We start from the raw sequence: 911,077 nt of genomic DNA on the forward strand, positions 1-911,077 counted from the left end.
ACCAGGGCGCCCCCAGGGCGCGGGCCTCGCGCACCAGCCACAGCGAGATCGCGGTGGTGATGATGTCGCCGACAACGGGGATCAGGCCGATCAGCCCGTCGATGCCGTAGCGGATCTTGGTGCCCGGCAGGATGAAGGCGACGTCGAGCAGCTTTGCGAGCGCCTCGAGCCGCGCGATGCGCTGCTCGCGCGTCAGATTGCCGAACGGGTTGCCGGCGAACTGACCTTCTTTGCCGAATTCGAAGCGAAACTCCTGAAACCCCTGCTCCAGGCTTTCGGGGCGGATCTCACGGCCGTCCTGATCGATGATCGGCCCGTGCGCCTCACGGTCCGAAAAACCGGCGCGCGACTGCGTCCCCGAGCGGGACCTGCGTGGCGTGAGAATGTCATCGTCGGGCATGGTCATGGCCATTGGAGGAACGCACGAGCGCCGCAGAGGTTGCTGCACCGCGACCGAAGGTCGCGCGCTCAGCTCGCCGCCGCCGCCGGTTGCGGCTCCTCGATATAGTGATGCACGAACCAGGATGACAGCACCGCCGGCACGAAACCGACCAGACCGTACAGGATGAACTGCACCGTGCCGGAATCCGACCCGCGCGAACCATAGGTGATCGCGGCGAGGATAAAGGCGAACAGGCCGACCAGCAGCATCCGCAGCACCGGGCCGATCCGCCTGACATGGATCAGGATGTCATCGACCGCGCCGATCATCAGCGACGGCAGGAAGCCGAACAGATAGCTGTATTGCAGCGTCTTGAAGAACACGACGAACAGCTTGCCGACCTCGCCGAGACTGGTCTGGGTCCAGTAGCCGGACTGGTAGGTCGTCGTCAGCAGCAGCAGGAAGCCGCCCACGAACGGACCGACGAGCGCGAACACCAGATAGCGTTTCATCAAGAACTCCTCATACGCAGACGCATTTATAGCAGCGCGGCGGGAACCTTGGATAGCAGGACTGCGGGCGGTTTGGGGGGAACAAGTGGCAAGGCCGCGGGTTCAGACAGGACTTGAAATTCACCTGTCAGATCTGGAGCCGCCAATGTCTCGTAAACTGTTCTTGCTGGCGACGATCACGCTTGCGGCCGCCGGCGGCCTGTCGAACGCGCCCGCCTTTGCACAAGGCCATATGGGCACGCCGCAAGAGCAGAAGGCCTGCTCGCGCGACGCCTCGCGGCTGTGCCGCAAGGACCTCGGCAATGACGGTGCGGTACAGGGCTGCCTGCAGGCCAACCGCGCCAAGCTGTCGAAGTCGTGCAGCAAGGTGTTCGAGAGTCACGGCATGTGAGATCGCATCAGCATTTTGCGTGACGGTCTCGCAACATTTGCGAATTCCTTCGCGTCGCCCATTGCAGCTTCGTAACAATCGCGCATACTCGAATCGGGCGGCGCAGCACTTTTCGATTCGAACATCAAGAGATCGAGCGACCACATGCGGGATTGAGCTCCCGGCGTGAAGGCTGAGACATGCGGCAGATCAAGCCGCGTGCGGCGCCCCAAAACCAAGTGGTTCAAACCGCGGAACTCGGGGACGCATTCTTCATGACACGCTACCAAACCATCGCTTCGCTATTCGCCTTCGCCGTCACGGTCTTCACCCTCCAGACATCACCCGCCCTCGCCTTCTCGTCCGAAGCGCAGCAGATGTGCTCGGGCGATGCGATGCGGCTGTGCTCCAGTGAAATCCCAGACATCCCGCGCATCAGGGCCTGCATGGTGCAGAAGAAGGCGCAGGTCAGCCCCGGCTGCCGCGCCGTGATGGATCGCGAAGCCGCCGCCGCAGCAGCATCGCGCAAGCGGGAAGCGGCCGCACAATAAGCGGCTTGGCAAATCTTCGATTGACCGCGCTGCCAGTTGGAGGGGTCGGTTCACCTCTCCCGTAGGGAGAGGTCGGAGCGCATCGCAGATGCGATCCGGGTAAGGGGTTACGGTCTCACGGAACGTTGCGGCCCCTCACCCGGATTGCTCAGGCGCGCAATTGCGCGCCAAAGCAATCCGACCTCTCCCCGCTGGGGAGAGGTGCACAGGCCTAGTCGCCCCACTGCGCGAAGGCGTCGTTGAAGGCGCGCTCGCCGGGGGCGCCCTTCTCGATGGCGATGATGGCGCGGCGCTGGTTGGCATAGACCAGCGGCACGTCGAACCACGAGCGCTCCTTCAGGAGCTGGACGTTGCGGGCGCGGTCGGCGTCGACATTGGAGAGGCCGACCAGGAAGAAGCCGTCGGTGACCTTGACGGCAAGGCCCGCGAGCGGCGTGCCGCGCGCCTGCTCGTTCGACTTCATCAGAATGCCCGGCACGTTGGAAACGCTGCCGCCCGGAAAGTCCGGCGGCAGGATGAAGGTCAGCTCGGCCGTGTGGCTCGCCGGCAGCGACGAGTCGGTATTGCGGCGGAAGGACATAGTCATCTTGAACTTGCGGTCGGGGATCTCGATGTCGGCACGCACGGCGATGTCGGCCTTCTGGTTGCCCGACGCCTTGATCGGCTCGAGCCGCCATACCACCGAACCGACATATTGCTTGCCCTTCGGGTCGGACGGATCCTCGTCATAGAGCACGACCTTCTGCGCCACCGGCGCGGCCGGCTGGTCGCTGGCCGAGGGCTGGCCGACGCGATCCGGAATCTTCGGCTTGCTCTGCGGCTGCGAGGCATCCTTCGGCGCTTCCACCACCTGGGTGGGCGAAGGCTTGAACAGATTGGTCGCGGTCTGCACCAGCTGCTTGCCCCAGAGGATGCCGGCGCCGACCAGGATCAGCACGATGCCGATGGCGATCGCGCTCTTGAACGGGAAGACCGAGCCGCTGCGCTTGGGCTTCTTGGCGCCGCGGTCGGGCGCAATGCGCGGACGCGGCGACGGCGGCTGCGGCGCGTAGCGCTCGGCCTCCTCGATCGACTCGTCATAGGAATAGGGCGCGTCGGGTTCGGCGGCGCGGTTTTCCAGGCTCGGTTCGAGCCGGTCGAATTCCGGCGAGGGCGACGGCACGTTGGCGTAGGTGCGGCGCGCGGCGCGATTGGCCTGCGCGGCGGCACCGCCGAGATCATTGACGTCGGCCGTGATGTCGCGGAAGCCGCGCACGCCCGGTGCCGGCGGCAATGGCGGCGGCGGTCCGCTGTCCTGCGGGCGACGCGGAGGCGAGCGTCCGGCCGGCGGCTCCGGCGGGCCGGGCTGGCGCGGCGGCGCATCGAAACGCGGGGCACGGGGCGGACGCGGCGCGTCGTTCTGGTCATCGCCGCCAAGCGGCGGGCGATCGTTGCGCGGCGGCGGTGCGGCGGGACGGGCCCGTGGCGGTCCGGCCGGCTGAGGAGATGCTGGCGGAGTGTTGTCGGCCGCACGCGCGCTGGCCCGGCGGAAGGCGTCGCCGCTGCCGCCCCCGCTGCGGGGGCCGCCACCGGGGCGCGAGGCCTCGCGGGCCCGCTGGGCGGCTTCCGATTCGACCTTGCGGACGGCCTCTTCCAGCGACAGCCGCTCGCGGGTGATCTCGGATTCGGAGAGCGGCGGCTGCACGCTGCGCAGCTGCGCGATCAGGGCCGTGCGCGCCCGTTCATAGAGCGCGCGCCGGCTTTCGCCGGGAGCGTTGGGGTCCAGGGCGGCAATAGCGCGGGCGATCAGCGGATAGTAATCAGCCATTTCTACTCAACTATACCCGCGTCCCGGTAAGAGATCGTTAAGCCTCAAACGGATTTTGCACCAGGATAGTATCTTCGCGTTCGGGGCTGGTGGAAAGCAGGGCCACCGGGCACCCGACCAATTCCTCGATCCGGCGGACATATTTGATGGCCTGGGCCGGCAGGTCGGCCCAGGACCGCGCGCCGGCGGTCGGCTCCTTCCAGCCCTCGATGGTCTCCCAGATCGGCTCGACCCGGGCCTGCGCCCCCTCGCCGGCCGGGAAATAATCGATCTCCTTGCCGTCGAGCTTGTAGCCGACGCAGACCTCGATCGAATCGAAGCCGTCGAGAATGTCGAGCTTGGTCAGCGCCAGGCCGTTGATGCCACAGGTGCGGACCGTCTGGCGGACCAACACCGCGTCGAACCAGCCACAGCGGCGCTTGCGCCCGGTATTGACCCCGAACTCGCGGCCGCGACGGCCGATCTCCTCGCCGATCTCGTTCAGCAGCTCGGTCGGGAACGGCCCCTGACCGACGCGGGTCGTGTAGGCCTTGCAGATGCCGAGCACGTAGCCGACCCCGCTCGGACCGATGCCCGTTCCGGTCGCGGCCTGCGCCGCCACCGTGTTGGACGAGGTGACGTAGGGATAGGTGCCATGGTCGACGTCGAGCAGCGCGCCTTGCGCGCCCTCGAACAGGATGCGCTTGCCGGCACGCCGCTCGGCATCGAGCAGGCGCCACACGGTCTCCGCATAGGGCAGCAGCTGCGGCGCCAGCGCGCTCAGCTCCTTCAGGATCTCGTTGCCGTCGAACTCCGGCAAATTGAGGCCGCGACGCAGCGCGTTGTGGTGCGCCAGCAGCCGGTCGATCTTGTGCGGCAGCGTGTCGAGGTCGGCGAGGTCCATCAGCCGGATCGCGCGGCGGCCGACCTTGTCTTCGTAGGCCGGACCGATGCCGCGGCGGGTGGTGCCGATCGCGGTCGCGGAATTGGACGATTCGCGCAGCGCATCGAGCTCGCGGTGCAGCGGCAGGATCAGGGTCACGCTCTCCGCGACGCGCAGATTCTCGGGGCCGACCGCGACGCCCTGGCCGCGCAGCTTGGTCACCTCGTCGAGGAAGGCCTGCGGATCGAACACGACGCCGTTGCCGATCACCGCCAGTTTCGACGGGCGCAGCACGCCCGAAGGCAACAGCGCGAGCTTGTAGGTCTCGCCGTTGATGACCAGCGTATGGCCGGCATTATGCCCGCCCTGGAAGCGCGCGACGATGTCCGCCTGCTCCGACAACCAGTCGACGATCTTGCCCTTTCCTTCGTCGCCCCACTGGGCGCCGACGACGACAACATTGGCCATTCGCGGGTAATCCTTCGAAGAATTTAGATGCGCCCAGCCCAATTCCCGGCCTGGAGCCGTTCGTATGCGGGGCAGCCAACCGGATAAAGGAAGCAGCCTCTCTAAGCAAGCAAGAACGGGGCTTTTTGAGGACCCAACGCCCGATCCAAGCCTTTGATATCCCCGGAAAATCCGGACATGTTCCCAGACCATGGGCCGACCTCGACCAAAGCGCTAGGCACAGCGTCGGCCGCTGCATGGTCGCGATGCGCCCGCCCCCGTTGATGCAGCCGCGATTTCCGTGTCTTTGAACGAGGCCGGGCTACGAGCCGGCCCGGACAGAGCCGGGCCGGCGGCCTTGGTGCATTCCACCGCGGGGCCATAACAATCACAATGACCGCCACCGGCCAGACCACGAGCGCCGACACATCCGGCCACAACTGGATCGCCAACCAGCCTTATCTCCTGCTCAGCATCACCGCGCTGTGCTGGGCCGGCAATGCGGTCGTGGGGCGGCTCGCCGCCGGCCATATCCCGCCGGTGACGCTGTCCTTCCTGCGCTGGACCTTCGCCTTCCTGCTGGTGCTGCCGTTCGCCTGGAAGCATCTCGCCCAGGACTGGCCTGCGATCCGCGACAAACTCGGCCTGATGATCGTGCTGTCGATCACCGGCATCGGCGCCTTCAACACCCTGCAATATTGGGCGCTGGAGCACACCCAGGCGCTCAACACCCTGCTGCTGCAGTCGGCCGCACCGCTGGTCGTGGCGCTGTGGTCGCTGGTCATCCTCGGCATCCGCCTCACCCTCGCGCAGGCCTTCGGCGTGGCTCTTTCGATGTGCGGCGTGCTGATCATCCTGCTGCATGGCGATATCACCACGCTGTCGAACATCGCCTTCAACAAGGGCGACCTGATCTTCATCGTCGCGCTGATCATCTTCGCGCTCTATTCGGTGCTGACGCTGAAGCGGCCTCCGATCCACGGCCTGTCGTTCCTCGCCTTCACCTTCGGTGCCGGTGCGGCCTGCCTCATCCCGCTGGAGATCTGGGAATTGTCGGCGCGCCCCGTCATGAAGCTCGACGGTCCGAACCTGCTGACGCTGTTCTACGTCTCGGTGTTTCCCTCGACGCTTGCCTATCTCTGTTTCAATCGCGGCGTCCGCCTGATCGGCGCCAACCGCGCCGCACCGTTCTTCCACGTCGTGCCGGTGTTCGGCTCGATCATGGCGATGGCCTTCCTGGGCGAGCACCCGCAGGCCTTCCACTTCATCGGTTTTGCCCTGGTGCTGTCGGGCGTGTTCGTCGCGTCAAGGAAGCAGACGACGTAGTTGCGTGCACCATCTCAGCGCACCGCTGCCGCTTCACCCTCCCCTGGAGGGGTCCGAGACGAGCGTAGCTCGCTCGTGGGTCGGGTCACATTGAGCGCAGCGCAATGTGACCCGGGGTGGGGTGACGGTCTCTCCACGTCGAACAGTGCCCGAGTGGAGAGATCACCCCACCCCGCTCGCGCCTCCCCCTCCAGGGGAGGGTAAGCAAGTCGGCGCCTACTTCATCTTGAACTTGCTGTACGCCTCGCTCGTCGCAATGATGACGTGCTCGGCGCAGCCGTTGACGCGATGTGGATCGGCATCGCGCTCGTAGGCTTCCGAGGTCATCATGTCGAGGAACGCGGTGACCGACGGATAGAACACCAGCGCGACGAAATCCCAGTTGTTGCCGGCGTGCGGACCGAGCGCGATCGTCCTGGCCTCGCCGGTCCACAGCAGCGTGCCGCCGCGCGCCCTGATCATGGGCACGGTGATCGCGCTGTAGCGCAGATACGCATCCCAGCCGGAGCCGTCACCATCGCGCGAGCGCGCGTGGAAACGCATCAGGTTCAGCATCACCACCGGCGCATGCCGGTCGAGCTGCTCCAGGCCCACAATGTTCAACATATTGACCGCCAATGGCACCTCCTCAGGGCTCGCCTGCATTGTAGCATTGCGGCGGCGTGACTTGTCTCACGACGGCGATCCGGCGCAAGGTCGTATGTGACGCCAATGACGATCGCATCGCCCGCGCCACCTGCCTCTCACCCGGTCAGCTGGCTCAACAACCAGCCTTATCTGCTGCTCAGCCTGAGCTCGCTGTTCTGGGCCGGCAACATCGTGCTCGCGCGTCATGTCGGCGCGCATGTGCCGCCGCTGACGGTGACCACGATCCGCTGGTTCGGCGTGTTCCTGATCCTGCTGCCGTTTTCATGGCCGCATCTGAAGCGCGACTGGCCGGCCTTGCGCAAAAGCCTGCCGCTGATGCTGTTCCTGTCGCTGGTCGGCTTCGCCTTCAACAACGCGATCTCCTACTGGGCCCTGCAATATACCGAAGCGCTGAACGCGCTGCTGATCCAGTCGGCAGGTCCCCTGTTCGTGGCGCTGTGGTCGCTGGTGCTGTTCGGCGTGCGGCTGACCGGCGGTCAACTCGCCGGCGTCGCGATCTCGCTGGTCGGCGTGCTGGTCATCATCCTGCGTGGCGATCTCGCGGCGCTGGCCAGCATCTCGTTCAACAGGGGCGACATCATGTTCGCCTCCTCGCTGGTGGCGTTCGGCATCTACTCCGCCTTCATCCCGCGCCGGCCGAAAGTTCATCAGCTGTCGTTCCTGTCCTTCACCACCTGCTGTGGCGCCTTCATGCTGCTGCCGACGGCGATCTGGGAGACGTGGAGCGGCAATGTCATGCAATTCGACACGGTGACGCTGCTAACGCTCGGCTACATCCTGATCTTCCCCTCGACGCTCGCCTATCTGTTCTTCAACCGCGGCGTCGCGCTGATCGGGCCGAACCGTGCCGCGCCGTTCTTTCATCTGGTGCCGGTGTTCGGCTCGGCGATGGCGATCCTGCTGCTCGGCGAAAAGCTCCAGCCGTTCCACCTGATCGGCTACGCGCTGGTGCTCGCCGGCGTCGTGATCGCCTCGCGCCAGGGCTCGGCGGTGAAGTAATTCCGCGTTGCGGACGCGGTGCGCGTCCTTGCCGTCTTCCGGTTTTGATGTGGACCGGCTAGGTTCCCCGCCAACGAAAAAAGAGGGAACGTCCGAACATGCTGTCATCGCTCATGCGCGTCTTGCGCACTGTCGGCGCCGCCGTGCTGTGTCTTGCTGCCGCATCCGCCGCGCAGGCCGATAATTGGCCGAGCCGCAACATCACGCTGGTGCTGCCGTTTGCGGCCGGCAGCGGCACCGACACCACGACGCGGCTGATCTCGCAGCATCTGTCGCAGGCGCTCGGTGTCGGCATCGTGATCGAGAACAAGGCGGGCGCCAACGGCATGATCGCGGCGACCTATGTCGCGCGCGCGGCGCCCGACGGCTACACGCTGCTGGTGACCACCAACACGACCCATTCGGCCAATCCCTATCTGCTCAAGAGCCTGACCTACGATCCGGTGAAGGATTTCACCCCGATCGCGCGCACCGGCGATCTGCCCTTCATGCTGGTGATCCACCCCGACGTGCCGGCCAAGACCGTCGCCGAGCTCGTCGCCTACGGCAAGGCCAATCCGGGCAAGCTGAGCTACGCCTCGGGCTCCTCCTCGGCGATCGTGTCGGGCGCGACCTTCGCGCACAATGCGGGGCTCGACCTCTTGCACGTGCCCTACAAGAGCTCGCCGCCTGCGCTCAACGACGTCATGGGCGGCCGCGTCTCGATGATGTTCGTCGACATCCTGACCGGCCTGCCGCATGTCCAGGGCAACGCGCTGCGCGCGCTCGCCGTCACCACCAAGGACCGCACGCCGCTGATCCCCAGTCTTCCCTCGATGCAGGAGGCCGGCGTGCCTGATTTCGACATCTCGTCATGGCAGGGTTATTTCGGCCCGGCCGGCATGCCGAAGGAGATCGTGACGCGGCTCAACGCCGAGATCCGCAAGATCGTCGAGAAGCCGGAGATCAAGGCCCAGCTCGCCACGCTCGGCATGGACGCGTTCTCCGGCACGCCGGAACAGCTCGGCACGTTCGTGAACGAGCAGCTAGTGCTGTGGGAGCGGCTGATCCGGGACGCCGGGATCGAGAAGCAGTAGGGCTCTCGTACGACGATCACGTAGGGTGGGCGAAGCGAAGCGTGCCCGCGGAAACTTCATCACGCACTCAAAACGAAAAGGTGGGCACGACGCTTTCGCGTCTTTGCCCACCCTACGAATTCAGCGCCAAGAACTTCGGCGCCAAGAACTCAGCGCAAGAATTTACGCCGCCCGCACCTTCGCGAGGAAACCGTCCACCGCGCTGCGCAGCGCGCCGGACTGACTGTCGAGCTCGCGGGCGTTGGTCAGCACGTCGCTGGCCGCGCTGCCGGTCGCTTCCGCGGCCGAAGTGACGCTGCCGATATTGGCGTTGATCTCGTTCGAGCCGGCCGCGACCGACTGGATGTTGCGGGCGATCTCGCGGGTGGCCTCGCCCTGCTGCTCGATCGAGGCCGAAATGCCGGCGGTGATCTCGCTCATCTCGGCGATGGTCTGGGTGATGCCGCCGATCGCCGCGACCGCATCGCTGGTCGAGGTCTGCATCGCCGCCACTTGCGCGGAGATTTCCTCGGTGGCCTTGGCGGTCTGGTTGGCCAGCGCCTTGACCTCGGAGGCGACGACGGCGAAGCCGCGGCCGGATTCACCGGCACGTGCCGCCTCGATGGTGGCGTTGAGCGCGAGCAGATTGGTCTGCGCTGCGATCGAATGAATGAGCTTGACCACCTCGCCGATCTTCTCGGCGCCGGTCGAGAGCTCCTGCACCGTGGCGTTGGTACGCTCGGCGTCGCTGACGGCGCGGCTCGCCACTTCGGTCGAGCGCGTCACCTGGCGCGAGATTTCCGCAACCGAGCTCGACAGCTCTTCGGCGGCCGCCGCAACCGTGCCGACATTGCCGGACGCCTTCGACGAGGCCGCACCGACCGTCGCCGCGCGCGACGAGGCGTCGCTGGCGGTTGCGGTCATCGACTGCGCCGTCGACTGCATGCCGGCTGCGGCCGAGGAGACCGAACGGACGATGCCGTTGACGCTGCGTTCGAAGTCGTTGGCGATATTCTCCATCGCGCTGCGACGCTCCGCCGCGGCACGGTCCTTGGCCGCCGCATCGGTCTGCTCGAGGTCGCGGATGCGAACGGCGTTGTCCTTGAAGATCTGGACGGTCGCAGCCATCGCGCCGACCTCGTCGCCACGACCGACGCCGGGGATGTCGCCCTCGAGCTTGCCGTCGGCAAGATCCTTCATGCGCGTGCCGAGCAGCGCCAGCGGACGGCTGATGCTGCGGCCGAGCAGCCAGGCAACGCTGCCGGCGACGATGACGATGCCGAGCATGGCAAGGCCGAGCAGCCAGTAGACCGGGCCCATCTTCTGGTCGATGTCCTCGAGATAGGCGCCGGTGCCGAGATACATGTCGAAGCCGGGAACGGCGACGGCGTAACCGATCTTGCGGATCGGCGTTTCCTGACCGGGCTTCACATATTCATAGTACAGCAGGATCGAGCCGTTGGCCTTGACGCCGTCCATCAATTCGACCGACAGCTTGCGGCCGTTGGTCACGACGTCCATGCGGTTGGTGCCGATCTGCTTCGGATCGGGTGCGAGCTGGGTGATGCCGTCATAGGACGTGCCGAACAGATAGCCCGAGCCGTTGTCATAGGTCATCGAATTGCCGTAGCGGCGAAGCTCGGCCATGGCCGCATCCTTCGTCAGCTCGCCGGCATCGACGCGCTTCTTCAGCGCGGCCGCATAGTTGCGACCGAGATCGACGATCGCCTTGGTCTGGTCGATACGCGCGTCGACCATGGCGCGCTTCATCAGGTAACCGGCCAGGACTCCGGAGATGCACAGGCCGAACAAGGTGACGCCGACGAGAATGCCAAGCTTGGGCGCGATTTTCAGATTGCTCAACTTCACGGGGTGGGCTCCGGAAAAAAGGGATGCGGGCGCGCGAGTGAATCGATCGAAATTGAATCAACTTTTAGTGTGAGACCCCTTAGCAAGTTACTTACGTGCCTCCGTAGAAGCCCGTACGATGCCGGGGATTTCGGCAAATATTCGCCGGATCAACAACCGGGAATTGTACGCGACCGGATCGATTTCGCGTAAAAGACGCAAAGGCCCGATCGAGAAGGCCGGGTCGCAACAAGAACCGACAAACCAAATCGGGAGCAGGAAATGCCGAAATACAGGGTGGTGACGCCGAAGGGCGCGAGTTTCACGGTCGCGGGCAGCGATTACTCCTACGAGCGCGAAGCGCTCGATCCGATCGATGCCGAGATCGTCGAGGCACCGGCCAACGAGGCGGAGTTCATCGCCGCCGCCAGGAATGCCGATGCGATCTACGCCAAGGGCATCCCGATCACCAAATCGATCATCGACACTCTCGAGAACTGCAAGGTCATCACGCTCGGTTCCGTCGGCGTCGACAGCGTCGATGTGAAGGCCGCGACCGCGCGCGGCATTCCCGTCACCAACATCCCCGACACCTTCATCGAGGAGGTCGCCGACCATGCCATGATGCTGCTCCTCGCCGGCTTCCGCCGCCTGGTCGAGCAGGACAAGATGGTGCGCAGCGGCCGCTGGGCCGAGGGCAGGCCTGCGCTCCTGAAGGTTCCGCGGCTGATGGGCCAGACGCTCGGCTTCATCTCGTTCGGCCGCGTCGCGCGTGCGGTTGCGAAGCGCGCCGCGCCGTTCGGCCTGCGCATGATGGCCTATGATCCCTTCATCCAGGAAACGCTGATGTGGGACCACGGCGTCATCCCGGCGACGCTGAACGAGGTGCTGTCGCAATCCGACTTCGTCTCGATGCATGCACCTGCCCGGCCCGAGGTGCATCACATGCTGACCGAGAAGCATTTTCGGCAGATGAAGAAGGGCTCGATCTTCATCAACACCGGGCGCGGCGCCACCGTGGACGAGGAGAGCCTGATCAAGGCGCTGCAGGAGGGCTGGATCGCGCATGCCGCGCTCGACGTGCTGGAGAAGGAACCGCCGTCGCACAACAACCCGATCCTGGGCATGGAGAACGTGACCCTGACCGCCCATGTCGCCTCGGCCTCGGCACGGTTCGACGAGGCGCGCAAGCGCCGCGTGGGCTACGAATTGTCACTGGTGCTTCAGGGCATGTGGCCGGTAAGCTGTGTCAATCCGTCGGTGCTGCAAGACACCGCGCTCCGCCGCTGGCAGCCCGTCGGCATGGATCGCGGCCCGAACAGCTAAGGCGGCCGGCCGCAAATCGCGCGCCGAAAGAACGAAACGGCCCTTCACCGGCGATCAACGCCGGGAAGGGAGACATCATAGGGAGGAACTGATGAGGAACGACATCACACGTCGTGATGCCTTGGCGCTGGGCCTGTCTGCTGCGACGTTCGCCGCCACTGGTGCTGCAGCGCAAACATCGAACATCAAGGCCGCCGACGTCCCCGCGCCGAAACTGCCGATCGAGAAGGGCGCAACGCTCCGCATGCTGCGGCCGGTGCGCTTCGTCCAGGCCGACGAGGACGTGTTCCGCGCCAATGCGGCCAAGTTCACCAAAGAGACCGGCGTCGAGGTCAAGGTCGATTTCGTCGGCTGGGAAGACATCAACCAGCAGACCGCGGTCACCGCCAATTCCGGCGCCGGCCCCGACATCATCATCGGCTTCTCCGACGCACCGCATATCTATATCGACAAGCTGATCGAGTTGACCGACGTCGCAGACTATCTCGGCAAGAAGTATGGCGGCTGGCAGAATCTGGCGAAGGCCTATGGCAAAAAGGCCAAGAGCGATTCCTGGATCGGGCTTCCCTTCGGGGCCTCCGGCGGACCGCTGATCTATCGCAAGTCCGTTCTCAAATCTGTCGGGTTTGACAAGGCACCTGACGACCTTCCTGGTTTCCTGGACCTCTGCAAGAAGCTGCAGAAGGCCGGCAAACCCGCCGGCTTTGCACTGGGCAATGCCGTCGGCGATGGCAACGGTTTTGCGGACTGGATGATGTGGGCGCACAACGCCGCGTTGCTGGACGAAGAAGGCAACGTCACCATCAACAGCAAGGAGACGATTGCGGCGCTGAACTACGTGAAGGAGCTCTATCCGACCTTCATCGCGGGCACGCCGTCGTGGAACGACGTCAGCAACAACCGCGCCTATTCCTCGCAGGAAATCGCGCTGACGGCGAACGGCGTCTCGCTGTACTTCTCGCTGAAGAACGATCCGGCGACCGCGGCAATCGCCGAGGATTCCGAACATCAGGCGTTGCCGAAGGGTCTTGCACCGGTGTCGCCGATGTCCGGACTGACGCTGAACGCCATGGTGTTCAAGCACAGCCAGTACCCCAATGCTGCAAAGGCCTTCCTGCAATACATGCTGGAGAAAGACCAGTACGAGCCGTGGCTCAACGCCAACAGCGGCTACTGGTCGCAACCGCTTGCGGCCTATGCCGACGCGGCGGTGTGGAAGGGCGATCCCAAGGTCGCGATCTTCAAGGACACTATGAACAGCAAATACTACGCCGGCTATAAAGGTCCGATTTCGACCGCCACCGGCGCTGTTCGCGCGGACTATGTCACGGTGCAGATGTTCGCCTCGGTCGCAACCGGCGCTGCGACACCTGAAGCAGCGGCCGCGGAGGCGGAGCAGCGTTGCAAGCGATACTTCCGGCGGCAGAAGTAACGACGACAAAGCACCCGTCATTGCGAGCGAAGCTCCTCGCAATGACGGGTGTGGTGACCCTTAAGGACAGGACAACGCCCTGATGTCCGTGACCACCCTCTCCCCTCCCGTGCTGGCCCACCGGCAGCCGAACTGGCTGGTGCGGCTGTTCGACTACAAGCCGTTCCTGATTGCCATGTGCCTTGCGCCAGCGATCGGGCTGCTCGCGGTGTTCCTGACCTATCCGCTCGGCCTCGGCATCTGGCTCGCGTTCACGGATGCCACGATCGGTCGAAAGGGCGAGTTCATCGGCCTGGAGAACTTCCAATACCTGCTCACCGACCCCCTGTGGTGGAACGCGGTGTTCTACAGCGTGATCTACACGGGCATCGCGACCTTCGGGAAGTTCGCGCTCGGCTTCTGGCTCGCGCTGCTGCTCAACAACCATTTTCCGTTCAAGAGCCTGCTGCGCGCGATCGTGTTGTTGCCCTGGATTGTGCCGACAGTCCTCTCCGCGCTGGCATTCTGGTGGATCTACGATCCGCAATTCTCGATCATCTCTTATCTTCTGGTCGACGTGCTGCATTGGCGCACGACCAATATCGACTTCCTCGGCTCGCCCTGGCCGGCGCGGTTCTCGCTGATCGCGGCCAACATCTGGCGCGGCATTCCTTTCGTCGCGATCTCGCTGCTGGCGGGCCTGCAGACCATTTCGCCCTCGCTCTACGAAGCCGCCATGCTCGACGGCGCCAGCGCCTGGCAGCGTTTTCGCTACATCACCTTCCCGATGATGATGCCGATCCTCGCCATCGTCATGACCTTCTCGATCATTTTCACCTTCACCGACTTCCAGCTGGTCTACGCCATCACCCGCGGCGGCCCGGTCAACTCGACCCACCTGCTCGCCACGCTCGCCTTCCAGCGCGGCATCGCCGGCGGCGAGCTGGGCGAAGGTGCCGCGATCGCGGTGTCGATGATCCCGTTCCTGGTGTTCGCGACGCTGTTTTCCTATTTCGGCCTGGCGCGCCGCAAATGGCAGCAGGGAGAGGCCAATGACTGATACCGTCGCACAAGCCTCGACCGTCGCCGACGCAAAAGCGGCGCCCGACACCATGGCCTGGGATTCCGGGCTGCGGCGGCTGATGATGATCTATCTGCCGCTCGGCTGCTTCGTGCTGATCCTGCTGTTTCCATTCTACTGGATGGCAATCACGTCGTTCAAGCCGAACGCCGAGCTATTGAATTACAAGGAGCATAATCCGTTCTGGATCACCTCGCCGACGCTGGCGCACATCAAGCATCTCTTGTTCGAAACCGCTTATCCGCGCTGGCTGTGGACGACGATGCTGGTCGCGGTCGGCTCGACCACGCTGTCGCTGATCGCGAGCACGCTGGCGGCCTACGCAATCGAGCGGCTGCGCTTCCGCGGCAGTCCGTATGTCGGCCTCGGCATCTATCTCGCCTATCTCGTGCCGCCGTCGATCCTGTTCATCCCGCTCGCGACCGTGGTGGTGCAGTTCGGCCTGTTCGACTCGCCGCTGGCCCTGATCCTGGTCTATCCGACCTTCCTGGTACCGTTCTGCACCTGGCTGCTGATCGGCTATTTCAAGTCGATCCCCTACGAGCTCGAGGAATGCGCGCTGGTCGACGGCGCGACGCGGCTGCAGATCCTGCGGCGGATCACGCTGCCGCTCGCGGTGCCCGGACTGATCTCGGCAGGCATCTTCTCGTTTACGCTGTCCTGGAACGAGTTCATCTACGCGCTCGCCTTCATCCAGAGCGGCGCCAACAAGACCGTGCCGGTCGCGATCCTGACCGAGCTCGTCACCGGCGACGTCTATCAGTGGGGCGCGCTGATGGCGGGCTCGCTGCTCGGTTCGCTGCCGGTTGCGATCTTCTACTCGCTGTTCGTGGACTATTACGTGTCTTCGCTGACCGGCGCGGTGAAGGAGTAACGGGCCACCGCGCGCGCAAGTGATCGTGCGGTCCTGATAGACTGCTGTCTGCCCTGGTCGCACCTTGCGGCGGCAACGGCGGAGCGACCGTGGCCGCAATTGTCCTCGCTCCAGAAAGCGAGCATCACATGGGATCGCCAAAGCTCCAGTCAATGTCCCGACGCGGCTTTTGCCTGTGCTGCGTCGGCGGCGCCACGTTCGCCGCAACGGGGGGATGGCTCAGCCCGCGGCAGGCCTACGCAGAAGCGCGCGGCCTCGTCAGCCTGATCAAGGACAGCGCGGCGACATCACCGATCAAGACCTACAAGCTGCGCAACAATATCAGCGCGCTCGAAGGATCCGGCGGCAACATCGCCGTCCTCACCGGACCGGACGGCAAGCTTCTGGTCGATGCCGGCATCGGCGTCTCGCGCCCACAGCTCAGCAAGGCGCTTGCCGAGCTCGGCGGCGAGCCGATCGCGCATCTGATCAACACACACTGGCACTTCGATCATGCCGACGGCAATGAATGGCTGAGCGCAGCCGGCGCGAAGATCATCGCCCACGAAAACACCCGCAAGCATCTTTCCGTCGTTCAACGGGTCGAAGACTGGGACTACAATTTCCTTGCGTTGCCCGCCAGCGCGGTCCCGGCCGAGGTCTTCACCAAGGAGCAGAACCTCAAGCTCAACGGAGCGTCGGTCGCGCTGAGATATTACGGGCCCGCTCACACCGACGGCGACATCTCGGTCATGTTCGCCGAGGCCAATATCCTGCATGCCGGCGACACCTTCTGGAACGGCATCTATCCCTTCATCGACCATTCGACCGGCGGCAGCATTGACGGCATGATTGCGGCCTCCGATGCCAATCTGGCAGCAGCCAACAACGACACCATCATCATCCCCGGTCACGGCAAGCCCGTCAGCAACAAAGCCGAGCTTCAGGGCTTCCGCGACATGCTGGTCGCTATCAGGGACAATGTCGGCAATCTCAAGAAGCAGGGAAAGACACGCGACGAGACGGTTGCGGCCAAGCCAACCGCCGCGTTCGATGCGAAGTGGGGACAGTTCCTCGTCGACCCCGGCTTCTTCACCAGACTGGTCTACGAAACCGCGTGAGACGCCGCGTGCGGTAAGGGAATAAACCGCGCCTGCGGCGTTTGGCCCGGCTTCACAAAACTGCAATATGCGATCCGCATAAGGCGTCGTCCGCTAACAGGAGACGCACATGCGCGCGACTTTTCTCTGCACCGTCGCAACGATCGTTCTTACCGCGAGCACCGCGCTCGCACAGAGCGAGGGTGAATTCCCGGCCAAGCTCGCCGGCCACGTGGTGATGCCGGCTGCGACCTTCATCGATGCCCCGGCCGATGCGCCGGCCGATCTCAAGACCTCGGGAAAATACACCACCGGCAAGCGCGTCGACGCGCTCGGCACCGTGATGGGCAAATCCTTCGAACGTTCGACCGGCGTCTCGCTGCCGTTCAAGGGGCAGCCGCTGCAGGGCCATTCCGGCATCAAGAAGATGCCCGACGGCAGCTTCTGGGTCATCACCGACAACGGCATGGGCGCGCGCGCCAATTCGATGGACTCGATGCTGTACCTGAACCACTACAAGATGGATTGGGCGGGCGGCAAGATCGAGCGCGAAGGGACCGTCTTCCTGCACGACCCCGACAAGAAGGTGCCGTTCCGCATCGTCCACGAGGACACCGAGAAGCGCTATCTCACCGGCGCCGATTTCGACACCGAGGGCTTCCAGATCATCGGCGACACCTTCTGGATCGGCGACGAGTTCGGCCCCTACGTCCTGAAGGCCGACAAGACCGGCAAGATCCTCGCCGTGTTCGAGACCATCGCCGACGGCAAGCCGGTGCGCTCGCCCGATCATTGGGCGGTGGCAACACCGGGCGCCCCGGGCGCGACCTACACCAACGTCAATCTCCGCCGCTCCAAGGGCTTTGAAGGCTTTGCCTCGTCGAAGGACGGCAAATTCCTCTACGGTCTGCTCGAGGGCCCGCTGTGGGATGCCGACAAGAAGGATTGGGAGCGGGTCGACGGCAAGGAAGCTTCCCGCATCCTCGAATTCGACGTCGCCGCCGAAAAATTCACCGGCCGCTACTGGCAGTATGTGTTCGAGCAGAACGGCAACGCCATCGGCGACTTCAACATGATTGATCCCTCCGCCGGCCTCGTCATCGAGCGCGACAACGGCGAAGGCACGCCCGACAAGGCCTGCCCGGCGGGCACGCGCGGCGAGAACTGCTTCCCTGATGTCGCCAAGTTCAAGCGCGTCTACAAGATCGAACTCAACGACGCCAATGTCGGCAAGCCCGTGCGCAAGATCGGCTATATCGACCTCATGAAGATCCAGGATCCCGACAAGAAGGCGCGCAAGCCGCTCAATGACGGCGTCTACACCTTCCCGTTCTTCACCATCGAGAACGTCGATCGCGTCGACGACACCCACATCATCGTCGGCAACGACAACAACCTGCCGTTCTCGTCGAGCCGCGATCCCAACAAGGCCGACGACGACGAGTTCATGCTGCTCGACGTCGCCGATTTCCTGAAGGCGAAGTAAGCAGAGCTCTCTCCTCTCCCTCTCCCCGTTCTTACGGGGAGAGGGTTGGGGTGAGGGGCCTCTCTCCACACGTAAGATTGTCGTGAGACCTGTACCCCCTCACCCGGATTGCATCTTCGATGCAATCCGACCTCTCCCCGCAAGCGGGGCGAGGTGAAAAAAGCCTACCTGATCGCAAACGAGATCGGCACGGTAAAGCCCATCGAGGCCTGCGCGATCTCCGGCGGGAACGGCGGGAATGGCTGGGCGCGGCGGACCATCGCCATGGTCTCGGCGTCGAGCGCGGCATAGCCGGACGAGCCGGCAAGACGGCTGCCGAGAACCTGGCCGCTGCGGCTCAGCGTAAAGCTCAACCGCGCCACGCCATGCTCGCCGGCCGCCTTCGACGCCGGCGGAAATTGCTTGAAGCGCTGCAGATGCGCCGCCACCATCTGGTTATAGGAGGCGATCGCCACCGCCGATGCGCCGGTGCTGACGGCCGATGCGGCCGGCGCCTGCCGCTCCGCGCGCGGCGAAGCGGTGGTGCGCGGCGCGGGTGTCGTGTGGCTCGGCTTCTTCGCTTCGGGACGCACCACCTTCGGCTTGACCGGCTCGGGCCTGGTCTCGGCGAGGACCCTCGTGGGCTCGGCGTCCACCGGCTTCAACCTCTGTTCGGGCGGCGCCACCACGTCCGGCTTGTCCTGCGGCGGCGTCGGCGCGATGGTCTCCTCGACGGCCTGGTGCCGCACGGGCTCCGGTGGCGAGGCGTCGGCCTCCTGCATGACTGGTCCCGGCGCGACCTCGTCTTGCGTCGATTGCGGCGCCGACGTCATCGGCGCCATGTCGACCATGATCGCCGGCAGGGTGACGCCCTGCTCCGGCTGCGACCTGAGCCAGTGCATCGTGAGCAGTGCGGCAGCGATATGCAATGTGACGATGACAGCGGCCGATACGCTCCAGCGCGTCGTCTCACGCTCGCCAAGCGGCTGATGCAGCGCAAAGGCGTTGGCCGCGGTCATCAACTGCGTCCGTCGAGGCCGACGAGAGCGACCTTGAGATAGCCTGCGTTGCGCAAGGTGTTCATCACCTCCATCAGGTCGCCATAGGAAACGGCCTTATCGGCGCGCAGATAGATGCGCTCGTCCTTGCGTCCCTTGGTGGCGACGTCGAGCGAGGTGCCAAGCGCGTCGCGCGCCACGACGTCTTCGCCGACGACGATCGCGAGATCCGGCTTCACCGTGACGAAGACCGGCTTGTCCGGCCGTGGTGCCGGCTCGGCGGCCGTCGCCGGCAGCTCGACACCGATGTCGACGGTGGCGAGTGGGGCTGCCACCATGAAGATGATCAGCAGCACCAGCATCACGTCGATGAACGGCGTGACGTTGATCTCATTGACGACGTCGAGATCGCCAGGGTCGCCGCGCCTGAGCGGCGATCCCGTGCGTGCGCCGAGCTTCGCTGCCATGACCTACTCCGCCGCCCGCGCCAGGCGGAAGTCCCTGTGATCGCGCTGCCGGCTCACCTGCAGCATCAGCTGCGCGGATGCGTCACCGAGCAAGGCACGATAATTGGCGATGCCGCGGACCAGGTGATTGTAGATCACGACCGCCGGAATTGCGGCGACGAGACCGAGCGCGGTGGCGAGCAGCGCCTCCGCGATGCCGGGCGCGACCACGGCGAGGCTCGTGGTGTGGCTCTCCGAGATGCCGATGAAGGCATTCATGATGCCCCAGACGGTGCCGAACAGGCCGACGAACGGCGCCGTGGCGCCGATGGTCGCGAGCACGCCGGTGCCGCGCGCAATCTGCCGCGACATCGCCGCCTCGACCCGCTCGAGCCGCAACGCGACGCGCTCCTGCAGGCCGTCGTCGACGATGCCGCCTGACAGCTCCGCCTCTTTCGCACAGGACTGGATGAGCTGCGCCACCGCATCGTGCGCCTCGCCCGCACGTTCGGCCGCCTCGGCCAGCTTCATCTTGCCTTCGAGCGCACGCGTCCGCTGCACCGCGCGCGCGCTCTTGCGGCGCAGCTCGATGGTCTTGGCGAGCCACACCGTCCAGGTCACCAGCGAGGCGCAGGCCAGCCCGATCATCACCGCCTTCACGACGATGTCGGCGCCGATGAACATACCCCACGGCGACAGATTGCGCGGCAGCAGCGCCTCATCGATCGCGAAGACCGGTGTCGGCGCGAGCGCCAGCGCGATGGTTGCGATCACATGCCGAAGCCGAAGATTGCCCTGCATCCTGATCTCCTGAATGACGTTACACCGCGATCCGGTCCGCCAGCTGCCGGAACCTTTGGAGCTGATCCGCACGCAACGCCCGGGTCTCGTCACGACCGACGAACACCTTGAACATGATGCCGCCGTCGGCATTGATGAAGGCGGCGAAGGCGGACGACTTGCCCATGAAGGGCCGCTCGACGAAGGCGATGCCGGCGCAACGCTCGTGGCGGAGATGGCCGTGCAGGCCCTTCGGCTGCATCAGGTTGAAATAGCCGCGGCCGATCTCGCCAGCCGGAATGCTGCCGGTGAACTCGAAGATCGCATCATCGGTGTGGACGATCAGCGTGACCTCGCCCCATGCGGCGATGTCCTGCATCGCGGCGGCGAAATGCTCGCCACCGCCCATGCGCAGCATCGACAACGGCAGCGCCTCGATCACGGCGCGCGGCGTGACCTTGCGCTCGCGCGCGACGTCCTCGATGACCGCGCCGGGATTGTCGGCCATGTACGCCCTGAGATCGGCGAGATCGGTGCTCAGCATGTCCGGCTCCTCATCTGCGCCGCCTTAGGCCGCCGCCGCCTTGCGCTCGCTCTGGATCACCTCAAAACCCTCGAACTTGGGATGACCGAGATAGAGGCTCTCGCCGGTCTGATTGTCGGCGCGCGCATGGGCGCGGCGAAACTGGTCCGAGCGGGTCCAGGCTTCGAACGCGGCCTTGTCGACCCAGAGCGTGTGCGACGAATAGAGCGTGTGGTCCTCGGCTTCAGGGCCCTTCAAGAGATGAAACTCGACGAAGCCCGGCATGCTGCCGAGATAGGATTCGCGGGTGGCCCAGACGGTTTCGAACGCGGTCTCCGCGCCCTTCTTCACCTGGAACCGGTTCATGGCGATGAACATAAGTGTCTCTCCTTCTCATTGAAACGAATACACGCCGAAGCCGCGCTGGAGCATCAGCGCGGCCCGGCGGACGTGGGTGACGTTGCGACGCGCGGCTTACGCACCTCCGAAGTGGATCTTCAGGCCGGCCTTGTAGACCCGACCCGCTCCCGGGCTCGACCACAGCACGTCGTTCTGCGTGGTGCCGTCGACCGAGCTGCCGGGAATGGCGTAGGGCCGGTAGTACTGGTTCAAGAGGTTGTCGATCGAGGCCGAGAACACGATGTCCTTGGTCGCGTTGTAGGTCAGGTACAGATTGACCAGCTCGTATCCCGTCGCGGGCAGATAGCCGGCGGGCACGTCGTTGTTCGGACCGTACGAGGCCCACTGCGCGGTCAGGATCAGCGTGCGATCGAGCAGGCGGACACCGCCCGTGGTGACGACCTTGCGCGGCGTGATGGTCGCAAGCCCGACATTGGTCGCGACGTTCTTGCCCTGGATGTAATGACCGGAGACACCGACGAACCAGTCGCCGGCATCGTACATCGTCTCCGCCTCAAAACCCTGGATCCGGGCGCTGGCGATGTTCTGGTACTGATAGTACTTCGCGAACGAGCCAAAGCCCGGGAACGCCACGAAGCCGAACGGCACGAGGTCGATGTAGTCGCTGACGTCGTTCTGGAACAGGTTGATCTTGCCGCGGAACGAGTCGGATGCGCGGAAGATGTTGTCGTATTTCAGATTGAAGCCGACTTCCTTGTTCTTGCCGACCTCAGGGCGAAGGTTCGCATTGGGCAGGAAGCAGAACACGCCGGAGGTGCCGTCCGGACAGGCAAACAGGGCCGGTCCGCCGCCGGTCGCGTGGGCGCCGGAGATGACCGTTTCCGTGATCGACGGGGCGCGGTAGCCTTCGGCGTAGCTCACATAGGGCTGGAAGCCCGGGACCGGCGTGACGCCGAGGGTGATCTTCGGCGAGAAACGATCACCGCCCGTGTTGGTGCCGCCCGACTGCAGATTGTAGCGGTCGTAACGGACCGCGCTGACCGCCTCGAACCAGGTGCCGTAGTTCTGCTTCAACTGGAGGAAGCCGCCCGACACGGTGCGGATGCCGCTCGGCGTGGTGACGTTGGAATTGCCGCGGCTGTCGGTCGTGATGACGTCGTCCTGGAAGGCATCGACGCCCCAGGTCAGCGCGTTGCGCCAGTCGGCAACGTCGAAACGCGTGGTGTTGTTGGCATCGAAGCCGAACGTATTCAGCTTGTAGGCACGACCGGTACCGACGCAGCCCGAAATGTTGTTTCCGAGACCGCCGTTACAATAGGCCGTGGGGTTGCCGTAATCATAGGTTTTGGTCTGGTCGTTTTCGGTGCGGTTGGCGTAGGCCGACATGTGCCAGTCCCACAGATTGTCGCTCGGCAGTGCGTAGTTCCACGTGACAGTGCCGGTGTAGTTCTTGGCATCGGAGGCGTAGACCGACGAACCACGGTTCAACGCGATCAGCGCCGCCGATGTCGTCGGACCCCGGTTGATCTGGCCGATGCTGTATTGATAGTCCTGGAACGTGGCGCCGAACTTGACCTCGTGGCCGAGCGCGGGGCGCACCGTCAGCTTCATCAGCCCGGCCTCGACCTGGTTGCCGGTGTTGCCGATCTCGGTGCCGTTGCCGTCCTTGTAATTGCCCTGCGTGCGGTAGACCGCGCCGCCGAAGATATCGACGTCGGGCGTGGCGCGCACGCCGCCGAACACCGAGCCGAGGCCGCGGCTGTTGTTGGAGCCGTAGGAGCCTGAGAGATCGACACCCCAGCGCTCGCCGGGGCGCAGCACGTCGTTGATGTCCTTGGTCCGGAACGAGACCAGGCCGCCGATCGCGCCGGAGCCGTAGATGTTGGCGGTCGGTCCGCGCACCACATCGACGCCGCCGATCAATTCAGGGTCGAGGAAGAAGGAGCCGTTGGCGTTGTGACCGGTGCGCTGATAATTCTGCCGCGCGCCGTCGACCACGACGGCGACGCGGCCGAAATCCTGCAAGCCGCGGACATTGATGACGGTCGCGGGATCATCGCCGCGCTCCTGGAACGACACGCCGGGGACGTTATAGAAGATGTCCGACAGCCGGTTCGGCTGCAAACCCTGGATCTTGTCGAGCGAGACGGAGGAGACCGGCGCGAGCGAGTCGATCGCGCGCTCCTCGGTCTTGGTCGCGGCCACCGTGATGGTGTCGAGCGTCTGCACCGGCGCCGCGCCGCCGGCCTGGGCACGAGCGTTCATGACTTCAGGCTTGGCTTGCTGCGCAATTTGCGGCTTGGCCTGCTTGCGCTTGGCCTGCTTCGATCCTGCCGCCGAATCCTGTTCGGCCTGCGGCTGCGCCGTCTGCGCAAGACTGCTCTCCGCCGCCATTGCCGCGATTGAAACCACCGACGCGCCCAAAATCAAGGCGCGCGAATACCTAGCCCCGTCAGCCATAACCCCAACCCAATCATCTTGTGTCTTGTTGGCTGGCGTGCGCTAGCGCGAGGCGAGCGACTGGCTGGCTATTTGTGTGCGGGCCCCCGGCCCGCATCGTCCTGTTTGGTAACGTGGCAACACTCTGACGGTCAATGACGTCGGGTTGCAGTTTATATCGATTGTAAGTTGCTGCGGTTGGAATGCGCCTCGCGCCGCTTATACAAACAAGCAGCACCTGAAATTTCGAAAGCGCATCGCGAGACCCATGTCAGCCGCATCCGGAGACAGCATCAACGACGCCGGAGGGCACGTGGAAAACCCTTCTGCAACAACGCGAACCCTGATGATGCGGGGCAATCGCATCGACAGCCGCGAGCTGTTTGCCACCGAGCGCGAGATCATGATCGCACACGGCGAGGACAACTATCGCCTTCGCCTGACCTCGCAGAACAAGCTGATCCTGACGAAGTAGACCGCAATGACATTTTGTCGCACCCTGCTGTATCTGCTGCTGGCCGGTACGATCACACGCGCGCCCGCCGCCAACGCGGCCGGCATCGTCGTGCATGACGCACGCAACCGTGACGTCGCGGTCAACGACATCGCGCGCACGGTCGCGATCGGCGGCGCCATCACCGAGATCCTCTATGCACTCGGGCTCGAGAGCCGGCTGGTCGGCGTCGATACCACGAGCCTCTATCCGGCAGCCGCGCTGCACGACAAGCCGAACGTCGGCTACATGCGCCAGATCTCGGCGGAAGGCGTGCTCGGCCTCAACCCGACGCTGATCCTCGCGATCCAGGGCTCGGGCCCGCGCGAGACCATGGATCTCCTCGATACCGCAAAGGTGCCGCTGGTGCTGGTGCCCGAGACCTTCTCCGAGGACGGCCTGATCGAGAAGATCAGGCTGGTCGGCCATGCCATGGGTGTCGATGCGCGCGCCGAATGCCTGAGCACTGCGGTCAGTGCCGATCTCGCCGAGCTTCGCGCGCTGCGCGCCAAGGTGACCAAGCCGGTGCGCGTGATGTTCGTGATGTCACTCCAGAACGGGCGCGCCATGGTCGCGGGCCACAAGACGGCGGCCGACGAGATCATCCAGCTCGCAGGCGCAGCCAACGCCGTCGACGATTACGACGGCTACAAGATCATCGGCGACGAAGCGATCGTCGCGGCCAAGCCCGACGTGGTGCTGTCGATCGAGCGCGGCAAGGACTCGCTCCAGGCCGACGCGGTCTACACCCATCCCGGCTTCGCCCTGACGCCGGTCGCGGCCAACAAGAGTTTTGTGACGATGGACGGGCTCTATCTGCTCGGCTTCGGACCGCGCACGGCGGCGGCGGCGCGCGATCTCTCGGTCAAGCTCTATCCGGCGTTGGCTGATGGCGCATTCACATCGGCTTTGTCGGCGGCGAATTGCCGGCAATGAGCGCGGCGGTCGAGACCGAGGCGCGGGGACCTCGACGTCGCACAGGACGGCGCTCCGCATCGCTGGCGATTCCGCTTCTGCTCATCGTGCTCATCGCCGCCGCAATCGTCGCGCTGACCGTCGGCGCGGCCGGCATTCCGCTCGCCCGGCTGCCGGCCGCGCTCGGCCTTGTCGCGGACGGCGCCGCGACGACAGTCACCGCCCGCGACCAGCTTGTGCTGTGGTCGATCCGCATTCCCCGGATCGCGGCGACCGCGATGGTCGGCGGACTTCTTGCGGCCGCCGGCGCAATCATGCAGGGGCTGTTTCGCAATCCGCTCGCCGATCCGGCGCTGGTCGGCGTCTCCAGCGGTGGCGCGCTCGCGGCTGCATGCGCGATCGTCTTCACCGATTCGCGCTTCGGCGAGACGTTTCGTTTCCTCCAGACCGAGCTGTTGCCGCTCGCGGCCTTTGCGGGATCGCTGGTCACGACCGCGATTCTTTACGGCATCTCCAGCCGTGCCGGCAGAACATCGATTGCGATCTTCCTGCTCGCCGGCGTCGCCATTACCGCCATCACCAACGCCGGCATCGGGCTTCTGGTGTTCATCGCCGACGACCGCCAGCTCCGTGACATCACGTTCTGGATGCTGGGCTCGATGAGCGGCGCAACCTGGACCAAGGCCGCGGTGCTCGCGCCGGTCCTCGCGGCCGGGCTCGCCGCCTGCGCCTTCATCGCACGCGGCCTCGATCTGCTGGTGCTCGGCGAAGCCGATGCCTTTCACGGTGGCGTCGATGTCGAGCGCCTGAAACGGATCGCGATCGTGATGGTCTCCGCCATGACCGGCGTCGCAGTGTCGATCAGCGGCGTCATCGGCTTCGTCGGCATCGTCGTGCCGCATCTGTTGCGCCTCGTCATTGGCCCCGCGCATCGCCTGCTGCTGCCGGCCTCGGTGCTGCTGGGCGCGATCCTGATGGTCGGCGCCGATACGCTGGCACGCACCATCGTGGCGCCGGCCGAGATGCCGATCGGCATTTTGACCGCGGCGGTCGGCGCGCCGGTCTTCCTCGGCATCCTGCTGCGGCAACGCGGGCTCGCCTCACTATGAGCGCCGTGATCGAGGCGCGTGCTTTGAGCAAACGCGCCGGCCGCGCGAGGCTGCTCGATGACGTCAGCCTCGGCGTCACAGCCGGCGAGATGGTTGCCATCATCGGCCCGAACGGCGCCGGCAAGTCGACGCTGCTGCGACTGCTCTCCGGCGATCTCCGCCCGAGCGAGGGCGAGGTCAAGCTGAAGCAGCGCGACATCAGCCTCTATACCCCGCGCGAGCTTGCCGCGCGCCGCGTGATGCTGTCCCAGCACATCAACGTCACCTTCCCCTTCACCGTCGAGGAGATCGTGCTGATGGGCGCGGGCGATCGCAGCCCGCGCGAGGCGGGCCGGCTGGTCGACGCCGCGCTCGATGAAGTCGGCCTGTCGCATTTCCGCGAACGGAAGTTGCCGACGCTATCAGGCGGCGAGCAGCAACGCGCCCATTTCGCCCGCGTGCTGGTGCAGCTCGCCTGTGGCGAGGCCGAGCACGGACCCGGGCTGCTGCTGCTGGACGAACCGACCTCGAGCCTGGATCTGCGCCATCAGATCGACCTGGTCGAAGCCGCGCGCCGCCGCGCGGCCGGCGGCACGGCGGTCATCGCGATCCTGCACGATCTCAATCTCGCGATCCGCTTTGCCGACCGGCTGATCGTGCTGAACGGCGGCAAGCTCGCCGCCGATGGCCCGCGCACCGACATCGTCACCCGCGAAACCATCCGCGACATCTTCGAGATCGACACCGTCGTCCATCAGGCCGACGGCGTGCCTTATGTGCTGCCGCAGTCGATGCGGGCGGTTGTGCCTGCGCCGCGATGAAGGTGCGCTCCCTCGCCCCGCTTGCGGGGAGAGGGTTGGGGTGAGGGGGAGTCTCCGCAACGACGGTGAGAGTTGGACTCGCGGAGAGTCCCCCTCACCCGGAATACGCGCTTACAGCGCGCATTCCGACCTCTCCCCGCAAGCGGGGCGAGGTAAGGCAGCGCCGCCGACCGCGAGAAACTAGCCCGACGGCACGATCACCATGCTCTTGTCCTTCGGCCAGCGGACGCGCCAGGCGAAGTTGATGTCCTTGACCTCACCGGGCTTGGCGTCGAACGACCATTCCAGTACGCCGCGCCTGTCGCGGAGATCCTTTGCCGTGGGCGGCGTGGTCGCCGGCAGCATCTCGACGACGATCTCCTCGTTCTCGCTGACCGGGAGCTGATCCTCGATCGCGACGTGGATCGGGAAGTCATGACCATTGCGAACAGTGGTCTTGAAGGCACGCTCGTCGGTCTTCGACGTCGTCACGATCAGGCCTGCCGAGCCCTCATTGCGCTTGAGCACCGCACGCTCGATCTTGACCTTGTCGTCGGCGCCGAAGCCGAGCCGCACGATATCGTCCTTGGCCGAGGCCGAGAGCTTGCCACGACCGACGAAGATGCCGTCGCGGTAGATCGCGACCTTGCCCGGCAGCAACGTCGCATCGTCAGTCTGCTTGAAACTGGCTTCGAGGAACGCGGTGGGATCCAGCACCGGCGCGGCACGCACCGCCAGATCGGCGGGCACGCTCATCGAGGCGATGCGCAGGCTCTTGGCGCCTTCGGCGGCACCGAGGCTGACGCGGCCGGGAATCTTGAAGGTGGCCTGGAAGTCGCCGATCTCGGCAACCGCTTGCTGTTCGTCGGCACGTTGGGCCGGCAGATCAAATTGATCCTTGTCTCGTGCCGCCTCCACCTTCCGTAACATCGGTGCCGTGGCGGGCGCGGGCATCGCCATGTCCTGGGCCTGGCCCAGCGCACGGGGCTTCGGCAGCTGCGGATATTGCGCCACCAGCGAGCCCAGCTCAGGCGCGCTGCCGCCACGGGCGATGCGGACGGTGGAAACACCCAGCGTGACGTTGGACCAATCCTCGCCGGTCGACTGCGTGACCTCGGCGCGACGGACCAGCTCGAGCTGCGGCTTGCGGTCCTTGGCGCCGGTATCGAGCCGGGCGTCATAGAGCGGCAGCCAGCGCGCATTGCGCACGGCATAAGTGACCCGCAGCGTTGCCTTCGTCGCGGCTGCGGAGGCGATGTCGATGCGAACCTCGAGCTTGCTGGGCGGCTTGGCCGACCGGTCGGCTTCGAGTTGCGCGATCTGGCGATCGATCTCGCGCTGCTTTCGCGAAGCATCCCGGATCGCCGTTTCTGCCGCCGCGACTTCCTCGGCCACCGCGGTAAAGGCCGCACGCCATTCGGTGATCGGGCGCGCCTCGCCCTTCTCGCCGAGACCGGCGGGTGAGGCTTCGGCGAAGCGCTGCGCGAATTTGCGCCGGGCGGCCGCGGCATCGATCGCGCCTTGCAAATCGGCACGCTCGTCCTTGAGCGCCTCGATGCGCTTGTCGAGCTCAGGGAGATTCACCGGCGGCGCCGCACGCGGCGGCCGCGCATCGATCGTGCCGATGGTGAGTTTTGCACCCGCCTCGCCCTCGACGCGGAGCGAGGACGGGTCGAGCGAGAGCGGAAAATCCTTTGCGACCAGGGTGCTGTCGCCGGAGGCGAGATCGATCGCGATCACGCGGGTGACGGTGGCGCCATCAGGATAGACGGTGACGGTGTCGATGGCCGATGTGGCGTCCACATCGGCGGCCCATGAGGGCGCGGCGAGCGCCGTGGTCACCAGGACCAGGCTCGTCGTCGCCAGACATCTTGCGATCGTGCGCATAAACTTCTCCCTGCCGATATCGCCGCGCCGCCAGCCGGACGCTGCGAAAACATGCCACGCCATCGCGGTGAGACGCGGCAGGGAAGGAACTGGTTCGATTGGGGTTTCCGTTGGGCGCGGCTGCGGCAGCACCATGGCCGCGGAACGCGTCACCGCGCCGCGGCACAACCGGGGCTCAGAAGCCGAGGCCAGGCTGCTTGTTCAGGCTTGGCTTGTTCAGGCCTGGCTCGGCGAACCCTGGCCGAAGATGCGGCGGAGCAAATCGGTCACGTTGCGGGCGCCGGCCTTCTTCAAAATGCTGGCACGATAACCCTCGACCGTGCGTGCGCTCAGATGCATGCGACGGGCGACCTCCTTGTTGGTTAGACCGGCGGCAAGATGCACCAGCACGTCGTTCTCGCGCGCGGTCAGGGGTTCGCAACTGGGCAGCCAGCGGTGCCTGGTCGAATCCGGCTGGGCCGACTCGTCGATCGCGGCATCGATCCGGTCGACGACATCGCGGGTGCGAAACGGCTTCTCGATGAAGTCGGCCGCGCCGCTCTTGATCGCGTCGACCGCCATGGCGATGCTGCCGTTCGCCGAGGTCACCAGGACCGGCGCCATGCAGTTTTCCTCGCGCAGGCGCTTGAGCACCTCGAGGGCGGAGCGATCCGGCGGCATCTCCAGCAACACGCAGGCCGGCATCCGCGCCTTGGCTTCCGACAGCAGCGACGCGCCGTCGGCGAAGCAGATCACGTCATAAGCACTCTGCTGGAGCGCGTTGGACAATTGTTCGCGGGAGGCGGCGTCGGTTTCAATGACGAATACCTCACCCTTGGAAAGCATGTTTCCCGGCATAATCCCGATCCAGTAATGTCTTGGTCAAATGATTTGAGACAGCCGGGGGCCCCATCGCGCCCCGCCGTCATGAGCACGGCATTCACGCCGGTGCTTCGCTTTCCCTTATGTATGTTCCGCCCTGTTCCCGGATTTGACGGATCGGGACAGAAACTTTACATTTCGGGACATCTGCGGGAATGGCTGACAGGAACGGGTCGCATGACCGACCTCATTCGCAGCGCAGGCTTGAGTTGTTACCCGGAGGTCGCCCGGTCGGTCGGGCTCGACCCCAGGCAGATGATGCGCAAGGTCAGACTGCCGCTGACCGTCCTCGACAAGCCCGATACACCCATCGCGGTCCCGGCCTTACGTCGCTTGCTCGAATTGTCGGCAGAAGCCTCCGGTGCCGAAGATTTCGGCTTGCGGCTCGCCGAGCGCGGCGGCCTGACCAATTTCGGCGCGGTCGGCCTGATCGTGCGGGAACAGGCGACCGTCGGCGAGGCGATCGAAGCGTTCTCCCGCTTCATCCATGTTCATCACGACGGCATGAAGCTCGACGTCGTCAGGGACAAGCAGACCGTGACCGTCACATTGCATCTGCGCGGCCGGCAACCGACGGCCCCGCGCCAGTCGATCGACATGGCGCTGGGCAGCGTCCATCGCATCATCCAGTCGCTGTTCGGAAGTGACTGGCGGCCGCAGGAGGTGCACCTGCACTACCCGCCGCCGCACGACCGCAAGCGCTACCGCGACTTCTATGGCTGCCGCGTGATCTTCAACGCGGAGGAGGACTCGATCCAGTTGTCGGCGCACGACATGGAACGGCGGATCCCGAGCGCGCATCCCCTGATCGCAAGCTATCTGCGCAAACGCATCGAAGCGATCGAAACCCGGCCGGCAAGCTGGGAGCAGAAAGTCGACGAGGTCGTGCGCAGTCTGCTCGCGAGCGGCGATTGCACGGTCGAACGCGTGGCCGAGCATCTTGCCTGCACCCGCCGCACCATTCACCGGCACCTCGCCGAAGCCGGCACCAGCTTCTCGGCGATCCTGGATGCGCAGCGCGCCGATCTCGTGATCCAGCTGATCGAGGACCCCGGCCGGCCGCTGGCGGATATCGCCGCACAGCTCGGCTTCTCGGCGCAGAGCGCGATGGCGCGCTGGTTCCGCGGCCGCTTCGGCTGCACCATCACCGACTGGCGCAAGGGCGTACGGCCGCCGACGGCGAACGCAGCCTGACTCAGCGTGCCGGGGCCGGCACGCCCATGATGGCGAGTGCACGCCGGGGGCTGCCGGCAAGCAGCGGTCCGAACGCGGCGGCAAAGCCGAGGAACGCGACGATCCAGCCGCAGGCGGCAATGTGCAGCAGCACATCGCCATGCGCCGGCAGTATTACGGCAGCAACCCGCGCCAACGCCGCGACGATGATCGCGACATAGATGACTTGCGTCGCCAGTGATGCCGTCAGCGCCTGCCCGGTATGGCCAAGGCTCGCGCGCGTCATCACCGCGAGCGTCATCACTCCGGCGGCGCCCGTCATCCAGGCGTGAATGCCGGCACTCGGCGGCAGCGCGCCGAAACCAGCCAGGGCGTTCAGGAGGAAGCCGAGCGGCACGAACGCGTAGCCGACATGCAGGATCAGCAGCAGCCGCTCGCGCGTGGTGCGATCGCCGGCCCAACGCGCGAGCCGCACCAGATGCAGCAAGCCGACAAGTGCCATCGCGACAGCGGTGATCGCATTCAGCGGCGCCACGATCCATGCGATGAGCGTCAGCGCACTCAACCCGACCACCACGCCGTCAAACCGCCCGAACGGCACCGGCAGGCGGCCAGGGTTGAACTTGACCAGCCAGTTACGGGTGAAGCTCGGAATGATGCGACCGCCGATCAGCGAGATCAGCAGCACGACCACGCCGATACCGACGCGGATGCTGACATCGGCAGCGCCCTCGTAATGCGCTTCGAGATGGAAGGCGACATTGCCTGATAGCAGCAGCAGCACGAGCACTACGACGGGCAGATTGCGCCAGTTTCCGCCGGCGATGATCTCGCGCGTTGCGGCCGCAACGACCAGCGCCAGGAAGGCCGCGTCGACGGCGAGTGCGAACGCCCAGCCGATCTCGGCGGACAGAACCACCGCCCCGCGCCCGGCAAGCCAGACCACCAGCAGCGCGCCCAGCGACGTGCCCTGGATCGGCAGCCGTCCGGTCCAGTTCGGGATCGCCGTGAACAGGAACCCGGTGATCACAGCCGGCAGGAAGCCGTAGAGCATCTCGTGGACGTGCCAGTCCCGCGGCGCGAAGGCCGACGTCACTGAGAGCTCGCCATAGAACATCGGCAGCCAGACCAGGATCGACAGCCCGGCCTGGATCGCGGCGAGCAGGAAAAAGGGCCGAAAGCTGTTCGCAAACAGCGGCCAGCCCTGAGGGTTACGGGATCGGGCGCCAGCCATGGGGCAACTCCTGTGAATTCGGACCGTCGGCTGGAAAAATACTGCCGTCCGGCCGGTCCGTTTTGCGCTATCGCAAACACCCCGACGATTGCAGGTGCCATCACACTCCCTGATGCCAAGGAGGCAGTATGGCCAAGGTCGACACATCGCTGGTTGCGCATTTGCCGCTGTTTGCCGGCGTCAAGCCGGAAGACCTCGAGGAGATCCTGCGCGAGGCCCGATCGGTGCGCTATCCCAGGAACACCGCCATCTTCGAGCAGGGCGCGGATGCGCAATCCTTCTTCCTGCTGCTGCATGGGCATGTCCGCGCGGCCAAGACCACACCGACCGGCGAGCAGATCGTGGTGCGCTATGTCGCGCCCGGTGAAACCTTCGGACTGGCGATGGCGATCGGTGCCGCGCAATATCCGGCGACCGCCATGGCGGTCGATGACAGCGTCGCGCTGATCTGGCCGAATTCGGCCTGGCCGCGGCTGATCGAGCGGTTTCCGGCGCTTGCCGCCAACACGATGCAGACGGTCGGCAAACGGCTGCAGGAGAGCCACACCCGCATCCTGGAAATGTCGACCCAGCAGGTCGAGCAGCGCGTCGCGCATGCACTGCTGCGGCTCGCCAGCCAATCCGGCAAGAAGCTCGATCGCGGTATCGAGATCGATTTCCCGATCAGTCGCCAGGACATCGCGCAGATGACCGGCACCACGCTGCACACGGTGAGCCGCATCCTCAGCGGCTGGGAGAGCCAGGGGCTGGTCGAGAGCGGCCGCCAGCGCATCATCCTGCGCGATCCGCACCGGATCGTCGTGCTGGCAGAACGCAATCCGGACAGTGGTGCGGCCTGACGATAGGGGTGAGGGCGCCTCCGCTTACGGCGAAAGCTCGCCCTCACCCGGGAGGCTGCGCGCCCCCGCGCAGACTCCAATTCGCCTCATGCCGGCACGCATTCGCTCAGCGCGGCGAGAAACTTGTCGCGGTCGATGCCGTGCTCGCGGCAAGCATCGTCCACGGTGTGGAAGGTCGCGATCGGACAGCCGACACAGGCCATCCTGAAGGCGAGGAACACGCGGATCGTGTGCGGCGCCGCACGCATGATATCATCGACCAGATCGTCGGATCGGAAGGGCATGGACAACTCCGTTCCGAACAGACGATAGCGGAGCGGGGCTGCGTTTCTTTGCTGAAGCGCAAGCTGGCGGCGACTACACCGCCCGGCTGTGCAACTGCTTGCCCGGATCCAGATGCGCATCGAACGCGGCGGCCACGCTGCGGACCAGGAAGCGCGAGTCGCTCGCGACCGCGAGGCGATCGCCGTCGAGCCTGACGACGCCATCCGAGATCAGCGGCTTCAGCCGCGGCGCGGATTGCAGCATCGCCTCCGACTTCGCGCCATGGCGCGCGCAGATGTCGCCGAGATCGGCGCCGAACTCGCACATGATGCGCTCGATGATGTCGGCACGCAGCCGGTCGTCATCGGTGAGCCCATAGCCTTTCGCGGTGGCGAGGCGGCCATCCGCAATGCGTTGCGCATAGGCACCGATCTGCACCGCGTTCTGGACATAGCCCTGCGGCAGATGTCCGATCGCGCTGGCGCCAAAGCCGAGCAGCACCTCGCTCTGATCGGTGGTGTAACCCTGGAAATTGCGCCGCAGCGTCCCCTGCTCGAAAGCCACCGCCATGGCGTCATCGGGACGCGCGAAATGATCGAGCCCGATCTGCACATAGCCGGCCTCCTTCAGCGCGTTGGCGATGGCGCAAGCCTGGTCGTGGCGCGCGAGGCCGTCCGGCAGATGCTCCTCATTGATCATGCGCTGGTGCTTCTTGAAATCGGGCACATGCGCGTAGCCGAACACCGAGAAGCGGGCCGGCGCCAGTTCGAGCGAGCGCCGCACCGTGTCCAGGCACGATGCGATCGTCTGGTGCGGCAGGCCGTAGATCAGGTCGAAATTGATCCCCCTGATGCCGGCGCGCTGGAGCATGTCGACGACGGAGGCCGTCTGCTCAAAGCTCTGCACCCGGTTGATCGCGCGCTGCACGACCGGATCGAAACTCTGCACGCCGAGGCTCGCGCGGTTGACGCCGGAGAGCCGCATGGCCTCCACCATCTCCGATGTCAGCGTGCGCGGATCGATCTCGACCGCGATCTCGGCCGAGGGCAGCACGAAGAACGCGTGGCGCATCGCTGCCATCAACTCCGCAAAGGCCTCCGGCGCCATGATCGTCGGGGTACCGCCGCCGAAATGGATGTGCTCGACCTTGATGCGGCGCCCGATGGCCTCGGCGACCCCTGAGATTTCACTGCGCAGCGTCCGCTGATAGGCAGCGATCAGCCCGTCGCGGCGAACGATCTGGGTATGGCAGCCGCAATACCAGCACATCTCGCGACAGAACGGCACGTGCAGATAAAGCGATGCGCTGGCGCCCGCGGGCAGCTCGGACAGCCAGCGTGCGTAGGCGTCGGCACCAACCGCCGGCGAGAAGTGCGGCGCTGTCGGATAGCTCGTGTAGCGCGGCAGTCTCTCTTCGCCGTAGCTCGCTGCGAGATCAGTCCTCATATCTTACCCATTCGTCGATTGATGCCGCCTGCGGATACGGCAAGCTGCGAATGGCACTGGATTACCCGCTTTCGAACCCGCGACCTTGCGCTCGCTCAAAGTCCGGGCGCCGTACCGCACATCGGAAAACCTCTTAAGGAATTCACCGGAGGCGAATCCGGCGAAAGCTTGTCGCAGCGCAAATACTCTTGCCGCAACAGGCGCACACTGCATCCGTCATCAAAACCCTTTCACATGAAGGATGCCTAGCGATGTTCACCCGCAGAGCCGCATTGATCAGCGCCGCCGCGACCGCTCTGATGCTCGCGACACCCGCCTTCGCTGCCAGCGATCTCAAGCTGCCGCGGCAGAAGGTCGAGCTGGTCGCCCCGCCCTTCGTGCACGCGCACGAGCAGGCCACGACACAAGCGCCCAAGATCATGGAATTCAGGATGACCATCGAGGAGAAGAAGGTGGTCATCGACGACAAGGGCACGACCTTCCAGGCGATGACCTTCAACGGCTCGATGCCGGGCCCGCTGATGGTCGTGCATGAAGGCGACTATGTCGAGCTGACGCTGGTCAATCCCGCAACCAACAGCATGCCGCACAACATCGACTTCCACTCCGCAACCGGTGCGCTCGGCGGCGCCGAGCTCACGCTGGTCAATCCCGGCGAGCAGGTCGTGCTGCGCTGGAAGGCAACGCGGACCGGCGTGTTCGTCTATCACTGCGCCCCGGGCGGCCCGATGATCCCCTGGCATGTCGTCTCCGGCATGAACGGCGCCGTGATGGTGCTGCCGCGCGACGGGCTGAACGACGGCAAGGGCCACGCGCTGAAATACGACAAGATCTATTATGTCGGCGAGCAGGACATATACGTGCCGCGCGACGAGAAGGGCAATTTCAAATCCTACGACTCGCCGGGCGAAGCCTTCACCGACACCGAGGAGGTGATGAAGAAGCTGATCCCCTCGCACGTCGTGTTCAACGGCAAGGTCGGCGCGCTTACCGGCAAGAACGCGCTGACGGCCAAGGTCGGCGAGAACGTGCTGATCGTGCATTCGCAGGCCAATCGCGACAGCCGTCCGCATCTGATCGGCGGCCATGGCGACTATGTCTGGGAGACCGGAAAATTCTCCAACCCGCCGGAGACCGGGCTCGAGACCTGGTTCATCCGTGGCGGCTCGGCGGGAGCCGCGATGTACAAGTTCCTGCAGCCCGGCATCTATGCCTATGTCACGCACAACCTGATCGAGGCCGCCGACCTCGGCGCCACCGCGCACTTCAAGGTCGAAGGCAAGTGGAACGATGATCTGATGACCCAGGTGAAGGCGCCTGCTGAGATACCGGCTCCCAATACCAACTAGACGCGACAAGGGGCCGGCCATCGCCGGCCCCTTCTTCTTTCGGGGGAAAGTCATGCTGATTGCATTCAAGCTCAAATTGCTCCTCGCCTGTGCAGCCGGGTTCGCAGGACCGCTGGCCGTTGCGCCGCTGGTCTCCGAGATGTCGATGCGCGGCACGCAGGGCGAGCCTGTGATCGTCGAGATCGTGGCGGGCAGCTTCGCCTATCGCGAGGCCGGCGACTTCACGCGCGCCGGGCAGCAGGCCGAGGCGCCGCTGCGCACACTGCAGTTCACGCGGCCGCTTCACATCATGCGCGAGCAGGTCTCCTCCGCCGACTACCAGCTTTGCGTGCGTGACGGCGAATGCCACGCGCTCGATCGCGGCGTGACGATCGCGCCCGACCGCCCCGCGGTGCAGGTGAGCTGGCACGATGCACAGGCCTATGCCAGCTGGCTGTCGCGCAGGACCGGCCATCACTATCGCCTGCCGAGCGATGCGGAATGGGCTTTCGCGGCGGGCTCCCGATTCAAGGACGATGGCGCGCCGGTCGACGCGGACGATCCCGCGAAGCGCTGGATCAGCCGCTATGAGCGCGAATCCGAACGCGACCTGTCCGACACCACCGCCTATCCGTTCGGCAAGTTCGGCCTGAACGAGCGCGGCGTGTCCGATCTCGCCGGCAATGTCTGGGAGTGGACCTCGACCTGCTTCGTGCGCTCGCGCGTCGACGCTTCAGGCAATGCCGGCCGCCCGACGGTGAATTGCGGCGTGCGCGTCGCCGAAGGCGCGCATCGCGCCTATGTCACGGACTTCATCCGCGACGCCCGTGCCGGCGGCTGCGCGCAAGGCGTGCCGCCCGCCAATCTCGGCTTCCGCCTCGTGCGCGAGGAGCGGTCGTGGGTGGCGAGCGTGTCGGCCCGGTGGGGCAAGGTGTGGGCGAGGTCGTAACCACACACGCCGTCGGCGCGGCGCGATCAAATCGCGCGCGCAAACATCCGAAAGCCCGGCGCGCCGACGATCGCCTCGAACGCGGGATCGCGTTTCTCTTCCGCAAGGACGAAGCCGGCCCTGGCATAGGCGCGCTCGGCCGGCTCGTTGCCGATCAGGAACGAGATCGTCGCGCGGGCAAAGCCGGCCGCCCGCCCCTTCTCCAGCGCATGGGCGATCAGCGCCTGCACCAGGCCGCGGCCGCGATAGGCAGGATCGGTTGCGACGTGCTCGATCATCCAGTCGCCTTCGCCGCCCTGCACCCAGCAGGCCCGCGTGTAGGCGGCGCGCTGGCGGATGGCATCCAGCTCTGAAGCCGAAAGCCCGGTCGCAAAGCCGACTTCCTCGACCGCGCGCCAGGCCGAGAGCCCGGTGTTCGCCGCAGGCACGGCGCAGAGCGCCGCGACCGGCTTCCCGTCGATCTCAGCAACCAGGAACTGCGAGACGTGCCACATCGACACCGTGCGTGCCGTCGTCACGCGCGCGATGAAATCGAGGCATTGGGATTCGGGCCAACCGAGCGCGACGTCGAACCAGCCGCGCGACCGGTAGCCGCGCATCGATGACAGGATGATTCCTGCGATGAAATCGGCGTCTTCGGGACGCGCAGACCGTATCGTCATGCGCGCCCCTTGCGACGACCTTACGTGTTCTTCAGCGCGACGCGGAATTCGGCTTCGGTCTTGGCCTTGACCTCGTCGAGCGTGACGCCGTCGGCGAGCTCGATCAGCGCCATGCCGCCGTCGCCGTGCTTGTCAATGGTAAAGACGGCGAGATCGGTGACGACCATGTCGACCACGCGCTCGCCGGTCAGCGGCAGATTGCACTTCTTCAGGAGCTTGGCGCCGTCCTTGGCGGAATGCTCCATCACCACGACGACGCGCTTGACGCCGGCGACGAGGTCCATCGCGCCGCCCATGCCCTTGACCATCTTGCCGGGGATCATCCAGTTGGCGAGATCGCCGTTCTGGGCCACCTGCATGGCGCCGAGGATCGACAGATCCATGTGGCCGCCGCGGATCATGCCGAAGGAATCCGCGCTGGAGAAATAGGAGGTCGACGGCAGCTCGCTCACGGTCTGCTTGCCGGCGTTGATCAGATCGGCGTCCTCTTCGCCCTCATAGGGGAACGGGCCCATGCCGAGCATGCCGTTCTCGCTCTGGAGGCTGACGTCGACGCCGTCGGGGATATAGTTCGAGACCAACGTCGGGATGCCGATGCCGAGATTGACGTAATAGCCGTCACGCAATTCCTTCGCGGCGCGCGCAGCCATCTGTTCACGGGTCCAGGCCATGTGACTCTCCTGATCTTAAGCGGCAGTGCGCGGGCGGGTGTTGCGGAATTCGATGCGCTTCTGGGCCGTGCCGACCTCGACGATGCGCTTCACGAAAATGCCGGGCGTGTGGATGTGGTCGGGATTGAGTTCGCCGGCCGGAACCAGATGCTCGACCTCGGCCACCGTGATCTTGGCGGCGGTCGCCATCATCGGGTTAAAGTTGCGCGCGGTCTTGCGGTAGATCAGGTTGCCGGCGGTATCGCCCTTCCAGGCGTGCACGATGGCGAGGTCGGCGAACAGGCCGCGCTCCATCAGATATTTCTCGCCGTCGAACTCCTTCACTTCCTTGCCTTCGGCGATCAGCGTGCCGACGCCGGTCTTGGTGTAGAAGGCCGGGATGCCGGCGCCGCCGGCGCGGATGCGCTCGGCCAGCGTGCCCTGCGGGTTGAATTCGAGTTCCAGCTCGCCGGCGAGGAATTGCTGGGCGAACAGCTTGTTTTCGCCGACATAGGACGAGATCATCTTCTTGATCTGACGGGTTTCCAGGAGGCGCGAGAGCCCGATGCCGTCGACGCCGGCATTGTTCGAGACAACCGTCAGACCCTTGACGCCGGAGTCGCGGATCGCGTCCGACAGCGACTCGGCGATGCCGCAGAGGCCGAAGCCGCCCGACATGATCATCATGTTGTCCTTGAGAACGCCCTCAAGAGCCGACTTGGCGTCGGGATAGACCTTGTTCATGCAAAAACCCTCGACTGAAGCTGCGGCCGGCAGGCGTCGCGCCCTTATTGGCGGCGATTATTAGGCGAAATCGTCCGAAGCCGTCAATGATACGGGGTTCTCCGTTCCGAGAGCCGGTGGTAGAAGCTGCCCACGCCGTGGGCAGACCCGTCCGCGGCCTTGAAAGCGACAAGAAAACCCATCAAGTTGCGGGGGTTGGGCGTGGGGGCGCGCAGGTTTCCCGCCCCGCCCTTTTGGCTCCAGCGACCAACCCGATCAGGACATGCCATTGACCATGGCCCAAGGAATGAAGCGCCTCGGGACGCCGATCGCGGCGCTGCTCGGCGTCGCGCTGATCGCCCTGATCGCGACCTCCTGGCTCATCAACCGCGAAGCGTTGCGCAAGGCGGTGGAAGCGCAGATTCGCGACGTCACCGGGCTCGAGCTCAGCGTAGCCGGCAACATCGACATTTCCGTGCTGCCGGCGAGCTACATCTCCTTCCATGACGTCGGCCTCAAGGGCGGCGGCACCGCCGACCCTGCGCTCCATGTCGACGTGCTCACCGCCAATCTCAGGCTCCTGCCGCTATTGCTGCAACGGTTCGAGATCGCCGACCTGACGCTGCTGCGGCCGCACATCCATGTCAGCCTGAAGCCGGACGGCGAGAGCAACTGGACCCCCTTCATCCAGACCATCGCACGGACGATGAAGCCCGGCGCCGACAGCCAGGTCTCGTTCTCAGAGATCAGGATCCAGGACGGCGTGCTCAACTACGAGGACGTCGCCACGCAAGCCACCGAGAAGTTCGAGGACATCGATCTGTCGCTGGCCTGGCCGTCGATCTCCCGCTCCTTTGCCGCGACCGGGCAGTTCGACTGGCGCGGCGAGCGCGTCGACGGCTCGATCAGCTTTGCCGATTTCGTCGCGGCACTTTCGGGCGACCGCTCGGGCCTGAAGGCGCGGATCGCAAGCGCGCCGCTCAAGCTCGCCTTCGACGGCAGCGTCGCCAATCGCACCAGCCCGATGATGGAGGGCACGCTCACCATCGACAGCCCGTCCTTGCGCAACGCGCTGCGCTGGGCCGGCCAGCCGCAGCCCGGCAGCGGCGGCTTCGGCCGCTTCGCGCTGAAGGCGCGCGCCAATGTCGTCGGCGCCTCGATCGCGCTGACCAACGTCAATGTCGAGCTCGACGGCAATGCCGCCGAGGGCGTGATGACCTACGCCAATAACGGCCGGCAGACGCTGCAGGCGACGCTCGCCGCCGACGCGCTCGACTTCACGCCTTATATCTCCACCTTCCGCCTGCTCGCGAGCGGCGCGCGCGACTGGAACAGGCAGCTGTTCGATCTCAACGGGCTTTCCAGCACCGACCTCGACATGCGCCTGTCGGCAGCCAGGCTGACCGTCGGCCCGACCAAACTCGGCCGCACCGCGATCGGCGCGAATTTGCGCAACGGCACGCTGGCACTCTCGGTCGGCGAGGCGCAGGTTTATGGCGGCATCGCCAAGGGCTCGTTCGGCATCTCGCGCTCCGACAGCGTCGCCGACATCAAGGCACAATTCCAGTTCACCGACGTCGATCTTCAGGCCTGCGCCTCCGAACTGTTCGGCCTGAACAAGCTGTCCGGCCGCGGCAATATCAACGTGTCGCTCCTCGCTTCCGGCTCCAGCCCGTTCGGCCTGGTGCAGTCGCTCGACGGCACCGCCACCGTGACCGGGCATGACGGCGCGATCGCGGGCTTCAACGCCGAGCAGCTCTTGAAACGGCTGGAGCGCCGGCCGCTGTCCGGCGGCGGCAATTTCCGCAACGGCTCGACGCCCTTCGACAATCTCACGATCGCCGTGAAATTCGCCGACGGGATCGCCACCGCCGAAGACATCCGCATCGAGGGACCTTCGGCGAAGATCACGCTGACCGGCACCGCATCGGTGCCGACGCGCGAATACGACATGAAGGGTGTGGCGAGCCTCAACACAACGTCCGGCTTTCAACTGCCCTTCATGGTGCAGGGCCCGTGGGACGATCCGCTGATCTTTCCCGATCCCGAGGCCCTGATCCGCCAATCGCCTGCGGCGTCTCCCTTCCTCGATCTCTTGAAGCAGCGCATCACCGGCGGAAAGCGACAGGCGCCGGAGGGATCGCCGACGGCCGAGAACGCCAAGGAGAGCGCGAAGTCCAACTGAGGACGGCGTCCGCGACATCAGCGAATTGATCGGGGCGAATTGATGCGGCGATCGCATCGATGCCCGCGTTAAGCATCTCCTTTAGCCTGATACCCCTCGACCTAGGTCTGACAACATGCCGCTAGATCGGATAGCGGCCATGGGCTAGTGTTTTATCCGACCGGTTAAAACACCGGCGGCTTGAGGGAGAAAAACGTGAAATCCAAGGTTATTGGCGCAGTATCACTGGCGGTCGCTGCGGCCGGGCTGTTTGCAGCCGCTGCACCCGCATTTGCGCAGCAAAAGACGATTACGGTCTGGTGGGGCAAGGGCTTCTATCGCTCCGAAGACGACGCGCTGCTCGAGACGATCAAGAAGTTCGAAGCCAAGACCGGCATCAAGGTCGAATTGTCGCAGTACGCGATCCAGGACATGATTCCGAAGACGGTCGCCGCACTCGACGCCGGCACCGTGCCCGATGTCGCCTATTCCGATTCCTATGACGTGCAGGCGCAGGGCAAGTGGGCCTATGAGGGCAAGCTCGAAGACCTGACCGACGTCATGGAGCCGATCAAGGACCGGTTCGTGCAGAACACGCTGGACGCCTCGATCCTCTATAACGACGTCACCAAGAAGAAGGCCTATTACGGCTTCCCGCTGAAGCAGCAGAGCATGCATGTCGAGATCTGGAGCGACATGCTCGAGAAGGCCGGCTTCAAGGTCGCCGACATTCCGACCGACTGGGCAGGCTACTGGACGTTCTGGTGCGACAAGGTGCAGCCGGCGATCCGCAAGGCCACCGGTCAGCGCATCTACGGTGTCGGCCAGCCGATGGGTGTGGAATCCACCGACGCCTTCCAGTCCTTCTACACCTTCATGGACGCCTATCACGTCAAGCTGGTCGACGACGACGGCAAGCTGCTGGTCGACGATCCCAAGGTGCGCGAGAACCTGATCAGCGCGCTGAAGGACTACACCGACACCTACATCAAGGGCTGCACCCCGCCCTCCTCCACGACCTGGAAGGATCCGGACAACAACGTCGCCTTCCACAACAAGACCATCGTGATGACCCACAACTTCACGATCTCGATCGCGGCGAAGTGGTTCGAGGATTCGCAGAACCAGGCGCTCACGCAAGAGCAGCGCGACGCCGGCAAGAAGGCCTATGAGCAGGACATCGTCACGGCGTCCTTCCCGAAGGCGCCGGATGGTTCGACCATCCGCTACCGCTCCGACGTCAAGACCGGACTGATCTTCACCGCGGCCAAGAACAAGCCCGAGGCCAAGCAGTTCATCAGCTTCCTGCTCCAGGAAGACAATGTCCGCCCCTATATCGAGGGTGCGCTCGGCCGCTGGTTCCCGGTGACGAAGGAAAGCCAGGCCAGCCCGTTCTGGCAGGCCGACAAGCATCGCAAGGCGGTCTATAATCAGTTCACCGGCGGCACCGCGCCGTTCGATTTCACCAAGAACTGGAAGTTCACGATTCTCAACAACGAGAACATCTGGGCCAAGGCGATGAACCGGGTTGTCAGCGAGAAGGTCCCGGTCGACAAGGCCGTCGACGAGATGATCGCCCGCATCAAGCAGGTTGCAGGCTGAGTTCTCTTTCTTCCTCTCCCCGCTAGCGCGGGGAGAGGCAAAACGCTAACACCGGCCGCCTCGTGCGGCCGGAAGTCCTTTCAAAGAGTCCTGAAGAATGGCGATCACGCTCTCTGGCGATCAGTCGATCCCCGCCCCACCCCTGTCGCAGCGGCTGACCCCGGCGCAGGTCTGGGGCATCGTGCTGCTCGCGCCCTATCTGCTCGTTTTCCTCGCCTTCGTCGTCTATCCCGTCTGCTACGGGCTGTGGCTGGCGCGGGCCCCGTCGAACTATGTCGCGCTCTATAACGACCCGATCTTCGCGCGCGCCGCGGTCAACACGCTGATCTTCCTGGTCATCGGCATCAACATCAAGATGCTGATCGCGCTGTTCCTGTCTGGCTTCTTCGCCATGCAGCGCACCTGGATCAAATGGCTCTCGGTGATCTTCATCCTGCCCTGGGCGGTGCCTTCGATCCCGACCATCCTGTCGGTGCGCTTCATGCTCAACCCCGAATGGGGCGTGATCAACCACCTGATCTTCTCCTTCACCGGCGATGACGGCCCGAACTGGCTGAACGACCCGACAGTGGCGCTGAGCATGGCGATCGGCGTCCACATCTGGAAGTCGCTGCCGTTCTGGACGCTGATCCTGATCACCGGACGCCTCGCGATCTCGCACGATCTGTTCGAGGCCGCCGAGGTCGACGGCGCCAGCTGGTGGCAGAAATTCCGCTTCATCACCTGGCCGTCGATGCAGACGCTCTATATCACCTGCACGCTGCTCTCGATGATCTGGACGCTCGGTGACTTCAACAGCGTCTATCTGCTCACCGGCGGCGGCCCGGCCGATCTTACGCACGTGCTGTCGACGCTCGGTATCCGCTATCTCCGGCTCGACCAGCTCTCGCTCGCGATGGCCTCCATCGTCTGCGCGATGCCGTTCGTCCTGCCGCTCGTGTATTTCATGATGAAACGGTTGTCGCGATGAAGCTTCCCTCTCTCCGTGACGTCGCGACGGAAGCGCGGCTGCTGCTGATCGGCATTCCCGTCTTCCTGTGGACGATGATCCCGATCTACCACATGTTCCTGTTCGCGATCTCTCCGAAGGAGGACGCGTTCTCGGGCAAGCTGTGGCCGGACCATCCGACGCTGCACAACTTCGAGATCGTGTTCAAGCAGCAGCACTACTTCCTGCGCGACTTCTACGTGCAGTTCTGGAATTCGACGCTGATCGCAGCTGCGGTCGGCGCGCTGACGCTGTTCATCGCCACGGCCGCGGCGTTCTCGATCTCGCGGCTGAAGGTGCCGGGCGGGCGCATGGTGCTGAACCTCGCGCTGTTCACCTATTTCATCCCAGCGGCGTTCCTCGCGGTGCCGATGTACCGCACCATGGGCAATTACGGCCTGCTCAACAATCACTGGGCACTGATCCTGGCGATGGTGACGATCGCCAGTCCTTACGCGATCTGGGTGCTCAAGCAGGCCTCCGACAAGCTGCCGGTCGAGCTGGATGAAGCCGCGGTGATGGACGGCGCCACCACGCTGCAGATCTTCCGCCTGGTCTATCTGCCGCTGATGATGCCTTCGCTGGTCGCGATCGGCACCTATGCGGTGCTGCTGGCCTGGAACGAATATCTCTACGCGTTCCTGCTGCTCTCGAACGATCGCGAGATCACGCTTCCCGTCGCGCTCGGCAACTTCCTCGCCGCCGACGATTCGCCCTGGGAACTGCTGATGACCACCGGCTTCATCTACGCGCTGCCGCCGGCCGCGGTCTACTACGCCTTCCGTCGCTACATGGTGGGCGGGCTGACAGCGGGCGCCGTGAAGTCCTGAACTTCGGCTGCGCGCTGCACCCGGCGAGGGATGGCAGCGCGCTAGACGCCCTCAGGCCGCCTTGCGTACGGTCTGCAGAAACTCCGCGACGGCTTTCTTGAGCGCGCGCGCCTGATCCTGCAATGCCGAGGCCGCCGAGAGCGTGGCTTCGGCGCCGGCGTCGGTCTCTCCGGCCACGGTGCGGACCGCGCCGACCTGGTCGGTCACTGCCGCCGTGCCGTTCGCCGCCTGCTCGACATTGCGGGCGATCTCGCTGGTCGCAGCCCCCTGCTCCTCGACCGCCGAGGCAATCGTGGTCGCGATCTCCGTCATCTCGGCGATGGTCTTTCCGATCTGGCCGATCGCGGCGACGGACTGTCCGGTCGAGCCCTGGATCTCGGCGACCAACCCGGCGATCTCCTCGGTGGCGCGCGCGGTCTGCGTTGCAAGGCTCTTCACCTCGTTTGCGACCACGGCAAAACCCTTGCCGGCATCGCCCGCACGCGCAGACTCGATCGTGGCGTTGAGGGCCAGCAGATTGGTCTGACTCGCGATCGCCTGGATCAGCTGAACCACCGTGCCGATCCGCTCGGCGGAATCCGACAGCGCGCGCATCAGCGCCTCTGTGCGGGACGCCTCTTGCTTGGCCTGGTCCGACACCGATACTGAGCGCGTCACCTGGCTCGAAATCTCCTTGATCGAGGCGGCAAGCTGATGCGTCGCGGCCGCAACGGTCTGCACATTCGATGACGCCTGGGCCGATGTCGAGGCGACCTGCTCGGCGAGCGAGCGGCCGCGCTCGGCGACGCGGGCGAGACTCTGGGCGCTATGCCCCATCTCCTCGGCGCGGCTCGAGACGCCGCCAATGACGCCCTCCATGCCGCTGTCGAAGCGATCGGCAAGCTGAGCCATCATCGATGCACGTTCCGTCTCGGCTGCGGCGCGCTGCGCGGCAGCGCCCTGCTCCATCCGCCGGACGGTCTGAGCGTTCTGGCGGAACACTTCGACCGCCTCGGCCATATGGCCGATTTCGTCGCCGCGCTCGCCACCCGGGATCGCCTCATCGAGCTCGCCCTTCGCGAGACTCTGCATGCGCAGGGTCATCTGGCCGATCGGCCGCGACACGCTGCGCCCGATCAGCCAGGCCAAGAGTGCCCCCAAAGCGAGTGCAGATGCTGCGACGGTGAACACGAGATTGCGCGTATGCTCGACCGATTCCGCCGTTAACCGACTCTGCTCGGTGCGCACCGCACCGAGAGCCTTGCTGATTTCGGCGGCCTTGGCGTCGATTGCACCGCTGGATTTGACGAGGTCGGCTTGCGCCTTGCGCAGCTCGCCCATCGCCGCAGAAAGCTCCGTCAGCGTCGCCGATTGGTCGGCCAGCACCTTCTTCAAGGCCGTAATCAGACTCTTCAATCGCGGCGCCTCGACAGCGGCGATCTCCGCCTCACTGTCGGCAATCGCGGCCTGCGCGTAGCCGATCGTCAGCGAGACGTCGTCGGCATCGACCTGGGCCTGGGTGATGGTGAAGCGCAGCATCGCGACGCGCATCGCATCCACGGTGCCGGCAAGACGCAGCGGCTGGAGCAGGCGCTCGGGCTGGTTGGCGAGCGTCACATTGATCGCACCGACATCGAGGCCCGCCGAGGCACCGAGCGATTCGCCCTTGGTGCTGGCAATGCGCAGACGGTCGACGGCACCGGCGACCGCCGTGAAGGATTTCCGATAGGTCCCAAGCGCATCCACCAGCGCGCTTCGACCAGAGGCGATCGCCGGCAGACGCGCAAATTGCTGATCGACCTGATCAAACGTCGCGCCGAAATTGTCGATCGCCTTCATGGCGCTGTCGCGGTCGCCGAGATTGCGCGTGCGGATGAATTTCTCGACGGTGACGTTGGCCGAGAGCAGCGCAGCGTGCACCCTCGCCATGCCGGCATCGCCATCGGCGCTGGTGACGAGCTCGCCGACGGTGCCGCCGATCTCGGCGAGCCGCAGCACGGCGAGCAGTGCCAATACGCAGAGGAAGCCCAGGACCAGCGCGAAGCCGCCGAAGATGCGTGGGCGGATGCCGATGCGCGACAGAAGCAATGTCAGGTTCATGATTTTTTCCGGAGAATTACGGCGTAGCCCGGATCCGGGCGAGCAGATCCTTGCCGAAGCGCTTCTCGAATTCGGGCTCCAATGGCTTCACGGCATCGATGAAGGGCTGGCGGTCGACCTTCTCGGTGATCTCCATGCCGCCCTTGCGAAGCTCCTCGATCTTCTTCGCCTCTTCCGCGACGCCACTCTTCCAGGTCGCCTCCGCGCCGGCCTTTGCTGCGGCGATGATGGCGGCCTGGTCCGCGGGCGCGAGGGCCTGGAACACTTCGCGATTGGCGACGAAAGCAATGGGGGCGAAGAAATGACCGGTGAGGCTGGCGTATTTTTGCACCTCCTCGAGATGGCTGGCGGCGATTGTCGCGACCGGGTTCTCCTGCCCATCGATGCGGCCGTCCTTCAGCGCGGAATACACCAGCGTGAACTCCATCGGCACGACCTCGGCGCCGAGCGCCTTGAAGGTCATCTGATAGACCTCGTTCGGCAGGACGCGGATCTTCAACCCCTGGAGGTCGGCGGGCGAATGAATCGGTCGCTTCGAATTGGTGACATTGCGAAAGCCCTGCTTGCCGATCGCGAGCAGCACCAACCCCTTGTCGGCGAAATGCTTGGCGAACAGGGCGCCAACCGGCCCGTCCGCAACCGCCTTGGCTTGCGCGGCATCGCGGAAGAGAAAGGGAACGTCGAAGACGCCGAATTCAGGAACGGCGGAGCTGACCACCGAGCCCGACAGCGTCGCCATGTCGACCACACCGCTGCGCATTGCGGCCAGGATCGCCGTCTCGCTGCCCAAGGCGTTGCCGGCCCGCGCATCGAGGATGATTCGTCCCTGCGCGACCTCGGCAAGCTTGCGGCGAAATTCGTCCGAGCCGATCTGCTGCGGCGACTGCGGCGAGCCGTTGTACACCAGCGACACCATCTGCGTCGCGGCAGCCGACGGCCGAACGGCAAGACACAACAATGCCAGCGCCGTGCTGGCCACACCAATATAGAATCGCTTCATCGCCCTCTTCCCCAAGCGAGGCGACGATAGCCAGATAAGCTATATGAACTGTTAACCTAGATTCCAGGCGGTGCCCGAGCGCCGCAAGTCAGCTCCCGGAACGGCTCTCCGCGCTCTTGCGCCGATACGCGAGCAGCAGCGCGATCATCGAGCCGAAGAAATAGCCGGCGGTAGCGCCCGAGATGGCGCGGCCGACGATGATGGCCACCGCGCGGTCGCCCGCATCGATCGCAGAGATCACGCTCACCGTGTACTGCAGAGTGAAAACGACGAGATTGCGGATCAGTGCGAACGCGCTGCCCGGACGGATGATTTCTCCGGTCTTGTGATCCACGTCGAACGGACGCGGCGTCAGCACGCCGAGAGGCAGAAGCACGAGGGCCGCCACGATCCACGCGACGATCGGCCATTGGGTATCCTGCTGCCCGAAGCCGATCCGCGAGACGCCCCAGACGATGAACACGATGGGCACGATCAGCGCGCGCCAGATCGCGACCTTGCGCGGCTGCATCGCCTTGATGCCCTGCCAGACCAGGTAAGCGAGCAGGATCCAGACCCAGGGCGGCGTATGGATCAGGATCTGATAGGCGAACATCATGACGACCTCCGGATCACAGCGGTGCTGCGCTCTCGCCCTGCGAGCTCGACAGCTTCGAGGCAAGCGAGGCGATGACGATGACGACCGCGATCAGGGCGATCACCAGCGTGCAGATCGCATTGATCTCGGGCTTCACGCCCAGCCGCACCTCGGAATAGATCCGGATCGGCAGCGTCGCCGAGCCGGGCCCGGTGGTGAAGCTCGCAATCACGAGATCGTCGAGCGAGAGGGTGAAGGCGAGCATCCATCCGGCGACGATCGCGGGCGCGATCAGCGGCAGCGTCACTGACAGAAAGGCCCGAACGGGCGCGCAGCCGAGGTCCATCGCCGCCTCCTCCAGCGAGCGGTCGAGCGAACCGAGGCGCGACTGCACCACGACGGCAACGAAGCACATCGTCAGCGTGGTGTGGGCAATCGTCACGGTCCAAAAGCCGCGCTCGGCGTTCAGCGCCACGAACAGCAGCAACAGCGACAATCCCGTGATCACCTCCGGCATCACCAGCGGCGCATAGAGCATGCCGGAGAACAGCGTGCGGCCGCGAAAGCGTTCGCCACGCGACAGCGCCACCGCGGCCAGCGTACCGATCAGCGTGGCGATGGTCGCGGACGCAACCGCGACCCGCAGGCTCATCCAGGACGCCTCGATCATGGCCCGGTCGGCAAAGAGCTCGCGATACCAGCGCAGCGACCAGCCGCCCCACACCGTCACCAGCCGCGAGGCATTGAAGGAATAGATGACGAGAATGAGGATCGGCAGATAGAGGAAGCCGAGGCCGAGCGCGAGCGAAGCGATGTTGAAGCGGGACAGGCGGGAGAATTTGCGCATCTCACCGCTCCTCCAATTGCCGCCGCTGCAGCCGCTCGTAGAGCAGCAGCGGTAGCAGCAGCACCACCAGCAGCACGATCGCCGCGCTCGAGGCGACCGGCCAATCCTTGTTGGTGAAGAATTCGAGCCACAGGGTCTGGCCGATCATCAGCGAATTGGAGCCGGCGAGAAGATCCGGGATCACGAACTCGCCGACGATCGGGATGAAGCACAACAGCACGCCGGCACCGACGCCTGGCAGTGACAGCGGGAAGGTCACCAGCCAGAACACCTGCCATGGCGGCGCACCGAGGTCGCTTGCGGCCTCCTCCAATGCCGGCTCCATCTTGGCGAGCGTGGCGTAGAGCGGCAGGATCATGAACGGCAGATAGGAATAGACGATGCCGATATACATCGCGGTATCGGTGGACAGCCACACCACCGGCTCGCCGACCAGGTGCAGCGCCAGCAGGATCTGATTGAGCAGGCCGTCGTGCTGGAGGATATTGATCCAGGCATAGATGCGGATCAGGAACGAGGTCCAGAACGGCACGATCACCAGCACCATCGCCACCGCTTGCCAACGCTTCGGCAGCCGCGCCATGCCGTAGGCGATGGGATAGCCGATCAGCAGCAGCAACGCGGTCGCCGTCACCGCAACGGTGAGGCTGCGCAGATAGGCGAACACGTAGATGTCGTCGGAGGCGAGCAGCTTGAAATTGTCGATCGAGAGCGCAGCAAAGGCCGCCCGGATCGCGGACCACCCGGCCGTCAGGTCGAACACCGGCTCGTAAGGCGGCTGCGCGATCGCCGTCTGCGACAGGCTTATCTTCAGCACGAAGCCGAACGGCACCAGGAAGAACAGCACCATCCAGACATAGGGCGCGATCGCGGCAAAGCGCGCCGGTCGCGCGAAAATCCGGCGCGCGCTCATGACGGCAGCACCACGCAATCGTCGGGCGTGAACCAGGCGACGATCTGCTGGTTCAGGCTATGGGCATCGACATCGAGGCGCGCACTGTTGGCGACGGACGCCCGCACCATGCCGCCGGTATCGAGCTTCACCTTGTAGGTAGTGATGCCGCCGAGATAGCAGATGTCGGCGATCACGCCATCCAGCCGGTTGATCGCGTTTTCATGACCGGCCTCGCTCACGGGACCACGACGCGACAGCTTGACCTTCTCGGGGCGGATCGCGACCGAAAACCTGCTGTCGCCGAGGGGCTGGCGCGGCTCGGCCACCACCAGCGTACCCGCATCGCGCGTGCCGACGACCAGGCGATGACCGTCGCGCAATTTGGACTCGGCGTCGAACAGATTGATGTCGCCGACGAACTCCGCGATCCAGCGCGAGCGCGGTGCCTCGTAAAGCTCGCGCGGGCCCGCGACCTGGGCGAGCTTGCCGGCGTTCATCACGCCGATTCGATCAGCCATCGTCATCGCCTCTTCCTGGTCGTGGGTGACGATGATGAAGGTCATGCCGAGCCGGCGCTGCAGCTCCATCAGCTCGCCTTGCGTGCTTTCGCGCAATTTCTTGTCGAGGGCTGCGAGCGGCTCGTCGAGCAGCAACAATTGCGGCCGTCGCGCCAGCGCGCGAGCCAGCGCGACGCGCTGGCGCTGGCCGCCCGAGAGCTGATCGGGCTTGCGCTTCTCCAGCCCGTCGAGCTTCACCAGCGCAACCATCTCGGCCACGCGCGTCGCGATATCGGCGCGCGCCATGCGTGCGCGCTTGAGGCCAAAGGCGATGTTGTCGCGGACCGAGAGATGCGGAAACAGCGCGTAGTTCTGGAACATCATGTTGATCGGGCGCTCGTGCGGCAAAGCCTGCGCGATGTCCTTGCCGCCGAGCAGGATGCGCCCTTCGTCCGGCGCCTCGAAGCCCGCGAGCATGCGCAGAAGCGTGGTCTTGCCACAGCCGCTGGGGCCCAGCAGCGCAAAGAACTCACCGGCCTTGATGTCGAGCGACACGCCGTCGACCGCACGGAACGTCCCGAACGTCTTGGCCACACCCTCGATGCGCAGCAACGGCTCACCCGCGGCAGGAATCGCATCTCCAGCCGCCTTGGCCGCGGCGCCCGTTCCAGACAACTCGTCAGTCATGGTCCCTGCCAACCCCAATGCCGCCGCACGCTAGCGGCGGATCGGCCTTTGCTCAACCGGTTCGAGGCGGATCGTTCACACCCGCCATGAACGCGGCCAGCGCGTCACGGTCCGCGGCCGGCATGGTCAGGCCGAGCTTGGAGCGGCGCCACAGAACGTCTTCTGGAAAGCGCGCCCATTCGCGGGCCATGAGATAGCGCACCTCGGCGCCGGTCAGGTCCGCGCCGAAGGCCGGGCCCAGCTCCTCGCGGGTCTTCGCCTCGCCTAGCACGGCCGGCAATCGCGAGCCGTAGGCCGCGACCAGGCGCCGGGCCTGCGTCTCGGAGAGAAAGCGCCAGCGGTGGCGCGCGAGGTCGACCTCGGTCTCGAAACGATCCCAGGCAAAATCTCCGCCGGGCAGTGCGGCGCCGGCGGTCCAGCGCGGCGACATCGGATAGAACGGCGTCAGGCGCGTCACCGCCCGCTCCGCCCGCAACCGCGAGGTGGTGACGTCGCCGCCGAACATCGTGAGCAGCGGCGCCTTGCGCCGGCGCGCGTGGAACAGCGTCGTGCCGTCGCCGCGCCGTCCGGACGCGGGCGTCAGATTGACGCCGGAGACCGTGCGCACGACGTCGGTCGGGGCAACACGCTCGCGAAAATAGCGGCTCGCGGCCTCGCAGAGATAGCTGACATCGGCGCCCGGCATCGCGACGATGGCGGGATCGCCGGTGAAATCGTGCGTGACCGTGCCGACCAGCGTGAAATCACGCTCGAACGGGCTGGCAAAAATCAGCCGTCCGTCGCTGTTCTGGAACACATAGACGTTGTCGGACTCAAACAGCCTTGGCACGACGATCTGGCTCATCTGCATGGCCGCCAGGGCCTGCTGCGGCTGCCGCAGCACGGTCTCTGCGACCATTGCCGTCCAGCCGCCGCTGGCATTGGCCAGCGCGCGTGCCGTGACGACGCGGCGATGGCCGCGATCGACCAGCGCGAGCCGCCAGGTGTCGGTCCTGTCGGCACGCACGCATCGCGCCCCGGTCAGGATCACAGCGCCGCGCTCGGCGGCATCCAGCGCCGTGAGCACCACCAGGCGCGAATCGTCGACGACGCAATCGGCATATTCGAACGCGATGCCGAACGGCCGTTTCAGCGCGTTGCCGACCGGATGATGGGTGATGTCGAGGGTGGCCGATCCGGGCAGGCCGCCGCGGTTCGTGAGGGCGTCATAAACGTATAATCCGGCACGCAACAGCCATGGCGGACGTTCGTCCGAATGGGCGGGGATCACAAAGCTCATCGGCCGCACCAGATGCGGTGCGATCCGAAGCCAGGTCCGGCGCTCGGCCAGCGCCCGGCGCACCCGCCAGAAGCCGCGGCGCTCCAGCACGGATAAATCGCCATGGATCAGCCGCGGTGTCGCCGATGACGCGGCACCGCCGAGATCGCCCTGCTCGATGAGAATGACGCGCAGCCCGCGCCCCGCCGCATCGCGCGCGAGATTGACGCCGTTCAGGCCGCCACCAATGATCGCGAGGTCGTAATCTGCCATGAAGCCGTCGAAGGGAGCGATGCGCCCTTCTCACTAGCCGGTCTTGAGCGCAAGCTCCATGGCTTCGACGCGGCCGACGAGGTCGGCATATTTCCCGATGGGCAGCGGCTTGCCGAGCAAATAGCCCTGCACACCGTCGCAGCCTTCCCTGGCAAGGAAAGCGAGCTGGTCGATGGTCTCGACGCCCTCGGCGATGATCGACATTTCGAGGCCGTGACCGAGGTCGATCACGGCACGGACGATCGCGGCCGATTGCGGATTCCGGCCGAGATTGATGATGAAGGCGCGGTCGATCTTGATCTTGTCGAACGGGAATGCCTGCAGATAGCTCAGCGAGGAATAGCCGCTGCCGAAATCGTCCATCGAGATACGGACGCCCAGCGCCTTCAGGCGGCGCAAGAGCGCCAGGCCGCGATCGAAGTCCTCGATCAGCACGCCTTCGGTGATTTCGAGTTCGAGCCGGCCGGGGGCAAGCCCGGTCTCGATCAGGATCGCATGGACGAGCCCGACCACGTCGCCGCGCATGAACTGAGCCGGCGACAGATTGACCGCGACCTGCAGCGGCTTCGGCCACGACGCCGCCTCGCGGCAAGCCTCGCGCAGGATCCATTCGCCCATTTCGACGATCAGGCCGCTTTCTTCCGCAATCGGGATGAATTCGGCCGGCGAGACCTGGCCGCGCACCGGATGCTGCCAGCGCGCCAGGGCCTCGAAGCCGATGATCTCGCTCTCGGCGACGCTGTCGCGCGCGATGCCCTGGGGCTGGAACGCCAGCGACAGCTCGCCGTTCTTGATCGCCTTCGACAGATCCTGGTGCAGCACGCGACGGTCGCGGATCTGCTGGTCCATCTCGGGCTGGTAGAGGCTGATGGTGCCGCGCGATTTCTGCTTGGCACGGAACAGAGCGGCACCGGCGTTGGCGAGCAGCGCCGCACCGTCGGGACCATTGTGCGGGAAGATCGACATGCCGGTGGTGATGCCGGCACGGACGGCGCGGCCGTCGATGTGGAATTCGGGCGCAAGCGCGTCGCCGAGCTGCTGCGCCAGCGCAAGACCCGCATCGGGCTGCTTGCCATCGATGATCAGGCCGAACTCGTCGCCGGAGAGGCGCGCCACCAGGCCGCCACGTGCGGCGTCCTGGAACCGCTGGGCCACCTCGATCAGCAGCTTGTCGCCAAGCGCATGGCCGAACACGTCGTTGACTTCCTTGAGGCCGTCGAGGTCGACGCACAGGACCGCGAACTCCTCGTCGGTGCCCTCGCAGGCCTCGATCATCTGGTTCAACGCCTGGAGGAAGGCGGCGCGGTTCGGCAAATCGGTGAGGCCGTCATGATAGGCCATGTGCGCCATCCGCGACTCGGTCTGCCGGCGGTTGGTCACGTCCTCGTGGGTCTTGATCAGATATTCCGGCTGGCCGGCGTCGTTGAGCACCGTGGCGCGCCGGGTCAGGAACAGGCGCAGGCCGTCCTTGGTGGAGATCGGGTGCTCCTCGGTGATCATCCCGCGCTTCTTGATCGCGGCCTCGTCGCGCGCGATGATCAGCTTGGCTTCCTTGGCATTGAAGATGTCGGAGGCGGTCAGGCCGGTGGCTTCCTCACGCCTGCGGTTGAGGATCGTCTCGGCGCTGCGGTTGGCGAGCAGATAGCGGCCATCCTTGACCTGCTCCACGATCAGCGCCACCGGGATATTGTCGACCACCAGCTCGAGGAATTTCTTGGTGTTCTCCAGCTCCACCGACAGCGATTGCCGATCGGTGATGTCCTCGAACACCACCAGCAGGAATTCCGGCTTGTTGCTCTCGTTGCGCACCACGATGCGGATCGAGGCCACCATGCGCCGGGCCTGGTCGCGTTCGACCTCGACCTCGAATTCGTTGCGATATTGTCCCTCCGGCGCCAGCAGCGCGGCCCGGTCGGTCGCCTCGATGCTCGCCGCCGATTTCGGGCCGAACAGCTCGCGGGCATTCTTGCCGACGACCTCATCGCGCGAAAAGCCCCAGAACCGCTCATAGGCACTGTTGGCAAAGATGTAGCGGCCGTCCTCGATGTTTTTCGCGGCCACGCAGGCCGGCACGTTGTCCAGCACCGTTTCCAGGAACTGCTTGGTCGAGGCGAGCTGCCGCGACAGCTTGCGCTGCTCGCTGACGTCGAGATGGGTGGCCACGGAGCCGCCGTTCGGCAGCACGAAATACTTGACCAGGATGGCGCGGCCATCAGGCAATTCGCTGATCAGCCCGTTGGAGCTTGCCGCCTTCTCGTAGAAGTCGTCATCGGAGACGGCAAGGACCCCGCGCCGGCGCCGCAACTCGAGGATGTCGTAGCCGGTCATGCCGGTCCACAGGTCCGAGCGCGTCAGGCCGTAGATCTCGATATAGCGGTCGTTGCAGAAGATGATGCGCCGCTGCGCATCCGTCATCACCACGCCCTGGTTGAGATTGTTCATGGCGGAGGAGACGAAGGCGTTGCGTCGCAACTGCGACCGCTTGCTCCGGCGCAGCGCGGAATGGATCCACAATGCGATGGCGGCCAGGAACGCGCAGACGACGACGCCCCCGATCAGGGCTTCCCAGACCAGATTGGGATCGAGATCGCCAAGAAAGCGCGACGGACTGAAGCTGTCGGCATAGGCACGCGAAGGCGCGACCGCGCTGGCCAGGCACACGACGGCCTGCACAGCAATCGGAAGCATGCTGCCTTCCTGCCAGTTCTTCTCAGCCATCAGCCACCCGCGATTTCAACTGCGGATTGTCTGGCTTCACGGGTTTGGATCGGGTAAACGCCTGTACGCCCAACAGAAAAATGTGACGCGAAATACGGCAATTGCCCTGACATGATAAATGCTTCCTTAATGGACAACGGCCGCGCGGCCCGTTTCCCAGGCAAACCGGCCCTCTCGGCAACTTCAACGGGACTTCTGCACAACCATGGATAGGGTCGACTGCGTCGTCATCGGAGCCGGCGTCGTCGGGCTCGCGGTGGCCCGGAAGCTGGCCCAGGCCGGGCGCGAAGTGATCGTGCTCGAAGAGGCCGAGGCCATCGGCACCATCACCTCCTCACGCAACAGCGAGGTGATCCATGCCGGGATCTACTACCGCGCCGGAAGCTGGATGGCGCGCATGTGCGTCAGCGGCAAGCACGCGCTCTACCGTTATTGCGGCGAGCGCGGTATCCCGCACAAGAATTGCGGCAAGCTGATCGTCGCGACCAATGCAAAGGAAACCGAGAAGCTGCAATCGATCAAGGCGCATGCCGAGGCCAACGGCGTGCTCGACATGCAGTTGCTCTCGAGCGAGGCGGCGCGCGCGCTGGAGCCGGCGCTGGCCTGTGATGCCGCGCTGCTCTCGCCGTCGACCGGCATCATCGACAGCCATGCCTACATGCTCTCGCTGCGCGGCGAGGCCGAAGAAGCCGGCGCAGCCTTTGCGTTTCACACGCCGCTGATCCGCGCCAAGGCAGACGCTGGTGTGATCGAGATCGAAGCCGGCGGCGAAGCGCCGATGACGCTGCAATGCGACCTGCTCGTCAACGCCGCCGGGCTTTCGGCGACGACCGTGGCACGCCACATCGACGGCATGCCGATCGACCGGATTCCGCCGGCCTATCTCGCCAAGGGAAACTATTTCAGCTGTAACGCGCGCGCACCGTTCTCGCGCCTGATCTATCCCGTGCCCGAGCCCGGCGGGCTCGGCGTGCATCTCACCCTGGACATGGCGGGACAGGCGCGCTTTGGCCCCGACGTCGAATGGATCGAGACGATCGACTATGAAGTCGATCCGTCGCGCGCCGAGCGCTTCTATCCTGCGATCCGCAAATACTGGCCGACGCTTCCCGACGGCGCGTTGATGCCGAGCTATTCGGGCATCCGCCCGAAGATCGTGCCGCCGGCGGTGGCTACCCAGGATTTCCTGATGCAGGGTCCGCGCGACCATGGTGTCGCGGGTCTGGTCAATCTGTTCGGCATCGAATCGCCGGGACTGACATCGTCGCTCGCGATCGCGGACCACGTCGCAGAGCTCGCAGAAATCTAAGCGGCCGCGCAACGATCATTGCACGGCGCGCACCTAACAGCAGGGACGAGCGCAAACGCTCTCATCCCTGCCTGAAAGGATACGATCAAACTTTACGCTGTTACGGGGGTTACTAGTGAAGCGTGTCGCCGGTTTGCTTCAGACGCTCGATCTGGTCCTTGACCATCAACTTCCGGCGCTTCAACTCAACAATTTGCAGGTCGTCTGTTGAAAGGTGCACGAGAGCTTCGTGCAATTCGTTTTCGAGAACTTTGTGCTTCCGTTCCAATTCAACCAGATGTGCCTGAATTGTCATTCGAAACCTCCTCGGTAGGGGTGACCTTGGATTCGATCCGGACGAAGAAGTGTACACCGTCGATTCGTTCTGTCGATGGATATCCGTCGTCGCAGCGTCATTTTTGAAAATTCATATGTAATGAAGCGTGAGTAAGGAACCACGCGGTGAAAGATCCATGATATCAATGCGCTTGCGCGACACTGCTGCGAATCGTTGAAATATCTTGCGAGAGAGCGGTGCGCGAAGGTCGCAGATCGCTTGCGATCACGCCGCGCAAGGACGATAATTTCCACAGGGCATCCACAGCCTTAATCTCAAGCTAATCGGTTTTCGGCCACCGCAAACATGACCAATGAAGACGAGCGTGAGCTCGAAGCCGAGCTCACCCGGTTGCAGCAGGAACACCGAGATCTCGATGCGGCGATCGATGCACTGCATCAATCGCCCGCCCCCGACCTATTGCGGTTACAGCGGTTGAAGAAACGCAAGCTGTTGTTGCGCGACCGCATCGCCTTCATCGAAGACCAGATCACGCCTGACATCATCGCCTGATCCGCGAGCGGTCGCGGCTTGCGGCCCACATGAATCCGCTTGACTCAAAAAGAACAAAAGAGGAACATAAATCCCGCCGCCGACGCCCCAGGAAACGCCCAAGAAAGCGCCCAAGAAAAACCTGCACGCACAACCCGCAAGGACACCGCAGATGTCAGTCCCCGCCCTTCTCGACAACAGCTATTACGAGCAAGCCTGCGATCAGGCGATCGCGATGTGTGACGGCAATCTGCGCAGCACCATCAAGGCGCTGATCATGGCCAACGAATATCTGGAAGCCGAACTGGAAGAGCTGCAGGCCGCGATCTCCGCCGGCTGCATTCCCGAGACCTCGCGCAGCTGGACGCGGGGCAAGAGCGGCGCCGCCTAGTTCTGATCACCGGAGCAACGCCATGTCGGATGTGACCTATTACGTTGCAATGCCTTTCCTGATCGATGCCGACGGATCGCCCGTCGCGGGCGCCGCCGAGGAGTGTCAGAGCTCGACGGCTGCGCTGCGACGCGCCGAGGCCCTGTCGCGCGGTGCCGGCCATATCGGCGCGGTCGCGTTCAGCCGCAGCGGCGATCCCATGACCGGCGAATTCGGTGACGCCACGCTGCTGCGCAGATTCGGCAACGTGCCGGAAGATCTGGCCACGCTGTAGGATCAGTTGCTCACGAGCCTGATCCGCGGCTCGTGCCGCCGGCGGGCCTTGCGCACATACATGGCGGCATCGGCCTCCTCCAGCGCGCGGACGGCATCGGACTGGGCACCGAGCAACGCGACGCCGGCGGAAGCGCCCGCCGTCACGTGCTGGCCGCGAAAGACAAAGGACAATTCGTCGATCGCCTGCTCGAAGATCGCGGCCTTCGCCTTGGCATCGGTCTCGCTGAGATTCCACAACAGCAGGGCAAACTCGTCACCGCCGAGACGTCCGACCACGTCGGAGGCGCGGATCTGCCGTGTCAGCGTCGCGGCAATTGCCTTCAGCACCTCGTCGCCGGCGGCATGGCCGAAGGAATCGTTGATCGGCTTCAGCCGGTCGACGTCGAGCACGATCAGTGCGCCGCTGGCGCGGTAGCGTTTCATGTAGGCCACGGCGCGCTGGAGCTCGCGCTCGAAGCCGCGCCGGTTGGGGATGTCCAGCAGGAAATCGGTGTCGGCCGCCGCCTCGAGCTCGACGACACGCCGCAGCGCCTGCGTGAGCTTGGTTCGCAGGGCGCGGATGGTCGCCTTGCTGGTATCCTCGCTCGGCTCTTTCCTGGTTTCCTTCCTCGTCCCCTTGGCAGCACGGACTGCCCGCGCGCGAGGCGGCGCCACAGCCCGCTTGGGTGCAGTTTTCGTTCGGCTTCCGCTGGTTTTTCGGCCCTTTTGGGCCTTCGCCGCGGTCGCCCTTTTTGGTTTCTTCATGGGCATCCTGCTCAATGAAGGCTTGCGGGGATTCACCAAGACAGGATAGTGCATTCCCTTCTCCTTGCCACCGCCTTGCGAGCCGCCGGCCGGAACCGTTAATCTGGCCTATCCTTCTGTTTTCCGAGCACAATTGACGTCATGACCGCGCCGATCGCCATTATCATGGGAAGCCAGTCGGACTGGGAGACGATGCGGCACGCCGCCGACACGCTCACAGCGCTTGGTATCACCTCCGACGCCCGCATCGTTTCGGCACACCGCACCCCCGACCGGCTCTTTGCCTTCGCCAAGGGCGCCAAGGCGGCCGGTTTCAAGGTCATCATCGCCGGCGCCGGCGGCGCGGCGCATCTGCCCGGCATGGCCGCGGCGCTGACGGAATTGCCGGTGTTCGGCGTGCCCGTCGAGTCCAGGACGCTGAAGGGCATCGATTCGCTGTATTCGATCGTTCAGATGCCGGCCGGCATTCCGGTCGGCACGCTCGCGATCGGCAAGGCCGGCGCGATCAACGCGGCGCTGCTCGCAGCGTCCGTGCTGGCGCTGTCCGATCCGGCCCTCGCCGACCGCCTGGCCGCCTGGCGCAAGGCCCAGACCGAGGCCGTTGCCGAGCGCCCGGAGGACAAGGCGTGACTGACGCAAAGCAGGTGAAGCTGAAGCCCGGCGACACCATCGGAATCCTCGGCGGCGGACAACTCGGACGGATGCTGGCCATGGCCGCCGCACGGCTCGGCCTGCGCTGCCAGGTGTTCTCGCCCGATCCGGATTCGCCGGCCTTCGACGTCGTGCTGAACGCGACCTGCGCCGAATATGCCGACGTCGAGGCACTGGAGATGTTCGCGCACGACGTCGACGTCATCACCTACGAATTCGAGAACGTGCCGGCCGCCGCCGCCATGGTGCTGGATGCGCGCCGCCCGGTGCTGCCGAACCGCAAGATCCTCGAGACCACCCAGGACCGGCTCGCCGAAAAGGATTTTGTCACAAGGCTCGGGATTGGCACTGCCGCTTACGCCGACGTCACCTCGGTGGCTTCGTTGCGCGAGGCCATCGTCAAGATCGGGCTTCCCGCCGTGCTGAAGACCCGCCGCTTCGGCTATGACGGCAAGGGCCAGGCCATCATCCGCGAAGGCGACGACATCGCGAAAGTCTGGACCAGCCTCGCCACCAAATCGGCGATCCTGGAAGCCTTCATCCCGTACGAGCGCGAGATCTCCGTGATCGCCGCGCGTTCGGCCTCGGGCCAGGTCGAATGCTTCGACGTCACCGAGAACGAACACCGCGACCACATCCTGAAGATTTCCCGCGCGCCGGCGCCGATCCCGGATTCGCTCGCCGAAGAGGCGCGCAGCATCGCCGGCAAGATCGCGACCGCGCTCGACTATGTCGGCGTGCTGGCGGTGGAGATGTTCGTGCTCGCCAGCGGCACCGGGCCGAAGGTGCTGGTCAACGAGATCGCTCCGCGCGTGCACAATTCCGGACACTGGACGCTCGACGGCGCGTCGGTCTCCCAGTTCGAGCAGCATATCCGCGCCATTGCCGGCTGGCCGCTCGGCAAGCCGGTGCGTCACGGTGAGGTCGTCACCATGACCAATCTGATCGGCGACGAGATCAATGATTACGAGAGCTGGCTGAGCGTGCCGGGCGCAACCGTTCACATCTACGGCAAGGGCGCGCCGCGCCCCGGCCGCAAGATGGGCCACGTCACCGAAGTCAGGCCTTCAAAAAGCAAGTGAGGGGACCGCAGCAAAAGCTGCGATCCCGTTTTTTGAGTTGTTGTTTTGGCGCGTTTTCTCGACGCGAACCGCTATCCACTTCGCTCGAAAACGCTCTAGGCCGTCTTCACGCCTGCGACGACGCCCGAGGGCTCCTCGCTGAGCCAGCGATAGATCACTCCGCCCAGCGCGCCACCGATCAACGGCGCGACCCAGAACAGCCAGAGCTGCGCCAGGGCCCAGCCGCCGACGAACAGCGCAGGCCCCGTGCTGCGCGCCGGGTTCACCGACGTGTTGGTGACGGGGATGCTGACGAGATGGATCATCACCAGCGCAAGTCCGATCGCGAGCGGCGCAAAGCCCGCGGGCGCGCGGCCGTGGGTCGCGCCCATGATGACGAACAGGAACATCATGGTCATCACCACTTCGGTCACGAAGCAGACCACCATGCTGTACTGGCCGGGCGAATGCGCGTCATAGCCGTTGGAGGCAAAGCCCTTAGTGACGTCGAAGCCGGGCGCACCACTGGCGATCACATAGAGCAGCTCGGCGGCGATGATCGCGCCGCAGACCTGCGCGATCACGTAAGGCAGGATCTGGCCTGCCGGAAAGCGTCCACCGGCGGCAAGGCCGACCGTGACGGCGGGGTTGAGATGGCAGCCCGAGATATGGCCGATCGCATAGGCCATGGTGACGACGCTCAAGCCGAAGGCCAGGGACACACCGACCAGGCCGATGCCGACCTGCGGAAAGCCGGCCGCGATGACCGCGCTGCCGCAGCCTGCGAATGTGAGCCAGAATGTGCCGATGGCCTCGGCCGCGTATTTCTTCATATCCATGTGGCGTCTCCCCTGATTTCCAAGATTCCGGAACAATGTCCGCTGCGGCCCCGTTTTGGCGCCGAATCTCCCAAATCGAGGCCGCAAGAGAGCATTTTCGCCGCATTTAATGGCTGAACTTGGCCCGAAACCCCGCTTGGCAGGTGGACATGGCGGGTTTTGTCTGATACATCCGCGCCCTCAAGGTTAAGGGCTTGCGCTTTTTGCCATCCCCTTTGACTTACCAGAATTCAAATCCGATCCACTGAAGAGGATGCCGCGTGCAGGTTCTCGTTCGCGATAACAATGTCGACCAAGCCCTCAAGGCGCTGAAGAAGAAGATGCAGCGCGAGGGTATTTTCCGCGAGATGAAGCTCCGCGGTCACTACGAGAAGCCCTCCGAGAAGAAGGCCCGCGAAAAGGCCGAAGCCGTGCGCCGTGCGCGCAAGCTGGCCCGCAAGAAGCTGCAGCGCGAAGGCCTGCTGCCGATGAAGCCGAAGCCGGTGTTCGGCGCTGGCCCCGGTGGCGAGCGTGGTGGCCGTGGCGGCCCCGGTGCAGGTCCGCGCGGACCGCGCTGATCTTGCCGACGTTGCAGGACTGAGTTTTCAATGACGCGGGCCCCGGGCCCGCGTTATTATTTTGTGAACAGTGCCTTTCTGGGACGGGGCACTACAGATGCGGCACCAGCGCGAGCGAACCGTAGATGGCCTCCCCTTTCCCCGAGCCCGGCTTGGCGCGGTTGCGCCGGATCTGGCGACAGCCGCTTGCGCTGACTTTGGTGGGGATCGCACTGTGCGGCTGCTCCTTCGATCTCGGCTCGCTGATGCCGGAGAAAGACAAGCCCCAGGAAGCGCCCAAGGCGGCCGCTGCCCCGGACAGCGCAGTCAGCGCCGGCAATGTCACCGAGGCCCAGGCCCACACCGTAAAAGCCCAGGCCCTGGTGAAGTCCGGCGAGACGCAGGCAGCACTCGACGAGTTCAATCGTGCCGTCGCGCTCGATCCCTATAACGCGCAGGCGCTCTACGGCCGCGCCCTGCTCTACCAAGGCAACAACGAGCACGACTTCGCGATCGCCGATTTCGGCGCCGCAAGCGGGCTCAATCCCCAGAAGGCCGAACCGCTGCTCGGCCGCGCCGTCAGCTATCTCGCCATCGGCAAGATCAAGGAGGCGGCGGCCGATCTCGATGAGGCCGCAGAGGCCGATCCCCACAACGCCCAGGTCTGGACGACCCGGGGACAGGCCTATGAGCGGCTGGGCGACAAGGCCAAGGCGGCGGCGTCCTACAACAAGGCCGTCGGCCTGCGCCCACGCGATGACGCCGCCCGCAGCGGCTTGGCCCGCGTCGGCGGCTGACGGTGTCAGCACGGCGCTGACGCCGTCTTAATCGGGGGTGGCGCCCTTCGGCAGAACCGCGTGGAACATCGACTTCATGCCCGACAGCATCTCGTCGGCGACATTGGTCTTGGGCCGCGGCGTGGGGGCGGCTGCCCCGGCATCGGCGCGCAGATCCAGCGGCGGCGCGATCACGGGCACCGGAATGTCGGCCGGCGGCGTCAGCCGATTCGGGTTGTCGTTACCAATCGAGGCCGTGTAAGGCGGATTCGCCTGCGACGAGCCGCCATTGCCATAGGCCTCCGACGACGGCGTCGACACATTGATCGGGGGCGGCAGCGGGCTCACCGTCGACGGCACCGCAGTCACCACACGGGGCGGCTCGGGCACGCGAGACGCTTCCTGAACCGCAGGCTCGGACTTCCGCTCGACCGACTTGGCGTCGGGGAGCTTGATGTCGGTCGACTTGCTCTCGGTGGACTTGGTCTCGGTGGCTTTGGCTTCGGCGGCCTTCTCAGCGGCCTTGCCCTCGGGCGACTTGCGCAGGCGCTCGATGGCGGCCCGAGCCAGATCGTTGGCGTCGGGGGTCACGGCCGGAGCAGCCGGCGACGAATTGGCCTCAACCACCGGGGCCGCGGGGGCTGCCGGGGTAGACGTGGCCGGTGAGGACTTGGCGACCGCCTTCTCATGCGCCTGGGTGCGGCCGACGTCCGCAGCCTTGTCCGCAGCCTTGGCCTCGGCAGGCTTCTCGCCCGCGGGCTTGTCCGTCGCGCTCTTGTCGGAAATGCTCTTCTCGGAGACGCCCTTGGCCTTCACGCCGGGGGCCGGGAGATTGGCCACATCGGCGGGTTTGCCGTTCTTGCCGGCATCGGCAGGCGCCACCACCGCGGCTGGGGTATCCGCCGCCGGCCTGGCGTTGATGTAGTGATTGACGATGTAGGCCCCGATGATCGTCGCGAGCACCGAGGGGAAAATATCCATCGAAATTTTAGCGAGGTATTTCAGCATTTCTCGGCCACTCCCCGCGCGATCAGATGCGGGAACTTTGGGGCATTGTAAGGGATCAACTGCGACGGATCGATGGCAAAGGTTACGCGTGCCTTACGGCTTCAGCTCAATCTCAAGGAACACGATCTCGGTTGAGGTTTCGTTAAGTACGTCGTGTTGGACGCCGGCTTTGCGGAAGTAGGATTTCCCGGCCGCAAGCTGCGCCTTGGAACGCTCTCCACCGGGTGCCACGATGGTCATTTCGCCGGCCACGACGGGAACGATCACATAGTCCATTCCGTGGGTGTGATGCCCGGTCGCGCTGCCCGGGGCAAGCCGCCACTCGGTCACCCGGACCTCGTCATTGTCGACCTGAACCTCGGACTTGGCGGCAAGCATCGGAACTCTCCTCGGGGAATCGGTTCAGGGGACGAAGACCATGAACACGTAGACGGCAAATACCACCATATGGACCAGCCCGAACAGGACATTGGTCCTGCCGGTGCCGAAGGTCAGCATGCTCAACAAGAATGTCAGGAACAGCAGCGCCGTGTTCTGGGGATTGAGGCCCAGCACCAGGGGCTGGTCGAGCGCATAGGTGGCGATCCCGACCGCCGGGATGGTCAGGCCGATGGTCGCCAGCGAGGACCCGAGCGCCAGGTTAATGCTCTTCTGGAGGTCATTCCGGCGGGCGGCCGTGATCGCGGAGACGCCCTCCGGCATCAGGATCAGGAGCGCGACCAGCAGGCCCGCAAACGCCGGCGGAGCGCCGATCCTGTCGGCAACGGCGTCCACCACCAGCGAGAACTTCTTGGCGAGGAGAACGACGGCCAGCAGCGAGATCAGGAGCAGTACGATGCTGAGCACCAGCATCTTGCCCGGCAGATGGGCCGTCCCGCCCTCGCCGTCCGCCCGCTCGTGAACGAAGTAGTCCTTGTGCAGGACCATCTGGGTGTAGAGGAACACGCCATAGAGCACGATGGTCACGAGGTCGACGAAGCCGAGCTGAAGCGTCGAATAGATCGGCCCCGGCGTCGTCAGCGTGTAGTTGGGCATGATCAGCGTCAGCGTCGCGAGCGCAATCAGCACGCTGAGATAGACGTTGGCGCCGGAGAGCTGAAAGCCCTGCTCGCGGTAGCGAAGCCCGCCGATGAACACGCAGAGGCCGACGAGGCCGTTGCAGACGATCATGACCACCGCAAAGACGGTGTCGCGCGCGAGCTCCGGCGCGGGCTTGTCGCCGAGCATGATCGTGGTGATCAGCGCGACCTCGATGATGGTCACCGCGAGCGTGAGCAGCAGCGTGCCGTAGGGCTCGCCGATCCGCTCCGCGATCACCTCGGAATGATGCACGGCCGCGAACACGGTGCCGAACAGGATCACCAGCAGGACGACCGCGAACAGGCCGCCGCCGGCCGACAGGGTGAAGCCGTAGCCGGTCACGGTGACGATCAGGAACAGCAGCACCGCCAGGGCGGGGAAAATCCAGGACGACCGCGGCATCGGTCCGTGTGTACTCATTCCAGCAATTCCTCCAAGCAACTGGAGGCCGAGTATGCGCGAGAACATCGCGCGCGTCAGCCCTCATGACCCGTTGATGAAGGCTCGCGCGGTCTCGGCGATACCGAAATTTCCGAGATCGTCATGCCCGCCGCCGGCGACGCGGACAAACTGCTTCGGCTCGCGGGCCAGCGCAAAAAGTTTTTCGCCGAATGCGATCGGAATAGTCTGGTCCTGCGCGCCGTGCACAATCAGCAGCGGGATCGCAACGCGCGCGATGCGCTGGTCCGAGTGGAAGGGATCGCGGATCAGGAGACGGACCGGGACGAACGGGAAATGAGCGGCCGCGACGTCGGCGATCGACGTATAAGGCGCCTCGAGGATCAGCTTTCCGACCGGGTGTTCGGACGCGATCGCGACGGCAACGCCGGTCCCGAGCGAGAAGCCCCAGGCTGCGATGCGCTGTGCGTCGTAGCGCTCCCTCGCAAATGAATAGGCGGCCGCGCCATCGCGCAGCAGCCCGTCCTCGCTCGGCGCACCGCTGGAGCCGGCATAGCCGCGATAGGACAGCGCAACGAGACCGGTACCGTCAGCCGTGATTGACTTGAAGCGCCCGGCAAGGCCGGCGAGGAAGTCGCCGTTGCCGTGGAAGAACAGCACCACCGAGCGGCCAGGCTTCGGCGGCACATGCCAGACGATGACCTTCTCGCCATCGGATGTGGTGAGGATGTGTTCCTCGGCCTGCGGAAATCCCGCCGCGGCCGGCGACTTGCGCTCGGTCGTCGGAATCGGAAACAGCATGTCCCGCTGCTTCACATAGAGCAGGACGAGACCGGCGAGATATCCGGCGGCAACGACGATGGCGATCCATTTCAGGACTGTCATCGCCTACCGCCGGCTCTCCGATGCTACATCGCCTTGACGATGTTCTCGGTGACCTTCTTGGCGTCGCCGAGCAGCATCATGGTGTTGTCGCGGTAGAACAGCGGATTGTCGATACCGGCATAACCCGACGCCAGCGACCGCTTGATGAACATCACCGTGCCGGCCTTCCAGACCTGGAGCACGGGCATGCCGTAGATCGGCGAGGTCTTGTCCTCTTCGGCCGCCGGGTTGGTGACGTCGTTGGCGCCGATCACGAAGGCGATGTCGGCCTGCGCGAATTCGGAGTTGATGTCCTCGAGCTCGAACACCTCGTCATAGGGCACGTTGGCCTCGGCGAGCAGCACGTTCATGTGGCCGGGCATGCGGCCCGCGACCGGATGAATGGCGTACTTCACCTCGACGCCTTCCTTCTTCAGGATGTCGCCCATTTCACGCAGCGCGTGCTGGGCCTGCGCCACCGCCATGCCGTAGCCGGGCACGATGATGACCTTGGAGGCGTTCTTCATAATGAAGGCCGCATCGTCCGCCGAGCCGAGCTTGGCCGGCTTCTGCTCGCCGCCTGCACCGCCGCCGGCCGCCGCGGTCTCGCCGCCGAAGCCGCCGAGGATGACCGAGATGAAGGACCGGTTCATCGCGTGGCACATGATGTAGGACAGGATCGCGCCGGAGGAGCCGACCAGCGCGCCGGTGATGATCAGCGCGGAGTTGCCCAGCGTGAAGCCGATGCCGGCCGCGGCCCAGCCCGAGTAGGAGTTGAGCATCGAGATCACGACCGGCATGTCGGCGCCGCCGATCGGGATGATCATGAGCACGCCGAGCGCCAGCGCCAGGATGACGATCATCCAGAAATCGAACGCGCTGCCCGACATCACCAGCCCGACGATGAAGACGACGAGCGCGATCGCCAGCGCGATGTTGATGATGTGGCGGAAAGGCAGGATGATCGGCGCGCCGCTCATGCGCGCCGACAGCTTCAGGAACGCGATCACCGAGCCGGTGAAGGTCAGCGCGCCGATGGCGACGCCGAGCGACATTTCGACCAGGCTCTGCGGATGGATGTTGCCGGGGGTGCCGATGTCGAAGGCCTCGGGCGCGTAGAACGCGCCGGCGGCGACCAGCACTGCGGCCATGCCGACCAGCGAGTGGAAGGCGGCGACCAGTTCCGGCATCGACGTCATCGGCACGCGACGCGCGATCACCGCACCGATCGCGCCACCGATGGCGATGCCGACGATGACGAGCACCCAGGCGAGACCGTCCGCGGGCGGATGGTTGGCCAGCGTGGTCGCGACCGCGATCGCCATGCCGATCATGCCGAACAGATTGCCCTGGCGCGACGACGCCGGGCTCGACAGCCCGCGCAGCGACAGGATGAACAGCACTCCCGCCACGAGATACAAAAATGCAGAGAGGTTGGCGCTCATCTCAGGTCCCCATTGATCCCATCAGCCCGAGGTGGCCGCTTACTTCGACTTCTTCTTGTACATCGCCAGCATGCGCTGGGTGACAAGGAAGCCGCCGAAGATGTTGATGCAGGCAAAGATCAGCGCGACGAAGCCGAAGGCGCGCGCCCAGCCCGAACCGCTCGATACGTTGGCAACGCCGCCGGCCAGCAACGCGCCGACCACGATCACCGAAGAGATCGCGTTGGTCACGCTCATCAGCGGCGTGTGCAGCGCCGGCGTCACCGACCACACCACGAAATAGCCGACGAAGACGGCGAGGACGAAGATCGACAGCCGGAAGATGAAGGGATCGACGACCTGTGCAGCATGCTCCATGACGGATCTCCTTACGCCTTCGGCTGGAAGTTCGGGTGGATCACGGCGCCGTCCTTGGTCAGCGCGGTGGCCTTGACGAGTTCGTCGTCCCAGTTGACGGCGAGCTTCTTCTCTTTCTTGTCGACCATGGTCTCGATGAAGGAGAACAGATTGCGTGCGTAGAGGCTCGAGGCCGAGGCCGCGACGCGGCCGGCGACATTGGTGTAGCCGACGATCTTGATGCCATCGAGATCGACGACCTCGCCCGGCTTGGCGCCCTCGACATTGCCGCCGCGCTCGACCGCGAGATCGACCAGCACCGAACCCGGCTTCATCGACTTGACCATCTCGCCGGAAACGAGCTTCGGCGCGGGCCGGCCCGGGATCAGCGCGGTGGTGATGACGATGTCCTGCTTCTTGATGTGCTCGGCCGTGAGCGCGGCCTGCTTGGCCTGGTACTCCTTGGACATTTCCTTGGCGTAGCCGCCGGCGGTCTGCGCGTTCTTGAATTCCTCGTCCTCGACGGCGAGGAACTTCGCACCGAGCGATTCGACCTGCTCCTTGGTCGCGGGCCTCACGTCGGTCGCGGTGACGATGGCGCCGAGACGGCGCGCGGTCGCGATCGCCTGCAGGCCGGCGACGCCGACGCCCATCACGAACACCTTGGCGGCAGGCACGGTGCCGGCTGCGGTCATCATCATCGGGAAGGCGCGGCCGAAGGCCTCGGCGCCCTCGATCACGGCGCGGTAGCCGGCGAGGTTTGCCTGCGACGACAGCACGTCCATCACCTGCGCGCGGGTGATGCGCGGCATCAATTCCATCGCGAAGGCGGCGACGCCGGCATCGGCGATCGTCTTCAACGCCGCCTCGTTGCCGTAGGGGTCCATGATGGCGATGACGAGCGCACCGCGCTTGTACTGCGAAAGCTCGGACGCCTCGGGGCGCTTCACCTTGATGATGATGTCGGCGTCCTTCAGCGCATCGGCGCTGACCGTCGCGCCCACGGCGGTGAACTCGGAATCCGGCAGGCCCGATTTGAGGCCGGCGCCCGGCTCGACGGCGATCTCGGCGCCCAGCGCCTTGAACTTCTTCACCGTATCGGGCGAAGCGGCAACACGCGGCTCCGACGGATCGATTTCCTTGGCAACGGCGATCTTCATAGGCCCTCCGGCGACGCGGGAAAAAGCGCGCGCGCAAAAACTTAGCGTTACTCCCGCAACGTTGCTTACCGGCTTTGGAACCGGCTTGTTTGCAAATTTTGTGGGCAGCTGCCGCCGAAGATGGAGGCAGCCGCCAACGACGAATTAGGTGAGGAAGATCGCCATCAAAATGACGATGAGCGCGACCGAGGCCGTGCCGTACTTCACGAGCTTGATGAAGCCCTCGTAGGTCTGCTCGTGGGCAACGTAGTCGTTGCCGTCGGCGGTGGTGTAGGCCACTTCGCTATGGTCAGCCATGATGATGTCCCCAGTCGAAAGTCGAATTCTTCGGTTGGGATACCTTAAACCTTCGGGCAGGGCAACGGCACCGAAGCGCGGTTTTCCAGCAAATAGGCTCATTTGGAATCCCGATTATCGTGGATCCCGCGCGCGACGCAGCATTCGCTGAACGCCGGTTCAACGAATGCTCTGCAGCCATCCTGCCCGAAATTCGGGCACTTGGCCCTCAGCCCATCGCCTCCAGCTCGTCGATCATCCCGGCGATGACCGAGAGTCCGCCGTCCCAGAACTTCGGGTCCTTGGCGTCGAGCCCGAACGGCCGCAGCAACTCGGAGTAGTGCTTGGTGCCGCCGGCCGCGAGCATGTCGAGATAGCGCTCGGCAAAGCCCTCGGCCGCGTTCTCGTAGACGGCATAGAGCGAATTCACGAGGCAATCGCCGAAGGCATAGGCGTAGACATAGAACGGCGAGTGGATGAAGTGCGGGATATACATCCAGTAGTTCTCATAGCCCGCCTTGATCTCGATCGCCGGTCCAAGGCTCTCGCCCTGCACCGACAGCCAGAGCTCGCCGAGCCGCGTCGCGGTGAGCTCGCCATTCTTGCGCTCGGTGTGAACAGCACGCTCGAACGAGTAGAACGCGATTTGCCGCACCACGGTATTGATCATGTCCTCGACCTTGCCGGCGAGCAGCGCCTGGCGCTGCTTGGCGCTCTTGGTCTGCGCCAATAGCCGCCGGAAGGTCAGCATCTCACCGAACACGCTGGCGGTTTCGGCGAGCGTCAACGGCGTCGGCGCCATCAGCGCGCCGTTCTTCGCAGCGAGCACCTGGTGCACGCCATGGCCGAGCTCGTGTGCGAGCGTCATCACGTCGCGGGGCTTGCCCTGGTAATTCATCAGCACATACGGATGCGCCGACGGGGTGGTCGGATGCGAGAAGGCACCCGGCGCCTTGCCCGGACGCACCGGCGCATCGATCCAGCGGTCGGTGAAGAAGCGCTCGGCGATATCGGCCATTTTGGGCGAGAAGCCGCGATAGGCCGTCAGCACCATGTTGCGTGCATCGCCCCAGCCGATGACATCGGTCGCGGCGAACGGCAGCGGCGCGTTGCGGTCCCAATAAGCCAGCCGCTTCTTGCCGAACCATTTCGCCTTCAGCGCGTAGTAGCGATGCGACAGCTTTGGATAGGCGGCGCGCACGGAGGCGACCAGCGCATCCACCACCTCGCGCTCGACGCGATTGTTCAAATGGCGGGAGTCCGCGACATCCTTGAAGCCGCGCCAGCGGTCCGAGATATCCTTGTCCTTGGCGAGCGTGTTGGTGATCAGCGCGAAGGTGCGCTCATTGGCCTTGAAGGTTTTTGCCAGCGCTTCCGCCGCGGCCTTGCGCTTGGCGCCGTCGCGGTCCTGCAGGAAATTCAGCGTCGGCTCGATCGCAAGCTCTTTGGCGCCGACCTTGAAGCGGAGGCCCGAGATGGTCTGGTCGAACAATCGATTGAACGCGGAATAGCCGGTTTGCGCCTTCTCCAGGAACAGTTGCTCGAGCTTGTCGTCGAGCTGATACGGCTTCTCCTTGCGCAGATCCTCGATCCACGGACGATAATGCGCGAGCTCGGCCGTTTGCATCGCGCGGTTCAAAATATCGTCATCGACGCGATTGAGCTCGAGCGCGAAGAACAGAAGATGCGTCGACGCCGCCGTCAGCCGCTCGGAGACGTCGCCGTAAAACTTTGAAATCGCAGGGTCCACGCTGTCGCCGGCGTGGACGAGGCCGGCATATGAGCCGAGACGGCCGGCGAGATCGTCGATCGCCTCATAGCGCCGCACGGCTTCCGCGAGCCATTTTCCGCCATCTTCGTTTGCTGTGCCTGTTGCGAGCTTGCCCTTGTAGTCCGTCTCGAACGCGACGCAATCGGCATCCATCGTTTCGAGATCGCGCGCGACTTCCGGCGCATCGATCCCGGAATAGAGATCGGCGAGGTTCCACTCCGGAAGCTTGCCAGTCTTGCTCACGGGCTTGGAGGGCTTTGCCTTGACGGCAGATTTCTTGACGGCGGATTGCTTGGCAGCCGGCTTGCGGAGAGCAGGCTTTTTAAGAGCAGGCTTTTTAAGAGCAGTCTTTTTGAGAGCAGTCTTGGAGCGCGAAGTCATTGTGTGGGAAACCTGTGTTCAACAAACGCTGCGGCGGGCGGGGGCATCAAGGTTTAAGAGTGCGTTAATCGGCTTCGGCCAGAGTGACCCGATTCGAGACAGATAGTAGTAGCGTGCGGGGAGCACCATGGCTGCCAGTATTTTGATCGCCGACGACGATGCCGTAGCCCGCCGTCTGGTCGAGAACATGGTGCAGAAATGCGGCTATGAGACGATCGTCGTGGAGTCCGGCGACGCCGCAATCGCCACCCTCACCGCTCCCGATGCGCCGGCGATCGACGCCGTGATCCTCGACCTCGTCATGCCCGGCCTCGACGGCATGGGCGTGCTGGCGAAAATCCGCGAAGCAGGCCTCAGCGTCCCCGTCATCGTGCAGACTGCGCATGGCGGCATCGACAACGTGATCTCGGCGATGCGCGCAGGCGCTGCCGATTTCGTGGTCAAGCCGGTGGGCCTCGAGCGGCTCCAGGTCTCGTTGCGCAACGCGCTCAATGCCTCCGCACTCAAGGGCGAATTGCAGCGCATCCGTCACAGCCGCGAGGGCCGTCTGACCTTCTCCGACATCATCACGCGCGCCGAAGCGATGACGGGCGTGATGCGCGCGGCCCAGAAGGCAGCGAACTCCTCGATCCCGGTGCTGATCGAAGGCGAGTCCGGCGTCGGCAAGGAGATGTTCGCACGCGCCATCCACGGCAGCGGCGAGCGCAAGGCAAAGCCCTTCGTCGCCGTCAATTGCGGCGCGATCCCCGACAACCTCGTCGAGTCCATCCTGTTCGGCCACGAGAAGGGTGCCTTCACCGGCGCGACCGAGCGACATACCGGCAAGTTCATCGAGGCCCATGGCGGCACGTTGTTTCTGGACGAGGTCAGCGAGCTGCCGCTGACCGCGCAGGTCAAATTGCTCCGCGCACTGCAGGAAGGCGCCGTCGAGGCCGTCGGTGGCCGCAAGCCCGTCAAGGTCGACGTCCGGATCATCTCCGCGACCAATCGCAAGCTTCTGGAGCGGGTCAAGCAGGGACACTTCCGGGAAGATCTGTTCTATCGCCTGCACGTGCTGCCGCTGACGATCCCGTCGCTCAGGGCCCGGCGCGAAGACATTCCGCATCTCCTGCGACATTTCCTGGCGCGCTTTGCCGCGGAGGAGAACCGCCCCATCTCCGGCGTGAGCGGCGAGGCCGTCGCGCATCTCGCCCAGCTCGACTGGCCCGGTAACATCCGCCAGCTCGAAAACGCGGTCTACCGCGCGGTGGTGATGAGCGAGGGCGATCAGCTCGGTCTCGACGATTTCCCGCTGCTTGCGTCGCTTCCGCAGTCGGCGACGGAGATTCCGACCGCGCCGCTGATGATCGAGCCGATCGCAGCGCCCTCGGTCGTGTCGGGTAGTGAAATACCGATCGCGCCGCTGCCGCTGGCAGGGTCTCTCTCGATGTTGACACCCAACGGCGATGTCCGTCCTCTGGAAGACATGGAGAACGAGATCATCCGCTTCGCGATCTCGCACTACCGCGGACAGATGTCCGAGGTGGCACGTCGCCTCAAAATCGGCAGGTCCACGCTCTACCGCAAACTCGACGAAGCCGGGGTTCCCGGACATGGCGGGAAAAGCGGCGAGGAGACGCACTGAACCTGATGCGAACGGAGGTTCGCGCGACCCGGCCTTGCGCCCGCAACCCGTTGAATTACGGCAAAATTCGGCGGCGAGCCAAACCGTGACTTGGAAGTGACAGACACCGGGAAAAGCGCGCGATGAAAGCGCACAATCCGTTGCAAAACAGCCTGTCTTGAAGTCAGTTTGTCGTGAGTTGTCCCGGGTAGCGCTGGCCGCCAAAACGGGGCCTGTATATCGTCTGCGTATGAATCGTTGCGTGCAGGCGTGCAACTTTCGAGAGGCCGGCGCGGTTTAGCCGAAACTCAATTAGGCGATAACGAAAGCTGTTCCACGGGGGACAGTTCACCCAAGGGGTGCGACACAATGCGTGACTGTTTGAACCACCGTGCAGGCTTTGACCGCGTTTTGGCGACGGTCGCGGCGACCTTCCTCACGGTATCGGCCGGCTCGGCGCTGGCGCAGGATCAGGCGCGCAGCAGCGCCGCCGAGCTAGCGATCGAAGCCGCGATCCCGCGCCCCGAGCCCGCAAACGTCCCGCCCCCGACCGCATCCGACATCAAGCTCGACACCACCGCCACCGTCCAGGATGCGCCGAAGGAAACTGCCAAGGAAACTGCAAAGGAAACTGCAAAGGACCCCGTGAAGGCCGAAGTCGCTCCGGCTCCGGACAAGGTCGAGACCAAGCCATCCGACGTCGCCACCACGCCGGCAGCCGACGCGCCGAAGAGCGAGACGGCCAAGACCGAGACGACCAAGACCGAGCCCGCCACCACCGAACCCGCCAAATCCGAACCCGCCAAGGCCGATACCGCGGCAGCACCGGCGGCCACCCCCGCTGCACCCGCGGCGGCGGCAGCGTCCCCGGCCGCCGAGCCCGTGAAGGCCGCGAGCAACGTCCCCGCCGCCGACCAGCCGGTCGCCGACAAGATCAAGGATATCATCGGCGCCAAGACCTCGCGCCATTTCGACCGCAAGAACGAGCGCGCTGCCGTCGAGAAATTCTACGGCGCCCGTGACTTCGCGCCGGTCTGGACGCAGGCCGGCAGCCTGACGGCCGCGGCCAAGGGCGTGATCGCACGGCTGAAGGATGCGGCCTCCGACGGTCTCAATGCCGCCGACTATCCGGTACCGGATTTCGCCGCTGCCACGACGCCCGACGCGCTCGCGGACGCCGAGCTGAAGCTCACCGCCAGCATGTTCGACTATGCGCGCCAGGCGCAGAGCGGCCGCATGCACTGGTCCCAGGTCAGCGCCGACATCCTCTATCCCGAGCATCCGACCGATCCGAACGACGTGCTGACCAAGGTCACGACGGCAGCCGACGCGTCCGCCGCCCTCGACAGCTACAACCCGCCGCAGAAGCTCTACAAGGAGCTGAAGGCGAAGCTGGCGCAGCTGCGTGGCCAGGGCGACGGCCCGGTGATCGAGATCACCGACGGCCCGACGCTGAAGTACACGCCCGCCAAGGGCAAGAAGCAGGCGGAAGTCGTGGTGCAGGATTCGCGTGTGCCCCAGCTCCGCACCAAGCTCGGCATCACCGAAAACGCCAGCGACGATCACTATGACGCCACGGTCGCCGAAGCCGTGCGCAAATTCCAGGACGGCGCCGAGATCAAGGCGACCGGCGTGCTCGACGCAGCGACCGTGAAAGCGCTGAACAGCCCGAAGCGCGACAAGCAGATCGACACCGTGCTGGTGAACATGGAGCGCTGGCGCTGGCTGCCGCGCGACCTCGGCGTGCCCTCGCTGGGCGACGCCTATGTCATCCTCAACATTCCCGACTACACGCTCAAGGTGATGCAGCGCGGCCAGCAGGTCTGGACCACCCGCGTCGTCACCGGCAAGCCGGGCCAGCACGCCACGCCGCTGCTGACCGAGACGATGAAGTACATCACGGTCAATCCGACCTGGAACGTGCCGCCGTCGATCGTCTATGGCGAATATCTGCCGGCGCTGCAGCAGGACCCGACCGTGCTTCAGCGCATGGGCCTGAAGCTCGAGCAGAACCGCGACGGCTCGGTGCACATCTCGCAGCCGCCCGGCGAAGCCAACGCGCTCGGCCGCATCCGCTTCAACTTCCCGAACAAGTTCCTGGTCTATCAGCACGACACCCCGGACAAGAACCTGTTCGCCAGGGAAGATCGCGCCTTCAGCCATGGCTGCATGCGCGTGCAGTATCCGGATCAGTATGCGTCCGTGCTGCTCAACATCGCCATGCCGGGCGAGAAGTACACCCCGGAGCGCGTGCGCAGCATGTACGGCTCGGGTGAGATCGACCTGAAATTCCCGACCCCGATCCCGGTCAATATCACCTATCAGACCGCGTTCGTGGATGACGGCGGCAAGCTGCAATTCCGCAAGGACGTCTATGGCCGCGACGCGACCATGATCAACATCCTGAAGAACAGCCGCGGCAAGGATCTCGAGAACGTCGTGGCCCACTCGCAGCCGAGCTATTCGCGCCCGGCGACGACGTTGCCGTCCGGCGTGGCGATCGCCAACAATGGCGGCGGCTTCGGCTCGTCCGGCCCGAACTTCTTCGAGCGGCTGTTCGGCGGTGGTGCCCCTGCCCAGCCGCCGGCCCCGGTCGGCCGTAAGCCCCAGCGGGTGTTCACCCGCTGAGCTCGAGTCCGACGCTCCAGCACAAGAAAATTCTTCAATAAAATCAGCGACCCCGCCCTCTGGACGGGGTCGTTTGACGTTAACCATTCGCTACCCGGGTTCCGGCAGCGGGCGTTTTTTTGCCACAGTCAACCGTTTAGGATTGTAGTCTGACTTGGTTTGGGGGCGGGAAGGTCAACCTCGAATTAACCTTCTCGTTTTAACAAAGCGTTCATCCTCTTTCGCGCGCTAACGGGGTTAGCGGGAGAGTCCATTTTGAACGCTCGTCGACTGGGTGGGCTCATACGTGCTGGCTGGTTTCGCACGCCAATTTGCTGCGGTGTCGTTGTCCCATGCGGGAGTGAAGGTCGGATCTCGGATCGGCCTCGCCTCGCTGGTGCTGCTTGCGGCTGCCGGTTCGGTTCATAACGCTGCCGCGCTGAACGAAACCAAGACCCTCTCCTTCCACCACACCCACTCCGGCGAAGATCTCACCGTCACCTTCAAGCGCGATGGCCGCTACGACGAAGCCGCGCTGAAGACGCTGAATCACTTCCTGCGCGACTGGCGCACCCAGGACGAGACGGTCATGGACCGTCACCTCTTCGATATCCTCTGGGAAGTCTATCGCGACGTCGACGGCAAGCAGCCGATCCAGATCATCTCGTCCTATCGCTCCCCCGCCACCAACGCCATGCTCCGCCGTCGCTCCTCGGGCGTGGCGCGCTTCAGCCAGCACATGCTGGGCCATGCGATGGACTTCTACATTCCGAACGTTCCGCTGGAGCAGATCCGCTTCGCCGGCCTGCGCCTGCAGCGCGGCGGCGTCGGCTTCTACCCGACCTCCGGCTCGCCCTTCGTGCATCTCGACACCGGCAGCATCCGGCACTGGCCGCGCATGACGCATGACCAGCTCGTCCGCGTCTTCCCGGATGGCCGCACGGTCCACGTTCCGACCGACGGCACACCGCTGAAGGGTTACGAGCTCGCCAAGGCCGACATCGAGCGGCGCGGCAGCGGCGACGACGGCGCCAGCAAACCGGGCTTCTTCGCTGCCCTGTTCAAGAGCAAGTCGGCGCCGGCCGCCGGCAGCGACGAGGACGACGAGGGCGCAGCCGAGAAGCCGGCGACACCGACCGTGGTCGCGGCCGCCGCCAAGCCGGCCGACCCGGTCCCGACGCCCCGCGCCAAGCCGTCAGTCGCCGCCGCGATCCAGCTCGCTTCGGCTGACGCGCAGCTCGTTGCGCCGCCCAAGCCGAAGCCCGCACCCGTGGCTGACAAACCGGCTGCCGTCAAATCTGCCGACGGAAAGCCCGAGACTCCGGCCGACATCATCAATGCCCGCGGCTTCTGGGATGCACCCGCCACGCCGCAGCAGGCGACGCCCGCCCAGGTCGCAGCCCTGAAGGCGCGCCAGGCACTCGCCGCCGCGACCGACCCGCAGCCGACCGCGAGCGTCTCCAACGCGACCCTTCAGGCGCTGGCTTACGCGCCGGCCGCCTCCCCGGTCGACCGCGCCAACGTCGTCGCCGCCTCTGCGCCGATCCCGCGCGGTGTGCGCCCGGTGTCCGCGGCCCGCAACGCCGCGCCGGCCACCGAGATCAACACGGTCGTCGGCAAGAGCACCGACGGCATGATCGCCACCGCGACCCGTCTCTCCGCCGCCAAGGGTGAGAGCATCTGGCTCAAGATCGTGATGCTGTCGCCGAGCGCCAGCCGCGCGATGTCGGTCACGCTGATGGGCGAGCTCGATATGGCGGCGATGCGCGGCTATTTCGTCAAGCCTCAGGCTGTGATCGCGATGGGCTTCACCGATGACCCGATGCAGGGTCTGTCCTGCGACAGTTTCTCGGGCAGCGCCACCGCCAAGCTCGAGACGACGTCGTTCGTCGTGCGCACCGCCGCGCTGCGCTGACGTCAAGCGCGGTCAGCGCTTCTTCCGCCGATCCAGATGATATGTCAGCGCCAGCGACAGGCAGATCGTGAGCTCCTGCTTTGGCAGCTTGCCCGTCACCGGCAGCAACAATGCTCTCGTCTGCCGATACTCGAACTGATCGGGAAAGCGCTCGCGAAACGTATCGACCAGCGTCGTCTTGCAGTTGAACAGAATGGCGGCGCGGTCGGAATCCTTGAGGCGGCCGAGCCGGATGGTCGAGCCGCTGCCGGTCTCATCGGTCAGGTAAGCGGGCTCGCCCCATTTCAGCGTTTCGGTGAGCCGGCCGACATTGTCATGCGCAGCAGCCGTCGCGAAAATGAGGTCACGCACCTGGATCAGCCGCTCGCCGATCGGCGCCGGAAGAGCGCCGAAGGCACGGTTCACGTCACGCGGTAGCGGCGGTGCAGTCACTGACATCTCCCTCGATGCTTCTACGCCACCGGTGTCGTCCTGGCGAAAGCCAGGACCCATACCGCGGAATCCATCGATGAAAGCGCGGTGCCAGTCCCGCACGAGGGTAACGCAACGACTAGCCTTCGCAAATAACCACGGCCTGTGGTTATGGGTCCTGGCTTTCGCCAGGACGACAGCGAGGCCTCAGATCATCCCCAGCGCCTGCATGTAGGTCTCGAGAATCGTCTCGGCCTCGGCGCGCTCGTTGGGGTCCTGCTTGCGCAGGCGCACGATGGTGCGCAGCGCCTTGACGTCGTAGCCGTTGCCCTTGCTCTCGGCATAGACATCGCGGATGTCGTCGGAGATGGCCTTCTTCTCTTCCTCCAGCCGCTCGATGCGCTCGATGATGGATTTGAGCTGGTCCTTGGCAAATTTCGTCGCGGGCTCGTCGTCGCGGACGGCGGCGGAGGTGGCCATCTTGGTACTCCCAATGGAACTGGCAAAACGAGGTGACGCCGGCAACCTCACCGCGCGTGCTGGCTAGACCCTTAGGGTTCGCGCCGACCGCGTTCAAGCAAGCATCGCGCTCGTCCACAGCGCGCCCACACCTTCCTGCAGGCGACCGAAGAAAGCTGTTGTGTGGTGCGACTCAAAGCGGCGTGCCGGACAGTCGCCTCAGTGATTGTGGGGATGGACCTTCTTCATCGCCTCGAGCTGCTCGGGGCTGGCCGTGCCCTGGTACTTCGCCTTCCAGGTCTCGTAGGGCATGCCGTAGACGGCCTCCCGGCTTTCGTCCTTGCTCAAGCTCACGCCTTGCGCGTCGGCGGCGTCCTTGAGCCAGTTGGACAGGCAGTTGCGGCAAAAACCGGCCAGATTCATCAGGTCGATGTTCTGGACGTCGGTCCGCGTCTTCAGATGATCGACCAGGCGCCGGAAAGCGGCCGCCTCGAGCTCCGTTCTGGTTTTGTCGTCGATTGCCATAGCTGGATCCCTTGGCTGGCCCTGATGTCGTCACCCTTACGGGATCAGGTAGGGTCCTGTCACAGATTTTGCCATATCGCAGCGCAAACGGCCCCCGAGGCTGGTTCCGCCCGCCCCTACGCCAAATCGTCAATGATCTGATATAGCTTCCGCGACAATGATCGCCGAATCTCTCCCCGCCCCCCTTCGCCTGCTCGCCCGGTTGGTCCCGGTGCTGGTGGTTGGCCTGTTGTGCATCTGGGCCAGCCCGGCCGCGGCCGATTTCCGGCTTTGCAACAACACATCGAGCCGGGTCGGCATCGCGCTTGGCTACAAGGACGCCGACGGCTGGACCACCGAGGGCTGGTGGAACATCTCGTCCCGCTCCTGCGAGACGCTGCTGCGGGGAACGCTGGTCGCCCGTTACTATTACATCTACGCGATCGACTATGACCGTGGCGGTGAATGGTCGGGGCAGGCCTTCATGTGCTCGCGCGACAAGGAATTCACCATCCGCGGCACCGAGGACTGCCTGGCGCGCGGCTATGACCGGACCGGCTATTTCGAGGTCGATACCGGCGAGCAGCGGGCCTGGACGGTCCAGCTCACCGACGCCAACGAGCAGCCTTCCCAGCAACGCGTCCCCGGGATGCCCGGCCCTGTTGGCCCCGGTGGCGGCGTTCCGGGTTTGCCCAATAGCCCGCCCGGTGGTACGCCCCCCGCCGCGCCTGGCCTTCCGCCAGCTCCCTCGCCACCGTCTGGAAATAAGCCATGAGGCGTCTTCGCCGTATCAAGATTCTCGCGACCCTCGGACCTGCCTCTTCGGATCTCGCGATGATCCGCCGCCTGTTCGAGGCCGGCGCCGACGTGTTCCGCATCAACATGAGCCACACCCCGCATGACAAGATGCGGGAGCTGGTGGCGACGATCCGCAATGTCGAGTCGAGCTACGGCCGCCCGATCGGCATCCTGGTCGACCTGCAAGGCCCGAAGCTCCGGCTCGGCGCCTTCGCCGAAGGTTCGGTCCAGCTCCAGAACGGCCAGACCTTCACGCTCGATTCCGACAAGACCCCGGGCGACGCCACGCGCGTCAATCTTCCGCATCCGGAGATCCTCGCTGCGCTGCGGCCCGGCCATGCCCTGCTGCTCGATGACGGCAAGGTGCGGCTGATCGCGGAGGAAACCTCGAAGGAGCACGCGGTGACGCGCGTCGTGGTCGGCGGCAAGATGTCCGACCGCAAGGGCGTCAGCCTGCCGGATACGGACCTGCCGGTCTCGGCGATGACGCCGAAGGACCGCGCCGACCTCGAGGCCGCGCTGGTCACCGGCGTCGACTGGATTGCGCTCTCCTTCGTACAGCGCGCCGACGACGTGATCGAGGCCAAGAAGATGATCCGCGGCCGCGCCGCGGTGATGGCCAAGATCGAGAAGCCGCAGGCGATCGATCGCCTCGCCGACATCATCGAGGCCTCCGACGCGCTGATGGTGGCGCGCGGCGATCTCGGCGTCGAGCTGCCGCTGGAGCGCGTGCCGAGCCTGCAGAAGCAGATGACGCGCATGGCGCGCCGCGCCGGCAAGCCGGTGGTGATCGCGACCCAGATGCTGGAATCGATGATCCAGTCACCGGTACCGACCCGCGCCGAAGTCTCCGACGTCGCCACCGCCGTCTACGAGGGTGCCGACGCCATCATGCTGTCGGCGGAATCGGCGGCCGGCAAATTCCCGGTCGAAGCGGTCTCGACCATGAACCGCATCGGCGAGGAGGTCGAGCGCGACCCGACCTACCGGTCCGTGATCACGGCCCAGCGCCCCGCGCCGGAATCCACCGCCGGCGACGCCATTGCCGACGCCGCGCGGCAGATCGCCGAGACGCTCGACCTGCCCGCGTTGATCTGCTGGACCAGCTCTGGCTCGACCGCCGTGCGCGTTGCGCGCGAGCGGCCGAAGCCGCCGGTCGTGGCGATCACGCCGAACATCCAGGCCGGACGCCGGCTCGCCGTTGTGTGGGGCGTGCATTGCGTGGTGGCGGAAGATGCGCGCGACCAGGACGATATGGTGAGCCGCGCCGGCCAGATCGCCTTCCGCGATGGTTTCGTCCGCGCCGGCCAGCGCGTGATCATCGTCGCCGGCGTGCCGCTCGGCATTCCCGGCACCACCAACATGGTGCGCATCGCCTCGGTCGGTCCCGAGGGCGAAGCGCAGATGTGAGGCGGCAGGCAGGCCGCCAACAAAAAACGCGAAAACAACCCCATGCACAGTAGCCGGCCGGTCCGGCCGCTCTGCGCGGGTTTTGCGAAAAGACGGGCTCAGGCAACGGCCTGAGCGCGATCAGCTCGAGGCCGCCATCGCGTCAGGCCCCGACCAGCGCCTTGGTCGTCGGCAGCAGCGTCTGCTGCACCACCAGACCGCGGGCGCGGGCGTCCATGACGCCGACGGCGCGCAGCGCGAGCAGCGTCACGGTCTGAACAGCGTCGCGCATCTTCACGGGATCTTCGAGATTGTCGGGTGCGAGCGGACCGACCAGCGCTTCGTGCAGCGCACCCAGCAGCGCGGTCGCGGCCAACGCGGTGTCCTGCGCCGGCAGATGGCCGGCGCGTACGGCGGCGTCGATCCGGGCGGCGATCTCGCCGGCAATCTCGCGACGGCTGGCAAGGCGTGAGGCACTGACATCGACATCGACAGGCTCGGCCAAAATGCCCCAGGCCAGCCGGCGCTGCGACAGCGTATGGACGGCCACCGTGGTCACGGCCGCCGCCAGGGCGGAGGACGGGCCAGGCGCGGCATCGGCCGCGCGCCGGATCGCCGCGAGCTCGTCGCGGGAGACCTCGGAGATCAATTCGGAAATCAGCTCGGCCTTGGAGGGGAAGTAGCGATAGACGGTGCCGGCCGCCACGTTGGCCCGGACCGCGACCGGTGCGATCTGCACCGCCGCCATGCCGCCTTCGGCTGCGGCTTCCCTTGCCGCCGCCAGGATGGCGCTGCGCCGAGCCGCAAGGCGCTTAACCACTTGATGCGTTCGCCGATAAACCATGGCGCGCTTCCTGTCCCACACGCCTGCCGCACGCCCGCGGCCGAACGCTTCGTCACTGCACTAGATGCAAATCGCCCCGCAAAGACTGAACAACTATTCAGGGGGGATGACAAGAAGCAAATGCGTGATGCCGGTTTTCATCGCTCCACCCGCTTAGGCTGCGATTCGGCATATCCGAATCTCGAATGTTTCGGGCGACGGCGGCGGCATTCTGCTGCGTCTGCCGGATGGCAGCACCATTGCTCGACCGTGCGCGACCTTTGCGCGCAAGGCAGCAATATTCCCGCACGGATTCATGCAACCTTAACTGGCCGGCCATAGTCCTACGCGTATCAATCGGAATTCGGCAATGCGTTCCACCAGCGTATCTTCTGCGTCGCGCCCCGTTTTCGAAAGAGGCTGCGCCCATCAGCCGGCGCTTTGATGCTGCAACGCGCGACAACCACCGCTGACTTGCGAGAGGCCATGTCCGTGCCGGCGGCCGGAGGCCTGCGGCGATCAGGGATGACGAACCTGCGCGGACACGCGCTTGCACCCATCGCCATCGTCGTCTGCTCGATGCTGGCAGGCGCGCTCTACACCTTCGCGATGGGCCAGGACGTCAACTGGGATTGGCAGAACTACCACGAATACAATGTCTGGGCCGTGCTCAACGGCCGCTATGGCGTCGATGCGGTCCCGCCGGGGTTTCAAGCCTACTTCAATCCGGTCGTCTATTTTCCGGTCTATTACCTCCGCCACTATCTGCCGTCGCCGTATGGGCTGATGATCATCGGCGCAATTCACGGCCTCAACCTCGCGCTGATCTGCCTGTTTGCACGCCTGGTACTGGGACAAGCCGCGACCTTCGCAGCGATCGCGGCGGCGGTCGTCATCGCGGCCACAGGTCCGATGACGCTCTCGGAAGTGGGCACGAGCTTTTCCGACGTGCTGCTGGCATTGCCCGTGATCGGCGGTTTCCTGCTGATCCTGGTGGCGGATCACCGGCCCGTAGCCCGCTATCTGCTCGCCGGGCTCCTGATCGGCGCCGCGGTCGGGCTGAAGCTCACCAATGTGGTCTACGCGATAGGCGCAGCCGCAGCACTGCTCGCCGCCGCGCGGCCGCTTCGCGCGACGGTCCTGCTCGGACTCGGCGGGATCGTCGGCGCGGCACTCACCGGCGGCGAATGGTGCCTGATCGCCTGGCGCGACACCGGCAATCCGATCTTCCCGCTGTTCAATGCCGTCTTCCAGTCAGGCGAGGTGGCGACGATCAATCTGATGGACGCGCAGTTCATGCCGCACAGCGTGTTCGACGCGCTGGCCTATCCGTTCTATTGGCTGATGGGCGACCACCGAGGCGCGGAGCATCCATTCCGCGACGCGCGTTTCGCGGTCGTGGCGATCCTGCTCGTGCTCGGCCTCGTTGTGCGCATGACGCGCGTCAGCGCGATCCTCACGCGGCGTGATGTGCAGCTGGTGGTGCTGTTCGCAGTCTCGTACCTGGCGTGGCTCAGCCTGTTCTCGATCCAGCGCTATGCGGTGGTTCTGGAACTATTGTGCGGCCCGATCATCGTTGTGCTGCTCGCGCGCCTCGCTGCGAGCGCGGGGCCGACATTGCGCACGGCGTTCCCCGTTCCGCCGAACGCGCTGATGTTGACGGTTGCAGCCGGGATCGCATTGTGGTCGCAGCCGGCGGACTGGTGGCACCGCCCCTGGTCGGACGTCTACCGGCCGAAGATCGCCGACGCGCTCGATCAGCCCGCGACCTACTTCATCCTCGGCAAGCCGCTCGCCTATATCGCGCCGCAGCTTCCGCCGCAGTCGCGCTTCTACCTGCTCGCCGATATCGGTGTGCCCATCGTTCCCGGCGGCATCTTCGACCAGCGCATCCGCGCCGGATTGAAGGCTCCGCTGCCCGGCGGTCTCCGCGAATTGCACATGCGCGGCGAACCGGACCGCAGCGCGCTGCTGGATCGCTACGCGCTTGCCATCGATCCCACCAGGCCCTGTGCCACCATCGAGGGCGCCCGCCCCGGCACGACGCTCGAAAGCTGCCCGCTCGTTGAGCAGGCCGCGCGATAGGACGTGTGCTCATAACGGCAATCGGCTGCCCGATGGCCAAGCGGAAAACCTATCCAACATCCAGCCTCGGATCGTGACACTGCGTGCCAATTGACGGGATGAGCGAGCAGGTTAGCTGCGCCGAACAAAGTTGAGGCCGGTTGTCATGTCGGCTATTGGCGGCAGATCGGAGGCGGGGCCATGCTAGCCATGACCGCTGCTTGTGACCCGAAGCAGAAATCAGGCGCTATCTCCCTGCGGAGGATCGCATGACCTCGGGCTCCCCAGTACAGTCACGGTAATCATTCCCGCAACCGACCCAACGCCAAATCCGGCCACGCCCATACCAAGTAAAGCTAGCGCGACGACCGCCGTAGTCGTCTCGTGCGCAGTAACAAGTAAACAGGCCAGGACGATCAAGGGAAGATTGCTCAGCAAGGCGAGCAGGTATCCCCAAGCCCATCTCCTTCTCGGCCTAAACAGCAAAGCGAATAGGCCGAAACCAACAACTAAGCTGCCTAAGCTGGCGCTCACGAGTATCCACATCGAGAAATTCCAATATCCTGAGTGACAGCATACGGTGAAAAACACCCTAACGTCATGTCCGGAATTGGCCCGTAGCGGCGACCGAGGGATGTCCGCTATTCCACCGCTGTCGACGGCGAAGCAGACATCGACGCGCTGACGGCGAGCTTTTACGACTACACGCCCTAGCGTCCCACACCGGAGCTCGATCAGAACCTGGTCGCGTTTCTCAATTCGTTCGTGTTGCGGCGAGCTGCATCGATGCAGCCTCGGCAGCGCGCCAGGCTGCGCAACGGCCGAGGATCAGGGCGAAGACGATGAGGATCGCCGGGAAGCCCACCGGCTGGCCGAGAAACAGGAAGGTCGCGAGCAGCGCGAAGACGAGCGCCAGGGCCATCACCTCGTGGCGCGCGAAACCTTCCTCGAGGCCGGCGCGGATGAGGAAGGCCACCGCGATGCCCAGCACGACTAGGTCATACATGAAGAGATAGGGCGTCGTGAGCAGCGTTGCGGCCGCGAGCATCGCCGCCTTCAGCGCGTAAGGCACTCTGCTCCGCCACATCACGACCAGCACGACCGCAACCGCTGCCGTCAACACCCACTGGAAGATCCATCCGAGCTGCTCGGTGCCGCCGACATAGCGCACGAACGCGAAGATGCTCTGCATCTTGAACCAGGGGGCCCTGCCTTCGGTCAGGAAGGCCTGCGAGAACATCGGAATCCAGTGGAAGAAGGCCTGCCAGCTTTCGGTCCCGAATGCGAACCAGGACGCTCCTGCGATCGTCACGGTGACGATGGCGGCGGTGAAAAGCACCGTCCATTCGGCGGCAGCGATCAGCACCAGCGGAAACAGCAGTCCATATTGAGGCTTGTAGCTCAGAAGGCCGAGGCAGATTCCAGCCAGCACCGGTCGCGTCGGCAGCAGATAGAGCATGCCGCCGATCAGGGACGCCGTGAGGAAACCGTTCTGCCCGACCAGGATGTTGATGAAGGTGGCGGGAAATCCAATCGCAAGCACCAGGCCCGCATTGCGCCCGATGATCGCGCGCATCACGGCGAGATAAGGCACCAGGCTGAACGCGGCCCAGCCGATGAAAGCCACCGCATAGGGAAACTGCGCGAGAAAAGATGCGACGAACAGGAAGGGCGGCGGATAGTGCCAGGCGAAATGGCCGACGAAATCCTGCTTGAGCAGAGCAAGCTCGACCTGCTTCTGGATGTCCCAATCCCAGGCCAGCGCGGGGTGGCCCTCCAGCGCCAGTTTTCCGGCCGCCCAGACATTGACGAAGTCCGTCGGGATGCCGCGTCCGTCCGCGCCGAAGATCCACACATGGGTGAGATAGGCCGTCGGGAAATACGCCAGCGTGACGATCGCCAGCACGAAGGAGATGTTGAGGAGCGTCGCAGGGAGCGTGCCGTGACGAGCAACGGCAGGCGGGGCGGACGAAGCTTCGGCCATGCGGCTTCCTTTAACGCGCAATACGGTGACGCGGATGCGTCCAAGCCATACACCCGCGGGACTTGAAGGAGGCTTAAGCGTGATCGTCGAATGCCCCGATGCTCCGGACAAAGCAAAAGAGCCCCGTCGATGACGGGGCTCTTCGCTATTCCGTTGATCGTCTAGCTTACTTGAGGCTGGACGAGATCGAGCCGAACTTGGCGTTCAGCGTGGTGCCGAGGTTGTTGACGACGGTGATGATCGCCAGCGCGATGCCGGCGGCGATCAGGCCGTATTCGATGGCGGTGGCGCCGGATTCGTCCTTCACGAAACGCGAAACGAGGTTCTTCATAGACTGCTCCAAAGGATACACGTGGCTTCAACTGGTCTGGTCTTTTCGGCTTCCCAGCGCCGCCCGACCATGGAACTCAACGTAAGGGCAAAGACTTGCGCCGCAGTTAATTCGACTGCGTAAATGCGGAACCGTTTGTATGTATTCGCCGATGGTAAACCGAAATCTAAAACAATCGGTTAAATTGCACCGTCATGAAGCGAGGTAGCTCCGCCGATTTACGGGAAGTTATGACCGCCATGGTCAAATGCCGCCGCTCGGCCAACAGGACCAAGAACAAGACGAGGCGGCATGTCCCTATCCTTCACCAACAGCATTGCAGTGCAGAGCCGCGCGCGCGCGCTGGTGCCGCTATGCGTCGGCGCGGGCGCGTACCTGTTCTTTCTCTATATCGGCGACACCCTGCTTCAGGACTCCGACTCGTTCTGGCAGATCAAGATCGGGCAGTGGATCCTCGATCACCACGCCCTGCCCTATACCGACTTCTATTCGTTCACGCGCCCCGGCGAGCCCTGGATCTCGACGTCCTGGCTGTCGCAGATCCTGTTCGCCATCTCCTACACACAATGGGACTGGGCCGGGCCCGTGATCCTCACCGCGCTCGCGATCGCGGCATCGGCTGCCGTTTTCGTCTACCTGCTCGAGGCGCATCTCGAAATTCCGCGCGCGGTCTTGTTCGCGATGCTGGCCGTGCTGCTGTCGCTGCACCATATCCTGGCGCGGCCGCATATGCTGGCACTGCCGGTGATGATCGCGTGGGTCGGCATTCTCATGAATGCGGCCGACCGCAAGGTCACGCCGTCCTGGGTCTGGCTGCCGCTGATGTCGCTGTGGGCGAACCTGCATGGCGGCTTCGTGCTCGGCCTCGCGCTGATCGGCCCGATGGCGATCGAGGCGATCTGGACACTCGATTCCGGCAAGCAGGTCCGGCTGCTCGCACGCTGGTTCCTGTTCGGCGTCGCCGCGATGGCGGCCGCCTGCGTCACACCCTATGGCTGGCGCACGCTGCTGGGCGCGACCAACATCCTCAATCTCGGCGAGCTGCTGTCGGTCATCTCGGAATGGATGCCGGCGAATTTCGCCTCGTTCTCCGCCTTCGAAGCCGCGATCCTCGGCCTGATCGCGATCGGCCTGTTCCGTGGCATGACGCTGTCGCCGCCGCGCATCCTGCTGATCCTGCTGTTCACCTGGATGGGGCTCACCCATGTCAGGAGCATCGAGGCCTTTGCCTTCCTGGTGCCGCTGGTGCTGGCCAAGCCGCTCGGCGAGACATCGCCGCTGCCGCAAGCTGACGCGCAGGCCGGCGAGAGCTGGGCCGCGCGCTACGTCACCATCACCGGCGCGCTGATGATCGCGGCCGCGGCCTGGACCACGACCTCGATCTACATGTCGCATCACCGCTTCACCTTCACGATGGACCAGACGCCGGTCGCCGCCGTCGACCTGCTGCAGCAGCGCAAGGCGCAACGCATCTTCAACGCCTACCAGTTCGGCGGCTATCTGATCTCACGCGACATCCCGGTCTTCGTCGACGGCCGCGCCGAGCTCTATGGCGAGAAGTTCGTGATGGACTTCTTCAAGGCGGTCGAGGTCAAGAAGCTCGATAACCTGACGCGGCTGCTGGAAGAGTACAAGATCGACGCCACGCTGATGGGCGCCGACATGCCGGCCGCGCAGGTGCTCGATCATATCAAGGGCTGGAAGCGGCTCTATGCCGACAACATCGCCGTGATCCATGTGCGGGATGGCGCGCCCGATGCGGCCGTGCCAGCCAAGCCATGAGCATCGCGGCCAGCGTTCCGATCGCGCGCGCCCAGCGCAATCTGGCACCGCTGTGCGTCGCGGCCGCGACCTTCCTGCTGCTGCTGGTGAGCGGCGACAGCCTGCTGCACGATCCCGACACGCTCTGGCAGATCAAGGTCGGCGCGTGGATCCTGGATCATCGCGCCGTGCCCTGGACCGATTTCTATTCGCTGACGCACCAGGGCGATGTCTGGCTCTCGACCTCCTGGCTGTCGCAGGTCCTGTTCGCGACGGCCTATGCCCATTGGGGATGGGCCGGGCCGGTCGTGCTGACCGCGGCTGCGATCGCGCTGGCAATGGCATTGCTGCTGACCTTCCTGCAACGGCATCTCGACCTGCCCTATGCGCTGGTGTTCTGCCTGCTGGCGATGACGCTGGCCGCGCCGCATCTGCTGGCCCGCCCGCACGTGCTGGCGCTGCCGGTCATGGTTGCCTGGGCCGGAGGCCTGATGGCGGCGGCCGACCGCGGCCGCGCACCATCCTTCCTGCTGCTGCCGTTGATGACGCTGTGGGCCAATCTTCACGGCGGCTTCGTGCTCGGCCTCGCCTTGGCCGGCGCAATCGGGCTCGAAGCGCTCTGGCGAGCCGCGCCGGCACGCCGCCTGGCGCTCGCGATGTGGTGGGCCGCGTTCGGGTTCGGCGCGCTGGCGGCGAGCTGCTGCACGCCCTATGGCCTGGACACGCTGCTCGGTGCAGCGCGCATTCTCAGCCTCGGAAAGTCCTTCTCCGTCATCGCCGAATGGCGCCCGGCCGATTTTGGCACCTTCAGCCCGTTCGCGGGCGCGCTGCTCGGCCTGCTCGGTCTCGCGCTCACGCGCGGGCTGGCGCTGTCGCCGCCGCGCGTGCTGCTGATCCTCGGCACCACCTGGATGGCGCTGGCGCATGTCCGCAGCATCGAGACCTTTGGCGTGCTGGTGCCCCTGGTGCTGGCGCAGCCGCTCGGCGGCTGGTTCAGGGCTGTCCCGGATGCACCGCGCAGCCTGCGGATGGCCCCCGGCGCCCCGGCGGCGCTGGCCGCGGTGACCATCGTGCTCGCGACCGCAAGCATAACCGCGACCTTTGCAGGCCGTCACACCTTCGAATTCTCCACGGCACAGACGCCGGTCGCGGCCGTCGATGTGCTGATCGAGCGCAAGGCCGCGCGCATCTTCAACTCCTATGGTTTCGGCGGCTACCTGATCGTCCGCGACCTCAGGCCTTTCGTCGACGGACGATCGGAGCTCTACGGCGAAAAATTCCTGATGGACTATTTTGCCGCCGAAGACGGCCGCGACGTCTCCGGCCTCCTGCGCATGCTCGACGACAACAGGATCGACGCGACGCTGCTGACGCCGGATTCACCGGCAGCCCAGATGCTGGATCACATCAGGGGCTGGAAGCGGGTCCATGGTGATGAGATCGCGGTGGTGCATGTGCGGGACGATCAGGACACCGCGCCGCTGAAGTGAGAACGGCGTGATCAACATGCCCAAAATGCACTCCGAATGGCTTCGCCAACTGCCCTATTTGGTTCACACCAATAGAGAACTCGGCTTAATGCTGAGGGGTACCAAGCCTCTCGCCTATTTCATGGATTTCGTTGGTCGTGAGCCGGAGACTTGTATTCGATATTGGCGGATGTTCGACAGGCACGTTGCTGTGGGCCACCTGATAAAACGCGAACTGATTGACACGTGTCCTGATCTTCCGCGTCTCGAGTGCCGCAGGCTGTTTTACGTCTTGCCAGGTCACGAGTGGCGAATTGACGCCATGCTTAAGCTGCTCGACGAACCCGGAGCTTGGTCCGACGGGCGCGAACGGCGCTTTGGCGAATTGCTCGGCTACGAAAATTGGCAGATCGACTATTGGCTCGCACATCGTCCATCGTTCGCCAACGCTTAGTGGGCAGGACCTCAAAGATTGATACGTCCGCCAGGATCAAGCACGGCGCTCCATCCGGGTTACGGGGACAGGCCCTCAATTCCCGGTCTACAATTCGCTCTGTGGGGCTCGCCGGCACGTCGCGAGACCTGGCAAGCAGTCTTGTCTCTTCGTTCCTGACGCAGTTCAATGCAGCCGGATCGGGGCGGCGAAAAGGGCCTCGAAGTAGACCGTGTCATGAAGAACCCGGACGCCATCGCTGTCATCATATCAGCGCTCCGTCACGTCCACGGTGACGACATCGCCCGAATGATGCTGGTCGAAGGCATGAGCCTGGCCAATCTGATCGACGCGATGTTTTCGGCGCCCCTGACGCACCGTGAGGCCGTTCGGGCGATCACCGATGGATTGGATGACTTCGTCATCACGCCCGAGCTGGGGCTGATATGGCACCTGAAATATATCTACGGCGACCAGCCCGGCTCCCTGCATGTCGTGGACCTGGAGATCGCCACGCCGGACGGCACGCTGGCGAGCAAGGACGTCTGGCTTCGTCTCGCCTCCTGAGGCGATGGGCCAGGTCACCGCGGATAGGATCCATGCCGAGCGTTGTTGATGCCATTCGTCTTCGATTACGAAAACAGAAAGGTCCCGATCAGCAGGCCCACGGCGAAAGCGAGAAGCCCCAAAGTGGAGGCTGAGACGATGCGGATGAGGATGCGAACTTGCTCCTCATACTGCTCTTCTGCGGTCTTGTGAGACTGAGCCGCCATTGCAACTGCCCTGCCATTGCCCAGATGGGGCGAATGTACGCCCCAAATCATGGTCAACAAGAGGCATTTTGGCCCCGCCGTGATGCCCTCTTCGTGATCTGGCGGGCCAGGGCCGGATGGCGCGGAGCGAAATCCGGGCTACAACAGCAAAAGCGGCGCCCTCAATTTCCCGTCTGCAGCTCGCCAAAGCGCTCCCAGGTCTTGCCGTTGAAGCGCATGAACTGCATCTGGTCGACGGGGACATGGTCGGCCGCGCTGGTGTTGATCCTGATGCCGGGCAGCAGCATCGGCAGCTCGAGATCGTGGATCGCGTAGGCCTGCTTCAGGATGTTCTCGGTCGATAGATCGTCGCCGCAGGCCTTCAGCACCGCCTCGAGCGCCATCGCGCTGTTGTAGGAGTTGACGTAATTGGTGTCGTGCTGGTCGGCCTCCGGCACATATTTCGTCATGAACTCGCGCCAGGCCTTCACGCCGGGATCGTCCTTCCAGGCGGGATCGTCGGGGTCCTTCACATAAGCGGTGGAGAGAATGCCGGTGCCGGCTTCCACGCCGGCAGGCTCCATCACGGTCGAGATCCACACCGCGACGTTGGACAGGAAGGTCATCGGCCGCCAGCCGATCTCGAATGATTTTCGGATCGCCTGCGCTGCGAATTTCGGTGTCGCCGCGATCACGAACACGTCGGCGCCCGAGGCCTTCAATTTCACGATCTGGGAATCGATGGTCGGGTCCTGGATCTCGTAGGTGGCATTGGTGACCACGGCATCGTATTTCTCGGCCAGCACGTCCTTGAGGCCCGCGAGATAGTCGCGGCCGTAATCGTCGTTCTGCGAGATCACGGCGAATTTCGCGTTCGGATTCCTGGCGAGCGCATAGCGCGCATAGAGCCGCGCCTCATAGCGGAACGGCGCCTGCACGCCCATCGTCGCCTGCGGATATTGCGCGATGTTGGCGAATTTGGAGGCGCCGGAGCCGATGAAGAGCTGCGGCACGTTCTTGCTCTGGAGATATTTCGCGATCGCCGTGTTATGCGCGGTGCCGATCGAGGAGAAGATCAGCGCGACCTCGTCGCTCTCCACCAGCCGTCGCGTTTGCTCGACCGATTTCGGCGGCGCGTAACTGTCGTCGAGCGAAATCAGATTGACCTTGCGGCCGTTGATGCCGCCCTTGTCGTTGAGCATCTTGAAATAGCCGACCTCGCCCTTGCCGAGCGCACCGAAGGCGGAGACCGGCCCGCTATAGGGCATGGTCTGGCCGATCCTGATCTCGGTGGCGGTGATGCCGCGCATCTCGGCGGCGATGGAGGCGCTGGAGGCGCTGGAGGCGCTGAATGTTACAAATGAAACGGCGCACAACGCGCCCAATGCCGCCGTCAAGCGCATCGGCTCCCCTCCCATTTGCCGGTGCGATCACGCCGCACCTTTATTTGAAGGGAGCATGCCATGACATCGCGGCCAACTCCAATCATTATCGGGCGACGATCACCGCAGCCGTAAGGCGGACGAAGCGCAGCGCCAGGTCGCCCAGCAGGAAGACGTGCCATGTTTCGCAATCTCTTCGCCGCACTTCTCATCACGATGTCGCTCGGCACGGCACATGCAGCACCGCGATGGCTGAACCTGCCGCCGACGCCGACCTTGCCCAAGGCAACGCAAAGCGGCTTCGCGCCCGTCAACGGCATCAAGATCTGGTACGCGAGTTTCGGCCGCGGCGAGCCGGTCCTCCTGCTGCATGGCGGCCTCGCCAATGCCAATTACTGGGGCCATCAGGTCCGCGCGCTGCAGCGGCATTATCAGGTCATCGTCATGGACAGTCGTGGACATGGGCGGAGCCACCGAAATCAGGAGCCGTATGGCTACGATTTGATGGCCTCGGACGTGGTCGCCCTGCTCGATCATCTCGGGATCAGGAAGGCCGCGATCGTCGGCTGGAGCGACGGCGCGATCATCGGCCTCGACATCGCGATGAAGCATCCGGAGCGGGTGAGCAGGCTGTTTGCGTTCGCAGCGAATTCGGATCCGTCGGGCGTTGCCGATATCGCGTCGAGCGACGTCTTCAACGCCTACATCGCGCGGGCGGGCGAGGAGTACAAGCGCCTCTCGCCGACGCCGACCGAGTACAAGAGCTTCGTCGCGGAGATTACCAAGATGTGGGAGAGCCAGCCGAAATGGACGGCCTCCGATCTCGCAGGCATCAAGGTGCCGACCTGGATCGTCGACGGCGACCACGACGAGGCGATCAAGCGCGAGAACACCGAATTCATGGCGGCGAATATTCCCGGCGCCGGCCTGCTGATCCAGCCGGAGGTCAGCCACTTCTCGTTCCTGCAGGATCCCGGGCAGTTCACCGATGATGTGATGCGGTTTCTGGGGCGCGGCGGTGAGACGGCGGGCGCCGCGGCGAAGTGAGATATCGTAGGGCGGGCAAAGCGAGAGCGCGCCCACGATCTCTATCGTGCGTGCCGAGAGGTCGTGGGCACGGCGCTTGCGCGCCTTTGCCCACCCTACGGCAGCGGTGCTATTTCGCGGGCTTCGCGCGGTCCTTCACGGGGATCACGAGCTTCAAGCCGGACCAGACATCGTCGACGGCGCAGATCTTGATGTCGACGAGACCGTTCGCGAGCGCGGTCTCGCGCACCAGGGCTTCGGTGACGTCGGTCGCGACGCCGGACGCTTTCTTCGGCCACGACGCCCAGATCATCCCATCCGGCGCGATCGCCTTGCGGTAGCTGCGCAGTTTTGCGGCGAGGCCTTTGGCGTCGGCTGCGAACAGATGCACCATGTCGAGCGGCGCCTTCGCGGTCCTGGCGATGGTCACGTCGTCAGGGAGTTCGCCGACCACGTCGCGGTAGGCGGTCGCAAGGCCGTCCACAAAAATACAAAAGCCCGGCTTTATGCCGAGCTTTTGCACTATCGGTTTGCCGGAAGTGCCGGCCATGAGGCGTAGGCGTTACGCCTGCGGCTGCGGCTCCAGGCCGGGATCCGGATCGGGCCGCGGGCGCGACTTGCCGGCCGGCGGCACGGCGGAGGCACGCGGCGTGGTCGGCTCGAGCACGGACTCGCGGTTCGGCTTCTTGCCCTTGAGCAGGTCGACGATCTCGTCACCGGAGAGCGTTTCGAACTCGAGCAGGCCCTTGGCGAGCGCTTCGAGATCGGCGTGCTTCTCGGTGAGGATGCGGGTCGCTTCCTTGTAGCCTTCCTCGACCAGGCGGCGGATCTCGGAGTCGATCTTCTGCACGGTCGCCTCAGAGGCGTTCTGCGTCCGCGAGACCGACATGCCAAGGAACACCTCGTCCTGGTTCTCGCCGTAGGAGACGGTGCCGAGCTCTTCCGACAGGCCCCAGCGCGTCACCATCATCCGGGCAAGGCGGGTCGCCTGCTCGATGTCGGAGGCGGCACCGGACGTTACCTTCTCGCGGCCGAAGATCAGCTCTTCGGCGACGCGGCCGCCCATCATGATGGCGAGGCGCGAGGTCATCTGCTCCAGGGACATCGACAGCTTGTCGCGCTCGGGGAGCTGCATGACCATGCCGAGCGCACGGCCGCGCGGAATGATGGTCGCCTTGTGGATCGGATCGGTCGCGGGCACGTTGAGGCCGACGATGGCGTGGCCGCCCTCGTGATAGGCCGTCAGCAGCTTCTCTTCCTCGGTCATGACGAGCGACTTGCGCTCGGCGCCCATCATCACCTTGTCCTTGGCTTCCTCGAACTCGGCCTGGGTAACCATGCGCTTGTTGCGGCGCGCGGCGGTCAAGGCGGCTTCGTTGACGAGGTTCATCAGGTCGGCGCCGGAGAAACCGGGCGTGCCGCGCGCGATGGTCTTGAGGTTGATATCGGGGGCCAGCGGCACCTTGCGGACGTGGACCTTGAGGATCTGCTCGCGACCGACGACGTCCGGATTGGGCACCACGACCTGGCGGTCGAAGCGGCCCGGACGCAGCAGCGCGGGATCGAGCACGTCGGGACGGTTGGTCGCGGCGATCAGGATCACGCCCTCGTTCGCCTCGAAGCCGTCCATCTCGACCAGCAGCTGGTTCAGCGTCTGCTCGCGCTCGTCATTGCCGCCGCCGAGACCGGCGCCGCGGTGACGACCGACCGCATCGATTTCGTCGATGAAGATGATGCAGGGCGCGTTCTTCTTGGCCTGCTCGAACATGTCCCGCACACGGGAGGCGCCGACGCCGACGAACATTTCGACGAAGTCCGAACCCGAAATGGTGAAGAACGGCACGTTGGCTTCGCCCGCGACCGCGCGCGCGATCAGGGTCTTACCGGTGCCGGGAGGGCCGACCAGCAGCACGCCGCGCGGAATGCGGCCGCCGAGGCGCTGGAATTTGCCGGGGTCGCGCAGGAATTCGACGATCTCCTGCAGGTCCTGCTTGGCTTCGTCGACGCCGGCGACGTCCTCGAAGGTGACGCGGCCATGGGCCTCCGTCAGCATCTTCGCGCGCGACTTGCCAAAACCCATCGCCTTGCCGGCGCCGCCCTGCATCTGCCGCGACAGGAAGATCCAGACGCCGATCAGCGCGATGAAGGGCAGCCAGGAGACCAGCAACGAGACGAACCACGGCACGTTGTCGCCGGGCGGCTTCGCGGTGATCTGGACCTTGCTGTCGTACAGGCGCTTCACCAGCGTCGGGTCGTTCGGCGCATAGGTCTGGAAGCTGGAGCCGTTGGTGAAGGTGCCGTGGATGTCGGGACCCTGGATCACGACGTCACGGACGCGGCCCTGGTCAACTTCGCTCAGGAGCTGCGAGAAGGCGATGTCCTGCGAGGAGGCCCGCTGGCCCGGATTCTGGAAGAGCGTGAACAACGCCAACAGCAGCAAAACAATGATGACCCAGAGGGCGAAATTGCGCAGATTGGCGTTCATCGATCTTCCTTCGTGGTCGCGCGGATCGCGGCCTCATCCTTGGGCTTTACGAGGAAATCCCCAAGGAATCCTCATCGTTAGACGCATACAATTTAGGTGCCGCCCCGGTCGCTGCCAAGGGAACGAGATGGGACTATTTATCCCATCTTAGAGCGATTCCCGCTGAAATAATGGCATCAAAGCGGGCGTTTTTCCTGCCTGGTTAAGGTGTCCTGACGGCGCGTTGCCGAAACGGCCGGTGTCATGGTCCGCCCTCATCCGCCTTTGGGACCATTCCTGGACCGCCGGGCCGGCGCGGGCGCGATGTGGATACGCCCCCCGGCAAGGCTGATCAAGGCTCCCGCCAGGGTCTGCTTCAGGATGGCACGGCTATTTACGGGCGCACGGGAGCGGGCGGAGATGTCCTGGTCGCGCATGGCCTGATCGATCGCAGCCAGCAGGGTCTCGACCTTGCCGAGTTCCGCCGGCCCCTCGTGCCCGACCGCGTCGATGGCCCGCAGCAGCAGCCGCAGCCGGACTTCCTCGGGCAGGGTGGCGAAGGCTGCGGCCGCGAAACTGCGCACGTCCGGCTGCGGCGCATCGCCGCGATCCCGCAAACGGAGGAAGCGCTCGGCGCCGTCGGTCAGCACCTCGACCGCCACGTTGGCCCGGGCGAGCCGCGCCGAAAGACGAACCAGCGTGCGGGCATCGCCACCCTCGGCTGCGAGCTGCGGCAGCAGCGCGCGAAGCCTGGGCCGCGTGAAGGCCGCATCGCGGTTGGTGGGATCGTCGGCGAAACCGATTCCAGCCCGCTTCAGCGTCGCGATGAGCTGCGACTTCGGCACATCGAGCAGCGGGCGCGCCAGCACCAGGCCATCGCGCGTCGCGTGTCGCGCCATCGCCGACAGACCTGCGATGCCGCTGCCGCGGAGCAGCCGCATCAACAGGGTCTCGGCCTGGTCGTCGCGGGTATGCGCGGTCAGCACGTGGCTCGCGCCGGCTGCGCGCGCGGCCTGCGCAAGCAGGCGATAGCGGGCTTCGCGCGCGGCGGCCGGCAATCCCGTTGCCGGCTTTGCACCGCGCCAGCGCAGGGTCCGGTGTGTCAAGCCGAGTTCAGTGGCGAGCCGCTTGACCTCGCGCGCCTCGCGCGCCGCCTCCGCCCGCAGGCCATGATCGACGGTGACGACGATGAGCTCCGGGCCGCGCGCCAGGCTGCGCCGCCAGCGCGCCGCGAGCCACATCAGCGCGACCGAGTCGGGCCCGCCGGAGACCGCGAGCACCAGCGCAGGCGCGCTCTTGAGCTCGGCGAAGAGCTGCTTCGCCTCGCGTGCCGAAATCGGAGAATTGTCGTCGTCGGACATGACGCTGCAATTTAGCGCAGCGCCATCGGCGTTGTCAGGTTCAAACGCGGCGGATCAGCACTTCACCCGCTTCTGCTCGCGATCCACCGCCGCTTTGACGCCGGCGGAGGCACGCGGATATTTGCGGCCGACCTCGCCGAAGGCGGCGCAGGCGGCTTCCTTCTCCTTCAGCGCGGCGAGCGACTGACCGAGCCGCAGCAACGCATCCGGCGCCTTGGCCGATTTGTCGTATTTGGTGGTGACGGCGAGGAAGGCCTCGGCCGAGTCGCGATATTGCTGGCGCTGGAAATAGCTTTCGCCGAGCCAGTATTGCGCGTCGCCAAGCAGCGGGTCGCTCGGATATTTCGCCGTGAAATTCTTCATGGTCTGCTCGGCGAGCGCATAGTCCTTGCGCTGCATGTAGCCGATGCCGAGGTCGAACTCGTCGCGCGGCGTCGCCGAGGGCGGCAGCGTCGCGAGAGCCGGACCACCGGCCTGCGGCGGATAACCCTGCTGCGCCGGCGGATAGCCCTGCTGCGCCGGTGCCGCGGCCTGCGGATAGCGGCCGCCGGTGTTGTTGAGGTCGAGCGGTTCGCCGGCAGCACGGCCGCCAGGCGCGCCGCCCTGAGCCGGCATCGGCTGCTGGCCGCCGCCGAGCGCGCGCGGCGCGCCGGGCGCATTCGGGCTCTGGCTCGGGTCGAACGCATCACCGCGGCGGCGCGTGCCGGGCGCGCCGGGGCCCGGCTGCTCCTGAACGATCGGCGCGGGAGCAGCGATCTGCGGCTGCTCGTAACCCGGCTGCGCAGCCTGTTGCTGCTGCGGAGGCTGCTGGCGATAGGGCGGCGCAACCTGGGCCGGCGGCACGGCCGCGGCGTTTGGCTGTGCCGGCTGTCCGGGCGCGCCACCCTCGAGCGCCCGCAGCCGATCCTCGAGCTGACGGTTGCGATATTGCAGCTCCTCGTTCTGGCCGGTGAGCTGGCGCAGCTGGTTTTCCAGCCGTTCGATCCGCATCTCGGGATCGCCGTCGTCCGACTGGGCGAAGGCGGGCGCGCACAAAGAGAGCAGCGCGGCGAACGCCACGGTGCCGGTAATTGCCTTGAATTTGGATGACATCTTGCCCTGACGACGAAAACGAAATCTGCGACGGAACATGCGACGCGCCACACTTTGAAAGGCAGTACGCCAAAAATGTGACTGGCACCACGGGGTTTCTGTCACAGATCGCTGAAACGAAACCGGCGCCCGAGAGGGCGCCGGCATAATCGGTTTCTGAAGATGAACGGCGGCTGACTGAACGTCAGGAGCTCGCGTTCAGCACGGTCACAGCGCGACGGTTCTGCGACCAGCAGGAGATGTCGTTACACACGGCCACCGGGCGCTCCTTGCCGTAGGAGATGGTGCGCATGCGGTTCGCATCGATGCCGCGCGAGGCGAGGAACGAGCGCACCGACTGGGCGCGGCGGGCGCCGAGTGCGATGTTGTATTCGCGGGTGCCGCGCTCGTCCGCGTGACCTTCGATGGTGAAGGAGTAGCGCGGATAGGTCTGCAGCCACTGCGCCTGCTTCTCCAAGGTCACGATCGCCTGCGGTGTCAGATCGGTCTGGTCGCTCTCGAAGAACACGCGGTCGCCCACGTTCACCACGAAGTCCTGCTGGCTGCCCGGCGTCGCCGCGCTCGCGTTCGCATCCAGGCCCGCGTTCTGCTTCGCGCAGGCGCCCATCGACAATGCGATGGCAACCACCGCGGCCAGCTTCAATCCCTGGAGGATACGCATAGGATTCATCATTCCGGAGCCTCCACGCTCACGTTCGTCCACTGCTGTCCGGTCTACAGGGGGTTGGTTAAGCGAACGTTCCGTCAACCTTGACGGAACCTTGCCTCAGCCGGTCAAATGCCCCCAACCAGCGAAAAGCACCCACTATGGTTAATGGGTTGTAAATGTGGCGCGAGGGTGAAGGCAAGCCGCCTTAGCCGGCAAAAACGCCGAGTCCGCCGGAATTTTGGGCCTTTACGGAGAGTCTTGCGGGAACCGGCGTTAGCCGATCAGGCCACGGTGCTGGCCGGGACGAGCACCGGCCGGGACACGGCCTGGGTCTGGCCGGCACGATCGAACAGCATCCTTCGCTCGAAGGCGCTCGAGCGCATGATGGGAAAGCGGGTCAAGACCCGCTCCCGAAGCTTGGCGAAATCGGAGGCCATCAGGACCACTTTTCGCGAATGCCAGCCCGGGAACGGACGCGGCTCCGTGAGGGTCTCATGCAGGAAGATCCGGCGATAAAACGCCTGGTGATCCGTACGCACCATCGCAAGTCCGAGATCGGCATTGAAATGATCGCAGGCCAGATAGGCTAGCCGCAGCGTCAGGTAAGGGAGCTCGTGAAACCGCTGGCTCTTGTCGGGATCTGCAGCAAAACGCGCGGGATCGACGAAAACCTCGCCTCGGTCCAGGCGCGAGTTGAGCACATCGCCGAACAATTCCGTGGTGTAGGACATCCGCCATTCCGACGTCAGGACGTGCAGGCGAAGCGAGCTGCAGAGTTCTCCGTCGAGATAGATTCCGAAGATCCAGGCGTTGGGGGCATCGTCGTAAGTGTCGACGATCCGCTGAGACGCGTTCGGCGAGATCAGTCCGCCGTGCAGGTAGGCCCGGTAGCGCATCGCGTAGACCGCATCACGGTCCTCGGGGGTTTCGACGAGCCGATAATCGAGCCGGTCGAACAACCCTGCCCCTCGAATTTCGAGCGGCGCGCGCGGCTCGGCTCCTGACTTCATCTGATACTCCCGCCCCGCGGGCAACTTCCGCGAGTGTGGGCAAGATTAATGACTCCTTAACCGAATTGCAAAGGCTTCGAAATGTTAGGGTTAAGGATCAGGCCCCGTAAAACCCCGGGGAAATACAGGGAAACATTGAGGAAATGGGGACGGCTGGGAGCGCGGCGTTAGCCAAACGACCGCGAGGAGATCGAGACGATCTGAGCGTCCGCCATGCGGCGGCCATGCGAGGCATCGAGCAACTGACGGATCCTGACGGCAGGTACCGGCCGGCTGAACAGGTAGCCCTGCCCTTCGGAAACGGTGCCGTCGGCGCTCACCAGCTCGAGCTGCTCGTTGGTCTCGATGCCCTCGACCACGACCGACATGCCGAGGTCGGCCGACAGCCGCGCCACGCCGCGCAACAGCGTCAGCGGGCGGTCGGCGTCGATGCCCTCGAGGAAGGAGCGGTCGATCTTGACCTTCTGCATCGGGAAGTTGTGCAGATAGCTGAGGCTCGAATAGCCGGTGCCGAAATCGTCCAACGAGATGCGCACGCCGAGCGCATGCAGCTGTGACAGGATATCGTGGGTGAGCTGGGTGTTACGCAGCAGCGAGGATTCGGTGATCTCGATCTCGAGGCGGAACGCCGGCAGGCCCGAGACCTCGAGCGCGTAACGGATCTCGCTCAGCACGTCGCGCTGGTGGAATTGCTGCGGCGAGAAGTTGACGGCGACGCTGACGCCCTCCGGCCATTTCATGCATTCCATGCAGGCGCGGCGCAGGATCCAGCGGCCGAGATCGACGATCAGGCCCATGTCCTCGGCGACCGGGATGATGTCGACCGGCGAGACCGTGCCGCGCACCGGATGATTCCAGCGCAGCAGCGCTTCGCAGGTGGTGATCTTGCCGGACTTCAGATTGACCAGCGGCTGGTAGAACAGCTCGAACTCCTCGTTGGCGAGTGCCTTGCGCAGATCGAGCTCGAGGATGCGGCGCGCCTCGACGGTGGCCGCCATCTCGTCGCGGAAGAAGCAGAAGGTGCCGCGGCCGTCGGCCTTGGCGCGGTAAAGCGCCATGTCGGCGTTCTTGAGCAGCGTGTCGGCGCTGGCGCCATCCGGCGAGGTCAGCGCGATGCCGACGCTGGCGCCGATCTCGACCAGGTGATTGTCGATCCGGTAGCGCTCGCTCAGGCGCTCGACGATGCGGCGGGCGAGGCTCGCGGCATCTTCGGCCGCGTTGATATTCTGCTGGAACACGACGAACTCGTCGCCGCCGAAGCGGGCGACGAAATCCTCGGGCCGCAGCATCTCGCGCAGACGGTTGGCCACCGCACAGAGGAGCTGATCGCCGCAGGGATGGCCGAGCGTGTCGTTGACTTGCTTGAACTGGTCGAGGTCGACGAACAGCAGCGCGGAGAGCCGGTCGGAATGGCGCGAGGCCGCCAGCAGGGATTCGATCTCGTTGCGGAAATGGACGCGGTTGGGGAGCGCCGTCAATTCGTCGTAACGGGCAAGATGGGTGATCTTGGCCTCGGCATTGCGCCGCTCGGTCACATCCTCGAGCAGCAGCACTGCGCCGCCGTCGGCCATCGGCTGCACCGTCCAGGACAATGACCGGTTTCTCTCCGCGTCGGGATCGACGGTCACGATCTCGTTCGCATGCGAGTTCTCGATCTCGGTGACGATCATCTCGCCGCTCGCGGCCGAGATGGAGCCGGAGCTGACGCACGCGGCCATGATGTCACGCGCGGTGATGCCGCTCCGAACGAGATCCTCGGGCAGCTCCAGCATCGCGCTGAACCGGTGGTTCATCACGGCGAGCTGCCTGTCGACGCGGAACATGCACAGGCCGTGCGGCATGTTGTTCAGGGCGGTGTCGAACTGGCCGGCGAGCGCCGCTTCGCGCTCCCGCGCCACAACGGCACGCATGAATATTCTGTGCAGATTGGCCGAGAGCTGCATGATCGCCAGCAGGAATGCGGCGCTCACGACTGACATGGCGATGTAGTAGGGCGTGCCCCACGACGCCAGCGCGATCACGGCCGGACCGAACATGAGGCCGGCCTGCAGATGGTATATCGATGGCCGTCCGTAAGCCCGTCCTGCGCCTCCCCCGACGATCCCGGTGGTGATGGAGAGGGCGATCATGTGGACGACGGCGTCGTCAGTGCTCACCAGAGCGAGCCCGCACCATGTTCCGATGGCAGCGGCCTGGATCAGCGCGCCCATCAGATAGCGCCTCTGCCAGACCACGGCTTCTTCGGCTGTCAGGCTGGCTTTGCGGGGCAGGAAGCGCCGCAGATCGAACAGGCGGAGAGCTCCGGCCAGGATGATCAGGGCCACCGTCGCCCAGGTCAGAGTTTGTCCGGTCCTCAGCGCCGTGATGGCGGCCCCGATGGCGACGAAGACGATACCCGCAAACAGCGGACCGGGCGCTTCGAACAGGGAATCATTCAGCGCCGCCGACACCGGGGGCGCCGCCTGTCCTTGATCGGATTTTCCGGTCTGGCTTGCGAACTGCATTTTCGTTTGTACGCGCGTCCTGTTTGGCGCGTACTTTTACCCACACCTGATGAAGCCTTTCTGAGGGAACATCGTTAAAGTCGAGTTGTTTTTCGGCAATAGCGAAACTGTTTCCGCTGAAATATCAAGCAACTAGGCAAGCCTTGCCGGGCGCAAGGTGAAGGAAAGCTTGCCGCGCGCGCGAAAAGCGGAAAAATCAGCGCTTTTTTTCGAAAAAAACATCGCGCGTCGTCAGACGCGCGATCGACCTATTGGCCCGCGGTCGCAGACAGCAGCGGCGACCAAGCCGGATCGGAGGCGAAGCCCGGCGTCGGCACTTTCAGCTCGTTGCGGCCGGAGATGTCGACCGAGAACAGCGACGGCCCACCGCTGCCGCCGGGATCACGGAAGAACATGATCACGCGGCCGTTCGGCGAGAAGGTCGGGCCTTCATTGTGATAGCCGGAGGTGAGGAGCCGCTCGCCGGAGCCGTCCGGCTTCATGACGCCGATCGAGAACTGCCCACCGCCCTGCCTGGTGAAGGCGATGTAATCGCCGCGCGGCGACCACACCGGCGTCGAATAGGTGGCGTTGTTGTCGTCCTTCGAGAAAGAGATGCGCTGCGCCTGTCCGCCGCCCGCCGCCATCACATAGATCTGCGACCTGCCGCCGCGATCGGACTCGAAGCAGATGCGGGTGCCGTCCGGCGAGTAGGACGGCGACGTGTCGATCGCCGGCGTGTCGGTGAGGCGCGTGGTCGAGCGCGAGCGCAGATCCATCACGAACAGATTGGAATTGCCGCCCTGCTGCAGGCTCATGATGACGCGCTGGCCGTCCGGCGAGAAGCGCGGCGCAAAGGTCATGCCGGGGAAGTTGCCGACGATCTCGCGCTGGCCGGTCTCGATGTTGAAGAGATAGACCTTCGGATCGCCCTGCCCGAACTCCATATAGGTGATCTCTTGCGAGTTCGGCGAGAAGCGCGGCGTCAGCACGAGATCGGCGCCGCGGGTGAGGTAGCGCACATTGGCGCCGTCCTGGTCCATCATCGCCAGCCGCTTGACGCGGCGCTCCTTCGGCCCGGACTCGTCGACGAACACGACGCGGCTGTCGAAATAGCCCTTTTCGCCGGTCATCTGCTCGTAGATCTGGTCGGAGATGATGTGGGCGATGCGGCGCCAATATTCCGGCGAGGTGAAATATTGCTGGCCGGCGAGCTGCTGGCCGGTGACCACGTCCCACAGGCGGAATTCGGCCTTGAGGCGGCCGTCCGGCTGCCGCGTCATGCGACCGGTGACGAGGGCCTGCGCGTTGAGGGTCTTCCAGTTCTGGAATTGCGGCGCGACGTCGATGTTGCTGATGCGCTCGATGAAGGCGGCCTGATCGATCGGGGCGAACAGGCCCGAGCGCTTCAGATTGTTGGTGATGACCTGCGTCACACCGTTGCTGACATCGCCGTCGGCGGGCGAGCCCGGTACGAAACCAGTGATCGCGATCGGGATCGGCCGAAACTCGGTGGGATCGATGCGAAGCCGCGGCGGCTGACCTTGCGCGAAGGCCTGTCCGCCCCCGAGCAACGCGAGCGTCGACCCGGTCAGGGTCATGAAGCGGCGGCGGTTCATCGATCGAACGTCATTCATCGCAAAATTCTTTTGTTCGGATGTCACAACATGTCTTTCAGGCCGAAAGTCATCGGAATGAGCTTCCAGCTGTCGTATTGCTGCTTCGGCAGGAACGAATAAACCTGGCACTGCACGATGGCGCGCTTGGCGCTCTCCGCCACCGCCTGGGCGATCGACCGCGACGGTCCTCGCACCGCGACGATGACCGGCTCCGACGCCAGCGATCCGTCGACCTTCATGGGAATGTCGATGTCGGCTTCGTACAGGTTGGCGTCCTGCCCGTTATAGGTGGGCGTGAAGCAGCGCTTGACCGCGCCCTGGAACGCACCTTGCCAAGTCGCGACGTTGCTGACGGCAGTTCCGGTCGTCGAGCCCAGCGATGCTGACGCATTCAGCGCCGATCCCGTTTGCTCGTGCCGGGTCGCGGCGCGCTTGTCGAGGTCGCGGGCGATCTGCGCGGGGTCGAAGGTGCGCTCCTTGGGCTTCGGCTGCTGCTGCGGCTGCACAGCCGCAACCTTCTGCTCCACGGGCTTCGGCGGCGGCTTCTTGGTGTCGAGCTTCTTCTGCAGCTCCGCGATCGGATCTTCCTTGGCCGGATCAGGCTTCTTCTCCTGCGGCTTCGGCTCTTCCTTCGGCTTGGTCTCGGCGACCGGCTTCGGCGGATCGGGCTTCTTCTCGACCGGCTTTTCGACAGGCTTCGGCGGCGGATCGGGGGTCGAGTTGGTCTTGATCAGCTCTTTCTTCTCGGTGACCTTGCCGACGGCATCTTCCTCGGGCTTGGCCTCGGCGATCTTCTCGACCTTGGGCTTCGGCTCTTCCTTCTTGCCGGTCTTCTGGCCCGACATCATCTGCGCGAGCTGATCGCTGGAAATGATGTCGACCGGAAGCGACTCCTCCGGCGCGATGAAGGCCTTGCTGCTAAAGGTGAGCAGCCCCCATCCAATCACGAGGACGTGGAGCACGATCGACGCAACGAGTGTCTTGTCGACGTTCACCTTCACCGGCCTAGGACCCCTGATCCGCTTCCGTGACGAGCGCCAGCTTCTTGAAGCCCGCACCCGACAGCAGGCCCATGACCTTTGCCACCGTGCCGTAATCCGCCTTCTTGTCGGCGCGCAGATAGATGCGTTCCTCGAGCCCGCCGCGCGCGTCCGTGATCGCCTTCAGCTTCGGGATCAGCTCGTTGATCTGGATCTCGGCGTCGGCGATGAACACCTTGCCCTTGATGTCGACCGACATCTGGATCGGCTTCTGGTCGTTCTGATCGAGGCTCTTGGCCTGCGTCGACGGCAGATCGAGCGGAACACCCACCGTGAGCAGCGGCGCCGACACCATGAAGATGATGAGCAGCACCAGCATCACGTCGACCATCGGCGTGACGTTGATCTCGGCCATGACCGGCTTGCGCCGGCTGCGGCGCCCGCCGCCTCCGGACGAACTGGCTACGTTCATGCCCATGGCTTGGTGCCCAATCTCGCCTTCACACTATACATGCCGTCCGTCAGCCCCGCTCGTCGATCTGACGGGACAGAATGGCTGAAAATTCATCAGCGAAGCCCTCGAGCCGCTGGGCCTGCCGGTTCACCTCGGAAGTGAACTTATTGTAGAAAATAGTGGCAGGAATGGCGGCGATAAGGCCGACCGCGGTCGCAAACAGCGCCTCCGCGATGCCGGGCGCCACCACCGCCAGGGAGGTATTCTTCGACGCCGCGATCGACTGGAAGCTCGACATGATGCCCCAGACCGTGCCGAACAGGCCGACGAAGGGGCCGGCGGAGCCGACGGTCGCAAGCACCAGGAGCCGGCGTTCCAGCCGTTCCACCTCGCGGGCGATCGAGACGTTCATGACCTTGTCGATGCGCATCTGCAGGCCCGCGACCGAGCGGGCGTGGCTTTCGAAAGAGCGCTTCCATTCGCGCATCGCCGCGACGAAACAGGCCGCCATGGAATGGGTCGGCTTGGCCGAGAGCGTGCGATAGAGCTCCTCGATCGACTCGCCGGACCAGAACGCCTGCTCGAACCGGTCCATCGAGCGGCGGGTGCGGGCATAGAGGAAGATCTTGTCGATCGCGATGGCCCAGACCCAGACCGAGCAGGACAAGAGGCCCAGCATGACGCATTTCACGATCCAGTGAGCCTGCCAGAACAGCGCGATCAGCGACACGTCGGCGGACGCCACAACCGGAAGGGTGGACTGAGCCACGTCGGCCGGATTCATCAGAAATATCCTCTCAAGACGATCGCTTTTGGGCGATCGTTGTCTATGTCGCGGCTAGCAAAATGGCTGCCGGTTCCCCAACCGCCGCGCTAGAACCGGCGCGGCCGGCAAGCCCGCTCAAAGCCTTGTCTTTCTGGGGTGCAGGGGCTCGTCCAAAGCCGCCGCCTGCATTCCCTGCCAAGATGTCAAAACTAAGGGCCTCGACGACAGCTCCGGGCGCGATTGTCCATAATTACCAGAGCCCGCCGATGGTTAATGCCGGGTTACCAGGGACGAATTTGGCCGCGGGAAAGCGAGACGGCGCCGAGGGATGGGGGGCGGAAGGGCAAGCGCGAGGCAGGATGTCGCGTGGCCGCACCGAGTGAGTGAGCAAACTCCCGGACCCACAGGAGGTCGGTTCCCTCCCCCCTTGCGGGGGAGGGTTAGGGAGAGGGGTGCCACACGGGGATTCGCCTCGTGGCGAAGAAATCCGGACGCTCTGACAAACACCATTTGCTGAGCCACCCCTCTCCCCCGCCCTCCCCCGCAAGGGGGGAGGGAGCGCAGTTGGACTGGTGGCCGGCACCCTTGGACCTCGACGGCCGATTTGCCCGACGAACGCCGCCTGATAAATTGGGCCTGCATCACCAACAAGGGCCGGAGACAGCCGGCCTTGCCTTGGGAGCAAGCCGTGCAACATGCGGGAACAAGCCTGCGGTGGATGACCGCCGCCATCGTATCCGTCAGCCTCGTCACCTTCGGCCCCGCGCGCGCGGCATCGGTCGCACCGATCGCCGCGGAAAACGGCATGGTCGTCTCTGCCCAACATCTGGCGACCCAAGTGGGCGTCGACGTGCTCAAGCGCGGCGGCAATGCCGTCGATGCCGCCGTGGCCGTCGGCTATGCCCTCGCCGTCGTCTATCCGGCCGCCGGCAATCTCGGTGGCGGCGGCTTCATGACGATCCAGCTCGCCGACGGCCGCAAGACCTTCCTCGATTTCCGCGAGACCGCCCCCAAGGGCGCGACTGCGAACATGTACCTCGACAAGGACGGCAACGTCATCAAGGGCATCTCGACCAAGGGACACCTCGCGGTGGGTGTGCCGGGATCCGTCTCGGGCATGGAATATGCGCGCGAAAAATACGGCACCATGAAGCGCGCCGACCTGCTCGCTCCCGCGATCCAGCTCGCCGAACAAGGCTTTGCGCTGGACCAGGGCGACATCGACCTGCTGCTCACCACCACCGCGGACTTTCAGGACGATCCAGCCTCCGCCGCCATCTTCCTCAACAACGGTCAGCCGTACCGGGTCGGCGAGAAGCTGGTGCAGTCGGAGCTCGCCAAGACGCTGCGCGAGATCAGCGGCAAAGGCACCGACGGCTTCTATAAAGGCTGGGTCGGCAGCGCCATCGTGGCCTCGAGCCAGGCCGGCAAGGGCCTGATCACGCAGGACGACCTCGACAATTACAAGACGCGCGAGCTCGCGCCGGTCGAATGCGACTATCGCGGCTATCACGTGGTGTCGGCGCCGCCGCCGAGTTCGGGCGGCGTCATCATCTGCGAGATCCTGAATATCCTGGAAGGCTATCAGCTGAAGGAGCTCGGCTATCACTCGGCAGCGGCCGTGCATGTGCAGATCGAAGCCATGCGGCACGCTTACGTGGACCGCAACAGCTACCTCGGCGATCCGGATTTTGTGAAGAATCCGCTCGATCGCCTGCTCGACAAGGCTTACGCGGCCAAGATCCGTGCGGTGATCGATCCGAACAAGGCCGGAATCTCCAAGGACATCAAGCCAGGCGTCGCGCCGCACGAGGGCAGTAACACCACGCACTATTCCATCGCCGACAAGGACGGCAACGCGGTCTCGGTCACGTACACGCTGAACGACTGGTTCGGCGCCAAGGTGACCGCTGCGAAGACCGGCGTGCTGCTCAACGATGAGATGGACGACTTCACCGCGAAAGTCGGGGTGCCGAACCTTTACGGCCTGGTGCAGGGCGAGGCCAATTCCATCGCTCCCGGCAAGCGGCCGCTGTCGTCGATGAGCCCAACCATCGTCACCAAGGACGGCAAGACCGTCATGGTGGTGGGCACGCCCGGCGGCAGCCGCATCATCACGGCTGTCCTGCAGACCATGATCAACGCGATCGACTACGACATGAATGCGCAGGAAGCCGTCGACATGCCGCGCATCCACCAGCAATGGCTGCCCGATCTGACCAATGTCGAGAATTACGCGCTGTCACCCGACACGCGCAAAATTCTGGAGGGCATGGGTCACAATTTCGGGCCGCCGCAACCGGCCAACCACCTGGCGGTCATCATCGTCGGCGCGCCGTCACTGGGCGGCCAGCAGGTCGGCAACAACCGCTACTACGGCGCCAACGATCCGCGGCGCAACTCGGGACTTGCCGCCGGGTATTGATCGCTCATGACTGTCATACCCCGCGAAGGCGGGGTATCCAGTACGCCGTGGCCCTTCCGCATCTCAATGTCGTCTCTGGAATACTGGATTGCCCGCCTTCGCGGGCAATGACAGCGGGAGGCCATGATCGGCCCCCTGCTCTCACCACTTCTCCTTCGAGGTCCGCACGTCGAGCTCGAACGACCAGGCGCGCTCGGGCTGGCGGTAGAGGAATGCGAAGGCATCGACGATGCCCTCGATGCTGATCAGGCTGTCCTCGCGGCCGGCAGCGTCGGGGAAGCGCGAGAAAATCTTGTCGCCGGCGATCGCGCCGTCGACCACGACATGGCCGACATGGATGCCGTCTCCCGCATATTCCTTGGCCATGGCCTGCGCCAGCGTGCGTATGCCGGCCTTGGCCGAGTTGAACGCGCCGTAGCCGGAGCGTCCGCGCAGCGAGGCGCTGGCGCCGGTGAAGAGCAGCGTTCCTGTCTTCTTCGGCACCATGCGGCGCACCGCTTCGCGGCCGAACAGGAAGCCGCCGAAGCAGACCACGCGCCAGGCATTCTCGAAATAATCGGCGTCCATCTCGATGATCTTTCCCGGCGTGTTGTTGCCGGCGTTGTAGATCGCGAGGTCGAGGTCTTGGCCGGCGGCATCGAACAGGGCTGTGATGTCGCTCTCCTTGGTCGCGTCGGCGATGACAGGCGTAGCGACGCCGCCGGCCTTCGCGATGTCATCCACGACCGCCTGCAACGCCGACTGCGTCCGGCCCGCGACGATCACCCTGAGCCCCTCGGCTGCAAAACGCTTGCAGAGCTGGGCTCCAAGGCCGCGCTCCGGTCCGACGCCGATCACGATTGCCGTCTTCATTGCACGCTCCAACATTTGAAAAGCTGATGATGGGATCAATCACGCCACCGAGGCAGGCTCGGGGCAGTTGGTGAGCCGCGCGGGATTGCCGACCGCGGTACAGCCGCCGGGCACATCCGATGTCACGACCGTGCCGGCGCCGATTTTTGCGAAATCACCGACGCTGATGTCGCCGAGAATGGTCGCGCCGGCGCCGATATAGACACCGCGCCCGATCCGGGGCGAGCGCGTCGGCAATTCACTGCCGCGGCCGATGCTGGCGTTCTGCAGGATCGTGACCTCGTCGCCGATCACGACATTGGCGCCGATGACGATGCCGGTGGCGTGGTCGAGATAGACGGACGAGCCGATCTGCGCGGCCGGATGGATGCTGACCTGCAGGACGTTCGACGCCTCGTTCTGAAACAACAGCGCCGCATCGCGATGGTCATGACGCCACAGCCAGTGCGAGACGCGCCAGGCCTGGAGCGCGACATAGCCTTTGAAATGCAGCAGCGGCGCCAACAGGCTGGCGATGGCCGGATCGCTGCGCACGATGGCCTGCAAATCGCGGCCGGCCGCTTCGATCAATTCGGGGGAGCCGCGAAAGGCTTTCAGGGAAAATGCCGTGAAGCGTTCGCGCTCGCCGGCACGGCCGCCAAGCCGGCGCCCGATCAGATCGGCGAGCGCCGCCGCGAGATCATCATGGGGCAGAATGGCGTCGGCCACGGCCCTGCCGAAGACGGGATCGGCGGCAGCAGTGCGCTGCGCCTCGTCGCGAATGGTCTGCCAGAGGTCGTCGCTCGCCATGACCGCAGCTGGTGCCATCGTCGCCTCCGGTATTTTAATGCTTCCCTATATAGGTGGTGGGCAAAGCGGCGCCAGCGGCGCGGCCGACCCGAGCATCATGCCGCAGCTCCCCGTGAGGCTACGAGCTTGCATGCCAGATGCCCGCGACCATATAGTCCGGCGGATTTCCGGCCGACGCTGTGTTGGCCGGGACTCTCAAAAGCATCTCAAGCCCGCGCGGTGGTCCGCCATCCGCGGGTTTTTCGTACCCGATGATCTTCGGTCCGGCCGAAGCAAATCCCAGATAATGTTACCCGAGGTCACGCCAAGACATGTCGCCCAACGCGCCCACCGACGACCAGCACGACGACATCATGTACCCCTCCGCCGTGCCGTTCGTGCTGGTGCATCTCGGCTGCTTCGCAGCCATCTGGTCGGGCGTCACCTGGCAGGCCGTCGCGATCTGCGCTTCGCTGTACGTCGTGCGCATGTTCGGGGTCACCGCGGGCTACCACCGCTATTTCTCGCATCGGGCTTATGCGACCAGCCGGGTGTTTCAGTTCATGCTGGCCTTCATTGCGCAAAGCAGCGCGCAGAAGAGCGTGTTGTGGTGGGCGGCCAAGCACCGGCACCATCATCTGCATTCCGACACCGAACACGACACGCACTCGCCGCGGCATCGCGGCTTCCTGTACAGCCATCTCGGCTGGATCTTCTACCGGGAGCACGACACGACCGACCTCGTGAAGGTTGGTGATCTCGCGGTCTATCCGGAGCTGATGTGGCTGCATCGGCTCGAGCTGCTGCCCGCCTTCGTGCTTGCAGCACTCTGCTTCGCGTTCGCAGGCTGGTCGGGCCTGGTCGTCGGTTTCCTCTGGAGCACGGTGCTGGTCTATCACGCGACCTTCTGCATCAATTCCCTCGCCCACGTGCATGGACGCAAGCGCTACGTGACGGGCGACGATTCCCGTAACAACTGGCTGCTGGCGCTGCTCACCATGGGCGAAGGCTGGCACAACAATCACCACGCCTACCAGAGCAGCGTGCGACAGGGCTTTCGCTGGTGGGAAATCGACATGACTTATTACGTGCTGAAGGTGCTGTCGTGGTGCGGAATCGTCTGGAACATGAAGGCGCCGCCCGAGCAGGTGCTGCGCAACGAGCAGCCGCTCGGCGCGCGGGTCATCAATCGCGCAGCCCGCGAGCTCGCCGGGCGGTTCGACGCGCACGCCCTCGCGCACGCGATCTCGTCGGCGCTGCACCGGGCCGATCCGACCCATTTGCAACTGCCGACGCTGCACGACATCCTCAATCGCGCGCATGACGGCGTCGATGCGCTGACGCATCTGCATCTGCCGAAGATTCCGACCCGCGACGAGTTTCTCGCGGAAGCAAGGGCAATGTTCGCGCGAACGCGATCACTCAACGAGATCGTCGACCACGCCTACGAGCACTTCCTGACGTCGGTTCGTGCGCAGGTCGTGACCGTGCGCTGAAGCTCGCGGATCGGGTTCTATGGCGCCGGACGGTCCTGCGGATGGTTGTAGACGACACCACAGAGCTGACGGCCGCAGCTGCGGACATGGCAGTCGGGATCGCCAGCGCAGCTGCCATAGACGAAGCCGATATAGCCCAGCACCGCGATGGCGGTCGCGCCGAGCAGCAGGCGGGTGGTGAGGTCCATGACGTCATCCAACAGAAAATCGGCACGCGAACGGCGCACACGTCTTAGTGTCAGTACGTCCGATGTTGGTTCTCCAACTGGTTCGGCGCGTCATGGCCGGGCTTGTCCCGGCCATCCACGCCTTACTCCGACGCACCAAGAACGTGGATGCCCGGGACAAGCCCGGGCATGACGATTCTTTGAAGCCCTCCCCCAAAACCAAACCGCCCGCCTGCGGGGTGCGCAGGCGGGCGGCTCGGGGCCATCAGGACTTTGGGGGCATGCGCCTGAAGGCTTTGAGAGGGATCAACCCTGCTGCTGGTCGGTCGGCGGCGGGGTCGGACGCGTCTTGTGCTGGGCCATGAACTGGTCGAACTCTTCCTTGTCCTTGGCGTGACGCAGACGGTCGAGGAAGTTCTTGAACTCGACCTGCTCTTCCTCGAGCCGGCGCAGCGTTTCAGTGCGGTACTCGTCGAAGGCGCGATTGCCGGAGGACGGCGGGCCGAAGCCAAAGCCGCCGAAGCCTCGGCGCTCCATGCGGTCGCGCATGCGGTCCATCTTGTATTGCATCCGCTCCATCTTGTTCTGCCAGCGATCAGAGTTGCTCCAGCACGACATTCTTCTGCTCCCGAGTGTGAAAAAGAGAAGGGCTAAACCGATCGGCCACCAGATGATGAAGCCGAGAATGGTCACGGCAATCCAGCCAGGATGCCAGGGCGTATCGAGCATGTGGGGCCGCTCGTACTGCTGCTGTTGGTCCGAGGGGCCGCGCCAGCGATTGACATCAGCGGTGTAGGCCATTTCCCTTCTCCATCACGGCATCTGCCGTTGTGAATGTAAATAACATTTACATAGCTAGACCATCCCGCGATTTTGTCAAGCTGACCGCCAAACACGGTCTCGTAATTATTTGCGCAACTTTATTTCGGCTTGCCCCAGGGGCCGCCGGGAGGGACGCCGGAACCGGAGGGAGCCTCCGGCGGCACCGGCGGCGGCTCGGCGCTTGTCGCCTGCGGCCTGCGGTCGGTCGGGAAGCCGAGGCCGCGCAGATAGATCAGCACCTCGGCCTCGAGCAGCTCGTCCGGCGACATCGGCAGCTTTCGTCGCGCGGCGTCCCCGCGCGAGAACAGCGAGGCGACGCCATGCGCCATCGACCAGATGTGCAGGGCCATCATCATCGCCGGCGGACGCGGCGTGCCGGGCGGCGCCAGCGCCGCAAGACGCTCCGCGGCGGCGCGAATGACGTTGAAAGCACGCTCGCTTGCGGCCTGCAGCGCCGCATTGGCATCGACCGGCAGGCCGGATTCGAACATCGCGTTGTAGAAAGCGGGCTCCTCGCGGGCGAAGGCGAGATAGGCCCGGCCGACACGTTCGAACGCGGTGACGGTGTCGGGGCGCCCATCGTCCCAGGCTGCCGTGAGACGCGCTTCAAACTGCTCAAAACCACGCTGGGCGATCGAGGACAGCAACTCGTCACGGTCGCGAAAATGCCGGTAAGGCGCCGCCGCGCTGACGCCGGCCATGCGCGCGGCATCGGCAAAGGTGAACCCGGCCGCGCCCTTCTCGGCGATCAGCCCGAGGGCGGCCTGCAGAAGTGCTTCCTTCAGATTGCCGTGGTGATAGCCGCGCTCGGCGCGGCGCTGCTCCTTGCGCCAGCTCATGTGAACAACTTTTACATGAGCCGCGCGTGAAGGTCACTAGCAGGGGCGGGTTTTGGTGAACCCGTATTTCCCGCAAAGGCGCAGCCTAGCCACCCGGGATCGGCAGCACCGGCATGATCTCGACCCGCTCGCCGGGGAAGATGGCGAAATGCGGGTGGTTCTCGAACATCTTGGCCGCGGCCTCGTGCGAGGCGGCGCGGACCACGGTGAAGGCGCCCATCTCGTTGGCGATGTCGGCGACGCCCTTGGCATCGACCTTCTTGGTCTTGCCGAGCGGGCCGCCCATGGCCTGGATCGCGCCTTGGTGCTTCTCGACCCAGCCCTTCCAGGCTGCCATGCCCTCCATCTCCTTGGCCTTGCGCTCGGCGTCGGACATCGCATTCCACGCAGCAAATTTCGGGCTGTCCTTGCTGCCGAGGAAAACGGCGAGATAGGTGTCGGTGCTCATCGGTTCGCTCCCTTGTTGATCGTTTGATGCCGCGATGTCGCGGCCGCTAGGTCTTCAGATCGTCAAAGCCGGCGGCCGCGGCCTGCACGTCAGGCGGAAAGTCAGACATTTCCTGCACCTGGCGGATCTCGATGATCTCATTGGCGGAAGCCGGGCACTTCTTCGCCCAGGCGATCGCCTCCTCGCGCGAGCCGACCTCGATCATCCAATAGCCGCCCAGCACTTCCTTGGCTTCCGCGAACGGGCCGTCGGTCACGACAGGCAGGCCGGTGGCAAACGAGACGCGGGCGCCCATCGACGGCGGATGCAGGCCGTCCAGCGTGATCAGCACGCCGGCATCCTTCAGCGCCTCGTTGTAGCGCATCATCGCAGCGACGCGTTCGGGATCGAGTTGCACGTCCGCCGGCGCGGTCTCGTAGCCGAGCGGGATCATCAGCATCATGAATCGCATACGGTCCTCACTGGCCCTGTCATTCCACTTGGCGCGCCGCGACATGCGCTGCGAAGCGCACCACGGAATGGCCGGAAGATCAGCGGACCACATGGCCCGCACTCCCTTGTAAGACGAACGGCGTTCTACAAGGCCGACAGAGCCGTGAAAATTATTCCGGAGGTCATTGCGACTCACGTAGCGGCGTGCAGGCGCCAAACCGCGACCAGGCGGATGGGCACGCGACAGCTCGTCGCAGCAGAATATTTTTCGGAACGCGACCGTACAACTACGGACGCACGCACGCACTCGTATGAACCCCGCCGTGCTTATGAAGCCAGAACGCACGTGAACTGAATGACATCGGAATCACACGTGAAATTACGGAAGGCCCGCAGCTCTGTGCAGTTGTTTACAGTTGCTCAATCCGCTCATGCAACTTTTCAGATCAAGTGTGGCGGCACCGTGATTCATGAACCGTCCCCAAATCATTGCGGAGCATCAATTGTTCAATTTTCAGAGCAAGAAAGTCAGGCACGCAGTCGCCGAGGTCGAGGCGCTCGACCGGTCACAGGCGGTGATCGAGTTCGGTCTCGACGGCACCATTCTCGATGCCAATGAAAATCTGCTGAAGATGAGCGGTTATTCGCTCGCGGAGATCAAGGGCAAGCATCACAGCATCTTCGTGAGCCCGGCCGAGCGCGAGAGTGCCCGCTACCGCGATTTCTGGGCCAGCCTGAACCGCGGCGAGTTCCAGACCACGCAATACAGGCGCTACGGCAAGGACGGCAGGGAAGTCTGGGTTCACGCCTCCTACGCGCCGCTGCTCGACGAGAGCGGAAAAGTCATCAGCTTCATCAAGTTCGCGACCGACATCACGGCGTACAAGATGAGGAGCATGGAGGAAGCGGGCAAGCTCGCTGCGATCAGCCGTGCCCAGGCCGTGATCGAGTTCAACATGGACGGGACCATCGTCACCGCCAACGACAACTTCCTCAATGCGGTGGGCTACTCGCTCGACGAGATCCAGGGCAAGCATCACAGCATGTTCGTGACGCCGGAGGATCGCGCCGGCTCCGCCTATGCCGATTTCTGGGCGCGACTGAACCGCGGCCAGTTCGAAGCCGCCGAATACAAGCGGCTCGGCAAAGGCGGCAAGGAAATCTGGATTCTCGCGACCTACAACCCGATCCTCGACGAGATGGGCCGGCCGTTCAAGGTGGTGAAGTTCGCAACCGACGTCACCGCGCAGAGGATGAAGGCCGCCGACAATGACGGCCAGCTCGCCGCGATCCAGAAGTCGCAGGCGGTGATCGAGTTCAACATGGACGGCACCATCCGTACCGCCAACCAGAATTTCCTGAGCGCGATGGGCTATTCGCTGGCCGAGATCAAGGGCCAGCACCACTCCATGTTCGTCGAGCCGAACGAAAAGAATTCGGCCGCCTACCGCCAGTTCTGGGAGACGCTCAATCGCGGCGAATACCAGGCCGCCGAGTACAAGCGGCTCGCCAAGGGCGGCCGCGAGATCTGGATCCAGGCGTCGTACAATCCGATCTTCGACCTCAACGGCAAGCCCTACAAGGTGGTGAAATACGCCACGGACATCACCGCGCAGGCGATCGGCCGAAAGAAGGCCGACAACGCGCGCGGGCTGATCGAAGCGGTCGCGGCCGGCAGCGAGCAGATGAGCGCCTCGATCCGCGAGATCTCCGCGACCATGGCGAAGTCGCGCGAGAACTCCAAGGTTGCGACCACGAGGGTCGACGCCGCCGACGGCCAGGCGCAGCGGCTGAACGCGGCTGCGCAGGCCATGAGCGGCATCGTCGAGATGATCGCCGGCATCACCAGCCAGATCAATCTGCTCGCACTCAACGCCACGATCGAATCGGCGCGTGCGGGTGAAGCCGGCCGGGGCTTCGCCGTGGTCGCCTCCGAGGTGAAGAACCTCGCCAACCAGGCCAAGCAGGCGACCGACACGATCACCTCCGAAATCGACGCGCTGAATACCATCTCCGGCGACGTCGCGAGCTCACTGACAGCTATCAAGATCGCTATCGCCGGCGTCAACGAGTTCATCGCCTCGACCGCCGCCGCGGTCGAGGAGCAGAGCGCCGTGACCGCGGACATGTCGGCGAACATGCAGCGCGCGTCGGCGGAACTGTCGTAGAGCAAACGCCCTCCCCATCATCCTGAAGCGCTCGCCGTGCAAAGCACGGTGAGCCTCGAAAGGATGAATGCGGCCGGGCCGTCGCTCTTCCAGGCTTCCGCTTCGCTCCGGCACCTCAGGGGTGACGGACCACGATTGAGGTTGCCGCCCCTCTACCGCTCCCACCGCCGCGTCGGCTCGCTTGCCGCTTCCGGCAACGCCTCGAACACCGGGGCGGCCAGCACGGCATGGATGTGGAGCGTCGACGTGCCCGAATTGCGAAAGCCGTGCTGACGGCCGGCGGGGACCAGCAGCGACTGGCCGGCCGTGACCGCGATCCGTTCACCCTCGATCCACATCTCGGCCTCGCCCTCGCGCACGGTCAGCACCTCCTCGACCGGATGGCTATGCGTCGGCGCCCCCGTGCCGGGATCGACCCATTGCTCGAAGATGCAGAGCGCGGTTGCGCCGTTGCGCGCGGATGTCACCATGCGCGTCTTCACACCCGGCCGCCATTCCTCGAGCGGGTTCGCGCTGGGAACGATGAGCATGGTCAGGGCCTTTCTCGTCGGGGTCAAAGCGAAGTAAAAGACCAATCCCAGGGGATGCCCTCCCCTTTCGAACACAGGACAGAATAGCAAATGCCGCAGGCCCCGCAAAAAGTCGCCCTCGTCACCGGAGCCGCACGCGGCATCGGGCTTGCGACTGCGAAGAAATTCCTGGCCGAGGGCTGGCGCGTGGTGCTGCTCGACATCGAGGGAGAGTTGCTCGGCGGGGCGGTCACCGAGATCGGACGCGGCGAGACGACGCTGGCGATCACCTGCGACGTATCCGATACGGCAGCCGTGGGCGCTGCGATGGCGGTGATCATGGACCGCTTCGGCCGCCTCGATGCGCTGGTCAACAATGCCGGCGTTGCCGTGTTTGCCCCCGTGCTCGAGACCAGCGATGCCGACTGGAACCGGATCATGGCGGTCAACCTCAACGGCCCGTTCCTCTGCACGAAGGCGGCCGCACCGCTGATGCGCGAGCAAGGCGGCGGCGCCATCGTCAACATCACCTCGATCTCGGCCGTGCGCGCCTCGACGCTGCGCTCGGCCTACGGCACCAGCAAGGCTGGACTTGCGCATCTCACCAAGCAGCTCGCGGTCGAGCTGGCCTCGCTCAACATCCGCGTCAATGCGGTGGCGCCAGGGCCGGTCGACACCGCGATGGCGAAGCAGGTGCACTCCAAGGAGATCCGCGCCGATTATCACGACGCCATCCCGCTCAACCGCTACGGCCTGGAGGAGGAACTCGCAGAAGCGATCTTCTTCCTGTGCTCGGAGCGCGCGAGCTACATCACGGGCCAAATTTTGGCCGTCGATGGCGGCTTCGATGCGGCCGGCATCGGCCTGCCGACGCTGCGCGGCGAACGGCGGAACGGGTAGGCACAAATCCCGTAGGGTGGGCAAAGCGCAGCGTGCCCACAATCTGAACAATTCGAGGTGACAATGGTGGGCACGGCGCTTGCGCACCTTTGCGCACCCTCCGAGATTGAGTTTGTGGAGACGCCATGCGACGCCTCGCCCTGTTCGCGATTTCGACAGCTTTGCTCGCTTCCGTTCCCGCCAAAGCCGAGATCCGCATCATCCAGAGCCCCGGCGGACAGGTCGGGCCATTCCTCGATCTGTTCGAGAAGGTGCGCGAGAGCGGCGACCGCGTGGTGATCGACGGTCCCTGCCTGTCCGCCTGCACGCTGGTTCTCAGTATCGTGCCGGGCGAGCGCATCTGCGTCACCAAACGTGCCGTGCTTGGTTTCCACGCGGCGCGTTCGGTCGACCGGCGCGGACGCTTCTATGCCGAGCCGGAAGCATCCGAAGCCGTGCTTGCGGCCTATCCGGGTCCGGTTCGCGACTGGATCAGCCGTCACGGCGGCCTCACCTCGCGCCTGCTGTTGCTGAAGGGACGCGACCTCGCCGCGATCTATCCGCGTTGTCGATGACGTCGCGACGACGGGCGACGGTCTGACCGCGATGAATCCCCTGCTGTCCGACGATTAGGCATCGGCCGGTGATTCCGGCCTTTGGAACGCGAAATCCGCTCAACTACGTCGCAATGCGTGCACAATTTACGCGATTTCCCGCTTTCTCCTGGCGTTTATGATGATGGTGGCCAGACCGGGGCCGTCGCGCATCGCGATGACTGCGCGACCGTCACATCCCGGCAGCGGTCGCGGAATATAATGGTTCCACATTTTCAAGATCAGTCATTTTCAAATGGGACGCATATGGAGTCCATCGATTTTCGCTACCGCCTGTCGGATGAGGGGCGGATCGTCCTCGGCCCGCTGAGTTCGGAAGAAACCCGCGAATTCGAAGAGCTGACGCGGCGTGACCGCGAGGGCCTGATCGACCTGACCTCCGAACTGCGGCTGCTCGAGTTGTATGTGAAGTACATGGGCTCGGACGCCAAGGTTTCGCTCGTGCCATCGGAACCTGCGTCGCACGTGCGCGAGACGCCGCGGCGGCGAAAGCTCCCGCCACGTCACCAGGCGCGGCAACGCAATCTCGTGGTTCCCATGATCGTCGTGATGGGCATGAGCTTCATGCTGATCGCGCTGTTCATCAGCTGATGCACGATGCTGCGTCCACAAGCTTCGCGTGAGCTACGTCACACTAAAGCCAAGGTTGAGCTGACATAGATAAACACGGCGACACCGATGTCCGCAGGGGAATTCATGACAAGCATCAGCACCGACGGACCTGTCGATTCGCAAGCTCAGTCATCACTTCAGCGGAAAGGGAGCGATCAGGCCTTCACCCTGACGTTCCTTGTCACGAGCGCGGTCGCAACGGTCGGCTGGCTCTACGTGCTCGCACAGGGAGCCGTGGCCGTGGCGGGCTGGTTTTTCTCTCAGTAAAAGAGAATCTGCATCACCGGCGCGAGCTTCACGCTGGCGCAGATCAGCATTCCCCAAAGAGCAAAATTGATTTGTAGCGCCGCTGCCATCGATCGCTCCCTTCCAAGTCACGCCCACCCTAATTTGTAGGTATTGTGAACAAACTTAGCGATTCGGACGCGAAGTTCACAGCCTAATCTTGCGCCAGTTGTTGTGCGATGCAATTCGCTTCGTGTCACAAACACGCTCGCGCGCTTTCGCAAAGTGAATCGCGCGCACGAATCTCCTTTCGGCCATGCCGGTGACGTCGTTTTCCCTCAAGTCCCGTGTACGCGTTGCGACGCAAAGTTTTTCACGCGAATTCGCGTGGTGTACCGCACGGAAGGCCCGGGATGGCTCGACACATTCTCGTCTTGCTCAGTTTCTGCGCAGCGCTCGTGGGATGCGCAAGCGCGCCGGCGGCGGAGCGTCGTCCGATCGCATGGGACGGGCTCGGTCAGAATCCCAATCGTCCTGCTGTCACAAAACGCCGCCTTGCCAATCACACGGCACCGGAGAGCGATCCCAATATTGAGCGGCAACGGGTGCTGGGCACGCTGCGTCCCTACTCCGACGCTTGGTGGGCGGTCCAGAGCGAGATCGAGGCCGAGAACGACAGGCAGCTCGGCTCGAAGCTCGTGATCTGCCGGAGCTGCGTGACGCAGCCGCCGGGTGAGGACGTGACCGGATCGATCCGCTGACGAGGGCGCTTCCTCTCTCAAGACATCGAGAGAGGAAGCCGCAGCTCGGGGAGGCAACGGAGCGTCGCGCTCACATTCCTTCGGCGGGGCAGTTCACCATCCAGGGAATGCCGAACTTGTCGACGCACATGCCGAAGCCCTTGGCCCAAAACGTCTTGGCGAAGGGCATGGTGACGGTTCCGCCGTCGGCGAGCGCGTTGAACTTGCGTTCGCCCTCCGCGGGGTCCGCAACGGTGATCGAGACCGCAAAGCCCTGCGGCTTGTGGTAGTGATCAGGCGGCGCATCGGAGGCCATCAGCACGTTCCCGCCGGGCAGCGACATCCGCGCATGCATGATCATCTTCTCTCGTCCGGGGGAAGGTTGCATATCGGCGGGCCCTTCGCTCGCGCGCATCATCATCTCGATCTTGCCGCCGAGCACCTTGGCGTAATGGTTGAACGCCGCTTCGCAGGTGTCCTGATAGAACAGATAGGGATTGAGCATCGCTTCTCTCCTCTTTGCTTCTGGGCGGTGACTGGCGTTACTTCTCGGTGAGCTTCTTCAGGCTGGCGAGGCCGGCCTCGAAGTCCTTGCCGATCATGGTGTCCATGTTGATGAAGACCTGCATCACCTTGGACATGAAGGGAGCCGGACCATACATCGCCCATGTGACCAGTGTGGCATCGCCTTGCGGCACAAAGGTGAACTCGGCGGTGTTGTGACCTTCGAAAGGCCGTTCGAAATCGAGCTTGATGCGGAGTTTCGACGGCGTGCTCGCCTCGAGGATCTCCATATGGCCGGCACCAACATTGTTGTTGCCATCCCAGGCATAGGTCGCGCCCTTCCCTTTCACAGTTCCCCCGTAGGTGCGCTTCATGGCGGGGTCGCGCCCTTCATAGGGCGACCAGCTGGTCCAGAAGTGGAAATCGGAGACGAGCGGATAGATCGCCTCGGCCGGCGCCTTCAGCGCGAGCGAGCGCTCGACACGGAACGTGTCGGGCTTTGTCGATGCGAAGACGAGGACGCCCGCGATCCCTACCGCGAGCACGATGGCGACAATGGCAATGGCTTTCAGCATGAATGACTCCCTGGATACGGGATTAAGACGAAGGGAGACGACGGCGGCCGACAATTGGGAACGAATAATTTGATTGGGTCGTTATGGCCGGGCTTGTCCCGGCCATCCACGTTCTTGGCGAAGAAAGACGTGGGTGCCCAGGTCAAGCCCGGGCATGACGCCGAGGAGAGAGTTGGCCGTCACTTCGCCTTGGCGCCCTGCCTGGCCCCGCCATTGGCTCCCTTCGGCTGGCTGTCCCGGATCAGCCGATCAATGTGCATGCGGATGTGGGCGGCCTCGGCCGAGGTGTTGGCCAGCGCGATGGCGCGGTCGAAGGCGACCCGGGCTTCGTCGTTACGGCCGAGCTGCATCAGGAAGGCGCCGCGCACGCCGTAGAAATGGAAATAATTGGCCAGCTTGGGCGCCAGCGGCTCGATCAGGTCGAGCGCGGCCTGCGGCCCGCGCACCTTGGAGACCGCGACCGCGCGGTTGAGCGTCACCACAGGCGAGGGCTGCACCACCTCGAGCGCGCCGTAAAGCAGGTCGATCTGGGTCCAGTCGGTCTCCTCCGGCGTCGCCGCGCGCGCATGCAATGCGGCGATCGCGGCCTGGATCTGGTAGGGCCCGCTGCGGCGATGGCGCATCGCCTTGTCGATCAGCGCGAGGCCCTCCGCGATCATGGTGCGGTTCCACAGCGAACGGTCCTGGTCGTCCAGGAGAATGAGCGAGCCGTCTTTTGCGAAGCGCGCCGCGCTGCGCGCGTGCTGCAACAGGATCAGCGCCGTCAGCCCCATGATCTCCGGCTCGCTCTGGAACAGGCGCAGCAACAACCGCGCCAGCCGGATCGCCTCCTCGCACAACGGCTTGCGAATCTCGGCGGTGTCGCCGCTCGCCGAATAGCCCTCGTTGAAGATCAGATAGATCATCGCAGCGACACCGGCGAGCCGCTCGGAGCGCTCGATCGCACCGGGCGTTTCGAACGGCGTCCCGGCCTCGGCGACCTTGGCCTTGGCGCGGGTGATGCGTTGCTCCATCGCCGCATCGGAGACCAGGAAAGCGCGCGCGATCTGCTTGACGGTCAGGCCTGACACGATGCGCAGCGCAAGCGCGATCTGCTGCGTCGCCGGCAGTTGCGGATGGCAGCAGATGAACATCAGCCGCAAGATATCGTCGCGGTAGTGCGAGCCGTCGAGCCGCTCGGCGAGCGCGCCTTCGGCATCGTCGAGATCGGAGATCGCCTGGTCGTCCTCCGGCAGCGGCTGCTGCTTGCGGGTGCGGCGCACCTCGTCGATCGCGACGTTGCGGCCGACCATGATCAGCCAGGCCGCGGGATCGCGCGGAGGCCCGTTCTGCGGCCACGTCTTGAGCGCGCGCAGGCAGGCGTTCTGAAACGCCTCCTCGGCCGTATCGAGATCGCGGAAATAGCGGAGTAGCGCACCCACCGCCTGGGGTCGCGCCGAGGTCAGCGCGGTCTCGATCCAGGCGGTATCAGTGTCGCTCACGCCGAAATTCCTCCGGGGCGGAATACGCCGACGGGCCGCACCTCATAGGCGCCGCCGGGGTTGGCAGCGCCCAGGTCGCGCGCGACGTCGAGCGCCTCGTCGAGGTTCTTGCAGTCGACGATGTAGAAGCCGAGCAGCTGCTCCTTGGTCTCGGCATAGGGGCCGTCGAGCACCAGCGGCGGGTCTTCCTTGCGCAAGGTTGCCGCCGCCGTGGTCGGCAGCAGCCGGGCCACCGGCCCGAGCCGGCCCTGCTGTGCGAGCTTCTCCTGCACCACGGCGAGCTTCTTCATCACGGCTTCGTCCTGGTCCTTGCTCCAGGAGCCGACGAAGTCCTCGTCGTGATAGCAAAGGATCGCATAAAGCATGGGCAGCACCTTCCCTGAACGCTTGTTTTAAAGACGATCCACTATGCCCCGCCCCGACAGGGCTGCGGAAAAAAACTGCAAGAAAAATCCGGCGGTTCATGCCAAGGAGGGCCTTCAAAAGCGGAACCCACGAGGCACTTCGAATGACCAAAGGCACACTGGCCGTCCTGATCAACAGCACGCAGCAGAACTGGCTGCCGGAGCGCTGGAAGGCCCGGTTCGACGCGGTCTGCGGCGGCCGCCGCGTGGTGCTGCTGCCGGATGCCGGGCTCGATCCGGCCGAGGTGCACTATGCCGCGGTGTGGAAGCCGGTACCGGGTGACCTCGGCTCGTTTCCGAATCTGCGAGCCATCTTCAACCTCGGCGCCGGCGTCGATGCGCTGATGGCCGACAAGAGCCTGCCCGGCGTGCCGCTGGTGCGCGTCGCCGTGCCCGACCTCACCAACCGCATGACCGAATATGTCGTGCTGCACGTGCTGATGCACCACCGCCAGGAGCTTTACTTGCGCGACTCACAACGCGCAAAACGCTGGGAGCCGAAATATCAGTGGCCGGCGAGTGCGGTCACGGTCGGCGTCATGGGCCTGGGCACGCTCGGCGCCGACGCGGCCGACGTGCTGCGGCGGCTCGGCTTCCGCGTCGCCGGCTGGAGCCGCAGCCCGCGCACGATCGACGGCGTCGAATGTTTCCACGGCACGGCTGGAATGGACGCGTTCCTGCGCAAGACCGACATCCTGGTGTCGCTGCTGCCGCTGACGCCGGATACGCACGGTATCCTCAACCGCGACGTCTTCACCAAGCTCAACCGCAACAGCCCGTTCGGTGCGCCCGTGCTGATCAATGCCGGCCGTGGCGGCCTGCAGAACGAAGCCGACATCCTGGCCTGCCTCGACGACGGCACGCTGGGCGCCGCCTCGCTCGACGTCTTCGTCCAGGAGCCGCAGCCGAAGGACAGCCGGTTCTGGACCCACCCCAAGGTGGTGCTGACCCCGCACAACGCGGCCGACACGGACGCGGACGCGATCTCGGCCTACGTCGCCGAACAGATCGCAAGGTTCGAGGCGGGTGACGCGCTGGAGAACGTGGTGGATCGCGGGCGGGGGTATTAGGGCTCGATCCGCCTGGAAGAGGCAGCTTCGCGTCTCACACGCATTGCCGTCCCCGCGAACGCGGGGACCCATACCGCGGAATCCATCGATCACGGCCGGTCGCAGTACCGAACGACGAGTCTTCGCCTAACCTCACTCGACGCGCTCCGGCTTCCTAGAAATCGACGACGACATAAGCGTCCTCGACCGTGACGGGATATCGCTCCGCCACATAGGGTCCCATCACGAGGTCGGAACCGGCTTCTAGCTTCACCTCGAAGCTGCGCACCTTGGTCCGGCGCGGATCGCACCAGGATTGGCCGGTCGCCATGTCGAATTCCCAACCGTGCCAGGGACAGCGCAAGAACTCACCCCGGCGTTCCAGGCGATAGTCGCCCGGGCCGGACGACTGGCTGAGGCCGGTGACCACGCCAGAGCAGATCGCGGCCCCACCGTGCGGACAGCGGTTGAGCAGCGCATGCAGGCGCCCCTCGACATTGAACACACCAATCTCGCGCCCGTCGACGACGACGACCTTGCGCGCACCGGGCGGCAGCTCGGCTGCCGGGCAGACCACATGGCGGCTCATGCGAGGCGATACAATGCCAGGGCATTGTCCCTGAAGATCATGCGGCGCTGCTGCTCGGTCATGGGGAATTTGAAAGCAAAGGACGGATTGTCGTAGTCCCAGTGCGGATAGTCCGACGAGTAAAGCAGGCGATCCCATCCGATCCAGTCGATGATCTCGGTGATGTGGCGAGCCTGCGCCGGCTCCTCGATCGGCTGCGTCGTCCACCAGATGTGCTCGCGCAGATATTCCGAGGGACGCCGCTTGAGATGCGCGACCTCCTTGCGGAACTTGTCGAAATGCTTGTCCATGCGCCACGCCAGCGCCGGAGCCCAGCCGAAGCCGCCCTCGACCAACACGACCTTCAGCTTCGGGAAGCGCTCGAACACGCCCTCGATGATCAGGCTGCTGGCGAGGGCTTCCATGCAGGCCACGAAGACATAGTGCTCCTGCAAATAGAAGGTCGGCCAGCCGGAGCCCGTGGAAGGATGACCGCCATTGTAGCCGACCGGATGCAGCCCGATCGGCAGGCCGGCACGCTCTGCAGCCTCATAGATCGGCCAATAGCGCCGATGACCCAGCGGATCCGATGGCCGCGACGACAGCATGATCTGCACATAGCGGCGATCGCCGGCGCAACGTTCGATCTCGGCCACAGCCGCTTCGGGAAACTCCTGCGGCACGACGATGCCGGCGCGAAGCCGCGGCTCCTCGCGTACCCAGCGATCGATCTGCCAGTCGTTGGTGGCGCGCGAAAGCGCTGCCGCAAGACCGGGATTTCGCTCCTCCATGCCCCCCTTGCTGAGCGCCATCAGCAGGCCGAATTCGACATTGACGGGATCGAGATGCTGCCTGCGCAGAAGATCGAGATCCGACCCCGCCGGACCGCCCTTCTCGGGGAGCGAATCGGCACGCATGCCCGCGGCCATCATGCGCGGATACATCAGCCCGCTCTGCAGCGCCTGCCGCACATGGACGCCATGGGTCTCATAGTGCTCGCGCCAGCGCGGTTCGAGATAGGGCAAGAGCTCGCCGGGCGTGCGGTGAGCCGGGTGGATGTCGCAATCGACGACCGCGAGCGTCTGCCGGGCCTTTTGTTCGACGAAGGGTGCGTTCATCTCACGTCCTCCTTCGCTCGCCCGGCGGCGACGGCCGCGCCCTGCGCCAGGCGGGGATAGGTTGCGAGCGCATTGTCGATGAGAATCTTCTGCAGCGAGTCCGGCGGCAGCCCGTCGGGCAGCACATCGTCGCCGTCAAACTGCCAGTGCGGATAGTCGGTGGCGAACAGCAGCACCGCGTCAGACCCGATGCGATCGAGCGTCTGCGCGACCGCTGTCGCATCGGGTGCATCGAACGGCTGGATCGAGAAGCGCAAATGCTCGTGGATGATCGTGGACGGCCAGCGGTCCACCCAGGGCACTTCCGGCCGCGCACCGCGCCAGGTCTTGTCGGTGCGCCACACGGTCATCGGCAACCAGCTCACGCCGGACTCGAGCATCACGACCTTGAGGCGCGGAAAGCGACGGAACACACCCTCTGCGACCAGGCTTATGGTCTGGTTGGCGAAAGCCTGTGCCTGCGCGACGTAGTCCTCGAGCTGATAGGACGGCCAGCCCACGATCGTCGGCGCGTACCGATAGGTGCTGCCCGCATGGACGGCGATGACAAACCCGTGCCGTTCCGCCGCCTCATAGAGCGGGAAGAACTCGCGTCGGCCGAGCAGCTTTTCGCCCATCACCGGCAGTACCACTTGCACAAAGCGCCGGTCGGGCGCGAGGCGCTCGATCTCGGCAACGGCCTGCGCCGGATCTTGCGGCGACACCAGAATGGACCCGCGCAGCCTCGGCTCGCGATCCAGCCATTCCGCCCGCAGCCAGTCGTTCACGGCACGGCAGATCGCTGCCGCCATGTCGTCGTTGTAGAGCGTGATCGCGCCGTGCATTACGTTGGCGATGCCGAACTGGAGATCGAAAGCATCGAGGACATGGGCACGCAGCCTATCGAGATCGCTCGACCCGGCCTGTGTGGCGCGCCAATCGGCACGCGCGGTGATCGGTGCATTCGGCGGATAGCTCATCATCGCGAACGACATCCGGTCGATCGCACGGTTGGTGATCTGGTCACGCCAGTAGTCGTCGAGATACGGCAGGAGCTGCGCCATGCTCGGCATCGGCGGATGCAGGTCGCAATCGATCGCGCCTGCGAAGGGCATTTTCATGTTTCGGACTCCATCGTTTCGCGCCAACGCGTCTAGGCTGCGGCCGTCTGATCGATCTTGGGTGCGGCTGCCGCATGCTTGCGCTGCGCGATTCCCAGCACCAAGACGCAAGCCGCCACCACCAGCGGCGGCAGAGCGGCCAGCAGGAACAGGTTCGAGAAGGGCAGATGCTGCGCGAGCAGTATCCCGGCGACCAGCGGTCCGCTGATCGAGCCGATCTTGGCGACCGACAGCGCCCAGCCGACGGCCGTGGTGCGGTTGGCGCTGGAATAGAACTGTCCGACCGAGCTGTTCAGGCCCTGGTGACCGCCCACCACGAAGAAGCCGACGCACACCATCGTCGCCAGGTAGGTGCTGTCACCAAGACCGAGCCAGCCGAGCGAAGCGACCAGCGGTGACGCAATCAGCGGCACGATCGCTATGGCAATGACGCCGAAACGATCGAGCACTCGCCCGATGGTGAGACCGCCGACGGCACCTCCGAGGCTGAACACGGTCAAGCCCATGGCCGCCTGCGCGGGCGTATGCCCCGACGCTTCCGCCAGGATCGGCGTCCAGCTGTTGAGGAAGAACATCGTGATCGAGCTCGCGATATAAGCCACCCACAGGAATGGGGTGATGACCGCAAGCCGTCCGTCGAACAGCGTCGGAAGTTGTGACATCAGCCCGGTGCCGGCGCCAGATCCGGATGTCTCGTCACGCAGGACGAAGCGGGTCGTCGCCTTCGCTTGGAGCGAGGGCTCGATCCGGTTCAGGATGCGCGCGATTTCCGCGGGTTCGCGATTGCGTACCACGAGGAACTTGATCGACTCCGGAAGCGCGAAGTAGCACAGCGCAGCGCCCAGCAGGGGCAGCACACCGCCGATCCAGAACACGATGGTCCAGCCGAAGTGCGGCACGAGACCGGCAGCGATGAAGCCGCCGATGCTGCTGCCCGCGACATAGCCGACCATGATGATCGCGACCGCCGTGCCGCGATACCGGCTAGGCGCATATTCGAGGTTGAGCGCGTAGCACAACGGCGACAAGCCACCGATGCCGATGCCTGCGAGGAAGCGAAGCACGATCAGGCTGGTGATGTCGTTGGCCCACACCGTCGCCAGTGTGAAGCTGCCGAACACCAGCATGGAGGCGACGATCGACAGACGACGGCCGATGCGGTCGCCGAGCGATCCGAACACGAGGCCGCCGACGAGGATGCCGAAAATGCCTGCACTGAAGACGATCCCGAGCGAGGCCCGGTCGATGCCCCAGTCCCGGATGATCGACGGCGCGGCAAAGGCCATTGCCTGAAGATCATAACCGTCCAGGAACATCATCGTGGTGGACAGGATCAGAACCGTCAGGACCAGGCCGTTGCGGCGCTGACGTTCGATGACATCGGTGACATCGATGATGTCAGATGCACTCATGCTCATCCTCCCGTAGCCGTTCGTTCTTTAGTGACGGCTTGTGGTAGCCGGGAAGCCTATTTCCTTCGGGAATGGAGGAGAATATGCTATTTTGCGCGATCATCTTTTCCAGGTTGGATTAAATGGCCGATAGCCTGCTGAATATGAAGGCATTTCTGGCGACGGCACGGGCCGGAAGCTTCTCAGAGGCGGGCCGGCAGCTTGGGGTGGCACCATCGGTCATCACCAAGCGCGTCGGACAACTGGAATGGTCGCTGAAGACGACGCTGTTGCGGCGGAGCACGCGGCGTCTTGCGCTGACCGAGGTCGGCGAGCGCTACCTCGACAGCGTCCGCCAGATCGTGCGCGAATACGACGAGATGGCGAAGGGGATCATGCGATCCCCGAACGAGCTCGAAGGCCAGTTGCGCATCAAGGCGCCGGCGTCGCCGATGATCATCGACCTCGCGCAATTGCTGTCGTCGTTTCAGATCAAGTACCCGCGCGTGACGCTCGACGCGGTGTTGGTGGACCGCACGGTGAACCCGGTCGAGGAAGGCTTTGACATCGTGCTCACCATGATGCCGTCATCCTTCGATGGCGTGCTCGAGGAGCCCCTGCACGTCTTCGAACGCGTGCTGTGTGCGGCGCCCTCTTATCTGGCGCGGCGCGGCCATCCCCGGCACGCCCGTGATCTCGTCAATCACGATTGCATCGTGTTTTCGCCGATCGGGCCGGCATGGACCTTCGAAGGGCGCAACGGCGTGACGACGGTGACGGTTCGGCCGCACCTCGTGACCAACAACGGCGCGCTCGTCATCGACAGCCTCTGCGCCGGCAGCGGAATAGCCATTGCTTCGCGCACCGCCGTGGCCGATCGGCTCAAGTCCGGCGCGCTGGTCGAGATGCTCCCGCAACTCCAGGTCCCCGATCTCTGGGTTAAGGCGCTTGTTCCCGCCACGCGCTCCAACCTCGCTCGCGTGCAGACACTGCTGGGCTCCCTGCGCGACGCCTTCCGCGAGGCCGCGACATCGGCGCCGGCACTCGGCCGGGAGGCATGACGCCAGAGAAGATTTTTTGGGCGAAACTCTAATCCTCAGTCGTCGCCGAACGTCTCCTGGGATTACGCGTCCCGCGCTGGCGCTTGGCACACCCAAGGAGACGGCTCAGGGTTTCGGGCCCGCTCCCACCATCACGTCAATCGCTCCCTTCACGATTCCCTCCAGCTCCTTGCGCGAAACGCGCGCGCGGGAGCGGATGGCGATGGTGTGGATGGTGGCGGACGCGAGTTGCGCCAGTGCGGCGGGATCGGCACTCGCCGGGAGTTCGCCCTTCTCCCTGGCGCGGCGGAAGCAATTCGCGAAAGCCTTGTCGAGCTCCGACAGCCCCTCCAGCACCATGGCGCGAATCTCCGGGTCGCCCACCGCTTCGGACGCCGCCGTCACCACGGTGAAACAGCCGCGCGGGCCGGTCTCGCCGGAGAGATAGATATTCAGCGCGGCAGCGTAGATGCGCTCCAGCCGCTGGCGCACCGGCATCTCCTCGCGAAAGATCTCGACCATCGATGCGCGCGCGTCCTCGCGATAGCGCTGGTAGCTCTTGATGTAGAGCTCGCGCTTGTCGCCGAATGCGCCGTAGAGGCTCGGGCGATTCATGCCGGTGGCTTCACTGAGATCATCGAGCGAGGTCGCGGCAAAGCCCTGCTTGCGAAACAGGTCGAGCGCCTTGCCGAGCGCGACGTCCGGCTCGTAGGCGCGCGGCCGTCCGCGGCGCTTGGGTTCACCGCGACGCCCGGGCTCAGTGGCAGCAGCTGGCGGCTTTGATTTTTGTACCATCTCGCAAATTAATCCTTGACCTTCGACATAATATGCAAGACAGTACAAAAATCAATCTGGCCAGGTTGAGCGACACTCACAAAGAGAATTGCCCAAGGAGGCTACAGATGGATCTCTATTTCTCGCCGCTCGCCTGCTCCATGGCGACGCGCGTCGCGCTCTATGAGGCCGGCGCCGAGGCGAATTATCTCGAAGTCGATCCGCCGACCAAGAAAGTGCTCAACGACGGCTCCGACTTTCGCGCCGTCAATCCGATCGGCCTGGTGCCGACGCTGCGCACCGACGAGGGCGTGGTGCTGACCGAGAACGCGGCGATCCTGCAATATGTCGCCGACCGTTTTCCGCAATCGGGCCTCGGCGCCGCGGCAGGCATCGATCGCACGCGGCTGCATCAATGGCTCTGCTTCATCGGCACCGAGCTGCACAAAGGCCTGTTCGTGCCTGTGCTCGACCGCAAGGCGTCGCAGGACGTGAAAGCCTACGTGCTGGAGAAGAACCTGTCGCGGCTCGACTATCTCGACAACTACCTGAAGGGGCGCGAGTTCCTGCTCGAGCATTTCAGCGTCGCTGATGCCTATCTCGTCACGGTCATCAACTGGACCATGGCGACGCCGCCGATCGAGCTCGCCAAATGGCCGAACGTGAAGGCCTATTACGAGCGCCTGCGGCAGCGGCCGTCGATCGCGAAAGCGATCGCGGAGGAGTTCGAGCTGTACAAGGCCGAACAGGCTCGAAAGAAGGCGGCGGCGTAACGCCGACGCTTATCGGTTCGCATGACGACGTCGTCCCGGTTGGGCCTGGACGACGTCGCTGTTCGAGCAATCAGCTATTTCGGGGCTTGCAGCACGATCCCATAGCGGCCGTAGATCCGATCGATCGTACCGTCGTTCCGAAGCCGTTCCAGCGCCCGGTCGATGGCTTCGCGCAACGCGTCATCCGGGCGGAGCATGCCGACAGCGACGTTCCAATTGAGATCGGCCTCGCCTTCGTCGCGATCCAGGATCCGGAGCGCCTTGTCCGGATGCGTCAGATTGAAATAGCTCGCTGCGGTTGGCGTGACTGCGGCGGCGTCGATCTCATGATTCGACACGGCATCGAGGCTGTCGGTCTCGAATCCGAATGTCGATGTCGGGACTCGCCGCTGACCGATGATCATGGCTGCAACGGATCCGACCTGCACGCCCACTTTGGTCGACCCGTTGAGGCTCTTGAACGAGGTCAGCGCGCTGGATGAGGGCACCGCGAGCGCGACGCCCGTGCGATAATATGGTTTCGATATCCTCAATCGGGTTTCGCCCTGCGCTTCGCGGTCGGCGATGACGTCGAGCAAGATGTCACAGCCCGCACTGCGCATCTGGTACTGAGTGATGATCCAGTCGGGCCTGAGCGAAACGCCAAGCTCGCGCGCGAACGCGTTGCCCAGCTCGATCTGAAATCCCGGAGGGTCACCAGCCTTGTTGGCGAAGGGCAACGAGTTGGGGTGGGCGCATAGTCCGAGCACACCGGAGTCGCGGATCGCCTCGAGGGAGCGGGCCTGCGCCACACCGTTGAGTCCCAGCAGTGCGACGACCACGAAGGGGAGACAGGTCTTCATGAGATGTCCAGTGTGGATCCGTACTTTCTTGCCGACTTAGCCTTCGCTCGGCTTCAGGGCACGAATATATTTGATGATCTCGTCGATCTGCGCATCGTTGAACACGGCGCCGAAGGCAGGCATGGCGCCTTCCTTGCCGTTCTTGATGCGAATGCGCAGGAAGTCGTCGTCTCGCTTGGTGTCCATGAGCTGCGGCCCCTTCCCGGCCGCACGACCGCCGGCGGAGTGACACCAGCCACAGGTCGTCGCGAACAACTGTCCGACATCGAGCTGCTCGCTGTCCGGCGCGGGCGACGCAGGCTGCTGCGCGCGGGACGGCAAGGCTGAAATCGTGAGGAGCACGGCAAGTGTCGGCGCCGACAATGTCGCAAGGGTCCAAGCCAATCGCATACCGGCCAAACCTACCTCTCGGAAATCCAATTCGCGCCGCGGCTCGGCGGCCCCGCTTCGACGGGGGAGGGAGTAGCGTCATGCTGCTCCCTCCCAGCGCCACGAGGGCTTATTTCAGACTGTAGACGATGAGCGCGCCGTCGTCGCGCGGCATGCTCTTGTAGACGCCGCCGAACGTCGGCGCGTAATCATCGGAGGCCATGCCGCCGAAGCCGGCAACGACCGCGATGTACTGCTTGCCATTGACGGCATAGCTGATGATGCCGCCCTGATGGCCGGTGCCGTCGCCGTGGCTCCAGAGCTCGGCACCGGAATCGGCATCATAGGCGTGAACCGTGCCTCGCGAGTCCGGCACGAACACCAGATTGCCTCCGGTCGACATGACGCTTCCGAGCGGTGGCTCAGGGAAACGCACTTCCCACTTCTTGACGCCGGTGATGGGGTCGCGCGCGTCGAGATGGCCATAGATCTCACCGCTGGGCGGTGGCGCGATCTTGAAGTCGGCGCCAATGTTGAGCTGAGCCTGAGGAGCAACGATCGGAGTCGTCTTCTGAACTTCGAGCGTCATGCACCATTCCTGGCCGAGCTTGTAATAAAGCCCGGTCTTCGGGTTGTACGACCCGGCGTTCCAGCTCACCCCACCGGAAATGTGCGGGCACAACGGCTCGGATACCTTGCCGGCCGAGAAATCGCGACGACCGATCAGCTCACCCGTCTTGGGATCGATGTCCTTGACGAAATTGCTGTTCTGCGTGATCCGCCAGACGTTCTTGACGCCGAGGTTGCGGTCATAGACGAAGATGTATCCGCTCTTGTTCGGATGGACGACGTACTTCTGACCGTCGCGATCGAGCATCACGAACTCGCCGACCGCGCTGTCGAAGTCCCAGGCGTCGTGAGGCAGTTCCTGGTGATAGGATTTCAGCTTGCCGGTATCGACATCGAGCGCGATCACCGAGGTGGTATAGAGATTATCTCCCGGACGCGCGCCCTGCGTCTTGTAATCGGCTCCCGACCAGTCGTAGAGCGGCGCCGGGTTGGCGGTGCCCCACAGGATGGTGTTGTTCTCGGCATCGAAGGTGCCCGGCATCCAGCCGCCGCCGCCGCCAGTGCGCCAGGAGTCATTGCCCCAGGTCTTCGTGGCTTCGTCGGTGCCGGCAACCGTCAGGAATTCCCATTTCTTCTTGCCGGTGGTGGCATCAACACCGAAGATCGGGCCCCGGCCCGGCCATTCGCCGCCCTGTGCGCCGATCACCACCGTACCCTTGGCGTAAAGCGGTGCTCCGGTGAAACCAACGGTCAGTTTCTGGGAATCAATCAGCTTGGTGTCCCACATCACCTTTCCGCTCTTCATGTCGAGCGCGATGAGATGGCCATCCATTGTCCCCACATAGACCTTTCCCTCGCCGAGGGCGGCGCCGCGATTGTAGGGCGAATGAGTCTGCCGCGCGACCAGGGCTTCATCCAGCTCCGGGAAGTAGGACCAGATCACCTCGCCGGTAGCGCCGTTCAGCGCAAAGGTGCGGCTATAGGAGCCGGTGTAGTAGAGCACGCCATCGGCCGCGAGCGGCATCGATTGCAGCCCCCGGGTCGAACGTCCGGGGATGTGGATCCAGGCCACGCCCAGATTGCCCACATTGCTGGTGTTGATCTGTGAGAGAGGGCTGTAGTGATACGACTTGTACGAACCGTGATAGGTGAGCCAATCGTTCTGACCGGCGGACTCGATCCGGGCAGTATCCACGGCTTGAGCCCACGCTGCCGACGCCGCAAGTGTCGCTGCAACGAGAACAGGTAAGCCCGAGTTAAGCCACTGCTTCCTCATGTGCACTTCCTCCCGCTTTATGTTTGATCATTGCGTCTTGTAGGCGCCGCTGCGAGGGATGTTGGCAGGTCAAGATACGTCGATCGCTCTCCGTCGGGCATGATATGCCAACGGATGTCCCCCTCTTTCGGCGCATATCGCCAATGGAGCTATGTTCACTGGAGTGGTTGCGATTGTACTTCTGTTCGCGGGCACAGCGTACGCCGGATCGCGGGGAGTGCAACGACGGAATGCGCGCACGGCGCGGATTTGACGCGCGGACGCGAAATTAAAACGGCAGCCGCGCTGACCGTTTCGTCTCGATCGACAAATCCCGGACCGAAATGTCTTGGTGGTCGTCTTGGCGGAAGTGTCTTGGCGGTCGTGCACGACCGCCAAGATCGGGCGATGCAAGGCCAGATCGTCAGCGCTTCACCCGCGCCCGTAGATCGCCATGGCCTTGTCCGAAGACACCAATCCGCTCTCGACATCGTCCTGCACCGCCGCGCGATCGCGCTCGCCCGGTGCGCCGATGCCGGCGCCGCCCGGCGTCATCACCACCAGCCGGTCATCCGGTGGAATGGTCTGAAAGCCCTTGCCGCGCATCTTCTGGCCGGACTTCAGGCCGACATAGCCGGCCTCGCCATTCTGGCCGCCGTCACGGCCGCGCGGCGGATGCTCGATGCGATCGAAGGCCGCGAGGATGTCGAAGGGTGCGTCGATGCCGGTGCCGACCTCGATGATCTGGCCGAGGCCGCCGCGGGTGCGCCCTGCTCCGCCGGAATCCGGACGCAGTTCCTTGCGCCAGAAGATCAGCGGCGTCTGCGTCTCGGCGATCTCGACCGGCGTACCGCGCACGCCGCTGGGATAGGCGGTTGCCGACAAGCCATCCTTGCCGAAGCGCGCACCGGTGCCGCCGTTGGAGGTCACCGCCATCGAGAACCCGTAATTGCCGCCGACGCCCGAGCGGGTCTGGCCGCGCACGTTGAGATTCCACAGGCACGAGGTGCCTTCCGCAGGCACGCGCTCGGGAATGATCTGGCGCAGGCAGCCGAACACGACGTCGGGCAGCATCTGTCCGATAATGTGGCGCGAGGCGACCGGTGCCGGCTTCGGCGCGTTCAGGATCGCACCCAGAGGTGCCGACACCGTCAGCGGCGAGAGCGAGCCGGCATTGTTCGGGATCTGCGAGGCAACGACGCAGCCGAGGCCGAACACGGTATAGGCCGTGGTGTAGGACAGCGGCACGTTGATGCCGAACTTCGAGGCCGCCGAAGTGCCGTCGAAATCGACGTGGATGCCTTCGTCCGAAATCGTCAGCGTCGCCGCCAGCGTTACCGGCGCATCGTAGCCGTCGACCACCATGGTGTTGCGCCACATTCCCTTCGGCAATTTCGCGATCTCGGCGAGCACGGCCTCGCGCGAGCGATCGCAGATGTAGTCGCCGAGTTCGTCGAGCGTGTCGATATCGAACTCGGTCATCATCTCGACCAGGCGCTCGCAGCCGACGTCGTTGCAGCCGGCGAGCGAATAGGTGTCGCCCTCGGTGTCGATCGGCAGCCGCGTGTTGGTGCGGATCATCGCCATCAGCGTCTCGTTGACGACGCCCTGGTCAATCAGCTTCAGCATGGGAATGTAGAGCCCCTCCATGAACACGTCGGTGGCGTCGGGGCCGAAGCCGATGCCGCCGATGTCCATGAGATGGCTGGTGCAGGAGAACAGCGCGACGATCTTGCCGTCCTTGAAGCAGGGTGTGGTGACGACGAAGTCGTTGAGATGGCCGGTGCCCATCCAGGGATCGTTGGTGATGTAGGCATCACCTTGCTTCATCGTCTCCAGCGGAAAATGATTGATGAAGTGCTTGACCGATTCCGCCATCGAATTGACGTGACCGGGCGTGCCGGTCACGGCCTGTGCCAGCATCCGCCCCCTGAGGTCGAACACGCCGGCCGAGAGGTCGCCGCATTCGCGCACGATCGGGCTGAACGCGGTGCGGAGCAGCACCTGCCCCTGCTCCTCGACCACGGCGATCAGCCGGTGCCACATGATCTGGAGGTCGATCAGGCTCGCGCCTTTGGTCTTGCTCATGATCAGGCCGCCTTCCGTTCCATGACGATGCTGCCGGCACCGTCGATATGCGCGTCGAAACTGTTCGAGACGAAGGTGGAGGTTTCGTCCTCGGCGATCACCGCAGGCCCCGCAATCGTCGCGCCCGGCGCCATGTCCTCGCGGCGATAGAGCGGGATCTCGATCACCTCGCCTGCCCGGCCGTCGAAGAATTTGCGGCTGCCGGAGGCCTTGGCCGCGGGCTTACGCGTGACGGCGGCGACAACAGGGGGATTACGTGCCTCCGTCGTCGCAAGCACCGACCAGCTCAGCACCTCGATCGCGGCGCCCGGGATCGGACGTTCGAACATCGCCGAATAATCCGCCTCGAACTTTTGCCGCAGGCCGGCGAGATCGGCCGACGTCAGCGGCCGGTTCGGCAGCTCGACGGTGATCTCGTGGCCCTGGCCGACATAGCGCATGAACGCGGCGCGGCGCTCGCGCACCGGCGCGCCGGCAGCGCCGGGCTCGACCAGCGCACGCGCTTCGGTCACCATTTCCTGCAGGAGTTCGGAAACTGCAGCCGTATCGAAATCGTCGAGCCGCACGTGGCGGCTGCGTACCAGCTCATAGGCGATCGGCGCGGCAAGGAAGCCAACCGCCGAACCGACGCCGGCGTTCGACGGCACGATCACGCGGGACACGCCGATCTTCTCGGCGACACGCGCAGCATGCAGCGGCGCGGCACCGCCAAAGGCGATCAGCGTGTGCTGGCCAACGATCTCGCCACGCTCGACCGCATGCACGCGCGCCGCACTCGCCATATTCTCGCAGACGACCTCGTGCACAGCATAGGCCGCGGTTTCCGCCGACAGACCCAGCGCCTCGCCGACATCGCGCAGCAGCGCCTGCTTCGAAAGCTCTGGATCCAGCTTGATCGTGCCGGCCGCAAAGGTGTCGGGGTCGATCATGCCGAGCGCGACGTCGGCATCGGTCACGGCCGGACGCTGGCCGCCGCGGCCGTAGCAGGCCGGTCCCGGTTCGGAGGACGCGCTCTCGGGGCCGACGGTCACACGCTTCATCGCATCGACATGGGCGATCGAGCCGCCGCCGGCGCCGATCTCGACCATCTCGATCACGGGAATGCGCACCGGCAGGCCGGAGCCCTTGAGGAAGCGCGCGGCACGATCGACCTCGAACACGCGCGAGGTCTCGGGCTGGTATTTCTCGATCAGGCAAATCTTTGCCGTGGTGCCGCCCATGTCGAAGGAGAGCACCTTGCTCTCGCCGAGACGCGCCGCGATCTGCGCCGCGAAGATGGCGCCGCCGGCGGGACCGGATTCGACCAGACGCACCGGAAAACGCCGCGCCGTCGCGATCGAGGTGACGCCGCCGCCTGACGTGACGAGATAGATGGCGCCACGGAACTGCTCGACCTGCAAGGCGTCGGCCATGCGGGCGAGATAGCCGTCGATCAGCGGCTGCACATAGGCGTTGGCCACCGCCGTGGACGTGCGCTCATATTCGCGGATTTCCGGACACACGGCCGACGATACCGTCACGGAGATGCCGGGCATCTCCTCGCCCAAAATCGCGGCAGTACGTCGCTCGTGCTCGGGATTGGCGTAGGAATGCAGGAACGCGATCGCGACGCTCTCGACCCTCAGCTCACGCAATCTTGGCGCGAGCGCACGCACGGCCGCTTCGTCCAGCGGGAGGCGAACCGCGCCATGTGCGTCAATGCGCTCGGGCACGGTGAAGCGCAGGCTGCGCGGCGCCAGCGGCTTCGGCTTGTCGATGCTGAGGTCATACTGGTCGTAACGGCTCTCGGTGCCGATATCGAGCACGTCGCGAAAACCCTCGGTCGCGATCAGCGCCGTCTTGGCGCCGCGCCGCTCGATGATGGCGTTGGTCGCCAGCGTCGTGCCGTGGATGAACACGTCGATGTCGCTGATATGCGCGCGCGCATCGGTGAGGATGAGACGCATGCCGTCCAGCACCGCCTGTTCGGGCCGTTGCGGCGTCGTCAGCACCTTGCGGGTTTTGCGCACTTCGCCCACGTCCAGCACGATGTCGGTGAACGTGCCACCGATATCAACGGCAAGCCGCACTTCGGCTCCTTCAAGCATTCCAAAATTCTCCGGCTGATCGTCAAGACTGAGGGCAAAAACACAGCAATTTCCGTGCCATCGGGCACACTCGGAACGCTGCACCAGGCCATTTTGCTTGGCACCTATGCAATAGGCAAGACGTGTTCGCGCCGCATCAGATCAGAGCAGGAATGCAAGCGCCGCCTCGCAGCGCTCCTCGACCTTGAGCGTCAGAAGATCGTCGGCGCGGGTGCGTCCGAGATTGATCGCGGCGATCGGAATCTGGCGATCTGCGGCAGCCTTCACGAAGCGGAAGCCGGAATAGACCATCAGTGACGACCCGACGATCAGCATCGCGTCGGCCTGCGCCAGATGATCCTGCGCGGTCGCCACCACATCGCGCGGGACGTTTTCTCCGAAGAACACGACGTCGGGCTTGAGAATGCCGCCGCAGGCTTCGCACGCGGGCACGTTGAACGAGGAGAAATCCGCATGCTCCAGATCGGCGTCGCCATCAGGCGCGTCCGCCGCATCGAGTGTCAGCCACTCCGCATTGGCGCGGCCGAGCGCATCCTGGAATTCGTTGCGCGGCGTCTTAGCCCCGCAGCCCATGCAGCGGACCAGATCGAGCCGTCCGTGCAAATCGATCACCTGCCGGTGGCCGGCGGATTGATGCAGCCGGTCGACATTCTGGGTCAGCAGCATCTCGCACCGCCCGCTCGCCTCGAGCCGGGCGAGCGCATGATGCGCATCGTTCGGGCGGGCCTGGCCGAATCGCCGCCAGCCGATCAGGCTACGCGCCCAGTAGCGCTGGCGCGTGAGCTCTTCGGACATGAAGGCCTGGAAGTTGACCGGCTGGGTCCGCTTCCAGTTGCCGTGGCTGTCGCGATAGTCGGGAATGCCCGAATTGGTGCTGCAGCCCGCGCCGGTCAGCACGAACAGTTTTTCGTGCCGGCCGACGAATTCCTTGAGCGGGGGGTTTGTCATGGCGCAGATGTAGTCTGCGCCGGCCGGTTTTGCCAGATCACGGCCGCTCGGGCGGCTCGAATCCGGCGATCAGCTTCACGAGCTCGCTCTGTCGCGCGGTGCCGGTCTTGCGGAAGACATTGTGGAGATGCGTCTTGACCGTCGCCTGCGTCAGCCCGAGGGCCACGGCGAGGGCCTTCACGCCGCTCACCTTCATGACGGCATCGAGAACGCGGATCTCGCTGGCGGTGAGCTTGTAGAGCTTTGCCAGCGCCTCCAGCGGCGGCGGACTTGCGGGCGAGGTCTTGCGGACGAACACGGCGGCGACGGCGGAATGCAGCGCGCCGGTGCGCTGTCGGTCGCCGGAGGTGAGCGGCAGCACGCTGGCGAACCAGCGGCCTTGCGAGGTCGCGAGCGGGATCGGGCCGGCGCTGTCGGCCGGCACATTGCCGTTCTCGGCGGCGACAAGCGCGTCGCGCAACGCGCGCTGCGCCTCGGGAGCGGCAGCGAACAGCATTCCGTTTCGTTCGGTGACCAGCGCGGCCTCGTCCAGCACCATGCGTCCGGGCGCGTTGGTGAAGACGAGGCGTCCGTTGGGACCGACCAGAAAGACGGCGGCCGTGACGCTGTCGAGGGTCTGGGTCAACACCGCCTGAGCCGCCTTGTTCTGATCGAACAGCCGCCCGATCGAGACCGCGCGCTGGAAATGCGGCACGATCAGCGCGAACCGGTGGCGAGCGCCGGGGCTGACGAGGCCGTCCTTCTCATGCAAACGCACGCTGACGATCGATGAATTGGTTGCCCCCTTCTCCAGATTCGCCCCGAGCGCGTCGATCATGCCCTGCGGCTTCATCCACTCTTCATAGAAGCGCGTCTCCGCCATCTCCTCGAAGGGAACGAAGTCGGTGGATGCATAGACGAGACCGGCCTCGCAGAACGTGGCCGCTGGGAAGCAGGGATTCAATGGAAGATATTTCTCGAGATAGAGCTTGGTGAAGTCCGGCGCTTCGTTGAAGAGGTGCAGCACGGCGGTTTGCTCGGTGGCTGCGTCATGCCAGAACAAGGCGCCGGACGAACCGCCGACGAACAGGCAGGCTTGCTCCAGCGCACGCGGCCACAGGCTCGGATCGAGTGCGGCGTCGTAGACGAGGCCGATCACCTCTGAAAGCAAAGCGGCTTCAGACGTCACGGCCGGCTCTCAAGCATTTCGAACAAGGCATTTGGCATTTGCGCCTTCAGTCACACACTATCACGATGTCGACAGCGACGGCAGAACTTCAACCGTACGAATGATGCAGGGCTCCATGTCCGAAGCGGCGACGTGACATTGCCGATGGCTTACGCTGTGAGCGTTTTGCTGTTTCGTTGAGCAACCTGTCACGGGGTCGGGACCGTCGTTGATCATTTCGAGGGAGCGCTCGGCTTGGTTGGCGCAGCCTGCTTTTGCGACACCACGGCCTTGGCCGCCGGCGGTTCCGGCGCAGCAGGCGCGACCGGCGCGGACTGCCCGACTGACAACGACACGCCGAACACACGCCATTGCCCGTCGACCGGCGCGAACAGCAGTTCAAAATTCACCTGCGACGGCACCGATGGAAAAAACCCGGCCATGTGCAACAGCCCGTTTGGCTCGATCTGCGGCAGCAGCGACAATTGCGGATCGATGACGGCGACACCGGAGAGATCGAGCTTGTCGCCGCGGTGCTTGGCAAAAATCTCCGCGAGCCTTGCCGCGGTGTTGACCTGGAAGCCCGGCGCGCCGAGATCGCGCAGCACCGTGTAGTTGCCGGTCTTGTTGGCCTGATCGACCGCAAGCAGCGTCGAGCGGATCAGCATCAACACGCCGTTGCGGTCGATATTGGCGGGCTTGGCTGCCGGTTGCTGCTGCGGGGGCGCAGCCTGGTGCGGCTGTGGCGGCGTCTGCTGCGCAGACGTCGTCACCGCATCGACCACGACAAGCCCAAGAACTAAAAGCCCAAGAACCAGAAGCCCCAGGCCTGCGCCCAACCATCGCAGTTTCATTGCAAGCAGACCTCCGAGCCGCCGGGACTGTGGGCCAGGAGACAGGATCGGACATCAACCGTTCGGTTGAGTTCGCCTGTAGGTGTCGCGCCGAGGCTGCGGTTCTTTCCGACTGTTGCTGGATTGCATCGGAAGACTTCCCGGGGTCAGCTCGCCCAATTGTCGCGAAACTCCGGAAACAACGTCAGCCCCCCGCAGGCATAGATGGTCTGCCCGGTGATGTAGCTGGCATCATCCGAGGCAAGGAAGGCGAAGACGGCGGCGATCTCTTCCGGCGCGCCGACGCGCCCGAGCGGGATATGGTTCGCGACGTTGGCGCGCTTGTCGGCATCGCCGGTCCAGGCCGCATTGATCGGCGTGTCGATCGCGCCAGGACCGACCGCATTGACGCGGATGCCGCGGCCGGCAAATTCCAGCGCCAATGTGCGGGTCAGATTGGCCATGCCGCCCTTGCTGATCGAATAAGCGAGATAGCCGGGCTTCGGGATGATCTGATGCACGCTGGAGCAATTGATGATGCAGCCAGCCCCGCCGCGCGCAACGAAATGCGCGAGCGCCTTCTGCGCGCAGAGCACGGCGCCATTGAGGTTGACGTCGATGATGCGGCGATAGGTTTCGATGTCGAGCGCCTCGCTCGGCGATTCCCGCTGGAAGCCGGCATTGTTGACGAGACAATCGAGACGCTTCCAACGTGCCAGGATCGTCTCGAACATCGCAGCCACCTCATGGTCGTTGCTGACGTCGGCCTTGACGATGACATGATCGAGCTTGCCGTGACCGCGATCGCCCGATCCGGTCCTTGCGAGCGCAAGCGTCTCCTCCGCCTTCTCGGGGTGATCGACATAATTGATGGCAACAGTCGCCCCTTCCTGGGCGAGCCTGACAGCGACGGCGCGGCCGATGCCCTGGGACGCGCCGGTCACCAGCGCATATCGGCCGACAAGGCGTGAGGGAAAGGTAGCTGAGAGGTCGGTCTGTGGCATGAGCTTTCTCCGGGATGCATCATCATGGATGGAACCGGCATTTTGTTCCATCCGTCAACGCATCGCTGGGATTCATTCCGCACGGCGCGCGATCGGCGAAGTCAGGATCTGGTACAGAATAATGGCGCCGAAGGTGGCGGTGCCGATCCCGCCGAGGGTGAACGCACCGAATTTCAGCGTGAGATCGCCGGCGCCTGCGGTCAGCGCCACGGCGACGGTGATCAGGTTCGCCGGGTTGGCGAAATCGACCTTGTTCTCGACCCAGATCCGGCCCGCCATCGCCGCGATCAATCCGAACAGCACGATCGAAAGGCCGCCGATGACGGGACCCGGGATCGACAGGATCAGCGCGCCGAATTTCGGCGAGAAGCCGAGCAGTAGCGACCCGGTTGCGGCGAAGGCAAACAGCAAGGTCGAATAGACCTTCGTCGCCGCCATGACGCCGATGTTCTCGGCATAGGTGGTGACGCCGGTGCCGCCGCCGCAGCCGGCCACGATCGTCGCGAGGCTGTCGGCGAACAAGGCGCGGCCGAGATAGCCATCGAGGCTACGGCCCGTCATGGCGCCGACCGCCTTGATGTGACCGAGGTTCTCGGCGACCAGAATGACCGCGACCGGCGCGATCAGAAAGATCGCATCGGCATGGAAGGTCGGCGTCGTGAAGTTCGGCAGGCCGAACCACGGCGCCGCCGAGAGCTGCGTGAAGTCGATCGGCTTGCCGAAGCCCAGGCCGTTCGCGAACAGCAGGTACAACAGATATCCACCGATGGCGCCGAGGATGATCGGCAGCCGGCGCCAAAGCCCCGGGGCGGCCACGGCGAGCACACCGATGATCAGAACCGTGGCGAGCCCGATCCAGGTCTCGAACGCATTGGCGCTCACCGCCTTGACCGCCACGGGCGCGAGGTTGAGGCCGATCGCGGCAACCACGGCGCCGGTGACGGCCGGCGGCATCAAACGCTCGACCCAACCGATCCCCGACCACATCACGATCAGCGCGATCACGCCGTACAGCACACCGGCCGCGACGATGCCGCCGAGCGCAACCGACAGGTTCGGGTTCGGCCCATGCCCGGCATAGCCGGTGGCGGCGAGGACGACGGCAATGAACGCGAAGCTCGAGCCGAGATAGCTCGGCACGCGTCCCGCAACGATGACGAAGAAGATCAGCGTGCCGACGCCGGAGAACAGGACCGCAACATTGGGATCAAACCCCATCAGCAGCGGCGCGATGATCGTCGACCCCGACATTGCAACGCAATGCTGGAGACCGGAGACGATGGTCTGGCCCCACGGCAGCCGCTCCTCCGGCATGATCACGCCCGAGGTCTTCAGCTTCCAACGCGGAAAATAGCTGTTCGCGTGCTCGTCCGAGCCCGTTGCGTTCGACATGTTCCCCCCATTGCGGTGCAGCGATTGATCTTCGTGCGATCCGACAAAAATGTGATTGTTGCTTATGCGGCGAACATCACATGATGTAAATCATGCAAGATCAAAGCGTTCCGGGGCAAGCCATATGACACAAGTCGCGATCCAGCCAGCCGTCCATCGCCGGCACCAGCCCTGGTACAAGATCCTCTATGTCCAGGTGCTGATCGCGATCGTGCTCGGGGTGCTGATCGGTTATTTCTATCCGGACCTCGGCAAGGAGTTGAAGCCGCTCGGTGACGCCTTCATCGCGCTGATCAAGATGATGATCGCGCCGGTGATCTTCTGCACCGTGGTGCACGGCATCTCCTCGATGGGCGACCTCAAGCGCGTCGGCCGGGTCGGATTGAAGTCGCTGATCTATTTCGAGACGGTCTCGACCGTCGCGCTCGCCATCGGCCTCCTGGTCGGCGAGATTCTCCAGCCCGGGCGCGGCTTCAACATCGATCCTTCCACGATCGATCCGAAATCGGTGGCGACCTATGTGACCAAGGCGCACGAAGACGGCATCGTTGCCCATCTGATGGCGATCATCCCGGACAGCTATGTGGGCGCCATCGCGCGCGGCGACCTGTTGCAGGTGCTGCTGGTCTCCATCCTCTCCGGCTTCGCCATCGCCTTCCTCGGCAAGACCGGCGAGCCGATCGCGGAGGCGATCGACAAGGCCGCAAAGATGTTCTTCGGCATCATCCGCATCATCGTGCGCGTGGCGCCGATCGGCGCGTTCGGCGCGATGGCGTTCACCGTCGGCGCCTACGGCCTCGGCTCGCTGCTCAACCTCGCCGCCCTGATCGGCACGTTCTATCTCACCAGCATCCTGTTCGTGCTGATCGTGCTGGGCTCGATCGCGAGGCTCGCCGGCTTCTCGATCCTGCGCTTCATCGCCTACATCAAGGACGAATTGCTGATCGTGCTCGGCACTTCGTCATCCGAGACGGTGCTGCCGCAGATGATCCAGAAGATGGAGCATCTCGGCGCCTCCCGCTCGGTGGTCGGCCTTGTGATTCCGACCGGTTACAGCTTCAACCTCGACGGCACCAACATCTACATGACGCTGGCGACACTGTTCCTGGCACAGGCCACCAACACGCATCTGACGATCTGGCAGGAGCTCGGCATTCTGGGCATCGCGATGATCACCTCGAAGGGCGCATCGGGCGTGACCGGCGCCGGCTTCATCACGCTCGCCGCGACGCTCTCGATCGTGCCTGATATCCCGATCCAGTCGATCGCGATCCTGGTCGGTATCGACAAGTTCATGAGCGAGTGCCGCGCGCTGACCAATTTGATCGGCAACGGCGTCGCCTGCGTCGTCATCAGCATCTCGGAGGGAGAGCTCGACCGCGAGGCGCTGCACGAGACCATGGCGCATCCGCTGGAGATGGGCGAAGCGCTGGAGCCTGGCGGCAGTGCGTAACGCACCGCTCGACACCAGGTGAGTCGGTTCCGTCGCGGTAGTTTCCCGGAGTGGTCAATTGGTGCAGCACGCGTCACAACAAGGCGTTGGGATCACCGATTGATACTCATTCATTCCACCCGACGCGCTGGGGGCAGGGCGTCGGGTTTTTGAAGAATTGCGGCAGGATGCGGGGCGGGATCAGATGATCCCGCCATTGGCGCGCAGCACCTGTCCGTTGATCCAGCCACCATCGGGGCCGGCGAGAAACGAGACCGCGGCCGCGACATCCGTGGGCTGGCCCAGCCGCTCCAACGGCGCGAGCTTGGCGAGATGATCGATCACCGCCGGGGTCTTGCCATCCAGAAACAGCTTCGTTGCAGTCGGACCGGGCGCCACGGCATTCACGGTGATGTTGCGGCCACGCAACTCCTTGGCCAGCACATGGGTCAGAGCCTCGACGGCCGCCTTGGTCGCCGCATAGATGCCGTAGGTCGGAGACAGGAGACCGGCCTGGCTCGACGACAGATTGACGATGCGCCCGCCATTGCGCAGCCGGCGTGCTGCCTCGCGCAGCGTGTTGAAGGTGCCTTTCAGATTGATCGCGATCTGGCTGTCGAAGACGGCATCGTCGGCATCCGCAACCGCCGCCAGCCGCATGACACCGGCATTGTTGACCAGCACATCGACGCCACCGAACGCGCTCTCCGCCGCGTCGAACATCCGCGTTACGGCGGCTGCGTCGCTGACGTCGGCCTGCGCGGTGATGGCCCGGCCGCCGGCTTGCGCGATCCTGGCGGCCAGCGCCTCCGCTTCGGCCGCGCTGCCGGCATAGTTAATGACAACGGCAAAGCCGTCGCCGGCGAGCCGTTCGGCAATCGCAGCTCCAATGCCGCGCGAGCCCCCGGTGACAATGGCGACCTGTTTGCTTCCGTTGGACATTTGCCTTCTCCGTGGTTCCCGGCCGCTGCTTGCGGCTGACACGGGAGGATTTGCCCCTTTTCCGGCGAAAGATAATCAGCCGGCCGCCGGTATCATTGTTCTGCCATGCCGAACAATCACGCCGAGGCGGCGAAATCGAGCCGCCGCGTGATCCCGATCGCCTGCAGGAACGCCTCGTCATGGCTGACGACGAGCAGCGCGCCGTCATAGGCCCTCAAGCCGGCTTCGACGGCTTCGATGGACTCGATGTCCAGATGATTGGTCGGCTCGTCCAGGATCAGCAGTGACGGTGGCGCCGATCCGCCCAGCACGCAGGCGAGGGCCGCCCGAAACAGCTGCCCGCCGCTCAGGCTGCCGGCGATCTGCAAGGCCGCATCGGCGCGAAACATGAAGCGCGCCAGCGCGGCATGGCACTCGTTCGCGCCCGCCCTTGGATTGAGGCGCGCGAAATTGTCCAGGATCGAGACCGCGGGATCGAGCAGGCTGACCTTCTGGTCGAACAGCGCAAAATCCGGCCTGACCCGCACGGTGCCCGAGCTGGAGGGCAGCTCACCGGCGATGAGTTTCAGCAGCGTCGTCTTGCCGGAGCCGTTCGGCCCGGTGATCGCGACCCGCTCCGGCCCAACGATGGTGAGCGATAGATCGCGCAGGATCGGTCGCTCCGGCTGATAGCCCGCGCTGACGCGATCGAGCCAAACCACCTCCCTCCCCGCCGGCAGCTGCGTCGAGGGTAGCTTGACGGACAGCGGCTGGAGGATCTCGATGCGTCGGCGTGCGGTATCGACCGCATCAAGCGCTTCCGCGCGCCGCCTCTCCGTGATCTGCGCAGTCTTGCCGCCGCTGTCCTCGCTGCGATCCCGACGCGCACCGGCGAGAATACGCGGCATGTCGCCCTTGGCGCGCTTCGCCTTTCCGCCACTGTCCTTGCGTGCCTTGCGCTCGACCGCCTCCTGCGCCTTGCCGTCGATCTCGGACAGATGCTTCTCGGCATGGGCGAGGTCGTGCCTGACGGCGGCGAGCTCGACAGCCTTCTGTGCGCGATAGCTGCTCCAATTGCCGCCGTATCTCGTAGCGCCGAGCGAGGTCAGTTCCACGATGGCGTCCATCGTCTCCAGCAGCGCGCGGTCGTGGCTGACGACGATCGCGCCGCCGCGCCAGGCGGCCAGCAGATCGATCACGGCACGGCGCCCGTCCCGATCGAGATTGTTGGTGGGCTCGTCCAGCAACAGGAAGTCCGGCTCGGTGAAGAGCAGCGCGGCGAGACGAACGCGCGTGACCTGCCCGCCCGACAAGCGGTCCAATTCCGTGTCGGCGGCGATATCGAAGCCAACGCGGGCAAGGGCGGATGCAAGCCGTGTTTCCAGGGTCCAGTCGACATCGGCGACATCCTCGGCCGAGGCTTCGCCGCGCTCGGCACGGCGAAGCAGGTCCAGGGCAGCGCGCGCGCCGAAGAGGTCGACAACCGTCGCGCCGGCACGGAGCTGGGCGTCCTGGCGCAGCAGCCCGACGGTAGCGTTGGCGATCACACGCCCCGACTGCGGAAGGTGCTCGCCCGTGATTGCGGCGAAAAGCGTTGTCTTGCCGACGCCATTGCGGCCGACAAGACCGGCGCGCTCGGCGCCGAAGGTCAGATCGATGTTGGAAAGGAGCGAGCGGCCGTCAGGCGTGGACAGTGACAGGCGCGACAGGATGATTGAAGCAGGCATGGAATTCCCCGTGAGCAATGCGGATCGGCGTTGCGGTCGGGGTGAAATCCATGGCTGCGAATATCCTTGTTGAGAGCCCGCTCATAATCCCGCCGGGCGACAAGATCAAGCCATGTCCTCGGCGGGGATCTTATTGCCTCAGGGTTATGCGGCCAGCCTGTCGAACTGGACCTTGCCCGCCTTCATCACCAGCGGGATGTGCTCGCCCTGCCCGAGCAGGCAGGTCACGTCGCGCAACGGGTTGCCGTCAACCACCAGCAGGTCGGCAAAAGCTTCGGGCACGATCCGGCCAAGCTTGCCCTCCATGCCGAGCACCTCCGCGCCGATCACGGTCGCACTGGCGATGACCTCGCGTGCGCCCTGGATCTCGGCGCGAATGCGGAATTCATCGCTCTGGAGGCGCTGCGACGGTCCAAGCAGATCGCTGCCATAGCCCATCTTCACCCCGGCCTTGCGATAGATCTCGAGCGAGCGCAGGCCGGCATCGCGGACGTCAGCGATCTTGGCGACGCTCTCCGGCGGCAGGCCGTATTGCGCACCCTCATTGGCAAGGGCCTCATAGGTCACGAGCGTCGGCACCACATAGGCGCCCTTCTCGGCCATCAGACGCGCAGTCGGCTCGTCGACGAGATTGCCGTGCTCGATGGTGCGGACGCCGCAGCGAACCGCGCGCGCGATCGCCGCCGCGGTATAGGCATGAGCCAGCACATAGGTCTGCCGGCCCTGCGCCTCCTCGACGATGGCGCGGATCTCGTCCTCGGAGTAGCCGAAGGCGCCGACCGGATCGGTCGGCGAGGCAACGCCGCCGGACGCCATGATCTTGATCTGGTCGGCCCCCATCTGCAGCTCCTCGCGCACAGCCTTGCGCACGCCGTCGACACCGTCGGCAACACGCCCCAACGCACCGACGCGAACGCAGCAGGGACAGGCCGTGTCGCTAGCGAGGTAATCGGAACGCGCCCGCATGTCGGCGTGGCCGCCTGTCTGGCTCAGCGCACGGCCCGACACGAACAGCCGCGGACCGTCGGTCAGGCCGGTCTCGATCGCCTGCTTCATCGCGTGGCCGGCGCCTCCGGCATCACGGACGGTCGTGAAGCCTCGCCGCAGCATGCCGCGCAGCAGAAGCGTCGAGCGCAGCGTCACCAGCACGTTGGGAATGTGGACCTGCTGCGCCAGGTTCAGCTCGATCGCGTTGGTGTGCACGTGGAGATCGATCAGGCCGGGCATCAGCGTCTTGCCCTTCACATCGATGGTTCGATCGGCGGTCACCTTGATTGGCCGGTCCGAGACCTCCTTGATCAGATTGTCCTCGACCAGCACGTCATGGCTCGTCAGCAGCTCCGGCTGAAGCGGGTCAAGCAGAGCGGCATTCTTGAAGAGGATGCTGGGCATGGTGGTTTCCTGTCAGGACGCCGGCGCCAGAAGTGCCGGCAATGTCAATTGGGCAAAGGGGAGACAGGCCGCGACGTCGTCCTCGTCGTACCAGGCCGCCTCGTGCAGCAGATTGAGCGAGCCGAGCGTGCGTCCACGCCAGCGCACGGGCATGTTGAGCACGCTCGCGCAACCAAGCGAGGCAATCAGCTCGTGGTCGGAAAACACGTTGCGCAGATCGTCCAGCGTGCGGCCGATATAGGCCTCGCCACGGTCGAGCACCGCCTCGGTCCACGGCCCCGGCGCCAGGCGCTTGCGCCCGCCCGCAGGATAGGGCCCGGGAAGATTGGAATAGACCCGCGCGGCTTCGCCGCTGGCGTCGTCGTAAGTCAGGATCGTAAACAGCTTGTGCCCGATCGCCGACTTCATGGCCTGGTCGAGCGCTGCGAACAACGCCTTCGGCTGATCGACGCTGCTCTGCGCTGCCGCGACGGCGCAGAGCCAGGGATCAGCCATTGTTTTGGTTCGCATCATGCAACCTCGCCCGCCGCGATCTCTTCCAGAGACCGGCCGCGCGTCGGCACGCCCATCAGCACGACCGTGACCGCCCCGAGCAGCAGCACGGTGGTGGTGACGCCGAACACGCCGGCGAAGCCGAAATTGGGATAGAGGTAGCCGACCAGGATCGGCGACACGATCGCACCGATGCGGCCGATCGCGGAGGCAAGCCCGGCCCCGGTGGTCCTGACCGGCGTCGGGAATACCTCGGCGGTATAGGCATAGACGCCCGCATAGGTGCCGTTCATGAACAGAGACAGCAGAATTCCCGCCAGCATGATGTGCTGATCCGTCTGCGCGAAGGCGAGACCGAGCGCGCTGATTCCGGCGAGCACCATGTAGGTCGCAATCGTCGCCTGCCGGCCGATGCGCTCGTTGAAATAGGCGGCACTGAAATAGCCGGGGATCTGCGCGCAATAGATCGCGATCGAATAGCCGAAGCTCTTGGTGATGCTCATGCCGTTCTGGACGAGAAGGCCGGGGATCCAGACGAAGAAGGAGTAATAGCTGAAGGTGATCGCAAGCCACATGATCCAGGTCATGATGGTGATGCGCGCCTGACGGGCCGCCAGAAGTGCCGCGAAATTGGCGAGCAGCGTTCCGCCGGTCCCGGCGGGCGGGGCAACTTCGACGACCGGCGGCGGCAGGACATGGCCCTCGCGCGCAAAGCCGGCCTCGATTCGATCAAGCACAGCCTCGGCTTCCTTCTCCCGTCCGCGGCTTTCGAGCCAGCGCGGCGATTCCGGAAGGGCCCGACGCCACCACAACAGCATGACGACGGGTATTGCTGTGATCACCAGCACGATACGCCAGCCGTTATCATAGGCGGGCACGATGAAGTAGCCGAGCAAGGCCGCCGCGACGAAGCCGAAGGAGAAGAAGCCGGCCAGCGCGCCGGTGAAGCTGCCGCGGTAACGCCGCGCCACGAATTCCGCGAGATAGGGCGCGATGATCGCGCTCTCCGCGCCGGTGCCCATGCCGGCGACGACGCGTGCAGCGAAGAACGCCGACCAGCTATCGACCACGGCACTGACGATCGACGCCACGCAGTAAAGCGCCAGCGCCGACATCATCACTGCACGGCGCCCGATCAGGTCACCGAGCGTGCCGGCGAACAGGGCTCCGAACAGGAAGCCGATATAGGTGCTGCTGCCGAGCACGCCGATCTCGACGCTCGACAAATTCCAGGCAGTCCGCAGCACCGGCAGGATGAAGGCCAGCACCGCCGCGTCCATCGCGTCGAACATGTAGCCGAGCCCGCCCATCAGCAGGAGATGCATGTGGAAGCGCGCGAACGGAAGGCGCTCGATGCGCGCCGATATCATTGACATGGAAATCCCCCTCGATTGCGGCCCGGCACACCGCGCGTCGTTCGGGAGCGAAGCATAGACAAAGTGACATTATCGTCATAATTTATAATCTTGATCTCATATATCACCACGGTGAATGTGTGTCGTTCCGCGCGCTCGACCTCAACCTGCTGAAAGTCTTCGAGGCGCTGATGACCGAGGGCAGCGTCACGCGCGCCGCGAGCGCGCTGACAATGACCCAGCCCGCCGTCAGCAACGCACTCGCGCGCCTGCGCGACGCGCTCGGCGATCCCCTGTTCGTGCGATCCGGCACCGGCATCCGCCCCACGCAACGCGCCGTCGTGCTGTGGCAGCCGATCGGCGAAGCCCTGGAAAGCGTGCGCGGCGCGCTCGACGAGCAGGTGTTCGATCCCGGCCGCGCCCAGACCGAATTCACCCTGTCGATGTCGGACTATGTGGCTTCGCTGGTGATGCCGGACCTGCTGAACCATCTCGGCAAGGTCGCGCCGAAGTCGCGCGTGCACACCGTTCCCAATACCATCGTGGAGATCGCCGACCAGCTCGAGGACAACAGGGTCGACTGTGTCTTGAGCGTTTACGTCAACGAGGCGCAGCAGCCGGCCGCCATCCGCTCGCGCTCGCTATGGACGGTCGACTATGCCTGCTTCATGCGGCGCGACCATCCGCTCGCCGCACAAAAGCGGCTGAGCACGCGCGCCTTTCTCAACGCAAGGCATGTCGATGTGAGCCTCGCCGGCAAGACACAGCCATCCTACGATCTGTTTCTCGCCTCGCGCGGGCTGTCACGCAATCTGGTGGCGACGGTCAACCATTACAGCGCAGCCTACGAGACCGTGCGGCAGTCCGACCTCATTGCCGTACTGCCAAGCGATCTCCGTTCGCAGTCGCGCCACGCGCCGTTCCTGCATGCGATGCCGCTGCCGCTCAAGGCGCCGGCCCGCATCGTCAGCCTGTTCTGGCACCAGCGCAACGACACCGTGCCCGCGCAGCGCTGGCTGCGCGAGACCCTGGTCGGGATGTTCGCCAAATCGGACTGAGCGGATCAGCCCTTGAGCGCGGTGACCACCACCTCGATCAGCGCGCCGCCACCGAGATCGGCGACGCCGACGGTGGCGCGGGTCGGCAGATCGTCGCCGAAGAACTCGGTCCAGGCCGCATCCATCTCCTTCTTCTTGGAGAGATCCGTGACGTAGATCGAGGCGCTGACGATCCGGCTCTTGTCGGTGCCGACCTCCTTCAGGTAGCCGGCGATCTTGCCGAGGATGTTGCGGGTCTGATCGCCCATCGAGACCGAGGTGTCGTCGGCAATCGTGCCGCCGACGAAGACGAAGCCATTGGCTTCGACGGCGCGGTGCATGATGGGCGTGCGGATGCTGCGGGTGATGCTCATGACGTCTTCTTCCTAAAGCGTGGAGAGATGGAAGCGGTCGATGCCGAGATCGCTGATTCGCGTCTGGGTGCCGCCGTTGACGATCAGCTCCGCCATCACGGCGCCGGCACCGGGGCCGAGCTGAAAACCGTGCAGCGAGAAGCCGAACTGGTGATAGAGCCCCTTGTGGCGGCTGCTCGGCCCGAACACGGGGATATCGTCCTTCATCTTGGCCTCGATGCCGGCCCAGGCGCGGACGATCGTGGCGCTGCGCATCACCGGGAACAGCTCGAACACGGTGCGGGCGCTGATCGCGAGGCTCTTCCAGTCCAGCACCGTCTCGTTGCGGTCCTGATAGGGGGTGGCCAGATGGCCGCCGCCGATCAGCACGGTGCCGTTCTTGAATTGCTTGAAGGAAAGCTTTCGTCCGCGCAGGATCACGACAGGATCGATGAAGTGCGGCACGCGCGAGGTGATCATCAGCATCGGCGCCACGGTCTCGACCGGCACCGGCTCACCGAGATCAGCGGCGATCTTGCCGGCCCAGGCGCCGGCCGCATTGACGAGCACCGGCGCGGCAAAGGTTTCAGTGCCGACGTCGACGTACCAGAGGCCGTCGCTATAGCGGATGTTGGAGGCGGCTACGCCCTCGCGCACGGTCGCGCCAAGCTGCTGGGCCTTGCGCCGAAACGCCGTCGTCGTCTGCGCGGGGTTGGCTGCACCGTCCCGGCGCGAGACGACGCCGCCGGGACAAGTCTCCGCCACAGCGGGCACGAGGCGACGTAGCTCGGTCGCATCAATCAGCTCTTCATGGGTGAAGCCGAGCGCGTTGAGCTCGGCGACGCGCGCGCGGCAAACGGCAAGCTCCTCTTCGTTTTCCGCGACCAGCACCTGGCCGTAGCTCTCAAAACTGCAATCGTCGTCGAGGAGATCAGCGATCTTTTCCCAGATCCCCATCGAGCGGATCGACAGCGGGATTTCGGGGATGTGCCGCGCGAGCTGCCGGACACCGCCGGCATTGACGCCGGACGCGTGCCGGCCGGCATAGTCCTTCTCGATCAGCACCGGCCTCAGACCGGCGAGGCACAGGTGCAGCGTGGTCGAGCATCCGTGGATGCCGCCGCCGACGACGATCGCATCCACGTTTTGGGTCATCCGCGTACCACGGCCTTGATATCCGCTTCGCTCTTCGGAACGGCGGCGAGCTCGGCGAGCGTGATCGGCTTCACCGGCGCGCGCAGCCGGTAATAGCCGATCTCCTGAGGGGTCTTGCCACGCGCCTGCGCCATCAGCTCGGTGACGGTGAGGCCGCAGAGCCGGCCCTGGCACGGGCCCATGCCGGTGCGGCGATAGGCCTTGAGCTGGTTCGGCCCTGTCGCGCCGATCGCGACGGAATCGAGAACTTCCTTTGCGGTGACCTCTTCGCAGCGGCAGACGATGGTGTCGCCCGCGGGAATGCGGAATTGCGGCGCGGGACGGAACAGCGTGTCGAGGAAGACGCGGCCGCGCTCCGCCTTGGCGAGATCGGCACGGAGCGTCGCCATCGCGGGAAGCTTTGCGGCCGCCGCAGGCGCCAATGCCTCGACTGCCGCGCGCGCCGCGATGCGGCCGCGCACGACGGCGGCATTCGCACCACCGATGCCGGCACCGTCGCCGGCGATCGCGATGCCGGCGACCGAAGAGTTACCGCTCGCATCGAGGACGGGCGACCAACACAGCTGCAAATCGTCCCAGCGATGCTCGATGTCGGCCGACATCGCCAGATTGACGCTGGGTACGACACCCTGATGCAGCAACAGCAGATCCGCAGGGATGGTCTCGCGCTTGCCGCCGGCGACATAACTCACGCTGGCGAGCTGGCCATCGCCGGCTGCAGCGAGCTCAGAGACGCCGGAGACGACCTGCACCTTGGCCTTGACCTCACGCATCATCGACAGGCCCTTGGTGAAATAAGGCGAGGTCAGGAAGGCGAAAGCGTGCGGCAGCGCCGCGAAATAATTGCCGCGCTCGGTGGTGTCGAGAATGCGATCGATGCGGCCACCCAGGCGCATGATCTGCGCGGCGAGCAGCCAGAGCAACGGCCCCTGCCCAGCGATCACGGTGCGGCCATCAGGTACCAGCGCCGACGATTTCAGCATGGTCTGCGCGGCGCCTGCCGTCATCACGCCCGGCAATGTCCATCCGGGAATCGGAAACGGCCGCTCCAGCGCGCCGGTCGCGAGGATCACGCGCTTGGCCTTGATGAAGGCCGACGCACCGCCGATCGAGACGGCGATATCGAGGTTGCGATCGAGGCTCCAGACCGTCGCACGGTGGATGACCTCCGCGCTGCTCGCGCGGAGCGACTGAACGAGATCGGCACCAACCCAATAGTCGGCACCAAGCTGATCGCGGTCGGTCACCGGCGTCGACGAGATCGCGCGAAACACCTGGCCGCCGGGCCCGATATTCTCGTCGAGCAATAGCGTCGACAGACCGGCTTCAGCTGATGTCGCGGCGGCCGCGAGACCGGCGGGCCCGGCGCCGATCACGACGACATCGTATTCTTCGCGCTTGGGAGCCACGCTCATCGTCCGATCTCCCGCTTGCCCTTCTGGATTTCGATCTGCATGCCCTCGGCGACTGGCACGAGGCAGCCCTGGCGATTGCCGACGCCATCGATGGTGACGAGGCAGTCGAAACACACGCCCATCATGCAATAGGGCAGACGCGGCGCGCCGCTCACGGCCGTGGAACGGCGCGCGTCCTGGCCGGATGTCAGCAGCGCGGCGGAGACGGTGTCGCCCTGACGCGCCGCGACGGCGACGCCGTCGACGAAGATCTGCACTTGCGGGCGCTTGTCCTGCTCGGATCGTCTGAACATGGGATGCCTCTTGGCTCCTTCAATTATCTCTAATAGCCGCTGTTGTTCGCAGCGCCCGCGCCGCCAAAGCGGCTGGCGGAGAACGCGCCGACCAGTTCCGGTTCGAGCGCGCCTTGCGCAACCATGCGCGCGATCTCGAAGGCATGGTTGGAGGCCAGCGTCACGCCCGAATGGCAGCAGGCGACGAAGGCGCCAGGATGCGTCTCCGACTGGTCGTAGATCGGAAAGCCGTCTTGCGGCATGACGCGAATGCCGGCCCAGCTCCTGACCACGTTCAGTCGCGCGAGATGCGGAAACATCCGCTGCGCACGATCGGTCATGACAGCGCTGATCGAATGTTTCAGCGCGCGATCGTCGAGCTCATCCTCCTTGCTGTCGCCGATCATCACCGTGCCCTCGTCGGTCTGGCGGATCGTGGTCAGCGGATGCGGCAGGAACGGCATGGTGCGCTCGGTCACGACGATCTGGCCGCGGGTCGGCCCCATCGGCGCGTAGAGGCCGACCATCGGCGCCAGCGTCTGGTTGGCATTGCCGGCCGCAAGTACGATTTTGGCGGCACGGAGCTCGCCCTTCGGCGTGGTCAGGCGGAATTCGCCGCCACTCTTGCTGATCGCCGAGACCGGCTGTTCCGGAAAATAGTCGATGCCGAATTCCCTGAACCCGGTATGGAAGGCGCGGAAGGTGCGCAGCGAATTGACGTGGCCGTCGAGCGGACAATAGCTGCCGCCCGAGACTTCGGGACCGATCAGCGGCAGCGACTTCCTGACCTCGGATGCAGACAGCATCTCCATCTTGTAGTCGGCCGCGCCGACCTGATTGTGCATGCGCTTGACCAGTTCGGTGCGCTGGCCGAATTCGTCCTCGCCGAGCGTGAGATGAAAGCCGCCGTTCTGCTGGAGCGCGACGTCGAGCCCGGTCTGTTGCTTCAGTTCGGACGCGAGCCGCCCCCAGGCCTGCGACGCCTGCACGGTCCACACCGTATAGGCGGGCATGCCGAGGCCCTTGCTCTGCACCCAGACCAGCGCAAAATTCGCGCGCGAAGCACGCTTGGTGATGTCGCCTTCGTCGAGCACGGCCACGCTCTTGCCGAGCCGGCCGAGGCCCCAGGCAATGGCGGAGCCGAGCAATCCGCCGCCAACGACGGCGACGTCATAGTCGGACTTTTGTTTAGACGCGTTTTCTTTACGCGAACCGGCGTCCACTTCGCTCGAAAACGCTTTAGACATAGATTCTCCTATCGTCCCGTATCGCCCTTGCCGGCGAGCACACGGTCGAGCCCGTAGAAGCGGTCGAGCAGAATGAGGGCGGTCATGGTCACAGCGATCACGCAGGCCGAGACCGACGTCACCAGCGGATCGATGTTGTCCTGGATATAAAGGAACATGCGCACGGGCAACGTCTCGGTGCCGGGTGCTGCGAGAAAGACGGTCATGGTGAGATCGTCGAACGACTGGATGAAGGCGAGCGCCCAGCCGCTGATGACGCCGGGCAGGATCAAGGGCAGCGTCACGCGGCGGAATAGCGTCCAGCCGCCGGCGCCGAGCGACACCGCGGCCATCTCGACCGTGCGATCCATACCGGTCGCGGCCGCCAGCGTCAGCCGCAGCGCGAACGGAAACACGATGATGACGTGCGCGATGATCAGCGCGGCAAAACTGCCGCCGAGGCCCGCCGAGGTGAAAAAGCGCAGGAAGGCGATGCCAAGCACGACATGCGGGATCATCAGCGGCGACAGGAACAGCGCCGCCAGCGCATCGCGTCCGCGGAAGCGATAGCGCGCGATCGCGAGCGCCGCCGGCACCGCAAACAGCAGCGCCACGAAGGACGACAGCGCGCCGAGCCCGAGGCTGACCCAGAAGGCATGGATGAACTCGGGATAATTGCCGATCGCCCTGAACCAACGCAGCGAGAAGCCGTTGGTCGGCAGCGACAGAAAACCTTCGGGCGTGAAGGCGACGAGGCAGACCACCAGGATCGGCGCCACCATCACGATAACGAAGATGGTGTGGAAGATCAGCGCCAGCGGGCCGTTCCGTCTCATCGGAACACCTCCGCATAGCGGCGCTCGATGAGCGCGTTGCTGCCGACGACGATCAGCACCAGCGCCACCAGCAGCAGCGTCGCGACCGCCGCACCCAGCGGCCAGTTCAGCGTGTTGAGGAATTCGTCGTAAGCCAGCGTCGCCGCGACCTTGAGCCTGCGGCCGCCGATGATCGCGGGCGTCGCGAAGGCGCTGGCCGAGAGCGAGAACACGATGATCGCGCCCGACAGCACACCCGGCATGATCTGCGGCATGATGATGCGGCGGATGATGGTCACGGGTCCCGCGCCGAGCGACATCGCGGCATTCTCGATCTGCGGATCGAGCCGCTGCAGCGCGGCCCAGACCGACAGCACCATGAACGGCATCATCACATGCGCGAGCGCGACGACCATGCCGGTCTCGGTGAACATGAAGGGAATGGGTGAGCGGATTGCACCGAGCGACATCAGCAGCTTGTTGACGAGGCCGTTGTTGCCGCCGAACAGCAGCGCCCAGCCGAGCGTGCGCGCCACCACGGAGATCAGCAGCGGCCCGAGAATGACCAGCAGGAAAAAGCTCTTCCAGCGGCCGCTCATCCGGTTGAGGATGTAGGCTTCAGGTGCGCCGAGCAGAGCGGTGAGCAACGTGGTCAGGATCGCGATCCGGAACGTGCGCCAGAACATCTCGGCGTAATAGGGATCAGTCGCGATCTCCTGCCAGTTCTTCAGGATGAAGACCGGCTCGATGCCCTTGTACTGGCCCCAATCGTGGAACGACAGCATCACGGTCATCGCCAGGGGGATCAGCAGCACGCCGACGAACAGCATCAGGGCGGGCGCCGTCAGCGCCCATGGGGCACGCGCGCTGCGCTCCTCGGCGGCCGCGCTCATGCGACGGTCCTCGCACGCACGCTCATGTCCTCCGGCCGCCAGGAGAGGCGGACGGCCTCGCCTTCAGCCGGCTGCGGTTGACCATCATTCTGACGGATCACGATCGCCGGGCCGCATTCGCTGTCGCACTGGAACAGCCAGTAATTGCCCTGGAAGATGCGCGTGACGATCTTTGCGCTGAGGCCGGCATCGCCGAAACCGATGCGTTCGGGGCGAATGCTGACGGTGACGGGGCCGCTCAAGCCGGCAGGCGCCGGCGCGCTCCAGGAACCGGCCACCAACCGCGCCGGGGTCGCAGTCCGATCGATGGTCCCGGCAAAATCGTTGGTTTTGCCCAGAAACTGCGAGACGAAGGCCGAGGCCGGCCTCTCATAGGTTTCCTGCGGCGTGCCGATCTGCTCGATCTTGCCCTGGCTCATCACCACGATGCGGTCGGACAGCGACATCGCTTCGTTCTGGTCATGCGTGACGAGGATCGTCGTTGTGCCGATGGTGCGCTGGATCTGGCGCAGCTCGATCTGCATCTCCTCGCGCAGCTTGGCGTCGAGATTGGACAGCGGTTCGTCGAGCAGCAGCACGCTCGGCTTGATCACCAGCGCGCGCGCCAGCGCGACGCGCTGCTGCTGGCCACCGGACATCCGGCGCGGATGGCGATCCTCGTAACCGGCGAGGCCCACCATCGCGAGCGCGGCGCGGACGCGCTCGGCTCGCTCGTTGCGCGGGGCGTTGCGCATCTCGAGGCCGAAGGCGACGTTCTCCGCCGCGGTCATGTGCGGAAACAGCGCATAGCTCTGGAACACGATGCCGAGTCCGCGCTTGGCCGGATGGATCGCGGTCAGGTCCTTGTCCTCGAGCCGGATTGCGCCGCGCGTGGGATCGAGGAAGCCCGCGATCATCTGCAACGTCGTGGTCTTGCCGCAGCCGGAGGGGCCAAGGAAGGAGATGAACTCCCCCTTGCCGACCGCCAGACTGAAGTCATCGACCACGGTCTGCGCGCCGAACTGTTTGGCGACCCGATCGAGCTCGAGATAGGCCATGAGCTGTCTCCGCTGCGAACGATCAGATCAGCGCTCGACCTCGCGGTTCCAGCGCTTGGTCCACTCCTCACGCTTCTCGTTGATGGTGGTCCAGTCCGGATTATAGAGTTTTGCCGCGCGCTCGCCGATCGGGGCCATCTTGCCGAGCTCCGGCGGCACCACCAGCGATTTCAGCACCGGGCCGTAGCCATAGTCCTTCAGCATCACGAGCTGGATTTTTGGATCGAGCAGCATCTTCACGAAGCTCGATGCCAGCGGAGAGGCGTTGGGCTTCGCGATCGGACAGGCCGTCGTCAGCAGCGTTGCCGCGCCTTCCTTCGGGTACACGAAATCGACGGGAAAGCCGGTATTGGCAAAGCTCTGCACGCGGCCGGTGCCCCACACGGCGATGACGGCCTGGCCGGACTGGAACAGCTCGGTCATCTTGCCCGGCGACGGCTCATAGGCGAGCACGTTCGGATTGATCTGCTCCTTGAAGATCTTGAAGCCCGAGTCCACGTTGGACTCGCCGCCGCCATTCATCTTCGACAGCATCACCAGCGCTTCGAGGCCATAGGTGTTGTTGATCGGCGGAATGACCAGCTGCTTGGCGTATTTCGTGTCCTTCAGGTCATTCCACGAGGTCGGCGGCGCCCAGCCTTTCTCGGCGAACACCTTGGTGTTGTACATCAGGCCGGTCGCGACGATGCCGATCGCAACGGCGCGATCATCCTTGAAGCGCGCGGTGTCGTAGAGATCGGCGGCCGGCAGTCCGTCGAGCTTGCCGCAGAAGCCGAGCTGGATCGCCTGGTACATCGGACCGTCATCGACGATGGCGACGTCGATCTGCTGATTGCCCTTCTGCGCCTGCAGCTTCGCCAACGTGTCGGTGGAGTTGCCGGCGACATACTCGACCTTGACGCCGTTCTCCTTCTCGAAGGTCGGGATCACCTCGTCCCGGATCGTCTTCTCGAACGAGCCGCCATAGCCGGCGACATAGAGTGTTTTCTGCTGGGCCGAGACGGCCGTCGGGGCGGCAATGAGCGCCGCGATGCTGGCCGCGGTCAGAAGGCTGAGAGTCTTCATGTGGTCCGATCTCCAATACCGGGATGAGGTGACGTGCCGACAAGTCCCACTAGCCAAAGCGCCTTCCGCATTTCCTTCCGCACCGATCCCACCCTCAAGCAGGGCTCCGGCCCCTGCTTCGCGGATTTGGTGCGATTTGGAGGTTTGAACCCCTCCAATCTGCCGAAAAAGCGGGCTGTCTCCAGCTCTGATGAAAAAGATCGCAAACCCCGACTTCCATCGTCCAATGAATAATGGCACCCTCTGCATGCCCAAATGTTATGAATGGAAATCGGGATGGCGCGGATCAATTCGCGGCAGGTAGAGGCCTTCCGGGCAACGATGCTGACCGGCAGCGTCACCGAGGCGGCGGCGCTGATGACGGTGACGCAACCGGCGGTCAGCCGCTTGCTGCGCGACCTCCAGGCGCTGCTGAAAATGGAGCTGTTCGAGCGGCGCGGCACTGGCCTGGTGCCGACCGCGGCAGCGATGGCGCTCTATACCGAGGTGGAACGTTCGTTCGTCGGCCTCGAACGCATCACCGCCGCTGCCGAGGAAATCCGCGGCCGCCGCACCGGCTCGCTGCGGATTGCAGCACTGCCGGCGCTGTCGAACGGTTATCTGCCGCGGCTGACGGGTCACTTCCTGAAGGAGCGGCCAAATCTCAACCTTGCGTTCTTCGGCGTGATCTCGCCGATCGTGGTCGACTGGGTGCTGAACAACCAATGTGACGTCGGCTTTGCCGAGGTGCCGATCGCGCATTCGGGTCTACCAACCATGAAATTGCCCGCGCCGGCCCGCGTCGCGGTGCTGCCGACGGGTCATCGCCTCGCGGAGAAGGAAGTCCTGGAGCCACGCGATTTCGAGGGCGAGACGTTCATCTCGCTGTCCGCGGGATCGTCGAGCCGGCATCTCGTCGACCAGCTCTTCCACCGCCACGATGTTCGCCGCGTGCTGCGCGTGGAGACCGCGCTATCCGAGATCATGTGCGGCATGGTGTCGTCGGGGCTTGGGGTTGCGATTTGCGATCCCTTCACGGCGCAGGAGTTCTCCACCCGCGGCGTCGTCGTGCGTCGCTTCCTGCCGCGCATCGATTTCGAATTTTCAGCGGTCTTTCCCGCCCAGCGCAGCCCCTCGCCGGTCGCGCTCGATCTGGTCGAGACCATGCGCAAATCGCTCGTCGACTTCGAGGGCTAGCCGTTGAATGCCGCCTGCGCCTCCGGCAAGTCCCAGATCTTGCCGATCGCGGCGGTGCCTGCCGCCGTGATCGCGGCCTCATCAGCACCGAGATAGCGGCCCGCATCGACCAGCATGCGGCCGTCGACCATGACCTGATCGATGTTGGCGCGGTTGGCGAGCGCGATCAGTGCGCGGCGCGGATCGAACAGCGGCTGAAGATGCGGATGGGTGAGATCGACGACGGTGAGATCGGCGGTGGCGCCCGGCTCGATGCGGCCGAGGTCCGGCCGCTTGATGACGTCGGCGGCGACAGCCGTGTTCGCCTCGATCAGCTCCGGTGAGTTCGCCACATCGGCGCGCTGCGAGGCCACCTTTGAGATCAGCGACGCCGCATTGAGCTCGCCGAGCAGGTCCATGTTGTAGCCGTCGGTGCCGACCACGGTGCGCACGCCGTGCTCCGCGAAGCGGCTGAACGCCGCGGTCACGCCGGCGCGCGCGAAGACGCGCGGGCAATTGAGGACAGTCATGCCGCGCGCGGCCATCAGCTTCAGATCATCGTCGCTGCTGAACATGCAGTGCGCCGCCATCAGATCGGGCGCGAGCAGGCCGAGCCAGTCCAGATATTCCGCCGGCGTGCGGCCGCCATAGCGCCTGCCGATGGTCTCGACCTCGGCGCGGCTCTGCGCCATGTGCGTCGTGATGGGCACCCCGAGCTCGCGCGCCCGCGTGGCGCAGGCCTTCAGCAGATCGGGGCCGCAGGTGTCGGTGGCGTGCGGGCTCATGGCGAGGCTGATGCGGCCGTCGCCGCGATTGTTCCAGCGCTGATAGAGCGCATCCCATGTCGCCATGTCGGCCGTGCCGTCGTCACCGGAATAGCGGACTACGCCGTCGGCGCCAGCTTTCGCGTCCGATGTCGAGAACAGATAGGGCGCGCCGTAGAAGCGGATGCCCATCTCCTCGGCGGCGTCGAACATCTCGGGGATCGAATTGCGGAACGGCTCCATCACCGTGGTGGCGCCGCCCTTGAGGAGCTGGAGGATACCGAGCCGCGCGACCGCCAGTCGCTCCTCGGCCGATAGAATCTCCGCGCCGCGCTTGGTCAGTGGCAGCAGCACCGTATAGACGATGCTCTGGTTGTTCTTACGGCCGTTGCCGTCCTCGCTATGGCTGCGCGCCACGGCTTCGGAGAAGCAGTGGTTGTGCAGATTGAGCAGGCCCGGCAGGACGAAGCGGCCGGGACGGTCGTAGACGTGATCCGCGCTCGGCCTGTCACGTGTGATCGCGGCGATCTTTTTGCCTTCGACAAGGACCCAATGGTCGCGCAGCACATCCTGCGCGCCGTCCTTGCGTGACAGCACATAGCTGCCGAAAATTGCCGTGATGCTCATGCGGGGCGTACGTTCCAGAAGACGGCGGTGCCGTCGAGAATGCCGGTGATGTCTTTGCGATAGGCGGTCGGCTGCTTGTACAGGCCGATTGGAATATAGGGGATTTCCTCGAAGGCGACTGCCTGGATCTGGCGGCAGATGCGCTGCTGCTCCGCGAGCTCGGACGCCGCCAGCCACTGGCTGCGCAAGGGTCCCATCTTCTCGCTCGCATACCAGCCGGCGACCTTGCCTTCGCCACGGATGTTGGTGTTGCCGGCCGGGTTGAGCCAGTCGATGCCCTGCCAGTTACCGACCGCCGCACTCCAGCCGCCCTGCCCGATCGGATCCTTCTTCAACTGGCGCTGCAACACGACTGCGAAGTCGAGCCCGGCATATTCGACATTCATGCCGGCCTTGCGCAAACTATCGACCGCGATCTCGCCAAGCGGCTTCTGTGCCAGCGAGTTGGTGGGGACCAGCACCACGATCTTCTCGCCATTGTAGCCGGCGGCCTTCAGGTCGGCCTTGACCTTGTCGTAGTTGCGCGGGCCGCGGAACACATCGAGGCCGACGTCGCTCGCCATCGGCGTATCAGGTGCGAAGAAGCCGACCGGCGAGACCTGGAACGCCGGATCGGTGCCGGCGACGGCCGTCATGAAGGCGGACTGGTCGATGGCGCCGAGCAAGGCACGGCGGACGGCCGGATTATCGAACGGCGGCTGCAAATGATTGAGGCGCAGCATGCAGGCGTAGCCTCTGGGATCGAGGATGCGCGTCTCGATGTCGCCGGCGGCCTTGATGATCGGCAGCAGATCGTGCGGCGTGGTCTCCTGCCAGTCCTGTTCGCCGGTCTGGAGCGCGGCAACACCGGTGCCGGCATCGGGCGTGGTGGTCCAGACCACGCGGTCGTAATGCACGATCTTGGGACCCGCCGTCCAATCCGGCTTGCCGTCGGTGCGCGGCTGATAGCGCTCGAATTTAGCGTAAGCATTGCGGGCGCCCTGCACGCGCTCGTCGGCGAGGTAGCGGAACGGACCGCTGCCGATGACGTCGGTCAGCGGCTTGAACGGGTCCTGGCTCGCCAGCCGCTCCGGCATCATGAAGCAGGGATTGATCGCGGCCTTGCCCAGCGCCTGCGGCAGCAGCGGAAACGGACGCTTGAGGCGAAAGCGGATGGTGCGATCGTCCGCCGCCGCCAATTCGGCAGTCGCCTCCATCAGCTCGCCGCCAAAACCGTCGCGCGCCGCCCAGCGGCGAATGCTGGCGACGCAATCGCGGGCAAGCACGCGCTCGCCGTCGTGCCAGAACAAGCCGTCACGCAAGCTGAGGTCCCACTGCAGCTGGTCGCCCGAGATCGCATGGCCCGACAGCATCTGCGGCGAGACCTGGAGCGAGGAGCTCATGCCATAGAGCGTGTCGTAGACCATGAAGCCATGGTTTCGCGACACCTGCGCGGTCGAGTAGATCGGATCGACGAAGGCGAGATCGATCACGGGAATGAAACGCAGCGTGCTCTGGGATTCGGCGCGGACGATGCCCGGCAACGAAAGCGCCGGCACCGTTGCGGCAGCCTTGAGGAGCGAACGGCGAGAGATGGGCATTACAAGAGCTCCTGCAGGATCTTACGTATTCAACAACACCGCGCCGATCGCAGCCGCGACCGCCTGCTGCGCCGGTTCGATCACGGGCACGCCGATCGCTTCCGCAATCGCCGCGCGATGCGAGGCCATGCCGGCACAACCCATCACCACGACATCGGCGCGATAGTGCGTGACCAGCGCACGACCAGCGTCGATCAACCGGCCGCGGATGTCCGCGCCCGCCGTTTCCGCCGCGCTTGCGCCGACCGACCAGCTTCCGGCATAGCGGCTGTCGACGCCCATCACCCGCGCCATGCGCTGCTGGCGGCGGATGCTCGACGGCGACAGCGCGATGACGCCATAGCGTTCGCCCAGCATCAGCGCACGAAAGATCCCGCATTCGGCGATGCCCATCACGGGGCGTCCGCCGGCCGCCTCGCGCACCGCATGCAGGCCTGGATCGCTGAAGCAGGCTAGCACGAAGGCATCCGCATCGTCGCGCGTGACGCGGTTGACCAGCGGCATCACGACGCTGTCAGAATCGCGCTGCGAGCTGATGCTTGGCGGTCCCTCGGCAAGACCGACCACCTCGATCTCAGGCCCGCCTGATATCCGCAGCGGCGCGACCGCATCGTCGATCGCCGTCGTCACCGACGCCGAGGAGTTGGGATTGATGACGAGGATGCGGCGACGGGTCATGGCACTCCTCAACGGTTGGCGGCCTCGTGGCGCAGGAAGTTCTCAGCGATCTTCTCGCCGGTGGTGATCCAGACGTCCGGGCACGATTTTGCGTAGGTCAGGAACTCGCGCAGCAGGCGCAGCCGCATCGGACGGCCGCTGCATTGCGGATGCAGCACGGTCGTCACCATCGCACCCCAGTCCCTGGTTTCGTCGAGCTCGTCCTTCCAGATCGAGAGTACGTGCTCCTTGGGGAAGATCGAGCGCGGGCTGAAGCGCGCCGACAGGCCGTGCATCCAGTCATCATAGCTCGCCGTCACCGGCAGTTCGATCGTGCCGGGCTTGCCGTCGGCGAGGCGATGCCGATAAGGCCGCACGTCATCGCGGAACGAGGAGGTGTAGACGATGCCGTGACGCACGAGTGCTGCGCGCAGCTCCTCGGTGAATTCACCGTATGGCGCCCGATAGCCGGTCGGCTTGACGCCGAGCCGACGCTTCAGCGCCTCGAAGCCGCGCTCCAGCTCCTCCTCGATCCAGGGATCGCCGGGATCCGGCAGGAGATGATGATAGCCGTGATGGCCGATCTCGTGGCCGGCCTTGAGGATCGACTCCGCCATCGCCGGATGCGCATCGACCGACCAGCCCGTGACGAAGAACGTCGCCTTGAGATCGAGCTGATAGAGCAGCTCCAGCAGCTTTGGCGTGCCGACGCGCGCCTCGTAGCCGCCATAGCTCATGGTGATGAGCCGCTGGGCGTGCACGGCGTCCTTGCTGGTCCACGCGCTTTCCGCGTCGACGTCGAAGGACAGGAACATCGCCGATGCGTACGGCTTCGGCCAGGGATATTCCGGTGCGGGATCCGCGGTGTTGGCTGGGGTGAGCGGAATGCTCTGGAGGGCCTTACTGTCCAGCATTGATGGTCGCCTTTTCGAGTGCGTTGTCTGTCAGTTTCCACTTGGCAAGCAGGGTCTTGTAGGTGCCGTCGGCGATCAGCGCGTCGACCGCCTCCAGCATTGCCTGCTGGAGTGCCTTTTCCTTGACCGGCAGCGCAATGCCGGTGAACTGCGTTGCGAAGGGATCGCCGACCGGCGCATAGGTGCCCGGCTCGAGATCCATCACATAGGGCAGCGTCTCGTTGCCCTGCACGGCGGCGTCGATGCGGCCCTGCCTGAGCTGCGTGCGCGCATCTGCCGAGCCATCCGTGCCGACGAACTGGATCGGGTTGCTGCCGCAGTTCTTCTGGCTCCACTTGTCGATCTCGGCCGGAAACATGGTCCGGCGGCTGGCGCCGACCTTCTTTCCGCACAGTGCAGCCATGTCCTTGAACTCGGACGCACGGGACTGCTGCACGAAGAATTTTGGGCCGCTGCGCAAATAGTCGACGAAGGAGGCAATGTCGTGCCGGCTCGCATAGTCGGTGAAGCCGGACAGGATGGCGTCCACCCGCCCCGTCGAAATCGACGGCATGAACTCGGCAAAGCTGGTTTCGGTCCATTCGATCTTGACGCCGAGCTTGCGCCCGAGCGCCTCGCCGAGATCGATGTCGAAGCCCGACAGCGCGTTGGTCGCGGGATCGCGGAACTCCATCGGCGGATAGTTCGGCACCAGCGCCACCTTGAGGCTGCCGCGCTTGGCGATGTCAGGCGGCAGCTCGATCGCCCAAGCCTTAGTACCAAGCGCCGAGACGCTCATGGCACCGAAAAGCGCCGCCGCAACGAAAAGTCTTTTCATCAATACGCCCCCATTTCAGATCACAGCCGAAAGAAATGCCTTGGTGCGCTCTTCGCGCGGCGCGCCCAGCACTTCGGACGCGCGGCCCTGTTCGACGATCGCGCCCTGGTCCATGTAGACGACGCGGTCGGCGACCTCGCGGGCAAAGCCGAGCTCGTGCGTCACCACCATCATGGTCATGCCGCTCTTCGCCAGCTCCTTCATCACCGCGAGCACCTCGCCGACGAGCTCGGGATCGAGCGCGCTGGTCGGCTCGTCGAACAGCATCAGCATCGGCTTCATCGCGAGCGCCCGCGCAATCGCGACGCGTTGCTGCTGGCCGCCCGAGAGTTGCGCGGGATACGAATTGGCCTTGGCCGCAAGGCCGACGCGGCGCAGCAATTCGAGCGCTTCAGCGCGTACCTCGTCGACTTTGCGGCCCTGCACCTGCAGCGGGCCTTCGGTGATGTTCTCCAGCGCGGTCTTGTGCGGAAACAGGTTGAAGCGCTGGAACGCCATGCCGGTCTTCAGCCGCTGCCGCCCGATCTCGTTCTCGCTGAGGCGATGCAACCGCCCGCTTTGCTCGCGCACGCCAAGCAATTCGCCATCGAGCCAGATGCCGCCGCTATCGATGACCGCGAGCTGGTTGATGCAGCGAAGCAGCGTGGTTTTGCCGGAGCCGGAGGCGCCGATCAGGCACATCACCTCGCCGGGCCAGACGTCGAGCGAGACGTTCTTGAGAGCCTGAAACTCTCCAAAACTCTTGCTCACCGAGCGGATCGCGACGAGGGGTTTTGTCATCGCGCCAACCGCATGGTGCCGCGTGCAAAACGGCGTTCGAGCAGCATCTGGAGCGGGGTCAGGATCGAGACGACGAGCAGATACCAGAGCCCGGCGACGATCAGCAGCTCGATCACGCGGGAATTGGCGTAATAGATGTTTTCGGCGTTATGCAGCACTTCAGGATACTGGATGACGCTCGCGAGCGACGTCGCCTTCACCATGCCGATGAACTCGTTGCCGAGCGGCGGGATCACGACGCGCATCGCCTGTGGCAAAATGATCCGGCGCAGCGCCCGCAGCCGTCCCATGCCGATCGCCTGCGCCGCCTCATATTGTCCGATATCGACCGACAGCATGCCGGCGCGCATCACTTCCGACGTATAGGCGCCCTGGTTGATGCCGAGCCCGAGCAGCGCGGCAAGGAACGGCGTCATGACGTCGACGGCGCGCGCGCTCCACAGGCCGGGAATGCCGATGGTCGGAAATACCAGCGCGAGATTGAACCACAACAGCAATTGCAGGATCAGCGGCGTGCCGCGGAACAGCCAGGTGTAGCCTGCGGCCACCGTCTTCAGCACCGGGTTCGGCGACAGCCGCATGATCGCGACGACGATTCCGAGGAAGATGCCGAGTCCCATTGCCAGCACCGCCATCACCATGGTGTTGACGATGCCCTCGAGGATTACTTTTGCGGTGATGAAGCGGCTGACATAGGACCATTCGATCTGGCCATTGGCGAAGGCTCGCGCGATCGCCGCCAGCACCAGGACGATCAGGGCCGCGCTCAGCCAGCGAAACCAGTGCGGCTCGCGTGCGATCCGCATTCCCGACAGATCGGGAAAACCTTCCGCGAGTGCCGGGGCCGCCTTCATTGCGGTGCCGCGTTCAGCATGGGCTGGGTCACCGCATTCGCACCCAGACCCCATTTGTCGAGAACTGCCTTGTAGGAACCATCCGCGATCATCACGGTGAGTTTCTCCGTCACGACTTCACGGAGCGCGGCATCGTCCTTGCGGAACATGATGCCTTGATAGCCCTTCGCGAAGGACTCGCCGACGACGCGGTACTTGCCCGGCTCCTGCGTCTGCGCATAAGGCAACGTCTCGCTGCCCTGTACGGCAGCGTCGATGCGGCCCTGCTTGAGCTGGTTGCGAACGTCGATCGAGTTCTCGCCCGGCACATATTGGATGGCTGGCTTGCCGCCCGCCTCGCAATTCTGCTTGCTCCACTTCTCGATCTCGACCGGAAAGCTGGTGCTGCGGGTGGTGCCGACCTTCTTGCCGCAGAGATCGGTCGCATCCTTGGCCGCACTGTCCGCCATCACGAAGAACTGCGGGCCGGTCGTGAGGTAATCGACGAAATCGGCGCTCTCGCGTCGCGAGGCACGATCGGAGATGCCGGAGATGATGAAATCGGCACGCTTGGTCTGGAGCGACGGAATCAGCTCGGCGAACGGCGTCTCGCTCCAGACGATCTTGAGCCCACCGAGCCGCTTGGCGAGTTCGTTCGCGAGGTCGATGTCGAGCCCGACCAGCTCGTTGCTGGCGGGATCACGGTATTCCATCGGCGCGTAGGTGGAATTGACCGTGAGCTTGAGCGTGCCCGCCTGCTTGATTTCCGCCGGAAGCTCCGCGGATTGCGCAGACGTTACGGCAGCCAGCGCTGCGAAACCGAGAGAAAGCGAGAGGCGTATCATGTCAGCTCCTTTGCCAGCGCCGTGCCAGATCGTCAGTCCGCGTCGAGCACGGCCGGCTCGATGACGCCGGCACGCTCGGTGATCACCCTGTATTGCTCGGGCCGCCGGTGGGCGGCGAAATTGAACATCTTGTCCTTGCCCTGACGGCAGAGATCGAGGTCCAGATCGGCGACGATCACCTCGTCGGTCAGGGTCGCGGCCTGCGCGACGATGCGCCCGTTGGGATCGACGATGCAGGAGCCGCCGATCAGGCCCGAGCCATCCTCCTCGCCGGCCTTGGCGACCGAGATCGCCCAGGTCGCGTTCATGTAGGCATTGGCCTGCGTCACCAGCGTCGAATGGAAGGTGCGCAGCGAAGCATCTTCCGTGGTGCCGCCATTGGGATCATAGGCCGCCGAGTTGTAACCGATGCAGACGAGCTCGACGCCTTGCAGGCCGAGCACGCGCCAGGATTCCGGCCAGCGTCGATCGTTGCAGATCATCATGCCCATGATCGCATGCGCCCATGCCGAGCCGGCACGGAACGCGGGAAAGCCGAGGTCGCCATATTCGAAATAGCGCTTCTCGAGCTGCTGGTAGCGCGCGCCCTCGCGCGGCTCGACCGAGCCCGGCAGATGCACCTTGCGATAACGGCCGAGAATCTCGCCGTCGCGATCGACCAGGATGGCGCAATTGTAACGGCGGCCTTCGGCGGTCAACTCGGCATAGCCGACATAGAAGCCGACGCGCAGCGCACGCGCACGATCGAACAGTTTTGCGACGGCCGGGTTCGGCATGCCGTGCTCGAAATAGTGGTCGAGCGCATCGCCCTCCAGGAGCCAGCGCGGAAAGAAGGTGGTGAAGGCCAGCTCGGGAAACACCACGAGGCTGGCGCCGCGGCTCGCCGCTTCCTCCAGCATGGCAAGCATTCGCGATAGCGTATGCTCGCGCGTATCGGCTTTCTGCGTCGGCCCCATCTGGGCTGCGGCGGCGCGAAGGACACGAACCAAGACTGCCTCCAATCTGTGCGCAATGCTGCCTCAATGGGCGAATGAACCCTTTGATCCAGCATGCAAATCCGCGACCATTAGGCGCAAGGAGGGCTGCAAAAGCAATTCATCGTGCTATGATGTTTTGGCCTAGAGTATAATCGGCGGTGATATGAACCTGCGCCAGCTCGAGATCCTGCGTGCCGTCATCCGCCATCGCACCACGGTGGCGGCGGCCGACGAACTGGCACTGTCACAGCCCGCGGTCAGCAATGCGCTGAAGACGATGGAGGCGCAGGCCGGCTTTGCGCTGTTCGAGCGCGTCAACAACCGGCTGTTTCCGACCGCGGAAGCCATGGCGCTCTACAAGGAGAGCGAAGCGATTTTTGCGCTGCACGCCAAGCTCGAGAACCGCGTCCGCGATCTGCGCGAGAACCGCGCCGGACATCTTGCCATCGTGGCAACGCCGCCGCTCGCCTACAGCATCATTCCCTCCGCGCTATCGGGCTTCCTGCGCCGGCGTCCGGACACACGCGTGTTCTTCGACGTCAGGCGCTATGAGGGCATCATCGAGGGCGTGCTCAGCCGCGTCGCCGAGCTCGGCTTCGCGCTCGGGTTGACCCATCATCCCGGCATCGCGCATGAGGTGGTGCACACCGGCGAGATGGTCTGCGTGCTGCCGCCACAGCATCCGCTCGCCGACAAGCCAGTGATCTCGGCCGCGGATCTGTCAGGCCTCCCCTTCATCGGGCTCGAGCGCGGCACGCGGCTCGGCGAAGCCGTGCGCGACAGCTTTGCCCGCGCCGGCGCGTCGTTCCAGCCGACAGTCGAGGTGCGCTATTGCAATACGGCCTGCGTGCTCGCGGCCGCAGGCGTCGGCGCCGCCGTGGTCGATCCCTTCTCGCCGCGCCAGAACGGCGGGCACGGCCTCGTGGTCCGGCCGTTCACGCCGACGACGCGCGCGGTCGCCTACATGCTATGGTCGGAAGCCGAGCCGCTGTCGCGTCTGGCCAAGGCGTTTCTCGCCGAGATCCGCAAGGAGAGTGCGCAGTTGGAGCGCACAGCGCCACACCAGCAACATGGGGCAGGAAGCGACTGAGCTTCGCAATCTTTGACCTGAGGGGCACATGGCACGCATCACCATCATCGAGACCGGACAGGTTCCGCCAAAATATCGCGAACAGCACGGCTCGTTTCCGGACATGTTCGAGCGCATGGTCCACGCCGAGGATCCGACGGCCACAGTCGAAATCGTCAGCATTCCGAATGGCGATGCGCTGCCCGATCCGGGCAAGCTCGAGGCCGTGCTGATCACCGGTGCCGCCGCCGGCGTCTATGACGGGCTCGACTGGATCGCGCCGCTGGAAGATTTCGTGCGCAGCGCTTACGCCAACAAGACGCCGATGGTGGGCATCTGCTTCGGCCATCAGCTGATCGCACAGGCGCTCGGCGGCACCGTGCGCAAATCCGAGAAGGGCTGGGGCATCGGCCGGCACGTCTATCAGGTGCTGCCGGAGAACGGCGTCGTCGAGGGCGAGGCCGTCGCCATCGCCTGCTCGCATCAGGACCAGGTGATCGAGGCGCCAAACGACGCGCTCACGATCCTCTCGTCGGAGTTTACCCCGCATGCCGGCCTGCTCTACGCCAATGGCGCAACGCTGACCGTACAGCCGCATCCGGAGTTCGACGTGGAGTTCGCGCAAGTGTGCTGCGAATTGCGCGACGGCAAAGCGCCGGATGATGTCGTGGCAACGGCAAGGGATTCGCTGGCGCAGCCGATGGACAACGCGAAGCTTGGTGGAGCGATTACGCGGTTCCTCGCGCGCAAATCTGCCCCCTCATCCTGAGGAGCGGCCGAAGGCGGCGTCTCGAAGGATCGAGGCCGCCGCTGCAGCGGCGGGGCCTGCATGGTTCGAGACGCCGCGTCGCGGCTCCTCACCACGAGGGATGAGAGTTCAGAACGGATCCGTCCCCAGCCCCGGCACATTCGCCGGCCGCGGCCCGGGCGCGGCCCAGTGGAACCGGCGATCCTTCTCCGCAATCGTGATGTCGTTGATCGAGGCCTCGCGCCGCCGCATCAGGCCGTGCTCGTCGAACTCCCACTGCTCGTTGCCGTAGGAGCGATACCACTGGCCGCTCGCGTCGTGCCATTCATACTGGAAGCGCACCGCGATGCGGTTCTCGTCGAAGGCCCAGAGATCCTTGATCAGGCGATACTCCTGCTCCTTCTCCCATTTGCGGGTCAGGAACGCCACGATGGCCTCGCGGCCCTGAAACACTTCCGAGCGATTGCGCCAGCGGCTGTCCTCGGTATAGGCGAGCGAGACTTTCACCGGATCGCGCGAATTCCAGGCGTCCTCGGCCATGCGCGCCTTTTGCGCGGCGGTCTCACGGGTGAAGGGCGGAAGCGGCGGGCGCGACATGATGGCCTCATCGGTTGTTTTGGAGGCGCAATCTATCGCTGCATTTGACGGAGTCGATAGGCCGTGACCTGTCGGCCGATCACTTATCGGGCGATCAGGAAATCAAATCGGCCTTCATCAGAGCGCGGATCGATTTCGGGATCGGTTGCGCCCGGCCGCCGCTGATGAAAGCGACGCGCACCTCAGCCTTGACCAGCACGTCCGTACCGCGCCGCACCTCCTGCGCCAGCATGATGGAAGCCCCCTTCACGGCAACGGGCCAGGTCACGACATCGAGCACGTCGTCCATCCGTGCAGGTTTGAGAAAATCCAGATGCATCGAGCGCACGACGAAGGCAAAGCCCGCGCCTTCGGTCTCGGGTTGATCGAACAGCGCCTGCTGCTCGGCACCCATCAGCCGCAGATGATTGGTGCGCCCGCGCTCCATGTAGCGCAGGTAATTGGCATGATAGACGATGCCCGAGAAATCCGTGTCCTCGTAGTAGACGCGGACCTGCATGTGGTGGCGGCCGTCGCGGATCTCGCCGTCGAGATGAGCTGTCACGTCGCGAGCCTCTTCACTTGTCGCTACCGGCCCGTTTTGCGCAAAAACGGCCGGCTGCGCAAGCCGGCTAGGACACAGTTGCCACCGGCGCCCGCCCCAGCGTCACCTCGACGATCTCGGGCGGCACACCGACGCGGACCGGCATGATGCTGCAGCCGAGGCCGCCGGAGATGATGACATCGCACTTCAGCCGGAGATGGCCGTAGACGAGTGGAACGCCGCGCTGCTGCGGAAGCGCCGGCGACCAGCCGAACAGGCGGATCTGACCACCATGGGTGTGACCGGACAGCTGGAGCGCGACACGCGCGGGCACGCGCGTCGCGATATAGGGCTCATGCGCGAGCAGGACGATTGGGGCGTCGTCCGTGACCTTTGCGAGCGTCGCGGTGAGATCGTCAGCACCGAAACGCTGAGCGCGTCCGTAGCGCTGCGACGGCGCATAGGCGAGTTGATCGCCGAGGCCGGCGAGCCAGAACGGGCGCCCATCCTTGGTGAGACGCACGACGTCGTTCTCGTAGACGGGGATGCCAGCCGCTTCCAGCGCACGGTGGGCGACCGTCGGCCCGCGCCCGGCCCGCTGCACGATCTTGTCGTCCCAATAGTCGTGGTTGCCCATGACCGCATGAATACCGAGCGGCGCCTTGAGACCGCTCAGCACCCCCGCCCATTCGCTGGCCGGGATGATGCGCGTGACATGGTGATGACCGGCGACATAGTCGCCGAGCAGCACGATGAGGTCGGCGTTCAGCGCGTTGGTCCGCTCGACGATGGCCTCGATCCGGTCCAGCGACATCCAGGGATCGCAGGCATGGATGTCGGCGATGACGGCGATCTTCAGCGGAAAATCCGTCGGCCATTGCCGCGGCTTTGGATGATAGCGCGTCACGCGCAGCCGCAACACCGGCTCGACGCCGACGCCATAAGCGGCGGTCGAGACGCCGAGGGCGGAGAGACCGCCGATGGAACGGATAAGATGACGCCGATTGATCATGGAAGTCCGCTTCTGATGCACTTGCTTGATGCGGTCGGATTTGAGCGGAATTGGGGTGCGCTTGTGCAGATCGTCTGCACGAGATTACCGGAAGTTCATGACACCGGGACGCTGCGCGTCTGCGCGAGATCAATCGTCGTTTTCGTCGGTGCCGAACAGGCCGAACTGGGCTGCCGCATCGCGCGATGGCTCGGCGATACCGAGATGGCGGAAGGCGTGGGAGGTGAGCAGGCGGCCACGCGGCGTGCGCTGGAGGTAGCCGCACTGAATGAGATACGGCTCGATGATGTCCTCGATCGCATCGCGCGGCTCCGACAGCGCCGCCGCCATCGTCTCGACGCCGACCGGGCCACCGCCGTAGTTCATCGCGATGGTCGTGAGATAGCGACGGTCCATCGCATCGAGGCCGGCCGCGTCGACCTCGAGCGCACTAAGCGCATGGTCGGCAATCTTGCGGTCGATCTTGTCGGCATTGGCGGCCGAGGCAAAATCGCGCACACGACGCAACAGGCGGCCAGCGATGCGCGGCGTACCGCGGGCACGGCGCGCGATCTCGTTGGCGCCATCGGCGCTCATGCCGACATTGAGCACGCGCGCGCCGCGGGTGACGATGCTCTCCAGCTCCTCGATCGTATAGAAGTTGAGGCGGACCGGAATGCCGAAGCGATCGCGCAAGGGGGTGGTCAGCAGACCTGCGCGTGTGGTGGCGCCGACCAGCGTGAACTTCGACAGCTCGATCTTGACCGAACGCGCCGCCGGCCCCTCGCCGATGATGAGGTCGAGCTGAAAGTCCTCCATCGCGGGATAGAGCACCTCCTCGACCGCCGGGCTGAGGCGATGGATTTCGTCGATGAAGAGCACGTCGCGCTCTTCGAGATTGGTCAGGAGCGCGGCGAGATCGCCGGCCTTGGCAATCACGGGGCCTGAGGTGGCGCGAAAGCCGACGCCAAGCTCTTTCGCCACGATCTGCGCCAGCGTGGTCTTGCCGAGGCCGGGCGGACCGACGAACAGCACATGATCCAGTGCCTCGCCACGCTTGCGCGCCGCCTCGATGAAGATCGAGAGATTCTTGCGCGCCTGCTGCTGGCCGACGAAGTCGGACAGCGATTGCGGACGCAGCGCGGTGTCGCCGACGTCATCGCTGCGGCGTTCGGGCGAAACCATGCGGTTGGCCTTGGGATCGCTCACTTCGCGAGCTCCTTCAGGCCGAGGCGAATAAGCTGCGCCGTCTCGGCATTTTCACCGGCACTGCGCGAGGCCGAGGCAATCGCCGCAGCGGCCTGCGGCTGGCCGTAGCCGAGATTGACCAGCGCGGAGATGGCATCCGCCACCGGGCGCGGCGCGCGCTGCTCATCGACGGCGCCGGCGAGATGCACGACCGCGGGATCGACATTGGCGAAGGCCGGCGCCTTGTCCTTCAACTCGGTGACGATGCGCTCGGCGACCTTGGGCCCGACGCCGGGGGTGCGCGCCACGGCGGCCTTGTCGCGCAGAGCAATCGCATTGGCGAGATCGGCCGGCGCCAGCGTGCCGAGCACGGCGAGCGCGACCTTGGCGCCAACGCCCTGCACGGTCTGGAGCAGTCGAAACCATTCGCGCTCCTGGTCGGTGCGGAAGCCGAACAGTTTTATTTGATCCTCACGGACATAGGTTTCGATCGAGAGCACCGCTGCTTCGCCGGGCGACGGCAGATGCTGCAGCGTCCGCGCCGAGCAATGCACCTGGTAGCCGACGCCGCCGACGTCGAGGACGACATAGTCCTCGCCGTAGGAATCGATCAGGCCCTTGAGCTTGCCGATCATAGTCCCACCACCTTCAGCCTGAGCGCCGCGCTCTGGCGGTGATGGGCGTGGGTGATGGCGATGGCGAGCGCGTCGGCGGCGTCCGCTGACGGCGGCTCGGCCTTGGGCAGCAGGATCTTCAGCATCATCGCGATCTGTTGCTTGTCGGCGTGGCCGGCGCCGACCACCGTCTTCTTCACCTGGTTCGGCGCGTATTCGGCGACAGAGATGCCGAACATTGCGGGCGCCAGCATGGCGACGCCACGGGCCTGGCCGAGTTTCAGCGTCGCGACGCCGTCCTTGTTCACAAAGGTCTGCTCGACCGCGGCCTCCATTGGAGTGTGATGGGAGAGAACAGCCGTGAGCCCCTCATGGATCGCGAGCAGCCGGCTCGCCAGCGGCAAATGATCCGGCGGTTCCACCGAACCGCAGGCGATATAGATCAAGCGGTTGCCGTCGGCCTCGATCACGCCCCAGCCGGTGCGGCGCAGGCCGGGGTCGATGCCGATGATGCGAACGGGTTGGCGAATCGGGAGCGCGGTCATGGGCCAGTGATAGCGGTTGGCCCATGATAGCGAAACAGAAACAGAACAGAAGTCCCCGGAGAAAGGGGCCTGTACCCTACCCGCCCATCTTGGCGATCAGCGCGTCCGAAATCTCGAAATTGGCATAGACGTTCTGGACGTCGTCGTGCTCGTTGAGCAGGTCCATCAGCTTCAAGAGCTTCTCGCCAGTCTCGTCGTCAACGGCGACTGTGTTCTGCGGCTTCCAGATCAGCGCGGCCTTGCGCGGCTCGCCGAACTTGGCCTCGAGCGCCTTGGCGACGTCGCGGTAGCCTTCGGTCGAGGCGTAGATCTCGTGTCCGCCTTCGCCCGAGACCACGTCGTCGGCGCCGGCCTCGATTGCGGCATCGAGCACGGCATCGTCATCGGCGACGCTGCGGTCGTATTCGATGATGCCGGTGCGGTCGAACATGAAGGAGACCGAGCCGGTTTCGCCGAGATTGCCGCCGGATTTGGTGAAGAAGGAGCGGATGTCGGAGGCGGCGCGGTTGCGGTTGTCGGTCAGGGCCTCGACGATCACGGCGACGCCGCCGGGGCCATAGCCCTCGTAGCGGATCTCGTCATAGTTCTCGCCCTCATTGCCGAGCGCCTTCTTCACGGCACGCTCGATATTGTCCTTCGGCATATTCTCCTGGCGCGCCGCGATGATGGCCGCGCGCAGGCGCGGGTTCATGTTGGGGTCGGGCGTGCCGAGCTTGGCTGCGACAGTGATTTCCCGCGCCAGCTTGCCGAACAGCTTCGACTTCTGGGCATCCTGCCGGCCCTTGCGGTGCATGATGTTCTTGAATTGGGAATGTCCGGCCATGCGTGATCTTCTCTAGGGAATCGTGCGCCAAAGGTGAGCTTGGGGAAGCGCGGCCTTATAGGCCGCCAACCCACCGGAATGAAAGAGCCTCTCATACTTTAAGGTAATACAGTAGTTGCCCGTGCCCGGAAGTCAGGCATCGTTAACCCTGATTTCATTCCGGCTTGCGAAAATGGCCTCCGCCCGTCTCCCGACAAGAGTAGACCCGATGGCGTTCGCATTATTTCGGAAGCGCCTGCCGGATACGGCCGCACCGGCCCCAGCCCTGCAGGCTGCGCAGCCGGCGGCCGCACCGGCCACCGAGGTCGATTCGGCCCGTGAAATCCTGGAACTGCTGGAACTCGAGCTCGGCGCCATGATCCGCCAGCTCGAGCGCGCCGCCAATTCGGTCGCGGGCGGCGCCGAGGCGACCGCGGCGACGCTGGCCGATATCCGCCAGCGTACCGATGCGCTGACCGGGCGGACCAACGCCGCGCAGTCGAACGCCTCGGGCTTTGCCCATGCCGCCGACAAGTTCACCCAATCCGCGCGAGGCATCGGCGCGCAGGTCCGCGAGGCCGGCAAGCTCGCCGATGAGGCCAGCGCCGCAGCACAAGAGGCCCGCGCCAATGTCGACCGCCTGCGTGAATCCTCCGCGGCGATCGGCAATGTCGTCAATCTGATCGCCCAGATCGCGCGGCAGACCACGCTGCTCGCGCTCAACTCCACCATCGAGGCCGCGCGCGCCGGTGCGGCCGGCAAGGGCTTTGCCGTCGTCGCCACCGAGGTCAAGGCGCTCGCGGTGCAGACCCAGGGTGCCACCGAGGAGATCTCCAGGAAGATCGACGCACTGCAGCGCGACGCCGCCGGCTCGGCGGACGCGGTGCACCGCATCTCGCAGGCGATCGAGGCGATCCGCCCGGTGTTCGACACCGTCAACGGCGCCGTCGCCGAGCAGACCGCCACCACCGGCGAGGTCTCCGGCAACGCGGCCAACGCATCGCAGTTCATCATCGCGGTCGGCGAAAGCGCGGCCGAAATCGACGCCGCGACCAAGGCCGCCGAGACCCATGGCGAGAACGTCGCCAGCGCCGGCAAGGCCGTGACGACCTTTGCCCAGAAGCTGAAATCGCGCTGCGCCGTACTGCTCCGCCAGAGCGAGCATGACGACCGCCGCAAGACCGAACGGCTGCCCTGCCACCTCAGATTCGAAACTCCGCGCGGCATGCTGCCGGTCTACGAGATCGCGATGGACGGCGTCTTGATCGGCGGTGCGGAAGCAGGCCGGCTGGCGCCGCAGGCGATCATCGACGGCAGCCTCGAAGACGTCGGCGCCTGCCGCCTGCGCGTGATCGAGCAGTCCAAGGCCGGCGCCCGCACGCAATTCGTCAGCCCGAACGCCGCGCAGCGCGAGAAGATCGAAGACAAGCTCTGGTCGATCCACGAGGAGAATACCGAGTTCGTCACCCGCGCGATGGAGGCCGGCACCGCGCTGACCCGGATTTTCGAGCAGGCCGTCGCGCGCGGCGAGGTCAGGATGGATGACCTCTTCGACACCGACTACGCCGAGATATCAGGCACCAATCCGCAGCAATACCGCACAAAATATCTGGACTGGGCCGACCGCGCGCTGCCGCCGTTCCAGGAAGCCTTTCTCGCCAAGGAACCGCGCATGGCGTTCTGCGCCATGGTCGACCGCAACGGCTTCCTGCCGGTGCACAACAAGATCTACTCGCATCCGCAGCGGCCGGGCGACGCCGCCTGGAACATGGCCAACAGCCGCAACCGCCGCATCTTCAACGATCCGGCGGGGCTGGCCGCGGCGCACAATTTGCGGTCGTACCTGATCCAGAGCTATGCGCGCGACATGGGCAACGGCAACACCGTGATGATGCGCGAGATCGACGTCCCGATCCGCGTGCAGGGCCGGCACTGGGGCGGATTTCGCACGGCTTACAAGCTGTAGGGCATGGTCCGAAAAAGTGTGCAGCGGTTTTTCGACAAGACCATGCCCAAACTCAAAAACTAAGGCGCGAATTGTGCCTTAGTGCGCTCTCGGGCAAGACGCGGCCCGCGAATCACGTCTTTAAGTGAAGTTGGAATGGGAATGCCGCGGAGGGCCGGCGAACGGCTCTGACTTGAGGAAGGCCGTAAATGTCCCTCGCCCAGCTTGCAGTCATGGACACCGGATCCAACCGGACGCTCGCCGAGCGGCTGATCGACCAGCTCGCCGACCGCATCGGCGGCCTCGGCGTCGAGCTCGCCGACATCGCCGGCAATGTGCAGGAGGTCGCCAACCGCGTCGCCAACCAGTCGGAGCGGTTCCATCACCTGCAGAAGACGGCGGAGACCATGGTCTCGGCCAACCACGATATCGCCAACGCCTCGCAGGCGGTGCAGTCGACCACATCGGCGGCGGTCGGCGAGATCGCGCAATCGCGCGGCGCGGTCGACACCGCGGTCAGCCATATCTCCGAGCTCGTCGCGGCCGTGGAACGGATCGAGGTGCGCCTCTCCGCCGTCGGCTCGGCGCTGGCGCAGGTCGCAAAAGTCTCCGGCTCGATCGAGGCGATCGCCAAGCAGACCAATCTGCTGGCGCTGAACGCAACGATCGAGGCCGCGCGGGCCGGCACTGCCGGACGCGGCTTTGCCGTGGTCGCAAGCGAGGTCAAGAACCTCGCCGAGGCAACCCGGCAGGCCACCCACCAGATCTCCGACACCGTGCGCGATCTCGACGGCCAGATCGAAGGCCTGATCGGCGAGAGCAGCGACGCGTCCCAGCGCGCGAAGACAGCCGGCGAAGGTGCCCAGCAGATTTCCGGCATCATCTCGCGCGTCCAGCAGGGCTTTGCCTCGGTGGAAGCCGAGATCGACAGCGTCACGCGTGCGGCGACCTCCAATCTCGGTCATTGCGACACCGTCATCAACGAGCTCAACGAGCTCGCCAAGGGCGTCGACCTTTCCTCGCGCGATCTCCGGAGCGCCGACCAGCGTGTCACGAAACTGCTCGATACCTCCGAGGGGCTGATCGCGCTGATTGCCGACAGCGGCGTGGAGACATCGGATGCGCCGCTAATCCGCGTTGTCGTCGACACCGCCAAGCGGATCTCGGCCGAGTTCGAGGCCGCGGTCGATCGCGGCGAGATCACGCTCGACCAGCTCATGGATGAGAAATACCGGGAAATCACCGGCACCGATCCCAAGCAGTACAACACCGCCTATGTCGACTTCACCGACCGGGTGCTGCCTGCGATCCAGGACCCGATCCAGAAGTCCGACCCCCGCATCGTGTTCTGCGTCGCCTGGGCCAAGGGCGGCTATTTGCCGACGCACAATCCCAACTACCGGCTGCCGCAAGGCAAGGACCCGGTCTGGAACAACGCCAATTGCCGCAACCGCCGCCTGTTCACCGACCGCGCGGTGAAGAAGGTCGCGGCCAACACAAAGCCCTTCCTGCTGCAGACCTATCGCCGCGACATGGGTGGCGGGCAATTCGTCCTTATGAAGGATTTGTCGTCGCCGATCGTGGTCCGCGGCAAGCACTGGGGTGCGTTCCGGATGGGATTCCGGCAGGGCTGACGATTGCTGCTGCAACTCCTGAACAAAAACCTGCAAAACAACCCCATGCACAGTAGCGGGGCGAGGTGGATCAGCGGCTTGCGCCGGCAGGCCACGACGTAGCTTGACTCGTCGGGCAAAACACCGGCATAATGCTATTATTCCGAAATCACGCAATCTCGTCGCCGCTGTCTCCAGCAGGAGGGAGCAGTCGCAGCCGACGTCTTGGCGACCGCCCGAGCAAGCGCCTCGTCCTTCGAGACGACCGCTTCGCGGTCTCCTCAGGATAAGGCTGAGCAGCGTCGGCGTCGTTTGAAATTGCTGCCGCGCACGCCGCCCTCATCCTGAGGGCCCGCCGCAGGCGGGCGTCTCGAAGGATGGCTGCGGGCGAGCTAACTGATCTCGTCGAAGCCGATCATCACCCGCCTTTCGCAATCGCACGAGTTTCGCCTTCGCACCGTTTTGCGAATTCGCACGGTGATGTGCGACGGCCATAGACGCCGATGATGCAAAAGCGTCAGAAAATGACGCGTATCATATCAATTAGCCCAAAACCGTTGCAGCTATTCCTGCACAAATTCGTGAACGTCATGGCCTGATGCTCCGGCAAAGCAAATATGCATTGCCGGAAATTTCGACGCTTCATCGTTTCACATCGGTATGATTATTGTCGCGCGCGAGCTCGCCAACTAGATCGCCGTAAGCGATCCGGCGAAGAAGGGGATGCATATGGCAACGACACTCACCATCAATGGCGAAACGAAATCCTTCGACGCGCCGCCCGAAATGCCGCTGCTGTGGGTGCTGCGCGACATCCTCGGCATGACCGGCACCAAGTTCGGCTGCGGCATCGCGCAATGCGGCGCCTGCACGGTGCATGTCGACGGCAAGGCGGTGCGCTCCTGCGTGCTGCCGATCAGCGCGGTCGCAAACCGCGCCATCACCACCATCGAGCACGTCGGCAGCACGCCGTCAGGCGCGAAGGTGCAGAAAGCCTGGTTAGAGGCCGAAGTGATCCAGTGCGGCTACTGCCAGTCCGGCCAGATCATGTCGGCCGCGGCGCTGCTGGCGGCAACGCCCAACCCTGACGATGCCGACATCGACGCGGCGATGGCCGGCAACATCTGCCGCTGCGGCACCTATGTGCGCATCCGCGAGGCCATCAAGCTCGCCGCCTCCGGCCGTCAATCGTGAGGTCCGCCATGAATGCACATCACAACGTCTCCCGCCGCGCGCTTCTGACCGGCGGCCTCGCCACCGGCTTCGTGCTCGCCTTCCATGTGCCGCTGCGCGCCGCGAACGAGCCGGTGCAGAAGGATGCGACCGAGGACAAGTTTGCGCCCAACGCTTTCATCCGGATCGACGAGACCGGCCGCACCGTGCTGATGATGCCGCAGGTCGAGATGGGCCAGGGCACCTACACCTCGATCTCCGCCGTGCTCGCCGAGGAGCTGGATGCCGACTGGAGCAAGGTCGAGGTGCAGCACGCGCCGCCCAACGACAAGCTCTACGCCAACCCGACCTTCGGCCTCCAGGTCACCGGCAACTCCAACTCGATCCGCGCCTGGTGGATGCCGCTGCGCAAGGCCGGCGCCACCGCGCGCGCGATGCTGGTGCAGGCAGCGGCCGCCCAGTGGGGCGTCGAGCCCGCAAGCTGCACGGCATCGAAAGGCGAGGTCGCGCATGCCGCGAGCGGCCGCAAGCTCGGCTATGGCGAGCTGGCGCTTGCCGCGCAGGGCCAGACGCCGCCGAAGGACGTCGCGGTCAAGGACCCCAAGGATTTCGTCCTGATCGGCCAGCCGCTGAAGCGGCTCGACACGCCCGACAAGGTCAACGGCAAGGCGCTCTACGGGATCGACGCGATCCTGCCTGACATGAAGATCGCGGCCATTGCCAATTGCCCCGTGTTCGGCGGCAAGGTCGGCAAGGTCGACGACAGCGCGGCGACGAAGATCGCCGGCGTGCGCAAGGTCGTCGTGCTCGACGACGCCGTCGCCGTGATCGGCGATCACATGTGGGCGGCGAAACAAGGCCTCGCGGCGCTCAAGATCGAGTGGAACGAGGGAGCGAACGCTGAGATTTCCACCAAGGACGTCTGGGACGATTTGCGCAAGGCCAGCGAGAAGGACGGTGCGATCGCGAAATCCACCGGCGATATCGCCAAGGCGCTCGCGGCCGGCGACAAGTTCGAGGCGACCTTCGAATTGCCGTTCCTCGCGCATGCCTCGATGGAGCCGATCAACGCCACCGTGCGGGTCACGAAAGACTCCTGCGAGATCTGGACCGGCACGCAGATCATGACGCGCGTGCAGTCGGAGGCCGCAAAGGCCGCCGGCCTCCCCATCGACAAGGTGATCGTCAACCAGCACCTGCTCGGCGGCGGTTTTGGCCGCAAGCTCGAGCCGGACATGGTCATTGCCGCGGTGAAGATCGCAAAACAGGTCGACTATCCCGTCAAGGTGATCTGGACCCGCGAGGAGGACATCCAGCACGACGTCTACCGTCCGGTTTATCGCGACCAGGTCACGGCGTCGCTGGTCGACGGCAAGGTCGCAGGCTGGAAGTACAAGGTCGCCGGCTCGGCCGTGTTGGCGCGCTGGCTGCCGCCGGCGTTCCAGAAGGGTATCGACATCGACGCGATCGACGCCGCGGTCGACGCACCCTATGATTTCGCCAACTTCCACGTCGAATATGTCCATGCCGAGCCGCCGGCGGTGCCGACCGGCTTCTGGCGCGGCGTCGGCCCGAACAACAACGTGTTCGCGGTCGAATGCGCCATGGACGAGCTCGCCCGCAAGGCCGGCAAGGATCCGATCGAATTCCGGAAGTCGATGCTGACCAAGAACCCGCGCATGCTCGCGGTGCTCAACCAGGTCGCTGAAAAGTCCGGCTGGGGCCAGCCGCTGCCGGCGCGCGTCGGCCGCGGCGTCTGCGTGCAGCCGTCCTTCGCGAGCTTCATCGCGACCGTGGTGGAAGCGGAGATCGACGACATCGGCGAGATCGTGCTTCGCCGCGTCACCTCGGTGGTCGACACCGGCATCGCTGTGAATCCCGATACGGTGAAGGCGCAGATCGAGGGCGGACTGATCTTCGGCCTCACCGCCGCGCTCTATGGCGAGATCACCATCGAGAAGGGCCGCGTGCAGCAGTCGAACTTCCACGACTACCGCATGATGCGCATCAACGAGACGCCGAAGATCGAGGTCATCGTCGTCAAGAGCGGCGAGGCGCCCGGCGGCATCGGCGAGGCCGGCGTCAATGCCGGACCGCCGGCGTTACGCAACGCGATTTACGCCGCAACCGGCGTGGCGCTGCGGCGCCTGCCGATCGACCGTAAACTCCTGGCTGCCGGGAGGAAGGCATGAGCCGGACAATGCGTATCCTTGCAAGCCTCGTCGTGATCGCCATCGTCGCGGTGGTATCAGGCGTCTTCATCATCCGCGGACCCGGTCCGCTCGATTTCGCCGGCGGCACCAGGGTTGCGCTGGCCGACTACCGCGCCGGCAAGCCCACGGGCGTGCCGGCCAAGCTGGAGAAAGCAAGCCTGGTCGAGCGCGGCGAATATCTGGCGAAGGCGGCCGACTGCATGGTCTGCCACACCAAGCCCGGCGAGAAGGATTACTCCGGCGGGCTCGCTTTCAAGCTGCCGTTCGGCACGCTCTATTCGACCAACATCACGCCCGACAAGGACACCGGCATCGGCAATTACAGCGACCAGGATTTTCTCAACGCGGTCCAGCGCGGCAAGCGGCATGACGGCGCCCGGCTCTATCCGGCCATGCCGTACACGTCCTACACCTATATGAGCGATGACGACGTGCTGGCGGTAAAGGCGTATCTGTTCAGTCTGCCGGCCGTGCGCGCCAAGGCGCCGGAGAACACACTGTCGTTCCCGTTCAACCAGCGCTGGGCGATGTTGTTCTGGTCGGCCGTGTTCAATCCGGACACGCGCTTTGCGCCCGACACGTCGAAGAGCCCGGAGTGGAACAGAGGTGCGTATCTCGCGGAAGCGCTCGCCCATTGCGGCGAGTGCCATACGCCGCGCAATCTCGGCTTTGCGCTCGACAACCGCAAGAAGTTCGCCGGCGCCATCACCGCCGGCTGGCACGCCTTCAACATCTCCTCCGACAAGGCCACCGGCCTCGGCAACTGGAGCGACGCGGATCTGATCGCCTATCTGTCGCTCGGCCATGCGCCGGGCCACGGCTCGGCCTCGGGTCCGATGGGCGAAGCTGTCGACCACAGCTTTAGCCAGTTCGCGCCGGAGGACATCCGCTCCATCGTTGCGTATTTGCGCAGCGTGCCGCCGGTGCCCTCGCCCGATCTTCCGGCCACCACGGCGCCGGTCGCGCCCGCCTCGCACAAGGACGGCGTGACGGCCGACGCACGCGGCAAGAAGGTGTTCGCCAGCGCCTGCGCCAGCTGCCATGGCTGGAGCGGCGAGAGCCCGGTGTCGCCGATGGCGACGCTCACCGGCACCTGGGCCGTCAATGACCCCGCCGCCACCAACGTCGCGCAGATCGTGATCTCGGGCACCAAGCGGCACACGCCCGACGGCGCGCTGTCGATGCCGGCGTTCGGCAATGCCTACACCGACGACGAGATCGCGGCGGTGGCGAACTACGTCACGGCGCGGTTCGGCACCAAGGGCTCGAAGCTGACGGCGAAGGACGTGGCGGAGCTGCGGGAGCAAACGGCGGAGTAGCGGATAGCAAGATTGACGCGCGATCGCGCGTCAATCTCCCCTGTCGTCCCGGACAAGCGCAGCGCAGATCCGGGACCCATACACCGCAGCAAGCGTTTGGCGAAGATGAGTAATGACCATCGCGCGTAACGACTGCTGCTGCGGCGTATGGGTCCCGGCTTTCGCCGGGACGACACTGAGGGTGTGGCCGCGCTCGTCAACTCACCATTCGGCAGCGGAATTGTGTGCGGCGAGATTGATGCGAGAGCGTGCACCTCAATCTGTCGTCCCGGACAAGCGAAGCGCAGATCCGGGACCCATACGCCGCAGCAAGAGTTTTGCGAAGACCCGGAGTGACCAGCTTCGCGCCACAACTTCTCCCTGGGGTTATGGGTCCCGGCCTTCGCCGGGACGACACCGATTGTATGGCGTTGGCTAAACCACAGCATCGGCGCGGACGCTTCACACGCCCGCGCCGATCTTTGTCCTCACGTAATCGCAATCGGGCAGCCGTTGCTGCCCGTGGCGCCCTTGATCGGGGCGGGCGCGAAGCAGTAGACGAACTGGTACTTCTTGTCGGCGATCAGATCGTCGAAGAAGAGGTTCTCGTGATTGTGGATGCCGTGCTTGGTCTGCAGCTCGGCGTGGACCACGAAGGCGAGCGACTTGTCGGGATTGGGCACCACCTCGACCGCCCAGGTGTCGGCACCGGTCAGTGCGAGGTCCTTCTCGACCACCCATTTTGCTGCGTCGAGGCCGATGCCCGGCTCGCCGCTGTTGAAGCGATCGTTGTTCTTCATCCACAGCGAGCCCCAGCCGGTGTGGAAGAAGATCGCGTCGCCCGGCTTGATGTCGGCCTCATTCATGTTTTGCTTGGCCAAGGCCGCCTTGATGTCGGCCGCTGATATCTCCTGCCCGGCGTCCATCATGCCGCCCTTGAGCGCCACCATGTCGATGAGATGGCCTCGGGTGAACAGCGGCTTGAGCTTCTCGACGCCGAGCTTCTTCAGACCGTAGGCGTCGCTGATCTCCTGGGCAGTGAAGCCGTTGTAGAATTTCATCTCGCTCTTGTCGCCGTCCTTGCCCAGCTGGATGCCGATATGGCCGAGACCGTCGAACTGCGTGCCGGTCTGGCCGATCTCGGTGGTCAGGAATTCGTCGTGATAGACCATCTTGTTGTCGCCGAACGGGCCACCGGTCGGGCTGCCGGGAATGCGCAGCGTGAACGCGCGCGGACCGAACAGCGGCATGCCACCTTCGTAGACACGGCCGATCTTGTAGATCTTGCCGTCCTTGATCCATTTTGCGGTGTCGAGGACTTTCTCGGGCGTGATGTGATTGGAGGCGCCGCATTCGTCATCCTTGCCCCATTTCGACGGCCACCAGGGCTTGTCGGTGCCCTTGGGCATGGAGGTTGCGGTCTGCGCCTGGGCTTCGCTGATCGGGGCGAGCGAGAACTTGCCGTGCATCGAGCCGGCAAGTGCGGCTCCGGCAACGCCGGCGATGCCCGCGGTGCGGAGCAGGGTCCGGCGATCTGTCGTGGAGCCGCTGTCGTCTTGATCTACGTTATTGATCTCATTAGACATTGCACCCTCCCAGGTTGTGGTCAGAATAAGCTCTGACTCTAAAATTGTTTCCGCCAGCCTCCTCCTCCGCTACGCTGTTGTCCAGCGGCAAAAATATGACGGTCGGCGCGCGAGCTTCCCATGAGCCTGTTCGAAAGCGACAAATCGGCGCAGCGGCTACCGGTATCGCTGATCACTGGCTTTCTCGGCAGCGGCAAGACCACGCTGCTCAATCGCCTGCTGCGCCACGACGACATGACGGACAGCGCCGTCATCATCAACGAGTACGGCGAGGTCAGCCTCGATCATCTGCTGGTCGAGCGCGTCGATGGCGAAGTCGCCGTGCTCGCAAGCGGCTGCATCTGCTGCACCATCCGCAGCGACCTCGAGCAGACGCTGCGCGACCTTCTGGTGAAGCGCGACCGCAGCGAGATTCCGCCGTTCCGCCGCATCCTGATCGAGACCACCGGGCTCGCCGATCCCGCGCCGATCGTCCAGCTTCTGCTCAACAACCCGCTCGTCTCGCACTTCCTGCGGCTCGACGCGATCGTGACCACGATCGACGCCGTCAACGCATCGCATCAGCTCGACCGTCAGTTTGAGGCGGTGAAGCAGGTCGCGCTGGCGGACCGGCTGCTGATCACCAAGCGCGATCTCGCCGAAGACATCGGCGCGCTGCAGTCGCGCCTACGCCAGCTCAATCCCGCCGCCGGAATCGAAACCGTCGATCACGGCGAGATCGATCCGGCCAACCTGTTCGACGCCGGCCTGATCGATCCCGAGAAGAAAAAGATCGACGTCGCGCGCTGGCTCAATGAGCACGCCTTTACCGGGCCGCACGCGCATGCCGGTCACTCGCATCATGAGCACGCGCATCATGACCATGATCATCATGATCACGACGCCTCCATCACCAGCTTCATGCTCGCGTTCGACGAGCCGCTCGACTGGATGGCCGTGACGCACTGGCTCGCGCATTTGCGCAGCGCGCGCGGTGCAGACCTCTTGCGGGTCAAGGGGATACTCAATCTTCAGGGCGAGCCGGCGCCCATCGTGATCCACGGCGTGCACCATGTGTTTCATCCGCCGGTGGCGCTGGCTGCCTGGCCCGACAACGATCGCCGCTCGCGCATCGTCTTCATCACGCGCGGGATTTCGCGTGCCGACGTGCTGGACCTCTGGCAGGCGGTTCGCGCCGCGGCGTGACATTGTCGAAATGAGAGACGCTGCCTAACCCTCCCCTGGAGGGGGAGGGTCGGCTCATGTTGAGCGAAGCGAGACATGAGCCGGGGTGGGGTGACGGTCTCTCCACATCCAACAGTGCCCGAGTGGAGAGATCACCCCACCCCGCTCGCGCTGCGCGCGATCGACCCTCCCCCTCCAGGGGAGGGTGGCAGCCCACGACCTTTGGCGATCGAGAAAGATCGTGGGCACGGAGCAAGTGCGCCTTTGCCCACGCTACGATTTCTTCGCGGGGACGACAGCGAGTGTGTGGCGCGGCCGCTCAGCTCAACCAGAATTTCGGCGTCGCCGGCTCCAGCCTTCCCCCAACGCGCACCGGCGCGATCTTCAGTGCGAGGCCCGTCGCATCATCCGTCTCGACCGCGACGCCGCTCAGCGTCGCTGCGCCCGCGGCCGGCTCGAAGCGGCCCGACGGAATCCCCGAGGTGAAGCGGCGCAGCGGCTCTTCCTTCTGCATGCCGATGATGGAGTCGTAGTCGCCGGTCATGCCGGCGTCGGTCATGTAGGCGGTGCCGCCGGTGAGGATCTGGTGGTCGGCGGTCGGCACATGCGTGTGCGTGCCGACGACGAGGCTGGCGCGGCCGTCGCAGAAGAAGCCGACGCCCTGCTTCTCGCTGCTCGCCTCGCAATGGAAGTCGACCACGATGGCGTCGGCGGCGACGCCGAGCGGACAGGCGCCGAGCTCGCGCTCGAGCGCGGCAAAGGGATCGTCGAACGGGGTCATGAACACGCGCCCCAGCGCGTTGACGACGAGCGCATGCTTGCCGTTCTTGGTCTCGACCAGGGCGGCGCCACGGCCGGGCGTGCCGCGCGGATAGTTCGCCGGCCGCACCAGGCGCTCGGCGCGCTCGATGAACACGAGGGCTTCGCGCTGGTCCCAGGAATGATTGCCGAGCGTCACCGCGTCGGCGCCGGCCTCGATGAACTCCTGATAGATCGTCTCGGTGATACCGAAGCCGCCAGCCGAATTCTCGCCGTTGACGACGACGAAATCGAGCGACCAGTCCTTGACCATGCCGGGAAGATATTCGGCGATTGCATCGCGGCCGCTGCGGCCGACGACGTCACCCACGAAGAGAATGCGCAACTTCAGAACTCCGGAAATCAAACACGTCCGATTCCGTTAGCACATAATCCAGCGCCACGTCGTGCGATAGTGCAGGGACCGCCTTGATCTCCTGCGCTGCAAAAGCGAGCCCGATGCCGAGGATGTTCTTGGCCTTGCGCAGATGCGCGAAGGTGAAGTCGTAATGCCCCGCACCATAGCCGATGCGGTGGCCGAGACGGTCGAACGCCGCGAGCGGCGTCAGCATGATGTCGGGGATGACCTCGGCGGCGGCCGGCGACGGCTCGGGAATGCCGAGCGGGCCGAGCATCAGGCGGTCGTTCGGATGGAAGATGCGGAAGACCAGTGACTGGCCCCGCGCGGTGACACAGGGCAACGCGAGCTTCGCGCCATCCTCGGCGAGCTTCTTCAGCAGCGGCATCGGATCGATCTCGCTGCGGATCGGCGAGTAGCCGGAGACGATGGTGCCGGGAAGGAGCTCGAACGGCAGCCCGCGCCTGGCGAGTTTTGCAGCGGCAGCGGTGCGCTTCTTCTCGCTCAGCGCGTCACGTGCCGCGAGGGCCTTGGCACGGAGTTCGGATTTGGTGTTGGGCATGTGCGCTTGCTCCGAAGGCGGAGCCTTGCTCCGCCGTCATCGCCCGCGGAAACGGGCGATCCAGTATTCCAGAGACGCCAGTGATCAAACATCGACGCCGCGGCGTACTGGATGCCCCGGTCCCCCGTGCGCAATTGCGCACTAGGCCGGGGCATGACACTGCCGGTTTGTCGTGGACGGCCATTCGACAATAACGCATTGCCAGCAAACAAAAGTGCGAAGCCGCGGACGCCGTTGAAGCACTCGATCCCGGAGTTCCCTACGAAAGTAGGTGGGCACCATATGTCCGAGCCCACGGGCCCGGCCAGGGACAGTTCCCTAAAGGATCGATAAGGCCCCGGGGATATATGGCTCCGGACGCGCGTCGCAGCCTCGCCGTCGCAATGTAACAACGATACTGACGAATCGCCAGCCCAACCGGCAGCCTCTGTGCCCACCTCTCCCCAGCGGGGAGAGGTCGGATTGCTTTGGCGCGCATTGCGCGCCTGAGCAATCCGGGTGAGGGGCCGCAGTAATCGGTGAGACCGTAAGCCCTCACCCGGATCGCATCTTCGATGCGATCCGACCTCTCCCTCCGGGAGAGGTGGACACCGTCCCCGGCTCGCAACACTCCGTTCTAACCACGGTCAGCCGATCGCAATTCCATTCCCGACGGTCCGGTTCAGGACCTGGGTCGACTTCTCGATGCGCTCGGCGGCGGCGTTCAGGGCGTTGACCACGGCGGTCTGGGTCATCCGGGCGCGCTCGACGGCGGCGTTGCGGAAATCCCTAAGCTCGACCAGCTCCTGCTCCATGGTGCGGATGCGGTTGCCGGCGTCGACCAGCTCGTCGCAGACGGTCAGCGCCGCCATCACGGTGAGGCGCGCATCGCCGATCTCGCCGAATTTTCCGCGCAGCGACTGGATTCGCGTCTCCAGGCCTTCGGCGAGCTTCAACAGCCGCACCTCCTGGCCCTCCTCGCAGGCCATGCGGTATTGCCGGGCGTTGATGGTGACGTTGATGTGGCTCATCCGTCCTCTCCGGTATCGAGCACCGAGCGTATCGTGACGATCGCGGAATCCAGCCGATCGGAGATCTCGCGGTTGGTGCGCTCGAGCTTGCGCGCCTTCACCAGCGCGCCGTCGAGCTCGTCGGCAAGCCGCGAGCGGTCCGCGCCCAGCGCCTGGATTCGCGTCGCGAGCTCATTCTCGTCGCGGTCGGCATCGCGCCGTCGCTCGACCGCGCTTTCGAGCGCGTCGAGAGCCGCCGTGAGCCTGCGGGTCGCGATCTCGATCTCGACGGCGGAGGACTCCGTCATGGCAGCGCTATTGGATACGCGATCGTTCATGCAGTCAGCGGCGGAACCTGTGGGCCTGACCCGTGGCCTTTACCTCGGAGCTTGCCGCCCGGCAAAAGACTCGGTTCGGCAAGCGGTTAGAAGCAGAAATTTACGTGGCAAGCTAGCCGAGCGCAACGTCGCCGCGAAACTATGCACTGCTAAGCAACTTTTACGGCCAAACCGGCGTTTGATTGCCTTGGCCTGCCGGAACCGAGATGCTATCCCACCCGCGACCCCAGCGGCCGAAAGGCTCCTTCCAGCGCGGCGAAGACAGCCACAAGCGCCTCATTTCAGACGGATTTCAGACATGACGCAGGTCGACCCCAACCGTATGGCCAATGCGATCCGCGGCCTCTCGATGGACGCTGTCGAGAAGGCGAAGTCGGGCCATCCCGGCCTGCCGATGGGCGCCGCCGACATCGCCACGGTGCTGTTCACGCAGTTCCTGAAATTCGACGCCGCCGTCACCGACTGGCCAGACCGCGACCGCTTCGTGCTCTCGGCCGGCCATGGCTCGATGCTGCTCTATTCGCTGCTGTACTTGACCGGCAACACCGCGATGACGCTGGACCAGCTCAAGCAATTCCGCCAGCTCGGCGGATTGACGCCGGGTCACCCCGAGAACTTCCACACCAAGGGCATCGAGACCACCACCGGCCCGCTCGGCCAGGGCATCTCGACCGCGGTCGGCATGGCGCTCGCCGAGAAGATGCTCGCCGCCGAGTTCGGCAAGAAGATCGTCGACCACCACACCTACGTGCTCGCTTCCGACGGCGACCTGATGGAAGGCGTGTCGCAGGAAGCGATCGCGATGGCCGGCCACTGGAAGCTCGGCAAGCTGATCGTGCTCTACGACGACAACGGCATCTCGATCGACGGCCCGACCTCGATCGCCGATTCCGTCGACCAGGTGAAGCGCTTCAAGTCTGCGGGGTGGGCCGCCGAGAAGATCGACGGCCATGACCAGGCCGCGATCGCGGCTGCGATCACCCGTGCGCAAAAATCCAACAAGCCGACGCTGATCGCCTGCCGCACCACCATCGGATTCGGCGCGCCGCACAAGGCCGGCACCGCGAAGGCGCATGGCGAAGCGCTCGGCGCCGACGAGCTCAAGGCCGCCAAGGAAAATCTCGGCATTTCGCTGGAGCCGTTCTCGGTGCCCGACGACGTGCTGAAGGCCTGGCGCGCAGCCGGCAGCCGCGGCGCGACTGCACGACAGGAATGGGAAGGCCGGCTCGGTGAGCTCGGCAGCCGCAAGCGCGCCGAGTTCGAGCGCCGCCTGCGCCATGAGCGTCCGGCCTCGCTCGCCAAGGCCGTGCGCGCCTACAAGAAGGAGCTCTTGGAAAAGCCGCTTGTCGCGGCGACCCGCAAATCGTCGGAGGCCGTGATCGAGGTGATCGCCGGCGCGATGCCGATGGAATTCCTCGCCGGCTCCGCCGACCTCACCGGCTCCAACAACAACAAGGCGAAGTCGGCGACCGCCTTCTCGGCCAAGACGCCGAAGGGCCGCTTCATCCATTACGGCATCCGCGAGCACGGCATGTGTGCGGCGATGAACGGCATCTTCCTGCACGGCGGCTTTGCGCCGAACGGCGCGACCTTCCTGGTGTTCACCGACTACGCGCGGCCCGCGATGCGCCTCGCCGCGCTGATGGGCACCGGCGTCGTCTACGTGATGACGCATGACTCCATCGGCCTCGGCGAAGACGGCCCGACCCATCAGCCGGTCGAGCATCTCGCAGCGCTTCGCGCCATTCCGAACATGCGCGTGTTCCGCCCCGCCGATTCCATCGAGGTCGCCGAGTGCTGGGAGCTCGCGCTCAATCGCATCGACGGCCCGACCGTGCTGGCGCTGACGCGGCAGAACCTGCCGCAGCTCCGCACCAATGCGCCGAACGACAACCCTTGCGCGGCCGGCGCCTACGAGCTGGTCGCCGCCGAGGGCGAAGCCAGGGCGACGCTGTTCGCCTCCGGCTCCGAGGTCGAGATCGCGGTGGCCGCCCAGAAGCAGCTCGCCGAACGCGGCATCCCGTCGCGGGTGGTCTCGGTGCCCTCGCTCGAGCTGTTGTTAGCGCAACCAGAGGCCAAGCGTGCCGCCATCATCGGCAATGCGCCGGTGAAGGTCGCGATCGAGGCCGCGGTGCGCTGGGGCTGGGATGCCGTGATCGGCCAGGATGGCGAATTTATCGGCATGCATTCGTTCGGCGCGAGCGCGCCGGCGAAGGACCTTTACAAGCATTTCGGCATTACCGCCGAGGCCGCGGTTAACGCTGTGCTGAAGCGCGTTAGCTGAGAGTTGAGCTTGCCAAAAAAAAGGACTACGTAATCTTTCATATGATCAAGCACCGCCCGGCTGAACCGGGCGTCCGCCCCTAAAAAACCCTCGCAGGCGCGTAACTCGCGCGTTGTGCGGGAAGACTAGGCGTTATCGAGCCCCGTCATTGAACGGTCATAAGGAGATGAAACATGGCAGTCCGCGTCGGAATTAACGGTTTTGGCCGCATCGGCCGCAACATCCTGCGGGCTATCGCCGAGTCCGGCCGCAAGGACATCGAGGTCGTCGGCATCAACGACCTCGGTCCGGTCGAGACCAACGCCCATCTCCTCCGCTTCGACAGCGTTCATGGTCGTTTCCCCGGCACCGTGACGGTCGATGGCGACTCCATCAATCTCGGCAGCGGCAAGATCAAGGTGACCGCCGAGCGCGATCCCTCAAAACTGCCCTGGAAGGATCTCGGCGTCGACATCGCGATGGAATGCACCGGCATCTTCACCGCAAAGGACAAGGCCTCCGCGCACCTCGCCGCCGGCGCCAAGCGTGTGCTGGTCTCGGCTCCGGCCGACGGCGCCGATGCCACCATCGTCTACGGCGTCAACCACGACACGCTGACCAAGGACCACATGGTGGTCTCCAACGGCTCCTGCACCACCAACTGCCTGGCGCCGGTCGCCAAGGTGCTGAACGACCTCGTCGGCATCGAGACCGGCTTCATGACCACGATCCACGCCTACACCGGCGACCAGCCGACGCTGGACACGCTGCACAAGGATCTCTATCGCGGCCGCGCGGCTGCGATGTCGATGATCCCGACCTCGACCGGCGCCGCCAAGGCGATCGGCCTCGTGCTGCCCGAGCTGAAGGGCAAGCTCGACGGCGTCTCGATCCGCGTGCCGTCGCCGAACGTCTCGGTCATCGATCTCAAGATCGTCGCCAAGCGCGCCACCGACGCCAAGGAAATCAACGCGGCGATGAAGCGCGCCTCGGAGCAGCAGCTCAAGGGCATTCTCGGCTACACCAATCAGCCGAACGTCTCGATCGACTTCAACCACGACCCGCACTCCTCGACCTTCCACGAGGACCAGACCAAGGTGCAGAACGGCACGCTGGTGCGCGTGATGGCCTGGTACGACAACGAGTGGGGTTTCTCGAACCGCATGGCGGACACCGCCGTTGCATTCGCGAAGGTGATCTAAGGACGTAGGTCTCGTGTCCCGGACGCGGTGCAGCGCGATTGCGCTGCTCCGCAGAGCCGGGACCCATTCAGCTACGGGACTCGCCGCAACGTGGGTCCCGGTTCTGCACAGCGGCGCTTCGCACCGCAGTGCGCCCGGGACAAGAGAGAGTGTCCAATGGCCAACAAATTCCGCACCCTCGACGACGTCGACGTGAAGGGCAAGCGCGTGCTGCTGCGCGTCGATCTCAACGTGCCCATGGACAATGGCCGCGTCAGCGACGCGACCCGGCTCGAGCGCGTCGCGCCGACCATCAATGAAATCTCGGACAAGGGCGGCAAGGTCATCCTGCTCGCGCATTTCGGCCGGCCGAAGGGCCGCGATCCCAAGGAATCGCTCAAGCCCGTGGCGGAAGCGCTGTCGAAGGTCGTGAAGAAGCCGGTCGCCTTCGCCGATGACTGCATCGGCGAGCCCGCGGCCAAGGCTGTGGCGGACATGAAGGATGGCGACATCCTCTGTCTGGAAAACACCCGCTTCCACAAAGAGGAAGAGAAGAACGATCCCGCCTTCGTCGCGGAACTGGCGAAACTCGGCGACATCTGGGTCAGCGATGCGTTCTCCGCGGCGCACCGCGCCCATGCCTCGACCGAAGGTCTCGGCCACAAGCTGCCGGCCTATGCCGGCCGCACCATGCAGGCCGAGCTCGACGCACTGGAAAAGGCGCTGGGCTCGCCGACCAAGCCGGTCATCGCGATCATCGGCGGCGCAAAAGTGTCGACCAAGATCGACCTGCTCGAAAACCTCGTCAACAAGGTCGACGCGCTCGTGATCGGCGGCGGCATGGCCAACACCTTCCTGCACGCCCAGGGCGTCGGCGTCGGCAAGTCGCTGGCCGAGAAGGATCTCGCGCCCACGGCGCTGCGCATCATGGAGAAGGCGGAAGCCGCCAACTGCGCCATCATTTTGCCGGTGGACGCCACCGTCGCGTATCACTTCGCCGCCAACGCGCCGTCGCACGCCTATGGGCTCGATGCGATCCCGGCCGACGGCATGATCCTCGATGTCGGCCCGCAGTCGATCGCGCGCATCCACGCCGCCATCGACGACGCCGCCACGCTGGTCTGGAACGGACCGCTCGGCGCCTTCGAGATGCAGCCGTTCGACCGCGGCACGGTCGCCGCCGCCAAGCACGCCGCCGAGCGTACCAAGGCGAAAAAGCTGATCTCGATCGCAGGCGGCGGCGACACCGTTGCGGCCCTCAACCAGGCCCAAGTGGCCGGTCAGTTCACCTATGTCTCGACCGCCGGTGGCGCATTTCTTGAATGGATGGAGGGCAAGCCCCTGCCCGGCGTCGAAGTTCTGCGCATCAAGTAATCAGACGGCAAGAAACAAGCGGCCCTGAGGCCCGAACGGAGAAAAAGACAGATGGCTCGGATCACGTTGCGTCAATTGCTCGACCATGCTGCGGAGAACGATTACGGCGTCCCGGCCTTCAACATCAACAACATGGAGCAGGCGCTGGCGATCATGGATGCGGCCAACCAGGTCGACGCGCCCGTCATCATCCAGGCCTCGCGCGGTGCGCGCTCCTACGCCAACGACGTCATGCTCAAGCACATGATGGACGCGGTCACCGAGATCTATCCGCACATCCCGGTCTGCGTGCATCTCGACCACGGCAACGAGGCCGCGACCTGCATGACCGCAATCCAGGCGGGCTTCACCTCGGTGATGATGGACGGCTCGCTCAAGGCCGACGGCAAGACCCCCGGCGACTGGACCTACAATGTCGGCGTCACCAAGACCGTGACCGACATGGCCCATCTCGGCGGCATCTCGGTCGAGGGTGAGCTCGGCGTGCTCGGCTCGCTCGAGACCGGCATGGGCGACAAGGAAGACGGCCACGGCGCCGAAGGCAAGCTGAGCCACGACCAGCTCCTGACCAATCCCGACGAGGCCGTGAAGTTCGTCCAGGAGACCAAGGTCGACGCGCTCGCGATCGCGATGGGCACGTCGCACGGTGCGTACAAGTTCACCCGCAAGCCGGACGGCGACATCCTCGCCATGAACGTGATCGAGGAGATCCACCGCAAGCTGCCCAACACGCATCTGGTGATGCACGGCTCCTCCTCGGTGCCGCAGGACCTGCAGGACATCATCAACGCCTATGGCGGCAAGATGAAGCCGACCTGGGGCGTGCCGGTCGCCGAGATCCAGCGCGGCATCAAGCACGGCGTGCGCAAGATCAACATCGACACCGACAACCGCATGGCCATGACCGGCCAGATCCGCAAGGTCCTCAAGGACAATCCGGAAGAGTTCGATCCGCGCAAGTACCTGAAGCCGGCAATGGAAGCCATGACCAAGCTGTGCAAGCAGCGGCTCCAGGAGTTCAACACCGCCGGCCAAGCCGCCAAGTTCAAGAAGATCCTGACCCCCGCCGACATGGCCAAGCGCTACGCCAAGGGCGAACTGGACCCCCGCGTCGCGTAAGCGATCGCGTGGGTGGCGTAAGGCCGGTACGCTCTATCGTCTCCCTCGCCCCGCTCTTCGCGGGGAGAGGGCGGGGTGAGAGGCTCCCTCCGCGCGTTGTGCTCTATCGAGAGACCGGTACCCCCTCACCCGGATTTTACGCTACGCCTAAAATCCGACCTCTCCCCGCAGGCGGGGCGAGGTGAAGAGCCGCCCGGCCGGCCCAATGTTACCCAGCCGATCCCCCTTTTACCCTGCGACCAACGTTAACTCGGCAATTGCCCGAGAACCGTCTATTTTCACAGGCAAGGGCAGAATCGTTTTGGGAGGACCTCTCGATGAATCTGACTGAGCTCAACAAAATTGCGACCGCCATGGTCGCGCCGGGCAAGGGCATCCTTGCCGCCGACGAATCCTCCGGCACCATCAAGAAGCGGTTCGACGCGATCGGCGTGGAATCGACCGAAGCCAACCGCCGCGACTATCGCGAGATGCTGTTTCGGTCGAAGGAAGCCATGAGCCGGTACATCTCGGGCGTGATCCTCTATGACGAGACGATCTGGCAGGACGCCAAGGACGGCACGCCGCTGGTGAAGCTGATCGAGAGTAGCGGCGCCATTCCCGGCATCAAGGTCGACGAGGGCACGCAGGCCTTGCCGATGTGCCCGGGCGAGCTTGTCACCGTCGGGCTCGACAAGCTCGCCGAGCGGCTGAAGAAGTATTATGAGCGCGGCGCGCGCTTCGCCAAATGGCGCGCGGTGATCGATATCGGCAGCGGCACTGACGGCCGGGGCATCCCCTCGATGACCGCGATCAGCGTCAATGCCCATGCGCTGGCGCGCTATGCCGCGCTGTGCCAGGCCGCGCAGATCGTGCCGATCGTCGAGCCGGAGGTGCTGATGGACGGCGATCACGACATCGATCGCTGCTATGAGGTCACGACCCGCGTGCTCAACAAGACGTTCCAGGAATTGCGCGTGCAGCGCGTGGCGCTCGAAGGCATGGTGCTGAAGCCGAACATGGCGATCTCAGGCAAGAAAAGCGCAAAGCAGGCCTCCGTGGAGGAGGTCGCGGAGAAGACGATCCGGCTGCTGAAGGCGTGCGTGCCGGCGGCGGTGCCCGGCATCGCCTTCCTCTCCGGCGGCCAGTCGGACGAAGAGGCGACCGCGCATCTCAACGCCATGCACAAGCTCGGACCGCTGCCGTGGGGCCTGACCTTCTCCTACGGCCGTGCGCTGCAGGCGGCGCCGCAGAAGGCCTGGTCGGGTAGGCCCGAGAACGTCACGGCCGGACAGAACGCATTCAGTCATCGCGCCCGCATGAATGGCCTCGCCTCCAAGGGCGAATGGCAAAGCAGCCTGGAAAAGAAGGCAGCCTAGATCTTGTCGAACAAATCGCCTCCGCCGCGCCCGGCGCCGCGCCTTTATCTCGCGACGCCCGTTGTCGATGATCCCGCCTCGCTCATCGCCGAATTGCCGGCGCTGCTCGCAGCCGTCGATGTCGCAGCCGTGCTGGTGCGGCTGAAGGAGACCGACCAGCGCACCATGATCTCGCGGATCAAGGCCTTGGCGCCGATCGTGCAGAACGCGGGCGCGGCGCTGCTCGTCGACGGCCATCCTGAGCTCGTCGCGCGTGGCGGCGCCGATGGCGCACACCTGCCGGGCATCGCCGCACTGAAAGAGGCGATGCCGTCGCTCAAGCCCGATCGCATCGCCGGCGTCGGCGGGCTGACGACGCGGCACCATTCGATGGATGCGGGCGAGATGGGCGCGGACTATCTGCTGTTCGGCGAGCCCGATGCGAACGGGCAGCGACCGTCGGCGCAAGCCATTGCCGAACGGCTCGACTGGTGGGCCGAGCTGTTCGAGCCGCCCTGCGTCGGCTTCGCTGTTACGTTCGAGGAGGCCCACGATTTCGCCGCCAGCGGCGCCGATTTCGTGCTGGTCGGCGATCTCGTCTGGGCGGATTCGCGCGGGCCGAAGGCCGCGCTGATCGAGGCCGACGCGGCGATCAAGAAGGCCTTCGCGGCCGTTGCCGTGGGCGAGGGCTAGCGCCCGCCATGACGCTCCCGCGCATCACCCTTCTGGCCACGCTGCTGTTGGCGGCGCCTGCGGCCGCGCAGCTCCAGATCACGCCCCCGGCCACGATCCCGAGCCCTGCGGCCGAAAAGCAGAAGCCAAAGGAAGCGGCAAAGGAGCCGGCGAAGGAAAAGCCCAAGGTCGCGCCGCACACGATCAAGAAGAAGGAGGCTGCCCCGGCGCCGAAGCCGTCGGCCTCGCCGAGCCCGACGCTGCCGGCAACCGTGATCCCGGCGCCGGCAACGGACAATTCCAACGTCGACCTGGTGTTCGGCGCCTATCAGCGCGGCCAGTACAAGACCGCCTTCGACCTCGCCAGCGCGCGCGCCAAGACCGGCGACGTCAAGGCCATGACCATGCTGGGCGAGCTCTACTCCAACGCCATGGGCATCAGGCGCGACTACGCCAAGGCGGTCGAATGGTACAAGCGCGCTGCCGATGCCGGCGATCGCGAGGCGATGTTCGCGCTCGCCATGCTGCGCATGGCCGGCCGTGGCGGCCCCGTCGACAAGGGCGAGGCGGTCAAGCTGATGGCCTCAGCCGCCAAGCTCGGCGAGCCCAAGGCAGCCTACAACCTCGCTCTGCTGTATCTGGACGGCCAGACACTGCCGCAGGACGTCAAGCGCTCCGCCGAACTGCTGCGCCAGGCGGCCGATGCCGGGCTGCCCGAGGCGCAATACGCACTCGCGACCTTCTACAAGGAAGGCACCGGCGTGCCGAAGGACCCCGAACGGTCGGTGCGGCTGCTGCAGGCGGCCTCGCTGGCCGACAATGTCGATGCGGAGGTCGAATATGCCATCGCCATGTTCAACGGCACCGGCACGCCGAAGAACCAGCCGGCGGCCGTGGCCCTGCTGCGCAAGGCGTCCCGCCAGGGCAGCGCGATCGCGCAGAACCGCCTCGCCTGGGTCCTGATCAACGGCATGGGCACATCCGTGGACAAGGTCGAGGGCTTCAAATGGCATCTGGTGGCCAAAACCGGCGGCAAGGGCGATCCGGAGCTCGACAAGCAGCTGTCCGATCTGCCCGCGGACGATCGCGCCAAGGCGGAGGCCGGCGCCAAGAAATGGCTCGGGAACAAATGACCTGACTTCAGGTGCCCTGAAGGCTTGACGTTTGGTCCCTCGCGGGGCACCCAATCCCCTCAAATGGCGCCCTTCCGCGCCTCCTCCCCCTATCAAGACCAGAGCTCATGCTGTATTCCGCCACTATCAACGTCATGGTCAAAGCCGCGCGCCGCGCCGGCCGCAGCCTCAAGCGCGATCTCGGCGAGATCGAGCATCTCCAGGTCTCGCTGAAGGGGCCTGCCAATTTCGTCACGCTTGCCGACAAGCGCGCCGAGGAGATCCTCTACCAGGACCTCTCGAAGGCCCGGCCCGGCTACGGCTTCATCGGCGAGGAAGGCGGCACGCGGGAAGGCTCCGACAAGAGCCACACCTGGATCGTCGATCCGCTCGACGGCACCACCAACTTCCTGCACGGCATCCCGCAATTCGCGATCTCGATCGGTCTCGTGCGCGAGGGCACCATCATTGCCGGCGTGATCTACAATCCCGCCAATGACGAGCTCTACATCGCCGAGCGCGGCAAGGGCGTCTTCCTCAACGACCAGCGCCTGCGCGTGGCCGGCCGCCGCCAGCTCAACGAATGCGTGGTGGCCTGCGGCCTGCCCCATATCGGCCGCGGCGACCACGAGGAATTCCGCCGCGAGATGACCGCGATCCAGGACCGCGTCGCGGGCCTGCGCCGCTTCGGCGCCGCCTCGCTCGACCTCGCCTTCGTCGCCGCCGGCCGCCTCGACGGCTATTGGGAGCGCAACCTGCAATCCTGGGACATCGCCGCCGGCATGCTGATGGTGCGCGAAGCCGGTGGTACCGTGAGCGATATCAGCACGCCGGGCGACGCCCTGGTGACAGGCGACGTCGTGTGCGGGAATGAGTTCGTGCACGGCGAGCTGGTGAAGATTTTGCGGAAGTAGACGGACTCTTTCGTCACGTCGTTTGCGCGCACCCGTAAGACCGAGAGAATAGAGGCCGCACATCGCGGCCTCCGGTCTCATGTCGTGCGGCTTACCACGCCACCCACTTGCGGCCGTGCCAATAGCCCCGACCCTCGTGCTCGCGGAAAGCAAACTTTTCGCGCGGTCCCCAGCGCCAATTGTCTTCGTGAACGACGACGCCCGCTTCGTGCGGAAACTCGTAGGCCTCATGCGTGTGCCAGCAGGTGTGGCCCTGACACACGATCGCGGCCGATGCGGTGAAGGTGGACATCATCAGCACGCCGGTGCCGACAGCGGCAGCGGAAAGAATCTTCTTCAACATTGGGACGATTTCTCCGTGGAACCCTAACCCCGCGGGCAAACACATTTGCGCACGGCCGGTTCCGTCGGAACACGTGAAGTTTTCGTAAGGATTCTCGAGCTGCGCGCGGGCAGCGCGAGAGTTCGATCTTCAGCGCGGAATGGATTTAGGCTGAAGCGATTGCCGCGGCGGATTGTTCACCTCTCCCGCTTGCGGGAGAGGTCGGCGCGAAGCGCCGGGTGAGGGCTCGCTCCTCTTGGGGATTGTCCCATTGCGGAAACACCCTCTCCCCGACCCTCTCCCGCAAGCGGGAGAGGGAGTGCCTCTCCGTGGTGACCATCAAACCTGATCTCATCAATCAAACCTGATCTCATCAATCAAACCTGATCTCATCACGATTCAAGCGTCGTCGTCTTCCGATTCGTCGTCGCGATACTCGCCGCCGAGGGTCAGGCCTTCGATGGTCGTGGCGCCCTTCGACTTGATCACCCGGCGAAGCGGGACCGAACTCTCGTTTCGCAACGCATCCATCAACTGCTCCGAATGGGTGACGATCCAGATGTCGGCGCGGCTCGATGCCTTGACGATCAGCCGGGCCAATGGCGCCAGCAGCGACGGATGCAGGCTGGTCTCGGGTTCGTTCAGCGCGATGAACGGCGGAAGCCGATAGCCCATGAACACCGCAAGCAGGCAAATGTATTTCAGCGTCCCGTCGGATAATTCGTGCGCACTGAACGGCCGCGGCATATCCGTCAGTTGCAGGTCAAAATCACACAGGCCATTTTGCTCCCATGCGCGGAGCTCAGCGCCTGGAAATGCATCCTCGATTGCGTCCTGCAGGTCGACCGCGTCTTCCCTGATCGTATAGAGCGTCGCCAGCGCCGCGGCCAAATCGGTCCCATCGGCACTGAGCGAAGGCGTCGTGATCGCCAGACACGGCTTTCGTATCGGCGAGGCCGGATCGGTGCGAAAGTCGTGATAGAAGCGCCAGCCCAGCATGGCGTTTCTGATCAGATCGATTTCCGGGCATTCCTTGCCATCTGCAAAGCCGGCAAGCGCCGTCTCGGACGGCAGCACCGCATCCTTGTGGCTGCTCCACGCGCCGCTGTCGCTGCGAACGCTGACGAGCGAATTCTTCCGCTCCATCAGCAAAACCGTTCGCTTGCCCTGCACCGCCTCGATACTCTCGGCCTTGATCATCGGCTCGCCGGAAAACGCCGCCTCGAGGGGACCGGGAAATCCGATCTCGATCGAATATTTGAGACGGTCGAATTTGGCCGACAACCGCAGTCGCCCATCTTCGCCGCGCTTGCGAACGCCGGACCAGCAGACCGAATTCAATCCGCCTTCGTCGGCGATCGTGCGCGTGATCCGCCCGGTCGCCGCATCGCGCAACAGCGACAAGGATTTGTAGAGGTTGGATTTGCCGACGCCATTCTCGCCCACAAACACGGACAGGGGGTGGATTGGTAGGGAGAGCCGGCGGATGGAGCGATAGTTCGAGATCGCAATGTCGGTCGGACGCATCACATGCTCTCAATCGGCAGGCCGTGTGCAGTCGCGGCGCAGTGCGACTACACATGCCTTCAATCCAGAGATGTAGTCTGGATTGACCAACTTGGGAAGGCAAGTGCTCCGCTTGTCATTCCGGGGCGCGCCTCTTGACGCGTGCCCGGAATGACGAGTGCCCTATGGCTTCACCGGCGCCGGCGGGCCATACGCCCCGCCGTCCTTCGCGACCTTCGGCTCCCGGTCACCCGCCAGCACGCGCTGCACCGAGACGAAGAACACAGGCACCATCAGCAGCGCCAGGATCACCACCGCGATCATGCCACCCATCACGACGGAGCCCAGCGCCTGCTGGCTGGCGCCGCCGGCGCCGTGCGCGATCGCCATCGGCAGCACGCCGCAGATGAAGGCGAGACCCGTCATCAGGATCGGGCGGAAGCGCAGGCGGCAGGCCTCGATGGTGGCTTCCACCAGCGGCTTGCCCTCCTTGCGCAGATCCTTGGCGAACTCGATGATCAGGATGGCGTCCTTAGCCGCAAGGCCAATGATCGTGATCAGGCCGACGGTGAAATAGACGTCGTTGGGCAGGCCGCGCAGCATGGCGGCCACCACCGCGCCGACGATGCCGAGCGGCACGGTGAGCAGCACCGCAAGCGGAATGGTCCAGCTCTCATAGAGCGCGGCCAGACACAGGAACACCACGAACACGGAGAGCGCGAGCAGGAACGGGGCCTGCGAGCCCGACAGCTTTTCCTGGAGCGACTGTCCGGTCCATTCATAGCCGAAGCCGCGCGGCAGCTGTCCGGCGAGCCGCTCCATCTCGGCGATGGCATCGCCCGAGGTGAAGCCGGGCCTGGCTTCGCCCGAGATGCGCACGGCCGGATAGTAGTTGAAGCCCGCGATCTGCGTCGGCCCGCGCGACCATTCGACCGTCGCGAAGGAGGAGAACGGCACCAGCTGGCCGTGGGAGTTCTTGACGTTGTAGTTGAGGATGTCCTCGGTCCTCATGCGGTCGCGGCTGTCGGCCTGCACCACGACGCGCTGCATGCGGCCGCGATTCGGGAAGTCGTTGATGTAGTTCGAGCCGAGATTGGTCGAGATCGTGTTGTTGATGTCCTCGAAGGTGACGCCGAAGGCGCCGGCCTTCTCGCGGTCGATCACGAGATTGACCACGCCGGCCTCGGGCAGGCCCTCGATATAGACCTTCTGCAACACCGGGCTCGCATTGGCTTGCGCGATCAACTGGTCGGCGGCGCGCATCAGGGCCGGATAGCCCTTCTGGCCGCGATCCTGCAGACGGAACGAGAAGCCGGAGGAGTTGCCGAGATTGTCGATCGGCGGCGGCTGCAGCGCCGAGATCTTGGCGTCGCGGATCGACGACCCCAGATCGCGGTTGATGTCGTTGACAACAGCAGCCGCGGATTCGTTCGGTCCACGCTCCGACCAGTCCTTCAGCGTGATGAAGGCCTGCGCGGTGTTCATGCCCTGGCCGGAGAAGCTGAAGCCGGTGAGGAAGGTGACGTTGTCGACACCCGGGCGCTGCGCCAGATATTTTTCGACCTTCTCGATCACCGCCTCGGTGCGGCCGTAGGACGAATCCGACGGCGTCTGGACGTCGGTGGTGACAAAGCCCTGGTCGTCGACCGGCAGGAAGCCGCCCGGGAGATTGACGAAGGCCCAGGACAGGCCGGCGAGCAGCGCGACATAGACCAGCATCAAACGTCCGGTGCGCTTCAGCGAGAAGCCGACCGTGCGGGAATAGCCCTCCTTGCTGCCCTCGAGCATGCGGTTGAACCAGCCGAACACGCCCCTCTTGGCGTGACCGTGGCCGGCCGCGACGGGCTTGAGCAGGGTCGCGCACAGCGCCGGCGTCAGCGACAACGCGAGGAAGGCCGAGAAGCCGATCGCCGCGACCATGGTCACCGAGAACTGGCGGTAGATGATGCCGACCGAGCCCGGGAAGAACGCCATCGGCACGAACACGGCCATCAGCACCAGCGTGATGCCGATGATGGCGCCGGAGATCTGCGACATCGCCTTCCGCGTCGCTTCCCTCGGCGGCAGGCCCTCCTCGGTCATGATGCGCTCGACGTTCTCGACCACGACGATGGCGTCGTCGACGAGGATGCCGACGGCGAGCACCATGCCGAACATCGAGAGCATGTTGATGGAGTAGCCGGCGAGCAGCAGCGTGGTGCAGGCGCCCAGCAGCGCCACCGGCACCACGATGGTCGGAATGATGGTGTAGCGGATGTTCTGCAGGAACAGGAACATCACCACGAACACCAGCACCACGGCTTCGACCAGCGTCGTCAGCACCTTCTTGATCGAGGCCTCGACCACCGGCGTGATGTTGTAGGGGATCTCGTAGGAGATGTTGGCCGGGAAGAAGCGCGACAGCTCCTTCATCTTCTCCTCGACCGCGCTCGCGGTCGCCAGCGCATTGCCGGTCGGCGACATCAGCACGGAGAGACCGGCCGTCGGCTTGCCGTTCAGGCGGGTGTTGAACTGATAGCTGAGGCCGCCGACCTCGACGCGCGCGACGTCGCGCAGCCGCACGGTCGAACCGTCGGCATTGGCGCGCAGGATGATGGCGCCGAACTCGTCCGGCGACGACAGCTGGCCCTTGACCAGCACCAGCGCGGAGGTGCGCTGGCTGTCGGTCGACGGCTCCGCCCCGATGCTGCCCGAGGCGACCTGCGCGTTCTGTGCGGCGATCGCCTTGTTGACGTCGTCGGCGGTCAGCCCGTAGCCGACCAGCTTGGCCGGATCGACCCAGACGCGTAGCGAACGTTCCGTTGAATAGAGCGTGGCGCGGCCGACGCCGGGGATGCGGCGGATTTCGCCGAGCACGTTGCGGATCATGAAGTCGCCGAGGCCAACCTCGTCGAGGCTGCCGTCGGTCGAGTTCAGCGTGATGATCTGCAGCACCGCGCTCGAGGCTTCCTCGATCAAAATGCCCTGCTGGATCACCGCGCGCGGCAGCCGCGCCTCGACGCGCTTGATGCGGTTCTGCACCTCGACGGACGCCGCGCTGGTATCGGTGCCCGGCTGAAAATTGGCGATGATCTCGACCTGGCCGAGCGAATCGCTGGTCGATTCGAAATTGAGGATGCCGGAGGCGCCGTTGAGCTCCTCCTCGATCAAGCGGGTGACGCTGTTGTAGAGGTTTTCCGGCGACGCGCCCGGGTAGCTCGTCGAGATCGAGATCGAGGGCGGCGCGATGATCGGATATTGCGCGATCGGCAGCAACGGGACCGAGATCGCGCCGATCAGACAGATGAACAGCGCGACGACCCAGGCGAAGATCGGCCTGTCGATGAAGAAGCTCGCCATGGCGCGTTACCGCGTGGCCTTGAGGGCGTGCCGGTTGTCCGCGCTCGCCTCGGCTTCGGACCAGGATTGCGGCTTGACCTTGTCGCCGGCCGCAAATTTCTGGAAGCCCTCGACCACGACCTTGTCGCCGGCCTTCAGGCCGTCGGTGACGAACCAGACGCCGTCCTGCACCGAGCCGGTGCGCACCGGCTGCACCGCGATGCGGTTGTCGTCCTTGACGACGAACACCTCGCTGCCGCCACCGCCATTACGCTGGACCGCCTGCTGCGGCACCGCGATCGCGTCGGAATCGAGGCCCTGATCGAGGCGGACACGGACATACATGCCCGGCAGCAGCTCGCGCTTGGGATTGCGGAATTCGCCGCGCAACGTCACCTGGCCGGTATGGGCGTCGACCTTGGCCTCGGAGAACAGCAGCTTGCCGTCGAGCGCATAGATGGTGTTGTCGTCGAGCACGAGGCGCACCTTGACGGCATCGGACTCGATGCGATCGAGGTCGCCGCTTTCGAAAGCGCGGCGCAGCTGGTTGAGCTCGGTCACCGACTGGGTGAAGTCCGCATAGATCGGATCGAGCTGCTGCACGGTGGCGAGATTGGTCTCGTTCTGCACGACGAGCGCGCCCTCGCTGACCAGGGCGGCACCGACCACGCCGTCGATCGGAGCGCGCACGGTGGCATAATCGAGATTGAGCTTGGCGCGCGCGAGGTCGGCCTTGCGGCCCTCGACGTCAGCCTGCGCCTGGCGCTCGGCGGCAATGGTCTTTTCGTTCTCGGCTTCGGGCGCGGCGCGCTGGCTGGTCAGCGTCGCGATGCGCCGCGCCTGCTGCTGCGCCTGCATCAACGCGGCCTCGGCCTTGTCGACCGCAGCGTCGTTGGCCATCACCTCGACCTCGAACGGACGCGGATCGATGCGATAGAGCGCATCGCCCGCCTTCACCTCGCTGCCCTGGCGGAACAGCCGCTCGACCACGATGCCCGACACGCGCGGCCGCACCTCGGCGACGCGCGTCGGCGAGATCCGGCCCGGCAGCTCGCGTACCACGGCGCGCGGTTGCGGCTTGACGGTGACGATGCTGACATCGGGTTCGGAGGTTTGGGCAGTGGCGACGGCGGAAGAGGATTCGTCGCAAGCGCCTAGCAGCGGCGCAAGGGCCGCGAGCATCATTGCAACGCATGCCGATCGCGCTCGAAGTCCTGACATGAAGTGGGGTGCCCCAAAATTGTTGAAACTGATCACGCTTCGCGCGCAACGCCCGTTCTGGGCAATGACTGCGCGGCTGATGCGATCAAAATAGAATGGACTTGCTGCGACGCAACGCATCGCGCGGGCGGCTCAATGTCACACGCGCTATGGCGCTGAGTTCAGGCCGATTTTTGCGACTCACCAGATTGTGAGTCCGGTTCCATCGCGGCACGCTGCGACAGAACATCGCAATGACAGCGAGTTACCGGGCTTGATCGTAAGCCTGCAGGATCCGAACGAAATCAGCCATGCTGGATCGATCCTGGTTTTCAGCCATGGCCGCAACCTGAGTATGGGATGCGGGCCGGCTGCCCTGCCAGAACCACATGAGGAGATCGGCGATGTTTCTCATGGCGTACTCGCTGCACCAGCTGTGGCCGTAAGCATCAATTGAGCGGCAAAGCGCTCAATCGGGAGATAAGGCCAGTGGGCGCTACGCCGCCGGCCTTGTCCCGCAACTGCCGGCTCGGAGGCCGGTTCCGTTGCTGTTCACCGTGGATGTATCGGTAACACCAAGGACCTGGTCGGGCCATTACGCGCAGGTATTGCGCGACCATACTTAGGTAGGCTCGGACTACGGCGTCGCCTTCATCCGATAGTGGCTGACGCCCCACTCCGTTCCGTCGGCGCAGCCGAACAGACCGGCGGTGGCGAGGAAGAACCAGCGCCAGCGCCGCATCCACAAATAGGTCTCGTCACCATAGACGTTGCGCAAGGCGGCTTCGATCGCGTCGCGATGTGCATCGAAATTCGCCAGCCAGTCGTTCGCGGTGCGCTGATAATGCGTACCGCTCCAGCACCATTCCTTCTCGATCGCGAAGATGTCGGCATATTGCCGGATGAGCTGATGGCTCGGCATCACGCCGCCGGTGAAGAAGTGCTGGGCGATCCAGTCTTCGCGATTGGCGCGGTCGAACGCATAGGAGCCCGTGCGATGGGTGAAGATGTGCATGAAGAAGCGCCCCTCCGGCGCAAGCCATGCACGCGCACGGGTCATCAGCTTGCGCCAGTTCATCATGTGCTCGAACATCTCGACCGAGACGATGCGGTCGAACTGGCCGTCCGGCGCGAACACGTTCATGTCTGATGTGACGACGCGCAGGTTCAAGAGCCCGCGGCTCTGCGCGATGTCCTCGATATAGGCGCGCTGCGATTGCGAGTTCGACACCGCGGTCACCGTGGCATGCGGAAACTGCCGGGCGATCCACAGCGACAGCGAGCCCCAGCCGCAGCCGAGTTCGAGGATGGTCTGCCCGTCGGCGAGGCCGGCATGCTCGACGGTCTGGCGCAACGCTTCCTCCTCGGCCTCCTGCAGCGTCGTCGCTTCGGTCTTGTAGAAGCAGGAGGAGTATTTGCGGTTCGGGCCCAGCACCTGCGCGAAGAAGCTTTGCGGGACTTCGTAGTGCTGGGTATTGGCAGCGTCGGTATGTTCGGCGATCGGTCGCATCATCATCCGTCCGGCGAAGGCGGCATCGTCGGCCGCCGTATGCGCGGCGAGACGCGTCGCGGTGCGCGAGCACAATCGCTGGATGGCGGCGCGGACCACGAGATCCGGCAGCGGCACGCGTTCGGCAGTCCCGATGATCGTGGACACGACGCTCATGCGGCCATTCCCTCTCTCGGTGGCAACGGAAAGAACATGCTGGTTCGGGATTGATAGGCGCGGTAGCGCTCGCCGCGCGACCGCAGCATCTGCGCTTCCAGCGGCGGGATGCCGGTGACGTGGACCAGGATCCAGTACATGAAGATGGGTGCGAGCAGGCTGGCCCAGCCCCAGGGATAGCCGGCCGCAAGTCCGATCACGGGATAAGCGAGCCAGCCGAGCCATTCGAAGAAATAATTGGGATGGCGCGACCAGCGCCACAGCCCGGCATCGCAGACCTTGCCGTGATTGGCGGGGTCGCGGCGGAAGCGGCGCAACTGCGCATCGGCCTGCGCCTCGCCCGCGATCCCGATCAGCAGGATCGCGGCACCCAGGACGTCCTGGATCCGCAAGGCTGATACAGGGACGTGCGCGGCGACAAAAATCGAAAACACCAGGGGCACCGAGCCCAGCGCCTGGTTCTGCAGGAAGATGAACATCCGCCGCGGGGCATTGAGCCCCCACTCCGCGGCAAAGGTGGCATAACGGGGGTCATCTTTGATCCCCGCGGTGCGGATCGCGATGTGGGTGCCGAGCCGGAGCGACCAGACCGCGACGAGGCCGGCAACCAGCCATTGCCGTTCATTGGGCCCCTCGCCTGCGACCGGCCACAGGGCGCTGCCGGCGCCGACCAGCCCGACGGCAAAGGTCCAGATCGTGTCGACCCAGCCGGAATTGCCGGTGCGCTGCTGTACAACCCAGGCGAAGGCCATCAGGACCGCGAGCGAAAGCGCGATGGCCGCCAGTCCGCCAAGATACGTCGCCATGCAAAAAATCCGAGCTAAGCCTGTGGAATGCCGAAGTTTTGCAAAATACGTCGGTATCAAAGCGCGGTTTCAGCTTTGGGTTCCCGAACCAGTCCCGAAATCGGCACAACCGGCGCTTTTTTTGGGCCGGCGCTGTGCCATAGTGCGGATGCAAGCAAGCTTCGTAACGGATGATACCGGCCATGCCGTCAGGCGCCTCGCCCCGCTCCTCCCTCGACATCGAATACACAAAACTGTCCTCCCCCAGCGTCTTCCTGGTGCGGATGCTGGTTTTCCTGGTGCTGTGCACGCTGGTGGGCGTGGTGCTCTACAAGCAGATCATCCAGGCCTTCTTCGCCAATCCCGGGCTGAACGCCCTGATCGGCGGCGTGATGTTCATCGGCGTCATCCTGGCCTTCCGCCAGGTGATCCGGCTCTATCCCGAGGTGTCCTGGGTCAACAATTTCCGTATCGCCGATCCCGGCCTGGCGCCGGCCCGGCATCCCAAGCTGCTGGCCCCGATGGCGATGATCCTGGGCGGCGAGCGCAGCGGGCGGATGTCGATCACGCAGACCACGATGCGGCATCTGCTCGATTCGATCGCGACCCGCCTGGACGAGGCCCGCGACATCTCTCGCTACATGACGGGCTTGCTGGTCTTCCTCGGCCTGCTCGGCACCTTCTGGGGCCTGATCGAGACGGTCGGCTCGGTCGGCAAGGTGATCGACGGCCTCAAGGTCGGCGGCGATTCCGGCGCGCTGTTCGACACGCTGAAGGAGGGCCTCGCCGCCCCGCTCGGCGGCATGGGCATTTCGTTCTCGAGCTCGCTGTTCGGTCTCGCCGGCTCGCTGATCCTCGGCTTCCTCGATTTGCAATCGAGCCAGGCGCAGAACCGCTTCTACACCGACCTCGAAGACTGGCTCGCCACCACCGTGCGCGAGTACGGCAGCGGCGAGGTCGCGGTCGCGGCTCCCGCCGCCGCCGGCGGCGGGGTTGCCAGCGGCGAACTTCAGGCCGCGGTCGAGCGCTTGCGCTCGGTGCTCGAAGAAGGCAGCGCCAGTCGCGGCACCACGGCGGCGATGGCGAGCCTCGCCGAGGCGATCCAGGCGCTGGTCTCGCATATGCGGACCGAGCAGCAGATGATCCGCGAATGGGCCGACGGCCAGGGTGAGCAGAACCGCGAGATCCGCCGCCTCCTGGAGCGCATCGCGCGCCAGCCCGAGAAGAGTTAAGCAATCAGCATTTGAGAGGCGAGCATGGCTCTAGCCCGCGGCCGTCGTAGCGACGGCGCCTTCAACTACTGGCCAGGATTTGTCGACGCGCTATCGACGCTGGTGCTGTCGATCGTGTTCCTGCTCTCGGTGTTCCTGGTCGTGCAGTTCTTCCTGTCCCAGGAGGTAACCGGCAAGGACAAGGCGCTGGAACAGCTCAACGCCAAGATCGCCCAGCTGACCGAGCTGCTCTCGCTGGAGAAGCTCGGCAAGCTCTCGCTCGACGACCAGGTCTCGCAGCTGAAGGCCGGCCTCGCCTCGGCCGAGACCGAGCGCGACCGCATGAAGGGTCTCTATGAGGGCCTCGCCAATGCCGGCAACGACGCGCAGGGCAAGACCGCCGAGCTCGGCAAGGCGCTCGACTCCGAGAAAGCCGTCTCGGCGCGAGCGCTGGCGCAGATCGAGGTGCTGAACCAGCAAATCAGCGCGCTGCGCCGGCAATTGGCAGCGCTGGAGGAAGCGCTCGACGCTTCGGAAAAGAAAGACAAGGAATCGCAGAACCGCATCGCCGATCTCGGCTCACGCCTGAACGTCGCGCTGGCGCAGCGTGTGCAGGAATTGTCACGGTACCGTTCCGAATTCTTCGGTCGATTGCGCGCCATTCTCGGCAACCGTCCCGATATCCGCGTGGTCGGCGACCGCTTCGTGTTCCAGTCGGAAGTGTTCTTCGACACCGGACAGGCGACGCTGCTGCCTGAGGGCCGCGCCGAGCTCGACACTGTCGCGGCCGCGCTGATCGAGCTCGACAAGAAGATCCCCGCCGAAATCGCCTGGGTGCTGCGCGTCGACGGCCACACCGACGTGCGGCCGGTGAGCGGCGCGAACTTCAAGTCGAACTGGGACCTGTCGGCGGCGCGCGCGATCTCGGTGGTGCAATATCTGATCTCGCTCGGCGTCCCCGCCCAGCGCCTGGTTGCCGCCGGCTTCGGCGAATTCCAGCCGCTCGACACCGCCAACACCGAAGACGCCTACAAGCGCAACCGCCGCATCGAGCTGAAGCTGACGGAGCGGTAGTGAGCGCGCTCCACCTCCGCCCCTACGTGGACGCCGACGAAGCGGCGACGATCGAGCTGTGGCATCGCACCTGGCAGCAGGCCTATCCGCAGATCGATTTTGCCGCGCGCGTGGACTGGTGGCGCGAGCGCTGGCGCAACGAGCTGGTGCCGAAGGCCGCGATCGTCGTCTCGGAACAAGATGGCGTGCTGACGGGTTTCGTGACCATCGACGGCGACGGCTATCTCGACCAGCTCGTGGTCGACCCCAATCGTTGGGGCTCGGACGCCGCAAGGCTGCTGGTGGATGAAGCGAAGCGCCTGTCGCCATCGGGCGTGACCCTGCTGGTCAACAAGGACAACAGCCGCGCCATCCGTTTCTACGAGCGTAACGGCTTTGCGCATGAAGGCGAGGATGTGAACCCGACGTCGGGACGGCCGGTGCTGAAGATGGCGTGGCGGCCGTGACTGACGTCACGCAAAAGCGCGGCGCTGTTTGCTAGCGTGACATCAAGCAAGCAGATGGAGAGGATCGATGCGGCTGAGCGAGCTGGCCAAGGGGTCTTCGGTTTTCCTGGGCGTCATCGTCGCCGGCTATGTGTCGACTGTGTATGTCGACCAGCGCCTGGCCTCGCCGCCCAAAGCAGCCAGCGAGACGACGCCTTCGCCAAGTTCGACGAACACACCTGCTCCGGCCGACAGCCCGGCTCCGGCCAACGGCGGGTCGGCCTGCATCGGTGAGGGTGGGAGCTGGAAGAACTGGCCGTGGCCGAACGTGCCGATGGGCTCACCGAAGTGCAAGTGAGCGGGCCACAAGCTCCGCTGTCATTCCCCGCGAAGGCGGGGAATCCAGTAAGCTGCGGCTTCTCGGTTGAGCACGACTTTCTCGGCGTACTGGATCACCCGCTCCATTGCGCAGGTGCGCACAAGGCGGGCGATGACACCGTTGGTGGCGTGAGACAGCGCCTCACACCCCCTCGAATTGCAACCTCGCCAGCCGCGCATAGAGCCCGTTCACCGCGACGAGCTCGGCATGCGTGCCCTGCTCGACGATCTTGCCCTGGTCCATCACCAGGATGCGGTCGCAGGACAAGACGGTGGCGAGGCGATGCGCGATCACCAGCGTGGTGCGGTGGGCCATCAGCTCTTCGAGCGCGGTCTGCACCAGCGTCTCGCTTTCGGCGTCGAGCGCGGAGGTGGCTTCATCGAGCAGCAACAGCGGCGCATCACGCAGGATGGCGCGCGCGATCGCGATGCGCTGGCGCTGGCCGCCGGAGAGCGTCACGCCACGCTCGCCGAGCGGGGTCTCGAAACCTTCGGGCAGGCGGCGGATGAACTCGGTGGCGTGCGCGAGCTCGGCGGCACGCTCGACCTCGGCGTCGGTCGCATCGGGCCGGCCGAAGCGGATGTTTTCGCGGGCGCTCGCAGCAAAGACGTTGGATTCCTGCGGCACCAGCGCAATGCGGGAGCGGAAATCGCGCGGGTCGGCGGACTTCACCGGAACGCCGTCAAGCGAGATCGCACCATTGCGCGGATCGTAGAAGCGCAGCAGCAGATGGAAGATCGTGCTCTTGCCGGCGCCGGACGGGCCGACGATCGCGACCTTCTCGCCGGGCCGCACCGCAAACGAGACCGCGTCGAGCACATTGACGTCAGGCCGCGCCGGATAAGAGAAGCTGACATGATCGAAGCCGACCTCACCGCGCCCGGGCACCGGCAATGCGCGCGGCGATGCCGGCGCCTTGATGTCGGGCTGCACGTGAAGAATCTCGAACAGGCGTTCGGCCGCGCCTGATGCCGCCGACACCTCGCCCCAGACCTCGCTGAGCTGGCCGAGCCCTGCGGCCGCGAAGGCCGCATAGAGCACGAACTGGCCGAGCCGGCCCGGCGTGATCGCGCCGGTCAGCACGTCGTGCGAGCCGATCCAGAGGATGCCGACCACGCTTGCGAACACGATGAAGATGACGATGGCGGTGAGAACCGCGCGGGCCTGCGTGGATGTGCGCGCGGCCTCATAGGCCTGCTCGACCTCGCCGCCGAAACGCTTCGCAGCGAGCCCTTCGCTGGTATAGGCCTGCACGGTGCGGATCGCGCCGACCAGCTCGCCGGCATAGGCGGACGCATCGGCCAGCGTGTCCTGCGCATTGCGCGACAGCCGCCGCACCCAGCGCCCGAAGGCGACCAGCGGCAGCACGATCAAGGGGATCGCCAGCAGCACGAAACCGGAGAGACGCGGGCTGGTGATCACCATCATCGCCGCTGCGCCGAAGAACATCATCAAGTTGCGCAGCGCGATCGACACGGAGGCACCGACCGCGGATTTGATTTGCGTGGTGTCGGCGGTGAGCCGCGACACCAGCTCGCCGCTGCGCGCGGAATCGAAGAAGGCCGGCGAGAGCGAGAGCAGGTGCGCAAACACATCGCGCCTGAGATCGGCGACGATGCGCTCGCCGATCGTCATCACGAGGTAGTAGCGCGAGGCGCTCGCCAGCGCGAGCACGGCGACGACCGCGATCATCACCGAGAAGTAGCTGTTGATCAGCGCGATGCCTTCCGGCGTCAGGCCGAAATCAATCATCCGGCGCACCGCGACCGGCACCAGCAGCGTGGTCAGCGCCGCAACCGTCAGCGCCACGAAGGCGAGGACCGCCCGGCCGCGATAACGGGCCACGTAAGGCGCAAGCGCCATCAACGGCCGCAGCTTGGCCCGGCCCTTCGCCGGCTGCTCGATCAGTTCGGCTTCGATCGACGGGGCTTCTGCCGGCCCGGTTTCAAGCCGTTCTACTGCGCTCATGGGATCCGACCAAAAGAGAGACGTTGGCTCCACATAGGCCGCGGCAGGGGGCGAGGCAAATCCGGGATGTCCCTTAGGGGACGGCCCGTTCTCCAGTCGCCACAACGGCTTGTTTTAGGGGCTCCTGTGAGGTATAGACCCGGCCAAATCCGTCATTCGATAGTCACTCAAGCAAGGCGCCGGGCGCCCTAGGAATTGCCATGAAAGCCGAAATTCATCCGGATTATCATACGATTAAGGTCGTCATGACCGACGGAACCGAGTACCTGACCCGCTCCACCTGGGGCAAGGAAGGCGACACGCTGAACCTCGACATCGACCCGAAGTCGCACCCGGCCTGGACCGGCGGCAACGCCCAGCTGATGGACCGCGGCGGCCGCGTCTCGCGCTTCCAGAAGAAGTTTTCGGGCTTCCTCAAAAAGGATTGATCCTGGCCGCAAGGTTTTGGACGAAAAACGCCCCCGGAAACCGGGGGCGTTTTTGTTTTGGGGGGATCGCCCGCCGCTACCAGACCCGTCATCCTGAGGTGCGAGTGGCGCGATGCAAAGCATCGCGCCGGGAGCCTCGAAGGATGAACGGCCGAGATGCAGCCGGGCCGTCCCCCTTCGAGGCTCGCCATAGAGGCGAGCACCTCCAGCGACAACGGCTTCGCCGTTGCGCGGGGGTGACGGTTAGAGATTAGACCTTACCGCTCGAACGCGGCCTTCAGCGCGTTGAGATGCGGCACCAGCGGGTTGCCGATCGCGATGTGGTCGGTCGGCGGGGTGTGGATGGTGGTGTCGAGGCGGCGGACGCGGGTCTGCAGGCTCATCGAGCGATGGATCAGCTCCTGGAGCATCGACGGCAGCTTCTCGATGGTGTCGGCGGGGCCGGGATCGGCGGCGGTGAGCTTGACCTTGGTCTTCTCGCGGTTGGCCTGGACCAGCGTCATCTCGCCCTCCTTCACCGCGCGGTGCAGCAGCAGCCACGAGGCGAGCTGCATCAGGCGCGTGGTCAGGCGCATGCTCTCGGTCGCGTAAGTCAGGCTGATGGCGCGATCGAGCGCCTTGGCCTCATTGCGGCCGGCGCCGTCGAGATAGGCCGCGGTTTCTTCGACGAGATCCATGCCTTCACGGAACAGCGCGCCGAACGCGGCAGAATTGGTGAACCGCTCGCTGAGTTGAACGAGAGCCCCGTCGGCCTGCAAACGTTCCATGGTTAACGCCCCTTACGCAACTGTTTACCCGTCCGGCTTTGGCGCCGGCTTATGATGAACAAATCATTGCGCGGGGGAAGCGCGGAGTCCAGCGGCAAGCGCGGATATGGTTTCCGCGGGTCATTCCTCGGAATTCAACCGGGACTAGTACCCGGAATCAGAGCTGAGTGATACGGCGGCCTTTGAAACGGCGTTGACGGACCTTTTTCTTGGTCCAGACGAAGGGCTCGGCTCTGTCGTTGTATGCGTTGACGTAGGCATCGATGTGATCCTGAAGCTGCTTGAGGCTTGTGAAGGAGGTGCCGCTGAGCGACTGCCCCTGCAAGATCGAAAACCATACCTCGACCTGATTGAGCCAGGACGCACTTGTCGGCGTGAAATGAAATTGCACGTTGGGGTGGGCCTTGAGCCAGGGCTCGTTCTTCTTGTGGGTGTTGAGGTTGTCGAGGATGACGTGAAGCTTCCGGTTCGGAAAAGCCGCGGTGACGCTGTTCATGAAGTCGAGAAACTCGACGCGGCGTCGGCGTTTTGAATGCGTCGCGATGATCTTTCCGGTGGCGACTTCGAGCGCCGCAAACAATGTTGTCGTGCCATGCCGCTTGTAATCGTGGCTCTGGCCGGTCAAGGCGCGGCCATTGGGCAACTTCAGATAACCCTGCGCTCGCTCCAAGGCCTGGATCGAAGGCTTCTCGTCCACGCATAGCACAATGGCCTTCGCGGGCGGGGCGACGTAGAGGCCAACAACATCGGCGGCTTTGGCCGTAAAGTTCGGGTCGTTGCTCTCGCACCAGGACTTGCGAGCCACGAGGTCAATCTTGTGGATGCGCAGGAACCGCCAGACATATTGGACGTCAACATCGCCCAGTGCCTCGGCCAGCAGAGGGCCGGTCCAGCGTGCGAACCCTTGCGGGGCCGGCTTATCCAACAGCTTCAGAATCCGCTTGTCGGTAGCCTTCGTATAGATCGGCTGCTTGCCAGGCCGCGGCTTGTCTTGCAGACCTTCCAGGCCATGATCGGCATAGCGGCGCCGCCAAAGGCTGACAATCCGCGGCTGGACCCCGACTTCTTTGGCGATCGAGCGGGTGCTGCGCCCGTCCGCTGCCAACAGAACTATCCGCGCCCGCTTCAAATCGCGCTGCAACGTCACCGGCGAGCGACAACACGCCTCAAGCACCTTGCGATCTTTCCGCGAAAGGTGGACTTCTCTTGCTTCGGGGATCATCCCGACCTTGAATCATGACTCACGATCCAAGAAAAGTGGGTACTAGACACGCTCAAAAGCAGGAGTAGAGGCAAAAAAAGAGCCGCCGGAGACCGGCGGCTTTGAAAGTTGATAACAGGGAGGCGTCAAACAGAGTGGACAGGAGCCACTCGGTGTCCAAACGAGGACAGTCGAGTCATAAAGTGAAAAGCTTAATCGACCGTAAACGAACGAATTTTTTGAGGGTTCGTTAGCCATGTCGGCCAGAGGCCGAGCCGGGAAGCGGAATGAACTCTCACCGTCGCTCCGGCCTAGTGCGCAATTGCGCACGGGGGCCGGGGCCCATAACCACAGGGAGGAGTTTGGCGAAGACTCGTCGTTCGGTACTGCTGTCAAAGCCCATAGACAGATCACGCGGTATGGGTCCCGGCCCCCGTGCGCAATTGCGCACTAGGCCGGGACGACACCGGTGATAAACCCACTACGACTTGAAAAAACTATTCGCCGCATCGCGGGAGGCGCGCTTTTTCGTGGCGGCTTCTTCCAGTCTTGCGATCTCGGTCTGCAGCAGGGCGACGCGCTCGGTCAATTCCTCGACGGACAAGAGTGAGAGATCCTGTCCAATCTCGTGGGTGACCTTCTTGCGCGGGCGGTCGTCGTCTTCCATCGGCATCGTCGTTCCTCCTGCGTCCGCGGGCCGGACCACATGGCCGAGGCGGTTGCCAGCCCGAACCGCGCTGGCTAAGCAAAGGGCTCGTTCTCCCTCGCACCTTTGCTCAAGGATACATCATGGACAAGCTGCCCGCGCAAATGACCGTGGTCGCCATCTCCAAGCCCGGCGGACCCGAGGTGCTGGTGCCGGAACAGCGTCCCGTTCCGCAGCCCGGTCCCGACGAGATCCTGGTCAAGGTGCAGGCCGCCGGCGTCAACCGGCCCGACGTGGCGCAGCGCTCCGGCGCCTATCCGCCGCCGCCCGGCGCCAGCGACCTGCCCGGCCTCGAAATCGCCGGTGAAGTGGTCGCGGTCGGCAGCAACGCCAAAAAGCACAAGGTCGGTGACATCGTGATGTCGCTCGTCGCCGGCGGCGGCTATGCGCAGTACTGCATCGCGCAGGACGCCCAGGCGATGACCGTGCCGCCGGCACTGTCGATCAAGGAAGCCGGTGCACTGCCGGAAACCCTGATGACGGTCTGGCACAACGTGTTCGAGCGCGGCGGCCTGAAGGCCGGCGAGACGCTGCTGATCCATGGCGGCTCTTCCGGCATCGGCACCATGGCGATCCAGCTTGCGAAGGCGTTCGGTGCAAAAGTGTTCGTCACCGTCGGATCGCAGGACAAGATCGATGCCTGCCTGAAGCTCGGTGCCGACCGCGCCATCAACTACAAGACCGAGGACTTCGTCGACGTGATCAAGGCGGAGACGAACAAGGCCGGCGTCAATTTGATCCTCGACATGGTCGCGGGCGAGTATGTCGACCGCAACTATGACGCCGCCGCGGTCGACGGGCGCATCGTGCAGATCGCAACGCTCAACGGCCCCAAGGTCAGCGTCAACATCGCCAAGGTGATGGTGAAGCGGTTGACCCATACCGGCTCGACCTTGCGCCCCCGTAGTAATGCGGACAAGGCGGCAATGGTGGCCGCAATTGAAGCGAAAGTGATGCCGCTTTTGCGCGAGGGCCGCGTCAAGCCGCTGATGGACAGCGCTTTCCCGCTGGAAAAGGCATCCGAGGCGCACCGGCGCATGGAGACCTCCGCACATATTGGCAAAATTGTGTTGGAGGTCTAGGCCGCTGGCCGACCGGGGACGCCGGAAACCCTTTGATTTTCCTCGCTTTCGTGGCATCTATCGCGACGCGCCGAACGACTTCCGTTCGGCGTGAAATCGTCTTTACCTGACAGTCTTGCTCACTGAGTTTGCGTCGAACGCGGAGAACTGGCCTTGCGTCTGATCAGGTGCCTCGCGCCCATCGCGCTGGGCCTCATGATTCTTGTCGCCGCGTCGCCTGCACGCGCGCTCGACGCTGTCAGCGTCCGCGGCGACGCGCCCGCGATCGATCTCACCGGCGTGCTCGAGCATCAGCGCAGCGACGCCGACCGCATCCAGGTCTCCACCGCGCCCGGCACCGACGGCATCGTCCGCCGCATCGAGGTGCGCGCGCGCGAGGGCGGCCAGAACTGGATCGTGTTCGCGCTCGCCAACAACACCGACGACCAGCTCGACCGCCTGATCGTCGCCCCGCATTACCGCATCGTGTCCTCGGGCCTGTTGTGGCCTGACCTCGGGCTGTCGCGCATCGCGACCATCACGCCTTCGATCGGCGACCGGCCGGAGCGTCAGGAAAGCGCGACCGCCGACGTGTTCCGCATCACGCTCGATCCCGGTGCCGTCGTCACCTTCGTGGCGGAACTGCGCACCGACAAGCTGCCGCAGCTCTATCTGTGGGAGCCGGAAGCCTACAAGGACAAGGTCAATTCGTTCACGCTGTACCAGGGCATCGTGATCGGCATCTCCGGCCTTCTCGCCCTCGTGCTCACGATTCTGTTCGTGGTGAAGGGCAGCATCATGTTCCCGGCCGCCGCGGCGCTGGCCTGGGCGGTGCTGGTCTATATCGGCGTCGATTTCGGCTTCTGGGGCAAGGTGCTCGACATGTCGAACAACGCCGAGCGCATCTGGCGCGCGGCGGGTGAAGCGATCTTGGCGGCGACGCTGTTGGTGTTCCTGTTCGCCTATCTCAACCTCAGTCGATGGCATGTGCGCTACTCCCACATCACGGTGGGCTGGCTCGCGTTCCTCGGCTCGCTGGTCGCGCTCGCCCTGTTCGACCCGGCCGTCGCCTCCGGCATCGCGCGCATCTCGCTGGTGCTGATCGCCTTCGCCGGCTTCACGCTGATCGTCTATCTCTCCACCCACGGCTTCGACCGCGCGGTGCTGCTGATCCCGACCTGGTTCCTGCTGGTGGTCTGGGTGGTCGCGGCCGGCATGACGGTGGCCGGTTCCGTCACCAACGACATCGTCGGCCCGGCGCTGCTGGGCGGCCTCGTGCTGATCGTGATGCTGATCGGCTTCACGGTGATGCAGCACGCCTTCGCCGGCGGCGGCGCCACCACCGGCGTCGTCTCCGACATCGAGCGCCGCGCACTGGCGCTGGCCGGTTCCGGCGATCTGATCTGGGACTGGGACGTCTCCGCCGACAAGGTGTTCACAAGCCCCGAGACGGAAGCCCTGCTCGGCCTGAAGCGTGGCACGCTCGAAGGGCCCGCCGCCTCCTGGCTCGAGGTGCTGCATCCGCTCGACCAGGATCGTTTCCGTGCCGCGCTGGACAGCGTGCTCGACCAGCGCCGCGGCCGGCTGGTGCAGGATTTCCGCCTGCGTACCCCCGACGGCCATTTCATGTGGTTCGCGCTGAAAGCGCGCCCGGTGGTCGGCTCGGACGGCGAGGTCTCGCGCGTGGTCGGCACGCTCACCGACGTCACTGAGCTCCGCAACGCCGAGGAACGCCTGCTGCACGATTCCGTGCACGACAACCTCACCGGCCTGCCCAACCGCAAACTGTTCATGGACCGGCTCGGTGCCGTCGCGCATTTCGCCAAGAGCATGCCGACGCTGCGGCCGACGCTGATGGTGATCGACCTCGACCGCTTCAAGCAGGTCAACGATTCCGTCGGCATCGCGGTCGGCGATTCCATCCTGCTGACGCTGGCCCGCCGCCTCACCCGCATCCTGAAGCCGCAGGACACGCTGGCCCGGCTCGCCGGCGACCAGTTCGGCCTGATCCTGCTGTCCGAGCAGGACCCGGCCCGCATCACCGCCTTCGCCGAAACCATCCGCAAGACCATCCGCGCGCCGATCGCCTTCAACGACCGCGAGATTTTCCTGACGGCCTCGATCGGCCTCGCGCTGTCCGACCCGCAGACGCAGCTCACGGACGAGATCATCAAGGACGCCGAGCTCGCGATGTATCACTCCAAGCGCATCGGCGGCGATCGCATCGACGTCTACAAGCCGGCGATGCGCGCGCGGAAGACCGATCGCCTGACGCTGGAGAGCGAGCTGCGCCGCGCCATCGAGCGGCAGGAGCTCACCATCCTGTACCAGCCGATCGTCCGGCTGGAGGATCGTTCGGTCGCGGGTTTCGAAGCGCTGGCACGCTGGGATCATCCGAAGCTCGGCCGCATGGCGCCGTCGGAATTCATCACGATTGCCGAAGAGACCGGCCTGATCGTCGACCTCGGCATGTTCGTGCTCGACCAGACCGCAAAGCAGCTCTCGATCTGGCAGCGCGCGATGCGCTCGCGCGAGCCGATCTTCGCTTCCGTCAACGTCTCCTCGCGGCAATTGCTGCGCCACGATCTGATCCACGACATCCGCACCGTGCTGTCGCGCTCCTCGGTGGCGCGCGGCACGCTGAAGCTGGAGCTGACGGAATCGCTGGTGATGGAGAATCCGGAGCACGCGGCCCAAATGCTGACGCGGATCCGCGAGCTCGGCACGGGCCTGTCGCTCGACGATTTCGGCACCGGCCATTCGTCGCTCGCCTATCTGCAGCGCTTCCCGTTCGACACTATCAAGATCGACCAGTCGTTCGTGCGCACCACCAACCGCGGCACCCGGCCGGTGATCCTGAAGTCGATCATTGCGCTCGCGCATGATCTCGGCATGGACGTGGTGGCGGAAGGCGCCGAGACCGATTCCGATGCGGTGGAGCTCTATCAGCTTGGCTGCGAATACGCGCAGGGCTTTGCTTTTGGCGAGCCCATGGACGCGGACGCCGCGATGCGGCTGCTGACGGAAGTGCGGTTAGAGGCGGCGAGCTGATCTTTCTGTTTCCCTTCTCCCCTTGTGGGAGAAGGTGGCGCGAAGCGCCGGATGAGGGGTTGCATCCGCAAATTCAGAAACAAGAAGAGTCGCGCGCGGAGAGATACCCCTCACCCGTCTCGCCGCTCCGCGGCGAGCCACCCTCTCCCGCAAGGGGAGAGGGGAAGAAGGTCTCCGTCACCTTCTATCCCGGCCGCCGCCCGTCCTTCCTCATCTTCGTGAACCGCACCGTCTGGCCATCCGGCATCCGCGTGGCCTTGAAGCCGGCGGCGATGCAGGCCTCGCGCTGCGGCATCTGGATATCCGGGCTGCGCGCGGTGTCCCACCATGAGGCACGGTTGGCCGCCCGCGGCAGAGCCGCGCCGATGATCTCCTCGATCTGCTCGAAGCTCAGCATGAATTCCATCTGCTTCTGCCCCAGCAGGTAATCGCGTAGCGCGTCGTAATCGTTCACCGCCGTCCTCACCAAATGCCCGCGGCCTGATCTGCTGAAAAGCGATGCCCGCGGAAACCAATCCTTAACTGATTGCAGCAGCGCCGTCGCGGCTTAAACACTACGCAAGATTTCAGGCGCATCCGTTAGGGTCGGGAGCAAAGGATGCTGTCTGGATGGCGCGAAGCCATGGCCCGCCGGCCCTGGCGTATTTCGGCGAAGCTGCTGATCATCTCGTCCGTCGTGACGGTGATCGGCTTTTCGGCCATTTGCGTCAACGTCATGCTGGACATGCGCCGCGGCGAGGAGGCACTGGCCCGCCAGACACTGGAAAACCTGGCGACCTCGATCGACGCCGATATCAGCCGCAACATCGATATCTACGACCTGTCCCTGAAGGCGGTCGCCAGCAACATGCTGCTGCCCGAGATCAACACGGTCTCCAAGCCGATCCGCCAGCTCATCCTGTTCGACCACGCCACGACCGCAAAGCATTTCGGCGCCATCCAGGTGTTCGATGCGGACGGCAATCTGTCCATCGATGCGTCCACGCTCGACCCGGTGGCGGAAAATCGCGGCAGTGAGGAGTACTTCACGGTCCATCGCGACAATCCCGATGCCGGCCTCTTTATCAGCCGTCCGATGCTGTTCCGCGGCGCCTACTCCATCGTGCTGAGCCGGCGTCTCAGCGATACCGACGGCGGCTTCCTGGGAGTCGTCGCCGGCTCGATCCGCTTCACCTATTTCCACGAATTGTTCGAGCGGCTGAGCCTCGACCCCGAGGACACCATCACCGTGCTCAAGCGCGACCGCACCATCATGATGCGCCGACCGTTCGATCTCGACATCATCGGCAAGAATCTGAACGACCGCCAGAGCTGGAAGGCGGACAACTTGCGCGTCGGCGGCTCGTTTGCGGGACAGGGCCCGGTCGATCCGACCGCGCGGCTCTATGCGCGCAGCGCCGGCACCGGCCCGCTGTTCGTGGTGGCGGGCAAGCCGCTGAGCACGGTGTTCGCGCTGTGGCGGAAGGAAGCGCTTCGCATCGGCGCCGTGGTTCTGGTGCTCGCACTGTTCGTGCTGGGCTCGGCGATCCTGCTTGCCCGCGAGATCGGCCGGCGAGCGGATGCCGAAAACAAGCTCGAGGAGATGGCAACGACCGACGCGCTCACGGGCCTGCGCAACCGCCGCAAGTTCGACCAGACGATCGACACCGAATGGCGCCGCGCCATGCGCCAGAAGACACAGGTTGCGCTCTTGATGATCGATGCCGATCACTTCAAGGCCTACAACGACACCTTCGGCCACCAGGCCGGCGACCAGGTGCTGGTCGGCATCGCCATCTGCATCTCCGATTCGGTGCGCCGCGCCGGCGACTGCGCCGCGCGCTATGGCGGCGAGGAGTTCGCCGTGCTGCTGCCGAACACGTCCGCCACCGACGCCTTCAAGATCGCCGAGACCATCCGGGCCAAGGTGCTGGGCTGGTCCGACGGCAGCGCGGGGTCGACCGTCTCCTGCGGCATCGCCAGCCTCGCGCCCACGAGCGGCGTGGACTGGACCGTCCTGGTCGCCGCTGCCGACAAGGCGCTCTATGCGGCGAAGGCCGGTGGCCGCAACCAGTCGGTGGTAGCGAGCCTGCCGAAGCTGTCGCTGGTGGCGTGAGGGGCTGCTGTCGTCGTCAGGCGTGACGAACAAATCACCAAGCGCTCAGTGTCGTCCCCGCGAACGCGGGGACCCATAACCACAGGGAAGAATTTGGCGAAGACTCGTCGTTCGGTACTGCGGCCGAACGCGATCGATGGCTTCCGCGGTATGGGTCCCTGCGCCCCGTGCGCAATTGCGCACTAGGCAGGGACGACAGCGAAACAGCGGCGACTACTGCCCGAGATACTTCTTCATCTCCGCGATCAGCCCATCACGCAATTCCGGCCGCTTGAGGCCGTAGGCGATGTTGGCGCGGAGGAAGCCGGGCTTGGAGCCGCAATCGTGGCGCTCGCCCTCGAACTCGACGCCGTAGAATTTTTGCGACTTGGCGAGGCCGATCATGGCGTCGGTGAGCTGGATTTCGCCGCCGGCGCCGCGCTCCTGGGTCTCGAGGATCTTGAAGATCTCGGGCTGCAGAATGTAGCGGCCGGTGATCGAGAGGTTGGAGGGCGCAGTGCCCTTGGCCGGCTTCTCGACCATGCCGTCGACCTCGAACATCTTGCCGGTGCGCTTGCCGACGCCGCAGATGCCGTATTGATGGGTGAGATGGTCGGGCACCGCCTCGACCGCGATGACGTTGGATTTTTCGCCGAGCTTGCCGGCGGTCTCGATCATCTGCTTCAGGCAGCCGGGCGTGTTGAGCACGAGCTCGTCGGGCAGCACCACCGCGAACGGCTCGTTGCCGACGATATCGCGCGCGCACCAGACCGCGTGGCCGAGGCCGAGCGGCGCCTGCTGGCGGGTGAAGCTGACGGCGCCGGCTTCCGGCTGGTTCTGCGCCAAAATCTCCTGCTCGGCCTTCTTGCCGCGCGCAGCGAGCGTCGAGTCGAGCTCGAACATCTTGTCGAAATGATCTTCGATGACATTTTTGTTGCGGCCGGTGACGAAGATGAAGTGCTCGATGCCGGCTTCCCGCGCCTCGTCATAGACGTACTGGATCAGCGGCTTGTCGACGATGGTGAGCATTTCCTTCGGCATCGCCTTGGTGGCCGGCAAAACGCGGGTGCCGAGGCCGGCGACGGGGAATACAGCTTTGCGGATTTTCATGTGATTGATCGAATACCTTGGGGCGCACGTGAAAGAAGCAATGGCATCTTGCTAACCGTTTTGCAGCCGGTAACAAAGGCGGATGTAGGGCTCGGCCGTTGGAATTGAGAAAAGGCCACCACTGAAATTTCACCTTTGTTAAGATATTGGCAACCGTAACGAGGCCTCCTGATGGCTGATTTTTGGCCGGACGGATGGGACATGAGGCAATCGGTGGCAGGCTTGGCAAAACGCGGGGGATCTCTGGCCGGCGCAACAATCATTGCGGCCGCGCTTCTGTTCCCTGCGGTCGCACAGGCTCAAGGACAACAAGGGCAAAACGGGCTGTCGAAGCTGTTCGGCGGCATTTTCTCCGGCCCGGATCCCGCACCGTCGCAGCCCGCGCCTGCCCCGGGCGGCGCGCAACCCTGGAGCGGCGAGGACGGCGCCTCCGGCCATCCACTGATGACGGCGGCTGCGATCCGCGAGGCTGCCGGCAATTTTGACAATTGCGTTGCCGGGATGTGGCCTGATGCCGCACGGCGCAACATCACACAGGAGAATTTTCAGCGCTTCACCGCTGGCCTTTCGCCCGATCTGCGCATCATGGACCTGATGGATTCGCAACCCGAGTTCACCAAGTCGATATGGGATTATCTCGACATTCTCGTAAACGACAATCGGCTCGCCAAGGGCAAGGAAGTTCTCGCCAAGTACAAGGCGCAGTTCGACGCGACCGAGAAGGCCTATGGCGTCGACCGCTACATCATCGCCGCGATCTGGGGCATCGAGTCCAATTATTCGACGCAGATGGGCGACCGCAGCGTGCTGCAATCGACCGCGACGCTCGCCTGCGTCGGCCGCCGCCAGGCCTATTTCAAGGACGAATTCCTCTCCGCGCTGGAGATCCTCAACCGCGGTGATTTGCGCCCGGAGCAGATGCGCGGCTCCTGGGCCGGCGCGTTCGGCCCGACCCAGTTCATGCCGACCGCGTTCAAGCGCTTCGCCGTCGACGGCGATGGCGACGGACGGCGCGACGTCGTCGACAACGCAAGCGACCTGATCGCCTCCACCGCCAACAATCTGAAGAAGGACGGCTGGCAGAGCGGCCAGACCTGGGGTTTCGAGGTCGTGGTGCCCCAAGGCTTCAACTACATGCTGGCTGATCGCGCCAAGGCGATGACGATCGCGCAATGGGAGAAGCTCGGGCTCAAGCGCGCAACCAACCAGCCCTTCCCGCATCCGGCGGAGAAGGCCTATCTGCTGGCGCCCGCCGGCGCGCAGGGGCCCGGCTTCCTGATGCTGCAGAATTTCCGGGTCATCATGAAATACAATCCGGCCGAGGCCTACGCGATGGCGATCGGCCATTTCGCCGACCGCCTGCGCGGCGGCCAGCCTTTTGTGCAGCAATGGCCGCGGCAGGAGCGGGAATTGTCCCGGACCGAGCGGCTGGAACTCCAGCAACTCCTGGTCCAGCGCGGCTTCTACAAGGGTACCCCGGACGGCCAGTTCGGCGGCCAGACCCGGGACGCGCTGCGCAACTTCCAGGCCTCGATCGGGGTGCCCGCGGACGGGTTTGCCTCCTCCGACGTGCTGGACCGGCTGCGCGGGCGGTAAAATCGCGCCGAAAGTAACCCTGAAGCGGGATTTTGCCCGATCGGCGGTGGTTGGCCCCAAGAATCTGCAAGAGAATTTGCCCGTTTGGCGCCCGATTCCGTTATTATAACGACCTACTTCCAGACCCCGTTGCGCGTGCCCGAGATCGCATGTCGAAGCCAAAATCCTTTTTCAAGGCGCTGACCGAGACCGGCCCGTTGATCGCGCTGGGAACGGCGCTTGCGATCATGGTCTCGATCGCGGGACCGGCTTCGGCGCAGTTCTTCAACTTCCCCGGCTTCGGCGGCCCGCCGCAGCGCCAGGCTCCGCCGCGCAGCGGTGGCGGCGGCTGGTTCGGCGGCGATTTCTTTGCGCCGTTCCAACAACAGCAGCAGCAGGCCCCGCGCCAGGATTTCTCGCGCGCGCCGGCACCTGGCAAGCGCGACACCATCCCGGACAAGAACGTGCTGGTGATCGGCGACGCCATGGCCGACTGGCTCGCCTACGGCCTGGAAGACGCCTACACCGAGCAGCCCGACATGGGTGTGATCCGCAAGCACAAGACCGCGTCGGGCCTGATCAAGTACCAGCCGAAGGGTGAGCCCTCGGACTGGGCGGCTGCGGCCAAGGGCATTCTGGAAACCGAGAAGCCCGACGTCATCGTCGTCATGCTCGGCCTCAACGACCGCATCGCGATCCGCGAAGCCGCGCCGGACAAAACGGACAAGCCGGCCGACAAGGACAAGAAGAACGACAAGGGCGCGCGCGGCAAGCCGCCGGCGAAGCCCGGCGATGCCAAACCCGACACCGCCGCCAAGCCCGACGACAAGCCGGCTGATACCGACCTGCCGCAGGACGACGCCGACAACGCCGATACGCCGGCGGCCGCGCCGGAAAAGACCGCGCGCAATCCGAACGGCCTCTACGAATTCCGCGACGACCACTGGGTCGAGCTCTACGGCAAGAAGATCGAGGAGCTCGCCAACGTCCTCAAGGCCAAGGGCGTGCCCGTGCTCTGGGTCGGCCTGCCCGCGATCCGCGGACCCAAGGGCACCGCGGACATGCTGTTCCTGGATTCGCTCTACCGGGAAGGCGCCGCCAAGGCCGGCATCACCTATGTCGACGTCTGGGACGGCTTTGTCGACGAAGCCGGTCGCTTCCTGCAGAAGGGTCCGGATTTCGAAGGCCAGATCCGTCAGCTCCGCAGCGGTGACGGCGTCTATTTCACCAAGCCCGGCGCCCGCAAGCTCGCCCATTATGTCGAGCGCGAGATCACGCGCCTGCTGGCGGGCCGCTCCGGCCCGATCGCGCTGCCGAGCGAGCCGGCGACGCCCGACACCAGTGCCGAGCCCGGCAAGCCGGCGCCGCGGCCGCTCGCGGGCCCGATCGTGCCGCTGGTTGCAGCCTCGATCTCGACCGATCAATTGCTGGGTGGACCTGGCACGCGCCCCGCCGCCGTCGATGCGCTCGCCGCCAGAACGCTGGTGAAAGGCGAGCCGCTCGCCGCGCCCGCGGGCCGTGCGGATGATTATTCATGGCCGCGCCGTGAAGTCGGTCGCGAGCAGGCCAAGGGCGATACGCCGATGGCCGCGACGACGCCTGACGGTGGTGCTGCGGCGCCCGGCACGACGCCGGGTGCAGCCGCGGCGATCGCGCCACCCAAGCCGCTCGCACCGAAGAAGCCGACGCCACCGCCGCAGCAGCCGGCACAGGCCGCGCCGTCATTGCGTGATTTCTTCGGCTTCGGCTCGCCGCAGCCGGCGCCGCGTCAACTGGCGCCCGCCCCGCGCAACCCGAATCCAAACCCTGCGATTCCGCGACCGCCCGGCAATGTCGGGCGCTCGGCGGAAGTGGCGCGGTAGTCGTTGCTCTGAATTAAATCGTCATTCCGGGGCGCGCCTCTTGGCGCGAGCCCGGAATCCATTCATCGACATTGACGGTGGCTCGATGGATTCCGGGCTCGCGCTTCGCGCGCCCCGGAATGACGAGAAGCTATTAGCCGTAATAACGCCAGCGCGGCGGCGGGCGACGGGCGGGGCGCGACATCAGCAGCGCGAGCGCGAAGCCAATGCCACCGGCAATCAGCAGCGCACCGAGCGGATTGTCCTGCACCTTTTGCGAGATCGCCTGCGAGCCGCCGCGAAGGGTCTCGCCACTGTTCTCGTAGGCATCCTTGGCGTAGCTCGCAGCGGTGTCCGTGGCGTCGCGCACGGCGTCCTTCGCCTGGCCGTAGAGATTCTGCACCGTGCCGGCGGCTTCGCGCGCCTTGCCCGACGCCTGTGTCTGCGCATCGCCTGCCATGTCTCCGATGGCGCCTTCCGCACGTCCGGCGAATTCCTTGGCCGATCCGACGATCCTGTCCTTGTCCATGATGCTCCTCCTCGGGGGTCTGCCGGAGTAACCGATCAGGAGCAGCGCAGTTCCAGTGCGGCTTAGAGAATAAGCCCGCCATCAACGACCAGTGTCTGGCCGATGATGTAGGACGACAGCGGCGAGGCCAGGAACAGCGCCGCGCCCGCCATGTCGGCCGGCGTGCCCAATCGCCGCAGCGGAATGCGCAAAAGTGCACCTTCGAGCCGCTTGGGATTGTCGGTTGTCACCTTCGTCATCTTGGTGTCGACCAGACCGGGCGCGATGCCGTTGACGCGGATGCCATCCTCGGCCCAGGCCTCGCCCAAAGTCCGCGTCAATCCGACCGCGCCGGTCTTCGAGGCGTTGTAGGCGGGATTGCCCATGGTGGAATGATAGGCGGCGGTCGAGGACACCATGATCAGCGCGCCCTTGGAGTCCCGCAACATGGAATGAAACCGCGTCGCGCACGCCATCAGGCTCATCAGGTTGACCTCGACGACCTTGCGGAAGCCCGCCATCTCGAACTCGCCGCGGCGATAGATCACAGCACCTTGCGCCAGCACCAGAATGTCGAGCTTGTCGAAGGACGGCTTGAACGCTTCGATCGCACTGGGGTTGCTGACATCGAGCTGCGCGTAGGCCAGGCCGCTGAGATCAGAGCCTTCCTCTACCGAATATTCCGTCGCACGAGCGCGCGTGCCGCAAACCGCGACGTCCGCGCCTCTCGCGCGAAAGGCTTGCGCGATGCCGTTGCCGATACCGCTGGAACCACCGACGACCAGCACCTGCTTGCCGGAGAAATCGAGCTCGTTTGCCATCGCGGCCTCCCCTTTTGTTTTGCTTGTTTGACCTGTCTGCGGATCGATGCCAGCCTTGTCAATCTCATAACAAGAAACAAGAGACGCGAGGAAACAGCATGTCCGAATTCAAGCAGCTCAGCCGCTCCGTGAAGGGCCTGACCGTTCTCGTCACCGGCGCAGCCAGCGGCATGGGGCGCGCGACTGCGCGCGTGTTCGCCACTGAGGGCGCGAATGTCGCCGCGACCGACTATGACGAGCAAGGCGCGCTAGCGATCGCGAAGGAGATCGCAGCGAGCGGTGGTTCGGCGAAGGCGTGGAAGTTAGATGTCGCCGACGGCGGCGAGATCAGGCGCGTGGTCGACGATGTCGCCGCACATTTCGGCGGGCTCGACGTTGTCGTCAACAATGCCGGCATCTCCGTCCGCGTCGCGATCGACGACGAGGCTTACGAAGACGCCTGGGCCAAGGGCATCGCGGTGATGCTGACGGCGCATCCGCGCATCATCCGCGCCGCATTGCCTCACTTGCGCAAGTCGAACAGCCCGCGCATCGTCAACATCGCGTCGACCGAAGCGCTTGGCGCCACCGCATTGCACAGTCCCTATTCTGCGGCGAAGGGCGGTGTCGCCAGCCTCACCCGCTCGCTCGCGGTCGAGCTCGGCCGCGAAGGCATAACCGTCAACTGCATCTGCCCGGGGCCGATCCGCACCGCCATCACCGACCGGATCTCCGAGGAGCACAAGACAATTTACGCCAAGCGCCGCACCGCACTCGGTCGTTACGGCGATCCCGAGGAAGTCGCACATATGACGCTGAGCCTGTGCCTGCCGGCGGCGTCGTTCCTGACGGGTGCGGTCATTCCCGTCGACGGCGGGTTGATGGCGCGCAACGCGTGAGAGCCATGCGCGGCGAGCGTTGACAACGACGGGTGCCGGAGTAGCTTTTTCATCGACAGAGCGGGACCAACCGCTCGCGGTTTGCGGGAGAGACGCCATGACGATCGCCATCCGGCAGCTTCAGAAGCATTTTGTCGGCGAGGTTTCCGGCCTCGACCTGCGGAATCCGCTCACACCGGATGAGGCCCGCGAAGTCGAGTCTGCCATGGACACATACGCGGTGCTCGTCTTCCACGACCAGGACATCTCCGACGAGCAGCAGATGGCCTTCGCGCTGAATTTCGGTCAACGCGAGGATGCACGCGGCGGCACGGTGACGAAGGAAAAGGACTACCGGCTCCAGTCCGGCCTCAACGACGTCTCCAATCTCGGCAAGGACGGCAAGCCGCTCGCCAAGGACAGCCGCACGCATCTGTTCAACCTCGGCAACTGCCTGTGGCATTCCGACAGCTCGTTCCGCCCGATCCCGGCCAAATTCTCGCTGCTGTCGGCGCGCGTGGTGAACCCGAAGGGCGGCAACACCGAATTCGCCGACATGCGCGCGGCCTATGACGCACTCGATGACGAGACCAAGGCCGAGATCGACGATCTCGTCTGCGAGCATTCGCTAATGTATTCGCGCGGCTCGCTCGGCTTCACCGAATATACCGACGACGAGAAGGCCATGTTCAAGCCGGTGCTGCAGCGGCTGGTGCGGACGCATCCGGTGCATCGCCGCAAGTCGCTGTATCTCTCATCGCATGCCGGCAAGATCGTCAGCATGAGCGTGCCGGAGGGGCGGTTGTTGCTGCGCGATCTCAACGAGCACGCGACGAACGCGGAATTCGTCTACGTCCACAAATGGAGGCTGCATGACCTCGTGATGTGGGACAACCGCCAGACCATGCACCGCGTCCGCCGCTACGACCAGTCCCAGCCCCGCGACATGCGCCGCGCGACAGTGGCCGGGACCGAGCCGACGGTGCAGCAGCAGGCGGCGGAGTAGGTGCGGCACATTCCGCTGTCGTCCCGGACAAGCGAAGCGCTGCTCAGCAACTGGCGTCATCGCCCGGCTTGACCGGGCGATCCAGTACTCCGAGACGGTTGTGATGGAGGCGATGGGCCGCAGCGTACTGGATGCCCCGGTCAAGCCGGGGCATGACAGGGGAGAGCGCTGCGACAGCGCGGCGATCCGCTACGCGTGCCCCGCCTCGTTCGACAGCATGCCGGGATCAATCCCGATCTTGCGCAGGGCGCGGCCGTATTTCTCGTCGACATCGTCGCCGAAGATCAGATCCGCATCGGCGTCGCAGTGCAGCCAGCCATTGCTCTGGATCTCGGTCTCGAGCTGGCCTGGCGCCCAGCCGGCATAGCCGAGCGCGAGGATGGCGTGCTTGGGGCCGGAGCCGTTGGCGATCGCGCGCAGGATGTCGACGGTCGCGGTGAGGCAGACGCCGTCGTCGATCCGCAGCGTCGCGTGCTCGATGTAGAAGTCGCTGGAATGCAGCACGAAGCCGCGACCGGTGTCGACCGGGCCGCCGGCCAGCACCTTCATGCTTTCGGCATTCTGGGGCAGCTTGATGTGCTCGCCCTTCTTGACGATGCCAAGCTGCTCGAGCAGTTCCGGGAAATCGATGCTGCCGGCCGGATGATTGACGATGATGCCCATCGCGCCCTCGGCCGAATGCGCGCAAAGATAGATCACCGAGCGCTCAAAGCGGGAGTCGCCCATGACAGGCATCGCGATCAGGAGCCGGCCGTCGAGATAACCGGCCGAACTGGGGAGCCCGCTGCGGGTGCTTTCGCCCGTCCTCTTGCCTGTGGGAGCCATGGATGAAGCACTCCGGTTTCAATTCCTATCCTGATGTCGGGCCGCGCCGCTGTCAAATCAAGGCTTGCAGAGACCAGATTCAAGTGCATCCATCACAAGCAATTCAATGGTTTGCCCCGAAACGACCCTGTAAAGACGTGCCATGTTGACAAGAGTTCCCCTGCAAGCGGCGATTGGCGTCGCGACAACCTTGCTTGCGTCGTTGTTGGCGATGGGCGCCCACGCCGACGACGCTTCACTGTGGCAGCGCGACGGACATTCCGCGGTGCGATTGCTCGCGGGATCGCGTAGCGGCGCGGTCCTGCTCGGCGGTATCGCGTTCCAGCTGCAACCCGGCTGGAAGACCTATTGGCGCATGCCCGGCGATTCAGGCGTGCCGCCGCGGTTCGACTTCTCCAAGTCGGACAATGTCGAAGCGGTGACCGTGATGTGGCCGGCGCCGCTGAAATTCGACGACGGCGCAGGCGGTCATTCGATCGGCTATCACGACCAGATCGTGCTGCCCTTGCGCATCGTGGCCAAGGCTGCCGACAAGCCGGTGACGCTGCGCGCCGAGATCAACTACGCTGTCTGCGAAAAGCTCTGCATTCCCGTCGAGGCCAATGTCGAGCTCGGCTTCAACAACGTCGCCTCGACCGAGGACGCCAATCTGCGCACGGCCCTCGACACCGTGCCGAAGCCCGCCACCATCGGCGATCCCAATCCGCTAACCATTCGCGACGTCAAGCGCGACGGCCCCAAGAACGTGGTGGTCGACGTCGTTGCGCCCGCGGACAGCAAGGTCAATCTGTTCGTGGAAGGGCCGACGCCCGAATGGTCGTTGCCGATTCCAGACCTGGTCGAGCACACCCCGCCCGGCGTGAAGCGGTTTTCCTTCGAGCTCGACGGATTGCCGCCGGGCGTCAAGCCCGACGGTGCAGCGCTGAAGTTCACGCTGGTCGGGCCGGAGAAATCGTACGAGTTCAATACGAATTTGGAGTAGCCCGGGCTGTCGCGGCACTCTCAGCTGTCGTCCCGGACAAGCGAAGCGCCGATCCGGGACCCATACGCCGCAGCAATAGTTTTGCGAAGGCTCGGAGTTGCCAGCGAGCACCACACTGCTCCCTGTGGTTATGGGTCCCGGCCTTCGCCGGGACGACAGCGGGGGTTGGCGCGACACCAAGGACAGCACGCCCCACCCAACCGAATCTTAACGAATGGTTGCTAATCCCGAGCCCGCCGCAGCACGCGGAACGCCCGGGGATTCCCAGAATTGGCCGTGATGGATGCAGAACCCGTAACGACCGGACCGGCCGGGCTGATCGCGCGGCTGCGCGCCAGGCTGACCGGCGGTTCGAGCGAAGCGTCGCTGACGCGGCGGCTGGCCGGCACCATCTTCATCATTCGCGTGATCAGCGCGGGACTTGCCTATTTCTCGCAGGTCCTGCTCGCGCGCTGGATGGGGACATCCGACTACGGCATTTATGTCTATGTCTGGACCTGGGTGCTGCTGCTCGGCAGCATGATGGATTTTGGTATCTCGGCGTCCGCGCAAAAAATCATTCCGGAATATCGCGCCAGCGGTGACCATGCGCTGCTGCGCGGCTTTCTCTCGGGCAGCCGTTGGCTGACCTTCGCCTTCTCCACGCTGGTGTCGCTGGGACTCGCCGGCGTCGTCAAGCTGCTGTCGCCCTGGATCAATCCGGCCGAAGAGCTGCCACTCTATATCGGCTGCATGACGCTGCCCGCCTTCGTCGTCGCCAACACCCAGGACGGCATCGCGCGCTCGCATGACTGGATGCAGCTCGGCCTGATGCCGCAGTTCATCATCCGCCAGGCGCTGATCATCGGCATCACCGCCGGTGCCTTCCTGCTCGGCTATCATCTCGGCGCGATCGCCGCGATGGTGGCGAGCGCCGGCGCGGTCTGGATCGCGATGACCGGGCAGATGGTGGTGCTGAACCGCAAGCTCGCCGAGCACATCGCGCCCGGCCCCAAGGCCTATGACGTCAGTGGCTGGCTCGCGGTGTCGCTGCCGATCCTGCTGGTCGAAAGTTTCTACCTGCTCCTGTCCTACACGGACGTGCTGGTGCTGCAGCAGTTCCGCCCGTCCGACGAGGTCGGCGTCTACTTTGCTGTCGTCAAGACGCTGGCATTGGTCTCGTTCATTCATTACGCGATGTCGGCGACGACCGCGCATCGCTTCGCGGAATACAACGCGCTCGGCGACAAGGCGCGGCTGTCGGCCTATGTCGCGCACGCCATCAACTGGACGTTCTGGCCGTCGCTGGCGGCGACCGCCGTGCTGCTCGCACTCGGCAAGCCCCTGCTCTGGCTGTTCGGGCCGCAATTCGTCGTCGGCTACGACATCATGTTCGTCGCCGCCATCGGCCTCGTGGTGCGTGCCGCCATCGGCCCGGTGGAGCGCCTGCTCAACATGCTGGGCCAGCAGAAGATCTGCGCGCTGGCCTACGCCCTGGCGTTCGTGATGAACGTCGTGCTCTGCATCGCGCTGGTGCCACGCTTCGGCGGCCACGGCGCCGCGGCCGCGACCTCGATCTCGCTCACCTTCGAGACGGTACTGCTGTTCTGGATCGTGCGGCAGCGCCTGGGGCTGCACGTCCTGGCGTTTGGTAAATAGGTACGACGCGCCCGTCCCTGCCCGCGCCCCCGGGGAACGGCTGTCTCGCAACGCACCCGGGGACAGCGCGAATTGCCTGCCCTTTTCCATCTCAGAGCACAATTTTTCTTATTCCACCCAAGAGGTTGCGCCTCAGGGGAAATTTATTCTACGTCTTATTGCCCAACTGACGAGATAAATCTAGATTTCCCCAACCATGATTGATCCGCTTTACGTCGCCTCGGGATTCGGCGTCGGCCTGCTTGTCGGGCTGACCGGCGTAGGAGGCGGCTCGTTGATGACGCCGCTGCTGATCCTGCTGTTCGGCATCCACCCGACCACCGCCGTCGGCACCGACCTGCTCTACGCCGCTGCCACCAAGACCGGCGGTAGCGTGGTCCATGGCTGGTCGCGCAGCGTGCACTGGCCGGCCGTGCTGCGGCTCGCCTGCGGCAGCATCCCGGCAAGTGCGCTGACGCTGCTGGTGCTGTGGAAGCTCGATCTCAGAAGCGATGCCGAGCGCAACCTCGTCAACCTGGTGCTGTGCTTCGCGCTGATCCTGACTGCGACATCGCTGATCTTCCGCAGGTCGATCATGGAGCGCTATCGCCGGCGCATGGAGCAGGTCAGCGAGCGCACCACGGTGATTGCGACCGTCGTCACCGGAATCGTGCTCGGCGTGCTGGTCTCGATTTCATCGGTCGGTGCCGGTGCGGTCGGCGTGACCGTGCTGCTGCTGCTCTACCCGCGCCTGCCGATGGCAACCATCGTCGGCTCCGACATCGCCCACGCCGTGCCGCTGACGCTGGTGGCCGGCATCGGACACTGGATGCTCGGCTCGGTCGACTGGGGGCTGATGGGCGTGCTGCTGCTGGGCTCGCTGCCCGGCATCATCATCGGCAGCTACAGCGCGACGCGCGTGCCGGAGACGGTGCTGCGCCTGACGCTCGCCAGCGTCCTTGTCGTCGTCGCCGGCAAGATCATGTTCGCGGAGCTGAACCTGCAATCCGCGATCGTGACGGCTCTGGCCTGGAGCCATTGAGACTCGACCAGGCGCTCTACTCTCGCTGTCGTCGCCCGGCTTGACCGGGCGACCCAGTATTCCAGAGACAGCCGTGATTGAACCGAGACGCCGCGGCGTACTGGATGCCCCGGTCAAGCCGGGGCATGACAGTGTATGCCCCCTTACTCCGCGGTCCAGCCGCCGTCGATCGACAGGTTGGTACCCGTGATCTGCGCGGCATCGTCGCTGCACAGGAACAGCGCCAGCGCTGCGACCTGCTCGGACGTGACGAACTCCTTGGTCGGCTGGGCGTCGAGCAGCACGTCGTTGATGACCTGCTCGCGGGTGAGGTTGCGGGCCTTCATCGTATCCGGGATCTGCTTCTCCACCAGCGGCGTCCAGACATAGCCGGGGCTGATGCAGTTGCAGGTGATCTTGTTGGTCGCGACTTCCAGCGCCACGGTCTTGGTCAGGCCGGCGATGCCGTGCTTGGCCGACACATAGGCCGACTTGAAGGGCGAGGCGACCAGCGAGTGTGCCGACGCGGTGTTGATGATGCGGCCCCAGCCCTTCTTCTTCATGCCGGGGACGGCGGCGCGGATGGCGTGGAAGGCCGAGGACAGGTTGATCGCGATGATCTGGTCCCACTTCTCCGGCGGAAACTCCTCGATCGGCGAGACGAACTGGATGCCGGCATTGTTGACGAGGATATCGACCGAGCCGAACGACTTCTCGCCGAGCGCGATCATCCCGGCGATCTCGGCCGGCTTGGTCATGTCGGCGGGCGAGTAGACCGCCTTCACGCCGAAATCGGACTCGATCTTGGCGCGCTCCTTCTCGATGTCCTCCGGCGAGCCGAAGCCGTTGATGACGACATTGGCGCCGGCAGCCGCAAAGGCACGCGCATAGGCGAGCCCGATGCCGCTGGTCGAACCGGTCACGACGGCGTTCTTGCCTGACAGAGTACCCATATTATTCGCTCCTTTTTGGCGGGGGCGCGGTGACGTCCCCCGTGAGATCGTAGGTCACCATGGTCTCGCCGGACTGCGGCTTCTCGAGCCAGTCCTTGTGACGCATCGACAGATGCACGTCGCGCACGCCGCTTTCCCAATGCTCGACCATGGCGACATGCGAGAAGTCGTAGTCCTTGGACGAGGATTCGTAATTCTTGCTGCGATAGATCAGGTGCACCACGGTGACCGTACTCTCACGTGCAACCTTCGCAAGGAACTCGACCGAAGGGTCGTTCTTGAGATAATCGGGCAATTTCGAAATCAGGTCGCGCACGGCGCGGCGGGCGTTGTGCAGCTGCTTGTTCTTGTCAGTGTTCATCCGGGTGCGGCTGGAGAAGCGGATGTCCTTCTCGCGCTCGGTGGCCTCGAGCAGCGAGTTCGGCAGGTCGCCACGCGCACTGAACAGATCGACCTGGAAGATCAGCATGTCGCGATCGACCTCGGCATCGAGCACGAAGTCGAGCGGCGTGTTGGAGGCGATGCCGCCGTCCCAATAATGCTCGCCCTCGATCACGACCGACGGAAAGCCCGGCGGCAGCGCGCCGGAGGCCATGATGTGCTCGGGGCCGATTTTCTTGCCGAGCTTCTTGAACTCGTAATTGTCGAAATATTTGAAGTTGCCGGAGGTGACGCCGACCGCGCCGACCGACAAGCGCGTCTTCAAATCGTTGATGCGATCGAAATCGACCAGCCGTTCCAGCGTCTTCTTCAACGGCGCGGTGTCGTAATAGCTCTCGGCCTGCGGACTGCCCGGCGGCCAGAGCGGCGCCGGCGGCAGGCGCGGCGTGAAAAAGCCGGGCACGCCGAAGGTCGCGATCAGCGCGGCGCTGGTGGAATTGAACAGCTCGCGGCTGTGATCGCTCTTGCCGAGAGGCTTCCACGGCACCGGCGCGGACACCATCTCCCAGAATTCCTTGAGCCGCTTGACGCGGATGTGGCCCTCATTGCCGGCGATGATGGCGGCATTGACCGCACCGATCGAAATGCCGGCAACCCATTCCGGTTCGAAATCGAAATGGCACAGCGCCTGATAGGCGCCGGCCTGATAGGAGCCGAGCGCGCCGCCGCCCTGGAGAACCAGGACGCGCTGCGCCTTCGCGGGGACTGTTGCGACTTCCGGGCTATGATCTGTCATTCGGGAACAATAGCAAAAGGCGAGCCACCGTGGCGACAGTCTGCCGCGGCGTCAATGCATCCCGGGATCAAGTCTGGCTTATCGGGGGTCGGTCGACGCCAGGATCATGGTCCAGAACACCTTGTATTTGGTGCCCGGAGCATAGCCCGCCGCTATGCCCAATTTTGTGACACCGCCCTTGAGCATGTTGGCGCGGTGCGGGGGCGAGTCGCGCCAGCCGGAAAACGCTTCCGCCAGCGTATGATAGCCGGCCGAGATGTTCTCGACCGCCACGGTCGCGGGATAGCCGCCGGCGGCAAGGCGCTTGGCGAGCGGCGCGCGGACGTCATGGTCCATCTTGTTGGCGGCAGCCATGGCGTTGGACTGGGATTCGGCGAGCCGCATCAGATCGGGGTCGACGATGACGGTGCCGAGGCCGTTGTTCTGGCGGTATTGCGAGATCATGATCGCGGCCGCCGGCGCATCGAGCTTGGCGCCCGGGACCGACATATCGGCATACATCGACGGCTGCTGGACCGGCGCTTCGTTGCCGGCGCAGCCGGCGAGAAGCAAAGTGATGAGTATTGCGGCCGCAGCGCGCATGAATCGAGGCCCCCAAAGGAAGGGCCGTTGTTGCATACCAACCGTGGCTGAAAGGTGAATTTTGAGGAAAATTCACCCTGTTAAGGCACCTCAGGCGCCCGCAAATATGCGGTAGCGGCGGGGCTCGAGGCCGATCGTGTCGCCGGCGCGCAGTTCCCGGTCACGAGGGGCGTCGATCTCGATGGTCTCGCCGCCTGACAATGCGACCTCGGCTCGCTGCACGGGACCGAAATTGCGGACATGCTGGACCGCGCCCTCGAAGGCACCCGAGCCTGGCGGGCCGACCAGCATGTCGTGTCGCCGCACGAACAGCTTTGACGCGCCAGACGCAAGCCCGTCCGCCGCAAGATTGAGCGGACGATCGCCGAGCCTGACGACGCCGCCCTCGACCTGGACCGGCAGCTCGATGGATTCGCCGATGAAGCCGTGCACGAAGGCGGTCGCCGGCGTCTCGTAGACGTCGTCGGGCGAGCCGACCTGTTCGATCCTGCCCTTGTCCATGACGACGACACGGTTGGCGACTTCGAGCGCCTCCTCCTGGTCGTGGGTGACGAAGATCGAGGTGACGTTGATCTCTTGATGCAGCGAGCGCAGCCATTTGCGCAGCTCCTTCCGCACCTTCGCATCGAGCGCGCCGAAGGGCTCGTCGAGCAGCAGGATGCGCGGCTCGATCGCGAGCGCGCGGGCGAGCGCGATGCGCTGGCGTTGGCCGCCGGAGAGCTGGCTCGGATAGCGGTCGGCGAGCCAGTCGAGCTGCACGAGGTCGAGCAGCTCCTTCACGCGCCTGCGGATCGTCGCTTCGTCCTTGCGGATCGCGCGCGGTTGCACGCGCAGGCCAAAGGCGACGTTCTCGAACACGCTCATGTGGCGGAACAGCGCGTAGTGCTGGAACACGAAGCCGACATTGCGTTCGCGCGCACCTTGCGCCAGCGCATCCTCACCGTTGAAGGCGACTTCGCCCGAGTCGGGCCAGTCGAGGCCGGCGATGATCCGCAGCAGCGTGGTCTTGCCGGAGCCGGAGGGGCCGAGCAGCGCGAGCAGCTCGCCGTCATTGACCTTGAGGTCGACGCCGTCGAGCGCAGCAAAGCTGCCGAACCTCTTGACGAGATTTTTGACTTCAATGGTCATTGACGTCGTGTCCTTCGTCGAGATGACGTTCGAGAATGGTCTTGGCGATCAGCGTGATCAGCGCCAGCATCGCGAGCAGCGAGGCGATCGCGAATGCGGCGACGAACTGGTACTCGTTGTAGAGAATCTCGACCAGCAGCGGCATGGTATTGGTCTCGCCGCGGATATGGCCGGAGACGACCGAGACCGCACCGAACTCGCCCATCGCGCGCGCATTGCAGAGCAGGACGCCGTAGAGCACGCCCCATTTGATGTTGGGCAGCGTGACACGGAAAAAGGTCTGCAAGCCGGAGGCGCCGAGCGAGATCGCGGCCTCTTCTTCTTGCGTGCCCTGCTCCTGCATCAAGGGGATCAGCGCGCGCGCCACGAAGGGGAAGGTCACGAAGGTGGTGGCGAGCGCGATGCCGGGCACCGCGAACAGGATCTGGATGTCGTGATCCCTGAGCCAGCCGCCGAAATAGCCCTGCGCGCCGAACAGCAACACGAAGACCAGACCCGAGATGACCGGGCTCACCGAGAACGGCAGGTCGATCAGCGTGATCAGGAAGGTTTTCCCGCTGAACTCGAACTTGGCGATCGCCCAGGCGGCGACGAGGCCGAACACGAGGTTGAGACCGACCGAGATCGCCGCGACCAACAGTGTCAGCTTGATCGCAGCCAGCGCCTCCGGCTCGGCGAGCGCATTGAAATAGGCCAAAACACCCCGCGAGAAAGCCTGCGCGAACACCAGCACCAGCGGCAGCACGACGAAGACTGAGAGGAACGCGATCGCCAGCACGATGATGGCGATGCGGACGGCCTTGGGCTCGGTGCGGAGATTGTTGCGCGCGGCGGCCGCGTGGACGCGCGCCTTCGCCTCGGGCGAGGTGAGCGAAACGGAATCGGCGATCTGCATCGTCATCGCATACCGCCCTAGTGCACCGGGACCCGGTTCTGCGCCCAGCGCTGCAACCGGTTGACCGCGAAGATGATGACGAAGGAGACGACCAGCATGACCACGGCAATGGCCGTGGCATCGGCGTAACGGAATTCGGAGAGCCGGATCACGATCAGCAGCGGCGCGATCTCGGAGACATTAGGCAGATTGCCGGCAATGAAGATCACCGAGCCGTATTCGCCGACCGCGCGCGCAAAGGCGAGCGCGAGACCGGTAAGCAGCGCCGGCGCAAGCGAGGGCAGGATCACGCGGATGATGGTCTGCCAGCGGCTGGCCCCCAGGCTGCCCGCGGCCTCCTCGATCTCCGGATCGAGATCCTGCAGCACCGGCTGCACGGTGCGCACCACGAAGGGAATGCCGATGAAGATCATGGCGACGAAGATGCCGAGCGGCGTGAACGCGACCTTGATGCCGAGCGCGGCAAGCGGCGCGCCGAGCCAGCCCTTCTCGGCGAACAGCGACGTCAGCGCGACGCCGGCCACCGCCGTCGGCAGCGCAAAGGGCACGTCGACGATGGCGTCGAAGATTCGCCGGCCGGGAAAACGGTAGCGCACCAGTGCCCAGACGATGATGCTGCCCATCACGAGGTTGACGCAGGCCGCTGCAAAGGCGAGGCCGAATGAGACCCGCAAAGCATTCAGTGTGCGGCGGCTGGAGAGGATGGCCCAGAACTGATCGAAGCTGAGCTCGGTGGATCGCAGGAACAGCCCGGCGAGCGGAATCAGGATGATGACGGACAGCCAGGTCAGCGTCAGTCCCATCGTGAGACCGAAACCCGGAAGAGTCCGTCGTCGTGCTGCGATTACGCTCACCAGGCCCCCTACTGCCGTTCCGACAGCGCCCGATCAGTTCTTGTAGATCTGATCGAAGACGCCGCCGTCGGCAAAATGTTCCTTCTGCGCCTTGGTCCAGCCGCCGAACACGTCGTCGATCGTGAACAGCTCGACCTTTGCAAAGGAGTTTTCATACTTTTTAGCGATCTCGGCATCGCGCGGACGGTAGAAGTTGCGCGCGGCAATTTCCTGTCCTTCCTTGGTGTACCAGTACTGGAGATAGGCATCGGCGACGTTGCGGGTGCCCTTCTTGTCGGCAACCTTGTCGACGATCGCGACCGGCGGCTCGGCCAGGATCGACAGCGGCGGCGCCACGATCTCGAATTTCTCCGGACCGAATTCCTTCAGCGCGAGATAGGCCTCGTTCTCCCAGGCGAGCAGCACGTCGCCAACGCCGCGCTCGACGAAGGTCACGGTGGCGCCGCGTGCGCCGGTGTCGAGCACCGGCACCTGTTGATAGAGCTTGCCGACGAAGTCCTTGGCCTTGTCGGCCGAACCGAACTTCTTCTGCGCAAAGCCCCAGGCTGCCAGGTAGTTCCAGCGCGCACCGCCCGAGGTCTTCGGGTTCGGCGTGATCACGGCGACGCCCGGCTTGAGCAGATCGTCCCAGTCCTTGATGCCCTTGGGATTGCCCTTGCGCACCAGGAACACGATCGTCGACGTGTAGGGTGATGAATTCTGCGGCAGCCGCTTCTGCCAATCGGCTGCAATGAGGCCCTTACCGGCGATGGCATCGATGTCATAGGCGAGCGCGAGCGTCACCACATCGGCCTGCAATCCGTCGATCACGGCGCGCGCCTGCGAGCCGCTGCCGCCATGCGACTGCTTGATCTCGACGCTCTTGCCGGTCTCCTTCTGATAGGCGTTCGCGAACGCCTTGTTGAACTCGACATAGAGTTCGCGCGTCGGATCATACGACACGTTCAAGAGGTTGATATCGGCAGCGAGAGCCGCGCTAGCCAAGAATCCCGTCGTGAGAAGTCCTGCAGCGAGCGGAACGATACGGCGCATCATGTCCATCTCCATTCACTTCGACGACGCCAATGTCGGCAAAGGCATGCAGGCGAAACTCATGGCGAAACGCACTCAAGTCAACGGAACCGGATTTTCTTGTTCGAAGCGGGGCAGCTTGCCTGTGCTACGAAGCCTTCATCGTGTGGATGCCGCATTCTGTCTTGGCCCGGCCACGCCAGCGACCCGCGCGCTCATCCTCGCCCTCGGCCGTTCTGCTCGTGCAAGGCATACACCCAACCGAGCGAAAACCAGACGCCGCAAGGGGGTGACGCGGCAATTTGGCGCGGATGAAAATCGCTTCGAGTTCCTCGCGCGAGACGTTGGCGAACGGGTTGAACTTCAACCGCGCACCATCGTCCTCGACGACAGGAATGTCGGCGCGCAAATTGCCCTGAAAGCGCTTGCGGCCGTTAAGCCAGGCCGAAAACGGCTTCAGCGCGCGCGCCAGCGGTTCGACCTTGCGGATACGGCAGCAGGCGTCGGGATCGGAGAACCAGAGGTCGCGTTCGGGATCGTCGCGCGTCAGCGTCTCTTCCGCCGGCTTGATGGAGCGGACGTCCTTCAAGCCGAGCGTCGCAATCAGCGTATCGCGATAGGCCAGCGTCTCCTCGAACAGCCAGCCGGTGTCGAGAAAGATCACCGGGATGGCCGGATCGACATCCGCCATGACCTTGAGCAGCGTCGCCGATTCCGTCCCGAAGGACGACACCAGCGCAAGCTTCTCGCGCCCGACGGCTTTGAGCGCCGCCGCGATGACTTCTGCAGGAGAGGCGTCGCGCAAGGCGCGATCGAGCTCCGCCGCCGAAGGCAGCGTCGAGACGGATGAGACCTGGGGCGCGATCGCGTTCACGTGCCGACACCCTCGGAGTGACGCAACTGCATGCGCCGGTGCAGCGCCGTGATCCGGCCGTCGCCGGTCGGCTGGTAGAACACCGAGTAGCGCTTCGCGGTCTGCATGAACGCTTCCGCGTCCGCCTGCTTCTTCACCTCGAAGGAATCGAAGCCGGCGCGCAGCATGAACACGAACTGATCGCGCAGGATCTGGCCCGTCGCGCGCAAATCGCCGCGATAGTTGTAGCGCTCGCGCAGCAGCCGTGCCTGGCTGTAGGCGCGCCCGTCCCGAAAGGTCGGGAACACCAGCGCAACCGTCGCCACCTTGCCGAGATACGGCACCAGCTCGTCGATGTCGCGGTTGTTCGGCCAGATCACGCCGACCTTGCCGGCGCGCTTGAGCAACGCGTCGGCCTCGCCGATGAAACGCTCGGCCGGCACCAGGATGTCGCCGCTCTCGGGCAGCGGGGTGTCGACGGCCAGCTTGACGAAGCTGTCGTCGATGATTTTTCCGCCGTTAACGAGTGGCATAGACGCGCTCCTTGAAGGGTTCGACGCCGAGGCGTTTTACGGTGTCGATAAACAGCTCCTCCGGCCGCTCGCGCAGCGCCAGATACGCTTCCACGACGTCCTCGATGACATCGGCGACCTCGTCGAACTTGACGCCGGGGCCGATCAGATTGCCCAGCGCAGCACCCTCGTCGGCGCGGCCGCCGATGGTGATCTGGTAGACCTCCTCGCCGTTCTTCTCGACGCCGAGAATGCCGATATGGCCGACATGGTGGTGACCGCAGGCGTTGATGCAGCCGGAGATGTTGATGTGCAGCCGCCCGATCAGATTGGCGAGCTCATGGTTGGCGAAGCGCCGCGTCAGCTCCTGCGCGATCGGAATCGAGCGCGCGTTGGCCAGCGAGCAATAATCCAGACCCGGGCAGGCGATGATGTCGGTAATCAGATTGACGTTCGGCGTCGCTAGCCCGAGCTTGTCGAGCGCCTTCCACAGCGCCGGCAGGTCGCGCTTGGCAACATGGGGCAGCGCCAGATTCTGCTCGTGGCCGACGCGGATCTCCCCGAAGGAATATTTGTCGGCGAGATCGGCCAGCGCATCCATCTGTTCGGCCGTGGCATCGCCCGGAGGCGCGCCGATCGGCTTCAGCGAGATCGTGACGATCGAGTAGCCCTGCACCTTGTGCGGCGCCACCGAGTTCTTGCGCCACGCCTCGAAGTCGGCGTCGGCCGCAGCCTGACGCAGCTCGTCCGGCATGTGCGGCAGCTTCTCGTAAGCGGGATAGCTGAAGCGCGAGCGGATGTCCTCGATCACCTCGTCGTCGATCTGGAGCGAGGAATTGCGGATGTGCTGCCACTCCTCCTCGACCTCTCGCGAGAATTTCTCGATGCCGAGCTCGTGCACCAGGATCTTGATGCGCGCCTTGTAGATGTTGTCGCGGCGGCCGTACTGATTGTAGACGCGCAGGATCGCCTCGATATAGCTGAGGATATCGCGGCCGTGCACGAAGTGCTTGATGGTCTTGCCGATGAACGGCGTGCGGCCAAGACCGCCGCCAACGAGCACCTCGAAGCCGGTCTCGCCCTTTTCGTTCTTGATCAGCTTCAGACCGATGTCGTGGATCTTGATCGCGGCGCGGTCATGGTCCGACGCCGTGATCGCGATCTTGAACTTGCGCGGCAGGAACGAGAATTCCGGATGCAGCGTGGTGTGCTGGCGGATCAGCTCGGACCAGATGCGCGGATCCTCGATCTCACCGGGCGCGACGCCGGCCCACTGGTCCGAGGTGACGTTGCGCATGTTGTTGCCGGAGGTCTGCATCGCATGGATGCCGACCTTGGCGAGATCTTCCAGCGCGTCCGGCAGCTCGGCGAGCTTGATCCAGTTGAACTGGATGTTCTGCCGCGTGGTGAAGTGGCCATAGCCGCGGTCGTATTTGCGCGCGACATGGGCGAGCGCCCGCAACTGGTTCGTCGCCAGCGTGCCGTACGGAATGGCAACGCGGAACATGTAGGCGTGCAGTTGCAGGTAGACGCCGTTCTGCAGGCGCAGGATCTTGAATTCGTCCTCGGTGAGCTCGCCCGAGAGGCGGCGTTTCACCTGGTCGCGGAATTCCGAGACGCGCTCATTGACGAGCGTGCGGTCGATTTCATCGTAAGCATACATCAGAGAGTGCCTTAAGCCTGGGCCGACGACCCGATGGTCACGCCGGTGCGGCGGATCTGTTCGCGCAGATTGCCGGGTTCGATCTTGCCGTCCGCGCCGACCTGCACCGGTGCGATATAGGGACCAATCGCGCCGACGTCATCGGCGACCGACTCCGCAAGCAACGCCTTCGCTTCGTCCGAGTTGCGCACGATCGCGGCTTCCGACAGGTCCGCAGACCAGCTCTTGGCGGCAGTGCGATACACCACGATGCCGTCCCAGGTGCGGTTGGCAGTCACCACCGAAGGGCCGGCGATTTTGATTTTCTTCTGTTCAAGCGGAGAGGTCATTCGGCTGCATCCAATAGGTCAGAGATGATTTGCTTTGGAGATTGGCGATGAAGCGAGCCGGCATGCCGGACCACGTCACCGATGATGAGAATGGCGGGACCACCATGGGTCTGCCGCACAAGTTCGGGCAAGTCGCGCAGCGTGCCGATTGCGCCCTGCGCATCCGGCCGCGTGACGCGGGCGAACACGCCGACCGGCGTCTCCGGAGAACGGCCAGCGGCGAACAGGCCGGCGCGTATCGCGGGCGCAGCGGTCATGCCCATGTAGACCACGACGGTCATCCTGGTGTCGGTCAGCGTCGACCAATCCACCGTCTCCGCGTCGCGCGCCTTGTGCGCGGTGAGGAAGGTGATGCGGGTCGCTTCGTGACGGAAAGTGAGCGGCACCTCGAAATCCGCGGCGCCGCCGAGGCCAGCGGTGATACCGGGGATGATCGAATAGGCAACACCAGCCGCGCGCAGCGCTTCCACCTCTTCGCCGCCGCGGCCGAACACGAAGGGATCGCCGCCCTTCAGCCGCACGACGCGCTGGCCGGCTTGCGCGGCCTCGATCATGCGCTTGTTGATGGCGTCCTGGCCGATGCCGGGTTTGCCGACACGGCGGCCGACCGCAACGCGCGTGGTATCGCGGCGGATGCGGTCGAGAATGTCGGGCGAGACCAGCTCGTCGTGGAAGACGATATCGGCATCCTGCAGCGCGCGCAGCGCCTTGATCGTGAGGAGATCGGGATCGCCGGGGCCGGCACCGACCAACGCGACCGAGCCTTCCGGCTTGTCGGCGCGCGCGAATGCGGTCGGATCGGAAATCTGCTTGAGCGCTGCATCAGCCTCGCCCTTGCGGCCGGCCAACACAGCGGCGCCGATCGGGCCGTCGATGACGCGCTCCCAGAAGCGGCGGCGCAGCGGGAACTCGGCAATGCGCTCGTTGATCGATTTGCGAAAGCCGCCGATGAACTCGGCGAGCTCGCCGATGCGCGCGGGCAGCAGCGCCTCGATCTTCTCGCGCACGCGCCGCGCCACCACCGGTGACGTTCCGCCGGTACCGACTGCGACCACGACATCGCCGCGATCGACGATGGCCGGGAAGATGAAGCTGGAGTGTTCGAGATCATCCATGACGTTGACGGGCAGCCCGAGCGACTTCGCCCGCGCCGACATCGCCACACCGACATCGCCAGCGCCCGCACAGACAATGGCGATGACGCCTGCGAGATCGGCCGTGAACGGATCGACGGTCGCGATCTCGACACGCGCCGCATCGTCAGAACTCAGGCCCAGCTCATGATTGCCGTCGATCGCATGCACGCGGAGGCGCGCACCGGCGGCCGCGAGCACGCGCAGCTTGGCGCGCAAAAGCTCACCCGCGCCGATGAGGACCACCGGACCGGCCTTGAGATCGAGGAACACCGGCAAGAACCGCATGCGATACTCGCTTCCCCCACATCCGGGGTTGACTGGAATTATTTTCTATATATGTGTCGTTTCGAGCGCGCAAAGAGAAAATTTTTTCTTCTCTTCTGCACCGCAACTATAGAAAATTCGCCTCCAAACGCAAAGTGGCAGAGATGCATCTTCTCAGGACCGATTCCGGTGCAGATGGACGGGACTCCCAAGCCCCCGTTTCCGAGCAAATTCCCGTCGCGCTGACCGCCCCCAGCATGGACCATCTCGACCAGCTGGAAGCGCAGAGCATCTACATCTTCCGCGAGGCTTTCGCCCGTCTGAAGAAGATCGCCCTGCTGTGGTCGCTCGGCAAGGACTCCAACGTGATGATCTGGCTGGCGCGCAAGGCGTTCTTCGGCCGCCTGCCCTTCCCGGCCCTTCACGTCGACACCGGCAAGAAGTTTCCGGAGATGTATCGGTTCCGCGATCATTACGGCAAAGAGTGGGAGCTCGATCTGCGCGTCGAGCCCTGCCCGCCGATCGATGCCGTCGACCCAACGCTGCCGCCGGCCGCGCGTTCCGCCGCGCGCAAGACCGAAGGCCTCAAGATGGCGCTGGCCAAATACGGCTTTGACGGCCTGATCGCAGGCATTCGCCGCGACGAGGAAGCCACCCGCGCCAAGGAGCGCGTGTTCTCGCCGCGGGGTCTCGAAGGCAATTGGGACGTGCGCGACCAGCCGCCGGAATTCTGGGATCATTTCAACGCATCGCCGCCGCAAGGCGCGCATCTGCGCATCCATCCGATCCTGCATTGGACCGAGGCCGACATCTGGGCCTACACCAAGCGCGAGAACATCCCGATCATCCCGCTCTACCTCGCCAAGGACGGCAAGCGCTATCGCTCGCTGGGCGATCAGGACATCACCAATCCGGTCGCTTCGACGGCAACGAACATCGACGAGATCCTGGCCGAGCTCGAGCAGACCAAGGTGCCGGAGCGCGCCGGCCGCGCGCTCGACCACGAGACCGAGGACGCTTTCGAGCGCCTGCGCGTCGCCGGCTATCTCTGATCAAGGACGCATCGCGGTCATGAACATGCTCGTCACCCCCACGTCGCCCGCCACGCCCAACGGCACCACGCGTCCGCAGGTCCGCATCGTCATCGTCGGCCATGTCGACCACGGCAAGTCGACGCTGGTCGGCCGCCTTCTGCACGAAACCGGCAGCCTGCCCGACGGCAAGCTCGAGATGCTGAAGGCCGTCAGCGCGCGGCGCGGCATGCCATTCGAATGGTCGTTCCTGCTCGACGCGCTCCAGACCGAGCGTGACCAGGGCATCACCATCGACACCACGCAGATCCGCTTCCGCACCAATTCGCGCGACATCGTGCTGATCGACGCGCCCGGCCATGCCGAATTCCTGCGCAACATGATCACCGGCGCCTCGCAGGCCGACGGCGCAGTGCTGATCATCGACGCGCTCGAAGGCGTGCGCGACCAGACCCGCCGTCACGGCTATCTCCTGCATCTGCTCGGCGTGAAGCAGGTCGCGGTCGTCGTCAACAAGATGGACCGCGTCGATTTCTCGGACCTGCGCTTCAAGGAGATCAGCGACGAGATCTCCGCGCATCTCAACGGCCTCGGCGTGACGCCGACCGCAATCATCCCGATTTCCGCGCGCGACGGCGACGGCGTTGCCGAGCGCACCGACCGGATCGGCTGGTACAAGGGTCCGACGGTGGTCGAGGCGCTGGATCGGCTTGAGCCGGCGCGGCCGCTGGAAGCGCTGGCGCTGCGCCTGCCGGTGCAGGCGATCTACAAGTTCGACGATCGCCGCATCGTGGCAGGCCGTATCGAATCCGGCAGCCTGATTGCCGGCGACGAGATCGTGATCATGCCGGCCGGCAAGATCGCAAAGATCAGGACGGTCGAGAGCTGGCCGGTGACGCCGGTCGCAACGCGCCAGGGCGCCGGCCGCTCGGTCGGCATCACGCTCGACCGCGAATTGTTCATCGAGCGCGGTGACATCATTGCGCATGCCAACACCGCCCCGCGCGAGACGCGGCGCTTGCGCGCGCGCATCTTCTGGCTGCACGACAAGCCGCTCGCCAAGGGCGACCAGATCCTGGTCCGCTCGGGGCCGAAGGAAAGCCGCGCCACGGTCGTCGCCATCGAGAAGGCAGTCGATCCCGGCGAGCTCGAGAGTCGCGAGAACAAGGCGATCGGCCGCAACCATGTCGGCGAGATCGACATTTCCCTGTCCAATCCGATTGCCGCCGATCCCTACACCGAGAATCCGCGCACCGGCCGCCTCGTGATCGAGGTGTCCGGGCGCATCGCAGGCGGCGGCCTGGTGCTGTCGGTCGATGCCGGCCAGCGCGCCGTGCCTGTCGATATCGTGCCGGTCGAATCGGCGCTGCGCGCCGACGAGCGCTCCGCGCGCTATCGCCACAACGGTGCCGTGGTCTGGCTCACCGGCCTGCCGGCCTCCGGCAAGTCGACGCTGGCCAAGGCGCTGGAGCGGCGGCTGTTCACCAATGGCGGCTCGCCGATCCTGCTCGACGGCGACACGCTGCGAGCCGGCCTCAACAACGATCTCGGCTTCTCCGCCGCCGATCGCAGCGAGAACATCCGCAGGCTTGCCGAGGTCGCAACGCATCTCGCCCGCAACGGCCACATCGCCATCGTCGCCGCCGTCTCGCCGGCCCGCGAGGACCGCGCCACCGCGCGGCGCATCGCCGACACCGCGTTCCGCGAGATCCACGTCGCGACACCGGCCGAAATCTGCGAGGAGCGCGATCCCAAGGGCCATTACAAGAAGGCCCGCGCCGGCGCGCTTGCCTCCTTCACAGGCATCGGCAACGACTACGAGCGGCCCGAGGCGGCTGAGCTTGTGATCGACACGTCGGCCCGCACCGTCACGGATGCAGCGGATGAGATCGAACAGATGCTGAAGACGACCGGCGTGCTGTTCGACGAAGTCGTGGACCTCGCCGCGAATATCTAAGCACGTACTGCGCTGGTTCACGCACCACCACCACGCAGGCAGTGCGTTCCCTCCCCCCTCTTGTCCGCCGAAGCCCGCCTTCGGGCGAAGGCGGATGCGGGGGAGGGCTAGGGAGAGGGGTCCACACGGGGACTCTTTCCACCACGAGCACTCCGCTGCACCGATCTCAAGCACACCATTTCCTTGGCCACCCCTCTCCCCACCCTCCCCCGCAAGGGGGGGAGGGTGCGCAGTTGCGTGCGCGGCGGGTAGCCGGGCTCGATCGATTGTCACTCGATCGCTTGTAAAACGCGTCAACCCTCACCTCGGCTTGACATTTTGACAGACCTTTAGGGGTCTTCTCACCGCCCCGATTTTGAGGCTAATAGGTCCCGAAAGCCGCCCTGAGCGGGCACGTTTTGCTGCTGTCGGGTCAAAAGCAGCCAAAAACAGCCATTTCCAACAAGAAAGACCATCATGAAACGCGTCGACGCCCACGGATTGAAGATCGCCCCCGTCCTTTTCGATTTCATCGCCAAGGAAGCCGCCCCGAAAGCCGGGATCGCGCCGGATGCGTTCTGGGCCGGGGTCGCCGGCATCATCAAGGAGCTGGGCCCGAAGAACCGGTCACTGCTCGCCTTCCGTGATCAGCTGCAGGCCAAGATCGACGACTGGCACCGCGCCAACAAGGGCAAGGCGTTCGACCTCGACGCCTACACCGCCTTCCTGAAAGAGATCGGCTATCTCGTCCCGGAGCCGGCGACGCAGAAGGTCGAGACCGCCAATGTCGACGAAGAGATCGGCAAGATCTGCGGCCCGCAGCTGGTCGTGCCGCTCACCAATGCGCGCTACGCGCTGAACGCGGCGAATGCGCGCTGGGGCTCGCTCTATGACGCCTTCTACGGCACCGACGCGATCCCGCACGATCCGTCCGAGAGCGGCAAGGGTTACAACAAGGCGCGCGGCGACAAGGTGATCGCCAAGGCCAAGGCTTTCCTCGACGCCGCCGCGCCGCTGGCGACCGGCAGCCATACCGACGTCACCGCCTATAGCGTCGTCGCAGGCCAGCTCGCGGTGAAGCTGAAGAGCGGCAACGCCACCGCGCTGAAGAACGCCGCGCAGTTCGCCGGCTTCCAGGGCGATGCGGCCGCGCCGAGCGCTGTGCTGCTCGCCAACAACGGTCTGCATGTCGAGGTCAAGATCGACCGCACCAGCGTGATCGGCAAGGACGATCCGGCCGGCGTCGCCGACATGATCATGGAATCGGCCGTGTCGACCATTCTCGACATGGAAGACTCCGTCGCCGCCGTCGACGCCGAGGACAAGGTGCTGGTCTATCGCAACACGCTCGGCCTGATGAACGGCACGCTGTCGGCAGACTTCGAGAAGGGCGGCAAGACGCTGACGCGTTCGCTCAACGCCGACCGCAGCTACAAGACGCCGGACGGCAAGGGCGAGGTCAAGCTGCACGGCCGCAGCCTGCTGCTGATGCGCAATTGCGGTCACCACATGTTCACGGACGCGGTGCTGGACGAGAAGGGCGAGGAGGTGCCGGAAGGCCTGCTCGACGCCGCCGTCTCGGGCTTGCTCGCGATCCACGACCTCAAGGGCAACTCCAAGGTCAAGAACAGCCGCACGGGATCTGCCTATATCGTCAAGCCGAAGATGCACGGCCCGGACGAGGTCTCGTTCACCTGCGAGATTTTTGATCGCGTCGAGAAGATTCTGGGCCTGCCTGAGAACACCCTCAAGGTCGGCATCATGGACGAGGAGCGGCGCACCACCGTCAACCTCAAGGCCTCCATCCAGCGTGCCTCCAAGCGCATCATGTTCATCAACACCGGCTTCCTCGACCGCACCGGCGACGAGATCCACACCTCGATGGAAGCGGGTCCGATGATCCGCAAGAACGAGATGAAGGCGCAGGCCTGGATCAAGGCCTATGAGGACTGGAACGTCGACATGGGCCTGATCGACGGCCTGCCCGGCCATGCCCAGATCGGCAAGGGCATGTGGGCTGCACCGGACAAGATGGCGGACATGCTCCAGCAGAAGCTCGCCCATCCGCAGGCCGGTGCCACCACGGCGTGGGTGCCCTCGCCGACTGCGGCGACCCTGCACGCCCTGCACTATCACCAGGTCAACGTCATCGCGCGGCAGCAAGAACTCACCAAGGGCGGTCCGCGCGCAAAGCTCTCGGACATCCTCACCATTCCGGTGTCGAAGTCGAACTGGGCGCCCGACGACGTCAAGCAGGAGATCGACAACAACTGCCAGGGCATCCTTGGCTACGTCGTGCGCTGGATCGACCAGGGCGTCGGCTGCTCCAAGGTGCCTGACATCCATGATGTCGGCCTGATGGAAGACCGCGCCACCTTGCGCATTTCCAGCCAGCATCTCGCCAATTGGCTGCACCAGGGCGTCATCACCGAGGCACAGGTGATGGAATCGCTCAAGCGCATGGCCGTGGTCGTCGACAAGCAGAACGCCGGCGATGCGATCTACAAGCCGATGGCGCCCGCCTTCGACGGCACAGCCTTCAAGGCGGCCTGCGATCTCATCTTCAAGGGCCGCGAGCAGCCGAACGGCTACACCGAATACATCCTCACCGCGCGCCGCCGCGAGGCCAAAGCGGCGGGCTGAGGCCGATCATTCGAACACCAAAAGCCCCGGCTCGCGCCGGGGCTTTTTTTGTTGGAAGCCGAAGCCCCGCTAAAACACCGCGAGATATTTCAGCAGCGACACGATGCCGATGATGATGACGACGACGCGCGCAATCTGCTTGGCGCGACCGTCCATCGGCAGCATATTGATAAGATAGAGAACGAGAATAATGACGAGAAAGGTGACGAGTACGCCGACCAACATCGCAGGGCCCCCTTCAGACAAATTGCTAACGAGGTCCTAACGCCTGTCTCGCGCGCCGGTTCCATCCGCGCAACCCCTTACAACTTCTAGTAAATGCGTAATTCTACCGGCAGGCAGCCGGCCTAAAACTTTACCCTTTTCGTTTCAGATGCAGAAACCGTACGGCCCTGCGTGCCACGAACGGTATGCGATTGCCGATGCGACCGCCCCCGTTGTCTTGTTTTTTCCGGGGCGTCTTTGCCGAACTTTGAAATGGGAATTTGGGGGGACTTCGATGCTCAATCGTCTGACCGTGTCCGCACTGCTGAAGGCAGTGATCGCGATCACGTCGATCTGCGTGGTGATCGCACTCTCGCTCACCGCCTACGAGTCCTGGGATCGCCTCAAGACCGCCAACCGCATCTCGGCGATCGCCGACGCCTCCGCCGATCTGTTCAAGGCGATGCACAATCTGCGCACCGATCGTTCCACCACCTCGCGGCTGCTGGCCGCGACCGAACCGATGGATTCCGAGATCGAGAGATACCTCCGCAACTTGCGCGACGCCCAGATGCCGGCGATGGCACGCGCGCTCGAGCTGTTGCCGAGCATGGACTTCCCGCGATCCGGCACACTTGTACCGGAGCTCGCGCGCCTCAACAAACTGCTGATCGAGGAGCAGAAGGAATTCTGGGAGAACGTCGCCAAGCCGAAGGACCAGCGCCGCGCGGGCCTGACCAAGGAATACATGGAGACGACGCAGGGCCTGCTCGACGTGCTCGACAATCTCGGGAACACGCTGGCCGCCACCGTCAACCACCAGGACGCCGAGATCGACCAGCTGCTGTCGATCAAGCAAAACGCCTGGCTGCTGCGCAACACCGCGGGCGAAGGTTCGCTGATCGTCTCGATGGGACTTGCAGCCGGCAAGATCACGCCGGAAGCGCGCTACAACTATACCCAATTTGTCGGCGGCACGAGCGCGATGTGGAAGGCACTGGAATTGGCGACCTCGGGCATGCAATTGCCGCCCACCCTCGCCTCCGCCATGGCCGGCGCCAAGACCGCCTATTTCGATCCGCAATATCTAGCCTTGCGTGACCGCCTCGCGGACGCGCTGGTCAAGGGCGAGAAGGCCGAGATGACGGCCAACCAGTGGAGCCCGGTCACGGTCGGCCGCATGGCAAGCGCGGTCGCGGTCGCCGAAGCCGCCCTCGACGCCGCCAGGACGCACACCCTCGATCAACGCGGTTCTGCGCTGCGCGCGCTGATCGTGCAGCTCGTGCTGCTGGCGCTCGCCATCGGGCTTGCCGTGGGCGCGATCATGCTGGTCAGCCGCCGCGTCATCAACCCGCTCAACACCATTCGCGATGCCATGCTCAAGGTCGCCGGCGGCGATCTCGCCGTCGACAGCGGTTATCTCGATCGCCAGGACGAGATTGGCGCCCTTGCCGGCGCGCTGGAGACCTTCAAGCAGCAGGCCACCGAAAAGCTCAAGATCGAAGAACACGAGCGCGAGCGCAACGTCGGCGCTGTCGCACGGCAGCGCGCGGTGGAAGCCTATGTCGGGGAGTTCGAGGGCGCGGTGCGCAAGACGCTCGGCGAGCTGAACGATGCGTCGGGCCAAATGCGCAAGACCTCGGGCGATCTCTCAGCCGTCTCGCGCCAGACCAACGACCGCGTCCAGGTCGCCGGCAAGGCCTCCAATGACGCCTCCATGAGCGTCGACAGCGTCGCGGCCGCCGCCGAAGAGCTCTCGGCCTCGATCAACGACATCAGCCAGCAGGCCGCGCATGCCGCCGGCATCGCCGGTCGCGCCGTGACGCAGGCACGCGAGACCGACGGCACCGTTCAGGGCCTGCAGAAGTCCGCAGGACGCATCGGCGAGGTGGTCGGCCTGATCAACACCATCGCGCAGCAGACCAATCTGCTCGCGCTCAACGCCACGATCGAAGCAGCGCGCGCCGGTGAAGCCGGCCGCGGCTTTGCTGTCGTCGCCTCCGAGGTGAAGTCGCTGGCGAGCCAGACGGCGAAGGCGACGGAGGAAATCTCCGAACAGATCGCCGACATCCAGAAGGTCGCCGGCGATGCCATCAACGCGATCCAGACCATTGGCGGCATCATCGGCGAGGTCAACGAGGTCGCGACCGCGATCGCGGCTGCCGTGCAGGAGCAGGGCGCGGCGACGCAGGAGATCACGCGCAGCACTCAATATGCCGCTCAGGGCACCAAGAACGTCTCGGACAACATCACTGGCGTGAAAGCCGATGCGGATGCCGCAGCCGCGGCCGCCGACAATGTAAAGAGCGCCTCCGAGATGCTGGAGACCCAGAGCAACCAGCTCGGCCACCAGGTCAGCGACTTCCTCGGCAAGATCCGCGCGGCGTAAGGCGCGCGGCTAGGTAATTTTACGGCAGAAACACTGTCTAAGTTTTTACCCTTTTCAGGCCAAATGGCTCAAGGCGCCTGCCATAGGTAGGCGCCTTGATTGCGCGCATCCCTTTGGTTTCGAAGTTCGTGGGGCTGCCGTTCGGGGCCACGAACTTCGAAACGCGTACCGGGGTGTCCGATGCTCAACCGCTTGACCGTATCCACGCTGCTGAAGGCGGTGATTCTCTCCACCGCGCTCGTCGTCGTCATCGGCTTCTCGATCAGCGCATGGAGCTCATGGGGCCGGCTGCAGCAGGCCAACCGGATCGTCGCGGTTTCGGCGGCCTCGGCCGAAGTATTCAAGGCGATGGCCAACATCCGGGCCGACCGCTCGACCAGCAACCGCCAGCTCACCTCCGACGTCCCGATGGACAAGGACATCGAAAAATACATCCGCGATATCCGCGAAGCGCTGATGCCCGCGCTTGCGCGCGCCATCGAAATCCTGCCTTCGATCGACATGCCCCAGCGCGAGGCGATGGTTACAGACCTCGACCGGTTCAACAAGGCGCTGCTCGCGGCGCAGACCGAATTCTGGACCGAAGCTGCCAAGCCGAAAGCGTCGCGCCGCGCAGCGCTGGTTAAGGAATACACCGACAGCGAAGATGGGTTGATGTCGGTGCTCGAAAAGCTGTCACCGCTTCTCGCCGCAAGCGTCAACCACCAGGACCCGACGATCGACCAGTTGCTGATGATCAAGCAGATGGCGTGGCTGCTGCGCCTGAATGCCGGCGAATCCTCGCTGATCGTCGGCAATGCACTCGGCAGCGGCAAGATCGCGCCAGAGGTCCAGCTCGCCTACACGAAATGGGCCGGCGGCACCGAGACCGCCTGGAACGCAATCGAGCTCGCCGCGACCGGCATGCAATTGCCGCCGGCGTTGAGCTCGGCAATGGCCGAAGCCAAATCGACCTATTTCGATCCGCAATACGCTGCCACGCGTGACGGAATCATCACGGCGATCGCCAAGGGCGAGAAGGCGTCGATGACCGCCAACCAGTGGAGCCCCTATTCGGTGCCCCGCATGATGACGGCAGTGAAGCTTGCGGATGCGGCGCTACAGGCCGCCAAGGACCATTCCGCGGCCCAGCGCTCGGCCGCCGTCCAGTCGCTGATCGTCAACACCGCCCTGCTGATTGCTGCCATCATCCTGACCGGTGCTGCAATGCTGGCCGTCAGCCGCCGCGTGATCACGCCGTTGCATCGGATCCGCGACGCCATGCTCAAGGTCGCCGGTGGCGATCTCGGCGTCGACAGCGGTTATCTCGACCGTCACGACGAGATCGGCTCGCTCGCCGGTGCGCTGGAGACCTTCAAGCAGCAGGCGATCGACAAGCTCAAGATCGAGGAGCAGGAGCGCGAGCGCAATGCCGGTGCGGCCGCGCGCCAGCGCGCCATGGAAACCTATGTCGGCGAATTCGAGGGCGTGGTGCGCAAGTCGCTCGGCGAATTGAGCGATGCCTCGGCCGAGATGCGCAAGACCTCGGGTGATCTCTCCGCCGTGTCGCGTCAGACCAACGAGCGCGTCGAGGTCGCCGGCAAAGCCTCCAACGACGCCTCCACCAGCGTCGAGAGCGTCGCGGCGGCAGCCGAAGAACTTTCGGCCTCGATCAACGACATCAGCCAGCAGGCCGCGCATGCCGCAGGGATCGCCAGCCGCGCCGTCAACCAGGCGCGCGAAACCGACGGCACCGTGCAGGGGCTGGCGCAATCCGCAGGCCGCATCGGCGAGGTCGTCGGACTGATCAACACCATCGCGGCACAGACCAACCTTCTCGCCCTCAATGCCACGATCGAGGCTGCGCGGGCCGGCGAGGCCGGCCGCGGCTTTGCGGTTGTCGCCTCCGAGGTGAAGTCACTGGCAAGCCAGACCGCGAAGGCGACCGAGGAGATCTCGGAGCAGATCGCCGACATCCAGAAGGTTGCCGGCGACGCCATCAACGCCATCCAGGCGATCGGCGGCATCATCGGCGAGGTCAACGAGGTCGCGACCGCGATTGCCGCCGCCGTGCAGGAACAGGGCGCAGCGACGCAAGAGATCACCCGCAGCACGCAATATGCCGCGCAGGGCACCAAGAACGTCTCCGACAACATCACCGGCGTGAAGGCCGACGCCGACACCGCGGCCGGCGCCGCAGACAACGTCAAGCAGGCCTCGCAGATGCTGGAGACCCAGAGCCGTCAGCTCGGCGATCAGGTCAGCGACTTCCTGGGCAAGATCCGCGCGGCGTAGGCCCCCTACTCCTTCGCCACCACCGGAACCTGGCGGAATTTCGCGCGGATCTTTTCCGGCAAGGGCGAGAAGTTCATCGCGATACCGCGGCGATCGTTGGCGTTGCGATTGGCGACGACGAGGCCGTCGCTACCCGCAACGATATCGCCCTTGCGCAAGGTCGGATCGTCCTCGGCCTTGAGCGAAGCGAGGCCGGTCGGATCCTTGCCGTTGCAGGTACACCCGGACACGATCTCGTTGCGATAGCGGAAGGCGTTCGGCAGATCGGAATAGGATTTTCCGCTGTCGGTCGTGGCGTCGTCGATATTGCTGCCATATACCAGCGAGGTTTCCGACGCCGGACAGAAGCTCTTGCAGGATTGTGCCTTGCTCTCGGCGTCGTTGCCCTGCGCCGGGAAATAGCGCCCGTCGCAGCCGCGCACGCAATAGGCCGTGCCACCGCCATAGGAAGCGCGCTGGCGCGGCGCGTCGTAGCGCGGCATGTCGTCGTTCGGGAACGGCACCCGGATCTCGGGCGGCGGCCGCATGCGGAAGCCACCGAACAGCGCCGAGAAGAAATCCTCCGCATGCGCCGAGGGCGCCAGCACAAGGCCGAGGCAAGCGACCGTGACGAACGCGGCCGTTCCGCCAGCGAGCCTGGTGATCGAACGTCTCATCATGCAACCTCACTCAACTCTTCAATCGACCGACGACGCAGAGATGTTCAGCGCCTGGCGCCCCGAGGGCAGCGTCGTCGCCGCCGGCCGCTTGCGCAGGGGATCGCCGCCGCGCGCCATCAGCGGCGCATTCTTCGGCAGCACCACGACCCTGGCGCCGACATTGACGCGGCTGAACAGGTCGCTCACGTCCTCATTAGTGAGGCGGATGCAGCCGGACGAGACGAACTTGCCGATCGTGGTGGGATCGTTGGTGCCGTGGATACGGTATTCGCTGGTGCCGAGATACATCGCGCGGGCGCCGAGCGGATTGCCGGGGCCGCCGGCGACGAAGCGCGGCAGATAGGGCTGGCGCGCGATCATCTCAGCCGGCGGATGCCAATCCGGCCATTCCGCCTTGCGGCTGATGCTCTGCACGCCCGACCAGGTGAATCCCTCGCGACCGACGCCGACGCCGTAGCGCATCGCACGGCCGTTGCCGAGCACGTAGTAGAGATAGGTGTTGGCGGTATCGATGACGATGGTGCCGGCCGGCTCGTTGCGGTCGAAGCCGACGATCTGCCGGCGCAGGCGATCCGGCAGCGCCGCATCTTCGTCAGCGGCCCGCGGCGCCTCGCTCGCATAACCCTGCGAAGAATAGGTCTGATCCTGCGGATAGGCTTGCGGCTGCATCGGCACATAACCGAGCGTTTGGGCCTGAGCCGCGAACGGCACGGTCAGCAAAGCTGTCGCAAAGGCACAAGCGGTGACGACGCGCGGCGAGAAGCTGCGACGGATTACGGAGAACTTGGTCATGTGCTGCCCCGTGTGATGTCGGCATCTTGAGTGATGCGGCTTCCCAACAAACGCAGCAGAACCGACTCAAGTTCCGCCTGCCCGTGCAGCAACGACGTCACAGTCAAGCGAGCGCAACTTCACGAAGCCGCGATGGAACCGCAGCGGGTGTGGGGCGTTTCCTGATGACCAAATGGGCGCCCGGAGACCTCCGTGCGGGGAGAGAGATTGTGCGCGTCCTTCCCAGTGAACGTCTGATTTCCGGCAACGACGAGGGTACTCCGCTCCCCGACAGCCATGTCGAGCTGCCGCCGGTGATCCGGCGTACCGAGTTCGTTGCCCTTGCGCTGGCGGGCCTGCTCCTGATCGCCATCGTCGCTGTGCTCTATGTCGCCAAGGGGTTCTTCCTGCCGGTCGTCATGGCCATCGTCGCCGGAACGATGCTGTCACCGGCCGCGACTTTCCTGGAGAAGCGGCACGTGCCGCGCGCCGTCGGCGCCGTGCTCATCGTGATCGCGGTAACCGCGCTGGTCGCCTTCGTCTTTGCGCTGATCGCTGCACCTGCCATGGAATGGAGCTCGCGTCTGCCGGAGCTGGGCGCGCAGCTCAAGGATAAGATGCACGTCTTCGACCGGCCTCTGGCGCTGTGGCGAGAGCTGCAGACCATGATCGGTGGCTCCGAGGGGCTGCCGAGCCTCCAGCTGCCCAAGTTCGACTGGGTGCAGCCGACGCTGGAATTCCTGTCACCGACTTTCGCCGAATTCCTGTTGTTCTTCGCCACCCTGATCCTGTTCATCGCCAGCTGGCGCGATCTGCGACGCGCCATGATCATGAATTTCAGCGACCGCGACGCGCGGCTGCGCACATTGCGGATTCTGAACGAGATCGAGGTCCATCTCGGCAACTACCTCCTGACCGTGACCCTTATCAATGTCGGCGTGGGCGTCGCGGCCGGGATCGTCTGCGCAGTCACCGGAATGCCCAATCCGGCCGGGCTCGGAGCACTCGCGGCCGCCCTCAACTTCATCCCCATCATCGGTCCCGTCGCCATGTTCGTCATATTGGCCGTCGTCGGTGTCGTGGCCTTCCCGACCCTCGGCGGCGGCCTGGTCGCGGCGATCGCCTTCGGCGGCATTACCTTCATGGAAGGGCACTTCGTCACGCCGACCATCATCGGCCGCAGGCTGGCGCTGAATGCGCTCGCCGTGTTCATCGCTCTCGCCTTCTGGACCTGGCTGTGGGGACCGATGGGCGCGTTTTTGTCGTCGCCGCTCCTCATCGTGGGGCTGATCATGAAGGAGCATTTGTTGCCGGAGAATTCGCCGCAGCTTCCGCAGGCGTGAGCCCTGCCGTGAACGGAACTTACCTGAAGACGAAGCGTTTTCCGCCCATCTCACCGCCAACAGTTCGGAGCCCGTGATGTCAATATCCGATGGCGAAGCCAGAATGAGAGACTGGACCGACAAAGCCACCGCAGAACGCCTCGAGAAGGATGTAGCAGCCGTGAAAAGCGATATCGCCGCCCTCACCGACCAGATCACCGACGCCCTCAACACATTCGCCAACGCCACGGGCAAGCAGGCCCGACGCGGTTACAAGCAGGCGCGCGACAACATGGATTCGACCATCGACGACTTCTCCGAGCGCGGCAGCGCCATGATGGACGCGGCGCAGGATGCCTACGGCTCGATCGAGGAAACGCTGGAAGACGCGATCACGCAGCGGCCGCTCGCGACCGTCGGTGTCGCGCTCGGCATCGGCTTCCTCATCGGCTTCGCCTGGCGCCGCTAGGACGCACGATGGAGTTTGAGGTCACGACGGCCTGTGCCGCCGTGACCGGCACGTGACCAATTGGCTTGTGGGGACCTGAGGAGCAAGACCGTGTTTCAGCGCATCATCGACGGCATCAGCGCATCGACGGGCACGACTGTGCGGCTGACCTCGCTGGCGGCGGGTGCGGCGTTCGCGCTGTTCATCACCACATGCTTCCTCTGCGCGGCAGCCTTCATCTCGGTGCTGGAGAAATACGGTCCGGTTCAGGCCTGTCTTACGGGCGCCGGCATCTTCTTCCTGCTGACGCTCGCCGCGGCGGGAAGCTATTGGGGCTACAAGCGGGAGATGCGGACACGCGCTCGCATCGCTGCCGAGCGCGCCGCGAAGGCGGCCCCGAGCATGCTCGCCGATCCCATGCTGATCGCAACAGGCTTGCAGATCGTCCGCGCTATCGGCGTCAAGCGGCTGTTGCCGATCCTGGCCATCGGCGGCGTCGCGCTCGGAATCATGGCGAGCCGCGCCGGCGCTACGGATGAGGCATCAGTCGAGCCGGCCGAGTAAGGTCACATCAGCCCCGGCCGCGGCTGATGCAGATCGCCGCCACCACGAGCGGGGCGGACAGCGCGATCCACGACAGCGGCAGCCAGACGCCGGACTGGCCGAGCAGCGCGGAAAACAGACCGAACACGCTCAAGGTCGCGAGCAGCGAAGGCCAGCGCCAGATCCGGACGAGCGACGTATGGCTGGTCATTCCGCAGCCCCCGGTGACGTCAGCGGCATGGCCGTGGCAGATCGTGTCTTCGTGGACCACGCCCGCACGAACCAGAGATAAAGACCGCTGCAGAGCACGACTATGGTGACGAGATCGAGCAGCACCCAGATGATCTTCAGCGGCATGCCGCCGTAATCACCGAAATGCAGCGGACGTGACAGCTCCAGCGCGCGCAGATACCAGGGCATCGTGACGGCCGACACCAGCGCGCCGCTTCGCGCGTCGACCAGAACCGGACTGAACAGGCGCGAGGTTAGCGGCTCCTTGCCTTTGGTCCAAACAACGTAATGAAAGGGCGAACCGAATGGCGAGCCCGGATAGACCACGCTGCTCGTGACCATATCGGGGAACGCCGCCTTCACCGTGTCATAGGCAGCCTGCGGCGAGGACAATTCGGAGGTCTGCGGCACCGGCTTGCCCTGCAACGGTGCCAGCATCGCGCGCACGTCGGTCTGCTGCCACAGCGCAAACAGCGGCGTCGACAGCTCGTTGATCACGCCGGTGGTGCCGACCACGAGCGCCCAGCCGAGCGTGACGACGCCGAGCAGATTGTGCAGGTCGAGCCATTTTAGCCGCCGCGACCGGCCGGCGCGTACGGTGCCGAAGTCGAGCCTGCGCATGAAGGGGCCGTAGATTGCGATTCCCGAGACGATCGCAGCGACGAACAGCAGCGCCATCGCGCCAAGGAACAGCTCGCCTGGAAGTCCCATGAAGAGATCGCGGTGCAGCGTCAGCATCATTTGCAGGAAGGTCAGCCCGTCGGCGCCGAATGGTTTGGTCTGCTTCAGCACGTCACCGGTATGGGCGTCGAAGCTGATCGAGAAAAGCGACCTGCGATCGGCCTTGAACGCCTCCAGGGAGCTCGCCATGAACACCATGATCTTGGGTTCGTCGTCGTCGACGAACACGGTGATGATGGCCTCGCCCGGATACATCTTCCGGCTGGCGTCGACAACCCGGTCGAGGCTGATATTGGGCGTGCCCTCGGCCACCTTGGCGTAGGGCAAGCCGCCATCGAGCAAGTCGTTGAGCTCTTCGCGCAGCACCAGCGGCAGGCCGGTCAGGCAGATCAGCAGCAGGAACAGCGTGCAGATCAGGCTCGACCATTTGTGCACGAAGAGCCAGCGCCGCAGCGCCGGCTTGCGCTCATACACACGCTGGTCGAAGTCGGGCTGCACGCTCATTCCCGTCACCATTTATAGCGCAACGTCGCAATCACGTTGCGGCGCAGGCCGTAGTAGCAGCCAATGTCCTGGCAGAGCGTCACGTAGGTCTTGTCGAAGATGTTGGTGGCGTTGATCTGCGCCGAATAGCCCTTGAACATCGGCCCCAGCGCCGAGAAATCGTAATGGAGCGAGGCGTCGAACAGCGTCACGGCGGGGACGTAGAACGTGTTCGCGGTGGTACCCGGCGTCTCGCCGACATAGCGGACGCCGCCGGACAGGCCGAAACCGTCGAGCGCGCCGCCGTGGAAGGTGTAGTCGGCCCAGGCCGATGCGGAATTCATCGGCATGCCGACCGGATGCTTGCCGAGCTGGGTCGCGGTGTTGCTCCGCGTCACGATGTTGTCGAGATAGGTGTAGGACGCCAGCACCGTCAGCTCGCGATTGACCTCGGTCTTGGCCTCGAGCTCGATGCCGCGCGAACGGATCTCGCCGGTCTGGACGCGCTGCCCGACGCCATGGGTCGGATCGGTATCCGGCGTCAGCACGTTCTGCTGGATCAGATTGTACGCCGCGATCGTGTAGAGCGATTTCGCATTGGGCTGATACTTGATGCCCACTTCTTCCTGCTGGCCGGTGGTTGGCGCGAACGGACTGCCGGCGAAGGTCGTGCCGGCGGTCGGCTGGAACGACTCGGTGTACTGGATATAGGGCGCGATGCCGCTGTCGAACTTGTAGAGCAGCGCAGCGCGCTTGGTGACCGCGGTGTCGGATTTCGGCGCGACGGCGGTGGTGCCGGTCGCGTAGGTCAGCGTATCGGTGCGCGACTGCGCCAGATCGTGGCGGAGGCCGAGCAGCGCGATCCAGTGGTCGTACTTGATCTGGTCCTGCGCGTAGACGCCGAGCTGGTCGAGGCTCTGATGGACGTTGTTCGTGTATGGCACCGGACCGATCGACACACCATAGACCGGATTGAGCGCATTGATCGCCGGCACGACCGAAAGCGCGCCATTGAGCCGCTGGTCGACGGCGTGGAGATAATCGAGACCGGCGAGCACGGTGTGCTCGAACGGTCCGGCGTTGAACCTGGTCTCGACCTGGTTGTCGACATTGATCGAGCGGATCGTCTCCTGCGTGGTGTAGGCGCCACGCGTCATGTTGGTCGGATCGGTGACGGAGTTGGGAGAGACCACCGCGAAATCGGTGCTGAGGTCCATGTAGCGGACGTTCTGGCGGGCCTTGAGATTGTTGCTGAAGCTGTGCTCGAGCTGGTATCCGACCATGCCGAGCGTCCGGTCCGTCTTGTCGAAACTCGGCTCGCCGGAATAGAAGCTGGTCGGGATGGTGCTGCCCTTGTACGGCGTGATGGTGCCGATGCCGTTCGGCAGGAGCTGATTGTAGAAGCCGGCCTTGGGATCGCGCTGATAAGTGCTGAGCACCGTCAGCGTGGTGTCGTTGTCCGGACGCCAGGTCAGCGACGGCGCGATCGAGAACCGCTGATATTCGGTATGGTCGACTTGGCTGCCCACGTCGAAGCCGGAAGCCGTGACGCGGTAGAGGAATTCCTTGTTCTTGTCGATCGGGCCGGAGAGATCGACACCGCCTTGCGCGCGGCCGTAGCTGCCGGTCGAAAAGAACATCTCGTGATAGGGTTCGAGCGTCGGCCGTTTCGAGACGAGATCGACGAGGCCGCCCGGCGACGATTGACCGTAGAGCACCGATGCCGGACCGTGCAGGATCTCGACGCGCTCGAGGTTGAAGGGCTCGATCACCGGATAGGCGAAGATGCCGAAATAGGGCAGCTTCAGCGAATCCAGATATTGATCGGCCACGAAGCCGCGAATGTAGATATTGTCGAAGCGCGCATCGGCGCCGGCGACTTCGCTGCGAACACCCGGTGAATAGCGCACGGCCTGAGACACGCTCTGAACGCCTTGGGCCTTGATCTGGTCCTGAGTCACGACCGAGATCGCGACCGGCGTGTCGACCAGGGCCGCGTCCGTCTTGGTGCCGGTGCCGCTGCGGGTCGCGACCACCCCGTCGACATGACCGAACGCCGATTCCTTCTGGCCCGTTCCGGCGCCGGTCGCGACAGCAGCCGCCGCACCCGCCGGCGCATGCGCCCGTGCAATCGCGCGCGAGCGCGCCGCGCTGCGGCTGCGCGATGGCGAGGTCCGTGCATGCCTGGGAGCGTCGCTGCCCTGGACGACGATCGGGCTCAACTGGATGGGACTTCCCGGTGCGGGCGCCGTCGATGTCTGCGCGCTGGCCTCGCCAGCGGCAAGGATCAAAATAGCCGAGCTGGCAGCACCCAGGAGCCGCCGGCATCCCACTTCCAATTCACCCACCGCAACTTCCCCAACTTCCAACGGCTGCAGATCGTTGCAGCCGTCAACGGACTAGCGCAGTGGTTCAATGTTGCGTGATAGAAGCCCTCCAGACTGGAGGTTTTCAATTTCCAAACTTCGGAGACGATGCAATCGCAAACAGGGGATTGCGGCAGAGGGGACGCGGCGGTACCAGCATTGGCTTGCTGCCCAAACAATCGGCAGGCCTCGCAGCGGGCGGCCGCAAAGTTCGGAATGCTCTGGATACAACGCGATAATTGACCCTCCTTCACGCAATCGCTACTCGGACGGGCAGGCGGTTGCCGCTAAAAGCATCGCCCTGATTCCAAACGAAATAATTAGCAATGAAGCCGTCTGTTAGGGCTAACCTCGCCGCATTCGATCACGACGCCAGGCTGTATTTGACGCTCGGCATTGCGACCTGGTCGGTCTTCGTCGATCACATCCCGAACAATGTCGTCAACCTGCTGACGCTGCGCAATTTCGGCTTCAGCGGCGCCGCCGACCTGTTCGTGTTCGTGGTGGGCTATGGCGTCGCCATCATCTACGGCAGGATGGCGCTGGAGCGCGGTTATGTCGTCGCCGCGACGCGCATCTTCGGCCGTGTCTGGCGGCTCTATGCCGCCTATGTCGTGCTGTTCGTGGTCTACATCGACACCATCGCCTATGTCGCCTCGCAATCGATGGCGCCGGAGATTATCAGCGACTACAACATCTCCGGGATACTCGATCATCCGCTGCGTATCCTGGTCCGCGGCCTCGTGCTGCAGGAAGAGCCGCTGAACCTCGACCTGCTGCAATTGATGATCCCGCTGATGGCGTTCTTTCCGTTGGCCCTGTGGGGGCTGTTGCGGCGACCGAACGTGACGTTGGCGCTCTCTGTTGCATTCTATTTCGTGGCGCGCTGGTTCGAATGGGGTTTCCGGACCTATCCGGACCAGGAATGGACGTTCAACCCGTTCTGCTGGCAGATGCTGATGGTGCTGGGCGGCTGGTTCGCCGTCACCGGCGCCTCGGGCCGCGCGTTGCGCAACCTGCCCTGGCTCCGCGTGCTGGCGGGCGCCTATCTGGTGTCGGCGATGGCCATCACCCTGATGCGCCATTCGCCGACATTATCGGCCTATTTGCCGGATGTCGTGCTCAACGGCATCTCGCCGGCCGACAAGGAAAACCTCGCGCCCTATCGCGTGATCCATTTCCTCGCGCTCGCTTTCATCGCGACCCACCTCATCCCGGCCGACCATCCGGGGCTGCAATGGAAGCCGCTCCAGATGGTCATCAAATGCGGCGAGGAATGGCTCGCCGTGTTCTGCGTCGGCGTATTCCTGTCCTTCGCCGGCCATCTCATCCTGATCACCGGCGCCAATCTGGTCGTGATGCAGATCGGGGTGAGCGTTGCCGGTTTCGCGGCGATGACGGCGGTGGCCTATTATATCTCCTGGTCGAAGCGTCAGGATGAGCCGGCAGCCGTACGGCAACGGGCCTAGCCGCAAGGCTCTCGCGCGATTTCGCTAGGCCGGAGACCTCGGCTACGCTATGCGGGACGAGGCGGCGGCGGCTGATGGGAATGGCCGCGCAGGGAGACCGGCTTGGTCATGGCGAAGAGCACGAGCGATGTGGCCGAGGGCGCGCCCCGGCGCGGCCGGCCGCGCTCGATCGAGACCACCAACGCCATCCTCGAAAGCGCCTATGCGCTGATGGCCGCGACCGGCCTTGCCGCGACCACGATCGATGCCGTCGCGCGCCACTCCAACGTCTCCAAGATGACGATTTACAAATGGTGGCCGTCGCGGGAAGCGCTGCTGATCGACGCCTTTCTCCACCACGCCGCGCAGATGCTGCCGCTGCCGCCGCCGAGCGCGGGTACGCCTGCGGCACGCGCACGCCGCCATGCCACAGCCTATGCCGAAGCCTTGCAGGGCGAGTTCGGCAAGGTGCAGCTTGCGGTCATCTCCGAATGCATCTCCAAGACCGGCTCGGCGGAGCTGTTCTATTCGCGCTACCTCCAGTTCCGCCGCGACGCGCTGGTGGAGATGATCGCAACCGGCCAGCGTGACGGCAGCATACTGGCCGAGGCTCCGGCGGAAGATCTTTACGACGCCATCTATGGCAGCCTGTTTTATCGCTACGTCTTCGGCATCGCGCCGATCACGGCGGCTTATGCACGCAACCTGGTCGACCTGGTGTTGCGGCCGAAGGGCTAGCGCACCGGCTTCACCGGCTGCGACAGTTTTTCGGTGCGGTCGCGCTCGGTCATGTCCACGACCGTCTCCATCGGTGCGGTCAATTCATAGACATAGGAGACGTCGGTGAAGTAGCGCTTGGCGGTGCCGCCGAGCGCTTCGGGCGCGACACGATCGAGCAGGATCAGGCCGAAATCCGAATCCGGCCGGCGGGTCGCCTCGCTGGTGTTGAACTCCTCCCAGCGGAAGTGAAACACCGTCTCCGGCTCCTCGCCCGTCACGGTCCAGTTCGCGGTGATGTGCGGATGTTTGCCGACCAGCGACAGGCCTTCGTCCGAGTGCGAGGCAAGCTCGAAGAACAGCAGCGACAAGCTCTGGGCGGCACGCGCGCTGACCGCGATGTCCGGGCCACTGACGGCGATGCGATCGGCATGCGGAATGGCACGCGCTTCGAACAGGCCCTTCAGCTTGACGCCCTGCCATTGGCTCTCGCTGAGCAGCGAGACCACGTTGGACATGGCGTGGATGCGGCCGATCAGGAGCTCGCGCGCGACATCGATGTCCGAGCCATGGCGCAGCGTGCGCGTCACGATCGACTGGATCACCGCGAGGATGTTCTTGACCCGGTGGTTGAGCTCGTCGATGACCGCGGTCAGCCGGCGCTCGAAGCCGATCCGCACCTGGATTTCGCGGCTGAGCCTCAAATTATTGTAGGCGACGTAGCCGAACAGGCCGCAGACCATCGCGGTAATGGCGAAGCCGATCGCCGCGACGATGATTGCGGTCTGCTCTGCGCGCCGAGCCGAATTGGTCTTCGCGTAATAGCCGAGCTGCCAGTCGCGGCCGCCGAAGCTGATGGTGCGCGTTGCCGACGGGGCCGGCCCGTCCGGCGTCGTCATGCGGGTGGACACGATGCCCTGATCGTTGGCAACGAGCTCGCTGCCTTCCTTGCGCGGGTCCTTCAGCGCGACCGAGAACAACGACAGATCGTCATTGGTCAGCATCAACGACGCCAGCTCGTAGGAAAAGGTGACGAAGCCGACCGGCTCGGTAGCGCCTTCCGGAATAACGGGGGCGGCCACGATGACGCCGATCGGCCCGTTCTCGCGCAAGAGCGGTAAAGGGTCGGAGGCAACCGACCGCTTCTCGACCCTGGCACGCGTCAGCATGGCGTTGCGAACCGGTTCGTCATCGTAGCTGCGGCCCGGCAGCGCCTTGGTCTCGTCGCTGCGCGGCTCGAGGTCCATCAGCACGTCGATCGGCTGGGTCAGGCTTGCCGGGTTGATCGGCTTGTCGTTGTAGTCACGGATCTGCGGTTTCGGGAAGCCGGCGGCCGCAATCGCGGTCTGCGCCGCGGCGAGCTCGCTCGGCTGCAGCCGGGCGACCCAGCCGGCCACCACGAAATCGGTCTTGAAGGCGTAGATCGCCGAGCGCAGCGGCTCCAGCATGTTGGGCTTCAGCACCGACGGCGCGCGGAACAGGCCGGAAGCGACACGCGCCAGCAGTTCACGCTCGGTCGACCTGTCCTGGACGAGGCTCGCATGAACGTCGATCGCGCGGGCCAGCGCAATCCGATCCAGCGCCAGCTCCTGGTCGTGGACACGATAAGCCGCCAGCCCGGAGAGCAAGGCTCCGAGCAGAGCGATGAAGCCGATGATGAAACCCAGCCGGACCACGCGACTACTCAGGCGAAGGCGGGAGGTCGGCAATAAACACGGAGCATATCAACGCCGCTCGAACGACCATGTGCCGAAACAGGGTGGACCCCAGTGGCAGAGATAATGACGGAGGAGGCATCTGTACGCAACTTCGGTCGCCGAAAAAGCTTAATTCGCCCGGCCGATCGTCTGGCCACCAGCGGCTCTGCTCCGGGCACCGGAGGTGGATAATCGCCGTGTCCGACATTGGTTCCGCCGAGGCGGCTTTGCCTCAGGTGTTAACGGCGGAAAATGCCTGCGCCACGTCGCCGCGGTCCGTCAGCCCGCGCGTTTCAGCCCACCCTTGGTCTCGATGAAACCGACGATGCGGTCGAGCCCCTCGCTCTTCTTCAAATTGGTCATGACGAAGGGGCGCTCGCCGCGCATGCGCCTGGCATCCGTGTCCATCTTCTCGAGGGAGGCACCGACATGGGGCGCGAGGTCGATCTTGTTGATGACCAGAAGGTCGGAACGGGTGATGCCGGGGCCACCCTTGGACGGAATCTTGTCACCGGCGGCAACGTCGATCACATAGATGGTGAGATCGGCCAGCTCCGGCGAGAAGGTCGCCGCCAGATTGTCGCCGCCGGACTCGATCAGCACAAGGTCGAGCCCCGGGAATTTGGCGCGCATGTCCGCAACCGCGGCAAGATTCATCGAAGCATCCTCGCGGATCGCCGTGTGCGGGCAGCCGCCGGTCTCGACGCCGGCGATGCGGTCCGGGGTCAACGAGCCGGAACGCACGAGGAATTCCGCATCCCATTTGGTATAGATGTCGTTGGTGATCGCAGCGATGTCGTAGCGCTCGCGCATGGTTTTGCAGAGCAGATCCATCAGCGCGGTCTTGCCCGATCCAACGGGGCCGCCGACGCCGACACGCAAGGGGCCGTGAGATTTCGACATACTCTCTCCTAATGTCGTCCCGGCGAAGGCCGGGACCCATAGCCACCGAAGTCAGTTGATGAGACGGGATATGGCTGCGTCCTTTCATAACCACACACATTTGTGGTTATGGGTCCCGGCCTTCGCCGGGACGACGATCGGTTAGACCTCGCGCCTCTCATGACCGAAACAGCCGCGTATATTGTGTCTCGTGCCGCAGGCTGGCGAGATCGGCGCGGAAGGTCGCGCTGCCGAGATCGTCGAGTGTCGCCGCGAGTGCCCGATGGACGGTCGTGGCGACGGCGGCTTCCAATTTCACCAGCACGCGCTGGCTGTCGGTCTGGCCGAGCGGAATGAGCCGGCTTGCCGCCGAGATCCAGTTCGAGACCAGCGCATGCAGGAAGGCGTGCAGCGTCGGTGCCAGCGGCACGCCGTGCAACGCGGCTACGACGCCGACGGCGACCGGATAGATCAGTGGCGTGCGGCACGCCGCGACCATGGCATCGAGGCCCTCGGCATCCCACGCCGCGCGGGAAATGTCGATGAAGGCACGCCCCTGCGAGGTCGTCTCGAGTTGCCGTTCGCGCGACGGCACGAAGGCGGCGGCGAGTTCGGCGACATCACTCAAGGACGCATCCTCGCCAGCCTCGGCGGCGCGATAGGCGTGGACCAGAAACGTCGCATCGCAAAAGCCGGAGCCGTCGCCAAGCATGGCATCCAGCCAATCGGCTAGCGTCGCGATGTCGGTGATGTCCCCCGCTTCGACCGCCCATTCGATGCCGCTGGAATAGGAGAACCCGCCGACGGGAAACGCCGGCGACAGCCACGTCATCAGCCGGTACAGCGCCGCCGCCTCGCGCTCGGCGAGGTCGGAGGCACTCACCGGCTCATTTGTGGTCATGAGCATGCTTGTGGCCGTGATGATGGTCGGGATGATCGCAGTGCTCGTCGTGGTGATGGTGATGATCATGACCATGGTCATGCGCGGCATGATCACGATGGTGGTCGTGGCCGTGATGATCATGGTGATCGTGGTGATCGTGGCCATGATGGCCATGATCATGATGACCGTGGTCGTGGTGGGCATGGTCATCGTGACCATGCGCATGGCTCGCCTCGGCATAGGCGCCGCCTTCGGGATCGAACGGCGCCTCGATCTCGACCACGCGCGCGCCGAGGCCCTTCACCATAGCCTCGATGACGTGATCGCGGCGGATACGCAAGCTCTTGGCCATAAGCTGCGTCGGCAGATGGCGATTGCCGAGATGCCAGGCAACGCGGATGAGATGATGCGGGTCGTGGCCGCGGATCTCCAGCAACGGCTCGGGCGCCGCAACCACTTCGACCAGCCTTCCGTCCTCCAGCACCAACGCATCGCCGCCGCGCAACGCGACGGCGTTTTCCAGGTCGAGCAGGAATTCGAGTCCCCGCGTCCCCGTCATCGCCATGCGGCGGCGGTGCCGATCGTCGAAATCGAGCACGACCGTATCCGCCGGCGTTTCCGTGAAACGGTGCTGTCCTTTAACCTGCGTCGCCCGGATCATGCGTTGTTACCTCGTCTCGACCTTCTCGGGCGTGATGATTTCGACCTTCGGCGGCGCCGTGAAGCACTTCACCGCAACGCGGCCGAACGTCTTCATGTGCTCCTGGCCGCGATGCGGCACCAGCGCCTCGGCGTTCTCCCACTGCTCGACGAACACCATCTTGGTGGGATCGGTGACGCTCTCGTGCATATCGTAGGCGATATTGCCCGGTTCCTTCCGCGTCTCCTTGATGCAGGCGGTGGCGGCTGCAATGAATTCGGCGCGCGTCTCAGGCTTGATGGTCAGGGTTGCAACGACGTAAATCACGAGAAATCCTCCCGGCTTTTCTTCTGGTTCAAGATACCGGGCGGGACATTAGACCAGCCCGGATCGAACGCAAAACCGGAAAAGCCGCCTCCGGGCATGCAATGAGACATGCGCCGGGGACATGCGTTGAGGCGCTATTTCAGTACATGAAATATCGCTGCGCCATCGGCAGCACCTCGGCCGGAGGACAGGTCAGAAGCTCGCCATCGGCGCGCACCTCGTAGGTCTCCGGATCGACCTCGATATTGGGCGTGGCGTCGTTGTGGATCATGCTCTTCTTCGAGATCTTGCTGCGGGTGTTCTGGACCGCGTAGAGCTTCTTCTCGATGCCCAGTTTCCGGGCGAGACCGCCGGTGATCGCGGCCTTCGAGGTGAAGACGACGGACGACGCCGTGCGCGCCCCGCCGAACGCACCGAACATCGGCTGGTAGTGCACCGGCTGCGGCGTCGGGATCGAGGCGTTGGGATCACCCATGGGGGCTGCGACGATCATGCCGCCCTTGACGATGCAGTCCGGCTTGACGCCGAAGAAGGCCGGCGACCACAGCACGAGATCGGCGAGCTTGCCCTTCTCCACCGAGCCGATCAGCTTCGACACGCCATGCGCGATCGCCGGATTGATCGTGTATTTGGCGATGTAGCGCTTGACGCGGAAATTGTCGTTGTCCTTGCCCTTGTCCTGCGGCAGCGATCCGCGCTGCTTCTTCATCTTGTCGGCGGTCTGCCAGGTCCGGATGATGACCTCGCCGAGGCGGCCCATGGCTTGCGAGTCAGACGACATCATCGAGAGCGCGCCGAGATCGTGCAGGATGTCTTCGGCCGCGATGGTCTCCTTGCGGATGCGGCTCTCCGCGAACGCCAGATCTTCCGCGATCGAGGGATCGAGGTGGTGGCACACCATCAGCATGTCCAGATGCTCGTCGATGGTGTTGCGGGTGAATGGCCGCGTCGGATTGGTCGAGGACGGCAGCACGTTCTTCAAGCCTGCGACCTTGATGATATCGGGGGCGTGGCCGCCGCCGGCGCCCTCGGTGTGGAAGGCGTGGATGGTGCGGCCCTTGAACGCCTTGATCGTGTCCTCGACGAAGCCGGATTCGTTCAGCGTGTCGGAATGCAGCATGACCTGGATGTCGTAATCGTCGGCCACCGACAGGCAGTTGTCGATCGCCGCCGGCGTGGTGCCCCAATCTTCATGCAGCTTCAGCGCGCAGGCGCCACCCTTGATCATCTCGACCAGCGCGGCCGGACGCGAGGCGTTGCCCTTGCCGGAAATGCCGAGATTGACCGGGAAGGCATCGAACGACTGGATCATCCGCCCCATGTGCCAGGGGCCGGGCGTGCAGGTCGTGGCGAAGGTGCCGTGCGAAGGACCGGTGCCGCCGCCGAGCATCGAGGTGACGCCGGACATCAGCGCGTGCTCGATCTGCTGCGGGCAGATGAAATGGATGTGGCTGTCGAAGCCGCCGGCGGTGAGGATTTTTCCCTCGCCCGCGATCACGTCGGTGCCGGGACCGATGATGATCGTCACGCCCGGCTGGATGTCGGGATTGCCGGCCTTGCCGATCGCCGAAATCATGCCTTCCTTGATGGCGACGTCAGCCTTCACGATGCCCCAGTGGTCGACGATCAGCGCATTGGTGATGACGGTGTCGGCCGCGCCCTGCTTGTTGGTGACCTGCGACTGGCCCATACCGTCACGGATCACCTTGCCGCCGCCGAACTTCACCTCCTCGCCGTAGGTGGTGAAATCCTTCTCGACCTCGATGATGAGATCGGTGTCGGCGAGCCGCACCTTGTCACCGGTGGTCGGACCGAACATGTCGGCATAGACGGAACGCTTCATCTTGACGGACATCACAAGCCCCGTTTGCGTTTGAATTTCAGGTCGGCGCTCACAGCGAAGCCCTCGCCTTTCGCACCATGTCGTCGAATGTCGTGTCGAGCCAGGCATTGCCGCCGCGGCAGCCGGCAACGACCCGCTCGGCCCAGCCGGTATAGTCGACGAGGTCGTCGCGCTCGTCCGCGGTCGGATCGGAATGAATGCGCGCACCGATATTGCTGACCTTGTCGGCGATCTTGATCAGCTTTGCGCCGGCGGACTTTTTCGGTGCGTCGACAACCTGCAGGCGCCGCCGCTCCGCTTTCGGCAGGCTCATGTCGTCGGTGCATTCGACGACGAGGGAGGCGACACGGTCGGAGAATCCTTGCGCCAGCTCTTCGCGCGTGGTCTCGGTATCCTCGATCACGTCGTGCAACCATCCGGCGGCGACGAGCTCGGCATCCGCCCCATCGGTCGCAGCCGCGAGCAGATTCGCGACCTCGGCGAGATGGTTGATGTAAGGCTCATTCCCCCGCCCCTTGCGCGCCATACCATTGTGCCGGCGCGCGGCCAGCTCAGCGGCTTCCGAGATGAGGCGCACGGCGGAGAGCATCATGCTTCCTCCGCACCATTCGACGCGCTCTTGCCATCAGTTAGGGACGCATCGCTGGAAGGGTTCCCTCCCCCCTTGCGGGGGAGGGTTAGGGAGAGGGGTGCCGCTTGCTCCGCTGCCTCGAGAATGGAAAGAACAACGCCCTCGAGGTTCTTCATCACGTCATCATTGGTGAAGCGCAACACACGATAGCCGCGGGATGTAAACCATTGGTCGCGCCGCTCATCGTGACGGATGCGTTCTTCGAAATCGTGGCTCTCTCCATCGAGCTCAACAATGAGCTTGCAGGAATGGGCCACGAAATCCGCGATGTAGTGGCCAATGGGTGTCTGGCGGCGAAAAGCGAGGCCTGCGAGGCGATCGGCTTTCAAGTAGCGCCAGAGAAGTGTCTCAGCACGAGTCATCTCGCGCCTCAATCGCTTGGCGCGATGACGCTGAATCTCGCTGACCTCGTCGTGCGGCATACCCCTCTCCCCAACCCTCCCCCGCAAGGGGGGAGGGAGCCCGACCGGCGTGCTCACCTCACTATGGATCACGGCACTCGCCTCGGCTTACGTCACAGCTTCCCCATCACGTCGCCACGGAAGCCGTAGATCGTCTTCTTGCCGGCGAGCGCGACGAGTTGGACGTCGCGGGTTTGGCCGGGTTCGAAGCGGACGGCGGTGCCGGCGGCGATGTCGAGGCGCATGCCGCGGGACTTCTTGCGGTCGAATTTCAGCGCGGGGTTGGTCTCGAAGAAATGGTAATGCGAGCCGACCTGGATCGGTCGGTCGCCGGTGTTGGCGACCGTCAGCGTCACGGTCTTGCGGCCGGCATTGAGCTCGATCTCGCCGTCCTGGATGAAGAGTTCGCCGGGGATCATGCGTCTTACTCCTATCGGATCGGTTCGTGCACGGTGACGAGCTTGGTGCCGTCAGGGAACGTCGCCTCGACCTGGATGTCGTGGATCATCTCGGGGATACCCGGCATCACCTGGTCGCGAGTCAGAACCTGCGCGCCCGATTGCATCAGCTCGGCCACGGTGCGGCCATCGCGCGCGCCCTCGAGGATGAAATCGGAGATGATCGCGATCGCCTCGGGATGGTTGAGCTTGACGCCGCGGTCGAGCCTGCGGCGCGCCACGATCGCCGCCATCGAGATCAGAAGCTTGTCCTTTTCGCGGGGAGACAGGTTCATGCGAAATCTCTTCCGTTCAACACTTCAATTCAGCCACAGCCGGGGCAGCGCGGCGCCGGTGCGCGCCAGCACAGCCATCATGTCGGCACGCAAACGCGCCGCATCTTGGGCACAGAACCGCGCCATTGCAAAGCCATTCCAGGCCGAGATTCCGACCTCGCCCGCGAAAGAATCCGATGCCTCGCGGACGCGTTCGACCAATGCCTCATCGCCGGGCACGATCAGGGCCGTGCCGATCGCAGCTGCGCCCTTCCCGACCGCCGATCGCGAGAGTTTCGCGCCGATATCGCCATCGAGCCTGATCGTCTCGGCAAAGACCAGCTTGCCGCCACGGCGCAACCGCCAGCGGTCGACGAATTCACCCTGCTCCATGCGCTCGCCCATGGCAGTGCGGCCGAAGATCACAATTTCACAAAGCAGGAGCGAGGCGGCCTCATCGAGTTCGATGTCGAAACAGCGATGAACCCGGGCGCGATCGAACAGGATCGTCTCCTGGGGCAACCAGCCGAGATGCGCGCCAGCGGCAACCCTCAGGGAAATGTTGAGCCGCGCAGCCTCGCCCGGCGCGCGATAGACCTTTTCGGCGGCGGCCGTCGTCAGCGTCAGCCGCGATCTGTCTGCGGCCGAAATCTCGATGTCGAAGCGATCGCCGCCGGCGACGCCACCGGCCGTATTGACGAACACGCCGGACAGGCCATCGTCCTCCGGTGAGGGAAAGCGCACGCGCAACGAGCCGGATTCATGCAGAGCCCCGCGCCGCGTTACGCCGTCGCGGGCGTGCACGTCGAAACGCACCGCGCCGCGGGCACGGTTGGCCTCGAACACCGAAGATGTCGCCAAAGATGTGACCAAGGCGTCGCTGCGCATCCGTCTCCCCCAGCCGGTCGCGGCAGGATTTTTTCCAGCCTACAATGTCCCGGCTTACAGCGCCATCTGGCGACTGATCTCGCTTGGGTCGAGATTGGAGCGGTCGCAGGTGAACTTCACCGCCCCGCGATCCATCACCGCGAAACTGTCGCCAAGCTCGCAGGCAAAGTCGAGATACTGCTCGACCAGCACGATGGCGATGTTGCCGAGGTTGCGCAAGTACGAGATGGCCCGGCCGATGTCCTTGATGATCGAGGGCTGGATGCCTTCCGTCGGTTCGTCGAGCAGCAGCAATTTCGGCCGCATCACCAGCGCGCGCCCGATCGCCAGTTGCTGTTGCTGGCCGCCGGAGAGATCGCCGCCGCGCCGGCCGAGCATGGACTCCAGCACCGGAAACAACGAGAACACGTCGTCCGGGATGTGCTTGTTCTCGCGCTTGAGCGGGCCGAAGCCGGTCTTGAGGTTCTCCTCGACCGTCAGAAGCGGAAAGATCTCGCGCCCCTGCGGCACGAAGCCGATGCCCTTGCGGGCCCGCTCGTAGGGCTTCAGGCCGGTAATGTCGCTGCCATCGAACATGATCGCGCCCGAGGAGATCGGATATTGCCCGACCATGGCACGCAACAACGACGTCTTGCCGACGCCGTTACGCCCGAGCACGCACGTCACCTTGCCCGGCTCGGCCGCGATCGATACGCCGCGCAGTGCCTGGGCGGCACCGTAGAACAGGTTGATGTCCTTGACCTCAAGCATTGCTCAGCGCCCCAGATACACTTCGATGACCCGCTCGTTGGACGAGACCTGGTCGATGGTTCCTTCGGCGAGCACCGTACCTTCATGCAGGCAGGTGACCTTGACCCCGAGCTCGCGCACGAACGTCATGTCATGCTCGACCACCATGACCGTGTGGGTCTTGTTGATCTCCTTGAGCAGCTCGGCGGTCAGATGGGTCTCGACGTCGGTCATCCCAGCGACGGGCTCGTCGACGAGGAGCAGCTTTGGGTCCTGCGCCAGCAGCATGCCGATCTCGAGCCATTGCTTCTGACCGTGGCTGAGGCTGCCGGCGAGGCGGTTGCGGGCGTCGGTGAGGCGGATCGTCTCCAGCACCTTGTCGATGCGCTCCGACTCCGCCCTGCTGCCGCGCCAGAACAGCGTGCCCTTGACGCTGTGATCGACATTGAGCGCGAGCAGGAGGTTGTCCTGCACGGTCTGGCTCTCGAACACGGTCGGTTTCTGGAATTTGCGGCCGATACCAAGCTCGGCGATGCGGGTCTCGTCCAGCCGCGTCAGGTCGGTGACGCCGTCGAACAACACGGTGCCCTCGTCCGGCTTGGTCTTGCCGGTGATGATGTCCATCATCGTGGTCTTGCCGGCGCCGTTCGGGCCGATGATGGCGCGCATTTCACCGGGCGCGAGCGTCAGCGACAGGTTGTTGATGGCGTGGAAGCCGTCGAACGAGACGTGCACGCCGTCGAGATAGAGCATCGCGGAGGTTGCGCGGGTATCCATGACGTTCATGACCGCTACTCCGCCATCTTCGGTTCGGTGACGCCGTCTTCGGCCGCCGCACTCGTCGTGGCCGGGCGCCTCTCTCTGGCCGACTCCCGCCAGGCATTGAAGGTGCCGACGATGCCCTTCGGCAGCAGCAGCGTCACCAGGATGAACAGCGCACCCAGCATGAACAGCCAGTACGGCGCCAGCACGCCGGAGGTGAAGAAGGTCTTGGCGTAGTTGACGACGATCGCACCGAGCGCCGCGCCGACCAGCGTGCCGCGGCCGCCGACCGCGACCCAGATCACCGCCTCGATCGAATTGCCCGGCGCGAATTCGCTCGGGTTGATGATGCCGACCTGCGGCACGTAGAGCGCGCCGGCCACGCCGGCCATGCAGGCCGACAGCGTGAACACGAACAACTTGTAGGATTCGACGCGGTAGCCGAGGAATCGGCTGCGCGATTCCGCATCCCGGATCGCGATCAGCACCTTGCCGAGCTTGGAGGACACGACGGAGCGGCAGATCAGGAAGCTGACGATCAGCGCCAGGCAGCTCAGCGCGAACAGCGCCGCGCGCGTGCCTTCGGCCTGGACGTTGAAGCCCAGAATGTCCTTGAAGTCGGTCAGGCCGTTGTTGCCGCCGAAGCCGAAATCGTTGCGGAAGAAGGCGAGCAGCAGCGCATAGGTCATCGCCTGCGTGATGATCGACAGATACACGCCGGTGACGCGGGAACGGAAGGCGAGCCAGCCGAAGCAGAAGGCAAGCAGGCCCGGCACGATCAGCACCATCAGCGCCGCGAACCAGAACATGTCGAAGCCGTACCAGTACCAGGGCAGCTTCTGCCAGTTCAGGAACACCATGAAGTCGGGCAGGATCGGATTACCGTAGACACCGCGGGTACCGATCTGCCGCATCAAATACATGCCCATGGCGTAGCCGCCGAGCGCGAAGAAGGCGCCGTGGCCGAGCGAGAGGATGCCGCAATAGCCCCAGATCAGGTCGATCGACAGCGCCAGGATGGCGTAGCAGACATATTTGCCCCAGAGCGCGACCAGATAGGTCGGCACTTGCAGGAACGAGCCCGCCGGCAGCAGCAGGTTGGAGAGCGGGATGAGGATGCCGCAGGCAGCGACGATGGCGAGGAAGATCGCCGCGCCGCGGTCCAGCGATCGCGTCAGCATGTGAGGGGTCATGCTTCCACCGCACGGCCCTTGAGCGCGAACAGGCCGCGCGGCCGCTTTTGAATGAACAGGATGATCAGAACCAGGATCGCGATCTTGCCGAGCACGGCGCCGGCGACCGGCTCCAGGAACTTGTTGGCGATGCCGAGCGTGAAGGCGCCGACCAGCGTGCCCCAGAGATTGCCGACCCCGCCGAACACCACGACCATGAAACTGTCGATGATGTAGCTCTGGCCGAGGTTGGGGCTGACATTGTCGATCTGCGACAGGGCAACGCCGGCGATGCCCGCGATGCCCGAGCCGAGCCCAAAGGTCAGTGCGTCGACGCGCGAGGTGGCGATGCCCATCGAGGCCGCCATGCGACGGTTCTGCGTCACCGCACGCATCTCGAGGCCAAGCGCGGTGTAACGCAGCATGGCGAGCAGGATCATGAACACGGCGAGCGTGAAGACGAGGATCCAGAGCCGGTTATAGGTGATGGTGATCTGGCCGAGATCGAACGCGCCGCTCATCCAGGAGGGGTTGCCGACCTCGCGGTTGGTCGGGCCGAACATGGTGCGTACCGCCTGCTGCAGCACCAGCGACAGGCCCCAGGTTGCAAGCAGCGTCTCCAGCGGCCGGCCATAGAGGAAGCGGATGATGCTCCTCTCGATCAGCACGCCGATGCCGCCGGCGACGAGGAAGGCGAGCGGCACGGCGATCAGCAGCGAATAGTCGAACAGAGCGGGATAGCGGGTGCGGATCACCTCCTGCACCACGAAAGTGGTGTAGGCCCCGATCATCACCATCTCGCCATGGGCCATGTTGATGACGCCCATCACGCCGAAGGTGATGGCGAGCCCGATCGCGGCGAGCAGCAGCACCGAGCCGAGCGACAGGCCGTACCAGGCATTCTGCACCCCCGACCAGACCGCCAACGAGCTCTGAATCGAGCCGATCGCGCTCGCAGCGGCCTTTGCGACGGAGGGCGGTTGATCGGTGCCGATGTCGGACAGCAACGCCAGCGCTTCCTGATCACCGCGCGCCTTGATGGTGGCGACGGCCTCGAGCTTCTGCAACTCTGTTGCGTCGGACTTGAACAGCAGAATGGCCGCGCGCGCTTCACCGAGCGCGGTCTTGACCGATTTGTTGGTTTCCTTGGCGAGTGCCGCTTCGACCGGCTCGAGCGCGGTCTCCTCATGCGATTTGAAGACGGACTGCGCGGCCTGCAGCCGGGCGCCGAGATCGGGCGACTGCAGCGTCAGGCTGCCGAGCGCAGCGTCGACGCTGCGACGCAGACGGTTGTTGAGGCGAACGGCGCTGGCGCTATCGGGCACGCTGGCCACGGGCTCGCCGGTCGCGGCGTCAATCGACTTGCCGTCGGTGCCGGTGACGTAAACCTTCTTGCTGTCCGGATCGGCCATGAGACGACCGTCCTGGAGCGCGCTGATGATGGGAAAGGCAAGCTTGTTGCCGCTGCTGGCGACCACGCCGATCGCTTCGTCCGTATCGGAATAATCGTCGTTGGCAAATTTGGCGACCGCATCCTCGAACGGACCGGCAAAGGCCGGCAGCGCAAACGCGATCAGGAACAGCGAGAGGACAAAAGTACGGAAACGAGCGGATAGATTGGTTGGCACTGTGGATCACCCCGGCAGAAGTGGGGAGAAGGCGGCGGAATAGCCGTCTTCTCCCATTGTGCAGTCGAACGTCAGATCCGGATCAGGAGCCGGAGCCGAGGCACTTGTTGGTCTTGGTGTTGAAGTTGCCGCACTTCTTGCCGACCCAGTCGCCGATCAGGTCCTTGGAGCCGTCGAGCTCCTTCGACCAGGCGTCGCCAGCGACGAGACCCGGGGTCTTCCAGACCACGTCGAACTGGCCGTTGCCCTTGATCTCGCCGATGAACACCGGCTTGGTGATGTGGTGGTTCGGCAGCATCTTCGACACGCCACCGGTCAGGTTCGGCGCCTCGATGCCGGGAAGCGCATCGATCACCTTGTCCGGATCGGTCGACTTCACCTTCTCGACGGCCTTGATCCACATGTTGAAGCCGATCACGTGGGCTTCCATCGGATCGTTGGTCGTGCGCTTCGGGTTCTTGGTGTAGGCCTGCCAATCCTTGATGAACTTCTCGTTCGCCGGGGTCTTGATCGACTCGAAGTAGTTCCACGCAGCGAGATGGCCGACCAGCGGCTTGGTGTCGATGCCGGCGAGCTCTTCCTCACCCACCGAGAACGCGACCACCGGGATGTCCTTCGCCTTGATGCCCTGGTTGCCGAGCTCCTTGTAGAAGGGGACGTTGGCGTCGCCGTTGATGGTCGAAACCACCGCCGTCTTCTTGCCAGCCGAGCCGAACTTCTTGATGTCGGCCACGATCGTCTGCCAGTCGGAGTGACCGAACGGCGTGTAGTTGATCATGATGTCTTCCTGGGCCACACCCTTCGACTTCAGGTAGGCTTCCAGGATCTTGTTGGTGGTGCGCGGATAGACGTAGTCGGTGCCCGCGAGCACCCAGCGCTTCACCTTCTCGTCCTTCATCAGATAGTCGACGGCCGGGATCGCCTGCTGGTTCGGCGCAGCACCGGTGTAGAACACGTTGCGCTCGGACTCTTCACCCTCGTACTGCACGGGGTAGAACAGGATGTTGTTGAGCTCCTTGAACACCGGGAGCACCGACTTGCGCGACACCGAGGTCCAGCAGCCGAACACGACCGAGACCTTGTCCTTGGTGATCAGCTCGCGCGCCTTTTCGGCGAACAGCGGCCAGTTCGAGGCGGGGTCGACGACGACGGCTTCGAGCTTCTTGCCGAGCACGCCGCCCTTCTTGTTCTGCTCGTCGATCAGGAAAAGGATGGTGTCCTTCAGCGTGGTTTCGCTGATGGCCATGGTGCCGGAGAGGGAGTGCAGGACGCCGACCTTGATGGTGTCGTCCGCGGCTTTGGCACCGGAAATGGACGCCAGACCGAGCATCAGTCCGGTGGTCGCGGCGAGAACGCCGCGGCGGCTAAATGACGCCGCTATATCGTGAATGGATTTGGTAGGCATGGATGTATCATCTCCCTGACGCAGACGTGAAAAACGCTGCGAAACGGCCCCACGGCCGCCTGCGATTAACGGAATCGCAAGAACCATGCCATGGGCTGGGCACCTGCCAAGTGATTGGTCAGTCTAGACAATTTCGGCGCAATCCCAGTTTCGCCGCAGTCCAACTGCTCAAAACTTGGGCGAATAAAATGTATGCTTATGCGGCAGTCAGTTCATTTTTTGAGCAAAACGCCGCTGCTGGCTAAAATTCCGGCATAACTATTTTTGCACTGCGATCGACGCCAGGTGATCGCCTGCCTTGAAAGCGCCCCGTCAATGTTCCATATGACGGTGGAAGATCGCTCGCGAATCGAGCGGTCATAGCGAGCCGCGTGTTCTTAAGCCCTCTACGGGCCTCTGGCTTGCCCCATATCTCCCAAGCCATCCGACACCCCAAACACGCAGGTGTCTTCTCGACACCCTTATGCGCGCGCCCCGCAGATTGCGCCGGGCCGACCGCATTTGACATGGAAAGAACCCATCTTTTGACTTCGTTTCAGGACTTCGGCCTCGCCGAACCCATCGCACGTGCTCTCGCCGAAGAGAATTACGTCACCCCCACCCCCATCCAGGCCCAGACGATCCCCACGGCGCTGACCGGCCGCGACGTCGTCGGCATTGCCCAGACCGGCACCGGCAAGACCGCATCCTTTGCGCTGCCGATCCTGCATCGCCTGCTCGAAAACCGCATCAAGCCGCAGCCCAAGACGGCCCGCGTGCTGGTGCTGTCGCCCACCCGCGAGCTTTCGGGACAAATCCTCGACAGCTTCAACGCCTATGGGCGCCACATCCGCCTGTCCTCGACGCTGGCCATCGGCGGCGTGCCGATGGGTCGCCAGGTCCGCGCCCTGATGCCGGGCGTCGACGTGCTGGTTGCCACCCCCGGCCGCCTGCTCGATCTCGTGCAGAGCAACGGACTGAAGCTTGGCAGCGTCGAATTCCTCGTGCTCGACGAAGCCGACCGCATGCTCGACATGGGCTTCATCAACGATATCCGCAAAATCGTCGCCAAGCTGCCGATCAAGCGGCAGACGCTGTTCTTCTCGGCCACCATGCCGAAGGACATCGCCGAGCTCGCCGATTCCATGCTGCGCGATCCTGCCCGCGTCGCGGTGACCCCGGTCTCCTCGACCGCCGAGCGCATCAACCAGCGCATCATCCAGGTCGATTTCTCGGCCAAGGCCACCTTCCTGACCAAGCTGCTGAAGGACGAGCCGATCAACCGCGCGCTGGTGTTCACCCGCACCAAGCACGGCGCCGACAAGGTCGTGAAGACGCTCGAGAGGGCCGGCATCGCCGCCAGCGCCATTCACGGCAACAAGTCGCAGAACCATCGCGAGCGCACGCTCGCCCAGTTCCGCTCCGGTGAAATCCGCACCCTGGTCGCCACCGACATCGCCGCCCGCGGCATCGACGTCGACGGCATCACCCACGTCATCAACTACGACCTGCCGAACGTGCCCGAGACCTATGTCCACCGGATCGGCCGCACTGCGCGCGCCGGCGCCGATGGCACCGCGATCTCGCTGGTCGCAGGCGGCGAGGAACTCAGCTATCTCCGCGACATCGAGCGGCTGATCAAGGTGGCGCTGCCGCGCGAGGATCTGCGCACCGATGCCGGCCGCCGCGATGCGGGCGCTCCGCCGCCGCAGCAACGGCAGGGCCGGCCGGGCGGCCGCCCGGGCCAGCGCCCGCAAGGCGCACGGCATGGCGAGGGACGGCGCAACGACGAACGGCATGGCGATGGACGCCACCACAGCGCCGGCAAGCAGGGCGACGGCCGGCACGGCGACCCCCGGCATGCTGACGGAAGGCATGCCGATGGAAGGTCCGGCAATGGCGCGCAGGCCTCGAAAGGGTCGCGCCGCCGCCGCTCCGGTGGAAAGGTGCATTCTTCGCCGGCCGACCGCCCGGAACAGCGTTCCGCGCATAGCGCCGGGGCGCCCGATGGGATACAAGGCGTGGCCTTTTTGCGCCGTGAGAGTCGGCCGAACGGCCACCCGAACCGCAAACCTCATTCGCACTAGCCGTCCACGACCTGGAGAAATTCATGGCTAAGGAAGAGCTGATCCAGTTCGAAGGACTGGTCACCGAAATCCTCCCCGACGCGCGCTACCGCGTGCAGCTCGACGCCGGGCACGAGATCGTCGCCTACACCGCCGGCAAGATGAAGAAGAACCGCATCAAGACGCTGGCGGGAGACCGCGTGACGGTGGAGATGTCGCCCTACGACCTCGAAAAGGGCCGGCTGATTTTCCGCCACAAGGACGAACGTCCCGCGACCGCCGGCGGACCGCCGCGTCCCGGACAGCGCGGCGGCCAATTCCGCCGCCGTTAACGGCTCCCGCGCGTAAGCGCGGAATGAAAATGCTGATCTGTATGCTGATCCGCCGTGAGCATCACGGCGGATCAAAAAATCGTGCACGTCAGGATTGTTTTGGGGCCTTAGTTCCAATAAAATGAACACATCGATTTTCGGCCGGACGACATTGGCATCCACCGGTACAGCCGGTTCAGACACGCTGACGACCCTTCCAAAAATTCGATCTAACCTGCCTGCGCAAGCGGGCTTTTAAATTGTGTATCTGAGAAGGGACTACCCACGTGAGCATGGGAACCGTGAAGTGGTTTAACGCGACCAAGGGCTATGGCTTCATCCAGCCCGACGACGGCGGCAAGGACGTGTTCGTTCACATCAGCGCCGTCGAGCGCGCCGGCCTCGGCTCGCTGCGCGAAGGCCAGAAGATCTCCTACGAGATCGTCGCCGATCGCCGGTCCGGCAAGTCGGCCGCCGACAACCTTCGCGACGCGGGCTGATCTCCAGCGCGAGCGCACCGAACAACGAAAAAGGCCGTGCGGGATGCACGGCCTTTTTTTATGCGATATCGACGAACCTGGCCGCTGTGCGGCTCAGCACGTCGTCGGAACGCCACCATAGTATACGCAGGTGACCTGCCGCGGACGCGTATAAGAGACATCGCTCAGCGTGACACCCGTCTTCAGGACGTATTTGACGGGAGCTGTGTAGATGTAGCTCACCTGGCTGAAGATGAGATAGGTCGACGGAAGCAGCAGCGTCGACGGAATCATCGACGTGACCGTGGTGTTGGCCGCCAGTGTCGGCGGCGGAGCCGTCAGGCTGGCCTGCGTCGCACCGCTCGTAATGACGGCGGACTTGCTCCATTGAATCTTGGCGACGCTGTTTGCGTCGATGTAGATCTGGGCGATCGTGCCGTTCACGAGCGTATTGTCGTACGGCGTGATGATCGACATGCTCGCCGTGAACGTGTTCTGGAGGTTGGCGTCGGTCAGCGTCCCTGAGGACTGCGACGTCAAATCGGACAGGGTTCGCGCGATCAGCGTCACCTTGCGGTCGACCGCCACCGCGGATGAGAGCTCGACGGTGCCGAAGAACATCACGAGCATCACCGGCACGATCACCGCGAACTCGGTTGCCGCGAGGGCCTTGTTGTCCGCGCGGAATTTGCCTGCAGAGATACGGCCAGCTTGCAAGATTTTCAGGATCGCCTGCATGGTTCTGCTCAAATCCGATGGTCCTAGTAGGGCTCGTTCTGGAATGCGGCCGTCGCGACGAGAAGCCGTGTATTGTTGGTGGTGCTACAGGCCAGATTGTAGCCGAGCCCGGTCACGAACAGCGGCCACTTGTAATAGAGCCGCACCACCACGACTTGCCCGGAGCTCCCGGGATTGTACCCCACCGTAGTGGGATCGAAGTTACAGGCGGTGTAGTTGCCGAGAGTGACCGACGAGAAGTCCGAATAGCTCTGGACGTCGACGCTGAGGCTGTTGCAATCGAACAGCGCCGGGATCTGCGCACAGACGTAGGTCTTGAACGTCGCCTGGGTGCACGGCGTGGCCACGGAGTTCACCGCACAACTCGTCACCGAACCAGACTGCGCCTGCCCGGTCAGAACGACGCGGGCGGAGCTCTGCGTGATGGTCTCGAGCACCTGGCTCGCGAAGAACATCAGCGCCGTCTCGATGATCGCGAACAACAGCCCGAAGAAGATTGGCGCAACCAGCGCGAACTCGACCGCTGCAGAGCCGCGGCGATTGCCGCGAAACCGGCGCAGCGCAGTCCGGAGCGTGAACCTCGAAGGTGCGGGCGATGGCATCGCGTGAAATTCCCCAGCGGCAGCGATCTCTGCCCCGATCAGTACCAAGAACTGATTGTTTAAGTGTTTCAGACAATCCGTACCGGCCGGACCGAGTCGTTAAGATCGGGTTAACCACGCCGGCCCGCGGACGCGGGAGAACAGAAAGCCTGCCGCACACGACGCCTCGCGCGGGACCGGGTGGTCCCGCCGGTGGGCCTCTCGGCCGATCCTGCTAGTTCGTCTTGGCAGCCGCGGCGCCGTTGCCGCTGGCACTGTTGCTCAGCGTTCCGGCCTGATTCATCGTGGTGCTGAAGAAATTGTCGCTGTCGCCGAGCGTGACGCGGCGCTGGCAGATCGGCAGGCAGCTATAGGACTCCCGTTCGATCCCGCGATAGACGGTGACGAGACGATCGCTTGGGCCTTCGACCTGGATCTGCCGGTCAACCAGGATCTCGCCGCCGCGGTCGAGCGCGATGAAGTTGGTGGCGCCGTATCCCTTGCCGGTCACGACGATCATCCCGCCGGGCTGCAGCGTCACGTCGGCGATCAGGGGATTCCCGACCACGATCGTTGCCACCTTGCCGGGCAGGCGCACCAGCTTGGCCTGGTCGACATTGACCGCGATGGTATCGGCGGTGGGCTCGGCAAGGCCAATGGCCGGCGAAGCCAGCACGGCAGCCGCAGCCAGGAGACAGATGCGCGCGTGGCGGCGCAGAAACTCTTTACGCATACTCTTACCCCGGGACGTCACAAACCGGCAGAATCGATCAGCAAGCGGAGCCGGCGCCCGACCCGGTTAACCTGCCTGTAATTCGTGAACGTTCCGCAAACTCGGCAAGTATTGTTTGAACGGACCGGCGTTTTTGTCGCCCCGGCGCCGGACGCACTCCTACTGGCGGAACGGGTAAGCGAGCTGGCCGCCGATCTCCTTCGGCATCGTCGCTTCATCCTTGCCGTAATCCTGCGGCAGCTCGCCCTTCGGCATGCGGAAGGTCCCGAACAGCACATCCCAGATCGGGAAGGTGCCGGCAAAATTGGTGTCGCCGCCCTCCTCGAGCGAGGTGTGGTGCCAACGGTGGAACACCGGCGTCGCCAGCACGTATCTGAAGGGGCCGAAGGTCCAGTTCAGATTGGCGTGCACGAAGGCCGAATGGAAGGTCGTGAACGGGCCGACCCAGATCATCACGTTCGGCGAAATACCGGCCATCAGCAGCACGACGTCGACGCCGATGGTGCCGAGCATCAGATTGACCGGGTGGAAGCGGGCCGCCGAGATCCAGCTGATCTCCTCGGAGGAGTGATGGATCGCATGATATTTCCAGAACCCGCCGCCGTGAAACAGCCGGTGCAGCCAGTACAGCATGAAGTCGGCCAGGACCAGGAACAGCACGCCCTGCACCCAGAGCGGCAGCTGCGCCAGCGGGCCGTGGCCGTTGTCATAGAAGGCGATCAGCTCGTCGGCGTCGTGGATGTTGAAGACGACACCAGCGGTAACGATCAGGAGCCCGATCCGCATGGTGCGGGCGAATACCGGAACGAAGAACCAGTAGCAGATGTCGGTCACGATCTCGCGCTTGCGCCACCACACCGGACCGGCATTGCACGCCCAGAAATGCTCGAGCACGGTGAAGACCACCGCGAGCATGAAGGTGACCGGGATCACCTTCTCGATGGTCTCGCCGAGCATCAAGGCGACTTGCATGGGTAGGCTCGACATCATCGCTTCTGTTCCAGTCTGCTTGATCTCCCCTTAGGCCTACTCCGCGAAATTTAAAGGAGGATGAAGTTGACGGCGCGTTCGGGGCTGGAACGAATTTAGACGGCCGCCTTAAGGCGATGTTCACTCTGGCCAAAAGCATCGCGTGAGATGCGTGTTTGACCGAACGAATTAACTCTACCGAAAGAGCTCGGCTCACATGCTCGTCGCGTCAAGACAGCGCCGATCGAGGCGACCTCACCCAGATGGAGTTTAGTTTCATGAAGAACCTGATTGCGCGTTTCGCGAAGGATGAATCCGGCGCCACCGCCATCGAATACGGTCTGATCGCCGCCGGCATCGCGCTGGCCATCATCACCGTCGTCAACAACCTCGGCACCACGCTGAACGCCAAGTTCGGCTCGATCAGCTCCTCGCTGAAGTAAGCCGACCGGCAGACGATCGCAAAAGCCCCGGACCTCCGGGGCCTTTGTTTTTTGCGGACAGTGCGAGTTCCAGTGGCGTTGCGTAAGCACAGAACGGATGCCGCGATTGCGGCGAACGAGGCGGACACGGCGCGAGGCGACGCCTCGGCCTATTGGATCTGCCTTGCGTTGCTGCTCGCCATGGTCACCCTCGCGATGCGCATCGCCAGCATGTGGTGAACCTTCCGGCGCCGGATGACCGGCCCCGAGGCCGCTGCGGTCGTTGTCGGTTTGTTTAGCACTGCCCCCTAGCATGCGCCGACGCCCCGATCCGGGCGACAGACCCAGGCCTCAAGACGCAGCCCATGATCCTCGACCTCGCGCGCCTTCTGCTGTTCCCGGCCCTGATGGCGTTCGCAGCCGCCAGCGATCTCTTCACCATGACGATCTCGAACCGCGTCTCGCTGGCGCTGGTGGCAGGTTTCTTCGTGCTCGCCTTTGCCGGTGGCATGGCACCTTACGAGATGCTCAGCCATGTCGGCGCCGGCGCGCTGCTCCTCGTCGTGGCTTTCACTTGCTTTGCGATGGGCTGGATGGGCGGCGGCGACGCCAAGGTCGCAGCTTCCGTCGCGCTCTGGTTCGGCTTCGGCCCCTTGATGGACTTCCTGCTCTACGCTTCGCTGTTCGGCGGTGCGCTGACCCTGCTTCTGCTCCAGTTCCGGCAATGGCCGTTGCCTTACGGGCTTGCCGGTCAGGCCTGGCTCGCGCGACTCCACGACAAGCAGACCGGTATTCCCTACGGCATCGCGCTCGCACTCGGCGCACTGATGGTCTACCCCGAGACCGAATGGGTGAAAGCGATCGACCTCGCTCACCTCGCACTGCGCTGAAGGTTCCGGATAAACCCGGCGTTAAGGCGATTTAGATACGCCTCATTAACCATGCTTTGACGAATAGCTGGTCAACTGCCGAATACGGCGGCGGCAGCGTCGCGGCGTTCTGTGGAAAGTGAAGCGTATGAATAGGGCACGCATAGTCGTCCTGACGGTCGCCATCTGCGCCGGCGGCGTCGCCGCGTATCTGGCGAGCGGCTCGGACTCTGCGCCGCCTCCAGCGGCTCCGGTCGCGCAGCTTCCCACCACCGACGTGCTCGTCGCCAAGAACGACATCGGCCTCGGCCAGACCGTGAAGGCGGAAGACGTGCAGTGGCAGACCTGGCCCACCGCGACCGCCAGCGCCACCTTCATCCGCCGCACCGAACGCCCCGATGGCGCGACCCAGGTCGTCGGCTCGATCGCGCGCGCTCCCTTCATCCAGGGTGAGCCGATCCGCGACCAGAAGCTGGTCAAGGCCGATGGGTCCGGCTTCATGGCTGCGATCCTCCCGACCGGCATGCGCGCCATCTCCACCGAAATCTCGCCGGAGACCGGCGCGGGCGGCTTCATCCTGCCGAACGATCGCGTCGATGTGCTGCTGACGCGCCGCCTCAAGAACCCGGACCAGAGCGCCGGCGCGCAGGACGTCATCACGTCCGAGGTCATTCTGGTCAATGTCCGCGTGCTCGCCATCGACCAGGCGCCGAAGGAGAAAGACGGCCAGAACGCGGTGATCGGCAAGACCGTGACGCTGGAGCTCAATTCCGCACAAACCCAGCTGCTGTCCTCGTCCCGACAGGCCGGAACGCTGTCGCTGGCGCTGCGCAGCATTGCCGACGTCAAGACGAGCGAGATCACGCTCGATGATTCCGCCCAGAAGCGCGATGGCGTTTCGATCATTCGTTACGGCATTCCGACCCAGGCGACGAAGGCACGATGAGGACAGTCGATATGAAATGCAGGGCAGATCTGGCGACGATGCGGACTTCGATGGTTCGCGCCCTGTCGTTCTCGGCCGCTCTCGCGCTGACGCTCAACCCCGCGCTGACGCCCGTGATCGCCGCGGACTACCGTCCCGCGGCGCCGGTTGCAGCCGACGGCCAGATGAACGCGCGCTTCCTCTCGCTCGGCATCGGCAAGTCGATCGTGATCGACCTGCCGCGCGACATCAAGGATGTGCTGGTTGCCGATCCCAAGATCGCCAACGCGGTGGTCCGCTCGTCGCAGCGCGCCTACATCATCGGCGCTTCGATCGGCCAGACCAACATCGTGTTCTTCGATTCCGCCGGCCAGCAGATTGCGGCCTATGACATCGCGGTCAAGCGCGACCTCAACGGCGTTCGTGCAGCGCTGAAGCAGATCCTGCCCAATTCCGACATCCAGATCGACGGTCTCGGCGACGGCGTCATCCTGACCGGGAGCGCGGCCAACCCGCTCGAAGCGCAGCAGGCCAACGACCTCGCGGTACGCCTTGCCGGCGGCCCCGAAAAGGTGGTGAATTCGATCGTGGTCCGCGGCCGCGACCAGGTCATGTTGAAGGTGACTGTCGCGGAAGTCGCGCGCACCGTCATCAAGCAGCTTGGCATCGATCTCACCGCGAACCTGAACTACGGCACCTCGGTGGTGACCTTTTCCAACTCCAACCCGTTCACGGCGCTTGGCAAGAATCTCGTCGACGGCAACGCTCTGACCACCAAGTTCGGCGCAGCGCCGTCGGTGCAGGCCACCCTGCGCGCGATGGAAACCGCAGGCGTGATCCGGACACTGGCCGAACCGAACCTGACCGCGATCTCCGGCGAGTCCGCGACCTTCATCGCCGGCGGTGAATTCCCAGTGCCGGCAGGCTACGCCTGCGATCCCACCACGCATGTCTGTACCACCCAGATCAGCTTCAAGAAGTTCGGCATCTCGCTCAACTTCACCCCCGTGGTGCTGACCGAGGGCAAGATCAGCCTGCACGTGATGACCGAAGTCTCGGAACTGTCGAACGAAAACGCGATCACGCTGTCGCAGGCCGTGACCTCGACCTCCGTCAACTCGCTGACGGTGCCGTCGATCAAGACCCGCCGCGCCGAAACCTCGCTGGAAATTCCCTCCGGCGGCGCGATGGCGATGGCCGGCCTGATCCAGCAGCAGACCAAGCAGGCGATCAGCGGATTGCCGGGGCTCATGCAGCTCCCGATCCTCGGCACGCTGTTCCGCAGCCGCGACTTCGTCAACAACACGACCGAGCTGGTCGTGATCGTGACGCCCTATGTCGTTCGCGCAGCCGCACCGAAGGACCTGTCGCGGCCGGATGACGGCTTCGCGGCGCCGGCGGATCCGCAGGCCGAACTGATCGGCAACATCAATCGCATCTATGGCGTGCCCGGCCGGAACGAACCGGCAAAGAACTATCGCGGCACCTACGGCTTCATCACGGACTGATGGCGGAACGGGGACATAGGATGATCACAACACGACCCCAGACCCGCTACCGCGCCGCCGGCCTCGGCGCCGCGCTCGTCGGTATCGCGCTCGCGCTCGGCGGCTGCCAGCACGACGAGGCCACCGCTTCGATCCCCGATGATTACAAGCAGCGTCATCCGATCGCGATCGAGGAACAGAACCGTTCGATCGTCGTGTTCGTCGGTCATGCCCGGGGCGGCCTGACCGCAGCCCAGCGCGCCGACGTGATGGGCCTGGCCTCGACCTGGATGCATGAGGGCACCGGCGCCATCCACATCGACGTACCGTCCGGAACGCCGAATGCGCGTCCAGTGGCGGAATCGATGCGGGAGATTCAGGCGATGCTGGCGGCGGCGGGCGTTCCCCCGCGCGGCATCATCGCACGTCCCTACCAGCCGGAAGACAAGCGCTTCCTGCCGCCGATCCGGCTCACCTATTCCAAGATCGCCGCGGTTGCGGGCCCCTGCGGCCTGTGGCCGGAGGATCTCGGCCCCTCGATGAAGAACAAGAGCTGGTTCGAGAACAAGGACTACTACAATTACGGCTGCGCCTATCAGCGCAACATCGCGGCCATGGTCGACAATCCGTCCGACCTCGAGCAGCCGCGGTCTGAAACTCCGGCCTACACGGTGCGCCGCACTGCCGCCTTCGAGAAGTACCGCAAGGGAACTCCAACGGCGGTGGCCTATCCCGAGGCCGACAAGGCCAAACTCAGCGACACCGGCAAATGATCAGCTACGCGCGCCAGACTCAAGAAGAGCAGCCAGAGGCCCCTGCGCCGGTCGAGGAGCATATTGCACCCGCGCCGCGCGTCTCGGTTCAGGCCTTCTGCGAAACCGTGGAGACTGCGGCCGCCGTGCAATCGGCCGGCGAGGACCGCCGTCTCGGCAAGGCCCATCTGAAGATCCAGATGGGTGGCATGGCGGCTGCGATCGAAGCTTATCGGTCTGCGCCGACTCCCAACGTGATCGTGCTCGAGAGCGACGCCCGCACTGATTTGCTGGCCGGGCTCGACCAGCTCGCCACCGTCTGCGACGCCGGCACCCGCGTTGTCGTGATCGGCCGCATCAACGACGTCATGCTCTATCGCGAGCTGGTGCGCCGTGGCGTCAGCGACTACGTGCTCGCGCCGGTTGGCGCGATCGACGTCGTCCGCTCGATCTGCAACCTGTTCTCGGCGCCGGAAGCCAAGGCGGTGGGCCGCATCATTGCCGTGGTCGGCGCCAAGGGCGGCGTCGGCGCCTCCACCATCTCCCACAACGTCGCCTGGGCGATCGCGCGGGATCTCGCGATGGACGCCGTGGTCGCCGATCTGGACCTCGCCTTCGGCACCGCCGGGCTCGACTACAACCAGGACCCGCCGCAGGGCATCGCGGACGCCGTGTTCTCGCCCGATCGCGTCGATACCGCCTTCATCGACCGCCTGCTGTCGAAATGCACGGATCACCTCAGCCTGCTGGCGGCGCCTGCAACGCTCGACCGGGTCTATGATTTCGGCACCGACGCCTTCGACTCGGTGTTCGACACGCTGCGTTCGACCATGCCCTGCATCGTGCTCGACATCCCGCATCAATGGTCGGGCTGGACCAAGCGCGCCTTGATCGGCGCCGACGACATCCTGATCGTGGCGGCGCCGGACCTCGCTAACCTCCGCAACACCAAAAACCTGTTCGATCTGCTGAAGGCCGCGCGTCCCAACGACCGCCCGCCGCTGTATTGCCTGAACCAGGTCGGCGTTCCCAAGCGGCCAGAGATCGCGGCGGCCGAATTCGCCAAGGCGATCGAGAGCCAGCCGGTCGTCTCGATCCCGTTCGAGCCTCAGATCTTCGGGGCGGCCGCCAACAACGGCCAGATGATCGCGGAGATCTCCGCCAACCACAAGTCGATCGAGATGTTCCTCCAGATCGCCCAGCGCCTGACCGGCCGCAGCGAGACGAAGAAACAAAAGTCGTCCCTGCTTTCACCGCTGATTGAGAAGTTGCGGGGAAAATAGGCCGCCGCATGGAGTCGTTAAGTGTTCGGTAAGCGTAGCGGAACAGACACCGACCTTCGGGCACCCAAGCCCGGCGCCGTGTCGCCAGAGCCTGCCCCGGCTCCGGCGCCGACGGTGTCACGCGCGCCGCCCCCGCCGGCCGTCGCCTCGCCGCCGCTCGCCCCCTCCCGGCCGGCGCCGGTCATGGAGACCCGCCGCTCGGACAATTATTACGAGGTCAAGGCGACCATCTTCGGCGCGCTGATCGAGGCCATCGACCTCGCCCAGCTCGCCAAGCTCGATTCCGAGTCGGCGCGCGAGGAAATCCGCGACATCGTCAACGAGATCATCGCGATCAAGAACATCGTGATGTCGATCGCCGAGCAGGAAGAGCTGCTCGACGATATCTGCAACGACGTGCTCGGCTATGGTCCGCTCGAGCCGCTCTTGGCGCGCGACGACATCGCCGACATCATGGTGAACGGCGCCGGCACGGTCTTCATCGAAGTCAGCGGCAAGATCCAGAAAACCGGCATCCGCTTCCGCGACAATCAGCAGCTCCTCAACATCTGCCAACGCATCGTCAGCCAGGTCGGCCGGCGCGTCGACGAATCCTCGCCGATCTGCGACGCGCGCCTCGCCGACGGCTCCCGCGTCAACGCCATCGTGCCACCGCTCGCCATCGACGGCCCCGCGCTCACCATTCGTAAGTTCAAGAAAGACAAGCTGACGCTGGATCAGCTGGTCAAGTTCGGCGCGATCTCGCCGGAAGGCGCGGAAATCCTCCAGATCATCGGACGTGTCCGCTGCAACGTGCTGATCTCCGGCGGTACCGGCTCGGGCAAGACCACGCTGCTCAACTGCCTGACCAACTATATCGAGCACGACGAGCGCGTCATCACCTGCGAAGACGCCGCCGAACTCCAGCTGCAGCAGCCCCACGTGGTGCGGCTCGAAACCCGGCCGCCCAACATCGAGGGCGAAGGCCAGGTCACCATGCGCGAGCTGGTGCGCAACTGTCTGCGTATGCGTCCTGAACGCATCATCGTCGGCGAAGTCCGCGGCCCGGAGGCCTTCGACCTCCTCCAGGCCATGAACACCGGCCACGACGGCTCGATGGGTACGCTGCACGCCAACAATCCCCGCGAAGCACTGTCACGCTGCGAATCCATGATCACGATGGGCGGCTTCTCGCTGCCCTCGCGCACCATTCGCGAAATGATCTGCGCCTCGATCGACGTCATCGTCCAGGCCGCGCGCCTGCGCGACGGTTCGCGCCGCATCACCCACATCACCGAGGTGATGGGCATGGAAGGCGATACCATCATCACCCAGGACATCTTCCTCTACGACCTGGTCGGCGAGGACGCCAACGGCAAGATCATCGGCAAGCACCGCTCGACCGGCATCGGCCGCCCGAAATTCTGGGAGCGCGCCCGCTACTACGGCGAAGAGAAACGCCTCGGCGCTGCGCTCGACGCCGCGGAAGTGGCACCGAACACGTGAGCAGGTCGCTACAGCCATGAACATGCAGGTCCTCGCCCTCGCCTTCCTCGCCACCGCCGCCGTCGGCGGCATCGCCTGGGTCTTTCTCTATCCGCTGCTGTCGGGCGAACGGAAGGCCGAGAGCCGCCGGGCCTCGATCGGGCGCGCCGACGCGCCCGCGGCCAAGCAGGCTGAAAAGAGCCAGCGCTCGCGCCGCGAGCAGGTCGAGACCTCGCTCAAGGACCTCGAGGCGAGGCGGGCGCAGGAAAAGAGCGTTCCGCTCCACGTCCGCATTTCACAGGCGGGGCTCGACTGGACGCCGCAGAAATTCTGGATCGCATCCGCCGTCGTGGCAGGCGTGTTTTTCTTCGGCGCGCTATTCGGTGGCGGCGGCCTGATCGGCGCGGCCGGTCTTGCCTTTGCCGGCGGCCTCGGCCTGCCGCGCTGGACGCTGGGCTTCCTGAAGAAGCGCCGCGAAAACAAGTTCCTGGCCGCGCTGCCCGACGCCGTCGACGTCATCGTCCGCGGCATCAAGGCCGGCCTGCCGCTGTTCGAATCCATCAAGGTCGTTGCGGCCGACGCACCGGAGCCGCTGCGCAGCGAATTCCTCGCCATCATCGAGACGCAGGCCATCGGCATGCCGCTCGGCGAGGCCTGCTCGCGCCTCTATGAGCGCATGCCGCTGCCGGAGGCCAATTTCTTCGGCATCGTGGTGTCGATCCAGCAGAAGTCGGGCGGCAATCTCTCCGAAGCGCTGGGCAACCTCTCCAAGGTGCTGCGCGACCGCAAGAAGATGAAGGAAAAGATCCAGGCGATGTCGATGGAAGCCAAGGCTTCGGCCGGCATCATCGGCTCGTTGCCGCCGATCGTGATGTTCCTCGTCTATCTCACGACGCCCGGCTACATCTCCCTGCTGTGGACCCATCCCACCGGCCAGCTCATGCTGGTCGGCTGCGTTGCCTGGATGTCGGTCGGCATCATGGTGATGAAGAAGATGATCAACTTCGATTTCTGACGGTGCCGTATGGTCGACTTCCTCGTTACGAAACTGCATGACCCGCACTTCATGACCATGCTGCTGGCGGCCATCGCCGCCAGTGCCACGGTGTATACGCTGGTGATGCCGCTGTTCGCCGGCGAGGGTCTCGCCAAGCGCATGAAGGCGGTGGCGAGCGAGCGCGAGCGGATCCGGCAGCGCGAGCGCGAACGCCTCAACAAGAGCGAGAAGGTCTCGCTGCGCCAGACCCCCAAGCAGCTCGTCTCCAAGGTGGTCGACGACTTCAACCTCACCAAATGGCTGGCGCAGGAAGCTGCGCGCGACAAGCTGATCATGGCGGGCTATCGCGGCCAGGCGCCTTACGTCACCTTCCTGTTCGCCCGCATGGTCGCGCCGCTCGTGCTGTTCGTCGGCTCGGTCGTCTACGTGTTCCTGATCGCCCATATGGATCGCCCGATGCCGATCAAGATCGGCATCTGCGTCGGTGCGGCCTATCTCGGCCTGCAGGCCCCGATGCTGTTCCTGAAGAACGCGATCTCCAAGCGCCAGCTCTCGATCAAGCGCGCCTTCCCCGATGCGCTCGACCTGCTGCTGATCTGCATCGAATCCGGCATGTCGGTGGAAATGGCGTTCCGCAAGGTCGCGACCGAAATCGTCGGCCAGTCGATCGCGCTGTCGGAGGAGTTCACGCTGACCACCGCCGAGCTGTCCTATTTGCAGGACCGCAAGGTGGCGTATGAAAACCTGGCGAAACGCACCGGGCTCGAAGGCGTCAAATCGGTGTGTCTGGCGCTTCAGCAGGCGGAACGCTACGGCACCCCGCTCGGCCAATCCCTGCGCGTCATGGCGCAGGAGAACCGCGACATGCGCATGAACGAAGCCGAGAAGAAGGCCGCCGCGCTGCCGCCGAAGCTGACGGTGCCGATGATCCTGTTCTTCCTGCCGGTGCTGTTCGTCGTCATTCTCGGACCGACCGGCATCAAGATCTCCGAGCTGCACTGACGCAGCGGGACAAAACCGCGAAACAACCCCATGCACAGTAGCCGGCCAAGGCCGGCCGGATGCCATGTGGATCGCTGCAAAGCTCCGAAGTATCTGACGAAATTCTCCTGATCGCGCCGAGGGCGGCGGATCAGTCGGGCTGGCTGAGCGAGGCGACCGGCGTCCGCTTCGGCGCGCCGCGCGAACCATCATTGCGGTTCAGCATTTCCTTGAGATAGGCGACATTGGCCGCCGCCTGGTCCGGCGGCAGGTCCGCCTTCACGATGGTCTCCGCTTCCGCGAAGCGTCCCTGCAGGCCGACCACCAGCGCGAGATTCTGCCGCACCCGGGCGCTCGCATGCGGCGAGGCGTAGGCCTGCCGCAGCGCTTCCTCGGCTTTCGGCAGCTCCTTCGTGAGCATGTAGGACAGGCCGAGATTGGAGAGCACGCCGGGATCGCCGGGCGCAATCTTGAGCGCACTCGCATAATAGCTGCGCGCCTCTTCGTGACGGCCCATCTGGTCGAGCGCCGTGCCCTGCACCGAGAGCAGGCGCCAGTCCGGATTGTCGGGCGAATGCGCCTTCGACAGCACGTCGAAGGCCTGCTGGAAATTACCGGTGTCGGCGAGCGCGCGGCCATATTGGGCAAGCAGCGGCTTGTTGCCGGGATTGGCGATGGTCGCCTGTTCGAGCACGGCGGCGGCCTGGGCACGCTGCCCGTTGGCGCGCAGGGCCTGGCCGTAGGCCAGCGCCGCGTCGGGATCCTTGGGGTTGGCGCGATAGCGCTCGCTATAGGCCTCCATGGCGCGCGCCGGATCGGCCGGGGCGGCCTCCGCCTTCGGGCCGATCGAGCCGGTCACATCCGAGAGCTTTGACATTGCCGTGCAGCCGCCGAGGCTCGCGGCCGCGAGCGCAATCAGCGAGGCGGAGGCAAGAAGCCGGGCAGGACGGAACCATTGACGCATGACGCTTTGACTCTCGAGCCGATTGATCGAGCTGAACGCGTCAGCAATAGACTGTTAACCCTAATGGCCGGTTAACGAGGAAGGTCCCCGCCTTGTGGCGGCATCTCGCCGCTCAGGCCCAGATCGAGGCCGAGCAGCTTCACCTGGTCGTTCAGGTCGCGCAGCAATTGCAGTCGCTGCTGCGTCCTCGGCGCGATGTCGGCAGCCTCGCGCGGCAGCGTCGGCCACTGCCGCGCGAGGTCGTCGCGATTGACCAGGCGGTCGGCGCGGAGCTCGTCGAGCGCGGCGCGCTCGATGCCGAGCGTGTCGGCGCATTGTCCGATCAACTGATGGAGCAGCCGCTTCACGTCTGCCAGCGCCGCGAGGTCGGACCTCTGGGCCGACTTCGCGAACCTGCCGGAGAGATCTGCCCAGGCATGGGAGGTGACGAGATAGGTGTAGAGGATGTCCGCCCAATCCTGTCCACCGTCGTCGTAGAAGGCGCGACGCGACAGCAGCCGATGGGCCAGCGCCAGGACCTGGTCCCGCTTCAGCGATGCGCATGAGGCGATCTCGATCACGGACTGGACAGCGGGATCGCGCGACAGATCTCGCCCCACCGGAAGCCTGACGACGCCATCCGGCAGATTCGAGTCGAGCGGCCTGAAGGCGCCATCATTGCGTGGCCGCGAATAGCGGGCGATTGCGAAGCAGTACTCGGGCCGCGCGGCGTCGGAGGCCGCGCCAAAATGGATGATGTTGAAGCCGGCGTCGTCGCCGCCCTGCCCGGTGGAGGACGGGCAGGAGAGCAGATAGATCGTGCGCCAGAAATCCTCAGCCCCGCTCAAGGGCGCACGCGGGTCGGGGATCGAATAGCGGGTGAGCCCCTCGACATGCCGGTGCCCGTGCAGCACCAGATTGACGTTGAGCGAGGTGGCGGCTTCGAGAAAGGTCGCGGGGGCGGCCAGATACATCAGCGGCTCATCGGGGACGCCGAGAAACCGCTTGCCCTCGCCGGTCGCCTGCGGCAGCGGATGATGATGCAACGCCAGCACGCGCACCAGATTTTCCATGGGCTCGGAATAATCCGCGCGTCCGGCCGAGCCCATGCTGCCCGCGAGCTCGACGCTCAGCCGGGCCGATTGCGCCACCAACGCGTGATAGGCCCGCTCATCGAAGTTGCCGCTGGCAAGCGTCGTCAGGCTTGCCCTGTTGGAATCGAGCAGCACCAGATCGAGACCGGCCTGGCGGTAATAGACGCTCTTCGAGGTGCGCGGCAGGTGCAGATAGTCGTAGGCATCGTGCCGGCCGCCGCGCTGACTGGGACGCTTGACGTCGTGATTGCCGGCGACCGCCTGGATGTCGGTGAACAGGCCGGTCTGCCGGAAGGACGCGATGACCGCGAGCGCTTCGTCGAGCGCGCGCGGCGTCGGGTCGTTCACGATATCGCCTGTGATCAGCAGGATGCGATCGGGCACATCCGAGAAATCCGCCATCCGCTCGCGCAACGCTTCGGCAAGGGCCTCGATCGTCGCAAGCAGCCGGCCGGACCCGTCCAGATGCAGGTCGGAAATCTGCACAATGACAAACGATCTATCCATGTTGCGCCGCTCCTTGCGAATGCTGCGTCGCCCAAACGATTGAGAGGATTGCCGTCGACGAAGAGTGCAGCCAGGTATCAACCCGGATCGGCATCAACCCGGATTCAAGCGGCGCTGCTGCGCTCGATACGTGCAGTCGCGCGCGACACAATCTAAAAATATCGAGCAATAATGCCACAACCGCGGCGCTAGTAAAGCCCTGCGGCACTGCGCTCGTGAACGGCAGTTCTCAAACGAGATACGCGCGCAATCAGCCGATTGTTTCGCTGGCACGATCAATATTCAATGGCGAGACGCTTGCGGATTTCGTCGATGCGCTTGTCGAGCGCATCGAACCGCGCATGAATCGAACGGTCATGGAGATAGAAGACGTAGCCGCCGGCGAGGAACGCGAAGACCCAGTGGTGATGCTCGACATAGCCAAAGACAGCCTCGACGGCCTGGCCGATGAATGTGATCACGCCCCACACAAATTCCATTGCACGTCCTCCCGGCACGCTTCGTCTTCGGTCACCGGCGTTCTCTGCGCAACCTGGCAACCGCCGCCGGAACCTAGCATGGCTGCTGCTCTGCGAGTAGCGGCTCACTGAGCGGTGACAGCAAAGCCGATTGCAGCCACCGCAAAACTCTGCGAAGTCTCCTCCACCCGAATGACCTTGCGGACCCGCCAATGCCTTCCGTCTTCGAGACGTCCACGACTGCCACCCCGATCACCTTCGTCACCAAATCGAGCTGGGATGCCGTGCGCGAAACGCTGCCGCCGGCGCAACGCCAGTTCGCCACCGCGAGCGCCTTTGCCGCCAAACCGGGCGGCTATCTCGCGCTGCCCGCGCCCGACGGAACGATCGCGCAAGTGCTGTTCGGGCTCGAGGACGACGGTGCCAGATCGCGCGATCGGTTCCGGCCGGGCGCATTGCCGGGCCTGCTGCCGCCGGGCACCTATCGCTTTGCCAATGCACCGCACGATACGCGGCTGGCGGCGCTCGCCTTCGCACTTGGCTGCTACCGCTTCGCCCGTTACCGCAAGGCGGACCGCCCCGACGTCCGACTGGTGCCGCCCGACGGCGTCGACCCCGCCGAGATCAACCGCATGGCGGATGCCGCGATGCTGGCGCGCGATCTCATAAACGCGCCATCCAACGACATGGGGCCGGAGGAGCTGGCCGCGGCCGCGCAAGAGCTCGCCGCTGAGTTCGGCGCAAGCTACGCCTGCACCATCGGCGAGGAGCTGGAGACAAGCTTCCCGCTGATCCATGCGGTCGGCATGGCCTCCAGCCGTGCGCCGCGGCTGATCGACATCGGCTGGGGGGATTCCGGCCATCCCAAGGTGACGCTGATCGGCAAAGGCGTCTGCTTCGATACCGGCGGGCTCGATCTGAAGCCGTCGAGCGGCATGCTGATCATGAAGAAGGACATGGGCGGCGCCGCCAACGTGCTGGCGCTGGCGCGCATGGTGATGGATGCGAAGCTGAAGGTGCGGCTGCGCGTGCTGATTCCGGCCGTCGAGAACGCGGTCTCCGGCAATGCCTTCCGCCCGCTCGACATCTTCACCTCCCGCAAGGGCATCACCGTCGAGATCGGCAATACCGACGCGGAAGGCCGGCTGGTGCTTGCCGACGCGCTGGCGCTGGCCGACGAGGAGAAGCCTGAGCTGCTGATCGATCTGGGCACCCTGACCGGTGCAGCGCGGGTCGCGCTGGGACCGGATTTACCGCCCTTTTACACCAATGATGAGACGCTGGCCGCCGACGTCGCGCGCTGCGCGGCGAAGGAGAACGATCCGTTGTGGCGCATGCCGCTGTGGCCGCCTTACGATGCCTGGCTGGACTCCAAGACCGCCACCATCACCAACGCACCGTCCGGCGGCTTTGCCGGCTCGATCACCTGCGCGCTGTTCCTGCAACGTTTCGTCGAGCAAGCCCAAAGCTGGCTTCACGTGGATATTTATGGCTGGACGCCGTCGGCCAAGCCGGCGCGCCCCGAGGGCGGCGAATGCCAGGCCGCCCGCGCCATCTACAAGGTGCTGAGCGAGCGCTATGCATGATCCGCGATTGACACCGGCGCGCGGCGACCTCGCAGCGAAATACCTCGAAGGCAAGGTGAAGGCCGATCGCTTCGTCGCGGGCGACGAATTCGAGGTGGTCGCCCCCATCGCGCCGGTGCGCGAGCAAGCCTCCTCGAACGCGATGCTGATGACGGAGGCGCTGCGCGGCGAGCGGGTCACGGTCTACGACCGCAACGGCGAAGGCTGGGCCTGGGGCCAGCTCGGTGGCGACGGCTATGTCGGCTGGCTGCCGGACGCTGCCCTGATGAAGCCAGCGGCCGATCCGACGCACAAGGTCAGCGCGCTACGGACGCTCGCCTTTCCCGGTCCCTCGATCAAGCTGCCGCCGGTCGACACGCTGGTGCTGGGATCAAGGCTCACGATCGCGCGCGAGGACGGAAATTTTGCCGTCACACGCGAGGGGACATTCCTGCCAAAAACCCATCTCGCGCCGCTCGACCATCGCGAACAGGACTTCGTTGCGGTCGCCGAGCGCTTCGTCGGCACGCCCTATCTCTGGGGCGGCAAGAGCAGTTTGGGCATCGACTGCTCCGGCCTCGTCCAGGTCTCGCTGACATCAGCCGGCACCGGCTGCCCGCGCGACAGCGACATGCAGCAGGCCGGGCTCGGCCGCACACTGGAGCCGCACGAGCGGAACAGTTTGCTGCGCGGCGATCTGATTTTCTGGAAGGGCCATGTCGCCATCGTCCGCGGTGCCGACACGATGGTTCACGCCAATGCGCATCACATGGCTACGGTGATCGAGCCAATCGCACTGGCGATCGCACGGATCAAGGCAGCCGGCAGCGAAGTCGTCGCGATCAAGCGGCTGTAGCCGCGCCAAAAAAAGCTGCCGTTCCGTACCCGGTGCAAGCGATAGATTGATCTATCTCAAGCTCCGTCCGAAATGCGGACCCAGCTTACCTTCACAAACCGGAGATGCGTCCGGGAGATCGGAAGGTTGGCATGTATCGGCATATTCTCATTCCGACAGATGGCTCCGAGCTGGCACAGCGCGGGGTTGCGCATGGATTGGCGTTGGCCAAATCCGAGGGCGCGAAGGTATCTCTCATCTATGTCGTGGAACCGTTGCTTGCCATCACCGGCGATTATGCGAGCGTGCTGGATCACGCGGAAATAGCGGCCCGGGAGGCCGGCGTATCCTGCGAGACAATTCAGGTGGAGCACGGTCAGCCTGACCAAGCCATCGTCGCAGCGGCCGATGCCAAGGGCTGCGATCTCATCGTCATGTCGTGGCATGGCCGCAGCGGTCTTTCGACGCTTCTCATCGGCAGCGTGACAAACAAGGTGCTGACCTACGCGAAAATCCCCGTGCTGGTCTGCCGGTGAACATGAAGCTCGTAGGATGGGCAGAGCGCAGCGAAACCCATCGTTCCAACGGCGCGACCGCAAAGCGATGGGTTTCACTGCGCTCTACCCATCCTACAGGACTTTGACGTCCGTCTTGAGCACTCGCCACGCAACCAGCACAAGAACAAGAACCCCACACGAAATTGCGGCCGCTGCTATGAAGCCGGGGTAGTCGCGCACCAAAAGGTACAAAGAAGCGCCGACCAACCAGATGACCCCGTAGATAACCCACAGGATCATCTCGCCAATAAAGTAAGCTCCCAGAGGCCCAACGACGTCGTCCAACATATCCAGCTCAGAGACGAAATCCGCGAGCTTCATAAGAAGTACGTCAGATCGCGCCAATCGGCGTTCAATGGGAGACAACACAAGCGTGTTATATTTCTCCGCGCCTCCGGTATCGCAGGATGGGCAGAGCACAGCGACATCCATCAGTCGCTCCACCCATCTCACCGCCCGTTCCTCAGAACAGACGCATATGCGGATTTTTCAACAGACCACCGCCGCCCAAAAGCGGCGGGTTCTCGACGCGCAGCGGCGGGGGCGGTTCGTAGACGCTACCGGGGCCTCCCCTCGATGCCGAACCACCGACGACTCCGTCGAGTTCGACTGCGGATAGCTCGCGCTTCACCTCCGCGTCGATCGCAATAAACCTCATCCCTGTACTCCTGTCGCGGTCGCGAGACTGCCCCGCGACTACTTGCACAGGATGCCACGGTGATCGCACCATTGCCGTGATCGCGATCACGCTGGGATCAGCTCGTAGGATGGGTAGAGCGAAGCGAAACCCATCAATCTAACGGCTCGGCCGCAAAGCGATGGGTTTCGCTGCGCTCTACCCATCCTACAGGTACTGAAGCCGCCGTAGCCCATGTTTGCTTTGGGCCAACAGGCGACATGGCGGACGGATCATCAGGTACGTGGCCCGACTGCCCCGAACGCCACACGCCGAGAATCGCCCCAATTGCTCAATTTCTCCGAATTTGGTTGAACGAACCGTTAGGGAGGCGAGGCTAGTGGTGACATCAGTACATACCCTTGGAACGAACGATGAGATGGCTCAGGTGGCAGTTCACGCGCAGTGACGTCTTCGTCGTCCTTTTTGCCGTAGCTCTGATATGTGTCTGCGCTGTCATTCTTGTTCGATATCCGTCCGTTCATCAGGCATCTGGCTTCGGCCCGGATTGGGATTGCAAGAGTGTCCCCAACAGTGAGCCAGTTTGCATGAAGAAGACCAGCCATTAGCTTGACGACCGCTCGCTTTGCCGCCGAGCCGTTAGAATGATGGGTTTCGCTTCGCTCCGCCCATCCTACCGGTATTGCTAATCGGCGGACGGTACGACAGGTCAGCAATGGGCCGGAAGGCGGAAGTCGTCCTTAGATGCTGCCGGCAAGATGAAGCAAAAGGACGTACAGCCCAAGCCCCGTCGAAAACCAGAGGATGAAATACAAGATCAGCTTAAAAAGGTCGCTGTCGCTGCGACGATAGTAGGAACGATCCGGGTTGGCTATCTGCCTTTCTTCGCGAATTAACTTGCCAGCCTCCCGTACGAGGGCCAACGCTCCAATCATGATCCAGAGCTGCAACAAGATGAACATATGGCCATGCGTTATAGTGCGCATGTCAATCATTCACGCGGCCGAAAGATAAACTTTGATTGAACAGCCGAAAATGATCGCTCGTCGGATGGTTTAAACCCTTGCGAAGCCATCATCCTTGCGCCGATCAGGCAGGCCGGCAATGAAGTCGCCGCGATCAAGCGGCTCCATCTGTATCTCTTGAGATGGGCGGAGCTCTACGAGAGCCATCGTCAGCTCCACCCATCCCACTTTCCGTTTCCTTAGAACAGGCGTAGCTGCGGATTTTTCAGCAGACCACCGCCACCCAATTGGGGCGGGTTCTCGACACGCACCGGCAGATGCGGTTCGTTGATCCAGCCGGGATGGCCAAATACGCTGCCGCCGGCGACCTGCTCGAGTTCGCCTGCCGATAGCTCACGCTTCACCTGCGCTTCGACTCCAGTCAATGTCATCTCAGTCCTCCTGTCGCTGCCGCGAGACTGCCCCGCGACTACCCACACAGGATGCGGCAAAGATCGCACCATTGCCGTGATTGCGATCACGCTGGGATCAGGTCGCCACTCCAGCCGACGAGCCGCGAAAGACTCGTAGCTCAGGGCTGATGACCCAGCTTCACAATCATCCGCGGATGACGTTCACTCAGGGCCTTCAACGCGAGCAAGCTCTTCCGTTCCTCTTCGCGGTCGAACGTGTAGCTGCCAGGTTCGACTCCGTGCTCCCAGCCCCAACGGGTGTGGCAAGCGTCGCCAGTGAGGAGCACCGGACCTTCCGGAGTGCGGGCGAGATAGGAAAGATGGCCCGCCGTGTGTCCTGGAGTCGGGATTGCGAACAACGAGCCATCACCGAAGACATCGATCACCCCTTCGAACTTGCCGTCCGGATCCTTGGTGAACTGAAATTCCTGAATCGCTGGCCGCCCCTCAAAGAAGGCGTCTTCCATCCCCTCGACAAAGAAGTTCTCCAGCTTCTTTTCCTCGGCCTCTCCAGGCCCCGTATAAAACGGCACATCTTTTGGAATGTCGGGCATCCCGGAGATATGATCGAGATGAAGATGAGTCATCAGTACCCCTTTGAGGGGAGTCCCTTCCGATTTGATGATCGACAAGGAGTCTTGCCGGACTTGCATCTTGTCGAGCTTTGCGAAGTTCCGCACCACCCATCCGACGCCCAGACTCTTGGGGTCCTCGACAAGCCGCTTCGAAACGCCGGTGTCGACCATGTAGAACCCCTGCGTCGGATGCCGCAGGAGATGCGCATAGATCTGGATCGGCTCCTCGTGGTCCTTGAGCCCCGCCTGGACGGCTTGGGAGTCCTTCAGATTGAGCAGCCCCGATAGATCGGCGACCCAATCCGCGCTGACGACCGTCTTGAGTTCGATCGGTCCCGGCTGATCGATGAGAGCCTCCATGGCCGCCGAGCTGATCGGCTTGCCAAGGCCGGCAGACTTCGTCGGATGGGAGCTCTGGGCGCACCCGGAAAGCGCGACGATGGCAAGGGCGCCAATAAAAGAGAGTCCTGACTTGCGGAGCATGATCGGTTTTTCCTCGTTTCTGCTACCGCTTTCGCCTTGGGCTGCTAGAATGGCAATCGCCTAAATTCCTATGTCGCCATCCATAATTGAATGGGCCTGGGACAAAGCCGAGGAGCGAACGTGGACCTGCAATGGGACGATCTGCGGATCTTTCTCGCCGTCGCCGACGCCGGCAGCCTCAGTGGCGCCGCGCGCCGCCTCAAGGCGAGTCAACCCACTTTGAGCCGGAGGATCGCGGAGATGGAGTACGCGCTCGGCGAGCCCCTTTTCATTCGCAAGAACCAGGGCATCGCCTTGACGAAAACCGGAGCCAGGTTGCTTCCCGCAGCCCAGGGCATGGCGCAATGGGCGACGGAAGCAAATCGCGCAGTCGACGCGAAGAACTCAGCCGTAAGCGGCCGCGTGCGCATCGCGGCCGTACCGGCATTTGCCTTTGATTTCCTGCCTCCGATCGCGGAAAAGCTCAAGAGGAAGCATCCGCAGATCACTCTCGAAGTTTTGGCTGGCACCGAACGCTTGAACCTCGCACGCGGCGAGGCCGACATCGCGCTCAGGAGATATCCATCTGATGATCCTGATCTCATCACAGTCGACGAAGTCGCTATTCCGATCGGCGCGTATGCGAGCAGAGACTACGCCCGGAGACTTCCCGCGAGATACGACTTCCGCGACCTCCACTGGATCGCATGGGCAGGAGAGCTCGAGATGGTGAGCCCGAATCCGGAGTTCGCTGCCAGGATCCCGGACTTTCGTCCCGCTTTCACGTCTGACGATTACAGCGTTCAAGTCGCGGCTTGCCACGCCGGGGTCGGCGCAATGATCCTTCTCAAGACCTCCCATCGGATCAAACGACCGGGCGAACTCGTCGAGCTAAAGCTCGTCCTTCCAACGTCGCTCCGCGCAGCCATCTCGATCATCTGCCATAAACGCATGGTGGATCTCCCGAAGGTCAGAACGGTGGTGGACCTGCTCCGGCAAGAGTTTGCTGATCTGAGGAAGAGCCAAGGCAGCTCGTAGGATGGGTAGAGCGAAGCGAAACCCATCGCCTTGTGGCCGCGCCGTTAGAATGATGGGTTTCGCTTCGCTCTACCCATCCTACAGGTCCTATGTCGCGACCGAGCCGTTGCCGGCCGTCTCGAGCCGGAACGCGGCCGCGAACAGGGCGCGGGTGTAATCCGTCTTCGGATTCTTGAACAGCTCCGCGGCCTGGCCTTCCTCGACCACCTTGCCGCCGCGCATCACGATGAGATGGCTTGCGAGCGAGGCGACGACGCGCAGATCGTGCGAGATGAACATGTAGGTGAGATCGCGCCTGCGCTGCAATTCGCGCAGCAGGTCGACCATCTGCGCCTGGATGAGCATGTCGAGCGCGCTGGTCGGTTCGTCCAGCACGACGAAATCCGGCTCCAGCACCACCGCGCGCGCGATGCTGATGCGCTGGCGCTGGCCGCCGGAGAATTCATGCGGGTAGCGAAAGCGGGTATCCGGCTTCAGCCCGACATCCTCCAGCGCCTTGACGACCCGCGCCTCGCGCTCGTCGCGCGATAGCTTGGGCTGATGCACCGAAAGGCCTTCGGCGATGATGTCGTCGACCGACATGCGCGGGCTGAGCGAGCCGAACGGATCCTGGAACACGATCTGCATGTCGCGCCGGAAGGGCCGCATCTCCTTGAAACGCAAACCCTGGATGTCCTTGCCCAGGAACACGATCCGCCCGTTCGACGAGATCAGCCGCAGCAGCGCGAGCCCCAGCGTGGTCTTGCCTGAACCGGACTCGCCCACGACACCGAGCGTCTCGCCCTTGCGCACGGCGACGCTGACGCCGTCGACGGCCTTGATGTGCCCGACCGTCTTGCGCATCAGGCCGCGCTTGATCGGAAACCACACCTTGAGATCATCGGCCGCCATCACCACCGGCGCATCCGGCTGCGGCGGTGCCGGATCCGGCTTCGGCTCGGCCGCGAGCAGATCGCGCGTATAGGGATGTCTTGGTGTCCTGAACACCTGCTCGACCGGCCCCTGCTCGACGATCTCGCCGCCCTTCATGACGCAGACGGTGTCGGCGATGCGGCGCACGATGCCGAGATCATGGGTGATGAAGAGCAGGCTCATGCCGAGCCGCGAACGGATCTCGGCGAGCAGCGCCAGGATCTGCGCCTGCACGGTGACGTCGAGCGCCGTGGTCGGCTCATCCGCGATCAGCAAATCCGGCTCGTTGGCGAGTGCCATCGCGATCATCACGCGCTGGCGCTGGCCACCGGAGAGCTGATGCGGATAGCTCTTCAGCCGCGTCTCCGGCTCGGGAATGCCGACCTGCGTCAGCAGCTCGAGCGTCCGCTTGCGCGCCTGCGCGTTGCTGGTCGGATTATGCAGCTGAATGATCTCGCCGATCTGCGCCTCGATCGTGTGCAGCGGATTGAGCGAGGTCATCGGCTCTTGGAAGATGATGGAGATGTCGCTGCCTCTGATCTCCCGCATCTGCTGCTCGGACTGGTCGATCAGCTCCTGCCCCTTGAAGCGGATGCTGCCGGAGGGATGCGAGGCGCTGGGATAGGGCAAAAGTTTCAGGATCGAGAGCGCGCTGACCGACTTGCCGGAACCGGACTCTCCGACCAGCGCGACGCATTCGCCGCGCTTGATCTGGAACGAGACCTTGTCGACCGCAAGCGTCGTGGCGCCGCCCTGGTGGAAGGCCACCGAGAGATCGCGTACCGCAAGCAAAGGCTGGTTGATCGCGTCCATCACGCCCTCACTTGAACGCCTTGCGCGGATCGAAAGCGTCGCGCACGGCTTCGCCGATGAAGATCAGGAGCGACAGCATGATCGCGACCGAGAAGAAGCCGGAGAAGCCGAGCCATGGCGCCTGAACGTTGGATTTGCCCTGGGACAGCAGCTCGCCGAGCGACGGCGAGCCGGGCGGCAACCCGAAGCCGAGAAAGTCGAGGGCCGTGAGCGTCATGACCGAGGACGATACGATGAACGGCAGGAACGTCATTGTCGCGACCATCGCATTCGGCAGCAAATGCTTGAACATGATCGTGGCGTTCGACACGCCGAGTGCCCGCGCCGCCTGGATGTACTCGAAATTGCGCCCGCGCAGGAACTCCGCGCGCACGAGCCCGACCAGCGACACCCAGGAAAACAACAGCAGGATCCCGAGCAGCACGAAGAATCCGGGCACGAGCACCGAGGACAGGATGAGCAGCAGATAGAGCGACGGGATTGCGGTCCATATCTCGATGAAACGCTGGAAGAACAGGTCGACCCAGCCGCCGAAATAGCCCTGCACCGCGCCCGCCGCGATGCCGACGACTGACGAGACAATGGTCAGGCACAGGCCGAACAGCACGGAGATGCGGAAGCCGTAGATCAACCGCGCCACCACATCGCGGCCCTGATCGTCGGTTCCGAGCCAGTTATATTCGAGATCGCGGCAGCTTTTGAGGCCCTTCTTCTCGACCACCGGCTTGCATTGCGCTTCCGTCAGCATCCAGGTCGGCGGCGACGGGGCGGGTGTCGGCAGATCGAGGTTGTGGGTGTCGTAGGAATAGCGGATCAGCGGCCAGACGATGCTGCCGCCCTTGTCCTTGATCAGCTTCTGCAGATAGGGATCGCGATAATCCGCCGCCGTCTCGAAGTCGCCGCCAAACGTCGTCTCCGAATAGGTGACGAAGGCCGGCCAATAGAGATGGCCGTCATATTTGATCATGAACGGCCGATCATTGGCGATCAGCTCGGCGAACAGCGACACGACGAACAGAATCATGAAGATCCAGAACGACCAATAGCCGCGCCGGTTCGCCTTGAAGTTCTGCCAGCGCCGCCTGTTGAGCGGCGACGGCGCGAACGGCTTGCGCGTGATCGGCACGGCGTCACCGAGCGGCGACTTCGCGGTGGTCTCGATCGGGGTCGGAGCGGTCAGCGTCATCAGACCTCCCGCGCCTCGAAATCGATCCGCGGATCGACCCACATATAGGCTAGGTCAGAGATGAGATTGACCACGAGGCCCACCAGCGAAAAGATGAAGAGCGTGCCGAACACGACCGGGTAGTCACGGTTGAGAACGCTCTCGAAGCTGAGCAGCCCCAGCCCGTCCAGCGAAAAGATGGTCTCGATCAGAAGCGAGCCCGAGAAGAAGGCGTGAATGAAGGTGGAGGGAAAGCCCGCGATGACGATCAGCATCGCATTGCGGAACACGTGGCCATAAAGCACCCGGTTCTCGCTGCAGCCCTTCGCGCGGGCGGTCATCACATATTGCTTGCGAATCTCGTCGAGGAACGAGTTCTTCGTCAGGAACGTCATGGTCGTGAACGCCCCTAACCCCATGGCGATCAAGGGCAGCGTCAAATGCCAGAAGTAATCGATGATCTTCCAGTACCAGGGAAATTGCGACCAGCCGTCCGACGTCAATCCGCGCAGCGGGAACCAGTTGAAGAACGAGCCGCCCGCAAACAGGATGATGAGGAGGATCGCGAACAGGAAGCCGGGAATCGCATAGCCGAGCACGAGCACGGTCGACGTCCAGGTGTCGAAGCGCGTTCCGTCCTTCACCGCCTTGCGGATACCGAGCGGAATCGAGATCAGGTAGGTCAGGAGCGTCAGCCAGATGCCGAGCGAGATCGAGACCGGCAGCTTTTCCTTGACCAGCTGGAGCACGCTGACGTCGCGAAAATAGCTGTTGCCGAAATCGAAGCGGGAGAAATTCCAGACCATCAGCGCGAAGCGCTCAGGTGCGGGCTTGTCGAAGCCGAATTGCTTCTCCAGTTTCTTGATGAAGTCCGGATCGAGACCCTGTGCTCCCCGATATTTCGAGTTGATGGCGTCGCCGCCGGCGCCGAGCTGACCCGGCGCGCGCTGCGCAAAGTCGCCACCGCCGGAAATACGCGAGGTGCCGCCGGTGTCGGCGCCCGACAACTGCGCGATCACGCGCTCGACCGGGCCGCCCGGCGCGAACTGCACGACGACGAAGGAGACGAACATGATTCCGAGCAATGTCGGGATCATCAGAAGGATACGGCGGGCGATATAGGCGCTCATGATTACTTCGCCTGCTCGAGCTTGGCCGCCCTGGCGCGGTCATACCACCACAAGGTCCGCTCCCCCACGCCGCTCGCGTAGTCGGAGAGCGGATAACGCGGCAGGTTCGCCGGATGGCCGAACTCGTCCCAATACGCCAGCCGGTGGCTGGTATTGTACCATTGCGGCACCCAATAGCGACCGGCGCGGAAAACGCGGTCGATCGCGCGGCAGGCGACGATCAGGTCGTTGCGCGTCTCGGCCGCCATCGCCTTGTCCACGAGCGCATCGAGCGCGGGATTGGCGGCGCCGGCAAGGTTGTAGGATCCCTTCGTCGCAGCAGCTTGAGACGTGAAATAGGTGCGCAGACTGTCGCCGGGCGTCGCCGTCATGGACAGGCGGTTGATCGCCACGTCGAAATCGAAGGATTCGACCCGGGCGCGATACTGGACGGCATCGATGAGGCGCAGGTTCGCATCAATACCGAGCATGTTCAGGTTCTTGAGGAACGAGGCGTGGTGCGGCTGGAACGACGCCTCGTCAGTCAGGAACTCGATGCTGAAGACGTCGCCGTTCGGCAGCAGCCGCTTGCCGTCCTTGACCGGAAGCTGCGCCTCCTGGAGCAATTGCTGCGCCTTGCGGAGCAGCGTGCGATCCTGGCCTGAACCGTCAGACACCGGCGGCACGAACGGCTCGCCGAAGACTTCGTCAGGCACTTGCCCGCGGAAGGGCTCGAGCAGCTTCAGCTCCTCGGGCGACGGCATCCCTTCGGCGACGAGATCGGAATTCTGGAACGGCGATCGCGTGCGCGCATAGGCGCCGTACATGATGGTCTTGTTGGTCCATTCGAAGTCGAACGCGCAGTTCAACGCTTCGCGCACCTTAGGATTCTTGAACTTGTCGCGCCGCGTGTTGAGGAACCAGCCCTGGCCGCCCGAAGGAGTCTGGTCCGGCACCTCCTCGCGCTTGACGCGACCGTCCTTAATGGCCGGGAAGTCGTAGCGCGTCGCCCAGATACGCGAGGTGAATTCCTCGCGATAGAGATAGTTCTTGCCGGTGAAGCCTTCGAAGGCGACGTCGCGATCGCGGTAGAATTCGTAGCGGATCACGTCGAAATTGTTGCTGCCGCGGCAGACCGGCAGGTCGGCGCCCCACCAGTCCTTGACGCGCTCGAACTCGATGAAGCGGTTGATCTCGAACTTGCCGACCTTGTACGGACCCGAGCCCAGCGGCGTGTCCGTGGTGGTCTCATCGAAGACCCGGTTCGCGTAATAGGCCTTGGAGAAGATCGGAAGTCCCGCCACGTAAAGCGGCACGTCGCGCGCGCGCTTCTCGGCGAAGGTCACGATCACCGTGGCCTCGTCGAGCGCCTCGGCACCCTTGACGTCGCGCATCTGGATCTGGATCAGCGGATGACCCTTCTCCTTCAGCACGTTGATCGAGAATGCGACGTCGTGCGCGGTCAGCTTCGTGCCGTCATGAAACTTCGCCTCGGGCCGCATCGTGAAGCGATAGGCGAGCTTGTCGGGAGAGATCTGCACCGACTTCGCGGCAAAGCCGTACATGGCATCGGGCTCGTCACCGGCATGCGCCATCAGCGTGACGAAGGTCAGGTCCATGCCCTGTGCGCCCTCGCCCTTCAGGACAAAGGCGTTGAGCGAGTTGAAGGTGAAAAAGGACTGATTGTAGCCGCGCGTTGACGGGATCAGCGAGAATGCGCCACCCTTCGGAGCAATGGGATTGACGTAGTCGAAATGATGGAAATCGGCGGGATATTTGAGATCGCCGAACGCCGACATGCCGTGGGCTTCAGCGGGCCCCTCGGACGCCGCCGCGCTGCGGATTACGGCAGCGCCAAGCGCGCCGCCGACACCGAGGACCAGCACATGCCGGCGTGAAAGCTGCGCCATGCGAAACACGTCCTTCACGACTTCTTTGCGATCCGTGCCGCCTTGTCTGCGTCGTACCACCAGACGAACGGGAAGCCGGACTGGCCGTATTTGGGCAATTCCGCCGGCCGACCGAAACGATCCCAGCGCGCGGTGCGCACCTTCGTGTAGGTCCACTGCGGCACGACGTAGTGATTCCACAGCAGCACCCGGTCGAGCGCTTTGGTGGCCGCGACGAGCTCGTCGCGCCCCTTGGTGTAGATCACCCGATCGATCAGCTTGTCGACCGCCGGATTCTTGATGCCGGCATAATTCTGCGAACCGACGACGTCGGCCGACTTGGACGACCAGTATTCGCGCTGCTCGTTGCCCGGCGACTGAGACTCGCCCCACGAGTTGGTGATGACGTCGAAATCCCACTCGCGAGTCCTGTTCTCGTACTGGGTCGGATCGACGGTCCGCACGTTGACAGCGATACCGAGACGTTCGAGCGACGGCTTGTAGAACAGCGTAACGCGTTCGAAGCTCGGATCCGAGTTCAGCAGCTCAAGGGAAAACTGGGCACCGGTCTTGACGTCGATCAGCTTGCGATCGCGCACCTCGTAGCCGGCCTCCTTGAACAGGCGTAGCGCTTCGCGCAGATTGTCACGCACGGCTTCCGGACTACCACCAACCGGATTGGTGTAGGCTGTCGTGAAGACCTCGGGCGGGACATCGGCGCGGACGGTCTCGAGAATTTCGAGCTCCTTGCCTTGCGGCAAGCCCGTCGCCATGAGCTCATCGAGGCCGTCGAAATAGCTGCTGACGCGCTTGTACTGACCGAAGAAGAGCTGCTTGTTCATCTCCTCGAAGTCGAATGCGTAATTGAGCGCACGACGCACGCGGGGATCCCTGAACTTGGCGCGGCGCAGGTTCGGCACGAACGCCTGCATGACGCCCGAACTGCGATTGGGGAATTCCTCGAGGATCACCCGCTTTTCAGTCACGGCCGGGAAGTCGTAGGCCGTCGCCCAGTTCTTCGCGCTGTTCTCGGTGCGCCAGTCGACCTGATCGGCCTTGAAGGCCTCGATCGCCACAGTGGTGTCGCGGAAATACTCGTAGCGGATCTCGTCGAAATTGTTGCGGCCAACATTGACGGCGAGGTCGCGCCCCCAATAATCCTTCACGCGCTCGAGCGTAAATGACCGGCCCGCGTCGTACGCCTTGACACGGTAAGGACCAGAACCGAGGGGAATTTCCAGCGTGGTCGTGGAGATGTCGCGCTTGCGGCCCTGCGCGTCGGTGCCCTCCCACCAGTGCTTCGGCAAGACCGTGAGCTGCCCCACGATCTGCGGCAGTTCGCGATTGCCCGGCGCGTCGAACACGAACTTCACTTCGCGCTCGCCCACCTTCTCGGCCTTCACCACATGGCTGTAATAGGCCGCGTATCTGGGGTGGAGCTTCTTGAAGGAATCGAACGAGAAGATCACGTCATCCGCAGTGACCGGCTTGCCGTCATGCCATTTAGCCTGCGGCCGCAAACGATAGACCACGAAGGAAAAATCGTCGGGGTGGCTAACGGCTTCGGCCAGCGCGCCGTATTCGGTCGAGACTTCGTCGAGCGCCTCCGTCATGAGGGCCTCATAGATGAACCCGATGGCACCGGCGACCTGTCCCTTCACACCAGAGACGACCATGTTGAGATTGTCGAAGGTGCCGATGGCGATCTGCCGAACGGTACCGCCCTTGGGCGCGTCCGGATTGACGTAATCGAAGCGCTTGAAGTCGGCGGGATACTTGACGTTGCCGAACAGCGACAGCGCATGGCGCCACGGGAGCTCGCCGGCCGACTGCGCCTCGGCAGTTCCGATGACGGGAAGGCCCGCCACAGAGCCGAGGGCGGGGAGCGCAGCAAATGCAGCGCCGGTGAGCAGGAGATCGCGTCGGGTAATGGCCAAATCAACATCCCAGTCTTGAAGGAGGTTACCCCTTTAAGTGCTCAATATAGGCGAGGTTTCGACGGAATATGTTGCTTTTTCCTCATGTTGGAAGGCCGGACGGCCTGCCAGATGCGGCCAAACGCCCCGATAACAACGTCGCGAGGCCCGAATACGGAAACGGCCAGGCTTTGAGGCCTGGCCGCACATCCAATATCGAGAGACCGGAGAGCCTTATTTCGCCGCGGTCGGGAGCGGCTTCGGGCTGTCGGAGAGGCTGTTCAGGTAGGCGATCACGTCGGCGCGCTCGCTGTCCTTCGGGATACCTGCAAAACCCATCGCGGTGCCGGGAACGGCAGCCTTGGGATTGGCGATGAACTTGTTGAGCGCGTCGAAGTCCCAGGTACCGCCCTTGCTCTTCATGCCGGCCGAGAAGTTGAAGCCGCCGCGGCCTTCGCCGACGTGGTCGCCGACGACGCCGTAGAGGTTCGGACCAACGCGGTTCGGGCCGCCCTTCTCGAAGGTGTGGCAGGCGCCGCACTTCTTGGCGGCGGACGCGCCCTTCTCGACGGAGGCGGTCTGGAGCAGCTTTTCGATCGGCTCGGACGGGGCCGCGGCCGCGCCCGCGCCGCCCTTGTCGCCGGCTTCTTCCTTCACGGCGATCTCGAAGCCCGGCTTTTCCGGAAATTTCGGCGAGAACAGCGCCTGCGCGGTGAAGCTCGTCACCAGCAGAACGAGACAGGTGCCAAGCAGAGCACCGAGAATCTTATTGAGTTCGAAAGAGTCCATTTCCGGCCAGGCCCCACACCGCAAGAAGGAATAGGCGGCCGGGCGGCCGCCAGGACGAGCCTCGGGAGAATCAAAAACGTTCCTTATTGTTTCCCCGAGTTTTGCCATTGAGATATCGGTTTGCCCGGGGTCTGGCAACCCGTATAAGCGACCCGGCTTTCAGCCCATCCCCACCCCATTTCTCGGTGCGGAAAACGCCCCGTTTCCAGGCCCTTGAACAGATGACCGATCCCCGCATCCTGGTGCTGATCCCGGCCCGCATGGCCGCCACCCGCCTGCCCGGCAAGCCGCTCGCTGATATCGCGGGCCTGCCGATGATCGTGCACGTGATGCGGCGCGCCGAGGCCGCCGGCATCGGCCGGGTCGCGGTGGCAACCGACACGGCGGAAATCGCTGCAGTCGTGACCGCCCATGGCGGCGAGGCCGTGATGACCCGCGCGGAGCACCCCTCAGGCTCCGACCGCATCCACGAGGCCATGCAGAAGCTCGATCCGGACGGCAAGGCCGAGATCGTGGTCAATCTCCAGGGCGATTTCCCGACGATTGCGCCAGAGAGCCTCCGCGAGGTGCTTCCCCCCTTCGCCGATCCCGCGGTCGACATTGTGACGCTGGCCTCGCAGATCCACACCGAGGAAGAGGACCTCGCGCCCAGCGTCGTGAAGGCCATCGGCACCCGCATCGGCCCCAAACGGCTGCGGGCGCTCTATTTCACCCGTGCCACCGCACCTCATGGCAACGGACCGCGCTACCACCATATCGGCGTCTACGCCTATCGCCGCGCTGCGCTCGAGCGGTTCGTGTCCCTGCCGCCCTCGCCCCTGGAGCGCCAAGAGAGTCTGGAGCAGCTGCGGGCCGTGGAGGACGGCATGCGGATCGACATCATGATCGTCGACAGCGTGCCGCGCGGCGTCGACACGCCGCCCGACCTCGAAACCGCGCGCAGCATCCTTTCCAAATCCTGAGCCGCTGCTACAAGGCCCGTCATGAGCAAGCTGAAAATCGCATTCCAGGGCGAACCTGGCGCCAATTCCCATATCGCCATCGTCGAGGCCTACCCCGACGCCGAGCCGATGCCCTGTGCCACCTTCGAGGACGCGCTGTCGGCGATCTCCTCGGGCGAGGCCGATCTTGGGATGATCCCGATCGAGAATTCGGTCGCCGGCCGCGTCGCCGACATCCACCATTTGCTGCCGGCCTCCGGCCTCTTCATCATCGGCGAATGGTTCCTGCCGGTCCGGCATCAATTGATGGCGATCAAGGGCACCAAACTGTCGGACATCAAGTCCGTCGAGAGCCACGTGCACGCCCTCGGCCAGTGCCGCCGCATCATCCGCAAGCTCGGTATCAAAGGCATCGTGCACGCCGACACCGCCGGCAGCGCCCGCGACATTTCCGAGCGCAAGGACAAGAGCGTCGCCGCGATCGCCTCGCGGCTGGCCGCGCAGATCTATGGCCTCGACATCCTTGCCGAGGACATCGAAGACGAGGCCCACAACACCACGCGCTTCGTGGTGCTGGCGCGCGAGCCGAAATGGGCGGCCCAAGGTTCGGGTCCGCTGGTCACGACTTTTGTATTCCGCGTGCGCAACCTTCCCGCCGCGCTCTACAAGGCGCTCGGCGGCTTTGCCACCAACGGCGTCAACATGACCAAGCTCGAGAGCTACATGGTCGACGGCAATTTCTTCGCCACGCAGTTTTATGCTGACGTCGACGGCCACCCCGACGACAAGGGCCTCGCGTTTGCGATCGAGGAGCTGAAATTCTTCTCGCGCGAATTCCGCATCGTCGGCGTGTATCCCGGCCACCCGTTCCGCGCGACGTTCAGCGAGACGCAGCAGGATTGATCTTTCACCCTCCCCTGGAGGGGTCCGAGACGAGCGTAGCTCGCTCGTGGGTCGGCTCACATTGAGCGCAGCGAAATGTGAGACGGGGTGGGGTGACGGTCTCTCCTCATCCAACAGTGCCCGTTTGGAGAGATCACCCCACCCCGCTCGCGCTGCGCGCGATCGACCCTCCCCCTCCAGGGGAGGGTAAGTTACGCCGCCTGCTTCGCCAGCCCGAACGCCTCCGCGAGCAGCGAATAGGACCTCTTGCGCGCCTCGTGATCGTACACGGCCGTGATCACCATCAACTCGTCCGGCTTGCTCGCATCCATCAGCGGCTGAAGCTTCTTCTGCACCGTCGCCGGACTGCCGACGAACAGGCGCGAGCGGTTGCGCACGATCGAGACGCGCTCGGAATCCGTATAGGGATAGGCCAGCGCCTCCTCGACGCTCGGCAGCGGCAGATACTGACCGCGGTCGCGGCGCAGCCGGTTGAGATCGAAGGACGTCGCGAGCTTTTCGGCCTCTTCGTCGGTATCGGCCGCGATGACGGCGACCGCAAGGATCGCATGCGGGGTCGCGCGCCAGGCCGAGGGCTGGAAGCGGTTGCGATAGTGCACCATCGCATCAATCGCATCGTGAGACGCGAAATGATGCGCGAAGGCGAAGCCCATGCCGACTTGCGCGGCAAGCTCCGACGAATAATCGCTGGAGCCGAGCAGCCAGATCGGCGGCAACGGACTGTCGTCAGGCATCGCGACGACGTTGTGGTAGGGATGGCCTGCAGGAAATTCGCGGGTCTCCCACAAAATCAATTCATGCAGCCGCTCCAGGAAATCGCCACCCTCGCGGCGGTCGAGCCGGCTGCGCAACGCATAGGCCGTGGCACCATCAGTGCCCGGAGCGCGGCCGAGGCCGAGATCGATACGGCCGGGAAACAATGCCTCCAGCATCTTGAAGCGCTCGGCCACCACCAGCGGCGCGTGGTTGGGCAGCATCACGCCGCCGGAGCCGACGCGGATATGCTTCGTGACCGCAGCGATCTGCCCGATCATCACGTCGGGCGCCGGGCTCGCGACCGAGGCAAGGTTATGGTGCTCGGCGAGCCAGTAGCGGACATAGCCGAGCCCATCGACATGGCGCGCCAGGTCGATGCTGTTGCGCAGCGCTGCGGCGGGCTTTGTACCTGTGGTGACGACGGAGAGGTCGAGGACTGAAAGCGGGATCATGGCGCGCTAACGTAGTGGAGGGCCGCGCGGCGGCAATGGGCCAACAGCGCAGGTCTGGCGTGTGCGGGCGGAGAGGCCGTGCGGGCGGCAGGAGCGCGATGTTGGGACGATTGTAGGCCATGCAACATCAAATTCATCCTGCCCACCGCCACATAGCGCGATTATCGCACCCCTAAAATAGAAATAATATATTGATATTGTTATATTTTATTCTCTTACGCACCGCCTCCCACTCCAGTCCTCTGCATCGCAATATTTGACATCCTTCCGGCAAAAGTGGGCGACTTCCCATCTCTGATGGGCTGTCGAGAAATCCGCCATTGCCCTATCTTACCCGCTCCCAACTTGGACCCGACCGCCGCCGCGAAACCGCTGGCGCGCGCCCCTGGAGTGAGTGGTGCCATGACCGATTTGACGACGCCTGCCCACCCTGACGGGCACCTCACCGCAAAGCGGCCCGCGATCTCCTTCGAGTTCTTTCCGCCCAAGACCGAAGATATGGAGCGGAATCTCTGGGAGACCATCAACCGGCTGGCCCCGCTCGACCCGAAATTCGTCTCGGTGACCTATGGCGCCGGTGGCTCGACCCGCGAACGCACCCACTCGACCATCGCCCGCATCCTCAAAGAGACCGCGCTGCTGCCGGCCGCGCATCTGACCTGCGTCGGCGCCTCGCGCGGCGAGATCGACGAGATCGTCGACCGCTACCACGAGGTCGGCGTCCGCCACATCGTCGGCCTGCGCGGCGATCCCGCCGGCGGAATCGGCACGCCTTACGCGAGCCATCCCGACGGCTATCAGACGTCCGACGCGCTCGTCGCCGGCATCAAGAAGCGGCACAGCGATATCGAGGTCTCCGTCTCGGCTTACCCCGAGAAGCATCCCGAAGCACGCGACTTCGATGCTGACATCGATACGCTCAAGGCCAAGGTCGATGCAGGCGCGACCCGCGCGATTACGCAGGTGTTCTTCGATAACGACCTCTACTTCCGCTATCTCGACCGCGTCCGCGCCCGCGGCATCAACATCCCGATCGTGCCGGGCATCATGCCCATGCACAATTTCAAGCAGGCCCGCAATTTCGTCACCCGCGCCGGCACCACCGTGCCGGACTGGTTCGCCGCGAAGTTCGAGGGCCTCGACGACGATGCCGAGACCCGCAAGCTTGTGGCCGCGACGGTTGCGGCAGGCCAGGTGCAAAAGCTCGCCAAGAACGGCGTCGACACCTTCCATTTCTACACCATGAACCGCGCCGATCTCGTGTTCGCGATCAGCCATTTGCTCGGCATTCGCGCCAAGAGCGCGCAGAAGGCGGCTTAAGACATCATGACCGTATCCATTTCGCCCAAGCGAACCGCCCTCATCAACGCCGCGCGCGAGCGCATCCTCGTGCTCGACGGCGCCATGGGCACGATGATCCAGAACCTCCAGTTCGACGAGGCGGCTTTCCGCGGCGAGCGCTTCAAGAACTTCCATCGCGACCTGCGCGGCAACAACGATCTCCTGATCCTGACCCAGCCGCAGGCGATCGAGGACATCCACGCCGCCTATTTGCGCGCCGGCGCCGACATCGTCGCCACCAACACCTTCTCGACGACCTCGATTGCGCAGGCCGATTACGACCTCACCGACATCGTGTATGAAATGGCGCGCGAAGGCGCCCGCCTCGCCGGCAACGCCGCAAAACGCGTCGCCGCCGAAGACGGCAAGCCGCGCTTCGTTGCCGGCGCCATCGGCCCGACCAACCGCACCGCCTCGATCTCGCCTGACGTCGCCAATCCCGGCTACCGCGCCGTCACCTTCGACGATCTGCGCAAGTCCTATGGCGAGCAGATCCGCGGCCTGATCGACGGCGGCGTCGACCTGTTGCTGGTCGAGACCATCTTCGATACGCTGAACGCGAAGGCGGCGCTCTATGCGATCGCCGAAATCACCGAAGAGCTCGGCATCGACATGCCCGTAATGGTGTCGGGCACCATTACCGACAAATCCGGCCGCCTGCTCTCGGGCCAGATGCCGGAGGCGTTCTGGAATTCGGTGCGGCACGCAAAACCCGTCACCATCGGCTTCAACTGCGCGCTCGGCGCCGAAGACCTGCGTGCGCATATCGCCGATATCGGCCGCGTCGCCGACACGCTGGTCTGCGCCTATCCCAACGCCGGCCTGCCGAACGAATTCGGCCAGTATGACGAGACGCCGGAGTACATGGCGCGTCTCGTCGGCGAGTTTGCTGCGTCCGGCCTCGTCAACATCGTCGGCGGCTGCTGCGGTACCACACCGGATCATATTGCAGCCATCGCTGCAGCCGTTGCCCCGCACAAGCCGCGTAGCGTGCCGGAGATCGAACCAAAGCTGCGCCTCTCCGGGCTCGAGCCGTTCGTGCTGACGGACGCCATCCCCTTCGTCAACGTCGGCGAGCGCACCAACGTCACGGGCTCGGCCCGTTTCCGCAAGCTGATCACCAATGGCGACTACACCGCCGCGCTGCAGGTCGCGCGCGACCAGGTCGAGAACGGCGCGCAGATCATCGACGTCAACATGGACGAAGGCCTGCTCGATTCGGAAGCCGCGATGGTGACCTTCCTCAACCTCGTCGCCGCCGAGCCCGACATCGCCCGCGTGCCCGTGATGGTCGACTCGTCGAAGTTCTCGGTGATCGAGGCCGGCCTGAAATGCGTGCAGGGCAAGCCGGTCGTCAACTCGATCTCGATGAAGGAAGGCGAGGACAAGTTCATTCACGAAGCCAAGATCGCTCGCCGCCACGGCGCGGCTGTCGTGGTGATGGCGTTCGACGAGGTCGGCCAGGCCGACACGTTCGCGCGCAAGACCGAGATCTGCAAGCGCGCCTACGATATCCTGGTGAACCGCGTCGGCTTCCCGCCGGAAGACATCATCTTCGATCCGAACATTTTTGCGATCGCGACCGGCATCGAGGAACACAACAATTACGGCGTCGACTTCATCGAGGCGACGCGCTGGATCCGCCAGAACCTGCCGGGTGCGCACATCTCGGGCGGCGTGTCGAACCTGTCGTTCTCGTTCCGCGGCAACGAGCCGGTGCGCGAGGCCATGCATTCGGTGTTCCTGTATCACGCCATCAAGGCCGGCATGGACATGGGCATCGTCAATGCCGGACAGATGATCGTCTATGACGACATCGATCCCGAACTACGCCAAACTTGCGAGGACGTCGTCCTCAATCGCGACGCGGGCGCCTCCGAGCGCCTGCTGGCGCTCGCGGAGAAATTCCGCGGCAAGAAGACCGAAACCAAGGAAGCCGATCTCGCCTGGCGCGAATGGCCGGTGGAGAAACGGCTGTCGCATTCGCTGGTGCACGGGATCACCGAGTTCATCGAGCAGGACACCGAGGAGGCCCGCAAGAACTCCTCGCGCCCGCTCGACGTGATCGAAGGTCCGTTGATGGCCGGCATGAACGTGGTCGGCGACCTCTTCGGCGACGGCAAGATGTTCCTGCCGCAGGTGGTGAAGTCCGCCCGCGTGATGAAGCAGGCCGTGGCCTGGCTGATGCCGTTCATGGAAGAGGAAAAGGCGCGCAACGCCGCGAACGGCGTCGAGAGCGGCGCCAATTCGTCGGCCGGCAAGATCGTGCTCGCGACCGTCAAGGGCGACGTTCACGACATCGGCAAGAACATCGTCGGCATCGTGCTCCAGTGCAACAATTACGAGGTCATCGACCTCGGCGTGATGGTGCCGGCCGCCAAGATCGTCGAGACGGTGAAGGCGGAGAAGGCCGACATCGTCGGGCTGTCCGGCCTGATCACGCCCTCGCTCGACGAGATGGCATTCTTCGCCGGCGAATTGCAGCGCGAAGGGTTGAAGCTGCCGCTGCTGATCGGCGGCGCGACTACAAGCCGCGTGCATACGGCCGTGAAGATCGACCCGAGCTATCGGGCCGGTCCCGTCGTGCATGTCAACGACGCCAGCCGCGCCGTCGGCGTCGCGTCCTCGCTGCTGAGCCCTGAGAGGCGCGAAGCCTATGCGGCCGAGGTCCGTGCCGAATACGCAAAAATCTCGGAGGCGCATCTGCGCGCGCAGGCCGACAAGAAGCGGCTGAAGCTCGCCGACGCCCGCAAGAACCGCGTGCCGGTCGACTTCGCAGCCAACAAGCCGGTGAAGCCGACCTTCCTCGGCATCAAGAGCTTCGACGACTACGACCTCGCCGAGCTCGTGCCCTATATCGACTGGACGCCGTTCTTCCAGACCTGGGAGCTCGCCGGCCGCTTCCCCGCGATCCTCAAGGACGACAAGGTCGGCGAAGTCGCCCGCTCGCTCTATGACGATGCGCGCAAGATGCTCGACACCATCGTCAAGGAAAAGTGGTTCCGGGCGCGCGCCACCGTCGGCTTCTGGCCGGCGAACGCGCAAGGCGACGACATCGTGCTCTATGCCGATGAGAGCCGGACCAAGCGCATCGCGACGCTGCACACGCTGCGCCAGCAGCTCGAGAAGCGCGAGGGCCGCTTCAACGCCGCGCTCTCCGACTTCATCGCGCCCTCGGGCGTGCCCGACTATGTCGGCGGCTTCGTCGTCACCGCAGGAATCGGCGAGGACGCCGTCGCCGACCGCTTCAAGATGGCCAACGACGACTACTCCTCGATCCTGTGCAAGGCGCTGGCCGATCGTCTCGCCGAAGCCTTCGCCGAGCGCATGCATGCCCGCGTGCGCCGGGAGTTCTGGGCCTATGCGCCGGACGAGGCGCTCTCGAACGACGAGCTGATCCTGGAAAAATATCAGGGCATCCGCCCCGCGCCCGGCTATCCTGCGCAGCCCGACCACACCGAGAAGGCGACGCTGTTCGAGCTGCTCGATGCGGAAGCCACCGCCGGCGTGAAGCTCACCGAGAGTTTTGCGATGTGGCCGGGCTCATCCGTGTCCGGGCTCTATTTTGCAAATCCCGAGAGCTATTATTTCGGCGTCGGCAAGATCGAGCGCGACCAGGTCGAGGACTATGCCGCACGCAAGGGCATGAGCGTGGCCGAGACCGAGCGCTGGCTCGCGCCGGTGCTGAACTACATCCCCTCGCAACAGGACGCCGACAAGGCTTTCGCCGCGACGCCTGCGAATGACGAAACGTCGAAGGACCTCGCCTCGCATCCGCCGGGCTGCAATTGCGCGGTGCATCTGGTCTGGCAGAAGAAGCGCGCAGGCGCGGGTTAGACTCACGGAACGCGAGACGCGAAAACGACCCCATGCACAGTACGGATGGGGTTGAATGGCCTGGTGATTTTCGGTCTAACCGAAAATTACTTGCTCCGTCGGGCAAAACACCTGTATCGAGGCAGGATCGGGTGTCGCGTGTGAAGGCAACTCTCATCCCAAACGCACGGTCCCCATCCTCCCCTGGAGGGGGAGGGTCGCTTCGTATGAGCGAAGCGAAATGCGAAGCGGGGTGGGGTGACGGTCTCTCCACCTCGAACAGTGTCCGTGTGGAGGGATCACCCCACCCCGTCTCACATTTCGCTACGCTCATGTGAGCCGACCCTCCCCCTCCAGGGGAGGGTAAGAGGCCTCACCCCTTCGGCGGCGCCAGCGGCTGCACGATGTCCCTGAACGGGGCCAGCGCTTCACAACGCTCGGCATGCGCGCTCAGCGCCGGGTAGCGCGCCGTGTCGAACAATTGCGGATGCGCCTCGCGGGTGAACCTGAGGACGCAGGCGACCGCGATGTCGGCGTGGCCAACGCGGGCACCGAGCCAATACGGCGTCGTCACCTTGGCGCGCTCGGCCTCGAGCACGCCGAGCACGTCGCCGATCTGCGCCTGGCAGCGCTCGACCCATAGCGCGAGCTGCTCCTTCCGCAGCACGCGCTCGTAGAGCAGGCTGACCGCCTTGTCGCCGAGGCCGGTCGCGAGCGCGCAGATGCGCAGATGCCGGCGACGCTCGACGCCGCTTCGCGGCAGCATCGCCTTCTCCGCACCGACGAGCTCGTCGAGATAATCCAGAATGATCGTGCTCTCGATCAGCGCCTCGCCGTCATCGAGCACCAGAGTCGGGACCCGGCGCAGCGGATTGTACGGCGCGATTTTGTCGGCATCGCCGAAAGTCGACCACGGCTTGTGCTCGAACGCGAGCCCGTAGAGCCGGAGCGCAATCGCGACGCGGCGGACGAAGGGGGAATCATATTGGCCGATCAGGAACATGGTTCTCGCTCTTCTCTGGCGTTGAACAAGGCAGGGCCGATCAGTTTCCACGATGAGATTGCGGCCGCGCAAGGAAAATCCCGGACATGCAGCCTTGCGTCGAATGCAACGGGCTCGCGACAGCGTCTCCCGAATGCGCTATCAAGGACGGCATCATGACAGCGACATCAGACATCAATCGGGAGCGGATCGCGGCGACCGAGGCCGTTATCCGTCCGCACATCAGGCGCACGCCGCTCATTCAGGCCGATCTCGCCGATTTCGGGCTTGCCCCGGCGCCCGTCACGTTCAAGCTCGAGATGCTGCAGCATTCCGGATCGTTCAAGGCGCGGGGCGCCTTTGCCAATCTGCTGCTGCGGCAGGTGCCGCAAGCCGGAATCGTCGCCGCGTCCGGCGGCAATCACGGCGCGGCGGCGGCCTATGCGGCGCAGCGCCTCGGCATTCCCGCCACGATCTTCGTGCCCGACATCACTTCGCCGGCCAAGGCCGAGCGGATCAGGGGCTATGGCGCGAAACTCGTGATCGCGGGCAGCCGCTACGCCGACGCGCTCGCCGCGAGCGAAGCGCATCTCGCCCAGACCGGCGCGTTGGCCGTTCATGCCTACGACCAGGCCGAGACCCTGCTCGGCCAGGGCAGCGTCGGCCTGGAGCTGGAGCAGGATGCGCCTGATATCGACACGCTGCTGGTGGCCGTCGGCGGCGGCGGGCTGATCGGCGGCATCGCGGCATGGAGCGCCGGGAGAACGCGTATCATTGCCGTCGAGCCGGAGCTATCGCCGACCCTGCACGCCGCACTCGCGGCGGGAGCACCGGTCGATGCGCCGGCCGGCGGCGTCGCCGCCGACAGCCTCGCGCCGCGGCGCGTCGGTGAATTGATGTTCCCGATTGCACGCGCCCATGTCGAGCGCGTCGTCCTGGTCAGTGACGATGCGATCCGGCAGGCGCAGGCAGCGCTATGGTCGCGCCTGCGCCTCGTCGCAGAGCCCGGCGGCGCTGCCGCGTTTGCAGCGTTGCTCTCCGGCCGTTATCGCCCGTCGGCAGGCGAACGCATCTGCGTGCTGGTCTGCGGTGCCAATACAACGGCGGTGAACTTCGACAGCTAGCGGTTCGGCGCTGTAGTCCGGATGGAGCGAAGCGAAATCCGGGAATCGATCCACGGGTGAGAAAGCCCCGGATTGCGCTTCGCTCCATCCGGGCTACGAGCCCCCATTTGACAACGAGGCTTTGCGGCAACAGCCGCCGGTTTCCTTCGCCGCTCTCGTCAACTCCGCCTTGCCGAACAATTTGTCGCATGGTTCCATCTTCGGGAGCTTGGGGGAGCGGCCATGAATCGGCGGGCAGTTTGCGCTGTAGCGACCGGGATGATCCTGGCTACGACGGCACTTGGCGGCACGAGCGCGCTTGCCGCCGATCTGCCGGTGAAGGCGCCGCCGAAAGCCGTTGATTTCAATCCGTTCTGGGCCGAGGCCGACTATCTCGCCTGGAGCGTGAGCGGCGACAAGCTGCCGGCGCTGGTGACCACGGCTCCCATCGGTACGCCGCTGGGCCTGGCCGGCGTGTTGGGGCAACCGACCACGACGGTGCTGTTCGGGGATTCCAGCGTCAACAAGGACTGGCGTTCGGGTGGACGGATCACGGCCGGCTACTGGTTCGATCCGCAGCGCAGCCGTGGCATCGAGGCCTCGTTCTTCGGGCTGGAGAATGTCGGGACCGGTTTTGCCGCCAACACCGGCACTAGCCCGATCCTGATGCGCCCGTTCCTGAACGTCTCGACGGGCGCGCAGGACGCGCTGATCGCCGGCTTTCCGGGCATCGGCACCGGCAGCGTCAATGCCAACGAGACCTCTCGCCTTCTCGGTGCCGGCGCGCTCTATCGGCAGGATATTGGCTCGTGGAGCGGACAGCGCGTGAGTGCGCTGATCGGCTATCGCTATCTGCGTTCGTCCGACACGCTCTGGATCACCGATACCTTGAACAGCGCAGCCTTCGGGGTGTTTACGCCCACCGACAATTTCAAGGCTGCGAGCAATTTCCACGGCCTCGATCTCGGCCTCACCGGCGAGTGGCGCAACGGCCCGTGGTCGCTGGAATGGCGCGGCAAGGTCGCGCTCGGCGCCAATCTCAACACTGCCGATATCTCGGGCTCGACGACGAGCACGATCGGCGCTGTCACCAAGACCACCGCGGGCGGTTTCCTCGCCGCCCCCAGCAATATCGGTCATTTCGAACAGACCCGCTTCGCGGTGGTGCCGGAGATCTCGCTCAAGGCCGGCTATCAGATCGCACCCGCCTGGCGGCTGATCGCCGGCTACGATGTCATGTACTGGACCGGCGTGCAGCGTGCCGGCGGACTGGTCGACACCGGCGTCAATCCAACCCTGGTGCCGCCGGGCCCCGCCGTCGGACCGGTGCGGCCACTGCCGGTGTTCAACACGACGAACCTGCTGGCGCAGGGGTTTAGTTTTGGGGTGCGGTATAATTATTGAGGGTGCAAATAGCGCACCCACACTCCGTCATTGCGAGCGCAGCGAAGCAATCCAGAATCTTTCCGCGGAGACAGACTGGATTGCTTTGCTTCGCTGCGCTCGCAATGACGACGTGGAAAGAGACTACTCGACAATCGGCACATGCTTCGCCGCGTCGCGCGAGAGCGTGCCGTCGAGCCGCGGATCATCCGCAACTTCGACCTGCCGCCGGAACGGCCGAAATCCCGAGCGCTGATAGAATGCGACGGCCGACGGATGATCGAAGGTGCAGGTATGCACCCAGACGCGACGCACATCGCCGCGCCACGCGCGCTCCAGTGCGCGGTTCATCAGGAAGCGGGCGGCGCCGGTGCCGATCAGGCTGGCGGTGACGCCGAAATAGACCAGCTCGCACTGGCCGGGTTTGCGGAAATCCAGCTCGAGCAGGCCCTCCTCGCGACCGTCTACGACGAGCGCATAGATCTCGATGCCGGCGGTGTGGATGATCGCGGCGAGCTCCGCGTCGCTCATGCGTGCGCGTGAGAACCACAGCCAATCTTCGCCGACGCGGCGGAAGAGATCGCGATACCAGGCGAGCGCCGGTGCGTCGGCCTTGCGCAGGGTCCACGTGCCGGGCAGTTCGTCGCGGTGAGCGGGGCGCGCGGTCATCTCCAGATGGGTGACGATCGCGGCGATCTTGCCGGCGGGGATGTCGGAATAGCCGTCGGGGATGATCATGGGGCTGGCTCGTTCAGTTCAGGCCAAAGCGGCGGTGCGCTCCCTCGCCCCGTTCTTACGGGGAGAGGGTTGGGGTGAGGGGCATCTCTCCACGATTGAGATCGTCGTGAGACCTGTACCCCCTCACCCGGATCGCAAGAGCGATCCGACCTCTCCCCGCAAGCGGGGAGAGGTGAAACGGAGCTCGCCTCATTCACCTCGGCGTCAGCGTGATCGCTTCCGCGGTCGCGGCTTCCACCGCTGCGAGGCTGTAGAGCAGCGGCACATACTGGCCCGTTGCCCAGAGCGGGGCGAGGTCGCGGTAGTGGCCGCTGAAGGGATCGCCGGACTGGCCGGGCGTGTTGATGGTGCGGCTCGCATCCCAATTGCCGACGTCGAGCACCATGCGGAACGAGGCGCCCGCGGTGAGCTGGTAATCCGAGCGGCGATAGGTGGCGGCGCGCGGCACGTTGGCGGCGCCGCCATAGGCGAGCGGACCGACCGACAATTGCGCCGCGGTGGCCTTGTCGGCGAGCGGCATCAGCGCGTGATCGAACTTTGCGACATGCAGGCGGCCCCAGCGCCAGGTGGACGGATCAGGGCCGAGCTTGCTGATGACATCGGCCACCGCAGCACCGAGGCTGTCGCGCAAAATCTGGTCGCGCGCGGCCGCGGGATCGGCGCCGAACGACGCATCCGGAGATTCCAGCGCGGCGACGAGTGCCGAGATGCTGGAGGCCTCGGGCGCGATCAAGTCCGCCGCCTTCGGCGCCGTGATCTTCAGCAGTACGGGGCCCAGATGATTGGCGATCCACACCTCGAACACCGCCGCCGCCGCGCTGTCCGCGCTGTCACGCGCATCCCATGGCTTGAGCAGATCGAGGCCCTGCTTCACGTTGGCGTCGTCGGACGTCAGCCGCTGCAACAGCTTGACCAGACGGCGACCCATCATCGCCGTATCGTCGTTCTGCAGATCCATGGCGTCGGCGAGCGTCACCTTGTTGTTGGCCGCGAGCACGTCGGTGATGCGCTGCCAGCGCGCGCTGTCGGACCATTCGAAGCCGACCCTGCGCTCGTTGACGGGATAATCGGGCGGCAGGTTCATGTGGTTGGCGGTGGCGAAGAAGCCCTGCTTCGGCTGATAGGCTTTCGGCAGCTCGTCGAGCGACAGAAATCCCTGCCACTCGTAGCGGCCGTCGCCGGGCACCGGCATCAGGCCGTCGAAATTGACGCGGCGCGGCGTCTTGCCGGCAGCGACCCAGCCGATATTGCCCTTGGTGTCGGCATAGACCTGGTTCTCCGACGGCGCGCCCCAGCGCCGCATGGCGCCGAGAAAACCGTTCCAGTCCTTTGCGGTCATGTAGTCCGACGAGCCGAAATAGGCCGACGTGCCGGGCTCGAACCAGATCGAGCGCACGGCGAAGGCGCGGTTGTTCTTGTCATCAACGAAGATCACCGGCCCGTGGCGGGTGAATTTCAGCTCGAGGTCGCGATCGGGCTCGCCCTTCACCTCTTCCTTCTCGTGAACGATGCGCATGTCCTCCCAGCCATTGCCGTAGCGATACTGGTTGGGATTTTGCGGGTTGAGCTCGTAGACGTAGAGGTCTTCCTGGTCGACGTTGAAGATGGTGAGGCCGAAGGCGATGGTGCCGTTGTGGCCGATCGAGATGCCGGGCAGCGCCGGCTCACCGGCGCCGATCACGGACAAGCCGGGCGCATTGAGACCGACGATGTAGCGCAGCGAGGGCACGCTGTGCTCGCGATGCGGATCGTTGGCAAGGATCGGCCGGCCCGTCGCGGTGCGCGAGGCCGCGATCACCCAATTGTTGGAGCCGATGGTGTCGCGCTGCTGATCGGCTTCGGTGAGGTATTTGTCGGGATCGTGCGCGAGCGCGGCCTTCTGGTCCTTTGGCGCGGCGAAGGCGACGGGGCGCGTCGCGAGATCGTAGGCCGCGAGCACCGCTTTCGGAACGCTGCAGGGATCGAGGCCCTCGGGAATTTTCGTGGTCCAGGCCGGCTCGAGCTTGACGCGAAACCGATCGGCATCGAGACCGGCGGCGCAGGCGACCAGCGAGCGCTTGACCTCGGAGGAAACATTGCGGGTCAGGCCGTGGCTGCGGATGCGCACGACATCGTCGGCGGTCCAGGCATCGGGCATGGTGCCGGCGATCCTGAACTCGATCGGCAACGGACGCTTGCCCGCGCGCACGTCGGCGACATAGGCGTTGACGCCGGCGACGAAGGCGTCCGCATAGGTCTTCGCCTTGGGGCCATAGGCCGCCCACTCCGCATTCATGTCGCCGCGATAGAGAAACAACCGCAGCGCCTTGTCCTGCTCCGCATAGGCCTGGCCGAAATCCTTCGCGAGCAGGCCGAGGCCGCGCTTGCGCCAGAGATCGATCTGCCAGAGCCGGTCGCGCGCGGCGTTGAAGCCTTGCAGGAAGAACAGGTCGTGCTCGTTGCCGGCATAGATGTGCGGGATGCCCCAGACGTCGACCAGGATCTGGGCGGGGGCGTTGAGGCCGGCGACGTCCGTCTTGACCTGCCGCGCGCTGAGAAGCGGGTTCGGTTTTTCGCGCGCGATGGCGGTGGAGGTGAGCAACGCGGCGCAGATCGCTGCAATGCTGAGCTTTTGGATGACGCGGTTGAAATCCGTGTTCATTGTGGTTCTCCCGATTGTTGTTTTTGTAGCCCGGATGGAGCGACTTGTCCGCCGAAGCTCGAAGAGCGAAGGCGGAAGCGTAATCCGGGATTCTTGCCTGCGGAGAAAACCCGGATTTCGCTGCGCTCCATCCGGGCTACGAGACTTTCGCCGGCGCGACCTGCCCTACTCCTCCCCCTCGTCGCTCGCCAGCACGCCCTTCACGGCCCTCGCCCAGCCGGCGAGCTTCCGGTCGCGCGTTGCCTCGCTCATGTTCGGCTTGAAGCGGTGCTCGAGCCGCCAATTGTCGGCGAACTTCGTCGGCTCGGGATAGACGCCCGCATTGAGGCCGGCGAGATAGGCCGCACCGAGTGCGGTGGTCTCCTGAATCACGGGGCGATCGACCGGCGCGTCGAGAAGATCGGCGAGCCGCTGCATGGTCCAGTCCGACGCGGTCATGCCGCCATCGACGCGGAGCACGACGCTCGCGGTTTCCGAGCTCGGCCAGTCCGCGCGCATCGCGGCCCAGAGGTCGAAGGTCTGGTAGCAGACGCTCTCCAGCGCGGCGTGCGCAAGCTCGGCCGGGCCGGTGTTGCGGGTGAGGCCGAACAGCGCGCCGCGCACGCGCGGGTTCCAGTAGGGCGCGCCCATGCCGACGAAGGCGGGGACAAGATAGACGCTCTGCATGGAGTCGGATTGATCGGCGAGCGGCCCGGTCTCCGCGGCGTGCTTGATGATGCCGAGGCCATCGCGCAACCATTGCACGGCGCTACCCGCGACGAAGATCGAGCCTTCGAGCGCGTAGGTGCGCTTGCCGTCGAGCTGGTAGGCGATGGTGGTGAGCAGCTTGTTCTTCGATACCACCGGCGTGGAGCCGGTGTTGAGCAGGGCGAAACACCCGGTGCCGTAGGTCGACTTCATCATGCCCGGGCGGAAGCAGGCTTGGCCGATGGTGGCGGCCTGCTGGTCGCCGGCGATGCCGGAGATCGCGATCGGGCCACCGAACAGGTCCGGCGTGCTCTCGCCGAAGCGCGCGGAGGAATCCTTCACCTCGGGCAGCATCGAGCGCGGCACGCCGATGATCTCCAAGAGCTCGTCGTCCCACTGGCCGGTGTGGATGTTGAACAGCAGCGTGCGCGAGGCATTGGTGGCGTCGGTGGCATGTACCTTGCCGCCGGTGAGGCGCCAGAGCAGGTAGCAATCGACGGTGCCGAACATCAGCTCGCCGCGTGCGGCGCGTGCGCGGGCACCGGGGACATGGTCGAGGATCCAGGCGACCTTGGTGCCGGAGAAATAGGGATCGATGATCAGGCCGGTCTTCTGCGAGATCAGCGGCTCGCGGCCATCGGCTTTCAGTTTGGCGCAGACGCCCGCGGTGCGGCGGTCCTGCCAGACGATGGCGCGGTGCACGGCCTGGCCCGTAGTGCGGTCCCACACCACGGTGGTCTCGCGCTGGTTGGTGATGCCGATCGCGGCGATGTCCTTCGCCGTGATGCCGGCCTGGTCGATCGCATCGCGGCAGACCATCACGGTCGAGGTCCAGATGTCCTCCGGCTCGTGCTCGACCCAGCCCGAGGCCGGAAAATGCTGCGGAAACTCCTGCTGCGCGCGGGCGGCGATCGAGATGTCGCTGCGAAACACGATCGCGCGCGAGGAGGTGGTGCCCTGGTCGATGGCGAGGACGAAAGACATGGAAGCTTACCTTGGCGTTTTTTCCCGGTGACGGGTCATTGTGTCGCGCCAAAAGGAGCGGATTAGGGCAGGAAGGTCAAGGTGGGATGCGCGCATCGCCTTGCCCTTCCCTTCTCCCCTTGTGGGAGAAGGTGGCGTAGGCGGCCTTCGGCCGCCGTCCTTAAGAGAACGCCGAAGCGAAGCTTCGGCTATGGCGCCGGATGAGGGGTTCGATCAGCGAGGAATAGTGCGAGAGATGCGCTCGTGGAGGCATACCCCTCACCCGTCTCGTCGCTGTCGCGGCGAGCCACCCTCTCCCGCAAGGGGAGAGGGAAGAAGGCGGGCCCAGTAGGCTATGACCATCTCGGCGAAAATGCTACATCCCGGATCGGGCATTTCGGGGCGGCATGAGTTTCACTTCGGTTCAGTTCGGCGTCTTCGTTGCGGTGGTGTTCGGCGCCTATTATCTGCCGCCGCTGCGCCCCTTCCAGGTTCAGCTGCTGGTGTTGGCGAGCCTGGTGTTCTATGGCTCCGGCCAGCCGGACCTGCTGCCGCTGCTGCTGCTTGCCGTGCTCGGGACCTATCTCTGCCTGGTGCTGGCGTTCGACAATCGCGCGGTCTGGATGCCGGCCGGCATCGTCTTCAATCTCGCGCTGCTGGCGTTCTTCAAATACAAGCTGCTGTTCATCGACCCGACCTCGGTGCACCCGACCGGCATTGCGCCGATCGACGTCCTGCTGCGGCTGCCGCTGCCGATCGGCATCTCGTTCTTCGTGTTCCACAACATCAGCCTGCTGGTCGACCTGACGCGCGAGAAGCAACCGCCTCGCTTGCGGGACGTGTTCCTCTACATCATCTTCTTCCCGCAGCTGGTGTCCGGGCCGATCACCCGCGCAGGGCAATTCATGCCGCAGATCGCGCCCAAGCGGCTCGCCGACGTCGATTTTGTGGAGGCCGCAAAATGGATCCTGTCCGGCTTCTTCTTCAAGCTCTACGTCGCCAACAACCTCAACGAGATGACGTCCTATATGGACTATCCGCTCTACGAGACCGTGGCGACGGCGGACCGCTGGCTGCTCGTGTTCCTGTACAGCTACCAGATCTATGCTGATTTCTTCGGCTATTCGGCGATCGCGCTCGGCCTCGCGCTGCTGTTCGGCTACCGCCTGCCGATCAACTTCGATCTGCCCTACATCTCGGCCTCGTTCTCCGAGTTCTGGACGCGCTGGCACATCTCGCTATCGACGTGGCTGCGGACCTATCTCTACATCCCGCTCGGGGGCAACAGGAAGGGGCCGGTCCGGACCTGCCTCAATCTGATGATCGTGATGACGCTCGGCGGGCTCTGGCACGGCGCGAGCCTGAGCTACGCGCTGTGGGGCATGCTGCACGGCCTGCTGCTGGTCGTCGAGCGGCCGTTCCTGAAACTGCTCGGCGAAGCCGGCCCGGTGGTGCGGGTCGCCCGCATGGGCGTAGTGTTTTTCTGCGTGACGATGCTGTGGATCTTCTTCAAGCTGCCGAACTTCGATCACGCGCTCGGCTACCTCGCAGGCATGTTCGCACCGACCGACAATCCCAATCCGACAAAGCTGTTCCGCAACATGGCGCTGCTCTACGCCCTGCCCGTGCTCATCCAGCACCTCGGCATCGGCGCACTGCTTGAGGGCAGATTGCGGCGATGGGAGCCGTATCTCTATGGCGCGCTCGCCGCGATGGCCTTTCTCGAGGCCGGCCCGGACGCCGCCTTCATCTATTTCCAGTTCTGACCATGCAGCAGGCATCCCGGTTTTCATGGCTGATCAAATGCGCTGCTGTCGCGGTGGCGATGTTGCTCGCCTGCGGCCTTGCCACCGCGCGCTTCGGCTCCGCGCTGCAGCAGCCGGCCGTCACCACGCGCGACGGCAGCCTCGTCACCCTGAACCGCTATGCGCGTGAGCCGACGCCGGACATCGTGCTGGTCGGCAGCTCGGTCATGTGGCGCCTCAAGGAAGAGTATTTCTCGCGCCCCCAAGTCCGGAACCTGGCTCTGGCCGGAGGCTCGCCAGTGACCAGCCTGCGGATTCTCGCCGAGCGGCGAAGCCTGCCGAAGCTCGTCCTCATCGAGACGAACGTTCTCACGCGCGTGCCGGACACCGCGCTGATCGAGAAATTCTCGGGCGGCGTTGGCGCAGAAACACTGTTCCTGCGTCCGATACGCGCGGCAACCGCTGCATATGAGACCTGGAATCACGCCAGCCTGGATCCCGCGCAGGCGCGAGCACAGCAGGACCGCCTGCTCAGCCAGCCACCAGACACATTCGACAACAAGGTCTATCTCGACCGCGCCGTCGAACAGATGAACGATGAAGACCCGACCGGGCCAACGCGCACAAACGTCGCCCTGATCAAGGCGCTCATCGACGACCTGCAGCGGCGCGGCACGCTTGCCCTTCTGATCCACATTCCCTTCGCGCCGGAGATCGAGGACTCTCGCTTCGTCCGCACCACCGGGGAGATCGTCCACGCGGCGTTCCCGGATCGCGCGCGCTGGCTGCCGATCAATCCTCGCTTGAGCGAATTGCGCTGGGCCGACGGCGTGCATCTCGACGAGAGATCGGCCCTGCTCGTGGTACGCGCGATCGAAAGCGCCCTGGCCGAGCAGGGCCGGTAGCGGAGCAGCGGCGGCTACACCGAAGCCGTGGTCACGCCGCCGTCGATGACGATGGTCTGTCCGGTCATGAAGCTCGACGCGTCCGAGGCGAGATAGGCGACTGCGCCGGCGATCTCGTCGGGCTCACCGATGCGGCGGAGCGGCGTGGTGGCGGTGCGGCGCTTGAGGTTGGCTTCGTCCTCCCACAGCGCGCGGGCGAAATCGGTCTTGACGAGGCCGGGCGCGATGCAGTTGACGCGGACGCCCTTCGGGCCCCATTCGCCGGCGAGCGAGCGGCACAGCGCGAAATCGGCGGCCTTGGAGATGCCGTAAGCGCCGATCACGGTCGAGCCGCGCAAGCCTCCGATCGAGGAGATGATGACGACGGAGCCGTTGCCACGCTCCGCCATCTGCGGGATCGCGAGCGCCGAGAGCCAGATGTTGCTCTTGACGTTCGAGCCCATGATCTTGTCGAACGCCTCGTCGGTGATGTCGAGAAGCGGGCCGTAATACGGGTTCACCGCAGCGTTGCAGACGAGGATGTCGATCTTGCCGTAGTGCTTGATCGTGCCCGCGATCAGCGCCTCGACCTCGTTCCTGCGCGCGATGTTGCAGGGGATGACGGTGGCGTCGCCGCCGGAGGCATTGATGCCGTCGGCGACCTCCTTGCAGGCGTCGGCCTTGCGCGAAGACACCACGACCTTGGCGCCGAGCTTTGCCAGCAGCTCGGCCGAGGAGCGGCCGATGCCGCGGCTGGAGCCGGTGACGATTGCGACCTTGCCAGTGAGATCGAACGGGGTGTTTTTCATTGTTGTTGCTCCTGTCGCCTCTCGTTCAGATGTCATCGCCCGGCTTGACCGGGCGATCCAGTATTCCAGAGACGACGCGGCTAGAACCGAGAAGCCGCGGCATACTGGATCCCCCGCTTTCGCGGGGGATGACAGTCGTCGTGTGGTCTAGATCAGCTCAGACCAACCCACCCGCATCCGCGACGCGGCGCTGATGGTAGTCGGTGTCGCCGAAGGTGTTCTCGATCATGGTCAGGCGCTTGAAGTAGTGGCCGATCTTCGCCTCCATGGTCATGCCGATGCCGCCGTGAAGCTGGATCGACTGCTGCCCGACGAATTTCAGCGACTTGCCGATCTGCACCTTGGCCGCGGCGATCGCGTTGGAGCGCTCCTTGGCGTTCTCGAAATCGTTCGCCATGGTCGCGAACATCGACATCGAGCGCGCCTGCTCGGCCGCGACGAACATGTCGGAGGCGCGGTGCTGCAAGGACTGGAACGAGCCGATCGCGACGCCGAACTGCTTGCGCGTCTTGATGTACTCGACCGTGGTCTTCAGCGATTCATCCATCAGACCGACCGCCTCGGCGCAGAGCGCGACGCGGGCTTCGTCCACCACGCGCTCGATCAGAGCGAGCGAGTCGTCAGGGTTGCCGATCGCCGCTTCGCTGCCGACCTCGACACCCGTCAGGGTGATGTCGGCGGCGTGCAGGCCGTCCTGCGTCGGGTACGACTTCCTGGTCACGCCCTTGGCGCTCGCCGGCACCAGGAACACGCCGATGCCGGTGGTATCGCGACGGTTACCCTTGGTGCGCGCAGTGACGATGAGGGTGTCGGCGTTCTCGCCGTTGAGCACGACGAATTTTTCGCCGTCGATCACCCAGCCGTCGCCCTTCTTCTTCGCCGTGGTGGCGACGTCGAACAGATCGTAGCGCGAGTTCTTCTCGAGCTGGGCGAACGCCAGCGTCTTGCTGCCGTCGACGATCCCTGGCACATGCGCGGCCTTCTGCGCATCGGTGCCGGCGTGGCGCAGGAAGCCGCCGCCGATCACGACGGTCGCCAGATAAGGCTCGAGCACCAGCGCCTTGCCGAGCGCTTCCATCACGATCATGGTCTCGACGCCGCCGCCGCCGAAGCCGCCATCGGCCTCGCTGAAGGGCAGACCAAGCAGACCCTGCTCGGCGAGCTTGCCCCAGACGGCTTTGCTCCAGCCGCCCTTCTCCTTCATGTACTTTTTGCGGCTCTCGAAATCGTAGGAATCGGTCAGCAGGCCGTCGATGCTGTCCTTCAGGAGCCGCTGCTCCTCGGTCAAATCAAAATCCATGTTTCTCTCCAAATCGGCGGGAATTGCCCTGCCGTCGCCTCACCCTCAGACGTCATCCCCGCGAAGGCGGGGATCCAGTAAACGCAGCAGCCTGCCGTACTCACGACCGCCGCGGCGTACTGGGTCCCCCGCTTTCGCGGAGGACGACACCGTCATTGTTGAATCAAAGCCCCAGCACCGCCTTGGCGATGATGTTGCGCTGGATCTCGTTGGAGCCGCCGTAGATCGAGACCTTGCGGTTGTTGAAGTAGCTCGGCGCGATCTGGGCGGTCCAGTCCATGGCCTCGTTGGAGCCGTCGTCGCCGTGCACGTCGTAGGGCGCGGCGAACGGCCCTATCACTTCCATCAGCAGCTCGGTGGTGGTCTGCTGGATCTCGGAGCCCTTGATCTTCAGGACGGACGAGGCCGGATTGGGCTTGCCCTTGCCGTGCTTGCCTTCGTCGGCAACGACGCGCAGCTGCGTCAGCTCGAGCGCCTTCAGCTCGATCTCGCAGGCCGCGAGCTTCTCGCGGAACGCGGCATCCTGGATGATCGGCTTGCCGCCGGACTCGACCTTGGAGGCCAAGTCGCGGATGCGGCGCAGACGCTCCTTGGAGACGCCGACACGCGCAATGCCGGTGCGCTCATTGCCGAGCAGGAACTTTGCGTAGTCCCAGCCCTTGTTCTCCTCGCCGATCAGGTTCTCGTAGGGAACCTCGACGTCGTCGAAGAAGACCTCATTGACCTCGACGCCGCCGTCGATGGTCTGGATCGGGCGCACGGTGACGCCCTTCGACTTCATCGGGAACACGATGAAGGAGATGCCCATCTGCTTCTTGGCGTTGTTGTCGGTGCGGCAAAGGCAGAAGATCATGTCGGCGTGCTGGGCCAGCGTCGTCCAGGTCTTCTGGCCGTTGATGATCCACTTGTCGCCCTTGCGCTCGGCCTTGGTCTTGAGCGAGGCGAGGTCAGAGCCCGAACCCGGCTCCGAAAAACCCTGGCACCACCAATCGTCGACATTGGCGATGCGCGGCAGGTACTTCTTCTTCTGCTCTTCGCTGCCGAAGGTGTAGATGACCGGGCCGACCATGCTGACGCCGAAGGCGAGCGGCTGCGGCGCCGGATAGGACTGCAGCTCCTCGTTGAAGATGTAGTGCTGCACCGAGGTCCACCCCGTGCCGCCATACTGCGTCGGCCAGTGGCTGGTGCCCCAGCCCTTCTTGTTGAGGATGCGCCACCACGTCACCATCTCGTCCTTCGAGAGGTGGCGACCCTCGACCAGCTTACGCCGCGTATCCGGCGGCACGTTGTCGCGGAAGAATGACCGCACTTCCTCGCGAAACGCCTGCTCTTCTTTCGTGAATGCGAGATCCATCGGATCCTCCTGTGAGCTTCCCTTGTCGTCCCGGCGAAGGCCGGGACCCATAACCACCGGCCTTCATTGTTTTGCGAAGGCCACGACCATCTGCGTTCCATACGTCCGCTGCGGCGTATGGGTCCCGGCTTTCGCCGGGACGACGACGACTACTGCAACACCTCAAAAAGTCCCGCAGCGCCCATGCCGCCGCCGACGCACATGGTGACGACCGCGTACTTGGCCTTGCGGCGGCGGCCTTCGATCAGAGCGTGGCCGGTCAGGCGCGCGCCCGACATGCCGTAGGGATGGCCGACCGCGATCGCGCCGCCGTCGACGTTGATCTTCTCGGGATCGATGCCGAGCTTGTCGCGGCAATAGAGCACCTGCACCGCGAAGGCTTCGTTGAGCTCCCAGAGGTCGATATCGTCGACCTTGAGGCCATGGCGCTTGAGCAGGCGCGGCACGGCGAACACCGGGCCGATGCCCATCTCGTCCGGCTCGCAGCCGGCGGAGACGAAGCCGCGGAAGATGCCGAGCGGCTTGAGGCCGCGCCTGGCGGCTTCCTTGTCGCTCATGATGACGGAGGCGCTGGCGCCATCCGAGAGCTGGCTGGCATTGCCGGCGGTGATGGAGAAGCCTTCGCCGCGCACGGGCTTGAGGCCGGCGAGGCCTTCGATCGTGGTCTCGGGGCGCGGACCTTCGTCCTGCGACAGCGTCACGTCCTTCATCGTCACGGCGCCGGTCGCCTTGTCGGTGACCGCCATCTGCGTGGTGATCGGCGCAAGCTCGTCCTTGAACTTGCCGCCCTGTTGGGCTGCTGCCGTGCGGCGCTGGCTCTCCAGCGAATATTCGTCCTGCTTCTCGCGCGAGATGCCATAGCGCTTGGCGACGATCTCGGCGGTGTCGATCATGGGCATGTAGACCTCGCCCTTGATCTTGAGCAGCGCGGGATCCTGCGCGTGGAAGCCGTTCATCTTGTCGTTCTGCACGAGCGAGATCGACTCGCCGCCGCCGCCGACCGCGACCTCGACACCGTCGAAGATCACCGAGCGCGCGGCGAGCGCGATCGCCTGCAGGCCCGAGGCGCACTGACGGTCGATCGTGGTGCCGGCGACAGTAACGGGCAGACCGGCACGGAGCAGCGCCTTGCGCGCGATATTGCCGCCGGTCGCGCCCTGCTGCAGGGCTGCGCCCATCACAACATCCTCGATCTCCTTCGGATCGACCTTGGCGCGCGCAACGGCTTCGCCGATGGCATGGCCGAGCAGCGTGGCGCCCTCGGTGGCGTTGAGCATGCCGCGATAGGCCTTGCCGATCGGCGTACGGGCGGTGGAAACGATGACGGCGTCGGTCAAGAGCGACCTCCTGGTTGCGTGGATTGTGATGGCTTCTGCTGCTGGCGCAATTCGTGGCGCGACAGCTTTCCGACCGGCGTGCGCGGCAGATCGTCGACGAACTCGACCGCCGCCGGCAATTCATGCTTGCCGACCTTGCCGGTGAGCTGCGCGCGCAGCTCGTCGAGCGAGAACGGCTTTGCATCCGGCTTGAGCTTGATGAAGGCCTTTGCGGCCTCGCCGCGATATTGATCGGGGATGCCGAGCACGATCACCTCGTGCACGCCGGGAACGGTGTAGATCGCCTGCTCGATCATCTGCGGATAGACGTTGAAGCCGCCGGAGATGATCATGTCCTTCTTGCGGTCGACCAGGAAGAAATAGCCGTCGGTGTCGACGTAGCCGATGTCGCCGGTCAGGAAGCGGCCGTCGGAGAAATACTCCGCGACGTCCTTCTGCTTGTTCCAATAGCCCTTGGTGACGTTCGGGCCCTTGATGCGGATCTCGCCGACCTCGCCCGTCGGCATCACCTTGCTCGGGTCTTCCAGCGAGACGACGTCGAGCTCGATACCGGGCAGCATCAGGCCGATCGAGCCGGGCTTCTCGGGCCCCGTCGGCGGATGGCCGGTTCCGGGCGAGCAGGTCTCGGTCATGCCCCAGCCGCTCTTGAGCTTCTTGCCGACCTTGCGCTCGAAGAAGCTCGCGACCTCGACCGGCAGCGGTGCGCCGCCGGAGCCGATGGCGGTGAGCGAGGAGAAGTCGCGCTTGTCGAGATCGGGGAGCGCGGCGATCGCAATCCACATCGTCGGCACGCCCGGGAAATAGGTCGCGCGCTTGACCTCGATGTCGCGCATCACGGCTTCGACATCGAAGCGCTGATGGAGCGAGATCAGATTGCCGCGGCTGAGCGAGGACAGCAGCACGACGGTGAGCGCATAGATGTGGAACAGCGGCAACACGCAGATCACGCGCTCGATGGCGTCGCCGCGCGCCGCGCGTGCCGGCTTGCCCCAGACGTCGTAGATCGACACGGCGGAGGTGAGATTGCCGTGCGTGAGCATGGCGCCCTTCGGCAGGCCGGTGGTGCCGCCGGTATATTGCAGCAGCGCGACGTCATCGACTGCAACGGCGGGCCATTGCGCCGGCAGCGGCGCGCCTTCGACGAAGGCCTTGAAGGTGACGATGCGCGGATCATCGGGGATCGCCGCCTGCGGCGTACCGACCTTGCCCCAATTGTCGTCCTCGCAGACGACGAGGCGATCGATCAGCCCCTTCTCCAGAAATTTCAGCGCGGTCGGCAGCAGGGCCTGGAGGTTCGAGGTGACGAGCAGGCGCGAGCCGGAGTCCGAGACCTTGTGCGTCAGCGCGATCTCGCCGTCGAGCGGCGAGAGATGCGCGACCCGGGCCCCGGCCTTCAGCGCGCCGAAGAAATTGACGGGGTGATCGGGCGTATTGCCGAGGAACAGCGCAACGGAGCTGTTCTTGCCGATGCCGGCGCGCAGAAACGCCGCCGCCGCACGCGCGGCCATGGCGGCGAGCTCGGCATAGGTGATCGGACGATCGCGAAACTCCAGCGCGGTCCGCGGGCCGTAGCTTGCCGCGGCCGTCGAAAGCAGGTCAGGCAGCGTGCCCTGGACGATGGTGTCGTCCCAATGCACGCCCTCGGGGTAAAACTGTTCGCCGGGATGGGTCATTAACGGTCGATACTCTGCAAGACAGTCGTGACAGGGCCGTGTGAGGTGGGCACCGACGGATGGGCTCCCTTCCCCCTTGCGGGGAAGGGTTGGGGAAGGGGGTGGCCACAAACTCGGACCTCGCCCGGGGCTACCCCCCTCCCTGACCCTCCCCCGCAAGGGGGGAGGGAACGGAGAGAGTGTTGCCCGGAGCCAGACATTGCGGCGACCACCAACCTGATCAAGCCGCCTTCGACGCGGCCGCCAGCGAGGCGAACGTCTTGCCTTCGGCCGCGAGCTTCTTCAGCAGGGGCGCGGGCTCGAGGCTCGGGTCGTTGGTCTCCTTGGCGTAGAAGGCGAGACGGTCGGCGATGTGCTTGAGGCCGACGGTGTCGGCCCAGAACATCGGGCCGCCGCGATAGATCGGCCAGCCATAGCCATAGAGCCAGACCACGTCGATGTCGGACGGACGCGCCGCAATACCCTCTTCGAGGATCTTCGCGCCCTCGTTGATCATCGGGTACATCATGCGCTCGAGGATCTCGTCGTCGCTGACGACGCGCTTCTTGCGTCCGAGACGCAGCAGCGTCTCGTCGATCAGCTTCTCGACCTCCGGATCGGGAAGCGCCGACCGCGAGCCCGCCTCGTACTTGTAGTAGCCCTTGCCGGTCTTCTGGCCGAAGCGGCCGGCTTCGCAGAGCGCGTCCGCGATCTCCGACTTGATGCCGCGGTCCTTGCGCGAGCGCCAGCCGATGTCGAGGCCGGCAAGATCGCCCATCGCGAACGGGCCCATCGGCATGCCGAACTTGGTGACGACGGCGTCGACCTGCTGCGGCAGCGCGCCTTCGAACAACAGCTTCTCGGACTGCTTGCCGCGCTGGGCCAGCATGCGGTTGCCGACGAAGCCGTCGCAGACGCCGACCACGGCCGGCACCTTGGCGATCTTGCGGGCGATGCTCACCGCGGTGACCAGCGCGTCCGGCGCGGTCTTGTCGGCGCGCACGATCTCGCACAGCTTCATGACGTTGGCCGGCGAGAAGAAGTGCATGCCCAGCACGTCCTGCGGACGCTTGGTCGCCTTCGCGATCTCGTCGATGTTCAGGTACGAGGTGTTGGAGGCGAGCACGGCGCCTTGCTTGACGTATTGGTCGAGCTTGCCGAACACTTCCTGCTTCACGGCCATGGTCTCGAACACGGCTTCGATCACCAGATCGGCGTCGCCGACATTCTCGATGCCGACCACGCCGTTGATCAGCGCCATGCGCTTGGCGGGCGCGTCCGCCGGGATGCCGCCGCGTGCGGCGGTCGCTTCCCAGTTCTTCTGCATGATGCCGAGGCCGCGCTTGAGCTGCTCCTCGCCGGTCTCGATCAGAGTGACGGGAACGCCGGCATTGGCAAAGGACATCGCGATGCCGCCACCCATCGTGCCCGCGCCGAGAATGGCAACACGGTTAACCGGACGCGACTTGGTGCCTTCAGGGACGCCTGCGATTTTGGCGGCTTCACGCTCGGCAAAGAACGCATAACGCTGCGCCTTGGACTGGTCGCTGGCGACGAGCTTGAGAAAACCCTCGCGCTCCTTCTTCAGACCTTCGTCGAACGGCAGGTCGATCGCCGCACCGACGGCGTCGGCCGCCGCGAACGGCGCTTCCAGGCCGCGCGACTTCTTGGTCATGGCGGCAACCGCATTGGTGAAGATCGAGCGGTCGGCCTTGGCGGCGGCGATCTTGGAATCGTCGTCGCGGAGGCGACGCAGCGGGCGCTTCTCGGCCAGCAGCTTGCGCACGAAGGCTTCGCCGCCGGAGGCCGGGCCTTCGACGATCTCCTCGATCAGGCCGTTCTTCAGCGCTTCGGCGGCGCCGATGGGATCGCCACCGACGATCATCTTGACCGCGAGCTCGGGGCCGACCGCGCGCGGCAGGCGCTGGGTGCCGCCGGCGCCCGGCAGCAGGCCGAGCTTCACCTCGGGCAGGCCGAGCTTGGCCTCTTTGACAGCTACGCGGAAATGACAGGCCAGCGCGACCTCGAGGCCGCCGCCGAGCGCGGTGCCGTGGATCGCCGCCACGATCGGCTTCGGCGAATTCTCCATCTCGGCCAGCACTTCGTTGAGGCCGGGCGGCTTCGGCGGCTTGCCGAATTCCGTGATGTCGGCGCCGGCAATGAAGGTGCGCCCCGCGCAGGTCAGCACGATGCCCTTGATCGCGGGATCGGCGATGGCGGCCTTGATGCACTCCAGGATACCACCGCGGACTGCGGCACTCAGCGCATTGACCGGAGGGCTATTCACCGTGACGATCCCGACTTCGTCATGACGCTCAAGCTTGACCACTTCGCTCACGGTTTCCCTCCTTGGTGGGGATTTACTTTTGTTCGATTTCGCGGTGCGGAATTTAATTCCGCATCTTGACGGCAGGGTTATTTTGAAGCACGTGGCTTGTCAACGACTCCGCGCAAGAGCAGATCAGGGATGAAGCGTACAGGAAAGAAGACAGCGACCGATCGGAATTTCGTCGTCGCGCTTTCCCGCGGGCTTGACGTATTGCGAGCATTCCAACCCAGTGACGGACTTCTCGGCAATCAGGAGATTGCCTCCCGCACCAACCTGCCGAAGCCGACGGTTTCGCGGCTCACTTATACGCTGACGAAGCTCGGCTATCTGACACCGGTTCCCCGTTTCGAGAAGTATCAGCTGGCGCCCGCCGCCATGGCGCTCGGTTACGCCGCGCTCGCCAATCTCGGCGTTCGGCATTTGTCCGAGCCGTTCCGCGAGGAAATGATGCGCGCCACCGGCGGTGCCGTCGCCATCGGCGGCCGCGACCGTCACAGCATGATCTATTTCGGGCAAAGCCGTGGCAGCGAGACGGTCGGCGTTCAGCTCGACGTCGGCTCCCGCGTGCCGATCGCAACCAGCGCGATGGGCCGCGCCTACTTCTGGGCGCTCGACGAAGATGGGCGCGCTGAAGTGACGCGCATCCTGCGCGAACATTACGGCAGCCGCTGGCCGAAGATGCGCGACGGACTGGAACGCTCGGGCGAGACGGTTGCGAAATACGGTTTCGCGATGTCCGTCGGCGACTGGCATGACGACATCGGCGCCGCCGGCGTCGCACTCAGGCTCAACGACGGAACCGGTCCTTACGCCTTCAATTGCGGCGCACCGGCATTCCGCTTCACGGAAGAACGCTTGATCAACGACATTGGACCGCGACTGCTGGCGATGGTAAGGAACATCGAAGCGGCACTTGGGGGTCTGATGCCGCAATCCAAAAAAGAAATCAGCAAAAAGCTGAAATCAGGAGGAAAAGTTGCGCGTGTGGCCGAGGGGTTCAGATAGCCTTTGTCATCATCGGGAGCGGTTCGCATCGCCCTGTCGCCCACTGATTAGTGTGGGCGAGACGACATGACGCAGGCACAGCTCGCGCAGGGGACATCGCCCCTGCTCGCCGTTCGCGACGTCAGCGTCGTGTTCGGCGGCATCGTCGCGCTCAACGGTGTGTCCTTTGACATGCACAAGGGCCAGATCCTCGGATTGATCGGCCCCAACGGCGCCGGCAAGACCACGCTCTTCAACTGCCTCTCCCGCCTCTACCAGCCGTCGTCCGGCGACATCCTGATGGAAGGCGCGAGCATCCTGACGCGGCCGCCGCACCGGATCGCCGAGATCGGCATCGGCCGCACCTTCCAGAACGTCGCGCTGTTTCCGAACCTCTCGGTGATGGACAATGTCCGCGTCGGCACGCATGCGCGCACGTCGAGCGACATCATCAGCGACTCGCTGCGGCTGGCCTGGATTCGCCGCAGCGAAACCAGCGTGAACAAGAAGGTGCACGAGATCCTCGCCTATCTCGACCTCGAGGACGTCGCCCACACCGTCGTCTCCGGCCTGCCCTTCGGCACCCAGAAGCGCGTCGAACTGGCGCGGGCGCTCGCAGCCGATCCGAAGATCCTGCTGCTCGACGAACCCGCCGGCGGCCTGAACCACGAAGAAGTCTACGTGCTCGGCGACCTCATCCGCAAAATCCGGGATGAGCGCCATATGACGGTGCTGCTGGTCGAGCACCACATGGGCCTCGTGATGTCGATCGCCGACCACGTGGTCGCGCTGAATTTCGGCAAGAAGCTCGCGGAAGGCACGCCCGCCCAGGTGCAGGCAGACCCCGACGTCATCAAGGCCTATCTCGGGAGCAAGGACCAATGACGACGCTGCTCAACGTCAAGGACCTGCGCGCCTATTACGGCCAGGTCCAGGCGCTCCACGGCCTCTCCTTCTCGCTCAACGAGGGTTCGCTGACGACGCTGCTCGGCGCCAACGGCGCCGGCAAGACCACGACGCTGCGCGCGATCTGCAACATGGTGCGCTCCACCGGCGGCATCGAATTCGACGGCAAGCCGCTGAACAACAAATCGACCGAGAGCATCGTGCGGTTCGGCATCGCCCATGTGCCGCAGGGCCGCGGCACCTTCACCACCATGACGGTGGAGGAAAACCTCCAGCTCGGTGCCATCACCCGCAAGGACAATGCCGGCATCGTCTCCGACATCGAGCGCATGTATGCGCATTTCCCGGTGCTGAAGCAGCGGCATACCCAGCAGGCCGGCACGCTCTCCGGCGGCGAGCAGCAGATGCTCGCGGTCGCGCGCGCGCTGATGCTGCGACCGCGGCTGATGCTGCTCGACGAGCCGTCCTTCGGCCTTGCGCCGCTCGTCGTGCGCGACCTGTTCGGCATCCTCGGCAAGATCAACCGCGAGGACAAGGTGTCGATCCTGGTGGTCGAGCAGAACGCCCAGCTCGCGCTCGAGCTCGCCGACCAGGCCTATGTGATCGAGACCGGCCGTATCGTGATGTCGGGCAATGCCAAGGACATCGCGAACAACGAAGAAATCCGCAAATCCTATCTGGGTTACTGAGGAGCCGGCACAATGGAACTGTTTACCAACCAGGTCCTGGCCGGGATCGCCACGGGCGCCATCTACGCCTGCATGGCGCTCGCGGTGGTCATGATCTACCAGGCGATCGACCATCTCAACTTCGCGCAAGGCGAGATGGCGATGTTCTCGACCTTCATCTCCTGGCAGCTGATGCAGTGGGGGTTATCCTATTGGGTCGCCTTCCTGATCACGCTGGCGTTCTCGTTCGTCGCCGGCATCGCGATCGAGCGCATCCTGTTCAAGCCGCTTGCGAAGGCGCCGGTGTTGACCAACGTCGCGGGCTTCATCGCGCTGTTTGCGATCATCAACTCGTCGGCCGGCCTGATCTGGGACTTCACCATCAAGCAATATCCGACGCCGTTCGGCTCCGCGCCGTTCCTCGGCAGCCAGCTGATCTCGACCCACCAGGCCGGCATGATCGGCGTCACCGTGCTGCTGCTGCTCGGCCTCTATTTCTTCTTCCAGTACACCCGCATCGGTCTTGCGATGCGCGCGGCCGCCTCCGTGCCTGAATCGGCCCGCCTGGTCGGCATCAACACGAGCTGGATGATTGCGCTGGGCTGGGGCATGGCGACCGCGATCGGCGCGATCGCCGGCATGCTGATTGCGCCGGTGGTGTTCCTCGAGCCCAACATGATGGGCGGCGTGCTGATCTACGGCTTTGCCGCAGCCGTGCTCGGCGGTCTCACCAGCCCGTTCGGCGCCGTGGTCGGCGGCTTCCTGGTCGGCATCTTCGAGAACCTTGCGGGCACCTACATCCCCGGCGTCGGCAACGAGCTGAAACTCCCGATCGCGCTCGCGCTGATCATCTCCGTCCTGGTCGTCAAACCCGCTGGTCTGTTCGGCCGGCACATCGTCAAGCGAGTTTGATCATGAGCGCAGCAGAAGAAGTCGTCGCCGAAGGCCACGAAGCGGTCGAAGCCGTTCCGAAGCGGGCCATGACGCTGGGCACAGGCACCTCGGTGGTGGTGCTGTTGCTTCTCATCGCCGTCCCCTTGTTCGCGAAGAACTTCGTGATCTTCCAGCTGACCCAGCTGCTGTATCTGGGCCTCGCCGTGCTGGCGCTGAACATCCTGACCGGCGGAAGCGGACAGTTCTCGCTCGGCCAGAGCGCGTTCTACGCCATCGGCGCCTATGTCACCGCCGTCATGATGGAGCAGTTCAACGTCCCCTACTTCCTCTGCCTGCCGGTCGCGGCCGCGCTCTGCTTCGGCGCGGGCTTCCTGTTCGGCCAGCCGGCGCTGCGGCTCTCCGGCGTCTATCTTGCGCTTGCGACCTTCGCGCTCGCCACCGCGATGCCGCAGCTGCTGAAGCTGAACTTCCTCGAGCACTGGACCGGCGGCGTGCAGGGTCTCGTCGTCACCAAGCCCGACGCGCCGTTCGGCCTGCCGATGTCGCAGGACATGTGGCTGTATTATTTCACGCTCGTCGTCGTGCTCGCGATCTACATCTTCGCGGTCAATCTGCTGCGCTCGCGCTCGGGCCGCGCCTTCATGGCGATCCGCGACAACGAGATCGCGGCCTCCGCCATGGGCGTCAACGTCGCGCTGTACAAGACGCTCGCTTTCGGCGTCTCCGCGGCCATCACCGGCGTTGCCGGCGGCCTGAGCGCCATCGCGGTGCAGTTCGTCGCGCCCGACAGCTTCACCATCACGCTGGCGATCCAGCTGTTCCTCGGCATGGTCGTCGGCGGCGTCGGCTGGCTGCCCGGCTCGATCGTCGGCGCCGCCTTCATCATCTTCGTGCCGAACATCGCCGAGGGCATTTCCAAGGGCCTCTCGGGCGCCGTGTTCGGCGTGCTGCTGTTCCTCGTCATCTACCTGGTGCCGCATGGCGCAAGGCAAGTCGCGATCCTGGGCCAGCAACTCGCCGGGCGGCTCAGAAGAAACTGAAACTTCGACAAGACTGTTTGTTTAACCAAGGAGACCCAATTGCTTTTCGGAAGAACACTGCGAACCGCAGCGCTCGCGACTGCGGTCGCAACCCTCGCCTCCAGCGCAGCCCTCGCCCAGAAGAAATACGACACCGGCGCGTCCGATACCGAGATCAAGATCGGCAACATCATGCCGTACAGCGGTCCGGCCTCGGCCTATGGCATCATCGGCAAGACCGAAGAAGCCTATTTCAAGATGATCAATGACAAGGGCGGCATCAACGGCCGCAAGATCGTCTACGTCACCTATGACGATGGCTACTCGCCGCCGAAAGCAGTCGAACAGGTCCGCAAGCTGGTCGAGAGCGACGAAGTGCTCGCCGTGTTCAACCCGCTCGGCACGCCCTCGAACACCGCGATCCAGAAATACCTCAACGCCAAGAAGATCCCGCAGCTGTTCGTCGCCACCGGCGCGACCAAGTGGAACGATCCGAAGAACTTCCCCTGGACCATGGGCTGGCAGCCCTCCTACCAGAGCGAAGCGCAGATCTATGCGAAGTGGCTGATGAAGGAGAAGCCCGACGCCAAGGTCGCGATCCTTTATCAGAACGACGATTTCGGCAAAGACTACCTCAAGGGCACCAAGGACGGTTTTGGCGCCAAGGCGTCGTCCGCGATCATCCTGGAAGAGAGCTATGAGGTCTCCGAGCCGTCGATCGACGGCCACATCGTCAAGATCAAGGCCGCCAATCCGGACGTGCTGCTGATCTACACGACGCCGAAGTTCGGCGCCCAGACCATCAAGAAGACCGCCGAGCTCGGCTGGAAGCCGCTGCAGATCATCACCAACGTGTCGGCCTCGGTCGGCAGCGTGATGAAGCCGGCCGGCTTCGAGGCCGCGCAGGGCGTGCTGTCGGCGGCCTATGCCAAGGACGGCGCCGACCCGCGCTGGAACGACGATGCCGAGATGAAGAAGTGGGTCGAGTTCCTCGACAAGTACATGCCCGGCGCCGACAAGACCGACTCCAGCGTCGTCTACGGCTACGGCGCCGCGCAGACGCTGGTCAAGGCGCTGGAACAGTGCGGCGACGATCTCACCCGCGCAAACCTGATGAAGCAGGCGGCGAGCCTCAAGGATTTCACGCCGGACACCCTGCTGCCCGGCGTCAAGATCAACACCGGACCGAACGACTTCGCCCCGATCAGCCAGCTGCAGATGCAGCGGTTCAAGGGCGAGAAATGGGAACCGTTCGGCGATATCCTGAGCGGCGACATCGCTCCCGAGTGACACGCTGACGCTGGAGTCCAAGGTCGAAAAGCCCCCGCGAGCAATCGCGGGGGCTTTTTGTTGACGTCGTGCATCAATCTTGTTCAATGCGGCGCCGATCCAGGTGAGGTGGGAGAATGATGTCTGCCGTTCGATTTCAGGTTGTGGTGATTTCGGCCGCATTTGCATTGTGCACTGCGATGAATCCCGCACTGGCACAGAAGTCCTACGACAGCGGCGCTTCCGATACCGAGATCAAGATCGGCAACATCATGCCCTATAGCGGCCCGGCCTCGGCCTACGCCGTGATCGGCAAGGCCGAGGAAGCCTATTTCAACAAGGTCAATAGCGAGGGCGGCGTCAACGGCCGCAAGATCAAGTTCATCTCGTATGACGATGCTTATTCGCCGCCGAAGACGGTGGAACAGGCCCGCAAGCTGGTCGAAAGCGACAACGTGCTCTTGATCTTCGGCTCGCTCGGCACCTCGACCAACGGCGCGATCCGCAAATACATGAACGAGAAGAAGGTGCCGCAATTGTTCGTGGCGAGCGGCGCTTCGAAGTGGAACGATCCGAAGAACTTCCCGTGGACCATGGGCTGGCAGCCGAGCTACGCCAGCGAAGCCAGGATCTACGCCAAGTACATCATGAAGGAGAAGCCGGACGGAAAGATCGGCGTGCTCTACCAGAACGACGATTTCGGCAAGGACTATCTGAAGGGGCTGAAGGACGGGCTCGGCGCCAAGGCCGCGATGATCGTGATGGAGGAGCCGTACGACACCTCGGAGCCCGCGATCGACGAGCACGTCGTGAAGCTGAAGGCCGCCGGCGCGGACGTCTTCATCAGCATCACCACGCCGAAATTCGCGGCGCAGGCGATCAAGAAGGCGGCCGAGATCAACTGGCACCCGATGCACATCATCTCCAACGTCTCGGCATCGGTCGGCGGCGTGATCGAGCCGGCAGGCTTCGAGATCTCGCAAGGCATCCTGTCGGCGAGCTACACCAAGGACGGCTCCGATCCGCAATGGAATGCCGACGAGGGCATGAAGCGGTTTTATAACTTCGTCACGCAGTTCAATCCGAAGGCCAACAAGCTCGATGCCGGCGTGGTGTTCGGCTATGCCGCCGCCCAGACCATGGTGAAGGTGCTGCAGATGTGCGGCGACAATCTGACCCGCGACAACATCATGAAGCAGGCGGCGAGCATGAAGGATTTCGAGCCGGACACGCTGCTGCCCGGCATCAAGATCAACACCTCGCCCGATAATTTCGCGCCGATCGAGCAGCTCCAGATGATGCGGTTCAAGGGCAAGACCTGGGAATTGTTCGGCGAAATCATCTCAAGTGACCTCGGTCACTGACCGCAACCCAGAATAGCCTGGCGCCATCCAAGCAACTCAAGGCAGCCTCACCTTCTCGCAATTGCACAGGCGCTTCTGACTACTAAAGACGCAGCCCCTGCGACGTTGTCGCGGGGGCTTTCTGTTGAAGGCCCAGGGCAAATCGTATTGAATTGCGGCTGCGTCCGCCAAAAACAATCAAGGCAAGAAAAGGAGCGCACACACACCAAGAAAAATAGGGAGATTGGAATGCCCGCTATCACCGGCAAGCTTGCGGCCGCGTCACTGGCGCTCGCGCTCATTGCAGCCGCGACCTCCACCGCATCGGCCCAGAAGAAATACGATACCGGCGCGACCGATACCGAGATCAAGATCGGCAACATCATGCCCTACAGCGGACCGGCCTCCGCCTACGGCATCATCGGGCGGACCGAAGCCGCCTATTTCAAGAAGATCAACGACGAAGGCGGCATCAACGGCCGCAAGATCAACTACGTCTCCTATGACGACGCCTACTCGCCGCCGAAGACGGTCGAGCAGGCGCGCAAGCTGGTCGAGAGCGACGAGGTGCTCTTCATCTTCAACTCGCTCGGCACGCCGTCGAACTCGGCGATCCACAAATACATGAACACGAAGAAAGTGCCGCAGCTGTTCGTCGCCACCGGCGCCACCAAGTGGAACGATCCGCAGAACTTCCCGTGGACGATGGGCTGGCAGCCCAATTACCAGAGCGAAACGCAGATCTATGCCAAGTGGCTTCTGAAGAACAAGCCCGACGCCAAGATCGCGGTGCTCTACCAGAACGACGATTACGGCAAGGACTATCTCAAGGGCCTGAAGGACGGACTTGGCGCCAAGGCCGCTTCGATGATCCTCATGGAGGAGAGCTATGAGACCTCCGAGCCGACCATCGACAGCCACATCGTCAAGCTGCGGTCGACCGGCGCCGACGTCTTCATGAACATCACGACGCCGAAATTCGCCGCACAGGCGATCAAGAAGGTCGCCGAGATCGGCTGGAAGCCTCTGCACTTCCTCAACAACGTCTCGGCTTCCGTCGGCAGCGTGATGAAGCCCGCCGGTTACGAGAACGGCCAGGACATCATCTCGGCCGACTATCTCAAGGACGTGTCGGATCCGGAATGGAACAACGATCCCGGCATGAAGGAATTTCTGGCCTTCATGGGCAAGTACTTCCCCGAGGGCGACAAGCTCGACAAGGGCACCATCGTCGGCTTCGCGGTGGCGCAGACGCTGGTCCAGGTGCTGAAGCAGTGCGGCGATGATCTCACGCGCGAGAACATCATGAAGCAGGCGGCGAGCCTGAAGGACTTCCGCACCGAGGCGCTGCTGCCAGGCATCAAGATCAACACCGGGCCGAACGACTTTGCGCCGATCAGCCAGCTCCAGCTCGAGAAGTTCAAGGGCGAGAAATGGGAACTGTTCGGCGACGTCATCAGCGCCGACGCCGGCGGCTGACCCGTCGTTCCCTGCGACGATATCAGGCCCCCTGCGAGATGATCGCAGGGGGTTTTTGCTGTGCGCCGATTATGATCACGCGATTGCACAATCGAATGATAGTAAAGCCTGCTTACCCTTTGGCGCCCGATGCGCTAGGCAGGGGCATGGCGACGTTCTCGCCACAGCTCTAGTCTGCTCACGAGTTTGCTGAAGGCCCTCGTCATGACCGACCGACGCCCCCTGCTCCGCGCGCTCTACGACGCCGCTGTTGCCGCCGCCCATCCGAACACGATCCTGGCGCCGCATCTGCGCCCCGCGCCCAGGGGCCGCGTGATCTGCCTCGCCGCCGGCAAGGGCGCCGCCGCGATGGCCGCGGCTGCGGAGCGGCATTATCTCGACACGCTCGCGCTCGCGCCGGAGCGGCTCATCGGCATCGCCACCACGCGCCACGGCTACGGCGTGCCGACGCGCCGCATCCGCGTCGTCGAGGCCGGCCATCCCGTGCCGGATGAGGCTGGCCTCAAGGGCGCCGCCGACACGCTCGCGCTCGCGGGCGAAGCCGGACCGGACGACCTGCTGCTGGTGCTGCTCACCGGCGGCGGCTCGGCGAACTGGATCGCGCCGGTGGATGGCATCAGCTTTGCCCAGAAGCAGGCGGTCAACAAGGCGCTCTTGCGTTCGGGCGCGCCGATCGGCGAGATGAACGTCGTCAGAAAACATCTCTCGCGCATCAAGGGCGGGCGACTGGCGCGCGCGGGCCGGAACGCCGCCGAGATCGTGACGCTCGCGATCTCCGACGTGCCGCATGACGATCCCTCCGCGATCGCCTCCGGCCCGACCGTCCCCGATCCGACCACGCTGGCAGATGCGCGCGCGATCGTCGCGAAGTACAAGCTCGCCATCGACGATGCCGTGCGCCGCGCGCTCGACGATCCCGCCAATGAAAGTGCCAAGCCGGGCGATGCCGCCTTTGCGCGCGCGCATTTCGAGTTGATCGCGCGTCCCAAGCAATCGCTCGACGCCGCGGTGAAGCGCGCGAAAGACGCCGGCTACGAGACCATCGATCTCGGCGCCGATCTCGAGGGCGAGGCGCGCGACGTCGCGGCCGATCACGCCAGGCTGGCGTTGCAGGCTCGCGCGCAAGGCAAGCGCGTCGCGGTCCTCTCCGGCGGCGAGTTGACCGTGACCGTGCGCGGCCAGGGGCGCGGTGGCCCTAACCAGGAATATGCGCTGGCGCTGGCTTCGCTCTTGAAAGACACACCTGACATCTCGGCACTCGCCGGTGACACCGACGGCGCCGACGGCGGCGCCGGCCACCCCACCGATCCCGCCGGCGCGCTGATCGATGCAGCGACATTTGCGAAGATGAAGGCGCTGGCGCTTCAGCCGCAGGCGTATCTCGACAACAACGACGCGACCACGTTCTTCGAGGCGACGGGGGATTTGTTGCAGCCGGGACCGACGCTAACCAACGTGAACGATATTCGCGTGATTTTGGTGGATTGAGGTCGCGCTTACCCTCCCCTGGAGGGGGGGGGGTCGGCTCGCAATCGAGCACAGCGAGATGCGAGACGGGGTGGGGTGACGGTCTCTCCGCATCCAACGGCGCCCAAGTGGAGAGATCACCCCACCCCGCTCGCGCTTCGCGCGATCGACCCTCCCCCTCCAGGGGAGGGTAAGAGTCAAAACTCGTTCGCGATCTTCGACAACATCCCGAGCAGGGCTTCGCGGTTGGCTTGCCCCAGCAGCTCGTTGAGCCGCGACTCGTGCTTGGTGGCGACGAGCTTCTTGGCGCGCGTCAGGACCGCCTTGCCCTTGTCGGTCAAAACCAGGATGTGCGAGCGGCGGTCGTTGGTGGAGCGGATCCGCGCGCAGAGGTCGCGGCTCTCGAGATTGTCGAGCATGGCGACGAAATTCGGCCGGAGGATGCCGAGGGTGGAGGCGATCTCGGTCTGGTTACGGCCCGGGTTCTTCTCCACCAGCAGGAGCACCGAGAACTGCGCCGGTGTCAGCTGGAGCGAGGCCATGCAGCGCAAAAAGTTCTCGAAGACCTTGAGCTGGGCGCGCTTGAGCACGTAGCCGAGCTGCTCCGAGAGCTCGCCGAGCTGGAGGGCTTCGGGCAGGCCGTCGGCGGCATCCTTGCGGCCCTTGGTCGCGTCGGACGCCTTTTCGGCAGACTTTTCAGCGGTTTTCGAAACGGTCATCGCCTCATGCTCGCAATCCCGCTAAATTCGGGACGGGTCGTTCGCCGCCCTTGAGATTATATTTGATAATTGTTATGGACCATATCAAATATCGTCAGCGTATTTCAATGGCTGTGAACGGACCATCCACCGCAACCGCGGAGGCCGGTCCGGATCGTTAAGGGGGAGCGTCCGGTCTTGAACACCACCATCATGCTGTTCCTGCTGCAGGACGGCATTACCAATGGCGCGATCTATGCGCTGCTCGGCCTGGCGCTGGTGCTGGTGTTCGCCGTCACCCGCGTCATCCTCATCCCCCAGGGCGAATTCGTCACCTATGGCGCGCTGACCTATGCCTCGCTGGCCTCGGGCCAGATGCCGGGCACGGCCAAGCTTGCCCTGGCCCTGGGCATCGGCGCCTGCGCCTTCGACCTGTTCGTAGCCCGCAAGGCACTGCATGGCCGGCTGATCGTCCGCAGCGTCCTCGCCAACGTCGTACTGCCGGCCGTCGTGCTGGCGCTGACCATCACCTTCGCCGCCCAGAAGCCGCCGGTCGCGGTCTGCATCGCGCTGTCGCTGGTGATCGTGGCGATGATCGGCCTCTATCTCTACCGCATCGCGTTCCAGCCGCTGGCGCACACCTCGGTGCTGGTGCTGCTGATCGCCTCGGTCGGCGTGCATCTGGCGCTTCAGGGATTGGGCTTGCTGTTCTTCGGCGCCGAGGGCCAGCGCGGACCGGCCGTGCTGTCCGGCGCGTTCACCGCGGGCTCGCTGCGCTTCACCGGCCAGAGCCTCACGGTCTACGGCATCACCATCGCCTTCATCGTCGGTCTCTGGCTGTTCTTCGGCCTGACGCTCTACGGCAAGGCGTTGCGCGCCACCGCCGTCAACCGGCTGGGCGCCCGGCTCGCCGGCATCCGCACCACGCTGTCGGGGCAGATCGCCTTCCTGCTGGCCTCCGTCATCGGCGCGCTGTCGGGCATCATGATCGTGCCGATCACGACGCTCTACTACGACTCGGGCTTCCTGATCGGCCTGAAGGGCTTCGTCGCCGCGATCATCGGCGGCCTCGTCAGCTATCCCCTCACGGCGGTCGCGGCTCTGTTCGTCGGCATCGTCGAGGCGTTCTCGTCCTTCTATGCCTCCAACTACAAGGAGGTGATCGTGTTCATGCTCCTGATCCCCGTGCTGCTGTTGCGCTCGCTCGCAGCACCTGCCGTCGAAGAAGAGAAGGACTGAGGCTGAGATGCAGAGCCGGCTTCCCATCCTCATCTTCGCACTCGTGATGGCAGCGATCCCGTTCATCCCGGGCATGCCGCCGTTCTGGATCGTGCTGCTCGACAATATCGGCCTTGCCGCGCTGGTCGCGATGGGCCTCGTGCTGCTCACCGGTGTCGGCGGTCTCACCTCGTTCGGACAGGCCGCCTTCGTCGGCTTCGGCGCCTACACCACGGCGCTGCTGACGACGGCTTACGGCCTGTCGCCCTGGCTGACCCTGCCGCTGTCGCTCGTGGTCAGCGGATCGCTCGCGGTGCTGCTCGGCCTGGTCACGGTCCGCCTCTCCGGCCATTACCTGCCGCTCGGCACGCTGGCCTGGGGGCTCGGCCTGTTCTACCTCTTCAGCAAGCTCGAATTCCTCGGGCGCAACGACGGCATCTCGGCGATCCCGCCGCTGTCGATCGGCTCGTTCAGGATGCTCGATCCCGGCTCGATCTACTTTGCGATCTGGGTCGCGGTCATCCTCTCCGCCCTGCTCACGATGAACCTGCTGGACTCCCGCACCGGCCGCGCCATCCGCGCGCTGCGGCGCGGCCATGTCGCGGCCGAAGCGTTCGGCGTGCACACGCCGCGCGCCAAGCTCCTGGTGTTCATCCACGCCGCCGTGCTCGCCGGCCTCTCCGGCTGGCTCTACGCCCATCTCCAGCGCGCGGTGAACCCGACGCCGTTCGGCGCGCAGGCCGGCATCGAATATCTCTTCATCGCGGTGGTCGGCGGCGCCGGTTACGTCTGGGGCGGCGTGCTGGGGGCTGCGATCGTCGTGATCCTGAAAGAGGCGCTGCAGAGCTACCTGCCGATGATCCTGCCCGGCTCCGGCCAGGTCGAGACCATCGTGTTCGGCATCATGCTGGTGGCGCTGCTGCAGCTCGCGCCCGGCGGCGTCTGGCCCTGGCTGATGTCGCTCCTGCCCGAACGCACCGGCGGCAGGAAGCCGGACACCTCGCTGAAGCTCGAGGCGCGCTCCCGCGCACCCGGCCAGTCCGGCGTGCTGCTCCAGGTCGAGAAGGCGCGCAAGCAGTTCGGCGGCGTGGTCGCGGTCAACAACGTCTCCTTCGACGTCCAGGCCCGCGAGATCGTGGCGCTGATCGGTCCCAACGGCGCCGGCAAGAGCACCACCTTCAACCTGATCACCGGCGTGCTGTCGGCAACCTCCGGCTCGATCTCGGTGCTCGGCAAGAAGGTCGATCGCGCGCCGCCGCAGGAGATCGTCAAGCTCGGCATCAGCAGGACCTTCCAGCACGTCAAGCTGGTCCCCGACATGACCGTGCTGGAAAATGTCGCGATCGGCGCGCATCTGCGCGGCCATTCCGGGCCGCTCGCCTCGATGCTGCGTCTCGACCGCGCCGATGAAGCCAAACTGCTTGCGGAAGCCGCCCGGCAGATCGAGCGGGTCGGCCTCGCCGACCAGATGCACCAGCTCGCCGGATCGCTCTCGCTCGGCCAGCAGCGCATCGTCGAGATCGCCCGCGCGCTCTGCGTCGATCCGATGCTGCTGCTGCTCGACGAGCCCGCGGCCGGCCTGCGCCACATGGAAAAGCAGCAGCTCGCGAAGCTGCTGCGGGATCTGCGCGACGGCGGTATGAGCGTGCTGCTGGTCGAGCACGACATGGGCTTCGTGATGAATCTCGCCGATCGCATCGTGGTGCTGGATTTCGGCACCAAGATCGCGGAAGGCACGCCCGCAACGATCAAGACCAATCCCGAAGTGATCAAGGCCTATCTCGGAGTGGCGGCATGAGCGCGCTGTTGTCCGTCACAGATGCACATGTCGCCTATGGCAAGGTCGAGGCCGTGCGCTCGGTTGGGCTCGAAGTCGGCGAGAACCAGATCGTCACCATCGTCGGCGCCAACGGCGCCGGCAAGACCACGCTGCTGTCGGCCATCATGGGCATCCTGCCGTTGAAGGGCCGCGTCGCCTTTGCCGGCCAGGACCTTGCCCGGCTCGACATCGAGGACCGCGTCGCGATGGGGCTCGGCCTGGTCCCTGAGCACCGCGAATTGTTCGTGACCATGAATGTCGAGGACAATCTCGAGCTCGGCGCTTTCCGCATCGAGCGCAGCAAGGCGAAGGCCTCGATGGAGCAGGTCTACACGCTGTTTCCGCGGCTGAAGGAGCGGCGCAAGCAGTTCGCCGGCACGCTCTCCGGCGGCGAGCAGCAGATGCTCGCCATGGGCCGCGCGCTGATGGGCGCCCCGAAACTCCTGATGCTGGACGAGCCGAGCCTCGGTCTCGCGCCGATCATCGTCGCCGACATTTTCCGCATCATCACCGAGCTGCGCGCCAGCGGCGTGTCTGTGCTGCTGGTCGAGCAGAACGCACAGGCCGCGCTGAAGATCGCCGACCAGGCCTATGTGATGGAGCTCGGCGAGTTCGTCCTCAGCGGCAAGGCCAGCGACATCGCGGCGAACGAGCGGGTGGCGGCCAGCTATCTCGGCTTCCAGCACGAAGGCGAGAGCGCAATCTAGGTTGTTATTTGAGCATGATCTGTTCGGAAAACCGCTGCACGCTTTTCCGGATCATGCTCGCTTCGCCGTCCGCACAAAGCCCCAGGCGGCGATCGCGGCCATCAGCAGCGAGATCAGCACGTTGTAGCCGGCGAGCGAGAGGCCGAGGAAGCGCCATTGCACCTCGTCGCAGCGCACCACCTTGACGGTGTCGAGCCGCGACAGCAGATCGCCGGCGCTGCCGAGATTGACGACCGGGCCGCTGCAATCGGTCGGGCCCTTCCAGAACCCCCATTCGACGCCCGAGTGATAGGTGCCGAGGCCGGCATTGGCGAGCGCCGCCAGCGCGAGGATTGCGAGCCCGGCCAGCAGCAGCGGCCGCGGCGCGCCGCTCCGCGCCGCAACGGCCGTGAGCGCACCGACCGGGATCATGAGGTAATAGGCGTAGCGCTGCTCGAGGCAGAGCGGACAGGGCAGGATCTCGAGGACGAGCTGGAAGAACCAGGCGCCCGCAATCGTCGCCGCGGCGATCAGGGTGACGACCAGCGAGCCGGTCAGCGCAGGTGCGCTGGCGGCCGGTCGAAATGCGGGCATTGCGGCACTCTGGGTCGTCACGGCGGCCTCTTTCGGATGGGGCGTGGCGCTAGATTCTCATTTTGATGCGTTTTCCTGACGTGAACCGGTATCCACTTCGCTCGAAAACGCCACTAGCCTCTAACCCCGGCCCAGGCCCCTGTCGAGAACGCCCGGGATCACTTTGGCGCGGGTTGACCCCGGTTTCTCCATGGCTATAGTCCGCCGGCTTCGCGAGGCTCCTTCCGGGACCCGACCGAGGGCCCCTGTGGCGGAACTGGTAGACGCGCTCGACTCAAAATCGGAATACTATCAGTAGCTTATCAATTTTTGCATTGATTTTTCAGTCACTTACTGTTATTCTGTCTCCGAAATAAGCCTTACACAGGTCTTACACAAAATCGCGTTTTCAAGCGATTTTTCGGAGGCTGGCGCACATGGCAGAACACCACGAGCTGATGGGAGGCAAACTCCACATCTATAAGCGCGACAATAGCCGCTTCTGGCAGTGCTCGACCTATCTGCGCGGCAAGAACTGGCGCAACACGACGAAGGAAGAAAGCCTCTCGCACGCGAAGGAGATCGCGGAGGACTGGTATCTGGAACTGCGCGGCAAGGCCCGAGCGGGAGCGCTCACTTCCGGGCCGACTTTCAAGAAGGCTGCCGACCAATTCCTCGCGGAATACGAAACCATCACGCAAGGTCAGCGGAGCCCGGAGTGGGTCAAGACCTACGCGCTTATGCTCCGTGTGTACCTGGTCCCCTATTTCGGAAAGATGGCGTTATCGGAGATCACCGCCGGCAAGGTGCAAGAGTATCGAATTCACCGGAGACAATTGAGTATCGACAAGAGAGGGAAGCCGCCCTCTCGTTCCTCGATGCATCATGAGACAGTTACGATCAGGCAGGTCCTCAAAACGGCATTGCGTCATGGCTGGCTGACCGCATTGCCGGACCTCTCCCAACCCTACAAGACATCGGGCAAGATCACCCATCGCGCCTGGTTCTCCCCCGAGGAATATCAGCGACTTTACGAAGCGACGCGCCGCAGGGCGCAGGCGCCATTGCACAATCGCCACAAGTGGGCGTGCGAGCAGTTGCACGACTACGTTCTCTTCATGGCGAATACCGGGCTCAGGCCTGACGAGGCCGCCCGGCTTGAATTCCGCGACGTTAAGATCGTCAAGGACCACGGTAGCAAGGAAACGATTCTAGAAATCGAGGTGCGCGGCAAGCGCGGCGTCGGATGGTGCAAAAGCACGCACAACGCGGTGGTGCCCTTTGAAAGGTTGCGGAATCGGTTACGGCCCGAGATCATTCCAGAGTCGGACGAAGATGAAGCGCCGCCTCGGCAGGCTACGGCCAGGAACACCAAGCCGCGCCTGGTCAAGCCGCAGTCTACTGACCGGCTGTTTCCGATGAAGCAGCGCGGCTTGCTTAACACCATTCTCGACGAACTTAAGCTCAAGCTTGATCGCGACGGTAAGCCGCGGACAAGCTATAGCCTGCGGCACACCTATATCTGCTTTCGCCTCATGGAAGGCGCCGATATCTACCAGATCGCCAAGAACTGCCGCACCAGCGTCGAGATGATCGAGAAGTTCTACGCAGCCCACATCAAGACGATGCTCGATGCTGCAGCGATCAACGTGCGGAAGGGCACTATCCAAAGGGAACGCAAGAGCCGCGAAGGCGGCGAACAGGATACGATCCGAACGGATCGGAAAGCCCGCAAGGATGGGTGAAATGCTACGCTCCGAAGGGAGCGCAAAACCACCAATTTACAGGCTGATTAGAGGGTTTTCATTTTTTGGTTGGCGCGCACGCTTTGGCATGTCTATAACGGCTTGTGCGCGGGTATGGCGGAACTGGTAGACGCGCCGCACTCAAAATGCGGTGCCCAAAAGGCGTGGGGGTTCGATTCCCTCTACCCGCACCATCTCTTGAAACCCAGATTTTAGATGAACATTGCCGAAATCGAGATGCAGCTTGCCGATCTGGTCAAGCAGTCTTTTGACAGCAACGAGTTCCCGTTTAAGTTTCTCGAAATCTACAATGCGCCCAAGGCGACGCTCACCAAATTGCGCTCTGGCACACAGAACAAGGGTCAGCTGCAGAGCGACGTGCTCTGGTCGCGGAAGCTCTACTTCCGTTGCGCTCCAGAGGGACAGGTAACCGCGACGCTCGACGCGCTCCGGGAGACCAAAGCAGCCAAGTCGCAGAAGCCGCGCTTCCTTCTTGTGACTGACGGACGAGAGGTTGCCGCTTACGACACCAAGATCGACGACCCCCAGCACTTCGACTTCGACAAGCTTAACGATCGTTTTGACTTCTTCCTGCCGCTTGCAGGCATCGAGAAATATGAGGCGGTCGCGGAAAATCCAGCCGACATCAAGGCTGCCGGGCGGCTCGCCAAGCTCCATGACGAAATCGAACGTCACAATCCCGATTGGCTTGTTCCCGAGAAGCGGCATCCGCTGAATCAATTTCTTACGCGCATTCTATTCTGCATGTTCGCCGAGGACACCGGCAGCTTTCCTCAAGACCTGTTCGTCAGGACCATCAGCGATTTCGGAGGGGCCGACGGCGAACACCTCCAAAGCCTCTTGAAGCAGCTGTTCGACGTTATGAACGTTCCGGACGATCGGCGTGGCGATCTGCCGGCTCACATTCGCGCCTTCCCCTACGTGAATGGCGGACTCTTTGCTGACAGCACGGAGGTGCCCGTCTTCAATCGCCGTGCCAAGCGCATGCTGGTCGAAGCCGCTCAGCTCGATTGGCGGGAGATTAACCCCGACATCTTCGGGTCGATGATTCAGGCTGTCGTCGACACCGAGATGCGCGGCGACCTCGGCATGCACTACACGTCCGTGCCGAACATCATGAAGGTGTTGCAGCCTCTCTTCCTGATGTCGCTCGAAGAAGAGTTTGAACGCGCGCGCGGCCACCGTGAAGAACGCTCCTTGCTTCAAAAGTTGCTGACGCGCATTTCAAAGATCCGCGTCTTCGATCCTGCCTGCGGCTCTGGAAACTTCCTGATCATCGCGTACCGCGAATTGCGCAAGCTGGAGATGCGCATCTTTCAGCGCCTCGACGAGATTGGCGGAGGCCAGACGACGTGGCGTGAGCAAAGCGGGGTCAAGCTATCCAGCTTTTACGGAATCGAATTGGCAGACTTCGCCGCAGAGACGACCAAGCTGTCGCTCTGGATTGCCGAATACCAGATGAACCAGCGGTTCAAAAGCTTGTTCGGCGAAGCGCCGAAGAGCTTCCCCTTGAGGGACGGCGGTCACATCGTATGCGGCAACGCTCTCCGGCTCGATTGGCTTCAGGTCTGTCCTCGACCGATGAAGACGGTCCAGAAGGAAAAGATTTTCGACTTGGCTCGGGTGGAAAAGGTACATGCCACCGAGCAAGTCCCTGACGACGAGGCGGAGACTTACGTCGTCGGCAATCCGCCGTATCTGGGTGGCAAGAAGCTTACACCAGATCAGGTCAACGATATGTTGGCTGCTGGCCTCTCCAACATGCGGCAGGTCGACTATGTCGGATGCTGGTTCGTGAAAGCCGTCAACTACACGATAGGTTCACCAACACAATTCGCTTTCGTTGCAACAAGTTCGATCTGCCAGGGAGAGCAAGTCCATCTATTGTGGCGGTATATTTTTGATCGAGGCCACGAGATCGGATTTGCTTATGAACCGTTTAAATGGTCGAACAATGCGGCAAATAACGCCGGTGTTTATTGCACTATAATTGGTGTCCGCCGCTCCCCAGACAATCTAACCAAACGCCTATTCGCTTCGGGGTACGAGAAAAAGGTCAAATCGATCAGTCCTTACCTAATCGAAGGCGCTCCGATATTCGTAGTCCCTGCTCGCAAGCCGATAAATGGCTTGCCAGAGATGTGTATGGGCAGCAATCCCGTCGACGGAAAGCATCTAGTACTTTCTAGATCCGAGTTTGACCGCGCAGTGGCTGCCGATCCTGGCGTGGAACGCTTCTTGAAGAGATATATGGGCGGAAACGATTTTATCGACGGACAACAGCGTTACTGTATTTGGATCAGAGATGAAGAGATCGAAGATGCTCTCAAACATGGATTTCTTGCAGCACGGATAGACGCATGTCAAAAGTATCGTTTAACCGCTGGGAGAGATGCCAAGAAGGCCGCTAATCGGCCTCATCGATTCTGCTATAGTACACATGAAGCTGCTCCAGCTATCATTTGCCCTAACACAAGTTCTTCGAACCGTTTATTCCTGCCAGTCGGATTTGTTGACGACGGTGTAGTCATAAACAAGGAAGCATTCTCGATTTATGATCCTCCGCCCTTTATCTTGGGTCTTATGTCTTCAACAATGCACCGTGTGTGGCTGGCTGCTGCGGGCGGCCGAATCGGTGATGGATTTCGATACTCGGTAAAGCTGGTTTACAACAATTTTCCACTGCCTGAACTATCAAATGCGGATGAACAGGCGCTCGAAGAAGCGTCATGGCAGATTATTGCAGCGCGAGAAGCTCACGCTGGCAAAACGATCGCCTGGCTGTATGATCCCGACACGATGCCAAACAACTTGCACGAAGCGCACCGCGCGGTCGATGAGATTATAGAACGTCTTTATATCGGACGAACCTTTAAGAGCGACTCTGAGCGCCTTGAGCATCTCTTCAAGCTATACGCCGAGATGACCACCGAAAAGCAAAGGGAGGTCGCTCTTGCCTGATTTCGTACACGTCACTTACGGGCAGACCGGGGCCAGCCAAAAGCAGGACGCTATGGGTATGCGCGCGATGCAGGCGCGCGCATACGCCGAACGCGGCTCCCAATATCTTCTCGTCAAGGCACCGCCCGCTTCCGGCAAGTCCCGCGCCCTCATGTTCATCGGCCTCGACAAGCTGGAGCATCAGGCCATCCGGAAAGTCATCGTTGCCGTTCCCGAGCGCTCCATCGGCGCCTCGTTCCGCTCGACCAAGCTTACCGAGCATGGCTTCTTTCGCGACTGGGCCGTCGATGACGAATGGAATCTGTGCACCGCAGGCGGCGATGCAGGTAAAGTCGGTCGGTTCCAGGCATTCATGGAAAGCGATGCGGAAGTGCTGATCTGTACGCATGCCACGCTGCGCTTTGCCTATGACAAGATCGGTGCCGAACCGTTTGCCAATTGCCTACTAGCCGTCGACGAATTCCATCATGCCTCCGCCGACGCCGATAGCCGCCTCGGCGAGGTTGTGCGTGGCCTAATGGCCGATGGCCGGTCGCATATCGTCGCCATGACCGGAAGCTATTTCCGGGGCGACAGCATTCCGGTGCTGCGTCCGGAGGATGAAGAGCGGTTTACGCGCGTCAGCTACACCTATTATGAGCAGCTCAACGGCTACATGCATCTCAAGAGCCTCGGCATCGGCTATCACTTTTATCGCGGCCGCTACCTCGATGCGATCAACGAAATCCTCGATCCTGACAAGAAGACCATCATTCATATTCCGAGCGTCAACGCGGCCGAGAGCACGAAGGAAAAATACGAGGAAGTTGACCGTATTCTCGACCACCTGGGAGATGTGGTGCAGACCGATCCGGTGACCGGTCTCCATCACGTGCTGCACAAGAGCGGCAAGGTGCTCAAGGTGGCCGACCTCGTCGAAGACGACGAGAAGACCCGTAACCGGGTGATGGAGACATTACGCAATATCGAGGGCCGCGACGACGTTGACATCATCATCGCGCTCGGCATGGCCAAGGAAGGCTTCGACTGGATCTACTGCGAGCACGCCCTCACCGTGGGTTATCGCGGCTCGCTCACGGAAATCATCCAGATCATCGGGCGCGCCACGCGGGACTGCCCCGGAAAGTCGCATGCCCAGTTCACGAACCTGATCGCCGAGCCTGACGCCTCCGCCGATAACGTCGCGGAGGCCGTCAACAACATGCTCAAGGCGATTGCCGCCTCACTCCTCATGGAGCAAGTCCTAGCGCCCAACTTCAAGTTCAAAACGCGCGCTACCGATGACAATATCGACGGCGGCGCCAAGATCGTCGACATCGACTACGCCAACAGCGAGACCACTGTCGCCATCAAAGGCTTCGCGGAGCCCAGCACGCCGCGCGTGCGCCAAATCCTGCAAAGCGATCTGGTCGATCTCACCGCTTCCGTCATGCAAGACGAGCGCGTGCTGCGCGCCGCCATGAATCCGGAGGAGATTCCGCCGGAGGTCGTGACGGCGGTCTACGTACCGAAGGTCATTGAGACGAAATACCCGGATCTCTCGCCGCAGGAGGTCGAGGAGGTCCGGCAACATGTCGTGGCTAACGCCGCCTTCAAGGCCAGCAGCAGCGGCGGCCTGCCGGAGCTCAACGACAACCTCATTAAGCTGGCTAACAAATTCATCAACGTCAAAGACCTTGACATCGACCTAATCGACAGCGTCAACCCGTTCCAGCTTGCTTACGAAATCATGTCGAAGTCGGTCGACGCCGACGTGTTGAAGCGTATCCACGGTGCCATCACGGCGCGGCGTATCCAGATGACCGAGGAAGAGGCTGTTGCGCTTTGGCCTCGCATCAAAAGCTTCAGTGAGACGCATGGCCGGGAGCCGAGCCTCACCGCGCAAAATCCGATGGAACGGCGTCTCGCCGAAGCGCTCGAATGGATCAGGGCCAAGAAGCGCGAGCACCTTCGCACCCAGCAGCCGGGGTAAGGCGCTATGTCCAAACCGACGCTTGATGATCTCTTGTCCGGCAGCGACCCTCTTCTGAATGTCAAATTGACGACGAAGACGGTTTCGAGCGAACAGCAGCGAATTGTCGATACTTTCGCCGAAGTCAACACATTCATCGATCGGCATAAGCGCAAGCCCGGCGATACCGACAAGCCATCGGTCTCGGAACGGGCCCTCCGCATGAAGCTGAACGGGTTGCTGAACGATCCGGCCGTCCACGAAACGCTGTTACCGCACGACCGGCATGCGCTTCTTCCCGCAGCGCCAGCCCAGCCCCCGCAAACGCTTGACGATATTTTCGACGACGATCTCCTGAAGACGCCACAGGACGACATCTTTGATCTCGTTCACGTCAAACCGGCGGCCGCCAGGCCCGACGAGGTTGCCGAACGACAGGTCTGCGCCGAATTCGACAAATTCAAGCCTCTGTTCGAACAGTGCGTCCGCGAGATGGCGGAGAGCAAGCGCAAGGCCATCCCCTTCGCTAACGAGCAGGAGATTGGCGCGGGTGAATTCTTCATCCTCAATGGAGTGTTGGTTTACGTTGCTGAGGTCGGCGAGACGCACATCCGTAACGGCAAGAAAAATGCGCGGCTGCGGCTCATCTTCGACAACGGGACGGAAGGCAACAATCTTTTGCGCTCGCTTGCGACCGAGCTTTACAAGGACCCCAATGGGCGCCGTGTCACCACGACCGACATGGGTCCGCTCTTTACGGATGTGCCCGCCACGGGCGATACCCAAACAGGTATGATCTACGTTGTGAAGAGCCTGTCCGATGACCCGGAAATCCGCAAGCTGGACGGCGTTCTTCACAAAATCGGCTTTACCTCCGGCAAGATGGAAATCCGCATTCAGAACGCCAAGGACGACCCCACGTTCCTGATGGCTCCCGTGCATCCGGTGACGACATATACTCTCTACAACATCGATCGTGTCAGGCTTGAGCACCTGCTGCACGATTTTTTCGCAGCAGCGCGGCTCGACATCGAGATCACAGACCGCTTTGGTAAGAAAGTTCGTCCTCGCGAATGGTTCTTGCTGCCGCCGTCGATTATCGGCGAAGCCGTTGCCAGACTGAAAGACGGATCGATTGTTAATTATCGATATGATCGCGACGACGGGACCCTTGTGCCGATCGTCGCCAAAGGCGAGTAGTTGCCCCTGTAAGTCTTAGCGCCAACCCGTAAAAATACCACCAATTCTGGCCAGCCATCCTTTGCGCTCTGCTTGCGGCGGACTCATCGCTTTGGTCTCAAGTTTTCCACCCGCTTTTGCAGCAAAGTGCGCGGTTCTCGCCCGCTTGTCGCGCGCTTGCCCTCGGGCGACTTCCTCGTCCGACCACTGTGGGGCCTCGATGACTTCGCCACCTCTGATGACATAGTGCGATCGGCAGTGCAGATTCCAACTTCCGATTGACGGATGAAGGGAGACGTTCTCACCGTCGAACGTTAGTCGCCATTGTGCTGGGGCAAGCGGCGTCACCACCTCGCGTCCACAGCCGCAACAGCAAAGATGCATGACGGTTGCGTAGCGCATCGACACGTAAATGATACCGCCATCCAACCGTTCCGGCATGTCATCTACGAACCTGTGCTCAAGTCGGCTATAGCGGATCATGTTCGGTCGCTGTTCAAAAGCATATTGCCATCGGTCGTGTAGCTCATATGCAGCTCGTTTTCGAGATCACGATAGTAGCCGCGCAACCTCTTCCAGCGAATGACGGCGAGGTCGGCGTTAAGGCTGTTCAGATCTGCAACCTGGATGTTGGCCTCGTAAACACCGCCAGCTTCCTTGGGCGCAAAGGAGACCCGGTTGCGCACGACGTCGCGACGCTCAGGTGTCGATAGCGTCGCTCGCAAGATACCGCCGAGCGACAGGTCTTCGAGCGTCAATCCCATCCCGACATCGATGAACGATGCGCCGATCGACTCCAGCTTTTCGATAACCGCCAGCTTGTCGGGACCGTCGTCCATGGCGATGAAAGCGAAGGTCACACCGTCGAGCAAATGAACGTTGTGTGCGCCAAGCTTGACCGGATGCGCCTTGATCCCTCGGTGCATGCGCGAATAGAGCGCCTTGAAGTAATCGACTTTCTTGGGAGCTTCGCGCAATTCCTGGATCGTGGGTGCGCCCGGAGCGCGGAATGCGTTATGATTCAGGAAGTCGTCATCGTCGAATAGCCGGATTTCAGGCACAGGCGTCTTGGCCACCTTGTCGAAAATGTAGGCGCCCGTCCCACCCAGCCCGATCAAGGCAACGACATCTTTCTGGAGCCTCGCCGTAAGCGTGGCCGTCCCCGAACGGCCAGAAGCCGTGTCGGGATACTCGAAAATCGAGTCCGGATCATCCTCCTCCGGCGCGGTATACGGACGCGACTTGATGGACGGATCGATGACGCCGGCCGGCGCCGCCAGCATCGCATGATAGGTCGTCATCTTGTGATAGTAGTCGGCATAGCCGCCATCGGGCTTTTGCGAGAAGCTGTGCCTCACAAAGACGCCCGGTCCCATTTCGCGGCGTTCGCCTTCGCTGCCGATGTTCATTTTTGCGCCCTGCGCATTGCAGGGAAATTCGCCGTCGAAATAGACCACATGATCTTGGACGGGCTTGCGCGTGACGTCGCCGGCAAGCTCAAGCGGCGTCACGAGCGTCCCCCATGCGACCTCGCAGCGAGCATTAACGTAAGGCACCTGAACAGTCAGGAACTTCTCGTCAATAATCCGGACAAAATAGCCGTCGCTGCGAAGCCGCTGGAGGTCGTCGTTAAGAGAGAACAGTTTCCGTGACATTGAAGATGGTCTCGTTCATCGAGTTATGTCCGGGCTTGACCTTCACGCTCTGCCCGGCGTCGAGTTCGCCCATCGCCGGGACCTGCGCCGCGTTGCGGAAGGTGACCGTGAACTTGGTGTTGGGCTTCGTCGGACCGCTCGGGAACGCGAGCTTCGTGACCTCTTCATAGGAGACGTCGCGGCCTTCGACAGTGCGGGTCCGGCCATTGACCTTAATCTTGGACTCGCGCGCCAGCTCCTCTTCGATCTCCTCGATCCGCTTCTCGGCAGCCTCGATCTTGGCCTCGGCGCAATGCTCCTCGGCGACCGCTTCGGCGAGTTCGTGCCGCACCTCGCGAAGCTCGCCGAGCACCTTATCCGGGGCCGGCTCCATGCCATTGTTTGCAGTCATGTCCTATCTCCTTTGCTTGACTAGCCAGGATCAGCGCTTTGGTTGACAATCCGCTTGGTATGATTCGGCTTTCGCCGACCTGGCATCTGCGCGGAATTTGGCCTAAGGCACTGATTTATGTTAACTTTTTACGTTCTTGACGGTCATTCCCATGGGGGCCAAACTTGACTTTCCCATGACGATGGTTTACATATATGCCAACTGAATATGTTTTGTCAACCACAAAGGAGCGGAGGGATGCATGTTTGGGGAAAGACTAAAGCTGGCCCGCAAGCGCGCCGGCTTATCGCTTCGCGAGCTTTCGGCTCGTTTGCAGAACCGCGTAAGCGCCCAGGCCATCGGCAAATATGAAGCAGGCCAGATGTTTCCGAGTTCGAGCGTCCTCGTTGCTCTCGGCGACGCGCTGAATGTCGACCTCGATTTCCTGACCAGCACTCAGGTCGCAGAGTTGTGCGGTGTAGAATTCCGCAAGGACGCCCAAACCAAAGTCAAAGAAGCTGCAAAGGTCGAAGCAGCGGTCATCGACCGTGTGGAGCGTTATCTTGCAATCGAGGCGGTTCTCGAATTGCAAAGCGAAGCCCATGATCTCGCGGACCGTAAACCGCATGACGTGGCTTCCTATGATGAAGCCGAAGCAATCGCCAACCAGCTTCGCGCCGACTGGCAGCTCGGCATTGATCCGATTCCGAGCGTTGCCAAATTGCTGGAGGAAAAGGGGATAAAAGTTCTGGCACTCGACATGCCGGCGCACTTCTTTGGACTCACCTGCGAAGTGAAGCGCTCAAACGGCTTGCCATCTCTACCCGTAATTGTGGTAAGTACGTCAATCACCCTTGAGCGCAGGCGATTCACCCTTTGTCACGAACTTGGCCACCGCCTGATTGGCGGCACCAAGAATGAGCTCGATTACGAAAAGGCGATGCATCGTTTTGCTTCGGCATTTCTGATGCCCGCAAGCAGTCTTCGAGAGGAGTTTGGTAATGAGCGGCACGCATTAGCCTATGCCGAGATCAAGAGCGCCAAGCATTTCTATGGCGTCTCGGCTGCGGCATTAATCGTTCGCTTGCGTGACCTCAATATTATTCGCGATGGCTATCTAACCTACCTCTTTCAGACCATGGCCCGGACCTGGCGCTCAACCGAGCCCGATCCACTGCTTGAGCAGGGCGAAAAGGCACGCGATGAAGAGCCTGAGCGCTTCGAAAAACTGGTTTATCGCGCCTTGGCAGAGCAACTTATTGCCCTTCCAAAGGCTTCGATGCTGCTTCAGAAACCGACTCATGACGTCGAATTCGCGATCCGGGGGGCAGCCCTAGCCGATGCGAATAGTCGTCAATGATACGTCGTGCCTGGTCGACTTAAGAAAAGCAGGGTTGCTCCATGCAACTCTGCTTCTTCCTTATTCCTTTCAGATCGCCCTCCCCCTCGTTCATAGCGAGTTGAATGATTTTACTCGAGCGGAGATCGAGGATCTGACAAGCCGCGGGTTGCAAGTTATCGACCTTGCGGCAGAAGGCGTCGCTCGCGCTCTTACTTTTCGGTCCGCATATCCGGCGCTTTCCTTTAATGACTGCCTGAGCATGGCCCTTGCAGAAAGCCAACCCGGCAGCATCCTTCTTACCGGGGACCAGAGCCTTCGCAATCGCGCGAGCACAATCGGAATCGAAGTGCACGGCGTGCTCTGGGTCAGCGACCAGCTTGAAACGAGCGGCCAGATTACTTTTGCCGATCTCCACGCCGGGCTATCGAAGCTCGAAAGCGACCCTCTTGTGTTCGTGCCGAGAGTCGAGCTTGCGAACCGTCTCGCACGGCTTGCCAAGCTTCTCGATACATAACGCCTGTTGCTCAGCACCTCTAAAGTCATGAACGCGAAAAAGCTTTGCTCTCACCACTTTTCGTTGCAGGATTGCACCCACAACCAAGGGCTGGGGCGCGGACTATAATCTAGCGTTCGGTAGCGGCGGCTGGATTGCGCCGCCGCTACTGCCGATGCCCGCCAATCGGAACGAGGTTTCTTAAAATGGCCGGCTCGACGTTTCAGACAAATCCATTCGATCTGCACAAGCTTCTCGATGACTGCCAGAAAGGTCTCATCCAGTTACCCGACTTCCAACGCAGCTGGGTTTGGGACGAAGATCGCATCAAGAGTCTTATAGCATCAGTGTCCCGAGCATTTCCTGTGGGCGCGCTGATGTCACTTGATACAGGCGGCCCGGTTAACTTCAAGCCGAGGCCAGTCGAAGGGGCTCCGGTCGAAGCGAGAGGCGTTTCGCCGCAATCGCTGTTGTTGGACGGCCAGCAGCGTATGACATCGCTTTACCAGGTGACGCTCCGCAGCAAGGTCGTTGAAACCGAGACGCCAAAGAAAAAACGCGTGAAGCGATGGTTCTACATCGACATCCGCAAAGCGCTCGATGCTTCCATGGATCGCGAAGAGGCGATCGTCGGGATTCCAGAGGATCGCATCGTCCGGACCGACTTCGGTCGCACCGTCGAACTCGACCTTTCGACCCCGGAGCAGGAATATGCCCGACTTATGTACCCTGTCACCAAGGTCTTCGATTGGGACAAGTGGCAAGATGGATTCGACGCCTATTGGCGCGGTGACCAACATGAATCCGTGCGTGAGGAATTTCGAGCATTCAAACGGCAGGTTCTGGAAAACTTCAAATACTACCGCGTTCCCGTCATTGCGCTTGACCGATCAACCTCAAAAGAAGCCGTATGCGTCGTCTTCGAGAAGGTGAATACCGGCGGTAAGCCGCTGGATGCCTTCGAACTTGTTACGGCGATGTATGCCGCTTCAGGGCACGAGTTGCGCAAGGACTGGTTTGGAGATGAGCGGACTCCCGGGCGCCATCACCGTCTCACGGAGGCGCTTCGGCCGGCTGGGGCAAAGACCGGCATCATTGCCGGCGTTAGCAACACCGACTTTCTGCAAGCGATCTCGCTCTTCTACACGCGCGATTGCCGGCGTGCCGCGGAAGCCGCCGGCAAGCAAGGGAAAGAACTTCCCGCCGTGTCGGGGAACAGACAAGCACTTCTGAATCTACCACTGTCCGAATACAAGAAATACGAAACCCAGGTGGAGCGCGGCTTTATTCAAGCCGCCAAGTTTCTCCACATGCTCCACATTTATCGGATATTTGATCTTCCGTATCAGTCGCAAGTGGTGCCGCTGGCCGCGATCTTGGCGGACATAGGCGACGCGTGGGAACACGACGCGACCCGTGCCAAGATCGAGCGCTGGTACTGGAATGGCGTCTTTGGCGAGCTTTATGGCTCCGCCGTCGAGACGCGCATCGCGCGCGACTTTATGGAAGTTCCGGCTTGGCTGAATGGCGGACCTGAACCGTCGACTGTGAGTGAAACGCTTTTCCGAGCTGACCGCCTGAAGACCATGCGGATGCGATTGTCAGCCGCTTACAAGGGCGTCAATGCTCTTCTCATGAAGGTGGGCGCACAAGATTTTCGCTCGGGCCAGAAGTTCGATCACACGGTGTTTTTTGGCGAGAACGTCGACATACACCACATCTTCCCCCAGGACTGGTGCAAGAAGAACGGCATCAAGCCGAAGGTGTACGATTCAATTATCAACAAGACGCCGCTATGCTATCGCACCAACAGGATTATTGGAGGTGTTGCGCCATCCGAGTATATCGCGAAGCTTGAGAAGGGCACCAGCACGGTTCCGCCCATCGAGGGCCAGAGACTCGATGGATATCTCAAGTCCCATCTGATTGATTGCGCCTTGTTGCGTGCCGACCGCTTCGACGAGTTTATGGCGGATCGCCAAAAACAACTGCTCGCTCTTATCGAGCAGGCGACCGGCAAGCTCGCATATGCCGGAAGCTATCCGGAAGAAGGTGAGGATGTTGACGTTGACGAGGATAATCTCGAAGCTGAATACACGATAGCGGCTGAGTAGCTTGGCGCGCCTCCCGCGTTGCCAGGCCAGGCTCTGAGAGCGCACGCGCCCCGAGCCGCAAAGGCGTCTCAGCTTTCACCGTCGCGGCGCCGACCTCCGCCACATGCGGGCGGCAAACTCGCGCTCCTCGCGGCCGCTGACATCGGCGTAGATGGCCGTGGTTTCGAGGGAAGCGTGACCGAGCCAGCGTTGTACGAGATGCGGCGGAATGTTGGCCCGGAAGGCGGCAACCCCGAAGGAATGGCGAAGACCTTTCGGCACGGCGGCGATGACTTCAAGACCCAGACTCTGGATGATCGTAGTGCAATAAAGAGAGCGCCTCGCCATCACCCGTCACGAGCTACGCGCGGCCTGAACCACAAGCCGGGAATCCGGTCCGATATGAAGGTCAATGACAAAGCGGTCGCCGGGTTCGGCCGCGTCTATCGCCGCACGCCAGACCTTCCGCAATGCGCGACCCAATTCATCGGAGCGTACCCGACAGTCGCGCAAAAGCGGGACACGCAGTTCACAACGAACCTTGCTCGCCTCGCCGCGCCGGATCAGAAGCTTCGTTGCGCGCGACTTGCCAAAATGCTGAAGCGCGTCGACAAGCTGAAGCGGCGGCGGACCACCGTCAGCGTCCCCGTCGTTCCAGGTCGCAATCGTGTGCGTCTCGATCATCATGCCACCTTATAGGAGGACCGCGTGCGGCTGCCCATGTACTAACACGTTACTTCGGCGCGCCGCCTTGGTGGGCAACCAGATAGGAACGAAACATAATCGTAAGCTGCTTTTCGGCCTCGATACCATTCGCGGCACTCAAAACCTGATGGCAGAAGGCCGGCACCGTTCCATAAAGCGCTGCGGTCAGGGTTTGAGCGAGCAAGCTTGGGTTGGTGAAACGGCCGTTACCAGTCCCGGTCAACATCGCCTCGATCGCCTTTGCACTCCGCCGGGTCGCCACGTCCATCAGCTCGCGTGCGTCAAGTTCGATGGAGATGCGGTAGAGGGCCGGAGAGATCTCGGCTTGCGCCATCTTCGCGTGAAGATAGGCCTTCACCACGGCCTCGGCGGCGATTTCGATCGTAGCGCCTTGGTTGTCGTTACAGGCTTTCTCGATTGCGTCTACCAGCAAGGCGAGGTGCCGCTGCAACACCGCGAAGAGCAACGCCTCCTTGTTCGGATAATATTGGTACAGCGTTCCGACCGAAACGCCTGCCCGCTGCGCCACGCGCGTGGTGTTCAGGCGCATGAGTCCATCGCTGATTAAAACCTGAATGGTTGCCTCGAAAATGGCGTCCAAGGTGGCGATCGAGCGGCCCTGACGCGGGGATTTCCGGGGGGTTAGCGACGGTTGAGGGGCATTTCCCATAAGCGAATTCCAAACCTGAAGGATCGCTCATATCTTACTCCTGACCCCGCGACCCCGCAACGATGCGGTTGCCGACGAGATGGTTAACACGCATCAGGAGACGAATATGGGCAAATTGGACGGAAAGGTCGCGGTTATCACCGGCGGCAGCGATGGGATGGGACTGGCGACAGCCAAGCTGTTCGCGCGCGAAGGCGCAAAGGTCGTCATCACCGGCCGCGATCAGGCGAGGCTCGATGCCGCGGCGCAGGGCATCGGAAACGGCGCCGACGCGATCGGCTGCGATATTGCCAAGATGGCGGACATCGACGCGCTTCGCGAATTTGTTGAGAGAAAGCACGGCCGTGTCGACATCATCTTCGCGAACGCCGGTGCGGCGCGACCGAACATGTTCGCGTACATGTCGGAGGAAGAATTCGATTTCACGATGGCCTGTACGTTCAAGGGAACCTACTTCACGGTGCAGAAGCTCCTGCCGCTCATGGCCTCCGGCGGCTCGATCGTCCTCAACACCACGACTTTGACTACGAAAGGCATGCCCTACGTCAGCGTCTATTCGGCAGGCAAAGCGGCCATTCGCTCGCTGGCACGGTCGCTCACCGCCGAACTGACCGAAAAGGGCATCCGGGTGAACGCCATGGCACCCGGCTACATCGACACCAATCAAGCCCGTAAATCGGGCGTGAGCGAAGAGATGATCGAGCAGACGAAGACCCAGGTGCATGCACAGATTCCTATGCATCGCAGCGGCACCGTCGATGAGATCGCAAAAGCCGTCCTGTTTCTCGCCTCGGATGACGCGTCCTACCTGACGGGCAGCGAATTGTGCGTTGATGGGGGCTGGGCTCAGGTTTGAGCGCCGACAATTCAATCTAACAGGGTGAAGACACTTCAGCTAGGCGAGCGCGCCGCTCGCCCGCTCGGCTGCGCCCAAGAGAAGGATTAGGAACAGACTATGCTTCGTCGATCAAAATACCTGCTGATTTCCGCTTTCATCATCGCGGTGCTTTCGGCCTGCTCACAGACGTCCCATCCAACGACGCGCGCCAGCCTCGGCAAGCCGGTTAGCTCATCGGCCATGGAGGCGTTGATCGATAAGCCGGGACCGATCGAGGTCAGGACGGTCGCCAGCGCGGATTGGGTCGCCGACCTATCAGGCTGATCAATCTGAAAGACCCGCAAGCCATCCAGGCGGGACTCAAGGACCATGAGGAGCCGATCCAGATTTACACGCATCTCCTGAAGCATCCGACCCAAGGATTTTACATGGTCGACACCGGCGTTTCGAAGCGGTTTGTCGAAGACCCTAAGAGCCTCGGCGTTGGATGGGTGGTGCGCAACTTCGCGAAGCTTGACAAGATGCAGGTCCGCGAAGACCCCGCCTCCGCCATCAAATCGGAAGGCGCTCCCCTCAAAGGGGTGCTCATGACCCATCTTCATCTCGATCATATCTCGGGGATGGCGGACATCCCGAAGGATGTGCCGTTCTACACGGGTCCGGGAGAAGCCGAGGAGAAGAAGGCGGAGAACTTCTTTGTCGAGGGGATGGAAGACGCCTTCTTTGAGGGCCGGCCCGCGATTCAGGAATTCCAGTTCACCAAGGACCTGGAGGGGAAATTCGAAGGGGTGATTGACGTCTTCGGTGACGGCTCGTTGTTCGCCATCCTGACCCCCGGACATACGGCGGGCCATGTCTCCTATCTCGCCCGCACGCCGAACGGTCCGGTGCTCCTTACTGGTGACGCCTGCCACACGCGCTGGGGTTGGGAGCATGGCGTCGAACCTGGAAGTTTTACATTCGACCGCGACGAGGAACGGAAGAGCCTGCTCGCTTTGAAGGCGCTGAGCGAACGTCATCCGAAGATGGTCGTCAGGCTCGGTCATCAGCCTTGAGCGTGACTGAATGCCGGCAAATCCGAAATCAGCGTTCGTCCAGCAAGCGAATATCCACCATTTAGGAAACATCCATGCCTAACACCGCAAAGGTCGTCCGCTTCCATCGGCTCGGGGGGCCGGACGTTTTGAAAGTCGAAGAGCTTCCGATCCCAGAGCCTGGCAAAGACGAAGTACGACTGCGCGTAGGGGCGTTTGCCTTGAACCGCGCGGAGGCGTTATTCCGGAAGGGATACTACATCATCCAACCTCAATTTCCGTCGAAGCTCGGCTATGAGGCTTCGGGCGTCGTCGAAGCGGTTGGTCCGGGTGTCGACACGAGCCTCATCGGAAAGTCGTTTAGCACACTGCCCAATTTCAATTTCGGTTCACACGGTGTCTACGGTGAAGTGGCTGTCGTACCTGTCACCGCGCTCACACCGTACCCGGAAATCCTCTCGCCCGAAGAAGCCGCGTCGATCTGGATGCAGTATCTCACGGCCTATGGAGCGATGATTCATCTGGGCGCCGTCGCGCGCGGCGATTTTGTCGTGCTTCCCGCAGCGAGCAGCAGCATTGCGCTTGCAGCCATGGAAATGGTGAAGGCCGAGGGCGCCATAAGTATTGGCCTAACGCGGACGGCGAAGAAGAAAGCCGACCTGCTTTCTCTAGGGTTCGATCATGTCATCGTCAGCAACGATGAAGACGTGGTCAAACGTGTCGATAAAATCACCGGCGGCAAAGGCGCCCGGATTATCTTCGATCCTGTCCTCGGCAAGGGTATTGAAGCCCTTGCACAAACGGCCGCGTACAAAGGGATCTATTTTGCCTATGGTCTGCTCGATCTGAGCCCGACGCCTTACCCGGTCTGGCCGGCCATGATGAACGCGCTTTCCATTCGCGCTTTCGGCATCTCGGAGATATTGAAAGATGCGGAGGTAATGACAAAGGCGACGAATTACATATTCGAGCGTTTGAGTGATGGCCGGTTCAGGCCGAAAATCGCGAAGATATTCAAGTTGGACGAGATCGTCGAAGCGCATCGCTACATGGAATCGAATAATCAGATCGGCAAGATCGTGGTTAAAGTCGGTTAGTGCTTTCTTGCGAGCAACGGGCCTCCTCGGGTCGAGGAGCTCCGGCACAAGGTATTGGATCGCGCGGGCTCGCCGCCTGCCGGCCTTGGCCGGCCGCCGGATCACCGTCAGTGCCGCCGCGCCGACCTCCGCCACATGCGGGCGGCAAACTCGCGCTCCTCGGGGCCGCTGACATCGGCGTAGATGGCCGTGGTTTCGAGGGAAGCGTGACCGAGCCAGCGTTGTACGAGATGCGGCGGAATGTTCGCCCGGAAGGCGGCAACCCCGAAGGAATGGCGAAGGCCTTTCGGCACGGCAGCGACGCCCGAAAGTCCCGCCGACCGCATCACCGCCTTCACATATCGCCAGGCCGTGGTACGGCTCCAGCCCCAGAGTCGCCGGTATGCTAACGTCGGATCGCGCTGCAACCGGCGAAGGCCGAAAGCGCGATTGAGATCGGCGACGACACGCGGAGGCAACGGCACCTCGCGGACAATTCCCGGCGCCCGGCGCTTCAGGGTCTTGAAGGTGACGACGGCCCGGTCCAGGTCGATCGCTGCAGCGGTGACGCCGAGCGCCTCCGAGATGCGGGCGCCGCCCCATACTAATGTCAGGCAGAAGAGACGGATTTCACGTGGGGCGTGCTGCGCCGCCCGGATGAAGCGTTGGCGCTCGGCGGCGTTGAGATATTTGCGCGCGCCGCCGACCCCGTGAAGGGTCATCCGAAAGCCGGGACGGTGATTGAGCAAAGGAGGCTCCGCAACAATATCGCCAATAGTGTTGCAGCATAGAACCCCCATCTCCTTCAGTAGGTTATGGCGAACTGTGGCGTCGATCGCCGTATTCATACCCCCTTCGAGTCGTCCAATCAAAGGATATCTGCGTCCTGAAACAGAATTGGCGATTTCGTTTCAGAATACGCGATGTATTCGGAAGTAAAAAAGCGCCTTTTCCCAAGTATATCCGCCTTGTAGGCGCCATAAGCCTCATGGCCGCCTCGACGCTGGCTGTGGTCCTGCCGACCCCGGCATTGGCGCAACAGGTCGGACCTCGCTCCGGTCAAATCAGCAACGGGCACTGCCGATGCAAGACCTTGTGCGAGGTCGGGCAATCGACGTTCAGCCAGGGCAACACCATCCACGAATGCATGGGCCTCTGCGCGAAAGCATTTTCGGGCTGTACCGCCGGCGAAGTTCGGTCGCCGGCTACGCGCCACGGAGGGTGACCAGAAATGAAGCTCGTTATCGCACTGGCCGTGTCATGCATCGGCTTCGCCATCAGCTTGCCAACCGCCCGCGCCGATGAAGCGGCGGTCGCTGCCGCCCAAGCTTCCATGGAGCAAGGCTGTGAGCAGATGGTCGCCAAACTACCGTTTCGCGTAACTCATGAGGCCGTCGAGACCATCTGCACCGAGGCCGCTCGCAGGACCGTCGAGAAAATACGCGGCGGCATGTCACCGGATGCGGCCTCGCAGGAGGCCGGAACCTATCTCGTGACTGAGCTGCGGCGCATAGCCTGCAAACCAGGCAAGCCCCAAGAGGGATGCAACAACTGAAAGAAGGGATGGCGGCGAACGCGGAAGTGACGCGTATCGCGGTCATCCGCCGCCCGGTCTCACGACATTCATCGCGCCAAATGTCTTGCTGGCCCGTACCACACGGGTCGTTAGCGAAAATCTGAGGAGATTACCGTGCTAAGAAAGCGAATCCTTGCAGCGGCTTTCGTCGTCATTGCTGCAACGCCTGCGGTCGCCGCCGACTCTACGCCTGTTAAGAACAGTCCCCCACCGCAGCCTGTAGAACTAGCCCAGCTCCCCGCGCCATGCGATTGCGATATCCGATACCGGAATTGCGTCCAGGCAGCCCGCGAGCCGGGTGGGTTTTTGAACGAGCGGATGGCCCTGCAATATTGCAGCACCGAACGGCAGGAATGCAAAAAGGTTTGCCCCCGTTAGCCGCCCATTTCCGCACCGGCCCGCGACGTGCGGAAACCGAACGTATCAATCGCGGGACCCAACCAAAGCCACAGGAGAATTGACGGTGAGCGATAACAACAGCAGCACCAGCCCCACGCAGCAGGGCCAAAACGACGCCAACCAGGGCTGCGGCCCTGCAAGCCATACGCAGTTCAACTCGGATGCCGCATACCAGGCCTATATCAATAACTACAACTGGCAGAAGCAGCAGAACGAAAACAAGTAATCAACCCGCCATCGATCGGCGGACCGAGCGCAGGCGGCCCGGATAACCGGGCCGCCCACCGGTGGAAGCGCAAACACAGCGGACGGATCGCCGCGTCCTGGCACGACAACCGCTTCTTCGGCGAGGAACGATATGCCCGATCCTGGCGACCCTTGGGAACTCTGGAAGACATTGCCGCGCGCGCGGCAATTGGCCCTGATCTGTGAGACGGTCGGCGATCGCCATGACGTGCCGGTTGCACGCATCCGGCGCGGACCGCCGTGGCATCGAAGCGTCAGCCAAGCCCGCACGTACGCAATCCGGATGGCCTATGAACTCCTGGACCCCTACACCACGGCCGACCTAACCCGCGACTTTCGCATGGACCTCGTCGACGCGATCCGCAGCAAACAGAAAAGCAGCGCGTTACCTCGCGCGGCCGAACTGGCCGCACTCAAGGATGGGATCGCGGTGCGCCTGAAGGCCGGATAGACCCAGTTTTCGGCCAGGTCAAACGCCCCGCTCAATTATTGAGGGTCGTAGCGTCCCCGCGCCATGCGCGGGCGGGCTGTCGTGAACGGAGCCGAAGGCGTCTCCGCCCTCCGGGCTTCCATCCCTGACGCACAGCTTATTGAGCTTCTTGCAGCGAGCACGCCGTCGCGCTTCGCCTGATGCGCCGTTTTCCTTTTTGTTTTTCTAAGGGGCCAGGCCCCTCGCGCGCGCAAGGCATCCCAACGCGGAACGCCGCATCCACCCGCATCCCCTGAAGAAGGGGCCCCTCGGGCGGAGCCTCGGCGTTCTGCGTCCGGAGCCTCCTTGCGCTTGCTACCCCCGGTCTCGCCGACGGGCAGGGTTGCAGCAGCAGCTGCAACCAGCACCGAAAGAGGCGAGAAATGAGAAGGGACATCTATCAGGAAATCACGGACCAGATTGTCCGCGCGTTGGAGAACGGCGTTCGCCCGTGGCACCAGCCATGGAACGCGCGACACACGGAGGGACGCGTTGCCCGGCCGCTGCGCCATAACGGCGTGGCTTATCGCGGCGTCAACGTCCTTGCGCTCTGGATGCAAGCGATGGCGAACGGCTACGCCTCGCCCGTCTGGATGACGTTCAAGCAGGCGCTGGAACTAAAAGCCCACGTCCGCAAGGGCGAAAAGGGCAGCCTCGTCGTTTATGCCGACAAGATCACGCGCACCGAGACGGACGCCAAGACGGGCGAAGAAAGCGAACGCGCCATTCCCTTCATGAAGGGTTACACCGTTTTCAACGCCGAGCAGATCGACGGATTATCCGACCTCTATTACGCCAAACCTGCGCCGGTCACGCCGACCATTCAGCGCATCGCGCGGGTGGAAGCGTTCTTTGCCGCGACGGGCGTCACCATACGGCACGGCGGCAAGCACGCCTGTTACAGCATCAGCACCGACCATGTGCAGATGCCGCCCCTCGAATTTTTCCGCGACGTCGAATCCTATTACGCAACCCTCGGCCACGAAGTCACCCATTGGACAAGGCACCCGACGCGGCTTGACCGCGACTTTGGCCGCAAGCGGTTTGGCGACGAGGGTTACGCGATGGAGGAACTGGTCGCCGAACTCGGCGCGGCCTTCCTCTCCGCCGACCTCGAACTGACGCCTTCGCTGCGCGACGAACACGCCTCTTACATCGAGGGTTGGCTCAAGGCCTTAAAAAACGACAGCCGCGCGATTTTCGCCGCCGCATCGCATGCACAACGCGCTGCCGACTTCCTGCACGGCTTGCAGAAACCGGCCCCGGTTCAAGCGGGTACCGCATGAAAATAGCGGCGCGGCGATCATGGATCGCCGCGCTTACCCCTTCGTGGCACGCAGGGCGCACAACGCCCATTGCAACTTGTCTTCATACCACTCGCCGGGGGCGTCGCGGTTGAACGCGACGAGAATATAGGCGGCGGCCTGATTGGCCTCGCGTGCGGTTTCAAAGCGCCGGGCGACGGCCTTGAGAGTAATCGCCGCTTGCTTCCGAGCGCAACTTCATCGCATGCAGTACGTTAGAGCCACCATCGGTATTTTGAGAATATACTCAAGAAGCAGAACAACGCGAAATAAGCGAGCAGGGAGGCAATGACGAATACGACGGCCAGTCGCGACATGCTGATGGTGAAGTCGTAAATGTCGTAGAATGCGAAAGCTATCAGAAAGCCAACGCCGACCGAGACGTATGGATACGCCTTTTCCCATGGGGCAAAAGGATTTTTCCAAACGGCACGACACGCGCCACACACATTAAAGTCTTTTGCTACCTGATTGCCGCACCCTCCGCATATCCCTGCGTGCTGCATAAATCCTCCCAAGTTGATTGTATTACTTGCCGGTAAAATATCATCTTTTGGCGTTCGATTGCCACTGTCACGTAGTGCGTGGCCGTTTTCTGATAGAGCGCCCCGCTCTAAACAAGAGTTGGGCCTGGTGATTGGCGCGACGCAAGGCTCCAGACGTCATCAATCGCGGGCGCGTTTTGTGGCCGACAAACCTCACTGCAACGTCCAAAACTCCTTGGTGGTTTCTATAGCTTGCTCCGGTCTGTTTTGGCTCCACAGCCTCGTTTTATTCCGGCCTAAGGTTCTCGATCCGGCTTTTGCTCTTTGGCCGCGGCGGGGCGACGTTCCCGCCTTCGCGCTGTTCCCTTCGTCAGGGCAACCAGCACCGGCGGTTTCGAATTGATGGCGCTTTCAGAATCGGGAATCGCTTGAAGCCGCTTCCGCCGATCAGGCGGACGCCACATGATTGGGGGGCCACGACGGCGAAGCCAGAGGCGAAACCTTATGACAAGCATGAGTTGCTTGCGGTATAAAATGTCCCATTGCCGCTTTATCAATGTTTTTTGGATTGCCCATGCCGCGTGTAGACCTCTCTGTTTTTCCGCCTCTTCGTAATGAAGCTGAGGCGCTGGGCGCAAAATGGGATTCCATCAATGGAATTTGGTACGTTCCCGACGGCGTTGATCCTGCTCCATTTGAAAAGTGGTTCATTCTCCCTGCGCCCTCATTCAATATCCGCAGCACTAATTTCAGTGTAGCCGTGCGCAAACAGAATTGCCGCTGGTGCTCTTCCCTCACCGATATAGCCACTATTGTGTTGTCGCCGGGTTGGGAAATTTGGGGCACGGTCGATGTGATCGAAGAGACCGAAGGTTCTGAGGAAGAACTTATCATGGGATGGATTCAACAACGGATTACGGCGGCCGTTCACTATATTAAGTCTATCTCAGATACAGCTTTGTCGGCCGTACAATCGACCGTGCCCGAATATAAGTTTGGGCTAATCAATGGTCATCGATTCAGAAAGCTTTTCAATCACTGCAGATTTTGCGGGTCTCTTCAGGATAAGTTGGCTGTGCCCCTGAACGATGAAAAGACTGGACGGCTTGCCGAGGGAATTACACTGCAAGATCACGACCTGCCATTTGACTGCAGCAGCGGTTTCCAAAGTGACCTCTTGGGGTATGGCTTCGATCCTTTTCTCCCACAACACCGCTAACCGAGACCGGCAAGCGATGATCGCCGCGCTTACCCGGCCGCGTTGCGCAGGGCGCACAGCGCCCATTGCAGCTTGTCTTCATACCAGTCGCCGGGGGCGTCGCGGTTGAACGCGACGAGAAGATAGGCGGCGACCTGATTGGCCTCGCGTGCGGTTTCGAAGCGGCCGGCGACGGCCTTCATAACGACCGCCACTTGTTTCCCAAGAGGCAACCCTTCCCAAATCTGCATGAAGCGCGAGAAGCCCCCGAAATTCGGCGGATCGCCCGGTCGCGGCAGCGCATAGTCGTAACCGTGCTCGGCCAATTGAAGCTGCACAAGCTCTTCCCGCAGCTGATCGACCTTCCACCATGTGGCGGAGCGATTGCGGGACCAGGATTCAATCGCCGAAGCAGCCAATAAGGATTCCAGCAACAAGGAGGCTTCAGCCTTCGGCACGCTCAGCGGGGCAGCTTGCAAGGCCGGTAGCGGAACCGCCGCAAGTGCTACAGAAGCCGTCCCGTGAAGCAGAGATCTTCGGGTTAGTGCCATCGAACCCCCCATGGTTGCCGGGAATGTGAATCTCCCAATCCCGATGTGCAAGCGACGTCGCTGGGTCGGTCCCCACTCAGTGGAAGCTTATGCCGGGACGCCGCAGCACAAGCTCTTTGCTCCGCGTCCACCACGGTCGCTGATCGGCCGGAACGAGCTCCCGCCACGCCAGAAGATAGTCCATATGTTCGAGATAGCGGTTGAAGCTGTAGCGACGTACCCCATTCTCTTCGGCGTGAAATTCGGCGTAAGACCGCATCTCCTGCTGCCGATGCTTCCACCATTCGGTTGACGCCCTTGGATGAGCCTCCGTCCACCAGACTCCGACGAGGAACGGTAGGGGTGGCGTCGGATGCGCCCCCCGCCAGAACTCCCGGTCCACGAGCACGGTTTCCAACTCCGCGGCGATCCAAGGGTTTTCGTTGTAGAGCCATTCAAGTGGATCGGTCGGCCCGGCGGTCGGGTCCTCGCGCCATACTCGCAGTTCGGGAGGCTGCGCACTACGCCACGCCATCACTTCCTGGACCAGCCGGCTATGAAGCTGGAGCCGTTGGTCTCCATGGTGCCTGCGGAGCAACGGATCAATAAAGTCTGCCCCGTAACTCAGCCACTGCTGGTCTGTCGCCAAGGGAAGTGGCGGGCGGAGACCATAGACCGTGCCGGTCTCGGGGTCTTGCCAGCGGCACACTGTGACAGTCGGTTGAAATAGCCAGTGCTTCCTTGGAGGGTCGGTCATGCCCAGCGCCCGCAGGTCGTCCACGAATGAGAGGATTTCTGGCTGCATGTAATGTCTCCCAAAGAGGAATTGTCAGCTGACAATTTCGGGGCGGAGATTTCCGTAGACCTCGATTCTAAACGGACTACCCGCCTTTAGGAATCCGTCGATTTTCAAGCGGCCTAACCGGTGCAATCTAGGTGCCGTAACCGGAAATGGCTTTGCGGGAAGGGAAAAATGCAGATCGATCGATGCACTTCCTGGCCCGTGCGCCCGAAGCGAGCGAGCCTTAGCCTTGGGCCTCCCGCTTCGATGTCCATGTTGGTCTTAACCTTGGGCTGGCCGGTCTACGAATGACGCACGGCGATGGGAAGCCGGTCTAACTCGCCTTATCGGTACGGACGTCCGTCGCAGGTCCTGCGATGATGTCCACCACGTCCGCGCCCCTATTAGGTCGGAGTTCAACGCGCACGGCGTCTCCGTTTTCAGCGCCTTGTAGTGCGGCTTTCCAGACTTGCCGCATGGCGCGGCCGAGCGTGGCCGGGTCAACCGGACAGTCCGTCACGAGCGGAACGATGAGGTTGCCTGTCACGCCGGCCGCTGCGTAGGCTTTGATGATCGCGCGCGTGGCGCGAGACGCGGCGACCACAGACATCGCTTCGACGAGGTCGACCGGAACAGTACCGTTCGATTTGGGCGTCCGGACGATGGGAATGGTAACCGTCTCGATCGTCATGCTCACGCCCACTCTCGCTTGGATCAGCAACCTATCAGCAGTGCTCCTGATGATCGTGGCCGGATCATGGCTCAGGCCAGATTCTTGGGCTGCCGTCCGCTCACCGGGCGGACGGCAGCTCGTTACCACGCCAGACTCTTTGCTCTTGGTCTTGTTTGCGGTGAGACTACCGTGCCGTAGAGCGGGATGTCGTTCACTTCAGTGTCGCCTCGCCGCGCATCGTGTCCCGCGCACCGCTCGCAGCTACCAGCTGCTCGCCCTTCATGGGCACGGGGCAATACCCAGTGTCGGCCGGGAGGTGTTGCAGCTCATTTAATCGACATTCCTTTCGTCATGAGACGCCAAGCACCGGCGGCTTCGCATTGATGGGGCTTATGCCCGCGCGCGCGTCGTTGTCAAAACCGAACAGGGGCCCCCACCCCATTACGGACGGGCCTTCGGCCCTTTTTGACAACGCCGCTTTTCCGCGCGGGCCACGGCACCCCATCGAAGCCGCGCATGGTGCATGGCTTCACATCAAGACGAAAGGAACATCGCATGAGCAAGAACACCACCCCTCCGAGCCACCGCGTCTACGCCGTGACCAAGGGCAAGAAGGGTAACTTCTGGCAGCCGATCGGGGCCATCTGGCCTCACGAAGATGGCGAAGGCTTCAGCATGAAGCTCGACTATCTCCCGCTCAATCCAGACGCGGACATTGTCATCCGCAAGCCAAAGGCCGAGACCGAAGAGTCCGGCGAAACGGCGGGCGAAGCCGCCTAAGCCTTCGGGGCCGCCTTCGGGCGGCCCCTTTTTTCTTTCACCGCCCAAGACAGGAAGGCGGCTCGCAGAGTATCGCCGTCCATACCGGGCGGCCGCGAGCCTTCGGCTCGCTCAAGAAAACAATTTTTCGCGCCGGGTCTTGACCGCTTCGCTTCGCTTGCCGTCAAGACCTCGCGCAAGCGCGACCCTTACGGGCTTTGCAAAAAATTCTTTTCTTGCCCCCCGCTAAGGCCGTCGATCCTCTGCACCTACCGGCTTCACCGCAAGCCCAACATCAAGAAAGGAGAATTCCTCATGACGAAAAAACATACGTCCTCCCCCGGCATACCCAAGCTGACCCTCGAATGGGCTGTCGTTGGGGACCAACTTGCCCTGCTTTTCACGAAAGAGACATGGGTATTCTTCGAAGCCGCCGCGCAGGCAAAAGGGATGGCGGCTCAGGAGATGGTCGTCCGCGCGGTGGTTCAGTCACTCGGACAAATCGTCTACGACGCAGCCGCCAGCGAGGCCGGACACGCCTAGCCACGGCCATGCCGGGCCGCCCCCGCCGGATGTTTCCGGCGGGGGCTTTGCGGAAGCGGCTTCCGCTCCGGGCATTAACGAACAGCCCGCCGCCTTGCATGCGCCTGAATGCACCGCCCGGACCCATGACCGGAGCGGTGTGCATCGCAGGACTACACGTCCAGCCTCGCCGCGTCGCAAAGCCTTTTGGCGGTCTTCCGGCTTATCCAATTGTCCTGAAATGCTGAACTATGATCGAGCGGGTGCAACGCTGCGGATCAGGATTGAGACGGGCGGCGGCGTGACGAATGCGGTGCGAATGATGGACAAAATTTTGCGTGATGGGGCTGTTCTTAAGCGGACGGATGGTGGTGATGTGATAAATTAGTTGTTGCGAATAAGAAGCGGTGCAAGCCATGTGATGTTACACGGAATGGCCTCCGGCCCTTCCGCTCCACATCACGCTTGGCAAGGGGGCGAGCCCCCGTTGCATCCCCAGGCGGCGTACGGCGTACAAGCGACATAGACCGGCGAGAAGGGGGCGCCCGGCGATGAGCGAGGCTGCGAATCCTCGTAGCAGACATGCGGCCCCGTGGCGAGGCCGCCGCCGCGTTGGCGACGCGAAGACCAGCTTTATTTCCATGCGATGCACCGCAGAAGAGCGGGACAGGATCGACGAGGCGGCACGCCAGGCCGGCCTCAGCATCGGGGCCTATCTACGCGCCCTCGCCCTTGGGGATGCCGGTCCGCGCGCGGTGCGCCGGCCGCCGATCGAGCGCAAGGAGCTGGCGCGCCTGCTTGGCCATCTCGGCAAGATCGGCTCCAACATCAACCAGCTCGCCTACGCCTTCAATCGTGACCGGCGGATTCCGGGCCTGGCCGAACTGGCCGCGCTTCGCCAGCAGATGGTCGAAATGCGCGATGCCCTGATCAAGGCGCTTGGCCGTGATCAATAAGGGTACATCCTGCGCCGGGTTTCAGCGTCTCGCCAGGCACCTCCTGCGCACCGACACCAACGAGCGTGCCGAAGTTAAGGAGCTACGGGGCGTCGTGGCCCAAGACCTTCGCGGGGCGCTTCTGGAGATGGAGGCGGTCGCCGCCGGCACCCGCACAACCAAGCCATTTTACCACGCCTCGATCAACACGCGTGAGGACGAGCCGCTTACGGATGAGCAGCGTGTCCGGGCGATCGACCGGCTGGAGGCGGAGCTGGGCCTTTACGGCCAGGCGCGCGCCGTCGTGCTCCACAGGAAGGAAGGCCGCGAACACTGCCATATCGTCTGGTCGCGGATCGACCTCGACCGCATGACGGCGATCAGCGACAGCCACAATTATCGCAAGCACGAGCAGGTCGCCCGCGATCTCGAGCGGGAGTTCGGGCACGAACGGGTCCAGGGCGCGCATGTCGAACGCGACGGCCAGCCGCGTCCACCGCGCACGCCGGGCCACGCCGAGATGCTGCAAGCCGACCGCACGGGCGTCAGCGCCAAGGCCGTGAAGGAATTCATGACGGGTATCTGGCGCGAGACGACGGACGGCAAGGAGTTTCAGGCGGCGCTTGAAGAGAACGGGTGGATGTTGGCGCGGGGCGATCGGCGCGACATTGTCGCGATCGATCCCAAGGGCGGCGTGCACAGCGTCGCGCGCCGCGTCGAAGGGGCGAAGGCCGCCGATGTCCGGCAACGTTTCGCCGACCTGGACCCGAAAACGCTCCACTCGGTCGCCGAGGCCAAGCAGCTCCAACGCGAACGCCAGGCGGCGGCGAGGCCGGAGCCGATGCAGCAGGTGACGCCGGAGCGCGAGCAGCTCGTCTGGGAGGACAAGCTTGCCGGCGCCGCCATCGCCAAGGCGAAGATGGAGGAACAACGTCAGGCCGAGTCCGCTGCCGTCCGCGCGGCGGCGGCGAAGGTGTTCATGACCGAAACCTGGAGGCGGACCAAGACAGGCCCGGCGTTCCAGGCGGCGCTTGAGAAGAAAGGCTGGATACTGGCGCGCGGCGACCGGCGCGACTTCGTGGCGATTGATCCGAAAGGCGGCGTGCATAGCGTCGCGCGTCGCGTCGAGGGGGTTAGAGCCGCCGATGTCCGGCAGCGCTTCGCCCGCGTCAATCCATTCTCGCTCTACAGCGTGGCGGAAGCGATCGGGGTGCAGCGTGAACGGCGGGAAAGCGCGTGGCAAGCTCGGCAGACCAAACGAGCCATCGACCAGCCGAGAACTCCGCAGGCTTCAGGACCGAAACGATCGCGTACCCGTGTCGCTGGTCCCGCTGTGAAAGTCGCCGATGGGCTGTTCAAAGCCCTGATCGGAGAAAGCTCGACGCCGCGCCCGAAGACGCCCGGCCCTGCGCCGCACGAACAGCAGGCCGACGCCCAATCGCAACGCCGGCAGGAACTCATGCGGCAATTGTCGCGCGAGATCCCGCAAGAAACCGAACGTGATGCCGAATTTGAGCGTGACCGCATCGAGCGGGATCGCGGGCGAGAGCGATCGCGATAAACGGCCCGGCGCAGGGGAAGCGCCGGAGCCAAGCGCAGGAACACCCCACCCGAAGGCGAGAGCCAAACTCGACAGGCGAAGCTTCCGCCGCGCCGCGCGCAACCTAACGGCACGACGCAGAGCACGGCGGCGGTTTCCGATCAGGTCGCAAGGACAGGGCCACTTTCAAATTGGACGTGCACACAAACCACCCTCCCTCGTGGTCGAGGCCAATAAGGTGTTTCGTCCTTTCACGCCGCCACATAGCGATCCCGATCAACGGCGTACGCACATTGCTGGTGCGTCATCGGTGCAGAGGCCGTCATCAAATCCCGGCGGTGACGGAGGTGAAGCAAGCGCGCTGCCCAGCGTGTCGCTCGAATTCCAAAGCGAGCTTGCCGCGTTGCTTGCCCACTACGCCGCGCGGATGGCAGCCGCGCGCGGCAGCGTATCGCCCCGCGACCTCGCTGCCGCCCTTCAGGCCATTGCCAACGAGCAGGCCGTCGCTATGCGCGCTTTGCTCGATCGCTGGCGTACCGCCGAGGAACGGCAACGGGCAGAGCGTCCCGCACGGCCGACGCCAAAGGCGGGCAAGGATGATCCGGGGCCGTCGTGATGGCCGGCATTTATTGAATCTGCGTCACCTGCCAGGAGCTGAAATCGCGGCTGACGCGAACCAGCAGTGTTGGCACCTTGCCTTCGGTCAGGTCCAGATTGGTCACACCGTACACATATTCGCCGTCCTCAACTCCTTGCAGGCCGACGACCCACACCGTTGCGAATAGCAGTGGATTGGGCAACTGCTTGGCCACCTGGTTCGGATACCAGCGGCCAGCGTCGGCTTCAAGAAACACGATTAGGGTCTTGCCTTCCGCGTAAGCCGCGCCGCCTTTCTTGCGCTTCAGGTTGATCGCGTCCAGGATCAGCGTCGCGGCGTCGCCGGTTTCGCCGGGGCGAAGCCTCGGCACCATGACATGTTCGGTTGGCCAGGTCTCGCCGGCTTTGACATCGCAGATGATCCCGTCGCCGCCGGTCGGATCGCTGCAAAAGGTCAGCTCGCCTTCGGTCACAGCATTCGCGGCGGCGCAGACGAGCCAGTTCGCCAGAATCTCGCGCGAACGCATGCCGCCGAACTTGTCGAACGGCTTGCCAGTCTGGAGGTGCGCGCCGTTGCGGACGAACGGTTCGAGCTCCTTCAGCGCTACCGCAAGGCTCTTGAATTGCCTAACCTGATGCTTCATGCGTCAGGGTGTGCCCGATTTTGCGCATCCGATCAACTCGTCATCGACGCCGTCAAGGTAATGGTCCCGCTCGTCACTGAGCTGGTCCCAGCGCTTATAGGCCGCGTCGGCACCGCCCGCGTCCATGATCGGCCTGTCGAGCCTTTCGAACGGATCGAATTGCGCGACCGGCATCAGGCTATGCGAGCGGCCACCTGCCCAGAGCAACCACGCCGATATCGCTTCGGTCACGCGCGCCAGCGCCTTGATCGCGTCTGTGATTTTGTTCCCGGTGACGACGAGGTCGTCGATGCGTTTTCGGGATTCCGGCCCGCCTGCATGCGCAAGATAGGCATGACTCCATTGTGCGAGTTCGTCCGCGCCGCTGTCGTCAAGCCACCGCTCGATGGTCGTAAGAAGGGATAGAGGCAGACGATCCTCGCGGCTTCGTTGGGCGGGATCGATGCCTGCCAAGCGGTCGAATTGCTCGTGCGCCATGCGCGACGGGCCATGGGCGCCCGGCCCCGCTTTTTGTCCCCAAAACGCTCCCTTTCCGGCCTGCGCCAGCATTTCCCGGAGCTGCACCGCCTCGTAATCGTAGGGCAGGCCATCGAAGCAGACGTAATTCTCGCGCGTCAACAGATGGAAATTGCGCCGCAGATCCTTGACCAACCGTCGAAGTGAGATGATGTCACTGTTGCCGTTATCCATCAGACGGCGGATCGCCAGAATCTGCGTCGCGATCTGGCCATCGATCAGCGCCTGGCCAATCAGCGTGTTATTGAGGGCGTTGTTTTCATCGTTGGTCGCGAACTGCGCCAGCATCTTGAAAGCGACATCGGTCCAGACCATGGACGATAGCACGCTCCAGATCGCGTGATGTTCATCCGTATCGATCCATGACAACCACAAGCGCCGCTTGTCGCGGTACGACTGAAGCGCGCCGCGCCTTTCGAGAGGCACGTCGCATTGCGCGACTGGATAAGCGTAATCGGACATGGTGTTCGGACTTGTCTGCATAGGCCATATAGTAGCTGGCTTGCCCCCAAAACCCAAAGTCCTGATTGTCAACGACCAGACCGATGTCGGCGCGGCTGATCTGCTTCCAATTTCCGCGTGACCGCGTAATCCGATCGTGATTCAGTGCTGGCCGCCACCAGGGAAGCCACCTAGCAGGGCGAGCGCCGCGACCATGACGACCGACGAACCTCCCTTCGCTTGTCACGACTACGATTATCTCCTGGAGCAAGAGCCCGACGCTGCGCCCGAGCGCAGGCGCCGGGCGCAGCTTTTCCTGCAACATCCTCACAACTGCCCGGATGACTGTCCTGACCCGCTTGATTATCTGATTCACCCGCCCGGAACGTTCAGCCCGACGGCGCGATGGCTCGAATTCCGCGACGAAACGCTGTTGCCGATGATGAACGAGCGGCCCGATGATCGTAACCTGCCGCTCTTCCTTCGCCAGGTGGAACGCGTGCTTGCCTATCGCGCGGCCATTTCGCCGGAGGAGCGTTTTTGGAAGGTGGACCCGTGATGAAACTCAATCGTCGCACCGTGCTGGCAGGCCTGGCAACCGTCGCTGCGCTTTGGCCTTGGCTGACCTTCGCGCGATCCCGCGATCCTGTTGCATTTCGCCGGCTATGTCCGCCGGTTCATTTTTCTTGCAGGCCAGACCATTTTCTAGCCTATCGGCGCTGTGTCGCGGTTTCAGACTGGCATTATCAGGCCATCGACCCGGCACGCCGGGATTGGCGCGGCGTCCTACGCCACCTGCCGACCGGCTTCACTTATTATACCTTGCCGGACAACCGTCCCGACGACCCGCTCTTGAAACTGCACATGGCCTACATGCTTTTCGCGGAAGGCGAGTCGATTTCCGACCGGTATGCGGAGCGCCTGAACATTGGCCGGGCGGCGGGTTGGGTGGCGTCGCTTGCGGAAAACTGCGCGGAAGGCCCGGTCTATATTCCAGCGCAGGGCATGATTTTTGAGAACGACGACGAACCCGATCGCCCCGCCCCACCCTTTATCGTGGCGGAAATCGATGATGGCTTCTTGTTACACGTCTAAGCAGCACGGCATAAACGGCGCGTCGTGAAGGCACAGTTCGAGGCATCGATGGCAAGACTGTGCCGCCTCACAACGATGCTGCATGTCCCACGATGATGACCAGGGCAACGATGAAGGCGATAATCGAGATCGCCATTGCTCCATAGTGAATCCAGAAGACGGTCATGGACGGCTCTCGCACAGGGCCACCCAAAACAGTGTCTTTCGCGACCATCTGTGAAAACGCCAGGGTGATATAGTTCACGATCGCGGCGACAAGTCCAATTCCGAACAGAACAATCGGAAGACCCACGCCGCGGTACTGTGGCGTTGAGCCATAGTCTTTAAGGACGGTGAGGCACCCGACCAATCCTGCTCCATGGCCAACGAACAGGTAGTGGACGCGCTTGTAGAGTTGGTCATAGTGTTCATTCATCGACTTCAGAACGCTCAGGCGTTTGTCTTCCACTATTGCCTCCCGGTGTTCGTCTGGCTTATTGCCCATCGTAATAGGGATTTTTCGCTGCCCGTTCGGCGCAGGTCTCGATCTTCCAGTAAGGCGGGGCGAAGAAGCGGACGCCATTCGCCATCCCCGCAAGCCAGAAAAGGCCGGTGCCTTCGGTGAAGCCCATCAGTTCGTGCGGCAGGTAGAGCGCGCGGCCGACCTGGTTCCAGCTCGTGCCCTCGCTGCGCTGCCCCGTGGTATGCGCGATATTCTCGCTGGTGTTGGAGGCGATAAGGGTGGTTTGCCCGGCACGGCGCGACATCCAATCGGCCGTGGTGAGATCGTTCGGCGCGAACCCTTGCACGACCCCGGCATTGGCGAGGAAGGATTCCCAGCGTTCGTTGTAGAGTGCCTTGAGCTGCGCCAGGTCCTGGCAGATGCCGGCGATCTGCACCTTATAGCCGCGCACCAGGCCGAAGGCATCTTCAAGCGGCCCGAGCGAGCCAAGGGCGGGCATCTCATCGATGAGCAGGAGGGTTCGCAGTCCCCCCGGTTGGTAAAGCGAGCGCAATGCCGAAACGACAATAAGCCGCAACCAGGTACTATGCGTGCGCATGCGTTCAGCAGGCAGGATGACGTAGACCGTCGTCGGCTTCTCCTTCAGTTTCCGGAAATCCACCCCCGGCTTCTTCTTAAGATCGTCGCGCATCGGTTTTGACAGCAGCCAACGTGTCTGCGTATCGCCGGTCGAGCGGATGCCGGCCAACTCGTTGGTGTCGCGCCCGGCGAAGCGCGACGCGAGGCTGGCGATTTCATAGCCGCCGTTGATGGCCATCTGCGTCGCCGTGTAACGCAGGCCGCCGACCAGGCGCTCGTGCGGCTTCCCGTCTTCGCCAATGTAAGTTTCCCATCGATCGGGTTCGGTCAGCAGCTCGCGGACATTCTCAAGATTGGCGGCGGCGCGGTTGCGTAGCTTCTCCCACATGATCAGCCCGACGATGAGGCTTTGCGCCGACTCGGACCAATGCGGGTCCTTGCTCTCGACCCTGATCAGCGCTTCGCCGAGCGCCGCCGCGTCGTCGTAAAAGGTCGGCGAAGCCGGATTAAGCGCTGCCAAAGGATTGAACCCGGCCGAACCCAGCCCCAGCACATTGAAGGGGTTGAGGATGACGACGTCGCTAACCGTCCGGCGATAAGCGGCGGTCACGGCGGCCAGCTCACCCTTCGGATCGATGACGATGATCGACCGGTCCTTGATGGTCAGCAGGTTGGGGATCAGGAAGCGCGTGCCCTTGCCCGTCCCGTTCGGCCCGAACAGCAGCATGTGCCGCTCGCCCTGGTAAGGGATTTTGGTGCCGACGCGCTGGCTTGCGTCGTCATAGTGCCGGCCAAGGGTAATGCCCTCGCCATCGGTGGCCGGCGCTTCAATCCGGGAAGGTGCGGTCATGCAGCGAGGCCAGCTTGGTATCACCGCGTGCGACCGCCTGCGCCTCGGCTTCCGAAGCGGGGCGCGCCGTGCCGTGGACGTTGGCGTTGCGCGGCGCCGAGGCACCCTGGATGCCGAGGCCGACCGCAAGGAAGGCCAGCCCAGCGACGAGCCATTCGCCTAATTCCCAGGCACTGCGGAACCATCCCAAATGGAGTGCGGCGTAGACGCCACCGGCCGCAAGCGCCGCCAGGACCGAAGCGAGGAAGAAGCCCATCGCGTCGATCCGGCCCGCCCTTCGACTTGGATTAAACGGCATGGCCGCACGGCTCCGGGAGTACCTGATGTGCCGTATTCTCCGGCACGGCGGAGTGCATTTCAAGAAGATTTCAACCACCGCCGATTGAGCAGGGACTCAAGGTCGCTTACGGTTGCCTATCAGGCCGACTAAACGATCGGCTGCTGGAATGGGGGCTACTATGACTTCTCCAGAGGGGGATCAGCCTGCCGGGACTCCATTGGATGCCGAGCGCGACGCGCTGCGCAAGGCCGGCTACACCGAGACCGAAGTCAGCCAGATCCTCGTTTCTCGCGCCCTAGCGGGTTCACAGCAACCAACGTCCGCGCCCGGTTCGGGCGTGCTGTCAGGGACTCTCAGTTCGCTCGTCGCCGTCGCTTCACACGCGCGCTTCCTGATCCCCACCTTTCGGAAAGATATAACGACCATCTTCGACGGTGCAGCGCCAGCTTCGTCCCGGGCGGGAGCGACGGCGTCGCTTGCCGTCAAGGCGGTGGTCGTGGCCGTGCTCGGCTATGCCGGTTGGCAGGAATGGAATCAGCACATCATCAGCGCGACCGCCATCGCCGATGCCGAAGTCCGCAAGCGGCACGCCGAAGAATGCAGCGCCCGCATGAAAGCTATGATTGACACCGTGCCGATGAACAAGCTTCTCGACGCAAGCGACCTCCTTGAGCGGGACTGCGATCCAACCTATGCCGCCCGCGCCAAGGCGTGCGATGAGCGGTTTCAGTCATTGCTCGGTGAGGTCGATCAAATGAAATCCGGTGATCCTGAGGGGCAGAAGGCTGTCCTGGCCAAAGTGCAACAGCATAAGAACGAATGCACCGTCACCGAAGCGCAGCGCCAGCAGGCGGCTGCAAAAATGGCGAAATTCCAGGCACGGGCAACCGAGGAAAAGGCAAGCACCGCCCTTGAAGTTGCAAACCTGACGAAGATGCTTGAGCAGATGGGAATTGAGCACAAGGCGCGACACTTCGACGAGGCCTACAAACTAGCCAAAAGCTACGAAACGGGGGCTGAAGCCCTTGAGACCAAAAAATCCGGCAAGCCCGGCCCTCTTACGTCCGGCGCCCTCAACTCCGTCGCTTGGCGTGCGCTTTTTGTCCACGAATATGCGGAGGCGCTCGCTGCGGCCGAACGCGCGCTCCAGCTCGATGCCAAGAGCCTTGTGGCGGAAACCAACCGCGCACATGCGCTCATGTTGCTGGGCCGCACCGACGAGGCCAAGGCCATCTACCTCGCCCACATGGGACAGAGCCTGAACGGCAAAAGCTGGGAGCAGGTCATTCGCGACGATTTTGATGAACTCTGGCATGGCGGCGTCACTGATCCGCTGATGGTCGAGGTCGAGAAGACATTCCGCGACGCCGCCGATCCCAAGCCGCCAGCGCCAACGACGCAAGCCTCGCCATCGCCTGCACCACCGGCCCCACCACCAACCTCCATCACTCGATGCGGACGTCCGCTCTGCGCCTGACAGCGAGCAGGAACGTGGGGTCCAGAATACTCGTGACTGGTAGGAAGCGAGAGCTAACCTTACGTGATTCCATGCGCGGTCAGCTTCTTTTCAAACCATAACGCTGTCCCGCGCGAACAATCAGCAAAATCCATCTCTTCTCGACCGATGACCTTCGCACCATTTTTGACATGGATCGCCGTTGATCGTTCGTTCCCTTCGCGAATAAAGAAGATGGCTCGGTCGAACAACCCGCGCGCCTCACTCCATTGCTGCCGCATCTGATACAGTCTTTCGGCGACATGGCGATTTCGATGTTGAGGTCGCAAATAGACAGAACCCCACAAAACCGTTCTTTCGTGCTTATCAGATTTTGTTGCCGCCATGACGCCAACGACTTGATCGCTCAGAAACGCGCCGAACAACGCCTTCTCTGTCGTTTGACGGCAACGCTCGATCCAAGAGGCATCGGGTTGCGCAGATTCTTTTTCGTAAGAGGCGCCGAAATATTTGGCGTCGGGTCCGCTCAATGCTTCGAGACGAATGGCTCGGAATGCCTGAAAATCTTCCGGATTGAGCGGACGAAAATCAATAATTTCCGTTGTCGGTTTCGCAGAAGCGATAGCGTACGAATTAGTAAAAAATTCCGAAGAAGGTTTTGTAGTTATGCTCATTCCAATGTGACGGGCGGTAGCTCAGCGTTCTCCCATGTTAGGTTGAATGAATGTTTGTAGGCCTCAGCAAACGGCCCTGATTTGTGCAAGACGACATACGGTGCAGGATCGCTATCAAAGGATATGAGGGCCAGGCAGTTGCCAAAGGCATAGAATGAGGTGGGCGTCTGGCTGCCCATTGGAATTTTTCGGAAGGTTGCAAAGGACGACTTGAATTCGCTTTCGGAAGTTAAGATGCGAACAGTAATTCTTCCGGCATCGACGAGCTCCTTCATTCTGCGACGGTGCAAATCGGGATCATTCCGAAATTTCGAGAACATCCCTTCATTGACCGCGGTCAAGCAAACTTCGCCACCGTGTAATTTCAAATGCTCATAGAGAAAATCGTAAAAGGCGCTGAAGCGTTCTCGTCCTTCGAAGATCTCGACACCAACAGGTTTTCGCCGGACACCTTCGTTTTCGGTGAATTCGACACCTTCGACGTCGAAGGCCCTAACGATTCTCTCCAATGAACCTTCGCGCGCTTGGGTGTGGCCGCGCTCGACATTCGTGATCGTGTCGGTCGACAATTTCGCTTTCTTGGCAAGCTGTTCGAATGTCCAACCAGCCAGCGCACGCGCAGCCTTGATTTGCCTAGGTGTAATCATCTCTCCCCAGTGTCTGAAATTCTGAGTTTTTCAGACTTAAATACATGAAAAGCACAAACGCGAAGTATTATCAATTGATCTATACATACCTAAAAACCGCAATAACCTTTTCTAATCTGGCAACACGCCACCATTCAAGACAATTAATTACTTTCAATTCAGATTATTATTCTGACTAAACCAGATTTTATTTGAAATCAGACCATACACTCATGTATGGTCCTGGCCATTCGACACCGTTCTATTTTTCGGAGCATTACTATGTTGGATTTCAATAGCTATGTTTCTCGCCACGGCGAATTCGGGGTTCAGGCCCTCATCGAGCAGATCGAGCAGATGGCGGGCATCCGGGTCAACATTGACGCTCCGCTCCCACTGGAAGTCCGCTGGAAGATCGTGATGCAGCGTCCCATGCCGCAGCAGCAAGCCATGGCGGCGTGAGCGGTTCATGAACAACGACAAGCTTACCTACCGCGATCTCGTTGCCAGCTACGGCGAGGACGGCGCCCGTTATATTCTCCGATCCATCGAACGCATGGCCGAGATCGGGCAACGCGAAGTGCCGGTTGACGGCCAGCTGCGGCTGCAAGCTGTGCTCGATCTTTTGAATGACGCACAGCCTCAGACGAAACACTGATTTGTAGATGATAAAATGACATCCTTGTCCCCATCGCAAGTGAAGGCCGCCCGCGCGCTGCTCGACTGGTCGCAGCAGCAGGCGGCGGAGGACGCCGACGTGTCGCTCACGGCGCTGCGCAGCATCGAGATGGGATTTGCCGCCCGCGAAAGCACGATGGTCGCCATCCGCACGGCGTTTGAGAACGCCGGCCTTGAATTTCTTGAAGGCGACGGCGTTCGCCGCCGCAACGATATGATCAAGATTTACCAGGGACACGACAGTTGCGACCGCTTCTTCGCGGAACTCCAGACGAAGTGCTCCGAAGTCATCGCCTGCATCTCCTCGCGCAACGTCCTGGCGCAGCCCTGCGGCAAGCCCTTGCAAACCAATCTTGAGCGGCTGGAGCAACTGCGCGACACTACCTCGGTCAAGTGCCTCTTGCCGGAGTCGGCTCCCCCGTCGCTCTTCATGTCGTCGCTCGACATGCGCGCCATGCCTGATGCCCATTTCGGGGCGGTCTCCTACATTGTTTTTGGCGACAAATACGCCGAGATCGTAGCCGACAGCGCCAGGGGCTTTGTTATCGTCGTCTTTTCGATTGCCCCTCTTGCACGCAGCTACCGCCAGCAATTCCTGGCGCATTGGAACGCTGCGAAAGCCTTACAGCGCCGCGCAGCCTCGTATGACGCCGGCATCGCCGCTGCTGTCTAGGCCTCCCCGTACGCCATCTGCAATTCCGCCTGTCACCGCCCCTTGCACGATTTCCCTTGCTTGCCTGCGCCCCAACGCTTCCGAAGCGACAGGATCGTCGGCTAAGGCGACGAAAATCGGGTTGCAGCGTTTTTCGTCGGAATGAACGGGTCATTCCGACGATTATCGGCGGATACTCTTGTTGGATTTGATGCCCCCGATGGCGACACTCGCATCGCAATTAATCGATGGGGCTACGCATGACACGGACGGATCAAGACATACTATTTACTGCACTGGCATTCGTCGCCGTGCTGACGAACGGACAGGCTATCAAGCCACATGAAGCGCCGGAAAAGACGCGTGAACTGGCACGTCAGATCAACGATTTCTGCGCTCTCCATGTCGGTTCGCCAACCCCGGATGTATTGGCTGACGAAGCCGACGCCGTCATCGTCGATCAACTTATCGAACGGCATGTTCAGGAGCTTCGCGCCAACGAAGCCACAATTCTTCCTGAAAATAGAAATACCCTGATCCGGCTCCATGACCGGCTGCAAATACGGAATGTAAGACGCATCAACCGCGTTCTTTATACGGAGCTAAGCGACGACAAGCTGGCCGATTTCGTATTGAGCTACCTCGACGAAGAAATCGAAGCAGCGGAGGCCACAGCATGATGGCCGCTCTCCGCGTCGTCGATCTGGTCTCGGACGACCAAGACAAACGATATGAACCCGCCGGCCGCATGGCTGCCGCCATCATCAAGGTCACCCAGGAACAGGGCGCGTGCCTGCCGCAAGACCTCAACCAACGCGGCTTTACGCCGGACGAGGTGGTGAAGCATTGGCATCTCGCCAATTCGCTCGCCGCCGTCGAACTCAAACTGAGCAGGCAGCCATGACCGACAAGGCACCCACAAACGAGGACAACCGCGACCTCCTGCTGGAAGCGCTCGCGGCACTAGAGGCCATCGCTGAGGAAGGCCTGACTTTTGCAACCGAACAGGCCGTCGAGCACGTCATCGCGCGGATTAAGGCGCGGGTTTCATGACTCACGTCAAACTCATACTAAAGCGACCGACGAAGAAGCTCGCTCCGCGTGAAAGCGATATCCTGACGTTGCTTGCCTACGGAAACACGCGCGACGCAATCTCGAACATTCTGTCTCTCTCCGAAGAGACCGTAAAAGACTACATCGCGCGCGCTTGTCGCAAGCTTGGCGCGGTCAACAAGACCAACGCAATAGCCATTGCCATAGCGTTCGGATTGATCACTCCTCGCAAGGAGCGATATCGACCAACAAACTCAAACAAATAGTCGTTCGGCTTGCCCCCCAAATGGGGGAATATACACCCTCTGGTTGTCATGGTATAAATCGACACGATTGCAGTTCGAAGAACGAATCAAAGCAAGCGCGCCAGCGCTGACGTGAATTGCAAGCAGGCCGTGCCTTCGTCTCCCTCCAGGCCGTGCATTCCAAATATCCCCCATCAAACATGAAGGCACTGATGAAACGATCCGGAATCAAGCTTTGGGCATTTGTGGCACTTCTCTCTCTGGCTGCCTTGCCCAGCAACTTGGCAATGGCGGATGAGCAGGCTGACTCGCAGGCCACATTACCCCGTGCAAGCCTGAGCAAAGTTTACAAACTGGCGCCGAGCAATTTGGTCGGGTCTTTTTTGGGCCTGTCCGATCAAATCGCGCCAACGGCTGTTGCCTGGTCGCCGGATGGCAAGAAGATCGCGGCGATCAGCAACTACGGCAACCGCATCGAAGTGTGGAACACAGAGGGCGGCAGCCCGAAAGTCATCGGGGTGAGCACTGGGGATTTGTCGAACTCGTTTGAATTTCTGGACAACGATAACATTCTAGCACCTTCAAACGCGCCAATGACCCCAGATGCGTCGCTCTGGGGTCTGAGTGTCTGGAGCGCGAAAGATGGCTCTTTCGTTCGAGGTATTGCTAGTCAGCATCCCGAGAAGGATTTCAGATATAACACCTACACGTTGTCACCTGATAGAAGCTTGGCCGTTGCTGTGGCGCCGGGCGCCAACGGTTTCGCCAAACCAGGACCGGCGCAGGAGTTTGGTGAAAACCCCGTTCCTGTATACTCAACCAAGACATGGGAGATGGTGCAAAGCATCCCGGTTGTTTGGCCGTTCTCGGCTGCGTTTTCCCCTGACGGCCGTCAAATCGCATTTGGCAGTTCTCTGGGGAGAGTCTTTCTCTACGACGTAGAGACGCGACAAATAACGAAGACAATTCAAGCTTACGAAAAGACAACTGACGCTAGTGTTCGCTCACTGAGCTATAGCCCAGATGGCGGATTTATCGCAGCTGGCGGTTATTTCACAGCCGGCAATGATAGCGTTAAGTCTCCGCGCGTCGTCAGGGTTTCGGACGGTCAGATAGTCGCGTCCTACCCTGAGCACATCCTTCCATGGAAGGTCACTTGGAGTCCTGACGGCAAATATATTGCTGTTGCCTCTCACGACAGCACGATTCGTCTTTGGAATCCAAACAAGCCGGACAATCGCGGGACAATCATTCGCAACAATGGAACTGCCATGTGTCTGGCGTTTTCGCCGGACGGCAAGCAGTTAGCCGCATGCAGCAGTGAAGGCGTAGCCGTTTTCAATCTCAACTATTGATCGGGGGACCACCATGAGCAATCCATCGCTTGCCGATTATCTCGAAGCCTCCGATGCAACCTACTTTAGAACAACCCCCTCTGACCTTACGCCACTGCTTGGTTCAAATGGCCAACCTGTCGTATCAGATCCCAGCCTGCTCGGTCACGGTTTTTACGCAGAGGCATTTGAGGACAGTTCTGGAAATATCATCGTTGCTTTCGAAGGGACCGTGCTTCCCGGTAGTTCGGCCGCATCTCTTGCGGGAAATTCCTATATTGCTGGTGAAACCGGTGCCGACGCTGCGATAGCTTTAGGACAGATACCGCAGGCCTTTACCGATGCCGCCAATTTCATGCAAACCGTAGAACTGGCTGCAGCGTTCCATAACATCCCCACCAGCAAGATTTTTGTCACCGGACATTCACTTGGCGGTGCGGAAGCCGAAGCGGCGTCCGTTGGTGTTGCGGGTATAACGTTCGGCGGCGTAACCTTCGGTGCGCCCGGCGTGGCCATTTCAGGAACTGATCCAAATCTAACTGACTACGTCGATTATGGCGATCCTGTCGGAAACTTTGGCACAGACACGAAGGCCGGCGCGACTTACACGCAGCCAAGCATCAAACACATTGGCCAAGTTGAAATGACTGGCACTGTTGCAAGCGGCGCCGCCTTAGTCAAAGAGGGAATTGTTTACACGGATTTGAAGTCGACTCTATCAAGCCCGTTCTTATTAGGTGCTTTGGGGGTTGAAACCCGTGCGCTGTTGGCCGCAGGCCTGAGCGCCGATTTAGCCGTAGTCGCCGTCGCGCAGTTGCCGTTTCATGACCTTGAGGCAAACTATGCCCCCGATCTCGGGTACAGCTTGGACAACACCACCGGCAATGCCACCCAAAATGGAACCGTTGGGCCACTGGCCGCCGCCAAAGCTGGAAGCGACCTAATAGCCAGCGACTTTCCTTATTCGTCTTACACGGATGTTCTGTCGAGCAGCGGATCGCTTCAGCAACTGACGGTGAACGATACGGATGGTTCGTCGGATGTCGTCGATTTTGACCTGACCGGCGGTTCGTCTCTCATAACGGACAACACCTACAATGCCTCCAATCAACTCGTGGATACAATTCAAGTCAACACGGACGATAGTGAGACAGACACATTTTATAATCTGAACGGTGGCTTATTGGCCGATCAGGCGTTCAACTATGACTCCTCCGGCAAGCTTGCGTCGGTCGTGGTCGCGTTTACCAACGGCAACTCCATCACCCTCGACACCGGCACCTACACAGGGCTTAGCTGGAATTCGTCGAGCAACACGCTCTCGGCGACTTTGACGGCGTCGAACGGGCAACCGCTCGGTAACCTAGTCCTCAACGCGAGCGGCGGCGGGACCGTGACCTTGGCAAGCGGCGAGGTCTTTACCCTGCCTTCGTCAAGCAGCGCGCATGTTGCAGCCGTGGCGGCCGGAACATCGAACCTGCAGGTCCTTGCCGACTATCTGACCAACCTGGGCGTCTCTTTGACGGCCTCACAGCTCAGCGCCGACAACGACGCATATCTGAACCCGGCGCAAACGCCGACGACGATCAACGGCACGGTGACCAAGATCGACGACAGCAGCGCCACCGACACTTTCTACAGCGGCGGGGATAACGCGATCGTTACCGGCGCCACGTCGGTCGACATCACCGATTATGACACGAACCATAACGGTTACATCGTCAGCGTCACGCCGACCAACATCTTCGAAGCCGCCGGCGACATCTCCCTGGATACGATTTCCAATATCCAGGAATTGCAGATTCTCAATGACACTCTCCACGGCGGCGTGAAGCTGACCGCTGACCAGTTCAACAGCTTTGGCGAAATCGCGGTTAGTCCCGATGGCGCGTCGATCGTTAATGTCATTATCGAAGGCGGCGGGACTGTTTCCCTTCTCAGCAGCAACGTCGATCCCAACGCTGCGTTCTACGGCCTTACCGCAGAAGGATGGGAAGGCACAACGCTGATCGGAAACAATGAGAGTTACCAATATCTTCAGGCCAGCGAGTTCGGCAATGACATGTTGCAGGCAGGTAACGGCACGAATGACACCCTTTATGCCGGTGAAGGCGTCGACACGCTGATCGGTGGTACGGGTGGTGATACTTTCTATGCCGATAGTGGCTTGGCGGCCGGCTCATCGATTGAAGGCAATGGCACCGGCAACATACTTGCTACGTCCGGCGACATCACGGGCGCAACGATCACGGGCGTGCAGACGCTCTATGCGTTGAGTGGCGCCGTCTTGAACATGGCCGAACTTAATGAGTTCAGCACCGTCAACGGCACGTTCGCCATCTCGGATACTGCGTCCAATATCGTGGCGAACCTCGCGACCCTTGAAGGGTTCGCCGCCGGTGACCAGCTTACGGCTATCGCCCTAACCGACAGCTCTGTGCCGAGCATTTCACTGACGGCCGGGCAAGTCGTGGCCAATCTGGACGCAATCGATGCGATTTCCAGCGCCTATAGTTTGAGTGTGTCCGATACGGCAGCAAATGTGACAGCTAATCTTAGTGTTCTTGAAGCCTTGGCGGCAAACGGGGACTTAGCCTCGATCACTTTGACTGACAGCGGGACGCCGACTTTATCGCTGACGGCGACGCAGTTCTCGTCGGACTCGACCGCACTCGGCACGATTGGCAGCGCCTACAACCTGTTCGTCTCTGGTGTGTCGGCGGAAAATGCCGAGTTCGTAGCAAGCGATGCGAACGTCAGCGGGATTACCGTTTCCGATACGGCAGAAAATGTGCAGGCGAACATCGCCGTTTTGGAAACGCTTGTAGGGGCAGGTGAATTGACATCGATTGCGTTGACGGATACCGGCGTGCCGTCAATGACATTGACAGCGGCGGAAGCTACCTCCTCCGCGCTCAACGCAATAACCAGTGCTTACCATCTCACTGTCTCCGATAGTTCGGCGAATGTCGTCGCCAATCTTTCTGGTCTTGAGACGCTGGCGACCAGCGGCAAATTGACTTCTGTTGCCCTGACGGACGGCGGGACGCCGGCATTCACACTGACAGGGGCGCAGTTATCGGCGGATTTCGGGGTTCTGGCATTGATCAGCGGTGCCTATACCGTCTCGGTCACAGATGGCGATGGTACGGGTCAAACGTTGAGCATCGCGGACAGCAGCGCCAATTATGCGCTCGACATTCAAGACACGCTTTCGAGCAATACGGGCAGCAATTACAATAACACGCTGGATGCCTCATACAGCAGCGGAACGAACACGCTGACGGTTGGCGACGGCAGTTATGACTTGATCCGCACCGACTACAGTACCGGCACCAACGCGCTGACGGCGGGGAATGGCGGCAACGACTACCTCGACGCCGAACACAGCCAGGGCGCCAACGGTCTCAGCGTCGGCAGTGGCAGCAGCAATACGCTCGATGTGTCCTACAGCTCCGGCAACAATACGCTTCAGACGCTGACCGGCAGCAGTGACTATCTGAACGCCGAATACAGCACGGGCAACGACACGCTGACGACGGGCAGCGGCAACAGCAATGTTCTGGATGCACGAAACTCGACCGGCGCCGATACGATCTCCACCGGCAACGGCAATAACGATACGGTTTATGCGGGCCTTGGCGTCGATACCATCACCACCGGCACGGGTACGGGCAACACGATCATCGCTTACAATGGCCTTGCTGCCGGCTCCAGCGTCACCGCGAACAGTTCGGACGCGAGGCTGGATGTAAACGGCGATATTTCCGGTGCCGCCATTTCCGGCATCCGCTCCCTCGACTCGACAACCGGCGTCACGTTGACGGCGGCCGAGCTGAACGGCATCGGCGTCATCGAAGCCAACACCGCCATCTATGCGGCGACGGGCGGCACGTACAGCATCAACGGCAAGGGCAATTCGGGTGACTCGCTGCATGCCACGGCCAATACCGGCACGACCCTGTCCGGCACGGCGTCGGGCATTTCGCTTTACGCCAGCGCCAGCGGCAACGACACGCTGACGGCGGGCAACGGCACCGGCGAAACCATCTATGCCGGCGGCGGCGTCGACACCATCACCACCGGCACCGGCAGCGGCGACATTGTTTACGCCCTCAGCGGCCTCGTCAGCGGGTCGAGCGTGAATATGAGCGCAACCTCGACCGGCACTTTGGTCGCCAATGGCGATATCACCGGCGCCACCATCACGGGCGTCCATACCATCTACTCGACGACGGGCGTGACGCTCACCGCGTCTGAACTCTCCGGGTTCAGCCTGGTTCAGGCGGGCAGCATTCTCTACGCCGCGACCGGCGGCACCTACAGCATGTCCAGCGGGCGCGGCCAGGCGGGCGATACGCTTTATGCGACGTCGAACGCCGGCACGACGCTGATCGCCGGCAACGCCGCCAGCAATGTGCTGCACGCCAGCGCCAGCGGTACGGACACGCTGACCATGGGGACCGGCGCCGGGGATACGGCTTATGCCGGCGGCGGTGTCGACACCATTACGTTGGGCGCCGGCAGCAACGACATTGTTTATGCTCTCGGCGGACTTGCCTCCGGCTCGCATGTCACGGCCGGCAGCACCAGCAGTACGTTAAACGCCAGCGGCAATATCTCCGGCGCCACCCTTTCGGGCATCGGCACGTTGGAGGCGGACGGTACTTCGGTGTCGTTGACGGCTTCGCAATTGTCCGCCTTCACGGCGGTGAAGAATACCAGCGGCGGCGCTTCGACGCTCGACGCCACCACGGCGGGCACCTACAGCCTTGCCGGCAAGACGGTGACGGGTGCGGTCAATCTCGACGCCAGCGGAAGTTCGGCGAACGTCACGTTGACCGGCGGCAGCGGCAGCCTGACCATGGTGGCCGGCACCGGCAACGATACCTTCAACGGCGGCAGTGGCACCAACACCTACGACTTCGGCGCCAGCTTCGGCCAGGACAGCATTAACAATGCGGCCGGAGGCGCCACGTCGGCGGCGGGGTCGATCAACTTCACCTCAGGCTCGGTCAGCGACGAAAATCTCTGGTTCCAGCAAAGCGGCAACAATCTGGTCATCGACCTTCTAGGCACCAGCGACCAGATCACGGTCGACAACTGGTTCGGTAGCAATGCAGGGGCCGAAGTCGCGGGCATCACCGCCGGCGGCCTGACGCTGGACAGCCAGGTGGCGCAGCTGGTGCAGGCGATGGCGACCTATGCCGCCGCCAATTCCGGCTTCAATCCGGCGACGGCAACGTCGATGCCGGCCGACACCACCCTGCAAAACGCGATTGCGGCGAGTTGGCATCATTGAGCGCGCGCAGGTGGGAGTCGGCCTTACCGGATCGCTTGGCGTGGCTCTCTTTGCTTCGTCAGCAGTTTCGCCCAAGCCTTCGCCAAGCCGTTCAGTAGCCTTTCTTGGGGCATTGAAAGAGAAGAGAAGCGGGCAAATATTTACACACTCTCTTACACATACACAGATAAGCGTGAATTTTAGTTAAAAATATCAATTAGTTATTGTATATACCGCTCGACTCAAAATCGAGTTCCGCAAGGAGTGCTGGTTCGATTCCGGCCAGGGGCACCAACTAGGCTGTTCGAGCCAGTTCGAAAGCGTCCGCAACTGTCCGGACAGTGCTCAGAAGCCCTTGAAAAGCAGGCATTTCCGCGTACATCGGTGTTTGTCACCGTTTGTTCTCATCCGATCCCAGCCGCCCGATTTGTTGGTATTTTTGTTGGTATCGGGAGAACAAACGTTCACGGTGACTTTCGCTATTTCCGAACGAGGAATGAGCAGATGGCCGGCAAGAACGATGGCACGAGCGCCACCCCGAAACAGATCAAGACCGACGTCGACTGTCGCGCCGCCCGACCCAAATTCGACAAAGGCGCGTGGAGTCCCGCCAAGATTTCCGACGCGACCGGTGGTGGTCTCTATCTCTTCGTCACGCCGGACGAGAACAATCCCGGCAACGCTGCCTCCAAGCTCTGGCGAATGGGCTACCGCTTCCATGGTCGGCAGAAAACGTACTCCATCGGCCCTTACGGCAACGGCAAGGGCGGCACGTTCTCACTCGCCGACGCGCGTCGCGAACGTGACAAAGCCAAAGACCTGCTCAAGGAAGGCAAAGACCCGAGCACCGAAAAGCAGCTCGACAAGCATAGGCAGTCGGCCGCCCGGTCCTTCGGGCAATGGGCCGACGAGTGGCTCGCGAAGAAGAAGGTGGAGAAAGTCAAACGCGGCAGGATTGTCGCGGTGCGCGACCCCAAGACGATCGAGGTGCTCGAGCTGCGGGTCGGTTACGTCAAGGCTCGCTTCGGCAAGTTGTGTAGGCAAGACATCAAGCGTCCAGACGTGCTCGCTTTCATGCGTTCATACGAAGTCGAAGGAAAGTTGGAAACGCGCGACCGCGTGCGCAGCATCGGTGAGCAAATCTGCGACTATGCCGATGTGGAAGGCGACGGCCACAATCCATTCCGCAACCTGAAGGGACAGATGATTGCCAACATTTCGACGCCGCGTCCCGGCGTCACCGAACCACGTGACGTGACGCGCGTCTTCAAGCTCATTACCGCACCGTGGACGAGAGCGAGGTTTGGTGACGTTGTTGGCCTTGCCTTGCGCTTTGATGCGCTGACCATTCCCCGCCCCGGCATGGTCAATGAAATGGAGTGGAGCGAGGTCGATTGGGATGCCGAACGCTGGACTGTTCCAGCCGCCAAGATGAAAACCGGTTGGGACCATGTCGTGCCATTGTCACGCCAAGCACTCGCAATCCTGCGCAGCGTTCAGAAGCTGACTGGTCATCGGCGGTACGCGTTTTCCTGCTCGAAGGACGCGCCGCTATCGAACAACACGCTCAACAAGCGCTTGCGGCTGCTTGGCATTGACACCAAGACTGATCATTGTGCCCACGGATTCCGGACCACCTTCTCGACCCTGTCTCACCACGAAGAGATCAAGGACGCCAAGGCATGGGATGGCGATGTCGTCGAGCTGCAGCTCGCGCATCTCGATAATTCGACTGTGGAAGGTCTCTACAAGAAGCACGGACCTCTCGCGCTGATCGGCTCGCGCACAAAGCTGATGCAGCATTGGGCTGATCGGATCGACCACTGGCTCAATCCCAAGAAGGTGATGCCGATCAAGGGAGGCGCGCAGGCTTGAGTCACCTATCATCAGGCAGGCTAATGTTGCCCAATTCAATCCGTGGCAAGCTCATGTGGACAGCGTCGGAATCGCCGCCAAACCTTTGCGAAAGCAATCGCGGTTATCCGCTAGCCTGAAGTGACCATCAGGCGGACAAAGTGTCGAGAAGCGTTGGAGCCCAGGGAGGGAATCATACGCGATCGCCGACACGACGAACCGCTGTTTGTCCTGAGTACAGTGGCGTGAGCGCTTGGCATTGGTCGCGGAGGGTCCACTGGGGGCCGCCTGTTTCCGATGGGAAACTAGGCTAACTGGCGAGGCCGGTGAGCCACCGTTCATTAGCGATCCACCCGCGCGTAAGGAACCATGGAACAGGTTCAAATCCCGGAGGCGCAGAAGAGCTGGCGCCACGATGGTCGATGACGCCATTTGTTGAGGCCGTGCAGGTCATGCGCGGCGTCGCCTTCATCGTTGCCGTGACTGCGGTTGCTGAGGTCGGCGACTTTCAGGCAGGCATCGACCAGCAGGCCGTGGCGGTTCTCCATCAGCCCATGCCCGATGAAGCACAGCTTCGTCTCCTTGCCTTTACCCTTGCGGTAGAGCCTTGCATCGGGGTCGGTAGTCGGAGCATGGGTGTCGTTCGAGCGTTTCTCGCCGTGGAAGTCCGCCTCGGCATTGCGCCCGCCGCCTTGCGCCGGCGGCTCGCCCGAGCCATCCTTGGGCTTGACGCTCTTCTTCGAGGCCCAGGCCTCGATCAGCGTGCCATCGACCGAGAAGTGATCGCTCGACAGAAGCTTCTTCACCTTGGGCTGCGCCAACACCGCCGCCAGGAACTTGGCTGCGATGTCGCCTTCCAGCAGCCGGTCGCGGTTCTTCGAGAACACCGAATAGTTCCAGGCCGTGTCGTCGACGCCAATTCCCACGAACCAGCGAAACAACAGGTCATATTCCAACCGCTCCATCAGAAGCCGCTCGGAGCGGATCGAATAAAACGCCTGCAACAGCATTGCCCACAGCAGCTTCTCCGGTGGGATCGACGGCCGCCCAATCGGCGAATAGAGCGCGGCAAACTCGCGCTCCAGCACCGCCAGCGCCTCGTTCACGATCGTCCGGATCGCTCGCAGCGGATGATCACGCCGCACCCGCGCCTCCAGATCAACGTAGCTAAACAGCTCGCCCGTTCGATTGTCGCCGCCGCGCACGCACCATCTCCGAATCTCATCGGAATCAATGAATCATGGTCGCCGATCGGCGGCGAGCGCCTTTTTCAACAGCCTGGCAAGCTGCGGGGCGCGCTTTCGGTTCAGCTATCAGAACGCGCTTCACACCGACGCACGCAAGACTGCGCTCGACGCTCTCAAATCGGAAGCCAAGGCCTTGGCGAGCTTGTTGCCTGCAAGCGAGGGATAATGCCAATTTCGATGTCGGTTTTCGGCCAATGAACCCGGTTTCAGCGCAGCTTTAGTAGACGCAGGTCAGCGCCGATAGGGCTCACCCAGGGTCGCGGTGCCATCTGCCGGCCGACCAGGCCACCAACGGCAAGCAGCGCCAGCAGATACGGCAACATGATCAGCGACGCGTTCGGCACGCCGATGCCGAGCGCCGGAAGCTGGAATTGCAGCGCGGTTGCGGCGCCGGACAGGAGGCATGCGAGCGCGGTTCCCGCCGATCCGCCATTTGCCGAGTATGAGGGACGCGATCGCAAGGTAGCCGCTCCCCGCGTCATGCGCTCGGTGAAGGTCGCCGATCGACAGGAAGGCGCCGGCGAGCGAGGCTTTAGCGACCGCTTCGCCGTTTACTGGAAGATCTGCGCGGGCAGAGCGAGTGCAGGGGAGCCCGGGCTCGGGCCCCGCGAAGCCGATCTAGTGTCGCGAATTACAAGTTCGCAATTTTAGATTCGCGGTAGATTCGCGTTGCTGTGCCAAGGATGGGGGCAGACAGCAACGAGCATCCAACGGAGGTCCAGCAACTTGCCCCCTGAGATTGAGCGACGACGAGTGCGCCGAATTAAAGTCGCTGACGATGCGGCCGAAGACAGCGCAGCCGCTGACTCTGAGAGCCCGGATAGCGCACCGGCCTTGTCAAGATCGTGGGGCGCATCCGCGAGCTGCATCGGGCTGAAGTCGCACGCTTCTAAAGCGGTCAAGTTCGGAAACGTTTCGTCCTCGTCGCGTACGTCTTGAGAACCGTCCGAGTGATGCTCGCGAGCTTCGCTGACGGAATGAGTAGGATCGGCGGTTCTTCACGAACTACCATAAGAATCCCGCATCGAGATGGGGCTCTTCTACTGCCGGGATTGCCAGCTATGATCCCGTCGAATTCCGTCGGAGAGTCTGCTGTTTACCCAATCGATGGGCGCGCTTCTTAATGCTCAACCTCTTTCTGTATCGCTCCTAGTACGTCAAGACCAGCATATCGAGCCGGGTAGCTATTGCCACAGACCTCGTGCATATTTTTGATCTACTCTGCGGGGCAACATTCGGAGGAACGATCGATGGCCAACGTGCCGGTCGTCCACAAGGCTCAGTTGCTAAAATCACACATTGGCACACGAGCGGCACAATATCTCCGCATGTCGACAGAGCGGCAGCAATACTCGATTCAGAATCAGGCGGCTGTGATTGCAGCATACGCCCACGCCCATAATCTGACGATTGTTCGAACCTACCGCGACGAGGGTGAGAGCGGTCTGCTCATCAAGAACAGGGCCGGCCTTATCCAGCTCATTGATGATGTCCAAAGTGGAGAAGCCGATTTTAGTCACGTGTTGGTCTATGATGTAAGCCGGTGGGGCCGCTTTCAGGATCTTGATGAGAGCGCGCATTACGAGTTCGTCTGCAAGCAGGTGGGCATCAAGATTGCGTATTGTGCCGAGCAATTTGATAATGACGGCAGCATGCTTTCCAGCATCGTCAAGAACATCAAACGAGCCATGGCCGCGGAGTACAGTCGTGAGCTTTCGGTAAAGGTTCACGCTGGGCAGTGCCGGTTCGCCCGGCTTGGGTTCAAGCTCGGAGGACGCCCTGGTTATGCTCTTTTGCGGGAGCTTGTCGATTCCAGCCAGCAGTCAAGAGGCGTGCTGAAAAACGGCGATCGGAAGTACGTCACTACCGACCATATCCGACTGCGGCCGGGCATTCCCGAGGAAGTTGCAGTCGTGAGGTGGATCTTCGAACGGTTCCTGGAGGGAAGGTCCGAAGCCGCGATCGCCAGGGAGCTAAATCGGAAAGCCGTACCCACCAGCACAGGGGTGCGATGGAAGCGTGCAGCAGTTAACAGGGTTCTTAGAAACGAGAATTACATCGGAAACCTCACCTTTAACCGCCGATCACGCAAATTGCGGCGGACCTGCAGCACCGACAATCCACCGGAGCTTTGGATCACGAGCGAGGGATGTATCGAGCCGATCATCGATCGTGAAGTATTCATAAAGGCCAATAAGATCATTGAGGAGCGACGTGTCGATCTCCCTGATGAGGAGATGCTGGCGCGATTGCGCCGAACGCTGCTCAAGGAGGGACGCCTGAGCCCCGCCATCATAGCCAGGACTATAGGCCTTCCCTGCGTCTCCACCTATCAAAACCACTTCCGCAGCATCAGGAACGTGTATCGGCTGATCGGCTACACTCCTAAACGAAACTATGACTTCATTGATTCGCGGCCACTTTGGGCGGAGGAAAGGACCAAACTTGCCTCGGAAATCGTCTTGGCAATCAGAAGGGCGGGCGGGTGCACTGCCCCTGGTTTGACGGATTGCTTGCGCGTGAATGGAACAGGCAGCATCTCAATTCGAGCGGCGCGCTGGTGTACTAAGGACAATCGTGCTCCATATTGGTCTATCCGGCGTGAGGCACGCTTGCCGCGTGGCTGGATTGCCGCCGTCAGGTTAGCTGAGCATAACAAGTCCGTGCTCGACTATGTGCTGCTATCGACCGATGGGAAGGTCGAGCGAACCATATCATTTTCGGAGAGGGCTTGCGCGCGCCGTGGAATAGTTCGCTTCGAAACCCGTGACGCTTTGGCACGGGCAATTGCAAGGCGAGTAACCAGGAAAATCCGTGCGTCCGAAGCCACCACCGCTCAACAGGGCAAGCGATCGAGATCGAGGCCGCCCAAAGGCAAAAGCGCTCGCACAAGGCGCTCGCACTAGGAGGGACGCGCTCCTTTTGATGAGAAGGGTAGCGGGTCACCCACTGAAAGAGCTTGGTTATCTCGCGTGGCCGCCTCTGGCTCGCACTGATCATCGCGCAAATGCAGAACGACGCAGAAAATCCTCGGCATGCAGCAGGAAAACGACGCAAATGTTAGGGTGGACAAGAGTATAATGGCGAAAGTCGATCTGCCGTTGCCGGTAAACACCTCTGTTGGTCCGATCAGTACCAACTATGATCACCGCTCGGACACAATTTCTCTAATTTCGTTCCTCCAAGTGTAACGAGCCGAGATTGACGCGATGCCACCCGCGAAGCGCGCCAAGGTGACAACGACTCTGCAGATCCTTCCGAGCGCGCCCACACCCCGGGCGAGCTCAGCCGAAAGCAGAGACTTCCTCCGACGACTTGGCTGGGACATCGATTCCATCAACGGGCATCTCTGCGAGCTCCGCCGGCACACGGCCAGAGAGCTCGGCATCTATCTAGCTGAATGTAAATTGATTTTTCAACGGAGACGTTCCAGTGTACCCGCCAGTGGACTAGCGCGTTCTTGGTGTCGCCGGCAGGGTGCGACACTGTGCCGCCATACCTGAGTCGTCGCGTGCGTATCACGCGTTCAAGGAGGGCGAAGTCACCAACGATGTGTTGCGCTTCCTGACGTGCGATCCGAACGCCGAGGTCAAGCGCGTTCATCCAAAGCAATGCCCGTCATTCTGACGACGGAAGAGGAACGCGACATCTAGATGCGCGGACCGTGGGACGAGGCGAAGGCGTTGCAGCGTCCCCCGCCAGACGGGGCTTTAAGCGGACGATCTACGACGCCGCTTCCTGGATCTGGACCGACGGCCGGAGAGAAGTAGAATTTCCAAAGACTAGCCGTAGATAGGACAGGGCATAGAGCAAAGCTCCGACGCCGAGAAGCAACCACAATATCGGCTGCCAAAACGGCACGTAGGTGAGATTTCCGTCGTAACGATAGGCCGTGCTGAAAACGTCCGGAAGGCCATTCGCCGGCCAGAAATGCGCCAGTACGCCGACCTCCTCCTTGCAGTTCTGAGGACAGCTGAAGTTGCCGTCGACCGCGAAGTAGAAGTTTCCGTGCAGAAATGTCCCCTCGAGGATGCCCAGACCGACAAGGGGCAGCGCGACGAACAGGATCAGAGACCAGATCGCGACTGTGCGGGCCTTATCCGATATCAGTCCGAGATCGGATTTGGTGACCACCTTGCCGAACCAAGCCCCGTCCGCATGTCGTCTCGCAAAAGCTTTCGCCCACCATAGCGACCAGACACAGAGCGTGGCGACGACGGGAACACCGAGAAGGGCGACAGCATGAGCGTTGAGCGACGACCAATCGACCCCGAGGATTTCAAGAATCTTGCCCGCTCCGGACTTCGCGCCGCGCGTCAGAAGAAATAACGCAACGGTGCCTGAAAGCGTAAGCCGCGACGCCTTGCTCCACTGTTCGCGGAGCATGTTGTCTGGGCTTTTTTGATCGGCCATGTATTCGCGCCCTTCTTGCTACAAACCCAGACGTTTGCCGAGCTTCCTTATTTCATTGTTCGGGCCTGGCCCGTGCTGGAGATCGTGTTTCGCATTATCAAGGTTTCTTACAATGTCGTTGTTCGGCCCGGGCCCATGCTCGAGATCGTGGAGCGCATTCGTAAAGGCCTTGACGATCTCGTTGTTCTTCCCGAACTCGGCGCCCCCGAAAAGAACTTTCATATCCGGGTCAACCGATGGGCACGCCGCAGCTCCGCGTGATGCCGCCTTGACGCTGTCGGTCAGCGCGTGACGCTGAGCGATGATTTCCGGCGGAAGCTCTACGGTGTCGACCGAATTCATGTCGAGCTTGGCACTCACGATGTAGCCCTTTTGCGTGGCCTTCGCGTCCGTTACATGGACCACATATTCGATTGCCTTGTGGGCCGGACTAACCTCGATGCCATGGTCATCCGGCTTTGGACTCCTGAGAGCGACACGGTGAGGGAGATCGTCAAGAACGAGATTGGGTTCGCCGAGTGTCGGCGGGACCGGCATGGTCCAGCGAACCCCGACTTTAACGAGATCAACTTTGACGGGCCCCGCCACGAGCCGTCCGTCCGTGGTCACATCCGCGGTCACCGTATCGCAAGGCATCGTAGCGCCGAGTGACAGGATCGAATGCCCGTCGACGTTCTTGTTGGCCAGTTCGACCGTACCTGACACATGCTTTCCGGTTCCACCCTCCAACCCGAGAACCGTCCCCATGTTCACTACCGGTTTAACATGCGCGTGAACCTTGGCGTGTAGGTCCATTCGCAAATCGGTAGCGAGCGCCACGCCTTTGGCTGGCGTCCACATCGCACTCGGCGGTCCGATGGTCATAGTGGCATTGATGTCGGTGGCATCGGGCAGTTCGAGCAGGATGGTCTCGTTGTCCACGAGGTGTCCTGTAACGCCGGTCGAGTGAACGACGACGGTCCGGTTCGCTTCGGGAAGCGCGCTCAGTTTACCGACGAAGCCAACCAAGGCCTTTCCGCTAAGGAACAAGGCGAAGTCGCCTTCTTGCTCCCAGTCTTTGGTCGCGCCCGAGACGTGCTCCCGCAATGTAGCGATCCGGCTTTCAAGCTCAGAAAGCTGAAGATCGGGAACGGCGGGCAGAATTACAGGTGCCTGACCCGCGGCCGAGGTGGCGGCCAGAAGCCATACGCCTGAGTGTAGAAACACGGGCGCGGAAAATGAGAAGCGCTGCTCCAGGACTTTGTCGGGCAAGCTCATATTGAGCGTGACGGTACCGTCAGGGGCCTTGACGGTCGTATCGCTTTTGAATCCCGTGTTGAAGCCGATGCGGTCTTCAAACGGCACTGCGACGGTAAGATGATTATCAAGAGCGATCATTAGCCCAGAAGAGATCGCCTCCGATAGGAAATTCCGGCCGCGGATATCGAGGAAACCCCAGTCGAACTGTGGTTCTACCTTCGTGACGCCGACCGCGAATTCCGCCGTCGCCGTCGGCTTGTCGCCGGCCTGGGGCGCGATACCGCGGAATGAAAGATCACCGTCCAGCCTCAGATTTACCGCGAGGCTACGCTGCGTGCTCGCGACCTTCACGTCGACGACGGCCCCCGTGAACCCAAGACCCGGGTGGACTCGCGCATCTTCGACCGTAACGACCAGGTCGCCGAGTTTAGATTTGACGGGTCCGATCGTCGTGCCGGGGAGTTGCTTGAGCGCCTTGTCGATGACGGCATTCGAGAAAAATACCGCTGCGTCGGCATCTTGCGGCTGATGCATCTGGGCAAGCGTTTGATCGGTAAGCGTCAGCGCCGCCCACTCCGCCCCCGCTTGCTCGTGAACGACGTAGTCGTGTCTGTAAGTGCCCCAGCTGGCAGCGATACCTACAAGAACGGCGATAAGCAGGACTCCAAGCAGACGACCGACACGCATAGCCCCACTCCGCAGAATGATTGTCGTTTCCCACTATCTAGCCGTAAACGTAATGGCCAATTACGACACCACAAGCATCGGTAGCTGCAAAAGACACGCGGCGATTTCAATGAAACCCGAGTTCGGTAAATCGTCCCGAACGACGTCTGGCCAACCCGCTAGTCGCGGCGGGAGAGTCCAGGAAGAAGGCTTCGCCTACCTTTCTCCGGAAAATGTGTCCGCGACTGACATAGATTACGCGCGCCGCCGACAGGCCGACTTGCGATAGCGACGGCGCGAACAGATCCACACGCGTCAGACAGCACAGAACTTTGCCGCGCGTTCTCGCGGCGATGCCGGCCGCGACCAATACCGCCGCGGCGCCCTGCACTGCGCCATTGCCGCCGCCAGCCACCTCGTGAAGGGCGCCGAACGCGGCCTGGAAGGGCATCGTCGATCTCCGCGACACCGAAGGGCAGCGCTTCGCGCCCGCGCAGAGGTGCCGCCAGACGCTCGGCGCGCCGGCGATGTTATCGATGGCGGCACGCGACACCAAATCCGCCCTCGGCTAGCGATCCAGGTGGACAATCCTAAAGTTCATGATACGTTCTATCTCCGCAGAAGTGTCAATGACGTTTTTGGGGATCGGCTTCGGTAAAACGCTCCTTCGGCCGGCAGTTCTCACCGCCGACCGGAATTGTATGGCCGCGGTTGGATGTCCATATTTCCGTGACCGCGACGATCGCCGCGCTGCGCAGCCTGAGCGCCGAATATTCTTTGGTTTCAATGCCCGACAGCCTCCACAGCCTGATCGTCGCCGTCTTGCACCCGATGAGCCATTCGGCCCTGAGCGCGGAGCCATTGCGCATAGCGGGGCTTGTCGTGCCGGGTGGTGATGGCCTGTCCAAGCGGCAACGTATCGATCGGGCGCTGGAAGGTTTGGCCGATAGGCAATTGGCAACTCTGGCGTTAAAATTTGCCGTGGAGCGCAACGACCCTGCCCTCGACGAGGCGGCCCGTAAGGTGTTGGAGGCTGGGGACCCGCCTCTCACGCACATCACGCGTCGAGACGTCGCGCGGGTTTACGGAGACGATCTCGCCGGCGAACTCGACACGGTGTCGTTGGTCGGAAAATACTTCGCTCTATCTTCGCCGTTCGAGATGTTCGAGCCTCGCGGTCGGAGCCTCCGTCAAATCGAGAGACATATGGACCGCAATCCCGGCGATTGGTCGGTCGAACATTTGTTCGGAGAAATCGGGGCGTTCGACTGCTCCCGGGCGCGCTTCGCGGCGATGATCGAGAAGACGGTTCATCCACTGTCGCGATCGGGGGATGAGCAACTACGGATAGTGGACGCGCTCAACAAGGTGCTCACGCGAGACGGCTATCACCTAGTCCCCGATGGGGAAGTATCCGGTCATCCGATTTTTGCGTTTCGGCCCGTAGCCCGAGGCGTGGCTGGGCGGCCCAAGAACTTGATTTTCGCGTCACGGGGCCCGAAGAAGCCCGAGATAGGCTTCCTCGATGCCATCAACAACGACATCGTCGTGCTGTCTGGTGAAGAAAGCTGCCTGATCTACGATCTTCCGATCGGATCGAATGGGCTGCTGTGGTCAGACCTTGTGGCATGGTGGGAAGAAGTCACCCCCGGCGGAAACGCCGCCGGTTTGGGAGCGCGTCTTCGGCAATCGTTGTCATCTGACGGTGAAAACAACCTATTCGCGACGTACTTCAAGAAATACAGGCCCAGCCTCGGAGATGATCTGCCTGCATTGCTGCCGCAGGTTTATCTTCACTACGACCCCGCCATCGTCAAACTGCTGCGCCACCGCCTACCTCTACCGCGGCAACGCATGGACTTTCTGTTGCTGCTCCCGGACCGGCAGCGGATCGTCATCGAGGTCGACGGCAAGCATCATTTCTCAGAAGACGGGAAACCCTCGCTGAAGGTGTATGCCGACACGGTTTCGGCCGACCGGGAACTGCGGCTCGCCGGATATGAGGTGTACCGCTTCGGCGCGAACGAGGTTGTCGGCGACGGCTCCGAGACGAGAATTGCGGATTTCTTCGACAAGCTCTTCCGACTCATTCGCGTCGGCAGCGAGAACCGATAGTCCTAGGTTGAATTGATGCGCCACACGTGCTCGCACGGGCGGTTCGTTTGGAACTCTGCGGGATCTGCGATCATGAGCGAAAGGCGGGAATTTCAGGAGATCGCTCATTGCGGTGGGCAGGTCATCTTCACCGTCGACAGAGGCGATGACGGTCGGAGGCGATATCGTGTCGCTTGGCAAAGCAGTCGGCCCGTCCCGGCGGCTGTATACTCGATCTACGCCTTGAAAGAGGGCATCCCGATCGCCGATCTACCGATAGGAGGAATAGGTGCGCCTTGGCCCGCTCCACCCGTGCCCGGCTGCGTTCCGGTATTCGTAGCCTCAGACAGCGAGGGAAAATTCGGCTTTCAGTGCCCGAGATGCAACCAGTATTGGCGGACGCGTGGCGGCGTATCGCTCTGTCCCTACTGCGGCGCCCATGCCGAGCGTCACGAATTTCTGTCCGCGGCGCAACGGGTCTACGTCCGGCTTTATTGCGAGAAGCTCGACGAGGCGCTTTCCGCGGATGAAGACGGAATTCACGTCATCGATATGGATGCCGTCGCGGACGCGGCGGGAAAGGACATCACGAAGCCACCGTTCTATTACGCCGAGGAGAGCCAACAGAAGCAGTTCGACTGCACCGCGTGTGGCGAGTTTAACGATGTCCTGGGGCGGTTCGCTTATTGCTCGGTGTGTGGCACGCGCAACGATCTCAGCGAACTCGAAGGAAGCATCATCCCGGCGATCCGCGACGATTTGAATCGGGGCGCCGTTCCGTCAGGCTGTCTGAAAAACATCGGATCGGCGTTCGACACCTTCGTCGGGCAATACACGGGGCAGCTAATCCAGAACAGGCCGATGCGTTCCGCGCGTCGCGAGCGCATCGGAAAGATGCGGTTCCACGATCTCGTCGCGACCAGACGGGAGCTGTTGGGCGGTTTCGACATCGACATCTGCGAAGGGCTGACGGAGGCGGAGATCGCAACCGCGACGCGCTCGTTTCAGCGCCGTCACGTCTACGAACACAACGGCGGCGAGGTCGACGAAAAGTATCTGCGCGACAGCGGCGATGCGTCGGTCCGACTGAAACAGAGCATCCGGGAGACGCAAGCCGGCGTCCACGAATTCGCGAATCTCGTGCTGCGGATGGCTCGAAATCTCCACCGTGGCTTCCACGACATCTACGAACCTGCAAAGGGAGCCATAAACCGATACGAAGCGGAGAAGAAGCGCCTGGCCGCTCTTCAACGGCAGAACGGGGGACGATCCCGCGTACCGCCGGTCAACACCGCCAAGCCTCGGCTGAGAGGTGAGTAGGCGTCGCTGACGATGCTTGCGGCCTGACGAACGCGCTTCAACCAATCTTGTAGTCAAACGCGCCCGCTAACCAGGAAAACATTCAAGGCGTTGGTCAGCGATTGCCAGCGTGAAGCGTTGGCCTTCGAAGGCTGATGTCAAGGGCATTTCGATTGGAGGGAAGTGGAGAAAGGCAAAGAGTTTCAGTGTGTCAAGAGCCCGTCGGTAAACTGCCCAATCTGAAAGATTCTTCGCGTAAGCATCGCGTAAGCAGATTTCGAAAAACGGTAGCGAACGAGCGCAAAACGCAGCGTGGACCAGCACCCGCGCGAAAGTGAGATGCACCCGTAGCTCAGCTGGATAGAGCGCCACCCTCCGAAGGTGGAGGCCACACGTTCGAATCGTGTCGGGTGCGCCATCGTTCTCGATGGCAAAGAGCCGAGTTCTTTCCTCAAATAGTTGCAGCCGGATTTTGCGCGGCGCCCGTCGCCGACACCAAGCGAAGCGTGCACGTCCAGAGTGCTCCATTTAGAACACACCGGAAGGTCCTTAAGGAGCGTGCGTCACGACGTTGCTTCGCCATCCTCGGCTGCGTTCCATCACTCGTGATCGTCAGCCAAGAGCAAGTTCAAATCGTGGAGGCGCAACACCCGATTGTTGCGATTGATTGAACAGGAGATCCCTAAGCTTGCTGCATGAGCGGCGTCCGACCGGGACGCCAATTAAGAGTCAGCGTGACCCAGCCTGTTGGCGCCGTCACGGCACGATTATAGGGCAGTAAATCGCGATTTACTGCCCTATGGATTCAACAAGTTACAAGGATTCCCTTGCGCTTTGGGCTGCTACTGGTGATCTTATGAGGACTCACGGATTTCGCATTTTGCGTGACCCAGCGTGACCCAGCCACCAGTGTCGTGTGACCCAGATGCTTACTTCAGAGCCCAAGAAAAAGCAGGAAGGAGCGGCAGCAGAGACCGCCGTCAAAAAGGCCACGAAAGAGAGAGAAAAAACGGCGGTGGAGATCACCGTCAAAATCGTCAAAGAACGGATTCGAGATCACAAGGAGGGAACGCGGACTGAACTCACCGACACCAAATCTCGTGGCTTGCAATTCAGGGTGACCGACGACGCAGCGATCTGGACGGTTCGGACTCGGCTGTTCGACAAACAGCGTCGCTGGACCATCGGCAACTCCGACGTCTCGCCCGACGAAGCGCGCGAGCGAGCTGGCGAAGTCCGAGCCTGGTGCCGGCGGGGAAGCGATCCCGCGAAACTCATTACTCAATACATAACGGGCATCTCGATCGCGCAGCAGGTACGCGTCAGCGGGGAGCGCCCTGCCCCCTCATGGGATTGGCAGGAAGCGATCGATAAATTCCTCGAGCACATCAGCCAGAACCGTGCGCCAAAGACTTACGACGATTACGCCGGAGCGTTAGGCGGTCGGTGGAGGCTTGACCCCAGGAAGCGCCACTCTCATGTCGCCGAGCTGTCCCGCTTCAAGGGCAAGCAAGTTTCGACCATTGCTCGCGAAGACATCGCTGAATGCGTCCCCGACATTTGTAAACGTGCCTATTCGCAGGGCTTACACACGCTGAGAATCCTCGGGGTCGATGTGGTCTTTTCTCGGCGATGACGCGCGGCGGAGACAAACTTCTGTGGCCCCAAATCTACTTCTCCGTGTCAAGCCGCCGGAAAAGCCGCAACCGGTGGTCGCCAGGCCAGCGCTGTCGGTCCTTCAGTTGTTCGACAAGGATCGCGAGGACAGTCGTCGAGACGTCCCCTCTGCAATTGCAATGGGTCGTGCGGTGGCTATTGCACGGTCTGGCGCCCTCGGCCGACGAGCATCCTTCGCCGTGCAGTTGCTTGCGTTTTCGTTGCAGCGAAGACGAGCGATCATCGGCGCCTATCAAATGGATTTCAGGTCCATGGCCAATGACCCGGAAGCCGACGTAGCTTGGATCATCCCACCGTTCATGCGCAAACAGTCGAACAGCAACGATCCGGGAGCTCGATACGCTCGAACTCGGTGAATACCCCTACTACTTTCCAGTTCGTGCCAAGCTTCGCAAGAAAAACAAGGATCCTTACGCCGATCCGAGCTTCGTCAATCACGCCTTGCAGTTTATGCCTGGCGTGGACATGAGCCCGCACGCTTGGCGCAGAGGATTTGGTACCCATGGCAAACGCGAGTTCGGACTGTCATTCGACGAATGCAAGCTGATCCTGGATCATTCCGAAGGCGCTCCGCCCGGGGACGTGACGGCCGGCAACTACGCGCTTGATCCGATGCTTCAGAAGAAAAAGCAAATCATGGCGCTGTGGACGAACTGGCTTGAGCTTCAGGTGCAGGCAGCAATCTCGGCAGACCCTCATTTGCTGAACGCAGAAGTCTTGAGAGACGAAATCTATCGCGCCCGTTACGATGAGGAGCGATGGCTCAAGCGAAAATCCCAGGCACAGGCTTTTTCAGAAGCTGCAGAGAGCGCGGAGCTGGATCTGACCTTAGTTCGGCAACGAAGATCTGCAAACGATGCTGATCGCAGCCCACGCGATTGAAGCCGCCACTCGAAAGGTTCAGCCGGCGGCGAGCACAGTGGCTCTCGGACCGATTGCCGCTTCAACTGCCGAATGAATGCATCCCCCTAACCTTCGGATGTAGTCTGTCCGCTCATGGATGGGCCGGCGCATCATGAAGGACGGATGCTCCAGCCGTACCAGCGTCGGTCCGGCGCGATGGCCGGCTTCGAGACGCGCGCTCTGGACCCTGTGAAGGGCTTCCCCGACGATCGAGCTCAATCCGACCACCACGTCAGCACTGCCCAGTCGCCACAAGGCGTGCGCCTCGAGCTCTTCGACGAGTTCACCACAACTCGGATAGCGCTCCCTGCCCTCCTTGTCGAAAAGTGCACGGGGTATCACACTCGAGGCCTTTCGACTTGTGAATTGTGCTCAAGCATCGACGCGGGGGTTGGGGATGCGAAAAAGTCCTTCGCCGGGTGATTTCCGCAAACCCACCGTCGACAGACGCGAACTCGCCAAGACGAATGGCGTCACGGACCTCGCTCTTCAGATCTAACTCGACCTCACCGAAGCCTGTTTCCCCCCGGTCGACGACATCGACTAAGTAGGCAAGCGCACGAGCGACCCCGCGATGATCCGGCTCTGCGATCAGAAGCCTGGCAACCGCCTGGAGATGGGCAGGCATCACGCCGCGCGTGGCCTTGGAACAGCGCTGCTTCACTTCCGTCCTAAGACGGTTTCCGTGAGACGACGGCGTGAATCCTTTTCCTGTCGCCTCGACAAACACCAGAAATCCGTCGACGATCGCATCGATGTCACCAGCACTCTGTCGAATGCACGCGATCAGGCGAACCAGGTTTTCGCGCGTGTGTCCCTCCCAGATCCTCATCGAGCGATCAAAAAAGCCGTTGAGGTGCGCCACCCGATCATTGCTTTCGGTCAGGACGAGCAGCTGACCACCGCGGCGCCGGAGATCGTCGATCGGCCTCCTGTGCGCGCTCGTCATGCTGAACGATTTGTGTGGAACGCGCGCGGAGTTCTCGGCGAAATAGACTGACAGGCCCTTTGGCAATCGTCCCGTCAAATCGACCGTTCCACCATCCTTCAGCGCCTTGCGAGCTCCCAAAATCCACGCTCCGAGGTCCAATGAACTCGACCAACGGTGCGGCGTGAGGAGCTCTCCCGATGCCCCACTGCCTTTCAGATCGTCCCAACGTCCAAGCGTTTTTCGGACACCGGCATCGTTGTTTCCAAAGATCACCTGCATCGGATCGCCGAATACGCGCAGGCGGGCCCCGGCTTTGTGTATCGCCATGATCGCCTGGTGCTGATCGGCGCTCGCATCCTGATGTTCGTCGCAGAGAATGACAGGATAGCGCTGCGCTGCAGCCTCGGCAACCAGGGAGGAGCCTTCCAGAAGGTGACGAGACCGGCTGGCCACCTCATCGTATTGATTATTCTCGCGGGCCCAGGTTCCGACATCAGCGGGAAGGTCGATGGCCCGATGGTAGATGCTCGCGATCTCGGTCAGAAGGCTGTCGATCGTCCTGATCGCGACGCTACCAGATACCGTTTGCGTCCGCTGAGCAAAGACAGACCGAGCGGCATGCGTATGGGTCAGGATCAGGACCCGCCCGACGTCGAGGTGCGAGGCGGCATCAGTCGCAAACTGGGCTCCCTGATGGGTTTTCCCGCACCCTGCAGCGGCCTCCACGGTCACGAGTGGCAGATCGGATCGCAGCAGCTCAGCGACGGTATTGTCGCTCACAGCTTGAGCCGTCCCGGAGCCAGCGCGGGCTGTCCAAGCGCAGCACGCAGCGCGTTGACGAATGGGAGCAGCTCCGGCTCTAGTTTTGGCCAAATGCCCAGTTCCACCATTTTCTGACCCAGCTCGTAGCCGCCCTCTTCAGATTTGAACCAGCGTCGGCTGTGTTTGGCCCAGTCCTTTGCCGTGTCGACGTCCGGCGCCCCCTCCTTGTTGCCGGTCGCCGCGGCAACGATAAGCGAGCGAAGCTTCGCGAAGCGCTGCTCGGACGCTCCGCACGCAGCCAGGATACTGGCTTCATCCTTAACTTGCAGACCGAGGCGATCCGCCAATGACCGCAACCTCTCACCAGAGGCGCCTTCGGAATCGCGGGCAAGCAAGAACAATGAAGCGTCTTCCACGTGTGCGATGACATTCGCTTCGAGACAACCAGTGTGCCACTGGAAGCACCTCGGCCCGAGTGCCTCGCTCACGCTTTTCCATCGTCCGGTGGACTTGCCCTCGTTGTCGCAGAAGGCCCCGAGCATGAGCCCCGCGTCGCGTAGCGCCACCAACAAGCCGAGCATGGATTCGTTGCCGCCACCGTCGCACAGGCGAATGCCATGATCTTCAGGCATGGCGACGAAAGCATTCCGCAGCAGGAAACGCAGGAAGCCGACCTCTGTCACCCCCTCCGCAATGACGGGCAGCTTCGCGAGGAACGTCTCGGGATCACGCGCTTGCTGCTGCGAGATGGCAGCGGTCGGCAGAGAACCGATCGTACCCTTTGCATCGATAAACCAGAGCGCGGCCTTGGTTGCCGCCTTGATCGCAACAGGACTGTGGGTCGTGACGAAACATTGGCCGTCGTCCTTGACCAGCTTCGCAAGCAGTTGCCGAAGCCGATACGGCTCCAGTCCTCGTTCGATTTCGTCGATGACTGTCAGCCGTGATGCAGCCTCCGTGACGCCAGCCACCTCCAATGCGGACATGCGGCGCGTGCCGGCCCCCCAACTGGCGAGGGGCAGCTTTACGCCATCCCGATCTGCAAGCAGTCCGATGAGCGCTCCGATCGAAAGTCCTTGGCTGCTGGTTAGCCCCAGCTCGAGGTCGTGCGGCAGCCCCGCTTCCTTGAACGTCGTACCCAAAGCCTGGAGCGCTTGCGTCTCGTCCTCAAGCAGCGCGGCCGAAAGATCGGTTTCGGCGACCTGCCTGTTGAGCCTCGATTTCAGATTTCCCTTGGACAGCAACCTGTCGAGGGCAGAGCCTGTGACCAGCCGGAGATCACGATCGTTCCGGTCATCGTTCGTGAGGCGTACGACGCCGATCCGGCGGCGCAAACCAGTGGACAGTGCCGCGATTTCCGCATTCGGCTGCACCACCTCCCACACCAATTCGAGATCCTCGGTCCCGCGGACACGGAACCGAAAGACCGGGTGACCGGGCTCCTTCTCCGCCTCGGGGTCAGGGAGCACTGCCTCGCTACCGTCCCATTCCCACGGCCACAGCGAAGAGAAGTCCGCTATCCCGACCTCAGGCGGGATGTCCACCACGGCTTCGATGGAGAAACCCTCGCCGGTCGATCGATGGAAATAGTCGGTTTCCAGCACCTGAACCGCGTTAGTCGGACTGAACAGCAGAGCGATTGCGTGAAGCACTGTGCTCTTGCCAGAATCCCCTCCACCAAGCAGAACATTAATACCGTCACCTGGCCACCAATCTAGGACCTCGATGCCCCGAAACCTCCTGATCGCCAGGCTCTTGATGCGCGGTTGATTCGCCATGCCCCATCCGAATCCTCATATCCGGCAACAATCTTAAGCTGTTCGCGGTAGGCCGCAAAGCTTCAGGCCGCCGCCAGGAGCACTGGTCCTCACAGGACGTAGCACATGACGATCGTACGGCTGGGCCAACTTTTCGATTGTACCGAGGGTGTCGGCGCATTGGTCGCCGAATCCGCCGGTGGCGCATGCTGCATATCGATGATGTACCATCTGGTCTGGCCTGCAGCTGTTTCTGCGTCGGCTGCGAACTGCCCATGGTTGCGAAGAAGGGCGCGACCAGGCCCCATCACTTCGCACATCACTCTGCCCGCGACGGCAGCTCATGCTCGTCGGCGGGAGAGACCGCCCTTCATAAATTTGCGAAGAAGGTTTCTCGATCAGAGTCTGGAACTCGGACTCCACTCAGAATCAGGCAAAAGCACACCCAATCTTGGAGTCTTGTGTCTGATACGCACCGAGATTTCTGACCGGCTTACGGGTATCAATGCTGATCCCGACACCCGCCAAAGAAGCGCATGACAAAGCCTCCCAAAAAGCCGAGCGTCAACCTCCTGATAGATGACGCGATCCTGCGCGCCATCGGGCACGTGGCTGCCCAATGGGCGGTCCTCGAGATCGAGTTCGATATCTTGCTAGGCCGATTGCTCAAGCACCCGGAAGCCAAGAAACTCGTACCCAAGGCGATACCCCAGTCATTCGACCGGCGTGCGAAGCTGTTCCGAGATTGCGCGGAGCTGCTATTGCACGACCAGCCTGGCCTTCGGAAGCAACTCATCGCGATCATCAACGATGCGACCTCAGTGCGAAAAAAGAGAGACGATGTAATCCACGGCCAGTGGCATCTCGGTCGCAAGAAAGGGAAGATCGGGACAGCAGTGACCGTCGTCAAGCAGCGCCCACAATTCAAAGCGGAGCTTCAGCACATGTCGGATGCGCAAGTTGAAAATGTTGCCGCCACCATATCAGAGGTGACGCTAAAGCTAATCTGGTGGGCCCAAATGAACGTGGGCTAGACCCTTTGGCGGCCCACGAATCCCTTGTACTTACCCACCAAACACGCGGCGGCATTTATCTGTGATTGTCTGGTAAGCGCCGCGAATGATCGAACCAAGCTTTCCGATAACGCCTGAAGGCGGGCCGGGCTGAGATGCAAGCAAAGTCTATACCGGAGAGATTTCGCCTGTTGTAGCAGAGCGCGAACAGCCCGAACGCAAACAGCCGCCCCTTTGAAACCGGATTGTCGCGTGGTTGATCAAGGTCTTTGGCTAGCCATATGAGGGCGCATGCTCCATGCCCAACAGGAGGCCGGCTGAAATGCGCGGTTTTTTCCGACGGTTCTAAAGCCCATGGGGGCAAACAACTGCGCGCACACGCAGGTGAACGCCGCTGGACTCCACGTCCCTCTCCAGCGCCGTCGGATTGTTGCAGCGCTTGTCAGGATCGTACACTAGGCAAACCAGTGTCTCTACGCCGGGAACAGTCCTGTATCGATTGGCATCAATAATGAGCTCGTCGGCCACTTCCCGCTGGCCAAGATTAGCGCGCGTCATCTTCGCCTCAACAACGACGCGCTCTCTCGGCAGATGGAAGTCAACTCTGGAGGATGATCCCGCGTAGCTTGGCGTCACTTCTTCTGGGCTCACATCGTCGAAATGCAGCTTCAATATTGCGTGCAGCAGATCCTGAACGTCATACTCGTCCTTTACATCGAAAGGCGCCCGTTGCCTCTGACGGCTACGCAGCCGTTCTGCGAACAGCGGAAAGCGCCGACATAGGGTGACAATCTGCTCCACGGCATCGTCGGGCTTCCCGAGACTGATCCTGTCCAGAATGCGGCTTGTTAACACCGCGAGAGCCGCGGCCTCCGCATCGTCGGCGATACCCACAGGGCCGGAGAGCAATCTTCGCACAAGCTCTTCCTCCAAATCGCCAACGAGTGTGCCCACGCCAAGGCCTGCCGCATAGTCGATACAGGCGGCCATAAGCGCCTCATTCGTTGGCAGATCGCTCGCGGGAACCGCGGACACGCTCACCGTGCCAGCCTTTTCCCTATCTAACAGATGCAAGGCCGCGAGCGCCGCCAGCTGCGACACGTTTGTCTTGAACTGGCTTTTCCCAAAGCCCCGCACGATCGTTCCGGCCAGCCAATCTCGGTGCTCTTCTGGTATTCGCGACGAGCAGACACCAAAGCAAACGCCAAGGATCTCCACCGGGTTGAATATGAACGAGTTGCGATCAGCCGGATAAATCTCCCGACCGCGCAGACGTTCGAGCTCGTCGATCCACAGTGCGACAGTCTGCTCCGGAGCGGCATCAATCACGTAGCCATAGGCGGCTAAAACAGGCGTGCGCCGCAAGAGATTTGCCGGGCAGTTCAGGATCGGGCGATCGAACAGCCCAACCGATAGCGAGGCATCACGCTGCAGAATCTTGGATGCCAGTCCGGAGGCGGCGGTCGGCCAGACCTCAGAGGTCCGCAAGACGCGGCGAGCTTCTTCGCGGACCGCCGCTATTGCGCTCAGCACGACGCCGCTCATAGGAACCAACGGCTCCATTTCAGCTTCACCGACAAAGCCGTGGTGGAGAAATCCGGCACGTCCTTGAGCCGCCCGAGGAGTTCAGCGATCCGCTCAGAGTAGAATATCGTCACAGGAGTACGCGCAGGCAAGGTTGACCGCCAGGACAAGCTCGTGAATTTCAGCGCTTGCTCCGCAATATAATCCACGTCCTTGAATGTCGAATCAGGATGCAGGCCAATAAGTAGCGGTGCAGGAAGCGGAGAGTTCGCCCGCTTTATGAGCTTGTGAGAATTTGTCGCGAGCAATCGCGTGGACGGGCCGATCCGCGCGATCGTGCCACGGAGCGGCGCGAACTCTCCTTTCATGATGTTGCTTTCGCGCTTCACCGGCTCGCCCTTTTCGGCGCGATCCATGATGTAGAAGGGGTGATCGTGAGAGACGGTGACGAAAGCCATTTGCAAGACCTGCTCCGCGCCGATTTCGCGCACGCAAGCGAAAACAATCTTGCCTACGTCGACGCGTTTCAACGGTCGATGCGCATGAAAAATCACGCGCACAGTGTCACCTGGCCTCCAGTTATTTCTCGTCTTGAGCTCTCGGAGCACGGAGAGCATCGAGTCCCGGACCATCTTAGGATAGTCGGCATAATTGCACTCCTTCGACACGTTGCCGAGTAGATAGGTACCGTCTCCACTGAAGACCGTCGTGATGCCCACAAACCGCTGCCGGTCCTCAAATCGACTGCCCGAAAACTCGGCGAAGCCCATGCCAACGACGAGTTCGTCGCTGATGGCCTTATCTTGATTGACCGTCCATGGCGTGCCGTTCAGCTTCGCGTAGACTGAAACGGCGAAGTTCTGCAATGTGTACTGCAAGCTACCCGGCATCTGGTTCACGGTCGTCATGCGCACTTCCTGGGTCGGGATACCCAGCGTCAACAGCAGCGCCTTTGTCCGCAGGTACGGATTTTGGAGACCCTTCAGGTGCGCGTGCTCCTCGAAAAGCACGACGATTGCGCCTTGCACCTCTTCACCAGCGGACAAGCGCTCTTCGATTGCATTGCGGTACGCCGGCTCGGAATTTTGTCGATCCGATACCCCGACCTGAACCGGGCACATCACAAACTCAAGGTTCACCAGGCCGAAGACATCCCGAAAGCCCCTCGCAAATCCACGATGATTGGCACCGAGACCATCGCGAAACGCGCGAAGGAACGCCTCGACTTTGCCTTGCGTAGACGTCGGGAAGACAACGAGAAGGCGGGGCGACTTATTGGCGAACGTCGTGCGATCGAATGGCCCAAACTGCGACAATCCCGGCCAGGCAAACGCGTTGCTTTGAGCGCCGGTACGATCAAACACGTAGTCAACCTGTGGTGCGACATAGACCGTCTGCACTGTGTCGCTGTTCGTGAGCACAATCCGATCGCCGATCTTCGCATCAAAGCCAAGCGCGATGGGAAGTTTCGTTTTGGCAAGGTGCGTGCCAAGTTTCGTGACCACAGCGTCAAAATCGGGTCCGACAAGGTAGTTGGCCTGCTCGTCATCCAACGCCCTCATCAAGGCCTGATAGCGAGCAAGTCCAAGCAGGGTTGTCAAACAGCGCGCAACGCTCTCCTTCGACCCCTCAAGCTTGATACGATCCGTCTCGATCGATTGGCCCTCTGTGCCTTCGGATAGATAGGTGATGTTTCCTTCTACTCGCGCGATGCGACCAACCAACCGGCGCTTTCCAGGCTCAGGCGTCCGACGAACGACGTGAAGTCCACCGAGATCCACGTCGGCATCCCGCAAGGCACTTAATGATGCCGCAATATCGAACTGCATCTCGACGGTCACGAAGACACCGACTTTCGATTGCCTATCAACCGGCTCGAACGTCTTCGCGGTCACCTCAAACCGTGGCGTGACCGTGAATTCGTTGATGAGCGGATGAGTTATGCGAGCAGCCTCTGCGGCTGGCTGAATTAATTCGGCCCGCTGCGCGAGAAATGTGAACGGTCGGACACGGATAGGCTCATACTGGGGCAACGCAACGCCAATGACATCGTCGACCCGCGCCCGGACAAGCCAAGTATATTTTAACACGGGAGCAGGACGCTGTTCGCCATCGACGTTAGGACCGCCGGCCTTCAGACGAAGGTGGTAGAGCTTGCCTCCGACCCAATGAACGAACCAGAATCCCCGCAGTCTCTCGCGTTCAGCCTTCAATTCGCCGGGGTCAGGCATGTCGCGGACAACGAAGTCGATTATCTCGGGTGTCTCGACAACGAAGCCGTTGGTCACCAACGGCCGCGATCGCAGGCTTGTCTGGGGCATCGATATCTCTTGAACTCAACGGCTCAAAACCAGCGGCAATCGGTGGTGGCAAAATGCGGCCTGCCACCATGTGAGCAACTGGAGAATTCGAGATTTCAGCACATAGTCGCCCGGCGGCCGTCTCTCCTGCCTCGAGGGCTATGTGAAGGAATCACTCGGTCCGAGCGGATAATGCTATCTGCGAACCTGCGCTTGATCGCGATGAGTTTGACGAACGTAGCGTCCAAGGATTCGAATACCGGTGGAAAAGTCGAGCGATGCAAGGATTCGTATGCTGGGATCCGGGATGCGAGACCCAGGCGTGACCCAGACGGACAAACGTCCAGACACCCTCCTTGAGGGATCGGCAAGCCATTGATTTTTTTGGAGATTTGGTGGGCGCACCAGGGCTCGAACCTGGGACATTAAGAGACAGCGACGGGTTGAGAACAATCAATGACTTACTGGTCGCATCACTGGGCTTATCCGACTGAAAATGGGCATTCGTCGCACGATCAATTGCTTCGTTGCACTGCCCGTTAACATCGTAGAAAATCGTAGTTTGGCGTCCAAAATAGTCGCCCGTCGTAGCGGGGGAGCGCAACGAACGGCTCCCCACCCAATTCGAGCCTTTATTTTCAAAGGCATACTTGGCGGCTTAGCCCTTCCCCGAGAACGGCCGCCGCTCGGTCTCAGTTTGAATTCTCGGCATCCTCAACGGCGACATCGTCGGGGCTATTCGCGCGCTCGTTAATGCCGCCAATTTCCTTAAGTGTTCATGAGCATCATGGGTGTTGCCAGCCCGCTTACCATTCATCAGTTCTTTGCGAGGGCCGCCGGGTTGTTCCCATAGCCATACGTGCAACCAATACGTTCCGCCCTCCAGCAACTGGATTCGAGCCTGCAATCTGGGGAAAGTAAGCTCCGTGTAGCGCGCGCCCCTCCCTCGCGAAGCTGTGGCCCACCGCCCAGCTTGCACCATTTTGGAGGTGAGCACAAAAGGGCGTGACTGCGCCCCGGTCGTAGTCTCCACATTCGACGAAAGCCGCATCCGAGCCGGCACTGAGATCGTCCCCGTCGCGTGACGTTTACAAGGGGACCTGGGGTGGACTACACGACATTGAGCAGGCTTGGTGGACATGGGTCGGGCCAGTTACACCGGGAGGGGGAAATGCGACCGCACTCTCCTAAAGTGGATGTACGCGAAGATGAACAAGTTCCTGTTCGACGGTGAAACATGGACTCGTTCAGCATCGGCCGTCTCGTCCAACTCGGGGAAGACGAAGTACTGGACCGTCACATATACGTCGGCCAGCGGGCGCAAATTCACTGGAGGAAGCGGAGCAACGCGGCCGACCAACCGCCGCAGCGATCCTGAGCGTAATTGGGGCCTGCCCGAATGAAGACTGTCGACCCTCAACGCCAGCAACTTGAACAGGCAGTTGGACATTTTATCTTAGACCTCGGAATGATCGAGGCAACGATGATCCAAGCACTGGCCGTTTTGACTTCTGTTCCGTTAACGCATGCGCATTTCCTTCTAAATAAGACTGCCGGAGGCGCAAAGGCGGACCTCTTAAAGGAGGCAGCAATTGCAAAAGGAATCGACCTCAAGGCGACAGACTTGCGGGACGCTTTGGGCACCATCCACAACATCATGAACTTCCGGAATCAGTTGGTTCATGACGCAATCGGATTCTACTCGGATACGCAAAGATGGGTGCGCGGAAAAGGGACGCCCGATGGCGACAAAGTATTCGGCAAAAAGTTTGAGATCGATCCGACTGAACTCTATGGACTAAGCGAAAAGGCTTGGGCGGCGATAAAAGTTATCGGCGTGGAGATTCTACAGAAGCACGGCGGATTTACTTACAAGCCCTGAGACGGGCCGGGACCATCGTCGCTGTCAGTACTCGCAACTGTGCACTAGCAGGCCGTTGAAAAAGGCGCTCGCCGCCGACCGGCGACCGTGATTCATTGGCTCCGACGAGATTCGGAGATGGTGCGTGCGCGGCGGCGACAATCGAACGGGCGAGCTGTTCAGCTACGTCGACCTGGAGGCGCGGGTACGGCGTAATCATCCGCTACGAGCGATTCGGACGATTGTGAACGAAGCGCTGTCGGCGCTGGAGCGAGAGTTTGCCGCGCTCTATTCGCCAATTGGGCGGCCGTCGATCCCGCCGGAGAAGCTACTGCGGGCGATGCTGTTGCAGGCGTTTTATTCAATCCGCTCGGAGCGGCTTCTGATGGAGCGACTGGAATACGACCTGCTGTTCCGCTGGTTCGTCGGAATCGGCGTTGACGACGCAGCCTGGGACCATTCGGTGTTCTCGAAGAACCGCGACCGGCTGCTGGATGGCGACATCGCGGCCAAGTTCCTGGCGGCGGTGCTGGCGCAGCCCAAGGTGAAGAGGCTTCTGTCGAGCGATCACTTCTCGGTCGACGGTACGCTCATCGAGGCCTGGGCCTCGATGAAGAGCATCAAGCCGAAGGACGGCTCCGGCGAGCCGCCAGCGTCAGGCGGCGGGCGCAATGCCGAAGCGGACTTCCATGGCCAGAAACGCTCGAACGACACCCATGCTTCGACCACCGATCCGGACGCCAGGCTCTACCGCAAGGGCAAAGGCAAGGAGACGAAGCTGTGCTTCATCGGGCACGGGCTGATGGAGAACCGCCACGGCCTGCTGGTCGACGCCTGCCTGACGCAGGCCGACGGGCATGCCGAACGGGTGGCCGCGCTGCACATGATCGAGCCTCGCGCCGACCGACCGACTGCTCAGCCCCCACCATCGGCTTGCAATACCGATGAGCAACTCGGTCTTCGCGGCGGGAGAAGCCTCTGACTGTTGAACCGCCTCAATCACCGCCCGCTCCAGGGCCAGTCGACGACTCCGATTGAGCAAAATGAGCCCGACCCAGACCAGAGATGCTGTGGCAATCGCGGCAACACCGACCTTGACCACAACGTCCCACGGAATTCCCTGTGAGAGCGCAATGGAGCCAGGCGCAAGAACCACGCCTTCAATAACACGCCAGAGAATGCCGAGGGCAGCGGCAAAACTGAGGAACGCCATCGCCAGGTGCATCGCCTCGGCTGCGGAGAAAGTCGAAGATTTGCTCCCCTTTGGCTCTGGCGATTGTGCCGAGGCCATATTTGCCGAAGAAATCGACTGTGTTTCGTCCGCCATAGTAGACTACCGATTCACCAACACACCTTGTGAAGTAGCGAAAGACAGTTATTCACGTTCCAAGACCTCGGCCATCAATCTCTCGTCCCGAACCACGAAGCCTCGCATTAGGGAATTTCCCCTGCGGGAAGCGCGGCTGTGTTTTTCTCCCAAGATCCATAAAGTGGATTCGGGAGCAGGAAATACTCCTTGCCCATCATCGGCACGAACGACGCCGTAGCGCGCGCTTCACTTTGGGTCACGCAAGGAAAGTCAAGCACGTTGTCCCCGACCGAGAAAGCAATCGAATGGGGGTGATCCCAAGACGTTTTTGCTGCGCTGTCCGCAGCCCAGCAGCTTTCAGCATTCCCATTCGTCAACAGCTCCGACGACGATCCTTGTCATTCTTGTAACCGCTGCCCCCGCACGCGGACGTTGACACAGCCGTTCTGTCAGCGGATGTCCGAGGAAGAATGCACAACTCCCGCCGGCCGGCGGTGAGTGCGCCGGTGCCGCCAATCTGCCGTTCAAGATTGCTGAGGTTAGTTCGAACGCTTTGCTCGACCTCGGCTTCACGATCGAGCTCTCGATTGGTGATGACGACAATCTTGCCGTTGTTCGCGAGTACGTTGCGAATGAACTCCATCGCTCCAGGTACCGCGCCAGCGGCGCTCCGACGAATCCAGTCACGCCAGCGCTCGTCGACGTGTCCCAGTCCAAGGTATTCGTTCTCTAGCTGGCCAAATGAGTTGTCGAAGATGGTCTCGTCGGCATCCATGACAATGGCCCAGTCGCCGGCCGGCGGCCTCGTCCGGATTTCTTCAAAACGCTCGTTGGCCCGCGCGTAGACAAAGCGCGTAAGCAATGCCAATTCTGCGGAACGCCGATACCATTTCAAACTTGAGGTAATCTCGCCCTTTACAGGATGGACCTGGGGCGCATCGGGTATCGCCAGTTCAACAAGGACCGGGCAGTGATCGGAGGGTGCCTCGTTGGCCCCTTCCCGGTATCGGAATTCGCGGAAGCTATCAGCAACGAACAAGGAGGCGCTGCGCCCGTTGAGAACGATGAAATCGATGAACAGGTCGTCCCGTCCCCGGCATCACGCCGGAGTGCCGCGACCTGTCGTGCGCACCAAATCCCGAGCTCCCCCGCCGGATTCGTCTAGCACTGACCAAAACCCGGGCTCGTTCTGCAAACGGCGGTTGAAATCGCCCATAATCGCAAAAGGAATGCCATCATCGGCACGTTTGTTGACCCATTGCGACTTGAGCACCCGCGCCTGCTCAAAGAGAACCCCGCAGTCTTCCCGTGGCGAGGTCTCCGGCTCCGAATGGCAGCCGGACTTGAGATGGACGGAGAGTAGCCGAAGCGGGACACCGGTATCGAGCGAGATATCCACGCCATAGCGGTGTCTACCGGTTGCGCCGATATCCAGCTCGGTAACATCCGGATTGCGGACATATGCCACCGATTTGCGGATCGCAATGCCGGTCAGCTGTTTGGTAATGAACTGGCCGGAAAGACCGGCACATTCGCGCCTTTCGCCTACCGGCGGATCGGTGGATATTTCTATGGACCAGATCTTTGGATCGAATACGCGAGCAAGCGCAGCGGAGCTCTCGACCTCCTGTACGGCGACAATGTCGGCCTTGAGCTGCTCCGCGTAGGTCTTGAGCAGGCCATAGTCCGCCTCAGTGCGAGGACGACAACCCGCTCCGTCCTTCTCCGCGAGATGTTCGAGGTTCCAGGTTGCCAGTGTAAGTGCGCTGGCTTTGCCGACCACCGTGATGGAGAGCAACACACAAATGAGAAGCCTCAATTCGAGACGAACACGCATAACTAACCTCCCGCGAGTTTCGCGGATAAATCATCGCAACAATTCCTGTCGACGCTCTGCACTCAAAGGCTGTGTGTGGGCTCGTTCGATAAAAGCCGATGCGGATGCATTGCCGTGCTTCTCGAATCGGATTTAAAGGGGCTTCTCATTCCGCAGTATGCCGAGCAGGGTATCGAGCATTCCGATTGGAATATCCATTACGATATACTTCTTTTCGGCACTCAAATACGGCTCGCGCGGCGGCCTGCCGGTGACATAGCGGTATCCTGCAATATCGTTGCCCTGCAGAAGCTCGATCCAGCCAAACGTTAGCGTCAGTTCATGACGATCAAACGTGTTCGTCTTCAGGTCGTCCGCGAGCACAGACGAAATAGGAGCGACCAAGCACAACAGTAATGCAATCACTAATCGGCGCGACATTGTCTTCCCCCGCCCGGTAGACCGTTATTCTTGATCGAGTTGCATGTCAGTATCACTACAAGTACGTTTAGGTCGTTAAGGCTCCGGTATGTCGACGACAACGGGCCTGCCTTCCTTCGCGCCATCGAACAGCACGAGCAATCTTATTCCCGACGGCCCCGTGTCGAGCGGAAGGATTGCCTCGGGCTTGTACTCCGCATCGTTGATGATGGACGAAATCTCCTTGAGCAGGCGCACTGTAGGACTTTCGCCATTCCACCAATACACGGCATATGAGCCGGGCCCATCGGCCGAGGGGCCGGAGAGGATAAGTATCCCGTTTTCATAGGCGGCAAGATCGCGCACGCCCTGCCCGTCGCCCAGCCGTAATCGATGGAGCGTAACATCGAATGGCCGTTGCCGAATAGCGCGGCCAGCGACACGGATAGGATCGCTGCGCGCCCGTCATCCAGCGTCGGCCCCCGGAATCCGGCTAGCAGCCTGCCCTCGCGTATCGCGATGCCTTCAATGGTGACGCCGTTGTTCTCAAGCCGCTTGTCGAGAAAACGGCGGGGTGTAGGCTCCGCCGCGATTGCTTCGCGCAATCTCGCAGTCGGCGTAACTGCCTCGACCGCACCGTCCCGGTCAACGCGAAAGCGGATGATCCGGCTACTCGCAGCGATCTTTGCATTGATTTCGGCGTCGTCTCGGCCGGGTTTTAGTTTCCTCTTCCGGTCGCGAGGATGCCCGTGCGAGCCTGTCACATAATAGAAACCGTCTGCAAAGGCGACGCCTTCGCCGTCGAGCTCAAGCGGTTTGCCTGCAAACCTATCGGTGATCAGCGGGATCGATTCGCCCGCCCTCAGCTCCCCATCCTCGATCGTAACGAACTGGGCTTCTTGGCGCTCATCGTCGATGACAACGCAAGTGCGAGGAAAAACCTGGCCGCCCTGGCAGGCGATCCCGCTAATATCCTCGGATTTGTCGCCGTCCTTGCCGAGCAATTTGCCTTTGACCGGCCAAGGGGCATCATCTTGCGCCCGAGCGGTGGGGACGTTGGCGGAAGGGATAAACCCCGCGATCAGAGAAACAGTGAAAAAAGCTACAGCGAGGCAACCGCGCATGGAGGTTTCTCCTCGGTGACGATGACGATACTTCCGGACTTTCCTCGACCTCACCAGTCTCGCTTTGAACCTTTAGCGCCCGTTCCTGCGTTCGGACATTGCGCGAGATGACGCGACAAACCGGAGGGAAGGGAGAGAGCACGGACACTCGCCCCGAAATATGATCGATCTAATATGTCTTGATCTCGGTAGTAGTTGATTTAAGCTACAACCTCTTTCAAGCACGTTCAAGACTTATATAAGATTCCATTTTCAGCGGGGGGGGGGGAATCATGAAGCTATATCTCTTCGACATGGGATCGAAGATCTACGGCGATTGCATCCTTGCAGTTCATAATGGTCGCACAATCCTGATTGACGGAGCCCACCCAGGCGACTGGCAGAGTTCGGGAGATACGCCGTCAATCCCCGAGCAACTCGCAAAAGTTTTGCGCAGGCCACCGTTCGAAATCGATCTGCTCGTCGTAACCCATTGCCACTCCGATCACATCGGATGCCTCCCGAAGATGGTCGCGGATGGTACGGTCACGTTCAAGCGGGCGCTGGTCGCAGATGAAAACTTAGGATTTCCTACCGATGGAGAGGACGCCGCGGCCGACGCCGTCGCGGCGAAGGTAATCGCCGCCATCGTCGAGGAGCCTCAACCCGATTTGCAAGGCCCTGCGCTTGATCAGTTTCTTACGGATGCCGCCAGGCTGGCCGACAATTACGCGGCGATGCTATCCAAGCTCGAAGAGGACGGAACGAAGATCCTTCGGTACACGGGCCCCAGCGCAAAGATCAAACAGCTTGAGAGGGAGTTTTCCGACTTCGGTTTGAAAGTTCTGGGACCGACCAAAGAACATCTGGAAATCTGCCGGGACGAGTTGGCGAGGCTGAAGGCCAGGGCGCGACGTGCAACCGATAGTCTCAGGCAAAGGGACGCAGCGCTCGATGCCAGCGACATCTATCAGATGCTTCTCACCAGCCCCGCAAGAGGGGCCGACGCAGCGACGGACGAACTGGCGGAATTCCTTGACAGGGTAGGACCGGGAGCGGCGTTAAACGATCAGAGCATCGTGTTGTCCCTTGGCTCGGAGCAACAACGATGCCTTCTTACGGGCGACATGCAGTTGGCCGTCCCGGAGGTCTCTGGTCTGGACGAATTGATGTCTCAGCTTCTCAAGGACATCAAGCAAGCGGGCCCGTACCAGTTCGTGAAGTTGCCCCATCACGCATCCTACAATGGGTTCGACGAAACCGTCCTGGACGCCGTAAAGGACGCCCCTGCCTTCGGAATTTCAACGGGGAGAGGAGATCCGAAACATCCCGATTCCGGAGTTCTTAGGTTGCTGAAGAGTATTTCTGATGATCACTCTTGGGCCAGAACCGACCTGAACGGCCGGCTTGCGATCTCATTCAGAGGCTCAAGCGTTGAGATCGGAGTGGACGATGGCGAGTTGAATGACGCTTCGCCCAACGCAAGGGATGTCCTTCCCGAACAGCCGTCCGAGGAGGCTGAGATCGAACCGCCCTTGCCTCGCGTGCTTCCCGAAGGCGGCGCTCGCCCTCGAGCCGGAGCGGAAGTCGTCCGACGCCCCCTTTCGGATCTGGTCGAGGTGACAGCTAAGATTCCGCACACAAAGACGAAGGTCACTATCACAATCGAGGTAGAACCAGGAGGTCCGGGAGGGCCGGAGGTCGCGGAATTCCGTCCGCAGCCCGGCGACAAAAGACCGGTTGCTCCAGTACGAGACCTTCCGCCTCTGTTGGTCGTGACAAACACGAAACGTTTGGCGGACAACATCGGTAGGGCGGAGGCGGCCAATGTTCTGGCGACGTTCGACGGGCGTCAGCCGATAGTGGATTTGGCGCGAGAGAATTCGCCATTCGACGCGATCCGTCGCGAGGCACGCAATTCGTCGGTAAAGGGTGTGGTGATCGTCGGGGGCTACGACATCGTACCCTCCGAAAGGTACGACACGCTTCCACCCAGCCTACGAGCCAGTATCGGACCGAGCGCGCGGAACGATCCGGACAATTTCATCGTGTGGAGCGATCAGATCTATGCCGACCTGGACGGGGACGGTCTAGCCGACGTTCCAATCTCACGCATTCCCGACGGGCGCACTGCCCGCCTCGTGCAAACCGCGCTCGCCAATAGTCCAACGACCACCGCCACCCGCTTCGGACTCCGGAATTACGCCCGACCTTTCGCGGACCAAGTCTATACGGGAGTAACTGGAAGGGAAAACATGTTAACTTCCCAAGCGGTAAGCTCGGAGGCAGTGGTATCGAACAGCCTTTCCGCCAAGCTCATCTACCTGATGCTGCACGGCTCCGACACGGACAGCTCGCGTTTTTGGGGCGAGACTGCCGGAAGCATGCTCGAGGCACTGACCGTTAAGAACATTCCAGATCGCTGCGGGGCCGTCGTGTTCTCGGGTTGCTGTTGGGGAGCTCTAACTGTGCGCACCCGAGCAGACGTTTACCGGGCTGGCGATCCGATCCAGGTGGTTACGCCAGCACAATCCATCGCTCTTTCGTTCCTGATGGCCGGCGTGTCAGCCTTCGTCGGCTGCACAGGCGCTCACTACTCGCCTATCGACGGCAATTTGGATTACTTTGGCGCCCCGCTGCACTCCTTATTTTGGGAGCACATGGCTTCCGGAAAGAAACCAGCGGAAGCCCTGTTCCAAGCCAAGATCGACTACATTCGTGGAATGCCCCATGGCAGGACCAAAATCGAGGAAATTGCGATCGAAAACAAGATTTTGAGACAATTCACCTGTCTTGGATTAGGCTGGTGAAAGACTATATTGGGTCGTATGATCCGTCGGATCGGAGGTCGATATGGCCGGAAAACCAGACTATTTCAGTGGCGCCCTAGAGGGGTGGGAACCAATTGATTCGCCCCCCCGCGGCCAGGACGCGGCGGCCCGCCCTCCCGAGAAGCCAGATCGGGTGGCTCAGGAATTCGTCAAGGTCGCAAGGAAATACGCGTCCGACGCCGTCGTCAAAGACGAACGGGCATCCGAACATTCGAGCCTCGTGCGCGCCAAGAAGAAGGGCTCGGTCGATAACGACGTAAGCGCGAAGACCTTTGTCGTCTCTGGAAACAAGATAGTCGGGTCTCAAGGTTGAAGGCGGAGATCGCGATGCTTGGCGCCCGCCGCGGAGCATCGAGTTCCCTTCGCAAGATCAGAATTCGTGCGCTCGACACCTCGCAGCTGCAAGGCGGCGTGTCGTGTCAGAGGCTCGGGCAGACTGAAATCTCAGAACAGTCGTCAATCCCGCTCAGTGTGAACGCTTGATTTCACACAGCGGGCTCCATGCGTCATTTTCGTCCCGGGTCCAAGGGCCCGTGCGATTCCCCAAGCAGCGGTCCCCACGCGGCCTTCGGAGCTAAACCGGTATCTGGTATTCAAAAAGAGCGGCGTCTGCTTGAGCTCCGCCGCGAAAGCTCGACTGGCCGCGGTGGCGTTAAGAACATAGTTCCGATCGGCCTGCAGGACACGCCCCTGCGTTCTTTCGTTGAGGGCCTGCACCAATCCAAGAAACGGCATTTCTTCCCAACCCTTTTGTCTTGCCACCTCTCTGTTGACCGGAATGAAAGCTACCAGTTCGGGCGAGGTCATCAGCTCGAGCCCCTTTTCCCGCAAGGTCGCGTTGTGGCTGCCATGGTGGCCCACCTTATAGAACACCGTTCGGCCGAGCAGCTCGGGGCCCGTCACCGGGCGGCCGGCGACCTGCCACACACACTCCTGCCAGCTCAACCAGCTACCGACCTGCGCGTCCCCGGGCAGTAGGATCACCTTGCCGCTCTCGATGATCTCAATGGCGAGCACAAGGCTTGTGTTGTTGGTGGCACTGTCGAGCGCGAGCGCAAAATCGGCCGCCGGTCCGAGCCATGCGTTGTCAATACGGCGCCAGTCCTGGCCCTCCTCGTCAACCGCTGGATCGGGATCGAGATAGTGACGTTCAAGGAAATTGCGGAGGGGATCGGGATCCTCCGATCCGCTAGCGAACCGCGGCGCGTCGACGAGAGGGCGCAACGCGACGCCGACGTCTCGGTCGAAGGGGCTGAAGGCATCCCAAGGGGTACCCGCCCCAATGGCACTTTGGTCGGCAGCAAGCACCGCGCTTTCGACGGCCCCGACGTGATAGACTTCGCTTTTGGCAAAGGTCTTCTTGATAGCCTTCTCGTCGTGCGGCGGGCCCAGGGCGAAGATGCGCACGCAGGGCGCTTGCGGCGGCGTCAGCGGCGGGTCATCCGGGCGCCAGTAGATCGGCTCCTTACCGTTGACGAAGCCGCGCGCATTGGCGAGTGCGTCCCTTGTGCTGCCGCCGACCGCTCCAAAGCCGAAATTGAAGAAGCTCAGGACCGAGGAAATGCCCGTCGCAACCGACTCCGCCGCAAGGCCCCGCGCGCCGAGATTGGCGACGAAGCCAACGAGCTTCTTCAGTTTCTCCTCCCGCTCCCGTCGCAGGCGCGTCGCGAGCTTGTCTTTCGGGTCCTCGGTCCAGGCCATCCACAACGCGTCGATTGTGAGCGCCTGGAACGCTTGCTTCGCCTGCACAAATCCTGAGACGTGGTCCCAATGCTCGTGCGTGACCACGAGCACGTCGAGGTGGTTGTCGGTGACCGTGGCGACGTCGGCGACGATTTCGGCAATCTTGGTCACAGCGTCAGGCGTTCCGAGGATAAGGCCGCAATCGACCAGCATCCAGAAGGTGCGCTTCGAGCCAGGGATGCCCAGCAACAGGCAGTCGCCGAGGCCCTTGCGATACATGCGGATCGTGATTGCCTTGTGCCCTGCGACGCTGCCGCCGGCTTCGGGCTTCACCGGCCTGTTCGGGCCTGTCGTCGCTGCTTTTCTGCGGGCTCCTGACTTCGCCGGTTTCCTTTTCGGTTTTCGTGCCACGGTCGTGTCCCCTAATGGCCGCAATGTATCATCGCGAAAGGCTCGCGGATTGCGCTCGCAGCACCGAAATACGACGCTCGCAGGCTGGGGCCGCGGGACATGTAGGCCCGTTGCGCCTTCTCCCGGTTCTCGCTGTTGACGCGCTTCGTGACGCAATACCGGATCGGTGCTTCGTCGTTGTCGGCGTCGATGACGAGGGTGCAGCCGCCGCGAAAGCGGAAGGTACCGAGACTCGGGTCGTTCGGATCGAAGAGCACGTCGCGCGATTGCGTAATGACGACAATCACGTCGTTGCCGATGGTGCCGTCACGTGCCACCCGTCGCGCCGGGCGGACCGAATGGACCTCGAAGCGGCGGCGCGGATCGGAGAAGTCCAATCCGAAATGCGGCGCGACCTGCGTGCCGATGTTCTGCATGATCCACCCGTGCATGGCTCTCGCACTCACCTTGGCGTTGCGGTATGCCTCTTCGCGGTCGGTACCGACCCGCCACTGCAGCGCGAGCTCGCGAAGAAACCGCCCGGCACCCGGCGGCTGCCAAGCTGGGCCGGCCCAACGCAGACTTTCCACCGACAGGCTGCGAACACCTTCCGGATAGATCTCACGCGCCGCAAAGGCCTCGAGCAAAGCGACCCGGTAACCGTGCTTGTCCTCGGCCACGAGATCTCTGTCCGCGGTGATCAGCGCGCGCAGGTAGTCGCCGAAATTGATATCGACGGGAGGGCAGTAGTCGAGCGCGCGGATGCAGATCGTGAGGACATCGGACGCAGTGTTTGCCGCCTCGTCGGCCAGGCGTGTGACCAGGTCGGGATGGATCGCGCCGGGTGCCAGCACGCCGCTGCCGCCGGTAGCGATGCGCAGGAGGTCGTCGATGCGGCGACGATAGACAGCGAGGAAGGCGTCAAAAACCGCGGCGACCAGGATCGAGCCACGCTCGTGCGCTTCCGTAGCCGTGGCGAGGGTCTTGTCGGGATCGCCGATGGCGCTACGCAGTGCGCGTGAATAGCCCATCGCCTGACCGAACTCACGCGCCAGAGTGACGAGCAGCTCGCCCTTGCGCAGGTCGGCGCGCCCCTGCTGAATTTGGTGTGCAAGCACGTCCGGAAAGGTGAAGTGCTGGAAGATGGCGACGATGTCGGCGAGCGCTTCGTGGAAAGCATGCACGTCCGGATTAGTGTCCTCCTGGTAACGCCGATGCAGTCCGTCTAGAATCGCATGGGTCGTCTCGTGAGCGATAATGTCGTGCGACAGGCACGTAAAAACCATTCGCCCGCCGGCCTCATTATCGGCGCCGTTGCCGCGCCCGTCGGGGAAGTAGCCGAACAGCAGCGCTGCTTTGTCGGGGCTGTAGAATGCGTTCGCTTGACGCAGCGCGTGAGGGTATATGCGCAGGCGCTTGATGTAGAATTCGTCGTAGGTCGCGTCCGGCAGAGCGACGCCGGATTTGGCCGTGCCGGTGCGGCTAGGCTTCTTCGCCGCGATCCTGACCCGCCTTGGCGCCCATAGAACGAGACGACCGAGAGCATGCTCGAAATGCTCGATTGTCTTCATCGCCACCGCATAGACCATCTGTTGGTGGAACTGCGGATTGCCGACCGAAGGGGCATGGCCGTCTTGAGCCAACAGGAAGGGGTCGTTAAGGTCGACCGGGTCGTAAACACGCCCGCTTGCGGGGTCGACGTCGACAACCTCGACATATTCGCCGACCGGTCCGGGCTGCAGCACGTTCTGCGAGCCGCCGCTGACTTCCCACGGTAGCTTGATCACCGAGCGGTTCACGAAGGCAGTGTCAAGGCGGTTCGATGCGCCGGGATCCGTAGCGAAGATCTGCAACCGGCGATGTTTGGGCGGCGGGCGGACGGTGCGACGCGCAACGGGGGCTGTGACGGGACTTGGCGGCGCAGCGGTGCCGGGCGGTGCCGGAGTCTTATCGACGCGCTGCGATGGGGTTGGCGCAACGACACTCGTCGACCGCCCTAGCGACAATTCGAGTTGTTGGCGCAAGGCCGATGACACGCGGCCCTCGTCGAGTATCGCCTCCAGCATGCGGCGGCGGTCGCGCTCGAGAATGCGGCTGCCGCCGAGATCGGGGTCGGCTACCGCCTCGCGTGCCGCCTTGGAGGTTAGCACGATCTGGGCCAGCTCAAGCTCGAACAGAGGGGTGCGTGGGTCTCCTACCACACCGAGGCCGGTAACGAGCTTGAGCAGGCCGAAGTCGGCGCTGTCGGGCGGCGATCTCCAGGCTTCGAGTTCGGCCGCGGCTGCAGGCGGGATGTCGAGAGCCGCACGAGCCGCCACGATTCCCTGACCGAGGAAGTCGTCGACGCGGTTGCGGGAGTTGGTGCCTGCCTTGACGGCGGACTCGAACAGGGCTTTGCGGACGGCGGCGACACGCATCCAGCCCGTCGGGCAATCCGCTCCGTGCTTCGTCAGCCACAAGGCGGCGGCAGCCGCTACCTGCGGCGTTGCCGACGAGGTGCCGGCCCCGTCGAGATCGATGGTCCCGACGCACCCCCACCGCGCCCAAGGGATGTTGGGTGTGTAGGCGGCGAGCGCGGTCGCCATTTTGCTACGCGGCCCAACGCAGCCCTGCATGACGAAGGGCGGCAGGTTAAAGTAGGGCTCGTCATTGGCCATCACGCCGCAAGCTGCGATCACACGCTTGAAACGGGCCGGGTAGACGATCGAGGGCGTGGGGAAGCCGCCGAAATTGTTGCCGGCCGCGCAGACGATTACGATGCCCTGGTCATAGGCGGCGTTGACCGCATCGGCCCAGGCGGCGGAGGGCAGACCGCCCATGCTCATCGAGATGACGTCGACCCCGAGGACGCGTGCCGCCTCGATCGCTTCGGCGACGCTCGAGGTGGCGAAATGCGCCACTGAGTTGGCGATGCGCATTGGAATGATGGTGGCGTTCGGCACTCCGCCGAGGAAATCGCCGTTGTTGATGTCTTGCCGTGGGTTGTTGCCAAGCGGTACCGGGACCATGCCTTGGAGCCGCGAGCCGGCTAGGATTCCCAACGTGCCCATACCATGGCCGGGGTTCTTCAGAAGCCCCGTCATGCCGGGATCGTGCGCGTCGTTTCTGCTCTCGCCAGCGACGAAGTTGCGTTGGCGCGCAACGTCGAGCTGCATCGGGAGCAGCTTGTGGTCCTTAAAGTAGCCGGTGTCGAGATGCGCGACGGTGACCGTGTGCGCGCTGCCGACCACCGCGTCGCGCGCCGCCTTTAGGCCCGAGAAATCGGGCTCAAGATGCCAGGCAAAGCGATCGACATGAGGGAGCGCGCCGGTATCCTGCGCTTCAGGCCGGTCGCAAGAGGGGGCCGCGGCCGCGAAAGGTCCGCCCGGCGCGCCGCGCGGATCCTCGATAACCCAAGCCTGCTCAAGGTCGGGCTCGATCGCTTGCACGTCGTTGACGCCGCTCTCAGCGAGTGTCTTCCCTAGTGCATGGGCAAGGTCCCACGGCGAATGTCCAGCGAGCTCATTCTGGATAGCGAAGGTGTCGCCGCTGTCGGTCGGCTCGGCGAGGAACCAAGTTCCGGCTTGCGCGACGGAACCAGCCGCGAAACCTTGGCTCTCCGGCAGAGTGCCCTCGGGCGCGGGTGCCGTGAAGAGCGGCCTCAGCGTCAACGTTGCGCTCGCAAGCGCCTGTTTAAAGCCGGTGAGGGCGACGCCCTTGGGACCAGCGACCTTGACGAGAAAGCGCTTCGTGATTGTCACGGGATCGCCCCGCCTTTTCGTGCCCCGGCTTTACAGAGATATACTCACACATCCAAGGCGATGCCCCTGTGAAGTGGTTCACACGGTCAGTAGCGTGCGGCACCCCGAAGGACGGCTTAGAGCGCCCCCGGCCCCTGTTTGCTTTGTAACGGCACGCAATTCGAGCTGCCAAATGGCCTCGGCGCCGGTCGGATGGGCGCGATTGTTTGGGTTGCTCACCTTCGTCAGGTTCGGCAAGAATTACTAACCTCGCCAATAGTGGTACTTGTATTCTGCACGATTCAACCAACTAAGTACCGTGCACTGGGTTGGACGAGCCATCCAATGTCTAATCTCATCAAATTGGCTTCCTGGAAAGACGGAGCAACTGGCGCAGACAGAAGCACGCTCAACGTGGTTTTTGTCCACGGACTGAACGGGCACGCCTACAACACGTGGCGGAGCGGAAAAAAGGAGGCCTCCGCTGATCCGACGTTCTGGCCCCTATGGCTTGCTCAAGATCTCGCGGACATCGCAGTTTTCACTTTGAGCTATGAAGCGCCGATCTCAAACTGGATCGGGACGTCGATGCCATTCCAGCGACGAGCAGCAAATGTATTGCAAAGGTTGCTGCTGGAGACATGCCTGCAAAGCAAACCCACGATCTTCATCGCTCACAGCCTTGGTGGACTTCTCATTAAGCAGGTCATGCTCGATCTTGCGAACCGGAAAGACGCGAGATCCGGAGCACTGCTCGATCACGTGCGGGGCATTATTTTTATGGGGACCCCGCATACCGGCTCCGGGAAAGCCACGCTTCTTGAGAGGTTGAGCTTTCTAGCCTGGCCATCCGACATGACTTTGGCCTTGAAGCTTGATGACCCCGTTCTCGAAAAATTAAACAATGACTATCGCAACTGTGCCAAGGCGAGAACCACGAGCCTATCCCATTTGGCATTTTACGAGACGCAGCACACTCCAGCTGGCATCATCGTCGCACCTGGTCCAGCCGACCCTGTTCTTGACGAAGTAACCGCGATTCCACTAGACAAAAACCACACCAATATCTCGACACCCGTCGATCGAACCGCGCTCGAATATCTTCTCATTAGGGACTTTATCGGACGTGTCGCTTCACAGTCGGCGCCGCCGGTCCCCCGCGCAGACCCGAAAGTGAACTCCGGGAATTCGGCCCCGCCAGAACATCAGCTAGTAAAAGAAGACCTGCCTCCAATAGCAAGGTCGCAGCCGGTTTTTGCCTTTCCGAAGATCATTCGCGTTGCCACGATCCTTGCGATCGGAGCGTCAGTTTACTTTTTCTTCCGACCTGTGCCGCCTCCAGGACCAGAACCGTGGGACAAGACTATCCCCTCAAAGCTCACGTTTGGACTCACGCGGACGGACTTTGTGAAGTCTATCCTGGGCGAGCCAAATCAGAGTGCACCTTTCTATTCGGCTTTCGATAGAGATGGATGCCGCATCTCAATCATCCACACCAGTAAAGAACCTGCCCAAGTCGTCTCCGGTACTGTACAGGGCGACACAGTCTTGGCCGCCATAATATCTCATGACCTGAGCATGTCCGATTGCAAGGCGACCATACGTCCGCCTTTTGAACTGACCGTCAAAGGCTCCGTAATCGGAAGTCCAAATAAGATGCTCAAAGCGGCAACCTTCCAAGATTTTGGGGTTTTGCAATCGCTTGATACGACGGACGATCCACTTAAGCATTCGTTCCACTGCGAGCCATTACTCGCTTATATCGGGAATTATGTGATGAGTCAGGGAGCTCTTCGGCTTCGGAATAGCGCGGGAGATATTCTAGGTCTGACCTGTCGGATTCATTATGATTTTGGGCCGATAGGCCAATACGATATGCAGATTTGGCGGCGCGTCCCGGATTCTCCGGCGAAGGATGACAAACTCGCCGAGTTAGTCGGTCAGCTTCGACAGAATTACGAAGTAACCGGCGGCTGCTATACCGACTGCAACCCGACCGATTTTCAGCGCTCGCAATATTACACTGACCTCACGCTGAACGATGTACTTCGGGCGTTTGCGCCAGCCCGCGTAGACGGGGTTGGCTTCTTTCCTGCGGACCCGATAGCAGGCCGAGTGGTCGATGCAGCTGCATGTCCAGGTTCTTCGTGCGGCACTTCTTTGAAAGCACCACCGCCGCAACCTCCTGGACCGATAATCGAAGCGCCGAAGTCCTTACCTCAGAAGAAAAGTCGATAGTACCGCCTGACCTTGCCCCCATATGTGGAACGGCCCGCGTGGCAAGAGCTTTTTCAGTCGATTTCACACATTGGAACGGTGCGGTCATATGTCCGGCCTTTGCGCGCGGCGACACATGCCGCTGGCCTCGATGAGATCCGCGGAACGAGGAGCTAAATCAAGTTTACGCGCTTGAGCGCATTGGGGGCAGTAGCTTCGCTCGTTTCGGGATTTCGTCCCAAGGGGTCATCGCCTGTTGTTGCACCTTGCCCTCTGCCGGCCTGCGCCGGCCAGATCGTTTTGGCGGTCACTGCGTCTATCAGACGGCGACCGCGGTAATCGCCAATGGGGCGGGAAGCCGATAAATTCCGCCCTTGTTCAGCAGCGCCCAGATGATCCGCACCGTCTTATTGGCCTGCGCGACGGCGGCAACCTTGAAGGGCCGTCTGGCGAGAAGCGCCTTCAGCCACGGCCGCGCCCGAGCGTCGTTTCGAACGACACGCAGGACGGCCGTTGCCCCCGACAACGAGGAGAGAGCGGAGTTCCGGATTTCCCATCTTCGATATTCGTCCCAGCCGCTCTTTGCCTCCGCTTGAATGAGACCGCGGCGTCAATCCCAGCCAGGCGGCAAAGTGGCGAGCCGACTTGAACCCGCCGGGATCCGGCACAAGCGCCTTGATGTTCGCCGCCGTAAAGGTTCCGACGCCAGGGATCGTGGTCAACCGACGCATGTCCTCGTCGTGCTTGGCCTCCACGACGATTGCGCGCTCGAGCCTCTCAATCTGGTCGGCTGAAGCTTCAATCTCGTCGGCAATAGCCATCAGCGCGAAGCGCGCTGCTGCGGGCAGGCGAGCATCTGTTTCGTCCCGTATGATTGCGACCAGCGTCTCAACCTTTGCCAGGCCGGCGGTGGCGATGATCCCCAATTCTGCCAGATGCGCGCGCAACGCGTTGACCGCCTGCGTTCGCTGCCGCACTAGAAGAGCGCGCGTCTTCAGCACCATCGCGGCAGCCTGTTGCTCGGCCGTCTTAATCGGCACGAAGCGCATGGTCTTTCGGGTCACCGCCTCGCTGATGGCCTCAGCGTCCGCCGCATCCGTTTTGCCTCGCTTGACGAAGGGTTTGACATAAGCCGGCGGAATGAGCCGGACCTCATGACCGAGAGCTGCGATCTCGCGTGCCCAATAGTGGGCGCTACCGCATGCTTCCATCCCCACCAGGCACGCCGGCACCTTCTCAAAGAAACGCAGAACTTCGCCGTAGCTTCCGGTTGAACACGGGTGAGCCCTCGGCATCCGCCCCGTGAACCTGGAAAACGTGCTTGGCCAAATCCAGCCCGATGGTGATAACCTGTTTCACGGAACGGTCCCTCCCTTGTGGCGTTCGAACAACGACCATGTTCTAGCACTTTGATGCTGTCGGAACGGGCCGTTCCACCACATCAAGTTTTATCCAGTCCTGAGTTCGCACTGGCTGGTGGATTTACCCGAATGGGCTGTGGTAGCGACGGGAGGTGGCGCGGAGCCATCGGCATAGCGCAGCGCCAGATCCCGTCGCGGGTTGAAGGCGAACTCCGATGGTGTTTTCCATCCGAGTTGCGAGTGGGGTCGCGTAGTTCCTCGCCATCCCTGAACTCCCGGAATGCATCGAGGAAGAACTTTTGCCAGTAGGCACTGGTGAACTTGTGCCACGCCCCGCGATGCCAGTGTTCGGCCAGACTGGTATGCAAAGAATATTCTAGCTTTGTGATGTTCCAGAACGGCTTAGCGATGATATCAAGCAGAACGGCGACATTGCCATCGTGCACTCGGGACATCCGGATTGGTTTGAACGGAATTACCGCGGCATAGCTCTGTTCGGGAACCGTGATCGCCACCGGGTTGAGCAGCTTGCCAATCAACGCTGAACGTCGCTGGGCCTTGGTCAGGACTCGACGCTTTGGCTCCTGCGACGCAAGTCCGAGGGTTGCCGACTTGACGAGATATCGCGCCGCGGCCGGAAGCTCCCGTACCAGCCGTTGCCAGAGCTCGGCATATCGCACAGAGCTTTCTCGATCGGTCTCATCAACGACAACGAACTGATCGAACTCGTCCACAATCACGAGATCGAAAGACGCAATCACGTCATCGGCGACGCCCCGTGCGACGGCCCCGGCGAGGATTCCGGACTGCGCGGATCGCGGTCTCGACCTGATAACGCCGCAACGCATAGGCACGATCACGCGCAACGTCGTTTGCAAACAGCGCCTTCGCAATGGCCCAAAACGCTGGGATGGATTTCAACGCCGGCGAACGCGAACGTTTGGTGGGTTTACGGCTTTTGCGCAAGCGTCGTCCGAATGCCTCTGGCGATGCGCCAACCGTCAAAACTCAACCACAGCGACACAGCGATGAAGAACAAAAGAAATACCCAGAGCGCACGATGGACATGCGGATATAATGGGTCGGCGGATGCGGCCTCGATCATGACAAGACCGTTGACGAGGACGAAAACGACAAACGCGAGAACCAGTCCGTTGATCACATAGCTTTGGACATTGGCGAGTTTCTCAAGCTCGATCTTGCACTCGACGATCGCCTTCTGCTGGTTGTCGTTGCCTTGCGCCTTGTTGAGCTTCACCTTCTGCGCGAGCGCAACGAGGTCACGGAGCCATTGGCTGAGCTGAATATTAAAGAAACTGCCGACAAGGCCGGCCAGCGTCAGCATCAAGCCAACAGTGGCCAAGGGATTTGCATTCATGTGCCATCTCCGGTCGCAATTGCCTCAAGGATCGAAAGGAGTGTTTCAGCCGGCACGCCGAACCACCTGGAATTTCCGAAACCCGGCTTCGCCTTTGGAGGTTTCGGCCGTTCGCGCTCGGCCATGAAGGCCGCTAGCCGGTCGTAGACGACACGCATCTCGTCGGCGGCGCCAGGCGACAGGCTTACGTCGAACTCGGTGACGTGACCTTGGCCTTCTTTCCTGGCTTCCTCGGCACGGGCCTTGTATCGTTCGAGCTGCATTTTCAATTCGGCTCGCGCCGCTTGGCGCCATTGAGAAGCTCGCCGGGCGCGCAGCAGGCGGGCCAGATATCCGGCGCGCGCCAGATTGATCCCGAAGCGCTCGTAGATCCGCGTTGCATCGGGCTGCTCGTCGACGAATATTCCCTCATAGAATCGGGAGAGCCAATATTCGGTCTGCTGACTCTGGCTCTCGAAGCGTTTGTCGCCCACGATCCATTCGAGCAGCAACGTCGCGGCCAGCGGCTCAAGATTGCTTTTGAGGCTTTTCTTGACAGTCGGAGAAGCATCGTTGGAGAGAAGCGCTTGCGCCCGGTCCAGCAGCGCTTTGCGGGCGTCGTCCTCCGGCTTTGCCATGTTCTTCCCCCCGGATACGGCGATCACGTTCGACGCCGAGAATCGCGCAGCTACTACCATTAATAACGCGATCGCCGACCCACAATCATCAACGAATCACCCGCAAGGGCTTCAGTACCTGATTCAGCAATCTGCTAATGTGACCGGTCGACGGAATTTGGACAGGCAAGCGCGCGAGCGTCATCTCGCGGCAATAATGTGCGGCATGGTCCATACCCCGCCAGCCGCTGGAGACGGCACAATGTCGATGTAAGGCGGGAGACCTGATTCCTTGGACCTGATGCGTGTCATCAGGCTTATCGCTGCGTCCTCTGCTCTCCGCGATCCGGCGCGATTTGGCGCATATAAGCCGCATCCCGGCGCCGAACGTAAAGATAAGAGTAAAGAACGTCGCCTCGAGCTTCACCAAAAATTCGCGGCAAGAGAAAAGGACTGGGCAGATCGAGCTCATGTACGGTTCGTACGAAGGAAGTTTAGAAATAGAAAAAGCTGCGTAAGTCGTTGTGTCAGCCGAGCACATGCTCTAAGTTGCTACCTTTAAGCGAACTCTTTTGGGGCTTCAGTATGAAGAGATTTCTCGGACTTTTGCTTGTCGCTCAATTTTTGTTTCTTTCCGGCGAGGTCATGGCGCAGGGGCTTCCTGCTCCCTCATACTGGAAGAACGAACGGGGTTCGGAACTGTCTATTTGGTCCGCCAATAACGGGGCAATACAAGGGACTTTCACAAATCATGCTCAAGGGTTTGCGTGCCAAGGCATTCCTTATCCTGCATCGGGAGCTGTTGGTCCAACTGGCTTGTATTTTGTTGTTACTTTCGCCCAATGCAATTCCTTTACTCGCTGGGTCGGAAAAACTAACGGCTCTCAAATGCCTGCGTCATGGACGTTGTTCTACGTTGATAAGAACGGTAAGCCTAGCAAGTTGAAGGGCGCGGACATATTCACGCGCGTATGGTAGTTCGCAGCCCTCTGCCTCTCTTCTTCCGGCGCCATCACAAGGTAACGACGGAGAAGCCCGTCACTTGCCCTCTCGCTTGGCCCGCGCCGCGGCATAGAGGACCCGCTCCGCCGCCCGGATGCCGCCGGTCCGCCGCGCGGCCTCGACCCAGACCGAAATCGGGACCATACCCTCGAAGAGAAGGTCGCGCTCGATTCCCGTGCCGAACGGCAGACGGACTGCCGTCATCTCTGCCAGGCTGAATGGCCCCAATTCGGGTTCACCGAGACGGCCAGGCCGAACAGAGTATCGCCGTCGGAATCGAGCTCGGTCGCAAGCCAGACTCCCGCACCGAGCGGGTTGAAGAATTTGACTACGGGCACATGGTCGGCGTCAGGCTCACGGCCATTGGCGAGCAGGTGCTCCTGCATCTCGGGAGTCAGGAGGATCATGCCGCCCTCCCGTCGATGACGGGCTGGGCCTGGTCGTCGGCCGGCAGGAACCCGAGAATCCAATCGGCCGCCTTGCTAGCCTGAGACGCTGCGCGGACCACGGCGCGATTGTCCTCGCGTAGCACCTCGAGCCAGGAGCCGATATAATCGGCGTGCCGGACGGTCGGCACGATGCCGAGCGAGGCGCAGCAGAAGGCCGCGTTCATTTCTGCTATTAGCTCTTCAAACGCATACTTCTTGGTGCCGAAGCTGCCGGTAAGATCACGACCGAGCCGCGAGGCATGGCCGGCGGCGTGCCCGAGCTCATGCAAGGCCGTGCGATGCCAGTTGATCGGCTCGAAGTAGGCGTGCGGCGGCGGTACCATGACGAAGTCTGCGTCCGGCGCGTAGTAGGCGCGATTGCCGCCGATCCGAAAGTCGACGCCGGTGGCCCGGATCAGCGCCTCGACCTGGGGCTCGATCAGGCCCGGTGGAGGCGGCGGCGCGACGATCGCCACGTCATCGGGCAGGCCCTCGCACTGCGCCGCATTGAAGACGGTGAACCGTTTCAGGAACGGGATCGTGGCGGCTTCTTCGCCGGTCTCACGCGCGCGCTTCTTCTCGTCGTCCGGCACGAAGCGGTCGGCATAGACGACGGTTGTGCCGTGCTCACCCTTTCGAACGTTGCCGCCGAGCGAGAGCGCCTGGCGAAACGTAAGCCAGCTCTGGCCGGGATAGCCATGGGCGACGACGGCGCCCCAGAGGATCAGAATGTTGATCCCCGAATATTGTCGGCCGGTGGCGGCGTTCTTCGGCATGGCGAGCGGCGCTTTCGCCGCGGCCGTTCCCCACGGCTGGACCCAGGGCACGCGGCCAGCCTCCAGCTCGTCGATGATCTTGTCGGTGATTTCATCATAGAGGTTCGCCCGGTTCGAGCCGGCGCGAGCGGATGTAATCGTTCTGGACATCGCAGATCTCCGCGACGGGCGCCGGAGGCCTCTCCTCCAGCCTGCAACCCGTCAAGGCAAATCCGGTCCGCACTCTGACTCTAAGGGGGCGTTGCGGGGGCTCCCCGCAGAAGAGGTCGACCGAGACCACAGGCTCGAGCGCAGGGGAAGGCCTTCCCCTCAAGGGGCGTATTGCCGGACTTCAGGACGTCGGGATCGGCGGATTTCCGCGCTTCGGGCCGTTTCGACGGAGTTTGCCTGTCGATCTAGGTGTTTAGTCCATCAGAGATTCAAGGCCCCTCAATCATGCGGATACGCGAACGTCGAGAACAACCTTGCAGTCGCGGAGCACGCACGCGGAGACGTGGGAGTGGAAAGAGACGTCGGTCAGCTGACGAGCAGCCCGAGAACAGCGATAATGCTCGCCAAGAGGAAGCACGCGGCAGAGATTAGAATCGGCAGACCCGTCTTCTCAGACTTATCGAACGCCACTTCTATGCACTTTCCGCTGTCGAGACCCCTGCGCTGAGCGATCAGACCGTCCTCGATATGTCCTGCGGTTCTGTACAGTAGGCGATAGCGCAGAAAAACGCTCCAAAACCTACAGCATAGATAAGCAAGCAAATCTTAGCAGCGAAGAGCACGCCTGCCGTCCTTGTCCCTGTCGTCAAGAAGACCGCTATCGCAAGTATGCCGCTCGTATTGCCGGCTCCGATCATCTTGAACGTATCTGACGGCCACGAGACAAAGCTTCGAAACTCACCGTCCTTCTCCTCCCAGTGATCGAGCATGTCGGTGAACTGGGCTATGCCCCTCCTCTTTTGGTCGTCGTCCATCCGCTCCCCCTTTCGCTTTTACAACCCAAGCTATAATAGCCTAATGCGTTAACTGTCACCGTTCGAGAGAAAATTGCGGGCGCAAATCCGCACCGAAATGACTTCGTCGCCGCTCATCGTGGTCATGGGAATTAAGGAGCGGATCGGAAAGCATTTCGACCGCAGCTTCGACTACGCCTACATCCGTGAGCTCGTCGGCAAGGTCTGCAACGAAGTCTCGCATGAGATCGACACGACCAATGTTGAGCCATGTCGCGCTGCGTTGCGGGAAGGCAATCGTATCATCCGCGAGCGCCTCAACGAGATCGTTTATTGGAGTCCCGAAGCCTACCCCGGGAAAAAAGCGCCCGGCCAAGAGAGAGGTGAGCGAAGCAGCCAAGAACATCGTCACGATGGACTTGGCGATCCTACAGGCCGAGACTGCGTAAGCGCGCTTTTTGACGCACGGTGCAGCATCATCTCCTCGTCTGCGCAGGGCGGGGATTTTGATTGGTGGAGTGTCCCTGTTGGCTTTAAGGCGATCAGCCAGGGTTGACGGTCTCTGCGTGCTTGGCAAAGTTGAATGGCAACAGGTCTTCGATGTCGGCGTCGGGCGGACGCTGCGGCAGTTCAGCGAGCACGTGACATAGCCAGGCGTAGGGCTCAACGTCACAGGCCCGGCATGTCAGCACCAGGCTGTAGATCACCGCGCTGGCCTTTGCGCCGGCGACGGTGTCGCTGAACAACCAGTTTTTTCTTCCGGTCACAAAGGGTCTGATGTCGCGTTCGAGAACATTGTTGTCGATCGGCGCAAGGCCATCATTGGCGTAGCGGGCCAGATAATCCCATTGGTTGCGGGCATAGGCGATGGCCTTGCCGGTCAGGCTTTCGGGCAGCACGTTCGGCGCCTGATCGTCGAGCCAATTTTTGAACGCAGCCAGGACCGGGACGCTGTGCTGCTGGCGCAGCCGCAAGGCGTATTCGGCGCGCGTTTTGCCGTCGGGCGGCGTCTGGCGCGCCAGCCTCTCGACCTCATACAATGCCTCGAAGAACCTGAGTGCCTGCAACGAGAGGCCGCCGGGCTTCTTCATCGCCTTGAGCGCGTCGGTAAATTTCCTGCGCGCGTGCGCCATGCAGCCAAGATGAGTGACACCGGAGAGCGTGCGCCAGGCGTCATAGCCGTCGCTCATCAACAGGCCGCCCCAACTGGCCAGGAAGGCCTGTGGATGCTCCTGGCCGCGACCGGGCTGGTAATCGAACAACACGACTGGCTGGGCGCTGTCCTGGCCACTGCGGTAGACCCACATGTACGATTTGGTCTGCGCATCCCGCCCGTCCTCCTTGAGGACCTTGACCCACGTCTCGTCGCCATGGATCAGAGGCTGCGACCGGAGCGTTTGCTTCAGCGCATCATACACGCGTTGCAGGTGCAATTCGCTCGACCGGATCACCCAATTGGCCAGGGCGCCGCGGCCGACGCTGACGTTGGCGCGTGCCAGCGCGTCCGCCAGACGATACAGCGGCGTGCCGTCGACGTATTTGTTGGCCAGCACGAGCGCCAGCGTCGAAGCCGTGGCGACGCTGCCCGGCAATGGCTGCGCCGGCATCGGTGCGATCACGATCGGGGTGTTCAGCGCAGTGCGCTCGCAGTGACGGCACGCGTACTTGAACCGCACGTGCTGCAGCACTGTCGCCTTCACCTCGATATGCAGTTGTTCGGTGACGTTCTCGCCCATCCGGTGCATCCGATTCCGGCAGCACGGGCAGGCCTTCCGGTCCTCGGGCAGATCATGTTCGATACGCTGGCGCGGCAGATCCGCCGGCAGAGGCTTGCGGCCGCGCTTCTTCGGCGCGGGCGTCTCACCCTCCGGCCGCCCCGTATCCGGCACGACCGCCGGTTCGAGATCGTCCTGTTCCGCGCCTTCTTCGGCGGAAGCCTGTTCGGCTTCGTTGAAGATGCGATCCTTGAGCTTCTCGCTGCGTGGCGCGTAGCGATGCAGCCGCTCCAGCCGCAACTGCTCCTCAAGGTGCCTCACGCGCTGCGCGAGCTTCTCGTTCTCGGCCTTCAGCGCCGCGATCAAGGCTTCCAGCTCGTGCGTCGTGGGCTTGCGACTCATCGTAGTCTTGAATCGAAGTCATGCCGCCGCGTCAACCGGGCTCCCATGTCTTCGTCATGTCTTCGGCGGCGTCATCTGAGAACGGCCATGCCGAAGCCCGATGACGCCGCCCGCATCGAACACGCTCAGCCCACGCTCTGATATTGCCGCACCGGATGACGACGCATCGCCGCGATGTTGATGCCGTCAAGCAGCCAGTGCAGCTCCTCCATCGTCAGCGTCAGCACCGCCTCCTGACTTCGGGGCCAGTGGAATCTGTCGGCCTCCAGCCGCTTCAGCAGCATCCAAAATCCTGACCGATCATAAATCAGCAGCTTGATCCGGTCGCGGCGACGATTGCAGAACGCGAACACCGCGCGTTGGAACGGATCCAGCCCCATCGACTGCTCCACCACGATCGCCAGGCTGTTGATGCCCGCCCGGAAGTCAATCGGTTCGCGGTGAAGGTAGACCCGAAGATCAGACGCCAGTCGGAACATCGCAACGCCCCAGCGCTTCAATCACCGCCGACAGCAACTGCGCGTCGCCGCCTTCCAGCGAAAGCGTCACGCCGTTGGGCATCGATGCCGTCAGCCGCCCTGCACAGGATCGCTCCGTCGCGCAAACCGGAATAAAAGCTGGCGCAATCGGCGCCCGCGCCTCCGGCTGGTCATCCCCGTTCTGAAGTTGTCGCTTGGCCACCCACTTGCGCAGCAGGTTCGCGTTCACGCCGTGTTGCAACGCCAGCCCCGCCAGCGACACGCCAGGCTGCAGACAGGCCTCGACCAGTCGCTGTTTGCTGGCCGGATCATAGCGACGCCGGCCATTGCACAACACGCCGACCGTCTCAAGTCTCAAAGGTTCTTCTGGAGTGATCATCGATGGTGTCCACCTCGCTCATGGTGGACACCTCATCCCATCCCCGCGCTCAACTGCATAGGTGCGTAGAAAGGAGCGCTTACGAGACTGCTGCCGGCATCTATAAGAAGCCGATCGACGAAATCGCTGAAACGAGTCCCTACGAGCCGTTGCCGGCCGAAGTTCGGGCCGCCGTTCTTGCAGCCTGCGCGCGCGGCGGACGATTGCCAAATGGTGCGGTTGAGCACATCGTACGGCTCAAGATCAAAGAAGGGGCGATACAAATGTCCACCAAGCAAGTGAAGCCTAACCAGTGGTATTTCGTTGTCGAGTGCGCGAAGTGCGGTGAGGCTATCCCTTTTCTTGAAGCTCCCTCCCCTGAAGAGGAGCCGAACGTAAAACAGCGCACTATCGAAGACCTGAAATGTCCGCATTGCGGATATGTCGGGAGGTACGCTCCTGCCCTGATGTACCGCGACCAAGCTCCTGGAAAGTAAAAGGAAGACTGATGCCTTTGTTATATAACGGCGAATCCATGAACACCATGACCGGCACGAACTATAAAGCATTGGGCCCCAGAAGGAGCTTGTGATCGTCGAGGTTTCGCACGAGGCGCTCCAGGACTACGGTGCGGCAGCGTGTCAGCAGAAGGAAGTCAGAAATACGACGCCGGAGACTTTTCTAACAATAAGGTCCACGTAAGGACTACCGATTTTGCGTCGGCGAGGAAATAACGTGGCTCCTGATCGCTATTATCTCGTAACGTTTGATTTGATTGGTTCTAAGGGTCGAGAAGGCGACTATGCCCGTGCACACGCGGCCATCACGCTACTCGTTGGAGGCGGGAAAAACTACTACCGCATTGTCAAGCAATGTTGCATGGTGAGAACCAGACATAATGCTGCTCGTCTTCGGGACAGTTTGAAACAAACACTGGGTGGCAGCTGCAACATTTTGGTCGTCAGACTTCGAGGTGGATATGCTTATTCTATCAAGAGTCCGCTCACCAGAGCAAAGGCCACCGAGATTCTCGCCGAGATATCCAGTAGCGACGGCTGACGTGGCACAATACGGGTATCAGCTATCCCGCTCGAGTGCGCGCCTTTTGCGGCTTTCTCCGATCGCTCCCCTACTATCTTCGCGACAATCGGCCTGCGTAGGTCGGCGGGATAGGGGCTTACAATTCCATGATCGCTAGTCTCGCACCGGAAGAGATCAAAAAAGAAATCTTGTGATGTTATCGCCCCCAACAGAGAAAGATCATCGAAAAAACCGTCCCCGAAAATCAATAAAGCGATGAGCCTCTAAAACGAGCAATTTCGATGTGTTTCGGGCGCCTTCGACGTTTCCATCACGTCGGCCGCGGGGCGGCCACGAATGCAGATCGCTTTTGGTCGCGATCTGTTTCGCGAGGCACGACTTGAACGATGAGCCGACATCAACGGCTAGAGAGAGAGAGAGAGAGAGAGAGAGAGAGAGAGAGAGAGAGAGAGAGAGAGAGAGACAGAGAGAGAGACAGAGAGAGAGAGAGACAGAGAGAGTGAGAGAGAGAGAGAGAGTGAGAGAGAGAGTATGTCCGTCGATGACACTTGGCCAAAGCAAATTTCGAAGGGGCACAACGATCTTATTGCGATCGGTGCGATAGCGCTTGGATACGGAGAACTGGAAGGCGCCCTTCAAAATCTATTCTCTGCCGCTACGACCATGCGGCCGGAACATATTTCCTCGATTTTCTATCGCTTACCCAACAACACCAGGTTTGATGTTTTGCTTGAGCTCACACAGAGTGCTGGACTCACGAAAGAATTGAGTGCTCGGATCAAGTACTGCGTCGAATGCTGTAAGATTTGCGCCGAGAATCGAAACTCTATTATGCACTCCCACAGAGGCGGAGAGTACCATGACGCCAGACTGAGCGAGCGAGGGATGATCCTGAGCAAGTATTCTAAAGCGGGCAAGCGGATGATCAGTTCGGCCCGGCTAAAGGATCTTCGACAAGTTGCGGACGAGATCCACGAGATCACGAAATTTGCGCATGGTACCGCAATGAATGTTCGAATGTTCTGGGATCACAAGGCCAAAGGCAGGGTAGACGAATTCAAACGACTTCTGTTGGTAAAAGAGCCCAAGAAGCCAACTCCCTTGGAGTGGAGCATCCCGGCTAAGACATGACCACTCGTCGACTTGATGTATCTCCTGACTGGATTGCCCTGGTCGCGATCGCTAGCAGCTTCTCCCACGCATGAACAGCACCGATCGTTTGTCCCACGACGTCAAATTCCGGGGGCATCCGCCGCGACGATATCGTGGCACAATGCGCGTTCGCTCGCGATTCGGACGGGCTCAATGCTCGGAGCTGCCCTTATGCCAAGACTTCTGGTTCATCCGGTTGTACGTTCTTTCCAGACGATGGACGACCCTCTATATAGCGTCTTAAAGCAGGACATATCCGCGCGCGGTCAGCGGCTTCCAATTGTTCTGTACGAAGGGATGATTTGGGACGGACGAGCACGCTACAACGCCTGCGCTGAACTCAGAATCAAGCCGTGGTTGGTCCCGCTGCGGCGCGAAGACCCAGTGCCGCACTACATCAAGGCCAACTATGAGCGATGTGGGCAACCCCGCTCGGCAGAACGCAGCGCCCTAGTCGACACTTTGATGGCGGCTGGCAGCCCTCAAGGGCGGGGCGAAGCCAGTGTCAGGCGGAAGGCCTGGCTCCGAAATGCCCGAGCAGAATTCAGGGACTTCATACGCGAGCGATCGCAGCCTTGCGCGATATGCGGATATGACCCGGAAGTCACACACGCGCATCACTCGTTCCCGCTTGCACTCCAATTCGAGTGCGGCGTTCGGGATGCTATCCACGACTATCAGTGGCTCTGTCCGAGGCACCATAAGCGAGTGCATATTCTTTTGAGTGGCTGGCTGCTTGAAAGCCGCGACCTATCTTTCCTCGATTGCATTCCCGACCGCCACGCAAAGGAATGGGTTGCGATCGAAGAGTGCGCCCGAAGGGGCGTCAATCTTTGCTGCGAGGCGCTTGGCCGGACGCCCGGCAAGACCGGCAGAGGACGGTACGATCCGCCTTACAGCTGGTTTATGCTTCGCAACTACGCGGCGATGTACCCGGCCGAGGATTGGAGACGATTGGCGGCATAGCCGGTGGACGAAAGATGAAAAGATGTTTCCTCGATGGCCATGGCGCCTGCGAAGGCAAGATTTCCGGCGGGCACTGGGGGCGCGCTTTCCGCAGCGTGCGGCATAGCAAATGTTTCAAGTGCCTTTACCACGTGCGCCACTGATCCCGGGTTAACGGCGACATCCTGAATGAATGCGTTCCACTGTTAAAGCTTGGTCGGATCTTGCGCGAAGGCCGTACTGAGCGCATCCGGCGTGGCGGCCGGTATCTCTGTTTTTCGCCGAGCGAACGTCGCAGCAATGGCGCGCGCGAGCGCGCCATTCTTGAATTCATAAGACTTTGCCGAGGCCTAGATATGTAAAAATCCTTCATTCGGCCGTTGGCGCGCCCCAGGTTGACCATCGCCGGAAACTTCTCTGCGACTACGGTCTCGTAAGGATGGGCGCGCAGGTTCGGCGAAGGTTGATCAAGCAGAACGGGCTCAGACAAAGTTGACGAGGTCGTCGACGAGGTGCGGTCGATGGACTGTATGCCGCTCACGACGTGCGCCTACGCATCGGATTTATGATCTTAGCTCTGGTGAAATCTCTCTCGTTATCCGTTACAACGGTACATTCGTTAGCTCCCGCAACGGCTGCGATGATCATGTCGAGCCCGCTGCGCGGCTGTCCGGCGATTTTGCCCTCCGCCATCAGCCGCGCCCAGATAAGCCCGGCCTTCTCGTCGAATGGCAGAATGCGGCCCGCGAACAAGGCCTGAGGTCCGTCCGGACCGGAGAACCACGCATCGAGAGCGTCCCGCTTTTTCCCGCGTGGCTTTTCAAGGATCCCACGCCGGATTTCCGCCACCGTCAGTGACGCGATGAAAAGATCCTCGTCTCGTTGTGCTGCCATCCAGGCCAGCAGCGATTCTGATGGCTGCGGCTTGATGACGTTACTGATGATGTTGGTGTCGAGCAGATAGCGCGTCACAGGTCGACCTTGCGCCCTTCTTCGCGTGGGCGCGTCAGGTCGAGATCGGCGCCGACAAGTGGCGAGCGACGCAATGCGTTCAAGATGCCACCGGGCTTGGAGGGCTCGCCAGAAACGGCCTGTTGAACCGTGCGCCGGAGATTACCTGCTTCCGGCCCCTCCTCGCTCAGCTTGCGCGCAAGCGCTCTGATGAGGTCGCGGTCGGTCTCGAGGGCTTGGAGTTCGAATCGCACAATGCCGCGCTTCGTCAGCCGGGATCGGTAATTTGCGATCGCCCTTTTCTGCGCGTTCTTGCTCACCGATCGTCTCCATAGTATATCTGGATATATAGCCGAATCTTCGGTTCGCTGCAAGGCCGCGGCTCGTTTTCACGTCGGGAGCGGCGGAGATGCCAAGAGGGCTGAGCTGTGTGCGACGTCGCGATCATGCAAATGGCGGTTTGGACTCGTCATCACGAAAATGTTTTCCATTCGCTCGACTTTGCGACATCCCGATCTGCTACGTCCCTCATCTCGGATCAGCGCTCGAATGCGATGCAACACATTGATCTTGTGAGACATTTTCCCTTGTCCCGGGGCAGTAATTCGTCATCTTTACCAGGATGCGGAGCGATCCGCCCAATGGCAAGGACGCGGCAGTGGCGCGATCGAGAGCAACGACAGCCGAAAGGCTTCGCGTGGTCGCCGATGCGGCGCCTGAAGCCACGGTTGCGTTCGTCGCGTCCAGGCCCGATCCTCGCCTTATCAATCTGGTGCGATTGCTCGCCCGGCAAGCCGCGCGGGATTTCATCCAAGCCGAAACGGACAACCGGAAGCATGACTGTCTCCGGACTGAGGAGGCGTCATGAAGATCGCACTTTACGCTCGCTACTCGTCCGACAATCAGCGTGACGCATCGATCGAAGATCAGTTGCGGCTCTGCCGCCTGCACGCCGAGAAGCAAGGTTGGACGGTGGTCGACAGCTACACGGACCGGGCGATCTCCGGTGCATCGCTGCTTCGGCCCGGCATCCAGGAACTGATCAGCGATGCCATGCGCGGAAAGTTTGCGGTGGTGCTTGCCGAGGCGATGGACCGCCTCAGCCGCGATCAGGAGGACATTGCCTAAGCGCATGGCCGTCGCCGGCGTACGGATCGTCACCCTTTCGGAAGGAGACGTCACGCATCTCCACGTCGGGCTGAAGGGCACGATGAACGCCTTGTTCCTGAAGGATCTCGCGGACAAGACGCGGCGAGGTCTGCGCGGCCGCGTCGCGGACGGCAAGTCAGGCGGGGGGCTGTGCTTTGGTTATGACGTCGTCAAGCAATTCGCCGCTAATGGCGAGCCGATCCGAGGTGACCGCACCATCAACGAGGCCGAAGCGGCTGTCGTCCGCCGCATCTTTGCAGACTACCTTGCCGGCAAGTCCTCGCGCACAATCGCGTTCGAGCTGAACCGCGAAGGTGTGCCTGGACCGCAAGGCGCTGAATGGGGGCCATCGACCGTTCACGGCAACCCAAAGCGCGGCGTTGGCATCCTCAACAACGAGCTCTATGTGGGCCGCCTCGTGTGGAATCGGCTCCGCTATATCAAAGACCCGGATACCGGAAAGCGCGTTTCTCGCCTGAACCCTGAAACCGAATGGGTGATCCAGGAAGTCCCCGAGCTGCACATTATCGATCAGGAAACATGGGATGCGGTCAAGGCGCGACAGCAGGCGCTCGCCTACGAGCCGTCAGCGCCTGGCGAGAACAAGCTTAACGATCGCCGCCGGCCCAGATACCTCTTCGCCGGTCTCGTGAAGTGCGGATGCTGCGGCGGCGGGTACACGATGATTTCGAAGGACCTGCTCGGCTGTGCAACGGCGCGCAACAAGGGAACGTGCATTAACCGCTTGAACATCCGGCGCGACGCGTTGGAGGCGTCCGTACTGAGCGGTCTACGCACGCATCTCATGGAACCCGAGCTGTTCAAGGAATTCTGCCAAGAGTTTACCCGGGAGGTGAATCGGCTGAGGATCGAGCGCGGAGCCGATATCGAGGCGCAAAGGCGTGAACTCGAGCGTACTGACCGCGAGCTGGATAAAGCGGTTCAAGCTATCCTTGATGGCGTACCGGGAGCGAAGCTGAAGGACAAGATTGGCGCCCTGGAAGCACGCAAGGTCGAGTTGGTCGACCTCCTGGCGAACGCAGCGGAGCCGCCGCCCCTCCTTCACCCGAATATGGCGGAGATCTACCGTCAACGCGTCGCCGGCTTGTACGAGAGCCTGCAAGGTGAGAGCCGAAGCGGCGGAGGTTTTGCGCGGGTTGGTCGACCAGGTAACACTCGTCCCCGATGGCGAAGAACTCGCGATCGTGTTGCGGGGCGACCTGGCCGGGATCCTGCGCTTTGCGGCGGGCAAGAAAAACCCCGACTTCCTTTCGGAGGCCGGGGCTCTGGATGGCTTGCTATCGCAAGCATCGGTGGTTGCGGGGATAGGATTTGAACCTATGACCTTTAGGTTACGAGGCCGACGGTCGGAATGAAGCGAAAAGGGGCCGCGGGGCGCGTCCCAGATCATCGAAGCGGTTCGTCCTATTTGTACGCCACAGCGACCCGGCAGCCACACCTGCGCACTTGATTTCTTTCTTGCTAGAGCAGCCTACGATCTTATCGCCTCAGACCGATCCTGGTTCGGGACCAAGGGCATGAGCGGCAAGGACGAAAAGGCTCCGATCGAGGCGTTAAGGTCGCCAGGTAGTCGGAAAATGCCGCACGCTACGAAGCGCCGTAAGAACCGTGGCATGCCGCCGCCTGCGACCTTCGATATCGATACGCTACCGGGCAGCTCTAATTTGACGGCATTAGAGGCGGCCGCGGTCATTCGGCGCACGCCCGGCGCGCTAGAGTTGTGGCGGCGCGATCCGAACCACCCGCTGAAATGGCGTTACGTCGACGGCCGCCCACTCTATCGGGTCGATGCGGTGCGCGACTATTTGGCCAAGTGCGATAAAACCACTAAGCCCTCCCAGCCGCATAAGGCTCGCGGAGACGACCGAGGAGCTCTGCCTTGATGGGGTCAAGCGGATTCGTCCGCTGCAGACGCACGGCCTTGCCGACCCGTATCGCGTCAACCAGTTCCGCGATTTAGTCATGGTCCGCTTCAAACGCTACCATGCGATGATCGTAAGCGCGCTTTTTGACGCACGGTGCAGCATCATCTCCTCGTCTGCGCAGGGCGGGGATTTTGATTGGTGGAGTGTCCCTGTTGGCTTTAAGGCGATCAGCCAGGGTTGACGGTCTCTGCGTGCTTGGCAAAGTTGAATGGCAACAGGTCTTCGATGTCGGCGTCGGGCGGACGCTGCGGCAGTTCAGCGAGCACGTGACATAGCCAGGCGTAGGGCTCAACGTCACAGGCCCGGCATGTCAGCACCAGGCTGTAGATCACCGCGCTGGCCTTTGCGCCGGCGACGGTGTCGCTGAACAACCAGTTTTTTCTTCCGGTCACAAAGGGTCTGATGTCGCGTTCGAGAACATTGTTGTCGATCGGCGCAAGGCCATCATTGGCGTAGCGGGCCAGATAATCCCATTGGTTGCGGGCATAGGCGATGGCCTTGCCGGTCAGGCTTTCGGGCAGCACGTTCGGCGCCTGATCGTCGAGCCAATTTTTGAACGCAGCCAGGACCGGGACGCTGTGCTGCTGGCGCAGCCGCAAGGCGTATTCGGCGCGCGTTTTGCCGTCGGGCGGCGTCTGGCGCGCCAGCCTCTCGACCTCATACAATGCCTCGAAGAACCTGAGTGCCTGCAACGAGAGGCCGCCGGGCTTCTTCATCGCCTTGAGCGCGTCGGTAAATTTCCTGCGCGCGTGCGCCATGCAGCCAAGATGAGTGACACCGGAGAGCGTGCGCCAGGCGTCATAGCCGTCGCTCATCAACAGGCCGCCCCAACTGGCCAGGAAGGCCTGTGGATGCTCCTGGCCGCGACCGGGCTGGTAATCGAACAACACGACTGGCTGGGCGCTGTCCTGGCCACTGCGGTAGACCCACATGTACGATTTGGTCTGCGCATCCCGCCCGTCCTCCTTGAGGACCTTGACCCACGTCTCGTCGCCATGGATCAGAGGCTGCGACCGGAGCGTTTGCTTCAGCGCATCATACACGCGTTGCAGGTGCAATTCGCTCGACCGGATCACCCAATTGGCCAGGGCGCCGCGGCCGACGCTGACGTTGGCGCGTGCCAGCGCGTCCGCCAGACGATACAGCGGCGTGCCGTCGACGTATTTGTTGGCCAGCACGAGCGCCAGCGTCGAAGCCGTGGCGACGCTGCCCGGCAATGGCTGCGCCGGCATCGGTGCGATCACGATCGGGGTGTTCAGCGCAGTGCGCTCGCAGTGACGGCACGCGTACTTGAACCGCACGTGCTGCAGCACTGTCGCCTTCACCTCGATATGCAGTTGTTCGGTGACGTTCTCGCCCATCCGGTGCATCCGATTCCGGCAGCACGGGCAGGCCTTCCGGTCCTCGGGCAGATCATGTTCGATACGCTGGCGCGGCAGATCCGCCGGCAGAGGCTTGCGGCCGCGCTTCTTCGGCGCGGGCGTCTCACCCTCCGGCCGCCCCGTATCCGGCACGACCGCCGGTTCGAGATCGTCCTGTTCCGCGCCTTCTTCGGCGGAAGCCTGTTCGGCTTCGTTGAAGATGCGATCCTTGAGCTTCTCGCTGCGTGGCGCGTAGCGATGCAGCCGCTCCAGCCGCAACTGCTCCTCAAGGTGCCTCACGCGCTGCGCGAGCTTCTCGTTCTCGGCCTTCAGCGCCGCGATCAAGGCTTCCAGCTCGTGCGTCGTGGGCTTGCGACTCATCGTAGTCTTGAATCGAAGTCATGCCGCCGCGTCAACCGGGCTCCCATGTCTTCGTCATGTCTTCGGCGGCGTCATCTGAGAACGGCCATGCCGAAGCCCGATGACGCCGCCCGCATCGAACACGCTCAGCCCACGCTCTGATATTGCCGCACCGGATGACGACGCATCGCCGCGATGTTGATGCCGTCAAGCAGCCAGTGCAGCTCCTCCATCGTCAGCGTCAGCACCGCCTCCTGACTTCGGGGCCAGTGGAATCTGTCGGCCTCCAGCCGCTTCAGCAGCATCCAAAATCCTGACCGATCATAAATCAGCAGCTTGATCCGGTCGCGGCGACGATTGCAGAACGCGAACACCGCGCGTTGGAACGGATCCAGCCCCATCGACTGCTCCACCACGATCGCCAGGCTGTTGATGCCCGCCCGGAAGTCAATCGGTTCGCGGTGAAGGTAGACCCGAAGATCAGACGCCAGTCGGAACATCGCAACGCCCCAGCGCTTCAATCACCGCCGACAGCAACTGCGCGTCGCCGCCTTCCAGCGAAAGCGTCACGCCGTTGGGCATCGATGCCGTCAGCCGCCCTGCACAGGATCGCTCCGTCGCGCAAACCGGAATAAAAGCTGGCGCAATCGGCGCCCGCGCCTCCGGCTGGTCATCCCCGTTCTGAAGTTGTCGCTTGGCCACCCACTTGCGCAGCAGGTTCGCGTTCACGCCGTGTTGCAACGCCAGCCCCGCCAGCGACACGCCAGGCTGCAGACAGGCCTCGACCAGTCGCTGTTTGCTGGCCGGATCATAGCGACGCCGGCCATTGCACAACACGCCGACCGTCTCAAGTCTCAAAGGTTCTTCTGGAGTGATCATCGATGGTGTCCACCTCGCTCATGGTGGACACCTCATCCCATCCCCGCGCTCAACTGCATAGGTGCGTAGAAAGGAGCGCTTACCGATGATCCGCTGTTCGTCGTGATTGCACAGGTGATCGATTCCGCTTGGTTTTCGCTCGACATACGGCCTCTGGTGAAGTCCGACATCGGCCACCGGTTTTCCGTGATGCGAGCGAGTGGAGATCCGTCACCTGTGCGAGCCCTATGCGACCTGGCGGAATGTCAGACAGCGGTGTCTGGACCACACCTGCAGGGACAGGCCGGGCGGGCACGACGACACTGGGCTCGCGAGGCTGCCGGCGGTCACATGGCTGCTGCACTGGTCCAGAATGGTTCTGAGCCGGCACCGAAGTTGATAATTTCAATTATCTTCGTATAGATTTGATAACAATAATTATCGGAACTCCCTTGTAAGAGTTCCGAATACGATATATATAACTTATCAAGAAGGCTATTTGATTAGGATCTTGTATCGTGTCGTACCAAAGCGAAGAGCTCATCAAAGCGGTGCACGCCCAACGCGAAAAGGCAGACATGAGCCAACGCGCGCTGGCCGTCCGCGCGGGATTGACCCAGGCGCACATATCGCAAATCGAGACCGGCCGCCTCGAACCGGGCCTATCCAGTTTCATCCAGATGGCGAGGGCGCTGGATCTCGAGGTCGTGCTGGTGCCCAAGAAACTCCTTCCCGCAGTAGAGGGCATACTGCGCTCGAACGCCACCGAATTCTCCCCCGACAAAGGATCGTCTGATCTCTTCGCCAAGGCTGAACGCATCGTTTCCAGTCAAAGGAAACGCTACGGCAGCTCCGCCGCGCTCGACCGAATTGCCGAATGCTTCCGCTTTCTAAAGCAGATCAATCTTCCGAAAACCGACTTGGCACTCGTCGCAGACATTGTCGAAACCCTACGCCATTATCGGGTCGAACCGATACCCAAGGCTGTACTGGATAATTCTGCAGGCGTGTTGCAGGGTCTGCGCAATAGAATCGCTCATCCCGTAGAAGCCCCCCGCCCCGCCTACGCTCTCGACGACGAGGACGACGATGCCTGAGGTATCCGTCCTCAACGTACGCCTCCACGACATCCCGATCGCGACTCTCACGCTCGTACAGGGCGACCGTTCGCTGCTCGCCTTCAACCAGAACTACATCGATGACGCCAACCGTTCCACCTTGAGCCTGTCCTTCAAGGACTCGTTCGGAAACCTGCTCACATCGTTCAAACCATATCAACAAGTCCTCCCGCCATTCTTCTCCAACCTTCTGCCGGAAGGCCCACTGCGTCGCTACCTCGCGGAACGCGCGGGTGTGAAGGAAAGGCGCGAGTTCTTCCTCCTATGGATGCTAGGTCGGGACCTTCCGGGCGCCCTATCGGTCCATCCGGCGGACGGGGAAGCGTTGCCGCCCCAGGTCGAGGAGGATCTCACGCCCGACGAACGGCAGAACATGTTGCGCTTCTCGCTCGCGGGCGTGCAGCTGAAGTTCTCCGCGCTCAAGAACGATCCCAAGAAGGGCGGCCTGACCATTCCCGTCGAAGGTGTCGGCGGTTCATGGATCGTCAAGCTGCCGTCACATCAGTATCCCGGCGTACCTGAGAACGAATACTCCATGATGACGCTGGCGAAGGACATAGGCATGGAAGTGCCCGAACTTCAATTGATCGACGTCGACGCAATCAAAGGTCTTCCGGAGGGGATCGGCGAACTGAAGGGGCGGGCGCTCGCCGTGAAGCGATTCGACCGCTCGGCCGATGGCGCGGTCCACATGGAGGACTTCGCGCAGGTATTCGGCGTCTTTCCGGACGAAAAATACGACAAGGCCAACTACCGGAGCATCGCGCGCGTTCTCGGCATTGAGACCGGCGAGGCCGGCCTCGCCGAGTTCGTCCGACGACTCGTGTTCAGCACACTGATCGGCAACGCCGACATGCACCTGAAGAACTGGTCGTTGATCTACCCCGACCGACGAACGCCGATCCTGTCGCCCGCCTACGATCTGCTCTCGACCATTCCGTACATCCCGGACGACAAGATGGCGCTGAATTATTCGCGCACGAAGAAGATGGCCGAATTCTCCAAGGACGAGCTGACGCATCTGGCTGCGAAGGCGAAGATATCGGAGCAGCTGGCAGTCGACACGGCCGCGGAAACAGTCCAGCGCTTCAAGAAAATCTGGGCGGAGCGCAAGGCAGATCTCCCGCTGGAACGAAGAGTCGTCGAAGTCATCGATGCGCATGCCGCGTCGATCCCGATCTACAACGAGCTCTGAACGTGACCTACGATTTCGGAAATCTCTCGCCGGCGGACTTCGAGGATCTGGTCCGGATCTCATCGGCCGCGAATTCGGTGTCCGGTTCGAGGCCTTCGCGGCCGGCCCCGACGGCGGTATGGACGGACGCCATGCGCGAGGAGCCACTGCCACGATCCTGCAGGCGAAGCACTACGGAAGATCCTCCTACGCCTCGCTCAAGTCGCAGATGAAACGCGAACGACGCGCCATCGAAGATCTGGCCCCCAGCCGCTACATTCTAGCGACGTCATGCCCGCTCACGCCGAACAACAAATCCGAACTCGCCAACGCGATAGGCTCCTCGCTCTCGGACGAGGGGGACATCCTGGGACCGAGCGACCTGAACGCCCTACTCCGCAAATATCCCGACATCGTCAAGTCCCACATCAAGCTCTGGCTGTCCGACGCCGCCGTCCTAGACCGCATCGTGCGGTCGGCGGCCCACGCCTACAACAGGATCACGAAGGAGGAGATCGAATCCAAGGTCCGGATCTACGCGTCGAATCCGAGCTTCGACGGAGCGCGCGACACGCTTGAGGCGAACCATGTGGTCATAATATCGCCCCCCCGGCGTCGGCAAAACCACGCTGGCGGAAATGCTCTGCTACGCGTATCTCGCCGAGGGTTGGGAACTGATCGCCATCAGGAGCCTCGAAGACGGACTGGCCGCGATCGAGGACAAGGGAAAGCAGATATTCCAACTTCGACGACTTCCTGGGCAAGGTCGCGTTGGATCGTCATGCGCTGGCCCACAAGGACTCCGAACTCGCCAGGTTTATCAAGCGGGTCCGCAAGTCGCCGAACGCAAGGTTCATTCTCACGACGAGAGCCTACATACTCGCAGAGGCCCGCCAAGTCTCGGAATATCTTGCGGACCGGCGTCTGGACGTAAGCCGATACGTCCTCGACGTGGGCGCATACACGCGGCGCATCAAGGCGCGCATCATCTACAACCATCTTCTCGCCGCCGAAACGCCTGCAGGGCACATCGCGGCACTCGTCGACGGCGACATCGCGAAGATCGTCGACCACAAGAACTACAATCCCCGGATCGTCGAATGGATGATCGACGCCGGCCGCATCGAAGAGATCGCAGCCGAGGACTATCCGGTGTCGTTCCTGCACGCCCTCGACCATCCGGGTCAATTGTGGGACATCGCCTTCCGCAGCCACATCTCGAAAACCCGGCAGCATCTGCTCATCGCGCTCTTCTTCGGTTCGCAATATGGCGTCAGCATCGATGAGCTGCGCGAGTCCTACGAAGGAATGCATCCGATACTCTGCGCCAAATACGGCGAGAGCCACGGACCAAAGGATTTCGAAGAATCCCTGAGGGTGCTGGAGGGAGACTTCGTCACGATACGGGGCACGCAGGTCAGTTTCGTGAATCCTTCGCTGCGAGACTATCTCACAGGATATCTCGAGGACAAGACTCTCCTGCTCGAGATTGCCCGCGGCGCGCGACAGAGCGACTGGGCGCAGGCCGTCTGGAAATTCGGCGCGCGCCTAGATCCGTCGGACATCTTGCAGCGGAAGCTCGGCCTTTCATTCGTCGACGCGGCGAAGCGGTTCGCCACGGAACCGACATGGACGGTCGTTCGAGGACATTACGGTCCCACGCGGCATGCAAAGGGGTTGTCGAACACCGATCGCATCCGATTACTGATAGATTGGTGGTCGGCGACCGAGAACGGCCGCTTCTCGGCCATCGCGCTCGTCCTGGCACGTTCGCCGGTCGACGGGTTGGACTCGTGGCGGGACGGCGGTGAAGCGGTCGAACTAATCGCCAAGCTGAGAGACGACGACCATTTCGGGGACCTTCCCGGCGCCTCCGAAATAGCCGACCATCTCGAGGCCGCCGCCATCATCATGCTCGAATCGCCCATGACCCCCGACGAACTGGAGAAGATATCCGATGCCGTCGACGACTGGCGCCGTCATCTTACCGACGGACTCTTCCGCGCGCACGACGACGCGATAAGAAACGAGATCGAGAACGTCGGCTCGGTCGTCGAGGAGATGGATTCAGAGTCGACCCTCAACGAACATTTCGACACGATCCGCAAACTCTCGGAACGCGTCAATATCGCCTCCCAGGCGGATATCGATCGCCGTGAAGAAGGTCGAGGACAGCATCACAAAGCGCGGGGAGGAGACCGACGTCTCCAGTTCACCGTCGTTCGGCGGCAGCAAGCCGCAGGAGGGCGACGCCTTCGACGACAAGGCACTGAGAAGTCTGTTTCTTCCCCTACTGCAGAGATAGTGGACCCTCGCTTCATCGCCGCGCGAGCCAGCCCATGATCGTGAACATAACTACCCCGCGGGCCTTGGACGAGGTCGCCTTAAGACTCTCCTTCTCGGCCTGGGCGTCCCTAGTCAAATAGAGCAACGCGCATCGCGAAGGCACCGACGGTGCCGTCGAGCGTGTCGAAACTGAGTCTCTGACGGCGAACATCGGCATATCGGGGTATCTGGCCTAATGCGAAAAGACAGCTAAGTGCCCTCAGCTGCATAATGCTCGCGCAGACGACCGAGCAGCTCCGCCTTGATGGGGTCGAGTGGATTCGTCCGCTGCAGTCGCACAACCTTGCCGACCCGTATCGCGCCAACCAACTCCGCGATGTAGTCATGAGCCGCTTCGAACGCCATTTTGCGGATGATCCACTGTTCGTCGTGATTGTAGACCTGATCGATTCCGCTTGGCTGTTGCCCAACACACAGCCGCTGGATTTCGTTGTCGTAGCCGCAGCGTGACATGATGGTGCGCAAGCTGCGCCTTAAGTCATGCATGGTGAACTTGGCGACGCTCGCTTCCTTGACTAGGCGGTTGACCATCTTGGTGAAGCCGGACATCTGGCCGCCGGTCTTTGGTGACGGGAAGACATAGTCGGAGGTTGCCCGCTGGAAATGTTTCGCTGCTGCGAGCACCTCGTCAACGAGGTGAGTGCGCGGCACATCGTGGTGTAAACCCATCTTGGTCCAAGCCGCATCGAAGGTGACGCGGTCGTCCATGATGTGCTTTTGCCACTCGATGATGGTCGGCTCGCTTCGGCGCGCGCCGCCGAGCAAGCACATCCTTGTCAGGAGCCCAAAAGTGCCGAGCTTGCCGGACGCATGCCAGACCTTGATGATTTCTTCATCGCTCAGTGCGCGGCCCTTCGTTCGGCGTCCCACTCTCTGCGCACGAGTTTCCTTGGGCTCGCGATAGCCAGCCAGCACATTGTGGTCGACATAGCCCTCGCCGACGCACCATTCGAGGAACGTGTGGGTGTGCTTGCGCAGGTCCCTGGCCGCGCCGCGCTTGCCAGTCTTGGCGACGCGGTCGACTGCCGCCATGATTTGCCGCCGCGTCAGGTCCCCTACGCCGCTCTCGGCGTGCTGCTTGAGCCCGCGCCGCAATGCCGACATGGCTGGCTTCCAGTTGACGACCTGACGTCCGGTCAAGGACATCTGGTAGGGACCATCTTCGACGATGAGGTCCGCCAGTGTGGTGCGTTGCTTCTCGGCTGCCTGTTGTCGCTTCGCCTCGCGTTTCGCATCGTTGGGGTCCATGCCCTTGACCACCTCGCCGGCGGCGATGGTGGCAGCCTTGCGCGCGGCCTTCTCATTATACTTGGGCCACGGGCCGAGGGTCTTGCGCTGGGTCCCCCTCACCCCCGGCTTGGTGAAGAGGTAGACCCAGGTCCGGCCGCCGGTGGCGCGCATGCGCAGGGCGAGGCCGGGCAGCTTGTCGTCGTGGAGATAATGCTGCGCCTTGCCGAGCGGCAGCGTGGCGTTGCGGATCACCGCATCGGTGAGTGTTAGCTGGTTGGTCGGCTCTGGCATGACTCTTTCCCCGCCTTTGTGCCCCGGCGTGCCCCGCGAGGGGAAAATCGCGCCCTATCAGAACCGGCTCTCCGAGCTTCACTGTGTGCCCCAAAAAGGAAGGACCGAGAGACCGTAGCTCAGACCCACCCTCATTTTTGTGCCCCAAGGGAAAAATCTGAGGGGGCACAACAGGGGCACACAAAATGCAGTATGGCCGCTCATGGCTCACCGAGGCTTAAACGGCCATAAGACACTGTAATAAAACGAATTATTTCGACAGAACTATGGCTACGTGGGGTCCGCTTGGATCTACGGATTGTGGTTCACACGGGAGAGGTCCAAGGTTCGATCCCTTGTGCGCCCACCACGCTTCGCCAAAAGGCTTCGCGTGGCGCAGCCACGCCCAATGATGGCGAAGCGTGTCCGGCGTAGCTCGAAGAGCGTAGACGGACTGGGGCGTCTTGCTTCCGCTCCGTCGAAATCTCGAAAACAACCCCATGCACAGTAGCCGGCGTCAGCCGGACAATCGGGCTACGACTTTTCCGAATCTCCGCTTGCTCCGTCGGGCAAAACAGGGGCATGATGGCACCATGAGGAGGATGTCCCCGCGTCGTCATTAGGAGCGTAGCGAAGCAATCCAGAGTCTGTCCGCGGAGGGATTCTGGATTGCTTCGTCGCATCAGCGCAAAATTGCTACGCAATTTTGTCGCGAGCTCCTCGCAATGACGAAGCAAGGAGCGAGACCGCGCCGGTTGACGCGCACGCGACCTCAAGCCTCACACGGCCCGAGCCGGCCGCCAGGCCGCATAGAGACCGACGAGGGTCCCGATGGCGACCAGCGCTGCCGCCAGCAGCACCTGCAACTCCCCATCGTCGGTGGCGCCTACCGACGCCACGAGTCTGGTCACGACGACGAACAGAATGCCCACAGAGGCCGCCGCACCCACGCTGAGATAGGCGAGCTCCCGCGTCAGGTTCCGGCCGAGAAGTCCGATTGCCGTGAAATACATCGCGCAAGCGTTGGGATGAACGAACAAGGCAATTCGCGCGTAAGGACCGTAGGCATCGAGGAGTGACTCACACCGGCTCAGTGCGGCTTTCGAAGCAACCCGTTGCAAGAGCGGCCTGAAAAAACGAGCCTGTCCGTAGCTCAGAACGGCGCCCGTGATGATGGCCAGCCACGCCGCGAAAAAAACGGAAACATCCGCGGGTTTTGGATTGAGTGCCACGGACATCAGGATGAGGGCGGTCCCGGGAAAATAGCCGAAATACGGGAAGACCGCCTCCAGGAGCACGCAGACGAAGATAAAGACCGGAAACCAGGACGAGCCGGTCGCGTCCTGAACGATGGCGTTCAAGTCGAACAGGTTCGTCTTGTACAGGACGAGGTACATGCAAATGGCCAATCCGGCCAACGCGTAAAACGGCAACGCTCCCGACAGAAACTGTCTCATCCGACCATCATACATGGATTCGCGGAAGGGTCGCGCCGTGCGCAGCCGCGCAGCCAGATAACGAGGTCACGAAAGCACACCGCCAAACGACGGCGCCTTTCGTTGACATCCTCGATCCGCTGCGCGACCTCGTAGGCCTTCCGCCTGCGCCAGCCTCACGCCGACGGAAACGGATTTGCGGCCTTGGTGTATTTGAGCGCGCCGATGCCAAAGCCTTCCTGGCTGCGGTTCTGGATGAATTCCTTGTGCTCGTAGTGCGGCGACAATTCGCGCCACAGCTGCGGGACGCCGCCGGCCCAGGCGCTGGTGTTGCCGCTGGACTCGCAGATGTCGTGGAACAGGATGATGCCGCCCTCGCGAACGAAATGCCGGTAGCAGAGAAAGTCCTGCTTGACGCCTTCATAGCGATGATCGCCGTCGATGAACAACGCGTCGATCAACCTGCCATTCAGAAACTTCTCGACCCGCTTGACGGTATCGTCGGCGTAGGACGGCTTGTCGAAGAAGGTCCATGACTGCTTCGGCGTCGCAAGCAGCTTCAGCATTTCCTTGTTCTTCACGTGGAGATCGATGCAGATCATCGTCTCCATCGTCGGAAGAAATCGTCCGAACAGAAGGGACGTTCCACCATTCAGCGTGCCGATCTCAACCACGAGCTTCGGGGCGGACGCTGCGATATAGTCGAGGGCCGACGAGATCTCCGTCTCGATCTGGCAGGAGCCCGTGCCCATATGCTGCTTGGTGAAATCGATAACGTCCTGCACGCTCGATCCGCGCTTGTACTCGCCGATGATCTCGTCGCGCTTTTGCGTGTTGAACTTGAGGCGTAGTGCGGGCCCGCTGTCGGCCAGACGCTTCTTGATCTGCCTGACCGCAAGGACGGCAGGATGAAATTTCAGTTCCGTTAGTCGCTCATTCAAGGCCTTGCTCAAGGACATTATCGAACCTCAATTCACTGGCGTGTTTGCCCGACAGCTCCAAAGCTAAGATCGTTTCAAATTAGGGGCAACTTAAGGTTTTCTCTTGACAGCAGAATGAACCGGCGAGCCGGCATCGCGGGGACAATCGCAAGAAAATCCGGAGTTCCTGGCGACGTCGCTTACAGCTTCTTTGATCAGAAACTTCTCGACCAGCGCACGAATGACATCGCCCCAGTCTTCGGACCGGCGCATCTTCGCCACAATGCGACACATCGGAGAGAGGCGCCGTCGGGCGTCTCGCTCAAATCTTGTGCACGACGTTGTCGCCGGTGATGACCGTGATATCGGCGTAGCGACAAGCGCCGTGGCGGCGCTGAAACGGTGCGACCGCGAGCAGCCAGATTTTCGCGATGGCTTTCGCCGATCCGCCGATATGGGCGGCGTAGTCTGACGCCACGTCGCGTTGCTGCGCTTGCCAGGTTCCGAGGTCGGTCTTCCCGGAACGGACGATCATGTGCGTCTCGATCGCAGTCCAGGCGGGCAACGGACACCGGAAGACCTTGCCCTCCGGCAGGTGTTCGCTCCAGATGTATGTCAGATCCTGCCCGTCTTCGAACTTCACGCCGATCGAAAGATAATCGTGGGTCGCAGCCTGGTCCTCCGCGACGACCGATGGCAGCTGATCGATCTTCCAGCGCCATGCAAGGCGCGGACGGGAGGCCAACGGAAGCGACAGCGGTCGCTCGATGATACTGACATGGCCCGTGATGTCGCAGACGATCTCGCCGTCTGCGCCCTGATTGAAGATTTCCTGTCCGCCACCGAAGCCAAGCAGGTTCGACCACCCCGCAGGCAGCTTGCCGCCGCGTTCGAGACGCGCGAGCTCGGACTTGAGCAGACCGCCGACGTCGCCATGCGCCAGCAGGCTCCTGACGCCGACAGCCGCATCTCCGCGCCACAGCAGGGCAACGCCGGTGATCGCGACGTCCGCCTTCCTGTAGATCTCTTCCGGCGTCCCCAGCGCGCCGTCCTCATTGGTCCATTCCGCGGCCGAGCGCGCGACCTCGATCGGTCCATCGTGGGCGGCCGTCATGGTCCCCGTGTCCAGCATCGGATTGTACATCGGCCGCAGCCCGCGCGTGCGCGCGTGGAAGACCAGGCCAGGGCCGAACCAGAGATCGTGATCGCGCGACAGCCACATGCGACCGCCCAGGAGGAACGTCACCTGCTGGCCGCGCGCCGCATCGAGCCCGAGATCGGTCCATGGCAGATCGGCGCCCTTGATCTCGAAGGCCTTGGCGGCGAGCAGCTCCGCCGAACTCGCCTTCGCAATGAGATCCTTGATGCCGCTCACGACATCGACTTGAACGCCCTGCTCCGCCGCTTGCACTGTTCGCAGCGCCGGGCGTGCAAAGGGAAGCATCAGGCCGAGCGCCGAGGCACGCCACATGGCATCGCGTCGGGAAATTTTCCCGGCTGGAGACGAGAAGCCAAGACAAGCAAAGCACATGCATTCCTCCCTGCCCCACCGCGACGCGGGCGTTTGGCCGTAGTCCATCGGAATTCGGATGCTATGCTTTCGCGCCGAATTCAGCCTGCCATGACGCGCCGGCCCGGCCGCCGATTTGGCGCGAGAGGGCAGATGCAGCAGACCGGTTACACGCGCGCGAGCACGCTTGGTCCGATCGCCGAGGTCGTGACGGCGGCCGGGGGATCGATCGAGCGGGTGTTTCGGCGCGCTGATCTTCCGCTCGCCTTGCTGGACTCGCCGGACACGCTGTTGCCGCTGCGCGATCATTTCCGCCTGTTGATGGTGACCTCGCGGGAATTGCACGACGAGGTCTTCGCGGCGCGGCTCGGTCGCCAGACGTCGATGGCAGGCCTCGGCGTTTTCGGCAGATGGGTGGCGCAGGCACCGACCTTGCTCGAGGCGATCCAGCGCGCCGGAACCAGCCTGCCGCACATGCTGCAGAATGCCACGCAGCTGGTGGTCCGCCGACACGGCGACGAGATTCACTGGTCCTATGAAGTATACGACCCGGCGCGCGACGGGCGCCTGCAGAACGAGATGCTCGCGATCTGGTACATGATCGCGGTCGTCCGGCATTTTGCCGGCGCCCGGTGGCGGCCCGACAGAATCATCCTGAGCGGCCTCCCAAGCCGACTGCGATGTCCGACCAGCGCCTTGATGGGTACCGACACGGCGATCGGCAACGCCGCCAGCGCGATCGTGTTCGATCGGCGGCTGCTGACTTCCGTCAATCCGGATCTCGGACAAGGCGATGGGCTGGCCGCGAGTGAGCTTGGACGCATTTTTGATCTGCCGGATCCGGAAGACCTGCCGGGCCGTCTCTCCGTGCTGATCGAGCTGGAGCTGCTCGATCGTCGTCCGACCCTCGCACGCATCGGGGCTCGATCCGGCCTCGCGAGACGAACGCTGCAGCGCAGGCTCAGCGCCGCCGGACTGAGCTATGGCGACCTGCTGCGAAACGCGCTGCAGCGGCGGGCCGTGAGACTGCTATGCCAGACCGACCGGTCGATCGGCGACATTGCGGCCATGCTCGGCTATGACGACCCCTCTCATTTCAGCCGGGCCTTCGAGCGCTGGAGCGGTGTTGCTCCCACCCGTTGGCGTCGCCTCCTTGAACCGCGCGCGCGGCCGGAGACTTCAAGCTTCTGACCGCATCCTTACGCGATCTCGACGAGCTCGACTTCCTGCGCGCCCGCCCCCACGACGTCGCCGACCGCCTTGCCCATCAGCGACTTCGCGACCGGAGATACGAACGAGATCGACCCCGCCTTTGGATCGGCTTCGTCCTCGCCGACGATGCGATAGGTCTGCACGCGGCCGTCGGCGCGGCTGAACGTCACCGTGCTGCCGAAGGCGACGACATCGTTCGACGCCGGATCGGGAACCAGCTGCGCCGTGCGCAGCCGTTCGGTTAGGTAGCGTGCATCGCGCAAGGGCACCGCCGACTGCCGGCGCTTCTCGTTGACATCATCGACGGCTTGCGCGGCTTCATAGGCCTCGCGCGCCTGCTGGAGCTGCGTCTGCAGCGCCTGCAAGCCGGTCGCCGTCACGAGGTTGGGATGTGGCGAGATCGGGCGATCCGGCAACATCGTCTCGGCGGCGGTCTCGGCGCTTTCTTCTTTGGTAAAGGCGACGCTCAATTCGAATATCCTGTCGAACAGTTTCGGAGCATGGAATTAGGTTCGATCGGCTGCCAAGGTAAGTGGGGCCGCGGCACACAACGAGGCCGGAACCCCTCATCCGGACCGCATCTTCGATGCGATCCGACCTCTCCCTACGGGAGAGGTGTACGAGTTCTCGGCTCGCATCGATCAAACCAAATTCCGTCGATCCTTATATCTGAAGTTCGACGAAACGGCGCAGCTTGAAGACGAGGTCGGGCAGGGCCTGGCGGAACCGGGTCGCGTTCTGGAACGTGGTCGAGAACGGCGCGAAGGTGATCATCGCGTTCCAGTGCCGATAGCCGTAGACCGTCACCGAGACGCCGGTCGCCGGAAAATCCTCGATCTTGCGCAACTCGCCGAGCACGAGATCGGCAATCGCCTCCGCCGGCAGAAGCCGCTTGCCGTCCGGCGTCAGGGGCGGGCTGGGCGCAACCGGCTTCGGAGCCGCCACAGCCTGATCGGACGCATCCTGGAGCTTCGGAGATTCCGCTTCCGGAATCTGCGCCAGTTCCGCTGTCGGTGCGTTCGCCGGCGCGACCGGCATGAAGTCGGCAAGTGGCGGCGGGCTCGCGGCCTCTGCGCGCTTGTTGCCTCCCAGGATGCTGCTGATCATGGCCACAAGGCCAGCATCCTTCGCGTCGTCACTCATCACGGCTCCCCCCGGCTTGGCCCAGTCTAACACCGGAACCGCAGACCGCCACGGGGTCAGCCGATCAGATCATGCCATGCTCCTGCATGGCTCCCGCCCGGTTCCGCCGCGGCGCAAGACGGGGAGCCCGTCGCGCCGCGGGGCGATCGGTCACTGCTTCTCGAACGGAATATATTGCTGGTACTGCTTCGGCACGGAGCTGCGATAGCGCGCCGGGACGGTGCCGGTGTCGACCGAATGGTCGATCTCCTGCTGCCGCGTCATCTTCTTCTTCGCAGGCTTCTTCTCGGCACTCTTCTTCGCGCCGGCCGGGGCCGTCGCATTGTCGGTGGTCGCAGCCGGCGTGGAGGTTGCGGCCGGCGCAGTGGTCGCGGCAGGCGCCGTCGTTGTGGCCGCGGCGGCCGGCGGCGTGCCGCCTGAGGCGGGCGCGCTCTGCGCCAGCGCGAGCGGTGTCTGCATGATGAGCGCCAGTGCCGCAGTCGCAGCCAGCAAATATGATTTTTGCATCAGAACCTCCAAAATACCTGATCCCCAATAACGGAAGCGTAGTCCCGTGGGATCGACGCGTGCAAGTGAACCGAAGATAGGCGGGACCCCAGCTGCAAACTGTGGCCGAGATCACATGTCTCGCCAGGCGTTGTCTCACCAGGCTTTGGCCCACGACGGCTTGGCGCATCTTAGGCCCATGCCGAACGCCGCGCACGCGCCGATGTCAGGACGCGTACGACAATGTGTCGGGTGAGTCCCGGCGCGCGTCGGCGCATGCGAGGTTGTGCCATCAGCCTGCACAACTCGATCGCGCAAACCCGCGATGATTGAGGAGGCGGCGTGCGCACGCCGCTACAATTTTTACGCGAGCACGATGTTCGCTACGACGAATCGCGTTGCAGATTGGGTCGGCGAAGCTGACGTTGCTTCGCGTCGCGATTTTCGATGACGAGAATGTTATCCGGCGTCGATGCGGGAAAAATTTGCAAAGTGCATCCGCAGCTTGATCGCAACGATCGCGCACGGAACCGCATCGACATCACGCAATGTGTGAAGCAGCGCATTGCGACGCCAGATTCCGCGATCTAGCCTCACATGCAAATTATAATACAGACAACTTTAGCTTTAGTTGCTTGTCGTCGTAACTTTTCATGGAGGTACTTTATGAGCAGTCGTCACGCCATTACGCCGCGCGGCCTGAACGTCACCCGTTCGCCGCTGTCACAAGGCCGCTTCGGCCGCATGTTCCGCAATCTGACACCGGCGAAATTTGGCCCGACCGAGGCCGACAATGTCGCAAATCTCTCGGCGCTCGCCGACAACATGGTCGGCGATTTCGACCCGCCCAAAGACGGCCCCGATGCCGAGGAGAGCGGAATTCCCTCGCTCTACACTTATTTCGGCCAGTTCATCGATCACGACATCACCTTCGATCCCGTGAGTTCGCTGACCAAGCAGCAGGATCCGGACGGGCTCATCGACTTCCGCACCCCCTCGTTCGACATGGACAATGTCTACGGACGCGGGCCGAACGACCAGCCCTACATGTACGACAGCAGCGGCAAGTTCCTGCTCGGTGAAACCCTGACCGGCACCGGCGTATCCAACGCCAGCGACCTGCCGCGCTTCAAGGGCCGCGCCTTGATCGGCGATCCCCGCAACGACGAGAACAGCATCGTCTCGCAGTTTCAGGGGCTGATGCTGCGCTTCCACAACCGCATGGTCGACGACAATGACGGCATCCCCTTCGAAACGATCCAGCAGCGCGTGCGCTTCCACTATCAATACGTCGTGCTGAACGACTTCCTGCCGCGCATCGTCAATGCCGGCGTGCTGAACGATCTCAGGACCGGCGGCCAATACGATCGCAGCCGGCTCGCCTTCTATCACTGGAAGACGTTCCCATACATGCCGGTCGAGTTTTCGGTGGCGGCCTACCGGCTCGGGCACTCGATGATCCGGCCCGGCTATCGGCTGAACGACGCCGACAACATGCTGCTGCAGATCTTCCCCGATCCCAACAATCCCGACACCAACGCGCTGACCGGCTTCCGCGCGATGGGTCCGGGACGCGCCATCGACTGGGGACGGTTCATCGACATCGACACGCGCGCCTATGGCGTCGAGGACGACAGCACCAACGCGGACAACAAGCGGCGCCTCCAGTTCGCCTATCGCATCGACACCTCGCTGGTCGATCCGCTGCGCAAGCTGCCGCCGGAGGTCGCCTCCAATCCGTCATCGCTGGCGCTTCGCAATCTCGAGCGCGGCTGGCGGCTCGGGCTGCCTTCGGGCCAGGCGGTTGCCAAGGCGATGCACCTGACGCCGCTAACCGACGAGCAGATCATCATCGGCCGCGCCGTCGACAACCCCGACCCGGCGGGCGATCCGCAAGTTCCGATCGCCTCGATCGCGAACGGCGTGTTCAAGGGCAATTGCCCGCTCTGGACCTACATCCTCGCGGAAGCGCGGCAGTTCCAGACCGCCGTCACGATCCCGGCCACCGGCGCGCCGGCGGGCGGCATCAACACGCCGCAGCTCGGGCCGGTCGGCGGTCGGATCGTCGCCGAAGTCTTCCTCGGCATGATGTTCGGCGACGCCTCCTCCGTGCTGTCACTGGACCCGAACTGGGCGCCGGTGACGGGTCCCGATTTCCGGCTGAAGGATATCGTGACCTACGCGCTGGGTGGTGGCGCTCCGCTGCACTGATCCGCTGACGATTGACGGACAAGGCCGCTCGCATCACGCGAGCGGCCTTTCCGCTCAAAGCGCGATGAAAACCAGGTTCGCAGGCGGTCCCTATCCCGGCGGGAAGACGCCTCAATAGCAGGGCGGATAGGGGGCGTATCCACAGGTCCTGCGGTAGCCATAGGCTCCGTAGGCTCCATAGGCCGCGGCTCCGGCCGCCGCCGCGCCATAGTAGGCTCGCCGATGCACCCGGCGATTGACGCCAGCGACGCTCATCGGTGTGAGCGGCCGCCCAACTCTCGCTTGCGCACTGTCGAGGGATACGGATAGCACCGTCGCCGGCGAGTAACCGGGCGACAACGGAACGACCGCAAAAAGCGCGGCCGCCGCCATCAATCCAAGAAGTCTGGCATTTCGTGTCATGTTGCTCTCCCTGTTAGGCGATGGTCGAACATGACGTGACACGACGCCTTGCGTCGCTCCGTTGATATGAATCAATGGGAACCCATAACGGGGCCGAGGTCGCCGCCCGGCTCCAGGACCGGCGCTGACGCTCCCAAGTCCACGCCCTAATGCGCTGACCCGAGGCCGCTCTCCCTCAGCCGCTCCGCGAACCAGAGCGACTGAGGCTGATCGAGGAGGCCGCCGACATAGACCTCGGACATCGTCACGTTGTGCTTGTCCAGCACCAGCAGCACGCCGATCCAATAGGCGAACCAGACATGCGCGTCGGTCATCGCCATCAGCTTGTGCTGGTCGTGCTCGAGCGAGGTGTGATTGCTCGCCTTGCGGATCTCGACGGTGAGCAGATTGTTCGGGATCTCGCGCTGGTGCACGACAACGTCGGGGTAGATCGACTTGCCGAGATGATCGTCGGTCGAGATGATGGTGCCGTGCGGCAGACGCAGCGTGCGCTCGCCGAGCCGATCGTAATTGCAGTCGACCGCCCAGCCCGAGAACTGGCGCTCGAGATAGACGGCGAAGCGATGCGTGATCGCACGCTCGCCGAGATCCTTCTCGAACAAAAATCCTTCCTGGGCATAGAAGTCGCGGAGCGCCGCGATCACCTTGTTCAGCTCGGTCTGCATCGTGCCTCGCGACCTACCACGCGCACTCCGTTGCGCCGCTATCAAACCCTCATGGTGAGGAGCGCGGAACGCGCCACACCATCAGTGTCGTCCCGGCGAAGGCCGGGACCCATACCGCGAGGTCAAACGAGTGCACACGGTTGTGCGTACCGGACCCCTAATCTTCGCCAAACGTCTCCCTGGGGTTATGGGTCCCGGCTTTCGCCGGGACGACGTGAGGAGAGAGCCTACATCAGCACTTCGATCAGCCGCGGCCCCGGCTCGGCGACGGCTTCGGCCAGCGCCTTGTTGAACTCCTCGGCATTGGCGACGGCGCGGCCGGGCACGCCCATGCCCTTCGCCAGCGCGACGAAATCGAGCGTCGGGCGGTCGAGCCTGAGCATGTCGTTGGCGCGCTGGCCGGGTTCGCCGGCGCCGACATTGTCGAACTCGCCGCGCAGGATCTGGTAGATGCGGTTGGCGAAGACGATGGTGACGATGTTGAGGTTCTCGCGGGCCTGCGTCCACAGCGACTGGATCGTGTACATGGCGCTGCCGTCGCCGACCATGGTGATGACCTTGCGGTCCGGACAGGCGATCGCGGCGCCGATCGACAGCGGCGTGGAGAAGCCGATTGAGCCGCCCATGTTCTGGAGCCAGTCGTGCGGCGCGGCCGCCGCGGTCGGCGGGAAGAAGCCGCGGCCGGTGGTGAGGGATTCGTCGACCATGATCGCGTTCTCGGGGATCGCGCACGCGATCGCCTGCGCGATCGTGGCGAAGGTGAGCGCGCCGGTCGGCTTGACCAGCTCAGCCGGGGCGTGCGGCTTGACGTCCTTCGCGCTCGCCTTCACGGCGCCGGCCAGCGCTTCGAGCGCCGCGACCGAATTCTCGCCCCAGGAGGTCATGCGATGGACGTCGCAGCCCTCCGGCTTGAGCATGCTCGGCTTGTTCGGATAGGCGAAGAACGCCACGGGATCATCGGACTCGACCAGCACGATGTGACGGAATTTCGCCAGCATCGGCAGCGCGTTCTCGATGACGTAATGAATGCGGTCGATCGAATAGCGGCCGCGGCCGCGCGCCATTTTCGGGCGGAAGGTCGGGCCCATCACGGTGCAGCCGGTCTTGGCGGCAATGCGCTCGGCCAGTGCCAGGCCCTGCTCGCTCAGCGCGCTTCCCGTCATCAGCAGCAACGTGCCCTCGCCGTCGCCGTGCAAAATCCTGGCGGCCTGCTCGACCGCCTGCGGCGAGTAGCTGGCGCGCTGCTGCTCGGCCGGCACCTCGGCGATGCCGTCGGCCTCGTTCCAGGCGGTGTCGGCGGGCAGGATCAGCGTCGCGATCTGCCCCGGCGCGCTCTTGGCGGCGGCGATCGCGGCGGCGCCGTCGGCGGCAACCGATTTGGAGTTGGGCGAGGTCCGGACCCAGGACGACATCGGCCGGGCCAGACCCTCGATGTCGGAGGTCAGCGGCGCGTTGTAGTCGATGTGATAGACGGCATGCTGGCCGACGATGTTGACGATGCCGGAATTGGCCTTCTTGGCGTTGTGCAGATTGGCAAGGCCGTTGGCGAGGCCGGGGCCGAGATGCAGCAGGGTCGAGGCCGGCAGGCCCTTCATGCGGTAATAGCCGTCGGCCGCGCCGGTCACCACGCCCTCGAACAGGCCGAGCACGCAGCGCATGCCCGGGACGCGGTCGAGCGCCGCGACAAAATGCATCTCGGAGGTGCCCGGGTTGGTGAAGCAGACGTCCACCCCGCCCTTGACCATCGTCCGCACCAGGCTTTCCGCACCGTTCATTCTGTCTGCTCCCGCAACCGGCTATTTTTCAGTAATCCGTCCGGTCAATCATTGTTCGCGAGCCTCGTCAAAGCAATAGCCGGCATCGCGGCCCTGCCCCGCAGGGCGACCTGCCGGTTTGGCTAATGCCCCGTTCCGATCGAATCGCAACGGGGCACTAGATTCTTGTTTTGGCGGGTTTTCTTGATGCGAACCGGCATCCACGTCGCTTGATAACGTTCTGACGCTGTCCGGCGAATGGGCGTGGTTGCCGATTTGCTAACGCCGATCGCCGGGCATGGCCCTCTCACGGGGCCGTGGCTTGCGAAATGCGCGCAAATATGGCCTCTGGCTTCCGTTGAATCGATTTTTTTGCTGGGGGAAACAATGACCCGTTTTTTTGCCGCGCAGGTTACCGCAATGGCGCTCTTGCTCGCTGGCGCTGCCGACGCGTCCGCGGCCGGAATGATAGACTTCACGGGCACCAGCTCCACCGGCTTTCTCGGCGGCGGCGGCGCGAGCCCGATCCCCCGCACCACCGTCATGTACAACGGCAATTATGCCCCCGGCACGATCGTGGTGAACACGGCCGAGCGCCGGCTGTATCTGGTGCTCCAGAACGGCCAGGCGCTGCGCTACGGCATCGGTGTCGGCCGTGACGGCTTCCGCTGGGGCGGGGTGCACAAGATCACCGCCAAGAAGGAATGGCCGGAGTGGACGCCGCCGTCGCAGATGATCGCCCGCCGGCCGGACCTGCCGCGCCACATGAAGGGCGGCATCGAGAATCCGCTCGGCGCGCGCGCGATGTATCTGGGATCGACGCTCTACCGCATCCACGGCTCCAACGAGCCGGAGACGATCGGCCAGGCGGTGTCCTCCGGTTGCTTCCGCATGACCAATGACGACGTCACCGACCTCTACGGCCGCGTCGGGGTCGGCACCACCGTGGTGGTGCTCAACAACTGATCGGCCGGAACCGGCGGGGCGCGTGAATTTGCGGACTTGTGTGCGCCCCGCGAATACGGCAGCGTTGCGCGACGATGAGCGCAATGAACTCGGCCTCGCCTTGCCTCCGCATCGCCCTGGTGGCGCTCGCAACGCTGATCTGTGCACCTGACACCGCTACCATGGCGATCGCCGGCGAATTGCCCGCGATCGCCTCGCGCCAGCGCGCCGAGAAGAAGAGCTTCACCGACGCCGAGATCGTCGACGGCTTTCTGAAGACCGCCTTCGGCGCCGAATACCATCTCGCCGGCCGCGTCGACCGCATCCGCAAGTTCGACGCCCCGGTGCGCGTGTTCGCCGAGACCGACCGCGCCGACCGCAAGGCGCAGCTCGCAAAGGTCGTGGCCGACATCGGCACGCGCGTGCAGCATCTCGACATCGCCATGACCGCGACCGCCGAAGCGGCGAATGTCCGGGTGAAGCTGGTACGCGACCGCGACCTCTATCGCACCATCGCGAGCTTCTACGGCGCGGAGAAGGCGCGCGAGATCCGCACTTCGCTCGATCCGCAATGCCTGTCGGGGTTCCGCAAGAACGACAATTTCGAGATCGAGCATTCCGACGTCATCCTCACCGTCGACAATGGCGACTTCACCTTCCTCGACTGCGCCTATGAGGAGCTGCTGCAGTCGCTGGGTCCCATCAACGACACCGCGAGCGTGCCGTGGACGATGTTCAACGACAATGTGTCGATGGGGTATTTCGACATCTACGACCAGTACATCCTCAACCTGCTCTACGATCCCCGCATCAAGCCCGGCATGACCGTGCTGGAGGTGAGAGCGGTGCTGCCCGAGGTGCTCGCCGACGTGCGCGCGTGGGTGAAGCGGGTGAATGAGTTGAAGGAGTGAGGTCTTACCCTCCCCTGGAGGGGGAGGGTAAGCGCGGCTGCCCCTTACCCCACGAGATCCGCAACCGTGGTCGCGGCCTTCAGCCCGGTGCCGGTGAGGACTGCGACCGTGGTCTCGTTCGCCTTGATGGTCCCGGCGGCGGAGAGTTTCTCCAGCGCCGCGGCGGCGCTGGCGCTGGTGGGCTCGGCGAACAGGCCCTGCCGCGCCAGACGGCGCAGCGCGGTGACGATCTCGTCCTCGGTGAGCGCGACCGTGCCGCCGCCGCTCTCGCGCAGAGCAGCGATGATCTCGCGCAGCCGCAGCGGAGACTTGATCGCGGTGCCTTCGGCGATGGTCTTGTTGACCTCGCGCGCCACGGGCGTATCCACGCCGGCCTTGAAGCTCGCATCGATCGGCGAGCAGTTGAGCGGTTGCGCGGCGAACAGGCGCGGCAGTTTTGCAATCTGCCCCGCCTTCAACAGCTCGCGGAAGCCGAAGGCGCAACCGAGCAGGCTGCTGCCGGCACCGACGGGAACGATGACGTTGTCGGGCGCGCGAAAGCCGAGATCTTCCCAGATCTCATAGGCGAACGATTTCGTGCCTTCGAGAAAGAACGGCTGCCAATTGTGGCTGGCATAGAAGGTCTGGCTCGACTGCCGGATGGCTTCGGCCTCCGACTCCTCGCGCGGGCCCTCGACGAGCTGCACCTCGGCGCCATAGGCGCGCACCTGCGCGATCTTGGCCGACGAGGTCGAGGCCGGCGCCAAAATCTTCACACGCATGCCGCCGGCGGCGCCAAGCCCCGCCATGGACGAGCCGCCATTGCCCGAAGAATCCTCCAGAATGGCGTTGACGCCGATCTGCCGAAGGAACGACAGCATCACCGCCGACCCCCGGTCCTTGAAGCTGCCGGTCGGGTTGAACCATTCGAGCTTGAAGAACGGCCGCAAATCGCCCCAGACCTGCTGCACCAGCGGCGTGCAGCCGACGCCGAGCGAAATCGGATCCTTGATCTCCACCGGCAGCGCCGCGCGGTAGCGCCACAGCGACCGCGTGCGGCCGTCGATGTCGTCGCGCGAGATCCCCGCGCCCTGCGTCACCAGCAGCGGCGTGCGCTCGTCCGAGCACCAGCGCGGCTCGTGAAACGGATAAAGCTTTCCATTGCGGGGATCGATGTAACTGGCGGCAGACATGACGCACTCCGAAAACGAGGCCGGAGCTGCAGGGTATGTCCGATTGTCTAGGTTTTGCCTAGTCCGATGCGGCGCATGAGCTCCGTGAACCGCGCATCGCTGCGGAGCGGATCGAAGGCGGGCCGCAGCAGGATCGAGGGATTGAAGCGGGCCTCATAGGCCTTCTCCAGCCAGCCGAGCGCGGCGTCGCGATCGCCGAGGCCTAGGTAGATGAGCGCGATGTTGGCCTGCGCCGACGGATAGGTCTCGCCGTGCGAGGCCATATCCGCGGCGATCCTGGCGGCGTCGTCCTTGCGGCCGGAAACGGCATAGGCGTAGGCGAGATTAGAATCGAACACGCTGCTGTGGCCCGAAATCTCGATCGCCTTGCGGAACTCCGCGATGGCCTCGTCGAAACTGCCTGTCAGCACCAGGGCCTGGCCGAGCTCGTAATGGCCGACGGCAAAGCCGGGATCGAGCTCCAGCGTCTTGCGGCTCTGTGCGACCGCGGCGTCGAAATCATGGTTGATGCAGAGCGCATCGGCGATGTCGGCGCCGATGATGAGGGAGAGCGGATCGAAGCTTTGCGCCTCCTTGAACTCTCGCAGCGCCTCGCTCGTCTTGCCCGTCAACAGCAGATGCCATGCGTACCAATGATGCGCCGTGGCGTAGCTGGGGTTGAGACGGATGGCGGCCTCGTATTCGGAAGCAGCGACATCCCAGTCCCAGCCGTAGAGATCGAGCGCAAAGGCGAGCGAGGTGTGGGCTTCGCCGAGTGTGCCGTCGAGCTCGAGCGCTTTGCTGGCCGCCGCCGTCGCCTTGGAGAACGCCTCCGTGGTCGACAGCACGCCGTACTCCCAATCGCCGGCGAGCGCATAGGCGTCCGCAAGGCCGGAATGCGCCTCGGCGTAGTTGCGGTCGACCTCGATGGCCTGGCGGAAATATCTGATGGCGGCGCGGAGGCCGTCGCCGGTGCGCTTGTTCAGGAAGTAGCGGCCCTTCAGGTAATTTTCGTAAGCCAGCGGATCGATGCTGCGCGGCTTGTCGAAAGCGGCGCGCTCGCCGTGGTTCAGCGTGGCGCGCACCTGCCCGGCCACGGCGCGGGCGACGCGAACCTGAAGCGTCAGCGCGTCGCGCACATCGCCCTCGTAACTGTCGGCCCAGACGCGGCTGTCGTCGGCGGCCTGAATCAGCTGGGCCGTGATCCGCACGCGCCCGTTCGCGCGCATCACGCTGCCTTCGATCACGGCGTCGACGTGGAGCTCGCGCGCGATGGTCGCGAGCGATTTGTGCGCGCCCTTGTAGGTCATCGCCGAGGTGCGCGAGATCACCCTGAGCGCATCGACCTTGCCGAGCTCCGTGATCAGCTCGCCGGTCATGCCGTCCGCGAAAAAATCCTGCGACGGATCTTCCGAGGTATCGACGAGCGGCAGCACCGCGAGCGAATGGATGGCTTGCGTTCCCTGATGCCTGGGCGAGAGCCACGCCAAAAGCGCCGCGGCCAGCAACAAGACCAGGCCGATCGAGGCGAACACGCCGTGACGGCGACCCATGACGGGCCGTACCGGAGGCGCCGTCTCCGGCGCGAGGACTGCCGCCGGCGGATCGGGTTCACGCGGCGCACTGCCATCGACGACGACGGTGACGTCGGCGAGAAAGCGATAGCCGCGGCGCGCCACGGTCTCGACGAAGCGCGGGCTCTCCGCGGAATCGCCGAGCGCCTCCCTGATCTTGCTGACGGCCTTGTTGAGCCCGTGATCGTAGTCGACCACCGTCTGCGGCCAGAGCAGCGTGCGCAGCTCCTCGCGCGTCACCACCTCGCCCGGCCGCTCCAAGAGCGCCGAGAGCAATTGAAACGGCTGCTCCTGCAAGCGCACCCGCCTGCCGTTCTTGACCAGCTCGCCGCTGCGCGGATCCGCCTCGAACGCGCCGAACTTCGTGCGCCTGCCGGGCTGTGCGGAGGCTGCCGCGGGTCTCTCGATCAATTCCGGTTCGAGCAGCATGGACATCTCATCGAGGCGTTGGGGAGGTGTCATCGGAAGCCGATGATTTCACAGGGCTTCCCGGGGGATTGCGATTCCAGCGAAAGACCACGCGCCGTCCATTGAGACCGGTTGCCGGGCCGGCGAAGAGAGCCGCGCACAACAACACGGGATCGCGCGGGGCTATCGATGCAGAACGGTGTCAATCCGGGACGGGACGGCATGCCTATGCTCGACTCGGCTTATAATTTTGCGCGCTTCCTGAGCGGCGACGCGGAAGCGGCCGAGCACATCGTGCAGGCGGCGTTTCTCCGGACCGATGTCGACGCGGGCGGGAGAGGCCGGACCCGGTTGTTGAGGGGCGTGCGGAATTGCTATCGGACATGGCTGACCACCCGGCGGCGACGCGATCGGCAAAGTGATGTATTCGCACACAAGCGGTTACCTGATGCGGTCGCCGCTTCCGTCCTCCGAACGGACGACCGTGCCGACAAAATTTCGGCCGCCGCCAAGTTCGATGCGGCGACAATTCGCTGCGCCATCGAGACCCTGCCGCGGCGCCTGCGCGAAATCCTGGTACTGCGCGAGATCGATTTGTTGTCCTACCGGGAAATCTCAGAGGTGACGTCGCTGCCGACAGGCGAGGTGATGTCGCGACTGGCCTGCGCGCGACGCAGGCTTGCGGGATTCGCGGGTCATTAATTCGAAAAATATAATTATATCAATATCTTAAATGGATGGCAGCCGGAGGCGAGTAGCCCAGCCGGTGCGCCCCACCATTCCGATCAGGCCAGACAGTCCCCATATAAAGGACGGATAAACCGCCCTGCCCGCCCCGCACGATTAACTTGTCTGTCGTGGCCGGCCGCTACAATATGTTGGATTGCGTCGCCGGCCTCTGCCGGCAACGCCGCAGAGCCAGGCCCGTCCGAGCGGCGGGCCGTTGGCTTTTTGGGAGTTTGGCCATGAGCCGCGCGAACCGTACTGAGCATATCCGCCTGACTTCTCATCCGGAGCCGGGCAAGAAGGCCGCTTACCCGATTCACTGGGGTGCCGCCGATGCACGTGCCCGCGGGCCGATCATCGGCACGGTGTCACGCGCCGGGGATCGCAACGTGATCGGCAGCCATGGCGGCTCCTACGCGATGTACCGCGCGCTCGCCGTCTCCGCCGGCGCGCTCGATCCGATCCGCCGTCCCGATCTCACCAACACGTTCCCGGCGGCGACCATCGGACCGTTCGAGCAATGGTGCGATCCCGCCAAGATCGTCGCGCTCGACCCCTGGGGTCATCTGGTCGCCGAGAATTTCGGCAAGGACATCGCCGAGGGCGTCGACATCCGCCCGAGCATCGCGGTGACGCGGGCGCGGCTCGACCTGCCCGAAATCCGCGAGGCGCTCGCGGCCAAGCGATTGCGTGCCGACGGCGAGGTCGTGCATGCCAATGGCAGCGTCTCGGTGGTGAAGATCGCAATCGATCCGGTCTGGTACCTGCCCGGCCTTGCCGAGCGCTTCCAGACCAACGAGACCGAGCTGCGCCGCACGCTGTTCGAGCAGACCGCCGGCATGTTCCCCGAACTCGTGACCCGGCCTGACCTGAAGGTGTTCCTGCCGCCGATCGGCGGCACCACGGTCTACATGTTCGGCGATGTGACGAAGCTGCCGGACCACCGCACCAAGATCACCTGCCGCGTCCATGACGAGTGCAACGGCTCCGATGTGTTCGGCTCCGATATCTGCACCTGCCGGCCCTATCTCATCCACGGCATCGAGGAATCCGCGCGCGGAGCGCAAGAGGGCGGGCTCGGGCTCGTCGTCTACAACCGCAAGGAAGGCCGCGCGCTCGGCGAGGTCACCAAGTTCCTGGTTTACAACGCGCGCAAGCGGCAGGAGGACGGCGACGCGGCCGCCGCCTATTTCGAGCGCACCGAGTGCGTCGCCGGCGTTCAGGACGCGCGCTTCCAGCAATTGATGCCGGATACGATCCACTGGCTCGGCCTGAAGCGCATCGACCGCTTCCTGTCGATGAGCGACATGAAGTACGACGCGCTGACCTCGCAAGGCATCGACATCGTCGAGCGTGTGCCGATCCCGCTGGAGCTGATTCCGGCCGACGCGCATGTCGAGATCGCCGCAAAGAAGGCCGCCGGCTATTACACGACCGACATTGCGCCCGAGAAGGACGTCAACGGCGTGGTCGGACGTTCGCTGGAAAAATACTGATCAGGCGATGGCGGACGTTTCAGAACTGCAGGCACGTGCGCTCCTCACCGCAAAGGCGGTTCGCGCGCGGGCCGGCGAGATGCTCGCAATCGGACTGAGCGGCGGGCTCACGCATTTCACGGTCGATCTCGATCGGATGGACGGCGTTGCGGAGGCCGTGCTGGCTGTCACGCGCAAGGCCTATCCGACCCTCGACATTCCCTTCCATGCGCGGTGGCGGCACTTTGTGTTCGCTGGCGTCGACCGCTGGGCGCAGCTGGCCGACGCGGCATCGTGGCCCGATCGCGCGGCGCGGGCGCGCGCGGAGTTCGACCTCGCCATTGTCAGTGTGCTGCTCGATGCCGGCGCGGGTGCTGCGTGGCGATATCGCGACGCATCGACGGGGCAAGGGATCGGCCGATCCGAGGGACTTGCGATTGCGAGCCTCGACATGTTTGCCGGCGGCCTGTTTTCCCGTGACGCGCACGCTCCCTTCAGGGCCGATGCGGACGTGCTCGCAAAGCTGCCGCTCGCGGCGCTCAACTCGGCCTTCCAGGCGAGCGACGCCAATCCGTTGCTCGGTCTTGAAGGCCGCACCGATCTGCTGCGGCGCCTCGGCAAGCAGGTCGCGGCGCGCCCCGATGTCTTCGGCATGCACGACGCGCCACGGCCGGGCGGGCTGTTCGATCATATCGCCGCGCAGGCCACGAACGGCGCCATCCCCGCGCCTGCGATCCTGTCCGCGGTGCTGAACCAGCTCGGGCCGATCTGGCCGTCGCGGCTCGAGCTCGCCGGTGTCCCGCTCGGCGATTGCTGGCGCCATCCGGCGATCAAGGCCGACGATGCGACTGCCGGCCTCGTGCCGCTGCACAAGCTGTCGCAATGGCTGAGCTACTCGCTGATCGAGCCGCTTCAGCGCGCCGGGTTCGACGTCACCGACATCGACGGCCTGACCGGGCTTGCCGAATACCGCAATGGCGGCCTGTTCGTCGATCACGGGGTGCTGCGCCTGCGCGATGCCGCGGATGCCGATCGTGCGCATGCGGTGGACTCGCTGCTCGTCGTCGAGTGGCGCGCGCTCACCGTTGCGCTGCTCGATCGCGTTGCCGAACTGGTTCGCGCCAAGCTCGGCCGCACGCCGCAGTCGCTGCCGCTCGCCAGCATCCTGGAAGGCGGCACCTGGGCCGCCGGCCGGGCCATCGCCTTTGCGCGCCGTCCCGACGGTTCACCGCCGCTCAAGGTGATCAGCGACGGCACTGTTTTCTAAACCCTCGCCCCCTGCGGGAGAGGGTGGCTTCGCGACAGCGAAGCCGGGTGAGGGGTTCTCTCCGTAGGAGCAACTCTCACTGGAATTCGCGGAAAGATACCCCTCATCCGGCGCTTCGCGCCACCTTCTCCCACAAGGGGAGAAGGGAAACAGCAAGAGCATCCAATCATGGAAGGCGTCACGATCGTCGATCATCCGCTGGTGCAGCACAAGCTGACGCTGGTTCGCGACAAATCGATCTCGACAAAGTCGTTCCGCGAGCTGATCAAGGAGATCGGCATGCTGCTCTGCTACGAGGTGACGCGCGACCTGCCGCTCACCGATACCATGATCGAGACGCCGCTAGCGACCATGCACTCGGCCAAGATCGCCGGCAAGAAGCTGGTGTTCGTGCCGATGCTGCGCGCCGGCACGACCTTCGTCGACGGCATGATGGACCTGGTGCCGACCGCGCGCGTCGCCCATATCGGGCTCTACCGCGAGCCCGAGAGCTTTGCCGCGGTCGAGTACTTCTTCAAATCGCCGTCGGATCTCAGCGAGCGCCTGGCGATCGTGGTGACGCCTGTCGTCGCGACCGCCAACACGGCGGTCGCCGCGGTCGACCGGCTGAAAGAGCGCGGCGCCAAGGACATTCGCCTCGCCTGCCTGATCGCAGCGCCGGAAGGACTCGAGCGCCTGCGCGGCTTGCATCCGGACGTGCATATCTGGACCGCTGCGGTGGATGAAGGCCTCGACGAGAACGGCTTCATCCTGCCGGGCCTCGGCGACGCCGGCGACCGCGCCTACGGGACGAGATGATCCGAGCTGGGTCCTGAGCGAGCGCCTCGTCCTTCGAGACGACCGCTCCGCGGTCTCCTCAGGATGAGGCCGGGCGGCAGCCTTGCTTGTGAAAATGATGCCACGAACTCAGTCCTCATCCTTGTAAGTCAGATCGCGCCAGATCGGCTAAGATAGCCGGTGCGGTAACGGACGGGAGACCGCTTCATCCAAGGGCTATGAAGCCCGTGCCTCAGCGCGGCGCCCCGTCCGTTGTTCCATCGAACCCGAACAGTCGCGAGGGCCGCCTGGCGAGCCCGGTTGCGCAAGGATGGGTGCAGATGGACGCGATCTATGTTGGCATAGATGTATCTAAGGACCGGTTGGATGTTCATATGCGTCCGAGCGGAGAAGTGTTTGCCGTGGCGCGCGACGGCAAGGGCTTGGAAGATCTTGTTGCGCGGCTTGCGGCCTGTTCGCCGAGCCTGATTGGGCTGGAGGCGACTGGCGGCTTCGAGACGGTGGTCGCGGCAGCACTGGCCGGCGCCCAGTTGCCGCTGGCGGTCATCAATCCGGCCCAGATCCGGCACTTCGCGCAGGCGATTGGCCAGCGCGCCAAGTCCGATCCGATCGATGCCGCGGTGATCGCACGGTTCGTTGAGGCGGTGAAGCCCGCCCTGCGTCCCGTCCCGGACGAGCAAGCTCGCTTGCTGGCCGAACTGGTTGCCCGACGCCGGCAGATCATCGAGATGATCGTCGCCGAACGCCAGCGCGAGAAGCGGGTGGAGAATGTTCGCGTCCGCAAGAGCCTTGCCCGCCACATCAAGGTCCTCGAGAAGGAGCTGCCGGACATCGACAACGACATCGACACGCTGGTACGGGGCTCGCCGGCCTGGCGGGACCAAGAAGATTTGCTGATCACCTTCCCGGGGGTCGGCAATACACTCGCACGCACCTTCCTTGCCGAGGTGCCCGAACTCGGCACCCTCAACCGGCGTCAGATCGCAAGCCTTGCCGGCCTTGCTCCCTTCGTTCGCCAGTCCGGCCGATGGAAAGGCAGGAGCAAGATCGGCGGTGGACGAACTGCCTTGCGGGCGGCCCTCTACATGGCTGCCCTCTCGGCGATCCGATGCCACCCGCAGCTCAAGCTTTTCTACCGTCACCTCGTGAGCGCCGGTAAGCCGAAAATGGTCGCCCTCATCGCGGTCGCCCGCAAGCTCCTCACCATCCTCAACGCCATGCTCAGGGATCGAAAACCATGGCAACCCGCTTGACGAAGAACACAGTCGCTGAGGAGCCCGCAAAGCGGGCGTCTCGAAGGATGGCCGCGTGCGCGCCTCTCGTCGCAGCCCGCTTCAGATCTTCCCGCTGCCGCAGATGCCTTTCAGCGCCTGCCATTCCTTGTCGGTCAGCAGCGGTGGGCCGCTGGCGGGGCGGTCTTCCTTCGTCATGCGCGCGAGGCGGTCTTCGGTCAGCGGATGGCTTGCCAGGATCGTGAAGCCTGATCCGCCTTCCTTGCCGGTGATGCGGAACATCAACTCGGCCGCGGGCTTCGGCGAGCGGCCGAGCTTGTGCATGATGTCGATCGCGAAGGTGTCGGCATTGGTCTCGGCCTCGCGCGAATAGGAGGCTTCGACCAGGCTGCGCGAGGCGAAGATCACCGCGGACGAGCCGGTGACGTCGCCGAACAGCAGGCCGATCAGGAACGAGGTGCCGCCGTTGTAGATCAGGCCGCGCATGTTGTCGTGATGCTTGAGATGGCCGAGCTCGTGGGCAAGGATGCCGGCGATCTCGTCGGGACTTTCGGCCTTGTCGAGCAGGGCGTTGAGCACGAAGACCTTGCCGCCCGGCAGCGCGAACGCATTCGGCACCGAGCTCGGCAGCACGCCCGCCGTCATGGTGTCGTCGTCAAGCCCGGCCGCATCGCGCAGTCGGTTGACGAGCTTGGCGAAGGCCGCCTGGCCAGCCGGATCGCTGCAGGACTCGCGCCCGAAGATGGTCTTCACCTGGACCTCGGACGCATCGCCGATCCGCCGCTCGATCGGCTTCGGCACCAGCGGCGCCAGGCGATCCGCGGCGAGCGGCACGCCGAACAGCACGACGCAGACGATGGAGATGGTGGCTGCAAGCGACCAGCCGACGATTCGGGCAACACCGCGGCCGGTGGTCCGGTGCTCGTCAAGCCGCGGACATCGTGCGACGAGATCGGCGCCAAAAGCGGCATCGCGGATCTCGAGCCGTGCCAGCGACGGCGCGGACGTCGCAGTCAGGCGCAGGATGCCGGCCGGACTGTCCGCGCGGCGGATTTCGTCAAAAGCCCAGCGCGTGGCGGTCCGACCCGTCTCTCCGTCGCTGGGCTCGACGATCTCGAGCGCGTCAGCCAGTGTCAGCATGACCTGACGCCGGCGGCTCGAACGTCCGTCGAAGAAGATCGCTTGTTGTCCGGGCTGGGTCTCGGCGCCGGGCTCGGCGGTCACATCACTCACGATCTAGAATCCCGCGACATCGAGACCATCGGCAAAGCCTTCACCGAGCGCGCTGGCCAGCTCGCCGCTGGCGCGGACATCGGCTGCGGCTCCAATATCGTGCACGGTGACGGTCTCCAGCACCTTGGCCCAGAGATCGCGCTGGAGATAGACGCGCATGACGATGTTGATGGCCAGCGCAAGCGCGAAATAGCCGATCACCATCATCACCATCATCGGGATGCTCTTGGCAGCGTGGTCGGGCCCGAACACCTGCTCGGCCGGCAGGCCGCTCACCTTGACGACGAGCAAGGTGGCACCGCCGATGTAGAGGCCGAACAGGGTCGAGAGCAGCATCCACCAGCCGACCATCTTCCAGTAAAGGCCGTAGAACGCATTGTGCGGCAGATCCGATGACAGGCTGACGCCGCCGATGCGGATGCCGTTGAGCCACCAGCGCCATTCGCGCGCCTTGAACTCGGCATAAAGGAACGGCGCGAGCGGGAAGATGATGACCGCGATCGGCGTGAGCAGCCACAGCCACCAGCCGCGCTTGAAGAACTCCCAGCCGTTTCCTTCGAAGTCGCCCTGCAGATCGCCGAAATGCGTGTGCCGCATCTTGTAGCGCTCCAGCGACGCCTCGCGCCACGGCAGCGCCAGGCCGAGCGTCAGGAACACCAGCAGGCCCCACAGCATCGCGCGAAACGAATACGCCCAGCCGGAGCCGTCCATCCAGAAGCGCACGCCACGCCAGACCGTGCGGGTCAAACGATAACGTCGTGCGCGAAAGATCGCGAACTGGCCGAAGGCGTAGAACGAGATGAACAGCGGGGTCGAGGCAAAGCCCTGCCAGCGCTCGAACTCGATACCGATGAGAAAATAGGCGAGATAGATCGGCACCAGGATCGCGAGCGCGAACAGGAAGCCGATCAAGAGCTCCTTGCCGCGGCCGGTATATTCGGCGGCGTCGCCGTCGATCGCGGTGTTCGACCACAAATGGCGGCGGATGTCGGTGACGAGCCAGAATCGGTAGAAGCCGAAGGTGACGAGCTCCAGCATGGCACCCTTGGTGACCATCTTGCGGAACTCGGTGCGATTGCCGGTGAAGTCGACCCGGGAGGGCGGCAGCGGCGGCGGGACCGGTTCGGGGCGGCCGATCGGGGCCCATTGCATGTCATTCACAGGCATCAACCTCGGGATGCGGATCTGATCCGCTCAAACTATAGATCAGAGATTGGTCGATCCCCAAGATGGGCGGGTTCGATTTACCTCGGTTTCGAGCGTTTTCTTGCACGATTGCGCGGGCGGAGACGTGCGGGAGGTCACGTTCAAGCAAGACCATGACGGCCGCCCGACGCTCTCGCGAAGGTTGGATGTGGCAAAACTCTCCCTTGCTCCGGCGCAGACAACGGGCTGTAATTGCTATCCAAATACCGCAGCGCAGAATTCAAGAAAATCGCGCGGTTCATGCCAGGGAGAGCGGTCATGCACGGGACCATGGAGAGCGCGGCGAATCTCGACGCATTGCGCGAGCGCGCGTCGTCACTTCCGCTGGAGCAATACGATCCCGGCGATCCCGAATTGTTCAGGACCGATACGTTCTGGCCCTATTTCGACCGGCTGCGCCGTGAAGATCCCGTGCACTATTGCAAGGATTCGATGTTCGGCCCGTACTGGTCGGTGACGCGCTACAACGACATCATGGAGATCGAGACCAACCATTCGGTGTTCTCCTCCGCGTCCGCGCTCGGCGGCATCACCATCCGCGACATCGATCCCGACCTGCGCCGCGAGAGTTTCATCTCGATGGACCCGCCGCGGCATGCCGCGCAGCGCAAGACCGTGGCGCCGATGTTCACGCCGACGCATCTGGACAATCTCGCGCTCAACATCCGCAAGCGCTCGGCCGAGTGCCTGGACAACCTGCCGCGCGGCGAGGTGTTCGACTGGGTCGACCAGGTCTCGATCGAGCTCACCACGCAGATGCTCGCGGTGCTGTTCGACTTCCCCTGGGAGGACCGCCGCAAGCTGACGCGCTGGTCCGATATCGCCACCACCATCCCCGGCCCCGACGGCCTGGTCGCGACCGAGGACCAGCGGCAGGTCGAGCTGACGGAATGCGCGCAGTATTTCGCGCGGCTGTGGAAGGAGCGCATCGAGCAGCCGCCGAAGAGCGACCTTCTCTCGATGATGGCGCATGGCGCCGCGACGCGCGACATGGATGCGCGGAACTTCCTCGGCAATCTCATCCTTTTGATCGTCGGCGGCAACGACACCACCCGCAACACCATGTCGGGCTCGCTTCTCGCGCTGAGCCAGCACCCCGAGCAATACCGCAAGCTGCGCGAAAACCCCGCGCTGCTCGACAGCTTCGTGCCGGAGGTGATCCGCTGGCAGACGCCGCTCGCGCATATGCGCCGCACCGCGCTCGTCGATTTCGAGTTCCGCGGCAAGCAGATCAGGAAAGGTGACAAGGTCGTGATGTGGTACGTCTCGGGCAACCGCGACGAAGAGGCGATCGAGAAGCCCTACGACTTCATCATCGACCGCGCCCGCCCGCGCACGCATCTCTCGTTCGGCTTCGGCATCCACCGTTGCGTCGGTTTGCGACTTGCCGAACTCCAGCTCAAGATTATCTGGGAGGAGATCCTGAAGCGATTCGACCATATCGACGTGATGGGCGAGCCGAAGCGGGTGTATTCGAGCTTTGTGAAGGGTTTGGAAACGCTGCCGGTCAAGATTGCGGCGTGACCTCTGAATTATAGTGTATAACATTGGCACTTGCGACGATGCCCTCGCCCCTCTGCGCTGCGCCGCGGGGTGAACGAACACAGGGAGCGACTGCCCATGAACATTCAGACCCCGGTCAAGGCCGACAAGGCCGAACGCATGCGGCGTGCGCGCGAGGAAGCCTATGCGACGCCCCTGAAGAATTTTCATCCGGGCGCGCCGCGGCTGTTCCAGGACGACACCCTGTGGCCGTGGTTCGAGCGGTTGCGCAAGGAAGAGCCGGTGCATTACTGCACCAACGCGCCGATCGAGCCGTACTGGTCGGTGGTGAAATACAACGACATCATGCATGTCGACACCAATCACGGCCTGTTCTCCTCGGACTCGACGCTCGGCGGCATCGGGATCCGCGACGTGCCGCCCGGCTATGACTGGCCGAGCTTCATCGCAATGGACCAGCCCAAGCACTCGTCGCAGCGCAAGACGGTGTCGCCGATGTTCACGCCGACGCATCTGGACGAACTGGCAAAGCTGATCCGCCAGCGCTCGCAGACCGTGCTCGACAATCTGCCGCGCAACGAGACCTTCAATTTCGTCGAGCGCGTCTCGATCGAGCTGACCACCCAGATGCTGGCGACCCTGTTCGACTTCCCCTGGGAGGAGCGGCGCAAGCTGACGCGCTGGTCGGACGTCGCGACCGCGCTGCCCAAGAGCGGCATCGTCGAGTCCGCCGAAGAGCGCCGCCGCGAGATGGACGAGTGCTACGCCTACATGTCGAAGCTGTGGAACGAGCGCGTCAACTCGGCGCCGCGCAACGATCTCCTGTCGCTGATGGCCCATAGCGACGCCACGCGCTTCATGGATCCCGACAATCTGATGGGCAACATCATCCTGCTCATCGTCGGGGGCAACGACACCACGCGCAACACCATGACCGGTTCGGTGCTGGCCCTGAACGAAAATCCCGAGCAGTACGACAAGCTGCGCGCCAACCCTGATCTGATCGACACCATGGTGCCCGAGGTGATCCGCTGGCAGACGCCGCTGGCGCATATGCGCCGCACCGCGCTTGCCGACACCGAGATCAACGGCAAGCACATCAAGAAGGGCGACCGCGTCGTGATGTGGTACGTCTCCGGCAACCGCGACGAGGAGATGATCGAGCGTCCCGAGGAGTTCATCATCGATCGCGCCCGGCCGCGCACCCACCTCTCGTTCGGCTTCGGCATCCACCGCTGCGTCGGCATGCGGCTCGCCGAACTGCAACTGCGGATCGTCTGGGAGGAGATGCTGAAGCGGTTCGACCGCATCGAGGTGGTCGGCGAACCGAAGCGGATCTATTCGAGCTTCATCAAGGGATATGAATCGCTGCCGGTGCGGATTCCGGGCTGAGACAGCGTTCGGGCGGCGCGCTCAACTCCCTCCCCTCACCCTGAGGAGCCTGCGCAGCAGGCGTCTCGAAGGGCGAGGCCATCGGCCGGGCCTTCATCCTTCGAGACGCGCGCAAAAGCGCGCTCCTCAGGATGAGGAGCAATCACCCCAGCTATAAAATCTCGGCATGACAGCTCGCGCCAGATGCGAAGGCAAGATGGCGCCCGACTGGTCTACGACACCGGCACATCTAACTCAGCTTGATGTCCCACACGCCGTCCTTGCGGCAGGCGGCAACCTCGTCGCGCAACAGCGCGGTGACGGCCAGCGAGGCCGTCGAGGCCGGGCGGTCGATCGGAGAGGCGAAAATGAGCTCGCGTGACATCGGCTTGGAGACGGCTGCGATTTCCAGCCGGCCGTCCGCGACCTCGGCGTGGACCGACGATGGCGGCAGCAGCGCAAACCCGAGGCCCTCCTCGACCAGGCTGGTCAGCACGCGGAACGAATCCGCTTCCAGCTGGACGTTGAGCTTGATCTTGCGCTGGGCGGCCGCGTGCTCGATCAGCGCACGGAGGCCGTGCGAATGACTGGGCAGCACCAGCCGCTGCCGCAGCAGCCAGCCGATGTCGATGGTCTTCTTGCGCGCGAGACCGCAGCCGCGCGGACCGACCGCGACGATGTTGTCACGCCCCAGGCTCTGCACATTGAGATGCAGATCGGCCGAGCGGCCGTACAGGATGGCGAGATCCATCTCGCCGCGATGCAGCCATTCGACGATATGGCCGCTGTAGCTTTCGACGATGCGCAGCGAGATGCCCGGATATTTTTCGACGCAGCGCCGCGCAAACCGCGCCGACAGCACGCAGCTCACGGTCGGAACCAGGCCGAGCACGACCTGCCCGGATGGCGGCCCCTTGGCCGACTGGATGTCGTCGCGGATCTGGTCGATCTGCCGCACGATGCCGGAGGTGCGCGCCAGCAGCAGCCGTCCGGCCTCCGTCAGCACCATGCCGCGGCCGTTGCGGGTGAACAGTTCCGTGCGCAGCTCGTGCTCGAGCAACTTGATTTGCCGCGAGAGCGCCGGCTGCGCCACGCGCAACGTGTCGGACGCCTTGCTCAGGCTACCGAGCTCCGCCACGCAACTGAAGGTCCTGAGCTGCCGGAAATCCATGCTTGCCAATCCTGGAAGGCTACTCCATACGCTATAGCAAATGAGCATAGGGGGCTGGCGATGTTTTCACAACGCCAGAGGATCGGCCGGCGTTATCTTAACTGCCGTACCAGACGGGAAACGCCATGAGTGAAGAACACCACACCGAGGATCACGCCGACATCCGCGAAGCCGTCGCAAAGCTCTGCGCGCAGTTTCCCGGCGAATACTGGCGCAAGCTCGATCGCGAGATGGCCTACCCCAAGGCCTTCGTCGACGCGCTGACGCAGGCCGGTTACCTCTCGGTGCTGATCCCCGAGGAATATGGCGGCGCGGGCCTGAAGCTCTCCGCCGCGGCCGCGATCCTCGAAGAGATCCAGCGCGCAGGCTGCAATGGCGGCGGCTGCCATGCCCAGATGTACACGATGGGCACCGTGCTCCGTCACGGTAATGACGAGCAGAAGGCAAAGTACCTGCCGAAGATCGCGAGCGGCGAGTTGCGGCTGCAGGCCTTCGGCGTCACCGAGCCGACCAGCGGCACGGATACATCGTCACTGAAGACCTTCGCGCGCAAGGAAGGCAACGACAGCTACATCGTCAACGGCCAGAAGATCTGGACCAGCCGCGCCGAACATTCCGACCTGATGGTGTTGCTGGCGCGCACCACGCCGAAGGAGCAGGCCAAGAAGCGCACCGATGGTCTCTCGGTGTTCATCGTCGACATGCGCGAGGCCAAGAACAATGGCCTCGAGATCCGCCCGATCCGCACCATGATGAACCACGCCACCACCGAAGTGTTCTTTACCGACATGAAGGTGCCGGCGGAGAATCTGATCGGCGAGGAAGGTAAGGGTTTTCGCTACATCCTCTCCGGCATGAATGCCGAGCGCATCCTGATCGCGGCCGAATGCGTCGGCGACGCGAAGTGGTTCATCGCCAAGGCCACCAACTATGCCAAGGAGCGCAGCGTTTTCGGCCGGCCGATCGGCCAGAACCAGGGCATTCAATTCCCGATCGCCAAGGCTTACGCCTCGATGCGCGCGGCCGAGCTGATGGTGAAGGAGGCGACGCGCAAATACGAGGCAGGGCTCGACTGCGGCGCGGAGGCCAACATGGCCAAGATGCTCGCGGCCGATGCGTCCTGGGAGGCGGCGAACGCCTGCATCCAGACCCATGGCGGCTTCGGCTTTGCCGAGGAATACGACGTCGAGCGCAAATTCCGCGAGACGCGGCTGTATCAGGTCGCGCCGATCTCGACCAACCTGGTGCTGTCCTTTGTCGCCGAGCACGTGCTCGGCATGCCCCGCTCGTACTGAGGTCGCATCATGGGAGCGTTGGACGGGATCAGGGTGATTGCGGTCGAGCAGGCTGTGGCGGCGCCGTTCTGCTCGTCGCGTCTGGCAGACGCCGGTGCGGAAGTGATCAAGATCGAACGGCCGGAGGGCGATTTCGCGCGCGGCTATGACGCGGCGGCCAAGGGCCAGAGCAGCTATTTTGTGTGGCTCAATCGCGGCAAGCAATCGGCGGTGGTCGATCTCGCCACCAAGGAAGGCCGCGCCGAGCTCGAAAAGCTGATCGCCAGCGCCGACGTGCTGATTCAAAACCTCAAGCCGGGCTCGATGGACAAGCTCGGCTTCTCGCGCGAGCGGCTGCTCAAGGACTATCCAAAGCTGATCTCGTGCACGATCACCGGCTACGGCGACGAAGGCCCCTACGCGCACCGCAAGGCCTATGATCTCTTGATCCAGGCCGAGAGCGGCCTTGCCTCGATCACCGGCAATCCCGACGGCGCCTCGCGCGTCGGCATGTCCATCGTCGACGTCGCGACCGGCGCCACGGCGCATGCTGCAATTCTCGAGGCCCTGATCGCGCGCGGGCGCACCGGCAAGGGCTGCGACATCCGCATCTCGATGTTCGACGTGATGGCGGACTGGTGCACCGTGCCGCTGCTCAACGCGGAGGCCGGCAATCCGCCGAAGCGCATGGGCCTGCGCCATCCCTCGATCGCGCCCTATGGCGTGTTCACCTCGAAGGACGGCAAGGACATTTTGATCTCGATCCAGAGCGAGCGCGAGTGGAAGACGCTCTGCGCCGAGGTGCTGGACCAGCCCGATCTGCCCGCCGATTCCCGCGTCGCCAACATGGTGGAGCGCGTGCGCAACCGCGATTTCACCGACACGACGGTCGCGGATATCTTCGGCAAGATGACGCGCGACGAGCTGCTCAAGCGGCTGTCGGACGCCGACATTGCCTTCGCCGAGGTTAACACCATGACCGACCTCACCGACCATCCGCATCTGCGCCGGATCGAGGTGGATACGCCGAACGGCCGCGTCAGCTATCCCGCGCCGGCGCCGATCATCGTCGGCGAAACCCGCGCGTACGGCGCTGTGCCGGCGATCGGCGAAAATCCATCGAAGAAGTAACAGAGCGAGGCGTCATGACCGGAAAGCTCGACATCGACCATCTGCGGCAATGGATCGGCCGCAGCGAAGCGGCGACCGACATCGTCACCGCGCAATTGGTGAAAGGCCTGCGCGCGACGCTGTTCCAGGGGGTTGGCGAGCCCAAGACGGGCGACGCCGCGCCGTTCACGGTGCATTGGTGCCTGGCGCAGCCGGTGTTTCCGATGTCGATGCTCGGACCCGACGGCCACCCCACCCGCGGCGGCTTCCTGCCGCCGGTGCCGCTGCCGCGCCGGATGTGGGCCGGCGGCGAGATCGAGTTCCTGCAGCCCTTGCGCGTCGGCGATGAAGCGACCCGGACCTCGCGCATCGCCGATGTGCAGGTGAAATCAGGCTCGACCGGCACGCTATGCTTCGTCTCGGTCGAGCACAGCATCTCCTCAGCACGCGGCGTCGCCATCCGCGAGCGACAGGACATCGTCTATCGCGAGATGACGAGCAGCGCGCCCGCCGGCGGCAAGGCCCCGCCTCCGCCGCCGACGGCGCAGCACCGCGAAACCCATGTCTCCGATCCCGTGCTGCTGTTTCGCTATTCCGCGCTGACCTTCAACGGCCACCGTATCCATTACGACCGCGACTACGTCACCAAGGTCGAGGGCTATCCCGGCCTGATCTTCCACGGCCCGTTGCAAGCGGCGCTCATCATCGAGATGGCGGCGAAGCTGCACGGCGGAACGGCGCCCAAGAAGTTCACCTATCGCGGGCTGCAGCCGCTGTTCGAGGGCACGGAGTTCTCGATCAACGCCAACGAGACCGAGGCGGGTCTGGAGCTGTGGACCGCGAACGCGGAGGGGCAGCCGACCATGAAGGGAACGGCGGTGTGGTGACGGCGCCGCTGCAGCTCCATCGTCATTGCGAGCGCAGCGACAATGTAGAAGTTAGACCCTCACCCTGAGGAGCCGCGTAGCGGCGTCTCGAAGGGCGAGGCCACCAGTCGGGCCTTCATCCTTCGAGATGCGCGAAGACGCGCTCCTCAGGATGAGGGATGAACAGGGGACGGAAACGATGACAAAAAACGGCAAGACCGGCAGCAAGTCCGTCACCGTCAAGCAGGCGACGCTCGACCTGCTGCGCTCCTTCGGCATCAAGCGCGTCTTCGGCAATCCGGGCTCGACCGAGCTGCCGTTCCTGAGCGACTGGCCCGACGACATCGACTACGTGCTCGCGCTGCAGGAAGCCTCCGCGGTCGGCATGGCCGACGGCTATGCGCAGGCGACGCGCAATGCCGGCTTCGTCAACCTGCATTCGGCGGCGGGCGTCGGCAATGCGCTCGGCAATATCTATACCGCGCACCGCAACCAGACCCCGCTGGTGATCACCGCCGGCCAGCAGGCCCGCTCGATCCTGCCGTTGCAGGCGTTCCTCTATGCCGAGCGCGCATCCGAGTTTCCCCGGCCCTATGTGAAGTACAGCGTCGAGCCGGCGCGGCCCGAGGACGTGCCCGCCGCGATCGCGCGGGCCTATTACACCGCGATGCAGGCGCCATGCGGGCCGACCTTCGTCTCGATCCCGATCGATGACTGGACGCATGCGACCGCGCCGATCGAGGCACGCAAGGTCAGCCGCGAGCTCGGGCCTGAGCCCGAAGCAATCAAGGCGCTGGTTGCCGCGCTCGGCTCCGCAAAGCACCCTGCCCTCGTCGTCGGCCCCGGCGTCGACCGCGCCGGCGCGGTCGATCTGATGGTGCGCGTCGCCGAGAAGGCGAAGGCTGCCGTCTGGGTCAGCCCGTTCTCGGCGCGCTGCTCGTTCCCCGAGCGGCATCCGCAATTCGCGGGGTTCTTGCATGCCTCGCCGGCGCAGCTCTCCGACGCGCTGCACGAGCACGATCTCGTCGTCGTGATCGGCGCGCCCGTCTTCACCTTCCATGTCGAGGGCCATGCCGCGATTTTCGACGGCGGTGCGACCATCTTCCAGATCACCGATGATCCGGATGCCGCCGCGGTCACACCGGTCGGCACCAGCATCATCGCCACCATGAAGCCGGCGCTGAGCTTGCTGCTCGACATGCTGCCGGAGAGCAAGCGCGCCACGCCAAAAGGCCGCACGCTGCCGCCGGCGCCGCAGGCCGCCGATCCGCTGCCGGTCGAGTTCCTGCTGCACTCGCTGTCGCAGGCCATGCCGGACGGCGCATCATTGGTCGAGGAAGTGCCCTCGCACCGGCCGGCGATGCAAAAATTCCTGCCGATGCGCGGCCAGGACAGTTTTTACACCATGGCGAGCGGCGGCCTCGGCTATTCGCTGCCCGCCGCCGTCGGCATGGCGCTCGGCAAACCGAACAGCCGCACGGTCTGCCTGATCGGCGACGGCTCGGCGATGTACTCGATCCAGGCGCTGTGGACCGCAGCCCAACGCAAGCTGCCGCTGACCATCGTTGTCATCAACAATTCCGGCTACGGCGCGATGCGCTCCTTCAGCCAGGTGATGCAGGTGCGGAACGTGCCGGGCCTGGAGCTGCCGGGCATCGATTTCGTGCGGCTCGCCGAAGGCATGGGCTGCCACGCTGTGCGAGTGACGAAGGCGGCGGAGCTCGGCGAGGCGCTCGAGCGCGGGATGGCGCACGAGGGCACCAGCCTTGTGGAGGTCGTCGTGGATTCGGCGGTGCCGGTGCTGTACGGGCAGAAGCATTGAGGCTGTCGTCCCTGCGAACGCAGGGACCCATACCGCGTGATCTTTCGGTATGAGCGCAGGTGTTAGTACCAATAGGTCAAATAACCATTAGTCTTCGCCAAACTTCGCCCTGTGGTTATGGGTCCCGGCCCCGTGCGCAATTGCGCACTAGGCCGGGACGACACTGATTGTTTGGCGCGAGCGGGGCAAACACTAAGCCGCCAAGAATCCCCCGTCCGCCGCAAGCACGTGCCCGACGACATATGACGACGCGTCGGACGACAGCCACACCACGGCCTCCGCCACCTCCTCCGGCGTGCCCATCCGCCGCAGCGGCAGGCCGGCGCCAACGCTTGCGACGTCGCCGACGCCGGCGCTCAGCATCATGTCGGTGATGACACGCCCGGGCGCGATGGCGTTGATGCGGATGCCGCGCGGGGCATTTTCCATCGCCGCCGAACGCGTCAGCGAGATCGCAGCGGCCTTCGAGGCCGAGTAGAGCGAGAAGCCGGGATTGGGATTGCGCACGCCACTGACCGAGGCGTTGACCACGATGCTGCCGCCGCCATTCGCCAGCATGGCCGGCAGTTGATGGCGCAGGCACAAGAACAGCGCGCGGACATTGGTGTCGAACACGCTGTCGTAGATCTCCATGCCCTGCTGCTCCAGCGGCGCGCGGCGCTCCTGGAAACCGGCATTGTTGAAGGCGACATCGAGCCGGCCGCAACGTTCAACCGCCGTGCGCACCAGACGTTCGACGTCGTCCTCTCGCGTGATATCGGTCTGGATCGGGATGGCCTGCGCACCGAAATCGCGGCACGCGGCTGCGGCGGCCTCGATCTCGGCCTCGCGCCGGCCCGCGACGACAACCGCTTCGGCGCCCTCGGCCGCCATCCGCAGCGCGGTGGCGCGACCGATGCCGCTGCCGCCACCCGTGACGAGGCACACCTTGCCCCTCATGCGCTCGCCGGCTGGCAAAGTTCCGCTCATGGCCCACTCCAAGACGCTTGCGCGCGCCGTTGCGCGCATATAGTTGTATGGTACAACTATATGCCGGGAGTCAAGATGGCTGAACTCGCGCTGATCGACGACATCCGCGCCGCCTCGCGCCTGATGGTGCGCGAGCTCGGCTTCATGGATGCGACGGTGGCGGCCTCGGACTATCCGCCGTCGGCGGTGCACACGATCCTGGAGATCGGCATCCGCGGCCCGCTGACCTCGGGCGAGCTTGGCGATTTCCTGCGGCTGGAAAAATCCAGCGTCAGCCGCCTGGTCCGCAAGCTGATCGATTGCGGTGAGCTCAGGGAGACGCCGGACGAGCTTGATGCGCGCAGCAAGCTGCTGTCGCTGACCGCGAAGGGCCGGGGCACGCTGGAGGCGCTGCATGCGTTCGGCCGGCAGCAGGTGCGCGGCGCGCTGGCTGCGCTGACGGAGGCCGAGCAGCGCACGGTCCGCGAGGGGATGATGCTCTATGCGCGGGCGCTGCGGGAGAGTCGGGGGGAGGATGAGGCGGAGACGACGGCCTAACTACCGCTGTCGTCCCGGCGAACGCCGGGACCCATACCGCGTGATGTCTCGGTAAGCGAAGGTATCAGTACCGCAGGAAGGATCATTGCCAGTCCTCGCCAAACTCCTCCCTGAGGTTATGGGTCCCGGCGTTCGCCGGGACGACACTGATCGTTTTGGCGCAGGCATGGCTCAAGCAAGCAGACCTGTCGGCTACTTCCCGAACTCTTCCCGCATCTTCGCCTGGATCTTGGCCATGCCGCCGATCCAGCGGTCGTAGTTCTCGGTCTTCTTGCGCATGTAGCCGAGCACCTGGGGGTGCGGCAGGATCAGGAAGGTCTCCTGATCGAGGCCGGCGAGCACGTCCTTGGCGACCTGCTCGGGCGTGAGGTCGCCGTCGCCGGATTGCGGGCCCTTCGGGATCGAGCGCAGCATGTTGGTGTCGACGCCCTGCGGGCAGAGGATCGAGACCTTGATATTGTGGGCCTTGTGCGAGATCGCGAGGTTTTCGGCAAAGCCGACCGCGGCGTGCTTCGTCGTGGAATAGGCCGGACTGCCGACCTGCGACAGCAGGCCCGCCGCCGAGATGGTGTTGAGGAAATAACCGCCACCGCGTGTCTTCATACGAGGAATGAGGTGCCGCGCCGCATAGACATGCGCCATGACGTGGATCGCCCAGGAGCGCTGCCAGGGCTCGTCGGAGGCGCCGCCGGCATTGACCGACATCGGATCGAAGCCGCCGCCGATGCCGGCATTGGAGCAGAACAGCGCGATCGGACCGAACTGCCGCTCGGTCTCCTCGATGACGTGAGAGATCTCCTTTTCCTGCGCGACGTCGCATTTGAAGGCTGCGCCATCGACCGTCGCGGCAACGGCACGCGCGTTGGCGGCATCCATATCCGCGACCACGACCTTGGCCGCGCCCGCCTTGTGAAAGGCCTCGCACAGCGCCTTGCCGATGCCGTTTGCGCCGCCCGTGACAACCACGACCTTGCCGGTCACCTGCATGCGACGTCTCCTCTTGTCTTGAACCGTTTCTTGCGCCGCGCCGCTTATGCCGCTTCGCGGAACTTGGCTAGCTCAACACGAGGTCGAGCACCGCGGTATAATGGCATGCCGCGCCGGCCAAGACAAAGCCGTGCCAGATCGCATTCTGGAAGCGCAGCCGCCGCCAGGCGTGGAAGATCACGCCGAGGCTGTAGAGAATACCACCCGCCAGCACGAAGCCCAGCGCCAGCGCGGGCAGCGCCTTGACGACGGGGCCATAGAGCATCACGCCGCTCCAGCCCATCGCAAGATAGATGCCGACGGCGACACGGTCGAACCGGCCGGGATAGCGAAGCTTCAGCACGATGCCGACGATTGCGACACACCAGACGCAGACCAGCAGCGCCAACGCGAACACGCTGTCCTTCACCTCCAGGATGAACGGCGTGTAGGTCGCGGCGATCAGGAGATAGATCGCGGAATGGTCGAACCGCCGCAGCAGCCATTTGACCGGCGAGACCGGCCAGAGGTTATAGCTCGCCGACAGCACCAGCATCGACAGCAGGCCGGCGACATAGATCGAGACCCCGACGATGTCGGTGGCATCGGCATAGACCGCCGCGAGCACGACGAGAACGGTCGCAGCGATAATGCCGGAGAGCACGCCGATGGCGTGGATGACACCGTCGGCGATCAGTTCGGCGCGGTCGTAGTGCCAGCCGACCACGTCGGCCGCGGCATGCACCGAATGGGAGGCGAGCTGTTTCAATCTGAAGACGGTCATGGCAATCCGCAAAGCAAATACAAGGCCACTGTTCTATGGGTCTTTCGGGACCGGCGCGTCGTTCAATCGGTTGATTTGCCGACAAAGGCGGTGGAAGTATGAAGCTTGATTTTCCTCACGCAATTGCCACTTTTGTGAACGGCATCACTGTTCCGCCCGCCCGAGATCAATCACGTTCATATGGCATTCAGTTTCCAGGATATGATCGAAGAAGCGCGCCTGTCGGCCCGCGCGCTGATCGACTATGGCGAGCACTTCTTCAACCCGACGGTACGGCTTGGCGTCACCGGCCTGTCGCGGGCCGGTAAGACCGTATTCATCACCGCGCTGATCCACGGGCTGACGCGCGGCGGCCGGTTTCCGGTGTTCGAAGCCTATGCCTCCGGCCGTATCGCGCGGGCGCATCTGGCACCGCAGCCGGACGACGCCGTGCCGCGCTTCTCCTATGAAAGTCATCTGCGCGCGCTGATCGAGGAGCGGCGCTGGCCGAACTCGACCGTCGACATCAGCGAGCTGCGTCTCGTCATCGACTATCAGCGCCCGAACGGCGCCGATCGCACATTGACGCTCGACATCGTCGACTATCCCGGCGAATGGCTGCTCGACCTGCCGCTGTTGCAGAAGAGCTTCGAGCAATGGTCGACGGAAAGCCTGGCGCTCTCGCGCGAAGCGCCGCGTGCACATCTTGCCGCGGACTGGCACGCCCATCTGGCAACGCTCAAGCCCGAAGCGCGCGAGGACGAGCAGGCCACGCTGACCGCCGCAAAGCTCTTCACTCAATATTTGCGCGCCTGCCGCGACGAGCGGTTTGCCATGAGCCTGTTGCCGCCCGGCCGCTTCCTGATGCCCGGCAGTCTCGCCGACACGCCCGCGCTGACTTTTGCGCCGCTCGACGTGCCCGTCGGTGGCCAGGCTCCGGAGGGATCGCTGTGGGCGATGATGGTGCGTCGCTACGAGGCCTACAAGGACGTCGTGGTGCGGCCGTTCTTCCGGGATCATTTTGCGCGGCTCGATCGCCAGATCGTGCTGGCCGACGCGCTGTCCGCATTCAACTCCGGACCCGAGGCGCTGCACGATCTCGAAGCGGCGCTTGCCGGCATTCTCGACTGCTTCAACATCGGCCGCAGCACGCTCCTCTCCAGCCTGTTCAGGCCGCGCATCGACCGCATCCTGTTCGCGGCGACGAAGGCAGATCATCTGCATCATTCCAGCCACGACCGGCTCGAGGCCGTGCTGCGCCGCGCGGTGACCCGGGCGCTCGCGCGTGCGGAAAATACCGGCGCGCAAATCGATGTGGTGGCGCTCGCCGCCGTCCGCGCCACCCGGGAAGCCCAGGTCACCCGTGGCCGCGACAAATTGCCCTCGATCCTGGGAACGCCGGCCGCAGGCGAAAGCGCCGGCGGTGAGTTCTTTGACGGCAATACGGAGGTCGCGACTTTTCCGGGCGACCTGCCGCTGGACCCCGAACCGCTCTTCAACGGCACCGATGCCTTCCGCGGATTGTCGACGCAAGCTGCCGAGACAAGCGATTTCCGCTTCCTGCGCTTCCGCCCGCCAAAGCTCGAACGCGAGGGAACGGACGAGCCCGCGCTGCCCCACATCCGCCTCGACCGTGCCTTGCAATTCCTGATCGGAGACAAGCTCGCATGAACGACCGATCCCAGCCGCGGCGGCCGGCGACGTTCCGGCTCGACGATCCCGGCGTCGTCGTGACCGAGGCCGACGAGACCAGCCGGCTCGGTCGCGCCACGATCCAGATCACGCCGGAGCCCGATCCGGCGACATTGCCGGTGCCGATCGAAACGGTGCGCACCGCACGGCGCGGCTTTCCCTGGGGCGCGCTGTTCTGGTCCGGCGTAGCCGGGTTGACGCTGCTCGGCACCGGGCTCGGCGTCGTGCGTTTGATCGAGGATCTGTTTGCGCGCAGCGAGAGCCTTGGCTTCGTCGGGCTTGCGTTCGCCTTCGTCACCACGCTTGCGCTCGCAGTGGTGATCGGGCGCGAGGCGTTTGGCCTCGCACGATTGGCCACGATCGAAAAACTGCACCGGCGTGCCGCCGAGGTGCTCGCCAGCGACGATCGCAAGGAGAGCCGCGCGATCGTGCAGGATCTGATCGCGATCGCGCATCAGAATCCACAGCTTGCGCGCGCCCGTGCCGCGCTCGAAAGCCATGCCGGCGAGATCATCGACGGCGCCGACATGATCCGGCTCGCCGAGCGCGAGTTGATGTCGCCGCTGGATGCGGAAGCACGGCGGCTGGTGTCGTCGGCGGCGCAGCGGGTATCGATCGTCACCGCCGTTTCGCCGCGCGCGCTGTTCGACGTGCTGTTCGTGTTCGTGGCTTCGCTGCGCCTGATCCGCCAGCTCGCCCGGCTCTATGGCGGCCGGCCCGGCACGCTCGGCATGATCCGCCTGCTCCGCCACGTCATCGCCCATCTCGCCATCACCGGCGGTCTCGCCGCGAGCGACAGCCTGGTGCAGCAGATGCTCGGGCACGGGATCGCGGCCAAGCTGTCGCAACGGCTCGGTGAAGGCATGCTCAACGGGCTCTTGACCGCGCGGCTCGGGCTGGCCGCGATCGACGTCACGCGACCGCTGCCGTTCGCAGCCCTGCCGCCGCCGAAGCTGTCGGATCTCGCGACGGATCTGCTGCGGAAAAAAGAGGACGAGGAGTAGTGCTCTTCCTTACCCTTCCCTGGAGGGGGAGGGTCGGCTCGCAGCGCGTCAGCGATGCGAGACGGGGTGGGGTGACGGTCTCTCCACCTCGAACACTGCCCGTGTGGAGAGATCACCCCACCCCGCTCGCGCTACGCGCGATCGACCCACGAGCGAGCTACGCTCGTCTCGGACCCCTCCAGGGGAGGGTAAGAACCGCGCTAGGCGTGCGCACGCTTCTCGAACTCCCCCGCCAGCACGCGCCACTGGAACAGCGGCGAGTCCTTTGGCGGAGAGAGCTCCGGGGTCCATCCGGTGAGCTTGTCGATCGTGTAGGTATCGATCAGGACACCGCGCCAGCGGCGCTCGACCTGCCCCAATGGCGTGTGCGTCGCGGGGATCTGCTCCCAGAGCGGCGAATGATCGTCGGGCTGGCGACCGACATAGATCCCCGCCTGCCCCTTGATCCGGTCCATGCCGGGATCACGAAAATCCTGGAAGCGGCCGCGCTCGTTGATTTCGACCACGGGCACGCGGCCGCGGAACAGCCAGCGCATCATGGCGTAGGTGCGGTAATCCGTGGTCGCGATCCAGGTCGCGCCGGTCTCATCCAGTGCGGCCTGTGCGCGCGCAACGACCTGCTCGTAGCCGGCCTCGGCGCCGACCGGATCCATCTTGCCGAGCAAATTCCAGGGCGCCGCGACGTAATAGAGGAACACGATCACGACGAAGACGATCCCCGACACCAGCGCCGTCTTCATCCAGAAGATGCTCGACCGGATCAACCGCGCCGAACAGCCGTCTTTCGGCATCATCGCGAGGTTCACCGCGGCGGCGGCGAAGCCGACCGGCCACATGAACATCGGCCAGGTGTCGCCAACCCTGAACGTCAGTGACTTGAAGAAGAAATAGGCGAACGGCACCAGCACCGCGGTCGACAGCAGGATCGCAACCGGCTCGCGCCTGCGATAGCCGCGCCACGCCGTCATCACGAGGCCCAACAGCACCACAGGCAGCAGGACGAAACCGACGAGGCCGAATTGCAGGCCGATAAAATCGCCGACGGTGCGCAGCGAGATGCCGTAATTGGCGGTGGCGCGCACGCCCTGGAAACGGAACGAGGCCCAGTCGTGCTGCGCGTTCCAGATCAGCACCGGGGAGAACACGGCGATCGCGATCAGCACCGCAAGATAAGGATAGGGGCTGCGCAGCCAGCGCCAGCGCCAATCCGGCACCAGCAGAAAGGCGACGACCGCAGGCGCGAACATGATGGCGGTGAATTTCGACAGCAGCGACAGGCCGGCGAACAGGCCGGCCGCGAGCCACCAGCGTCCATCCCCGCTTTGCGCGAGCCGCACCAACGACCACATCATCGCCACCGCAAACGGGACCAAGGCGACGTCCGGGGCGACCTTGGCCATCAGCAGGCCGTAATAGAGCGCGGCCTCGGGCATCAGCACCGCCGCCACGACCGCACGCACATCATGGGTGAGGCGGCGCACGATGTCGGCGAGCAGAAGCTGCGTCACCAGCATCGCGACGATGCCGCCGAAGCGGACCCCGAGCGCGGTGTCGCCGAAGATCGCGGTGCCGAACCTGATGAGCCAGGCAATGCCGGGCGGATGATCGAGGAAGCTCAGCGCCGCCTCCTTCGACCAGGTCCAGTAATAGGCCTCGTCGGTGCGCAGCTCGATCGCGGAAGCATAGACGATGCGCAGCACCGTCATCGCGGCGATCACCAGCGCGGCCACGACAAGCGGCCGGCGCGACGCGCCGTCGGGCTTCACGGTAATGTCGGGAGCGATCGTCACGGCCGCGCTTTTCCCCGACTTGGGAGGGGGAGTCAATGTGGCCGGTGTTGCGGCGCGTTTCCGCGTCGTCCCGGGGCGCGACGTAGTCGCGAGCCCGGGACCCATAACCCCAGGGAGGTGTGTGGCACGAGCTGATCACCACGTGTCTTCGTCGAACTTCTCCCTTTGGTTATGGGTCCCGGATCGGCGCGCGCTGAGGCGCGCTTGTCCGGGACGACAGCGGAGGCCCGCGAGACTTACCGTTAGGTAACCTTGCCGCGCATGTGATCGGAGGGGCCATTCACCCGCGGAATTTAACTCTCTACTGGCTGTTCTCATCAGTGAACTGGTACAAGCGAATCATGGCCGCCACCGCCCTTTCACGATTGCCCGAACTCGTCCGCTCGACCAGCGCGCGGCAGGTGCGGCTGGTGTGCGGCGTCATCCTGTTCGCTTACGTGGTCAGCCATTTCCTGAATCATGCGCTCGGCAACATCTCCGTCGAGGCCATGCAGATCGGGGTCGCCTACCACATGGCGTTCTGGCAGTTCCTGCCGGTCGCGATCGTGTTCTATGGCGCGGCCCTGACCCATATGGGGCTCGGTGTCTACGCGCTGTACCAACGCCGCCAGTTCCGCTGGCGGACGATCGAGCCGCTGCAGCTCGTGCTCGGTTTGAGCATCCCGGCGCTGGTGATGGCGCATGTGATCGGCGTGCGACTGGGCCAGACGCTGTACGGTCACGAGAAGCTCTATCCGCAGGAGCTGTATCTGTTCTTCGTCGTGGCGCCGGCCCGGCTCTGGACGATGACGCTCCTGCTGATCGTCGCCTGGGTGCACGGCTGCATCGGCATCTTCTTCTGGCTCCGGCTCAAGCCCTTCTTCATCCGCGCGGCGCCGTATCTGTTGGCGGCCGCCGTGCTGATCCCGACGCTGGCGCTGCTCGGCATCTACCAGGGTGGCCGGAGTGTCGCCGCCGACAGCGAGGATGCCGACTGGCGCAAACAGAATTACACCCAGCGCGAGGTCGGCACGTTCGCGCAGGCCGCTACGCTCGACCGCATCACCGGCGGACTGACGATGGGTTATTTCGGCCTGCTCGGGCTGGTGCTGCTCGGGCGTGGCGTGCGCGGCTGGCGCGAGCGGCGCGGCGGCATGATCGCGCTGTCCTACGGCAACGGCAAGACGGTGCGGGTCCCCAAGGGCCTCTCCGTGCTGGAAGCGAGCCTGCGCCACAACGTGCCGCATGCCAGCGTCTGCGGCGGCCGTGCGCGCTGCTCGACCTGCCGCATCCGCATCATCGGCGACCATGGCGCCCTGCCCGAGCCGTCGCAGCGCGAGGCCTTCGTGCTGGCGCGCGTCGGCACCGCCGATCCCTCGATCCGGCTTGCCTGCCAGCTGCGGCCTGACACCGATCTCTCCTTCTTCCAGCTGTTCATGCCGCACACGCTGTCGGCCAACGCGCATGCATCCGCGCCCGCCAGAATCGGCCAGGAGCGCTATCTCGTCAGCCTGTTCGTGGACATGCGCGGCTCGACACAGCTCGCCGAGAAGCGGCTGCCGTTCGACACCGTCTTTATCGTCAACCGCTTCCTCGGCGCGGTGTCGCAGGCCGTGATCGAGAATGGCGGCCAGCCGAACCAGTTCGTCGGCGACGGCATGCTGGCGCTGTTCGGCCTCACCACCGATCCGCACACCGCCTGCCGGCAAGCATTGAAGGCGGTGGCCGGCATCGCGACCCATGTCGACGAGCTCAACGAGCTCTTGAGCCACGATCTGCGCCAGCCGATCCGCTTCGGCATTGGCGTGCACGGCGGCGAGGTCATCATCGGCGACATCGGCTATCGCGACCACATCGTCTTCACCGCACTCGGCGACGCCGTCAACGTCGCGGCCCGGCTTCAGGACATGACCAAGACGCTCGCCTGCGAGGCGATCGTCTCCGAAGAGGTCCGCCGCACCGCCGGCCTGCACGAGGATGCGCTGCCGCAGCAGGAGGTCGCGATCCGCGGCCGCGACGAACCGATGCTGGTCCGCGTCGTCACCGACACCAGGACATTGTCCGCCCTCATCGCCGGCGGCGAACGCGTCGCGGCGTAACACCGCGTTGCTGCAGCGCAACGGCATGGGCTTGCTGCGAAAGCACGAATTGACTTCGCATGAGTCGTTGCGACAGATGGGCGCGGGATCGCGGTGATGACCGCGAGCCAACGAAAAGCTCCGGGAGGAGACCTGAATGTTCGATCGACGCGACCTGCTCAAAGGAGCGGGCCTTGCCGCCATGGCGGCCACACTGAATTCCACCAGAGCGCTGGCACTCGACACCGTGACGCTCCCGTTCGCCAATGGTGAGCGGCCGCTGGTGAAATATCCGCAGAAGCGGCCGATGATCGGGCTCACCAGCCGGCCGCCGCAGCTCGAGACGCCGTTCGCGGTGTTCAATGACGGCCCGATCACGCCGAACAACGCGTTCTTCGTGCGCTATCACCTCGCCGGCCTCCCCTACGATCTCGATCCCGACACGTTCACGCTCGAGGTCAAGGGCAAGGTCGACAAGCCGCTGAAGCTGTCGCTGAAGGACATCCGCAAGATGAAGGCGACCGAGATCGTCGCCGTCAACCAGTGCTCCGGCAACAGCCGCGGCCTCGTCGAGCCGCGCGTCGCCGGCGGCCAGCTCGGCAATGGCGCGATGGGCAATGCGCGCTGGCGCGGCGTGCCGCTGAAGGCGGTGCTGGAGATGGCGGGCGTGCAGGCGGGTGCGAAGCAGGTCGTATTCGCAGGCATGGACGGCCCGGTGAGCGACAAGACGCCCGACTTCGCCAAAGCGCTCGACCTCGCGCACGCCACCGACGGCGAGGTGATGCTGGCCTACGGCATGAACGGCGACGAGCTGCCGTTCCTCAACGGCTTCCCGCTGCGCCTGGTCGTACCCGGCTATTACGGCACATACTGGGTCAAGCACCTCAACGAGATCACCGTCGTCGACACGATCTATGACGGCTTCTGGATGAAGTCGGCCTATCGCATCCCGGACACGCCGAACAATTCGATCGAGCCCGGCACCGCGCCGAAGGCGACGATCCCGATCAACCGCTTCACCATCCGCTCCTTCATCACCAGCGTGACCGATGGCGCCAAGCTGAAGGCGGGGCGCACGACGCTGCGCGGCATCGCCTTCGACGGCGGCAAGGGCATCAAGGACGTCTCGGTCTCCACCGATGGCGGCAAGACCTGGGCCTCCGCCAAGCTCGGCAAGGATCTCGGCAACTACTCATTCCGCGAATGGAAACTGCCGGTGAAGCTTGCCGCGGGCCAGGTCGAGCTCAGGGTGCGCGCCACCAGCAATGCCGGCGAGACGCAGCCGGAGACGCCGCGCTGGAACCCGGCGGGTTATTTGCGCAACGTCGTCGAAACCGTCCGCGTCAGCGTGGCCTGAGGAGAATGATCATGCAGCGCACCGTTCTCCTCACCATCACGCTTGCCGTCACGGCCGCGGCGGGTTCGGCGCTGGCAGCGCCGGTCAATTACAAGACGCCGGATGAGGTCGCAGCCTTCAAGCCGGGCCCCAATCTCGAGGTCGTGCAGGGCAATTGCGCCGCCTGCCACTCGTCCGACTACATCGCCACGCAGCCGCCGATGAAGGACAAGAAAGCGTTCTGGCAGGCCGAGGTGACCAAGATGATCAAGGTCTATGGCGCACCGATCGACGATGCCGACGTCGGCAAGATCGTGGACTATCTGGCCGCGACTTATTGACGGAGGGTGTACCGCGTCCGCGAGAATTGACCGCGAAACGGGCAAAACCGGCAAAAACGCCGCGAAGTTGAGCGAATTTCCGCGAAATGTCGATATGGTTTGATCTACCAAGCCCGCCACATTCCGCGTATCCTGTTAGGACCGAACCGGCCGGTTGGCGGGGACTGGCGGTTCGTGATCTCGGAGGAAGACCCGCGGAGAAGTCGTGATGGCTAAAGGTACGGTCAAGTGGTTCAACCCGACCAAGGGTTATGGATTTATCCAGCCTGCGTCGGGCGGCAAGGATGTGTTCGTGCATATCTCGGCAGTGCAGAAAGCCGGTCTGTCCTCCCTCAACGAGGGCCAGACGGTTGAGTATGAAGAGATCGCAAACCGGGGCAAGACATCCGCAGAGAACCTCAAAGTATAAGCCCGCCAGCCTTCGCTGCCTCCCGGATCTGTCCGGGAGTTGGGCCAAAAAAATTTTAGAAGACGATCAGTGCATTCGACGACAGGCGTTGCGACTGCGCGCGGAAACTATTTGCCCGTAGAGATCGCCATTTCAACGCTGCAGCAGTGACAATCGCGACCGCATTTCGTCAGCCAACCGGCAACGGTGCGTCGCGCTTGATCTCTTCCATCACCGCATAGGTGCGCGTCTCGCGCACACCCGGCATCGACAGCAGGGTCTCGCCGAGGAAGCGCCGGTACGCGGTCATGTCGGCCAGCCGCGCCTTCACTAGATAGTCGAAGCCTCCGGCAACCATGTGACACTCGAGCACTTCGGGCGCGAGTTTCACCGCGCGTGCAAAGCGCTCGAAATTGTCCGGCGTGGTCTTGTCGAGCAACACCTCGACGAACACCAGCAGGCCGAGCCCAAGCCGGTGCGGATTGAGCCGCGCCCCATAGCCCTCGACGAAGCCCTCGCGCTGCAGGCGCTTCAGCCGCTCGCCGATCGAGGTCGGCGACAGCCCGATGCGCTCGGCCAGCTCGACATTGGCGATTCGCCCATCCTCCTGCAAAATCGAGAGGATTTTCCGGTCGATTCGATCGAGTTCCATATTTTATACGGTTGATATCCAAGTGATCTTAATTTTCTAAGGCAAATCGGCTAATTTGTCTATCGAACTACGGTTATGCGGGCTTTATCCTGAACTTCAGACACAGGACACGCCATGCCGAACATTCCGCCGCCCTTCACCGCCCCCTACGCGCCCGACGATGCCGACATCGCTGCGCGCCTCTTTCCGTCTGCACATCTGAGCTCGCCGCAGGAGGCGCGGATCGACCGCACCGCCACCCGGCTGATCGAGGCGATCCGCAAGCGTGACGACCGGCTCGGCGGCGTCGAGGACATGCTGCGGGAGTTCGCGCTCTCGACCAAGGAAGGGCTGGCGCTGATGGTGCTGGCGGAAGCGCTGCTGCGCGTGCCGGACGCGCGCACCGCCGACCAGTTCATCGAGGACAAGCTCGGCGAAGGCGACTTCATCCATCACGAGACCAAGTCCACGGCGTTCCTGGTCAACGCCTCGGCCTGGGCGCTCGGATTGTCGGCGCGCGTGATCCAGCCCGGCGAGACGCCCGACGGGACCATCGGCCGCCTGGTGAAGCGGCTGGGCGCGCCGGCCGTGCGCACCGCCACGCGCCAGGCGATGCGGCTGATGGGCAATCATTTCGTGCTCGGCGAGACCATCGAGCAGGCGCTGGAGCGGGGTAAGCCGCGCTCGGGAGAGAGGCCACGCTACTCCTTCGATATGCTCGGCGAAGGCGCGCGAACCGCAGCGGACGCGAAGCGCTATTTTGACGCCTATGCCAGCGCGATCGAAACCATCGGCAAGGCGGCTGGCAACCATCCCCTGCCCGACCGGCCCGGCATCTCCGTGAAGCTCTCGGCGCTGCATCCGCGCTTCGAGGCGATCAGCCGCGCGCGCGTGATGGCCGAGTTGGTGCCGCAATTGCTGGATCTGGCCCGGCGGGCCAGGGCGTATGACCTCAACTTCACCGTCGATGCCGAGGAAGCCGACCGGCTTGAGCTGTCGCTCGACGTCATCGCGGCAACGCTCGCCGATCCCTCGCTGGCCGGTTGGGATGGCTTTGGGCTCGCAATCCAGGCCTATCAGAAGCGCGCGAGCGCGGTGATCGACTACGTCCACGAGCTTGCACGTGCGCACGACCGCAAGCTGATGGTGCGGCTGGTCAAGGGCGCCTATTGGGACACCGAGATCAAGCGCGCGCAGGAGCGCGGGCTCGACGGCTACCCCGTGTTTACGCGCAAGGCGATGACGGATCTGAATTATGTTGCCTGCGCGGCGAAGCTGCTCGCATTGCGGTCGCGCATCTTCCCGCAGTTCGCGACCCACAACGCGCTCACCGTCGCAACCGTGCTGGAGCTCGCCGGCGACGCCGGCAGCTTCGAATTCCAGCGCCTGCACGGCATGGGCGAAGCACTCTACGAGCAGCTCGCCAAGGATCACCCCGAGATCTCCTACCGCACCTATGCACCGGTCGGCAGCCATCGCGATCTGCTCGCTTATCTGGTGCGCCGGCTGCTCGAGAACGGCGCGAACTCATCCTTCGTGGCGCAGGCGGCCGACTACCGCGTCCCCGTCCCGGCGCTGCTGAAGCGTCCGGTCGATCTCATCGTTCGCCCCGATCACGCCCATCACGCCAAAATTCCGCTGCCGGGCGATCTCTTTGCGCCGGAGCGGCATAATTCAGCCGGGATCGAGTTCGGCGAGCGCGCGGCGCTCGACCGGATGCTCGCCGATGTCAAAGCCGGGACGACCGATCTCAAGCCGGTCGCCGACGCAACGCCCGAGCAGGCAGGCGCCGCGATCGCCCCAGCCCGCGCGGGCTTTGCGGCCTGGAGCCGGACGCCAGCGGCGACACGCGCGGCGGCGCTGGAGCAGGCCGCGCATCTGTTGGAGAGCCGCGGCACGTATTTCATCGGGCTGCTTCAGCGCGAAGGCGGCAAGACGCTCGACGACGCGCTGTCCGAGCTGCGCGAAGCCGCCGATTTCTGTCGCTACTACGCGGCACAGGGCCGAAAACTGTTCGGCGGCGAGGTCGCGATGCCGGGCCCGACCGGCGAGAGCAATGCGCTTACCATGCGCGGCCGCGGCGTCTTCGTGGCGATCTCGCCATGGAATTTTCCGCTGGCGATCTTCCTGGGCCAGGTCACGGCCGCACTGATGGCCGGCAACAGCGTCGTCGCAAAGCCCGCGGAGCAAACGCCGCGTATCGCGCGCGAGGCTATCGCCCTTCTGCATGAGGCTGGTATCCCCGCAAGCGCGCTGCATCTCGTCACCGGCGACGGCCGCATCGGCGCCGCGCTGACCGCGCATCCGGATATTGCCGGCGTCGTTTTCACCGGCTCGACCGAGGTTGCGCGCCACATCAACCGGACGCTCGCGGCCAAGGATGGGCCGATCGTGCCGCTGATCGCAGAGACCGGCGGCATCAACGCCATGATCGCGGATGCCACCGCGCTGCCCGAACAGGTCGCCGACGACGTCGTCACCTCCGCGTTCCGTTCCGCAGGCCAGCGCTGCTCGGCGTTGCGGCTGCTGTTCGTGCAGGAGGACGTCGCCGATCGCATCATCGAGATGATCGCGGGCGCGGCGCGCGAGTTGAAGATCGGCGACCCCGCTGACGTCGCGACCCATGTCGGCCCCGTCATCGACGCCGAGGCCAAGCAGCGGCTCGACGCGCACATCGCCCGGATGAAGAAAGAGGCGCGGCTGCATTTTGCGGGTCACGCGCCCGAGGGCTGCTTCGTAGCGCCGCATATCTTCGAACTCAAGAACGCCAGCCAGCTCACCGAAGAGGTGTTCGGCCCGATCCTGCATGTGGTGCGCTACCGCGCCGAGACCCTCGAACGCGTGCTGCAAGCGATCGAGCGCACCGGCTACGGGCTGACGCTCGGCGTGCATTCCCGCATCGACGACACGGTCGAGGCCATCATCGACCGTGTCCAGGTCGGCAACATCTACGTCAACCGCAACATGATCGGCGCCGTTGTCGGCGTGCAGCCGTTCGGCGGCAACGGCCTGTCCGGCACCGGCCCGAAGGCCGGCGGCCCGCATTATCTCGCGCGCTTTGCCACCGAGCAGACCGTGACCATCAACACCGCGGCAGCCGGCGGCAATGCCGCCCTGCTGGCCGGCGACCCGCCCGCACCCTAACGGGAGATGTAGCCTGCGGCCTCCGGCTTGAACCGATAGATCAGATAGGGCGTCTTGTTCTCTGCCTTGCCGTTGTGAAACATCGCGGCTGCAGAGACCTGGGACGCGGAGACATACATGTATCCGTCGGGAGACGCCGTAATGCCGTCCGGCCACACCATGTCGGGATCATTGAGATAGGTTCGATATTTCCGGTCCGCCCCGATGATGCCGATCGACCTGGTTTCAACGGCGGTCAGGTAGATATTTCCCGCGTAGTCGATCGATAGCCCGCCATTATTCGGCTTGTCGGAATAGCGTTCGACCCGCTTGCTCAATTCTTCGGAGCCGAGCTTCTCGTTGCCGAGATCGGCGGCCGTGATCCGATAAAGCGACCGGCCGCTCAGCGGAGCGAAGTAGACCCACTCCGAATTGACGTCCATCGTGATACCGTCGCAGCCGACCTTGATGATGGATTGCTTGCCGTCCTTGCCCGGCACGGTCAGCTCGTTGCCGTCCACCGTGATCGGGATATTTTCGGGAACGGTCGATCGATCGCCATCCAGCACGCGCCGCGCGGCACCGGTGTCCATGTCGATCACGATGATCGCCGCATGAGAGCCGTCGCCTCCCGGCCCGATGTTTTCATCGGCGATATAGAATTTGCGATGTTTCTGATCGATCACGATGTCTTGCGGTTGAGATCCTGTCACCGTGACCGGCTCCGGCATGTAGTAAATTCGCTCGAGCTTGTTCGCTCGCGTATTCCAGCCGACGAGCTTTGGCGTAATCCGGGTTCGAAACCCCATATCGATGATCCATACGATTCCGCTTTCGTCGGATCGCAAGCCGAGCACGTTGTCGAGGTATTGATCGGTTCCCTTCCTTGGCGCGTTCCACTCGGCATTCGGAAAGGGCTCGAAAGTCGTCGGCGATGTAAGCCGGGCCACTCTCAGATCGGGCTCATAGAACGGATGGTGACTGAAGATCAGCTGATTGTCCGGCGTGAACGCAATGTTGCCGACGGATTGAGGCAGCCTGGCGAAGATCTCCGCCTTGCCGCCCTGCTCCTGGGCCTGCGCCGCTCCACCGAGACACACAACGGCTATCGATGCACAGATCAGATCTCGCCTCACACGTCTCATGCGTTTCTCTCCCTTGGGCATCTTTGTTGTTGATGAAGGCTTGGATATTTCGAGGACTGCGGCTTCCGCTCGCATGCGGCAGTCGCCGACTTGTCCGGACCAGAGTTAGCCGGTAGCCTCAGAACTTGCGATACGCACAAGAATTGCCACTAGTATCGAAAGGGATACCGTCATGGCCAAACCTCGGCACTCGCGCTTCGATTGCGCCCCGGGCTGCACGGTCGAAGCCGCCATCAGCCTCATCGATGGAAAATGGAAATGCGTCATCCTCTTCCACCTTCTGGAAGGGACGGTTCGCTTCAACGAAATCAAGCGGCGAATTCCTGCCGTCACGCACAGGACTCTTACAAATCAACTCCGCGAACTCGAAATGGACGGATTGATTGTACGAACGGTCTATCCGCAGGTGCCGCCGAAGGTGGAATACAGTCTTTCGGAATTGGGAAGAAGCATGACGCCTGTGCTGACGGCGTTGAAAGCCTGGGGCGACTCCAACATCGGCTTGTTCACCAACCGCGTGTCCGTCGCGGCCTGACGAAGCCATACCATCTCGCTCCGTCGCGTTTGCCGGCTAGAGGCAGGTATCGTCCTTGCTGCCGCGCCCGGAACTGCCGCAGGGGGTACGCTTCGAGAGTTGCTGGATCTTCTGCCTGGACTGGGCCTGCGCCGCGATATCGAACACGTTGGCCGGATTCATCTGGGTGGCGCTGCGATAATCACCGGTGGCCTTGTCCACATCGCCCTTGGCCTCGTAGACGCCCGCGCGCGCGAAATAGCGCTCGATCGTCGGCTTCTGCGCAATCGCCTTGCCGAGATCGTCTAAAGCCTTGTCGTATTGCTTCATCGACGTGAAGGCGATGCCGCGCAGGCTGAGCGCGTCCGCATCGTCGGGGCGCGTCCCCAGCACCAGATTGAGGTCGGTCATGGCACCGGCGGCATCCTTCTTGCCGAGATAGGCGCGCGCACGCAGCGTCCGCACGAATGCATCGAGCGCCGGCTGCTTGCCGACAATCTGGTCGAGCGCCACGATTGCACGGTCGAATTGCCCGGAGAGCAGCATCGCCAAGCCCTGACCGAGTTCCGCAACCTGGTTGTTGGGATTGCGGTCGAGCGCGTTCTTGACGTCGACCAGGCCCTCCGCGCTATTCCCCTTCAGCAGCAGTACGAGGCCTCGCGCGGCCCGCGCGGTGTCGTTGACGGGGTTGAGGACCAGCGAATGGTCGAAATCGACGACCGCCTTGTCCATCTGGTTGAGGCCCATATAGGCCTGACCGCGCTCGGCGTAGGCCATGTAGTCCTTGTCGTTGAGCGAGATCGAGCGGTCGAAATCGGCAAGAGCGTCCTGAAACTTTCCGGTCAGGCGGTATGCCATGCCGCGGCAGATATAGGCAGCCGCATCGTTCGGATTGACGCTGAGCGCCTGATTGGCGTCGGCTGTCGCCTGGTCCAACTGCTTCATTCCGATCGAAGCGACAGCATGGGACACCAGCAACGGTCCATCGTTCGGCTTCATCCTGAGCAGCGCATCGATGTCGGTCCGCGCCTCCGCGAAATGAGAGAGCGACAGGTTCGCAGCGACCCGGAACTTGAGCGCGGCCTGGTTGTTCGGATCGGCCGCGAGCACCGTGTTGAGACGCGGCAGGGCCTCGGCATATTTTTTCTGAGTGATCAATTGCGCCGCCTCGGTCAAAGACGGCGGCAGCGCCGGGAAGGTTCCCTTCGGGATGATCGCCATGGGAGCGGTCGGTTGCGGCGCGACGGGCGGCGGGGCGGCAGCGGCCTCCTTGGGCGCTACGACAGCGGGCTGCCCGCCATGCACCTTCGCAAGCTCGGCCTGCATGGCGATTGCAGACTGCTTCTGCTGAAGCGCCGCAGGATCGTTCGGGGCCACCGACAGCACCTTGTCGAAGTCTGCGATCGCACGCGCGTAATCGCCCTTGGAGCTGAACAGCTGTCCCCGCGCGAAATAGGAGCCCCGATCGGGCTGCGGCGTCTGCGCGATCGCGCGTGAAAAATCCTCGATGGCGTGGTCGATGTCACCCTTGCGGCGATAGACCTGGCCGCGCCAGAAGAAGGCGCTGGGCAGGCTCGCATTCATCGAGATCGCGGTGTTGAGATCGCTCATGGCCTGGTCAAGTTGCGACGTCTCGATAGAGGCCCGCGCGCGCCCGACATAGGCTGGCGCGTAGTCTTGCCGCAGAGTGATGGCCTGGCTGAAATCCGCAGCCGCGTCGGTCCACTGCTTCTGGTCGATTTTCAATCCTCCCCGCAATGCAAACGCATTCGGGTTCTTGGGGTCGAGCTCGATGGCCTGGTTGGCATCGGCCAGCGCACCGTCGGCATTGCCTTTCCGCTGCCGGGCATAGCCGCGCGACAGCAGGGCGGGCACCGATTTCGGGTTGAGCTGGACCGCAGCATCCGCGTCGGCCAGCGCCGCATCGAGGTTCGAGCGTCCCATGAACAGGCGCGATCTGTTCACATAGGCGCGCAACCGATCATCCGCGGCGCGCGATTGATCGCCAATGATGGCGGAGCACGCCGGCTCGACCTTCTCGGACGGCGGGCCGCCACAATCTTCGAGATCGCCCGCCCAGACCGAACCGTCCCCGCAGAACCAGCCGATAAACACGACCGGCGCCGCCAGACGGACGAAAGAAATCGACATCATCGGATCACCCAAGCCTGGCGAGTTGCCCGAGACGCTCGCGCAATGAAGGAATCTGTACAACCGGAGCGAGCGGATTGCCATAACCGTCTGGCATGACGCCCCCGAGAAAGCGGTGGCCGGACGGCGTTGCATCCGGCCAGAACATCGGTCAAATGACTGTGCTGACGGGGATTAAAGAATTCCAGCCAGCGGGAAACAACAAGAGCGAGGGAGCAACGCCGCGATGGAAAAGGGCATTTTTGCAGGTCTCAAGGTTCTGGACTGCGCGAGCTTCATCGCGGCGCCCGCGGCTGCGACCGTGCTGTCCGATTTCGGCGCCGACGTCATCAAGATCGAGCCGCCCGGTGCCGGCGACCCCTACCGCAATCTGCCCAACATTCCCGGCTATCCGAGCAGTGAGCACAATTACGCCTGGCTTCTGGAGGCCCGCAACAAGAAGAGCATCGCGCTCGACCTTTCCAAGCCCGAGGCGCAGGCCGTGCTCTACAGACTGGTCGAGGAGGCCGACGTCTTCATCACCAACATGCCGCCGCCGGTGCGGACCAAGCTCGGCATCACCTATGACCACCTCGCCCATCTGAACGACCGGCTGATCTACGCCTCCTTCACCGGCTATGGCGAGAAGGGCGAGGAAGCCAACAAGCCCGGCTTCGACAGCAACGCCTATTGGGCGCGCTCCGGCCTGATGGACCTCGTCCGCGCCGACATCGACACGACACCGGCCCGTTCGGTCGCCGGCATGGGCGACCATCCCTGCGCGATGGCGCTGTACAGCGCCATCGTCACCGCACTTTATCAACGCGAGAAGACCGGCAAGGGTTCGCATGTCGCCTCCAATCTGATGGCGAACGGCATCTGGGCGGCGAGCGTGCTGGCACAGGCAAAGCTGAGCGGCGCCAAATTCGCCGAGCGACGGCCGCGCGAGCGCGCGCTGAACGCGGTCGCCAACCACTATCAGTGCAAGGACGGCCGCTGGCTGATCTTGTCGCTGCTCAGCGAGGAGAAGCAGTTTCCGACACTGGCCAAGTGCCTCGGCCGCGAGGACCTGATCACCGATCCGCGCTTCGCTACCAAGCCCGACCGCCACGCCCGCTCGGTCGAGCTGATCAAGATTTTTGACGAGACCTTTGCCACCAGGGATCTCGCCGAATGGCGAAAAATCCTCGACGGCAACGGGTTGGTGTTCGGCATCGTCGGCATTCTCGACGACATCCCGAACGACAAGCAGATGCTCGACAATGAGGTGCTGGTGCCGTTCGAGAACGACACCATGCTCACCATCAGTAGCCCGATCTGGATCGACGGCACCAAGAAGGTGCAACCGCGCAAGCCGCCCGGCGTCGGCGAGCACAGTGACGAAATTTTGCGTCATGCGGGATACGACGAGGCCGCGATCAAGCAGCTGCGGTCGAAGGGGGCTGTGGGGTAAGGGGCGAAGCGCGCCACATACTCCGCTGTCGTCCCGGCGCAGGCCGGGACCCATAACCCCAGGGAGCAGTTTGGCGAACACTAGTCGTTCGGTACTCCCACTGACCACGATCGATAGATCACGCGGTATGGGTCCCGGCCTTCGCCGGGACGACGCTGAGGTGATAACTTGTCTCTACAACTAGCCGTCCCGTGAGGTCCCATGCCCAGCTACCGCCTGCACTACTTCCCGGAATCCGGCAACAGCTACAAGCTGGCGCTGATGCTGACGCTTTGCGGCGAAAACTTCGAGCCGGTCTGGACTGATTTCGGCGGCGGCGTCACGCGCACGGCGGAGTGGCGCAAGGCCGTCAACGAGATGGGCGAGATTCCCGTGCTTGAGGTCGACGGCGTGAAGATGACGCAGACCGCGCCTCTCCTGCTCAAGCTTGCGGAACAATACGGCCGCTTCGGCGCCGAGACGGAAGCGGAAAAGTTCGAGTTGCTGCGCTGGCTGTTCTGGGACAACCACAAGCTCACCGGCTACATGGCGACCTACCGCTTCATGCGGGCCTTCACCGAGAAGAACGATCCGCAGGTGCTGAAGCACTTCCGCCGGCGGCTCGACGACTTCCTCGGCATTCTGGACGGACATCTCCAGCACAATGCCTTCGCGATCGGCAGCAGGCCGACCGTTGCCGATATCTCGATGATGGCCTATCTGCACTATCCGAGCGACGAGCACGGTTTCGATTTCGCGACGAGCCATCCCGCCATCTATGCCTGGCTCGGCCGCATGGCTGCGCTGCCGGGCTGGAAACCGGCGTATGAGCTGCTTCCGGGCAAGCGGATGACGAACTACGCGAAGTGAGGGCTGGAGCTATTTCAGCGCCAGCCAGCCGAGCGTGAACAAAATCCCGCCGATGATGACGACCACCGCGACAGCCCAGGTGCTGACGCGGATGCTGCCGGTGACCTGTTTGGCTTCCTCATTGCGCGCGATCTCGCGATTGCGCTCCTTGTCGGCGTCGCTGGTATCCGTCATGGGTCATCCAAATCGGTTGAGGGCTTTATCTTGTGCGTGATCTTCTCGGAAAACCGCTACACACTTTTCCGGATCACGCCCTAACGCGTCTTGATGAAGCACATGCCAATGCGGCTCGAGGCTGCCGCGGCCTGACAGGTGAGACCTTTAGCACAGGTCCATGACGTAAAACTCTTATCAGCCGTTCCCGATCCCGCATTTTGCAAGGAACAATGGGCGCCCCAGCCGTCCTGATATTCGGTGCCGGCGAGCTCCTGGGCCCCGCGGGACTGCGGCCGGCTGGCAAATCCGCGTGAGAAATCAGGGCGTTTGCCGGCGGCAAAGGCGTCCAGGATGTCGCGGCGGCGGGGCTGGTCGCCGACAAAATGCGGCGAGGCCGGCACGATGGTGGAATTCGACGCGTTATCCGAAAGCCAGTCCACGCCCGGGAAATGGAAGCCGCCGATGCCACGGGTCTGGTGGCAGCCCGAGCAGGTGACATCGTTGAGGCGGCGCTGGAAGCCCGCGACCGAACGGATGTTCTCCATGGTGATGCCGCGTGCCGCGGCCTGCTTCAGTGCGTCGACGACGTCATTGTCGGTGAAAACGGGATCGCTCTTGTCTCCCCCTTTGCCCTCGCCTTTCCCCTCTCCCTGCATCAAGCCGAATTCCGGCTGCATCGTCGAGGCGTCGAGACCCGCCGGTGTCGGCGCCACGGCAGCCTTGGCGAGAAATTTCTCCGGGATCAGCACGGTGCCGCGATCGAACTCGCGAAGATTCATTGGCGCAAGGAGCCAGGCCTTGAAGTCGCGCCGGAGCGCATCGTCGGCAAGGATACGATCGCGGTCGATCTGGTTTTCCAGCGTCGATTCCTGGAAGGTCCTGGTGGCCGCGTCGTATTTGAACACCTTGAGCAGATAGTCGGAGCGGAAATCGTGCAGCGCCGATTTCGGCGCGATCGAGACCTGGATGTTGGTCTCGATGCGATCGATCATTGCATCATAGGGGACAGTGTGGCTGCCGATCAGCCCTTGCCAATCGCCATTGTCCAGCCAGCGCCGCGCGACCTCGGCGCAGGTGACGGGCTTGCCACTCGGATCCGTCTGGCCTGCATCGCGCGCCTTCATCACGAGATTGAACGTCATCGGCAGGCGCGTCGCGGTGTTGCTGCCATCCGGTTTTGTCTCGAACCGTGCCAGACGATAGATCAGCCGGATCTCGCCGCAGGATTCCTCCGAGACATAGGCGCGGTCCATGCGGTTGACGATGCCGGCCAGCACGAAGCGCGTGTTGACGGATGTCATATTGGCCCGATCGAACAGCTGGACGTCGAAACCTTCGCCGATTCCGATGGTCTCGCTCGGCCAAGCCTGCTTGTGCTGCGCGATGTAGCGATCGAACTCCGCATCGATCGCGGGCGGAATCGCTTTCAGCTGCGGCAGCGAGGCGAACAGCCGATCGCTGGTCAGCGGAACATCCGCGCGTCCCTCAGGCTGCAGCAGGCGGGAAATCGACAGCGCATCGCTCTGGTCGAGCTTGCGGAGCAGATCGGGATCGGTGATCGCGGTGCCGCGTGCGAGCTGTCCGATCTCCGCAGCTATCGACGGCATGCCTGCGCCGAACAACAGCGTGGTAGCCAGAAGAATTTGGACAGCAACGAGAATTCGCAAGGCGCGGCTCATGCCTTCACTAACACCGCGTGAGCACGCCTATTCAAGCAAAAAGGCGCTTCACATCGTGGTGAAGCGCCTCTTTGAAAGTTCAGAAATCGGTCGCTTAGCGCGAGACGATCAGACCCTTGCTGGTGACGACCACCCAGCGGCCGTCCTGGCGTCGGATCGCATCGACGCGGCCGATGCCCGGGATGGGATCGCCGGCATAGACCTCGTACAGGCCATCCCGGCCCTCGATCAGCGCGCCGCCATTGGCGACGTCGCGGAGCCTCCAGCCGTCAACCGTCGGCAGGCGGCCGACCTCGGTCTTGGGCGCGGCCGGCGTGGGAGCCGGGGCGGCAGCGGCCGTCGCGACCTGGGTCGGGGCCGGTGCGATCGAGCCGGTGGTCTCCTTCACGGGCGCCGCGGCTGCGGCCTGCTGCGCCGGGGCTACCGGCGGCGTCGCGCGGAGCTTGTCGACGGTCTCGGACAGTTTTGCGAGCTTGGCGATCGGTTCGGCCTGCGCCTTCTCGAGCTTGTCGAGACGGTCGTTGGCCCGATTGAGCTGGCTGACGCCGGTCTTCGAATTGTGCTCGACATTGGCCTTGAGCGCGACGATGTCGGCATCGATCCGGGAGACGGACGCATCCAGCGCGCTGGTATCGGCAATCTGCGCCGGCGCGGGGCTGGCAAAATGCATCATGCCGGCGGTCGCGAGCGCGCCGCTGACGGCGCCGACGCAGGCTGCGATCGCCACGACGGCGGCCATGGCCGAGAAGCGGCGCTTGCTGCCGGTGTCACGCACCTCGTCGGCCTTCACATGCGGGGCAAACTCTTCACGATCCCAGGACCGCTCCGAGGGCGCCATGATAATGAGCTTGCCGGGCTTCGGCTCGGGCTTGGTCTCGGCCTGCGGTGCGGCACTGATCCTGGGCACCTCGATCCGCGGCGGCTCGACCTTCGGCGGCTCGATCTTCGGCGGCTCGACCTGCGGAGCGTCCGCTTTCGGCGGCGCCTCATGGTCGGGGGCGATCGAGGGGGCCTCGATGCCGGCGGCAGCCTCGACGGCCTGCGCGGTTGCGGCGGCGTCGGCGGCTTCCTGGCCGGCCAATTCGGGCATTGCTTCGCTCACGGCTCAAATACTCCAGTCTGGGTTGACTTTTTGGTAACTTTCATTGCTTGCGAATTCCTTACCTCGGGACCCGCTTACCGAAATTTTAGGAACTCGTCCGAGGCCGAATTGGGTCGGGAAAGTGGAACCGGCGTGGCGGCGTGCAACAAATTGTCAGCCGATGCTGCCTTGCGGTAGGCCGCGCGCCTTAGCCGAAGGGGTTGTTTGCCCATCATTGTTCCGCGGCTAACATGAGCCCGTCCCGTCAGCCAGAAGGCGTTTGGGGGTGTCATGACGATCGAGAAATGCATCAACACGTTTGCTGTCGATGACGTCATCTTCGAGGAGGGCTCGACCGGCCGCGAGCTGTTCGTCGTGCTCGACGGCGAGGTCGAGATCGCCAAGATCGACGGCGCGCGCAAGACCAGCATCATCAAGCTCGGCAAGGGCGAGTTCTTCGGCGAGATGGCCGTGATCGACGGCTCGGCCCGTTCGGCCACCGCGATCGCGTCCGCGCCGAACACGAAGGTGATGCGGATCAACCACGCGCGCTTCGTCTATCTCGTCAGCCAGCAACCGGCGTTCGCGCTGATGGTGATGGATGCGCTGTCGAAACGACTGCGCGCCTCCAACGCCGTCACCTACCGGGCAGCGCAATCATGAGCGAGCGGAAGCCGACCGCATTCCCGATCCTGATGAAGAACGACACCTGCTCGTTGATCCAGGCGGCCGATGACGTCTACCAGATCCGATTTTCCAACCGCGCGGCCAACGCCTATCTGGTGCGCGGCTCCGCGCGCACCATCCTGATCGATGTCGGCCTGTCCTCGAACTATCCGGCGATGGTCGAATGCCTCAACTTCGTCGGCTGCCCGCCGGAGACAATCGACATGGTGGTGCTGAGCCACGAGCATCTCGACCATATCGGCGCGGCCTGGCACTTCAACGAGCGCCGCACCTATGTTGCCGCCCATCGGCTTGCCGCCAACAAGATCATGCTGCGCGACGACTTTTCCATGCTGCGCAAGATGTTCAACGAGCCGAACGTGCCGATTAATATCGACATCTGGCTCGAGGAAGGCAATCTGATCGACCTCGGCAATTTCCGCCTCAACGTGATGTACACGCCGGGCCATACCTCGGCCTGCATCACGCTGTTCGAGCAGGACAAGGGCCTGTTGTTCGCCGCCGACACCTTGATGCCCGGCGGTGTGATGGGCGGCGTGTTCGGCTCCGGCAGCATCGCCGACTACATCCAGTCGCTGGAGCGCATCAAGGGGCTGAACACCAGGATCCTGCTGTCAGGGCATGGGAGGCTGTCGGACACGCCGCAGGAGGACGTGCGCATCGCCATTGCGCGGTCGCACGGCCTGCTGGAGGACACCGCGCAATTGTTCGATGCGCTGGATGCGCGCTCGAACTTCGAGCCGATCATGCAGTCGGTGCGGGATCTGAACAAGCTGGATGATTGAGGACGACGGCGGAATTTGCATCGCCAGCGCGACTACATCACCACCGGCTCATCCGGCAGCTCGTTCGGATGCGGGCCCGCCGGCGGGAAATGTTTCGCCAGCTCCCGCGACACTGCCGCGATGCCGTCGATCACGCCACGCTCGAACTGGCCGGCTCCGAACTCCGCTTCCATCGCGCGGCAGATCGTCTCCCAGCCGGCGGCGCCGACCTTCGCGTCGATGCCGCGGTCGGCGATGATCTCGACATCGCGGTCGGCGAGCAGCAGGTAGATCAGCACGCCGTTGTTGTGTGCCGTGTCCCAGATCCGCAGATGCGAGAACAGGTCGAGCGCTCGCTCGCGGGCATGCTGGTTGCGGAACAGCGGACGGCCGTCGAGCGCGCCTTCGACGACGAAGCGGACCTGGCCGGAATGCGTGGTTTCGCTGCTCTTGATCGCCTGCTCGATGCGGTCGAGCACGTCTTGCGGAAACGCCTGCCTCGCACGCCAATGGTGCTGGAAGAGATGCCGGGTGATGCGCCCAATGCCCATGACTACCAGCTCCCCGAGGCGCCGCCGCCACCAAAGCTGCCGCCGCCCCCGCTAAAACTGCCGCTGTCGCTCGACGACGATCCGCTGCTCCAGCCTCCCGACGAGGAGCCGCCCGACCACGCCCCGCCGCGCGACGACCCCGTCGATGCCGGGAAGAGATCGGCGATGAAGGACAGCACGAAGCCGATGATCCCCGCGAGCAGCGCTAACGCACCGGATCCGATGATGAGCAGCGCCAGGAGGCCGATCACGCTGCCGGTCGCGACCGAGCCCAGCAGCCGCCCCAATAGCGCGCGCAAAAATCCGCCAACAACGAGCGAGCCGAACAGCGCGACGGGGACAAGCGGCCCGATATCGTCGAGATTGGCAAAATTCACGCTGCGTGATGGCGCCGGCAACGGCTCGCCGTCGACCACGCGCATCATCCGCTCGGCGCCGGCCGAGATGCCGCCGGCGAAATCGCCTTCCCTGAATTTCGGCGTGATGACCTCGTCGATGATCCGCCGCGAGGTCACGTCGGTGAGCGCGCCTTCGAGGCCGTAACCGACCTCGATGCGCAGATGCCGATCGTTCTTGGCGACGACGAGGATCGCTCCGTCGTCGACCTTGTTGCGGCCGATCTTCCAGGCCTCGGCGACGCGGATGGAGAACTGCTCGATCGTCTCCGGGTCCGTCGTCGGCACGATCAGCACGGCGATCTGGCTGCCCTTCCGCTTTTCGAAATCAGCGAGCTTCTGCGACAGCGCGGCGACATCGCTGCTCGACAGCGTACCGGTCCGGTCGACCACGCGGCCGGTGAGCTGCGGCACCGCGACGTCGGCCGCGGCTGCAAACGCGAAGGCGAGGAAGAACGTTGCAACGATCGTTGCACACCACACCCGCAGTGTCATCGCCCGGCTTGACCGGGCGATCCAGTATTCCAGAGACGCCAGCAGGTTGCGGAGAAGCCGCGGCGTACTGGATTCCCCGCTTTCGCTGGGAATGACAGTGGTGGGCGAGGCGCGCATCGGAGCCGGACGCGCTTACTTCGACGGTGCGGGCGCAGGCGCGTTGAAATCGACCTTCGGTGCGGTCGAGATTTCCTTCTCGTTCTCGACCGAGAAATTCGGCTTCTCCTTGTAGCCGAACATCATCGCCGTGAGGTTGTTCGGGAACGATCGGACGGTGACGTTATAGTCCTGCACCGCCTTGATGTAGCGGTTGCGCGCAACCGTGATGCGGTTCTCGGTTCCCTCGAGCTGCGACATCAGGTCCTTGAACAGGGCATCCGACTTGAGTTGCGGATAGTTTTCCGTGACCACGAGCAGCCGGGACAATGCGCTGGAGAGCTCGCCCTGCGCGGCCTGAAACTTCTGGAGCGCGGCAGGGTCGTTCAACACCTCCGGCGTCGCCTGGATGCTGCCGACCTTGGCGCGGGCATTGGTGACGCCGAGCAGCACGTCCTTTTCCTGCTGCGCAAAGCCCTTCACCGAATTGACCAGATTGGGCACGAGATCGGCGCGGCGTTGATACTGGTTCACCACCTCGGACCAGTTGGCCTTGATCTGCTCATCCTGGCTCTGGATCGCGTTGTAGCCGCAATTCGTCAGGCTGAGCGAGGCCAGTGCCGCCAGCACGGTCAGGATCTTGCGCATGGAAATTTCTCCCGGTGGAATCGAGGGCAAACTACCAGATTGAGCGCGCAGGACGCCAGATGTCCCGACGGACGGCGCCGAAAGCAGCCGGCTAACGCAAGCCTCTTGCCTATCACCGGGCGACATAGTCAACTCCCAGCAAACAAGACGAAAAATCCAGGGGAGCGCGCCATGTCCTCGTTCGAGACCATCCTCGTGGAGCGGCCGGAGCCGGCGATCGCCAGGGTCGTCATGAACCGGCCCGAAGCGCGCAATGCGCAGAACCTGCAAATGACCTACGACCTCAACGCCGCCTTCGACGCGGCGGTCCAGGACGACGCGGTCAAGGTGATCATCCTCGCCGGCAACGGGCCGCACTTCTCCTCCGGCCACGATCTGCGTCCCGGGGCTAAGAATGCCGCCGGCGCGGATTTTCCGCCGATCGGGAATTGGGGCGGCTTTGCCGAGACCAACGCCCATGGCCGTTTCGCGCGCGAGCAGGAGATATATCTCCAGATCACACGGCGCTGGCGTAACCTGGCGAAGCCGACCATCGCCGAGGTGCATGGCAAGTGCATCGCCGGTGGTTTGATGCTGGCCTGGGCCTGCGACCTCATCATTGCCAGCGACGACGCGCAGTTCTGCGACCCCGTCGTCACCATGGGCGTCTGCGGCGTCGAATGGTTCGTGCATCCCTGGGAGCTCGGCCCGCGCAAGGCCAAGGAATTTCTGTTCACGGCCGACAGCTGGAGCGCCGAGGAGGCGCATCAGCTCGGCATGGTGAACCAGGTCGTACCACGCGCGGAGCTTTCATCGCGCGTGATGGAGCTGGCGCGGCGGATCGCGTCAAAACCGTCCTTTGCGCTGAAGCTGACTAAGGAGGCCGTGAACCGCTCCGTCGACGTGATGGGCCAGCCCGCCGCGATCGACCAGGCCTTTGCGCTGCATCAACTCTGTCACGCCCACAATCTTCAGGAGTTCGGCATGGTGGTCGACCCGTCCGGACTGCACCCCTCCGTGCGCAAGCCGGCGGCCGCGGAGTAAGGACATGGATCTCAATCTCACCGACGAGCAACGGCTGCTGCGCGAGAGTGCGGAACGCTTCGTGGCCGAGAGCTACGATGCCGACCACCGCCGCAAGACGGCCAACGATCCACTCGGCTTCAGCCCCGCGGTGTGGAAGCAGTTCGCCGAGCTCGGCTGGCTGGCGCTGCCGATCCCTGAAGAGTTTGACGGGCTCGGCGGCGGGCCGGTCGAGATCGGCATCTTGATGGAGGCGTTCGGCCGTGGGCTGGTGTCCGAGCCCTATGTCGCAACGGTCGTGCTCGGCGCTGCACTGATCGAGCGATGCGGCAGCACGGCGCAGAAGCAGGCGAGCCTGCCCAAGATCGCAGACGGCTCATTGAAGCTCGCGTTTGCGCATTCCGAGCGCGCCGCGCGGTTCGACCTGGCAAAGGTCGCGACATCAGCGACCAAGACGGCGCAGGGCTGGCGTCTCTCCGGCAGCAAGATCGCCGTGCTCGACGGCCATGCCGCCGACGAGATCATCGTCTCCGCGCATCTGCACGATCATCACGGACCATCGGGGCGGATCGGCCTGTTTCTGGTGCCGGCGACGGCGCCGGGGCTTTCGATCTCCGACTATCCGCGCCTCGGCGGCGGGCGCGCTTGCAACATCGAGCTCTCCGATGTGCAGCTGCCAGCAGATGCCCTGCTCGGCGACGGCAAGGACGCGCTGCCGGCGATCGAGTGGGCCGTCGACCGCACCATGGCTGCGCTCGGCGCGGAAGCCGTCGGCATCATGCAGACGCTGCTCGATACCACGCTCGACTACACCAAGATCAGGAAGCAATTCGGCCGGCCGTTGTCCGCCAACCAGGTGATCCGCCATCGCCTCGCCGACATGGCCATCCAGGTCGACGAAGCCCGCTCCATGGCCCTGCGCGCCGCGCTGAAGGCCGATAGCGCGCCGGTCGAGCGGGCCCGCGCCGCTTCGGCTGCGAAGGCGAAGATCGGCAAATGCGCCCGCTTCGTCGGCGAGCAATCGATCCAGCTCCACGGCGGCATGGGTGTCACCGAGGAGCTCGAGGTCGGCGCCTATTTCAAGCGGCTTGTCGCCTTCGACACGCTGTTCGGCGGCAGCGCGCATCATTACGGCCGCCATGCCCAGCTCGGCCGCACCACTCAACCTGCCTGACACCGGGAGCGCATCATGGACCTGTCGTTCAATGCCGAGGAGCGCGCCTTCCAGAGCGAGGTGCGCGGTTTCATCGCCAAAAATCTCACCGAGGAGATGAAACGCGCCACCGCGCTGACGCCGTCGGTGTTCTCCGATCCTGATATCGGCATGGCCTGGCAGCGCGCGCTGCACAAGCAGGGCTGGGGCGCGCCGGGCTGGCCCGTGGATCATGGCGGCCCGAACTGGACGCCGGCGCAGCGCTGGATCTTCGAGAGCGAATGCGCGCGCGCCGGCGTGCCCAATGTCAACGTGATGGGCGTGAAGATGGTCGGGCCCGTCATCATCGGCTTCGGCTCGCCCGAGCAGAAGAATTTTTACCTGCCGCGCATTCTCTCCGGTGAGGACTATTGGTGCCAGGGCTATTCCGAGCCGGGCTCCGGCTCCGATCTCTCCTCGCTGAAGACGCGCGCGGTGCGCGACGGCGACGACTACATCATCAACGGCACGAAAATCTGGACCACGCATGCGCACCACGCCAATCGCATGTTCGCGCTGGTCCGCACCAGCGACGGCCCGCGGCAGCAGGACGGCATCAGTTTTATTCTGATCGACATGAAGACCCCGGGGATTACGACGCGCCCCATCCTCACCATCGGCGGCGACCACGAGGTCAACCAGGTGTTCTTCGACGACGTGCGCGTGCCCGTGGCCAACCGCGTCGGCGACGAAGGCAAGGGCTGGACCTACGGCAAATACCTGCTCGAGTTCGAGCGCGGCTCGGGCATCGCATCCGCCAAGCTGCGCGAAGGGCTGCGCGCCATCACCGAGCTGGCGGAGTCCGATCTCACGGGACGCGCGATCGACAGCCCTGATATCGCGTCCCGCATCTCGGAGGTCGAGGTCGACATCGACGCGCTGGAGATGACCGAGCTGCGCGTACTCTCGGCGCTCCAGACCGGCCAGAATCCCGGCGCGGCGTCGTCGATCCTGAAGCTGCGCAACAGCGAGATCCGGCAAGCCGTGACGAAGCTCGGCGTCGACGTGATCGGCCACGATGCGCTCGCCGTCGAACCGATGCGCCCGCTCTACAAGCTCAACCACGAGCCGGCGCTGCCGGAGGACATGCTGACGGTGGTGCCGGAGTATCTCAACGGCCGCGCCTACACGATCTTCGGCGGCACCTCGGAGATCCAGCGCGATATTATTGCGAAGATGATGCTGGGGATTTAGCGAGACTGGCGCTCCACACTCCGCCGTCGTCCCGGACAAGCGCAGCGCAGATCCGGGACCCACAACCACAGGGAGATGTGGTTACAGGGACTCGGAGTGACCGGCTTCGCATCAAACTCCGCCCTGTGGCTATGGGTCCCGGGCTCGCGCTGCGCGCGCCCCGGGACGACGGTTGTGGTTGCCGTGACAGCAGAGACTATAGTTAGACAGCCTTCGCGTCCTTGATCGCCTTCCAGATCTTCTGCGGCGTCAGGGGCGTGTTCAGCTGGCTGATGCCGAGTTCGGCCAGCGCATCCATCACGCCGTTGGTGACGCAGGGCGGGCCGCCGATGGCGCCGGATTCGCCGCAGCCCTTGGCGCCGAGCGGGTTGGTGCGGCAGGGCGCGGAATCATCCAGCGTCACCACGATCGGCGGGACGTCATCGGCGCGCGGGATGCAGTAATCCTGGTAGCTCGCGGTCAGGAGCTGGCCGTCGGCATCGTATGACACGCCCTCGTACAGCGCCTGACCGATGCCCTGCGCGACGCCGCCATGGATCTGCCCCGTCACCAGCATCGGGTTCACGGCAACGCCGACGTCGTCGACGGTGGTGTAGCGCACGACCTTGGAGACGCCGGTCTCCGGATCGATCTCGACCTCGCAAATATGCGTGCCGTTCGGCCAGCTCGGGCCGTCGACCTCGCCTTCGGAATCGACGCTGAGCTTTGCGCCGGTTTCCTTCTCGGCAATATCGAACAGGCTGATGCGGCGGTCGGTGCCGACCACGGTGAGCATGCCGCCCTGGTACTCGATGTCCTCGACCGAGGTCTCGAGCACATTCGCTGCCTTCTCGCGCGCCTTCTGGATCAGGTCGTTGGAGGAGACGGCGACCGCCGTACCGCCGACGAACAGCGAGCGCGAGCCGACACTGCCAAAGCCCATCGCCAGATCGGTGTCGCCCTGGACGACGTCGATCTTGTCCATGGGAATGCCGAGCGTGTCGGAGATCATCTGGGTGTAGGTGGTCTGCAGCCCCTGCCCCATCGCCATGGTGCCGGAATGCAGCACGACGCGGCCCTGCGAGGTCGCGTGCAGGCTGACCTTTTCAGTGTGGGCGCGACCGCCGGTCCATTCGATGTAGGAGGTCAGGCCCCGGCCGTAGAGCAGGCCCTTCTTCTTCGCGGCCTTCTTGCGCGCGGCAAAGCCGTCCCAGTCGGCCAGCTTCACGGCGCGGTCGAGCATGTGGGCGAAGGCGCCGGAATCGTAAACCTGGCCAGTAGCGTTGGTGTAGGGCAGCTGCGCCGGCTTGATGTAATTGGCTTTGCGGATCGCGCGCGGATCGATGCCGATTTTTCGCGCGGCGGCGTCGAACAGCCGCTCGACGATGAAGACGGCTTCTGGACGACCGGCGCCGCGATAGGCACCGACCGGTGCGGTGTGGGTCATCACCGACTTGACCTCGAAATGAACCAGCGGCAGGTCGTAGACACCGGTCTGCACGAACGGACCGAGCACCAGCGGAATGATGTTGGCCGCGCCCGAGGAATAGGCGCCGGTGCAGCCGATCGAGGTGACGCGATAGGCCAGCACCTTGCCCTTCTCGTCCAGCGCGAAGGACGCCGTCGAGGTGAGATCGCGGCCATGGGTGCCACCGACGAATTCGTCGGTACGGTCACCGCGCCAGCGGATCTTCCTGTTCAGCTTGGTCGCGACATAGGCGACGATGCCGTCTTCCGGATAGAGGTTGGTCTTCTGGCCGAAACCGCCGCCGATGTCGCCGACGAGCACGCGCACGCTGTCCTTGGGACGCTTCAGCACGGCTTCCGCCAGCACGTCGCGGGTCGAGGCCGGGGTCTGCGACTGAACATGCAGGAGGAGACGGCCGGTCTTCTTGTCGATCTCGGCGATGGTCGAACGCGGCTCCATCGCCGACGGCACCAGGCGCTGGCTGACGAGATCGAGCTCGACGGTGTGCGCAGCCTTGGCGAAGGCCTCATCGACTTTGGCGGCATCGCCATAGCTCATCGCACCGACGATGTTGTCGGGCGCCTCGGGCCACACCACCGGCGCGCCGGCTTTGACGGCCTCGACGGGATCGACCACGGCGGGCTGCACGTCGTATTCGACCACGATCGCTTCGGCCGCGCTCTGGGCTTCCGCACGCGACGAAGCCACCACCGCCGCCACCGCCTCGCCGGTGTAGCGCACGACCTCATGGGCGAGCAGCCGCCGCGGCGGCACGGTCATCGGCTTGCCGTCGGGGCGCTTGAAGATGCTCAAGGTCGGAATGGTGCCGACGTCGTCCTTGATCAGATCGGCGCCGGTGTAGATGGCGGTGACGCCCGGCATCGATGCCGCGGCGCTGGTGTCGATCGAGAGGATCTTCGCGTGCGCATGCGGCGAGCGCAGCACGTGCAACCACAACGCGCCGTCCTCCGGCTTGTCGTCGATGAATTGACCCTTCCCGGTGAGCAGCCGCTGGTCTTCCAAACGCTTGACGGGCTGGCCCGCTCCGAAACGCAAATTGCCGGGAAGAATGTTCATTCCGCTGGGTCCTCTAAGCCTCAAAGTGCGGCCGCCTTTTAGCGGATCGAGGCAGGCGAGACCAGCTGCGGTTTTAGGCGGAAATCCCGCGATTTCGGCATAGCGAGACGAGGTTAAGCCAGCTCTTTGAGCGCCGCTTCCACGATCTTGCGCGCTTCCGCGGTGAGAGCTGCCTGCGGCGGGACGGGGTCGCCGACGTCATAGCCCTGGATCGCGAGACCGGCCTTGATGCAGGCCGCGAGATTGAAGCGGGCGAAGGCCTCGTTGATGCGCCACAGCCTGCGCTGGAGCGCCATGGCCTCGTCCCAGCGGCCGGCCTGGCAGAGATCGTAGAGTGCCACGCTCTGGCGCGGGATGATGCAGGCCGGGCCCGCCATCCAGCCGAGGCCGCCGATCAGCATCACCGCAGCCGGGATGTGGGCGGAGGCCGAGAACACGCGCAGGCGATCGCCGCAGCGGTTCATGATCGACAGCAAGCGCCCGGTGTTGGTCGAGGCGTCCTTGATGTAACCAATGCGCGGATGCTCGGCGAGGCGCGCGATGACATCGAGGGTCAGATCCGAGCGCTGGAATTGCGGATTGGTGTAGATCACGACGGGAATGTCCACGGCATCAGCGATGCTGCGGAAATAGGATTCGACCTGGGCATCTGCGAGCGGAAAGTAGGCCTCGAGGATCGCCAGGATGCCGTTGGCGCCGAGCTTCTGGTAGGCCTGCGCCTGCGCCACCGCATCGGCCGTCGAGGTCGACGCAACGCCGGCCACCACAGGCACGCGGCCCTTCGCAGCCTCGATCGTGGTCTGCACCACCGCCATGCGCTGTGCGGCGTTGAGATAGGCGAACTCACCGGTCGAGCCCAGCGGCGTCAGCCCGTGCACGCCGGCACCGATCAAATCGTCGCAGAGCTTTGCGAGCACGTCCGTTCGCACCGCGCCGTCAATGCCGACGGGCGAGACGAGATAGGGAAAGACGCCGCGAAAATCGGTCATGTCGGGAATAAAATCCGGGGAAGCGAGTCTTGTCTGGCAGGCGCGCGATCCAACGCGTGCTACCATGGGGTCCTATTGCCAGCAAGCGACCTGCTTTCGAAGAGCGTATTTGTGGTTTGGGGAATTGTCCTGCAGCGTTGGCGGGCGTCGTTGTGTTGCGTCGGCCTCCTCGCCGCGGCGCTATGTCCCGGCATGGCTCGGGCCGGTGAATGCCCCGCGCCGCAATCGGAGATCGCGACCGATCGTCCCGACGTAACCAATTCCAGCCTGGTCGTGCCTGATGGCAGCATCCAGATCGAGAACGGCCTCAACACGTCCAGCCAGAGCGCCGGCAAGGGCTTTGACGGCAGCAACAGCCGTCTTCGCTTCGGCATCGCGCCGTGCCTCGAAGTGCTGGTCGACGTGCCGAGCTATGTCGGGCGTTTGACCGGCACGGTCGATACCGGTTTCACCAACGTCACCCCTGGCGTGAAGTGGCAGGTCAGCGGACTGCCAGAGCCTGCGAACCTCTCGGTGGTGTTCGGCGTCGGCCTGCCGACCGGCACGCCCGCGATCACCGGCGCAGGCCTTCAACCCTATCTGCAATTCCCCTGGTCTTACGAACTCGGCGGCGGCTGGGGCATCAGCGGCATGTTCACGAGCTTCTTCCGGCCATCGGATCCGGGCAACCACCAGACCAGCGAAGCAACCTTCGTGATCGAGCGCAAGGTCAGCGAGAAGCTGGCGCTGTTCGCCGAATATGTCAGCGACACGCCATCGCGCGGCGCGAGCACGGCGCTGCTCAATGTCGGTGGCGGCTATCTCCTGAACCGGACCGAGCAAATCGATTTCCACCTGGCCTTCGGCCTCAACCGGAATTCGCCGGACTACATCATCGGCGTCGGCTATTCCTACCGCTGGGACAACGTCCTCGGCCCGGCCGCGCGACCGATGCTTCGGCGTTGACCAAGCTGGTCAGCGCGGCCGCTCACACCTTGAGCAGGCGCACCCGCGTGCCCCAGGGATCGACCGCCTCGACGCCGTCCGGCAGCTGCGCCACCCGGGCGCCGCCCTTGCGCAGGCGTTCTTCCCGCGCGGCGAGCAGCTCCTGCTTCTCCGTCACCAGCGAAAACCAGGCGAGCCCGGTCATGGCATCGTCGCGCTGGCCTGCGCCCTGGCTCTGCCAGACGTTCATGCCGAGATGGTGGTGATAGCGCCCCGACGACAGGAACGCGGCGCCGTTGCGACTGCGGGTCGGGTCGAGGCCAATCGTGCCGTGGTAAAAGTTCTGCGCCTGCGCGAGATCGCCGACACGCAAATGCATATGGCCGACCCGCATCCCGTCCGGCGCCTTCGCATAGTCGCTGACGCGCGTGTTGGTCAGCGACAGCAGGTCGGGAATGTTGAGCTCGTCGGTCGCCATCTGCACGCTGCCCTCGCTCCACTGCCATTGCGAGGGATCGCGATCCGCATAGACCTCGATGCCGTTGCCTTCGGGATCATCGAGATAGACGGACTCGCTGACGAGGTGATCAGCAAAGCCCGACAGCTTCACGCGGTGCGAGGCCGCATGCACCAGCCAGCGCGCCAGGTCTTTTCGCGTCGGCATCAGGAAGGCCGTGTGGTAGAGGCCGGCGGCGTTGCGCGGCTCGATCGCGGCGTCGGGACGAGCTTCCAGCACCAGCAGCGTGATACCGGCGGTGCCGAGCTTCGCGGCGGCGCCGGAGCGCTCCATTACGGTGAGCCCGATGACGTCGCGGTAGTAGTCGGCGACCTTGTCGAGATTCTTCACCCGCAGCGTCACCATGCCGACCCGCATCGGCGTGCGGCTGGCATAGGTCGGCCCGCCGCCTTGCGGATTGCCCTCGGCGCGCGCGGCGGCCGCGGCCGCCATCGCGAGCGAGCTGGCACCGGCGAGTTGAAGCAGGGTGCGGCGGGTGAGGTCGATGGTCATCGGTCGGGGCTCGCTGACATCCTTGAGGCCATATCGCGCAATTCGGGGATTGCTACACGTTCCCGTGAGTGGCTCCCAATCACATGTTCGTCGGCCGGGCCCAGGGCGGACTGGCCACCCGGCCAGTTTCGCAATGGCCCGTGACATCCCAGATTGTGGACAGCTTACAGGAGCCTTCCATGACCGACTTCACTCCTCTCACCTCGCTATCGTCCGCGCTCGCGGATGTCGTGGCGCGCATCGCGCCGTCCGTCGTCTCCGTGCATTCGCATCGCTCCCGCTCGACCGGCTTCGTCTGGAAGCCCGGCCTGATCGTGACCGCCGACGAGGCGCTGGCGGACGAGGGCGAGGTCCAGATCGTGCTTGCCGACGGCAGCACGGCCTTGGCCACCATCGTGGGCCGCGACCACACCACCGATATCGCGTTGCTGCGCGCCGACACCAACCTCGCGCCGGTCAGGCTCGCCGCAACGGTCCCCGCCCTCGGCGCGCTGTCGGTCGTGGTCGCCACCAATCGCGATGCGCCGAGCGCGGCGCTCGGGATGGTATCGGTATCCGGCAAGGGCTGGCGCTCCTTGCGCGGCGGCGAGATCGATACGCGGATCGAGCTCGATGTCCGCCTGCGTTCGAGCCAGGAAGGCGGCCTTGCCGTCGATGCCTCCGGCGAGGCCTTCGGCATGACCGTGCTCGGACCGCGGCGCGTGCTGGTGATCCCGACGGCGACGATCGAGCGGGTCGCGGCGCAGCTCGAAACGCGCGGCCGCATCGCGCGCGGGTATCTCGGGCTCGGACTGCAGCCGCTGCGGCTCGACGACGGCATCGGCGCGATGGTGATGAATGTCGACAAGGCAGGTCCCGCCGCCACAGCCGGCATCCGCCAGGGCGACGTGATCGTCGCGGTCAATGACCAGAAGCTGTCCGGCGTGCGCGCGCTGTTGCGGACGCTGGGCCCGGCGAGCGTCGGCCAGGTGGTCGATGTCGCGATCCGCCGCGGCGGCGAGCCGGCGAGCTTCAAGGTCACGATTGGCGAAAGGCCGGAGGCGTGAGCGAGGACAACGCACCCGAGATCGTGCTGTCCCTGGAGATCGACGATCCCACGCTGGCCGACCGCCTCGCGACACTGCTCGGCAGCGTCGCGGGGCTTCGCCTTGCTGCGCCCGGCGAGACCGCCACGGCAAGCGTCGTCGCGCGCGATCCGCGCGTCATGCCGGAAGACATCGCACTGACGCAGCGCGAGCTCGACGTGCTGGCGCTGATGGCGGAAGGCGCCTCCAACAAGATGATCGCGCGGCAGCTCAGCATCTCCGTGCACACCGTGAAATTCCATGTCGGCTCGCTGCTGGACAAGCTGGATGCCACCGGCCGCACCGACGCCGTCGCGCATGCGGCGCGCCGCGGTGTGATCGAGCTATAGCGCGATCGGGAATTTGAGTTCGACGGTCAGGCCCGGCGCGTTGTCACGCAGCGCGATCTCGGCGCCGTGGAGCCGCGATACCGCCGCGACCAGGCTCAGGCCCAGACCGTTGCCGGGCGTATAACGGCTCTGTTCGAGCCGGTAGAAGCGTTTGAAGACGTGATCATGCTGGTCGGCGGCAATGCCCGGACCGTCATCGGCGATGGCGATCGTCGCGCTGGTGCCGGCATAACGGCAGGTCACGGTCACTTGTCCGCCGGCGCGGCCATGCTTGATCGCGTTGTCGACCAGATTGGCGATGGCATCGAACAAGAGGTCGCGATCGCCGGTTACGGCAACGTCGCGGTCACCGCCAAGGCTCATGCGCGTCGCGACCTGTTCGGCGGCGGCGTCATAGAGCTCGACGACCTCGCCGGCGATCTCGGCAAGATTGAGCGCGCGAAACGCGCTGCGGCGAGCGCGGGTCTCGATCTCCGATATCCGTGTGATCGAGGCGAACATGCCGAGCACCGCATCGAGGTCGGCGATGGTATCGCCGATCAGCGCGGCATCGGCTTCACTGTTGCGCTCGTGGTGATAGGCCTTTTCCAGCCGGCCGCGCATGCGCGTCAGCGGCGTGCGCAGATCATGGGCGACATTGTCGCTGACCTGCTTGACTTCGCCCATCAGCGTCTCGATCCGATCGAGCATCTGATTGAGGTTTTCGGCGACGCGGTCCCACTCATCGTGGCTGCCGCGCAGGGGAATGCGCCGGTCGAGGCCGGACAGCATGATGGCGCGGCTGGTGGCGTTGATCTCCTCGATCCGCCCGACCGTGCGTCGCGTCACCAGCACGGCGGCAAGGCCTGCCAGCACGACCAGCAGCACCGCAACTGCGACCATCGCCAGCTCGAGCATCGCGACGAAACCTGAGTGGTCGCCGACATCGCCGACCCGGCTCCGCACGAAAGCGAGCGTGCCGAAATAGACATAGGCCATGATCGCCGCGACGATCAGGCCGAAGATCGCGATCGCGATCAGCGCCAGGCGGAAGGTCGAGGAACGAAGCGTGTCAGCCAGGAGCACGGAGGCAATATCCAATGCCGCGAATGGTATGGATCAATGGATAGGCCTGGGCATCGTCGACCTTGCGACGGACGCGTCCGACATAGACGTCGATGATGTTGGTGGAGGGATCGAAATGCAGGTCCCAGACATGCTGGAGCAGCATCGCGCGGGAGACGACGCGGCCCTCGTTGCGAACGAGATATTCGAGCAATTGAAACTCGCGCGGCAGCAGCGGAATCTTGCGGCCGCGACGGCTGGCATTGCGTGCGATCAGATCCACCGCGAGATCGCCGACACGCAGAATCGTTTCCTTGGCGATGGTCTCGCTGCGGCGGCCGAGCGCCTCGAGGCGGGCGAGCAACTCGACGAAGGAAAACGGCTTGACGAGGTAATCGTCGCCGCCGGCACGCAAGCCGCGCACACGGTCATCGACCTCGCCGAGCGCGGAGATGATCAGGAAGGGCGAGGCAACGCCGTCATCGCGCATCTGCCGCATCACGGCGATGCCATCGATGTCGGGCAGCATGCGGTCGATCGTGATCACGGCATAGTCGCGCGCAACGCCGTGGCTGAGGGCTTCGCGCCCCGTAGCGGCGAGGTCGACGTCATAGCCGGACATCGTCAGCTCCTCGACGAGCTGGCCTGCAGTTTCCGGATCGTCCTCGACGACCAGGATGCGACGGTGGCCTCCGGTCATGACAAACTCCGAGCGACGATCGCCACCAGACTATCCCGTTCCGGGGCTGAGCGGAACTGCCTGGTGGCGATCGCGACAATGGTGCGGTACGGCGATGCTAGTACCAATTTTCCCCGCACACATTGACCCATTGCCACCCATAGGGCGTCAAGCTCCTGCGCCAGCATCCGTCGTCGTAATAATTGGCGTAGTAGAAGGGCGCACCGATGAAGGCGAACCGGTGGAAGCGATGATGCCGGAAGAAGAAGGCGTGGCGGCCGATGAACGGCCTGCCGTGCCAGCCGGCGCCGGCGAAACGCGGCCCGAAGGCCGCGCGGGTCGCCAATGGGGCACCGGCAAAGCGCGGCCCAAAGGCAGCGTGGGCCGCCATCGGCGAGCCGGCGAAGCGGGCGCCGCTGAAATGAGCTCCGCCCATGCCGCCGAAGTGCATGCCGCCGCCCATACCGCCGACGTGCATCCCTCCACCACCGAAATGGCCACCACCGCCAAAGCCGCCGCCGTGACCGCCGCCACCACCACCCCGGGCGAGAACGGGCGATGCAAGTGCCAGCGCCGCGACGACGGTCGCCGCGACGAGGCGAGTGAGACGTCTGTTGTTCATCGGAAATCCTCCATGCAGCGCGGCAACACGCGCCGCGCGGGGAGGATCAGATGAGAAGAAAGAGCCCTCTCCTTCAACTTACAAATGCGCCAGATTCTGACGCGGGTGTTAGGGAGGCTAGGCCCGCTTGCCGTTGTTCTTCTCGGCCGCACGACGCATCGCTTCGGCGAGCGCGCCACCGCCGGAAGATTCCTGCTGGCGCGGGGCCGATGACGTCATGCGGTTGGTGTTGCGCGTGTTGTCGCGCTGCATGCCGGGGGCGTCCTTCTTGGCGCCGACCTCGTCGTCGAGGCGCAGCGTCAGCGAGATGCGCTTGCGGGCGACCTCGAAGTCCAGCACCTTCACCTTGACGATGTCGCCGGGCTTCACCACCTCGCGCGGATCCTTGATGAAGGTTTTCGACATCGCCGAGATGTGGACGAGGCCGTCCTGGTGCACGCCGATGTCGACGAACGCGCCGAAGGCGGCGACGTTGGTCACGGTACCCTCGAGGATCATGCCCTTCTGGAGATGCTTGATCTCCTCGACGCCCTCCTTGAACACCGCGGCCTTGAACGCCGGACGCGGGTCGCGACCGGGCTTTTCCAATTCGCGCAGAATGTCGGTGACGGTCGGCAGACCGAAGGTCTCGTCGACGAAATCCTTCGGCTTCAGCGTACGGACGACCTCGCTGGAGCCAATCAGCGCCTTGATGTCGCTCTTGGTCGCGGCGAGAATCCGGCGCACCACCGGATAGGCTTCCGGATGCACGCCGGAGGCATCGAGCGGGTCTTCGCCGCCGAGGATGCGCAGGAAGCCGGCGCACTGCTCGAACGCCTTCGGCCCGAGCCGTGGTACTTCCTTCAGCGCCTTGCGCGACTTGAACGGACCGTTGGCATCGCGATGCGCGACGATGCTCTGCGCCAGGCCGGAGCCGACGCCCGACACGCGCGCGAGCAGCGGCGCGGACGCCGTGTTGACGTCGACGCCGACCGCGTTCACGCAGTCTTCGACCACGGCATCGAGCGATTTGGCGAGCTTGGCCTGGCCGAGATCGTGCTGATACTGGCCGACGCCGATCGCCTTGGGCTCGATCTTGACGAGCTCGGCGAGCGGATCCTGCAGACGACGGGCAATCGAAACCGCACCGCGCAGGGTGACGTCGAGATCGGGCAATTCCTCCGAGGCGAAGGCCGAGGCCGAATAGACCGACGCGCCGGCTTCCGACACCACGATCTTGGACATCTTCAGCTCGGCGAGGCCCTTGACGAGATCGCCCGCGAGCTTGTCGGTTTCGCGCGAGGCGGTGCCGTTGCCGATCGCGATCAGTTCGACGCGGTGCTTGATTGCGAGCTTGCCGAGGATCGCCAGCGACTCGTTCCACTGCCGCTGCGGCTCGTGCGGATAGATCACGGCGGTATCGACCACCTTGCCGGTCGCATCGGTGACGGCGACCTTGACGCCGGTGCGGTAGCCGGGATCGAGACCCATAGTGGCGCGGGTGCCGGCGGGCGCCGCCAGCAGCAGATCGCGCAGGTTCGAGGCGAACACGCGGACGGCCTCGGTCTCGGCCGCATTCCACAGCCGCATGCGCAGGTCGATATTGAGGTGCACCTGGATCTTGGTGCGCCAGGCCCAGCGCACGGTGTCGATCAGCCAGCGATCGCCGGCGCGCTTGAGGTCGGCGATGCCGAACCGCTTCATGATCTTCAATTCATAGGCGCCCGGGACACCCGCCGGCGGCACCTCGGCCTCGGCCTGGATCTGGAGATCGAGGATCTCTTCCTTCTCGCCGCGGAACATCGCGAGGATGCGGTGCGAGGGCAGCTTGGTCAGCGGCTCGGAGAATTCAAAATAGTCGGCGAATTTTTCGCCCTCGGTCTTCTTGCCGTCGCGCACCTTCGAGGCCATGCGCGCGTTGGTCCACATCTCCTCGCGCAACACGCCGATCAAATCGGCGTCTTCGTCAAAACGTTCGACCAGGATGGCGCGGGCGCCGTCGAGCGCGGCCACCGCATCGGCAACGCCCTTCTCGGCGTTGATGAAGCCTTCGGCGACGACCTTGGGATCGTTGCCGGGCTCCGCGATCAGCTGGTTGGCGAGCGGCTCGAGGCCGGCCTCCTTGGCGATCTCGGCCTTGGTGCGGCGCTTCGGCTTGAACGGCAGATAGATGTCTTCGAGGCGTGCCTTGCTGTCGGCGGCGAGGATGGAGGCTTCGAGTGCGGCGTCGAGCTTGCCCTGCTCGCGGACTGATTCGAGGATCGCCTTGCGGCGATCTTCCAGCTCGCGGAGATAGCCCAGGCGCTCCTCCAGCGTGCGCAATTGCGCGTCGTCGAGCGCACCGGTCGCTTCCTTGCGGTAGCGCGCGATGAAGGGAACCGTGGCGCCGCCGTCGAGCAACGCCACCGTCGCCTCGACCTGCTCTGCCCGTACCCCAAGCTCCTGCGCAATTTTCTGGTTGATATTTGCCACGCGAGAATCCCTCTATATCCAAGCACGCGACGCAAGCCGAAATCCGGCCGCGGGACGCCGCTTATGGACCAACCGAGGTTGATTCATCAAGGTGCGGCGCGCAACCGTCGACAGAGGATTTTTTTTTGCGGGACCGATGCGGTCTCGCCACAATCGTGGGGATGTCGCGGGGCACACATGAAGTCCTGTAGGATGGGTAGAGCACTTGCGAAACCCATCAACTCTTCTTCCAATCGGAGACATGATGGGTTTCGCTGCGCTCTACCCATCCTACGGCCTCGCAGACACACCTTCGCACCCTCGCGGCGCGTTTCGCCCGAGGGGAGTTGTTTGGCGAAGACTCGTCGTTTGGTACTGATATCGAGCGCAATCGATGGATCACGCGGTATGGGTCCTGGCTTTCGCCAGGACGACATCGGGGATTGACATCCACCCGGCTTCCACGGCTGGTTGGGCCTGCCGGACCATCGAACTTCCCACGAGGACACTCCATGCGGACGACATCGGTCGGCGTCTTCAAGGTCGCCACCAAGGGCCCCGGCGACGTTTCCGGCCTCATGAGCCTGATCGTTTCAGGCGCGATCGATCCGGCCGCCATCCTGGCAATCCTCGGCAAGACCGAGGGCAATGGCGGTGTCAATGATTTCACCCGGGAATATGCCGTCGCCGCGCTGTGCACGGCGCTGGCGCCAAGGCTCGATCTGACGCCGCACGAGGTCGAGCAGCGCATCGCGTTCGTGATGTCCGGCGGCACCGAGGGCGTGCTCAGCCCGCACATCACGGTGTTCACGCGCCAGCAGGTTGCGAAGCCGCTCACAGGCATCTCCGGCAAGCGCCTGAGCATCGGCATGGCGCAGACCCGCGATTTCCTGCCCGAGGAGCTCGGCCGCTCGGCACAGATCACCGAGACCGCCAAGGCGGTGAAGGCCGCGATGGCGGATGCCGGCATCAGCGATGCCGCCGACGTCCATTTCGTCCAGATCAAGTGCCCGCTGCTGACCAGCGAGCGTGTCGAGGCCGCGGCCGCGCGCGGCAGCAAGACGGCGACGATCAGCGCCTACAGCTCGATGGCCTATTCGCGCGGCGCCTCCGCGCTCGGGGTTGCGGTCGCGCTCGGCGAGATATCTCCCGATCTTCGCGACCAGGACGTGCTGCACCGCTACGATCTGTTCTCGAAGGTGGCCTCGACCTCGTCAGGGATCGAGCTGATGCACAACGTTGTCATCGTGCTCGGCAATTCGGAAGGCTCCGCAAGCGAATTCGAGATCGGGCATGCCGTGATGAGCGACGCGATCGATGCGCCTGCGGTGGTATCCGCATTGACAAGTGTTGGCCTTGACATCGCGCCGCAAACCGGCACCGGCCGCGAGCTCGTCAACATCTTCGCCAAGGCCGAGGCCTCGCCGGATGGCACCGTGCGCGGCTTCCGCCACACCATGCTCGAGGACACCGATATCAGCTCGACACGCCATGCCCGCGCGGCGGTCGGCGGGTTGATCGCCGGCCTTGCCGGCACCGGCGCGGTCTACGTCTCCGGCGGCGCCGAGCACCAGGGGCCCGCCGGCGGTGGACCAGTTGCGGCGATCGCAAGGCTGCTTTAAAGCGCCCCGACCTCTCCGTCCGGCGCAACCCTGCCCTTCGCGCCGGCTCAGTTGATTCACGCGGGCCCTTGCGAAAAAGGTGGCGCCGCGACCCAAGGGGATTTGAACTTCATGACTTTGCCGATGAGCTGGAATGAATGGACGCAGCACGATGGCGTCGGCCTTGCGGCGCGCGTCCGCAACGGCGAGCTGACGGCAAAGGAACTGGCACGTCAGGCCGCGGCGGCCGTGGCCAAGGTCAATCCGACGCTGTCGGGCGTGGTCGAGCTGTTCGATGACGTGATCGCCGATCCCGCCAAGGACGGCGCCAATCTCGCCGGTCCGTTCGCCGGCCTGCCTTTCCTGATGAAGGATCTGGGTCCGACCATGAAGGGCCGACTCCAGGAAATGGGCTCGCTGCTGATGCGCGGCAATCGCGCCGCGGCCGACACATTCCTGACCGGCAAATTCCGCCAGGCAGGCTTGAACCTGATCGGCCGCACGACGACGCCGGAATTCGGCGTGTGCAGCTCCGCCGACAACCCGGCCGTCTATGTCACCCGCAATCCCTGGAATACCGACTACACCACCTGCGGCTCGTCGGCCGGCAGCGCGGCGATGGTCGCGGCCGGCGTGGTGCCGATCGCGCACGCGACCGATGGCGGCGGCTCGATCCGCATTCCCGCCGGCGTCAACGGCAATATCGGGCTGAAGGTGTCGCGCGGCGTGTTCTCGCTGGCGCCGCACATGTCCGACCTCACCGGCCTCGTCTCGATCCAGGGCTGCCAGTCGCGCACGGTGCGCGACACCGCCGCTTTCGTCGACCACGCCCGCGGCCCCGCGCCCGGCGAGTTCATGCCGTTCTGGACCACGGCGCAGCCTTACGGCGAGATGATCAAGCGCGATCCATCCAAGCTGCGCATCGCGCTGTCGCACACCTGGGGCGATTACACCGCGACGCCCGAGATCGCCGCCGAACTGGAGAAGACCGGCCGCTTCCTCGAGGGCCTCGGCCATCACGTCGACTACGCACTGCCCGAGCTCGATTTCCGCGCCGCCTTCGCGGCGCAGACCACCTGCTACATCTCGAACTTTTCCGTGGTGATTTCCAACATGCTCGCCGCGCGCGGGCTGGAGCGTCCGCCGGAAGATCTGATCGAGCCGATGAACATCCGGATCTGGGAAGCCGGCCTGCACACGAGCTTCGCCGACCGGGCGAAGATGCAGGCGGTCTTCAACACCACCTCGCGCGGCTTCGGCAGCTTCTTCGAGCAGTGGGACGTGATCCTGACGCCGATCACGGCGCTGCCGACGCCGAAGGTCGGCACCAAGGAATATCTCACCATCTCCGACAATCCGGATGTGCTCGACTGGTTCGGCAATCTCTGGCGCTTCTTCGCCTTCACGCCGCTCGCCAATCTCTGCGGCATGCCGGCAATCTCGATGCCGATGGCGGCCCAGGACCACGGCCTGCCGCTCGGCATCCAGGCGATCGCGAAGCAGGCCAATGACGGCCTGCTGCTGCAACTCGCCGCCCAGATCGAGCGCGCGCTCGACGGCAAGTGGAACGGCGGGAAGAAGCCGAAGGTGTATGTCGGCTAGGCGTAGCGACAAGCTCTAGCCAACACCTCGCCCGATCGCCTTGTCCGCACGTCCGCGCGATACGCCATGCTCCGCGAGCAGGCGCGCCGCGGGACTTCGCGTCTCGGCAAACAGGGCAACAAGCGCATTGACGCCGGTGACCTCGGGATATCCGACCTCCTGGGCAAGGAACGGGGCGCGCTGATCGACGCGCTTGAACGCCGCCGTCGGCTCGGCACGTCCGGTCTCGATCACGGTGTGCTTGAGTTCGTTGTCGAGATACTGCACGAGGCCTTGCCTCAGCTTGTCGAGATCGGCGTCGCAGGCACGCATCACGGCGGCCGCGTTCGCATCCTCGGTCAGGGCAAGCAGCAAATGCTCAAGCGTCGCGTATTGATGGCGGCGCCGGTCAGCGTGCTCAAGCGCCCGCCGTTTCGTAGCCGCGTAGTTTGCCGAGACCGGCCGTTGCGACAGGTCGAGCAGCGCGTCGATCCGCTCGAGCCGTTTCACGGGATCGAGCGTCGCCAGCAGCTCGTATTTGTCCCTGATGGGTAACTTCATCCGCGTCGCGACGGTATCGGCGATCTGTCCGGGATCACGGGTTAAATCGAAGAACAGCCAGAGGTCCGGCACCAGAATTCCATGAGCCGCCGTGTAATCCTGGAAGCTTTGATAGATCCTTCGGATCAGATCCCTGGCATCGCGGGCCGTCCCCTCACTGACGTCAACGACCGCGGCCTGATAGGCGACCGCCTCAGCCGCAAAGCTGCGTAGCGCGACGCGCCGAAGGCCGCGCGTCAGCACCCTGAACGTGCCATTCTCGAGCGGCACCAGTTCGAGCAGTTGCGATAGGATGCCGATCTCGTAGACATCGGACAATCGAGGATCGTCGACGGCCGCCTCGCGTTGAATCGCCAGGACGACTTCGCGTCCGCCTTCGAACGCCTGGTTCAACGCCTGAACGGTGCTCTCGCGGCCTACAAACAGCGGGTAAGTCGCGTTCGGAAACGGAACGAGATCGCGTAGGGGAATGGCGGGATAGAGCGCCGTTGTCGTTTTCAGCGGTGCAATCGCCGGCGCCGTGTCACGCCGCTCTGCGTGAAGCAGCGCCGACAATGTATTCCAGTCGGCAACACCGAACATCCTCGACACGAGTTCGAGGCTCTCGCTGTGGCTGATGGTGACGGCCTTGGTGGTCAGGGATTCGCGCAGGGTCTGCGCCATAGCCTTGGCATCGCGAAAATCGCGCATCGGTTCGTCCTCTGCATGAGCGATCCAGGTGTGTCAGGTGGTTGCGTTGCTGACCCGGTCGCTCGGGCAAAGGGGGCCGATCAGGGCTCGATACATTCACCGTTCCACGGAGGGCGCAACCGGCAGGTCGTATCAACCTGCGCGGAAGGTGACGTAAAGGCGGATGGCTGTCAATCTCGGTTCCTGCTCAGTTCTTGCTCAATTCTTCACGGTCGGGATCGCTTCGTCCGGCTGCTGCTGTCCGAGCTTGAGCATCGCAAGCGCCTTGTCGAGCGCTTCGCGCAAGGCCAGCGCCGCGGCCGGGCTGCAGCGCAGATGCGCGGTCTGGACCACGTCGACCCTGACGGCGGCACCAATCGGCATCAGCAAATTCGCAGCGAGCTCGATCTGGATCGCACCGTTGTGATGGCCGAAGCAGGACGCGCCGTCGAAATAGATGATCGGCGCCCGCTCCGAGCTCGAGCTAGAAATGGTGACGAGCCCCTGGCTGGTGGCGGGCGTCTCGGGATCGGCCATGGGCACTCCTTGGGACTGGTCGACGGGCGAAGCGCCCACCATCGTTGCTTCGGCGCGCTCTGTCGAGGCCAAACCGGTTCCTGGCAGATCTGCCGCGCGGGGCGCATTTCCGGGTTTTGCGCCGTCCCCGACGGTGGTCTAGAACGTCATCATGTCCATCTCATCGACCACGCTTCCTTTCGAGGAACTCGCCGAAGCCATCAAGGGCCGCCGCTCCGATTACGGCCATATCAGCGGGCTGCAGCTCGACCGGTTCGCGCCGGGCGAAGCCTGGTCGAGCCTGCCCTATCGCCCCGTCTTCGTCGGCGACACCGAGACCGGTGTGCTGCATGGTGGCGTCGTCACCGCGATGCTGGACGAGAGCTGCGGCATGGCGGTTCAGCTCGCGCTCGACGGCACCAGCGCGATCGCGACGCTCGACCTGCGCATCGACTACCAGAAGCCGGCTACCCCTGGGCTCGCCATCAAGGCGCATTCGGTCTGCTATCGCACCACGCGCTCGATCGCCTTCGTGCGCTCCACGGCTTACCAGGAGTCCGAGGACGATCCGGTGGCGACCGCCACCGGCTGCTTCATGATCGGCGCCAACCGCACCAACATGCTGGCGGACCGCCGGATGGACCAGCGCAGCATCCCGACGCTGGAAGCGCCGGAGGATCCGGACAGCCCGTTCGCCAACAGCCCGTTCGCGCGCTGCCTCGGCATTCGCGTCAATGATGACGGCACGCTGACGATGCCGTTCTCGCCCAAAATCATCGGCAACCCGATCCTCCCCGCCATCCACGGCGGCATGACCGGCGCTTTCCTTGAGACCACCGCGATCCTCGGCGTGCGGCGCGAGCTCGGGATCGCGACGCTGCCGAAGCCGATCGGGCTGACCGTCAATTACCTGCGCTCCGGCCGGGCGCTGGACACCATTGCCAATGTCTCGATCGTGAAACAGGGCCGGCGTATCGTCGCCTTCGAGGCGCGGGCCTGGCAGGACGATCCGGACAAGCCGATCGCGTCCGCCTTCGGCCATTTCATGCTGCGCCCGACGCCTGGAAACGACGAGGAATAGGCGTATTTTACTTGACGACCGGGATTCGGGACACAACGATAGCACGTTCCCACGAGAGGTATTGGGTTGCGGCATCCGATCGACATCATCGCCATGTTCGCCGCCATCTGGCTGTTGGCGTCAATGGTGCTCGACGCGGTGACGCCGAAGGAACTGACCGCGGTCATGATCGCCATCGCGATCGGGCCCGCCGTGGTCATCACCGCCGTGTTCTACTATCTGCGCTGCCCGCGCACGGATTTCGCGGTGATGTTCGCAGCGCTCTGGCTGATCTCCGACATCGCCATCGCCTTCATCTCGCCGAAGGAACTGCCGCATTTCCTGATCGCGCTCGGCTTCGTGCCGGCGGCGCTGATCGGCATCGTGCTGCACTGGCAGCGCTTCCAGCGCCGCCATGAGCAACTGCCCGCGCCGTCAGCGAAGCGCGGCTAGCGCGACAGCAAGTTTGTCTTCGCGAGGTCGATAACCTCGTCGCCGCGGCCACTCATGACCGCACGCAGCACCCAGAGGCTAAAACCCTTGACCTGTTCGGCCGTGATGGTCGGCGGCATCGACAGCTCCTGCTTGGCGGTGACGACATCAAGCAGCGCCGGGCCATTGTGGGCCAGCATCTCCTTCATCGCGCCGGGGAGTTCGCCGGGGTCCTCGACGCGTTTCGCAAAAATGCCCATCGCGCGCGCCATCGCGGCGAAGTCGGGATTTTCCAGATCGACATTGGTGTCGACGAAGCCTGCGGCCTTCATCTCCAGCGCGACGAAGCCGAGCACGCCGTTGTTGAAGACGACGATCTTCACCGGCAGCTTCATCTGCGTCAGCGTGATCAGATCGCCCATCAGCATGGTGAAGCCGCCGTCGCCCGACAGCGAGATCACCTGGCGGCCGGGCTGCGAGGCCTGCGCGCCGATCGCCTGCGGCATGGCGTTGGCCATCGAGCCGTGCACGAAGGAGCCGATCAGCCGTCGGCGGCCGTTCATGTTGAGATAGCGCGCGGCCCACACCGTCGGCGTGCCGACATCGGCGGTGAAGACGGCATCGTCACTCGCGTGATCGCTGATGACTTTTGCCAGATATTGCGGATGGATCGGCTTGGCTCCCGGCGTACCCTTGGCGAGCGAGTCCAGGCCTTCACGCGCCCTCTTGTAATGCGCGATGGCGTCGTCGAGATGCTTTCGTTGCGTCTTGGTCTTGAGCAGCGGCAGCAGCGCCTCGATGGTCAGCTTGACGTCGCCGACGAGACCGAGATCGATCTTGGTGCGCCGTCCCAGATTTTCCGGGCGGATATCGATCTGCGCAACCTTCGCATCGGCCGGGAAGAACTGCTTGTAGGGAAAATCCGTTCCCAGCATCACCAGCGCGTCGCAGGCGTGCATGGCGGCGTAGCCCGAGGAGAAGCCGATGAAGCCGGTCATGCCGACGTCGTAGGGGTTGTTGTATTCGACGTGCTCCTTGCCGCCGAGCGCATGCACGATCGGGCTCTTCAGCGCTTCGGCCAGTTGCATCAGCGGTGCATGCGCGCCGGCACAGCCGCGGCCGCAGAACAGCGTGATGCGCTCGGCGCTGTTGAGGAGATCTGCGAGCGCTTTCAGCTCGTCGGCCTGCGGCACGATCCTGGGCGCGGACAGCGCAAGCCCGCGATTGGTCGACAGCGCGCGCTTCGGCGGGCTGCGGAACGCGACGTCGCCAGGCATCGCGACGACGGCGACGCCGCGCAGGCCCACCGCTGCGCGGATCGCGTTCTCCAGCACGAAAGGCAGCTGGCTCGGATCCGAGACCAGCTCGCAATAATGGCTGCATTCGCGAAACAGATTTTGCGGATGAGTTTCCTGAAAATAGCCGCCGCCGATCTCGGCCGACGGGATCTGCGCGGCGATCGCCAGCACCGGCACGCGGCTGCGATGTGCGTCGAACAGGCCGTTGATCAGATGCAGATTGCCCGGGCCGCAGGAGCCGGCGCAGACCGCGAGGCTGCCGGTCATCTCGGCTTCGCCGGCGGCCGCGAACGCCGCGACCTCCTCGTGGCGGACGTGCACCCATTCGATGGTGCCGCGGCGGCGCAGTGCCTCGGTGAGACCGTTCAGGCTGTCGCCGACAATGCCGTAGATGCGCTTGACGCCGGCCTGTTCGAGTGTTGCCACGAACAGATCGGCTATGTTGTTGATCGCCATGTCGGTCTCCTGATCTCGCTATTGCAGCAAGATAGGACAACGCACGACCGTGACGACATCACGGCTTGTTTATTGCGCGATCAGTCTTTCACAATCGCCCGATCATAGGCCTCGATCGTCGCCTTCGCGCGCGCGGCGACATCGGCGGCCGACATGCCGGGCTTGTAGAGGCTGGAGCCAAGCCCGAATGCGGTCACGCCGCCCTTGATGTATTCTGCAAAATTCTGGTCGGAGACGCCGCCGACGGCGGCGATCATCACGCCTGCGGGGAGCACCGCGCGGATCGCGGCGATGCCGGACGCGCCGAGCACGCTCGCCGGAAAGAATTTGAGGCCGGATGCACCGGAGCGGGCTGCAAGCAGCGCCTCGGTCGGCGAGAACACGCCGGGCAGCGTCACCATGCCGTGCTGATGCGCACGCGCCAGCACCTCGGTATCGACATTCGGCGAGACCATCAGCTTGCCACCGACATCATTGAGGCGATCGACATCCGCCGCGGTGAGCACCGTGCCGGCGCCGATCAGCACGCCTGATGGCGCGAGCTTCGCGGCGAGCCCGATGGAGCGGAACGGATCGGGCGAGTTCAGGGGAATCTCGATCGCGGTCATGCCGGCCTCGACCAGCACGCCGACGATGGCCTCGGTCTCCTCGGGCTTGACGCCGCGCAGGATCGCGACCAGGGGCCGCTTCATCGGCGGAAAGGGAACGCTCATCTCAAAGATCCTTCTGACTTCGTCCAGATCGCCGCCGCGGCCATCGACAGGCCGCGGCGCACCGCTTCATCGGCATCGATCGGGTTCACGTTGACCGACAGCGCATCGAAGGCCAGCCGGTACAGATCCGCCAGCCGGCCCGAGGCAATCAGCATGATGCCGGCCTTCGGCACCGTACCGGAAAGACCTGCGGCGAGCTCGGCGCCGATCAACGTGCCCGACAGTGTCTCACGCGCCGCGGCCGGCGTGCCGCCGAACAGCAGCTGACGCGACCTTGCGGTGAACAGGAGATTGGCCGCGAAAGCCGGCGCTTCGTACGCGGCTTTCACCGCCGCCTTGAAGCTCGCGACATCCTCGGCGTCATCGGCGCCGGCGACTGCGAGCGACAGAATCGTCTCGCGCGAAACCACGCTGAAGAGCTCACCGGTCATGAAGGTGGAGAAATGCGCGACGGTGCCGTCCTTCACCCGCACCCATTTCGAATGGGTGCCGGGCATGCAGACCAGCGCCTCGCCCGCGGCATGAAGGCCGAGCGCGCCGAGCAATTGGGTCTCCTCGCCGCGCATCACGTCCGGCGCGACTTTGTCGCGCTGCGCGATGCCCGGCAGGATGCGGATGTCGCGCGCCTCGCCCGGCACGCGCGCGGCCTGCTTCAGAACCGCCGACAATGGCGCCGGCGTATCGACATAGCCGGCCTCGACCCAACCGGTTTTGGCACCGGCCATGCCGCAGACGAGAACGGGCAGATCAGCGGGCGCCGCGACTGCGGCAAGGTGCGATTGCAGCACGCCGGGGAAGCCGGCCTTGGCCGCGGCCAGCATGCCCTCGCCGCTGCGGCGCTCGGCCAGCACGTGGCCCGTGCGGTCGACCAGCCAGAGCCGGAAGCTGCTGGTGCCCCAGTCCACCGCGACAAAAGCGGGATCGGTCATTTCTAGTCGTATCCTCGAGTCTCACGGCCAAGACGGCGTCTCGCGACAATGAGACGGCGCTTTGCAAATCCGCCCCGGGATATCGGCTATTGCGGCCCTAAACCAGCGTTTTCTCGCGGGTCCGGGACGCCTCCCGCGCTGGCACACCGCTTGCTGAAGCTGTTCCTGTTCACGTCAGCGAACGCGCAGCAAGACGCGTCAACACCAGATGAGGAAACCCATGGAGATCGGCTATTTCACGATGCCTTCGCATCCGCCGGAGTGCGGCCTGAAGGAAGGACATGACTGGGACCTGCAGGTCCTGCGCTGGCTCGACGAGCTCGGCTATCAGGAAGCCTGGATCGGCGAGCACCATACCGCGCCCTGGGAACCCAATCCCACGCCGGACCTGCTGATCGCACAAGCCCTGATGCAGACCAAGCGCCTGCGCATCGGACCAGGTGGCTTCCTGCTGCCCTATCACCATCCGGCCGAGCTCGCCAACCGCGTCGCGATGCTGGACCACCTTTCAGAAGGCCGGCTGAATTTCGGCGTGGCGGCCTCGGGCCTGCCGAGCGACTGGGCGATGTTCAACGTCGACGGCATGAGCGGGCAGAACCGTGACATGACCCGCGAGGCGCTGGAGATCATCCTGAAGCTCTGGTCCGATCCCGCGCCCTTCACCTACAAGGGCAAGTTCTGGACCGTGACCAAGCCGGACACGATGTTCGACTTCCTCAAGCCTCACATCAAGCCGTTGCAGGCGCCGCATCCGCCGATCGGCGTTGCCGGGCTGTCGAAGAACTCGGACACGCTCAAGCTCGCGGGCGAGCGCGGCTTCATCCCGATGAGCCTCAACCTCAACCCGGCCTATGTCGGCAGCCATTGGGACTCGGTCGAGATCGGTGCCGCCAAGACCGGGCGCAAGCCGAACCGCGCGGACTGGCGCCTGGTGCGCGAGGTGTTCGTCGCCGACACCGACGAAGAGGCCTGGAAGCTCTCGACCGGCGACATGATGGGCCGGATGATGGGCGAATACTTCCTGCCGCTGCTCGGCCATTTCGGCTTCAAGGACTATCTGAAGCACACGCCCGACGTGCCCGATAGCGACGTCACCGTCGAATATTGCGCCAAGCGGAACTGGGTCGTCGGCTCGCCCGCAACGGTGGCCGAAAAGATCGAGAAGATCTACGACGAGGTCGGCGGCTTCGGCGTGCTCTGCGTGTTCGGCTTCGACTACAAGCACAAGCCGGAAGCCTGGCACCACTCGCTCTCGCTGCTCAAGAACGAGGTGATGCCGCGCCTGAAGCATCTCGGCTCCGCGAAGAAGGCAGCTTGACCGGATGCGGGTGCGGCGCAATCGTGTCGCACCCGCCATTACTTCGGAGATTTCCGCGTGAGCGTCGACGCAAAGGATTTCAAGCAGGCGATGCGCCAATGCGCCGGTGCGGTCGCACTGGTCACGGTCGGCGCCGAGCACGGCAAGCGCACCGGGCTGACGGTGACGTCGGCATGCTCATTGTCGGACAATCCGCCGTCGCTGATCGTCTGCGTCAACCGCAACGCCAGCGCGCACGCCCGCATCCGCGAGGAAGGCGCCTTCGCGATCAACTTCCTGCACGAGGATCACGCGCTGCTGGCGCTGACCTTCAGCGGCCAGAAGGGTGTCAACGGCGACGACCGCTTTGCGTTCGGCCAGTGGACCCGGGGCGCCACGGGCGCACCGGTGCTGACCGATGCGGTTGCCGCGTTCGACTGCGTGCTGGCGCAGGAGTTCGAGACCAGGACGCATTCGATCTTCGTCGGCGAAGTGCGCTACGTGTCGCATTCCGACGGCGCCGCGCCGCTGGTGTATCTGCGCAGCAGCTTCCACGTCCCGCAGGAAATCCGCGAGATCGTTTCAGTCGGCGATCTCGATTCGCGGCATCTGAGCTGGACCGATTTTTCGTAGGAAGCGAGCCGAACTCGCTGCTGCTCCCCTCTCCCCTTGCGGGAGAGGGAACAGAGCGAAGCTCGCTTGAGGCGCCGGATCCGCCCGTCCTCAGACGACGGCCGTCGCGCCCAATGCCGGATAGTCGGTGTAGCCCCGGGCGGTGCCGCCGAAGAACGTCGTCCGATCGGCCTCGTTCAGGGGCGCACCTGACTTCAGGCGTGCGATGAAATCGGGATTGGCCAGCACCATCTGGCCGTACGCCTCCAGATCGGCCAGTCCCGCCGCAACGTCGGAGCCGATGAGATCGCGCGGGCGCCCCGGCCGGTTCACGATCAGCTTGCCGCGCCAGAGCTTGCGCAGATCGGCCAGAAGGCCATCGTCGCCCTGATGCATGATGTGAAGATAGGCGAGCGAGAGCTTGTCGAGCTCGGCCACCAGATGACGATAGAGGTCCGGTCCTTCGGCGCCTTCGTCGATGCCCCACATCGTGATGCCCGGCGACAGGCGGATCGCGGTCTTGTCCGCCCCGATCTCCGCGGCAATGGCGGCAGCAACCTCGACGGCGAAGCGCGCGCGATTGTCGATCGAGCCGCCATACGCATCGGTGCGGGTGTTCGCGCTCGGCGCCATGAACTGCTGGACCAGATAGCCATTCGCACCGTGGATCTCGACACCGTCTGCGCCCGCCGCGATGGCGTGGCGCGCAGCGTCGCGGAAGTCGGCGACGGTCCGGCGCACCTCATCGGTCGCCAGCGACCGTGGCTGCGGAATGTCCTGCATGCCCTTCGGCGTGAACATCGGCGCACCCGGCGCGATCGCGGACGGAGCCACGCCCTGTCGGTGATGTGGCGTGTTGTCCGGATGCGACATACGCCCGGCATGCATGAGCTGGATGAAGATGTGGCCGCCCTTGCCATGGACGGCGTCGGTGACCTTGCGCCAGCCGGCGACCTGTGCGGGCGTGTAAATGCCGGGCGTCGCCATATAGCCCTGCCCGTCATCGGACGGCTGCGTGCCCTCAGTGACGATCAAGCCGACGCCTGCGCGCTGCGCGTAATATTCGGCGGAGAGCACGCCGGGGACGCCATCGGCGTTTGCGCGCGAACGAGTCATGGGCGCCATGACCAGGCGGTTCGGAAGCGCGAGCCCACCGACGTGGACGGGGTTGAATAACGGGTTCATGGCAGATTCCTTCTCGATGATACCGAGAAGGCAGATGGAGCTTCCATCTAATGGAATAAATACCTTATATTGGAATAGATTCATCCATATATGGGATAATTGTATGGAGCTGTTGAACGACATGGCCCTGTTCGTGGAGGTGGTGAAAGCCCGAAGCTTCCGGGGCGCTGCCGCGACGCTCGATATGCCGAACTCGACCCTGTCGCGACGGATCAGCCTGCTCGAGAAGGAAATCGGACTTCGCCTGCTGAACCGGACCACGCGCAAGATCGAATTGACCGAAGCTGGCCAGCTCTATTTCGAGCGCTGCAAGCGCATCGTCGACGAAGCACGCCTGGCACACGAGCAGCTCGGCGATATGCTGGCCCATCCAAGCGGATCGCTGCGCGTCTCACTGCCGGTGGACTTCGCGAACACCTATCTCGCGCCGCTGATCACCGAATTCGCGCAGCATTATCCCGGTATCGATTTCGAGTTCGATCTCACGCCGCGACGCGTCGACCTGGTCTCCGAACCGTACGATCTCGCGATCCGGATTGGAGATTCCCCGGCGTCGCACATGATCGCGCGACCGCTCGCCCGACTGCACGCCAATCTCTACGCCTCGCCGCGTTATCTCGAACTCAACGGTGAACCGCATGAACCGGCAGATCTCGCGCGCCATCAATGTCTCTGCCAGACGAGAGTGAGCAGCTGGACGCTGCACAACGGAACGCGAACGGTCGAGGCCGACGTTAACGGACGCTTCCACCTCAACAGCATCGGCATGCTCCGCCGCCTCGCGACGCTCGACATGGGCATCACCTTCGTGCCGCAGGAAATCGTCGCCGACGAACTCGCAGATGGACGGCTGCGCCGCATCATGTCGCAATGGCAGGGCCTGCCCATGACCATTTACGCAGTCACCGAGACCAGGCTGCTTCCAGCCAAGACGCAGCGCTTCATCGAATTTCTGCGCGAGCGGCTGAGCCGGCGTTAGATCAGACGTGCGGTGGCAGGTACCGAGCGCTACTGCGCGGTCTCGATCTTCAGCTGCTTGATCTTGCGATACAGCGTCGCGCGGCTGAGCTTCAGCGTTCGCGCGGCTTCGGTGACGCGGCCACCGTGCTTGCGGAGCGCCTCGATGATGGTGGCTCGCTCGGCCGCTTCGAGATCAATCCCCGCCGTTCTCCCGCCGAACGGCGGCAGATCGAGGTCGGCATCCATGATGACGCCATCCTCCGCCGTACAGCCGGCAAGCCGGAGCACGTGGCGGAGCTGGCGCATGTTGCCGGGGTAGGAATAGGCCGAGAGCAGCGACCAGGCTTCGCCCGAGAGGCGGCAGTTCGGCGCCTCCTCGCGCGCGATCTGGCGGATGATGTCATCCCTATCAGCGCGCTCGCGCAGCGCCGGCAGCCGCACCTCCATGCCGCGCAGGCGAAAATAGAGGTCGGCACGGAAAGCCCCCTCCTCGGCCATGCGGCCGAGATCGCGATGGGTGGCGCTGATCAGGCGAATATCCACCGGCGCCGGCTTGAGCGCGCCGAGCGGCCAGACTTCGCGGTTCTCCAGCACGCGCAGCAACCGGGTCTGCAGCGCGATCGGCATGTCGCCGATCTCGTCCAGAAACAGCGTGCCGCCGTCAGCCTGCACGATCAGGCCCTTCGAGCCGTCGCGCCGCGCGCCGGTGAAGGCGCCGGCCTCGTAGCCGAACAGCTCGGCGTCAATCAGGCTCTCCGGCATCGCCGCACAGTTCAGCGCGACGTAATTGTTGCGGGCACGGTTGCTCGCGGCATGAATCGCGCGCGCGAACACGTCCTTGCCGACGCCGGTCTCGCCATGCAGCAGCACCGGCAGATTGTGATCGCCGATGCTCCGCAGCCGCTTCACGCTTTTGACGAGGCCCGGATCGCCGCCTGCGAGCCGATGCAGCGCGTCGAAGCGATCGACCGGCGCATCGCGGCGAAGCATGGTGGATTTTGCGCGCAGGGGCGGGGCGACATGGCTTTGCCCCAGCGGACGGCCATCGGCGCGGCGCAGCTCGACGATCTCGTCTGCGTTGCGCGCGTGATCAAGCTTGATATAGCGCGACAGATCGATGCCCGAAGCGATCAGGCCGTCGGTGAGGCCCAGCAATGCGCGCGCCGACCGGCAGGCGCCGACGATGCGGCGATCGTCATCGTAAGCAAGCAGGCCACTGCCGCCATCACCCGGCACTGTTGCGATCCAGGCGTTTCGGAAATGATCGCGGAAGATCGCGCCCTCCATCCGCCGCGTCGCCTCCATCGTCACCGCGAGCGCAAGCTGATGCGCGGCCCGTTCGAGATCTTCACGACAGGAGGTGATGTTGACCGCGCCGGCGAGGCGCCCGGCCTGATCGAACAGTGGCGCCACGGCGCAGGAGAACATGTGCCATTGCGCACGAAAATGCTCGTCGCGATGCACCAGGATCGGCTTCTGCTCCGCGAGGCAGGTGCCGAGCCCGTTGGTGCCCTCGAACGTCTCGGCGAAATTCGAACCGGTGTAGATCTTCCAGTCCATGAACATCCGTGCGTCGGCCTCGCCCGGCAGGCGGCTGAACAACATGGTCGCGTTCGCGTCAGCGAGGTTGACGCAATAGCCGGCGTCCCGCAGCACGCGGGCGAGATCGTCGAGCTCCGGCGTCAGCAGCCGGATGGTCTCTTCCAGGGGCTCAGCGACGTGACGAACCTCGGCCTCGGTCAGTGTCTGCGGCGGGCCCTGCCGGGCAGGATCGAGCTTGTGGCTGATCAGGCAGCGCCGCCACGAGTTCTCGATGCGCGAAGAGGCGTCGACGTCGGCCAAACGGTCATTAACCTGATTGGCGACGGACAAGACACGGGCGACATGGTTCGAGGCCGAAAGGCTGGCCATCGCGGACGTCTCCACCCTGTATTATTGTGCAAAGTCTGGCAGCACAGGCGGGGATGTCAATCGGGAACCGGGACGCAGGCTATTGCTGCACTGCCCTCACCAGGTGTCGATGCACGGCCGCTTCTTCGCCGTCCGCACCGGCGGCTTCGGCACCGAACGGAGCCCCGCCATGATCCAGCGCCGCGTCTCGGCGGGGTCGATGACGTTGTCGATCTCGAACACCGAGGCGATCGAGACCGCCTTGCCGTTGGCGTAGAGCTCGGCGACCTTGTTGCGGTAATAGGTCTCGCGCTCCTCGGGGTCGGCGATCGCCTCCATCTCCTTGCGGAAGCCGAGGCGGACATAGCCCTCCAGGCCCATGCCGCCGAACTCGCCGGTCGGCCAGGCTGCCGTAAAGAAGGAGGCGTGGAAACCGCCGCCGATCATCGATTGCGCACCTAGTCCATAGCCCTTGCGCAGCACGATACCGAACAAGGGCACGGTGAGGCTCGCACCGGTGACGAACATGCGCGAGACATGGCGCACGATCGCGGTCTTCTCCGCTTCCGGGCCAACCATGAAGCCGGGCGTGTCGCAGAGCGAGACGATCGGCAGGTCGAAGGCGTCGCAGAGCTGGAGGAAGCGCGCAGCCTTGTCGCCGGCGTCGGCATCGATTGCGCCGCCGAGATGGCGCGGATTGTTGGCGATCAGGCCGAACGGCTTGCCTTCGATACGGATCAGCGCGGTGATCATGCCGACGCCGTAGTCGCGGCGGAGCTCCAGCACACTGTCCTTGTCGGCGACGAGATCGATCACGCTGCGGATGTCGTAGACGCGAAGACGATTCTCGGGGATGGCGCGGCGGAGCAGGCGCTGATCCGCAGCTTCCCAATCGCTCATCACACCCTGGAAATAGGACAGGTATTTTTGCGCGACGCGCGTCGCCTCCTCCTCGTCCTCGACCACGATGTCGATGACGCCGTTCGGCGACTGGAACGAGACCGGACCGACTTCGGCCGGGTGATAGACGCCGAGCCCGCCGCCCTCGATCATCGCGGGGCCGCCCATGCCGATCGAGGCGTTCTTGGTGGCGATGATGACATCGCAACAGCCGAGCATTGCGGCGTTGCCGGCGAAGCAATAGCCGGAGACCACGCCGATCACAGGCACGAGGCCGGAGAGCTTTGCGAACTGCACGAAGGACGGGCCGTCGAGGCCGGTCATGCCGAGCCGGTCGGTGTCGCCGGGCCGGCCGCCGCCGCCTTCGGCGTAAAACACCAGCGGTACGCGCCAGTCTTCCGCCAGCGTGAGCATGCGGTCGATCTTCTTGTGGTTCATGTGGCCCTGCGTGCCCGCGAGCACGGTGTAGTCATAGGCCACGACGATGCAGCGCGCGGCCTCGCCGCCGAACTTTTCGGCGTTGACGGTGGCCACGCCCATCACGAGGCCGTCCGCCGGCGTGTTCTTGATGAGATCGTCGAGCTTGCGGCGGCGGCGCTGCGCTGCGATCGCGAGGCTGCCGTACTCCATGAAGGAGCCCTCGTCGACGAGTTGGTCAACGTTTTCGCGCGCGGTGCGCTGGTTGGTGTTGCGGCGGCGCTCGACCGAGGCCGGGCGGTTCGCATCGAGCGTGTTGGCCTGGCGCGCGATCAGCTCGGCCAGATCGGGACGGATGTGGTCGAGATCGATGTCGGCTTCCGCCGCCGTGTGATCGGCCGCGACGTCGAGCGGCTCCAGATACAGGATCGGCTCGCCATGCATCAGGGTGACGCCGTCGCCGGCGACAAGCGTCATGACGCGGCCGCCCTGCTCGGCCATGACCAGATGCTCCATCTTCATGGATTCGATCACCGCGAGCTGCTGGCCAGGACGCACGATCTCGCCTTCCGTCACCTGAATGGTGACGATGGTCCCCTGCAGGGGTGCCGCGACCATCACCGCGCCTTCCGGCACGACCTGCGCGGCATGCGCCTCGGCGCCGTGAGCACCGCTACGCTCGGCTGCGGCAAAATACAGCGGCTTGGCCGCGCCGTCGGCCGCCTCAACCAGCTTTGCGATGTTGCGATCAATGAAGTCGGTCGCGATGCGATTGGTCCTGAAGTCGGGGTGTGCCAGCACGGCCTGCAGGAACGCGATGTTGGTGACGACGCCGTCGATCCGGAACTCACGCAAAGCGCGCGAAGCCTTGGCCACGATGTCGTGCCAGGCTTCACCCGGCGTATGCACGATCACCTTGGCCAGCAGGGAGTCGAACGCCGCGCTGGTCTTGTAGCCGGCATAGCCAAAGCTGTCGACGCGGACGCCAGGGCCTGACGGCGGCTCGAATACGGCGAGCACGCCGCCGGTCGGATGCGTCGCCCCGGTCTCGTCCAGCGTCTCCATGTTGACGCGGAGCTGCATGGCATAGCCGCGCGGCTTCGGGATCGATCCTTGCGCGAGGCCGAGCGAGGCCAGCGAAGCGCCTGCGGCAACCGCGAGCTGGGCGCGGACGAGATCGAGGCCAAGCACCTCCTCCGTCACGGTGTGCTCGACCTGGAGCCGCGGATTGGCCTCGATGAAAGCAAAGCTGTCCTCGGCCGTGCCGTCGACCAGGAACTCGAAGGTGCCCAGATTGTCATAGGACGCGGCTGTCGCGAGCTGCTTCGCCGCCTCGATGATGCGGCCACGCAAGCCGTCGCTGAGCGAGGGGCTAGGCGCCACCTCAATCAGCTTCTGGTGCCGGCGCTGGATGGTACATTCGCGCTCCCAGAGGTGGGAGATCGCGCCGTGGCGATCGCCGATGATCTGCACCTCGATATGGCGCGCCTGCCGGATCAGTCGCTCGGCATAGACGCCGTCGAAGCCGAAGGCCGCCTTGGCTTCGGACTGGCAGCGCGCATAGGCCTCCGCGAGATTGGATGCGTCCTCGACCACACGCATGCCGCGGCCGCCGCCGCCGGCCATGGCCTTGATCACGATCGCCGCGTTGCTGCCGAGCGAGGTGAAGAACGCCGTGATTTCGTCGAGCGACGACGGCCCGCTGGTCCCGGCGATGATCGGCGCGCCGCAGCGTTTTGCCAGTTGTCGTGCGGCGACCTTGTCGCCGAACAGTTCGAGCGCCGTCACCTTTGGTCCAACGAAGGTGATCCCTGCGTCGGCGCAGGCTTTGGCGAATGCCGCGTTCTCGCTCAGGAAGCCGTAGCCGGGATGCACGGCATCGCAGCCGGCGCCCTTGGCCGCTTTCACCACGGCCTCGATATCGAGATAGGCCCGCGCGCCGCGGCCGGGGATTTCGACCGCTTCATCGGCCACGCGCGCATGGAGCGACAGCGCATCATCCGCAGGATGGATCGCGACCGTGGCGATGCCGGCATCGGCCGCTGCGCGCGCGATGCGGATGGCGATCTCGCCGCGATTGGCGATCAGGAGCTTTTTGAACGACATCGGTCTCTCACTCAGACTGAAGCAGGCTGGTTCGGGTTGAGGTCCTGCTTCTTCACCTTGCCCGTGGCCGTCAACGGCAGCGCCTCGATGATGCGCACCTCCGGGATCTTGTAGACCGCCATGCGTTCGGCACACCAGGCGCGCAGGTCTGCCGCGGAGATCGTGCCGACCGCTTCCGGCTTGAGCTGGATGTAGGCCACCGGCACCTGTCCCTTGTCGGGATCGTCGCGCCCGACCACGCCGGAGCCCAGCACTTTCGGATGTTGGCCGAGCAGCGCCTCGATCTCCGGCGGAAACACGCTCATGCCCTTGACCTTCAGCATCTCCTTGCGGCGGCCGAGGAAGTGCAGAAATCCGTCCTTGTCGATGGTGCCGATGTCGCCGGTGCGCAGCCAGCCATCGATCAGCGACTCCGCGGTTGCCTCCGGCTTGTTCCAATAGCTCTTGAGCAGCGACGGCGTCCGCACGCGGATCTCGCCTTCGGCGCCGAGCGGCAGCAATGCACCGGTCTCGAAATCGGTGATCTTAAACTCGGCGCCGGGCACCGGCAGACCGACGAAGATCGGCTGGTTGTTGAGATCGAAATCGTCGTCCTGGAAGCATGATGTGAACGTGTTGGAGGTGTGGGTCTCCGTCATGCCCCAGGCCGCCTCCATCAGGATCGTGCCGGTGAGATCCTTCCAGCGCTTGCGATAGTCGGCATTGAGCTTCTTGACGAAGGAGACGACGCGGACCTGCTTCAGCGACGACAGATCGAACTCGTTCCAGCGCGGATGGTCCATCAGTTCGACCGCACCATCGACCGGCATCGCCGTGATCGTGACCTTGTACTTGTCGATCGCGGCCATCGCGCCGACGGCGTCCCAGCGGGCCAGCAGGATCAGCGTCCCGCCGGAGAACAGCGGGAAGATCAGGCCGAAATTCTCGCCCGCGATCCAGAACTCGGGAAAGAACGACAGGAAGACGCTGCTCGCGTCCGACAGCACCGAGATGCTGTAATTGGCGGCCGCCGTGTAGACCATGTCGCGATGGGTGTGGACGCAGCCCTTGGGCATACCGGTAGTGCCACCGGTGTAATTGAGTGCGGCGACTTCATCGAGACCGGGCGGCGGCAGCGGCGATGGCGCCGGCAGTGCGGCGAGCGCGGGCAGTAGATCGGTCGCGCCCGGGATTGCGATCCGCGGCATGCGGATCGAGTCCGGCGTCGGAAATGCCGGCGTTGCCGGCACGACATCGGCAAAGCTGGTGACGATGACCTCGCGCAGGCTGACCTCGCCCCGGACCTGCTCCACCACGGGGATGAGTTGGTCCAGCGCCACGATCACCTCGGCCTTGGTGTCGTTGAGCTCGTAGGACAGTTCGAACGCGCGCGACAGCGGGCTCACGGGAACATGGACCGCGCCGAGCTTCAGAATGCCGAAGAACACGATGTGGAATTGCGGACAGTTCGGCAGGAAGACGGCGACACGATCGCCTTTGCGCACGCCCTTGGCCTGCAGCAGCGCCGCAAAGCGATCGCTCTGCTGGTCGAGCTCCGCATAGGTCGTGACATGGCCGTAGAAGATCACCGCAGGCCGCGCCGGGCTCTGCTTCGCCCAGGCGCGCAGATATTCCGTCAGGGGAACTTCGCCGTGCAGATAGTTCGGCGAGCGCGGCATGCCCTTCGGCCAGGCTTTCTCCCACAGGCCGCGCAAGGTGGCGAGGTAGTCCTTTTCGGTGAGGCCTGCACTCATGACGTCTTTCCCGTGTGCTTTTCTTGTTCGCTGCGGCACGCGCGATGCCGCCAATCGACATGGTTACAGGTCGAGCACGGCAGAGGTCATGTCAAGGAAAACAGTTTTCCACGTCGCGGCCGATGCCGCGCCGCGGAAAAACTACACCGTCACGAGGCGGACGATCCGCGCCACGGCCGACGGGATCGGCGCGATGATCGGCACGGTGAACGTCGGCTGCAATTCGCGCGCAGCCTCGCCGAGCGGCCCGCCGCCGATGATGACAGCCTCCGCGCCGTCCTGCGCGATGCAGGCCTCGACCGCTCCGGCGAGCGCCGCACGCAGCCGTGCCGGGTCGCGCATCAACTCCTGCGGATCGCCGTCGGCGAAGCGGGTGCCCGTATAGCGGGATCGCAATCCCAACGCGTCGGGTAGCGCGTCGATCTTTGCTTTCAACAGCGGCGTCGTGGTCGCGACGCCGAAGCGGCGGCCGCCTTCGGCAGCTTCCAGCATCGCGGACTCGCCGATGCCGACCGCGGGCAGCTTCATCGCCGACCTGATTCCCACGAGGCCGGGATCGCCGAACGCCGAGACGATGATGCCGTTGCAAGCGCCCTGATGCGCGCGTGCGATCTCTTCGACCTCGGGGGCGGCAGTGTCGAGCGCTTCGGGTGTCACGATCATCGAGGGCGCACGCGTCGCCGTGGCGCCTTCGATGTCGAAGCCGTCGCCGGCGACAGACGTCGCAATCGCGACCATCATTGCCGTGGTCGCCTCGAGACTGTTCGGATTGATCAGGAGGATGCGCGCGCGGCGATCGGAGTTTTGGCCCATCCCCCGCTATACTAGGCCGCCCGCACGCCGGCAACGAAGGCGCTGACCTCGTTCTCCAGCGATTGCAGCTTTTCGGTCAGGCGTCCGCTCGACTGTAGCACGCGCCCTGCAGCCGCGCCTGTTTCCGCCGTCGCATCGGTCACGCCGGAGATGTTCTGCGAGACCTGGTCGGTGCCGGACGCCGCCTCCTGCACGCTGTGGGCAATGGCCTGCGTCGCCGCGCCCTGCTCTTCGACCGCGGCGGCAATCGACGAGGAGATCTCGTTGACCTCCATGATGGTGGCGCGGATGCTCTCGATATTGCCGACGACCTGGTTGGTCTCGGCCTGGATCGCGGAGATCTGCGCGCCGATCTCGTCGGTCGCCTTCGCGGTCTGGCTGGCCAGCGATTTCACTTCGCTCGCGACCACCGCAAAGCCCTTGCCGGCTTCGCCCGCACGCGCGGCTTCGATGGTGGCATTGAGCGCAAGCAGATTGGTCTGCGAGGCGATCTGGTTGATGAGGTCGATGACCTCGCCGATCTTGTGGGCGGCCGCGGCCAGTCCCTGCACGGTGTCGTTGGTGCGCTGGCCGTCGGCCGCCGCCTTGTCGGCCACACTTGCTGCCTGCGCGACGCGCTGGCTGATCTCGGTGATCGAGGATGACAGCTGGCCGGCGGCGGAGGCCACCGTCTGCACATTGCTCGAGGCCTGCTGGCACGCAGTGGCGACGAAGCTCGCGCGGTCGGTCGCCTTATCAGCGGTCTCCGACATGCCCTGGGCGGCCTGCTGCATCGCCCGCGCCTCGTTGAAGACGTCGCGGACGACGGCCTGGACGCTCGCCTCGAACTTGCCGGCGAGATCGGTCATCGTCTTGCGCTTCTCGTCGTCGGCCCGCTGCTTCGTCTCCTGCTGCTCGGCATGCATCCGGCCGACCGCCGACGCGTTGTCCTTGAACACGGCGAGCGCCTTGGCAAGCCCGCCGACCTCGTTGCTGAGGTTGGTGTAGGGCACCTCGAAGGCGCTGTCGCCGGCAGCGAGGCGCTCGGTCAGGCCCGTGATTTTCGCGAGCGGCCTGGTCACGCTACGGCCGATCAGGAAGGACGCGCCGAGCACCAGTACGAAGACCGCGAGACAGACAAAACCGAACGTCATCGCGTCCTGCCGGAACACGGCGTCGACGTCGTCGAGATAGATGCCGGTGCCGATGATCCAGCCCCAGGGCGCAAAGCCCTTCACATAGGAGATCTTCCCGACCGGCTGGTCGAAGCCGGGCTTCGGCCAGAGGTAGCTGTAGAAACCCGCGCCCTGTTTCTTGACGACGTCAACGAAGCCGACGAACAGCGCATTGCCGGAGGGATCCTTCATCCCCGCGAGATCCTTGCCGTCAAGCTCAGGCTTGATCGGATGCATGATCATTTTGGGGGTCATGTCGTTAAGCCAGAAATACTCGACCTTGTCGTAGCGGAGGCTCTTGATCTCGGCCATGGCGCCGGCCTGCGCCTGTTCGCGCGTGAGCTTTCCCTCGCTCTCGAGCTTCTGGTAATGCGCGAGAATCCCGTAGCCGACATCGACCATATGCTGCGTCTTGGCCTGACGGTCGGCGATCATCTGGCTGCGCAGCGTCGACAGCGCGATCGGTGCCAGCGCGATCATGCCGAGAAGGCTGATGCCGACAATGAGGACCAGCTTGAAACTGATGCGGGAGAAAATCATTGGTGCTCGCGAGAATTGGCGGGGCTGATATGCCATTTTATCCCGCCCGTCTTAGCAAAGCCTTAAGCATTCGGGTTCCCGACATCCCGCGGCTCAATTTGGCGTTAATCGGCCCGCGCATAGCTGCGCCACCGGAGCCAGACACAATGCCAATCACGCCCACCATCGAAGCCCGCCGCCTCGACACGCTCGCGTCGCTCGACATTCTCGACACGCCGAAGGAGCCCGCGTTCGATCGCCTGACGGCGCTGAGCAAGCGGATTTTTGGCGTGTCGATGTCGACGCTGACGCTGATCGACGGACACCGGCAATGGTTCAAGGCCGAGGTCGGCATGGCTGATCGCGAGACCGATCGCCGCCCGGCGCTGTGCAGCCTCGCCATCGCGCAGGATACCCCCCTCGTCATTCCCGACACCTACGAGGATCCCCGCGTCACCGACAATGTCTTCGTCCGCGGACATCCGTTCATCCGTTTCTATGCCGGCGTGCAGCTCAAGATCTCCGGCGTCAACATCGGCACGCTCTGTGTGATGGATACAAAGCCGCGCGAGTTCGAGGCGGGGGAGCTCGCGGTTCTGGTTGATCTCGCAGCGATCGCGGTCGACGAGCTGCTGCTGCGCAATCTCAGCATGCAGGACAATCTGACCGGCGCGCTGTCGCGCCGCGCCTTCCGTGCAGAAGCGCAGCGCCTGTCGTCGCTCGCCAACCGGCACCATCACAAGCTGACGCTCGCCGTGCTCGACGTCGATCACTTCAAGCAGGTCAACGATCGCCACGGTCACGCCGCCGGCGATGCCGTGCTGGCGTCGATCATCGCGACCTGCCGCAACAATCTGCGCGGCTCCGACATCATCGGCCGCATCGGCGGCGAGGAGTTCGCCGTTCTGCTGCCGCACACCGATCTTGCCGGCGCCATGACGACGCTGGAGAAGGTGCGCCTGGCCATCGCGGCCGAGAGCGTCGACACGCCCTGCGGCCCGGTCCCGGTAACCTGCAGCTTCGGTGCCGCATCGCTGCTTCCCGGCCAGCATTTCGACGACGCCCTGCACAACGCCGATCTCGCGATGTATTCCGCCAAGAGTGCCGGCCGCAATCGTGTGATCGCCTGGGTCGATGCCGCGCCGTCGATCTCTCCCGCGCGCCGGCGGGTGTTCAAGGCCGGCCAGATCACCTTCAACGCAGGCCGCTCGACCTTCGACTGCACGGTGCGCACGCTGGCGGACGACGAGGCCACGATCGAGGTGATCTCGACCGCCGACATCCCCGAGCAGTTCAAGCTCGCGATCGCCAGCGATGGACTTTCGCGCGCCTGCCGCATGCTCTCCAAGTCGGACAACAAGATCGACGTCGCGTTCGTGTAAGCGCACTTTAGAATTCATCGATAGTTGGCGACTGCATTGGAATCGCTCCAGACAAGGAGCTTCCGATGCGTGCGCGTTTCTAGAAGACCTCGATATCGGCCTTCCCGGCGTTGACTTGCACGCGCCCCTGGCAGAACGATCGGCGCAAGGCGCGGCCATTTGCCAGAGGCTCCATGTATCAATCGACAGACACCAGGACGCTTGACCTTCCGGCGCTGAGCGCGGGCGAGCGGCTCTTCATCTGGGGATTTCGCGCGAAGGCGCGAAGCGGGACAGCAGTGCCGACCGCGGCCGACATCCAGCAGGTCTACGACCATTTTCGCGTCGGCGATGCCGTGCTCTCTCTCGAGGCCATCATCGAGATCTTTGCGTGCACGGCGCATACGGCCATCGAAGTGCATTGCCCCACTTGCCCGAAGATGTCGGAGAGCGAGCACGGAATTCTGCACGCGATCGCAGCGGCGCAAGAGGAGCGCATCGATATCGCGCGCGAGCAGTTCGAGAGCTGGCTGCCTCCCGTCGGCGCGGATTGGGCGCTCGCCCCCGTCAGGGGACTTGCGACGATCTTCCGCATGGCCGGTCTCATCCTGCCGGATCGGCAGTTTCGGACGCCCAACGTCGAACGGACGATGGCGATGAAGAGCTGGTTCGTCGGAAGCCCGACATTGCACTGACGAGGTTGGTCATGATGCAGGACAATCCGCGAAGCATGGAAGGCTGCGATGATTTCTGCCGCACCGCGCTCTCGCTGTTCCGGTTCATCGGGGCAGCCTATGCGACCGGCGCGTCCGATTGCTGGGAGGCCGCCTATCGCTTCGCCGACGAGGCACCCGGCATTTCCGACAGCCCGCTGCTGGTCGCCCGCGTGGCCGCGCTGGTCAGAATCCTGCGCAGCGGACGTCCCTGCGATCTTTGCTTCATGCCGCCGTCGTGCCGGCGGCTGTCAAAGGACGAGGCGGAATTGATGCGGCTCCTGGCCGTTGCGCGCCGCAGGGAGCCAGGCGAGCTCAAGACCGCCGTCGGCCAGCTGGTCGGGATCGAGCAGGAGAGCGCGGCCACGCAGGCCGTCAACGCGCTCGCATTCTGCTGAGGCCTAGCGAGCGCCCTTGCCGAGCACGAGATCGATGCTGTGGGCCGCGATCTTGCGCAGTTGCGGCTCGTCACCGAACGCACGCTCGAGCACCGCAAGACCGCGCGTGACCGTGACGATGTGCAGCGCTGCGGCCGCCGGGTTGCCGCTGAACTCGCCGCGCTCGGCGCCCGCCGACAAGGTGTCCTCGACCAGCGCGGTGATGCGCGATACCAGGTTCGCAAAAGCGCGCCGCGCCTCTTCGTCGAGCCCCTGGCCTTCGGCGGCGCCGAGCTCCATCAGCCCCCGCGTCGTCGGACATCCGCGCGGCGGCGAGCCTGAGCGGAAATTGGCGATGGTCAGATCGAAGAACGCGGTGAGCCGTTTGCGCAATGAGCCCGTGCCGAGCGCCTTCTGCAGGGCGACGAGATAGTCGCCGGCGTAACGCTCATAGGCCTGAAGGAACAACGCCTCCTTGCTGCCGAACGCATTGTAGAGGCTGCCGCGTTGAACGCCGGCATCGCGCGCGATGTCGGACAGCGAGGAGCCGCGCACGCCCTTGCGCCAGAACTGATCGAACGCGATGCGCAGGACGTCGTCGTGGTCGAATTCGCGCGGCCTCACATCATGCTCCTTGTCGGCGCATATTTGACACGACGTCAAAAACATGCTTTCTGGACATCGTGTCAAAAATAAAATGAGATTGATAGCCCGTTTCGTCAATGGGCTGAACGGCCGGCGCTTGCATGCGCCCTGGCCGGTCGCGGCCACATGCAAGGGACCAGTTGATGCCTCTGCTTCACATCTCCATGCGGGCCGGAAAGCCGGACGCCTATCGGCAGGCGATCCTCGACGGCCTTTACCGCGCGATGCGCGAGGCGTTGAACGTGCCCGAGGGTGACGAGTTCATGACCATCAGCGAGTTGTCGCCTGCAAACTTCCGCTGTGGCGATGCCTATGGCGTCAAGCGCAGCGACGACGCCATTCTGATCCAGATCACCGTATTCGCCTCACGAACGCCCGAGCAGAAGAAGGCGCTGTACCGCCGGATCGCAGAACTGCTGGGCGACAATCCCGGCATCCGCCCCGAAGACGTCTTCGTCAACGTGCTCGATGCTCCCGCGGAGAACTGGTCCGTCGGCCACGGCATCGCGCAATTCGCTTGAGCGTGCCGGACCTGCCGCCCTCTTGAGAATTGCCGCCCGGAAGGGTCTGATGAGCGGCGGAGCCAGCCTCCGCCAGCCATCGCTCCGATCAACGCGGGCGCATAAGCGGAGGGGACGACATGACCGCATTCCGGGGAAGCTGCTTGTGCGGCGAGGTCGCCTTCGAGGTCGAGGGTCCGTTCGATCGTTTCCTCAACTGCCATTGCTCCCGCTGCCGCAAGGCGACCGGGACCGCACATGCATGCGAGGTGATCGTCAAGGCGAGCGCACTGCGTTGGCTGCGCGGCGAAGCATCCGTCACACGCTACGATCTGCCCAACGCGCGCAGTTTTGCCACCGCGTTCTGCAGGACCTGCGGCAGCCCGATGCCGCATCTCACACGCAGCGGACGCGAGGCGATCATTCATGCCGGCGCGTTCGACGAGCCGCTGGGCGCGACACCCGACCGTCACGTCCAGTGGACGTCGCGTGCGGAGTGGTATGTGCACGGGGATCGGCTGCCTGTGGAAGATTAAAGCTCAGCTTCCCGCATGCACGCCGTGGTGACGGTGATACGCACTCGGCGCTGGCCAGGCCCAGCCATTGAGCGTCGCTCGATCCGGCTCGAAGATCTCGATCTTGAGCGGATGGCACGCTGCGACATCGCTGGAATGGGTTGCGCTACAGTCCCCACCGGGACAGGCCGACAACACTCCGAGCAGGTCGATCTCCGCGAAAAACTCGATGAAGTCGTCGGGGCGGACCGGACTTGCCTTCATAAAATACTGGTGTGTGTCCTGCGTGAAGCCGGTGCACATGAAGACGTTGAGCACATCGTGGACATGATGCTCCACCGCGGCCGGATCGAGCTTCAATTCGGCGGCCAGCGCGCGGGACAGGTTGGAGTGACAGCAGAAATCGTACGTCGTGCCGTTCAGCATCAGATTGGTGTAGGGATCGCAGCGCGTGCCGATGACATCGTGAATGCCGGCACCATCCGCGTCGAAACCGTACCAGCCCAGCGTATCGTGACTGATGGTCGCCATCGGCCGAAGATAAGGCATCGTGCTCCAGAGCCGGTCACCGAGGCCGACATGCGTGCCATGAAGCGCCCGCGTCTTGCCGCTGAAGAAACGTTCGGCGAGATCGCCCCCGTTCCAGAGATTGAGGTCGCCGACCTGTGGGCCTTCGATGCTGACGATGCGGAAGAACTGGCCGTGCGCCACGCGAAATGGCCTCGCATCGCGCGGCGGCACGATGATCTCGCGCGTTTTGACCATCGTCTGCCGCGCGGCTTCGAGCGTCGCCATATCCGGCCCGGTCATCGTCCCGGCCGGATAGACGATGGCCGGCTTGGCAGCGCGGCGTGAAGCTGCATCGGCAGGGGCGGATGGAACATTTGAGGGCATGGTTCGACCTCGGATCAACGCGGCAAGAGGGCCTGCGACGGCTGACAACGGGAGCGATCAAGTCTATCGCCTGACTTCACCCGGCTGCAACACACGCCGCCATGGTCTCGTCGAGCTCGGCTTTCGTTAGCACCCCGAGTTCGGCGATGAAGACGATCCGTGCCCGCGGCACGTCTTCGCTCGGCGGTTCACCCGGCGCGAGTGTCGCGCGGCCGCCGGCGAACTGAAACACCGTCAGACGTCCGGGCTGCTCAACCGTCTCGAACAGCCCCTTTGCGCGCGCAAGCTTCGGCGCGAGCTTGCCGATCGCCTGCTGCAGACGCGGCAGCGAGAGCGGCCGATCGGAGGTCCAGCTCAGCGTCTCGAAGCGTTCTTCGGCCGGTCGTTTCGGCCCCGGCTCGCGCGCCGCAGGCGCACGATCGCTCGCGGGAAACAGCAGCGCGGATGGAAGCTCGCCGTACTTCGCATCGACCACCAATGCGGGCACACGCTGCGCGCGGATGGCTTCGCGCATTCGCGCGCCCGCGCCTTCGTCCGCCAGGTCCAGCTTGCTCAACGCCACGATGTCGGCGACGCGCAGCTGCGAGCGCTGCAGGGCGTCATCGAGGGCAGAAGGCGGCGTGGCCGCGTCCATCACACAAAGCACCGTCTCCAGCGGCGCTTCGCGCAGGATGACCGGGTCCATGAGATTGCGGACGATGTCGGCGGGGTCGGCGACACCGCTGGTCTCGATGACGATATACTCCGGCCTCGGATCGCGCCGCAGCAGCGTCGACAGCGTGCGCAACAGATCGCCTTCGAGCGAGCAGCAGATACAGCCATTGGCGAGGCTGACCACGCCGTCGTTCGCGCCCGCGATCAGCTCCGCATCGATGTTGATCGCACCGAAGTCGTTGACCACGGCGGCAATCCGCCGCCCCTCGGCATGCGCCAGCAGATGATTGACGACCGTGGTCTTGCCTGCCCCCAGAAAGCCCGTCACCAGCAGAATGGGGACCGGCATGGATCAGCCCCCGACGACGGGGCGGCGCACGGGCTTTCCGGGCCGCGCGGCGACATCCAGCAGGCCGTCAGCGATCAACGGTTGACCGCTGACGATCAAGTGCCGCACGCCTTCCGACGGACGGTTCATCGCCGTGAATGTCGCGCGATCCGAAAGCTTCTCGTAGTCGAACACCACGATGTCGGCATCGGCATCCTTCGCCAGCCGGCCCTTGGTGCGCATCGCGGGCGTGCTCTGCGACAGAATCTCTGCAGGGATCAGCGCGCATTTGCGCACGCCTTCCAGCAGCGACACGGTCTTGCGCTCGCGCACCCATTCGCGGATGAACTTCGTGAAGCAGCCGGCCGAGCGCGGATGCGAGGTGGCATCGTCGGGCAGCGGCCAGGCATCGCCGGTGTAGGTCTTGCCGTCCGACGTCGTCCACGGCATCGCGTCGGAGGCGATCGCACCGCCGGGATAGAGCACCGACATGTCGAGCAGATCGCGGTGATGCGCATTGTGCTCGGTGTCGAGGATGTGCCAGAGCACCAGCGAGGACGGATCTTCGGCCTGCGCCTTCAAGAGCTCCTCGCGATCGTGGAAGCGATAGCCATCGGTCACGCGCTGCACGGAATCGTAGCCGGTGCCATTGCGCTCGACGAACTGCGGATCGCTGAAGAACGCCGCCGCCAGCACGGTCGAACCGGTGCCGTAGGGGTAAGCCTCGACCGTGATGGGCAGGCCCTGCGCCTGTGCCTTCTCGATCAGCACGCGACAGCGTTCGATGTCGGTCTTGCTCGACGAGTTGAAGTGGCAGATGTGCATGTGCGCGCCGGTCGCGCCGGCATAGCCGATCAGGCGAATATAGGCCTCCGCCGCGCTTTCGGGGTCGATCCGCGACATATAGGCGACGTGGGTGAAGGTCGGCACGTCCAGCCTGGCCGCGAGCTGGCACACCGCCGTCAGCTCCTGCACGCCGGCGCCCGGCGCATAGGCGTTCAAGATGCCGATGCCGATGCCGCCCTCGTTCAGTCCGCACCCGAGGCGCTCGAGAATGCCGGCGACCTCCGCATCGGTCGCAACATTGTCCATCCAGCGGCGATCACGCATGGCGTTGCCGAACGCCTCCAGCGAACTTTCCGCGTTGGAGCCCGTCATCGCGCCGATGCGCGCGAAGGCCCAGTTGGTGGCAGCGCCGTAGTTCAGCACGCGGCCCTTTCGGGCCTGGCGCTCGTACCAGGAGCCGACCGGCAGCACGCCGGCCTCGAGATCGAGCGTCGTCGTCACGCCGTCGAACGCCTGCATGCGGTCGGCGGGGATCGACTGGCCGTGGGCGTGCAGATCGATGAAGCCGGGCGCGACCACGAGGCCGGTGGCATCGATCACCCGCTCGGCGCCGCCAAGCGAGGAGCCGACCGCGGCGATCTTGCCGTCCACCACTGCCACATCGCCAACGGCGTCCATTCCGCTCGCCGGATCCACCACCCGGCCGCCAGAGATCACCAAACCGCTCATATCGTCACTCCGCCAAGCAAATCACCCCAACCTCCGAAGGTCCGGCAGCAGCTCCGGAGGCATTCGGGGGTATAGAGACAGATTTTCGAGACGACGACCACCGCCACGGATGCCGATGCATCATGCTGGAGCAGCCGAACCGGATTAAGGTGCGGGTCTTTCAGGAACGTCCCTTCCAGATTCCTGGCTTTTGCGCCACTGTGCCGGCGTGACGCCCATGTGGTTTTTGAAGGCGCGCTGGAACGCCGCTTCGGATTGATAACCGACAGCTTCCGCCACGGCGCCGGTTGACGATGAAGATTTTTTCAGCTCGTTCGCTGCGAGCGCCATCCGGATATCGGTCAGGAGATCTGCGGCTGAACGCCCGAGCTTCTCCTGGAATTGCCGCACGAGCGTGGCGCGCGACATGCCGCACAGACGCGCCAGCTCGGGCAGCGACCATGCGCGCGCCGGCTCTTTGAACAGAGCGGCCACCGCTGGTGCAAGGCGCGGATGACCGGCCAGGGCAAGCAGTCCCCGCGGCGCATCGTCTGTGAGGCTGGCGAGCCGCAGCACCAACGCGAACATCGCACTCGACAGCGCGTTCAACATCGCGCGGCCGCCGAGACGATCGTCCGCGGACTCGCGACGCATCAAGGCGACGAGGCCAGCAAGTTGACCCGCCGTGTCTCCGTCGCCAGCGTCAGCGCCGGCATGGACGACGAGGCGCGGCGGCAAATAGCTGCGCAGCAGGCGGTCGTGCGGCGGCGCGATGGCAAAATGTCCGCACAACAGATCGAGCCGTTCTCCCGAGCCGGGAGTTTCGCTGATCGTGAAATTGAGCGACGCGCGATTGCGCGCCGGCAGCGGCACCGCCCCGCTGCCGTCGTGCATGACGTGTCGGCCATTACCGGGAAGCAGCAGGATGTCGCCGCGCTCGAGCTTCAGCGGCCGCCCGCCGGCCGGATCGTCCAGCACGGCCGAGCCGGCCAGCACGGCATGATACGGAATTTCGTTCGGCTCGCCCGGTCCCTGATCAATGCGCCATGGCGCGCCGTAGGCGCAGCGCAGGTCGAGCCGCCCACGCACGGGCATCATCTCGAACAGCCGGCTGAGCCAATCCATCACGGCCTCTCCCGAGCCCGTCTCATCACGATACTATTGAGCATATAATCGAGATTTACCGACATTCAAAGTATCAATATCGACCCCTATTGTCACTCCGCAATCGTTCAACAACCCGAACCAAGGAGTGCCAACATGTCCCGTCTTTCCGTTCCCAATCTCGAAACCGCGACCGGCGCAACCGCTGAAATCTATGGTCAGATCAAGAAGGCGATTGGCAGCGTGCCAAACACCTTTGCCGCGATCGGCGCCTATGCGCCGGATGCGCTCAAGGCCGTTCTGCTCGCCGACAGCGTGCTCGCTTCGGGGTCGCTATCGAAGCGCGACCAGGAAACCGTCAAGCTCGTCATCTCGGAAGTCGCCGGTTGCGATTACTGCGTCGCCGCACACAGCCTGCTCGGCAAGCTCGCGGGCCTGAAGCCCGAAGAATTGAAGAATATCCGCGAGCGCCGGGCGACCGGCGACGACAAGCGCGATGCGCTCGCCCGCTTCGTCCGCAAGCTCGCGCAATCCAGCGGCACCGTCAGCGACGACGACTTCGCTGCCATCAAGGCTGCCGGTTACACCGACAGGCAACTGGTGGAGATCAGCCTGGCGTTCGCGACCACCGTCTTCACCAACGTGTTCAACCGCATCAACGACACCGAGATCGACTTCCCCGCGATCGCGTGAAGCGACCGCCCAGTCAGATCTTGAATGAAAGGATCACGACAATGACCGCGATGATCGGCAACATGCAAAATCCGTTTGTCCGCGCGCTGCAAAACTCCGGCCTGCTTGCGGAAGATCTCGACTACCACGTCGTCCGGGCCTCGATGGTGATCATGTTTCTCTTCTTCGGCTATCAAAAATGGTTTCCGTACGAGTTCGAAAGACTGGTCCCGTTTATCAGCAACGGGCCGCTGATCTGGTGGCTCTATCCCGTCTTCGGTCACGCTGGCGCAAGCTACTTCCTCGGCGCCTCGGAGTGGACGTTCGGGACGCTGCTGCTCGCGGGCTTCTGGGACAAACGGCTCGGCGTCGTCGGCGCCCTCGGCTCGACCGGCACCTTCATCGCGACGGTCACGATCATTCCGTTCATGCCGGATGGCTGGGATGTCGCTGCGGGAGGATTCCCGGCTATGACGGGCAACGTCCCCTTCCTGATGAAGGACGTCGTTCTGCTGGCGGTGTCGTTCTATCTGCTGAGGCAGGACGTGGTTCGGCTGATCCGGGAATGAGGTTTGGAATCAACGTGCAAAACCTCCGGACCCGAGGGCCCGGAGGTCGCAGCTTCTCAGTTCTGCCTGTGAATGGTGATGTTGATGTGGCTGTTGCCCAGAGCAGAGGCCACTGCGTTCTCGGCTGCGGCGAATTCCGAGCCAACCCACTTTGCGGCCGCAACCGCTTCATGCTTGATCCAGCCCCACAGCCCAGCTGCAGCAATGCCGTCGAGTTCGTCGATGGACAGCTCGCGGTTTTCAAAGCCGGTATCGTCAGAGCGTTTCATATTGGTCTCCAGTTGGTGACGCGGGCCATCCCGCGATCACGAACAGGATGCACGCATGCGCCGAAGACAGCTGTGATGAGAATCACCTCGATCGCGACAGGTGAAAAATGATCGCCCGGTCGTGACGCGATAACCAACTACGACGCCAATCTCCGCTCGGCGACGATCCGCACGGGCGGGAACACAACGCAATCCACCACGTCGAACATCACTTCGATGCTGCGATCGAACGCCCGCGCAAAGGCGATGGCATCGTTGCGCCGTTCGTCGGCGATGGCCGTGCCGAGCGTACAATGCGGGACCCATGCGCCGGGCCGGTAATGAGGACGACAATGTGCTGGATCGATTGCCGCGCTGACAGCGCCATGGATGCGAGCCAGAACCTCGTCGACCGCCGGCTCCGCCCAGAGCACAAGCGGAGAGCCTTCGAACCACCGAATGCGCTTGAAATGGATGCGCAGTTGCGTTTCGCCGGCTACGGCTGCCTGCATGGCGTCCCATGCGGCCTCTTCGTCGATCGCGGGCCCGTCATAGATCGCAAATGTAAAATGCGGACGGTAGCCGAGCGCACGCATCGACGGCGTGGCCTCGAACGCGCCAACCTGATCCCACAGCCGCTCGATCTCGTCCGCTGAACTGTTGTCGGCGCGAATGTTGATCGCCAAGGCCACAGGCTCACCCCGCGGGAGGAACAACCAAATCGAGACGGAGGGGTGGTGACTTCGAGAAATGGCGCTCCCTAGGGGAATCGAACCCCTGTTTCAGCCTTGAGAGGGCCGCGTCCTAACCGCTAGACGAAGGGAGCGTGAGGGCTAGCCAATAGCCTCGAAATTTGTCGGCCGCAAGGACTGAACTGCCGTTTTACGGCTCATTGGCAAATTTCAGCTTTCCGGCCGGCCTCAAGGTGTGCGCATCGAAGGTTCGGATCTCGATGACACCGCCGATATCGAGAGTGACCACGAGGCGGTCGCCGGCCACGCCGGTGGAGACGATTTTTGCGCCCTTCGGCAGGGTGGCCGTGATGTCGCTCAATGGCTCAGCTGCCCTTCCCTCCGACCTGAAAAGGCGGTAGCCCACCGCGATCAGGACGGCGCAGATGGCCAGCGCCGAGGTCAACCCCGCGATCAGCATCATCCGCCGCACCCGCGCAAACAGCGCGGCCTGCTCGGGGGTCGGTTCGGGAACAGCGGTATCAGACGTCGTCATGGATAGCTCAGGCTCAGCGCAACGGTTGGAGGTCACGGTCGAAGGCGACGAGGGCTCGGCCCGGCTCGACCGCGTGCTGGCGGCGCGCCTTCCCGACCTGTCGCGATCAAGGCTCAAAGCCCTGATTTTGGCCGGCGCGGTGAGCCTGAAGGCCACCGAGGTCCGCGACCCCGCTTATCACGTCGCATCCGGCGATACGATCATAATCGACGTGCCGGAGGCGGCCCCGCCGGAGCCGAAGGGCGAGGATATCGCCCTCGATATCGTATTCGAGGACGACGACATCGTCGTCATCAACAAACCGAAGGGGCTGGTGGTGCACCCCGCCGCCGGGCACGAGACGGGTACGTTGGTGAATGCGCTGATTGCCCATTGCGGAGGCTCGCTGTCGGGCATCGGCGGCGTGCGCCGGCCCGGCATCGTGCACCGACTGGACAAGGACACCACCGGACTGATGGTGGTGGCCAAGAACGACTTGGCGCATGCTTCGCTGACCGCCCAATTCGCCGACCACGGCCGCACCGGGCCGATGCGGCGCGGCTATATGGCTTTCGCCTGGGGACTGCCCGGCCGGCATCGCGGCACAATCGACGCGCCGATCGACCGTCACCCCCATGCGCGAGAGAAGATGGCGGTGCGCCAGGGCGGCCGCGAGGCGGTGACGCATTGGGAGCTGCTGGAAAGTTTTGCGGGCCGCGACGGCAAGCCGATCGCGGGGCTGCTGGCCTGCGAGCTCGAGACCGGGCGCACCCATCAGATCCGCGTCCACCTCGCCCATATCGGCCACCCCCTGATGGGCGACGCGGTCTATGGCCCGCATTTCAAAACGAAGGCGAACCAGCTTGGCCCCGAGTCGCAAGCGGCTTTAACGGCGCTTGGGCGGCAGGCCTTGCATGCTTATTTGCTGGTACTCGAACACCCCCGAACCGGAGAACTTCTTCACTGGGAGGCGAGCCTGCCGGAGGATTTGCTTCTCTTGGAAGGCGCTCTGAAAGCGGCGCTATGACGCAGGGGCTTTGAGAAAACCCTTACCTTACAAAAAGTTATAGCTGCCACACGGGGACGTGACGTCAGCAATCCTTCCCTTTTTGACCCCCGATGGGGTATATTGCGCCTGCGTTGGAAATGACCAACGCGGAACATCGCAGCTACGGCCGGCTTTAACCAAGCGGTCGTCTGCCTGGCCCGCCGCTATCGGGGGCCTGAACCTTTGGAGGGCTTAACAATGGCCCGTACCGCTGCTCTGCCGGTCCTCAATGGAGAATCCGGCCTTTCCCGCTACCTCGGCGAAATCCGCAAGTTCCCGATGCTGGAACCCCAGCAGGAGTACATGCTCGCCAAGCGTTGGCGCGAACACGATGATCGCGACGCTGCACACCAACTCGTCACCAGCCATCTCCGGCTCGTGGCCAAGATCGCCATGGGCTATCGCGGCTACGGCTTGCCGATCTCCGAGGTCGTCTCGGAAGGCAATGTCGGCCTGATGCAGGCGGTGAAGCGTTTCGAGCCCGAGAAGGGCTTCCGTCTCGCCACCTACGCGATGTGGTGGATCAAGGCGTCGATTCAAGAGTACATCCTGCGTTCCTGGTCGCTCGTGAAGATGGGCACCACCGCGAACCAGAAGAAGCTGTTCTTCAACCTGCGCAAGGCGAAGAGCAAGATCAACGCACTGGACGAGGGCGATCTCCGCCCCGACCAGGTGAAGATCATTGCCAAGCGTCTCGGCGTCACCGATCAGGACGTGATCGACATGAACCGCCGCCTCGGTGGCGACGCGTCGCTCAATGCTCCGATCCGCGACGACGGCGAAGCCGGCGAATGGCAGGACTGGCTGGTCGACAATTCGCCCAACCAGGAAGCCCTGCTGGCCGAGCACGAGGAGTATGACGAACGCCGGGACGCGCTAAACGGCGCCATGGGCGTGCTCAACCCGCGCGAACGCCGCATCTTCGAGGCCCGCCGCCTCGCCGATGAGCCGATGACGCTGGAAGACCTTGCTGCCGAGTTCGGCGTGTCGCGCGAGCGCGTCCGCCAGATCGAGGTCCGCGCCTTCGAGAAGGTGCAGTCCGCGGTCAAGGGCACGATCGCAAGGGCCGAACAGGCCGCGCTGGAAGCCGCTCACTAACCGAGGGCTTTCGCGACCCACGAATTGGCGGATCGAGACAAGACAAAAGCCGGCGGCAACGCCGGCTTTTTTTGTTGTGTGTGAGCTGCAGCATGGTCGCGGGGCACGCCGGCGGGCATCTTGAACGCACGCGACGGGTCAACCGACCCAATCTTGTCGGGCCTCATCCAGAGAACGGACACACCGTGTCGATCATCCTGCAATCCACCGTCGGCGGCTTCTCCGCCCAGTTCATGCGCAAGCTGCCGCTGGTCGAGCAGGCGATGCGCGACCACGGGCTCGATCCCAGTGAGTTCGTGATCTCCAAGGACTATGCCTCGACCGCGACGATCCCGATCATGGGCCCGTTCTTCTTCAATTACAGCGTCTATTTCGGCGAGGAGACATTCACCGTCACCGAGCCGAACGACATGGTGTTTCTGGACTACTTCCTCAAACGCGTACTCGCCGCAGACGAGTCGCCGGAATTGCCGGAGCAGCCGGGACTGATCCGGCGCTTCTTCGGCTGGATGGCGCAGCCGGTGTAGGCCTGTCATTTCGGCGCGCAACGATCACTCCAATCAATCTCGCTTGTCGCAGCACGCCTGCTGGTGTATGTGCTGCCGCCCCGGCGCGGCGTCGCGCCTTTTTTTGTTCAGCGCTTTCGAGGGAGGCGGCATGATTTGTAGATCGATACGTTCCGACCGCAGCCCATCTCTGATCGGCAGCCGGTCCTGAGCTGAACGCGGCTTTCGCGGCCGCTTCCCATTCATCCATCTGGTTACGAGGGGCGTGACGCAACAATGCGTCGCGCCGTGTCGTCATGTATTTGCGGTTCGTTACACCGCTCATCCACCCGGACAGCCGCGTGGAGAGCGGCTTCTTTCGCGCGTCCTGGTACATCCAGCGCAACAACTGTCCGGACTGGATCCGGCACGAACTCTCGGACCAGTTCACCTGGTTCGCGGAGCATCTGCCGCTGCCCGGGCGCATCGCACGGCACTTCAAGCGGCGCGATTCGATCTGGGGCATCTGCTGGTTCGATCCCAGGGCACGCGAGGCCGTCAGCCGCGCGCGCTACTGCGCCTGGCTGCTCGAGGAAGGTGGCTTGCCGGTGCGCGTGATCACGACCTCACGCCAGCGCGAGGTGATCTGGCGCGATGCGCACCAGATTGTCACGAAGCCTGCGGCCGATCTTCCCAAGGCATTTCCTTGAACAGGGGAAGGCTCGGTCGGCCCAGGGATGACGATGCTGTCGGGCACCGGAGGTTTTCGAACTCCGGTGCCCGCTAGATCACTCGCCCCAGGTCCGCGCCAGCGTCGCGAGCCAGCAGCCTTCGCAATAGCGGGCGTCTTTGAAGTCGATCCAGTTGTGGGCGTAAACGTGGTCGAGCGGGATGTCGTAACGCGCGCGCAGGACCTGGACCAGGATCTTCCAGGCCGCGACCTGTGCCGCCGTCGGTCCGATCGTAACATCGGGATAGTTGCCGGCGAACTCGACGCCGATCGAATTGTCGCGCACGACCTGATGATAGGTCACGCTGTTGTCGATGTATTTGTTGTCGTTGCGGTTGGCGCCGTCGGTGTGGGTCGGCACCAGATTGTCCGCGACCGACCAGTAGACCGTACCATCGGTCTCGACCCAGACCATCACGCCGCGCCGGGTCGGGTTCTTCGACTGCTCTTGCGCGCCGCCGCGCGCCGAGCCGGTCGGCCCTTCGGTCTGATGCACGATGATATTGCGCCAGGCATGAGCGTTGGCGACATCGCCCCATGGCGCGAGCCAGACGATCTTCAACCCGGGAATGTCGGGCGTGCCGGTGCTGCGCGCGAGCCTTGTGAGCTCGGCGTCCATTGCGGCGGCGGGAGCGATCAGAACGGCGGCGAGAATTGCCGCGACAAGGCGGGACAGCATTACGGGGATCCAACAAGAGACCCCGAGCCTAGCAGGATTCAGGCGAATTTGCGCGCGGCTTCGACCGGCTCGGGCGAGAGTGGCGGGGCGGGATCATAGACCGCAAAATCGTTCTTGCCGTTCTTCTTGGCGGCATAGAGGGCATGGTCGGCATGGGCGATCAGCCGATCCGGGAATTGGCCGATGCCGCGGTCCCACTCCGCAACGCCGATCGAGATCGCGATCGGGATGTCGTTGCCGGCGCAGCCGGCGGCATCCTGGCGGCAGACCTCGAGGATGCGGCGGGCGATCAGCGCGCCCTCGCGCATGGAGGAGGACGGCAGCACGACGCAGAACTCGTCGCCGCCGGTGCGGGCGAGCATGTCGCCGGGCCGCAGCCGCGTCTGCGCCATCAGGGTGAAGTGCTGAAGGCAGGCATCGCCCGCGGCATGCCCATAGGTGTCGTTGATGGTCTTGAAGCCGTCGAGATCGATCACCAACAGCGAGAACGGCTCGCCGCTGCGCTCCGAGCGGGCGCATTCTTCCGACAACCGCTGCAACAGATGGCGGCGGTTGGCGACGCCGGTGAGATCGTCGAGCAGCGCGAGGTCGGCGACCTCGTTGCGCAAGCGGTCCATCGCCATCAGCAGGAAACCGAAATTGAGCGTCATCGACAGGAAGAGCAGCACCAGCACCATGACAGCGTGGGTCTGGCCGCCCGCCCTCGCCGAGAAATCGTAACCGAGCATGTTGCCGATCGCGCGTATCACGAAGATCCCGATGATGCTGAGGATCACGATGCCCGACAGCCGCGCCCCGGGGCTGACGCGGCCTTCGGGCGGCGACAACAACAGCCGCAGCGACAGCACCAGCGGCAGGCCTTGCCCCATCGTGTAGAAGAGCATGCGCAGCTGCATCTGGTCGAAACCGACCATGAAGACCACGACGCCGGCGAGGCTCAGGATCCCCGTCGTCAGCATAAGGCGCAGATGCACCGGCCGGTCGTAGAAGCGCTGAATGCCCATGGCCGCGAGGCAGCTCGCCGCCATGATGCCGGCGGCCCCGAACACAAGCGGGATGGGAGAATCGACGAACAGGCGGACCAGCGCCGTCAGCGAGCCGGCGGCGCCGACGAAGGCCGACGCCATCCAGTACCGTGCAGCCTCGAATTTCGGATAGGAGCGCGTCACATAGGCCCAGATCAGGCCGAGCGCCGAGAAGTTGACGACGAAGACCATCCAAAGTGTCGGTACGTTCAGCATGGCGCCCGCGATACGCGCAGCGTCCCGCCCCCTGTCACTGGCAGAAACTCGTCCATGACCCGTCCCCGTGTTCTTGCGGAGGATCATGCGCGGATTGCGCTTAACGGAACCTCACTTCGTTCGTCCAAAACGCGCCCTTGGTTTTGGATTCATGAACGACGCGTCTCGATTATCAGATCGTTAGGCACGTCGCCGGCGTGCATCGCGGTCGCGTCGACACGCTCTGCGATGCGGATTCGTGGCCCGAAATCACCCAAAAATGCATCTGAGCTGTGGATAACGTAATGACACAGATGTGACAGCGCGGGGCATGGACGCGCGAATCTGCTGAGTTCGTCATCGAGGATTTTGCGAGGCTGGCCCTCCGCCGAGCGTTCCTCGTGTCGCGTTTCACCATTAACCCTTAAGAGGATCCTATGGCTAAGAAAGCGAAGAAGGCGAAGAAGGCGACGAAGAAGAAGGCCAAGAAGGCTGCGAAGAAGAAGTAACGCAGCTTCTTTTGATTTCGCCCGGGTGGAGCCTCGCTCTGCCCGGGCTCCGGATAAGTCTGAAAGACGCGGGCGCAAGGCCCGCTTTTTTATTGGCTACCGCTCGGCGAACGCGAGCTTGGCGCCAAGCAGCGCAAAGCCTGCGGCAAAGGAGCGGCGCAGCCAGGCCATCACGCCGGGACGGGAGATGACGCGCTCGCGCACGGACGCCGCGCAGAGGCCATAGACGACGAACACGACAAAGGTCATGGCCATGAAGGCGCCGCTCAATTCCAGCATCCGCGCCAGCACGGACGCCTCGTCCGCCGCGATGAACTGCGGCAGGAAGGCGAGGAAGAAGATCGAGAGCTTCGGGTTCAGGATGTTGATCAGGAAGCCGGTGACGATGACCCGGCCGCTGGAGCGCTCCTTGATCTCGCCGTCGACCGCAAGCGCACCTGTCTCGCGCAGCGCCTGCCAGGACATGTAGAGCAGATAGGCCACGCCGCACCATTTCAGCGCGGCAAAGGCGAGCGCGCTGGTGTGCAGCACGGCGGCGAGCCCGAGCATCGCCGCGACCATGTGCGGCACGATCCCGAGCGTGCAGCCGAAAGCCGCCGCCACGCTGGCGCGCGAGCCGCGGGTCAACGCCGCAGCCAGGGTGTAGAGCACGCCGGTGCCGGGCGAGGCGACGACGATGAGCGAGGTGAGCAGGAAGGACCAGGACATGCCTTGTCCCTAGCACCCCTGCCGTTTGCCGAGAAGTCACGACCCGGTCAGCCACGCCGCCGGACAGGAAACCGAAGCGCGAACGCGCCTCAGTTCAGCTGGGCGATCTCGGCTTCGCGCAGGACGTCGAGCGGCGCCCAGGGCTTGGCCCAGAATTTTGCGCCGTCAGGCAGTGGCTGCCTCAGGGGGCGGCCGGACGTGACGACGACGTCGAGCTTCGGATTGCGGTCCTTGGCGACGTGCGCGAGCTCGACGCCGTTCATGCGGCCGGCGAGCTGCACGTCGGTCAGCATCAGGCAGAGTGCGCCGGCGCTCTTGTCCAGCACTCGCTCGGCGGCCTCCGCACTCTCGCACTGGATGACCTGATACCCGCTTTCTTCGAGCAGCAGACTGAGCATCTCCCGCTGCATGGCGTCGTCTTCGACGATGAGGGCTGTGGCCGTAAACGGTTTGGATTGTCCCATCGGTGGCTCCCAATGCTGCTTGCCGCCGTTCAAGTATCGTATGTTAAAGATGGAACCCGATTTAGGTTTCGGTTCCTATCTGAAAAAATGTACATCGTAGTTCCCCTGTTCGGGGTTGACGGGAGGCATCATGACGACGATTCGCGGCGCGGCCGCCATCACGGGCGCGGCAAGCGGCATTGGCCGTGCGCTCGCCATCGAGCTTGCACAACGCGGCTGCGACCTCGCGCTCGCCGATCGCGATGAGGCTGGGCTGAAATCGCTCGCCGCCGAGATCGGCGGACAGCGCAAGATCAGTGTGCATCGCGTCGATGTCAGCGAGCCCGCCGACATCGCGCAATTCGCGCGCGAGGCCATCGCAGCGCATCCCGCGCTCGGCATCCTCGTCAACAATGCCGGCGTGGCGCTGATGGGGACGTTCGAGGAGATCGACCAGGCGCAGATGGACTGGCTGTTCGACATCAATTTCTGGGGCGTGGTGCACGGCACCCGCGCCTTCCTGCCGCATCTGAAGACGCGGGCAGAGGCGCATATCGTCAACGTCTCCTCGATCTTCGGCATCATCGCGCCGCCCGGACAATCGGCCTATGCGGCGGCGAAATTCGCAGTGCGCGGATTTTCCGAGAGCGTGCGGCATGAGCTCGCGGTCGCGGGGAGTGCCGTCAAACTGTCGGTGGTGCATCCCGGCGGCGTCGCCACGAGCATCGCGCGCTCATCGCGCACCGGCGTTGGCGTCACCGACAACGCCCGCCGCGCCCAGATGATCGACCGGTTCGAGACCGCGGCGCGGACGACGCCAAAGGATGCGGCGCTGCGCATCATCAAGGGCATCGAGCGAAACGAGCCGCGCATCCTGATCGGCAACGATGCCAGGTTCATGGACATCCTGCAGCGCTTCCGCCCGGGGACGTATTGGGCGCCGTTGCAGCGGAAGCTGGAGAGGATGGCGAAGGGGAAGTAGTAACAGGTCAGTTGCGTGACGCCGCAGCCTCACTCTCCGCCGTCATTCCCCGCGAAAGCGGGGAAATCCAGTACGCCGAGACATCGCGGTTAGAATCGAGCCGCCGCGGCGTACTGGATCGCCCGCCTTCGCGGGCGATGACAGCGAATATGTGGTTACTGCCCCACCAGCCGATCTGCAAAATACCCGATCGTCTTGCGGTAGATCACAGCCCTGTTCCACTCGCGCATCGCGTCGAAATTGGCCGAGCCTTCGTCATAGGGCTGGCCCATCTTGAAGCCGTTGGAGTGGAGCAGGTTCGCGGTCGAGGCGAGCACGTCGGCGACGCTGTGGCGGAGGTCGACATGGCCGTCGCCGTCGAAATCGACGCCATACTTGATGTAGGACGACGGCAGGAACTGGGTCTGGCCGATCTCGCCGGCATAGGCGCCGATGAGATCGCGCAGCGGCAGGTCGCCGCGCTGCACGATCTTGAGCGCGGCGAGCAGCTCGCCCTGGAACAGCTCGGTGCGGCGGCAATCATGCGCGAGCGTGGCAAGCGTGCGGATCACCGGCAGCTTGCCCATGTCGCCCTTGCCGAAATCGCTCTCCAGCCCCCAGATCGCAACCAGGATCTGCCGGGGCACGCCGAACTGCTGCTCGATGCGCGAGAGCAGCGCGGCATGACGCTGCAGCAGTGCGCGACCGCCATTGATGCGGCCGGGCCCGACGCGGGTCGAGACATACTGCTCGAAGCTTTTGTTGAAGGTGTAGCGCTGGCGCCGGTCGAAGGCGAGCACGGCGCCGTCCTGGGTGATGCCGCTGAACGCCGCACTGGTCACGCCCGCCGACACGCCCGCGGCCTGCGCCTCCGCCGTCATGCCGGCGACGAAGCTGTTGAAGTCGCCGCCGCAGCGCGCGGCCTCGGCCGAACCGCCGGCCAGGCAAACGATGGAAGCGACGGCGAGCGCGTATCTCAACATGCGGGGAAATCCTCAGGCACAATGCGCGGAAAGTGGCGGGCGATCATGCCCGGGAACTGGATTCGCGTCAAAGCGGCACGCAGCCGATCATCTCGGGGCCGCGCCGAAACGAAAATCGCAAAACAACCCCATGCACCGTAGGCGCGCGACGACCGACTACGCCTTTTCCGAATTCCAGTTGACCCGTCGGGCAAAACAGGCATATGGTGTCAGCATCGCAGACTCTGGCGTGAGTTGCTGCTCGCGCCACGCACCCCGTCGGCGGATTGCTCCGGTTGAACCGATCCCGCCAGAACCGAACAGGCCGAGCGCGCGACTAAAGGGCAGCGCTCGCCCCGTCCCCCAAACCGATCGAGATGACCATGCCCCTTCCCCGCCGGATGCTTGCTGTCCTCGCGTTGCTCTCGCTCCATACCGTGGCCGCCTCCGCGCAGACGCGCGATGTCGCAGGCAGCCGCGACTATCCCGGCATCGGCCGCTTCACCGGCAGCGTCATCACCGGTTATGTCGTGAAGGATTTTGACGCGACGCGGATGCAGGCCGCCGCCTTCAGGGATGGTCAGCCGACAGACGCGCGACGGCTCGAGGGCCGCATTGTCCGCATCGCTTACCGCACCAATCCCGGCCCCTCGATCCTCGAAGTCTCCCGCAATTTCGAGACGCAGCTGGCGAAAGCCGGCTACGAGACCCTGCTGGCCTGCGACACCGACGCCTGCGGCGCCATTCCCTTCACCGAGTCCATCGACACGCTGCCGGTCCCCCAGATGTGGGTCGACGGCTTCAACTATCGCTATTTTGCCGGCCGCAAGACCGAGGGCGGCCGCGAGACCTATGCGAGCGTCATCGTCAGCCAGAACAACCAGGACATCACCGCGCAGGTCACGATCGCCGAGCTGGGCACCATCGCCAACAAGATGGTCGACGCCGCAGCGATGGCGAAAGGTCTTGGCGAAACCGGCCACATCGCGCTCTACGGCATCTATTTCGACACCGACAAGGCGGTGCTGAAGCCGGAGAGCCGCCCGACGCTGGAGCAGATCGCAAAGCTCTTGACGAGCCAGCCTCAGCTCAACGTCTTCATCGTCGGCCACACCGACAGCCAGGGCGCCTATGAGTACAATCTCGATCTGTCGAAGCGGCGTGCGGAGGCGGTCGCGGCGGAACTGGTGAAGAGTTTCCGGATTGCGCAAGCGCGGCTGCGCACCGCCGGCGTCGGATTGCTGGCGCCCGTCGGCTCCAACGCAACGGACGCCGGCCGCGCGCTGAACCGGCGCGTGGAACTGGTGGCGCCGTGATCCCATGGGAGAGAGCACACAACCAATATGATGTGTGCAGCGCACGAACGACATTGATCTGCATGCGCTGGATGAGATCACGTGCATGCAACGGGCTCGAGATCGCAGCTCAATGACTTCTTACAACGCATGCTCGCTCTCGTTGCACTGCGAGAGCACCGCCAGATGAACAAATTGCTTCGATGATCCAAGCATCTGCTTTGCGGAATTGCGGGAACCCGCAGCGACATGCGCCGCATATCTGATGCGCTCGCTGCGACATCAGCACGGTGACGATTTATCTTGCCATCGCAGAGCGCAAGCGATAGCCTTCTATCTCAGGTTGTTGCCCTGCCAGCCCCGGGCGACGCTGACGACCAAAAATAAACGGCGGGCTTATCGGCCCGCCGTTTATTGAGGTCGGGGTCGCATCGGACCTTGCGGACGCCTGGCGCTCCGATCGGGCCAACAAATCACCAAATGATTGTGCAGAAGGCGGCCGGATTGATGCCGGCGGCTGCCGAAGTCATTTGACTGCGGCGCCCTGATCGACGACAAGCCGCCATGGCCAAAAAACCCGGAACCAATCCCAAAGGCGAATTCGCCTTTTTCAACGTCTTCTATGAGGACGATTCCCAACGCTCCAACCGCCGCGTGCCCAGCGAGCTGCTCGGCGGCCTCGACGGCGACGAACCCGCGCGCAACTTCATCATGGAGCAGGACCGCGAGATCGCGGAGAAGGGCGGCCGGCCCGCGCTCGAGATCAAGCGGATCGAGCGGGTCGGGGCGAAAAAGAAATAAGCTGCGCCCGTGAGACGCGCGCAGCGACTGCACAGACAAAAACGGCGGGCCTCGGTCCGCCGTTTTCGTTTGTAGAGGCTCTGGCCTCCCTCAATAGGCCTGCATTGACGGATCTCCCCACCGGCCCAAAGACCAGGACGCGGGCTTGTGCACCTCGGAAAGCGCGGTGAAATCAGCTTTGGTTGGGGCTCGATCACGACCGGTTGATGAGGGAATTTTCAGCAACGTCCACCGATATCTTCACGTTGGGGGGATTCCAGCATGAGAGGTCACGGATGTTTCGCAATATCGCGCTTGGAATGACGATTACTCTCGCAATGGCGCTAACCGCGCCGGCGGCCGTTGCGCAGCAAAAGCACCACGTCAGCTATGATACGCCGGCAACTCAGACCGTATACACCCAACAACACGTCATCGACGTTGGCGACATTCCCGGACATCAAGCTCGGCTCTTCGAAATTCGGCGGACCTATGGTGACGATGCCCCCCTCATCAACGGTTCGAGGTTGAAGGAGCAGTGGACGCGCGGCATGTCTGATTACATCGACAACAACGGTCCAGCTCTCATCTACAACGTTTGGATACTGGAGAACGGAGAGAAGTTTTTTGTCAGGACATCGCTGGTCGCTCAAAGCAGTGGAGATGGAAAGCTTACGAACATGACATCGGGCGTCATTACCGGTGGCACGGGTAGCCTCGCCGGAATACGTGGCATCATCAGCAGTCATGGCCCGTCCGAGCCGAAGGCCGCCATCAATGCCAATCAGACGGACATCGACTATTGGATGGAGTGAGAAGGCTTTCTCGATGGACGATGGACCGGTGAAAAAATTGCCGGTCCATCATGCCCGCTCTGATACGGCATGTCGTGATCACGAAGTGCTCGAAACCAGCCGCTATCCCCTATGGAGAATTCCCATGCCGCACGGTCGAAGCGTGCGAATTGTGATGTTCTTGTTTGGCTTGTCCGGCCTGATCTCGACGGCGCAGCCAGCGAGCGCAGAAGTCACCCGGATCGAGTTCACGTCGAAGCAGCCTTACGGCACATTTCGCGCCGGCGACTATGTGATCTGGCAGGGCAAGATCCGCGGTGACCTGTCGCCACAAGAGGCCATCCCTGGGATCGACAAGGCGCCGCGCAATGAACGCGGGCGCGTCGACTACGCGGCGAAGATCATTCTCATGATGCCGGCGGCTCCGCGCGGGGAAAACGGTGCGTTGCTGGTGGACGTCCCCAACCGCGGGCAAGTCTGGGCCGAGGCGATCTACAACTCGCCGCGCGACATGCGGTTTCTCCCGGGCACGCTGGAGCAGGGCACCGGCTTTCTTCAGGACCATGGCTTTGCGGTTGCCGAGGTTTTTTGGGAGCTTGGACAGGGTGCGGACCTGCCTTCGTTCGCTGACGCCGATGGCAAGACACGCTTCGTCGAGGGCGTGGGCTTTGCGATCGTCCGCGATGCCGCGGATTTCTTCGCGCATGCAGCTTCCGACAAGGATGGAACGCCCAACCCGCTCAGGGGAGCGATCAATCGCGTGCTCGCGAGCGGCAGGTCCCAGGATGGACGATTCCTGAAGACCTTCCTCCTGAACGGCTTCAACATGATCGGCAACCGGCGCGTCTTCGACGGAATGCATGTGTTCGTCTCGGCCGCCGGCCTTCTTCCGATCCTGCAGACCGGCCTTGGACCAATGTCGAGCGCCGAGGGGGCTCCCACATTCGACAACCCGGATTTTCCCGGCGTGAATGACGGACCGCTCACGATCGGGGAGATCACGGCCAAGGTCGAGACGCGCGGCGAGGTGCCTCCAAGGATGATCCTCGTGAACTCCACCACGGACTATTATTCACTGCGCGCTTCGCTCGGCGGAACGGGCGCGTCCGGAATCGCGGATCAGCCACTGCCCGCCAATGTGCGGATGTACGATATTGCGGGAGGCCCGCATGTACCCGCCTCCAAGGCACCGGCCTGCACACTGACGCCGGGCCGCCTCGATTGGTCGCCGCTGTCGCGTGCCCTCCTGCTGCACCTTGATGCCTGGGTAAGCCGCGGCACCGAGCCGCCCGCGAGCGAATTGATGTCGCTCGAAACCGCGGGCGGCGAGCCCCCTGCACTGCGCGCCCCTGCTCGGCTTTCCGCCGCAGTGATACAAGTGCCGAAGCGCGATCAGGACGGCAATGCGCTCGGCGGCGTGCGGCTGCCGGATGTCGCGGTGCCGACCGGCACCAATGGCGCCCAGAACCAGCCGCAGACATTCACCTGCATGCTGATCGGGTCCTTCTCACCATTCGCAGCGACGAAAGCGGAACGAGAGCGTACCGGTGACGCCCGCCTGTCGATCGAAGAGCGCTATCACGGCCGCGACGATTACGTGAACCGGATCCGGATCGCCGCCCATGATCTGATGGCGCGCGGGTTTCTGCTGCCGGAGGACGCGGCAGTGATCGTTCAGGAAGCCGCGTCGACGAACCTGTTCGCGCCCGCACCAGAGAATGCCGAGCCACGTTGAGGCCTCGACGGCGACGAACCGTGCGCGGCTTCATCATGGAGCAGGACCACGAGATCGCCGAAAAGTCCGGCCGTCCGGCGCTCGAGATCAAGCGGATCGAGCGGGTCGGGGCGAAGAAGAAACGGGCCGCGGCTCCGGCCCCGTCGTTGCGAGCACGGCGCACTCATCCAGAGGTGCGCGGGCGCGTACCTAAATTCGCGATGTCCTGTCTTGGGCGAAGCGGAGCAACTTCACCCGTCAAGAGCATTGCCGGTCTTGGCCCGTTACGGACCTGCCGCCCCACGGTCGCAGTCCTCGCGAAAGTCGCTCATGCGTCAATTTTTGCTGATATGCTGCAAGGGTCATGAGAGGAGAAACGCCTGATGATGAACCGCAAGCTCGTTGCCGCGCTGTTCGTGTTCGGCCTGGCCTTGCCCGCCATCTCGCGTGCGCAGGACGCGCCCGTCGAGCAACAGCTCGTCGACCAGATGAACAAGGTGTTCGGCGTCCACGCCGGCTTTCGCGCCAATCACGCCAAGGGCGTCGTGGCCGAAGGAAAATTCAAGGCCTCCGCGGACGCCGCCGGCCTGAGCAAGGCTGTGCTTTTCGGCGGCGCCGAGGTTCCGGTGACTGTGCGGTTCTCGGACTCCACCGGCGTGCCCAACCTGCCTGACGGCTCCGGCGACGCAAACCCGCACGGCATGGCGGTGAAGTTTCACCTGCCCGACGGCAGCGACATGGACATCGTGATCAATTCGCTGAAATTCTTCCCCGTGTCGACCAGCGAGGAATTTCGCGATCTGCTCGTCGCGATCGCGCAGAGCCCGCCGGACGCGGCCAAGCCGACCAAGGTCGAGCAATTCGTGGCAAGCCATCCCACCGTCCCGGCCGCCTTGGCCACGGTCGCCACGCCGGACAGTTTTGCCAATGAGGCCTATTTCGGCATCAACGCGTTCGTGTTCGTCAACAAAGCGGGCCAGCGACAGGCCATCCGCTATCAGATGATCCCCGAGAAGATCGTGCACCTCGACAAGGCGGAGGCTGCGAAGAAGGCGCCGGACTTCCTGATGGAGGAACTGCCCGCCCGCCTGAAGCAGGGACCGGTGGTTTTCCACTTCAAGGCGCAACTGGCCGCGGCCGGCGACTCCACCAAGGATCCGGCAAAGCCCTGGCCTGACGATCGCAAGCTGGTCGACCTCGGCACGCTGACGATCGACAAGGCCGTGGCTGATAGCGACGAGGCGCAGAAGAAGCTTCTGTTCCTGCCGGGCCAACTCACCGACGGGATCGAGCAGTCCGACGATCCGATGGTCGATGTCCGCAACGGCGCCTATGCCATCTCGTTCTCGCGGCGCAATCCGTGACGGTCATGGTTGGTTGCGGGGAGACTTCAACTCGGAGCACGTAGGATGGGGTGAGCGGCAGCGAACCCCATCAAACTCGTCCCCTGACGACGAGATGGCTTTCGCAAAAGGCTCAACCCATCCTCCGGGCTCACCAGCGCCCGCACCATCTATTCCAGGCAAACAGCAGATCGGCGAAGCGATCATAGAAGAAACGCGTGAACGGCAACGCCACGCGATTGCCGAGCAGCGTCGCAAGCCACCCTTCGCCCGGGGTCATCCGCCACAGCGCAATCGCGACATCCGCGCCGACGATGAGCCGGCCGGCCTCATCAGTCGCATGCAGGCGCCGCCTGATGTCGTCGAGCGAGGCGCCAAAGCGCGCCAGCGCATCGGGCTGTTCGTTGATGTCAGTGAATTCGACCGTGCCCGCACGCACCAGCGCCAGCAGCTTGTTGCGCTGCCAGTCGATACCGGCGTCACACACGGGGCAGCGGGTGTTGTAGTAGACGGTGAAGTGGGAAGCGGACATTCGCACCTACCAGGCTAATTGGTCACGCGTCTTGGCTTCGGACCAGCCCTATATCAGCGCCGCGTAGTATGGATCCGAGAGCGCCCAGGCATGAATCTTCTTCAAATGCGACGTTGCCGCAGGTTTAATGCTAGCGCTCTTGAGCAACGATAGAACCATCAAAAATTTTGAATGCGTCAAGCGATTTGGAAGCGAAGGGTTTCCTGTCAACACGAACTTGCTTATCGAAGCATAACCGGCAGTCCCGATCACCAGCTGTCGATGGAAATCCAACACTGAAGATGACCAGGAGTTACCAGCGCGTCTTAGGATCGCGTCAAACTTTCCCTCGAGTGGAGTAGCGACAAATCGGGGGAATAGCCCACCAACCAGTCGCGAAAGCGGCTCATGAATTACCCAAGTAGTGGCGTTTTTCTCGATTACACTCATTAGCTCGTCAATCGTGCCGTATCGCGACAACAACCAGATTTTCGCGTAAAGGCTCCATGTAGCCTTTTCATCCAGTTGGTCGAGCACCAGTTGAATATTCGCCTCTGTACTTGAATTCTTAGGAAGCCTTGCCGCCACAATTGCAGCCGCCACATCAACCTTCGAAGCGTCGTCGACTAAGCTCCCGCTATGAAGTAACTTTGCGATCAATGGCAGCTTGCTCGCGGCACCAGCCTTGTGCTGCCACCAGATAAGCAAAGGCTGCCGGACTGCGGGCCAATCGCGCAGTAGCTCGTAGAACGTGTCGTCAGGCAACTCAGATTGAGTCTGCCGCGCGAAGTTGATCAATCGCTTGAGAATCTTTTCGCCATTGCCATCTGCAAAGCTTTTCCTCTTCAAGCCCTGCCTTATCGCAAGTTCAATCTTGCGTCTTTCCTTGGTCAAGGAAAGCCCCAACGACTTCTTCTGGTCCATCAAATCGGAGAGCCTATCAAGCAACAAATTCTCTCTAATCTTGAAATGCTGCTCTGCCTCTCTTTCCGACAAAATTTTTGTCTTGCCGGAATTCAACCTGATCTGGCGTGTTTGCAGAGCCAAATCGAGGTCTCTAAGTACGGCTCGACCAACCTGGATGCTATCTACTCCGATGTCCATATCATCCATATATCGAGCAAAATCGACGCCGGATAAATTGGCTAACCATTCGTCGATTTCGAACAAGAAGGTGTGAGCAAGAAGCCGAGGAGCATCAAGATTTGACTGTGGCAACCCTACTGGAACTCGCGGCATGTAGTCCGGCTGCCATAGCATGCACGACAACGTGTAGATCAAGAGATCTAGCGCATGCTCGCGTGCCAGAGACAAATCGGCGAGGATGTTCCGCAAATGATCGTACGAGATCGAGTCGTAGTAGTTCGCGATGTCCGTGACGACGACAAATTTCTTGCTTTTTGCAAATCCAAAGATTGATTTCTGAAAGGCCAACCATGCATTGATCGAACCGTATTCGAGCGAACTCCCCTTCACGACCTTCGAAAACTGGTGATCGCCCGGCGCATAAAACGATTTCTTGGTCGGAGCCTTTAGGCGAATCTCTGCCCACAATGCATCCGAGAGAGTTTGCAGAATGAGGGCATCTTTCACAGAAGGGATCACCAACTGCCGACAGAGACCCTTGGATTTTTCTGATAGCAGTCTAGTCGGTGTATTGGGGATGTATGCAGCCGAAAGAATTTCTCCCTCAATTGTAAGGCAAGCAGCGTCAATACGAGTGTGGAAATCGAGATTTTCGACTGGATCAGGAATTGGTTGGCGGCGCATCGCCTCTCTGACTTTGTTCTTCCACGTGAACTTAAGGCGTGCGACGTTGATAACGTCCTTGAGGCTCTTGGCTTTGAGAGGGAATTTTGGCGAATGCATTGAGGAAACAGTCTGAGATTAAAATAGTCGATTGGAGCATCATATCTAGGAGAACCATCAGAGCAACCGACGGCTGTTTCAACCTTAGACCATACTCAGAACGCGAATTCCTTGTCGGCACAAACAAAAACGGCGGGCCTCAGCCCGCCGTTTTCGTCATAATGAATGCCTGGATCAATTATCCAAGAAGCTCCGCAGCTTCCTTGACCTCGACGGATGCTTGAGCTTCCGCAGCGCCTTCGCTTCGATCTGGCGGATACGTTCGCGGGTCACCGAGAACTGCTGGCCGACTTCTTCCAGCGTGTGGTCGGTGTTCATGCCGATGCCGAAACGCATGCGGAGCACGCGCTCTTCGCGCGGGGTGAGCGAGGCGAGCACGCGCGTGGTGGTTTCGCGCAGGTTCGACTGGATCGCGGCGTCGATCGGGAGGATCGCGTTCTTGTCCTCGATGAAATCGCCGAGGTGTGAATCCTCTTCGTCACCGACCGGCGTTTCGAGCGAGAGCGGCTCCTTCGCGATCTTGAGGACTTTTCGCACTTTCTCCAGCGGCATGCCGAGCTTTTCGGCCAATTCCTCTGGCGTCGGCTCGCGGCCGATCTCGTTGAGCATCTGGCGGCTCGTGCGCACGATCTTGTTGATCGTCTCGATCATGTGCACGGGGATGCGGATGGTACGCGCCTGGTCGGCGATCGAGCGGGTGATCGCCTGCCGGATCCACCACGTCGCGTAGGTCGAGAACTTGTAGCCGCGGCGGTATTCGAACTTGTCGACGGCCTTCATCAGGCCGATATTGCCTTCCTGGATCAGGTCGAGGAATTGCAGGCCGCGGTTGGTGTACTTCTTGGCGATCGAGATCACGAGACGGAGGTTGGCTTCCACCATCTCCTTCTTGGCCTGGCGGGCTTCGCGCTCGCCCTTCTGCACGGAGTGCACGATCTTGCGGAACTCGACGATCTCGAGGCCGGTCAGCGCAGCGAGCTGATGCACCTCGTGACGGAGGTCCTTGATCCGGTCCTTCTCGTGATGGACGAAGTTCTTCCAGCCCTTGGCCGAGAGTTTTGACACCCGGTTGAGCCAGCGCGGGTCCAATTCAGAACCGGTGTAGTTGCGCAGAAAATCTTCGCGGGCGACGCCGTGGCTGTCGGCGAGGCGCATCAGGCGGCCCTCATGCGAGACGAGGCGCTTGTTGATGTCGTAGAGCTGCTCGACCAGCGAGTCGATACGGGCCTGGTTCAGGCGCAGCGACTTCACCTCGACGATGATCTCGTCCTTGAGCTTCTTGTACTTGCGCTCCTGGTGCGGCGAGAGCGACTCGTTCTGGAGCTGGTTCTGGATGTCCTGCTCCTGAAGCTTGCGCAGCTTCTTGTAGCTGTCGGCGATCTTGTCGAAGATCTCGACGACCTTCGGCTTGAGCTCGGCCTCGATCGCCGCAAGCGACATCTGGTTCTCGAACTCGTCGTCCTCGTCCATGTCGGCTTCGGCCGCGGCTTCGCCCGGATCCTTGTCCTCGCCACCCGGCGCAGCGCCAGGGGCGGGCTGCGCGGCGCGGAACGGGGTCGGCGACGGGGGCGCTGCGGGCGGCGCGACGTGCGCGGGCGCGCCGTCAGCGGCGGGCTGGCCACCTTCGGCCGACGCTTCGCCGTTCTCGCCATTGGGACCGGCGATCATCGCGGTGTTCATGCCCGCCTTGGCATCGGGGCCGGCATAGGTCGCTTCGAGATCGATGATGTCGCGAAGGAAGATCTTTCCTTCGTTGAGCTCGTCGCGCCAGATGATGATGGCCTGGAAGGTCAGCGGGCTTTCGCAGAGGCCCGCGATCATCGCCTCGCGGCCGGCCTCGATGCGCTTGGCGATGGCGATTTCGCCTTCGCGGGAGAGCAGCTCGACGGTGCCCATCTCGCGCAGATACATGCGGACGGGATCGTCGGTGCGTTCGCCCGGCTCGCTCTTCTTGACCTCGGTGACGGCCTTCTGGGTGACCTCAACGAGTTCGTTGTCGGTCTCGTCCTCGCCGCCCTCGTCCTTGTCTTCCTCGCCTTCGCTATCGTCGGCTTCGGTGACGTTGATGCCCATGTCCGAGAGCATGGACATGATGTCCTCGATCTGCTCGGGCGAGGTCTGGTCGGACGGCAAAACTTCGTTGAGCTGATCGAAGGTCACGAAGCCGCGCTTCTTGGCCTGCTTGATCATCTTCTTCACTGCCGCGTCGGACAGATCGAGCAAGGGAGACGGCGCGTCCTGGGAGTCCTTCTCCGGCGCGTCCGCTGCCTTGTCGTCTTTTTCCTTGTCCTTCGCCTGCAGCGTCTTTGCCTTGGTGGCCATCCATTGCTCCTAAACGCGCTTCATGCAGTGGGCACACCGGCCCGCCCGCGTGAATTCACTTGAACCTGTTGTTCGACGCTCTCGCTTCGTCAGATCTCGACACGGAAAGGGCGGCGCGCACACATCTCGCCACCCCGACCTTTCTCTCGCCGGATTTGCCTAACGCTTCGTGAGCCTCTTTGTCGCAGCGGATGCAGGTGAAGTGCCAACAGCTATTGCGCGGATTCATTCCTGACGCGTCTGTTCTGCCTGCGGCCGCCTGGGGGCCAAAGTGCTACAAGACCGTTAAGCCTCGATTAACCCTGTTTTTGCCGCCAAACCTTGGATTTGGCGAGTCTTTTAGCGGTTCCGGCCTCAGCCGTCCGCATGATTCTTTCATCACACACTCTTCTGGAACCGGCCCGACAGCTCGCCAAAACCCTCGATCAGGGCCTCGGTACCGTCGACCTCGGCCAGCCTGGCCTTGACGTCACGCAGCCACGCCAAATTGGCCTCGCTGGGGTCCTCCCCCAAGGCCAGCTCGGCGTCTTTCAGCTCTCTAAGTAGTGAATGGTATTGCCGATGCAAGGCAACGAGCTGGTGCCACGTGGCAAGAACGTCGTCGCGGGCCGCGCCCTCGCGGGCGCCCCAAACCGCCGCGGTGGTGATGCCACCCTCAACCCTTTGAAGAAGCTGCGCAAATCCGCCCTTCTCGATATCGGCCCGCATCTTTTCGGCCTGCTCGCCGGGGTCGGGCGAATGGTGATGATCGTTGGCGAAAGCGGCGATGATGCCGGCCCTGAGCTTGTGCGCCTCGGGGTGGGCGAACTCCAGGGCAGCCACCTCTTCGAGGTGATCATCCAGCAGCCAGGGGTGGTTGATCAGGCTTTGCAGGATCAGGGCCTCGCGGCGGGAAATGGCGCTGCGCTGGCCCCGCATGATCGGGCTGGCCGCAAGCTGGGGGCTCGCCGCCTGGTAGGGGCCGGAGGGGAGCGGGGTCGGACCGGGCGGGCCGCGGCGGCCTCCACCGAATCCTTGCCCGAATCCCTGACCGCCGAATCGATTCGCCTGCCCCCCGCCGCGCGGCTGGAATGGGCGGCCGCCGCCCCCCTGGCGGAAATTGCCCCGGCCGGCGAAGCCGCCGCGACCGCCATCGGGCGAGAAGGTGCGCTGGAGCCGCTCGACGAACTCGTCGCGATAATAGCGCCGGACCACCTCGTCGCGGATGCCGTTGGACAATTCCTTGATGCGCGCTTCCAACGCCGCGCGGCGCTCGGGCGTGGCGAAATTGCCGCCTTCGAGCTCGCGCGACCAGATCATGTCGGCGAGCGGACGCGCGGCCGCGATCACCTCTTCGATCGCACCGCGACCGCCGGAGCGCGCGAGATCGTCGGGGTCCTGCCCCTCCGGCAGCAGCGCAAAACGCAGGCTCTTGCCTGGCGCGAGAAACGGCAGCGCGAGGTCGGCGGCGCGATAGGCGGCCTTCTGTCCGGCGCGGTCGCCGTCGAAGCAGAGGATCGGCTCGTCCGCCATCTTCCACAGCAGCGCGAGCTGGTTTTCGGTCAACGCAGTGCCGAGCGGCGCGACGGCGCCTGCAAAACCCGCGGTGACCATGGCGATGACGTCGACATAGCCTTCGACCACGATCAGCGCACTACCGTCATGGGTGGCTTTGCGCGCGGTCTGGTGATTGTAGAGATTGTCGCCCTTGTGGAAGAGCGGCGTCTCCGGCGAGTTCAAATATTTGGCCGGAACGTCCTTCTCCAGCGCGCGTCCGCCGAAGGCGATGACGCGGCCGCGCAAGTCCGTGATCGGAAACATCACGCGATCGCGGAAGCGATCGTAGGGCACCGGGATGTCGTTGCCGGCAACGAGCAGCCCGGTCTCGATCATGTCCTCGACGGACACGCCGAGCTTGCCGAGATGCTCCTTCAGCGCGAAGCGTTCCGGCGGCGGCGGCGCATAGCCCAGCCGAAACTGCAATTGCGTCGCCGGCGAGATCGCGCGGTCCGCGAGATAGCCGCGCGCTTTCGCACCGACACGCGAGGCCAATGTCTCGGAGAAGAATTTCGCCGCGAGCTCCATGACGTCGTGCAGCGTGCGGCGCCGCTGCTCGTGCCGCGCCGCATCCGGCGTCACCGCCGGCAGCGCCAGGCCGGCCATGCCGGCGAGCCGCTCGACCGCCTCGGCAAACGGCAGGCCGTCGGTCTCCATCACGAAGGTGATGATGTCGCCGTGCTTGCCGGAGGAGAAGTCGTGATAAAAGCCCTTCTGGTCGTTGACGTAGAAGGACGGCGTCTTCTCCTGCTGGAACGGCGACAGCCCCTTCCACTCCCGCCCCGCCTTCTTCAGCTTGACGCGCTTGCCCACGACCTCGGAGACCGAAAGCCGGGCGCGCAGCTCGTCAAGGAATTGGGGCGTGAAGCGGATGGCCATGGGCTGTGTGTAGCGCGAACCGAAGTGAGTCGGGCGAAGGATCAGGGATATAGGCGCGGGCCGGCCAAAAGTCAGGTTTGTCAGGATTATACGCGCTGTTCACAGCCCTTTCCGGCGCGAAGCACGGGCCCGGAATGACGGGAAAAGCTTGAACCCCGCCCGGTTCCACGCTTCCATAGGCCATGTTCAGGACCTTTCGGGGTGGCCATAGCGGGGGCTGGCGGGTGACCTCGATGTCGCCTGTGACGGGCGAGCCCCTGCCCTTCATGCCGGCGCTGTCGGTCAACGACAGCGACGCCGTGGCGTTGCCGTTGGTCCCCTCGCGCAATGCCTGGCGCCTGGTCGGCGTACCCAGCAGCTTGCGCTACACCGAGCGCGCCGAGAAGGAGCAGCTCGTGAGCGTGCAGGCCGGCCTCGGCCGATTGGAAGCAACCAGCGCCGCGCTGATCCCGATCCGCAAGTCGCAGGCATGGTGGGATCTCACGCAAGAAGAACGCCGCGAGATCTTTGAAGACAAGTCGCACCACATCGCCAGCAGTCTTCGTTTCCTGCCCGCAATCGCGCGCCAGCTCTATCACTGCCGCGACCTCGGCGAGCCCTTCGATTTCCTGACCTGGTTCGAGTTCGCGCCCGCCCATGCCTCGTTGTTCGAGGAGCTGGTCGGCATGCTCAGGCAAACCGAAGAGTGGACCTATGTCGAGCGCGAGGTCGACGTACGCGTGGTGAAGGAAGTGCTGTCGGCCTAGTGGTCGAGGAAGCGGCCGGATTCGATGTGCGGCAGATCGGTGACGGGCCAATTGTAGACGTAAGTCCAGGCCGGCGCGGTCGTGCCGTCGGCGCCAGTCACGTCGATCAGCTGGCGCAGATATTCCGTTGGCTCCGGAAAGCCCTCGCCGCAGGCCTCGTACATGTCGAGCTCGCGCAAAAGCTCGTCGCCGGCGCGCAAGCGGAAGAGCTCGCCGTGCACGAGGTCGGACGACGCGTCGGACAGCAGCAATCCCGGATAATGCTTCACCAGCACGAGCCGGCCGCGGCAGCTCGCTTCGCCCAGAAAATCCGCGTGCTGCGCCAGCAGCCGCGCCATCGGATGGTCGAAGCCGCGCATCAGGGTGCCGTAGACGAAGAGGCGATCGGAGGTCATGGCCTTCTATAGCCGTCAATCAGCAGCGTGCAAATCGCAGCAGACTTACAAAACCTCCGCTTCCAGCTCCGCGCTGCTGCGCTCCTCGTCCGAGACCACGCTGATGTTCACCTCCATGACATCGAAAGCGTCCTGGGTGCCGATATAGATGCCGTGCAGCGGGATGGCCTGACGCGGGTCGCGGGCGACCGCGACGCGGATGAGGTCGCGGGTGCCGACGATGCCGTTGGTGGGATCGAACTCGATCCAGCCCGCGCTCGGCAGATAGACCTGCACCCAGGCATGAGTCGAGCCGCCGCCGACATGGTGCTGCGCGATGTCTTCGGGCACGAAGATGTAGCCGGAGACGAAGCGCGCGGCGATGCCGAGACGGCGCAGCGCCTCGATCATGAACAGCGCGTAGTCGCGGCAGGTACCGGTGCCCAACCGCAAGGTGTCGAACGGGGTCTGCGTACCGGGTTCGTGACGCCTCTGGTAGTTGAACTGCTTGCGGATGGCGTGTGTGATGCGGCTCAGCAGCAAGAAGCTCGGCGCCGGCGCATCTTCATCGAAAAAGCCGTGCACCCACTCCGCGATCCTGCCGCCGGGATCGGGATATTGCGGCGTGATGTACTGGACGAGATCGGGCAATTCCGCGTCGTCATAGACGAAAGGATAGAAGTAAGCGGGATCGTCCGGCGTCAGCGCGAACTCTTCCACCGGATTGTGCTCGACGGTGACGTGCCAGTCGAAGATCAGACGGTCCGCGCGCGCGTCGAAATCGGCGATCGCGACCGAATTGCCGAACACGTCGTGGATCCAGCGCAGCGACATCGGCTGCGGCGAGATCTTGAGCCTGGAGTCAAGCACGCGCAGATCATGGCCGTCGCTTGGGCGCAGCATGAACCTGTGTTCGCCGAAGGCCACGGGACGATTGTAGCGATATTCGGTCTTGTGGTGAATCGTCAGCAGCGGCATCGTCAGCAGATCATGGTGATTTTGGGCAGACCCATTGTGAATGATTCTTTGCCCAATTTCCGGGGCGACTGCTTTTTCCATAGGCAATCAGGATGGCTTTCAACACAGCCGAGGCGACGGATCAACTCCTGGGACAAGGCGATATTCCGCCAGTGCATGAGGTGAATGCAGCAGGCACATCGCCCTTCCTGCTCACATCGGACCATTACGGCCGCATTCTGCCGCGTGCGCTCGGCGATCTCGGTGTATCGGAAGGCGAGCTAATGCGGCACATCGCCTGGGACATCGGCATCGCCGGCGTCTCCGATCGGCTTGCAAACATGCTTAACGCGCATCTCGTCGCGCAGCGCTATTCGCGCCTCGTGATCGACTGCAACCGCTCGCCCGGCGTCGCAAGCTCGATCCCCGTGATATCGGAGGCGACCACGATCCCGCGCAACGAGGGCATTTCCGACGGCGAGCGCGCGGCACGGCGGCGCGAGATCTTCGAGCCCTATCATCATCGCATCGACGCGGTGATCGACAGCCGGATACATGCCAGACGGCCGACCGTGCTGGTATCGCTGCACAGCTTCACGCCTGTGTACGCAGGCGTCGCGCGACCCTGGCACATCGGCGCGCTGTACAACCGCGACACCGTGCTGCCGCAGATGTTGCTGAAGCATCTGCGCGCAGAGGGCGATCTCGTCGTCGGCGACAACGAGCCCTATGCGGTGAGCGATCTCAGCGACTACACCATCCCCGTGCACGGCGAGGCTCGCGGCCTCGTCAACACCGGCATCGAGATCCGCCAGGACCTGATCGCAGATCAATCCGGCCAGCAGCAATGGGCGGAGCGGCTGGCAAGGATCTTCGCGGAGATCGAGATGGAGTTGAAGCCGGAGCTGTTGGCCGACTAGCCGCCCCGTGTCGCGACGAACAGCGCGAGCGCGGCGAAAATCGCGGCGATGCCCCACAGCACATAGGCGATGCGACCGTCGCCGCGCGCATCGAGCGTCGCCTCGGCCGGATTGTCGGGATTGACGTGAACCTCCACGGTCGCGCCGTCCTGGTAGCGCGACATCAGCTTCTCCAGCATCTTGTTGGAGGCCTGCGGCGTGCCCGCCGCGACCCGCGCGCATTCATTGGTATAGCGGACATTCTGGTAGCTGTAGGTGTAGGTCACGCGCTTGCCGAACATCTCGGCACCGCGGGCTTCGCCGGGCTCGCTCGCCTCGTGGTATTCTTCCATCTCCGACAGCTTGATCGTGCCCGGCACTACCGGCCAGCGCGTCGCCATAGAGGCCTGCCGCCGCACCGCCCAGGCCATCAGCGCGATGATCAGGCCGAACGCGCCGAAGCCCACGACCATGCCGGCAAGATCGGGCCGGCCGATGTGATGCGCTAGCCAGGCGTAGCTCTGGTTGAGGCCGAACGCCGAGCCGAAGATGATGGCGACCACAATCGCCGAGCCGATGCCGAGACAGCCCCACAGGCCCTTCGGCAGGTCGCGCTCCAGCACGGCCTGATCGGGATGGCGCGGATTGTAGTAGACCGTGACGATGCTGCCGGCGGGGTATTTCGCGAGCTTCTCGGCCACCTGGAAATTGCCGAGGTCCTCGCCGATCGAGATGCGGTTGCAGCTCAGTTTCCGGCCGCTCACCGAATATTCGTAAGCGACATTGGCGAAGTTGCGGCTCTCCGTGCGGTAGCCGTCCTCGCGCTCGTCGTCGGACACCCTGACCTCGCGTACCTCGGCGACTGACGTGACGACCTTGCCTGATACCTGCGGCCAGCTCCGCGCCTCGCGGGCCTGCCAGGTCTTCACAAGGGCGGCAATCAGGATCAGCGCGAGCGGCGCGAGCAGCATCGCGTAGACGAGCGGGGGCAAATTCGGCACGGCAATATCCTTCGTCGGCGGCAATGCTCCTTGGACGCACAGCCGCGGACGAAGGTTCAACCGGCAGGCTCGCTTGCTTAAGGCTCGCTTGCTTTAAGTCTTGCTCACTTGGCCCGGATCAGCGCCAGCCAGATGCCGCCGCCGATCATGAAGCCGCCGGACACGCGCGACACCATGCGGGTGCGGCGCGCCGAGAAGAAGCCACGGACCTGACCGGCAAGCAGCGCGTAGATTCCGTCGGTCAAGCCGGCAAGCACCATGAAGGTGATTCCCAGCACGAGGACCTGCGACAGGTGGTCCTTGCTCATGTCCATGAACTGCGGAATGAACGCGCCGAAGAACACCAGCAGCTTCGGGTTCGACAGCGCGACCACAAAGCCCTGCAACAGAAAGCCTCCGCGAGGGGGCGGCGGCGGCTCGTCAGCGGAGACGCCCTCGACCGGAGAGCGGATCAGCTTGATGCCGAGCCAGACCAGATAGGCCGCACCTGCAAAGCGGACCCAGTTGAACCAATAGCCCATCGTCGCCATCAGCGTGGTGAGGCCGATCGCAAGGACGCCGATCACGATCAACAGCCCTATCTGCACGCCGAGAATGTTGGTCAGCGCCGAGCGCGTGCCGTAGCGCAGGCCATTGGCGATGACGAGGGTGACGATCGGTCCCGGCAGCAGCGCCAGCGCAATGCAGGCGGCGACGAAGGCGAGATAGGCTTGCATGGACATCATGGGGGGACTCGGCTTGGGGCGTTTGTGGGTATTAATGCATGGCACTTACTTTCCGTCCAGCGCCGCCGTCACCCACGTTTTCATCTGCTGTGTCTCCAGGAATGCGAGCGCCGCATGCTGCATCGCGCTGGCGTCGCCCCGCCCCTGCGCCGCCGCGACGAAGAGATCGCAGCGGCGCGAGAGTGCAACGCCGACCGCGGCGTGGCTTGCACCGTCGGAGATCGCGAGATCATAGCGCCGCGCACGACCGTGCATCTCGCCGACACGCACCACCTCGCCCGGCGCGGTCGCCGCAAAGCGTGGGGTGATCAGATCGATATCGGCAACGCGATCGACCTCGTCGTCATCGGCGACGCCGCGGTTGCAATTGCAGAAGCCGCGCTTGGCGCGGATATAGAGCTCGGCGCCGTCGCAGCCACCGCCCTCGCAGCGAAAGGCACGGCCCGCGGGCCAGCCGTCGCGCGGGAATGGCCAGCCGAGTTCGCGCCAATGCGCTAATCCCGGCGCGGGCGACGGCGCCAGCTGATAGGCCCCGACGCCGGATGCGCCGAGCGCGGCAAGCACGAGCGCGATCGTCGCCGCGCGCCGCATCGTCAGTTCTTCGGCAGGCCGGCGACGGCGCGTGCCGGCCCGGTCAGCTCCAGGATATGCAGGCCGGTGTTGGCGCGGTCGACGATGTAGATGTAGCCACGGTCGTCGGTTTCAACATTGTTGGTCTGGATCGCGACCTTGCAACGCTCGCCGCCTTCGACGGGAATGCAGCGCTTGTCAGTCGCCTGCGTGATCGCCGGGATGAAATAGCCGACTTCCTTGGGATGATAGGGATCGCGAATGTCGAGCGCGCGCACCCCGGCATTGAAGAAGGCGATGAAGGCCATCTTCTTGTAGTAGACCGGCGCCATGCTCTCGTTCGAGGAATGCGAGCCGAAGCGGCCGCCGCGCTGGCAGAACTGCCCGCTCACCTCCGGCACGGTGTAGCTCGAGATCATCATCGGCCGCGCTTCGGTGGTGACGTCGGCGAACCACACCATCTGACGCGCCTCGCCGCATTCGTTCAGGATCGCCTCGTCGACGATCATGACGATGTCGCGGGTCTTGCCGTCCTTGTCCTCGGCGAATTCGGCGACCGGCATGTCGAGCATCGGAAACGTGGTGTGTGCGCCGTTGAACGCGGACATCGGCATCCGCGAGATCTCGGGAAAGCGCAGATTGTCCGGCGTCGGCTCCTTCGGCCCGGTCAGAAGCTTCTCGCGATCGACGATCTGCAAAATGCCGCCCTTGTTGGTGCCGTAACCGAAATAGACGCGGTTGCCATTGGGCCCGGTCGAGATCGGGCCGTGCAGCTCGGTCGGCACCGCGCCGGTCGATCCGGGCTCCTGGCCGGGCAGACCGAAGTCGCGGATTTTCTGCGGATGGGCGGGATCGGAGAGATCATAGATCTGTGTCATGCGCCGCGTGCGCCAGTCCGGCGCGCCCGAGACGAGATAGGCAATGCCGGTGTCGCACTCCCACCAGTTCTTGTGCGTGTCCTTCAGTCCGCCGATGCGCGTGATCAGCACCGGATTGGCGGGATCGGCGACATTCCAGATCTCATGCGCCTCACTGCCAAAGGTGCGCAGCATGTAGACCGCATTGGGATCGCCCTTCGGCAAGGTCTTGCCGTCGCACACGCGCACCATCTGCGCGCCACCGGATTCATACTTGCCCTCCTGCCCCGGCAGATGCCTGAGATATTTGGGATGCGCGGGATCGGTGACGTCGACGATCGAGGTCCCGTTCGGCTCCGCCTGGCCTGTCATCGGATTGACGGGCGCCGGCACGTCATCGGTGCCGCCGTGGTGGCCGATATAGGCGATCCAGCGATCGCCCTGGTGATGGATGGTCGGCTGATAGGCGCTGCGCGCCTGCAAATCGTTGGTGCCCACCAGCTTCATGTTGGACGCCTCAGGCGGCGCACCGATGGTCTGCTTCTGGGCGTGAACAAAAGTGCTGCCGGCGAAAAGGACGAGGGCGGCAGCAGTCAGGACGCAACGGAACATCAAAGTCCTCCCGGAACCAATCTGCGTTGGCTGAGATTCAAGGCTAGCACAGCCGCTCGCGCGCGCCAAAGACATCATCTTGACATGCAACCATTTGGTTGCCTATTATCGTCGCCATGGATGAGGTCTTCAAAGCGCTCGCCGATGCGTCGCGACGGTCGCTGCTGGACAGGCTTCACGCCAGGAACGGCCAGACCTTGAATGAGCTTTGCGAAGGCCTGGAGATGACGCGCCAGGCGGTGACAAAACACCTGGTCATCCTGGAAGAGGCCAATCTCGTCACGACCATCAAGCATGGCCGCGAGAAGCTGCATTATCTCAATCCCTTGCCGATCCATCAGATCGGCGAGCGCTGGATCCGGAAATTCGAGCGCGGCAAGCTCGCCGCACTCAGCGAGTTGAAACGACAGTTGGAGAAGCGTGATGAGTAAGCCGCAATTCGTCTATGTCACCTACATCGAGACCACGCCGGAAAAGCTGTGGGAGGCGCTGACGTCGAGCGCGTTCACCCGGCAATACTGGTTCGGCGCCGAGGTTCGGTCCGACTGGACGATCGGCTCGCCCTTCGCGTTGACGCTGGACGGCGAGGTCACCGATTCCGGCGAAATCCTCGAGGCCGATCCGCCGCGCCGCCTGTCCTACAGCTTCAAGCACCTGAAATACGAGGAACTGCGCGGCGAGCCGATCTCGCGCGTCGTGTTCACGCTCGAACCATTTGGCTCGCTCGTGCGTTTGACCGTGTTGCATGACGGCTTCGTCGAGGGTGGAAAATATCTCGGCGCGGTTTCCAACGGCTGGCCGGCGATCCTGTCCCAGCTCAAGAGCCTGCTCGAGACCGGCAAACTGCTCGGCATTCCGCGCGCGGCGCTCAACAAGGGGTTCGACGCAAAATGAATCTCGATCAATTCAAGCCGCAGACGGTCTACACCATCTACATCGCAGCGACGCCGGAAAAGGTGTGGGAAGCGCTGACCTCGGCTGAGTTCAGCAAGCAATACTTCTTCGGCAATGCCGTGGAGGTCGAGCCGCGGCTCGGCGGCACATTCATCGTACGCACGCCTGACGGCGCGCTGCATATCAGCGGCGAGGTGCTCGCCTACGATCCGCCCCGCAAGCTCGCCGTGACATTCAACGTCAACTGGCCCGAGCTGATCGAGAAGTTGGGACCGACTCTCGTCACCTACGAGATCGAGCAGGCCGGCGACGCGGTGCGGCTCACCATGAGCGAAGGCCACGATCGTCCGCTCAGCGATGATATTCTCGCCGGCGGTCGCTCGGGCTGGCCCGCGATCCTGTCCAGCCTCAAGAGCCTGCTCGAGACCGGCAAGCCGCTGGTGGTCAAGATGGGCCCGCCACAGCGGATGCTGGATGCGCTGAAGGCGATGGGGATCAAGACGCCGTAGCACCAACTTCCGCTGTCGTCCCGGCGAAGGCCGGGACCCATAACCACAAGATTGAGTTTAGCAGACACTCGTGGTTCGGTACCCCGACCGTTCGCAATCGATAGATCCCGCGGTATGGGTCCCGGCCTTCGCCGGGACGACACCGAGGTTACGGCACCGGCACGACCAGCCGCCGATAAAGATGCCACGTCGCATGCCCGAGCACGGGCAGCGTCACCACCAACCCGAGAAAATACGGCAGCGCCGAGACGATCAACAGCATCACGATCACCGCCGCCCAGCCGATCATCGGCAGCGGGCTGGTCACCACCGCGCGCACACTCGTCACCATGGCCGTGACGAAATCGACCTCGCGATCGAGCAGCAGCGGAAATGACACGACGGTCAACGAAAACAGAATCAGCGACAGCGCCGCCCCCACCGCGTTGCCGATCGCCAGGAACAGCAGGCCCTCGTTCGTGGTCAGCACCACTGTCATGAATTCCTGCAGGCTCGAGAACGAGGCGTGCAGGCCGAGCAGCAGCGCGATCAGAAGCCGGACCTGGTACATCCAGATCACGAACACGAACAGCGTGACGAAGGCCATCCAGCCGATCTCGCTGCGCGAGCGTATCGCCGACCAGATCGCGCCGAAGGAGATCGGCTCGCCGCGCTCGCGGCGGCGGCTCACCTCATAGAGCCCGATCGCCACGAATGGCCCGATCAGCGCAAAGCCGGCGGCCAAGGGATAAACCAGATAGATCATGCCGAAGGCGGTGAGGCAGAGCATGATGGAGATGCCGCCGGCAGCATAAAGCGCGCCGAAGCAAAGTCCGTAAAGCGGCAGCGCCTGGAAATCGCGCAGGCCCTCGACCAGCGCCTCGGCAATGTCGGTCGCCGCAACGGGACGCACCACTGGATCGACCTTGCCCGAGATGGACATCAGCTCCCTCCGCAGAAGCGCGATCTTCCGTTGCGCTCAAACCGCGATATTAGCGCCGCTGCGTACACACGCAACTTGACGCCCGATAACGGGATGATTGTGGCGACGCGGCAATGCACGCGCAGCGAAATCTTGACCATCGGTACGATTTTCCAGCCGATGGCTATGGACTGCGCAGACGATCGTGCCGCAGATTGTACCTCCAAACAAATACGCGCGAAGAGCGGACCCGCCCCCACCGATGAGCCTGCGTACCCGGTTACTGATCCTCGTCATCGCGGCCATGCTGGTGCCGGCATGCCTCGTTGGCTTGCGCTTCGTGCAGAATCGCACCAGCGAGATCAACGCGGCCCTGGCCAATCTGGCCGCGTCCGCCGACGATATTGCAAGCGATCTGGAAGAGAAGATTCAGGGCACCGCTCAGCTTCATTACGGCCTCGCCCGTGCCCGCGACCTCGACACGCGCGACAAGGCGGCATGCTCTGCGTTCCTGTCCGATGTGCGCGAAGAGTACCCGCAGTTCACCGGCATTTTGACCATCGATCCCGATGGCAGTCTGTTCTGCGACTCGCTCCGGACCAACCGTACGCTCGACCTGAACGATCGCGCCTATTTCAGGCAAGCGAAGGTCTCGCAGGGTGTCGTCGCGGTGGAGCCGGTGTTCGGCCGCCTGACCGGACTATCGGTGCTCCAGATCGCCTACCCCGTGCGATCCGATGCCGGCGTGCTGAAATTCGTGCTGCTGGCTTCGTTCAACCTGAACAAATTCGCGGAATTTCACGACAAGCGTTTGCTCGCCGAAAAGGAGATCCTGTTCGTCGACAGCAAGGGCACGGTGCTGGTCGCACCGAGGGGAGGTGACTGGAGCGAGCCCGTCGGCGCGTCAATCGCCGGTTCCGACTTGTTCCGCTTCGCTGTAACACCCGATGGTCAGGCGTCCCGCGAGGTGACCGATCGCGAGGGCCGCACGCAAGTCTGGGCCGTCGCGCGCTCGCCGTCGATCCGCAAGGCCGGCCTCTATGTCATGGTCGGACGCTCCAAGGACGGACTGGTCGCGGCAGCGAACCGCCGGCTCTACGAAGACATGGCGATCCTCGCGGTGGCCTCGCTGCTGCTGCTCGCCGGCATCTGGATCCTTGCGACCGTCGGCGTCGGGCGCCAGGTCGGACGGCTCGCCGCAATGGCAAAGCGGCTCGGGCTTGGCGATCTCAGCGCGCGCATTCCGCCGCCGCATCCGAGCGGCGAGCTTGGTGGATTGATGGCCCTGCTCAACGGCACCGCCGAGTCGCTGGAGCAGCAACGCGCGGCCATCGCTGACCTCAGCCACAAGCTCAGCCAGTCCCAGAAAATGGAGGCCATGGGCCAGCTCACCGGCGGCGTGGCGCACGATTTCAACAATCTCCTCACCGTCATTCTCGGCAACTCCGAGCATCTGGCCGACCGGCTGGCGGGCAACAAGGAATTGCAGCGGATCGCCGGCGATATCGCGACCGCCGCCGAGCGCGGCTCCGACCTGACACGCAGCCTGCTCGCCTTCGCGCGCAAGCAGCCGCTTCGGCCAAGAGAGATCGACATTGCCGAGAAAGTCGTCGGCATGGAGCAGCTGTTGCGCCGGTCGCTCGGCGAGCACATCGAGTGCAGCTTCGCGTTCGGAACGGATCTGTGGCTGACCAGTGTCGATCCCGGCCAGCTGGCAACCGCCCTGCTCAACCTCGTGCTCAACGCGCGCGATGCGATGCCCGACGGCGGCAGATTGACGGTCGAGGTACGCAACAACTCGCTCGGCCCATCCGACCTCGACGTCAACGGCGAGCCGCGCCCCGGCGACTACGTCATGGTGGCCGTGACCGATACCGGCAGCGGTATGGAAGCCGACGTCGCCAGCCGCGCGTTCGAGCCGTTTTTCACCACCAAGGAGGTCGGCAAGGGCACCGGCCTCGGCCTGAGCATGGTCTACGGGTTTGCGCAGCAGTCCGGCGGACTCGTACAGTTGCAGTCCGAGCCGGGGCAAGGCAGCGTCGTGAGGCTGTTCTTCCCCCGTATCGCCTCGGTGTTGAACGAGGACCCGGCTCCCGCAGAACAGATCATCGCGCCCGACGGAAGCGAGACCGTTCTCGTGGTCGAGGACGACGACATGGTGCGGGCCTATGTCGAGAGCGAGCTGAGGACGCTCGGCTATCGCGTCATCGCGACGTCGAACGGGCCGGCGGCGCTGGACGTGCTGCGCCAGCCCGGCGATATCCATCTGTTGTTCACCGACGTCGTGATGCCCGGCGGCATGTTTGGACCGGAGCTTGCGCGGCAGGCAACCGCGTTGAGGCCGGATCTCAAAGTGCTCTTCACCTCCGGCTATAGCCAAAATCCCGTCAAGACGCCCGACGGGGTCGACGCCCGCATTCTGACCAAGCCGTTCAAGCGGCAGGATCTTGCCGCGATGCTGCGGTCCGCCCTGTCGGCGCCGACGCGCTAGCGGGACACCAGCAGCACCGCCACGCCGAGATTGGCCGCGAACAGCGCCGCATCGATGACGAAGATCCTGAGCATCGGGCCTTTCAGCACGGGCCAGTAAGCCACGCCGACGCGGCCGCCGCGCATCAGCACCGGAAGGTTATAGGCGAACTGGCTGAAGTGGCAGGCCGCAAAGAACAGGAACAGCGCAAGCTGCGCCTCGACCGGCTGGAAGAAGAGTGGACGCACGGCCAGCAGATACAGCGAGAGCAGGCCGATCGGCAGATTGATCCCGCCGAGAAACGCCACGCTGGCCGCCAAGGTCGGCGCGATGGGATTGCCGCGCTCCTCGCGCGGCAGGAGGATCTTCAGCGTGTTGGCTTGCGCGATGCTGAACTGGATGAAGGCGCCGCCGAACCAGAGCGCGTTGAGGAGCAGAACAAAATCGGAGAGGTGCATGATCATTTTCCGTAGAAGGCTTCGCTGCGCATCACGCGACCCGCATCGTCGAAATCCATGAACTCGCTGGCTCTGACATCGCCGAGCTGCCACCACACCGTGAGGCGCTTGATCGCCTCGTCCCAGCTCCAGGCCAAAATCTTCAGGTCCGCACTTTGGATGTGACCATAGGCCTCACGCCAATAGGCGCGGATATTCTCGGCACCCGTGACAATTGGCGAACCGGTCAACGACAGCGCCAGAGGACTGCGCATCTGCGCATCGTCGGCGAAATGCGCGACGACGGCGTCGATATCGACCTTGCACCAGTTTGCGCACCACGCCGCGACAAAGCGTTCGGCGGCGGCACGATCCATTGTCTGTGCGCCCATGACGCGGCCCTCCCCCGGTTCGTTGCCGGGAAAGTGGCAAAGCTCGCGGCTCATGTCAACTATATTGACTTGACGGCCTGTCAGTTGTTGTCGGCGATCGTCTCCATGACCGCCATCCATGCCGCCGCGCCTCGCGTCCCGACCCGATCAAACGCCTCGCGCATCACCTTGCGTTCGTGGCCCGACGCGGTCTGCTCGATACGTTTCCCGGCTTCGGTCAGCCGCAAGAGCTTCGAGCGATGCTGCTCGGGCGACCGCTGCGATGTCACGAGCTTGCGCTCCAGCAATAGATTGAGCGGCCGGTTCAGGGCCTGCTTGGAAATGCCGAGGATTTCGATCAGCGATCCGATGGCGATGTCGGGCTGACGCGCCACCACGTAGAGGATGCGATGGTGCGAGCGCGACAGGCCCTGCTTGGCGAGATAGTCGTCGGCCTCGAGCGTCATCCCACGCCAGCCGTAATACATCAGCTCCAGCGCCGCATCGAGATCGTGCAGCTTGGTAAGGGAGGCGCGGTGCAGCCCCGCGGCTTGAGACGTCTTTGGCATTCCTGGAAGCTACCCCCTCGCCCGCAGCTCACGCCGCAGCACCTTGCCGGTCGCCGTCATCGGCAAGGTCTCGGCGAATTCGACGAAGCGCGGATATTCATGCGCCGCAAGCTGCACTTTCACGAATTCCTGGATCTCGCGCGCGAGCGTATCGCCCGCCACAAAACCCGGGCGCAGCACGATCCAGGCCTTGATCGATTCCGTCCGGATCGGATCGGGAATGCCGACCACGGCGGCCATCGCCACCGACGGATGCTTCATCAGCGTGTGCTCGATCTCGGACGGGCCGACGCGGTAGCCGGCGGTGGTGATGACGTCGTCCTCGCGGCTGACGTACCAGAAATAGCCGTCTTCGTCCTGCACGCCGAGATCGCCGGTGAGCAGAAACGCGCCGGCATATTTCTTCGCCGTCGCCTCGGGATTGCGCCAGTATTCGAGCATGGTCACGGGGCATGGCTGGCGCACGCCGATGATGCCGCGCTGCCCGTGTGGCTGCTCCTCGCCCTTGTCATTGACGATACGGACATCAAAACCCGGCGTCGCCTTGCCCATCGAGCCCGGGCGGATCGGAAACAGGTTCGCGTTGTTGCCGATCACCAGATTGCACTCGGTCTGGCCGAACACTTCATGGGCGTCGACGCCAAAGGTCTCGCGCACCCAGCCGAGCAACTCACCGCCGAGCGATTCGCCGCCGGTAAAAATGCTGCGCAGCTTGACGCCCGCATGTTTCACGCCGGCCTGCCGCATCAGCTTCAGCGCGGTCGGCGGCAGGAAGACGTTGCGCACGCCGAGATCGGCCATCATCTGCATCGCCGCCTGCGGCTCGAATTTTCGCGCCCGATGGCCGACCAGCGGGATGCCGTGATACCAGAACGCGAACAGGCCGTTGACGAGACCGCCGATCCAGGCCCAGTCCGCCGGCGTCCACATCAGGTCGCCGGGCCGCGGCAGGAAGTTGTGGCACATCTCGACATTCGGGAGATGGCCGAGCACGACGCGATGCGCATGCAATGCGCCCTTCGGATTACCTGTCGTGCCGGAGGTGTAGATGATCAGTGCGGGATCATCGGGGGAGGTGTCGACGGTCGCGAAGTCCTCGGACGCGGTTTCGATCGCCGACCAGAACGGCTTTGCGCCGGCGTGGACGGCGCCGCTCGTGACATAGATGTCCTGCAAATAGGGCAGCCGATCGCGGATCTTCGTGAGCTTGTCCCAGCCCGCCTCATCAGTGATGATCGCCTTCGCTTGCGAATTCGCCAGGCGGAATTCCAGCGCGTCCTCACCGAACAGCGCGAAGAGCGGAATCGAGATCAGGCCGGCGCGGAACGCCGCCATATGCACGATCGGCAGCTCCAGCGATTGCGACAGGAACACCGCAACGCGGTCGCCGCGCGTGAGCCCGTCCGCCGTCAGCACATTGGCGAAACGGCGCGACATCTCCGCGACCTCGTCGAAGGAGGTGCGTGTGGTGGCGCCGTTCTCGTCGACATAGACCAGCGCGAGACGACCGCTGCCGTCGGCATGACGATCGCAGCACGCCTCCGCCATGTTGAAGCGCGCCGGGATGTCCCAGCGGAAGTTGCGGATGAGTTCGTCGTAGGTTGCGGCTTCCGTGAGCATGGGCTTGATCCTACCGCACGGTCGCGAAGAACTTGCGGACATCGCGCACGAACAGCTCCGGCTGCTCGAATGCGGCGAAATGCCCACCCTTGTCCATCTCGCTCCAGTGGGTGATGTTGGAAAAATTCGGCTCCATCCAGCGCCGCACCGGCGTGATGATCTCCTTGGGGAACACCGCAACACCGGTCGGCACCTTCACGGCCGGCGTCGTCCGGCGCCTGCCAAAGCTCTCCCAATAGAGCCGCGCCGAGGAAGTCGCCGTCTCCGTTGTCCAGTAGAGCATGACGTTGTCGAGCAGCTCGTCCTTGTCAAAGATGTTTTCGGGGTGGCCGTCGCAATCGGTCCAGGCCCAGAATTTCTCCAGGATCCAGGCCGCCTGCCCACTCGGCGAATCCGTCAAGCCGTAGCCCAGCGTCTGCGGCCGCGTCGATTGCTGCTTGGAATAGCCGGAGTCGAGATCGACGTAATGCTTGAGCCCCGCAAGCGCGCGCTTCTCTTCCGCCGTCGGCTCACCCTCGACCTTCGGCGCGGCGTTGAAGGCGAGCGTGATGTGGATGCCGGCGCAATGCTCCGCGTCCTGCGCGCCGAGCGAGGTCGTCACCGCCGAGCCCCAGTCGCCGCCTTGCGCGCCGTAACGCGCGTAACCCAACCGGTCCATCAACTTCGCCCAGGTCGCCGCGATGCGGTCGACGCCCCAGCCGGTGGTTTTGGGTTTGGCCGAGAAGCCGAAGCCCGGCAGCGAGGGGCAGACCACATGGAAGGCATCCGCCGGATTGCCGCCATGCGCGGCGGGATCGGTCAGCGGCGCGATCACCTTCTGGAATTCGACGATCGAGCCGGGCCAGCCATGGGTGATGATCAGCGGCAGCGCGGCCGGCTCTTTCGAGCGGGCATGCAGGAAGTGGATGTCGAGCCCGTCGATCTCGGTGGTGAACTGATCGAAGCGGTTGAGTTTTGCTTCGCGCGCCCGCCAGTCGTAGCCATCCGCCCAATAGGCGCAGATCTCCCGGATCCATTTCAGCGGCGCGCCCTGGCTCCAATCATCTACCAGTTCCGCTTCCGGCCAGCGCGTGCGGGCGAGACGTGATTTGAGGTCGGCGAGGATGTCGTCGTTGATCGCGATGCGAAACGGTCTGATGGCGGTCATCGGTTGCCTCCCGATTGTTTCTGTCGGGAGAGAGTAGACCGGATCGCCACAACAACAAAGGCGTCCATCCTCCCCTGGAGGGGGAGGATCGGTTCGCATGGAGCGAAGCGCAATGCGAACCGAGGTGGGGTGATCTTTCCACACGAGCGGTACCCGAGTGGAGAGATCACCCCACCCCGCTCGCGCTTCGCGCGATCGACCCACGAGCGAGCTCCGCTCGTCTCGGACCCCTCCAGGGGAGGGTAAGAGGCTAGCCCGACAGTGCCGACTTCACGAGACCAGATGCCTTGCCAAAGTCCATCTGGCCGGCGTACTTCGCGCGCAACGCGGCGATCACCTTGCCCATGTCCTTCATGCCGGCGGCACCGGTTTCGGTGATGGCGCCCGCAATCGCCTTCTTCACCTCGTCGTCCGACATCTGCTTCGGCAAGTACGCCGAGATGACCGCGATCTCGTCGCGCTCCTGGGCTGCGAGCTCGGCGCGGCCGCCCTTGTCGTAGAGCTCGACCGACTCCTGGCGCTGCTTGATCATCTTCTGGAAGACGCCGAGCAAATCGGCGTCCGACAGCGGCGGCTTGCCGTTGCCGCGCGCTTCGATATCGGCATTCTTGATGGTCGAATTGACCATGCGCAGCGTGGACAGCTTGCGCTCGTCCTTGGCCTTCATGGCCTCCTTGACCGCATTGTTGATGTCGTCGCGCAGCATGATGGTGATCCCTTCGAGTATCCGACGCCTGATCTAGGCCGTTCGCGCCCCTGACACAACCGGAGTTCCCAGCCATTCGGCCAGCGCCCGCGTGGTCGCCTCGGGCTGCTCCGGCTGCGGCAGATGTCCGCAATTGGCCAGAACGACCAGCTTCGCGCCGGCAATGCCCTCCGCCATCTCCTTCGAGAAGGCGTTGGGAATGGTGTTGTCCTCATCGCCCGTCAGCACCAGCGTCGGGCATCTGATCGCCGCCAGTGTGGGGCGTGAATCCACCCGTGCGATGATCGCGGTCTGCTGGCGCAGATAGCCTTCGACACCGACGTCGTCGCCCTGCTCATGCACGAGTTGACGTAGGCTGAGATCGTTGTGGCGCGAAGGATGCACCAATTCCGGAAACATCTCCTCGCGCGCGGCGCGCAACTCGCCGCGCTTGGCGCGCTCCATCAGGCCACGACGGCGCGCGGTCGCCTCCGGCGTATCAGGCCGCGCCTGGGTGTTGATCAAGGCGAGCTTCGCCACCCGTTCGGGGGCCTGGCGCATGATCTCCAGCGCGATGTAGCCGCCCATCGAATGGCCCGCGAGCGCGAAGCGCGGCGGGGCCTCGCTCAGCACGCGGGCGGCGATCGCCGCCATGCTGTCGTCGCGGATATGGTTGGCAACCATCACGGGGCCAAAGCGCCAGAGCGCGGGGATCACGGGCGCATAGATGCGGGCCGAGGAAGCCAGCCCCGGAACCAGTAGAAGCGGGGTGGTCTGGTCCATTATTGCCTCGCAAGCCCAGGAATTTGCCGGAAATTATTCCGCCAAGCTTAAGTGCCTGAGGGGACCTGTCAAATATGCAAAAACGCATGTGAATCCGCCGTTTCCCGCTTTGACGGACACGCTTCGGGGGCTTATGAAGCGGGCTCATGACACAACATGAAAACGATAACGCTTGGCCGGACCATAAACCGACCGCGCTCCTTGTGCTCGCCGATGGCACGGTGCTCGAAGGCTTTGGTCTCGGCGCCGAAGGCCAGGCCGTCGGTGAAGTCTGCTTCAACACCGCGATGACCGGCTATGAAGAGATCCTCACCGATCCCTCCTATGCCGGGCAGCTCATCACCTTCACCTTCCCGCATATCGGCAACGTCGGCACCAACGACGAAGACATCGAGACGGTGAACATGGCCGCGACGCCCGGCGCGCGCGGCGTGATCCTGCGCACCGCGATCACCGATCCCTCGAATTACCGCGCCACCAAGCACCTCGACCAGTGGCTGAAGGCGCGTGGCATCATCGGCCTCTCCGGCATCGACACCCGCGCGCTGACCGCGCTGATCCGTTCGAAGGGCATGCCCAACGCCGTGATCGCGCACGCCAAGGACGGCGAGTTCGATCTCCATGGCCTGAAGGAAGAAGCGCGCGAATGGCCCGGCCTCGAGGGCATGGACCTCGTGCCGATGGTCACCTCGGGCCAGCGCTTCACCTGGGACGAGACGCCGTGGCTGTGGGACAAGGGTTTTGGCCGGCAGGACAACCCTGAATTCAACGTCGTCGCCATCGACTACGGCATCAAGCGCAACATCCTGCGCCTGCTCGCCGGCGTCGGCTGCAAGGTGACGGTGGTGCCGGCAACGACCTCGTCCGAAGACATTCTGGCGATGAAGCCGGACGGCGTGTTTCTGTCGAACGGCCCGGGCGATCCGGCCGCGACCGGGAAATACGCGGTGCCCGTGATCCAGGACGTAATCAAGTCGGGGACGCCGACCTTCGGAATTTGTCTCGGTCACCAGATGCTCGGCCTCGCCGTCGGCGCGAAGACCAAGAAGATGCATCAGGGCCATCACGGCGCCAATCATCCCGTGAAGGACGAGACCACCGGCAAGGTCGAGATCACCTCGATGAACCACGGTTTTGCGGTGGACGAGAACACGCTGCCGAAGGGCGCAACGCAGACCCATATCTCGCTGTTCGACGGATCCAATTGCGGCATCCAGCTCGACGGCAGGCCGGTGTTCTCGGTGCAGTACCATCCCGAGGCGTCGCCGGGTCCGCGCGACTCGCACTACCTATTCCAGCGCTTTGCCGATCTGATGCGGCAGAAGAAGAGCGCGTAAGGCGCGCTCGACATTGCTTCGTGACATTCAGGCCCGGGCTCGTCCCGGGCCTTTTTTGTTGTTCCGAGAACTGGGAACACCACCGAATTTCTCTCGTTGAACCTGCTACGCTCGCGCAGGAGCCCTGCCATGTCCGTCGTCCGCGACTATGCTGAGCCGCTCGCCATCGTCTTTAGGGATGACGGGCTGGTGCCGAACAACATCCTCCCCTTCCTGGTTTACCAGGGCGCGGTGGCTCTCGATCTGAAGCACCCCGAGGAGACCATCGAAAACCTGTTCGAAACCAACAATTGGGGCGGCACCTGGCGCAACGGCGTCTACGATTACCTGCACTACCACGCGACGGTGCATGAGGTGCTCGGCGTCGCGCGCGGCCATGCCCGCGTTCGCTTCGGCGGCGATCACGGCCAGGAGCTGGACATCAAGGCCGGCGATGTCGCGATCCTGCCGGCTGGCACGGGACATCAGCGCATCAATGCGAGCGACGATTTCTGCGTGATCGGCGCCTATCCGCCGGGCTCGCGGATGAAGGTCACGCGGGCCACGCCAGAGAACCACGCCAAGGCGTTGAAGACGATTCCGAACGTCGCACGTCCGCCGGCCGATCCGGTCACGGGCAAGCACGGCGCGTTGATGCGGTTGTGGCGGTAGTTACCGGCGACGGTGCCGTAGGGTGGGCAAAGGCGCATTTGCGCCGTGCCCACGATCTCTCAATGATTGATACGAGACGTGGGCACGCTTCGCTTTGCCCACCCTACGGAGGTTCGGCTTAAGCCTCGTTGCCGCCTTCCTGGCGGGTGGCTTCGAACAGGAACCAGGTCCGGCGCTCAGTCTCGTCGATGAAGTTCTCGAGGATGCTGGCGCTGGCGACGTCGCCGGCGTCGTCGCAGACCTCGTGCGCTTTGCGCATTGCGGCCGCGACATGCTTGTTGTCCTGCATGAGCTCGCGCAGCATTTCGCGCGGCGGGACGTAGTCCTCGTTGTTGTCCTTGATGGTCTGGAGCTTTGCGATCTGGCCGATCGACTTCACCGTGGTGCCGCCGATCTTGCGGACGCGCTCGGCGAGCTGGTCGGTGGTGGCAAAAATCTGGTCCGACTGCTCGTCGAGCAGCAGGTGATAATCGCGGAAATGCCGGCCGCTGATGTGCCAGTGGAAATTCTTGGTCTTGAGATACAGCGCGAACGCGTCGGCCAGAAGCACGTTGAGCGCCTCCGAGACCTTGTTGACCGCCTCGGGCTGCAGATCGGTGGGGGTGTCGAGGTCGGGCGAGACCTTGCTGGGGGCTTTGCTCACGGGAAACCTTCCTGTTAGGACGCGGACATTGACGGCGCGCCGTCGCACCCCTAACGCAAGGCGGGCAGCGCGGTTCCTATCTAGGAACCGCCGGGCGGGATACCATGGACGATTGGATCGATTATTACGACTCGACGCATACGATCTATGTCAGCAAGCTGCATCGCGATTTGCACTTCCAGATCATCGCGCGGGACATCATCAGCTACATCACCTCGCCCGACGCGACCGTGCTGGATTATGCCTGCGGCGAGGCGCTGTCGGCGAGCCAGGTGGCGGCGGCCTGCGGCCAGCTGATCCTGGCCGAACCCGCGCCCGGCGTGCGCGGCCGGCTGATCGCGCGGTTTGCGCCGAATACAAAAATCCGTGTTCGGTCACTCGACGACGTCCGCAAGATGCAGGACCAGTCCATCGATCTCGTCGTGATGAACTCGGTTGCGCAATACATGACGGCGGAGGAGCTCGATGCCGCACTCATCAATGTCAGGCGTATCCTGAAGCCGTCCGGCAAGCTCGTGCTCGGCGATATCCTGCAGCCCCATGTCGGCATGGGCCGCGACGTCACGGCGCTACTCTCCTTCGGCCTGCGTCACGGCTTCCTCAAGGACGCGCTGATCGGGCTCGTCAGCACCGCGCTGTCAGATTACCGTCATCTGCGCACGCGCATCGGGCTCAAGCGCTACAGCGAGGACGAGATCGCGGCCAAGCTGAAGGCCGCGGGCTTCGCAAGCCAGCGCGCCAACACCAATATCGGCCATAATCGCTGGCGCATGACCTTCATCGCGCGGCCGCCTTTGGTGCGTTAAGCATAACACTTGGCTGAGGTGGCTTGTCGCAGCTCGATCGGACATGATCGCCGCGGCCCGGTGGCGGAAGCGTCTACGCGAGAGCAGTGCATTGCTCTTCATCCTGGTTCAAATCCAGGCCGGGTCTCCACGCTTCGCCCCTGCGGGGCTACGCGTGGCGCAGCCACGCAAGGCCCGCAGGGGCGAAGCGTGTCCGGCGTAGCCGGAGCGAAGCGATGGCGAAGACGGACTGTCCGCCCAAAGACTTCAATCCACCTTCACGACTTCGCACGTCGCAATCAGCTCAAGCCTGTCCGCATCCTTCGCCGCTGACTTGAGCACGGCGTCAAGCAGGCCGGGAAAGCGTGCCTCGAGATCCTCGCGACGCAGCCGCATGAAGCGGTTGGTGCCCGCGATTCGCGTCTGCATCAGCCCGCAATCGCGCAGCTTTGCGAAGTGATAGGTGAGGTTCGACTTGCCGGAGAGGCCGTTGAAGTCGCCACAGCAAAGCTCGCTGCTGACACGTTCCTGCTGGGCGAGCTGATACACGATCGCCAACCGGATCGGATCGCTCAGACAATCCAGAACCAGCGGCAGCTCGATCTGCTCGCGGGTGGGGTGGGGGGGCGTGCGGCTCATGATCCGGGAATCATAGCGATGCGGTCGCAATGTTCAATAGTTCTTGAACCAATTGACTCCTGAATCGTCATCTTCGATAGTTCAATAAACATTGAACATAGGGAATGTTAGCAATGAGCGTGTTCTGGCTGGCCCTGGGGGCCTTTGCGATTGGCACCGAAGGCTTTGTGATTGCTGGGCTTTTGCCGTCGATCGCCAGCGACCTCTCGATTTCGGTCTCGGCCGCCGGCCAATTGGTCACCGCCTACGCCCTCACCTACGCCGTGGGCTCGCCGATCCTGGCGGTGACGCTGAACAATATCGACCGCCGCACCGTGCTGGCGCTCGCGCTCTTGACCTTCATCGCCGGAAACCTCGCCGCAATGGTCGCCTCCAATTACGCTGTGCTGCTGGCCTCTCGCATGCTGATGGCGCTGGGTTCCGGGCTGTGCATGCCGACGGCGCTGGCGGTGTCCGTGGCGGTCGCCTCGCCGGAACGGCGCGGCCGCGCGGTGGCGCTCGTCACCTCGGGCCTCACCGTCGCGACCGTCATCGGCGTGCCCCTCGGCAATCTCGTCGGCAGCTGGTTCGGCTGGCGCGCGACTTTCGCCATGGTCGCAATGATCGGCGCCGTTGCACTCGCCGGCCTTCTGCTCGGCCTGCCTCGCGGGCTGCCGCGCAACACGGCCTCGCTCAGCGAAAGGCTTGCGGTGGCGCGTCACAGCAATGTCGTGATCGCGCTTCTGATCACGATTTTATGGGCGCTGGGCGGCTTCACCGTGTTCACCTATTTCGCGGTCCCGCTGCGCGGCCTCGGCTTCGACGCTTCGCAGATCAGCCTTGCCCTGCTGGTGTTTGGCGGCGCAGCCGCGATCGGAAACATGCTTGGCGGCGTCCTGGCCGACCGGCTCGGCACGATGGCCACCGCGGCGCTCGGGCTCGCCGGCATGGCGAGCGCGCTGATCCTGCATTCGCTGGTCCTGAAGCTCCTGCCCGGACAGGCGCATTACGCAGTGCTTGGGGCGATCTTCCTCTGGGGCCTTTCGGGTTGGGCGTTCTATCCGGCCCAGATCGCAAGCATTATCCGGATCGAGCCGCAGGCCTCGATGATCGCGCTCTCGCTCAACGCCTCCGCCATGTATCTCGGCTTCGCCATCGGCGGCGCCCTGGGCGGGGCCGTGCTGGCCACCCTCTCGCCAAACGACCTTGGCTGGATCGGCGGAACGAGCGTTGCGGCCTCGCTTCTCGTGCATCTCGCCCGTGGCTGGCAGGCACGGCCGAAACCCGTTAAAATTGCCGGTTGATGGGCGTTTTTCGGGGTTTCGCCGCCCCGAAAACTGGTCTAAGACCCACCCGCGCGCGAGGGAGACCAACGCGCTCTCGGCCACAGGGGACGCGCAGCAAGCGCGCCCTTTTTTTGTGCCCAAATTCCACTTCGGCGAGAGTTGATGCCCAAACGTACAGACATCACCACCATCCTGATCATCGGCGCCGGTCCCATCGTGATCGGCCAGGCCTGCGAGTTCGACTATTCGGGCACGCAAGCGGTGAAGACGCTGAAGGAAGAGGGCTATCGCATCGTCCTCGTCAATTCCAATCCGGCCACGATCATGACCGATCCGGAATTGGCGGATGCGACCTATATCGAGCCGATCACGCCCGAGATCGTCGCAAAAATCATCGAGAAGGAACGTCACGTCGTTCCCGGCGGCTTCGCGCTGCTGCCGACCATGGGCGGACAGACCGCGCTGAACTGCGCACTGTCGCTGCGCCGGCAGGGCACGCTGGACAAGTTCAACGTCGAGATGATCGGCGCCACGGCCGATGCCATCGACAAGGCCGAGGATCGCCAGCTGTTCCGCGAGGCCATGACCAAGATCGGGCTCGAGACGCCGAAGTCGCGGCTCGCCAATGCATCCGAGCTGAAGAAGTCGTTCCGCGATAAATACCACGCCGAACGTGAGAAGCTGTCGGGCGCAGCACTCGAGGAGCTCGATCGGCAATGGACCCTCGGTGAGAGCGACCGCCGCAAGCGCTACCAGGAATACGCTTTCGGCCAGGCCATGATGGCGCTGTCCGAGATCGGCCTGCCTGCGATCATCCGCCCCTCCTTCACCATGGGCGGCACCGGCGGCGGCATCGCCTACAACAAGGAAGAGTTCCTCGACATCATCGAGCGCGGCCTTGACGCCTCCCCCACCAACGAAGTCCTGATCGAGGAATCCGTCCTCGGCTGGAAAGAGTTCGAGATGGAGGTGGTGCGCGACAAGAAGGACAATTGCATCATCGTCTGCTCGATCGAGAATTTCGATCCGATGGGCGTGCACACCGGCGACTCCATCACGGTCGCGCCGGCGCTGACGCTGACGGACAAGGAATATCAGATCATGCGCGACGCCTCGCTGGCGGTGCTGCGCGAGATCGGCGTCGAGACCGGCGGCTCCAACGTGCAGTTCGGCGTCAATCCCGAGGACGGCCGCATGGTCGTGATCGAGATGAATCCGCGGGTGTCGCGTTCGTCGGCACTGGCCTCGAAGGCCACCGGCTTCCCGATCGCAAAGGTCGCGGCAAAACTCGCGATCGGCTACACGCTCGACGAAATCGCCAACGACATCACCGGCGGCGCGACGCCGGCCTCGTTCGAGCCGACGATCGACTACGTGGTGACCAAGATCCCGCGTTTCGCCTTCGAGAAATTCCCGGGCGCATCGACCACGCTGACGACGTCGATGAAGTCGGTCGGCGAGGTCATGGCGATCGGCCGCACCTTCCAGGAGAGCCTGCAGAAGGCGCTGCGCGGGCTCGAGACGGGATTGACCGGCCTCGACGAGATCGAGATCGAAGGCCTTGGTCGCGACGACGACAAGAATGCGATCCGCGCCGCGCTCGGCACGCCGACGCCGAACCGCATTCTGCAGGTTGCGCAGGCGATGCGGCTCGGCTGGTCGAACGAGGACATCTTCAACTCCTGCAAGATCGATCCGTGGTTCCTCGGCGAGATGCGCGGCATCGTCGACATGGAGGAGAAGGTCAGGAAGCATGGCCTGCCCGGCAATGCGTTCGGCATGCGTACCCTCAAGGCCATGGGTTTTTCGGACGCGCGCCTTGCGGTGCTCGCCGAGACGACGGAGGCCGAGCTCACCGCGAAGCGTCACGCGCTCGGCGTCCGTCCGGTCTACAAGCGCATCGACACCTGCGCGGCCGAATTCGCCTCGCCCACTGCCTACATGTACTCGACCTACGAGTCGCCGTTTGCGGGCAGCGTTGCCGACGAGAGCACGCCGTCGGACAAGAAGAAAGTCATCATCCTCGGTGGCGGTCCGAACCGTATCGGCCAGGGCATCGAGTTCGACTATTGCTGCTGTCACGCCTGCTTTGCGCTGCATGACGCCGGCTACGAATCCATCATGGTCAACTGCAACCCCGAAACGGTGTCGACCGACTACGACACCGCGGACCGGCTCTATTTCGAGCCGCTCACCGCCGAGGACGTGCTGGAGATCATCGCCAAGGAGCGCAGCAACGGCACGCTGCACGGCGTGATCGTGCAGTTCGGCGGCCAGACCCCGCTGAAACTCGCACGCGCACTGGAAGCTGCCGAAGTACCGATCCTCGGCACCTCGCCCGACGCCATCGACCTCGCCGAAGACCGCGACCGCTTCAAGCGCGTGCTCGACAAGCTGCGGCTGAAGCAGCCGAAGAACGGCATTGCCTATTCGGTCGAGCAGGCGCGCCTGGTTGCGACCGATCTCGGCCTGCCGCTGGTGGTGCGTCCGTCCTATGTGCTAGGCGGCCGCGCGATGCAGATCATCCGCGAGGAGAACCAGCTCAGCGATTACCTGCTCGGCACGCTGCCGGAGCTGGTGCCGGCCGACGTCAAGGCGCGCTACCCGAACGACAAGACCGGGCAGATCAACACCGTGCTCGGCAAGAACCCGCTGCTGTTCGACCGCTATCTGTCCGACGCGACCGAGATCGACGTCGACTGCCTCTGTGACGGCAAGGACACGTTCATCGTCGGCATCATGGAGCACATCGAGGAAGCCGGCATCCATTCCGGCGACTCGGCCTGCTCGCTGCCGCCGCACTCGCTCGACGCCAAGATGATCGAGGAGCTGGAGCGGCAGACCCGCGAGCTCGCGCTCGGCCTCGACGTCGTCGGCCTGATGAACGTGCAATACGCGATCAAGGACGGCGAGATCTACGTGCTCGAGGTCAATCCGCGCGCCTCGCGCACGGTGCCGTTCGTCGCCAAGGTGATCGGCACGCCGGTCGCCAAGATCGCCGCGCGCATCATGGCCGGCGAGAAGCTCGCCGACTTCAAGCTGAAGAAGGCCGACTTCAAGCATGTCGGCGTGAAGGAATCGGTGTTTCCGTTCGCCCGCTTCCCCGGCGTCGACACGGTGCTTGGTCCGGAGATGCGTTCGACCGGCGAGGTCATGGGCATCGACCGCTCCTTCGCGGTCGCCTTCGCCAAGAGCCAGCTCGGCGGCGGCACGCGGGTGCCGCGCAAGGGCACGGTGTTCGTCTCGGTGCGCGAGAGCGACAAGACGCGCATCGCGGAGGCCGTCCGCGAATTGCATTCGCTCGGCTTCAAGGTGCTGGCGACCTCCGGCACGGCGCGCTTCCTGACCGATGAAGGCATCCCGACCGAGAAGGTGAACAAGGTGCTGGAGGGCCGGCCGCATATCGTCGACGCCATCACCAATGGCGACGTCCAGCTGGTCTTCAACACCACCGAAGGCCCGCAGGCGCTTGCCGACAGCCGATCGCTGCGGCGCGCGGCCCTCTTGCATAAAGTGCCGTATTACACCACTCTTTCCGGGGCCGTGGCGGCCGCGCAGGGCATCCGCGCCTATCTTGGCGGAGACCTTGAGGTTCGTACCCTGCAGAGCTACTTTTCGGAAACCTGATCGCGGGCGGCAGCTTCGCTGCAGCTAAGTGATTGGCAATGAAGCCACAATGGCCGGAGGAACTGTCCCGGCCATGTGGTTGTTCTGTTCCGGCGCCAGACCCACATAACGCTCCGGCGGCGGCGTGTTCAGCCCCCGGACATACTGACGAATCAAGGTTGGCGCGCCCTCTGTTGTTGGCGGGCGCGCGACCGAAGGACGAGAGAAGAGATGGAAAAGGTTCCGATGACTGCGAGCGGCTTTGCCGCACTCGGGGAAGAATTGAAGAAGCGCCAGTCCGAGGACCGTCCGCGCATCATCGAGCATATCGCCGAGGCGCGCTCGCACGGCGACCTGTCCGAGAACGCCGAATACCATGCCGCCAAGGAAGAGCAGTCCCATAATGAGGGCCGCATCGCCGAGCTCGAAGACAAGCTCGCGCGCGCCGACATCATCGATATTTCCAAGCTCTCCGGCGACACCATCAAGTTCGGCGCCACCGTGACGCTGGTCGACGAGGACACCGAGAAGAAGGCGGTGTGGCAGATCGTCGGCGAGGTCGAGGCCGACGCCAAGAAGGGCCGCATCTCCATCACCTCGCCGCTTGCGCGCGCGCTGATCGGCAAGAAGAAGGGCTCGACCGTCGAGGTCAACGCCCCCGGCGGCGCCAAGGCATATGAGATCACCAAGGTCGAGTGGCGGTAATCCACTCCGCAGAATCTGCCTGAAAAGCCGCGCGATCTGCGCGGCTTTTCTGTTTCGTGAGGTGTCCAGCCCGCGATTGTGAACCGCACTGCCCTCCATCATGCTTTAGGCTGCCGTCCGAGCAAGGGAGGACACGATGAACATCGATCGCATCGCCGCTCGGAGCCAGCCTTATCTGCTCAGCCTCTTCCGCTTCATCACCGGGCTGCTGTTCTTTCACTACGGCGTGGCCAAGCTGTTCAAGTTTCCGCCGGTAGATATGTTTTCCGACGTCACGCCGTTGTCGCTCTGGGGGGTTGCCGGCATGTTCGAATTCGTGCTCGGCGGCCTCCTGATGATCGGGCTCTTCACGCGGCCGGCCGCCTTCATCCTTTCGGGTGAGATGGCCTTCGCCTATTTCATCGAGCACCTGCCGCACAGCTTCTTTCCCGTCGTCAACGACGGTGCGCTGGCGATCATCCTGTGCTTCGCCTGCCTCTTCCTCGCCGCCGCCGGCGGGGGCCCGCTCAGCGTGGACGCGATGCGGCGGTGATTCTACCGCCGCCCCTTCACGTCGAGCGGCACAGCTGCCTCGTACTTCGAATTGTGCAGCACCAGTGACGTGCGCACGTTGCGGACATGGGGCGCGGCGGTCAGGTGGGTGACGAAATCCTGGAAGGTCGCCATATCAGGGGCGACGCATTTCAGGATGAAATCGACCTCGCCCGACAGCATCCAGCATTCCCGCACCAGGGGCTCGGCGCGGACGAATTCCTCGAAGGCCCGCAAATCGGCTTCGGCCTGGCTGGAGAGGTGCACGGCGGCGAACACCGTGACGTCGAAGCCGAGCTTTCGCGCATCCAGCAGCCCGCGGTAGCCATGGATGTAGCCCTCCTCCTCCAGTGCCCGGACCCGGCGCAGGCAGGGCGGGGGCGAAATACCGACCCGCTTGGCGAGCTCGACATTGGTGATTCGGCCGTCGGCCTGGATCTCGGCGAGAATTTTGAGGTCGATCTCGTCTAGGTTCCGCGACACGTGATTGGAACTCCTGGCCTTTATGGCGGTATCGGGTGGATCTGATGCAATCCTCATAGCCAGTCACGCAGGTTTGCGCAATTTTATTGCGCGTTCACCCCACCTGACTTTTGTTCCTTGTTGGAAAAATCCGCCGATTGGGAATGCAATTCTTGCATAGCTCATCAGAAGGCTTAGATTAGCTCTGATATTTCAGCGCCTCCGCGAGGCCTCCCGGCACGTTCCGCGCCCGCGCTGCAAATCCCCCGTGAAAGGCGTCCGCAAATATGTCCGCTCCTGTTCATGCAAAGGTCGTCATCATTGGCTCCGGCCCCGCCGGCTACACCGCGGCGATCTACGCCGCGCGCGCGATGCTCGAGCCGATCCTGATCCAGGGCATGCAGGCCGGCGGCCAGCTCACCATCACCACGGATGTCGAGAACTATCCCGGCTTCGCCGATGTGATCCAGGGCCCCTGGCTGATGGAACAGATGGAGAAGCAGGCGGTCCATGTCGGCACCCGGATCGTCACCGACCTGGTGACCAAGCTGGAGACCGGTCAGCGGCCGTTCCGCCTTACCTGCGACTCCGGCGACGTCTATCTCGCCGAGACCGTGATCCTTGCGACCGGCGCGCAAGCGCGCTGGCTCGGGCTGCCATCCGAGGTGAAATTCCAGGGTGGCGGCGTGTCGGCCTGCGCCACCTGCGACGGCTTCTTCTACCGCAACAAGGAGGTCGTGGTGGTCGGCGGCGGCAATACCGCGGTCGAGGAGGCGCTCTACCTGACCAACCATGCCTCGCAGGTCACCATCGTGCATCGCCGCGATCACTTCCGCGCCGAGCGCATCCTGCAGGAACGCCTGTTCAAGCACCCCAAGATCAAGGTGATCTGGAACTCCGCCGTCGACGAGATCTGCGGCACCGAGAACCCGAACAAGGTCACCCATGTGCGCCTGAAGAACGTCAAGACCGGCGCTCTTTCGGACGTGAAGACCGACGGCGTCTTCATCGCCATCGGCCACGCACCGGCAACCGAGCTCGTGAAAGACCAGATCAAATTGAAACCGTCGGGCTACGTCGAGGTGGCCCCGAACTCGACCGCGACCTCCGTGCCTGGCCTCTTCGCCGCCGGCGACGTCGCTGACGAAACCTACCGCCAGGCCGTCACGGCCGCCGGCCTCGGCTGCATGGCAGCCCTCGAGGCCGAACGTTTCTTGGCCCTGCGCGCCAGCGAGCGCGCGGCAGCGGAATAACGATCATGCCTCGAACACGCGACGGATTTACGGATATGGATTGGGACAAGCTGAAGGTGTTTCACGCGGCGGCGGAAGCGGGCAGCTTCACGCATGCGGGAGAGCAGCTCGGTCTGTCGCAATCGGCGGTCTCACGCCAGGTCTCGGCACTGGAGCAGGAGCTCTCGGTCTCGCTGTTCCACCGCCACGCCCGCGGCCTGATCCTCACCGAGCAGGGCGACCTGCTGTTCCGCACCGCGCATGACGTGTTCATGCAACTGCAGGCGGCGCGCGCGAAATTGACCGACAGCCGCGAGCGGCCGAGCGGCGATCTCAAGATCACCACCACGCCCGGCGTCGGCATCAACTGGCTGATCCCGAGGCTCGGCGAATTCACCGCGCTCTATCCGGAGATCCGGATCTCGCTGATCGTCACCGACGAGGAGCTGGATCTGTCGATGCGCGAAGCCGACGTCGCGATCCGCACGCGCAAGCCGACGCAGCCGGATCTCATCCAGCGCAAGCTTTTCGCGATGGGCTTCCACGCCTATTGCTCGCCGGATTACATCAAGCGCTTCGGCACGCCGCGGACGCTGGAGGAACTCGACTCCCACCGCATCATCACGCTGTCCGACGGCAACTTCGCGCCGCATCTGCAGAACCGCAACTGGCTGATCGAAGCCGGCCGCAACGGCTCCGGTCCGCGCGAAGCCTATTTCAAGGTCAACAACATCCTTGGCCTCGTGCGCGCCTGTCAGCAGGGCCTCGGTATCGCAGCGCTGCCGGACTACCTGATCGAAGAACAGAGCCGCCTCGTACAACTGTTCGGCGAATCTGATTCGATTCAGCTCGATACGTATTTCGTCTATCCGGAAGAGCTGAAGACGGTCGCGCGCGTGCAGGTGTTCCGCGACTTCGTGGTGAGCAAGGCGCAGCGCTGGCCGTCCTGATTTCCGCATGACTGACATGCGGCCTCGGCTGTTGCTGCATGCCGCTCGTCAAGCCCATACTGCTTGCACGCTGAGCCTTCGCGTTGCGCATTTGTCCCCCTCCTCCAGTGGCGCGGGAGTTCAGTAATCCCTCTTGGAAGGTGATTGTGTCGGCCTCACGTGGCCAATACCTAAGCCGGGCCTTCGGGTCCGGCTTTTTTTCTGCCCAATCCGGGTTTCGCCTTCCGCGTGTATTGACAGTTTTGGGTATCCCCCGCATCATTTCCAAATGATCACGAAGTCGTGCGCAATCGTCTCGAAAAAAGGCCCCCACCCGGGGACCTCGGATTTTTGCGCGCGCTAATCACCGCTTCGTCATCGCAAGCAAATCCCGAAAACCCCGCCGCCTGGACGGGGTTTTTTCATGTGCCCTCCGTCTCAGGTTTTTCCCGAGAAGGAGAATGAACATGACTGATGTGCGAACTCATATGCACGGGCTCTGGCTGCCACTGGTGACGCCGTTTCGGAACAGTCGCCTCGACGAGACGTCGCTGCGACGGCTGACGCGGCACTACTGCACCCAAGCCATCGACGGCTTCATCCTGGGCGCGACCTCGGGCGAAGGCATGACGCTGCGCGAGGCCGAGCTCGAACGCCTCGTCGCCATCGTCCGCGACGAGATGGCGGCCGGCCGACGGACGTTGCCGATCGGTCTTGGCCTGTCGGGCGCGGACACCTCGCGGATGAAGGAGCGGCTGGATGAGACCGCGGACTGGCCGATCGACTTCTATCTGATCGCGAGCCCCTATTATGTGCGGCCGTCGCAGCGCGGCATCCTCGCGCATTTCGAGACGCTGGCCGATCACGCCGCCTGGCCGCTCGCGCTCTACAACATTCCCTATCGCTGTGCCGTCGGCATCACCAACCAGTCCCTGCTGCGGCTCGCCGAACATCCCAACATCATCGGGCTGAAGGATTGCGGCGCGAGCCGTGAGCAATCGATCGCATTGCTGCGCGACAGACCGAAGGGCTTTCGCGTGCTGACCGGCGAGGACGCGAACTATTTCGAAGCGCTCGGCGACGGCGCCGATGGCGGGATTCTGCTGTCGGCCCATCTCGAGACGGCAACCTTCGCTGCCGTCCATGCCGAGCTGAAGCGCGGCAACAAGGATGCGGCGCTGTCGCGCTGGCAGGAAGTCGCGGACCTGACGCGGCTGCTCTTCACCGAGCCGAGCCCGGCGCCGGCGAAGTACTGGCTGTGGCGGACAGGCCTGATCGACAGCCCCGAGGTGCGGCTGCCGATGGTGGAGGTGAGCAGCGAGCTCGCCGCCACGATCGATCGCGAGATCGAGCGGAGGTCGGAAAAATCGGTCTACGAAGAACCGTTGGTGGCACGACGCCCCGACAGCCATATGGCAGCACCTTTCATCCAGACCTGAGCATCGACGGGTCGTGACACATCCGATGTCCGCCTGGTTGCGCCGCGATATCGGGCTGAGCGAGGACATCGCGACATCGGCTTGGGACCGCGTCGACGAGATCAGGCGCAGGCATAGTGGGTGGTGGTAGCCCCTCACCACGCGCTCTCTCCGTGAGGACGGGGAGAGCGCGTGAGAGAGCATCGCTTGGTTAACCGGGCGCGAACTTGGTTCGCACCTGCCGCATGGCGCATCCACGCCTCGTTTACGTAATCGCGCCTATCGTTTCGCTTCCACGTCCATCAAGAGGGGGAATGACCATGGGACAACGCGTTCGCCCGACTGCGGCGGAAGACTTCGCGCCTGCCGATCTTTTGCAGGGAATCCTGGTGGTATCGTCGTTCGGTTTCTGGGCGGTGATGCTCGGCCTGATGCCGGTGCTGCTGTTTCGGGTCTGGCTCGCAGGATGACGAAGCCTGCTTGCATGGTTAACCCGTGGATCGCGATTGCGTTTAAATGCGAGCGGGCCCGCAAGCCGGAATCTTAAAACATCCAGCCTATCGTCGTCCCCATAAGCGAAGAAATCGCGGGGGCGATCTTGAACAATCAGAATGATGCGGCGTCGCATTACGACGCCGGACAGCAAGGCTTTTCCACCGAAGACATCATCTGGGCCGTCGGCATCTGGTCGGTGATCCTGACGCTGTCGCCGGTCATCGTGTTTTACATGTTGATGGTGGCCTAACCTTCATCCTCACTTTCTTTTTGAGCACGATCTTATCGGAAAACCGCTTCACACTTTTCCGGATCGTGCTCGCCCTAAAACGCAAAACGCGCGGACTTCCGCGCGTTTGTCGTCCGGGGAATGATTGATGAAATTATGCCGCCTGCTTGTGCATTGCGCCGGACGCCGACGCCGTGCCGCGAATAGCTTTCACTGAACGCTCGATCGCCGCCCACAGCCTTGCAATTTCCTGAGCAGCACGGCTCTCGGCCTGATACTCACGCGCGCCTTCGCCGTGGCTGAGTGCCATCAACAAATCCGAACGATTGGTGATCTGACCGCCCCACACCGGAGCGCGGAATTTGGCCAGCGCCTCGCGGGCGATGGTGACGATCGGGCTTTCGGACTCGTCGCGACGCGCGGGAGCACCATTGAGCACGACCGCGTAGGGCTTGCGCGCCGCGCGGCACATCTGGATGGTTTCCTGCACCGCGTTGACGTCGAACACGCCGGGCCGTGCCGGGATGACCACCATCGTCGCGTTCTTGATCGCGTCGTCGACCACGGCCGAGAGATTCGGCGGCGTGTCGATCAACACCCATTCGTAGCCGTCGCGCTTGGCAGCGGAGACGATGCCGCTGACCGAGTTTACCGCCGGCTTGATCGGCGGCTCGTTGGTGCCACGCAGCTTGTGCCACAGCGTGAGCGAGCCTTGCGGATCCGCGTCCACAAGCATCACCTGCTTGCTCGCCTTGATCTGCGCAGCGAGATGTGCAGCCAGGGTACTCTTGCCCGAGCCGCCTTTACGCGATGCAAAAACAATAACGTTCATACCTCTGGCCTCCAGATTGACCCCAGGTCGCGAAAATGAATCACCGCGCTGATTCGTGAAAGAAAAATTTATCGGCAGTTGCGTCGGAGTCACGAAATAACAAGACGTGTTGGCTTTGAGTCACACTGCCGCGAGCGACGACAGACACGAACCGTCATGAATCGCTGTTCGCACGGCCGATCGTGTGTTTTCCGGGCCTATTCAAGGGGAAGAGCGCCATACAACCTCGCCGCGCAAATCCTCACGCGACCTTCGCCATCGCGCGGGCTCGCAATCGCTGCAGGCGAGCGCGCCGGCGGCGCGAACAAAACGAGTCCGGGGGCTGTCGTGAAGCTGATGCGCCTTGAGGCGTTTTGACGCGCGGGGTGTCGCGGGTGTCGTGAAGGGGGTGCGGGCGCCTAGCCGTCGTCGGTCTTTTTCTTCTTCTTCGGCTTGGTCTTCTTCGCCACGACGGGCTTGATGTTGGTCGGCTGACCGGCGCGGACCTCGCCCGGCTCCGGCCCCTGGCGGAAGAACGCCCGGCACTGCGGCGACAGCTGCGACTTCTTCCGGATCATGCAGGCGGTGATGGCGTCGACGTTCGGCACGAACTCGCCGCACAGGTTCATCGCATCCGGCGTGCAGGCCTGCTGCTGCTCCTGCGTGTAGGCGAAGCCAGTGCCCGGCTGGACCAGAACGGCGAGCGCCAACGAGAGGCCCGCGAGAGCCAAGGATGTCTTCAAGCGAAACGCCGGCATCGATCCCCCCAAATGTCGAGCAAGTGTCGAGTCAGGGCGGGAGTGTGGGTGAACGGGCGTTGATTGGCAACGAGGGCTGCGGCGAATACGGGCGGCTGTGCGCTCCCGGCAACAGGGAAGAAGTCGAACCAGATCGAGCGGGCGCTTGCAGCCATCCTTCGAGACGCCCGCCTGCGGCGGGCCCTCAGGATGAGGTCTGGTTTTGCGGCGCGACGTCAGACCCTCATGGTGAGGAGCCCGCCAAGGCGGGCGTCTCGAACCATGGAGGCCAGGCTCGCTCGGCGCCCTGCCGCCATATGCGACAGCCCTGCCCGGCCAAACCTCGAAAACAACCCCATGCACAGTAGCCGGGGTTCTCGGCCGCCTCACGAATACCCGGCACTTTGCGGATTTTGCGAATTTCCTTTGACACGTCGGGCAAAACACCGGCATGATGGCAGGATCGAGAGCTGCGTGGGGTGGTGGGCCTGATCTCCCCGTGAGGGGGAGGACCGCATGGCCACCGTGTTGATCGTCGCACCGGTGTTTGCGCTGATCGCGGCCGGCTATGCGTCGGTGCTGTTTCGCTTCGTCTCCGAGGGCGCGCACAAGGGCATCTCCGAATTCGCCTTCAGCATCGCGATCCCCGCGCTGTTGTTTCGCACCATCGTCGTCTCGGAATTCCCCGATGTCAGCCCGTGGCGGATGTGGGGCGCCTATTACGGCGCGCTGGCGCTGACCTGGATCGCGGCGCTGGTGATCTCGGCGCTGTTGCGCGAACGGCGCGAGGACCGCGAGGACGGCGTCGTGTTCGCGATCGGCTCGGTCTACGGCAACATCGTGATGCTCGGCATTCCCTTGGTGCTCTCGGCGCTCGGCAACGAGGGCGCCGGCCCGATGTCGCTGATCCTGTCGGTGAACACGCCGCTGCTCTGGCTCTGCGGCATCCTGCAGATGGAGCTCGTCAGCCAAAAGCGCGCCGGCTCGCCGCTCGCGGTGATCCGCCCCGTGCTCGCCGATCTCGCGCGCAACCCGCTGATGCTGGGCATCGGTTTTGGCGTGGTCTGGCGTTTTACCGGCCTCGGCCTCAACCCCGTCGTCGACAAGACGATCGAGCTGCTCGCGCAGGCGGGATCGCCGGCCGCCCTGATCGCGCTCGGCATCACGCTGTTTCGCTTCGAGGTGAAGGGCGAGATGCTGAGCGTCGTCGTGATGAGCGCGCTGAAACTGCTGGCGATGCCGGCGATCGCGTTCGCGCTCGCAAAACTGTTGAACCTGCCGCCGATCGTGACCGGCGTCGTCGTGCTGTTCGCGGCGATGCCGACCGGCGCCAACGCCTACATCTTCGCGGTGCAGTATCAGCGGCTGGTGAACCCGGTGTCGGGCGCGGTGGCGCTGGGGACGCTGCTGGGGGCGCTGACGTTGCCGGTGGTGGTGCTGCTGGTGGCGCGCTGAGCCCCTGCCGTCATGCGCCCGAGAGGTTAGCCGCCCCAGTGCATGGCTTGGTAGATATCGGTGTATCCGCCCGAGTATGGGGATCCACCCGAGTACGGGGCCGAGTAGGGCACATAGCCAAAGCTCTCAGCCGCACGCGGCGTGAGTTGGGGTGCGAAGGTTTGTGTGGCCGGCGCGGCATGTCGCCTATGATGTGCCGTCCCGGCACTGGCGGAGACAGTCAGGGCGACAAGGATGCCCAAGGCCAAGATCGCACGCATCGCAATTGCTCCTGTTGAGGCGAGGTGTCGACGTTGACGTGGGCTTCGGCCCTTGCCGCACCAGTCCGCCACCCCTTCACGATTGCTCACATCCCCGGCATCAAAGTGCCGGCAGAACTCGCATCACGACGACCTGGCGGGGTTACGGTGACGTTGCCGACGGTGGCGATGGTGGTGGCGGGGATGAGGTAGCGGGCGCCTGGCGATGGACGAAACCGCTATTCGACACGCGGGCCCGCGCGCCAGGCCATCTCCCAGAAGTCGGCCTCGAGCCGGGTGGCTTCCTTGAAGATCGCAATCAGCTCGGCTTCGCGGGCCGGCGTGGCGTAGAGATCGGCGAGATGATCCAGGTGCGCCCGCGCTTTGGCGGCAACCTCCTGGTACGGCGCGCCGGCGTACTCGGCGATCCAGACGCGGTAGGCGTTCGTCGCAGCGCCTGCATCGGGCAGCGCGGCGAGCCGCGTTGCGATCTCCGCGTACCCGATCACGCAAGGCGCAAGCGCCACCTTGAGTGCCAGCAGATCGCCGCGCATTCCCGCGTCGAGCACGTAGCGCGTATAGGCCAGCATCTCGGCCGCCGGAGGAGCCTGTTCGAGGTCGGCCGGGGATAGACCCCAATCGGCACAGAGCTTCACATGCAGGTTCATCTCGACGTCGAGGATGGCCGACAGGCCGGCCGCTGCTTCCCGCATGTCGGCAAGTCTGGGCGACTTGTAGACCGCGAGCGCGTAGGCGCGCGCAAACTCGATCAGGAACAGGTAGTCCTGGACGAGGTAATGACGAAACGCCGCTTCAGGGAGCGAGCCGTCCGCCAATCCGTTCGTGAAGGGATGCTCGGTGTAAGCCCGCCACTCAACGGATGCTGCTGTCTTGAGACGCTCGAAGAAACTCACGATCTTTCCCGCCTGGCTTGCTTGTCCATGAACGTGCTGGGCTCGCTACCGATATCGCATTGCGAACCGGGGAGCTATGGTGACAGGGCACGAAATTGGCTTTGGGCAGCGTTGCGGATAGGGGTCTGCCCGCGTCGGGAGTTTGGTGCACTGTTACCGTAATTCCCGGTGGCGGTGCTGCTGGTAACGCGCTGAGCCCTTGCTTTGATTTTGCCTGCGCACGCAAAAGTAGCTATTCTGTATCCACACACATCAGCGGAGGCGGACATGGGACATCGCGAGGACATGCTCGACGTCATCAAACGCGCTTACGCCGCGCGCGGTGCCGGTGACGCGGAGGGCCTGGTGGCTGCTTTTCGTCCGGAGGGCACGTTCAATCTGATCGGCGACCACAGCGCGCTGCACCTGACAGGAAGTGTGCGGGGACAGCAGCCACTGCTCAAGGCTTTCGGTCAGTTCATCGAGCATTTCGCCTTCGAAAAGCGCGAGATCCTGACCGAAGTGGTTGAGGGGAATCATGCTGCAATACGGTCCCGCCTTGTCATCCGATACCATCCGAACGGAAAAATTTTCAGCACCGAAGTCCTGGACCTCTTCAAATTTCAGGATGGCAAAATCATCGAGCTGATTGAGTTTGCGGATACTGCGCTGGTCAAGGCGATCATTTCCTGACGAGCGATGGGACTGGATTGGATCGCGTTGAAGATGGCGTGAAGCCTTCTTGCTCACGAAGCTCGTGAACTTGCCGCAGCCTGCGAGTTGCCGTGATCATTCACAAAATTTGCTTTGATCAACGTTGCGGATATCGTGCACCTTGTAGGGACCAGAGTTTCGTGCACTGTCACCGCAACACGAAAGTCGCGGGTAAGGCGCTAGCGAGCGATCGGCACGGTTCGACTCAAGTATAACGCTTCCATGCCGAAGGAGCCAAATCACCACTACATTCCTGAGTTCTACCTGCAAGAATGGGCGGACGGAGAAACGCGCCAGCTCATCGAATTTTGCCGGCGGCATAAGGACGTTGTTGTCGCGCGGCCGACGGCACCGGCCGGTACCGGCTATGTGCCGGGTCTTTATAAAGATCGCGATGCGCCGAAGGGCGAGGAATACGTGATCGAAGAAAGACTCATGTCGTCGATCGACAATTGGGCTTCAAAGGCATTGCAGCAGTTTAAGACCATGGGCTCCCTCCCCGGCTCGCTCGAATCGCAGGAAGCCCTTGGTTGGTGTCGCTTTCTTTATTCACTGATTGTCCGCAATCCGGACCACCTAGAGGTGATCAGGGAGAAATTGAGGACCATGGATCGGACGGAGATTCTCGAATACGTACGCGACGACTACCCGCGTATCCGCCGGCCAGAAGACCCAGAGAACTTCGACGAATACAAAGCAGATTTTATCAAATCGCCACCCGATATAGATCCAGTAAAAGTTTTGCCGACACTTATGAGAAGTAAGCGTGTCTTTCGAGTCATTGCATCATTTAAGTGGCATACAATGACGATGAACACACCGAAGTACCCGCTGCTGACCTCCGATAGACCGGTCATTATGACGAATGGTTTGGTGAGCGACCACGCGCATCTCGTTATGCCTATTGGCCCGCGTCGACTCTTCATCGCCACGAGGACGATGGAAACCTTTGAATCGTTTAAGCAGCGACATCCCAAAGAATTCGCCAAGGCGATAAACGACCGCATCTGCCTTCAGGCTCGCAAATTCGTCTATGGTTCGGACAAGAGCCAACTCAGGTTCGTATCCAATCGCTTGGGCAGGAGGGTTTGGTCCAGTCCGATCGGATAGCTGTGCCTGCATCGCGCACAAGGGCGCTAGGCCGGAGGCTGTAGTGCAGGGGCGAGATTGTTTCGTTTGCCTAACTTACCCTTATTTAGTTGATCGCGAAGTTTGGCATATCTCGAAAGGACGAATGTGTCGTGCTCGACGATGACATCCATCCATCTGTCGTGCTTTTCTGTGTCCCACGTGGACTGGCCGATTTCGGCGATTGCCAGTTCGAGGCGAGCGCGGAGGGATGGTAGCGTCTCCTGCCAGTCCGACAAAACTGGCAGACCAAGCTCATTTTGCCGTCTATCAAAGTTGCGGCCAATAAGACTCATGACCTCGAAGGCGCGGATGTGTGGCGGTGGATGCGTCGATCGTGCGTAGTCTGCCGTACCGTCATCGATACGACGGTCCATAGCAACAACGACAAGAAGAATCGCAACGATCATTGTTTTCCAAGTTTGCTGATCGTTGTTGTTCAGAAACTCATACCATCCAGTAAGGCCGTCAGCGCGGGTTTTAGCCCAGTGGAGGCAGTGCAAGACAGCGAAAGCGTCAGCATCGTATTCCAGCGCGCGGCTAGTCCGCAGCTGATCCGCATCATCGACGCTGGCCAACTCAGATATTGAGGCGATCGAATCGAGCATCAAGTGGCCGTTAACCAGATGCCCCAGTTCGTGAAACGCAATAAATTCAACCGCGAAATCTATCAGTGCCCCCAACAGGGGCTGAGGAATTAGATCGACGGGTCCGATCTTGACTAAGAGTTGTGCTATCGCTTCTTCGCGAGTTCTTATCGGCAGATGATTGAGCGGATAAAGTGGAGCAGGCGCGTCCCAGATGTCGCGAAAGACTTTGCTTTGATAGAGGTTGATGGCCAAATTGGCTACGCCCGATATGAGGCCAACTGAAACAACAAAGCAGCGCGCCTTCCCAATTGCCAAAGCGTTTCTCGTAGCTTCGCTCACTGCTACAAAAAGTTCTTCATCGATTTCGAGATCAGAGCGAATGTAGGAGATGCAGTGAAAAGACGTGCGGGCGATCCTCTCCTCTATCGAAGTGGCGACTAACTGCTTTTCATCTATGAGCGGAGCTGCCATCCCTGCCCGCATCAAATCATTCTCTAGCTCATAAAACCGATCTGACGGAAAGTAGTGGCGGGCCGCTAGGTCGACTGACTTCTCTTGATCTTCGTTCGACATTAATCCCATAATCCAAATTGGGGAGCTTACTCATCTGTCTACCTGCAGCGATGCGATGCGCAGGCCGTGGCTTTCCAGAACCAAGACACGCCTGTGTTCTTTATTTCTTTTTCTTGCGAACGCTCTGATACGGCTTAACGTGAGCGACCTTCAGCCCACCAAGTTTGTTCTTGATCTTTCGTGTACTGGGCTTGGTATTGACCAGCTTGAAACCTTTGGCCATCGACTTCTCCCTGCACTGCCTGAAAGCGGATTGAGCCGCAGCTTCAGTACAACCCAGCCTAGAGAATCTGTAAATCGCTGACGCGCACGCGTGCAGGCCCATACCCAACATTTGCTACGATGGGCGCGAACCGAGCGAGACGGTACTAACTGGCTGATCAGGCTGGTACAGTTGGGTGGGCTCGAACCACCGACCTCCTGTTCCACAGACCCATGCTAGCCGCCACTAGCCGCGATCAGGATGCGTCAATACGCCCAGCCCTCCGCCCAGATTCGCGATTGATTTCAAAGTATTGCCTCCTGTATGTCGCGCCTTGATGCATCAGCATGCGTCACCACAAATCAACGTGTGGATTGGGGCTCTGAGTGGGGCTCAGAACAGGGGATCATGAAAAAGCCGCTGACCGCGACTGCGATTGCCAACGCTAAGCCAAAAACGAAACGGTACGCATTACCCGACGTCGGACACCCGGGTCTGCGAGTTCTGGTTCAAACATCTGGGGCAAAAAGTTTTGTCTATCGCTTTAAGCGTGACAACGGGCAGGACGTGACCCTGACATTGGGTCCCGCAGCAGGACCTGGTGCACTCACGCTCCCTCAGGCCCGGGGCGCAGCGAGCGATGCCAGACGGCAGCGCTCCACCGGGATTGATCCGGCAGCCCAGCGCCGGGCAGACCGCGCAGCAGAGGCCGCTCGGATCGAGGCGGAGGAACGGGAGGCGCGCCGGAAGGATGACGTCGTCGATCGGGTCTTGGACCGCTACTACCGGGACAAAGTCAACTCCATGAAGTCCGCCAAGGAACTCAAGCGGCTGCTGAGTAAGGAATTGACCCCGTGGGCAAGACGCCGGATCGATGACATTTCGCGCGCGGATGCCATCAAGCTAGTTGACGCGATCAAGGATAGCGGCAAGCCCGTACTGGCAAACCGCACGCGCGCCGCCGCCAGAACGTTCTTTGGGTGGTGCATCGATAAGGCTTTGATTGAGGACAACCCATTCGAGCGCACGAAGCCGGTGGCGGTCGAAAAGTCGCGAGATCGCGTGCTGTATGATGACGATCTGCGCTTATTGTGGTTGTCGCTTGATCGGATGGATTGGATATGGCGTGCTTTCTATCAGCTATTAATTCTGACTGGGCAGCGGCGCGATGAAGTCGCAGGTATGGCCTGGGCAGAAATCAAACAGAACGGCACGTCATTGCACTGGGTGCTTCCACCTGAACGCACAAAGAATGCCCGGGAACATATTATTCCACTTCCGCCCGCCGCTGCTGAGATCCTGCGCTCTATCCCGAGAGTACAAGTTAGGACAACGATCAACGGCACCGAACGATTGAAGGACTCTTCGTTTGTACTGACCACGACGGGAACGACACCCGTCTCCGGATTCTCCAAAGCCAAAGGGCATCTGGACAAGGCCATCATGCAAGTTTCCCGCGAGGAAGCTGAAAAGCTTGGCGCCGATCCGGTCACAATCGAGCCATGGCGGATACACGATCTACGGAGATCGACCGCGTCCGGCATGCAGCGGTTACGGGTTGGCGTAGCGGTTGTTGAAAAACTCTTGAATCACGTCTCCGGGACGTTCGGTGGCATCGTCGGCATCTACCAACGTGATGATCTTCTTGAGGAGCGGCGACAGGCTCTGAACCTTTGGGCCGATCATATCGTAAGCCTGAATGTTGAGCGGCCATCCAATGTTTTTCCGATCAAGGCTGGGATGTAACTAATGGCAGCCCTACCCTCCCCTCAAAAACTCGAATTGAGCGAACTTGCTAGCATCTTTCGAGAAACGCAGAACCCAGCTGCCGCCTGGCTCGCGTTTCATCTGGCAAAGGAAAACAATCTGCCGGTACCGGATATCGTCGCAGCTGAGATCGACCGCTTTGCAGCAGAAGTTTCAAAGCCGCTATTAGCAGCTTGGAATGGGGATCAACTGGCAAAGATTACCACCAAGGGCATTACCGAGGCATGGGGCAGTGGGCGCGGTATGAAGCCTGCGCAAGACCTGCGACGTAGTCGCCGCGACGGCTCGATCGTCGCTCACTACTGGGACAAGACGAACGAAGCAAGCGCCAACGACGCGAAAGCGGCAGTCATGAAGGACTACAACCTAAGTGATAAGTCGATTGAACAACTCCTTACGACCGCGAGAAAGACGCGCGATCCGGACACGCCCGAATTTTGACAGGCCTCCAACTTGCACCTCCTGATTTGAGCCCGGCCAAATCGACGATTTGAATAGGTGGAAACAAAATCAGCTCTCGGGCTACCAAGTTGATGCAGCAATATGCATCAACTGGAGAAGCGAACAGTGACTAAGAGACTTATCAAAACCGCGCCGCTGCTGGCAAAACTCGGCGACATCTCACGCTCGAAGCTGGATCGTACGATCAGCGATCCTGATCAAAAGTTCCCCAAGCCGATCTATATGGGGAGAACGAGGTTCTTTGACGTTGAGGCCGTCGACGCCTGGCTAGCTACTCAGTCGCATACGCATCCCGACAAGCGCACGGCATAAGGGGCTTGAGCATGGACGACTTCAAAATTGGCTCCCCTGAACATGCTCTCGCGCTCGCGGATTGCCTTGAAGGCGTTGAGGAAGCGTCGCTTGGTCCGAGCGACATTGAGCTTTGTGTAAAGGCGCTTCGCGACCACGCCCGCCACGGTCGCATCCGCGCCATCGGCAAGATTTATGCCGATGGCGAGATCACCATCGAGGTGCTCGAAGGCTGCCTCGACCGGCTTGCCATCGCCATGCAGCGGGCACCCCAGGGCGGCGAGGTCTACTTGCCGATCTTCGAACGGCTTGAGACCGAGATCGGGGCAAAGAAGGCGAGCGAGTCCACGATGGCTCGCGCGCGCCGTCGCTATCAGACGATAGAGTCGTCGGCTCGCCCCGCGTCCTAGCCGGAGGCCGCCGCCGGCCGAACGCCGCTACCTTCTCCCACAAATTCACGCCTTCCGCCGCGCGGCACCTGCCGCGTGGTCGGCAGGTTCTTGCCCTGCGCAAGCGGATTTTCGGCGAGGGATACTCGAACAGACTCCTAACTATTCCCACGCCCGCCTAGCCTTATCCCCGACTAACGTAATCCTCTGCTCGGAGAACCAAAATGCGGATTGAATTGAACGGTAAGACCTACATCGACCAGAAGGCATGCGCGGGAATTTTATCTCGGACCGAGAAGTGCCTGGCTGCATGGCGCGTGCGCGGCTACGGGCCCGCATATCACCGAATTGGCGGCCGGGTGATGTTCTGCCTCGACGACGTGGTTTCGTTCATCAACGGCACGAAGGTCGATGCCGCGTAACCCAAAGGCAAAAACCCGCCCTGTTTGGGAGAACAGGACGGGCTAGAAGGAAAGCAACGATGACGAACAAGACCACCAATAGCGGAACCAACGCGCCCTCGAAGGAGCATTTCAATCCTCGATATCTCGGCCCCTGCTCCGACTATTTCGCGAAGAATCCCCAAGCTAGCGTCAGAATCGTCGCGCGCCGTCGCATCGGACGCGATTGGGTGAATTTGACTTTCTATGGCCGCGACGGCGACGTTTTCGAGTTGCTTGGTGAGCAGGTAGCCAACCTCATCACCGGGCCGCTCGCCGTCGGGACGCCCCTTGAGCGCCTGACGGGCATCTATGACTGGGTGCGTTCGCTCAATTGCGGTTCGCCGCGCGCAACTCGGTGGTGTGCTCATGGGTGACTCTCCTTTCGCGGCGACCGCCCCTGCACTGCTCGCCGCTGGCCTTTCGCCGATCCCGCTCGTTCCTAACAGCAAGATGCCGGGCACCGATACGCGCATGAAAAATTGGGACGATTGGTGCCGCAAGGTCCCTCCGCCGAACGTTATTGCCGGCTGGTCTCGCTATCCCGCTTGTGGGGTTGGTGTCTGCCTGGGGCGTGGCCTGATCTGCATCGACATCGACTTCGAGCCCGCGATGGACTCGCTGCTCGCGATGCTGCCGCACTCGAACGTGCAGAAGAAGGGCCGCAAGGGCATCTCGCTGTTTTATCGCGGCAACACCGACGTGATCCGCTCGCGCAACTTCCGCACGTCCGAGCGCGTTGGCCTTGTCGATCTGCTCTCGGAAGGCAAGCAGACGGTCTTGCCGCCCTCGATCCATCCCGACACCGGCGAGCCCTACTATTGGTGGACCGATGACACGCTCATGGACGTGTCTCTCAACAATCTGACCGAGTTGCCCGACGACATCGCCGAGCGCATCGGCGAAGCCCTGAAGGCGTATGGCTATGATCGCGATTTTGAGCGACTTTCACACCGCTTGGGGTCATTCAGCGCATCTAAGGCTTCTCTTGGCGAACCCGCCACGGCGTCCCTGTTTCGCGCTGTGAATGAACGAGCACTGGCGAACCTCGCGGTTTGGGTGCCTGCACTTAACCTGAAGCGTTGCTTTCACGCCGGCAACGGCTTCAAGGCCGTCGCCGAGTGGCGTGCGTCCGGCACGCGTCGGGCGCTTCATCTGCGTGCCCCGAACCTGTCGTTTAAGTCGGACGGCATCCGCGATTTTGGCGACGGGCGCGGATACACGCCCATTGATGTTGTGATGGAAGCGCGCCGCGTGACAAACGCCGATGCCCTGCTTTGGCTGGCCCCGCTTGTCGGTGTGCTGCTCGACGACCCGGAAAACGGTGCACTGGCGAGCCGGGTCGTCACTGCTGCTATGAAAAAGAAAGCCTGATAGATGGCCAAGATCGCGATCTTTCCCGCGCCCCAGCCCAATCCGATCAACACGGTATCACTCCGGGCCATCGGAGCGACTACGCCCGAACCGCCGAAATGGTTGGTTAAACGCATGCTTCCGCTTAGCGGGATTGCGCTGCTCTCCGGACAATACGCGGCGGGCAAGACCTTCGTTGGCGTTGACTTGAGTTTGTCGCTGGTGTTTGGCCGGGATTTTCTCGGGACCCGCGTTCGCTCGGGCGGTGTTCTCTGGATTGCTGCCGAGGGTGCCGGCGAGATTGACTCGCGGGTTGAGGCAGCCCGCGCAGGGAAAATTCAAGATGGCCATGCCGGCCAAATCCCGTTCTTTGTCACCGAGCCCCCGGCCGGGCTGTCGCAGCACAACATCATTACCTGGCTTGAACATGCCGTTGCCGAGGCATCGTGGGAGTGCACCGATAAATTCGGCACCGACCTTCGGTTGGTCGTAATCGACACCCTTGCGGCGTGCTTCAATATCATCGACGAAAACGACAATGCCGAAGCGGCTCGCCTGATGAAAGACTTGGCCCGAGTTGGCAACGCCAGCGATGTGCTGGTCATGCCGATTGCCCACCACGGGAAGAACGCCGAAACCGGCGTTCGCGGCGCTTCGGCGTATGGTGCTGGTGCCGATGCAATCCTTTCGGTACTTGGTGGCACCGATCATTTGTCGGGAAAGGCTGGCCGGCGCTCTGTAGCCTTGACCAAGTCCCGACGCGGTGGCACCGGTCCGCTGGGGTCATTTGAAGTAAAGAGCTACGTGCTCGGTTTCGACGAAGACGGTGATCAGATGACCGCCGGTTATATCGAGTTCTCGGAAGGTACCGGAGAAGCCACCGCGCAAGCAGTTGTGGCCAAGGTGAAGAGCAAGGTTCCGCGCGAGTTCCTTGAGGCGTTTAATGAGACGCTGGCAAGCTTTGGTAAGGACTACAAAATCCCCGAAGGTCCGACCGTCAAGGCCGTAATTGTCACCGAGGTTCGGAACAACTTCATGCGTCGGTACATCACCGGCAACCCGGAGACCAAGACCTCGGCGAAATACAAAGCCTTCAGCCGCGCGATCGAAGCCGCGAAGAACGAAGCCATGATTGCGGGCACGTCGCTTTCCCAAACCGTCGAGCTGATTTGGTCGGCTCACGATTGAGTGGACAAATTGGACAGGTTGGACATTTGTCCACCTTGTCCAACGGTCCAAAGTCTACTTCCCACACACCCCCGAAGGGGTGTGGGGAGTGGACAAGGTGGACAGTTGGACAAGACCCCTAGGGAGAATGTCCACTTTGTCCACTTCCGTAGAGATATTTGTTAGAGGTGTTACCGCCACAATTTGAAAACGGGAATCGCCGCAAATCTGGCGACAACATCCTCTTCAGTGGCCGGCACTTGAGATCGAGCAGGTAAGCGGCTCTGGCGAACGCAGTTCGCATCGGATGCCGCCCGGTCGATACTGCAGATCGACCGCGCCGCCGAAATCGCTGGACAACATTCTTTCGATCAATCTCGATCCGAAGCCCTTGCTGGTGGGTACGGCGACGGCAGGTCCACCTGCTTCCTCCCAAACGAACCGAAAGCCGGGATGAACCTGATCTCCATTCGACCAGCTTATGTCGATCGTGCCATCTTGATTGGAAAGACCACCGTATTTGATCGCATTGGTCGCTAGTTCGTGGACGGCCAAGGCCAAGGAGAGCGCCTGCCGCGGCTCAAGCGCAACATCGGGGCCCCCCGCGTGGATGCGCTTCTCTTTCGTTCGGTGCGGGGCCAAAGCACCTTCGACGACTTGCTCGATCGGCGCACTGACCCAGCTTGCTCGCGTCAAAATGTCGTGTGCATGTCCGAGTGCAATCAGCCGCGCGAGAAAGACCTCGCGAGCGACCGCATGCTGGTCACCTTGGAATGTCTGGTTCGCGATGGCACCGACCGTCGTCAACGTATTTTTGATGCGATGCTCCAGCTCGCGCATCAGCATTTCCTGGCGAGCAGCGGCTTCATCTAAGGCGAGCGCCGCCTGATGCTCTTCAGTGATATCGCGGGAGATGGACAGCACGTGGCTCGGCTTGCCATCGTCGCCTAGAATTGGTGAGACGTATACGTCCCAAAATTTCGGTGTACCAGCCGCTGTGTTTGCTGCTCCGGTGAAACGTGCCGTCCCCCCCGCTAAGGCAGTAACAATCGCCTGTTTGGCCTCTCTGTTTCCGGCACCTTCCCAGAAGTCAGGCCACGGACAACCCTTAGTTTGCCGAAGTCCTCGACCTCCATCACCCGTTTGCCGCCCTCGCTCATGAACTGAAGTCGGCCATCCAGATCTAGAATCTTGATGCAATCACCGCTGGCGGACAGAACGCTACGTAGCACGTCGAAATTGCCGACGAGGCCTTGCCCGGCAGCTTCCAATTCTTCTTCCAGCAATGTGAGACTTCCCGCCCGCATCATCCCGACCCTGCGCAATCAAGAACGTTCACAGCCTTAAACGGGTCCGCGCCAGATCCAGTTAAGGTACGCTTGTATGTAAAACTCGAAATTGTCTCGTCGAGGAAGTCAAAAAAAGAAACCCCAGCGTCACGGGGGGCTTCGTTTCCTATCTGTTCCTCTCGGGACCCCGCCTTAGCGCAGCAGCCATAATTTGACTCGCTCGTGTCATGGTACCGGAATAGAGTTCCAAGATCACCGCCCGGTCCTTGGCGTCTATCGGTGACTGAGAGACTTCTTGAGCTTTCGCCCGCCACCAGGGGAAAGCCGCATGCCGCGTCAGCGCTCAACGCCGCACACATTTGAACAACGGCTCGATGAGGCCAAGGCCCGCATTCGCGATAGGATTTCACAACTCCCGCCGGGCAAAGAGCGAGACGAGCTGGAACAGAAGATTGGTCAGCTGGAAACGGCCGCCAGCTGGAACCAAGCGCTTTTGCCATCGTCCATTCAGTCCAAGTAAGATGAATCCGCAGCACGCGTACCGGGCCTACCTGATCGATCCAGACGGCCACATCGTATCTCGCGTAGACTTGAAATGCGACGATGACGACAGCGCCAAGGATCGAGCCAAATCGCTCGTGGACGGTCACGACGTAGAGCTATGGGACGGATCGCGGAAGATAGTGACTTTCTCACACAAAGAGTAACGGCGCCTCAGCTAATAGGCCCAAGGGGGCCGGGATCGCTTGCCGCCCCGATTACTTCCTCGGGCTAGCGCCGGTCCTGGCATTCGCAGCGCGTTGTGCCCCGTGCGAATTTGGGGCGGGGCTCAAGTTTCAATCGGGGAACCTAATCATTAACGGGCAGTTGGGAGACATCGCAACAGTTCAAGGAGCGCCCGATGACAGAGCGCCGCCCCCGAGAAAAGCAAACTCGTTCCCTTGAAGAGCGCCTTTCCGAAGAAGCCAAGCTCCTCCGTGAAGAGGCCCAGTTGCTCCCCCATGGACCTGTACGCGAAGCGGCCCTGCGCAGAGCGCGCCAAGCCGAGACTGGCTCGCACATGAGCGAATGGCTGAGGTCTCCGGGACTACAGGCGCCGGAATAAACTCCGTAAGATACCGGGGACGAGCAACTTTTGGCTTCGCTGCTTGTCTTATCTGAATGAAGTCTTCCACCAAGCCAGAGCTAGAGGCTAGGCTCGCCCGATACCGCGAGCTTACACACCAGTATTTCGATGCTGTGTCGGTCGAAAACATGCGGGTTGCAACAGCGGAACTAGAGCAGCAAATCCGAGACTTCAAAGAGAAAGAGTAAGGCGTCCCAGCGGGTGCGCGGCTCCGAACTTTACTGCCCGGAGAATTTCACCTGAGGAATTTCCGCCTCAGAATTTGATTAGGGCGCTCTGTCTCGCTCTTCACGGCAAACCACTGCAAACTCATAGCGACGTCTATTCGCGTCTTTCTGCACTTCGCACGATAGCCTGCTATTGCGCTGCGGACGCTGTAGCCTTTCGTACCCCTCTTGGGTCCTTCCGGGGCCGCCCCCGGTGCGGGTGACGCGCGACCGCCCGATCTGGCTAGATACAAAATTTCAAAAGTGACTTTTTGTTCTCGGATGAGCGTCTGCCTCCAGACCAAGAGCATGCGCAGCGGTTACCGGATTGGGCTGTAGCGGAATAGCCCATTGTCCGACGCTGAAGGCAGTTCAATCGCCTTCAGGATGACCCGATGTCCACTACCACTCCGCTGTATCCGCCCGATTTTCGCGCTTTCCCTATTTCGCCATCCGCTCGGAAGCGACGCAAAAATCCGCGCACCGTCTCGATGCCCGAGCGTGTCGGGCCGTTTGCGAGACTCGTTTTCGCCGAGATGGCGCGCCAGCGAGTGACCTACGACTCTCTGGAAGAGCGCAGCGGCGTGCGCAGGGCTACGTTGAAGGCTTGGAGAAAGAAGAACCGTCCCGGTCTGGAGAGCATCGAGGCAGCCCTGGCAACGCTCGGATTCGGCCTTGTCCCCGTCGCCGCACTCGAAGTGCTGAGCCCTGAACTCGCGGGCGAACTCACGGCGCTCGCCCTCAAGATGCGAGTGAATATCCCGCAGACCTGGGCTGCTCTGATCGATATTTGCGTCGAGCAGAAGCTTCTCCGCATGCGAGCCGAAGAGCGCGCCGCCATTCTGGCCGAGCATGAATCGCGCATCGCTGGCATCCCCGCCAACGACAATAAGAAGCGCCGCCGCAAAGCGGCTTAAAGGATACCGAAACAGTCCCGACAGCCGCCCGCGATTTTCCCATACTCCTCCCGTTAGTTGGTGCTCCTCCACACCAACTAATGGGTGAAACCGAGGCCGGTGCATTTGGCTATCAAACGCACCGGCCACTTCCAGATGGGACATCATGTCTAAGATCTATCTCTCACGGACCCAAGCCGCAAAGCGGATCGGCCGTTGCGCGAAGACCCTCCGCAACCTCGCCAAGCGTGGCGATGGCCCTCCGTTTCTCTTGATCGGTGATCGACCTGCTTATCCGGCCGATCAGCTTCAAGTCTGGATTGCAGCCGGCGGAGACGCCCAATGAGCCGCGCCAAGCTTCTCGCCGACCTCAAGGCGGCGTCCGTAGATTACGCAGCGGCTCAGCGCCAACTTGCGGTCGAGCGTTTCAACGTCCAGCACGGAATCGCGCACAATCTGATGTTCGCCGAGAGCCGCGAGCATGTCGCCTACCACCGCTGGCTCGGTGCTCATGAAGCATTCACGACCAGTGCGCCGAAGCCGGCTATCGCGACCAAGCTCGGCCCGAAGGCATCGACCGTCGCACCGCGAGACCCCGGCGCAGAGGCCGTCGCCAACTACTGGCGGCGCTAAGTTCCACCCCCTGAGCTTGACTTTGGCCAATTTTGAACTCGTTCATGGGATACGCGGACCCCTGAACATGGGATCGTTCTCGACGATTTCATGAGCGCTCGTGAGCATGAGTTTCATGCGCCCCATATTGCCAAAGGTTGTCCAGCGCCCCTTCACGTTCGACCAGTAGAAGAGCTCGAAGCGATCGGTATCTGGAATGGGGCGCAGCCGTGCGACCGGATTTGAAGTCCGACGGTTGATAACTAAATAACCGCTACGGCTCTTTTCTATGTCGTGATGCGTGAACTGAGCAGCAATCTGGGCAAGCGTTGGGTCGGATTTTGCCATAGCGCTCAATGTGCTCGATCGGTGCCGCGCGGGCCAGAGTGGATCGGTTTGCCGATTCAATTTGTCGCAGCTGGACGAGGTTGCCGCGATTCAACATGCCGATTCTACCGATGGGATGCAACACGCCCGTCTTCTTCCCCGCTCTTGCGATCCGCTGCCGCCGCGTTTTGCAGCCCGGCTTGCAGTCTTCACCGATCTGTTCACGCGTCCTACCTGGCCGAATGTTCTGATGCTGCTCGCCGGCGTTATCCTGGCGCCCGGCCGGCGCACTGTCACGGCGGCGCTGCGCATCCTCGGGCGAGAGCGCGATCCCGATTTCTGTACTTTCCATCGCGTCCTCAACCGGGCGGCGTGGTCGTCGCGGGCCGCGGCAGGCCGCCTGCTGCTCCTGCTGATCAAGGTCTTCGTGGCGGCCGGCGAGCCAGTGGTGATCGGGCTCGATGACACCATCGAGCGGCGCTGGGGACCCAAGATCAGCGCCCGCGGCATCTATCGCGACCCGGTGCGCTCCTCCAAGGGGCACTTCGTCAAAGCCAGCGGTCTGCGCTGGCTTTCCGCCATGTTGCTGGTGCGCGTGCCGTGGGCCGATCGCATCATGGCGCTGCCCTTCCTCACACTGCTCGCCCCCTCCAAACGCTTCTATGACGGCAAGTCGCGCTCGCCCAAGACGCTGCTCGATTGGGCCCGCCAGGCTGCTTGGCAAATCCATCGTTGGCTGCCCGATCGATATATCGTACTGGTCGCCGACAGCGCCTTTGCCGCCATCGAGTTCCTTGCCGCTGTCCGCAAGCATGTCTGCATTGTCACCCGCCTGCGCCTCGATGCCAACCTGTTCGAATTTCCCCGACCAAAGCGCAAAGGTCGTGGCCGCCCTCCAATCCGAGGTAAGCCCCACAAAAAACTCTCTGCCATCCTCAAGGATCGCAACGTGTCCTGGACGCGCTACCGGGTCAGTCTCTGGTACGGCCGAACCAATCGCATTGTCGAGATCGCAACCGGCACCGCTCTGTGGTATCGCGGCGGCGTTCCGCCGGTACCGATCCGCTGGCTTCTCGTCCGCGACCCAACCGGCGAGTTCGACCCGCAGGCCTTCCTGGCGACCGATCTCAACGCTCTTCCCCGCGACATCCTCGCCTGGTTCGTCACTCGCTGGCAGGTCGAAGTCACCTTCGAGGAAGTTCGCGCTCACCTCGGTGTCGAGACCCAGCGCCAATGGTCGGACAAAGCCATTCTGCGCACTACCCCGATCTTGCTCGGCCTCTACTCCATCGTCACGCTATGGACCCACGACCTCGCCAAGGCACAAAAGCTCAAGCCCAGAACCGCGGCTTGGTATCCAAAAGCCGCGCTGACCTTTAGCGATGCGATCGCATCCGTCCGACGCCAAATATGGGCTCATCAGATTTCTTTCATGTCCCGGCCGCGCCGGAACAGTATAGAAATTCCGCGCCATATCTGGCGCCGGATGGAGAACGCGCTCGCCTACGCCGCATAAATCGGCCAAAGTCGAGCTGAGAACAATCCCATGAACCTTATCCAGAAGCTGCTCGGCAAGAAGCCGATTACCTCCGCCGCTATCGTCACTGAGATCGAGAAGGCGCGCGCCGAACATGACGCTGCCCTTGCTAAGCGCGGCGCAGCGCTGACCGGTCTCGGCTTGATGGATGATGCCGCCCATCAGAAGGCCGAAGCAGAATACGAAGTGCACCGGCGTGCTGCCGATCGCGCCGCCGCGCGCCTCGCTGATCTTGAAAAGGCGCACATGGAAGCGCTCGCGACCGAAGCAGGGGCCGAGAAGCAAGCCGAGGCAGAACGCTTCCGCCAGCGTGTCACGAACGCGCGCAATGAAGTTGAGGTTGGGGCAGCGGCCTTGCTTCGCGAGTACGACGCCATGGCTGCAAAGCTTGGCGACATCATCGCCCAGCTCGTCGAGATCGACACCGAGGCGAGCGCGGTTAACGAAGCTGGCCGACGCGCGCCGGGCTTCGAGCCGGTTCGCAGCATCGACGCCGCGCATCGTCAGCACCCGGGTCGGCAAGCGAGCGAACGTCGGGAGATGCAGCAGTGCTGGGTGTTCGCAAACGGAGATGTGATTCCCGTGCGAACCAACGCGGGCGGCAACGTGATCAAGGAAGAGCCGCGCTGGGTTCATCATGAACAGCGGTTCGATACCCCGCGCCATGAACAGCGTGAGATTGTCGTGTCGAACACCCAAGCCCGCCCGGGCCATTATGAAGCCGGTCTGATCGGCATCGTGCTTCCTCCCGGTTTTGCCCGTGGTGCCGCTCATTGGCCGCGCAAGTCATGAGCGCACCCGCAGAAATCACGCTCAATGTTCCCATCGAAATCGATGGGGCGCGCCATGATAAGATCGCGGTGGCTTCGTTCGACGCCATTGCGAACTTCCGGACCAACTCGCCCGAGCAGGTTATCCGTTCCATGTCTCAAGTATTCGGCGTGCCGCGCCGAGTCATTCGGCACCTTGACCCCGCCGATGCGCAACGCGCGGGGGATTTGGTGGTCGCGCTGCTCAACGAAACGTCGCCCTCATTTAGGTAAAGAACGTGGCCCAAGGATTCTCCGTATTCGTCAATATCGGTGGCAAGGTCAATCCGAGCCTCGGCGCTGCCGTCAATGCCACGAAGGCGCAGGTCAACAGCTTGGCTGCGTCGGTCGCGAAGATCGGACAAAGCGTCTCGGCGCCGTTCGTTGCCGCGCAAAAGCATATCGATGCGACGGCGAGAAAATTGGAACGGGTCCAGAGCAAAGGTCGTAACCTTACCATGGGCGTCACGGCGCCCACGGGCTTCGCGGCCATCGGCATGATCCGGAGCGCCCTTGAGCGCGATAGGGCCGGCAACTTCACTGAGGCTCTTGGCGGCGTCTCGCATTCCGAACGTCTGGAAATCGAGAACTACGCAGATACGATCGCTGCGAAGTACGGGAGCGCAACGAACACCCTGAAGGCCTTCAATGAGATGCTGAAAGCCGGTTTCTCGGTGCCGGGCGCCAAGGGATCGATTGCTTCGATCCTTGAAGGCTCGATTGTCGGCGACATGCCGGCTGCCGAAGTTGCTGGCGCTGTTAGCAAGATCGTGACGCAATACGGGCTGAGCATGAGGACCGTTGAGGATGCCTCGGCTAGTAGCCGTCGTATCGCGGACAACTTGGCTTATGGCGCGAACGCGACCAGCGCTTCGATGAAAGATATGATGGAGGCGTACAAGTTCGTCGGCAGCGCCGCGTCGGCCGCTGGCGAGTCCATTGAGTCCACTAATGCGCTTATCATCGCCTTAAATAAGGCCGGTCAACTTGGTCCGGAAGCCGGCGTTGCCCTTCGTTCAGCATATGTGCGCCTGCTCAAGCCGACGAAGGAAGGTCGGGCAGCGATGGCGCGCCTTGATCTCGACTACGGCAGCTATGTATCCGGTGGCAAGCGAACGGGCGCCGGCGTCACGGCCGGATTGAGTGCTAACGGCTTCGACATGGCTGGTAGTGAGAAGGACATCGATGCCGCCTTGGCCAACAACGAAGGCAACATCGAGAAGCAGCGCAAAGCAATCTATGACGCGGTCGTTACCAAGTTCGGATCGGAAGCCGCGAAGGACCGCGAGTCCGTGCTGCAAGCGGTGGATGCTGCATTCACGATGGCCGGTAGCAAGGTGGACCTCACGAAGCTCCTGATCGACCTGAAAAAGAAAGGCGCGACCCAAGGCGACCTCGCTCGCATCTTCGAGGGGCGCCAGTCGGTTCGCATGCTCTCCCTTCTGAAGGCTGACCTCGAAGGCATCCTCAAAGACATCAATACTAACGCCCCCGGCTATGGCGCGAAGACCTTTAATATCGCTAATCAGGGCCTGTCGCGAGCGGTTCGCGAGCTTGATGCATCGTGGCAATCGCTCAGCAACACCCTCGTCCAAGCGGTGCTGCCGGAGATCTCCACCCTATTCAGGAGCTTGTCCGAAGGGCTCAAGTCTATCGCGCGGGCAAACCCCACCGTGCTGCGGCTCGGCGTCGGTCTTGCGGCGGCTGCGGCAGCGGCCGGTCCGCTGGCGTTTGCGCTCGCCGCCGTCGGCCGTGTCGGCGCGTTCGCGCTGACCGCCTTGCTGACTCCCATTGGCTTAGTTACGCGTGGCGTCGTCGCGCTCGCCGGTGTGATCGCTGGCGTTGGGGTAGCCGCTGTAGGCCGTCTGGCGGCGATGGCGCTGGGCTTCCGCATGCTGACCGCCCTCGGGGCAGCTGCGACTCTGTCGGCACTTGGCGGCTCTCTGCTTGGCCTGGGGCGGTCGATCCTGCTCTTCCCGCTGACGGCTCTGCGGGCCATCGGCCTCGCGATGTGGGCGCTGGTTGCCAACCCGGTCGGGCTGATCATCACGGCGTTGGTCGTCGCGCTGACGGGGCTGGGCGTGTGGGTCTACAACAATTGGGCGGGCATCAAGGAGTTCTTCGCCGGTTTCGGTGCGGGGTTCATGGCTGGTCTTGGCCCGGCTGGCCCCGCCGTGAAGGCGCTCGCCGATGGCCTTGGCACCGTCTACAACTGGCTCTCTCAATTGCTCGGCCCGCTCGATGCGACCGGCGCGAAGTGGCGCGAGTGGGGCGAGACGGTCGGCGGCGTCGCTGCGGCTGGCGTGCAGAAGGTCGTGTCCGCGATCCAAAGCCTCATTGGCTTCTTCGGCACGGCCATCGACAAGGCAATGAGCCTGGGCAGCGCCATCAAGGGCATCTTTAGCGGCGGCGGCAGCGTCCCGGCGAGCGGCGCGGCCCCTGCGCCCATCGCTGGCGCTCGCGCCCTGGGCGGCCCCGTGAGCTACGGTAAGCCGTACCTTGTCGGCGAGAACGGCCCCGAGCTTTTCGTGCCCGGCATGTCTGGCCGCATCGAATCCAACGACCGGTTGCGCAGCCTGACCTCGGATGGCGCAGTGGCTGTCGCCGGTTCATCGTCAGGGGGCGGAACGCGCGGACCGACCAATATCACTAATAACTGGACGATCAACGGAGCCAATGATCCGCGGGCAGTAGCTAGCCAAGTCGATCGCCAATTCGGTGAGTTAATCCGGCGGCTCGAGTCTGAGCAGCGGGGGCTCCTGAGTGATTAGGTTCATCGACTGTCGCGCCGACTACTTGATGATGCAGCCTCCGCTCAATCGCATCTTTGTCCAAGGACCATTGGATTAGTTCCGCTCGGCGCGCAAATCATTAAACAAGGATATTGCCTCAGAGCGGGAAAAAAACTAGACAAAAACAACCCTCGATTGCTTCGTTCTATTTCAGAGCAACGCACCATTATGCCCTATCGACCGCCCCGTTACGATCGCCTCATTCTTGCGCTCGACGACGATGAGCTTGAGACGTTTGTCACGGAGTGGGCCAAGAAGAAGCCGGAGTATCTGTCTGTGCAGCTATTCAGAGGCACCGGTGATATGGGGCGTGATGTCGTTGGCTTCCATACAAAGGAGCGCCACGAAGGATCCTGGCACAACTATCAATGCAAGCAGTATGGAAAGACCCTCCAAACAGGCGTGGGCCTGAATGAAATAGGAAAGCTACTTTATTATAGCTTCAAAGGCGAGTTCACACGTCCAACCGGCTATTTCTTCGTAGCACCGCGGGGAGTGAATCGAAACCTGAAGAAGCTCATCGCTAATCCCAGCCTGTTTCGCGATGAACTATTCGCTACATGGGACGAACATTGCGCCAAGAAGATTATCAATAAGAAAACGATTCCGCTCGATGCTGGCTTGAAGACCTTCATTTCGGAGTGGGACTTTTCTTGTATCTCCGCGGTTTCACTTGATGAAATCCTTGCCGACCCCGTGATCAAACCTGCGCTATACGCATATTTCGGCGCCGATCCCGGCCCGCCCCCGGCTGGGCAAGTGCCTGTAACGATCGAGTCTCGCGAAATGCCTTACATTGGCGAACTGCTCGCCGCATATGGCGAACGTGAAGCGACCGTATTTGCGGATTACGCTAGCCTGAAGGCGCACGCTAGTCATGATGAGCACCTGATGCTCCAACGAGAACGCTTCTTCGATGCCGACGCTTTTACGCGTTTCTACCGCGACAACACGATGGATGAGGAAATTCGCTTGCTCAGGCGAGAAGTTCGGCATGGTGTGATCGATGTGCACCGTATTGATCACCAAGACTCCCTGGCTCGCGCGAACGCTGTTATGATTCAAGCAGCAAACCTCCAACCTTCGGGCGCGTTGGCAAAGTACGCTGGTCCTCCAGTAAGGCAGGGTATTTGCCATCAGTTCGTGAACGAAGGTGAGATCAAATGGCAGAAGTCGTAAACGACGACGTGCGCCGGGAGATCAAGCTTTTCAACAGTCCTCTGGAAACGGGGATCCGGGCAACTGTTGTGCTCGATGCTCTCTATCCGAAGGCATTCGACCTCGCGCACCTGACTTGGTTTGACCACCTTGTTGTTCACACGCAGGACATTGGAGGACCAGCGAGCTTACACCCTGATGTACCTCAGCGTACGGGTGAACTTCTGATACGGCGGCGAATTGTTGAAGATGGCCTGAAGCTGATGCGGCAACTACACCTTATTGACGCGTCAACGGCTCCGGAGGGCATAGTTTATCAAGCGCGCGAGGAAGCTACGGCAATCATTGACTCAATGAGGTCAACATATGCGCGCGCCCTTAAAGATCGAGCAAAATGGCTTGCCCAGTATTTATCCTCCGTTCCCGATGAGTCGGTTCGCGACTTGATCATCGAGCGCATCGGGCGTTGGACCGTCGAATTTCAAGACCAGAACCCCTCCCCGAATTGACTCAGGGTCGCACTTTCCGTGACATATCAAAACCTGACGCTCAATGAACTACTGTTCACAGGCACCGACGCCCCTTCGGTCAGCTGGACATTGCAGCCGGGCCTCAATGTGCTCTACGGCGCCTCAAACGCGGGCAAATCGTTTGCGGTCAAGACCATTGATTTTTTGCTGGGTAGTTCACGCCTTCTTCCCGACATTTCTGAAAGGAGGGCTTTCGACCGGGCATGGCTCGCGATAAACGGCGCGGTCAGCGGAGATGTTACACTCATGCGCGCACTCGCCGGCGGAGCACTTGAGCTACATGGCGGGAATATCGATCTCATCAAGCAACGCAAGAGTAATGGCCGCCATCTATCTGCCCGACATGATCATGCGAGCCCCGACAACGTCTCGCAGTTCCTTCTAAATGAGATTGGCTTAGGTTCGAAGTTCATCGCGATTGATGTGAATGGAAAGAAGCGAAGCTTAAGCTTTCGCGATTTGGCGAGATTCTGTATCACCGACGAAACTGCAATTCAGGCAGAAACATCTCCGGCCGAATCCGGACAGTATGCCACCTCCACCGCAGAACGGAGTGTCTTCAAGCTTTTGACAACAGGCGCTGACGATAGCGCGATCGTTCCTGTGTTGGATCGAAAGACCTTCCGAACATCGACAGCAGCAAAGTTGGAAGTTGTGGACGAAATGTTGAATGCAGTGAACGAGGAATTGGCTGCAGATTATTCCCAGGCCGAGGAATTGCCTGCGCAGTACGAACGGATTGAACGAACGTGGGCGGCCGCTCAAGAACAACTGCAATTTTCACAGCAATCGATACGATCGCATTTGGCAAGAAAGCGCGAAATCGCTCAGTCGATTTCACGATTTGAGCAACGGCGCGAGCAAATCGCGATTAATCTCGGCCGTTTCGAGCAACTTGAAGAAGTTTACCGCTCGGATATCGAACGTCTTGAGGCCATCGAAGAAGCGGGATTTTTGTTGACGTTGGGAGAAGGTAAAGAGTGCCCGCTCTGTGGAGCTTCGGTAGATGCTCAAAAGCATGTTCACAGCTTACACGATATCCAGAACGCTACCGACGCTGCGAAGATCGAGATCGAGAAAATCGATCGGCAGCGAGTTGATCTTGCCGAGACAGTCGCAAATTTGGATGCAGAGGGCATACGGACACAGGCCAAATTGGCCGAGTTAGATAGCGAGCTTCAAGCGGCGGAAATGCAGCTGAATCAGCTCGCACCGAAAGCCAACCAAGCCGAACAGCAATTGGCTGAGCTAATGTCCGTAAGAGACAAGGTTCGCCATGGCTTAGCGCTGCTTGAGCAGCGTAAGAACCTTAGCTTACGACGAGATGAATTAGCCGCACTTAAGCCGACGCCTAAAGTGGAGCGACCACGACTTGGGGTGCCGACATCGACCTCTCATGATTTCGCACAAGTCGTTAGCCACGTTTTGGAAGCTTGGCAGTTCCCCGGAAATCGCCACGTTTCATTCGACGACGTTACACACGACTTACGGATCGACGGCAAAAATCGCCGTGACAATGGCAAGGGTGTTCGAGCAATTACGCACGCCGCTTTCAAGGTTGCCCTATTGTTGTTCTGTCAAGAACGCGATCTGCCTCATCCGGGCTTTGTTATTCTCGACACACCCTTGCTAACTTATCGGGATCCAATTCATTCCGACGCAGGCGAGCTATCGCAGGACGAACAAGAGCTGGCCAATACTTCACTCAAGGACTTCTTTTACGAACATCTCGCTGAAGCTGGTCCGTCAAAGCAGTTTATTGTCGTGGAAAACGTGGACGTCCCTGCATCTATTGCTAGCAGCGCAAACGTCGAGCGCTTCACTGGAGACTCTGCCGCGGGCCGTGCCGGTCTATTCTGATCAATTGCCGCCGTTGTTCAGACCGACGAGAACGGCAATGTCCTAATTTACCTGTCCGTTCGCGTTCCTGACCGCGCTCTTCATGGATTGGCGCGTTGCGCCTTTCTCGCGTCCGCTAAGAATGCATCTATCATCGCTTCCGCCAGCGTTAGCTTCGGCCTTCTATCCCCATGAAGCGCAATGCATCTCTTATAAAATCTACCGGGCTATTCGACCGATCGGCGAGCTCTTTGATCTTGAGGCCTTCCGGGTCCCACTGATCCACCTGCGCCTTCTGGCGTCGATATCTATGAAATCGTTCCCAGATAAACGCTAACATCCCTATCCACCGCAATTGCGTCACCTCGGGATATGCCGCTGCGATCTCCTCGCTGCGGTCACGCCCTACCGCAACGAGGCGAACGCGAAGCGTGTCGCTGCGGTGGAAGCCTGCCCGATAGATATCCGCCGCCGCAGTTTCGATCCGATCGGATGGCAGGCAACCGATTGCCGCCAGTACGCGATGGACATTGAGCCGGTCTCGTCGAGTCCATGGCCCGTTCAAAGTGCAAGGTTGATTCGTCTTCACTTCGGCAATGACGATGTCGATCAATTTATCAGAGAGCGCGAGCTGCTGTACATCGTCCGCCATGATATCGTTCGGATCATCGAACAGACGCTCGGCGCGATACGGAAATCGAACCGCCAACAGGTCGGCGTCCGTCCGCTGGGATCCGCGCCGCTCGGGATGAACGACGAAGTTTTCGATCTGCAAGAAGCCATTCAAGCGGAAATACCAGTAGGCCACTTTTTCGGGATTAAAATACTCACCTGCTTGCATATTCGATACGTCGCTCACTCTGCTGCCTCCAACTCGTAAATATCAGCCGGCGTCAAAGCCTCGGCTATCAGCGCATCGAGCAGGTGGCGGCGGATGGCGGACGATTCCGCGAGGCCCGCTTCCAGCCGGTCGCACAGCCCCATCAACTCATCAACCTTTACGACGATGCGGTACTGTTCGGCGAGAGGTGGCAGCGGAATGAGCATGTTCTTAAGAGCAGTGCCGTTCACATTTGCCTGACCGGTTTGTTTCTTAATAAGCGGCTGAATCTGCGTTTCGCGGAAATCGGGCGTGTTCATTGCCAGGTTTAGGAACCGGGGATTACTGGAAGAGAGTGAGGGACGAAGCCGGATTAGATATGAGGCAAATGTCCTTGCATCATCGTCGCCGAGATAAATTCCAGTTTTCCCAACAAGCTCGGCGCTGTTTGTGCGATTGTAGAGAAGGTCGAACTTCCGCAGATACAACACGGGGAGGTCGTCAGAGGTCGAGGGAATCCGCTTTTCGTCGCTCCAGACCACCAAGCCGTCTTGGATATTACCCATCGTGAGAACGGGCACCCCTTCCTCCGAAGGGTTTGCTTTTTGCGATGTTCCATATTGGGTGAAAAGCACAGCTTCCCCAATGCGCGCCCAGACCCACGAGCGCGGAACACCAAACGGCACTTCAGACAATTTCAAAGGTTCGAACGGATGTTCGCGTCTTACCTCCTTCTTTTTGACGAGTTCCGCCCGCTCGACTGAAATTCGTTTCAGCGACTCTGAAGCCGGCTCGTCATTCGGCTCTTGCGGCACGAGTTTGCCGCGCATGGCTAGGTTAAGGATGGTTTGGCGAAAGCCCTTGATTTGATCGGGGCGCGCGGTCAGAGCAGGTAGCGCATCAAGGGCGCAGCGAATGTTGCTTTGGAATGTCTCTGGAGCGGGCGCATTGAGACGTGCAAGATCCGCCGCTGCCAGCTTGTCGCGCACTCCCTCGCGTTTGGCACGCGCAATCTCCAGCCGGTCGCACAGCTCCATCAACTCATCGACTTTGGCGATGATGCGTTGCTGTTCGGCAAATGGCGGCATAGCGACGGCGATCTGGTCCATCCGGTTCTTGGGAAGACCTCCGCGACCAGCACCCGTCTGCTCATCGAAGATAAAAGCTTGAAAATAAGGCGAGAGGACAAGTCGGTGAAGAAATGTTTCCAACCCTCTCACTGCGACACGGATTATCGCAACGTGCTGGCTAATATTCGCCTCGCCAAATTCGCTTGGAACGAGACAGCAGCGCCCCATCGAACCACCAGTGATGTTTAGGAGTAGATCACCGGCTAGCACCCGAGTTCCGCTCATGCGCGCATGCGTCTCTGGATCGATGTAGGCAACATCAGCTAGACGAAGCCCGTCGTCATAGACGTTCTGAGATCGCAGGAAGGGAATGCCGGACGACTTGTAGACATCTTTCCCTCCGCGTGGAGTGCTGCCCGATCCAGTCTTCGAACAAATCTCACCCACTCGGCTCCATGACCATCCTGTCGGCAGCTCAAACGGCACTTCATCGGACGCATTTGGAACTATGACGTTCTGAATGCCGAGGCGCGCCCTCTCATTCGCAATTCGTTTCAGCAAGTTTACGGCCGGTTCGTCATTCGCATCCTGTGGCACCAGCCTGCCGCGCACGGCCAGATCCAGCACAAACTGGCGCAGGCGGGCGATTGCGTCTGGCGCCTCCGCAATCTTTTCGTAATGCTTCAGCAAGCGCACGGCGCTCATCTGGACAGCGCCTCGCTGAGGACCGCTTTCAACCGGTCACGCAGGCCTGTCGTTTCTGCTTCGGCAGCAGCGAGTTGCGCAAGCAGAATTTCTGGGTCGCCGTGCTCGTCCGCCACCGCATGCGGATTCTTGATGTCGAGATTATAGCCGCGCGCCTTGACCTCCTCGATGGTAACACGCCACGCGTGCTGCGTCTCCTCTCGGCTTTTCCGATCCTTGCCACCCCACCAGTCAACGCAGCCTTGAAAATGCTCCAGCCGGATCGGCTTGGTCATCGAGTAGGCTTTCTGGCCCCCAGGCACCCGATGCTCGTAGAACCAGATTTCCTTCGTGGGCCTGCCCTTCTCGAAGAAAAGAAGGTTGGTGCCGATCGAGGCGTAGGGCTTGAATACGGAATTGGGCAGGCGGACGATCGTGTGGAGGTTGCACTCATCCATCAGATGCTCCTTGAGCCGCGTCTTGATCCCTTCTCCAAACAGCGTGCCATCGGGCAGCACCACTGCGGCGCGCCCTTCTGACTTCAACAGGCGAACTATGAGAGCGAGAAATAAATCCGCCGTTTCCTTAGTGCGGAAGGTTGGAAAATTGTCCTCAATGCCATCCTCCTCGCGCCCGCCGAAGGGCGGATTAGTTACGATGACATCGACGCGCTCGTCCTTGCTCCACGAAATCAGCGGCCGGGCCAGCGTGTTATCGTGACGCACGAAGCTAGGGTCCTCGATGCCGTGCAACAGCATATTGGTAACGCAGAGCATATGCGGGAGCTGCTTCTTCTCCACCGCGCGCAAAGCCCCCTCCATTTTCTCGCGCTGTTTCGGCGTGCGGACGTAATTCGCGTTTTCCATGTGGCGAATGGCGCATGACAGGAATCCGCCCGTGCCGCAGGCGGGATCAAACAAAATTTCACCGGGATGCGGGTCGATGCGATCGACCATAAAGGCGGTGACCGCACGGGGCGTGTAATACTCACCCGCGTTACCAGCCGATTGCAGATCATTGAGCAATTGTTCGTAGAACTCGCCGAAGTGTCGCCGCTCGTCCAAATTGTTGAAATCGATCTGACTGATCTTGTTGACCACCTGCCGGATGAGGTGGCCAGATTTCATGTAATTGTAGGCATCTTCGAACACGTCGCGCACCACACGGCGGCGGTCTCCGGGCTTCCCGGCGGGCTTCAGATCCTTGAGCGCCGGAAACAGCTCGTCATTGACGAAGTCGAGCAACGTTTGGCCGGTGATGCCCTCCGGGTCCGCAGCCCAGTTGCGCCATTGAAATTTCTTCGGCATCGGCGAGCGGTAACCGTCCTTGGTCAATTCGAGTTCTTGATCCTGATCGTCGATGATCTTGAGAAAGAACATCCAGGTCAGCTGGCTGATGCGCTGCGCGTCGCCATCGACGCCCACATCTTGGCGCATAATATCTTGAATGGATTTAACGGTGGTGCGGACGATCATTCAGTAGCCTTGGATTTTCGCAAAGATGGCAGCCTCAACGTCACAAACTCGAAGTTGAGAGTGATGGGGTGCTAGGAGTGCCAAACTGGCCTGGCAATCGTGGAGGAACTCTTGGTAGCCGGCTTGATCTTCTCGATATCCTAACGCGGAGCGAATCACTTCATCAAGAATGACCGCGACGGCGGGATTCATAAAGCGCGCAATCTTTGAAGCAAACGATTGACCGAGATATCTTAGCTGTTGAAGGCGCGAGACTGCGGCAGCCACCTGCCCAGTATTCAAGAGGGCATTTGCTTCTTGTAATGCACCCGTGATCTGCTCCGCTGCATTTTGATCCAGCACCCGTCCAACAAAACGTTGCCCGCGCCCCCAACGAACCACGGCCTCGACGAACTCTAACGCTGCAACGACCTGAACCCCCGCTTCAACGAGTGCGGCACCACGTTGTTCGAGTGCAGCCGCACCGGGATATTTCTTGGCGTGCCTTTCCAGTAGTCCCGGAATTTCGGCAGGCGACAATTCAAGGCGCACAAAGACAACCTGCTCATTGAGTTCAGCAATAGGCATCAACTAAGCACTTTCTTGATAAATCGCATCCTGCATTTCGTGGACGGCTTTCTCGAAGCCTTCCTTGCCGCCGAAAGCTTTGATAAGTTGAACGACGCTACCCATCGTGGTGAATGGCGTCACCTTCAGAACGTTGGTGTCATCAAGATTGAGCATTCCGTCATCCCGGTATTTTTCCAGCAAAGCATCGAGCACGGCTCGGGCTTGTGGGCCATACTTCGTGAAAACGTCGCGCTTCTTGACATTATCGGCCCGCTCGCGCCGCGTCAGCGGCTTCTTGTCGAACGCGACATGGCAGATCAGATCAAATGGATCAAGGTTCTTACCGAGTTCATCGGCAATCGCGTCAAGCGCGAGACCTTCGGATTCCAGCTCTTCGATAATCGCCTGCTTGCGTTCGGCCGATCTCCAGCGTTTCAAAAAATCGTCGAGACTAGCGAAGCGCTTCTTCAGTGCCGTCTTAGTGAAATCACGTAGAGATTCGGTGACAAGCTTGCCGTTCTCGTCGAGGTATTCGACGCGCTCGGCAACGATGCGGGCGCCTACGCCATCGACATAGACCTTTCGTGCACCAACATCACCGGGCGGCAGTGGCAAGCCGGCTTGATCGACTATTATTTCGTCCTCGCCCGGGGTTGGCGGGATAACATCGCTCTCTTGGGGCAGCTCATCGGGCGGAGCAATCGGATCGCCATCGTTCGGCTCGTAAATCTGCACCGGATCGCCGTCGAAATCTGGATCGGCGAAATGGCTAGTCGCGCCGCGAAAATCGACCAACGTAAAAAAGAACTTCTTTGTGTCCTCATGAACGCGGGTGCCGCGCCCAACGATCTGCTTGAACTCGGTCATGGAACCGACTGCGCGGTCTAGCACGATCAGCCGGCAAGTCTGCGCATCAACGCCTGTCGAGAGAAGCCGCGACGTCGTCACCAGTACGGGATATTTCGATTCCGGATCAATAAAGTTGCCGAGCTGGTCCTGGCCTTCCTTGTCGCTGCCAGTAATGCGCATAACGTAGCGCTGGTTCTCGGCGACCATATCAGCATTTTCGTTGACGAGCGCCTGCCGCATGCGCGCCGCGTGCTCCTCATCGACACAGAACACGATGGTCTTCTGGAAACGGTCGCCGCTTTCCTTGAGAAACTCGGTGATCTTCTTTGCAATCAAGACCGTGCGATCGTCGAGCACGATGTTCCGGTCGAAATCCTTGGCGTTGTAAATGCGGTCTTCTACTTCGTTTCCGTCTCGGTCGAGTTTGCCGAGTTCCGGGCGATAGCCCTCCACGTCGCGGTCAACATGTACCTTGATAACTTTGTATGGCGCGAGGAAGCCATCGCTGATCCCCTGCTTCAACGAGTAGGTATAGACCGGCTCGCCGAAATAGTCAGTGTTGGAGACATATTCAGTTTCTTTCGGCGTGGCAGTGAGGCCAATCTGTGTCGCGCCTGAAAAGTGCGTAAGTATTTCCCGCCAAGCAGAATCCTCGGCCGCGCTGCCGCGATGACATTCGTCGATCACGATCAGGTCGAAGAAACCGGGCGAGAACTCGCGATAGAGCTTCTGACGTTCCTCCGGCCCCGTGATCGCCTGATAGAGTCCGAGATAGACTTCGAATGCCGTATCAATACGCCGCTTCCTGTCGAGCGCCAGTGGTAATTCGACGCTCGTGCCGTCTTGCCGCTCGATGGTCTTGGCGTTGGTCGACAGCTTCGCCATTACGGCGCCGAACGGGCGGAAATCATTCACCATCGTCTGGTCGATCAACACGTTTCTGTCGGCGAGGAACAGAATGCGCTTCTTGCGTCCAGCCTTCCACAGCCGCCAGATGATCTGGAAAGCTGTATAGGTCTTGCCGGTGCCGGTCGCCATGACAAGCAGCGCTCGGTCGCGCCCCTTGGCGATTGCCTCTATCGCGGTATTGACGGCGTTGACCTGATAGTAGCGAGGAGCCTTGCCGCTGCCGTCGTCGAAGTAGTCCTGAAGAACAATACTTTCGGCTTCAGCGTCGAGGCCCTTCCAGACACGGTAGCGCGCCCACAGATCGGTCGGCGACGGAAAGGCTGTGAGACCAAGGTTCACCTCGCGCGGCGCGCTTTCGCCGGTGCGGTCGTGAAACACAAATCCGTCACCGTTCGAGGTAAACACGTAGGGGATATCGAGTGTGGCGGCATAGTCCAGCGCCTGCTGCATGCCGTCACCGACGCTATGAGAATTGTCCTTAGCCTCGATGAGCGCCAGCGGAATGTTCGGCTTGTAATAGAGGATGTAGTCGGCGCGCTTGGCCTTCCCGCGGGTGACCAGTTTGCCGCGCACGATGATGCGGCCCTTGGTAAACCCGACCTCCTCGCGGATTTGCAGTATTTCGTCCCACCCCGCTTCGCGTAGCGCAGGCGTAATGAACTTCGTGCAGATATCTCGTTCGCTTAATGAGCGTTTGTCCATTGGTGGCGAGCTTTGTTGTGGCGCGAAGCGCGACAGCCGACAGCAATTCAGATGATGACACTTGCCCGAGCCGACCCGCACCCCTCAATGCGCGAAAGTTGAGCATGAAACAACTAGGTGCTGAAGGCCCCGCGACTGTCCAACTCTAGACAGTCTGGATGATGCAGCGCCATGGCCGGAGAGAGAGGGCCAAATACGGCAACGGAGATCGAGTCTCGCCCGTTGCTTTCTCAGCTCAATAATAGCCGGGGCTATGAGTGGGGCTCGGGCCGATCCTACAAAAGACCATCGGCACAATCTAGAGCTAAATATTTGAAATCATTGGTACAGTTGGGTGGGCTCGAACCACCGACCTCCTGTTCCACAGACAGGCGCTCTAACCAACTGAGCTACAACTGCATCCTTGCGAGCCGCCTTGGGGCTGCCTGAAAAGGCCGACTGCCGAGGGGGGCTGGACGGGGCGGAAACTAGGTGCAACGGGCCTTTTTGGCAAGGCCGCAAACGCACGAAAAACCAGCGGAAATCACCTTCGGTGCGATGAAATCGGGTTAATTGGGGGAAACTACCCGTGGGGAGAGAACCCTCACCCGGCGCTCCGCGCCGACCTCTCCCGCATGCGGGCGAGGTGAAGAAAAACCCGGGCCGCGGGGCCCGGGTTTCTTAGACTCGATCGATCCGCCTTTTTGATCAGGCGGCCGGGTAGAACTTCGAGGCGGAGGCCTTGATCGGCTCGGCGGTCGCGCTGGCGGCGCGCTGGGCGATCTCGAGCAGCTCCTTGGCCTGGGCCTGGAAGGTCTCGAGCTGGGTCTTGGCGTGGCCGCTCCAGAGCTGGAAGGCGTCGGTCGGCGACTTCACTCCGAGCAGCTCCTGGGTGAAGTCCAGATGGGCGGTGGAATTGGCCTTGGCGAATTCCATCAGCTTGGCGGTGTACTCGTTCGCGCCCTTCTGGGCGGACGCGAACACGGCCTCGATGGTGCCGTTGTGGGTCTCGGCCGCGTCCTTGAACTTGGCGTAGTTCTCGCGGGCCTGCGAAACGCCCTTTTCGGCGAACGCACGCACCTGCTCGGGAACCTCGAACGGAATGATCGAGGCAGAAAACGGATCAGTCGCACCTGTCATGGTTGGTCCCTCGCGATAAACAAAATGGAGTGAGCCTTCTGGCGCGCCCGCCGACCCAACCGGGGGCCATTTCTTCTTGACGCTTGGCGGGTACGAAAGACTGGAAAACGCAGAACAAACGAGATGGCTCGTCCAGCGCCCAGTAGTATCGCTGCCTAACATGTCAACATTGTGCACCGCAATGTGATCCGGGGGTGCTGCGCAAAATTTAATCTCGGAGAGGATGAGGTTCCCGGGATGGGGAACCGGGGGTTGAGGTATTTTGGTCCCGGTGAAGCGGCGCTCGTCCCCTCCCCTGGAGGGGTCCGAGACGAGCGCACGTCGCTTACCCTCCCCTGGAGGGGGAGGGTCGATCGCGCGGAGCGCGAGCGGGGTGGGGTGATCTCTCCACACGGGCAGCTTTCTATGCGGAGAGACCTTCACCCCACCTCGGTTCGCATGCCGCTTCGCTCTATGCGAACCGATCCTCCCCCTCCAGGGGAGGATGGGCACCGTTGCCGCCGCGCCGGCTTGGGCCCAGTGCTTCCGCCTGATCGCATCCATCGCGGCGCCGCTGACGATCCCGCCCCCGCGAATCCTGCGGATGCCTCCCTGCTGCTCCTTGCGGGGGCGGCCGGATTAAGGTTATCGCGGCTTTAGGGCTTCCTCTGTAGACCTGCACCGTGGACCTGCCCGTGACCGCGGGCGATAGTAACCCTTTCTTAAGGCTGCCTTTCCCGGCAGCCCCCAAATGACGCGTGAGAGAGACTTAAAGCCGGTCGGATGACGAATTCGGATTTCCAGTTGCGAGGCGTCGGCGATCCGCGGTTGTCCGTGCATGCGACCTCTCCGCTGCCGGCCTGGCTCTGGTCGCCCGACGGCAGCCGCCTGCTGTGGGCCAATGCGGTCGGCGCCAGATTCTTTGGCGCGGCCAATGCCGCTGCTCTCGCCGGAAAGACTTTCGGTCCGGCCGATACCCATCGCCGCCAGGTCACCCGCCTCGCCCGCAAGCTGCCGGCGAACGGCGCCGTCAGGCTGGAGCGGCTGCGCGGCTTCGGCGCCCGGCTCGGCACGCTGATGACCTGCGCCTGCGCACGGCTCGACTTTGCCGACGGCAGCTCTGCCGTGCTCGTCACCGCGATGGATGCGGGCGCGCGCACCATGTCGCTGGTCGAGCGGCTGCATCGTCTCGTCGACGGCGCTGATGTCCCGATGGCGGCGTTCGCGCCCGATGGCATGTTCGCCGGCGCCAGCGAAGCCGCGCGCGCCCTGCTCGGCTTTCGCGATCTCGGCGAGGCCGGCCTCGAACAGGCGCGCAGCGATGCGCTGGCGCAAGGCCGTGTCGAGATGCCGATCGGCATCGGCAAGATGGTGCTGCAGCGGGTCGGCACCGGGGCCGATGTCGGTCTCGTCGCGCTGATCGAGCCGGCGGTGGCGCAGGCTGCGCCTGCCGCTGAGAGCACGCCGGATCCTGCGCCCGCGGTGATGCCTGACGTGGTCGCGGCCCCTGTCCCCGAAACGCCGATCGAGCCCGCGCCGCAAACCGCGAAAATGCCGCAGGCGGACGAGCCTGCCGCGGGGATCGACCTGTTCGATGCCTTTGCCGATCTGGACGAGACGCCTGAGACGGCCGCGACGATCACGCCGGAGCCGCCCACGCCAGACGCGCCGACGGAGAATTTGCCGACAGAGGATTTGGCTACTGCGATCGTCCCGATCCAGGACGCCGTGAGAGAGGCAGCCGAGGCGCCTGTCGCGAACACGATCGCGGCCGCCGCACCGGAAACACCGGTTGAAAACCCGCCCGCAGCCATCGTGCCGCCGCAAGCCGCGCCGATCACCGCCGCCATGGTCGAGCTGTCGCACGCGCAAGCGGAAACACCGCGCCAGCATCCGCTGCGTTTCCTCTGGCAGATGGATGCGGAGGGGCGGTTTGTGCTGGCCTCGGCCGAATTCATCCGCCTGATGGGCGCGCACACCGCGGCCGGCTTCGGCCGGCCGTGGCGCGAGATCGCCGACGAGTTCGCACTCGATCCGGACGGCCGCGTCGCGCAGGCGCTGGCGAGCCACGACACCTGGGCCGGCATCACCGTGAACTGGCCGGCCGATGGCGGCGAGCACCTGCCGGTCGAGCTTGCAGGCCTTCCCGTCTACGACCACGCGCGCAATTTCGCTGGCTTCAAGGGTTTTGGCGTCTGCCGCGATCTCGACGGGCTCAACCGGCTCGATGCGCTCAGGCGATACGAGCTGTTCTCCGAGCCGCGCGCCGCGCAGCGCCTGTCGGCCGATGTGGTCGAGCCTGATCCCGAACCCGAGGCGGCGGCGCCTTCGATCGAGGCTCCGCCGGTCGAGCCGCCGGCACCTGAGCCCGAACCGCCGACTGTCACTGAAACCGAACCGCCCGCAATCTTCATCGAAGCGAATTCACACCCAACCGATTTGGAAACGCCCGTGGAAACGCCTCCCAATGTCGTGCCGTTCCGCGCACCCGGCGATCTCAGATCACAGGGTGATCAGAGATCACAGGGTGATCAGAGATCACAGAGTGATCAGAGATCGCCGACGCTGACGCCGGTCGAGAACAGCGCGTTCAACGAGCTCGCGCGGCAATTGTCCGAGCGGCTCGAACGCGAGCGCGAGACGATCGCATCCGCTGCAAGCGCGCCGCCGGCGGAAGAGATCACGTCCGAGCCGGTGATGCCGGAGCAGCCTCCGATATCGGAGCCCGGGGCGCCGCCGGCCGCGGCCGAATGGCTGATCGAGCCCGCGCCGCCCGCGCACGGCCACAGCATGCGCGACCGCGCGCTGCTCGACCTGGTGCCAACGGGCATGCTGATCTACCGGCTCGATCGCCTGCTCTACGCCAACCCCGCCTTCCTCGCCCGCATGGGCTATGCCAGCATCACTGCGCTGGAAGATGCCGGCGGGCTGGATGCGCTCTATGTCGAGCCCGGCGTCTCCGCCGCCAGCAGCACCTCGCAAGGCGGCACGCCGGTGACGATCAGCGCCGCGATCGCCAATGGCGAGCAGCCGCTCGCAACCACCGAAGCGCATCTGCACACGATCGACTGGGACGGCGCGAGCGCGCATGCGCTGATCTGCGCGCTGCCGCAAGTCACGCCTCTCGTCGTCGCACCCGCGATGGCGGAGCCGATGGTGGTGATCCCCGACCTGCCGGAGCCTGAGGCGGAATTGGAGGCCGGCGATGCCGACGCCGAAGATCTCGCCGCGATCCTCGACACCACGGCCGAGGGCATCGTGATGTTCGATGCCGAAGGCAACATCCACGCCTGCAACCGCAGCGCGGAAGCGCTGTTCGGCTATGACGGCGAGACGCTGATGCAGCAGAATCTGCTGACGCTGTTCGCGCCCGAGAGCCAGCAGGTCGTCGTCGACTATCTCGACAGCGTGAAGAACGAGGACATCGCGAGCCTGCTCGATCACGGCCGCGAGGTGCTCGGCCGCGAGAAGAAGGGCGGCGTGCTGCCGCTCGCCATGATCATGGGCCGGACGCGGCCGGACGGCCCGAACTTCTTTGCCGTGTTCCGCGACCTCTCGCATGCGAAGAAGGGCGAGAGCGAGCTGACGCAGGCGCGACGGCTCGTCGACGGCGCTGCGAACGCCAAGGCCGACATGCTGGCGCGGATCAGCCACGAGATCCGCACGCCGCTCAACGCCATCATCGGCTTTGCCGAGGTGATGATCTCCGAGCGCTTCGGCGCGCTCGGCAACGAGCGTTACGGCGAATACATGAAGGACATCCGCGCCTCCGGCGAGCGCGTGATCACCATCATCGACGATCTCTTGGAGCTGTCGCGGATCGAGACCGGCAAGCTCGATCTCGTCTTCGCCAACCTCAACCTCAACGACCTCGTCGAAGCCTGCGTCACCGTGATGCAGCCGCAGGCCAACCGCGAGCGCATCATCATCCGCACCTCGCTCGCGCACGCGCTGCCGCAGGTGACGGCCGACACGCGCGCGCTGCGGCAGGTCACGATGAATCTGATCTCGAACTCGATCCGGCTGGCCAGTGCCGGCGGCCAGGTCATCGTCTCGACCGCGCTGAACGATCGCGGCGAGGTGTGCTTGCGCATCCGCGACACCGGCCAGGGCCTGAGCGAGCGGGAAGTCGCCGCCGCGATGGAGCCGTTCCGCACGCCGCCGCCGGGCGATGCCGCGGACAATTCCGCGCTGAGCCTGTCGCTGACGAAAGCGCTGGTCGAAGCCAACCGCGCCCAGTTCAACATCAAGAGCGCAGGCAGTTCCGGCACGCTGATCGAAGTGACGTTCGCACCGGTGGTGGCGCGGGCCTGAGGTCCACGCCGCCGCTATTCGACGGATCGGATGCCGCGCGGGTCGCGCCACTGGTTCGAGGCGACGTAGTCGATCTCGCCGCGCGTGGTGCCGATATCCATCAGCTCCCTGTCGCTGAGACAGCTTAGGTCGGTGCGCAGCCTCTCGCGGCAGCGCCATTGCAAAAACGCACGCCAATATTGCCTGAAGACATGGGAGACATACCGCTTTCTCGCGGCGGTCCGTCGCAGCCCGGTTGCACCATAGGTTATGCTCATCACAGCATCTCCCGCGGGTGTTTCTTTTCATTGGATGAATGTGTCAGGCCGCGCGAGAAAATGCTCGACATCCGGTTGACCTGCCGATCGTACCGCGGCTTCGGCGTTGCCCTGTGTGAACGAGTTCACATGGTTTCCGCCGGCCGCTCACATGGCCGTGACGTGGGTTCGCCGAACCATCGGGCCCCAGCGAGAGCAAGCTCATCGGCATCGGGGGCGCCATCACTGGCCCATGCGACGAAGCCGTCAGGGCGGACCAGCATGGCGCTCAAACCGAGCCGATCCTTCGGCTCGCCTGCGATATAGGCGATCCGATCACCCCAGCGGCTGGCAAGCACTTGCAGCTGCGCATGCGCGTCGAAATCCAGCAACAGGCCTTTCGCTGGCCTGAGCCGTTCTCCGACCGTCGTGCCGTCGGAGAGCTCGAAATCGGGAGCACTGCGGCCGACCAGCGGATGGCTGCCGCCGAGATCGTAGCGCAGCGCGACGCCGCGCACGCGACAGGCGAAATAGGTTGCACCGTCGCGGGTCGCGATGAGATCGTGCATGATGGCATGGAGCGCGCGGGCGCTTGGCGTCGGCCGCATGATCGCGACCTGCGCGCGCGACCAGTCGAGAATCTGCGCGCCGATCGCGTGCCGCTCTTGCGAATAGGTGTCGAGCAGATCTGCGGGCGCGTGGCCGCCGATCGTCGCGGCCAGCTTCCAGCCGAGGTTCATGGCATCGCCGAGACCGAGATTGAGGCCCTGGCCGCCCAGCGGCGAATGGGTATGCGCGGCGTCGCCCGCGAGCAGCACACGCCCCTTGCGATAGCACGTGGCCTGCCGCGCGCGGTCCGTCCAGGTGGCGGCCAGGCGGAGCGCGGTGATGGTGACGTCGGTGCAGGAGACGCGGCGCAGGACATCCTGCACATGCTCGCGTGTGATCGGCGCGCTGCGGTGGAACGCGCCGCCGTCGAAATCGACCATCGCGATCGTGCCCGGCTGCGCATAGGTGTACATGCCCGTGGGCGTGTAGTTGCGGCCGGGTTTGAGTTTCTCCGGATCGGCCAGCTCGACGTCGATGGAATAGCCGGTGAATTCGGGGTCGGTGCCGACGAAATCGAATCCGCAGATTTTGCGCACTGCGCTGCGGCCGCCGTCGCAACCGACGAGCCAGCGACCGAGAAACGTTTCTCCCCCCGCCTGCACGGTCACGTCGTGGTCCGCGGCGGCAATGGCGGTGACGCCGAGACCGCGCCGGATGTCGACACCCATGCCGTCTGCGCGCGCAGCGAGCGCGGATTCGAGCGTGTCCATGTCGACGGCGACATTGGCATCGGCTGGCGTCGACAGGCGCCAGGGCCACTGCGCGGCGTCGACGTCCTCCTGATAGAACTGGAGGCCGGCGAAATGACCGGCGGGCCGGCGCGTCTGCTGCATCCAGTGCGCGGCACTCTTGATCGCACCCGACGTCGCGCGCTGCGCGGCCGGGATATCGTCAAGCAGACCGCGCCGGTGAAAGGCTTCCGTCGTGGGCAACGTCAGGCCGCGCAAGCCGAACAGAAGCTGCTTCAGCGCCGAGTACGGATCCGCTGCTTGTTCCAGCACCAGCACCGAGAGACCGCCGAGCCGCAGCTCGCAGGCGAGAAACAGGCCGACCGGTCCGGCACCGGCAATGACGACGTCGTAGATATCGAGGGATCGGGTTTGCATGAGACGCTCCTGTGGTCGATGTTCGACCGGAGCGTTCCCTGAGATGCGAGAATCACACGGACGAACGATTGAGCGCCTGCGTGGCGCCCGATGTTCGTCGCGGGGATCTCGGCACAAGGCCAAAGACCAGAGCTTCCGTTACCGAAAGGACTTGGGCTTACCAGACCAAGTCTGCCTTTTCCGACGGGGCCTCTATAGTTTCGTCGCGATGGATGCGCAACAAAAAAGGCACGGCGCTTTGGGCGCCGTGCCTTTCGTTGGTTCAGGCGTTTGGATCAGCTGTAGATCTCGAACAGGCCGGCGCCGCCCTGGCCACCGCCGATGCACATGGTGACGACGCCCCACTTGGCCTTGCGGCGGGCGCCCTCCTGCAGCAGATGGCCGGTGAGACGGGCGCCGGTCATGCCGAAGGGATGGCCGATCGCAATCGAGCCGCCGTTGACGTTGTACTTCTCGGGGTCGATGCCGAGCTTGTCGCGCGAATAGAGGCACTGGCTGGCGAAGGCTTCGTTGAGCTCCCAGAGATCGATGTCGTCGATCTTCAAGCCGTGACGCTTCAACAGCTTCGGCACGGCGAAGATCGGCCCGATGCCCATCTCGTCCGGCTCGCAGCCCGCGGCTGCCCAGGCGACGAAGCGGCCGAGCGGCTTGAGGCCGCGCTTCTCGGCGTCCTTGGCTTCCATCAGCACCACGGCGGCGGCGCCGTCGGAGAGCTGGCTGGCGTTGCCGGCGGTGACGTACTTGCCCGGGCCCTTCACCGGCTCGAGCTTGGCCAACCCTTCCAGCGTGGTTTCGGGGCGATTGCACTCGTCGCGGTCGACCACGTAATCGACGATGCTCTCGGCCTTGGTCGCCTTGTCGACCACCTTCATCTTGGTCTTCATCGGGACGATCTCGTCCTTGAACTTGCCGGCCTGCTGGGCGGCCGCCATGCGGCGCTGCGACTCCAGCGAATACTCGTCCTGGTATTCGCGGCTGAGCTTGTAGCGCTCGGCGACGATGTCGGCGGTGTCGATCATCGCCATGAAGATGTCGGGCGCGGTCTTGAGCAGTTCGGGATCAACCCACTCCTTCGGCGAGCCGCCGCCGGGGATCGAGATGCTTTCGACGCCGCCGGCGACGATGCAGTCGGCGCCGTCGGAGCGGATCGAGTTCGCAGCCATCGCGATGGTCTGAAGCCCCGAGGAGCAGAAGCGGTTCACCGACACGCCGCCGGTCGACTTCGGCAGGCCCGCAAGCAGCGCGGCCTGGCGGCCGATGTTCGGTGCGCCATGGGCGCAATTGCCGAGATAGCAATCCTCGACATATTCCTTGTCGACGCCGGCGCGGTCGACCGCGTGGTGAATGGCGTGGGCCGCGAGCGACATCGGCGGGGTGATGTTGAACCCGCCACGGCCGGACTTGGCCAGGCCCGTGCGCGCGTAGGAAACGATGACGGCTTCACGCATTGTTTTCTCCCTTTGGCAAAAAGCGTTCTGGGCGCCATTGGTACACAAAGTTCGGCAGCCTTGGGAGACATAAAGCGCCGCGCGGCATCAACAAAAACGCCGCCCCTCGCGAGAAGGGCGGCGTTGTTCCGCACGTCGGAATATATGATGGGCGTCATTCCGTGGGGCGCGCGCCCCGCGGACACCTCAGAACGTCAGCGCCTTGACCTGCTTGACTTGCGGCAGCGCCTGCACCTTGGCGAGCAGGTCCGCCGGCACCGCGCCGTCGACCTCGACCAGTGCGATGGCATCGCTTCCGGGCGCGACGCGGCCGAGATGGAAGGTGGCGATGTTGATCTTGGCATCGCCGAGCAGGCTCGCGAACTGGCCGATGAAGCCCGGCTTGTCCTCGTTGGTGATGTAGAGCATCGACTTGCCGAACTCGGCATCGACACGGATGCCCTTGACGTCGACCAGTCGCGGCTTGCCGTCGTGGTACACGGTGCCCGAGACCGAGCGCTCCTGGCGCTCCGTCGCCACCGTGACCGTGATCAGGCTCTCATAGTCGCTTTGGGCGGCGCGGACGATCTCGTCCACCACCATGCCGCGCTCCTTGGCGACGACCGGCGCGGACACGACATTGACCTCGCCCAGCATCGGCCGCAGCAGGCCCGACAGCACCGCTGACGTGATCGCCTTGATCTTCATCTCGGCAACGTGGCCCTCATAGGTGATCTCGACCTTGAGGATGCCGCTCTCGGTGAGCTGGCCGGCGAACGAGCCGAGCTTCTCGGCGAGCGTGATGAACGGCTTCAGCTTCGGCGCTTCTTCCGCGGTGATCGAGGGGAAGTTCACCGCGTTCGAGATCGCGCCGGTGAGCAGGTAATCCGACATCTGCTCGGCGACCTGAAGCGCGACGTTCTCCTGGGCTTCCGTGGTGGAGGCGCCGAGATGCGGCGTGCAGATCACGTTGGGATGGCCGAACAGCACGTTGGTATTCGCGGGCTCCTCGACGAACACGTCGAAGGCGGCGCCTGCGATGTGCTTGGCGTTGAGCGCATCGACCACGGCCTGCTCGTCGACGAGACCGCCACGGGCGCAATTGATCAGGCGCACGCCCTTCTTCATCTTGGCGATCGCGGCCGCGTCGATGATGTTCTTCGTCTTCTCCGTCAGCGGCGTGTGCAGCGTGATGAAGTCGGCGCGCTTGAGCAGGTCATCGAGGTCGACCTTCTCGACGCCGATGTCCTTGGCGCGCTCCGGCGACAGGAAGGGGTCGAACGCCACGACCTTCATGCGCAGGCCAAGCGCGCGATCGGCGACGATCGAGCCGATATTGCCGCAGCCGACCACGCCGAGCACCTTGCCGGTGATCTCGACGCCCATGAAGCGGTTCTTCTCCCACTTGCCGGCCTGGGTCGAGGCGTCGGCCTGCGGGATCTCGCGGGCCAGCGCCAGCATCAGGGTGATGGCGTGCTCGGCGGTCGTGATCGAATTGCCGAACGGCGTGTTCATCACGATGATGCCCTTGGCGGTGGCCGCAGGGATTTCGACGTTGTCGACGCCGATGCCGGCGCGGCCGATCACCTTGAGGTTGGTGGCCTTCTCCAGGATCTTGGCGGTCGCCTTCGTCGCGGAGCGGATCGCGAGGCCGTCGTAATTGCCGATGATCTCGGCGAGCTTGTCCTTGTCCTTGCCGAGGTTGGGCTGGAAGTCGACCTCGACGCCGCGGTCCTTGAAGATCTGAACGGCAGCGGGCGAGAGCGCGTCGGAAATGAGAACTTTGGGTTTGGTCATGAGGTGTGTCCTTCACCGTCCCTAAGGGAGGATCGGCCCGAGGGCCGGAAAATGCGTGAGTGACTTGGAAGCTTCTCTCCCTCTCCCCGTTCTTACGGGGAGAGGGTTGGGGTGAGGGGCAGCCACAGGCGAAGTGCTCGCGGAGAGAGCCCCTCACCCGGATCGCTCAGGCGCGCAATTGCGCTGCCGGCGACCCGGCCTCTCCCCGTAAGAACGGGGAGAGGCGAAGAAAGAAAAACTCAGGCCGCCTTGGCGAGCTGGGCCTTGGTCTCGGCGAAGGCCCAGTCGATCCACTGCGTCAGCAGCTCGACATCCTTGGCCTCGACGGTGGCGCCACACCAGATGCGCAGGCCTGCCGGCGCATCGCGGTAGTACGCGAAGTCGTAGCCGGCGCCTTCCTTCTCGACGAGCGCGACCAGCTTCTTGGAGAACTCGGCCTGTGCGTCCTCCGAGAGCGAGGTGATCGCGGGATCGGTGAACTTCAGGCACACCGAAGTGTTGGAGCGGATCGCAGCGTCCTTGGCCAGGAAGTCGATCCAGGGCGTCTTCGCCTTCCAGTCGGCGAGCACCTTGGTGTTGGCATCGGCGCGACCGATCAGGGCCTTCAGGCCACCGATCGACTTTGCCCAGTTCAGCGCATCGAGATAGTCCTCGACGCACAGCATCGACGGCGTGTTGATGGTCTCGCCGACGAAGATGCCTTCGTTGATCTTGCCGCCCTTGGTCATGCGGAAGATCTTCGGCAGCGGCCAGGCCGGCTTGTAGGTCTCGAGCCGCTCCACCGCGCGGGGCGACAGGATCAGCATGCCGTGCGCGGCTTCGCCGCCGAGCGCCTTCTGCCAGGAGAAGGTGACGACATCGAGCTTGGCCCAGTCGAGCGGTTGCGCGAAGGCGGCCGAGGTCGCGTCGCAGATCGTGAGACCTTCACGGGTCGCGCTGATCCAGTCGGCATTCGGTACGCGCACGCCGGAGGTGGTGCCGTTCCAGGTGAAGACGACGTCGCTCTTGGGATCGACCTTCGAAAGGTCGGGGATTTCACCGTAAGCCGCGTTGAGCTTGGTGACGTCCTTGAGCTTCAATTCCTTGACGATATCGCTGACCCAACCCTCGCCGAAGGATTCCCAGGCGAGCGTGGTGACAGGCCGTGCGCCCAGCAGCGACCACAGTGCCATCTCGACCGCGCCGGTATCGGACGCCGGCACGATGCCGATGCGATAATCGGCCGGCACTTCAAGCACTTCGCGCGTCAGATCGATCGCGAGCTTGAGCTTGGTCTTGCCGACCTTCGCGCGATGCGAACGGCCGAGCGCTGCGTCCTTGAGATTTTGGGCGTTCCAGCCGGGGCGCTTGGCGCAGGGGCCGGAGGAGAAATGCGGCACGTTCGGCCGCGAAGCGGGCTTCGCTACAGTCATGATCTACCCTTCCAGATAGTAAGCCTCCCGTTGGGGGGAGGTGTCCCGCCGCGGCTGATACGGGAATCGGGAAGGATCGTCAAGAAACTTCCGGCGGCTCACGGCGGCGTGAGGGCAATTCCGGCACGATATCGGGGGATTCCACCGCGGCGAGCGCGTTCAGCAAGTCCGTGGCATCGCTGATCAATTGCGCTGCGCGCCGACGGCTGCCGACTTTCAAAATGCATTTGTCATTGGCCTGCACAACGTAGTCGTTGCCGACCTTGATCATCGAATAATTTGTCATCGAAATCCCCGAACCGACCGAGCCCGGTGTCCTGACGTTGCGTAGCACCGTTCGTTCCCCGATCAACGTGAACGACGAACGGGTAGTTTATCAGCTGTTAAGATGAACGAATGCGCGATCCGATTTCGCTGATCATGCAACGCTCGCATTCACCTGCCTCAAAACGCGCCGCTTCAAAAGCGGACAGTCATGCCGGCGTGACTGAGTGAAAATCCGAGACGCTTGTAGAAGCGCTGCGCGTCGACGCGACTCTGATGCGTCAGCAATTCGACCAGATTGCAGCCGCGCGCTTTGGCTTCCGCGATCGCCCATTGCACCAATTGTTCGCCGATGCCGCGGCTGCGGCAATCGCTGGCGACACGGACATCCTCGAGCAGGCCGCGAATGCCGCCCTGCGAGCTGATGCCTGCGAGCACCGCGAGCTGCAGGCAGCCGACCACCCTGCCCTCGCTCTCGGCAACCACGAGCGTGAGATTTTGGTCGCGCTCGACGCGCTCGAACGCCTGATAGTAGACGGCCGGAAGCGGATCCTCGAGGCGCTCGCGGGCGCGGCCGAGATGATCGTCGGCGAGCATCGCCACGATCGCGGGAACGTCCTCGCGGCGCGCGGGACGGATCGAGACGGATTTGTCGTTCATCGAGAAAACTCCAGGACTCAGCGCGAGGAACTCAGCGCGCCGACGGAAGACCAAGATGGGCCTCGGTCTCTCCGATCCAGCGACGGATCGCGGCATAGCGGCCGAGATCAAAGCCGCCTTCATGCGCGAGCCGGGTATAGGCGAGCAGCGAGACGTCGGCGAGCGAGACCTCATCGCCCGCAAAGAAGCTGACGGCGGCGAGATGCGCCTCCATGCGGTCGAGCGCCGCATAGCCACGCTTGACCTTGTCAGGATCGAGCTCGGAGACATCCTTGCCGAGATAGACCAGCTGGAAGCGGCACACCGCGATATAGGGCTCGTGGCTGTACTGCTCCCAGAACAGCCATTCGTCCATCTTGGCTGCGGCGAAGGCATCGCGCGGAACGAGCGCGCTGTCGCGGGCGAGATAGCGGATGATGGCGTTGGACTGTGCGAGCGTGCGGCCGTCGTCGAAGGCGACGGTCGGCACCTGGCCGGCGCCGTTCATCTTCAGGAATTGCGGCGTGCGCGTCTCGCCCTTGCGGGTGTCGATCTCGATCCAGCGATAGGGCAATGCGAGCTTGTCGCAGACCCACTTCACCTTCAGACAATTGCCGGAATTGCTGTCGCCGTAAATCTGCATCGCTGCCGCCCCGCATCTGGCGACAGAGCATCAGGACGCGGCCGACCTGTCAACCGCGGCGCAGCAAAGCCGCGTCAGAACTTGTAGCCGAGCCCGACGCGCGCGTTGTTCAGCGTCACGGAGGTGTTCATGACGGGCGAGAACTTCACGTATTCGTATTCGATCCGCGCAAACAGACCGTTCCAGATGCAGTATTCGAGGCCGAGGCCGGCGACCCAGCCCACCGCGAACGCGTTGGTTCGATGCTGGCTCTGCGTCTGCGACTGCGCAGGAACGGCATATGTCGTGCTCGTGGTCGTGGTGGCGCCACCCGCGCCCGTCGTCGTCACGATCTGGGTCAGCGTCACATCGCTCGTCACCGTGCGGGAAACGTCCATCCGGCCGATGGCAGCGCCGGCGAAGGCGTAAGGCATGAAGTCGCCTCCGTCCCAGCCCACGCGTCCGCGGAGCGAAATCATGTCCTTGACCTTCGCCGCGGCGGTACCGGTCAACGTGACGTTATAGTTGTCCGTCGTGCCGGTGGGCGGGTTGTCGCCGGCCGGATTGGTGATGATGAGCGAGTTGGAGCCCGACGTCGACGTGGCGAGGTTGTTGAAGTAGCTGTAGGTGCCCTCGAGACCGAGAATGGCATCGTACCATTGCCAGTTGCGGCCGACGAAGGCGCCGAAATTCGTGCTCTGCGTGTTGGTCTTGTTCATGAGCGACCAGCTCGCGGTCGGCTGCTGCAGCACGCTGTCGCGGAAGATGAAGTTGGTCAGGCCGACGACGCTCTGGCTGAAATCGGTCGCGTTGGTCGTGTAGCCGCCATTGACGCCGACATAGGCGCCATCCCAATTGTGGGACGTCGTGGACAGGCCGTCGGTGAAGCCGCCGCGCAGGACGGGCAGATCCGGCATGTCGGCCGCGTGTGCGGCGGACACAGATCCCAAGGCCGCCACCACCACCCAAAGCCTACGCATTGCAACGCTCCATCGAACTCCGAACTCTTGAGCGTGATCATCGCCTGTTAACCTTAACCAATGGTTGCGTCTGACGTTTTCGTCGCCACGCGCCATGAAAAATATGCAAAGCAAAACGGCGCGGGATGATCCCGCGCCGTTAAGAGAAGTTAAGCGATGAAGCTTGCGATCAGCCCTTGGTGACGAGCGGCGGCGGCACGTAGGCCGGCGGGCTGTTGAGCTCCCAGCGCACGCCGAGCTTCACGTCGTTCGAGGTGATGTTCTTGATCTTGATCGTGGAGGGGCCGGAAATGCTGCCATCAAACGCGCGGAAGTTGCCGGGCGCAGCGTCGCCGAGATTCATGTAGCTGTAGGCCAGTTCGACGGTGAACCCGGGATTGACCTTGTAGGCGAGACCGGCATGTGCGGCCCATGCGAAGTTCCACTTACCGTTGGTGTCGAAATAGGTGACGCTGTTGGACAGCGCGCCGGCGGTGTAGCGAACGCCGTTGTCCTGGAAGCTCGAGAGCTGGTTGTAGGAGCCGCCGACACCGGCGCCGATGAACGGCGTGATGCACCACCACGTGCCGAGATCGACATAGGCGTTGGCCATGACGACCCACTCGGACTTGCTGCCGGTGTAGGTGTTGGCTTCGACGTCGGCCGCGCCGAGGGCAACGCTCTGCGAACCGTGCAGATTGGACTTGCCGCGGTACTGGCCGGTCACGTCGGCGCGGAACCAGTTGTTGAAGCGATAGCCGACACCGACGTCGAACAGCGGCGAGGAGTCGAAGCCAAGGCCGGCGGTCGTGGTCGGGAACGTCGCCGACGTCGCGCTGTCGATGCTCTTTGCGGTCTGGTTGGTCATGCCGATGTCGCCGCGCAGATACCAGCCACCGAAGTCGGCAGGCGGAGCGGGCGGCGCGTACATGGGGGGCGGAGCCGCGATCGGCATATCGGCGGCAAACGCCATCGACGAGATCAGAGATGCCGCACCCGCGGCAAGGAGAGACTTAACGCTACGCATTGGCTTCGTCCTTATGGCCGGTGAGACAAAATGCAGATGCCTCACGTTCTGGAAACTCACGGGCGGACGATGGCAGCAAATGCTTAAGCGCCACTTAACCCTAATTTTTAAGGTTGATATTTTCTCACCGCACACGCGGATGCGGTGCGAGCGTTGCGAAAATGCCGCGCCAAAGCGGCGTCTTCGCCGCATTTCCTAACGATGTATGAAGCCGCAATGCAGCGAAGGAAGCTTTGTTAACGCTTGTGCTGCGGCAGCTTGGGCAGGAACACCGCAAGCAGCCCGATCGCCGGCAGGTAGGCGCAGACCTGGTAGACGAACTCGATCGAGGTGTGGTCGGCGAGCTTGCCGAGCACGGCCGCGCCGAGGCCGCCGATGCCGAAGGCGACGCCGAAGAACACGCCGGAGATCATGCCGAAGCGATGCGGCACCAGCTCCTGCGCGAACACGATGATCGACGACGTCGTCGAGGAGATGATCAGGCCGATGACGACTGATAGCACCGCGCTCGCGTAGAGCCCCGCATAAGGCAGCGCCAGCGTGAACGGCAGCGCGCCGAGGATCGAGATCCAGATCACGATCTTGCGGCCGAAGCGATCCCCGAGCGGTCCGCCGAGAAACGCACCGACGGCGTTCGCCGCCAGGAAGATGAAGAGGTACATCTGAGCGGCCTGCGTCGACACGTTGAAACGGTCGATCAGGTAGAAGATGTAGTAGCTCGACAGGCTCGAGACGTAGAGCTGTTTCGAGAACAACAGCGCGACGAGCACGGCAAGCGCGACCCCGACGCGGCGCGAGCTCGGCGCATCAGCATGAGCCTGCGCGACCACTGCCTTCTTCGCCTTGATCTGCGGCTCGTACCAACGGCCGATGCGCCAGAGGATGACGATGGCGAGGAACGCGATCGACGAGAACCAGGCGATGCTGCCCTGCCCGAACGGCACCACGATGAGCGCAGCAAGCACCGGGCCCATCGATGTGCCAAAGCTGCCGCCGAGTTGAAACACCGATTGCGCGAAGCCGTAGCGGCCGCCGGAGGCGAGCCGCGCGATGCGCGCCGACTCCGGGTGAAACACCGCCGATCCCAGACCGACCAGGGCTGCGGCAACCAGGATGACGAGATATTGGTGCGCGGCGCTGAGCAGCAGCAGGCCGAAAAAGGTCGAGGCCATGCCGATCGACAGCGAGTACGGCTGCGCCTTCTTGTCGGTGTAGTGCCCGACCACCGGCTGCAGCAGCGACGCCGTGAACTGGAACGCCAGCGTGATCATGCCGATCTGCGCGAAGTCGAGCGCGTAGGTGTCCTTCAGGATCGGATACACCGAGGCGATCAGCGACTGCATGGTGTCGTTGAGGAAGTGCGAGAAGCTGATGCCGGCGAGCACGATATAGGCCGGCCCCGCGACCGCCTTGGCAGCGGAGGGCGCAACGTCGCTGACGACGACGGGCTCGGTCAGCGTTTCCTCGGAGACGACGACAGGCTTGTTCAAGGGAGCATCCCGGCAGGCGCGGCGAACCACCGCATCTACTGGTTACGATGCGTGAGGCGGTGGAACCACCGCCAATCGCCCATGGCTGGGATGCATGGGTCTTACCCTATCCCCGAGTCCAGTCTCGTAGGGTGGGCAAAGGCGCACTTGCGCCGTGCCCACGATCTGTTCGATACGGCAACAGACGCGTGGGCACGCTTCCGCCTTCGCTCTTCGAGCTACGGCGGACAAGTCGCTTTGCCCACCCTACGACATCGGTGTGCTTGTTAGGCCGCCGCTGCCTGTCCCAGCGCGGAGACGATGGTGTCGACGACGTCCTCGACCAGGACGCGGTCCTCGCCCTCGCCCATGACGCGGATCACGGGCTCGGTGCCCGAGGAGCGGATCAGGAGGCGGCCATGGCCGTTGAGCCGCTTCTCGCCGTCGGAGATCGCCGACTGCACCTCGGACGCGTCGAGCGGCTTGCCGCCCTTGTGGCGAACGTTCTTGAGGATCTGCGGCAGCGGATCGAAGCGGTGGCAGACTTCGGACACCGGCCGGCGCAGCTTCTGCACCACGGCCAGCACCTGCAGCGCGGCCACGAAGCCGTCGCCGGTGGTGGCGTAGTCGGACAGGATGATGTGGCCGGACTGCTCGCCACCGAGATTGTAGCCGCCGGTCAGCATCTGCTCGAGCACGTAGCGATCGCCGACCGGCGTGCGCACGAGATCGAGCCCCTGCCCTTTCAGGAAGCGCTCGAGGCCGAGATTGGACATCACGGTCGCGACGATGCCGGGATGCGACAGCCGCCCGTCTTCCTTCCAGCTCTGCGCGATCACCGCCAGCAGCTGGTCGCCGTCGACGACATGGCCGCGTTCGTCGACCAGGATGACGCGGTCCGCATCGCCGTCGAGCGCAATGCCGATATCGGCGCGCATCTCGCGCACCTTCCGCGACAACGCTTCCGGCGAGGTCGAGCCGCAATCCTTGTTGATGTTGAAGCCGTCGGGCTCGACGCCGATCGGCACCACGTCGGCGCCCAATTCCCACAGCGCTTCCGGCACCACCTTGTAGGCGGCACCATTGGCGCAGTCGATCACGACGCGCAGGCCGTCGAGCGAGAGATCGCGCGGCAGTGTGCGCTTGGCGAATTCGATGTAGCGGTCATGCACGCCGTCGATACGGCGGGCGCGGCCCAGGCTCGCACTTTGCGCGAGTTTCTTGTCCATCGGCTCGTCGAGCAGCAGCTCGATCTGCTTCTCGACATCGTCGGAGAGCTTGAAGCCCTGCGGGCCGAACAGCTTGATGCCGTTGTCCTCGAACAGATTGTGCGAGGCCGAGATCATGACGCCGAGATCGGCGCGCATCGACTTGGTGAGCATCGCGACCGCCGGCGTCGGCATCGGGCCGACCAGCAGCACGTCCATGCCGACCGAGGTGAAGCCGGCGACCATCGCGTATTCGATCATGTAGCCGGACAGGCGGGTGTCCTTGCCGATCACGACACGGTGGCGATGCTCACCGCGCTGGAACGCGAGGCCCGCGGCCTGGCCGACCTTGAGCGCGAGCTCCGGCGTGATCAGTCCGTTGGCGCGGCCCCGAATCCCGTCAGTCCCGAAATATTTGCGGCTCATATCGTCCCCCACGCAACAACCAGGGATCCCCACGACAACTACCGGATGCCTTCTACGGCTCCGCCATCCCTGATTACGCTTGGGTCTTATAAAGCGTTCGCGGCTAACTTGGCTTCAAAAAATATGATGAATCATTACGGAACCAGGGCACGCTCTGCCCATAGTAACACATTGTTAACGCTACACTTTCTCCCAAAAGGCGGACCGAGCGGGAATTCCGGGCTAATCCGTTCGCTTGACGTGGCGGTCCCCGCGGCTCGGCGCCGGCTGGGTGACGTTCACCGGATCGGAGCCCGGAAAGGTCTCTTCCAGACCCTCCTCCAAGGCGTCCTCGAGGTCCTGCTTCTCCTTGATCTCTTCGGGCGAAGGTCCCGTGCGCGGCTTGGTCATGGCGCCCCTCTCGCAAACGATTTGGCTGTGCATCCAACCATGCTAGATGACCCCGAAACCTTCCGATGCAAGACTTTAAATACGAGACGGCCGGGGAACGTTCATGAAGCACATCACCTGTATCGACGATCTTCGCGCGCTGCATAAGCGCCGGGTGCCGAAGGCGTTCTTCGACTATTGCGATCGCGGTTCCTATGCCGAGGAAACCCTGCGCGCCAATCGCGAGGACATGCAGGCGATCAAGTTCCGCCAGCGCATCCTGGTCGACGTCTCCAAGCGCGACACGGCGACCACGATCCTCGGCGAGAAATCGACCATGCCGCTGATCCTGGCGCCGGTGGGCCTGCTCGGCATGCAACACGGCGACGGCGAGATCCACGCCTGCCGCGCGGCGCAGGCCGCCGGCATCCCGTTCACGCAGTCGACGATGTCGATCTGCTCGATCGAGGACATCGCCGCCGCCGTCGACAAGCCATTCTGGTTCCAGCTCTACGTCATGAAGGACCGCGGCTTCATCAAGGAGCTGGTCCAGCGCGCGATCGCGGCGAAGTGCAGCGCGCTGGTGCTCACCGTCGACTTGCAGGTGATCGGCCAGCGCCATGCCGATATCAAGAACGGCATGACGATCCCGCCTGAATGGTCGCTGTCGAAATTCATCGATTTCGCGACCAAGCCGGCCTGGGTCTCCGGCGTGCTCCAGGGCAAGCGCCGCACCTTCGGCAACATCGCCGGCCATGTGAAGAACACCGAGGACCTCAACCGGTTGGCCGAATGGACGGCGTCGCAGTTCGACACTTCGCTGAACTGGAAGGACGTCGCGTGGATCCGGAGCATCTGGCCGGGCAAGCTCATCATCAAGGGCATTCTCGACGTCGAGGACGCCGAGGAAGCGGCCAAGACCGGCGCGCAGGCGCTGGTGGTGTCGAACCATGGCGGCCGTCAGCTCGACGGCGCGCCGTCCTCGATCGAGGTGCTGCCCGAGATCGCCGACGCGGTCGGTGAGAAGATGGAGATCATGTTCGACGGCGGCATCCGCTCCGGCCAGGACGTGATGCGCGCGCTCGCGCTCGGCGCAAAGTCCTGCATGATCGGCCGCGCCTATGCTTACGGGCTGGGGGCCGGCGGCCAGGCCGGCGTCGCCAAGGCGATCGACATCATCCAGAAAGAGCTGCTCACGACCATGGGCCTGTGCGGCGTCAACCGGATCGACGAGATCGACGAACACATCATCGCGGAAGCGCCGTAGCGACGGCGGTGTAGGGGCAAAGCGCTGCCGCTACAAACGCTACTGTCGTCCCGGCGAAGGCCGGGACCCATAACCACAGGCAGTGGTTTGGCGAAGACTGGAAGTGGTTCAGCCTTCGCCCGGTACTGATACCTGCGACTATCGAAAGATCACGCGGTATGGGTCCCGGCGCCCCGTGCGCAATTGCGCACTAGGCCGGGACGACAGTGAGGATATAGCGGCAGCCTCGCCTCACATCGGCGGCGTAATTCCATCCCGGCCGACATTGACCCGGTTCGCTTCCAGCGTGCCGTCATCCTTCTTCGCCGCACCGAAGATGATCAGCTTGGCGCCGGGCTTGATCTCGGACTTGTCGCTCGCGACGAAGGTGACGATCGGGGTCTCCGGCGGCACCACGACTTTCTTCTCGCCGTCCTTGTATTTGACCGTGATGTTCTGGCCGTCGGTGCCCTTCACCGTCTGCGCCACGGTGGCGTTGGTCATGGTCGAATTGGCGCGGGCATCCCAGGGGCGGAAGCCTTCGGCGGCGCCGCGCTGGTTCTCCGGGAAGATGTGGACGGCAATGGCCTTCTGCGTGCCGTCGGGCTCGGGCATGGCGGTGACGCCGATATAGGAGCCCTCCTTGATCTCGGAGAGCTCGGTCTTCACCACCGCGAAGACGGCGACGTTGTCGGTCATCTTCACCTTCACGTCGGTGCCTTCGCGCGTCTTGATGCCGAGCGTGTTGCCGTCGACGCTTTCGATGGCGCCGCGGATGCGGACGGTCGGCGCCTGCTGCTGCGCCGAGGCGGTCGATACGGCGATAAAGGTCGCGAACGCTGCCACGACGGCGCGCGGCATCCATTTGGTCAGTGTCGGCATGGCCTTGTCCCTTCCAGGCATGTTGCGGCGATCACACGGCAAACCCCGTGCGACCGCCGCTATTCCCTGAATTCCTGATCACATCGGCGGGGTGAGGCCGTCGCGGCCGACATTGACGCGGTTGGTCTCGAACGAGCCATCCGGCAATTGCTTCATGAAGGCGATCACCTTGGCGCCGGCCTTCAGCTCGGACTTGTCGCCGGGCACGAAGGTCACCACCGGTGTCATATCGGAGACGAACACCTTCTTCTCGCCGTCCTTGTACTTCACCAGCAGCGTGTGGCCGTCATTGCCGACCACGCTCTCCGACACCGTCGCATTGGTCATGCTGGAATTGGGCTTGAGGTCATAGGGCCGCGAGCCTTCGCCGGTGCCGCGCATGCTCTCCGGAAACACGTGAACCTCGACGGCGTTCTCGCCGCCGTCCGGTCCCGGCACGGTGGTCGCGCCGACGAAGGAACCGACCTTGATGTCGGCGAGCGAAATCTTGGTGACGCCGGCCACGCGGACGTCGGATGCGATGTGGAGCTTGACGTCCTCGCCGCTGCGCGACTTGACCTGCAGCGTGTCACCATCGACGCTCTCGATCGTGCCGCGCACGCGGGTCGGCACCGGCGCCTTTTGCGCGACGGCAGCAAAGGTGGAAGCAGCCACCATCGCAGCAGCGATGAGCGGACGCGTGAAACTGGCACGTTGGATCGTCATGAATTGTCTCCGATTGTCCCCACGAATAGTGAACGCCGGAGACGGCGCACTATTCTCTCAAGTCTTTGTGAGATCGGCCTCGACCAGCGCGCGCAGCTCCGCGGTCACCTCGGGCCGCTGGCCGAACCACAGCTCGAAGCCGCGCACCGCCTGGTGCAGCAGCATGCCGAGCCCGTCGCCGGTCTTCAGCCCGCGGGCTTTGGCCGCCGCCAGCAGCGGCGTCACCAGCGGGACATAGACGAGGTCGGCAACGACGGCGTCTGCCGGCAGGTGCACCACATCGACCTCGAGCGCGGGCTGGCCGTGCATGCCGAGCGAGGTCGTGTTCACGAGAAGTTTTGCCCGCGGCAGGACGTCATTGATCCCGTCCCAGCCGAGCGGATGCACGTTCGGCCCGAATTGCGCGGCGAGCGCCTCGGCCCGCGCCACAGTGCGGTTGGCAAGATGAATGCGCTTGAAGCCGCGTTCGAGCAGGCCGAACACCACCGCGCGCGAGGAGCCACCGGCCCCCATCACCAGCGCTTCGTCGGCCCCGTCCCAACCGGGCGCGCTGGCGTCGAGATTGCCGAGAAAGCCCTCGACATCGGTATTGGTCGAACGCAGCTCGCCGTCGGCAAACCACAGCGTGTTGGCAGCGCCCACGGCCCGGGCACGTGCATCGGGGATCGAAAGCTCCAGCACGCCGACCTTGTGCGGGATGGTGACATTGGCGCCGACGAAGCCGCGCAGCGACAGCCGCAGCACGAAATCGCGCAGATCCTCGGGCGGAACGGCCTCGATGACATAGCCGCCTGCAATGCCGAGCGTACGCAGCCAGTAATGATGGATCAGCGGTGAGCGCGAATGCGCTGCCGGCCATCCGATCAAACAGGCTGCGGGCGGTTTGGTCACAATCATCGTCCCCTGAAACAGAGCGTGGGAGGCGATCCATTTCGCGTCCCGCAGGCGCTGTCAAGCGCGCGGGCGCCGCATCGCGGCAGCGACGATCGCGGCCAGCGCCAGCGCCGCGCCCGCGGCAAACCAGATCGCGGCGAGATTGATCCTCAGATAGGCGAGCGCTCCGGCTGCGGAGCCCGCAACCAGCGCCGCCCACAGCAGCAGGTTCGGCGCCCAGCCCCAGCGCGGTCCCCCGGTGAGGCTGACCGCGAGGAGCTGACCGGCCTTCACCAGCGCGCCCGTGACATAGGTGAGGCCGAGGCCCGCGCCGCCGTCGATCTGGAACACGGCATTCTCCAGGCCCATCGCGAGCACGATCCCCGTGATCGCGAGGGTTTGCAGGCCAAAGGCATGGCAAAGTCCGGCGCCGGCCAGCAGCGCTGCTTCGATCAGCAAGAGCCAGGGCTGCCGCTCGGTGCCGCCGCCGAGCACCACGAGGCTGCCGGCTGCGGCCGCCCGCCACGAACAGGGCGATCAGGCCAAGCGCGCCGGCGGCCTGCCACCACTGCGTCTCCGCCAGGCTGACGCCGAGGCGCGTGGAATTGCCGCTCATGAACGAGACGAACAGGCCGCCGAGATGCAGGAAGCCGATGCCATCGACATAGCCTGCCAGCATGCTGAGCGCGCATGCCAGCGCAATGTTGCGACCCGAATTGAGCATGTTGAAGACACCACCGCCGCGATGCGGCAGTGTCGGTCAAATCGGCGGGCTTGAGAAGTGCGCGACGTCAGCTCGCGAGAACCGCGGCTTCGCCGCCCTTGATGTCGGCGACCGCGCGCTCGATCGTCTCGCGATAATGCGCGTGCGGCTCGGTGACGCCATGGGTCTGCAGCGCTTCGCGGACGGAGGGCGAGGCGGCGGTGATGAACAGCTTGATGTCCTGGCGGTGCGCCTTGGCGGCGACGCGGCCGAGCACGTTGGCCGCGGTGGAATCCAGGAACGGCACCGCGGCGAAATCGACGACAAAGCCCTTGCGCTCGTCGGCGACGCCGTCGAGCACGTTGCCGATCGCCGACGCCGCACCGAAGAAGAACGCGCCGGTGATGCGATAGACCAGCACGTCGCGATCGACCGCGAGCGCGGGATCGTAAGGCACGCGCTCGCCATTGCCGTCATCGGGGCGATCGGCCGCGACCAGCGGCGAGCGCTCCTCGATGCCGGTCATCTCGGCCATGCGATGGATGAACAGCACCGCACCGAGCGCGAAGCCGACCAGAATGCCTTCGGTCAGATCGCGGAAGATCGTGAGCAGGAAGGTTGCCAGCAGCACGACGGCATCGCCCCAGGACGAGCGCAGCAGCGTTGCGAATTCGTGCTTCTCCGCCATGGTCCAGGACACCACGACCAGCACGGCGGCCAGTGCGGCGAGCGGGATGTAGCTCGCGAGCGGGGCTGCGACCAGCATGAACAGCAGCAGGAAGATGGAGTGCAGCATGCCAGCCAGCGGCCCGCGCGCGCCGGCGCGGATGTTGGTCGCGGTGCGCGCGATCAGGCCCGTGACACAGATGCCGCCGAACAGCGCCGCGCCGATATTGGCGGCACCTTGCGCCACCAGCTCGCAATTGGAGCGGTGACGACGGCCGGTCATGCCGTCCGCGACCACCGCCGACAGCAATGATTCAATCGCGGCCAGCAGCGCGAACGAGATCGCATCCGGCAGCACCGCTTTCGCCTTTTCGAGCGAGAACGCCGGCAGCGCCGGTGACGGCAATTCGCGCGGAATGCCGCCGAAGCGCGAGCCGATGGTTTCCACCGGCAGCGCGAACACCGCGCACACGACGGCTGCGAACACCACCGCGATCAGGATGCCGGGCCAGGACGGCCGCCAGATCCGCAAGCCGGCGATGATGGCGATGCTGGCGAGCGCGACGGCGACCGCCGACGGATTGATCGTGTGCAAGCCGCCGGCCAGCGCGACGAGCTTTGGAACGAACTCGCTCGGCTCCTTCCCCGCAAGCGTAATCCCCGAGAGATCGCGGAGCTGGCTCGAAAAGATGATCACGGCGATACCGGCGGTGAAGCCGACCGTGACGGGATAGGGAATGAACTTGATGTAGGTGCCGATGCGCAAGAAACCCGCGGCGATCAACACCATTCCCGCCATCATGGTGGCGAGGATGACGCCGTCGACGCCGTGCCGCTCCGCGGTCACGGCGACGAGCACGATGAAGGCCCCAGCGGGCCCACCGATCTGAAACCGGCTGCCACCGAGCAGCGACACGATGAAGCCGCCGACGACGGCAGTATAGAGCCCGCGGTCCGGCGTCACGCCCGAGGCGATAGCGATCGCCATCGACAGCGGCAGCGCGACGATCGCAACGGTGAGGCCCGCAAATATGTCGGCGCGGAAATCCGCGACGCCATAGCCTTCGCGCCAGACGGTGATGAGCTTCGGCAGATAGAGTTCGGCAAAGGTCGGCTGACGCAGCTGATGCAGCCCGCCTGCCCGCTCGCTGGTGATGCTCATGCTCCGCTGCCCCACAATGCTCAACTGCATCGTGCGGCCGCGATCGGACGCGACGGTGCATTAGTTCATCCTGATCCCGGACACGATCGTCGCGATCATGCCCCCACGCGGCGCGGCGGCCCCGGCTGCTTCAGGCGAACGCCCCGCCCGCCGCTGTCGCTGCGGGCCTGTTCGCCGATCAGCTCGACGCCGGCCCGGTCGAACGCCTCGACCACCTTGATCAAGGTCTCGACCACGCCACGCACATTGCCGGTGGACGCCTCCATCCGCTGGATGGTCGGCAGCGACACGCCGGCGAGCTCGGCCAGGGCTTTCTGGTCGATGCCAAGCAGCGCGCGGGCTGCCCGCATCTGGAATGACGTGATCACCTGGGCCTCACGTGTCAGGAGTTATAAGTGATATTCTATATATTGACAATGATGTATAATACATCACGAAACGGCGAACGCAAGCACTCTCACCGCCAATCCATCTGCCAATGAACCTGCCGTAGCTCCGTCATCCTGAGGTGCGAGCCGAGCGGCGCGGCGCGCCGTTCGGGGAGCCTCGAAGGATGTACGGCCACGATGCAGCCGGGCCGTCGCCCTTCGAGGCTCGCCTTGCTTCGCAAGACGAGCACCTCAGGGTGACGGTGATAGATGAGCGCCAAGCTCCTCTTCCGTCATCGCGAGCGCAGCGAAGCGATCCAGAAATCCCGCGATCGAGGCAGACTGGATTGCTTCGTCGCTTCGCTCCTCGCAGCGACGCGTGGAGCGGCTGCAGCACATCTCCTCTCCCCGCGCGAGCGGGAAGAGGAGCGGGAGAATGACCTCCTTCACAGAATCACGCCGCGTGTTGATGCGCGGCGATGATCTGGTCGGCGGCGCGGCCGGTGACTTCGGCCATGTGGTCGAACTGACGGGTGAAGCTGCCCGCACCTGCCGTTGCCGAACGCAGCTCGACGATGAGCTCGCCGATCTCGGCTTCCGGCATCATGGCGCGGACGCAGTCCCAGCCGCTCCAGCCGTCGCGGGTGTCGAAGCCGAGGATCTGACCGCGCCGCGCCGACAGGATCGCGTTGATCTTGGCGGTGGCATCGGTCGGACAGACGATCTCGACCACGTGGATCGGCTCCAGCAGCACCGACTGGCATTGCGGCAGGCCTTCGTTGAGCCCGACCCGCGCCGCCGTACGGAAGGCGAGGTCGGAGGAATCGACGCTATGATACGAGCCGTCGGTCAGCGTCACCTGCAGATCGGTCACGGGGAAGCCGAGCGGGCCGCGGGCGAGCCCGTCGACGACGCCCTCTTCCACCGCACCGATATAGTTGCGCGGCACTGCACCGCCGACGACCTTCTCGGCGAACTTGAAGCCTTCGCCGCGCGGCAGCGGCTTGATGTCGAGCACGACATCGCCGAACTGGCCGTGACCACCGGACTGCTTCTTGTGGCGGCCACGCTGGACGATCGGCTTGCGGATCGTCTCCTGGTAGCCGATGGCGGGCGGATGCGAGGCGATCTTGACGCCGAAGCGATCGCGCAGCCGCTCGCTCGCGACGCGTAAGTGCATCTCGCCCTGTCCCCACAACACGGTGTCGTGGGTCTGGGGATTCTGCACGACGACGAGCGACGGATCCTCCTCGTGCAGCCGCATCAACGCCTGGCCGAGCTTGACGTCGTCCTTGCGGTCGGTGGCCGCAACCGAGATGGCGAGCACCGGCGGCGTCGGTTCCGGGGCGGCCAGTCCGGCGGGCGGCGCCTTGCCGCTCGACACCGTATCGCCGGTCTTGATCGGATCGAGCTTGGCGAGCGCCACGGTGTCACCGGCTTCCGCCGTGGCACGCTTGGTGTCGTAAGCGCCGTTGACGGCGAGGATGCCGGAGATCCGGCTCGTTCCGCCGGAGGAGGATTGCAGCGTGGCACCGTCGTCGAGATGGCCGGCGAGCAGCCGCGTCAGCGACAGTTTTCCGCCGTGCTGCGAGTGCAGCGTCTTGAAGACGAAGCCGAGCGCGTCCTTGGTGGAGGGAGCGCCGAGACGTTTTGCGGTCTCCGCAATGCCGGGCGCCTCGTGGCGCAGCGCCTTCATCAGCCGCAACACGCCGTTCTCGCGCGCGGCAGCTCCGAGCAGGACCGGGCAGATCACGCCCTCGCGCAGCTCGCGGGCGAGATCGTCGAACACGGCATCGCGCGGCGGCTGGATATCCTCCAGCAATTGCTCCATCAGCGCGTCATCGTGATCGGCGAGCTTCTCGAGCATCGAGAAGCGGGCCTCTTTCTCGCGATCGAGATCGCCGCCTTCGAGCGCGACCACTTCGGATGCCTTGTGCTCGCGATAGACGAAGGCTCGTTCCAGCGCGAGATCGACAAAGCCCTCGATCAGCTCGCCCTTCCAGATCGGGATCTGGCGCAGCACCAGCGGCACGCGCGAGGCGGGCTGGAGCATCGCGAGCGTCTCGCGGATGCGCTTGTTGGCGCGGTCGATCTTGTTGAGGAACAGGAAACGCGGGATCTTCAGCTCCTCCAGCTCGCGCAGGATGATCTGAAGCTGCGGCAGCTTCTTCTCGTCGGCCTCGCAGACCACGATTGCGGCGTCGACGGCAGGAAGCGCGGCGCGCATGTCGTGGGCGAACTCGACGGAACCGGGACAATCCAGGAAGGTATAGCTGTCGCCCATGAAACTCGTGGTGGCGGCAGTAAGCCCGACGGTCATCTTGTGATGACGGGCTTCAGGCGTGGCGTCGCCGACGGAGGTTCCGGCGTCGACGCTGCCGGCGCGCGGGATTGCGCCCGTTCGCGCCAGGATCGCTTCGAGAAGTGTGGTTTTACCGCTTTGGAAAGGGCCCACCAGCGCAATGCACCGTGGACCTCGGGGACTTCTGACGTCTTGTCCCATTCGCCGCCTCCTTGGTGTGGAGCTCGGCCCATGATTGGGTCGGCAAACGCAGATGCTCTGCCCGTCCCCGAGATTTGGCAAGCATCAAACGTCGCTGCGGTGCGTCGTCAGTGAGATCAGGTCTTAACGGATGGTGTTCCACCTCTCGCCAGCGGAGAGAGGTGGAGCAGCACTACGATTGGCGCGTCTCAACGGCCCGGACGGAGTTCCAGGCTCTCGAGTCCGGCCGCAACGTTGAGGCCGACCTGGCCCTGCACGCTGAGCGGCTGAAGCGCGATCGAATTGTTGGAGCCACCGACCAGCACGTTACCGCCGAGGCCGACGCCGACCGAGGCGCTGCCCTGCGCGCCGGCATAATTGCCGGAGAGATCGCCGGGGCCGAGGCGGTTGACGGGTGCGAACACGCCCCAGGCAAGCGCCGTCTCCTGGGTGATGCCGAGGTCGATGCCGATTTTGCTGATCGTCGCGACATAGCGGTCGTCGGGCATGCCATCGACGCGCAAGACGCAGCCGAGATGGGTCACCGATCCGACCACGAAGCCGACGCTGGCGCCGCCACGGCATTCGAGCACGCCGACCTGCACCAGCCGCGACTGCGCGCTGGCGCCCGCAACGGAGGCAACGAGGCTGGCGGCCGTGAGTCCGGCAAGGAGGAGTGAGCGGCGCATGAAAATGTCTCCGGCGATGAATGTGATGCGGGCATTGGAGAAGCGCGGCAGGACGCCGCAGCACGGTCTATGCCACAAGTGGCGCGGACGTGCCAGATCGCGCGGACGTGAAAGAAAAAAGGGCCCGCGCTACGCGGGCCCTTTCGTGTCGGATCGTTACTGCGGGCTTAGCGCAGATTGCCGCAGAAGCGCTGGATGCGCTTGCAGGCGTCTTCGAGGTCCGAGGTCTTGGTCGCGTAGGAGATGCGGAAGGCCGGGCCGAGGCCGAAGGCCGAACCCTGCACCACCGCGACGCCTTCGGTCTCGAGCAGCTCGGTCACGAAGGTCTCGTCGTTGTCGATCACCTTGCCCGACGGCGCGGTCTTGCCGATCGTGCCGGCGCAGGACGGATAGACATAGAACGCGCCTTCCGGACGCGGGCACTCGATGCCCTTGGCCTGGTTGAGCATGGAGACGACGAGGTCGCGGCGCTCCTTGAACACCTTGTTGTTCGCGGGGATGAAGTCCTGCGGACCGTTCAGCGCTTCGACCGCAGCCCACTGCGCAATCGACGACGGGTTCGAGGTCGACTGCGACTGGATCGTCGACATCGCCTTGATCAGCTGCGCAGGACCACCGGCGTAACCGATGCGCCAGCCGGTCATGCAATAGGCCTTCGACACGCCGTTCACGGTGAGCGTGCGGTCGTAGAGGCTGGGCTCGACCTGCGCGACGGTGGTGAACTGGAAGTCGTCGTAGACGAGGTGCTCGTACATGTCGTCGGTCATCACCCACACATGCGGATGCTTGACCAGCACGTCGGTGAGCGCCTTGAGCTCGGCCCTGGTGTAGGCCGCGCCGGTCGGGTTCGACGGCGAGCACAGGATGACCCATTTGGTCTTCGGCGTGATCGCGCGCTCGAGCGCATCGGCCTGGAGCTTGAAGCCGGTCGCGGCGGTGCAGACCACCGACACCGGCTCACCGCCGGCGAGCGCCACCATCTCGGGATAGCTGACCCAGTACGGCGCGGGGATGATCACCTCGTCACCCGGATTGATGGTCGCCATCAGCGCATTGTAGAGCACCTGCTTGCCGCCGGTGCCGACGATGATCTGGTTCGGCTTGTAGACGACGCCGTTCTCGCGCTGAAATTTGCCGATGATGGCTTCCTTCAGCTCGGGGATACCGTCGACCGCAGTGTACTTGGTCTTGCCGGCTTCGATGGCGTGGATCGCCGCCAGCTTGATGTTGGCGGGCGTATCGAAGTCGGGCTCGCCGGCGCCGAGGCCGATGACGTTGCGGCCCGCCGCTTTCAGCGCGCGTGCTTTATCCGTGACCGCGATGGTCGCGGACGGCTTCACACGGTCGAGCGCAGCAGCAAGGAAGGCCATCGTCATCTCCTGACAAGCGTCGTGAACCCTTTGGCCTCACGACTCTGATTGTGGGAATGCAGACACCCTAAAACGTGTGCCGCTGCATCGCAAGAAACTTCGGCCCGATCTCGAAAAAGTTTACGGGTTCGGAGCGTTTCAAGGCGCGATTTCCCGCAATTTTCCGCAACTTTGCCGGGCAAACCGCTCATATCCCGCAAGGCTTGTCCTCGGAGCAATTTTGAAGCCGCTCAAGTGCCACAAGACTGACGGCGGGCTGACGCGCGAGGCCAGCGACCGATCGTCAGCGGGTGGCGAGATCGCGACCCGTCACCGCTTCGCACACGATCGCGCGACGCGACTTGTCGCGCACGTTGACGCAAGCGTGATCTGATTTGCGGCGGGACACGAACATGATCTTCCGCAGCGTTGCAGTGCGGTAGGGTTTTCGAGTTTTTCTATAGGTCAGCCCTTGCGGCGGATTCGCATCGGCATCATTGTTTAGCCGCGGTGCGGGGCAACAAGCGCTGCGCCTTTCCGTCCTTTGCCGTCCCTTGGAATCGAACTCCCAGAATGTACAAGCTCTATTCGATGCAGCGCTCGGGCAACAGCTACAAGGTCCGCCTTGCGCTGGCGCTTTTGAACGTGCCCTACGAACCCATCGAGGTGGACATTCTGCGCGGCGAGAGCAAGACGCCGGACTTCCTGTCGAAGAACCCGTCCGGACAGGTGCCGCTGCTCGAGGTCGGCGACAATCGCTATCTCGCCGAGTCCAACGCCATCTTGTGGTACGTCGCCGTCGGCACGCCGCTCGCGCCTGAGAACCGGATCGACCGCGCCGAGGCGCTGCAATGGATGTTCTTCGAGCAGCACGCGCTCGAGCCCAACATCGGCGCGGCGTATTTCTGGCTGTCGCTGGTCAAGGGCGGCCGCGACCTGCAGACCCACGCGCTGGAGGACTGGATGGAGCGCGGCTATGGCGCGCTCCAGGTGATGGAAAACCACCTCAAGACCAACGCCTATTTCGCCGCCCGCCAGCTCACGGTCGCCGACATCGCGTTGTACGGCTACACTCACCTCGCCGACCGCTGCGATTTCGATTTGGCGCCCTTCCCGGCGATCCGGGACTGGCTGAAGCGCGTCGAGGCCGCGCCCGGCTTCGTGGCGATGGACTGGCGCCCCGCCGACATCGACGACTCCGCCAGCATTGCCGCCGGGGTCTAAAAACCGGTGCGGCGTTAAGGAATAGCGGGCATTGCGTTAACCTTTGCCCCAATCCTGCCGCTTTCAGCGCGACCGCTGCCCCAATATTGCCGGTTGAAATTGTGACGTTGTTCGATGTCGCGGGTGATTCGCTCGCACGTTGAAGGATTTAGACCCATGATGCGGGCGTCCGGCACGGTCGGCTTTCAGGGCCAAACCGATACCGTCTCGTCTTCCCGGCTGACCAATGCGGTCGCGGCCTCGCTCGCCGTCGCCGCCCTCTCGCTTTGCCTGATCGTCACCCTCACGGTGCTGTCGACCAAGGCGACCATGGCGATGGGTCTGCCGGTCTGATCCCCGTTTCATCCGGATGACCTTCAAGGTGCCGCGCGGCCCGCGCCGATCAGCATCGCGACGGGACACCAATGAAATCGCCTGTGGTAGTCGTTGCAATCACCCTGACTGCGGCCATCCTGGTCGCGGCGTCGCTTCTGATCTTCGTGGGCACCCGCAAGGGCCCGGGCACGTCGACATGGAATGCGCCGACGCTGCAGGAGCGTATCAAGCACGCGCATTTGGTCTAAAATCATCCGAAAGCTTTGGGCGCGCGGGCAAGCGCCTCTTAAGCGCACCGCGCGAAATCGTCTTGCGCGCGCGCAACCATCCGCCAGTCTGACGCCGTTATCTCGTTCAGGGAGGAACGAGTCAGGCCCATGTGGTTCGGATGGCGTGCCATTTCCGGTCCCGTGCTCACGGCAGCGATCGCACTGCTGGCGATCGTGCTCGATCGCGCCGTTCCCCTTCCCTCGCCTGCGCCACTGTTCGTCTGTGTTGTCGCGCTTGCAGGTGCGCTGTCGGGCTTCGCTTCCGCCATGACCAGCGCGGCGCTCGCCGTGATCGGCGCCGCGCTGTTCTTCCTCGGCCATCGCGCCATGCCGTTCCATGCCGCCGCCGATCTGGTCGGGCTCCTCGCAGTGACGGCCTTCGGCACCGCAGGCATCACCGGCCTCATGCGCGAGCGGCTGCTCGACACCTTTGCGGCCGAGCGCCAGAGCCACGCCATTGCGGCGCGGCTGTCGGCAGCGCTCGACCAGGTCGATATCGGCATCGTGCTGCTCGATGCCGAGACCCGCGCCGAATTCATCAATCGTGCGTTCCGCGATTACTTCGCGCTGCCGGACGAAAAGGCCGACGACAAGCCGCCCTTCATCGCACTGATGTATCACAGCCGCGACACCGGCGCATTCGAGCTGCCGGAGGACGAGCTTGGCGTCTTCATCGCGCAGCGGATGGAGATGGTGCGGGTCGGCGATGCCACGCCGATCAACATCAATTTGCGCAACGGCGAGGTGCTGCGTTTCGTCTGCACCGCGCTGCCCGACGGCGGCCGCATGCTGAGCTACACGCCGGTGACCGATCTGGTGCGCCACACCGACGCGCCCGCACGCGCGGATTATTATCGCTCACTGCGCGATCCCACGGGACGCAAGCTGCTCCGGTACTTGCGCGTTGCGGAATAGAACAGGTTGGACCGAAGCTCTGGCGGCGCTCGAGGTTCACCTCTCCCCGTCGGGGAGAGGTCGGATTGCACAGCAATCCGGGTGAGGGGCCGCGGCATTAGGTAAGACCGTAACCCCTCACCCGGATCGCATCTGACGATGCGATCCGACCTCTCCCTACGGGAGAGGTGACCGAAGTCCGAGCCGCCACCGATTCAACTCATCGACATGCGATTGATCAGCGCGCCCTTCATCCCGTATGAAGGGCGCCTCATCGATCGCGGATTTCCCAGATGTCGCTCACCATTCGCTCCGTCACCCGGCAGGATTACGATCAATGGCTGCCGCTGTGGGATGGCTACAACGCCTTCTACGGCCGCTCCGGCCCGACCGCGCTCGCGCCCGAGATTACGAAGGTGACGTGGCAGCGCTTCTTCGATGCCTATGAGCCGGTGCATGGGCTGGTCGCCGAGAGCGACGGCCGCCTGCTCGGCATGACGAACTATCTGTTTCATCGCAGCACCACCGCGATCGAGCCATCGTGCTACCTGCAGGATCTGTTCACGCTGGAGGCTTCCCGCGGCAAGGGCGTCGCCTCGGCACTGATCTATGGCGTTTACGAGCGCGCGAAGCTCGCGGGCTCCCCACGGGTCTACTGGCAGACCCATGAGACCAACACCACGGCGCAGAGCCTGTACGACAAGGTCGCGGAACGCTCCGGCTTCATTGTCTATCGCAAGATTTTCTGATTTTTCCCGGGTTGGGGCGCGATGAACCATCATCGCGCCCCGGTTCGTTTTGAGCATGATCTTTTCGGAAAACCGCTACGCACTTTTCCGGATCATGCTGCCTGTGGATAACTTTGGTTGTCACCGGCGCGTAACACACCGGGACTAAGTTGCAGTTGCGTCTGATCAGGCCCCCCGTCACCGATCAAGCGCCCCAAGCGGTCCCCGTCAGTCGCCGCGTCTGACAGGGGCCGCATTTTTTTGTCCGCAGTTCCTTTCAGCATGGCTGCAACGCAGCCAGCCGCTTGCCGGTGCGGCACGCCGCGGTCACAATGGGCGCCTGCTTTTTCTGACAGGATCTCCCATGGAAATTCGTAATCTCGGCGGCTCCGGCCTGCGCGTGTCTGCAGTCGGGCTCGGCTGCAACAATTTCGGCCAGCGCACCGATCTGGAAACGTCGCGCAAGGTGATCCACCGCGCGATCGACCTCGGCATCACGCTGTTCGACACCGCCGACATCTATGCCGGCCAGGGCGGTTCCGAGACGGTGCTCGGCACCGTGCTCGGCGATCGCCGCAAGGACATCGTGCTCGCCACCAAATATTCCAAGCCGATGGCGGCCGACGGGACCAAGCAGGGCGCCTCGCGCCGCTACATCATGAATGCGGTCGAGGCCAGCCTGACGCGCCTCAAGACCGATTACATCGATCTCTACCAGCAGCATGATTACGATCCGCTGACGCCGCTGGAAGAGACGCTGCGCGCGCTCGACGATCTCGTCCGCCAGGGCAAGGTCCGCTACATCGGCCATTCCAACTTCCCGGCCTGGCGCATCGCGGAGGCCGAGTTCACCGCGCGCGCGATGAACGTCAGCCGCTTCGTCTCGGCGCAGGACGAGTACAGCCTCGTCGTCCGCGATATCGAGAAGGATCTGCTGCCCGCAGCCCAGGAATACAAGCTCGGCCTGCTGCCGTTCTTCCCGCTCGCAAGCGGCCTGCTCACCGGCAAATACCAGCGCGGCACGGCAGCGCCCGCCGACACGCGCTTCGGCAAGGCACCGGCGCTGCGCGACCGCTACGTCACGCCGCGCAACGAGGACATCGTCGAGAAGCTCCAGGGCTTTGCGCAGGCCCGCGGCCATTCGATGCTCGAGCTCGCCTTCTCCTGGCTCGCCGCGCGCCCGCAGGTGTCGAGCGTGATCGCCGGCGCCACCCGCGTCGAGCAGGTCGAGCAGAACGTCAAGGCGATCGCCTGGCAGCTCAGCGCGGACGATCTTGCCGAGATCGACAAGATCACGCTGGGATGATCCTGGCGGCGCGGCGCGCTACTTCGCGCCGCGTCCGACGGTCTGCTTGACCTCAAACCCTTCGAACTGGGGATGCCCCTGATAGAGCGGCTTGTTGTCGCCGGCACGGGCGTGCGCCGCGCGGAACGCCTCCGACTTGGTCCAGGCCTCGAACGCCGCATGATTGGCCCACACCGTATGCGAGGCGTAGAGCGTGTGGTCCTCGAGCTCGGGGCCTTTGAGCAGATGGAATTCGACGAAGCCCGGCACCTTGTCCAGATGCGTGTCGCGCGACGCCCAAACCTGCTCGAAGGCAGCTTCGGAACCTTTGGTGACACGAAAACGGTTCATGGCGATGTACATGCGGGTGGTCTCCTGATGCTCACGCGATCATGTCGTCATTCCGCGACGCGCCGCAAGGCGCGGGCGCGGGATGACGGCGGCGGCTGCTAAGCCACCAGCCCCTTCATCGGCCTTGCGCTTGCGCTGTCCGGGAAGACAGTGCCCGCCAGCACCTGATCCGACAGGCCGAACTGGCTCTGCAGCACGCCCTTGATCACGGAGCGGAGATCGGTGGTGGGCTTGAGGTCGCGGGCCTCATAGAGGTTGGCGGGCTTGAGGCCGGGCCAGTCGGAGATGACGCGGCCGCCTTTCACGGCGCCGCCGGCCAGCAGCGCGATGGTGCCGGTGCCGTGGTCGGTACCGTCGGTGCCGTTGATGCGCGCGGTGCGGCCGAATTCGGTGGCGACGACCACGACGGTGTCGCGCCAGCGCTCACCGAGGCCGCTTTCGAACTCGGCGAGCGCGCCGTCGAGACCGCCGAGCAGGAAGGCGAGACGCCCGACCGGGCCACCTTCATTGGCATGTGTATCCCAACCATCGAAGGCGAGTGCGGCAATGCGCGGACCGTCATCGGCGGCCATCAGCTTTGCCGCGCCGCGCGCGACCTGGCGCATCTGGGCGACCTGATTGCCGGGCTTCGGCTTCATGTCGTCGCCGGATGCCGCCTTTTCGAGCTGGAGACCTTGCGACAGCGCCGAAGCCAAAGCGGGATCGCGATGGCGATAGAGATCGACGAGCCGCATCGCGGTGTCGTCGTCGGCCTGCGGCAGCGCGACCGGCGCCCAGCCGACGGTCGGCGCATTGCCGCGCAGCACCAGTGGCGTTGTCGGGCCGACCGCAAGACCGCTCGACACGCGTTCGCCGCGCGGCAGCGCTTCCAGCGCGCGATTGAGCCAGCCGGACTGCACGCGGCCCGGGCCGGCATAGCCGCTCTCGAGCACGTCCTGGCCGTCGAAATGCGAGCGATCGCGATACGGCGTCGCCACCGCATGAATCACCGCGGCATGCTGCGCGCGATACATCCGCGCGAATTCCGGCATCGACGGATGCAGCGCGAAGAAGCTGTCGAGCATCAGCGCGGGATGCGCGCCATCCGCCGCAAGTGCGATCGTGCCGTGCAGGCCGGCATAATCGGGATCGCCGATCGGCGCGACGGTGGCGAGCCCGTCGAGCGCGCCGCGCAGGATCACCACGACCAGGCGCGGGTCGCGCCCATCGGCCGCGCGCGCGAATTTCGGCAAATAGGCCCAGGCCGCGAACGAGGCGCCGCCGAGCAGGAGGCCGCGGCGCGAGGTGAGGAGCCGGTTTTCGACGCAGTCGATCATCATCATCTCCTCTGCATTTCCGGCGACATCAGCAGCAGTGCCAGCGCCTGCTGGCGCGATTCCGCGCGCTCGATGGTCTTGCGCGTTTCGACCGAGGCCGCATCCGCCGCAGCGAATTCCAGGAGATCGAGCGGATCGATGTTGGGCCCGAGCCGCGCACCCATCTGCGAAGCGATGTCGAGCCGGAGCTTCATGCCTTCAGGTGCGGCCCAGGCCGCAGACGTGTCGGGGAAACCGTTCGGTCCGGCCGGCGTCCACAAGGGCTGGCCGAGCAGGTTCAGATTGTTGAGATACCCGCCGGGATCCTCCGGCACGCGCGCGAGCAGCCGGCCGCTCGCGACCAGGAAATCGTAAGGCGAACGCATCTTGGTCAGCGGCGCCTGCCAGGCCTCGTTGGAATCGACCAGAGCAGTGGCAAGCGCCTTCAGATCGCCGTCGGTCTTGACGAAGACATCGCGCAGCCGCGCGACCAGCACGGGCGGCGGATCGTCGGCGACGAAGTGACGGACGAATTTGGTGGCGATGAAATTCGCGGTCGAGGGATGGCGCGCAATGTCGGCGAGCGCGGCCTCGCCCTGCGCAAGGCCCGTCGCCTCGTAGGTCTTGCCGAGCAGCATTTGCGGCCCGGGCTGATGCGCATTGGCGTTGAAGGCGAACGAGCCGGGCGCTCCGAGCTGACCCTGCCGGCCGGCAAAGGTCCAGCCGGTGATGATGCGCGCGAGCGAGGTGACGTCCTCCTGCGTATAGCCGCCGCCGACGCCGAGCGTATGCAGCTCCATGATCTCGCGCGCGAGATTCTCGTTCAGCCCGCGCTTTCGGTTCTGGCCCGCGCGCGAATCCGGTCCGAGCGATTGCTGGTTGTCGAGGAAGAACAGCATGGCCGGATGCTGCTCGACCGCCTTCAGCATGTCGGCGAAGCGCCCGAGCACGTGCGGGCGAATCGCCTCGCGCTCGAACGCGCCGGCCCACATCCGCGCCAGCTCGCCCTTGCTTGCGGAGATGCAGAAATGGTTGGACCAGAACACGACCAGACGCTCGGTGAAGCCGCAATCGACCATCATCGCGCGCTGCAGCCGCGCCAGTGCCTCGGCGCGAAAGGTCTTCTGGATCACGTTGAGCGGCTGCGCCGGTTTTGCAGCAGCCGGCGCCGCGGCACCGGGCTGCATGGTATCGGGCTTCATCGCAGGATCGGCAGGCTTGTTGTCGGCGGCAGGTTTGGCCTCCGCCATCTGCTGACCTGCGATCTCGGTCATCACCGTGTTGAGCGAGAGATTGCGCCGCAACTGATTGTCGGGCTTCGGATCGGCGGGCGGCTGCGGCGCCGGCGCTTCGGTGGGAGCTGCCGCCTTCGCCGCCTCGCGCGCCTGCTTGACCTGGTCCTGATAGGCGAACGCGGCTTGGCCGAGTTGCGGCGTCGATTGCAGGCCCGGCGCCTCCAGCAGCGCGCCCACCGGACGCGCCAGCTCCGCCTTCACGAAACCGCGGGGATCGGAAGCCGCATTGATGAGATCGCCGGAGGCCCCGCCGCGGGCGCCGAAGCCGAAGCGGTTCAGCGCGACGAGGGCGGCTTGCGAATCGCGGGCCATCGATTTGTCCTCCGCGCGGTGCCAACCGCTTCCCTGGTCCGGGCGTGGCGCCTAATATACCGCAGCCGGAGATGAACCCGACATGAAAATGACGGCGAAGCTTTTGCGTAAATCATGACAAATCCGAAAGAAATCACGCTTCCGCAACCGGCCCCGCGCCGCCTCGCCTGCTCCCGATGCGGCACCGAATTCGGCTGCGATCTCTCGGGCGAGTGCTGGTGCGCCGAGGAGACGGCAAAGCTGCCGATGCCGGTGAAGGGCGAGGATTGCCTGTGCCGGGAGTGTCTGCGGAAGGCGGCGGGGGCGACGAGCACTGCAGGTTAGTTGCGAGAGATCGCCACACTCACGGTGTCGTCCCGGCGAAGGCCGGGACCCATAACCCCAGGGAGAGGTTTGGCGAAGACTCGTCGTTCGGTACTTCGACCATCCACAACATTTAGATCACGCGGTATGGGTCCCGGCCTTCGCCGGGACGACGAACTGCCCTAGACCGCAAATCCCGGCGACTTCCGCGCCATGCCGTCGAACGCATCGAGCAGCTTTTCGCGCCAGGCATAAACGAGATCATCGGCCTCGAGCAGCCTAAACGGGCTCACCACGCGCGCCCATTGGAAGCCGCCGAACACGATGTAGTCGGCATAGTTCGGCGCGGCGCCGCCGAGATAGGCTTGCGTCTTGAACGTCTGCCGCATGATCTCCAGCGATTTGCGGAACGCGACGACGCCGCTGTCGCGGCTCGCCATGATCTCTTCCAGCCTCTTGCCGCCGAAACGAGCCTCGCGCGATTGGCGAAAATAGGCGGCATCGACCTCGGCGAGATTGTTCGGGATGTCGGCGATGATCAGCGGAAAGATGCCGCCGACGATGGCGATGTCGCCCCAAGCATTGATCATGCGCGCCATTGCGCGACCGCCCTCGCCGCCGAACAGCGACGGGCGATCGGGAAAATTGTCTTCGAGATAGTTCGCGATCGCCCAGGAATCGACCACGGGCTTGTCGTGATGCAGCAGCACCGGCACCTTCTCCGAGCCGTGCGGCGCGATTGCGCCCTTCTCGGTAAACCGCCAGGGCAGCGAGTCCGCCGTCAGCCCCTTGTGCGCGAGCGCCATCCGCGTGCGCCAGCAATAGGGACTGAAGGGGCGCGAGGCGTCGGTGCCGACGAGTTCGAAGAGCTTGAGCGACATGGTGGTGTTCCGTCATTGCGAGCGCAGCGAAGCAATCCAGTCTGCCGCTGCGGAGACATTCTGGATTGCTTCGCTTGCGCTCGCAATGACGTTGTGGCGTCACCGCCCGTTCGTTCGCAGCCACCTTTCGCCGTCTTCCGTCACCGCGATGATCAGGCCGATGCCGGGCAGCGTCTCGCGCGCGACGAAGCCGCGATCGGCGGCGTCCTCCCAGATGGTGAGGCGCGGGCACGAGGTCTTCCAGGTCGAGATCACCTCGGCATAGGCGCGCGGCTCGCGCGCGATCCATTCGACGAAGTCCAGCACCAGCGGGTCGGCCGTCTCGCTCATTGCAAACCTCCCTTGTCGAAGGCAGCCAGCACCGGCGTGCGCAGCAGGAGCCAGCCACCATAGGCAATGTAATAGCAGGCGATGGTGGTGATCAGCTTGTTCGACCAGGCGATGAATTGCTGGTCGGTCATGGCTTCGAGAATACGCCGCGCCAGCGAGGTGCCGATCATCGAGGCTGCAATGGCGATACCGGCGAGGACGGGGTCGAGCGTCGCGGCCTGGTCGATGACGCCGCCGAAATAGATCAGCTTGGTGAAATGGCTGACGAGCTGGCACATCGCCTTGGTCGCCACCTTCTCGCGGCGGCCGAAGTCGCCGCCGAGGAAGAAGGTGTCAAGCAGCGGACCGGAGACGCCGGTCATCAGCATCAGCCCCATGCAGATCGTGCCGTAGACGGTGCCCTGCCAGAGGCGATCCGGATCCGGCTTGATATTCGTCGGCAGCAGCCGTGCCATGAACGGCGTGGCACCGAGCATCAGGAGCGCCATCGGCTTGTCCGGCACGTAGCGGGTGAGCGACCAGGCCGCCAGCGCGATGGCAGCGCCGACCATGTAGTTCGCGACCGGCCGCCAGCGGATATGGGCGCGCCACAGCAGCGCGCGCCAGCCGTTGGAAGCCATCTGCGTGATCGCGTGCAGCACCATCGCGGTCGGCAGCGGCATCAGCGCCAGCAGCGCGCCGATCAGGATCAGCCCGCCCGCCATGCCGAACAACCCCGACAGGAACGCCGTGGCGACCATCAGCAATCCGAGGGCAGCGATCATGATGGGCGTCACGCGAGGGGTCTCCTATTGGAATGGTCAGGGACGCAGACTGCTCAATCCCCTTCGCCCCGTTTGGGGGAGAAGCGAGGAAGGGCGCCTCCGGCTCAAATCAGCATGAATTACGCTGATATTTGTGCCTCGCTTGCTCCGTTCGGGCAAACTGAGTTATCTTGCCCCGGCATCAGCTTTCCTGAGGGTCCTTCGGTTGCGGCGGCTGCTCTTTCTCAACGGCATCAAGGCATTCGAGGCGGCGGCGCGGACCGGCAGCTTCGCCGCGGCCGGCGTCGAGCTGAGCGTGTCGGCGGCCGCCGTCAGCCGCATGGTGCATCTGCTGGAAGAGCGGCTCGGCGTCGCGCTGTTCGAGCGCAAGGCCAACAAGCTCGTGCTGACGCAGGCGGGCCGCGCCTATCAGAGCGGCCTGACGCCGATCTTCGACGCGCTCGCCAGCCTCACCGCACAGGTGACGGCCCCCTCCGGCGTCCGCGTGCTCACCATCGGGGTCGGACATACGTTCGCGATGCGCTGGCTGATCCCGCGGCTGTCGGAGTTTCGCAGCGAGGAGCCCGACATCGAGGTGCGCTTCACCACCGGCGGCGCCGAGGTGCCGTTCGGCGAGGATTGGAGCTGCGGCATCAAGCTTGGCACCGGCGACTGGCCAGGGCTCGTCGCCGAGCCGCTGTTCGCCGGCGACCTCACGCCGGTCTGCGTACCGCGCCTCGCCTCCGGCCTGAAACGCCCGGCCGATCTCAAAGGCCCGAGCCTGATCCGCGTCACGCATTCAACCGAGGACTGGCCGATCTGGCTGAAAGCCGCAGGCCTGCCCCGCATCAACGCGCGCGGGCCGGAGTTCCAGTTCTATGGCCAGGCGCTCCAGGCCGCCGCCGACGGGCTCGGCATCGCCATGGGCATCCGGCCCTATATCGACGACGATCTCGCTGCCGGACGCCTGATCGCGCCGTTCGATCTCTCCGTGCCAAAAGGCATGCGCTGGTACCTGCTCTACCGCAGCTTTCAGACCGAACAGCGCGATTTTGCTGCGTTCCGCCGCTGGATCATGCGTTCCGCGGCGGAACCCGCAGCCCGGCCGCGCCGGTCGAGCCGCGCCGCCGGACGGGGCTAGATTCTTGTTTTGACGCGTTTTCTTTACGCGAACCGGTATCCACTTCGCTCGAAAACGCTCTGGCCCATCACCCGATCGGGTGAAAAAGCCGGCCGCGTGTGAACCGCTTCACATTTCGAAATCCGCAAACGTGGTCCTCTAACCCTCCGACAAGAGAGCATTTGGGGACTACCTATGACGACCCTTTACGACGGCTTTGACATCGAATCCTTCGAAGCTGGCAAGGGACTGTGGCACGCCCGGATTCGGCGCGCCGATTTCAGCCCGGTTGCCATCGACGGCGTGCTGTTTCCGGCCATGGAAGTCGGCTTCGCCTGGCCCGATCCCGACGCCGCGATCGCGGACGCTAAGCATCACATCGATCGCTTCCGCCGACGCGCCGACGACATCGACGACGAATAGACCTGTCGAACGACAGCGTGGCGCCACAGGGGGACACCGGTTGATGTCGGTCATCGATTTCGAGGACGGTCCGCGGCCGCGGATTTATTCGCGCAAGGTGCTGGCGATATGCCCGGAATGCAACGGCGATCTCACGGTGCTCCGTGTGATCGGCGGCCGCGCCGGGTGCGAGTACTGGACCATGCGCTGCACTGATTGCGGCGGGATCCATCTCGACATCCTCGAGCCGCGCCTGACGGTCGTGGACGGCGACGGACCGCTGCCGGCGGCGTAGTCGCGACCCTGCTGCCAACCTGCTGTCAGCAGCCTGCGTGTGGACGGGTATTCGCTCTTTTCTGAGGGGCGGACTCGTCCCATATTCGGGGCATGGCGAAGAAAGCTGCTCCCCCAAAATCCCCGAAATCCAAGACTGCCAACAAGGCACCGAACTCGAAAGCACATCGGCCCGATGTGCAACCGATCGGACCGGCCCTGGCCGAATTGCTCAATCCCGCGATCAATCGCGGCGATGCCGGGCTGGGATCGGGCACCGGGCTGCAGCCGCCGCCGGACAATTCGCGCGACCGCCGCTCCGGCGGCGAGGCCGCCGCGCATCGGGCGCGGGCCTCGACGCCGAAGGAGTTTCCGCAGGATCGGCCGATGCCGCTGCGGCCCAATCCGCAGCCGCCCGGAGCTCGCGACGCGGGCTTCGACGAGGCGCCGCAGGCCAATTACGGAACGGCGGCCACGATCCCGACGCTCGATCCGGAACTGGCGCGGCAGCTCGGCCTTCCCACCGAAGAGGACGATGCCGAGGCGCTGGCGCGTCCGCCGCGCACCAAGATGGAGGCGCTCGGCGTCAAGGCCACCGCCGACGCACTGGAATCGCTGATCCGCGAGGGCCGGCCGGAGTTCCGCAAGGATGACGGCTCCACCAAGGTGTGGACCCCTCACCGGCCGCCGCGCCCGGAGAAGTCCGAAGGCGGCGTGCGTTTCGAGATCAAGTCGCCATACCAGCCGCGCGGCGACCAGCCGACCGCGATCGCGGAGCTCGTCGAGGGCATCCAGCGCAACGACCGTTCGCAGGTGCTGCTCGGCGTCACCGGCTCCGGCAAGACCTACACCATGGCCAAGGTGATCGAGGCGACGCAGCGGCCGGCCATCATCCTGGCGCCGAACAAGACGCTCGCCGCCCAGCTCTATGGCGAGTTCAAGAGCTTCTTTCCCGACAACGCGGTCGAGTATTTCGTCAGCTATTACGACTATTACCAGCCGGAAGCCTACGTTCCGCGCACCGACACCTATATCGAGAAGGACTCCTCCATCAACGAGCAGATCGACCGCATGCGCCACTCGGCGACGCGCGCGCTGCTCGAACGCGACGACGTCATCATCGTCGCCTCGGTGTCCTGCATCTACGGTATCGGCTCGGTCGAAACCTACACCGCGATGACCTTCGCGCTGAAGAAGGGCGAGCGCATCGACCAGCGCCAGCTGATCGCCGATCTCGTCGCGCTCCAGTACAAGCGCACCCAGGCCGACTTTACCCGCGGCACCTTTCGCGTGCGCGGCGACGTCATCGACATCTTCCCGGCGCACTATGAAGACCGCGCCTGGCGCGTGAATCTGTTCGGCGACACCATCGAGAACATCGAGGAATTCGATCCGCTCACCGGCCACAAGCAGGACGAGCTCGAATTCATCAAGATGTACGCCAACTCGCACTATGTGACGCCGCGCCCGACGCTGGTGCAGGCGATCAAGTCGATCAAATCGGAGCTGAAGCAGCGGCTCGACCAGCTGAACAATCAGGGTCGCCTGCTGGAAGCGCAGCGGCTGGAGCAGCGCACCACCTTCGACCTCGAGATGATGGAAGCAACGGGAAGCTGCGCCGGCATCGAGAACTATTCGCGCTATCTCACCGGGCGCCTGCCCGGCGAGCCGCCGCCGACGCTGTTCGAATACGTCCCCGACAACGCGCTGGTGTTCGCCGACGAAAGCCACGTCACCGTGCCGCAGATCGGCGGCATGTTCCGCGGCGACTTCCGCCGCAAGGCGACGCTGGCCGAATACGGTTTCCGCCTGCCCTCATGCATGGACAACCGCCCGCTCCGCTTCGAGGAATGGGACATGATGCGGCCGCAGACGGTCGCGGTGTCGGCGACACCCGGCGGCTGGGAGCTGAACGAGAGCGGCGGCGTATTCGTCGAGCAGGTCATCCGCCCGACGGGGCTCATTGATCCCCCGGTGAACATTCGCCCGGCCCGCACCCAGGTCGACGATCTCGTCGGCGAGGTGCGCGCCACCGCGCAGGCCGGCTACCGCTCGCTGATCACCGTGCTGACCAAGCGCATGGCGGAGGACCTCACCGAATATCTGCATGAGCAGGGCATTCGCGTCCGCTACATGCACTCGGACATCGACACCATCGAGCGCATCGAGATCATTCGCGACCTCCGGCTCGGCGCCTTCGACGCGCTGGTCGGCATCAACCTCTTGCGCGAAGGCCTCGACATTCCCGAATGCGCGCTGGTCGCCATTCTCGACGCCGACAAGGAAGGTTTTCTGCGCAGCGAGACCTCGCTGATCCAGACCATCGGCCGCGCCGCGCGCAACGTCGACGGCCAGGTGATCCTCTATGCCGACCAGATGACGGGCTCGATGGAGCGCGCCATCGCCGAGACCAACCGCCGTCGCGAAAAGCAGGTCGAGTACAACACCGCCAACGGCATCACGCCGGAGAGCGTGAAGAAGCAGATCGGCGACATCCTCAACTCCGTCTACGAGCGCGACCACGTGCTGGTCGAGGTCGGCGGCCACGACATGACCGACGACGTCATCTCGATCGGCCACAATTTCGAAGCCGTGCTCGCCGATCTCGAAACCCGGATGCGCGAGGCCGCCGCCGACCTGAACTTCGAGGAGGCCGCGCGCCTGCGCGACGAGGTCAAGCGCCTGCGCGCCACCGAGCTCGCGGTCGTCGACGACCCCACCGCGAAACAGCGCACCGTCGCCGGCAAGGCCGGCGCCTATGCCGGCACCAGGAAATACGGCGACGCCGCTAACCTGCCGGTCAGCGCAATGAAGAAGAAGACCGTGAGCTCCGCGCTGAAGGCCAGCGGCGGTGGCAGCGGCAGCGGCAGCGGCTCGAAGGTCCACAAGCCGCATCTCGATGAGATGCACGGCCCGGAATCCCTGCCCTACCGCGAGAAACAGACGTTGCCGTCAAAGCCGTTCGGCAGCACCAGCCGGATCATCCAGCCGACGGATTCACGGCAGTCCGGGCCGGAGTTCGGCCCGGCGCCGAAGTCGACGGGTGGACAGCCGGGACGGCGGGGCGGGTGGAAGAAGAGGTGAGGCGACGGCGTATCGTCTGCGCTTGTCGTGACCAGGGATTCTCAGATGCGCGATTGCGCATCATAGCTCGCCGCTACGCGCCCCTCTCTCACCCCGCGATCGTCGCCAGCAGCGACAACAGCAGCACTGATGCCATGAGCTGCAGCGATGTTGCCGGCTTGGCGCGCCAGCGGGCGATCTTTTCGGAGCAGGACAGGTTCGCGTCGAAGAATTGCGCTTCGTAGCCGCTCTTGATCCTCGGGAAGGCCGACCCGACCGAGACGACGAAGATGCTGTAGAAGACCGACGCCATCGCAATGGTGAGGACTGGACGGCTCCCGTGAGTGTCGCCGAGGAGTTTGACCATCAGCGAGGCTGCCGCGAAGATCGGAAAACCCTGAAGGATTGTGGTGAGCGCAAAGCCTTCGAGGCAGTTGAGGGGGGCGGATTTCGACGTGGTGATGAAGGGCATACGCGTTCACCCCACGCTCGCCGTCACCACCGCCATCACCGACAGCAGCAGCACGATGGTCACGAGTTGGAGCGAGGCGACCGGGTGGGTGCGCCATTCGGTGATCTTGTCGGAGAGCGACAGGGTGCCATCGAAGAAACTCGGCTCGTAGAGAGTCCTGAACAGGGCCGGGAAGATCGGCCCGAGCGTGACCGCGATGGTCGCATGAACCAGCGAGGCGAAGGCGACGAAGATGGCGACGCCGGGGTCGCCGACGAGGTCGTGGTTGCCGCACAGCTTGAGCAGCAGCGCGGCGGCGGCGAAGGTCGGGAAACTCTGCAGGATCGCGGTCAGCGCAAACCCCTCGAGCGCGTTGCGCAGGCGGGACTTTCTCGCGGCGGCGGTGACGGCCATGGCACGTCTCCCTGATGACAGGCGGATGATGTTAGCCGCGATGTCAAAAGCGAGATGTGAGCTGGCTCACGCGGTGCCGGGGCCCGCGGCGTGAAGCCGGCTGAAGGAACTCAGAGCTGGCGGAAGAAGACGAGATAGATGGCGAGGCCAATCGTCGAGAACGACAGCAAGACGCTGAGCCAATTGTATTTGACGCCCTGCGAACGAGACACGTTTCCCACGAAAGCGACGACGCAATAGAGGAACACGATTGCGACGACGACGCCCCACAAGGACTTCCCGACGTCCATCGTTCCCTCGCCCGGCTCAACCCCAGCGTTTGCGGCTGGAATTTACCATCGGCACGACCTGGGTAGAAGGCCGCCGGTGCGAGGTTTTTCAGCGTCTTTACAGCTTGCCCTGTCCGTTCACCTGGCTCTGCTGTTGCTGCTGCTTGTCCTGCTCGTTGGCGCGGTGGCGGCCGTAGAGGCAGCCGGCGGCGGCGCCGAGCACGCCATGATGGCCGGCGTAATGGCCGGCGACGCCGCCGACCACGGCGCCCTTGATGCAGCCCTTGGCGTTGGCGGCGGAGCTCGCGCCCAGCATGAGCAGCGCGGCAGTGACGGCGATGAACGGGGATTTCATGATCGATGTCTCCGGATACGGTGTCGCCGTCTCAACGAGCGTGGGCCGCTCCGGGTTCCAGCGCTCGCCACGGGGCAACGATTGAAATTCGTGCATGCGGATGCAAGCGCGACCCGCCATTGAACGGTGTGAACCCACGTACATTGCAGCGTGACCAATCGCTCGGTAGCCCGGTGTTTTCGCGGATTGATGGACCCGCGCGCCCGGCCATAGCGTTCCTCAATCCGTGGCCAATGAAGGCTGGAGCAGCATGACGGTTGAAAAGTTGAACAGGCAACGCGTGCTGCATCTGCTCGACACTTTTGCGCGCGGCGACATCGAGGCGGCGCTGTCGTGCTGCACCGACGACGTCGACTTCCTCACCCACGCGCCGATCGACGTGCTGCCGCATATGGGCCCGCGCCACGGCAAGGCCGAGCTGCGCGAGCTCTGGCAGACGGTGTGGTCGCGCTATTCCGAGATCCGCTACAAGGCGCCGCACGTCGTCGCCGACGGCGACGATGTCGCGACCTACCTGCACACCTATTTCACCAAGCGCAGCAACGGCCGCATCGTGCAGTTCGACATGGCGGTGTTTTATACCTTCCGGAACGGACAGATCGCGCAGATCCGGGAGATCATCGATTCCTACGATCTGGTGCAGCAGGTGCTGGAGCGGGAGATCGGGCCGCTGATCACGCGGGCGGGGGTGGACGACATCGAGTACTGGGCACCGCCTCGCGCTTGAACCTCCCTCACCGCTTCCCCGACCCATTCCTCGGGGCGTCATGCACGCCGGCTCTGGTGATGTTTGCCGATGAAAGTCGCGTTGCTTGCAATCTTGGGGCTGTTCCTGGGGGCGTTGGGGGGAGCCGCGCTCGGCGTCGGCGCCGGGCTCGCCTGGGTCGAGATCGCGCAGACCACCAGCTTCGAGGGCTATAGCGGCATGCTGGTGTTCCTCACCTTCATGCCTGTGGGGGCTGCGATCGGCGGGATCGGCGGCGCCGCTCTCTTCGCCATGATGGCTATGCGCGACGATGCCATCGCGATCGAGCGGGAACCGGCACGCGGCCACGACTGATCGAACTCCGGTAAGATTACGGGGTTCTATTGTAAATCTCACACTTGGCGCTCACTTGTGCATTGCAAAAACGTGAATTGCGTTTTGGCCGAAATCCCGTATTTGTTCGCATACAAATGAGTTGACCGGCCCCGGGGCACATTGCGGTGCATGGGGTTGTTTTCCGTTTTTCTACAAACCCAGCGTCAGGACTGCCCAAAATGACAGAGCACAGCCTCTGGCGTTTCTCGCGTGCGTTGCACCGCGCGATCAACGACCGGCATTTCGAGGACATCGAGGCCCTGATCGACGAGGACGTCGAATGGGCGATCTATGGCCCGATCGACATGTTTCCGTTCCTGGGCGCGCGCCAGGGCAAGGCGGCCGTGCTCCAGGTCATCCGCCAGCTCGCCGACAATTTCCACGTCCGCCGCTTCGAGCGCGAGAGCATCATGCTGGGCGTCGATTCCGCCTCCTCGATGCTACGCTATTCGCTCACGGCACTTGATTCCGACAAGCCGATCAGCTTGCGCGTCGCGCAGTTCGCCCAGTTCAGGGCGGACCGGCTCATCAGCATGCGCGTGCTGATCGACACTTTCGACCTGGTCGAGCAGGCACTCGGCCGCGCCATTCATCTGCCGAAGATGACCAGCGTCGGCTGAGGGGGACACCAACGGGCTCCGCAATTCGGGACCGATCGATTGATGCTTCCGCGACCCTGTCCTGGCCACCAGCCCCGCCGGATGCCGTCGTGGAAATGCTCGTCATCGGGCGCGCGCTTGCTCGCGCGGCCCGTTGGTTCGCTATTCTGAAGGCCCGGGCAGCTTCCAAACTGTCGCGGCATGCGCCATAATTTCGCAACGTTAGCGCCGCATCCTGTGCGCGAACTGGGCTTGCGGGCAAGGCAATGGAATTCACGACAGGTTTTGGCTGGACCCGGCTGCCGCTGGCGGCCGCGTTCATTTTCGGCTCTGTGCTGACGGCCCCGGCGCAAATCATCCCGCCCTTCTCCCCTCCCCCCGCTGCGACGGCGCCCGACGAGGAGGACGAGGTCGCAGAAGCCCCCAACGTCGCGGAAGCCCCCAACGTCAATGACACCGACGTGCTCAAGGGCATCGACGTCGACAAGCTCGACTGGAGCCAGCTCGCCATCGACGCCGGCACGCTCAACGACATCATCGCCGCCAAGAAGCGCGCGCAGGCGGCCGCCAATAACGGCATGAACTGGTCGACCAACGCCAACGCCAACGGCTCCTCGGCCGTGACCGTGAAGCAGTCGGTGTCGTCGTTCTGGGACACCCGCGTCGGCGCCGACATGACGGTGGCGAAAGAGCCGACCACGATGTCGGAGCTGATGGCGCAGAAGGCCGCCAATGGCGGCAACCTGCCGCAATCCTCCGGCAGTGCCTGGGCCGCCGCGACCGCACCTGGCGCGGGCGCGGTCTGGGACAAGACCGCGGTGGAAGCGCGCGTCGATCCCGGCGCCGAGCAGAGCAAGCTTGGCGCATCGCTGACCAAATCGATACCGCTGTCGGGCGATTATTCGCTGACGCTCCAGAACGGCTACAGCGTCAACCAGCAGGGCACGACGGCGCTGCCCGGCGTCGGCGGCCACATCACCCGCAACTACGAGACCGATCAGTCAGCCAAGGTGACCATTACCGATACCGGCACCAGCATTACCGCCGGCCAGATCATGTCCACCACCGACGACAAATGGCTGCGCAAGGTCGGCGCCGAGCAGAAGCTGTTCGACAACGTCACCGTGTCCGGCTCGGTCGGCGAAACCTCGCAAGGCGCGATCAACAAGAGCCTGACCGCGGGCTTCAAGAAGAGCTGGTGAGCTTTCTTAGGAATCCCGTAACCATACGCCACGGCAAAACCCCCGAATGGTCCGCCCTTGCCGCATCTCGGCCCCTTTGCGGTCAAAATCGGACGCCCTGATGCACCGGCCTGACACATATCGTCGTGCGGGGGACACTCGCGCTGCGCTCAACGCGAACAGGGGAATAACGATGAACGCCATGCGTCCGGAAAAGACCGAGACCACCACCGCCGAGACCGAGACGGTCGACACCAACCTCGCCGCCGTGACGGAAGTCGAAGCCGGCATCCGCGATTTCGTCCGCAACGACATCGCCTATCTGCGCCGGCCGGCCGCGGCCACCACGACCGACGCGCCGCCGCTCGATCCGAGCGCGGAAGCCACAGTCACCAACGTCAACTCGCTGATCCAGCGCGTCGCCGGCACCTCGCTTGCCGAGATCGAGAATCTGATCTCCGAGCTCGAGAGCCTGCGCGACCTGCTTCATGCCGAAGGCCAGCGCGTCCAGCGCGAGATCTCGGGCTATGCCCAGCTCAGCCAGGCCGCGATGAAGTCGACCCGCATGATCGCCGACAACGTCGCCCAGTGGAAGCGCGCCGCCGACGGCCTGCGCAACAGCTGATCGCACGTACCAAGCATCACCAGCCGCCGCGCTCCGGAAGGGGCGCGGCGGTTTTGATTCCGAAGAGGTCCCGTGCCCCGGACGCGGTGCGGCACGCAGTGACGCTCCGCAGAGCCGGGGCCCATGAATATGTGAAGCGCTGGGTCCCGGCTCTGCGCAGCAGCGCAAGAGCGCTGCTGCGCGTCCGGGACACGAGAGGAGGTGGCTCGGCCTTGAACCCACCGCCCATCCCCGCCGACCAATGCCTAGCGCCCGCAGCCTTGCGGCCGGGCCTCGGGGACATCTCAAATGGAAAGCATTCGGCCCGATAACACGGACCCGATACCGCTGCGGCCCGCGCCGAACCAGTTCGGGACCATCATGCTGCGCTTTATCGGACTGCTGGCGGTTGCGATCGCGATCTTGGCGTTCGTCTATAGCCGCTGAGAACGGAGGCCGTATCGCGGCCCCACGCGGAGGCCACTGCGCGGCCCCGCGGAGTTAACGAGTGCTTAACGGCTCGCGTCGACCGTGGAGGCTTCCAGGGTGTAGGCGCCGTCGGCGTAGCCCTTCACCACCATGCCGGCGACCAGCATCACGGCCAGCGTCGCGGTAGCGAAGATAAATCCGACCAGCTTGAGTGCGCCGCGGTCTGCCATTGATCTCGTCCCCTGTACTCTGCCCAGTTTGTTCAAATAGACAGCGACAGGTTCATAATTGGTTAGCAACTCGATGGTTCCGGTTAACTGCTTCGCAGCGACCGGCCATCTCGGAGAGGCTTATGCCAGCCGCCCGGAATCGCGTCCATAGCGCGCGGGCAACACCTGCGCGCTGATTTCTGCGCGCTGATTTCGGCCGTTCATTCTGGAACTGGTCTAAGCGCCCTTCCGCATCGGCACGAAGGCCGAAGCGGTGATGGAATAGACCTCTTCGCCACGCTGGTTGGTTCCTGTGGTGCGGGCGGTCAGGATGCCCCAGCCGGGACGCGAGGCGGAGCTGCGCTTGTCGATGACGACGCTGGAATAGCTGATGGTGTCGCCGGCCAGCACCGGCTTGATCCAGCGCAGGTCGCGAAAGCCCGGTGACGGCCCCCACACCGCAACCTCCTCGCCGCGCGCCACAGCTTCCCGCGCCAGGCGCTGGCCGTCGGCGACAAGCAGGCTCATGCAGGCCGAGCCGACATGCCAGCCGGACCCAGCTAAGCCGCCGAACAGCGAGTTCTTGCCTTCCTCCTCGTCGAGGTGGAAGCGCTGCGGATCGAACTTCGCGGCAAAGGTCTTGATGGAGTCCGCCGTGAAATTGTAGCTGCCGATGTCGCGGCGATGGCCGATCTCGATATCTTCGAAGAACCGCATCAGACCGCTCCCGCGCGCCGCTCGATCAGGATCGGCGAGGTCATCTCGCACAGCGCTTCGCCCCTGGCGTTGCGCATCGTGCATTTGAACTTGACGATGCCGAGGTTCGGCCTGCTCTTCGAGGTCCGGGCTTCGACGACGTCGACCTCGAGCATGAGGTCGTCGCCGGGTCGAAGCGGGGACAGCCAGCGCACCTCGTCGACACCGGGCGACCCCAGCGACGCGGCGCGCGTGATGAAACCGTCGGCCATCATCCGCATCATCAGCGAGCAGAGGTGCCAGCCCGAGCCGGACAGGCCGCGCAGCATGCTTTTGCCGGCGGCCTCCTCGTCCAGATGCATCGGTTGCGGATCGAACTCGGCGGCGAAAGCCAGGATCTCGTCGCGGGTGACATGGCGCGGGCCGAACGTTCCATACCGGCCGGTCGGGAAATCTTCGAAGGTCAGGGTCATCTTGGGAATGCTTTGCGGGAATGACAGATTGTGGCCGCACTTTGCGGCAATCTCAACCCGCCGGCCCGCATGGCTCGTGCTACATTCGGCGAGTCGGGCCGAACCAGCCTCATTGTTCGATTGGCGCGGCCGGGGGCGCGATCTGCCCGGGGGAGAGAAATGTTTTCATTCAACGATCTGTTTCAATGGGACCGCTTCATCACGCCGACGATCATCAAGACCTTCTACTGGCTGGTGATCGGCGTGATCTGCCTGTTCGGGCTTTCCGGAATCTTTGCCGGTCTCACCGCGATGGCGATCAGCCCGTTCGCCGGCTTCCTGGTCGTGCTGGAATCGATCGCGGGCGTCGTCGTCGGAATCGTGTTCTCGCGCATCGCCGCGGAATTGATCCTGATCGTGTTCCGCATCAACGAGCATCTCGGTGCCATCCGGGATCAGGGCGGCGGGGCGCGCTGAGGCGCCCCTCTCCGCGACTTACGTATTGAACCGGAAATGCATCACGTCGCCGTCGGCGACGACGTATTCCTTGCCTTCGAGCCGCAGCTTGCCGGCATCGCGCGCGCCGGCTTCACCGTTCAGCGCGACATAGTCCTCATACGCAATCGTCTCGGCGCGGATGAAGCCCTTCTCGAAGTCGGTGTGGATCACACCGGCGGCGCCCGGCGCCTTGGTGCCGCGATAGATGGTCCAGGCGCGCGCTTCCTTCGGTCCGACAGTGAAATAGGTGATGAGGTCGAGCAGCGTGTAGCCGGCGCGGATCAGGCGATCGAGGCCGGCCTCTTCGAGACCAAGCGTCTCCAGGAAGTCGGTGCGCTCCTCGCGCGAGATCGTGGCGATCTCGGATTCGATCTTGGCGGAGATGACGACGGCAACGGCGCCTTCCTTGGCGGCCTGGTCCTGCACCGCCTTCGAGAATGAATTGCCGGTGGCGGCCGAGCCTTCCTCGACGTTGCAGACATAGAGCACGGGCTTGGACGACAGCAGGCCGAGCATGCCGAAGGCGCGCTCTTCCTCCGCCTTGCGCTCGACGAGGCGCGCGGGCTTGCCCTCGCGCAGCAGCACCAGCGTGCGGTTGACGAGGTCGAGCTGCTCCTTGGCGTCCTTGTCGTTGCCCTTGGCCTTCTTGGTGAGGTTGTCGACGCGCTTCTCGAGGCTGTCGAGGTCGGCCAGCATCAGCTCGGTCTCGATGGTCTCGATATCGGCGAGCGGCGCGATCTTGCCCTCGACATGGGTGATGTCGGAATCTTCAAAGCAGCGCACGACATGCGCGATGGCGTCGACCTCGCGGATGTTTGCCAGGAACTGGTTGCCGAGGCCTTCGCCCTTGGAGGCGCCGCGCACGAGGCCGGCGATGTCGACGAAAGTCAGCCGGGTCGGAATGATCTGCGCCGATTTGGCGATCGCCGACAGCTTGTCGAGCCGCGGATCGGGCACCGCGACCTCGCCGACATTCGGCTCGATGGTGCAGAACGGATAGTTCGCGGCCTGCGCCGCGGCCGTCTCGGTCAGCGCATTGAACAAGGTCGACTTGCCGACATTGGGCAATCCGACGATTCCGCATTTGAATCCCACGAGCGTTATTCCTTGCCGTTCTCGTCCTTGGTCAAAAATCCCTTCGCCTGCATCGCGAGATGCACCCTGTTGGCAAAGGTCGCGTCCGTGCCTTTGACGATCAGCGCGGCATGCTCGGCCACCGCATCGCAGAGCGTCGTCACCCAGTCGCTGTCGGCCTTGGCGAAGTCGGACAGCACATGGCCGTGCACCATCTCCTTGACGCCGGGATGACCGATGCCGAGCCGCACCCGGCGATACTCGTTGCCGATATGCGCGGAGATCGAGCGCAGGCCGTTATGGCCGGCGATGCCGCCGCCGATCTTCACCCGCACCTTGCCCGGCGGCAGTTCGAGCTCGTCGTGAAACACCGTGGTGTCGCCCGGCGCGATCTTGAAGAAGCTCGCCGCCTCCTGAACGCTGCGGCCGGAGTCGTTCATAAAGGTCGCCGGCTTGAGCAGGATGATGCGCTCCGTGCCGAGCGTGCCTTCCGAGGTCTCGCCCTGAAAGCGACGGCGCCATGGTGCGAAACCATGACGCCGCGCAATCTCGTCGACGGCCATGAAGCCGATATTGTGCCGGTTACGTGCGTATTTCGCGCCGGGATTGCCGAGCCCAACAAAGAGTCGCATGACGCGGCGCGCCCCTCAGCCAGCACGCGGTCAGCGACCGCGCGCCAGCTTCTCTGAGAGATTACTTCTTCTTGTCGCCGCCGGCCGGAGCCTTGGCAGCCGCCGCCGGAGCAGCAGCACCCGCAGCCGGAGCAGCACCTGCTGCCGGAGCTGCAGCACCTGCCGCCGGAGCCGCGCCACCAGCAGCAGCCGCAGCCGCGGCCTTCTGCTCTTCGGCGTAGCCGGACGGCGGAACGATGGTGACGAGGGTCGCGTCCTCGCGGGTCAGCGCCTTAACGCCGGCCGGAAGCGTGACGTCCGACAGATGCAGCGAGTGACCGATTTCCAGCGCGCCGACGTCGGCCTCGATGTACTGCGGGATGCTCTCGACGCCGCATTCGAGCTCGATCGCGTGTGCGACGATGTTGACGGTGCCGCCGCGCTTCACGCCGGGCGAACCTTCAGCCTTCACGACATGCAGCGGGACGCTGATGCGGATGGTGGCGCCTTCGCCGAGACGCATGAAGTCGACGTGGATCGGGAAATCCTTGACCGGATCAAGATGGTAGTCGCGCGGAATGACGCGGTGCTTCTTGCCGTCGAGCTCGACGTCCACCAGTGTGGTCAGGAACCGGCCCGCGAGGATGCGCTGGCGCAGTTCACGATCATCAACCGAGATCGGGAGCGGGGGCTGGTTGTTACCATAGATCACTCCGGGTACGCGCCCGGCGCGACGCTCAGCCCGGGCGGCCCCCTTGCCGCTCTTCGGACGTGCGGTCGCCTTCAATTCCTTGACGGTCGTCGCCATAGTCTAAGTCCTTGTTTTTGCAAAAGTTAATGGGCCGCAGCGCGGCCCATGGCATCGTTCGCAGCAAGCCTCCAGGGGTGCGGGGGCCACGAACTGGCGGGCTTTTACCCGGAAGATGCAGAAATGACAAGGAGAATGGCTGTTGGAAGGCGGTTCCCACCCTCCCCTGGAGCGGGAGGGTAAGAAAGAGCGACTACCCGCCGAGCTTGGCCTCCAGCGCGGCGATGCGCGCCTTCAGGGCCTCGTTCTCCTCGCGGGCGAGGCGGGCCATGTCCTTGACCACCTCGAACTCCTCGCGCTTGACCAGGTCCATGTCGCGCAGGAATTTTTCGGCCTGATTGCGCAGCACCGTGTCGAACTCCCGCTTGGCACCCTGGGCAGCCCCGGCGGCGTCGTTCATCAGGCGGCCGATCTCGTCGAAAAACCGGTTGGTGGTCTGGGTCATGTCGGTCTCCTGATCAGTCTCGCGATCGGCTTCTCGATCGGTTTCTTGGCGGCCTGCGATAAACTTTGCGCGAACGCGCCAAAAGACAATGGCAATCCGCGGAGGCCGGTTCAAGGGCCGCCGGCGGTATCCTTGTCATGCCCCGGTTTCCTTGCAATCGTATTCCACGTCCCTGCATAACAAGAATCAGAAGGCGGAACGCAAGACATGATCGAGCAGCAGATCGCTATTCCCACCAAGGACGGCCACACCGCGACCTTCATCGTCCATCCCGAGCGTGGCGGACCGTTCCCGGTCATCCTGTTCTACATGGACGCGCCGGCCATCCGCGAGGAGCTGCGCGACATGGCGCGCCGGCTCGCGACGTCAGGCTACTACGTGATGCTGCCGAACCTCTATTACCGTTCCGGCGTGATGGAGCTCGGCGCGCTGCCGGTCGATCCGAACGCGCCGGAGCGCAAGCGCATGTTCGCGCTGATGGGCTCGCTCACGATTCCCATGATCATGGACGACACGCGCGCGCTGCTCACCTATGCCGAGGGCCAGACCGCCGCGAACACCAAAATCATCGGCACCGTCGGCTATTGCATGAGCGGTCGTTACGCCGTGAATGCCGCCACGCATTTCCCCGATCGCGTCAAGGCCGCCGCCTCGGTCTACGGCACGCAGCTTGCGACCGATCAGGACGACAGCCCGCATCTCGCGGCAGCCAAGACCAAGGCCGAGCTTTATTTCGCCTGCGCCGAGACCGACATCTATGCGCCTTCAGAGATCATCGAGAAGGTGAAGCAGGGCATGAGCGGCGCCAAAGCCGAGGTCGAGATCTATCCCGGCACCCATCACGGCTTCGCCTTCCCCAAGCGTCCGGTCTATGACCGTGACGCCGCCGAGCGGCATTGGGAGCGTCTGCTGGCGCTCTATCGCCGCAACCTCGTCCAACATTAGCAGGCGCGATGCCCTTTCTGCTTATCGACTTTCCGTCGTTCAGTCCGGTCGCGGTCGCGATCGGACCGTTCGCGATCCGCTGGTACGCGCTCGGCTATATCTGCGGGATCACGTTCGGCTGGTTCTATGCGCGTACCCTGATCAAGAAAGACAGGCTGTGGGCCGGCGCGTCGCCGATCAGCCTGACGCAGATCGACGATTTCATCCTGTGGGTGACGCTCGGCATCATTGTCGGCGGCCGCACCGGTTACGTCCTGTTCTACAATCTGCCCTTCTTCATCGAGCATCCTTCTGCCATCTTCAAATTGTGGGAGGGCGGCATGTCCTTCCACGGCGGCTTCCTCGGCTGCGTCGTGGCGGTGGTGTGGTTCGCCCGGAGGAATGGCATCTCGATCCTGTCGCTCGGCGACATCACCTGCGGCGTTGCGCCGATCGGGATCTTCCTGGTGCGGCTGACGAACTTCATCAATGGCGAGCTGTGGGGTCGCGCGGCCGACCCGAGCCTGCCCTGGGCCATGATTTTCCCGACCGGCGGTGACGTGCCGCGCCATCCGAGCCAGCTGTACGAAGCGGGCATGGAGGGCATCCTGCTGTTCGTCGTGCTCGCGGTGATGATCCGGATGGGGGCCTTGAAGCGGCCGGGGCTCATCCTCGGCAGCTTCATCCTGATCTACGGCCTGACCCGGATCATCGGCGAGCATTTCCGCGAGCCGGACGTCCAGCTCGGCTACCTCTGGGGCGGATTAACCATGGGCATGCTGCTGTCGATCCCGATGCTTATCGTCGGCGGTATACTTATTGTATTGGCTGTCAGGCGCGGTGCGCCGAAGCCGGTCGATGCCGTTGGTTAATTCATTTCGAGAAGACACGTGACCGAACAGCCATTGCTGAACGAGATCAAGGCGCTGATCAAATCCTCAGGCCCCATGCCGGTCTGGCGATACATGGAAGCGTGCCTGATGCATCCGCGCTACGGTTATTACGTCTCGCGCGATCCATTGGGCCGCGAAGGCGACTTCACCACCTCCCCCGAAGTCAGCCAGATGTTCGGCGAGCTGTTGGGATTGTGGACCGCCTCGGTCTGGAAGCAGATGGGCTCGCCGCAATTCCTGCGGCTGATCGAGATCGGCCCCGGCCGCGGCACCATGATGGCGGACGCGCTGCGCGCACTGCGCGTGCTGCCGCCGCTCTATCAGGGGCTCAGCATCCACCTGGTCGAGGTCAATCCGGTCCTGCGCGAGCGGCAGAGTGCGACATTGTCGGGCGTGCGCAACAGCATCACCTGGCACGACAACATCGACGACGTGCCCGAAGGACCGAGCATCATCCTCGCCAACGAATATTTCGACGTGCTGCCGATTCACCAGATGGTGAAGCGCGAGGACGGCTGGCACGAGCGCGTGATCGAGATCGATCCCAACGGCAAGCTTCAGTTCGGCGCGGCCGCCGAGCCGACGCCGCGCTTCGACGTGCTGCTGCCGCCCCTGGTGCGCGCGGCGCCCGTCGGCGCGGTGTTCGAATGGCGGCCCGATACCGAGATCATGAAGCTCGCCACGCGCGTGCGCGACCAGGACGGCGCGGCGCTGATCATCGACTACGGTCATTTGCGCAGCGATGCCGGCGACACCTTTCAGGCCATCGCACGTCACACCTTCACTGATCCCCTGAAGGCGCCGGGCCAGGCCGACGTCACCGCCCATGTCGACTTCCAGGCGCTGGCGCGCGCGGCCGAGGATGTCGGCGCCCGCGTGCACGGGCCGGTGACGCAGGGCGATTTCCTCAAGCGCGTCGGCATCGACACCCGCGCAGCCGCGCTGATGCAGAAGGCGACGCCGGAGGTGGCCACCGACATTTCCGTGGCGCTGAAGCGGCTGACCGACACCGGGCGCAGCGGCATGGGCACGATGTTCAAGGTGCTCGGCATCTCCGAGCCGCGGCTGACGGGCCTTGCTGGCCTCAGCGATCTCGAACAGGCCGGAGGCCATTGATGACTCTCACTTCATCGCTGCTCTCAGGCGTACCCGGCCTGCGCCATTCCTTCTTCACCCGTGAGGGCGGCGTCTCCAACGGCATCTATGCGGCGCTGAACGGCGGGCTCGGCTCCAGCGACGATCAGACCCTTGTTGCAGAGAACCGCCGCCGCATGGCCGAGCATGTCGGCGTTGCACCGGAGCGCTTCGTCAGCCTGCATCAGATCCATTCGCCCGACGTCCTCGTCGCAGATCGCGCATGGCCGAGCGGCCCGCGGCCGAAGGGGGATGCGCTGGTGACCAAGACGCCGGGCATCGCGCTCGGCGTCTCCACCGCCGATTGCGGACCGGTCCTGTTCGTCGATCCCAACGCGGGTGTGATCGGCGGCGCGCATGCCGGCTGGAAGGGCGCGCTGACGGGCGTGCTGGAATCGACGATTCTCGCGATGGAAAAGCTCGGCGCCAGCCGCAGCGGCATCATCGCCGCGATCGGCCCGCTGATCCGGCAGGACAGCTACGAGGTCGGCAACGAGTTCGTCGCGCGCTTCATCGAGGCGGATGCTGACAACGCCGTGTTCTTCATCCCGTCGGTGCGCGAAGGCCACGCGATGTTCGACCTCGCCGGCTTCATCCGCAAGCGGCTGGAAGCCGCCGGCATTCTGATGATCGACGATCTCGGTCTGGACACCTATGCCGACGAGCGCTTCTTCAGCTATCGCCGTTCAGTTCATCGCAAGGAGCCGGATTACGGCCGCCACGTTCACGCGATTGCCCTGGAAGGGTGAACACACAGGCAACGTCGTTTCATTCCGGGGCGATGCACAAACTTCGCGCCCGTAATGCACCGGATCTGTGTCGCCTCTGCCCTAGACCTTAATCGATTTTAACGATATCGCTGCCCTCAATGAGGGAAGCGTCATCCATCTTGCGCCGCGCCGGTTCGCGCGGGCTCGCGGTCATGCTGCTGGCGGCAGCGACCGCGCTGGCCGGCTGCGCCGGAGGCGGCGGTAATGCCGCCAATTCCTATGCGATGGCGACGCCAAGCGCCGGCTCCGGAGCGACGGTTGCCTTCGAGTCCATCGACGGGCCGCCGCCGCAGGTTTTCGACCGTATGGTCGGCGTGCTCGACAGCGAATCCAAGCTGCGCAGCCTGTCCGTGGTCTCCCGCGAGGGGACGGCTGCCTTCCGCGTGCGCAGCTACCTCTCCGCCCAGGTGGTCCGCGGCAAGACCGTGATCGCCTGGGTCTGGGACGTCTACGACGCCAACCAGCAGCGGGCGCTGCGCCTCTCGGGCGAGGAACCGACCACGGCCAAGGGTGGCCGCGACCCATGGACTGCCGCCGACGACCTCGTGCTGCGGAAGATCGCCCAGGCCGGATTCAGCGGACTTTCCAATATGATCAACGGTGCTCCGGGTGATGCGCCGGGCCCGGTTCCCGGCCTGCGCGGGCCCGCGGTGGCGAGCGTGACGCCGGAGGCGGCGGTGCCGGAGGTGCCGGCCTCGGCGCTCGGCTACGCCCAGCAATAACCACCGCTAAACCACGGGCCCAACTACCAGCCAAGCCGTTGGCCCGACTCAGGATTTTCAGAGGGAAAACGTAGCATCCCGGGTTGCCATTGCGGCCTCTCGCCTGATATTTCCTCGCCCGTCGTAACCGTGCTCCCAGTGGGTATTCTTTGATGTTGAACGTCGTATCCAGCAAAGCGCGGGAGGAAGCATCCATGTCGGCCAAGAACGGCTCCATCAAGCTTGTCGCCGGCAACTCCAACCCCGCGCTCGCGCAAGCGATCGCGCAGGGCCTCGATGTGCCGCTGACCAAAGCAGTGGTCCGGCGTTTCGCCGACATGGAGATCTTCGTCGAGGTCCAGGAGAACATCCGCGGCTCGGATGCCTTCATCATCCAGTCGACCTCGTTTCCGGCGAACGACAATCTGATGGAGCTGCTGATCATCACCGACGCGCTGCGCCGCTCCTCGGCGCGCCGCATCACCGCGGTGATCCCCTATTTCGGCTACGCCAGGCAGGACCGCCGCTCCGGCTCGCGCACGCCCATCTCGGCCAAGCTCGTCGCCAACCTGATCACCCACGCCGGCGTCGACCGCGTCATGACGCTCGACCTGCATGCCGGCCAGATCCAGGGCTTCTTCGATATCCCGACCGACAATTTGTTCGCGGCCCCCGTGATGGTGCGCGACATTCGCGAACGTTTCGACCTCTCCAAGGTGATGGTGATCTCGCCCGACGTCGGCGGCGTGGCCCGCGCCCGCGGCCTCGCCAAGCGCATCAACACCCCGCTCGCGATCGTCGACAAGCGCCGCGAACGTCCGGGTGAATCCGAGGTCATGAACGTGATCGGCGACGTCTCCGGCTACAGCTGCATCCTGGTCGACGACATCGTCGATTCCGGCGGCACGCTGGTGAACGCGGCCGATGCGCTGATCGCCAAGGGCGCCAAGGATGTCTACGCCTACATCACCCACGGCGTGCTCTCCGGCGGCGCGGCCGCGCGTATCGCCGGCTCGAAGCTGAAAGAGCTCGTCATCACCGACTCGATCCTGGCGACGGAAGCGGTGACCAAGGCGCCGAACATCCGCACGCTGCCGATCGCAAGCCTGATCTCGGATGCGATCGCGCGCACCGCGGCGGAAGAGTCGGTCTCGAGCCTGTTCGACTAAGCTTTTCGGACTTGTAAGGTCTCGTAGGGTGGGCAAAGGCGCAAAGCGCCGTGCCCACCTTTTTCTTTTGAGATGCAGACGGTGGGCACGCTTGCGCTTTGCCCACCCTACGGCACCGAACTCTGACGCGCCGCGGCGCCCCTCCCCGCACCCGCGGGTTGTTGCCGGCTGCCGCCCATGACATCATCATGACACCGAGTCATCTCTGCCCTCTGGATGCCTGATGCCCCGCCGGAAATTCGCTTGGGAAAAATTGTCGGATGACGAGTTGCTCAAGCAGCGTCTCTCCAGCCTGAGGGTCACGGTCGAGGGCACCTGGCTCGAAGACTGCGTTGGCACGCTTCACGAAGAGCTCGAGGAGCGCGGCATCCGGCTACGGCCGCACACGTGGATCTCGAGCGAATGGTTCAGTCCGGGAGATGTGCCCGGCATCGCGCTGCCCTTCTATCTCGCCCATCCTCGCCTGATGAAGCTCGAGAAGAAGATGATGTTCGACGTCGAGGGCGGAACCTGGCGCGAGTGCATGGCCATCCTTCGTCACGAGGCGGGCCACGCGCTGCAGCACGGCTACCAGTTGCAGCGCCGCCGGCGCTGGCAGCAGCTGTTCGGTCCGTCGTCGAAGCACTATCCGCGCTACTACCGGCCCAACCCGGCAAGCCGGCGCTACGTCCAGCATCTCCGGCTCTGGTACGCGCAGAGCCACCCGGACGAGGACTTTGCCGAAACCTTCGCGGTATGGCTGCGGCCGCGCTCGAATTGGCGGACGCGATATGCCGGCTGGCCGGCGCTGAAGAAGCTCGAATATGTCGACGAGCTGATGGGCGAGATTGCGGGAAAGCGGCCGCTGATCACGACGCGGGAGCGCGTCGATCCACTGAGCAAGCTCAGCCAGACGCTCGAAGACCACTACAAGAAGAAGCAGGATTTCTACGCCTTCACGCCACCGAAGACCTACGACCGCGACCTCTCCCGGCTGTTTTCAGCCGATCCCCGGCATCATCGGTCCCAACCGGCTTCGAGCCTGATCAGGCGACATCGTGCCCAGATCAGGCAGTTGGTCGCGCGATGGACCGGCGAGAACCAGCTTACGCTCGATGCCGTGCTTGACGACATGATCTCCCGCTGCCGCGAGCTCGATTTGCGCGCGGTGGGCCCTGAACAGAAGCTCGTTCTCGATTTCACCGTCCTCGTGACCGCCAAGACGATGCACGCGCTGTTTGGCCCGTCTCGGCGCAAATGGATCGCGCTATGAGACGACTCCGTATTCTCGTGCTGATGCATCCGGACTTCATGCCGCCGGACTCGACCGACGGATACACGCCACAGGAAATCAACAGCTGGAAGACGGAATACGACGTCGTCAGCACCTTGCGCGCCGCCAAACATGAGGTTCGTGTCCTCGGCGCTCAGGAGGAAATCAGGCCGGTGCGCGAGGCGATCGAGCAATTCAAGCCGCACGTGGTTTTCACGCTGCTCGAGGAATTTCACAACAACGTCGCTTACGACCAGCACATCGCCAGCTATCTCGAGCTGATGAAGGTGCCCTACACCGGCTGCAATCCGCGCGGCCTGATCCTGGCGCGCGGCAAGGATCTGTCCAAGACGCTGGTGCATCACCGTCGCATCGCAGCGCCAGCTTTCGCCGTGTTCCCGATGCGGCGCAAGGTGAAACGGCCAAAGCATCTTGCGCTGCCGCTGATCGTCAAGGCGCTCAACATGGATGGCTCCTTCGGCATCTCGCAGGCCTCCATCGTCGATACCGACGAGAAGCTCGCTGAACGCGTTGCCTTCATCCACGAGCGGGTCGAGACCGCCGCCATCGCCGAGCAGTTCATCGAAGGCCGCGAGCTCTATGTCGGCGTGCTCGGCAACAACCGGCTGCGCGTGCTGCCGGTGTGGGAATTGAAATTCGGCAGCATGGGCGGGCGCAGCTCACGCCACATCGCAACCGAAAAAGCCAAGCACGACACCGACTATCAGGAGAAGGTCGGCATCGTTGACGGGCCGGCGAAAGACCTTGCGCCCGAGGTCACCGCACGGATCCAGCGTGCCGCAAAGCGCATCTACCGGGCGCTGGGCCTCGACGGCTACGCGCGCATCGACTTTCGCCTCGCCGCCGATGGCACCCCGTATTTCATCGAAGCCAACCCCAATCCCGAGATCGCCAAGAGCCAGGAATTCGCCACGGCGGCTCAGCACGACGGGCTGAAGTACAAGGATCTGCTGCATCGGATTCTGACGCTCGGCATCAGCCGCGCCAAAGCGGGCGTGTCTCTGGGCTGAGCGCAGGTTCAGGCAATGCCCGGCAGCACCACGTCCCTCATCAGCGCGAGCATCACCGCCGTCTGCTCCTGGCCGGATCGCTGATAGTTGCCGCAGTGAATCACCACGACGAGATCGCGCGCGGGGATCACGAACAGATACTGGCCGCCCCAACCGACCCCGCCGAACCAATGCAACGGCTGCGCCGTCGCGAAATCGCCCATGTACCAGTGATAGCCGTAGTGACGACCGAAGCTGATCGGGACGACCGGCGTGGTCACGCGCCTCACCCAGTCGGTCGGGACGATGGATCTGCCATTCCAGCTACCGCCCGCCAGCATGAGCTGACCAATCTTGACGAGATCGCGCGGCAGCAGACGCGCCCCTGACGCTGCACGGGGCTCGCCGTCACGGCCGACGCGCCAGTCGGACGGACCAAATCCCATGGGATCGAACAGCACGCGGCGGCAATAGGCCGGCAGGGCTTCGCCGGTGCCCCTCGCGATGAGCCGTCCGAGCAGCGCGGTGGCGCCGCCGCAATAGGTCCACTTCACACCGGGCTCACCGACGATCGGACGTTCGAGAATGAAGCGATAGCGGTCGGGCGCGGCCTCCATCGCCGTTTCGCCGTTGCGTGGATCGCCGTACACGATCGTGAGCTCGTCCCAGTCGAAGCCGAGCGTCATCGACAGCAGATGATGGATCGTAAGCTTGTCACGGCCCGGCTGCGCGGCGAGATCAGCATATTCCGGAAACTGCGCGTAGAGCTTTGCGTCCGGCGGCGGCACCTTGCCTTCGGCGAGTGCAACGCCATAGGCGAGACCGACGATGCTCTTCGAGACGGAACGCAGATCATGCAGCACGTCGGGGCCGAAGACGACGTCGCCGAGCGCAGCGCCCAGGCGCTCGTCCGGGCCCTGCCCGTAATGCTCGAACACGAGCTTGCCGCCCTGGCTGACTAAAACCGCATGCAGACCGGGCACCTTTCCGGCCTGCGTGAGCGCGGCGAGGCGCTCGGCGGTGTCGGACGATGCGGCAAGGGCAGGCATGGCCCAAGGGAAAGTCGACGGCAGAGCCACGCTCGCGCCAAGACCAGCCAGCAGATGACGACGGTTGAGATAGGCCATGGGTCATTTCCTCCGGAATAGGGTATTCACAGGTACCTTGCAATGCATAGTACCTTGCTATATAAGCTCCCTCGAAAGCGGTGTAGTCAAGGAGGAAATGGCCGACTCGTCGAATCAGGTTCAGCTCAAGAAGGGCGCGCTGGAGCTCTGCGTGCTCGCTCTGCTCGCGCGCGGCGAGAGCTATGCCTATGAGATCGCGAGCACGCTGTCGGCCGGCGTCGGCATGGGTGAAGGCACGATCTATCCGCTGATGCGGCGCATGCAGGATGACGGGCTGGTCGATACCCGCCTGGAGGAATCCAGCAGCGGCCCGCCGCGCAAATACTACCGGCTGACGGCCGCCGGCCGCGCCGCCTTCACCGCGCAAAAGCGCGAATGGCGCAGCTTTACGGACGCCGTGGACCGCCTCCTCGGAGACAGCAGATGACCCGCGACGATTTCCTTCACATCCTCGCCGATGGGCTCACGGGGCTGCCCGCGCGTGAGATCGACGACATCCTGGCCGACTACGCCGCTCATTTCGAGGAAGCGCGAGCGTCAGGACGGACCGAGCAAGACGTCGCCGCCGCACTTGGCGATCCCCGGCGGCTGGCGCGCGAGCTGCGCGCCGAGACCGGATTGCGCCGGTGGGAGAACCATCACTCCTTCCGCAACTCGACGGCCGCCCTGTTCGCGCTCAGCGGCCTCGCCGTGGTCGATATCATCCTGCTGCTGCCGCTGCTGCTGGCCGTTCTGCTGATCCTGCTCGTGATCGCCTTCGTGATGTGCGTGCTGGGAATCATCGGCATCGGCTTGCTGATCAGCGTCTACAAGCATTTCGGCGATGGACGGATCGTCGAGCTGATCCTGCGCGGGCTGGCAGGCGTCGCGCTGGTGACCACCGGCGCAGGGTTCGCTGCGCTACTGGCGCTTGGGCTCAATACGGCCGTCCGATGGCTCGGCAACTACGCGCGGCTGCATTACCGGCTGCTCAAGCCCGACCCGAGCGCGCATTCGTAGGGTGGGCAAAGCGCAAGCGTGCCCACCCTCTCCATCAATCGGGAAAGATCGTGGGCACGGCGCTTTGCGCCTTTGCCCACCCTACGGCAGCTAACCCGCCTCGGCCTTCGCGCTCACCACTTCGGCAAATGACTTGAAGAACTCACCCGCGAGCTTTGTCGCGGTCGAGTTGATCAACCTGGCGCCGAGCTGGGCGAGCTTGCCGCCGATCTGGGCGTCGACCTCATAGTGCAGCACCGTGACGTCGGCGCTTTCGGATTCCAGCCGCACCACCGCGCCGCCTTTCGCAAAACCGGCGACGCCGCCGGAGCCTTCGCCCGAGATGCGATAGGCGTTCGGCGGATCGAGATCGGACAGGGTCACCTTGCCGCTGAACGTCGCCTTCACCGGGCCGACCTTGAAGACCACCGTGGCCGTCATCTCGTTCGGCGCGGTCACGTCGAGCGACTGGCAGCCGGGAATGCACTGCTTCAGCACAGCGGGATCGTTCAGCGCCGCCCACACCTGCTCGCGTGACGCCGGGATGCGCTGGCTGTCGTTCATCTGCATGATCGGTCACTCTCTGCTTGCTGGCTGATTGGCGGCGCGCTGACCGCGCCTACGTTCGACGGTGATCTCGGCGAGGATCGACATTGCGATCTCCTCGGGCGTGATGGCGCCGAGATCGAGCCCGGCCGGTGCCTTGAAATCATCGATCGCAGCAGCGTCGGCGCCTTCCGCAAGGAGCTTTGCGCGGAGCGAAGCCATCTTTCGGCGGCTGCCGACGAAGGCGTGATAACAGGCCCGGGTCGCGACCGCCGCGCGCAAGGCGGCCTCGTCGCCCTTGCCTTGCGTGGAGACCACGACGAAACGCTTGGCGTCGTTGAGCTCGCCGAGCTGGTAGCCGTCCATGATCATATCGGCATCCGGCGGCGCGGTGAGATCGGCGGCAGGCGCGGCAAGCGTGACGTGGTAACCAAGCACGCGCGCCTGTGCGGCGAGCGACAGGGCTACCGGGCTCGCACCGAGAATGACGAGCGAGGGATGCGGCAGCACCGGCTCGACGAAGATATCCATGGTACCCTTGCTCGGGCACATGTTGCTGGCGAAGCGAATGCCGTCGCGGCTCTCGCCCGCAGTGACGCCCAGCTCGGCCAGCACATTTTCCGGCTGCACCGACACCATGCGCGGCTCGCCATCAGCGAGCGCCTCGCGCGCCGCCTTCAGCACCGCGCCCTTGGCGCAGCCGCCGCCGATCCAACCCGCGACGATGGTGCCGTCGGCCGCGATGATCGCTTTGGCGCCAGCCTTCGCCGCGGTCACCGAAACCGTCCGCACCACCGTCGCGAGCACGAAGGCGCGCTCGGCAGCCTTCATCTGCGCTATGAGATCCAGCACCTCGACATGAGCGGTCATCGCAACATCCCTCAGAGCTTCGCCAGATAGGGTTCGAGCGCACGCAGGCTTTGCAGCGAATTCGCGGGCGCATAGAGATCGACATGCGGCAGCGCCGCCTTGATGCCCCTGGCTTCGGGCGCATAGCCCTCCCAGGCCATCATCGGATTGAGCCAGACGATGCGCCGGCAGCGGCGGTGCAGCGCCGCCATTTCGCGGCCGAGCAGCGAGGCATCGCCGGTCTCGTAACCATCGGACACGATCATCACGCAGCTGCGCGAATGGATCACGCGCGCGGCATGCCAACGGTTGAAGGTCTGTAAGGACTCGCCGATCCTGGTGCCGCCGCCCGCGCCCTGCGCCATGATCGAGAGCCGGTCGAGCGCGCGGCCCGCATCCTTCTCCTTCATCGCATCGGAAACGTAAGCGAGCCGCGTGTGGAACAGAAACGCCTCGGCCTCGCGGAACTGGTCGAGCACGCCGTGGATGAAGCGCAGGAACACGGCGGTGTACATGCTCATCGAGCCGGAGGCATCGAGCAGCACGACCAGCCGCAGCGGCTTGTCCTTGCGCTGCCGCTTGACGAGGCTGATCGGCACGCCGCCATGGCTGATGTTGCGATGGATGGTGCGGCGGAGATCGAGCCGGTAGCCGCGCCGGCGCGCCAGATCCCGCCGGGTCAGGCGCGTGCGCATCGCCTTGGCGAGTTGTGCCGCGGCTTCATGGGCCTGCGCGACCTGGTCGGGATCGCTGAGCCTTCGGAAATCGACCTCGGCAAAGTTCTCGGTGCGCGAGGCGCCCTCCATGCGGCCCTCGCCTGCGCCGCCTTCCGGCGCATCGTCCGAGGACGGAAGCTGATCAGCAACTGACTGATGGCCGCCCTGCTCTGCGACCGTATCCTGCAAGCGCTTCAAGGACGGATTATTGGCGCCGGGCGTCGACCCCATGGTCCGGGACCGCGAGCGCACGCGCTTGCCGAGCCAGAACGCATCGAAGAGCCCGTCGAACTTGTCCCAGTCGGACTTGCGCGCCGAGAACAAATGCTTGAACGCCGCGCGCAACAGCCCCGGCTTTGCTGCGTATCCCGCCGACATCAGCGCCGCGGCATCCTGCCCCTCCGCCAATCCAACGCGAAAGCCGGCATCGCGCAGCGTGCGCAGGAAGGCGGCGAGCCGCGCGGACACGAGGCGGGAGACCTCATTGAGATCATCAAATCCGGGACTGGAGCCACAGCAGCTCATGCGACCTTCCCCAGCAGGCGTTGCGTCACCTCGGGCGTGACCCGGGCGCGGTCCTCGTGGGTCTTGAGCAGGCAGACCAGCGTCTCATGCACGGTTTCGGGCGCATCGTGGAGATCGCGGACGTCGAGACCGACCAGCGCCGCCGCCCAGTCCAGCGTCTCCGCGACGCCCGGAACCTTGCGAAGCTCCTCCTTGCGCACGCCTTCGACCATACGCGCGATCTGCAGCGATAACGACGGGCTCGCGCCTGCGACACGCGCGAGAATGATGCGGGTCTCGCGATCGACGTCGGGATAATCGACATAGTGATAGAGACAGCGCCGGCGCAGCGCGTCGGAGAGCTCGCGCGTACCGTTCGAGGTCAGCACGACATGCGGGATGGTGATTGCGGGAATGGTGCCGAGCTCGGGGATCGAGACCTGGAAATCGGATAGCAGCTCGAGCAGGAACGCCTCGAACTCGTCGTCGGCGCGGTCGATCTCGTCGATCAGCAGCACCGGCGCCTGCGGGCGGCGGATCGCCGCGAGCAAGGGGCGCTCCAGCAGGTATTTTTCCGAGAAGACCTGGTCCTCGATGCTGTCGGTGCCGCGATGGGCCTGGATGGCCAGCAATTGGCGCTGGTAGTTCCACTCGTAAAGCGCGGCGGACTGGTCGAGGCCTTCATAGCATTGCAGCCGGATCAGCTCGGTCGCATGCACCTTGGCCAGCGCCTTCGCCACCTCGGTCTTGCCGACGCCCGCTTCGCCCTCTAGCAGCAGCGGACGCCGCAGCAATTGCATCAGCGAGATCGCGGTCGCGAGGTCCGCATCGGCGATGTAGCCCGATGCGGCCAGCGCTTGCGCGATCTCGTCACGGCCTTTCATCGTCAGGCCACCGCCCCGAGATCCTTCGCCGCCTTCCAGTTGCGCCAGAAATCGTGCGGCATCTGGATGTGCGTGGACCCCAGGAACGAGAACGCGTCATTGACGGCGTTGGAGAAGGCCGGCACGCCGCCGACATTCGGGCTCTCGCCGACGCCCTTGGCGCCGATCGGGTGATGCGGCGACGGGGTGACGGTGAAGTCGGTCTCCCAATGCGGTGTCTCCACCGCGGTCGGCATGAAGAAGTCCATGAACGAGCCGGTGACGACGTTGCCGACCTCGTCGTAGCGGATCTCCTGGCCCATCGCGATCGCGAACGCTTCGGTGAGGCCGCCATGCACCTGCCCCTCGATGATCATCGGGTTGATGCGGGTGCCGCAATCGTCGAGCGCGTAGAAGCGCCGGACCTTGTACACGCCGGTATCGACGTCGATGTCCATCACGCAGAGATAGGCGCCGAACGGATAGGTCATGTTGGGCGGATCGTAATAGCTGACCGCTTCCAGTCCCGGCTCCATGCCCGGCGGCACCGAGTTATAAGCCGCCCAGCAGATATCCTTCATCGACATGAATTTTTCCGGCAAGCCCTTCACCCGGAAGCCGTCGATGTCGAATTCGAGATCGTCCTCGTGGACCTCGAGCTTGTACGCCGCGATCATCTGCGCCTTGGCCTTGATCTTTCGCGCGGCCATGGCGATTGCCGCACCAGCAACCGGCGTCGAGCGCGAACCGTAGGTGCCGAGCCCGTAAGGCGCGGTGTCGGTGTTGCCCTCTTCCACCATGATGTTGTCGGCGGGAATGCCGATCTCGGTCGCGATGATCTGGGCCCAGGTGGTCTCGTGGCCCTGGCCCTGGCTCTTGGTGCCCATGCGCGCGATGCCCGCACCGGTCGGATGCATGCGGATCTCGCAGGAATCGAACATCGCGATGCCGAGGATGTCGCAATTCTTCGACGGGCCGGCGCCGACAATCTCCGTGAAGAAGGAGATGCCGAGGCCCATGATCTCGCGAGTCTCGCCGCGAGCGAACGCGGCCCGCTTCTCCGCCTGCTCTTTGCGGAGCGCGGCATAGCCGGTGGTCTCCATCATCTTGCGCATGGCGGTGTGGTAGTCGCCGGAATCGTATTCCCAGCCCAGCGCCGAGTGATACGGAAACTGCTCCGGCTTGATGAAGTTCTTCAGCCTTAGCTCGGCCGGATCCATGTTGAGCTTCTGGGCCAGAATATCCATGGCGCGCTCGATGCAGTAGGCGGCCTCCGTGACGCGGAACGAGCAGCGGTAGGCGACGCCGCCGGGCGCCTTGTTGGTGTAGACGCCGTCGACAGCCAGATGCGCGGTCGGGAAGTCATAGGAGCCGGTGACGATGTTGAAGAAGCCGGCCGGCCATTTCGACGGGTCGGCGCAGGCGTCGAACGCGCCGTGATCGGCGAGCACGTGCACACGAAGCCCCGTGACCTTGCCGTCCTTGGTCGCGGCGATCTCGGTGGTCATGTGATAGTCGCGCGCGAACGAGGTCGCGGTGAGGTTCTCGATACGGTCCTCGACCCATTTCACCGGCTTGCCGGTGACGATGGAGGCGACGGCGGCGCAGATATAGCCGGGATAGGCGCCGACCTTGTTGCCGAAACCGCCGCCGATATCGGGGGCGATGACGTGGATCTTCTGCTCCGGCAGCTTGGCGATCAGCGCCACCACGGTGCGGATCACGTGCGGGGCCTGGAAGGTGCCGTAGATCGTCAGCTCGCCCTTGATCTTGTCGAAGGAGCAGACGCACTGGCAGGTCTCCAGCGGCGACGGATGGGTCCGGTGGTAGGAGATCATCTCCTTGATCTTGACCTCGGCCTTGTTGAAGGCCGCGTCGGTCAGCTCCTTGTCGCCGACGGTCCACTCGAAGATGTGGTTGTCGTGCTTGCGCGGTCCGTGCGCGCCCGACATCTTGCCGACGAGGTCTTCGCGCAGCACCGGCGCGTCCTTGTCCATCGACTTGAAGGGATCGACCAAAGGCGGCAACGGCTCGTATTCGACGACCACCTTGTTGATGCCGTCGTCAGCCGCATAACGGTCGGTGGCGACCACGAAGGCGACCTCCTGGTTCTGGAACAGCACCTTGCCGTCGGCCAGAACCATCTGCACGTCGCCGGCCAGGGTCGGCATCCAGGCGAGGTTGACGGTCTTCAGCGTCTCGGCGGTGATGACCGCGAGCACGCCGGGGACCTTCAGCGCCTCGCTGTCGTCGATCTTCTTGACGCGCGCATGCGGATGCGGCGATCGGACGAAGTCGCCGTGCAGCATGCCCGGCAGCTTGACGTCGTCGACGTAGTTGCCCTTGCCTTGCGTGAAGCGGATGTCCTCGACGCGCTTGCGCTTGCAGCCCATGCCTTCGAGTGCGGCGGTGCGTTGTTCCCGCGTGGGAGTCATGTCGTTCATTCTGCGGCCTCCCGGAATTCCACGCCGTTGATCTTGGCGCTCGCGTATTGAATGGCTTTGACGATGTTCTGGTAGCCGGTGCAGCGGCAGATGTTGCCGGAGATGCCCATCCGGATTTCCGGCTCGCTCGGCGAGGGATTCTCCTTCAGCAGCCGATGCGCGCGCATGATCATGCCGGGCGTGCAGAAGCCGCATTGCAGGCCGTGCATCATGCGGAAGCCTTCCTGAAGCGCGGACAGCGTGCCGTCGGCATTGGCCATGCCCTCGACCGTGGTGATGTCGCTTCCCTGGGCCTGCACCGCGAACATGGTGCAGGACTTCACCGACATGCCGTCGATATCGACGGTGCAGGCGCCGCAATGGGTGGTCTCGCAGCCGATATGGGTACCGGTCATCTGCAAGTTCTCGCGGATGAAGTGCACCAGCAACGTGCGCGGCTCGACGAGGCCTTCGACCTCGGTACCGTTCACCTTCATGGTGACGTGTGTTTTGGCCATCGGTCCCCTCCCCTTATTTCGCGACGGACGCGGCGCGCTGCAGCGCCCGTGTCACCATGATGCCGCCGACATGTTTGCGGTATTCGACCGGGCCGCGCGCATCGGCGGCCGGCGCCATGATTGCCTCGGCCGCTGCGGCGGCCTTCTTCAGCGTGGCCGCATCGAGGCTGGTCCCGATCACGGCCTGGGCGGCGTCAGCGGCAAGCAGCGGTGTCTCGTGGACATTGGTGAGGCCGATTGCGCAGGTCGCCACCTTGCCGCCGGACATCGTGAGGACGACGGCCGCCGCCGCGGTGGCGTAGTCGCCGACCTTGCGCTTGAGCTTTTCATAGGCGTAGCCGTGACCGGCCGCGGGTATGGGCACCGAGATGGAGGTCAGGATCTCGCCGGGCTCGAGCGCGGTGAAATAGGCGCCCTGGTAGAAGTCCGCGGCCGCGACGTCACGGGCGCCGCCGGCGCCTTCGAGGCGATAGGTCGCGCCCAGCGTCATCATCAGCGCCGGCATGTCGTTGCCGGGATCGCCGTTGGCGACATTACCGCCGATCGTGCCGCGGTAGCGCACCTGCGGGTCGGCGATCAGCAGGGCCGCCTCATGCAGGATCGGCATGGATTTGGCGATGTCATCGGAGGCCAGCAGCTCGTGCTGGGTGGTCATCGCACCGATGACGAGATTATTGCCGTTGCGGCTGATGCCCTTCAAGGCGGCGATGCCGTGGAGGTCGATCAGATGGGCGGGGGTGGCGAGCCGAAGCTTCATCATCGGCACCAGGCTGTGCCCGCCGGCCAGTGGCCGAGCATCCTCGCCAAGGTCTGACAACAGTTTCACGGCGTCGGCGACACTCGCCGGCCGGTAATAGCTGAATGAGCCCGGGATCATCATCTCCTCCCATATTCGTCCTTGGCGCGTGACGGCGCGGACGTTGGAGGGGACGGTCACTCCGGACCGGGCAAGCCGCAATCATTCGGGCACGGAACAGCGGATTTCGCACGAGCTGCGGCTGGGAACGCACGAATTGCGTCAGGTGTGGCGACGTATGGCGGGCCACTTACCCTCCCCTGGAGGGGAGGGTAAGAGAGCTCGCCTCCTGTGCTTCGTGACCTCTACGCCTGCCGCCGGTTCGCCAGCCCCAGCCTCGCCTTCACCTCGGCGATCTTGGCGCGGCTCACCGGCACCCGGTGCGGCGACGGGCCGTCGAGCTCGAGCACCGCACCGTCGCCCTCTTTGCGGACCAGGGCGACATGGGGGATGGCGACGATATGGCTGCGATGCACCCGGAGGAACAGCGAGGGATCGAGCTGCGCCTCGGCCTCCGAGATCGACCAGGGGCACATCCGCTCGCGGGTGCCGTCATGGACGCGGGTGTAATGCGCGTCGGCGCGCACGCTGCGGACATTGGCGGTGTCGATGAAGTGCGTGCCGTCGGCGCTCTCGACCGGCAACCGGGGAACCGGCGCGCGCGGCGGCTGGCGGAGACCGCCGAGCGGCGTCATTGGCCGCGGAGATGCAGTGGCAACAGGTTCGGCCGCGACCGGTGCGACCGACGGAGCCACAGGATCAACGGTTGCGGCGGCCGACGCCTGACGCCGCTGGTCGGGGACAAGGGACAAGAGGAAGCCGGCCGCGATGACGAAGCACAGCACCGCGACGATGATCGACAAGACTTGCTGCGACGCGGCAAGGCCGACGCCGGCATGGTGATGCGCCGCACCGGTCAGCGGCTCGAAGTGCATGCCCAGCATCGCCGTATAGTGCATGCCGGAGACCGCAATGCCGAAGACGATCGAACTGACGATCAGCCGAACGCCTTCCTGCTGCGCCAGAAAAGCGCGCAGACCGCCATAGGCCGTGACGACCGCGACCACGACCGACAGCAGCACCATGACCGGGTCGTGCACGATGCCGAACGGACCGGCCAGTCCATGGATCCCGACATAATGCATGCTCGCAATCCCGACGCCGAGCAGCACCGCCGACGACGCCACGCGCTTCAAGCTCGGCTCGCCGATCGAGACAAAGAAAAGCGAGATGCCGACCACCAGCGCGCAGATCAGGAACGAGATGATGGTGGGAAGAACGAGATACACCGTGTCCGGCGGCAGCGGCGCCGCCAGCATGCCGACGAAATGCATGGTCCAGATGCCGACGGCCAGAAACGCGGCCGCACCCGCGAGCAGAACGCGGTTGCTGACGCCGGGCGTGTTGCGGATGCGAGCAGCAAGCGCAAAGCCGGTATAGCCACCCAGACTCGCGATCGCCACAGAGAGCGCGACGAGATAGGGATCGTGTCCTTCGAACATGATCTTGTCGGCCGCCCGTCTCCACGGCCCGGCCTCCTCCCGCCGCCGACTTTATAGGGACGGCGGCGGGATTGACAATCAGCGGCGTGTGAAGCGGCGGCAATGCCAGACCCTCATGGTGAGGAGGCGCGCAGCGCCGTCTCCGGACGATGCTTCGCATCGCCTGGAGAACCATGCAGGCCCAACTGTGGCCTTCATCCTTCGAGACGCGCTGACGCGCTCCTCAGGATGAGGAGCGCGCGTCTCTGTCGCCCCTACACAATTCCCGCCGCGACCTGGCCGCGCAGGCGCTCCAGGCCGTGCAACGTCTCCGCACAGGCGGCCGCGACCTCGATGCCCTTGGTTGTGAAGTGCCTGCGGAAGAAATCGTAGTGCACTTCGGTCTCGTGGAATTGCTGCGGCGTCAGCACGGCGGAAAACACCGGCACCTCGGTGCGGAGCTGCACGTCCATCAGCGCCTTGATCACGGTGTCGGCGACGAACTCGTGGCGATAGATGCCACCGTCAACGACAAGGCCGGCCGCGACGATCGCGGTGTAGCGCCGCGTCTTGGCGAGGACCTGCGCATGCAGCGGGATCTCGAACGAGCCCGGCACCTCGAACACGTCGACATGGGTGAGATGCCGCGCCTCGGCTTCCTTGATGAAAGCGATGCGGGCTTCCTCGACCACGTCGCGGTGCCAGCAGGCCTGCACGAAGGCCACCCGCTGCGGCTTTGCGAAGCGCGGATGTTCGGTCGCCGGCGGAACCGGCGGTTGGACGACTTCGGAAGTTTCGGTTTGGGGATCTTGCAACATCTGATTCATGGCTTTCCTTCAAAGGACCAGAATCAGGGCACACGGAACGACAAACAGCCGCATCCTGCGATGCGTCTGCCACCGACCGTTCTCTTTCATCCGGACTTTAACCGTCGGCTTCGGAGTTGCACCGAATCTGCTGACCCTTTCCTTTGGAGAAAATCCTTTTCAGGAAACCCCTCCGGGAAGGCGCTCGCGGGCTTAGGCCTTTCGGCCCTTACCGCCGGTGGGGACTTTCACCCCGCCCTGAGAACATCGGCCGTCCGGAATGAACGGCCTGAGCGGAAATATGACGCCGGTCCGGGGCAGCACGCAAGCGTGTTCCGCAGCAAAAATCCGCATGGTCCCATGTCGCCATGGCGGGCTGGCCCTCGCGGGACGGAATTAGCGATCGGTGCGCGCTCCGGGGAGTCCGATTCCGATTTGTTCTCTTCGTTAATAATTGTGGCGGAGATGAGCTGTGGACGAACGAGTCCTGGCTTGTGGACGGACTCGGCAGCCGGTTGCGCAGATTCCGCAAATCACATCAGTTGATCCGCGACAAGCCCGCGCTGGTCTGAGGGATCGCAACAGCGACTCCTAGGGGATCGCCTTAACGACATTAGGGGAGCGCGCGCCGGACCAACCGCGTGCGTATCAAAGACAACAAGAAGGCAAGAGGTCGAGACGGCATGTCCCTGCTCGAAGGCACTATCGATTCCAAAAGCCATCCGCTCGCGGTGGTCGAGGATATCGCTGCCAGCAACAACTGGCCGTTCGAACGCTCCGGCGAGGACGAACTGACCATTGTCTCGAAGGGGCAATGGACCGACTACCAGATCTCGTTCACCTGGATGGGCGAGATCGAAGCGCTGCATCTGGCTTGCGCTTTCGACATGAAGATTCCGCTCACACGCAGGGGCGAGGTGCAGCGGCTCGTCGCCGCGGTCAACGAGCAATTGTGGATCGGCCATTTCGATCTGTGGACCAACACCGGCATGATCATGCACCGCCAGGCGCTGGTGCTGCCCGGCGGCCTCACCGCCTCGACCGCGCAATGCGAAGCCATGCTCGCCGGCGCCATCCACGCCTGCGAGCGCTATTTCCCGGCGTTCCAGTTCGTGGTGTGGGCGGGCAAGACCACCGCGCAAGCCATGGACGCCGCGATGTTCGATACGGTGGGCGAGGCGTAGGGCTCGAGACGTGGGGGAGCCGCAACTCCCTCCCCACGTCGTCCCGGCCTAGCGCGCAATTGCGCACGGGGGGCCGGGACCCATACCGCGTGATATCCCTTGTGGCACGCGGCTTGTTGCCAACACCTCGATCCACTAGAACCGCCCGTGGTTATGGGTCCCGGCCTTCGCCGGGACGACACTGAATTTTTGGTGACCACAGTGGCAGACAACAGCACTCTCCAAAACATCACCGGCACCATCCTGCTTGCCGGCGCCGGCAAGATGGGCGGCGCGATGCTGACCGGATGGCTGGCAGGCGGGCTCGATCCGCGCCGCGTCGCGGTGGTGGATCCGTTCATCTCGCCCGAGATCACCGCGCTCGCCGCCAAGGGCGTCGCGCTCAATCCCGATGCGAAGGCCGCAGGCTTTGTCGAGACGATGGTTGTCGCGGTGAAGCCGCAGATGTTCCGCGAGGCCGGCGCCAAGCTGAAATCATTCGTCACGGAGAAAACTTCCGTGGTCTCGATCATGGCAGGAACCACGATCGCCTCGCTCGAGGAGGTCTGCGGCGGCGCCGTGGTGCGCGCGATGCCGAACACGCCGGCAGCGATCGGCCGCGGCATCACGGTTGCGGTGGCAGCGAAGAATGTCAGCACCTCGCAGCGTGCGGTGGCCGATGCGCTGCTGCGCGCCACCGGCTCGGTAGAATGGGTCGAGGATGAGAGCCTGATGGACGCGGTGACCGCCGTCTCCGGCTCCGGGCCCGCTTATGTGTTCCTGCTCGCCGAAGAGCTCGCGCGCGCCGGCGTCGAAGCGGGGTTGCCCGAAGCGCTGGCGACAAAGCTCGCGCGCGAAACGGTCGCGGGCTCCGGCGAGCTGCTGCACCAGTCGGATCTTCCCTCCGCTACGCTGCGCCAGAACGTCACCTCGCCCGGCGGCACCACCGCCGCGGCGCTCGGCGTGCTGATGGGCGAGCCGGGCCTGCGCGATCTCATGATCCGCGCGATCGCGGCGGCGACGAAGCGGTCGAAGGAATTGGCGAAGTAGCCGCTACGCCCCCAACCGCTTGTTGAACGTCTCGACATTCACAAGCCCGCGCGCGTGGCGGCCTTCGCCGAGCTTGCGCGTGCCCTCGAAGGCCTCGACCTCGAAGCGGATGACGCGGCGCTCGACCGCGATCACTTTCGCAGTGGTCCGCACCGTGGCGCCGACGAGCGCGGCGGCGAGATGGCGGATGTCGACCTCGGTGCCGACCGTGACCCAGCCCGGCTGCAGCGCGGCGCGGATCGCATCGCCCGACGTCATCTCCATTTCCAGGATCATCATCGGCGTCGCATAGACCATCGGCATGCCTGGCACGAAATGCCCGACCGTGCGCTCGGCCGGCACCACCAGCGTGCGCTCGGCGCTCATGCCGACCTTGATGAAGTCGCGTGCGTCCATGATGCTTGCTCTATGTCGTCCCGGACAAGCGAAGCGCAGATCCGGGACCCATAACCACAGGATCGAGTTTGACGAAGACTCGGAGTTACCAGCTCGCCCCACAACCACTCCCTGTGGTTATGGGTCCCGGCCTTCGCCGGGACGACAGCTGTGATTGCTGCTGCGGCTGAGGCTGCGCTCGCCAGCGCTGCCTACTTCTTCGCAGCCGCCGCGCGCTCCACAAACGTCTTGCCGCCCTTCATCTTGTGGCGAAGGGGCGCTTCGTTGATCTGGATGACGACGGCATCGGCGTCGACGCCGAGATTCTTCACCAGCGCCTGCGTGATGTCGCGCATCATGCCGGCCTTCTGCTCGTCGGTGCGGCCTTCGGCCATGCTGACGGTGATCTCAGGCATTGTCTTCTCCCTGCTGCTGTCGCGATGACCGGGCACACCCCGGTCGTTCATGAAGGTGCGCATCAAACAGGACGCGGATGCCCGGGACAAGCCCGGGCGTAAGGCAATGCGCGCAGCTCAGTCATGCAGACCCCGGACCGGGCGGCTCGATGTGGTGCCACCTCAGCAACTTTCGTACTTCATCGACGAGGCTAGAAGCTGGCACTTTCTGCTGGATCAGCTTCTGCGCTTGCAGATAACGATCTCTGTCCTTCTCCACGTCCGTTACTGTAGAGCCGACCCATAGATCCTTGATTATGACTTGGGGGCCTTCTGGATCATTCAGTTCGTCAGCCCCCTGAATGATGACGCAGGGTGAGTTGCGGCGGTCGGCATATTTGAGCTGGTTGCCCATGTTCTTGGGATTGCCGAGATAGAGCTCGGCGCGGATGCCGGCGTTGCGCAAGCTCGCGACCATCTTCTGATAGTCGGCGACGCGATCTCGATCGAACACGGTGACGACGACGGGGCCGATCTCGCGCTTCGTGTCGAGCTTGCCGAGCAGCGTTAGCGCGGCCTGCAGGCGCGACACGCCGATCGAGAAGCCGGTCGCAGGCACCGGCTCTCCGCGGAAGCGCGAGACCAGGCCGTCGTAGCGACCGCCGCCGCCGACGGAGCCGAAGCGCACCGGGCGGCCCTTCTCGTCCTTGGTATCGAGCAGCAGTTCGACCTCGTAGACGGGACCGGTGTAATATTCGAGACCGCGCACGACGGACGGATCGATCTTGATGCGATCCGGTCCATAGCCCGATGCCGTGACCAGCTTCGCAATCTCTTCCAGCTCGCTCACGCCGGCCTGACCGACCTCGCTCTTGGCGAGGTAGGTTTCGGCCGCGGCAATCGCCTCCTTCCAATCCTCGCGCGGCTTGGTGATGGCGAGAACGACGTCCGCCTCTGCCGCGCTCAGATTGGCGCCTTTGGTGAAGTCGCCCTTGCCTTCTTCGCCGCCGTCCCAGCGTCCGGGACCGAGCAATTTGCGCACTTCGTCGGCTGAGAACTTGTCGAGCTTGTCGATCGCGCGCAGCACGGTCAGCCTGCGTCCCGCATTCTCCTCGCCCGCGAGCCCGATGGCTTCGAGAACGCCGTCGAGCACTTTGCGGTTGTTGACCTTCACGACGTACTGGCCGCGCGCAACGCCGAGCGCTTCCATCGTGTCGGCTGCCATCATGCAGATCTCGGCGTCCGCCGCCGGCGTCGCCGAGCCGACCGTGTCGGCATCGAACTGCATGAACTGGCGGAAGCGGCCGGGGCCGGGCTTCTCGTTGCGGAAGACGTAGCCGACGCGGTAGCTGCGATAGGGCAGGACCAGACCGTCGGTGCCATAGCGCTCGCCGACATAGCGCGCGAGCGGCGCGGTCAGATCGTAGCGCAGGCTGATCCACTGCTCGTCGTCGTCCTGGAACGAGAACACGCCCTCGTTGGGGCGGTCCTGGTCCGGCAGGAACTTGCCGAGCGCGTCGGTGTATTCCATCGCCGGCGTCTCCACCGGCTCGAACCCGTAGAGCTCGTAGACGGCGCGGATCTTCTCGACCATCTCGCGCGTCGCCCGGATCGCGGCGGGATCGCGATCCTCGAGCCCGCGCGGCAGGCGCGCCTTCAGTTTCTGGGGTTTTTTGGGTTTTTCGGCCATGCGGGCGTTTACCAGCCGACGCGCGATGCGGCAACTGCCGGCTGGCCCTACGGCTGCTCCATCCGCGCCCGGAGCGCGTCGGCGTCGGCCTTCGGCATGGATTTGAGCAGCGGCTTGATGGTTTCGCCGCCGACGATCTTGCCGTTGCGCATGAACATCCAGTCCGAAATGTCGCCTTGCGCGAACTGGACCTGGTCGCCTGAGTGCTTGCCGGGCAGATCACGCGGCTCATTGGCGAAGTGGCCCGAATAGGAACCATCCGGCCGCTTCGTCACCTCGGCCATCCAGATGTGCTCGGCGCCCTTGCGGGTCGGAAAACGCACTTTCAGCGAGTGCCCGGTCTCGGACGGCTTTGGTGCATCGTAGGAAGCCCAGAAGGTGGGCAGCGTGTCGCGGGCGCGCAGGATCGCGGCGTTCATTTCCATGTCGGCCGTGCGCACGTCAACGACGGGCGAACGATCCTCGGCCAGAACCTCACGCTTCGTGCCGATGGTGAGAATGCCGTAGATCGTGCCGCCCATGACGGCGATGAACACGGCCCATCTCAGGGGTTGGGAAGGAGCGGAAGCCATGATCGCGATGTCCAAATGCCTCAAGGTCCAAATGGTCTTGGGCTTTGTCGCGCGGGCAAGGCGGTGCGTTCACGGCGGCCGGCCCCCTCCCCGCAAGCGGGGAGGGAGAGAGGCAATCAAAGCACCTTGCGGATCCAGTTGTGCGGATCGTTGGTGCGGCCGTACTGGATGTCGACGAGCTGCTTGCGCAGGCCCATGGCAACGGGGCCGGCGGCGCCGCCGCTGATCTCGAAATCACCGCTCACCGAGCGCACCTTGCCGATCGGCGAGATCACGGCCGCGGTGCCGCAGGCAAACGCCTCCTTCAGCCTGCCGGAGGCCGCATCCTTGCGCCACTGGTCGAGCGAATACGGCTCCTCGCGCACGGTCTTTCCGGCATCGCGGGCGAGCGCGATGATGGAGTCGCGGGTGATGCCGGGCAGGATGGTGCCGAGCGGCGGCGTCGAGAGCGAGCCGTCGTCGAACACGAAGAACACGTTCATGCCGCCGAGCTCCTCGATGTATTTGCGCTCGACCGCATCGAGGAACACGACCTGATCGCAGCCGTGCTGGATCGCTTCGGCTTGCGCGCGCAGGCTCGCGGCATAATTGCCGCCGCATTTGACGGCGCCGGTGCCGCCGATCGCCGCGCGCGTGTAATTCTCGGAGACCCAGATCGAGACCGGCGCGGGGCCACCCTTGAAATAAGAGCCGACCGGCGAAGCGATCACTGCAAAGATGTATTCCGACGACGGCTTCACGCCGAGGAAAGTCTCGCTCGCGATCATGAAGGGGCGCAGATAGAGGCTGCCCTCGCCGCCCGGCATCCAGGCGCGATCGATCCGCACGACCTGCTCGACCGCCTCGATGAAGACGTCCTCGGGGATCTGCGCCATCGCCATGCGATCGGCGGAGTCCTTGAAGCGGCGCGCATTGGCGTCGGGGCGAAACAGGTTCACGCCACCGTCGTCGCGCTTGTAGGCCTTGAGGCCTTCGAAGATTTCCTGGGCGTAGTGCAAGACCGCGCCGGCCGGATCCATCTGGAAGTTGGCGCGCGCCTCGATTTTCGCCTCGTACCAGCCACCCTTGGCCTGGTTGTAGCGGACGATCGCCATGTGATCGGTGAAGACGCGTCCGAAGCCGGGGTCGACCAGCTTGGCGACCCGGTCCTTCTCAGGAGTGGGATTGGATGCGGGCTGGATGTCGAATTTCATGCTCATGTCCTTGCCTCCCGCTGCCGGTAGCGGCGCTTTCTGGCGCCCGCCCGCCCGTAATCGGACCCGGCTGGCTTGATGTGGTTTCTGGCCGAACCACCGCCAGCCTTGTTACGGCCGGTTTCCGTGGCCAGCATGTCGTCCGAGGACATGCTTTTGCGGAAGGCGGAAGTCCAGTATGTTTTGCCGAAATGCCGCTCGACAATCGCACGGTAGATCTGATCCGGCCGTCGCTGCCTGTCTGGCTTACTCCGGCCGCTGTTAGAAATGCCGCCCGGCACGAAACGATCTAAAATTTCGTGCGGGCTGATCGTTTTGTAACATTGAACCCAAGATACGTCAATATGCCTGACATAAATTTCGCGACTCCCTCTCAAGACGCTGCCGAGCCACGGCCGGCGGCAGACGATGGAGGCAATTTGCGCTGGGATATCATCGAGCTGCTGTTTTTCGCCTATCGCGATTTCGTCGGCGATCCCGACCAGGAGCTGGAGGCGTTCGGCTTCGGCCGGGCCCATCACCGGGTCATGCACTTCGTCTATCGCTATCCGGGCCTGAAGGTCGCCGACCTGCTCGATGTCCTGCGCATCACAAAACAGTCGCTCGGCCGGGTGCTCAAGCAGCTCCTGGACGAGGGCTACATCGTGCAGAAGACCGGCGACAATGACCGCCGCCAACGCCTGCTCTATGCAACGCCGAAGGGCGAAGCACTGGTGCAGAAGCTCGCCGGGCTCCAGACCACGCGGATCACCAAGGCGCTCGCCGAGATGGCGCCGCAGGATGCCGAGACCGTCAAGCGCTTCCTGCGCGCGATGATCGACCGCGACGATCCCGACAAGGTGCTGGAGACGATCTTCGCCACCAATCAAGACTCAAAGGAGTGACCGTGCCGCTCGCTGCCACGCTCGCCCGCCCGCCGGTGCAACCGGCCGACGATGCCCCGCATCTGCTGCTGGTCGACGACGATCGCCGCATCCGCGATCTCTTGTCGCGCTTTCTCGCAGCCGAAGGTTATCGCGTCACCACCGCTTCGAGCGCCGGTGATGCGCGCTCAAAGCTTCTGGGCCTGCATTTCGACCTGCTCATCCTCGACGTCATGATGCCCGGCGAGACCGGCTTCGATCTCGCCCGCTTCATCCGCACGTCCTCCTCGGTGCCGATCGTGATGCTGACGGCGCGCCATGAAGCGGAAGCCCGCATCGAAGGCCTGCAGATCGGCGCCGACGATTACGTGGCAAAGCCGTTCGAGCCGCGCGAGCTGGCGCTGCGCATCAACAACATCCTGAAACGCGCCGCGCCCCCGGTCCAGGCCGCTGCGGTGGAGAAGATCGCATTCGGTCCCTACGTCTATCATCTCGATCGCGGCGAATTGCGCCAGGGCGAGGAGGTCATCCACCTCACCGACCGCGAGCGCGAGATGCTGCGCATTCTCTCGGAGACGCCCGGCGAGACCGTGCCGCGCAGCGCACTGACCGGCAATGGCAGCGTCAACGAACGCGCCGTCGACGTGCAGATCAACCGGCTGCGGCGCAAGATCGAGACCGACCCGGCCAATCCGCTGTTCCTTCAGGCGGTGCGCGGCATCGGCTACCGGCTGGTAGCCTCGCCGTAGAAGCAGTGAAGCGCGACCGATGAGCACGATCGATACCAGCCTGACGCTGCTCAAGAGCGCCGCCGGGCGCGTCTCCGCCGCCAATGGCTGGATGGGCAACGCGTTCAAGGGCTGGATGCCGACCGGCCTCTATGCCCGCGCACTGCTGATCATGATCGTGCCGATGGTGATCCTGCAGACCGTGGTCGCCTTCGTGTTCATGGAGCGGCACTGGAACACGGTGACGCGGCGCTTGTCGCAGGCCGTGGCACAGGACGTCGGCAGTCTCGTCGACGTCTACAAGGGATATCCGCAGGACAAGGACCACACGCAACTTCGCCGCATCGCCCAACGCATGCAGTTCGTGGTCGATTTCCTTCCTCCCGGCGACATGCCGCCGCCCGGACCAAAGCCGTTCTTCTCGCTGCTCGACCAGACGCTCTCGGTGCAATTGGGACGGCAGCTCAATCGTGCGTTCTGGATCGACACTGTCGGCAATTCCAATCAGGTCGAGATCCGCGTTCAGGTCGACGATGCCGTGATGCGCATCTTCGCGCAGCGCAGCGCCGCCTATGCTTCGAACTCGGAGATCTTCCTGTTCTGGATGGTCGGGACGTCGTCGATCCTGCTGATCGTGTCGGTGCTGTTCCTGCGCAACCAGATCAAGCCGATCCTGCGGCTTGCCGACGCTGCCGAAAGTTTCGGCAAGGGCCGCGAGGCGCCGAACTTCAGGCCGCGCGGCGCGCGCGAGGTGCGGCGCGCCGCTGGCGCCTTCCTCGAGATGAAGTCGCGCATCGAACGCGCGATGGAGCAGCGCACCGCGATGCTCGCCGGCGTCAGCCACGATCTGCGCACCATCCTCACCCGCTTCAAGCTCGAGCTGGCGCTGATCGGCGACAGTCCCGAGATGGAGGGCATGCGCAAGGACGTCGACGAGATGTCGATGATGCTTGAAGACTACCTCGCCTTCGCCCGCGGCGATTCCGGCGAGCAGTCGCAGCCGACCGACATGGCGCAGGCACTCGAGGAATTGCGCAGCGATGCCGAACGTCACGGCCACACCGCGACCGTGACCTTCAGCGGCCTGCCGGTGGTCACCGTGAAGCCGGCCTCGTTCAAGCGCTGCCTCGCCAACCTCGTCACCAATGCCGCGCGCTACGGCCAGGCCATCGCCATCTCCGGCCAGCGCGATCACCGCTATCTCACCGTCACGGTCGACGACGATGGTCCGGGCATTCCCGTCCATCTGCGCGAGGAAGTGTTCAAACCGTTCCTGCGGCTCGACAATGCCCGCAACCAGGACGAAGGCGGCACCGGCTTGGGGCTCGCGATCGCCCGCGACATCGCCCGCTCGCATGGCGGCGACATCACGCTGGGCGACAGCCCGATGGGTGGATTAAGAGCGAGCGTGCGGATTCCGGTGTAGCTGCGATAGCCCCGCCTACTTCGGCAGCAGCGCCTTCAGCTTGTCGACGTCGCGGACGTTCATCTTGAAGCCGCCGGGCATCACGATATCGCCGGGCTTCTGGTCGGGCTTGCAGGCGCCGAGCCATTTCGCCTCCAACGTCATGGTGGAGTCGCGCCCGGCGGCACCGGCGGCACCGCCTTGCGCATGCGACGAGGTCTTCACCGTGTAGGCCGAGTTGAAATCGCCGGTGATCTCGGCGTGCGAGGTCGTCGACATGCCGGCGACGCTGCACTCGGAGTCGCTGACATAGCCGGTCGCGGTCTTCTTGATGTCCTGCTTGGAGCAGACCTGCTTGGCCATCGGCGAGATGTTGTTGTTCATCTCCTTGTCGACAGCCTCGTCGGTGCAGTGCTGCATGGTCATTTCCGGCATCGCCGAGCCGGTCCTGACCATCTTCAATTCCCAGAGACCGGCCTTGCGAACCGGCAGATCGTCGGCGAAGGCGCTCGCCGCCGACAGCACGAGGCAAACGGCTGATCCGAGCAAAGCAAGCTTGCGCGTCATGCGAGAGACTCCCGGCTGAGATGTCGTGGCGTGACCTTTGTCGTTCCGAATACGCCTCAGTAGAGCGTGCGGATCGGCCGATCGGCGGCGCCGTAGGGCACCCAACGGCAGGCGAACGAGATGTAGCCGCCCTCATAGGCCTGCACTGCGAGGAATTTCACCACCTTGCCGTACCGCGCACAGTGGTCGACCGCGACCTGGCGCGCATCGGTCTGCGTCGCCATGGAATAGGCGATGATGCCGCCGGTGTCGTTGCCCTTGAAGGGCGGCACCGGAAAGATGTCGGCCTGCGCCGACTGGCTCGCCACCGAGAAAACCAGGCTGGCAAGAAGGCCCGCGGCCGCAATGATTCGCATTCCCGTCACTCCCATTGATTGGCGCCAGTTTACGGTGCCGGCGCGGCGGTGGAAAGAACGGAAGGCCGGTTGACGGCGCCGTTGTGATCAACTCCTGGCCAAGTGTTGCCGTGCTGCACTTGACCTCCCCCGCCCTTCGCGGCACCGTCCCACCTTCACAGATCATGCTGTCTGGATTGCCCATGCGCGCCTCGACCTCCCTGAAATCGCTTCGTTTTGCCGCCGTTCTCGGCCTCATGTTCGGAGCGTTGTCGCTCGGTGAGGCCAGGGCCGCCAATCCGCTGGAGCTGAATTTCTGGCTCAGCGGGCCTCGCTATGACGGCAATGTCGCCGAGTGCGACAGGGCGCTGCCGACGATCGCGAGCCAGTTCTCCGAGAAGGAAGGCTCGTTCTGGAATTCGCCTTTGCGGATCGAGGGCTTCGCGGCTGTCCATGAGACCGCGTTCCGGCCCTGGGCGTCCGACAACATTCCGCGCCGCTACTGCACCGGCGAGGCCATGCTGAACGACGGCAAGGTGCGCAAGGTGCACTTCTCGATCATCGAGGACGGCGGCTTCGCCGGCTACGGTCAGGGCGTCGAATGGTGCGTGGTCGGGCTCGATCGCAACTGGGCCTACAATCCGGCCTGCCGCGCTGCCAAGCCCTGATTCGCAAGCCCTGATTCGAAGGTCCCTGATTCGGACCTATCAAGCGGGCGATTGGCCTTCGCCCGAATTTTGTTCTTGAAATGTTCTTGTTGCCTGCTAGGCTTGTTGCACAGTCTAGTTGAGGGGCGTTGCCATGTTTCATTTTAGATTGCATTCGTTCTCCCGCCTTGTGATCTCACTGACCCTGCCCCTGATTCTTGCCGTCGGGCTGATCTCGCTGGCCGGTGGCGCGAACGCGCAGGACAAGCGGCAAAACGCGCCCGGTGAATTCGATTTCTATGTGCTGTCGCTGTCGTGGTCGCCGTCCTTCTGCGCGGAGGCTGCCGAGCGCGGCCGCGGCGGCGGACGGTCGAATATCCAGTGTGAGGGCCGGCCCTATTCCTTCGTGGTGCACGGGCTGTGGCCGCAATATGAGAGCGGCTTCCCCGAATATTGCCAGCGGCCATCACCGCGGCTGAACCGCAACATCGTCTCCACGATGCTCGATTTGATGCCGGCGCCGGGGCTGATCTTCAACGAGTGGGACAAGCACGGCACGTGCTCCGGGCTCGACGGCCGCAATTATTTCGAGACGATCCGCAAGGCACGCGCCGCGATCAAGATTCCGGCCGAATATCTCGACCTGTCACAAGCCAAGACCGTGGCGCCGGGTGAGGTGGAAGAGGCCTTCATCAAGGCCAATCCGGGCCTCAGCGATGCAGCCATCTCGGTCACCTGCAATCGCACCCGGCTCTCCGAGGTCCGCATCTGCCTCAGCAAGGATCTGCAATTCCGCGCCTGCGAGGAAATGGAACGTCGCGCCTGCCGCCGTGACCAGGTGACGATGCCGCCGGTCAGGGGTGGGTAGCCCAGGCTGTCGTAGCTCTTTGCTCAGGCCCTCACGTGGCGTAGTGCTCTTCGCATGAACTATCGCCACGCCTTTCACGCCGGCAACTTCGCCGATGTCATCAAGCACATCGTGCTGGCGCGCATCCTGACCTATCTGCAGGACAAGCCGGCCGCCTTCCGCGTCATCGACACCCATGCGGGCGCGGGTCTCTATGATCTCGACAGCGACGAGGCACGCCGCAGCGGCGAATGGCTGACGGGGATCGCGCGGCTGATGCAGGCGCGCCTCACGAACGAGACAGTCGCACTGACCAAGCCGTACATGGACATCGTTCGCGCCTTCAATCCGAAGGGCGAGCTCAAGGCCTATCCGGGCTCGCCCTTGATCGCGCGCGGTTTGATGCGACCGCAGGACCGGCTCGTCGCTTGCGAGCTCGAACCGAAGGCACGCAAGGCATTGATCGACGTGTTGCGGCGCGACGAACAGGCCCGCGTGGTCGATCTCGACGGCTGGATGGCGCTGCCGGCGTTCGTACCGCCGAAGGAGCGGCGCGGGCTCGTGCTGATTGACCCGCCGTTTGAGGCGAAAGACGAGTTCGAACGGTTGGGCGAGGCCTTCTCCACCGCCTTCGCGAAATGGCCGACCGGTATCTATGTAATCTGGTATCCCGCCAAGAGCCGCCGCGCCACCGACACGCTGGCGCAACTCGTGGCGCGGACCGCAGTTGCAGCAAAGACTCCAGGAAAATGTCTGCGGCTCGAGTTCAGCGTTGCACCACAGCTTGATGGCGCAGCCCTCACCTCGACCGGACTCTTGATCGTCAATCCGCCCTACACGCTGCAGAGCGAGCTCAAGACGATCCTGCCCGAGCTGGAAATGCCGCTCGGTCAGGGCGGAGCTGCCAGATTCCGATTAGAGGTACCCAAGCCCTAAGCTGCCGCCATTCTTGGGAAAAATATGCAGTAGCGGTAGTCAATCTGCAAAGAACCGTATTATGCTATTTGCGTGACTGGCTTTACGTTCCGCTTCCGCGAATGGTTGCGGCGGAGTGAAGGCCTAAGAAAGATCCAGTCGGACCGAAGGGTCTGCCCAAGGATGGCCAGCTCTCCCGGGCTTCGTGATGCCCGGTCATGTCGCGACGCGTGTCTGCGTTGCGACGGAGGAGCAATGAGGGGGAGTTTCCCGATGGCCAATACGGGAACAGTTAAGTTTTTTAACGGCGAGCGCGGCTACGGTTTTATCAAACCGGACGACGGCGGTCGCGATGTATTCGTTCACATCACCGCTGTTGAGCGGGCGGGACTAAAAGACCTTGCCGAAGGACAGCGTATCACTTTCGAAGTCGAACCGGACAAGAAGGGGAAGGGGCCGAAGGCGGTCAATCTCGTGATCCTTTCGTAGCGGACCTTTCCCAAAACACCTGGCGCAAAAAAAGTCCCGGCCGCGAGCGGCCGGGAGACTGTTGTCCGGTATTTTCTTATTTGGCTATCAGAAGTGATAGTTCACGCCTGCGCGAACAACGCTGGCGCTATAGCCGTTTGACACGCCTGTAATTGCGAACTGGCTCGACGACAGATCGATGTAGAGATATTCGAGCTTCGCGCTCCAGTTCGGCGCGAAGCCGACTTCCGCGCCGACGCCCGCGGTCCAGCCGGCGGTGGTGTGCGATTCCGTCCAGCCGAAGGTCTGCGCACGCAGCTCGCCGAAAGCGAGGCCGGCGGTGCCGTAGACCAGGACGTTGCTGAAGGCATAGCCGGCGCGACCGCGCAGCGTGCCGAACCAGGGATTGGAGAACTTCCACGGCGCGAAAGTATCGTCGGCGCCGGCTGCCTGGATGTCGCCCTCGACGCCGAACACCCACGGGCCGTTCTGGAAATTGTAGCCTGCCTGCACGCCGCCGACGAAGCCGGAGGGCTTTACGGACGTGTTGCTGACCGAGCCCCATTCATAGCCGAGATTGGCGCCGAGATACGGGCCGGCCCAGCTATAGCCATTGAGCGGCTGATTGACGGTATAGGGCGCACGCTGCCCGTAACTGAGATCGGCGGCCTCTGCCGACGCCGTCCAGCCGGCTGCAACCAACGCGGCTGCGCCCACAACGAGCCTCTTCATCACACACTCCAACGCAACTTGCCGCAACCAGACGCGATGCCCGCGCCGCCGCGCAAGGCCAGACCGCATGGTTACGGAACCACCACTTTTTCGCGTAAGATTTATCGAGAGTTTTAAGTTAAAGGGCTGTTAAGACCCGTTACCGCGCTGTTAACAGACTTAAGGAAGCGTTACCGGGACCTGCGCCGCCATCCTGTGCGTGCGGCACGGCCGGAACTTCAAATCGGCTCCCCCAGCGCCTAAATTCGCACCATGGTTCACGATTCCACCGACAATCCGGACGACCGCGCGCGCAAGTCGCCGCGCGCTGCGAGCTCCGACGTCCCGCCCCAGGAGACTTCGCACGAGACAGCGCCGCCCGACCTCGATCCCGCCACCAGCGGCGGCGATGACGAGGACGACGGCCGGCTGCCGGATATCCTGGAAGAGAGCGGCGCGATCGGCGAAGAGCCGCTGGCAACCGGTCACGAGGCGATCGAGCGCGCGGTCCGCCTCGCGCCGACCTCGCCCGGCGTCTATCGCATGCTCAGTGCGAATGCCGACGTGCTCTATGTCGGCAAGGCCAAGAACGTCAAAAAGCGCCTGTCCAACTATGCGCGCCAGAGTGCGCCGCTGCCGGCGCGCATCCTGCGCATGATCGCGGCCACGGTGACCGTGGAGATCGTCTCGACCACGACCGAGACCGAGGCGCTGCTGCTGGAGGCCAACCTCATCAAGCAGCTGCGGCCGCGCTTCAACGTGCAGCTCCGCGACGACAAATCGTTTCCCTACATCCTGATCACCGGCGACCATTGGGCACCGCAGATCCTGAAGCATCGCGGCGCGCAGACCCGCCCCGGGCGCTATTTCGGCCCGTTCGCCTCCGCCGGCGCCGTCAACCGCACCATCACCGCCTTGCAGCGCGCATTCCTGATCCGCTCCTGCACGGATTCCTTCTTCGAGAGCCGCACCCGGCCCTGCCTGCTCTACCAGATCCGCCGTTGCGCCGGCCCCTGCACCCGCGAGATCGACTTTCCCGGCTACACCACGCTGGTGCGCGAGGCGACCGACTTCCTGTCCGGCAAGAGCCAGGCGGTGAAGCAGGAGCTCGCAGGCGAAATGGAGAAGGCCTCCGGCGAGCTCGAATTCGAGAGCGCCGCGCTCTATCGTGATCGCCTCGCCGCGCTGTCGGCGATCCAGTCGCAGCAGGGCATCAATCCGCGCACGGTGGAAGAAGCCGACGTGTTCGCCATCCATCAGGAAGGCGGCTTCTCCTGCGTCGAAGTGTTCTTCTTCCGCACCGGCCAGAACTGGGGCAACCGCGCCTATTTTCCGCGCGCGGAAAAGACCTTCACGCCGGAGGAAGTGCTGGGCTCCTTCCTCGCCCAGTTCTACGACGACAAGCCGCCGCCGAAGAGCATCCTGCTCTCGCACGAGATCGAGGAGATGGAGCTTCTCGCCAATGCGCTGTCGATCAAGGCCGGCCACAAGGTCGAGGTCGTCGCGCCCAAGCGCGGCGAGAAGAAGGAGCTCGTCACCCACGCGCTGACCAATGCGCGCGAGGCGCTCGGCCGCAAGCTCGCGGATACCGCGACCCAGAGCCGCCTGCTCGACGCCATGGCCACGACGCTGAGCCTGCCCCATGCGCCCAAGCGCATCGAGGTCTACGACAACAGCCACATCCAGGGCACCAATGCGGTCGGCGCCATGATCGTCGCAGGCCCCGATGGCTTCGTCAAAAACCAGTACCGCAAGTTCAACATCAAGTCGGAAGGGATCACGCCGGGCGACGACTTCGCCATGATGCGCGAGGTGCTGGAGCGCCGCTTCAAGCGCCTGATCAACCCACCTGAAGAGGGCGCGGCCAAAGCCAAGGACGACGACTTCCCGCAATGGCCCGACCTCGTCATCATCGACGGCGGCCGCGGCCAGCTCAACGCCGTCCGGGAGATCTTCACCAATCTCGGCCTGACCCAGGTGTCGCTGATGTCGGTCGCCAAGGGGCCGGACCGGGATGCCGGCCGCGAGACCCTGTTCATGCCGGAGCGCGAGGCGATCAAGCTGGAGCCGCGCGACCCCGTGCTCTATTTCATCCAGCGCCTGCGGGACGAGGCCCACCGCTTCGTCATCGGCTCGCACCGCAAGCTGCGCAAGAAGGACATTCGCGAGGCCGGTTTGCAGGAAATTCCTGGCATCGGCCCGTCACGCAAACGTGCCTTGCTGCACCATTTCGGAACCCTGAAGGAGATCGAACGCGCCTCGATCGCCGATCTCGGCAAGGTTCCTGGGGTGAGCGCCGAGAGCGCCCGCAGGATATTCGACTATTTCCATCCCCAGCCGGGGTGAACTAAAGGGGCTGTAGTCATATGGTCGTCGCATCCCGCACCCCAATTGGGGACGGACGGTTGACCTTCAGGCTCGAGCGGTATTGGTAGGACGGATGAACATCGCCACGACACGAGGGACCACCAGCCGCGCGATGTCCCTCCCGAACATCCTGACCTATGGCCGGATCGCCGCGATCCCGGTCGTGGTCGGATGCATCTATGCGCAGTCCATCATGGACTACCCGCTGTGGCTGCGCTGGGTCGCGGTCGCGATCTTTATCGGCGCTGCGGTGACGGATTATCTCGACGGCTATTACGCACGGATCTGGAATCAGCAATCGGCGTTCGGCCGGATGCTCGACCCGATCGCCGACAAGCTGCTGGTCGCCTCCTGCCTGCTGATGCTGGCCGCCGACGGGATCATCCATGGCTGGTCGCTGTGGGCCGCCATCGTGATCCTGTGCCGCGAGATCCTGGTGTCGGGTCTGCGCGAATATCTCGCCGCGCTGCGTGTCAGCGTGCCCGTGACCAAGCTCGCCAAATGGAAGACCACGGTCCAGCTCGTCGCCATCGGCTTCCTGCTCGCCGGCCCGGCCGGCGATGAGGTCGTCCCCATGGTCTCGCTGATCGGCCTCATCCTGCTGTGGGCCTCGGCGATCCTGACCATGTACACCGGCTACGACTATTTCCGCGCCGGCATCCATCACCTCATCAAGGAGGATGAGGGATGAAGGTAAAATACTTCGCCTGGGTGCGCGAGCGCGTCGGCAAGGCCGAGGAGACGATCGAGCCGCCCGCGACGGTGCGCACCGTCGAGGAGCTGATCGCCTGGCTATCCGGTCAAAGCGAGGCTTACGCCTATGCGTTCGAGAAGCCGACGGTGATCCGCACCGCGATCGACCACGCCCACGTCAAGGCCGACGCCGCGATCGCGGGCGCCCGCGAGATCGCATTCTTCCCGCCGATGACCGGCGGCTAGGCCATGACTTCCCCCGTCACCACCTGCCCCGTTGCCATCCGCATCCAGGAAGACGATTTCGACATCGCGCGCGAGATCGCGCTCCTGACCGCGAGCCGCACCGACATCGGTGCGGTCGTCAGCTTCTCCGGCATCTGTCGCGCCGACGAGGACAGTTCGAAGATCGCGGCGCTCACGCTCGAGCATTATCCTGATATGGCCGAGGAAGAAATCAAGCGCCACGTCGACGAGGCCATTTCGCGCTGGCCGCTCAACGGCGTCACGGTCATCCATCGCGTCGGGCGGTTCATGCCCGGCCAGAACATCGTGCTGGTGCTCACCGCCTCGCAACACCGAAGGGCGGCGTTCGAGGCGGCCGAGTTCCTGATGGATTATCTCAAGACCAGCGCACCGTTCTGGAAGAAGGAAGAGAGCGCCACCGGCACCGGCTGGGTCGAGGCCCACGCCCGTGACGACGAGGCCGCCGCACGCTGGACCAAATCCTGATGGCAAAAGCATCCAAGAGGCCCGCGCGAAGCCGCGCCGCCCCGAAACTCGCGAAGGTCGGCCGTGGCGAGTTGCTGACGCTGCTCGATTTCGTCCGCTATGCGGTCAGCCGTTTCGTCGAGGCGAAACTCGCCTTCGCCCACGGCACGACCGATCCGGTCGCCGAAGCCGCCTTCCTGGTCTGCGAGGCCCTGCACCTGCATCCCGATCAGTTCGAGAGCTTTGCGCATGCCCGCGTCACCGCCGCGGAAGGCAAGACCTTGCTCGACCTGATCCATCGGCGCGTGACCACACGCAAACCGACGGCCTATCTCGTCAACAAGATCTATATGCGCGGCCTGCCCTTCTATGTCGACGAGCGCGTCATCGTTCCGCGCTCCTTCATCGGCGAGCTGCTGGATTCGCATTTCGGCGGCGACGGCGAAGCGGGGTCGCTGATCGACGATCCCACGGCCGTCGAGCGCGTGCTCGATCTCTGCACGGGATCGGGATGTCTTGCGATCCTCGGCGCCTATCATTTCCCGAATGCCATGGTCGATGCCGTCGACATCTCCAAGGGCGCGCTCGAAGTCGCCGCGCGCAACGTCGGGGAACATGGGCTGGAAGAGCGGATCACGCTGCATCGGGGCGATCTGTTCGCGCCGCTCGGCGCCAACAAATATGATCTGATCATCACCAACCCGCCCTACGTCGACGCGGAAGGCATGGCGGCCTTGCCGCCGGAATGCCGGGCCGAGCCGAAGCTTGCCTTCGACGGCGGCCTGGACGGCCTCGACGTGGTCCGCCGTATCCTGCACGAAGCGCCCAACCATCTCACTCCCGATGGCGGCCTGCTTTGCGAGATCGGCCGCGGCCGCGAGCTGGTCGACGAGGCCTTTCCGGAACTGCCGCTGCTCTGGCTCGACACGGAAGATTCCGAGGGCGAGGTGTTCTGGATCGCGGCAGCCGATCTCGGCTGATCCGCCACGCGCCGGCCCGCTCCGGCGGAACAAGTCAAATTCCGCCACGTTCATCCCCCGACCAATGTCTCGCTCTCGGAGGATGTCCGCATGCTCGCGCCATCGGGCGAATTGCTGCGCGCCGGCATGGCGCTGAAACTCAACCATCTCAAGCGCGCGGCGCAGTCCTATCTGCGTGACCGCACCAGCCAGACCACCGGGCGCGTGACGTCCTACGCGGTCGCTGCGGGACTGTTCGCGGTGGCCGGACTGTTCCTGATTGCGGCCTTCTTTGTCGGCCTGATCGCGCTCTACCGCTGGATCGCCATCACCTACGGACAATTCTGGGGCTTTGGTGCCGTTGCGGCCGTGCTGCTGGTGCTGGCCGCAGCCTGCGCCGGGATTGCCATGGCCCAGATGAACCGCCGCACACGACCGATCGTGCCGCTCGCCAGCCGCATGCGCGTGGCGATCGCCACGCCGCGGATCCCGCGCGGGACGGTCAAGCAGGCGGTCAAGGAGGTCGCGACGACGATCCCATTGGTACCGCTCGCGCCGGGCGAACGCGGCCGGGACGGCAAGACCTTCCCGGCTCGGACCAACCGCCCCGTGCAGCTTGGCCTGATGCTTGCCGCGATCGGATTGCTGGGCTTCACAGCCGCGCGCAGGCGACGCCACGGTCACAGACTGGACGCCTGACATGCGTGTGCGGCACAGCGAGCAGCTCGACTCCTGGTTGCTGGTCGCCGCCACGGCAGTTTTCGTCCTCACCGCGGAGCGCTACTTTCAGGAATCGGGGCTCGTCCGGCCGGGACCGCCACAGGATCATCGCAACAACGAAGCGAATTCGCCGGAAACGAGTCCCGCAAACGCAGCCATGCAGCCCGGCCACGGCCGCCGCTCGATAAGCCCGTTTGCGATTCCCTGGTCGGGCTGGAAGGACATCCTCTGGCGCACCTATCAACGCATCGACGACGATCGCCTGCTGGCGACCGCAGGGGGCGTCGTCTTCTTCGGTCTGCTCGCGATTTTTCCCGCGGTGACCGCGCTCGTCTCGTCCTACGGGCTGTTCGCCGATCCCTCGACCATCAGTGACAATCTGCAGACGCTCGCGATGATGCTGCCCCAGGGCACGTTCCAGATCGTCGAGGATCAGGTCGCGCGCGTGGTTTCGAAAGGCAACACGGCGCTGGGGGCGACTTTCGTGTTCGGCCTGGTGCTCGCAATCTGGAGTGCCAATGCCGGCGTCAAATCCATCTTCGACGCCCTCAACGTCGCCTACGAGGAGCGTGAGAAGCGCGGCTTCATCAAGCTGAACCTGATTTCCCTGTCCTTCACGGTCGGCGGAATTGTCGCGCTCCTGCTGATGGTGGCCGCCGTGGTCGCGTTCCCGCTTGCGCTCGATCACCTCGGCATTGCGCCCGAGAGCAAGCTGATCGCCGCGCTGGCGCGCTGGCCGCTGTTGCTGGTCATCCTGCTGGCGGCGCTCGCCGTCCTCTACCGCTTCGCGCCCAGCCGCGATGCGCCGCGCTGGCAATGGCTGAGCATCGGCGCGGTGACGGCCGCCCTGCTCTGGATCGCCGGCTCGGCGCTGCTGTCCTGGTATCTCTCGGCGTTTGCCAATTACAACGCGACCTACGGCTCGCTTGGGGCGGCGATCGGTCTGATGACGTGGATGTGGATGTCGGCGATCGTCATCATGTTCGGCGCGGAGCTCAATTCGGAGGTCGAACGGCAGACCTTGCGGGATACGACCACCGGTCGGCCCAAGCCGCTCGGCAGCCGCGACGCCGTTTCGGCCGACACGGTCGGCGCCGCCGCACCGTCTTGACTCGGCGCTCGCCGCCCTCGGTCGCTATCCCCCCGAATCAACAATGATGTTAGGGTTGCGCATGCTTGGGGAGCATGAGGCGTGACGGGTGCGATTTGCAGCCCGTGTTTTCCCGGGTGAGGCAGCCAGCTCTTGAGGCGTAACGCGCGACATGATTCGCATTTCGACGATTTTCATCGCCATCTGCATGGTTCTGGTCGCGGCCTCGCTCGGGCTCGTGCTCTACGCGGTCGCCGGCATCAGCGGAACCGAATCCGCGATCGTGGCGCTGACCGCGCTGACCTTCCTGATCCTCTACAACGCAGTCTCGATGCGGTTGCGCGACCGCAGCGACGTCGGCGGCCAGATCGCCGACCTGTCGCGCGGCACCGCCGACCTCGCCCGCCAGGTCGCCGAGTTCGGCCGCCGGCTCGCCGCGATGGAGGGCCGCATCGCCTCGTCCAATTCGACCAATTCCGATCGTGTGCAGTCGGTGGTCGGCGAGATCAACGAGCTCGGCGGGCTGGTCAGGCAGCTTGCCGCCACCGTGTCGACCCATGAGGACCTGCTGGCCGGTCACGCGCCGGCCCCCGCTGCGGTCGCCAGATTGGAGCCGGAAGCGCCGGTCGACCTGATTGCCCCCTTCGAGGAGCGGCCGGCCGCTCCTCCCCCGCTTCCCGCGCCGCCGCCGCGGCCGACCCCGCCGGCCGTCCAGACCCAGACCGCCAGTGCCGTTTCGACGGCCAACGGCCGCAACCAGACCCAGATGCTGGCGACGTTGCGCAATGCCATCGACGAGAACCGCATCGACATCTTCCTCCAGCCGATGGTGACGCTGCCGCAGCGCAAGGTCCGCTTCTACGAGGCCGTGACCCGGGTGCGCGACGAGCGCGACCAGCTGATTGCCGCAGAAGAGTTCATCAGCATCGCCGAGGCCTCCGGGCTGATCGGACGCATCGACAACATGGTGTTGCTGCGCTGTGTCCAGGTGCTGCGCCGGCTGATGGTGCGCAACAAGGATGTCGGCGTGTTCTGTAACGTCGCGGCCTCGACCCTCGGCAATTCCACCACCTTCGCGCAATGCCTCGACTTCCTCGAGGCCAACCGGGCGCTCGCGCCATCGCTGGTGCTGGAGTTCAAGCAGTCGACCTTCCGCGGCCTCGGCCCTGCAGAGACCGAGAATCTCGCGGCCCTCGCGCAGCGCGGCTTCCGCTTCTCGATCGACCATGTCACCGACTTGCGGATCGAGCCGCGCGAGCTCGCCGACCGCGGCGTGCGCTTCATCAAGGTCCCGGCCTCGCTGCTGCTCGACCCGAGGCAGGCCTCGACTTCGGACATTCATCCCTCCGACCTGTCCGACCTGCTCGGCCGCTTCGGCATCGATTTGATTGCTGAACGGATCGAGGGCGAGCGCGCAGTGGTCGACTTGCTCGACTATGACGTGCGCTTCGGCCAGGGCTTTCTGTTCGCGCCGCCCCGGCCATTGCGGCCCGAGGGGGCATCTGCTACCGGCGGAGCCGCGTCGAACCCGACGCAGGACATTCAGGGATCCAATGGTTCCGGTACACCCAGCGCAAGCCCAACATCAGCCGCGACGCCTGCCACCCCGTCACAGCGCATCACCGGCAACGCGGCGCTGGCGCGCCGCATCTGATCGGCCTCACGCATCATGACCACGCTGCATTTCGCCCAAAGCCTGCGCGAACTCGTGGGCGGGGTCGACGTCGTGCTCAGCGACATCTGGGGCGTCGTCCATAACGGGCTGGAATCCTTCCCCGAGGCCTGCGAGGCGCTGCACACCTATCGCAGCCGTGGCGGTACGGTGATCCTGATCACCAACGCGCCGCGCCCGGCCGACTCCGTGCAGCGGCAATTGCGCAAGCTCGGCGTCGCCGATGAGACCTATGACGCGATCGTCTCCTCCGGCGATCTGACGCGACTCTATGTCGCCGAGCACCCCGGCCGAAAAATGTTCTGGCTCGGCCCCGAGCGCGACAATTCGATCTATCGCGGCCTCGATGCAAAGACCGCGCCGCTGGAAGAGGCCGACTACATCGTCTGCACCGGCCTCTATGACGACGAGACCGAGACCGCGGAGGATTATCGCGGCATGATGCTGAAGGCGCGCGAGCGCAAGCTGACGCTGGTCTGCGCCAACCCCGACATCGTGGTCGAGCGCGGCGACCGGCTGATCTATTGCGCCGGCGCGATTGCCGAGCTGTATCGCGAGCTTGGCGGCGAGGTGATCTTCTACGGCAAGCCGCACCGGCCGATCTACGAGCGCGCGATGCGTCTGGCCGGCGAACGCCAGGGCCACCCGATCGACCGGAAAAAGGTGCTGGCGATCGGCGATTCCGTCCGCACCGACCTGACCGGCGCGCGTGAATTCGGCATCGACTGCCTGTTCGTCACCCGCGGCATCCATGCCGAGGAGTTCGAGGGCCTCGACCAGCTCGATCCCAAGTCAGTGACGGAATTGTTCGGTCACCCGCCGAAGGCGCTGATGCGCGAATTGAAGTGGTGATCAAAGCGGCCTGACGTGGGGCCGGCTTAGACGAATTGCCGAGTGCCGACGTGGCCGGGCTTGACCCGGCCATTCACGCCTTCTCTCGCAGACCCCAACAACGTGGATGCCCGGGACAAGCCCGGGCATGACGATCCTATTGGAAGATTGTTTGTCCGGCCTCGAAGCGCGCTTACGCGCTCGCCATGTCCGGGAAGACCGCCTCGATCTTGGTCTTCAGCGTCGCCGCATTGAACGGCTTGACGATGTAGTTGTTCACGCCGGCCTTCTTGGCCGCGATCACGTTCTCGGTCTTCGATTCCGCCGTGATCATGATGAAGGGCGTGGTGGCGAGGTTGGGATCTGCCCGCACTTCGCGCAGCAGGTCGTAACCCGTCATCGGCTCCATGTTCCAGTCGGAAATCACGAGCCCATACTTCTTGCCGCGCATCTTGTTCAGCGCCGCCGAACCGTCGCTGGCATCATCGATATTCTCGAAGCCAAGCTGCTTCAGCAGATTCCGGATGATACGGATCATGGTGCTGTAGTCATCCACCACCAGAACCGACATCGACAAATCAACCGCCATCTCGACTCCCCCAACGCATACCCAGGAAATATTTACGATCGGACCTGACGGGACGGCGCCCCGCAGTTCCACGTTTCAAGGACTAGCACCAAGGCTTTAAACAGCGCGTTAATCGGGGCGGCCTTCGAAAGATTGAATCGTGTTCAGCGCGACCACCCCTCCCGCTTGACTTCATCGGCCGGGTCACGCCACGGTCCCGGCCGGTCCCGCCGGCTCGAGAATTCCCCTGATGGCCCCGCAATTTACCGTTATCCGCGATACCACGCCGGATTCCGCCATCCTGAAGGGGGCGGTGGTCGCCATGGGCAATTTCGACGGGGTCCATCTCGGCCACCGGGCCGTCATTGCAGCCGCCCTGGAAATGGGCCGACTGCATGGCCGCCCTGCGCTGGCGCTGACCTTCGAACCGCATCCGCGCCGGTTTTTCAGTCCCAACACCCCGCAATTCCGCCTGACGGACGAACGCGCCAAGCTGCGGCTTCTGGCCGGGACCGGGCTTGCCGGTGCCGTGGTCATGACCTTCGACAAGGCCCGCGCCGGCACCAGTGCGCAGGACTTCATTCACCATGACCTGATCGAGCGCCTCGGCGTCAGCGGGATCGCGGTCGGCTACGACTTCCATTTCGGCAAAGGACGCGTCGGCTCGCCCGGCCTTTTGGTCAACGAGGCCCCCCGGCTGGGCATCGAGGTCGATGTACAGCCGCATGTCGATATCGACGAGCGGCCGGTCTCCTCCAGTGCGATCCGGATCGCCCTCGCCGAGGGGCTCATCGACGAGGCCACCACCATGCTGGGCGCGCCCTGGTTCATCACCGGCGAGGTCATTCATGGCGAGAAGCGCGGCCGCGACCTCGGCTATCCCACCGCCAACATCCGGCTCGACGCCAATTGCGGCCTGAAGCATGGCATCTATGCCGTGCGGGTCGGCCGCGGGCCCGAGCGTCTGAACGGGGTGGCGAGCTTCGGCCGCCGGCCGACCTTTGATGATGGCGCGCCGCTGCTCGAAATCTTCCTGTTCGACTTCAAGGGCGACCTTTACGGGCAGGCGCTGGACTGCGCCTTTGTCGGCTTCATCCGCGAGGAGCTGAAATTCAACGATATTGAAGCCCTGATCCGCCAGATGGACGACGATTCCGCCCGCGCCCGCGCCATCCTGGCCGCCGCCCCGGACGCTTTTCCGCAGCTCGGGACCGTCGATTGAGGGGGCCCGAGCCGGCCGGCAGGACCTTTGCGCTTCCCTTTTGCGCTTCCCCTTTTGCGCTTCCCTTGGCCCCCTGCTATGGAGAGCCCATGTTTGCGCGGCGCATCATAGGGATTAGCGGCCCGGCTTCCGCCTGAGCCTTCGGCTCGGCGCAAGACCGGGATTTTGTCGTTTCACCCCGCGATTCCGCATCGCCATCCGTTCCCGCGCCATTCCGAGCCAGTCAGCCTCATGTCCGAAAAGCCGCAGAAGTCCCAAAAGTCTGAAGCCAAAGACTATTCGAAGACCCTGTTCCTGCCGCAGACCGAATTCCCGATGCGCGCCGGCCTGCCGCAGCGCGAGCCGGAAATCCTCAAGCGCTGGTACGAGATCGGCCTCTACGAAAAGCTGCGCGAGAACGCGAAGGGCCGCGACAAGTTCGTGCTGCACGACGGACCGCCCTATGCCAACGGCAACATCCACATCGGCACGGCGCTGAACAAGATCCTCAAGGATCTCGTCACCAAGAGCCAGCAGATGCTGGGCTTCGATTCCAACTACGTGCCCGGCTGGGACTGCCACGGTCTGCCGATCGAGTGGAAGGTCGAGGAAGAGCACTATCGCAAGAAGGGCAAGCAGAAGCCCGACTTCCGCGACTCAACCGCGATGATCGACTTCCGCAAGGAGTGCCGCGCCTATGCCACGCACTGGCTCAACGTGCAGCGCGAGGAGTTCAAGCGTCTCGGCGTGATCGGCGACTGGGCTCATCCCTACGCCACCATGAACTATCCGGCCGAAGCCCAGATCGCGCGCGAGCTGATGAAGTTCGCCGCCAACGGCACGCTGTATCGCGGCTCCAAGCCGGTGATGTGGAGCGTGGTCGAGAAAACCGCGCTCGCCGAAGCCGAGGTCGAGTACGAGGACTACACCTCCGACATGGTCTGGGTGAAATTCCCGGTCACCTCGCCGGCGCATGGCGCGCTGGCCTCGGCCAGCGTCGTGATCTGGACCACCACACCCTGGACCTTGCCCGGCAACCGCGCGATCTCGTTCTCGCCGAAGATCGCCTATGGCCTCTACAAGGTGACGGACGCTCCGGCGGATAATTGGGCCAAGACCGGCGATCTGCTGATCCTCGCCGATGCGCTCGCCGCAGAGGTTTTCAAGCAAGCACGTGTCACTGCCTTCGAGAAGGTGCGCGACATCCCCGGCGACACCATGGACGCGATCGAATGCGCCCATCCGCTGAAGGGCCTCGCCGGCGGCTATGACTTCATCGTGCCGCTGCTGTCCGGCGACCATGTCACCGACGACACCGGCACCGGCTTCGTCCACACCGCGCCCAGCCATGGCCGCGAAGACTTCGACGTCTGGACGGTGAATACCCGCGAGCTCGATGCCCGCGGCATCAACAGCGCGATCCCCTACACCGTCGACGAGAACGGCGCCTATACCGACCACGCGCCGGGTTTTGCGGGCAAGCGCGTCATCAACGACAAGGGTGAGAAGGGTGACGCCAACGAGGCCGTGATCAAGGCGCTCGTCGACAAGGGCATGCTGCTCGCGCGCGGCCGGCTCAAGCACCAATATCCGCATTCCTGGCGCTCGAAGAAGCCGGTGATCTTCCGCAACACGCCGCAATGGTTCATCGCGATGGACAAGGACATCGCGGCCAACGGCAAGGCGAAGAGCGGCGACACGCTGCGCGCCCGCGCGCTGCACGCGATCTCGGTGACGCAATGGGTTCCGCCGTCAGGCGAGAACCGCATCAATGGCATGATCGAGGCGCGCCCCGACTGGGTGATCTCGCGCCAGCGCGCCTGGGGCGTGCCGATCGCCGTGTTCGTCCGCGAGAAGGGCGACGGCTCCGCCGAGATCCTCCAGGACGAGGCCGTCAACACCCGTATCGGCGACGCCTTCGAAAAGGAAGGCGCGGATGCCTGGTACGCCACGGGCGCGCGCGAGCGCTTCCTCGGACCGCATGCCGGCGAGAACTGGCAGAAGGTCGACGACATTCTCGACGTCTGGTTCGATTCCGGTTCGACGCACGCCTTCGTGCTTGAAGACCCCGTGCAATTCCCCGGCCTCGCCGGCATCAAGCGCAAGGTCGACGGCGGCACCGACACCGTGATGTACCTCGAAGGCTCGGACCAGCATCGCGGCTGGTTCCACTCTTCGCTGCTGGAAAGCTGCGGCACCCGCGGTCGCGCGCCCTATGACATCGTGCTGACCCACGGCTTCACCCAGGCCGAGGACGGCCGCAAGATGTCGAAGTCGCTCGGCAACACCATCGAGCCGCAGTCCGTCATCAAGGAATCCGGCGCCGACATCCTGAGGCTCTGGGTCGCGTCCTGCGACTATACTGACGATCAGCGCATCGGCCCCGAGATCCTGAAGAATACGGTCGAGACCTATCGCAAGCTGCGCAACACCGTGCGCTGGATGCTCGGCACGCTGCATCACTACAAGCCGGCCGACGCGATCGCGCCCGCCGAGATGCCCGAGCTCGAGCGGCTGATGCTGCACGAGCTTGCGCTCCGCGCCGAATTGGTCCGCAAGGCCTATGAGACGTTCGACTTCAAGAACGTGGTCGCAACGCTGTCCGCCTTCCTGAACAGCGAGCTCTCGGCGTTCTATTTCGACATCCGCAAGGACACGCTCTATTGCGATCCGCCGTCCTCGCTGACGCGCAAGGCGGCGCTGACCACGATCGACCTGCTGTGCAACTCGATCCTGAAATGGCTGGCGCCGGTCCTGAGCTTCACCGCCGAGGAAGGCTGGCGGATGTACAGGCCGGACGCCGAAGCATCGGTGCATCTGACGCTGTTCCCGGAAGGTCTCGAAAAGCTTCGCGACGACAAGCTCGCCGCGAAGTGGGAGAGCATCCGCAACGTCCGCCGCGTCGTCACCGGCGCGCTGGAGCTCGAACGTGCCGCCAAGAACATCGGCTCCTCGCTCGAGGCCTCGCCGGTGATCTATGTCGCCGACCGCGACATGCTGGCGACGTTGTTCGACACCGATCTCGCCGAGATCTGCATCACCTCGGACTACGAGGTGCGTGAGGGCGAGGCGCCGGCCTCTGCATTCCGTCTCGATGCCGTGCCCGGCGTCGCGGTCGTGGTGGAGAAGGCCGTCGGCACCAAATGCGCCCGCTCCTGGAAGATCTCGCCGACCGTGGGTGAAGACCCTGAGTATCCCGACGTCACCCCGCGTGATGCCAAGGCGCTGCGCGAATGGAAGGCGTTGGGCGTGAGCGTCTGATCGGCCTGCCATGACCCCGCTCCGCGCCGGCATCCTCGCGGCCGTGGTCACGCTCGTGGCCGATCAGGCCTCAAAGCTCTGGCTGCTGAACGGGTTCGACCTTGCCCGCCGCGGCGTGGTGAAGGTGATGCCGTTCTTCGACCTGCTGCTGGCCTGGAACATCGGCATCAGCTTCGGCTGGCTCCAGAATGACGGTCAGGCCGCGCAGCTCGCGCTGATGGCGGTGAAGGTCGTCGCGGTGATCGCGCTCGCGATCTGGATGGCGCGGTCGCAGACCCGGCTCGCCACGGTGGCCCTGGGGCTGATCATCGGCGGTGCCATCGGCAATGGCATCGACCGCCTGGCCTATGGCGCGGTGGTCGATTTTGCCCTGTTCCACATCGAAATCGGCGGAATTACCTATAATTGGTACGTCTTTAACCTGGCAGACGTGGCCATCGTTGCTGGGGTGGCGGCCCTATTGTATGATTCCTTCCTGGGGGTACCCGCCGCAAAAGCGCCCTGATCCCGGCCGATACGGGCCGGAGGTGGAACCTTGCATGGCGAGGGGTGGTCGCGCGCGACGCGGCAAGGCTGGCACGATCAAATCTGCCACAATATGGAACAGGTATAGGCATGCGCAGCTTCCAGACCAGCGGTTCGATCGGCCGAGACGCCCGGCGGGGACTTTGGCTGGCGCTGAAATTGTCAGCCGTAGCCCTCGGCATCGGTCTCGTCATGTCGGCAGGCCCGGTCCGCGCCGGTGATGATGGCGACGATGACGACGACATGACCTTCGAAGAGAAGCTCATCGACAATCTGATGTCCGGCATCGGCGCCAAGAGCATGGAAAAGAAGGGCATCGAGTACCGCGAGCGGTCGCCGCTGGTGGTGCCGCCGAACCTCGACCTGCCGCCGCCTGCCAGCGCCGACGCCGCGAACGCGCCGAACTGGCCGAAGGATCCCGACGAGAAGCGCCGCAAGGCGGCCATCGCTGAGCGGAAGAAGGCGGGCAACAAGCAGGCGGAGTATTTGAAAAATGCGCGGCCGCTGTCGCCGGCCGAGCTGGACGCCCACAAGACGGCCGGCCCCGACAAGACGGTCAATGATCCGGCCCAGCCGGGCTCCAACACCAACCACCCGACGATGAGCCCGGCCGAACTCGGTTACACCGGCGGCCTGTTCAAGATGTTTTCGAACAACAAGGACGAGAGCAAGCAATTCACGTCCGAGCCGCCGCGCCAGTCTCTGACCGAGCCGCCGCCGGGATATCAGACGCCTTCGTCGAGCTATGCCTATGGTACCGGCGAGGATAAGTCGAAGCGGACCTATTTCGACGTCAGGTCGGGTAAGGAAAAGGAGCAATAGGCTCCTTGTCCATCGCACGCAGACGCGGCCCCGCCGCGGCCGTCCGGCGTAGGCCGGACGCGGCAGATGACCTATTTTTAAGTACAACTTGACCGCGTTCTCTGCTTCGTGACCCGAAGCTCAAAGCCGCGCGGTGTAGCATGCCGTGCTTTCACGCCCGGACAGGGTCCGGGCCTTTACAAGGATCGTGATGTCCTCACACCGATCGGTTGTTTGCCTCTTCGCCGCGCTGCTTTCGACATCTGCCCTCGACGTCGGCAGCGCACTCGCCCAGACGACGGTCACGTCTGCGCCGCCTGCCAGCTTCACGCTCAGCAACGGCCTCCAGGTCGTGGTGATCCCTGATCACCGCACGCCCGTGGTCACGGAGATGATCTGGTACAAGGTCGGCTCGGCCGACGAGACGCCAGGCAAGTCCGGCCTCGCCCACTTCCTCGAGCACCTGATGTTCAAGGGCACGGAGAAGCATCCGGTCGGCGAGTTCTCGCAGACCGTGCTCCGCGTCGGCGGCAACGAGAATGCATCGACTTCGGTCGACTACACCAACTACTACCAGCGCGTGCCGAAAGAGCAGCTCCCGACCATGATGGAGTTCGAGGCCGATCGCATGACCGGCCTGATCCTCAAGGACGAGAATGTGCTGCCCGAGCGCGACGTCGTGCTCGAAGAGTACAACATGCGCGTCGCCAACAGCCCGGACGCGCGCCTCAACGAACAGATCATGGCTGCGCTCTATCTCAACCATCCCTATGGCCGGCCGGTGATCGGCTGGCACCAGGAGATCGAGAAGCTCAATCGCGAGGACGCCCTCGCCTTCTACCGCCGCTTCTACGCGCCGAACAACGCGATCCTGGTGATCGCCGGCGACGTCGAGGCCGCCGACGTGCGCCCGCTGGTCGAACGCAATTTCGGCCCGATCCCGGCCCAGCCTGCGATCCCCGCGCAGCGCATCCGCCCGCAGGAGCCGGAGCCGGCGGCACCGCGCACCGTCACGCTGTCCGACCCGCGCGTCGAGCAGCCGAGCCTGCGCCGCTATTATCTGGTGCCGTCGGCGACGACGGCCGCGGCCGGCGAGAGCGCCGCACTCGACGTGCTGGCGCAGTTGATGGGCAGCGGCAGCAACTCCTATCTTTATCGCGCCCTCGTGGTCGACAAGCCGCTCGCGGTCTCCGCCAGTGCCAGCTATTCCAGCATCTCGCTCGACCCGACCCAGTTCGCGGTCTCGGCCTCGCCGAAACCGGGCGTCAGCTTTGCGGAGGTCGAACAAGTGATCGACGGCGTCATCGCCGACATCGCGCAAAACACGGTCCGCGCCGAAGATCTGGAACGCGTAAAGACCCAGCTGATCGCGGAAGCGATCTACGCCCAGGACAATCAGGCGGTGCTGGCGCGATGGTATGGCGGCGCACTGACCACCGGCCTGTCGATCGAGGACATCCGGAGCTGGCCGGACCGCATCCGCGCCGTCACCGCCGAGCAGGTCCGTGAAGCCGCGCAAAAATGGCTCGAGAAGAAGCGCTCGGTGACCGGCTATCTGATCAAGGACACCAGCACCGCTGCCAAGCGCGAGGAGAAGCGTTCGTGACCCATTCCTTCCTCCGTGCAAGACACGTCCTGCGCGCAAGACACTTCGCGCTCTCCGTCGCCACGGGCGCGGCACTCGCGCTCGCCACGATCTCGCCGTCGCAGGCGGCAGCAAAAATCCAGCGCCTGGTCTCGCCGGGCGGCATCGAGGCCTGGTTCGTCCAGGACGCGACCGTGCCGCTGATTGCCATGGAATATTCCTTTGCCGGCGGCTCGGCGCAGGATCCCAAGGACAAGCCCGGCGTCGCCAATCTGGTCGGCGACCTCCTCGATGAGGGCTCCGGCGATCTCGATTCCAAGACGTTCCATGAGCGGCTCGACCGCCGCGCCATCGAACTCTCCTTCAGTGCCACCCGCGACACCTTCCGCGGCAGCCTGCGCATGTTGCGCGACAACAAGGACGAGGCCTTCGATCTGTTGCGGTCCGCGCTGACCTCGCCGCATTTCGACGCGGCCGATGTCGAGCGTATCCGCTCGCAGGTCATCTCGGGCCTGCGACGCGACACCACCAACCCGACCTCGCTGGCGAGCCGCAAGTTTCTGGAGATGACGTTCGGCGATCATCCCTATGGACGGCAGACCAACGGCACGCTGGAGAGCGTGCCGACCATCACGATCGCCGACATGAAGGATTACGTCGCGCGCAACCTCGCCAAGGACACCCTGAAGGTTGCCGTCGTCGGCGACGTCGACCCGGCAACCCTCGGCAAGCTGCTCGACCACACGTTTGGCGCACTGCCGGCCAAGGCCAATCTCGTGCCGGTGCCGGACGTCGAGGCCGCCAAGCCGCCGCAGCGCGCCTTCGTGCCGCTCGACGTGCCGCAGACCGTGATCACCTTCGGCGGCCCCGGTGTGAAGCGCAGCGATCCGACCTTCATGGCGGCCTATGTCGTGAACCATATCCTCGGTGGCGGCGGCCTGTCCTCGCGGCTCTACCGCGAAGTGCGCGAAAAGCGCGGGCTGGCCTATTCCGTGTTCGAATCGCTGCTCTGGATGGAGCATTCGGCGATCTTCATCGGCAACACCGGCACCCGTGCCGACCGCTCCGGTGACACCATGGATGCCATCGAGAAGGAAGTGCGCCGCATCGCCGACGAGGGTCCGACGCAGAAGGAGCTCGACGAGGCCAAGTCGTACCTCAAGGGCTCGCAGATGCTGGCGCTCGACACCTCCTCCAAGCTCGCGCAGGCGCTGCTGCAATACCAGCAGGACAAGCTGCCGATCGACTATATCGAGAAGCGCAACACCATCGTCGATGCGGTGACGCTGGACGACGCCAAGGCTGCCGCCAAGCGGCTGTGGGGCCAGGGACTGCTGACCGTCATCGTCGGCCGCGCCCCGCAGGCTGCGGCGCAACCGGCCGCGGCGCCGGCGACCAAGTCGAACTGACGTCTCCTGACGTTTCCTGAAATGGCCGGGCTCGCCCGGCCATTTGCGTTTCCAGATGCACCATTGCCGAACAAGGATGTTCCGCGATATGTCGTGATATCGCCAATGGTGCCATCATGCTGCGGATATCCCGCGATCTCGTTATCGACGAGGACGACATCGAGATCGGCTTTGTCCGCGCCTCCGGCCCGGGCGGGCAGAACGTCAACAAGGTCTCGACCTCGGCCCAGCTGCGCTTTGACACGCGCAAGCTGACCATCCCTGAGGATGCGGCGATCCGGCTCGCCCGCATCGCCGGCCAGCGCATGACCAAGGACGGCGTGATCGTGATCCACGCCCAGCGCTTCCGCACCCAGGAGCGCAACCGGCAGGACGCCATCGACCGCCTCGTCGAGATCCTGAGCGAAGCGATGATCCGGCCGACGCCGCGCCGCGCAACGCGGCCGACCTTTGCCTCCAAACAGCGACGGCTCGACGGCAAGAAGCGCCGCAGCGACGTCAAGGCCGGACGCGGCGGGCGCTTCGACGATTGAGTGTCCTTCACCGGCCACGAAGATTGAACTGCCGGGCATAGCAAAACCTCCGGCCGCCATGCGACCGGAGGTTCGCTCGCTCAAATCTCGTGCGTCAGTAGCGCTTGCCGCTGGTCGTCGCCCCGCCCGGAGCGGACCCGTCGGTGGCGCTCTTATGCGTGGCACTGCCCGTGGTGCCGACCGTGCCCTTCGTGCTCTTGGCCGGCTTCATGCCAGTCTGGCCCGCACCGCCCGGCTGCGCTTCCAGCTCTTCTTCGCTATTGCCCGCGACGCCGCCTTGCGTTGTCTTGCCTTGCGCGCCGCCACGCAACTTGGTGTCGGATGACACTCCTTGCGCAAGGACAGGGCCCGCAAGCAGGGCGGAAAGAGCACAAGCGATCACTGAGGTCTTCACCAACTTCATCCATGTCTCCTGGATTTTCCGCGATGAGCAGCTTGGCCATTCCCCACGCCGTTCGCGGAAACCAAACCGCCCGATCGCGTCGATTGCACGAACGGCGTGCTCGCCATCCAATCCGCATGGTGTGGTCATCGTTTAGGGATTTGGAGGCGCTTTCGCGAAATTGCGCTCCTCATATGCGGCAGCGCGGAACATTCGCGTGGAATGACCGATCGCGATTTTGCAATTTGAATCGCTTGCGCGATGAAACAGCCCGCTACTACCACGGCATGTTTTGTGCCGCCTAGAGTTTGCGCACGCTGATTTTTGTCGTGGATAGACGGGTCTTGGCGATGCGCGCAGTCGTTCTTGGATTGTGCACCGCGATGGTGCTGGCGACACGTATTGCCGATGCGCAGATGCCGTTGCCGGCCGCGAAGCCGCCGGATGGCGCGACACTGTTCAAGCAGCAATGCGCGGTGTGCCACACCACCAATCTGTCGGAACCGATGCGACAGGGTCCGCCGCTGGTGAAGGTCGTGGGGCGAACGGCCGGCAAGATTGAAGGCTTTCGCTACTCCGACGGTCTCGCGAAAGCTGATTTCACCTGGGACGACGCTAAGCTTGATGCGTGGCTGACCAATCCGCAGGCCGTCATTCCCGGCACGATCATGGCCTACCGTCAGGGCAAGCCGGAAACGCGCACCGCCATCATCGCCTATCTCAAGGAGCTGAATTGAATGGCCAAGCCTGTCCATTCCATGATCCGCGTACGCGATGAGGCACGATCGCTCGATTTCTACCGGCGCGCTTTCCACCTCGAAGTCGTAGATCATCTGAAGTTTCCGGACTTTGCACTGATCTATCTGCGTCATCCCTCCTCACCTTTCGAGGTCGAGCTGACGGTCAACTTTGATCGCAAGGAACCGTACCAGCTCGGCGACGGCTACGGCCATCTCGCCGTGGTGGTCGAGGATCTCGATGCCGAGCATGCCCGCTTCGCCCGCGAGCAGCTCGCACCGGGGCCGCTGCGCGACTTCAAGCACGACGGCAAGACGCTGGCGCGCTTCTTCTTCGTCAGCGACCCCGATGGTTACAAGATCGAAGTGATCCAGCGGGGCGGACGTTTCGGCTGATCACGATCACGGAAATCCCAATCATAAAAGACCTACGGAGGAACCCATGAGAGAAGTCGATCGTCGAAGCAAGCATAGCCGTCGCGTCTTTCTCAAGGGCGCAGCGACCGCCGTCCCGGTCGTGGCTGTGGCGACCAGTGTCGCCGTCAACATCGAGGACGCCTGGGCCGATGAGGCCGGCACACTTTCGCCCGCGACGATGAAGACCCTGCTGAAGGTCGCGCGCGACATCTATCCGCACGACGTTCTCGGCGACAGCTACTACATCACCGCGATCAAGCCGTGGGACGACAAGGCTGCCAAGGACCCCGCCGTCAAGTCGCTCATCAGCGACGGCATCGCGCGGCTCGACCAGAACGCGAAGGATCGCCACAAGGCGCCTTATGCCGAGGTGCCCTGGGAAGCCGATCGCGTGGTGCTGCTGAAGGAGATCGAGGGAAGCGACTTCTTCCAGAAGGTTCGCGGCGATCTCGTCGTCTCCCTCTACAACCAGAAAGAGGTCTGGCCGCGGTTCGGCTACGAGGGCTCCTCCGCCGAGCACGGCGGTTACATCAACCGCGGCTTCGCCGACATCGACTGGCTGCCGAAGGCCTAGGTCGCACCCAACGGTTCAGGAGAACGCATATGGCAAAATTCGATCTGAACGATAACAGCGTTGTGGTGATCGTCGGCTCCGGCGCCGGCGGCGGCACGCTGGGCAACGAGCTCGCGCAGAAGGGCGTCAAGGTCGTCATCCTCGAGGCCGGTCCGCGCATCGAGAACCAGGACTTCATCAATGACGAGTGGGACAGCTTCTCCCAGCTCGCCTGGACCGATGCCCGCACCACGTCAGGCAACTGGCGCGTCGCCAAGGATTTCTCGGGCCTGCCCGCCTGGATCGTCAAGGCGGTCGGCGGCTCCACCATCCACTGGGCCGGCGCCTCGCTGCGCTTCGACGAGCACGAGTTCAAGATCAAGAGCACCTACGGCAACATTCCCGGTGCGAACGTTTTGGACTGGCCGGTCACGCTCGCGGAGATGGAGCCGTGGTACGCCAAGGCCGAGAACAAGATGGGTGTGACCCGCACCAACGGCATTCCCGGACTCCCCGGCAACAACAATTTCCGGGTGCTCGAGGCCGGCGCGAAAAAGCTCGGCTACAAGACCGTGCACACCGGCAACATGGCGATCAACAGCCAGCCGCGCGACGGACGCGGCTCCTGCCAGCAGATCGGCTTCTGCTTCCAGGGCTGCAAATCCGGCGCGAAATGGTCGACGCTCTACACCGAGATCCCCAAGGGCGAGGCGACCGGCAATCTGGAGGTCCGCCCCGGTAGCATGGTGGTCAAGATCGAGCACGATGCGAGCGGCAAGGTCACCGGCGTGGTCTATGCCGACGAGAGCGGGGCGATGCAACGCCAGAAGGCGCGGATCGTCGCAGTCGCAGGCAATTCGATCGAGAGCCCGCGGCTGCTGCTCAACAGCGCATCGAGCATGTTCCCCGACGGCCTCGGCAACTCGAGCGGTCAGGTCGGCCGCAACTACATGCGTCACATGACCGGCAGCGTCTACGCCGTGTTCGAGAAGTCGGTGCACATGTATCGCGGCACCACCATGGCCGGCATCATCCGCGACGAAGCGGCCAATAATCCGAAGCGCGGCTTCGTCGGCGGCTACGAGATGGAGACGCTGTCGCTCGGACTGCCCTTCATGGCGGCGTTCCTCAATCCCGGCGCATGGGGCCGGCCGTTCACCGCTGCGATCGATGGCTATCCGCGGATGGCCGGCATGTGGCTGGTCGGCGAGGACATGCCGCAGGAGACCAACCGCATCACGCTCGATCCAACCGTGAAGGACAAGTTCGGCCAGCCCGTCGCGAGCGTGCATTACGACGATCATCCCAATGACCTCGCGATGCGGGCGCACGCCTACAAGCAGGGCGCGGCGGTCTATGACGCCGTCGGCGCCACCGTGACCTATCCGACACCCCCCTATCCGAGCACGCACAATCTCGGCTCCAACCGGATGAGCGAGAAGCCGCGCGACGGCGTGGTCAACAAGTTCGGACAGAGCCACGACGTGAAGAACCTGTTCGTCTCTGACGGCAGCCAGTTCACCAGCGGCGCGGCCTGCAACCCGACGCTGACCATCGTCGCGCTCGCGATCCGGCAGGCGGACTACATTGCAGGGGCGATGCAGAAGAAGGAGATCTGATCTGGCGCCGTCATCGCGCAGGACGGCATCGAGGAGAGATTGCGTATCCACACTCAAGGTGTCGTCCCGGCGAACGCCGGGACCCATAACCACAGGGAGAAGTGTGACGAAGATTAGTCGTTCGGTACGCCGATCACCCACACTCGATGGATTCCGCGGTATGGGTCCCGGCGTTCGCCGGGACGACATCGAGAATGTGGATGCGGGCTCGCGCTTAGCGCTATTCAGCCGCGTCGAGGATCGGCGCCACGGTGGCCTTGAAATCCTGCACCTGCGCCACGCTCTTCGAGCGATAGATCAAACACGAGCAGCGCAGTAGCGAGGCGAAATTGTTGACCTCGCCATGGTGGTCGAGCACCTCGTTGTAGAGCGTCGTCAGGAACTTGCCGACGCTCATGCTCTCCTTGGCCGCGATCTCCTCCAGCGTGTCCCAGAACGCCATCTCCAGCCGGATCGACGTGCAGTGCCCGCCGATCCGCAAGGACCGCGTTTGGGATTCATAGTCGCGTTGGGGCTGGTGCGCGAAGAGATGGCACATGGCGTCCTCCCGTCCTGTTGCCGTTTTTTCACGATGCTACACCGCTGCCCGGCCCCCCACAATCAGGGACCGTAGCCGGAGAGCGGTCCGCGCCGGTTGCGGGATTTTCTCGAACGCCCAATGTCTTCAATGTGATAGGCATCCCTCTTCCCCAGGCCCCCACACGCCTGTTGCCCAACACATGCTTTTGACGCAACACGGCCTAGAATAGGCTGTTCCGCGAATCCAAATCGAAAGCCCCATGCCCGTCCGTCAGCTTCCAGAGCAGGTCGTCAACCGCATCGCCGCCGGCGAGGTGGTCGAGCGTCCGGCGAGCGTGGTCAAGGAACTCGTCGAAAACGCGATCGATGCCGGCGCGAGCCGGATCGACGTCTTCACCGATGGCGGCGGGCGGCGGCGGATCGGCATCACCGATGACGGCGGCGGCATGACCCAGAGGGATCTGTCGCTGGCGGTCGAACGCCATGCCACCTCCAAGCTCGACGACGAGGATTTGCTCCAGATCCGCACCCTCGGGTTCCGCGGCGAGGCGCTGCCCTCGATCGGCTCGGTCGCGCGTCTCGCCATCACCACGCGGCATGCCAGCGAGCCGCATGCCTGGGCGCTCACTGTCGAGGGCGGCGAGAAGTCCGAGATCATGCCGGCTGCGCTCGCGCACGGCACCCGCGTCGAGGTCAACGATCTCTTTTATGCGACGCCGGCGCGGCTGAAGTTTCTGAAGACCGACCGGACCGAGGCGGAAGCAATCCGCGAGGTGGTGCGGCGGCTCGCCATGGCGCGGCCCGATGTCGCCTTCACGCTCGCGGGCGAGGAGCGCGCGCCGGTGACCTGGGCAGCGGCACTGCCCGGCGCGGCCGGGCGCCTGACGCGGCTCGGCGATATCCTGGGCGCGGAGTTCCGCAGCCATGCCTTTGAGGTTCATGCCGAGCGCGAAGGCGTCGTCGTCGCAGGCTACGCCGCAGCACCTGCGCTGACCAAGGCCAACGCGCTCGGACAATATCTCTTCGTCAACGGCCGTCCGGTGCGCGACAAGCTGATCCTCGGCGCTGTGCGCGGGGCCTATGCCGATTATCTGCCGCGCGACCGGCATCCGGTGCTGGCACTGTTCGTCACGCTGGATCCGCGCGAGGTCGATGCCAATGTGCATCCCGCCAAGACCGAGGTGCGCTTCCGCAATGCTGGCCTCGTCCGTGCGCTGATCGTGCACGGGCTGAAAGAAGGCCTCGCGCGCGAGGGCCGACGCACCGCCGCCAACAGCGGCGAGAGTGCGCTGTCGTCGTTCCGCCCGGCCTTCACACCGCCACGACCGGCAAGCTGGGACTGGCGAGCCTCGCCATCCGCTCCGGTCGCGCCGATGCCGTCATTCGAAGGCTCCGCCGCGCCCGCCTTCGCCGAGCGAGCTCAGGCCGCGTTCGACGTCGGCGCGCCGAGCGCCGACGTGCGCTTCGACCCGCAGCCTGTGACCGATCTCGTCGACCGTCCGCTTGGTGCTGCGCGCACCCAGCTTCACGAAACCTATATCGTTTCGCAGACCCGCGACGGTCTCATCATCGTCGACCAGCACGCCGCGCATGAGCGGATCGTCTATGAGCGGCTGAAGGCTTCGCTTGCCGAAAACGGCGTGCAGCGGCAGATCCTGTTGATCCCCGAGATCGTCGAGATGGACGAAGCGACGGTCGAGCGCCTGCTCGAGCGCAGCGAGGAACTCGCTTCATTCGGACTTGCGATCGAATCCTTCGGCCCGGGCGCAGTCGCGGTGCGCGAGACGCCGTCGCTGCTCGGCAAGACCAATGCCGGCGGGCTGTTGCGCGATCTCTCGGAACACATGGCAGAATGGGACGATGCACTGCCGCTCGATCGCCGCTTGATGCACGTCGCCGCCACCATGGCCTGCCACGGTTCGGTGCGCGCCGGCCGCCGCTTACGGCCCGAGGAGATGAACGCGCTGCTTCGCGAAATGGAGGAGACGCCGAACTCCGGCCAGTGCAATCACGGCCGGCCGACCTATGTCGAGCTGAAGCTCGCCGATGTCGAGAAGCTGTTCGGGCGGCGGTGACGGTGCCGTAGGGCGGGCAAAGGCGCAACGCGCCGTCCCCGCGATCTCTTCATGATCGAAAGAGGTGGTGGGCACGCTTCCGCTTTGCCCACCCTCCGGCAGCGGGAACTACGGCTTCTTGAGAAACACAAACTCCGTATCGTCATACGCCCGCCGCTCCAGCTCCTCGTACCCTTCCGGCGTCACGAACTGCGCGGCCTTCGCCTCTTCCACCACGAGCAGCGCCCCTGGCGTCAGCCAGCCACCATCGCGCAAGGAGGCGAGCGCCTTCTCCGCAAAACCCTTGCCATAGGGCGGATCGAGGAACACCAGCGAGAACGGCTCGACGGGATGTGCCGGGCCGAGATCGGTCGCATCGCGACGATAGACTTTTGTGACGCCGCCGAGGCCGAGCGACTCGACGTTGTTTCGCAGCAGCGCACGCGCCTCCGCGCCATTGTCGACGAACAGCGTGAATTTCGCGCCGCGCGAGGACGCTTCGATGCCGAGCGCCCCTGTGCCGGCGAAGAGATCGAGCACGCGGGCGTCCTCGATCGGATTGTCATAGGCGTGCACGAGGATGTTGAACACGGACTCGCGCAGCCGATCCGCCGTGGGACGGATGTCACGCGAAGACGGTGAGGCGAGATTGCGCCCCTTCAAGCGACCGCCGACCACGCGCATGTTATTCGTCCCGCGGCGTCAGATCGCGCTTGCCGTGATAGCCGCGCTTGGGACGGCGCGGCGGGCCGTAGCCGTTCGCCTCTTGCTCGTTGCGTTCGCGCGACTCGTCGCTGCCGGTGCGCTGCACCAGCACGCGGCGACCCTTGCTGTCCGCGATCACGGCGCGCTTGGACGTCTTCGCGCCGGAGGCATCGCCCTCGACAGACTTCCTCGGCACGTCGAACTGCGCGCCCGACTTCTCGATCACCTTGTCGCCGAGCTGATCGCGCAGCACGCGCGCGCGGACCTCTTCGACCTGGCCTTCGGGGACCTCGCCGAGCTGGAACGGACCGTAGGAGACGCGGATCAGCCGGTTCACCTCGAGCCCGAGATGGGCGCAGACGTTACGCACTTCGCGGTTCTTGCCTTCGCGGATCGCGAACACCAGCCAGACATTGGCGCCCTGATCGCGCTCCAGCGTCGCCTCGATCGGGCCGTATTTCACGCCCTCGACCTCGATGCCGTCCTTGAGCTGGTCGAGTTGCGCCTGGGTGATGTCACCATGGGCGCGAACACGATAGCGTCGCAGCCAGCCGGTGTCCGGCAGCTCGAGCGTGCGGGCGAGGCCGCCGTCATTGGTGAGCAGCAACAGGCCTTCGGTGTTGAAGTCGAGCCGGCCGATCGAGATCAGCCGCGGCAGGCCTTCGGGCAGATTGTCGAACACGGTCGGACGCCCCTCGGGGTCGTCATGCGTCGTCATCAGCCCGCGCGGCTTGTGATAGAGGAACAGCCGCGTGCGTTCGCGCTCCGGCAATGGCTTGCCGTCGACCAGAACCACATCGTTCTTGGTGATGTCGAGCGCCGGCGAGTTGATGACGCGGCCGTTGACGGTGACGCGGCCCTGCGTGACCATCTCCTCGGCGTCGCGGCGCGAGGCGAGGCCCGCGCGCGCAAGTGCCTTGGCGATGCGCTCACCGGCCTTCTTCGGCTTCGGCGCTTCTTCGCGACGCGGCCGTCCCTCGAAATCACGCTCGCGCGCGCGATAGGCGCCACGGCCGCCGAAGGCCGGACGCTTCTCGAAGATCCTGCTGTCGTCCTCGCTGTCGCGGCGCGGACGGTCGCCGAAGCGACCCTCGCTGCGCGGATGCTCCTGCCAGTCCATGCGGCCTTCGGGCCGCTCGCGCGGACGGTCGAATTTCGGACGGCCGCCACCGCGCCCGCCGCGCGGGCCGTCATCATCACGACGCGGCCGGTCGAACTTGGGACGATCGCGGAACGGACGATCGCCGGAGGCGCGATCATCGCGCGAGCGCGAAAAGCGCGGACGGTCTTCACCGCGGCCACCGTCGCGGCGGTCATCGCGCTTCTGCCAGGGCTTGTCCTCGCCGCGGTCACGGCCGCCGAAATCCTTGCGCGGACCCTTGCTGAAGTCCTTGCGCGGCGGCCGGTCGCCGCGCGGACGATCCTCGCGCTTCTGCCACGGCTTTGAATCGTCCCGCTCGCCGCGATCGCGCGAAAACTTCCGCTCGCCGTCGAACTTGCGTTCCGGACGCTCGCCGCGCGGCGCATACGGCCGCTTGTCGCCGAACTTCTTGTCGCCGAAACGACCGGCGGGACGCGCATCATCGCGATCCCGGCTGCGCGGCGGACGGTCGTCGCGGCCGGAGAAGGGACGGTCACCGCGCGGCTTGAACGGCCGCTTCTCGCCGTCACGCGACGGACGATCGGAGAAGGGGCGGTCGCCACGCGGCTTGAAGCTGCGCTCGCCGCGGCCCTCGCCGCCGCGATCGTCGCGCTTGAAGCGGGGACGATCGGAAAAATCGCGGCGCGGCGCGTCGCCTTCCTCGCGGCGGCGGAACGGTTTGCCCTCGCGGGGCGGACGGCTGTCGCGGTCGCCACGCCCCTCGCTCTTGCCCTCGAAGCCGCGCTTGGCGAACTTCTTGTCGGGGCCGCGCGGCTTGCCGCTGCGGCCGCCCTTTGCGGGCCCCTTGGGAGGGCCTCGCCGGCCGCGGGAATCGTTGTCTTTGTCGCTGTCGCGAGGCATGAATAATCTCACTCAGGGGATGGCCAGTGAGCATTGTGCGCGCTCGTTTCGAGCCGCATGCTCAGGCAAAATCGGTAAGCACTTCTGCTGAAGGCGCAGCTACTAGCAGGTTTCTTCGGATGATACGAGGCTTGAAAGCCCCCTCTTTCATGGATTTAGCGCTCAAAACGGCCGAAAATGCCGGAAAGGCGGGCGAAGTTCCGATCGGATGCGTGGTGGTCCGGAATTACGAGGTCATCGCCACCGCCGCCAACCGGACGCTGACCGATTACGACCCCACGGGACACGCCGAGATCATTGCGCTGCGCGAGGCGGCGAAGAAGATCGGCAGCGAGCGCCTGGTCGACTGCGACCTCTACGTGACGCTGGAGCCCTGCACCATGTGTGCGGGCGCGATCTCGTTTGCAAGGGTCCGCCGGCTCTATTACGGCGCGGCCGACCCCAAGGGCGGCGCGGTCGAGTCCGGCGTGCGGTTCTTTGCCTCGCCGACCTGCCACCACGCCCCGGATGTCTATTCCGGCGTCGGCGAGAGCGAGGCGGCGCGGCTGCTCAAGGAGTTCTTTCGCGAGCGGCGTTAACCACCTGCGAAAAACGCGCGCAGCGCCCGGGCGGTGACGTCCGGGTTCTCCTCGGTGAGGAAGTGGCCGGAATCCACCGGCTGGCCCTCGACGTTGGTTGCCCATTGCTTCCAGACATCGAGCGGCGTGGCGGCGGCCTGGGCGATGCCGACGCCGCCCCACAGCGCCAGCATCGGAATGGTGATCTTCTTGCCGGCCTCGAAATCGGCCTTGTCGAGGTCGTAGTCGATAGTGGCGCCGGCGCGGTAGTCCTCGCACATCGCATGCACGCGGGCGGGATCGCGGAACGGGGCGATGTAGTGCGCCAGCGCGCGCGCGTCGATCGCGTCCAGCGTCTTCGACTTGGTCTGGCTCGCCATCTTGAAGCGCAGGAAGAATTCGCCCTGGCCCGAGATCAGCGTCTCCGGCAGCGGCGCGGGCTGGGCGAGAAACGTCCAGTGATAGATCTTCAGCGCATAGGCGCGGTTCATCCGCTCCCAGTAATTATAGGTCGGCAGGATATCGAGCACCGCGAGCTTCGACAGCCGGCCGGGATGATCGAGCGCCAGCCGGTACGACACGCGGCCGCCGCGGTCGTGGCCGGCGAGCGCGAAGTGGACGTGGCCGAGTTGCTCCATCGCCTCGACCATGGCCTTGGCCATCGCGCGCTTGCTGTAGGGCATGTGCAGCGCGTCGCTCTCGGGCATGTCGGACCAGCCGTAGCCCGGCAGGTCGGCGATGATCAGCGTGAACTGGTCGGCCAGCTCAGGCGCGACGCGGTGCCACATCACATGCGTCTCGGAGAAGCCGTGCAGCAGCAACAGCGGCGGCCCCTTGCCGCCGACGCGGGCGAAGATGCGGCCGAACGAGGTGTTGATCCATTCGGAGGCGAAGCCGGGATAGAGGTCGGCGAGATCGGACATCTTCTGCATCCTTACCTGGTCAGTCGCGAGGGCGCCTCGACGCGAAAGTCGAAAACAACCCCATGCACAGTAGCCAAGTTCAAGACTTGCCTGCACGTTTTCGGCGTGCCGACGAGCGGGGCCGGAAATTGCGCGGCGGCCGGCAAAAAGCCCGTCAGTTCCTCGTCAGCCCCTGGCCTTCTCGGCCTCCACCGCCTGCCAGCCGATATCACGGCGGCAAAAACCCTCCGGCCAGTGGATGCGGTCGACGGCCTGGTAGGCGCGCGCCTGCGCTTCGGTCACATCAGCCCCCAGCGCGCAGACATTGAGCACGCGGCCGCCATTGGCGAGGATGGCACCGTCCTTCGCGACCGTGCCGGCGTGGAAGATCTCGGCGGTCTCGACCTTGGCGGCGTCATCGAGCCCTTCGATGCGAGTCCCCTTCTGGTAGTCGCCGGGATAACCCTTCGCCGCCATCACCACGGTGAGCGCGGACTCCGGATACCAGCGCAGGTCGAAATTCCTGAGCTGACCGTCGCAGGAGGCGAGGAACGCCGGCACGATGTCCGACATCATGCGCATCATCAGCACCTGGCACTCGGGGTCGCCGAAGCGGACGTTGAACTCGAACAGCTTTGGGCCCTGCGTCGTCAGCATGATCCCCGCATAGAGAATGCCGCGGAACGGCGTGCCGCGCTGCTTCATGCCGGCGACCGTCGGCAGAATGATCTTGGCCATGATCGCGTCGTGGATCGCAGGCGTCACCAGAGGCGTCGGGGAATAGGCGCCCATGCCGCCGGTGTTCGGGCCGACGTCGTGATCGAACACGCGCTTGTGGTCCTGCGCGGAGGCGAGCGGAATGGCGGTCTCGCCGTCGCACAGCGCGAAGAAGCTGATCTCGCGGCCGGGCAGAAACTCCTCGATCACCACCTCGGCGCCGGCGTCGCCAAACGCGCCCTCGAACATCATGGCGATGGCGTCCTCGGCCTCGCGCACGGTTTTCGCAACGACGACGCCCTTGCCGGCCGCAAGACCATCGGCCTTCACCACGATCGGCGCGCCCTGGCTGTTGACGTAGGCGCGCGCATCGTTGGCATTGGTGAAGCGCTTGTAGGCGCCGGTCGGAATGCCGAATTCGGTGCAGAGCGCCTTGGTAAAACCCTTGGAGCTTTCGAGCTGGGCGGGGATCCTGTTCGGCCCGAACGCCTTGATGCCGGCGGCGGCGAGGTCATCGACGATGCCGGCGGCCAGCGGCGTCTCCGGGCCGACCACGACCAGCTCGACCGCATTGGCCTTGCAGAAGGCGATCACGGCGGCATGGTCGGCGACGTCGAGCGCCACGCATTCCGCCTCGCGCGCGATGCCGGCATTGCCGGGCGCGCACCAGAATTTGGTCACCAGGGGAGAGGCTGCGATCTTCCACGCCAGAGCATGTTCGCGGCCGCCGGAACCAAGCAGGAGAATGTGCATCGAAGGCTCGAACTGAGGGGTTTTGCTGGGGCCGGAGGTCGCACGAATCGGGGTGGGGCTCAAGGGGGCTTACGGCGAACTCCGGTCACTCGGGGGGCGCCGCTGAGGCGCGAGCCGGGAATTCACAGGGGCGACATGCGCAGACCGGTTGGCAACACTGCGGAATTTACCTCAACCTTCAGCGGAATAAGCAACATTGCCGAAGCTGCTAATGTCCATACCCCGCCGCGGTACGCAAGAGCGATCACCCTATTACCGCGGTTGCGATCGACGTACTTCATCCGTTGAGATGCTGACGAGATCTCCCAGAGCCCGCGCGAGCTTACTCGATCGCCGTTGCGGCGCATGGCGACATCATGCCCACCATCAGGGCCTTGCAGAAGGCTGGCGTCACGAGCCTGCCCAAGATCGCCGCAGGGCTGAACTCCCAAGGTATTCCGACGCCGCGCGCTTCGGAGCGTTGGCGCCCGGCCCAAGTGGCTCGCGTGCTCGGCAGGGGCTGCTCCTAGGATCAAGGTAGTTGAAAAACGCCTGATCAGGGTAGTTGGGCGCGACTAGACCGGCGAGAGATTTATACCGCCCGAGGACCACGTGCTGATTCCACTCTAATCTATAGTCAGACAATCTTGTAACCGCAGGTAGTCCGGCTAGGATGGCTCCATGGCAGGGGTTTGAGATGGCGCGCGTCGTATTCCAGTTTTGTTTTCTGCTGGATTCGGCCCTGCATACGCTGAAGGCAGGAGAGCATTAAAAATGCTGGTGCGGGCGCGAATTGAAATTTCTGATACCGAAGGACCGACCTCTTCGCGTACCATGTTTTGGAGAGAGTTTCTGCGTGGCTCGCCTCCGACATCATCAGCAGACGCCATGTTAGATGATCCAGCGAGAGCCGAGCGAGCCATTCGCAATAGGCTGCCCGGTACGTTGGGCTTCTACTTGAATCAAGATCCGGAGGAGTACGGATTCGGTTTCGGGAGGCGCCTTCGTCGATATCTCACTCCCGGCATTCGCGTAAGGATAAGAGGCATTTCCTACGGGAGTATGGATCTTCTGCTTGACGTGTTGGGCGTCAGCAAAGAGACGTCCGAAGATGCGGTCTTGTCGTTGCTTGAGATGTACCTGCCCGATGCTGTGAATGACGTGTTCGGCACGTCTGTCGAATTGGGAGCTAGCGCGACGAAAGTAGGCGAGGATGCTGGGATAGCGGCTACTCGTGCTGCACGTATTCAAAGGCTGATCACAGCGACGCTTCTGGTGCCGCTCGCGCTGACTTTCGCCGTTTGCTACATCGTGTTTTTTGAGATGCGGAAGGACATGGAGAGCTTAAAAGCCCGAGAGGACAAAATTATAACCGAGAGTGCAGGCATGTTCCGCGCGCTGTTGGACCATAATGAAAAGCTCTCGAAGGTAATTCTGGAGCGAGCGCAAAATGAAAACAGCAAGCTCAAGCAAGCTCCGAACAGCGGTGATACAAAGCCATGATGAGCGCGAGCGTTAGCGCGAGTGGATGCGAAGAATGACGAGCCGCGCTGATCTTAAGCCGCACGCACGGCTTCTTGTCATGGATATTCTCCGCTCTCTCGGAATGGACGTTTCACATTGGGCGAACATGAAGGGTGGGGCCGCGCGTGCGGCGAGCAATCCCAAATATTGTTACAACTGGTCTTTTCTGCAGCCAGGCGAGTTTGTTGTTGCTTGCCTCTGGCATGAAAACCTCAAAGAGCGCGACGGCAAAATCTACTATGAGGTCACTCGGGGCAAGTGGACGAGACCAAGAACTGAGCCAGGCACGGGCAGCGTCAACAAAAGAGCCAACGATTTCGATCAGCATTTGTGGGTCGCCTTCAGCGAAGCGCTGCCGCTTCGCATCATCTTTGTGCATGGTCCTCAGTCAGATGGCTCAGGACCAAGCAAGGTCGAGGCTCGTCTGCTTGATCCAGTCCCGTGGGCGATAGCGCATTACGACTTGGGCACGGGACGCTGTTCGATGGTGCGGGGTGCAGAGCCAGTTGCAACCAAACTGAGCGCACAGGACGTTGAATTGTTTGCATTCGAGGGCGAGCAGAGGCGTCGATTTGTGATTCATCGCCGCCGCGAGAGCGCTATGCGTCGAGCAAAGATCAACGAAGCCATCGGCAAGTCCGGCAAGTTAGTGTGTGAAGTGCCCAAGTGTGGTTTCGATTTTGAGGCCCGGTACGGCACGCTCGGCAAGGGCTACGCGCAGGTGCATCATTTGATGCCGCTGCACAAGGCCCCCCGCACCGGACGCATGGTTACACTCTCGGAGTTGGCTATAGTGTGTGCAAATTGCCATGCCATGATCCACGCAGGTGGCAAATGTCGCGAACTCAACGATCTCATAAAGTGAACATCGCCCAACGATCTAGGATGGGACGAGCGTGGCTGCGGTCCTACTTACTGCGCGGTTTAGTGACCGCCGCTCTGGGGCTGTTGACTGCACCGCTGGCCGCATTCGCCGACACTTCCGATATCGAGCACCGCTGCACCGCTCTGTATCCGAGCATGACGCAGTACTTCGCGTGGAAGGACTGCGTGAAGGCGCAAACAGCGTATGAAGAAAACGAAGCTATGATACGGCGAGCGGAGGAACGTAAGCGCTCGAATGAGGAGGCCGCTCGACCATGCATAGCGGCAGATATTCCTCGCATGGAGAGCCTAGCCGCCAAGGTGAAGGCCTCGGTACTGGCGGATGCCCGATTGGAAGAAACGCAAGCAGCAATCGGACTGGTTTTAGAGAGTCAAGGCGTCATTGAGATCCCAGACAACGACATCCGTGAGAGGGTGCTGATCACCTCAATCCATACGCAGTGCGCCTCCGATTTTCATTTTTTGATCAATGTTCGTGAGGGAAAAGATAAGAAGATCCGCTGGCTCCGGGTATCGGCCGAGAACGCTCCCGCTGGTTATCCGGCCAAGATTCACGACGAATTTGGAAACGAGTTTGAAGAGAATCGCGAGCGAGAACGCATGCGCGCCCAAGATGCGGCCTTCCAAGAGAGCCTTCGGGCGCACATGGCCGACGAGGAACGAAAGGCCAAAGAGGTGCGTCGAGAATTTCTCAAGAGCGTCAAAATCAGCAACCTTCGACTAACGTGTGACAAGCCTGATCTTTGCACGATGCGCACAATAGAATTCAAGGTGACGAATGTTTCGCAGAGCCCGGTTAAAGACGTTTCCTTCGGGTGGATGTTCGCGTCAAAGGCGACCGATTGCCCAGCAGAACTTGGGACAAACGAGCGCAGAATCGGCGCAATTCTTCAACCCGGTCAATCCCGAACAGAATCTATCGTCATTTTCGGGACGCCAGCAGCTGGCGATGCGAAGCTCTGCCTCAAGGTTACCGATCTGCGTGGGTTGGAGCGGTGGGAGCATTAATTCGAAGACCGATTTGATCACGCAGAAACAGGTTTTGCGTCTCGTTCATGAAATACAAGGAAAATCACTACGTACCCCGCTGGTATCAAGAAAAATTCTTGCCTTCCGTCGGAGAGCGCAAGTTCTATTACCTTGATCTAAAACCCGAGCAGTTTCGCGACCCAAATGGGGTTCTGCGTACAAAGCGCACGACGAACGGTTGGCAGCGCTGGGGCACGTCGTCGTGCTTCAAGGAGACTGATCTCTACACTACTAAGTACGGACAGTATGAGTCGACCGAGATCGAGCGATTCTTCTTTGGTAAAGTCGATGAAAATGGGCGGAAGGCCGTCGATCTTTTTTCACGATATAACTCATTCGACGACTTCAGCGGCGATACGTCTCCCCAAGAGGCGTTCAATTCTCTGCTAACTTACATGAGCGTGCAAAAATTTCGTACGCCGAAGGGGCTAAAGTATCTTTCCTCGCTGATACGAGTGTCGTCGAAGAACCGATTGCTGCTTGAACTTCAGCGCCTGCAGAACTTGCATTGCGCATTATGGACTGAGTGTGTGTGGGCTATCGCGTCCGCTGACGGGGCGGAGACGAAATTCATCGTTAGCGACCATCCCGTCACCGTCTACAACCGAGACATCTTCCCGGAGGGCGAGTATGCGCGGGTCCACACCGATCCCGACATTCGCATGAACGGGACGCACACGTTCTTTGCGTTGAGCCCCACAAGAATTCTCATCCTGACGAACCTATCATGGGCGCGAAATCCGTACGGCAAGACTGAGACGTTCCGCCCGAACCCCGGGCTCTTTCGGGATGCGATGTTCAATTTCACCGCAATTCAGACGGGCCGCCAGCTTGAGGATGTCGAAGTCAACCAAATTAACTTCATCATGAAGCGGCGGGCGCAGAGGTTTATAGCGTCTCCGCAGGAGGAGTGGCTGTATCCCGAACGCAAAATTCCATCTGAGCACTGGCGAAAGCTGGACGATCGCTACTTGCTCATGCCCGATCCTCGCGGTCTGCACATGGGTGGACAGATGATCATCGGCTACGAGGGGGGAAGGGGCGAAGCGTTCGACGAGTACGGCCGCCGACCATGGCAGAAGGGGTATCGCAAAGACACTGATGCTACTGAGGCGCGCACACTTCGCGCCTTTCAGGGAGAATTTGCTCGCTTGTTTGGACCGAAGCGACGAGGGGTAAGCGATGACTTCGGCGGGCGACGATCCGACACAGATGATGCCGAGTATCATCAATACCATCTTGATCTGGAGAAGCGGAATCTTCCGGCCGGATTGAAGTCACGGGGCAACGCCCGCGCGATTTAAGGTCGAGGAAAATCTGTTTTTGAGCAAGGTGGTAGCCGGAGCAGCAAATCACCGTTAGGCGCTCAATCATGCAGCGCTCTAGCGAGCAGATAGCCAGCCCCTCGCGCTTCACCCGCTCCAGAAGTGACCAACGGGCGGTTGCCGCCGGGCATTGACGGCCACAGCCTCCAAGCTCGCCGCTGAAGAGAGCTGGTTCGCGGGTACGAAGCGGACTTCATCATCACGTCAGAGGTGGACCGCGGCTTGGTTCACGTGGCTGCTGGACTGCCCCCTGAGGTGAGACACGATATTTTCGGTGACAGTGGGGTTGTCACGATGCGGTACCGCAGGGTTGCGCGAAGGCGCTTTCGAATTCAGGGCGCTGGTGCCTCCCCTTCCCGCCATTCGGGGGCGCGCGCAGCGCGAGCCCGGAACCATCGGGCCCCAATGTCGGTGGATGAATGGATTCCGGGCTCGTCGCTTCGCGACGCCCCGGAATGACAGAGGCGCGCGTTAGCATGACGGCGCAGCGCTACACCTGCTTCCCCGCAATGATCTCCTGCAACGTCGCCACATGCCGCGCAAAGGCGCCGCGGCCGTCTGCCGTGGCCATCACCGTCGTCTGCGGCTTCTTCCCCACGAAAGCCTTCTCCACCGAGACGTAGCCCGCTTTCGCTAGGGTCTCGATGTGGGCACCGAGATTGCCGTCGGTGGCGCCGGTGAGTTTCTTCAGCCGTGCGAATTCGAGGCCCGAGGCGGTCGCCGGGAGCGAATTCAGTGCGGCCATGATCTTGAGCCGCAGCGGCTGATGGATGATGTCGTCGAGCTCGGCCATGGCGCTAGCTCCGCCGCATCCAGAGGCCGCCGACGATCAGGCCGGCGCCGTTGACGACAGCCATCCACGGCAGGAAGGCATCACCGGTGACGAAGAAATAGCCGACCAGCGTCAGGCCGGTGATCGCGAGCGCGATGACGACGAAGGCCGTGCCGAACCACAGCCCCGCCAGCGCGTAGAACAGCATGAAATAGATGGTCCAGAACGCGCCTTGTTGACGCGACGTGAAGTGACCGAGCACATGCGCGCACAGGAAGCCGAAGGCGATGAACATCAGGAAGGCGAGCAGGATTCGCATGTCGAAGCTGCGCACGCCGGTCGACGCCTGGTTCGCCGCGCTGATCGCGAACGAGCCGGCGATGCCGAGGCCATAGACCGCGAGCCAGTAGTAATTGGCGCCTTGCGGCAACAGCCAGGTCGCGATGTCTGCCGCGAACACCAGCACGCCCCACAGGATCATCATCCGGCTGGCGAGATCGTAGATGCGCGACTGCCGCACGCGCTGGACGATGTCGTCGATCTCGGCCAGCGCCTCGGCGGCCTGCTTGCTGTCGATCATGTCGGCCTCCATCAACCCGGCATCATCGCAGCATCGTGCGCGCGTTCGACGGCATGTCGACGACGCGCGGCAGCGATGGTGCGCAGGAATGCGTAACCGATCAGGAACATCGCGGCCTTGCTGACGATGCCATAGATCGACATGGCCACCGACCAGGTCGCAACGTCGACATTGAGCGCGACGATCACGTTCAGCGCCGCCGAGACGAACATCAGGCCCGACCAGGCGTAGCCGACGATGATGGCGATGTCAGGCACCAGCTCGATCGCGATCGGCGGCAGATAGCGGTTCATCCATCCCCGCTTCAGCATCACTACCCCGACGATGACGTAGATCACGCTCGGCTTGATCATCACGAAGCGCGGATCGTCGGTGAGCAGCGTGACGGTGCCGGCGCCGAGCACCAGAAACAGGCTCATCCACTGCATGGTGTCGATCGGCTTGCGGCGCGCCGCCTGCCAGCCGATCTGGGCGATGCCCAGCGCCATGCCGAGCACGACGGACAGGGTCACATTGTGGGTCAGCAGATAGAGCACGAGAAACAACAGCGTCGCCGCCATGTCGAGCAGCAGCAATTTTCCAGCCGCGAACAGGTTCTTCATGGGAGCCTCCACGGCTTGCCGGCAACGGCAGGGCAATCGCATATGGATTTCACGAGGACATCTGCGGCTTGCTCCGCCTCTCCCGCTTGCGGGAGAGGCCGACGCGCCCCGGGCGATGCGTCAGCATCGTCCCGTGCGCGGCGGGTGAGGGTTCTTTCCTCTGGGCGAGTGCCCCGTTGCGGAGAGACCCCCACCCCAACCCTCCCCCGCAAGCGGGAGAGGGAGCGCAGCGCCGATGCCGCCGCGTTGTGCACATTATATGCGATGGCCCTTCCACCAACGGGTCGCATCATGACTGCCCCGCCCCTCTGGTCGCCACGTCCTCGGCGATGGCATTGACTGCCTTCGGATTGGTGACCATGCCCATGTGGTTGACGCCGTCGATCAGCTTGACGTCGACCGAGGGTTTGATGGCCTGCACGGTCTCGGCGTATTTGGCGGAGATCATCATCTCGTCCTCGGCGCCGCCGAAGATCGTCATCGGATGCGTCACGAGCGGCAGATCGAGGCGATAGCCGTGCGTGGCGAAATTGCGCATCAGGCGGTCGGAATAGGTCGGCGTCAGGAAGCGCTCCGAATTCGGCGGCACGGCGAAGGCGAGCACGGGCAGCTGCGAACAGCAGTCGATGCCGAGCTTGCGCAGCGCGGTGAGGCCGAGGAAGCGCGGGATGTCGGCGTTGGCCCAGCCGCCCGAATGCGGCATGTTGGTCGGCGCGTCATAGCCGAGATAGGGCGCGACCAGCACGGTACGCACGAACAGGTCCTGCACGATCGGCGTCGCGGCGACTCGCAACGAGAAGCCGCCGCCGGCGGAGTGGCCGATGAGAGTCAGCGGCAGATCCGGCGCGCTCCTGCGGACATGGGCGACGAAATCGACGAGGTCGTCCTCGAGCTGGCCGACATAACCGATGTCGCCGCGCGTGCCCGATGCGCCATGGCCGCGCGTATCCAGCGCCCAGGTCTCGACGCCATGCGCTGATATCGCCGATGTCAGGGCGTGATTGATCGTGCCGGACGAGCCGGACGAACCGTGGATGAAGATCGTGCCGCGCCCGGTGTCGGAGCCGCCGGCGGCGTAATGGCGATAACCGAGCCAGGTGCCGTCGCGGGCCTGGAAGCGCTCGAGCGCCGGCAGCGTCGACATGTCGACGCCCTTGCGGGAGTCGGAGACCGAGCGCAGCTCCGGCGGCCGCTGCAGGGGCGTTGCGATCAGGGCGGTGAGGATCAGCGCCACTGCGCCGACGGCGCAGAGACCCCATTTCAACAGGCCGAGGGCACCTCGCAGCAACTGCTTCGCCATGGCGCAAACTCCCTGATCGGATCATCAATAGAGAACTCTATATTACAGAGTACTCTCCCGATCAAGTCCCGGATTGGCGCCGCGCTGCGAAAATCCTTAACGTCGGGTCTGACCCCAAAATGCCGAATCGTTTGCCGATGCCGCCTGCGGAACAACTGAACAACGCGCCCGAATTCACCGTCTCCGAGCTCTCGCAGTCCCTGAAGCGGACGGTCGAGGACACCTATGGCCATGTCCGGGTCCGCGGCGAGATCTCCGGGTTCCGCGGCGCCCACTCCTCCGGCCATTGCTATTTCGCGCTCAAGGACGAGAGCGCCAAGATCGAGGCGGTGATCTGGAAGGGCGTGCACGGCCGCATGCGCTTCAAGCCCCAGGAAGGGCTCGAGGTCATCGCCACCGGCAAGCTCACGACCTATCCGGGCTCCTCGAAGTACCAGATCGTCATCGAGGCGCTGGAGCCGGCCGGCATCGGCGCGCTGATGGCGCTGATGGAGGAGCGCAAGAAGAAGCTCGCCGCCGAAGGCCTGTTCGACGAAGCGCGCAAGCAGCTGTTGCCCTGGCTGCCGGAGGTGATCGGCGTGGTGACCTCGCCGACCGGCGCCGTGATCCGCGACATCCTGCATCGGCTCGAGGACCGCTTTCCGCGCCACGTGCTGGTGTGGCCGGTGAAGGTGCAGGGCGAAGGCTCGGCCGAGCAGGTCGCAGCCGCGATCCGCGGCTTCAACGCTCTCGCCGAGGGCGGCAAGATTCCGCGGCCCGACGTGCTGATCGTCGCACGCGGCGGCGGCTCGCTGGAGGATCTCTGGTCGTTCAACGAGGAGATCGTGGTCCGCGCGGCGGCCGAGAGCATGATCCCGCTGATCTCCGCGGTCGGCCACGAGACCGATATCACGCTGATCGATTTCGTCGCCGACAAGCGCGCGCCGACGCCGACGGCGGCCGCCGAAATGGCGGTGCCGGTGCGCAGCGAATTGTTCGTCGAGGTCGCCGATCTGGCTCGGCGCACGCGCGCCTATTGGCAGCGTGCGAACGAGAGCCGCCGCAGCGAATTGCGCGCCGCTGCGCGCGCGCTGCCTGCTGCCGGCGATCTGCTGGCAATCCCGCGGCAGCGGCTGGATTCGGCGGGCAGCGCCCTGCCCCGCGGATTGAAGGCCAACACGCACGCGCATTTCCGCAGGTTTACCGCCGCGAGCTCGAAGCTGACGCTGCGGGTGCTGCACGGCCAGATCGCGCAGGCCGGGCACCGTCTCACCGTGTGCGGCGAACGGCTCGGCCTGTCCACGCGCTCGCTGCTGCGGCAAAGGCGCGACCGTTTTGCTGGACTTGAAGTGCGGCTGCGCGCGTCAAAACTCTCCAACGCGCAGGCCCAGCGCAATGCGATTGCCCGCCAGCGCGAACGCACCCATCGCCTCGCCGAGCGCGCCAACCGCGCGCTGGTCACCTTGCTGCAGCGGCTGGATGCCCGCGTCGAGAACAGCGGCAAGCTGCTCTCCGCGCTGTCCTATCGCGGCGTGCTCGCCCGTGGCTTCGCGCTGGTGCGCGACGAGGCCGGGCATCCCCTGCATTCGGCAGATAGCGTCGGGCCGAACGCGCGGATCGCGATCGAGTTCGCGGACGGACGCGTGAATGCGACGGCGGATGCGGATCGGCCGGCGCCGACGTCGAAGCGCGCACCGGCGCAACCGAAGGCGGCGACGCAGGACGCAAAGCCCGCGCCGAAGCGCAAGCCGGTGGATCAGGGCAGTTTGTTTTGAGGTGTGATGGAACGCAGTGCGGCCGCAAGTACCGCTGCGTTCCCTCCCCCCTTGCGGGGGAGGGCTAGGGAGAGGGGTACCACACGGCACACTCTCTCAACTAAGCGATCGCATCCGCGAGAACGGATAGACCTTTTCCTGGGCTACCCCTCTCCCCCGCCCTCCCCCGCAAGGGGGGAGGGAGCACAGTGTGCGATACGGCACCACTGCGCTCTCAACACCTCAACGGCAGGACAATCCCGCGTCGATCGTGGTCCAGAAGCCGCAATGTTCCGGCGTCGGTTGTGGCGCGCCGGCGTGGGCTTCGAACAGGAAGATCACGACGGTGAAGACGACCAGTGCGGATGAGAAGATGGCGAGGCGATTGCGCATGAAAGATGCGTTTAGCCGACATCATGGTCGAACTAAGGCACCGACGTCCGCTGAAACCGGGTGATGCGCCAACCGTAGATTCACGGTCGGCCATTTCGATCCGTGCAGGGCGGTGGTCGATGCGGGGCTGTCTGCCTCACCTTGTTCCTCGGGCGGCCCCGCCTCCCGCCTTCGCTCTGCCGAGCTTCGGCGCGACAAGCCGCTCTGCCGAGCTACGGCGGGGCAGGCCCGCTCCTATTCGCTATCGCGCCAACCACTCCGCGACTTCCTTCTGCGACTCCGCGCGCGCTTCGGAATCGGTGCCGAGATGGCCGTGCTCGGGCACGGCGGCATCGGTGCTGCTGGCGGCCGCGTGCAGCGGCGTGTTGGCGCGGTCGAAATCGTGATAGGCGCCGGGATAGACCACGATGCGCGCGAGTGCGCTGCGGCCGTGGGCGCCATCCACCATCTGGCGGCAGGCCGGCGGCGACGAGACGTCGTCATTGGCGCCGATCAGCACCAGCGTCGGCACCCGCGTGCTCCAGCCGAGACCGGCGGAGATCCGGCAATCCGGATAGAACGCGATCGCGGCGCGGAAATCCGGTCCCGCATCACGCGCCACGCTCTGCGGACGCACCGCCCAGAGCAGCGCGCTGGCGCCGTTGGCCCAGCCCATCAGGCTGACACGGTCGCGCGCCACCCAATTCTGTTTCATCAGCCAGGCGCGCGAGGCCGCGATATCGGTGACGCGCTCGCGCCGCGCCTTGACGTGCATCTCCTTGACGCGGCATTGCGGGCCGAGCTCGCGCGAGCCGTAGCTGTCGGGCAGCAGCACCGCGTTGCCGGCCTTGAGCAGGCGCTCGGCCCAGTCGCGATAGCGCGGCTGCACGGAATCGGAATGGCTGCCGAGACCGCCGCAGCCGTGCAGCGCGATCACGGTCGGAAACGGCCCCTCGCCCTCGGGCTTGAACAGCTGCGCATGCAGGACGCCGGACGACAGCGGAATCTCGACCTGCGCAGGCGCGGGTGCCGGTGCAGCATGCGCGACCGACATCAGAAACATTGGGAACAGGGCGGTCAGTGGAAAGCGCATCGGTGACTGTCGCAGGAGGTGCCGCACGGCCTCAAGCACTATCATGCGTAAACGGCGGCAAAACATCACAAACCGGTGGGTTTAACGGGCGGACAAGCCGCCCTATCTATGCTACATCCAGTCCAACACATCGTGCCCCCCATCTTCTTCAACGGGGCGGCCTCCCACGGAGACTTTCGACCGTGCTGAACAAGTTCGGCCCCTCGGGCCATGGCGAAGCGCAAGTGCAATATCTCGACGGCGATTTCCGCGTGATCTCGCCGGGCACCTTCGTGCGCTGCGCCATCACCGACACGCGCATCCCGCTCGACGAACTGAAATACTGGAGCGTGGATCTGCAGGAAGCCTACGCCACGCCGGCCGCCGTGCTGCAGCGGCATTTTCCCAACGCGCCGAAGCCGTGATCTCGAGGCTTCGCGCGCGCGGCTATTGCTGCTCGGGACCATCCGAGCCTACGCAAGTCTTGATCGCACTCCTTCGCGCCTCGCCGACGATTTTCTGATCGATCGCCTGCTTCAGGCAATCGACCCGCGCCTGCGCCATGCAGAGCTGCATCTGGTCGCGCTTGTCCTGCCCCTTGAGATTTTGCGTGGTGGCGAGACACGTCACGCGCTTGGTCGCGGGAACCGGCACCGTGGCGGTCGGAGCAGCAGGCGCCGGCGTCGTTTGTGCAAACACCGGCGCAACAATCAGACACGCAAGGCTGGCGGCCAGCGCCGCGAGAGGCAGTTTCATCGCAGTCTCCGAGATCGTAAGAGATCGATAGAGGATTGCGATGAACGCCGCCTGAATGGCGGGCTGCCGTAGGGTGGGCAAAGCGCAAGCATGCCCACCACCTGTCTCCGGACGCGACAGATCGTGGGCACGGCGCAAGAGCGCCTTTGCCACCCTACGGGATCAGCTATTGCAGCCACCGTGGTACAGGCAGCCCCTTCCCGCGCAGAAATTCCGGGTTGAACAGTTTTGATTGATAGCGCTGTCCGCCGTCCGCCAGGATGGTCACGATGGTCTTGCCTGGACCAAGGTCGCGTGCGAGCCGCATGGCGCCGACGACGTTGATCGCGCTCGAGCCGCCCAGCACCAGTCCTTCGTGTTCGATCAGGTCGAACAGGACGGGCAAGGCTTCCGCGTCCGTGATCTGATAGGCCGTGTCGATCGGCGTGCCTTCCAGATTCCGGGTCACACGGATTTGCCCGATGCCTTCCATGACGGAGTCGCCTTCGCTCGTCAGCTCGCCCCTGGTGAACCAGTTGTAGAGCGCGGCGCCCATGGGATCGCTGAGCGCGATGGTGACGGCGGGATTTCTCTCCTTGAGCGCCCGCGCGATCCCGCCGAGCGTGCCGCCGCTGCCGACCGCACAGGTGAAGCCGTCGATTTTTCCGTCGGTCTGCGCCCAGATCTCCGGACCGGTCGTGCGATAATGGCCCTCGCGATTGGCGACGTTGTCGAACTGGTTGGCCCAGAAGGCGCCGAGCTCCTCGGCGAGCTGCCCGGAATAGCGCGCGTAATGACCGGGATGGGAAGAGGGCACGGCGGGCACCAGGCGCAGATCGGCGCCGCACAGCCGCAGCATGTCCTTCTTCTCCTGGCTCTGCGTGTCGGGCATCACGATCACGCTGCGATAGCCGCGCGCATTCGCCACCAGCGCGATGCCGATGCCGACATTGCCGGCGGTGCCTTCGACGATGACGCCGCCGGGCTTGAGCTTGCCGCGCCGTTCGGCGTCATCGATCATGGCGAGCGCCGCGCGATCCTTGATCGAACCGCCGGGGTTGAGAAACTCGGCCTTGCCGTAGATCTCGCAGCCCGTGGCCTCCGACGGGCCACGCAGCCGGATCAATGGCGTGTTGCCGATGGAGTCGAGGAAACCTGTCCGGACGTTGTTCATCGCCTGCCCCCTGGTGTTTTTGCAAGCTTAGGCGGGCCGGCGGGCAATTCGGTTCTCTAGTTCGGACGATGTGCGAAAGGTTTTGGGTGCCCGACGTTCCTGATCGGCAACTCTGTTCTCAAGCCAAGTCAGCGCTGCCGTAGGGTGGGCAAAGCGGAAGCGTGCCCACCACCTGCCTCCGGACGCGAACAGATCGTGGGCACGGCGCAAGAGCGCCTTTGCCCACCCGACGAGATCGCGGCGTGAGGCTGGATCAACGCCTGCTGAAGCGGCGCTCGCGGGCCTTGTAGAGATGGTCGCTGATCAGCTGCTTGAGCTTGGCTGGATCGTCGAACTCGAGCTTGACCGCGAACGGCACGACGCCGGCCGGCACGCCCTCGGTGCCGTGCAGGCGTGAAACATCCTTTTCCGTCGTCACCAGGATGAGCTGCTCGCGCTTTGCGTCGGCGGCGAGTGCGGCGAGCTCGTCTTGCGAAAACATGTGGTGATCGGCGAAGGGACGCGTGCGCGCGACCTCGATACCGCAAGCGCGCAACGTGCGGAAAAAGCGTTCGGGATCGCCGATGCCGGCAAACGCAAACACCTGCTTGCCGAAGAGCTGTGCGACCGCGGCCGCATCCGGTTTCAACCGTGCGCGCAGCACCGGTTTTCCGCGCGCGGCAATCTCTGCGGCAACGCCGTCAGCGGCATGGCCGTCGCCGATCACGACCAGCGCATCGGTACGCGAGAGCTGCGCCCTCAGCGGCGCGCGCAACGGACCTGCGGGAAACACCTTGCCGTTGCCGAGGCCGCGCTCGCTGTCGATCACGATCAGCGAGGCGTCCTTCAACAGCAGCGGGTTCTGGAAGCCGTCGTCCATCAGGATCACGGTGGCGCCCTGCGACTTCGCCAGCGCGACCCCGTCGAGGCGGTCGCGCGCGACGGCGACGGGCACGTCGCGCACCATCATCAGCGGCTCGTCGCCGATATCGGCGGCAGTATGACGTTCGCGATCGACCATCACCGGGCCGTGCAGGCGTCCGCCATAGCCGCGGCTGAGCACCACCGGTGTCTCACCGAGCTCGCGCAAGAGCTTGGTCAACGCCAGCACCGTCGGCGTCTTGCCGGCGCCGCCGACATGGTAGTTGCCGACGCAGAGCACGGGGATGCCGGCGTCAAATCCCTTGCGCGCCATGCGGCGCGCGGTGATGGCGCCATAGAGCGCGCCCAATGGGCTCAGCAGATGCGACTTCGGGGAACGCGGCCGGTACCAGAAGGCCGGCTCACGCATTGGCGGCTCCCATCTCGATCCGCAACTGCATCAGATACGGCTCGAGTGCCGTCATGGTGCGATCGAGCGCGCCGCCGAGCTCCTCGACCACGCCAGCGCCCGCGCGATGCATCTTGTCGCGCACGGTCGGCTCGGCCAGCAACAGGCCGAGCTGCTTGACCAGCGCCTCCTGCGTGTCGGCCTGGCGTGCCCCGCCGCTTTGATCGAGTGCCGCATAGACGTCGGCGAAATTGAAGACGTTCGGACCATGGACGATGGCCGCCCCTAACTTGATCGCCTCGATCGGATTCTGGCCGCCATGGCGGATCAGCGATCCGCCCATGAACACGATGGGCGACAGGCGGTAGAACAGGCCGAGCTCGCCCATGGTGTCGGCGATATAGACATCGGTGGTCGCCGCCGGCGGCTCGTCGCGCGAGCGCAGTGCCGGCTTCAGGCCGGACGCCGTGACCATGCCCGAGATCGACGAGCCGCGATCGGGATGCCGCGGCACGATCACGGTCAGGAGCTGCGGGAAGATGCCGACGAGGCCGCGATGCGCGGCGACCAGCATCTCGTCCTCGCCCGGATGGGTCGAGGCCGCGACGATGATCGGACGCCCGCGCGTCATCGCCATCAGCCGTTCGAGTTTTGCCGGATCGGCCGGCGGTGCCGGCACGTCGAGCTTGAGATTGCCCGTGGTGACGACGTCGCGGCTGCCGAGCGCGGAGAAACGTTCGGCGTCGGTCTTCGACTGCGCCAGGCAGATGTCGAAGCGTGACAGCAGCGCCGAGATGGTGCCATGCATCCGCCGCCAGCGCGGGAAGGAGCGCGGCGACATCCGCCCGTTGATCAGCACCATCGGCACCCGGCGCGCGGCGCCCGCCAGAATCAGGTTCGGCCACAGGTCGGATTCGATGAACAGCGCCAGCGACGGCTTCCAATGATCGAGGAAGCGCGCCACGTAGCGCGGGGAATCATACGGCACGTATTGATGGATGACGTCGGGCGGAAAACGTTTTGCCACCACGGCAGCCGAGGTGACCGTGCCGGAGGTGAGCAGGATGCGCAGATTGAGGTCGCGCAGGCGTTCGATCAGCGCCGCTGCGGCCAGCACCTCGCCGACGCTGGCGCCGTGGATCCAGACCAGCGGGCCGTGCGGGCGCACATCCCGGCTGAGCCCGCGCCGCTCGCCGACGCGCGCGGGATCTTCCTTGCCCTGCTTCAGCCGCCGCTTGATCAGCGCAGGCGCGAGCGGCACCAGGCTGGTCGCCAGGCGCCGATACATCCGCAGCGTCATCGGCAGGGCATAAGGCAGCGAATTAGCCATCTGCAGGTCCCGGGCGGCCGAGTTGCGCATAGGCGCGGCGGGTCGCTTCGTTCAGCGTGTCTTCCAGCTCCTGCCGCAGCGCTTCCATGGTGGCGGCATCGGCATCCGGCGGCACGTGGATCTCCTTGATACCGACCAGGGCGCCCCGCCCGAACGGCAGGTTGATGGTGGTGCGGTCCCAGTTCTTGAGCCGGATGAAGCGGCTGGTCGCCATTGCGAAAGGCATGATCGGCCGCCCCGATTCCCGTGCCAGCATGATGATGCCGAGGCCGGCCACGCGCGAGCGCTTGGGGACATCGGCGGTCAGCGCGACATTACAACCGTCCTGGAGCGTGTACACCATTTCCCTGAAGGCGCCGACGCCGCCTTTCCGGTGGAAAGCGCCGCCATGATCCCCGGAACCGCGGATGAGGCCGATGCCGAGCCGCTCGACCGCGATCGCATTGAACTCGCCGTCGCGATGCCGGGAGATCAGGACCTTGGCCCGGTAGGACTCCTTGGTCTTGATGAACGGGGTGAGGAAATGCTGGCCATGCCAGAACGCGAAGATCGCCGGAATCTGCGGCTCGACGATGTCATAGACATCGGGCGGATCGAACGTGAACTTGTTGGTCCGCCAGACCAGACGCAGATATTCGGCCGCCAGGACCCCGACGGCACGCTGAAACCAGCTGCTTCGCAGCGTATTGCGAAGCAGTTTTTTCAACGCGCCTTCGTTTCTTGATTCGGGTCGAGCAACCGGTGGAGATGAACGATGAAGTAGCGCATCTGCGCGTTGTCGACCGTGCTCTGCGCCTTGGCGCGCCAGGCGACGTGGGCGGCCGCGTAGTTCGGATAAAGGCCGACGATCTCGACGTCGTCGAGGTTCTTGAAAGTGTTGTGCTCGAGATCGAGCAGCTCACCGCCAATGACGAGATGGAGCAGTTGTTGCGGGGCACTATCAGACATGGGTTCTCCTAACGGGCTGCCCGGCAAAGCAGTGTTCGAAAAGCAAAACGGACGCGCTCAGGCCAGGGGACGGTTTCGAAAATGCGCGACAATGCTCGCATGACGATCGCGTCCCGCTGCCACCAGCACCCCGTGCGTCACTTCCCGACGATTATAGAGGATGGGATCTCCGGAGAGGTCGCTCATCCTACCATCCGCTTCCTGCACGATCAAATCGGCCGCCGCAAGGTCCCAATCATGGCTGTTGCCCCCCGCAAAAGCCGCATCCAGGCTGCCGTTGGCGACCCGGCAGAGCCGGAGTGCCAGCGAACCGATTCGCGGATGCAGCTTGATGTCGCCGCCTGTCGTGAGTCGCTCGACCATCGGCTTCGGGCCGGCGACCCGGGCGAAGTCGAGCGCGGTCCCGCCTGTCGCCCGGACCGGCTTGCCATTGAGGATCGTGCCCTGGCCGCGGACGGCGAAGAAGAACTCGTTGCTGACAGGCGCGAACACGGCGGCCAGCACCGGCGAGGCCTCCTCGACCAGCGCGACGCTGACGCACCATTCGTCATGGCCGTTGAGATAATTGCGGGTGCCGTCGATGGGATCGACCACCCAGGTCAGCCGCCGCGACAGCCGCGTGGCATCGTCGGCGCTCTCCTCCGACAGCCAGCCATAGTCCGGCGTGGCGCCGCGCAGGCGCGCTTCGAGCAAATCGTTGACGGCGATGTCGGCTTCCGAGACCGGCGAGGACGCGCCCTTGGTCCATTTCTTCAGCTCGGTGCGGAACATCGACTGCGCGAGCGCACCCGCGTCTCGCACCGCATCTTTCAGGAGCGCCGCATCGTGCGTCAGAACGTTTGCGTCGAGACTGTCAGCGTCCGCCAAGCGTCAGTCCTTCGATGCGCACCGTCGGCGCATTGATGCCGTAGCGGAACTCGAGATTGTTGGCCGGCTGCATCGACTTGAAGATCTCGAACAGATGGCCCGCGATCGTCACCTCGCTCACGGGATAGGTGAGCTCGCCGTTCTCGATCCAGAAACCGGAGGCGCCGCGGCTGTAATCGCCGGTGACACCGTTGACGCCGGAGCCGATCAGGTCGGTGACGTAGAAGCCCTGCTTGATGTCGGCGATCAGCTCGGCCGGGGTCGGTGTGCCCGGTTCGAGATGCAGATTGTACGGCCCCGGCGACGGCGAGGACGAGACGCCACGATGGGCGTGGCCGGTGGTGGTGAGGCCGAGCTCGCGCGCGGTGGCGCAATCGAGCAGCCAGGTCGTCAGCACGCCCTCGTCGATCAACGCGGTCTTCTTCACCGCGACGCCCTCGGCGTCGAAGGTCTGCGAGCGCAGGCCGCGCTTGCGCAGGGGATCATCGATGATGCGGATGTTCTTGGCAAACAGCTGCTGCCCGAGCTTGTCCTTGAGGAAGCTGGTCTTGCGCGCGATCGAGGCGCCGTTGATGGCGCTGACGACATGGCCGACCAGCGAGCCCGCGACGCGCGGGTCGAACACGACCGGCACCTTGCAGGTCTCGACCTTGCGCGGATTGTAGCGTGCCACGGTGCGCTCGCCGGCGGAGCGGCCGACCACTTCGGGCGACAGCAGATCGGCACCGTGCGGCGCCGAGGTGAAGTCGTAATCGCGCTCCATGCTGGTGCCTTCGCCGACGATCGCGGTCGCCGAGATGCCCTGGCTCGAGCGCAGGTATGAACCGTGGAAGCCGGTCGAGGTGACGAGCACCATGCCGCCCATGCCGGCGGAGGCCGAGGCACCGCCGGATTTCGACACGCCCTTGACGGCAAGCGCCGCAGCTTCGGCTTCGAGCGCGCGGCGCTCGAGCTCGGCGGTCGCAGGCACATCGGGATCGAGCAGATCGAGATCGGGGAAATCGCGCGCGAGCAGCGCGGGATCGGCGAGGCCGACATATTTGTCTGACGGAGCAACCCTGGCCATCGCGACCGCGCGCTCGGCAAGCTTGGTCACGGCATCGCCGCTCGCGTCATTGGTGGAGACCACGGCCTGGCGCTGGCCGACCAGCACGCGCAGGCCGACATCGTCACCCTCGGACCGCTCGGATTCCTCGACGCGGCCGTCCCGCACCTCGACGCCTTGCGAGATGCCGCGCACCGCGACCGCATCGGCCGCATCGGCGCCGGCGCGCTTCGCCGCCTCGACCAGACGCTGAGCGAGTTCTGACAGCGCGGACTGATCAAACAGGTCGCGATTGGCTTTAGGCGAAAGCGTCGAGCTTGGTGAAGGGTTCACAAACGAAATCCTGTTGGGGCGCGGGAGGTTTCGGGGCGATCTTAGGCCCTGAACACCAGATGTGCCCAAATGGTGCGGACTTCAAGCATTATCAGCCCGCAAAAGGCTCAGATTCGCGGCTTCCGCGCAACGTCTCGTCAATCATCCGCGCCAAGGTCTTGTCAATCATGGCGGGCGGTGACGCTGGATTAACCAGCCTTTTTAAGCGGTTTCGGAAAGCCCCGCGCTAAGGTCCTCGCATCGACCGGGAACATAATCCTGGCGGGGAGAACGAAAGCCGTGAGGCGTCAAACAGCAATAAGCGGGGCCGCTCCCGCAGGGTCGAGCCGCAATCTGCGGCTCGACCCTCTTTCCCTTCCGGTCCGTTTCGATGCGCATGATCCGCGCGCCGACGGCTACACCAGGCAAATCGAGCTTCATCGCGAGCGTGTCGTGCTGCGCCGTGCCGTCCGCGGCATGCAGATGGCCATCAACGTGCGCGTCAGCGACTTCACCGGCGTCGCACTGCGCGGCAATGACGAGGCACAGACCCTCGTCCTGGTGCATCGCGATCCCTCACTCTCCGTTCCGCTGCTGGTCAGCGCCGATGGCGACGATCTCGCCGAGGCCTGGGCGATCTGGAGCGAGATCTTCGCGCTGCCGCAGCTCAACGAAGGTGCCAGCAAGCCCGCACCGCGTCGCCGCCGCCGCAACGCGATCCGCGACCGCCGTCCGAAATTCCTGATGCGCCGTCGCACCGCCATGACGCGCGAGCTGCCGATCCATCGCGCAGAACGCGAGATCATCGCAAGGAACTAAGCGACGGGCACGGCCGTCGGGTGGGCAAAGCGAAAAGCGTGCCCACCTCTTCTATCAATCATTGAGAGATCGTGGGCACGGCGCGAGTGCGCCTTTGCCCACCCTACGGGAGCTACGCGGCCCGCATCACCGCGTCGGCCAGCAGTCCCGCAAACAGCAACAAGCCCGCATATTTGTTCGAGTAGAACAGACGCTTGCACAAGTCCGGGTCGTCGATCCGGAGCCGCATGATCTGCGACGCCAGATGCACGGCGAAGGCGGCAAGCCCGAGCCAGGCCGGCCAGCGCGCATCGCCAGACGCCAACGCGACACCGATCAGCATCACCGACAGCCCGTAGAACAGGATCAGCGCCTGGTGTGTATGTGCGCCGAACAGGCGCGCGGTGGACTTGATGCCGATCAGCGCATCGTCCTCGGCGTCCTGATGCGCATAGATGGTGTCATAGCCGATCACCCAGGCGATCGACCCGGCATAGAGCACCAGCGCGGTGACGTCGATGCGTCCGAAGGTGACGGCAAAGCCCATCAGCGCGCCCCATGAGAAGGCGAGCCCAAGGAAGACCTGCGGCCACCAGGTGACACGCTTCATGAAGGGATAGATCGCGACGACCACGAGCGAGGCGATGCCGGTCGCGACCGCAAAACGGTTGAACTGCAGCAGCACAACGAGGCCGACCAGCGCCTGCGCGACCAGAAAGGCCAGCGCCTGCTTCACGGTGATGCGCCCCGACGGCAGCGGCCGCGAGCGGGTGCGCTCGACCTTGGCGTCGAGGTCGCGGTCAGTGATGTCGTTCCAGGCGCAGCCTGCCCCGCGCATCACGAAGGCGCCGATCAAGAACAGGACGACGGTGAGCGGCAGGCGGCGGACATCATGCGCCATGCCGGCGGCGAGCGCTGCCGACCACCAGCATGGCATCAAGAGAAGCCAGGAGCCGATCGGACGATCGTAGCGCGACAATCGCAGATACGGCCGCGCCCATTCCGGCGCGAGCGTATCGACCCAGTTGCCGGTGGAATCGGCAACGCGGGCGGATGTGTCGCTCATCGGGTGAGGACGTTGCCGTTGAGCGTATCGAAAGTGCTGCCGCCCTTCTTGCCGGCATTGGCTTCCGGCGCCGAGCCCGAACCCACCACCTCACTCAGCGACGGACCGGCCGGACCGCGCGGCTGGTTCGCCATCTGCTGCGCGACGTTGCAGACCTTCGTCGCCATGGCCTCGGTGTTCTTGTGCCCGGCCTTCATCTGCTCGCCGACGTTCGGCGGGATTCCGCATTTGGCGGCGTGAACCTCGATGTATTTCATCATCTTGGTCTCAGCCTGGCTGAAACTGCGGATCAGCTTGCAGGCTTCGTCCGGCGGAGCATGACGGTTGCTCGCGGCCTGGATCAGCTTGCCGCGCTTCTCGGCCTCTTCGCGGAGCGGCATGAACGCCTTCATGCAGTCCTCGCCGGGACCGCCCTGCGTCGGCGGCGCCGCGCTGAAAGCGCCGCCGGCACCACCGATGGGGGCGGCACCGTTCGTGGGAAAGGATGCTTGCGGCGCAGTGCCGACGGAGGCGACCGGTGCCGAACCGTTCACGGGCGGAAACGCGGAATCGGGCGCGGACTGGCCCGGCAGCGGCGCCGGGAATCCCTGGGCATAGGCGCCAGCAGTCCCCATGACGAGCATGGCGGCAGCGATCGGAACCATCAAACGACGGATCATCAAGATAGTCTCTCCGGCAGGAGCTTACGGGGCTCGGCGCCTTCCCAATTGAAGCGCAACCAGCGTGTTCGCAATTTTACGATTCCCGCCGCCGCTTAACAACCCGTCGAATAGGGCAGGAGCGCGGCGCGCCGACGCACCGATTCGGCAATATTTACCCCTGAAACGGCTGCTTTCGGTTAAGAACGGGGGCAAATTGGACTTTTGATCAATGCCCTCCCACGATTTTCGCGCCCCCCGCCTGTTCGTCGAGCCCACCCTGGCCCAGGATGCCAGGGTTCCGCTCGACCGTGACCAGAGCAACTACCTGGGTAATGTGCTGCGGCTTGCCGCCGGGGCCGAGGTTCTGGCGTTCAACGGCCGCGACGGCGAATGGCAGGCCGCGATCGAAGGCCGCAAGCGGCCCGACAACCTCGTCATCCTCCAGCAGGTCCGCCCCCAGGATCGGCTGCCCGACCTCGCTTACGTCTTCGCCCCGCTCAAGCATGCCCGGCTCGATTACACGGTCCAGAAGGCCGTGGAGATGGGCGCCGCCATCCTGCAGCCGGTCCAGACCCGGTTCACCCAGGCCTCCCGCGTCAACATCGAGCGGATGCGCGCCAATGTCATCGAGGCGGCCGAGCAATGCGGCATCCTGAGCCTCGCCACCGTGGCCGAACCCGCGCCGCTCGAGCGCTACCTCAGCCAGCGCCCCGCCGACCGCCTGCTGGTGTTCTGCGACGAGGCAGCCGAGGTCGCGAATCCCATCCAGGGCCTGCAGCAGGCGCGCGCATCCGGGCACGGTATCGACATCCTGATTGGTCCCGAGGGCGGCTTCGCCGAAGAAGAGCGGTCCCTGCTGCTGCGCCAGCCCAATATCCTGCGGCTGGCGCTCGGCCCGCGGATCCTGCGGGCCGACACGGCCGCAGTGGCGGCGCTGGCGCTGGTGCAGGCGGTGCTGGGTGATTGGGGCGGCGCGCGCGACTAGGTCGCGATCTCCGCTAGCTGTGCTCCCGCACGGATCGATGCAGGGTCTCGGACGGCAACTCGCCGAACGCCGCCCTGTAACTCGCCGCGAACTCGCTCAAATGCCAGAACCCATGGGCAATGGCGCAGGCCTTCACGCTGCGCCGTCCCGGTCCGGTCCGCAGCTGCAGGCGCACCGACCAGAGACGCAGGACCCGGCTATAGCGGTGCGGGCTCATGCCGCAGATGGCCTGCGTCGCACTCTGGAGGGTCCGAACCGACACGCCGACCCGCTCGGCCATTTCGGTCGTCTTGAGCCAGACCGTCAGGTCGTGCCGGATCAATTTCTCCATGTCGGCGACGATCCGCAGATAGCTCTCCGTCGTGGCGTGCACGGACCTGCTGTCGACGCTGGTCCGGACCGCACCGTCGATCGCGCCGAGCAGGGATTGTTCGACAGCCGCTCGCGACGTCGGCTGGCTCAGGAAGTCCGGATCATTGGCGGCGGTTTCGAGCGTCGTGGAGATCAGGCACCGCAGGGAGGCGAGGACCTCCGGTGTCGGGCTCAGCAAATGATAGCCATCCAGCCGAGACCAGAGCTCGTTCGCGGGCGGCGTGAAGTAGACGACACCGATCAGACGTCCGACCGGCTCATACACCAGGCAATCGGACGCGCCCTTCAGAATGACGATCGAACTGCCGATTGCCTGCCCATTGATGCGGGTCGAGGCCACATGATCCATCGGCACCACCACGGCGGCAGCATGCGCCAGCTGATAACCGCGAATGATCCGCGGGAAGGTCTTCACCAGCGACAGGCTCAGCGTCGGCAGACTGAGCCGCGCGCGCATGATCGCGGTCGACCCGGCAGACAACGGCATGCTGGACGCACCGGCATATCTCTCACTGTCGCCGAAATGATCGATGTCATACGACTGGAGCTCGAGCGCCGATGACGGCTTGAGACCCTGGAACGACAACAAGCACTCCGCAGAGCCTTTTTGAGCTCCGTCGCGAGCAATGTTGAGACGGCTTTGATCCATGTCCTGCCGCCTACCTCGCCTTCTTCGTCGCCGCGACGACCTTGGCGCCACTCAGATCGTCCGGTCCGTTGATGCCGGCGCGCTTGAGATCGCGGAGCAGTTTCGTCAGCAGCAGCATGTTGGTCTTCTGTAGCTCGTGATTGTTGCCAAACTTGAATGCGTTCTGCTCGGTCACGATCAGCCCGGCTTTGGTCTCGGCGAGAATCTTCCGCCTCTTCAATCCCGACACACGACGGCGAACCGTCTCCAGCGGCAGGCTGAGGAAGCGAGAGAGTGCCGCGCGGGACACGCCCTGCTTGATCGTATCCGGTTCGACAGTGTGAATGCTGGAGAACTTCTCGTCCAGCGACGGATCGTTCATCACATTGATAACGTTCGCATTGAGAATCGCGTGAACGATCAAAAGGTCCATCGGATCGAATTCGTCGTAGTTCCGGAACATCTCGCTGATCGAGAACAGCATATAGGCCAGCGTATGTCGCGAGACCGTCCGGATGATATCAGAAGCATTGCGCATGAATCGGAAACCAATATTCATCTTGTAAACGAAGGCAGCAACGAGCGTATCGTCCCGCATACCCAAATTGAGTATGTGACAACTTGCCAAGTGTGCTCAATCTCTCATTGTGACTCACAATGACGCTGCAGGTTCATGGGGCGCGTGCGTCGGACGATTTTCGCGATCGGCATCACGGCTGACCATCGACACGATCGTCGGGTCCACGATCGTCGCCGCGACCTTGATGCACTGCATCCAACGATGTCGATGACGCCGGCGCGATTCAGCCGGCCGTCGCGCAGGAACGAGTGGCCATGGACGACGAAGGCGAGCGACGCCAGGAATTACGCCTGATCAAAGCGTTTCTCAGCATCACGGACGCGCGCAAGCGGCAGAGAATTCTCAATCTGGCGGAGCAGCTCGCCGACGACGCCGCATCCGACACCGCAGCACTGGCCCCGGCCGACGTATCGAAGCCGGACGGGTACGGAGACGCCACTGACCGGGTTGAATGAGCGCGAAACAGCGTCGCGGCGCACCGGCCGCCGCCGCCAACCCGGAAATCGGGAATTAGGTATTTAGATACCTATAGCGGGCAAGGCGGCAAATCCAGGCGGGATCGTCCGGACGGCTCCGAAGTCGTTAAGCGATTGATCCTTTGGAGGTCGAAACCGCTTTCCGGCCATGCTAAGGGCTGCGCAAATTCCTGTGCCTCCCCGTTGGCACCCTTTGGCCTCCCGGTTCCGCCGGGACGATGGACCCCTGTTATGACCGCGACTGCCACCTCAAATGCTGCCGGCTCCGCCGCCTGGGCGGATACGCTGCTGTTGTCGTTTGCGCAGGCCGGCTACGTCAGGGCCGAGCCGGCCATCCTGCAACCGGCCGAACCGTTCCTCGACCTGTCCGGCGAGGACATCCGGAAAAGCCTCTACCTGACGACGGACCTGTCCGGCGAAGAGCTCTGCCTGCGCCCCGACCTGACGATCCCCGTGGCGCGCGACTATCTCGCCTCCAGCCGTGCCGGCCAGCCGGCGGGGTTCAGCTATCTGGGCCCCGTGTTCCGCTACCGCAGCGGACAGGCCAGCGAGTTCCTCCAGGCCGGGATCGAGTCGTTCGGCCGCCAGGATCGTGCGGCCGCGGATGCCGAGACGCTGGCGCTGGCGCTGGAGGCGACCGCCGCTTTCGGCGTGCGCGACGTCGAGATCCGCACCGGCGACGTGGCGCTGTTCAACGCATTGCTCGACGCGCTCGACCTCTATCCGGTCTGGCGCCGCCGCCTGGTCAAGGACTTCCATCGCAAGATCAGCCTGGAGCAGGATCTCGAAGGGCTGGCCCGCACGACCGCAACCACGCGCAGCGAATATGAGGGCGTGCTGGCTGCGCTCGCGGGGTCCGACCGCAAAGCGGCGCTGGCCTTCGTCACCGATCTGATGTCGATCGCCGGCACCACCAATGTCGGTGGCCGCACCACGGCCGAGATCGCAGACCGCTTCCTCGAGCAGTCGACGCTGAAGGGTGGCGCGCTGCCGCGCGAGGCGATCACCGTGCTGAAGCGCTTCCTGTCGATCTCGGGCAATCCCGACGATGCCATTGCCGAGCTGCGCGCGCTGACCGCCGATGCAAAGCTCGACCTTGCCGGCGCCATCGACCAGTTCGAGAGCCGGATCGGCTTCATGGCGGCGCGCGGTATCGACGTGAAGACCACACGCTTCTCGACCGCGTTCGGGCGTGGCCTCGACTACTACACCGGCTTCGAATTCGAACTGCACCACACAGGCAACGGCGCCGAGCCGCTGGTTGCCGGTGGCCGCTACGATGGACTGATGACCCAGCTCGGATCGCCGGCGCCGATTCCGGCCGTCGGCTTCTCGGTCTGGGTGGACGCGCTGACCAGGATCGGCCGCAAGGTGGGAGCTTAAGTCATGAGCGCGCCATTCGTTCTGGCCGTTCCCTCCAAGGGTCGCCTGCAGGAAAACACCGAGGCCTTCTTCGCCCGTGCCGGGCTGAAGCTGTCGAAGGCCGGCGGCGCCCGCGACTATCGCGGCACGCTTGCGGGCCTGGACAATGTCGAGGTCGCCTATCTCTCGGCCAGCGAGATCGCATCACAGCTCGCCCGCGGCTTCGCGCATCTCGGTGTTACCGGCGAAGACCTGGTGCGCGAGAATATCGCCGACGCCGACAAGCACGTGTCGCTGATCGACGGGCTCGGCTTCGGCTATGCCGACGTCGTGGTCGCGGTGCCGCAGGCCTGGATCGACGTCCGCACCATGGCGGATCTCGACGACGTCACCACCGGCTTCCGCGAGCAGCATCACATGCGGATGCGGGTCGCGACCAAGTTCGTCAACCTCACCCGCAGCTTCTTCCAGAGCCACGGCATCACCGACTACCGCATCGTCGAGAGCGCAGGCGCAACCGAGGGCGCGCCGGCGGCCGGCAGCGCCGAGCTGATCGTCGACATCACCACGACCGGTGCGACGCTTGCCGCCAATGGCCTGCGGGTGCTCGACGACGGCGTGATCCTGCGCAGCCAGGCCAATCTGGTCGCCTCGAAGGAGGCCGACTGGTCGCCGCAGGCCCGCGAGACCGCCCGCGTCATCCTCGACCACATCGCGGCCCGGGCCCGGGCCAACAAATACCGCGAGGTCCGGACCCGCTTCCGGCAATGCGACGCCACCCTGCTCACCGAGGCCCACAGCCGCTTCGGCGTCGAGGCTCCGTTCGGCGGGCCGACCTCGTCGGGCATGCTCACGCTGCACTGCCCACCCGGGCAGCTTTACGCGCTCGCGAGCTTCCTGCGCGAACATGGCGCCGAGACCGTCTCGGTGGTCTCGCTCGACTACGTGTTCGACCGGGAGAACCCGCTGTTTGCCAAGCTCGAAGCGTTCCTGCGGCGGTGAGCCCAAAGTTTGTCGGGCAGCTCCGTTCAGCGTAGCGACAGCAAGCGGCAGCTATCATATGCTGTTGAGATGATTTCGACGCCTCTGGAACCTTGATCGATGATGCTGGGCTCTGACGTTTCCGCCCTGACCACCACCGCAGCGAGTGCCGCCGCGAAGGGGCTGTCGATTGTCGTCCCCGTCTATAACGAGGCGGCTGGCCTCGCCGTCCTGCACCAGCGCATCTGCGATATCGCCAAGACCTTGCGGCAACGCTACCGCCTCGCCTGCGAGGTCGTTTACGTCGACGACGGCAGCGCGGATGCGACGCTGTCGATCGCGCGTTCGCTGCCGGCCGACACGATCGATGTCCAGGTGGTCTCGCTGTCGCGCAATTTCGGCAAGGAGGCGGCGCTGATGGCCGGCCTCGACCATGCCCGGCTTGGCGCCGTGATGTTCATGGATGGCGACGGCCAGCACCCGCCGGCACTGGTCGAGCAGCTGGTGCGGCACTGGATCGAGGACGGCTATGACGTCGTCTATACCGCCAAGGCGCATCGCGATAACGAGCCCTTCCTGCGCCGCGTCGCCGGGCGCGGCTTCTACGCGCTGATCAATTGGGGCGCACGCCAGAAGATCCCGGAGGACGCCGGCGACTTCCGCCTGCTGTCGCCGCGCGCGGTCGCGGCACTGCGGCAGCTGCCGGAGCGCAACCGCTTCTTCAAGGGTCTCGCAAGCTGGATCGGCTTCCGCCAGATCCGCGTCGACTACGAGCCCGCGCCGCGTGTCCATGGCGTGACGACCTTCAGCGCCGCGCGCCTGCTGGGCCTGTCGATCGAAGGCGTGACCTCGTTCTCGGTCGCGCCGCTGCGCTTCGCCAGCCTGCTCGGCGTGATCCTCGCCGGCGGCGCCTTCCTGTTCGGCCTCTCGATCCTCTGGGAGGTGTGGACCACCGGCAAGCAGGTGCCCGGCTATCCCTCGCTGGTGATCGGCCTGATGACGATCGGCGGCGTGCAGCTCATCATGATCGGCATCGTCGGCGAATATATCGGCAAGATCCTCTCGGAGCTGAAGGCGCGTCCGATCTACTTCGTCGCCGAGCATAGCGAAAAGCATTTCGAGGCCGACAAGGCCCAGGACGCCTCAAGCCAGGACGCTTCAAGCCAAGACGCTTCAAGCCAGGACGCATCCAGCAGGACCGCAGCCGAATGAGCGCGGCGGCAGCGCCGCGACCGATCTGGCTCTGCGCCGACGATTACGGCATCAGCCCGGGTGTCAATCGCGCCATCCGCGCCCTGATCGAGCGCGGCCGCCTCAACGCGACCTCGGTGATGATGGTGGGCCCCGCGATCGAGCGTGGCGAGGTCGATGCGCTCCAGGCTGCGGCGAAGACCAGCCCGCGCTGCGCGATCGGATTGCACGTGACGCTGTCGGCGCCGTTCCGCCCCCTCACCATGCACTTCCGTCCGCTCGACGGCGACATGTTCATGGCCTTTCCAAAACTGCTGCGCGCCGGATTTCTGCGACGGCTCGACCGCGAATTCTTCCGCAACGAGGTGAAAGCGCAACTCGCCGCTTTCGCGGAAGCGTTCGGCCGCGCACCCGACTTCGTCGACGGCCACCAGCATGTGCAGCTATTTCCGCAGGTGCGCGACGGCTTCATCGATGCCGTCAGCGAGGCGGTACCACAGGCGTGGGTGCGCCAGGGCGGACGCGACCTGCCGCTGGCGCAGCGGCTGGCTTCGCCGAAGGCAATGGTGCTCGATGTCCTCAGCGCGCAATTCCGCCGCCAGGCCGGCCGCGCCGGTCTTGCGTTCAATCCCGCCTTTGCCGGCGCCTATGATTTCACGCGCGCGGCCGATTTCGGCGAATTGATGCGGCAGTTCCTGGACGGTCTCCCCGAGGGCGGTCTCGTGATGTGCCATCCCGGCTTCGTCGACGAGGTCCTCACCGGCCTCGACCCGATGACGGATGTCAGGGAACGCGAGCATGCCTATCTCGCCAGCGACGCCTTCGCGCAGCTGCTGGCGGCCAGCCACGTGACATTGGGATGAAACCGGCCAAGGCCGGGGTCGCGAGGCAGTCTGTCGCATACGGAAATTTAATCCGGCCGCCACTGTTGGGGCCACAACGGAACCCTACATCCCGCTTGCGCTTGTTTCGCGCGAGGGAGACAGACCATGACGCCGCAGGAACGCCAGCTCGTCGACGAGCTTTTCGACCGGCTTTCGAAACTGGAAAATGCACCGCGCGATCCCGACGCGATCGGCGCGATTTCGGACGGCCTACGCAAGGCGCCGGGCGCAGTCTATGCGCTGGTGCAGACCACGCTGTTGCAGGACGAAGCGCTGAAGCGCGCGCATAACCGCATCCAGGAGCTGGAAGCGGCCCATGCGCCCGAGCAGCCCCAGTCCGGCGGCTTCCTCGACACCATGCGCGACACGCTGTTCGGCTCGAGCCCGTCGCGCGGCTCGGTTCCGAACGTGCCGCCGCGTGACTCCCGGCCGGTCTGGAACAGCGGCCAGGCGATGCAGCAGGCCCAGCCGGGCTACGGCCAGCCGCCTTATGGTCAGGCCTACGGACAGGGTCAGAGTTACGGCCAAGGCTACGGCGCCCCGCCGGTCGGCGGTGGCGGTGGCTCGTTCCTGGGCACGGCAGCGGCGGCCGCGGCCGGCGTGGTCGGCGGCTCGCTGTTGCTCTCCAGCATCCGCGGCATGATGGGCGGCGGATCGCACCAGGCTTTCGGCGACACCACGATTATCGAGGAACGCGGAGGCGGTGGCAGTACAGGTGGCAATCCCTGGAGCGGCGACCAGTCCGGCAGCTCGCTCGCCCGCGATGCCGGCCTCAACGACATCGGATCGAACCGGGATTCGCGCCAGGATTCGCGCCAAGGCTTCTTTGACCAGGCGTCGAACGATCGCGACGGCAACGATCAGGATTACGACAACAACGATAGCGGCAATATGGACCTGGCCGACGACAGCGACTTCGGCAATGACGACGGCGGCAGCGATTACGCCTGAGCAAGTCCCATCCGCAACGCAGAACGGCCGCCCAATGGGCGGCCGTTTTGTTTCGTGCGGCGGTCAGCCACCCCAGTACGGATAGCGATTGCTGTATTCGTCCGGCGTCGAGGACGAGTACGGGACCGGGCGAGGAACATAGGCAAAGCCCTCAGCCGCGCGCGGCGTGAGCTGAGGGGCGAAGGTCTGGCCGGCAGGGGCGACATGGCGCCGATGATGCACGGTCCCCGCACTGGCCGAGGCGGTCAGAGCGACGAGAACACCCAAAGCCAAGATCGTACGCATCGCATTGCTCCTGTTGAGTAGCTATGCGCACCACATAGGACCAGGGCATGACCGCACCAATCCGCCGCTCCTTCACGACTGCTCACAACTGCGGCATCATTGATGCCGCAGGCCCTCACATCACCACGACCTTGGTGCCGACATTGACGCGGCCGTAGAGGTCGATGACGTCCTCGTTGCGCATGCGGATGCAGCCGGAGGAGACGTTGGTGCCGATGGTCCAGGGCTCGTTGGAGCCGTGGATGCGGTAGAGCGTCGAGCCGAGATACATCGCGCGCGCGCCGAGCGGGTTTTCCGGGCCGCCCTCCATGTGCCGCGGCAGATCGGGACGGCGGGCAAGCATTTCCGCCGGCGGCGTCCAATCCGGCCATTCGCGCTTGGCGGTGATCGACTTCACGCCGCTCCAGGTGAAGCCCTCGCGTCCGACGCCGATGCCGTAGCGCATCGCCCGGCCGTTGCCCTCGACGAGATAGAGAAACTTGTTGTTGGAATCGACCACGATCGTGCCGGCACTTTCCTTGCCGCTATAGTCAACAAGTTGTTTCTCGAATTTCGGATCGAACGGACGCTGCCGCGGATCGATCGCCTCCTGCTGGTAGCTTGCGCCCTGCTGATATCCACCCTGCATCTGCGGCTCGCCCATCGGTGGCAGGCGGCGCGGATCGTTGTAGGCGGGCTGCTGCTGATAGATCGACTGCTGCGGCGCATAGGCCGGACCGCGGCCGGGCCCGTCGCCGAACAGGAACTCGATGAAGCCTCCGCCCATGTTGGCATTGGAGGCGACGCGCACCGGTGCCGGCGGGACATGCGGCTGGTAGAGCACCGCGGGCGGATCGTTCGGCACCGTATTGTCGAAAGCACTGGCGCGATCGGCGCCGGCAATGAAGGCGCAAGCGCTGCCAAGCAGCGCGACAGACATTTTCTTGAACATCGACGTACTCTGTACTGTTTCGTCTAGTTGCATTCGCCGCCGAACGCGATGGCTGTCCGCGTCCTCGACGTGGTCAATAAAGAGCAAACTCCGTTTCGTTTGGTAAACGCATCGGGCGTTTCGATTCACCACGTCGCGATCGGCGCGGCAATTCGGCGATCAGCGTTTATTTTCGATGAAGGGCGAAGCCCCATGGTTAATCGCCCGTTTGCATGCCGTCGCGCGCGGCCGCACAAGAGTTCCTGCTGTGAACCTCGTGTTAAATCGCTTCTGTCTACAAAGACGCGTGAGTGAGGTGGGGGGAGTTCCTGATGGCTGTTCACCGCAAGCGTTTTCGTGTCGAGGATATCGCCGGTGGCGAGATGCCAATTCTTGACGTAGCAGAAGAGGCAGGCCCGATGCATAGCGAGATTATGGCGGAGCTGCGCGCGATCCGCGCACAGATGGCGAAGGGCGCGGCGCCCTTGACCGGCAGCGCTGCCATGGCGGCGATCGACGCCTCCACGGCGCAGGAGCTTTCCGACGCACGCACGATGCTCGAGACCTATCGGGCCCAGATCGAGCAGTGCGAGAAGCTCAAGGTCGAGCTCGACCTGATCCATGACGCCATCGACCGCACCAAGCGCGAGATCGCGACCCTGCACGGCAAGAGCTTCGACGGCGGCGAGATGGCCAAGGTCAACGGCGAGCTCGGCGCGGTGGTCGGCGGTACCGAACAGGCGACCCAGCAGATCCTCGAAGCCGCCGAGTCGATCGACCAGGCGGCATCCGCGCTCGGCAAGGTCGACTCGGTCGACCAGCAGAAGCGCCTTGCCGACGACATCCAGGAACGCGTCATCTCGATCTTCGAAGCCTGCAACTTCCAGGACCTGACCGGCCAGCGCATCAGCAAGGTCATGACCACGATGAAGTTCATCGAGCAGCACATCAATGCGATGATGGACATCTGGGGTGGCGTCGACGCGATCAAGTCGCACGTGCCGGCCCCGGTCGACAGCCGCAGCGAGGACGAAAAGCTCCTCAACGGCCCGAAGCTCGCCGGCGACGTCGGCCACGCCTCGCAGGACGACATCGACGCGCTGTTCGACTGAGCGAACGCGACACAGAGACAAACAAAACGCCGGCGCGAGCCGGCGTTTTTTGTTTGGGGTCCGTCATTGCGAGACTGCCTTCCCTTCCCCCCTTGTGGGAGAAGGTGGCATAGGCGGCCTTCGGCCGCCGTTCATAAGGACGCCGAAGCGGAGCTTCGGCTAAGGCGCCGGATGAGGGGTCTGTCTCCGCAAACTCAAATGAGAGTTGGACTCGGGGAGAGATACCCCTCACCCGTCTCGCCGCTGCGCGGCGAACCACCCTCTCCCGCGAGGGGAGAGGGAAAGATCATCCTTACGCCCTCGGCGCGCAGCGGACGTAGACCATGTTGCCGTAACGGGTGGCGGCGTCCTTGTCGACGAAGCGGGTGATCATGACGCGGCCGTCGAAGGAGACGATCTCGCGGTCCTGCTCGCCCGGCGTCGGGCCGGAGGGGCCGATATAGTTCTTGCCGCCCGGCGAGCCCTTCAGCCGCAGTTCCTGCGGCGTGGCCTGGTCGGCGAGATGCATGATCACGCCGCCGGAGGAACCGGCGCCGATCACGTAGGGGTTCTTGCACTGGGCCCGCGCGGCCGCCTCGGTGCGGGCGCGGTCGGCCGGGTTCTGGAACGAGGCGAGGCCCCAGCGGCCGACGATCTCGTCGGCGCGGATCGAGGCCGGCATTTCCGGCGCGACGCCGGGCTCGGTCTCGGGCGCCGGCTGGGACGAAGAGAAGGACGGCAGGCTCATGCCGCCGCCGCAGGCGCCGAGCAGCAACGCCAGGCAAGAGGCAGCCGCCAGATTGGCAACCGTGCGCGCGTGAGCTGAACTGATCATGGCATTCCCCCGAACAAGACCATGGCCGCATCCCTCCCGCAGCCAAGCGCAAAACCGCAGCCGTAGCAATGACGTCCTAATATACGCCCGCGCCGGAATCGAGTTTCCGTAAACACCATCCTATATCCGCCTCACCAATCGCTTAACCACCTTTGCTTGACAGGATCGCAGCCAAGCCATATCCCCTGCGCACTATTAGCACTCGGAAAGACCGATTGCTAAGCGCGCCGTTCGCTCCTCGGGCTGAGGGTGAACGGGAGCGCCGCCCCCACCCACTTCCGCTGCTTTCGGAAAAGCGAGCCTCCAAAGGGAAACGTCATGGCTAAGTCCAAATTTCGTCCGCTGCATGACCGTGTCGTGGTCAAACGTATCGACGCCGAGGAAAAGACCAAGGGCGGCATCATCATCCCCGACACCGCCAAGGAAAAGCCGTCCCAGGGCGAAGTCGTCGCCGTCGGCCCCGGCGGCCGTGACGAGGCTGGCAAGCTGATCCCGATCGACCTCAAGGTCGGCGACCGCGTGCTGTTCGGCAAGTGGTCGGGCACCGAGGTCAAGATCGACAACGAAGATCTCCTGATCATGAAGGAGTCGGACATCATGGGCGTGATGGCCTAAGGCCAGACGCCTGAACGGCCGCTGAATGCCATGCCCGGATCATGAGGTCCGGGCATCCATCATTCCGCCGCACAGCCTCAAACAAGACACATCACGACACACGAAGGGATAGCAGACCATGGCTGCCAAGGACGTCAAGTTTTCCGGAGACGCGCGCGATCGCATGCTGCGCGGCGTCGACATTCTCGCCAACGCCGTCAAGGTGACGCTCGGCCCGAAGGGCCGCAACGTCGTCATCGAGAAGTCGTTCGGCGCGCCCCGCATCACCAAGGACGGCGTCACCGTCGCCAAGGAGATCGAGCTCGAGGACAAGTTCGAGAACATGGGCGCCCAGATGGTGCGTGAGGTCGCCTCCAAGACCAACGACCTCGCCGGCGACGGCACCACCACCGCGACCGTGCTGGCCCAGGCCATCGTGCGCGAAGGCGCCAAGGCGGTTGCCGCCGGCATGAATCCGATGGACCTCAAGCGCGGCATCGACACCGCGGTGACCGCCGTCGTCAAGGACATCGAGAAGCGCGCCAAGCCGGTTGCCGCCTCCTCCGAGGTCGCCCAGGTCGGCACCATCTCGGCCAACGGCGATGCCGCCATCGGCAAGATGATCGCCCAGGCGATGCAGAAGGTCGGCAACGAGGGCGTCATCACCGTCGAGGAAAACAAGTCGCTCGACACCGAAGTCGACATCGTCGAGGGCATGAAGTTCGACCGCGGCTATCTGTCGCCCTACTTCGTCACCAACCCCGAGAAGATGACCGCCGAGCTCGAGGACGCCTACATCCTGCTGCACGAGAAGAAGCTCTCCGGCCTCCAGGCCATGCTGCCGGTGCTCGAAGCCGTGGTGCAGTCGGGCAAGCCGCTCGTCATCATCGCCGAGGACGTCGAGGGCGAGGCGCTGGCCACCCTGGTCGTCAACCGCCTGCGTGGCGGCCTCAAGGTCGCCGCCGTCAAGGCGCCGGGCTTCGGTGACCGCCGCAAGGCCATGCTGGAAGACCTCGCGATCCTGACCGGCGGTCAGCTGATCTCGGAAGATCTCGGCATGAAGCTCGAGAACGTCACGGTGAAGATGCTGGGTCGTGCCGGCAAGGTCGTGATCGACAAGGAGAACACCACGATCGTCAAGGGCGCCGGCAAGAAGCCGGAGATCGAGGCCCGCGTCGGCCAGATCAAGGCCCAGATCGAGGAGACCACCTCGGACTACGACCGTGAGAAGCTCCAGGAGCGTCTCGCCAAGCTCGCCGGCGGCGTCGCCGTGATCCGCGTCGGTGGTGCCACCGAGATCGAGGTCAAGGAGAAGAAGGACCGCGTCGAGGACGCGCTCAACGCCACCCGCGCCGCGGTGCAGGAAGGCATCGTCCCCGGCGGCGGCGTCACGCTGCTGCGCGCCAAGAAGGCGGTCGGCCGTCTCACCAACGCCAATGCCGACGTGCAGGCCGGCATCAACATCGTGCTGAAGGCGCTGGAAGCTCCGATCCGCCAGATCTCGGAGAATGCCGGCGTCGAGGGCTCGATCGTGGTCGGCAAGATCCTCGAGAACAAGTCCGAGACCTTCGGCTTCGACGCCCAGACCGAGGACTATGTCGACATGATCGAGAAGGGCATCATCGATCCCGCCAAGGTGGTGCGCACCGCGCTGCAGGACGCCTCCTCCGTGGCCGGCCTGCTGGTGACCACCGAAGCGATGGTCGCCGAAGCGCCGAAGAAGGACGCTCCGGCCGCCATGCCGGCCGGCGGCGGCATGGGCGGCTTCTAAGCCCATCCTCACCCGACAGTGTTGCGAAGGCCGCCTCCGGGCGGCCTTCTTTTTTGCCGACACTGGCCTGCGCTTCAACCGGCGGCCAAAACCCACTACGGTGGCGCCCGATTCTGTTCCTCCGAGGATTTCGTCGATGCGCGCGCTTCTGGTTTGTTCGACAGCCCTTCTGGCCGCCCTGATTGCAGTATCGCCCGAGGTCGCCTCAGCCCAGATGAAGCTGTCGCCGAAGGCCACGGCGCCCGGCGGCATGGAGACGCGCTATTTCACCTCGATCGACGGGCTGATGGACGGCAATGCCGACGTGATCCTGAAGGAGACCCGGCAGGGCAAGACGGTCACCGCGGCGGTGCTCGACGTCTGCTACCCCGTCGCCAAGAACTCCGATCGCAAGGACCGCTTCGTCGTCAATCTCCAGATCTCCGGCCAGACGCTGAGTGGAACGACGCAAAGCCTCGGCGCGAAGGCGCCGGTCACCGTCAAGCTCACGCGCAAGCCGACCGGCGACACCTTCGAGTTCCGCGGCCAGATCGGCATCGGCCAGACCATGACCGAAGTGACCTCGCCTGATAATGCCGATCTCAGCGAGAAGGAATTCTTGGACAACCAGACCACCGACGACGGCATCACGCCCCAGCCGAAGGATTTTACCGAAGTGTCGCCGGAAGCGATCGCGGTCAAGGTCAAGCTGGATAACGCGACCGAGTTCCTGAAAAGCCTCAAGGGCCAGGACGTCGAGGTGACGCTGGCAAGTCTCTCCGTCGGCTGCGACGCGCTGCGCGCCGGGGAGCAGACCATCAACATGTCGGTCGATCCGGAGCGCTCGGCCGCGCTGCTCGCGAAATTCAAGGCGATGCCGGGCGTCACGGCCGCGGGCTGGACCGCAGGGCTTGCCGAGATGGACCGCACCGTCCGCATTCCCGCCGCCGACTGGCGCGACGGCGACAAGATCAACCGCGACAAGCTCGCCACTGCAATTGCCGGCGTGCTGAGCAAGACGCTCGCAGCCAAGCCGGCCTCGCAGGGCTTCGACGCCGCCACCGGCAAGCTCAAGCTCGTTTTCAAACGGCCGAACCAGGATTTCCCGGCGCTCGAGCTCACCGACACGATCGAGGTCTCGGGCCTCATCTCCGCCGACAAGCCGGGGACATCAGACAAGCTGATGGTCTGGATCGGCAGCCCCTCGACCACCACCGCCGACGAGAGCACCGGCGCCAAGCTCAACGTTTCCGATGACGCGACGGCCGATGAGGAAGGCGACCAGCCCGACGACAACGGCTCGATCGAGGCCCTCGCCAAGGAGCTGAAGGGCCAGCGCTGGGACGCCGATAAGTCGGTGTGGAAGTAGGCGGAGCTCTCGACGCGCTGTCATCGCCCGGCTTGACCGGGCGATCCAGTACTCCGAGACGGCCGTGCTTGAATCGATAGGCCGCGGCGTCCTGGATGCCCCGCCTTCGCGGGGCATGACGGAGAAACCTAATTGCCGTTGGCGCGGAAGCGCAGCGGCTTCGGGCCGATCAGCGTGAGCACATCGCCCTGACGTTTCCAGGTCTCGACGGCGACGAGAGCGGCGACGAGATCGTCATCCGCCTGGGCCTTTGCCGGCGGACAGGACCGATCCTGAATTGCGCCGGGAACGAAAATCACGGTGTTGCCGGCGACCGAGAACTGGCCCTTGCCGCCCTTGCACCAGAGCTCGAGCACGACCTCGCCATTGTCGCCGATCTCGATGTTCGGGATTCGCTTCGAGCCGGGTTGCGGCACGGCCTCCAGCGTCATCTCGGTGCCGAAGGGAAAGCCCTCTTCCGCACGCGCAACGGTGGACATCACGAGCAACGCAGCCGCCGCGCACACCATCTGCTTCAACGATACCATGAGACCTCTCGACCGACCCGCTTTGCGGGGTCTTTTATAAGACGGCAAAGCCTTTGAGAAGGTTCGCCGATCCAGGACGCAAAAAGCCCCGCGGGACGATCCCGCGGGGCTTTTCGTCAATGCCGGACCGTCGCTGCTACTTCAGGACGAGCTCCGTGAACGGATAGACATAGGCTTGCAACGTCACGAACACACCGACGAGGCAGGCCAGCACGATCGAGTGCCAGAACACGAAGCGCAGGATCGTGCCTTCGTGGCCGTACCAATTGGTCGCGGTGGAGGCGACGACGATCGATTGCGCGTCGATCATCTTGCCCATCACGCCGCCGGACGAGTTCGCCGCCGCCATCAGGATCGGCGACAGGCCGAGCTGCTGCGAGGTGATCTTCTGGAGGTTGCCGAACAGGATGTTCGACGACGTATCCGATCCAGTCAGCGCCACGCCCAACCAGCCGAGCAACGTGCCGAAGAAGGGATAGAGCACGCCGGTTGCGGCAAAGGCGAGACCCAGCGTCGCGTCGACGCCCGAGAGGCGCGTCAGCGTTCCGATCGCGAGCATCGCCGAGATCGTGATCAGCGAGATCGCGCAGAGCCGGATGGTGCGGCCGTATTCAACCAGCAGCCTGCCGGGACCAACGCCCATCAGGACGCCGGAGATGATCGCCGCAATCAGCATGCCGGTGCCGGTGAAGGACAGGTAGGTGAAGCCGAACACCGCCCCTTCCTTGGTCGGCCCTGGTGCGACCGGCGGCATCTTGTTGATCATCTGGTGCAGCTCGGGAACGGGATAGTTCCAGACGAAGATCGAGTTCGCCCAGGTCTTGAAGGCCCCATTGCCCCAGATCAGCATCACGACGCAGACGATGATCCACGGCAACAACGCACTGAAGAGCTCGCTTTGGGTCAACGGCGTCTTGTCGATCGGCTTTGCCGCGGCCATCGTCGCAGCCGATTCATCATGTCCGCGCAGCGCCGGCGACAGCCAGAGCTGCTTCGGCTGCCAGACCTTCAGGAACAGGATCAGCGCGCCCATCGAGATCAGCGACGCGCCGATGTCGACGATCCAGGGATTGACGTAGTTCGAGATCACGAACTGCGGGACCGCGAACGTCACGCCGGTGACGAGGATCGCCGGCCAGACATCCTTCATGCCCTTCCAGCCCGCGAAGGCCCACACCACCCAGAACGGCACGATCAGCGAGAACAGCGGCAATTGCCGCCCGACCATCGCGCCGAGGATGTAGGGATCGAGCCCGGTGACGGAGGCGAGGCCCTGGATCGGCGTCCCCAGCGCGCCGAAGGCGACAGGCGCGGTGTTGGCGATCAGCGACAGGCCGGAAGCCGCGAGCGGCGAGAAGCCGAGGCCGATCAGCACGGCGCCGGTGATCGCCACCGGCGTGCCGAAGCCCGAGGCGCCCTCGAAGAAGGCGCCGAAGGAGAAGGCGATCAGCAGCAATTGCAGCCGCCGGTCCTCGGTGACGCCGCCGACCGCGCGCTTCAACAGTTCGAACCGCCCGGTCGTGACCGTCACCTGGTAGAGGAAGATGACGTTGAGCACGATCCAGCCGATCGGGAAGAAGCCGGTCACGATGCCGAGGATCGAGGCGCGGATCGACATGTTCACCGGCATGGTGAAAACGAAGATCGTGATCAGGTTGGTCACGATCACGGCGACGATGGCTGCGATGTGAGCCTGAACGCGCCCGCTCGCGATCAGGACCAGAAGCGTGACGACGGGTATCGCCGCCGCGATCGTCGACAGCACGGGGCTGTGCAGCGGATCATAGATTTGATTCCACATGGTCTTCCTCCCCCACGCGTTTATGCCGCAGGCCGGCCAGCGTGGACGGCGGACCTGCTTGACGTTGGAAGCGATAACCCCCGAGTTGGACGCGAATTCCTCGCGAAAGCCGCGGTTCCCGGCTGCTCACAAGCTCGCGAAAATCAGGAGGCCCCCACCCCACGCCGTTGTACCCATGCTAGGGTTGCAAGCCGCGGCTAGCCAACGCAAATTGCAGAACTTGCGACTTTAGTCTAAGCGCACCCATTTTCTGCCATCGCCTCAGCCGCTTGGCTCTGGCGCCGCTGTGAATATCCGTCAGGAGATCCCCCTCTGTGAAGAACATCAGCGCCACGCTCGCGACCGTCTGGCGAATCGCCGGTCCCTATTTCCGATCGGAGGACAAATGGGCCGGCCGCGGCCTGCTCGGCGTCGTCGTCGCAATGGAGCTGACGCTCGTCGCGATCAACGTGCTGCTCAATCAGTGGCAGAACCGGTTCTACAGCGCGCTCCAGGCCTACGATCTGAACGAGTTCGTCATGCAGGTCTGGATCTTCCTCGGCCTTGCCTTCACCTACGTCGCGCTGGCCGTTTACAAGCTTTACCTGAACCAGTGGCTGCAGATCCGCTGGCGGCGATGGATGACGCAACACTATCTCGGCGAATGGCTCAACGGCGCCACACACTACCGCATGCAGCTGAAGGGCGATGCCGCCGACAACCCGGACCAGCGCCTCACCGAGGACGTCACGAACTTCGTCGAGCAAACGCTCGTCCTCGGTCTCGGCCTGCTGTCATCGATCGTGACGCTGGCATCGTTCATCGTCATCCTCTGGGGCCTGTCCAACAAGGCGCCCCTGCACATTTACGGCACCGATATCGTCATCCCGGGTTTCCTGGTCTGGTGCGCGCTGGCCTACGCGCTTCTGGGTACGGCACTGACGCACTGGATCGGCAGGCCGCTGATCAATCTTTATTTCGAGAAGCAGCGCTACGAGGCCGACTTCCGCTTCAACCTGATCCGCGTGCGCGAAAATTCCGAGCAGATTGCTCTCTTGAAAGGAGAGAACGCGGAGCGAGGCCATCTGCTGCAGCGCTTCGGCCACGTCATCGGCAACTGGTATGCGATCATGAGCCGGACCAAGCGCCTCACCGCCTTCACGGCGAGCTACGGTCAGGCCGCGACGATCTTTCCCTATGTGGTGGTCGCACCCGCCTACTTCGCCAAGAGCATCCAGCTCGGCGACATGATGCAGACCGGCTCGGCCTTCGGCCAGGTGCAGGATGCGCTGTCGTTCTTCGTCACGGCCTATCGAACGATTGCGGAATGGCGCGCGATCGTCGCGCGTCTCGACGGCTTCGAGATGTCGGTCGAGACGGCGGCAAACCTGCCGGCGCATGAGGCCACGATCGAACTCAGGGTGGCCGGCGGCAGCCGCACGATCGGCCTCGATAAGCTCTGCGTGTATCTCCCCAACGGCACGCCGCTGGTCGCAGCCGACGGCTTCGCCATCCAGGCTTCGGAGCGCGTGCTGGTGACCGGGCCGTCCGGCTCCGGCAAGTCGACGCTGTTCCGGGCCATCGCCGGCATCTGGCCGTTCGGCACCGGCACCATCGCCGTCCCCGCGCAGGCGAAGCTGATGATGCTGCCGCAACGCCCCTATTTCCCGGTCGGCACGCTGGGTGACGCCGTGATCTATCCCGCGGCACCGGGCGCGTTCCAGCCGACCCAGATCCGGGATGCGGTCATCGCCGTCGGCCTGCCTGACCTCGCCGACCGGCTGGGCGAGGACGGCCACTGGAACCGGATGCTGTCGCTCGGCGAGCAACAGCGCCTCGGGCTCGCCCGCGCGCTGCTGCATGGGCCGGACTATCTCTTCCTCGACGAGGCCACCGCCTCGCTCGACGAGCCGTCCGAGGCGCGGCTGTACCGGCTGCTGGCGGAGAAGCTGCCGCAGGCCACCATCGTCTCGATCGGCCACCGCGCGACGCTCGACGCCTTCCACACCCGCAAGGTGGCGATGGCAAAGGACGGCGCGATCCATGTGCTGGGCAATGGCGATGCGCCGGCCGAGCCGGAGCCGAGCGCGGCGCGCTGATATCTCGAGATCGTCATGGCCGGGCTTGTCCCGGCCATCCACGACCTTGCCGGAAGCACAGAAGAGAACGTGGATGCCCGGGACAAGCCCGGGCATGACGAGCGAACCTGGAGCGACCACCAAGCTCTATGGCAACCCGGCAAAACAAAAGGGCGGCAGATTGCTCTGCCGCCCTCGTCAGTCGTCTCGGGACAAAACTTACTTCAGGTTGCTCATCGCCGTCAGGTCGAAGGACAGCTTGGCGATACCGGCCGAACCGCACCAGTTGGAGCCGGCGCCGCCCGGGTTGATCGCGGTGACGTTGGTGGTGCCGGTGGCGTTGAAGGCGCTGGTGAAGGCGTTGCAATCACCCTTGTTCAGGTCGGTGCCGGAGTAACGCAGGTCCAGCGTGAACACCTTGTAGGTGAAGCCGACGCCGACGTTCCAGGTGTTGTAGCTCTTGTAGGGAATGCCGTTGGCATAGATCGTTCCGGGGATGCCGTAGAAGGCGTCCGAGGTGCCGAGCCACTGCCGGCCGAACTCACCCGACACGTACATGCCGACGCCCGAGGCACCGAAGGTGGTGCTCGGCGCAGTCCACTTCGCGGTCAGCGAGGAGTAGTTGCCCCAGGCGCCCGAGTTGAGGAAGTTCGGCGAGTAGTACTCGTTTACGCCGACGGCCCAGTTGTCGTTGATGGTGTAGTTCAGCTTGCCGTAGACTTCGAAGAAGCTGACGTCCTTCTTCATGACATTGCCGTCGGCAAGGAAGATGGTCGTGGTGCTGACGGGGCAAACGCCGCCGCCGGGAACGCCACCCGTGAGCACGTTGTCGGCGCAGCTTCCGCCCGGATACAGGTAGCCCCAGACGCCGATATCGAAGGCGAAGGCGCCGAAGGTCGGACGGATACCGCCGTAGACGTCGACTTCAGCCGCGGCGCGGTTGGCGAAGGAGATGCTCTCCGCGGACACGCCGGCGTACAGCTGCAGGTCCTTGGTGACGTTGTAGCGCGGCTCGAAATAGGCGGCGACCGACGGCTTGTGGTTCGACTGGGTCACGCCGCGGAAGATGTAGTCGCTCATGATCGCGCCGCCGAAGGCGATATCCCAGGGATCGAAAGCGGGCGCGGGAGGAGCCTTCAGAGCCTTCATAGGCATGTCCGCCGCGAAAGCCGAGCCCGTCACCATTGCCAGCGCCGTTGCCAACAAAGTCACTTTCTTCATTTCGATCCCCATCACCAGTTCTAGACCCCGGTCGAGCTCCGGAAAGCCCCCCGGGGCACCCGACCTGATTGCAAATTTCGTTACCGCCGCAATCTGGAGGGAGGGACGTAAAGCGAGAAGCAAAAAACAAGAGCATCTGCCGACTTTTTGGGCGTTCTGACGATTCCACGAAAGGTTGTCGGTTGGTGTTGCTTCTCGATCACATTATTTTCACTCCAAAGTGCACAGAGGCGTCCGGGATACTACGTAGGCCGCCGGCGCCGTGGCGCGCGCGCTACGAATCAGCTGACTCAAAAAAGGGCAGCCTCCCGCCGCCGGAGCCGCGATGCAAAAAGGCCGCAGCGTCACCGCTGCGGCCTTTCTGTTATCGATCGTGGTCGGGGAGATGGACCGGGCCTCAAGCCTGGGCTTGGCGCCCAGCCCCTTGAACCTAACCCTGCCCTTCCGCCGGCGTGGGCTCCGCAGAAGACGAAGGCATCGCCCAGCTCGTCTCGGCGGCGGGCTCTGGGGCCGGCGCTGCCACGGGAGCTGCGGGCTTCGGCGCGGGAGCTGCCTTCGCCTTCTTCGGTGCTGCTGCCTTGGCTGCTTTCTTGGCTGCCTTCTTCGGCGCGGCCTTCTTCACGGCCTTCTTGGCCGCAGCCTTCTTTGCCGTCTTCTTGGCGGCCTTCTTCGGCGCAGCCTTCTTGGCCGATTTCTTCGCTGCCTTCTTGGCGGACTTCTTGGCCGCCTTCTTCTTCGTCGCCTTCTTCGCCGCTACAACCTTCTTGGCCTTTTTGGCCTTCTTGCTTTTTTTCTTACTCGCTTTCGCCATCGTGGTCCTCCTGTTGCCGCCGAACAATGGTCGATCGGGCGCCCTTCAACCGTCACCTCCGGACGAAAGCTCAGCGCGACGCATTGAGTGCCGGCCGCGCCCCGCCCGTAGCCCAATCGAGAAGCTCAATCGTGTGTACGACCGGAACTGACGTGCCACTGGCAATCTGCACCATGCAGCCGATATTGCCTGCGGCAATCATGTCCGGCTTGACGCTCGCGATGTTGGCGACCTTGCGATCGCGCAACCGGCCCGCAAGCTCAGGCTGGAGAATGTTGTAGGTCCCCGCCGAACCGCAACACAAATGGCTCTCCGGGACATCTTTCACCACGAATCCATTCTTGGAAAGCAATTCTTTCGGAAGGCCCGTGATTTTCTGCCCATGCTGCAACGAACACGCTGAGTGATAGGCGACGACGATGTTGTCCTGTCGCGCGGTGGGTTCGAGTCCAAGACCGGCGATGTACTCAGTGATGTCCTTCGCAAGCGCGGACACCTTCGCCGCATCGGCGGCGAACGCGCCGTCCTCGCGCAGCAGATAGCCGTAGTCCTTGATCACCGTGCCGCAGCCGGACGCCGTCACCAGGATGGCATCGAGCCCCTCGCCGGCGGCCTCCTTCTGCCACGCCGTGACGTTGGCGCGGGCCCTGGCCAGCGCATCGTCGTCGTGACCGAGATGATGGGTGAGCGCGCCGCAGCATTGCTCGTCCCTGACCAGGACGACCTCGATCCCGTGACGGGTCAGCAGGCTGATGGCAGCCTGGTTGATGCGCGGCGCCAGCACCTGCTGGGCGCAGCCCTGCAGCAGCGCGACCCGGCCGCGCTTCTTGCCGAGCGCTGCGAACACGCTGCCGGGAAGCGCGCCCGGCGCCGGCAGCTGGCCGGGGGCCAGCGCCAGCATCGCCTTGAGGCGCTGGATCAGGCCGGGCGTGGCCGAGGGCCGCGGGGTCGGCAGGAAGACGGCGAAGGGCCGGGCCAGCCGCGCCAGCTGCATGCTGATGCGAAACCGCTGCGGGTCCGGCAGGACGTAGGCCAGCACCTGGCGCAGCAGCCGCTCGGCGAGCGGCCGCTGATAGCGCTGCTCGATCCTGACACGGGCCTGGTCGACGAGGTGCATGTAGTTCACCCCGGAGGGGCAGGTCGTCATGCAGGCAAGGCACGACAGGCAGCGGTCGACATGCTTGACCACCTCGGCCGTCGGCGCCTGGTCCTTCTCCAGCATCTCCTTGATCAGATAGATGCGGCCGCGCGGGCTATCGAGCTCGTCGCCGAGCAGCACGTAGGTCGGACAGGTCGCGGTGCAGAAGCCGCAATGGACGCAGGCGCGCAGGATCTTGTCGGCTTCCGCGATGTCGGGGTCGGCGAGCTGTGCGAGTGAGAATTCGGTCTTCATGCCGCAGCGCCCCGCGTCAGCCGTCCCCGGTTCAGAATGGACTTCGGATCGAAACTGGCGCGGACCCGTTCGCTCAGGGCCGCGACACCCGGCGCTTGCGGATGGAACACGTCGACGCCGCGCCTGACGTCCTCGGCCGCCCGGATCAGCGTGGCGTGCCCGCCGAATGCATCGGCGCGCTGGCGCACGGCCGGGGCATGCGCGTCGGCCTTCGGCGGCAGCGCCGCCCAGATCAGCCCGCCGCCCCAATCGTAGATGACGTCGCCGCCGGCCTCGCGCGCCAATTGCGTGCCGAGCGCCGCGCCCGACGCCGGCGGGCAGACGATCCGCCACACCGGCCAGCCGCCAAGCGCGCCGCTGGCCGCGAACGGCAGCACGTCGCGGATGGTTGCCCACAGTGTCGACGAGGCGGCGTCCTCGACCAGCGTGGCGGTTCCGAACGGGGCCAGCAATTCGCGCAGCGAACCGGCGCGATGGGCGGCGGAAGCCGTGATGCCCTCGAGCCGCAGCACCGTCAGCGCCTCGCTCTGGCTGGCGATATCGCCAAGCCCGTCGGTCCTGGCGCGGAAGGCCGATTTCGGCAGATGCGCGGCGGCGGAGACGTCGAAGGGCGAGCCGAGCGCCGCGGTCATCGCCTTGTTGGCGACGGCGTCGTCCAGCCCGCGCAGCAGCAGCGTCCGCTCGGCTTCGGGCTTCGGCATCACCTTCAGCGTCACTTCCGTCATCACCGACAGCGTGCCCCAGGAGCCCGCGAGAAGCTTGCAGAGGTCGTAGCCGGTGACGTTCTTCACCACCTTGCCGCCGGTCTTGAAGCTGTCACCGAAACCGGAGACGGCATGCGCCCCCAGGAGATGGTCGCGCGCCCCGCCGGCCTTGATCCGGCGCGGGCCGGCCAGCCCGGCCGCGATCATGCCGCCGATGGTGCCGAGCGCCGGTGTGCCGAGCAGCGGCGCGGTGTTGACCGGCTCGAAGGCGAATTGCTGGTTCTTGGCATCGATCAGCGACAGCACGTCGGCCAGCGGCGCGCCGGCCTGGAGCGTCACGATCAACTCGTTGGGCTCGTAGGAGGTGACCGCATTCAGCGCGGAGACGTCGAGCACGGCGTTGGTCGCCATGGCATGCCCGATGCTGCGCTTGCTGCCATGACCGATGATCTCGAGCGGCTGCTCATTGGCAATCGCCGCGCGCACCACCTCTTCGACGTCTTTGGCGTCTCTGACCCTGAGCGTATCCACGCCTCTAGCGGGTAACGAAATTTGGTCCCAAAATCAAATGCGGATGCCGAACAGGGAGCGGAATGCGTCGAGCCCGCTATCGGTGATCTCGACGGAGCGCCCTTGCGGCCTGCGGCGGATCCAGTCGCGCTGGAACGCCAGCTCGGCAAGTGCCGCCCCTGCCCGTCCGGCCAGATGCGGCCGGCGTTCGCTCCAGTCGAGACAGGGCCGGCACAGCACCCGCCGGTGCCGCGCCGACGGGCGGAGATCGAGACCGAAACTGCCGAGGAACGCCGTGCCCGCTGCCGTCAGCTCGCCGACCTCCTGGTCGAGCACCAGATAGTCGCGCTCCCGCAGCGCGTCTGCGAGGGCGACACCGAGCTCGCCCGCGAGGTGATCGTAGCAAGTCCGGGCTCGCCGCATCGCGGCATCGATCCGTGCCGGTGGCTGTGAACCTGGCGGACCGGCCGCAGCGACCGTCATCATGCCCTCCAGGATCTGCGCGACCAGCGGCGTGGCGAGCCGGTAAAACCGCCGCGGCCCCCGCCGCTCGACTTTCAGAAGCGCGTGCTGCACCAGCCGGCCGAGATGCCAGCTCGCCGTCTGCGGCGTGACGCCGGCGACCAGCGCCAGCTCACCCGCGGTTTGCGGGCGTCCATCCATCAGTCGCGACAGGATCAGGGCGCGGCCGGGATCGGCGATCAGGGCTGCGAGGTCAGCAAGTTCACGTGCGATGGTCGGCATGGCCGGCTCCGGCTTGTGACGAAACCCATTCTGCTTCTGGCACGGGATATCGCCGCAACGTTTCGATCATGATCGAAATGTTCACGACATCGACACTTCGATCACCGGCGAACCCAACCGGCAAGCCGTCGCGACATGGTCGCAGCGATCGCGATCGAGACGAAGCAATGGAGACACAGATGGAGCGATCGAGACATGCGCGGCCAGCGCCGCGCGCACGTGAAGCGTTCAGCCGTAGGTCAGTGATCCGCGCCTGCGGCACCGTCCTGGCAATCTATCTCTCGCCCTGGACGGCGGCGCCATCTCAGGCACAAGAGCAAGGAGCAAAGACAATGAACCACTATGCCACACAGAAATCGATCAGCGACGCCGTCGACGGCGGCGGCCTGCTCGTGGTCGCGCAATGGGAGGCGAAACCGGGCGAGGCGGACAGGATTGCCGCCATCCTCGACCGCTTCCTACCGGAGGCGCAGCGCGAAGACGGTGTCAAACTGTTCCTGATCTCGCGCGGCAAGGATAATCCGGCGCAGTTCCTGTTCTACGAACTGTTCCGCGACGAGGCGGCATTCAAGGCGCATCAGGAGAGCGCGCATTTCAAGACCTACATCGCCGGCGAAGCGCTGCCGCTGCTGGCGAAGCGCGAGCGGGCGCAATACACGCTCATGTAGGAACGCGCCTGGGCGCCGCGGTTCGATCCGGACCGCGGCGTCGCACGACTAGATGATCGCGCGCAGCGGCGATTTCCGCAGGATCAACCCCGAGACGGCGAGGCTGCCGATCCCCGCCAGCATCGTCAGCAGCAGCGCCTTCGTGAGTGCGAACAGCGGCAGCGCGTGCAGGAGCAGGGCGAAGCCGATCAGGATCGGCGGGTGGATCAGATAGACGCCGAAGGCGTTGTCCGAGAGCCATCTCGCGACCGGGCCCTGCGCGTCGAAACGGCGGCGATAGACGGCCAGCATCAACAGCCCCATGCCGACGCAGACCAGCGCCTCCCACAGGCACTTCCCGGCACTGACAAGGTTGAAGCCACCGCCATAGAGCGCCGTGTCGCCGTGCAGGCCGCCACCGAACAGCACAAGCGCCGCGAACAACGGTGCGGAAAGAGATAGCGCGAGCAGTCCCCAGCGGATGCAGGAGCGTTCGGCGACGCCCAGCATCCAATTGCCGCGATAGCCGAGGCTGCCGGCCGCGAACATGAGCACATATTGCGGGATGTCGCCGGGGTGAACGTTGAGCACGGAGGCATCGGCGCGGATCGCAATGCGGATGGCGAAGGTGGTCGCCGCCATAGCCGCAACGAACAGGACGATTCCCCAGCCGCGCAGCGCCAGTTGCGGTTCGCGCCATCCGGCCCGGCGGATCAGGCCGTAGAGCAGCGAGACCAGCAGCAGCACCGCGCAGAACCACATCGGTCCCGTCTCGGAGAGCCACTCGCCATCTTTCAGATGGATCAGCCATTGATGCCCGAAGCCGCCCTTGCCCCAGGTCCAGGACAGGAAATACTGCGTCAGCGGACCGATCACCAACATGTAGAGCAAGGTCGGCAGGCCGAGCCTGATCAGCCGGTCACGCGCAAATCTGGAGAACCCCTTCCGATCGAAGGCACCGGCGGCGAAATAACCGGCGATGAAGAACAGCGCCGCCATGAAGAAGGCCTGAAGGAAGCTCTGATAGATACCGAAGAACAGCGCCGTGCCGAAGCCGGTCTCCTTCCGATCGACATAGTACCAATTGCCGAATGGGCTGTAGGTGTCGGCCGCATGCATGCTCAGCACGAGAATGATCATCGACCAGCGGATGTTGTCGATGAACAGAAGGCGCGATGTCACCGCCGGCCTGGCCGGAGCTTCTTCCGTAGCCCCCATGAGAACGTCGGCCATGCCGCCACCGCGCCGGATCTTCGGCCGTCAGAACCGCGGAATATCCGGGAACGCCACCTTGCCGGCGTGCACATGCATGCGGCCCAGCTCGGCGCAGCGGTGCAGGGTCGGAAACACCTTTCCGGGATTGAGCAGGCCCTGCGAGTCGAAGGCGCATTTCAATCGCTGCTGCTGGTTGAGGTCGATCTCGGTGAACATGTCCGGCATCAGATCGCGCTTCTCGATGCCGACGCCGTGCTCACCGGTGAGCACGCCGCCAAATTCGACGCAGGCGCGCAGGATGTCGGCGCCGAAGGCTTCGGCGCGCTCGATCTCGCCGGGCTTGTTGGCATCGTAAAGGATGAGCGGATGCAGATTGCCGTCACCGGCGTGGAACACGTTGGCGCAGCCGAGCTGGTATTTTTCCGAGAGCTCGCGAATTCGGGCGAGCGCCTTCGGCAGCGCGCCGCGCGGGATGGTGCCGTCCATGCAGAGATAGTCGGGCGAAATGCGACCCACTGCGGGGAACGCGGCCTTGCGGCCGGCCCAGAACAGATTGCGCTCGGCCTCCGAGGTCGAGATCTGGCAGCTGGTGGAGCCGCAGCCGTTGGCGATGGTCTCGACGCGCGTGATCAGCTCGTCGACCTCGATCTTGGGACCGTCGAGCTCGATGATGAGCAGCGCTTCGACGTCGAGCGGATAGCCCGCATGGACGAAGGCCTCAGCGGCGTGGATCGCCGGCTTGTCCATCATCTCCATCCCGCCGGGAATGATGCCGGCCCCGATGATGCGCGCCACGCATTCGCCGGCTGCCTCGACCTCTGCGAAGCCCACCATCAGCGCGCGCGCCGTCTCCGGCTTCTGCAGGATGCGCACCGTGATCTCGGTGATGACGCCGAGCAGTCCCTCGGAGCCCGTGATGACGCCCATGAGATCGTAACCCGAGTTCTCGCACCCCTTGCCGCCGATGCGCAAAATCTCGCCGCTCATCAGGACAATCTCGCAACCGAGCACGTTGTTGGTGGTCATGCCGTATTTCAGGCAATGCACCCCGCCGGAATTCTCCGCGACATTGCCGCCAATCGAGCAGGCGATCTGCGAGGACGGGTCGGGCGCGTAATAGAAGCCCTCATGCGCGACCGCCTGGCTGATCGCGAGATTGGTGACGCCGGGCTCGGTGACGACGACGCGGTTCTCGAAATCGATCTCTCGGATGCGCTTGAACTTGCCGAGGCCCAGCAGCACGCCGTCCTCCAGCGGCAGCGCGCCGCCGGATAGCGAGGTGCCGGAGCCGCGTGGCACCACCTTGATGCCCTGGGCGGCACAATATTTCAGGACGAGCGAGACCTGCTCGGTGGTGTCGGGCAGCACCACGACCATCGGTGGTTGCCGATAGGCGGTCAGCCCATCCGATTCATAGGCCCGCATCTCGGCAGGCGTATCGATCACACCCTCGCCCGGCACGATTGCGCGCAATGCAGCAACGATCTCCGCGCGGCGCGCGAGCACCGCCTGGTCGCTCGCAGGCATCATGATGGCCATATCAAACCCTTCATGGCATATCCTTCCGCACGTCAATTTATCACGACAAATCAACCACGTCCGCGGCGGTTTGGGTAGGCCGTCCGAAAGTCGGAGCCACGATCCGCGGCGAGTTCGCTCTGGGACAAGTAGGCAGCCATGAAACCTGTCATGGTTTCGTGGCTTGTCCAAGCCGAGCGGGCCGTGCCAAAACCGGCAGGGTTCGACGACCGCCGACCAAATAAGACCCCACCGGGAAAGAGACGAAGAGCACCCTATGAAAAAACTGACTTTTGGCGCGCTGATGATCCTCACCGTCACTGCCACGGCCACCAGCGCGATGGCGCAGGACGCTGCGGCCGGCAAATCGTCGTTCAACAAGTGCCTGGCCTGCCACGCGATCGGCGAAGGCGCCAAGAACAAGGTCGGCCCCGAGCTCAACGGTCTCGACGGCCGCAAGTCCGGCACCGCGCCCGACTACAATTACTCGGATGCGAACAAGAATTCCGGCATCACCTGGAACGAGGCGCAGTTCAAGGAATACATCAAGGATCCGAAGGCGAAGATCCCCGGCACCAAGATGGCGTTCGCCGGCATCAAGAACGAGACCGAGATCAACAATCTCTGGACCTATGTGTCGCAGTTCGACAAGGACGGGAAGATCAAGCAGTAAGCGAAAAAGCGGCGGCCGTGAGAACTTCGGTTTTGAATCAGAACTGAAGTTCTCACGTCTTGTTTGGATGCGCTTTCTTCAAGCGAACCGGTATCAACTTCTTCGCTCGAAAATGCTTTAGTCTGCCGCCGCCTGCGCGGGGACGATCTTCCCGATCATGGTCTCGATCTCCGTCTTCACGAGATCCGGTACCGCGTTCTGCACCATGTGGCCGAGATCGGGCAGCACGATCAGCTTTGCATTTGACACCGTCGCCGCGAACGGGCGGGCGTGGATGTCAGTCTTCACCGTCTTGTCGGGCTCGCCGGCGATGATCGTAACCGGCACACGGATCTCGCCGTAGCGGGCGACTTGTGCGGCGACGGCCTGCTTCAGCGTCACCAGATCATAGGCATTGGCGATGAATTCGCGCGGACGCAGCAGCAGCGGCGTCGCCGACTCCTTCATAAAGCCATCCGGCATCGTCTGCGGCAGGAAGACATTGCGCGCGCCGGAGTCGGCGACGAAATAGCCGAGCGGCAGCGTGATGGTGTAGGCGAGCAGCGGACCGATCACCGGCGTTGCGATGATCTCGTTGTAGCGGCCGACGCCGCCGCGCCAGGGATGGGTCACCGGCGCCAGCATCACGAGGCCGGCAACGCGGCTCGAATGATCGAGCGCCAGCCGTGCGCCGAGCGCGCCGCTCCAGGAGTGCACGACGAAGACGGCACGATCGACGCCGAGTTTGGCCAGGGCCTCATCAATCATCCGCGCCTGAATCGCGGGCGTGGAATCCTCCAGCCGTGCGCGCGTGCTCCAGCCATGGCCGGGGCGGTCGATCAGGATGACGCGATGCTGCTTCGCCAGGAGGTCGCCGAGCGGATGCCGCATCACTTCGAGATTGGAGCTCGCGCCATGCAGCATCACGATCGGCAGGCCGCCATCGCGCGGGCCGATGTCGACGACGTGGAGCACGGCACCTTCGACTTCGATCATCCGGCCCTGCGGTGGAAAGGCGCGCTGCACGGCCACGACGCCGGCCTGCGTGACCAGCGCCAGCAGCACCAGCGCCGTCACGGCTGACATCACAATCATGAAGAGAGTCCGGGCAATCCAGGGCACATCGCAGTTACGGGGTTAGACAGTCGGCAGTTTCGCTCAAGGAGGCGCAGCGCTTCCACCGGAAATGCCGCCCTGTGGATATGTGCATAATTGCGGAGCCAAAAACCTCAATGGAATCAATCGTTATGGGTGGTACCCCGTAAGCTCCGGACCAGCTTCATGTAGTCGTCATCGCAGCTTCCTTATAATCGCCACGGTCGGTTCCGCCATCTAGACGCGGATGGGCGCCGATCCCTCCTCGCAGCCCCAGAGGATGCGGGAAAGACCGGCAGGATTGTCCTGGTTTGAACCGGAGGATTTTCGATGAGCCTGAGATCGAACGATACCGCAATCGACGAGATCGTCGCGAGCTGCAACGGCGACCTGCGCGGTGCCGTGCGGGCGCTGCTCCTGATCAACGAGCATCTCGAAATGGAGCTCGCAAAGGCGTATGCCGCAGCCGCCGATCGCGGCCTCGCGGAGCGCGGTACCAGCGTCCTGCACTAGGCCGCAACCGGCCTCCGTTCACAGGATGAGCGCCGTCCCGCGTAACGCCGCTGCGCTCAGCCCGCCATCGCCGCAGGTGACGGCATCTGTTGCCCCACCAGGAACGCCGTGACCTCGTTCCCGAAGGTCTTGAGCGCTGCGCCGATGGCTTGGTGCATATCGAGATATTTGTAGGAGCCGAGCCGGCCGCCGAAGATGATGTTCGGACGCTTCTCCATCATCATGCGGTAGCCGGACAGGATGGCCCGGTCGGCGGCGGTGTTGATCGGGTAGTAGGGCTCGTCGTCGCGGCCGGCGAAGCGGGAATATTCGCGATAGATCGTGGTCTTCGGCTCCCGATAGTCGCGCTCGGGATGCAGATGCCTGAATTCGTGGATCCGGGTGAACGGCACGTCCGCGTCGGCGTAGTTGATCACCGAAGTGCCCTGGAAGTCGGCGACGTCATGCACCTCGCGCGCGAAGTCGACGGTGCGCCAACCGAGCTCGCCGCAGCGATAGCGGAAGAAGCGGTCGATCGGCCCGGTATAGATCACGAGCTGGTCGGGGCGGATCTGGTCCTCAATATCGAAATAATCGACGCCGAGATGAAGCTCGATATTCGCTGAGTTGAGCATGCGCTGGAAGATCGCGGTGTAGCCGTCGACCGGCATGCCTTCGTAGCGGTCGGCGAAGTAGCGGTCATCGAAATTGAGCCGCACCGGCAGGCGGCCGATGATGTCGGCCGAGAGCTCGCTCGGCTCGGTCTGCCACTGTTTCTGCGTATAGCCGCGGATGAGAAGCTCGTAGAGCGTACGGCCGACGGAGGCGATCGCCTTGTCCTCCAGGTTTTGCGCGGCGCTCGCGCCACAGGCGTGAACGTGAGCGTCGGCCTCGGCCGCAATCAGGAGCCTCGCCTCTTGCGGCGTCATCGCACGGCCAAACGCGGCCGAGATGGTCGCGAGATTGATCGGCATGGAATAGAGCCGCCCGCGCGCCACCGTGAAGACGCGATGTCGGTAGCTGGTGAATTCGGTGAAGCGCTGAAGGTAGCGCCAGACCGTTTCCGAGTTGGTGTGAAAGATGTGCGTGCCGTAGCGATGCACCTCGATGCCGCTGTCGGGATCGATCTCGGAATAGGCGTTGCCGCCGATATGGGCGCGCCGGTCGAGCACGCAGACCTTCCGCCCGAGCTCGTTTGCGACCCGCTCGGCGATGGTCATGCCGAAGAATCCGGCGCCCACAACCACGACATCGAAGCCATCAAGCTGCATGCGTTCCCTACCCTGTCGGCGTCGCACGCGCACACATCCACGGCCGATGAGGCTTCAACGGCGAGGGACGCCGGCTCAGGCGGAATAATTGCGCGACGTGCCAACAATTCGTGAGCCCGGAACGGCCGCCCTGGATCGTTCAACAGTCGGGGGCGCGACGGCGGTGCGATCGGCAGGCCGCGCGACGCCATCGGCTTCGGAGACCGTCGACCATGGCTTTGATCTGCATCCTGTCTGCGACCAACAGCGCCTATCAATCGGTTCGCGGCATCCTCCTGATGGCGGGTGCCGAGCTCGACCGGCTCGGCCATGAGGTGAAGATCCTCGATCTGGAGGCGCCCGACACGCCGGCGCGGATGGAAGCCCTGATGCCGCGGCGCGACGAGATGATGGCGCTGGTGATGTCCGGGATCGGCCTCGAGATCTACGCCAACGAGGGCAAGCTGCTCTGGGACGCGGCGCAGATTCCCGTGTTCAACTGGAACTGCGATCACCCTTCCTATTTCATGCGCCGCCACCGGCTTGACAGTCCCTACGTCGTGCACGGCTACGTGTTTCCGGATCATGCCGTATTCAACCGTGACCATCTGCATGCCAATGGCGCGGCGTTCGGGGCCCATATCGGCATTCCCGATCCCGGCTTCTTCGGTGCACAGCCGGCCGAGCGGCGCAACGGCCGGATCGTCTTCGCCAAGTCCGACTGGAATCCGGCCAAGCTGGAGCCCTCCTGGCGCACGGCGTTGCCACCAAAACTGTTCGCCATCCTGTTCGATGCGATCGCCGCTGCGCGTGGCAAGACCTGCTCGGCCTTTCCCGAGATCATCTGCGACGTGGCTGCCGAGCATCTCGTCCATCTCACGCCCGGCGGCGATGTCTTCAACGCGCTCCTGACCCGCCTCGACAATTACACGCGGGCGGCACGCACCCGTGAGGTGGGCGCGGTGCTGTCAAAATACCCGGTGGATTTCATCGGCGGCGGCTGGGAGGATTTCAGTGCGGAGACGCATCACGCCCGTTTCCTCGGCGCCATGCCGTTCGACACGCTGCGCGAAACGCTCGGAACCTATCTCGGCGCGGCCTCGCTCAACCCCAATGTCGATCTCTCGGTGCATGATCGCGTGTTCTTCGCGCTCGGCGCCTCGACCGTGCCGATCTTCGATGCCAACAGCTTTTCGCAGGCGAATTTCCCGCGTCTCTCCCGCTTCGGCTTCGGCCACGATGCCGAGAGCATTGCCGCAGCCGTCGAGGCCGTGCTCGATGATCCCGAGGCGGCGCAGGCGGCGACTGCCGCGACACTCGCCGAGACCTATCCACGGCTCTCCATGCAGCGCTCGGTGCAGGATATTTGCGAGATCACGACGCAGATGGCGGGCAAGCCCGGCGCGAGACTGATTCCAGCTGCGCCCTCGCCGGCGAGCTATTGGACCAAGGAGCGTCCGACGGCCGCAGCCTGAGCAGACTCAGCCCGCGCCGTCCTCGGCCTTTTGCTCATCGGGGGTGAGCGCGGGACAGGCGCGGATGGTCGAGCGTGCCAGCTTGGCATCGCCCTTGGATTTGTAAGGGCCGTCGCCGAACCAGATGTCGCCGTCGATGACCGGATTGCGGGTCACGATGTTGCATTTGCCGGTGGCGCGATTGCCGACCACCCAGAACAGTCCGTCGGCGAGGCTCATCGTTCCCGACGCCAACAGCAAGCTACAAGCAAGGATCAGACGCTTCATGGCTTTTGCTCCTGCCATGCAGGTAGACCTGCGGCGGCGCCGACAATAGTCCTTGCGACATTGCGCCTCCGATCGTGGTTAATCGGCGGGCGCCACAACCGCTCAAGAAATGATCGAGTTATCGGCTAGATGTCGCGGCCCTCGACCTTCTCGGTCAAAGCCTTCACCTGATCGGGGATCTTCTCGAGGTGCGGATTGACGGCGAGCGCCTTGCGATAGGCCTCAAGCGCGCGCTTCTCGTCGCCGACGTCCTGCATGATCATGCCGAGCCCGGCGAGCGCGCCGAAATGGCGGGGCTCGCGGATCAGCACCTCGCGGATGTCCGAGAGCGAGCGGGCGTAATCGTTCTGCATGTAATAGAGCGTGGCGCGGCGATTCCAGGCTTCGATGTAATCGGGCCGGAGCTTGATGACCGAATCCAGCAGCTTGATCGCGACCTCGATCTTCTGCGCATCGACGGCCGCCTTGGCCCGGGCCATCAACAATGCCGCCGTGTCGCTCGGGGTCTGCAGCCAGATCGCCCAGATCCGCGCCTCGACATGCTTGGCGCTGGCGTCGTCGGGGGCGGCCTTCAGCGCGCCGAACAGGAAATCGAGGTTCTTGGTGCGCTCGGCCTTGGGCAGCTTGGCCGGCGCTTCCGGCAGCTTCTTCTGCTGTTTCGCCGGCGGTGCCGGATCATCCTGCGCCAGCGCCGGCGCCAGGCCGGCCGTTCCGAGAACCAGGGCCAGACACAGCGTGCGTAGATGAGGGAATCTCACTGCCATGGGCGAAAGTCTAAACGCGTAAAGCCGCCCTTGCCAAGCAAAGGCGGCGTCAAACTCGTGTGAGACCGTGGTCTTGCGGGAGCGCGCGAAAGGCGTCCGGCAGGGCAATATCAGCCTTGCTGATATCAGCCCTGGCGAGCCTTGAAGCGGCGCTGCACCTTGTTGATGACATAGACCCGGCCCTTGCGGCGGACCAGGCGGTTGGCGCGATGGCGACCGCGCAGCGACTTCAACGAGTTACGGACCTTCATGGCAGAATCCTGAACGTTCGAAAGGCCGTGTTCGGCACTACCGTTTCGGCACGCGCGAATGTGGCAAAATGAGATCTTTCCCGCTGGCGGACCGACCGCCCGGGACGGGGCGGTTCTTAAGGCATGGCGGGAGGTCATGTCAATGTTAACTGCCCGGTTCCGAACCGCCAAATTCGCGAAAACAACCCCATGCACAGTAGAAACGGCCGGATCGGGCCGATTCCACCCCTTCGCGACCGAACCCGGCAAGACTTTTGCGGACTGCGGTTTGAGCCCCAGCAACGCCTTGCCAAATTCGTTATATCATATAATCAATTCGGCAACTGTCGGGAGGACACCCATGCCGAAGCTGAAGCTGCCGAACATCGACGACGTCGTCGCGATCGACATCCACACCCATGCCGAGGAGCCGTGCGGCATGCATGGCGACGACGGCTATGACGATTTCCAGGCGCAGATGGCCGACTACTTCAAGTCGCCGCACAAGCATCCGCCGACCGTGCCGGAGACCGCGGCCTACTACCGCTCCAAGAACATCGCCGCGGTGATCTTCCCGGTCGACGCCGAACGCGAGACCGGCTTCCGCCGCTACAACAATTACGAGATGATCGAGGCCGCCTCCGACCATCTCGACGTCCTCATCCCCTTCGTCTCGATCGACCCGCACAAGGGCAAGCTCGGCGCCCGCGAGGCGCGCAAGCTGATCGAGGAATACGGCGTGCGCGGTTTCAAATTCCATCCGACCATGCAGGGCTTCTACGCCAACGACCGCATGGCCTATCCGCTCTACGAAGAGATCAACAATGGCGGCGCGATCGCGCTGTTCCACACCGGCCAGACCGGCGTCGGCTCGGGCATGCCCGGCGGCATGGGGATGCGGCTGAAATATTCCAACCCGATGTACATGGACGACGTCGCGGCCGATTTTCCCGACCTCAAGATCATCCTCGCCCATCCCTCCTTCCCCTGGCAGGAAGAGGCGCTGTCGGTCGCGACCCACAAGCCGAACGTCTACATCGACCTGTCCGGCTGGTCGCCGAAATACTTCCCGCCGATCCTGGTGCGCTACATCAACTCGATCCTGCAGGACAAGATGCTGTTCGGCTCGGACTGGCCGGTGATCACGCCGGACCGCTGGCTGGCCGACTTCGCCAAGCTCGACATCCGCGACGAGATCCGGCCGAAAGTGTTGAAGGCCAACGCGCGGAAGATATTGGGGATCTAGGGCGCGTCATCACAAAGCTCGGCGATGTGCGCTCCGGTCCGCTCACGCCTGCGTCAACTTGGGATTGACCCTCCGTAGACATTGCCATTTCACCGCGTTACTCTGGGCCGGTCAGACGCTGCACGTTCGTTTTCTGCTTCAAGAAAAAGACGCGTCGAATGCAGATCGACCACCCCGCCAAAGCCTGGTCGCGCGTTCCGATATCGGGCATCGAGGACCTGAGCGACGCCGTGCGGGGGGCCGGCCTCGAAGCAACGCAAATGTCCGCCGGGCGCTTGTCCGGTGGTCTCGCGTTCAGCGAAGACGACGGGATCGTGTGCAGCAGTGGGCTGATCGAGGGGCGTGTCTCGCTGTTCGGGCCGCTGTCGAGCAACTGGATCACCACCGGCGTTGCCCTAAGGATAGGAAGCGGCGCGCGTCACTGGCTGAACGAGATCGAGACAGGCAGCGTCGGCGTCTTCCTGCCGGGCGACGAACACGACGCGCTTTATACGCCCGGATCGCTTTATGCTGCCGTGACCTTGTCCGCGGAGAAGCTGGAGCAGGAAGCGGCCGAGGAAAACCTTGTCCTCGACAGACACAGTCTAGGTGGATCAGGTATTCACGCACGTTGCATGGCTCCGGAAATCTTGGCGGGGCTGCAGCGGGCCTTTGAGTGCGTTCATTCAGGCTCCGATGGCGTCGGTCATCAGGCTCTTACCAAACACCTTTTGACGGCACTTATCGCCCATCTGGCGCGCCCTCCGCGCCGGCAAAACAGGGGGCGTCATCCCGATCTGCACGGCAAGATCGTCGAGCGGGCACGTGCCTACATTCACGACCATCTCTCCGAGCCCTTATCCATCGACGAGATCGCAACTGCCGCGTACGCGTCGCGACGGACGCTGTTTCGCGCCTTTGCGGATATTCTCGACGACACCCCTCAAAACTACGTTCGGAGGCTGCGCCTCCATCGTATCCGGCATGATCTGGCCAGCGAAGCCGAGAAAGCCTGCACGATCGCGCTGATCGCCGTCCAATGGGGCATAAGCGATCTCGGGCGGATGTCTGGCTGGTACCGTGAGCTATTCGGAGAACGGCCGCGCGATACGGTTGCCGGCTTGAGGGCATCTGTCAGAAAATTGGCACGAACCACGTAGAAATCATCTGTCATCCTCCTATCCTTCGGCTAAGTCGCTGGAGGATCAGGATTTGTCGGCTGTCGCTCTCGAAACCTGGCACCGCTTCGACATTGGTCACGTGGATGATCTCAGGAACGCGGTGTTCGACGCCGGGCTCGAGGCCATCCAGATGCCAGGCGCGCGCGTTCGCGGCAGCCTCGCGTTTGCGGCACGAGACGGCATCGTGTTCAGCAGTGGGTTGATCCACGGTAACGCGGCAATTGCCGGCCCTCTTTCGCGAGATGCGATCACGGTGGGAATCGGCTTCACGATTGGTGCCGGCTCACTGCTTTGGCTCAAACCCGTGATCTCGGGCGATGCAATGGTGGTCCTGCCCGGCGACGAATGCGATGCGCTGCTGAGAGGTACCTCGCTTTACGTGACTGCAACCCTCACGGCAAAACAGTTGAAAATCGAAGTCGAGCGAGAGGGACTCGTTCTCCATCGCAGCCTGACCAGCAGGACCGGTCTTCACACCCGACCGATCCAGAATGATGCGTTGATCGCGCTGAGAAAGCAGACCGAAAGCATCCACGCGCCCAGTAGTGCCCGATACAGGAAACTTGGCATTGGAAGGCGGATGCTCCGCGCGCTGGTCTGCCACTACGCGCGTCTGCCTGCGCACGGAGACGGCCGCGCCCGGCACATTGGGCAGGCGAAGATCATTCATGAGGCCCGTGAATACATCAGGCAGCATCTCACGTCGGCGATATCGGTCGATGACCTCTCGACTGCCACCCAAACGTCGCCGCGCAGCCTCTATCGAGCATTTTCGGACGTGCTGGGCGACACGCCGCGTGACTACGTTCGTCGCTTGCGGCTGCACCGGATCAGACGAGAGCTGCTTTCGAGCGATACGATGACGGTGTCGCTCGCCGCGCAAAATTGGGGGATGGCCGGCGATCTGGGGCGCCTGTCCAAGAACTATCGGGATTTGTTCGGAGAATATCCAAGCTCGACACTTGCGCTCGCCCGCGCGCTGCAATGTGACGACACATCGGTGTGAGCTAGCTTTGGCACAAACTGCATAGACGATTGGCACGAACTACGTAGATGATTGGCACGAACTACGTAGACCGTTTCCTCCTTCGCGCTACCTTCCTCGCAACGCCATTAAGAACTCGCTTATCGAGCGGATGAGCAGAAAAAATCGGCGATCATGGAGGATGTGAGATGTGGAAAGCGATTAGCGTTGCGCCTGTCGTTCTGTCGACGTTCATTGGCCTCGTCGGATTGCCTCCATCTGTTCGTGCTCAACAAGCCGACGCACCTCCTTTGGTCAAACAGCTCAACAACGGAAACTGGCTTCCCCAGAAAGAAGCGGAAGACCTTCGCGATGAGTTGTTCTATCAGCGCGCAGTCCACTCCTACATGACGATGCTACCCGTGCTGAACACGATCGGCATGCGCGATGGTTCGGAGGCCACATTCGGAAAGGGCTACAACATCCTGCCGATCTGGAAAGACCGGATGGACGCCCGCACCTGGGTGCCGACGCCCAACGCGGACGTCATCTATTCGATGAATTACCTGGATCTCAAGGAAACCGGTCCGCTCGTCGTCGCTGCGCCGGCGAACGTCATCGGCATGTTCACCGACTTCTTCCAGCGCACGATCACCGACGTCGGCCTGATCGGACCGGATCGCGCACGCGGCGGGCTCTATCTGCTGCTGCCACCGGACTATAGCGGCGATATCCCGCAGGGCTACTTCGCGTTCAAATCGCAGACCTACAACGTCCTGCTCTTCTTCCGGACGGTTATGAAGAAGGGCGAAAGCGCGCCCGATCCGAAGGCGGCCGTGGCGGCGGCGGAACAGACGCGAGTCTATCCGCTCTGGACTCCGGAGAAGGACGTCAAGCCGATGCAGTTTCCGAACGCGAGCGGCAAACGCATCGACATGATGTATCCCGTCGATAACAAATTCTGGACCAAGCTCAAGGCCTTCATCGACTACGAGCCGTCGTCGGCCATCGACCCGGAGCTTCGCGGCGTTCTCGCCTCGATCGGCATGGTCAAGGGCCAGCCTTTCAATCCGAGTCAGAAGCAGAAGGAGCTGTTGCAGAAGGCGGTCGAGACCGCGCCCAAGATGATCCTTGCCATGCGCCAGCTCGGCAGGCCCGACCAGCGAGACCGCTACTACACGGACCGGCAATACCTGAACACATGGGCCGCCGGCACGTCGGAATGGCTCCAGGACGGGTATCTCGACGTCAATCAACGTGCCAGCTATTTCCAGATTGCCTTCTCGACCGCATCCGCGATGGTCATGAGGACCATCGGCGCCGGGTCGAAATATCCGTTCGCGGTGCGAGACGCCAACGGGGACTTCCTCAACGGCGCGAGCACTTACAAGCTGCACCTGCCGCCTAATCCGCCAGCTGCATTGTTCTGGGCGGTCACCGCCTACAACATCACCGACGGGACGATGGTCGAGACGCCGCAATTGCTGCCGTCGATCAACAGTCTCGGCAAGGTCGCGACGAACGGCGACGGATCCATCGATATCTGGTTCGGTCCGGCAAAGCCCGCCGAAGCGGCCGACACGAATTTCATCCAAACAGTCAACGGACGAAACTTCCTCGCCGCAGTGCGTCTCTACGGTACAGGCGTCGAGTTCTTCGACCAGACCTGGAAGCCCGACGACGTCGTAAAGGTCAAGTGAGATCAAGTCGCATCCGAACACGATCCAAATCAGCCATCAAACTGAATCGGAGACTGCTATGAAGCCGACATCGATCAATCGATTCGGAACCAGCCGGCGCGAGGCGATCAAGAGCAGCATAGGAGCGGCATCGCTGGCGGCATTGGGCGGCACCGTTCCCGCCGCGGTCGCGACCGCAACGGTCGCAGTCTCGACCGGCCCCGCGCAGGCGCAACGCATGCCCCAGCCCGCGGCTCCGGAGATCACGGAACCGGCGACTGGCATCATCATGCAGCCCGACTACGCCAGGACCATCGCGCAGATGGCTTATGTCTGGGGCTGGCCTATCGTGAACATGATCAACCGGCGGGCGGCGATCACGCAAGCGCCACAACCTGGTCACCTCAATGGCGTGCTGCCGGCCGCGCCGCGCGGCCAGATCGCGATGCTGGCCGACTACATCGAGCCGTCCGAGACCTTCGTCACCTGCCCTAACCAGGATGTCGTCTACGGACTCGGCTTCTTTGCGCTCGACGAGGAGCCGGTGGTTATCCAGGTGCCGGACTTCGGCGACCGCTTCTGGGTCTATGCATTATACGATGCGCGCACTGACCAGTTCGGCGAGGTAGGCAAGCCGTACGGCACCAGGCCGGGGTTCTACCTGCTCGCCGGCCCGAACTGGAAGAGTCTCAAGCCGGCCGGCATCACCGAGGTTATCCGCTGCTCGACGTCGCTTGCCAATGCTATCCCGCGCGTATTCCAGGACGACACGCCCGAGGACAAGAAGGCGATCCAGCCCGTGATCAACCAGATCGTCGCCTATCCGCTGAAGGACTTCACCGGCAAGATGAAGACGATCGAATGGGCGAAGGTGCCGGACATCCAAGGTCCGAAATCGGACGGTGAAGAGACCAAGTGGGTGGTGCCGGAGAAATTTTTCGACCAGTTCGGCCAGGCGCTCGAGCTCGCCGATCCCCTGCCGGGCGAGGAAGCACTGTACGGCCAATTTCGGCTGCTGCTCGACGCCGCGGCCAAGGACCCCGAATTGAAGAAAGTGCTGGTCGCGGCCGCCGTCGACGCGGAAGACAAGGTCATCAAGCCGTTTTTTCAGTGGAAGCACAACGGCCGTCCGGCCGGCAATGGCTGGAACCGCTCGACGAACAACGCGCGGTTCGGGCTCGACTATTTCAATCGGACCGGGACCGCGAAATCGAACATGTTCGATAACAGGCCCACCGAGACGCAGTATTTCTACACCGACAATGATGGCGCCGGCAGTGAGCTCAGCGGCGGCGGCAGCTACGAAATCACCTTCGCGAAGGGCGAGGAGCCGCCGGTCAACGGTTTCTGGTCACTGACGCTGTACAACGACAAGCATCTCTTCAACCCGAACGACCTCAAGCGCTACTCGCTCGGCACCAAGAATAAGAATCTCAAGCGCAACGCGGATGGATCGCTTACGCTCTACGCCGGCGTAAAATCGCCGGGTGGAGACAAGGAGGCGAATTGGCTGCCTGCGCCGGGCGGACGCTTCTCGCTTTATCTCCGCGCCTACTGGGGCAAAGAGGGAATCCTCAACGAGTCCTGGAAGCCACCGGTCATCAAGAAGGTTGCCTAGACCGCCTCCGCCCGAGTTCGCCATCGACGGGCGCACCCAGGTCTTCCCGGACTATTGCCCATCGCACTTGAGGTCGGCGAGCCGAAGGCGCGACGCTTTCGGCTCGCCAACCCCGCCGTTCCGGGCCAGCCAAGGACCGCTCAGGCCCTGGCTCGCCGCCATCGCGCAAGGAGGCGATCGTGAACATGGCCATCAAGACACCAGGAACCGAATCGCCGCGATCTGCGGCGATCCTGCTGTTCCCGCAGCCAGCGCTGCAGCTCATCTACGACACCGCGCCGATCGGGCTCGCATGCTTGTCGCCGGATTGTCGGTATCTGCAGATCAATGAGCGGCTCACCGGGATATGCGGGATATCCGTCGAAGACCATCTGGGACGCTCAGTCCGGGATTGCGTGCCGGCGCTTGCCGCCTCCGTCGAGCAGATCGTCGCGTCGATCATGGCGACGGGTGAACCGATCGTGGATATCGAGGTTTCCGGTCAGCGCGCCGATCAGTTCGGCGAACGCTTCTGGATGACGCATTGGTATCCGCTGCGCGCGCCAGACGGTGAGATCGTGGCGATCAATGTCGCGGCCGAAGAGATCACCGAACGCAAGCGTCTGTTCAACGAATTGCAGACTCGTACCCGTGAGCTGACACGTTCGCTCGAAGATCTCCGAACCATGCAGGACCGGCTCATTCAGCGGGAAAAGCTGGCGTCACTCGGTCAACTGACGGCCGGCATCGCCCACGAACTCGAGAACCCCCTCAACTTCATCAACAACTTTGCGTCGATCTCGACGGAATTGACCGATGAACTCGACGATCTCTTCACGTCGGCAGAGATTGCCGACAAGACGCGCGGAGAGATCAAGGAGCTGACCGATCTATTGAAGACGAATTTGCAAAGGATCGTTCACCACGGCAAACGCGCCGACTCCATCATCAAGAACATGTTGTTGCACTCCCGCGAAGGCAGCCAGGAACGGCGGCCCGCCGACGTCAACGCATTGGTCAACGAGGGCCTCAATCTTGCCTGGCGTGAAGCGCGCACCAAGAACCCGTCGTTCAACGTCACGGTGAAGCGCGATCTCGACCCCGAAGCCGGCATGATTGACGCATTCCCGCAGGACATCATGCGCGCGATCCTCAATCTGGCGCTGAATGGGCTCTACGCGGCGACCGAGCGCAGGCGACAATATGGCGAAAATTTCGAGCCGTTGCTGAGCGCCAGGACCCGCAGCCGCGGCGAGCATGTCGAGATCGCCATACGTGACAACGGCATCGGCATTGCGCACGACATCAAGGCGAAAATATTCAATCCGTTCTTCACGACCAAACCGGCGGGCGAAGGTACGGGGCTCGGGCTTTCCATGAGTCACGACATCATCGTCAAGCAACATGGCGGCACCATCGAGGTCGAGACCGAGCCCGGCGAATTCGCGGAATTCACGGTTGTGTTGCCGCGAACAGGGATTTTGCTGGATTGCGAGATCTAGCGGAGCACCGAGGGTTTCGTTGACCGAAGCCGTCGCACCCTCACGCTCAAGACCTCGGACCTGCGCCAGGCCTCCGTCGACGAAAACTTCGTCGCCGATCATGAAGCTGCGCTGATGACAGCTGAGGCGTGTGCGACGCCGCTATCTACTTCCTGGCTTGTTCAATCCTGGTCGTGCTGGCCGGGCCGACAGCCATCGCTTGAAGAACCACCTCGCCGTCCTTTGCCATCGCGTAATGAGAGATTCTCGCCGGCTCGATCAGGAACGAGCCGGGCGGGTATGCCTTGAGTTTACTTTCATCCCACTGGTCGCCGTTCGCGTAGTAAAATGTGCCGGACAAGACGACGGCGGTTCGTGTCTCTCCGTGCCAATGCGGCATGATCTTGAAGCCAGCCGGGATCCTCACTCGTTCCGAAAACACTTCTGCTTTTTTCGGGTCGCCATACAGCACAGCGATTCCCACCGCCCCTTCGGATCCCTTGAACTGAATGTCCTGAGGAAGCGTTGCGACAACGGCATCCTGGGCAAAAGCCGGCACCGACCCGCTCAAAATGAGCAACGACGCAGTCGCAAGGCCGATCAATGAAGATGCCGGCCTTGTAGAAATTGCGTACGTCATGTCTCAATTCCCCCTGGGGTGTCGGCTGGACCCGCGTGTGCAGGCCGAGCTACGCCACGCGCCTGAGGCAAAATGGAGGCGCCTGATCCTGTACTTCCTCGCCCAGGGCGGTCCGACCCGCTATGGCGAACTCCGGCGCGCCATACGCGACGTCAGCGACAAGATGCTGATCCAGCAGCTTAAGGAACTGGAGGCCGACGGTCTCGTGAAGCGGACCGACTACAAGGAAGTGCCGCCGCGGGTGAATCGACGTTCTTGAATCAGCTTCTCAGCCAGGGATGTCTTGTCAGCGCGTAGAGCGGCTTCGAGAAGATACTGGTCGAAGATGTCCCGCTGGGCATGGCTCGCGCCGACCGGACCGGTCACGTGACGCAACGGTAAGATTCCGTCGATGACGTCGTCATATCGCTTCTGCTCGAAGGCGACGATGCTCTCGCAAAGCGGAACGCCGAGATTCCGGATGACGCTGCTGACGTACTTCGTCTCGTCGCGAGAATAAGATCTCATGGAATCGATCAATCGTCTGGCTGAGTCGAACCGGCCGTCACGCGCCAACGACATGACGAAATGAATGTCGGTGAAGATCAAAGCATGATCGTCGATGTGGTTTTCGGCGTAGTCCGCCAGCTTCGCCCAACGGGCACCGACGTCAACGCCGCGGAATTCCAGTCGCGTCAACAGCGACGCCGCATTTTGGATGTCCAAATAGAAATCCGATTTCTCGCCCATCACGGCCACATCGTAGAGATCCAAAGCGCCATCGAGCCGGCCCGCATCGATGTTGAATAGCGCCTTGTGCCACCAAAGGTGCCGACGGAACGGATTCCGGTCGTTCCAGATATCGAGCGGATGGTCGAGCCACTTCAGGCCGTCGTCGTGCCGCCCTTGCATCTCTAACACGTGCGCGACGGCATGCAGCGCCCAGAGGTCGTCCGGACTCACTTCGGAAGCTTCACGTCCATAACGCTCGGCGTTGACGTAGTCACCGTTCTCCTCGCATCCGAAAGCGAGCATGCCGAGAAGATTGCCATATCCGGGGACGTCCTTTCGCCAATCGGCCAGCACCGATGCGGGCACCGACCTCAGCGCACGGGTTTGTCCCGTCCAGAAGCTGTTGAAGTGATGGAGGCGCAGGGCCAGAAGATCGTGCGGATGGTCGTAGAGAATGCGCTCCCAGCACGCGTTCGCAGCCAGTAGATCGCCGTCGATCCAAAGACGCAGCGCTTCGACGTGCCGCCTTTCGCGATCCGTCGCTCCTTCGGATGTGAGCAGGGCTTGCGCAAGCGACGCCCTGGCCTTGTCGAGAACCGCGAGCGTTCCGAAGATCATGAAGAAGTAGCCGCGCAGGCAGTGCGCCATGCAGAACTCCGGATCCAGGTCCGTCGCCCGCTTCGCCAATGTCATCGCCGTCGTGCGGTACTCGAGGAAACTCCCGACCGCCTGGTTGTAAGCGGTAACAGCGTCCTCGTTCCTGGAACTCAGCTCCAGATTTCGATCGTCAAACATGGGATCTCCGTTCCGTCGGGCTTAGCGAGGAGCGATCGCGGATCGGCTGGAGCAGCGTCGAGCGTGCTCGCCGGCACTGTCGGTCGCGGCTCGTCGCCAAAAACGAGCGACGGCCTGACCTATTCGGCCGCATCGCGAAGCGCGGCGGTCGGTTTGTAGCCGTCTCGCGTTTGCGGGGCCTTCATGCCGAGCACCCGAGAGGCGACCAACGTCCTCAGGACCTGCGCGGTACCGCCGGCGATCGTGAACATGCGCGCGTCCCTGACGGCGCGCTCCATCGGATAATCCCTGGAGTAACCACGCGCCCCGAAGAGTTGGAGCGCCTGATTGGTGACTGCGTTAGCGGTCTCCGAGGCGATGATCTTCGCTTGGGCCGCCAATAGCGGGTCCGGGAACGGATCGGCGCTCAACGCCGCCTGGTGAAGAGAAAGCCGCGCCGCGTTGAGCGCGATGGCCATATCGGCCACCATCCATTGAAGGCCTTGAAATTCGGCGATCGGCCGTCCGAACTGCTCGCGCTCCTTCGCGAAGGCCACCGCCCTCTCGAACGCGCCTTGGGCGATCCCGAGTGCGACGGTGCCTGCACCAACGCGTTGGCTATTGTAAGCGTTGATCAGATCCGCAAAGCCGCGACGCAGACCGCGCGGCGGCAGGACGAGCATGTCTTCCGGGATCTCGAGATCCTTGAAGATGATTTCCGTCTCGGGGATCCCGCGCAGCCCCATGGCGGGCTCTCGCTTGCCGACGACAAGTCCTGGGGTCCCCGCCACGGCGAGGAAGCCGCCGATGCCCTGCTCGACGCCGCTCTGATCGAAAACGCGCGCGAAGATCAAATGGAGCTTCGAGACACCGCCGCCGGTAATCCAATGCTTTTTGCCGTTGATGACATAAGCCCCGCCACGCTTGTCCGCGCGTGTCGTCATGTCGGTCGCGGCCGACCCGGCCTCCGGCTCGGTGATGCAGATGGCAGGCTTGTCGCCGCCGAGGACCAGTTCGGCCGACATGCGCTTCTGCTTCTCGGTCCCGTACTGCATGACCGCCGAAATGGCGCCCATATTCGCTTCGACGGCGATCCGCCCCGTCGCACCGCACACGCGGGCCATCTCTTCGATGATGAGCGTGGCCTCGAAGAAGCTCCCGCCGCGACCGCCATACTCTTTCGGAATCGTATATCCCATGAAGCCGGCCTGCTTCAGCCCGGCCACGTTGTCGAAAGGATAAGATTCGGTCCTATCGACCTCCGCCGCCCTGGTTGCGAACTCGGATTCAGCCAACTCTCGCGCGGTGGCCCGGAGCTTCGCGTGTTCGGGCGACAATTTCATCTGCATGGTCGGGACCCTTTCCGGCAACGGACATCCCCGCAATTCGCTCGGAAACCCATCGAAGATCAAACGAATATTTTATGGGCCCGACTTCAAAAAATGTTAAGTCAAGTGATGAGCATCAGACAACTCCGGACACTCGTAGCCATCGCCGACCGAGGCAGCTTCAACGCCGCCGCGCAGCGCCTGTTCATCACCCAATCCGCAGTCAGCATGCAGATGAAGGCTCTCGAAGCCGAGATGAGAGCGAAACTGTTCGACCGCGCCAGCCGTCCTCCCGTGCTGAACGCCAACGGCTGGAGGCTGGTCGACGAGGCGCGCCAGATCATTGAGCGGTACGATGCGCTTCGGCTGCTCGCTTCGGCCTCGACGACCGGCCTGACTGGATCTGTGCGGCTGGGGGTGATCCCTTCAGTAGCGACGCACTTGCTGCCTCAGACCTTGTCCAGACTGCGGGCCGACCACGCGAGCTTGCGTATCCAGGTGCAGAGCGGACTTTCGCCCGAGCTTGCATTCAAGGTCGAAAGCAATACTTTGGACGTCGCCATTATCACGGAACTGGAAAGGCTCGATCCGGCAATCGTTTTCGAACCGATTTCCGAAGAGGAGTTGAAGGTCGTTATCCATAAGGATCTGGCCCGCGGCTCGATCGCAGATCTCTTGCGGGCTCATCCGTTTATTCGCTTCGACCCGGCGATGGGTGTTGGCAGGATCATCGATGCAACCTTGCGCGAGCGTCGCATTCCGGTGAACGACTTTATGGAATTCGACAGCATCGAGACGATGGTCAGGATGGTCAAATTGAAGCTTGGGGTCGCAGTCATCCCCGTCGGCTTGTTTTCCTTCGGATCGGCCGACAATGTCAGATCGATTTCGTTCGTCCCACCGGTCCATCGGAGGATCGGGATGGTGGCGCGGCGCGGCATGATCGACGCACCCACGGTTCGGACCGTGACCGAGGCGTTCAAGTCTTTCGCTGGCGCATCTCGCACCACGGCGCACGTCCGCAGGAAGAAGAAGTGAAGGAAGCCAAATCGCGGGAAAATCCGCTTCGGTCACGAGCCGCCGATCACGCTTGCAGTGGTGCACCTCCGCTACGCCTTGATAAGCTGACGATCGCGCGCACTCCCTTACTTGGAAGGACAGCCCATGAGCATCAAAGCCGTCGTCTTCGACGCCTACGGGACGCTCTACGACATCCAGTCGGTCGCGGAGATCACCGAGGACGCGTTTCCGGGCTATGGCGAGATCATCACGCAGGTCTGGCGCATCAAGCAGCTCGAATATACCTGGTTGCGCTCGCTGATGCGGCGTTACCAGGATTTTGCCGCCGTCACGCGCGACTCGCTGGCCTATACGCTGCGCGTGCTGGGGCTTGCCTATGAGAACGAGGCGTTCGAGCGCGTCGTCGACAAATATCTGCATCTCGATCTCTATTCGGATGCGACGACAGCCCTTGCGGCCTTGAAGCCGCGAAAGCTCGCCATCCTCTCCAATGGCAGCCCGGATATGCTGAACGGGCTTGTGTGCAACACCAAGCTCGACCGCCTGCTCGATGCCACCATCAGCGTCGATGCCAAGAAGATCTTCAAGCCGAGCCCGCAGGCCTATGAGCTGATCGGCGAGGTGCTCGGCACGAAACCGGACGAGGTCCTGTTCGTCTCCTCCAATCCCTGGGACGTCGCCGGCGCCAAGTCGTTCGGGCTGAAAGTTGCCTGGATCGAACGGGTGACGCCGGAGGCCATGGCGCTGGCTTGCGTCGAGAACGAACTCGTGGCACCGCTAACGATGTTCAAGGCGATCCGCACCCAGATGGACGAGCTCGGCTTTGCGCCGGATCATCGTGTCCATTCGCTCTCGGAGCTGGCAAAGATCGTCTGACTATCGCCGCCCGCCCGCAAGTCCTCGATGAGCTGACTGGAATGAGCCTGGAATCCGTTCGCGCCTTCTTCGCCGAGAAAGCCCCCGACATCACAGTCATGGAATCCCCGATCAGCTCGGCGACCGTGCCGCTGGCTGCCGAAGCCTATGGCGTCGAGCCCGGCATGATCGCCAAGACGCTGTCCTTGCGTGTCGGCGAGCGCGTGATCCTGATCGTCGCGGCCGGCACCTCGCGCATGGACAACAAGAAGGTCAAGGCGCAGTTCGGCGGCAAGCCGAAGATGCTGGGACTGGAAGAGGTCGCCGAGATCACCGGCCACGAGGTCGGCGGCGTCTGCCCGTTCGGGCTGAAGGCACCGCTGCCGGTTTATTGCGACGTGTCGCTGAAAGCGTTCGACGTGGTCGTGCCGGCTGCAGGCTCGACCCACAGCGCCGTGCGCATCACGCCGGACCGGTTAGCCGAGTTGGTCAGCGCCGAATGGGTCGACGTTTGCGAGCACAGGCCGTAACGCGGGCTTCTATCCGCCCCAGCCACAATAGGGACGACAGCGATAGCGTACGCTATGCCCGAAATGCCAATGGCCGAAGCCCCGGTGCCACCAGCCGAAACGGGCTTGCGCGAGGTCGCTCTCCTGCACCATCGGCCTGGCGGCTCCGGATAAGGGAGTGACCGGGGCGGCCATTGCTGGTGCGCCGAGCAACATCGCGCTGATTACGATAAGCGTCGCAGGCATTTTGGTCATGGACATGCCATTCCTCCGATCCGCAACGTCCGACCGCAATCAACCTGGCTGACCGCAATTCGTTGCACCCTTATGACGATTTCGGGGCAGGACGGCCGGTCGCTGAACCGCGATGGCGCCGGATGTGATGGCTGATGCATTTGCCGGTCAGGGAGGCTAGTGTAGGGACCATGACCGACGACAAGGTGAAACGACGACTGACCACCGTGCTGTGCGCCGACGTGCACAGCTATTCTCGTCTCATGGAAGCCGACGAGACCGGAACGCTGGAGACGCTCCGCCGCTACTTCGCTACTATGGCGCGATTGGTCGAGCGGCATGATGGCCGCATCGTCAATACCTGGGGCGATGCCGTGATCGCCGAATTCGCCAGCGTCGTCGAGGCCGTGCAATGCGCGATCGAAATCCAGCAGGAAGTTTCCAATCAGGAGTCGGCCCCGCCCCAACTGAACCCGATGCGATTCCGCATTGGCATCAACCTCGGCGATGTCATGGTGGACGGCACCAATATCTATGGTGACGGCGTCAATATCGCATCACGCCTGCAAGAGCTCGCCGACCCCGGCGGCGTCGTGATCTCGAGCTCAGTCTACGATCAGGTCCACAACAAGCTGTCGGTCGGCTTCGATTGCCTCGGCCAGCGCCCGATGAAGAACATTGCGCCCCAGACCAGCTATCGGGTGACCATGAGTGGCCGGACCAGCGGGCAAGGAAGCTTTGCGGTCAACGAAAGCCCACCTCGCCGGGAGCAAGCAGGTCCCCTGCAGACGGGCGACAGGCGCGATCCATCCTCATGGATGGGTGCCGTCTCGAATTGGCTGGCCAAGCTGCCCCGCCCGGTTGCAGCGGCCCTTACGATCTCGGGCTTTCTGATTCTGATCAATCTTTTCACCAACCCGCACAGGATCTGGTTTCATTGGCCAGTCGCAGCAATATTCTTCGGTGTCCTCATGCGGACAGCGCTCGGACATCGACCTGAGTCGGACAGCAGGGAAGAGCGCTGAACGCGGCGGCGCGACCGCACCTTCGCGCCTGCCCCTGCCACTCCGGATCGTGCCCTCACCGGCGCTAATCGTCGTCATCGTCATAGGGCCGCGGCTGCGCCTGCGGCGGCGGAAGCGGCGCATTGTTGTAGCGCGGCGGCACGCCTCGACCGCGCGGAACCTGGCTCTGCTGCGGCATCTGATTGTTGGACTGGAACACCGCACGGCATGCGCTCGAGAGCTGCGGCGTGTTCGCTTGCAGGCAGGCCACAATGCGGTTCTCGTCGGGAATCTGATCACTGCACAGGCGCCACACATCGGGCGTACAGGCCATCTGCTGTTCCAGGGTGCCGCGATGCTCCTGCGCGAACGCGGCGCCCTGCGTAGCCAAGCCGCCGATGACAAGCGCCACACCCAGCGCAATTCGCTTTGTTCGCATGGTCCCAATTCCTTCTCGGGTCTCTCGATTTGTCTTCAATCAATGAGACGCGGTCAGGTTCTGGACCAACAACAAAACGTGAAAGCGCAGTGGGAACCTACTCGACCTTGCCGATCTTTTTGACCGCCGCAATCAGCCGCGCGCTGTCGGTCGCGACGAAGTCGGAGAATGCCGGCGCATCCTGATAGGCGACGAGGCTGCCCGAGGCATCGAATGTCCTGAGCACGTCCGGGCTCGTCATCACCTGCGCCATCGCCTCGCGCAGGCGGCTCGCGATCGGCGCCGGAAGAGAGCTCTGCGCGAACAGTCCGGCCCAGATGTACATCTCGACATCCTTGTAGCCGAGCTCCTGGAAGGTCGGCACGTCGGGGAAGCTCGCGACGCGCTGCGCGCCGCAATTGCCGAGCACCCGCAGCTTGCCGTCGTCGACCTGCGGCTTCAGCGTGCCGGGCGCGGCGGCGATGGCCTGCACGGTGCCGCTGAGCAGCGCGGTCAACGCCGGCCCTGCGCCGCGGAACGGCACGTGCAGCAGCTTGATGTCGGCGCTGTTGGCAAACATCTCCATGGCCACATGCAGCGTGCCGTAAGGCCCGGATGACCCATAGGTGATCTGGCCCGGGCGCTTCTTCGCATCCTCGACGAATTCCTGCGCCGTCTTCCATGGCGCCGAACTCGGCACCGCAAGCAGCGTGGGATCGGCCAGCACGCGCGCGATCGGCATGAACTGCGACACTTCATAGGCGACGGGGCGATCGAACAACCGGTCAGCCTCGGGCAGCACCGCGAGCGAGGACAGCGTCATCAGCAGCGTGTAGCCGTCGGGCTCGGCGCGCGCGGCCGCGGCATTGCCGACCGATCCGCCGGCGCCGCCGGCGCGGTTGTCGACGATGACGGACTTGCCGAGAATGCGCTCCAGCGCCTGCGCGACGGGACGCGCCGCCAGATCGGCCTGGCCGCCGGCCGGGAACGGCACGATCATGGTGATGTTGCGCACCGGATAGGCTTGCGCGAAGGCCTGGTCCGGTAACGTGGCCCGCATCAACGGCAATGCCGCAACGGCGCGCAAGACGTCACGTCGGTCCATGGCAGCCCCCTCCCTTATTTTCTTGTTTCGGCGCCAGCCTAGCGTGGCGACCGGCAAGAACAAGCCGTTTACGAAGCGTTATCCATGTTCGCCCCGCTCCGGAACGCATCCCTCCACCCTCCGTTGCCTTCAGAGGGTCTTGCCGGGGAGGATGCCGAGGGAGTGTGTCATGGGAAAGCTCGCGACCATCGACTTGGCGCTGGACGAGATGCTGGTGAACCTGGCGGCGATCGTCCTGCGGCTTTCAAAGCCCGGGGTAACGCGAACGCCGGAAGCGCGCCGCGCCCTGGTGCAATCGGTCCATCAATACGCGGTGTGCGCGGCACGCTCGACCGACCCACGTGTTCATGAATTGAAGCTGGAGCTGGAGAAGACGGTGAAGCCGAGCTTGCGCATCGTCGCGATCGATGGGGTCAAGGTGACGTAGCGAGAGGTGGTGGGCAAAGGCGCAAAGCGCCGTGCCCACGCGATCTATCCCGCCTTCCCACCTTTCTTTGGCTTCCGCTTGCAGGTGCCCGGCAGCTTCGCTGCGAGGAAATCGCCGAGCGCTTCGACGCGTGCGGGGCGCGGGCCGCCGGGTGGGGTCACGAGGTGCACGGCGCCTTCGGCCTGCTTCCAGTCCTTCAGGATCACTTCAACCTCACCGGACGAAATCGCCTCGCCGACGATGAACTCGGGCAGCTCGGCGATGCCGAGGCCGGCGATCAGCGACGGCATCACGGCTTCGCCGTTGTTGACGCGAAGCAGGCCGCCGGGGCGGACGCTTGCCTGCTCGCCGGCGGAGTTGGTGTAGTGCCAGACGTTCGGCGTCGAGAGATAGGCGTAAGCGAAGCATTTGTGTTCGGCGAGATGCATCGGATGCGTCGGCCGGCCATGCTTCTTCAGATAAGACGGCGCAGCGACCGTGAAGCGCGGCATGGTGAAGAGCCGGCGCGCGATCAGTGACGAATCCGGCAGCCGCGCGATCCGCACCGCCATGTCAAAGCCTTCGCCGATGAGATCGACGGTCGCATCGCTCAGATGCAGATCGACGGAGACTTCCGGATAGGCCGCGAAGAACTCCGGCAGCAGCGGCGCCACCGCCTTGATGCCGAACGTCATGGGCACCGCGAGCCGCACCAGGCCGCGCGGCGCCACCGATTGCGCCAGCGCCTCGTTCTCGGCCGCCTCGCCGTCGGCGAGCAGGCGCGTCGCGCGGTCGGCGAGCTTGTGCCCGGCATCGGTCAGCGCCAGCCGGCGCGAGGTGCGGTTGAACAGGCGGGCGCCGAGCCGTTCCTCCAGGCGCGTGACCGCCTTCGACACCGTCGCCTTGGACATCGCCAGCTCGCTCGCGGCTCCCGCAAACGACCGTAATTCCACGACTTTTGCGAAAATCGCGAGCGCCTCGAAATCGGGGAGTTTTGCCATGGCAGCGGTCCAATCGGGATATTTAAGGAAACAATACGTTTCAACAGTTTCTATTTCTATACCACAGGCGGAGGCTTATCCAAGGGTCATCAGAAATTCAGGAATGGAGAAATCCAATGACCAAGAAGCTCTCAGGCAAGGTTGCCCTCGTCACCGGCGGCTCGCGCGGCATCGGCGCGGCCTCGGCCCGCGCTCTCGCCGATGAAGGCGCAAACGTCGCGATCAGCTACGTCGCCTCACCCGAAAAGGCCGAGGCCGTCGTCACCGAATTGAAGGCCAAGGGCGTCAAGGCCCGCGCTTTCAGGGCGGATCAGGCCTCCGCCAAGGACGTGACGAAGCTCGTCAACGACGTCGCCAAGGAATTCGGCCATCTCGACATCCTCGTCAACAACGCCGGCGTCGCCAATGGCGGTGCGATCGACGACGCCAATGCCGACACGACCGCGCTGGAGCGGCAAGACCAGGTCAACGTCCATGGCGTGATCGCGGCGATCCGCGCCGCCTCGCAATTGATGGGAGAAGGCGGCCGCATCGTCACCGTCGGCTCGATGCTCGCCGACCGCGCCTCGTTCCCGGGCCTTGCCGACTACGTCGCCACCAAGTCGGCAGTGGTCGGCTACACCAAGGGCGCGGCACGCGACCTCGGCCCGCGCGGCATCACCGTCAACGTGGTGCAACCCGGCTCGATCGACACCGACATGAATCCGAAGGACGGCGGCGAGTTCGCCGAGACCCAGCGCAAGCAGCACGCGCTGCAGCGCTTCGGCCGACCCGAGGAAGTCGCTGCCGGCGTGGTCTTCCTCGCCAGCCCCGAAGCCTCCTTCGTCACCGGCACCGTGCTCAACGTCGACGGCGGGTTTGGCGCCTGAACAAGGCACCAACCCACTCACACAAGGACTACGCAGATGATCGAACTCAGACCTTTCAACAAACTTGGCGGCGCCGATCACGGCTGGCTGAAAGCAAAGCATCATTTCTCGTTCGCAAGCCATTACGACCCGAACAACATGGGCCACGGCGCCTTGCGGGTGTGGAACGATGACGAGATCGCACCGAACACCGGCTTCCCCGCCCATCCCCACGCCAACATGGAAATCATCACCTATGTGCGCGAAGGCGCGATCACCCATCAGGACAGCCTCGGCAACGAAGGACGCACCGAGGCGGGCGACGTGCAGGTGATGAGTGCCGGCAGCGGCATCCGCCACTCCGAGTACAATCTGGAGCCGACACAGACGCGCATCTTCCAGATCTGGATCGAACCGACCGCGCGCGGCGGTCAGCCGACCTGGGGCTCAAAACCGTTTCCGAAGTCGGATCGCTCCGGCAAGCTCGTCACCATTGCGAGCGGCATCGAAGGCGACACCGACGCACTGCCGATCCGCGCCGATGCGCGGGTGCTCGCCACCACGCTGAAGGCCGGCGAGAGCGCGGAGTACGAACCCGAGAGGTCACGTCACCTCTATCTGGTGCCGGCGGCCGGCGCGGTCGAGATCAACGGTGTGCGCGTCAACGCCCGCGACGGCGCCGCGATCCGCGACGAGGCCAGGCTGAAGATCACCGCGCTCGAAGACTCCGAGCTCGTGCTCGTCGACGCCGCGTAACCCTTCAAGCAATCAATCATCTCACCCAATTCAACGGAGACCACCATGACCAAAGTTCTCGTCCTGTATTATTCCGCCTACGGCCACATCGAAACGATGGCCAATGCCGTTGCCGAAGGCGCGCGCGAAGCCGGCGCCACCGTCGACATCAAGCGCGTGCCCGAACTGGTGCCGGCCGAGGTCGCAAAGGCTTCCTATTACAAGGTCGATCAGGCCGCACCGATCGCCAAGATTGAAGACCTCGCCAATTACGACGCGATCATCGTCGGCACCGGCACCCGCTTCGGCCGCATGGCCTCGCAGATGGCGAACTTCCTCGACCAGGCCGGCGGGCTCTGGGCCAAGGGCGCGTTGCACGGCAAGGTCGGTGGCGCCTTCACCGCAACCGCGACGCAGCACGGCGGCCAGGAGACGACGCTGTTCTCGATCATCACCAACCTCCTGCATTTCGGCATGACCGTGGTCGGCCTGAACTACGGCTTTGCCGGCCAGATGAAGCTCGATGAGGTCACCGGCGGTGCGCCCTATGGCGCCACCACGATCACCGGCGGCGACGGCAGCCGCCAGCCCAGCGCCAACGAGCTGGCCGGCGCGCGTTATCAGGGACGCCAGATCGCGGAGACCGCCAAGAAGCTGCACGGTTAAGCCTGGGGTTCACAACAGCTGCATGGCTGATGCGACCGGGGCGGCATTCTCTCAAGGGAATGCCGCCCCATCTATGTCCGTAGAAACGATGCTTACGAGACGCAGGACTTCCGAGACGCAGGACTTCTGAGACGAATGGCTTTCGAACTTCTCTTGATTGCACAGATGATCCGCAGGCCGGCCCAGGCGTTTGCGCGCCGCTGGTATTGCCGCAGCCTGTTCCGCGCCTCGCGCGGCCGGTTTCACTGCGCCGAGTGCAAGGGATCCTGACCGTCACGCCTGCGTGATGTCGCCGTGCGCCGGGATGCTGACGGTTGGCGCAGCAGCGAGCGCCGTTGAGAGCCACCAGCCGTCGCCGGCAAACCAGCAGGTCTCGTCGGGCGTGTCCGCTCGCCGAAACGACTGCACGCTCTCCCATCCCCTGGCGAACGCCGCGGCCAATCGCTTGCCGGCATCCGCATCCTGAAGTCCGGCGCAACCGATGAACTGCGCGCGGCTCAGGAACTTGGCGGGCCAGGCGCCCCCCTGCTCCGGGCGCGTGATCATCAACATGCCGCCGAGCATGCCCTCCGGCGCCAGCGGAAACACCAGCCGGCCTCCGGGACGCAACGCCGCGAGCCATTCCGTGGCCGGCTGCGCCGCGCCCGCGCAGACATAAATCACGTCGACATCGGGCAGATCGGACGCAATGCCCGAGCGCTCGCGCAATTCGACCGTGGCGATGTCTTTCAGATTCTCGCGCGCAAGCGCCGCCAGGCGTTCGTCGATCTCATAGGCATAGACGCGGCCATTGCGGCCGACGAGCTCGGCGAGAATGGCGGTATAGTAACCGGTGCCCGCGCCGATCTGCAGCACGGTCTCGCCTTCCCTGACGCCGGTGCCACTGAGCCAGTAAGCGTGTGCACCCGGCATGCCGATATTGACACCGCGCGCGGGATCGAGTGCCAGCAGCGCGTTTTGATAGAGAAAGGCTGGATCGTCATCAGGCGTCACGACATAGGGATGGCCGCCGAACGAAATCGACCACGGGCCGGGGCCGGCGAAAGGTTCGCGCCTCACGGTGCGAAAAGCCTGCTCGAGACGGGGGTCTGTTGCCTTGGCCGCAGCGCAGATCAACTGCGCATAGAATGCGCGATATTTGGCCGAACGATCGTCCATGTCGCCTCCGGGTTGCGGCGAGGACGATAGCACAACGATTGCGATATTCGAGTGACCCTGCAACCCGCGAGGGAGCGCCGCCTAACGCGTACCTTTGCCAAGCGCCCGCGCCGCAAGGGCCGCAAGCTTCGGATGGCGGCGCAGGCCCTGAGCCGTATGATCGCGAAGCACATAAGGCAGCCCGCGCCAGGATAGCGCGACGGTGACATCGGTCAGGGCGACCTGTTCGGCGCCGAAGCGGCGCTTGTAGTCGTGATTGCCGATGCTGAGATCGAACCGGCGCGCGCCCTGCGCATGCAGGGCCGCCATGGTGCGCTCGGTGACGAGCAGCCCCGGCGAGCAATTCGCCCATTTCTTGCCGGCATGGCCGATGCGCAGCAGATAATAGGTCGCGCCGTATCTGACGCCGAGCGTGGTCGCGACGATCCCCTCGTCGCAGACGAGCGCCGAGATCACCGCATAGCCTTCCGCAACCCCCTGCCGCGCCACCTCGCGATAGAAGGCGGCATGCGCTTCGTCGTTGAGGACGAACCGCGAGCCGAGCTTCCGCATGCGCTCCTGCTGCTGGGCGTCCAACACGTCGAGAAGCTCATGCGCCCGCGCAACATCGGTCGCGATCTCGAACCGCGCGCCGGCATGGCGGCTGAACACGCGCCAGCAGCGCGGCATCTGCATGCGCCTGATCGAGGCCTGATAGTCCGCATAGTCGTCGCCGGTCAGCACGAGGTTCGCGTTGAGCGAACAGGAGCCGAGCCGGCCGAGCGACACCAAAGGGTTCGGCTTGGTGCCGACATAGGTCGGCAACTTCTTCAGGCGCAGCAAGTCCAGGCCATCAGGCAAGGCGCGCAAAGCATTCACCAGCGCCGTGCCGATGGCCTGCGCGCCGGCAGCATCGAAGGTTGCATCGCATGCCAGGATCGGCGCGTTGTTGTCGGAGACGCCGAGATCGGCAAATTCGACGACGCGGATGCCGCGTCTGACGTGGCTGAACATCGGCACCATCGCGATGTCCTTGCCGGTCGCCGTATCGGTGATAACAGCGATCAAGGGGGCTACGCCATGAAAGGCGTTGTACCAGGCACCTAACCAGTAACCATGCTGGAATGCCGTGCGATGACCCGCATTCAGGCGCAATGCGGCCGCTCGCCAGTCACGCAGGAAATCAACCGAGATTCCCGACGTGCTGGACACCCGACCGTCTAGTTGTTCGACGCTGAGAAACGCCATGTGCGGGGCATACAGTTACAATACGTGTCCAGATAGATTATGTTTTGTCGCACACCACAAGTTACGTCGCTGCTTATCGTTAAGCGGATACCGTCGCGGCTGACCCAATGTCCTCGTGTCCCGATATGAAACGCGCGCTGCGACAAGTTGTCAGCGCGCGGGTTCCATTTGCGCGACGCATTGGAACCTTGCGAGGAAATGCAATCCGGCGACCGCAAGCGCGAACATGAACCACACCGGGTTCTGCCGCTCGAGCAGGAAGGTCTCGGTCGTCCCGAAATACAGGCCGAACAGCCAGATCGTCAGGAACAGCTTGCCCAGCGCGTTGCTACGGTTGTGGGCCTGGACCTGCTGGAAATTGCGCAACGGCGTCCAGACGAAAATGAGGATGACCAGCAGCAGGCCCGGCAGGCCGATGGTGACTGCGAGATCGAGATAGCTGTTGTGGCTGTGCGCTGCGGCCACGGCCCATTCCGAGCCCTGGGTGGTCTTCCCCTCCGCCGCGCCGTCCCAGAACGCCGCATAGCCATGACCGGTGATCGGCTTTTCCGCGACGGCCGTGAGCGCAAACTCCCAGACCTCGGCACGACCGGTGAAGGTGGGATCGACCGGAAGCGCCCGCGTGATGCTGCCGAGTACCGGGCTCATGACGCTGCCGACCGTCAGCAGGTTCATCACGATCAGCGGCGCGAAGCAGATGACCCGCTTCAGCCACAGGCTGCGCGTGGCGTAGACCAGCGACGCCAGGGCATAGATCGCAAGGCACAGCACCGACGAGGTCTTGCCGCCGGTGAAGATCAGGAAGATGCCGGCCAGCAATGCGATTGCCGGCCCCATCACGAAGGAGCCCACGGCTGACAGGTAAATACCGACATAGACCAGGATGCTCATCACCGGCGAGGCGATGTTCTTGTGGTCGAAGCTGCCACGCCAGTCGCCGGCAAGCTGCGGCTCGGTGATGTCGAGCGCGCTGTGGATCGCATATTGCGGGGCAAAGAAGATTCCGAGATAGCACACCACCAGCAACACCAGCGCGGCGCCGCCGAGGCACAGATTGAAGCTCCGCGGTGTCGGCGGCAGCAGCGGTAGCAGGACCGCAAGCGTGGTCGCGCTGGCCGCAAGCACGAAGCGCTGGATCGAGACGTCGCGGCTCCCGGAGAATGCGAGATTAATCAGCATCCAGCCGATCAGGCAGAGATGCAGCGGCGTGACCAGGCTTCGAAGCGCGGGCGCATCGGTGGTGATGGTGAGCAGCACCGCGACCGCGGCCAGCAATCCGAACGAGATGTAGGTCGTCGCCAATCGTCCGCCGACGACGGTGGCAATGTCGGGGTTGCTCAAGTCCTGAAACGGATCGAGCGTGATCAGAACCAGCAGCAGGGCCGCGACGGCGACGAGACAGCGCGCCACGGTGACGACGTCGAGCCTCGCAAGCACGCCGTGCAGCGCGTGGCCGAGCGAGCGGGCCTCGACGTCAGTCATGTCTGCGGCGCTGCGATCCATGCCTCAAGGCCTGACAGGACGATGGGGGACCTCCGAGGTCTAGCCCATCCCCGTTAACCATCCGTCAACCAGCACATCGGCAGCGGCAGGAACCCGGCTCTGCTGTGCGACGCTGCGCGCGATCTCGTAATATTGCAGCGCGCGCTGCTCCAGGGTCAGGTTGTCCATGATGTAGCCGCGCGGATCAAACTTGCCCGCGGTGCAGCCAGCCCAGAAATCGGTCCAGCTGTCCTCGAAGCCGGCGGGGTCGGCGAATTTGAGCCCGCAGCGATCGTCCCAATAGGGCACCGACGACACCGGTCCGAACTGGACCCGGTGCGGATAATAGTCGGGATCCCGCCATGGACCGCCGGGATCCCAGGCGAACACCGGCACGCCGCAGGACAGCGCCTGCTGATAGGCGATGCCCTGGCTCTCGTTCTGGCACAGGAAGATCATCGCGCGCGAACGCGCCAGCGCGGCCTGATAATCTTCCTCCTTGTAGCTGCCGTAGCGCAGCTCGGTGAACGTTCGGCCTTCACTCCTGAGCCGGGCGCGGACCGGCTCGACCAGCTCCGGCACGTAGCGCTCGCGGTTCAGGCTGACCTTGTCGTAGAGCAGGATATCGACGGTCTTCTCGCGCGGGCGCGACGGCGCCCAGAGTTCGGTATCGATGCCGACGGGCCAGGCTTCGGTCTCAGGCCAATGGGGCCGGTACATGTCGGCATACCAGTCGCCGGGCACCAGGAATTTCTTGACCGGAAGCCGCTTGAACAGGTCGGGATCGTCCAACGGATGATTATAGGCACAAACGCCAAGCAGGATCGGGTTCTTCCATGCGAACTTGTCGAGCAGGAAGGCGCGGCCGATGATGCAGGCGACTTCCTCGGGATGCTGCGCGATGTAGCCGTAGTCGTTGACGCGATAGCGGATGCCGAGCCGGTCGAGCCCTGCACAGAGATTGAGGAACACGCGCAGCTGCCCGCTCATCCGCGGCTCGCCGAACAGCATCTTGCGCGCCATGCGACGCAGATGACGGTCGCCGGGAAACCAGCGATCGTCCTTGTCCTCGTAGAACAGGTTGAGGATCATGTCGTCGGGATCGTAGTCGAATGTCTTTGCGGGCACAGGGTCCATCCGGGGCAATCAGGCCTGCATTCTCGCATGAGACCGGCCGTCGCATCTCTCGAAAGCAGTGACAGACTTAACGCCACAGGTTTAACGCTAATCTACGAAACCGACGACGAGACGGCCTTCGCAACAACGATTTGATCGTTATGTGAGTATGATCCACGACGGCCGCACGAAGCGGCCTGGTTAAAGAATCGTTAAACACGACGAGCCTCACTTGACCCTCGCCGATGCCACGCTCGATGCGCCCACCGCCGCGCCCGCGATAACGGGCGCGCGCGCGCCGACGGCTGTGGTCTCGGTCGTGATCCCCGCGAAGAATGCCGCGGCCTATATCGGCGAAACCATCGCAAGCGCGCTGGCGCAAGCCGACGTCGCCGAGGTGATCGTCGTCGATGACGGCTCGACCGATGACACTGTGGCGATCGTCCAGGCCATTCGCGATCCGCGGCTGCGCCTGATCAAGAACGACGCCAGCGGCGTGTCGGCTGCGCGCAACCTCGGCGCACGAGGCGCGCGCGGCGACTGGCTGATGTTCCTCGATGCCGATGATCGCCTGCGCCCCGATGCGGTGACGACGCTGCTGACGGCGGCGACGACTGCGCCGCGCGCGGTGCTGGTCTATGGCGACTACAACACGATCGACAGCGCGGGACGGTCGATCGGCCGCCGCGACCTGCTGAAGGGTCGCCAAAAGCCGTCCGGCAACGTGCTGGAGCGGCTCGCCGCCGGCAATTTCATCGTCAATGGCGGCATCATGTTGGTCCGCAGTGATGCCTTCCGCGCCACCGGCGGCTTCGACATCTCGCTGCGCTATTGCGAGGACTGGCATTGCTGGTGCCGTCTCGCCGCGCTCGGCGAGTTCGCTTATGTACCAAAGCTTCTGCTCGACTACCGCCTGCACACGGCCAATACGATGAACGCCGCGGTGCGGACGCCGCAGGATTTCTTCCCGGCGGTCGCGCGGGTGTTCGACGATGAATTGATCCTCGGCAAGCTGCCGTCCGACGCGGCGCCCCGGCTGCGGCAGGCCGCCGAAATTCATCTGGTGACCTATGCGGCGACCCAGGCCGTCCGCTTCGGGAGATATCGCCAGGCGCTCGATTATCTCGGCATGGTCGGCCGGCGCTCGCCCAAGGCGATGCCGCGAGCTGCAGCCAAGATCGCTTTGTCCTATTTTGGAATCTAGCTTCTAACGCGTCAGGAAACGATCTTCGAGGCCTCATAGGGCTTCGGATCGTAACCGAACGCCGCAAGCATCGATCCGACGGCCATCAGCACGGGGTGCATCGCGACGACCGCCTTCGAAGACGTCAGCAGGCGAGCCGAGCGCGGCAGCGACAACGGCAACCGTCCCAATGCCTGTGCAAACAGGCGCATCCGCGCCGCCGCGCTTCCCGCAGCCTTGACCTGCACATTGTAGTTGATCACGCCGATGCGCAGGCTGCGCTTTGCGATCCAGGCGGGATTGCTGCGGCTTTGCGGCACGGTCTCGGTGATGACGGCTTCCGCCGTCCAGTGGAAATTCAGGCCGGCGTCGCGACCGCGGTTGAAGAAATCGCAATCCCCGCCGCCAAGAAAATTGAAGCGCGGATCGAAGGCCGGACTGCCGAGCCGATCGAACGTGGCGCGCGTGATCAGGCAATTGCCGCAGCCATAGATCAGCGGCACGGCACCGGTGTAGTCGTAGGCGGGGCAGAAGACGGGATGACGCGCGAGCCAGGGCTGGCTGTCGTCGTCGAACACCGGCAGCACCGGCCCGCCGACGATGTCGGCACCGGTCGCCTCCGCGGTGCGAACCATCAATTCGAGCCAATCGGGCGAAGCGATCTCGTCGTCGTCGATCATCAGGAAGCGGGTCGCGGCGGGAAACACTGCCTGCGCCGTCTCGAACGCGGCGTTGATCGCCTGGCAATTGCCCTGCCGCTTCTCGACCAGACAGATGCCCTGAAGTTTGCCGGACGCGAGATATTCCGCAGCGACCGGCGCACTCGCGCGCCCGGCCGCATCGTTCTCGACCATGACCACCGCAAAGGAGCGCGGGGTGCGCTGGCTGACCAGCGAATCCAGTGTCAACCGCAGATGGTCGGGGCGGCGGAAGCAGGGAATGCAGACGACGATGCCGACCGAGAGATCAATGACGCGCGAGCTCGCCGCGATCTCCCGGTTGGGATCGCGCACGGCATCCGAGATCCGGCTGGCGGACAAGTCTGTCGGGATCAGCGTCATCGCGCGCTACTAGATGGCTGAGACATATTGAAAAAGCCTTGCGCCCATTGTCCCAGGGCGACACGTCCGCGCGGGACAGATCCGTCCCAAAATGAACGGCCTGCTTCGGCGCGCGAACTGCACCGCGACGCTGATGTCCTCGCTATGACGCGCCCTATCAACCGCTTGACCCCTTTCGCGTGTTTTCCCTGCAAATTCCTGCACGCGTGGTCCTGCAATTTGCAGTCCATCACCCTCCGACGGCACAACATGGGCAATGCCGTAGTTAACGCGTGTTCGAATTAACCCGGCCGTAAGCACCGCGGTCGGTGAAGGCCCGCGGCATCGGATTTGCTCTTCGGGCATGAGAGATTTTTCCTGTAAATTTGAATCGAACAAGCGCGGTCATAGCGAGGGTCAGGAACGAACGTGGTGCCCAAGATCGAGAACCCGGTGCTGCGGGCCGGCGCGCTCCTGTTCTTCGCCTGTCAGCGCGCCTGGCTGACGGTGCGGTACGGGCGCCGGCTCCAGCTCGGACCCGGGATCATGTTCAAGGGTCGGCTGGTGCTCGGTCGCGGGGTCCGGGTCTCGATCGGTGCGAACTGCCGGATTGGCAAGCGCGTGCTCATCACCGGGCGCGGCCAGGTGACGGTCGGCAATGACACCCTGCTCAACGGCTGCTGGATCGGGTGCGAGCAGAAGGTCGACATCGGGTCGTCCTGCTTGATCAGCGACTGCGACATCGTCGACACGGACTTTCACAACCTTCCCCCGCGGCTACGGCACGAGCCTGCAGTTGCCCGGGCCGTCGCACCGGTACACATCGGGGACAACGTGTGGGTTGGCGCGCGCGCGATCGTGCTCAAGGGAGTGACGATCGGCGACCACTCAGTCGTGGGCGCCGGAACGGTGGTGCGTGAGGACGTCGCCCCGCGCGTGGTCGTCGCCGGCAATCCGGCGGCTGTCGTCAAGACGTTCCGCGACGACGAATAGGCAGGCACGAACGCCGGGCCCGCGCAGCGCCGGCACGCATGGTAACGGACCGTTAAGCACTGGGGATCGTGATGACACCAAAGCGGCACAACGACGCGGCAAATGGCGGCCTGCGCTTAAACGCTTTGTTTGCCATTTCGGTGAATAGTCCCTCAATGAGTATGGTTAATTTTCCCTGTTGCGTTGATTGCGCACCTATATCCCCGGTGCGGGGCGTAAAGCGAAGAGTAACCCCTCAGCCCGCGGTCGTTGGAATGAAAGCTGGGGACTATGCTTGACTATAGCCAGCCGATAGACCGGGCCGGAGATCCAGCGAGATCGGAGGCCCCGCAACGGACACCCGAGGCCAGCTTCAAGGTGCTGGAGCTCGTCAGCCTGCTATGGCGGCGCAAGATTGCGATCGCCTCCGCCGCGTTGATCGGCGCGTGCCTCGCCGTCACCGTCGGCAAGAGCCTGACACCCCGCTACACCGCGACCGCCCAGCTTTATGTCGACCCACGCGAGCTTCAGCTCGTCGATCGCGAGCTCACGCCGCGCGCGCAGGACGTCTCCGGGATGTCCATGGTGGTGGAGAGCCAGGCACGCCTGATCACCTCCAACAGCGTGCTGCTGCAGCTGATCCAGCAAGCCAATCTCGACAAGGATCCCGAGTTCGGCGGCAGTGACGGCAGGGGCCTGATGACGTCGCTGCTGGGCCTGATCGGCCTCCAGCCCCGCGCGCCCTCTGCTGCCGACATCAAGGACGTGCAGCTCGCGGCACTCGAGGCGCTGAACAAGCACATCACGATCCGAAAGACCGAGAAGAGCTTCATCGTCGACATCGAGGTCTGGTCGACCGATCCGGCGAAGGCGGCGATGCTCGCCAACGCGCTGACCAACACCTTTCTGACGGACTCGCGCAATTCGCAGGCGCTGGCCGCGCGGCGCGCCACCAGCGAATTGTCCGGCCGGCTGAAGGAGCTGCGCGAGCGGCTGCGCAACGCCGAGACCGCGCTTGCCACCTACAAGGCGCAGAACAATTTCGTCGGCACCCAGGACTCGCTGATCTCCGATCAGCAGCTCTCCTCCAGCAACCAGCGGCTGTCCGCGGCCCGCGCGGCGACGATGGACGCTCAGGCGCGGCTGGACCAGATCGAGGCCAACAAGCGGACCGCTGCGGATGCAGGTGCAATTCCGGAAGCGCTGCAATCGCCGACGATCGCAAACCTGCGCGCGCAATATGCCGACGCCCGCAAGAAATATGCGGAGCAGACCGCCGAGCTCGGCCCGCGCCACCCGGCCCTGCGCCAGACCGAAAAGCAGGTCGAGGATCTCAAGCGCACCATCAGCGAGGAGATCGAGCGCTTCGCACTGTCCGCCAAGAACGATCTGACCCGCGCCCGCGACTACGAGGCGTCACTCAACCGGGCGCTGGAAGTGCAGAAGCGGCAGAGCGTGCAGCTCAGCCAGGCCGCCGTGCGCCTGCGCGAGCTCGAGCGCGAGGCTGAAGCCAGCCGCGAGGTCTATCAATCCTTCCTGAAGCGCTCGCGCGAGACCGAGGAGCAGGAGACCCTGAACACGTCGGCTGCCCGCGTCATCGGCGAGGCCACGGTGCCGCAGCGGCGCTCGTTCCCGCCGGCGATGAGCCTGTTCGCGATGATCGGCTTCATGTTCGGCGCGCTTGCCGCCGCCTCCTGGTTCGTCGCGGCCGAGTACCTGTTCGACGGCGCGAGCGCTCCGCAACCGACCCGCCGCGGACGCACGCCTGCGCCGGACGTTCCGAGGCCCCCCGTGGAAGCCGCAGCGCCCCCACCCGCGCTTGCGCTGGTCGAGAAACCGCTGATCGCCCGCCTGCAGGAAGCCGACGTGATCCGCACGCTCGGCGCCATTCTCGCAACCGGCAACGGCGTCGATCTGACCCGCGTCGGCTGGCCGACGCTGCGCCCCGGATTTCCGCTGACGACGCTGCTCAACGCCTTGCGCGACATGCGGGCGGCGATGGCACGTCGTTCCGGCGGCAAGTCCATGCCGGTGATGGCGCTGGTCGGCGCCGGCGCCACCACGGGACGCAGCGTGACCGCACTGAATTTCACGCTCGCAGCCGCGCGCGACGGCAGCCGCGTGCTGATGATCGATGCCGACCATCAGGCCCACACGCTCTCGCGCAGGATCGATCGTCCCGGCAAGAGCGAGCCGAGCAAGCTTGGCTGGCTCTCGATCGGCAGCAAGGCCGCGCGCGAGATCAAGACCGTCAACGGCATTTCGGTGCTGCCGGCGACCGAGAGCGATGCCGGCAAGGCCGCTGAGGCCATCCGCAAGGCAATCGCACAGGCGCGTTCGGCCGGCGGCTATGACCTCGTCATCCTCGACGGCCCCGCGATGCCGCTCTCGGCCGCAGGTCGCAAGCTGCTCGACGACGCGGACGCGCTGGTGGCGGTGCTGCCGACCAGCCTCGACATCAATGACAGCATGGAAGAGATTCTGGCCGCACTCGGCGGCGCCCAGCGCAAGCTCGTCGGCGTGGTGCTCGACGAGCTCGCTCCCGCAACCGAAACGCGCCAGCGAGGCAAACAATATGCTTGAGCGCCGCATCAATCTGGACGGCAGGGCTGCGACTGCAGAGGTGCCACGGATCACCGTCGGCGGCCTTCGCATGGCCGCACTCGACCTGGAAGCCACCGCAGATTTCATGATCGAGGCGACCGATCCGCGCCATCGCATCGGCCGTCCGCTGTATCTGACGTCGGCCAATGGCGAGGTGCTGGCGCGCTGCTCGACCGAGCCGCAGACCGAACGCCTGTTCCGCGCCGCCGACCTGATCAATGCCGACGGCCAGCCGCTGGTGGCGGCCTCGCGGCTGCAGTCCTGGTTTCCGTTGCCGGAGCGCGTTGCCACCACGGACCTGTTCCATGTCGTCGCACGCAAGGCGGAAGTCGCCGGCCGCAGCTTCTACATGCTCGGCGCAAGCGAAGAAGAAAACGCCGCGGCGGTCCGGCGGGTCCAGAACATGTATCCGAAGCTGAAGATCGTCGGGCACAGCCACGGCTATCTCCGCGGCGACGCGTTGCGGGCCAAGGTCGAGGAGATCAACGCGCTCGCACCGGATTGCCTGTGGGTCGCGCTCGGCGTCCCTTCCGAACAGGCCTTCGTCGAGGAATACATGCCGCTGATGACCAATGTCGGCGTCATCAAGACGTCGGGCGGCCTGTTCAATTTCCTGTCGGGCAGCCGCTCGCGTGCGCCGCAATGGATGCAGCGGATCGGGCTCGAATGGGCCTGGCGAACCTGGCTCGAGCCGCGCCGCCTGTTCTGGCGCTATTTGACCACCAACCCCCGCGCGATCTATCTTCTCTTCAGCCGCAACCGGCCCTTCAATCGCTGAGAAGGTAGCACGCCATGAGTGACCGGCCGACGATCCTCGTCACAGGAGGCGCGGGCTATATTGGCTCACATGCCTGCCGCGCCCTTGCCGCTGCCGGCTATCGGCCCGTCGTGTATGACAATCTCACCACAGGTCATCGCAGCTTCGTGGCCGGAGAGCTGGTGACCGGCGATCTGCTCGATGGCGCGACGCTGGCGCGCGCCTTTGCCGACCACAAGGTCACGGCGGTGATGCATTTCGCGGCGGCGAGCCTGGTCGGCGAGTCCATGACCGACCCGCAGAAATACTACATCAACAACGTCCAGGGCACGTTGTCGCTGCTCCAGGCGATGCGCAACGCCGGCTGCCACCGCATCGTGTTCTCCTCGACCGGCGCGGTCTATGGCAACGCCGATTCCAAGGAATTGCCGGAGGACTTTCCCTGTGCGCCGATCAACCCCTACGGCGCATCGAAGTGGATGATCGAGCGCATGCTCGCCGACTACCGCGCCGCTTACGGCTTCGGCGCGTTCTGCCTGCGCTATTTCAACGCCAGCGGCGCCGATCCGGCCGGCGGCATCGGCGAACTGCGTGACAATGAGACGCATCTCATCCCGCGCGCCATGATGGCGTTGCAGGGGCATGTCGACTTCGCCGTGTTCGGCGACGATTACGATACGCCCGACGGCACCGCGATCCGCGACTACATCCACGTCACCGATCTCGCTGCCGCGCATGTTGCGGCGTTGAAGCTGCTGGAAACCGGACATGCCGGCGGCAGCTTCAATCTCGGCACCGGCTCGGGCTTCTCGGTGCGCGAGATCCTCACTGCCATCAAGCAGGAGACCGGGCGCGAGGTGCCGCACACCGTCAAGCCACGCCGCGCCGGCGATCCCACCTATCTCGTCGCCGACCCCTCGGCCGCGAGAAAGGTGCTGGACTTCGTGCCGCGTCATTCCGACCTGTCGACCGTGATCCGCACCGCCTGGACCTGGCACCAGACGGCGCATCCGCTCAAGGGCCGTTAAGCAACCGTAACACCCGTATCTTGCCGGCCGCACCCTTGAGCGGCTAGAATGGCCACTCGCTGCCGCCGTGGACGCTTTGCCGACGGCCGCACTTTTGGGCATGGCCGACGATGATGTCGGCGTGCATGGCTCCGCCAACTGCGCGAGCCGATTTTTTCCAAACGTCAAGGCCACGATCAGATCCGCGTGCCGGCCTGCGATCAGACGCGGATTCAAGGAGTACCTGCGTATGCATCAGGCTGCACGCCTGGAGTTCGAGCGCGTGATGGATGAGTTCGTTCGCTGGCATGTCGTGCCCGAGGGCGAACGCTCCCCCGCGCCCGCCTGGTGGTGGGGGCCCGCCATGGCGGTGGTCGACGACCACGAGCCGTTGAGCGAGACATGGCGCAGCGCGCTGGGCCTGGGTGAAGGCGCTAGCTTCGCCGACGGCGCGGGCAGGATCGTCTCACTGTTCGTCGAACAGACGTCGCTGACGGGACCTCAGGATTTTCCGAGCAAGGCGGAGGCCGCCGATCACGACATCCGTGAATTGCAGCCGCTGCCGTCAGACGACAGCGCGTTTCAGCCTTAGCGCCGCAGCTTCGGTCACGGCCGGATCCGTCTCCGGCTGGAGCGGCGGCGCGACGGCCAGCTCCACCGGCCGCAGCAATTCGGCCATCTGCTTCGCGGGCAGCGGCTTCGCGATCAGGAAGCCCTGCATCTCGTCGCAGCCATGGGTGCGCAGGAAGGCCTCCTGCTCGGCGTTCTCGACGCCCTCGGCGACCACGGTCATGCCGAGCGCCTTGCCCATGCTGATGATCGCCTGTGCGATCGCCTGGTCTTCCGAATCCTGCGGCAAGTCACGCACGAAGGAGCGGTCGATCTTGATGGTGTCGATCGGGAAGTGCTTCATCAGCGACATCGACGAATAGCCGGTGCCGAAATCGTCGATGGCGAGCCGGATACCGCGGCTCTGAATGGCGTCGAGCACCTTCAGCGCACGACCGACGTTGCGCATCATCATGCTCTCGGTGACCTCGAGCTGGAGCAGCACCGGCGACATGCCGGAGGCCGCCAGAGCCTCGTCGACGTCCTGCAGCAGATGTTCGTCGGCAAACTGCCGCGGCGACAGGTTGACCGCCATCGACAGCGGCAGCAGGCCGCGGCGCTGCCACGCCATGGCCTGCGCGCAGGCCTCGTTCAACACCCAGCGGCCGATCGGCACGATCAGGCCGGTCTCCTCCGCAAGCGGAATGAACTGGGCCGGCGAGACGTTGCCGAGATCGGGATGGTTCCAGCGCAACAGCGCTTCCACGCCGGTGATCTGGCCGGTCTCCATGTCGACCTTGGGCTGGTAGTTCAGCGAGAACTGCTCGCGCTCCAGCGCCCGGCGCAGCGCGCTTTCGAGCGACAGCCGTTCGATCGACTGCGTCTTCACTTCCTTGGAGAAGAAGCGATAGCCGTTCTTGCCGTCTTCCTTGGCGAGATACATCGCCATGTCGGCGTTCTTGGTCAGCGTCTGCGCGTCGGCGCCGTTGGCCGGATACATCGCGATGCCGATCGAGGCCGTGGTGTGGCATTCATGGCCGGCGAGCTCCATGGGCTCGGCGAGCGCCGTCAACAGACCGGTGGCAATGTGCTGGACGTCGTCGATCTCGCCGCACTGATCGAGGATCACCACGAACTCGTCGCCGCCGAGACGCGCCACGACGTCGCTTACCCGCAGCGCGCCGCGCAAACGGTTCGCCACCTCGAGCAGGAGCAAATCGCCGGCCTCATGGCCCAGCGAATCGTTGATGACCTTGAAGCGGTCGAGGTCGATGAACAGCACCGCGAAACGGTGATCGTGGCGTTGCGCCGCGTCGATCGCCTCGCGCAGCAGCCCGTTGAAAGTCTCGCGGTTCGGCAGGTCGGTCAGGCTGTCATGCGAGGCGAGATATTCGATGCGCTCGTCCGCCTCGTTCTTCTCGTCGGCGCGATCGAAATTCTCCATCGCAAAGGAGACGTTGTCGGCAAGACGCTGCAACAGCTCAACGAATTCGGTGGTGAAGGTTTCCTGCTCGATCGACATGTAGATCATGACGCCGACAGGCCTGTCGTGGGTGATCAGCGGGAACGCGGCGCCGGAGCGCGCGCCGTCGCCCTGCAGCACGGCATGGAAGGCGCTGACACGGTTGTCGTTGACATAGTCGTTGCTGACACAGGGCTGCCGTGTGCGGAACGCCGTGCCGCTCATGCCGCGCCCCTCGGGCCGGTCGGCATCGATGGAAAGACGAACGTTCCGCGTGGTCTCGGCCGACGGCCCCGCGGCCGCGACGATCGCCAGCCGGTCGCTGTCGGCCTGGGCGAGCGCAATGGTCGTCGAGGTGAATTTGCCGCCGGTCGACGCGGCCTGACACACGAGCTCGAACAACTCGGTGCGCGACTTGGCGCGCACGATCGCCTCGTTGGTGGCGCTCAGCGCCGCGAACATGCGGGTCAGGCGCTCCTTTTGCGCCTCGGTGCGGGCCTTTTCCACGGCGCGATCGAAATTGTCGAGGGCGAAGGAGACGTTTTCGGCGAGGCGTCCGAGCAGCTCGACTAGATCAGGCGTGAACGTATTCTCCTCCGGTGCGAGGAAAAGCAGGATACCGATCGGCTCCTGGCCCACGCGCAGAAGCGGGAAACTCGCCGCCGCACGCGTTCCATCCTCGGTCGCCTTGGAGCGCCAATATGCCGATCGCGGGTCGTTCATGTAGTCGTTCATGACGCAGGGACGGCGGGTGCGCAGCGACGTGCCGATGATCCCCTGTCCCTCCGGATGGTCAGCAGAGACAACGGCGGTGCGCCCGATCATCCGATCCTGGAGGCGCCCCTTCACCGCAACGACGCGAATAAGCTCGCACTTCTCGTCAAGGATGCCAATCGTGGCCGATTCGAACACATCGCCCAACACCGCCGCCTGGCACGCGACCTCGAACAGTTCCTCGCGCGACTTGGCACGCATGATGGCTTCATTGGTCGCGCTCAGCGCCTCGAACATGCTGCTCAGCCGGCCGCGCTGCTTATCGGCCCGCGCCTTCTCTTCCGCACGATCGAAGTTTTCCAGCGCGAAGGCGACGTTGGCCTGCAATCGCTGGAGCAATTCGACGAACTCGGGAGTGAATGTGTCGCGCTCGACGGCATTGAAGAGGAAGACACCATCGATCCGGCTGCCGTTGAACAACGGCAAGGCGGCTGAAGAATGTATACCGGCGCGGCGCGCGCTATCGTGCCATGGCTTGATGCGCTCGTCGGCCAGGATGTCGTTGCTGATATAGGTCTGGCAGGTCCGGAAGGCGGTTCCGGTCAGCCCTCGTCCCTCCGGCACTGCATCAGTGAGGGCGAAAGTGTAGTTGCGCAAGTCTTCCGCATGCGGCCCATAGCTCGACACGACACGGAGCAACTCGGCTTCACGATCGGCCAGGAAGATTGTGCTCGACGCGAATTTTGCACCTTGTACCGTCGCCTTGCAGACCAGATCGAACAGTTCGGCGCGCGATCGCGCGCGCAGAATCGCTTCATTAGTGGCGCTGAGCGCCGCATACATGCGGGCGAGGCGCTCCTCCTCGGCCGCGATCCGTGTCTTCTCGGCTTCGCGGCCGAAGTTGTCGAGGGCAAAGCAGACGTTCTCGGCGATGCGCAGCATGAGCGCGACGACCTCCTCGTCCTTGGCCCAGGACTGGCTGAGGAAGGACAGGATCACGCCGATGCTTTGGCCATGCTTGATCAAGGGCGCCGCGACAACTGCGGCGACGCCGGTGTTGACGTTGGCCCGCTCCCACGGCGTCCCCCTGGTGCGACGCGCGAGATCGCGCTCGACGATGGGTTTTTGCGAGCGAAACACCTCGCCGGAAATGCCGCGGCCGTAGGGATTTTCGGGATCGACCGAATAGCTCGCCTGGGCGACGATCTCCACGTTCTCGCCGGTACCGGCAACAGGCTTGAGCCAATGCGAATCCTGCTCCTTGAGCAGGACAAAGGTCGCCAGCGACTTGCCGCCATGCACCGACGCGTCACAGACGAGCTGGTACAGCTCCTGCTCGGTTTCGGCGCGCAGGATGGCTTCGTTGGTCGCGCTAAGGGCGCCGAACATGCGGTTGAGCCGCCGCGTCGCCCGCTCGCTGGTCTGCCGCGCGGTCTCGCGCGAAAAATTCTCCAGCGCATAGGAAATGTTGGCCGACATGCGCTCGAACAGCGACACCATCTGCTCGCTCAGCGAGCCGGCCTCGCTGCGGGTCACGAACAGCACACCGACGCTCTTGCCGTTGCACAGCAGCGGCAGCGCCGCCGCGGCGCCGATATTCGCCCTGGCCGCGCCTTCACGCCATGCCAGCGAGCGCGGATCGTTCAGATAGTCGTTGCTGATGCAGAGCTTCTGGCTGCGAAACGCCTCGCCGCCGACACCCGACCCCTCGGGCGCGCCGGCTTCGGTGGTGATTTTGATCGCGCGCAGACGCGCCACGTCGTCACCGCGCCCTGCGGCAAAGCGCAAGTGCTGGCCATCCGGCTCCACCAGGAACACGGCAACGGCCATGAAGTCCCCGCTCGAAAACCCGGCGTCGCAGACCATCTGGTACAGCTCGTCCGGCGATTTCGCGTAGAGGATCGCTTCATTGATGGCGCTCAACGCCGCAAAGGTGCGCGCGAGTGTCGACGGCACGATCTTAACTCCCGGGCATTTCTGCCTATTTCTCCCGGGTGGGTTATGACCGGGGATCGCCTAAGTGGTCGTTATTGCAGCAGGGAAACCACCAATCAGAGTGAACGAGCAGCGAATGACCGGCAAGAAATGTCCGGGAATACCGCCGCGCGGGAGGAATCTTCGACGAAAGGCGCGTTCTCTTTACGAATTTGCAGCCCTGTATTGGTTTACGGGAGATTGATATCGCAGCTCCGCTTTGAGACGATGGCGTCCAACAAGCAGGTCCGTTAAGGGCACCAAAGCCGAGGGAACGCCATGCCCGTCGTCAAGGCCGACCGCCTCACGCGCGTCAGCGCTGCGCTGCTCCATGCCGCCGGAGCCTCCGAGGAAGAAGCCGACGCCGTCGCCGTCGGCTGCGTCAACGCCAACCTCGCCGGCCATGACTCGCACGGCGTGATCGCGGTTCCGACCTATATCGATCGCATCAAGGCCGGACACATCGTGCCCGGCGCCAAATGGACCATCGTCCAGGAATCGCCCACCACGACCGTGATCGACGGCCATTGGGGCTTCGGTTTCCACGTCAACGCCAAGGCGATGGCGCTGACGATCGAAAAGGCGAAGACGGCGAACGTCGCCGCCTGCACCGTGTTCCGGCAGAGCCATGTCGGTCGCCTCGCCGCCTATCCGCTGATGGCGATGCGCGAAGGCATGATCGGGATTGCCACCGCCGATTCCGGCCGCTCGCCAAAACACGTCGCGCCGTTCGGCGGCAAGGAGGCGCGGCTCGGCACCAACCCGATCTCGATCGCCGTACCGTCCGATCTCGAGGCGCCGTTCTACCTGGACATGGCGACATCAGCCGTTGCCGCCGGCAAGATCCAGCTCGCGGTCGCGCGCGGCGAGGAGATCCCGACGGGGTGGATCATCGATGCCGAGGGACGGCACACCACCGATCCCACCCAATACCGCAAGGGCGGCGCGCTGCTGCCGCTCGGCGGCACCGAAGGTTACAAAGGCAGCGGTCTCGCGGCCATGGTCGAGGTGTTGTGCGGCCTGCTCACCGGATTGGGATTCGGCGTCGAGCCGACCGGGCGGCACAATGACGGGTGCTTCATGGCGGTGTTCAACGTCGCTGCGTTCCGGCCGCTGAAGGAGTTCAAGCGCGAGGTCGCCGAGTTCGCGCGCTATTTGAAATCGACGCCGCCGTCCGAGGGTAGCCGAGGCGTCTACTATCCCGGCGAGATCGAAGGCGTGCGCGAGCAGCAGCGTTTGCGTGACGGCATCGAGGTCGAGGACGCGACCTGGGAGAAGCTGCGCGCGCTGGCGCGCGACTACAGGCTCGACACTGTCCTCGATCTGGCCTGAGGCAATCCGGAGAACAGCAGCATGAATCGGCAGATGGTCCTGGTCGGCTTCCTTCAGGCGCAGAATTGCACGAACCTGCCGAGCTCGTGGCGGCATCCGGAGTCGCGCAGCGATTCGATGTCGGCGGACTATTACCAGGAGATCGCGCGGATTCTCGAAGCCGGAAAATTCCACATGGCATTCTTCGACGATCGCCTGGCGATGCCGGACCGCTACGGCAACGACCACGCCCACACCGTCGAATACGGCATCCGCTGCGTGAAGATGGATCCGCTGATCGTGCTGACGACGATGGGCATGGTCACCGACAAGCTCGGGCTGGGCGCGACTTGCTCGACCACCTATTACGAGCCCTTCGACGTCGCACGTCGCTTTGCCACGCTCGACCTGATGTCGGGCGGCCGCGCCGGCTGGAACGTCGTGACCTCGCTCAATGACGGTGAAGCGCTGAACATGGGGCGCGACTTCCATCCCGAACATGACTCGCGCTACGACAAGGCCGACGAATTCATGGAGGTCGTGCTCGGCCATTGGGACACCTGGGAAGACGGTGCGCTCATCATGGACAAGACGAGCGGCCGCTTCGCCGATCCGACCAAGGTGAAGCGGCTCGATCACAAGGGAGCGGCCTTCAAGTCGCGCGGGCCGTTCACCGTGCCGCGCTCGGACCAGGGTCACCCCGTGATCATCCAGGCCGGCGCATCCGGCCGCGGCCAGCGCTTTGCGGGGCGTTGGGGCGAGGTGATTTTTACGGCCGCACGCAATCTCCAGGGCGCCAAGGACGGCTACGCCGCCGTGCGTAACGAGGCCGCCAAAGCCGGCCGGGATCCGGAGCAGGTGTTCCTCTGCAATCTGACGACACCGGTCTGCGCCGCGACCAAGGCTGAAGCCGAAGACAAGATGGCGCTGATCAACAAGCTGCCGCTGGAGATCGACGCGCTGTCGCTGCTCGCCGAAGCGCTCAATTACGACTTCGCCTCCAAGGACCTCGACGCGCCGCTGACGACCGACGAGTTGAAGAGCATGCAGGGCATTCTGGGCATCCGCGACGGCGTGTTGAAGACATCAGGCAAGAGCAATCCGAGCGCGCGCGACTTCGTCACCTTCTCCGGCCGCGGCCAGGTGCATGACGCCATGGTCGGCGGCCCCAGGGAAATCGCGGACAAGCTGGAAGAAATGTTCGTCGAGCGCGGCTGCGACGGCTTTGTCATCGCCGCGACCTATGTGCCCGGCTCCTACGCGGACTTCGTGCAGCACATCGTGCCGGAATTGCAGCGGCGCGGCCTGTTCCAGAAGGATTATCGCGGCAAGACGTTGCGGGAGAATCTCGGGCTGAAGCGGCCGGCCGCCGGCGCCTGGAAAGTTCAGCCGCGCGACGCCGCGGAATAACAACGAGGACACGACATGCGCTGGCTGAAATTCACCAGCTCCGGCAAAACCTCCTGGGGCCTGGTTGAGGGCGACCAGGTGATCGCGATCGACGGCGATCCGTTCGGTGAATGGCAACGCACGTCGCGCAAGCATCCGCTTTCGCACGTGAAGATCGAGCTGCCGCTGATCCCGCGCACCTTCTATTGCGTCGGCCTGAACTACCTGAAGCATCTCAAGGAAGCCGCCGACAAGGCCGGCACGGTACCGGCCGTCCCTGAACGGCCCGAAATCGGCTACCGCGCGCAGAACGCGCTGATTGCGCATGACGAGGACGTCGTGATCCCGCCCTTCGCGACGGAGAAGATCCATTACGAGGGCGAGCTCGCGGTCGTCATCGGCAAGAAGGTGAAGCATTTGACGGCCGATAACGCGATGGACTGCGTGTTCGGCTACACCATCGGCAACGACGTCAGCGAACGCTCCTGGCAGAAGGCCGACCGCAGCCTGTGGCGCTCGAAGAACGCCGACACGTTCAAGCCGATGGGTCCGTGGATCGAGACCGAGGCCGATCTTGCGACGATGGAAACGATCGTTCGCGTCAACGGCCAAGAGACCAACCGCTTCCATACCAACGACATGATCTTTGGCGTCGTGGCGTTCCTGGTCGAGCTGACGAAGTATTTTACGCTATGGCCGGGTGACGTGATCTGGATGGGCACGGATGGCGCTTCGCCTGACATCAAGCACGGTGACGTCGTGGAGATCGACATCACCGGCGTCGGCACCTTGCGGAACAGGTTTGTGCGGGAGGGGCGGTGATCAGCCTGCCGCCGCGCTGCCTTTCACATGATCGATGAAGGCGCGCAGCTTCGGCAGGATCTGCCGATGACCCGGATAGTACAGGAATACACCCGGCGTCATGGGCGAGAATTTCTCCATCACACGGACCAGCCTTCCCGATGCGATGGCGCCCGTGGCCAACGGCGCAGGCACTTGCGCAAGACCCACGCCTTCGAGCGCAGCACCGAGCATCGTCGGGAAGTCATAGGCGATGAAAGGTCCTGAGACCGCGATCTCGATGGATCGGCCACCGTCGATGAACGACCACGATGCAAGCGCCCCATTCGATCGTCGCATCCTCAGGCAGGCGTGCCCACGTAGATCGTCCGGATGCGCGGGCCGGCCGGCGCGGGCGAAATAGTCGGGGCTTCCGATGACAATGAGGGGAAGCGGCCTCGTGAGCCGCACTGCGATCATGTCGGGCGTGATGAACTGGCCCATCCTGATGCCGGCATCGAAACCTCCGGCCGCCAAGTCGACCATCTCTTCGCTTGCGGCCAGCTCCACCTCGATCTCGGGATAGGCCTGGCAGAACGAGGCGATCAGCGGCTCGAGCAGGATCGGCACGACCGAGCGTGGCACGGTGAGACGCAGCAGCCCGGCCGGTCGCTGACCGAGTTCACGGGCTGCTCCGCTTGCAGCGACAAGCTCCTCGAAGGCAGGCCTGGCGCGCGCCAGGAATCGTTCGCCCGCTTCCGTCAGGCCGACGCTGCGGGTGGTGCGAATGAACAGCGCGGCGCCGACGCGCGCCTCGAGTGCTCGCACCGCCTGGCTGATTGCCGATGGCGTCACCCCGAGTTCGCTGGCTGCCCGGCGAAAACTGCGGTGTTGGGCGACGCTGAGAAACGCCTCGACGCCGTCGAGCGCTCCCTGCCGGACTGTGAAGTTCTGCTTCATAGCCCGTCAACATTATCGCGAATAGTCGCCCGCGGAAAGCTGCCCTACATCGGGATTGCAAATGACCCGCACCGGAGCAGCGAAACCGATGAAGGCAATCCGCAACGCCGCCCTGGCACTCGCCCTCTCACTGACAGGTGTTCCCGCCATGACCGATCCATCCCTTGCCCAGACACAGGCGCAGTCACCCGCGACCACGGGCGTGTTGGTAATCCTGACCGTGAAGGCGGGTATCACGCGTGAACAGGTGATGGCCGTCATGCCCGATGAAGTCAGGCAGACGGTCCAGCTCTATCTCACTGGGAAAGTCCGTGAATGGTATTCGCGGTCCGATGGGCGCGGCGCGGTCTTCCTGCTCGATGCCGGGGATGTCGCCGAAGCGCACGCGATCATGGATGCCCTGCCGCTCGCGAAGCAGAATCTCATCGACCACGAATACATCGCGGTCGGCCCGCTGATGCCCCTCCGCCTGCTGATGACCAAGCCCTGAGCACTCGCCGGCGATCGACCGGCATCGAAACCTCACGTGAAGGACATCCGAACGTGCCCCCGAGCTTCAACCTTCCATTCGTTCTCAGCGTCGCCGGCGCCTTGCTGACATCAGCGGTGGTGGCCTCCCTCTATGTCTGGCCGTTTATTCGCGCAATGCCCCGCCATGACGCGCTTCGACTTCTCGCAGCTTTCCATGCGTTCCGCTTCCTGGGAATGAACTTTATGGTTGCCGGATTTGTGTCCGCGGAGTTGAGCGCGGATTTCGCCAGCGAAGTCGGCTGGGGCGATCTCATCGCCGCCACTCTCGCGCTTGCTTCGATGGCGGCGTTGTCCTGGCGATGGCCGATCGCCATTCCGATGGTCTGGATCTTCAACGCCTGGGGCACGCTCGATCTTCTGAACGCGTACTATATGGGTGCGACGAAGATCCAGAGTCCCGGCCTGTTCGGCGCAGGCATCTATATCCCGGCGCTTTACGTGCCGTTGCTGCTGGTCAGCCACGTGCTTGTCTTCATGCTCCTGCTCAGGCCGGCGTCGCAAGAACAGGCGTCGTGATACGCCGCACCAACGGGCACGCGAATAGCGTCCTCTCAAAAGGGCAGTGCCGTAGGGTGGGCAAAGCGACTCGTCCGCCGTAGCTCGAAGAGTGAAGGCGGAAGCGTTCCCACGGCCTCTCCCGATCATAAAGAGATCCTGGGCACGGCGTTATGCGCCTTTGTCCACCCTGCAGCACCTCCCGTGCGTTCAAAACGGCAGCGCCACGCTCGTCTTGATCTCCTTCAGCACCACGTTGCTGCGGACGTAGCGGATGCCGGGGATGCGGAACATGAACTCGTCGAGGAAGCGGTTATAGGCCGCCATGTCCTGCACGACGACGCGCAGATGGTAATCCGCGTCGCCGGTCGTCGCAAAACACTCCAGCACCTCGCGACGCGTGGTGACGCGGGAGACGAACTCGTCGACGAATTTGGCGTCGTGCCGCTCCAGCGAGACGTGGAGGATGGCGGACATCGCGAACCCCGCCTGCTCGCGCGCGACCAGCGCCGCATAACCGCGAATGACGCCGCTGTCCTCGAGCGCGCGCACCCGGCGCCAGCAGGCCGAGGTCGACATACCGACCTCGTCGGCGAGCTGCTGGTTGGTGGCGCGGCCGTCCTTCTGGAGGTGGGCGAGAATCCGCGTGTCCTGGTCTTCAATCATCGAGAACCCTCAAATCGATTAATTCTACCAAATTCTAGGCAATCACGCAAAATTATACCGAATTCGCACCACCAACGGGAAAAATAGGTAGGACCTACCAGCCCGCCGGGCCTACCCTTTGCCTATTCGGCAGAATGCCGCGCGAGGTCCGCCATGGACGCCATTCCGTCACTCGACGTCTACGAACTCTCCGACCGCTACGACCGCGAGGACGGCCGCGTCTTCCTCACGGGCACGCAGGCCATCGTCCGCATTGCGCTCGACCAGGTCAGGCGCGATCGCGCCGCGGGGCTCAACACCGCCGGATTCATCTCCGGCTATCGCGGCTCCCCGCTCGGCGGCATCGATCTCGAACTTTGGCGCATCCAGCAGCGATTGAAGCAGGACCGCATCGAATTCCTCCCCGCCGTGAATGAGGACCTCGCGGCGACCGCTGTGCTCGGCTCGCAGCAGGTCGAGACCCAAACCGATCGCGAGGTCGATGGCGTGTTCGGGCTCTGGTACGGCAAGGGTCCCGGCGTCGATCGCTCCGGCGATGCGCTCAAGCACGGCAATGCCTACGGCTCGTCACCGCATGGCGGCGTGCTGGTGGTCGCCGGCGACGACCATGGCTGCGTGTCGTCCTCGATGCCGCACCAGTCCGACGTCGCCTTCATGAGCTGGTTCATGCCGACGCTGCATCCCGCGAGCGTCAGCGAATATCTCGAATTCGGCGAATATGGCTACGCGCTGAGCCGCTTCTCCGGCATGTGGGTCGGCTTCAAGGCGATCTCGGAGATCGTCGAGTCGGGCGCATCCGTCGCGCTGCGCCGGCCGCGCATCTTCCGCACGCCCGACTTCACCCCGCCGCCGGGCGGACTGCACTATCGCTGGCCCGATCTGCCGGGCCCGCAGATCGAGGAGCGGCTGGAGGCCAAGAAGCACGCGGTCTACGCTTTCGCCAAAGCCAATCCGATCGATCGCCACATCTACGACATTCCCAACGCCACCTACGGCATCGTCACCACGGGCAAGGCGCATCTCGATCTGATGGAAGCACTGCGACTGATGGGCCTCGACGAGGCCGCTTGCCGCAGCATCGGCATCGACATCTACAAGGTCGGCATGGTCTGGCCGCTGGCGCTGCATGACGCCATGGATTTCGTGAAGGGCAAGCGCGAGATCCTCGTGGTCGAGGAGAAGCGCGGCATCATCGAGAGCCAGTTCAAGGAATATTTCTACGACTATCCCGGCGCGAAGCCCGAGCGGATGGTCGGCAAGCACGACGAAACCGGCGCGCGGCTGATCTCCTGGATCGGCGAATTGTCGCCGCGCGCGCTGGCCTCCGTGCTCGCCCGCCGGCTCGATCCGATGTTTCCGGGCCTCAATCTTGCCGCGCGGGCGGCGGCGCTGTCGCCGGAGGCCGAGCGCACGATCAACGTCGCAGGCGCGACGCGTACGCCGTATTTCTGCTCCGGCTGCCCGCACAACACTTCAACCAAAGTGCCCGAAGGATCGAAGGCATTGGCGGGCATCGGCTGCCATTTCATGGCGAGCTGGATGGAACGTGAGACCTCCTCGCTGATCCAGATGGGCGGCGAAGGCGTGAACTGGGCGGCGTCGTCGCGATTTACCGGCCACAAGCACATCTTCCAGAATCTCGGCGAAGGCACCTACTACCATTCCGGTTCGATGGCGATCCGGCAGGCGATCGCCGCCAAGGCCAACATCACCTACAAGATCCTGTTCAACGATGCCGTCGCCATGACCGGCGGCCAGCCGGTCGATGGCCCCGTCAGCGTGCATGCCATTGCGCACAGCGTCCGCGCCGAGGGCGTGGACCGCATCGCGCTGGTATCGGACGATCCCGCGCAGTTTTCGCCCGCCGACCTGCCGCTCGGCGTCACCATCCATCCGCGCGAGGAGATGGACGCTGTGCAGCGCGAACTGCGCGACGTCAATGGCGTCTCGGTGCTGATCTATCAGCAGACCTGCGCCACCGAGAAGCGGCGCCGGCGCAAGCGCGGACAGATGGCCGATCCCAAGCGCTTTGCCTACATCAACGATCTCGTCTGCGAGGGCTGCGGCGACTGCTCGGTCGAATCCAATTGCCTCAGCGTCGAGCCGAAGGAGACGCCATTCGGCCGCAAGCGGCAGATCAATCTGTCGGCCTGCAACAAGGATTTTTCCTGCCTCAATGGATTTTGCCCGAGCTTCGTCACCGTCGAAGGCGCGACGCGCCGGAAGAAGAGCGCAAGCCAGATCGATGCGATCGGCCGCGCGGCCACGCTTCCCCTGCCCGCCCCCGTCACGCTCGATCACCCCTACGATCTGCTCGTGACCGGCGTCGGCGGCACCGGCGTGATCACCGTCGGCGCGCTGATCGGCATGGCCGCGCATCTGGAACGAAGCGGCGTCTCGGTGCTGGACTTTACCGGCTTTGCGCAGAAGTTCGGGCCTGTGCTGAGCTACATCCGCCTCGCCGCGAGTCCGGAGGCGCTACACCAGGTCCGCATCGATCAGGGCGCGGCCGATGCGCTGATCGGCTGCGACCTCGTCGTCAGTTCCTCGCCGAAGGCATCCGGCACCTATCGCCACGGCACGCGCGCTGCAATCAACACCGCGGAAATGCCGACCGGCGACGTCGTCCGTTTCCGCGACGCCGATCTCGCGTCCCCCGCCCGCCTGCGCGCGATCCGGCAGGTCGTCGGCAGCGACAATCTCGACTGCATCAATGCCAATGCCCTGGCCGAGCGGCTGCTGGGCGACGCCGTCTATGCCAACATCATCATGCTTGGCTTTGCCTGGCAGCGCGGACTGGTGCCGGTTTCGCTATCGGCGCTGCTGCGCGCGATCGAGCTCAATGGTGTTGCGGTCGCACGCAACAAGCAGGCTTTTGCCTGGGGCCGGATCGCCGCAGCCGATCCGGACTTTTTGCCGAAGGCGAACGAGCGGCCCGAGGCCGAGACGCTCGACCAGCTCATCGCCAGGCGCGCCGATTTCCTCACGGCCTACCAGAACGAAGCCTACGCAGGGCGCTATCGAGCGCTCGTGGCAGAAGTCCGCAGTGCCGAGGCTCCGCTCAACAGCGAAGCACTGACCGAGGCCGTCGCCCGCGCCTTGTTCAAGCTGATGGCCTACAAGGACGAATACGAGGTCGCGCGCCTGCACATGCAAAGCGGCTTCCTTGACGAGCTGAAGCGCGAATTCGAGGATGGCTTCAGCGTCAGATATCACATGGCTCCGCCCTTCCTGCCGTCCGACCGCGACGCGCGCGGCCGCCCGCGCAAACGCGCCTTCGGCCAGTGGATCCAAAGGCCGCTCACCATGCTGGCGCGGCTGAAGGGATTGCGCGGGACGCCGTTCGATCCGTTCGGATACACCGCCGAACGGCGGACCGAGCGGGAGCTGATCGGCTGGTATGAGGACGTCGTCGCGCAAATTCTGAACCGGCTCGCAACGGCGGGTCTGCCCGATCTCGTCGCCATCGCGAAAACGCCGATGGAGATCCGCGGCTACGGCCCCGTGAAGGACGTCGCGATCGCCAAGGTGAAGCCCGAGGTCGAGCGGCTGCTCGCCGCTCTGGCGAAATCTTCATCGGCAAAGATGCGTGCCACCGGTTGACGTGACGCAACCGAGGCTTCAGCCTCCCGGATTGAAGAGGCTCCCTCATGGAGTCCTGCAATCAGGTGGCGCATCATGGAATACGACCAGTTGACCCTGACCCAGGCTGCGGCCGAGCTCGCCGCGGGGAAAATCACCAGCCACGCGCTCACCTCCGAGGCGCTAGCCCGTGCCAAGGCCAACGCCGATTTGAACGCCTTCGTCACTCTGGATGAGGAAGGTGCCCTCAAGGCCGCCGTCGCGTTCGACACGCAAGGCGCGGGCGCCGGAAACAGACCGCTCGGCGGCGTCCCCATCGTGATCAAGGACAACATCGAGGTGGCCGGACTGCCGTGCACCGCCGGAACGCCGGGGCTGAAGAGCTTCATTCCAGGCGCTGACGCGCCGGTCGTGGCGAAGTTGCGGGCCGCGGGCGCCGTCATCATCGGCAAGACCAACATGCACGAGCTTGCTTTCGGCATCTCCGGCTACAACACGGCGTTCAAGACCGGCGCCGAATACGGCGTCCGCAACGCCTATGACCGCGCGCTGATCGCCGGTGGCTCGTCTTCCGGAACCGGCGCGGCAATCGGCGCGCGGATCGTGGCGGGCGGGCTTGGCACCGACACCGGTGGCTCCGTGCGCGTGCCGGGTGCACTGAACGGTTGCGCCTCGCTGCGGCCGACCGTCGGCCGTTATCCGCAAGCCGGCATCGCGCCGATCTCGCACACCCGCGACACCGCAGGCCCGATGGCGGCCACCATGGCGGACGTTGCGCTGCTCGATCGCGTCATTGCCGGCGGCGATGCGGTTGCGCCGGCCGATCTCACACGGGTGCGCATCGGTCTCATCAAGAGCATGCACGTCAATCTCGACGGGGATACCGAGGCGGCGTTTTGGGATGCGATCGACAGGCTGGAGTCGCTGGACGTGACTTTCGTCAACGTCGAGATGCCGGGGCTTGCCGCGCTTAACGGCCAGGTCGGATTTCCGGTCGCGCTCTACGAGGCCTATGACGACATGGTCGCCTACCTCAAGCGCACCGGCACAGGCATAACCATCGAGGCAATGGTCGCACAGATCGCGAGCGCCGACGTCAAGGGCACCTATGAAGGGCTGGTGCTGCCGCGCAAATTGCCGGCGCCCGACGGCAGCTTCGTTGATGCAAAGCCGCTTTATGACCACGCCATCACTATCGCGAGGCCGGCGCTTCAGGCGCTCTATCAGCAGACCTTTGCAAACAACGGGCTGGACGCCATCGCCTTTCCCACCACGCCGCAAGTTGCGATCGCGTCCAATCCGGAGTCCAGCAGTCTGGAGAATTTCGGACTGTTCATCCAGAACACCGATCCCGGCAGCAATGCCGGCATTCCCGGCATCCAGATTCCGATCGCGCTGGGCGAGACCAGCAAATTGCCGATCGGGCTTGAATTGGACGGCCCCGCGGGAAGCGACGAACGGCTGCTTGGGATCGGCGTCGCGCTTGATGCCGTGTTCGGACGGCTGCCCGCGCCGCGTTGATGCACCTGGAGGGTGGGCAAAGCGAAAGCGTGCCCACGACCTCTCCGTCATTGCGAGGAGCACTTGCGACGAAGCATCCAGTATCTCTCTGCGGAGGGATTCTGGTTTGCTTCGCTACGCTCGCAATGACGGAGAGGCCGTGGGCACGGCGCGTTGCGCCTTTGCCCGCCCTGCGGCACCGTCAACTTGGCTTCACGAATACGGATTGATCAGCTTCTGCTGCTCGGCGCTATGATGCACGAGCATGTCGATGAAAGTCCGGACCTTCGCCGACAGATGATGGCGATGCGGATAGACCGCATTCATCGACATCTCGACCGGCCGATATTCCGGCAACAGGCGCACCAGCCGGCCGGCGTCGAGATCGTCGCCGACCAGGAATCCGGCCGCGAGGCTGACGCCTGCCCCCTGCAACGCCGCTTCACGCAGGGCTTCGCCGCTGTTGGTGATCAGATTGCCTGATACGCGCACCGAGGCCGGCGTGCCCTTGCGATCGAAGAAGCGCCATTCATCGAAGGGGTAATTGATGTGGCGCACGCAATTATGTTCGGCAAGTTCCTCGAGCGTCTGCACGCGTCCATGCGCCTCGATATAGGAATGCGAGCAGCACAGCACGTGCCGCCAGGTCGCAAGGCTCCGCACGATCAGGCTGGAGTCGGGCGGCGCGATCATGCGCAATGCGAGATCAAAGCCTTCCTCGACCAGGTCGACATTGGTCTCGCCCATGCGCAGGTCGACCTTGACCTCCGGATAAGTCGCGAGGAACTCGACCATCACGGGCGCGACGAACGGCACCATGTGGGTGGCGGTGTGGATGCGCAGCGTGCCGCGCGGAGCCGATTGCAGCGCGCCGGCGATGTCGTCGGCCTGTTCGAGATCGGCGAGGATCTGGGTCGAGCGGTCGTAATAGGCCTTGCCGATTTCGGTGAGGCTCACTTTACGCGTGGTGCGGTTGAGCAGCCGCACGCCGAGCCGGTCTTCCAGCGCCTGGACGTGATTGCTCACCATGGTGGTCGACATGTTGAGGCGGCGGGCGGCGGCGGAAAAACCGCCGTTTTCGACCACGCGGACGAAGGCGGTCAGGCTGGTGAAGCGGTCCATGCGTTGAGGCTCCGATTATCCGCCATGGCTGGATAATGCTTCCATCAATTCCGGGATTATCACAACGGCCGGGACAACGCATCTTGCAGCCATCAAGAGCGCACTGGTCTGAAACAGGCGCATGGAAATTCCGAGGGTGCCATGTCGAACGCCACTTATACCACTGAAACAACTGACAAAATCAGCCTCAAGCCATCCCGCAAGGCGATCAAGCGGGCAGCCCTCGCGCTGGCACTGGTGCTCGGCGTCGCCGCGGCCGGTGACTTTGGCTACGACTACCTGACGACCGGCCGCTACCTGGAAACAACCGACGACGCCTATGTGAAGGCCGATTCCACGATCATCGCTCCCAAAGTGTCGGGCTACATCGCCCAGGTGCTGGTCGGCGACAACGAGAAGGTCAAAGCCGGCCAGCTCCTGGCCAAGATCGACGACCGCGACTTCAAGGCGGCACTGGGCCAGGCTCGCGCGGATGTGGCCGCGGCCGAAGCCTCGGTTCGCAACCTCGATGCCCAGCTCGAACTGCAACAGCCGATCATCGAGCAGAGCACCGCCGACGTCACGGCTGCCGACGCCAATCTGAAATTCGCGCAGGAAGAGCGCGCCCGCTACGACGACCTCATGAAGTCGGGCTCGGGCACGATCCAGCGCGCGCAGCAGACCGATGCGGCGCTCCGCGCCAGCAACGCGCAATTGCAGCACGCCAGGTCGGGCCTGGTCGCCGCGCAGCGCAAGGTCGACGTTCTGACCACCCAGCGTGCCCAGGCCACGGCGCAGCTCGATCACGCCCGCGCAGTCGCGGATCAGGCTGAGCTGAACCTGTCCTACACCGAGATCACCGCGCCGGTTGAGGGCACGGTCGGCGCCCGCTCATTGCGCGTCGGCCAGTACGTGCAGGCCGGCACGCAGTTGATGGCGGTGGTGCCCCTCGACGCGGTCTATGTGGTCGCGAATTTCAAGGAGACCCAGCTCACGCATGTGCGCGCCGGCCAGCCGGTCGAGCTGATCGTCGACAGTTTTCGGAATCGCACGCTGCACGGTCATGTCGACAGCCTTTCGCCGGCGAGCGGGCTTGAATTCGCGCTGCTGCCTCCCGACAACGCAACAGGCAACTTCACCAAGATCGTGCAGCGCGTCCCGGTGAAGATCGTGCTCGACGATCACAGCCTCACCGGCCTGCTGCGGCCCGGTATGTCGGCGGTGCCGACCGTCGACACCAAGGCAACCGTGGTGGCCGAGCGCGAGACGACCAAGCGCATCGCCGACAACGCGCCGCGCGGCACCGGCGGCTGACGCTCAGGGGGATCCCGGCAAGGATTATCAAGTCCCGCCGGATGATCCTTCCCGGACTTCCACGATTATCGAAACCATCCGCCTAATGCATCCTGTCTCTGTAACCGAGAGGAGGCTTCCATGAGCACGCTTCAATCGACCCTCGACACCGCTTCCGCCGCCAATCTCCCCGCCCCCGCCGCGGCTCCCGCAACGCCGGCCGTCTCCGCCAAAACCTGGATCGCCGTGATCGGCGCCACGCTCGGCGCCTTCATGGCGGTGCTGAACATCCAGATCGTCAACGCCTCGCTCGCCGACATCCAGGGCGCGATCGGCGCCGGCATCGATGACGGCGGCTGGATCTCGACCTCCTACCTGATCGCCGAGATCGTGGTGATCCCGCTCTCCGGCTGGCTCGCGCAAGTGTTCTCGATCCGGATCTATCTGCTCACCAACGCGATCCTGTTCCTTCTTCTCTCCGCGGCCTGCGCGCTGGCGCAGGACCTCCCGCAGATGATCGTGTTGCGCGCCGTGCAGGGTTTTACCGGCGGCGTGCTGATCCCGATGGCCTTCACGCTCATCATCACGCTGCTGCCGCGTGGAAAACAGCCGGTCGGCCTTGCGCTGTTCGCGCTGTCGGCGACGTTTGCGCCTGCGATCGGCCCGACCATCGGCGGCTATCTGACCGAGAATCTCGGCTGGCAGTACATCTTCTACGTCAACCTCGTGCCCGGCGCGATCATGGTCGGCATGCTCTGGTATGCGCTCGACGCCAAGCCGATGCAGCTGTCGCTGCTGCGCGATGGTGACTGGGCCGGCATCATCACCATGGCGATCGGCCTTTCCGCGCTGCAGACCGTGCTGGAGGAAGGCAACAAGGACGATTGGTTCGGCTCGCCCTTCATCGTCAAGCTCAGCGTCATTGCGGCGGTCGCGCTCGCAGCCTTCCTGATCATCGAGCTGACGGTGAAGAAGCCGCTGTTGAACCTGCGCCTGCTGGTCCGCCGCAATTTCGGCTTCGGCATGCTCGCCAACTTCCTGCTCGGCGTCGCGCTCTACGGCTCGGTGTTCATCCTGCCGCAATATCTGGCGCGCATCCAGGGCTACAATGCCGAGCAGATCGGCATGGTGCTGGCGTGGACTGGCCTGCCGCAGCTCGTGCTGATCCCGCTGGTGCCGCGCCTGATGCAGAAGTTCGACGCGCGGATCATCATCGGCATCGGCTTCGTCCTGTTCGCAGGCTCCAATTTCATGAACATCTACATGACCAACGACTACGGTTCCGACCAGCTGTTGTGGCCCAACATCGTCCGTGCCATCGGCCAGGCGCTGGTTCTGGCGCCGCTGTCTGCGGTGGCAACCGCCGGCATCGAGCCGGAGAATGCCGGCTCGGCCTCCGGCCTGTTCAACATGATGCGCAACCTCGGCGGCGCCGTCGGCATCGCGCTGCTGCAGACCGTGCTGACCAAGCGCGAGCAGTATCACTCCAACGTGCTGATGCAGTCGGTCTCGGTGTTCGAACAGGCCACCCGCACGCGGCTGGAGCAGCTCACGCAGTACTTCATCAATCACGGTGTGCCCGACCGTGCGGACGCGTCGCATCGCGCCTATGTCGCGATCGGCCATATCGTGCAGAAGCAGGCTTACATCTTCGCCTTCAGCGACACCTTCTATCTGCTCGGCATGGCGCTGATCGTGGCCCTGATCGCCGTCCTCTTCCTGAAGAAGCCCGGCCATGTCTCGGCCGGCGGGGCCCACTGACCTCAACCCAAGAGACCAACTCAAGCAAGGAGAACGACCATGAAACCCCGCATGAATTTCTACCAGGCCGCCCCCGAGACGATGAAGGCGCTGATGGCGCTGGAAGAGCAGATCCAGTCCACCGGACTCGAGAAATCGCTGATCGAGCTCGTCAAGATCCGGGCCTCGCAGATCAACGGCTGCGCCTTCTGCATCAACATGCACACCGAGGATGCGCGCAAACGCGGCGAGACCGAGCAGCGTATCTATCTGCTCAACGCCTGGCGTGAATCCCCGCTCTATACCGACCGCGAGCGCGCCGCGCTGGCCTGGACCGAGTCGGTGACGCTGATCGCGGAAACGCACGCGCCGGACGACGTTTACGAAGAGGTCCGCGGACGATTCTCCGATGCGGAGACGGTGAACCTGACCATGCTGATCGGCGCCATCAACGCCTGGAACAGGCTGGCGATCGCATTCCGCGCGGTTCATCCGGTGAAGGTGAAGGCGTCGGTGGCGTAGGTGCTATCACGCGAACTGTCATGCCCCGGCTTGACCGGGGCATCCAGTACGCCGCAGCCCATCGATTCAATCACAACCGTCTCTGGAATACTGGATCGCCCGGTCGAGCCGGGCGATGACAGCGCAGTGTATGGCGGATGGCTCCGAGCCTAAACCGCCGTCGCCTTTGCGAACTCCACATAGATCTCACGCAGCCGCGTTGCGAGTGGACCGGGCTTGCCGTCGCCGACCTTCTTGCCGTCGATCGCCACCACCGGCTGGACGAACAGCGAGGCCGATGTCGCAAAGGCCTCCTTGGCGGCGAGCGCCTCTTCCACCGTGAAGGACCGCTCCTCGACGCGGAGCTGGCGCTCTTCGGCGAGCGCGACCACGGCCTTGCGGGTGCAGCCCGGCAGGATCGCGTTTGAATTCTTGCGGGTGACGATGACGTCGTCCTTGGTGAGAATGAATGCCGACGACGAGCCACCTTCGGTGACGTAGCCGTCCTGCAGCATCCAGGCCTCGCCGGCGCCGGCTTCCGCAGCCGCCTGCTTTGCCAGCACCTGCGCCAGCAGCGCGACGCTCTTGATATCACGCCGCTCCCAGCGGATGTCGGGCACTGTGATTACGTTGATGCCGGTCTTGGCAGCCTCTGCATTGATGATGTCCTTTTCGGAGGTGAACATCACCAGGCTCGACTTGATCTCGCCCTTGGGGAACGCGAAGTCGCGGCCCTTGTCGGCACCGCGTGTGACCTGGAGATAAACCAGGCCGTTCACCACCTTGTTGCGGGCGATGAGCTCCTTCTGGATCTCGGTGATGCGCTCGACCGTCTCCGGAAGCTTCAGCTTGATCTCGCCGACCGAGCGCTCCAGCCGCGCCAGATGCGAGGCATTGTCGACCAGCTTGCCGTCGAGCACAGCCGAGACCTCGTAGATGCCGTCGGCGAAGAGGAAGCCGCGGTCGAGCACCGAGACCTTCGCGTCCGAGAGCGGGACGAATGAGCCATTGACGTAGGCGGTCGAATCCAAGGCTGGTCTCCAGAAAAAGGGGGATTTATCGACCGGTATAGGGGATTTGAAGCGCGCGATAAACCCTCGATCCGTCATTCCGGGGCATTCGCAAAGCGAATGAGCCCGGAATCCATAACCTCAGCTGGTGGTTATGGATTCCGGGCTCGCGCGACGCGCGCCCCGGAATGACGGAGGAAGTGGCTAGTGCGACAAGATCTTCGACAAGAACTTCTGCGCGCGGTCGCTGCGGGGCTTGCCGAAGAAATCGTCCTTCGGCGCGTCCTCGACGATCTCGCCGCGGTCCATGAAGATCACCCGGTTGGCGACCTTGCGGGCAAAGCCCATTTCGTGGGTCACGACCATCATGGTCATGCCGTCATGGGCGAGGTCGACCATGACGTCGAGCACCTCGCTCACCATTTCGGGGTCGAGCGCCGAGGTCGGCTCGTCGAACAGCATCACGATCGGATCCATGGCGAGCGCGCGCGCGATCGCGACACGCTGCTGCTGGCCACCGGAAAGCTGTGCCGGAAACTTCTGGGCCTGTTCCTTCAGGCCGACGCGCTCGAGCAGTTGCATGCCCTTCGCCACGGCCTTGTCGGACGACCGGCCCAGCACCTTCTGCTGAGCGAGGCAGAGATTGTCGATGATCTTCAGATGCGGGAACAGCTCAAAATGCTGGAACACCATGCCGACGCGTGAGCGCAGCTTCGGCAGGTCGGTCTTGGGATCGTTGACCTTGGTGCCGTCGACCGAGATGTCGCCGCTCTGGAACGGCTCCAGCGCGTTGACGCATTTGATCAGGGTCGACTTGCCCGAGCCCGAAGGGCCGCAGACCACGACGACCTCGCCCTTGGTGACGCTGGTGGTGCAGTCGGTCAGCACCTGGAAGGTCGGGCTGTACCATTTGTTGACGTGGCTGATTTCGATCATGACCGACTTGCTCTAGCGGATGATGGCGATGCGCGTCTGGAGGCGGCGGACGCCGAAGGACGCGATACAGGAAATGGTGAAATAGACGATTGCGGCGAACAGATACATCTCGACCAGACGGCCGTCGCGCTGCGCGACCTTGCTGGCGGCCCCGAGGAAGTCCGTAATCGACAGCACGTAGACCAGCGAGGTGTCCTGGAACAACACGATGGTCTGCGTGATCAGCACCGGCAGCATGTTGCGGAACGCCTGCGGCAGCACGACGTAGCGCATGGTCTGCGCATAGGTCAGGCCGAGCGCGCTGGCCGCGGCCGGCTGCCCCCGCGAGATCGACTGGATGCCGGCGCGCATGATCTCGGAGAAGTAGGCCGCCTCGAACATGATGAAGGTGATGAGCGAGGAGGCGAACGCGCCGACGCTGATCGGCCGCGAGGCACCGGTCACCCATTGTCCGATATAGGGCACCAGGAAGTAGAACCAGAAGATCACGAGCACCAGCGGCAGCGAGCGCATGAAGTCGACATAGAGGCCGGCGATGCGGCCGAGCGTCTTGTAGCCGGACAGCCGCATCAGGGCGATGGCGGTGCCGAACACGAGGCCGCCGAGCGCCGCGAGCCCTGTCAGCATCAGCGTGAACGTCATGCCCTCATAGAACAGATAGGGCAGCGCGCGGATGATGACGCCAAAATCAAAATTGCTGAACATGGTGCTATTTCCCCGTGATGTAGCCGGGGATCGCGACGTAGCGCTCGAGATAGCGCATCGCGGTCACGACGACGGCGTTGACGAGGAGATAGAGGATGGTCGCAGCCGTAAAGGCTTCGAACACCTGGAACGAGAATTCCTGCATCGAGCGGGCCTGTCCGGTCAATTCGATCAGGCCGATGGTGATGGCGACCGCGGTGTTCTTGATGGTGTTGAGGAACTCCGAGGTCAGCGGCGGCAGGATGATGCGGAACGCCATCGGCAGCAGCACGTAGCGATAGCCCTGCACCGTGGTCAGACCAAGCGCCGTCGCGGCCATCTTCTGCCCGCGCGGCAGCGAGGAGATGCCGGCCTGCAATTGCACCGCGACGCGCGCCGACATGAAGAAACCGATGCCGATCGCCGCCGTCCAGAACGGCGCGTTCGGCAATTGCTTCAGCCACAGACCGGCGGCCTTCGGCAGCAATTCCGGCAGCACGAAGAACCACAGGAACAGCTGCACCAGCAGCGGCATGTTGCGGAAGAACTCGACCCAGCAGAAGCCGAACCAGCCGGCGGCCTTGGAAGGCAGCGTCCGCATCACGCCGACGATCGAGCCGAAGATCAGCGCGATGATCCAGGCGAGCACCGCCGTCTTCAGGGTCAGCACCAGCCCCGACAGCAGCATGTCGAGATAGGTGCCGGTCCCCATCGGGTTCGGCTCGAAGAAAATTCCCCAGTTCCAGTGGTAGTTCACGTGTCCCCCGCGCGAACGCGCCAATCAAAATTGGCTCGAAAGAAGTTCTGGGCGCCTATGCAAATGTCCGGCCACTCTGGTGTCAAGAGTGGCCGGACATGATCCCGATCCCGAGGGATCGAGGTATATCTTACTTATAGTCGTCCGGGTTCGGCGAGTCCGAAGGTTTTGCGAACTCGTTCTTCAGTTCGGCCGAAATCGGCGTGTTGAGGTTCAGGCCCTTCGGCGGGATCTTGGCGGTGAACCACTTGTCGTAGATCTTCTGGCCTTCGCCGGAGGTATAGAGCGCAGCGGTCGCCGCATCGACCACCTTCTTGAAGGCAGCGTCGTCCTTGCGCAGCATGATGCCGTAGGGCTCAGGCTTGGAGAACGCGTCCTTGGAGATGACGTAGTCGTCCGGCGTCTTCGAGCCGGCAACCAGGCTCGCGAGCAGAACGTCATCCATCACGAAGGCGACTGCGCGGTCGGTCTCGACCATCAGGAAGGCTTCGGCGTGGTCCTTGGCCGGGATGATATTGGCACCCAGGCTCTTGGCGACATTGGCCTCGGTGAGCTGCTTGATGTTGGTTGTGCCGGCGGTGGAGACCACCGTCTTGCCCTTGAGATCGTCGATCGACTTCAGCCCGCTCGACTTCTTGAAGACGTAGCGGCTGGCGGTCAGATAGTGGGTGTTGGTGAAGGCGACCTGCTTCTGGCGGTCGGCGTTGTTGGTGGTCGAGCCGCATTCGAGGTCGATGGTGCCATTCGCCATCAGCGGGATACGGGTCGCCGAGGTCACCGGATTGAGCTTCACCTCGAGCTTGTCGAGCTTGAGCTCCTTCTTCACGGCGTCGACGATCTTGTAGCAGATGTCCATCGCGAACCCGACGGGCTTCTGGTTGTCGTCGAGATAGGAGAACGGGATCGAGGAATCGCGGAAGCCCAGCGTGATCGCGCCGGTGTCCTTGATGTTCTTCAGCGTGCCGGTCAGCTCTTCGGCGCCGGCCTGGCTGACGACAAAGGTCGCGGCGAGCGCAAGGCCGATGTGACGGAAATGTTTCACTTTTTCTCCCCTTTCAGGATGATGCGGCCGGATGCAAGCACATCTGGGCCCGGATTAGAATGTGACTTTCGGCTGGATGCCGGCTCAGGTTAACGGGCTCAGGCGAGTGGCTTGGGCAATTCGCCGAGATCCCAGAACAGCCCGGCCATCACCGTCAAGGCCTCTTCGGTCAATGGCAGCAGGATGTGCTCATTGGGCGCATGCTGGGAACAGCCGGGGTAGGAGTGCGGGACCCAGATCGTCGGCAGGCCCAGGATCTCGGAAAACACGTCGTTCGGCAGCGAGCCGCCGAAGTTCGGCAGCACCGCCGGCGCCTTGCCGGTGGTGTTTTGGACTGAATCCGCGGCCCATTTGATCCAGGGACTGTCGAAATCGGTGCGCGAGGCCGCAAAGCTCTGCGCCGCCCGCACCTCGACCATCGGAAAGCCCTTTGCGACCAGATGGGCGCGGACGGCATCGATCAGGCCATCAACCTTGGTGCCGACCACGAAGCGCAGTTGCAGCACGGCATTGGCGTGACCGGGAATGGCGTTCGCCGGCTTCCCGATATTGCCCGACGACATCGCCAGAACCTCCAGCGTGTTCCAGGCATAGAGCCGCTCGGCCGCGGACAGACCGTCCTCGCCCCAATTCTCCGCAAGCGCCGGCTCGTCCTCGGTCGGCACCACCTGCACATCGGCAAGATAGCTGCGGATCTGGTTGGTGAGCCGCGGCGGCTTGAGGGCATCGAGCTGAAGCCGGCCGTGGCCGTCGACCAGCGTCGAAATCGCGTTGACCAGGATGGTCGCGGGGTTGGCGAGCACGCCGCCCCAATTGCCGGAATGATGGCCGCCGTCGCGCAAGGCCACGTCGAGATGGATGCGGATGCCGCCACGGCAGCCGAGGAACAGCGTCGGCCGATCGGCCGACAGCCGCGGCCCGTCGGAGGCCATGAACAGATCGGCCTTGAGCGCGTCGCGGTTGAGGTCGCAGACCTTGCCGAGATCAGGCGAGCCGATCTCCTCGCCCATCTCGACGATGAATTTTGCATTGAAGCCGAGCTTGCCGCCGCGGGCCGCGCGCACCGCGCGGAGCGCGGCCATGTTGATGCTGTGCTGGCCCTTGTTGTCGGCCGTGCCGCGGCCATAGAGACGAATGCCTGCCGCCGTCGTGCGCCAGGGATCGCGCCCATCGCGCCATTCGCCTTCCATGCCGTCGACGACGTCGCCATGGCCATAGATCAGCACGGTTGGTGCAGACTCACTCTCATGGTGCTCGGCGAACAGGAATGGCGACTTGCCGCTCGGGGATTCGACCAGACGGCTGGTAAAATCGAGCGCGGCAAAAGCCGGCACCATCTCCTGTTCCAGATAGCTGCGCAGCTCGGCACCGCGCGACGGATTCTGGCTTTCGGTCCGATACGCGACGCGGCGGTCGAGTTCAGCGAGGAACGCACCGGATTGGAAGTCGTCCCGGGCGCGGGCGATGGCGTCGGCTCTGGTCATTGCTTTCGTTTTCAAGGTTTCGAAGCGGGAGAGCGTAGCGGGCTACACTGGGCCTCGAAAGTGGCGGGGACTGGATAGTTCTTGGGTCGATCTTGCGATTTCGTTCTTGCGCTCTTGAGATTGGCTTGCCAAGGGCTGGAGTACCGCTGATTTTGGCCTTGCCAATGCCCAAGCATATGCAAGAACGTCGCCAAGTTGGGGCGCACATCTATCATTCGAAGAGCGCTCAGTACAGGGCGCCAGGGGACCAGCATGGCCAAGCAGATCAGGCTCAACGCATTCGCGATGAATTGCGTCGCGCATCAATCACCGGGCCTGTGGACCCATCCACGCGACCGCACCGCCGAATATAACCGCCTGCCTTACTGGATCGATCTCGCCAAGACACTGGAACGCGGTCGTTTCGACGGATTGTTCCTCGCCGACGTGCTCGGCGTCTACGACGTCTATGGCAATAGCCCTGACGCAGCCTTGCGCAATGCAGCACAGACACCGTCGAACGAGCCGCTCCTTCTGCTCTCGGCGATGGCCGCGGTCACCAAGAACCTCGGCTTCGGCGTCACCAGCAACCTTTCGTTCGAACCGCCCTACCCGTTCGCACGGCGGATGTCGACGCTCGACCACCTGACCGAGGGGCGGATCGGCTGGAACGTCGTTACCGGCTATCTCGACAGCGCCGCACGCGGCGCCGGCAAGGACAAGCAGACCGGGCATGACGACCGCTACGACATCGCCGACGAATATATGGAGGTGGTCTACAAGCTCTGGGAAGGAAGCTGGGAGGACGACGCGGTGCTGCGCGACCGCAAGCGCGGCATCTTCACCGATCCCGGCAAGGTTCATCGCGTCAATCATGAGAGCGCGAATTACCGCATCAACAACACCATCCATCTCAGCGAGCCATCGCCGCAGCGGACGCCGGTGCTGTACCAGGCCGGGACGTCGCCGCGCGGGCGGCAGTTCGCCGCCAAGCACGCCGAATGCGTGTTCATGTCGGGCCCGTCGGCCAAGATCATTGCGCCGCGGGTCTCCGCGATCCGCGAGGAAGCCGCCAAGTTCGGCCGCAACCCGGCCGAGATCCTGATGTTCAACATGATGACGATCATCCTCGGCAACACCGAAGCGGAAGCTGCGGCGAAATATGCCGACTACCGGTCGCACATCAATCCGGAAGGCGCGCTTGCCTTGATGTCGGGATGGACCGGCATCGATTTCTCCGGCTACGAGCTCGACCAGCAGGTCCGCCACGTCCAGAACGATGCCGGCCGCAGCGCACTCGACAACGTCACCCGCGGCGACCCCGACCGCGTCTGGACCGTGCGCGACGTCATCGAACATGTCGGCATCGGCGGCGCCGGCCCGGTCGTGGTGGGTACGCCGGAAAGCGTCGCCGACAAGATCGAGGATTGGTTCGAGAAGACCGACGTCGACGGTCTCAACGTCGCGTTTGCGATCTCGCCCGGCGATTTCGAGAACATCGCCGACATGCTGGTGCCGGAGCTGACCAAGCGCGGGCGCTACAAGTCCGAGTATGCGAAGGGGACATTGCGCGAGAAACTGTTCGGCGACGGCCGCGCCCGGCTCGACGCGCCGCATCCGGCGGCTGGGTATCGGGTGGGGAAGAAGGGGTAGGCCCCAGCTACGCGTTCAGCCGAACTACATCCGCAATCACCACTGCGTTCCCTCCCCCCTTGCGGGGGAGGGAGCAGAGCGGAGCACGCGGCGCCTACACCTTCCCGTCCACCATCACCTCGATCAGCTTGGTCCCCGGCCGGTTGAACGCCGACGCCAGCGTTGCCTTCAGCTCACGGGGATCGCTGATCTTGATCGCCTCGCAGCCAAGCGCCTTCGCCACGCCGGCGAAATCCACGGGCGGATCGGCAAAATCCATGCCGACGTAATTGTCATCGCCATGGAAGGCGAGCAGGCGCTGCTTGATGATGCGGTAGCCGCCATTGTTGGCGATGACGACGTTGAGCGGCAGCTTGTGGTGCGCGGCCGTCCACAGCGACTGAATCGAATACATCGCGCTGCCGTCGCCTGAGAAGCACACGACGGGCCGATCCGGACTGGCGATGCTGGCGCCGACCGAGGCGGGCAAGCCCCAGCCGATGCCGCCAGAGGCAAGGCCGTGATAGCCATAGCGGTCGCGGTGCGGACGCAAGTTAGTGATCTGACGGCTGGACGTGAGCCCTTCGTCGACGAGGATCGCATGATCGGGCATCGCCTCGACCATTTGCAGCACGAGATAGTCGGGATCGATGGGGCTGCGTCCCGCGGTCTTGCCGATCTGCTCGACCAGCACGGTACGCCGCGCGGTCCAGTTCTTCGGCGCGAGCTCGGCGAGACGCTGTTTCGCACGCTGCGCCAGCGATACGCCGCCCATCTCCTTCAGCACCGGGATCAGCGCGCGCAGCGTTTCCTTCACATCCGCCTTCAGCGCAATCTCGGCGCCGTAATTCTTGGCGATCTCCCAATCGACGAGGCCGATCTGAACGATACCGAGCCCGTCGGGAAGTGCATCGACCTCGCTATAGACGGACATCCGCAACGGATCGCCGCCGAGCGCGATCAGCAGGTCGTAGGGCGCAAGCGTATCGCGCGCGACCTTCTGCACGCGCGCCAGCGTGCCGACAAAGCTTGGACTCTCCGACAGGAAGTGCGAGCCATACGGCGTGGAGGATTGGTAGGCGGCAGCCCCGAGCAGCTCGGCGAGTTCAGCGGCCTCCTTCAGCGCATCGCTCTTGACCACCTCGTCCATGGTCACGATCACCGGACGCTCGGCCTTAAGTAGCCGCGCGGCAAAAGCCCTGAGCGCTTCATCCGACGGCTTGACGCGCGCGTCGATGCGGGTGGAGCGGCCGAGATCGATACCAGCCTCGCTGTTGAGGATGTCGCCCGGCAGCGAGATGAACACCGGCCCGGTCGGCGGCGTCATCGCAACCTTGGCGGCGCGGCGCACGATGCGCGGCAGGTCTTCCAGACGCGTCACCTCGACCGCCCATTTCACCAGCGGCTCGGCCATCCGCACCAGCGGGCCATAGAGCACCGGCTCCATCAGCCCGTGGCCCTGCTCCTGCTGGCCCGCGGTCAGGATCATCGGCGTGCCCGTGAACTGGGCGTTGTAGAGCGAGCCCATGGCGTTGCCGAGTCCCGGCGCAACATGGACGTTGCAGGCGACGAGCTTGCCGGAGGCGCGGCTGTAGCCATCCGCGATCGCCACCACCAGGCTCTCCTGCATCGCCATCACATAGGTGAGATCGGGGTGGTCCTTCAGCGCATGCATGATCGGCAGCTCGGTGGTACCGGGGTTGCCGAACAGATGCGTGATGCCCTCGTCCTTGAGCAGCGCGAGAAAGGCGGAACGGCCGGTGATCTTGTTCTTCATGTTTCCTCCAAGGAGCGGACGTTGCCGCAAGGACTGAAAGCATGATGGCCGAAAGTTCAGGAGGCGCGCAAGGAAGCGTGGTCATGGCTGCCTTGCGCGGGCGCGCCGAACGCGACTCTCGTGTCCCGGACGCGCTGCAACGCGCAGCGTTGCTGCGCAGAGCCGGGACCCAAGAGGCGACACGGCACCATACGGCGAGATGGGCCCCGGCTCAGCAGCGCATCACCGAAGAGGTGCTGCGCTGCGTCCGGGGCACGAGAGCCATGTACGCGGCGGCTACATTTCCTCCCGACCCAGCTCGAAAGGATCCTCGCCGCTAGCGCGCTTCTTCTTTTTCGAGCGCTGCCAGACCACGCCCGGAAAGCCCTTCAACGGCACCAGCGGCTCGCCGGTATAGGCCCATTCCTGCAGCTCCTCGATCGCGATGTGATAGAGCGGCTGGCGACCGGTGCGCTCCTTGAACAGGGCGCGGGGGATGTTGACCATGTGCGGACCGCGCGGACGCTCATAGGCGATCGGCGTGCCGCAATGGGCGCAGAAGCTGCGCGCGGTCTTGGTCGCCTTGTCTTCATAACGTGTCAGCATGGTCTTGCCGGAGGTGATACGAAAACGCTTCTTCCAGCTGCCGACATAGGTGGCGTAGGCCGCGCCATGAGCACGGCGGCTGGCCGCGGAGTGATCATGCCAGGCCCAGCGCGCGGGGATGTCGATCTCGAAGGTGACCTTGCCGCAGAGGCACTGGCCGGTGGCAGTTCCTGCGGCGACTGCGGCTTTGGCCATGGTCTCTCCTCATCGTCATGGCGCGCGACAATACACGATCGTCATTCCGGGGCGCGACGAAGTCGCGAGCTATGATGCGCAATTGCGCATCGGAGAATCCATCGAACCTCAGGTTCAGGCAGAGGAATGGATTCCGGGCTCGGCGCTACGCGCCGCCCCGGAATGACAGGAGAGAGATCAGGCCGGCGTCAGTTCGTCATACCCCGGATAATCCGTATACCCCTTCTCCTCGCCACCATAGAACGTCGCACGGTTATACGGCGTGATCGGGTAATCGTGCTCAAGCCGACGCGGCAGATCGGGGTTGGAGATGAAGATGCGGCCGAAGGCGATGATGTCGGCGTGGCCGTCTGCGATCGCGGCATT

General features: G+C 63.7%; 862 protein-coding genes, 5 tRNA genes, 1 other RNA gene, 13 pseudogenes and 1 riboswitch (2 of these 882 cut by a window edge). Of the genes and pseudogenes, 409 read left to right on the forward strand and 472 right to left on the reverse strand.

Annotated elements, in window-relative coordinates; genetic code table 11:
* Both NLM31_RS34940 and NLM31_RS34945 read right to left on the reverse strand, forming a co-directional pair.
* On the reverse strand, positions 1-406 hold the 5' portion of the coding sequence (locus NLM31_RS34940; RefSeq protein WP_254135519.1) for a DUF4112 domain-containing protein. The gene continues 152 nt to the left of window position 1, outside the view; 406 of the gene's 558 nt are visible here — the first part of the coding sequence; the start codon lies at positions 404-406; its stop codon lies beyond the left edge, outside the window.
* A 62-nt stretch (positions 407-468) separates the two neighbouring features.
* Positions 469-894, reverse strand: coding sequence for a DUF5413 family protein (locus NLM31_RS34945; protein WP_254133806.1), 426 nt, complete (start codon positions 892-894; stop codon positions 469-471).
* Between the two features lie 145 nt (positions 895-1,039).
* On the opposite strand from NLM31_RS34945, the gene NLM31_RS34950 reads away from it, so the two are divergent.
* A complete protein-coding gene (locus NLM31_RS34950; RefSeq protein WP_254133807.1) occupies positions 1,040-1,285 on the forward strand; it encodes a hypothetical protein in 246 nt (81 codons plus the stop codon).
* 179 nt (positions 1,286-1,464) lie between these two features.
* Positions 1,465-1,815 (forward strand): hypothetical protein, encoded by a 351-nt coding sequence (locus tag NLM31_RS34955; RefSeq protein WP_254133808.1) that lies wholly within the window; start codon positions 1,465-1,467, stop codon positions 1,813-1,815.
* A 211-nt stretch (positions 1,816-2,026) separates the two neighbouring features.
* Here the strand turns inward: NLM31_RS34955 and NLM31_RS34960 are convergent, their stop codons facing one another.
* A complete protein-coding gene (locus NLM31_RS34960; protein ID WP_254133809.1) occupies positions 2,027-3,622 on the reverse strand; it encodes a hypothetical protein in 1,596 nt (531 codons plus the stop codon).
* A gap of 37 nt (positions 3,623-3,659) precedes the next feature.
* Complete coding sequence (locus NLM31_RS34965) at positions 3,660-4,952, reverse strand: adenylosuccinate synthase (protein ID WP_254133810.1); 1,293 nt, start codon at positions 4,950-4,952, stop codon at positions 3,660-3,662.
* Positions 4,953-5,324: 372 nt separating this feature from the next.
* Between NLM31_RS34965 and NLM31_RS34970 the strand changes: the two genes are divergently transcribed.
* The gene (locus tag NLM31_RS34970) at positions 5,325-6,257 is read left to right on the forward strand and encodes a DMT family transporter (RefSeq protein WP_254195199.1); all 933 of its coding nucleotides are present in this window, start codon (positions 5,325-5,327) and stop codon (positions 6,255-6,257) included.
* A 216-nt stretch (positions 6,258-6,473) separates the two neighbouring features.
* Here NLM31_RS34970 and NLM31_RS34975 read toward each other — a convergent pair whose 3' ends face one another.
* Positions 6,474-6,863, reverse strand: a complete 390-nt coding sequence (locus tag NLM31_RS34975; RefSeq protein ID WP_254195200.1) for a DUF1330 domain-containing protein — start codon at positions 6,861-6,863, stop codon at positions 6,474-6,476.
* A gap of 105 nt (positions 6,864-6,968) precedes the next feature.
* On the opposite strand from NLM31_RS34975, the gene NLM31_RS34980 reads away from it, so the two are divergent.
* Together NLM31_RS34980 and NLM31_RS34985 are read left to right on the forward strand one after the other, a co-directional pair.
* Complete coding sequence (locus NLM31_RS34980; protein WP_254195201.1) at positions 6,969-7,904, forward strand: DMT family transporter; 936 nt, start codon at positions 6,969-6,971, stop codon at positions 7,902-7,904.
* 98 nt (positions 7,905-8,002) lie between these two features.
* Positions 8,003-8,980 carry a tripartite tricarboxylate transporter substrate binding protein gene (locus NLM31_RS34985; protein WP_254195202.1) on the forward strand — a complete coding sequence of 326 codons (978 nt, stop codon included), beginning with the start codon at positions 8,003-8,005 and terminating at the stop codon, positions 8,978-8,980.
* Positions 8,981-9,142: 162 nt separating this feature from the next.
* Here the strand turns inward: NLM31_RS34985 and NLM31_RS34990 are convergent, their stop codons facing one another.
* Positions 9,143-10,828, reverse strand: a complete 1,686-nt coding sequence (locus NLM31_RS34990) for a methyl-accepting chemotaxis protein (RefSeq protein ID WP_254133815.1) — start codon at positions 10,826-10,828, stop codon at positions 9,143-9,145.
* Between the two features lie 261 nt (positions 10,829-11,089).
* Here NLM31_RS34990 and NLM31_RS34995 point away from each other — a divergent pair, with 261 nt between their 5' ends.
* The 6 genes from NLM31_RS34995 (at position 11,090) to NLM31_RS35020 (ending at position 18,064) form a co-directional block, all read left to right on the forward strand.
* Positions 11,090-12,133 carry a C-terminal binding protein gene (locus NLM31_RS34995; RefSeq protein WP_254133816.1) on the forward strand — a complete coding sequence of 348 codons (1,044 nt, stop codon included), beginning with the start codon at positions 11,090-11,092 and terminating at the stop codon, positions 12,131-12,133.
* 91 nt (positions 12,134-12,224) lie between these two features.
* Complete coding sequence (locus NLM31_RS35000) at positions 12,225-13,565, forward strand: ABC transporter substrate-binding protein (RefSeq protein WP_254133817.1); 1,341 nt, start codon at positions 12,225-12,227, stop codon at positions 13,563-13,565.
* A gap of 82 nt (positions 13,566-13,647) precedes the next feature.
* The gene (locus NLM31_RS35005) at positions 13,648-14,604 is read left to right on the forward strand and encodes a carbohydrate ABC transporter permease (protein WP_254133818.1); all 957 of its coding nucleotides are present in this window, start codon (positions 13,648-13,650) and stop codon (positions 14,602-14,604) included.
* On the forward strand, positions 14,597-15,499 hold the full coding sequence (locus NLM31_RS35010; protein ID WP_254195203.1) for a carbohydrate ABC transporter permease: 903 nt from the start codon (positions 14,597-14,599) through the stop codon (positions 15,497-15,499). The genes NLM31_RS35005 and NLM31_RS35010 overlap by 8 nt, the downstream gene beginning before the upstream one ends.
* Before the next feature lie 128 nt (positions 15,500-15,627).
* Entirely contained in the window at positions 15,628-16,599 is a 972-nt protein-coding gene (locus NLM31_RS35015; RefSeq protein WP_254196323.1) for an MBL fold metallo-hydrolase, read from the forward strand.
* Positions 16,600-16,708: 109 nt separating this feature from the next.
* Positions 16,709-18,064, forward strand: coding sequence for an esterase-like activity of phytase family protein (locus NLM31_RS35020; protein ID WP_254195204.1), 1,356 nt, complete (start codon positions 16,709-16,711; stop codon positions 18,062-18,064).
* 164 nt (positions 18,065-18,228) lie between these two features.
* Here NLM31_RS35020 and NLM31_RS35025 read toward each other — a convergent pair whose 3' ends face one another.
* The 6 genes from NLM31_RS35025 to NLM31_RS35050 all read right to left on the reverse strand — a co-directional run bounded on the left by NLM31_RS35025 (position 18,229) and on the right by NLM31_RS35050 (position 23,610).
* On the reverse strand, positions 18,229-19,062 hold the full coding sequence (locus NLM31_RS35025) for an energy transducer TonB (protein ID WP_254195205.1): 834 nt from the start codon (positions 19,060-19,062) through the stop codon (positions 18,229-18,231).
* Positions 19,062-19,508, reverse strand: coding sequence for a TonB system transport protein ExbD (gene exbD / locus NLM31_RS35030; protein ID WP_254195206.1), 447 nt, complete (start codon positions 19,506-19,508; stop codon positions 19,062-19,064). The genes NLM31_RS35025 and exbD overlap by 1 nt, the downstream gene beginning before the upstream one ends.
* Positions 19,509-19,511: 3 nt before the next feature.
* A complete protein-coding gene (gene exbB, locus NLM31_RS35035) occupies positions 19,512-20,288 on the reverse strand; it encodes a tonB-system energizer ExbB (RefSeq protein WP_254195207.1) in 777 nt (258 codons plus the stop codon).
* A 19-nt stretch (positions 20,289-20,307) separates the two neighbouring features.
* Positions 20,308-20,811: a heme utilization cystosolic carrier protein HutX gene (hutX, locus tag NLM31_RS35040; RefSeq protein WP_254195208.1), complete on the reverse strand. Its 504-nt coding sequence runs from the start codon at positions 20,809-20,811 to the stop codon at positions 20,308-20,310.
* Between the two features lie 24 nt (positions 20,812-20,835).
* The gene (locus NLM31_RS35045) at positions 20,836-21,168 is read right to left on the reverse strand and encodes an antibiotic biosynthesis monooxygenase (protein WP_254133825.1); all 333 of its coding nucleotides are present in this window, start codon (positions 21,166-21,168) and stop codon (positions 20,836-20,838) included.
* 96 nt (positions 21,169-21,264) lie between these two features.
* Complete coding sequence (locus tag NLM31_RS35050; protein ID WP_254195209.1) at positions 21,265-23,610, reverse strand: TonB-dependent hemoglobin/transferrin/lactoferrin family receptor; 2,346 nt, start codon at positions 23,608-23,610, stop codon at positions 21,265-21,267.
* Between the two features lie 247 nt (positions 23,611-23,857).
* Between NLM31_RS35050 and NLM31_RS35055 the strand changes: the two genes are divergently transcribed.
* The 4 genes from NLM31_RS35055 to NLM31_RS35070 are packed head-to-tail and all read left to right on the forward strand — an operon-like array spanning position 23,858 to position 26,906.
* Positions 23,858-24,064, forward strand: coding sequence for a hemin uptake protein HemP (locus tag NLM31_RS35055; RefSeq protein WP_254133827.1), 207 nt, complete (start codon positions 23,858-23,860; stop codon positions 24,062-24,064).
* A gap of 6 nt (positions 24,065-24,070) precedes the next feature.
* A complete protein-coding gene (locus NLM31_RS35060; protein ID WP_254195210.1) occupies positions 24,071-25,018 on the forward strand; it encodes a hemin ABC transporter substrate-binding protein in 948 nt (315 codons plus the stop codon).
* Positions 25,015-26,106, forward strand: a complete 1,092-nt coding sequence (locus NLM31_RS35065) for an iron ABC transporter permease (protein ID WP_254195211.1) — start codon at positions 25,015-25,017, stop codon at positions 26,104-26,106. The genes NLM31_RS35060 and NLM31_RS35065 overlap by 4 nt, the downstream gene beginning before the upstream one ends.
* Positions 26,103-26,906 (forward strand): heme ABC transporter ATP-binding protein, encoded by an 804-nt coding sequence (locus NLM31_RS35070; RefSeq protein WP_254195212.1) that lies wholly within the window; start codon positions 26,103-26,105, stop codon positions 26,904-26,906. Before NLM31_RS35065 ends, NLM31_RS35070 begins: the two co-directional genes overlap by 4 nt.
* A gap of 180 nt (positions 26,907-27,086) precedes the next feature.
* On the opposite strand, the gene NLM31_RS35075 is transcribed toward NLM31_RS35070, so the two are convergent.
* Positions 27,087-28,772 carry a mucoidy inhibitor MuiA family protein gene (locus NLM31_RS35075; RefSeq protein ID WP_254195213.1) on the reverse strand — a complete coding sequence of 562 codons (1,686 nt, stop codon included), beginning with the start codon at positions 28,770-28,772 and terminating at the stop codon, positions 27,087-27,089.
* A 216-nt stretch (positions 28,773-28,988) separates the two neighbouring features.
* Positions 28,989-29,609, reverse strand: a complete 621-nt coding sequence (locus NLM31_RS35080) for a response regulator transcription factor (RefSeq protein WP_254133832.1) — start codon at positions 29,607-29,609, stop codon at positions 28,989-28,991.
* Between the two features lie 201 nt (positions 29,610-29,810).
* Here NLM31_RS35080 and NLM31_RS35085 point away from each other — a divergent pair, with 201 nt between their 5' ends.
* Entirely contained in the window at positions 29,811-30,827 is a 1,017-nt protein-coding gene (locus tag NLM31_RS35085; protein ID WP_254195214.1) for an AraC family transcriptional regulator, read from the forward strand.
* A gap of 1 nt (position 30,828) precedes the next feature.
* On the opposite strand, the gene NLM31_RS35090 is transcribed toward NLM31_RS35085, so the two are convergent.
* Positions 30,829-32,040 carry an NnrS family protein gene (locus NLM31_RS35090; protein WP_254195215.1) on the reverse strand — a complete coding sequence of 404 codons (1,212 nt, stop codon included), beginning with the start codon at positions 32,038-32,040 and terminating at the stop codon, positions 30,829-30,831.
* A gap of 128 nt (positions 32,041-32,168) precedes the next feature.
* Between NLM31_RS35090 and NLM31_RS35095 the strand changes: the two genes are divergently transcribed.
* The gene (locus tag NLM31_RS35095) at positions 32,169-32,879 is read left to right on the forward strand and encodes a Crp/Fnr family transcriptional regulator (protein WP_254195216.1); all 711 of its coding nucleotides are present in this window, start codon (positions 32,169-32,171) and stop codon (positions 32,877-32,879) included.
* Positions 32,880-32,965: 86 nt separating this feature from the next.
* On the opposite strand, the gene NLM31_RS35100 is transcribed toward NLM31_RS35095, so the two are convergent.
* Both NLM31_RS35100 and hemN read right to left on the reverse strand, forming a co-directional pair.
* The gene (locus tag NLM31_RS35100) at positions 32,966-33,163 is read right to left on the reverse strand and encodes a DUF1858 domain-containing protein (protein ID WP_234680425.1); all 198 of its coding nucleotides are present in this window, start codon (positions 33,161-33,163) and stop codon (positions 32,966-32,968) included.
* 73 nt (positions 33,164-33,236) lie between these two features.
* The gene (hemN, locus tag NLM31_RS35105) at positions 33,237-34,589 is read right to left on the reverse strand and encodes an oxygen-independent coproporphyrinogen III oxidase (protein ID WP_254195217.1); all 1,353 of its coding nucleotides are present in this window, start codon (positions 34,587-34,589) and stop codon (positions 33,237-33,239) included.
* A gap of 251 nt (positions 34,590-34,840) precedes the next feature.
* Here hemN and nirK point away from each other — a divergent pair, with 251 nt between their 5' ends.
* Together nirK and NLM31_RS35115 are read left to right on the forward strand one after the other, a co-directional pair.
* A complete protein-coding gene (gene nirK, locus NLM31_RS35110; RefSeq protein ID WP_254195218.1) occupies positions 34,841-35,938 on the forward strand; it encodes a copper-containing nitrite reductase in 1,098 nt (365 codons plus the stop codon).
* A 52-nt stretch (positions 35,939-35,990) separates the two neighbouring features.
* Positions 35,991-36,866: an SUMF1/EgtB/PvdO family nonheme iron enzyme gene (locus NLM31_RS35115; protein WP_254195219.1), complete on the forward strand. Its 876-nt coding sequence runs from the start codon at positions 35,991-35,993 to the stop codon at positions 36,864-36,866.
* Positions 36,867-36,892: 26 nt separating this feature from the next.
* Here the strand turns inward: NLM31_RS35115 and NLM31_RS35120 are convergent, their stop codons facing one another.
* From NLM31_RS35120 to NLM31_RS35130, 3 genes are read right to left on the reverse strand one after another with little or no spacing between them, the layout of a single operon-like run.
* Positions 36,893-37,528, reverse strand: a complete 636-nt coding sequence (locus NLM31_RS35120) for a GNAT family N-acetyltransferase (RefSeq protein ID WP_254195220.1) — start codon at positions 37,526-37,528, stop codon at positions 36,893-36,895.
* A gap of 20 nt (positions 37,529-37,548) precedes the next feature.
* Complete coding sequence (locus NLM31_RS35125) at positions 37,549-38,199, reverse strand: CoA transferase subunit B (RefSeq protein ID WP_212298191.1); 651 nt, start codon at positions 38,197-38,199, stop codon at positions 37,549-37,551.
* Positions 38,200-38,214: 15 nt separating this feature from the next.
* Positions 38,215-38,922, reverse strand: a complete 708-nt coding sequence (locus NLM31_RS35130; RefSeq protein ID WP_254133840.1) for a CoA transferase subunit A — start codon at positions 38,920-38,922, stop codon at positions 38,215-38,217.
* A 274-nt stretch (positions 38,923-39,196) separates the two neighbouring features.
* Between NLM31_RS35130 and NLM31_RS35135 the strand changes: the two genes are divergently transcribed.
* The 4 genes from NLM31_RS35135 (at position 39,197) to NLM31_RS35150 (ending at position 44,485) form a co-directional block, all read left to right on the forward strand.
* Entirely contained in the window at positions 39,197-41,086 is a 1,890-nt protein-coding gene (locus tag NLM31_RS35135) for an AsmA family protein (RefSeq protein WP_254133841.1), read from the forward strand.
* 195 nt (positions 41,087-41,281) lie between these two features.
* Positions 41,282-42,667, forward strand: a complete 1,386-nt coding sequence (locus NLM31_RS35140; RefSeq protein WP_254133842.1) for an ABC transporter substrate-binding protein — start codon at positions 41,282-41,284, stop codon at positions 42,665-42,667.
* 97 nt (positions 42,668-42,764) lie between these two features.
* Complete coding sequence (locus NLM31_RS35145; RefSeq protein WP_254133843.1) at positions 42,765-43,637, forward strand: carbohydrate ABC transporter permease; 873 nt, start codon at positions 42,765-42,767, stop codon at positions 43,635-43,637.
* Complete coding sequence (locus NLM31_RS35150) at positions 43,634-44,485, forward strand: carbohydrate ABC transporter permease (RefSeq protein ID WP_254133844.1); 852 nt, start codon at positions 43,634-43,636, stop codon at positions 44,483-44,485. The genes NLM31_RS35145 and NLM31_RS35150 overlap by 4 nt, the downstream gene beginning before the upstream one ends.
* Before the next feature lie 51 nt (positions 44,486-44,536).
* Here NLM31_RS35150 and NLM31_RS35155 read toward each other — a convergent pair whose 3' ends face one another.
* From NLM31_RS35155 to NLM31_RS35190, 8 genes are all read right to left on the reverse strand, one after another.
* A complete protein-coding gene (locus NLM31_RS35155; RefSeq protein ID WP_254195221.1) occupies positions 44,537-46,564 on the reverse strand; it encodes a methyl-accepting chemotaxis protein in 2,028 nt (675 codons plus the stop codon).
* 16 nt (positions 46,565-46,580) lie between these two features.
* Positions 46,581-47,564, reverse strand: coding sequence for a TRAP transporter substrate-binding protein (locus NLM31_RS35160; protein WP_375167517.1), 984 nt, complete (start codon positions 47,562-47,564; stop codon positions 46,581-46,583).
* 88 nt (positions 47,565-47,652) lie between these two features.
* Positions 47,653-48,162, reverse strand: coding sequence for a DUF6622 family protein (locus tag NLM31_RS35165; RefSeq protein ID WP_254195222.1), 510 nt, complete (start codon positions 48,160-48,162; stop codon positions 47,653-47,655).
* Positions 48,163-48,175: 13 nt separating this feature from the next.
* Positions 48,176-48,988 (reverse strand): ABC transporter permease, encoded by an 813-nt coding sequence (locus NLM31_RS35170; RefSeq protein ID WP_254195223.1) that lies wholly within the window; start codon positions 48,986-48,988, stop codon positions 48,176-48,178.
* A 1-nt stretch (position 48,989) separates the two neighbouring features.
* Positions 48,990-49,901, reverse strand: coding sequence for an ABC transporter permease (locus tag NLM31_RS35175; RefSeq protein WP_254195224.1), 912 nt, complete (start codon positions 49,899-49,901; stop codon positions 48,990-48,992).
* A complete protein-coding gene (locus NLM31_RS35180; protein ID WP_254195225.1) occupies positions 49,898-51,067 on the reverse strand; it encodes an ABC transporter ATP-binding protein in 1,170 nt (389 codons plus the stop codon). Before NLM31_RS35180 ends, NLM31_RS35175 begins: the two co-directional genes overlap by 4 nt.
* Positions 51,068-51,119: 52 nt before the next feature.
* Positions 51,120-52,598, reverse strand: a complete 1,479-nt coding sequence (locus NLM31_RS35185; RefSeq protein ID WP_254195226.1) for a glycerol-3-phosphate dehydrogenase — start codon at positions 52,596-52,598, stop codon at positions 51,120-51,122.
* Between the two features lie 33 nt (positions 52,599-52,631).
* Positions 52,632-55,316 carry an EAL domain-containing protein gene (locus tag NLM31_RS35190; protein WP_254195227.1) on the reverse strand — a complete coding sequence of 895 codons (2,685 nt, stop codon included), beginning with the start codon at positions 55,314-55,316 and terminating at the stop codon, positions 52,632-52,634.
* A 205-nt stretch (positions 55,317-55,521) separates the two neighbouring features.
* Here NLM31_RS35190 and NLM31_RS35195 point away from each other — a divergent pair, with 205 nt between their 5' ends.
* Positions 55,522-56,625, forward strand: a complete 1,104-nt coding sequence (locus NLM31_RS35195) for an NAD(P)/FAD-dependent oxidoreductase (protein WP_254195228.1) — start codon at positions 55,522-55,524, stop codon at positions 56,623-56,625.
* A gap of 112 nt (positions 56,626-56,737) precedes the next feature.
* On the opposite strand, the gene NLM31_RS35200 is transcribed toward NLM31_RS35195, so the two are convergent.
* Positions 56,738-56,920: a YdcH family protein gene (locus tag NLM31_RS35200; RefSeq protein WP_254133853.1), complete on the reverse strand. Its 183-nt coding sequence runs from the start codon at positions 56,918-56,920 to the stop codon at positions 56,738-56,740.
* Between the two features lie 327 nt (positions 56,921-57,247).
* On the opposite strand from NLM31_RS35200, the gene NLM31_RS35205 reads away from it, so the two are divergent.
* From NLM31_RS35205 to NLM31_RS35215, 3 genes are all read left to right on the forward strand, one after another.
* Positions 57,248-57,454: a YdcH family protein gene (locus tag NLM31_RS35205; protein ID WP_008546179.1), complete on the forward strand. Its 207-nt coding sequence runs from the start codon at positions 57,248-57,250 to the stop codon at positions 57,452-57,454.
* A gap of 151 nt (positions 57,455-57,605) precedes the next feature.
* Positions 57,606-57,824: a hypothetical protein gene (locus NLM31_RS35210; RefSeq protein WP_254133854.1), complete on the forward strand. Its 219-nt coding sequence runs from the start codon at positions 57,606-57,608 to the stop codon at positions 57,822-57,824.
* Between the two features lie 22 nt (positions 57,825-57,846).
* A complete protein-coding gene (locus NLM31_RS35215) occupies positions 57,847-58,098 on the forward strand; it encodes a hypothetical protein (RefSeq protein WP_028138362.1) in 252 nt (83 codons plus the stop codon).
* Positions 58,099-58,100: 2 nt separating this feature from the next.
* Here the strand turns inward: NLM31_RS35215 and NLM31_RS35220 are convergent, their stop codons facing one another.
* Positions 58,101-58,898: a GGDEF domain-containing protein gene (locus NLM31_RS35220; protein ID WP_375143607.1), complete on the reverse strand. Its 798-nt coding sequence runs from the start codon at positions 58,896-58,898 to the stop codon at positions 58,101-58,103.
* 87 nt (positions 58,899-58,985) lie between these two features.
* On the opposite strand from NLM31_RS35220, the gene purE reads away from it, so the two are divergent.
* The gene (gene purE, locus NLM31_RS35225; RefSeq protein ID WP_254133856.1) at positions 58,986-59,474 is read left to right on the forward strand and encodes a 5-(carboxyamino)imidazole ribonucleotide mutase; all 489 of its coding nucleotides are present in this window, start codon (positions 58,986-58,988) and stop codon (positions 59,472-59,474) included.
* A complete protein-coding gene (locus tag NLM31_RS35230) occupies positions 59,471-60,577 on the forward strand; it encodes a 5-(carboxyamino)imidazole ribonucleotide synthase (protein WP_254195229.1) in 1,107 nt (368 codons plus the stop codon). Before purE ends, NLM31_RS35230 begins: the two co-directional genes overlap by 4 nt.
* A gap of 95 nt (positions 60,578-60,672) precedes the next feature.
* On the opposite strand, the gene aqpZ is transcribed toward NLM31_RS35230, so the two are convergent.
* Positions 60,673-61,395, reverse strand: coding sequence for an aquaporin Z (aqpZ, locus tag NLM31_RS35235; RefSeq protein ID WP_254133858.1), 723 nt, complete (start codon positions 61,393-61,395; stop codon positions 60,673-60,675).
* Positions 61,396-61,655: 260 nt separating this feature from the next.
* Here aqpZ and rpsU point away from each other — a divergent pair, with 260 nt between their 5' ends.
* A complete protein-coding gene (gene rpsU, locus NLM31_RS35240) occupies positions 61,656-61,952 on the forward strand; it encodes a 30S ribosomal protein S21 (protein ID WP_027545547.1) in 297 nt (98 codons plus the stop codon).
* 125 nt (positions 61,953-62,077) lie between these two features.
* Positions 62,078-62,728: a tetratricopeptide repeat protein gene (locus NLM31_RS35245; RefSeq protein WP_254133859.1), complete on the forward strand. Its 651-nt coding sequence runs from the start codon at positions 62,078-62,080 to the stop codon at positions 62,726-62,728.
* Positions 62,729-62,755: 27 nt separating this feature from the next.
* Here NLM31_RS35245 and NLM31_RS35250 read toward each other — a convergent pair whose 3' ends face one another.
* The 9 genes from NLM31_RS35250 to NLM31_RS35290 all read right to left on the reverse strand — a co-directional run bounded on the left by NLM31_RS35250 (position 62,756) and on the right by NLM31_RS35290 (position 71,427).
* Positions 62,756-63,715, reverse strand: coding sequence for a hypothetical protein (locus tag NLM31_RS35250; protein WP_254195230.1), 960 nt, complete (start codon positions 63,713-63,715; stop codon positions 62,756-62,758).
* Between the two features lie 93 nt (positions 63,716-63,808).
* Positions 63,809-64,093 carry a cupin domain-containing protein gene (locus NLM31_RS35255; protein ID WP_188105482.1) on the reverse strand — a complete coding sequence of 95 codons (285 nt, stop codon included), beginning with the start codon at positions 64,091-64,093 and terminating at the stop codon, positions 63,809-63,811.
* A gap of 24 nt (positions 64,094-64,117) precedes the next feature.
* Entirely contained in the window at positions 64,118-65,215 is a 1,098-nt protein-coding gene (locus NLM31_RS35260) for a calcium:proton antiporter (RefSeq protein WP_254133861.1), read from the reverse strand.
* 63 nt (positions 65,216-65,278) lie between these two features.
* On the reverse strand, positions 65,279-66,079 hold the full coding sequence (locus tag NLM31_RS35265; RefSeq protein WP_254133862.1) for an alpha/beta hydrolase: 801 nt from the start codon (positions 66,077-66,079) through the stop codon (positions 65,279-65,281).
* Positions 66,080-66,102: 23 nt separating this feature from the next.
* Entirely contained in the window at positions 66,103-67,503 is a 1,401-nt protein-coding gene (locus NLM31_RS35270) for an NAD(P)(+) transhydrogenase (Re/Si-specific) subunit beta (RefSeq protein WP_254133863.1), read from the reverse strand.
* A 39-nt stretch (positions 67,504-67,542) separates the two neighbouring features.
* Complete coding sequence (locus tag NLM31_RS35275) at positions 67,543-67,860, reverse strand: proton-translocating transhydrogenase family protein (RefSeq protein ID WP_014492434.1); 318 nt, start codon at positions 67,858-67,860, stop codon at positions 67,543-67,545.
* 11 nt (positions 67,861-67,871) lie between these two features.
* A complete protein-coding gene (locus NLM31_RS35280) occupies positions 67,872-68,999 on the reverse strand; it encodes a Re/Si-specific NAD(P)(+) transhydrogenase subunit alpha (RefSeq protein WP_254133864.1) in 1,128 nt (375 codons plus the stop codon).
* Between the two features lie 144 nt (positions 69,000-69,143).
* The gene (locus NLM31_RS35285; protein ID WP_008136857.1) at positions 69,144-69,296 is read right to left on the reverse strand and encodes an aa3-type cytochrome c oxidase subunit IV; all 153 of its coding nucleotides are present in this window, start codon (positions 69,294-69,296) and stop codon (positions 69,144-69,146) included.
* Between the two features lie 208 nt (positions 69,297-69,504).
* Positions 69,505-71,427, reverse strand: a complete 1,923-nt coding sequence (locus tag NLM31_RS35290; RefSeq protein WP_254195231.1) for a M3 family oligoendopeptidase — start codon at positions 71,425-71,427, stop codon at positions 69,505-69,507.
* A 127-nt stretch (positions 71,428-71,554) separates the two neighbouring features.
* Here NLM31_RS35290 and NLM31_RS35295 point away from each other — a divergent pair, with 127 nt between their 5' ends.
* The 3 genes from NLM31_RS35295 to NLM31_RS35305 all read left to right on the forward strand — a co-directional run bounded on the left by NLM31_RS35295 (position 71,555) and on the right by NLM31_RS35305 (position 77,552).
* Positions 71,555-73,051 (forward strand): sigma-54 dependent transcriptional regulator, encoded by a 1,497-nt coding sequence (locus NLM31_RS35295; RefSeq protein WP_254195232.1) that lies wholly within the window; start codon positions 71,555-71,557, stop codon positions 73,049-73,051.
* A gap of 348 nt (positions 73,052-73,399) precedes the next feature.
* Positions 73,400-75,658, forward strand: a complete 2,259-nt coding sequence (locus tag NLM31_RS35300) for a murein L,D-transpeptidase (protein ID WP_254195233.1) — start codon at positions 73,400-73,402, stop codon at positions 75,656-75,658.
* A gap of 274 nt (positions 75,659-75,932) precedes the next feature.
* A complete protein-coding gene (locus NLM31_RS35305; RefSeq protein WP_254133868.1) occupies positions 75,933-77,552 on the forward strand; it encodes a DUF882 domain-containing protein in 1,620 nt (539 codons plus the stop codon).
* A gap of 12 nt (positions 77,553-77,564) precedes the next feature.
* On the opposite strand, the gene NLM31_RS35310 is transcribed toward NLM31_RS35305, so the two are convergent.
* From NLM31_RS35310 to NLM31_RS35320, 3 genes are all read right to left on the reverse strand, one after another.
* Positions 77,565-77,984 (reverse strand): DUF1801 domain-containing protein, encoded by a 420-nt coding sequence (locus NLM31_RS35310; RefSeq protein ID WP_254195234.1) that lies wholly within the window; start codon positions 77,982-77,984, stop codon positions 77,565-77,567.
* A 186-nt stretch (positions 77,985-78,170) separates the two neighbouring features.
* Positions 78,171-78,443 carry a DUF2312 domain-containing protein gene (locus NLM31_RS35315; RefSeq protein WP_008546273.1) on the reverse strand — a complete coding sequence of 91 codons (273 nt, stop codon included), beginning with the start codon at positions 78,441-78,443 and terminating at the stop codon, positions 78,171-78,173.
* Between the two features lie 198 nt (positions 78,444-78,641).
* Positions 78,642-78,947, reverse strand: a complete 306-nt coding sequence (locus NLM31_RS35320) for a DUF1244 domain-containing protein (protein ID WP_254133870.1) — start codon at positions 78,945-78,947, stop codon at positions 78,642-78,644.
* Positions 78,948-79,104: 157 nt separating this feature from the next.
* Between NLM31_RS35320 and NLM31_RS35325 the strand changes: the two genes are divergently transcribed.
* Both NLM31_RS35325 and pyk read left to right on the forward strand, forming a co-directional pair.
* Positions 79,105-79,701: a DUF1036 domain-containing protein gene (locus NLM31_RS35325; RefSeq protein ID WP_254133871.1), complete on the forward strand. Its 597-nt coding sequence runs from the start codon at positions 79,105-79,107 to the stop codon at positions 79,699-79,701.
* Complete coding sequence (gene pyk / locus NLM31_RS35330; RefSeq protein WP_254133872.1) at positions 79,698-81,134, forward strand: pyruvate kinase; 1,437 nt, start codon at positions 79,698-79,700, stop codon at positions 81,132-81,134. Before NLM31_RS35325 ends, pyk begins: the two co-directional genes overlap by 4 nt.
* A 142-nt stretch (positions 81,135-81,276) precedes the next feature.
* Here pyk and NLM31_RS35335 read toward each other — a convergent pair whose 3' ends face one another.
* Positions 81,277-81,957, reverse strand: a complete 681-nt coding sequence (locus NLM31_RS35335) for a TetR/AcrR family transcriptional regulator (protein ID WP_200469738.1) — start codon at positions 81,955-81,957, stop codon at positions 81,277-81,279.
* 504 nt (positions 81,958-82,461) lie between these two features.
* Between NLM31_RS35335 and NLM31_RS35340 the strand changes: the two genes are divergently transcribed.
* The gene (locus NLM31_RS35340) at positions 82,462-84,021 is read left to right on the forward strand and encodes a glycosyltransferase 87 family protein (protein WP_254195235.1); all 1,560 of its coding nucleotides are present in this window, start codon (positions 82,462-82,464) and stop codon (positions 84,019-84,021) included.
* A 733-nt stretch (positions 84,022-84,754) separates the two neighbouring features.
* Here the strand turns inward: NLM31_RS35340 and NLM31_RS35345 are convergent.
* Together NLM31_RS35345 and NLM31_RS35350 are read right to left on the reverse strand one after the other, a co-directional pair.
* Complete coding sequence (locus NLM31_RS35345) at positions 84,755-85,984, reverse strand: glycosyltransferase family 87 protein (protein WP_254195236.1); 1,230 nt, start codon at positions 85,982-85,984, stop codon at positions 84,755-84,757.
* 166 nt (positions 85,985-86,150) lie between these two features.
* Positions 86,151-86,315 (reverse strand): Flp family type IVb pilin, encoded by a 165-nt coding sequence (locus NLM31_RS35350; protein ID WP_045002731.1) that lies wholly within the window; start codon positions 86,313-86,315, stop codon positions 86,151-86,153.
* Positions 86,316-86,606: 291 nt separating this feature from the next.
* Here NLM31_RS35350 and NLM31_RS35355 point away from each other — a divergent pair, with 291 nt between their 5' ends.
* The 4 genes from NLM31_RS35355 to NLM31_RS35370 all read left to right on the forward strand — a co-directional run bounded on the left by NLM31_RS35355 (position 86,607) and on the right by NLM31_RS35370 (position 90,545).
* Positions 86,607-88,097 carry a hypothetical protein gene (locus NLM31_RS35355; RefSeq protein ID WP_254195237.1) on the forward strand — a complete coding sequence of 497 codons (1,491 nt, stop codon included), beginning with the start codon at positions 86,607-86,609 and terminating at the stop codon, positions 88,095-88,097.
* The gene (locus NLM31_RS35360; RefSeq protein ID WP_254195238.1) at positions 88,094-89,566 is read left to right on the forward strand and encodes a hypothetical protein; all 1,473 of its coding nucleotides are present in this window, start codon (positions 88,094-88,096) and stop codon (positions 89,564-89,566) included. Before NLM31_RS35355 ends, NLM31_RS35360 begins: the two co-directional genes overlap by 4 nt.
* Before the next feature lie 16 nt (positions 89,567-89,582).
* Positions 89,583-89,999 (forward strand): hypothetical protein, encoded by a 417-nt coding sequence (locus NLM31_RS35365; RefSeq protein ID WP_254196324.1) that lies wholly within the window; start codon positions 89,583-89,585, stop codon positions 89,997-89,999.
* A 216-nt stretch (positions 90,000-90,215) separates the two neighbouring features.
* The gene (locus NLM31_RS35370) at positions 90,216-90,545 is read left to right on the forward strand and encodes a hypothetical protein (protein ID WP_254195239.1); all 330 of its coding nucleotides are present in this window, start codon (positions 90,216-90,218) and stop codon (positions 90,543-90,545) included.
* 367 nt (positions 90,546-90,912) lie between these two features.
* Here NLM31_RS35370 and NLM31_RS35375 read toward each other — a convergent pair whose 3' ends face one another.
* Entirely contained in the window at positions 90,913-92,133 is a 1,221-nt protein-coding gene (locus NLM31_RS35375) for an ABC transporter substrate-binding protein (RefSeq protein WP_254195240.1), read from the reverse strand.
* Between the two features lie 159 nt (positions 92,134-92,292).
* Between NLM31_RS35375 and NLM31_RS35380 the strand changes: the two genes are divergently transcribed.
* Positions 92,293-93,159, forward strand: a complete 867-nt coding sequence (locus NLM31_RS35380) for an alpha/beta fold hydrolase (protein WP_254195241.1) — start codon at positions 92,293-92,295, stop codon at positions 93,157-93,159.
* A gap of 109 nt (positions 93,160-93,268) precedes the next feature.
* Here NLM31_RS35380 and NLM31_RS35385 read toward each other — a convergent pair whose 3' ends face one another.
* The 11 genes from NLM31_RS35385 to tolQ all read right to left on the reverse strand — a co-directional run bounded on the left by NLM31_RS35385 (position 93,269) and on the right by tolQ (position 106,034).
* Entirely contained in the window at positions 93,269-93,688 is a 420-nt protein-coding gene (locus NLM31_RS35385) for a DUF3052 family protein (RefSeq protein ID WP_254195242.1), read from the reverse strand.
* Positions 93,689-93,700: 12 nt separating this feature from the next.
* Positions 93,701-95,623 carry an ATP-dependent zinc metalloprotease FtsH gene (ftsH, locus tag NLM31_RS35390; protein ID WP_254133884.1) on the reverse strand — a complete coding sequence of 641 codons (1,923 nt, stop codon included), beginning with the start codon at positions 95,621-95,623 and terminating at the stop codon, positions 93,701-93,703.
* A 254-nt stretch (positions 95,624-95,877) separates the two neighbouring features.
* Positions 95,878-96,963, reverse strand: a complete 1,086-nt coding sequence (gene tilS / locus NLM31_RS35395; RefSeq protein ID WP_254195243.1) for a tRNA lysidine(34) synthetase TilS — start codon at positions 96,961-96,963, stop codon at positions 95,878-95,880.
* Between the two features lie 54 nt (positions 96,964-97,017).
* Complete coding sequence (ybgF, locus tag NLM31_RS35400; RefSeq protein ID WP_254195244.1) at positions 97,018-98,055, reverse strand: tol-pal system protein YbgF; 1,038 nt, start codon at positions 98,053-98,055, stop codon at positions 97,018-97,020.
* A gap of 184 nt (positions 98,056-98,239) precedes the next feature.
* Positions 98,240-98,728 carry a peptidoglycan-associated lipoprotein Pal gene (gene pal, locus NLM31_RS35405; protein WP_254133887.1) on the reverse strand — a complete coding sequence of 163 codons (489 nt, stop codon included), beginning with the start codon at positions 98,726-98,728 and terminating at the stop codon, positions 98,240-98,242.
* Between the two features lie 257 nt (positions 98,729-98,985).
* The gene (locus NLM31_RS35410) at positions 98,986-99,714 is read right to left on the reverse strand and encodes a hypothetical protein (protein ID WP_254133888.1); all 729 of its coding nucleotides are present in this window, start codon (positions 99,712-99,714) and stop codon (positions 98,986-98,988) included.
* Positions 99,715-99,881: 167 nt separating this feature from the next.
* Complete coding sequence (locus tag NLM31_RS35415) at positions 99,882-102,218, reverse strand: bifunctional diguanylate cyclase/phosphodiesterase (protein ID WP_254133889.1); 2,337 nt, start codon at positions 102,216-102,218, stop codon at positions 99,882-99,884.
* Between the two features lie 248 nt (positions 102,219-102,466).
* Entirely contained in the window at positions 102,467-103,834 is a 1,368-nt protein-coding gene (tolB, locus tag NLM31_RS35420) for a Tol-Pal system beta propeller repeat protein TolB (RefSeq protein ID WP_375143608.1), read from the reverse strand.
* A gap of 23 nt (positions 103,835-103,857) precedes the next feature.
* A complete protein-coding gene (locus NLM31_RS35425) occupies positions 103,858-104,817 on the reverse strand; it encodes a cell envelope integrity protein TolA (RefSeq protein ID WP_254133890.1) in 960 nt (319 codons plus the stop codon).
* A gap of 4 nt (positions 104,818-104,821) precedes the next feature.
* Positions 104,822-105,274, reverse strand: a complete 453-nt coding sequence (gene tolR / locus NLM31_RS35430) for a protein TolR (RefSeq protein WP_254133891.1) — start codon at positions 105,272-105,274, stop codon at positions 104,822-104,824.
* A gap of 43 nt (positions 105,275-105,317) precedes the next feature.
* Positions 105,318-106,034: a protein TolQ gene (gene tolQ / locus NLM31_RS35435; RefSeq protein ID WP_254133892.1), complete on the reverse strand. Its 717-nt coding sequence runs from the start codon at positions 106,032-106,034 to the stop codon at positions 105,318-105,320.
* 700 nt (positions 106,035-106,734) lie between these two features.
* On the opposite strand from tolQ, the gene ggt reads away from it, so the two are divergent.
* Positions 106,735-108,441, forward strand: a complete 1,707-nt coding sequence (gene ggt / locus NLM31_RS35440) for a gamma-glutamyltransferase (protein WP_254135523.1) — start codon at positions 106,735-106,737, stop codon at positions 108,439-108,441.
* A gap of 141 nt (positions 108,442-108,582) precedes the next feature.
* Here ggt and NLM31_RS35445 read toward each other — a convergent pair whose 3' ends face one another.
* Both NLM31_RS35445 and NLM31_RS35450 read right to left on the reverse strand, forming a co-directional pair.
* Complete coding sequence (locus tag NLM31_RS35445) at positions 108,583-109,293, reverse strand: SDR family NAD(P)-dependent oxidoreductase (protein ID WP_254133893.1); 711 nt, start codon at positions 109,291-109,293, stop codon at positions 108,583-108,585.
* Positions 109,294-109,332: 39 nt separating this feature from the next.
* Positions 109,333-110,100, reverse strand: a complete 768-nt coding sequence (locus NLM31_RS35450; RefSeq protein WP_254133894.1) for a serine acetyltransferase — start codon at positions 110,098-110,100, stop codon at positions 109,333-109,335.
* A 293-nt stretch (positions 110,101-110,393) separates the two neighbouring features.
* Here NLM31_RS35450 and NLM31_RS35455 point away from each other — a divergent pair, with 293 nt between their 5' ends.
* Positions 110,394-111,557, forward strand: coding sequence for an acyl-CoA desaturase (locus NLM31_RS35455; RefSeq protein WP_254133895.1), 1,164 nt, complete (start codon positions 110,394-110,396; stop codon positions 111,555-111,557).
* A 17-nt stretch (positions 111,558-111,574) separates the two neighbouring features.
* On the opposite strand, the gene NLM31_RS35460 is transcribed toward NLM31_RS35455, so the two are convergent.
* The 5 genes from NLM31_RS35460 to NLM31_RS35480 all read right to left on the reverse strand — a co-directional run bounded on the left by NLM31_RS35460 (position 111,575) and on the right by NLM31_RS35480 (position 114,284).
* On the reverse strand, positions 111,575-111,745 hold the full coding sequence (locus tag NLM31_RS35460; protein WP_254133896.1) for a hypothetical protein: 171 nt from the start codon (positions 111,743-111,745) through the stop codon (positions 111,575-111,577).
* A 285-nt stretch (positions 111,746-112,030) separates the two neighbouring features.
* On the reverse strand, positions 112,031-112,525 hold the full coding sequence (locus NLM31_RS35465) for a DUF2852 domain-containing protein (protein WP_254133897.1): 495 nt from the start codon (positions 112,523-112,525) through the stop codon (positions 112,031-112,033).
* Positions 112,526-112,644: 119 nt separating this feature from the next.
* A complete protein-coding gene (locus NLM31_RS35470) occupies positions 112,645-113,385 on the reverse strand; it encodes a TetR/AcrR family transcriptional regulator (RefSeq protein ID WP_254133898.1) in 741 nt (246 codons plus the stop codon).
* Between the two features lie 85 nt (positions 113,386-113,470).
* Positions 113,471-113,833 carry a hypothetical protein gene (locus tag NLM31_RS35475; RefSeq protein WP_254133899.1) on the reverse strand — a complete coding sequence of 121 codons (363 nt, stop codon included), beginning with the start codon at positions 113,831-113,833 and terminating at the stop codon, positions 113,471-113,473.
* Between the two features lie 46 nt (positions 113,834-113,879).
* Positions 113,880-114,284, reverse strand: a complete 405-nt coding sequence (locus NLM31_RS35480) for a YciI family protein (protein ID WP_254133900.1) — start codon at positions 114,282-114,284, stop codon at positions 113,880-113,882.
* Positions 114,285-114,768: 484 nt separating this feature from the next.
* Here NLM31_RS35480 and NLM31_RS35485 point away from each other — a divergent pair, with 484 nt between their 5' ends.
* Positions 114,769-116,433 (forward strand): PAS domain-containing methyl-accepting chemotaxis protein, encoded by a 1,665-nt coding sequence (locus NLM31_RS35485; RefSeq protein WP_254196325.1) that lies wholly within the window; start codon positions 114,769-114,771, stop codon positions 116,431-116,433.
* Between the two features lie 152 nt (positions 116,434-116,585).
* On the opposite strand, the gene NLM31_RS35490 is transcribed toward NLM31_RS35485, so the two are convergent.
* The gene (locus tag NLM31_RS35490) at positions 116,586-116,963 is read right to left on the reverse strand and encodes a cupin domain-containing protein (protein WP_254195245.1); all 378 of its coding nucleotides are present in this window, start codon (positions 116,961-116,963) and stop codon (positions 116,586-116,588) included.
* A 90-nt stretch (positions 116,964-117,053) separates the two neighbouring features.
* Here NLM31_RS35490 and NLM31_RS35495 point away from each other — a divergent pair, with 90 nt between their 5' ends.
* The 5 genes from NLM31_RS35495 to NLM31_RS35515 all read left to right on the forward strand — a co-directional run bounded on the left by NLM31_RS35495 (position 117,054) and on the right by NLM31_RS35515 (position 120,033).
* On the forward strand, positions 117,054-117,842 hold the full coding sequence (locus NLM31_RS35495; RefSeq protein ID WP_254195246.1) for an SDR family NAD(P)-dependent oxidoreductase: 789 nt from the start codon (positions 117,054-117,056) through the stop codon (positions 117,840-117,842).
* A gap of 125 nt (positions 117,843-117,967) precedes the next feature.
* The gene (locus NLM31_RS35500; protein ID WP_254195247.1) at positions 117,968-118,396 is read left to right on the forward strand and encodes a hypothetical protein; all 429 of its coding nucleotides are present in this window, start codon (positions 117,968-117,970) and stop codon (positions 118,394-118,396) included.
* Between the two features lie 81 nt (positions 118,397-118,477).
* Positions 118,478-119,026 carry a hypothetical protein gene (locus NLM31_RS35505; RefSeq protein WP_254195248.1) on the forward strand — a complete coding sequence of 183 codons (549 nt, stop codon included), beginning with the start codon at positions 118,478-118,480 and terminating at the stop codon, positions 119,024-119,026.
* Positions 119,027-119,131: 105 nt separating this feature from the next.
* Positions 119,132-119,314: a hypothetical protein gene (locus tag NLM31_RS35510; protein ID WP_254133906.1), complete on the forward strand. Its 183-nt coding sequence runs from the start codon at positions 119,132-119,134 to the stop codon at positions 119,312-119,314.
* Between the two features lie 371 nt (positions 119,315-119,685).
* A complete protein-coding gene (locus tag NLM31_RS35515) occupies positions 119,686-120,033 on the forward strand; it encodes a hypothetical protein (RefSeq protein WP_254195249.1) in 348 nt (115 codons plus the stop codon).
* Between the two features lie 70 nt (positions 120,034-120,103).
* On the opposite strand, the gene NLM31_RS35520 is transcribed toward NLM31_RS35515, so the two are convergent.
* The 4 genes from NLM31_RS35520 to NLM31_RS35535 all read right to left on the reverse strand — a co-directional run bounded on the left by NLM31_RS35520 (position 120,104) and on the right by NLM31_RS35535 (position 122,937).
* Positions 120,104-120,517 (reverse strand): VOC family protein, encoded by a 414-nt coding sequence (locus tag NLM31_RS35520; RefSeq protein ID WP_254133908.1) that lies wholly within the window; start codon positions 120,515-120,517, stop codon positions 120,104-120,106.
* Between the two features lie 37 nt (positions 120,518-120,554).
* Complete coding sequence (locus NLM31_RS35525) at positions 120,555-121,091, reverse strand: SRPBCC family protein (protein ID WP_254195250.1); 537 nt, start codon at positions 121,089-121,091, stop codon at positions 120,555-120,557.
* 179 nt (positions 121,092-121,270) lie between these two features.
* Positions 121,271-122,572 (reverse strand): RNA polymerase sigma factor, encoded by a 1,302-nt coding sequence (locus NLM31_RS35530; protein WP_254195251.1) that lies wholly within the window; start codon positions 122,570-122,572, stop codon positions 121,271-121,273.
* A complete protein-coding gene (locus NLM31_RS35535) occupies positions 122,569-122,937 on the reverse strand; it encodes a YciI family protein (RefSeq protein WP_254195252.1) in 369 nt (122 codons plus the stop codon). Before NLM31_RS35535 ends, NLM31_RS35530 begins: the two co-directional genes overlap by 4 nt.
* Positions 122,938-123,080: 143 nt before the next feature.
* Between NLM31_RS35535 and NLM31_RS35540 the strand changes: the two genes are divergently transcribed.
* Positions 123,081-124,046, forward strand: coding sequence for a glyoxylate/hydroxypyruvate reductase A (locus tag NLM31_RS35540; protein WP_254195253.1), 966 nt, complete (start codon positions 123,081-123,083; stop codon positions 124,044-124,046).
* 154 nt (positions 124,047-124,200) lie between these two features.
* Here NLM31_RS35540 and NLM31_RS35545 read toward each other — a convergent pair whose 3' ends face one another.
* From NLM31_RS35545 to NLM31_RS35560, 4 genes are read right to left on the reverse strand one after another with little or no spacing between them, the layout of a single operon-like run.
* On the reverse strand, positions 124,201-124,614 hold the full coding sequence (locus NLM31_RS35545) for a Rieske (2Fe-2S) protein (protein ID WP_212298258.1): 414 nt from the start codon (positions 124,612-124,614) through the stop codon (positions 124,201-124,203).
* The gene (locus tag NLM31_RS35550; RefSeq protein ID WP_254133912.1) at positions 124,611-125,711 is read right to left on the reverse strand and encodes an amidohydrolase family protein; all 1,101 of its coding nucleotides are present in this window, start codon (positions 125,709-125,711) and stop codon (positions 124,611-124,613) included. The genes NLM31_RS35545 and NLM31_RS35550 overlap by 4 nt, the downstream gene beginning before the upstream one ends.
* Positions 125,708-126,811: an amidohydrolase family protein gene (locus tag NLM31_RS35555; RefSeq protein WP_254133913.1), complete on the reverse strand. Its 1,104-nt coding sequence runs from the start codon at positions 126,809-126,811 to the stop codon at positions 125,708-125,710. The genes NLM31_RS35550 and NLM31_RS35555 overlap by 4 nt, the downstream gene beginning before the upstream one ends.
* Before the next feature lie 32 nt (positions 126,812-126,843).
* Positions 126,844-128,223 carry an MFS transporter gene (locus tag NLM31_RS35560; protein WP_254133914.1) on the reverse strand — a complete coding sequence of 460 codons (1,380 nt, stop codon included), beginning with the start codon at positions 128,221-128,223 and terminating at the stop codon, positions 126,844-126,846.
* Between the two features lie 122 nt (positions 128,224-128,345).
* Here NLM31_RS35560 and NLM31_RS35565 point away from each other — a divergent pair, with 122 nt between their 5' ends.
* The gene (locus tag NLM31_RS35565; RefSeq protein WP_254133915.1) at positions 128,346-129,263 is read left to right on the forward strand and encodes a LysR family transcriptional regulator; all 918 of its coding nucleotides are present in this window, start codon (positions 128,346-128,348) and stop codon (positions 129,261-129,263) included.
* 105 nt (positions 129,264-129,368) lie between these two features.
* Here NLM31_RS35565 and NLM31_RS35570 read toward each other — a convergent pair whose 3' ends face one another.
* On the reverse strand, positions 129,369-130,037 hold the full coding sequence (locus NLM31_RS35570; protein ID WP_254133916.1) for a TetR/AcrR family transcriptional regulator: 669 nt from the start codon (positions 130,035-130,037) through the stop codon (positions 129,369-129,371).
* Positions 130,038-130,144: 107 nt separating this feature from the next.
* On the opposite strand from NLM31_RS35570, the gene NLM31_RS35575 reads away from it, so the two are divergent.
* Positions 130,145-130,789 (forward strand): glutathione binding-like protein, encoded by a 645-nt coding sequence (locus NLM31_RS35575; protein ID WP_254133917.1) that lies wholly within the window; start codon positions 130,145-130,147, stop codon positions 130,787-130,789.
* A 74-nt stretch (positions 130,790-130,863) separates the two neighbouring features.
* Here NLM31_RS35575 and NLM31_RS35580 read toward each other — a convergent pair whose 3' ends face one another.
* From NLM31_RS35580 to NLM31_RS35625, 10 genes are all read right to left on the reverse strand, one after another.
* Positions 130,864-131,631: an ABC transporter substrate-binding protein gene (locus NLM31_RS35580; RefSeq protein ID WP_254133918.1), complete on the reverse strand. Its 768-nt coding sequence runs from the start codon at positions 131,629-131,631 to the stop codon at positions 130,864-130,866.
* Positions 131,632-131,667: 36 nt separating this feature from the next.
* Positions 131,668-131,952: a cytochrome c gene (locus tag NLM31_RS35585; RefSeq protein ID WP_254195254.1), complete on the reverse strand. Its 285-nt coding sequence runs from the start codon at positions 131,950-131,952 to the stop codon at positions 131,668-131,670.
* Positions 131,953-132,130: 178 nt separating this feature from the next.
* Positions 132,131-133,846, reverse strand: a complete 1,716-nt coding sequence (locus tag NLM31_RS35590) for a PQQ-binding-like beta-propeller repeat protein (protein WP_254133920.1) — start codon at positions 133,844-133,846, stop codon at positions 132,131-132,133.
* Positions 133,847-134,257: 411 nt separating this feature from the next.
* Positions 134,258-135,913 carry a hydantoinase B/oxoprolinase family protein gene (locus tag NLM31_RS35595; RefSeq protein ID WP_254195255.1) on the reverse strand — a complete coding sequence of 552 codons (1,656 nt, stop codon included), beginning with the start codon at positions 135,911-135,913 and terminating at the stop codon, positions 134,258-134,260.
* Between the two features lie 2 nt (positions 135,914-135,915).
* The gene (locus NLM31_RS35600) at positions 135,916-138,000 is read right to left on the reverse strand and encodes a hydantoinase/oxoprolinase family protein (protein ID WP_254195256.1); all 2,085 of its coding nucleotides are present in this window, start codon (positions 137,998-138,000) and stop codon (positions 135,916-135,918) included.
* Between the two features lie 141 nt (positions 138,001-138,141).
* The gene (locus NLM31_RS35605; protein WP_254133923.1) at positions 138,142-138,948 is read right to left on the reverse strand and encodes an NAD-dependent protein deacetylase; all 807 of its coding nucleotides are present in this window, start codon (positions 138,946-138,948) and stop codon (positions 138,142-138,144) included.
* A 37-nt stretch (positions 138,949-138,985) separates the two neighbouring features.
* A complete protein-coding gene (locus tag NLM31_RS35610) occupies positions 138,986-140,116 on the reverse strand; it encodes a helix-turn-helix transcriptional regulator (RefSeq protein WP_254195257.1) in 1,131 nt (376 codons plus the stop codon).
* Positions 140,117-140,328: 212 nt separating this feature from the next.
* Positions 140,329-140,949 (reverse strand): hypothetical protein, encoded by a 621-nt coding sequence (locus NLM31_RS35615; protein WP_254195258.1) that lies wholly within the window; start codon positions 140,947-140,949, stop codon positions 140,329-140,331.
* A 146-nt stretch (positions 140,950-141,095) separates the two neighbouring features.
* Positions 141,096-141,932 (reverse strand): SDR family oxidoreductase, encoded by an 837-nt coding sequence (locus tag NLM31_RS35620; protein ID WP_254195259.1) that lies wholly within the window; start codon positions 141,930-141,932, stop codon positions 141,096-141,098.
* Positions 141,933-142,004: 72 nt separating this feature from the next.
* Entirely contained in the window at positions 142,005-143,324 is a 1,320-nt protein-coding gene (locus NLM31_RS35625; RefSeq protein ID WP_254195260.1) for a solute carrier family 23 protein, read from the reverse strand.
* 124 nt (positions 143,325-143,448) lie between these two features.
* Here NLM31_RS35625 and NLM31_RS35630 point away from each other — a divergent pair, with 124 nt between their 5' ends.
* The gene (locus NLM31_RS35630; protein ID WP_254195261.1) at positions 143,449-144,777 is read left to right on the forward strand and encodes a dicarboxylate/amino acid:cation symporter; all 1,329 of its coding nucleotides are present in this window, start codon (positions 143,449-143,451) and stop codon (positions 144,775-144,777) included.
* Positions 144,778-144,957: 180 nt separating this feature from the next.
* Here NLM31_RS35630 and NLM31_RS35635 read toward each other — a convergent pair whose 3' ends face one another.
* The 5 genes from NLM31_RS35635 to NLM31_RS35655 form a co-directional block, all read right to left on the reverse strand.
* Positions 144,958-145,698 (reverse strand): SDR family oxidoreductase, encoded by a 741-nt coding sequence (locus NLM31_RS35635; protein ID WP_254195262.1) that lies wholly within the window; start codon positions 145,696-145,698, stop codon positions 144,958-144,960.
* 116 nt (positions 145,699-145,814) lie between these two features.
* On the reverse strand, positions 145,815-147,404 hold the full coding sequence (locus NLM31_RS35640) for an ABC-F family ATP-binding cassette domain-containing protein (protein ID WP_254195263.1): 1,590 nt from the start codon (positions 147,402-147,404) through the stop codon (positions 145,815-145,817).
* 144 nt (positions 147,405-147,548) lie between these two features.
* A complete protein-coding gene (locus tag NLM31_RS35645) occupies positions 147,549-148,796 on the reverse strand; it encodes an amidohydrolase family protein (protein WP_254195264.1) in 1,248 nt (415 codons plus the stop codon).
* Between the two features lie 12 nt (positions 148,797-148,808).
* Entirely contained in the window at positions 148,809-149,309 is a 501-nt protein-coding gene (locus NLM31_RS35650) for a GAF domain-containing protein (RefSeq protein WP_254133932.1), read from the reverse strand.
* Positions 149,306-150,664, reverse strand: a complete 1,359-nt coding sequence (locus NLM31_RS35655) for an MFS transporter (RefSeq protein ID WP_254133933.1) — start codon at positions 150,662-150,664, stop codon at positions 149,306-149,308. Before NLM31_RS35655 ends, NLM31_RS35650 begins: the two co-directional genes overlap by 4 nt.
* Positions 150,665-150,834: 170 nt before the next feature.
* Between NLM31_RS35655 and NLM31_RS35660 the strand changes: the two genes are divergently transcribed.
* On the forward strand, positions 150,835-151,701 hold the full coding sequence (locus NLM31_RS35660) for a LysR family transcriptional regulator (protein ID WP_256562367.1): 867 nt from the start codon (positions 150,835-150,837) through the stop codon (positions 151,699-151,701).
* Positions 151,702-151,706: 5 nt separating this feature from the next.
* On the opposite strand, the gene NLM31_RS35665 is transcribed toward NLM31_RS35660, so the two are convergent.
* Genes NLM31_RS35665 through NLM31_RS35705 form a run of 9 tightly spaced genes read right to left on the reverse strand, consistent with a single transcriptional unit; the run spans position 151,707 to position 159,911 of the window.
* The gene (locus NLM31_RS35665) at positions 151,707-152,054 is read right to left on the reverse strand and encodes a RidA family protein (RefSeq protein WP_254195265.1); all 348 of its coding nucleotides are present in this window, start codon (positions 152,052-152,054) and stop codon (positions 151,707-151,709) included.
* 12 nt (positions 152,055-152,066) lie between these two features.
* Complete coding sequence (locus tag NLM31_RS35670) at positions 152,067-153,188, reverse strand: FAD-binding oxidoreductase (RefSeq protein ID WP_254195266.1); 1,122 nt, start codon at positions 153,186-153,188, stop codon at positions 152,067-152,069.
* Positions 153,185-154,603: an NAD(P)/FAD-dependent oxidoreductase gene (locus tag NLM31_RS35675; RefSeq protein ID WP_254195267.1), complete on the reverse strand. Its 1,419-nt coding sequence runs from the start codon at positions 154,601-154,603 to the stop codon at positions 153,185-153,187. The genes NLM31_RS35670 and NLM31_RS35675 overlap by 4 nt, the downstream gene beginning before the upstream one ends.
* Complete coding sequence (locus tag NLM31_RS35680; RefSeq protein WP_254195268.1) at positions 154,600-154,896, reverse strand: (2Fe-2S)-binding protein; 297 nt, start codon at positions 154,894-154,896, stop codon at positions 154,600-154,602. The genes NLM31_RS35675 and NLM31_RS35680 overlap by 4 nt, the downstream gene beginning before the upstream one ends.
* Before the next feature lie 29 nt (positions 154,897-154,925).
* On the reverse strand, positions 154,926-156,122 hold the full coding sequence (locus NLM31_RS35685; RefSeq protein ID WP_254195269.1) for an FAD-binding oxidoreductase: 1,197 nt from the start codon (positions 156,120-156,122) through the stop codon (positions 154,926-154,928).
* 8 nt (positions 156,123-156,130) lie between these two features.
* Positions 156,131-156,937: an ABC transporter permease gene (locus tag NLM31_RS35690; protein ID WP_254133939.1), complete on the reverse strand. Its 807-nt coding sequence runs from the start codon at positions 156,935-156,937 to the stop codon at positions 156,131-156,133.
* Entirely contained in the window at positions 156,934-157,809 is an 876-nt protein-coding gene (locus NLM31_RS35695; RefSeq protein ID WP_254133940.1) for an ABC transporter permease, read from the reverse strand. The genes NLM31_RS35690 and NLM31_RS35695 overlap by 4 nt, the downstream gene beginning before the upstream one ends.
* A complete protein-coding gene (locus tag NLM31_RS35700; protein ID WP_254195270.1) occupies positions 157,806-158,846 on the reverse strand; it encodes an ABC transporter ATP-binding protein in 1,041 nt (346 codons plus the stop codon). Before NLM31_RS35700 ends, NLM31_RS35695 begins: the two co-directional genes overlap by 4 nt.
* Positions 158,847-158,873: 27 nt before the next feature.
* Complete coding sequence (locus NLM31_RS35705) at positions 158,874-159,911, reverse strand: ABC transporter substrate-binding protein (protein WP_254195271.1); 1,038 nt, start codon at positions 159,909-159,911, stop codon at positions 158,874-158,876.
* A gap of 276 nt (positions 159,912-160,187) precedes the next feature.
* Between NLM31_RS35705 and NLM31_RS35710 the strand changes: the two genes are divergently transcribed.
* Positions 160,188-161,087: a LysR substrate-binding domain-containing protein gene (locus NLM31_RS35710; RefSeq protein WP_254195272.1), complete on the forward strand. Its 900-nt coding sequence runs from the start codon at positions 160,188-160,190 to the stop codon at positions 161,085-161,087.
* Here the strand turns inward: NLM31_RS35710 and NLM31_RS35715 are convergent.
* The 9 genes from NLM31_RS35715 to NLM31_RS35755 are packed head-to-tail and all read right to left on the reverse strand — an operon-like array spanning position 161,084 to position 169,872.
* Entirely contained in the window at positions 161,084-162,457 is a 1,374-nt protein-coding gene (locus NLM31_RS35715) for an amidohydrolase family protein (RefSeq protein WP_254195273.1), read from the reverse strand. The two genes, NLM31_RS35710 and NLM31_RS35715, sit on opposite strands and share 4 nt — an antisense overlap.
* The gene (locus NLM31_RS35720; protein ID WP_254195274.1) at positions 162,454-164,037 is read right to left on the reverse strand and encodes an ABC transporter substrate-binding protein; all 1,584 of its coding nucleotides are present in this window, start codon (positions 164,035-164,037) and stop codon (positions 162,454-162,456) included. Before NLM31_RS35720 ends, NLM31_RS35715 begins: the two co-directional genes overlap by 4 nt.
* A 21-nt stretch (positions 164,038-164,058) precedes the next feature.
* The gene (locus NLM31_RS35725; RefSeq protein WP_254195275.1) at positions 164,059-164,715 is read right to left on the reverse strand and encodes an aspartate/glutamate racemase family protein; all 657 of its coding nucleotides are present in this window, start codon (positions 164,713-164,715) and stop codon (positions 164,059-164,061) included.
* An 8-nt stretch (positions 164,716-164,723) separates the two neighbouring features.
* The gene (locus NLM31_RS35730; protein ID WP_254195276.1) at positions 164,724-165,608 is read right to left on the reverse strand and encodes a polysaccharide deacetylase; all 885 of its coding nucleotides are present in this window, start codon (positions 165,606-165,608) and stop codon (positions 164,724-164,726) included.
* Positions 165,595-166,425 carry an ABC transporter substrate-binding protein gene (locus NLM31_RS35735; RefSeq protein WP_254133948.1) on the reverse strand — a complete coding sequence of 277 codons (831 nt, stop codon included), beginning with the start codon at positions 166,423-166,425 and terminating at the stop codon, positions 165,595-165,597. Before NLM31_RS35735 ends, NLM31_RS35730 begins: the two co-directional genes overlap by 14 nt.
* Positions 166,426-166,440: 15 nt before the next feature.
* Entirely contained in the window at positions 166,441-167,205 is a 765-nt protein-coding gene (locus tag NLM31_RS35740; RefSeq protein ID WP_254195277.1) for an amino acid ABC transporter ATP-binding protein, read from the reverse strand.
* Positions 167,202-168,059, reverse strand: a complete 858-nt coding sequence (locus NLM31_RS35745; protein WP_254195278.1) for an amino acid ABC transporter permease — start codon at positions 168,057-168,059, stop codon at positions 167,202-167,204. The genes NLM31_RS35740 and NLM31_RS35745 overlap by 4 nt, the downstream gene beginning before the upstream one ends.
* Positions 168,056-168,883: an ABC transporter substrate-binding protein gene (locus tag NLM31_RS35750; protein WP_254195279.1), complete on the reverse strand. Its 828-nt coding sequence runs from the start codon at positions 168,881-168,883 to the stop codon at positions 168,056-168,058. The genes NLM31_RS35745 and NLM31_RS35750 overlap by 4 nt, the downstream gene beginning before the upstream one ends.
* 32 nt (positions 168,884-168,915) lie before the next feature.
* Positions 168,916-169,872: an N-carbamoyl-D-amino-acid hydrolase gene (locus NLM31_RS35755; protein WP_256561958.1), complete on the reverse strand. Its 957-nt coding sequence runs from the start codon at positions 169,870-169,872 to the stop codon at positions 168,916-168,918.
* Positions 169,873-170,023: 151 nt separating this feature from the next.
* On the opposite strand from NLM31_RS35755, the gene NLM31_RS35760 reads away from it, so the two are divergent.
* Both NLM31_RS35760 and NLM31_RS35765 read left to right on the forward strand, forming a co-directional pair.
* The gene (locus NLM31_RS35760) at positions 170,024-170,950 is read left to right on the forward strand and encodes a LysR family transcriptional regulator (protein ID WP_254195280.1); all 927 of its coding nucleotides are present in this window, start codon (positions 170,024-170,026) and stop codon (positions 170,948-170,950) included.
* A gap of 28 nt (positions 170,951-170,978) precedes the next feature.
* Positions 170,979-171,698, forward strand: coding sequence for a type 1 glutamine amidotransferase (locus tag NLM31_RS35765; RefSeq protein WP_254195281.1), 720 nt, complete (start codon positions 170,979-170,981; stop codon positions 171,696-171,698).
* Positions 171,699-171,806: 108 nt separating this feature from the next.
* Here NLM31_RS35765 and NLM31_RS35770 read toward each other — a convergent pair whose 3' ends face one another.
* From NLM31_RS35770 to NLM31_RS35800, 7 genes are all read right to left on the reverse strand, one after another.
* Positions 171,807-172,274 carry a nuclear transport factor 2 family protein gene (locus tag NLM31_RS35770; RefSeq protein ID WP_254195282.1) on the reverse strand — a complete coding sequence of 156 codons (468 nt, stop codon included), beginning with the start codon at positions 172,272-172,274 and terminating at the stop codon, positions 171,807-171,809.
* A 94-nt stretch (positions 172,275-172,368) separates the two neighbouring features.
* Entirely contained in the window at positions 172,369-172,818 is a 450-nt protein-coding gene (ybgC, locus tag NLM31_RS35775; RefSeq protein ID WP_254133955.1) for a tol-pal system-associated acyl-CoA thioesterase, read from the reverse strand.
* 67 nt (positions 172,819-172,885) lie between these two features.
* Positions 172,886-173,809, reverse strand: a complete 924-nt coding sequence (locus tag NLM31_RS35780; RefSeq protein ID WP_254133956.1) for a metallophosphoesterase — start codon at positions 173,807-173,809, stop codon at positions 172,886-172,888.
* Positions 173,810-173,938: 129 nt separating this feature from the next.
* Entirely contained in the window at positions 173,939-174,973 is a 1,035-nt protein-coding gene (gene ruvB, locus NLM31_RS35785) for a Holliday junction branch migration DNA helicase RuvB (protein WP_256562369.1), read from the reverse strand.
* Positions 174,974-174,993: 20 nt separating this feature from the next.
* On the reverse strand, positions 174,994-175,611 hold the full coding sequence (ruvA, locus tag NLM31_RS35790; protein WP_254133958.1) for a Holliday junction branch migration protein RuvA: 618 nt from the start codon (positions 175,609-175,611) through the stop codon (positions 174,994-174,996).
* Complete coding sequence (ruvC, locus tag NLM31_RS35795) at positions 175,608-176,135, reverse strand: crossover junction endodeoxyribonuclease RuvC (RefSeq protein ID WP_254195284.1); 528 nt, start codon at positions 176,133-176,135, stop codon at positions 175,608-175,610. Before ruvC ends, ruvA begins: the two co-directional genes overlap by 4 nt.
* Before the next feature lie 76 nt (positions 176,136-176,211).
* Positions 176,212-176,958, reverse strand: coding sequence for a YebC/PmpR family DNA-binding transcriptional regulator (locus NLM31_RS35800; protein ID WP_254133960.1), 747 nt, complete (start codon positions 176,956-176,958; stop codon positions 176,212-176,214).
* A 208-nt stretch (positions 176,959-177,166) separates the two neighbouring features.
* Between NLM31_RS35800 and NLM31_RS35805 the strand changes: the two genes are divergently transcribed.
* The 5 genes from NLM31_RS35805 to NLM31_RS35825 all read left to right on the forward strand — a co-directional run bounded on the left by NLM31_RS35805 (position 177,167) and on the right by NLM31_RS35825 (position 185,200).
* The gene (locus NLM31_RS35805; RefSeq protein ID WP_254195285.1) at positions 177,167-178,903 is read left to right on the forward strand and encodes a methyl-accepting chemotaxis protein; all 1,737 of its coding nucleotides are present in this window, start codon (positions 177,167-177,169) and stop codon (positions 178,901-178,903) included.
* A 188-nt stretch (positions 178,904-179,091) separates the two neighbouring features.
* Complete coding sequence (locus NLM31_RS35810) at positions 179,092-180,516, forward strand: methyl-accepting chemotaxis protein (protein WP_254195286.1); 1,425 nt, start codon at positions 179,092-179,094, stop codon at positions 180,514-180,516.
* Positions 180,517-181,224: 708 nt separating this feature from the next.
* Entirely contained in the window at positions 181,225-181,689 is a 465-nt protein-coding gene (locus NLM31_RS35815; RefSeq protein WP_254133963.1) for a (2Fe-2S)-binding protein, read from the forward strand.
* Between the two features lie 8 nt (positions 181,690-181,697).
* Complete coding sequence (locus NLM31_RS35820; protein WP_254195287.1) at positions 181,698-183,860, forward strand: molybdopterin cofactor-binding domain-containing protein; 2,163 nt, start codon at positions 181,698-181,700, stop codon at positions 183,858-183,860.
* Positions 183,857-185,200 (forward strand): cytochrome c, encoded by a 1,344-nt coding sequence (locus tag NLM31_RS35825; RefSeq protein WP_254133965.1) that lies wholly within the window; start codon positions 183,857-183,859, stop codon positions 185,198-185,200. The genes NLM31_RS35820 and NLM31_RS35825 overlap by 4 nt, the downstream gene beginning before the upstream one ends.
* 467 nt (positions 185,201-185,667) lie before the next feature.
* Here NLM31_RS35825 and NLM31_RS35830 read toward each other — a convergent pair whose 3' ends face one another.
* Positions 185,668-186,765: a cyclase family protein gene (locus tag NLM31_RS35830; RefSeq protein ID WP_254195288.1), complete on the reverse strand. Its 1,098-nt coding sequence runs from the start codon at positions 186,763-186,765 to the stop codon at positions 185,668-185,670.
* Positions 186,766-186,885: 120 nt separating this feature from the next.
* Here NLM31_RS35830 and NLM31_RS35835 point away from each other — a divergent pair, with 120 nt between their 5' ends.
* Entirely contained in the window at positions 186,886-187,950 is a 1,065-nt protein-coding gene (locus tag NLM31_RS35835; RefSeq protein ID WP_254195289.1) for a GTP-binding protein, read from the forward strand.
* A gap of 298 nt (positions 187,951-188,248) precedes the next feature.
* Here the strand turns inward: NLM31_RS35835 and NLM31_RS35840 are convergent, their stop codons facing one another.
* The 5 genes from NLM31_RS35840 to NLM31_RS35860 all read right to left on the reverse strand — a co-directional run bounded on the left by NLM31_RS35840 (position 188,249) and on the right by NLM31_RS35860 (position 190,974).
* Positions 188,249-189,073, reverse strand: a complete 825-nt coding sequence (locus NLM31_RS35840; RefSeq protein WP_254133968.1) for a TIGR00282 family metallophosphoesterase — start codon at positions 189,071-189,073, stop codon at positions 188,249-188,251.
* On the reverse strand, positions 189,051-189,647 hold the full coding sequence (locus NLM31_RS35845; RefSeq protein WP_254195290.1) for a 5-formyltetrahydrofolate cyclo-ligase: 597 nt from the start codon (positions 189,645-189,647) through the stop codon (positions 189,051-189,053). The genes NLM31_RS35840 and NLM31_RS35845 overlap by 23 nt, the downstream gene beginning before the upstream one ends.
* 215 nt (positions 189,648-189,862) lie before the next feature.
* A non-coding RNA gene (ssrS, locus tag NLM31_RS35850) (6S RNA) lies at positions 189,863-190,023 on the reverse strand.
* 250 nt (positions 190,024-190,273) lie between these two features.
* On the reverse strand, positions 190,274-190,657 hold the full coding sequence (locus tag NLM31_RS35855; RefSeq protein ID WP_254133970.1) for a cell division protein ZapA: 384 nt from the start codon (positions 190,655-190,657) through the stop codon (positions 190,274-190,276).
* Positions 190,654-190,974: a DUF4164 domain-containing protein gene (locus tag NLM31_RS35860; protein ID WP_375143609.1), complete on the reverse strand. Its 321-nt coding sequence runs from the start codon at positions 190,972-190,974 to the stop codon at positions 190,654-190,656. Before NLM31_RS35860 ends, NLM31_RS35855 begins: the two co-directional genes overlap by 4 nt.
* 298 nt (positions 190,975-191,272) lie before the next feature.
* Between NLM31_RS35860 and tkt the strand changes: the two genes are divergently transcribed.
* From tkt to NLM31_RS35900, 8 genes are all read left to right on the forward strand, one after another.
* A complete protein-coding gene (gene tkt, locus NLM31_RS35865; RefSeq protein WP_254195291.1) occupies positions 191,273-193,258 on the forward strand; it encodes a transketolase in 1,986 nt (661 codons plus the stop codon).
* 173 nt (positions 193,259-193,431) lie between these two features.
* Entirely contained in the window at positions 193,432-194,439 is a 1,008-nt protein-coding gene (gene gap, locus NLM31_RS35870) for a type I glyceraldehyde-3-phosphate dehydrogenase (RefSeq protein ID WP_254195292.1), read from the forward strand.
* Positions 194,440-194,595: 156 nt separating this feature from the next.
* Positions 194,596-195,792, forward strand: a complete 1,197-nt coding sequence (locus NLM31_RS35875) for a phosphoglycerate kinase (protein ID WP_254195293.1) — start codon at positions 194,596-194,598, stop codon at positions 195,790-195,792.
* A gap of 51 nt (positions 195,793-195,843) precedes the next feature.
* Positions 195,844-196,911 carry a class II fructose-bisphosphate aldolase gene (fba, locus tag NLM31_RS35880; protein WP_254133974.1) on the forward strand — a complete coding sequence of 356 codons (1,068 nt, stop codon included), beginning with the start codon at positions 195,844-195,846 and terminating at the stop codon, positions 196,909-196,911.
* A 317-nt stretch (positions 196,912-197,228) separates the two neighbouring features.
* A complete protein-coding gene (locus NLM31_RS35885) occupies positions 197,229-198,269 on the forward strand; it encodes a class I fructose-bisphosphate aldolase (RefSeq protein ID WP_254195294.1) in 1,041 nt (346 codons plus the stop codon).
* 3 nt (positions 198,270-198,272) lie between these two features.
* Positions 198,273-198,941 carry a thiamine phosphate synthase gene (locus tag NLM31_RS35890; protein WP_254195295.1) on the forward strand — a complete coding sequence of 223 codons (669 nt, stop codon included), beginning with the start codon at positions 198,273-198,275 and terminating at the stop codon, positions 198,939-198,941.
* Positions 198,942-198,949: 8 nt separating this feature from the next.
* Entirely contained in the window at positions 198,950-200,053 is a 1,104-nt protein-coding gene (locus NLM31_RS35895) for a tetratricopeptide repeat protein (RefSeq protein WP_254195296.1), read from the forward strand.
* Between the two features lie 107 nt (positions 200,054-200,160).
* The gene (locus NLM31_RS35900) at positions 200,161-200,946 is read left to right on the forward strand and encodes an inositol monophosphatase family protein (protein WP_254133978.1); all 786 of its coding nucleotides are present in this window, start codon (positions 200,161-200,163) and stop codon (positions 200,944-200,946) included.
* A 91-nt stretch (positions 200,947-201,037) separates the two neighbouring features.
* On the opposite strand, the gene NLM31_RS35905 is transcribed toward NLM31_RS35900, so the two are convergent.
* The 7 genes from NLM31_RS35905 to NLM31_RS35935 all read right to left on the reverse strand — a co-directional run bounded on the left by NLM31_RS35905 (position 201,038) and on the right by NLM31_RS35935 (position 209,764).
* A complete protein-coding gene (locus tag NLM31_RS35905) occupies positions 201,038-201,289 on the reverse strand; it encodes a hypothetical protein (protein ID WP_254195297.1) in 252 nt (83 codons plus the stop codon).
* Positions 201,290-201,667: 378 nt separating this feature from the next.
* Positions 201,668-202,795 (reverse strand): AAA family ATPase, encoded by a 1,128-nt coding sequence (locus NLM31_RS35910; protein WP_254195298.1) that lies wholly within the window; start codon positions 202,793-202,795, stop codon positions 201,668-201,670.
* A 162-nt stretch (positions 202,796-202,957) separates the two neighbouring features.
* On the reverse strand, positions 202,958-206,113 hold the full coding sequence (locus tag NLM31_RS35915) for a multidrug efflux RND transporter permease subunit (protein WP_254133981.1): 3,156 nt from the start codon (positions 206,111-206,113) through the stop codon (positions 202,958-202,960).
* 6 nt (positions 206,114-206,119) lie between these two features.
* Complete coding sequence (locus tag NLM31_RS35920) at positions 206,120-207,313, reverse strand: efflux RND transporter periplasmic adaptor subunit (RefSeq protein ID WP_254133982.1); 1,194 nt, start codon at positions 207,311-207,313, stop codon at positions 206,120-206,122.
* A 244-nt stretch (positions 207,314-207,557) separates the two neighbouring features.
* Complete coding sequence (locus NLM31_RS35925; protein WP_254133983.1) at positions 207,558-207,707, reverse strand: hypothetical protein; 150 nt, start codon at positions 207,705-207,707, stop codon at positions 207,558-207,560.
* A 222-nt stretch (positions 207,708-207,929) separates the two neighbouring features.
* Positions 207,930-208,958: a cyclopropane-fatty-acyl-phospholipid synthase family protein gene (locus NLM31_RS35930; protein ID WP_254195299.1), complete on the reverse strand. Its 1,029-nt coding sequence runs from the start codon at positions 208,956-208,958 to the stop codon at positions 207,930-207,932.
* A complete protein-coding gene (locus NLM31_RS35935) occupies positions 208,955-209,764 on the reverse strand; it encodes a DUF1295 domain-containing protein (RefSeq protein WP_254195300.1) in 810 nt (269 codons plus the stop codon). Before NLM31_RS35935 ends, NLM31_RS35930 begins: the two co-directional genes overlap by 4 nt.
* Before the next feature lie 182 nt (positions 209,765-209,946).
* Here NLM31_RS35935 and NLM31_RS35940 point away from each other — a divergent pair, with 182 nt between their 5' ends.
* The 4 genes from NLM31_RS35940 (at position 209,947) to NLM31_RS35955 (ending at position 212,811) form a co-directional block, all read left to right on the forward strand.
* The gene (locus tag NLM31_RS35940) at positions 209,947-210,975 is read left to right on the forward strand and encodes a flagellar motor protein MotA (protein ID WP_254195301.1); all 1,029 of its coding nucleotides are present in this window, start codon (positions 209,947-209,949) and stop codon (positions 210,973-210,975) included.
* Positions 210,976-210,999: 24 nt separating this feature from the next.
* A complete protein-coding gene (locus NLM31_RS35945) occupies positions 211,000-212,028 on the forward strand; it encodes a peptidoglycan -binding protein (protein WP_254195302.1) in 1,029 nt (342 codons plus the stop codon).
* Complete coding sequence (locus NLM31_RS35950; protein WP_254195303.1) at positions 212,028-212,474, forward strand: GNAT family N-acetyltransferase; 447 nt, start codon at positions 212,028-212,030, stop codon at positions 212,472-212,474. The genes NLM31_RS35945 and NLM31_RS35950 overlap by 1 nt, the downstream gene beginning before the upstream one ends.
* A gap of 67 nt (positions 212,475-212,541) precedes the next feature.
* On the forward strand, positions 212,542-212,811 hold the full coding sequence (locus tag NLM31_RS35955) for a hypothetical protein (RefSeq protein WP_254195304.1): 270 nt from the start codon (positions 212,542-212,544) through the stop codon (positions 212,809-212,811).
* 162 nt (positions 212,812-212,973) lie between these two features.
* Here the strand turns inward: NLM31_RS35955 and NLM31_RS35960 are convergent, their stop codons facing one another.
* Complete coding sequence (locus NLM31_RS35960; protein WP_254195305.1) at positions 212,974-214,800, reverse strand: ABC transporter ATP-binding protein/permease; 1,827 nt, start codon at positions 214,798-214,800, stop codon at positions 212,974-212,976.
* Between the two features lie 200 nt (positions 214,801-215,000).
* Here NLM31_RS35960 and rpmE point away from each other — a divergent pair, with 200 nt between their 5' ends.
* Entirely contained in the window at positions 215,001-215,228 is a 228-nt protein-coding gene (rpmE, locus tag NLM31_RS35965) for a 50S ribosomal protein L31 (RefSeq protein WP_027530154.1), read from the forward strand.
* A gap of 257 nt (positions 215,229-215,485) precedes the next feature.
* On the opposite strand, the gene NLM31_RS35970 is transcribed toward rpmE, so the two are convergent.
* The 3 genes from NLM31_RS35970 to NLM31_RS35980 all read right to left on the reverse strand — a co-directional run bounded on the left by NLM31_RS35970 (position 215,486) and on the right by NLM31_RS35980 (position 217,869).
* The gene (locus NLM31_RS35970; RefSeq protein WP_254133991.1) at positions 215,486-215,995 is read right to left on the reverse strand and encodes a DUF1465 family protein; all 510 of its coding nucleotides are present in this window, start codon (positions 215,993-215,995) and stop codon (positions 215,486-215,488) included.
* Positions 215,996-216,152: 157 nt separating this feature from the next.
* Positions 216,153-217,217, reverse strand: a complete 1,065-nt coding sequence (locus tag NLM31_RS35975; RefSeq protein ID WP_254191403.1) for an IS630 family transposase — start codon at positions 217,215-217,217, stop codon at positions 216,153-216,155.
* 460 nt (positions 217,218-217,677) lie between these two features.
* A complete protein-coding gene (locus tag NLM31_RS35980) occupies positions 217,678-217,869 on the reverse strand; it encodes a DUF1192 domain-containing protein (protein WP_254133992.1) in 192 nt (63 codons plus the stop codon).
* Between the two features lie 116 nt (positions 217,870-217,985).
* On the opposite strand from NLM31_RS35980, the gene NLM31_RS35985 reads away from it, so the two are divergent.
* Both NLM31_RS35985 and NLM31_RS35990 read left to right on the forward strand, forming a co-directional pair.
* Complete coding sequence (locus NLM31_RS35985) at positions 217,986-218,984, forward strand: NAD(P)H-quinone oxidoreductase (protein WP_254195306.1); 999 nt, start codon at positions 217,986-217,988, stop codon at positions 218,982-218,984.
* Between the two features lie 153 nt (positions 218,985-219,137).
* Complete coding sequence (locus NLM31_RS35990) at positions 219,138-222,014, forward strand: EAL domain-containing protein (protein ID WP_254133994.1); 2,877 nt, start codon at positions 219,138-219,140, stop codon at positions 222,012-222,014.
* Between the two features lie 184 nt (positions 222,015-222,198).
* On the opposite strand, the gene NLM31_RS35995 is transcribed toward NLM31_RS35990, so the two are convergent.
* Complete coding sequence (locus NLM31_RS35995; RefSeq protein WP_254195307.1) at positions 222,199-222,468, reverse strand: hypothetical protein; 270 nt, start codon at positions 222,466-222,468, stop codon at positions 222,199-222,201.
* A 144-nt stretch (positions 222,469-222,612) separates the two neighbouring features.
* Between NLM31_RS35995 and NLM31_RS36000 the strand changes: the two genes are divergently transcribed.
* Positions 222,613-224,109 carry a diguanylate cyclase gene (locus NLM31_RS36000; protein ID WP_254195308.1) on the forward strand — a complete coding sequence of 499 codons (1,497 nt, stop codon included), beginning with the start codon at positions 222,613-222,615 and terminating at the stop codon, positions 224,107-224,109.
* A gap of 213 nt (positions 224,110-224,322) precedes the next feature.
* Here the strand turns inward: NLM31_RS36000 and galU are convergent, their stop codons facing one another.
* Positions 224,323-225,198, reverse strand: a complete 876-nt coding sequence (galU, locus tag NLM31_RS36005) for a UTP--glucose-1-phosphate uridylyltransferase GalU (protein ID WP_254133997.1) — start codon at positions 225,196-225,198, stop codon at positions 224,323-224,325.
* Positions 225,199-225,399: 201 nt separating this feature from the next.
* Here galU and NLM31_RS36010 point away from each other — a divergent pair, with 201 nt between their 5' ends.
* Both NLM31_RS36010 and NLM31_RS36015 read left to right on the forward strand, forming a co-directional pair.
* Positions 225,400-226,794: a lytic murein transglycosylase gene (locus NLM31_RS36010; protein ID WP_254196327.1), complete on the forward strand. Its 1,395-nt coding sequence runs from the start codon at positions 225,400-225,402 to the stop codon at positions 226,792-226,794.
* A gap of 149 nt (positions 226,795-226,943) precedes the next feature.
* A complete protein-coding gene (locus tag NLM31_RS36015) occupies positions 226,944-228,635 on the forward strand; it encodes an SGNH family hydrolase (protein ID WP_254195309.1) in 1,692 nt (563 codons plus the stop codon).
* Positions 228,636-228,768: 133 nt separating this feature from the next.
* Here NLM31_RS36015 and NLM31_RS36020 read toward each other — a convergent pair whose 3' ends face one another.
* Both NLM31_RS36020 and NLM31_RS36025 read right to left on the reverse strand, forming a co-directional pair.
* Positions 228,769-229,143 carry a CsbD family protein gene (locus NLM31_RS36020; protein WP_254133999.1) on the reverse strand — a complete coding sequence of 125 codons (375 nt, stop codon included), beginning with the start codon at positions 229,141-229,143 and terminating at the stop codon, positions 228,769-228,771.
* A gap of 62 nt (positions 229,144-229,205) precedes the next feature.
* On the reverse strand, positions 229,206-229,943 hold the full coding sequence (locus NLM31_RS36025) for an SDR family NAD(P)-dependent oxidoreductase (protein ID WP_254134000.1): 738 nt from the start codon (positions 229,941-229,943) through the stop codon (positions 229,206-229,208).
* Positions 229,944-230,041: 98 nt separating this feature from the next.
* Between NLM31_RS36025 and NLM31_RS36030 the strand changes: the two genes are divergently transcribed.
* The gene (locus tag NLM31_RS36030) at positions 230,042-230,821 is read left to right on the forward strand and encodes an SDR family NAD(P)-dependent oxidoreductase (protein ID WP_254195310.1); all 780 of its coding nucleotides are present in this window, start codon (positions 230,042-230,044) and stop codon (positions 230,819-230,821) included.
* 97 nt (positions 230,822-230,918) lie between these two features.
* On the forward strand, positions 230,919-231,806 hold the full coding sequence (locus tag NLM31_RS36035; RefSeq protein ID WP_254195311.1) for a TauD/TfdA family dioxygenase: 888 nt from the start codon (positions 230,919-230,921) through the stop codon (positions 231,804-231,806).
* Positions 231,807-231,995: 189 nt separating this feature from the next.
* Here NLM31_RS36035 and NLM31_RS36040 read toward each other — a convergent pair whose 3' ends face one another.
* Positions 231,996-232,631 (reverse strand): YqgE/AlgH family protein, encoded by a 636-nt coding sequence (locus tag NLM31_RS36040; RefSeq protein ID WP_254134003.1) that lies wholly within the window; start codon positions 232,629-232,631, stop codon positions 231,996-231,998.
* A gap of 142 nt (positions 232,632-232,773) precedes the next feature.
* Here NLM31_RS36040 and NLM31_RS36045 point away from each other — a divergent pair, with 142 nt between their 5' ends.
* The 3 genes from NLM31_RS36045 to NLM31_RS36055 all read left to right on the forward strand — a co-directional run bounded on the left by NLM31_RS36045 (position 232,774) and on the right by NLM31_RS36055 (position 236,272).
* Complete coding sequence (locus NLM31_RS36045; RefSeq protein ID WP_254195312.1) at positions 232,774-233,613, forward strand: protein-disulfide reductase DsbD domain-containing protein; 840 nt, start codon at positions 232,774-232,776, stop codon at positions 233,611-233,613.
* A gap of 270 nt (positions 233,614-233,883) precedes the next feature.
* Positions 233,884-235,251, forward strand: a complete 1,368-nt coding sequence (locus NLM31_RS36050; protein WP_375167518.1) for an oligosaccharide flippase family protein — start codon at positions 233,884-233,886, stop codon at positions 235,249-235,251.
* Between the two features lie 196 nt (positions 235,252-235,447).
* The gene (locus NLM31_RS36055) at positions 235,448-236,272 is read left to right on the forward strand and encodes a sulfite exporter TauE/SafE family protein (RefSeq protein WP_254195314.1); all 825 of its coding nucleotides are present in this window, start codon (positions 235,448-235,450) and stop codon (positions 236,270-236,272) included.
* A gap of 143 nt (positions 236,273-236,415) precedes the next feature.
* On the opposite strand, the gene NLM31_RS36060 is transcribed toward NLM31_RS36055, so the two are convergent.
* The 12 genes from NLM31_RS36060 to cysG form a co-directional block, all read right to left on the reverse strand.
* A complete protein-coding gene (locus NLM31_RS36060; RefSeq protein ID WP_200471838.1) occupies positions 236,416-237,204 on the reverse strand; it encodes a 3-hydroxybutyrate dehydrogenase in 789 nt (262 codons plus the stop codon).
* A 1-nt stretch (position 237,205) separates the two neighbouring features.
* Positions 237,206-238,381 carry a patatin-like phospholipase family protein gene (locus NLM31_RS36065; RefSeq protein ID WP_254134008.1) on the reverse strand — a complete coding sequence of 392 codons (1,176 nt, stop codon included), beginning with the start codon at positions 238,379-238,381 and terminating at the stop codon, positions 237,206-237,208.
* Positions 238,382-238,459: 78 nt separating this feature from the next.
* Complete coding sequence (locus tag NLM31_RS36070; RefSeq protein WP_254134009.1) at positions 238,460-238,963, reverse strand: CAP domain-containing protein; 504 nt, start codon at positions 238,961-238,963, stop codon at positions 238,460-238,462.
* Between the two features lie 90 nt (positions 238,964-239,053).
* The gene (locus NLM31_RS36075) at positions 239,054-240,091 is read right to left on the reverse strand and encodes a sulfate/molybdate ABC transporter ATP-binding protein (protein ID WP_254195315.1); all 1,038 of its coding nucleotides are present in this window, start codon (positions 240,089-240,091) and stop codon (positions 239,054-239,056) included.
* Complete coding sequence (gene cysW / locus NLM31_RS36080) at positions 240,081-240,992, reverse strand: sulfate ABC transporter permease subunit CysW (protein WP_254134011.1); 912 nt, start codon at positions 240,990-240,992, stop codon at positions 240,081-240,083. The genes NLM31_RS36075 and cysW overlap by 11 nt, the downstream gene beginning before the upstream one ends.
* Positions 240,993-241,003: 11 nt before the next feature.
* Entirely contained in the window at positions 241,004-241,840 is an 837-nt protein-coding gene (gene cysT, locus NLM31_RS36085) for a sulfate ABC transporter permease subunit CysT (RefSeq protein WP_309143714.1), read from the reverse strand.
* Between the two features lie 33 nt (positions 241,841-241,873).
* Positions 241,874-242,887 carry a sulfate ABC transporter substrate-binding protein gene (locus NLM31_RS36090; protein WP_375143611.1) on the reverse strand — a complete coding sequence of 338 codons (1,014 nt, stop codon included), beginning with the start codon at positions 242,885-242,887 and terminating at the stop codon, positions 241,874-241,876.
* A 112-nt stretch (positions 242,888-242,999) separates the two neighbouring features.
* Positions 243,000-243,725, reverse strand: a complete 726-nt coding sequence (locus tag NLM31_RS36095) for a phosphoadenylyl-sulfate reductase (protein WP_254195316.1) — start codon at positions 243,723-243,725, stop codon at positions 243,000-243,002.
* A complete protein-coding gene (locus tag NLM31_RS36100; protein WP_254195317.1) occupies positions 243,722-244,237 on the reverse strand; it encodes a DUF934 domain-containing protein in 516 nt (171 codons plus the stop codon). The genes NLM31_RS36095 and NLM31_RS36100 overlap by 4 nt, the downstream gene beginning before the upstream one ends.
* On the reverse strand, positions 244,224-245,879 hold the full coding sequence (locus NLM31_RS36105; protein WP_254134015.1) for a nitrite/sulfite reductase: 1,656 nt from the start codon (positions 245,877-245,879) through the stop codon (positions 244,224-244,226). Before NLM31_RS36105 ends, NLM31_RS36100 begins: the two co-directional genes overlap by 14 nt.
* 11 nt (positions 245,880-245,890) lie before the next feature.
* Positions 245,891-246,208 (reverse strand): DUF2849 domain-containing protein, encoded by a 318-nt coding sequence (locus NLM31_RS36110; RefSeq protein WP_092216576.1) that lies wholly within the window; start codon positions 246,206-246,208, stop codon positions 245,891-245,893.
* Positions 246,205-247,629: a siroheme synthase CysG gene (gene cysG / locus NLM31_RS36115; protein ID WP_254195318.1), complete on the reverse strand. Its 1,425-nt coding sequence runs from the start codon at positions 247,627-247,629 to the stop codon at positions 246,205-246,207. The genes NLM31_RS36110 and cysG overlap by 4 nt, the downstream gene beginning before the upstream one ends.
* Before the next feature lie 236 nt (positions 247,630-247,865).
* Here cysG and cysD point away from each other — a divergent pair, with 236 nt between their 5' ends.
* The 3 genes from cysD (at position 247,866) to NLM31_RS36130 (ending at position 253,218) form a co-directional block, all read left to right on the forward strand.
* Positions 247,866-248,660: a sulfate adenylyltransferase subunit CysD gene (cysD, locus tag NLM31_RS36120; protein ID WP_254135527.1), complete on the forward strand. Its 795-nt coding sequence runs from the start codon at positions 247,866-247,868 to the stop codon at positions 248,658-248,660.
* A gap of 19 nt (positions 248,661-248,679) precedes the next feature.
* The gene (cysC, locus tag NLM31_RS36125; RefSeq protein WP_254195319.1) at positions 248,680-250,596 is read left to right on the forward strand and encodes an adenylyl-sulfate kinase; all 1,917 of its coding nucleotides are present in this window, start codon (positions 248,680-248,682) and stop codon (positions 250,594-250,596) included.
* 456 nt (positions 250,597-251,052) lie between these two features.
* Positions 251,053-253,218, forward strand: a complete 2,166-nt coding sequence (locus NLM31_RS36130; RefSeq protein ID WP_254195320.1) for a malate synthase G — start codon at positions 251,053-251,055, stop codon at positions 253,216-253,218.
* A gap of 69 nt (positions 253,219-253,287) precedes the next feature.
* Here NLM31_RS36130 and NLM31_RS36135 read toward each other — a convergent pair whose 3' ends face one another.
* Entirely contained in the window at positions 253,288-253,443 is a 156-nt protein-coding gene (locus tag NLM31_RS36135; protein WP_084292245.1) for a Thivi_2564 family membrane protein, read from the reverse strand.
* 274 nt (positions 253,444-253,717) lie between these two features.
* Here NLM31_RS36135 and NLM31_RS36140 point away from each other — a divergent pair, with 274 nt between their 5' ends.
* A complete protein-coding gene (locus tag NLM31_RS36140; protein ID WP_254195321.1) occupies positions 253,718-255,811 on the forward strand; it encodes a methyl-accepting chemotaxis protein in 2,094 nt (697 codons plus the stop codon).
* Between the two features lie 180 nt (positions 255,812-255,991).
* Positions 255,992-258,085, forward strand: a complete 2,094-nt coding sequence (locus NLM31_RS36145) for a methyl-accepting chemotaxis protein (protein WP_254195322.1) — start codon at positions 255,992-255,994, stop codon at positions 258,083-258,085.
* 5 nt (positions 258,086-258,090) lie between these two features.
* On the opposite strand, the gene NLM31_RS36150 is transcribed toward NLM31_RS36145, so the two are convergent.
* Positions 258,091-258,744 (reverse strand): DUF2865 domain-containing protein, encoded by a 654-nt coding sequence (locus NLM31_RS36150; RefSeq protein ID WP_254195323.1) that lies wholly within the window; start codon positions 258,742-258,744, stop codon positions 258,091-258,093.
* 18 nt (positions 258,745-258,762) lie between these two features.
* Complete coding sequence (locus NLM31_RS36155) at positions 258,763-259,536, reverse strand: L,D-transpeptidase (protein WP_254195324.1); 774 nt, start codon at positions 259,534-259,536, stop codon at positions 258,763-258,765.
* 209 nt (positions 259,537-259,745) lie between these two features.
* Between NLM31_RS36155 and NLM31_RS36160 the strand changes: the two genes are divergently transcribed.
* The 3 genes from NLM31_RS36160 to NLM31_RS36170 all read left to right on the forward strand — a co-directional run bounded on the left by NLM31_RS36160 (position 259,746) and on the right by NLM31_RS36170 (position 261,849).
* Positions 259,746-260,858, forward strand: a complete 1,113-nt coding sequence (locus NLM31_RS36160) for an AI-2E family transporter (RefSeq protein WP_254195325.1) — start codon at positions 259,746-259,748, stop codon at positions 260,856-260,858.
* 76 nt (positions 260,859-260,934) lie between these two features.
* On the forward strand, positions 260,935-261,306 hold the full coding sequence (locus NLM31_RS36165; protein WP_254134024.1) for a YqjD family protein: 372 nt from the start codon (positions 260,935-260,937) through the stop codon (positions 261,304-261,306).
* Between the two features lie 90 nt (positions 261,307-261,396).
* A complete protein-coding gene (locus NLM31_RS36170; RefSeq protein ID WP_254195326.1) occupies positions 261,397-261,849 on the forward strand; it encodes a hypothetical protein in 453 nt (150 codons plus the stop codon).
* A 7-nt stretch (positions 261,850-261,856) separates the two neighbouring features.
* On the opposite strand, the gene NLM31_RS36175 is transcribed toward NLM31_RS36170, so the two are convergent.
* Genes NLM31_RS36175 through NLM31_RS36185 form a run of 3 tightly spaced genes read right to left on the reverse strand, consistent with a single transcriptional unit; the run spans position 261,857 to position 265,445 of the window.
* Positions 261,857-262,039: a DUF4175 domain-containing protein gene (locus NLM31_RS36175; protein WP_254195327.1), complete on the reverse strand. Its 183-nt coding sequence runs from the start codon at positions 262,037-262,039 to the stop codon at positions 261,857-261,859.
* Positions 262,036-263,244: a PepSY domain-containing protein gene (locus NLM31_RS36180; RefSeq protein ID WP_254195328.1), complete on the reverse strand. Its 1,209-nt coding sequence runs from the start codon at positions 263,242-263,244 to the stop codon at positions 262,036-262,038. Before NLM31_RS36180 ends, NLM31_RS36175 begins: the two co-directional genes overlap by 4 nt.
* A gap of 5 nt (positions 263,245-263,249) precedes the next feature.
* Complete coding sequence (locus tag NLM31_RS36185) at positions 263,250-265,445, reverse strand: TonB-dependent siderophore receptor (protein ID WP_254195329.1); 2,196 nt, start codon at positions 265,443-265,445, stop codon at positions 263,250-263,252.
* Positions 265,446-265,915: 470 nt separating this feature from the next.
* Between NLM31_RS36185 and NLM31_RS36190 the strand changes: the two genes are divergently transcribed.
* The gene (locus tag NLM31_RS36190; protein WP_254195330.1) at positions 265,916-267,058 is read left to right on the forward strand and encodes an OpgC domain-containing protein; all 1,143 of its coding nucleotides are present in this window, start codon (positions 265,916-265,918) and stop codon (positions 267,056-267,058) included.
* A gap of 108 nt (positions 267,059-267,166) precedes the next feature.
* A complete protein-coding gene (locus tag NLM31_RS36195; protein WP_254134027.1) occupies positions 267,167-267,775 on the forward strand; it encodes a TetR/AcrR family transcriptional regulator in 609 nt (202 codons plus the stop codon).
* Here NLM31_RS36195 and NLM31_RS36200 read toward each other — a convergent pair.
* From NLM31_RS36200 to urtA, 16 genes are all read right to left on the reverse strand, one after another.
* Positions 267,772-269,430 carry an HWE histidine kinase domain-containing protein gene (locus tag NLM31_RS36200; RefSeq protein ID WP_254195331.1) on the reverse strand — a complete coding sequence of 553 codons (1,659 nt, stop codon included), beginning with the start codon at positions 269,428-269,430 and terminating at the stop codon, positions 267,772-267,774. The genes NLM31_RS36195 and NLM31_RS36200 overlap by 4 nt on opposite strands.
* A 300-nt stretch (positions 269,431-269,730) precedes the next feature.
* The gene (gene ureG / locus NLM31_RS36205) at positions 269,731-270,354 is read right to left on the reverse strand and encodes an urease accessory protein UreG (RefSeq protein ID WP_212330530.1); all 624 of its coding nucleotides are present in this window, start codon (positions 270,352-270,354) and stop codon (positions 269,731-269,733) included.
* A gap of 157 nt (positions 270,355-270,511) precedes the next feature.
* Complete coding sequence (locus NLM31_RS36210) at positions 270,512-271,240, reverse strand: urease accessory protein UreF (RefSeq protein WP_254196328.1); 729 nt, start codon at positions 271,238-271,240, stop codon at positions 270,512-270,514.
* Positions 271,221-271,877 carry an urease accessory protein UreE gene (gene ureE / locus NLM31_RS36215; RefSeq protein ID WP_254195332.1) on the reverse strand — a complete coding sequence of 219 codons (657 nt, stop codon included), beginning with the start codon at positions 271,875-271,877 and terminating at the stop codon, positions 271,221-271,223. Before ureE ends, NLM31_RS36210 begins: the two co-directional genes overlap by 20 nt.
* A 6-nt stretch (positions 271,878-271,883) precedes the next feature.
* A complete protein-coding gene (locus NLM31_RS36220) occupies positions 271,884-272,183 on the reverse strand; it encodes a putative quinol monooxygenase (protein WP_254134030.1) in 300 nt (99 codons plus the stop codon).
* Between the two features lie 139 nt (positions 272,184-272,322).
* Positions 272,323-274,038, reverse strand: coding sequence for an urease subunit alpha (gene ureC / locus NLM31_RS36225; protein WP_254134031.1), 1,716 nt, complete (start codon positions 274,036-274,038; stop codon positions 272,323-272,325).
* A 37-nt stretch (positions 274,039-274,075) separates the two neighbouring features.
* The gene (locus NLM31_RS36230; RefSeq protein ID WP_254135529.1) at positions 274,076-274,615 is read right to left on the reverse strand and encodes an HD domain-containing protein; all 540 of its coding nucleotides are present in this window, start codon (positions 274,613-274,615) and stop codon (positions 274,076-274,078) included.
* Positions 274,615-275,079 (reverse strand): endonuclease domain-containing protein, encoded by a 465-nt coding sequence (locus NLM31_RS36235; protein WP_254134032.1) that lies wholly within the window; start codon positions 275,077-275,079, stop codon positions 274,615-274,617. The genes NLM31_RS36230 and NLM31_RS36235 overlap by 1 nt, the downstream gene beginning before the upstream one ends.
* Before the next feature lie 92 nt (positions 275,080-275,171).
* A complete protein-coding gene (locus tag NLM31_RS36240; RefSeq protein WP_092227079.1) occupies positions 275,172-275,477 on the reverse strand; it encodes an urease subunit beta in 306 nt (101 codons plus the stop codon).
* Between the two features lie 11 nt (positions 275,478-275,488).
* Positions 275,489-275,791, reverse strand: coding sequence for an urease subunit gamma (locus NLM31_RS36245; RefSeq protein ID WP_007605424.1), 303 nt, complete (start codon positions 275,789-275,791; stop codon positions 275,489-275,491).
* A gap of 24 nt (positions 275,792-275,815) precedes the next feature.
* Positions 275,816-276,658 carry an urease accessory protein UreD gene (locus tag NLM31_RS36250; RefSeq protein ID WP_254134033.1) on the reverse strand — a complete coding sequence of 281 codons (843 nt, stop codon included), beginning with the start codon at positions 276,656-276,658 and terminating at the stop codon, positions 275,816-275,818.
* A 54-nt stretch (positions 276,659-276,712) separates the two neighbouring features.
* Positions 276,713-277,408, reverse strand: a complete 696-nt coding sequence (gene urtE, locus NLM31_RS36255) for an urea ABC transporter ATP-binding subunit UrtE (protein ID WP_254134034.1) — start codon at positions 277,406-277,408, stop codon at positions 276,713-276,715.
* 3 nt (positions 277,409-277,411) lie between these two features.
* Complete coding sequence (urtD, locus tag NLM31_RS36260; protein ID WP_014498216.1) at positions 277,412-278,173, reverse strand: urea ABC transporter ATP-binding protein UrtD; 762 nt, start codon at positions 278,171-278,173, stop codon at positions 277,412-277,414.
* Between the two features lie 5 nt (positions 278,174-278,178).
* On the reverse strand, positions 278,179-279,342 hold the full coding sequence (gene urtC, locus NLM31_RS36265; protein WP_254195333.1) for an urea ABC transporter permease subunit UrtC: 1,164 nt from the start codon (positions 279,340-279,342) through the stop codon (positions 278,179-278,181).
* On the reverse strand, positions 279,339-280,949 hold the full coding sequence (urtB, locus tag NLM31_RS36270; protein WP_254195334.1) for an urea ABC transporter permease subunit UrtB: 1,611 nt from the start codon (positions 280,947-280,949) through the stop codon (positions 279,339-279,341). Before urtB ends, urtC begins: the two co-directional genes overlap by 4 nt.
* 82 nt (positions 280,950-281,031) lie before the next feature.
* On the reverse strand, positions 281,032-282,354 hold the full coding sequence (gene urtA / locus NLM31_RS36275) for an urea ABC transporter substrate-binding protein (RefSeq protein WP_200471806.1): 1,323 nt from the start codon (positions 282,352-282,354) through the stop codon (positions 281,032-281,034).
* Positions 282,355-282,860: 506 nt separating this feature from the next.
* Here urtA and NLM31_RS36280 point away from each other — a divergent pair.
* The 3 genes from NLM31_RS36280 to NLM31_RS36290 all read left to right on the forward strand — a co-directional run bounded on the left by NLM31_RS36280 (position 282,861) and on the right by NLM31_RS36290 (position 285,210).
* Entirely contained in the window at positions 282,861-284,420 is a 1,560-nt protein-coding gene (locus NLM31_RS36280) for a DEAD/DEAH box helicase (RefSeq protein WP_254195335.1), read from the forward strand.
* Between the two features lie 23 nt (positions 284,421-284,443).
* A complete protein-coding gene (infA, locus tag NLM31_RS36285) occupies positions 284,444-284,731 on the forward strand; it encodes a translation initiation factor IF-1 (protein ID WP_018646603.1) in 288 nt (95 codons plus the stop codon).
* A gap of 266 nt (positions 284,732-284,997) precedes the next feature.
* Positions 284,998-285,210 carry a cold-shock protein gene (locus tag NLM31_RS36290; protein WP_188101588.1) on the forward strand — a complete coding sequence of 71 codons (213 nt, stop codon included), beginning with the start codon at positions 284,998-285,000 and terminating at the stop codon, positions 285,208-285,210.
* Between the two features lie 93 nt (positions 285,211-285,303).
* Here NLM31_RS36290 and NLM31_RS36295 read toward each other — a convergent pair whose 3' ends face one another.
* From NLM31_RS36295 to NLM31_RS36310, 4 genes are all read right to left on the reverse strand, one after another.
* The gene (locus NLM31_RS36295; protein WP_254135530.1) at positions 285,304-285,927 is read right to left on the reverse strand and encodes a TadE/TadG family type IV pilus assembly protein; all 624 of its coding nucleotides are present in this window, start codon (positions 285,925-285,927) and stop codon (positions 285,304-285,306) included.
* 23 nt (positions 285,928-285,950) lie between these two features.
* Positions 285,951-286,529 carry a TadE/TadG family type IV pilus assembly protein gene (locus NLM31_RS36300; RefSeq protein WP_254134038.1) on the reverse strand — a complete coding sequence of 193 codons (579 nt, stop codon included), beginning with the start codon at positions 286,527-286,529 and terminating at the stop codon, positions 285,951-285,953.
* Between the two features lie 214 nt (positions 286,530-286,743).
* Positions 286,744-287,241: a pilus assembly protein N-terminal domain-containing protein gene (locus tag NLM31_RS36305; protein WP_254134039.1), complete on the reverse strand. Its 498-nt coding sequence runs from the start codon at positions 287,239-287,241 to the stop codon at positions 286,744-286,746.
* Positions 287,242-287,400: 159 nt separating this feature from the next.
* Complete coding sequence (locus tag NLM31_RS36310) at positions 287,401-288,228, reverse strand: sterol desaturase family protein (protein WP_254135531.1); 828 nt, start codon at positions 288,226-288,228, stop codon at positions 287,401-287,403.
* 260 nt (positions 288,229-288,488) lie between these two features.
* Here NLM31_RS36310 and NLM31_RS36315 point away from each other — a divergent pair, with 260 nt between their 5' ends.
* The 10 genes from NLM31_RS36315 to NLM31_RS36360 all read left to right on the forward strand — a co-directional run bounded on the left by NLM31_RS36315 (position 288,489) and on the right by NLM31_RS36360 (position 297,411).
* A complete protein-coding gene (locus NLM31_RS36315) occupies positions 288,489-288,653 on the forward strand; it encodes a Flp family type IVb pilin (RefSeq protein ID WP_008131913.1) in 165 nt (54 codons plus the stop codon).
* Positions 288,654-288,731: 78 nt separating this feature from the next.
* Complete coding sequence (locus NLM31_RS36320; protein WP_254135578.1) at positions 288,732-288,872, forward strand: hypothetical protein; 141 nt, start codon at positions 288,732-288,734, stop codon at positions 288,870-288,872.
* A gap of 125 nt (positions 288,873-288,997) precedes the next feature.
* On the forward strand, positions 288,998-289,522 hold the full coding sequence (locus NLM31_RS36325; RefSeq protein WP_148776824.1) for a prepilin peptidase: 525 nt from the start codon (positions 288,998-289,000) through the stop codon (positions 289,520-289,522).
* A 127-nt stretch (positions 289,523-289,649) separates the two neighbouring features.
* Complete coding sequence (gene cpaB, locus NLM31_RS36330; protein WP_254195336.1) at positions 289,650-290,447, forward strand: Flp pilus assembly protein CpaB; 798 nt, start codon at positions 289,650-289,652, stop codon at positions 290,445-290,447.
* A gap of 11 nt (positions 290,448-290,458) precedes the next feature.
* Entirely contained in the window at positions 290,459-291,934 is a 1,476-nt protein-coding gene (locus NLM31_RS36335; RefSeq protein ID WP_254134041.1) for a type II and III secretion system protein family protein, read from the forward strand.
* Between the two features lie 20 nt (positions 291,935-291,954).
* Positions 291,955-292,686: a CpaD family pilus assembly protein gene (locus NLM31_RS36340; protein ID WP_254134042.1), complete on the forward strand. Its 732-nt coding sequence runs from the start codon at positions 291,955-291,957 to the stop codon at positions 292,684-292,686.
* Positions 292,683-293,948, forward strand: a complete 1,266-nt coding sequence (locus tag NLM31_RS36345) for an AAA family ATPase (protein WP_254134043.1) — start codon at positions 292,683-292,685, stop codon at positions 293,946-293,948. Before NLM31_RS36340 ends, NLM31_RS36345 begins: the two co-directional genes overlap by 4 nt.
* Positions 293,949-293,969: 21 nt before the next feature.
* Entirely contained in the window at positions 293,970-295,433 is a 1,464-nt protein-coding gene (locus NLM31_RS36350; protein ID WP_254195337.1) for a CpaF family protein, read from the forward strand.
* Between the two features lie 16 nt (positions 295,434-295,449).
* The gene (locus NLM31_RS36355; RefSeq protein ID WP_254195338.1) at positions 295,450-296,427 is read left to right on the forward strand and encodes a type II secretion system F family protein; all 978 of its coding nucleotides are present in this window, start codon (positions 295,450-295,452) and stop codon (positions 296,425-296,427) included.
* Between the two features lie 9 nt (positions 296,428-296,436).
* Positions 296,437-297,411, forward strand: a complete 975-nt coding sequence (locus tag NLM31_RS36360; RefSeq protein ID WP_254134046.1) for a type II secretion system F family protein — start codon at positions 296,437-296,439, stop codon at positions 297,409-297,411.
* 130 nt (positions 297,412-297,541) lie between these two features.
* On the opposite strand, the gene NLM31_RS36365 is transcribed toward NLM31_RS36360, so the two are convergent.
* From NLM31_RS36365 to NLM31_RS36375, 3 genes are all read right to left on the reverse strand, one after another.
* Positions 297,542-298,354 (reverse strand): tetratricopeptide repeat protein, encoded by an 813-nt coding sequence (locus NLM31_RS36365; RefSeq protein WP_254195339.1) that lies wholly within the window; start codon positions 298,352-298,354, stop codon positions 297,542-297,544.
* A gap of 71 nt (positions 298,355-298,425) precedes the next feature.
* Entirely contained in the window at positions 298,426-299,934 is a 1,509-nt protein-coding gene (locus tag NLM31_RS36370) for a metallophosphoesterase (protein ID WP_254195340.1), read from the reverse strand.
* 275 nt (positions 299,935-300,209) lie between these two features.
* Positions 300,210-300,413, reverse strand: a complete 204-nt coding sequence (locus tag NLM31_RS36375; protein WP_254134049.1) for a hypothetical protein — start codon at positions 300,411-300,413, stop codon at positions 300,210-300,212.
* 191 nt (positions 300,414-300,604) lie between these two features.
* Here NLM31_RS36375 and NLM31_RS36380 point away from each other — a divergent pair, with 191 nt between their 5' ends.
* The 3 genes from NLM31_RS36380 (at position 300,605) to NLM31_RS36390 (ending at position 303,328) form a co-directional block, all read left to right on the forward strand.
* Complete coding sequence (locus NLM31_RS36380) at positions 300,605-301,978, forward strand: M17 family metallopeptidase (RefSeq protein ID WP_254195341.1); 1,374 nt, start codon at positions 300,605-300,607, stop codon at positions 301,976-301,978.
* The gene (locus NLM31_RS36385; protein WP_254134051.1) at positions 301,971-302,813 is read left to right on the forward strand and encodes a C40 family peptidase; all 843 of its coding nucleotides are present in this window, start codon (positions 301,971-301,973) and stop codon (positions 302,811-302,813) included. Before NLM31_RS36380 ends, NLM31_RS36385 begins: the two co-directional genes overlap by 8 nt.
* A gap of 131 nt (positions 302,814-302,944) precedes the next feature.
* Complete coding sequence (locus tag NLM31_RS36390) at positions 302,945-303,328, forward strand: universal stress protein (RefSeq protein ID WP_254134052.1); 384 nt, start codon at positions 302,945-302,947, stop codon at positions 303,326-303,328.
* Positions 303,329-303,421: 93 nt separating this feature from the next.
* Here the strand turns inward: NLM31_RS36390 and NLM31_RS36395 are convergent, their stop codons facing one another.
* The 5 genes from NLM31_RS36395 to NLM31_RS36415 form a co-directional block, all read right to left on the reverse strand.
* The gene (locus tag NLM31_RS36395) at positions 303,422-303,781 is read right to left on the reverse strand and encodes a hypothetical protein (protein WP_254195342.1); all 360 of its coding nucleotides are present in this window, start codon (positions 303,779-303,781) and stop codon (positions 303,422-303,424) included.
* Between the two features lie 31 nt (positions 303,782-303,812).
* Positions 303,813-304,007, reverse strand: a complete 195-nt coding sequence (locus NLM31_RS36400) for a hypothetical protein (protein ID WP_254195343.1) — start codon at positions 304,005-304,007, stop codon at positions 303,813-303,815.
* 719 nt (positions 304,008-304,726) lie between these two features.
* Entirely contained in the window at positions 304,727-304,981 is a 255-nt protein-coding gene (locus tag NLM31_RS36405) for a hypothetical protein (protein ID WP_254195344.1), read from the reverse strand.
* A 209-nt stretch (positions 304,982-305,190) separates the two neighbouring features.
* Complete coding sequence (locus NLM31_RS36410; RefSeq protein ID WP_254134056.1) at positions 305,191-305,382, reverse strand: hypothetical protein; 192 nt, start codon at positions 305,380-305,382, stop codon at positions 305,191-305,193.
* Between the two features lie 140 nt (positions 305,383-305,522).
* Complete coding sequence (locus NLM31_RS36415; protein WP_254134057.1) at positions 305,523-306,461, reverse strand: MBL fold metallo-hydrolase; 939 nt, start codon at positions 306,459-306,461, stop codon at positions 305,523-305,525.
* Between the two features lie 120 nt (positions 306,462-306,581).
* Here NLM31_RS36415 and NLM31_RS36420 point away from each other — a divergent pair, with 120 nt between their 5' ends.
* Positions 306,582-307,478, forward strand: coding sequence for a LysR family transcriptional regulator (locus tag NLM31_RS36420; protein WP_254134058.1), 897 nt, complete (start codon positions 306,582-306,584; stop codon positions 307,476-307,478).
* 87 nt (positions 307,479-307,565) lie between these two features.
* Here NLM31_RS36420 and NLM31_RS36425 read toward each other — a convergent pair whose 3' ends face one another.
* From NLM31_RS36425 to NLM31_RS36450, 6 genes are all read right to left on the reverse strand, one after another.
* Positions 307,566-309,203, reverse strand: a complete 1,638-nt coding sequence (locus tag NLM31_RS36425) for an ABC transporter ATP-binding protein (RefSeq protein WP_254134059.1) — start codon at positions 309,201-309,203, stop codon at positions 307,566-307,568.
* Between the two features lie 7 nt (positions 309,204-309,210).
* On the reverse strand, positions 309,211-310,389 hold the full coding sequence (locus NLM31_RS36430; protein WP_254134060.1) for an ABC transporter permease: 1,179 nt from the start codon (positions 310,387-310,389) through the stop codon (positions 309,211-309,213).
* Complete coding sequence (locus NLM31_RS36435) at positions 310,389-311,498, reverse strand: microcin C ABC transporter permease YejB (RefSeq protein ID WP_254134061.1); 1,110 nt, start codon at positions 311,496-311,498, stop codon at positions 310,389-310,391. The genes NLM31_RS36430 and NLM31_RS36435 overlap by 1 nt, the downstream gene beginning before the upstream one ends.
* A 2-nt stretch (positions 311,499-311,500) precedes the next feature.
* Complete coding sequence (locus tag NLM31_RS36440) at positions 311,501-313,387, reverse strand: extracellular solute-binding protein (RefSeq protein ID WP_254195345.1); 1,887 nt, start codon at positions 313,385-313,387, stop codon at positions 311,501-311,503.
* Positions 313,388-313,401: 14 nt separating this feature from the next.
* Positions 313,402-315,303, reverse strand: a complete 1,902-nt coding sequence (locus NLM31_RS36445) for an extracellular solute-binding protein (RefSeq protein ID WP_254195346.1) — start codon at positions 315,301-315,303, stop codon at positions 313,402-313,404.
* 213 nt (positions 315,304-315,516) lie between these two features.
* A complete protein-coding gene (locus NLM31_RS36450; RefSeq protein WP_254134064.1) occupies positions 315,517-316,071 on the reverse strand; it encodes a cytochrome c family protein in 555 nt (184 codons plus the stop codon).
* 221 nt (positions 316,072-316,292) lie between these two features.
* Here NLM31_RS36450 and NLM31_RS36455 point away from each other — a divergent pair, with 221 nt between their 5' ends.
* Together NLM31_RS36455 and NLM31_RS36460 are read left to right on the forward strand one after the other, a co-directional pair.
* The gene (locus tag NLM31_RS36455) at positions 316,293-317,033 is read left to right on the forward strand and encodes a 3-deoxy-manno-octulosonate cytidylyltransferase (RefSeq protein ID WP_254195347.1); all 741 of its coding nucleotides are present in this window, start codon (positions 316,293-316,295) and stop codon (positions 317,031-317,033) included.
* A 21-nt stretch (positions 317,034-317,054) separates the two neighbouring features.
* Complete coding sequence (locus NLM31_RS36460; RefSeq protein ID WP_254195348.1) at positions 317,055-317,915, forward strand: prephenate dehydratase; 861 nt, start codon at positions 317,055-317,057, stop codon at positions 317,913-317,915.
* Between the two features lie 191 nt (positions 317,916-318,106).
* Here the strand turns inward: NLM31_RS36460 and NLM31_RS36465 are convergent, their stop codons facing one another.
* Positions 318,107-319,123 (reverse strand): LLM class flavin-dependent oxidoreductase, encoded by a 1,017-nt coding sequence (locus NLM31_RS36465; RefSeq protein ID WP_254195349.1) that lies wholly within the window; start codon positions 319,121-319,123, stop codon positions 318,107-318,109.
* A gap of 402 nt (positions 319,124-319,525) precedes the next feature.
* Between NLM31_RS36465 and metF the strand changes: the two genes are divergently transcribed.
* Both metF and metH read left to right on the forward strand, forming a co-directional pair.
* Positions 319,526-320,443, forward strand: a complete 918-nt coding sequence (gene metF, locus NLM31_RS36470) for a methylenetetrahydrofolate reductase [NAD(P)H] (RefSeq protein ID WP_254195350.1) — start codon at positions 319,526-319,528, stop codon at positions 320,441-320,443.
* A gap of 6 nt (positions 320,444-320,449) precedes the next feature.
* Complete coding sequence (metH, locus tag NLM31_RS36475) at positions 320,450-324,301, forward strand: methionine synthase (RefSeq protein WP_254195351.1); 3,852 nt, start codon at positions 320,450-320,452, stop codon at positions 324,299-324,301.
* A 352-nt stretch (positions 324,302-324,653) separates the two neighbouring features.
* Here metH and NLM31_RS36480 read toward each other — a convergent pair whose 3' ends face one another.
* Positions 324,654-325,283, reverse strand: coding sequence for a glutathione S-transferase family protein (locus NLM31_RS36480; protein WP_254195352.1), 630 nt, complete (start codon positions 325,281-325,283; stop codon positions 324,654-324,656).
* Between the two features lie 155 nt (positions 325,284-325,438).
* On the opposite strand from NLM31_RS36480, the gene NLM31_RS36485 reads away from it, so the two are divergent.
* Both NLM31_RS36485 and NLM31_RS36490 read left to right on the forward strand, forming a co-directional pair.
* Entirely contained in the window at positions 325,439-326,386 is a 948-nt protein-coding gene (locus NLM31_RS36485; RefSeq protein WP_254134071.1) for a threonine/serine dehydratase, read from the forward strand.
* Positions 326,387-326,644: 258 nt separating this feature from the next.
* Positions 326,645-327,769 carry a BBP7 family outer membrane beta-barrel protein gene (locus NLM31_RS36490; protein WP_254134072.1) on the forward strand — a complete coding sequence of 375 codons (1,125 nt, stop codon included), beginning with the start codon at positions 326,645-326,647 and terminating at the stop codon, positions 327,767-327,769.
* A 123-nt stretch (positions 327,770-327,892) separates the two neighbouring features.
* On the opposite strand, the gene NLM31_RS36495 is transcribed toward NLM31_RS36490, so the two are convergent.
* The 3 genes from NLM31_RS36495 to glpK all read right to left on the reverse strand — a co-directional run bounded on the left by NLM31_RS36495 (position 327,893) and on the right by glpK (position 332,798).
* Positions 327,893-328,486, reverse strand: a complete 594-nt coding sequence (locus tag NLM31_RS36495) for a GNAT family N-acetyltransferase (RefSeq protein ID WP_254134073.1) — start codon at positions 328,484-328,486, stop codon at positions 327,893-327,895.
* A gap of 193 nt (positions 328,487-328,679) precedes the next feature.
* On the reverse strand, positions 328,680-331,127 hold the full coding sequence (locus NLM31_RS36500) for a penicillin acylase family protein (RefSeq protein WP_254195353.1): 2,448 nt from the start codon (positions 331,125-331,127) through the stop codon (positions 328,680-328,682).
* Positions 331,128-331,292: 165 nt separating this feature from the next.
* A complete protein-coding gene (gene glpK, locus NLM31_RS36505) occupies positions 331,293-332,798 on the reverse strand; it encodes a glycerol kinase GlpK (protein ID WP_254134075.1) in 1,506 nt (501 codons plus the stop codon).
* A 386-nt stretch (positions 332,799-333,184) separates the two neighbouring features.
* Here glpK and NLM31_RS36510 point away from each other — a divergent pair, with 386 nt between their 5' ends.
* Both NLM31_RS36510 and NLM31_RS36515 read left to right on the forward strand, forming a co-directional pair.
* Complete coding sequence (locus NLM31_RS36510; RefSeq protein ID WP_254195354.1) at positions 333,185-334,543, forward strand: MBOAT family protein; 1,359 nt, start codon at positions 333,185-333,187, stop codon at positions 334,541-334,543.
* A 2-nt stretch (positions 334,544-334,545) separates the two neighbouring features.
* Positions 334,546-335,427 (forward strand): hypothetical protein, encoded by an 882-nt coding sequence (locus tag NLM31_RS36515; RefSeq protein WP_254195355.1) that lies wholly within the window; start codon positions 334,546-334,548, stop codon positions 335,425-335,427.
* 14 nt (positions 335,428-335,441) lie between these two features.
* Here the strand turns inward: NLM31_RS36515 and NLM31_RS36520 are convergent, their stop codons facing one another.
* The 6 genes from NLM31_RS36520 to NLM31_RS36545 all read right to left on the reverse strand — a co-directional run bounded on the left by NLM31_RS36520 (position 335,442) and on the right by NLM31_RS36545 (position 344,196).
* Positions 335,442-336,215, reverse strand: a complete 774-nt coding sequence (locus NLM31_RS36520) for an SDR family NAD(P)-dependent oxidoreductase (protein WP_254195356.1) — start codon at positions 336,213-336,215, stop codon at positions 335,442-335,444.
* Positions 336,216-336,372: 157 nt separating this feature from the next.
* Complete coding sequence (gene pimD / locus NLM31_RS36525; RefSeq protein ID WP_254195357.1) at positions 336,373-337,515, reverse strand: pimeloyl-CoA dehydrogenase small subunit; 1,143 nt, start codon at positions 337,513-337,515, stop codon at positions 336,373-336,375.
* Between the two features lie 163 nt (positions 337,516-337,678).
* Complete coding sequence (gene pimC / locus NLM31_RS36530) at positions 337,679-338,869, reverse strand: pimeloyl-CoA dehydrogenase large subunit (RefSeq protein ID WP_254195358.1); 1,191 nt, start codon at positions 338,867-338,869, stop codon at positions 337,679-337,681.
* Between the two features lie 149 nt (positions 338,870-339,018).
* A complete protein-coding gene (locus tag NLM31_RS36535) occupies positions 339,019-340,206 on the reverse strand; it encodes an acetyl-CoA C-acyltransferase (RefSeq protein ID WP_254134080.1) in 1,188 nt (395 codons plus the stop codon).
* Positions 340,203-341,879, reverse strand: a complete 1,677-nt coding sequence (pimA, locus tag NLM31_RS36540; protein WP_254195359.1) for a dicarboxylate--CoA ligase PimA — start codon at positions 341,877-341,879, stop codon at positions 340,203-340,205. The genes NLM31_RS36535 and pimA overlap by 4 nt, the downstream gene beginning before the upstream one ends.
* A gap of 220 nt (positions 341,880-342,099) precedes the next feature.
* The gene (locus NLM31_RS36545) at positions 342,100-344,196 is read right to left on the reverse strand and encodes a 3-hydroxyacyl-CoA dehydrogenase NAD-binding domain-containing protein (RefSeq protein WP_254195360.1); all 2,097 of its coding nucleotides are present in this window, start codon (positions 344,194-344,196) and stop codon (positions 342,100-342,102) included.
* A 129-nt stretch (positions 344,197-344,325) separates the two neighbouring features.
* Between NLM31_RS36545 and NLM31_RS36550 the strand changes: the two genes are divergently transcribed.
* From NLM31_RS36550 to NLM31_RS36590, 9 genes are all read left to right on the forward strand, one after another.
* Positions 344,326-345,192, forward strand: a complete 867-nt coding sequence (locus NLM31_RS36550; protein WP_254134083.1) for an IclR family transcriptional regulator — start codon at positions 344,326-344,328, stop codon at positions 345,190-345,192.
* 66 nt (positions 345,193-345,258) lie between these two features.
* A complete protein-coding gene (locus tag NLM31_RS36555) occupies positions 345,259-346,056 on the forward strand; it encodes an ABC transporter ATP-binding protein (RefSeq protein WP_254134084.1) in 798 nt (265 codons plus the stop codon).
* On the forward strand, positions 346,053-346,766 hold the full coding sequence (locus NLM31_RS36560) for an ABC transporter ATP-binding protein (RefSeq protein ID WP_212298422.1): 714 nt from the start codon (positions 346,053-346,055) through the stop codon (positions 346,764-346,766). The genes NLM31_RS36555 and NLM31_RS36560 overlap by 4 nt, the downstream gene beginning before the upstream one ends.
* A 12-nt stretch (positions 346,767-346,778) precedes the next feature.
* Complete coding sequence (locus NLM31_RS36565) at positions 346,779-347,657, forward strand: branched-chain amino acid ABC transporter permease (protein ID WP_254134085.1); 879 nt, start codon at positions 346,779-346,781, stop codon at positions 347,655-347,657.
* 2 nt (positions 347,658-347,659) lie between these two features.
* Positions 347,660-348,679, forward strand: coding sequence for a branched-chain amino acid ABC transporter permease (locus NLM31_RS36570; protein ID WP_254195361.1), 1,020 nt, complete (start codon positions 347,660-347,662; stop codon positions 348,677-348,679).
* A 39-nt stretch (positions 348,680-348,718) separates the two neighbouring features.
* Positions 348,719-349,948 carry an ABC transporter substrate-binding protein gene (locus NLM31_RS36575; protein WP_254195362.1) on the forward strand — a complete coding sequence of 410 codons (1,230 nt, stop codon included), beginning with the start codon at positions 348,719-348,721 and terminating at the stop codon, positions 349,946-349,948.
* Between the two features lie 119 nt (positions 349,949-350,067).
* Complete coding sequence (locus tag NLM31_RS36580; protein WP_254196329.1) at positions 350,068-351,291, forward strand: ABC transporter substrate-binding protein; 1,224 nt, start codon at positions 350,068-350,070, stop codon at positions 351,289-351,291.
* A 228-nt stretch (positions 351,292-351,519) separates the two neighbouring features.
* Complete coding sequence (locus tag NLM31_RS36585; protein ID WP_254195363.1) at positions 351,520-352,749, forward strand: ABC transporter substrate-binding protein; 1,230 nt, start codon at positions 351,520-351,522, stop codon at positions 352,747-352,749.
* A gap of 204 nt (positions 352,750-352,953) precedes the next feature.
* Positions 352,954-354,237: a glycerate kinase gene (locus NLM31_RS36590; protein WP_254195364.1), complete on the forward strand. Its 1,284-nt coding sequence runs from the start codon at positions 352,954-352,956 to the stop codon at positions 354,235-354,237.
* Between the two features lie 176 nt (positions 354,238-354,413).
* On the opposite strand, the gene NLM31_RS36595 is transcribed toward NLM31_RS36590, so the two are convergent.
* The gene (locus NLM31_RS36595; RefSeq protein WP_254195365.1) at positions 354,414-354,935 is read right to left on the reverse strand and encodes a MarR family winged helix-turn-helix transcriptional regulator; all 522 of its coding nucleotides are present in this window, start codon (positions 354,933-354,935) and stop codon (positions 354,414-354,416) included.
* Positions 354,936-355,112: 177 nt separating this feature from the next.
* Between NLM31_RS36595 and NLM31_RS36600 the strand changes: the two genes are divergently transcribed.
* Genes NLM31_RS36600 through NLM31_RS36610 form a run of 3 tightly spaced genes read left to right on the forward strand, consistent with a single transcriptional unit; the run spans position 355,113 to position 358,658 of the window.
* Complete coding sequence (locus NLM31_RS36600) at positions 355,113-356,153, forward strand: branched-chain amino acid ABC transporter permease (RefSeq protein ID WP_254195366.1); 1,041 nt, start codon at positions 355,113-355,115, stop codon at positions 356,151-356,153.
* A 7-nt stretch (positions 356,154-356,160) separates the two neighbouring features.
* Positions 356,161-357,930, forward strand: a complete 1,770-nt coding sequence (locus tag NLM31_RS36605; protein WP_254195367.1) for an ATP-binding cassette domain-containing protein — start codon at positions 356,161-356,163, stop codon at positions 357,928-357,930.
* The gene (locus NLM31_RS36610) at positions 357,927-358,658 is read left to right on the forward strand and encodes an ABC transporter ATP-binding protein (RefSeq protein ID WP_254134093.1); all 732 of its coding nucleotides are present in this window, start codon (positions 357,927-357,929) and stop codon (positions 358,656-358,658) included. Before NLM31_RS36605 ends, NLM31_RS36610 begins: the two co-directional genes overlap by 4 nt.
* 51 nt (positions 358,659-358,709) lie before the next feature.
* Here the strand turns inward: NLM31_RS36610 and NLM31_RS36615 are convergent, their stop codons facing one another.
* The gene (locus NLM31_RS36615; protein ID WP_254195368.1) at positions 358,710-359,252 is read right to left on the reverse strand and encodes a disulfide bond formation protein B; all 543 of its coding nucleotides are present in this window, start codon (positions 359,250-359,252) and stop codon (positions 358,710-358,712) included.
* A 395-nt stretch (positions 359,253-359,647) separates the two neighbouring features.
* Here NLM31_RS36615 and NLM31_RS36620 point away from each other — a divergent pair, with 395 nt between their 5' ends.
* From NLM31_RS36620 to NLM31_RS36640, 5 genes are all read left to right on the forward strand, one after another.
* The gene (locus NLM31_RS36620) at positions 359,648-360,955 is read left to right on the forward strand and encodes a site-specific integrase (protein WP_254195369.1); all 1,308 of its coding nucleotides are present in this window, start codon (positions 359,648-359,650) and stop codon (positions 360,953-360,955) included.
* Positions 360,956-361,063: 108 nt separating this feature from the next.
* Positions 361,064-361,149, forward strand: a tRNA-Leu gene (locus NLM31_RS36625).
* A 22-nt stretch (positions 361,150-361,171) separates the two neighbouring features.
* On the forward strand, positions 361,172-363,937 hold the full coding sequence (locus NLM31_RS36630) for a DNA methyltransferase (protein ID WP_254195370.1): 2,766 nt from the start codon (positions 361,172-361,174) through the stop codon (positions 363,935-363,937).
* On the forward strand, positions 363,930-365,909 hold the full coding sequence (locus NLM31_RS36635) for a DEAD/DEAH box helicase (RefSeq protein WP_375167519.1): 1,980 nt from the start codon (positions 363,930-363,932) through the stop codon (positions 365,907-365,909). The genes NLM31_RS36630 and NLM31_RS36635 overlap by 8 nt, the downstream gene beginning before the upstream one ends.
* A 6-nt stretch (positions 365,910-365,915) precedes the next feature.
* A complete protein-coding gene (locus NLM31_RS36640; RefSeq protein ID WP_254195371.1) occupies positions 365,916-367,088 on the forward strand; it encodes a GIY-YIG nuclease family protein in 1,173 nt (390 codons plus the stop codon).
* Positions 367,089-367,103: 15 nt separating this feature from the next.
* Here NLM31_RS36640 and NLM31_RS36645 read toward each other — a convergent pair whose 3' ends face one another.
* Genes NLM31_RS36645 through NLM31_RS36655 form a run of 3 tightly spaced genes read right to left on the reverse strand, consistent with a single transcriptional unit; the run spans position 367,104 to position 369,113 of the window.
* The gene (locus NLM31_RS36645; RefSeq protein WP_254195372.1) at positions 367,104-367,550 is read right to left on the reverse strand and encodes a DUF6527 family protein; all 447 of its coding nucleotides are present in this window, start codon (positions 367,548-367,550) and stop codon (positions 367,104-367,106) included.
* Complete coding sequence (locus NLM31_RS36650) at positions 367,547-368,722, reverse strand: ThiF family adenylyltransferase (RefSeq protein ID WP_254195373.1); 1,176 nt, start codon at positions 368,720-368,722, stop codon at positions 367,547-367,549. Before NLM31_RS36650 ends, NLM31_RS36645 begins: the two co-directional genes overlap by 4 nt.
* The gene (locus NLM31_RS36655) at positions 368,697-369,113 is read right to left on the reverse strand and encodes a multiubiquitin domain-containing protein (protein ID WP_254195374.1); all 417 of its coding nucleotides are present in this window, start codon (positions 369,111-369,113) and stop codon (positions 368,697-368,699) included. The genes NLM31_RS36650 and NLM31_RS36655 overlap by 26 nt, the downstream gene beginning before the upstream one ends.
* Before the next feature lie 241 nt (positions 369,114-369,354).
* On the opposite strand from NLM31_RS36655, the gene NLM31_RS36660 reads away from it, so the two are divergent.
* The 3 genes from NLM31_RS36660 (at position 369,355) to NLM31_RS36670 (ending at position 373,041) form a co-directional block, all read left to right on the forward strand.
* On the forward strand, positions 369,355-370,452 hold the full coding sequence (locus NLM31_RS36660) for an ImmA/IrrE family metallo-endopeptidase (protein ID WP_254195375.1): 1,098 nt from the start codon (positions 369,355-369,357) through the stop codon (positions 370,450-370,452).
* Positions 370,433-370,948 carry a PIN domain-containing protein gene (locus NLM31_RS36665; protein ID WP_254195376.1) on the forward strand — a complete coding sequence of 172 codons (516 nt, stop codon included), beginning with the start codon at positions 370,433-370,435 and terminating at the stop codon, positions 370,946-370,948. The genes NLM31_RS36660 and NLM31_RS36665 overlap by 20 nt, the downstream gene beginning before the upstream one ends.
* Positions 370,949-371,133: 185 nt before the next feature.
* Positions 371,134-373,041: a DUF262 domain-containing protein gene (locus NLM31_RS36670; protein WP_254195377.1), complete on the forward strand. Its 1,908-nt coding sequence runs from the start codon at positions 371,134-371,136 to the stop codon at positions 373,039-373,041.
* A 75-nt stretch (positions 373,042-373,116) separates the two neighbouring features.
* Here the strand turns inward: NLM31_RS36670 and NLM31_RS36675 are convergent, their stop codons facing one another.
* Genes NLM31_RS36675 through NLM31_RS36685 form a run of 3 tightly spaced genes read right to left on the reverse strand, consistent with a single transcriptional unit; the run spans position 373,117 to position 374,326 of the window.
* Entirely contained in the window at positions 373,117-373,368 is a 252-nt protein-coding gene (locus tag NLM31_RS36675) for a tyrosine-type recombinase/integrase (protein ID WP_254195378.1), read from the reverse strand.
* Between the two features lie 6 nt (positions 373,369-373,374).
* Complete coding sequence (locus NLM31_RS36680; RefSeq protein ID WP_254195379.1) at positions 373,375-373,707, reverse strand: hypothetical protein; 333 nt, start codon at positions 373,705-373,707, stop codon at positions 373,375-373,377.
* A gap of 46 nt (positions 373,708-373,753) precedes the next feature.
* Entirely contained in the window at positions 373,754-374,326 is a 573-nt protein-coding gene (locus NLM31_RS36685) for a TetR/AcrR family transcriptional regulator (protein WP_254195380.1), read from the reverse strand.
* A 175-nt stretch (positions 374,327-374,501) separates the two neighbouring features.
* On the opposite strand from NLM31_RS36685, the gene NLM31_RS36690 reads away from it, so the two are divergent.
* A complete protein-coding gene (locus NLM31_RS36690) occupies positions 374,502-375,251 on the forward strand; it encodes an SDR family oxidoreductase (RefSeq protein ID WP_254195381.1) in 750 nt (249 codons plus the stop codon).
* Positions 375,252-375,337: 86 nt separating this feature from the next.
* On the opposite strand, the gene NLM31_RS36695 is transcribed toward NLM31_RS36690, so the two are convergent.
* Complete coding sequence (locus NLM31_RS36695) at positions 375,338-375,631, reverse strand: hypothetical protein (protein ID WP_254195382.1); 294 nt, start codon at positions 375,629-375,631, stop codon at positions 375,338-375,340.
* 30 nt (positions 375,632-375,661) lie between these two features.
* Here NLM31_RS36695 and NLM31_RS36700 point away from each other — a divergent pair, with 30 nt between their 5' ends.
* Together NLM31_RS36700 and NLM31_RS36705 are read left to right on the forward strand one after the other, a co-directional pair.
* Positions 375,662-376,288, forward strand: a complete 627-nt coding sequence (locus NLM31_RS36700) for an MBL fold metallo-hydrolase (RefSeq protein WP_254195383.1) — start codon at positions 375,662-375,664, stop codon at positions 376,286-376,288.
* Between the two features lie 74 nt (positions 376,289-376,362).
* Positions 376,363-377,364 carry a zinc-dependent alcohol dehydrogenase family protein gene (locus tag NLM31_RS36705; protein ID WP_254195384.1) on the forward strand — a complete coding sequence of 334 codons (1,002 nt, stop codon included), beginning with the start codon at positions 376,363-376,365 and terminating at the stop codon, positions 377,362-377,364.
* A gap of 107 nt (positions 377,365-377,471) precedes the next feature.
* On the opposite strand, the gene NLM31_RS36710 is transcribed toward NLM31_RS36705, so the two are convergent.
* Positions 377,472-378,191 (reverse strand): tyrosine-type recombinase/integrase, encoded by a 720-nt coding sequence (locus NLM31_RS36710; RefSeq protein ID WP_254195385.1) that lies wholly within the window; start codon positions 378,189-378,191, stop codon positions 377,472-377,474.
* 383 nt (positions 378,192-378,574) lie between these two features.
* On the opposite strand from NLM31_RS36710, the gene NLM31_RS36715 reads away from it, so the two are divergent.
* The 5 genes from NLM31_RS36715 to NLM31_RS36735 all read left to right on the forward strand — a co-directional run bounded on the left by NLM31_RS36715 (position 378,575) and on the right by NLM31_RS36735 (position 383,041).
* A complete protein-coding gene (locus NLM31_RS36715) occupies positions 378,575-378,898 on the forward strand; it encodes a hypothetical protein (RefSeq protein WP_254195386.1) in 324 nt (107 codons plus the stop codon).
* Positions 378,899-379,382: 484 nt separating this feature from the next.
* Positions 379,383-379,544 carry a hypothetical protein gene (locus tag NLM31_RS36720; RefSeq protein WP_254195387.1) on the forward strand — a complete coding sequence of 54 codons (162 nt, stop codon included), beginning with the start codon at positions 379,383-379,385 and terminating at the stop codon, positions 379,542-379,544.
* A 132-nt stretch (positions 379,545-379,676) separates the two neighbouring features.
* Positions 379,677-380,015, forward strand: coding sequence for a hypothetical protein (locus NLM31_RS36725; protein ID WP_254195388.1), 339 nt, complete (start codon positions 379,677-379,679; stop codon positions 380,013-380,015).
* 401 nt (positions 380,016-380,416) lie between these two features.
* Positions 380,417-381,319: an ArdC family protein gene (locus NLM31_RS36730; RefSeq protein WP_254195389.1), complete on the forward strand. Its 903-nt coding sequence runs from the start codon at positions 380,417-380,419 to the stop codon at positions 381,317-381,319.
* Positions 381,320-382,396: 1,077 nt separating this feature from the next.
* Positions 382,397-383,041, forward strand: a complete 645-nt coding sequence (locus tag NLM31_RS36735) for a DUF5710 domain-containing protein (protein ID WP_254195390.1) — start codon at positions 382,397-382,399, stop codon at positions 383,039-383,041.
* Positions 383,042-383,070: 29 nt separating this feature from the next.
* Here the strand turns inward: NLM31_RS36735 and NLM31_RS36740 are convergent, their stop codons facing one another.
* The 3 genes from NLM31_RS36740 to NLM31_RS36750 form a co-directional block, all read right to left on the reverse strand.
* Positions 383,071-383,457 carry a hypothetical protein gene (locus tag NLM31_RS36740; protein ID WP_254195391.1) on the reverse strand — a complete coding sequence of 129 codons (387 nt, stop codon included), beginning with the start codon at positions 383,455-383,457 and terminating at the stop codon, positions 383,071-383,073.
* Positions 383,458-383,647: 190 nt separating this feature from the next.
* A complete protein-coding gene (locus NLM31_RS36745) occupies positions 383,648-384,355 on the reverse strand; it encodes a hypothetical protein (protein ID WP_254195392.1) in 708 nt (235 codons plus the stop codon).
* 310 nt (positions 384,356-384,665) lie between these two features.
* A complete protein-coding gene (locus tag NLM31_RS36750) occupies positions 384,666-385,028 on the reverse strand; it encodes a hypothetical protein (RefSeq protein ID WP_254195393.1) in 363 nt (120 codons plus the stop codon).
* Between the two features lie 531 nt (positions 385,029-385,559).
* On the opposite strand from NLM31_RS36750, the gene NLM31_RS36755 reads away from it, so the two are divergent.
* From NLM31_RS36755 to NLM31_RS36775, 5 genes are all read left to right on the forward strand, one after another.
* A complete protein-coding gene (locus NLM31_RS36755) occupies positions 385,560-385,784 on the forward strand; it encodes a hypothetical protein (protein ID WP_254195394.1) in 225 nt (74 codons plus the stop codon).
* Positions 385,785-386,078: 294 nt separating this feature from the next.
* Positions 386,079-386,306, forward strand: coding sequence for a hypothetical protein (locus tag NLM31_RS36760; protein WP_254195395.1), 228 nt, complete (start codon positions 386,079-386,081; stop codon positions 386,304-386,306).
* A gap of 530 nt (positions 386,307-386,836) precedes the next feature.
* Positions 386,837-387,241 carry a hypothetical protein gene (locus NLM31_RS36765; RefSeq protein ID WP_254195396.1) on the forward strand — a complete coding sequence of 135 codons (405 nt, stop codon included), beginning with the start codon at positions 386,837-386,839 and terminating at the stop codon, positions 387,239-387,241.
* Entirely contained in the window at positions 387,231-388,781 is a 1,551-nt protein-coding gene (locus NLM31_RS36770) for a relaxase/mobilization nuclease domain-containing protein (protein ID WP_254196331.1), read from the forward strand. The genes NLM31_RS36765 and NLM31_RS36770 overlap by 11 nt, the downstream gene beginning before the upstream one ends.
* 349 nt (positions 388,782-389,130) lie before the next feature.
* Positions 389,131-389,376, forward strand: a complete 246-nt coding sequence (locus NLM31_RS36775; RefSeq protein WP_254195397.1) for a hypothetical protein — start codon at positions 389,131-389,133, stop codon at positions 389,374-389,376.
* Positions 389,377-389,386: 10 nt separating this feature from the next.
* Here NLM31_RS36775 and NLM31_RS36780 read toward each other — a convergent pair whose 3' ends face one another.
* Both NLM31_RS36780 and NLM31_RS36785 read right to left on the reverse strand, forming a co-directional pair.
* Positions 389,387-389,884: a hypothetical protein gene (locus tag NLM31_RS36780; RefSeq protein WP_254195398.1), complete on the reverse strand. Its 498-nt coding sequence runs from the start codon at positions 389,882-389,884 to the stop codon at positions 389,387-389,389.
* Between the two features lie 120 nt (positions 389,885-390,004).
* Positions 390,005-390,979, reverse strand: a complete 975-nt coding sequence (locus NLM31_RS36785; protein ID WP_254195399.1) for a hypothetical protein — start codon at positions 390,977-390,979, stop codon at positions 390,005-390,007.
* Positions 390,980-391,172: 193 nt separating this feature from the next.
* Here NLM31_RS36785 and NLM31_RS36790 point away from each other — a divergent pair, with 193 nt between their 5' ends.
* Together NLM31_RS36790 and NLM31_RS36795 are read left to right on the forward strand one after the other, a co-directional pair.
* Positions 391,173-391,517: a hypothetical protein gene (locus NLM31_RS36790; RefSeq protein WP_254195400.1), complete on the forward strand. Its 345-nt coding sequence runs from the start codon at positions 391,173-391,175 to the stop codon at positions 391,515-391,517.
* Positions 391,517-392,053, forward strand: a complete 537-nt coding sequence (locus NLM31_RS36795; RefSeq protein WP_254195401.1) for a hypothetical protein — start codon at positions 391,517-391,519, stop codon at positions 392,051-392,053. The genes NLM31_RS36790 and NLM31_RS36795 overlap by 1 nt, the downstream gene beginning before the upstream one ends.
* A 67-nt stretch (positions 392,054-392,120) precedes the next feature.
* On the opposite strand, the gene NLM31_RS36800 is transcribed toward NLM31_RS36795, so the two are convergent.
* Genes NLM31_RS36800 through NLM31_RS36810 form a run of 3 tightly spaced genes read right to left on the reverse strand, consistent with a single transcriptional unit; the run spans position 392,121 to position 394,222 of the window.
* Complete coding sequence (locus tag NLM31_RS36800; RefSeq protein WP_254195402.1) at positions 392,121-392,501, reverse strand: hypothetical protein; 381 nt, start codon at positions 392,499-392,501, stop codon at positions 392,121-392,123.
* 25 nt (positions 392,502-392,526) lie between these two features.
* Complete coding sequence (locus NLM31_RS36805) at positions 392,527-393,924, reverse strand: type IV secretory system conjugative DNA transfer family protein (protein WP_254195403.1); 1,398 nt, start codon at positions 393,922-393,924, stop codon at positions 392,527-392,529.
* Positions 393,902-394,222 carry a hypothetical protein gene (locus tag NLM31_RS36810; protein ID WP_254195404.1) on the reverse strand — a complete coding sequence of 107 codons (321 nt, stop codon included), beginning with the start codon at positions 394,220-394,222 and terminating at the stop codon, positions 393,902-393,904. Before NLM31_RS36810 ends, NLM31_RS36805 begins: the two co-directional genes overlap by 23 nt.
* A gap of 199 nt (positions 394,223-394,421) precedes the next feature.
* Here NLM31_RS36810 and NLM31_RS36815 point away from each other — a divergent pair, with 199 nt between their 5' ends.
* Positions 394,422-395,681: a hypothetical protein gene (locus NLM31_RS36815; protein ID WP_254195405.1), complete on the forward strand. Its 1,260-nt coding sequence runs from the start codon at positions 394,422-394,424 to the stop codon at positions 395,679-395,681.
* A 59-nt stretch (positions 395,682-395,740) separates the two neighbouring features.
* On the opposite strand, the gene NLM31_RS36820 is transcribed toward NLM31_RS36815, so the two are convergent.
* Positions 395,741-396,334, reverse strand: a complete 594-nt coding sequence (locus NLM31_RS36820; protein WP_254195406.1) for a GNAT family N-acetyltransferase — start codon at positions 396,332-396,334, stop codon at positions 395,741-395,743.
* A complete protein-coding gene (locus tag NLM31_RS36825; RefSeq protein ID WP_254195407.1) occupies positions 396,331-396,981 on the reverse strand; it encodes a helix-turn-helix transcriptional regulator in 651 nt (216 codons plus the stop codon). The genes NLM31_RS36820 and NLM31_RS36825 overlap by 4 nt, the downstream gene beginning before the upstream one ends.
* Positions 396,982-397,242: 261 nt before the next feature.
* Between NLM31_RS36825 and NLM31_RS36830 the strand changes: the two genes are divergently transcribed.
* The 10 genes from NLM31_RS36830 (at position 397,243) to NLM31_RS36875 (ending at position 408,078) form a co-directional block, all read left to right on the forward strand.
* Positions 397,243-397,422: a hypothetical protein gene (locus NLM31_RS36830; RefSeq protein ID WP_254195408.1), complete on the forward strand. Its 180-nt coding sequence runs from the start codon at positions 397,243-397,245 to the stop codon at positions 397,420-397,422.
* A gap of 7 nt (positions 397,423-397,429) precedes the next feature.
* Complete coding sequence (locus tag NLM31_RS36835; RefSeq protein WP_254195409.1) at positions 397,430-397,618, forward strand: hypothetical protein; 189 nt, start codon at positions 397,430-397,432, stop codon at positions 397,616-397,618.
* A gap of 39 nt (positions 397,619-397,657) precedes the next feature.
* On the forward strand, positions 397,658-398,311 hold the full coding sequence (locus NLM31_RS36840; RefSeq protein ID WP_254195410.1) for a helix-turn-helix transcriptional regulator: 654 nt from the start codon (positions 397,658-397,660) through the stop codon (positions 398,309-398,311).
* Positions 398,312-398,550: 239 nt separating this feature from the next.
* A complete protein-coding gene (locus NLM31_RS36845) occupies positions 398,551-398,970 on the forward strand; it encodes a hypothetical protein (RefSeq protein WP_254195411.1) in 420 nt (139 codons plus the stop codon).
* On the forward strand, positions 398,967-399,194 hold the full coding sequence (locus tag NLM31_RS36850) for a hypothetical protein (RefSeq protein ID WP_254195412.1): 228 nt from the start codon (positions 398,967-398,969) through the stop codon (positions 399,192-399,194). The genes NLM31_RS36845 and NLM31_RS36850 overlap by 4 nt, the downstream gene beginning before the upstream one ends.
* Complete coding sequence (locus NLM31_RS36855) at positions 399,191-399,343, forward strand: hypothetical protein (RefSeq protein WP_254195413.1); 153 nt, start codon at positions 399,191-399,193, stop codon at positions 399,341-399,343. Before NLM31_RS36850 ends, NLM31_RS36855 begins: the two co-directional genes overlap by 4 nt.
* Positions 399,340-399,609, forward strand: a complete 270-nt coding sequence (locus NLM31_RS36860) for a response regulator transcription factor (RefSeq protein WP_254195414.1) — start codon at positions 399,340-399,342, stop codon at positions 399,607-399,609. Before NLM31_RS36855 ends, NLM31_RS36860 begins: the two co-directional genes overlap by 4 nt.
* Positions 399,610-399,800: 191 nt before the next feature.
* Positions 399,801-400,943, forward strand: coding sequence for a WD40 repeat domain-containing protein (locus tag NLM31_RS36865; protein WP_254195415.1), 1,143 nt, complete (start codon positions 399,801-399,803; stop codon positions 400,941-400,943).
* Positions 400,944-400,956: 13 nt separating this feature from the next.
* Entirely contained in the window at positions 400,957-406,224 is a 5,268-nt protein-coding gene (locus tag NLM31_RS36870; RefSeq protein ID WP_254195416.1) for a calcium-binding protein, read from the forward strand.
* Positions 406,225-406,707: 483 nt separating this feature from the next.
* Entirely contained in the window at positions 406,708-408,078 is a 1,371-nt protein-coding gene (locus NLM31_RS36875) for a site-specific integrase (protein ID WP_254195417.1), read from the forward strand.
* A gap of 476 nt (positions 408,079-408,554) precedes the next feature.
* Here the strand turns inward: NLM31_RS36875 and NLM31_RS36880 are convergent.
* Positions 408,555-409,262 (reverse strand): annotated as a pseudogene (locus tag NLM31_RS36880) (IS5 family transposase); the annotation flags it as partial.
* Positions 409,263-409,510: 248 nt separating this feature from the next.
* The gene (locus tag NLM31_RS36885) at positions 409,511-409,765 is read right to left on the reverse strand and encodes a hypothetical protein (protein ID WP_254195418.1); all 255 of its coding nucleotides are present in this window, start codon (positions 409,763-409,765) and stop codon (positions 409,511-409,513) included.
* A gap of 789 nt (positions 409,766-410,554) precedes the next feature.
* Here NLM31_RS36885 and NLM31_RS36890 point away from each other — a divergent pair.
* Together NLM31_RS36890 and NLM31_RS36895 are read left to right on the forward strand one after the other, a co-directional pair.
* A complete protein-coding gene (locus NLM31_RS36890; RefSeq protein ID WP_254195419.1) occupies positions 410,555-412,210 on the forward strand; it encodes a recombinase family protein in 1,656 nt (551 codons plus the stop codon).
* Between the two features lie 622 nt (positions 412,211-412,832).
* Positions 412,833-413,074, forward strand: a pseudogene (locus NLM31_RS36895) (SOS response-associated peptidase); the annotation flags it as partial.
* Here the strand turns inward: NLM31_RS36895 and NLM31_RS36900 are convergent.
* The 3 genes and pseudogenes from NLM31_RS36900 to NLM31_RS36910 all read right to left on the reverse strand — a co-directional run.
* On the reverse strand, positions 413,028-413,717 hold the full coding sequence (locus NLM31_RS36900) for a hypothetical protein (protein WP_254195420.1): 690 nt from the start codon (positions 413,715-413,717) through the stop codon (positions 413,028-413,030). The pseudogene NLM31_RS36895 and the gene NLM31_RS36900 overlap by 47 nt on opposite strands.
* 18 nt (positions 413,718-413,735) lie before the next feature.
* The gene (locus NLM31_RS36905; protein ID WP_254195421.1) at positions 413,736-415,643 is read right to left on the reverse strand and encodes a hypothetical protein; all 1,908 of its coding nucleotides are present in this window, start codon (positions 415,641-415,643) and stop codon (positions 413,736-413,738) included.
* 226 nt (positions 415,644-415,869) lie between these two features.
* Positions 415,870-416,131 (reverse strand): annotated as a pseudogene (locus tag NLM31_RS36910) (damage-inducible protein); the annotation flags it as partial.
* A 220-nt stretch (positions 416,132-416,351) separates the two neighbouring features.
* Here NLM31_RS36910 and NLM31_RS36915 point away from each other — a divergent pair.
* The 5 genes from NLM31_RS36915 (at position 416,352) to NLM31_RS36935 (ending at position 421,574) form a co-directional block, all read left to right on the forward strand.
* Complete coding sequence (locus NLM31_RS36915; protein ID WP_254195422.1) at positions 416,352-417,737, forward strand: hypothetical protein; 1,386 nt, start codon at positions 416,352-416,354, stop codon at positions 417,735-417,737.
* A 72-nt stretch (positions 417,738-417,809) separates the two neighbouring features.
* Positions 417,810-419,036, forward strand: a complete 1,227-nt coding sequence (locus NLM31_RS36920) for a hypothetical protein (RefSeq protein WP_254195423.1) — start codon at positions 417,810-417,812, stop codon at positions 419,034-419,036.
* A 320-nt stretch (positions 419,037-419,356) separates the two neighbouring features.
* Positions 419,357-419,433 (forward strand) — tRNA-Arg (locus tag NLM31_RS36925).
* Between the two features lie 507 nt (positions 419,434-419,940).
* Positions 419,941-420,651 carry an integrase arm-type DNA-binding domain-containing protein gene (locus tag NLM31_RS36930; RefSeq protein ID WP_254196332.1) on the forward strand — a complete coding sequence of 237 codons (711 nt, stop codon included), beginning with the start codon at positions 419,941-419,943 and terminating at the stop codon, positions 420,649-420,651.
* Between the two features lie 506 nt (positions 420,652-421,157).
* Positions 421,158-421,574, forward strand: a complete 417-nt coding sequence (locus tag NLM31_RS36935) for a hypothetical protein (RefSeq protein WP_254195424.1) — start codon at positions 421,158-421,160, stop codon at positions 421,572-421,574.
* 304 nt (positions 421,575-421,878) lie between these two features.
* Here NLM31_RS36935 and NLM31_RS36940 read toward each other — a convergent pair whose 3' ends face one another.
* A complete protein-coding gene (locus tag NLM31_RS36940) occupies positions 421,879-423,306 on the reverse strand; it encodes a UvrD-helicase domain-containing protein (protein WP_254195425.1) in 1,428 nt (475 codons plus the stop codon).
* Positions 423,303-425,066: an ATP-dependent endonuclease gene (locus tag NLM31_RS36945; RefSeq protein WP_254195426.1), complete on the reverse strand. Its 1,764-nt coding sequence runs from the start codon at positions 425,064-425,066 to the stop codon at positions 423,303-423,305. The genes NLM31_RS36940 and NLM31_RS36945 overlap by 4 nt, the downstream gene beginning before the upstream one ends.
* 515 nt (positions 425,067-425,581) lie before the next feature.
* Here NLM31_RS36945 and NLM31_RS36950 point away from each other — a divergent pair.
* Positions 425,582-426,079, forward strand: a complete 498-nt coding sequence (locus NLM31_RS36950; RefSeq protein WP_254195427.1) for a hypothetical protein — start codon at positions 425,582-425,584, stop codon at positions 426,077-426,079.
* Between the two features lie 324 nt (positions 426,080-426,403).
* Here NLM31_RS36950 and NLM31_RS36955 read toward each other — a convergent pair whose 3' ends face one another.
* Both NLM31_RS36955 and NLM31_RS36960 read right to left on the reverse strand, forming a co-directional pair.
* A complete protein-coding gene (locus NLM31_RS36955; protein ID WP_254195428.1) occupies positions 426,404-427,603 on the reverse strand; it encodes a hypothetical protein in 1,200 nt (399 codons plus the stop codon).
* Entirely contained in the window at positions 427,600-429,903 is a 2,304-nt protein-coding gene (locus NLM31_RS36960) for a Piwi domain-containing protein (RefSeq protein WP_254195429.1), read from the reverse strand. The genes NLM31_RS36955 and NLM31_RS36960 overlap by 4 nt, the downstream gene beginning before the upstream one ends.
* Before the next feature lie 1,187 nt (positions 429,904-431,090).
* Between NLM31_RS36960 and NLM31_RS36965 the strand changes: the two genes are divergently transcribed.
* The 3 genes and pseudogenes from NLM31_RS36965 to NLM31_RS36975 all read left to right on the forward strand — a co-directional run.
* Positions 431,091-431,285 (forward strand): hypothetical protein, encoded by a 195-nt coding sequence (locus tag NLM31_RS36965; protein WP_254195430.1) that lies wholly within the window; start codon positions 431,091-431,093, stop codon positions 431,283-431,285.
* Positions 431,282-431,764, forward strand: a complete 483-nt coding sequence (locus NLM31_RS36970; RefSeq protein ID WP_254195431.1) for a hypothetical protein — start codon at positions 431,282-431,284, stop codon at positions 431,762-431,764. The genes NLM31_RS36965 and NLM31_RS36970 overlap by 4 nt, the downstream gene beginning before the upstream one ends.
* A 124-nt stretch (positions 431,765-431,888) precedes the next feature.
* Positions 431,889-432,659: pseudogene (locus NLM31_RS36975) on the forward strand (IS5 family transposase); the annotation flags it as partial.
* A gap of 766 nt (positions 432,660-433,425) precedes the next feature.
* Here the strand turns inward: NLM31_RS36975 and NLM31_RS36980 are convergent.
* From NLM31_RS36980 to NLM31_RS36995, 5 genes and pseudogenes are all read right to left on the reverse strand, one after another.
* Positions 433,426-434,091, reverse strand: a complete 666-nt coding sequence (locus tag NLM31_RS36980; RefSeq protein WP_254195432.1) for an HAD family acid phosphatase — start codon at positions 434,089-434,091, stop codon at positions 433,426-433,428.
* A 60-nt stretch (positions 434,092-434,151) separates the two neighbouring features.
* Complete coding sequence (locus tag NLM31_RS36985; RefSeq protein WP_254195433.1) at positions 434,152-434,889, reverse strand: endonuclease/exonuclease/phosphatase family protein; 738 nt, start codon at positions 434,887-434,889, stop codon at positions 434,152-434,154.
* 132 nt (positions 434,890-435,021) lie between these two features.
* A complete protein-coding gene (locus NLM31_RS36990) occupies positions 435,022-435,309 on the reverse strand; it encodes a hypothetical protein (protein ID WP_254195434.1) in 288 nt (95 codons plus the stop codon).
* 75 nt (positions 435,310-435,384) lie between these two features.
* Positions 435,385-435,654: a hypothetical protein gene (locus NLM31_RS43490; RefSeq protein ID WP_375167520.1), complete on the reverse strand. Its 270-nt coding sequence runs from the start codon at positions 435,652-435,654 to the stop codon at positions 435,385-435,387.
* Between the two features lie 71 nt (positions 435,655-435,725).
* Positions 435,726-436,412, reverse strand: a pseudogene (locus NLM31_RS36995) (DUF3616 domain-containing protein); the annotation flags it as partial.
* Between the two features lie 272 nt (positions 436,413-436,684).
* Between NLM31_RS36995 and NLM31_RS37000 the strand changes: the two are divergent.
* Positions 436,685-439,201, forward strand: a complete 2,517-nt coding sequence (locus NLM31_RS37000; RefSeq protein ID WP_254195436.1) for an MBL fold metallo-hydrolase — start codon at positions 436,685-436,687, stop codon at positions 439,199-439,201.
* Positions 439,202-439,244: 43 nt separating this feature from the next.
* A complete protein-coding gene (locus tag NLM31_RS37005; RefSeq protein ID WP_254195437.1) occupies positions 439,245-439,535 on the forward strand; it encodes a hypothetical protein in 291 nt (96 codons plus the stop codon).
* Between the two features lie 143 nt (positions 439,536-439,678).
* Here the strand turns inward: NLM31_RS37005 and NLM31_RS37010 are convergent, their stop codons facing one another.
* A complete protein-coding gene (locus tag NLM31_RS37010) occupies positions 439,679-441,238 on the reverse strand; it encodes an MBL fold metallo-hydrolase (protein ID WP_254195438.1) in 1,560 nt (519 codons plus the stop codon).
* A gap of 89 nt (positions 441,239-441,327) precedes the next feature.
* Positions 441,328-445,035: a S8 family serine peptidase gene (locus NLM31_RS37015; RefSeq protein ID WP_254195439.1), complete on the reverse strand. Its 3,708-nt coding sequence runs from the start codon at positions 445,033-445,035 to the stop codon at positions 441,328-441,330.
* Between the two features lie 324 nt (positions 445,036-445,359).
* Between NLM31_RS37015 and NLM31_RS37020 the strand changes: the two genes are divergently transcribed.
* Entirely contained in the window at positions 445,360-447,252 is a 1,893-nt protein-coding gene (locus NLM31_RS37020) for a triacylglycerol lipase (RefSeq protein ID WP_254195440.1), read from the forward strand.
* A gap of 298 nt (positions 447,253-447,550) precedes the next feature.
* Here NLM31_RS37020 and NLM31_RS37025 read toward each other — a convergent pair.
* The 4 genes and pseudogenes from NLM31_RS37025 to NLM31_RS37040 form a co-directional block, all read right to left on the reverse strand.
* A pseudogene (locus NLM31_RS37025) lies at positions 447,551-448,590 on the reverse strand (IS110 family transposase).
* An 89-nt stretch (positions 448,591-448,679) separates the two neighbouring features.
* Positions 448,680-448,895 (reverse strand): annotated as a pseudogene (locus tag NLM31_RS37030) (hypothetical protein); the annotation flags it as partial.
* Positions 448,896-449,541: 646 nt separating this feature from the next.
* The gene (locus NLM31_RS37035; protein ID WP_254195441.1) at positions 449,542-449,970 is read right to left on the reverse strand and encodes a hypothetical protein; all 429 of its coding nucleotides are present in this window, start codon (positions 449,968-449,970) and stop codon (positions 449,542-449,544) included.
* The gene (locus NLM31_RS37040; RefSeq protein WP_254195442.1) at positions 449,967-450,587 is read right to left on the reverse strand and encodes a hypothetical protein; all 621 of its coding nucleotides are present in this window, start codon (positions 450,585-450,587) and stop codon (positions 449,967-449,969) included. Before NLM31_RS37040 ends, NLM31_RS37035 begins: the two co-directional genes overlap by 4 nt.
* A 564-nt stretch (positions 450,588-451,151) precedes the next feature.
* Between NLM31_RS37040 and NLM31_RS37045 the strand changes: the two genes are divergently transcribed.
* Positions 451,152-451,544, forward strand: coding sequence for an avidin/streptavidin family protein (locus NLM31_RS37045; RefSeq protein ID WP_254195443.1), 393 nt, complete (start codon positions 451,152-451,154; stop codon positions 451,542-451,544).
* Positions 451,545-451,604: 60 nt separating this feature from the next.
* On the opposite strand, the pseudogene NLM31_RS37050 reads toward NLM31_RS37045, so the two are convergent.
* From NLM31_RS37050 to NLM31_RS37060, 3 genes and pseudogenes are all read right to left on the reverse strand, one after another.
* Positions 451,605-451,975 (reverse strand): annotated as a pseudogene (locus tag NLM31_RS37050) (DUF2958 domain-containing protein).
* Positions 451,972-452,922 carry an ArdC family protein gene (locus NLM31_RS37055; protein ID WP_254195444.1) on the reverse strand — a complete coding sequence of 317 codons (951 nt, stop codon included), beginning with the start codon at positions 452,920-452,922 and terminating at the stop codon, positions 451,972-451,974. Before NLM31_RS37055 ends, NLM31_RS37050 begins: the two are co-directional and overlap by 4 nt.
* Before the next feature lie 512 nt (positions 452,923-453,434).
* On the reverse strand, positions 453,435-453,737 hold the full coding sequence (locus NLM31_RS37060; RefSeq protein WP_254195445.1) for a hypothetical protein: 303 nt from the start codon (positions 453,735-453,737) through the stop codon (positions 453,435-453,437).
* A 73-nt stretch (positions 453,738-453,810) separates the two neighbouring features.
* On the opposite strand from NLM31_RS37060, the gene NLM31_RS37065 reads away from it, so the two are divergent.
* A complete protein-coding gene (locus NLM31_RS37065) occupies positions 453,811-454,272 on the forward strand; it encodes a hypothetical protein (protein WP_254195446.1) in 462 nt (153 codons plus the stop codon).
* Here NLM31_RS37065 and NLM31_RS37070 read toward each other — a convergent pair.
* From NLM31_RS37070 to NLM31_RS37080, 3 genes are all read right to left on the reverse strand, one after another.
* Complete coding sequence (locus NLM31_RS37070; protein ID WP_254128657.1) at positions 454,259-455,833, reverse strand: IS66 family transposase; 1,575 nt, start codon at positions 455,831-455,833, stop codon at positions 454,259-454,261. The genes NLM31_RS37065 and NLM31_RS37070 overlap by 14 nt on opposite strands.
* Before the next feature lie 125 nt (positions 455,834-455,958).
* Positions 455,959-456,312, reverse strand: a complete 354-nt coding sequence (gene tnpB / locus NLM31_RS37075) for an IS66 family insertion sequence element accessory protein TnpB (RefSeq protein WP_027584880.1) — start codon at positions 456,310-456,312, stop codon at positions 455,959-455,961.
* On the reverse strand, positions 456,293-456,691 hold the full coding sequence (locus NLM31_RS37080) for a transposase (protein WP_254128299.1): 399 nt from the start codon (positions 456,689-456,691) through the stop codon (positions 456,293-456,295). The genes tnpB (NLM31_RS37075) and NLM31_RS37080 overlap by 20 nt, the downstream gene beginning before the upstream one ends.
* Positions 456,692-456,693: 2 nt before the next feature.
* On the opposite strand from NLM31_RS37080, the gene NLM31_RS37085 reads away from it, so the two are divergent.
* Positions 456,694-457,167 carry a CpXC domain-containing protein gene (locus NLM31_RS37085; protein WP_254195447.1) on the forward strand — a complete coding sequence of 158 codons (474 nt, stop codon included), beginning with the start codon at positions 456,694-456,696 and terminating at the stop codon, positions 457,165-457,167.
* A 1,075-nt stretch (positions 457,168-458,242) separates the two neighbouring features.
* Complete coding sequence (locus NLM31_RS37090; RefSeq protein WP_254195448.1) at positions 458,243-458,842, forward strand: hypothetical protein; 600 nt, start codon at positions 458,243-458,245, stop codon at positions 458,840-458,842.
* A 1,111-nt stretch (positions 458,843-459,953) separates the two neighbouring features.
* On the opposite strand, the gene NLM31_RS43495 is transcribed toward NLM31_RS37090, so the two are convergent.
* From NLM31_RS43495 to NLM31_RS37100, 3 genes are read right to left on the reverse strand one after another with little or no spacing between them, the layout of a single operon-like run.
* Positions 459,954-460,349: a nucleotidyl transferase AbiEii/AbiGii toxin family protein gene (locus tag NLM31_RS43495; protein ID WP_375167521.1), complete on the reverse strand. Its 396-nt coding sequence runs from the start codon at positions 460,347-460,349 to the stop codon at positions 459,954-459,956.
* Positions 460,346-460,780, reverse strand: coding sequence for a PIN domain-containing protein (locus NLM31_RS37095; RefSeq protein WP_254195449.1), 435 nt, complete (start codon positions 460,778-460,780; stop codon positions 460,346-460,348). Before NLM31_RS37095 ends, NLM31_RS43495 begins: the two co-directional genes overlap by 4 nt.
* A complete protein-coding gene (locus NLM31_RS37100) occupies positions 460,777-461,079 on the reverse strand; it encodes a hypothetical protein (RefSeq protein WP_254195450.1) in 303 nt (100 codons plus the stop codon). Before NLM31_RS37100 ends, NLM31_RS37095 begins: the two co-directional genes overlap by 4 nt.
* A 544-nt stretch (positions 461,080-461,623) precedes the next feature.
* Between NLM31_RS37100 and NLM31_RS43265 the strand changes: the two genes are divergently transcribed.
* The 3 genes from NLM31_RS43265 (at position 461,624) to NLM31_RS37110 (ending at position 463,812) form a co-directional block, all read left to right on the forward strand.
* The gene (locus tag NLM31_RS43265; RefSeq protein WP_309143715.1) at positions 461,624-461,887 is read left to right on the forward strand and encodes a recombinase family protein; all 264 of its coding nucleotides are present in this window, start codon (positions 461,624-461,626) and stop codon (positions 461,885-461,887) included.
* 4 nt (positions 461,888-461,891) lie between these two features.
* Positions 461,892-463,244: a recombinase family protein gene (locus NLM31_RS37105; protein ID WP_309143716.1), complete on the forward strand. Its 1,353-nt coding sequence runs from the start codon at positions 461,892-461,894 to the stop codon at positions 463,242-463,244.
* Between the two features lie 202 nt (positions 463,245-463,446).
* Positions 463,447-463,812 (forward strand): hypothetical protein, encoded by a 366-nt coding sequence (locus NLM31_RS37110; RefSeq protein ID WP_254195451.1) that lies wholly within the window; start codon positions 463,447-463,449, stop codon positions 463,810-463,812.
* On the opposite strand, the pseudogene NLM31_RS37115 reads toward NLM31_RS37110, so the two are convergent.
* The 4 genes and pseudogenes from NLM31_RS37115 to NLM31_RS37130 form a co-directional block, all read right to left on the reverse strand.
* Positions 463,757-463,918, reverse strand: a pseudogene (locus NLM31_RS37115) (integrase); the annotation flags it as partial. The gene NLM31_RS37110 and the pseudogene NLM31_RS37115 overlap by 56 nt on opposite strands.
* Before the next feature lie 103 nt (positions 463,919-464,021).
* Positions 464,022-465,596: an IS66 family transposase gene (locus tag NLM31_RS37120; protein WP_254128657.1), complete on the reverse strand. Its 1,575-nt coding sequence runs from the start codon at positions 465,594-465,596 to the stop codon at positions 464,022-464,024.
* A 125-nt stretch (positions 465,597-465,721) separates the two neighbouring features.
* Complete coding sequence (tnpB, locus tag NLM31_RS37125; RefSeq protein ID WP_027584880.1) at positions 465,722-466,075, reverse strand: IS66 family insertion sequence element accessory protein TnpB; 354 nt, start codon at positions 466,073-466,075, stop codon at positions 465,722-465,724.
* On the reverse strand, positions 466,056-466,454 hold the full coding sequence (locus tag NLM31_RS37130; protein ID WP_254128299.1) for a transposase: 399 nt from the start codon (positions 466,452-466,454) through the stop codon (positions 466,056-466,058). The genes tnpB (NLM31_RS37125) and NLM31_RS37130 overlap by 20 nt, the downstream gene beginning before the upstream one ends.
* A 497-nt stretch (positions 466,455-466,951) precedes the next feature.
* On the opposite strand from NLM31_RS37130, the gene NLM31_RS37135 reads away from it, so the two are divergent.
* The 3 genes from NLM31_RS37135 (at position 466,952) to NLM31_RS37145 (ending at position 471,068) form a co-directional block, all read left to right on the forward strand.
* Positions 466,952-467,530 (forward strand): helix-turn-helix domain-containing protein, encoded by a 579-nt coding sequence (locus NLM31_RS37135; protein WP_254195452.1) that lies wholly within the window; start codon positions 466,952-466,954, stop codon positions 467,528-467,530.
* Positions 467,523-468,746: a type II toxin-antitoxin system HipA family toxin gene (locus tag NLM31_RS37140; RefSeq protein ID WP_254195453.1), complete on the forward strand. Its 1,224-nt coding sequence runs from the start codon at positions 467,523-467,525 to the stop codon at positions 468,744-468,746. Before NLM31_RS37135 ends, NLM31_RS37140 begins: the two co-directional genes overlap by 8 nt.
* Before the next feature lie 750 nt (positions 468,747-469,496).
* Positions 469,497-471,068, forward strand: a complete 1,572-nt coding sequence (locus tag NLM31_RS37145; RefSeq protein ID WP_254195454.1) for a hypothetical protein — start codon at positions 469,497-469,499, stop codon at positions 471,066-471,068.
* Positions 471,069-471,260: 192 nt separating this feature from the next.
* On the opposite strand, the gene NLM31_RS37150 is transcribed toward NLM31_RS37145, so the two are convergent.
* From NLM31_RS37150 to NLM31_RS37165, 5 genes and pseudogenes are all read right to left on the reverse strand, one after another.
* Positions 471,261-472,592, reverse strand: a complete 1,332-nt coding sequence (locus tag NLM31_RS37150; protein ID WP_254195455.1) for an integrase arm-type DNA-binding domain-containing protein — start codon at positions 472,590-472,592, stop codon at positions 471,261-471,263.
* Positions 472,593-473,350: 758 nt separating this feature from the next.
* Positions 473,351-474,028 (reverse strand): hypothetical protein, encoded by a 678-nt coding sequence (locus NLM31_RS37155; RefSeq protein WP_254195456.1) that lies wholly within the window; start codon positions 474,026-474,028, stop codon positions 473,351-473,353.
* Between the two features lie 30 nt (positions 474,029-474,058).
* Positions 474,059-474,171, reverse strand: a pseudogene (locus NLM31_RS43500) (transcription elongation factor); the annotation flags it as partial.
* 12 nt (positions 474,172-474,183) lie between these two features.
* On the reverse strand, positions 474,184-474,948 hold the full coding sequence (locus tag NLM31_RS37160) for a class I SAM-dependent methyltransferase (RefSeq protein WP_254195457.1): 765 nt from the start codon (positions 474,946-474,948) through the stop codon (positions 474,184-474,186).
* 301 nt (positions 474,949-475,249) lie between these two features.
* Positions 475,250-476,398: a DUF3047 domain-containing protein gene (locus NLM31_RS37165; RefSeq protein ID WP_254195458.1), complete on the reverse strand. Its 1,149-nt coding sequence runs from the start codon at positions 476,396-476,398 to the stop codon at positions 475,250-475,252.
* A 192-nt stretch (positions 476,399-476,590) separates the two neighbouring features.
* On the opposite strand from NLM31_RS37165, the gene NLM31_RS37170 reads away from it, so the two are divergent.
* Positions 476,591-477,628 (forward strand): AraC family transcriptional regulator, encoded by a 1,038-nt coding sequence (locus NLM31_RS37170; protein ID WP_254195459.1) that lies wholly within the window; start codon positions 476,591-476,593, stop codon positions 477,626-477,628.
* A gap of 8 nt (positions 477,629-477,636) precedes the next feature.
* On the opposite strand, the gene greA (NLM31_RS37175) is transcribed toward NLM31_RS37170, so the two are convergent.
* The 3 genes from greA (NLM31_RS37175) to NLM31_RS37185 form a co-directional block, all read right to left on the reverse strand.
* Positions 477,637-478,119 carry a transcription elongation factor GreA gene (gene greA / locus NLM31_RS37175; RefSeq protein ID WP_254195460.1) on the reverse strand — a complete coding sequence of 161 codons (483 nt, stop codon included), beginning with the start codon at positions 478,117-478,119 and terminating at the stop codon, positions 477,637-477,639.
* A 193-nt stretch (positions 478,120-478,312) separates the two neighbouring features.
* The gene (locus NLM31_RS37180; protein WP_254195461.1) at positions 478,313-478,792 is read right to left on the reverse strand and encodes a hypothetical protein; all 480 of its coding nucleotides are present in this window, start codon (positions 478,790-478,792) and stop codon (positions 478,313-478,315) included.
* Positions 478,793-478,942: 150 nt separating this feature from the next.
* The gene (locus tag NLM31_RS37185; protein WP_254195462.1) at positions 478,943-479,299 is read right to left on the reverse strand and encodes a hypothetical protein; all 357 of its coding nucleotides are present in this window, start codon (positions 479,297-479,299) and stop codon (positions 478,943-478,945) included.
* A 435-nt stretch (positions 479,300-479,734) separates the two neighbouring features.
* Here NLM31_RS37185 and NLM31_RS43130 point away from each other — a divergent pair, with 435 nt between their 5' ends.
* The gene (locus NLM31_RS43130) at positions 479,735-479,869 is read left to right on the forward strand and encodes a hypothetical protein (RefSeq protein WP_256561963.1); all 135 of its coding nucleotides are present in this window, start codon (positions 479,735-479,737) and stop codon (positions 479,867-479,869) included.
* 75 nt (positions 479,870-479,944) lie between these two features.
* The gene (locus NLM31_RS37190; RefSeq protein WP_254134126.1) at positions 479,945-481,489 is read left to right on the forward strand and encodes a heme peroxidase family protein; all 1,545 of its coding nucleotides are present in this window, start codon (positions 479,945-479,947) and stop codon (positions 481,487-481,489) included.
* A 548-nt stretch (positions 481,490-482,037) separates the two neighbouring features.
* On the opposite strand, the gene NLM31_RS37200 is transcribed toward NLM31_RS37190, so the two are convergent.
* Positions 482,038-482,556, reverse strand: a complete 519-nt coding sequence (locus NLM31_RS37200; protein WP_254195463.1) for a hypothetical protein — start codon at positions 482,554-482,556, stop codon at positions 482,038-482,040.
* A 227-nt stretch (positions 482,557-482,783) separates the two neighbouring features.
* A complete protein-coding gene (locus NLM31_RS37205; RefSeq protein WP_254195464.1) occupies positions 482,784-484,331 on the reverse strand; it encodes an acetolactate synthase large subunit in 1,548 nt (515 codons plus the stop codon).
* Positions 484,332-484,697: 366 nt separating this feature from the next.
* On the opposite strand from NLM31_RS37205, the gene NLM31_RS37210 reads away from it, so the two are divergent.
* Both NLM31_RS37210 and NLM31_RS37215 read left to right on the forward strand, forming a co-directional pair.
* On the forward strand, positions 484,698-485,276 hold the full coding sequence (locus tag NLM31_RS37210; RefSeq protein ID WP_254195465.1) for a L,D-transpeptidase: 579 nt from the start codon (positions 484,698-484,700) through the stop codon (positions 485,274-485,276).
* A gap of 83 nt (positions 485,277-485,359) precedes the next feature.
* Entirely contained in the window at positions 485,360-486,166 is an 807-nt protein-coding gene (locus NLM31_RS37215; protein ID WP_375167522.1) for a DUF2927 domain-containing protein, read from the forward strand.
* Positions 486,167-486,210: 44 nt separating this feature from the next.
* On the opposite strand, the gene NLM31_RS37220 is transcribed toward NLM31_RS37215, so the two are convergent.
* Both NLM31_RS37220 and NLM31_RS37225 read right to left on the reverse strand, forming a co-directional pair.
* Complete coding sequence (locus tag NLM31_RS37220) at positions 486,211-487,338, reverse strand: threonine synthase (RefSeq protein ID WP_254195467.1); 1,128 nt, start codon at positions 487,336-487,338, stop codon at positions 486,211-486,213.
* A 47-nt stretch (positions 487,339-487,385) separates the two neighbouring features.
* A complete protein-coding gene (locus NLM31_RS37225; RefSeq protein ID WP_254195468.1) occupies positions 487,386-489,320 on the reverse strand; it encodes a tetratricopeptide repeat protein in 1,935 nt (644 codons plus the stop codon).
* Positions 489,321-489,488: 168 nt separating this feature from the next.
* On the opposite strand from NLM31_RS37225, the gene NLM31_RS37230 reads away from it, so the two are divergent.
* From NLM31_RS37230 to NLM31_RS37250, 5 genes are all read left to right on the forward strand, one after another.
* Positions 489,489-490,001, forward strand: coding sequence for a sigma factor-like helix-turn-helix DNA-binding protein (locus NLM31_RS37230; protein ID WP_254195469.1), 513 nt, complete (start codon positions 489,489-489,491; stop codon positions 489,999-490,001).
* A gap of 263 nt (positions 490,002-490,264) precedes the next feature.
* On the forward strand, positions 490,265-491,521 hold the full coding sequence (locus tag NLM31_RS37235) for a GTP cyclohydrolase II (protein WP_254134135.1): 1,257 nt from the start codon (positions 490,265-490,267) through the stop codon (positions 491,519-491,521).
* Positions 491,522-491,528: 7 nt separating this feature from the next.
* Complete coding sequence (locus tag NLM31_RS37240) at positions 491,529-492,767, forward strand: URC4/urg3 family protein (RefSeq protein ID WP_254195470.1); 1,239 nt, start codon at positions 491,529-491,531, stop codon at positions 492,765-492,767.
* 168 nt (positions 492,768-492,935) lie between these two features.
* On the forward strand, positions 492,936-493,565 hold the full coding sequence (upp, locus tag NLM31_RS37245) for a uracil phosphoribosyltransferase (RefSeq protein ID WP_237866030.1): 630 nt from the start codon (positions 492,936-492,938) through the stop codon (positions 493,563-493,565).
* Positions 493,566-493,864: 299 nt separating this feature from the next.
* Positions 493,865-494,797 carry an IS110 family transposase gene (locus NLM31_RS37250; RefSeq protein ID WP_254130737.1) on the forward strand — a complete coding sequence of 311 codons (933 nt, stop codon included), beginning with the start codon at positions 493,865-493,867 and terminating at the stop codon, positions 494,795-494,797.
* Between the two features lie 81 nt (positions 494,798-494,878).
* Here NLM31_RS37250 and NLM31_RS37255 read toward each other — a convergent pair whose 3' ends face one another.
* On the reverse strand, positions 494,879-496,009 hold the full coding sequence (locus tag NLM31_RS37255; protein ID WP_254195471.1) for a M48 family metallopeptidase: 1,131 nt from the start codon (positions 496,007-496,009) through the stop codon (positions 494,879-494,881).
* A 3-nt stretch (positions 496,010-496,012) separates the two neighbouring features.
* Entirely contained in the window at positions 496,013-497,176 is a 1,164-nt protein-coding gene (locus NLM31_RS37260; RefSeq protein WP_254134137.1) for a YjgN family protein, read from the reverse strand.
* 297 nt (positions 497,177-497,473) lie between these two features.
* Between NLM31_RS37260 and NLM31_RS37265 the strand changes: the two genes are divergently transcribed.
* Positions 497,474-498,739 carry a cytochrome P450 gene (locus tag NLM31_RS37265; protein WP_254134138.1) on the forward strand — a complete coding sequence of 422 codons (1,266 nt, stop codon included), beginning with the start codon at positions 497,474-497,476 and terminating at the stop codon, positions 498,737-498,739.
* Positions 498,740-498,835: 96 nt separating this feature from the next.
* A complete protein-coding gene (locus tag NLM31_RS37270; RefSeq protein ID WP_254195472.1) occupies positions 498,836-500,110 on the forward strand; it encodes a cytochrome P450 in 1,275 nt (424 codons plus the stop codon).
* Between the two features lie 229 nt (positions 500,111-500,339).
* On the opposite strand, the gene NLM31_RS37275 is transcribed toward NLM31_RS37270, so the two are convergent.
* Complete coding sequence (locus tag NLM31_RS37275) at positions 500,340-501,260, reverse strand: LysR substrate-binding domain-containing protein (protein WP_254134140.1); 921 nt, start codon at positions 501,258-501,260, stop codon at positions 500,340-500,342.
* 125 nt (positions 501,261-501,385) lie between these two features.
* On the opposite strand from NLM31_RS37275, the gene NLM31_RS37280 reads away from it, so the two are divergent.
* The 4 genes from NLM31_RS37280 (at position 501,386) to mdlC (ending at position 506,332) form a co-directional block, all read left to right on the forward strand.
* Positions 501,386-502,555, forward strand: a complete 1,170-nt coding sequence (locus NLM31_RS37280; RefSeq protein WP_254134141.1) for an acyl-CoA dehydrogenase family protein — start codon at positions 501,386-501,388, stop codon at positions 502,553-502,555.
* 9 nt (positions 502,556-502,564) lie between these two features.
* Positions 502,565-503,665 (forward strand): CaiB/BaiF CoA-transferase family protein, encoded by a 1,101-nt coding sequence (locus NLM31_RS37285; protein WP_254195473.1) that lies wholly within the window; start codon positions 502,565-502,567, stop codon positions 503,663-503,665.
* Between the two features lie 14 nt (positions 503,666-503,679).
* The gene (locus NLM31_RS37290) at positions 503,680-504,531 is read left to right on the forward strand and encodes a MaoC family dehydratase N-terminal domain-containing protein (protein ID WP_254195474.1); all 852 of its coding nucleotides are present in this window, start codon (positions 503,680-503,682) and stop codon (positions 504,529-504,531) included.
* Positions 504,532-504,709: 178 nt separating this feature from the next.
* Positions 504,710-506,332, forward strand: a complete 1,623-nt coding sequence (gene mdlC, locus NLM31_RS37295) for a benzoylformate decarboxylase (protein WP_254195475.1) — start codon at positions 504,710-504,712, stop codon at positions 506,330-506,332.
* 192 nt (positions 506,333-506,524) lie between these two features.
* Here mdlC and NLM31_RS37300 read toward each other — a convergent pair whose 3' ends face one another.
* Positions 506,525-507,301, reverse strand: a complete 777-nt coding sequence (locus NLM31_RS37300; RefSeq protein WP_254195476.1) for an SDR family NAD(P)-dependent oxidoreductase — start codon at positions 507,299-507,301, stop codon at positions 506,525-506,527.
* 75 nt (positions 507,302-507,376) lie between these two features.
* Here NLM31_RS37300 and NLM31_RS37305 point away from each other — a divergent pair, with 75 nt between their 5' ends.
* On the forward strand, positions 507,377-507,838 hold the full coding sequence (locus tag NLM31_RS37305) for a MarR family winged helix-turn-helix transcriptional regulator (RefSeq protein ID WP_254195477.1): 462 nt from the start codon (positions 507,377-507,379) through the stop codon (positions 507,836-507,838).
* Between the two features lie 192 nt (positions 507,839-508,030).
* On the opposite strand, the gene NLM31_RS37310 is transcribed toward NLM31_RS37305, so the two are convergent.
* Both NLM31_RS37310 and NLM31_RS37315 read right to left on the reverse strand, forming a co-directional pair.
* Positions 508,031-508,825 (reverse strand): SDR family oxidoreductase, encoded by a 795-nt coding sequence (locus tag NLM31_RS37310; protein WP_254134147.1) that lies wholly within the window; start codon positions 508,823-508,825, stop codon positions 508,031-508,033.
* Between the two features lie 67 nt (positions 508,826-508,892).
* Entirely contained in the window at positions 508,893-509,588 is a 696-nt protein-coding gene (locus NLM31_RS37315; protein WP_254195478.1) for a hemolysin III family protein, read from the reverse strand.
* A 180-nt stretch (positions 509,589-509,768) separates the two neighbouring features.
* Here NLM31_RS37315 and NLM31_RS37320 point away from each other — a divergent pair, with 180 nt between their 5' ends.
* Both NLM31_RS37320 and NLM31_RS37325 read left to right on the forward strand, forming a co-directional pair.
* Positions 509,769-511,238, forward strand: coding sequence for a YcjX family protein (locus NLM31_RS37320; RefSeq protein WP_254195479.1), 1,470 nt, complete (start codon positions 509,769-509,771; stop codon positions 511,236-511,238).
* Positions 511,235-512,263: a YcjF family protein gene (locus NLM31_RS37325; RefSeq protein WP_254134150.1), complete on the forward strand. Its 1,029-nt coding sequence runs from the start codon at positions 511,235-511,237 to the stop codon at positions 512,261-512,263. Before NLM31_RS37320 ends, NLM31_RS37325 begins: the two co-directional genes overlap by 4 nt.
* Before the next feature lie 200 nt (positions 512,264-512,463).
* Here NLM31_RS37325 and NLM31_RS37330 read toward each other — a convergent pair whose 3' ends face one another.
* Positions 512,464-513,969, reverse strand: a complete 1,506-nt coding sequence (locus NLM31_RS37330) for a glycosyltransferase family 39 protein (protein ID WP_254196333.1) — start codon at positions 513,967-513,969, stop codon at positions 512,464-512,466.
* A gap of 425 nt (positions 513,970-514,394) precedes the next feature.
* Between NLM31_RS37330 and NLM31_RS37335 the strand changes: the two genes are divergently transcribed.
* The 4 genes from NLM31_RS37335 (at position 514,395) to NLM31_RS37350 (ending at position 518,196) form a co-directional block, all read left to right on the forward strand.
* Positions 514,395-516,131: an adenylate/guanylate cyclase domain-containing protein gene (locus NLM31_RS37335; protein ID WP_254195480.1), complete on the forward strand. Its 1,737-nt coding sequence runs from the start codon at positions 514,395-514,397 to the stop codon at positions 516,129-516,131.
* 136 nt (positions 516,132-516,267) lie between these two features.
* On the forward strand, positions 516,268-517,467 hold the full coding sequence (locus NLM31_RS37340) for a molybdopterin-dependent oxidoreductase (protein WP_254195481.1): 1,200 nt from the start codon (positions 516,268-516,270) through the stop codon (positions 517,465-517,467).
* An 11-nt stretch (positions 517,468-517,478) separates the two neighbouring features.
* Positions 517,479-517,787 (forward strand): cytochrome c, encoded by a 309-nt coding sequence (locus NLM31_RS37345; RefSeq protein WP_254195482.1) that lies wholly within the window; start codon positions 517,479-517,481, stop codon positions 517,785-517,787.
* Positions 517,788-517,995: 208 nt separating this feature from the next.
* Entirely contained in the window at positions 517,996-518,196 is a 201-nt protein-coding gene (locus NLM31_RS37350) for a cold-shock protein (protein WP_008134691.1), read from the forward strand.
* Positions 518,197-518,365: 169 nt separating this feature from the next.
* On the opposite strand, the gene NLM31_RS37355 is transcribed toward NLM31_RS37350, so the two are convergent.
* The gene (locus NLM31_RS37355; RefSeq protein WP_018643717.1) at positions 518,366-518,827 is read right to left on the reverse strand and encodes an Lrp/AsnC ligand binding domain-containing protein; all 462 of its coding nucleotides are present in this window, start codon (positions 518,825-518,827) and stop codon (positions 518,366-518,368) included.
* A 114-nt stretch (positions 518,828-518,941) separates the two neighbouring features.
* Here NLM31_RS37355 and putA point away from each other — a divergent pair, with 114 nt between their 5' ends.
* Positions 518,942-521,950 (forward strand): bifunctional proline dehydrogenase/L-glutamate gamma-semialdehyde dehydrogenase PutA, encoded by a 3,009-nt coding sequence (gene putA, locus NLM31_RS37360; protein WP_254195483.1) that lies wholly within the window; start codon positions 518,942-518,944, stop codon positions 521,948-521,950.
* Here the strand turns inward: putA and NLM31_RS37365 are convergent.
* Complete coding sequence (locus tag NLM31_RS37365) at positions 521,947-523,074, reverse strand: major royal jelly family protein (RefSeq protein WP_254195484.1); 1,128 nt, start codon at positions 523,072-523,074, stop codon at positions 521,947-521,949. The two genes, putA and NLM31_RS37365, sit on opposite strands and share 4 nt — an antisense overlap.
* A 172-nt stretch (positions 523,075-523,246) precedes the next feature.
* Here NLM31_RS37365 and NLM31_RS37370 point away from each other — a divergent pair, with 172 nt between their 5' ends.
* Complete coding sequence (locus tag NLM31_RS37370) at positions 523,247-523,609, forward strand: helix-turn-helix domain-containing protein (RefSeq protein WP_254195485.1); 363 nt, start codon at positions 523,247-523,249, stop codon at positions 523,607-523,609.
* Positions 523,610-523,645: 36 nt separating this feature from the next.
* On the opposite strand, the gene NLM31_RS37375 is transcribed toward NLM31_RS37370, so the two are convergent.
* The gene (locus NLM31_RS37375) at positions 523,646-525,742 is read right to left on the reverse strand and encodes a tetratricopeptide repeat protein (RefSeq protein WP_254195486.1); all 2,097 of its coding nucleotides are present in this window, start codon (positions 525,740-525,742) and stop codon (positions 523,646-523,648) included.
* A 223-nt stretch (positions 525,743-525,965) separates the two neighbouring features.
* On the opposite strand from NLM31_RS37375, the gene NLM31_RS37380 reads away from it, so the two are divergent.
* Positions 525,966-527,171: a CaiB/BaiF CoA-transferase family protein gene (locus NLM31_RS37380; RefSeq protein WP_254134158.1), complete on the forward strand. Its 1,206-nt coding sequence runs from the start codon at positions 525,966-525,968 to the stop codon at positions 527,169-527,171.
* Between the two features lie 201 nt (positions 527,172-527,372).
* A complete protein-coding gene (locus tag NLM31_RS37385; RefSeq protein ID WP_254134159.1) occupies positions 527,373-528,020 on the forward strand; it encodes a glutathione S-transferase family protein in 648 nt (215 codons plus the stop codon).
* A gap of 9 nt (positions 528,021-528,029) precedes the next feature.
* Here NLM31_RS37385 and NLM31_RS37390 read toward each other — a convergent pair whose 3' ends face one another.
* The 3 genes from NLM31_RS37390 to NLM31_RS37400 all read right to left on the reverse strand — a co-directional run bounded on the left by NLM31_RS37390 (position 528,030) and on the right by NLM31_RS37400 (position 530,945).
* Complete coding sequence (locus NLM31_RS37390) at positions 528,030-528,194, reverse strand: hypothetical protein (protein ID WP_200469919.1); 165 nt, start codon at positions 528,192-528,194, stop codon at positions 528,030-528,032.
* An 80-nt stretch (positions 528,195-528,274) separates the two neighbouring features.
* Positions 528,275-529,855, reverse strand: coding sequence for a hypothetical protein (locus NLM31_RS37395; protein WP_254195487.1), 1,581 nt, complete (start codon positions 529,853-529,855; stop codon positions 528,275-528,277).
* A 94-nt stretch (positions 529,856-529,949) separates the two neighbouring features.
* Entirely contained in the window at positions 529,950-530,945 is a 996-nt protein-coding gene (locus NLM31_RS37400) for a hypothetical protein (protein WP_254196334.1), read from the reverse strand.
* Between the two features lie 282 nt (positions 530,946-531,227).
* Here NLM31_RS37400 and NLM31_RS37405 point away from each other — a divergent pair, with 282 nt between their 5' ends.
* Both NLM31_RS37405 and NLM31_RS37410 read left to right on the forward strand, forming a co-directional pair.
* The gene (locus NLM31_RS37405) at positions 531,228-531,599 is read left to right on the forward strand and encodes a Crp/Fnr family transcriptional regulator (protein ID WP_254195488.1); all 372 of its coding nucleotides are present in this window, start codon (positions 531,228-531,230) and stop codon (positions 531,597-531,599) included.
* Positions 531,596-532,408, forward strand: a complete 813-nt coding sequence (locus NLM31_RS37410; protein ID WP_254195489.1) for an MBL fold metallo-hydrolase — start codon at positions 531,596-531,598, stop codon at positions 532,406-532,408. The genes NLM31_RS37405 and NLM31_RS37410 overlap by 4 nt, the downstream gene beginning before the upstream one ends.
* A 32-nt stretch (positions 532,409-532,440) precedes the next feature.
* On the opposite strand, the gene NLM31_RS37415 is transcribed toward NLM31_RS37410, so the two are convergent.
* The 3 genes from NLM31_RS37415 to NLM31_RS37425 all read right to left on the reverse strand — a co-directional run bounded on the left by NLM31_RS37415 (position 532,441) and on the right by NLM31_RS37425 (position 534,572).
* Positions 532,441-532,938, reverse strand: a complete 498-nt coding sequence (locus NLM31_RS37415; protein WP_254134163.1) for a TPM domain-containing protein — start codon at positions 532,936-532,938, stop codon at positions 532,441-532,443.
* Positions 532,939-532,940: 2 nt separating this feature from the next.
* Positions 532,941-533,828 carry a YgcG family protein gene (locus tag NLM31_RS37420; RefSeq protein ID WP_254134164.1) on the reverse strand — a complete coding sequence of 296 codons (888 nt, stop codon included), beginning with the start codon at positions 533,826-533,828 and terminating at the stop codon, positions 532,941-532,943.
* Positions 533,829-533,960: 132 nt separating this feature from the next.
* On the reverse strand, positions 533,961-534,572 hold the full coding sequence (locus NLM31_RS37425; protein ID WP_254195490.1) for a LemA family protein: 612 nt from the start codon (positions 534,570-534,572) through the stop codon (positions 533,961-533,963).
* A gap of 171 nt (positions 534,573-534,743) precedes the next feature.
* Here NLM31_RS37425 and NLM31_RS37430 point away from each other — a divergent pair, with 171 nt between their 5' ends.
* Genes NLM31_RS37430 through NLM31_RS37440 form a run of 3 tightly spaced genes read left to right on the forward strand, consistent with a single transcriptional unit; the run spans position 534,744 to position 537,960 of the window.
* Positions 534,744-535,595 carry an enoyl-CoA hydratase gene (locus tag NLM31_RS37430; protein WP_254134166.1) on the forward strand — a complete coding sequence of 284 codons (852 nt, stop codon included), beginning with the start codon at positions 534,744-534,746 and terminating at the stop codon, positions 535,593-535,595.
* A 4-nt stretch (positions 535,596-535,599) separates the two neighbouring features.
* A complete protein-coding gene (locus NLM31_RS37435; RefSeq protein ID WP_254195491.1) occupies positions 535,600-536,748 on the forward strand; it encodes an acyl-CoA dehydrogenase family protein in 1,149 nt (382 codons plus the stop codon).
* A gap of 15 nt (positions 536,749-536,763) precedes the next feature.
* On the forward strand, positions 536,764-537,960 hold the full coding sequence (locus NLM31_RS37440; RefSeq protein WP_254195492.1) for an acyl-CoA dehydrogenase family protein: 1,197 nt from the start codon (positions 536,764-536,766) through the stop codon (positions 537,958-537,960).
* 202 nt (positions 537,961-538,162) lie between these two features.
* On the opposite strand, the gene NLM31_RS37445 is transcribed toward NLM31_RS37440, so the two are convergent.
* Both NLM31_RS37445 and NLM31_RS37450 read right to left on the reverse strand, forming a co-directional pair.
* Complete coding sequence (locus NLM31_RS37445) at positions 538,163-540,484, reverse strand: xanthine dehydrogenase family protein molybdopterin-binding subunit (RefSeq protein WP_254195493.1); 2,322 nt, start codon at positions 540,482-540,484, stop codon at positions 538,163-538,165.
* Between the two features lie 113 nt (positions 540,485-540,597).
* Positions 540,598-541,473 (reverse strand): dihydrodipicolinate synthase family protein, encoded by an 876-nt coding sequence (locus NLM31_RS37450; RefSeq protein WP_254195494.1) that lies wholly within the window; start codon positions 541,471-541,473, stop codon positions 540,598-540,600.
* 192 nt (positions 541,474-541,665) lie between these two features.
* Here NLM31_RS37450 and NLM31_RS37455 point away from each other — a divergent pair, with 192 nt between their 5' ends.
* Positions 541,666-542,418 (forward strand): transporter, encoded by a 753-nt coding sequence (locus NLM31_RS37455; RefSeq protein ID WP_254134171.1) that lies wholly within the window; start codon positions 541,666-541,668, stop codon positions 542,416-542,418.
* 22 nt (positions 542,419-542,440) lie between these two features.
* On the opposite strand, the gene NLM31_RS37460 is transcribed toward NLM31_RS37455, so the two are convergent.
* On the reverse strand, positions 542,441-543,406 hold the full coding sequence (locus NLM31_RS37460; RefSeq protein WP_254195495.1) for a VOC family protein: 966 nt from the start codon (positions 543,404-543,406) through the stop codon (positions 542,441-542,443).
* A 179-nt stretch (positions 543,407-543,585) separates the two neighbouring features.
* On the opposite strand from NLM31_RS37460, the gene NLM31_RS37465 reads away from it, so the two are divergent.
* Both NLM31_RS37465 and NLM31_RS37470 read left to right on the forward strand, forming a co-directional pair.
* Entirely contained in the window at positions 543,586-544,452 is an 867-nt protein-coding gene (locus NLM31_RS37465) for a S1C family serine protease (protein ID WP_254195496.1), read from the forward strand.
* On the forward strand, positions 544,449-544,820 hold the full coding sequence (locus NLM31_RS37470) for a response regulator transcription factor (protein WP_254134174.1): 372 nt from the start codon (positions 544,449-544,451) through the stop codon (positions 544,818-544,820). Before NLM31_RS37465 ends, NLM31_RS37470 begins: the two co-directional genes overlap by 4 nt.
* On the opposite strand, the gene NLM31_RS37475 is transcribed toward NLM31_RS37470, so the two are convergent.
* The 4 genes from NLM31_RS37475 to NLM31_RS37490 form a co-directional block, all read right to left on the reverse strand.
* The gene (locus tag NLM31_RS37475; RefSeq protein WP_254195497.1) at positions 544,815-545,885 is read right to left on the reverse strand and encodes a HAMP domain-containing sensor histidine kinase; all 1,071 of its coding nucleotides are present in this window, start codon (positions 545,883-545,885) and stop codon (positions 544,815-544,817) included. The two genes, NLM31_RS37470 and NLM31_RS37475, sit on opposite strands and share 6 nt — an antisense overlap.
* Complete coding sequence (locus NLM31_RS37480; RefSeq protein ID WP_254134176.1) at positions 545,872-546,564, reverse strand: response regulator transcription factor; 693 nt, start codon at positions 546,562-546,564, stop codon at positions 545,872-545,874. Before NLM31_RS37480 ends, NLM31_RS37475 begins: the two co-directional genes overlap by 14 nt.
* Positions 546,565-546,661: 97 nt before the next feature.
* The gene (locus tag NLM31_RS37485) at positions 546,662-547,165 is read right to left on the reverse strand and encodes a hypothetical protein (protein WP_254195498.1); all 504 of its coding nucleotides are present in this window, start codon (positions 547,163-547,165) and stop codon (positions 546,662-546,664) included.
* Positions 547,166-547,282: 117 nt separating this feature from the next.
* Positions 547,283-549,616, reverse strand: a complete 2,334-nt coding sequence (locus NLM31_RS37490) for a Tex family protein (RefSeq protein ID WP_254195499.1) — start codon at positions 549,614-549,616, stop codon at positions 547,283-547,285.
* A 491-nt stretch (positions 549,617-550,107) separates the two neighbouring features.
* Between NLM31_RS37490 and NLM31_RS37495 the strand changes: the two genes are divergently transcribed.
* Positions 550,108-551,217 (forward strand): ring-opening amidohydrolase, encoded by a 1,110-nt coding sequence (locus NLM31_RS37495; protein WP_254195500.1) that lies wholly within the window; start codon positions 550,108-550,110, stop codon positions 551,215-551,217.
* 111 nt (positions 551,218-551,328) lie between these two features.
* Positions 551,329-552,798, forward strand: coding sequence for an amidase (locus tag NLM31_RS37500; protein ID WP_254134180.1), 1,470 nt, complete (start codon positions 551,329-551,331; stop codon positions 552,796-552,798).
* A 15-nt stretch (positions 552,799-552,813) separates the two neighbouring features.
* Here the strand turns inward: NLM31_RS37500 and NLM31_RS37505 are convergent, their stop codons facing one another.
* Positions 552,814-554,028: an LON peptidase substrate-binding domain-containing protein gene (locus NLM31_RS37505; RefSeq protein WP_254134181.1), complete on the reverse strand. Its 1,215-nt coding sequence runs from the start codon at positions 554,026-554,028 to the stop codon at positions 552,814-552,816.
* Between the two features lie 198 nt (positions 554,029-554,226).
* A complete protein-coding gene (locus tag NLM31_RS37510) occupies positions 554,227-554,544 on the reverse strand; it encodes a hypothetical protein (RefSeq protein ID WP_254134182.1) in 318 nt (105 codons plus the stop codon).
* Positions 554,545-554,695: 151 nt separating this feature from the next.
* On the opposite strand from NLM31_RS37510, the gene NLM31_RS37515 reads away from it, so the two are divergent.
* On the forward strand, positions 554,696-555,604 hold the full coding sequence (locus NLM31_RS37515) for a PaaI family thioesterase (protein ID WP_254134183.1): 909 nt from the start codon (positions 554,696-554,698) through the stop codon (positions 555,602-555,604).
* 66 nt (positions 555,605-555,670) lie between these two features.
* Positions 555,671-556,036 (forward strand): hypothetical protein, encoded by a 366-nt coding sequence (locus NLM31_RS37520; protein ID WP_254134184.1) that lies wholly within the window; start codon positions 555,671-555,673, stop codon positions 556,034-556,036.
* Here NLM31_RS37520 and poxB read toward each other — a convergent pair.
* The 3 genes from poxB to NLM31_RS37535 form a co-directional block, all read right to left on the reverse strand.
* Positions 556,033-557,769, reverse strand: coding sequence for a ubiquinone-dependent pyruvate dehydrogenase (gene poxB / locus NLM31_RS37525; RefSeq protein WP_254195501.1), 1,737 nt, complete (start codon positions 557,767-557,769; stop codon positions 556,033-556,035). The two genes, NLM31_RS37520 and poxB, sit on opposite strands and share 4 nt — an antisense overlap.
* Positions 557,770-557,849: 80 nt before the next feature.
* Complete coding sequence (locus NLM31_RS37530; protein WP_254134186.1) at positions 557,850-558,482, reverse strand: 2-dehydro-3-deoxy-6-phosphogalactonate aldolase; 633 nt, start codon at positions 558,480-558,482, stop codon at positions 557,850-557,852.
* Complete coding sequence (locus tag NLM31_RS37535) at positions 558,479-559,411, reverse strand: 2-dehydro-3-deoxygalactonokinase (protein ID WP_254195502.1); 933 nt, start codon at positions 559,409-559,411, stop codon at positions 558,479-558,481. The genes NLM31_RS37530 and NLM31_RS37535 overlap by 4 nt, the downstream gene beginning before the upstream one ends.
* A 220-nt stretch (positions 559,412-559,631) precedes the next feature.
* Here NLM31_RS37535 and NLM31_RS37540 point away from each other — a divergent pair, with 220 nt between their 5' ends.
* Both NLM31_RS37540 and NLM31_RS37545 read left to right on the forward strand, forming a co-directional pair.
* The gene (locus tag NLM31_RS37540) at positions 559,632-560,729 is read left to right on the forward strand and encodes an LLM class flavin-dependent oxidoreductase (protein WP_254134188.1); all 1,098 of its coding nucleotides are present in this window, start codon (positions 559,632-559,634) and stop codon (positions 560,727-560,729) included.
* 57 nt (positions 560,730-560,786) lie between these two features.
* On the forward strand, positions 560,787-561,341 hold the full coding sequence (locus NLM31_RS37545) for a flavin reductase family protein (RefSeq protein ID WP_254195503.1): 555 nt from the start codon (positions 560,787-560,789) through the stop codon (positions 561,339-561,341).
* Positions 561,342-561,431: 90 nt separating this feature from the next.
* Here NLM31_RS37545 and NLM31_RS37550 read toward each other — a convergent pair whose 3' ends face one another.
* Positions 561,432-562,505, reverse strand: a complete 1,074-nt coding sequence (locus NLM31_RS37550) for an alkene reductase (protein WP_254195504.1) — start codon at positions 562,503-562,505, stop codon at positions 561,432-561,434.
* A 103-nt stretch (positions 562,506-562,608) separates the two neighbouring features.
* Between NLM31_RS37550 and NLM31_RS37555 the strand changes: the two genes are divergently transcribed.
* Complete coding sequence (locus NLM31_RS37555) at positions 562,609-563,484, forward strand: LysR family transcriptional regulator (RefSeq protein ID WP_254134191.1); 876 nt, start codon at positions 562,609-562,611, stop codon at positions 563,482-563,484.
* Positions 563,485-563,513: 29 nt separating this feature from the next.
* Here the strand turns inward: NLM31_RS37555 and NLM31_RS37560 are convergent, their stop codons facing one another.
* From NLM31_RS37560 to NLM31_RS37580, 5 genes are all read right to left on the reverse strand, one after another.
* Entirely contained in the window at positions 563,514-565,376 is a 1,863-nt protein-coding gene (locus tag NLM31_RS37560) for a sigma-54-dependent Fis family transcriptional regulator (RefSeq protein ID WP_254195505.1), read from the reverse strand.
* Between the two features lie 96 nt (positions 565,377-565,472).
* Positions 565,473-568,778 carry a carboxyl transferase domain-containing protein gene (locus tag NLM31_RS37565; RefSeq protein WP_254134193.1) on the reverse strand — a complete coding sequence of 1,102 codons (3,306 nt, stop codon included), beginning with the start codon at positions 568,776-568,778 and terminating at the stop codon, positions 565,473-565,475.
* 11 nt (positions 568,779-568,789) lie between these two features.
* Positions 568,790-570,511 (reverse strand): AMP-binding protein, encoded by a 1,722-nt coding sequence (locus NLM31_RS37570; protein ID WP_254195506.1) that lies wholly within the window; start codon positions 570,509-570,511, stop codon positions 568,790-568,792.
* A 141-nt stretch (positions 570,512-570,652) separates the two neighbouring features.
* Positions 570,653-571,324, reverse strand: coding sequence for an aspartate/glutamate racemase family protein (locus NLM31_RS37575; protein WP_254134195.1), 672 nt, complete (start codon positions 571,322-571,324; stop codon positions 570,653-570,655).
* 11 nt (positions 571,325-571,335) lie between these two features.
* Positions 571,336-573,018 carry a methyl-accepting chemotaxis protein gene (locus NLM31_RS37580; RefSeq protein WP_254134196.1) on the reverse strand — a complete coding sequence of 561 codons (1,683 nt, stop codon included), beginning with the start codon at positions 573,016-573,018 and terminating at the stop codon, positions 571,336-571,338.
* Between the two features lie 146 nt (positions 573,019-573,164).
* Here NLM31_RS37580 and NLM31_RS37585 point away from each other — a divergent pair, with 146 nt between their 5' ends.
* From NLM31_RS37585 to NLM31_RS37595, 3 genes are all read left to right on the forward strand, one after another.
* Positions 573,165-574,379 (forward strand): sensor domain-containing diguanylate cyclase, encoded by a 1,215-nt coding sequence (locus NLM31_RS37585; RefSeq protein ID WP_254195507.1) that lies wholly within the window; start codon positions 573,165-573,167, stop codon positions 574,377-574,379.
* A gap of 173 nt (positions 574,380-574,552) precedes the next feature.
* Positions 574,553-575,053: a hypothetical protein gene (locus tag NLM31_RS37590; RefSeq protein WP_254134198.1), complete on the forward strand. Its 501-nt coding sequence runs from the start codon at positions 574,553-574,555 to the stop codon at positions 575,051-575,053.
* 11 nt (positions 575,054-575,064) lie between these two features.
* Entirely contained in the window at positions 575,065-575,469 is a 405-nt protein-coding gene (locus tag NLM31_RS37595) for a hypothetical protein (protein ID WP_254134199.1), read from the forward strand.
* Positions 575,470-575,472: 3 nt separating this feature from the next.
* On the opposite strand, the gene NLM31_RS37600 is transcribed toward NLM31_RS37595, so the two are convergent.
* Entirely contained in the window at positions 575,473-576,072 is a 600-nt protein-coding gene (locus NLM31_RS37600; protein WP_254134200.1) for a TetR family transcriptional regulator, read from the reverse strand.
* A 164-nt stretch (positions 576,073-576,236) separates the two neighbouring features.
* Here NLM31_RS37600 and NLM31_RS37605 point away from each other — a divergent pair, with 164 nt between their 5' ends.
* Together NLM31_RS37605 and NLM31_RS37610 are read left to right on the forward strand one after the other, a co-directional pair.
* The gene (locus tag NLM31_RS37605; protein WP_254134201.1) at positions 576,237-576,614 is read left to right on the forward strand and encodes a tautomerase family protein; all 378 of its coding nucleotides are present in this window, start codon (positions 576,237-576,239) and stop codon (positions 576,612-576,614) included.
* Positions 576,615-576,733: 119 nt separating this feature from the next.
* Complete coding sequence (locus tag NLM31_RS37610; protein WP_254134202.1) at positions 576,734-577,129, forward strand: GFA family protein; 396 nt, start codon at positions 576,734-576,736, stop codon at positions 577,127-577,129.
* A 3-nt stretch (positions 577,130-577,132) separates the two neighbouring features.
* Here the strand turns inward: NLM31_RS37610 and NLM31_RS37615 are convergent, their stop codons facing one another.
* From NLM31_RS37615 to NLM31_RS37630, 4 genes are all read right to left on the reverse strand, one after another.
* Positions 577,133-578,002: a DUF1989 domain-containing protein gene (locus NLM31_RS37615; RefSeq protein WP_254195508.1), complete on the reverse strand. Its 870-nt coding sequence runs from the start codon at positions 578,000-578,002 to the stop codon at positions 577,133-577,135.
* A 76-nt stretch (positions 578,003-578,078) separates the two neighbouring features.
* Positions 578,079-579,005 carry a GTP-binding protein gene (locus tag NLM31_RS37620; protein ID WP_254195509.1) on the reverse strand — a complete coding sequence of 309 codons (927 nt, stop codon included), beginning with the start codon at positions 579,003-579,005 and terminating at the stop codon, positions 578,079-578,081.
* A 3-nt stretch (positions 579,006-579,008) separates the two neighbouring features.
* Entirely contained in the window at positions 579,009-580,499 is a 1,491-nt protein-coding gene (locus NLM31_RS37625) for an amidohydrolase family protein (protein WP_254195510.1), read from the reverse strand.
* 144 nt (positions 580,500-580,643) lie between these two features.
* Entirely contained in the window at positions 580,644-581,603 is a 960-nt protein-coding gene (locus NLM31_RS37630) for an AraC family transcriptional regulator (RefSeq protein ID WP_254195511.1), read from the reverse strand.
* Between the two features lie 135 nt (positions 581,604-581,738).
* Between NLM31_RS37630 and NLM31_RS37635 the strand changes: the two genes are divergently transcribed.
* Both NLM31_RS37635 and NLM31_RS37640 read left to right on the forward strand, forming a co-directional pair.
* The gene (locus NLM31_RS37635; RefSeq protein WP_254195512.1) at positions 581,739-582,275 is read left to right on the forward strand and encodes a carboxymuconolactone decarboxylase family protein; all 537 of its coding nucleotides are present in this window, start codon (positions 581,739-581,741) and stop codon (positions 582,273-582,275) included.
* Positions 582,276-582,325: 50 nt separating this feature from the next.
* Positions 582,326-582,823, forward strand: a complete 498-nt coding sequence (locus NLM31_RS37640) for a YkgB family protein (RefSeq protein WP_375143659.1) — start codon at positions 582,326-582,328, stop codon at positions 582,821-582,823.
* A gap of 56 nt (positions 582,824-582,879) precedes the next feature.
* On the opposite strand, the gene NLM31_RS37645 is transcribed toward NLM31_RS37640, so the two are convergent.
* The 4 genes from NLM31_RS37645 to NLM31_RS37660 all read right to left on the reverse strand — a co-directional run bounded on the left by NLM31_RS37645 (position 582,880) and on the right by NLM31_RS37660 (position 584,298).
* On the reverse strand, positions 582,880-583,092 hold the full coding sequence (locus NLM31_RS37645) for a hypothetical protein (RefSeq protein WP_254195513.1): 213 nt from the start codon (positions 583,090-583,092) through the stop codon (positions 582,880-582,882).
* Between the two features lie 137 nt (positions 583,093-583,229).
* Positions 583,230-583,763 (reverse strand): 2'-5' RNA ligase family protein, encoded by a 534-nt coding sequence (locus tag NLM31_RS37650; RefSeq protein ID WP_254195514.1) that lies wholly within the window; start codon positions 583,761-583,763, stop codon positions 583,230-583,232.
* Between the two features lie 59 nt (positions 583,764-583,822).
* Positions 583,823-583,897, reverse strand: a tRNA-Glu gene (locus tag NLM31_RS37655).
* Positions 583,898-583,953: 56 nt separating this feature from the next.
* The gene (locus tag NLM31_RS37660; RefSeq protein WP_254195515.1) at positions 583,954-584,298 is read right to left on the reverse strand and encodes a hypothetical protein; all 345 of its coding nucleotides are present in this window, start codon (positions 584,296-584,298) and stop codon (positions 583,954-583,956) included.
* Here NLM31_RS37660 and NLM31_RS37665 point away from each other — a divergent pair.
* The 4 genes from NLM31_RS37665 to NLM31_RS37680 all read left to right on the forward strand — a co-directional run bounded on the left by NLM31_RS37665 (position 584,297) and on the right by NLM31_RS37680 (position 587,618).
* Complete coding sequence (locus NLM31_RS37665) at positions 584,297-585,304, forward strand: RluA family pseudouridine synthase (protein WP_254134255.1); 1,008 nt, start codon at positions 584,297-584,299, stop codon at positions 585,302-585,304. The genes NLM31_RS37660 and NLM31_RS37665 overlap by 2 nt on opposite strands.
* Before the next feature lie 219 nt (positions 585,305-585,523).
* Positions 585,524-586,423 carry an RNA polymerase sigma factor RpoH gene (rpoH, locus tag NLM31_RS37670; protein ID WP_234683649.1) on the forward strand — a complete coding sequence of 300 codons (900 nt, stop codon included), beginning with the start codon at positions 585,524-585,526 and terminating at the stop codon, positions 586,421-586,423.
* Between the two features lie 185 nt (positions 586,424-586,608).
* The gene (locus tag NLM31_RS37675) at positions 586,609-586,950 is read left to right on the forward strand and encodes a hypothetical protein (protein WP_254195516.1); all 342 of its coding nucleotides are present in this window, start codon (positions 586,609-586,611) and stop codon (positions 586,948-586,950) included.
* 320 nt (positions 586,951-587,270) lie between these two features.
* A complete protein-coding gene (locus NLM31_RS37680; RefSeq protein WP_254195517.1) occupies positions 587,271-587,618 on the forward strand; it encodes a hypothetical protein in 348 nt (115 codons plus the stop codon).
* Positions 587,619-587,696: 78 nt separating this feature from the next.
* Here NLM31_RS37680 and NLM31_RS37685 read toward each other — a convergent pair whose 3' ends face one another.
* The 4 genes from NLM31_RS37685 to NLM31_RS37700 all read right to left on the reverse strand — a co-directional run bounded on the left by NLM31_RS37685 (position 587,697) and on the right by NLM31_RS37700 (position 591,218).
* Complete coding sequence (locus NLM31_RS37685) at positions 587,697-588,317, reverse strand: peptidoglycan recognition family protein (protein ID WP_254195518.1); 621 nt, start codon at positions 588,315-588,317, stop codon at positions 587,697-587,699.
* 38 nt (positions 588,318-588,355) lie between these two features.
* Complete coding sequence (locus tag NLM31_RS37690) at positions 588,356-589,558, reverse strand: GGDEF domain-containing protein (protein ID WP_254195519.1); 1,203 nt, start codon at positions 589,556-589,558, stop codon at positions 588,356-588,358.
* 584 nt (positions 589,559-590,142) lie between these two features.
* A complete protein-coding gene (locus NLM31_RS37695; RefSeq protein ID WP_254134260.1) occupies positions 590,143-590,754 on the reverse strand; it encodes a LysE family translocator in 612 nt (203 codons plus the stop codon).
* Positions 590,755-590,843: 89 nt separating this feature from the next.
* A complete protein-coding gene (locus NLM31_RS37700) occupies positions 590,844-591,218 on the reverse strand; it encodes a response regulator (RefSeq protein WP_254134261.1) in 375 nt (124 codons plus the stop codon).
* A gap of 130 nt (positions 591,219-591,348) precedes the next feature.
* On the opposite strand from NLM31_RS37700, the gene NLM31_RS37705 reads away from it, so the two are divergent.
* Positions 591,349-592,179, forward strand: coding sequence for an SDR family oxidoreductase (locus NLM31_RS37705; RefSeq protein ID WP_254195520.1), 831 nt, complete (start codon positions 591,349-591,351; stop codon positions 592,177-592,179).
* 155 nt (positions 592,180-592,334) lie between these two features.
* On the opposite strand, the gene NLM31_RS37710 is transcribed toward NLM31_RS37705, so the two are convergent.
* Entirely contained in the window at positions 592,335-593,141 is an 807-nt protein-coding gene (locus NLM31_RS37710) for a lytic murein transglycosylase (protein ID WP_254195521.1), read from the reverse strand.
* A gap of 356 nt (positions 593,142-593,497) precedes the next feature.
* Here NLM31_RS37710 and NLM31_RS37715 point away from each other — a divergent pair, with 356 nt between their 5' ends.
* The 6 genes from NLM31_RS37715 to NLM31_RS37740 all read left to right on the forward strand — a co-directional run bounded on the left by NLM31_RS37715 (position 593,498) and on the right by NLM31_RS37740 (position 599,067).
* On the forward strand, positions 593,498-594,436 hold the full coding sequence (locus NLM31_RS37715; protein WP_254195522.1) for an OmpA family protein: 939 nt from the start codon (positions 593,498-593,500) through the stop codon (positions 594,434-594,436).
* Positions 594,437-594,979: 543 nt separating this feature from the next.
* Positions 594,980-595,216, forward strand: coding sequence for a hypothetical protein (locus NLM31_RS37720; RefSeq protein ID WP_254134265.1), 237 nt, complete (start codon positions 594,980-594,982; stop codon positions 595,214-595,216).
* A gap of 275 nt (positions 595,217-595,491) precedes the next feature.
* Positions 595,492-596,010: a hypothetical protein gene (locus NLM31_RS37725; protein WP_254195523.1), complete on the forward strand. Its 519-nt coding sequence runs from the start codon at positions 595,492-595,494 to the stop codon at positions 596,008-596,010.
* A gap of 13 nt (positions 596,011-596,023) precedes the next feature.
* Positions 596,024-597,724 carry an alpha/beta hydrolase domain-containing protein gene (locus NLM31_RS37730; protein ID WP_254195524.1) on the forward strand — a complete coding sequence of 567 codons (1,701 nt, stop codon included), beginning with the start codon at positions 596,024-596,026 and terminating at the stop codon, positions 597,722-597,724.
* A gap of 20 nt (positions 597,725-597,744) precedes the next feature.
* On the forward strand, positions 597,745-598,071 hold the full coding sequence (locus tag NLM31_RS37735; protein ID WP_254196362.1) for a hypothetical protein: 327 nt from the start codon (positions 597,745-597,747) through the stop codon (positions 598,069-598,071).
* 15 nt (positions 598,072-598,086) lie between these two features.
* Positions 598,087-599,067 (forward strand): catalase family peroxidase, encoded by a 981-nt coding sequence (locus tag NLM31_RS37740; RefSeq protein WP_254195525.1) that lies wholly within the window; start codon positions 598,087-598,089, stop codon positions 599,065-599,067.
* Positions 599,068-599,197: 130 nt separating this feature from the next.
* On the opposite strand, the gene NLM31_RS37745 is transcribed toward NLM31_RS37740, so the two are convergent.
* The 4 genes from NLM31_RS37745 to dnaG form a co-directional block, all read right to left on the reverse strand.
* Positions 599,198-599,578, reverse strand: coding sequence for a thiol-disulfide oxidoreductase DCC family protein (locus NLM31_RS37745; RefSeq protein WP_254195526.1), 381 nt, complete (start codon positions 599,576-599,578; stop codon positions 599,198-599,200).
* Between the two features lie 48 nt (positions 599,579-599,626).
* Positions 599,627-601,426: an RNA-directed DNA polymerase gene (locus NLM31_RS37750; protein ID WP_254195527.1), complete on the reverse strand. Its 1,800-nt coding sequence runs from the start codon at positions 601,424-601,426 to the stop codon at positions 599,627-599,629.
* 174 nt (positions 601,427-601,600) lie between these two features.
* Positions 601,601-603,748 (reverse strand): RNA polymerase sigma factor RpoD, encoded by a 2,148-nt coding sequence (rpoD, locus tag NLM31_RS37755; RefSeq protein WP_254195528.1) that lies wholly within the window; start codon positions 603,746-603,748, stop codon positions 601,601-601,603.
* A 378-nt stretch (positions 603,749-604,126) separates the two neighbouring features.
* Positions 604,127-606,157 carry a DNA primase gene (gene dnaG / locus NLM31_RS37760; protein ID WP_254196335.1) on the reverse strand — a complete coding sequence of 677 codons (2,031 nt, stop codon included), beginning with the start codon at positions 606,155-606,157 and terminating at the stop codon, positions 604,127-604,129.
* A gap of 188 nt (positions 606,158-606,345) precedes the next feature.
* Here dnaG and NLM31_RS37765 point away from each other — a divergent pair, with 188 nt between their 5' ends.
* The gene (locus tag NLM31_RS37765) at positions 606,346-606,909 is read left to right on the forward strand and encodes a chlorite dismutase family protein (protein ID WP_254195529.1); all 564 of its coding nucleotides are present in this window, start codon (positions 606,346-606,348) and stop codon (positions 606,907-606,909) included.
* Here NLM31_RS37765 and NLM31_RS37770 read toward each other — a convergent pair.
* Positions 606,906-607,304: a gamma-glutamylcyclotransferase gene (locus NLM31_RS37770; RefSeq protein ID WP_254195530.1), complete on the reverse strand. Its 399-nt coding sequence runs from the start codon at positions 607,302-607,304 to the stop codon at positions 606,906-606,908. The two genes, NLM31_RS37765 and NLM31_RS37770, sit on opposite strands and share 4 nt — an antisense overlap.
* Positions 607,305-607,349: 45 nt before the next feature.
* The gene (locus tag NLM31_RS37775) at positions 607,350-608,261 is read right to left on the reverse strand and encodes a transglutaminase family protein (protein WP_254195531.1); all 912 of its coding nucleotides are present in this window, start codon (positions 608,259-608,261) and stop codon (positions 607,350-607,352) included.
* Positions 608,262-608,353: 92 nt separating this feature from the next.
* Between NLM31_RS37775 and NLM31_RS37780 the strand changes: the two genes are divergently transcribed.
* Positions 608,354-609,160 (forward strand): N-formylglutamate amidohydrolase, encoded by an 807-nt coding sequence (locus tag NLM31_RS37780; protein ID WP_254195532.1) that lies wholly within the window; start codon positions 608,354-608,356, stop codon positions 609,158-609,160.
* Here the strand turns inward: NLM31_RS37780 and NLM31_RS37785 are convergent.
* The 4 genes from NLM31_RS37785 to NLM31_RS37800 form a co-directional block, all read right to left on the reverse strand.
* Complete coding sequence (locus NLM31_RS37785) at positions 609,157-610,140, reverse strand: DUF3592 domain-containing protein (protein WP_254195533.1); 984 nt, start codon at positions 610,138-610,140, stop codon at positions 609,157-609,159. The genes NLM31_RS37780 and NLM31_RS37785 overlap by 4 nt on opposite strands.
* Before the next feature lie 104 nt (positions 610,141-610,244).
* The gene (locus NLM31_RS37790) at positions 610,245-610,862 is read right to left on the reverse strand and encodes a LysE family translocator (RefSeq protein WP_254135539.1); all 618 of its coding nucleotides are present in this window, start codon (positions 610,860-610,862) and stop codon (positions 610,245-610,247) included.
* 48 nt (positions 610,863-610,910) lie between these two features.
* The gene (locus tag NLM31_RS37795; protein ID WP_254195534.1) at positions 610,911-611,456 is read right to left on the reverse strand and encodes a hypothetical protein; all 546 of its coding nucleotides are present in this window, start codon (positions 611,454-611,456) and stop codon (positions 610,911-610,913) included.
* A 2-nt stretch (positions 611,457-611,458) separates the two neighbouring features.
* Positions 611,459-612,904: an LVIVD repeat-containing protein gene (locus NLM31_RS37800; RefSeq protein WP_254195535.1), complete on the reverse strand. Its 1,446-nt coding sequence runs from the start codon at positions 612,902-612,904 to the stop codon at positions 611,459-611,461.
* 116 nt (positions 612,905-613,020) lie between these two features.
* Here NLM31_RS37800 and NLM31_RS37805 point away from each other — a divergent pair, with 116 nt between their 5' ends.
* Genes NLM31_RS37805 through NLM31_RS37815 form a run of 3 tightly spaced genes read left to right on the forward strand, consistent with a single transcriptional unit; the run spans position 613,021 to position 614,307 of the window.
* The gene (locus tag NLM31_RS37805; protein WP_254195536.1) at positions 613,021-613,335 is read left to right on the forward strand and encodes a helix-turn-helix transcriptional regulator; all 315 of its coding nucleotides are present in this window, start codon (positions 613,021-613,023) and stop codon (positions 613,333-613,335) included.
* A complete protein-coding gene (locus NLM31_RS37810) occupies positions 613,328-613,798 on the forward strand; it encodes an SRPBCC family protein (RefSeq protein WP_254195537.1) in 471 nt (156 codons plus the stop codon). Before NLM31_RS37805 ends, NLM31_RS37810 begins: the two co-directional genes overlap by 8 nt.
* Positions 613,795-614,307 (forward strand): SRPBCC family protein, encoded by a 513-nt coding sequence (locus NLM31_RS37815; RefSeq protein ID WP_254195538.1) that lies wholly within the window; start codon positions 613,795-613,797, stop codon positions 614,305-614,307. The genes NLM31_RS37810 and NLM31_RS37815 overlap by 4 nt, the downstream gene beginning before the upstream one ends.
* 148 nt (positions 614,308-614,455) lie before the next feature.
* On the opposite strand, the gene NLM31_RS37820 is transcribed toward NLM31_RS37815, so the two are convergent.
* On the reverse strand, positions 614,456-615,229 hold the full coding sequence (locus tag NLM31_RS37820; RefSeq protein WP_254195539.1) for a DUF2189 domain-containing protein: 774 nt from the start codon (positions 615,227-615,229) through the stop codon (positions 614,456-614,458).
* 241 nt (positions 615,230-615,470) lie between these two features.
* Between NLM31_RS37820 and NLM31_RS37825 the strand changes: the two genes are divergently transcribed.
* The gene (locus NLM31_RS37825) at positions 615,471-617,699 is read left to right on the forward strand and encodes an ATP-binding protein (RefSeq protein WP_254195540.1); all 2,229 of its coding nucleotides are present in this window, start codon (positions 615,471-615,473) and stop codon (positions 617,697-617,699) included.
* Here the strand turns inward: NLM31_RS37825 and NLM31_RS37830 are convergent.
* From NLM31_RS37830 to NLM31_RS37860, 7 genes are all read right to left on the reverse strand, one after another.
* Entirely contained in the window at positions 617,696-618,136 is a 441-nt protein-coding gene (locus NLM31_RS37830) for a hypothetical protein (protein WP_254195541.1), read from the reverse strand. The two genes, NLM31_RS37825 and NLM31_RS37830, sit on opposite strands and share 4 nt — an antisense overlap.
* 2 nt (positions 618,137-618,138) lie before the next feature.
* Positions 618,139-618,507 carry a nuclear transport factor 2 family protein gene (locus tag NLM31_RS37835; protein ID WP_254195542.1) on the reverse strand — a complete coding sequence of 123 codons (369 nt, stop codon included), beginning with the start codon at positions 618,505-618,507 and terminating at the stop codon, positions 618,139-618,141.
* 80 nt (positions 618,508-618,587) lie between these two features.
* Positions 618,588-619,055, reverse strand: a complete 468-nt coding sequence (locus NLM31_RS37840) for a MarR family winged helix-turn-helix transcriptional regulator (RefSeq protein ID WP_254195543.1) — start codon at positions 619,053-619,055, stop codon at positions 618,588-618,590.
* 9 nt (positions 619,056-619,064) lie between these two features.
* Positions 619,065-620,675 carry an acyl-CoA synthetase gene (locus NLM31_RS37845; RefSeq protein WP_254195544.1) on the reverse strand — a complete coding sequence of 537 codons (1,611 nt, stop codon included), beginning with the start codon at positions 620,673-620,675 and terminating at the stop codon, positions 619,065-619,067.
* A gap of 10 nt (positions 620,676-620,685) precedes the next feature.
* The gene (locus NLM31_RS37850; RefSeq protein WP_254134290.1) at positions 620,686-621,822 is read right to left on the reverse strand and encodes an epoxide hydrolase family protein; all 1,137 of its coding nucleotides are present in this window, start codon (positions 621,820-621,822) and stop codon (positions 620,686-620,688) included.
* A 250-nt stretch (positions 621,823-622,072) separates the two neighbouring features.
* Positions 622,073-622,528 carry a GatB/YqeY domain-containing protein gene (locus tag NLM31_RS37855; RefSeq protein WP_254195545.1) on the reverse strand — a complete coding sequence of 152 codons (456 nt, stop codon included), beginning with the start codon at positions 622,526-622,528 and terminating at the stop codon, positions 622,073-622,075.
* Positions 622,529-622,561: 33 nt separating this feature from the next.
* Complete coding sequence (locus NLM31_RS37860) at positions 622,562-623,290, reverse strand: alpha/beta fold hydrolase (protein WP_254195546.1); 729 nt, start codon at positions 623,288-623,290, stop codon at positions 622,562-622,564.
* Positions 623,291-623,436: 146 nt separating this feature from the next.
* On the opposite strand from NLM31_RS37860, the gene carA reads away from it, so the two are divergent.
* Both carA and NLM31_RS37870 read left to right on the forward strand, forming a co-directional pair.
* Complete coding sequence (carA, locus tag NLM31_RS37865; RefSeq protein ID WP_254195547.1) at positions 623,437-624,627, forward strand: glutamine-hydrolyzing carbamoyl-phosphate synthase small subunit; 1,191 nt, start codon at positions 623,437-623,439, stop codon at positions 624,625-624,627.
* A gap of 129 nt (positions 624,628-624,756) precedes the next feature.
* Positions 624,757-625,278: a cupin domain-containing protein gene (locus NLM31_RS37870; RefSeq protein WP_254195548.1), complete on the forward strand. Its 522-nt coding sequence runs from the start codon at positions 624,757-624,759 to the stop codon at positions 625,276-625,278.
* 118 nt (positions 625,279-625,396) lie between these two features.
* Here NLM31_RS37870 and NLM31_RS37875 read toward each other — a convergent pair whose 3' ends face one another.
* A complete protein-coding gene (locus tag NLM31_RS37875; RefSeq protein WP_254195549.1) occupies positions 625,397-625,921 on the reverse strand; it encodes a Dps family protein in 525 nt (174 codons plus the stop codon).
* Positions 625,922-626,025: 104 nt separating this feature from the next.
* On the opposite strand from NLM31_RS37875, the gene NLM31_RS37880 reads away from it, so the two are divergent.
* Both NLM31_RS37880 and NLM31_RS37885 read left to right on the forward strand, forming a co-directional pair.
* Positions 626,026-626,727, forward strand: coding sequence for a class I SAM-dependent methyltransferase (locus NLM31_RS37880; RefSeq protein WP_254195550.1), 702 nt, complete (start codon positions 626,026-626,028; stop codon positions 626,725-626,727).
* Between the two features lie 54 nt (positions 626,728-626,781).
* Positions 626,782-626,857 (forward strand) — tRNA-Ala (locus NLM31_RS37885).
* A 116-nt stretch (positions 626,858-626,973) separates the two neighbouring features.
* Here NLM31_RS37885 and NLM31_RS37890 read toward each other — a convergent pair.
* Positions 626,974-627,345 carry a helix-turn-helix transcriptional regulator gene (locus NLM31_RS37890; RefSeq protein ID WP_254195551.1) on the reverse strand — a complete coding sequence of 124 codons (372 nt, stop codon included), beginning with the start codon at positions 627,343-627,345 and terminating at the stop codon, positions 626,974-626,976.
* Positions 627,346-627,458: 113 nt separating this feature from the next.
* Between NLM31_RS37890 and NLM31_RS37895 the strand changes: the two genes are divergently transcribed.
* The 4 genes from NLM31_RS37895 (at position 627,459) to NLM31_RS37910 (ending at position 633,453) form a co-directional block, all read left to right on the forward strand.
* On the forward strand, positions 627,459-628,628 hold the full coding sequence (locus NLM31_RS37895) for an MFS transporter (RefSeq protein ID WP_254195552.1): 1,170 nt from the start codon (positions 627,459-627,461) through the stop codon (positions 628,626-628,628).
* 144 nt (positions 628,629-628,772) lie between these two features.
* A complete protein-coding gene (carB, locus tag NLM31_RS37900; RefSeq protein WP_254134299.1) occupies positions 628,773-632,237 on the forward strand; it encodes a carbamoyl-phosphate synthase large subunit in 3,465 nt (1,154 codons plus the stop codon).
* 210 nt (positions 632,238-632,447) lie between these two features.
* Positions 632,448-632,921 carry a transcription elongation factor GreA gene (gene greA / locus NLM31_RS37905; protein ID WP_212236205.1) on the forward strand — a complete coding sequence of 158 codons (474 nt, stop codon included), beginning with the start codon at positions 632,448-632,450 and terminating at the stop codon, positions 632,919-632,921.
* Between the two features lie 136 nt (positions 632,922-633,057).
* Complete coding sequence (locus tag NLM31_RS37910; RefSeq protein ID WP_256561968.1) at positions 633,058-633,453, forward strand: DoxX family protein; 396 nt, start codon at positions 633,058-633,060, stop codon at positions 633,451-633,453.
* Between the two features lie 2 nt (positions 633,454-633,455).
* Here the strand turns inward: NLM31_RS37910 and NLM31_RS37915 are convergent, their stop codons facing one another.
* The gene (locus tag NLM31_RS37915) at positions 633,456-633,935 is read right to left on the reverse strand and encodes an Lrp/AsnC family transcriptional regulator (protein ID WP_027534298.1); all 480 of its coding nucleotides are present in this window, start codon (positions 633,933-633,935) and stop codon (positions 633,456-633,458) included.
* Between the two features lie 266 nt (positions 633,936-634,201).
* Here NLM31_RS37915 and trxB point away from each other — a divergent pair, with 266 nt between their 5' ends.
* The 5 genes from trxB to NLM31_RS37940 all read left to right on the forward strand — a co-directional run bounded on the left by trxB (position 634,202) and on the right by NLM31_RS37940 (position 638,238).
* Complete coding sequence (gene trxB, locus NLM31_RS37920) at positions 634,202-635,167, forward strand: thioredoxin-disulfide reductase (protein ID WP_254195553.1); 966 nt, start codon at positions 634,202-634,204, stop codon at positions 635,165-635,167.
* Between the two features lie 5 nt (positions 635,168-635,172).
* The gene (locus NLM31_RS37925) at positions 635,173-636,096 is read left to right on the forward strand and encodes a LysR family transcriptional regulator (RefSeq protein ID WP_187436649.1); all 924 of its coding nucleotides are present in this window, start codon (positions 635,173-635,175) and stop codon (positions 636,094-636,096) included.
* A 446-nt stretch (positions 636,097-636,542) separates the two neighbouring features.
* On the forward strand, positions 636,543-637,514 hold the full coding sequence (locus tag NLM31_RS37930; protein ID WP_254195554.1) for a 4-hydroxy-tetrahydrodipicolinate synthase: 972 nt from the start codon (positions 636,543-636,545) through the stop codon (positions 637,512-637,514).
* Positions 637,515-637,807: 293 nt separating this feature from the next.
* Positions 637,808-637,963: a hypothetical protein gene (locus NLM31_RS37935; protein WP_254195555.1), complete on the forward strand. Its 156-nt coding sequence runs from the start codon at positions 637,808-637,810 to the stop codon at positions 637,961-637,963.
* 128 nt (positions 637,964-638,091) lie between these two features.
* Positions 638,092-638,238, forward strand: a complete 147-nt coding sequence (locus NLM31_RS37940; protein WP_254134304.1) for a hypothetical protein — start codon at positions 638,092-638,094, stop codon at positions 638,236-638,238.
* Positions 638,239-638,371: 133 nt separating this feature from the next.
* Here the strand turns inward: NLM31_RS37940 and NLM31_RS37945 are convergent, their stop codons facing one another.
* Together NLM31_RS37945 and NLM31_RS37950 are read right to left on the reverse strand one after the other, a co-directional pair.
* Positions 638,372-639,049 carry a ParA family protein gene (locus NLM31_RS37945; protein WP_014492079.1) on the reverse strand — a complete coding sequence of 226 codons (678 nt, stop codon included), beginning with the start codon at positions 639,047-639,049 and terminating at the stop codon, positions 638,372-638,374.
* 398 nt (positions 639,050-639,447) lie between these two features.
* A complete protein-coding gene (locus tag NLM31_RS37950; protein ID WP_254195556.1) occupies positions 639,448-639,786 on the reverse strand; it encodes a hypothetical protein in 339 nt (112 codons plus the stop codon).
* A gap of 495 nt (positions 639,787-640,281) precedes the next feature.
* Between NLM31_RS37950 and NLM31_RS37955 the strand changes: the two genes are divergently transcribed.
* Entirely contained in the window at positions 640,282-641,220 is a 939-nt protein-coding gene (locus NLM31_RS37955; RefSeq protein WP_254195557.1) for an AEC family transporter, read from the forward strand.
* 478 nt (positions 641,221-641,698) lie between these two features.
* Here the strand turns inward: NLM31_RS37955 and tenA are convergent, their stop codons facing one another.
* On the reverse strand, positions 641,699-642,373 hold the full coding sequence (gene tenA / locus NLM31_RS37960; protein ID WP_254195558.1) for a thiaminase II: 675 nt from the start codon (positions 642,371-642,373) through the stop codon (positions 641,699-641,701).
* A 267-nt stretch (positions 642,374-642,640) separates the two neighbouring features.
* Here tenA and NLM31_RS37965 point away from each other — a divergent pair, with 267 nt between their 5' ends.
* Both NLM31_RS37965 and NLM31_RS37970 read left to right on the forward strand, forming a co-directional pair.
* Positions 642,641-643,045: a nuclear transport factor 2 family protein gene (locus NLM31_RS37965; RefSeq protein ID WP_254195559.1), complete on the forward strand. Its 405-nt coding sequence runs from the start codon at positions 642,641-642,643 to the stop codon at positions 643,043-643,045.
* Positions 643,046-643,288: 243 nt separating this feature from the next.
* Positions 643,289-644,176 (forward strand): DUF4238 domain-containing protein, encoded by an 888-nt coding sequence (locus NLM31_RS37970; protein ID WP_254195560.1) that lies wholly within the window; start codon positions 643,289-643,291, stop codon positions 644,174-644,176.
* Between the two features lie 26 nt (positions 644,177-644,202).
* On the opposite strand, the gene NLM31_RS37975 is transcribed toward NLM31_RS37970, so the two are convergent.
* Positions 644,203-645,357: a hypothetical protein gene (locus NLM31_RS37975; protein ID WP_254195561.1), complete on the reverse strand. Its 1,155-nt coding sequence runs from the start codon at positions 645,355-645,357 to the stop codon at positions 644,203-644,205.
* Between the two features lie 100 nt (positions 645,358-645,457).
* On the reverse strand, positions 645,458-645,580 hold the full coding sequence (locus NLM31_RS43135; RefSeq protein ID WP_256561969.1) for a hypothetical protein: 123 nt from the start codon (positions 645,578-645,580) through the stop codon (positions 645,458-645,460).
* Positions 645,581-645,967: 387 nt separating this feature from the next.
* Here NLM31_RS43135 and NLM31_RS37980 point away from each other — a divergent pair, with 387 nt between their 5' ends.
* The 8 genes from NLM31_RS37980 to NLM31_RS38015 all read left to right on the forward strand — a co-directional run bounded on the left by NLM31_RS37980 (position 645,968) and on the right by NLM31_RS38015 (position 651,449).
* Positions 645,968-647,305, forward strand: coding sequence for a site-specific integrase (locus tag NLM31_RS37980; protein ID WP_254195562.1), 1,338 nt, complete (start codon positions 645,968-645,970; stop codon positions 647,303-647,305).
* Positions 647,306-647,308: 3 nt separating this feature from the next.
* Complete coding sequence (locus tag NLM31_RS37985; protein WP_254195563.1) at positions 647,309-647,767, forward strand: hypothetical protein; 459 nt, start codon at positions 647,309-647,311, stop codon at positions 647,765-647,767.
* A gap of 126 nt (positions 647,768-647,893) precedes the next feature.
* Positions 647,894-648,100 carry an AlpA family transcriptional regulator gene (locus tag NLM31_RS37990; protein WP_254195564.1) on the forward strand — a complete coding sequence of 69 codons (207 nt, stop codon included), beginning with the start codon at positions 647,894-647,896 and terminating at the stop codon, positions 648,098-648,100.
* 11 nt (positions 648,101-648,111) lie between these two features.
* Positions 648,112-648,489 carry a hypothetical protein gene (locus tag NLM31_RS37995; protein WP_254195565.1) on the forward strand — a complete coding sequence of 126 codons (378 nt, stop codon included), beginning with the start codon at positions 648,112-648,114 and terminating at the stop codon, positions 648,487-648,489.
* Between the two features lie 203 nt (positions 648,490-648,692).
* Positions 648,693-648,890, forward strand: a complete 198-nt coding sequence (locus NLM31_RS38000; RefSeq protein WP_049826111.1) for a hypothetical protein — start codon at positions 648,693-648,695, stop codon at positions 648,888-648,890.
* A gap of 59 nt (positions 648,891-648,949) precedes the next feature.
* Positions 648,950-649,285, forward strand: coding sequence for a hypothetical protein (locus tag NLM31_RS38005; RefSeq protein WP_254195566.1), 336 nt, complete (start codon positions 648,950-648,952; stop codon positions 649,283-649,285).
* On the forward strand, positions 649,278-650,282 hold the full coding sequence (locus NLM31_RS38010; RefSeq protein ID WP_254195567.1) for a bifunctional DNA primase/polymerase: 1,005 nt from the start codon (positions 649,278-649,280) through the stop codon (positions 650,280-650,282). The genes NLM31_RS38005 and NLM31_RS38010 overlap by 8 nt, the downstream gene beginning before the upstream one ends.
* A 3-nt stretch (positions 650,283-650,285) precedes the next feature.
* Positions 650,286-651,449 carry an AAA family ATPase gene (locus NLM31_RS38015; protein WP_254195568.1) on the forward strand — a complete coding sequence of 388 codons (1,164 nt, stop codon included), beginning with the start codon at positions 650,286-650,288 and terminating at the stop codon, positions 651,447-651,449.
* A 225-nt stretch (positions 651,450-651,674) separates the two neighbouring features.
* Here the strand turns inward: NLM31_RS38015 and NLM31_RS38020 are convergent, their stop codons facing one another.
* Entirely contained in the window at positions 651,675-652,352 is a 678-nt protein-coding gene (locus NLM31_RS38020; protein ID WP_254195569.1) for a sensor histidine kinase, read from the reverse strand.
* A gap of 21 nt (positions 652,353-652,373) precedes the next feature.
* Positions 652,374-652,628, reverse strand: a pseudogene (locus tag NLM31_RS38025) (hypothetical protein); the annotation flags it as partial.
* Positions 652,629-653,045: 417 nt separating this feature from the next.
* On the opposite strand from NLM31_RS38025, the gene NLM31_RS38030 reads away from it, so the two are divergent.
* The 3 genes from NLM31_RS38030 (at position 653,046) to NLM31_RS38045 (ending at position 655,578) form a co-directional block, all read left to right on the forward strand.
* Positions 653,046-653,237, forward strand: a complete 192-nt coding sequence (locus tag NLM31_RS38030; protein WP_254195571.1) for a hypothetical protein — start codon at positions 653,046-653,048, stop codon at positions 653,235-653,237.
* A 1,207-nt stretch (positions 653,238-654,444) separates the two neighbouring features.
* A complete protein-coding gene (locus tag NLM31_RS38040) occupies positions 654,445-654,966 on the forward strand; it encodes a hypothetical protein (RefSeq protein WP_254195573.1) in 522 nt (173 codons plus the stop codon).
* A 321-nt stretch (positions 654,967-655,287) separates the two neighbouring features.
* Complete coding sequence (locus NLM31_RS38045) at positions 655,288-655,578, forward strand: hypothetical protein (RefSeq protein WP_254195574.1); 291 nt, start codon at positions 655,288-655,290, stop codon at positions 655,576-655,578.
* 42 nt (positions 655,579-655,620) lie between these two features.
* On the opposite strand, the gene NLM31_RS38050 is transcribed toward NLM31_RS38045, so the two are convergent.
* The gene (locus NLM31_RS38050) at positions 655,621-655,905 is read right to left on the reverse strand and encodes a hypothetical protein (RefSeq protein WP_254192028.1); all 285 of its coding nucleotides are present in this window, start codon (positions 655,903-655,905) and stop codon (positions 655,621-655,623) included.
* Between the two features lie 115 nt (positions 655,906-656,020).
* Here NLM31_RS38050 and NLM31_RS38055 point away from each other — a divergent pair, with 115 nt between their 5' ends.
* The 7 genes from NLM31_RS38055 to NLM31_RS38085 all read left to right on the forward strand — a co-directional run bounded on the left by NLM31_RS38055 (position 656,021) and on the right by NLM31_RS38085 (position 664,570).
* On the forward strand, positions 656,021-657,400 hold the full coding sequence (locus NLM31_RS38055; RefSeq protein WP_254192027.1) for a transposase: 1,380 nt from the start codon (positions 656,021-656,023) through the stop codon (positions 657,398-657,400).
* A gap of 30 nt (positions 657,401-657,430) precedes the next feature.
* The gene (locus NLM31_RS38060; protein ID WP_254195575.1) at positions 657,431-658,213 is read left to right on the forward strand and encodes a hypothetical protein; all 783 of its coding nucleotides are present in this window, start codon (positions 657,431-657,433) and stop codon (positions 658,211-658,213) included.
* Entirely contained in the window at positions 658,210-658,464 is a 255-nt protein-coding gene (locus NLM31_RS38065) for a phage tail assembly protein (protein ID WP_254195576.1), read from the forward strand. The genes NLM31_RS38060 and NLM31_RS38065 overlap by 4 nt, the downstream gene beginning before the upstream one ends.
* A gap of 5 nt (positions 658,465-658,469) precedes the next feature.
* Positions 658,470-661,001, forward strand: a complete 2,532-nt coding sequence (locus tag NLM31_RS38070) for a phage tail tape measure protein (protein ID WP_254195577.1) — start codon at positions 658,470-658,472, stop codon at positions 660,999-661,001.
* A 189-nt stretch (positions 661,002-661,190) separates the two neighbouring features.
* Positions 661,191-662,201 carry an ABC-three component system protein gene (locus tag NLM31_RS38075; RefSeq protein WP_254195578.1) on the forward strand — a complete coding sequence of 337 codons (1,011 nt, stop codon included), beginning with the start codon at positions 661,191-661,193 and terminating at the stop codon, positions 662,199-662,201.
* Positions 662,186-662,689 carry an ABC-three component system middle component 2 gene (locus NLM31_RS38080; RefSeq protein WP_254195579.1) on the forward strand — a complete coding sequence of 168 codons (504 nt, stop codon included), beginning with the start codon at positions 662,186-662,188 and terminating at the stop codon, positions 662,687-662,689. Before NLM31_RS38075 ends, NLM31_RS38080 begins: the two co-directional genes overlap by 16 nt.
* An 18-nt stretch (positions 662,690-662,707) precedes the next feature.
* Positions 662,708-664,570: a hypothetical protein gene (locus NLM31_RS38085; RefSeq protein ID WP_254195580.1), complete on the forward strand. Its 1,863-nt coding sequence runs from the start codon at positions 662,708-662,710 to the stop codon at positions 664,568-664,570.
* 148 nt (positions 664,571-664,718) lie between these two features.
* On the opposite strand, the gene NLM31_RS38090 is transcribed toward NLM31_RS38085, so the two are convergent.
* The 7 genes from NLM31_RS38090 to NLM31_RS38120 form a co-directional block, all read right to left on the reverse strand.
* Positions 664,719-665,408, reverse strand: coding sequence for a hypothetical protein (locus NLM31_RS38090; protein ID WP_254195581.1), 690 nt, complete (start codon positions 665,406-665,408; stop codon positions 664,719-664,721).
* Entirely contained in the window at positions 665,405-667,144 is a 1,740-nt protein-coding gene (locus tag NLM31_RS38095; RefSeq protein ID WP_254195582.1) for a restriction endonuclease subunit S, read from the reverse strand. Before NLM31_RS38095 ends, NLM31_RS38090 begins: the two co-directional genes overlap by 4 nt.
* A complete protein-coding gene (locus tag NLM31_RS38100; RefSeq protein WP_254195583.1) occupies positions 667,141-668,598 on the reverse strand; it encodes a type I restriction-modification system subunit M in 1,458 nt (485 codons plus the stop codon). The genes NLM31_RS38095 and NLM31_RS38100 overlap by 4 nt, the downstream gene beginning before the upstream one ends.
* Positions 668,599-669,165 carry a hypothetical protein gene (locus NLM31_RS38105; RefSeq protein ID WP_254195584.1) on the reverse strand — a complete coding sequence of 189 codons (567 nt, stop codon included), beginning with the start codon at positions 669,163-669,165 and terminating at the stop codon, positions 668,599-668,601. It abuts the gene before it with no gap.
* 3 nt (positions 669,166-669,168) lie between these two features.
* The gene (gene hsdR, locus NLM31_RS38110) at positions 669,169-671,607 is read right to left on the reverse strand and encodes an EcoAI/FtnUII family type I restriction enzme subunit R (RefSeq protein WP_254195585.1); all 2,439 of its coding nucleotides are present in this window, start codon (positions 671,605-671,607) and stop codon (positions 669,169-669,171) included.
* A 322-nt stretch (positions 671,608-671,929) separates the two neighbouring features.
* A tRNA-His gene (locus tag NLM31_RS38115) sits at positions 671,930-672,006 on the reverse strand.
* A gap of 288 nt (positions 672,007-672,294) precedes the next feature.
* Positions 672,295-672,726 (reverse strand): phasin, encoded by a 432-nt coding sequence (locus tag NLM31_RS38120; protein WP_254134311.1) that lies wholly within the window; start codon positions 672,724-672,726, stop codon positions 672,295-672,297.
* Positions 672,727-673,488: 762 nt separating this feature from the next.
* Between NLM31_RS38120 and NLM31_RS38125 the strand changes: the two genes are divergently transcribed.
* Entirely contained in the window at positions 673,489-677,019 is a 3,531-nt protein-coding gene (locus tag NLM31_RS38125; protein WP_254195586.1) for a PAS domain-containing protein, read from the forward strand.
* Positions 677,020-677,033: 14 nt separating this feature from the next.
* Here the strand turns inward: NLM31_RS38125 and NLM31_RS38130 are convergent, their stop codons facing one another.
* The 13 genes from NLM31_RS38130 to NLM31_RS38190 form a co-directional block, all read right to left on the reverse strand.
* Positions 677,034-677,276, reverse strand: coding sequence for a DUF1127 domain-containing protein (locus tag NLM31_RS38130; RefSeq protein WP_254195587.1), 243 nt, complete (start codon positions 677,274-677,276; stop codon positions 677,034-677,036).
* A 125-nt stretch (positions 677,277-677,401) separates the two neighbouring features.
* Complete coding sequence (locus tag NLM31_RS38135; protein ID WP_254195588.1) at positions 677,402-678,970, reverse strand: FAD-dependent monooxygenase; 1,569 nt, start codon at positions 678,968-678,970, stop codon at positions 677,402-677,404.
* A 275-nt stretch (positions 678,971-679,245) separates the two neighbouring features.
* Entirely contained in the window at positions 679,246-680,418 is a 1,173-nt protein-coding gene (locus tag NLM31_RS38140) for an acetyl-CoA C-acyltransferase (protein WP_254134315.1), read from the reverse strand.
* Between the two features lie 186 nt (positions 680,419-680,604).
* Positions 680,605-682,194 carry a phosphoglycerate dehydrogenase gene (gene serA / locus NLM31_RS38145; RefSeq protein WP_254134316.1) on the reverse strand — a complete coding sequence of 530 codons (1,590 nt, stop codon included), beginning with the start codon at positions 682,192-682,194 and terminating at the stop codon, positions 680,605-680,607.
* A gap of 239 nt (positions 682,195-682,433) precedes the next feature.
* Complete coding sequence (locus tag NLM31_RS38150) at positions 682,434-683,606, reverse strand: phosphoserine transaminase (RefSeq protein WP_254195589.1); 1,173 nt, start codon at positions 683,604-683,606, stop codon at positions 682,434-682,436.
* Between the two features lie 79 nt (positions 683,607-683,685).
* The gene (locus NLM31_RS38155) at positions 683,686-683,940 is read right to left on the reverse strand and encodes a hypothetical protein (protein ID WP_254134318.1); all 255 of its coding nucleotides are present in this window, start codon (positions 683,938-683,940) and stop codon (positions 683,686-683,688) included.
* Positions 683,941-684,065: 125 nt separating this feature from the next.
* Positions 684,066-684,530: a GNAT family N-acetyltransferase gene (locus NLM31_RS38160; protein WP_254195590.1), complete on the reverse strand. Its 465-nt coding sequence runs from the start codon at positions 684,528-684,530 to the stop codon at positions 684,066-684,068.
* A gap of 31 nt (positions 684,531-684,561) precedes the next feature.
* On the reverse strand, positions 684,562-685,152 hold the full coding sequence (locus NLM31_RS38165) for a glutathione S-transferase family protein (protein WP_254134320.1): 591 nt from the start codon (positions 685,150-685,152) through the stop codon (positions 684,562-684,564).
* Positions 685,153-685,226: 74 nt separating this feature from the next.
* Positions 685,227-686,111: an outer membrane protein gene (locus tag NLM31_RS38170; protein ID WP_254134321.1), complete on the reverse strand. Its 885-nt coding sequence runs from the start codon at positions 686,109-686,111 to the stop codon at positions 685,227-685,229.
* 169 nt (positions 686,112-686,280) lie between these two features.
* Positions 686,281-687,117, reverse strand: coding sequence for an outer membrane protein (locus NLM31_RS38175; protein ID WP_254134322.1), 837 nt, complete (start codon positions 687,115-687,117; stop codon positions 686,281-686,283).
* 236 nt (positions 687,118-687,353) lie between these two features.
* The gene (locus NLM31_RS38180) at positions 687,354-688,607 is read right to left on the reverse strand and encodes an MFS transporter (RefSeq protein WP_254195591.1); all 1,254 of its coding nucleotides are present in this window, start codon (positions 688,605-688,607) and stop codon (positions 687,354-687,356) included.
* Positions 688,608-688,873: 266 nt separating this feature from the next.
* Positions 688,874-690,220, reverse strand: a complete 1,347-nt coding sequence (gene glmM, locus NLM31_RS38185) for a phosphoglucosamine mutase (RefSeq protein ID WP_254134324.1) — start codon at positions 690,218-690,220, stop codon at positions 688,874-688,876.
* A 222-nt stretch (positions 690,221-690,442) separates the two neighbouring features.
* Entirely contained in the window at positions 690,443-690,610 is a 168-nt protein-coding gene (locus NLM31_RS38190; protein WP_254134325.1) for a hypothetical protein, read from the reverse strand.
* Positions 690,611-690,713: 103 nt separating this feature from the next.
* Here NLM31_RS38190 and NLM31_RS38195 point away from each other — a divergent pair, with 103 nt between their 5' ends.
* Complete coding sequence (locus NLM31_RS38195; protein WP_254195592.1) at positions 690,714-691,856, forward strand: alpha-hydroxy acid oxidase; 1,143 nt, start codon at positions 690,714-690,716, stop codon at positions 691,854-691,856.
* 231 nt (positions 691,857-692,087) lie between these two features.
* Here NLM31_RS38195 and NLM31_RS38200 read toward each other — a convergent pair whose 3' ends face one another.
* The 9 genes and pseudogenes from NLM31_RS38200 to NLM31_RS38240 form a co-directional block, all read right to left on the reverse strand.
* A complete protein-coding gene (locus tag NLM31_RS38200) occupies positions 692,088-692,717 on the reverse strand; it encodes a hypothetical protein (protein WP_254195593.1) in 630 nt (209 codons plus the stop codon).
* Between the two features lie 78 nt (positions 692,718-692,795).
* The gene (locus tag NLM31_RS38205) at positions 692,796-693,422 is read right to left on the reverse strand and encodes a hypothetical protein (RefSeq protein ID WP_254195594.1); all 627 of its coding nucleotides are present in this window, start codon (positions 693,420-693,422) and stop codon (positions 692,796-692,798) included.
* A 57-nt stretch (positions 693,423-693,479) separates the two neighbouring features.
* Positions 693,480-694,319: a shikimate dehydrogenase gene (locus tag NLM31_RS38210; RefSeq protein WP_254195595.1), complete on the reverse strand. Its 840-nt coding sequence runs from the start codon at positions 694,317-694,319 to the stop codon at positions 693,480-693,482.
* A gap of 54 nt (positions 694,320-694,373) precedes the next feature.
* A pseudogene (locus NLM31_RS38215) lies at positions 694,374-695,019 on the reverse strand (YoaK family protein).
* A gap of 67 nt (positions 695,020-695,086) precedes the next feature.
* Positions 695,087-696,826, reverse strand: a complete 1,740-nt coding sequence (locus NLM31_RS38220) for a SulP family inorganic anion transporter (RefSeq protein WP_254195596.1) — start codon at positions 696,824-696,826, stop codon at positions 695,087-695,089.
* A 95-nt stretch (positions 696,827-696,921) separates the two neighbouring features.
* Positions 696,922-697,194 (reverse strand): helix-turn-helix domain-containing protein, encoded by a 273-nt coding sequence (locus tag NLM31_RS38225; protein WP_254134331.1) that lies wholly within the window; start codon positions 697,192-697,194, stop codon positions 696,922-696,924.
* Between the two features lie 454 nt (positions 697,195-697,648).
* Positions 697,649-699,697, reverse strand: coding sequence for an elongation factor G (locus tag NLM31_RS38230; RefSeq protein WP_254195597.1), 2,049 nt, complete (start codon positions 699,695-699,697; stop codon positions 697,649-697,651).
* Positions 699,698-699,885: 188 nt separating this feature from the next.
* Positions 699,886-700,365 carry a DUF992 domain-containing protein gene (locus tag NLM31_RS38235; protein WP_254134333.1) on the reverse strand — a complete coding sequence of 160 codons (480 nt, stop codon included), beginning with the start codon at positions 700,363-700,365 and terminating at the stop codon, positions 699,886-699,888.
* Between the two features lie 167 nt (positions 700,366-700,532).
* The gene (locus tag NLM31_RS38240) at positions 700,533-701,735 is read right to left on the reverse strand and encodes a pyridoxal phosphate-dependent aminotransferase (RefSeq protein WP_254134334.1); all 1,203 of its coding nucleotides are present in this window, start codon (positions 701,733-701,735) and stop codon (positions 700,533-700,535) included.
* A 552-nt stretch (positions 701,736-702,287) separates the two neighbouring features.
* Between NLM31_RS38240 and NLM31_RS38245 the strand changes: the two genes are divergently transcribed.
* The 6 genes from NLM31_RS38245 to NLM31_RS38270 all read left to right on the forward strand — a co-directional run bounded on the left by NLM31_RS38245 (position 702,288) and on the right by NLM31_RS38270 (position 706,450).
* A complete protein-coding gene (locus NLM31_RS38245; RefSeq protein ID WP_254134335.1) occupies positions 702,288-702,938 on the forward strand; it encodes a glutathione S-transferase family protein in 651 nt (216 codons plus the stop codon).
* Positions 702,939-703,094: 156 nt separating this feature from the next.
* Positions 703,095-703,271: a hypothetical protein gene (locus NLM31_RS38250; RefSeq protein ID WP_254134336.1), complete on the forward strand. Its 177-nt coding sequence runs from the start codon at positions 703,095-703,097 to the stop codon at positions 703,269-703,271.
* A gap of 83 nt (positions 703,272-703,354) precedes the next feature.
* On the forward strand, positions 703,355-703,501 hold the full coding sequence (locus NLM31_RS38255; RefSeq protein WP_254135579.1) for a hypothetical protein: 147 nt from the start codon (positions 703,355-703,357) through the stop codon (positions 703,499-703,501).
* Positions 703,502-703,630: 129 nt separating this feature from the next.
* Positions 703,631-704,437, forward strand: a complete 807-nt coding sequence (locus NLM31_RS38260) for a PAS-domain containing protein (protein WP_254134337.1) — start codon at positions 703,631-703,633, stop codon at positions 704,435-704,437.
* 272 nt (positions 704,438-704,709) lie between these two features.
* Entirely contained in the window at positions 704,710-705,165 is a 456-nt protein-coding gene (locus NLM31_RS38265; protein WP_254134338.1) for a GNAT family N-acetyltransferase, read from the forward strand.
* Between the two features lie 343 nt (positions 705,166-705,508).
* Positions 705,509-706,450 carry an aldo/keto reductase gene (locus NLM31_RS38270; protein ID WP_254134339.1) on the forward strand — a complete coding sequence of 314 codons (942 nt, stop codon included), beginning with the start codon at positions 705,509-705,511 and terminating at the stop codon, positions 706,448-706,450.
* Positions 706,451-706,468: 18 nt separating this feature from the next.
* On the opposite strand, the gene NLM31_RS38275 is transcribed toward NLM31_RS38270, so the two are convergent.
* The 3 genes from NLM31_RS38275 to NLM31_RS38285 all read right to left on the reverse strand — a co-directional run bounded on the left by NLM31_RS38275 (position 706,469) and on the right by NLM31_RS38285 (position 709,682).
* The gene (locus NLM31_RS38275; protein WP_254134340.1) at positions 706,469-706,792 is read right to left on the reverse strand and encodes an antibiotic biosynthesis monooxygenase; all 324 of its coding nucleotides are present in this window, start codon (positions 706,790-706,792) and stop codon (positions 706,469-706,471) included.
* A gap of 86 nt (positions 706,793-706,878) precedes the next feature.
* On the reverse strand, positions 706,879-708,096 hold the full coding sequence (locus tag NLM31_RS38280; protein ID WP_254195598.1) for a DUF1501 domain-containing protein: 1,218 nt from the start codon (positions 708,094-708,096) through the stop codon (positions 706,879-706,881).
* A 2-nt stretch (positions 708,097-708,098) separates the two neighbouring features.
* Positions 708,099-709,682, reverse strand: coding sequence for a DUF1800 domain-containing protein (locus NLM31_RS38285; RefSeq protein ID WP_254195599.1), 1,584 nt, complete (start codon positions 709,680-709,682; stop codon positions 708,099-708,101).
* A gap of 114 nt (positions 709,683-709,796) precedes the next feature.
* Between NLM31_RS38285 and NLM31_RS38290 the strand changes: the two genes are divergently transcribed.
* A complete protein-coding gene (locus tag NLM31_RS38290) occupies positions 709,797-710,006 on the forward strand; it encodes a cysteine-rich CWC family protein (protein WP_254195600.1) in 210 nt (69 codons plus the stop codon).
* 161 nt (positions 710,007-710,167) lie between these two features.
* Here NLM31_RS38290 and NLM31_RS38295 read toward each other — a convergent pair whose 3' ends face one another.
* The 3 genes from NLM31_RS38295 to NLM31_RS38305 all read right to left on the reverse strand — a co-directional run bounded on the left by NLM31_RS38295 (position 710,168) and on the right by NLM31_RS38305 (position 711,972).
* Positions 710,168-710,866 carry a glutathione S-transferase family protein gene (locus NLM31_RS38295; RefSeq protein WP_254195601.1) on the reverse strand — a complete coding sequence of 233 codons (699 nt, stop codon included), beginning with the start codon at positions 710,864-710,866 and terminating at the stop codon, positions 710,168-710,170.
* Between the two features lie 99 nt (positions 710,867-710,965).
* Complete coding sequence (locus NLM31_RS38300; protein ID WP_234685375.1) at positions 710,966-711,196, reverse strand: hypothetical protein; 231 nt, start codon at positions 711,194-711,196, stop codon at positions 710,966-710,968.
* A complete protein-coding gene (locus NLM31_RS38305) occupies positions 711,193-711,972 on the reverse strand; it encodes a TSUP family transporter (RefSeq protein ID WP_254195602.1) in 780 nt (259 codons plus the stop codon). Before NLM31_RS38305 ends, NLM31_RS38300 begins: the two co-directional genes overlap by 4 nt.
* 193 nt (positions 711,973-712,165) lie before the next feature.
* Here NLM31_RS38305 and NLM31_RS38310 point away from each other — a divergent pair, with 193 nt between their 5' ends.
* The 4 genes from NLM31_RS38310 to uvrB all read left to right on the forward strand — a co-directional run bounded on the left by NLM31_RS38310 (position 712,166) and on the right by uvrB (position 716,818).
* Positions 712,166-713,080 carry a LysR substrate-binding domain-containing protein gene (locus NLM31_RS38310; protein ID WP_254134345.1) on the forward strand — a complete coding sequence of 305 codons (915 nt, stop codon included), beginning with the start codon at positions 712,166-712,168 and terminating at the stop codon, positions 713,078-713,080.
* Between the two features lie 174 nt (positions 713,081-713,254).
* A complete protein-coding gene (locus tag NLM31_RS38315; protein WP_254134346.1) occupies positions 713,255-713,482 on the forward strand; it encodes a hypothetical protein in 228 nt (75 codons plus the stop codon).
* A 43-nt stretch (positions 713,483-713,525) separates the two neighbouring features.
* Positions 713,526-713,756, forward strand: coding sequence for a hypothetical protein (locus NLM31_RS38320; RefSeq protein WP_254134347.1), 231 nt, complete (start codon positions 713,526-713,528; stop codon positions 713,754-713,756).
* Positions 713,757-713,848: 92 nt separating this feature from the next.
* Positions 713,849-716,818, forward strand: a complete 2,970-nt coding sequence (gene uvrB / locus NLM31_RS38325) for an excinuclease ABC subunit UvrB (protein WP_254195603.1) — start codon at positions 713,849-713,851, stop codon at positions 716,816-716,818.
* Positions 716,819-716,906: 88 nt separating this feature from the next.
* Here uvrB and NLM31_RS38330 read toward each other — a convergent pair whose 3' ends face one another.
* The 4 genes from NLM31_RS38330 to NLM31_RS38345 all read right to left on the reverse strand — a co-directional run bounded on the left by NLM31_RS38330 (position 716,907) and on the right by NLM31_RS38345 (position 718,286).
* Positions 716,907-717,269 (reverse strand): hypothetical protein, encoded by a 363-nt coding sequence (locus tag NLM31_RS38330; protein ID WP_254195604.1) that lies wholly within the window; start codon positions 717,267-717,269, stop codon positions 716,907-716,909.
* Between the two features lie 6 nt (positions 717,270-717,275).
* Entirely contained in the window at positions 717,276-717,662 is a 387-nt protein-coding gene (locus NLM31_RS38335) for a hypothetical protein (protein ID WP_254195605.1), read from the reverse strand.
* Positions 717,663-717,772: 110 nt separating this feature from the next.
* Positions 717,773-717,952: a hypothetical protein gene (locus NLM31_RS38340; RefSeq protein ID WP_254195606.1), complete on the reverse strand. Its 180-nt coding sequence runs from the start codon at positions 717,950-717,952 to the stop codon at positions 717,773-717,775.
* A 97-nt stretch (positions 717,953-718,049) separates the two neighbouring features.
* The gene (locus tag NLM31_RS38345) at positions 718,050-718,286 is read right to left on the reverse strand and encodes a hypothetical protein (protein WP_254195607.1); all 237 of its coding nucleotides are present in this window, start codon (positions 718,284-718,286) and stop codon (positions 718,050-718,052) included.
* Positions 718,287-718,536: 250 nt separating this feature from the next.
* On the opposite strand from NLM31_RS38345, the gene NLM31_RS38350 reads away from it, so the two are divergent.
* From NLM31_RS38350 to NLM31_RS38375, 6 genes are all read left to right on the forward strand, one after another.
* Positions 718,537-719,013, forward strand: coding sequence for a nuclear transport factor 2 family protein (locus tag NLM31_RS38350; protein WP_254134353.1), 477 nt, complete (start codon positions 718,537-718,539; stop codon positions 719,011-719,013).
* Positions 719,014-719,082: 69 nt separating this feature from the next.
* Positions 719,083-719,346: a hypothetical protein gene (locus NLM31_RS38355; RefSeq protein ID WP_254134354.1), complete on the forward strand. Its 264-nt coding sequence runs from the start codon at positions 719,083-719,085 to the stop codon at positions 719,344-719,346.
* Positions 719,347-719,546: 200 nt separating this feature from the next.
* On the forward strand, positions 719,547-719,987 hold the full coding sequence (locus tag NLM31_RS38360) for a nuclear transport factor 2 family protein (RefSeq protein WP_254134355.1): 441 nt from the start codon (positions 719,547-719,549) through the stop codon (positions 719,985-719,987).
* Positions 719,988-720,232: 245 nt separating this feature from the next.
* On the forward strand, positions 720,233-721,168 hold the full coding sequence (locus tag NLM31_RS38365; protein ID WP_254195608.1) for a hypothetical protein: 936 nt from the start codon (positions 720,233-720,235) through the stop codon (positions 721,166-721,168).
* A gap of 172 nt (positions 721,169-721,340) precedes the next feature.
* Complete coding sequence (locus NLM31_RS38370; protein ID WP_254134357.1) at positions 721,341-721,772, forward strand: hypothetical protein; 432 nt, start codon at positions 721,341-721,343, stop codon at positions 721,770-721,772.
* A gap of 288 nt (positions 721,773-722,060) precedes the next feature.
* Complete coding sequence (locus NLM31_RS38375; protein ID WP_254134358.1) at positions 722,061-722,198, forward strand: hypothetical protein; 138 nt, start codon at positions 722,061-722,063, stop codon at positions 722,196-722,198.
* 65 nt (positions 722,199-722,263) lie between these two features.
* On the opposite strand, the gene NLM31_RS38380 is transcribed toward NLM31_RS38375, so the two are convergent.
* The 3 genes from NLM31_RS38380 to NLM31_RS38390 form a co-directional block, all read right to left on the reverse strand.
* The gene (locus NLM31_RS38380; protein ID WP_164938884.1) at positions 722,264-722,410 is read right to left on the reverse strand and encodes a hypothetical protein; all 147 of its coding nucleotides are present in this window, start codon (positions 722,408-722,410) and stop codon (positions 722,264-722,266) included.
* Positions 722,411-722,626: 216 nt separating this feature from the next.
* Positions 722,627-723,106: a MaoC family dehydratase gene (locus NLM31_RS38385; RefSeq protein WP_254195609.1), complete on the reverse strand. Its 480-nt coding sequence runs from the start codon at positions 723,104-723,106 to the stop codon at positions 722,627-722,629.
* A complete protein-coding gene (locus tag NLM31_RS38390) occupies positions 723,106-723,558 on the reverse strand; it encodes a MaoC family dehydratase (RefSeq protein WP_254195610.1) in 453 nt (150 codons plus the stop codon). Before NLM31_RS38390 ends, NLM31_RS38385 begins: the two co-directional genes overlap by 1 nt.
* A gap of 159 nt (positions 723,559-723,717) precedes the next feature.
* Between NLM31_RS38390 and NLM31_RS38395 the strand changes: the two genes are divergently transcribed.
* Positions 723,718-724,014 (forward strand): DUF4282 domain-containing protein, encoded by a 297-nt coding sequence (locus tag NLM31_RS38395; RefSeq protein ID WP_254134361.1) that lies wholly within the window; start codon positions 723,718-723,720, stop codon positions 724,012-724,014.
* Between the two features lie 18 nt (positions 724,015-724,032).
* On the opposite strand, the gene ychF is transcribed toward NLM31_RS38395, so the two are convergent.
* The 4 genes from ychF to NLM31_RS38415 all read right to left on the reverse strand — a co-directional run bounded on the left by ychF (position 724,033) and on the right by NLM31_RS38415 (position 726,973).
* A complete protein-coding gene (ychF, locus tag NLM31_RS38400) occupies positions 724,033-725,130 on the reverse strand; it encodes a redox-regulated ATPase YchF (protein ID WP_254134362.1) in 1,098 nt (365 codons plus the stop codon).
* Between the two features lie 5 nt (positions 725,131-725,135).
* Positions 725,136-725,741: an aminoacyl-tRNA hydrolase gene (pth, locus tag NLM31_RS38405; protein WP_254134363.1), complete on the reverse strand. Its 606-nt coding sequence runs from the start codon at positions 725,739-725,741 to the stop codon at positions 725,136-725,138.
* 61 nt (positions 725,742-725,802) lie between these two features.
* A complete protein-coding gene (locus tag NLM31_RS38410; protein ID WP_254134364.1) occupies positions 725,803-726,528 on the reverse strand; it encodes a 50S ribosomal protein L25/general stress protein Ctc in 726 nt (241 codons plus the stop codon).
* A 193-nt stretch (positions 726,529-726,721) separates the two neighbouring features.
* Positions 726,722-726,973, reverse strand: a complete 252-nt coding sequence (locus NLM31_RS38415) for an accessory factor UbiK family protein (protein ID WP_148777675.1) — start codon at positions 726,971-726,973, stop codon at positions 726,722-726,724.
* 207 nt (positions 726,974-727,180) lie between these two features.
* On the opposite strand from NLM31_RS38415, the gene NLM31_RS38420 reads away from it, so the two are divergent.
* The 8 genes from NLM31_RS38420 (at position 727,181) to NLM31_RS38455 (ending at position 734,847) form a co-directional block, all read left to right on the forward strand.
* Positions 727,181-727,918, forward strand: coding sequence for a dienelactone hydrolase family protein (locus tag NLM31_RS38420; RefSeq protein ID WP_254195611.1), 738 nt, complete (start codon positions 727,181-727,183; stop codon positions 727,916-727,918).
* Between the two features lie 8 nt (positions 727,919-727,926).
* A complete protein-coding gene (gene lgt, locus NLM31_RS38425; RefSeq protein WP_254195612.1) occupies positions 727,927-728,769 on the forward strand; it encodes a prolipoprotein diacylglyceryl transferase in 843 nt (280 codons plus the stop codon).
* Positions 728,770-728,787: 18 nt separating this feature from the next.
* Complete coding sequence (locus NLM31_RS38430) at positions 728,788-729,906, forward strand: class I SAM-dependent methyltransferase (RefSeq protein WP_254134367.1); 1,119 nt, start codon at positions 728,788-728,790, stop codon at positions 729,904-729,906.
* Positions 729,906-730,673 (forward strand): peptidoglycan editing factor PgeF, encoded by a 768-nt coding sequence (pgeF, locus tag NLM31_RS38435; RefSeq protein ID WP_254195613.1) that lies wholly within the window; start codon positions 729,906-729,908, stop codon positions 730,671-730,673. The genes NLM31_RS38430 and pgeF overlap by 1 nt, the downstream gene beginning before the upstream one ends.
* Positions 730,674-730,792: 119 nt before the next feature.
* Positions 730,793-731,416 (forward strand): hypothetical protein, encoded by a 624-nt coding sequence (locus tag NLM31_RS38440; RefSeq protein ID WP_254195614.1) that lies wholly within the window; start codon positions 730,793-730,795, stop codon positions 731,414-731,416.
* Positions 731,417-731,610: 194 nt separating this feature from the next.
* Complete coding sequence (locus tag NLM31_RS38445) at positions 731,611-732,564, forward strand: ribose-phosphate pyrophosphokinase (RefSeq protein ID WP_187437466.1); 954 nt, start codon at positions 731,611-731,613, stop codon at positions 732,562-732,564.
* Between the two features lie 223 nt (positions 732,565-732,787).
* On the forward strand, positions 732,788-733,816 hold the full coding sequence (locus NLM31_RS38450) for a putative zinc-binding metallopeptidase (RefSeq protein WP_254134370.1): 1,029 nt from the start codon (positions 732,788-732,790) through the stop codon (positions 733,814-733,816).
* Positions 733,813-734,847, forward strand: coding sequence for an ATP-grasp domain-containing protein (locus tag NLM31_RS38455; RefSeq protein WP_254134371.1), 1,035 nt, complete (start codon positions 733,813-733,815; stop codon positions 734,845-734,847). Before NLM31_RS38450 ends, NLM31_RS38455 begins: the two co-directional genes overlap by 4 nt.
* A gap of 8 nt (positions 734,848-734,855) precedes the next feature.
* Here the strand turns inward: NLM31_RS38455 and NLM31_RS38460 are convergent, their stop codons facing one another.
* On the reverse strand, positions 734,856-735,953 hold the full coding sequence (locus tag NLM31_RS38460) for a serine hydrolase (protein WP_254195615.1): 1,098 nt from the start codon (positions 735,951-735,953) through the stop codon (positions 734,856-734,858).
* A gap of 97 nt (positions 735,954-736,050) precedes the next feature.
* Between NLM31_RS38460 and NLM31_RS38465 the strand changes: the two genes are divergently transcribed.
* Positions 736,051-736,380, forward strand: a complete 330-nt coding sequence (locus NLM31_RS38465) for a PadR family transcriptional regulator (RefSeq protein ID WP_254134373.1) — start codon at positions 736,051-736,053, stop codon at positions 736,378-736,380.
* Entirely contained in the window at positions 736,377-736,952 is a 576-nt protein-coding gene (locus NLM31_RS38470; protein ID WP_254195616.1) for a DUF1700 domain-containing protein, read from the forward strand. Before NLM31_RS38465 ends, NLM31_RS38470 begins: the two co-directional genes overlap by 4 nt.
* Before the next feature lie 90 nt (positions 736,953-737,042).
* Here the strand turns inward: NLM31_RS38470 and NLM31_RS38475 are convergent, their stop codons facing one another.
* From NLM31_RS38475 to NLM31_RS38515, 9 genes are all read right to left on the reverse strand, one after another.
* Positions 737,043-737,501: a carbon monoxide dehydrogenase subunit G gene (locus NLM31_RS38475; protein WP_254195617.1), complete on the reverse strand. Its 459-nt coding sequence runs from the start codon at positions 737,499-737,501 to the stop codon at positions 737,043-737,045.
* 6 nt (positions 737,502-737,507) lie between these two features.
* A complete protein-coding gene (locus tag NLM31_RS38480; protein ID WP_254195618.1) occupies positions 737,508-738,347 on the reverse strand; it encodes an XdhC family protein in 840 nt (279 codons plus the stop codon).
* Positions 738,348-738,358: 11 nt separating this feature from the next.
* A complete protein-coding gene (locus tag NLM31_RS38485; protein WP_254195619.1) occupies positions 738,359-739,567 on the reverse strand; it encodes a VWA domain-containing protein in 1,209 nt (402 codons plus the stop codon).
* Entirely contained in the window at positions 739,564-740,430 is an 867-nt protein-coding gene (locus tag NLM31_RS38490; protein WP_254195620.1) for a MoxR family ATPase, read from the reverse strand. The genes NLM31_RS38485 and NLM31_RS38490 overlap by 4 nt, the downstream gene beginning before the upstream one ends.
* Before the next feature lie 2 nt (positions 740,431-740,432).
* Entirely contained in the window at positions 740,433-742,853 is a 2,421-nt protein-coding gene (locus NLM31_RS38495) for an aerobic carbon-monoxide dehydrogenase large subunit (protein WP_254134379.1), read from the reverse strand.
* Positions 742,850-743,350, reverse strand: coding sequence for a (2Fe-2S)-binding protein (locus NLM31_RS38500; protein WP_254134380.1), 501 nt, complete (start codon positions 743,348-743,350; stop codon positions 742,850-742,852). The genes NLM31_RS38495 and NLM31_RS38500 overlap by 4 nt, the downstream gene beginning before the upstream one ends.
* A 13-nt stretch (positions 743,351-743,363) precedes the next feature.
* Complete coding sequence (locus NLM31_RS38505) at positions 743,364-744,227, reverse strand: xanthine dehydrogenase family protein subunit M (protein ID WP_254195621.1); 864 nt, start codon at positions 744,225-744,227, stop codon at positions 743,364-743,366.
* A gap of 224 nt (positions 744,228-744,451) precedes the next feature.
* Positions 744,452-745,648, reverse strand: a complete 1,197-nt coding sequence (locus NLM31_RS38510; protein ID WP_254195622.1) for an MHYT domain-containing protein — start codon at positions 745,646-745,648, stop codon at positions 744,452-744,454.
* Between the two features lie 254 nt (positions 745,649-745,902).
* Entirely contained in the window at positions 745,903-746,454 is a 552-nt protein-coding gene (locus tag NLM31_RS38515) for a 6,7-dimethyl-8-ribityllumazine synthase (RefSeq protein WP_254134382.1), read from the reverse strand.
* A 74-nt stretch (positions 746,455-746,528) separates the two neighbouring features.
* Positions 746,529-746,703: riboswitch (FMN riboswitch) on the reverse strand.
* A 413-nt stretch (positions 746,704-747,116) separates the two neighbouring features.
* On the opposite strand from NLM31_RS38515, the gene NLM31_RS38520 reads away from it, so the two are divergent.
* Complete coding sequence (locus NLM31_RS38520; RefSeq protein ID WP_254134383.1) at positions 747,117-747,617, forward strand: YbjN domain-containing protein; 501 nt, start codon at positions 747,117-747,119, stop codon at positions 747,615-747,617.
* Between the two features lie 153 nt (positions 747,618-747,770).
* Positions 747,771-748,646: a pyrroline-5-carboxylate reductase gene (gene proC / locus NLM31_RS38525; RefSeq protein ID WP_254196337.1), complete on the forward strand. Its 876-nt coding sequence runs from the start codon at positions 747,771-747,773 to the stop codon at positions 748,644-748,646.
* A gap of 3 nt (positions 748,647-748,649) precedes the next feature.
* On the opposite strand, the gene NLM31_RS38530 is transcribed toward proC, so the two are convergent.
* The 5 genes and pseudogenes from NLM31_RS38530 to NLM31_RS38550 all read right to left on the reverse strand — a co-directional run bounded on the left by NLM31_RS38530 (position 748,650) and on the right by NLM31_RS38550 (position 752,877).
* Positions 748,650-749,042 carry a thioesterase family protein gene (locus NLM31_RS38530; protein WP_254134385.1) on the reverse strand — a complete coding sequence of 131 codons (393 nt, stop codon included), beginning with the start codon at positions 749,040-749,042 and terminating at the stop codon, positions 748,650-748,652.
* Between the two features lie 191 nt (positions 749,043-749,233).
* Positions 749,234-749,488 (reverse strand): tautomerase family protein, encoded by a 255-nt coding sequence (locus tag NLM31_RS38535; RefSeq protein WP_256561971.1) that lies wholly within the window; start codon positions 749,486-749,488, stop codon positions 749,234-749,236.
* Between the two features lie 222 nt (positions 749,489-749,710).
* Positions 749,711-751,106, reverse strand: a pseudogene (gene hisS / locus NLM31_RS38540) (histidine--tRNA ligase); the annotation flags it as partial.
* Between the two features lie 47 nt (positions 751,107-751,153).
* On the reverse strand, positions 751,154-751,678 hold the full coding sequence (locus NLM31_RS38545; RefSeq protein ID WP_254195624.1) for a YegJ family protein: 525 nt from the start codon (positions 751,676-751,678) through the stop codon (positions 751,154-751,156).
* Positions 751,679-751,794: 116 nt separating this feature from the next.
* Positions 751,795-752,877: a branched-chain amino acid aminotransferase gene (locus tag NLM31_RS38550; protein WP_254134388.1), complete on the reverse strand. Its 1,083-nt coding sequence runs from the start codon at positions 752,875-752,877 to the stop codon at positions 751,795-751,797.
* A 338-nt stretch (positions 752,878-753,215) separates the two neighbouring features.
* On the opposite strand from NLM31_RS38550, the gene NLM31_RS38555 reads away from it, so the two are divergent.
* Genes NLM31_RS38555 through NLM31_RS38565 form a run of 3 tightly spaced genes read left to right on the forward strand, consistent with a single transcriptional unit; the run spans position 753,216 to position 755,888 of the window.
* Positions 753,216-753,755, forward strand: coding sequence for a MarR family winged helix-turn-helix transcriptional regulator (locus NLM31_RS38555; protein WP_254134389.1), 540 nt, complete (start codon positions 753,216-753,218; stop codon positions 753,753-753,755).
* Positions 753,752-754,483, forward strand: a complete 732-nt coding sequence (locus tag NLM31_RS38560; protein ID WP_027534227.1) for a response regulator — start codon at positions 753,752-753,754, stop codon at positions 754,481-754,483. The genes NLM31_RS38555 and NLM31_RS38560 overlap by 4 nt, the downstream gene beginning before the upstream one ends.
* Positions 754,484-754,502: 19 nt before the next feature.
* Positions 754,503-755,888, forward strand: coding sequence for an ATP-binding protein (locus tag NLM31_RS38565; RefSeq protein WP_254134390.1), 1,386 nt, complete (start codon positions 754,503-754,505; stop codon positions 755,886-755,888).
* A gap of 15 nt (positions 755,889-755,903) precedes the next feature.
* Here the strand turns inward: NLM31_RS38565 and NLM31_RS38570 are convergent, their stop codons facing one another.
* Positions 755,904-756,434: a DUF3617 family protein gene (locus NLM31_RS38570; protein WP_254134391.1), complete on the reverse strand. Its 531-nt coding sequence runs from the start codon at positions 756,432-756,434 to the stop codon at positions 755,904-755,906.
* Positions 756,435-756,490: 56 nt separating this feature from the next.
* On the reverse strand, positions 756,491-756,790 hold the full coding sequence (locus NLM31_RS38575) for a hypothetical protein (protein ID WP_254134392.1): 300 nt from the start codon (positions 756,788-756,790) through the stop codon (positions 756,491-756,493).
* 182 nt (positions 756,791-756,972) lie between these two features.
* Between NLM31_RS38575 and NLM31_RS38580 the strand changes: the two genes are divergently transcribed.
* The 4 genes from NLM31_RS38580 (at position 756,973) to NLM31_RS38595 (ending at position 759,667) form a co-directional block, all read left to right on the forward strand.
* A complete protein-coding gene (locus NLM31_RS38580) occupies positions 756,973-757,437 on the forward strand; it encodes a hypothetical protein (protein WP_254134393.1) in 465 nt (154 codons plus the stop codon).
* A 133-nt stretch (positions 757,438-757,570) separates the two neighbouring features.
* The gene (locus tag NLM31_RS38585; RefSeq protein ID WP_254195625.1) at positions 757,571-758,284 is read left to right on the forward strand and encodes a ribonuclease T2; all 714 of its coding nucleotides are present in this window, start codon (positions 757,571-757,573) and stop codon (positions 758,282-758,284) included.
* A 54-nt stretch (positions 758,285-758,338) separates the two neighbouring features.
* Complete coding sequence (locus NLM31_RS38590) at positions 758,339-759,199, forward strand: 23S rRNA (adenine(2030)-N(6))-methyltransferase RlmJ (RefSeq protein ID WP_254134395.1); 861 nt, start codon at positions 758,339-758,341, stop codon at positions 759,197-759,199.
* Positions 759,200-759,451: 252 nt separating this feature from the next.
* Positions 759,452-759,667 carry a cold-shock protein gene (locus tag NLM31_RS38595; protein ID WP_027534220.1) on the forward strand — a complete coding sequence of 72 codons (216 nt, stop codon included), beginning with the start codon at positions 759,452-759,454 and terminating at the stop codon, positions 759,665-759,667.
* An 87-nt stretch (positions 759,668-759,754) separates the two neighbouring features.
* Here the strand turns inward: NLM31_RS38595 and NLM31_RS38600 are convergent, their stop codons facing one another.
* The gene (locus NLM31_RS38600) at positions 759,755-760,378 is read right to left on the reverse strand and encodes an outer membrane protein (protein ID WP_254134396.1); all 624 of its coding nucleotides are present in this window, start codon (positions 760,376-760,378) and stop codon (positions 759,755-759,757) included.
* Positions 760,379-760,630: 252 nt separating this feature from the next.
* Between NLM31_RS38600 and uvrC the strand changes: the two genes are divergently transcribed.
* The 9 genes from uvrC (at position 760,631) to NLM31_RS38645 (ending at position 769,421) form a co-directional block, all read left to right on the forward strand.
* Entirely contained in the window at positions 760,631-762,703 is a 2,073-nt protein-coding gene (gene uvrC / locus NLM31_RS38605) for an excinuclease ABC subunit UvrC (protein WP_254195626.1), read from the forward strand.
* Positions 762,704-762,797: 94 nt separating this feature from the next.
* Positions 762,798-763,415, forward strand: a complete 618-nt coding sequence (pgsA, locus tag NLM31_RS38610) for a CDP-diacylglycerol--glycerol-3-phosphate 3-phosphatidyltransferase (RefSeq protein WP_254134398.1) — start codon at positions 762,798-762,800, stop codon at positions 763,413-763,415.
* On the forward strand, positions 763,412-763,663 hold the full coding sequence (moaD, locus tag NLM31_RS38615; RefSeq protein ID WP_254195627.1) for a molybdopterin converting factor subunit 1: 252 nt from the start codon (positions 763,412-763,414) through the stop codon (positions 763,661-763,663). Before pgsA ends, moaD begins: the two co-directional genes overlap by 4 nt.
* A gap of 3 nt (positions 763,664-763,666) precedes the next feature.
* Entirely contained in the window at positions 763,667-764,149 is a 483-nt protein-coding gene (locus NLM31_RS38620) for a molybdenum cofactor biosynthesis protein MoaE (protein WP_254195628.1), read from the forward strand.
* The gene (prmB, locus tag NLM31_RS38625; RefSeq protein ID WP_254195629.1) at positions 764,149-765,108 is read left to right on the forward strand and encodes a 50S ribosomal protein L3 N(5)-glutamine methyltransferase; all 960 of its coding nucleotides are present in this window, start codon (positions 764,149-764,151) and stop codon (positions 765,106-765,108) included. The genes NLM31_RS38620 and prmB overlap by 1 nt, the downstream gene beginning before the upstream one ends.
* A gap of 90 nt (positions 765,109-765,198) precedes the next feature.
* The gene (locus NLM31_RS38630) at positions 765,199-765,786 is read left to right on the forward strand and encodes a phage holin family protein (protein WP_254195630.1); all 588 of its coding nucleotides are present in this window, start codon (positions 765,199-765,201) and stop codon (positions 765,784-765,786) included.
* A gap of 1 nt (position 765,787) precedes the next feature.
* Positions 765,788-766,918 (forward strand): YihY/virulence factor BrkB family protein, encoded by a 1,131-nt coding sequence (locus tag NLM31_RS38635; protein ID WP_254195631.1) that lies wholly within the window; start codon positions 765,788-765,790, stop codon positions 766,916-766,918.
* Between the two features lie 151 nt (positions 766,919-767,069).
* Complete coding sequence (locus NLM31_RS38640) at positions 767,070-768,551, forward strand: EAL domain-containing protein (protein WP_254195632.1); 1,482 nt, start codon at positions 767,070-767,072, stop codon at positions 768,549-768,551.
* Positions 768,552-768,566: 15 nt separating this feature from the next.
* Complete coding sequence (locus NLM31_RS38645; protein WP_254134405.1) at positions 768,567-769,421, forward strand: TIGR01459 family HAD-type hydrolase; 855 nt, start codon at positions 768,567-768,569, stop codon at positions 769,419-769,421.
* A gap of 172 nt (positions 769,422-769,593) precedes the next feature.
* On the opposite strand, the gene NLM31_RS38650 is transcribed toward NLM31_RS38645, so the two are convergent.
* Entirely contained in the window at positions 769,594-769,989 is a 396-nt protein-coding gene (locus NLM31_RS38650; RefSeq protein ID WP_007596883.1) for a response regulator, read from the reverse strand.
* Between the two features lie 229 nt (positions 769,990-770,218).
* Here NLM31_RS38650 and NLM31_RS38655 point away from each other — a divergent pair, with 229 nt between their 5' ends.
* The 7 genes from NLM31_RS38655 (at position 770,219) to arfB (ending at position 779,283) form a co-directional block, all read left to right on the forward strand.
* On the forward strand, positions 770,219-771,190 hold the full coding sequence (locus NLM31_RS38655) for a bifunctional riboflavin kinase/FAD synthetase (RefSeq protein WP_254195633.1): 972 nt from the start codon (positions 770,219-770,221) through the stop codon (positions 771,188-771,190).
* 231 nt (positions 771,191-771,421) lie between these two features.
* Positions 771,422-774,430, forward strand: coding sequence for an isoleucine--tRNA ligase (gene ileS, locus NLM31_RS38660; RefSeq protein WP_254195634.1), 3,009 nt, complete (start codon positions 771,422-771,424; stop codon positions 774,428-774,430).
* A gap of 10 nt (positions 774,431-774,440) precedes the next feature.
* Positions 774,441-774,935 (forward strand): signal peptidase II, encoded by a 495-nt coding sequence (gene lspA, locus NLM31_RS38665; RefSeq protein ID WP_254195635.1) that lies wholly within the window; start codon positions 774,441-774,443, stop codon positions 774,933-774,935.
* 110 nt (positions 774,936-775,045) lie between these two features.
* The gene (locus NLM31_RS38670) at positions 775,046-775,777 is read left to right on the forward strand and encodes a hypothetical protein (RefSeq protein WP_254134408.1); all 732 of its coding nucleotides are present in this window, start codon (positions 775,046-775,048) and stop codon (positions 775,775-775,777) included.
* Between the two features lie 190 nt (positions 775,778-775,967).
* Positions 775,968-777,362 (forward strand): pitrilysin family protein, encoded by a 1,395-nt coding sequence (locus NLM31_RS38675; RefSeq protein ID WP_254195636.1) that lies wholly within the window; start codon positions 775,968-775,970, stop codon positions 777,360-777,362.
* Complete coding sequence (locus NLM31_RS38680; RefSeq protein ID WP_254195637.1) at positions 777,278-778,750, forward strand: pitrilysin family protein; 1,473 nt, start codon at positions 777,278-777,280, stop codon at positions 778,748-778,750. Before NLM31_RS38675 ends, NLM31_RS38680 begins: the two co-directional genes overlap by 85 nt.
* Before the next feature lie 116 nt (positions 778,751-778,866).
* Positions 778,867-779,283 (forward strand): alternative ribosome rescue aminoacyl-tRNA hydrolase ArfB, encoded by a 417-nt coding sequence (arfB, locus tag NLM31_RS38685; RefSeq protein WP_254134411.1) that lies wholly within the window; start codon positions 778,867-778,869, stop codon positions 779,281-779,283.
* A 94-nt stretch (positions 779,284-779,377) separates the two neighbouring features.
* Here the strand turns inward: arfB and NLM31_RS38690 are convergent, their stop codons facing one another.
* On the reverse strand, positions 779,378-779,686 hold the full coding sequence (locus NLM31_RS38690; protein WP_254195638.1) for a hypothetical protein: 309 nt from the start codon (positions 779,684-779,686) through the stop codon (positions 779,378-779,380).
* 395 nt (positions 779,687-780,081) lie between these two features.
* Here NLM31_RS38690 and NLM31_RS38695 point away from each other — a divergent pair, with 395 nt between their 5' ends.
* Genes NLM31_RS38695 through NLM31_RS38710 form a run of 4 tightly spaced genes read left to right on the forward strand, consistent with a single transcriptional unit; the run spans position 780,082 to position 782,991 of the window.
* A complete protein-coding gene (locus NLM31_RS38695) occupies positions 780,082-780,402 on the forward strand; it encodes a c-type cytochrome (RefSeq protein WP_309143732.1) in 321 nt (106 codons plus the stop codon).
* The gene (locus tag NLM31_RS38700) at positions 780,403-780,798 is read left to right on the forward strand and encodes a VOC family protein (protein ID WP_254195639.1); all 396 of its coding nucleotides are present in this window, start codon (positions 780,403-780,405) and stop codon (positions 780,796-780,798) included. It abuts the gene before it with no gap.
* Between the two features lie 46 nt (positions 780,799-780,844).
* Entirely contained in the window at positions 780,845-781,393 is a 549-nt protein-coding gene (locus NLM31_RS38705) for a gluconate 2-dehydrogenase subunit 3 family protein (protein WP_254134415.1), read from the forward strand.
* 29 nt (positions 781,394-781,422) lie between these two features.
* Positions 781,423-782,991 carry a GMC family oxidoreductase gene (locus NLM31_RS38710; RefSeq protein WP_254134416.1) on the forward strand — a complete coding sequence of 523 codons (1,569 nt, stop codon included), beginning with the start codon at positions 781,423-781,425 and terminating at the stop codon, positions 782,989-782,991.
* A gap of 220 nt (positions 782,992-783,211) precedes the next feature.
* Here the strand turns inward: NLM31_RS38710 and NLM31_RS38715 are convergent, their stop codons facing one another.
* The gene (locus NLM31_RS38715) at positions 783,212-783,529 is read right to left on the reverse strand and encodes a ribbon-helix-helix domain-containing protein (RefSeq protein ID WP_254134417.1); all 318 of its coding nucleotides are present in this window, start codon (positions 783,527-783,529) and stop codon (positions 783,212-783,214) included.
* A 241-nt stretch (positions 783,530-783,770) separates the two neighbouring features.
* On the opposite strand from NLM31_RS38715, the gene mutL reads away from it, so the two are divergent.
* Positions 783,771-785,585 carry a DNA mismatch repair endonuclease MutL gene (mutL, locus tag NLM31_RS38720; protein ID WP_254195640.1) on the forward strand — a complete coding sequence of 605 codons (1,815 nt, stop codon included), beginning with the start codon at positions 783,771-783,773 and terminating at the stop codon, positions 785,583-785,585.
* A gap of 108 nt (positions 785,586-785,693) precedes the next feature.
* On the opposite strand, the gene rsmD is transcribed toward mutL, so the two are convergent.
* Complete coding sequence (gene rsmD, locus NLM31_RS38725; RefSeq protein ID WP_254195641.1) at positions 785,694-786,248, reverse strand: 16S rRNA (guanine(966)-N(2))-methyltransferase RsmD; 555 nt, start codon at positions 786,246-786,248, stop codon at positions 785,694-785,696.
* 1 nt (position 786,249) lies between these two features.
* On the reverse strand, positions 786,250-788,271 hold the full coding sequence (locus NLM31_RS38730) for a pseudouridine synthase (protein WP_254195642.1): 2,022 nt from the start codon (positions 788,269-788,271) through the stop codon (positions 786,250-786,252).
* Between the two features lie 119 nt (positions 788,272-788,390).
* Between NLM31_RS38730 and NLM31_RS38735 the strand changes: the two genes are divergently transcribed.
* Positions 788,391-788,849 carry a nucleoside deaminase gene (locus tag NLM31_RS38735; protein WP_092230031.1) on the forward strand — a complete coding sequence of 153 codons (459 nt, stop codon included), beginning with the start codon at positions 788,391-788,393 and terminating at the stop codon, positions 788,847-788,849.
* On the opposite strand, the gene NLM31_RS38740 is transcribed toward NLM31_RS38735, so the two are convergent.
* Complete coding sequence (locus NLM31_RS38740) at positions 788,846-789,751, reverse strand: alpha/beta fold hydrolase (protein WP_254195643.1); 906 nt, start codon at positions 789,749-789,751, stop codon at positions 788,846-788,848. The two genes, NLM31_RS38735 and NLM31_RS38740, sit on opposite strands and share 4 nt — an antisense overlap.
* 165 nt (positions 789,752-789,916) lie before the next feature.
* Entirely contained in the window at positions 789,917-791,200 is a 1,284-nt protein-coding gene (purD, locus tag NLM31_RS38745) for a phosphoribosylamine--glycine ligase (protein ID WP_254195644.1), read from the reverse strand.
* Between the two features lie 753 nt (positions 791,201-791,953).
* Between purD and NLM31_RS38750 the strand changes: the two genes are divergently transcribed.
* The 4 genes from NLM31_RS38750 to NLM31_RS38765 are packed head-to-tail and all read left to right on the forward strand — an operon-like array spanning position 791,954 to position 795,921.
* Positions 791,954-792,682: a hypothetical protein gene (locus tag NLM31_RS38750; RefSeq protein ID WP_254195645.1), complete on the forward strand. Its 729-nt coding sequence runs from the start codon at positions 791,954-791,956 to the stop codon at positions 792,680-792,682.
* A 34-nt stretch (positions 792,683-792,716) separates the two neighbouring features.
* On the forward strand, positions 792,717-793,568 hold the full coding sequence (locus NLM31_RS38755; protein ID WP_254195646.1) for a hypothetical protein: 852 nt from the start codon (positions 792,717-792,719) through the stop codon (positions 793,566-793,568).
* Complete coding sequence (locus NLM31_RS38760) at positions 793,565-794,596, forward strand: hypothetical protein (protein WP_254195647.1); 1,032 nt, start codon at positions 793,565-793,567, stop codon at positions 794,594-794,596. Before NLM31_RS38755 ends, NLM31_RS38760 begins: the two co-directional genes overlap by 4 nt.
* Positions 794,597-794,643: 47 nt before the next feature.
* Entirely contained in the window at positions 794,644-795,921 is a 1,278-nt protein-coding gene (locus NLM31_RS38765) for a DUF4238 domain-containing protein (RefSeq protein ID WP_254195648.1), read from the forward strand.
* 511 nt (positions 795,922-796,432) lie between these two features.
* Here the strand turns inward: NLM31_RS38765 and NLM31_RS38770 are convergent.
* The 4 genes from NLM31_RS38770 to NLM31_RS38785 form a co-directional block, all read right to left on the reverse strand.
* On the reverse strand, positions 796,433-796,735 hold the full coding sequence (locus tag NLM31_RS38770) for a transcriptional regulator (protein WP_254195649.1): 303 nt from the start codon (positions 796,733-796,735) through the stop codon (positions 796,433-796,435).
* A 4-nt stretch (positions 796,736-796,739) separates the two neighbouring features.
* Positions 796,740-797,294, reverse strand: a complete 555-nt coding sequence (locus tag NLM31_RS38775; protein WP_254195650.1) for a hypothetical protein — start codon at positions 797,292-797,294, stop codon at positions 796,740-796,742.
* An 11-nt stretch (positions 797,295-797,305) separates the two neighbouring features.
* On the reverse strand, positions 797,306-797,896 hold the full coding sequence (locus NLM31_RS38780) for an inner membrane-spanning protein YciB (protein ID WP_254195651.1): 591 nt from the start codon (positions 797,894-797,896) through the stop codon (positions 797,306-797,308).
* Positions 797,897-798,185: 289 nt separating this feature from the next.
* Complete coding sequence (locus NLM31_RS38785; RefSeq protein ID WP_254195652.1) at positions 798,186-799,196, reverse strand: alpha/beta hydrolase; 1,011 nt, start codon at positions 799,194-799,196, stop codon at positions 798,186-798,188.
* Between the two features lie 119 nt (positions 799,197-799,315).
* Between NLM31_RS38785 and xseA the strand changes: the two genes are divergently transcribed.
* The gene (gene xseA / locus NLM31_RS38790) at positions 799,316-800,950 is read left to right on the forward strand and encodes an exodeoxyribonuclease VII large subunit (protein WP_254195653.1); all 1,635 of its coding nucleotides are present in this window, start codon (positions 799,316-799,318) and stop codon (positions 800,948-800,950) included.
* Between the two features lie 222 nt (positions 800,951-801,172).
* On the opposite strand, the gene NLM31_RS38795 is transcribed toward xseA, so the two are convergent.
* On the reverse strand, positions 801,173-801,322 hold the full coding sequence (locus NLM31_RS38795; protein WP_254134431.1) for a hypothetical protein: 150 nt from the start codon (positions 801,320-801,322) through the stop codon (positions 801,173-801,175).
* A 241-nt stretch (positions 801,323-801,563) separates the two neighbouring features.
* On the reverse strand, positions 801,564-802,394 hold the full coding sequence (locus NLM31_RS38800; protein ID WP_254195654.1) for a dienelactone hydrolase family protein: 831 nt from the start codon (positions 802,392-802,394) through the stop codon (positions 801,564-801,566).
* Between the two features lie 182 nt (positions 802,395-802,576).
* Between NLM31_RS38800 and NLM31_RS38805 the strand changes: the two genes are divergently transcribed.
* The gene (locus NLM31_RS38805; RefSeq protein ID WP_254134433.1) at positions 802,577-802,798 is read left to right on the forward strand and encodes a DUF2093 domain-containing protein; all 222 of its coding nucleotides are present in this window, start codon (positions 802,577-802,579) and stop codon (positions 802,796-802,798) included.
* A gap of 22 nt (positions 802,799-802,820) precedes the next feature.
* On the opposite strand, the gene NLM31_RS38810 is transcribed toward NLM31_RS38805, so the two are convergent.
* The 8 genes from NLM31_RS38810 to NLM31_RS38845 all read right to left on the reverse strand — a co-directional run bounded on the left by NLM31_RS38810 (position 802,821) and on the right by NLM31_RS38845 (position 810,054).
* Positions 802,821-803,129: a hypothetical protein gene (locus NLM31_RS38810; protein WP_254195655.1), complete on the reverse strand. Its 309-nt coding sequence runs from the start codon at positions 803,127-803,129 to the stop codon at positions 802,821-802,823.
* A 166-nt stretch (positions 803,130-803,295) separates the two neighbouring features.
* Positions 803,296-804,282, reverse strand: coding sequence for a cysteine synthase A (locus NLM31_RS38815; protein WP_254195656.1), 987 nt, complete (start codon positions 804,280-804,282; stop codon positions 803,296-803,298).
* 253 nt (positions 804,283-804,535) lie between these two features.
* A complete protein-coding gene (gene lpxK / locus NLM31_RS38820; RefSeq protein ID WP_254195657.1) occupies positions 804,536-805,552 on the reverse strand; it encodes a tetraacyldisaccharide 4'-kinase in 1,017 nt (338 codons plus the stop codon).
* On the reverse strand, positions 805,545-806,891 hold the full coding sequence (locus NLM31_RS38825; protein ID WP_254195658.1) for a 3-deoxy-D-manno-octulosonic acid transferase: 1,347 nt from the start codon (positions 806,889-806,891) through the stop codon (positions 805,545-805,547). Before NLM31_RS38825 ends, lpxK begins: the two co-directional genes overlap by 8 nt.
* Positions 806,854-807,567 carry a lysophospholipid acyltransferase family protein gene (locus NLM31_RS38830; protein WP_254195659.1) on the reverse strand — a complete coding sequence of 238 codons (714 nt, stop codon included), beginning with the start codon at positions 807,565-807,567 and terminating at the stop codon, positions 806,854-806,856. Before NLM31_RS38830 ends, NLM31_RS38825 begins: the two co-directional genes overlap by 38 nt.
* Positions 807,564-807,809 (reverse strand): DUF4170 domain-containing protein, encoded by a 246-nt coding sequence (locus tag NLM31_RS38835; protein WP_234685462.1) that lies wholly within the window; start codon positions 807,807-807,809, stop codon positions 807,564-807,566. The genes NLM31_RS38830 and NLM31_RS38835 overlap by 4 nt, the downstream gene beginning before the upstream one ends.
* A gap of 57 nt (positions 807,810-807,866) precedes the next feature.
* On the reverse strand, positions 807,867-808,676 hold the full coding sequence (locus NLM31_RS38840; RefSeq protein WP_254195660.1) for a 3'(2'),5'-bisphosphate nucleotidase CysQ: 810 nt from the start codon (positions 808,674-808,676) through the stop codon (positions 807,867-807,869).
* Positions 808,663-810,054, reverse strand: coding sequence for a TldD/PmbA family protein (locus tag NLM31_RS38845; protein WP_254195661.1), 1,392 nt, complete (start codon positions 810,052-810,054; stop codon positions 808,663-808,665). The genes NLM31_RS38840 and NLM31_RS38845 overlap by 14 nt, the downstream gene beginning before the upstream one ends.
* Before the next feature lie 279 nt (positions 810,055-810,333).
* On the opposite strand from NLM31_RS38845, the gene NLM31_RS38850 reads away from it, so the two are divergent.
* Positions 810,334-810,852, forward strand: coding sequence for a DUF6101 family protein (locus tag NLM31_RS38850; protein ID WP_254134440.1), 519 nt, complete (start codon positions 810,334-810,336; stop codon positions 810,850-810,852).
* Positions 810,853-810,964: 112 nt separating this feature from the next.
* Here NLM31_RS38850 and ubiA read toward each other — a convergent pair whose 3' ends face one another.
* Both ubiA and NLM31_RS38860 read right to left on the reverse strand, forming a co-directional pair.
* Entirely contained in the window at positions 810,965-811,897 is a 933-nt protein-coding gene (gene ubiA / locus NLM31_RS38855) for a 4-hydroxybenzoate octaprenyltransferase (protein ID WP_254195662.1), read from the reverse strand.
* Positions 811,894-812,556 (reverse strand): hypothetical protein, encoded by a 663-nt coding sequence (locus tag NLM31_RS38860; protein WP_254195663.1) that lies wholly within the window; start codon positions 812,554-812,556, stop codon positions 811,894-811,896. The genes ubiA and NLM31_RS38860 overlap by 4 nt, the downstream gene beginning before the upstream one ends.
* 211 nt (positions 812,557-812,767) lie before the next feature.
* Between NLM31_RS38860 and NLM31_RS38865 the strand changes: the two genes are divergently transcribed.
* Positions 812,768-813,523: a 16S rRNA (uracil(1498)-N(3))-methyltransferase gene (locus tag NLM31_RS38865; protein WP_254195664.1), complete on the forward strand. Its 756-nt coding sequence runs from the start codon at positions 812,768-812,770 to the stop codon at positions 813,521-813,523.
* A 13-nt stretch (positions 813,524-813,536) separates the two neighbouring features.
* Here NLM31_RS38865 and NLM31_RS38870 read toward each other — a convergent pair whose 3' ends face one another.
* Both NLM31_RS38870 and NLM31_RS38875 read right to left on the reverse strand, forming a co-directional pair.
* A complete protein-coding gene (locus NLM31_RS38870) occupies positions 813,537-814,481 on the reverse strand; it encodes a helix-turn-helix domain-containing protein (protein ID WP_254195665.1) in 945 nt (314 codons plus the stop codon).
* Positions 814,482-814,554: 73 nt separating this feature from the next.
* Positions 814,555-815,061, reverse strand: a complete 507-nt coding sequence (locus NLM31_RS38875; protein WP_254134445.1) for a hypothetical protein — start codon at positions 815,059-815,061, stop codon at positions 814,555-814,557.
* 296 nt (positions 815,062-815,357) lie between these two features.
* Here NLM31_RS38875 and NLM31_RS38880 point away from each other — a divergent pair, with 296 nt between their 5' ends.
* The 6 genes from NLM31_RS38880 (at position 815,358) to NLM31_RS38905 (ending at position 820,948) form a co-directional block, all read left to right on the forward strand.
* On the forward strand, positions 815,358-815,558 hold the full coding sequence (locus NLM31_RS38880; protein ID WP_254195666.1) for a hypothetical protein: 201 nt from the start codon (positions 815,358-815,360) through the stop codon (positions 815,556-815,558).
* Between the two features lie 252 nt (positions 815,559-815,810).
* Complete coding sequence (locus tag NLM31_RS38885; protein ID WP_254134447.1) at positions 815,811-816,962, forward strand: ATP phosphoribosyltransferase regulatory subunit; 1,152 nt, start codon at positions 815,811-815,813, stop codon at positions 816,960-816,962.
* Between the two features lie 3 nt (positions 816,963-816,965).
* Complete coding sequence (gene hisG / locus NLM31_RS38890) at positions 816,966-817,943, forward strand: ATP phosphoribosyltransferase (RefSeq protein WP_254134448.1); 978 nt, start codon at positions 816,966-816,968, stop codon at positions 817,941-817,943.
* Positions 817,944-818,042: 99 nt separating this feature from the next.
* The gene (locus tag NLM31_RS38895) at positions 818,043-819,134 is read left to right on the forward strand and encodes a glycosyltransferase family 2 protein (RefSeq protein WP_254195667.1); all 1,092 of its coding nucleotides are present in this window, start codon (positions 818,043-818,045) and stop codon (positions 819,132-819,134) included.
* Positions 819,131-819,976, forward strand: coding sequence for a ChbG/HpnK family deacetylase (locus NLM31_RS38900; protein ID WP_254195668.1), 846 nt, complete (start codon positions 819,131-819,133; stop codon positions 819,974-819,976). Before NLM31_RS38895 ends, NLM31_RS38900 begins: the two co-directional genes overlap by 4 nt.
* Positions 819,977-820,102: 126 nt before the next feature.
* Positions 820,103-820,948, forward strand: a complete 846-nt coding sequence (locus NLM31_RS38905) for a DUF2076 domain-containing protein (RefSeq protein ID WP_254195669.1) — start codon at positions 820,103-820,105, stop codon at positions 820,946-820,948.
* A gap of 63 nt (positions 820,949-821,011) precedes the next feature.
* Here NLM31_RS38905 and NLM31_RS38910 read toward each other — a convergent pair whose 3' ends face one another.
* Together NLM31_RS38910 and NLM31_RS38915 are read right to left on the reverse strand one after the other, a co-directional pair.
* Entirely contained in the window at positions 821,012-821,233 is a 222-nt protein-coding gene (locus NLM31_RS38910; protein ID WP_254134452.1) for a hypothetical protein, read from the reverse strand.
* Between the two features lie 115 nt (positions 821,234-821,348).
* Positions 821,349-822,164, reverse strand: a complete 816-nt coding sequence (locus tag NLM31_RS38915; protein WP_254134453.1) for a L,D-transpeptidase — start codon at positions 822,162-822,164, stop codon at positions 821,349-821,351.
* 311 nt (positions 822,165-822,475) lie between these two features.
* Between NLM31_RS38915 and NLM31_RS38920 the strand changes: the two genes are divergently transcribed.
* The gene (locus tag NLM31_RS38920; protein WP_254134454.1) at positions 822,476-823,255 is read left to right on the forward strand and encodes a protein phosphatase CheZ; all 780 of its coding nucleotides are present in this window, start codon (positions 822,476-822,478) and stop codon (positions 823,253-823,255) included.
* Positions 823,256-823,547: 292 nt separating this feature from the next.
* Here NLM31_RS38920 and NLM31_RS38925 read toward each other — a convergent pair whose 3' ends face one another.
* Positions 823,548-824,069, reverse strand: coding sequence for a hypothetical protein (locus NLM31_RS38925; protein WP_254134455.1), 522 nt, complete (start codon positions 824,067-824,069; stop codon positions 823,548-823,550).
* Between the two features lie 318 nt (positions 824,070-824,387).
* Here NLM31_RS38925 and groES point away from each other — a divergent pair, with 318 nt between their 5' ends.
* From groES to NLM31_RS38940, 3 genes are all read left to right on the forward strand, one after another.
* Positions 824,388-824,684, forward strand: coding sequence for a co-chaperone GroES (gene groES, locus NLM31_RS38930; protein ID WP_254134456.1), 297 nt, complete (start codon positions 824,388-824,390; stop codon positions 824,682-824,684).
* 118 nt (positions 824,685-824,802) lie between these two features.
* Positions 824,803-826,434 (forward strand): chaperonin GroEL, encoded by a 1,632-nt coding sequence (groL, locus tag NLM31_RS38935; RefSeq protein WP_254195670.1) that lies wholly within the window; start codon positions 824,803-824,805, stop codon positions 826,432-826,434.
* 136 nt (positions 826,435-826,570) lie between these two features.
* Positions 826,571-827,782 (forward strand): hypothetical protein, encoded by a 1,212-nt coding sequence (locus NLM31_RS38940; RefSeq protein ID WP_254134458.1) that lies wholly within the window; start codon positions 826,571-826,573, stop codon positions 827,780-827,782.
* A gap of 128 nt (positions 827,783-827,910) precedes the next feature.
* Here NLM31_RS38940 and NLM31_RS38945 read toward each other — a convergent pair whose 3' ends face one another.
* Together NLM31_RS38945 and NLM31_RS38950 are read right to left on the reverse strand one after the other, a co-directional pair.
* Positions 827,911-828,309 (reverse strand): META domain-containing protein, encoded by a 399-nt coding sequence (locus tag NLM31_RS38945; protein WP_254195671.1) that lies wholly within the window; start codon positions 828,307-828,309, stop codon positions 827,911-827,913.
* Positions 828,310-828,445: 136 nt separating this feature from the next.
* A complete protein-coding gene (locus NLM31_RS38950; protein WP_254134460.1) occupies positions 828,446-830,110 on the reverse strand; it encodes an L-lactate permease in 1,665 nt (554 codons plus the stop codon).
* Positions 830,111-830,424: 314 nt separating this feature from the next.
* Between NLM31_RS38950 and NLM31_RS38955 the strand changes: the two genes are divergently transcribed.
* Entirely contained in the window at positions 830,425-832,188 is a 1,764-nt protein-coding gene (locus NLM31_RS38955; RefSeq protein WP_254195672.1) for an ABC transporter ATP-binding protein/permease, read from the forward strand.
* A gap of 198 nt (positions 832,189-832,386) precedes the next feature.
* Here NLM31_RS38955 and NLM31_RS38960 read toward each other — a convergent pair whose 3' ends face one another.
* The 5 genes from NLM31_RS38960 to NLM31_RS38980 all read right to left on the reverse strand — a co-directional run bounded on the left by NLM31_RS38960 (position 832,387) and on the right by NLM31_RS38980 (position 837,550).
* The gene (locus NLM31_RS38960; RefSeq protein WP_254134462.1) at positions 832,387-833,388 is read right to left on the reverse strand and encodes a TorF family putative porin; all 1,002 of its coding nucleotides are present in this window, start codon (positions 833,386-833,388) and stop codon (positions 832,387-832,389) included.
* 430 nt (positions 833,389-833,818) lie between these two features.
* On the reverse strand, positions 833,819-834,199 hold the full coding sequence (locus tag NLM31_RS38965) for a histone (protein ID WP_254134463.1): 381 nt from the start codon (positions 834,197-834,199) through the stop codon (positions 833,819-833,821).
* Between the two features lie 70 nt (positions 834,200-834,269).
* Complete coding sequence (gene glcF, locus NLM31_RS38970) at positions 834,270-835,592, reverse strand: glycolate oxidase subunit GlcF (protein ID WP_254134464.1); 1,323 nt, start codon at positions 835,590-835,592, stop codon at positions 834,270-834,272.
* The gene (locus tag NLM31_RS38975) at positions 835,589-836,827 is read right to left on the reverse strand and encodes an FAD-binding protein (protein WP_254195673.1); all 1,239 of its coding nucleotides are present in this window, start codon (positions 836,825-836,827) and stop codon (positions 835,589-835,591) included. Before NLM31_RS38975 ends, glcF begins: the two co-directional genes overlap by 4 nt.
* 33 nt (positions 836,828-836,860) lie before the next feature.
* Positions 836,861-837,550 carry a helix-turn-helix transcriptional regulator gene (locus NLM31_RS38980; protein ID WP_254195674.1) on the reverse strand — a complete coding sequence of 230 codons (690 nt, stop codon included), beginning with the start codon at positions 837,548-837,550 and terminating at the stop codon, positions 836,861-836,863.
* 68 nt (positions 837,551-837,618) lie between these two features.
* Between NLM31_RS38980 and NLM31_RS38985 the strand changes: the two genes are divergently transcribed.
* Positions 837,619-838,218 (forward strand): putative quinol monooxygenase, encoded by a 600-nt coding sequence (locus NLM31_RS38985; RefSeq protein WP_254195675.1) that lies wholly within the window; start codon positions 837,619-837,621, stop codon positions 838,216-838,218.
* Positions 838,219-838,266: 48 nt separating this feature from the next.
* Here the strand turns inward: NLM31_RS38985 and NLM31_RS38990 are convergent, their stop codons facing one another.
* Positions 838,267-839,430, reverse strand: coding sequence for an acyltransferase family protein (locus NLM31_RS38990; RefSeq protein WP_254195676.1), 1,164 nt, complete (start codon positions 839,428-839,430; stop codon positions 838,267-838,269).
* Between the two features lie 27 nt (positions 839,431-839,457).
* Entirely contained in the window at positions 839,458-840,951 is a 1,494-nt protein-coding gene (locus NLM31_RS38995; RefSeq protein ID WP_254134469.1) for an FAD-linked oxidase C-terminal domain-containing protein, read from the reverse strand.
* Between the two features lie 256 nt (positions 840,952-841,207).
* Between NLM31_RS38995 and cycA the strand changes: the two genes are divergently transcribed.
* Positions 841,208-841,603 carry a cytochrome c-550 CycA gene (gene cycA / locus NLM31_RS39000; RefSeq protein ID WP_200470180.1) on the forward strand — a complete coding sequence of 132 codons (396 nt, stop codon included), beginning with the start codon at positions 841,208-841,210 and terminating at the stop codon, positions 841,601-841,603.
* A 117-nt stretch (positions 841,604-841,720) separates the two neighbouring features.
* On the opposite strand, the gene NLM31_RS39005 is transcribed toward cycA, so the two are convergent.
* Complete coding sequence (locus tag NLM31_RS39005; protein ID WP_254134470.1) at positions 841,721-842,677, reverse strand: alpha/beta fold hydrolase; 957 nt, start codon at positions 842,675-842,677, stop codon at positions 841,721-841,723.
* A 330-nt stretch (positions 842,678-843,007) separates the two neighbouring features.
* Here NLM31_RS39005 and NLM31_RS39010 point away from each other — a divergent pair, with 330 nt between their 5' ends.
* Positions 843,008-843,190 (forward strand): hypothetical protein, encoded by a 183-nt coding sequence (locus tag NLM31_RS39010; protein WP_254134471.1) that lies wholly within the window; start codon positions 843,008-843,010, stop codon positions 843,188-843,190.
* Between the two features lie 56 nt (positions 843,191-843,246).
* Here the strand turns inward: NLM31_RS39010 and glf are convergent, their stop codons facing one another.
* Positions 843,247-844,440 (reverse strand): UDP-galactopyranose mutase, encoded by a 1,194-nt coding sequence (gene glf, locus NLM31_RS39015; protein ID WP_254195677.1) that lies wholly within the window; start codon positions 844,438-844,440, stop codon positions 843,247-843,249.
* A gap of 212 nt (positions 844,441-844,652) precedes the next feature.
* Between glf and NLM31_RS39020 the strand changes: the two genes are divergently transcribed.
* Positions 844,653-845,894 carry a hypothetical protein gene (locus NLM31_RS39020; RefSeq protein WP_254195678.1) on the forward strand — a complete coding sequence of 414 codons (1,242 nt, stop codon included), beginning with the start codon at positions 844,653-844,655 and terminating at the stop codon, positions 845,892-845,894.
* Positions 845,895-845,900: 6 nt separating this feature from the next.
* On the opposite strand, the gene NLM31_RS39025 is transcribed toward NLM31_RS39020, so the two are convergent.
* From NLM31_RS39025 to ykgO, 3 genes are all read right to left on the reverse strand, one after another.
* The gene (locus NLM31_RS39025; RefSeq protein WP_254134474.1) at positions 845,901-846,161 is read right to left on the reverse strand and encodes a hypothetical protein; all 261 of its coding nucleotides are present in this window, start codon (positions 846,159-846,161) and stop codon (positions 845,901-845,903) included.
* A gap of 125 nt (positions 846,162-846,286) precedes the next feature.
* Positions 846,287-846,925: a tetratricopeptide repeat protein gene (locus tag NLM31_RS39030; RefSeq protein ID WP_254195679.1), complete on the reverse strand. Its 639-nt coding sequence runs from the start codon at positions 846,923-846,925 to the stop codon at positions 846,287-846,289.
* Between the two features lie 125 nt (positions 846,926-847,050).
* Complete coding sequence (ykgO, locus tag NLM31_RS39035; protein WP_006611362.1) at positions 847,051-847,176, reverse strand: type B 50S ribosomal protein L36; 126 nt, start codon at positions 847,174-847,176, stop codon at positions 847,051-847,053.
* A gap of 340 nt (positions 847,177-847,516) precedes the next feature.
* Here ykgO and NLM31_RS39040 point away from each other — a divergent pair, with 340 nt between their 5' ends.
* The 6 genes from NLM31_RS39040 to NLM31_RS39070 all read left to right on the forward strand — a co-directional run bounded on the left by NLM31_RS39040 (position 847,517) and on the right by NLM31_RS39070 (position 855,303).
* The gene (locus NLM31_RS39040; protein ID WP_092229948.1) at positions 847,517-848,401 is read left to right on the forward strand and encodes an amidohydrolase family protein; all 885 of its coding nucleotides are present in this window, start codon (positions 847,517-847,519) and stop codon (positions 848,399-848,401) included.
* A gap of 158 nt (positions 848,402-848,559) precedes the next feature.
* Positions 848,560-849,540 (forward strand): AraC family transcriptional regulator, encoded by a 981-nt coding sequence (locus NLM31_RS39045; protein WP_254195680.1) that lies wholly within the window; start codon positions 848,560-848,562, stop codon positions 849,538-849,540.
* Positions 849,541-849,592: 52 nt separating this feature from the next.
* Positions 849,593-850,567 (forward strand): helix-turn-helix domain-containing protein, encoded by a 975-nt coding sequence (locus NLM31_RS39050; RefSeq protein ID WP_254195681.1) that lies wholly within the window; start codon positions 849,593-849,595, stop codon positions 850,565-850,567.
* Positions 850,568-850,734: 167 nt separating this feature from the next.
* Positions 850,735-852,225, forward strand: coding sequence for a DUF1254 domain-containing protein (locus tag NLM31_RS39055; protein WP_375167523.1), 1,491 nt, complete (start codon positions 850,735-850,737; stop codon positions 852,223-852,225).
* A 58-nt stretch (positions 852,226-852,283) separates the two neighbouring features.
* On the forward strand, positions 852,284-853,822 hold the full coding sequence (locus NLM31_RS39060) for a DUF1254 domain-containing protein (protein WP_254195683.1): 1,539 nt from the start codon (positions 852,284-852,286) through the stop codon (positions 853,820-853,822).
* A gap of 185 nt (positions 853,823-854,007) precedes the next feature.
* On the forward strand, positions 854,008-855,303 hold the full coding sequence (locus NLM31_RS39070; protein ID WP_256562400.1) for a sensor histidine kinase: 1,296 nt from the start codon (positions 854,008-854,010) through the stop codon (positions 855,301-855,303).
* Positions 855,304-855,448: 145 nt separating this feature from the next.
* On the opposite strand, the gene NLM31_RS39075 is transcribed toward NLM31_RS39070, so the two are convergent.
* Positions 855,449-855,922: a cupin domain-containing protein gene (locus NLM31_RS39075; RefSeq protein WP_254195684.1), complete on the reverse strand. Its 474-nt coding sequence runs from the start codon at positions 855,920-855,922 to the stop codon at positions 855,449-855,451.
* Between the two features lie 37 nt (positions 855,923-855,959).
* On the opposite strand from NLM31_RS39075, the gene NLM31_RS39080 reads away from it, so the two are divergent.
* Positions 855,960-856,181 (forward strand): winged helix-turn-helix transcriptional regulator, encoded by a 222-nt coding sequence (locus tag NLM31_RS39080; RefSeq protein WP_254195685.1) that lies wholly within the window; start codon positions 855,960-855,962, stop codon positions 856,179-856,181.
* Here NLM31_RS39080 and NLM31_RS39085 read toward each other — a convergent pair.
* Complete coding sequence (locus NLM31_RS39085; RefSeq protein ID WP_254195686.1) at positions 856,142-857,428, reverse strand: tetratricopeptide repeat protein; 1,287 nt, start codon at positions 857,426-857,428, stop codon at positions 856,142-856,144. The two genes, NLM31_RS39080 and NLM31_RS39085, sit on opposite strands and share 40 nt — an antisense overlap.
* Positions 857,429-857,547: 119 nt before the next feature.
* Positions 857,548-858,756: a 3-sulfinopropanoyl-CoA desulfinase gene (gene acdA, locus NLM31_RS39090; protein ID WP_254134481.1), complete on the reverse strand. Its 1,209-nt coding sequence runs from the start codon at positions 858,754-858,756 to the stop codon at positions 857,548-857,550.
* Positions 858,757-858,864: 108 nt separating this feature from the next.
* Between acdA and NLM31_RS39095 the strand changes: the two genes are divergently transcribed.
* The 4 genes from NLM31_RS39095 (at position 858,865) to NLM31_RS39110 (ending at position 862,378) form a co-directional block, all read left to right on the forward strand.
* Entirely contained in the window at positions 858,865-859,773 is a 909-nt protein-coding gene (locus tag NLM31_RS39095) for a LysR family transcriptional regulator (protein WP_254134482.1), read from the forward strand.
* 126 nt (positions 859,774-859,899) lie between these two features.
* Entirely contained in the window at positions 859,900-860,631 is a 732-nt protein-coding gene (locus NLM31_RS39100; protein ID WP_254195687.1) for a haloacid dehalogenase type II, read from the forward strand.
* Positions 860,632-860,672: 41 nt separating this feature from the next.
* Positions 860,673-861,140, forward strand: coding sequence for a YbaK/EbsC family protein (locus NLM31_RS39105; protein ID WP_254195688.1), 468 nt, complete (start codon positions 860,673-860,675; stop codon positions 861,138-861,140).
* A 404-nt stretch (positions 861,141-861,544) separates the two neighbouring features.
* Positions 861,545-862,378: an adenylate/guanylate cyclase domain-containing protein gene (locus NLM31_RS39110; RefSeq protein ID WP_254195689.1), complete on the forward strand. Its 834-nt coding sequence runs from the start codon at positions 861,545-861,547 to the stop codon at positions 862,376-862,378.
* A gap of 64 nt (positions 862,379-862,442) precedes the next feature.
* Here the strand turns inward: NLM31_RS39110 and NLM31_RS39115 are convergent, their stop codons facing one another.
* Both NLM31_RS39115 and NLM31_RS39120 read right to left on the reverse strand, forming a co-directional pair.
* Positions 862,443-862,796 carry a hypothetical protein gene (locus NLM31_RS39115; protein ID WP_254195690.1) on the reverse strand — a complete coding sequence of 118 codons (354 nt, stop codon included), beginning with the start codon at positions 862,794-862,796 and terminating at the stop codon, positions 862,443-862,445.
* A gap of 97 nt (positions 862,797-862,893) precedes the next feature.
* Positions 862,894-863,880, reverse strand: coding sequence for a tripartite tricarboxylate transporter substrate binding protein (locus tag NLM31_RS39120; RefSeq protein WP_254195691.1), 987 nt, complete (start codon positions 863,878-863,880; stop codon positions 862,894-862,896).
* 169 nt (positions 863,881-864,049) lie between these two features.
* On the opposite strand from NLM31_RS39120, the gene NLM31_RS39125 reads away from it, so the two are divergent.
* Positions 864,050-864,307 (forward strand): hypothetical protein, encoded by a 258-nt coding sequence (locus tag NLM31_RS39125; protein WP_254195692.1) that lies wholly within the window; start codon positions 864,050-864,052, stop codon positions 864,305-864,307.
* Positions 864,308-864,351: 44 nt separating this feature from the next.
* Here the strand turns inward: NLM31_RS39125 and NLM31_RS39130 are convergent, their stop codons facing one another.
* Positions 864,352-865,287: a LysR family transcriptional regulator gene (locus NLM31_RS39130; protein WP_254134490.1), complete on the reverse strand. Its 936-nt coding sequence runs from the start codon at positions 865,285-865,287 to the stop codon at positions 864,352-864,354.
* Between the two features lie 116 nt (positions 865,288-865,403).
* Between NLM31_RS39130 and NLM31_RS39135 the strand changes: the two genes are divergently transcribed.
* From NLM31_RS39135 to wrbA, 3 genes are read left to right on the forward strand one after another with little or no spacing between them, the layout of a single operon-like run.
* The gene (locus NLM31_RS39135; protein WP_254195693.1) at positions 865,404-866,156 is read left to right on the forward strand and encodes an SDR family NAD(P)-dependent oxidoreductase; all 753 of its coding nucleotides are present in this window, start codon (positions 865,404-865,406) and stop codon (positions 866,154-866,156) included.
* A gap of 36 nt (positions 866,157-866,192) precedes the next feature.
* Positions 866,193-866,891 (forward strand): pirin family protein, encoded by a 699-nt coding sequence (locus tag NLM31_RS39140; protein WP_254195694.1) that lies wholly within the window; start codon positions 866,193-866,195, stop codon positions 866,889-866,891.
* A 45-nt stretch (positions 866,892-866,936) separates the two neighbouring features.
* Positions 866,937-867,536 (forward strand): NAD(P)H:quinone oxidoreductase, encoded by a 600-nt coding sequence (gene wrbA / locus NLM31_RS39145; protein WP_254134493.1) that lies wholly within the window; start codon positions 866,937-866,939, stop codon positions 867,534-867,536.
* A 273-nt stretch (positions 867,537-867,809) separates the two neighbouring features.
* On the opposite strand, the gene NLM31_RS39150 is transcribed toward wrbA, so the two are convergent.
* The 4 genes from NLM31_RS39150 to NLM31_RS39165 form a co-directional block, all read right to left on the reverse strand.
* Positions 867,810-868,694: a protein-L-isoaspartate O-methyltransferase gene (locus tag NLM31_RS39150; protein WP_254134494.1), complete on the reverse strand. Its 885-nt coding sequence runs from the start codon at positions 868,692-868,694 to the stop codon at positions 867,810-867,812.
* Between the two features lie 81 nt (positions 868,695-868,775).
* Entirely contained in the window at positions 868,776-869,921 is a 1,146-nt protein-coding gene (locus tag NLM31_RS39155) for a GNAT family N-acetyltransferase (RefSeq protein ID WP_254195695.1), read from the reverse strand.
* Positions 869,922-870,071: 150 nt separating this feature from the next.
* Positions 870,072-871,424 (reverse strand): O-antigen ligase, encoded by a 1,353-nt coding sequence (locus tag NLM31_RS39160; protein ID WP_254195696.1) that lies wholly within the window; start codon positions 871,422-871,424, stop codon positions 870,072-870,074.
* Positions 871,425-871,463: 39 nt separating this feature from the next.
* Positions 871,464-872,531: a glycosyltransferase family 1 protein gene (locus NLM31_RS39165; protein ID WP_254195697.1), complete on the reverse strand. Its 1,068-nt coding sequence runs from the start codon at positions 872,529-872,531 to the stop codon at positions 871,464-871,466.
* A gap of 220 nt (positions 872,532-872,751) precedes the next feature.
* Here NLM31_RS39165 and NLM31_RS39170 point away from each other — a divergent pair, with 220 nt between their 5' ends.
* The gene (locus tag NLM31_RS39170; protein WP_256561974.1) at positions 872,752-873,723 is read left to right on the forward strand and encodes a glycosyltransferase; all 972 of its coding nucleotides are present in this window, start codon (positions 872,752-872,754) and stop codon (positions 873,721-873,723) included.
* An 11-nt stretch (positions 873,724-873,734) separates the two neighbouring features.
* On the opposite strand, the gene NLM31_RS39175 is transcribed toward NLM31_RS39170, so the two are convergent.
* On the reverse strand, positions 873,735-874,763 hold the full coding sequence (locus tag NLM31_RS39175; RefSeq protein WP_254195698.1) for a glycosyltransferase family 2 protein: 1,029 nt from the start codon (positions 874,761-874,763) through the stop codon (positions 873,735-873,737).
* 411 nt (positions 874,764-875,174) lie between these two features.
* Here NLM31_RS39175 and NLM31_RS43155 point away from each other — a divergent pair, with 411 nt between their 5' ends.
* The 5 genes from NLM31_RS43155 (at position 875,175) to NLM31_RS39200 (ending at position 880,674) form a co-directional block, all read left to right on the forward strand.
* Entirely contained in the window at positions 875,175-875,735 is a 561-nt protein-coding gene (locus tag NLM31_RS43155; protein WP_375143617.1) for an acyltransferase, read from the forward strand.
* Positions 875,736-876,005: 270 nt separating this feature from the next.
* Positions 876,006-878,297 (forward strand): exopolysaccharide transport family protein, encoded by a 2,292-nt coding sequence (locus NLM31_RS39185; protein WP_254195699.1) that lies wholly within the window; start codon positions 876,006-876,008, stop codon positions 878,295-878,297.
* Entirely contained in the window at positions 878,290-879,096 is an 807-nt protein-coding gene (locus NLM31_RS39190; protein WP_254134500.1) for a WecB/TagA/CpsF family glycosyltransferase, read from the forward strand. The genes NLM31_RS39185 and NLM31_RS39190 overlap by 8 nt, the downstream gene beginning before the upstream one ends.
* A 14-nt stretch (positions 879,097-879,110) precedes the next feature.
* Complete coding sequence (galE, locus tag NLM31_RS39195; protein WP_254195700.1) at positions 879,111-880,103, forward strand: UDP-glucose 4-epimerase GalE; 993 nt, start codon at positions 879,111-879,113, stop codon at positions 880,101-880,103.
* A gap of 229 nt (positions 880,104-880,332) precedes the next feature.
* Positions 880,333-880,674 (forward strand): hypothetical protein, encoded by a 342-nt coding sequence (locus NLM31_RS39200; RefSeq protein WP_254134502.1) that lies wholly within the window; start codon positions 880,333-880,335, stop codon positions 880,672-880,674.
* Here the strand turns inward: NLM31_RS39200 and NLM31_RS39205 are convergent.
* On the reverse strand, positions 880,648-884,763 hold the full coding sequence (locus NLM31_RS39205) for a GAF domain-containing protein (protein WP_254195702.1): 4,116 nt from the start codon (positions 884,761-884,763) through the stop codon (positions 880,648-880,650). The two genes, NLM31_RS39200 and NLM31_RS39205, sit on opposite strands and share 27 nt — an antisense overlap.
* Positions 884,764-885,060: 297 nt before the next feature.
* Between NLM31_RS39205 and NLM31_RS39210 the strand changes: the two genes are divergently transcribed.
* The 3 genes from NLM31_RS39210 to NLM31_RS39220 are packed head-to-tail and all read left to right on the forward strand — an operon-like array spanning position 885,061 to position 888,303.
* A complete protein-coding gene (locus NLM31_RS39210; protein ID WP_254134504.1) occupies positions 885,061-886,113 on the forward strand; it encodes an Ldh family oxidoreductase in 1,053 nt (350 codons plus the stop codon).
* Between the two features lie 21 nt (positions 886,114-886,134).
* Complete coding sequence (locus NLM31_RS39215) at positions 886,135-887,502, forward strand: LLM class flavin-dependent oxidoreductase (RefSeq protein ID WP_254195703.1); 1,368 nt, start codon at positions 886,135-886,137, stop codon at positions 887,500-887,502.
* Positions 887,503-887,517: 15 nt separating this feature from the next.
* Positions 887,518-888,303 (forward strand): fumarylacetoacetate hydrolase family protein, encoded by a 786-nt coding sequence (locus tag NLM31_RS39220; RefSeq protein ID WP_254195704.1) that lies wholly within the window; start codon positions 887,518-887,520, stop codon positions 888,301-888,303.
* Here NLM31_RS39220 and NLM31_RS39225 read toward each other — a convergent pair whose 3' ends face one another.
* Positions 888,304-889,221, reverse strand: coding sequence for a LysR family transcriptional regulator (locus tag NLM31_RS39225; protein WP_254195705.1), 918 nt, complete (start codon positions 889,219-889,221; stop codon positions 888,304-888,306).
* Positions 889,222-889,282: 61 nt separating this feature from the next.
* Between NLM31_RS39225 and NLM31_RS39230 the strand changes: the two genes are divergently transcribed.
* Positions 889,283-889,711 (forward strand): hypothetical protein, encoded by a 429-nt coding sequence (locus NLM31_RS39230; protein WP_254134508.1) that lies wholly within the window; start codon positions 889,283-889,285, stop codon positions 889,709-889,711.
* A 53-nt stretch (positions 889,712-889,764) separates the two neighbouring features.
* Positions 889,765-890,268, forward strand: a complete 504-nt coding sequence (locus NLM31_RS39235; RefSeq protein ID WP_254195706.1) for a hypothetical protein — start codon at positions 889,765-889,767, stop codon at positions 890,266-890,268.
* 189 nt (positions 890,269-890,457) lie between these two features.
* Here NLM31_RS39235 and NLM31_RS39240 read toward each other — a convergent pair whose 3' ends face one another.
* Positions 890,458-890,913: an Lrp/AsnC family transcriptional regulator gene (locus NLM31_RS39240; protein ID WP_254134510.1), complete on the reverse strand. Its 456-nt coding sequence runs from the start codon at positions 890,911-890,913 to the stop codon at positions 890,458-890,460.
* A 153-nt stretch (positions 890,914-891,066) separates the two neighbouring features.
* On the opposite strand from NLM31_RS39240, the gene NLM31_RS39245 reads away from it, so the two are divergent.
* The gene (locus tag NLM31_RS39245; RefSeq protein WP_254195707.1) at positions 891,067-894,516 is read left to right on the forward strand and encodes an indolepyruvate ferredoxin oxidoreductase family protein; all 3,450 of its coding nucleotides are present in this window, start codon (positions 891,067-891,069) and stop codon (positions 894,514-894,516) included.
* Positions 894,517-894,591: 75 nt separating this feature from the next.
* Positions 894,592-896,016: an indoleacetamide hydrolase gene (gene iaaH / locus NLM31_RS39250; protein WP_254195708.1), complete on the forward strand. Its 1,425-nt coding sequence runs from the start codon at positions 894,592-894,594 to the stop codon at positions 896,014-896,016.
* Positions 896,017-896,208: 192 nt separating this feature from the next.
* Here the strand turns inward: iaaH and NLM31_RS39255 are convergent, their stop codons facing one another.
* On the reverse strand, positions 896,209-897,117 hold the full coding sequence (locus NLM31_RS39255; protein ID WP_254134513.1) for a LysR family transcriptional regulator: 909 nt from the start codon (positions 897,115-897,117) through the stop codon (positions 896,209-896,211).
* A 141-nt stretch (positions 897,118-897,258) separates the two neighbouring features.
* Here NLM31_RS39255 and NLM31_RS39260 point away from each other — a divergent pair, with 141 nt between their 5' ends.
* From NLM31_RS39260 to NLM31_RS39270, 3 genes are all read left to right on the forward strand, one after another.
* Positions 897,259-898,410: an HlyD family secretion protein gene (locus NLM31_RS39260; RefSeq protein ID WP_254134514.1), complete on the forward strand. Its 1,152-nt coding sequence runs from the start codon at positions 897,259-897,261 to the stop codon at positions 898,408-898,410.
* 120 nt (positions 898,411-898,530) lie between these two features.
* Positions 898,531-900,150, forward strand: coding sequence for an MDR family MFS transporter (locus NLM31_RS39265; RefSeq protein WP_254134515.1), 1,620 nt, complete (start codon positions 898,531-898,533; stop codon positions 900,148-900,150).
* A gap of 39 nt (positions 900,151-900,189) precedes the next feature.
* Complete coding sequence (locus NLM31_RS39270; protein ID WP_254195709.1) at positions 900,190-900,651, forward strand: carboxymuconolactone decarboxylase family protein; 462 nt, start codon at positions 900,190-900,192, stop codon at positions 900,649-900,651.
* 149 nt (positions 900,652-900,800) lie between these two features.
* Here the strand turns inward: NLM31_RS39270 and NLM31_RS39275 are convergent, their stop codons facing one another.
* The 6 genes from NLM31_RS39275 to NLM31_RS39300 all read right to left on the reverse strand — a co-directional run bounded on the left by NLM31_RS39275 (position 900,801) and on the right by NLM31_RS39300 (position 906,543).
* The gene (locus tag NLM31_RS39275) at positions 900,801-901,661 is read right to left on the reverse strand and encodes a D-amino-acid transaminase (RefSeq protein WP_254134517.1); all 861 of its coding nucleotides are present in this window, start codon (positions 901,659-901,661) and stop codon (positions 900,801-900,803) included.
* Between the two features lie 183 nt (positions 901,662-901,844).
* Positions 901,845-902,576, reverse strand: a complete 732-nt coding sequence (locus NLM31_RS39280) for an amino acid ABC transporter ATP-binding protein (protein WP_254134518.1) — start codon at positions 902,574-902,576, stop codon at positions 901,845-901,847.
* Between the two features lie 12 nt (positions 902,577-902,588).
* The gene (locus NLM31_RS39285; RefSeq protein WP_254134519.1) at positions 902,589-903,281 is read right to left on the reverse strand and encodes an amino acid ABC transporter permease; all 693 of its coding nucleotides are present in this window, start codon (positions 903,279-903,281) and stop codon (positions 902,589-902,591) included.
* Between the two features lie 4 nt (positions 903,282-903,285).
* Positions 903,286-904,017 (reverse strand): amino acid ABC transporter permease, encoded by a 732-nt coding sequence (locus tag NLM31_RS39290; protein ID WP_254134520.1) that lies wholly within the window; start codon positions 904,015-904,017, stop codon positions 903,286-903,288.
* A gap of 130 nt (positions 904,018-904,147) precedes the next feature.
* Positions 904,148-905,059, reverse strand: a complete 912-nt coding sequence (locus tag NLM31_RS39295; RefSeq protein ID WP_254134521.1) for an amino acid ABC transporter substrate-binding protein — start codon at positions 905,057-905,059, stop codon at positions 904,148-904,150.
* A 98-nt stretch (positions 905,060-905,157) separates the two neighbouring features.
* Positions 905,158-906,543, reverse strand: a complete 1,386-nt coding sequence (locus NLM31_RS39300) for a M20 family metallopeptidase (protein WP_254134522.1) — start codon at positions 906,541-906,543, stop codon at positions 905,158-905,160.
* Between the two features lie 252 nt (positions 906,544-906,795).
* On the opposite strand from NLM31_RS39300, the gene NLM31_RS39305 reads away from it, so the two are divergent.
* Positions 906,796-908,175 carry an LLM class flavin-dependent oxidoreductase gene (locus NLM31_RS39305; protein WP_254195710.1) on the forward strand — a complete coding sequence of 460 codons (1,380 nt, stop codon included), beginning with the start codon at positions 906,796-906,798 and terminating at the stop codon, positions 908,173-908,175.
* 94 nt (positions 908,176-908,269) lie between these two features.
* On the opposite strand, the gene NLM31_RS39310 is transcribed toward NLM31_RS39305, so the two are convergent.
* Positions 908,270-909,931: a thiamine pyrophosphate-binding protein gene (locus NLM31_RS39310; RefSeq protein WP_254195711.1), complete on the reverse strand. Its 1,662-nt coding sequence runs from the start codon at positions 909,929-909,931 to the stop codon at positions 908,270-908,272.
* A gap of 276 nt (positions 909,932-910,207) precedes the next feature.
* Positions 910,208-910,711: a GFA family protein gene (locus tag NLM31_RS39315; RefSeq protein WP_254134525.1), complete on the reverse strand. Its 504-nt coding sequence runs from the start codon at positions 910,709-910,711 to the stop codon at positions 910,208-910,210.
* On the opposite strand from NLM31_RS39315, the gene NLM31_RS39320 reads away from it, so the two are divergent.
* Complete coding sequence (locus tag NLM31_RS39320) at positions 910,704-910,877, forward strand: hypothetical protein (protein ID WP_254134526.1); 174 nt, start codon at positions 910,704-910,706, stop codon at positions 910,875-910,877. The genes NLM31_RS39315 and NLM31_RS39320 overlap by 8 nt on opposite strands.
* Positions 910,878-910,888: 11 nt before the next feature.
* On the opposite strand, the gene NLM31_RS39325 is transcribed toward NLM31_RS39320, so the two are convergent.
* On the reverse strand, positions 910,889-911,077 hold the final stretch of the coding sequence (locus NLM31_RS39325; protein WP_254195712.1) for an alkene reductase. The gene runs 939 nt beyond the window's last position; the window shows 189 of its 1,128 coding nt (coding positions 940-1,128); its start codon lies beyond the right edge, outside the window; it ends in the stop codon at positions 910,889-910,891.

Origin of the sequence: Bradyrhizobium sp. CCGUVB4N, from assembly GCF_024199945.1 — a bacterium.
GTDB lineage: Bacteria > Pseudomonadota > Alphaproteobacteria > Rhizobiales > Xanthobacteraceae > Bradyrhizobium.

Bases quoted from the DNA above. Each gene is read 5' to 3' on its own strand.
- NLM31_RS34945 (WP_254133806.1), bottom strand. From the start codon at position 894: ATGAAACGCTATCTGGTGTTCGCGCTCGTCGGTCCGTTCGTGGGCGGC.
- NLM31_RS34950 (WP_254133807.1), top strand. From the start codon at position 1,040: ATGTCTCGTAAACTGTTCTTGCTGGCGACGATCACGCTTGCGGCCGCC.
- NLM31_RS34955 (WP_254133808.1), top strand. From the start codon at position 1,465: ATGCGGCAGATCAAGCCGCGTGCGGCGCCCCAAAACCAAGTGGTTCAA.
- NLM31_RS34960 (WP_254133809.1), bottom strand. From the start codon at position 3,622: ATGGCTGATTACTATCCGCTGATCGCCCGCGCTATTGCCGCCCTGGAC.
- NLM31_RS34965 (WP_254133810.1), bottom strand. From the start codon at position 4,952: ATGGCCAATGTTGTCGTCGTCGGCGCCCAGTGGGGCGACGAAGGAAAG.
- NLM31_RS34970 (WP_254195199.1), top strand. From the start codon at position 5,325: ATGACCGCCACCGGCCAGACCACGAGCGCCGACACATCCGGCCACAAC.
- NLM31_RS34975 (WP_254195200.1), bottom strand. From the start codon at position 6,863: ATGTTGAACATTGTGGGCCTGGAGCAGCTCGACCGGCATGCGCCGGTG.
- NLM31_RS34980 (WP_254195201.1), top strand. From the start codon at position 6,969: ATGACGATCGCATCGCCCGCGCCACCTGCCTCTCACCCGGTCAGCTGG.
- NLM31_RS34985 (WP_254195202.1), top strand. From the start codon at position 8,003: ATGCTGTCATCGCTCATGCGCGTCTTGCGCACTGTCGGCGCCGCCGTG.
- NLM31_RS34995 (WP_254133816.1), top strand. From the start codon at position 11,090: ATGCCGAAATACAGGGTGGTGACGCCGAAGGGCGCGAGTTTCACGGTC.
- NLM31_RS35000 (WP_254133817.1), top strand. From the start codon at position 12,225: ATGAGGAACGACATCACACGTCGTGATGCCTTGGCGCTGGGCCTGTCT.
- NLM31_RS35005 (WP_254133818.1), top strand. From the start codon at position 13,648: ATGTCCGTGACCACCCTCTCCCCTCCCGTGCTGGCCCACCGGCAGCCG.
- NLM31_RS35010 (WP_254195203.1), top strand. From the start codon at position 14,597: ATGACTGATACCGTCGCACAAGCCTCGACCGTCGCCGACGCAAAAGCG.
- NLM31_RS35015 (WP_254196323.1), top strand. From the start codon at position 15,628: ATGGGATCGCCAAAGCTCCAGTCAATGTCCCGACGCGGCTTTTGCCTG.
- NLM31_RS35020 (WP_254195204.1), top strand. From the start codon at position 16,709: ATGCGCGCGACTTTTCTCTGCACCGTCGCAACGATCGTTCTTACCGCG.
- NLM31_RS35025 (WP_254195205.1), bottom strand. From the start codon at position 19,062: ATGACCGCGGCCAACGCCTTTGCGCTGCATCAGCCGCTTGGCGAGCGT.
- exbD (WP_254195206.1), bottom strand. From the start codon at position 19,508: ATGGCAGCGAAGCTCGGCGCACGCACGGGATCGCCGCTCAGGCGCGGC.
- exbB (WP_254195207.1), bottom strand. From the start codon at position 20,288: ATGCAGGGCAATCTTCGGCTTCGGCATGTGATCGCAACCATCGCGCTG.
- hutX (WP_254195208.1), bottom strand. From the start codon at position 20,811: ATGCTGAGCACCGATCTCGCCGATCTCAGGGCGTACATGGCCGACAAT.
- NLM31_RS35045 (WP_254133825.1), bottom strand. From the start codon at position 21,168: ATGTTCATCGCCATGAACCGGTTCCAGGTGAAGAAGGGCGCGGAGACC.
- NLM31_RS35050 (WP_254195209.1), bottom strand. From the start codon at position 23,610: ATGGCTGACGGGGCTAGGTATTCGCGCGCCTTGATTTTGGGCGCGTCG.
- NLM31_RS35055 (WP_254133827.1), top strand. From the start codon at position 23,858: ATGTCAGCCGCATCCGGAGACAGCATCAACGACGCCGGAGGGCACGTG.
- NLM31_RS35060 (WP_254195210.1), top strand. From the start codon at position 24,071: ATGACATTTTGTCGCACCCTGCTGTATCTGCTGCTGGCCGGTACGATC.
- NLM31_RS35065 (WP_254195211.1), top strand. From the start codon at position 25,015: ATGAGCGCGGCGGTCGAGACCGAGGCGCGGGGACCTCGACGTCGCACA.
- NLM31_RS35070 (WP_254195212.1), top strand. From the start codon at position 26,103: ATGAGCGCCGTGATCGAGGCGCGTGCTTTGAGCAAACGCGCCGGCCGC.
- NLM31_RS35075 (WP_254195213.1), bottom strand. From the start codon at position 28,772: ATGCGCACGATCGCAAGATGTCTGGCGACGACGAGCCTGGTCCTGGTG.
- NLM31_RS35080 (WP_254133832.1), bottom strand. From the start codon at position 29,609: ATGCCGGGAAACATGCTTTCCAAGGGTGAGGTATTCGTCATTGAAACC.
- NLM31_RS35085 (WP_254195214.1), top strand. From the start codon at position 29,811: ATGACCGACCTCATTCGCAGCGCAGGCTTGAGTTGTTACCCGGAGGTC.
- NLM31_RS35090 (WP_254195215.1), bottom strand. From the start codon at position 32,040: ATGGCTGGCGCCCGATCCCGTAACCCTCAGGGCTGGCCGCTGTTTGCG.
- NLM31_RS35095 (WP_254195216.1), top strand. From the start codon at position 32,169: ATGGCCAAGGTCGACACATCGCTGGTTGCGCATTTGCCGCTGTTTGCC.
- NLM31_RS35100 (WP_234680425.1), bottom strand. From the start codon at position 33,163: ATGCCCTTCCGATCCGACGATCTGGTCGATGATATCATGCGTGCGGCG.
- hemN (WP_254195217.1), bottom strand. From the start codon at position 34,589: ATGAGGACTGATCTCGCAGCGAGCTACGGCGAAGAGAGACTGCCGCGC.
- nirK (WP_254195218.1), top strand. From the start codon at position 34,841: ATGTTCACCCGCAGAGCCGCATTGATCAGCGCCGCCGCGACCGCTCTG.
- NLM31_RS35115 (WP_254195219.1), top strand. From the start codon at position 35,991: ATGCTGATTGCATTCAAGCTCAAATTGCTCCTCGCCTGTGCAGCCGGG.
- NLM31_RS35120 (WP_254195220.1), bottom strand. From the start codon at position 37,528: ATGACGATACGGTCTGCGCGTCCCGAAGACGCCGATTTCATCGCAGGA.
- NLM31_RS35125 (WP_212298191.1), bottom strand. From the start codon at position 38,199: ATGGCCTGGACCCGTGAACAGATGGCTGCGCGCGCCGCGAAGGAATTG.
- NLM31_RS35130 (WP_254133840.1), bottom strand. From the start codon at position 38,922: ATGAACAAGGTCTATCCCGACGCCAAGTCGGCTCTTGAGGGCGTTCTC.
- NLM31_RS35135 (WP_254133841.1), top strand. From the start codon at position 39,197: ATGGCCCAAGGAATGAAGCGCCTCGGGACGCCGATCGCGGCGCTGCTC.
- NLM31_RS35145 (WP_254133843.1), top strand. From the start codon at position 42,765: ATGGCGATCACGCTCTCTGGCGATCAGTCGATCCCCGCCCCACCCCTG.
- NLM31_RS35150 (WP_254133844.1), top strand. From the start codon at position 43,634: ATGAAGCTTCCCTCTCTCCGTGACGTCGCGACGGAAGCGCGGCTGCTG.
- NLM31_RS35155 (WP_254195221.1), bottom strand. From the start codon at position 46,564: ATGAACCTGACATTGCTTCTGTCGCGCATCGGCATCCGCCCACGCATC.
- NLM31_RS35160 (WP_375167517.1), bottom strand. From the start codon at position 47,564: ATGAAGCGATTCTATATTGGTGTGGCCAGCACGGCGCTGGCATTGTTG.
- NLM31_RS35165 (WP_254195222.1), bottom strand. From the start codon at position 48,162: ATGATGTTCGCCTATCAGATCCTGATCCATACGCCGCCCTGGGTCTGG.
- NLM31_RS35170 (WP_254195223.1), bottom strand. From the start codon at position 48,988: ATGCGCAAATTCTCCCGCCTGTCCCGCTTCAACATCGCTTCGCTCGCG.
- NLM31_RS35175 (WP_254195224.1), bottom strand. From the start codon at position 49,901: ATGAGCGCGCGCCGGATTTTCGCGCGACCGGCGCGCTTTGCCGCGATC.
- NLM31_RS35180 (WP_254195225.1), bottom strand. From the start codon at position 51,067: ATGACTGACGAGTTGTCTGGAACGGGCGCCGCGGCCAAGGCGGCTGGA.
- NLM31_RS35185 (WP_254195226.1), bottom strand. From the start codon at position 52,598: ATGGCAGATTACGACCTCGCGATCATTGGTGGCGGCCTGAACGGCGTC.
- NLM31_RS35190 (WP_254195227.1), bottom strand. From the start codon at position 55,316: ATGGCTGAGAAGAACTGGCAGGAAGGCAGCATGCTTCCGATTGCTGTG.
- NLM31_RS35195 (WP_254195228.1), top strand. From the start codon at position 55,522: ATGGATAGGGTCGACTGCGTCGTCATCGGAGCCGGCGTCGTCGGGCTC.
- NLM31_RS35200 (WP_254133853.1), bottom strand. From the start codon at position 56,920: ATGACAATTCAGGCACATCTGGTTGAATTGGAACGGAAGCACAAAGTT.
- NLM31_RS35205 (WP_008546179.1), top strand. From the start codon at position 57,248: ATGACCAATGAAGACGAGCGTGAGCTCGAAGCCGAGCTCACCCGGTTG.
- NLM31_RS35210 (WP_254133854.1), top strand. From the start codon at position 57,606: ATGTCAGTCCCCGCCCTTCTCGACAACAGCTATTACGAGCAAGCCTGC.
- NLM31_RS35215 (WP_028138362.1), top strand. From the start codon at position 57,847: ATGTCGGATGTGACCTATTACGTTGCAATGCCTTTCCTGATCGATGCC.
- NLM31_RS35220 (WP_375143607.1), bottom strand. From the start codon at position 58,898: ATGCACTATCCTGTCTTGGTGAATCCCCGCAAGCCTTCATTGAGCAGG.
- purE (WP_254133856.1), top strand. From the start codon at position 58,986: ATGACCGCGCCGATCGCCATTATCATGGGAAGCCAGTCGGACTGGGAG.
- aqpZ (WP_254133858.1), bottom strand. From the start codon at position 61,395: ATGGATATGAAGAAATACGCGGCCGAGGCCATCGGCACATTCTGGCTC.
- NLM31_RS35245 (WP_254133859.1), top strand. From the start codon at position 62,078: ATGGCCTCCCCTTTCCCCGAGCCCGGCTTGGCGCGGTTGCGCCGGATC.
- NLM31_RS35250 (WP_254195230.1), bottom strand. From the start codon at position 63,715: ATGCTGAAATACCTCGCTAAAATTTCGATGGATATTTTCCCCTCGGTG.
- NLM31_RS35255 (WP_188105482.1), bottom strand. From the start codon at position 64,093: ATGCTTGCCGCCAAGTCCGAGGTTCAGGTCGACAATGACGAGGTCCGG.
- NLM31_RS35260 (WP_254133861.1), bottom strand. From the start codon at position 65,215: ATGAGTACACACGGACCGATGCCGCGGTCGTCCTGGATTTTCCCCGCC.
- NLM31_RS35265 (WP_254133862.1), bottom strand. From the start codon at position 66,079: ATGACAGTCCTGAAATGGATCGCCATCGTCGTTGCCGCCGGATATCTC.
- NLM31_RS35270 (WP_254133863.1), bottom strand. From the start codon at position 67,503: ATGAGCGCCAACCTCTCTGCATTTTTGTATCTCGTGGCGGGAGTGCTG.
- NLM31_RS35275 (WP_014492434.1), bottom strand. From the start codon at position 67,860: ATGGAGCATGCTGCACAGGTCGTCGATCCCTTCATCTTCCGGCTGTCG.
- NLM31_RS35280 (WP_254133864.1), bottom strand. From the start codon at position 68,999: ATGAAGATCGCCGTTGCCAAGGAAATCGATCCGTCGGAGCCGCGTGTT.
- NLM31_RS35285 (WP_008136857.1), bottom strand. From the start codon at position 69,296: ATGGCTGACCATAGCGAAGTGGCCTACACCACCGCCGACGGCAACGAC.
- NLM31_RS35290 (WP_254195231.1), bottom strand. From the start codon at position 71,427: ATGACTTCGCGCTCCAAGACTGCTCTCAAAAAGACTGCTCTTAAAAAG.
- NLM31_RS35295 (WP_254195232.1), top strand. From the start codon at position 71,555: ATGGCTGCCAGTATTTTGATCGCCGACGACGATGCCGTAGCCCGCCGT.
- NLM31_RS35300 (WP_254195233.1), top strand. From the start codon at position 73,400: ATGCGTGACTGTTTGAACCACCGTGCAGGCTTTGACCGCGTTTTGGCG.
- NLM31_RS35315 (WP_008546273.1), bottom strand. From the start codon at position 78,443: ATGGCCACCTCCGCCGCCGTCCGCGACGACGAGCCCGCGACGAAATTT.
- NLM31_RS35320 (WP_254133870.1), bottom strand. From the start codon at position 78,947: ATGGCAATCGACGACAAAACCAGAACGGAGCTCGAGGCGGCCGCTTTC.
- NLM31_RS35325 (WP_254133871.1), top strand. From the start codon at position 79,105: ATGATCGCCGAATCTCTCCCCGCCCCCCTTCGCCTGCTCGCCCGGTTG.
- pyk (WP_254133872.1), top strand. From the start codon at position 79,698: ATGAGGCGTCTTCGCCGTATCAAGATTCTCGCGACCCTCGGACCTGCC.
- NLM31_RS35335 (WP_200469738.1), bottom strand. From the start codon at position 81,957: ATGGTTTATCGGCGAACGCATCAAGTGGTTAAGCGCCTTGCGGCTCGG.
- NLM31_RS35340 (WP_254195235.1), top strand. From the start codon at position 82,462: ATGACGAACCTGCGCGGACACGCGCTTGCACCCATCGCCATCGTCGTC.
- NLM31_RS35345 (WP_254195236.1), bottom strand. From the start codon at position 85,984: ATGGCCGAAGCTTCGTCCGCCCCGCCTGCCGTTGCTCGTCACGGCACG.
- NLM31_RS35350 (WP_045002731.1), bottom strand. From the start codon at position 86,315: ATGAAGAACCTCGTTTCGCGTTTCGTGAAGGACGAATCCGGCGCCACC.
- NLM31_RS35355 (WP_254195237.1), top strand. From the start codon at position 86,607: ATGTCCCTATCCTTCACCAACAGCATTGCAGTGCAGAGCCGCGCGCGC.
- NLM31_RS35360 (WP_254195238.1), top strand. From the start codon at position 88,094: ATGAGCATCGCGGCCAGCGTTCCGATCGCGCGCGCCCAGCGCAATCTG.
- NLM31_RS35365 (WP_254196324.1), top strand. From the start codon at position 89,583: ATGCCCAAAATGCACTCCGAATGGCTTCGCCAACTGCCCTATTTGGTT.
- NLM31_RS35370 (WP_254195239.1), top strand. From the start codon at position 90,216: ATGAAGAACCCGGACGCCATCGCTGTCATCATATCAGCGCTCCGTCAC.
- NLM31_RS35375 (WP_254195240.1), bottom strand. From the start codon at position 92,133: ATGCGCTTGACGGCGGCATTGGGCGCGTTGTGCGCCGTTTCATTTGTA.
- NLM31_RS35380 (WP_254195241.1), top strand. From the start codon at position 92,293: ATGTTTCGCAATCTCTTCGCCGCACTTCTCATCACGATGTCGCTCGGC.
- NLM31_RS35385 (WP_254195242.1), bottom strand. From the start codon at position 93,688: ATGGCCGGCACTTCCGGCAAACCGATAGTGCAAAAGCTCGGCATAAAG.
- ftsH (WP_254133884.1), bottom strand. From the start codon at position 95,623: ATGAACGCCAATCTGCGCAATTTCGCCCTCTGGGTCATCATTGTTTTG.
- tilS (WP_254195243.1), bottom strand. From the start codon at position 96,963: ATGTCCGACGACGACAATTCTCCGATTTCGGCACGCGAGGCGAAGCAG.
- ybgF (WP_254195244.1), bottom strand. From the start codon at position 98,055: ATGTCATCCAAATTCAAGGCAATTACCGGCACCGTGGCGTTCGCCGCG.
- pal (WP_254133887.1), bottom strand. From the start codon at position 98,728: ATGATGAATCCTATGCGTATCCTCCAGGGATTGAAGCTGGCCGCGGTG.
- NLM31_RS35410 (WP_254133888.1), bottom strand. From the start codon at position 99,714: ATGAAGTCAGGAGCCGAGCCGCGCGCGCCGCTCGAAATTCGAGGGGCA.
- NLM31_RS35415 (WP_254133889.1), bottom strand. From the start codon at position 102,218: ATGCAGTTCGCAAGCCAGACCGGAAAATCCGATCAAGGACAGGCGGCG.
- tolB (WP_375143608.1), bottom strand. From the start codon at position 103,834: ATGAATGACGTTCGATCGATGAACCGCCGCCGCTTCATGACCCTGACC.
- tolR (WP_254133891.1), bottom strand. From the start codon at position 105,274: ATGGGCATGAACGTAGCCAGTTCGTCCGGAGGCGGCGGGCGCCGCAGC.
- tolQ (WP_254133892.1), bottom strand. From the start codon at position 106,034: ATGAATCCGGCCGACGTGGCTCAGTCCACCCTTCCGGTTGTGGCGTCC.
- ggt (WP_254135523.1), top strand. From the start codon at position 106,735: ATGACCGCCGCCATCGTATCCGTCAGCCTCGTCACCTTCGGCCCCGCG.
- NLM31_RS35445 (WP_254133893.1), bottom strand. From the start codon at position 109,293: ATGAAGACGGCAATCGTGATCGGCGTCGGACCGGAGCGCGGCCTTGGA.
- NLM31_RS35450 (WP_254133894.1), bottom strand. From the start codon at position 110,100: ATGGCACCAGCTGCGGTCATGGCGAGCGACGACCTCTGGCAGACCATT.
- NLM31_RS35455 (WP_254133895.1), top strand. From the start codon at position 110,394: ATGTCGCCCAACGCGCCCACCGACGACCAGCACGACGACATCATGTAC.
- NLM31_RS35460 (WP_254133896.1), bottom strand. From the start codon at position 111,745: ATGGACCTCACCACCCGCCTGCTGCTCGGCGCGACCGCCATCGCGGTG.
- NLM31_RS35465 (WP_254133897.1), bottom strand. From the start codon at position 112,525: ATGGCCTACACCGCTGATGTCAATCGCTGGCGCGGCCCCTCGGACCAA.
- NLM31_RS35470 (WP_254133898.1), bottom strand. From the start codon at position 113,385: ATGAGCTGGCGCAAGGAGCAGCGCCGCGCCGAGCGCGGCTATCACCAC.
- NLM31_RS35475 (WP_254133899.1), bottom strand. From the start codon at position 113,833: ATGAGCACCGACACCTATCTCGCCGTTTTCCTCGGCAGCAAGGACAGC.
- NLM31_RS35480 (WP_254133900.1), bottom strand. From the start codon at position 114,284: ATGCGATTCATGATGCTGATGATCCCGCTCGGCTACGAGACCGCGCCG.
- NLM31_RS35490 (WP_254195245.1), bottom strand. From the start codon at position 116,963: ATGCTCATCGTTCCCAGCGCGAACCCGCTCGAGGAATGGCGGCCGGGT.
- NLM31_RS35495 (WP_254195246.1), top strand. From the start codon at position 117,054: ATGCCGCAGGCCCCGCAAAAAGTCGCCCTCGTCACCGGAGCCGCACGC.
- NLM31_RS35500 (WP_254195247.1), top strand. From the start codon at position 117,968: ATGCGACGCCTCGCCCTGTTCGCGATTTCGACAGCTTTGCTCGCTTCC.
- NLM31_RS35510 (WP_254133906.1), top strand. From the start codon at position 119,132: ATGACAAGCATCAGCACCGACGGACCTGTCGATTCGCAAGCTCAGTCA.
- NLM31_RS35515 (WP_254195249.1), top strand. From the start codon at position 119,686: ATGGCTCGACACATTCTCGTCTTGCTCAGTTTCTGCGCAGCGCTCGTG.
- NLM31_RS35520 (WP_254133908.1), bottom strand. From the start codon at position 120,517: ATGCTCAATCCCTATCTGTTCTATCAGGACACCTGCGAAGCGGCGTTC.
- NLM31_RS35525 (WP_254195250.1), bottom strand. From the start codon at position 121,091: ATGCTGAAAGCCATTGCCATTGTCGCCATCGTGCTCGCGGTAGGGATC.
- NLM31_RS35535 (WP_254195252.1), bottom strand. From the start codon at position 122,937: ATGCTTTATGCGATCCTTTGCTATCACGACGAGGACTTCGTCGGCTCC.
- NLM31_RS35540 (WP_254195253.1), top strand. From the start codon at position 123,081: ATGACCAAAGGCACACTGGCCGTCCTGATCAACAGCACGCAGCAGAAC.
- NLM31_RS35545 (WP_212298258.1), bottom strand. From the start codon at position 124,614: ATGAGCCGCCATGTGGTCTGCCCGGCAGCCGAGCTGCCGCCCGGTGCG.
- NLM31_RS35550 (WP_254133912.1), bottom strand. From the start codon at position 125,711: ATGAACGCACCCTTCGTCGAACAAAAGGCCCGGCAGACGCTCGCGGTC.
- NLM31_RS35555 (WP_254133913.1), bottom strand. From the start codon at position 126,811: ATGAAAATGCCCTTCGCAGGCGCGATCGATTGCGACCTGCATCCGCCG.
- NLM31_RS35560 (WP_254133914.1), bottom strand. From the start codon at position 128,223: ATGAGTGCATCTGACATCATCGATGTCACCGATGTCATCGAACGTCAG.
- NLM31_RS35565 (WP_254133915.1), top strand. From the start codon at position 128,346: ATGGCCGATAGCCTGCTGAATATGAAGGCATTTCTGGCGACGGCACGG.
- NLM31_RS35570 (WP_254133916.1), bottom strand. From the start codon at position 130,037: ATGGTACAAAAATCAAAGCCGCCAGCTGCTGCCACTGAGCCCGGGCGT.
- NLM31_RS35575 (WP_254133917.1), top strand. From the start codon at position 130,145: ATGGATCTCTATTTCTCGCCGCTCGCCTGCTCCATGGCGACGCGCGTC.
- NLM31_RS35580 (WP_254133918.1), bottom strand. From the start codon at position 131,631: ATGAAGACCTGTCTCCCCTTCGTGGTCGTCGCACTGCTGGGACTCAAC.
- NLM31_RS35590 (WP_254133920.1), bottom strand. From the start codon at position 133,846: ATGAGGAAGCAGTGGCTTAACTCGGGCTTACCTGTTCTCGTTGCAGCG.
- NLM31_RS35595 (WP_254195255.1), bottom strand. From the start codon at position 135,913: ATGAGCAAGACCAAAGGCGCGAGCCTGATCGACCTCCAGATCATGTGG.
- NLM31_RS35600 (WP_254195256.1), bottom strand. From the start codon at position 138,000: ATGCTTGAAGGAGCCGAAGTGCGGCTTGCCGTTGATATCGGTGGCACG.
- NLM31_RS35605 (WP_254133923.1), bottom strand. From the start codon at position 138,948: ATGACAAACCCCCCGCTCAAGGAATTCGTCGGCCGGCACGAAAAACTG.
- NLM31_RS35615 (WP_254195258.1), bottom strand. From the start codon at position 140,949: ATGAAACTGCGATGGTTGGGCGCAGGCCTGGGGCTTCTGGTTCTTGGG.
- NLM31_RS35620 (WP_254195259.1), bottom strand. From the start codon at position 141,932: ATGCCACAGACCGACCTCTCAGCTACCTTTCCCTCACGCCTTGTCGGC.
- NLM31_RS35625 (WP_254195260.1), bottom strand. From the start codon at position 143,324: ATGTCGAACGCAACGGGCTCGGACGAGCACGCGAACAGCTATTTTCCG.
- NLM31_RS35630 (WP_254195261.1), top strand. From the start codon at position 143,449: ATGACACAAGTCGCGATCCAGCCAGCCGTCCATCGCCGGCACCAGCCC.
- NLM31_RS35635 (WP_254195262.1), bottom strand. From the start codon at position 145,698: ATGTCCAACGGAAGCAAACAGGTCGCCATTGTCACCGGGGGCTCGCGC.
- NLM31_RS35640 (WP_254195263.1), bottom strand. From the start codon at position 147,404: ATGCCTGCTTCAATCATCCTGTCGCGCCTGTCACTGTCCACGCCTGAC.
- NLM31_RS35645 (WP_254195264.1), bottom strand. From the start codon at position 148,796: ATGCCCAGCATCCTCTTCAAGAATGCCGCTCTGCTTGACCCGCTTCAG.
- NLM31_RS35650 (WP_254133932.1), bottom strand. From the start codon at position 149,309: ATGATGCGAACCAAAACAATGGCTGATCCCTGGCTCTGCGCCGTCGCG.
- NLM31_RS35655 (WP_254133933.1), bottom strand. From the start codon at position 150,664: ATGTCAATGATATCGGCGCGCATCGAGCGCCTTCCGTTCGCGCGCTTC.
- NLM31_RS35660 (WP_256562367.1), top strand. From the start codon at position 150,835: ATGACCGAGGGCAGCGTCACGCGCGCCGCGAGCGCGCTGACAATGACC.
- NLM31_RS35665 (WP_254195265.1), bottom strand. From the start codon at position 152,054: ATGAGCATCACCCGCAGCATCCGCACGCCCATCATGCACCGCGCCGTC.
- NLM31_RS35670 (WP_254195266.1), bottom strand. From the start codon at position 153,188: ATGACCCAAAACGTGGATGCGATCGTCGTCGGCGGCGGCATCCACGGA.
- NLM31_RS35675 (WP_254195267.1), bottom strand. From the start codon at position 154,603: ATGAGCGTGGCTCCCAAGCGCGAAGAATACGATGTCGTCGTGATCGGC.
- NLM31_RS35680 (WP_254195268.1), bottom strand. From the start codon at position 154,896: ATGTTCAGACGATCCGAGCAGGACAAGCGCCCGCAAGTGCAGATCTTC.
- NLM31_RS35685 (WP_254195269.1), bottom strand. From the start codon at position 156,122: ATGTCTAAAGCGTTTTCGAGCGAAGTGGACGCCGGTTCGCGTAAAGAA.
- NLM31_RS35690 (WP_254133939.1), bottom strand. From the start codon at position 156,937: ATGAGACGGAACGGCCCGCTGGCGCTGATCTTCCACACCATCTTCGTT.
- NLM31_RS35695 (WP_254133940.1), bottom strand. From the start codon at position 157,809: ATGAGCGCGGCCGCCGAGGAGCGCAGCGCGCGTGCCCCATGGGCGCTG.
- NLM31_RS35700 (WP_254195270.1), bottom strand. From the start codon at position 158,846: ATGGCCTATCTCGAGCTCGATCGGGTCGCCAAACAGTTCGGCGCGCAG.
- NLM31_RS35705 (WP_254195271.1), bottom strand. From the start codon at position 159,911: ATGAAGACTCTCAGCCTTCTGACCGCGGCCAGCATCGCGGCGCTCATT.
- NLM31_RS35710 (WP_254195272.1), top strand. From the start codon at position 160,188: ATGGCGCGGATCAATTCGCGGCAGGTAGAGGCCTTCCGGGCAACGATG.
- NLM31_RS35715 (WP_254195273.1), bottom strand. From the start codon at position 162,457: ATGAGCATCACGGCAATTTTCGGCAGCTATGTGCTGTCACGCAAGGAC.
- NLM31_RS35720 (WP_254195274.1), bottom strand. From the start codon at position 164,037: ATGCCCATCTCTCGCCGTTCGCTCCTCAAGGCTGCCGCAACGGTGCCG.
- NLM31_RS35725 (WP_254195275.1), bottom strand. From the start codon at position 164,715: ATGACCCGTCGCCGCATCCTCGTCATCAATCCCAACTCCTCGGCGTCG.
- NLM31_RS35730 (WP_254195276.1), bottom strand. From the start codon at position 165,608: ATGCTGGACAGTAAGGCCCTCCAGAGCATTCCGCTCACCCCAGCCAAC.
- NLM31_RS35735 (WP_254133948.1), bottom strand. From the start codon at position 166,425: ATGAAAAGACTTTTCGTTGCGGCGGCGCTTTTCGGTGCCATGAGCGTC.
- NLM31_RS35740 (WP_254195277.1), bottom strand. From the start codon at position 167,205: ATGACAAAACCCCTCGTCGCGATCCGCTCGGTGAGCAAGAGTTTTGGA.
- NLM31_RS35745 (WP_254195278.1), bottom strand. From the start codon at position 168,059: ATGAAGGCGGCCCCGGCACTCGCGGAAGGTTTTCCCGATCTGTCGGGA.
- NLM31_RS35750 (WP_254195279.1), bottom strand. From the start codon at position 168,883: ATGATACGCCTCTCGCTTTCTCTCGGTTTCGCAGCGCTGGCTGCCGTA.
- NLM31_RS35760 (WP_254195280.1), top strand. From the start codon at position 170,024: ATGAACCTGCGCCAGCTCGAGATCCTGCGTGCCGTCATCCGCCATCGC.
- NLM31_RS35765 (WP_254195281.1), top strand. From the start codon at position 170,979: ATGGCACGCATCACCATCATCGAGACCGGACAGGTTCCGCCAAAATAT.
- NLM31_RS35770 (WP_254195282.1), bottom strand. From the start codon at position 172,274: ATGTCGCGCCCGCCGCTTCCGCCCTTCACCCGTGAGACCGCCGCGCAA.
- NLM31_RS35780 (WP_254133956.1), bottom strand. From the start codon at position 173,809: ATGATCAATCGGCGTCATCTTATCCGTTCCATCGGCGGTCTCTCCGCC.
- ruvB (WP_256562369.1), bottom strand. From the start codon at position 174,973: ATGGTTTCGCCCGAACGCCGCAGCGATGACGTCGGCGACACCGCGCTG.
- ruvA (WP_254133958.1), bottom strand. From the start codon at position 175,611: ATGATCGGCAAGCTCAAGGGCCTGATCGATTCCTACGGCGAGGACTAT.
- ruvC (WP_254195284.1), bottom strand. From the start codon at position 176,135: ATGACCGCGCTCCCGATTCGCCAACCCGTTCGCATCATCGGCATCGAC.
- NLM31_RS35800 (WP_254133960.1), bottom strand. From the start codon at position 176,958: ATGGCCGGACATTCCCAATTCAAGAACATCATGCACCGCAAGGGCCGG.
- NLM31_RS35805 (WP_254195285.1), top strand. From the start codon at position 177,167: ATGGCGTTCGCATTATTTCGGAAGCGCCTGCCGGATACGGCCGCACCG.
- NLM31_RS35810 (WP_254195286.1), top strand. From the start codon at position 179,092: ATGTCCCTCGCCCAGCTTGCAGTCATGGACACCGGATCCAACCGGACG.
- NLM31_RS35815 (WP_254133963.1), top strand. From the start codon at position 181,225: ATGGCAACGACACTCACCATCAATGGCGAAACGAAATCCTTCGACGCG.
- NLM31_RS35820 (WP_254195287.1), top strand. From the start codon at position 181,698: ATGAATGCACATCACAACGTCTCCCGCCGCGCGCTTCTGACCGGCGGC.
- NLM31_RS35825 (WP_254133965.1), top strand. From the start codon at position 183,857: ATGAGCCGGACAATGCGTATCCTTGCAAGCCTCGTCGTGATCGCCATC.
- NLM31_RS35830 (WP_254195288.1), bottom strand. From the start codon at position 186,765: ATGTCTAATGAGATCAATAACGTAGATCAAGACGACAGCGGCTCCACG.
- NLM31_RS35835 (WP_254195289.1), top strand. From the start codon at position 186,886: ATGAGCCTGTTCGAAAGCGACAAATCGGCGCAGCGGCTACCGGTATCG.
- NLM31_RS35845 (WP_254195290.1), bottom strand. From the start codon at position 189,647: ATGCCCAACACCAAATCCGAACTCCGTGCCAAGGCCCTCGCGGCACGT.
- NLM31_RS35855 (WP_254133970.1), bottom strand. From the start codon at position 190,657: ATGAGCCACATCAACGTCACCATCAACGCCCGGCAATACCGCATGGCC.
- NLM31_RS35860 (WP_375143609.1), bottom strand. From the start codon at position 190,974: ATGAACGATCGCGTATCCAATAGCGCTGCCATGACGGAGTCCTCCGCC.
- tkt (WP_254195291.1), top strand. From the start codon at position 191,273: ATGACGCAGGTCGACCCCAACCGTATGGCCAATGCGATCCGCGGCCTC.
- gap (WP_254195292.1), top strand. From the start codon at position 193,432: ATGGCAGTCCGCGTCGGAATTAACGGTTTTGGCCGCATCGGCCGCAAC.
- NLM31_RS35875 (WP_254195293.1), top strand. From the start codon at position 194,596: ATGGCCAACAAATTCCGCACCCTCGACGACGTCGACGTGAAGGGCAAG.
- fba (WP_254133974.1), top strand. From the start codon at position 195,844: ATGGCTCGGATCACGTTGCGTCAATTGCTCGACCATGCTGCGGAGAAC.
- NLM31_RS35885 (WP_254195294.1), top strand. From the start codon at position 197,229: ATGAATCTGACTGAGCTCAACAAAATTGCGACCGCCATGGTCGCGCCG.
- NLM31_RS35895 (WP_254195296.1), top strand. From the start codon at position 198,950: ATGACGCTCCCGCGCATCACCCTTCTGGCCACGCTGCTGTTGGCGGCG.
- NLM31_RS35900 (WP_254133978.1), top strand. From the start codon at position 200,161: ATGCTGTATTCCGCCACTATCAACGTCATGGTCAAAGCCGCGCGCCGC.
- NLM31_RS35905 (WP_254195297.1), bottom strand. From the start codon at position 201,289: ATGTTGAAGAAGATTCTTTCCGCTGCCGCTGTCGGCACCGGCGTGCTG.
- NLM31_RS35910 (WP_254195298.1), bottom strand. From the start codon at position 202,795: ATGCGTCCGACCGACATTGCGATCTCGAACTATCGCTCCATCCGCCGG.
- NLM31_RS35915 (WP_254133981.1), bottom strand. From the start codon at position 206,113: ATGGCGAGCTTCTTCATCGACAGGCCGATCTTCGCCTGGGTCGTCGCG.
- NLM31_RS35920 (WP_254133982.1), bottom strand. From the start codon at position 207,313: ATGTCAGGACTTCGAGCGCGATCGGCATGCGTTGCAATGATGCTCGCG.
- NLM31_RS35925 (WP_254133983.1), bottom strand. From the start codon at position 207,707: ATGAGAAACATCGCCGATCTCCTCATGTGGTTCTGGCAGGGCAGCCGG.
- NLM31_RS35930 (WP_254195299.1), bottom strand. From the start codon at position 208,958: ATGAGCGTCGTGTCCACGATCATCGGGACTGCCGAACGCGTGCCGCTG.
- NLM31_RS35935 (WP_254195300.1), bottom strand. From the start codon at position 209,764: ATGGCGACGTATCTTGGCGGACTGGCGGCCATCGCGCTTTCGCTCGCG.
- NLM31_RS35940 (WP_254195301.1), top strand. From the start codon at position 209,947: ATGCCGTCAGGCGCCTCGCCCCGCTCCTCCCTCGACATCGAATACACA.
- NLM31_RS35945 (WP_254195302.1), top strand. From the start codon at position 211,000: ATGGCTCTAGCCCGCGGCCGTCGTAGCGACGGCGCCTTCAACTACTGG.
- NLM31_RS35955 (WP_254195304.1), top strand. From the start codon at position 212,542: ATGCGGCTGAGCGAGCTGGCCAAGGGGTCTTCGGTTTTCCTGGGCGTC.
- NLM31_RS35960 (WP_254195305.1), bottom strand. From the start codon at position 214,800: ATGAGCGCAGTAGAACGGCTTGAAACCGGGCCGGCAGAAGCCCCGTCG.
- rpmE (WP_027530154.1), top strand. From the start codon at position 215,001: ATGAAAGCCGAAATTCATCCGGATTATCATACGATTAAGGTCGTCATG.
- NLM31_RS35970 (WP_254133991.1), bottom strand. From the start codon at position 215,995: ATGGAACGTTTGCAGGCCGACGGGGCTCTCGTTCAACTCAGCGAGCGG.
- NLM31_RS35975 (WP_254191403.1), bottom strand. From the start codon at position 217,217: ATGATCCCCGAAGCAAGAGAAGTCCACCTTTCGCGGAAAGATCGCAAG.
- NLM31_RS35980 (WP_254133992.1), bottom strand. From the start codon at position 217,869: ATGCCGATGGAAGACGACGACCGCCCGCGCAAGAAGGTCACCCACGAG.
- NLM31_RS35985 (WP_254195306.1), top strand. From the start codon at position 217,986: ATGGACAAGCTGCCCGCGCAAATGACCGTGGTCGCCATCTCCAAGCCC.
- NLM31_RS36000 (WP_254195308.1), top strand. From the start codon at position 222,613: ATGCTGTCTGGATGGCGCGAAGCCATGGCCCGCCGGCCCTGGCGTATT.
- galU (WP_254133997.1), bottom strand. From the start codon at position 225,198: ATGAAAATCCGCAAAGCTGTATTCCCCGTCGCCGGCCTCGGCACCCGC.
- NLM31_RS36010 (WP_254196327.1), top strand. From the start codon at position 225,400: ATGAGGCAATCGGTGGCAGGCTTGGCAAAACGCGGGGGATCTCTGGCC.
- NLM31_RS36015 (WP_254195309.1), top strand. From the start codon at position 226,944: ATGTCGAAGCCAAAATCCTTTTTCAAGGCGCTGACCGAGACCGGCCCG.
- NLM31_RS36020 (WP_254133999.1), bottom strand. From the start codon at position 229,143: ATGGACAAGGACAGGATCGTCGGATCGGCCAAGGAATTCGCCGGACGT.
- NLM31_RS36025 (WP_254134000.1), bottom strand. From the start codon at position 229,943: ATGGCAAACGAGCTCGATTTCTCCGGCAAGCAGGTGCTGGTCGTCGGT.
- NLM31_RS36030 (WP_254195310.1), top strand. From the start codon at position 230,042: ATGTCCGAATTCAAGCAGCTCAGCCGCTCCGTGAAGGGCCTGACCGTT.
- NLM31_RS36035 (WP_254195311.1), top strand. From the start codon at position 230,919: ATGACGATCGCCATCCGGCAGCTTCAGAAGCATTTTGTCGGCGAGGTT.
- NLM31_RS36040 (WP_254134003.1), bottom strand. From the start codon at position 232,631: ATGGCTCCCACAGGCAAGAGGACGGGCGAAAGCACCCGCAGCGGGCTC.
- NLM31_RS36045 (WP_254195312.1), top strand. From the start codon at position 232,774: ATGTTGACAAGAGTTCCCCTGCAAGCGGCGATTGGCGTCGCGACAACC.
- NLM31_RS36055 (WP_254195314.1), top strand. From the start codon at position 235,448: ATGATTGATCCGCTTTACGTCGCCTCGGGATTCGGCGTCGGCCTGCTT.
- NLM31_RS36060 (WP_200471838.1), bottom strand. From the start codon at position 237,204: ATGGGTACTCTGTCAGGCAAGAACGCCGTCGTGACCGGTTCGACCAGC.
- NLM31_RS36065 (WP_254134008.1), bottom strand. From the start codon at position 238,381: ATGACAGATCATAGCCCGGAAGTCGCAACAGTCCCCGCGAAGGCGCAG.
- NLM31_RS36070 (WP_254134009.1), bottom strand. From the start codon at position 238,963: ATGCGCGCTGCGGCCGCAATACTCATCACTTTGCTTCTCGCCGGCTGC.
- NLM31_RS36075 (WP_254195315.1), bottom strand. From the start codon at position 240,091: ATGACCATTGAAGTCAAAAATCTCGTCAAGAGGTTCGGCAGCTTTGCT.
- cysW (WP_254134011.1), bottom strand. From the start codon at position 240,992: ATGACGATGCAGATCGCCGATTCCGTTTCGCTCACCTCGCCCGAGGCG.
- NLM31_RS36090 (WP_375143611.1), bottom strand. From the start codon at position 242,887: ATGGAGATGGACATGATGCGCCGTATCGTTCCGCTCGCTGCAGGACTT.
- NLM31_RS36100 (WP_254195317.1), bottom strand. From the start codon at position 244,237: ATGCCACTCGTTAACGGCGGAAAAATCATCGACGACAGCTTCGTCAAG.
- NLM31_RS36105 (WP_254134015.1), bottom strand. From the start codon at position 245,879: ATGTATGCTTACGATGAAATCGACCGCACGCTCGTCAATGAGCGCGTC.
- NLM31_RS36110 (WP_092216576.1), bottom strand. From the start codon at position 246,208: ATGACCTCTCCGCTTGAACAGAAGAAAATCAAAATCGCCGGCCCTTCG.
- cysG (WP_254195318.1), bottom strand. From the start codon at position 247,629: ATGCGGTTCTTGCCGGTGTTCCTCGATCTCAAGGCCGGTCCGGTGGTC.
- cysD (WP_254135527.1), top strand. From the start codon at position 247,866: ATGGACCATCTCGACCAGCTGGAAGCGCAGAGCATCTACATCTTCCGC.
- cysC (WP_254195319.1), top strand. From the start codon at position 248,680: ATGAACATGCTCGTCACCCCCACGTCGCCCGCCACGCCCAACGGCACC.
- NLM31_RS36130 (WP_254195320.1), top strand. From the start codon at position 251,053: ATGAAACGCGTCGACGCCCACGGATTGAAGATCGCCCCCGTCCTTTTC.
- NLM31_RS36135 (WP_084292245.1), bottom strand. From the start codon at position 253,443: ATGTTGGTCGGCGTACTCGTCACCTTTCTCGTCATTATTCTCGTTCTC.
- NLM31_RS36140 (WP_254195321.1), top strand. From the start codon at position 253,718: ATGCTCAATCGTCTGACCGTGTCCGCACTGCTGAAGGCAGTGATCGCG.
- NLM31_RS36145 (WP_254195322.1), top strand. From the start codon at position 255,992: ATGCTCAACCGCTTGACCGTATCCACGCTGCTGAAGGCGGTGATTCTC.
- NLM31_RS36150 (WP_254195323.1), bottom strand. From the start codon at position 258,744: ATGATGAGACGTTCGATCACCAGGCTCGCTGGCGGAACGGCCGCGTTC.
- NLM31_RS36155 (WP_254195324.1), bottom strand. From the start codon at position 259,536: ATGACCAAGTTCTCCGTAATCCGTCGCAGCTTCTCGCCGCGCGTCGTC.
- NLM31_RS36165 (WP_254134024.1), top strand. From the start codon at position 260,935: ATGTCAATATCCGATGGCGAAGCCAGAATGAGAGACTGGACCGACAAA.
- NLM31_RS36175 (WP_254195327.1), bottom strand. From the start codon at position 262,039: ATGACCAGCCATACGTCGCTCGTCCGGATCTGGCGCTGGCCTTCGCTG.
- NLM31_RS36180 (WP_254195328.1), bottom strand. From the start codon at position 263,244: ATGAGCGTGCAGCCCGACTTCGACCAGCGTGTGTATGAGCGCAAGCCG.
- NLM31_RS36190 (WP_254195330.1), top strand. From the start codon at position 265,916: ATGAAGCCGTCTGTTAGGGCTAACCTCGCCGCATTCGATCACGACGCC.
- NLM31_RS36195 (WP_254134027.1), top strand. From the start codon at position 267,167: ATGGCGAAGAGCACGAGCGATGTGGCCGAGGGCGCGCCCCGGCGCGGC.
- ureG (WP_212330530.1), bottom strand. From the start codon at position 270,354: ATGTCGAAATCTCACGGCCCCTTGCGTGTCGGCGTCGGCGGCCCCGTT.
- NLM31_RS36210 (WP_254196328.1), bottom strand. From the start codon at position 271,240: ATGCTCATGACCACAAATGAGCCGGTGAGTGCCTCCGACCTCGCCGAG.
- ureE (WP_254195332.1), bottom strand. From the start codon at position 271,877: ATGATCCGGGCGACGCAGGTTAAAGGACAGCACCGTTTCACGGAAACG.
- ureC (WP_254134031.1), bottom strand. From the start codon at position 274,038: ATGTCCGTCAAGATGAAGCGTTCCGTCTATGCCGACATGTTCGGTCCG.
- NLM31_RS36230 (WP_254135529.1), bottom strand. From the start codon at position 274,615: ATGCTCTCCGCCGTGCGCCTCATCTCGGAAGCCGCTGAGCTGGCCGCG.
- NLM31_RS36235 (WP_254134032.1), bottom strand. From the start codon at position 275,079: ATGCCGCACGACGAGGTCAGCGAGATTCAGCGTCATCGCGCCAAGCGA.
- NLM31_RS36240 (WP_092227079.1), bottom strand. From the start codon at position 275,477: ATGATCCCCGGCGAACTCTTCATCCAGGACGGCGAGATCGAGCTCAAT.
- NLM31_RS36245 (WP_007605424.1), bottom strand. From the start codon at position 275,791: ATGAACCTGTCTCCCCGCGAAAAGGACAAGCTTCTGATCTCGATGGCG.
- NLM31_RS36250 (WP_254134033.1), bottom strand. From the start codon at position 276,658: ATGCGCAGCGACGCCTTGGTCACATCTTTGGCGACATCTTCGGTGTTC.
- urtE (WP_254134034.1), bottom strand. From the start codon at position 277,408: ATGCTTGAGGTCAAGGACATCAACCTGTTCTACGGTGCCGCCCAGGCA.
- urtD (WP_014498216.1), bottom strand. From the start codon at position 278,173: ATGAACGTCATGGATACCCGCGCAACCTCCGCGATGCTCTATCTCGAC.
- urtC (WP_254195333.1), bottom strand. From the start codon at position 279,342: ATGACCCCTCACATGCTGACGCGATCGCTGGACCGCGGCGCGGCGATC.
- urtA (WP_200471806.1), bottom strand. From the start codon at position 282,354: ATGCCTACCAAATCCATTCACGATATAGCGGCGTCATTTAGCCGCCGC.
- NLM31_RS36280 (WP_254195335.1), top strand. From the start codon at position 282,861: ATGGAAAGAACCCATCTTTTGACTTCGTTTCAGGACTTCGGCCTCGCC.
- infA (WP_018646603.1), top strand. From the start codon at position 284,444: ATGGCTAAGGAAGAGCTGATCCAGTTCGAAGGACTGGTCACCGAAATC.
- NLM31_RS36295 (WP_254135530.1), bottom strand. From the start codon at position 285,927: ATGCAGGCGATCCTGAAAATCTTGCAAGCTGGCCGTATCTCTGCAGGC.
- NLM31_RS36300 (WP_254134038.1), bottom strand. From the start codon at position 286,529: ATGCCATCGCCCGCACCTTCGAGGTTCACGCTCCGGACTGCGCTGCGC.
- NLM31_RS36305 (WP_254134039.1), bottom strand. From the start codon at position 287,241: ATGCGTAAAGAGTTTCTGCGCCGCCACGCGCGCATCTGTCTCCTGGCT.
- NLM31_RS36310 (WP_254135531.1), bottom strand. From the start codon at position 288,228: ATGTCGAGCCTACCCATGCAAGTCGCCTTGATGCTCGGCGAGACCATC.
- NLM31_RS36315 (WP_008131913.1), top strand. From the start codon at position 288,489: ATGAAGAACCTGATTGCGCGTTTCGCGAAGGATGAATCCGGCGCCACC.
- NLM31_RS36325 (WP_148776824.1), top strand. From the start codon at position 288,998: ATGATCCTCGACCTCGCGCGCCTTCTGCTGTTCCCGGCCCTGATGGCG.
- cpaB (WP_254195336.1), top strand. From the start codon at position 289,650: ATGAATAGGGCACGCATAGTCGTCCTGACGGTCGCCATCTGCGCCGGC.
- NLM31_RS36335 (WP_254134041.1), top strand. From the start codon at position 290,459: ATGAAATGCAGGGCAGATCTGGCGACGATGCGGACTTCGATGGTTCGC.
- NLM31_RS36340 (WP_254134042.1), top strand. From the start codon at position 291,955: ATGATCACAACACGACCCCAGACCCGCTACCGCGCCGCCGGCCTCGGC.
- NLM31_RS36345 (WP_254134043.1), top strand. From the start codon at position 292,683: ATGATCAGCTACGCGCGCCAGACTCAAGAAGAGCAGCCAGAGGCCCCT.
- NLM31_RS36355 (WP_254195338.1), top strand. From the start codon at position 295,450: ATGAACATGCAGGTCCTCGCCCTCGCCTTCCTCGCCACCGCCGCCGTC.
- NLM31_RS36360 (WP_254134046.1), top strand. From the start codon at position 296,437: ATGGTCGACTTCCTCGTTACGAAACTGCATGACCCGCACTTCATGACC.
- NLM31_RS36365 (WP_254195339.1), bottom strand. From the start codon at position 298,354: ATGCGTCAATGGTTCCGTCCTGCCCGGCTTCTTGCCTCCGCCTCGCTG.
- NLM31_RS36370 (WP_254195340.1), bottom strand. From the start codon at position 299,934: ATGGATAGATCGTTTGTCATTGTGCAGATTTCCGACCTGCATCTGGAC.
- NLM31_RS36375 (WP_254134049.1), bottom strand. From the start codon at position 300,413: ATGGAATTTGTGTGGGGCGTGATCACATTCATCGGCCAGGCCGTCGAG.
- NLM31_RS36380 (WP_254195341.1), top strand. From the start codon at position 300,605: ATGCCTTCCGTCTTCGAGACGTCCACGACTGCCACCCCGATCACCTTC.
- NLM31_RS36385 (WP_254134051.1), top strand. From the start codon at position 301,971: ATGCATGATCCGCGATTGACACCGGCGCGCGGCGACCTCGCAGCGAAA.
- NLM31_RS36390 (WP_254134052.1), top strand. From the start codon at position 302,945: ATGTATCGGCATATTCTCATTCCGACAGATGGCTCCGAGCTGGCACAG.
- NLM31_RS36395 (WP_254195342.1), bottom strand. From the start codon at position 303,781: ATGGATGTCGCTGTGCTCTGCCCATCCTGCGATACCGGAGGCGCGGAG.
- NLM31_RS36400 (WP_254195343.1), bottom strand. From the start codon at position 304,007: ATGAGGTTTATTGCGATCGACGCGGAGGTGAAGCGCGAGCTATCCGCA.
- NLM31_RS36405 (WP_254195344.1), bottom strand. From the start codon at position 304,981: ATGATTGACATGCGCACTATAACGCATGGCCATATGTTCATCTTGTTG.
- NLM31_RS36410 (WP_254134056.1), bottom strand. From the start codon at position 305,382: ATGACATTGACTGGAGTCGAAGCGCAGGTGAAGCGTGAGCTATCGGCA.
- NLM31_RS36415 (WP_254134057.1), bottom strand. From the start codon at position 306,461: ATGCTCCGCAAGTCAGGACTCTCTTTTATTGGCGCCCTTGCCATCGTC.
- NLM31_RS36425 (WP_254134059.1), bottom strand. From the start codon at position 309,203: ATGGACGCGATCAACCAGCCTTTGCTTGCGGTACGCGATCTCTCGGTG.
- NLM31_RS36430 (WP_254134060.1), bottom strand. From the start codon at position 310,389: ATGACGCTGACCGCTCCGACCCCGATCGAGACCACCGCGAAGTCGCCG.
- NLM31_RS36435 (WP_254134061.1), bottom strand. From the start codon at position 311,498: ATGAGCGCCTATATCGCCCGCCGTATCCTTCTGATGATCCCGACATTG.
- NLM31_RS36440 (WP_254195345.1), bottom strand. From the start codon at position 313,387: ATGGCGCAGCTTTCACGCCGGCATGTGCTGGTCCTCGGTGTCGGCGGC.
- NLM31_RS36450 (WP_254134064.1), bottom strand. From the start codon at position 316,071: ATGGACTCTTTCGAACTCAATAAGATTCTCGGTGCTCTGCTTGGCACC.
- NLM31_RS36455 (WP_254195347.1), top strand. From the start codon at position 316,293: ATGACCGATCCCCGCATCCTGGTGCTGATCCCGGCCCGCATGGCCGCC.
- NLM31_RS36460 (WP_254195348.1), top strand. From the start codon at position 317,055: ATGAGCAAGCTGAAAATCGCATTCCAGGGCGAACCTGGCGCCAATTCC.
- NLM31_RS36465 (WP_254195349.1), bottom strand. From the start codon at position 319,123: ATGATCCCGCTTTCAGTCCTCGACCTCTCCGTCGTCACCACAGGTACA.
- metF (WP_254195350.1), top strand. From the start codon at position 319,526: ATGACCGATTTGACGACGCCTGCCCACCCTGACGGGCACCTCACCGCA.
- metH (WP_254195351.1), top strand. From the start codon at position 320,450: ATGACCGTATCCATTTCGCCCAAGCGAACCGCCCTCATCAACGCCGCG.
- NLM31_RS36480 (WP_254195352.1), bottom strand. From the start codon at position 325,283: ATGTTCCTGATCGGCCAATATGATTCCCCCTTCGTCCGCCGCGTCGCG.
- NLM31_RS36485 (WP_254134071.1), top strand. From the start codon at position 325,439: ATGACAGCGACATCAGACATCAATCGGGAGCGGATCGCGGCGACCGAG.
- NLM31_RS36490 (WP_254134072.1), top strand. From the start codon at position 326,645: ATGATCCTGGCTACGACGGCACTTGGCGGCACGAGCGCGCTTGCCGCC.
- NLM31_RS36495 (WP_254134073.1), bottom strand. From the start codon at position 328,486: ATGATCATCCCCGACGGCTATTCCGACATCCCCGCCGGCAAGATCGCC.
- NLM31_RS36500 (WP_254195353.1), bottom strand. From the start codon at position 331,127: ATGAACACGGATTTCAACCGCGTCATCCAAAAGCTCAGCATTGCAGCG.
- glpK (WP_254134075.1), bottom strand. From the start codon at position 332,798: ATGTCTTTCGTCCTCGCCATCGACCAGGGCACCACCTCCTCGCGCGCG.
- NLM31_RS36510 (WP_254195354.1), top strand. From the start codon at position 333,185: ATGAGTTTCACTTCGGTTCAGTTCGGCGTCTTCGTTGCGGTGGTGTTC.
- NLM31_RS36515 (WP_254195355.1), top strand. From the start codon at position 334,546: ATGCAGCAGGCATCCCGGTTTTCATGGCTGATCAAATGCGCTGCTGTC.
- NLM31_RS36520 (WP_254195356.1), bottom strand. From the start codon at position 336,215: ATGAAAAACACCCCGTTCGATCTCACTGGCAAGGTCGCAATCGTCACC.
- pimD (WP_254195357.1), bottom strand. From the start codon at position 337,515: ATGGATTTTGATTTGACCGAGGAGCAGCGGCTCCTGAAGGACAGCATC.
- pimC (WP_254195358.1), bottom strand. From the start codon at position 338,869: ATGGATCTCGCATTCACGAAAGAAGAGCAGGCGTTTCGCGAGGAAGTG.
- pimA (WP_254195359.1), bottom strand. From the start codon at position 341,879: ATGACCCATCCCGGCGAACAGTTTTACCCCGAGGGCGTGCATTGGGAC.
- NLM31_RS36550 (WP_254134083.1), top strand. From the start codon at position 344,326: ATGAAGCGTACAGGAAAGAAGACAGCGACCGATCGGAATTTCGTCGTC.
- NLM31_RS36555 (WP_254134084.1), top strand. From the start codon at position 345,259: ATGACGCAGGCACAGCTCGCGCAGGGGACATCGCCCCTGCTCGCCGTT.
- NLM31_RS36560 (WP_212298422.1), top strand. From the start codon at position 346,053: ATGACGACGCTGCTCAACGTCAAGGACCTGCGCGCCTATTACGGCCAG.
- NLM31_RS36565 (WP_254134085.1), top strand. From the start codon at position 346,779: ATGGAACTGTTTACCAACCAGGTCCTGGCCGGGATCGCCACGGGCGCC.
- NLM31_RS36570 (WP_254195361.1), top strand. From the start codon at position 347,660: ATGAGCGCAGCAGAAGAAGTCGTCGCCGAAGGCCACGAAGCGGTCGAA.
- NLM31_RS36580 (WP_254196329.1), top strand. From the start codon at position 350,068: ATGTCTGCCGTTCGATTTCAGGTTGTGGTGATTTCGGCCGCATTTGCA.
- NLM31_RS36585 (WP_254195363.1), top strand. From the start codon at position 351,520: ATGCCCGCTATCACCGGCAAGCTTGCGGCCGCGTCACTGGCGCTCGCG.
- NLM31_RS36590 (WP_254195364.1), top strand. From the start codon at position 352,954: ATGACCGACCGACGCCCCCTGCTCCGCGCGCTCTACGACGCCGCTGTT.
- NLM31_RS36595 (WP_254195365.1), bottom strand. From the start codon at position 354,935: ATGACCGTTTCGAAAACCGCTGAAAAGTCTGCCGAAAAGGCGTCCGAC.
- NLM31_RS36605 (WP_254195367.1), top strand. From the start codon at position 356,161: ATGCAGAGCCGGCTTCCCATCCTCATCTTCGCACTCGTGATGGCAGCG.
- NLM31_RS36610 (WP_254134093.1), top strand. From the start codon at position 357,927: ATGAGCGCGCTGTTGTCCGTCACAGATGCACATGTCGCCTATGGCAAG.
- NLM31_RS36620 (WP_254195369.1), top strand. From the start codon at position 359,648: ATGGCAGAACACCACGAGCTGATGGGAGGCAAACTCCACATCTATAAG.
- NLM31_RS36630 (WP_254195370.1), top strand. From the start codon at position 361,172: ATGAACATTGCCGAAATCGAGATGCAGCTTGCCGATCTGGTCAAGCAG.
- NLM31_RS36640 (WP_254195371.1), top strand. From the start codon at position 365,916: ATGTCCAAACCGACGCTTGATGATCTCTTGTCCGGCAGCGACCCTCTT.
- NLM31_RS36645 (WP_254195372.1), bottom strand. From the start codon at position 367,550: ATGATCCGCTATAGCCGACTTGAGCACAGGTTCGTAGATGACATGCCG.
- NLM31_RS36650 (WP_254195373.1), bottom strand. From the start codon at position 368,722: ATGTCACGGAAACTGTTCTCTCTTAACGACGACCTCCAGCGGCTTCGC.
- NLM31_RS36655 (WP_254195374.1), bottom strand. From the start codon at position 369,113: ATGACTGCAAACAATGGCATGGAGCCGGCCCCGGATAAGGTGCTCGGC.
- NLM31_RS36660 (WP_254195375.1), top strand. From the start codon at position 369,355: ATGTTTGGGGAAAGACTAAAGCTGGCCCGCAAGCGCGCCGGCTTATCG.
- NLM31_RS36665 (WP_254195376.1), top strand. From the start codon at position 370,433: ATGCGAATAGTCGTCAATGATACGTCGTGCCTGGTCGACTTAAGAAAA.
- NLM31_RS36670 (WP_254195377.1), top strand. From the start codon at position 371,134: ATGGCCGGCTCGACGTTTCAGACAAATCCATTCGATCTGCACAAGCTT.
- NLM31_RS36675 (WP_254195378.1), bottom strand. From the start codon at position 373,368: ATGGCGAGGCGCTCTCTTTATTGCACTACGATCATCCAGAGTCTGGGT.
- NLM31_RS36680 (WP_254195379.1), bottom strand. From the start codon at position 373,707: ATGATGATCGAGACGCACACGATTGCGACCTGGAACGACGGGGACGCT.
- NLM31_RS36690 (WP_254195381.1), top strand. From the start codon at position 374,502: ATGGGCAAATTGGACGGAAAGGTCGCGGTTATCACCGGCGGCAGCGAT.
- NLM31_RS36695 (WP_254195382.1), bottom strand. From the start codon at position 375,631: ATGCGTGTAAATCTGGATCGGCTCCTCATGGTCCTTGAGTCCCGCCTG.
- NLM31_RS36700 (WP_254195383.1), top strand. From the start codon at position 375,662: ATGGTCGACACCGGCGTTTCGAAGCGGTTTGTCGAAGACCCTAAGAGC.
- NLM31_RS36705 (WP_254195384.1), top strand. From the start codon at position 376,363: ATGCCTAACACCGCAAAGGTCGTCCGCTTCCATCGGCTCGGGGGGCCG.
- NLM31_RS36710 (WP_254195385.1), bottom strand. From the start codon at position 378,191: ATGAATACGGCGATCGACGCCACAGTTCGCCATAACCTACTGAAGGAG.
- NLM31_RS36715 (WP_254195386.1), top strand. From the start codon at position 378,575: ATGAAGCTCGTTATCGCACTGGCCGTGTCATGCATCGGCTTCGCCATC.
- NLM31_RS36725 (WP_254195388.1), top strand. From the start codon at position 379,677: ATGCCCGATCCTGGCGACCCTTGGGAACTCTGGAAGACATTGCCGCGC.
- NLM31_RS36730 (WP_254195389.1), top strand. From the start codon at position 380,417: ATGAGAAGGGACATCTATCAGGAAATCACGGACCAGATTGTCCGCGCG.
- NLM31_RS36735 (WP_254195390.1), top strand. From the start codon at position 382,397: ATGCCGCGTGTAGACCTCTCTGTTTTTCCGCCTCTTCGTAATGAAGCT.
- NLM31_RS36745 (WP_254195392.1), bottom strand. From the start codon at position 384,355: ATGCAGCCAGAAATCCTCTCATTCGTGGACGACCTGCGGGCGCTGGGC.
- NLM31_RS36755 (WP_254195394.1), top strand. From the start codon at position 385,560: ATGAGCAAGAACACCACCCCTCCGAGCCACCGCGTCTACGCCGTGACC.
- NLM31_RS36760 (WP_254195395.1), top strand. From the start codon at position 386,079: ATGACGAAAAAACATACGTCCTCCCCCGGCATACCCAAGCTGACCCTC.
- NLM31_RS36765 (WP_254195396.1), top strand. From the start codon at position 386,837: ATGAGCGAGGCTGCGAATCCTCGTAGCAGACATGCGGCCCCGTGGCGA.
- NLM31_RS36780 (WP_254195398.1), bottom strand. From the start codon at position 389,884: ATGCGTTCGCGCGAGATTCTGGCGAACTGGCTCGTCTGCGCCGCCGCG.
- NLM31_RS36785 (WP_254195399.1), bottom strand. From the start codon at position 390,979: ATGTCCGATTACGCTTATCCAGTCGCGCAATGCGACGTGCCTCTCGAA.
- NLM31_RS36790 (WP_254195400.1), top strand. From the start codon at position 391,173: ATGACGACCGACGAACCTCCCTTCGCTTGTCACGACTACGATTATCTC.
- NLM31_RS36795 (WP_254195401.1), top strand. From the start codon at position 391,517: ATGAAACTCAATCGTCGCACCGTGCTGGCAGGCCTGGCAACCGTCGCT.
- NLM31_RS36805 (WP_254195403.1), bottom strand. From the start codon at position 393,924: ATGACCGCACCTTCCCGGATTGAAGCGCCGGCCACCGATGGCGAGGGC.
- NLM31_RS36810 (WP_254195404.1), bottom strand. From the start codon at position 394,222: ATGCCGTTTAATCCAAGTCGAAGGGCGGGCCGGATCGACGCGATGGGC.
- NLM31_RS36820 (WP_254195406.1), bottom strand. From the start codon at position 396,334: ATGAGCATAACTACAAAACCTTCTTCGGAATTTTTTACTAATTCGTAC.
- NLM31_RS36825 (WP_254195407.1), bottom strand. From the start codon at position 396,981: ATGATTACACCTAGGCAAATCAAGGCTGCGCGTGCGCTGGCTGGTTGG.
- NLM31_RS36830 (WP_254195408.1), top strand. From the start codon at position 397,243: ATGTTGGATTTCAATAGCTATGTTTCTCGCCACGGCGAATTCGGGGTT.
- NLM31_RS36835 (WP_254195409.1), top strand. From the start codon at position 397,430: ATGAACAACGACAAGCTTACCTACCGCGATCTCGTTGCCAGCTACGGC.
- NLM31_RS36845 (WP_254195411.1), top strand. From the start codon at position 398,551: ATGACACGGACGGATCAAGACATACTATTTACTGCACTGGCATTCGTC.
- NLM31_RS36850 (WP_254195412.1), top strand. From the start codon at position 398,967: ATGATGGCCGCTCTCCGCGTCGTCGATCTGGTCTCGGACGACCAAGAC.
- NLM31_RS36855 (WP_254195413.1), top strand. From the start codon at position 399,191: ATGACCGACAAGGCACCCACAAACGAGGACAACCGCGACCTCCTGCTG.
- NLM31_RS36860 (WP_254195414.1), top strand. From the start codon at position 399,340: ATGACTCACGTCAAACTCATACTAAAGCGACCGACGAAGAAGCTCGCT.
- NLM31_RS36865 (WP_254195415.1), top strand. From the start codon at position 399,801: ATGAAACGATCCGGAATCAAGCTTTGGGCATTTGTGGCACTTCTCTCT.
- NLM31_RS36870 (WP_254195416.1), top strand. From the start codon at position 400,957: ATGAGCAATCCATCGCTTGCCGATTATCTCGAAGCCTCCGATGCAACC.
- NLM31_RS36875 (WP_254195417.1), top strand. From the start codon at position 406,708: ATGGCCGGCAAGAACGATGGCACGAGCGCCACCCCGAAACAGATCAAG.
- NLM31_RS36890 (WP_254195419.1), top strand. From the start codon at position 410,555: ATGGCCAACGTGCCGGTCGTCCACAAGGCTCAGTTGCTAAAATCACAC.
- NLM31_RS36900 (WP_254195420.1), bottom strand. From the start codon at position 413,717: ATGGCCGATCAAAAAAGCCCAGACAACATGCTCCGCGAACAGTGGAGC.
- NLM31_RS36905 (WP_254195421.1), bottom strand. From the start codon at position 415,643: ATGCGTGTCGGTCGTCTGCTTGGAGTCCTGCTTATCGCCGTTCTTGTA.
- NLM31_RS36920 (WP_254195423.1), top strand. From the start codon at position 417,810: ATGAGCGAAAGGCGGGAATTTCAGGAGATCGCTCATTGCGGTGGGCAG.
- NLM31_RS36930 (WP_254196332.1), top strand. From the start codon at position 419,941: ATGCTTACTTCAGAGCCCAAGAAAAAGCAGGAAGGAGCGGCAGCAGAG.
- NLM31_RS36935 (WP_254195424.1), top strand. From the start codon at position 421,158: ATGAGCCCGCACGCTTGGCGCAGAGGATTTGGTACCCATGGCAAACGC.
- NLM31_RS36945 (WP_254195426.1), bottom strand. From the start codon at position 425,066: ATGGCGAATCAACCGCGCATCAAGAGCCTGGCGATCAGGAGGTTTCGG.
- NLM31_RS36950 (WP_254195427.1), top strand. From the start codon at position 425,582: ATGACAAAGCCTCCCAAAAAGCCGAGCGTCAACCTCCTGATAGATGAC.
- NLM31_RS36955 (WP_254195428.1), bottom strand. From the start codon at position 427,603: ATGAGCGGCGTCGTGCTGAGCGCAATAGCGGCGGTCCGCGAAGAAGCT.
- NLM31_RS36960 (WP_254195429.1), bottom strand. From the start codon at position 429,903: ATGCCCCAGACAAGCCTGCGATCGCGGCCGTTGGTGACCAACGGCTTC.
- NLM31_RS36965 (WP_254195430.1), top strand. From the start codon at position 431,091: ATGAACAAGTTCCTGTTCGACGGTGAAACATGGACTCGTTCAGCATCG.
- NLM31_RS36970 (WP_254195431.1), top strand. From the start codon at position 431,282: ATGAAGACTGTCGACCCTCAACGCCAGCAACTTGAACAGGCAGTTGGA.
- NLM31_RS36985 (WP_254195433.1), bottom strand. From the start codon at position 434,889: ATGCGTGTTCGTCTCGAATTGAGGCTTCTCATTTGTGTGTTGCTCTCC.
- NLM31_RS36990 (WP_254195434.1), bottom strand. From the start codon at position 435,309: ATGTCGCGCCGATTAGTGATTGCATTACTGTTGTGCTTGGTCGCTCCT.
- NLM31_RS37000 (WP_254195436.1), top strand. From the start codon at position 436,685: ATGAAGCTATATCTCTTCGACATGGGATCGAAGATCTACGGCGATTGC.
- NLM31_RS37005 (WP_254195437.1), top strand. From the start codon at position 439,245: ATGGCCGGAAAACCAGACTATTTCAGTGGCGCCCTAGAGGGGTGGGAA.
- NLM31_RS37020 (WP_254195440.1), top strand. From the start codon at position 445,360: ATGTCTAATCTCATCAAATTGGCTTCCTGGAAAGACGGAGCAACTGGC.
- NLM31_RS37035 (WP_254195441.1), bottom strand. From the start codon at position 449,970: ATGAATGCAAATCCCTTGGCCACTGTTGGCTTGATGCTGACGCTGGCC.
- NLM31_RS37040 (WP_254195442.1), bottom strand. From the start codon at position 450,587: ATGGCAAAGCCGGAGGACGACGCCCGCAAAGCGCTGCTGGACCGGGCG.
- NLM31_RS37045 (WP_254195443.1), top strand. From the start codon at position 451,152: ATGAAGAGATTTCTCGGACTTTTGCTTGTCGCTCAATTTTTGTTTCTT.
- NLM31_RS37055 (WP_254195444.1), bottom strand. From the start codon at position 452,922: ATGTCCAGAACGATTACATCCGCTCGCGCCGGCTCGAACCGGGCGAAC.
- NLM31_RS37060 (WP_254195445.1), bottom strand. From the start codon at position 453,737: ATGGACGACGACCAAAAGAGGAGGGGCATAGCCCAGTTCACCGACATG.
- NLM31_RS37070 (WP_254128657.1), bottom strand. From the start codon at position 455,833: ATGAGTCGCAAGCCCACGACGCACGAGCTGGAAGCCTTGATCGCGGCG.
- tnpB (WP_027584880.1), bottom strand. From the start codon at position 456,312: ATGTTCCGACTGGCGTCTGATCTTCGGGTCTACCTTCACCGCGAACCG.
- NLM31_RS37080 (WP_254128299.1), bottom strand. From the start codon at position 456,691: ATGATCACTCCAGAAGAACCTTTGAGACTTGAGACGGTCGGCGTGTTG.
- NLM31_RS37085 (WP_254195447.1), top strand. From the start codon at position 456,694: ATGGTGTCCACCTCGCTCATGGTGGACACCTCATCCCATCCCCGCGCT.
- NLM31_RS37090 (WP_254195448.1), top strand. From the start codon at position 458,243: ATGTCCGTCGATGACACTTGGCCAAAGCAAATTTCGAAGGGGCACAAC.
- NLM31_RS43265 (WP_309143715.1), top strand. From the start codon at position 461,624: ATGAAGATCGCACTTTACGCTCGCTACTCGTCCGACAATCAGCGTGAC.
- NLM31_RS37105 (WP_309143716.1), top strand. From the start codon at position 461,892: ATGGCCGTCGCCGGCGTACGGATCGTCACCCTTTCGGAAGGAGACGTC.
- NLM31_RS37110 (WP_254195451.1), top strand. From the start codon at position 463,447: ATGAGCGGCAAGGACGAAAAGGCTCCGATCGAGGCGTTAAGGTCGCCA.
- NLM31_RS37120 (WP_254128657.1), bottom strand. From the start codon at position 465,596: ATGAGTCGCAAGCCCACGACGCACGAGCTGGAAGCCTTGATCGCGGCG.
- tnpB (WP_027584880.1), bottom strand. From the start codon at position 466,075: ATGTTCCGACTGGCGTCTGATCTTCGGGTCTACCTTCACCGCGAACCG.
- NLM31_RS37130 (WP_254128299.1), bottom strand. From the start codon at position 466,454: ATGATCACTCCAGAAGAACCTTTGAGACTTGAGACGGTCGGCGTGTTG.
- NLM31_RS37140 (WP_254195453.1), top strand. From the start codon at position 467,523: ATGCCTGAGGTATCCGTCCTCAACGTACGCCTCCACGACATCCCGATC.
- NLM31_RS37150 (WP_254195455.1), bottom strand. From the start codon at position 472,592: ATGCCAGAGCCGACCAACCAGCTAACACTCACCGATGCGGTGATCCGC.
- NLM31_RS37155 (WP_254195456.1), bottom strand. From the start codon at position 474,028: ATGAGACAGTTTCTGTCGGGAGCGTTGCCGTTTTACGCGTTGGCCGGA.
- NLM31_RS37165 (WP_254195458.1), bottom strand. From the start codon at position 476,398: ATGTGGCGTGCCTCGGCGCTCGGCCTGATGCTTCCCTTTGCACGCCCG.
- NLM31_RS37170 (WP_254195459.1), top strand. From the start codon at position 476,591: ATGCAGCAGACCGGTTACACGCGCGCGAGCACGCTTGGTCCGATCGCC.
- NLM31_RS37180 (WP_254195461.1), bottom strand. From the start codon at position 478,792: ATGAGTGACGACGCGAAGGATGCTGGCCTTGTGGCCATGATCAGCAGC.
- NLM31_RS37185 (WP_254195462.1), bottom strand. From the start codon at position 479,299: ATGCAAAAATCATATTTGCTGGCTGCGACTGCGGCACTGGCGCTCATC.
- NLM31_RS43130 (WP_256561963.1), top strand. From the start codon at position 479,735: ATGTTATCCGGCGTCGATGCGGGAAAAATTTGCAAAGTGCATCCGCAG.
- NLM31_RS37190 (WP_254134126.1), top strand. From the start codon at position 479,945: ATGAGCAGTCGTCACGCCATTACGCCGCGCGGCCTGAACGTCACCCGT.
- NLM31_RS37200 (WP_254195463.1), bottom strand. From the start codon at position 482,556: ATGCAGACCGAGCTGAACAAGGTGATCGCGGCGCTCCGCGACTTCTAT.
- NLM31_RS37205 (WP_254195464.1), bottom strand. From the start codon at position 484,331: ATGAACGGTGCGGAAAGCCTGGTGCGGACGATGGTCAAGGGCGGGGTG.
- NLM31_RS37210 (WP_254195465.1), top strand. From the start codon at position 484,698: ATGACCCGTTTTTTTGCCGCGCAGGTTACCGCAATGGCGCTCTTGCTC.
- NLM31_RS37215 (WP_375167522.1), top strand. From the start codon at position 485,360: ATGAACTCGGCCTCGCCTTGCCTCCGCATCGCCCTGGTGGCGCTCGCA.
- NLM31_RS37220 (WP_254195467.1), bottom strand. From the start codon at position 487,338: ATGTCTGCCGCCAGTTACATCGATCCCCGCAATGGAAAGCTTTATCCG.
- NLM31_RS37225 (WP_254195468.1), bottom strand. From the start codon at position 489,320: ATGCTGCTCGAACCGGAATTGATCGAGAGACCCGCGGCAGCCTCCGCA.
- NLM31_RS37230 (WP_254195469.1), top strand. From the start codon at position 489,489: ATGCAGAACGGTGTCAATCCGGGACGGGACGGCATGCCTATGCTCGAC.
- NLM31_RS37235 (WP_254134135.1), top strand. From the start codon at position 490,265: ATGAGCCGCGCGAACCGTACTGAGCATATCCGCCTGACTTCTCATCCG.
- NLM31_RS37240 (WP_254195470.1), top strand. From the start codon at position 491,529: ATGGCGGACGTTTCAGAACTGCAGGCACGTGCGCTCCTCACCGCAAAG.
- upp (WP_237866030.1), top strand. From the start codon at position 492,936: ATGGAAGGCGTCACGATCGTCGATCATCCGCTGGTGCAGCACAAGCTG.
- NLM31_RS37250 (WP_254130737.1), top strand. From the start codon at position 493,865: ATGGACGCGATCTATGTTGGCATAGATGTATCTAAGGACCGGTTGGAT.
- NLM31_RS37260 (WP_254134137.1), bottom strand. From the start codon at position 497,176: ATGCCTGTGAATGACATGCAATGGGCCCCGATCGGCCGCCCCGAACCG.
- NLM31_RS37265 (WP_254134138.1), top strand. From the start codon at position 497,474: ATGCACGGGACCATGGAGAGCGCGGCGAATCTCGACGCATTGCGCGAG.
- NLM31_RS37270 (WP_254195472.1), top strand. From the start codon at position 498,836: ATGAACATTCAGACCCCGGTCAAGGCCGACAAGGCCGAACGCATGCGG.
- NLM31_RS37275 (WP_254134140.1), bottom strand. From the start codon at position 501,260: ATGGATTTCCGGCAGCTCAGGACCTTCAGTTGCGTGGCGGAGCTCGGT.
- NLM31_RS37280 (WP_254134141.1), top strand. From the start codon at position 501,386: ATGAGTGAAGAACACCACACCGAGGATCACGCCGACATCCGCGAAGCC.
- NLM31_RS37285 (WP_254195473.1), top strand. From the start codon at position 502,565: ATGGGAGCGTTGGACGGGATCAGGGTGATTGCGGTCGAGCAGGCTGTG.
- NLM31_RS37290 (WP_254195474.1), top strand. From the start codon at position 503,680: ATGACCGGAAAGCTCGACATCGACCATCTGCGGCAATGGATCGGCCGC.
- mdlC (WP_254195475.1), top strand. From the start codon at position 504,710: ATGACAAAAAACGGCAAGACCGGCAGCAAGTCCGTCACCGTCAAGCAG.
- NLM31_RS37300 (WP_254195476.1), bottom strand. From the start codon at position 507,301: ATGAGCGGAACTTTGCCAGCCGGCGAGCGCATGAGGGGCAAGGTGTGC.
- NLM31_RS37305 (WP_254195477.1), top strand. From the start codon at position 507,377: ATGGCTGAACTCGCGCTGATCGACGACATCCGCGCCGCCTCGCGCCTG.
- NLM31_RS37310 (WP_254134147.1), bottom strand. From the start codon at position 508,825: ATGCAGGTGACCGGCAAGGTCGTGGTTGTCACGGGCGGCGCAAACGGC.
- NLM31_RS37315 (WP_254195478.1), bottom strand. From the start codon at position 509,588: ATGACCGTCTTCAGATTGAAACAGCTCGCCTCCCATTCGGTGCATGCC.
- NLM31_RS37320 (WP_254195479.1), top strand. From the start codon at position 509,769: ATGGCATTCAGTTTCCAGGATATGATCGAAGAAGCGCGCCTGTCGGCC.
- NLM31_RS37325 (WP_254134150.1), top strand. From the start codon at position 511,235: ATGAACGACCGATCCCAGCCGCGGCGGCCGGCGACGTTCCGGCTCGAC.
- NLM31_RS37330 (WP_254196333.1), bottom strand. From the start codon at position 513,969: ATGACGGTGCTGCGCATCGTCTATGCTTCCGCGATCGAGCTGCGCACC.
- NLM31_RS37335 (WP_254195480.1), top strand. From the start codon at position 514,395: ATGGCCGCCACCGCCCTTTCACGATTGCCCGAACTCGTCCGCTCGACC.
- NLM31_RS37340 (WP_254195481.1), top strand. From the start codon at position 516,268: ATGTTCGATCGACGCGACCTGCTCAAAGGAGCGGGCCTTGCCGCCATG.
- NLM31_RS37345 (WP_254195482.1), top strand. From the start codon at position 517,479: ATGCAGCGCACCGTTCTCCTCACCATCACGCTTGCCGTCACGGCCGCG.
- NLM31_RS37350 (WP_008134691.1), top strand. From the start codon at position 517,996: ATGGCTAAAGGTACGGTCAAGTGGTTCAACCCGACCAAGGGTTATGGA.
- NLM31_RS37355 (WP_018643717.1), bottom strand. From the start codon at position 518,827: ATGGAACTCGATCGAATCGACCGGAAAATCCTCTCGATTTTGCAGGAG.
- putA (WP_254195483.1), top strand. From the start codon at position 518,942: ATGCCGAACATTCCGCCGCCCTTCACCGCCCCCTACGCGCCCGACGAT.
- NLM31_RS37365 (WP_254195484.1), bottom strand. From the start codon at position 523,074: ATGAGACGTGTGAGGCGAGATCTGATCTGTGCATCGATAGCCGTTGTG.
- NLM31_RS37370 (WP_254195485.1), top strand. From the start codon at position 523,247: ATGGCCAAACCTCGGCACTCGCGCTTCGATTGCGCCCCGGGCTGCACG.
- NLM31_RS37375 (WP_254195486.1), bottom strand. From the start codon at position 525,742: ATGATGTCGATTTCTTTCGTCCGTCTGGCGGCGCCGGTCGTGTTTATC.
- NLM31_RS37380 (WP_254134158.1), top strand. From the start codon at position 525,966: ATGGAAAAGGGCATTTTTGCAGGTCTCAAGGTTCTGGACTGCGCGAGC.
- NLM31_RS37385 (WP_254134159.1), top strand. From the start codon at position 527,373: ATGCCCAGCTACCGCCTGCACTACTTCCCGGAATCCGGCAACAGCTAC.
- NLM31_RS37390 (WP_200469919.1), bottom strand. From the start codon at position 528,194: ATGACGGATACCAGCGACGCCGACAAGGAGCGCAATCGCGAGATCGCG.
- NLM31_RS37395 (WP_254195487.1), bottom strand. From the start codon at position 529,855: ATGAGCCGCGCCTTGCGAATTCTCGTTGCTGTCCAAATTCTTCTGGCT.
- NLM31_RS37400 (WP_254196334.1), bottom strand. From the start codon at position 530,945: ATGCCCGAATTGGCCGGCCAGGAAGCCGCCGACGCCGCCGCAACCGCG.
- NLM31_RS37405 (WP_254195488.1), top strand. From the start codon at position 531,228: ATGACGATCGAGAAATGCATCAACACGTTTGCTGTCGATGACGTCATC.
- NLM31_RS37410 (WP_254195489.1), top strand. From the start codon at position 531,596: ATGAGCGAGCGGAAGCCGACCGCATTCCCGATCCTGATGAAGAACGAC.
- NLM31_RS37415 (WP_254134163.1), bottom strand. From the start codon at position 532,938: ATGGGCATTGGGCGCATCACCCGGCATCTCTTCCAGCACCATTGGCGT.
- NLM31_RS37420 (WP_254134164.1), bottom strand. From the start codon at position 533,828: ATGACACTGCGGGTGTGGTGTGCAACGATCGTTGCAACGTTCTTCCTC.
- NLM31_RS37425 (WP_254195490.1), bottom strand. From the start codon at position 534,572: ATGCGCAAGATCCTGACCGTGCTGGCGGCACTGGCCTCGCTCAGCCTG.
- NLM31_RS37430 (WP_254134166.1), top strand. From the start codon at position 534,744: ATGTCCTCGTTCGAGACCATCCTCGTGGAGCGGCCGGAGCCGGCGATC.
- NLM31_RS37435 (WP_254195491.1), top strand. From the start codon at position 535,600: ATGGATCTCAATCTCACCGACGAGCAACGGCTGCTGCGCGAGAGTGCG.
- NLM31_RS37440 (WP_254195492.1), top strand. From the start codon at position 536,764: ATGGACCTGTCGTTCAATGCCGAGGAGCGCGCCTTCCAGAGCGAGGTG.
- NLM31_RS37445 (WP_254195493.1), bottom strand. From the start codon at position 540,484: ATGAACATTCTTCCCGGCAATTTGCGTTTCGGAGCGGGCCAGCCCGTC.
- NLM31_RS37450 (WP_254195494.1), bottom strand. From the start codon at position 541,473: ATGACCGATTTTCGCGGCGTCTTTCCCTATCTCGTCTCGCCCGTCGGC.
- NLM31_RS37455 (WP_254134171.1), top strand. From the start codon at position 541,666: ATGGCTCGGGCCGGTGAATGCCCCGCGCCGCAATCGGAGATCGCGACC.
- NLM31_RS37460 (WP_254195495.1), bottom strand. From the start codon at position 543,406: ATGACCATCGACCTCACCCGCCGCACCCTGCTTCAACTCGCCGGTGCC.
- NLM31_RS37465 (WP_254195496.1), top strand. From the start codon at position 543,586: ATGACCGACTTCACTCCTCTCACCTCGCTATCGTCCGCGCTCGCGGAT.
- NLM31_RS37480 (WP_254134176.1), bottom strand. From the start codon at position 546,564: ATGACCGGAGGCCACCGTCGCATCCTGGTCGTCGAGGACGATCCGGAA.
- NLM31_RS37485 (WP_254195498.1), bottom strand. From the start codon at position 547,165: ATGAACAACAGACGTCTCACTCGCCTCGTCGCGGCGACCGTCGTCGCG.
- NLM31_RS37495 (WP_254195500.1), top strand. From the start codon at position 550,108: ATGCGGACGACATCGGTCGGCGTCTTCAAGGTCGCCACCAAGGGCCCC.
- NLM31_RS37500 (WP_254134180.1), top strand. From the start codon at position 551,329: ATGACTTTGCCGATGAGCTGGAATGAATGGACGCAGCACGATGGCGTC.
- NLM31_RS37505 (WP_254134181.1), bottom strand. From the start codon at position 554,028: ATGCGCGATTTTCGCGATGCCAAGGCTATGGCGCAGACCCTGCGCGAA.
- NLM31_RS37510 (WP_254134182.1), bottom strand. From the start codon at position 554,544: ATGGCCGATCCCGAGACGCCCGCCACCAGCCAGGGGCTCGTCACCATT.
- NLM31_RS37515 (WP_254134183.1), top strand. From the start codon at position 554,696: ATGTCCATCTCATCGACCACGCTTCCTTTCGAGGAACTCGCCGAAGCC.
- poxB (WP_254195501.1), bottom strand. From the start codon at position 557,769: ATGGCGATCAACAACATAGCCGATCTGTTCGTGGCAACACTCGAACAG.
- NLM31_RS37530 (WP_254134186.1), bottom strand. From the start codon at position 558,482: ATGAGCGTTCCCTTTCCGCCGATGAAGCGGCCCCTGGTCGCGATCCTG.
- NLM31_RS37535 (WP_254195502.1), bottom strand. From the start codon at position 559,411: ATGACCGATCCCGCTTTTGTCGCGGTGGACTGGGGCACCAGCAGCTTC.
- NLM31_RS37540 (WP_254134188.1), top strand. From the start codon at position 559,632: ATGGAGATCGGCTATTTCACGATGCCTTCGCATCCGCCGGAGTGCGGC.
- NLM31_RS37550 (WP_254195504.1), bottom strand. From the start codon at position 562,505: ATGAACCCGTTATTCAACCCCGTCCACGTCGGTGGGCTCGCGCTTCCG.
- NLM31_RS37555 (WP_254134191.1), top strand. From the start codon at position 562,609: ATGGAGCTGTTGAACGACATGGCCCTGTTCGTGGAGGTGGTGAAAGCC.
- NLM31_RS37560 (WP_254195505.1), bottom strand. From the start codon at position 565,376: ATGGCCAGCCTTTCGGCCTCGAACCATGTCGCCCGTGTCTTGTCCGTC.
- NLM31_RS37565 (WP_254134193.1), bottom strand. From the start codon at position 568,778: ATGTCGTTCAAAAAGCTCCTGATCGCCAATCGCGGCGAGATCGCCATC.
- NLM31_RS37570 (WP_254195506.1), bottom strand. From the start codon at position 570,511: ATGAGTGCAGGCCTCACCGAAAAGGACTACCTCGCCACCTTGCGCGGC.
- NLM31_RS37575 (WP_254134195.1), bottom strand. From the start codon at position 571,324: ATGGGCCAAAACTCCGATCGCCGCGCGCGCATCCTCCTGATCAATCCG.
- NLM31_RS37580 (WP_254134196.1), bottom strand. From the start codon at position 573,018: ATGATTTTCTCCCGCATCAGTTTCAAGCTGGTCCTCATTGTCGGCATC.
- NLM31_RS37585 (WP_254195507.1), top strand. From the start codon at position 573,165: ATGCCAATCACGCCCACCATCGAAGCCCGCCGCCTCGACACGCTCGCG.
- NLM31_RS37590 (WP_254134198.1), top strand. From the start codon at position 574,553: ATGTATCAATCGACAGACACCAGGACGCTTGACCTTCCGGCGCTGAGC.
- NLM31_RS37595 (WP_254134199.1), top strand. From the start codon at position 575,065: ATGATGCAGGACAATCCGCGAAGCATGGAAGGCTGCGATGATTTCTGC.
- NLM31_RS37605 (WP_254134201.1), top strand. From the start codon at position 576,237: ATGCCTCTGCTTCACATCTCCATGCGGGCCGGAAAGCCGGACGCCTAT.
- NLM31_RS37610 (WP_254134202.1), top strand. From the start codon at position 576,734: ATGACCGCATTCCGGGGAAGCTGCTTGTGCGGCGAGGTCGCCTTCGAG.
- NLM31_RS37615 (WP_254195508.1), bottom strand. From the start codon at position 578,002: ATGCCCTCAAATGTTCCATCCGCCCCTGCCGATGCAGCTTCACGCCGC.
- NLM31_RS37620 (WP_254195509.1), bottom strand. From the start codon at position 579,005: ATGCCGGTCCCCATTCTGCTGGTGACGGGCTTTCTGGGGGCAGGCAAG.
- NLM31_RS37625 (WP_254195510.1), bottom strand. From the start codon at position 580,499: ATGAGCGGTTTGGTGATCTCTGGCGGCCGGGTGGTGGATCCGGCGAGC.
- NLM31_RS37630 (WP_254195511.1), bottom strand. From the start codon at position 581,603: ATGGATTGGCTCAGCCGGCTGTTCGAGATGATGCCCGTGCGTGGGCGG.
- NLM31_RS37635 (WP_254195512.1), top strand. From the start codon at position 581,739: ATGTCCCGTCTTTCCGTTCCCAATCTCGAAACCGCGACCGGCGCAACC.
- NLM31_RS37640 (WP_375143659.1), top strand. From the start codon at position 582,326: ATGATCGGCAACATGCAAAATCCGTTTGTCCGCGCGCTGCAAAACTCC.
- NLM31_RS37645 (WP_254195513.1), bottom strand. From the start codon at position 583,092: ATGAAACGCTCTGACGATACCGGCTTTGAAAACCGCGAGCTGTCCATC.
- NLM31_RS37665 (WP_254134255.1), top strand. From the start codon at position 584,297: ATGGATAGCTCAGGCTCAGCGCAACGGTTGGAGGTCACGGTCGAAGGC.
- NLM31_RS37660 (WP_254195515.1), bottom strand. From the start codon at position 584,298: ATGACGACGTCTGATACCGCTGTTCCCGAACCGACCCCCGAGCAGGCC.
- rpoH (WP_234683649.1), top strand. From the start codon at position 585,524: ATGGCCCGTACCGCTGCTCTGCCGGTCCTCAATGGAGAATCCGGCCTT.
- NLM31_RS37685 (WP_254195518.1), bottom strand. From the start codon at position 588,317: ATGCTGTCCCGCCTTGTCGCGGCAATTCTCGCCGCCGTTCTGATCGCT.
- NLM31_RS37690 (WP_254195519.1), bottom strand. From the start codon at position 589,558: ATGCTGAACGTACCGACACTTTGGATGGTCTTCGTCGTCAACTTCTCG.
- NLM31_RS37695 (WP_254134260.1), bottom strand. From the start codon at position 590,754: ATGTCCTGGTCCTTCCTGCTCACCTCGCTCATCGTCGTCGCCTCGCCC.
- NLM31_RS37700 (WP_254134261.1), bottom strand. From the start codon at position 591,218: ATGGGACAATCCAAACCGTTTACGGCCACAGCCCTCATCGTCGAAGAC.
- NLM31_RS37705 (WP_254195520.1), top strand. From the start codon at position 591,349: ATGACGACGATTCGCGGCGCGGCCGCCATCACGGGCGCGGCAAGCGGC.
- NLM31_RS37710 (WP_254195521.1), bottom strand. From the start codon at position 593,141: ATGTTGAGATACGCGCTCGCCGTCGCTTCCATCGTTTGCCTGGCCGGC.
- NLM31_RS37715 (WP_254195522.1), top strand. From the start codon at position 593,498: ATGACCATGCCCCTTCCCCGCCGGATGCTTGCTGTCCTCGCGTTGCTC.
- NLM31_RS37720 (WP_254134265.1), top strand. From the start codon at position 594,980: ATGGCCAAAAAACCCGGAACCAATCCCAAAGGCGAATTCGCCTTTTTC.
- NLM31_RS37725 (WP_254195523.1), top strand. From the start codon at position 595,492: ATGTTTCGCAATATCGCGCTTGGAATGACGATTACTCTCGCAATGGCG.
- NLM31_RS37730 (WP_254195524.1), top strand. From the start codon at position 596,024: ATGGACGATGGACCGGTGAAAAAATTGCCGGTCCATCATGCCCGCTCT.
- NLM31_RS37740 (WP_254195525.1), top strand. From the start codon at position 598,087: ATGATGAACCGCAAGCTCGTTGCCGCGCTGTTCGTGTTCGGCCTGGCC.
- NLM31_RS37745 (WP_254195526.1), bottom strand. From the start codon at position 599,578: ATGTCCGCTTCCCACTTCACCGTCTACTACAACACCCGCTGCCCCGTG.
- NLM31_RS37750 (WP_254195527.1), bottom strand. From the start codon at position 601,426: ATGCATTCGCCAAAATTCCCTCTCAAAGCCAAGAGCCTCAAGGACGTT.
- rpoD (WP_254195528.1), bottom strand. From the start codon at position 603,748: ATGGCCACCAAGGCAAAGACGCTGCAGGCGAAGGACAAGGAAAAAGAC.
- NLM31_RS37765 (WP_254195529.1), top strand. From the start codon at position 606,346: ATGTTCAGGACCTTTCGGGGTGGCCATAGCGGGGGCTGGCGGGTGACC.
- NLM31_RS37770 (WP_254195530.1), bottom strand. From the start codon at position 607,304: ATGACCTCCGATCGCCTCTTCGTCTACGGCACCCTGATGCGCGGCTTC.
- NLM31_RS37775 (WP_254195531.1), bottom strand. From the start codon at position 608,261: ATGCCGCTGCTGACGATTCACCACAAGACCGAATATCGCTACAATCGT.
- NLM31_RS37780 (WP_254195532.1), top strand. From the start codon at position 608,354: ATGGCTTTCAACACAGCCGAGGCGACGGATCAACTCCTGGGACAAGGC.
- NLM31_RS37790 (WP_254135539.1), bottom strand. From the start codon at position 610,862: ATGTCCATGCAAGCCTATCTCGCCTTCGTCGCCGCCTGCATTGCGCTG.
- NLM31_RS37795 (WP_254195534.1), bottom strand. From the start codon at position 611,456: ATGCGGCGCGCGGCGACGATCGCGCTCGTGCTTGCCGCGCTCGGCGCA.
- NLM31_RS37800 (WP_254195535.1), bottom strand. From the start codon at position 612,904: ATGTTCCGTTGCGTCCTGACTGCTGCCGCCCTCGTCCTTTTCGCCGGC.
- NLM31_RS37805 (WP_254195536.1), top strand. From the start codon at position 613,021: ATGGATGAGGTCTTCAAAGCGCTCGCCGATGCGTCGCGACGGTCGCTG.
- NLM31_RS37810 (WP_254195537.1), top strand. From the start codon at position 613,328: ATGAGTAAGCCGCAATTCGTCTATGTCACCTACATCGAGACCACGCCG.
- NLM31_RS37815 (WP_254195538.1), top strand. From the start codon at position 613,795: ATGAATCTCGATCAATTCAAGCCGCAGACGGTCTACACCATCTACATC.
- NLM31_RS37820 (WP_254195539.1), bottom strand. From the start codon at position 615,229: ATGTCCATCTCGGGCAAGGTCGATCCAGTGGTGCGTCCCGTTGCGGCG.
- NLM31_RS37825 (WP_254195540.1), top strand. From the start codon at position 615,471: ATGAGCCTGCGTACCCGGTTACTGATCCTCGTCATCGCGGCCATGCTG.
- NLM31_RS37830 (WP_254195541.1), bottom strand. From the start codon at position 618,136: ATGCACCTCTCCGATTTTGTTCTGCTCCTCAACGCGCTCTGGTTCGGC.
- NLM31_RS37835 (WP_254195542.1), bottom strand. From the start codon at position 618,507: ATGGGCGCACAGACAATGGATCGTGCCGCCGCCGAACGCTTTGTCGCG.
- NLM31_RS37840 (WP_254195543.1), bottom strand. From the start codon at position 619,055: ATGCCAAAGACGTCTCAAGCCGCGGGGCTGCACCGCGCCTCCCTTACC.
- NLM31_RS37845 (WP_254195544.1), bottom strand. From the start codon at position 620,675: ATGCTCACGGAAGCCGCAACCTACGACGAACTCATCCGCAACTTCCGC.
- NLM31_RS37850 (WP_254134290.1), bottom strand. From the start codon at position 621,822: ATGACCGCCATCAGACCGTTTCGCATCGCGATCAACGACGACATCCTC.
- NLM31_RS37855 (WP_254195545.1), bottom strand. From the start codon at position 622,528: ATGCTGCGCGACGACATCAACAATGCGGTCAAGGAGGCCATGAAGGCC.
- NLM31_RS37860 (WP_254195546.1), bottom strand. From the start codon at position 623,290: ATGGACCAGACCACCCCGCTTCTACTGGTTCCGGGGCTGGCTTCCTCG.
- carA (WP_254195547.1), top strand. From the start codon at position 623,437: ATGACACAACATGAAAACGATAACGCTTGGCCGGACCATAAACCGACC.
- NLM31_RS37870 (WP_254195548.1), top strand. From the start codon at position 624,757: ATGTCCGTCGTCCGCGACTATGCTGAGCCGCTCGCCATCGTCTTTAGG.
- NLM31_RS37880 (WP_254195550.1), top strand. From the start codon at position 626,026: ATGGACGATTGGATCGATTATTACGACTCGACGCATACGATCTATGTC.
- NLM31_RS37890 (WP_254195551.1), bottom strand. From the start codon at position 627,345: ATGAGCCGCACGCCCCCCCACCCCACCCGCGAGCAGATCGAGCTGCCG.
- NLM31_RS37895 (WP_254195552.1), top strand. From the start codon at position 627,459: ATGAGCGTGTTCTGGCTGGCCCTGGGGGCCTTTGCGATTGGCACCGAA.
- carB (WP_254134299.1), top strand. From the start codon at position 628,773: ATGCCCAAACGTACAGACATCACCACCATCCTGATCATCGGCGCCGGT.
- greA (WP_212236205.1), top strand. From the start codon at position 632,448: ATGGAAAAGGTTCCGATGACTGCGAGCGGCTTTGCCGCACTCGGGGAA.
- NLM31_RS37910 (WP_256561968.1), top strand. From the start codon at position 633,058: ATGAACATCGATCGCATCGCCGCTCGGAGCCAGCCTTATCTGCTCAGC.
- trxB (WP_254195553.1), top strand. From the start codon at position 634,202: ATGTCCGCTCCTGTTCATGCAAAGGTCGTCATCATTGGCTCCGGCCCC.
- NLM31_RS37925 (WP_187436649.1), top strand. From the start codon at position 635,173: ATGCCTCGAACACGCGACGGATTTACGGATATGGATTGGGACAAGCTG.
- NLM31_RS37930 (WP_254195554.1), top strand. From the start codon at position 636,543: ATGACTGATGTGCGAACTCATATGCACGGGCTCTGGCTGCCACTGGTG.
- NLM31_RS37935 (WP_254195555.1), top strand. From the start codon at position 637,808: ATGACCATGGGACAACGCGTTCGCCCGACTGCGGCGGAAGACTTCGCG.
- NLM31_RS37945 (WP_014492079.1), bottom strand. From the start codon at position 639,049: ATGAACGTTATTGTTTTTGCATCGCGTAAAGGCGGCTCGGGCAAGAGT.
- NLM31_RS37950 (WP_254195556.1), bottom strand. From the start codon at position 639,786: ATGCCGGCGTTTCGCTTGAAGACATCCTTGGCTCTCGCGGGCCTCTCG.
- NLM31_RS37955 (WP_254195557.1), top strand. From the start codon at position 640,282: ATGGCCACCGTGTTGATCGTCGCACCGGTGTTTGCGCTGATCGCGGCC.
- NLM31_RS37965 (WP_254195559.1), top strand. From the start codon at position 642,641: ATGGGACATCGCGAGGACATGCTCGACGTCATCAAACGCGCTTACGCC.
- NLM31_RS37970 (WP_254195560.1), top strand. From the start codon at position 643,289: ATGCCGAAGGAGCCAAATCACCACTACATTCCTGAGTTCTACCTGCAA.
- NLM31_RS37975 (WP_254195561.1), bottom strand. From the start codon at position 645,357: ATGTCGAACGAAGATCAAGAGAAGTCAGTCGACCTAGCGGCCCGCCAC.
- NLM31_RS43135 (WP_256561969.1), bottom strand. From the start codon at position 645,580: ATGGCCAAAGGTTTCAAGCTGGTCAATACCAAGCCCAGTACACGAAAG.
- NLM31_RS37980 (WP_254195562.1), top strand. From the start codon at position 645,968: ATGAAAAAGCCGCTGACCGCGACTGCGATTGCCAACGCTAAGCCAAAA.
- NLM31_RS37985 (WP_254195563.1), top strand. From the start codon at position 647,309: ATGGCAGCCCTACCCTCCCCTCAAAAACTCGAATTGAGCGAACTTGCT.
- NLM31_RS37995 (WP_254195565.1), top strand. From the start codon at position 648,112: ATGGACGACTTCAAAATTGGCTCCCCTGAACATGCTCTCGCGCTCGCG.
- NLM31_RS38000 (WP_049826111.1), top strand. From the start codon at position 648,693: ATGCGGATTGAATTGAACGGTAAGACCTACATCGACCAGAAGGCATGC.
- NLM31_RS38005 (WP_254195566.1), top strand. From the start codon at position 648,950: ATGACGAACAAGACCACCAATAGCGGAACCAACGCGCCCTCGAAGGAG.
- NLM31_RS38010 (WP_254195567.1), top strand. From the start codon at position 649,278: ATGGGTGACTCTCCTTTCGCGGCGACCGCCCCTGCACTGCTCGCCGCT.
- NLM31_RS38015 (WP_254195568.1), top strand. From the start codon at position 650,286: ATGGCCAAGATCGCGATCTTTCCCGCGCCCCAGCCCAATCCGATCAAC.
- NLM31_RS38030 (WP_254195571.1), top strand. From the start codon at position 653,046: ATGCCGCGTCAGCGCTCAACGCCGCACACATTTGAACAACGGCTCGAT.
- NLM31_RS38040 (WP_254195573.1), top strand. From the start codon at position 654,445: ATGTCCACTACCACTCCGCTGTATCCGCCCGATTTTCGCGCTTTCCCT.
- NLM31_RS38045 (WP_254195574.1), top strand. From the start codon at position 655,288: ATGAGCCGCGCCAAGCTTCTCGCCGACCTCAAGGCGGCGTCCGTAGAT.
- NLM31_RS38050 (WP_254192028.1), bottom strand. From the start codon at position 655,905: ATGGCAAAATCCGACCCAACGCTTGCCCAGATTGCTGCTCAGTTCACG.
- NLM31_RS38055 (WP_254192027.1), top strand. From the start codon at position 656,021: ATGCAACACGCCCGTCTTCTTCCCCGCTCTTGCGATCCGCTGCCGCCG.
- NLM31_RS38060 (WP_254195575.1), top strand. From the start codon at position 657,431: ATGAACCTTATCCAGAAGCTGCTCGGCAAGAAGCCGATTACCTCCGCC.
- NLM31_RS38065 (WP_254195576.1), top strand. From the start codon at position 658,210: ATGAGCGCACCCGCAGAAATCACGCTCAATGTTCCCATCGAAATCGAT.
- NLM31_RS38075 (WP_254195578.1), top strand. From the start codon at position 661,191: ATGCCCTATCGACCGCCCCGTTACGATCGCCTCATTCTTGCGCTCGAC.
- NLM31_RS38080 (WP_254195579.1), top strand. From the start codon at position 662,186: ATGGCAGAAGTCGTAAACGACGACGTGCGCCGGGAGATCAAGCTTTTC.
- NLM31_RS38095 (WP_254195582.1), bottom strand. From the start codon at position 667,144: ATGAGCGCCGTGCGCTTGCTGAAGCATTACGAAAAGATTGCGGAGGCG.
- NLM31_RS38100 (WP_254195583.1), bottom strand. From the start codon at position 668,598: ATGATCGTCCGCACCACCGTTAAATCCATTCAAGATATTATGCGCCAA.
- NLM31_RS38105 (WP_254195584.1), bottom strand. From the start codon at position 669,165: ATGCCTATTGCTGAACTCAATGAGCAGGTTGTCTTTGTGCGCCTTGAA.
- hsdR (WP_254195585.1), bottom strand. From the start codon at position 671,607: ATGGACAAACGCTCATTAAGCGAACGAGATATCTGCACGAAGTTCATT.
- NLM31_RS38120 (WP_254134311.1), bottom strand. From the start codon at position 672,726: ATGACAGGTGCGACTGATCCGTTTTCTGCCTCGATCATTCCGTTCGAG.
- NLM31_RS38125 (WP_254195586.1), top strand. From the start codon at position 673,489: ATGACGAATTCGGATTTCCAGTTGCGAGGCGTCGGCGATCCGCGGTTG.
- NLM31_RS38130 (WP_254195587.1), bottom strand. From the start codon at position 677,276: ATGAGCATAACCTATGGTGCAACCGGGCTGCGACGGACCGCCGCGAGA.
- NLM31_RS38135 (WP_254195588.1), bottom strand. From the start codon at position 678,970: ATGCAAACCCGATCCCTCGATATCTACGACGTCGTCATTGCCGGTGCC.
- NLM31_RS38140 (WP_254134315.1), bottom strand. From the start codon at position 680,418: ATGCGTGAAGCCGTCATCGTTTCCTACGCGCGCACGGGCCTGGCCAAG.
- serA (WP_254134316.1), bottom strand. From the start codon at position 682,194: ATGACCAAACCCAAAGTTCTCATTTCCGACGCGCTCTCGCCCGCTGCC.
- NLM31_RS38150 (WP_254195589.1), bottom strand. From the start codon at position 683,606: ATGACTGTAGCGAAGCCCGCTTCGCGGCCGAACGTGCCGCATTTCTCC.
- NLM31_RS38160 (WP_254195590.1), bottom strand. From the start codon at position 684,530: ATGAACGACAAATCCGTCTCGATCCGTCCCGCGCGCCGCGAGGACGTT.
- NLM31_RS38165 (WP_254134320.1), bottom strand. From the start codon at position 685,152: ATGCAGATTTACGGCGACAGCAATTCCGGCAATTGTCTGAAGGTGAAG.
- NLM31_RS38170 (WP_254134321.1), bottom strand. From the start codon at position 686,111: ATGCGTAGGCTTTGGGTGGTGGTGGCGGCCTTGGGATCTGTGTCCGCC.
- NLM31_RS38175 (WP_254134322.1), bottom strand. From the start codon at position 687,117: ATGCGTAGCGTTAAGTCTCTCCTTGCCGCGGGTGCGGCATCTCTGATC.
- glmM (WP_254134324.1), bottom strand. From the start codon at position 690,220: ATGAGCCGCAAATATTTCGGGACTGACGGGATTCGGGGCCGCGCCAAC.
- NLM31_RS38190 (WP_254134325.1), bottom strand. From the start codon at position 690,610: ATGACCAAGCCGCGCACGGGACCTTCGCCCGAAGAGATCAAGGAGAAG.
- NLM31_RS38195 (WP_254195592.1), top strand. From the start codon at position 690,714: ATGAAGCACATCACCTGTATCGACGATCTTCGCGCGCTGCATAAGCGC.
- NLM31_RS38200 (WP_254195593.1), bottom strand. From the start codon at position 692,717: ATGCCGACACTGACCAAATGGATGCCGCGCGCCGTCGTGGCAGCGTTC.
- NLM31_RS38205 (WP_254195594.1), bottom strand. From the start codon at position 693,422: ATGACGATCCAACGTGCCAGTTTCACGCGTCCGCTCATCGCTGCTGCG.
- NLM31_RS38210 (WP_254195595.1), bottom strand. From the start codon at position 694,319: ATGATTGTGACCAAACCGCCCGCAGCCTGTTTGATCGGATGGCCGGCA.
- NLM31_RS38220 (WP_254195596.1), bottom strand. From the start codon at position 696,826: ATGAGCATCACCAGCGAGCGGGCAGGCGGGCTGCATCAGCTGCGTCAG.
- NLM31_RS38230 (WP_254195597.1), bottom strand. From the start codon at position 699,697: ATGGGACAAGACGTCAGAAGTCCCCGAGGTCCACGGTGCATTGCGCTG.
- NLM31_RS38235 (WP_254134333.1), bottom strand. From the start codon at position 700,365: ATGCGCCGCTCACTCCTCCTTGCCGGACTCACGGCCGCCAGCCTCGTT.
- NLM31_RS38240 (WP_254134334.1), bottom strand. From the start codon at position 701,735: ATGGCCTTCCTTGCTGCTGCGCTCGACCGTGTGAAGCCGTCCGCGACC.
- NLM31_RS38245 (WP_254134335.1), top strand. From the start codon at position 702,288: ATGTACAAGCTCTATTCGATGCAGCGCTCGGGCAACAGCTACAAGGTC.
- NLM31_RS38250 (WP_254134336.1), top strand. From the start codon at position 703,095: ATGATGCGGGCGTCCGGCACGGTCGGCTTTCAGGGCCAAACCGATACC.
- NLM31_RS38260 (WP_254134337.1), top strand. From the start codon at position 703,631: ATGTGGTTCGGATGGCGTGCCATTTCCGGTCCCGTGCTCACGGCAGCG.
- NLM31_RS38265 (WP_254134338.1), top strand. From the start codon at position 704,710: ATGTCGCTCACCATTCGCTCCGTCACCCGGCAGGATTACGATCAATGG.
- NLM31_RS38270 (WP_254134339.1), top strand. From the start codon at position 705,509: ATGGAAATTCGTAATCTCGGCGGCTCCGGCCTGCGCGTGTCTGCAGTC.
- NLM31_RS38275 (WP_254134340.1), bottom strand. From the start codon at position 706,792: ATGTACATCGCCATGAACCGTTTTCGTGTCACCAAAGGTTCCGAAGCT.
- NLM31_RS38280 (WP_254195598.1), bottom strand. From the start codon at position 708,096: ATGATCGACTGCGTCGAAAACCGGCTCCTCACCTCGCGCCGCGGCCTC.
- NLM31_RS38285 (WP_254195599.1), bottom strand. From the start codon at position 709,682: ATGGCCCGCGATTCGCAAGCCGCCCTCGTCGCGCTGAACCGCTTCGGC.
- NLM31_RS38290 (WP_254195600.1), top strand. From the start codon at position 709,797: ATGACAAATCCGAAAGAAATCACGCTTCCGCAACCGGCCCCGCGCCGC.
- NLM31_RS38295 (WP_254195601.1), bottom strand. From the start codon at position 710,866: ATGTCGCTCAAGCTCTTCGAACTCGTCGGCACCGACGCCTCGCGCCCC.
- NLM31_RS38300 (WP_234685375.1), bottom strand. From the start codon at position 711,196: ATGAGCGAGACGGCCGACCCGCTGGTGCTGGACTTCGTCGAATGGATC.
- NLM31_RS38315 (WP_254134346.1), top strand. From the start codon at position 713,255: ATGACGACCCTTTACGACGGCTTTGACATCGAATCCTTCGAAGCTGGC.
- NLM31_RS38320 (WP_254134347.1), top strand. From the start codon at position 713,526: ATGTCGGTCATCGATTTCGAGGACGGTCCGCGGCCGCGGATTTATTCG.
- uvrB (WP_254195603.1), top strand. From the start codon at position 713,849: ATGGCGAAGAAAGCTGCTCCCCCAAAATCCCCGAAATCCAAGACTGCC.
- NLM31_RS38330 (WP_254195604.1), bottom strand. From the start codon at position 717,269: ATGCCCTTCATCACCACGTCGAAATCCGCCCCCCTCAACTGCCTCGAA.
- NLM31_RS38335 (WP_254195605.1), bottom strand. From the start codon at position 717,662: ATGGCCGTCACCGCCGCCGCGAGAAAGTCCCGCCTGCGCAACGCGCTC.
- NLM31_RS38340 (WP_254195606.1), bottom strand. From the start codon at position 717,952: ATGGACGTCGGGAAGTCCTTGTGGGGCGTCGTCGTCGCAATCGTGTTC.
- NLM31_RS38345 (WP_254195607.1), bottom strand. From the start codon at position 718,286: ATGAAATCCCCGTTCATCGCCGTCACTGCCGCGCTGCTCATGCTGGGC.
- NLM31_RS38350 (WP_254134353.1), top strand. From the start codon at position 718,537: ATGACGGTTGAAAAGTTGAACAGGCAACGCGTGCTGCATCTGCTCGAC.
- NLM31_RS38355 (WP_254134354.1), top strand. From the start codon at position 719,083: ATGAAAGTCGCGTTGCTTGCAATCTTGGGGCTGTTCCTGGGGGCGTTG.
- NLM31_RS38360 (WP_254134355.1), top strand. From the start codon at position 719,547: ATGACAGAGCACAGCCTCTGGCGTTTCTCGCGTGCGTTGCACCGCGCG.
- NLM31_RS38365 (WP_254195608.1), top strand. From the start codon at position 720,233: ATGGAATTCACGACAGGTTTTGGCTGGACCCGGCTGCCGCTGGCGGCC.
- NLM31_RS38370 (WP_254134357.1), top strand. From the start codon at position 721,341: ATGAACGCCATGCGTCCGGAAAAGACCGAGACCACCACCGCCGAGACC.
- NLM31_RS38375 (WP_254134358.1), top strand. From the start codon at position 722,061: ATGGAAAGCATTCGGCCCGATAACACGGACCCGATACCGCTGCGGCCC.
- NLM31_RS38380 (WP_164938884.1), bottom strand. From the start codon at position 722,410: ATGGCAGACCGCGGCGCACTCAAGCTGGTCGGATTTATCTTCGCTACC.
- NLM31_RS38385 (WP_254195609.1), bottom strand. From the start codon at position 723,106: ATGCGGTTCTTCGAAGATATCGAGATCGGCCATCGCCGCGACATCGGC.
- NLM31_RS38390 (WP_254195610.1), bottom strand. From the start codon at position 723,558: ATGACCCTGACCTTCGAAGATTTCCCGACCGGCCGGTATGGAACGTTC.
- NLM31_RS38395 (WP_254134361.1), top strand. From the start codon at position 723,718: ATGTTTTCATTCAACGATCTGTTTCAATGGGACCGCTTCATCACGCCG.
- pth (WP_254134363.1), bottom strand. From the start codon at position 725,741: ATGCGACTCTTTGTTGGGCTCGGCAATCCCGGCGCGAAATACGCACGT.
- NLM31_RS38410 (WP_254134364.1), bottom strand. From the start codon at position 726,528: ATGGCGACGACCGTCAAGGAATTGAAGGCGACCGCACGTCCGAAGAGC.
- NLM31_RS38415 (WP_148777675.1), bottom strand. From the start codon at position 726,973: ATGACCCAGACCACCAACCGGTTTTTCGACGAGATCGGCCGCCTGATG.
- NLM31_RS38420 (WP_254195611.1), top strand. From the start codon at position 727,181: ATGATCGAGCAGCAGATCGCTATTCCCACCAAGGACGGCCACACCGCG.
- lgt (WP_254195612.1), top strand. From the start codon at position 727,927: ATGCCCTTTCTGCTTATCGACTTTCCGTCGTTCAGTCCGGTCGCGGTC.
- pgeF (WP_254195613.1), top strand. From the start codon at position 729,906: ATGACTCTCACTTCATCGCTGCTCTCAGGCGTACCCGGCCTGCGCCAT.
- NLM31_RS38440 (WP_254195614.1), top strand. From the start codon at position 730,793: ATGAGGGAAGCGTCATCCATCTTGCGCCGCGCCGGTTCGCGCGGGCTC.
- NLM31_RS38445 (WP_187437466.1), top strand. From the start codon at position 731,611: ATGTCGGCCAAGAACGGCTCCATCAAGCTTGTCGCCGGCAACTCCAAC.
- NLM31_RS38450 (WP_254134370.1), top strand. From the start codon at position 732,788: ATGCCCCGCCGGAAATTCGCTTGGGAAAAATTGTCGGATGACGAGTTG.
- NLM31_RS38455 (WP_254134371.1), top strand. From the start codon at position 733,813: ATGAGACGACTCCGTATTCTCGTGCTGATGCATCCGGACTTCATGCCG.
- NLM31_RS38460 (WP_254195615.1), bottom strand. From the start codon at position 735,953: ATGGCCTATCTCAACCGTCGTCATCTGCTGGCTGGTCTTGGCGCGAGC.
- NLM31_RS38465 (WP_254134373.1), top strand. From the start codon at position 736,051: ATGGCCGACTCGTCGAATCAGGTTCAGCTCAAGAAGGGCGCGCTGGAG.
- NLM31_RS38470 (WP_254195616.1), top strand. From the start codon at position 736,377: ATGACCCGCGACGATTTCCTTCACATCCTCGCCGATGGGCTCACGGGG.
- NLM31_RS38475 (WP_254195617.1), bottom strand. From the start codon at position 737,501: ATGCAGATGAACGACAGCCAGCGCATCCCGGCGTCACGCGAGCAGGTG.
- NLM31_RS38480 (WP_254195618.1), bottom strand. From the start codon at position 738,347: ATGACCGCTCATGTCGAGGTGCTGGATCTCATAGCGCAGATGAAGGCT.
- NLM31_RS38485 (WP_254195619.1), bottom strand. From the start codon at position 739,567: ATGAGCTGCTGTGGCTCCAGTCCCGGATTTGATGATCTCAATGAGGTC.
- NLM31_RS38490 (WP_254195620.1), bottom strand. From the start codon at position 740,430: ATGAAAGGCCGTGACGAGATCGCGCAAGCGCTGGCCGCATCGGGCTAC.
- NLM31_RS38495 (WP_254134379.1), bottom strand. From the start codon at position 742,853: ATGAACGACATGACTCCCACGCGGGAACAACGCACCGCCGCACTCGAA.
- NLM31_RS38500 (WP_254134380.1), bottom strand. From the start codon at position 743,350: ATGGCCAAAACACACGTCACCATGAAGGTGAACGGTACCGAGGTCGAA.
- NLM31_RS38505 (WP_254195621.1), bottom strand. From the start codon at position 744,227: ATGATCCCGGGCTCATTCAGCTATTACCGGCCGGCGAGTGTCGCCGAC.
- NLM31_RS38510 (WP_254195622.1), bottom strand. From the start codon at position 745,648: ATGTTCGAAGGACACGATCCCTATCTCGTCGCGCTCTCTGTGGCGATC.
- NLM31_RS38515 (WP_254134382.1), bottom strand. From the start codon at position 746,454: ATGAATCAGATGTTGCAAGATCCCCAAACCGAAACTTCCGAAGTCGTC.
- NLM31_RS38520 (WP_254134383.1), top strand. From the start codon at position 747,117: ATGTCCCTGCTCGAAGGCACTATCGATTCCAAAAGCCATCCGCTCGCG.
- proC (WP_254196337.1), top strand. From the start codon at position 747,771: ATGGGTCCCGGCCTTCGCCGGGACGACACTGAATTTTTGGTGACCACA.
- NLM31_RS38530 (WP_254134385.1), bottom strand. From the start codon at position 749,042: ATGGACGCACGCGACTTCATCAAGGTCGGCATGAGCGCCGAGCGCACG.
- NLM31_RS38535 (WP_256561971.1), bottom strand. From the start codon at position 749,488: ATGAACGACCGGGGTGTGCCCGGTCATCGCGACAGCAGCAGGGAGAAG.
- NLM31_RS38545 (WP_254195624.1), bottom strand. From the start codon at position 751,678: ATGGCTTCCGCTCCTTCCCAACCCCTGAGATGGGCCGTGTTCATCGCC.
- NLM31_RS38550 (WP_254134388.1), bottom strand. From the start codon at position 752,877: ATGAGCATGAAATTCGACATCCAGCCCGCATCCAATCCCACTCCTGAG.
- NLM31_RS38555 (WP_254134389.1), top strand. From the start codon at position 753,216: ATGCCTGACATAAATTTCGCGACTCCCTCTCAAGACGCTGCCGAGCCA.
- NLM31_RS38565 (WP_254134390.1), top strand. From the start codon at position 754,503: ATGAGCACGATCGATACCAGCCTGACGCTGCTCAAGAGCGCCGCCGGG.
- NLM31_RS38570 (WP_254134391.1), bottom strand. From the start codon at position 756,434: ATGACGCGCAAGCTTGCTTTGCTCGGATCAGCCGTTTGCCTCGTGCTG.
- NLM31_RS38575 (WP_254134392.1), bottom strand. From the start codon at position 756,790: ATGCGAATCATTGCGGCCGCGGGCCTTCTTGCCAGCCTGGTTTTCTCG.
- NLM31_RS38580 (WP_254134393.1), top strand. From the start codon at position 756,973: ATGCGCGCCTCGACCTCCCTGAAATCGCTTCGTTTTGCCGCCGTTCTC.
- NLM31_RS38585 (WP_254195625.1), top strand. From the start codon at position 757,571: ATGTTTCATTTTAGATTGCATTCGTTCTCCCGCCTTGTGATCTCACTG.
- NLM31_RS38590 (WP_254134395.1), top strand. From the start codon at position 758,339: ATGAACTATCGCCACGCCTTTCACGCCGGCAACTTCGCCGATGTCATC.
- NLM31_RS38595 (WP_027534220.1), top strand. From the start codon at position 759,452: ATGGCCAATACGGGAACAGTTAAGTTTTTTAACGGCGAGCGCGGCTAC.
- NLM31_RS38600 (WP_254134396.1), bottom strand. From the start codon at position 760,378: ATGAAGAGGCTCGTTGTGGGCGCAGCCGCGTTGGTTGCAGCCGGCTGG.
- uvrC (WP_254195626.1), top strand. From the start codon at position 760,631: ATGGTTCACGATTCCACCGACAATCCGGACGACCGCGCGCGCAAGTCG.
- pgsA (WP_254134398.1), top strand. From the start codon at position 762,798: ATGAACATCGCCACGACACGAGGGACCACCAGCCGCGCGATGTCCCTC.
- moaD (WP_254195627.1), top strand. From the start codon at position 763,412: ATGAAGGTAAAATACTTCGCCTGGGTGCGCGAGCGCGTCGGCAAGGCC.
- NLM31_RS38620 (WP_254195628.1), top strand. From the start codon at position 763,667: ATGACTTCCCCCGTCACCACCTGCCCCGTTGCCATCCGCATCCAGGAA.
- prmB (WP_254195629.1), top strand. From the start codon at position 764,149: ATGGCAAAAGCATCCAAGAGGCCCGCGCGAAGCCGCGCCGCCCCGAAA.
- NLM31_RS38630 (WP_254195630.1), top strand. From the start codon at position 765,199: ATGCTCGCGCCATCGGGCGAATTGCTGCGCGCCGGCATGGCGCTGAAA.
- NLM31_RS38635 (WP_254195631.1), top strand. From the start codon at position 765,788: ATGCGTGTGCGGCACAGCGAGCAGCTCGACTCCTGGTTGCTGGTCGCC.
- NLM31_RS38640 (WP_254195632.1), top strand. From the start codon at position 767,070: ATGATTCGCATTTCGACGATTTTCATCGCCATCTGCATGGTTCTGGTC.
- NLM31_RS38645 (WP_254134405.1), top strand. From the start codon at position 768,567: ATGACCACGCTGCATTTCGCCCAAAGCCTGCGCGAACTCGTGGGCGGG.
- NLM31_RS38650 (WP_007596883.1), bottom strand. From the start codon at position 769,989: ATGGCGGTTGATTTGTCGATGTCGGTTCTGGTGGTGGATGACTACAGC.
- NLM31_RS38655 (WP_254195633.1), top strand. From the start codon at position 770,219: ATGGCCCCGCAATTTACCGTTATCCGCGATACCACGCCGGATTCCGCC.
- ileS (WP_254195634.1), top strand. From the start codon at position 771,422: ATGTCCGAAAAGCCGCAGAAGTCCCAAAAGTCTGAAGCCAAAGACTAT.
- lspA (WP_254195635.1), top strand. From the start codon at position 774,441: ATGACCCCGCTCCGCGCCGGCATCCTCGCGGCCGTGGTCACGCTCGTG.
- NLM31_RS38670 (WP_254134408.1), top strand. From the start codon at position 775,046: ATGCGCAGCTTCCAGACCAGCGGTTCGATCGGCCGAGACGCCCGGCGG.
- NLM31_RS38675 (WP_254195636.1), top strand. From the start codon at position 775,968: ATGTCCTCACACCGATCGGTTGTTTGCCTCTTCGCCGCGCTGCTTTCG.
- NLM31_RS38680 (WP_254195637.1), top strand. From the start codon at position 777,278: ATGGCTCGAGAAGAAGCGCTCGGTGACCGGCTATCTGATCAAGGACAC.
- arfB (WP_254134411.1), top strand. From the start codon at position 778,867: ATGCTGCGGATATCCCGCGATCTCGTTATCGACGAGGACGACATCGAG.
- NLM31_RS38690 (WP_254195638.1), bottom strand. From the start codon at position 779,686: ATGAAGTTGGTGAAGACCTCAGTGATCGCTTGTGCTCTTTCCGCCCTG.
- NLM31_RS38695 (WP_309143732.1), top strand. From the start codon at position 780,082: ATGCCGTTGCCGGCCGCGAAGCCGCCGGATGGCGCGACACTGTTCAAG.
- NLM31_RS38700 (WP_254195639.1), top strand. From the start codon at position 780,403: ATGGCCAAGCCTGTCCATTCCATGATCCGCGTACGCGATGAGGCACGA.
- NLM31_RS38705 (WP_254134415.1), top strand. From the start codon at position 780,845: ATGAGAGAAGTCGATCGTCGAAGCAAGCATAGCCGTCGCGTCTTTCTC.
- NLM31_RS38710 (WP_254134416.1), top strand. From the start codon at position 781,423: ATGGCAAAATTCGATCTGAACGATAACAGCGTTGTGGTGATCGTCGGC.
- NLM31_RS38715 (WP_254134417.1), bottom strand. From the start codon at position 783,529: ATGTGCCATCTCTTCGCGCACCAGCCCCAACGCGACTATGAATCCCAA.
- mutL (WP_254195640.1), top strand. From the start codon at position 783,771: ATGCCCGTCCGTCAGCTTCCAGAGCAGGTCGTCAACCGCATCGCCGCC.
- rsmD (WP_254195641.1), bottom strand. From the start codon at position 786,248: ATGCGCGTGGTCGGCGGTCGCTTGAAGGGGCGCAATCTCGCCTCACCG.
- NLM31_RS38730 (WP_254195642.1), bottom strand. From the start codon at position 788,271: ATGCCTCGCGACAGCGACAAAGACAACGATTCCCGCGGCCGGCGAGGC.
- NLM31_RS38735 (WP_092230031.1), top strand. From the start codon at position 788,391: ATGATACGAGGCTTGAAAGCCCCCTCTTTCATGGATTTAGCGCTCAAA.
- NLM31_RS38740 (WP_254195643.1), bottom strand. From the start codon at position 789,751: ATGTCCGATCTCGCCGACCTCTATCCCGGCTTCGCCTCCGAATGGATC.
- purD (WP_254195644.1), bottom strand. From the start codon at position 791,200: ATGCACATTCTCCTGCTTGGTTCCGGCGGCCGCGAACATGCTCTGGCG.
- NLM31_RS38750 (WP_254195645.1), top strand. From the start codon at position 791,954: ATGCTGGTGCGGGCGCGAATTGAAATTTCTGATACCGAAGGACCGACC.
- NLM31_RS38755 (WP_254195646.1), top strand. From the start codon at position 792,717: ATGACGAGCCGCGCTGATCTTAAGCCGCACGCACGGCTTCTTGTCATG.
- NLM31_RS38765 (WP_254195648.1), top strand. From the start codon at position 794,644: ATGAAATACAAGGAAAATCACTACGTACCCCGCTGGTATCAAGAAAAA.
- NLM31_RS38770 (WP_254195649.1), bottom strand. From the start codon at position 796,735: ATGGCCGAGCTCGACGACATCATCCATCAGCCGCTGCGGCTCAAGATC.
- NLM31_RS38775 (WP_254195650.1), bottom strand. From the start codon at position 797,294: ATGATCGACAGCAAGCAGGCCGCCGAGGCGCTGGCCGAGATCGACGAC.
- NLM31_RS38780 (WP_254195651.1), bottom strand. From the start codon at position 797,896: ATGAAGAACCTGTTCGCGGCTGGAAAATTGCTGCTGCTCGACATGGCG.
- NLM31_RS38785 (WP_254195652.1), bottom strand. From the start codon at position 799,196: ATGGCGAAGCAGTTGCTGCGAGGTGCCCTCGGCCTGTTGAAATGGGGT.
- xseA (WP_254195653.1), top strand. From the start codon at position 799,316: ATGCCGAATCGTTTGCCGATGCCGCCTGCGGAACAACTGAACAACGCG.
- NLM31_RS38795 (WP_254134431.1), bottom strand. From the start codon at position 801,322: ATGCGCAATCGCCTCGCCATCTTCTCATCCGCACTGGTCGTCTTCACC.
- NLM31_RS38800 (WP_254195654.1), bottom strand. From the start codon at position 802,394: ATGCGCTTTCCACTGACCGCCCTGTTCCCAATGTTTCTGATGTCGGTC.
- NLM31_RS38810 (WP_254195655.1), bottom strand. From the start codon at position 803,129: ATGAAACTGCCTCTCGCGGCGCTGGCCGCCAGCCTTGCGTGTCTGATT.
- NLM31_RS38815 (WP_254195656.1), bottom strand. From the start codon at position 804,282: ATGAACAACGTCCGGACAGGTTTCCTCGACTCCATCGGCAACACGCCA.
- lpxK (WP_254195657.1), bottom strand. From the start codon at position 805,552: ATGCGTGAGCCGGCCTTCTGGTACCGGCCGCGTTCCCCGAAGTCGCAT.
- NLM31_RS38825 (WP_254195658.1), bottom strand. From the start codon at position 806,891: ATGCGCAACTCGGCCGCCCGGGACCTGCAGATGGCTAATTCGCTGCCT.
- NLM31_RS38835 (WP_234685462.1), bottom strand. From the start codon at position 807,809: ATGTCTGATAGTGCCCCGCAACAACTGCTCCATCTCGTCATTGGCGGT.
- ubiA (WP_254195662.1), bottom strand. From the start codon at position 811,897: ATGAGCGACACATCCGCCCGCGTTGCCGATTCCACCGGCAACTGGGTC.
- NLM31_RS38860 (WP_254195663.1), bottom strand. From the start codon at position 812,556: ATGATCCGTCGTTTGATGGTTCCGATCGCTGCCGCCATGCTCGTCATG.
- NLM31_RS38865 (WP_254195664.1), top strand. From the start codon at position 812,768: ATGCCCTCCCACGATTTTCGCGCCCCCCGCCTGTTCGTCGAGCCCACC.
- NLM31_RS38875 (WP_254134445.1), bottom strand. From the start codon at position 815,061: ATGCGCAATGCTTCTGATATCATCCGGACGGTCTCGCGACATACGCTG.
- NLM31_RS38880 (WP_254195666.1), top strand. From the start codon at position 815,358: ATGGACGACGAAGGCGAGCGACGCCAGGAATTACGCCTGATCAAAGCG.
- NLM31_RS38885 (WP_254134447.1), top strand. From the start codon at position 815,811: ATGACCGCGACTGCCACCTCAAATGCTGCCGGCTCCGCCGCCTGGGCG.
- hisG (WP_254134448.1), top strand. From the start codon at position 816,966: ATGAGCGCGCCATTCGTTCTGGCCGTTCCCTCCAAGGGTCGCCTGCAG.
- NLM31_RS38895 (WP_254195667.1), top strand. From the start codon at position 818,043: ATGATGCTGGGCTCTGACGTTTCCGCCCTGACCACCACCGCAGCGAGT.
- NLM31_RS38900 (WP_254195668.1), top strand. From the start codon at position 819,131: ATGAGCGCGGCGGCAGCGCCGCGACCGATCTGGCTCTGCGCCGACGAT.
- NLM31_RS38905 (WP_254195669.1), top strand. From the start codon at position 820,103: ATGACGCCGCAGGAACGCCAGCTCGTCGACGAGCTTTTCGACCGGCTT.
- NLM31_RS38910 (WP_254134452.1), bottom strand. From the start codon at position 821,233: ATGCGTACGATCTTGGCTTTGGGTGTTCTCGTCGCTCTGACCGCCTCG.
- NLM31_RS38915 (WP_254134453.1), bottom strand. From the start codon at position 822,164: ATGTTCAAGAAAATGTCTGTCGCGCTGCTTGGCAGCGCTTGCGCCTTC.
- NLM31_RS38920 (WP_254134454.1), top strand. From the start codon at position 822,476: ATGGCTGTTCACCGCAAGCGTTTTCGTGTCGAGGATATCGCCGGTGGC.
- NLM31_RS38925 (WP_254134455.1), bottom strand. From the start codon at position 824,069: ATGATCAGTTCAGCTCACGCGCGCACGGTTGCCAATCTGGCGGCTGCC.
- groES (WP_254134456.1), top strand. From the start codon at position 824,388: ATGGCTAAGTCCAAATTTCGTCCGCTGCATGACCGTGTCGTGGTCAAA.
- groL (WP_254195670.1), top strand. From the start codon at position 824,803: ATGGCTGCCAAGGACGTCAAGTTTTCCGGAGACGCGCGCGATCGCATG.
- NLM31_RS38940 (WP_254134458.1), top strand. From the start codon at position 826,571: ATGCGCGCGCTTCTGGTTTGTTCGACAGCCCTTCTGGCCGCCCTGATT.
- NLM31_RS38945 (WP_254195671.1), bottom strand. From the start codon at position 828,309: ATGGTATCGTTGAAGCAGATGGTGTGCGCGGCGGCTGCGTTGCTCGTG.
- NLM31_RS38950 (WP_254134460.1), bottom strand. From the start codon at position 830,110: ATGTGGAATCAAATCTATGATCCGCTGCACAGCCCCGTGCTGTCGACG.
- NLM31_RS38960 (WP_254134462.1), bottom strand. From the start codon at position 833,388: ATGAAGAAAGTGACTTTGTTGGCAACGGCGCTGGCAATGGTGACGGGC.
- NLM31_RS38965 (WP_254134463.1), bottom strand. From the start codon at position 834,199: ATGGCGAAAGCGAGTAAGAAAAAAAGCAAGAAGGCCAAAAAGGCCAAG.
- glcF (WP_254134464.1), bottom strand. From the start codon at position 835,592: ATGAAGACCGAATTCTCACTCGCACAGCTCGCCGACCCCGACATCGCG.
- NLM31_RS38980 (WP_254195674.1), bottom strand. From the start codon at position 837,550: ATGCCGACCATCGCACGTGAACTTGCTGACCTCGCAGCCCTGATCGCC.
- NLM31_RS38985 (WP_254195675.1), top strand. From the start codon at position 837,619: ATGATCGAAATGTTCACGACATCGACACTTCGATCACCGGCGAACCCA.
- NLM31_RS38990 (WP_254195676.1), bottom strand. From the start codon at position 839,430: ATGGCCGACGTTCTCATGGGGGCTACGGAAGAAGCTCCGGCCAGGCCG.
- NLM31_RS38995 (WP_254134469.1), bottom strand. From the start codon at position 840,951: ATGGCCATCATGATGCCTGCGAGCGACCAGGCGGTGCTCGCGCGCCGC.
- cycA (WP_200470180.1), top strand. From the start codon at position 841,208: ATGAAAAAACTGACTTTTGGCGCGCTGATGATCCTCACCGTCACTGCC.
- NLM31_RS39005 (WP_254134470.1), bottom strand. From the start codon at position 842,677: ATGATTGTGATGTCAGCCGTGACGGCGCTGGTGCTGCTGGCGCTGGTC.
- NLM31_RS39010 (WP_254134471.1), top strand. From the start codon at position 843,008: ATGAGCCTGAGATCGAACGATACCGCAATCGACGAGATCGTCGCGAGC.
- glf (WP_254195677.1), bottom strand. From the start codon at position 844,440: ATGCAGCTTGATGGCTTCGATGTCGTGGTTGTGGGCGCCGGATTCTTC.
- NLM31_RS39020 (WP_254195678.1), top strand. From the start codon at position 844,653: ATGGCTTTGATCTGCATCCTGTCTGCGACCAACAGCGCCTATCAATCG.
- NLM31_RS39025 (WP_254134474.1), bottom strand. From the start codon at position 846,161: ATGAAGCGTCTGATCCTTGCTTGTAGCTTGCTGTTGGCGTCGGGAACG.
- NLM31_RS39030 (WP_254195679.1), bottom strand. From the start codon at position 846,925: ATGGCAGTGAGATTCCCTCATCTACGCACGCTGTGTCTGGCCCTGGTT.
- ykgO (WP_006611362.1), bottom strand. From the start codon at position 847,176: ATGAAGGTCCGTAACTCGTTGAAGTCGCTGCGCGGTCGCCATCGCGCC.
- NLM31_RS39040 (WP_092229948.1), top strand. From the start codon at position 847,517: ATGCCGAAGCTGAAGCTGCCGAACATCGACGACGTCGTCGCGATCGAC.
- NLM31_RS39045 (WP_254195680.1), top strand. From the start codon at position 848,560: ATGCAGATCGACCACCCCGCCAAAGCCTGGTCGCGCGTTCCGATATCG.
- NLM31_RS39055 (WP_375167523.1), top strand. From the start codon at position 850,735: ATGTGGAAAGCGATTAGCGTTGCGCCTGTCGTTCTGTCGACGTTCATT.
- NLM31_RS39060 (WP_254195683.1), top strand. From the start codon at position 852,284: ATGAAGCCGACATCGATCAATCGATTCGGAACCAGCCGGCGCGAGGCG.
- NLM31_RS39070 (WP_256562400.1), top strand. From the start codon at position 854,008: ATGGCCATCAAGACACCAGGAACCGAATCGCCGCGATCTGCGGCGATC.
- NLM31_RS39075 (WP_254195684.1), bottom strand. From the start codon at position 855,922: ATGACGTACGCAATTTCTACAAGGCCGGCATCTTCATTGATCGGCCTT.
- NLM31_RS39085 (WP_254195686.1), bottom strand. From the start codon at position 857,428: ATGTTTGACGATCGAAATCTGGAGCTGAGTTCCAGGAACGAGGACGCT.
- acdA (WP_254134481.1), bottom strand. From the start codon at position 858,756: ATGCAGATGAAATTGTCGCCCGAACACGCGAAGCTCCGGGCCACCGCG.
- NLM31_RS39095 (WP_254134482.1), top strand. From the start codon at position 858,865: ATGAGCATCAGACAACTCCGGACACTCGTAGCCATCGCCGACCGAGGC.
- NLM31_RS39100 (WP_254195687.1), top strand. From the start codon at position 859,900: ATGAGCATCAAAGCCGTCGTCTTCGACGCCTACGGGACGCTCTACGAC.
- NLM31_RS39105 (WP_254195688.1), top strand. From the start codon at position 860,673: ATGAGCCTGGAATCCGTTCGCGCCTTCTTCGCCGAGAAAGCCCCCGAC.
- NLM31_RS39110 (WP_254195689.1), top strand. From the start codon at position 861,545: ATGACCGACGACAAGGTGAAACGACGACTGACCACCGTGCTGTGCGCC.
- NLM31_RS39115 (WP_254195690.1), bottom strand. From the start codon at position 862,796: ATGCGAACAAAGCGAATTGCGCTGGGTGTGGCGCTTGTCATCGGCGGC.
- NLM31_RS39120 (WP_254195691.1), bottom strand. From the start codon at position 863,880: ATGGACCGACGTGACGTCTTGCGCGCCGTTGCGGCATTGCCGTTGATG.
- NLM31_RS39125 (WP_254195692.1), top strand. From the start codon at position 864,050: ATGGGAAAGCTCGCGACCATCGACTTGGCGCTGGACGAGATGCTGGTG.
- NLM31_RS39130 (WP_254134490.1), bottom strand. From the start codon at position 865,287: ATGGCAAAACTCCCCGATTTCGAGGCGCTCGCGATTTTCGCAAAAGTC.
- NLM31_RS39135 (WP_254195693.1), top strand. From the start codon at position 865,404: ATGACCAAGAAGCTCTCAGGCAAGGTTGCCCTCGTCACCGGCGGCTCG.
- NLM31_RS39140 (WP_254195694.1), top strand. From the start codon at position 866,193: ATGATCGAACTCAGACCTTTCAACAAACTTGGCGGCGCCGATCACGGC.
- wrbA (WP_254134493.1), top strand. From the start codon at position 866,937: ATGACCAAAGTTCTCGTCCTGTATTATTCCGCCTACGGCCACATCGAA.
- NLM31_RS39150 (WP_254134494.1), bottom strand. From the start codon at position 868,694: ATGGACGATCGTTCGGCCAAATATCGCGCATTCTATGCGCAGTTGATC.
- NLM31_RS39155 (WP_254195695.1), bottom strand. From the start codon at position 869,921: ATGGCGTTTCTCAGCGTCGAACAACTAGACGGTCGGGTGTCCAGCACG.
- NLM31_RS39160 (WP_254195696.1), bottom strand. From the start codon at position 871,424: ATGGATCGCAGCGCCGCAGACATGACTGACGTCGAGGCCCGCTCGCTC.
- NLM31_RS39175 (WP_254195698.1), bottom strand. From the start codon at position 874,763: ATGACGCTGATCCCGACAGACTTGTCCGCCAGCCGGATCTCGGATGCC.
- NLM31_RS39185 (WP_254195699.1), top strand. From the start codon at position 876,006: ATGCTTGACTATAGCCAGCCGATAGACCGGGCCGGAGATCCAGCGAGA.
- NLM31_RS39190 (WP_254134500.1), top strand. From the start codon at position 878,290: ATGCTTGAGCGCCGCATCAATCTGGACGGCAGGGCTGCGACTGCAGAG.
- galE (WP_254195700.1), top strand. From the start codon at position 879,111: ATGAGTGACCGGCCGACGATCCTCGTCACAGGAGGCGCGGGCTATATT.
- NLM31_RS39200 (WP_254134502.1), top strand. From the start codon at position 880,333: ATGCATCAGGCTGCACGCCTGGAGTTCGAGCGCGTGATGGATGAGTTC.
- NLM31_RS39210 (WP_254134504.1), top strand. From the start codon at position 885,061: ATGCCCGTCGTCAAGGCCGACCGCCTCACGCGCGTCAGCGCTGCGCTG.
- NLM31_RS39215 (WP_254195703.1), top strand. From the start codon at position 886,135: ATGAATCGGCAGATGGTCCTGGTCGGCTTCCTTCAGGCGCAGAATTGC.
- NLM31_RS39220 (WP_254195704.1), top strand. From the start codon at position 887,518: ATGCGCTGGCTGAAATTCACCAGCTCCGGCAAAACCTCCTGGGGCCTG.
- NLM31_RS39225 (WP_254195705.1), bottom strand. From the start codon at position 889,221: ATGAAGCAGAACTTCACAGTCCGGCAGGGAGCGCTCGACGGCGTCGAG.
- NLM31_RS39230 (WP_254134508.1), top strand. From the start codon at position 889,283: ATGACCCGCACCGGAGCAGCGAAACCGATGAAGGCAATCCGCAACGCC.
- NLM31_RS39240 (WP_254134510.1), bottom strand. From the start codon at position 890,913: ATGATTGAAGACCAGGACACGCGGATTCTCGCCCACCTCCAGAAGGAC.
- NLM31_RS39245 (WP_254195707.1), top strand. From the start codon at position 891,067: ATGGACGCCATTCCGTCACTCGACGTCTACGAACTCTCCGACCGCTAC.
- iaaH (WP_254195708.1), top strand. From the start codon at position 894,592: ATGGAATACGACCAGTTGACCCTGACCCAGGCTGCGGCCGAGCTCGCC.
- NLM31_RS39255 (WP_254134513.1), bottom strand. From the start codon at position 897,117: ATGGACCGCTTCACCAGCCTGACCGCCTTCGTCCGCGTGGTCGAAAAC.
- NLM31_RS39260 (WP_254134514.1), top strand. From the start codon at position 897,259: ATGTCGAACGCCACTTATACCACTGAAACAACTGACAAAATCAGCCTC.
- NLM31_RS39265 (WP_254134515.1), top strand. From the start codon at position 898,531: ATGAGCACGCTTCAATCGACCCTCGACACCGCTTCCGCCGCCAATCTC.
- NLM31_RS39270 (WP_254195709.1), top strand. From the start codon at position 900,190: ATGAAACCCCGCATGAATTTCTACCAGGCCGCCCCCGAGACGATGAAG.
- NLM31_RS39280 (WP_254134518.1), bottom strand. From the start codon at position 902,576: ATGATCGAAATCAGCCACGTCAACAAATGGTACAGCCCGACCTTCCAG.
- NLM31_RS39285 (WP_254134519.1), bottom strand. From the start codon at position 903,281: ATGTTCAGCAATTTTGATTTTGGCGTCATCATCCGCGCGCTGCCCTAT.
- NLM31_RS39300 (WP_254134522.1), bottom strand. From the start codon at position 906,543: ATGACCAGAGCCGACGCCATCGCCCGCGCCCGGGACGACTTCCAATCC.
- NLM31_RS39305 (WP_254195710.1), top strand. From the start codon at position 906,796: ATGGCCAAGCAGATCAGGCTCAACGCATTCGCGATGAATTGCGTCGCG.
- NLM31_RS39310 (WP_254195711.1), bottom strand. From the start codon at position 909,931: ATGAAGAACAAGATCACCGGCCGTTCCGCCTTTCTCGCGCTGCTCAAG.
- NLM31_RS39315 (WP_254134525.1), bottom strand. From the start codon at position 910,711: ATGGCCAAAGCCGCAGTCGCCGCAGGAACTGCCACCGGCCAGTGCCTC.